Here is a 920,072-nt window from a genome sequence, read left to right as displayed (position 1 = left end):
TCCACTCGAAGCGGTGGTCGCCGTGGCGGGTGTGGCCGGCCGGAAGGGTCTCCCAGCGGACGTTGTACTCGACGTTGGGCGTGGTGACGAGCACCGTGCGGGGGCGCGCGGAGCCGAACACGGCGAACTCCAGGGCGGGCAGCCGCTCCGGGTCCAGGTGCTCGATGACCTCGCTGAGCACCGCCGCGTCGTATCCCTGGAGCCGCTTGTCCGTGTAGGTCAGGGAGCCCTGGCGCAGGGTCACGCGGGCGGCCTGCCGCTCCCCCATCCGGTCCAGCTTCAGCCGACGCGAGGCGATCGTCAGGGCGCGCACGGACACGTCGAGGCCGACGATCTCCGTGAAGCGCGGGTCCTTCAGCAGCGCCTGCACCAACTGCCCCTGCCCGCAACCCAGGTCGAGCACGCGGCCGGCCCCGGCGGCGGTGAGCGCGGCGAGGATCGCGTCGCGGCGGTGCACGGCGAGCGGCACCGGCCGCTCCTCTGTGTCGGAGCCCTCGTCCACGGCGTTGTCGACGCTCTCGACGTCGAGGTCGTCCGCCTCCGCGAGCCGCACCAGCTCCAGCCGCTCCATCGCCTGCCGGGTGAGCCCCCAGCGCCGCGCCAGATACCGGCTGGTGATGAGCTTGTGCTCGGGGTGCTCCGCCAGCCACCCCTCGCCCGCGCGCAGCAGCTTGTCCACCTCGTCGGGCGCCACCCAGTAGTGCTTGGCGTCGTCGAGCACCGGCAGCAGTACGTACAGCTGGCGCAGCGCGTCGGCGAGCCTCAGCTCGCCTTCGAGCACCAGCCGTACGTACCGCGAGTCGCCCCACTCCGGGAACGTCTCGTCCAGCGGTACGGCCTCCGCCTCCACCCGCGTCCATCCGAGCGGACCGAAGAGCTTGCGCACCAGCTCGGCACCACCACGGGCCGGCAGGGCGGGCACTTCGATCCGCAGCTCCATGGGGGCCGCCGCCCGCTCGGGCATCGCCTTGCAGGCACCGCTCAGCGCGGACTTGAAGACGGTGCTCATCGCGACGGACAGCAGCGAGGATGCCGCGTAGGGGCGGTCGTTGACGTACTGCGCGAGCGCGGCGTCGGGCGCCCCGCCCCGGCCCTTGCCCTTCCCCTTGCGCACCAGCGCGATGGGATCGACCTCCAGCAGCAGAGCCGCCGTGCACCGCTCCGCGGACGCCTCGGGATAGAAGACGTGCGCGGTGCCATGGGAGGTGGAGAACGCCTGCGCCCGCTCGGGATGCTTGTGCAGCAGAAACCCGAGGTCGGTGGCGGGACGTTCCGGGGAGCCGGTGGTACTGATCGTCAAGAACACACGTTTGAGTATGATCCGCCCGCCCCTCCCCCACCAGGCAATTTCCGTCTCCCTCGAAGCACACGCCAGCCCCCAGGAGGCGACATGTCCGTGCACGCGCCGGCGCTGACCGCCGGAAGGCGTCATTCGGTCGGCCTGCGCCGCGACGGCACCGTTCTCGCCGCGGGCAGCGGCCTCGCCGCCGAGTGCCGTGTGGAGCGATGGACCGGCGTGGTCTCGGTCGCGGCGGGCAACGTCCACACCGCGAGGAACACAGGCAGATCCCATACGGTGGCGCTCCGTTCGGACGGCACGGTCCTGGCGACCGGCTGGAACGGCGACGGGCAGTGCGATGTCTCCGGATGGCGGGGCGTCACGGCCGTGGCGGCGGGGTGGCGCCGCACGCTCGGGCTGCTCGCGAACGGCCGCGTCGTGGCGGCGGGCCGGGGCGCGGAAGGGCAGTGCGAGGTGGGGCCCTGGCGCGAGATGGTCGCTCTCTCATGCGGTGACTGGCACTCGGTCGGCGTCCGGTCGGACGGTTCCGCGGTGGCTACGGGGAACAACCGGCGCGGGCAGTGCGCCGTGGAGGGGTGGCAGGGGCTGGCCGCCGTCTCGGCCGGTTACCTCCATACCGTCGGGCTCGGAACCGACGGGCGCGCCATGGCCACCGGCGACCGGGCGACCGGGGCGTGCGAGGTGGATGCGTGGGAGGACGTGGTGGCGCTGGACGCGGGCAGTCACCACACCGTCGGGGTCACGGCGTCCGGACGGGTCCTCGCGGCGGGCGACAACAGCTACGGGCAGTGCGGGGTCGGCGGCTGGCGCGACATCGTCGCCGTGGCGGCGGGCTCGACGCACACCCTCGGCCTGCGGAGCGACGGCACCGTGGTCGGCACGGGGAACAACGCGGACGGACAGTGCGAGGTCTACACCTGGTCCGGCATCCGCCTGCCGTAACCCCTCGGGCCACCTGGCCGCGAGCCGCGGCTGCCCGGGCCGGACCCGCGCGGGCCGAGCCGGACCCCGCGCGGGCCGCTCCGCCCGGCACCCCCGCGAGCCCCCTCCGTGTCACCCCGGCCCCCCTCTCCCCGCCCTGCCCCCGGTCGCTCCGTTCCGCGCCGCCGCCAGCCCGGCGACCGTCTCCGGCCCCACCCGGCAGCAGCCGCCGATGAGACGGGCGCCCGCCTCCTCCCATGCCGCCCGCCGGGCCGGGGTGAACGAGGCGGCCGGACCGGACCACGCGCCCGACGCCGCGTCCCAGCGCTCGCCGCTGTTCGGGTAGACCACGGCGGGCTTCCCGGTCGCGCGGACCGCCGTCCGGGCGGCGGCCTCCGCGTCGGCGGGGTCGCAGCAGTTGACGCCGACCGCGATCACCTCGTCGTGCCCCCGGGCCAGGGCGAACGCCTCGTCCAGCGGCTGTCCGGCCCGGGTCCGGTCCCCGGCCACGGTGTAGGAGAGCCACACCGGCAGCCCGTAGTCCCCCACCACCCGCAGCAGCGCCCGCGCCTCGTCCATGTCCGGCACCGTCTCCAGGGCCAGCGCGTCCGGCCCGGCGGCGGCCAGCGCCTCGACGCGGGGGCGGTGGAAGCGCTCCAGCTCCCCGGCGGTGAGCCCGTAGCGGCCCCGGTACTCCGCCCCGTCCGCCGTCACCGCCCCGTACGGGCCGACCGACGCCGCCACCCAGACGTCCCGGTCCACCGTGCCGGCCGCCCGGCGGGCCAGCTCCACGCTGCGGGCGAGGAGCCCGTCCGCCTCGTCCCGCCCGATCCCGCGCCGCGCGAACCCCTCGTGGCTCGCCTGATAACTGGCCGTGATGAGCACCTGGACCCCCGCCCGCACGTACGCCGTGTGGGCGGCCTCGATCTGCCCGGGTCCGTCGGCGAGCAGCTGGGCGGACCAGAGCGCGTCGGACAGATCGCAGCCCTGCGCCTCCAACTGGTTGGAGAGCCCGCCGTCGAGGACGAGCGTGCCCTCGGCCAGCGCGGCGGCCAGCGGGCGGGCGGGCCCCGGTGTCATCGCGTCCCCGCTCTCAGCCCAGCTGGGACTGGACCTGGGACGAGATCAGGTCCAGGTGGTCCAGGTCGTCCAGGTCGAGGACCTGGAGGTAGATCCGCGAAGCCCCGATCGCCGCGTACCTCCCGATCTTGTCGACCACCTCGGCGGGCGACCCCGCGAGCCCGTTGGCCTTCAGCTCGGCCACGTCCCGGCCGATGACGGCGGCCCGGCGCGCGACCTCCGCGTCGTCCCGGCCGACGCAGACGACCAGCGCGTTGGAGTACACCAGGTCGTCGGCCTTGCGGCCCGCCGCCTCGGCCGCCTCCCGGACCCGGCCGAACTGCTTCTCGCTGTCCTCCAGCGAGGCGAACGGGATGTTGAACTCGTCCGCGTACTGGGCGGCGAGGCGCGGGGTGCGCTTCGCCCCGTGCCCGCCGATGAGCACCGGCACCTTGGCCTGCGCCGGCTTGGGCAGCGCGGGCGAGTCCGTCAGCTGGTAGTACGTGCCGTCGTAGCTGAACGTCTTGCCGACCTCGGTCGCCCACAGCCCCGTGACGATCGCCAGCTGCTCCTCCAGGCGGCCGAACTTCTCCTTCGGGAACGGGATGCCGTACGCCTTGTGCTCCTCCTCGAACCAGCCCGCCCCCAGGCCCAGTTCGACCCGGCCGCCGGACATCTGGTCGACCTGCGCGACCTGGATGGCGAGGACGCCGGGGAGCCGGAAGGTGCCCGCCGTCATCAGCGTGCCCAGGCGGATGCGCTTGGTCTCGCGGGCCAGCCCGGCCAGCGTGATCCAGGCGTCCGTGGGGCCGGGCAGGCCGTCGCCCTGCCCCATGCGCAGATAGTGGTCGGACCGGTAGAAGGCGTCGAAGCCGAGGTCCTCGGTGGCCTTGGCGACGGTGAGAAGGGTGTCGTAGCTCGCGCCCTGCTGGGGCTCGGTGAAGATGCGAAGATCCATGCCTCCATCCTGCACCCGCGCGCGCCGCGCGCCCTGCTCCGGGGCACCGTCCGTACGGAGTCGCGGGCCTCGGAGGGCGCACCGGCGGGCGTAGCGCTCACTGAATACCGGTCACCGGGCCCACCGATGCGCGCAGTATCCCGTGCGGGCCGTCCCGTTCCCGGCCGCGCTCCAGGTCCTCCCGCTGTTCGCGCTCCCGCTCGTCGAGGAGACGGAGCATGGAATGGACCCGGTCCGTGGACTCGTCGGCGGCGTCGATCGCCTCCATGCACTGCCAGTACAGGCTCTGCTCATCGGTCTCGCACGCCACCCCGACCAGGGCCATACCGACCTCCCCGAGCAGCGCGGCGAGGCCCGTCAGGGCCGCGCGGGGATCGGCGACCTCGGTCAGCCGCGCCGCGCGGGCCACTCCGGCGCGGGCCGCCGGGTGGTCCAGCGCGCCGCTGCTCCTGCCCCCGGTCTCGCTGAGGGCGCCCGCCTCGGCCCGCAGCTCCTTGGGACCGGCCGCGGCCAGCCGGCTGCCGACCGCCTGGGCCAGGGCCTGCGCCTGCCACGCCTCGGCGATGATGTCCGGTGTGCCCCGGCTCTGCGCCAGCGCCTGCCTGATGACCGCTACCAGCCGTTCCGCTTCCATCGACTGCCCCCGTTCGACGCGAAATCCTGCTCGTCGCTGCGGAAAACCCGCTCACCACGTTCATTACCCACAGTGAAGGCGGTCGCACCGAAAGGCCAGAGGATTTCGGAAATCTGTGGACACTCAATCGAATGTGAACAAGTCGATCACTCCGAAGAGTGACGATCTTGGTCACCCGTTGATCCGGGGACCGGAAAGCGCGACTCATTCCGTTCGATCTTGGCCGCGAGTGCCGAGAGGACGTCGATACCCAGCGCCCCGCAGAACTGGAGGAGATACGCGAGCACGTCCGCGACCTCGTCCGCAACGCGGGGCGCCCGCTCCGGATCCTCCATGACCCGCGCCGACTGCTCGGGCGTCAGCCACTGGAAGATCTCCAGGAGTTCGGCGGCCTCCACGCTCAGCGCCGAGGCCAGGTTCTTCGGGGTGTGGTACTGCCCCCAGTCGCGCGCGTCCGCGAAGGCGGCCAGCCGCCGCTGGAGGGTCCGGACGTCGAGTTCGGTCACCGCTCTCCTACGCCCCCGGCACCCCGGCCGCCGTGACGCCCTCGACCTCCATGCCGGCGGGCGACAGCAGGAAGACGTTGCGGTCCACCCGGTGCATGCCGCTGCCGAGCCCGAACACGACACCGCTGGCGAAGTCCAGGATGCGCTTGGCCACATCGGCCTCCGCGCTGGTCAGGTCGAGCAGCACCGGCACCTGGGCGACCAGGTACTCCGCGACCTCGCGGGCGTCGGCGAACACCTGGACCCGCAGCACGACCATGCGCCGCTGCTCGACGGGCTCCGGATCGTCCTGGACGGTGCGGTGGTCCACCCGGGAGGGCCATTCGTTGCGGCTGCGCAGCGGTACGACCTGGGCCAGCCCCTCCCACTGCTCGTCCGTGACGTCGTACCTGTCGTACCTGCTCACCGGACCACCCCGTCGGCACATCGGTCGGCGTTGTGCCGGTCACGCTCACTGTTCATCGGGCGATTGTCCCCTCCCTCACCCGTTCGGCCTACGAGCGACACGGCTCAGGTGTTGATTGCCGCCGCCGGAATCACGTCCGACGGGTCCGCCACGGTGATGGCACCGCTCGGTGCGGCGGTGGTGTCCAGCGGGGTGAAGCGGATCGGGAGGTGGGCCAGCGCGCGGTGGAACGGGCCGGGGCGCCACAGCAGTTCGTCCGGCTCCACGGCGAGCCGGGCGTCGCACAGCAGGCTGGTGAGCTGTTCGATGGCGGTCATCGCGATGAGCAGGGCCGGCTGTTTGGCGGGGCAGCGGTGGGGCCCGGCCGACCAGGCGAGATGGGCGCTGGCTCCGGACCGGACTCCGTCGTCGGACGCGGGCGGCGGGGACTGGGAGTTGGCGGCGGCGTAGGAGACCAGGAGGAGCTGCCCGGCGCGCAGCCGGACGCCGTGGAACTCGGTGTCGTGGCGCGGGTAGTGGGCCGCCAGGTTGGCGATCGGCGGATCGCGCCACAGCACCTCGTTGATCGCCTCGTGGGCGGTCATCGCGCCGCCGTGCAGCGAGCCCGCGTAGCGTTCGTCGGTGAGCATGTGGAGCGTGGCGTTGCCGATGAGGTTGGTCATCGGGTCGTTGCCCGCGCTCATCACCAGGGTGATCTGACGCACCGTCTCGTCGTTGTCGAGTCCGGCGGGGTGGGCCAGGAAGTACGAGGTCAGGTCGCGGCGCGGCCGGGCGCGCCGGTCGGCGACGAGGCGGGTGACGACGTCGACCAGGTCGGCGTACGCGGCGGCGGCGTCGGCGGCCGAGTTCATCATCCCGGCGACCCCGTCCACGATGCGTTCCCCGTCCTTGGGGTCGGCGCCGAACCAGGTGACGAAGATGTGCATGGGGAGCCGGCGGGCGTACTGGGCGATGAGGTCGCCGCTGCCGGTGGCGGCGAACCGGCCGATGAGCTGGCGGGCGACGCGGGCGACCTCGGCGCGCAGGACGTGCGGTTCGATCAGCGCGAGGCTGTCGTTGATGGCCTCGCGGTAGCGGGCGTGCACCGCGCCGTCGCTGAACAGGGCGGTGGGGCGGTGGCCGAGCACGGGCAGCACCGGCGAGTCCGGCGGAATGGTCGCCTGCCAGGTGCGCGGGTCCTTGCTGAAGGTGTGGGTGTCGCGGAGCACGTCGATGGCGGCCTGGTAGTCCGTGACGAGCAGCGCCTCGACGTCGGGGGCGATCCGCACCGGTGCGAGCGGGCCGTGCGCGCGCAGGGCGCGGTAGTGGCCCTGCGGGTCGGCCGCGAAGGCCGGGCCGAACAGCGCGAGGGGCTGCGGCGGCGGTGCGTACGTGGTCATGAGGCGTCCTCGGGCTGCGGCATGCGGGTCAGCACGTGTTCGGCGAGTGCGATCAGGGCGTCGATGCTGCCGCGCCGCTCCCGCGCGTCGCACTGGACGAGCGGGGTGGTGTCGTCCAGGTCGAGGTGCTTGCGCAGGACCTCGTCGGTGTGCGCGGGGGCGTCGGGGAAACGGTTCACCGCGACGGCGTACGGCAGTCCCTGCTCCTCGACCATGTCCATCACGGCGAAGGAGTCGGCGAGCCGCCGGGTGTCCACGAGGACGAGCGCGCCGAGGGCGCCGCGCGCGATGTCCTCCCACAGGGGCAGGAACCGTTCCTGGCCGGGGGTGCCGAACATGTAGAGCACGAGGTCGTCGGGGACGGTCAGGCGGCCGAAGTCGATGGCGACCGTGGTGGTGGTCTTGTCGGGGAGACCGGCGGTGGAGTCGACGCGGGTGCTGGACTGGGTCATCGCCTCCTCGGTGTGGAGCGTGGCGATCTCCGAGAGGGTGCGGATCAGGGTGGTCTTGCCCACGCCGAAGGGGCCCGTGACGACGAGTTTCATCAGGGTCCGGGCGGCGGCCGGCAGATAGCCGACGCCGGTCCGGTCAGGGGAGGGAGCGGAGTCCATCGAGCAGCCTCTCGACAAGCGACCTGTCGATCTGCCCGGCACTGGGTATCGGCGGTCGGGTGAGCAGTAGTCCGGTGGCCGCGAGGTCCGTGGCCAGGAAGACGGTGGCGCTGACCGGCAGGTCCAGGTGGGCCGCGCACTCGACGACGGTGAGGGCACCCGGTTCCAGCAGGTCGCAGAGTCTGCGGGCCTGGGTTCCGGCGTCGTCGGGCACGGGCGCGTCGGTGCGTACGAGGACGGCGAGCCGGTCGAGCGCGGGGCCGGCGGGGCGGGACCTGCCGCCGGTGACCAGATAGGCGGGGATCAGACGGCGTGCTGGGCCGGGGGTCATGGCCGGGCGGCGGTGTCCGATTGGCGGGCGGGTGCGTGCATCGCCCGGGTGAGCGCGGTGACCTGGACCTGCATCTGGTAGGCGATGTCGCCGAGTTTGGCGCCGGGTTCGGCGAACAGGGCGAGGGTGGTGTTGCGTCCGGCCGGGACGACGATGGCGAAGCCCAGGTCCGACTCCACGACGGTCTGGGCCAGTTGCGGGGCCTCGGCGTCGGTGAATGCGGTCGTGAAGGCGCGGGCGGCGGCGTGCAGGGTGGCCGTCATCGCGGCGACCCGTTCGCCGGAGGCGCGGTCGAGGCCGGGGGACGCGCCTTCGACCAGGCCGTCGCCGGTGGCGACCACGGCGTGCTGGACTCCGGGCAGTTCAAGCAGGGGGGTCAGCACCCATGCGAGGTCGCCTGAGTGGGGACTGGGGGTGCTCACTTCTCGTCGTCTCCTTGGTCGTCCTGGTGGTCGGGGGCGCCGGTGTCCGGTGCGGGGGGCCGCCCGGTGACGCTCCTGCCGTTGAGGGTGCCCTGCTGGAGGGCCGCCCAGGAAGCCCCTGCCGCCTCCGGAGTACGGGCCGGCGGGGCGGCGTCCGGCTCGGCGGCCCGGGCGGCGGTGGCCGCAGCGGGGGTGCGGCGCGGTGCCCGGCGGCGCCGGCTGGGCAGTCCGGCGGGCTCCGCGGCGTCCGGCGCGGGGGTGTCCGTGGTGGTCTGCGCGGGCTGGGCCGGGGCGGCCGTCACGGGTGCGGGGGCGAGGGCGGAGAGGTTCCGGTCCTCGTCCAGCACGGTGAGCAGGTGGGCCGGGACGCGCAGGATCGTCCGCATGCCGCCGAACGGGGACGCCTCGATGTGGCACTCGAAGCCGTACTGGACGACGAGCCGGCCGACGACCGCGAAGCCGGTCTGCGGCGGGTCGCCGAGCTCGGTGAGCAGGACCTCGGCGGGTCCGGCGAGCAGGGCGCGGGCCCGTTCGAGGGCGTCCTCGTCCATGCCGATGCCCGCGTCGTCCACGACGAGGAACGCGCCGCGGCCACCGCTCTGCTGGACGGTGACCTGGACGTCGGTGTCGGGGTGGGAGTACGCGGTGGCGTTGGCGAGGAGTTCGGCCAGGGCGATGGCGAGGGGTTCGGCGGCGCGGGCGGCGAGCGCGAGGCGTTCGTCGCGCAGGTGGTTGGAGACCTTGATCCGCTCGTAGCCGGCCACGCGGGACTGGGCGCCGAGGACGATCTCGACCAGCGGGGAGTTCTGCCGGGCGAGTCCGGGCCAGGCGTCGCACAGGACGGCGGTGGACTGGGTGCGGCGCAGCGCGAGTTCGTTGCGGAAGTCGAGCTGGAGGATGCGCGGGTCGTCGTACTCGTGCTGGAGCTCGTGCAGCAGCTGCTGGGACTGGTTCAGGAGCGACTGGATCTTGGCGGAGGTGCCGCGCATCGCGGCGCGGGCTGCCGCGTCGACGCGTCCGCGCTCTTCGAGGACGGCGGTTCGCGCGGCCTGGACGGCCTCGGTGAGCAGGAGGGCGGCGCCGCCGTCGACCTCGGCCGCCTCGCGCAGTCCGGGGACGGTGGCGCTGGGGTGGGAGAGAGCGAGGGCGGCGGCGGGTATCCGTCTGCGCGCGAGCTGCCGGATCTCGTCCAGGAGGGCGGCGGTGCGGGCCTCGGCGGCCTTGGCCTGGCGTTCGGCGAGTTCGGCGCGGGTGACAGCCTGCTGTTCCATGAGGCCGGTCCGGTAGGCGCGGGTGAAGCCCGCCACCGCGGCGACGACGGCGAGCAGTGCGACGATCCATGCCATGCCGTTACCGCGTTTCTCTCGTCGGGTCGGTCCGCCGGTGCGCGCGGGGCGGGACCGCGCGGTCAGCCCGCGCTGCCTGCCGGCTCACTGACCTGCTCCACTTCGTGGGCGACCGTGGCGACGTCGGTCATGACCTGGACGACGCTGCGCCGCTCCGAGCCGTCGAGCTGCCGGTACTCGCTGCCGATGGTGACCACCAGCCGCTCGGGCAGGCCGAGTCCGGGGTAGCGGCCCTCGGCGATGACCTGGCGGGCCGCGTCGATGGCGGGGACACCCGCGGCGTGCAGGGCGTGGGCGCGCTCCTGGATGTACGCGAGGTACGCGATGTGCTCGCGGACGCCGTTCCGGTCGAGGACGGGTCCGTGGCCGGGGACGATCGTTTCGGCGCCGGTGGCCAGCACCTGCTCGCAGGCCGCGATGATGTTGCTCAGCGGGCCTTCCCAGTGGATCGGGTGGTCGCCGGGCTGCTCGTCGGACGACGAGAAGATGATGTCGCCGCTGAACACGGTGGACTGGGCGGGCAGGTGGACCATCAGGTCGCCGGTGGTGTGCGCGGGGGCGAGCGAGGTGATCTGCACCGGGTAGTCGCCGAGGCTCAGTTCGAGCTCGCCGGTGAAGTAGGTGGTCGGCCGGACGGGCTCGGTCTGCGACCAGTCGAACGGGCCGAAGTGGCGGGCGAGGTAGGCCCCGAGCGGGGTGGCCGGGTCGCCGCCGGTGACGAGCGCGTGCTGCTGCTGCGGCGAGGGCTCGTAGTGGATGTGCTCCCGGGCCTCGCGGGTCACGATGATCTCGGCGTCCGGGAGCACGCCCGCGCCCCAGAAGTGGTCGCCGTTGGCGTGCGTGACGACCACCCGGTCGATGGTGACGCCGTCGGGCAGCCGCTTGGTGGACTCGGCGAGGAACTGGCCGGCGAGCACCGGGTCGTACGGGGTGTCGATCCACAGCGCGCCGCGGGGCGAGACGAGCAGGCCGCAGTTGGCCAGCCCCCAGCCACGCTTCGGCGGGAGCCAGGCGTACAGGCCCCTGCCAAGGTCAACGACATCCCCACCCGTGATCGACATGGACGCGATTATGCCGACCGGTTTCCGGTCGCGCGTTCGAACCCGGCCAGATGGGCACGTGATTGGCTTGAAACAGACCTTGACCCGCCGTGCGGGCAGCCGGGCGGTGACCGTACGACACCACTTCGGACCGCCTTCGTCACCATTACGGGAGACGGCGCCGTCAAACCGGGAGGGGCCGATTACCCATTGAGCATGGCCGAAAAGAGACGCCGAAAGGCCCCCGGCGCGACCGCGTGAGCGGTGCGCCGGGGGCCCGTGGGGTCAGCCGTCAGGAACGGACCTGGCCGCGCTCGAAGTACGCGATCAGTTCCGGGTCGAGCGGCGGCACCTCGTGGGGCGCACCGCCCTCGCGCAGGGAGCGGGTCGCGAGGACACCGGCGGCGACGCTCATCCGGGCGGCGACCGGGGAGGTGTCGGTGACTCCCCCTTCGCGGGCGAAGCGGACGAACTCCTGCATGATCCGGCTGTCGCCGCCGCCGTGGGAGCCCTTGGCCTCGGGCACCCGGTAGGTGATGTCGGCGTCGGCGCGGTAGCCGCTGGGGCCGGTGTTCCAGACCTTGACCTCGTCGCCGGGGCCGTCGCCGAAGTTCTCCAGCCGGCCCTCGGTGCCGATGACCGTGTAGTTGCGCCAGTAGTCGGGGGTGAAGTGGCACTGCTGGTAGGCGGCCACGACGCCGTTGTCCAGCTGCATGTTCATCACCGAGACGTCCTCGACGTCCACGATGTGGTGCAGGTCCTTGCGGGCCGTCGGCGGCCAGTCGAACTCGCGCAGCCAGTTCTCGGGGCGCGGGGTGTCCGGCTCGCGGCGCGGCAGGTTGCCGTAGACGAGCAGGTCGCCGAGGGCGTTGACGCGCTGCGTGTAGCCGCCGGCCAGCCAGTGCAGCACGTCGATGTCGTGGGCGGCCTTCTGGAGGAGCAGGCCGGTGGTGCGGGTGCGGTCGGCGTGCCAGTCCTTGAAGTAGTAGTCGCCGCCGTAGCCCACGAAGTGGCGCACCCAGACGGCCTTGGGCTCGCCGATGTCGCCGCGCGCGATGATGTCGCGCATCAGCCGGACGACGCCCATGTGGCGCATGTTGTGGCCGACGTAGAGCCGGGTGCCGGTCTCGTACGCGGCGCGCAGGATGTTGTCGCAGCTCTCGACGGAGATGCCGAGCGGCTTCTCCACGAAGACCGCCTTGCCGGCCCTCAGGGCGTCGATGGCGATGACCTCGTGGGTGTCGTCCGGGGTCGCGACGATGATCGCGTCCAGGTCGTCCCGGCCGAGGAGCAGCTTGTAGTCCTCGACCGCGATCTCGGCGCCGAAGCGCTCGGCCTCCCGGCTGCGCACCTCCGGGTCGAGGTCGCAGACGGCGGTGATCGCCGACCCCTTGCCGGGGTGGTGGGCCGACGTCGCGATGGACCGGCGCAGGCCGAGCCCGATGACGCCGATTCGCAGGTCTGACACGGGAGTCCCTTCAGTTGGTGCGGGTCGTGCGGGCGGACGTTACTTGCCGGCGAGCGACGCCTCGAACTCGGCGCGCATCTTGTCGCCGCCGCCGGAACGCCACTTGCGCAGCTCGTCCTTGAAGGCGGAGACCGGCTTGCGGCCGGCGACGATGTCCAGCTGGATGTCGCTCATGGCGGTGGTGAGCGACGGGCTCTTGCTGGTGGACGTGTCCGAGAAGTGGCCGCTCGTCGGGTTGGTCTGGGCGATCTTGAGCAGGTCCTGCTGCCAGCCGTGGATCCTGCCCGCCAGCTCGCCCCGGCCCGGCAGGTAGATGTACTCGGGCCCGGCGGCGAGGAAGGCCAGCGGCATCGCGGTCGTGACGGCCTCGGAGTTGCCCTTGGCGGTGAGCTTGACGTCCCCGTCGGAGGTGCGGTTCCAGTGCGTGCCCTCGATGCCGTTGTCGAGGAAGAGGCGCTCCTCCGTACCGAAGGGGGCGGCCAGGTAGTCCAGGACCCGCAGCAGCATCTTGACGCGCTTGTCGTCGGCCTTCTTGTTGATCGCGGTGTAGCCGACGGAGCCGTAGCCCATGTTGTAGTGCGGCGTGGCGCCTTCCTTGGCCGCGAACGGCACGATGACGCCGAACGGGAAGTCGTACGTCTTGGCGTCGACCAGGAAGCTGGGGAAGGACTGGACGTAGGCGCCGAGGGAGCCCTGGGCCATCTTCTCCATGGTGGTGCTGAGGTTGGGGTCCGGCCAGAAGAGCTTGGCCCGGGCGCACTTCACGGCGAAGGCCAGGGCCTCCTGGTACTCCTCCGTCTCGTACTGGTGCGTCAGCTTGCCGCCTTCGAGGCGCCAGGCGCTGGGGGCGCCGAACCACTGGGCGAACTGGGCGATGTGGTTCACGTACGCCGGTTCCAGGACGTACTTGTTGCGCTTGACGTCCAGCAGCTCCTTGCCCTTGGCGAGGAAGTCCTCGGCGCTGCTGAACTCGGCGCCGCCGACCGGCTTCCAGAAGTCCTGGTTGACGACGTAGACCTGGCCCATGGAGCCGTAGGCGACGGTGACGCCGCGGATCTTGCCGTTGACGACGGCGGTCTTCCAGGCGGTGGTCGGCAGGTTCGCGAGGTTCGGGTACGCCTTGACCGCGTCGCCCGACAGATAGGGGGTGAGGTCGTGGAACTTGGCGTCCAGGAGCTCGGGCACGCGCTGGATGCCCTGGTTCGGCGGGAACCAGACCAGGTCGGGTATGTCGCCGCCGGCCATCATCGCGTTGAACTTGGTGAGGTACGCGTCCACGCCCTGGTCCACGACGATCGTCATGTCGAACCGGGCGCCGAGCCGCTTGTTCAGCTCCTGCCAGTAGCCGTTCCTGGCCTGCGGCGGGGCGGGGGTGGTGAACGTCTCGGTGAGGGCGGTGATGCGGCTGCCGTCACCGGGGGTCTTCGCGACGGACTTCGTGAGCTTCTTGGGGTAGCGCAGATAGGTCGCGTCGAGGCCCGCCGCGTTGCCCGCGAGGTCGGCGGGGGCGGTCTGGGCCGCCACGTACGTCGGAAGCTTGAGCTTGGCCGACGCCTTGGCGCCGCCCTTGCTGACCGCGGCGCCGCTGCCGCAGGCGCTCAGGGTCGTCAGACCGGCGACGGTGAGGCCGGCGATTCCCGCGGCGCCCATGAAACCGCGTCGGGACAGGTGGGTGGACATGGGGCTCCTTGAAGTGGGTGGCGTACGGGGCGGTGGTGCGGGGCGGGCGGGTCAGCCCTTGATCGCCCCGGTGAGGACGCCCTTGACGAAGAACTTCTGCAGGAAGGGATAGACGCAGAAGATGGGCACGATCGCGATGATCAGTACGGCCATCTGCAGCGAGGTCGCGGGCGGGATGGAGTGGACGCCCATCGCGGAGGCGTTGATGCTCTGCCCGTTGAGGACGTAGCTCCGCAGGATCACCTGGATGGGGAACTTGCTGGAGTCGTTGAGGTACAGCACCGCGTTGAAGAAGCTGTTCCAGTACCCGACCGCGTAGAACAGGCCGACCACCGCCAGGACCGCCTTCGACAGCGGGAGGACGATCCGGAAGAGGACCGTGACCTCATTGGCGCCGTCGATGCGCGCCGCGTCGTACAGCTCCTCCGGAATGGACTGGAAGAACGAGCGGACCACCACGATGTTGAAGGCGTTCAGCAGGACCGGGAGGACCAGTGAGGCGTACGTATCCAGCATGTGGAACTGCTGGACCGCGAGGTACGTCGGGATGATGCCGGGCGCGAACAGGAACGTGCCGAGCACGAGCAGCAGAATCGGCTTGGCGAGGACCGTGCCCGGCCGCGAGGTGCCGTACGCGATCATCACCGTGCACGCCAGGCTGAGCGCGGTCCCGATCAGCGTGATGAAGATGGACACCACCGCGGCCCGGGTGACCACGCCCCCGGACAGGATGACGCGGTACGCCTCCAGCGTCGGGTGGTGCGGGATCAGCACGTAGCCGCCGTTGGCGTTCAGCTCCTCGCGGCCCGCGAGGCTGGTGCCGATGGCGAGGAGGAACGGGTAGAGCACGATCACGGTGAGCACGATGAGCGCGAGGCCCTTGGCGCCCTGCCCGTACCAGTGCGGGCGCTCCATCCACGGCGGGCGGCCGTTGGACCTGCGGGGGCGGGCGGCCCCGGACCGGGCGGCGCGCAGCCGGGTCGCGACGGACTGACTCATCGGTACACTCCCTGCTCGCCGAAGCGGTGGGCCAGCTTGTTGGCGGCGAGGATGAGGGCGAATCCGATGACGCCCTTCATCAGTCCGGCGGCGGTGCTCATGCCCCAGTCGCCGTCCACGACGCCGTGGAAGTAGACGTAGGTGTCCATGACCTCGGCGGCGTCCGGGCCGACGGCGTCGCGCTGGAGCAGGATCTGCTCGAAGCCGACCGAGAGGATGTCGCCGAGCCGCAGGATGAGCAGCATCAGGATGACCGGCCGGATGCCGGGCAGGGTGATGTGCCAGATCCGGCGCATCCATCCGGCGCCGTCCATGGCAGCGGACTCGTACTGGCCCATGTCGATCGAGGCGATGGACGCCAGGAAGATGATCGTGCCCCAGCCGCAGTCCTTCCAGATGGCCTGCGCGGTGATGAGGAACTTGAAGGTGCCGGGGTCGGTCATCACGTTGCCGATGCTGACCCCGTGCTCCATGAGGAGCGTGGTGACCGATCCGGCGCCGCCGAGCACCTGCTTGAACATCGCGACGACGACGACCCAGGACAGGAAGTGCGGCAGGTAGACGACGGTCTGGATGAACCGCTTGATCTTCTCGCTGATGAGCGAGTTGAGCAGCAGGGCCAGGGCGATCGGCGCCGGAAAGTACAGGAGGAGCTGGATCGCCGTGATCTGGAGGGTGTTGGACACCGCGCTCCAGAACTCGGGCTCGGCCAGCAGCGCGGTGAAGTTCGCCATCCCGACGAACGGGCTCTGCTTGAAGCCCAGGAACGGCTGGTAGTCCTGGAAGGCGATGACGTTGCCCGCGAGCGGCAGATAGAAGAAGAGCACGAAGTACAGCACTCCGGGGAGACAGAAGAGCAGCAGCGCCTTGTCCCGCTTGAGCCGCTGCCGGAGCGGCTGCCGTATTCGCTTCTTCTTGCCCTTCCTCCCCGCGGGGCGTTCCGCGTCTTCCGGGTCGCGGGGCTGCGGCACGGGCGGCCGCGCAGCTGTGACCGGCGTGTTTGCCATCGTCACAGGCACCTCCAGGGCTGATGGAGCGAGAGAACGTCCCGCATACGTGGAGGGCGGCGCGCGCTTCGGGGAAGCGCGTCCGCTGCCTCTTCGCGGCGACAGGCACATAGTTCACGACCGTGCGGCCATATGGCAAGAGTTGTTCATTTCGCAGAGGTAACGAACATCTATGGGCAGTCAAAAGTCGCCCCATGAGACACAACGAGGCGCAACAGGGGCGACAATCACCGCATAAGGGACGCTTGGTGTCATCGAGATGGGACCGGAATGCACTGTTTCTCCGTCAGAACCAGCCATCCGCTGCGTGGTTGTGCTTGAACGTGCACACTTCACGCACGGTCCGGCACCCTGAACCGGTTTGGGTACGCGCGAAAAAGCGGGCCGCCACGCACGATGCGCGGCGGCCCGCTGGGAAACGACGAGAGGTCAGACGGCGATGACCGTGACACCGGCCTCGGTGAAGCGGGCGGACGCCTCGGGGGCGATCCCCCGGTCGGTGACCAGGAAGTCGACCAGGGAGAGGTCGCAGACCCGGGCGAACGCCCGCTTGCCGATCTTCGAGGAGTCGGCGGCGACCACCACGCGCTGGGCCTGCTGGGCGAGCAGCCGGTTGATGCTGGCCTCGCCCTCGTGGTGGACGTACGCGCCGCGTTCGGTGTCGATGGCGTTGACGCCGAGCACGGCCACGTCGAGCGTTATCTCGCCGAGCACCCCGCTGGCCAGCGGGCCGGTGAGCTCGTACGACTGGGGCCTGGCGACCCCGCCGGTGACGACCATCTTGATCTGCGGCCGGATCACCAGCTCGTTGGCGATGTTGAGGGCGTTGGTCACCACCGTCAGCGTCGGCTGCCCCGCCGCGCCGCCGGCACCGTCGCCCACCAGGTCCGCGCGGACGGCGAGCGAGCGGGCGACCTCGGTGATGGTGGTGCCGCCGGTGAGGCCGACGACCTCGCCGACCGCGACGAGTTCGGCGACGGCGCGGCCGATGGCCTGCTTCTCCGGGGCGTTGCGCCCCGTTTTGTACCGGAGGGCCAGCTCGTAGCTGACGCCGTGGGCGATCGCGCCGCCCCTGGTGCGGGTGAGCAGTTGCTGCTCGGCGAGCTGGTCCAGGTCCCGCCGGATGGTCGCGGCCGAGACGTCCAGCGTCTTCGCCGCGTCCTCGACGTCCACCCGGCCGTGCTTACCTACGAGTTCCAGCAGTGCGTTCCACCGGGCATCCCTGGACAAGACGGTTCTCCTCACAGGTCCGGGCTGCGAGCGCCCATCCCCTTGGGCGCGATCACCGGACAGGCGCAAGGGTCGCACAAGGCTCCGGCGAGTCAAGCCCCGTGCACGCGGAATGCTTGATAATGCTCGCTCATCGCGGGTAGCGTGCGTAAACGAGCATCCCATCACCAGTACGGAGTGCAAAAGTGTCATTTGTCGAGATCGAGATCGCCAGTCAGCCGGAGTGCTGGCGCCGCGCCGCGGAGCTGGCACCGAGTCACGCCGCCGCGCTGCCCGCGCCGGGCGAGCGCGTCGCCGTCGTCGGCTGCGGCACCTCGTTCTACATGGCTCAGGCATACGCCTCGCTCCGTGAGGAGTCCGGGCAGGGCGAGACCGATGCCTTCGCCGCGTCCGAGTTCCCCACCCGCCGCCGCTACGACCGGGTCGTCGCGCTCACCCGCTCCGGCACCACGACCGAGGTCCTCGAACTCCTCGGCCGGCTGAGCGGCACCACGCCCACGGTGGCCATCACCGCCGACCCGGAGACCCCGGTGATGACGGCCGCCGACGCGGTCGTCGTCCTCGACTTCGCGGACGAACAGTCCGTCGTCCAGACCCGGTTCGCCACCACGCTGCTCACGCTGCTGCGCGCGCACCTCGGCCTGCACACCGACGCCGTGGTCCGGGACGCGGAGCGGGCGCTCGCCGAGCCTCTGCCGGAGGGCCTGGTGGACCGCACCCAGTTCACGTTCCTCGGGAGCGGCTGGACGGCCGGTCTCGCCAATGAGGCGGCGCTCAAGATGAAGGAGGCGTCGCTCTCCTGGACCGAGTCGTACGCCGCGATGGAGTACCGCCACGGCCCGATCTCCATCGCCACCGACACCACCGCCACCTGGATGTTCGGCGCCGCCCCCGAGGGCCTGCGCGAGCAGCTCCTGGAGACCGGCGCCCGCTGGGTGGAGACCGACCTGGACCCGCTGGCCGACCTGGTCCGCGTCCAGCGCCTGGCCGTGGCCCGCGCCACCGCGCGCGGCCTCGACCCGGACGCCCCCCGCCACCTGACCCGCTCGGTGGTCCTGGCGGACGCCTGATGCCGTACCGCGCCTCAAACGCCGGCGGGGCTGGCCTTCAGCCCGTCCGGCGTTTGAGGACCGGGGGTCCGGGGGCAACACCCCCGGTCAGGACTCCTCGAAGTGCGTGTCCAGGACCGCGTCGAAGCCCTCGGTCCACTCCTTGAGGCTGCCGCGGGACGGCGCCTCGACCTCACCGTTGAACCAACGCTGGGACGACAGGTGGACGGTGACGGTGAACCGGCGGCCGAAGCGGGCCGGCTTCAGCTCGACCGCGCCGATCTCGTCCCAGCCGAAATCCGCCTGCTGGTCGTCCAGCGTGAACCGGACGCCCCCGGGCCCGGCCGAGATCGAGCCGCGCCGGTCGCTCACCTCGAACGAGGGCCCCTCGGCCGCCTCTTCGTCGGTTTCCTCCTGCTCCTCCTCGTCCTCCTCCTGCGCCACGGGCACCTCGTCGGCCGGCTCGGGGACGGCGTCCGCGACGGCGGGCTCCTCGGTGGTCTCGTTCTCCGGCTCCTCCTCCACCGCTTCCGCGGGTCGGGGGGCCGTGAGACCGGGGATGTACGCCGGGTCGGTCCCTGCGGCGTACGCGGGCTGGGTCTTCGGGTCTATGCGCTGCTCCACGGCGGGCAGTATGGCCGACGAACCTGTACAGGGCCAGTAAGACCGTGTCGGGGGACGGGCCCGGGCCGCCCGGCCCGCCCCCCGGTGCGGGGCCCCGCGCCCCGCGTCAGCCGGTGGCGCAGGCCTCCCCGCCGAGCGAGAAGGCGTCCGGTGCCGTGTTGCCGCCGGTCAGCGTGCCCGTGAAGCCGAAGCCCGCGGACGCGCCCGGCGCCACCCGGCCGTTCCAGGAGACGTTGGTGGCCGTCACCTTCGCCCCGTCCTGACCGGCCGTCGCATTCCACATCTGGCCGACCCGCTGCCCGTCCGGGAAGGTCCAGGCGAGCTTCCAGCCGTCCAGCTCCGTGCTGCCGGTGTTGGTGAGGGTCACATCGGCCTGGAAGCCGCCGGACCACTGGTTGGTGACCTTGTACGTCACCGAACAGGCCGCGTCACCGGGATCGGTGCCGGGGTCCGTGCCCGGGTCGGTACCGGGATCGGTGCCGGGATCCGTACCGCCGCCGTCGCTGTCCGAGGAGTCGCCGTACATGATTCCGCGCCCGTTGGTGGACACGTACACCCGGCCGAAGACGCGCGGGTCGCCCGTGATCGCGGCGCCCGTCCAGCCCCACTGGTGGGCGTCGTCGTTGATGCGGGTCCAGCTCGTGCCCGCGTCGGTGGACCGGAAGATGCCGCGCACCCCGCCGATCTTCGCCGAGACGAAGAGCGTCTGGTACGAGGCGCCCGCCGCCGCCTTGCCGAAGCCGACGGAGTCCGCCTCGCCGACACCGCTCAGCTTCGTGAAGGTCGCCCCCGAGTCCGTCGAGTGCCACAGGCCGTACGCGCCCGTCGTGGCGCCGCCCGCGAGCCAGATGTCGCCCTCGGCACCGGGGACCGCCTTGAAGCGGACGTTGCCCTCGGTGGGCAGGCCGCTCGACGCCTTCGCCGTGAAGGTCGCGCCGCCGTCCGTGGAGACGTAGAAGGTGCCGGCCGCGAACCCGTAGAACTTCTTCGGGTTCTTCCGGTCCGACTCGACCGTCGCGCCCTGCGGTATCCCGGTGGAGGCCGACCACGAACTCCCGTACCCGGTCGTGTGATGGACCCCGGCGCCCTCGGGGCTCCAGACGAAGCCGCTCGCGTCGGCCGCCGCCGCGACCGTGCCGCCGCCGGTCACGCCGGACGGCTCGGAGCCCTGGAACCAGTTGGAACCGTTGTCCGTCGAGAAGCCGATGTGCGGGGCGGCGTCGGCGCTTCCGACCCGGACCACCGTGTTCGGGCTGCTCTCGGCGAAGTCGAGGCTCGTGGTGGAGGTCAGGTTGGGCGAGGTGAACATCATGTCCGGCACGGCGTCGAGGTCGGTGTGCCGGAAGCCCCCGATGTCACCGAGCGCGCTGAGCAGCGGCGCTCCGGACGGCGGGCTGGCCAGGTCGTTGACCGCGGTCTCCTCCAGGCCCTTCACCATCGGCGTGATGTTGAACTGGCTGCCGGAGTCCCAGTTGGTGAGGTTCTCGGTGCCGTAGATCGTCGCGCCGGTCCCGTACATCATGCGGTTCGAGTCGAACGGGTCGATCTCCAGCGCCTCCGTCATCCAGCCCAGCTTCGGTGTGGTCTCCGGCGGCGTCGGGTTGGCACCCCAGGTCAGCCACGGCACCGAGGACACGTCCTGGGTGAAGCGGTTGGAGCGGTTCGGGTAGCTGGTGTAGTCCCACGCCTGGGTCCAGGTCGCGCCGCTGTCCGTGGAGCGGAAGATCTGGGTGTCGGGCCACCAGGAGCTGTACGCGGTCGCCATCACCGTGCCGGGGTGCTGCCGGTCCACGGTGAGCCCGCTGAAGCCGTAGTAGGTGTCGGCCTCGGCGACCGGGCTGACGTCCTTCCACTCCCCCGTCGCGGTGGTGTACCGCCAGATCTGCCCCTTGCCGCCGTCGTACGGGCCGCCGGTGTCGCTGAGCGTCAGATACAGGTGGCCGTTGTCGGAGTCGAGTACGCCCTTGTGCGCCAGGTATCCCGTCGGCTGTCCGGCGATCCGCGACCAGGTGGTCCCGCCGTCCGTGGAGCGGTAGACGGTGTTGTCCTTGTCGGCGACCCCGACGTAGATGTCCTGGGTCGCGCTGCCCGCGCTGCCGCTGCGCTCGTCGAACGTCACCCAGACGATGCCCTGGTTGTCGTTGCCGTAGCCGCTGGTGTCGGTCGGGTCCTGGGAGTAGTTGCCCGGGTTGGGGAAGGCCGTCACCTCGGACCAGGTGGCGCCCGAATCGGTGGACCGCCAGAGGCCGTTGCCGCTGGGCGCGCCCAGGTAGAGCACGGAGTTCTTGTTCGGGTCGACCGCGAGGCGTTCGCCCATGCCCCGGCCGGGCATGTTGCCGCCGAGCTTGAAGGGCAGGGTGCTCGCCTTCCAGGTCGCGCCCCGGTCCGACGAACGCAGCACCGCGCCGTTGGTGGGATCCCAGTCGTTGGTGTACGTGCCCACGGCGGCGTACACCTTGTCCGGGTCGACCGAGTCCGAAGCGAGGCTCACCACCCCGGTCCAGCCCCAGTGGTCCCAGTCCACCCAGTCGAGCAGCGGCTTCCACTGCTTGCCCGACTGGTCCCAGCGGTAGGCGCCGCCGATGTCGGTACGGGCGTAGGCGAGGTTCTTCTCGGTCCGGTTGAAGACGATCCCGGGGACGAAGCCGCCGCCGTCGATGCGGACGTTCTTCCAGTCGTACGTGTCCGCCGCGAGGGACACATCGGATGCCTGGGCGGCTGCGGAGGCGTCGCTGTCGCGCGCCGACGCCGGTGCGCCGGCGGCGAAGAGCCCGGCGGTGAGGGTGAGTGCCGCCACCAGGGCAGCGAAGGGTCTTGCGCTTCTGCGCACGGAAACGTCTCCTCCGAACAGGGCCGCCGACAAGGGCGGTCAAGGGCGTGAACGGACGTGGGAGCGCTCCCATTTCGCGTCCCGATGGTAGCGGCGCCGCCCCTCCGGGAGAAGGGCGGGCGCAAAGTTCATCGGATGACTTCCGGAGGCGTGGGGCCACCGGCCCCAGGACGCGTCAGTACCAGGCGGCGGGCCCGGGCGGGTCGCAGACCTCGAGGACGACCTCGCCCGCCACGGAGGTGCGGCCGCCGAGGGGGCGCACCCGGTCGCCGACGTTCACCATGTGCGGGGCGGCGCCCACGATCCGGCAGCGGTAGACGAAGCCTTCGGGGAAGCGGACCAGGGACTCGTTGCGCATCACGCGCGAGTAGCGGTTGACGACGTTGGAGCGGATGACCACGCCGTGGCCGTCACTGTGCTCGGATTCGAGATCGCTCGACGCGCAGACGGGACACAGGAGTTTGCGGAAGGAGGCGGTGTGGCACCAACGGCACACCTGATAGACGAGCCCTTCCTGACTGTGTGCGTCGGCCGCCTCGCGGGCCGGCCGCCCCATCACGTCGGTTCCGGTACTGAACACGTTCCGCCTCCCGCGCTCGACTCGGTGCGCCGCAGCTTCGGCGACGGCACACCGGCACCGTATGGCACTTAGTTCCAGGAGTAAAGGCACTGCGTGCCACGAAGTGCGATACGGCTCCGCCGGGACCGGTCAGGCGGTGCCGAGCGCGGACTCGATGTGCTGCACCACGCGCCACATCGGGGCGCCCTTGCGCGCGACCATGACGATCACCTCGTCGTCGCTCCCCGAGGACGTCACCGACGAGGTCACGGGGGCGGCCGCCGGGACCGCCGCGGATACGACGGGCCGCGCGTCCGTCCCGCCCCACACCGCGCGCACCAGCTCCAGGGCCCGGTCCACCTCGGCCCCCGCGTCGCCCTTGCCGCCCGAACGCAGCCAGGACCGCAGCCCGTTGTTGTGCGCGGCGACGACCGAGGCGGCGATCACCTCGGCGCGCAGCGCGAAGTCGGGCCCGGCGTCCGGGTCCCCGGCCCAGCGCCGTTCCAGGTAGCCGGCGAGGGTCCGTTCGTAACGGCGCACCACGGAGAGCTCGTACGTGCGAAGGCCGGGCACCTCGCGGGTGAGCCGGTAGCGCTGGACGGAGAACTCGGGCTTCTCCGCGTACATCCGCAGCACCAGCCGGGCCCCGTCGCACACCGTGGCGACCGGGTCCGTGCCGTCGGCGTCCGCCAGGAAGGCGGTCATGTCCGCGAGGCACCCCTCGTGGTCGGGGAAAACCGCGTCCTCCTTGGAGGGGAAGTAGCGGAAGAAGGAGCGCCGCCCCACCCCGGCCCGGGCGACGATGTCGTCCACCGTGGTCCGCTCGAACCCGCGCTCCAGGAAGAGCGCGAAGGCCGCCTCGGCGAGCACGTCACGCATGGGGGGCTTCTTGGCCGGCCGGCGGTCTTCGGTCATGCCGGAAACGTAACACCGAAACCGGCCGCCCGACACTGGGTACCTTTACGAAGGGTACTGAGTGCCATAGGATTCCCGCAGGAGACCACCAGGTACAGGGAGAGCCGGCGTGAGCTTGAGGATCGTTGTCACTGTGAAGTACGTGCCCGACGCGACCGGTGACCGGCATTTCGCCGATGACCTGACGTTGGACCGTGAGGATGTCGACGGTCTGCTGTCGGAGCTGGACGAGTATGCGGTCGAGCAGGCGTTGCAGATCGCGGAGGCGGCTGATGATGCGGAGGTCACCGTGTTGACGGTGGGTCCGGAGGATGCCAAGGACGCGTTGCGCAAGGCGTTGTCGATGGGTGCGGACAAGGCGGTTCACGTCGAGGACGACGATCTGCACGGTACGGACGCGCTGGGTACGTCGCTGGTGCTGGCGAAGGCGATCGAGGAGACCGGGTACGACCTGGTGATCTCGGGGATGGCGTCGACGGACGGCACGATGGGTGTGGTTCCGGCGCTGCTCGCGGAGCGGCTGGGTGTGCCGCAGGTGACGCTGCTGTCGCAGGTGTCGGTCGAGGGCGGTGTGGTGCGTGGCCGTCGTGACGGGGACAGTGCGTCGGAGGAGCTGGAGGCGTCGCTGCCGGCGGTGGTGTCGGTGACCGACCAGTCGGGTGAGGCGCGTTACCCGTCGTTCAAGGGGATCATGGCGGCGAAGAAGAAGCCGGTGAAGTCCCTGGACCTGGACGATCTGGGGATCGATGCGGACGAGGTGGGTCTGGCGGGTGCGTGGAGCGCGGTCGACTCCGCGACCGAGCGTCCGGCCCGTACCGCGGGAACGATCGTGAAGGACGAGGGCGAGGGCGGCAAGCAGCTGGCCGAGTTCCTGGCCGGCCAGAAGTTCATCTGATCCCGCTTCGGGGTTTCGTCGTTCGTTTTCATTGATGTGCAGGAGTGGGTCTGATGGCTGAAGTTCTCGTCTTTGTCGATCACGTGGACGGTGCGGTCCGCAAGCCGACGCTGGAGCTGCTGACGCTCGCGCGGCGGATCGGTGACCCGGTCGCCGTTGCCGTCGGCGCCGGTGCGTCCGCGACGGCGGATGTCCTTGCCGAGCACGGCGCGGTCAGGGTCCTGGTCTCGGAGGCCGCCGAGTTCGCCGACTACCTCGTCGTACCGAAGGTGGACGCGCTCCAGGCCGCCCACCAGGCGGTCTCCCCGGCGGCGGTGCTCGTGTCCTCCTCGGCGGAGGGCAAGGAGATCGCGGCGCGCCTCGCGGTACGGGTCGGGTCGGGCATCATCACCGACGCGGTCGACGTCGAGGCCGGTGCCGAGGGTGTCGTGGCGACCCAGTCGGTGTTCGCCGCCTCGTTCACCACGAAGTCCCGGATCACGCACGGCACCCCGGTCATCACGGTGAAGCCGAACTCGGCGCCCGTCGAGCCGGTCGCCGGTGCGGGTGCGGTGGAGGAGCTGGCGGTGGAGTTCTCCGCCGCCGCCACGGGCACGAAGGTGCTGTCCCGTACGCCGCGTGAGTCGACCGGCCGTCCGGAGCTGACGGAGGCCGCGATCGTGGTCTCCGGTGGCCGTGGTGTCAACGGTGCGGAGAACTTCGCGATCATCGAGGCGCTCGCCGACTCGCTGGGTGCCGCGGTGGGTGCCTCGCGTGCCGCCGTGGATGCGGGCTGGTACCCCCACACCAACCAGGTCGGCCAGACCGGCAAGTCCGTCTCGCCGCAGCTCTACATCGCCAACGGCATCTCCGGCGCGATCCAGCACCGCGCGGGCATGCAGACCTCGAAGACGATCGTCGCGGTCAACAAGGACGCCGAGGCCCCGATCTTCGACCTCGTGGACTACGGCGTCGTCGGCGACCTCTTCGCCGTCGTCCCCCAGCTCACCGAGGAGATCAACACCCGCAAGGGCTGACACTCCCTCAGCTGTGGTCCCCGGCCGGGGCGGTGAGCGCGGAGGACCCGCTCACCGCCCCGGCCGGGCCCGTTTCAGCCGAGCAGTTCCTCCACCAGGCCGGCGGCGCGCGGGGTGCCACCCTCCGCCCGGGCGTCCTCGCGCAGCCGCGCCGAACGCCGGGCCACCTCGGGGTCGTCGACGAGCGCGGTGAGCGCCACGCGCAGGGCCTCCGGGGTGGCGTCGTCGGTGTCGATGCGGCGGGCGACGCCCAGCTCGACCAGCTTGTCGGCGTTCATGAACTGGTCGACGCCCTGCGGCACGGCGATCATCGGCACCCCGCTGTACAGCCCCTCGGAGCTGCCGCCCATCCCGGCGTGCGTGACGAAGGCGTCCGCCTGCTGGAGGATGGCCAGTTGCGGCACCCACCGGTGCACCTCGACATTGCCGGGTACGGTGCCGAGCTCCGCCAGGTCCGTCTGCTTGCCGACCTGGAGGACGACGTGCCAGCCCGGCAGGTCGCCGTAGGCCGCCAGGCAATTGCGGTAGAACTCCGGGCGGTTGGTGTACGCGGAGCCCAGCGAGATCAGCAGCACCTTGTCCGCCCCGGCGGGCCGGGTCCAGGCCTGTTCCTCGCCGCGCCCGGCGAAGCACGGCCCGACGAACGTGACGGTGTCCATGTCCACGTCGTCCGCGTGCGGCTGCATCGCCCGGGGGATCAGGGCGAGGGTGTTGCCGGGGCGGCCGGTGAAGGCGTCCATGTCCCGCGTGGTCGCGCCGTTCCCGGCCAGCCACTCGGTGAACCGCGCCCGGTACGCGTCGGCCCCCGGCAGCGTCCACAGCTGGGCCGCCACGTCCTTCTCGTAACTCCGCCAGCCGACGAACGTCGGGTAGAGCTGCATCAGGCGGCGGTTCTGGGACTCGGCCAGCACCCGGGCCGGGTAGGCCCCGATGTCGTACAGGTAGAGGTCGGCCGGGTCCTCGTCGTAGACGGCGCGCAGCTGCGGCAGGGCCTGGACGGCGTCGTCCAGGAAGAGGCCCATGGCGGCGATCGGGTCGTCGGGCCAGCTGCTGTCACCGACGGGGAGCACGGAGTCGTACGGCACGAAGGTGGCGCCGGTGGCCTCGATGCGCTCGGCCATCACCGGGTCGTTGGCGTAGGTGACGCGGTGGCCGCGGGCCACCAGTTCGCGGATGACCTCGATGCTCGGCAGCACATGGCTCACGGCAGGGATGCCGATCATGGCGATATGGGCACGGCGGCGTGACACAGGGAATCACTCGTTTCAGTTCTGCGGCGGAAGGGGACACGGCAGACCGGCGCGTCGCCACCCCGGCGAGGGCCGGTCGGTGGGCGCGCGGACGCGGTGTGCCGGACGGGGTCGGGGACGTGCCCCGGCCGCGTCAGCCGTAGAGCTGCACGATGTTCATGCCGCGACCCTAGCCGCCGTCCGGTCCGCACGCACGGGGATTTCCCGCCGCGCGGGCCGGGCGGCGGGGCCGTCACGCGCCGGGCGCGGCGGCTTCGAGGTCGTCCACGGTGCCGGACATGAGGGTCCGGATGTGGGCGGTGATGTGCTCGGCGGGCCAGTCCCACCAGGCCAGTGCGAGGAGGCGGGCGACGTCCTGCTCCTCGAAGCGGGTGCGCAGCAGCCGGGCCGGGTTGCCACCGACGATCCCGTAGTCCGGGACGTCCTTGCTGACCACCGAGCCGCTGCCGATGATCGCACCGTGCCCGATCCGGACGCCGGGCAGCACGGTCGCCCCGTGACCGAACCACACGTCGTTGCCGACGACCGTGTCGCCCCGGTTCGGCAGCCCCGCGAGCAGGTCGAAGTGGTCGGCCCAGGAGCCGCCCAGGGTGGGGAACGGGAAGGTGGACGGGCCGTCCATGCGGTGGTTGGCGCCGTTCATCAGGAAGCGCACGCCCGTGCCGAGCGCGCAGAACTTACCGATGACCAGCTTCTCCGGGCCGTAGTGGTACAGCACGTTGCGGGTTTCGAACGCGGTGGCGTCGTCCGGGTCGTCGTAGTACGAGTACTCCCCCACCTCGATCAGCGGCGAGGTCACCAGCGGCTTGAGCTGCACCACCCTCGGCTGTCCGGGCATCGGGTGGAGCACGGTCGGGTCTGCGGGTACGGGCAGCGGCATGGGTTCCTCGGGGTCGCGGTCGGGTCCGCCGACCATGATCGCCGCGTCGTGGCCCGTACGACAGCGGTTTACGGGAAGCCCGCCCCGGGAGGACCGGGGCGGGCTCGGAGGACCGCGATCAGGGCTGGACCGGCATCGACCAGCAGTTGGAGGTGGTGCGCTTGCCCGCGAGGCGGTCGGTGATCCAGGAGATGGCGTCGCCCTGGTCGGTGATGAGCGGGACCATGTGGTTGGTGAGGATCTTGTCGCCGAGGTTGGGCAGGATGACGGCGTCGTACGTGACGTCGCCGCCCTTGCGGCACCAGTCGACGGCGAGCTGACGCGCCTGGCGGTGCGGCACGATGTCGTCCTGGATGCCGGTCGCCACCCGCACCGGGCCGGACGGCTTGAGGGTGCCGATGCGCTGCTTGTCGAGCGCGGCCTGTGCCTTCGGCTCGGCGGCGATGATCTCACCGAGGGACTTGCCGGTGGTCGTCCACTTGGAGCTCTTCGCGAAGCCGTAGCCGAGGATCGCGTCGCCGACGCACATGGTCGAGGCGTCCTTCAGCGCGGCCCGCCCGCGGTCGTTGATGTTGGCCTCCACGACGTCCCGCAGGTCGGCGTCGGCCTGCGCGAAGCCGTTGATCGACCAGGCGAGGGCCCCGGCGAGAGCGCTGCCGTCGATGCCCTTCATGGTGGCGGTCAGGTCGGCGGGTGGCGCCCCGGCGTAGGTGCCGGCGAGCTGGATCTCGGGGGCGTACGAGGGCTGGAGCTCGGCGGCGGACGCGCTGGCCCCGCCGCCCTGGCTGTAGCCGTACAGGCCCGTCCGGGACGCGGCCGTGAGCGAGGTGGCGGGCAGCTGGTGCGCGGCGCGTACCGCGTCTAGCAGCGCGTGGCCCTCGTCCACCCGGTTGACGTAGGTGTGCAGGCGGTCGGTGGTGCCGAGGCCCACGTAGTCGGTGACGACGACGGCGACACCGGCGGCCAGGAGCCGGTAGACGGACAGGGTCTCGTAGCCGATCGACACGGACTCGGGGGTGACGGACAGCGGGTGCTGGAGGGCCAGCGAGGGCGCGCACTGGTCGCCCTGGCCCATGGTGCCCGAGGCCAGCGCGACCAGCGGCCGGGCGCCGCCGCCCTTCCAGGCGGCCGAGGGCTCGATGTAGGCGCCGGTCACCGCGGCCGGCTGCCCGTTGGAGTCGGTCGTGCGGTACATGAGGCGGGTGGCGGTGCCCGGCATCGGGCGGCCGTCCAGACCCGGCAGGCTCAGGGCGAGCGGCAGGGGCTCGGTCCGGATCAGTGCCCCGTTGGTGGCGGGCAGTTGGGCGGGCGGGTCGTAGAAGGCGGGGATGGTCACGCCCCGGGAGACGACGGGCTCGGCGCCGTCCGTGGCGGACGCGGGCGCGGCGTACGCGGCCACGCAGGCCGCCGCGGTCACGGCGACGGCCGCGGCACGGAGGGGACGGGCGCGGTGGGGGGAAAGGGTGGAACGCGAACGGTCCTTGCGGCTCAAGGCTCACTCCTCGCTCTGCTCCGGAAGTACGGGTGAGCGCAAGCTAACAGCGGGGCTTACCGGTGGTAACCCATGAGTAAGTTACGCATTGGTAACTGTCATCGGCGACCGAACTCTCCCTGCTCCGCGGCGGAGTTGCTTAAGGTGGGCCCGAGCTGATCATCCGCAGCACCTCCCGCACCCTGGAGTTGGCCATGTCCCGACCGGAGAACGACCCCACCGCCCCGCTCATCGACACCAGCAAGCCGCATCCCGCGCGGATGTACGACTGGTTCCTGGGCGGCAAGGACAACTACCCGGTGGACGAGGCCATGGGCCGTCAGATGCTGGCCGTCGAGCCGAACGTCCCGGTGATGGCGAAGATCAACCGCGCCTTCATGCACCGCGCGACGCGCTGGCTGTCCACCCACGGCGTCCGCCAGTTCCTCGACATCGGCACCGGGATACCCACCGAGCCCAACCTGCACCAGGTGGCCCAGGAGGCCGCCCCCGCAACCCGGGTCGTCTACTGCGACAACGACCCGATCGTCCTGGCCCACGCCGCGGCGCTGCTCAAGGGCACGCCCGAGGGCGTCATCGACTACGTGCAGGCCGACGCGCGCAACGTCGACACCATCCTCGAACACGCGGGCAAGACACTGGACTTCAGCAAGCCGGTCGCGCTGTCGATGATCGCGCTGCTCCACTTCGTGAGCGACGAGGACGGCGCGTACGAGCTGGTGCGCCGGCTGACCGACGTGCTCGCCCCCGGCAGCTACATGGTCGTCTCGCAGATCACCGCCGACTTCCACCCGGAGGAGGCGCGCGAGGTCGACAAGATGTACAAGGCCAACACCCTGACGCTCGCGCCGCGCACGCGCGACCAGTTCGCCTCGTTCTTCGACGGTCTTGAGATCGTGGAGCCCGGCATCGTCGCCGCCGAGGCCTGGCACCCCGAGCTCGGCGAGCCGGTCCCCGGCACCGGCGAGATCGTCACCCCCGGCTATGTCGCGGTCGGCCGCAAGCCGTAACGCGCGGAGCCCAACCACGGCAGCCCGGTGCGCACTTCGGTGTCACCGGGCTGTGTGATGATACGGAAAACGGATCAGCGGGGGCGCAGCGTGGGCACGGGCGGGTCATCCATACCGGACGAGGAGTGGGAGCGCTTCCTGCGGGAGGCCGAGGCCGGCACCCCCGGCGCCCCCGAGGAGCCGTCCGCCCGGGCCCGGATGGTGACCCAGCGGCTGCGCGAGGAGACCGGCCCGCCCCCGGGATGGCGCACCCACCAGCCGCCCCGGCGACGCGGCAGGATCTGGTACGTGGTGGGCCTGGTGGTCGTCGTCGCGCTGTTCGTCGTGGCGCTGGTCCCGGGCCGGGCGGCCGGCTGGCTCGGCTTCCCCGGCGGGGGCGGCTCCACGGCGGCGACGCCCGGGCGGCCCACCCTGGACGACCCGTTCAAGGGGTCTCCGGCGGAGCACTGGGCCGCCGGGACGGCCGGGATCACGATGCCCTCGGCGCGGGCGACCGGGTGGATGAGCGAGAAGCAGGTGTCCGACGCGCTCGACAGCAGCCTGGCCTTCCTCTCCGACGCCGGGCTCGATCCGGCGGTGCTGCGCGGGGAACGGCCGGTGAAGGCCATCGCGGCCCTCAACACGAAGCAGCCCGGCATCAAGGAGTACCTGACGACGTCCTTCGACACCCCGAGCCGGACGAACGACCCGCTGCTGCTGTTCAGCCGCTTCGACCCGTCGTACGCGCGCCTGGCCGGTGACGTGATCAAGACGCGGGGCGCGCTCACCTACCGGGAGGGCGAGGCGGGCGCGGTCGAGGTCACCGCCGACGTCACCTTCGTCTACGCCGTCGTGCGGGCGTCCGGGGGCAGCGACGAGGTCGCCCGTACGATCGCCCGCCGCGAGATCGTGATGAGCTGGGACGACCCGGACAAGGTGATCGGCACACCGGGGACCTTCGCGCTGACGTCGTACCGGCTGGACGCCGCCAACGGGGGCTGTGAGAACACCACCGGCTACTTCCGTCCCGAGTTCGAGAAGGAGCCGGGGCCCTCGGACGGCGCCACGCGGGTCGACCCGTACGAGCGGGGCACCTCGATGGACGAGCGCATGGCGGACCGGGACGCCGCCGGCTGCGACACGGCCACCCGCACCTGATCGCGGGGTGCGACACCCGGCGGGCCGCTCCCCCACGACGTACGCTTCGGGCGTGACGAGCAAATCCGACGCCGCGCAGAACCTGCGCGACCTCGCGCGGCTGCGCCGGGTCCGCGACCGGATCGACCGCGAGTACGCCCAGCCGCTGAACGTCGAGGCGCTGGCGCGCGGCGCGCACATGTCGGCGGGGCACCTCAGCCGCGAGTTCCGGAGGGCGTACGGGGAATCCCCGTACGGCTACCTCATGACCCGGCGCATCGAGCGCGCGATGACGCTGCTGCGCCGGGGGGACCTGAGCGTCACCGAGGTGTGCTTCGCGGTCGGCTGCTCCTCGCTCGGCACGTTCAGCACGCGCTTCACGGAGCTGGTCGGGATGCCGCCGAGCGTCTACCGGCAGGAGGCGGCGCAGGCCACCGCGGGCCTGCCGTCCTGTGTGGCGAAGCAGGTGACGCGGCCGGTCAGGAATCGAGAAGCACCGCTGCCGGGGACGCCGCTAGCGTGACGGCGTGAACGGGGAAGGCCGCCGCTGAGCCGGGGGCGACGACGGGGCTGCGCGACGGCTCCGCCAATTCAGGGAGACACCATGAGCAGGGCCACGGGCAAGCAGCCGCACGCCGCCGACCGCCACGATCTGATCCGTGTGCACGGGGCGCGCGTGAACAATCTCAAGGACGTCAGCATCGAGATCCCCAAGCGCCGGCTGACGGTGTTCACGGGCGTCTCCGGGTCCGGCAAGAGCTCGCTGGTGTTCAACACCATCGCCGCCGAGTCGCAGCGGCTGATCAACGAGACGTACAGCGCCTTCGTCCAGGGGTTCATGCCCACCCTGGCCCGGCCCGAGGTGGACGTCCTGGAGGGGCTGACCACCGCGATCATCGTGGACCAGCAGCGGATGGGCGGCGACACCCGCTCGACCGTGGGCACGGCGACCGACGCCAACGCCATGCTGCGCATCCTCTTCAGCCGCCTCGGCACCCCGCACATCGGCCCGCCGAGCGCGTACTCCTTCAACACCGCGTCCGTGAAGGCGAGCGGCGCGATCACCGTCGAGCGCGGCAACAAGAAGACCGTGAAGGCGACCTTCAACCGGACCGGCGGCATGTGCACCGAGTGCGAGGGCCGGGGCACCGTCTCGGACATCGACCTCACCCAGCTCTACGACGACTCCAAGTCCCTCGCCGAGGGCGCGTTCACGATCCCCGGCTGGAAGTCCGACAGCTTCTGGACCGTCCGGGTCTACGCCGAGTCCGGCCTCCTGGACCCGGACAAGCCGATCGCGAAGTACACCAAGAAGGAGATGCAGGACTTCCTCTACCGGGAGCCCACCAAGGTCAAGGTGGAGGGCGTCAACCTCACGTACGAGGGGCTGATCCCCAAGATCCAGAAGTCGTTCCTGTCCAAGGACAAGGACGCGCTCCAGCCGCACATCCGGGCCTTCGTGGAGCGCGCGGTCACCTTCACCACCTGTCCGGCCTGCGACGGCACCCGGCTCAGCGAGGGCGCCAGGTCCTCGAAAATCGGGGGCATCAGCATCGCGGACGCCTGCGCGATGCAGACCAGCGACCTGGCCGCCTGGATCCGTGACCTGGACGAGCCCTCGGTGGCGCCGCTGCTCACCGCGCTCGGCGAGACCCTCGACTCGTTCGTGGAGATCGGCCTCGGCTACCTCGCGCTCGACCGGCCCGCCGGCACGCTGTCCGGCGGCGAGGCGCAGCGCGTCAAGATGATCCGCCACCTCGGGTCCTCGCTGACCGACACCACGTACGTCTTCGACGAGCCGACCGCCGGACTGCACCCGCACGACATCCAGCGGATGAACAACCTGCTGCTGCGCCTGCGCGACAAGGGCAACACCGTGCTGGTGGTGGAGCACAAGCCGGAGACGATCGCGGTCGCCGACCACGTCGTGGACCTCGGTCCCGGCGCCGGTACGGCGGGCGGCACCGTCTGCTTCGAGGGCACCGTCGACGGGCTGCGCGCCTCCGGCACCGTCACCGGGCGCCATTTCGACGACCGCTCCACGCTCAAGGCGGACACCCGCAAGCCCACCGGTGCGCTGGAGGTGCGGGGCGCCTCGGCGAACAACCTGCGCGGCGTCGACGTGGACATCCCGCTCGGTGTGCTGACCGTCGTCACGGGCGTGGCCGGGTCCGGGAAGAGCTCGCTGATCCACGGCTCGGTGGCCGGGCGGGACGGTGTGGTCACCGTCGACCAGAGCGCGATCCGCGGTTCGCGGCGCAGCAACCCGGCCACGTACACCGGGCTGCTCGACCCGGTCCGCAAGGCGTTCGCCAAGGCCAACGACGTGAAGCCGGGGCTGTTCAGCGCCAACTCGGAGGGCGCGTGCCCGACGTGCAACGGGGCGGGCGTCGTCTTCACGGACCTGGCGATGATGGCGGGCGTCGCCACGGTCTGCGAGGAGTGCGAGGGCAAGCGGTTCCAGGCGTCGGTGCTCGAATACCGGCTCGGCGGGCGGGACATCAGCGAGGTGCTGGCGATGTCGGTCGCCGAGGCGGAGGAGTTCTTCGGCTCCGGTGACGCGCGCACACCGGCCGCGCACCGGGTCCTCGAACGGCTGGTGGACGTCGGGCTCGGCTACCTCAGCCTCGGCCAGCCGCTGACCACGCTCTCCGGCGGTGAGCGGCAGCGGCTGAAGCTCGCCACGCACATGGGCGAGAAGGGCGGCGTGTACGTGCTGGACGAGCCGACCACCGGGCTGCATCTCGCGGACGTGGAGCAGCTGTTGGGGCTGCTCGACCGGTTGGTGGACTCCGGTAAGTCGGTCGTCGTCATCGAGCACCACCAGGCCGTGATGGCGCACGCCGACTGGATCATCGACCTGGGCCCCGGCGCCGGTCACGACGGCGGAACCCTGGTCTTCGAGGGCACCCCCGCCGAACTGGTCGCCGCACGCTCGACCCTGACGGGCGAGCACCTGGCGGAGTACGTGGGCGCCTGAGCAACTCCCCTCGCCCGCCCGGCCCGTGGTGGCCGGGCGGGCGTTGTCATGCTGCCGTCATACATCACGTCAAGGCGGCGTGCCGTGGAGGTCATGTGCCTTTCCAGTATGGCCTGTTCGCCGCGGTGCGGGGCGCGGTTCCCCGTCATCGCCTTCGCTAATCGGACGCGAATCCTCCCGACTTCGCGCATCTGTGTGGAGGCTTTCAGCCCGTGCACACTGGGGCCAATCAGGCACGCCACAGCCAGACTTGACCGAATCCGACCGCTTTCACACAGCTAACTGAACGCAAATTTTCGGCGCTGCACGCATCCGGCGTTGTGCACTAGGCATAGGATCAAGCCGCGCAATGCGAGCCCCACCCACCCCACCCGTCCCATTCGTAACTGTGCGCACGACGTACGAGCGTCCCTACCGACACCCCACAACCCGTTAACAGGTATCTGCGTGTCACCGATACTCAAGCCCGGTTCCGGCGACGGAGCCGCGCAGTGAAAATCAATCGCCGCCTCGTCCTGCTGGTCACCGCTCCCCTGACCGTCGCGGTCACGTTCTCGGCCCTGGCCCTCGCACCCGCCACCAACCAGGCACTCCAGGCGAACCGGCTCGCCGACATGGTCGCCGTCTCCGCCGGCGCAGCCGATTTAACTCACCAGTTGCAGCGTGAGCGCGCGGCCGCCACCGCCCTGGTCTCCGATCAGGGGGACTCGTCCGCCTTCCAGGCGAGCTCCGACGCGACCGACAAGAGCATCGCCGCCTTCAAGAGCCGCGCCGGCGGACTCTCCGAGGTGCCGGGCAGCGCCCGGGAATCACTGGACCGCATCGACCGCTTCATCGATGAACTCCCCGCCCTGCGCGCCCAGGTGCGCTCGGGCAGCACTACCATCTCCGCGCTCGCCTTCGGCTACCGGATCGTGATCGCCGACCTCAACGGCTACCGCGACGGCATCGCGCAGGCCGACGGTGTCGACGCCGACATCGCCGACCGCATCCGCGCGGCCGCGGCCCTGTCCGAGGCCGCCGAGCACACCGCGCAACAGCAGATCACCGTCATGAGGGCGCAGGCCGCGGGTGGTTTCACCGCGGCGTCCCAGCGCACCTTCGACGCGAGCCGGCTCGGCTACACCGAGTCGACCGGCGTGATGTTCAGCCTCGGGCCGAGCGAGTGGCGGACCTGGCTGGAGCGCACCCTCTCCGGCCCGAAGGCCCTGGAGTCCCGCAAGCTGGAAGACCGGATCGGCCGCACGGACACCAGCAAGCCGATCGGCGTCACCTCGAAGGAGTGGCAGGAGGCGTCCGACGACCGCCAGACCCTGCTGCACCAGGTGGAGGAGCGGATCGACGAGTCCGTCGCCGCCACTGTCGACGCCGAACGCACCAGGCTGCTCTGGACCGCCGGCGGCGAGGTCGCCCTCGTGCTGCTGACCCTGGTCGGTGTCGTCCTCGTCGCCGTCCGCCTGGGCCGGGTCATGATCCGCCGGCTGCGCGACCTGCGCAACGCCGCGCACGAGGTGGCCCACACCCGGCTGCCCGCCGTCATGAGCGAGCTGTCCCAGCCCGGCGCGCTGAGCGGCGCCACACCGGAGCAGGTCGCCGAACGCACCGGCAACCCCGTCGAGACCACCAGCGGCGACGAGATCGGTGAGGTCGGCGAGGCGTTCAACGCCGTCCACCACGAGGCGGTGCGCCTCGCGGCCGAACAGGCCCGGGTGCACGAGCAGTTCGCCGAGACCCTGGTCCGGGTCGCCCGCCGGGGCGCCCAGCTGACCAGCGTCATGGTGTCCGAACTGGACACGGTGCAGCGCGACGAGGCCGACCCGGAGCGCATGAAGACGCTCTTCGCGCTCGACCACCTCGCGATCCGCATGGAGCGCAACACCAACAACCTGCTGGTGCTGGGTGGTTACGGCAACGCCCGGGTGCGCTCCGCCGACATCGGCTGCTCCACCGTCATCGTCGCGGCGGCCCAGCAGATCGAGCGCTTCGACCGGGTGTCCCTCGGCGCGATCGAGGCGGGCATCGGCATCGCCGCCCGCGCCGTGCACGACGTCGCGCACATCCTGGCGGAGCTCCTCGACAACGCCACCCGCTTCTCCCCGCCCGACGCCCAGGTCGGGGTCGCCGTCTGGCGGCTCTGGGACCGGGCCGTCGTCCAGATCGTGGACGAGGGCGTGGGCATCTCGGCGGACCGCCGCGCCGTGCTCAACGCCGGGCTGCGCGAGCCGAAGGCGGGCATCGGGGACGTGCGGTCCATGGGTCTGCACGTGGTGGCGCGGCTTGCCGCCCGGCACGGCATCGTTGTCGAGCTGCGCGACTCCTCGGGCCCCGGCACCATCGCCGAGGTCACCCTCCCCAAGGAGGTGCTGGCCGAGGTGTCCGAGGAACCGGCCATGCCGACGGAGAACGGCTTCGAGTCGCCCCGCACGGTCGTCACGCGCCGGAAGCAGGACACCGTACGCGGACGGGGCGGCCGCCCGGTCGGCGCGGGCGTCGGCGCCCGCCCCGGCAGACCGGCGGCCCCGGGCACGCGCGAGGAGCACGAGGCCCCGGCCCGTACGGACGCCGCCGACGCGCCCGCCCCGCATCCCGTGCACGACGAGCCGGCCTCGCGCATCGCGGGCGTCAGCGCCTCCGGCCTCCCGGTCCGCAAGCGCACCGCGCCCCAGCAGTGGCCCGTACGGGAGAAACGGGCCGCCACCGAGCAGCGGTCCGGCGCCGGTGCGCCGCGGCCGACCCCCCGCCGCCGGGACTCCCGGCAGGTATCCGACGTCCTGGCGGCCTACACCCAGGGCATCAGCCGGAGCACGAACCCCCGCGGGCGTCCCGCCAACAATGACGACACCGAACGGACCAAGAAATGACCTCACCCACCGACCTGAGCTGGATCCTGAGCGACTTCGCCGGACGCATCCCGGAGGTCACCCAGGCGATAGCCGTGTCCGTGGACGGACTCGCGCTCGCGTACACCGGCGTGGAGCGCGACGACGCCGACCGGCTGGCCGCCATCGCCTCCGGCGTCGTGAACCTGCTGTCCGCGGCCGCCCAGCTCACCGACACCGACCCGGTGGAGCACAGCCTCACCGCGATGGAGGGCGGCTACATGTTCTCCATGGCCGTCTCCAGCGGCGCCTCGCTCCTGGTCATGACCACCAGGGACGCGGACATCGGCGAGGTCAGCTACATGATGTCCGAGCTGATCAACCAGGTCGGTGACTCGCTGTCCCCCCAGGTCCGTTCCTCGCACTCCCCCACGCACTGACCCGGCCGTCCCCCCACGGTCGTACCGACCCGTCCGCGGAGCCGACTCCGCGGTCGGGTCACACCGTTGTCCGACACTCCCCCGATGAGAGCACTCATGTTCTTCGACATACCCCGCCGCACCCGCCACCGCAGATTCGTCCGGCCCGTCGGTGCCGCCGCACTCGCCCTCGGCCTGGCCGCCGTCACCGGGTGCAGCAGCGACAGCGGCTCCGGCGACGAGACCGTCAAGGTCGGCCTGGTCGCCTCGCTTTCCGGCACCTACAAGCCGGTCGGCACCGACCTGCGCGACGGCTTCCAGCTGTACCTGAAGACGCACGACAACAAGCTGGGCGGGCGCAAGGTCGACCTCATCGTGGCCGACGAGGGCGACGGTCCGCCGACCGCCGTGCCGGCCGCCACCAAGCTGGTCAAGAAGGACAAGGTCGACGTGCTGACCGGCCTGGTCAGCGGTGGCTCGGTCAACGCGGTGCTGCCGCTGGTCGGCCAGGCGAAGATCCCCTTCCTCGGCTCCAACGCCCGTCCCGAGGTCAAGGACCCCGAGTACGTGTGGACGACGAGCTTCATGTCCGACGAGCCGGGCAGGGCCATCGCCCCGTACGTCAAGGAGAAGGTGGACGGCCCGGTCTACGCGATCGGACCGGACTACCAGGGCGGCTACGACGAACTGCGCGGCTTCACCGACGAGTTCAAGCGCATCGGCGGCAAGCTCGCCAACCCGGACGGCAAGACCAAGTGGACGCCGTTCCCGAAGACGACCAACTTCATGCCGTACTTCGCGGAGATCGCCAAGACCGACGCCAAGGCGGTCTACTGCTTCTACGCCGGCAAGGCCGCGATCGACTTCGCCAAGCAGTACGCGCAGTCCGACGTCGCCGACCTGCCGCTGTACACCGCCTTCGTCACCGAGGGCAGCGTGCTCCAGGCCGAGGGCCAGGCCGCCAAGGGCATCTACTCCGTCCTGAACTACGCGCCGGACCTCGACAACGCGGCCAACCGCAAGTTCGCCGCCGACTGGACCGCCGAGCACGACACCCAGCCGACCACGTACGCCATGTCGTCCTACGACGCGGCCGCCGTGCTCGACAAGGCGATCGCGGACGCCGCGAAGCAGGGTGACGTGACCCCGCAGACGATCAACAAGGCCATCGCGAGCCTCGGCCAGATCGACAGCCCGCGCGGCAACTGGGAGTTCAGCGAGAAGGCGCACGCCCCGGTGCAGACGTGGTACCTGCGCCAGGTGCGTCCGGACGGCAACCAGCTGTCCAACGTCATGGTCCAGGACCTGGCGACGCTCGGCGGCTGACATGGATCTGCTCGATGCCCACCTCGTGCCGGCGGTGGACGGCGTGGCCTACGGGCTGCTGCTGTTCGTCGTCGCCGCCGGCCTGAGTCTCGCGTTCGGCACGGCCGGCGTACTGAACCTCTCGCACGGCATGCTGTACGCGATCGGTGCCTACACCGGCGCCGAGCTGAGCGACGGAACGTGGGGCGGCCTCGCCCTCGGGCTCGCGGCCGGAACGGCGGCCGCGGCCCTCGCCGGGGCGGGGCTCTCCGCCGCCACGGTTCCGCTCGCCCGGCGTGGGCATCTGGCGCAGGCCCTGCTGACGTTCGGGATCGCCCTCGTCGGCGGGGACCTGCTGATCCAGTTCTTCGGGGCGGACGAGCTGCCGGTGCGCGTCCCCGGCGCGCTCGACTCCTCGGTCCACCTGCTGGGCCACCGCTACCCCGCCTACCGGCTCTGCTTCATCGCCATGGCCGTCGTCCTGGCGGCCTTCGGTACGTGGGTGCTCACCCGGACCCGGGTGGGCGCGGCGGTCCGCGCGTCGGCGGACGACCCCCAGATGCTCGCCGCCACCGGCCACAACCCCCGCGCCGTGCACACCGGAGTGCTCGCGGCGGCGGGCGCGCTGGCCGGTGCGGCGGGCGTCCTCGGGGCGCCGATCATCGGCCCCGGGCCCGGCACCTCCGAGAACGTGCTGATGCTGTCCCTCGTGGTCGTCGTCCTCGGCGGGCTGCGCTCGCTGTGGGCGACGTTCGCCGCGGCGGTCGCCGTGGGCGAGGTCCAGACCCTGGGCGTCTCGGTGCTGCCGGACCTGGCGCCGTATCTGCTGTTCGCCGCGATGGCGGCGGTGCTGGTGTTCCGCTCCCGCTTCACGGAGCCGGAGGCGCACGAGGAGCGGGGTCCGTCCGCCGACCCGGTCTCCCGGCTGCGCAAGCTCCTCGCCGCCCGGTGGGAGAACCGGCCGCGCGCGGCCGCGGCGCCCGCTCCGGCGGCCCCCGCCCGGCTCGGCGCCTGGCTGCACTCGGCCGGGTGGCGGCAGGCCGTGCCGCTGCTCGTGCTGCTCGCCGTGCTCTTCGCGCTCCCGGGGATGCTCGACTCGTACAGCATCTCGCTGGCCGGGTCCGCCCTGGCGCTCGGACTGCTCGCGGTCAGCGTCACCGTGCTGACCGGGTACGCCGGTCTGCCCACGCTCGGGCAGACCGCCCCGTTCGCCGTCGGCGCGTACGCCACCGCCAACCTGGCCGACGCCGGATGGACGGTGGGCCCGGTCCAGATCGTCCTGTCGGCGCTCGCGGCCGCCGTGTTCTCGGCGGTGACCGGACCCGCGGTCATCCGCGCCCGGGGCACGACCGTGCTGATGATCACCCTGGCGGTGGGCGAGCTGACCAGTGCGGTGATCAACCAGGTCAAGTCCCTGACGGGCGGCGCCGACGGGCTGGTCGGCTTCCCGGCCACCCGGGCGCTGTGGGGCGGCGAGGGCATGACCGAGGAGCGCGAGCTTTACGTGTACGCGGCGGTCGTCGCGGTCGTCGCCGTCGCCCTCACCCTGCTCGTGCTGCGCTCCCCGGCCGGCAAGCTGCTGACCGGCACCCGGGGCGCCGAGGCGCGGATGCGCGCGTCCGGACACCCCGTGGGGCGCTATCTCCTGGTGGCCCACATCTGCGCGGGCGCGCTCGCCGGGGTGGGCGGGTCCCTCATGGTCACCGTGCAGCAGTACCTCTCCCCCGCCGACGTCGGCTTCGAGATCGCCGCGTTCGCGCTGCTCGCGGTCGTCATCGGCGGTACGACGTCGGTCATCGGCGCCCTGCTCGGCGCCGGGCTGATCGTGTTCACCCGGGACTGGGTCGCCGGTTCCTGGCCCGGCCACGGGCCGCTGCTGCTCGGGGCGCTGTTCATCGCCGCCGTGTACCTGCTGCCGCGCGGCCTGGCCGGTCTGCGCCTCTTCACCGGCCGCCCCGCGCCCGCCGCGTCCACCGTGTCCCCCGCCGGGAAGGTCTCCCCATGACGCCCGAAGCCGCAGAGCCGGTCCCCGTGCTGGACCTCGACCACCTGACCCGCCGGTACGGCAGCCTCACCGCCGTGGACGACGTCGCGCTGCGGCTGCCCCCGGGCGCCCGGCACGCCGTCATCGGGCCCAACGGCGCGGGCAAGACGACCCTGCTCAACCTCATCGCCGGCACCGACCGGCCCGACCGGGGCACGATCGCGCTGAACGGTACGGACGTCACCCGGGCGTCCACCGCGAAGCGCAGTCGGCTCGGCATCGCGCGCAGCTTCCAGCAGCCGTCCGTCATCGGTGAACTGACGGTCCTGGACAACATCGTGCTGGCCGGGTGGGCGCACCACCCGAAGCGCCGGGGTGCCTGGCGCAGCCCGTCCCGCTACCGGCTGCACACCGAGTCGGCGGGGCAGCACCTGGAGACCGTCGGCCTCGCGCACCTGGCGCACCGGCCCGCCTCGGAGCTCTCGCACGGGCAGCGGCGCATGCTGGACCTGGCCGCGGCCCTGGCGGGCGATCCGCGGCTGCTGCTCCTGGACGAGCCGGCGGCCGGGCTGACCGACGGCGACATCGGCCGGCTGCTCTCCATCCTGGGGGCGCTGCCCGCGAGCGTGGCGGTCGTCCTGGTCGAGCACCACGTCGAGGTCGTCGCCCAGGTCGCCACGTCGGTGACCGTGCTGGCGGCCGGGCGGGTGCTGGTGACCGGGCCGACCGGGGAGGCGCTCGCCCACCCGGAGGTCCGCGACGCGTACCAGAACACGGCGCCGGTGAGGCCCCTCGCCGGCAGCCCCGAAGCGAGAGGGTGACCGACCCCCGATGCTCGAACTCACGGGCCTGACCGCGGGCTACCACGGCGGCACGGTCCTCCACGGCCTCGACCTTTCCGTGCCCGCCGGGACGGTGCACGCCGTCGTCGGCCACAACGGCGCGGGCAAGACGACGCTCGTCCACACCGTCGCCGGTCTGATGCGCCCGGACGCGGGCACCGTACGGCTGGCCGGCCGCGACCTGACCGGGCAGCCGGCGCACCGGATCGCCCGCGCCGGGATCGGCCTCGTGCCGCAGGGCCGCCGGGTCTTCGCGAACCTCAGCGTCGCCGAGCACCTGCGCCTCTCGCACCGCCCGCCGCGCCGGGGCGACGCCTCGCGGCCCAGTGTGTGGACGCCCGAGCGGGTGCTGGAGCTGCTGCCGAGGCTGGGTGAGCGCCGGGGGAACCGGGGCACGGACCTGTCGGGCGGGGAGCAGCAGATGCTGGCCCTGGCCCGGGCGCTGCTCGGTTCGCCGAGCGTGCTGCTGCTCGACGAGCCGACGGAGGGCCTGGCGCCCGCCCTGGTCCGTCAGGTGCACGACCTGGTGACGACGCTGGCCGAGGAGGGCATCGCCGTACTCCTGGTGTCGCCGAGCCCGGCGACGGCGGCCGGATGCGCGGACACGCTCACGGTCCTGACGTCGGGGCGGGTGGCGCTGCGGCTGGACGGGGCGGAGGCCCGCAAGGACCCGACGGCCCTGCACGCGGCGCTGGAGCTCGCGCCGACCGGCGTCTGACGTGGGCGAGGAGGGGGTGCACCGGCCGGTGCACCCCCTCCTCGCCCACGCGGCTACTTGGCCTTCAGGCTGTGGCCGCCGAAGCCGCTGCTGCGGTCGGAGCCGCTGTTCTGGTCCTGCCACCAGGCGTCGAACTCGGGCTGGCCCATGGCCGACCAGTCCGGGGTGTTCTCGACCTGGGTGCTGCCCATGCGGCGCGCGAGGGCGACCATCGCGGAGCCGACCGGGCCGCGGCCGGCGTCGTAGCGCTCAAGGACGTCCTTCCAGCTGTCCCCGGCGGTCCAGGCGGCCTCCAGGGCGGTGGCGTCCTGGAGCGCCTTCACGCTGCCCGCGCCGACGTGCGGACGGGAGACGCTGGCGGCGTCGCCGACGAGCGCCATGCGGCCCGAGGTGTAGTGCGGGACGGCCAGGTCGTAGATGGGCTGGATGAAGGTGGTCCCGGCGGGCGTGCCGAGCACCTTGTCGGCCCAGAAGGGCGGGAAGTGCTCCGCGACCAGCGCGCGCAGCCAGTCGGTCAGCTCGGAGTTGAGGCGGCCGGGCGGGAGCGAGGTGGGGGTGCGCAGGTCCGGGTGGAGGCCGCCGTCCTGCGGGGGCGTGGTGTAGAGCACCCAGTTGAGGCGGTGGCCGCCGGTGCCGTCCGGGATGCGGTAGATCATGCAGTGGCCGCCGGGGAAGACGATGTTGTGGGCGTCGAGCCCGTCCGAGGGCAGCCCCTCGACGTCCTCGGACGCGCCGCGCCAGCCGATGTAACCGGCGTACTCGGGGCTGATGCCGGGGAACATGGCCTCGCGGACCACGGAGCGGTAGCCGTCGGCGCCGATCACGAGGTCGAACCGCTCCTCGTGGCCGTCGGCGAGCCGCAGCGTCACCCCGTCGTCGGCCGGCTCCACGGCGGCGACGACGGCGCCGGAGCGGTAGTCGACGCCCTCGGGCACCCGGCTGCGCAGCTCGCTCCACAGCGAACCCCAGTTGTAGGCGCGGAACGGGAACGGCTGCTGCCCGAAGCCCCGGCCGTGCGGCGCGTCTCCGTCCCGTACGCTCCACACCCGCCGGGTCAGCGGCGCCCAGGGCATCTCGGGGGCTACGTATCCGGCCTCTCTCAGCTCCTCGTAGCGGTCGCTCTGGAGGGCGATTCCGACGCCCCGGTCCCGGAGTTCGGCGTCGGCGCGCTCGAAGACGGTGACCCGGTCCGCTCCGGCGCGTGCCACGGCCAGGGCCGCGGCACACCCCGCTATGCTCCCGCCGACCACGGCGATGCTGCCTCCACGCATGACTGGCTCTCCACTCACTTGATGTCCCGGCCGTCCGCCCGGCCGCTCTCCCGCCGGGGCACAGGCGCGGAAGTACGCTTGCGTTTGCGCGGGTTGGCCCGCGCCTTCACGGCCGGGGCCCGCACCGAATCCTAGCGAGGGGCGTACGGCGCGTGGATGGCCAGGTGGTCCCACTTTTCGGCCACCGATACATCGTCAACAGTCGTCCTGTGTGCGGTCCTTGGTCATTTCTGATTAGTGTTCTGTCATGTCCCCCTCGCCGGTCACCCGCTCAGCGTCCCGCCCGGCGGCCGGCTTCGGCACCGGCCGCGACGCGCTCCGAAGACGCCTCGTCGCCCCCGGCCGCAGCTGAACGCGCGGGCCCCGGCGCCCGCGCGGTCGGTGGAACCGTCCCCCTTGATTTCCCGCGAGGACCCCATGACCGAACCGATATTGATCCTGCTCGCGCTGGCGGCGGGAGCCTGCGCCTCGCTGTGGTTCCTGCGCCGCGCCCGCGCCGAGAAACGGCGGGCCGATGAACTCCGGCAACAGCGCGAGCAGTTGGCCCAGCAGATCCGGGCCGCCGAGCAGTACGTGGCACATATCGCCCAGAGCGTCGTCCAGGCGGCCGCGTCCGAGGCGCAGACCGGCCGCCCCTACCCACCGGATTCGGCCATCCCGCCGCAGCTGGCCCACACCCAGCTCGCCAACGGGCTGACCGCTCTGGCGAACCAGGTCCGCTCCGCGATCACCATGACCGGCCGCCTCGCGCAGAACGCCGCCGAGGAACAGCTCACCCAGGTCTGGGCCGAGACGGAGCGTCAGGTCGCGCAGGCCCGCCAGGAGTCGGTGGACACGGCCCGGGCGGCGGTACGCGCCTTCGCGTCCAGCACCGTGCACCGCGCGGCGAAGCTGAGCAGCACGATCAGTGCCGGGGTGCGGCGCCACGTGTCCGACGACGCGTACGCGACGCTGGTCGAGATGGACCACCTGGCGCAGCAGATGCTGCTGACCGCGTCCGGCTACGGCGTCCTGGCCGGTGACAAGCTGTCCCGGCGCTGGCCCGCCACCTCGCTCACCGATGTGGTCCGCACCGCCATGGGCCGGGTCGAGGGCTACCAGCGCGTCCAGCACACGGACCTGGAGTCCTTCGCGGTGCGCAGCCGGTCCGTGGAGGCGGTCGTCCACACCCTGGCGGTGCTCCTGGACAACGCCCTGCGCTACTCGCCGCCCAACGCCCTGGTGCACGTCTCCCTGGAGCACGGCGCGAACGCGGCGTTCCTCGTCGTGGACGACGCCGGTCTCCGGATGGAGGACGAGCGGCTGACCTGGGCCCGCGAGGTGATGTCCGGTGAGCAGCGGGACGACATCACGCGGCTGGGCGCCTACCCGCAGACGGGTCTGCGGGTGGCCTCGGTCCTGGCCCACCAGTACGGCTTCCGCGTCGAGCTGACCGCGCCGAACCTCTACGGGGGCACCCGGGCGATCATCGTGCTGCCGCAGGAGCTCCTGACGACGCCGGGGCCGTCCCGGCCGGTGTCCGCGCAGTCGCTGCCCGCGGCCCGGAAGGCCACCGTCCCGCCGCCCCGCCGGCCGTCCTCGCTCCCGGAGGCCCCGCCCATGACCGGGTCCGCACCCGAGCCCGCCGCACCCGCCGCTCCCGCCCCGGCCGCCCAAGCTCCCGCTCCCGCCGCTGCCGTCGAGCCCGCCCCCGCGGCCCCGCCCGCCGAGGAGCCCGCGTCCGGTCCGGCGCAGGCGACCACGGCCAGCGGGCTCACCGTCCGCCGGCGCGGGACGCGGCCCGCGGCCGGGGCGCGGTCCGGGCCCGAACCGGAGGTCGAGCCGGGCAGGCCCGCGGTGGCCGCCGCGTGGATGGCGGGCAGCCGCCGCAGCCGGGACAACCAGAACACCCCTCGTACGGACGAAGGACGTTGATCATGTCGGACACGCACGCGAACACCCTGGGCTGGCTGCTGGACGAGCAGCTCGGATCGGTGGAGGGCGTCCGGTACGCCGTGCTGATGAGCGGCGACGGGCTGCTGAAGGCGCGGACGCGCACCATCAGCCAGGAGGACGGCGAGAAGCTGGCCGCCCTGACCGCGTCGCTGCGCGCCTCGGGCCGCGCCTGGGACGAGTTCACCGGCGGGCAGGGCGTGCGCCAGCAGCTGATCGAGTCCGTGTCGACCATCGGGCTGACCACGGCGGCCGGACACCACACGATGCTGTCCGTCGTCACCACGGGCCCGCACGCCGACGTCGGCCTGATCAGCCACCACATGGCCCTGCTGGTCGTCCGCCTGGGCGAGCAGCTGGGCACCAGGGAGCGCACGCCGGTGCTCCAGCCGGACGGGGGCCCCGCCGCATGAGCGGCCCACGGCACGATCCGGACATGGTCAGGCCCTATGTCCGTACGGGCGGCCGGGTCCGCCCCGACCGGGATGTACGCCTGGAGAGCGTGGTCGTCGCCGCGCCGGGCCCGGCCGGTGAGCTGGGGCCCGACGCGCGGCGGGTGATGAGCCTGTTCGCGGTGGGGCGGGGCGGTCTGGCCGTCGCGGACATCGCGGCCGCGCTCCAGCTGCCGCCCTCCACCGTCCGGATCATCGTGTCCTCCCTGATGGACAGCGGCCATCTGGCCAGCCCGGCCCCCGCCGCCGGTGACCAGCCCCGAAACGACCTCCTCCAGAAGGTGCTCGATGGACTCCGAGAACTGGTCTGACGCCTCGAACGGCGTCACGTACGTACCGGCGACGGTGACCCAGTCCGCCAAGATCGTGATCGCCGGTGGCTTCGGCGTCGGCAAGACGACCTTCATCGGCAGCGTCTCGGAGGTCCGGCCGCTGCGGATGGAGGAGCCGATCACCGAGGACAGCGTCGGCGTGGACGATCTGCGCGGGGTGCCGGACAAGACGACGACGACCGTGGGCATGGACTTCGGTCGCATCCACCTGGCCGGCGGTGCCCTCGCCCTCTATCTGTTCGGCCTGCCCGGCCAGGTGCGGTTCCAGCCTCTGTGGGAGGACCTGGCGCACGGCGCGCTCGGCTGCCTGGTACTGGCCGACACCCGCGACCTGGACGCGAGCCACGAGGCGCTGGGGCTCCTGGAGGACCAGGGCATTCCGTACGCGGTCGCGATCAACGTGTTCCCGGACGCGCCCGGTTACGGCCTCGCCGAGATCCGCGAGGCCCTGGCACTGGACCCGGAGACGCCCCTGACCACCTGTGACGCCCGGGACCGTACCTCCTGCGTGTACGCCCTGATCACGCTCACGGAACACCTCGCCGCACAACGCTCGGCCCTCTCCCTGGAGCCCACGTCATGACGTCCCCCAGCATCACCCTGCCGTCGGCCCCGTCGGGCCGGGTCGCGCTCTACGACCCGGCGTACGCCGCCGACCCGCATGCCGCGTACGAGCGGATGCGGGCGGTGTACGGGCCGCTGGTGCCCGTCGAGCTGTCCCCGGGCATCCCCGCCACCCTGGTGATCGGCTACTTCCAGGCCCGGCGCATCCTCAACGACCCGCTGTACTTCCCGCACGACCCGCGCGTCTGGCAGGAGCAGGTGCCGGCCTCCTGTCCGGTGCGGCCGATGATGGAGTGGCGGCCCAACGCCCTGCGCAGCAGCGGCACCGCGCACGCCCGCTACCGGTCCGCCAACACCACCGCGATCGACGCCGTGGACCAGCACGAGCTGCGGGCCCGGGTCGAGAAGCTGGCCGAGGCCGCCATCGGGGACTTCATCACGGCGGGCCGGGCCGATGTGCTCACCCAGTACGCGTGGCCGATCGCCTTCCGCGTCCTGAGCTCCCTGCTCGGCTGCCCCGACGAGATCGGGGCGCGCATCGCCGACGGAATGTCCCGGATCTTCGAGGCCACGGACGCCCAGCGGGGCAACGAGATCCTCGGCCAGGCGGTCACCGACCTCGTCGAACTGCGCCGCCGCCACCCCGCCGACGACATCACCTCCCGGCTGATCGGCCACGCGGCGCAGCTGACCGACGAGGAGATGGGCCACCAGCTGGTCACGCTGTACGGGGCGGGCATCGAGCCGCTGACCAATCTCATCGCCAACACCCAGCTGAAGATCCTCACCGACGAGGAGTTCTCCGCCGGGCTGCACGCCGGGCACTCCACCGTGCGGGACGCGCTCGACACCGTCCTCTACACCGACCCGCCGATGGCGAACTACTGCATCACCTACCCGCCCTACCCGGCGGACATCGACGGGGTGCTGCTCCCCGCCCACCAGCCGGTGCTGATCTCGATGGCCGGCTGCAACAACGACCCGGCGATCGCCGAGGCGTCCGGCGGCATCGCGGGCAACCGGGCCCATCTGGCGTGGAGCATCGGCCCGCACACCTGCCCGGCGCGCTCGCACGCGTACCTGATCGCGGAGACCGCGGTCACCTATCTGCTCGACGCCCTGCCCGAGATGGACCTCGCGGTCCCGGCCGCCGAACTGCGCTGGCGTCCGGGCCCGTTCCACCGCGCGCTGGAATCCCTCCCCATCGTCTTCCACGCTTCCCACTGAAGGAGCCCCATGTCCGAGCAGCCGATCATCGTCCTCGACCCCGCGGGCACCGACCGCCACGCGGAGTACCGGGCGCTGCGCGAGCGCGGTTCCGCCACCCGCGTCGACGTCCTCGGGGTCACCGCGTGGTCCGTCAGCGACCCGGTCCTCCTGAAGGAGCTGCTGACCAGCTCCCAGGTCTCGAAGAACGCCCGGGCGCACTGGCCGGCGTTCGCCGAGACGGTGGCCACCTGGCCGCTCGCCCTGTGGGTGGCCGTGAACAACATGTTCACCGCGTACGGCGGCGACCACCGGCGGCTGCGCCGGATGATCGCCCCCGCGTTCAGCGCCCGCCGCATCCAGGACCTGCGCGTCTCGGTGGAGAAGGTCGTCACCGAACTCCTCGACGGCCTCGCGGACCGGCCCGCCGGTGAACCGGTCGACCTGCGCCTGGAGCTCGCCTACCCGCTCCCGATCGCGGTGATCGGCCGTCTCATGGGCGTTCCCGAGGACCAGCTCGACGGCTTCCGCGCCAAGGTCGACGGCGTCTTCGACACCACCCTCACCGTCGAGGAGGCCACCGCCAACACGGCCGCCCTGTACGGGGCCCTCGACGAGCTGATCGCCGCCAAGCGGGCGCAGCCGGGCGACGACATGACCTCGCTCCTGCTCGCCACCCGCGACGAGGAGGGCGACGGCAGCCGCCTCAGCGACGAGGAGCTGCGCGACACGCTGCTCCTGATGATCTCCGCCGGTTACGACACCACGGTCAACGTCATCGACCAGGCGATCACCGCCCTGCTGACCCACCCGGAACAGCTCGCCCACCTCCGCGAGGGCCGCGCCGACTGGAACGACGTGGTCGAGGAGACCCTGCGCCACGAGCCCGCGGTCAAGCACATCCCGATGCGCTTCGCCGTCTCGGACATCCCCCTGCCGGACGGGCAGAAGATCGCGCAGGGCGAGGCCATCCTGGTCTCCTTCGCCCCCGCCAACCGCCACCCCGACTGGCACGGCGAGACGGCCGACGCCTTCGACGTGACCCGCACCGCCAAGGACCACCTGGCCTTCGGCCACGGCGTCCACTTCTGCCTCGGGGCCCCGCTCGCCCGCCTGGAGATCGCCACGGCCCTCCGTCAGCTCTTCGAGCGCTTCCCCGACGTCAGCCTCGCGGTCCCGGCCGAGGACCTGCTGCCGCTGCCGTCCCTGATCAGCAACGGCCACCAGGCCCTTCCGGTCCACCTTCGCCCGACGGCGGGCTGACCGGCCGCCGGTGACGGCGGTGGCTGGTGTCGCACCAGGGGTACATCCGGCTGCGGCGGCAGGTGCAGACCGCGACGAGGAAGCGGTCGGAGGTGACGGTCGAGCCGTCCTCCCGGACGATCTCGACCGGCCCCTCGATCAGCACCGGGCCGCCCGGCTCGATGGTGAGGCGGCGGGGCTCACGGGCGTTCGGCACGGATGACCACCAGTTCCTCGGTGTCGTCGCGGGGGCCGAGCAGGCCCTGCTCGCGGAGCCACGGCAGGCGCGCGGTCATCACCGGCCCGAAGGGTACGGAGGACCGGCTCGTGACCGCGGCGCGCAGGCCGCTCGCGGTCAGCCGGTCCAGGGTCTCCTCCGCGCCGCACAGCGCGGAGTGGACGAGGAGCAGCACGCCGTTCGGGTGCAGGGCGTCGTGGGCGTGGGCGCAGATGCGGTCCAGGGCCTGCCGGCCCCAGAGCCCGGCGTCCCAGGCGACCTGGGGGCCGTGGGCGCGGGCGCGGCGGACCTGAGGGGCGGGGACGTACGGGGGGTTGCTCACGATCAGGTGGAAGCGCCGGCCGCCCACGGGGCCGGTGAGGTCGCCGCGCAGCACCCGGACGCGGTGGCCGGCGCGGGCGGCGTTGAGGCGGGTGGTCAGGACGGCCCGCCGCGAGATGTCGATCGCGGAGACCCTGGCCCCGCCGCGCGCCGCCAGCAGGGCCAGGGCGCCGCTGCCCGTGCAGACGTCGAGGACGTCCATCCCGGCGGCCGGGCCCTCGGCCTGGAGCGCCCGCGCCAGCAGGTGGGTGTCGGCCTGCGGGGCGTAGACCCCGGGCAGGGTCCACAGCCGGCCCAGGTCGACGGGTGGAGCGGCGGCAGTCGTCATCCGAATCCTCCGTGAGGGGGAAGGCGGTCCTCGTTGTCACCGGCGCGGGCGCATCCCGTCCAGGGTGGCCGAGCCCGCCGCCCCTCGCGACCCGGGAGGCCGTCTCGCGGGGCTCCCGGCGCGCACATCCGGCACCCCCGGGTGACCATGGCCGGAACAGGGCCCCGGCCCTCCCGGCACCGCGAAGGAGTCCCGTGACTGAACGGAAGCACCTGCTGCGCGGCCGTACGGCCGTGGTGACGGGCGGGGCGCGCGGCCTCGGCAAGGCCGTGGCGCGGGAGCTGGCCGCCCGGGGCGCCCGGGTGGCCCTGCTCGGCCTGGAGGAGGAAACGCTCGCCAAAGTGGCCGCCACGCTCCCCGCGCCCTCCGGGCACTGGCACGTGGACGTCACGGACGACGCCGCGATGGCCCGCGTCGCCGACGAGGTGCGCCGTCGGCTGGGCCCCGCTTCGGTGGTCGTCGCCAACGCGGGCGTGGCGGAGGGCGGTCCGTTCGCGGACTCCGATCCGGCGAGCTGGCGGCGCGTGGTCGAGGTCAATCTGCTCGGCAGCGCGGCCACCGCCCGAGTGTTCCTGCCGCAGCTCCTGGACACCCGGGGGCACTACCTCCAGATCGCCTCACTGGCGTCCATCGGGGCCGCGCCGATGATGAGCGCGTACTGCGCCTCCAAGGCGGGCGTGGAGGCCCTGTGCCACTCGCTGCGTTCGGAGCTGGCGCCGCACGGTGTCGGGGTGGGCATCGCGTATCTGAACTGGATCGACACCGACATGGTCCGCGACGCCGACCAGTTCCCGGTGCTGCGCGAGCTGCGCGCACATATGCCTCCGCCGGCCCGGAAGACCTACCCGGCGCCCGACGTGGCCCGGCGCCTGGTCGCCGCGATCGAACGGCGGTCGCCCTCGGTGTACGTCCCCGGCTGGCTGCGGGGCGTCCAGGCCGTGCGGGCCGGGCTGCCGGGGGTGGTCGCGCTCGCGACCCGCAAGGAGCTGACGCGCTCGGAGTTCACGGCCACGGGCCTGCTGGGAGCGGGGGGCCGCGCGGCGGAGAACGCGTAGGGCGGGACTTCCCGGACGCGCCCCGGCCCGTGCGTCAGCGCCGCAGCCGCTTCCGCAGCGCCGCGCGTGCCGCGTTCGCGCCCGGTGCTCCGTGCACCCCGCCGCCCGGGTGCGCCGAGGCCGAGGCCAGGTAAAGACCCCTGACCGGGGTCTCGGGCCGTCCCGTCCCCGGGGTCGGGCGGAACACCAGCTGCTGGTGCGCCGCCGTCGTGCCGCCGTTGATCGCGCCGCCGACCAGGTTGGCGTCCATGGATTCGATGGTAGGGGGCGCCAGCAGGCGGCGGGCCAGGACGCGGGAGCGGAAGCCGGGGGCCCAGCGCTCCACCTCCTGCTCCATGCGGTCGGCCATGGCTTCCTGCTCGCCCCGGTCCCACCGCCCGGTCAGCCCGTCCTCGCCCGCGTCGCCCTTGATGCGGTGCGGGACGTGGGTGTAGGCCCAGGCGGCCTCGGTACCGGCCGGGGAACGGGTGGCGTCGGCGGTGCTCATCTGGCCGAAGAGCAGGAAGGGGCGGTCCGGCACCTGCCCCGTCGCGATCTGCGCCGCGAACCGGGTCAGGCCGTCGACGCCGTCCGCCAGGTGCACGGTGCCCGCCATGGTGGCCTCGCGGGCCGTCCAGGGCACCGGGCCGCTGAGCGCCCAGTCCACCTTGAACGTCGCGAAGTCCCACTGGAAGCGGCGCAGGTCGTCCAGGAGCCGGGCGGGCACATGACGGGCGCCGACCAGTCCGCCGTACAGCGCCGGGGCGGACACGTCGGCGAGCACGGCGCGGGACGCGGGCACGGCCTCGCCCTTCGCGGTCCGTACGCCGACGGCGCGTCCGCCGCGCACGACGACCTCCGTGACCCGCTCACCGCAGCGGAGCACGCCGCCGTGCCGTTCGAGGCGCCGTACCAGGGCCGCCGTGAGCGCGCCCGCGCCCCCGACCGGCACCGGGAATCCGTAGGTCTGGCCGAGCATGGACATCAGCCAGCCGAAGCCGCCGCTCCCGGCCGCCTCGGGGCCGAGGTCGGCGTGGAGCGCACTGCCCGCAAGCAGCAGCCGGGCCGCCTCGCCCCCGAACCGCTCCTCGCCCAGGCGGCGTACGGGCAGCAGCAGGGTCCGCGCCAGGCGGAGTCCCCCGGCGGCCCGGAGCCGGGCGGCCAGGCGGACGCCCGCGCGCACCGGCGGGAAGGGCGTGAAGAGGGCGCCCAGCACCTCGCGGTGCACCCGGTCCCAGGTGGCGCACAGCTCCAGCCACGCCGCTCCGTCGCCCTCGGAGAAGGCGTCGAGCCCCGCCGCCGTGTCCCGCGCACGGTCCGCCAGCACCGCGCACCGCCCGTCCGGCAGCGGGTGCGCGAGCGGGCGGGGCGCACGCGACCAGCGCAGCCCCTCCTCGTGGAGGTCGAGCCCGTCGATGACCGGGGACGCCGCCGCCAGCGGATAGAACGCGCTGAACAGGTCGGAGACGTAATCGGGGTGCACCCCGCGGTCGCTGCGTACGGCCCCACCGGGCTCGGGCTGCGCCTCCAGGACCTCGACGCTCCACCCGGCGGCGGCGAGCAGATTGGCCGCGACGAGGCCGTTGGGGCCCGCGCCGATGACCACGGCGTCCGGCATCGATGCCTCCAGGTGGGGTCGCGGGAAGGGCTTCAGACCGCTTCGCGGGCGCCCTTCGGGGCCGCCTCGACGGTCTGCGCGAGACGGGCGAGGACGCTGCGGTGGCGGAGCTGGATCAGCGCGTCGACGACGGTGTTGTGGAGCTTGCCCGCCGGTCCGCGCAGGGGGTGTTCGTCCAGCGTCACCAGGGCGTTGTCGCCCCAGCGGCGTACCTCGATGGCGATCCGGGCGGTGCCGATCCGCCCGCTGTCGGCCTCCAGCTCCAGGATGTGCGGGGCCTCGCAGCGCCGGACGGTGGTCCGCCCCTGCACGGACCACCGGCCGATGCGCAGGACGTACGTGAGGCCGGCGCCGACCTCCGGCCAGTTGCCCCGGCGAGGGCGCGAGTCGGAGGTCCCGACCACCCAGTCGCTGTAGCGGGAGGGGTCGGCGAGCACCCGCCAGACGTCCGCCACCGTGGCCTCGATCAGTCGATGCCGTACAGCCATGAGTCCTCCTCTTGTCGTGCCGCGCCGGGTGCTCAGGGGGTGACGATGGCGAAGTCCGGGTCCGGGGCGTCGAGATGGCCGAGGAGCTCGATCAGCCGCCCCGCGTCGCCGGTGACCTCGACGCCGGGGCGGGCCGCCAGGTCGCCGGGCCGCACGGCGCCCACCAGGACGTCCCGCAGATCGGCCTCGGTCAGCGCGAAGGTGACGTCGGGCGCGCCCACGGCCGGTCCGGTGCCCACGACGTGGGTGAGGACGCCGTTGCGCAGCCGCATCGTGAGGGGTTCGGCGCCCGCGATGTCCCAGCGGACGGTGATGTCGGCGTCCCAGGCACGGGGGCCGTTGACCCGGATGGCGACCGAGTCGACCAGCTGGTCCAGGGTGAGGGCGGCCAGGACGTCGGGCGAGGCCGTGCTGGTGGGGGTGCCGAGGCTGCCGTGGCGGAGCTCCTGGGCGCCCATCAGGTAGACGCTGCGCCAGGTCCCGTTCTCACTGCCGTAGCCGAGCTGTTCGAGCGCGTCGGCCTGGAGGGAGCGCGCCTCCGCGTGGTCCGGGTCCGCGAAGACCAGGTGGTTGACGACCTCGGCGACCCAGCGGTAGTCGCCGTCCGCGAAGGACTGCCGGGCCCTGCGCAGGATCGCGTCCGCGCCGCCCATGAACTCGACGTAGCGCCGGGCCGCCTCGACCGGGGGGTGCTGCCAGAGATGCGCCGGGTTGCCGTCGTACCAGCCCAGGTAACGCTGGTAGATCGCCTTGGCGTTGTGGCTGACGGAGCCGTAGTAGCCGTGCGTGTGCCAGACCCGCTCCAGGGCCGGCGGCATCACGATCTCCTCGGCGATCTCGGGCCCGGTGAGGCCCTGGTTGAGCATCCGCAGGACCTGGTCGTGGAGGTACGCGTACAGGTCGCGCTGCTCCATCAGGAAGGAGATCACACGCTCCCGGCCCCAGACCGGCCAGTGGTGCGAGGCGAAGGCGACGTCCGACACGTCACCGAAGAGGCTGACCGACTCCGTGAGGTAGCGGGACCAGACGTGCGGGTCGCGGACCTCGGCGCCGCGCAGCGTCAGCAGGTTGTGCAGGTTGTGCGTGGCGTTCTCCGCCATGCACAGGGCCGAGCGGTCCGGGAAGTGGATGTTCAGCTCGGCCGGGGCCTCGGTGCCGGGTGTGAGCTGGAAGACCATGCGGATGCCGTCGACGGTCTCCGTCTGGCCGGTGCGGGTGATGTCGAGGGTGGGCGGGATCAGCCCGGGCGCACCCGTCGACACGCTCTGCCCGAGGCCCGCGCCGATCTGCCCCTGGGGCCCCTTCGGGAGGGCGGCGCCGTACATGTAGGCGGCGCGCCGGCTCATCGCCGTACCCGCGTAGACGTTCTCGCTGACGGCGTGGGCCAGGAAGCCGTGCGGGGCGAGCACCGGGACTCCGGCCGCGACGTCCTCGTCGGTCAGCACCCCGCGTACGCCTCCGAAGTGGTCGACGTGGCTGTGGGTGTAGAGCACGCCCGTCACGGGCCGCTCGCCCCGGTGGGCGCGGTACAGCGCGAGTCCGGCGGCGGCCGTGGCGGCGCACACCAGGGGGTCGATGACGAGGACGCCCCGGTCGCCCTCGACGATCGTCATGTTGGACAGGTCGAACCCGCGCACCTGGTAGATGCCCTCGGTGACCTCGAAGAGCCCGTGCTCGGAGCAGAGGCGGCTCTGCCGCCACAGGCTCGGGTTGGCGGTGTCCGGGCACTCCTGGTCGAGGAACCCGTAGGCTTCCAGGTCCCATACGGCGCTGCCCGTGGCGTCGCGGATCAGGGGGTCCTGCGCGGTGCCCATGAACCCGCGCCGGGCGTCCTCCAAGTCCTGGGTGTCGCCGAAGGGGTAGTCGCGCCGTACCGCCTGGTTCGCCTGCGCCACAGTCCGCTCGGCGGGCTTGGCGTCGGTGTCCTGGGACATGTCGGTCTCCCTCTCGGCGGCCGGGCCCGCGCGGGCCCGGGCACCGCCACCCTCACCCGGCGTCCGGGGCCCCACAAGCGGGTGTAAGCCGTACGGGGAGGCGAACGGGGTAGGATATACCCCTAGGGGTATGACACGTCACCGAGACCCTGGATGTGGGAGGAACCGTGGAGCTGGACATGGCGGCCGACGAGCTGAAGTCGGTGCTCAACCGGCTGAAGCGGGCCCAGGGCCAGATCGCCGGGATCGTCAGGATGATCGAGGAGGGCCGGGACTGCGAGGACGTGATCACGCAGCTGGCGGCCGTCTCCCGCGCCCTGGACCGGGCCGGGTTCGCCATCATCGCGACGGGCCTCCAGCAGTGCATGACCGACGGGGACCGGCCCGCCCTGGACCGGGACCAGATGCGGGCCCGGCTGGAGAAGCTGTTCCTGTCCCTGGCGTGAGAGGCACGGGCCTGAGGGGCGCCGACTCCCTTACGTAGGCGCGTCGGCCAGCATGAACGCGGCGACCGCGAGCAGCACCCAGGCGAACAGCCGCTGGAGCCTGCCCCCGGAGACCCGTGCGGCGAGGCGCTTGCCGTCCCAGGCGCCCAGGATCGCGGCACCGGTGAACGGGGCCGTCACCGCCCAGGTCTCCGCCACGTACGCGATCCGCACGCCCCTCGCGGCGGCCGCCGCGAGGACCCGCTCCACGTCGCGCGGCGGGTCCACGACGACGGCCGTCGCCTGCCCGCCCGCCAGATAGCTGCGGTTGCCCAGGCCCTCGGTCTCCAGGGTGTCCACGAAGAACACGGTCGACTCCCTCCAACACGGTCGGTTCATTACCCCGGGGGGTATCCGGCTTTCACCGCAACAGAGATACCCCCCAGGGTATTTTTCGAGCCGTGGGTGCCCCCTGGGTACGGGCACCGCCCCGCTCTACGCCTTGCGGGCGAGCAGGTGCACTTCCTGGAACTGGCGGCGGTCGTCCGGCCGGGGCTCGCGGACCATCCGGGCCGTCTCGGTCAGCCCGTGGGCGCGCAGCAGTCCGGCGAGGTGGTCGGGCGACCACCGGTAGGCCGTCGTGACGGCGTGGTCGAATGGCTGCGTGGGACGGTCGGGCCCGTCGGTCGCGGAGAAGCCGATGAGGAGGTGGCCGCCGGGTGCCAGTACGCGGCTGAACTCGGCCAGGACCGGCGGGAGTTCCGCGGGCGGGGTGTGGATGACGGACCACCGCGAGAGCACGCCGTCCAGCGCGCCGTCGGCGAGGTCGAGGGCGCCCATCTCCCCTGGCTCGAAGCGCAGTCCGGGCCAGGCCCGGCGGGCGATTCCGACCATCGCGGGTGAGGCGTCGACCCCGAACGCGTCGAGCCCCAGCCCCGCGAGGTGACCGGTGACATGGCCGGGCCCGCACCCAAGGTCCGCCACCCGCCCGCCCGCCCCGACGGACTCCGCGAAGGCGTCCAGCATCGCGCGGTCCAACGGGCTGTCGCGCAACGAGTCGCTGAACAGCTGCGCGTACAGCTCGGCGGCGTCGTCGTAGGCGGCACGGGTGACGGAGAGGGCTTCGTGTTCGACCATGGCGGCGAGGGTAGTGCCCCTACCTGACGGAGTCCGTCGCGAGTCTGGCGTGGGTCTCGACGTCATAGCGGACGCCGTCGTACGCCGGCTTCTGCCGCCGCACCCCTTCGGCCGCGAATCCGGAGGCGAGCGCCACCCGGCAGGAGGCGGGGTTGTTGGTACGGTGCCCCAACTCCAGCCGGAAGGGATCCAGTTCAGAGAAGCACCAGTCGGCGAGCGCCCGGCAGCCGAGGGTGGCCACTCCTCTGCCCCGTGCGGCGGATCCGGTCCAGTAGGAGACCCAGCCGGTGGCATGCCGGTTGTCCAGGCTGCTCACGGCCACACCGCCGAGGGCGGTGCCGGACGCGTCCGCGACGGCGAAGGCGTAGGCGATCCCCCGGCCCCACTGGTCCTGCGCCGCCGCACCCACTGCTCGACGACGGACACCGTGACGAGGGGCGCCTCGGCCTGCCGCTCCATCCCCGGCTCGGCGAACGCCTCCCGTACGGCGGGGGCGTCGGACATTTCCCAGGGGCGCAGGCTCAGCCCGCCCGGCAGTCGCATGCGGTCGCTCATCCCCGGATTATCCGGGCAGCCGCCGGGAGCCCGGGGGGGAGAATGGGCCATACCCTCGTCGCGCGTACGACTCAAGGCGCCCTTCGGTCGCACCCCTGCCGCCGCACCGCCACCGGGCCCCCGCGTACGCGTCGCTCTGGGAGCCGGGTCCCGGCGGGCCATGATCCGGACCGGCCTTCAGGACTCGCTGTCCAGCAGTGCCATCAGGGGCGCCGCGTACCGCGTGCCCGCCACCGCGCCCGCCGGGACGGCCGTGTCGATCGCGGCCATGTCGACCTCGGTCAGGGTGACTTCGGCCGCCGCCAGGGCGTCCGTGACGCGGTGCGGGCGGCGGGCGCCCAGGACGGCGACGATGTCACCGGTGTCGCCGCCGCGCGCGATGACCCAGGCGGTGGCGAGCTGCGCGACGGTGATGCCGTGCGCGTCGGCGAGCGGGCGCAGGCGGTCGGTCAGGGCGAGGTTGGCGGCCAGGTTGTCGGGGTGGAAGCGGGGCAGCCACCCGGCGCGGCGGTCTCCCCCGGCGGGCTGCCGGTAGGTGCCGGTGAGCAGCCCGTGGGCGAGGACGCCGTACGCGGTGACGCCGATGCCCAGCTCGCGGCAGGTGTCCAGGATGCCGCTGGTCTCGGGGCCCCGGCTGAAGAGCGAGTACTCGATCTGCACATCGTGGACGGGGTGCACGGCGTGGGCGCGGCGGATGGTCTCCGCGCCCACCTCGGAGAGCCCGACGTGGCGCACGTGACCGGCCTCGATCATCTCCGCGATGGCGCCGACGGTCTCCTCGACCGGGGTGCCGGGGTCGAGGCGGGAGGGGCGGTAGATGTCGACGTGATCGGTGCCGAGGCGGCGCAGCGAGTAGGCGAGCGCGTTCTTCACGTGGGCGGGCCGGCCCTCGATGCCGACGAAGGCCCCGTCCGGGTCGCGCAGTCCGCCGAACTTGACGCTGAGCACCGCCTCGTCCCGCCTGCCGCCGCGCAGTGCCCGGCCGATGAGGTCCTCGTTGTGGCCCATGCCGTAGAAGTCGGCGGTGTCGATGAAGGTGATCCCGGCGTCGAGCGCGGCGTGGATCGTGGCGACGGCGTTCGCCTGGTCGGCGGGTCCGGTGTGGTCGGACATGCCGGCACAGCCCAGGGCGACCGGGGCGACCTGCGGGCCGCCGTGTCCGAGGGTGCGAGTGCGCATGGGGATCCTTGCGTGGGGAGTGCCGGGGGCGGTGGAAGCCGACCCCTGCTAGCGTTGACATCTCAACACTAGGAACGGATTCGTTGATATGTCAACACCGGGCGGCACGGTCTCGGGCCCCGTGGACCTCTGGTCCGCCTTCAAGCGGGCCCACGAGGTGGTCAGGGCGCGCGTGATCGCCGACACCGCCGACGCGGCGGGCCTGTCCGAGCCCGACCTGACGATCCTGGTCAGCCTGAGCAAGGCGGACGGTCCGCTGCGCCAGAGCGAGCTGGCCGCGTCCCTCGGCTGGGACCGCACCCGCACCTCGCACCAGCTCACCCGCATGAGCAAGCGCGACCTCATCGCCCGCGAACGGTCCGGCGGCGCCACCGTCGTCACCCTCACCGAGGCGGGCCGCCGCACCGTCGCCGCCGTGCACCCCGGTCTGGAGGCGGCCGTACGCCGTCACTTCACCGACAAGCTCACCGCTCAGGAGACCGAGACGCTGGCCGCGCTCCTCCGACGGCTCTGAGCACACGGGGCACGATCGTCGGAAGCAGCCGAACGCCTGGGGGCACCATGCCGTGGACCGAGCACACCGTCGTACGTGAAGGGGTCCGGCTCGTCTGCCGGGACGGCGGCGGATCCGGCCGCCCCGTCGTCCTGCTGCACGGCCTCGCCGGTCACGCGGGCGAGTGGGACGCGCTCGCGGAGCGGCTGGCGCCCCGGCACCGGGTCGTCGCGGTGGACCAGCGCGGGCACGGCGCGAGCGAGCCCCGGCCGGACGACGTCTCCCGCGCGGCGTACGTGGAGGACGTCGTCGCCGTCGTACGGCACCTGGGGCTTGAGCGGCCCGTGCTCGTCGGGCAGTCGCTGGGCGGGCACACGGCGATGCTGACGGCCGCCGCCCATCCGGAGCTGCCGGGCGCCCTGGTGCTGGTGGAGGCGGGGGCCGGTGGGCCGACCCCCGGCCTGGACGAGCACATCGGCCGGTGGCTCGACGCGTGGCCGGTGCCGTTCGCCTCCCGTGAGGCGGCGGCCGCGTTCTTCGGCGGCGGCCCGGCCGGTGCGGGCTGGGCGGCGGGGCTCGTGGAACGCGACGGCGGCTGGGGGCCGCGCTTCGACCGGGACGTGATGACCGGGTCCATCGCGGAGAACGCCCGGCGCTCCTTCCACGAGGAGTGGGACCGGGTCGCGTGTCCCACCCTGCTCGTCCTCGCCCGGAAGAGCTTCATCCCGGCCGAGGAGGTGGACGAGATGCTGCGCCGACGCCCGGACACACACGCGGTGAGCGTCCCCGGCACGGGCCACGACCTGCACCTGGAACGGCCGGACGCGCTGTACGGGGCGCTCTCGGCATTCCTGGACGGGCTCGCCCCAGGGGCCGGGTCCGCCGTTTCCGGCCCTGGTTACGATCTCCCGGTGCCTCGGTTCCCCGACGAAGAAGGCAACGATGAGTGACCGCCCCGACGCCCCCAAGAGCTGCTGCACCCCGTCCCGGGACGGGGTCGCCGCGGCCGATCCGGTCCTGAGCATCGGGCCGGTCGCGCCGCGTGCGCCGGAGGTGGCGTACGCGGACCGGGTCGAGCTGCCCGGGGGTACGTTCCGGATGGGCAGCGAGGACCGTGATGTGAACGCGGGCGATGCCGAGGGGCCGGTGCGTGAGGTGAGCGTCGCGGGCTTCGCGATCGACGCGTACGCCGTGACGAATGACCGGTTCGCCGCGTTCGTGGCGGCCACCGGCTACCGCACCGAGGCGGAGGAGTTCGGCTGGAGCTACGTGTTCGCGAAGTTCCTGCCGGGCTCGTTGCGCAAGATTTCGCCCCGCCCGCAGCAGACGCCTTGGTGGTGCGGGGTGAGCGGCGCCCGCTGGGACGTCCCGGAGGGGCCGGGCAGCGGCATAGGCGACCGGGGCGACCACCCGGTCGTCCACGTCACCTGGCGCGACGCGCTCGCCTACTGCCAGTGGGCCGGTGGCCGGCTGCCGACGGAGGCCGAGTGGGAGTACGCCGCCCGGGGCGGGCTCGACCAGGCCCGCTACCCGTGGGGCGACGAGCTCACCCCGGACGGCGAGCACCGCTGCAACATCTGGCAGGGCTCCTTCCCCACCCGCAACACGGAGGAGGACGGCTACGCGGGCACGGCGCCCGTCCACACCTACGCGCCCAACGGCTTCGGGCTGTACAACACGGCCGGGAACGTGTGGGAGTGGTCCGCCGACCCCTGGCAGCCCGGCACCGACGACCGTCGCACGATGCGCGGCGGCTCGTACCTGTGCCACGACTCGTACTGCAACCGCTACCGGGTCGCGGCCCGCACGTCGAACACGGTGGACAGCTCCGCGGGCAACATCGGCTTCCGGGTGGTGTGGTGACGTACGCCGAGGGCCCCCGGGACGAGGTGCGTCCCGGGGGCCCGTTCGAGGCGGTTCAGGTCAGGAGAGCTTGTACGACGTGACCTGGTGGATGCCGTTGTCGGCGACGTAGTAGCCGCCGCCGAACTCACCGGCCGCGCGGTCCCGGCCGGCGTCGTCGCTGTTCAGCGACAGCACCTCGTCCACGCCGTCGCCGTCGAGGTCACCCGCGAAGTAGTTGCGGGCGCCGTTGAGGGCGCCGATGTTGCCGACGCCGTTGGCCCAGGAGTCCTCGGAGTCGATGGCGCTCGGGTCGAAGAGGTACAGACTCGACTCCGAGCCGGCGACGAGCAGTGAGCGTCCGCCGGGGCCGGTCAGGAAGCCGACGTTGTACGTCTGCGGGGAGAACAGCTGCGTCTTGTCGTCCCCGTTTGCTCGGAAGCGGCGGATCGACGCCGTGCCGGCCTGGTACAGCGCCCCGTCCTTGGCGAAGAAGCCGTTGTGCGTCCACAGACCGCCCGAGACCAGGGAGTGCAGCACCTCGCCGGTGCGGCCGTCGCGGATCTCGAAGTAGTTCTGCGGGCTCAGCATGTCTGTGCCGTCGATCTTGATGGGCCCGTTGACCACCCACAGGTAGACCACCGCGTGGCCACCCGCGTACGGGATCTCCTTGGAGGCGAAGACACCCTGGTTGGGGTCGAGTCCGCGGATACCGCCGACCGCGGAGTCGGGCGCCTTCGGAGCTGCCGACCAGCGGGCCTTGCCGTTCTTGGCGTTGAGCGCGACCGCGGTCGTCACCGGCGACGTCTGCTGGTAGGCGTTCAGGGTGGCGTAGGCGGCGTACACTCGGCCGTCGTTGAAGGACGTGTCGCCGAAGCGGACGTCGCCCGCCTCCTTGGGCGCGTTGTACGTCCAGAGGGCGTGGCCGTCACCGTAGTAGGCGCGTACCGCGTCCGTCGGGACGATGATGTCCTGCTCGCCGTCGCCATTGAGGTCGGCCAGTTGCACCGAGCGGACGAACTGGCCCTCGCCTGCCTCGATGGTGGCGAGCGTCTTGCCGGTCTTCCCGTTGAGCACGACCGTCGCGGTGTCGGCCGCGACCACGATCTCGGGCTTGCCGTCGCCGTTGACGTCACCGATCTGGATGTCGTGGACCGATCCGGATACGGTGGCCTGCCACAGCTTCTCGGGCTTCGAGCCGTTCACCAGCGACGGGCCGGAGTAGGCCCACACGCCGTTGGAGGAACCCGCCATCACGACGTCGGTCTTGCCGTCCTTGTTCAGGTCGGCGCCCTTGGCGTAGGCGACGTCGCCCTGGAGCGGCGTGACCTTCTCCGCCTTGCCGTTGCCCAGCTTGAAGGTGCGGATGTTCTGGCCCTGGTCGATCACCCGGACGTGGGAACCCGCGGCGTCGGTGTACAGGTCCTGGAACATCGGGGAGGCCGCGACGCCCTTGGACTGCCACTTGACGGTGCCGTTGCCGGAGAAGACGGTCAGCGACGCGTAGCGCAGGCTGCCCCGGTTCTCCGGGTCGGCCATCTTCCGGTCGTCCTGGGCGGAGGCGACCAGCCTGCCGTCGATCACCCCGAGGCCCCAGGTGCTGGGCCCGTCGTGGCCGTTCTCGGCATCCCGCTTGGTCGTGCTCGACCAGAGGACCTTGTCCGCGTTGTCACCGTTGACAACGCGGATGGTGCTGGCACTGATGACGAGGTTCTCGTCGAAGGAGGACTCCGAGATGGCGTATTCGTCGCCGGCCTTGCCGGCCTTGAGTTCGCCGACCGTCAGCGCGGTGGGCACCACGTTGTCGCGGCCGCTCAGGGTGGCGCGGTGACCGGTCTTCAGGTCGTACGCGGCGACCTCGTAGTGCACCGCGTCGTTGACGTCCGCCTGCTCGACGGCGACGAGGCGCTTGCGGCCGGCGTCGAGGCGCATGATGCGGCTGTACAGCACGCTGTCGGTGCGCCAGGTGACCGAGCCGTCGGTGGTGTCGAGCACGGCTGTGTGGCCGCGCGCCTCGACGCCGGTGCCCTTGGCGAGGTTCCAGGAGACGGCGACCTTGCCCTTGCCGAGGTCCTGGATGTCGCCCCAGTTGGTGTACCGGGCTTCCTTGGTGTCGAAGGACCAGGTCTGCGCCGGAGCGAGCTCCCCGTCGGTGCCCGCCGAGAAGCGGATGCCGGTCAGGGTGGCGGTCGCGTCGGCCGGGACCTTGGCGTCACCGCTCATCCGGGGCGCGTCGGCGACCAGCAGGGTGCCGTTCACGATCTTGACCATGGAGGCGTAGTTGTACAGCTTCGACCAGACCGTGGCGCCGGTCCTGCCGTCGAGGACCGTCACGAAGGTGCCGGTGCTCAGGTCGGAGCCCGGAGACGTGAAGGCCCGCGGGTACGGGGTGGCGCCGACCTTGGCCGAGAACACCAGGTCCGGGACGCCGTCGCCGGTCAGGTCACCGGCGGAGTAGCCGGATTCCGAGTTCGGCGAGAACGGCGAGACCGCGTTGTAGCCCATGAGGATCTGGGGCGGGTACGGCTCGACGCGCCACACCTGGAGCGGCTTGACCTGCCAGTCCGCGTAGAACGAGCTGCTGGTGCGGGCCCAGGTCTCGCTGCCGTCGGCCGCGTGGAGCTGGACGTTGCCCATGGCGTTGACGGAGTAGTAGTCGCCCTTCTTGCCGGCCGGCACCGTGGCGCCCAGACCGCGCACGCCTTCGAGCGTGGACTTCGCGGTCATGGTGACCGGGGTGGTCGGGTCGGTGGCGGTGGCGGCGTCCGTCTTCGCGGTGGCGTCCGACTTCGCGGCGGCCTTCGCCTCCGAGTCGGCCTTGTCCTGCGTGCCGGTGGTGTCCTCGGCCTTCACGTACGGGTCGAGGGTGACGTTCGCGGCGAGCTTCTTCGCTTCGGCGCTGGTCAGCTTCATCGGCGCGTCGCTGCCGCTGTCGGCGGCGAGGGCCTGCGGGGCGGCGGTCAGGCAGAGGCCCGCCGCGACGAGGCCGGCGGCGAGCTGAAGCGCACGCCGGGAGTGCTGGGCTCTCATTACTTCGCTCCCTGCGTGAAGCTGACGGCGGTGCCGTCTGCGATCACGGACTGGTTGAAGGAGTACTGGAAGGCGTCGGTGCCGGACTGGTCGGCGATGCCGACGGTGGCACCCGCGCCCTGGTCTGCGACGGACTGGTACTGGAGGGTCACGGCGCCGGTGGCCTCGTCGAAGACGGCCTCGAAGGTGGCGCGGCCCGAAGTGCCGTTGGCGTACGCGGCGTTGTTCCACACGATGGCGAACTTGCGGCTGCCCTTGGTGCCGGTGGTGGCGGTCTGCACGGAGGACTTCTTGTCGAGCGTCAGGTCGTCCCACAGCGGGGCGACGATGCCCTTCACACCGTTGAACCCGGCCGTCGGCAGGGCGGTGTTGTTGTAGTCACCGACGCGCGAGGACAGGAAGTTGATCAGACCGTCGGTGGTGACCGAGGCGGTGGAGTACGAGACGCCGTAGTGCTTCACCGAGAACGGCAGCGAGACCGTGGCGGAGTCCTCGTCACCGGTCAGGGCGACCTTCTTGGAGCCCGCGATCCACGAGTAGTCGGCCGGGGTGCAGACGTTGCCGGAGTTGTCCGTCCGGTTCGGAACCTGGACGTTCTTCGTCAGGTCGGCGGCGCCGACGGCGGCGGGACCGGAGTAGACGCCGTTGCACAGGACCGGCGCGGTGGGCTTCACGGCGAGGCCGTAAGAGCCCTCTGCGACCTTCTTGAAGGTGTACTTGCCCTTGGCGTTGGTGGTGACGGCGGGCAGCGGCGTGCCGTTCAGCTCGACCGTGGCGCCGGGCAGCGGCTTGCCGGTGACGTCGCGGACGGTGCCGGTGACCTTGTGCGAGGCGACCGGGGCCAGCGCGATGTCCTGGGTGAACGCCTGGCTCTCGGCCAGGGTGACGTCGGCGGCCGAAGCACTCGCGTAGCCGTAGCCGCTGAACGCGAAGGAGTACGTGCCCGCGGCCAGCGGCAGACGGTAGGTGCCGTCCGGGCCGGTGGTGACCGTACGGACCGCGCCGGCCGCGTCGGTGGACTTCACCGTGATGTTCGGGAGGGCCTTGCCCGTCGCCTTGTCGGTGGCCTTGCCGCTGACGACGGCCGCGGTGTGCGGGGCCTTCTCGACGGAGGCGAGGATGTCGAGCTTGCCGTTGCCCCACACGTAGTTCATGCCGGCGGTGCCGCCGCAGTGGGTGTCGTCGACGTCACGCGCGCCCTCGTTGAGGAGGTTGCGGGTCTCCTCGATGTTGCCGATCAGCGAGGGGGCCGCCGACCACAGCAGCGCGACCGCGCCCGCGACGTGCGGGGTCGCCATCGACGTGCCGTTGATGGTGTTGTAGTCGTTGCCCGGCCAGGTGGACGGGATCTGGACGCCCGGGGCCGAGATGTTCGGCTTCTCGCTGCCGTCGGTCAGCGAGGGGCCGAAGCCGGAGAAGCTGGCGATCTTGCCGTTGGCGTCGTAGGCGCCGACGCCGTAGGAATCGGCCTGCGAGCCCGGCGGGTGGGTGGTCGAGCAGGTCACGCCGTCACCGTCGTTGCCGGCCGCGAACGCCTCGAAGATGCCCGCGGCGTCCCAGGCCGCCAGGATGTCCTGGTAGAACGCGTGGCTGACGTCCTCGTTGCCCCAGGAGTTGTTGACGATGTTGGGGGCCAGGTCAGGGCGCGGGTTCTGGCCGTTGTGGTCGGTCGGCGCGAGGATCCACTGACCGGCGGCGAGCAGCTCGTCGTCGTAGCAGATGTCGGCCGCGCAGCCCTTGGCGGCGATCCACTTCGCGTTCGGTGCGACGCCGAGACCGTTCTTGGCGACCATGGTGCCCATCGTGTGGGTGCCGTGGCCGTTGTTGTCGCACGGCGCGGCCGTGGTGCACGTCCCGCTCGCGTCGTAGAAGTTGTAGTCGTGCGTGAAGGTGCCGTCGCCGTTGTTGCCGCGGTAGTTGGCGACGAGGTCGGGGTGGTCGAACTGGACGCCCGAGTCGACGTTGGCGACGACGATGCCCTCGCCGCGGTCCTGGTACTGATCCCAGACCTGGTCGGCCTTGATGTCCGCGACGCCCCACGCCGGGGCGTCGGTGCCGTCGGCGGCCGAGTCGGTGTGCAGCGCGGCAGCGCGCGAGGCGGTGACCTGCTTGTCGGAGGTCTCGATGTCGTCCAGCTTGAACGATTGCCGCTTGATGACCGACGCCACGTCCGAGCGCTTGGCCAGCTCGTCGACGAGGTCCTGGTCGCCGGTGACCTTGACCGCGTTGGCGATCCAGAAGTCCTGGTGGCCGACCTTCTTCTTGTCGAGGAAGGCGTTGAGCGACTTCTGGCTGGACTTGGCGTGCGCGCGGAGTTCGCTGTACGCGGCGGTGGCCTTCTTCGCGTGCGTCTTCTGCTTCTTGGCGCCGGACAGGTCGGCCCGGTCCTTCAGGACCACGAAGAAGGTGGCGTCCTTGCCGTTGCGCACCGCGCTCGTGAGCGCGGAGTCGACCTTCGCCGAGGCGGCGGCAGAGGGTGCCGGCGAGTCCGCCGCGAGGGCGGGCAGCGGGGTGGTGAGCAGGGCAGCCGCGGCGAGCGAGGCCACCGTCCACACGGCGTGTCTGCGCCTGGACGGTTGGAGCAGGGGCATCGAGCACTCCTCCGAGTGACGGTACATACGGGGTGCGCGCAACCTAGGAACCCGCCGTTACTCGGCCATTACACGGCTGGTCACCGCCACTTCAGCCGTTGGCGGGGAACGCCTGCTTCCCCGAGAGGGCGGCGGGGCCGCGTCTGGTGCTGGCCTCGGACGCCGGGCAGTCGGACAGCCGGACAGCCCGGAGCCGTCCGCCGCCCTCGAACAGCTCATCGCCGCGCCGGCCGCGGAGGGGCTGGACGCGGGACGGCTGCGGGCCGCGGCGAGTGACGTCCCCCGGAAGCTGGTCCTGCGTTGAGGATGACGTAACCGCGCTTACGCCTGCGGCACGGCGGGATCGTGCCCGCACCACCAGAACCGACGCCCCCAGGAGCAGCACCCGATGGACGCGACCATGTCAGACGCCCCGATCCCCCTCACCGAGGCGTTTCTGGACGCCCTGCGCGGGAAGCTGGGCGATCGTGTCGACGCCGCGGCGACGACCCGGGCGGTCTACTCGACCGACGCGTCGAACTACCGGATCGTTCCGGGGGCGGTGCTCATGCCCCGGTCGAAGCAGGACGTGATCACCGCGGTCGGCATCGCGCGGGAACACCGGGTCCCGGTCACCGTCAGGGGCGGCGGTACCTCGTGCGCCGGGAACGCGGTGGGGCCGGGCCTGGTGATCGACTTCTCGCGCTCGATGAACCGCGTGCTGTCGGTCGACCCCGCTTCCTCGACGGCCGTGGTCGAGCCGGGCGCGGTCCTGAGCGACCTTCAGAAGGAGGCCCTGCCGCACGGCTTGCGGTTCGGCCCCGACCCCTCGACGGCCAACCGCTGCACGGTCGGCGGGATGATCGGCAACAACGCGTGCGGCCCGCACGGCCTCTCGTACGGGCGTACGGCCGACAACGTGGTGTCGATGACCTGGCTGACGGGAAGCGGCGAGGTGATCACGGCAGGCTCGGGGCCTGACGCGCTGAACGCGGTGCCGGGGCTCGACGCGTTCGTCACGGAGCATCTGCCCGTGCTGCGGACCGACTTCGGGCGCTTCGGGCGGCAGATCTCCGGCTACTCGCTGGAACACCTGCTGCCGGAGAACGGGCGCAACCTCGCGGCCGCGCTGACCGGCACGGAGGGCAGCTGCGGCGTCCTCCTCGAAGCGACGGTCCGGCTCGTCCCGCAGGCACCCGCTCCGGCGCTCGCCGTCCTCGGTTACGCGGACATGGCGACGGCCGCCGACGACGTGCCGCACCTGCTGCCGTTCCGCCCGCTCGCGCTGGAGGGCCTGGACGCGCAGCTCGTGGACGTGGTCCGCCGGGCGCACGGCGACGCGGCCGTCCCCACCCTGCCCGAGGGCGGCGGCTGGCTGATCGCGGAGGTCGGCGGGGCGACCTCGGCGGAGGCGGTCGAGGCGGCGCGGGCGCTCGTCGCGGCCTCGCACGCCGCCGACGGTGTCGTCCTGCCGGCGGGCCCCGAGGCGACCCGGCTCTGGCAGATCCGCGCCGACGGCGCCGGTCTGGCCGGCCGCACCGCCGAGGGCAAGCAGGCGTGGCCGGGCTGGGAGGACTCCGCCGTGCCGCCGGAACGGCTCGGGGACTATCTGCGCGGGCTCCAGGCGCTGATGGCCGAGAAGGGCCTGTCCGGCCTGGCCTACGGCCACTTCGGCGACGGGTGCGTCCATGCCCGTATCGACTTCCCGCTCGACGCCGGGGGCGCGCCGATGCGCGACTTCCTGGAACGCGCCGCCGCCCTGGCCGCCGAGCACGGCGGATCGCTGTCCGGCGAGCACGGCGACGGCCGCGCCCGCTCCGAGCTGCTGCCGACGATGTACGGCCCCGAGGCGCTGCGCGCGATGGAGGCGTTCAAGGCCCTGCTGGACCCGGACGACGTCATGAACCCCGGTGTCGTGGTCCGCCCCGCACCCCTGGACGCGGACCTCCGGAGGCCCGGGGCGCGGAGGCTGCGGGCGAACGACGGTTTCGCCTTCGCACACGACGGCGGGGACGTCACGGACGCCGTGCACCGGTGCGTCGGGGTGGGCAAGTGCCGGGCGGACCTGCGCGGCCAGGGCGGCTTCATGTGCCCCTCGTACACGGCCACCCGCGACGAGAAGGACTCGACGCGGGGCCGGGCGCGGGCGCTCCAGGAGATGCTGAACGGCGGCTTCGTCTCGGAGGGGTGGAGCTCCCCGGAGGTCCATGAGGCGCTGGACCTGTGCCTGAGCTGCAAGGCGTGCGCCAACGACTGCCCGACCGGAATCGACATGGCCACCTTCAAGTCGGAGGCCCTGCACCAGACGTACAAGGGCCGCCGCCGCCCGCTGAGCCACTACACCCTGGGACGGCTCCCTCAGTGGCTGCGCCTGCTCGCGCCGGTGGCCCCGCTGGTCAACCTGGCCGGACGGGTGCCGGCGCTGCGGCGGACGATGATGACCCTGATGGGCGCGGACTACCGCCGCTCGCTGCCGCCGCTCCCGGCGAGGCCGTTCCGGTGGAGCGGGGCCGCCGCTTCGAGGGCGGACGGCCCGAAGGTGCTGCTCTGGGTCGACTCCTTCTCGGACGCGCTCGCCCCGGACATCCCGCGCGACGCCGTGGAGGTGCTGACGGCGGCCGGCTGCGACGTGGAGATCGCCGCCCCGGGTGCCTGCTGCGGGCTGACCCTGATCTCCACGGGCCAGCTGACCGCCGCCAAGGCGAAGCTCCGCGCCACGGTGGACCTGCTCCTCCCCCACGTCCGGGCCGGCCGGACGGTGATCGGCATCGAGCCGAGCTGCACGGCGACGCTCCGTTCGGACCTGGTGGAGCTCCTGCCGGACGAGCCCGGGGCGGCGGAACTCGCGGGCGCGGTCCGCACGGTGGCGGAATTCCTCACCTCGATCGACTGGACGCCCCCGAAGGCAGCGGAACACCTCCTGGTCCAGCCCCACTGCCACCACTACGCGGTCATGGGCTACGAGGCGGACCGCTCGCTGCTCCGGTCCATGGGCTGCGACGTCGAAGTCTCCGCGGGCTGCTGCGGCCTGGCCGGAAACTTCGGCATGGAGAAAGGCCACTACGAGGTCTCCGAAAAGATCGCCCAGGACGGCATCCTCGCCCGGGCGACCGCCGCCCCGGACCGCCGCATCCTCGCGGACGGCTACTCCTGCCGCACACAGGTCCAGGACCTGGCGGGCTTGGAGAGCCGCCATCTGGTGCAGGTGATCGCGGAGGCGTTGCGGGGTGACCGCCGGGACTGAGCGCCCGGCCTGGCCCATGGAATCCCGCCAGTCATCGCCCTTCACCTCATGTGAAAACGACCAGGTGGGTAGGGTGCGGCGGAGCGACCGGCAGGGGGCCGGGCGGCACGGACCGGGGGGCGGCAGTGGGGTGGCGCGAGGAGATCGCCTCGGCGCTCGGCGAGTGGATCGCCGTCGAGGGAGGCGCCGGCCGGCAGCCACGCTGGCAGCTCGTGGGACGGGCGGCCCCCACCGGTGACCCGGGCTGCTACGTGGTCGACCTGCGCGGCTCCGACATCGGACCGGACCAGCTGGACGCCCTGAGGCTGGCCGGACCGGACGACGACGGCATCGAGACCAAGGGCTTCGCCGCCTCCGAGGCCGTCCAGAACGGCTCCCTGCTCACCCTGCGGGTACCGGAGTTCGCCGAGGTCACCGACCCTCACCTCTGGATGCTCAAGCAGCCGCCCACCTTCCTGATCGAGGCGCTGCGCGACGGCATCACGGCGCTGGGCGAGCATCCCCTCGCCACAGCCCTGGCGACCGCGACGATCGGCGGCTCCTCGGCCCACACCGTCGAACCGCCGGGCTTCCACCCCGCGCAGACGGACGCCTACCGGGCCTGCCTCGGCGAAGGCGTCCACCTGGTGTGGGGGCCGCCCGGCACCGGGAAGACCACCGTCCTCAAACGGGCCATCGGCGACCTGATCGCCCAGGGCAGGCGTGTGCTGCTGGTGTCGGCGACGAACATCGCCGTGGACAACGCCCTGCTGGGCGTCGTACGCGAGAAGCGCCACCGGTCCGGTGACATCGTCCGGGTCGGGCCGCCGCATCTGCGCGAGGTGGCCGACGACCCGTCCGTCTCGCTGCCCCTGATGGTCAGGGCCAGGCTGGCCGAGGCGGCGGGCCGGCGTACGGAGCTGGAGGCGGCGCTCGTCGCCGTCGGGGAGCGGGCCCGGCAGCTGGAGGCGCTGGAAAGCCGCCTCCAGGGCTTCGACGCCCCGGCGTACTTCGAGGCGCTGAAGTTCGTACGGACACCCGGGCAGGACGTGGCGGCGACGCGGGACCGGGCCATGGCGGCCGAGGAACGCCTTGTCGAGGCCGTCCACCACCTGGAACGCCTCGCCGACGCCATCGGCACGGCCCGCGCGCGCCTTGAGGCCGCCGAGGCGGCGAAGGCCCGCTGGGCCGAGGCCGACCAGCTCGCCGAGGAGATCATCCGCGTACGCGAGGCCGCGGAGAACAAGGAGGCCGACGCGCTGCTGGCGGACGATCACCGCCGCGCGCTGGAGCTGAGGCTGAAGGACCTCACGGCCAAGGGCATCGTCGGCAGGTGGAAGCAGCGCGACGCGATCCTGGACCTTCAGGACGAACTGGCGAACGCCCGGCAGGCGGCCACCGGCGCCCGCACGGCGGCGCAGGAGGCCCGTGCCACCGCCGCCGCGCGCACCGCCCGCATCCACGCCCGGATCGACGCGGTGACCGAGGCGATCCCGCTCACCCGGGAACAGATCGCCCGGCTCGAAGCCGACGCCGCGTCGCTCAGGGCCGAGGTCCGGGCGGCCGAAGCGCGGACGCTCGCCCTGGAGCAGGACGCCATCCGCGCCTCCAAGACCGCGGCGCGCGCCCGGGAGGCCCGCGAGCTGACCGTACAGGCCGCCGAACAGGGCCTGCCCGCCCTCCACGACCGGGCCGAGCGGCTGCGTCCCGAGGCGGCAGCCGACCGCACCCGCCGCCCGGAGCTGGAGAGGCGGTACAAGCTGGCGCAGGAGGAGTACGACCGGCTCGCCCGCAATGCCCAGGGCGAGATCATCAAGTCCGCCAAGCTCGTCGCCACGACCCTGGCCCGGTTCCGCACCAACCGGACGGTCCTGGAAGGGCCGTACGACGTGGTCCTCGTGGACGAGGCGGGTGCCGCGACGCTGCCCGAGGTCCTGCTCGCCACCGGCAAGGCGGACCGGGCGGCCGTCCTGCTCGGGGACTTCATGCAGCTCGGACCGGTGGTCCCGCCGGCCCTCGGCAACAACGAACGTCCGGACATCAAGCGGTGGCTGCACCCGGACGTCTTCCAGCACTGCGGCATCCATGAACCGGCGGACGCCGAGGCGCACCCCTCGTGCGTCACGCTCACCCAGCAGCACCGGTTCGGCCCCGCCGTCATGCGCCTGGCCAACGACCTCGCGTACGGCGGGGTCCTGACGGGCGGCCCCCAGGTGCGGCGGAAGCGGCCGGAGAACGACCCCGAGATCGTCCTCATCGACACCGACGGCCTGGACGAGCTGGCACGCGCCCATCTGACCGGCAGCCGCAAGGGGTGGTGGCCCGCCGGATCGCTCATCGCCCGCGCCCTCGTGGAGCTCCACCGCGAGCAGGGCGAGGAGGCGGGCATCGTCACGCCGTACGGAGTCCAGGCCGAGGCCACCCTGGAGGCGCTGCGCGACGTCGAGAACGCGGGGCACCCGCTCGCGGAGGTCGGCACGGCCCACCGGTTCCAGGGCAGGGAGTTCGACATCGTCGTCTTCGACACGGTGGAGGGCAGCGGCGACAGCCGGGAGCTGTGGATGGCCCTCGCTCACCGGCAGCCGGGGGCCGACGCCTGGCAGCGCAACGGCCTGCGCCTGTTCAACGTGGCGGTGACCAGGACGAAGACCCGGCTGTACGTCGTCGCGGGCGGCGCCCGCGTCCGGAACGCCAAGCCCGGAACGGCCCTGGCCCGGCTCGCCGCGCTGATCGGCACCCCCGGCGTCCGGGTCCTCAAGGCCAAGCACCTCATCGCCCCGCCGTCGGCCCCGGTCCCGTTCCGCGGCGCGTTCGGCACGGCTCTGGCGGAGGTCCTGGGCCGGCACGTGGAGGTGGCCGACGTCCACGACGAGACGACGTTCTTCGACACCTTCGCCGAGGAGATCAACCGCGCCCGGCACTCCCTGTGGCTGTGGGCCCCGTGGGTCGCCAGGCGGCTCCGTTCCCTGCTTCCCGCCCTCGCGGCCGCGTCCGGCCGGGGCGTACGGATCACGGTCTTCATCCGCGACGACACCGACACCCTGCAGCGCAAGCCCGCGAACCAGGCCCTGATCGCCGATCTCCGCGCCGTGGCCCACACCGTGGTCCCGATGAACGTCATGCACCAGAAGATCGCGGTCTTCGACGAGCAGACCGTGCTGCTCGGCAGCCTGAACGCCCTCTCCCAGAGCTGGACCCGGGAGGTGATGGTGACGATGCGCGGCGCGTACTTCGCCCGGAAGCTGCTCGCGCACGAACACGCGAAGGTCTTCGCCCGCCCGCCGAAGTGCGGCCGGTGCGGAGGAACGGAGATCGAGATCCGGCGCCGGAAGAACGGCAACTGGTTCTGGCGCTGCTACGCCACCGCGTGCAAGACGACCGCTTCCGGACGCTCGAACGCCTGGACCCAGGACATCCGCCTGCGCGGCGGCGGCCGCTGAAGCCGGGGCCCTTGCGCACGGGCGTCGGCGCTGGCCACACTGGCCCGCCCGTACGCCGTCCCTCCGCAGACCTGGAGCCCCGTTGAACACGTCACCGGTGAACCCCGCGGCCGGCCCTCCGCACCGCATGGATCCGGCCGGAGGCTGTCCGCACGCGGTCAACGCCCGCCTGCTGCACTGGGGTTCGGTCGTCCCGGTGGTCCTTCCCGGCGAGGTGCGGGGGATGGCGGTGCTGGGCCACGAGGCACTGAAGGAATTCCTCGCGCACCCCGACGTCGCCAAGGACGCACGGCACTTCGCGGCGCTCCGGGCCGGGGAGGTACCCGACGGCTGGCCCTTGAAGACGTTCGCCACGGTGCAGGGCATGACGACCGCGGACGACGACGACCACCGGCGGCTGCGCGCGCTGATGGGCCGGGCTTTCACCGCCCGCAGGGTCGAGGAACTGCGCCCCTCCGTGGCCGAGCTGACGAGCCGTCTGCTGGACGGCCTGGAGGCGGCCGCCGACGGGAACGGGGTGGCCGATCTGCGCACCCGCTTCGCGCTGCCGCTCCCGATGGGCGTCATCTGCGAACTGCTCGGCGTGGACGAGGTCCACCACGACCGGCTCCACGCCCTCTCCAGTCAGATCGTGGCCACGGACATCGGACCGGCCGAGGCCATGGCGGCCAACCGCGAGATGCTGGAGATCCTGAGCGCGGTCGCGGCGGCCCGGGCGGCCGATCCGGGGGACGACCTCACCAGCGCGATGATCGCCGCCCGCGAGGAGGACGGCGACCGGTTCAGCCCGCACGAGCTCATCGGCACCCTGATGCTGACCGTCATCGCGGGCCACGAGACGACGATGAACCTGATCACCAACGCCGTACGTGCCCTGTGCGCCCACCGGGACCAGCTCGACCTGGTCCTCTCCGGCGGGGCCACCTGGTCGGACGTGGTGGAGGAAACCCTGCGCTGGGACAGCCCGGTCAGCTATTTCCCCTTCCGCTACCCGACCCGCGACCTGACCCTCGACGGCACCCTGATCCCCCGGGGCACCCCGGTCCTCGCGGGGTACTCGGCGGCCGGGCGCGACCCGCGGGCCCACGGCCCGGACGCGGCCGCCTTCGACCTCACCCGCACCGGACCCCGCCACCTCTCCCTGGGCCACGGCCCCCACTACTGCCTGGGCACCCCCCTGGCCCGTCTGGAAGCCACCACAGCCCTGGAACAGCTCTTCACCCGCTTCCCGGCCCTGGACCTCGCCGCCCCGGAGCCGGAGCTCCCCCGCGTCCGCTCGTTCGTGGGCAACAGCGTGCGGAAGCTACCGGTACGGCTGCGGGGCTGAGGCCGGGGCCGCGGCCACGAGACCGTCATCAACCTCGGGTTCGACGCCTCCGCCGGGTACCACGACTACGCCATCGAGTGGTGGAACCAGGGAACCATCAACTGGTTCGTGGACGGCAAACTCGTCCACCAGGAGGACGGCTCGCGCGGCGCACTCCCCACCCACCCGATGCGCATCATGACCAACCTGTGGCCCGGCACCGGGGTCGACAGCTGGCTCGGCCCGTTCAACTACCCGGGCACGCCGCTGACCGCCCGCTACGACTGGATGAAGTACACCAAGTACTGATCCGGCGAAGCGAAGTCACCGCCGGGGAGCGACAGCACGTCTGCCGCTCCCCGGCGGTTCCCTTTTGCCGGTCGAACGTCAGGAAACGGGAAACCAGGTCGCGAGGCGCTTGGCAATCGTCGGTACATCGACGTTGTCCTGCGCGACTTCCTCGACGAACGGCCCGGCCACGGAAACGGGCGGCGGAACGGTACTCGCGCTGACGCCGTTGAACCGCAGAAAGACACGCATGGCGAGCCAGGCGGTGCGCTTGTTGCCGTCGATCAGCGCGTGATTGCGGGCGACGGAGTGCAGTAGTGCCGCAGCTTTCTCGTGCAGCGCGGGATACAGCTCGGCCCCGAACACGTTCGTCCGGGGCCGCTCGATCGCCGACACCAGAAGACCCATGTCACGCACGCTGTGCTCGGTACCGTTGACCGTGCGTGCGATGGCCAGGATCTCGTCGATCTGGACATACCGGACGTCCGTCACTTCAGGTAGTCCAGGATCTCCGCGTCGCTGTCCATGAGCTCGGCCAGAACGTCGTCAACCTTCAGCTCGGCCCGGCTCTGGGCCTCACGGATGGCCTCAATGGCAATTTCCTGCTTGCTGCGCCCCTCCCGACGAGCACGCTCGGTGAGCGCCGCGTCCAGGTCGTCGGGGAGCCGGAGTGTCATCGCCATACAGGGATGATACCAGGCAGGTATCAAGCGCGGCCGGCCGCCGGCGGCGCGAGGAGGAAGTCCGCAAGCCCGATCAGCGGTGCCGCACCCTCCGTCGCACGGCCCGTATCCGTGTCGGCGGACGGACTGGAACGGCTGCAATCGACCGAGGCGTACGCGATTCCACCGCTGCGCGCGCCGCTGTGGACTCAACCCGACGAGGAGAGCCCTCAGCGTTCCTGATCGGGCAGGGCAACGCCGAGCAGCGGCGAGAGCACCTGCTGAAGATCTTCGATCTGGCGGCCGACTCACCGGGCAGCGCGATCGGCAGCACGATCGCGGCGGCCAGGCCGGCGGGCACTAGCAGCACACCGAGCGAGAGCCGAACCCAGCCGAGCTTCTTGGGCTCCACCGCCACGTCGCCGAGCGCCTCGACGGCACTGACCTTCGCAGCGCGCCGGGCCGCGAGCCAGCCGCCGATCCGGGCCGCGAGGACGCAGATCAGCAGGGCGGCCGGCACGGGCAGCGGCGTGATCACCAGCGAGAAGCCGGACGGCAGCGCGCCCCCGGCCGTGAACACGGTGTGCACCAGCATGGCGAGCAGGACGCCGGGGGACGGCGCCGAGCACAGCGCCGATTCCGCCGACGATCACGGCCTCGCCGCCGATCATGCGCAGCACCTGCCGTGGGGTGGCGCCGACAGCCCGCAGCAGAGCCAGCTCGCGGCGGCGCTGCTGCACGGACGGAGCCGGCGTGCCGGACACCACGATGATCACGAGCAGGATCATGGTGGCGCCGAACGCGCTGGCCACCTCGACGACGAACGCCCGCATCTGCCCGGCGTCGAGCGTCTCGACGTCGCTGCGGTCGTCGCCGGTATACGTGACGACGCCGGGCACGGCCTTCTTGATCCGGTCGGCGAGGTCGTCCGCCCCGGTCCCCTTCGAGGCCAGCACACCGACCGCGTCGATCTTTCCGGACGTGCCGTAGAGCCGCGCCGCCTGATCGTCGGTGAAGAAGACCGCGGACTGCCGGTCGAGCGAGGACTCGGGCTCGGCAACACCACTGACCCGGTACGACGTCGGCTTCGACCCGGTCACCAGCGTCACCGTGTCTCCTCGTGCGAGCCCGGCCCGCTGGGCGAGGTCGCTGTCGAGTACGACATCGTCGGCAGCTTGCGGCCGGGTGCCCGAGCGCAGCGTGAACGGAGCCGGCGCCGCGGCGGACCAGCCGTGCCCGTACACGGGCGGACCGTCGAGGACCGAGCCCTTCCTGAGGACGACCGTACGGACGCTGATGTCTCCGACCGCGGACTCGACACCCTGGACCGCGGCGACCTTCGCGACCGTGGCTGCGGGCAGGCTGACCCGCTCGGAGAGCCGCGGGTCCGTATCGCCCTCGACGGGCACGGCCTGGTTGCCACCGACGACCACGGCCGCCCGGTGGTATCGCTCGGCCGGGGCTCCCGAGCTGAGACCGGTCTCCAGCAGCACACCGCAGGCGGTGATCACGGCAGAGCCGATCGCGACGGCGATCAGCACCGCTGCGAAGCCGCCCTTGCGTCCGCGAATCGTGTTCCAGGCCAGCGAAAGATTCCGGCGTGAGAGCGTGCGGACCTACTTCCTCGCCTTCTTGGCCATCGGCGGACCCGCTGCCTCGGCCTTGCTCCTGCGGCTCACCACTCGCCCAGCCGGGTCATCCGGTCGGCCACCTTCTCCGGAGTCGGCCCGATGAGTTCGCCGGCCAGCCGGCCGTCGGCGAGGAAGGTCACCGAGTCCGCGTGCGAGGCGGCGACCGGGTCGTGAGTCACCATCACCACGGTCTGGCCGGTCTGGTCGACGACCCCGCGCAGCAGTTGCAGGACTTGCCTGCCGGTACGCGTGTCGAGCGCGCCCGTCGGCTCGTCGGCGAAGACCACGTCGGGTCCCGTGATGAGGGCCCGGGCGATGGCGACGCGCTGCCGCTGGCCGCCGGAGAGCTGACCGGGGTAGCGGTCCCCCATGTCGGCGAGCCCGACGTTCGCCGGCTCGGCGCGGATCCGATCGGTGGGGACCGGAGTGTCAGCCAATCGGAACGGCAGGCCCACGTTGTCGGCGATGGTGAGCGAGTCGAGCAGGCTGTACGTCTGGAAGACGATCCCGACCCGTTCCCGCCGGAGCTCGGTGAGCTGTTCCTCGTTCAGGCCGGCCAGGCGGGTGTCTCCGAGGATCACGCTCCCCTTCGTGGGTTTGTCGAGACCCGCCGCGCAGTGGAGGAACGTGCTCTTACCCGAGCCTGAGGGACCCATGATCGCGAGGAATGTCCCGCGTGGCACCCTCATTGTCACGTCGTTCAAGGCGGTAACCGCATGACAGCCGGAACCGTAGGTTTTCGTCACGGTTTCCAATAACAGAGCGTACCCGCCGGCCACTAATGACCCTCTGGTCATTGAAGGCCCCCCCAGCTGTCGATCACCACTGCTGATTGTTCCTGGCGTCCCAGCGTGTCCGTGGCTGAGCAATCGACACTAGCAATCGAGGCGCGTCGGCGGGGCGGGGATGCCCTCCCGCCCCTAGGAGGCAATCCCCCGGACGAAAGGATTCGGACACCATCGCGATACACGCGGCGGGCCCGGGCCCCGGTGCGCAAGTGCTGTCGCCGAAATACTTCTCGGCGACCCCCAAGACGTCTGCACCGCCGAGTAATCGCCGCGTGGCGCCCGGCAATATCGGCGGCCGACATGGAAATTCGCCGCACAGATAACGCTTCACCATTCTCTTGCAGCTATGGACAGCGAGAATAATGATTCCCGCGAATCCGGAACGCGCCGTCTACGGAATACCCATGCTCTGCACGCTGAGGGTGACCAGGACCAGCCGACTCCGTTCGAGGCCAACCCGCACAGTCAGGAGGCCGCCTGACCAGCGGTGCAACGCGCATAGCGCACACCACCCAAACCCACAGGTCAGGCGCCCTTTGCGACGGGTTCCAAGATCGCCACGCACTCCACATGATGCGTCATGGGAAACAGATCGAACGCCCGCAGCGTCCGCACCCGGTACCCCCCGTCCCGGAAGTACCCCAGGTCCCGGGCCAGTGCTGCCGGGTCGCAGGCCACGTAGGCGATGCGGCGGGCGCCCAGGGCGGTCAGCTGCTTCACCGTGGCGCGGCCGGCGCCCGCGCGGGGCGGGTCCAGGACGATGAGGTCGCATTCGGTGATGCCCGTGCGGGGCAGGACCTGATCGACCTTGCCGTGTTCGATGCGGACGCGGTCCAGGTCCGCCAGGTTGTGGCGGGCGTCCTCGACCGCGCGCTTGCCGGACTCGATGCCGAGGACCGCGCCCTTCTCGCCGATGCGCTGGCCGATGGCACCGGCGAAGAGGCCGACGCCGCAGTAGAGGTCGAGGGCCGTGTCGTTCTTACGGGGCAGCAGGCCCTGCATGACCGCGCGGACCAGGGTGTTCGCGGCCTGCGGGTGGACCTGCCAGAAGCCGCCGGAGCCGACCCGGTACGTGCGGTCGTCGGCGCGCTCGCGGACGAAGCCGCGGCCGTGTACCCGGTGCACGCCGCCGTCGCGTTCGTCCACGCGGAGGACGGAGACCGGCTTGTCGAGCTCGACCAGGGGCAGCCGGCCGCCCGGGCGGGGCGTCAGGATGACCTGGCGGTCGTGGGAGCCGGTGGCGGCGATGGCCTCCACCGTGGCCATCTGGGGCCAGTCCTGCTGCTCGACGCCCAGCTCGGAGACCCCGGGCGCGGCGATCATGCAGTGGTCGATGATCTCGATGTCGTGCGAGCGGTGCTTGCGCAGGCCGACGCGGCCGTCCTCGTCGATCGCGTACTGCACCCGGGTCCGCCAGGCCGGGACCTCGCCCGCGGGGAGCTTGTCGCCCTCGGCCGGCATGACCGTGCCGTCCCAGCCCGCCTCCTCCGGTGTGAGGCCCGCAAGGCGCTGGAGCTGTTCGGCGATGACCTCGCCCTTGAGGCGGCGCTGGGCGCCCGGCTTGGCGTGCTGCCAGTCGCAGCCGCCGCACTTGCCGGGACCGGCGAACGGGCAGGGGGCCGGCACCCGGTCCTTGGACGCCTCGATGATCTCCACCGCGTCCGCGCGCAGGAAGCGCGAGTCCTCGGCGCCGTCGGTGATCCGTGCGACAACCTTCTCGCCCGGCAGGGTGTGGCGTACGAACAGCACCCGGCCCTCGTCCGTGCGGGCGATGCAGTGGCCGCCGTGCGCGACCGGGCCGACCTCGACCTCGTACTCCCGCCCGACCAGCGACTCCGGCTGTGTCTCCCCGGTCTGCGGCGACGTGGATTCGTTCTGCATGAGGGGCGGGCTCCAGAGAGGGAAGGGGACGGCCGGCGGCCGGACAACAACCTACGAGTCTACGTCGGTGTCGCCCGGCCGCCGACCACACGCGGCGGTCCCCCGCCTCAGCCCTTCGGCGTCGGTTCCTTCTGCCTGCGCTCCACCGGGCCCCGGCGCACCGAGCCCGGAGCGCTCCAGTCGGCACGCCTGCGGGCGCGCTTCTTCGCTGCCTCGGAGGATTCCAGCTGATACGGGACCGAGGTGACCATCACACCGGGCGTGAAGAGCAGCCGGCCCTTGAGCCTCAGGGCACTCTGGTTGTGCAGCAGGTGCTCGTACCAGTGCCCGACGACGTACTCCGGAATGTAGACGCTCACGACGTCGCGCGGGCTCTCCCGGCGCAGGCTCTTGACGTACTCGATGACCGGGCGGGTCACCTCGCGGTACGGGGAGTCGAGGATCTTCAGCGGTACGTTGATGCCGCGCCGCTCCCAGTCCTCCCTGAGGGCCTTCGTCTCGGCCGGGTCCACGCTGATGGACAGCGCCTCCAGGTGGTCCGTACGGATCAGCTTGGCGTAGGCGAGGGCGCGCAGGGTGGGGCGGTGGAGCTTGGAGACCAGGACGATCGAGTGGACCCGGGAGGGGCGGATCGACTCGTCGGGGGCGGCCTCGTCGGCGGAGATCTCCTCGGCCACCCGGTCGTAGTGCTTGCGGATCGCGGTCATCGTGCCGAAGAAGATGACCATCCCGAGGAGCGCCACCCAGGCGCCGTGGGTGAACTTCGTGGCGAGGACGACGACGAGCACCAGACCGGTGAAGAAGGCGCCGAAGGTGTTGATCGCCCGGGAGCGAATCATGTGGCGGCGCTTGGCCGGGTCCTTCTCGACGGCCAGATGGCGGTTCCAGTGCCGGACCATGCCGGTCTGGCTGAGCGTGAACGACACGAACACGCCGACGATGTACAGCTGGATGAGCCGGGTCGAGTCGGCCCCGTAGATCACGACCAGCAGGATCGCGGCGCCGGCCAGCAGCACGATGCCGTTGGAGAAGGCGAGCCGGTCGCCGCGGGTGTGCAGCTGGCGGGGCAGGTAGCGGTCCTGGGCCAGGATCGAGCCGAGGAGCGGGAAGCCGTTGTACGCGGTGTTCGCGGCCAGGAAGAGGACCAGGGCGGTGGCGGCGGCGAGGATCACGAAGAAGAACGTGCCGTCGCCGAAGACCGCGGCCGCGACCTGCGAGATGACCGGGTCCTGGACGAAGCCCGCGCCGACCGGGCTGCCGTTGCTGATCAGGTCCTTCGCCGGGTTCTCCGCCATCTTGACGTCGGTGGCCATGGCCAGCCCGATGATGCCGCAGAACATGGTGACGGCGAGCAGGCCCATCATCGCGAGCGTGGTCGCGGCGTTCTTGCTCTTCGGCTTGCGGAACGCGGGCACGCCGTTGCTGATCGCCTCGACGCCGGTCAGCGCCGCACAGCCGGAGGAGAAGGCGCGCAGCAGCAGGAAGACGAGCGCGAAGCCGGCCAGCCCCTGGTGCTCGGGCCTGATCGTGTACGCGGAGGTCGGGGCGTGCATGGTGTCGCCGAGGACGAGCCCGCGGAAGGCGCCCCAGATGATCATGATGAAGACGCCGGCCACGAAGAGGTACGTGGGGATGGCGAAGAGCTTCCCGGACTCCTTGACGCCGCGCAGGTTCATCAGGGTCAGCAGGACGATGGCGGCGACCGCGCACCCTGTCTTGTGCTCGACCACGAAGGGGATCGCGGAGCCCAGGTTCTCCACGCCGGAGGCGATCGACACGGCCACGGTCAGGACGTAGTCGACCAGCAGCGCGCTGGCGACGGTCAGCCCGGCCTTGGGGCCGAGGTTGGTGGTGGCGACCTCGTAGTCACCGCCGCCGCTCGGGTAGGCGTGGACGTTCTGCCGGTAGGAGGCGACGACCGTGAACATCAGGACCACGACCGCGACCGCGATCCAGGGGCTGAAGTGGTAGGCCGACACACCCGCGATGGACAGCACGAGGAGGACTTCTCCGGGTGCGTACGCCACCGAGGACAGCGGGTCGGATGCGAAAACGGGGAGGGCGATGCGCTTGGGGAGGAGCGTCTCCCCCAGCTTGTCGCTGCGCAGGGCCCGTCCGATCAGGATCCGTTTGGGCACGTCGGTCAGTTTGGACACGCAGAGGATCGTAAGGGTTCCGTATGGGGCCCGCCCCCGCTGCACCGGCGTGGCCCGCCAATGTCCTGCACTCGGCCGGAAACGCCACGGAATCCTTAACGCAATCCTTGCGCCGCGCCGCCGGAAAGGGCCCCGGGCACGTCGTCTTTGCCACTCCCGCGCCGCGATGCGCACACTCGGATGAGGCGACGCGACCCGCGCCGCATAAGCTCGTAACCGGGCGACGGGACACACCGTTGCCCCGTTGTTTGCCCGGCCAGCCGAGGAAAGAGTGTGAGCAGGGTGTTTTCGCAGGTCAGCCGGACGACCAGGACTGCGAGGTAGGCGCAAGGTGCACATCGTCATCATGGGCTGCGGGCGAGTGGGAGCCGCACTCGCGCAGACCCTGGAGCAGCAGGGGCACACGGTCGCCGTCATCGACCAGGACCCCACGGCGTTCCGGCGCCTCGGCTCCGGGTTCGGCGGCCGTCGCGTCACCGGGGTCGGTTTCGACCAGGACACGCTGCGCGAATCGGGGATCGAGGAGGCCGGCGCGTTCGCGGCGGTGAGCTCCGGCGACAACTCCAACATCATCGCGGCCCGGGTGGCCCGCGAGATGTTCGGCATCGAGAACGTCGCGGCCCGGATCTACGACCCCCGGCGCGCCGAGGTCTACCAGCGGCTGGGCATCCCGACGGTCGCGACCGTGCGCTGGACGGCGGACCAGATGCTGCGCCGGCTGCTGCCGTCGGGCGCGGAGCCGCTGTGGCGCGACCCGAGCGGCGGGGTGCAGCTCGCGGAGGTGCACACCACGCCGTCCTGGATCGGCCACAAGATCAGCACGCTCCAGGAGGAGACGGGCGTGCGCGTCGCGTTCCTCACCCGGTTGGGCGAGGCGATTCTGCCGTCGTCGCAGACGGTGCTCCAGGAGGGCGACCTCGTCCACGTGATGATGCGTACGGACGAGATCGCGAAGGTCGAGGCGGCCTTCGCCGAGGGCCCCGAGGAGGGCGGTCACTGATGCGTGTCGCGATTGCCGGGGCCGGTGCGGTGGGGCGTTCCATCGCGGGCGAGCTGCTGGAGAACGGGCACGAGGTGCTGCTCGTGGACAAGGCGCCGACCGCCATCTCGGTGGAGCGGGTGCCGATGGCCGAGTGGCTCCTTGCGGACGCCTGTGAGATCACGTCGCTGGACGAGGCGGCGCTGCAGCGCTGCAACGTCGTGATCGCGGCGACGGGCGACGACAAGGTGAACCTGGTCGTCTCGCTGCTGGCGAAGACCGAGTACGGCGTGCCGAGGGTCGTCGCCCGGGTGAACAACCCGAAGAACGAGTGGCTGTTCAACGAGTCGTGGGGCGTCGACGTGGCGGTGTCCACGCCGCGTCTGATGTCGGCGCTGGTCGAGGAGGCGGTGAGCGTCGGCGATCTGGTCCGGCTGCTGCGCTTCAGCCACGGCGACGCGAACCTGGTGGAGCTGACGCTGCCGCCGGAGTCGGCACTGGCGGGGACCCAGGTCGGGGAGGTCGCCTGGCCGGAGGACACCTCGCTGGTGACGATCATCCGGGGCCAGCGGGTGCTGACCCCGAGCCCGGAGGAGAGCCTGGAGGCCGGTGACGAGCTGCTGTTCGTGGCCGCGCAGGCGCGCGAGGAGCAGCTGGAGGACCTGCTGTCGGTGCGCCGGGGCGACTCGGAGGCGTAGGGCATACGGAGAGGGGCCCCGTCACCGGCTGGTGACGGGGCCCCTCTCGTACGGCTCAGAACTCCTGGCCCCTGGGCGCTTCGGCGGCGGCCGCCTTGCGGGCCTTCTCGGCCTCCTCCTCCGCCTCCATCTCGGCGAAGACGTCGATCGGCGGCGGGGCCTTGGCGAGGAAGACCCAGGTCAGGTAGACCGCCAGCAGGAACGGCGGGATCTTCAGCGCGACCAGCACCCAGCCGAACTGGGTGGTGTCGGCCCACCAGTACAGCGGGAAGAGGATCGCGCACTTGGCGAGCAGGATCAGCCCCCAGGCGTAGCTGGCCTTGGTGTACGCCTTCTTGCGGCCGGGGTTACGGGTGCGCCAGGAGAGGTTCTCCTTGAACACCGGGCCCAGGATCAGGCCGATCAGCGGCAGGCCGGCGACCGCGGTGACCAGATAGGCCAGGGCGAGGCCCAGGGTGTAGAGCATGCCCGGGAGGTAGAAGTCCTTGGCGTTGCCCGTCATCTTGGCGAAGACCACACCGAAGGCCACACCGAAGACGCCGCTGAAGGCGTGCTTGACGGTGTCCTTGCGGATCAGCCGGACGACCACGAGCGCCAGCGACACCGCCAGGGCCGCGATGGCCGAGTAGGTGAGGTTCTTGTTGATGGTGAAGATCGTGACGAAGAGCAGCCCGGGCAGGACCGTCTCCACCATGCCCCTCACGCCGCCGAAGGCTTCGAAGAGCGCGGCCTCGGTGACCGCCCTGCTGTCGGCGGCCTCCTGCTGGTCGGTGGTGCGGTCCGTGTCGGACGTCGGCTTGTCGAGAGACGTCACCGGCTACTCCTTGCCGAGCGGTCGGAGTTCGTATTTGGGGTTGAACAGCACCCGGCGGCCGTGGCTCATGGCGATCCGGCCGGAGGCGATGAGCTTGCGGCCCGGTTCTATGCCCTGGATGGAGCGGCGGCCGAGCCAGACCACGTCGAGCGGTGCGGTGCCGTCGAAGAGCTCCGCCTCCAGGGCGGGCACTCCGGCGCGGGGCCGCAGGGTGACCGTCCGCAAGGTACCAGTGACCTTCACGATCTGGCGGTCGGTGCATTCGGAGATCCGGGTGCACCCCGACGCCTGCGAGTCCTCCTCCAGCTCCTCGCACTCCAGGTCCTCCTGGGAGCTGGAAAGCCGGTCGAGCATGCGCCGGAAGCGGCCGGACGGGCGGTCGCCCCTGTGGAGCTTCTCGGATCGAGGAACAGCACTCATACCCGAAGGGTACCGGTCCCGCGAGGTCATGGCGGGTGGCCGCCGTCTCACCCGTACGGAGGACGCGTGCGCGCCCGTCCGCCGGTTTCAGGCGCGCTCGAAGCGGTAACCCATGCCGGGTTCGGTGACGAAGTGGCGGGGGTGGGAGGGGTCCGCCTCCAGCTTCCGCCTGAGCTGGGCCATGTAGACGCGCAGGTAGTTGGTCTCGGTGCCGTACGAGGGCCCCCAGACCTCCTGGAGCAGCTGGCGCTGGCTGACGAGCCGGCCGCCGTTGCGGACCAGGACCTCCAGCAGGTGCCACTCGGTGGGCGTGAGCCGTACGTCGCGGCCGTCGCGGTGGACCTTCTTCGCGGCGAGGTCGACGGTGAAGCCCTCGGTCTCCACGACGACGACCTGATCGCCCCCGTCCTGGCCGACCGGCTCGGCCCGGCGCACCGCGGCCCGCAGCCGGGCCAGCAGCTCGTCCATGCCGAAGGGCTTGGTCACGTAGTCGTCGGCCCCCGCGTCCAGCGCCTCGACCTTCTCGTCGGAGGTGTGGCGGGCCGAGAGGACCAGGATCGGGACCCGGGTCCAGCCGCGCAGGCCGCGGATCACGTCGACGCCGTCCATGTCGGGCAGCCCGAGGTCGAGGACGACGACGTCCGGGTGGCGGGTGGCGGCGAGCTGGAGGGCGGTGGCCCCGTCGGGCGCGGCGTCCACCTCGTACTTGCGCGCCTTCAGGTTGATCACGAGGGCGCGTACGATCTGCGGCTCGTCGTCGACCACAAGCACCCGGGTCATCGGGGTCCTGCCTTTCTGCTGGGCGTACGTCGGTGCGGGGAGGTCCGGGCGGTCCGGGAGGTCCCGGAGCTCCGGGCGGTTCACGAGGTGATCCGGGCGGGAAGGCCGGGGGCGGCCGGGGCGTGGCCGGGGGCCGCCTTGAGGGTCAGGACCATGGTGAGGCCGCCGCCGGGGGTGTCCTCGGCGTCCAGCGTGCCGCCCATGGACTCGGCGAAGCCCCGGGCCACCGCGAGGCCGAGGCCGACCCCGGCGCCGCGCGGCGCGTCCCCGTACCGCTGGAAGGGCTCGAAGATGCGCTCCTTGCCCTCGTCGGGGACGCCCCGGCCGCGGTCGGTCACCCGGAGTTCGACGCGGGCGCCGAGCGCGCTGGCCGCCACGGTGACGCGGTCGCCGTCGGGGCTGTACTTCACGGCGTTCTCCACGATGTTGGCGACGGCCCGCTCCAGGAGGCCGGGGTCGACGGCGACCATGGGCAGCGTCTCGGGTATGTCCAGGTCGACGCTGTCCTCGGGGACGCCGCCCAGGGCCATCGGCACCACCTCGTCCAAGTCGATCTCGCGGATGAGCGGGGTGACCGTGCCGGTCTGGAGGCGGGACATGTCCAGGAGGTTGCCGACGAGGTGGTCGAGGCGGTCGGCGCCGGCCTCGATGCCCTCCAGGAGCTCCGCCTCGTCGTCCTCGGACCAGGCGACGTCGTCCGAGCGCAGCGACGAGACGGCGGCCTTGATCGCGGCGAGCGGGGTGCGCAGGTCGTGGCTGACGGCCGCCAGGAGCGCGGTCCTGATGCGGTTGCCCTCGGCGAGTCTGCGGGCCTCCTCGGCCTCGTCCACCAGGCGCTGGCGGTCAAGGACGACGGCGGCCTGGGCGGCGAACGCGCCGAGCACCCGGCGGTCCTCTGCGGGCAGCACCCGGCCGGTGAGGGCCAGGGCCATGTGGTCCCCGACGGGCATGTCCACGTCGGCGTCCTCGGGCCGGGCGGCCGGGGCCGGGCCGACGCTGCCGGCGCAGGTCCAGGGGTCGACGTCGCTGCGCCGTTCCAGCAGGGCGACGGAGCCCATGCCGAAGGTCTCCCGGACCCGGTCCAGGAGAGCGGCGAGCGTGGTCTCGCCGCGCAGCACGCTGCCGGCCAGGAACGACAGGATCTCGGACTCCGCGCGCAGCCGGGCGGCCTGGTGGGTGCGGCGGGCCGCGAGGTCCACCACGGAGGCCACCGCGACGGCCACCGCGAAGAAGATCACGATGGCGACGAAGTTCTCCGGGTCCTGGACGGTGAGCGTGTGGGTGGGCGGCGTGAACCAGTAGTTCAGGAGCAGGGAGCCCGCGGCGGCCGCGGCGAGGGCGGGCAGCAGTCCGCCGATCAGGGCGGCGGCGACGGTCATGAAGAGGAACAGCAGGACGTCGTTGGCGAGCCCGGGACCGGATTCCAGGGCCTTGAGGAGCACAGCGAGGAGGACCGGTCCGCCGACGCCGACCGCCCAGCCCCAGATGATGCGGGCCCGGCCGAGGCGGGCGCCCCGGGCGATGGGCAGGCCGCGGCCCTTGGCGACCTCGTCGTGGGTGACGATGTGGACGTCGAGGTCGGTGCCGGACTCGCGGGCGACGGTGGCGCCGACGCCGGGTCCGTAGATGTACTGCCAGGTCTTGCGGCGGCTGGAGCCGAGGACGATCTGGGTGGCGTTGACACCCCGGGCGAACTCCAGGAGCGCCGAGGGTATGTCGTCGCCGATGACGTGGTGGAAGGTGCCGCCCAGGTCCTCCACGAGGGTGCGCTGGACGGCCAGCTCCTTGGGCGAGGCGGAGGTCAGCCCGTCGCTCCGGGCGATGTAGACGGCCAGGATCTCGCTGCCGGATCCCTTGGCGGCCATCCGGGCGGCGCGGCGGATGAGGGTCCGGCCCTCGGGGCCTCCGGTGAGGCCGACGACGATGCGTTCGCGGGCCTGCCAGGTGGTGCGGATGTTGTGCTCGCCCCGGTACTGCTGGAGGTATTCGTCCACCCGGTCGGCGACCCAGAGGAGGGCCAGCTCGCGCAGGGCGGTGAGGTTGCCGGGGCGGAAGTAGTTGGAGAGGGAGGCGTCGATCCGGTCGGGCTTGTAGATGTTGCCGTGGGCCATGCGGCGGCGCAGGGCCTGCGGCGACATGTCGACCAGTTCGAGCTGGTCGGCCCGGCGGACGACCTCGTCGGGCACGGTCTCGCGCTGGCGGACGCCGGTTATGGACTCGACCACGTCGCCGAGGGATTCCAGGTGCTGGACGTTGACGGTCGAGACGACGTCGATGCCGGCCTGGAGCAGTTCCTCGACGTCCTGCCAGCGCTTGGCATTGCGGGAGCCCGGCACGTTGGTGTGGGCCAGCTCGTCCACCAGGGCGACGGCCGGTGCGCGCTCCAGGACGGCGTCGATGTCCATCTCGGTGAACACGGCCGAGCGGTGCTCGATCTCGCGGCGCGGGACCACTTCGAGGCCGTGCAGCAGGGTCTCGGTGCGCGGGCGGTCGTGGTGCTCCACGAAGCCGACGACGCAGTCGGTGCCGCGTTCGACGCGCCGGTGCGCCTCGGCGAGCATCGCGTACGTCTTGCCGACGCCGGGTGCCGCACCGAGGTAGATCCGAAGTTTGCCGCGCGCCATGGCCCCATTGTCTTCCGGAACAGGCGGCTGCCGCCGTGGCAGCCATGGTTCGAAAGTACCTGGTGAATTTCCGGCATATCGGACGGGGGGTGGGGAAGCGGCGGGATTTGACGCAACCCTGATACCGCTCCCCCGGCCGCCGGTCAGTGCTCGATGATGTCGCCGTCGCTGAGTTCGAGGACCCGGTCGGCGAGGCCGAGGAGCTGGGCGTCGTGGGTGGCGACGAGCGCGGTGACGCCCTCGCTGTGCACGACGGCGCGCAGCAGCTCCATCACCGCGAGGCCGGTCTCGGCGTCGAGCTGTCCGGTCGGCTCGTCGGCGATCAGCAGGGCGGGCCGGTTGGCGAGCGCGCGCGCGATGGCCACGCGCTGCTGCTGGCCTCCGGAGAGCTCGCCGGGGCGCTGGGCGGCGTGGTCGGCCAGGCCGACGAGGGAGAGCAGCAGCGACACCCGCTCCTCGCGCTCCTTGGGGTCGGCCTTGCGCAGCCGCAGGGGCACGCCCACGTTCTCGGCGGCGGTGAGGATCGGGATCAGGCCGAACGACTGGAAGATGAAGCCGATCCGGTCCCGGCGCAGCTCCAGGAGCCCGTTCTCGCCGAGCGAGGAGAGGTCGGTGCCGTCGACGGTGATCCGGCCGCCGTCCGGGGTGTCGAGGCCGCCGACGAGGTTGAGCAGGGTCGTCTTGCCGGAGCCGGAGCGCCCCTTGAGGGCGACGAGCTCGCCGCGCGGCACCTCGAAGGAGACGCCGCGCAGCGCGTGCACCGCTCCCGCGCCGGAGCCGTAGGAGCGGTGCAGGTCCTCGACGCGGACCATGGGGGCGTCGGCGACGGCCGTGCCGGGGCCCCCGCCGGTGCTGGTGTCGGCGGTGTTCTCGGTCATGGCGTTCCCCCGTGGGTCCTCGGTCCTGTCGGCCGCCAGTATGTGCAGGTGGCACGGGACCGGGCAATGCCCCTCCCGTCAGTGCTCCGCGGTCACCAGCTGCCGCAGCGCGATGTTGAGCCGGAGGACGTTGACCCGCGGTTCCCCGATGAAGCCGAGTTCACGGCCTTCGGTGTGCCGCTCCACCAGCGCGGCGACCTGTCCGGCGTCGAGGTGGTTGCGTGCGGCGACCCGGCGGACCTGGAGCTCCGCGTACGCGGGTGAGATGTCCGGGTCGAGTCCGGAGCCGGACGAGGTGACCGCGTCGGGCGGCACCGATGCGGGGTCCACCGGATGCCCGGGGACGGAGTTGTCCCGGACGACGGCCGCCCTGGCGTCGGTGACCCGGTGGATCAGCTCGGGGTTGCCACCGGCGAGGTTGGACGCGCCGGAGACGAGCAGCGAGTACTGGGTGTTGAGGCTGTTGGTGCCGAGCCCCGCGGAGGGGCGCGGCTGGAACCACCTCAGGTCCGGGGCGCCGCCCGGCAGCTCGTAGCGCTGGCCGATGAGGGCGGAGCCGACGACCTTGCCGCTCTCGCTGACCTCGGAGCCGTTGGCGCGTCCGGGCATGAGCAGCTGGGCGGCTCCGGTGACCGCGAGCGGGTAGAGGACGCCGCAGACCAGGGTGAGGACGAGCAGGGCGCGCAGGGCGGCCCAGAGGCGGCGGACGGGGTTGCGTACGGATGCGTTCATGGCGGGTCAGCCGATTCCGGGGACGAGGGAGAGGAGCAGGTCGATGAGCTTGATGCCGGCGAAGGGGGCGATCAGGCCGCCGATGCCGTAGACGGCGAGGTTGCGCCGGAGCATGGACGCGGCGCCGCCGGGCCGGTAGCGGACGCCCCTGAGGGCGAGCGGGACGAGCGCGACGATGATCAGCGCGTTGAAGATCACCGCGGAGAGGATCGCGGTGCGCGGCGAGGACAGGTCCATGATGTTGAGCCGGTCCAGGCCCGGGTAGAGCGCGGCGAACATCGCGGGGATGATCGCGAAGTACTTCGCCACGTCGTTGGCCAGCGAGAACGTGGTGAGCGCCCCGCGCGTGATCAGCAGCTGCTTGCCGATCTCCACGATCTCGATGAGCTTGGTCGGGTCGGAGTCCAGGTCGACCATGTTCCCGGCCTCCTTGGCGGCCGAGGTCCCGGTGTTCATGGCGACGCCGACGTCGGCCTGGGCGAGCGCCGGGGCGTCGTTGGTGCCGTCACCGGTCATCGCGACGAGCCCGCCGCCGGCCTGCTCGCGCTTGATGAGGGCCATCTTGTCCTCGGGCGTGGCCTCGGCGAGGAAGTCGTCCACCCCGGCCTCCTCCGCGATGGACTTCGCGGTCAGCGGGTTGTCGCCAGTGATCATGACGGTACGGATGCCCATGCGGCGCAGTTCGGCGAAACGTTCCGGCATGCCCTCCTTGACGACGTCCTTGAGGTGGACGACGCCCAGGACCCGCGCCCCGTCCGCGTCCTCCACGGCCACCAGGAGCGGGGTGCCGCCCGCCGCCGCGATGCGGTCGGTCAGGGTCCGCGCCTCGTCGGGAACGCCGCCGCCGCGCTCCTTGACCCAGGCGACGACGGCCCCGGTGGCGCCCTTGCGGACCTTGCGCCCGTCCACGTCCACGCCCGACATGCGGGTGCGGGCGGTGAAGGCGACCCAGGTGGCGCCGGACAGCTCGCCCGCGTGGCGTTCGCGCAGCCCGTACCGCTCCTTGGCGAGGACGACCACGGACCGGCCCTCGGGGGTCTCGTCGGCCAGCGAGGCGAGCTGCGCGGCGTCCGCGAGTTCCGCACCGGTGACCCCGGCGACGGGCAGCAGGTCGGTGGCGCGGCGGTTGCCGAGGGTGATGGTCCCGGTCTTGTCGAGCAGCAGTGTGGAGACGTCCCCGGCCGCCTCCACGGCGCGCCCGGACATCGCGAGCACGTTGCGCCGCACGAGCCGGTCCATGCCCGCGATGCCGATGGCGGAGAGCAGGGCGCCGATGGTGGTCGGGATGAGGCAGACCAGGAGCGCGGTGAGCACGATCATGGACTGCGCGTCACCCGCGTACACGGCGAAGGGCTGGAGGGTGACGACGGCGAGCAGGAAGACGATCGTGAGGGACGCCAGGAGGATGTTCAGGGCGATCTCGTTGGGCGTCTTCTGCCGGGCGGCGCCCTCGACCAGGGCGATCATCCGGTCGATGAACGTTTCTCCGGGCTTGGTGGTGATCCGGATGACGATCCGGTCGGAGAGCACCTTCGTACCGCCGGTGACGGCGCTGCGGTCGCCGCCCGACTCCCGGATGACCGGGGCGGACTCGCCGGTGACGGCGGACTCGTCCACGCCCGCCACGCCCTCCACGACGTCCCCGTCGCCGGGGACGATGTCGCCCGCCTCGCAGACGACCAGGTCGCCGATGCGGAGGTCGGTGCCCGCGACGCGCTCCTCGCGGTCGCCGGTGAGGCGGCGGGCGACGGTGTCCGTCTTCGCCCGGCGCAGGGTGTCCGCCTGGGCCTTGCCGCGGCCCTCGGCGACCGCCTCCGCGAGGTTGGCGAAGACCGTCGTGAGCCAGAGCCAGCCGGTGATCGCCCAGCCGAACCAGTCGCCGGGGTCCAGGGCGGCGAGGGCTGTGGTGAAGACGGACCCCACGAGGACCACGAACATGACCGGGGAGGCGGCCATCGCGCGGGGGTGGAGCTTGCGCAGTGCTTCGGGCAGCGCGGCGAGCAGCGTCTTCGGGTCGAACAGCGCGGCGCCGGCACGTCCCTGCCGCACGGATGCGGTCATCGGGCTCTCCTGCTTCGTACGAGTGGTCATGACGCCAGCCCTTCGGCCAGCGGGCCCAGGGCGAGGGCCGGGAAGTAGGTCAGGCCGGCCACGACCACGACGACCGCGGCCAGCAGTCCGCTGAACAGCGGGGTGTGGGTGGGGAGGGTGCCCGAGGTCGCCGGGACGGGCCGCTGCTCGGCCAGCGAGCCGGCGAGGGCCAGGACGAACACCATGGGCAGGAACCGGCCGAGCAGCATCGCGAGCCCGATGGTGGTGTTGAACCACGGGGTGTCCGCGGCGAGCCCGGCGAACGCCGAGCCGTTGTTGTTGGCGCCGGAGGTGTACGCGTAGAGGATCTCGGAGAAGCCGTGCGCCCCCGGGTTGGCCACCGAGTGGGGCGGGGTGGGCAGCGCGACGGCCACGGCGGTGAAGCCGAGCACCAGGGCCGGGGTGATCAGGAGGTAGCAGGCGGCGAGCTTGATCTCGCGGGTGCCGATCTTCTTGCCGAGGTATTCGGGCGTGCGGCCGACCATCAGTCCGGCGACGAACACCGCGATGAGCGCCATGATCAGCATGCCGTAGAGGCCGGAGCCGACGCCGCCGGGGGCGATCTCGCCGAGCTGCATGCCGAGCAGCGTGATGCCGCCGCCGAGGCCGGTGAACGAGGAGTGGAAGGAGTTCACCGCGCCGGTCGACGTGAGGGTGGTGGCCACGGAGAACAGGGCGGAGCCACCGACCCCGAACCGGGTCTCCTTGCCCTCCGTCGCCCCGCCCGCGAGCTCGAAGGCGGGGCCGTGGTGGGCGTACTCGGTCCACATCATCAGCGCGGAGAAGCCGAGCCAGAAGACGAGCATCGTGGCGAGGAGCGCGTACCCCTGCCGGACCGAGCCGACCATGCGGCCGAAGGTGCGGGTCAGGGCGAACGGGATGACGAGGATCAGGAAGATCTCGAAGAGGTTGGACAGCCCGTCGGGGTTCTCGAAGGGGTGCGCGGAGTTGGCGTTGAAGTAGCCGCCGCCGTTGGTGCCCAGCTCCTTGATGGCCTCCTGGGAGGCGACCGCGCCGCCGTTCCACTGCTGCGCACCGCCCGTGAACTGCCCGACCTCGTGGATGCCGGAGAAGTTCTGGATCGCCCCGCAGGCGACGAGGACGAGTGCGCCGACGACGGCGATCGGCAGCAGGATGCGGACGGTGCCGCGCACCAGGTCGGCCCAGAAGTTGCCGAGCTCCCCGGTGCGGGAGGCCGCGAACCCCCGTACGAGGGCCACCGCGACGGCCATGCCGACGGCGGCGGAGACGAAGTTCTGCACGGCGAGGCCGCCGGTCTGCACGACGTGGCCCATGGCCTGCTCGCCGGCGTACGACTGCCAGTTGGTGTTGGCGACGAACGAGGCGGCCGTGTTGAACGCCTGGTCCGGGCTGATCGAGGAGAAGCCGAGCGAGCCGGGCAGGGCGCCCTGGAGCCGTTGCAGCAGGTAGAGGAAGACGACGCTCACGGCGGAGAAGGCGAGGACACCGCGCAGATAGGCGGCCCGGCGCATCTGCGTGTCGGGGGTGACGCCTATCGCCCGGTAGATCCACTTCTCGGCCCGCAGATGGCGGGGCGAGGTGTAGACACGGGCCATGTGGTCACCGAGCGGCCGGTACGCCAGCCCCAGCGCGACGACGAGCGCGAGGAGCTGGAGCACGGCGGAGAGGACGGGACTCATGTCGGGCTCAGAACCTCTCCGGGAAGAGGAGGGCCAGGACGAGATATCCCAGCAGGGCGGCGGCCACGACGAGGCCGGCCACGTTGTCCGCGCTCACAGCTTCGCCACCCCCTTGGCGACGAGTGCCACCAGCGCGAAGACCGCGATCGTGGTGACGACGAAGGCCGCATCGGCCATCGGATGCTCCTGAATGAGGTGTCGATGAATCGGACCCCTTGAGCAAACCGCCCCCCGGCACCGCTGTGACCTGCGTTGATGCCTCCCTTACGGAAGTGGGCCCGGCCTTGACGACGCCCGTACGCCGCCGATACGCGTCCCGTACGCGCCGGCGCACGCAAAAGCCGGTGGGCCGCACCCCGGGAAAGGGGTACGGCCCACCGGCCGGTGTCCGCGGGTGCGGGTCAGCGCACCTCGGTGATCTCGGGACCGCGCTGGAGGCCCGCCATGCCACCGGAGAACTTCGAGCCCTCCTGGTCCTCCTGCTGCACGCCCTCGGGAACCATCTGGGCGTCGTTGGGGAGCTTGAGGACGATCGGGTCGCGCGGGGCCATCGGGCCCTCGCCGCGGACGACCACGGTGTCCCGGAAGACCGACTCCAGAAGCCCGGCGGCCTCCGGCTGCACGGCGCCCTGGCCGGAGATCACACCGCGCAGGAACCAGCGCGGGCCGTCGACGCCGACGAAGCGCACCAGCTGCACGCCGTTCGCGCCATCGGGAAGCTGTACGGGGACCTGCGCGCGCAGCTCCCAGCCCAGCGGGCCCTCGACCTCGTCGATGATGCCGCCCTGCTGGGTGATGCCCGAGGCGATCTCCTCGCGGACCTCGCCCCAGATGCCCTCCTTCTTGGGGGCGGCGAAGGCCTGCAGCTGGACCGCGCTGTCGCGCATCACGACGGTGGCGGCGACGATCGCGTCACCGGCGACCTCCACGCGCAGCTCCATGCCCTCGACGCCGGGCACGAAGATGCCGCCCAGGTCGACCCGGCCGTCGCCGGGCTGGGACACCTCGCTGATGTCCCACGGACCGTCCGGGCGCGGCGCCGGCGGAAGGTTCGTCCGGCGGGACTCGCCCTCGGCGTCATCCTGCTCGTCGACGACCTGCTCGGCCTCGCGCGCCTCGTCCGCCGTGTCATCGGCGGCATCACTGTTCTTGCGACGTCCGAACACGTCACTGTCCTTCCCGGTCGGATTCGACCGAAGCGTAGCTGTTCCCGCCCTGGGGAACCCCGCCCCGGACGCCATCAACATCAACGGCGGCATGGCCGCCGGTGGACCCGAAGCCCCCTTCGGCCCGCGCCGAGCCGGGAAGCTCCGACACCTCGTGGAAGCGCACCTTCTCGACCTGCTGCACGACCAGTTGGGCAATCCGGTCGAACCGCTCGAACCGCACGGACTCGCGCGGGTCGAGATTGACGACGATCACTTTGATCTCTCCACGGTACCCGGCATCGACCGTCCCCGGGGCATTCACCAGGGCGACTCCGCAGCGGGCGGCGAGACCGGATCGCGGGTGCACGAACGCGGCGTACCCGTCGGGCAGGGCGATCGAAACCCCGGTGGGCAGTACGGCCCGCTCCCCCGGTGCCAGCTCGGCGGCCTCGGTCGTCACGAGGTCCGCGCCGGCGTCGCCGGGGTGCCCGTAGGCCGGAAGCGGAACGTCCGGGTCGACCCGGCGGATCAGGACGTCGACGGGATGGCGCATCACGGGTTCACCTCGAAGGCGCGGGCACGCCTGACCTGGTCGGGGTCGGCCATGGCCGCCTGGATCTCGGCCGGCCGGCCGTTCTCGATGAAGTGGTCGACCTTGACCTCGATGAACAGGGCGTCGGCGCGCACCGCGACCGGCCCGTCCGGGCCGCCGATCCGGCCGGTGGCCCGGGAGTAGATCTTCCGGCCGTGCACGGCGGTGACCTCGGCGTCGAGGAACAGCACGGTGTCGACGGGGACGGGCCGCACGAAGTCGGTCTCCAGCCGTCCGGTGACCGCGATGACCCGCAGCAGCCAGTTCAGCGAGCCGAGCGTCTCGTCCAGCGCCGTGGCCAGCACTCCTCCGTGCGCCAGGCCCGGGGCGCCCTGGTGGGCGGCCTTCACGGTGAACTCGGCGGTCACCCGGACACCCTCGCCGGCCCGCGCCTGGAGGTGCAGTCCGTGGGGCTGGCCGGAGCCGCAGCCGAAGCAGTGCTCGTAGTGCGCGCCGAGGAGCTCGCCGGGGGCCGGGGCTTCGGGGTGCCGGACCGGTTTCACCGCGTCGGCCGGGGGCGTCAGAGCCGCAGATGTTCCACTCACAGGCGCAGACCTTACCCGCGCGGGTAACCCGCCGGTCGCGCCGTGCCAAGCTGGAGCCATGCAGCCTTCGACCCCGCCCTACGACGAACGCCTCACCGCACCCCGTTCGTGGTGGCTGATCGCCGTCCTGATCGGCATCGCGTGCGCGCTGATGCTGCTGCCGCTGGGCACCCTGCCGCTCCTCGCCGGACTGGCCGGCGGCACGGTCCTGTCGGCCGTCGCGGTCAGCTCGTACGGCTCCGCCCGCATCCGGGTCGTGGCGGGGGCGCTGGTCGCCGGGGACGCGCGGATCCCGGTCTCGGCGCTCGGGGAGGCCGAGGTGCTGGACGCCGAGGAGGCGCGCGCCTGGCGCACGCACAAGGCGGACGTCCGGGCCTTCATGCTGCTGCGCAGCTACATCCCGACGGCGGTCCGGGTGGAGGTCACCGACCCGGAGGACCCGACCCCGTACGTCTATCTCTCGACGCGCGACCCGCAGGCCCTGGTGGCAGCGCTGACCGCGGCGGTCCGGGCCTAGGGGTTCTCAGGTTTCAGCGGGGGCTGCTCCGGGAGGCTGTCCCAGGGGATCTGCTTCTCGCGCAGGTCCTTCCTGACCCGCTCGGCGAGCTTCCTGGTGTCGCGCCGGTTCATGGACGCGCCGACCGCGGCGCCGACCATGAACGGGATCAGGCTCGGCAGGTTGCGCACGGTGCGCTTCATGATCTGGCGGCGCAGCTCGCGCTTCATCCGGCCGCTCAGCGCCGCGTCGACCGTGGCGGGGCGGGTGATCTCGATGCCGCGCTCCTCGGTCCATGCGGTGAGGTAGGCGGTGGAGCGCCGGCCGACGCCGCCCGGGGGACGGCGTCCGTAGACCTCGTGCAGCTCGGCGACGAGCTTCATCTCTATGGCGGCGACGCCGGTGACCTCGGTGGCCAGCTCGGCGAGCATCGCGGGCGGCACGGGCATCATGGCCGCCGCGCCGATTCCGGCGCCGACGGTGGCGGTCGCGCGGCTCGCGCCCACGACGAGCCGGTCCGCGATCTCCTCCGGCCCGAGGCCGGGAAAGTGCTTGCGCAGGGTGGCGAGGTCGCGCACAGGGACGCGGGGAGCGATGTGGATGATCAGGTCCGCGATATGACCGATCGCTTCCTTGGCGCTCTCCCCGCCCTTGCGTACGCCCCGTTTCACTGAACTCAGACGGCCTGCCCCGGTCACGGGCTCCGTCCTGCCGACCTGTCCGGCCCCATCGGCCGTGTCGACTCCGGCAGCCTCACGGGCTGCGCGTACGGCTACTTCCGCCGCTTCGAGCGAGGCCGCCTGCAGGCCCCGCTCGTCGTCCTGTCCGTCCGGCGAAGGTGGCAGGGCGGACCGCTCGGCAGACGCCTCTGCGCCTTCTGCCGGGCCTGTACCGCCCTGGTGCGCCTCCGGTGGCCTTCTGCCCCAGGGGCGCCGCTTGCGGAACGGTGTGTCCCCTGCCACGGCCGACCGGATCTCAGTCGCAGTCGCGGCAGATCGGCTGGCCGTTCTTCTCGCGGGCCAGCTGACTGCGGTGGTGCACGAGGAAGCAGCTCATGCAGGTGAACTCGTCGGCCTGCTTGGGCAGGACCCGTACGGCCAGTTCCTCGTTGGACAGGTCTGCGCCGGGCAGCTCAAGGCCCTCGGCCGCGTCGAACTCGTCGACGTCGACGGCGGATGCCGTCTTGTCGCTCCGGCGCGCCTTCAGCTCTTCAAGGCTGTCCTGATCGACGTCGTCGTCGGTCTTGCGTGGGGTGTCGTAATCCGTTGCCATGTCGCTCTCCCCCTCTGGGTGTCTGCGGTGTCTCAGCGCTCGTAACGCGTGAGAGGCCGGACTTGTGCCCGACCTGAGGCGGAGATTTTGCCTCACATCAAGGTCTGTTACTCAATCGACACCCAAAAGGACCGCTCGGGAGTGATCGGCTTGGGTGGCGATGGGGACCGTACACGGTCCCGGCGGCACCCTTTACAGGCACCACCCCGTGTACTTCCCGTCATGCCTGCCCCCGAAAACCCGGTGATTCGCCGGGTTTCCGGTGAGTTCCCTGGTCACGGAGCGTGGACAGGGAGATATTCACTCCTGTGATCGATCACACACGGCCCCTTCGGGATCAGGTCCCGAAAATTCCGCTCAAAGCGAACAAAAAATAATGGGTGCGCAAAGCTCCTCTCGGGCCGGTCAGACCGGCAGTGAGACGCGCATCACAAGACCACCGCCTTCGCGGGGCTCGGCGATGATACGGCCGCCATGGGCGCGGGCGACGGACCGCGCGATCGACAGACCGAGCCCGACCCCCTTGTCGCTGCCCGTCCGCTCCGTACGCAGCCGCCTGAACGGCTCGAAGAGGTTGTCGATCTCGTACGCCGGGACCACGGGCCCCGTGTTCGAGACGACGAGCACCGCCTGGCCGGGCAGCAGCTCCGTGCTCACGTCGACCCAGCCGCCCTCCGGCACGTTGTAGCGGACGGCGTTCTGTACGAGGTTCAGCGCGATGCGCTCCAGCAGGACGCCGTTGCCCTGGACGACGGCCTCGGCCAGCTCCACGCGCGTCTCCACGCCCTTGGCCTCGGCCTCGCCGCGCGCCTGGTCCATGGCGCGCGAGGCGACCTCGGCGAGGTCGACGGGTTTGCGCTCGATGATCTGGTTGTCGCTGCGGGCCAGCAGCAGCAGGCCCTCCACCAGCTGCTCGCTGCGCTCGTTGGTGGCCAGCAGCGTCTTGCCCAGCTGCTGGAGCTCGGGCGGGGCCTCCGGGTCGGAGAGGTGGACCTCCAGCAGCGTGCGGTTGATGGCCAGCGGCGTGCGCAGCTCGTGCGAGGCGTTGCCGACGAACCGCTGCTGCGCGGTGAAGGCCCGCTCCAGCCGGTCCAGCATGTCGTCGAAGGTGTCGGACAGCTCCTTGAGCTCGTCGTCCGGCCCGTCCAGCTCGATGCGCCTGGAGAGGTCGGTCCCGGCCACCCGGCGGGCGATGCGGGTGATCCGGCCCAGCGGCGAGAGCACCCGGCCCGCCATGCCGTAGCCGAAGGCGAAGGCGATGATGCTGAGCCCCACCAGGGCCAGCAGCGACCGGTTGAGCAGCGTGTCCAGGGCCTGCTGGCGCTGGTGGTTCACGCAGGAGTTCATCGCGGCGTTGACCGCGCTCGGCGAGTTGCCGTGCTCCAGGAGGTTGCAGACCTTGCTGGACATGTAGCCGTCGACGACCTTGAAAGGCAGCTCACTGCCCACGTGCAGGGCCTGCGCCGCCAGCATGTAGATGATCGACAGCAGCAGGATGCCCGCGATCAGGAACATGCCGCCGTACAGCAGCGTGAGCCGTATCCGGATGGTCGGACGCAGCCAGGGGTACGAGGGCTCCTGCTGCTTCGGCTCCCAGGTGGGCTTGGGGGGTGCGGGCGGCGGGGCGGCGGGCACGGGCATCAGATCCGGTAGCCGGAGCCGGGCACCGTGACGATCACGGGCGGCTCACCGAGCTTGCGGCGCAGGGTCATGACGGTCACCCGGACGACGTTGGTGAACGGGTCGGTGTTCTCGTCCCAGGCCTTCTCCAGCAGCTGCTCCGCCGAGACGACGGCGCCCTCGCTGCGCATCAGGACCTCCAGGACGGCGAACTCCTTGGGCGCGAGCTGGACCTCCTGGCCACCCCGGAACACCTCCCGGCGATTGGGGTCCAGCTTGATCCCGGCCCGCTCCAGGACGGGCGGCAGGGCGACGGTGGTCCGCCGGCCGAGGGCCCGTACCCGGGCGGTCAGCTCGCTGAACGCGAAGGGCTTGGGCAGATAGTCGTCGGCGCCGAGCTCCAGGCCCTCCACCCGGTCGCTGACGTCCCCGGACGCGGTGAGCATGAGGACCCGGGTGGGCATGCCGAGCTCCACGATCCGGCGGCAGACGTCGTCGCCGTGGACCACGGGGAGGTCGCGGTCGAGCACCACGACGTCGTAGTCGTTGACCTCGATGCGCTCCACCGCCGCGGCCCCGTCGTACACGACATCGACGGCCATGGCCTCACGGCGCAATCCGGTGGCCACCGCATCGGCGAGCAGCTGCTCGTCCTCCACGACGAGTACGCGCACGGCGCTTCCTTCCCTAGAACTTCGCAAGCGGTCTGCACCACGGGGCGCCGGGCGCCCGGGACGGCCCGGCCGCCCGCGCCGCGGGCGCGGCCCCGGCACACTTGTGCGGCTCCATCCTGCCCGCAACCCGCATAAACCGGCGGTAAGACGTCCCGCCCCGACCTGCGGCTTCGGGGAAGCTACGGGATTTCCGGGCCAGTTGAGGTTTCTCTGAGCTTCAGGCGGGGGAGTACGCATTCACACCCGCCGATCACGTCTTCCCATGTGGCGTTGTCACAGGCCCCTCCGTCCCCCGGAGAGTGCGTGATCACCCGCCCTACCGCCTCGGCGGAGGGAAACCCGGGCACACCCCCGTGCCACCGACCCACGATGAGGGGGCGCTTCATGGACGCTTTCACCGCAGGTCTGCTGCAACGCATCAAGACGACCGAGGACGACCTCACGAAGGCCCGCGAGACGGGCGACGACTTCCTCGCGGACGTCGAGCAGAGCGAGCTGGACGACCTCCGTCGTCTCGCCGCCGAGCACGGTGTGCGGATCAGCACGACGACGAACGCCTGACCGTCGCTATGGGCGAAAGGCCCCGCAGCCGCCGTACGGCGGCTGCGGGGCCTTTCTGCTGCTCCGGTACGGGTCCGGCGCGTATCAGTCGTGCCAGGCGCCCAGCCCGTCCAGGAGGGCCTGGAGCGGTTCGAAGACCCCGGGGGACGCGGCGACGGTCAGCTCGCCGTCGGCCGGCCTGCCCGGGCGCCCGCCGGTGAGGGCACCGGCCTCCCGGGCGATGATGTCGCCCGCGGCCAGGTCCCAGGGGTGCAGCCCGCGCTCGTAGTAGCCGTCGAGCCGGCCGGCGGCCACGTCGCAGAGGTCGATCGCCGCGGAGCCGCCGCGCCGGATGTCCCGGACCTGCGGGACGAGGTCGCGCGCCACCTCGGCCTGGTGGGCCCGGACCTCGGCGACGTAGTTGAAGCCGGTCGCCACCAGCGCCTCGGAGAGCGGGGCGGTCTCCCGGCACCGCAGCCGGACGTGCTCCTTGCCGTACACCCCGCCCGTGACGAAGGCCCCGAGGCCGCGTTGCGCGAAGTACGTCTCGCCGCGCATCGGGACCTCCACCACACCGGCGACCCGCTCGCCGTACATCTCGATGCCGATGGAGACGGCCCAGGACGGGAGTCCGTAGAGGTAGTTCACCGTGCCGTCGAGGGGGTCGATCACCCAGCGCACACCGCTGACGCCCTCGGAGGTCGTGCCGCCCTCCTCGCCGAGGTAGCCATCGAGGGGGCGGAAGTCGATCAGGAAGTCGGTGATCAGCTTCTCGGCGGCGAGGTCCATCTCGGTGACGACGTCGACCGGGCTGGACTTGGTCGCGGCCACGCCCAGTCCGGCCGGACGCCCGTCGCGCAGCAGCCGGCCGGCGAGTTCCGCGGCTTCCATGGCGAGTTCGAGCAGGGTTTCCACTGAGTGTTCGACTCGGGTCACGGCGTTCCCTAAGAGGTTGAGAAGGGGTGGACAGGGAAGAGCGAGGGCTTACGCGTAGGGGCTGTCGGCTCCCGCGGCTGCGGGCTTGGGCGCCCGGGCCGGGCAGCAGCCCACCGGGCAGAGGTCGTGGCTCGCGCCGAGCGTCCCGAGGGCGCACCGCTGCGGCGCGCGGCCCTGCTCGGCGGCGGCCCGTTCCAGGACGAGCTCGCGCACGGCGGCGGCGAACCGGGGATCGGCGCCGACCGTCGCGGAGCGGCGTACCGGCAGGCCCAGCTCGGCGGCCTTCGCGGTGGCCTCGGTGTCGAGGTCGTACAGGACCTCCATGTGGTCCGAGACGAAGCCGATGGGCGCCATCACGACGGCGGGGACACCCTCGCCGTGGAGGGCTTCGAGGTGGTCGCAGATGTCGGGCTCCAGCCACGGGATGTGCGGCGCGCCGCTGCGCGACTGGTAGACGAGCCGCCAGGGGTACGCCGTGCCGGTCCGCTCGCGCACCGCGTCCACGATCAGCCGGGCCACGTCGAGGTGCTCGGCGACATAGGCGCCGCCGTCCCCGTGCGCCTCCACGGGGCCCGAGGTGTCGGCCGCGGAGGTCGGGATGGAGTGCGTGGTGAAGGCCAGGTGCGCGCCGGGGCGCACCCCGTCGGGCAGGTCCGCCAGCGAGGCGAGGACGCCCTCGACCATGGGCTCCACGAAGCCGGGGTGATTGAAGTAGTGCCGGAGTTTGTCCACGCGCGGCACGGGAAGACCCTCGGCCTCCAGAGCGGCCAGTGACTCGGCGAGGTTCTCGCGGTACTGCCGGCAGCCGGAGTACGAGGCGTAGGCGCTGGTCGCCAGGACGGCGATGCGGCGGTGGCCGTCGTCGACCATCTCGCGCAGGGTGTCGGTGAGGTACGGGGCCCAGTTGCGGTTGCCCCAGTACACGGGCAGGTCCAGCCCGTGCTCGGAGAAGTCCTTGCGCAACGCGTCGAGCAGGGCCCTGTTCTGGGCGTTGATCGGGCTGACGCCCCCGAACAGGAAGTAGTGCTTGCCGACCTCCTTGAGCCGTTCCTCGGGGATGCCCCGGCCGCGGGTCACGTTCGCGAGGAACGGAACCACGTCGTCCGGGCCTTCGGGGCCGCCGAAGGAGAGCAGCAGCAGGGCGTCGTAGGGGGCGGGATCGCGCAGATCGGACATGGCGTCGATCCTGCCACCCGCGCGGGGGCGGGGTGGCACCGACGTCCGGAGCCAGCACTTCCGGTCCCCGCACGGGGTGACGGGAGGGGTGGATGCATATGCGGGAGCCGTGAGTATGATCCCCCTCCAACCGGCCGGTAACCCGTGGTTTCCGTCCGGGGGAAGCGCCGGCTGGGTGGGCCGGTTCCAAGGGAAGGGCGCGGGGAAGATGACCGAGACCTACGCACGGACGGCGACGGGCCCGTGGCGCAACTGGGCGGGGACCGTCACCGCGCGGCCGGCCCGGACCGTGTCCCCCGCCTCCGTGGACGAGCTGGCCGAGGCGCTGCGCAGGGCGTCCGAGGACGGGCTGCGGGTGAAGCCGGTCGGCACCGGGCATTCGTTCACCGCGACCGCGGCCACCGACGGGCTGCTGATCCGGCCCGATCTGCTGACCGGCATCCGCGAGATCGACCGCAAGGCGATGACGGTGACCGTCGAGGCGGGCACCCCTCTCAAGCGCCTGAACACCGCGCTGGCCCGCGAGGGCCTCTCGCTCACCAACATGGGCGACATCATGGAGCAGACGGTCGCCGGAGCCACCTCCACCGGCACGCACGGCACCGGCCGTGACTCGGCGTCCATATCCGCGCAGATACGCGCCCTGGAGCTGGTCACCGCGGACGGCACGGTGCTGACCTGTTCGGAGACCGAGAACGCCGACGTGTTCGCGGTGGCGCGGATCGGGCTCGGCGCGCTGGGCGTCATCACCGCGATCACCTTCGCCGTGGAGCCGGTCTTCCTGCTGACCGCCCGCGAGGAGCCGATGAGCTTCGACCAGGTGACGGCCGACTTCGATCAGCTCGTGACCGAGAACGAGCACTTCGAGTTCTACTGGTTCCCGCACACCGGGAACTGCAACACCAAGCGCAACAACCGCAGCGCCGGTCCCGCCGCCCCGCCCGGCAAGGTCAGCGGCTGGGTCGAGGACGAGCTGCTGTCCAACGGAGTCTTCCAGGTCGCCTGCGCGCTCGGCCGGGCCGTGCCCGCCACGATCCCCTCGATCGCCAGGATCTCCAGCCGGGCCCTGTCGGCGCGTACGTACACCGACATCCCGTACAAGGTGTTCACCAGCCCGCGCCGGGTGCGGTTCGTGGAGATGGAGTACGCGCTGCCGCGTGAGGCCGCGGTCGAGGCGCTGCGCGAGGTCCGGGCGATGGTGGACAGCTCGCCGCTGCGGATCAGCTTCCCGGTGGAGGTGCGCACCGCGCCCGCCGACGACATCGCGCTCTCCACGGCGTCGGGCCGGGAGAGCGCGTACATCGCCGTCCACATGTACCGGGGCACGCCCTACCAGGCGTACTTCACGGCGGTGGAGCGGATCATGACCGCGCACGGCGGCCGCCCGCACTGGGGCAAGATCAACACCAGGGACGCCGCGTACCTCTCCGGGGTGTATCCGCGTTTCGGCGAGTTCACGGCCGTACGCGACCGGCTGGACCCGGACCGGCTGTTCGGCAACGACTACCTGCGCCGGGTGCTGGGCGACTGACCCGGGCTCACTCCCCCGCTCCGGTGCCCGCGGGCGCCGGAGCGCCGTCCGTGGCCGTCGGGTCGGGCGTCGCGCTCTCGCCGCCGCCGTCCGTGGCGCTCGGGGTGGGCGTGGGCGTGGGCTCGACGCCGCCGCCCGCCGGGTCCGAGGGGGTGGGCGTGGGCGTCGCCCCCTCGGTGGGAGCACCGCTGCGGTCCGGCCGCGGGGCGGTGCCGTCCTCGTCCCGGCCGCCGGTGCCGGGCGTCGTCGTGCCGCTCTCGTCCTGACGGCCGGGGTTCGTCCCGTCCTGGCCGGGGCCGGTGGTTTCGGCGGGCCCGGGCGTGGAGGACCCGCTGCCGTGCCCACCGCGTACGACGGAGCCCACGGTCGTGCCGTGGCCGCCGCTCAGGTCGTCGCCGGAGATCAGTTCGTAGGTCGTGATGCCGGCCATCGAGACCGCGAAGACCACGGCCGCGCCGATCGCCGACCGCTTCCAGCCACGCAGCCGGGTGCCGTGCGTGGTCGCCTCGGAGAACTCCTCGTCCGGCCCGGCACCGGCGGCGGGGCTGCGCAGCACCGTCGTCGCGTCGGGCTCCACGCGGCGCAGGAGCGTCGTCTCGTCCGGGTCTGCCCGGCGCAGGAGCATCGTCTCGTCCGGCCGCGGGTCCGCCCGGCGCAGCACCGTGGTGGCGTCGTCCACCGCTCCCAGCAGGACGGTCTCCTGCGGCGAGGGCTCCGGCCGCCGCGCCCCGGTCTCGCGGGTGTAGACGGTCACCTCGCGGTCCGGGTGCTTCACCTGGACCGTGACCTCGCGGATCTGCTCTCCTGTACGACGGAAGAAGTGCTGGAAGACCGAGCCGCCACAGGTCGCCACGACGCTCATGACTCCGGCGCCCGCGATGGTTCCGTACACACCGAGCTGGGAAGCCGCCACGGCCGCCGCCACCGCGGCGACCGCACTGCCCGCCACCTGGGGCAGGCTCAGATCGATCCGCCTCTCCTTGGGTTCTATGTCGCTTTCCGGCTTCTGCACCATTTCCAGCCCTTGATTGACATCTCTCCCACCATGCACCAACTAGGGACACGTGAGCGAAGCCGAAAGTTCCGGTTGCGTGGATTATGTGAAGCACGACACGGATCATGAGCGGGAGGCGTCAGGAGGGGTAGGCAAACTCCCGCACCTCACGAGAACTTCGACGGCGCGGCGGTCCACCCACATGGCCCGAATGGAGTACTGTGGCGAGCCCTGGGGCCGGACTCCCGAGCGGGCGTCCGGAACCTTCGGGAGGGGGCCGAAGGAGGCACTCGATCCGGCGGCGCACGGCATCGCACGGCGGCCAGCTACACGGAGTGACCATCGGTCACTTTGCGTTGCGCAAGGGCTGCCGTGGCATACCGGCGATCAAGGGCTCACGCCCGACACGCCGGGCAACACGGCAATGTTGTGGCAGGCTGCACCCGGGCAGGCCACACTCGACTAGCGGAAGCAGCGACGCACGTGACGTCGGCAGGCACCACCCGGGAGGTCCCCATGCCCGAACTGCGTGTCGTGGCCGTCTCCAACGACGGCACACGACTGGTGCTCAAAGCTGCGGACAGTACGGAGTACACGCTTCCGATCGACGAGCGGCTGCGAGCCGCCGTGCGCAACGACCGCGCCCGGCTCGGCCAGATCGAGATCGAGGTGGAGAGCCACCTCCGCCCGCGCGACATCCAGGCACGGATACGAGCCGGCGCCTCCGCCGAGGAGGTCGCCCAGTTCGCCGGGATCCCCGTCGACCGTGTCCGCCGTTTCGAGGGCCCCGTGCTCGCGGAGCGCGCCTTCATGGCCGAGCGGGCCCGGAAGACTCCCGTGCGCCGTCCCGGCGAGAACACCGGCCCCCAGCTCGGCGAGGCGGTGCAGGAGCGGCTGCTGCTGCGCGGCGCCGACAAGGAAACCGTCCAGTGGGACTCCTGGCGCCGCGACGACGGCACCTGGGAGGTCCTGCTCGTCTACCGGGTCGCGGGTGAGCCGCACTCGGCGAGCTGGACGTACGACCCGCCGCGCCGGCTGGTCCAGGCCGTGGACGACGAGGCCCGTTCGCTGATCGGCGAGACGGACGAGGTCGCCGCGCCCGAGCCCAGCTTCCCCTTCGTGCCCCGGATCGCCCGGCTGCCGCGCGACCGGCCGCTGGACCGCGCGCTTGACCGGCAGATCGAGCGTCCGGCCCCGCCGCCGCCCCCGGAACCGGAGGAGCGGATCGCCGGGGTGACCGCGAGCGAGCGGGATTCCCTCACCAGCCTGCTGGAGGCCGTGCCCAGCTTCCGCGGTGACATGGTCGTACCGGAACGGCCCGCGCCGCCCGAGCCCCCGGCGATCGAGCCGCCGGAGCGGGAGCCGGAGGCCGAGGAGCCGCCGGCCGCGTCGGCCGGAGCGGGCTCCGCGTACGCGGACGTCCTGATGCCGCGCGCGGTCGCCGGTCACCGGGACCGGCTGACGGGGACGACGGACCGGCAGGCCGAGGCGGACGGCGTCCGGCCCGGGCGCAGAGCCGCGGTGCCCAGCTGGGACGAGATCGTCTTCGGCACCCGCCGCAAGAAGCAGGACTAGACGGCATGCCAAGGGCCCGTACGCGAGCGCGTACGGGCCCTTGCGCGTCGTCCCGCGACGACGGCGTGCCGTTAGCTGGGGTCGGGTCCGGTGGCGACCGGGCGCGACGCGTCGGCGGACCAGTCGGACCAGGAGCCCGCGTAGAGGGCGGCCCGGTACCCGGCGAGTTCCAGCGCCAGCACCTGCTGGGCCCCGGACACTCCCGAGCCGCAGTAGACGCCGACCTCCGCGGCCTCGCCTTCGACGCCCAGCCCGGCGAACCGGGCAGCCAGGCGCTCGGGGCTCAGGAAGCGGCCGTCCGCGTCCACGTTCTCGCCGGTCGGCGCGGAGAGCGCGCCGGGGATGTGGCCGCCGACCCGGTCGATGGGTTCCACATCGCCCCGGTAGCGCTCGGCCGCCCGCGCGTCGAGCAGGACACCCGAGCGGGCGAGGGCCGCGGCGCCGTCCGCGTCGAGCAGCGGCAGCGCTCCCGGGGCGGGCACGAAGTCACCCTCGGCCGGGTCCGGGGTCTCCTTCGACAGCTCCCCGGTCCAGGCCGCGAGGCCGCCGTCCAGCACCCGTACGTCGGTGTGCCCGGCCCAGCGCAGCAGCCACCAGGCCCGGGCGGCCGCCCAGCCCTGACCGCCGTCGTGGACGACGACCGGGCTGTCCCGGCGGACCCCGGCGCGGCGCATCACGGCGCCGAACTCCGCCGGGTCGGGCAGCGGGTGGCGGCCGCCGGTGCCCGCCGGTCCGGCGAGCTCCGCGTCGAGGTCCACGAAGACCGCGCCGGGGATGTGCCCCGCCTCGTAGTCGGGCCGGCCGTGCGGGCCACCCAGCTGCCAACGTACGTCCAGGAGCACCGGCGGACGCGGCCCCGCCAGTTCGCTCGCGCATTCGAATGCGGAGATGATGGGCTTCATGCGTGCCATCCTCGCGCAGACGCCCGGCTGCCCGTAACCACGGCCAAGCGGTTATACCAGGACAAACCGGTCCGCCTGGGGCGAGATCCCGGATCTGACGGCGCGGCCGGAGCGCATCCCACGCCCGGTGGTGCAAGCATCTGCACGGGGCGTACACACCTCGCACCGCACCCCGGCGCGCCGGCCCCGTTTTCCCGTACGGCCACCACGATGGTCCGAGGAGAGTGACGATGACCGAGGCTGCCGCTCGGCGTACACCCGGAACACCTTGCTGGGTGAGCCTGATCGTGCACGGCCTGCGCACGACCCAGAACTTCTACGCCGAGCTGTTCGGCTGGGAGTTCGGCCCCGGCCCCGAGCAGCTCGGCCCGTACGTACGGGCGCTGATCGACGGGAAGGGGGTCGCGGGCATCGGCCAGCTGCCGCCGGACCGGCATCTCCCGATCGCCTGGACGACCTACCTGGCCACCGACGACGCCGATCAGACGGCTGAGGCCATCCGGGCCTGCGGCGGCACGGTCGGCGTCGGGCCGCTCGACGCGGGCGAGGCGGGTCGCATGGCCATCGCCTCCGACCCGGGCGGGGCCGTCTTCGGGATCTGGCAGGCCGCTGCGCACATCGGCACCGCACTGGCCGGGACGCCCGGCACCCCGGTCTGGAACGAGCTGGTGACCCGGGAGACGTCGACGGTCGCCAAGTTCTACCAGGCGGTCTTCGGCTACGAGACCAAGGCCGTCGTCTCGGCGGACTTCGACTACCAGACCCTGCACCTCCGGGGCCGCCCGGTCGCCTCGCTGCACGGCGTCGGCCACGCCCCGCTGCGCGACCGGGGGCCGCACTGGATGACGTACTTCGAGGTGGCCGACACCGACGAGGCCGCGCAGCAGGTCGCGGAGCTCGGCGGTCAGGTCCTGACCCCGCCGAGGGAGGGCCCGAGCGGCAGGGTCGCGACGGTCGCGGACCCGGAGGGCGCGGTCTTCACGATCCAGCGCTCGGTGGCACGCTGACCGCACCGCGTACGAGCCGCCAGGGTACGAGCTGGACGACGCCGAACGCCACCTCGGCCACCAGGAACGGCCAGAGCCAGTACGGGGCGCCGTGGGCGAGCGCGTACGCCTGCCACAGGGCGAACAGCGTGCGCGCCAGGCCGTCGTACAGACCGTGCACCGGCAGCGGCCGGACGAGGCGCAGGAGCGCCCAGACGACCACCACCGACCCCATGAGGTTGGCGTAGAGGGTTTCGATCGGGTCGAGGGCGGGCAGGGCGCCCGCCCCGATCGCCTCCCCCAGCCGGGACAGTGCGCCGTTCACCAGCGTGTACGTCCACGGGGTGGCGAACCCCGCGGTGACGACGAGGTCGTACCACGCGCTCGCGCGTACGGCACGCGGGTAGGCGGGGTGGGAGGGCGTGACGGTACGGAACAAGGCGGGGCTCCTGACGGCTTCCTTCACGGACGCCCCCGACCGTAAACACTGGAGTACTGTCCAAGGTCAAGTCCGCGGACCCGGAGGGTGGGAGAGCCGTGCGCATCGGGGAGCTGGCCACGCAGACGGGGCTGAGCAGGGACGCCATCCGCTTCTACGAGAGGACCGGGTTGATCTCCGGGGAGCGGCTGCCCAACGGCTACCGCGACTTCCCGCCGGAGACGGTCCCCTGGCTCGCCTACGTCCGTACCGCCCAGGCGCTCGGCTTCTCGCTGGCCGAGATCGCGCGCACGGGCGAGGAGTTGCGCGACACACCGGACAGCGCGGCGGCGCTGTCCGCGCTGTTCGAGGAGAAGATCGCGGTCATCGACGCGCGCATGGCCCAACTCAGCGCCCTGCGGGCCGACCTGAGCGCACGCGCCCGCACGGGCTGCCCGCTGCGGGCGGCGGGCTGAGCGTCAGGCGGAGCTGACCGGCAGGACGTCCGGGGAGAGCGCGGCGGCCTGGGCGGACGCCGCGGTGGCGCGGCGGCGGTGGTGGCGGCGGCACAGGACCTCGTAACCGACCTCGCCCGCAGGGCGGTTCACATCGCCGACGACGACCTGTGCGCCCTCCACGACCATCTCGCCGTCCACGGTCCGGGCGTTGTGCGTGGCGCGGGCGCCGCACCAGCAGAGGGCTTCGACCTGGAGCTGTTCTATGCGGTCGGCGAGCTCGACCAGCCGTTGCGAGCCGGGGAAGAGCCGGGTGCGGAAGTCCGTCGTGATGCCGAAGGCGAAGACGTCCATCTCCAGGTCGTCCACGACCCGGGCCAGCTGGTCGATCTGGGCCGGGGCCAGGAACTGCGCCTCGTCCACGATCACGTAGTCGACCCGGCCGCCCTTGGACAGCTGGGCGACGAGGTACGCGTACAGGTCCATGTCCTCGTCGGCCTCGACGGCCTCCGTGACCAGGCCGAGGCGCGAGGAGAGCTTCCCCTCCCCCGCCCGGTCGTCCCGGGTGAAGATCACGCCCTGCAGGCCCCTCGCCGACCGGTTGTGGCCGATCTGGAGGGCCAGGGTGCTCTTTCCGCAGTCCATCGTTCCGGAGAAGAACACAAGCTCGGGCATGAGGGGTTGAGCACCTTTCGGGACGGGCGGGGAGAGCGGCTGGACGGAACGGGCTACGAGCGTACTTCGAGGAGCGGGACGAACTGCTCGACGGGGGTCATGGAGCCGTGCATGCCGACCATGGCCGACTCGTGCGGCTCGTTGCGCGAGGCGGTGATCACCACGTCGTCGTGGGCGGCGGCGACCACGTCGCCGATCCTGCCGTACACCCGCTCGTCGACGCGGGGGCCGAACCAGCCCGCGGCGACGGCCTCGTCCCGGCTCGCCACCCAGAACTGCTCGCCCAGCACCTCGCGCCAGACGGCGAGCACGTCGGACGCGGCGCCCGGGACGGCGTACACATGCCGCGCCCGGCCCTCGCCGCCGAGCAGCGCGACGCCGGCGCCCAGCTCCCAGTCCTCGTCGAAGTCGATCCGGGACTGCTCGTCGAAGGGGATGTCGATCATGCCGTGGTCGGCGGTGATGTAGAGCGCCGAGCGCGGCGGAAGCTGCTCGGCCAGGCGCCGGGCCAGCCCGTCGACGTACATCAGCTGTCCGCGCCAGGCGTCGGAGTCGGTGCCGAAGCGGTGGCCCTTGCCGTCGACCTCGCTGTAGTACGTATAGACGAGCGAGCGGTCGCCGTGGGCCAGCCGTTCGGCGGCGGTGTCCATCCGCTCCTCGCCGCTGAGCCGGCCGAGGAAGGAGCCGCCGCTCAGCGCGACCTTGGTCAGCGGGGTCTGCTCGAAGGCGGGGGCGGAGACCTGGGCGGTGCGCACACCGGCGGCGTCGGCGAGCTGGAAGAGGGTGGGGTGGGGCTGCCACGCCTTCGGCGGGGTCCACGGCTGCCAGCGGAGCTGGTTCATCAGCTCGCCGGTCTCGGGGTTACGGACGGTGTAACCGGGAAGACCGTGCTCGCCCGGGGGCAGGCCGGTGCCGACGGAGGCCAGCGAGGTCGCCGTGGTGGCCGGGAAACCGGCCGTGATCGGGCGGCCGGTGCCGCCGCGCGAGGTCGGCAGCAGCGAGTGCAGGAACGGGGCCTCGTCGGGGTGGGCCTTTATCTGCTCCCAGCCGAGGCCGTCGATCAGGAAGACGCAGTTCCGGTCGGCGGGGGCGAGTTCGCCGATGGCCGCCTCGAAGCCCGGGACCTCCTGGCCCGCGAGCAGGGTCGGCAGCAGGTCGGCGAGCGAGCCGCTGCCGTACTCCGGGACGGGCGCGGTGTCGACGGGCAGCGGGACGAAGTCGTCCGGCCAGGCCGGCTGGACCATCAGCGGCCGGCCGCGGGGGTCGCGACCGTGGCCTCGGAGAGCGCCTGGGCGAAGGCGAGGGTCTGGCGCACGGTGTCCGGGCCGTCGCCGGCCTCGCTGACCCGCAGGCTCAGGTCGTCGGCGGTGGTGCTGCCGGTGTAGCCGTGGTCCGCCTCGCAGTTCGGGTCGCCGCAGGCGGCGGGCTCCAGGTCGATCCGGGAGACCGCGCCCCAGCCGATGGTCAGGACGACCTCGCGGGGCAGGGTGCCCGGAACGTACTTCTCCGGGTTGGCGACGACGCGGCTGACCACGACCGAGGAGATCCGGTCCAGCTTGACCGACTCCGTCGAGGTGGTGGCGTACGGCGAAGGGGAGCTGGTGTCCGCGTTCTGCTCGTCGGTGTGGCTGACGATGAAGCGGGTGTCCGTGAGCACCAGCACCGTGACGTGCCGGCGCACCTCGTTGGAGTCGAAGGTCGTCTCCTGGTGCACCAGGTACGAAGCGACCGGCTCACCGCCCACGGCGGCCTCCACCGCCTCGGCCACGAGGGCCGGGTAGTAGCCGCTGCGCTCGATCGCCGCGCGCAGCCCCTGGGTGGTCGTACCGGTCTTAGCCATGGGAACCATCCTACGGGGGCCGGATGGCTGCCGGGGACGCCGCCGGAGCCCCCGTCCCGGCCGGTCCAGGGGGACGCGAGCGGGGCCTGTCAGTAGTTCGACAGGCGGCGCGGGCCGAGGTCGTTCCGGGCCGGGGGCGGCGAGAGGCGGACGCTCGCCCCGAGCACGGAGAGGCCCTGCGGGGCGACCACGACCGGTTCCAGGGCGATGGAGACCACCTCGGGATGGTCGTCGACCAGCCGGGAGACCCGCAGCAGCAGCTCCTCGAGGGCGGCGGTGTCCACCGGCGCCGCACCGCGCCAGCCGAACAGGACCGGGGCCGCCCGGATGGACCGGATCAGCTCGGCGGCGTCCCGGTCGGTGGCCGGGACCAGACGGTGGGCGGTGTCGCCGAGCAGCTCGGAGGGCGCCCCGGCGAGACCGAAGGAGAGCACGGCGCCCGCAGCCGGGTCGATGGTGGCCCGTACGACGGTGTCGACGCCGCGCGGCGCCATGGCCTGGACGACGGGCCGCAGCTCCGCCGGTTTGCCGAGCAGTTCGGTGAGGTCGCCGTACGCGCGGCGCAGGGCCGCCTCGCTGTCGAGGTCCAGGCGTACGCCGCCGAGGTCGGCCCGGTGGCGCAGATGGGGCGCGGTCGTCTTGAGCGCCACCGGGTAGCCGAGCCGGGCGGCGGCCGCCACGGCCTCCTCCGGACCGGGGGCGGGCAGCGTGGGGCGTACGGCGATGCCGTAGCAGGCGAGCAGTTCGCGGGCCTCGTCGTGGCCGAGCGGCCGGCCGCGCGGGTCGGGGTCCTCGCCGAGGAGCGCGTCGATGCGGGCGGCGGCGCCCGAAGGGTCGATGGTGTCGTCGAGGAAGTCGGGCACCTTGCCGGGCGTCGCGGCCTGCCGCCGCCACTGCGCGTACCGCACGGCCTCGGCGAGCGCCCGCACGGCGCGCTCGGCGGCGGGGTAGGCGGGGATGCGGCCGCGGCGTGGGGCGTCCGAGGGGATGTTGGGGGCGCCGTCCGCGGTGGCGGGCTGTGGGGCAGTGGGCGGCGGGGCGCTCGGCGGCGCGGCGGGGGCCGCCGGCGTCCCCTGCGCCGCCGTGAACGGCTGGGTGGCCGGGCGCGGCTGCGCCACTGTGCTGGTGGCGGCCGACAGCGCCTCCGCCAGGCCGCCGATCTCGACGTGGACCACGGCGACCGGCTTGGCGGGACCGGCGGCGGCCGCCGCGTGCAGCGCGGTGGCCAGGACCTCGCCGTCGCCCGACTCCGCCTCGCCGTTCTCGCCGACCCACGGGATCGCCGTCACGATCACGGCGTCGCACGCCCCGTCGGCCAGCGCCGCCGACAGCGCGTCCCGGAAGTCCTGCGGAGTGGCGGACGTGGTGAGGTCGATGGGCGGGCGCGGGCGAAGCCCCTCGGCCAGGCACGCGTCGTACGTGAGCAGCCCCAGGGACTCCGAGTTGCCGAGGATCGCGACGCGTCCGCCCGCCGGAAGCGGCTGGTCCGCGAGGAGCAGCCCGGCGTCGACCATCTCGGTGACCGTGTCGACGCGGATGACACCCGCCTGCCGCATCAGCGCGGAGACCGTGGAGTCGGGGATGCGGCTGACGGGGACGGCGTGGCCGGGCGGGGTGGAGCCGCTGTGCCGGGCGCCCTTGACCACGACCACCGGCTTCACGGCGGCGGTACGGCGGGCGAGGCGGGTGAACTTGCGCGGGTTGCCCAGCGACTCCAGGTAGAGCAGGGCGACATCGGTGTCCGGGTCCTCGTACCAGTACTGAAGGAAGTCGTTGCCGGAGATGTCGGCCCGGTTGCCGGCCGAGATGAAGGTGGAGAGGCCCGCGCCGCGCCGGTAGAGCCCGGAGAGCAGGGCGATGCCGATGGCGCCGGACTGGGTGAACAGGCCGATGCGCCCGGAGGCGGGCCGGTCCGGGGCGAGCGAGGCGTTGAGCCGGACCGCCTCGGAGTTGTTGATGATGCCGAACGCGTTGGGCCCGATGATCCGCATGCCGTACGAACGGGCCTGGCGCACCAGTTCCCGCTGGCGCTCGCGGCCCTCGGCGCCCCACTCGGCGTAACCGGCGGAGAGGACCACCAGCCCCTGGACGCCGTGCTCCCCGCAGTCCGCGACGGCCTCCGGGACGCGGTCGGCGGGTACGGCGACCACCGCGAGGTCGACCGGCTCGCCGATCTCGCCCAGGGAGCGGTGCGCGGGGACCCCGTCGATGGTGTCCTGCCCGGCGTCGAGCGCGCTGTTGACCGCGTGGACGCGGCCGGTGAAGCCCGCGCCGAGCAGGTTGCGCAGGACGGTGCGGCCGACGCCGCCGGGGGTGCGGCCGACGCCGATGACGGCGACGGATCCGGGGGCGAGCAGCCGCTGCACGGACTTGGCCTCGGCGCGCTGTTCGCGGGCGCGCTGGACGGCGAGGGATTCGGCGGTGGGTTCGAGGTCGAGGGTGAGGTGGACGGAGCCGTCCTCGAAGCTGCGCTGCTGGGTGTAGCCGGCGTCCCGGAACACCTTGATCATCTTGGTGTTGGCGGGCAGCACCTCTGCGGCGAAGCGCCGGATGCCGCGTTCGCGGGCGACCGCCGCGATGTGTTCGAGCAGGGTCGAGGCCACGCCCCGGCCCTGGTGGGCGTCCTGGACGAGGAAGGCGACCTCGGCCTCGTCGGCGGGGGCCGAGGCGGGGCGGCCGGTCGCGTCGATCCGGTCGTAGCGGACGGTGGCGATGAACTCGCCGCCCACCGTGACGGCCAGACCCACCCTGTCGACGTAGTCGTGATGGGTGAAGCGGTGGACGTCCTTGGCGGAGAGCCGGGGGTAGGGCGCGAAGAAGCGGTAGTACTTCGACTCGTCGGAAACCTGCTCGTAGAAGCTGACCAGGCGCTCGGCGTCATCCGTGGTGATCGGCCTGATCCGCGCGGTGCCGCCGTCGCGGAGCACCACGTCCGCCTCCCAGTGATCGGGGTAGGCGTGATGCGGACTCTGCTCCGGAGAGGGCTGCATGAGGAAAGCCTACGGCTGTCGCACGGGTCGCGGGGGTGCCGGGGCCGGGGCACTCTGAGGTCTCCGGACGACCGCGGGCGCGGCGCGCGGGAGGGCCCGCGGGTCTGCCCGGAGCATCGCGCACCACATGAGACACTGGTCTAGACAACCGTTGATTCTTGAAGGGCAGAACCATGGCTGAGCGCCGCGTAAACGTCGGTTGGGCCGAGGGCCTGCACGCCCGCCCCGCTTCCATCTTCGTCCGTGCCGCCACGGCCTCCGGCGTCCCCGTCACCATCGCCAAGGCGGACGGCAACCCGGTGAACGCGGCCTCCATGCTCGCGGTGCTCGGTCTCGGCGCCCAGGGCGGCGAGGAGATCGTGCTCGCGTCCGACGCGGACAACGCCGAGGCCGCCCTGGACCGCCTGGCGAAGCTGGTCGCCGAGGGTCTCGAGGAGCTTCCGGAGACCGTCTGAGCCCGAGCGGCCGACACCGCCGGAATTCTCACGGGAAAGCCGCGGCCCCCTGCATGGGGCGCCGCGGCTTTTGCGTGCGCGGGCCGCAGCCATACGACGCGGACCGAATAAGCGGGCGGTTGGGCGGGCCGCGCCTTTTCCGCTTTTTTTACACGCGCCTTTCTTTATTTGTACGCGCCCTTTGTTAATTCCGGCCACTCGCGGTGTTTACGGCACGTTGCGAAGCCCTCACACGGCCGGCCCGGGGCACGGTGGCGGGGCGGGCGGCGCGGCGGAGCCGGTGCGCGGCGCCGTGGCGTTCGGCGAGCTGCACGGCCAGGGCCCGCGCCCGCTCCGCGTCCCCGCGCGCCACGGCGTCCACGAGGGCCCCGTGCTCGGCCCAGGCTTCGGCCGGGCGGGCCGGCTGCTCGACCGCGTACATCCAGGCGATCTTGTGGCGGAGCTGGGTGAGCAGGGCGATGAGGCCGGGGCTGCCGGACGCCTGGGCCAGCGTCTCGTGGAACCAGCCGGCCAGGGAGCGCAGATCCTCGCCCTCACCCCGGCGGGCCCGCTCCTGGCCGAGCCTGACCAGGCCGCGCAACACCTTGAGGTGGGCGTCCGTCCGGCGCTGGGCCGCGCGGGCCGCGCTCAGCGGTTCCAGCAGCATGCGGACCTCCAGGAGGTCGGCGGCCTCCTGCTCCGTGGGCTCGGCGACGCAGGCTCCGGCGTGTCTCCGGGTCACGACGAAGCCCTCCGACTCCAGGGTGCGCAGCGCTTCCCGTACCGGGACGCGGGAAACCCCGTAACGCCGTGCGAGCACCTCCTCGGTGAGCCGGCTGCCGCGTTCGAAGACACCGGAGACGATGTCGTCACGGATTGCCGTGCATACCGAATGCGCCGGAACACGCATGTCCGAACCTCCGCCTCAATCCCCGCGAACAGCGGCCGATCGACACCTCTGGCGTGACTCTATTGCAATGCGCTCGCATTTCCGATGCCGGGCGGGAATTCATGAATATCTTTTGGTCGCGGCCGGGTGGCGGAAGGTGCGCGGGGAGGCGTGGGAACGGCGAAGGCCCCGGCGGGATGCCGGGGCCTTCGGTGTGGAGCCGGTGACCGGTCAGACGCTGACGCCGTGGGCGCGCAGATAGGCGACCGGGTCCATGTCGGAGCCGTAGGAGGGCGTGGTGCGGGCCTCGAAGTGGAGGTGCGGACCGGTGGAGTTGCCGGTCGAGCCGGAGAGCCCGATCTGCTGACCGGCCGCCACGCTCTGGCCCACGGAGACGCCGATCGAGGAGAGGTGGCCGTACTGGGTGTACGTGCCGTCCGCCATCCGGAGCACGATGTTGTTGCCGTACGCCCCGCCCCAGCCGGCCTCCACGACCGTGCCGGCGCCGACGGCGACGACGGAGCTGCCGGACGCGGCGTGGAAGTCGATGCCGGAGTGGCTGCCGGAGGACCAGAGCGAGCCGCTGGACTTGTAGCCGGTGGTCACGTAGGAGCCGGCGACGGGCAGCTGGTAGGACGAGCCCAGCGCGGTGCGTGCGGTGGAGCGGCCGGCGCGGGCGGACGCCTCGCGGGCGGCCTTGGCCTTCGCCTTGGCCGCTTCCTTGGCCTTGGCGGCCTTCTCGGCGGCCTTCTTCTTCGCGGCCTCGGCCTTCTTCTTGGCCGCTTCCTTCGCCTTGGCCGCCGCCTTCTTCTCGGCGGCCTCGGCCTGGTGCTGCTGCGCCGTGGCCTGGGCGTCGATGCGGTCGGCGAGGGTGTTCTCGATGGCGAGGAGCTGGGAGAGGCCGGTCTCGGTGGCGGCGGGGGCCGTCCCGGTGTCGGCGGCGAGGGCCGGGGAGGCCAGGGAGCCGATGACACCGCCGGCGGCGAGCGTCGCGACGCCGACGGCCTTGGCGCCGACGCGCGTCAGGCGGCTCGGGGCACGGTGCTTCCCGGTGGCACGGGTGAACGCCATGGGGTGGCTGGTCCTTTCCTTCCTTCTCGCCTACCGGGTTAGCTGACGGGTTCGGAGCAGGAAGGTCTCCTACGGACGCCTCGCTCCGGACGGAGCGCGGGCATCCGATTCACCCCAGGGACGGTGGGTCCCCGGCTCCCCAGGCTCGCGCCTGACGGGGACTCGGCGATGGCTGCCCGGTACATCACGGATGCGCGTACGAGTGGCGGACAGCGGACCCGACGCTAAGCGGACGGACTTCAGGCCACCAAACGGACACGGGGTTTTGTAGCCCATCCCACAGGGCGAACTAATCTCTTTATGCACAAAAGGCACGGAAGGGACAAAAGGGGCCGCGCATGCGGGGAGGGTTCGGCGCGACCGCGCGCCGAACCCTCCCCGTTGCCCGTCGAGCGGGCCGAGCTGCGGATCAGCCGGTGACGACCGACACCTCTCCGATGCCGAGTGCCCTGACCGGCTCCTCGATGCGCGAGGCGTCCCCGACCAGGACCGTGACCAGCCGGTCCACCGGGAAGGCGCTGACCACAGCCGCGGTCGCCTCGACGGTGCCGGTCTCGGCGAGACGGGCGTACAGCGTCGCCTGGTAGTCGTCCGGGAGGTGCTGTTCGACCTGGTCGGCGAGGGTGCTCGCGACGGAGGCCGCCGTCTCGAACTTCAGGGGCGCGACGCCCACGAGGTTCTGCACGGCCGTCTCGCGCTCGGCGTCCGTCAGGCCCTCGGCGGCCAGCGTCCGCAGGACCTTCCACAGGTCGTCCAGCGCCGGTCCGGTGGACTCGGTGTCCACGGAACCGCTGATGGCGAGCATCGAGGCGCCCGTCGCACCCGAGACGGAGTCGGCTGCGCCGGAGCGGAGCACCTGGGCGAAGGCCCGCACGCCGTAGGTGTAGCCCTTCTCCTCGCGCAGCACCCGGTCGAGCCGGGAGGTCAGCGTGCCGCCCAGGCAGTAGGTGCCGAGCACCTGGGCGGGCCACACGCTGTCGTGGCGGTCGGCGCCGATGCGGCCGATCAACAGCTGGGTCTGCACCGCGCCGGGGCGGTCCACGATGATCACCCGGCCGGTGTCGTCGGCCGTGATCGGCGGGACGGGGCGGGGCTCGGCGGTGTTCCCCGACCAGTCGCCGAGGGTCTCGGCGAGCAGCGCGTCCAGGTCGATGCCGGTGAGGTCGCCGACGACCACGGCGGTCGCGGTGGACGGGCGGATGTGCGCGTCGTAGAAGGCGCGCACGGCCGCGGCGTCGATCCGCTCGATGGTCTCCTCGGTGCCCAGGCGCGGGCGCGACATGCGGGCCGTGGCCGGGAAGAGCTCCTTGGAGAGCTGCTTGGCCGCGCGGCGGGCCGGGTTGGCCTGCTCGTGCGGGATCTCGTCCAGCCGGTTGCTCACCAGCCGCTCGATCTCGCTGTCGGCGAAGGCCGGCGCCCGCAGCGCCTCGGCGACCAGGCCGAGTGCCTTGGCCAGGCGGGAGGCCGGGACCTCCAGGGAGACCCGGACGCCCGGGTGGTCGGCGTGGGCGTCGAAGGTGGCGCCGCACCGCTCCAGCTCGGCGGCGAACTCCTCGGCGCTCTGCTTGTCGGTGCCCTCGGACAGGGCGCGCGACATGATCGTGGCCACGCCGTCCAGACCCTCGGGCTCGGCGTCCAGGGGGGCGGCGAGGAAGATCTCGACGGCGACGACCTGCTGGCCGGGGCGGTGGCAGCGCAGCACGGTGAGGCCGTTGGGCAGGGAGCCCCGCTCCGGCGCGGGGAAGGCCCACGGCCGGGCCGTGCCGGGGGCGGGCTGGGGGTGGAACTGCATCGAAACTTCAGTCGCGGCAGCGTCGGTCACTGGTCCGCCCCTTCGTGCGCGTCGGTGTCGGCGTCGGCCTCTTCGGCCGTCTCGGCGGGCTCGACCGGTTCGTAGACCAGGACCGCCCGGTTGTCGGGCCGCAGCTGCGCCTGCGCGGCGGCCTTGACCTCCTCGGCCGTGACGTCGAGGACCCGGTTCACGGCGGAGAGCGCGAGCTGCGGGTCGCCGAACAGCACGGCGTAACGGCACAGTTCGTCGGCGCGGCCCGCGACCGTACCGAGGCGGTCCAGCCATTCGCGCTCCAACTGGGCCTGGGCGCGCTCCATCTCCTCGGCCGTGGGGCCCTCCTCGGCGAACCGGGCCAGCTCCTCGTCGACCGCGGCCTCGATCTCCGCCACCTCCACCCCGCCGGACGTCTTGACGTCCAGCCAGCCCAGGGAGGGCGCGCCGGCGAGCCGGAGCAGTCCGAACCCGGCGGCCACGGCCGTACGGTCGCGCCGGACCAGGCGGTTGTGCAGCCGGGACGACTCGCCGCCGCCGAGCACGGTCAGGGCGAGGTCCGCCGCGTCGCACTCGCGGGTGCCGTCGTGGGGCAGCCGGTACGCGGCCATCAGGGCGCGCGCCGGTACCTCCTCGCGTACCTCCTCACGCAGCTGGCCGCCCATGATCGTGGGCAGCGAGCCGTCGCGCGGCGGCTGCTTGCCGTCGTGCGAGGGGATGGAGCCGAAGTACTTCTCGATCCAGGCGAGGGTCTGCTCGGGGTCGATGTCGCCGACGACCGAGAGCACCGCGTTGTTCGGCGCGTAGTACGTACGGAAGAAGGCGCGGGCGTCCTCCAGGGTCGCCGCGTCCAGGTCGGCCATGGAGCCGATCGGGGTGTGGTGGTACGGGTGGCCCTCGGGGTAGGCCAGCGCGGTCAGGCGCTCGAACGCGGTGCCGTACGGGACGTTGTCGTAGCGCTGGCGGCGCTCGTTCTTGACGACGTCGCGCTGGTTCTCCATGGACTCCTCGTCGAGCGCGGCGAGCAGCGAGCCCATCCGGTCGGCCTCGAGCCACAGGGCCAGCTCCAGCTGGTGCGTGGGCATCGTCTCGAAGTAGTTGGTCCGCTCGAAACTGGTGGTGCCGTTGAGCGAGCCGCCGGCGCCCTGCACCAGCTCGAAGTGCCCGTTCCCCTTGACCTGGCCGGAGCCCTGGAACATCAGGTGCTCGAAGAGGTGGGCCAGGCCCGTACGGCCCTTGACCTCGTGGCGTGAGCCGACGTCGTACCAGAGGCACACCGCCGCGACCGGGGTCAGATGGTCCTCGGAGAGCACCACGCGCAGGCCGTTGGCCAGACGGTGCTCGGTCGCTGTCAAGCCGCCGGAGCCGGCCTGGGCTGTGGCCGTGTGACCCATGGGCATGTACGTCCCTTCGATCGCGCTACTGGATGTCCATGTGAAGAAGCCGCCGCGGGAGGCTGCTTCGAAAGATTGCTTCAAGACACCCGCCACTGTATGCAAGCGAACCGGCACCTGCCGAAGTTCCCGTGCGGCGAAGCTGCGAGCGAAATTCCCCGGAAGCTGGTCTTCCGCCGCCTCGGGACGGACGGCGCGGGGCGTTTGGGACGGGTCGAGGTCGGGGTTGTCAGTGCGGCGGTCCACAATGGACCGCGTCAGAACCTGAGGGAACCTGAGGTTGCCCGCTCGAAATCCGTGAAGGAGTCGCAGCAGCGATGGCCCGCCGCAGCACGAAGACCCCGCCGCCGGTCGACTTCGAGGAGAAGATCCTCGACATCGACGTCGTCGACGAAATGCAGGGCTCCTTCCTCGAGTACGCGTACTCGGTGATCTACTCACGCGCCCTCCCGGACGCCCGTGACGGCATGAAGCCGGTGCACCGCCGCATCGTGTACCAGATGAACGAGATGGGCCTGCGCCCGGACCGCGGCTTCGTGAAGTGCGCCCGGGTCGTCGGCGAGGTCATGGGCAAGCTGCACCCGCACGGCGACGCGTCGATCTACGACGCGCTGGTGCGCATGGCGCAGCCGTTCTCCATGCGCCTCCCCCTGGTAGACGGGCACGGGAACTTCGGCTCCCTGGGCAACGACGACCCGCCCGCCGCCATGCGGTACACCGAGTGCCGGATGGCCGACGCGACCTCCCTGATGACGGAGTCGATCGACGAGGAGACGGTCGCCTTCCAGTCGAACTACGACGGTCAGGAGCAGGAGCCGGTCGTCCTCCCGGCGGCCTACCCCAACCTCCTGGTCAACGGCGCGGCCGGGATCGCGGTCGGCATGGCGACCAACATGCCGCCGCACAACCTGGGCGAGGTCATCGCCGCGGCCCGGCATCTGATCAAGCATCCGGGCGCGGACCTGGAGACGCTGATGCGGTACGTCCCCGGTCCCGACCTGCCGACGGGCGGGCGGATCGTGGGCCTCGGCGGCATCAAGGACGCCTACGCCAACGGCCGCGGCACGTTCAAGATCCGTGCCACGGCCGTCGTGGAGAACGTCACGCCGCGCCGCAAGGGCCTCGTCGTCACCGAACTGCCCTTCACCGTCGGCCCCGAGAAGGTCATCTCCAAGATCAAGGACCTGGTCTCGGCGAAGAAGCTCCAGGGCATCGCGGACGTCAAGGACCTCACGGACCGCTCGCACGGCCTGCGTCTGGTCATCGAGATCAAGAACGGCTTCGTGCCGGAAGCGGTGCTGGAGCAGCTCTACAAGCTGACGCCGATGGAGGAGTCCTTCGGCATCAACAACGTGGCACTGGTCGACGGCCAGCCGCTCACGCTGGGCCTGAAGGAGCTGCTGGAGGTCTATCTCGACCACCGCTTCGACGTGGTGCGCCGGCGCAGCGAGTTCCGCCGGACCAAGCGCCGCAACCGGCTGCACCTGGTCGAGGGTCTGCTCGTCGCGCTGGTCGACATCGACGAGGTCATCCGGCTCATCCGCTCCAGCGACAATTCGGCGCAGGCGAAGGAGCGGCTCATGGAGCGCTTCTCGCTGAGCGAGATCCAGACGCAGTACATCCTGGACACGCCGCTGCGCCGGCTCACCCGCTTCGACCGGATCGAGCTGGAGAGCGAGCGCGACCGCCTGGACGCCGAGATCGCCGAGCTGACGACGATCCTGGAATCGGACACCGAGCTGCGCAAGCTGGTCTCCTCGGAACTGGCCGCGGTCGCGAAGAAGTTCGGCACGGCCCGGCGCACTGTGCTGCTGGAGTCGGCCGGTTCGCAGGTCGCTTCGGTGCCGCTGGAGGTGGCGGACGACCCGTGCCGGGTGCTGCTGTCCTCGACGGGCCTGCTGGCGCGTACGGCCAACGACGAGCCGATCGTCGTCGCCGAGGGCACCAAGCGGGCCAAGCACGACGCGATCGTCTCGGCGGTGACGGCGACGGCCCGCGGCGATGTCGGCGTGGTGACGTCGAGCGGGCGGCTGCTGCGGCTCCCGGTGATCGATCTCCCCCAGCTCCCGGACACGCACGCGGCGCCCAATCTGTCGGGCGGGGCGACGGTCGGCGAGTTCCTCACGCTGGAGGCGGACGAGGACGTCGTCTGCCTCACCACGCTCGACGAGGCGTCACCGGGTCTCGCCATCGGCACGCTGCAGGGTGTCGTCAAGCGCGTGGTGCCGGACTACCCGGCCAACAAGGACGAGCTGGAGGTCATCACCCTCAAGGACGGTGACCGGATCGTCGGTGCGATGGAGCTGCGGACCGGCGAGGAGGACCTGGTCTTCATCACCTCGGACGCCCAGCTCCTGCGCTACCCGGCCGCGCAGGTCCGCCCGCAGGGGCGGCCGGCCGGCGGTATGGCGGGCGTCAAGCTGGGGGCGGGTGCCAGGGTGCTCTCGTTCGCTGCGGTCGACCCGGCGGCGGACGCCGCGGTGTTCACGGTCGCCGGTTCGCACGGCACGCTGGACGACTCGGTCCTGACCTGCAAGCTCACCCCGTTCGACCAGTATCCGCGCAAGGGCCGGGCGACCGGCGGGGTGCGCTGCCAGCGGTTCCTGAAGGGCGAGGACGTGCTGGTGTTCGCCTGGGCGGGCGCGCTGCCGGCCAGGGCGGCGCAGAAGAACGGCGCCCCGGCGTCGCTGCCCGAGCCCGACCCGCGGCGCGACGGTTCCGGGACGCCGCTGGAGAGCCCGGTCGCGGTGATCGCCGGCCCGGCGTAGGCCGTCCGGCCCGGCGGCGGTGCGCGCTACGCGTCGTCGTCGCCGGGCTGTTCCACGTAACGCAGGACGCCCCACATGGCTCGCTCGTGTGCGGCGTCCTGCGGCGTTTCCCCGGCCGGGTCCTCCGTAGCCCCGCAGCTCTCCAGTTCCTCGCGCAGGGCCGGTGCGTCGATGCCGGAGCCGATCAGGACGAGCTGGGTCCGCTTCGGTTCGCCGCGCGTCCAGGGCCGGGGGGTGAACCGCAGGAACCTGCCGACGGCGTGCACCCCGTACGCGTTGCCGGGGTCGCCCGCGCCGAAGTCGACGTACCCCTTGATGCGGTACAGCCCCTCGGGCCGTGAGTCGAGGAACCGCATCAGCCTGCGGGGGTCCATCGGCACGCCGGAGTCGAAGTCGATGCTTTCGTACGCGGTGTGCAGATGGCCCCCGTGCCCGTCGCCGTCCTCGGCCGCGCGCTCCTCCAGGTACAGGTCCTCAAAGGTGAGCTGACGGGCCTTCTCCTCGCCCTCGGGCCGCAGCGCCGGGTCGAAGAGCAACTCGGGGTCGATGCGCCCGTACGTGGCCGGGATGACCGCGGCCGTGCTTCCGGTCTCCGCGACGACCTTCCGGACGCGGGCGCACTCCTCGTCCCCGGCCCGGTCCGTCTTGTTGAGCACGACGAGATCGGCCACCGCGAGATGGCGGCCGATCTCCGGATGGCGCTCCCGGGTCGCCTCGAACTCGGCGGCGTCGACCACCTCGACCAGTCCCCCGTACACGATGCGCGGGTTGTCGCTGGCGAGGATCATCCGGACGAGTTCCTGCGGCTCGGCGAGGCCGCTCGCCTCGATGACGATCACGTCGAGCCTCGCGGAGGGCCGGGTCAGCGTTTCCAGATACGTGTCCAGCTCGCTCGCGTCGACCGCGCAGCACAGGCAGCCGCCGCCCAGCGACACGGTGGAGCCGACCTGCCCGGAGACGGTCATGGCGTCGATCTCGATGGCCCCGAAGTCGTTGACGATCACGCCGATCCGGTTGCCCGCGCGGTGGAGCAGGAGGTGGTTGAGCAGCGTCGTCTTGCCGGATCCCAGGAATCCCGCGAGGACGACGACCGGGATCTGCGGGCTGCGGGGCGACGACGAGCTCAACGGGGGCCTTCCTGCGGGGTCAGACGGCGGGGACCGGCTGGGGCGGGGGCGGGCCCATGTAGCGGGCCGCCGGGCGGATGATCTTTGAGTCCTCCGCCTGCTCCAGGATATTGGCGCTCCAGCCCACGACCCGCGCCGCGGAGAAGGTCGGCGTGAACATCTCACGCGGCAGCCCGCACAGCTCCATGACCACTCCGGCGTAGAACTCCACGTTGGTGTGCAGTTCGCGCCCCGGCTTCAGCTCGGCGAGGATCGCCTCGACCTGGCGCTCCACCTCGACGGCGAACTCCACGAGCGGGCCGCCGAAGCCCTGGGCGATGGACCGGAGCATGCGCGAGCGGGGGTCCTCGGTGCGGTAGACGGGGTGACCGAAGCCCATGATCCGGTCGCCCGCGAGGACCCGCTCGCGGATCCAGCCGTCGATGCGGTCGGGGGTGCCGATCGCATCGAGCGTGTCCAGGGCGCGGCTCGGGGCGCCGCCGTGCAGGGGGCCGGAGAGCGCCCCGACGGCGGCCACCAGGCAGGCGGCGACGTCCGCTCCGGTCGAGGCGACGACCCGTCCGGTGAACGTCGAGGCGTTGAAGCCGTGGTCCACGGTGGAGATCAGATACTGCTCGACCGCCCTGGCCCGGTCCTCGTCCGGGACGGAACCGGTGAGCATGTACAGGTAGTTGGCGGCGTGCGGCAGGTCGGCACGCGGCTCGACGGGTTCGAGGCCCTGGCCGAGGCGGTGCAGGGCGGTCAGCACGGTGGGGACGGCTGCGCAGACGGCCAGGGCGTCGGCCCGGCGCCGGTCCGCGTCGATGTCGTACACCGGCCGGAACCCGGCCGACGCGCCGAGCAGGGAGAGCGCTGTACGCAGCCCGGACAGCGGGCCGGACACCGCGCTCGCCCGCGCTATGGCGGGCAGCGCCTCGCGTACGGCGTCGGGCAGTACGCGCAGTGCGGCCGTGCGGGCGGCGAAGTCGGCGCGGGCTTCCGGGCCGGGCAGCTCGCCCTCGGTCATGAGGTACCAGACGTCCTCGAAGCCACGGGCCTGCGCCAGCTCGACCGCCGAGTACTGGCGGTAGTGGTAGAAGCCCTCGCGGCCACGGACGTCCCCGAGCGCCGTATCGGTCACGACGACACCCGCGAGACCTCGGGGGACGTCGAGCGGTGTTCCGCCGGTCATGGTCGTCATTGCTTCCTCCGTGGACAGTCGGGTGACTCCTTGATATTGATTCGACTGTCCATGCATGACTGGATTCCTGTCAATGTTGATTGAATCAATATGAATGCATGGATGCCGAGGGCGGCCTATGGATACGGTGGCGACATGACGGAGCGATCAGAGGCGGACGGGCGGCGGCTCACGACGCGGGAGACGGCCGAGCGCCTGGGCGTGAAGCCCGAGACGGTGTACGCCTACGTCAGCCGAGGGCAGCTGAGCAGCAGCCGCGCGCCGGGCGGTCGCGGCAGTACGTTCGACGCGGCGGAGGTCGACGCGCTGGCCCGGCGTACGGGGCGCAGGGAGCCGGCCCCGGGCGAGCCGGCCGTCCGTACCGGCATCACCCTCATCGCCGACGACCGCTACTACTTCCGGGGCGTGGACGCGACAGAGCTGGCCGCGCGCTATGCGTACGAGGAGGTCGCCGAGTGGCTGTGGACCGGTGAGCTGCGGCCGGGCACCCGCTTCACGGCCCCGGAGCAGGCGGTGTCGGCGGCCCGGCGGGCGGTCGGTGCGCTGCCGGTTCACTGCGGGTCCACGGACCGGCTCCGGGTCGCGGTGGTGGCCGCCGCTGCCGCCGATCCGCTGCGTTTCGACCTGTCGCGCGAGACGGTGCTCGGCGGCGCGCGCAGCCTGATCCCGGCGCTGGTCGCGGCGCTGCCGACGGTGGGCGGTCGCGAGCACGGCACGGTGGATACGGGCGAACCCGGGGCGTCCTCCGGTCTGGCTGCCCAACTGTGGCCGAAACTCACCGCCCGCCAGCCCGACGAACCGTCACTCGCCGTGCTGGACACCGCGCTTGCGCTGCTCATCGACCACGATCTGGCCGCTTCGACGCTGGCGGCCAGGGTCGCCGCATCGGCCCGGGCCCATCCGTACGCGGTGGTGTCGGCGGGGCTCGGCGTACTGGAAGGCCCGTTGCACGGGGCGGCGAGCGGGCTGGCCCACCGCATGCTGGCCGAGGTCCTGGAGCGCGGTGGCGCCGCGCCGGTGGTGGCGGACCATCTGCGGGCGGGGCGCCGGGTGCCAGGGCTCGGGCACCGGCTGTACCCGGGCGAGGACCCGCGCGCCCGTACGCTGTTCGGCCTGCTCGAACGCGTCCCGCAGGCCGGACCGGCCCTGGCCGCCGCCCGCGACGTGGTGGCCACCACCGCGCGGGACGTCCCTCTGCACGCCAACGTCGATCTGGCGCTGGCCGTGCTCTCGGTCGCTTCGGGCATGCCCGCGGAGGCGGGAGAGACGGTGTTCGCGATCTCCCGTACGGCGGGCTGGATCGCGCATGCGCTGGAGGAGTACGGGGAACGCCCGCTGCGGATGCGTCCCAGCGGGCACTACACCGGTCCCCGGCCTCCCCAGCCGCTCCCGTCCCCGTAAGGACGCAATTGGAAGCGTCGGGGGTGCAAAATCCCGACGGTCAGCGGGAAGCCGCGCGGGGCGGCTGGGCCGTGGAACCCCGGACGACCAGCTCCGGCTCGAAGAGGAGCTCGTCCGACGGGACGGCACGGCCGCCGATCTGCACGGAGAGCAGTTCCACCGCGGCCCGCCCCATCGCCTCGATCGGCTGGCGGACGGTGGTGAGCGGGGGCTCGGTGCAGTTCATGAAGGCCGAGTCGTCGTAGCCCACGACGGACACGTCGTCGGGCACCGACAGGCCCCGCCGCCGCGCCGCGCGCACGGCCCCGAGGGCCAGCGGGTCGCTGGCGCAGATGAAGCCGGTGACGCCCTCGTCCAGCAGGCGCGTGGCGGCGGCCTGCCCGCCCTCCAGCGAGAACATCGCCCGCGTCACCCACTCGTCCGGGATGGTCGTGCCGGATTCCTCCGCGAGCGCCCGGGCGGCGGCCAGCTTGCGCTGCGAGGGCATGTGGTCCGAGGGGCCGAGCACCAGACCGATGCGCTCGTGGCCCAGCGACACCAGATGGCGCCACGCCTGTTCGACGGCCACGGAGTCGTCGCAGGAGACGCAGGGGAAGCCGAGATGGGCGATGGCCGCGTTGATCAGGACGACGGGGATCTTGCGGTCGGCCAGCACCTTGTAGTGGTCGTGAGGGGCGTCGGCCTGGGCGTAGAGACCACCGGCGAAGACCACGCCCGAGACCTGCTGCTGCAGAAGCAGTTCGACGTAGTCCGCCTCGGAGACGCCCCCCTTGGTCTGGGTGCAGAGGACCGGAGTGAGGCCCTGCTGGGCGAGCGCACCGCCGACCACCTCGGCGAAGGCGGGGAAGATCGGGTTCTGCAGTTCGGGCAGGACGAGGCCGACCAGGCGGGCCCGTTCACCGCGCAGCTGGGTCGGTCGCTCGTAACCGAGGACGTCCAGCGCGGAGAGGACGGCCTGCCGCGTGGCGTCGGAAACGCCGGGCTTGCCGTTGAGCACCCGGCTGACCGTGGCCTCGCTGACTCCAACCTTCTGTGCCACCTGAGCAAGTCGTCGCGTCATACGCGCAAGATTAGCGCAAGAAACGCAAGCAGATTGCGTGGGGTCGGAATCAGAGATGAATTTCAGCAAGTCTCCGCAGGCCGCCGCTCCGCTCCCTCATCGGCGCCACCGTACCCGCCACCGCCCGGCCCAGGCACCCCTCGGGGCGTGAGTCGAGCTGCCCATACCCTCGAGAACATGAACGAGTTCGAGGGATCCGACGGCCGGCATCTGTCCCTGACCAACGGCGGTACGGCGGTGTTCGTGGACGTACTGACGTTCGCCGTCTCGGAGCTGGCCCGGGAACCCTGGGATTTCCGCTTCGCCGCCCTCCTGACGCTGCAGAACCAGAACGTGGTGGGGCGCGGAGTCGTCGGTTTCGATCTGGAGGAGCTCGACTGGGGCGACTCGCCGCAGGAGGCCGCCGCGGCCAAGGACTTCCTGCTGCGGGTCCTCGATCTGGCCCTGACCCATCACCGGTGGGACGAGCTCACGTACGAACCGCCCCGGGCAGAGGGCTACCTGCGCACGTACCGGGCGATGGTCGAAGCCTTCGACCCCGCGGCCGCGAAGGCCGGCCAAGAGGTCCTGCCTGGCCCGCAGGAGGCCGCGCGGGCCTCCTGCGTACGTCACCGGGTCCTGAACGGGCTGCCGTTCTGGGAGGAGTGCGTGTTCTGCACGGATGGGGTCTGACTGCCGGGGAGACGAGCGCTCAGACCGCCCCGGCCCCGGTCATCGCGCGCACCTCGATCTCCGCGTGCTTGGCCGCGTCCGGGGGCTCGTTCGCGGTGACGGTCCCGATCCATCCGGCGAGGAAGCCCAGCGGGATGGAGACCAGGCCGGGGTTCTCCAGGGGGAAGACGTGGAAGTCGACGCCGGGGAAGAGCGAGCTGGGGCTGCCGGAAACGACCGGGGAGAGCACCACGAGCAACACGGCGGGGATCAGCCCGCCGTAGACGGACCAGACCGCACCGCGCGTGGTGAAGTTCCGCCAGAACAGCGAATAGAGCAGGACCGGGAGATTGGCCGAGGCGGCGACGGCGAAGGCGAGCCCCACCAAAAACGCGACGTTGAGATCCTGGGCGAGCAGGCCCAGCCCGATCGCGGCGACGCCGATGCCTGCCGCCGCGACACGGGCGACGGCCACCTCGCTGCGCTGCTTGGCACCGGGTCGCTTGAGCGAGGCGTAGAGATCGTGGGCGACGGATGCCGACGAAGCGAGGGTGATCCCGGCGACGACGGCCAGGATGGTCGCGAAGGCGACGGCGGCGACCACGGCGAACAGGATCGTCCCCCCGGTGGAGCCCTCACCCCCGCCGAGCACCATGGCCAGCAACGGCACCGCCGTGTTCCCCGCGGCATTCGACTCCCGTACGTCGGCCGAGCCGACCAGCGCGGCGGCCCCGAACCCGAGCACGATCGTCATCAGGTAGAAGCTGCCGATGAGGCCGATGGACCAGACGACGGACCGGCGGGCGGCGCGGGCGGTGGGGACGGTGTAGAAGCGGGACAGGATGTGCGGCAGCCCCGCCGTGCCCAGCACCAGGGCGAGGCCGAGGCTGATGAAGTCGATGCGCGCCGTCCAGCTCCCCCCGTACCGGAGTCCGGGCGACAGGAAGTCCTTGCCGTACCCGCTGCGGTCGGCGGCGGAGTTGAGCAACGCGTTGAAGTTCCCGTGGAAGTGGACCAGCACGAGCACGGTCAGCACCACGGTGCCCGCCATCAGCAGGACGGCCTTCACGATCTGGATCCAGGTGGTGGCGCGCATCCCGCCGAGCGAGACGTACACGACCATGAGCGCCCCGACGCCGACGACGGTCCAGGAACGGGCGGCACCGCTCGTGCCGCCGAGAAGCAGCGCGACCAGACTCCCGGCACCGACCATCTGCGCCACCAGATAGAGCACGGACACGGTGACGGAGGACGTTCCCGCGGCAATGCGGACCGGGCGCTCCGCCATCCGGGCCGCGACCACATCGGCGAGGGTGAACCGGCCGCAGTTGCGCACGAGTTCCGCGACGAGCAGCAGGACGACGAGCCAGGCGACCAGGAAGCCGACCGAGTACAGCATGCCGTCGTAGCCGAACAGGGCGATCAGCCCGGAGATACCGAGGAAGGAGGCGGCGGACATGTAGTCGCCCGCGATGGCGAAACCGTTCTCCATGGGTGAGAACAGTCGGCCGCCCGCGTAGAACTCTTCCGCCGAACCATGCCTGTTGCGGCTCACCCAGGTGGTGATACCCAGGGTGACCGCGATGAAGGCGCTGAACAGCAGCAGCGCCAGGGTCTGGTGGTCGCCTCTCAACGCCCGGCCCCCCGCGTCATCTCCTGCGTCTCCCACCGCAGATCGAGCGCGGCCCGGTCCCTGCGCAGCCGGGCATGCCGTGCGTACGCCCCGGTGAGCAGGAACGTCGTCAGGAACTGGCCGAGCCCCACGACCATCGCCACATTGACCGCCCCGGCCACCGGCCGCGCCATCAGCCCGGGTGCGGTCACCGCCGTGACGACATAGGCGAGGTACCAGACGAGGAAGGCCGTGGTGGCGGGTACGACGAAACGCCGGTAGCGACGGCGCACCTCCTGGAACGCCTCGCTGCGCTGCACCTCCAGATAGATGTCGGCCGCGCTGTGGCCACCGCGCGGTGCGGCCTGTCCGGGCACCACGGCGGGCGTGGGGCCGGCCGCGCCGTCCGGCTCGCCCCACCCGGGGGTCAGCGCGTCGTCCCACGGGTCGTCGAGCCGCATCGCTGCGGACTCGCGCCCTGCTTCCTTCTCCACCGAACAACTCCCCTTGTCCACGGACCACTTCGGCCGCATATCCAAGAATGGGCAGATCGGGAAGATCCAGGGCACTTCATTCGCGAGACTTCACCTCTTCAGGTGAAGGATCTCCCGGGCGGGCGCACCATCCCCCGCTGGTACGCATAGCGCACCGCCTGGGCCCGGTCGCGCAGGCCGGCCTTGGCGAAAAGGTTGTTGATGTGGCTCTTCACCGTGGCCTGCGAGATGTGGAGGGCACGGGCGATGTCCGCGTTGGACATCCCCTCGGCGATCAGGACCAGCACCTCGGCCTCCCGCGGAGTCATCCCGTCCGGCGGCTCCGGCTCACCGCCGCCACCGGTCACGAGGGGCCCCTCGGTCACCTGCTCCAGGAGCCGGCGCTGCACCGTCGGCGAGAGCCCCGCCTCACCCGAGAGGACGGCGTGGACGGCCCTCACGATCTCGTCACCCCCGGCGTCCTTGGTGAGGTAGCCCCGCGCCCCCGCTCTGAGCGCGGGGAACAGGGAGTCGTCGTCCGCGAAGGTCGTGAGCACCACGACCTGCGTGCCGGGGAACTCCTCACGGATGCGCCGGGTCGCCTCCACCCCGTCGCAGCGGGGCATCCGCAGATCCATCAGCACCACGTCCGGCGCGTGCTCGGCGACCTGCGCGACCGCTTCCTCCCCGTCCTTCGCCGATCCGACGACCTCGATACCGGGCAGCAGACCGAGCAGCATGACGATGCCTTCCCGTACCACCGCCTGGTCGTCGGCCACCACCACCCGCGCCGTCACGCGGGCACCCGCAGACTCACCACGAACCCCTCCTCGCCCGGGCCTGCCTCCAGCGTGCCGCCCAGCAACTCGGCCCGCTCCCGCATCCCGAGCAGACCGTATCCGGAACCGCTGGCAGCCAGGTCCCCTTCCGGACTCCGCCCTCCCGAGTCCTTGACCTCCAGCACGACGCAGTCGGGCTGGTACTCCAGCCGGAGCTGCACCCTGGCTCCGGGCGCGTGCTTGCGCACGTTGGTCAGGGCCTCCTGCGCCACCCGCCGGACGGTCTGCGACGCCTGCGCGGTCAGGGTGCGCTGCGCGCCCTCGACCCTGACCTCGGCCGGCTCAGCGGTCACCAGCTGCCTCAGGAACTCCTCCACGGGTGACACCTCGCCCCGTAGCGCGGAGAGCGCCTGATGGGTCTCGGAGAGGCCCTCTCGCGCCATCGCCCGGGCCGCGACCACCCGTTGCAGAACCTGATCCCGGAACTCCCCCACGGGCTCTCGCTCGATCAGCAGGCGTGCGGCTTCCAGGTGCACCAGCTGCGCGGAAAGGCTGTGGGCCAGCACGTCGTGGATCTCCCGGGCGATCCTGGAACGCTCGTCCAACGCGGCCCGCTCCGCCTCCGCGACCCGGGCCGCCCGTTCCTGGGCGAGCAGCCGTTGCGCACTGCCACGGGCCTCGGCGTCCAGCCGGAGCACATAACCGGCGAGGCAGAGCCCGGCCGTGGTCACCGCGGTGGTCAGCCAGTCGTCGGTGTCGACCACCACGTAGGCGCCGAGGGCCACCGCTGTGGCCGGAACTCCCGCCACCAGGGGCAGCCGTTCCAGAGCGGTGACGGCGCAGCCGCACCAGAGCACCGTCGCGGGCACCGTCGCCCCCGCCTGCCCCGCACCGAATCCGGCCAGCATGAGCATCCCGAGCAGACCGAGCGACGGCCACAGGCGGTTGTCGAGACTTGTCCGGAAGAAGGCGACGGCGAGCAGTGCGCAGACGAGCACCACGATCAGCCCGACGACAACCTCCAAGGGCCCGAACAGCCCGTTGGTGAAGGTCCCCCACAGCATCAGGGTGAGCAGGCTGGCCCGCACGGACCAGCCGATCACTCTACGCGGGCCGCTGCGGGCTTCCCGGGCGAGCGCCTCCCTCGACGGCCAGCTCGTCCAGGCATCGGGTGTCACACGCTGTCCTTCCACTCCTGCCGCACCGCGGCGCCGACGACAGGCCCGTCGTGAGGCCCGGATATCGCTGCGGCCCGGCGTGCCAGCAGCCCCTCCCGTATCAGCAGAGTCGCCGCGAGAGCCGCCATCAGGGCGGGGCTGCCCTGATGCACGCCCAGCAACACCGCGACGCCGTACAGAGCCGCCCGCAGGGCCAGTCCGCCGACCCAGACCAGAGCCGTGGCCTTGGTCCCCTTGCTCCACAGGGAGCCGTCCTCAGCCCGCCAGACGCGGGATGTCCACGCCCATCCGGCACCCGTGACCAGCCCGACGACGATCTCGGCGCCCAGAATGACGGCAGAGGCTATCCGATGGTGCGGGTCCACGAGTCCGGGCTCCCGCAGAGCCATGAAGCACAGAACGCCGGGGAGCAGCCACCAGCGCCGGCCGCCGGAGAGCTGTTGCGCCGAGCACTGACGGACCACGACGAGGGCGATGACCGCGATGATCACCAGGGCGTTGACAAGCCCGGACATGGGCGCCTCCGAGATGCGAGAAGTTCTGCATCTCCGAAGCTACGGAGGAGCCCAGCCGAGCAGATCGGCTCCCGGGTGGATCATGGGTGGAGATGTCGTCTCCACCCACGGGTGGAGACGACATCTCGGGCCCGCCCCGCGCCGGAACACCGGCCGGGCCTCGGAACGGACGCTCAGACGTCGATGCGCGAGCGGTCCAGCGTCGCCGCCGAGCTGGTGATGAACTCCTTGCGCGGCGCCACCTCGTTGCCCATCAGCAGGTCGAAGACCTTCTCGCTGGACTCCAGGTCGCCGATGTTGATCCGCCGCAGCGTGCGGTGCCGGGGGTCCATCGTCGTCTCCGCCAGCTGGTCCGCGTCCATCTCGCCCAGCCCCTTGTAGCGCTGGATCGAGTCCTTGTAGCGGATGTTCTTGCGCTGAAGCTCCAGCAGCCGCTGGCGCAGCTCGTTGTCGGAGTAGGTGTAGATGTATTTGTCCTGGCCCTTCTTGGGCTGGACCAGTTCGATCCGGTGAAGCGGCGGCACGGCGGCGAAGACCCGGCCCGCTTCGACCATCGGCCGCATGTACCGCTGGAAGAGCGTCAGCAGCAGGATCCGGATGTGGGCGCCGTCGACATCGGCGTCGACCAGCAGGACGATCTTGCCGTACCGGGCGGCGTCGATGTCGAAGGTGCGCCCGGAGCCGGCTCCTATGACCTGGATGATCGCACCGCACTCGGCGTTCTTCAGCATGTCGGAAACCGACGCCTTCTGAACGTTGAGGATCTTGCCGCGGATCGGCAGGAGTGCCTGGAACTCGCTGTTCCGGGCGAGCTTTGCAGTACCGAGCGCGGAGTCGCCCTCCACGATGAACAGTTCGCTGCGCTCCACGTCGTCGCTGCGGCAGTCCGCGAGCTTCGCCGGCAGGGAGGACGACTCCAGCGCCGTTTTGCGACGCTGCGCATCCTTGTGCTGACGGGCCGCGATCCGGGTGCGAGCGGCCGCCACCGCCTTGTCGAGGACGGCCCTGGCCTGGGCCTTCGCGTCACGCTTGGTGGAGGTCAGGAACGCCTTGAGCTCCTTGGCCACCACGTTGGCGACGATCCTGTTGGCCGCCGAGGTGCCAAGCACCTCCTTCGTCTGGCCCTCGAACTGCGGCTCCGCGAGGCGCACGGTCACGACCGCGGTGAGGCCTTCGAGGGCGTCGTCCTTGACGATGTCGTCCTCCGCCACGCGCAGCAGCTTCGCGGAGCGCAGCACCTCGTTGACCGTCTTGGTCACGGAGCGCTCGAATCCGGTCACGTGGGTGCCGCCCTTGGGGGTGGCGATGATGTTGACGAACGACTTCACGTTGGTCTCGTACCCGGTGCCCCAGCGCAGCGCGATGTCCACGCCCAGCTCACGGGTGACCTCGGTGGGCGTCATGTGTCCGCGGTCGTCCAGGACCGGGACGGTCTCCTTGAAGGTGCCCTGACCGGTCAGGCGCAGGACGTCGCAGACGGCCTTGTCCTGGGCCAGGTACTCGCAGAACTCGCTGATGCCTCCGTCGAAGCGGAAGGTCTCCTCCGTCTTGCCCGCTCCGTCCAGGCCACGCTCGTCGCGCACGACGAGGGTCAGGCCGGGGACGAGGAAGGCCGTCTGGCGGGCCCGCTGGTGAAGCGTCTCCAGGTTGAGCTTGGCGTCCTTGAGGAAGATCTGCCGGTCGGCCCAGTACCGCACCCGCGTGCCGGTGCGCGTCTTCGGGACACGCTTGCCCTTGCGCAGCCCGTTGGCCGGGTCGAACGGGCTGTCCGGGCCCTGCTCGGTGAAGATCCCCGGGACACCACGCCGGAAGCTGATCGAGTGGGTCGCGCTGTTGCGGTCGACCTCGACGTCGAGCCTGGCGGAGAGAGCGTTGACCACGGAGGCGCCCACACCGTGCAGCCCTCCGGACGCGGCGTAGGAGCCGCCGCCGAATTTGCCTCCGGCGTGCAGCTTGGTCATGACGACCTCGACGCCGGAAAGACCCGTCTTGGGCTCGACGTCGATCGGGATGCCCCGGCCGTTGTCCCGGACCTCGACGGAGTTGTCGTCGTGGAGTACGACCTCGATGTGATCGCAGTAGCCGCCGAGCGCTTCGTCGACGGAGTTGTCGATGATCTCCCAGAGGCAGTGCATCAGACCGCGGCTGTCGGTGGACCCGATGTACATACCCGGGCGCTTGCGAACCGCTTCGAGCCCCTCGAGTACGAGCAGGTGCCGCGCGGTGTAGTTGGAACCGTCTCGGTCTGCTCCGGTCAGCAGCGCAGTGGACGGCACGGACGTATCGGCGGTCACGCGGTTCGCTCCTCGCTGAATTTCATTTGGGGCCCTGTGGGTCACGGGCTCGGCTTCGGTGCCGCTGTGAGGGTACCGATGCCTGGTAGAGCGGGTGAAACGCCACCCTAGAAGAACCTCACCCTAAACCAGACTCGTATACATGTTCGATCCCCTCGCAGGGGTGACGTGCACATCACGTTCCCTTCCAGGCATGAACCATTTAGGCTCCGGGCACGTCCTCATCAACAACCGGCAAGCCAGCCGGCCCGGACTGACCAAGCCAAGCAACGCGAAACCCGTAGCGCCACGCAATACGGCACATTCGCCGCGAACCGGCAACAGACAGCCATCCCGAGAAGAAGTTTCGAAGAAAAGCCACGAGCGGGAACGTTTTCGGCCTGGTTGGATGTTGACCCTGGTACGACAGCTCGTCGAGCTAGAGAAGAGGCGACGTGACTACTGTTCTGACCCCCGCGAGCCCGCTGACCGCAGCAGACCGCTGTGACCGTTGCGGCGCCCAGGCTTACCTGCGCGTCGTGCTGATCAGTGGCGGTGAACTGCTCTTCTGCGCCCACCACGGTCGCAAGTTCGAGCCGGAACTCAAGAAGATCGCCGCGGAAATACAGGATGAGACGGACCGACTGACGGCCGTGCAGGCCCAAGCCGCCGAAGAGGAACACTGACACCTCTGCATCCACGACGAGCCAGGGGCCGGTCCCGGACCGGCCGACGGGCGGCCTCCCGTGAGGGAAGCCGCCCGTTCTCGTACCTGCGGAGCCCGCGCCGTCAGCCGGCGTTCGCCATCCAGCCGATGGCGGCGGAGATCCGCGTGTAGACACCGGGGCTCCCGGCACGCCCGCAGCCGTTCCCCCAGGACACCAGCCCCACGAGCCTCCCCTGCGCCACCAGAGGCCCTCCGCTGTCCCCCTGGCAGGCGTCGTACCCGCCCTCGGGTTCGCCCGCGCAGAGCATTGATGAGGCCTCGTACGTGCCCGTGCTGCCGCCCGGGTATGCCTGCTTGCACGAACTGTCGGGCAGGATGTCCACCTGGGCGGACCTGAGCGACGACGCGTAGTCGCCGTACCCGGTGGTGTCGCCCCAGCCGTAGACGACGGCGGGTGTCCCCGCCTTGTACGCCGAGTCACCCGCCTCGGCCAGGGGGATCGTGTCTCCCTGAGGCAGCGCCTCGGACAGCGTGAGTACGGCGACGTCCCCGCTGTTGGTGGTGGCGTCGAACCCGGGGTTCACCCACGTCCCGCTCACCGGGATCTCCTTGCCGCCCGTGCCGTTCAGCTCGTCCCGGCCGGAGATGATCCGCAGATCGCTCACCTGGTCCACGTCGGTGCCCAGCGCTTCCCGGCTCAGGCAGTGGGCGGCGGTGAGCACCTTCTTCGGCTCCACCACGACACCGCCGCAGAACTGACCGGCCCGGGTACCCCCGAACCGGTCACGGCTGGACAGCGCCACCACCCAGGGGCTGTCCGCCACGTGGGCCGGCTGACCTCCGATGATGATGCTGTCGGTGGCCGCCGAAGCAGGGGAAGCGAGCGGTATCACGGCCGTGGTGGCGGCAAGGGCGAGCGCCCCGGTCAAGGTGCGGACGACAGTGCGGGACATGCGTACTCCTGACTCTGTGATGGACCATGCCTACCCAGAGTCATTCCAGCGACACCGATGCGCACCTCCGTTCCGCTCCTCACGTGAAGAGCGGAACGCGACGCGGCGAGGGCCCGGATCCCCTGGGGGATCCGGGCCCTCGCCGCGTCATGACGCCGTTGCGGCCTAGTCGAGGTAGTCGCGCAGAACCTGCGAGCGCGACGGGTGGCGCAGCTTCGACATGGTCTTGGACTCGATCTGACGGATGCGCTCGCGCGTCACGCCGTAGACCTTGCCGATCTCGTCCAGCGTCTTCGGCTGTCCGTCGGTGAGGCCGAAGCGCATGGAGACCACGCCCGCCTCGCGCTCGGACAGCGTGTCCAGGACCGAGTGGAGCTGTTCCTGGAGGAGCGTGAAGCTCACCGCGTCAGCCGGGACGACCGCCTCGGAGTCCTCGATCAGGTCACCGAACTCGCTGTCCCCGTCCTCACCCAGCGGGGTGTGGAGGGAGATCGGCTCACGACCGTACTTCTGGACCTCGATGACCTTCTCGGGGGTCATGTCGAGTTCCTTGGCCAGCTCCTCCGGGGTGGGCTCGCGGCCCAGGTCCTGGAGCATCTGGCGCTGGACACGGGCCAGCTTGTTGATGACCTCGACCATGTGCACCGGGATACGGATGGTGCGTGCCTGGTCGGCCATGGCGCGGGTGATCGCCTGACGAATCCACCAGGTGGCGTACGTGGAGAACTTGTAGCCCTTGGTGTAGTCGAACTTCTCCACCGCGCGGATCAGACCGAGGTTGCCCTCCTGGATCAGGTCCAGGAAGAGCATGCCGCGGCCGGTGTAACGCTTGGCCAGCGACACCACGAGGCGGAGGTTGGCCTCCAGCAGGTGGTTCTTGGCGCGACGGCCGTCCTCGGCGATGATCTCCAGCTCGCGCTTGAGCTTGGGAGCGAGCTTGTCGGAGTTCGCCAGCTTGTCCTCGGCGAACAGACCCGCCTCGATGCGCTTGGCGAGCTCGACCTCCTGCTCGGCGTTGAGGAGCGGGACCTTACCGATCTGCTTGAGGTAGTCCTTGACCGGGTCGGCGGTGGCACCGGCGACGGCGACCTGCTGCGCGGGCGCGTCGTCCTCGTCGTCGTCGGAGAGGACGAAGCCCTTGTTCTCGCCCTCGCCCTCCTCTTCCTCGCCCTTGCCGGCCTTGACCTCCTCGACGACGTCGTCGCCGTCGAGAATCTCCTCGTCCTGCTTGCCGGCCTTCTTGGAGGCCGTCTTCTTGGCCGCCGTCTTCTTCACGGCGGTCTTCTTGGCTGCCGTCTTCTTGGCTGCGGCCTTCTTCGCGGGAGCGGCAGCGGGAGCCTCCTCGGCCGCCGGGTCCGCGGGCTCGGCGGACGGTGCGGCGGGCGCCGCCACAGTCCGCGTCACCGTCGTCTTGGCCGCGACGGTCTTGGTGGCGGTGCGCTTGGCCGGGCTCTTCGCTGCAACGCTCTTGCGGGCGCGCTTCGACGGCTCCGCGGCACTGACCATCAGCGTCACACCCTCTTCCTCGAGGATCTGGTTGAGGCTGCGCAGAACGTTCTTCCACTGGGTTGGCGGAATCTGGTCAGCCTCGAAGGCCCGACGCACGTCATCGCCGGCGATCTGCCCATCAGCCTTTCCCCGCTCAATGAGCGCCATCACAGATTCGGACTCGGCGATCTCCGGCGGGAGCGTACGGGATGTGCTGGCCGACACGAACAACCTCTCGGAACGATGGAAACGGCTTCCGGTCCGGCCCGGAGAGGGCTGGAACCGACGACCGACGGGCGGGGAATGCACCGACGGCGCGGGCTTGGCCTCAGAACTGCACAGCGCCCTGGACGGCTGCTGTATTCCTTCTGCGACGGTCACCTCTTAAGTCATCGCGCTGTTTCATGGAGTGTTACGGCCGTTCCGCGTGGCCCGAGTCACACCCCATTTGCGATGAACACGACCAAGGCGACATCTCTCCGCCCTGTGCCGCCGGACCACCGGGGTCCGACGGCACGTGGCTCGTACACCTGCCCGCGCCTCAGTCAGTGCTGCTCGCGCGGCGCCGGCACCACGCGTTCCGTCTCGTGGTGCCCGACCAGCAACTGGCGCATGGCCGACTCGGCGCCCGCCGAGTCGCCGGACGCGAGGGCGTCCACGATGCGCGCGTGCAGGGCGAGCGAGGCCTCACTGGGCCGGTCGCACGCGGTGGCCGGGCCGCCGGACACCTGCAGCGCCGCGGAGACGATCCCGGAAAGGTGCTCCAGCATGCGGTTGCCCGCGGCCTGGATGAGCAGGGCGTGGAACTCCGCGTCGGCACGGGCGCACGTGATCATGTCGCCCTGACCGAGCGCGTGTCCCATGATCTCGACCATGTCGACAAGGCGCTGCTGAAGATCCTCACGCCCATGTCCTGCGGCAAGGCGGGCGGCAAGTGGCTCGATCGTCCACCTGAGATCACCCAGCTCACGGCGCTGGTCATCGCGCTGCGGGCCGAAGGCGCGCCATTCGATGATGTCGGGATCGAGCAGATTCCAGTCGCTGACCGGCCGCACTCGGGTACCGACATTGGGGCGGGCACTGACCAGTCCCTTCGCCTCCAGTACGCGCAGCGATTCGCGCACGACGGTCCGGGAAACCTCGAAACGCTGGCCGATCTCCTCGGGCACCAGCGGGCGGTCCGCACCGAGGTCGCCGGACACGATCATCTGCCCCAACTGCTGAACAAGTTGGCCGTGGAGCCCGCGGCCGCGGCTGGCCGAGCCCCGTCGGCCCACCCGGCCGAGTTCGGCTTCGGCACCGCCCCAGGAGCGCGCGGCGGCGCGCTCGCCGGCCGGCGACTCCGCGTACGGGTAACGGTCGAGTTCGCCCGGGCCGGCGAGGCCGGAATCGGCGGAGCGGGCGGTGGTCATCATGGTGTGCGCAAGGGTACTCACGCATCCTTTGTCGGCGGGTCCCATCCGCCCCTTGAGGTCTTTGCTGAAAAGCACACGAAAGGGTGATCGGCACCCGCCCCTCAATTGACGCCTTACTGGTATAAACCGGACGTTTCACAGTAGGGCTTACGAAGAGGTCGCCTCCGGCCGCGCCGCACGCTCACCAACGCACCCTCCCCCGAAGGCTGGTGAGAAGAAACGCGCAGGTCAGGGCCGACAGAGAGAGGGCCAGGGCCACCCCCACGGGCTGTGCCACGATCCTCGCGCCGGCCAACATCCACCGGTCCGCCTCCCCCGGCCACTGGAGCCAGGCCAGGTCCCGCAGCCGGCCCGGAAGCCCGGACATCGAACGCGTGCTCGCCATTTTCGGCATTCGCTCGACGAGCGGCACCATGACCACAGGTACGGCGAGTACGGCGGCGATGCCCGCGGTCGTCACCCGGAAGACGCCGGCGGCCAGCAGCCCGGCCCAGGCACAGCCGACGGTCAGGGCGGACCAGCTCACCGCCAGCGACACCACGTTCGAGGGGACGTCGAGCAGGCTCCCGCCGTACACGACGCGCAGGGTCGCAGCCGAGGCCAGCGCGACGAACAGCGCCAGCAGGAGGGCGACTCCCCCGGACACCGCCAGCTTGGCGAGGAGCAGCCCGAGTCTGCGGGGCACACTTCCCCGACCGGCGGCGAGTGCTGGATAGCGGAACTCGTCGCCGAAGGAGAGCGCCCCGATGAGGCCGGCCCCGAGTGCGGCTGGAGGAAGCGGCAGCAGCGAGGGCCAGGCGGCGATGACATGGACGAGCGGGGTACGGCCGTCGCGGGCCAGCAGTACGGAGAGACCCGCGGAAACGGCCAGAACGACGCCCAGGATCACGGCCGTCGTCCGCACACCGAACAGGCGGCGCAGTTCGTACCGCACCGGTCGCAACGGCCCTCGGGCCGGGCGCCGCCTGATCGGCGGTGGAAGCTCACCCCTCGCGGTGGTGCGTGGGGTGCGGGAGGCGGCGTCGGCGTGGTCACCAGAAGTGCGGCGTCCGGCCGGGGCTTCGGTCGCGCCCGCAGAACGCATATCACCCACTTCGTCGGCGAGTTGGTGAACGGGAAGCCCGTGCCGGAACGCGGCGTCACCCACTTCCGCACAGCTGCTGCCATACACGGAGAGCCGGTTGCCGGCCGCCTCGGCGACGACCTCCACGGACCGCCGGGCAGCACGGGCTTCCCGGCTGACGATCGCGGCGAGGCGGGCGGCCTGCGGGGAGCGGACCGCCACACGAGGCCGCAGGCGGGTACGGGAAAAGGCCGCGCCGTCCTGGTCGGCGACCACGCGCCCACCGTCGAGGGTGACCACATGGCCCGCCGAGCGTGCGGCCTCCTTGGGGTCCCTGGTCGCGAACAGCACCGTTCCGCCGCGCTCGGCGTGGGAGCGCAGCATCCCGTGCAGCCAGTCGGCCTCTCTCGGCGCCAGACCCTCGGCCGGATCGTCCAGAAGGAGCGTGTGCGGGTCCCCCAGCAATGCGCAGGCGAGCGCCAGCCGACGGTCCATGCCGAGGGAGAGCGCGGCGATGGGCTGATCCCGCAGACCGGCGAGGCCCACCGCGTCGAGCAGTTCGTCAGCCCGGGATACGGGCACACCGGCTGCGGCGCAGAGCATGCGGAGTTGCCCTCGAACGGTGCGGGCGGGGTGCCCCGGCACATCGCCCAGCACCACTCCCACCTCACCGGCCGGGTTCGGAACGCGATGCAGCGGCCGGCCCCGGAAGTAGGTCACCCCCCGGCCCGGCTCCAGTTCGAGCATCAACCGCAGGGCCGCGGTCTTTCCGGAACCCGGCGCCCCCAGCAGTGCGGTGACGCATCCCGGCTCCGCGTCGAAGGTGAGGTCGTCCACTGCGGGGGCTTGTCCACGGGAGGGGGTGCTGGTGAGTCCGATGGCCTGGAGCATCGCTTCTCTCGCAGGTACGGGGACGGCGAAGGCGGAGCCGCCCGGCGGCGAGTGAGTACCGCAGCACGATAACCCGACATATTGGACTTTCTGCGCAAGGTGGGGCGCGCGGCGCCCAGGCCCTCGCCGAGGGCGGGAAGGGCCTAGACCTCGGGCCTCAGCATCGGCGGGTTGAGCACGGTCGCCGTGCCCGACCGGAACAGCTGAGCCGGGCGGCCCCCCTGCCGGGTGGTCGTCCCCCCGGTCGGCACCAGAAAGCCCGGCGTGCCCGTCACCTTGCGGTGGAAGTTCCGCGGATCCAGCACCACGCCCCACACCGCCTCGTACACCCGGCGCAGCTCGCCGACCGTGAAGGCGGGCGGGCAGAAGGCCGTGGCCAGCGAGGAGTACTCGATCTTGGACCGGGCCCGCTCGACCCCGTCGGCGAGGATCCTCGCGTGGTCGAAGGCCAACGGTGCCTGATGCTCGCCGTCCGGCGCGTAGCCGCCCTCGGGGCCGAGCAGGTCCTCGACGGGCGCCCATCGCGCGCTGTTCGCGTCGCCGCCCGCCCTGGGAGCGGGCAGATCGGGGGCCAGCGCGAGATGGGCGACGCTGACCACCCTCATCCTCGGGTCCCGGGCGGGATCCCCGTACGTAGCGAGCTGTTCCAGGTGGGCACCGTTGCCCACGGCCGGGGCGGCCGGATCCTGCGCGCACAGGCCGGTCTCCTCGACGAGCTCACGCGCCGCTGCGGCGCCGAGATCCTCGTCGGCCCTGACGAAGCCGCCCGGCAGTGCCCACCTGCCCTGGAACGGGGTCTCACCCCGGCGTACCACCAGCGCGCAGAGGGCGTGCCGACGCACCGTGAGCACCACCAGGTCGACGGTGACGGCGAACGGCGGAAAAGTCGACGGGTCGTAGGGCGGCATGCCGCGATCATAGTCGTCTTCCTGACGATAAACACTCCCTTCCCGGTGACTCTTCACCGGCCTCGGAGCCCGCTCCCGGGCGTCCGGAAGAGCGAGGGCCGGACATTCCCATCTCGACGTGGGGCGCACGACCGGCCTCGTGTGCGGCGCCGGGTCCCGGCGCCGCACTGATCTCAACGGCCGGTCCGGGTCCCACGACGCCCTTGTGCCCCGGGCCGGGCGGACCGCCGCCTTTCCGCCGTGCCCGGGCCGGGCCGAGTGGAACCAGGGCGCGTCCTGGCGCGCCCGGCCGGCTTCACCCGTGCGGGACGGGCCCCCGCGACCCGTTCCACACGCCGGCCGTGCCGGACGGCCGCCCGCTCGCTGCGCTCGCCTCGCAGACAGCGACGCAGTGTTTCCGGGTCGAGCCCCTGGTTGCACGCCTCGTGCAGCAGTTGCGCGAAGGTGTAATGCGGATCGAGGCGCAGGGCGAGCCCCAGAGCGACGCGCGCCGCCGGTTCGTCGCCGGTCGACCAGGACACCCAGCCCGCCAAGGTGAGAGGAGCTGCGGCGTGTTCCTCGTACGGGGCGACGCAGCGACGGGCCAGCGCCCGCCAGAGCCGCAAAGCGGCATGCACCTTCGGCCCTTCCATCCACTCGGCCGCCCGGTCGCGGGTCTCCCTGTCCTGGAGACCGAGAATCATCGACGCGGCCTCCTCGTCGCTGATCAGTCGGTCGTCGTTGAAGTCCGCGAGTGATGGCGTCGTCGCGGGCGCCTTCCCGAGGCGGTCGATCAGGCGGCCGGCGAGCTTCAGCGTCTCAGCACCGACCTCCTGGCGGCGTTCCTGGTCGAGCAGCAACGGCACCATCGCACTGCCCGCCGCATCCAGGGCGCGTAGTTGGGCGGTGGCCGGTGTGCGGGTGAGCGGGGTGAGCCGCGCCTCCATCTCGCGCAGCGATCCCCGTACCTGAATGCCTGCGTAGGTGGCCGCCGCCGCCATCACCGAGGTGCCGGGCATGGCCAGCGGGTTGCCTTCTGCCGGGCAGCAGCGGGCATCGGGGCAGACATAGGACCAGAAGCGGTTCCCCGAGATGCACAGCACTTCGAGGACGGGTACGTCCAGCGCTCCGCACGCCGTACGCAACCGCTGGGCGAACGGCCGCAGACGCTCCATGGTCTGATTCCCCGTCTCGCCGTCCACCGGGTCCTGGCAGAGGAAGGCGACGATGGCGTCGGGCCGGGCGTCGCGGCGCTCGCTTCCTTTGATCAGGCACTCGGCGAGCTGGTCGGCGACCGTGGGCCATTCGAGCGGAGACTGCGGGATGCCGAGCCTGAGCCTGGATCCGAACCGGCCCCGGCCACCGTGCAGGGCGACCATGACCACGCTGTCGCTCGGGTGGAAGCCCATCAGATAGGGGAGAGCGTCGGCCAGCTCGGCCGGTCCTCGCAGGGTGATCTGCTGTTCCTCGGAGGGACCGATTGATTCGGGGTGCTTGTTCATGGCCCGACCGTCTCGCGGACCACACATTTCCGCTACCCCCTGTGGATAACTTATCCACAGGGGGTAATCGACTGTTCGCGGTTGTCGGAGTCATCGGGTTGCATGGGAGGCATGACCAACGCAGACCGCGCAGAGCTCAGGGCTTCGGCCGATTCCGTACTGGCCCGACTCGTCGGAGACGCCTCGGGCACCGCGCGGTTGCGTGAGGACCAGTGGCGGGCCATCGAGGCGCTTGTGGCGGACAAGCGTCGAGCTCTGGTCGTCCAGCGCACCGGCTGGGGGAAGTCCGCGGTGTACTTCGTCGCCACCTCCTTGCTGCGTGCCCAGGGCGCCGGACCGACGGTCATCGTCTCGCCGCTGCTGGCGCTGATGCGGAACCAGGTCGCGTCGGCGGCCCGCGCCGGCATAAGCGCGCGCACGATCAATTCGTCCAATACGGAGGAGTGGGACACCGTGCAGGCCGAGGTGACCGCCGGTGAGGTCGATGTCCTGCTGGTCAGCCCCGAGCGCCTCAACAATCCTGATTTCCGCGACCAGGTTCTGCCGCAGCTCGCCGCGACCACCGGTCTGCTCGTCGTGGACGAGGCGCACTGCATCTCCGACTGGGGCCACGACTTCCGGCCCGACTACCGCCGGCTGCGGACGATGCTCGCCGATCTCCCCTCCGGTGTCCCGGTGCTCGCCACGACCGCCACGGCGAACGCCCGGGTCACCGCTGACGTGGCGGAGCAGCTCGGCACCGGTGCCGGAGCGGACGCGCTCGTGCTGAGGGGGTCGCTGGACCGCAAGAGTCTGAGCCTCAGCGTGCTGCGCCTGCCCAACGCGGCCCACCGCCTGGCATGGCTCGGGGACCACCTCAAGGAGCTTCCGGGCTCGGGAATCATCTACACACTGACGGTCGCGGCCGCCGAGGAGGTCACCGCGTATCTCCGCCAGTGCGGGCACACCGTCGCCTCCTACACCGGCCGCACCGAGAACGCGGAACGGCAGCAGGCGGAGGACGATCTGCTGGCCAACCGGCTGAAGGCGCTGGTGGCGACCTCCGCTCTCGGCATGGGCTTCGACAAGCCCGACCTCGGCTTCGTCGTACACCTCGGGTCGCCCTCCTCCCCCATCGCCTACTACCAGCAGGTGGGCCGCGCCGGACGCGGAGTTGAACATGCCGAGGTGCTGCTCCTGCCGGGCAAGGAGGACGAGGCGATCTGGCAGTACTTCGCGTCGGTCGGCTTTCCGCCGGAGGAGCAGGTCCGGCGCACCCTCGACGCGCTGGGCCAGGCCGGGCGGCCGCTCTCACTGCCTGCCCTGGAACCGCTGGTCGACCTGCGTCGCGCACGGCTGGAAAGCATGCTCAAGGTCCTCGACGTCGACGGGGCGGTCAGGCGGGTGAAGGGCGGCTGGACCGCGACGGGAGAGCCCTGGGTCTACGACGCCGAACGCTATGCGTGGGTGGCCCGTCAGCGCGCTGCCGAGCAGCAGGCCATGCGTGACTACGCCGCGACGGACGGCTGCCGGATGGAGTTCCTGCGCCGTCAGCTCGACGACGAGGCGGCGACCGCGTGCGGGCGTTGCGACAACTGTGCCGGCGCCAGGTTCGGCGCGGAGGTCTCCGACGCCGCTCTGGACACCGCGAAGGGTGAGCTCCGCAGGGCCGGTGTGGAGGTGGAGCCACGCAAGATGTGGCCGACCGGGCTCGCCTCGGTGGGTGTCGACCTCAAGGGCCGGATTCCCGCGACGGAGCTCTCCGGCACCGGCCGTGCGCTGGGGAGACTCACCGACATCGGGTGGGGCAACAGACTGCGCCCGATGCTGGCGGCTCAGGCACCCGACGCTCCGGTGCCGGGTGACGTGGCCGATGCCGTGGTGACCGTACTGGCCGACTGGGCCAGGGGTCCCGGCGGCTGGGCTCCCGGGGCCGTCGACGGCGTTCCCCGCCCGGTCGGTGTCGTCACCATGGCCTCGGACCGCAGACCCCAGCTCATCGAATCGCTCGGCAGGCACATCGCCGGAGTGGGGCGGATGCCCATGCTGGGGTGCGTGACCCTGGCTCCGGACGCCGATGCCGTCCGGATGTCGCAGACCAACAGCGCGCAGCGCGTTCGCGCCCTGCACGAGAGGCTGGTGGTCGCGCCCGACCTCGCGGATGCCCTGGCAGCCGCGGACGGACCCATACTGCTCGTGGACGATCTCTCGGACACCGGCTGGACGCTCGCCGTGGCGGCCCGCCTGCTGCGTCGCGCCGGAGCGGAGGCGGTGTTTCCGCTGGTCCTCGCTGTTCAGGCGTGACAGGAGGCGTCGGGCGGGGCCTGACTGGGCAGGGATATCCGTGTCATTCCGGCTGAATACCGTCAGCCTCACCAATTGCTCGTTGCCGCCTGCCGATACGCCAGGAAGAATTGGACTCGCTCCCCGCACGGTCCTTTCGCGGGCCCGAAAGGGCTGTGCCGCGGCGCGCCCTCACCCGACCCTGCCCGCATCGTGGGCGCGTATGCGAAGGGAGGACCGTGACCTTCGGATTCGCTCCGTCCGCAGCCACTTCGATGTCGGCAGCCGCCGACTCCGCCAACCGCCTTGCCCGAATGCTCGAACCGGCCGAGTGGGCAGCGGCCGGAATACCTCTGCTGCGCAGCCCGCGTGAGGTGGTCAGCGGTCTGCACTCCAGGCACCGGCCGACGCCGGCCACCGCTGTGGTCGCCGTCCTGGACCACGAGGAGCGCCTGACGGCAAGCGCCTCGTTCGCCCGCCGCTCGGTAACGGCCGACGGCTGGGAGTTCCGGAACTCCCTGCTGGCACACCTGCGCCGCGTCATCCCGCATGATCTGCGCCGCCGTACGCCCGTCCGCACCGCGGTACTGCTGTACTGCCGTGAAGGGGACGAGCGTTGGACGGAGGAGGACGGCGCGTGGATGTGGGGGCTGCGGGACGCCTGCACACTGCACGGGCTGCGGTGCGGCGCGTACATCACGCTGACCGGAGGCGGCTGGCAGGTGCTGGGCGAGGGCAGGGGTGGCCGCCGTCCGAACTCCATGTCGCAGCCTTCAGCCCTCGCCGACACCGCCCTGACTTCCGAGCACGTGCCGTCGCGGACCGGTGGCGGAGCGGCGCAGGCACTGCACCGCTCCGCCGCACGCTGACTGCGCGCGCTTCGGCGGTCCGGCAGCCCTCGCGGACGGCCGGACCGCCGAAGCCGCCGGGTCATTCCGGGCCGGAACCGGCCACGGATCCGGCGGTGCTGATCCTCAGACGCCGGCACCGAGCGCGGCGTTGATCCGCTGCGGGTCGCCGCAGACGATCAGCAGCGCACCGGCGGACTCCCGCGCCTTGGCCAGTGCCCGCGCGGCAAAGTCGTCGGCCGGGCCATTGACCGCGACGATCACCACGGGCCGGGGCTTGACCCGGTCCACCGCCGCGGCCGCGGCGAAGAAGACGTCGTCGCCCGCTTCCTGCTGGGCCCAGTAGGCGGACTCACCGAAGGTGAGTTCGTGGGTCGCCCACGGGTGCTGGCCGCCCGTGGTCAGCACCAGGATGTCGCCGGGTGCGCGACCCGAGTCGAGCAGCAGATCCACCGCCTCGTCGGCGGCTTCGAGCGCCCCCTCGGCCGATGCGGGGATGACCTGGAGCTGCGGTGCGGAACGATTCTCCGACGGAGCCGCCTGGGGCTTGCCGGAGGTGGAATGCTGGCGCTGTGCCGGGGGCACAGGCCGCGGGCCGGGCACCGGGCGACCGGGGCGCGGCATGGCCGCTGTACGCGGACCGGGTACGGGACGAGGGGTCGACGCGGCGCGGCCGGTGGCCGGGGTGGCGCGGGGACCCTGGGCGCTCTCGTGAATCTGAGGCTCCTCGGGGATGAGAGGCATGGGTGGTTGTCTATCAAACGCCGATGCAGCGGGCATCGGCGGGTGGGCACATATGCGCGATCAGAAGTCGAAGCCGAGCTGGCCCCCGCTTTCCAGTGCGGCCGCCTCGGCGGAGAAACGGATCTTCTTCAGGTGCTGCCACCGGGGCAGCGCGTCAAGGTAGGACCACGAGAGACGGTGGTGGGCGGTGGGCCCACGCTCCTCGAGTGCGGCCCTGTGTACGGGGGACGGATAGCCGGCGTTGGCTTCGAACCCGAAGTCCGCGTACTCGCCGCTCTGTGCGCCGAGTTCGGCCATCATGGTGTCCCGGCGGACCTTCGCGATCACCGAGGCCGCGGCCACCGCGACGCAGGACTGGTCGCCCTTGATGACGGTACGGACCTGCCAGGGGCTGCCCAGGTAGTCGTGCTTGCCGTCCAGGATCACCGCGTCGGGGCGGACCGGCAGGGCCTCCAGGGCGCGTACGGCCGCGAGCCGGAGCGCGGCGGTCATGCCCAGGGCGTCGATCTCCTGGGGGGAGGCGTCACCGAGGGCGTAGGCGGTGACCCAGCTTTCCAGCAGCGGAGCGAGTTCCGCACGGCGCTTGGGGCTGATCAGCTTGGAGTCGGTGAGTCCGGCGGGGGGCCTGCGGAGACCGGTGACCGCGGCGCACACCGTGACAGGTCCCGCCCACGCTCCGCGTCCGACCTCGTCGACACCGGCGATGATCTTGGCACCGGTGGTGGCGCGCAGTGAGCGCTCGACGGTGTGCGTGGGTGGTTCGTACGGCATGGCGTCTGTCAGCGTACGCCGAAGGGGACGCCAGGAACACCCCGGGGCGCCCCTCCCGGGCTCGCACCGGCGGTCGCGCGCCGGACAGCGCGCGACACACGGCTCCGGGCGGGACCTTCAGTGAGGTTCTGAACGGAAGAACGGCACGGCGACCTGATCGATGAGCGCCGCGATCTCCGCGTCGTCCCACTCGCTGCCGCACACCTTGGTGCGGTACATCATCATCGCGGGAATGACGTCGAAGGCCAGTTCCCGCATGGCCCCTGGGCGGACCTCGCCCCGCTCGACACCTCGGCTCACCACTTCCCTGATGAGGTCGGTGGACGGCCGGATCACTCCGTCGAGGATCACCGACTGGAAGCGTTCCGCCGTGCCCGCGTCGCATTCGTGAATCACCGAGCGCAGGGCCGAGCCGGAGGTGGACAGCATCGCGTCGCGCATGCCCCGGCACAGCTGGTAGAGGTCGTCGCGGATGTTGCCCGAGTCCGGGGCTACACCCGGGACCGGCATCGCGCTGCGCAGCGCCTCGGCCACCAGCTCCTCCTTGGAGGACCAGCGCCGGTAGATCGCAGCCTTGCCCGTCTGGGCTCCGGCGGCCACGCCTTCCATCGTCAGGCCGTTCCAGCCCACCGTGCTCAGCGCTTCCAGCGCCGCTTCGAGGATCGCGCGCTCCAGCACGGATCCCCGTCGGCGCAGGGACACCACCGGCTGCCGAGCGGCGGCGGCCGATCGCGAAGTGACCATGTGCTTCTCTCCATCGAACAGGTTCGGTTCGCCTCCGCGAATCTCCCGGAATCGAGTCCGGACAGACACGGAAGCGGAAGGGGCGGCCCGGGATCGAGCAGTTCCCGACCGGAGTCGAAGGCTCCGGAAATATCCGACAACGAAGACCCAGTGAACGCTTGCGTTCCTTGGAGGGGACTCAGTAACGTTGACGGAACAGTGAACGGAGCCGTTCACTAATTCTCTTGTGGGGGGCCTCCAGTGACAACCTCTCAGTTAGACGCACGGAGCGCGCCGGGCGCGGCACGCCGGCAAGGCCGCCCGGGGATCGCCCTGGCCGTCATCGCCGCTTGTCAGTTGATGGTTGTGCTCGACTCCACAATCGTCAACATCGCGCTCCCGCACATCCAGGACGCCCTGAGTTTCTCGACCACGGATCTGTCCTGGGTCCTCAGCGCCTACACACTCACCTTCGGCGGCCTGCTCCTGCTCGGCGGCCGCGCCGGTGACATCCTCGGCCGCCGTCGGGTGTTCATGACCGGCATCCTCGTCTTCACTCTCGCCTCGCTCCTCGGTGGATTTGCCCAGGAGCCCTGGCAGTTGCTCATGGCCCGCGCGCTGCAGGGCATAGGTGGCGCCATTGCCTCACCGACCTCCCTCGCGCTCATCACCACGACGTTTCCCGAGGGCCCCGAGCGCAACCGTGCGTTCGGCGTCTTCGCCGCAGTGTCGGCCGGCGGCGGTGCCATCGGGCTGCTGGCGGGAGGGATGCTGACCGAGTGGCTGGACTGGCGCTGGGTCTTCTTCGTCAATGTGCCGATCGGCGTCCTGATCGCGGTCCTGGCTCCGATGTACATCAACGAGTCCGACCGGCATTCGGGCCGGTTCGACATAGCGGGTGCCCTGACGTCGACGCTCGGCATGGCCTCGCTGGTCTACGGGTTCATCCGGGCTTCCGAGGAGGGCTGGCGGGACTCGCTCACGCTGGCGTCGTTCGGAGCGGCGGTGCTGCTGCTGGCTGCGTTCGTGCTCGTGGAGATGAGGGCCAAGGAGCCGATCACGCCCCTGCGGATGTTCGCCGACCGCAACCGCTCGGGACGTACGTCATCATGCTCAGCCTGGCGGCGGCCATGTTCGGCATGTTCTTCTTCATCGTGCTGTTCGTGCAGAACGTCCTGTCCTACAGCCCCATCAAGTCCGGCCTGGCCTTCCTGCCCGTGACCGTCTCGATCATTGTCGGAGCGGGGCTCTCGCAGCGGTTCCTCCCGGTGCTGGGGCCGAAGCCGTTCATGATCACCGGTTCGGCGCTCGCCGGAGCGGGGCTGTTCTGGCTCACCTTCATCTCACCCGACAGCTCCTACCTGTCCGGGGTGCTGGGTCCGATGCTGGTCTTCAGCTTCGGCATGGGGCTCAACTTCGTGACGCTCACGCTGACGGCGGTCTCCGGAGTCGCCCAGCATGAGGCCGGTGCGGCTTCCAGCCTGCTCAACGCGAGCCAGCAGGTGGGCGGCTCGCTGGGCCTGTCCATCCTGGTCACGGTCTTCGGAACCGCCAGTCGCAACGAGGCGGAGAAGCAAGTGCCCGCGTTCCTGGCACAGGCGTCACCGGAACAGAAGGCGCAGTTCGCCAAGAGCCGTGAGTTGCCGGGCGACTGGGGCCACGCGGTGCTCGCCCAGGGCATATCCACGGCCTTCCTCGCCGCAGTGGCCATGGCCGCTCTCGCCCTGCTGACCGCGCTGCTGGTCATCCGGGTACGCAAGAGCGACTTGGACGCCCTGAGCGGGAAGGCCGCCGCTGGAGGGCCGGTGGCCTGAACCCCGGGGATGCCGAGCGGAGCGAGGGCCCGCTGCGGGCCGCCTCCCCCTGAGAAACGGCCCGCACGATCGGCATGGATGGAACTGCGGACGACGACACGCGCCAACCGCTTACGGGTTGATCAGTACGGGTCGTACGGGTCGTAGACGTCGTCCGTCCCGACGCCGCGCTCGTCACCGTTGTCGCCCGTGCTCAGCCCCCGGCAGTTGAGTGCACGGTAGCCGGGGTCCCAGTCGCCGAGGATGTCCCGGGCTCGCGCCTCGCCCCAACTCGTCGCGTACCAGGGCTCGTCGGAGCCGCGAAGCGTGCGCTGGATGTCCTGCAACGCACAGGAGCGCAGGGGTTCGGGCAAGGTGTCGAGAGCGGGTACGGCGTCGGCCGACAGGCCCTTGAGGTACTCGATGTCGATCGAGTGGGCGTTGCGGTAGCGCTGGACGTTCTGCTCGGCGATGAGGCCGTCCGGCGAGATGAGGCCGAAGACCAGTACGCCGACGGCCGCGCTCGCCGCGACCGCACGCGGCAGCAGGCGGGGGCCGAACACGCCGGCCGCCATGATCAGCACCAGGATCACGCCGAGCCAGAGCTCCACGGCGGCCACGGAGATCCGCAGCCTGGTCAGGCCGTACGCGTCGACGTAGAGGTCCATACGCCGCAGGGCCGAGGCGACCACGACGAGCGTGAGGAAGCACAGCGTGCCGAGCACACAGCGGACGAGGGTGCGGTCGCGGGTACCGCCGCGCGGGGCCCAGCGAAGGGCCAGCGCGATGACGCCGAGCGTGAGCACCGTGGCCCAGAGCAGCTGCCAGAAGCCCTGGCGGGCGTACTCGGAGTAGCTGAGATCGGTCTCGGCCATCACCTTGTCGTATCCGCCGAGCAGCACCGTGAGCTGGATGGTGAGGAACGCCGCGAAGAGGAGGTTCAGGACGACCAGCGGGAGAGCCCATTCCAGCCGACCGCGCGCCTTGCCCGGCCGAACGATCACCCTGTCCCAGCCGACCGGGGCGGCGGCTGTGTAGGCGGCGGCCAGGGCGCCGACCAGAGCGAGGAGGCCCAGGAAGATCCGCCATGGACCGTCACCGACCGACACGTCCGGGGTCAGGTCGCTCAGCAGGTCCGCGAAGGCGGCGTCGGCACTCGCGAAGAGCGCACCGAACACAATGACCAGGACGACGGCCACGGCCGCGGACCTGAACACGACTCCGTACCGGCCCCGGGACCCCGACATGCGCTCGCGCACACCGCGGACACCCCAGCCCAGCGATTCGAACACGGAGGTGAACACGCCCAGGGAACCGAGGAACACCCCGAGCCAGCTCCGGCTGCCGTGCAGGGCCAGCGAGCCGAGGGCCAGAGCGGACACCATCGCGAGGAAGGTGGGCCAGCCGGCGTCCCGGAGCGCGGGGACGACCAGGAGCGCCAGCCCGCCGATGGCCCACACAGCGGTCCAGGGGCGGATCCTGCGCCCTGCGGCCCTGGCGGCGATGTACGCGCCGGCCGAGGCGGGCAGCGCCACGATGAGCAGGTTCAGCCCGATGCCGTCGCCCAGCAGGGTCATGCCGAGCAGGGCCGTCGCGAGGGCGGCCCAGAGGGTGCCGGTGTGGACGGGCTCCGCCTTCTTGGCCCGGAGCCGCGTCGTCACCGAGGGCGGTGGCTTGCCCCAGGGACTCGGCGGGCCCTGCCTCGGCGGGCCCTGCCGTACCTGCCCACCGGGGCGCTGCGTCGCGTAGGCGGGGATCTTCGGGGGTTCGGGCATCGACGCCGTACCGCCTCCCGCCTCGCCGCTGCCTGCGGCTTGGGGGGCGGCGGCCGGCGCGGGTATCTGCTCGCGCCGTGCCTCCACGGCTGCGGTTTCGGGCGCGGCCCGCCCGGTGCCGACCTGCTCGGAAACGCCCTCGTCCGGCGTGGTTCCGGGTGAGGCGGGCTCGTCCGGCGCGGGCTCGGGCCGGGGTGATTCTGGTGGTGTTTCGGACACGGGACCCCTCCCCACCGGGGTCCGCTCACGCGAGCCTGGGCAGCGCGCGGCCCCCCGGCGTCTCATTCGGTGCGCACCCGTCGTCATGATCACCGAGGGCGGCGTGGCCGAAAGAGTAACCCCGAGTCACGGCCGCCAGCCGTGCGGGAACGTGCTGTGGCAGGACCGTGACACTCAAAGCACCAGGGGCGGCGCCCGTCCGGCCTGCGGCCACACCTGTCGCGCTCGCCGGCCCCGTGCTCGCTAGCGGGGCATCCAGTCCGGCAGGGGTTCCGTCTGGGCCGTCCAGTGCGCCGGAGGGGCGCCCGCGGTGCCTGCCGCGATCACGCCGCCGACGATGGCGCAGGTCGTGTCGACGTCGCCGCCGGCCTGGGCCGTCACCCAGAACGCCCCCTCGAAGTCGCCGAGGCTCCGCGCCGCCGACCACAGGGCGAAGGGGACGGTGTCGTGCGCGCTGGTACGGCGTCCGTTGCCCAGGACCGCCGCGACGGTGCCCGCGTCCTTGTAGTCGAGCATGTCCCGGGCCCGGCGCAGTCCGGCGCCCACGGCGCTGCGCGGGACGAGCGCGACGACGCCGTCCAGCAGGTCCTCCGGCGTGGGCGGCCCGGCCGGTGAGGCGACGAGCGCCGCGGCCGCCGCGACGGCCATCGCGCCGACGACGGCCTCCCGGTGCTGGTGCGTGGTGTACGAGGAGATCTCCGCCTGGTGCGTGGCCTGCTCGGGGTCGTCCGCGTACCAGGCGCCGAGCGGCGCGATACGCATCGAGGAGCCGTTGCCCCAGGAGCCCTGGCCGTTGAACAGGGAGGAGGCGAGCTCCCGCCAGTCGCCGCCCTCGCGGACGAGGCGCAGCATGCGGTTCACGGCCGGGCCGTATCCGCGGTCGAAGTCGTGGTGGTGCGCGAAGGACAGGGCCAGGGCGTCCTGGTCGACGCGGCCGTGCTCCTGGAGTACGGCCACGACGGAGGAGGCCATCTCCGTGTCGTCGGTCCACTGCCAGGGGCCGGGCGGCAGGGCGCGGTCCTTGAGGAGCGGATAGTTGGCGGGCACGAAGAACTGGGAGCCGAGGGCGTCTCCCACGGACAGGCCGCGCAGGCTGGCCAGGGTGCGTTCGAGGCGCTGGTCGGAAGCGGATTCGGTCATCGCTTCCACTCTATCCGGAGATGCCGTAGGGCTCAGGAGTACGCCAGCGCTCGAACGGCCGGTCGAGCGTGTACCGCCCGTCCTTGCCGAGCACCAGGGTTCGCGATTCCCCGTTCCCGGGGTTGGAAAGCGACTCGAATTCGGCCACGGTCCAGTGGAACCAGCGCATGCAGAAGAGCCGCATGGTCAGACCGTGGGTGACCAGCAGGACGTTCGGCGGGTGGTCGGGCGCCTCGAAGCTGCGGTGCAGGCTCTCCAGGAAGGCGCCCACCCGGTCGTACACATCCGCACCGGACTCGCCCTGGGCGAAGCGGTAGAAGAAGTGCCCGTAGGCGTCCCGGTAGGCCTTCTGGAGCCTGACGTCGTCGTGGTCCTGCCAGTTCCCCCAGTCCTGCTCGCGCAGCCGGGGCTCCTCCCGGACCCGTACCCGCCCGGCGTCCAGGCCGAAGGAGGCGAACGTCTCGTGGGTTCGCCGGTAGGGAGAGACGTACACGCTGACGCGCTCCTCCCCGAACAGATCGCGCAACCGCTCCCCCGCCTCGCGGGCCTGGTGGAACCCGGTGGGGGTGAGCCTCAGCGCGTGGTCGGGTTCGCGCTCATACACGGTGTCGTCGGCGTTGCCCTCGGACTCACCGTGCCGGACAAGGACGATTCGTTGCGGTCGTGCCATACGACGACACTAGATCGAGTCGTCGCCGTTCGAGCACCTGTCCGGAAATCGTCGGTGCATGTCGCGGCCGTACCCGTCGCCCGGGGCCGTCACACCGTCCAGGAAGGTTCAAGCCGCACCACGTCGCCGTCGAGCGCCGCCACGTCCTCCTCCGTACCCGCGCGCTGCGAGAGCCGGTCCACGCTGCCCGGCCGGTACTTCCCGCGTTCCGCGCTGGACTGCCACATCGACAGGACCAGGAACTCGTGCCCGGGCGCCTCGCCGAAGACCCCGCGCAGCATGCCCGGCGAGCCCGCCATCGCCGGGTTCCACACCCGCTGCTGCATCAGCGCGAAGTGTTCGACCCGGTCCTCGTGGACCCGGCTGTGGGCCACCCTGAGCACATCCGCGTCCGTGAAGCGGGGTTCGAATCCGGTCTTCACGTCGAAGCGGTACTCGAAGAGCTTGACCTGGAGATCCTGGTACGTGCCGGACTGCGCCGCGGCCAGGGTGTCGTGGCCGCGCGCCATGAAGGAGTCGTAGAAAACCCGGTTCTCCCAGAAGGCGAAGACGTGCGCCACCTCCGGGCGGACGCGGCTCCAGCCGCCGCCCTGCCCCCTGAAGCCCGGCTCACCCAGCAGCCCCGCCCACTTCCGCTGCCCCTGTTCGAATCCCCGACGGTCCGACACACTGCAGCGAATCCACTTGACCAGCACTGCGCCATCGTACGGCCGTCGGACGTGGCGTGGGTCACGCTCCCAGGGAGTCCACCGGAACCAGCCGTCTCCCGCCCGATCCTGGCCCGTTTCAGCCGCTCGTCCCCAAGCCGGTTGGTTCCGGGGCAAGTTGCGGACATGATCGGGGGACGGAACGGGAGCGTCGTCCCCGCGCGCAGGAGGGAAGTCCGATGAGCACGCCCAACAAGGATCTCGACAAGGTCGAGGTACGGATCAAGTGGGACCCCAGCGACCAGGGCGAGGCTCCCAACGACCTCGACATCATCGCGGCGACCTACCCGGCGGACGAGCCGTACGGCAGCCCGGCGTACCTCGTGCACTTCGACAGCCGGGCACCCGACGGCACGATCACCCTCGACCGGGACAGCAGGACGGGTCAGGGACTCGGCTACGACGAGGTGATGACGCTGGAGCTGGACCGGCTGTCCGACGCGTACGCCCGGGTCGTCGTCGGCGTCGCCATCCAGCAGCGCGACGGCCGCAAGACGTTCGACGCCATAGAGAACACCGGGGTCCAGGTCCGCGAGGGCTACACGACGCTGTCGGAGGACGACTTCTCCGCGGTGGGGAGCGCCACCGCGGCCGTCGTGGCCGAATTCGTACGGGACGAATCCGGCGGCTGGCACTTCCACGGCAGCGTCCGGGGCTTCGACGGCGACCCCGATGAGTTCGCCGCCGCGATGGGCGGCCGTGCGTTCGGCGCGTAGGCGCCGCGTACTAGCAGTGCGGGCAGGTCTTCCGGGGAAGACCTGCCCGCACTCAGTGCCTAGCGATCAGCTGCAGCCGCTGGTGGAGCCGCAGCCCTCGCAGATGTAGCAGGAGCCGGCCCGCTGCATCTTCGTACCGCAGGAGAAGCAGAGCGGGGCGTCCGCGCTGATGCCGAGCTGCATCTCGACCAGCTCGGCCGAGGTGTGCGCCGTCCTCGGCTCGGCCTTCTCGGTCTCCTGGACCGGGGCGACCGCCTTCAGCGTCTCCGTCCGCACGGGGGCGGTCTGGGCCAGGGTCTCGGCCTCCAGCTGCTCCTCCTCGAACGTCGGCTCGTAGGAACCGGTGTCGAGGTGGCGCTGGCGCTCCTCGGCGGAGTGGATGCCGAGGGCCGAGCGGGTCTCGAAGGGCAGGAAGTCGAGCGCCAGGCGACGGAAGATGTAGTCGACGATCGACTGCGCCATCCGCACGTCCGGGTCGTCCGTCATGCCGGCCGGCTCGAAGCGCATGTTGGTGAACTTCGAGACGTACGTCTCCAGCGGGACGCCGTACTGCAGGCCGACCGAGACCGCGATGGAGAAGGCGTCCATCATGCCCGCGAGGGTCGAGCCCTGCTTGGACATCTTCAGGAAGACCTCGCCCAGGCCGTCGTCCGGGTAGGAGTTGGCGGTCATGTAACCCTCGGCGCCGCCCACCGTGAACGAGGTGGTGATGCCGGGCCGGCCCTTGGGCAGACGCTTGCGGACCGGGCGGTACTCGACGACCTTCTCGACCGCGGTACGGATGGTCTCCTCGGCCTTGGCCGTGACGGCCTCCTTCTCCTTCTCCTTGGTCTTGGCGGAGAGGGGCTGGCCGACCTTGCAGTTGTCGCGGTAGATCGCGAGCGCCTTGACGCCCATCTTCCACGCCTCGAAGTAGACCTCCTCGACGTCCTCGACGGTGGCCGTCTCCGGCAGGTTGACCGTCTTGGAGAGCGCGCCGGAGATCCACGGCTGGATGGCCGCCATCATGCGCACGTGACCCATCGCGGAGATGGACCGCTCGCCCATCGCGCAGTCGAAGACCTCGTAGTGCTCGGTCTTCAGGCCGGGGGCGTCGATCACATTGCCGTTCTCGGCGATGTGGGCGACGATCGCCTCGATCTGCTCCTCCTGGTAGCCCAGGCGGCGCAGGGCCTGCGGGACGGTGCCGTTGACGATCTGCATCGAGCCGCCGCCGACCAGCTTCTTGAACTTGACCAGGGCGAGGTCGGGCTCAAGGCCGGTGGTGTCGCAGGACATCGCGAGACCGATGGTGCCGGTGGGCGCGATGACCGACGCCTGCGCGTTACGGAAACCGTTCTTCGCGCCGAGCCGGATCACGTCCTGCCACGCCTCGGTGGCGGCGGCCCAGATCGGGTTGTCCAGGTCGTCGGCGTGCACGGCCACGGCGTTGGCGTCGGCGTGCTGCTTCATGACGCGCTGGTGCGGCTCGGCGTTGCGGGCGTAGCCGTCGTACGGGCCGACGACGGCGGCCAGCTCGGCGGAGCGCTTGTACGAGGTGCCGGTCATCAGCGAGGTGATGGCGCCGGCGAGCGCGCGGCCGCCGTCGCTGTCGTAGGCGTGGCCGGTCGCCATCAGCAGGGCGCCGAGGTTGGCGTAACCGATGCCGAGCTGGCGGAAGGCGCGGGTGTTCTCGCCGATCTTCTCGGTCGGGAAGTCGGCGAAGCAGATGGAGATGTCCATCGCGGTGATGACCAGCTCGACCACCTTGGCGAAGCGCTCGGACTCGAAGGACTGGTTGCCCTTGCCGTCGTCCTTGAGGAACTTCATCAGGTTCAGCGAGGCGAGGTTGCACGAGGTGTTGTCCAGGTGCATGTACTCGCTGCACGGGTTCGAGCCGTTGATCCGGCCGGACTCGGGGCAGGTGTGCCAGTGGTTGATCGTGTCGTCGTACTGGATGCCCGGGTCGGCGCAGGCCCAGGCGGCCTCGGCCATCTTGCGGAAGAGGGACTTGGCCTCGACCTCTTCGATGACGTCGCCGGTCATCCGGGCGCGCAGCCCGAACTTGCCGCCGGACTCGACGGCCTTCATGAACTCGTCGTTCACGCGGACCGAGTTGTTGGCGTTCTGGTACTGGACCGACGTGATGTCGTCGCCGCCCAGGTCCATGTCGAAGCCCGCGTCGCGCAGGGCGCGGATCTTCTCCTCCTCCTTCACCTTGGTCTCGATGAAGTTCTCGATGTCGGGGTGGTCGACGTCGAGGATGACCATCTTGGCCGCACGGCGGGTGGCGCCACCGGACTTGATCGTTCCGGCGGAGGCGTCGGCGCCGCGCATGAAGGAGACGGGACCGGAGGCGTTGCCGCCGGAGGAGAGGAGTTCCTTGGAGGAACGGATACGGGAGAGGTTCAGGCCGGCCCCGGAGCCGCCCTTGAAGATCATGCCCTCTTCCTTGTACCAGTCGAGGATCGACTCCATGGAGTCGTCGACGGCCAGGATGAAGCAGGCGGAGACCTGCTGCGGCTGGGGCGTACCGACGTTGAACCACACCGGGGAGTTGAAGCTGAAGATCTGGTGCAGGAGGGCGTACGCCAGCTCGTGCTCGAAGATCTCCGCGTCGGCGGGGGAAGAGAAGTACTGGTAGTCCTCGCCGGCCTTCCGGTACGTCTTGACGATCCGGTCGATCAGCTGCTTGAGACCGGTCTCGCGCTGCGGGGTGCCCACGGCGCCCCGGAAGTACTTGCTGGTGACGATGTTGACCGCGTTCACCGACCAGAAGTCGGGGAACTCGACGCCACGCTGCTCGAAGTTGATCGAGCCGTCGCGCCAGTTGGTCATGACGACGTCACGGCGCTCCCAGGACACCTCGTCGTACGGATGCACGCCGGGGGTCGTGTGGATGCGCTCGATACGCAGGCCCTGCTTGGACGCAGTCGACTTGGTCCCCTTGGTGCGGGAACCTCGTGCCGGGCCGCTCGCCGTCTCTGTCATGCCGCCTCCCATATGTGGGCAAAAACGCCCTGAAGTGCCGAGAACTTCCCCGGGCACAGTGTGTGTCTGATGCTTCGGCCGCCGCATTCGTCATACGTCGCCCGGAGCAAGGTCCAGGTGCCGGGCCGCGCGATCCCCGGATCGACGCGGCCGGCTGCTGCCGCTCAGTCGGCGGCGACGGCGGGGGCGGGGACCTCGAGGGTCTCGCCGCTCCCGCATGATTCCGCGTGGGGCCGCCGCTCACGGAGTTCCGTGATGGCGGCCTCGAAGTCTTCGAGGCTGTCGAACGCCCGGTACACGGACGCGAAGCGCAGGTAGGCGACGAGGTCGAGTTCCTGCAGGGGGCCCAGGATGGCCAGGCCCACGTCGTGCGTGGTCAGCTCGGCGCTGCCGGTCGCGCGCACCGCCTCCTCGACCCGCTGGCCCAGCTTGGCGAGGGCGTCCTCGGTGACGGGCCGCCCCTGGCACGCCTTGCGCACACCCGAGATGACCTTGGTGCGGCTGAAGGGTTCGGTGACCCCGCTGCGCTTGACCACCATGAGTGAGCACGTCTCCACCGTGGTGAAGCGGCGGGAGCAGTCGGGACACTGGCGGCGCCGGCGGATCGAGGTCCCGTCGTCGGTGGTGCGACTGTCGACGACCCGGCTGTCGGGGTGCCTGCAGAAGGGGCAGTGCATGGCTCCCAACCCTCCTTCACAGCACGACTGAATAGCCTCTTCAGGCCCGGTCGGGGGCCCTCGAAGCGGTCTCAAGCATAGGCGATGACCGCACCCCCGATAGACGGGGGACCACTACATTCGGGGCGGTCGGAACTATCCAACCACTAGATCTTGGGTCCGGCCGCGCATTCGGCCCTACGCGCGTGTCGCGCCGGAGGGCGGCCGGAAGGCAGCGTAAGGCCGACCAAGAGGGTACGGGAAGCACCCGGACGACGGACGACCGGGCGGCCACCCCACAACGGGCCCGCGCGGGGCGCCGCGTTACGGTCCAGGGACGGCCGCGACCACCACCGAGGCAAGCCGCGACACCCTCGGCGGCGCGGGCTCGTCGCGCACTGTAGGCAGCCTCATACACCCGGCAGTGGAGCCCGGACAGTCTTTTATTCGTTTTTCACTCGAACGTGTGTTTGGCGCAACCTTTCGAAAGCTACTACCGTTGTGCAGCCAGGGAGACCATTCGAGAGGGGCCGCCGACGTGACCACCACCGCAGACAGTGCCATCATCACTGCCCAGGACCGCTCCCAGAGCCGACTCGAGCCGGTGCATGCCATGAATGACTCAGTCACGAACACGGAGGGCCCGGAGCCCGGGCGCCCAGCGCGCTCGCTTCCCGGACGACCTCCCGGAATCCGGGCGGACAGCTCGGGGCTCACGGACCGGCAGCGGCGGGTGATCGAGGTCATCCGGGATTCCGTGCAGCGGCGTGGCTATCCGCCGTCGATGCGGGAGATCGGTCAGGCGGTGGGCCTCTCCAGCACCTCCTCCGTCGCCCATCAGCTGATGGCGCTGGAGCGGAAGGGCTTCCTGCGCCGCGACCCGCACCGCCCCCGGGCGTACGAGGTACGCGGCTCGGACCAGCCGAGCACGCAGCCGACCGACACCACGGGCAAGCCCGCCGCCTCCTACGTGCCGCTGGTGGGCCGGATCGCCGCCGGTGGGCCGATCCTCGCCGAGGAGTCCGTCGAGGACGTCTTCCCGCTCCCCCGCCAGCTGGTGGGCGACGGCGAGCTCTTCGTCCTCAAGGTCGTCGGTGACTCGATGATCGAGGCGGCGATCTGTGACGGCGACTGGGTCACCGTGCGCCGCCAGCCCGTCGCGGAGAACGGCGACATCGTGGCCGCCATGCTGGACGGCGAGGCCACCGTGAAGCGCTTCAAGCGCGAGGACGGCCATGTCTGGCTGCTCCCGCACAACGCCGCATACCAGCCGATCCCCGGCGATGAGGCCACGATCCTCGGCAAGGTCGTCGCGGTGCTGCGCAGGGTCTGAAGGCCCGCACCTCACGCTCTCTGGGAGAAGGGGCCCCGGTCCGGCTTCGCGCCGGGCCCGGGGCCCCTTTTCGTGTACGCCTTTGCGGGGTCGTGTACGCCCCCGAGGGGCTACCGCCCGTCCGCCTTGGCCGCCGCGTCGATCGCGGCGAGCGAGCGGCGGGCCTGGTTACGGTCGGTGGTGTACCAGAAATCGGGCAGCGAGGCCCGCAGATAGCTGCCGTAGCGCGCGTTGGCCAGACGCGGATCGAGCACCGCGACGACCCCCTTGTCCCCCGTGGCCCGCACGAGACGCCCGGCACCCTGAGCCATCAGCAGCGCGGCATGCGTGGCCGCCACCGCCATGAAGCCGTTGCCCCCGGCCTCCTCCACCGCCTTCTGGCGCGCGCTCATCAGCGGGTCGTCGGGCCGGGGGAACGGGATCCGGTCCATGATCACGAGCTGACAGCTCGCCCCCGGCACGTCCACGCCCTGCCACAGCGACAGCGTGCCGAAGAGGCAGGTCTCCGGGTCGGCGGCGAAATTCTTGATCAGCTCGCCCAGCGTCTCCTCGCCCTGGAGGAGGATCGGCTTGTCCAGTCGCTCGCGCAGTTCCTCGGCCGCCGCCTTGGCCGCCCGCATGGAGGAGAACAGCCCCAGCGTGCGCCCGCCGGCCGCCTCGATGAGCTCGGACAGCTCGTCCAGCATGTCCGTACGGGAGCCCTCGCGGCCCGGGGTGGCCAGATGCCGGGCGACGTACAGGATCCCCTGCTTCGGGTAGTCGAAGGGCGAGCCGACGTCCAGGCCCTTCCACTGGGGCACGTCCTCACCGGCCGTGCCCTCCGGGGCGAGCCCCAGGGAGGCGCCCACCCCGTTGAAGTCGCCGCCCAGCTTGAGGGTGGCGGAGGTGAGCACGACGGAGCGCTCGGCGAACAGCTTCTCGCGCAGCAGCCCGGAGACGGAGAGCGGGGCGACCCGCACCGAGGCGCCGAACCGGTCGTGGCGCTCGTACCAGACCACGTCGTACTCGGAGCCCTGCGTGATGCGCTCGGCGACGGCGTGGATGGACTCCACCGAGGCCAGCGCCTGCTTGCGGACCGCGTCCTCGTCCTGGACGGACTTGTCCCGCGTGGCGCCGATCGCGGAGATCACCGTACGCGCGGCGTCCCGCAGGGCCATCAGCGCGTACCCCAGGTCCTCCGGCACCTCCTCCAGGCGGCCGGGCAGCGCCAGCTCCATGACCCGCTCGAAGCCCTCGGAGGCGGTCAGCAGCGCGTCGGCCGCCTTCTCGTTGACCAGCTTCGAGGCGCGGCGCACCGCGCGGTTGACCTGGCCCGGGGTGAGCTCGCCGGTGGCGACACCGGTGACCCGGGAGACCAGCTCGTGGGCCTCGTCCACGATCAGCACCTCGTGCTGCGGGAGCACCGGGGCGCCCTCGATGGCGTCGATCGCCAGCAGCGCGTGGTTGGTGACCACCACATCGGCGAGCTTGGCCCGCTCCCTGGCCTGCTCGGCGAAGCACTCCGCCCCGTACGCGCACTTGCTCGCGCCCAGGCACTCCCGCGAGGAGACCGAGATCTGCGCCCAGGCCCGGTCCGAGACGCCGGGCGTGAGGTCGTCCCGGTCGCCCGTCTCCGTCTCGTCGGCCCAGTCGCGCATGCGCAGCAGGTCCTGGCCGAGCTTGCTCGACGGGGCCGCCGCCTCGAACTGGTCGAACAGCCCCTCCTCCTCGTCCTGCGGCACGCCCTCGTGGAGCCGGTGCAGGCAGAGGTAGTTCGACCGGCCCTTGAGCATGGCGAACTGGGGGCGGCGGCGCAGCAGCGGATGCAGCGCGTCGACCGTACGCGGCAGATCGCGCTCCACGAGCTGGCGCTGGAGGGCCAGCGTCGCCGTGGCCACGACGACGCGCTCGCCGTGCGCCAGGGCCGGCACCAGGTAGCCGAGCGACTTGCCCGTCCCCGTGCCGGCCTGGACGAGCAGGTGGGATTGGTCGTCTACGGCCTCGGCGACGGCGGCGGCCATGGCGGCCTGGCCGGGCCTCTCCGTACCGCCGACGGCGGTCACGGCGGCGTGCAGGAGCTCGGGGAGGGATGGCTTCGTCATAGCCCGGCCAGCCTACGGGGCGCCGCTGACATCGACGGGCACTCCCGGCCTCACTCGGGGAGGTGGAGCGGGTTGGCCACGCTTCCGTGGACCGCCGCGTGCGGGCGTACGGGCCGGTCGCGGTAGCCGTCCAGATGCAGGCGGTTCCGGTTCAGACAGAGGCGGTCGATGCGCGGGGTGAGCATGTCGAACATCTCGAACCGCTCCTTCAGCTCGGGGAAGCGGGCGTGGTAGCGCAGGATCTCCGCCCGGACGAGTGACCAGAATTCGCCCTCGGGGACACCGAGCTGTTCCTCGCAGAGCGGGGAGAGAAACCTGAAGACCCCGGTGAAGAGCCCGGAGTGGATGAACTGGGTGAGGAACGCCGGTTCCTCGGTCAGCAGGACGCGGCGCACGTCCGGCGGCATGGTGTCGTGCTCGGGCAGCGGCTGCGCGCTCACGTTGACGTCGTCCACGAAGTCCTTGATCGCGAGGCGGACGGGCACGTCCTGCCCATCGAAGACCACGATCGCGTTCTCACCGTGCGGGGAGAAGACGGTGCCGTAGCGGTAGAGGAAGTGCAGCAGGGGCGGCAGCAGGGCGGCGAAGAGCCGGGTCAGCCAGACGGTGGGCGCCAGTCCGGAGCGTTCGACCAGCTCTGTGGTGAAGGCGCGCCCCGCCGGGTCGGTGTGGAGCAGGGAGGCGAGGGTACGGGCCCGCTCCCCCGGTGCCAGGCGCGGCGGCAGCGGCTCGCGCCAGATCGCCCCGAGGATCTCCTTGAACTGGTACGGCGCCTCGGGGAGGTGGTCGTACAGCGGGTGCTCGACGGTGACCGAGGCGACCTCCCCGAGGAGGATCACACCGCAGGTGTCGCGCAGGAACGGGTCGTTGTCGCGCAGTCCCAGCACCCAGCCGGTGACGGCGGGCGCGGCGATGGTGCGCTCGGTCGGCAGCCCGCGCCAGACCAGGGTGTTGAGGACCGACAGCGGCAGCTTGACCGTGTGCCGGTCGGGCCGCGCGAGGTTGGCGAAGGTACGGATGGACTGCTGCGGCAGCCGTACGTCCGGGTCGGCGGGCAGGGGCACGATGTCTCCGGCGGCGATGGCCGGTGCGAACAGGGGCACGATCCACTCGTCCCACTGCCAGGGATGGACCGGCAGGTAGTGATAGCCGTCCGGGTCCAGGCCGCGTGCGCACAGGCTGTCCGCGAAGGAGGCGCGGACAGCCGGGTCGAGCTCCTGCGTGTAAAGCGTGTCCGGCGTGGACAGGGCGGGCACGCCCCGGTACTCGGCGATCCGGTGGGAGACGGCGAGCCAGGGCAGCCGGACGGGCTCGCGGGCTTCCGGGGTGTAGCGGGCGGCGTCGGTGGCGGAGAAGCCGAGCCGGCCCTTGTTGGCGACGATCCAGGGGTGGCCGGTCTGGTGGCCCTCCAGCTCCGCGTAGCCGAGACCGGCGAGTTCGGCGGCGGTGAGCGCGGTGTGGTCGAGGCGGGCGTCCGCGGCGAGCGTGGTCGTCAGCTCACGGAGGAGGTGGCCGAGCGTGGCGCCGTCGAGGCCGAGGAGGCGGCGGGCCCGGGTCACGAACAGCAGCGGGTCGCGGAACGGAACGCTGCCCGCCGCGGGGTCGGGGCCCTGCGCGCGGATCGATCCGGGATCGACGCGCCAGCTCCCGTACACGCCGCGCCGGGCGGTGAAGGAGAGGCTGCCGCCGTCGTCCAGCGGGAGGGTGTACGTGCTGCCGCCGGCGGTTCGCGGAGCCGGCTCGATGACTTCCTCGTAGGCGAATTCACCGAGCATCTTCGCGAGCATCCGGGAGGCGGCCCGGTCCCAGGCGTCCCGGTTGAGCTCCGGGGTGGTGAGCAGTGCGGGCGGCTCCGTTGCGTCGTGGTGCGCGGGGTATGTGGGCACGGGGACTCCTCGGGTGGGAACCGATGGGGTTCGAGCGGTTCGGACGGGTCGGGGATGCGTTCATGGCCGGGTGCGGTGGGCTCGGTCGCGGACCATCAGCGCGGCCCGCTTCTCCGGGAGTTCGATCTCGGCGGAGAGGCGGAATCCGGCGCTCAGGAACGCGGAGACGGACGGGGCGTTACGGACGTCGGGCTCGGCCACGACCCGGGTGCACAGGGGGGCGTGGTCGAGCACGAGGCCGGCCACGGCCCGCAGCAGCACCGTGCCGGTGCCCCGGCCCCGGTGGCGGCCCTCACCGATGAGGAGGTGCACGCCCATGTCGTACGGCCGGGCCGGGTAGTGGCGGGCGAGCGGGTCGAGGTCGGCGCGGTACAGCTCCCAGTAGCTCATGGGCTCGCCCGACAGCACCCCGATCCACGGGGTGCTGTGGCTGCCGTCGGCGAGCTGGGGGGCGAGGTGCCGGGCGGTGACTCTCTCGTCGCCGGCCAGCTCCCAGAAGGCGGCGACGACGGGGTCGTTCATCCAGCGGGTGAGGGCCGGAAGATCGCGCTCCGGGCGGACGGGGACGAGCTGGAACTCCCCGGCCGGTGTGGGGACGGGGGGCCATTCCGCCCGGAGGACGGGCCCGGCGGGCGCGTCGGGGGGAGACACGGGTGGCGCTCCTCTCTCAGCTCACGGCGGTGCTCTCGGCGATCGGTTCTTCGGCCCCCGGCCCTCAGCCGTGCAGGGGGTTGGTGAGGGTGACGTAGACGGACTGGGTGTCGACGGGGCCGACGAGTTCGTCGAGTCCGTGCAGGCGGGTCAGCATGTTCGCCTTGCAGCGCAGGCGCGGGTTCTCCAGCAGGTGGGCGGGGAACGGCGAACCCAGTTCGCCCGCCGACTTCAGGAACCGCCGGAAGGCGTCGATGAGCATCTGCTCGTCGGCGAGCCCCTGGGAGCCGAACGCCCCGATCAGTCCGAACACGTTGTTGATGCCGAGGTAGTACGCGAAGCGTTCGTCGGTGACGGCGTCGGAGACGAAGGTGTCGCTGACCGATCCGATGCCGGGGAGCCGATGGTCGAGCGCGGCGCGGTGCGATTCCCGGAAGTAGTAGCCCTGGTTGTCACGGTAACGGCCGCCGGTGGGCCAGCCGTCCGTGTCCAGCAGGACGAGGGTGTTCTGCTGGTGGGCTTCGAGCGCGACCCCGGCGTGCGCGTCGAGCCACAGCACCGGGTGGACGACGCGCTCCAGGTAGCGCAGGAACCACTCGGCGGCCACCGCGGTCGTCGTCCGCCCGGTGTCCGCGGCGAGGCGGTGGACCACGTCGGCGAGGCGCGAGTGCAGCCCCGTCCGGCCCGGCCAGGGGCGGGGAGCGGTGAGCCCGGCGATGCAGACGGCGTCGTCCTCGCGGCTGAAGGGGTTGTGCCGCAGCATGACGTCGAGGCCGTGCACGGGCGCGCCGTCCGGGGTGTCGACGGCGAGCCAGGCGGGGTCGCGCACGATGTCGAAGCCGGGGTGCGCCGCGTGCCACTCGCGGGCGAGTCCGGTACGGAGCAGCCGGTGGACCTCGACGCCCCGGTGGAGCTCCTTGCGGAGGTTCTCCCGGCGGGAGTTGGTGATCCGGACGCCGAGGGAGAGCTTCAGCATCAGGTCGGTCCCCGGCCGGTGCACGGTGCGCACCGACGAGGTGGGGTGCCAGGGGGCGCCGTACGGGCCGAGGTCGTGCAGGAGACCGGCGTCGAGCAGGGCGGCGACCTCGGGGCGGCTCCGCAGTTCGCGGGCCTGCCAGGGGTGGAGGGGAAGCGGCGCGGTGTGTTCGGGGAGGGCCAGGCCCGGGGCGTGCCGGGCGACGAGGTCGGCGGCGGGCACGGGGCGGCCCTGGTCGGTCCACGCGGAGTCGGTGGCCAGCACGGAGCGGTCGGCGGCCATCCAGTGGAGCGGGAAGGAGCCGTGGAGCTCGGGTGAGTAGAGGCGCGCCTCGGCGTCGGTGAGTCCTTCCCTGCTCTTGGGCGAGGGATGCAGGGGGTGGCCGAGGAGGAGTGACTGTTCCGCGGTGAGGAAGAGGTCCGCCTCGTCGGGTGCGGCGGGCCGGCGGCGGCGCTCCTCGATGAACGAGGCGGTGCGCCGTACCGAGTCGGCGACCCGGCCGGCCATGTCGGCGCCTTCGTGGTGTCCGGCCTCCCGGCCGAGCAGGGCGGCCACGGTGATCGCGTCGGCGGTGGGCGCGGCGGCGGGTGCCTGCTCCAGGGCGGGGGGCCCGAAGCGGTGCCAGCCGGTGGCGGACCAGTGGCGGACGGGGACGAGCAGGGCGGTACCGCTCGCGGGAAGCGGGATGCGCAGGGTCTCCCCGGCGGGCTGGGGAAGGTCGTTCTCGCGGACCCAGCAGCGCAGCAGGTTCTCGACGCCGGCCGCGTCGGCGGCGCGGAGCGGGTCGGGATGGTCGAGGGGGTCGGCGGGCCGCGAGGCGCGCCACAGGTCGTGGGGGGTCTCCTTCTGGCGCGGCACCGTCGTCGCCTCGACGGCGAGCCCGCCGGGGGCGTCCGACTCGGGGAGGTGGCTGGGGGGAGGGCCGTCGGCCTCGGGCGCGGGGGTGGGGTTCACGGCGGTCTTCCTGTGCTGGTGTCCGTGGTCAGCGGAGCGATCCGGTCGGCAGACGGCGGTGCGGTGAGCGCTCCGCCGCTGCCAGGGCGTCGGCGAGGCGGTCGACCACCGCTGTCGCCTGTTCGTCGGTGAGCGTGAGGGGCGGCAGCAGGCGTACGACGGTGGAGTACCGGCCGCCGAGTTCGACGATGAGCCCGCGGCTCAGGCACTCCTGCTGGACGGTGGCGGCGAGGACCGGGTCCGGGGGCGGTTCGGTGCCGGTGCCCTGCGGGCGGGCCTCGGGGTCCACGATCTCGACGCCGATCATCAGGCCCCTCCCCCGGACGTCGCCGACGCACGGGTGGTCGGCGGCGAGCGATCTGAGGCTCGCGAGCATGCGGGCGCCGAGGACCCCGGCCCGTTCCGCGAGGCCGTTCTCGCGGACGTACGCGAGGGTGGCCGTGCCGGCCGCCATGGCGAGCTGGTTGCCGCGGAAGGTGCCGGCGTGGGCGCCGGGCTGCCAGGTGTCGAGCTCCGAGCGGTAGACGATCACGGCGAGCGGGAGGGAGCCGCCGATGGCCTTGGACAGCACCATGACGTCGGGCACGATGCCGCTGTGGCCGACGGCCCAGAAGGCGCCGGTCCGGCCGACGCCGGTCTGGACCTCGTCGGCGATGAGGGGGATGGACCGGGTCTCGGTGATCTCGCGCATCCGTCGCATCCAGCCGTCGGGCGCGGGGTTGACCCCGCCCTCGCCCTGGACCGGTTCGAGGATCATCCCGGCGGGGGCGGGCGTGCCGCTCTTGGGGTCGTCCAGCAGGTTCTCGGTCCAGTGGGCGGCGGTCCGCGCGCCGGCCTCGCCGCCGATGCCGAAGGGGCAGCGGTAGTCCTGCGGGAAGGGCAGCCTGGTCACCCGTACGTCCTCGGCGCCGCCGGAAGCCGCGAGGGCGCCCGCCGTCATGCCGTGGTAGGCGCCGGTGAAGGCCAGCAGGCCGCTGCGGCCGGTGGCGGCGCGGACCAGCTTGAACGCCGCCTCGACCGCGTCCGTACCGGCGGGTCCGCAGAACTGGACCCGGGCGTTGTCGGCGAAATCCCGCGGCAGCGTGCTGAACAGCTCCGTGACGAAGGCGTCCTTGACCGGGGTGGCCAGGTCGAGGACGTGCAGCGGGGCGCCCGAGTCGAGGACCCTCTTGATTGCCTCCAGGACGACCGGGTGGTTGTGGCCGAGGGCCAGCGTCCCCGCCCCGGAGAGGCAGTCGAGATACCGCCGCCCGTCCGCTCCCTCGATGGTCAGCCCCCGCGCCCGCACCGGCACGATCGGCAGCGACCTGGCGTAGGTTCGGGCGGCCGATTCACGCAGGGACTGGCGGCGCAGGATGCCTTCGTGGGCCGCCAGGGGTGGCGCCGGAGCTGGTTCGGTCACGGCCACGGCTCTTGATCCTCCCGCTGTAACAGTTGCGTTGCACGTCAGTACGATTCCGCAAGGACGGCCCGCGAGGGTGAACGCTGTCTCCGTGCCCCCCACGCGTACCAACGACCGAGGGGGCGAAGGATCACGGGTAAATCCGAAGATCCTTGCGGAGCGCAACCCTGCCGCGCACCGCCGACAGCGGCACCGGCATAGTGGGGGCCGCGCCGGGCTCGGGCACGTCCCGAAGAACGCGCTGCTCCCTGCCCGTTCGGCGGACCATGCGGCGCGCCGGACACAAGTGCAGTACAGAAGCGTTGAGTTACGAAGTCCCAGGGGGATCAGCAGATGCGTCTCGTTCGACCAGGAAGCACCGCACGTCGCGGCAGGAGTGCGCGTCGCGCCTCCTCCCCCGTGCTCGTCACGGCCGCGGTCACCGCGGTCCTCGCGCTCACGGCCACCGCCTGCGGGCCGACCGAGGACGACGCGAAGTCCGAGCCGAGCACCAGCGCCTCGGCCGGTGCGACGTCGGACGGCAAGATCGCCATACCGGACGATCTGAAGGACCGGCTCAAGGAACACGGGATCGACATCGACAAGTGGAAGGGCGGGGAGTGGAAGAACTGGGACAAGGACAAGTGGCTGCGTGAGGCCCAGGACTACATCAACCCGATCATCGCGGGCCTCTGGGACCCCGACCGCATGCAGGACGCCGACAAGCCGCCCGAGAAGCCGGTCGACAACGACATCTCCGGCGACGAGGGCGTGACGGACCCGACGCCCGCGCCGGTACGCGCCGTCGGCGTGCAGACGCAGTACCACGACAACGCGCCGGAGTCCGGCAAACTGTTCTTCGACGGCCCCGAGGGCTCGATGGTCTGCTCGGCGACCGTGGTGAAGGACCCGGCGCACCCCGGCAAGTCCAACATGGTGTGGACCGCCGGCCACTGTGTGCACGCCGGCAAGAAGGGCGGCTGGTACCGCAACATCGCCTTCGTTCCCTCGTACAACAACAGCGGCATGTCGACGGCCGAGCTGCGGAACAACCCGCCGAAGGAGAAGGTCGCCCCCTACGGCATCTGGTGGGGCACCTGGGCGCAGACCTCCCAGCAGTGGATCGACCAGGGTGCCTCGGTCGGCGGCCTCGGCGCCCCGTACGACTTCGCCGTGCTGCACGTCACGCCCGAGGAGGGTTCGAGCGGCAAGTCCCTGGAGGAGACGGTCGGTTCCGCCCTTCCGGTCGAGTTCAACGCCCCGGCGGTGCCCAAGATCACCGACATGACGGCCACCGGCTTCCCGGCCGCGGCGCCGTACGACGGCCAGAAGATGTTCCAGTGCAAGGACAAGCCGGGCCGTCTGTCGCTCGCGCAGGACGACCCGACGATGTACCGCATCGGCTGCTCGATGACCGGCGGTTCGTCCGGCGGCGGCTGGGTCGCCAAGGGCCAGGACGGCAAGCCCGCACTGGTCTCGAACACCTCCATCGGCCCGGTGACGGCGGGCTGGCTCGCCGGTCCGCGCCTCGGCCCGGAGGCCAAGGGCGTCTACGACGCGGTCAGCGACAAGTACGCGGACAAGTAACAGGCAGGACCGCGCCCGCACGGGTGCGTACGACGGAAGCCCAGGGGCCTCCGGAGCGGCGGAGGCCGCACCGGAGGCCCCTGGCACGCAGACAGCAAGTGTGCAGATTTCAGGGGGAATTCTTTTCATGCGATCCATACGTCCGCTGCTCGCCGCGACCGGTCTGGTCGCCGCGCTCGCGCTGACGGCCACGGCCTGCGGCCCCACCGAGGACGAGGGCGCCGACAAGCCGGCCGCCTCCGCATCGGCCTCGGGTGGCACCGATGAGGGCAGCGGCCTTCCCGCCGGGCTGGCCGACCAACTCAAGAAGCACGGGATCGACCCGGACAAGTGGCGCGACGGCGAGTGGAAGAACTGGGACAAGGACAAGTGGCTGCGTGAGGCCAAGGACTTCGTCAACCCGGTCATCGAGGGGCTGTGGAAGCCCGACCGGATGAAGTCCGCGAAGGACCCGGCCAAGACCATGGCCGCCGGTGACCTCTCCGGTGACCAGGGCGTCTCCGACCCGGAGCCCCGGCCGGTCACCGCCGAGCGCGAGAAGACGCCGTACCACAACTACGCGGCCCCGGTCGGGAAGGTCTTCTTCGACTCCCCCAAGGGCCACATGGTCTGCTCGGGCACGGTCGTCAAGGACCCGAAGCACCCGGGGAAGTCCAACCTGGTGTGGACCGCCGGGCACTGCGTGCACGCCGGATCCGCCGGCGGCTGGTACCGCAACATCGTCTTCGTGCCCGCGTACAACGACCAGGGCAAGAGCCCCGCGGCGCTGCAGAACGCGCAGCCGCAGGAGATCGCCCCGTACGGCGCGTACTGGGCCGACTGGGCCAGCACCTCCGGTGAGTGGATCAAGGACGGCGGCCCGACGGGCGGCGAAGGCGCCCCGTACGACTACGCGGTGCTGCACGTGAAGCCGGAGCAGGGCACCAAGTCCCTCGAGGAGACCGTGGGCAACGCTCTCGCGGTGAACTTCGACGCCCCCGAGATTTCACAGATCAGCGCGATGGGCGCCTGGGGCTACCCGGCGGCCCCGCCGTACGACGGTCTGATCATGCACAAGTGCGTCGACCGTCCGGGCCGGCTCTCGATCAGCCCCGCCACGCCCACGATGTACCGCATCGGCTGCTCGATGACCGGTGGTTCGTCCGGTGGCGGCTGGTTCAGCGAGGGCAGCGACGGAAAGCCGGCGCTGGTCTCGAACACGTCCATCGGCCCGGTCACCTCGGGCTGGCTGGCGGGACCGCACCTCGGTGAGGGCGCCGAGCAGATCTTCACGATGATGAGCGAGAAGTACGGCGCCCAGTAGCGACGCCGTCCGTACGAAGGCCGGAAGGCCCGTCCCCTCGCGAGGGGACGGGCCTTCCGGTCGTTCCGGGTGCGGTGCGGCTCAGTGCACGGCGGGGATGAACGAGGCGAGCTCGGCGGCCAGCTCCTCGTTGACCCGCGCCTTGATCAGCGTGCCCTCCGAGGTGTGCTCCTCGGAGACCACTTCGCCCTCGGCGTGCACCCGGGAGACGAGTCCGCCCTGGGTGTACGGCACGAGTGCCTCGACCGCGACCGACGGACGGGGCAGCTCGCTGTCGATCAGCGCGAGCAGCTCGTCGATGCCGGCTCCGGTGCGGGCGGAGACCGCGATGGCGTGCTTCTCGTTGCGCAGGAGGCGCTGGAGGACCAGCGGGTCCGCCGCGTCCGCCTTGTTGATCACGACGATCTCGGGCACGTCCGTCGCGCCTACCTCGCGGATCACCTCACGCACCGCGGCGAGCTGCTCCTCCGGCACCGGGTGCGCGCCGTCCACCACGTGCAGGATGAGATCGGAGTCCCCGACCTCCTCCATGGTGGAGCGGAACGCCTCGACCAGGTGGTGCGGCAGATGCCGTACGAACCCGACGGTGTCGGCGAGCGTGTAGACCCGGCCGCTCGGCGTCTCGGCCCGGCGCACGGTCGGGTCGAGGGTGGCGAACAGGGCGTTCTCCACCAGCACTCCCGCCCCGGTCAGGCGGTTGAGCAGCGAGGACTTGCCGGCGTTGGTGTATCCGGCGATGGCGACCGAGGGGACCTTGTTGCGCCGGCGTTCCTGGCGCTTGAGGTCGCGGCCGGTCTTCATCTCCGCGATCTCCCGGCGCATCTTCGCCATCTTCTCGCGGATACGGCGCCGGTCGGTCTCGATCTTGGTCTCACCGGGACCACGGGTCGCCATGCCGCCACCGCCGCTGGTACCGCCACCGCCCATCTGACGGGACAGCGACTGACCCCAGCCGCGGAGCCTGGGCAGCATGTACTGCATCTGCGCCAGGGAGACCTGCGCCTTGCCCTCTCGGGATTTGGCATGCTGGGCGAAGATGTCGAGGATCAGGGCGGTCCGGTCGACCACCTTGACCTTGACGACGTCTTCCAGGTGGATCAGCTGGCCCGGGGACAGCTCACCGTCGCAGACGACGGTGTCGGCTCCGGTCTCCACGACGACGTCACGCAGTTCGCGGGCCTTGCCGGAACCGATGTACGTGGCCGGATCGGGCTTGTCGCGGCGCTGGAAGACGGCGTCGAGCACCTGGGCGCCCGCCGTCTCGGCGAGGGCCGCCAGCTCGGCGAGCGAATTCTCCGCGTCCTGCACGGTGCCCGAGGTCCAGACACCGACGAGCACGACGCGCTCCAGGCGGAGCTGTCGGTACTCGACCTCGGTGACGTCCTCGAGCTCGGTGGAGAGGCCGGCCACACGCCGCAGCGCGGCACGCTCCGAACGGTCCAGCTGGTCGCCGTCCCGCTCTCCGTCGATCTCGAAGCTCCAGGCGACGTCCTCTTCCATCAGGGCGTCGGCCCGCAGGCCCTCGGTGAGGCTCTCGGTCGCGTTCTCCGTGGCACTCTGCGCGTTCTGCGCGTCCTGGGGAAGGGAAGAAGAGGAGGTCATTGGATCCTTACGTCGATAGAAGTGGTTGCATCAGTCACAACGCGTGACCTGTGCGGAAGATTCCCGAGGGGGAAGTGCTCCGCTCCGGCCGCCTCGGCGACCCGTCGATAGTGGCACGGCGGGCGCGGGGCGTCACCCCGGTTTACGAGGCGGCCGGCGCGGTGCTCCGCCAGTCCGGGTGCCCCGGCATGGGCGGTGTCTTCGTCCCGTACAGCCAGCCGTCGAAGAAGGCGGTCAGATCGCGTCCCGCCACCTGCGAGGCGAGCCGGACGAAGTCGGCCGTGGCGGCGTTGGAGTCGCGGTGCTTGTGGACCCAGAGCCGTTCCAGCCGGCCGAAGGCGTCGTGCCCGATCTCCTGGCGCAGCGCGTACAGGACGAGGGCGCTGCCGTCGTAGACCACGGGCCTGAACAGGCTGATCTTCTGGCCGGGCTTCGGGGCCGCGGGCCGGGCGGGCGGGCCTCCGGCGGCGCGCCAGGTGTCCGAGCGGATGTAGGCGTTCCGCATGCGTGCCTCCAGCGGGGCGTCCATGTGGTCCTCGGTGTACCGCGCCTCGTACCAGGTGGCGTGCCCCTCGTTCAGCCAGAGATCGGACCAGGACTGCGGGGAGACGCTGTCACCGAACCACTGGTGGGCCATTTCGTGGACCATGACCGACTCGACGTACCAGGCGGGGAAGCGCGTGTCGGTGAACAGGCGCTTCTCGAAGAGGGACAGGGTCTGGGTCTCCAGCTCGAACCCGGTCTCGGTGTCGGCGACGAGGATTCCGTAGTTCTCGAAGGGGTAGCGGCCGACCTGCCGCTCCATCCACTCCAGCTGGGCGGGGGTCCTCTTCAGCCAGGTCTCCACGCGGTCCCGGTCGGCGGTGGGTACGACGTCGCGGACGGGCAGTCCATGCGGTCCGGTCCGCCGTACGACGGTCGAGTCGCCGATGCTGACCTGGGCCAGTTCGGTCGCCATGGGGTGTTCGGTGCGATAGGTCCAGGTGGTGCTGTCGCCGTTGCGGCTGCGGCCGGTGGGGACGCCGTTGGCGACGACGGTCCTGTCGTTCGGCGCGGTGACGCGGAAGGTGAAGTACGCCTTGTCGGCGGGGTGGTCGTTGCTCGGGAAGACCCGGTGTCCGGCGTCCGCCTGGTTGGCCATCGCGAGCCCGTCGGCCGTGCGCACCCAGCCGCCGCTGTCCTGTTCGCCGTTGGGATCGCTGGTGTGGCGGACGGTGATGCGCAGGGGCACCCCGGCCGGGATGCGGCCCGCCGGCCGTACGACGAGGTCCTCGCCCGCGGTCTCGAATCCGGCGCGCAGCCCGTTGACGGCGACTGAGCGCACGGTGCCCCGGGTGAAGTCGAGGTTGATCCGGTCCAGCGGCTCGGTCGTCCGCGCGTCGATGGTGGTGACGGCGTCCAGCGGCACGTCGTTGCGGCCCTTGTAGGTGAGGCCGATGTCGTACGCGAGCACGTCGTAGCCGGGGTTGCCGAGGTGCGGGAAGAGCGGGTCGCCGATGCCGAGGGGCACCGGGTCGGCGGGCAGGGTGGCGGCGACGAGGGCGGCCGACGCGGCGGCCAGCACGGCGGCCCGCGAGCGGCGGGAGAGGAACGGCATGCACTACGGCTATCAGCGCCGCCCCGCCGGACGGGCGCGGCGCGCGCCGCGCCACCCGAATGAGAACGCGGTTGAGGGTCCGGTGCCAGAGAGAACCCGGCTGACCGCCCGGTGCCTCAGAGCGCCCCGGCCGGATGCTGGGCGCGGCTCACGTCGTACACACCGGGCACCTCGCGCATGGCGCGCATCAGCGCGGGCAGACCCGCCGCGTCCGGGAGCCGCAGCGTGTAGGTGTGCCGTACGCGCTGTTCGGTCGGCGGTTCGACGGTCGCGGAGATCACCGCGGCGTCGGCCCCCGCGATCGCCTCGGTGAGGTCGGCGAGCAGCCGGGGGCGGCCGAACGATTCGGCGACCAGGGTCACCCGGCACGCCTGCTCGTCGCCCCAGCTCACCGCGACCGGTGTCCGCCCGACCGCCTCCATGCGGGCCACGGCGGGGCACTCCAGCCGGTGCACGGTGACGGCGGCGCCGCCGCGTACGGGGATGCCCGTGACCTCGTCGGGGGGCACGGGCGTGCAGCAGCCGGCGAGCCGTACCGCGGCGTCCGGCCGCTCGGTCACGGCGGTCGCGGTGCGGGCGCGGGCGGTCCGGGGCGCCGGGGCCGGGACGGGCTGCGGGCCGGGGTCGGCCGGCACACCGGGCCGGCCGGTCTCCGCGGTCTGCGGGTGGGCGTCGAGCCAGCCGGTGATGGCGATGCGGGCGGCGGGGGTGCGCGTGTGGTCGAGCCAGTCCGGCGAGGGGCCGGAGGCGGCGTCCTCGGCGAGCAGCGGCTGCACGGTGTCGCCGTCCTTGAGGACGGTGCTCAGGGTGGCCAGCCGGCCGTTCACCCGGGCCCCGATACAGGCGTGGGCGGCGTCGCCGTGCTGGGCGTAGGCCGCGTCGACGCAGCTGGCGCCGGCGGGCAGGCCGAGCGTGCCGCCGTCCGTGCGGAAGACGGTGATCTCGCGGTCCTGGGCGAGGTCGGCGCGCAGGCTGGTCCAGAAGGTGTCGGGGTCGGGTGCGGACTGCTGCCACTGGAGGAGGCGGGAGAGCCAGCCGGGGCGGGTGGGGTCGGCGCGTTCGCCGTCGGCCGGTTCGGCGGTCTGGGGGGCGCCCTCGGAGGCGTACGGATTGCCGAGGGCGACGACGCCGGCCTCGGCGACCTTGTGCATGCGGTGCGTGCGGATGAGGATCTCGGCGACCTCGCCGTCCGGGCCGACGACCGCGGTGTGCAGCGACTGGTACAGGTTGAACTTGGGGGCGGCGATGAAGTCCTTGAACTCGGAGATCACCGGGGTGAAGCAGGTGTGCAGCTCGCCGAGGACGGCGTAGCAGTCGGCGTCCTCACCGACGAGCACGAGAACCCGTCCGAAGTCGCTGCCGCGCAGTTCGCCGCGTTTGATGCGGACGCGGTGGACGGAGACGAAGTGGCGGGGCCTGACCAGGACCTCCGCGGAGATGCCGGCCTCACGGAGCACCGAGGCCACGTTCCCCGCGGTGGCGCCGAGCGGGTCGGGGCCGTCGGCCGCCTCGGTGATCAGCGCGTCGGTGCGCGCGTACTCCTCGGGGTGGAGGATGGCGAAGACCAGGTCCTCCAGCTCGGTCTTGAGCGCCTGGACGCCGAGCCGTTCGGCGAGGGGGATCAGCACGTCGCGGGTGACCTTGGCGATCCTGGCCTGCTTCTCGGGGCGCATCACGCCGAGGGTGCGCATGTTGTGCAGCCGGTCGGCGAGCTTGATCGACATGACGCGCACGTCGTCCCCGGTGGCGACGAGCATCTTGCGGAAGGTCTCGGGTTCGGCGGCGGCCCCGTAGTCGACCTTTTCGAGTTTGGTGACGCCGTCCACGAGGTAGCAGACCTCCTCGCCGAACTCCTCCCGCACCTGGTCGAGGGTCACCTCGGTGTCCTCGACGGTGTCGTGGAGCAGGGACGCGGTCAGCGTGGTCGTCTCGGCGCCCAGCTCGGCGAGGATCAGGGTGACGGCGAGCGGATGCGTGATGAAGGGCTCACCGCTCTTGCGCATCTGCCCCCGGTGAGAGGTCTCGGCGAGCAGATAGGCGCGTTGCAGGACCGAGAGGTCGGCGTCGGGATGATGGAAACGGTGCACCTCGGCGACATGCGCGATCGCGTCGGGGAGCCGGTCGCGGGAGACCGGACCGAAGAGCGCGGCTCTGCCGAGCCTGCGGAGGTCGATCCGGGGACGGCCCCGCCTGCGGATGGGAGCACCTGGGCTGGTGGCCTCTGCACTCATGGGGGCACCTCCGGCGACGTCGACCGGCGGTGGGGAGGCGCGGCGCGCCTCCGGGCCGGTGCTTGATGCTACCGAGCCCACCACGTGGCGGAGTCCCGCTCTCGCCCAGCGTGAAACGGATCACCCATTCGAGCGAAGCGTTAGCCGTTCGGCGTTTCGAGCCAGGCCGGATCGATCATGCCTTCGGCGACGATGACGGCCGGTCCGGTCATGTCGATCCCGCCGTCCGGGTGCTCCGTGATGGCGAGGCTGCCGCCGGGGAGGTCGACGGTGTACGTGACGGGCTCGCCGGTCCGCGCGGGGTCGGTCTGGTCCCGGCGGGCGGCCGCGACGGCCACCGCGCAGGCGCCGGTGCCGCAGGAGCGGGTCTCGCCGGAGCCGCGCTCGTGCACCCGCATGGCGACGTGGCGGGGGCCCCGGTCCACGACGAACTCGATGTTGACGCCCTCGGGGTAGACGGCGGCCGGGGCGAAGGCGGGCTCGGTGAGCAGATCACCGGCGTGGTCCAGGTCGTCCACGAAGGCGACGGCGTGCGGATTGCCCATGTTGACGTTGCGGGCGTCCCAGGCCCGGCCGCCCACGGTGACGGTGACGCCGTCGGCGGGGAGCAGGGCGCGCCCCATGGAGACGGTGACGTCGCCGTTCTTGGCGAGGTGGACCTTCTTGACGCCGCCCCGGGTGGCGACGGCGAGGTCGCCCGGCTCGACCAGACCGGCGCGCTGGAGGTAGCGGGCGAAGACCCGTACGCCGTTGCCGCACATCTCGGCGACCGAGCCGTCGGAGTTGCGGTAGTCCATGAACCACTCGGCGTCCTCGGCCATCGCCTTGGCCTCGGGGTGCGCGGCGGAGCGCACGACGTGCAGCAGGCCGTCGCCGCCGATGCCCGCGCGGCGGTCGCAGAGCCGGGCGACGACGGAGGCGGGCAGGTCGAGGGCGTTGTCCGGGTCGGGAACGATCACGAAGTCGTTCTCGGTGCCGTGGCCCTTGAGGAAGGCGATCTGCGAGGTGGTCACGGGACAACTGTACGAGGCGGCACGGACAGCCGGAAAACGGTCCGCTGCGCGGACAGGGGCATGGGGCGCTCTCCGGGCCGATGTCTCCGGCCCCGCGTCCCGGCAGGTCAGCGCAGCCGGGCCACGCGCCAGACGGCGAGCGCGACGAGCACCGCGCAGACCCCGGCGTAGAGCGCGATCACGCGCCAGTCCGGGCGCTGCGCGGAGCCTCGGGAGGGCAGTCCGGGCCAGGCGTAGCCGACGCGGCGGGCGGCCATCATGGACCACCCGGCGGCGCAGCAGCTGATCAGGAGGCCCAGCATGGCGACGACCGCGCCGCCGTCACCGAACTCGAAGGCCAGCGGGAAGGCGAACATCAGGGAGCCCACCGCGGCGAGCATGACGATGGGCGCGAGCTGCCAGATGCGCAGCCGTCGGGTGGGCCGCAGCTCGACCTCGACCTCGGGGGTCACGTCGAGCTCGTCGGGCCCGTCCGGGCTGAGGCTGTCCGCCTCGTGCCCGGCGCCCGGTGCGCCGTGTTCCGGTGCGTCTCGTTCCGTGTCGCGAGGGCCGGCCTCCATCGCCACGCGCCCTCCCAACTCGGACTCAGTCGATCGATGCTCGATGATGGCACGGCCGCGGTCGCCGAAATGACGGGCGGAGCGTCCCGATGCCATCACGTGATCAGGCTGTAACCGCTCGTTCGACCAACGCCAGCGCCTGGCTGGGGAGTTCCCCGCGGTGCTGCACGGCACCACTGAGCCATTGGACGCGCGGGTCGCGGCGGAACCAGGAGTCCTGACGGCGCGCGAAGCGTTTGGTGGCGCGCACGGTTTCGGCGCGCGCCTGGTCCTCGGTGCACTCGCCGGCGAGCGCGGACAGCACCTGCTGGTAGCCGAGGGCCCGCGAGGCGGTACGCCCTTCGCGCAGCCCCTGCGCCTCCAGGGTGCGCACCTCGTCCACGAGGCCCGCGTCCCACATGCGGTCGACGCGCAGGGCGATGCGCTCGTCGAGTTCGGGGCGCTCCACGTCGACGCCGATCTGGACGGCGTCGTAGACGGCGTCGTCGCCGGGGAGGTTCGCGGTGAACGGCTTGCCGGTGATCTCGATGACCTCCAGGGCGCGGACGATGCGGCGGCCGTTGCTCGGGAGGATCGCGCGGCCGGCCTCGGGGTCGGCGGCGGCGAGCCGGGCATGCAGTGCTCCGGAGCCGTGTGCGTCCAGCTCCGCCTCCAGCGCGGCCCGGACGCCGGGGTCCGTGCCGGGGAACTCCAGGGCGTCGATCGCGCCCTTCACGTACAGGCCGGAGCCGCCGACCAGGATCGGGGTGCGGTCCTCGGCGAGGAGCCGGTCGATCTCGGCGCGGGCGAGGCGCTGGTACTCGGCGACGCTGGCGGTCTCGGTGACGTCCCAGATGTCCAGCAGCCGGTGCGGTACGGCGGCGCGCTCGGCGAGCGTCAGCTTGGCGGTGCCGATGTCCATCCCCCGGTAGAGCTGCATGGAGTCGGCGTTGATGACTTCGCCTCCGAGCTGCTGGGCGAGGTACACCCCCAGGTCGGACTTACCTGCTGCGGTGGGACCGACGACGGTGATGACCCGAGGTGCGGGAGCTGAGCTTGTCACCGGCTCAGTCTCCCTCAAACCTGCGCCGCGTATCCCGAATGAGGGAAGCCCGGGCGGGGAAGGTGACGCGACAGTGCGGTCCTCCCCGTACAGTGGTTGTACATATGGGTTATTTCTCACAGTTTCCGAGCGGAGAAGGTGCCCGATGGGCTTCATGGACAATGTGAAGGCGAAGCTGGCCCCGGCCAAGGAGAAGGTCAGCGACCTCGCGCAGCAGCATGGGGACAAGATCGACCAAGGGCTTGAGAAGGCGGCCCGGACGGTGGACGAGAAGACCAAGGGCAAATACAGCGACAAGATCGTGACGGGCCGGCAGAAGGCCAAGGACGCGGTGGACAAGCTGGCGAACAAGGACGGCGGCACGCCTCCGACGCCCCCGCCGGCAGCCTGACAGCACCATGCGTGGAGGGCCCCGGAGCAAGGCTTGCTCCGGGGCCCTCCACGCATGGTGCTGTCAGGCCCAGGTGGCGACCAGATAGCCCACGCCGTACGGCGCGTCCTCGTACAGCAGCCGGCCGGCCAGACCGGCCCCCTCGGCCGCGCCCGCCAGCACCTGCCAGGGCGCGCGCCCCGCGGCCTTCAGCTCGTACGCGAGTGCCTCGTCCAGCACGGTCAGCGCCTTCGTGTCGGCGGCGCCCAGGGCCCGCGCGGCCTCCGCGTCGAACGCCGCCGCGCGCTCGTCCAGATAGCCCGGGGCCTTCACCGTGCGGCAGGCGCTGCCGTCGCCCATCACCAGCAGGGCGACCCGGTCCGCCCGGCGGGCCAGCTCCCGCCCGGTCTCCGTGCAGCGCGCGGCCTCCAGCGACTCCGCGATGCCCAGGCCCTCGACGGGGGCGTCGGCCCATCCCGTACGGGCGAGGAGCCAGGCGCCCACCGCGAGCGAGGGCGGGAGGGGGCGGGCGTCGCGCGATCCCCGGTCCCGGCCGAGCCGGACCTCCCGGTCGACGCCGAATTCCCGGAAGCCGCCGACGGCGCCCTCGGGGTGGCTGCCGCGCCCATCGGGCCCGGCCGGGCCGATCACCACGAGCAGGTCGGGCCGGGAGGCGGCGAGGACGCCCAGGGCGTCGGTGCACGCCGTCCGGGCGGCGTCCAGCTCGGGTGCGGCACCGGCGGCCACGTCGGGGACGAGCAGCGGCGGACAGGGGCAGACAGCGGCGGCGACAAGCATGGTCGGCAGCGTACTGCGCCGTACCTCGGCCGCAGCCGCAGCCCAGGGGGTCAGTCGCAGCCGCAGCCAGGGGCCGCCGTCGCGGGCAGCGGCGCCGGGGCACCGATGCCGGGCAGGCCCAGCATGACGCCGGCCGGCTTGGCGGCCGCGGCGGCGTTCCGCTTCTCCCAGGCGTCGCCGGAGCGGGTCCGGCGCACGGCGGCCGGGGTGCCCTCGGCGAGCAGGTGGTGCGGGGCTGCGTAGGTGATCTCGACGGTCACCACGTCGCCGGGGCGGACGTCCTGGTCCGGCTTGGTGAAGTGGACCAGGCGGTTGTCGGGGGCGCGGCCGGACAGCCGGTGGGTGGCGCCGTCCTTGCGGCCCTCGCCCTCGGCGACCATGACGTCCAGGGTGCGGCCGACCTGCTTCTTGTTCTCCTCCCAGGAGATGTCCTCCTGGAGGGCGGAGAGGCGCATGTAACGCTCCTGGACGACCTCCTTGGGGATCTGCCCCTCCATGTCGGCGGCGGGGGTGCCGGGACGCTTGGAGTACTGGAAGGTGAAGGCGTTCGCGAAGCGCGCCTCGCGGACCGCGTGCATCGTCTGCTCGAAGTCCTCCTCGGTCTCGCCGGGGAAGCCGACGATGATGTCGGTGGAGATCGCGGCGTCGGGCATCGCGGCCCGCACCTTCTCGATGATCCCGAGGAAGCGTTCCTGCCGGTAGGAGCGGCGCATCGCCTTGAGGACCCGGTCCGAACCGGACTGCATCGGCATGTGCAGCTGCGGCATCACGTTCGGCGTCTCGGCCATGGCGGCGATGACGTCGTCGGTGAAGTCGCGCGGGTGCGGCGAGGTGAAGCGGACGCGTTCCAGGCCCTCGATCTTCCCGCAGGCGCGCAGCAGCTTGGAGAACGCCTCGCGGTCGCCGATGTCGGAGCCGTACGCGTTGACGTTCTGGCCGAGCAGGGTGATCTCGGAGACGCCCTCGGCGACCAGGGCCTCGATCTCGGCGAGGATGTCGCCGGTGCGGCGGTCCTTCTCCTTGCCGCGCAGGGCCGGAACGATGCAGAACGTGCAGGTGTTGTTGCAGCCCACGGAGATGGAGACCCAGGCGGCGTACGCGGACTCGCGGCGGGTGGGCAGCGTGGAGGGGAAGGCTTCCAGGGATTCGGCGATCTCGACCTGCGCCTCCTCCTGGACGCGGGCGCGCTCCAGCAGCACGGGGAGCTTGCCGATGTTGTGCGTGCCGAAGACGACGTCGACCCAGGGCGCCCGCTGGACGATGGTGTCCCGGTCCTTCTGGGCGAGGCAGCCGCCGACGGCGATCTGCATGCCGGGGCGCTTGGTCTTCATCGGGGCGAGCCGGCCGAGGTTGCCGTAGAGCTTGTTGTCGGCGTTCTCACGGACCGCGCAGGTGTTGAAGACGACGACGTCGGCGTCGCCGTCGGAGCCCTCGGGCGCGCGCACGTAGCCGGCGTCCTCCAGGAGCCCCGACAAGCGCTCGGAGTCGTGGACGTTCATCTGGCACCCGTAGGTGCGCACCTCATAGCTTTTTCTGACGTCCACTGCTTCGCTCCGGTTGCCGCTGCTCATGTGACAAGGGTAGGTGGTGTCCGGGATCCCTCCGCCTCGGGCGGGTGATCCGACGACGCCCCTGGCCACGGCCGGGAACGACCTGGCAGGATCGCCGCCATGCTCCCGGCCCTGTCCCGAATCGGCCGGCGTCGCTCCCTGCGGGCGGGCGCCGCCCTCGCCGTCGTGCTCGGACTGCTGCTCTGGTGGCTGCTCCCGCTCGGCGACCCGGCGCCCACCGGCACCCTGTCGTTCAGTACGGGGGTGCGCAGCGGCGTCTACCAGCGCTATGGGGAGCGGCTGAAGGGGGCCCTGGCCAAGGATCTGCCCGATGTGTCGATAAATCTCCAGACCAGCGAGGGCTCGCAGCAGAACCTGGCCAGGGTCGCGGCGGGCAAGGCGGACTTCACCATCGCCACCACCGATGCCGTCGCCACCTATCTGCGCGCCCGGAAGCCCGGCTACGAGCGGCTGCGCGGCTGTGTCCGGCTGTACGACGACTACATACAGCTGGTCGTGAAGCGGGACTCGGACATCGACAGCGTGGCGGATCTGCGCGGCCGTACGGTCGCCGTGGGCCAGGCGGGGTCGGGGGTGAAGCTGGTCGCGGATCGGCTGATGACGGCCGCGGGTCTCGATCCGGTCAATGACGTGACGCCGTTGCCGGTGGGCATCGACACGATGCCGAAGCTGCTGGAGGAGGGCAGGATCGACGCGTTCTTCTGGTCGGGCGGGCTGCCCACGACGGCGGTGACCGATCTGTCGGAGCGGTTCGCGATCCGGCTGGTTCCGCTGGAGGAGCCGCTGATCAAGCAGCTCCAGTCGGCGGGCGGTTCCACCCGCTACTACCGGTCGGCCGTGATGCCCGCCGACGCGTACCGCAACGCGCAGCAGGGCCAGGCCGTACCCACGGTGGCGGTCGCCAATGTGCTGGTCACCACGGACCGCACGGACGCGGCGATGACCGAGGCGTTCACGCGGACCGTGATCGACAGCCGCGACCGCATCGGGCGCGAGGTGCACGCGGCGCAGCTGGTGGACCTGCGGACGGCCATCTACACCGATCCGCTCCCGCTGCACGAAGGGGCGAAGCGCTACTACCGCTCGGTCAAGCCGTAGCTCTCAGCCCTTGGGGTCGTGGCGCGGCACGGAGACCGTGACGCTGAGCCCGTACGGCTCCTTGCGCGCGTACGAGAGGGAGCCGCCGCCCGCCGCGAGGAGCGCCTGCGAGATGGAGAGGCCGAGGCCCGAGCCCTGGATGTTCTGGTGCTGGGAGCTGCGCCAGAAGCGGTCGCCGACCCGTTCCAGCTCCTGGTCGGTGAGGCCGGGCCCGCCGTCGGCGACGGCCACCGTGACGTCCTCGCTGCCGGAGGCGACGGTGACGCGGACCTCCTCGTCGGCGGGCGTGAATTTGAGGGCGTTGTCGATGATGGCGTCGAGCGCGCTGGACAGGGCGATGGGGTCCGCCCAGGCCGTGACGGCGGGCGGTCCGTCGGCCCGGAGCCGTACGCCCTTCTCCTCGGCCACCGGCCGCCAGGACGCGACGCGTTCGGCGGTGAGGGCGCCGATGTCCGTGAGCTGGAGGTCGCTCTCGGCGTGCTCGGCGAGCGCGAGGTCGAGCAGGTCGTCCAGGACCTGGCCGAGGCGGCGGCCCTCGGTGCGCACGGAGGCGATCTCCTCGTTGCCCTCCGGCAGTTCGAGGGCGAGCAGTTCGATGCGCAGCAGCAGGGCGGCCAGTGGGTTGCGCAACTGGTGGGAGGCGTCGGCGACGAAGGCGCGCTGCTGCTCCAGGACGTCCTCGACGTTGTCGGCCATCTCGTTGAACGAGCGGGCCAGCCGCCTGAGTTCCGGGGGCCCGCCGGATGCGGCGACCCGGGAGCGCATGCGGCCGCTGGCGATGTCGTGGGCCGCGGCGTCCAGGGTCTCGACGGGCAGCAGGACCCAGCCGGTGAGCCGGATCGCGGCGCCGACGGCGACCAGCATCGCGACCGCCTCGCCCGCCGCGATGAGCAGCCAGCCGCGGATCGTGTCGCCGCGCATCTGGCCGGTGGGCGAGTCGATGACGACGACGGCGATGACGTCTCCGTCGCGTACGACGGGCGAGGCGACGACCACACGGCCGTTCTGCCAGGGCCAGACCTGGGGCGGGTCGTGGCTGCGGCGGCCGAGCAGCGCCTCGCTGAAGGCGGCGCGCCCCTCCCCCTCGACAGGCAGCCGCCACGTGTCCGGGGCCTTCGCCATGGCGGAGTCGTCACGGTAGAAGACACCGGCGCGGATCCCGTACACCGAGTTGTACGTTTCCAGTTCGGTCTGGAGGGTACGGCGCCGTTCGTCGTAGCCGCTGGTGCGCTCGGTGATGAACTGGGCGAGTGCGGCGAAGCGTGCCGTGTCGTCGATGCGGTCGATCACGACGCGCTGCTGTTCGGCGGCGGCCACGCTGACGGCGAGCGGGAAGCCGAGGGCGAGCAGGACACTCGCCATCAGGACGATGAGCAGCGGGAGCAGCCGGGTACGCACCGGGGACGTACGCCTTTACGCGGACGGGGAGACGAGGCGGTAGCCGACCCCGCGCACCGTCTCGATCAGGGCGGGCAGCCGCAGCTTGGACCGGAGCGAGGCGACGTGCACCTCCAGCGTGCGGCCCGTTCCCTCCCAGCTGGTGCGCCACACCTCGCTGATGATCTGTTCGCGGCGGAAGACCACTCCGGGGCGCTGGGCGAGGAGCGCGAGCAGGTCGAACTCCTTGCGGGTGAGCTGCACCTCCGTGCCGTCGACGCTGACCCGGCGGGTGGGCAGCTCGATGCTGACGTGCCCCAGGCGCAGCGCCGCGACGGGTGTGGACACGGTGTCCTCGTTGCTCGCCTTCCGCCGGCTGACGGCGTGGATACGGGCCAGCAGCTCGCCGGTGTCGTACGGCTTGGTCACGTAGTCGTCGGCGCCGAGGTTGAGTCCGTGGATGCGGGAGCGTACGTCGGCGCGGGCGGTGACCATGATCACCGGCACGGAACTGCGCTTGCGGATCTTGCCGCACACCTCGTAGCCGTCCTGGTCGGGAAGGCCGAGGTCGAGGAGCACGACGCCGAAGGGCTCGGTGTCGGTGGGCAGGAGCGCCTGCAGGGCCTCGTCGCCGCTGCGGGCGTGGACGACCTGGAAGCCGTGCCGGGCGAGAATCGCGGACAGGGCGGCGGCGACGTGGTTGTCGTCCTCGACGAGCAGCAGTCTCATGGCCCCCCTCTTGGCAGCGGCGTGTGCCGGCGATCGGTCCGTACGGTCGTGTACGCCCCCGGTCACTTCCCCGTTCCGGGGTGTTTCACGTAGGGGTGTACCAGGGAATCCACGCCGATCACGGGTGGACAGTCAAGGGCCTGCCCGTTGTATCCGGGTTTCCGTTATGCACCCGGTACGGCCGGTACGAGCGGCGTGACGTCCCGTTCACACGGAGTGTCCGGTTGCCGCCGGATCGTTATGCTCAATTTCCGCTCAGATGTAATGACGTTCGTAGCACTGCGTCACTAGGGTCCTTCCCAACCGAGGAGGACGGAGCAAGAAGCCGATGAGCGGAGTTTCAGTGACCAAGGGCGCCGAGGACGCTGCACCCGCGCCCGCCGGCGATCTGGTTGTGCTGAGCAACGTCAACAAGCACTTCGGCGCGCTGCATGTGCTCCAGGACATCGACCTGACGATCGCCCGCGGCGAGGTCGTGGTCGTCATCGGGCCGTCCGGGTCCGGTAAGTCCACGCTGTGCCGCACGATCAACCGCTTGGAGACGATCGACTCGGGCGCGATCACGATCGACGGGAAGCCGTTGCCCGCGGAGGGCAAGGAGCTGGCGCGGCTGCGTGCCGATGTCGGCATGGTCTTCCAGTCGTTCAATCTCTTCGCCCACAAGACGGTCCTCGAGAACGTGATGCTCGGGCAGCTGAAGGTCCGCAAGACGGACAAGAAGGCGGCCGAGGACAAGGCGCGTTCGCTGCTCGACCGGGTGGGCGTCGGTACGCAGGCCGACAAGTACCCCTCCCAGCTCTCCGGCGGCCAGCAGCAGCGCGTCGCGATCGCCCGGGCCCTGGCGATGGACCCGAAGGTCATGCTCTTCGACGAGCCGACCTCGGCTCTCGACCCGGAGATGATCAACGAGGTGCTGGAAGTCATGCAGCAGCTCGCCCGCGAGGGCATGACGATGGTCGTCGTCACCCACGAGATGGGCTTCGCGCGCTCGGCGGCGAACCGGGTCGTCTTCATGGCGGACGGAAAGATCGTCGAAGAGGCCACGCCCGACCAGTTCTTCAGCAACCCGCGCAGTGACCGGGCCAAGGACTTCCTGTCGAAGATCCTTCACCACTGACGGAGCCCGCCGTACCGGCTCCGGTATCCGCTGATCACTCACTTCGCGTCAACTCTAGGGAATTCCACCATGCAGCTTCGTAAGGTCACCGCCGCCTCGGCCGCCGTGCTCGCCCTCGCCCTCACCGCTACCGCCTGTGGTTCCGACGACAAGGACGACTCGGCCGGTTCGGGTGGCGGCAAGAAGATCACCATCGGCATCAAGATCGACCAGCCGGGTATCGGCCTGAAGACGCCGGACGGCAAGTTCACCGGCTTCGACGTCGACGTCGCCACGTACGTCGCCAAGGAGCTCGGCTACGACGCCAAGAACATCGAGTTCAAGGAGACGAAGAGCGCCGACCGCGAGACGGCGATCTCGCGCGGTGACGTCAAGTTCATCGTCGCCTCCTACTCCATCACCGACGAGCGCCTGCAGAAGGTCGACTTCGCCGGTCCGTACCTGCTGGCCCACCAGGACATCCTGGTCCGCGCGGACGACGACTCGTTCAAGAAGCCCGAGGACCTGAACAACAAGAAGCTCTGCTCGGTCGCCGGTTCGACCTCCGCGCAGAACGTCCACGACAAGCTGGCCCCGAAGGCGCAGCTGCTGGAGTACGGCGGCTACTCGGAGTGCCTGACCGGCCTCGAGAACAAGGCCGTCGACGCGCTGACCACGGACGACAGCATCCTGGCCGGCTACGCCTCGCAGGACGCCAACAAGGGCAAGTTCAAGCTGGCCGGCTTCAAGATGACCAACGAGAACTACGGCATCGGCCTGAAGAAGGGCGACGCCGACCTCAAGAAGAAGATCAACGACGCGCTGACCAAGATGGTTTCGGACGGCTCGTGGCAGAAGGCCGTGGACGCGAACTTCGGTCCGGCCGGCTACAAGAACGAGAAGGCTCCGAAGATCGGCAACGTCGTCAAGTGAAGCAGGGCTGACCGGGCGCGCCGCCGCTGAACGGCGGCGCGCCGCGCCCTCCTACACGTGGAAGCACGGGAGATCGTGTTCGACTTTCTTGATGGTTATGACCTGTTGGGGGCCTTCTGGGTCACGGTGAAGCTCACCGTGTTCTCCGCCCTCGGCTCCCTCGTATGGGGAACGCTGCTGGCCGGCATGAGGGTCAGCCCGGTCCCCCTGATGCGCGGTTTCGCGACCGTCTATGTGAACGTGGTCCGGAACATTCCGCTGACCGTGATCATCGTCTTCGCCTCGCTGGGCCTCTTCCAGACTCTTCAGATCACACTCGGGGGCGGAGGCGACTTCAAGGTCATCAACTTCCGGCTCGCGGTGCTCGCCTTCACCGCCTACACGGCGTCGTTCGTGTGCGAGGCCCTCCGTTCAGGCATCAACACGGTGCCGGTCGGCCAGGCGGAGGCGGCCCGGGCACTCGGGCTCAGCTTCGGCCAGGTGCTCCGGCTGATCGTGCTCCCGCAGGCGTTCCGGTCGGTGGTCAACCCGCTGTCCAACGTACTCATCGCACTGACGAAGAACACCACCGTCGCAGCGGCGATCGGGGTCGCGGAAGCCTCGTACCTGATGAAGGAAATGGTCGAGAACGAGGCCCAGCTGCTGCTGATCTCCGGTGTGTTCGTCCTCGGCTTCATCATCCTGACCCTCCCGACCGGCCTCATCCTCGGCTGGGTCGCCAAGAAGGTGGCGGTGAAGCGATGAGCTCCGTCCTGTACGACGCCCAGGGGCCCCGCGCCAAGCGGCGCAACATCCTGTACACCGTTCTCTTCGTACTGGCCGCCGCGGCGGTGGTGTGGTGGGTGTACGACGGCCTCGCCGAGAAGCACCAGCTCGACTGGGTCAAGTGGAAGCCGTTCTTCGCCGACACCCAGGCGTGGGAGACGTACATCTGGCCGGGCTTCCAGAACACGATCAAGGCGGCGTTCTACGCGCTGCTCATCGCGCTGCCGCTGGGCGCGCTCTTCGGGATCGGCCGGCTCTCGGACCACCGCTGGGTGCGCGTTCCCGGCGGAGTGATCGTGGAGTTCTTCCGCGCCATTCCCGTACTGCTCCTGATGATCATCGCCAACGCGATGTACTCCGAGTACACCGACCTGGAACCGGACACGCGTCTGCTGTACGCCGTCGTGACGGGTCTGGTGCTCTACAACGCGTCGGTGCTCGCCGAGATCGTGCGGGCAGGCATCCTGACGCTCCCCCGCGGGCAGACGGACGCGGCCAAGGCGATCGGCATGCGCAAGGGCCAGACGATGGTCTTCGTGCTGCTGCCGCAGGCGGTCACCGCGATGCTGCCGGCCATCGTCAGCCAGCTCGTGGTGATCGTGAAGGACACCGCTCTCGGCGGCGCGGTACTGAGCTACCCGGAGCTGCTGGCCTCGGTGCGGCCGATGTCCGCGAACTACGGGGCGAACACCATCGCCTGCTTCACGATCGTCGCGGTGGTGTACCTCGCGCTGAACTTCGCCCTGACGTCGTTCGCCAGCTGGCTGGAGCGTCGGCTCCGGCGCGGGAAGAAGAGCACGGGCGCGGTCGTGGGCACCGGGCCGGGGGGCGAACCGGAGACGGTCGGTGCGCCGTCGCTCAACATGGACGACGGAACCGCCGCCTGACGGCTCGTCGTACGACGCCCGCGAGGGGCGGTGGCACACCTGCCACCGCCCCTCGCCGCGTTCCGGCGTCGCTTGACGCAAGCACCGGCAGTAGGTTGCATACGTTCTGTGATCGCGCACCGAGTCCCCGACGCCGCAGCACCCCCTTCGACGCCCGCGCACCTTCCGTTCCGTTCCACCGGACCGTTCCGTTTCGCCGCGCTTCCGACGGGGGACGCACCGTGGACCCGGTGATCGTCGTCGGTGCCGGGCCGGTCGGCCTGGCGCTCTCGCTGGCCCTCGCCGCACAGGGCGTGCCGTCCGTGCTGCTCGACGAGGACCCCGACAACGACGAGACACGCCCCGCCCGTACGGTCGTGCTGCGCGAGGACACCGCGGCCTTCCTTGAGCGGCTGGGCTGCAAGGCGCTGCGGGACGAGGGACTGCGCTGGTCCGGCTGGCGTTCGGTGCGGCGCAGGCAGCTGGTGCGCGAGCTGTCGCTCGGCGAGGACCCGGTCCCGGGCAGCGAGGTACCGGCCGCCTCCGTCCACGTACCGCAGCACGCGCTCGTCCGGGGCCTGCGGGACGCGGTGGCCGCGCAGGAGCTGGTGCAGACCGCGGGGCCCAGCCGCATCGACACGCTGGAGCAGGACCCGGCCGGCATCACCGTGCACACCAGGGAGCCCGGATCGACCTGGTGGCGCGGGAGCTACCTGGTCGGCTGCGACGGGGCCCGCTCCACCGTGCGCAAACTCCTCGACATCCGGTTTCCCGGGCGTACGGCGGTGGAACGGCACGCCGTGGCCGCACTGCGCGCCGAGCTGCCCCGGCCCGGTGAGGCCGTGCTGCACCGGTCGCCGCCCTGGCGCACCGGTGGCGCCGAGGTCACGGCGCGCCCGCTGCCCGACGACGTGTGGCGGCTGGACTGGCTGCTGCCCGCGCGCGGCGAACTGGTCACGCCGGACGCGCTGGTCACCCGGGTCCGGGACACCCTGGCGGGCTGGTGCGGCGAGACACCCCCGTACGAGCTGCTGGACACCGGGGTCTACACGCTGCACCACCGGCTGGCCCGGCGGTGGCGGGTGAAGCGTTCCTTCCTGGCCGGGGACGCCGCCCATCTGCTCGGCGCCCTCGGCACCCAGGGGCTCGACGAGGGGCTGCGGGACGCGGAGAACCTGGCCTGGAAGCTGGCCCTCGCCTGGCACCACGGGGCGTCCGACGCGCTCCTCGACAGCTACCAGGCCGAACGCCGGGCCGCCGTCGCCGCACGGCTGCGGGCCGCCGACCAGTCGCTGCCGATACTGCGGGGCGGCGGAGGCCTGCGGACGCTCGTACCGGGGAGCGCACGGGGGCACGACACCCTGCTGATGGACGGGCATCTGGGCTGTGGCCCCCTCGGTGCGCCCCCTTCCTATGCCCTGTCCCCCCTTGCGCCCGCGCGCAGCGAGGCGCACGCCTCGGTGGGCACGCCCCCCGGTGCGCCGGTGGCCGATGTGCGGGTCACGGCGCCCGACGGCACCCCGGTGCGGCTGCGGGAACGGCTGGGGCAGGGGCAGTTGCTCGTGGTGCTGGTGGCGCCCGGCACTGGAGTGTGGGACCGGCGCCACTGGATGCGCGCCGGAGTGATGCCCCGGCTGGCGGAGGCCGTCGCGGGGCTGCCGGTGAAGGCCGAACTGCTGGTGGCCGAGAGCTATCCGGGGGCCTCCGCGCACACGGTTCTGCTGGTCAGGCCGGACGGGCATCTCGTGGAGGCGTTCAGCGGGGTGCGTCCGGCCGAGCTGTTCGCGGCGGCGGACGCGGCGCGCGGCGGCGCTGCCCGGACGGCGGTGCGCGCCGACAGGACCGCGGACGTCAATTGACCCTCACGGGCGCACATGGTCTACTCCCGGTCATGACCGACACCGATGTGCGCCTGTGGCGGAGGGTCCATATGGACCTGCTCCGCTATGCGGGCTGCGTGTGTCGCCCGTCCTGCTGAATCGCCTTCACCTGCCGACGCCGTGCGCTGTGCCGTACGGCGAGGCATCCGCGCGAACTCTCAGGACGGTCTCCGTGTCTGCCTCCCCCTTCCCCGCTGTTCCCGTGCCCACGCGCACGTCCGCGCCGGCTCCGACCGCCGCGGAACTGCTCGACTTCGTCCGCCGCACCGCCGAGGACACCGCACTCATCGCCTCCCTTCCCCTCGACCCCGAGGGCCGCACCTGGATCCGGCTCGACGGGCCCGGTGGCAGCGAGGCCTGGCTGATCGGCTGGCCGCCGGGTACCGGTACCGGCTGGCACGATCACGCCGATTCGATCGGCGCCTTCCTCACCGCGGCCGGCGCGCTCAGGGAGCACTCGCTCGCGGCCCGGCTGCCCACCGACGGCTGGAAGACCCTGGAACTGGCCGAGGACATCGACCGCACCCGGGAGCTGACCCCCGGCCGGGGCCGGGCCTTCGGCCGCCATCACGTCCACGAGGTGCTGAACGAGTCGGCCACGGAGCACGCCGTCTCCGTTCACGCGTACTACCCGCCGCTGCCGCGCATCCGGCGCTACAGCCGCACCGGCGCGGTGCTGCGCCTGGAGCAGACCGAGGGACCGGAGGACTGGCAGTGAGCGACGAGCCCCGCGGGATCGATGAGTTGCTGGAGCGGGTCAGGGCCGGTTACGAACGGCTGGGGCCGCACGAAGCGCGGGCGGAGGCCGCCGAGGGGGCCCTGCTCGTGGACATCCGCTACGCCGAACTGCGCGAGCGCGACGGGCTGATCCCGGGGGCGCTGGTCATCGAGCGCAACGAACTGGAATGGCGACTGGACCCGCGGGGAAGCCACCGCGTCCCGGAGGCGGTGGACCACGGCCTGCGGGTGGTGGTGATCTGCAACGAGGGTTACGCGTCGAGCCTGGCGGCCGAGTCGCTGCACCGCCTCGGCCTGTACCGGGCGACGGACCTGGTGGGCGGCTTCCAGGCGTGGCGCGCGGCGGGTCTGCCGGTCGAGACATGAGGTGAGGGGGCGGCACGGGCCGCCCCCTCACCTCATGCCCTCCTCGTCACCGGCCCGCGGCCACCTCCACCGGGCGGGTCCGCAGCGCGAACCGGCCGGGCAGCGCCGTCGCGACCAGGGCGAGCAGCGCGGCGACGCCGACCACGGTCCCGTACACCAGGGGCAGGACACCGGGCGCCGCGCTCCCCGTCATGCCGATGCTGAACGCGGTCAGCACGGCGAGCGCGATACCGGTACCGAGGGCCGCGGAGATCACCAGGACCGTCAGGGTCTCGGTACGGAGCATCCGCAGCACCTGGCGGCGGGTGGCACCCGCGAGGCGCAGCAGGGCGAACTCCCTGAACCGTTCCGACACCGACATGGCCAGCGTGTTGACGACGGCGATGGCGGTAAAGGCGAGAACGAGCCCCATGGCAAGGAGGTTGACCTCGGCGTTCTCCTGCCCCCGGTCGGCCTGGAGCCGGTCGGCGACCGCCGGGGTGGCGACCTCGACACCGGGGAACTTCTTCACGGCGGCGGACAGTTCGCCCCCGGACGCGTCCCCGGCCACCAGGACCGTTGAGGCGAGCGGGTTGTCCATGTGGTCCGCGACCAGGTCGTGCGGCAGGGTGAGGTCCCCGAAGCCGAGGCCCCGGTGGTAGACCGCGGCAACGGTGAGGGTGGTGGGGGTGCCGTCCCCGAGGTGCAGGGCGAGTTTGCTGCCGACGTGCAGCCCGAGCCGGTCGGCGGCCAGTTCGCTGATCGCGGCGGTCCGCTCGTTCGCGGCGAACGCGGCAAGGGAACCGCTCGTCACTTCCGGGTCCCAGGTGCGGGTGAGCCCCGGACCGGTGACGCCCTGCGCGGCGTACTTCTCCAGTCCCACCCGCACGGTGGTCCGTACGACCTCCGTGGCGGCGGTGACACCGGGCGTCGCGCGGACCGCCTCCGTGGCCGCCGACGGGACGCCCGGCCCCTGCGCGCCGAGCACCCAGGTGGCTCGGGTGCCCTCCCTGGCCTGGGCGCGCGCGGCGTCACCGATGGTCGGCTGGAGGAAGAGGACCGTGCACGTCATGCCGATGAGCAGGGTGAGCGGGGTGACGACGGAGGCCATCCGGGTGGAGTTTCCCCGGACGTTCGCGGCCGCCAGGGTGCTCATCGGGCCCGTCCGCCGGAGCACGCCCGCCATCAGGAAAGCGGCGGCCCGCACGAGGAGCGGCCCCAGCAGCGCGACCGCCGTGGCCAGCACCACCACGGCCAGGAAGGTCACGGGGGTCGAGGCGGCCTCGGTGCGCAGCACGCTCAGGACACCGACCAGCGTGCCGCCGCCGGCGAGCAGGAGCAGCCCCACGAGGACGCGCGCCCGCGCCGGGCGGCCGCGCTCGACCGCGGACTCGGCCATGGCCTCGGCCGGACGCAGCCCGGCGATCCGGCGGCCGGAGATCCGAGCGGCGGCCCAGGCGCCGAGCAGGGTGACCGCGACGGCGGCGCAGGCGGGGAGGATCCCGGCTGTGCGTTCCAGGGTCGGCGGTGTCACGCCCATGTCGGTGAACCTGCCGTACAGCCAGGCGGCGAGCGGCAGTCCGGCGAGCGCGCCCAGGACCCCGGCGAAGGCCCCGACGACCAGGGCTTCCCTGCCGAGCAGTCGGCGGACCTGCCGCGAGGTGGCGGCGATGGTACGGAGCAGGGCCAGCTCGCGGTGGCGCTGCTGGATGGACAGGGCGAACGTCCCGACGACGACGAGCACCGCGACCAGCAGCGAGGTGCCGCCCATGGCCCCGCCCATCGAGACCAGCTTGACGCGGGCTCCCGCCGCGTCGAGGAATTCGACCGGTCCGCGTCCGTCACCCGTCGCGACCTGGGCGGTGGTGCCCTTGAGGGCGGCCGTGACCCGTTCCTTCAGCGTGCCGGTGTCCGTGCCGGGCTCGGGCAGGACGCCGATCGCGCTGACCTGGCCCGCGCGGTCCGCGAGCCGTAGGGCCTCCGCGGCGGAGAAGAACAGCGAGCGCTGCTGCCGGAGTTCGCCCCGCCCCTGGGGCGTGGCGATGCCACTGATCCGGTACGTGCGCGGGGCGCGGGTCGACTGCACGGTGACCCGGTCTCCGGTCGCGAGGCCCGCCCGTACGGCGAGGGTCCGGTCGATCACCACGTCGTCGGCGGACGCCGGGGCACGGCCTGCGCTGAGCGTGAAGGGGGTCAGCGGGGCGGACGACCAGGCGTGCCCGTGGAAGGGGACGTCGTCGTCCGCCGCGTGGGCGGGGAGCCCGAGCGGCTGGGCGAGGAAGGTGAGTTCGGGGACGACCGTGCGGACGCCCGGCAGGTCGCGCAGCCGGTCGGCGGTGGCGGCGGGAAGCCAGGCCCGCTCGGCGACGGGCTTCGCCTTGTGCTTGGTCTTCGTCTTGCCGTTGCCCTTGTGCTTCACGGTCGTGCGGTGGACGTTCTGGTCGGCCGAGACGATCAGCGGGGCGGCCGCGTACCGCTCGGTGGCGATCCGGCCGCGCAGCCCGGTCTCCAGCAGGGTGCCGCAGGCGGTGACGAGCGCGGCGGCACACATGAGGGCGAGGAACGCCCCGAGGAATCCCGCCTTGCGGTGCCGGATCGTCCGCAGGGCATAGCGCAGCATCATGAGGCGTCCGTCTCTGATCGATCGGGGTCCGGAAGGGCGAACAGGCGGGCGCGAATCGCCCGGGCATCCGGTGCGGCGTCGACGGCGTACGTGAGCCGGCCCCGACCCCCGGCCGGCTCTTGCGGCCCGGTGTCCGCCACGAGGCCGTGCGGGGTGAGGCGTTGAACCAACTGCTGACGCCGCGCCTGGCCAAGCGCTGTGAGGACGGCCAACTCCGTGATCCCTGGCATGCGTCACACACTCCTCTGTGCGAGGGCACCTGTGCACTGGAGCATTCCGGCGTCTCCGTAGGGGGGTTGTCCCCCGGGGGTACGGCTGCGGGCGGCGGGCGGGGTGTGCGCGGCGTTACGGGGGGGACGCGGCGCACGGCTGCGCTGGGGGGCGGCCGGGCGAGGGGGGTACGGCTGCGCATGGGGTGCGTCCGCGTGGGGCGCCAGGGCCGCCATACCGGCGCGGGCTCGGCACCGTGCGGGGTGCCGGGGGCCGCCGTGCCCGTGCCGGCTCGGCTCCGCGCACCGGGCGGCCGTGCCGGTGCGGGGCACCGCCGGACGCGGGCTCGGCGCGTGCGGGGCCCGGCACGTGAGCAGGTGCGGGACGCAGGCGCCCGCGCGGCAGTACCGACGCCCGCACCGGCTCCCCCACCGGAGCCCGGCCCGACTCCGCACGGCGGGGGCCCGCGCGGGGCTGTACGGCTCGCCAGAGCGTCTGGGCCGGGCCCCGAAGGAGCGGGGCGCCGGGCGGACATCGGGGCCCCGGCTCGGGCACGGCGGGCCCGCACCGGCGGCAGTGGCTCACCGGAGCGTCAGGGCGCGGCCCCAAAAGGAACCGGGCACCGGGCGGACACCGGCGCCCCAGTACGGGCCCGGCGCCGCTCGCCGTCGCCGCGGGCACCGCCCCCGCCGGACGCACCGTCCTCGTCTCAGCCTTGGGCCGCCACCGGAATGCCCCCGTGACACACCCGTATGGCGTCGCTCAGGTGGAGCGGCCCCGGTGGCGGACGGACATTCGCCTCACGGCGGGTGCGGCCGCTCCGGCGCCCCGCCCGCCGGGACGCCGTCAGGCGCCGGTACGCCGCTACGACGGGGAGCACGCACCGATGCCGACCACCGCCCTCACCCCCGACGAACTCGACGCCCAAGCCGCGCGCCTCCATGACACGGACGCCTGGCGCCAGATCGTCACCGGCTGGGACCTGACCGCCCCGACGCCCGAGTCCCCGATCCCCGCGAGCAGCGCCCCGCCCGCGTCGGCCACGCCGACCCCCGCTGCCGACTGGCGCGCCCTGCTCTCCGTGCCGGTGGACCAGCTGATCGCCGAAAGCGTCCGGGCACTGCCCCCGGCCGCGCCGCGAGAGCGTCCGCTCCCCGGGCGCATCGGTGCGATCCTGCCCGACCGGCTCCACGCGTGGCGGAGCGTCGGGCGGCCCGATGTGCTGCCGTCCGTCCATCTCGCCCACGCCCGGCGGATCCTGACCGAGTGGGGCTGGCAGAACACCCCGTACCGGCTCCGCAACATCCGGGGGGCTCGCTGCGTCTGCGGTGCCATGCTCACCGCGCACCGCCTGGGCTACGGCTCGGCGGAGACGGTCGACCGGGCCGGAGCCTGGCTGATCGCGGAGCTCCGCACCCAGGGCTGGACCGGGCTGATCGGGCCCTGGAACCGCTACCCGGGGCGCACCGCCGAGGACGCCCTCGCGCTGATCGACGCCACCATCAGCCGGGCGGCCCGCGCCGGCCAGTAACGGCAGCCGGCTCAGAAGGGCTCGTCCAGCCCCTCCGTGTCCTCCCCCTCTTCCTCCAGCGCCCGGCGCACCACGCGCAGGGCCATTCCCTCGCCGTATCCCTTGCGGGCGAGCATGCCCGCGAGGCGGCGCAGGCGCTTGTCGCGGTCCAGGCCGCGGGTGGACCGGAGCTTGCGGGCGACGAGCTCCCGTGCGGTCTCCTCCTCCTGTTCGGAGTCGAGCTGCCCGACGGCTTCATCGATCACGGCGGCGTCCACACCCTTGGTCCGCAGCTCACGGACCAGCGCCCGGCGGGCGAGCCCCCGGCCGTGGTGCCGGGACTCCACCCAGGCGTCGGCGAACGCGGCGTCGTCGATCAGTCCGACGTCCTCGAAGCGGGACAGCACCTCTTCGGCCGCCTCGTCCGGGATCTCCCGCTTGCGGAGGGCGTCCGCGAGCTGCTTGCGGGTGCGCGGTGTGCCGGTGAGCAGGCGCAGGCAGATGTTGCGGGCCTGCTCGACCGGGTCGCGCGGTTCCCCCTTCTCGGCCCTCGACGAGGAGGGGGAACCGCTGTCACGGGACCGGGAGCGGGAACGGCGTCCCGCTCCCTCACCGGATCCGGGGGCCGCGCCGGGGTCGACGGCGCCGGCCGGCCACTCAGTACGACGCGTCACGGATCAGCTCTTGGCCGCGGCCGCCTTGGCCGGCTTGGTCTTGCCGGCCGCCGCCGTCGCCGGCTTCGCCGCGGCCTCGGCGGGAGCCGCCGCTCCCGCCGCGTCCGCCCCGGACTCCGCCGCGTCCTCGGGCTGAACGCCAACACCCAACTTCACCAGGATCTTCTTCTCGATCTCGTTGGCGAGGTCGGGATTGTCCTTGAGGAAGTTGCGCGCGTTCTCCTTGCCCTGGCCGAGCTGGTCGCCCTCGTACGTGTACCAGGCACCGGCCTTGCGAACGAAGCCGTGCTCCACGCCCATGTCGATCAGACCGCCCTCGCGGCTGATGCCCTGGCCGTAGAGGATGTCGAACTCCGCCTGCTTGAAGGGCGGCGCGACCTTGTTCTTGACGACCTTGACGCGGGTGCGGTTGCCGACCGCGTCGGTGCCGTCCTTCAGCGTCTCGATCCGGCGGATGTCCAGACGCACCGAGGCGTAGAACTTGAGCGCCCGGCCACCGGTGGTGGTCTCCGGCGAGCCGAACATCACACCGATCTTCTCGCGGAGCTGGTTGATGAAGATCGCGGTGGTCTTGGACTGGTTCAGCGCGCTGGTGATCTTCCGGAGCGCCTGGCTCATCAGGCGGGCCTGGAGACCCACGTGCGAGTCACCCATCTCGCCCTCGATCTCCGCGCGCGGCACCAGGGCCGCGACGGAGTCGATGACGATGAGGTCGAGGGCGCCCGAGCGGACCAGCATGTCCACGATCTCGAGGGCCTGCTCACCGTTGTCCGGCTGAGACAGGATGAGGCTGTCGATGTCGACGCCGAGCTTCTTCGCGTACTCCGGGTCGAGGGCGTGCTCCGCGTCGATGAAGGCCACCGAGCCGCCGAGCTTCTGCGCGTTCGCCACGGCGTGCAGCGTCAGCGTCGTCTTACCGGAGGACTCCGGTCCGTACACCTCCACCACACGGCCGCGCGGCAGACCGCCGACGCCGAGCGCGACGTCGAGCGCGGTGGACCCGGTGGGAATCACCTCGATGGGCTCGTTCGGCCGCTCGCCGAGGCGCATCACCGCGCCCTTGCCGAATTGCCGTTCAATCTGTGCGAGTGCGGCGTCCAACGCCTTCTCGCGGTCGGTTCCTGCCATGGGTTCCACCCGATTTGCTTGAGTCGATCGCTTCACGTCAAAGACGCTAACCCCTGCCACTGACAATGGGCCTCGACGTCCTCCCGGCCTGTGGACAACTCCACGGTCGGGCCCGGGAAAACCCGGCCGGAATCCCATGAGAATGGATGTTCGATTTTAGTGTCAAGCGCACCACGCCGCCCCTCCCGGACGGGGCCGGAGGGCCGGTCCGGTCAGCTCCGGGGGCGGCCGCGGGGGCTGTAGGCAAGCCTGAACTGGGGAAACCGTTCCCGCCGGGGGTCCAGCAGATCGATCAGCGCGATCAGCTGGACCTGGAGGTCCTTGAGGCGGCCGACCGCCTGTGCCGTGTCGGCGGCGAGTCTGTCCACGTCCGCCAGCGGATCGGAGAACCACGCGGCGAACTCCTGGTCCTGTTCCAGCTTCGAGCAGAACTCGGCGTATCCCAGGCAGCGGCGCCGGCCCGGCTCGCCGTCGGGATGGACCATGAGCTCGCCGATGGCCCGCTGCTGGGCGCCGAACAGCCGGAGCTCGTTGCTCACCGTGTCGATCCGGGCCAGGCTGCTACCGATCCGCGAGATCTGCTTCATGACCTGCGCGTTGACGCGGCTCCTGCCCAGGTCGAGGAACTGGATGTCGCGGCGCAGGATCTCCACCCAGCCCAGGTACTCGGCCAGCACGAAGACCGTGCTGCGCCGGACGAAGTCCGCCTCGCGAGGGGTGCCCCGAGTGAGGAAGCTCGTCAGGAATCCGTTGCCGCGCGCGGGGTCCTGATCGATGTCGTGGCCGTGCAGGATGTTGAACAGCCTGCTCTGCAGGTCGAACGCGGCCCAGGCCAGGGAGGCCCCGTACCGCTCCATGTAGTCACGCTGTTCCCGGGACCGCAGGCGGCGCTGCTGCCAGTAACTGAAGAGCGCGGCCGCCGCCGCACCGCAGACGGCCACGGCCGCCGATGCCAGGGACAGCCACTCCATGTTCCCCCCAGGGTCGGCACGACATCCCGCGCCTCAGCCTACGGGCCGGCCCTGCCCGCCCTGCCCGCTCCGGCGGGAAGGCGGGAAGCGCGCTTCAGATGCCGCTCGGCCCGGAAGGTCCCTCCGGTCGGCGCGGCTCCTCCGGCTCGTCGCCGGCCGGCTGCCCGTCCGGCTCCCGGTCGTCCTCGCCCGCGAGCGCGGAGCGCATGCGTCTCAGGCGGGTCCACAGGGGCTCCCCCCGCACGCCGGGGCGGCTGCCGTGGACGCGCGGGTCGTCCGTGACGTCGTAGCGCTTCACGTACGCGCCGAGGAACGCCTGGAGCGTCGCCACGGCCGGGATGGCGATCAGCGCGCCGACGGCGCCCATGAGCGCCGTGCCCGCGATGACCGAGCCGAACGCCACGGCGGGGTGGATGTCCACCGTCTTCGCGGTGAGCTTGGGCTGGAGCATGTAGTTCTCGAACTGCTGGTACACCACGACGAAGCCGAGGACCCAGAGCGCGTACCAGGGGTCGACGGTGAAGGCGATCAGCATCGGCAGGGCGCCCGCGAGGTAGGTGCCGATCGTGGGGATGAACTGCGAGACGAGCCCGACCCAGACCGCGAGCGCGGGAGCGTACGGCACGCCGAGGGCGGCCAGCAGGATGTAGTGCGCGATGCCGGAGATGAGCGCCATCAGACCGCGCGAGTAGAGATAGCCGCCGGTCTTGTCGACGGCGATCTCCCAGGCCCGCAGCACCTCGGCCTGGCGGGCGGGGGGCAGCACGGAGCACAGCCCGCGGCGCAGCCGAGGGCCGTCCGCCGCGAAGTAGAAGGAGAACAGGAAGATCGTCAGCAGGCGGAAGAGGCCGCCGAGGACGGTCGCCGAGACGTCGAGCACACCGGTCGCGCTGTTCTGGACGTACTTCTGCAGCCAGTCGGAGTGCAGCAGGCTGTCCTGGACCTCGACGCGGGACAGCTCCGTGTGGAAGGTCTGGTTGACCCAGTTGATCACCGAGTCGAGGTACTTCGGGAAGTCCTCCACCATGTCCACGATCTGACCCGCGAGCATCGAGCCGAGCAGGAAGACGAAACCGGCCCCCGCGATCATCACGCCGAGGAAGACCAGGAACGTGGCGAGGCCCCGGCGCATGCCCCGGGCGGACATCCGGCCCACGGCGGGTTCGATGGCGAGCGCCAGGAAGAAGGCGATCAGCACATTGATCAGCAGGCCGATGAGCTGGTCGAACGCCCAGCTGCCGAGCCGGAAGCAGGCGTAGAGCGCGAGGGCGAGGACCATGGCACGCGGCAGCCAGGCGGGCATGCGGGCGGGCCCGGCGCCGGACGGCGGGGCCGGGGGCGCGGCCGGTGGTACGGGCGGCGTGCGCGGCGGCTGGATCTGAGCGGTCTCGTCTGTGGGGGCCACGGAGCAAGTCTCGCCTATGTGGGTGACACTCCCTCGCGCACCCCGGAAGGCGGCCTTCCCGCGCCCCGGCGTCAGCGCCTGTCGGCGGGGATGTCCATCGCGGCGCAGACCCCGCGCCAGACGTCCTTCGCCTCCCAGCCGGCCGCCAGCGCCTCGTGGACCGTGCGTCCGCCCAGCTCGGCCATCACATGGTCGCGCGCGAAGGAGTCCGCATAGCCCGCGCCGAAGTGGTCCGCCATCCGTTCCCAGAAAATCGTCAACCGCATGCCTTCAGTATCCCGCTCCTGAGAGTGCAGCCGGTCCGCATCGGCCCTGCTCGGGGGCCCGAAGCCCTACGGTCGGTCCATGGCTGCAACTGGAACAAATCCCCTCGACCGTGCCGAGCGGTTCATCTGGCTCACGGCCCGTGTCCTCGAACAGCGGCGGTTCGCCCATCAGTATCTGGAGGGAGGCGCGGACGCGGTGGAGACGGCTCTCACCGCGTATGCCAACGAGGACGGCGGTTACGGCCACGCGCTCGAACCCGATCTCCGGGGCCCCGTCAGTCAGCCCCTGCACACCGCCCACGCGCTCAGCGTCCTCGACTCCATCGGCCGGTGCGGCGGTCTGCGGGTGGAACGGATCTGCCGGTATCTGACCGAGGTGTCCACCAAGGAGGGCGCCCTGCCCGCGCTGCTGCCCTCCCAGCGGGACTATCCGGCGGCCCCCTTCATCCCGATCGTGGACGACCCGCCGGCCGAGCTGCTGGCCACCGGGCCCGTCGTCGGGCTGCTGCACCGCAATGAGGTGTGGCACGCCTGGCTCTTCCGGGCGACGGACTTCTGCTGGTCGGCCGTGGACGCCCTGGAGGTGTCACATCCGTACGAGATCGAGGCGGCGGTCGCCTTCCTCGACGGGGTTCCGGACCGGCGCCGGGCGGAGGTCGCCGCCGAACGGCTGGGGCGGCTGGTACGCGACCAGCGGCTCGCCGTGCTCGATCCGGACCGGCGCGCGGAGTACCCGGTGGCACCCGGATACGCACCGGGCGAGCAGCACTTCCCGTACGACTACGCCCGTACACCCGCGTCGCTCGCCCGGCGGTGGTTCTCCGACACCGAGATGGAGCGCTCGCTCGACCATCTCGCCGCCGCACAGGAGGAGGACGGGGGCTGGCCGGTCACCTGGCGGCAGTGGGCCCCCGGGACGGCGCTGGAAGGGCGCCCCCTGGTGACCCTCAGGGCGCTGGAAACGCTGCGGGCGCACGGCCGCGTCCTGTTCTAGGAGGGCTGGGCAAGGGCCACCGGTAAGGGGCACGCTCCAGGCGGCCTGCCCCTTACGTTTCCGGGGCCCGACAGCACCTAGCCCAGCGCACGCACCCCCGCGGTGACGGCCACGGCCGCACCCACGACCACCAGGAACGGGGCACGCAGGACGAGAGCGAGCGCCGCGGCCGCGAGGCCCGCGCCCCTAGCGTCCAGGGCCAGGTGCTGTCCGTCGCCGAAGGTCTGCTGAGCGGTGAGCGCGGCCAGCAGGGCCACCGGGAGCAGGGCGGCCAGGCGTTGCACCAGCGGCCGTTCCAGTGCGCCGGCGGGCACCAGGAGGCCGAGAAGTTTGGCCAGGTAGCAGCCGACGAAGGTCAGCGCGATGGCGATCCAGACGTTCATCGGCCGCCCTCCGCCCGGGTCGCACCGGTCGCACCGGTCGCACCGGTCGCACCGGTCGCACCGGTCGCACCGACATCCTCGGTCCCGCCCGGGCCGTCACCCTTGGCCCGCCCCATCAGAAACAGGACCACGGGCGCGGCCAGCGCGGACAGCAGCACGGGCACCCCGGCCGGCAGCACCGGCAGGAGGCCGAGGGCGAGCAGGACGGCGAGCGCCGCCGTCACGCGCTCCGTCGTGGACTTCAGCATCGGGGCGAGCAGAGCGAGGAAGACGGCCGGGCCGGCCGCGTCGAGCCCCCAGGCGTCGGTGTCGCCGAGCGCCTCGGCGCCCATGGCGCCCACCAGGGTGGTCAGGTTCCACAGCACGTAGAGGGTGAACCCGGTGACGGTGAAGCCGATCCGCGCGGCCCGCCGGGTGGGCTGGGGCAGCGTCACGGCGGTCGTCTCGTCGATGACCCACTGGGCGGCGAGCGGACGCAGGGCGCGCGGCAGGGCGAGGAGCTGGGAGAGCCGCAGGCCGTAGAAGGCGTTGCGTACGCCGAGGAAGAAGGCCCCGGCGGCCGCGGTGTACGGGTTGCCGCCGGCGGCGAGCGCGCCGACCAGGGCGAACTGGGAGGCGCCGGTGAACACGAGCAGGCTGAGCGCGCACGTCTGGAGCAGGCTCAGTCCGGAGCCCGCCGAGGTGACGCCGAAGGCGAAGCCGGAGAGGCCGACGGCTATGCCGACGCCGAGCGCGTCGCGTACGACGGCCGAGTCCGGCTTGGTTCCGGCGTCGAGTGTGCTGCCGCCGGCCGGGTCGGCGGTGGTGCAGAGGGGTGCTGTCTGTTTTGCCACGTCGAGCACGCTACCGGGGCCGTTCCCGACCGGTCTTGTACGTTCTTGCGCGTTCGCGCTGGTAGGCGCCAGGAGGCACTCCCACGATCCGGGTGAAATGACGGTTGAGGTGCGGCTGGTCGGTGAAGCCGACTTCCGCCGCCGCGACCGAGGGGGCCGTGCCCGCGTCGAGCATCCGGCGCGCACGCCGCACCCGGGCGTCGGTGAGCCAGGTGTGCGGAGGCATGCCGTACTGCTTCTTGAACGCCCGCAGCAGCGCGAACGGGCTCGTGCCCAGCTCGGCGGCCAGCGCCTCCAGGGTCGGCGGTTCGGCCATCCGGGATTCCAGGAGGGCCCGGGCGCGCACCGCGTCGCGGGCGCCGGCGGCGCGGGGGGCCGCGACGGGGAACGCGGTGCCGTGCCGGGTGAGCAGGCGGGTGACGACGACCCGCAGCACACTGTCGGCGGCCAGGGCGTTGCCCTCCTCGGCCGCCCGGTGGACCTCGGCTATCAGCCAGGCCGCGTACGGATCGGCCACCCCGGTCTCGGCGAAGCCGACGGTGCCGCGCATGCGCGTCGTATCGGCCGCGATGTCGTTGATCACCTGCGCGGACGGGTAGAGCGTGTCGTACACCCAGCCTTCGGGGACACCCGCGCGGGCGCTGTGCGGCACCTCCGGGTTGATCATGATGACGGTCCCCGGCCCCGCGTGCAGGGTCCCCGAGGGCGTTCCGATGTCCTCGACGCCGTCGCTCACCGTGGCGACGACATAGCCCTCGTGGCTGTGGCGCGGGAAGGTGTGCCGGATGTAGCGGGCGCGCAGCAGGTCGAGGTCGGGCAGCTCCGCGTAACTCCAGTGCCGCGCCCATTCCTCCGGTTGCTGTGCTGCTGCCATGGTGGGATTCTCCCAGCTCGCGGGTGGTCCGGCTGCCGGTCGTGCGGCCCGCCGGGCGGTTCTCGGGGCCGTTGTCAGTGGCGGGGTGCACGATGGGGAACATGACCGGCTCCGCACTCGATTCGTTCTCCCCCGCGACCCGCAGCTGGTTCACGGGGGCCTTCAGCGCGCCGACCGCCGCGCAGGAGGGCGCCTGGCGGGCGATCGGCGAGGGATCGGACGTGCTGGTCGTCGCGCCGACCGGCTCGGGCAAGACGCTGGCCGCCTTCCTCGCCGCCCTGGACCGACTGGCGGCCGCCCCCCCGCCGGCGGAGGCGAAGAAGCGCTGCCGCGTGCTGTACGTGTCACCGCTCAAGGCCCTCGCGGTCGACGTGGAGCGCAATCTGCGCTCACCGCTGACCGGCATCCGCCAGGAGTCGGTGCGCCAGGGGCTGCCGGAGCCCGAGGTCAGGGTGGGCATCCGGTCGGGCGACACCCCGGCCGCCGAGCGCCGCTCGATGGCGACCCGCCCGCCGGACATCCTGATCACGACGCCCGAGTCGCTGTTCCTGATGCTGACCTCCTCGGCCCGCGAGGCCCTGTCGGGCATCGAGACGGTGATCCTGGACGAGGTGCACGCGGTGGCGGGCACCAAGCGCGGCGCCCATCTCGCCCTGTCGCTGGAGCGCCTGGACGAACTGCTGCCCCGGCCGGCCCGGCGCATCGGTCTGTCGGCCACCGTCCGGCCGGTGGACGAGGTGGCGCGGTTCCTCTCGCCGCGGCGCAAGGTGGAGATCGTCCAGCCGCCGTCCAGCAAGCGGTTCGACCTGTCGGTGGTGGTGCCCGTCGAGGACCTGGGCGAGCTGGGCGGCTCCCCCGCCACCGACGACACCTCGGGGGAGGCCGAGAAGCCGTCGATCTGGCCGCATGTGGAGGAGCGGATCGCCGATCTCGTCCAGGCGCACCGCTCCACGATCGTCTTCGCCAACTCCCGCCGCCTCGCGGAACGCCTGTGCAACCGGCTCAACGAGATCGCGTACGAGAGAGCCACCGGCGAGACCATGCCGGAGGCCCACTCCCCCGCCGAGATCATGGCGGAGTCCGGCGCGGCCAAGGGCGCCCCCGCCCTGCTCGCCCGGGCCCACCACGGATCGGTCTCCAAGGAGCAGCGCGCCCAGGTCGAGGAGGACCTGAAGGCGGGAAGGCTGCCCGCGGTGGTCGCCACCTCCAGCCTGGAGCTGGGCATCGACATGGGCGCGGTCGACCTCGTGATCCAGGTCGAGTCGCCGCCCTCGGTCGCCTCCGGCCTCCAGCGGGTCGGCCGTGCCGGCCACCAGGTGGGGGCGGTTTCCACCGGTGTCGTCTTCCCGAAGTACCGCGGCGACCTGGTGCAGGCGGCCGTGGTCACCGAGCGGATGCGCACGGGCTCCATCGAGGCGCTGCGCGTCCCGTCCAATCCGCTGGACGTGCTGGCCCAGCAGCTCGTCGCGATGGTCGCGCTGGACAGCTGGCAGGTGGACGACCTGCTCACGGTGGTCCGCCGGGCCGCCCCCTTCGCCTCGCTCCCCGAGTCGGCGTTCACCGCCGTCCTCGACATGCTCGCGGGCCGCTACCCGTCCGACGCCTTCGCGGAGCTGCGGCCCCGCGTCGTCTGGGACCGCGTCGCCGGTACGGTCACGGGCCGCCCCGGTGCGCAGCGCCTCGCCGTCACCTCGGGCGGGACCATCCCGGACCGCGGCCTCTTCGGGGTGTTCCTCGCCGGAGCCGACCCCAAGAAGGGCGGCGGCCGGGTCGGTGAGCTGGACGAGGAGATGGTCTACGAGTCCCGGGTCGGCGACGTCTTCACGCTGGGCACGACCTCCTGGCGCATCGAGGACATCACCCGTGACCGGGTCCTCGTCTCCCCCGCGCCCGGTGTCCCCGGGCGGCTGCCGTTCTGGAAGGGCGACCAGCTGGGCCGCCCGCTGGAGCTGGGCCGCGCCCTGGGGGCCTTCCTGCGCGAGCTCGGCGGGCTCTCCCCCGAGGACGCGCGGGACCGCCTGCTCTCCGCCGGGCTCGACACCTGGGCCGTCGACAACGTCCTGGCGTATCTGGACGAGCAGCGCCGCGCCTGCGGTCACGTCCCGGACGACCGGACCATCCTGGTCGAGCGCTTCCGGGACGAGCTGGGCGACTGGCGGGTCGTCGTGCACTCCCCGTTCGGCGCGCAGGTGCACGCCCCGTGGGCGCTGGCGCTGAGCGCCCGTCTGGCCGAGCGGTACGGGATGGACGCGCAGGTCATGCATGCCGACGACGGCATCGTGCTGCGGCTGCCCGACGCCGACATGATGGGCCTGGACCTGCTGGACTTCGACCCGTCGAAGGACCCGGGCCAGGAGCCCGGCCAGGACGCCTCGGCGCCGCTCGCCCCGGCCAACACCGCCTTCGACAGCGATCAGCCCCCGGTCGGCGCGGCCGATGTGGCCTTCGACAAGGGCGAGATCGCGCAGATCGTCACCGACCAGGTCGGCGGCTCAGCCCTGTTCGCCTCGCGGTTCCGCGAGTGCGCCGCCAGGGCGCTCCTGCTCCCCCGCCGCAGTCCCGGCAAACGCACCCCGCTCTGGCAGCAGCGCCAGCGGGCCGCGCAGCTCCTCCAGGTCGCCTCCGAGTTCGGCTCCTTCCCCATCGTTCTCGAAGCGGTCCGCGAATGCCTCCAGGACGTCTTCGACGTCCCGGGGCTCACGGAGGTGATGGGAGACCTGGAGGCCCGGCGCATCCGCCTGGTCGAGGTCACCACCCAGGAGCCCTCCCCGTTCGCCCGCTCCCTCCTCTTCGGCTATGTCGCCCAGTTCCTGTACGAGGGCGACTCGCCGCTCGCCGAACGGCGTGCCGCCGCGCTCTCCCTGGACTCCCGGCTCCTCGCCGAGCTGCTGGGCCGGGCGGAACTGCGCGAACTGCTCGACGCCGATGTGCTGACCGAGCTGGAGCGGGAGCTCCAGTGGCTGGCGGACGACCGCCGGGTCAAGGACGCCGAGGGCGTCGCGGACCTGCTGCGGGTGCTCGGCCCGCTCACCGACGAGGAGCTGGCCGAGCGCGGGGCCGACCCCGCCTGGGCAACGGAGCTGGAGTCCGCCCGCCGCGCCATCCGCGTCCGGATCGCCGGGGCGGCCCACTGGGCGGCGATCGAGGACGCCGGCCGACTGCGCGACGCCCTGGGCACGGCGCTCCCGGTCGGCGTCCCCGAAGCGTTCACCGAACCGGTGAAGGACCCCCTCGGCGACCTCCTCGCCCGGTACGCCCGTACGCACGGCCCGTTCACCTCCACCGCGGCGGCGGCCCGGTTCGGCCTCGGCACCGCCGTCACCGACGGGGCGCTGCAACGGCTCGCGGCGTCGGGCCGCATCGTCCAGGGCGAGTTCCACCCCGCCGGCATCGGCCAGGAGTGGTGCGACGCCACGGTGCTGCGACGGCTGCGGCGCCGTTCGCTCGCCGCCCTCCGCCATGAGCTGGAGCCGGTCCCGCCCGCCGCCCTGGCCGGGTTCCTGCCGCAGTGGCAGCATCTCGGCGGCAACAGCCTGCGCGGCATAGACGGACTGGCCCGCGCCGTCGAACAGCTCCAGGGGGCGCCCGTCCCCGCCTCCGCGCTGGAGCGGCTCGTCCTGCCCGGCCGCGTCACCGGCTACACCCCCGCGCTCCTGGACGAGCTGACCACCACCGGCGAAGTCGTCTGGGCCGGCGCGGGCGCCCTGCCCGGCAAGGACGGCTGGATCTCCCTCTATCTCGCCGACAGCGCGCCCCTGCTCCTCCCCCCGCCGCGTCCCTTGGAGCTCAGCGCACTGCACGAGTCCGTGCTGACCGCGCTCGGCGGCGGCTACGGCCTGTTCTTCCGCCAGATCGCCGATCAGGTCCGCGCCACCACCCACCCCGACTGCACCGATCCGCAACTGGCGGACGCCGTGTGGGACCTCGCCTGGTCCGGCCGCCTCACCAACGACACCCTCGCGCCGCTCCGCTCCCTCCTGGGCTCGGGCCGCACGGCCGGCTCGACCGCGCACCGCGCCCGGCGGAATGTGCCGCGCGGCCGTTACGGCACCCTCACCGCCGCCGCCCGCCCGGCCTCACGCACCGGGCCGCCCACGGTCTCCGGCCGCTGGTCCCTGCTGCCGGCCCTCGAGCCCGAGCCCACGCACCGCGCCCACGCCCTGGCGCGCACGCTGCTCGACCGCCACGGGGTGGTGACCCGGGGCGCGGTGCAGGCTGAGGGCGTCGAGGGCGGCTTCTCGGCGGCGTACCGGGTCCTTTCGGCCTTCGAGGACAACGGGCAGGCGCGCCGGGGGTACGTCGTGGAGGGGCTGGGGGCCGCCCAGTTCGCGATGGACGGCGCGGTCGACCGGCTCCGCGCGGTGTCCACGGCCCGGGACCGTACGGAGCCGGGCGCCGACCCCCGCGCCCTGGTCCTCGCGGCGGCCGACCCGGCCAACGCGTACGGCGCCGCCCTGCCGTGGCCGGAGCCGCCGGACGGGGCCGGTCACAAGCCGGGCCGCAAGGCGGGCTCGCTCGTGGTGCTGGTCGACGGTGAGCTGACGCTGTACATGGAGCGCGGCGGCAAGACGCTGCTGGCCTGGCCGACCGATCCGGACGACCCCGCGCTCCGGGCGGCGGCCGGCGCGCTGGCCTCGGCCGCCCGCGCCGGGGCCCTCGGCACGGTGACCGTCGAGCGCACCAACGGCGCCTCGTCCCTGACCTCGCCCCTGGGGCGGACGCTGGAGGCGGCCGGCTTCCTCGCCACCCCGAGGGGCCTGCGCCTGCGCGCGTAACGCCGCATCTCGCACCACACCACTCCGCCCCACGCATCATGGAGGCATGCCCGAAGGAGACACCGTCCTGCAGACCGCCGCGCGGCTGCATCATGCGCTGGCCGGACAGGTCCTCACCACGTCCGCCCTCCGCGTCCCGCGGTTCGCCACCGCCGACCTCACGGGCCGGGCGGTGCTGGACGTCACCGCCCGGGGCAAGCACCTGCTGACCCGGATCGAGGGCGGTCTCACCCTGCACAGCCACCTCCGGATGGACGGCGCCTGGCGGATCTACGCCCCGGGCGAGCGCTGGCGCGGCGGCCCCGCCCACCAGATCCGCGCCGTCCTGGGCAACGCGGCCCACACCGCCGTCGGCTACCGTCTCCCGGTCCTGGAGCTCCTGCGCACCCAGGACGAGGAGCAGGCGGTCGGCCATCTCGGCCCCGATCTGCTCGGCCCCGACTGGGACCCCGACACCGCGCTGCGCAATCTCCTGAGCGATCCGGCCCGCCCGCTCGGCGAAGCCCTGCTCGACCAGCGCAACCTGGCCGGCATCGGGAACATCTACAAGGCCGAGCTCTGCTTCCTGGCCCGGGCCACCCCCTGGCTCCCCATCGGCGAGCTGCCCGCGCGGACGGCCACCCTGCTGGTCAGCACGGCGCACCAGCTCCTCGACGCCAACCGCGACCGCCCGAACCGCGTCACGACCGCCGGGGGCCGTTCCCGTACCGTCGCCAACGCCCGCGCGCGCAGGCCGAGCGAAAGCCTCTGGGTCTACGGACGGACACACCGCCCCTGTCTGCGCTGCGGAACCCCGGTCCGCGCGGCCGAGCAGGACGACCGCCCCGCCTACTGGTGTCCCGGCTGCCAGACCGGCCCGGGGCCCACCTGACGTACACCGCTACCGGCGCAGAGCCCCCGGCCCGGACAGCCGGAACGGCCGCCCCGACACCTACCTGACCACCCACCGCCGCCATGCCCCCGCGCGCCTCCGGGCCCACGCCGTACCGCGTCGCAGGAGGCCCGTACCCGCGTCGAAGATGCCGAGGGGCCTGGCCGTCGCGGCCACGTGCACCGGCAGGAGGCTGAGCCCCCAGCCGCCCGCCGCCACCGCTCCCTCGACCACCCCCGCGTGCGCCGGGGCGAGTATCAGCCGCAGCACGGCCCACCACCACAGGCCGCAGAGAACGAGCGCCGGCACCCATCGCCGTACCATGGCCGCCTCCTCCGGCTTGATCCAAACGAAGGACCCTAGTCGCGCCCGTTCCGCCGGGGCGAGAGCGCACCGTTGCACTCCCGGCGCGTACGGGGCCGGTCGCACAACCCCGTACCGGCCCCTTTCAGCGCGGAGCCCCCACCGCGCGGGTGGGGGCTCGCCGAGGGCTGGTCAGTCCTTGTCGTCGCTCAGGGAGTCCTTGACGCCGTCCGCCCGGTCGCGGGCGCCGCCCATGGCGTCCTTGGCCTTGCCCTTGGCCTGGTCCGCCTTGCCCTCGGCCTCCTTGCGACGGTCGCCGGTCATCTTGCCCATGGCTTCCTTCGCCTTGCCGGTGACCTTGTCCTTCGCGCCTTCGTTCATGATGCTCGTACCTCCAGGGGAGAAGTCGGGTTGAGTGACGGCGTGTGCTCAGGCGCTCTCGGCCTGGAACATCCATGCGTGCTTTTCGAGGTCGGCGGTCAGCGAGATCAGGATGTCCTGGCTGACCGGGTCCGGGCTCTCGGTCACCTCGATGCGCTCGCGCATCCGCCCGATCACCACGCCCAGGGCGTCGACCAGGGTCTTGACCGCGTCCACGTCCTTGATCCAGCCCTCGGACACGGAGGCGATGGCCGTGCTCTTGGCGATCGTCGCCGATCGGCCGTCCGGGTTGACGCCGAGCGCGGACGCCCGCTCCGCGACCGTGTCGGAGTGCTGGCGAGCGGTGTCCACGACATCGTCGAGCTGGAGGTGCACGGACCTGAACCGCGGCCCGACCACGTTCCAGTGGACCTGCTTGGCCACCAGAGAAAGGTCGAGGAGATCCACCAGAGCGCCTTGGAGGGCGTCTCCGACGGTCTTGAGGTCGGTCTCGGACAGTGGGCTCTTCACCACAGACATGCACGTCTCCGATCTGGAATCCGTTCCGTTCAGCACCACCCACGATGGCACAAACGAAGCAAAACAGTCATTTGAGGAAGTCTCCGATGGTTCCGCCACGTGCCTTCGGGACGGTTCCTCGGTCTCTCATCCACGCGCCTGCCCCCCATCGCCCCGCTGACACACGCCCCGGCGGACCAAATCCACACGCAGGCACACGAAAGCCCCGGCCCTCCCCCACAACAGGGGGAGAGCCGGGGCTCCGGCTTCACACCGAACCGAACGGTCAGGCGGCGACTACGTCCACCGCTTCCGCGGGTGCCTTGATGGTCACCCGCCCCGTCGGTACACCCGCCACCGAGGTAACGGAGACGGAGTTGAGCATGGGGCGCACCGGTACAGGTACCGGATCGCTGGCCGCTGCCGACTCGGCCAGTTCGGCCAGGGACAGCTCATCGCTCACTTCACGCATGAGCTCGGACATCCGTACGTCAAGCGCGTCGCAAATGGCGGAGAGCAGTTCGGAGGATGCCTCCTTCTGCCCCCGCTCCACCTCGGAGAGATAGCCGAGCGAAACTCGGGCGGACGAGGAGACTTCGCGCAGAGTACGGCCTTGGCGCTGGCGCTGCCGACGCAGCACGTCACCCAGCAGGCGACGGAGCAGAATCATCGGTGGCTCCCTCCTCGGACCGCGTAGCCGCATCCTTCACGCCCCACCGTACCGCCTAGCGCTGCGGCCGTGCGGGGAGCGATGTCGTGTTCACTCAGGGCTGCAAACATCAATTCCCCCCGTTCTCTTCCGTATCCTGTGCGCTCGCATTCTCGTGGAGTTCGCCTGAGAGCAGGTCGAGCGCGCTTCGTACGCTCTTCTTACGGATGTCCGCCCGGTCGCCGTTCAACCTCAGCGCGGACACTTTCTCGGTGCCGTCCGGGCCGCTGACCGCGACGAAAACCGTTCCGACGGGCCGGCCGTCCTGTGGTTCGGGGCCGGCGACGCCGGTGGTCGCCACCCCCCAGTCTGCGCCCAGAACCCGCCGTACGCCTGTCGCCATCTGACGCGCGACGTCCGCGTCAACCGCTCCGCGCTCCGCCAGAAGGCCCGCGTCCACCCCGAGGACTTCACTCTTGAGGGGGGTCGCGTAAGCCGTCACCGAGCCCCTGAAGGCTTGGGAGGCACCCGGTACGGACGTCAGTTCGGCCGCGACCAGGCCGCCGGTCAGCGACTCCGCGACGGCAAGGGTCTCCCCCCGCTCGACAAGGAGCCGCAGCACCCGGCCCGCCGCAGTCACCGCTCGGCCTCCGCCGACCCCCGGGCCCCCGCCGCCTCGGCGACCGCGCCGGGCTCCTCGGAGGCGGCCCGAGGGGCTTCCCCGGCCGCCCGTTCCGCCGCGAGGCCCTGGCGACGCAGCACGACGGCCTGGCGGACGTAGTCGAGACCGGTGACGACCGTCAGCACGACCGCCACCGCCATCACCCAGAAGCGCAGGGTGGCCAGCGGACCGGTCAGCGCCAGGACGTACATCCCGACGGCCGTCCCCTGCGCCAGCGTCTTCATCTTGCCGCCGCGACTGGCCGGAATGACCCCGTGCCGGATCACCCAGAACCGCATCAGCGTGATGCCCAGCTCACGGAACAGGATCACGCCCGTCACCCACCAGGGCAGATCGCCCAGGTACGACAGACAGATCAGCGCGGCGCCCATGATCGCCTTGTCGGCGATCGGGTCGGCGATCTTCCCGAAGTCGGTGACCAGGTTGTACGTACGCGCGAGATGCCCGTCGAACAGGTCGGTGATCATGGCGATGGCGAAGGCGGCCCAGGCGAAGGAGCGCCAGGCCGGGTCGTACCCGCCGTTGTGGAGCAGCAGCACCACGAAGCCGGGAACGAGCACGAGCCGGGCCATCGTCAGGAGGTTGGCGATGTTCCACAGACTGGCCTGATTGACCGCAGCGGCGCCCAGCTTTCCGCCGCGGACCGGCGTCGCGCCGGAACCGCCTGCCGCGGATGCCGGGACTCCGGTCATCTGGCTACCTCCACAAGCTCACTGCACTCGGCGATCAGGTCCACGCCTTCGGTGCCCACGACCTTTGCCTCGACCATACGGCCCGGGACCAGGCCCTCGCGTGTGGTGAAGAGCACCTGGCCATCGGTTTCGGGCGCCTGGTGCGCGGCGCGGCCGTAGGCGCGCGGCTCGTCCTCGGTGGGCTCGACGGACTCGACCAGCACCTGGAGCGTTTCGCCCATGCGCTCCTCGGCGCGCTGCGAGGTCAGCTCCTCGGCGAGCTGGGAGATGTGCGCGAGGCGCTCCGCGATGACGTCGGCGTCGAGCTTGTTGTCGTAGCCGACCGCCTCGGTGCCGTCCTCGTCGGAGTAGCCGAAGACGCCGATGGCGTCGAGACGGGCGCCCGTGAGGAACCGTTCCAGCTCCGCGAGGTCGTCCTCGGTCTCGCCGGGGAAGCCGACGATGAAGTTGGACCGGGCGCCGGCCTGCGGTGCCTTGCCGCGGATCGTGTCCAGCAGCTCCAGGAAGCGGTCGGTGTCCCCGAAGCGGCGCATCGCCCGCAGCACGCCGGGCGCGGAGTGCTGGAAGGACAGGTCGAAGTAGGGCGCGACCTTCGGCGTCGAGGTGAGGACGTCGATCAGGCCGGGCCGCATCTCGGCGGGCTGGAGGTAGCTGACGCGGATGCGCTCGATGCCGTCGACGCCCGCGAGCTCGGGCAGCAGGGTCTCCAGGAGACGGATGTCGCCCAGGTCCTTGCCGTACGAGGTGTTGTTCTCGGAGACCAGCATGACCTCCTTCACACCCTGCTCGGCGAGCCAGCGGGTCTCGCCCAGCACGTCCGAGGGACGGCGGGAGATGAAGGAGCCGCGGAAGGACGGGATGGCGCAGAAGGAGCACCGCCGGTCGCAGCCGGAGGCCAGCTTGACCGAGGCGACGGGGCTGGTGCCCAGCCGGCGGCGCAGGGGCGCGCGCGGCCCGGAGACCGGGGCGACGCCCTCCGGCAGGTCGGCGGGCGCGGGGGCGATCTCCTGCGCGTGGCCGGGCAGGGACACGGCGGCGTCCTGCCGCTCGGCGGGGCTGATCGGCAGCAGCTTGCGGCGGTCGCGGGGGGTGTGGGAGGCGTGGATGCCGCCGTTGAGGATGGTCTGGAGGCGGTCGGAGATGTCGGCGTAGTCGTCGAAGCCGAGGACGCCGTCCGCTTCCGGCAGGGCCTCGGCGAGGTCCTTGCCGTAGCGCTCGGCCATGCAGCCGACGGCGACGACGGCCTGGGTGCGGCCGTGGTCCTTCAGATCATTGGCTTCGAGGAGGGCGTCGACGGAGTCCTTCTTGGCGGCCTCCACGAACCCACAGGTGTTGACGACGGCGACATCGGCATCGGAGGCATCCTCGACGAGCTCCCAGCCGTCCGCTGCCAGGCGGCCTGCGAGCTCCTCCGAGTCCACCTCGTTACGGGCGCAGCCAAGAGTGACAAGGGCGACGGTACGGCGTTCGGGCATGGACTCAAGACTACTTTGTCCCGGCACCTGCCCCGCCGCGGAGGGTTGCGCCGTTACCCACGGTGACAAAGACGGCGAGCGCCCGGCACGGTGGCCGGGCGCTCGCCGCGCCGCGATGTCTCCGGGTGACCGGTCAGCCGACCTCGGGGTCGCCCTTGGTGTACGAGAGGCGTTCGACCTGTCCGGGCTTGAACTGGTCCTCGACCTTCTTCCCGTTCACGAAGAGCTCGATCGAGCCCGCGTTGCCGAGGATGAGGTCGACGCGCTCCTTGTCCTGGAAGGTCTTCGACTCGCCCTGCTGGAGGGTGCCGTCGAAGAGGGCCCGGCCGTTGTGGTCCTTGGCGGAGATCCAGCTCTTGCCCTGGGTGGCGCTGAGCTTGACGGTGACCTTGTCCTGGGGCGCCGCGGCGATGGCGCTCTCGGACGGGGCCGGCTTGGGGTCGGCGGGCTTGCTGGCGGAGGGCTTCGGGGCGATCTTGTCGGAGGTCGGCCCCTCGGCCACACGGCCGGCCGTCGAGGGCCCGTCGTCGCCACCCTTGAAGAAGGTGAAGCCGACGAAACCGACCACGGCGACGATCGCCGCGACCATGGCCGCCGTCCAGTTGGGCCTGCGGGGTTCGGAGCGGATGCGCTCGGCCTCGAACAGCGGCGCCGCCGGCGTGGGCGCGGGACGGCCGCCGTGCTCGGCGTCGTACTGCGCGATCAGCGGTTCCGGATCGGTGCCGACGGCTCGGGCGAGCGTACGGATGTGGCCGCGGGCGTACACGTCGCCGCCGCAGCGGGAGAAGTCGTCCTGCTCGATCGCGTGCACGATGGGGATGCGCACCCGGGTGGACGTGCTGACCTCTTCGACCGTGAGGCCTTCGGAGAGACGAGCCTGCTGGAGCACTCGACCGATCGAAGGCTGGTCGTCTTCGGGGGAGTTGCCGATGGACACGGGGGCGCCTTTCGAGCGTGAGCCACCTGCTGGGTGTTCAGTCTAGGGGGGGTACGAAAGGGTGGGGCAACCGGGCGGGTGGACTTTGTACGCCATCAGATTCGAACAGAGCCGGTTTCGCCGGGACGCCCCGGGGAAGGACGTTCCGTCCTTCCCTTCAACTTGACGTACGGCCCGGCGAAACGGTTGCCCGTAAAACTCTTACGAAGCGGTTTCCCCACGAATCTGTGCCAACACCCCGTCGAGCTCGTCGGGTTTCACCAGGACGTCGCGCGCCTTGGAGCCCTCGCTCGGTCCGACGATGTTGCGCGACTCCATCAGGTCCATGAGCCGCCCGGCCTTGGCGAAGCCGACCCGCAGCTTGCGCTGGAGCATCGAGGTCGATCCGAACTGCGTGGAGACGACCAGCTCGGCCGCCTGGCACAGCAGGTCGAGGTCGTCGCCGATGTCCTCGTCGATCTCCTTCTTCTGCTTCGTGCCGACCACGACGTCGTCGCGGAAGACCGGGGCCATCTGGTCCTTGCAGTGCTGGACGACGGCCGCGACCTCGTCCTCGGTGACGAAGGCGCCCTGCATACGGGTCGGCTTGTTCGCGCCCATCGGCAGGAACAGGCCGTCACCCTTTCCGATGAGCTTTTCGGCACCGGGCTGGTCCAGGATGACGCGGCTGTCGGCAAGCGAGGACGTGGCGAAGGCGAGCCGCGAGGGCACGTTCGCCTTGATCAGACCGGTGACGACGTCCACCGAGGGGCGCTGTGTGGCGAGCACCAAGTGGATGCCGGCGGCGCGAGCCAGCTGGGTGATGCGGACGATCGAGTCCTCGACGTCACGCGGGGCGACCATCATCAGGTCGGCCAGCTCGTCGACGATCACCAGCAGATACGGGTACGGAGCGAGCTCGCGTTCGCTGCCCTCCGGCGTCTTGAGCTTGCCGGTGCGCACCGCGTGGTTGAAGTCGTCGATGTGCCGGTAGCCGAAGGCCGCGAGGTCGTCGTAGCGCAGATCCATCTCCCGTACGACCCACTGCAGCGCCTCGGCGGCCTTCTTGGGGTTGGTGATGATCGGCGTGATCAGGTGCGGAATGCCCTCGTACGCGGTGAGCTCGACGCGCTTCGGGTCGACCAGGACCATCCGGACGTCCTCCGGCGTGGCCCGCACCATGATCGAGGTGATCAGGCAGTTGATGCAGGACGACTTGCCGGAGCCGGTCGCACCGGCCACCAGGACGTGCGGCATCTTCGCGAGGTTGGCCATCTCGTAGCCGCCCTCGACGTTCTTGCCGAGCGCGACGAGCATGGGGTGGTCGTCCTCGGCCGCGTCCGCCAGGCGCAGCACGTCGCCGAGGTTGACCATCTCCCGGTCGGAGTTGGGGATCTCGATGCCGACCGCGGACTTGCCCGGGATCGGCGAGATGATGCGGACGTCGGGGCTGGCGACGGCGTACGCGATGTTCTTGGTGAGCGCCGTGATCCGCTCGACCTTCACGGCGGGGCCGAGCTCCACCTCGTACCGCGTCACCGTCGGCCCGCGGGTGAAGCCGGTGACGGCGGCGTCCACCTTGAACTCGGTGAACACGTTGGTGAGCGAGGCGACGATCGCGTCGTTGGCGGCGCTCCGTGTCTTGCCTGGACCGCCGCGCTCCAGCAGGTCGAGCGAGGGCAGCGAGTACGTGATGTCCCCGGAGAGCTGGAGCTGCTCGGCCCGGGCGGGCAGCGACTGGGGCTCGGGGGGCTCGGGCGCCGGCTTGGTCAGATCGGGCACACCGGCCCCGGACGTGGCCTCCGTACGCTTCCCGGCGGACTTCCCGGCCGGCTCCGCTTCCCTGGCACCCGGCACCGGCGTGCCCGCCCGCTCGCGGTCCACCGAGACGCCCTGCGTCAGGTCCGCGACGACCGGCGAGGGCGGCATGCCGTTGAGCACGGCCCCGTCGAGCGCGGCGGCAGCGGCGGCCGCCACGTCCACCGCGTCCATCGTGCGGTTCATCGCGGGCTGCACCGAGGGCCTGCGCGGCCTGCGGCGCTTGGTCAGCGCCTCGGACTCCGCGAGGTCCGGGTCGTAGCCGTCGGGCGCCTGGGAGCGGCGGGAGCGGGGCGGGAGCGCCTCGCGCCACTGCTCGTCGTAGCGCTCGTCGTCGTCCTCCTGCGCCTCGGGGTCGTACGCCGGCTCCACGATGCCCAGCTTCACGCCGAGCAGCCGCAGCCGCTGCGGGATGGCGTTCACCGGGGTCGCCGTGACGACCAGCAGCCCGAAGACGGTGAGCAGCAGGAGCAGCGGCACGGCCAGCACCTCGCCCATGGCGAAGATCAGCGGCTTGGAGGCGGCCCAGCCGATGAGGCCGCCCGCGTCCTGCATGGCCTCGGTTCCCTCGTCGCGCCCCGGCGAGCCGCACGCGATGTGGACCTGTCCGAGCACGCCGATGACCAGGGCGGAGAGGCCGATGACGATGCGGCCGTTGGCCTCGGGCCGCTGGGGGTACAGGATCAGCCGCACCGCGATGGCGCCCAGCAGTATCGGCACGAGCAGGTCGAGCCGGCCGAACGCCCCGGTGACCAGCATCTCCACCAGGTCGCCGACGGGCCCGCGCAGATTCGACCAGGTGCCCGCGGCGACGATCAGCGCGAGGCCGAGCAGCAGCAGCGCGACGCCGTCCTTGCGGTGGGCGGGGTCGAGGCCCTTGGCGCCGCGCCCTATGCCGCGGAACATCGCGCCGACGGCGTGGGCCGCGCCGAGCCAGAGGGCCCGAGCCAGCCGGTACACGCCGTTGGTGGGCGAGGGTGCCGGACGCGGCGGAGCGGCTTTCTTCGCCGCGGTCTTCTTGGCCGGGGCCTTCTTGGCGGGCGCTTTCTTCGCTGCGGTCTTCTTGGCGGGCGCGGCTTTCTTCGCCGGACCCGGGCCACCGCCGACGCGCTTCGCGGTGCCCGCAGTGCCCTGGGAACCCTTGCCGGACGTACGTGAGGCCATGGGGCCGAGGTTACCGGTGTCCACGTCTGTGGACACCGGTGCGTGCCCGTTCACCCGTCCGTGTCGCCCTGCGCGGGCCGGAAACTGACGCGCCCTCACCGGCGGCCGCACGCGGAAAACCCGCAGCCACCGGTCAGTTGCCCGGCCACACCCGAAGGCGCCCCGCCCACAAGGCGGATGCGCCGTTACGAGGGAACGGCCGCCGACGCCCCGCCGGTGCCCGGCTCCAGCGCGTCGAGCGCGCGGCGCAGTCCGGTCAGCTTCCGTTCGAGATGGGCGGCCGTCGCGACGGCGCCCGCGTCCGCGGACTCGTCGTCGAGCTGCTTCGACAGCGCCTCCGCCTGCTCCTCGACGGCCGCGAGCCGCGCGGAGAGCTCGGCCAGCAGACCGGCGGGCTCCCTCTCCTGCTGGGCGCTGGTCTGGCCGCCGCCCTCCAGCTGGAGCCGCAGCAGCGCGGCCTGCTCCCGCAGCTGGCAGTTCTTCATGTACAGCTCCACGAAGACCGAGACCTTGGCGCGCAGCACCCATGGGTCGAACGGCTTGGAGATGTAGTCCACCGCGCCGGCCGCGTAACCCCGGAAGGTGTGATGCGGACCGTGATTGATCGCGGTGAGGAAGATGATCGGGATGTCCCGGGTCCGTTCCCGCCGCTTGATGTGCGCGGCGGTTTCGAAACCGTCCATGCCCGGCATCTGGACGTCCAGCAGAATGACCGCGAAGTCGTCCGTGAGCAGCGCTTTGAGCGCCTCCTCCCCTGACGATGCCCGTACCAGTGTCTGATCGAGCGCAGAGAGGATGGCCTCCAGCGCCAGCAGATTCTCCGGCCGGTCATCGACCAGGAGGATCTTGGCCTTCTGCACCATGGCCCGCCCTCCTCGCCCCGGAATTGCACCGGGCGCCGCCCCGGGGGACGACTCCCTTACGCCGCCCGTCCTTGTGCCGGTCATGGTAGCCGCACCCCGGCGGTCACCACACCCTGTCACCGTGATGTCACTGTGCACGTACCGGAAACGTGGCGGGAGACCAGAAGGTTCCCCGCAATCCGCGTTCCCACACTCCTTCGTACACCACCGGTCAACAAATCTTCATGGATTCTCTCAGCAGGCGCTCACTCACCGCGCACGTACCCTTCCATGACCGAAAGAAGATGGTCGGGATCGACCGGCTTGGTGACATAGTCGGACGCACCCGATTCGAGCGCCTTCTCCTTGTCGCCCTTCATCGCCTTGGCGGTCAGGGCCACGATCGGCAGCTCGGCGAACTGCGGCATCCTGCGGATCGCCGAGGTCGTCGCGTAACCGTCCATCTCCGGCATCATGATGTCCATCAGTACGACCGTCACATCGTCGTGCTGCTCCAGGACTTCGATGCCCTCGCGCCCGTTCTCGGCGTAGAGGACCGTCAGTCCGTGCTGTTCCAGCACGCTGGTGAGCGCGAAGACGTTGCGGACGTCGTCGTCCACGATCAGCACCTTCTCGCCGCCGAACCGGAACGTCCTGCGCGGCTGCTCGGGCTCCTCCTGACCGCCCACGGTCCACGCCTCCGGCTCGGTGGCCCGACCCGGCTGCGGGGCGGGGGCGGGCACCGGACGCGGCGGCAGCGCGGGCTGCTGCTGCGCGCCTCCCAGCGCCTTGCGCCGGCGGCGCGGGGCGGCCTGGGCGGCGTCCGGCACGTACACCTGTCCGGGCTCCGGGGTCCGGCCGCCCTCGATCGCGCCGGTCTGGCCGTCGGACTGCCCCGGAGCGAGCTGCGGGTAGCCCTGCGGCGGGAGTTCGCTCGGGTGCAGCGGCAGGTACAGGGTGAACGTGGAGCCGCGGCCGGGCTCGCTCGCCGCGTGGATCTCACCGCCCAGCAGCCGGGCGATCTCGCGGCTGATGGACAGACCCAGGCCCGTGCCCCCGTACTTGCGGCTGGTCGTCCCGTCCGCCTGCTTGAACGCCTCGAAGATGACCCGCATCTTGCTGGCCGCGATCCCGATGCCGGTGTCCGTCACCGAGAAGGCGATCAGCTCGCCGTCCGCGTCCCGCAGCGAACCGGCCTCCAGCAGCTGCTCGCGGATGGCGTCCGGCACCTCCTGGCCGGCGTGCCTGATCACCAGCTCGACGGCCCCGCCGTCGGTGAACTTCACCGCGTTGGACAGCAGGTTGCGCAGCACTTGGAGGAGCCGCTGCTCGTCCGTGTGCAGCGTGGCCGGCAGCTCCGGCGACACCCGTACGGAGAAATCCAGCCCCTTTTCCGCGGTGAGCGGCCGGAAGGTCGCCTCCACATAGTCCACGAGCTGCACCAGGGCGATCCGCGTCGGGCTGACGTCCATCTTGCCCGCCTCGACCTTCGACAGATCGAGGATGTCGTTGATCAGCTGGAGCAGGTCGGAACCGGCCCCGTGGATCGTCTCGGCGAATTCCACCTGCTTCGGCGAGAGATTGCCCTCGGCGTTGTCCGCGAGCAACTTGGCCAGAATGAGCAGCGAGTTGAGCGGCGTACGCAGCTCGTGCGACATGTTCGCCAGGAACTCGGACTTGTAGCGCATCGAGACGGCGAGCTGTTCGGCGCGCTCCTCCAGGACCTGCCGCGCCTCCTCGATCTCGGTGTTCTTGACCTCGATGTCGCGGTTCTGCCTGGCCAGCAGCTCGGCCTTCTCCTCCAGTTCGGCGTTGGACGCCTGGAGGGCCTTCTGCCGGTTCTCCAATTCCTGCGAGCGGTCGCGCAATTGCTCGGTGAGCTCCTGCGACTGTTCGAGCAGCTTCTCGGTCGTCGTGTTGACGCTGATGGTGTTGACGCTCGTGGCGATCATTTCCGCGAGCTGGTTGAGGAAGTCCCGCTGGATGTGCGTGAACGGCTGGAACGAGGCCAGTTCGATGACTCCGAGGACCTTGCCCTCGAACAGCACCGGAAGCACGATCACATGCGCGGGCGGTGCCTCACCGAGCCCGGAGGAGATCTTCAGGTACCCCGGCGGAACGTTGTCCACCTGAATCGTCCGCTTCTCCTCGGCGGCCGTCCCGATGAGCGTCTCGCCCGGCCGGAAGGACGTCGGCATGGAGCCGGCGGAGTAGCCGTAGCTCCCCCGCATCCGCAGCTCGTACGCCCCCTCGGCCTCGGCGCCCAGCGCGTCGGTCTCGCCGGTGGGCGTGGCCAGGAAGAACGCGCCGTGCTGCGCGGAGACCACGGGGGTCAGCTCGCTCATGATCAGCGAGGCGACGTCGTCCAGGTCGCGCCGCCCCTGCATCAGACCGGAGATGCGGGCCAGGTTGCCCTTCAGCCAGTCCTGCTCCTTGTTGGTGGCGGTGGTGTCGCGCAGGTTCGCGATCATCGTGTTGATGTTGTCCTGGAGGGCCTGGATCTCGCCCGCCGCGTCCACGTCGATCTTCAGGTTCAGGTCGCCGCGCGTCACCGCCGTCGCGACGGCCGCGATGGCGCGCACCTGACGGGTCAGGTTCCCGGCCATCTCGTTCACCGACTCGGTGAGGTCGCGCCAGGTGCCGTCCACGTCGCGCACCCGCGCCTGACCGCCGAGCTGCCCCTCGGTACCCACCTCGCGGGCGACCCGGGTCACCTGCTCGGCGAACGACGACAGCTGGTCGACCATCGTGTTGATGGTGTTCTTCAGCTGCTGGATCTCGCCGCGCGCATCGATGTCGATCTTCTTGGTGAGGTCGCCCTTGGCGATGGCCGTCGTGACCGCGGCGATCTGGCGCACCTGGCCCGTCAGGTTGGACGCCATCGAGTTCACGGACTCGGTGAGGTCCTTCCACGTACCGGAGACGCCCGGGACGCGCGCCTGGCCGCCCAGCTCGCCCTCGGTGCCCACCTCGCGGGCGACGCGGGTCACCTCGTCCGCGAACGAGGACAGCGTCGTCACCATCGTGTTGACGGTGTCGGCCAGCTCGGCGACCTCGCCGCGCGCCTCGACGGTGACCTTCTTCGTCAGGTCGCCGTTGGCGACGGCGGACGAGACGCGGGAGATGTTCCGCACCTGGCTGGTCAGGTTGTTGGCCATCAGGTTGACGTTGTCGCTGAGGTCCTTCCAGATGCCCGTCGCCCCGCGCACCCGCGCCTGGCCGCCGAGGATGCCCTCGGTGCCCACCTCACGCGCGACGCGGGTCACCTCGTCGGCGAAGTTGAGCAGCTGGTCGACCATCGTGTTGACGGTCGTCACCAGTTCGAGGATCTCGCCCTTGGCGTCGACGGTGATCTTCTTGGACAGGTCGCCGTTGGCGACCGCCGTCGTCACCTCGGCGATGTTCCGCACCTGAAGGGTGAGGTTGTTCGCCATGCCGTTGACGGACTGCGTGAGGTCCTTCCACGTACCCGAGACGCCCTGCACCTCGGCCTGACCGCCCAGAATGCCCTCGGTACCCACCTCGCGGGCCACCCGCGTCACCTGCTCCGCGAAGTTCGAGAGCTGGTCGACCATGGTGTTGAGGGTGTTCTTCAGCTCCAGGATCTCGCCGCGCGCGTCCACGTCGATCTTCTGCGACAGGTCACCGCGCGCCACCGCCGTGGCGACCTGCGCGATGTTACGGACCTGAGCGGTGAGGTTCCCCGCCATCCCGTTCACCGAGTCGGTCAGATCGCGCCACACACCGGCCACGCCGGGCACCTGCGCCTGGCCGCCGAGCCGCCCGTCCGTACCCACCTCGCGGGCGACCCGGGTCACCTGCTCCGCGAAGGCGGAGAGCTGGTCGACCATCGTGTTGATGGTGTTCTTCAGCTCCAGGATCTCGCCGCGCGCGTCCACGTCGATCTTCTGCGACAGGTCGCCCCGCGCCACCGCCGTCGTGACCTGTGCGATCTGGCGCACCTGGGAGGTCAGGTTCCCCGCCATGAAGTTGACGGAGTCGGTGAGCTCCTTCCACGTACCGGAGACGCCGTCGACCCGCGCCTGACCGCCGAGGCGGCCCTCGGTGCCCACGTCCCGCGCCATCCGCGTGACCTGGTCGGCGAACGAGGAGAGCTGCGCCACCATCGTGTTGACGGTGTTCTTGAGCTCCAGCATCTCGCCCGCGACGTCGACGGTGACCTTCTGCGACAGGTCGCCGTTGGCGACGGCAGTCGTGACCTGCGCGATGTCGCGGACCTGACCGGTCAGGTTGCGGAAGGCCGTGTTCACGGAGTCCGTGAGGTCCTTCCAGGTCCCGGCGGCGCCCGGCACCTCGGCCTGCCCGCCGAGCCGGCCCTCGACACCGACCTCCCGGGCCACCCGGGTCACTTCCGAACCGAAGGACTGGAGCTGGTCCACCATCGTGTTGACGGTGTTCTTCAGCTCCAGCATCTCGCCGGCCACATCGACCGTGACCTTCTGCGTCATGTCACCGCTGGCCACCGCCGTCGTCACCTGGGCGATGTCGCGCACCTGGGTCGTCAGGTTCCGGAAGACCGTGTTCACCGAGTCGGTGAGGTCCTTCCAGGTCCCGGCGGCGCCCGGCACCTGCGCCTGGCCGCCGAGCACGCCCTGCCCGCCGACCTCGCTGGCCACGCGGGTGACCTCGTCCGCGAAGGTGCGCAGCGTCTCGGTCATCTGGTTGATCGTCTCGGCGAGCTGCGCGACCTCGCCGCGCGCGCTGACCTGAACCTTCTGCGACAGGTCACCGTTGGCGACCGCCGTCGTCACCTCCGCGATGCCACGCACCTGGGAGGTGAGGTTGCCGGCCATCGTGTTGACGGAGTCCGTGAGGTCCTTCCACACCCCGGCCACGCCCGGCACCACGGCTTGGCCGCCGAGCTCGCCCTCCGTGCCCACCTCGCGGGCGACCCGGGTCACCTCGGAGGAGAACGAGGACAGCTGGTCGACCATCGTGTTGACGGTGTTCTTCAGCTGGAGCATCTCACCGGCCACATGGACGGTGACCTTCCGCGACAGGTCACCCTTGGCCACGGCCGTCGTCACCAGCGCGATGTCGCGCACCTGTGCGGTCAGCCGGTACGCCATGGTGTTGACGGAGTCCGTGAGGTCCTTCCACGAACCGGACATCCCGCGCACCTGCGCCTGGCCGCCCAGCTTGCCCTCGGTCCCCACCTCGACCGCCACCCGCGTCACCTGCTCGGTGAACGCCGACAGCTGGTCGACCAGGTTGTTGACGGTACGGGCGACCTTCAGGAACTCGCCGCGCAGCGGCCGTACCGTGTCGTCCGCCGTGTGGGAGCGCAGCTCCATCCGCTGTTCGAGATCACCGTCGGCCACCGCCGACAGCACCCGCCCGACCTCCGAGACCGGGCGCGCGAGATCGTCCACCAGCTCGTTGGAGGCGTCGATCGCGGCGGCCCAGGAGCCCTCGCAGGCACCCGTCTCCAGGCGCTCGGTGAGCTTGCCCTCCCGCCCGACGACGCGGCGCACCCGGGCCAGCTCGCCGGTGAGGTGCACATTGCGGTCGGCGACCTCGTTGAAGACCGCGGCGAGCTCCGCCATCACGCCTTCGCCGGAGACGGTGACGCGCCTGCGGAAGTTCCCGTCGCGCATGGCGACCAGGCCGGCCAGCAGTCTGTGGAGCGCCGCCGCGTCTACCTCGACGGTTCCATTGCGCTGCTTCTTCACGGACTGCCCGCCCTTACTGCGCGTACCCGAACCCCGCGCCGCCACGTCAGACTCCACCGTGTCCCTCCCGCAGGGGTTGACCATCTCACTAGAAACGTCGTCCGAGAGCCTGCCCAGAACTTCCACGGCTCACCGCCACAGCCCACCGTCGACGGGTGACCATGCGGACGTCAAATCGTTGAAACGTACCAGGCGGGAACCGGTCGGGGTGGAACCTCCCATGGTTGTCCCCCATCCCTCCGAGGGGAAGCCCATCCTGTCCGGTCATCCGACCGTTCCCGCCCGGCCCTGTCCGAAGTCCGCCCTCGTGTACCCGGTGCGCGGGGGGAGCGTCTAGCCTGGCAGGCGAATCGAAGCGGCGAGAAACGGGCACGGACTCGGGGAAGCGACGAGACACCATATGGGGAGTGCTGTGATCACGGCGCGTGCGGCTGCCACCTTCGACCCGGTGGCGCGCTCCGTCGCGACGGCCCGTGCCTTTGTCCGCGACACGCTCCAGGGCTGGGGGTACACCGACGTCGTGGACGACGCCGTCGTCCTGACCAGCGAGCTCGTCACCAATGCCGTCATCCACGCCGGCACCGCCGCGGACGTGCTGTGTCTGCGCACGGAGGACGGCGTCCGGGTGGAGATCGCCGACCACTACCCGGAGCGGGAGATCCCGCTCCAGCCGGCCGCCCTCGATCTCGGCAGCATGGACAGCGAGAACGGGCGCGGTCTGCTGCTGTGCGCGGCTCTGGCTTCCCGGTGGGGCGTCGAGTACTCCCCCACGCGCAAACATGTCTGGTTCCAGCTCGATCTCCCGGACCGCCCGGTGGGCGTCCGCTCGGCCGGTCCGCTGCTGCCGGTGGGCCTGCTCCCGGTCACCGACGAACGCGTCAGGGTCGCCGTCGTCCAGGTCGACAGCGAGGGCGCCGTCGCCGCGTGGAACGACGACGCCGCGTACCTCTTCGGTCACACGGCGGACCAGGTCCTCGGCAAGCAGCTCACCGACTTCACCGCCTGGCCGCAGACCCCGGGCACCAGCACCGGCATCGCGGACGCCCTGCGCCTCTCCCGCTGGGAGGGCAGCTACGGCATCCGGGGCGCCGACGGCCGCACCACCCCGGTCTACGGCTCCCACCTGCGCGTACGGGACCCTCAGGGCGAACCGTCCACGGTCTGCCTGCTGGTGCGCGACTACGAGCGCGCGGTCCTCCAGACCCCCGTGCGGGCCCCCGTCTCGGACACCGCCGAGAGCCGCAAGACGGACCCCTTCGAGGTCTTCATCGGCTCCCCCGCCCCCGACGACCTCGACGGCCTGCTCCAGCGCACCGTCGAGCGGGCGCGCGACATGCTGGACGCCGACGCCGCCTTCCTCCTGCTCGCCACGGACGACGAGACCGAGCTGGAGGTGCGCGCCACGACCGGCCTGCCCTCCGCCCGTCAGCGCTTCGCCCGCGTCCCCGTCGAGGCCGGAACCGGCCGGTACGGCTCCGCCCGGATGCCCGCCGTCCACGAGGACCTGGACGCCGTCCCGGGCGCGGTCCCGCTGCTCGGCAACACCGGCATGCGTTCGGTGGTCACGGTCCCGCTGAAGGTCGAGGGGCGCCTTACGGGCTCGCTGGGCGTCGCGGCCGAGGCCGCGGGCCGCTATTCCAACGAGGAGGCGCTGCGCCTCCAGTTCGCCGCGGACCGGATCGCCCTCGCGGTCGAGTCGGCGCGCCTCGGCGAGCTGGAGCGGCTGCGCCGCGGTTCGCTGTCCTTCCTCGTGGAGGCGTCGGACCTGCTGGCGGGCACCCTGGACCGGGACCAGACGCTGGCCCTGATGGCCCAGATGACGGTCCCGACGCTGGCGACGTGGTGCGCCGTCTACACGATCGCCGACCCGGCGTCGGACCCGGAGCTCTCCTACGTGCTGCACGAGGACGAGGAGCGCATCGACGGGCTCAAGAGCCTGCTCACCCGGATCTCCCCGCCGGAGCCCGTACGGACCCCCGGGGCGCGGGTGTGGGCGGCTCCCTCCGAGGCCGCCCACGAGGCGGCGCTGCGGACCTCGATGCGGAGTATCGGGATCGGCGACGCGGGCGGCCTCGGCTCGACCACGCGTACGACGCTGGCGACCGCCGCGGCGGTGGGCGGCGAGACCGTCGTCCTCCCCCTGGTCGCCCGTAACCGCGTCATCGGCATGCTGACGCTCGGCAAGCCGTCCGACGACCACTTCCGCCAGGAGATCCTGGAGCTGGCCGAGGACCTGTCCCGCCGGGCCGCCCTGGCCCTGGACAACGCCCGCCTCTACTCGGAGCGCACGGCGATCAGCCAGTCCCTCCAGCGCAGCCTCCTTCCGCCGGGCCTGCCTGCCGTGCCCAACGTCGAGGTGGACGTCATCTACCGCGCGGCCGGCGAGGGCAATGAGGTCGGCGGCGACTTCTACGACGTCTTCCCGATCCGGGACGGCGCGTACGGGTTCGCCATCGGCGACGTGTGCGGTACGGGGCCGGAGGCGGCGGCCGTCACGGGCCTGGCCCGCCACGCGCTGCGCCTGCTGGCCCGGGAGGGCTTCGCCGGCCCCGCGGTCCTGGAGCGGCTCAACGCGGCGATCCTCGACGAGGGGACCCGCAGCCGCTTCCTCACGCTGCTCTACGGTGAGCTGTGGCCGCAGGAGGACGGCAGCGCCCTCCTGAAGGTCGTCTGCGCGGGCCACCCGCTGCCGCTGCGTCTGCGCCAGGACGGCTCGGTGGAGCCCGCGGCGGACCCGCAGCCGCTGCTGGGCGTCATGGAGGACCTGGAGCTGTACGAGCAGGAGTTCACCCTGGAGCCGGGCGACGTCCTGTTGTGCGTGACGGACGGTGTGACGGAACGCCGTGAGGGTACGCGGATGCTCGGCGACGACGGCCTGGCGGACGTGCTCGCCCACTGCACGGGCCTCACGGCGGGCGCGGTGGCCGCACGCATCCTCCGAGCCGTCGAACGCTTCGCCGCCGAGCCCCCCTCGGACGACATGGCCATCCTGACCATGAGGGTCCCGGAACCGCAGTAGTGGGCCGTCCCCGCCTGCTCACCCAGGGCATGACGCCGCCCTCGATCGCGAAGTGTCCCATGCGGATCCGACGACCCTAGTCCCACCAGAACGACCAGGAAGTCCGTCCCCTGAGATCCGTCGCGTACTCGGGGAACGGTGTGGGCGGGTCGTCGACGATGTTGTTGGCGGTCGAGAGCACGTGTTCCAAGGCGAGCAGGTTCGCGTGCTCCGCTTCGACGGGCGGCCTCGCGACCGATACGTGCAGCTCGCTGCCGGACACCGCTACGACCCGGGCGCCGAAGCGGTCTTCCCAGCTCCGCAGGAGTGCACACAGCAGAGGCAGCGGTGCCTCCGCCGACCAGCCGATCGACGCCAGAGCATCGCTGCTGCGCCGGGCAGGGACAAGCACGAGTCGGCACTCGTCCAGCCCGGACTGCCCCCTCTCGATGAGCCTGGACAGCAGGCTTGCCGCCGCTTCCTCAGGCTTCGGGTCCCCGGACGCAGTCGTCATCTCCGGTGCCAGGCCCGGCCACTGTTCGAAGGGCGGCCCGGGGTCGTGGGGCCATGGTTCGATCCCGTCAGGCACCGGGGCCGGTGTCGTGTCCGTCCACAAGGGCAGTCTCGTACGCCGGTACTCGGCGAAGTCCGCGGCCAGCACCTCTTCCAGGCGGACGGCATCGACCTGGTCCAGGCCGAGCGGCCTCCCCAGGGCATAGGGCCGGCACAGGAGCGGAACCAGGCCGCGGGCCTTCTGCTCGCCCAGCAGGCGGGGCCACAAGTCATCGACGGCCTCAGGAAAGTCATCAGAGACCCACGCGTGTGCGGGCCCCGACGACAGGAACCGGCCGGGAGGCCGCCCCTCGGGCAGGACAAACGACATGGTCGCACCGTAGACCGCGGCACTGACATCGCAACTGCCCGCAGTACTGGACCCCGGGCATGAAGAAAGGCCCCGCCGACTGGCGAGGCCTTTCTTTCTTCTGAGCCCCAATGCGGAATCGAACCGCAGACCTTCTCCTTACCATGGAGACGCTCTACCGACTGAGCTATTGGGGCCTTGCTGCCCTGCGGCAACGAGCTAAAGCATACCCTGATCCAAGGGGTATGCAAAACCGCCTCGGCCGGCGGTCCAGAGGGGTACTGGGGGGGGGGCGAACAACCCTCGGAAAAGCGAAAGAGCCCCGTGCCACAAGGGCACGGGGCTCTTCCTAAAAGGAGTTCGGCGGCGTCCTACTCTCCCACAGGGTCCCCCCTGCAGTACCATCGGCGCTGAAAGGCTTAGCTTCCGGGTTCGGAATGTAACCGGGCGTTTCCCTAACGCAATGACCACCGAAACACTATGAAATTGAACCAACCGGATGAAAACACGGCTGTTCGTTATTTCAGAACTAACACAGTGGACGCGAGCAACTGAGGACAAGCCCTCGGCCTATTAGTACCAGTCAGCTCCACCCGTTACCGGGCTTCCACATCTGGCCTATCAACCCAGTCGTCTACTGGGAGCCTTAACCCTTCAAGAGGGTGGGAATACTCATCTCGAAGCAGGCTTCCCGCTTAGATGCTTTCAGCGGTTATCCTTTCCGAACGTAGCCAACCAGCCATGCCCTTGGCAGAACAACTGGCACACCAGAGGTTCGTCCGTCCCGGTCCTCTCGTACTAGGGACAGCCCTTCTCAATATTCCTACGCGCACAGCGGATAGGGACCGAACTGTCTCACGACGTTCTAAACCCAGCTCGCGTACCGCTTTAATGGGCGAACAGCCCAACCCTTGGGACCGACTCCAGCCCCAGGATGCGACGAGCCGACATCGAGGTGCCAAACCATCCCGTCGATATGGACTCTTGGGGAAGATCAGCCTGTTATCCCCGGGGTACCTTTTATCCGTTGAGCGACAGCGCTTCCACAAGCCACTGCCGGATCACTAGTCCCGACTTTCGTCCCTGCTCGACCCGTCGGTCTCACAGTCAAGCTCCCTTGTGCACTTACACTCAACACCTGATTGCCAACCAGGCTGAGGGAACCTTTGGGCGCCTCCGTTACTCTTTAGGAGGCAACCGCCCCAGTTAAACTACCCATCAGACACTGTCCCTGATCCGGATCACGGACCCAGGTTAGACATCCAGCACGACCAGAGTGGTATTTCAACGACGACTCCACAACCACTGGCGTGGCCGCTTCAAAGTCTCCCACCTATCCTACACAAGCCGAACCGAACACCAATATCAAACTATAGTAAAGGTCCCGGGGTCTTTCCGTCCTGCTGCGCGAAACGAGCATCTTTACTCGTAGTGCAATTTCACCGGGCCTATGGTTGAGACAGTCGAGAAGTCGTTACGCCATTCGTGCAGGTCGGAACTTACCCGACAAGGAATTTCGCTACCTTAGGATGGTTATAGTTACCACCGCCGTTTACTGGCGCTTAAGTTCTCAGCTTCGCCACCCCGAAGAGCAGCTAACCGGTCCCCTTAACGTTCCAGCACCGGGCAGGCGTCAGTCCGTATACATCGCCTTACGGCTTCGCACGGACCTGTGTTTTTAGTAAACAGTCGCTTCTCGCTGGTCTCTGCGGCCACCCCCAGCTCACCGAGTAAATCGGATCACCAGTGATGGCCCCCCTTCTCCCGAAGTTACGGGGGCATTTTGCCGAGTTCCTTAACCATAGTTCACCCGAACGCCTCGGTATTCTCTACCTGACCACCTGAGTCGGTTTAGGGTACGGGCCGCCATGAAACTCGCTAGAGGCTTTTCTCGACAGCATAGGATCATCCACTTCACCACAATCGGCTCGGCATCAGGTCTCAGACTTATATGCACGACGGATTTGCCTACCGTGCGTCCTACACCCTTACCCCGGGACAACCACCGCCCGGGCTGGACTACCTTCCTGCGTCACCCCATCGCTTACCTACTACCACCTTGGTTCGTCGGCTCCACCACTACCCTCAACTCCGAAGAGATCGGGCCGGCTTCACGGACTTAGCATTAATGGGCTCAGTACTGGGCGTTTCAAAGCGGGTACCGGAATATCAACCGGTTGTCCATCGACTACGCCTGTCGGCCTCGCCTTAGGTCCCGACTTACCCTGGGCAGATCAGCTTGACCCAGGAACCCTTAGTCAATCGGCGCACACGTTTCTCACGTGTGTATCGCTACTCATGCCTGCATTCTCACTCGTGAACCGTCCACAACTCGCTTCCGCGGCTGCTTCACCCGGCACACGACGCTCCCCTACCCATCCCAGCAGGCGTTGGCCCTCATGCTGGAATGACACGACTTCGGCGGTACGCTTGAGCCCCGCTACATTGTCGGCGCGGAATCACTTGACCAGTGAGCTATTACGCACTCTTTCAAGGGTGGCTGCTTCTAAGCCAACCTCCTGGTTGTCTCTGCGACTCCACATCCTTTCCCACTTAGCGTACGCTTAGGGGCCTTAGTCGATGCTCTGGGCTGTTTCCCTCTCGACCATGGAGCTTATCCCCCACAGTCTCACTGCCGCGCTCTCACTTACCGGCATTCGGAGTTTGGCTAAGGTCAGTAACCCGGTAGGGCCCATCGCCTATCCAGTGCTCTACCTCCGGCAAGAAACACACGACGCTGCACCTAAATGCATTTCGGGGAGAACCAGCTATCACGGAGTTTGATTGGCCTTTCACCCCTAACCACAGGTCATCCCCCAGGTTTTCAACCCTGGTGGGTTCGGTCCTCCACGAAGTCTTACCTCCGCTTCAACCTGCCCATGGCTAGATCACTCCGCTTCGGGTCTAGAGCGTGCAACTCAAACGCCCTATTCGGACTCGCTTTCGCTACGGCTTCCCCACACGGGTTAACCTCGCTACACACCGCTAACTCGCAGGCTCATTCTTCAAAAGGCACGCAGTCACGACCGTATGTGCAAGCACATACAGCGACGCTCCCACGGCTTGTAGGCACACGGTTTCAGGTACTATTTCACTCCGCTCCCGCGGTACTTTTCACCATTCCCTCACGGTACTATCCGCTATCGGTCACCAGGGAATATTTAGGCTTAACGGGTGGTCCCGCCAGATTCACACGGGATTTCTCGGGCCCCGTGCTACTTGGGTGTCTCTCAAACGAGCCGTTGATGTTTCAGCTACGGGGGTCTTACCCTCTACGCCGGACCTTTCGCATGTCCTTCGCCTACACCAACGGTTTCTGACTCGTCTCACAGCCGGCAGACTATGAAAGAGAGATCCCACAACCCCGCATGCGCAACCCCTGCCGGGTATCACACGCATACGGTTTGGCCTCATCCAGTTTCGCTCGCCACTACTCCCGGAATCACGGTTGTTTTCTCTTCCTGAGGGTACTGAGATGTTTCACTTCCCCTCGTTCCCTCCACACTGCCTATGTGTTCAGCAGCGGGTGACAGCCCATGACGACTGCCGGGTTTCCCCATTCGGACACCCCCGGATCAAAGCTCGGTTGACAGCTCCCCGGGGCCTATCGTGGCCTCCCACGTCCTTCATCGGTTCCTGGTGCCAAGGCATCCACCGTGCGCCCTTAAAAACTTGGCCACAGATGCTCGCGTCCACTGTGCAGTTCTCAAACAACGACCAGCCACCCACCACCCCACCCTCACGGGCGAGTTCACTGGGGCCGGCAACCGAAGGACAGACTCAAACGAGCCCGTACCTTCAGATACCCAACAGCGTGCCCGACCCGACCAGTTGTTCCTACACGTTCCACGCCGAAGCAGTACTAGTGACAAACAACTTGTCGTGCCGAGTAGTCAACGTTCCACCCATGAGCTGACCACCGTCGAACATTTGCCGACGTAGTGGCTCTGGATTCCTTGCGGAATCTAGATGCTCCTTAGAAAGGAGGTGATCCAGCCGCACCTTCCGGTACGGCTACCTTGTTACGACTTCGTCCCAATCGCCAGTCCCACCTTCGACAGCTCCCTCCCACAAGGGGTTGGGCCACCGGCTTCGGGTGTTACCGACTTTCGTGACGTGACGGGCGGTGTGTACAAGGCCCGGGAACGTATTCACCGCAGCAATGCTGATCTGCGATTACTAGCAACTCCGACTTCATGGGGTCGAGTTGCAGACCCCAATCCGAACTGAGACCGGCTTTTTGAGATTCGCTCCGCCTCGCGGCATCGCAGCTCATTGTACCGGCCATTGTAGCACGTGTGCAGCCCAAGACATAAGGGGCATGATGACTTGACGTCGTCCCCACCTTCCTCCGAGTTGACCCCGGCAGTCTCCTGTGAGTCCCCATCACCCCGAAGGGCATGCTGGCAACACAGAACAAGGGTTGCGCTCGTTGCGGGACTTAACCCAACATCTCACGACACGAGCTGACGACAGCCATGCACCACCTGTACACCGACCACAAGGGGGGCACCATCTCTGATGCTTTCCGGTGTATGTCAAGCCTTGGTAAGGTTCTTCGCGTTGCGTCGAATTAAGCCACATGCTCCGCTGCTTGTGCGGGCCCCCGTCAATTCCTTTGAGTTTTAGCCTTGCGGCCGTACTCCCCAGGCGGGGAACTTAATGCGTTAGCTGCGGCACCGACGACGTGGAATGTCGCCAACACCTAGTTCCCAACGTTTACGGCGTGGACTACCAGGGTATCTAATCCTGTTCGCTCCCCACGCTTTCGCTCCTCAGCGTCAGTAATGGCCCAGAGATCCGCCTTCGCCACCGGTGTTCCTCCTGATATCTGCGCATTTCACCGCTACACCAGGAATTCCGATCTCCCCTACCACACTCTAGCCTGCCCGTATCGACTGCAGACCCGGGGTTAAGCCCCGGGCTTTCACAACCGACGTGACAAGCCGCCTACGAGCTCTTTACGCCCAATAATTCCGGACAACGCTTGCGCCCTACGTATTACCGCGGCTGCTGGCACGTAGTTAGCCGGCGCTTCTTCTGCAGGTACCGTCACTTTCGCTTCTTCCCTGCTGAAAGAGGTTTACAACCCGAAGGCCGTCATCCCTCACGCGGCGTCGCTGCATCAGGCTTTCGCCCATTGTGCAATATTCCCCACTGCTGCCTCCCGTAGGAGTCTGGGCCGTGTCTCAGTCCCAGTGTGGCCGGTCGCCCTCTCAGGCCGGCTACCCGTCGTCGCCTTGGTAGGCCATTACCCCACCAACTAGCTGATAGGCCGCGGGCTCATCCTTCACCGCCGGAGCTTTCAACCTTCTCCCAGGAGGGAGAAAGTATTATCCGGTATTAGACCCCGTTTCCAGGGCTTGTCCCAGAGTGAAGGGCAGATTGCCCACGTGTTACTCACCCGTTCGCCACTAATCCACCCCGAAGGGCTTCATCGTTCGACTTGCATGTGTTAAGCACGCCGCCAGCGTTCGTCCTGAGCCAGGATCAAACTCTCCGTGAATGTTTTCCCGTAATCGGGAGACACATCACGAGAGCGGAACGAACGAGGTCGGAATATGACCCGTCGTCCACTGCGTCCTCGCTGTGTTTTGCCTACCCGATCCCAAGGGGATCGTGCAGGGCTTTCAAAGGAACCACCAACCTGCCGAAGCAGGCCGGGGTATCAACATATCTGGCGTTGACTTTTGGCACGCTGTTGAGTTCTCAAGGAACGGACGCTTCCTTTGTACTCACCCCTGCGGGCTTTCCTCCGGGCGCTTCCCTTCGGTCTTGCGTTTCCGACTCTATCAGACTCTTTCGTGTCCGATTCCCGGTCGAAGCGGGTCAAGCGATTTCCGCTTTCCAGTTCTTCGCTTTCGCGTTTCCCTTTCCGGCGGCTCCGACTTTATCAGAAGTTCTGAGTCGGAATTTCCACCCCCTCTCGGAAGCTTCGGGGCGCACAGATGCGCTCGCTGCTTCCCGGTGAGGTGGAGACGTAAACGTACTGGAGCGGAGCGCCCCGATGCAAATCGGGGGCCCCGCTCCGGAGTTCGCGCCTGTCGGAGGGTCAGACCTCGACCACGACGGGGAGGATCATCGGGCGCCGGCGATAGGTGTCCGAGACCCACTTGCCCACCGTGCGGCGGATCAGCTGCTGGAGCTGATGCGGCTCCAGCACACCGTCCTGGGCCGACTTGTTGAGCGCATCCTCGATCTTCGGCACCACCGCGGTGAAGGCCGCGTCGTCGATGCCGGAGCCGCGGGCCTGGATGTGCGGACCGCCCACGATCTTGCCCGAGGTGCTGTCGACCACCAGGAACACCGAGATGATGCCCTCGTCGCCGAGGATGCGGCGGTCCTTGAGCGAGGTCTCCGTGACATCGCCGACGGAGAGGCCGTCGACGTACACGTAACCGGCCTGGACCTTGCCGACGATCTTCGCCTTGCCGTCGATGAGGTCCACGACCACACCGTCCTCGGCGATGACGATGTGGTCCTTCGGCACGCCGGTCAGGGCTCCGAGCTCGGCGTTGGCCCGCAGATGGCGCCATTCGCCGTGCACCGGCATCAGGTTCTTCGGGCGGCAGATGTTGTAGAAGTACAGCAGCTCGCCGGCCGAGGCGTGACCCGAGACGTGGACCTTGGCGTTGCCCTTGTGAACGACGTTGGCGCCCCAGCGCGAGAGGCCGTTGATCACGCGGTAGACCGCGTTCTCGTTCCCCGGGATCAGGGAAGAGGCCAGGATGACCGTGTCGCCCTGGACGATGCGGATCTGGTGGTCGCGGTTGGCCATCCGCGAGAGGGCCGCCATCGGCTCGCCCTGCGAACCGGTGCAGACGAGCACGACCTCGTCGTCCGGCAGGTCATCGAGGGTCTTGACGTCCACGACGAGCCCGGCCGGGACCTTCAGGTAGCCCAGGTCACGGGCGATGCCCATGTTCCGGACCATCGAGCGCCCGACGAAGGCGACCCGGCGGCCGTACTCGTGGGCCGTGTCCAGGATCTGCTGGATGCGGTGCACATGGCTGGCGAAGCTCGCCACGATGATGCGCTTCTGCGCATTGGCGAAGACGTTGCGCAGAACGTTCTGGATGTCCCGCTCGGGCGGTACGAAGCCCGGGACCTCCGCGTTCGTGGAGTCGGAGAGCAGAAGGTCGATGCCCTCCTCGCTCAGCCGGGCAAAGGCATGCAGGTCGGTGAGGCGGCCGTCCAGCGGGAGCTGGTCCATCTTGAAGTCACCGGTGGCGACGGCCATGCCCGCGGGGGTCCGGATGGCGACCGCGAGGGCGTCCGGGATGGAGTGGTTGACCGCGATGAACTCGCAGTCGAAGACGCCGATGCGCTCGCGCTGCCCCTCCGCCACCTCCAGGGTGTACGGCCGGATGCGGTGCTCCTGGAGCTTGGCCTCGATCAGCGCGAGGGTCAGCTTGGAGCCGATGAGCGGGATGTCGGGCTTCAGGCGCAGCAGGTACGGGACGCCACCGATGTGGTCCTCGTGGCCGTGCGTGAGGACGATGCCCTCGACGTCGTCCAGGCGGTCCCGGATGGTCGTGAAGTCCGGCAGGATCAGGTCGATGCCGGGCTGCTCCTCCTCGGGGAAGAGGACACCGCAGTCGACGATGAGCAGGCGGCCGCCGTACTCGAAGACCGTCATGTTCCGGCCGATCTCGCCGAGGCCGCCGAGCGGGGTGACCCGGAGGGCGCCCTTCGCGAGCTTCGGCGGGGTGCCGAGTTCAGGATGCGGATGACTCAAAAGACTCTCCTTACCACGCGCGCCACGTACCGCTTGGGCACGTGGCGCGCATGTCATTCGTGCACTTGCTGTTGTCTTGGGTGTCGCTGTACCGCGGGATTCCCCACGCGTTCAGCTGTGTTTCGCGTATTCAGTTGTGAAGTCCGTTGTCAGAGCTCTACCCCGCCGGCGGCGAGATCGATCTTGAGCTGGGCCGTCTCCTGCGCGGTCAACTCGACCAGCGGCAGGCGGAGCGGGCCCGCCGGGAGGCCTTGCAGCGTCAGCGCGGCCTTGGTGGTGATCACGCCCTGGGTGCGGAACATGCCGGTGAAGACCGGGAGCAGCTTCTGGTGGATCTCGGTGGCCTTCTGCACGTCGCCGCCGAGGTGGGCCTCGATGAGCGCCCGCAGGTCCGGGGTGACGACATGGCCGACGACGGAGACCACACCGACCGCGCCGACGGACAGCAGCGGAAGGTTCAGCATGTCGTCGCCGGAGTACCAGGCGAGGCCCGAGCGGGCGATGGCCCAGCTCGCGCGGCCCAGGTCGCCCTTGGCGTCCTTGTTGGCGACGATCCGGGGGTGTTCGGAGAGCCGTACGAGCGTCTCTGTGTCGATCGGCACACCGCTGCGGCCCGGGATGTCGTAGAGCATCACCGGCAGGCCGGTGGCGTCCGCGATGGCGGTGAAGTGCCGGAGCAGGCCCTCCTGCGGCGGCTTGTTGTAGTACGGGGTCACGGCCAGGAGACCGTGGACGCCGCTGCGCTCGGCGGTGCGGGCGAGCTCGATGCTGTGCCGGGTGTCGTTGGTCCCGATGCCGGCGACGATGTGCGCCCGGTCCCCCACGGCTTCCAGGACCGCCCTGACGAGCTGGTCTTTCTCCGCGTCGCTGGTGGTCGGGGACTCGCCGGTGGTGCCGTTGATGATCAGGCCGTCGTTGCCTGCGTCCACCAGGTGGGTGGCGAGCCGCTGCGCGCCCTCGATGTCGAGAGCGCCGTCCGCCGTGAACGGCGTGACCATAGCGGTGAGGACCCGCCCGAAGGGGGTCTGCGGAGTGGAGATCGGAGCCATGGGTAACACGCTACTCGCTGCTCGACGCACGGTGCCCCCTCGGGGGGACAAGCAAGAGGAGCCCGGCACTGCCTGCTCGGGGGTTCAAGCAGTGCCGGGTCCGTTTGATCAGCCTAGATGAACTTCTCGAAACGCCGCAATACGGACACCGCCCTATGGGGCGACACGTCCATTTTTGTTGAAGGCTGCATGGGTGAGCGGCATGAGCCGGGCCCAGTGGGCCTCCATCTGCTCGCCCACCATCTCGATCTCCCGCTGCGGGAACGAGGGCACCTTCGCCATCTCGTGCTGCGTACGCAGGCCGAGGAAGTGCATCAGGGAGCGCGCGTTGCACGTGGCGTACATCGTGGAGAACAGGCCGACCGGGAGAACCGCGCGGGCGACCTCGCGGGCCACGCCCGCCGCCAGCATCTCCTGGTACGCCTCGTACGCCTGCCGGTACGAGTCCTCCATGGCCCGGGTGGTGAGCGCGTGCTGCTCGGGCGTGCCCTCGACGAACTCGTACTTGCCCGGGCGGCCCTGCTGGATGAGCTTGCGGGACGTGTCGGGGACGTAGAAGACCGGCTGCAGCTCCCTGTAGCGGCCCGATTCCTCGTTGTACGACCAGCCGACGCGGTGCCGCATGAACTCGCGGAACACGAAGATCGGGGCGCTGATGAAGAAGGTCATCGAGTTGTGCTCGAACGGGCTGCCGTGCCGGTCCCGCATCAGGTAGTTGATGAGGCCCTTCGAGCGCTCGGGGTCCTTGGTGATCTCCTCCAGGGACTGCTCACCGGCCGTGGACACACGGGCGGCGAACAGCACGTCGGCGTCGCCCGCAGCGGATTTCACCAGGTCGACGGTGACGTCGCTGCGGAAATGGGCCTTCGTGGGCTCGGGGGTGTCGTCGGTCACCGACAGGGTCCTTCCAATGGCGTCGCGGGCGGCGACCACTCTACGGGCCGAGGTCAGGGCGTTTGACGGCGGCGTGGTTGGGGAACGTCTTTCCGGTTTTTTCTGATTTCATCGGGCGATTCGGGGCACCGAACGGGGTAGTCGAGCGTCTGACTGGATAGCACCACCCGAAAGAGACTCCGAGGAGAGCCACCCCATGTTCCGCCGGCGTGAATCCGTCCCGTTCTCGTTCGTAGCCGAGTCCGACCGGTTCCGCAGTAATGTCACCCCGCCTCCCCGCCCCCGCAGTACGGTCTCCGAGCGGGCGGGACGCGCCCTGATCGGCCTCGTCGTCGTCGGCGGCATAGCAGGGGCTCTGCTCCTCGGTCTGCCTGCTCTGGGCCCCGAGCAGGCGCCGGCACACACGCAGCAGACCGAAGCGGCGCACGGGCGCTGACCCGGACGGACCCCCTGGGGTGGTCGGTCCGGGCATCTCCTCGGTAGCCTCACCGGGCACAGCAATCGAGCGTGCTTGTGAGTGAGGATCAGTCGTGCCCCTGCCCTTTCTGACGGCCGACCGCGCGTTTGACGCGAACGCGGAGGACGTCGCGCTGCCGTTCGACGACCACGACAGCTGGCGGCGGCCCTACCGTCCCGGTCCGTGGCGGGTCGCCGCAGCGGCCGGTCTGCTGCTGCTCGCCTCGTTCATCCTGTTCGCCGGGATGATCATCGCGTTCGCCGGAGCGCTGCCCGGGGCGGGGGCGTGTCTCGCGCTCGGCCTCGCGATCATCCTGTGTGCCCTGCGGATGCTGCGCATCGGAGCCTGGGTGAGCCGGCACGGTGTGCGTCGGGTGGGCTTCTTCCGTACGACGACCGTTCCGTGGAGCCGGGCCACTGCCGTACGTACGGTGCAGCAGCCGGTGAAGTGGCTCGGGTTCCCCCGTACCGTGCAGGGCCAGGCGCTGATTGTCGTCCGCAAGGGCGGGGACGCGGTGCCGCCGCTGCTCACGGACTCCAACGCGGATTTTCTTGCGCGGGGGGAGGCGTTTGATCGTGCCGCGGACACGATCGAGGCGTGGGGGGACGAGTACCGGCCGCGGTAGCGGTTTCGCTGCGCGAGCCGTCCGGTGACTGAGGTGTCCTCAATCGCCGGACGGCTCTTTTTTGTCCTCAAACGCCGGACGGGCTGGAGTGTTCGCCCGACGGGCTGGGGTGCTCGCCCGACGGGGTGGAAACGCCTGCCCGGTGCAGGGCGATGGCTCGTTGCATGGCCTTGCGGGCTCGGGGGGTGTCGCGGGCGTCCTGGTAGGCGACGGCCAGGCGGAACCAGCAGCGCCAGTCGTCCGGGGTGTCCTCCGTCTCCTCGCGGCGGCGTTCGAACACCGCGTCGGCGGAGGCCCGGTCGATACGGCCGCTGGGGGTGCGCAGCAGCTCGTCGACGGGGAGGCCGCCCTCCGCGTCCAGTTCGGCGGCCAGGGCGTTGGCCCTGCGGACGAACTGGGTGTTCTTCCACAGGAACCACACGCCGATCGCCGGCAGGACCAGTACGGCGATCCCGAAGGTGACCGTGATGAGGGTGCCGTGCTTGATGAGCAGGACGCCGCGGCTGCCGACCAGGACGAAGTAGAAGACGAGGACGGCAGCGGTGACGACGTAAGTGATCTTTGCGCGCATGGCGGGGCCAGTCAGTTCAGGTCGAGGAAGTGTTCCAGGCCGAACGTGAGGCCGGGAGTGGTCACCACGCGGCGGGCGCCGAGCAGGATGCCGGGCATGAAGCTGCTGTGGTGCAGGGAGTCGTGCCGGATCGTGAGGGTCTCGCCCTCGCCGCCGAGCAGCACCTCCTGGTGGGCCAGAAGGCCGCGCAGGCGGACCGAGTGGACCGGGATGCCGTCGACGTCGGCGCCCCGTGCCCCGTGCAGCGCGGTGCTGGTGGCGTCCGGCTGCGGGGCGCAGTCCGCCTCGCGGCGGGCCGCGGCGATGAGCTGGGCGGTGCGGGCGGCGGTGCCCGAGGGGGCGTCGGCCTTGTTGGGGTGGTGCAGCTCGATGACCTCGACGGACTCGAAGTAGCGGGCCGCCTGCTGGGCGAACTTCATGGTGAGGACCGCGCCGATGGAGAAGTTCGGTGCGATGAGCACACCGGTCTCCGGGGAGGCGGAGAGCCAGCCGTCGAGCTGCGCGAGCCGTTCGTCGGTCCAGCCGGTGGTGCCGACCACCGCGTGGATGCCGTGGCCGACGCAGTATTCGAGGTTCTCCATCACCGAGGCGGGGGTGGTCAGCTCGACGGCGACCTGGGCGCCGGTCTCCGCGAGGGTTTCCAGCTTGTCGCCCCGGCCGAGTGCGGCCACCAGCTCCAGGTCGTCGGCGGCCTCGACGGCTCGTACCGCTTCGGCGCCGATACGGCCCTTCGCACCGAGGACGGCCACGCGCAGCTTGCTCATTGCTCTGCTTCCTTAGGAGTTTTAGGCGACCGCTTCGTGGAGACGCGCGGCCTGCTTGTCCTTGAGCGGTCCGATGACGGACAGCGAGGGGCGGTGTCCGAGGAGCTCGCCCGCGACGGAGCGGATGTCGTCCGGTGTCACCTCGCCGATACGGGCCAGCATCTCGTCCACGGACATCTGTTCGCCCCAGCACAGCTCGCTCTTGCCGATGCGGTTCATCAGCGCGCCGGTGTCCTCCAGGCCGAGGACGGTCGAGCCGGAGAGCTGGCCGATGGCGCGGCTGATCTCCTCGTCGCTCAGCCCGTCCGAGGCGACCCGGTCGAGTTCGTCGCGGCAGATCTTGAGGACGTCGTGCACCTGGCTCGGGCGGCAGCCCGCGTACACGCCGAACAGGCCGCAGTCCGCGAAGCCGGAGGTGTACGAGTAGACGCTGTAGGCGAGGCCGCGCTTCTCCCGTACCTCCTGGAAGAGGCGGGAGCTCATGCCGCCGCCGAGGGCGGTGTTGAGGACGCCCAGGGCCCAGCGGCGTTCGTCGGTGCGCGCCAGGCCGGGCATGCCGAGGACCACGTGGGCCTGCTCGGTCTTGCGGCCCAGGACCTCGACCCGGCCGGCGGTGCGCAGGGCGCGGGAGCCCTCGCGGGGCGCGGTCGGGACCGCGTCCGTACGGGAGAGGGCGCCGGCCCTGTCGAACGCCTTGCGGACCTGGCGTACGACGGTGGCGTGGTCGATGTTGCCCGCGGCGGCGACGACGAGCCGGGTCGGGTCGTAGTGCTTCTTGTAGAAGCGGGCGATCTGGCCGCGGTTCAGCGCGTTGATCGTGTCGACGGTGCCGAGGACGGGGCGGCCGAGCGGGGTGTCACCGAGCATGGTGTGCGCGAACAGGTCGTGCACACAGTCGCCCGGGTCGTCCTCCGTCATCGCGATCTCTTCGAGGATGACGCCGCGCTCGGCGTCGACGTCCTCGGGGGCGATCAGCGAGCCGGTCAGCATGTCGCAGACGACGTCGATGGCGAGCGGCAGGTCCGTGTCGAGGACCCGCGCGTAGTAGCAGGTGTACTCCTTCGCCGTGAAGGCGTTCATCTCCCCGCCGACCGCGTCGATGGCGGAGGAGATGTCGAGGGCACTGCGCTTGGCGGTGCCCTTGAAGAGGAGGTGTTCGAGGTAGTGCGTCGCGCCGTTCAGTGCGGGCGTCTCGTCGCGCGAGCCGACGTTCGCCCAGATACCGAAGGTGGCGGAGCGTACGGAGGGCAGGGTCTCGGTGACGACGCGGAGGCCGCCGGGGAGGACCGTACGGCGGACCGTGCCGATGCCGTTGCTGCCCTTGAGAAGCGTTTGGGTACGGGCGACGGCCCGCCCCTCCGAGGAGGGGCGGGCCGTCGTCGCGGAACTACGGGACGTCACTTGTCGGTGTCGTCCTTCTTCTCGTCCTCTTCGCCCTCGATGACGGGGACGAGGGAGAGCTTGCCGCGGGAGTCGATCTCGGCGATCTCGACCTGGACCTTGGCGCCGACGCCGAGAACGTCCTCGACGTTCTCCACGCGCTTGCCACCGGCCAGCTTGCGGATCTGCGAGATGTGCAGCAGGCCGTCCTTGCCCGGCATGAGCGAGACGAACGCACCGAAGGTGGTGGTCTTGACGACCGTACCCAGGTAGCGCTCGCCGACCTCCGGCATGGTCGGGTTGGCGATCGCGTTGATCGTGGCGCGGGCGGCCTCGGCCTGCGAGCCCTGCTGGGCACCGATGTAGATGGTGCCGTCGTCCTCGATCGTGATGTCGGCGCCGGTGTCCTCCTGGATCTGGTTGATCATCTTGCCCTTGGGGCCGATGACCTCACCGATCTTGTCCACCGGGATCTTGACGGTGATGATCCGCGGGGCGTTCGGGGACATCTCGTCCGGGACGTCGATGGCCTCGTTCATCACGTCGAGGATGTGGAGGCGGGCGTCGCGGGCCTGCTTCAGCGCGGCGGCCAGGACCGAGGCGGGGATGCCGTCGAGCTTGGTGTCGAGCTGGAGCGCGGTCACGAACTGCTTCGTACCGGCGACCTTGAAGTCCATGTCGCCGTACGCGTCCTCGGCACCGAGGATGTCGGTGAGGGCGACGTAGTGGGTCTTGCCGTCGATCTCCTGGGAGATCAGGCCCATGGCGATGCCGGCGACGGCGGCCTTGAGGGGCACACCGGCGTTCAGCAGGGACATGGTGGAGGCGCAGACCGAACCCATGGACGTCGAACCGTTGGAGCCCAGGGCCTCGGAGACCTGGCGGATCGCGTAGGGGAACTCCTCGCGGGACGGGAGGACCGGCACGATCGCGCGCTCGGCGAGCGCGCCGTGGCCGATCTCGCGGCGCTTGGGCGAGCCCACGCGGCCGGTCTCGCCGACGGAGTACGGCGGGAAGTTGTAGTTGTGCATGTAGCGCTTGCGGGTCACCGGGGAGAGGGTGTCCAGCTGCTGCTCCATGCGGAGCATGTTGAGGGTGGTGACGCCCAGGATCTGGGTCTCGCCACGCTCGAACAGGGCGGAGCCGTGCACGCGCGGGATGGCCTCGACCTCGGCGGCGAGCGTACGGATGTCCGTGACGCCGCGGCCGTCGATGCGGACCTTGTCCTTGATGACGCGCTCGCGGACCAGCTTCTTGGTCAGCGCGCGGTAGGCACCGGAGATCTCCTTCTCGCGGCCCTCGAACGCGGGGAGGAGCTTCTCGGCCGCGATCTCCTTGATGCGGTCGAGCTCCGCCTCGCGCTCCTGCTTGCCGGCGATGGTGAGCGCCTTGGCGAGCTCGGTGCTGACGGCCTTGGCGAGGGCCTCCAGGACGTCGTCCTGGTAGTCGAGGAAGACCGGGAACTCTCCGGTGGGCTTGGCGGCCTTGGCGGCGAGGTCGGACTGGGCCTTGCAGAGCACCTTGATGAAGGGCTTCGCGGCTTCCAGACCGGCGGCGACGACCTCTTCGGTCGGGGCCTCGGCGCCGTCCTTGACGAGCTGGATGGTCCTCTCGGTGGCCTCGGCCTCGACCATCATGATCGCGACGTCGCCGTCCTCCAGGACGCGGCCCGCGACGACCATGTCGAAGACGGCGTCCTCGAGCTCGGTGTGCGTCGGGAAGGCGACCCACTGGCCCTTGATCAGGGCGACGCGGGTGGCGCCGATCGGGCCGGAGAAGGGCAGGCCCGCCAGGATCGTGGAGGCGGAGGCGGCGTTGATCGCGACCACGTCGTACAGGTGGTCGGGGTTGAGCGCCATGATCGTCTCGACGATCTGGATCTCGTTGCGCAGGCCCTTCTTGAAGGAGGGGCGCAGCGGGCGGTCGATCAGGCGGCAGGTGAGGATCGCGTCCTCGGAGGGGCGGCCCTCCCGGCGGAAGAACGAGCCGGGGATCTTGCCGGCGGCGTACTGCCGCTCCTCGACGTCCACCGTGAGGGGGAAGAAGTCGAGGTTGTCCTTGGGCCGCTTGGAAGCGGTGGTGGCCGACAGCACCATGGTGTCGTCGTCCAAGTACGCGACGGCGGAGCCGGCGGCCTGCTTGGCCAGGCGGCCCGTCTCGAAGCGGATGGTGCGGGTGCCGAAGGTGCCGTTGTCGATGACGGCCTCGGCGTAGTGGGTCTCGTTCTCCACTAGTGAATTCTCCATACTCGTCGTCTTTCGTCCGGGCGCCCGTGTGGCGCCGGACGGAGCGGAGAAGCGCGCAGTCTCTGCGGGGCCGGTCTTCGATCGAAGCTCCCGGGCATTGTCCCGGGGGCCACTACCGAGGACCGGCGGCGGCCGTGCGGCGCCTCTCCTCGTCTGTTGTTGTACGTCCAGGTTACTGAGGTTCCCCCCGGTACCGCACGTACGGCAAAGGGAGCGGCTCCCCGAGTCAGGGAACCGCTCCCTTGCGCAGCGTCCTTACTTGGCGCCGCCGGCCGCACCGCGGCGGATGCCGAGGCGGTCGACGAGCGCACGGAAGCGCTGGATGTCCTTCTTGGCCAGGTACTGCAGGAGGCGGCGACGCTGGCCGACCAGGATCAGCAGACCACGACGGGAGTGGTGGTCGTGCTTGTGCGTCTTGAGGTGCTCCGTCAGGTCCGAGATGCGGCGCGAGAGCATGGCGACCTGGACCTCGGGGGAACCGGTGTCGCCCTCCTTCGTCGCGAACTCGGTCATGATCTGCTTCTTCGTAGCGGCGTCGAGCGGCACGCGGTACTCCTCTTGGTGTTCGATGCGCCCACGAGTGCCCCTGGTCTGGTTCTCAGGGGAGCTTGGGTGACTCGGGAGCGAGGGTCCGATGAGCGCAGTTCCCAGAGCGAACCGGGAACGCGTACACAAACGGCCACAGCCAGACTACCAGCCGCCCGGACCGGCCCCGCCGGCCGTCAGCCGGTGAGCGCCCTCGCGCGCGCGTAGAGGTCCAGGACGGCGAGGCAGAGGGGGACGAGGGAGAGCAGGAGCGCGCTCTCGGCCAGGTCCAGGAATCTGCCCCAGAACGGGGAGAGGCCTTTGCGCGGGACGGTCGCCCCGGCGGCGGCGAGGAGCAGGGCGCCGACGACGAGCGCCGCGCACAGTCCGGTCGTACGGGGGTACAGGGCCGGGTCGTCCCTCTGGCCGGTGAGGGCGAGGCCGGCGACCGGGGCGGCGAGCGCGCCGATGCCCGCGACCAGCAGGCAGGCGACCTGGGCGGTGTAGCGGAAGAGGCGGGCGCGGAGCAGCAGCGCGAGTCCGGCGGCGAGGGCGAGGAGCCGGGCCCAGGTGTTGTCCGAGGCGCCGAGGACGGCGGCAGCGGCGGCGGCCAGGCCCGCGCAGCCCCCGGCCAGGCCGAGCAGCAGTTCGTGGCCGCGCCTGGCCCGGTCCGCGACGAGGCGGGTGTCGACGGGGGTGGCGGACGGGTCCTCGTGCGCGTCGTCCTCCTCGTCGAAGGGGCCCGTGGGCCGGGGCGGCGCGTACCCGATCGGGAGCCGGGCGAAACGGGCGGAGAGGCCGGGCAGGAACGCGATGAGGCCGAGGGCCGCGGGGACGCAGACGGCGGCCGTGGCGGTGGCGGACGCCTCGGTGAGGATCGCGGCGAACGCGGCCAGCGCTCCGGCACCGGCGAGGAGGGCGGCACCGGCGAAGGGGGCGTCGCCGCACGGGGCGAGTGCGGTGAGGGCGGCCGAGACGACGAGGACGGCGGCGCAGCCGAGCAGGAGCTGAAGCCGGCCCGCTCCCCCGCCCGGGTCCGGGGCGATGAGGCCGGAGCCGCCGAGGAGGACGAGGGGCAGGGCGCCCAGGCCGAGTGCGGCGGCGGTGACGCGGTCGGCGTGGACCCGGGCGCGTACGGCGGCGAGGGTGGCCGACAGGAGTCCGGTGACGCCCGCGACGGCTCCCGGCGGTCCGTGCAGGTCGTGGCGGACCGGGTCGGCCCGCCACAGGACGAGGGCCGCCAGGAGGAGGAGCAGGGCGCCTGCGGCCGGGGCGGCGCCGCGCAGCAGGTCGTCGCTCCACAGGCGGCGGTCGTGGCCGGTGGCCGAGGCGATGGCGTCGGCGACGTCGTCGTAGACGGGCGGGGGCAGCGAGGCGGCGAAGGGGCGCAGGGTGAGGATCTCGCCGTCGAGGACGCGTTGTGCGGCGAGGGTGCGGTCGCCGTCGAGGACCGTTCCGTCGAGCCGCACGAGGTGGTGGCCGGGGGGTGCGGTGCCGGGTGCGGCGGGTCCGCTGAGGCGCAGGATCTCGGGCCAGATGTCGGCGGCGGCGATGTTCTCGGGCAGGGCGACGTCGATGCGGGTGTCGGGCGTGACGACGGTGACGCGGCAGAAGCCGGTCGTTGCGGTCGGACTCACGTGTCGGGGGCCCCTGTTCGTCGCTGGTCGGCGGTGTTCGCACGATGGGCGGGTCACCCTAGCGGGCGGATCGGGGCGAACTCTGACAGTGCGTAGGATCACGGGCGCTTCGGGGCGGGGTGTCCTTCCGGTGTGGCGCACGCGTCGGCGCGCTGTTCCCCTTTCCGCCCCGTCCCACACCCGCCCGCACCCAAGGATCGATGCACCGGTGAGTCAGATCGTCGTGAAGCGTCCGCCCCGTCTGCTGCCGCCGGAAGTTCCCTCGAAGGAGGTGTTGTTGGAGCCGCCTCCGGTGGAACCGCGCGGGCAGCGCGAGGGGGTGCTGATGCAGCTTCTTCCGGTGCTGGGCATGGCTTCGTCGGTGGTGTTCTTCTTCTCGCCGCAGGCGCCGCCGTTCATGCGGGTGATGGGTGTGCTGATGCTAGTGTCGACGCTGGCGATGGTGGTGGCCCAGGTGGTGCGCCACCGGCGCGGTACGCAGGGGCGGGCGGCGGATGTGCGGGGCGACTATCTGGCGCGGCTGGCGCGGGCGCGCCGTGCGGTGCGGCGGACGGCGCGGGCCCAGCGCGACGGTCTGCTTTTCACGCATCCCGCCCCCGGTCAGCTGTGGTCGGTGGTCGCGGGCGGGAGCCGGGTGTGGGAGCGGCGGCCCGGCGACGCGGACTTCGGGGTGGTGCGGATCGGGCTCGGCAGGCAGCGGCTCGCGACGCCGTTGGCCGTGCCGGAGCACGCGGCGGGTGAGCCTGAGCCGGTGTGCGCGGAAGCGGTGCGGCAGTTCGTGGCGGTGCACGGCTCGCTGGACGGCCTGCCGTTGTGCGTTCCGCTGCGGGAGGCGTACCGGGTGCGGCTGAGTGGTGGCGCGGAGTCGGTCAGGGCGGTGGCGCGGGCGTTGGTGGCGCAGTTGGTGACGCTGCACTCGCCCCGGGACCTGGTGGTGGCGGTGGTGGCCGCGCGGGAGGCGGCGGTGTGCTGGGAGTGGGTGAAGTGGCTGCCGCATGTCCAGGTGCCCGGTGAGGTGGACGGGGCCGGTGCGAGGAGGCTGTTCGCGCGGGATGCGGCTGGGCTGGAGCCGCTGCTCGGGGCGCTGTTGGAAGGGCGGGGGCGTTTCGTGCCGGAGGGGGCGCCGCTGCCGGACCGGCCGCATGTCGTCGTGGTGCTGGACGGGGCGGGGGTGGCTCCGGGTTCGGTGCTGGGTGCGGCGGGGGGCGTGGAGGGGGTGACGCTGATCGAGGTGGCCCCGGGTGACGCGGAGGGGGCGCGTGGCGCCCTGTGTGTGCGGGTGCGTCCCGGTGTGCTGGAGGCGGAGTGCGGGGTGGGTGTGCCGGACGGGCTGTCGCTGCCCGCTGCGGAGGCGCTGGCGCGGCGGCTCGCTCCGTTGCGGGCCGGTGGGCGGGACGGGGACGAGCCGCTGCTGGCCGCGCTGGACTTCACGGATCTGCTGGACCTGGGCGACGCGGGTGCGGTGGAGGTGGAACGGACCTGGCGGCCCCGGCCGGTCTCGGAGCGGCTGCGGGTGCCCATCGGGGTGGGTGAAAACGGCGTCCCGGTGGTGCTCGACCTGAAGGAGTCGGCGCTCGACGGGATGGGGCCGCACGGCCTGTGTGTGGGCGCGACCGGTTCGGGGAAGTCCGAGCTGCTGCGGACGCTGGTGCTCGGTCTTGCCGTCACCCATTCCTCCGAAACGTTGAACTTCGTTCTCGCGGACTTCAAGGGCGGGGCGACGTTCGCGGGGATGGCGGGGATGCCTCATGTGGCGGCCGTCATCACGAACCTGGCCGATGACCTGGCGCTGGTCGACCGGATGGGCGACGCGCTGCGCGGTGAGCTCCAGCGGCGTCAGGAACTGCTGCGGGCCGCGGGCAACTTCGCCGGTATCCACGACTACGAGCGGGCGCGGGCGGCGGGCGCGGCACTGGAACCGCTGGCCACGCTGGTGCTGGTCATCGACGAGTTCTCGGAACTGCTCAGCGCACAGCCCGACTTCATCGACACGTTCATCCGGATCGGGCGCATCGGCCGCTCGCTGGGCGTGCATCTGCTGCTGGCGTCCCAGCGCCTTGAGGAGGGCAGGCTGCGGGGCCTGGAGACGTACCTCTCGTACCGGATCGGGCTGCGCACGTTCTCGGCGGAGGAGTCGCGGGCCGCGCTGGGTGTGCCGGACGCGTACGACCTGCCGCCGGTGCCTGGTTCAGGGTTTCTGAAGACCGGTACGCGGGAACTGACGCGCTTCAAAGCGGCGTACGTCTCGGGGCCGTACCGGCCGGGTGGGCCCGGGCGGGCTGCCGGGGAGGGGGCTGGGGGCCTCAGGGCAGCGCTGTTCAGCGCGCTGCCGGTGCCGGTGCCGGATGCTCCCTGCGCTCCGGTCGCCGCTTCGCCGAAGCGCGAGGACGACGCCGTCGCGGAGTCCGTGCTCGACGTGGTGGTGCGGCGGCTCGAGGGGCGGGGTGTGCCCGCCCATCAGGTGTGGCTGCCTCCGCTGGACCGGTCGCCGGGTCTGGACGCGCTGCTGCCGGACCTCGTCACGGATCCGGAGCGCGGGTTCACCGTTCCGGGGGACGGCGAACGTGGTGGGCTGGTCGTTCCGCTCGGGCTCGTGGACAAGCCGTTCGAGCAGCGTCGGGAGGTGCTGTTCCAGGACTTCTCCGGCGCGGCGGGCCACATGCTGGTGGTCGGCGGGCCGCAGTCCGGCAAGTCCACGGTGCTGTGCACGCTGGTGATGTCCTTCGCGCTCACCCACACACCGCGTGAGGTCCAGTTCTACGGGCTCGACTTCGGCGGGGGCGCGCTGGCGTCGCTGTCGGGCCTGCCGCACCTGGGCTCGGTCGCCTCGCGGCTGGATCCCGAGCGGGTGCGGCGTACGGTCGCGGAGGTGGCCGGGGTGCTGCGGGCCCGTGAGGAGCTGTTCCGGGCGCGGGGCATCGGTTCCATGGCCGCGTACCGGCGCGAGCGGGAGCGGGGCGGGCTGCCCGGTGAGGCGTGGGGCGATGTCTTCCTCGTCGTGGACGGGTGGGGCGGTTTCCGTACGGAGTACGAGGAGTTGGAGCCGGTCGTCACCGACATCGCGGCCCGGGGGCTCGGCTACGGGGTGCATGTGGTGCTCAGCGCCGCCCGTTATCTGGAAGTGCGGGCCGCGCTGAAGGACCAGCTGACCGGGCGGCTGGAACTGCGGCTCGGTGACGTGTCGGACTCCGAGTTCGACCGGAGGGTCGCCGCGCGGGTGCCCGCAGGTGTGCCGGGCCGGGGCCAGGTGGCGGAGGGGCTGCACTTCCTGGCCGCGTCGCCGTGCCTCGGCCCGGTGGCGGACGCGGCCGGTCTCCCCGACCGTGCGACGGCGCTGGCCGGGCGGATCCGGGCGGACTGGTCGGGTCCGCCTGCCCCGCCCGTACGGCTGCTGCCCGCCGTACTCCCCGCCGATCGGCTGCCCAAGGGGGACGAGTACCCGGAGCGGGGTGTCGCGATCGGCATCGCCGAGGCCGATCTCGATCCGGTCTTCGTGGACTTCGACGCCGATCCGTTCCTTCTGGTGTTCGGGGAGAGCGAATCGGGGAAGACCGCTCTGCTGCGGCTGCTCGCCCGGCAGATCGCCCGCCGCTACTCCCCCGACGAGGCGAAGCTCGTCGTCGGGGACTACCGGCGGGGGCTGCTGGGCTCCCTGCCGGAGAGCCATCTGCTGGAATACGCGCCGACACCGGACACGCTCGCGACGCATATGGAGGCGCTGGCCGGGGTGTTCGCGCGGCGCCGGCCGCCAGCAGACGTCACGCCCCGGCAGCTGCGGGAGCGCAGTTGGTGGACGGGGCCGCGGATCTTCGTACTCGTGGACGACTACGACCTGGTCGCGACGGGTACGGGCAGCCCGCTCGCCGCGCTCACGGACTGTCTGCCGTTCGCGCGGGACACCGGGGTGCGCTTCGTCCTCGCGCGCGGCTGCGCCGGGGCGTCCCGTGCGATGTACGAGCCGTTCCTGCAAAGGATCAAGGAGCTGGGCGCGCAGGGGGTGGTGCTGTCGGGCGATCCGGCGGAGGGCGATCTGGTCGGCTCGGTGCGTGCCCGCCCGATGCCGCCGGGGCGTGCGTGCATGGCGACCCGGCGCGGTGGGAAGAGCCTCGTGCAGACCGGCTGGCTGCCGGAACGGGGTTGAGCGCAGGGGCAGTCACGGGGCTTCGACGGAGCGGATACCCGGCCACCGTATTGCCTGTACGGTGCCGTGCAGAGCCAGGTACGAAAGGAGCCCTCACGATGGGCACGCAGGCGGAGAAGGACGAGCTGTACGCACTCGACATCTCGGGGGTGAAGTGGCTGTGTGCTCCCGGGACGGAGCAGGAGGAGGAGCGCGTCGAGATCGCGCACCTTCCCGGTGGCGGGGTGGCCATGCGGTCCTCTCTGGACCCGGACACGGTGCTCAGGTACACGGAGGCCGAGTGGGAGGCGTTCGTCCTGGGCGCCAGGGACGGCGAGTTCGACCTTCCGTAGGGGTCGCCGCGTAGGCGTGGGGGCACGTTCGGGTGAACGTGCCCCCTTCATGCGTCCGGGTCCGCGGGTCCGGCTCAGAAGGCCTCGGTGAACAGGCGTGAGGACCGGTGGTCCGTGGCCCGGTAGTGGTCCTTGCCGGTCTCGATGAGCCGCGCGACCTCGTCGAGCCGGGCCCTCATGTGGTCGGCCTTGTTCCGGTACTTGTGCTGGAGCGCCACGTACTCGGCGTGCGCCAGGCCGTCCCACGTGTCGGTGACGACCTTCAGCGCGCCGTCCATCTCCTCCAGGTCCCTGCAGATGTTCCGCGAGACCGCGCGGATGCGGTTGGCGACCTCCTGGACGCTCTCGTACCTGACCTTGGTGTGCGGGTCGTGCCCCATCGGGTTTCCTTCGGATCGTGTCGGGGAACGGCGCCGGGTTCAGACGCCGTTCAGGGCGGAGGAGCCGCCCGCGGAGGCCGGTTCCCGTACCGCCTTGAAGGCCGCGCGGACCTCCTCGTCGTTGGCGTTGCTGAGGTTCCTGGTGCCGTCGACGGCGTGGAGCAGTACGCCGAGGAGGCGCCGGATCTCGTCGTGGTCCTCGTTGACCACGAGCTGCGCCGAGGTGAACCCCGAGGCGCCGGCACCGGTCCACCCCGCCCCCACCGTCGCGAGGACGTCGGCCAGCTCGCGGGCCTGCCGGGACACCGCCTCGGCGGTGTGGACGATCTTGTTCCTGGCCTGGACGACCGGATCGTCGGCAAGCGCGAATCCACTCGTGGGGCTGGTCATACGAGGTCCTCTCTCTGGGCCGTTCAGGCCGCTCAGGCTAGCCATTCCGGCCGCCCGCTCCCGGCCGTCGCGAAGGCCCCTCGCGGGCGTACGGAGGCGGCTTCCGGACGCCCTCCGGCTCATCCCGTACGGCGTCGGCGCAGCTCTCGCGCGACGGCCGCGGCACCCGCCACCGCGCCGGTCAGGAGGATCGTGAGGGCCATGGCCCAGGCGGCACGGCGGCGGTCGCGCCGCTGCGGGGTGTCCGCCGCGGGCAGCGGCGCGGGGTCGGGTGCGCGGGCGCCGGGGGGCGGCTCGTCGGGGTGCGGGGCGTCCTGCGGGGCGTCGTCACCGGACAGGGCGCGGACCGGGTCGACTACACCCCATCCGACGAAGTCGTCACGGCCGTTGACGGAGCGTTCCGCGGTCTGTTCGATACGGGCGGCGATCTGCGCGGCCGTCCAGCGCGGGTACTTGGCGCGCATCAGGGTGGCGACCGCGCTGACGTAGGGGGCGGCGAAGCTGGTTCCGCTGTCGGCGCAGTGGCCGCGGCCGGGGGCGGTGGAGACGATGTCGACGCCCGGCGCGGCAACGTCCACGAAGCTCCCGGGCCGGGAGAAGGGGGCGCGTTCGTTGTCGCGGTCGGACGCGGCGACGGCGAGTACCCCGTCGAACGCGGCCGGGTAGGTGGGCGTACGGCCGCGGTCGGCGCCGTCGTTCCCGGCGGAGGCGACGACCACGATGTCCCGGCGGACGGCCTCGGCCACCGCGCGGCCCAGGGCGGAGCCGGGGGCCTGCGGGCGGACGGTCTCCTGCGAGATGTTGATGACCTGGGCGCGCCGGGCGACGGCGTGGCGGATCGCGGTGGCCAGCGACGCGTCGGTGCCGTCGTCGCGGGCGTCGTTCTGGCGGACCGGGATGACCGTCGCACCGGGGGCGAGCCCGACGAAGCCGGTCCCCGCGCGGGGGCGGGCCGCGATGAGACCGGCGACCAGAGTGCCGTGGCCCACCGGGTCGCCGGTGCCGTCGCCACCGGGCTCCAGGGTGTCGGCGCCGGGGGCGACCGCGCCCGCGAGCTGGGGGTGGGTGTCGTCCACCCCGGTGTCGATGACGGCGACGCGGACGCCCTCGCCCCGGGTGTCGTGCCACAGCTCGTCCAGGAGCACGCGCTGCAACGCCCAGGGGCGGCCCTCGAACAGACGGTTCGCCGGGAGGACGCACGCGCCGCCGTCCGGACCGGTGGCCGCACGCGCGGGCTGGACCACGGCGAGGGTGGCCAGCGCGACCAGGGCCGCCGCCGGCCGGATCGCCGCCATGTCAGGAACCCTGCGGGCGGCGCGCGCTGGAGGTGTCGAGCCGTGGCCCGCGGGGAAGGAACTCCGACCACTCGGCCGGTACGAGGGCGGGCCGCACGCCCTCGTAGCCGAGCCGGGTCTGCGCCTCGTTGGCCCGGCCCTGAGCGTGTGAGGTGCTGCCTGCGGGGAGCGCGGAGTGCCCGGGGTCACCGTCGCCGTTCCCCTGAACCGCGTACCGCAATCCGGTGTCCGTCACCAGGAAGAGTGATCCGTCGGGCCTGGTCTGGCGACCTCGGACCTGTGCGTAGAGGAGCCCGCTGCCGGGGGTGACGTAGGTGCTGGTGCCGCCCGCGCCGACGGCTGCGGGATACGTGGTGCCCGCCCAGGTGCTCAGCGTGGTGCGGCCCCTGCCGTCCGTCGCGCGCAGTACGGAACAGACGGTGCTCCGGTGCGCGGTGTCGACGCGGACGGCCTTGCGGACGGGCCAGTGCGCGGCCTGGCCGGCGAAGGGCGCGGAGTCGGGCACGAAGTCCTGGAGCCCCGCCGGGTAAGCGGTACCGGCCTGGTCGAGGGCGGCGGTCTGCGGGGAGTTGACGATCAGCCAGGCGGTGAACTCGGAGACCGGCTGGACGCGGCCGTCGAGCACCACGTGGTACGCGGTGCCCGCGCCGGTCCTGGTCCGCAGCACCGCGCCGACGCGGTTCTCGCGGGCGGACAGCCGGCCCTCGACGCGGGCGGGGGCGCCGATCTCGCCCGGGACGACGGGGAAGGCGACGGGGCTGCCGGTGTGCAGGGTGGCGAGCCAGTCGTCGGTGACGGGTCGCGGCCGGGCGCGGCCGACCAGGGCGTCGGTGAGGTGTCCGAGGTCGCCGGGCCGCTCGTCCACGCGGTATTTGGTGCCCCGGGCGTCCACGAGGTACCGGGTGCCGTGCGGGTCCTGTACGTAGAGGACCCGGCCGCCGGTGAGCCGGTTGGGGCCCTCGGTCAGCCGGTGGTCGCGGGCGGCGAGGACGAACCCGGCCCTCTGCACACCGCTGCCTCCGCCTCCCGGTCGTACGCACACGGCCCACCGCTTGGCGGTGCCCGCGTCCCGCTTCCCGGGGAGCCGGTCGGGGGCGTACGGGATGCCGATGACCGGTCCGCGCGGGGGTCCGCCCGCGTCTAGGACGTCGTCGGCGACCTGGACCACGCCGTAGTCGCCGGGGTCGAGCAGCAGCCGGGCGGACGCGAGGTTCAGGACGGGGTGCAGCCGGGTACGGCGATGGGCGCCGCGGCCGGTGGTGAGCACCACGTAGCGGGTGGTCGATGTGCGACCGACGACGACCTTGGCGCCGGGGCGGTCCCAGCCCTTGGGCGCGACCGGACGGAACATGCCGTACGCGCCGAACCCGGCGAGGAGCAGGGCGCCGGTGAGCACACCGGGGAGGACGGCGCGCAGCGGGCGCGGGGCGCCCTCGTCGGAGCCGTCGGCCATGGGCTGAAGGAAAGCGGCGAGGGCCCTTCTCTTCGCAAATGTGTACGCGTTCAGCTCGTCCCGTCGGGTCACCATGGCCCGGCCCGCCTTCCCTCTCCGCCCACACCGCACACCTGCGGACGCTCACCGCCTGCGCTTCGGCGGGGCTTCCCGCTGTCGGCGATCACTATGCCGCCTGTACATGGCTGTTGACCGATGACCGATACGCTGTGCGCTGCCGCCGGAGAGCTCGGTGGAGCGAGCACGGACGCGGACGGGGCACGATGGCGAGCAGGGGCGGGGCGCGACTGAACCGGCGGGCTGGGCCGATCGGTACTTTTCGATTGCAACAGCTGGTTCTGTTCGAGGTCGCGGTGGCGGTCCTGCTGTGCGCCTGGGTCGTCGGGCCCGCGCTCCTGGGGCCTGCGGGCGTGACGGCCGCGCTGCTCGTGGTCCTCGCCGTGGTGCGCAGGCGCCGCCGTTCCCTTCCGGCCTGGCTGGCCACGGTCATCGCGTTCCGGGTGCGGAACCGGGGGGCCGCCGCGCGGGTGCCGGCCGGCGCATCCCCGGTGGCCTCGCCGGCCGAGTGCGTCCCGGGCCTGCGCACCTGTTCGTTCACGCATCGGGACCGGCGGCCGGTGGGCATGGCCGTCGACGGTACGCACCTCACGGTGGTGGTGCGGGTGGACGCGGCGGAGACGGTGCTGCGGGCGGACCGGACCGTGCGGCCGCTGCCGCCTGGGCTCGTCCGGGACGCGATGGACGTCGACGGTATCCGCCTGGAATCGGCCCGGATCGTGCAGCACACCCGGCCCGCCCCGGCCCCGCACCTCCCCGGCGACGCGGTCGCCACCCTCAACTACGCGCCCCTCCAAGCCCGTACGGGGTCACCCGCGGTACGGATCACCTGGGTCACGCTCACGCTCGACCCGGAGCTGTGCCCGGAGGCCGTACGCATGCGGGGCGACGGCCTGACCGGGGCGCAGCGGTGTCTGCTGCGGGCCGCCGACCAGCTGTCCGGCCGACTGACCGGGGCGGGCTTCGGCGCGACGGTGCTGACGGAGCCGGAGCTCGGGGCCGCGCTCACCACCGCCGCCTGCGCGGACACTGTCGGCGCGCCCCGTGCGGACGGGCCCGCCCGTCGCACCCGGGAGACCTCGCGGACGTGGCGCTGCGACGGGCACCGGCACACCACGTACTGGGTGCGCCGGTGGCCGCGCTCCGGCGATGTGCCGGTGCCCCGGCTGGTCGCGCTGCTCACCTCGGTCCCTGCGACGGCCACGACGTTCAGCCTGACGCTGGCGCGGGGCGACCGGCAGGAGGTCGCCGCGGCCGGGCACCTGCGGATCAGCGCGCGCACCGATGAGGAACTCCGGTCCGCCCGGCGCGAATTGGAGCGCGTGGCGCGCGGGGTGCGGGTCTCGCTTGTGCGGCTGGACCGCGAGCAGCTGCCCGGGGTGCTCGCCACCCTTCCGCTGGGCGGGGCCCGCTGATGGCGCCCGGGCGGGTGCGGGGCAGGCTGGGGTTCGGGCCCGTCGGTCCGCGCCGACGGCGGTACACCATCGGACCCGAGCAACTGGCCTCGCTGGACCTGCCGGTGGGCGACGACGGGGTGGTGATCGGCGCGGACGAGGAGGGCTTCCCCGCCGTGCTCGGCCTCAACCGCCCTTCCCCGTACGAGATCACGCTGGTCGGCGGGCTGTGGACGGCGCAGGTGCTCGCGCTGCGGGCTGCGGCGACGGGTGCGCGGGTCGCGGTGGAGACGGGGCGGGCGCACGCCTGGGCGGGCCTGGCCCGGGCCGCCGGTGACACCGGGTGCTTCGCGCTGCACGAGGTGGGCCGGGTGCCTCCGCTGGGTCCCTCGGCGGCCTCGCCGGTCGTCGTCGTACGGGACTGCGGCATGCGTCCGCCGCCCGGGCGGGCCGTGTCCGGGCCGTGGCAGTCGGTGCTGACCCTGTTGCCGTATCTGGGTCCTGCCGCGTCCGGGCTGCTGGAGAAGGCGTCGCTGGTGGGCGTGCAGCGGGTGTCGCCCGACGAAGCGGCGGAGGCCGGGCACCTCCTGCGGTTGCCGGCCGGCGCCGTCCGCGCGCTGCCCGCCCTGGCGGACGGGGCCACCCTCTGGTGCACGCGGCGGCAGAGCCGGCTGGTGACGACCCGGGCGACCGACGCGGAGACGGGGCTGCTGGGCGCCGCGCGCCGGGTGGACTGACGGGCGTACGCCCGGGGATCACCGCCGGGTGGCGGCGAGGGTGCGACGGACGTGATACGCGGTGCAGTTGTGCACATTTGACCGCTTTGGATTTCACTCCCCGTCGCACTCAGTCCACTTGGGTGCAGGACGTGACGTACGGGACAGCGTTCGCGGCACCGTACGGCCTGCCGTGGCGGGGCCCATGGCGTTTAGGCTGGGTCCGGACGCGGCGGAGAACCTGAGGGCAGGCCATGTGCGTCCCAGGGGGAGAGCCGGGCGGTTCGCGTTACGGGAACGGCCCCCACCCACCACGGCACAAGGGTGCTCGACCACACCAGGAGGCAAAGTGAACGGCGATCGGGACGAGATGCGCGGGGGCTGGGACAAGCCCGTCGACGAGTCGTCCGACGCGGAGCCCGCCGAGACGACGGGTGAGTTCACCATCGACTACACCCCGCCCGCCTGGTACACGCAGAACGCACCGGGCGACTCCCTGGGCGGCGCCGGTACGCCTCCGGCATCGCCCCCGCCGCCGAGCGGGGACCCGGTGCCGCTGCCCCCGCCCCCGGCGCAGCGCGGCTTCGACCCCGACTGGACCCCGGCCCCGGCGGCGGAGCCCCTGGACGCGGGGGTGCGGGAAACCGGCGACCTCGACAGCGGCGCCACCATGCGGTTCTCGGCCTCCGCGCTGAAGCGGGAGATCGAGGAGCGGGACCGCGCGGACCGCGAGCGTGCGGAGCGCGAGGCGGAGCCGGACGCCGAGGCGACGGGCGGCGGCGATGCGGCGAGCGGCGATGCGGCGACTGGTGCCGACGACGCGTCCGGGGCCGCCGATGCCGTTTCGGACGACGAGGAGTCGGGTACGCCCGGCGCGGAGCCGGAGGAGTCCTGGGACGACGTCCTGGGAAGGGTCTTCGACTTCGAGCCCGAGGAGACGGCGACGCCGAAGCCCTCGGACGAGACCGGTGAGACCCCGGCGGCCGGGGACAGCGAGGAGGACGACGACACCGACCTCGCGCCGGTCGGCGCGGCCTCGGAGCGGTACCGCGTGAAGCCGCACGACGCGGAGCCGTCCGACGCCGTGCCCTCCGACACCGTCCCCTCCGACGAGGCCCCCGCCGCGACGGACTCCCCCGAATCCGACTCCCCCGAGCCGGACGACGACGCTCCGGTGAACGACGCCACCCCGGCCCCGTCGCCCCGCGACGTACCGGCGGACAGCGCACCGCAGGACGCCTCGCCGTCCCCGTGGGCACCGGCCGCCCCCGCGCAGGGCGGTCTCCCGCCGCTGCCGCCCGCCTTCCAGCCGGCCGCCCAGCAGCCGCAGGCCCCGCAGCCGGAGCCCGCACAGGCCGCCCAACCCCAGCCCCCCGCCCCGCAGTCCGGCTACGGCTTCCCGCAGCAGACACCGCAGACACCGCAAGCACCGCAGGCCCCGCAGCCGCACCAGCCGGAACCGCAGCCCCAGCAGCCCCTTCCGGCCGCCAACCTCCCGGCGCAGCGCCCGCAGCCGCCCGCGCCCCAGGCACCGCAGCCGCAGGCCCCCTGGTCCGCGCAGCAGCCGCAGCAGCCCCACCCCCAGAGCGGCTACGGCTTCCCGCAGGGCGCCCAGCCCCCGGCCCAGGGCACCCCGGCCAACGGCACGCCCGCCCCGGCGGCAGACACCGGCACCCCGAACCTCCCGGCACAGGTCCAGGCGCAGCCCCACCAGCCGCAGCCCCAGCCCGAACAACCTCAGCAGCCCGTCGACCCCCGGGTCGGCACCTCCTGGCCCACCCCCGCCCCGCGTTCCGCGCACGGCGCCCCGCTGGGCTACACCGCGGCCGTCGAGCTCACCTCCGACCGGCTCATCCGGGGCAAGCAGAAGACCCGGAGCAGCCGTAACCCCTCCGGTGCCTCGCGCTTCAAGATCGGCGGCAAGAAGGAGGAGCAGGAGAGGCAGCGCAAGCTGGAGCTCATCCGCACGCCCGTGCTGTCCTGCTACCGGATCGCGGTGATCAGCCTCAAGGGCGGCGTCGGCAAGACCACGACCACCACCGCGCTCGGGGCGACCCTGGCCAGCGAGCGGCAGGACAAGATCCTCGCCATCGACGCCAACCCGGACGCCGGAACGCTCGGCCGACGGGTGCGGCGCGAGACCGGGGCGACCATCCGCGACCTGGTGCACGCGATCCCGCACCTCAACTCGTACATGGACATCCGGCGGTTCACCTCGCAGGCGCCCTCCGGTCTGGAGATCATCGCCAACGACGTGGACCCGGCGGTCTCCACGGCCTTCAACGACGAGGACTACCGGCGCGCGATCGACGTGCTCGGCAAGCAGTACCCGATCATCCTCACGGACTCGGGCACCGGCCTGCTGTACAGCGCGATGCGCGGCGTGCTGGACCTGGCCGATCAGCTGATCATCATCTCGACGCCCTCGGTCGACGGTGCCTCCAGCGCGTCCACCACCCTGGACTGGCTGTCGGCGCACGGGTACGCGGAGCTCGTCCAGCGGTCCATCACCGTGATCTCCGGTGTCCGCGAGACCGGCAAGATGATCAAGGTGGACGACATCGTGCAGCACTTCCGGACGCGCTGCCGCGGGGTGGTCGTCGTGCCGTTCGACGAGCACCTGTCGGCCGGTGCGGAGGTCGACCTCGACATGATGCGGCCGAAGACCCGCGAGGCGTACTTCAACCTCTCCGCCCTGGTCGCCGAGGACTTCGCGCGCGCCCAGCAGCAGCAGGGACTGTGGACGTCGGACGGCAGCGGCCCGCCGCCGCAGTACGCCCCGCCGCTGCCGGGCCAGCAGATCTCCGGTCAGCAGGTCCCCGGCCAGCAGATCCCGGCTCAGCAGGCCCCGGGTCAGCAGCCGTACGCGCCCCAACAGCCTCAGCAGCCCGGCCAGCAGCCGTACCCCGGACAGCCGTACGCGCCGCAGCAACCCGGTCAGCCCTATCAGCAGCCCCAGCAGCCGCAGTCGTACGGCGGCCAGCAGCAGCCCTATCCCCCGCAGCCGGGCCCCGGCGCCGGGCAGAACTGGCAGCAGCAGCCTCCGGCCCAGGCCCAGCAGCCGTACCCGCAGCCCCAGCCGCAGGGTGATCAGGCAGGTCAGCCGGGCGGCCCCGCGCACCCCGAGCTGCAGGGCCCCGTACCGCCCGCCGGATGGCAGCAGCAGCCGCCGCCAGCGCCTCAGCAGTAAGGCGTCAGAGGTCTAAACCAATGAGGGTCCGCATCGCCTCCGCGATGCGGACCCTTTTGGCATATCCGCAGACCACACGCCGTTTCGGTGACCGTTGACGCGGCTTGACCACCGCTGATAAACCTTCGCAACACCAGCCGGCGAACCGAAGTTCAACACGCCTTTCCCGTGCGAGTCATGACGCGAGGTCCCAGACCATGGTCGTAAGAGTTCCATCCTCCTCCGCCCCGCCACGCTCACGTCTGCGTGTGCTCCTGGCCTCCGGGGCCGCCGCCCTCGCTCTCGCAGCCGGGTCCGTCGTGCCGGGAATGCCCCTCGGAGCCGCGCCCCAGCAGGCGCAGGCCGCCGACAGCGGCAACAAGACGCTCACCGTCGCGGTCGCGCAGAGCGTCGACTCCCTGAGCCCGTTCCTCGCCCAGAAGCTGCTGAGCACCAGCGTCTCGCGGCTCATGTACGACTTCCTGACGAACTACGACGCCAAGGACAACCACGCCATCCCCGGCCTGGCGACCAAGTGGGAGCCCTCCGCCGACAAGCTGACGTGGACGTACACCATTCGGGGCGATTCGAAGTGGTCGGACGGGCAGCAGGCGACCGCCGAGGACGCCGCCTGGACGTTCAACAAGATGATGACCGACGAGGCCGCGGCCCAGGCCAACGGCAGCTTCGTCACCAACTTCAAGAAGGTCACCGCCCCGAGCCCGACCAAGCTGGTCATCGAGCTCAAGGAGCCGCAGGCCACCATGGCCGCGCTCGACGTGCCGATCGTGCCGAAGCACGTGTGGGAGAAGGTCGGGGACTTCTCGAAGTTCAACAACGACACGAAGTTCCCCGTCGTCGGCAACGGTCCGTTCATCCTGACGGACTACAAGGTCGACCAGTACGTGAAGCTCAAGGCCAACCCGGACTTCTGGCGCGGGAAGCCCAAGTTCGACGAGCTGGTCTTCAAGACGTACAAGGACCAGGACGCCGCCGTCGCCGCCCTGCGCAAGGGTGAGGTCTCCTTCGTCGCCGGTTCGCCCGCGCTGACGCCCGCTCAGGCGAACTCGCTCAAGGGCGACAAGAACATCAAGGTCAACGAGGGTCCCGGTCGCCGCTTCTACGCGCTGGCCACCAACCCCGGCGCGCAGACCAAGGACGGCAAGAAGTTCGGCAACGGCAACAAGGCGCTGCTCGACCAGAAGGTGCGCCAGGCGCTGTTCCTGTCGATCGACCGCGAGACGATCATCGACAAGGTCTTCCAGGGGCACGCCGTCGAGGGCAAGGGCTACATCCCGCCGCGCTTCTCCGCGTACGCCTGGGAGCCCTCCGCCGACCAGGCGCTGAACTACGACCCCGACAAGGCTGGGAAGCTGCTGGACGAGGCGGGCTACAAGCTCAAGGGCGACCAGCGCGTCGGCAAGGACGGCAAGCCGCTCGACCTGCGCCTCCTGTGCCACGCCACCGACCCGAACGACAAGGCGGTCGGCAAGTACCTGAAGGAGTGGTGGGGCAAGCTCGGCATCGGGCTGAAGGTCGACTGCCTGGACGACGTCTCCGTGCCCTGGTACGCCGGTGAGTACGACCTCGCCTTCGACGGCTGGTCGGTCAACCCGGACCCGGACTTCGTCCTCGGCATCCACACCTGCGCGGCCCTGCCGACGAAGGCCAAGGCCAGCGCGACCACGGACAACTTCATCTGCGACAAGAAGTACGACGAGCTCTACCGGAAGCAGCTCGCCGAGTACGACCCCGCGAAGCGCGCGGAGCTCGTCGGGCAGATGCAGTCGTGGCTGTACGACTCCGGGTACATGAACGTGATGGCGTACCCGAACGCGGTCGAGGCGTACCGCACCGACCAGATCAAGTCGATCACGACCATGCCCGAGGCGGCCGGCAACATCTACGGCCAGGACGGCTACTGGAGCTGGTGGTCGGCCGTGCCGGCGAGCGGCAACGGCGGCTCGGAGAGCGACAGCTCCGGCTCCTCCACCGGTGTGATCATCGGAATCGTGGTGGCAGTCGTGGTCCTCGCAGGTGGCGGCTTCCTGATCTCGCGGCGCCGCCGCACCACCGCGGACGATCGCGAGTAGGTTCTCGAACGGGATGCGAGGAACCGGCCGGCGCGGGTGCGGTACCAAACCTGCGCCGGCCGGTTCTTTCCAGGAACGACACGAGTAACGAGAGTTCCCCATGACAGCTGACAGCACTCCGGCGCTCGTGCAACAGGCGGACGCGGCCACGGACGGCCCTCCGGCCGGCCCCTCGGCCGCACGCGGTCCACGGGCGCGCAACACCACGGCCTATCTGAAATATGTGGCCGCCAAGATCGCGGGCGCCGTCGTCTCGCTGTTCGCGGTTCTGGTCACCAGCTTCTTCCTCTTCCGGCTCATTCCGAGCGACCCCGTCAAGCAGATGACGGGCGGCCGGCCCGTATCGGCCGAACAGCTCGAATCGCTGCGCCACCAGCTCGGCCTCGACCAGCCGATGTGGCAGCAGTTCACCAGCTACATCGGGGACGCCCTCACCGGCGACTTCGGTGTCTCGTTCGCGTACCACGCCCCGGTCATCGACAAGATCGTGGAGAAGCTGCCGGCGACGCTGCTGCTCACCGGCACCGCCTACGTCCTCTACAGCGTCATCGGCCTCTGGCTCGGCACCCGTACCGCCTGGCGCAACGGCTCGGCCGGCGACCGGTTCCACACCGCGCTCGCCCTCACGCTGTACTCGGTGCCGTCGTTCTGGCTCGGGCTGCTCCTGATCATCGTCTTCTCCGTCGGCGTCGGCCCGATCCCGGGCATGTTCCCGACGGGCGGCATGTCGTCGGGCGACACGAGCGGCTTCGGTTACGTCACCGACGTGGCGCACCACATGGTGCTTCCGGTGATCACGCTGGTGGCGGTCGGGTACGCGCAGACGCTGCTGGTGATGCGGTCCTCGCTGCTGGACGAGATGGGCAGCGACTACCTCACGACGGCCCGCGCCAAGGGGCTGCGGGACGACGTCGTACGCCGCAAGCACGCCGTGCCCAACGCGATGCTGCCCACCTTCACGCTGATGTTCGTCAACCTGGGGCATGTGGTCGCCGGGCAGATCCTGGTGGAGACCGTGTTCTCCTGGCCGGGCCTCGGCTCCCTCTTCTACCAGGGCCTCAGCACCCCCGACCTGCCACTCGTCCAGGGCCTCTTCTTCGTCTTCGCCACCGCGGTGATCCTGGCGAACACCCTTGCCGATGTGCTGTATCCGCTGCTCGATCCCCGGGTGGGCCGATGACCACGACCGATTCCATGCCCTCGCCGACCCCGGCGCCGGCCCCGCCCGAGCCCGTCCGGAGCGCCCGCTCCCTGGCCCGGGCCCGTAAACGCCAGTCCGCGGCCCGCTTCTGGCGGGAGTACCGCAGGCACAAGGGCGGGATGTGGGGCCTGGCGGGACTGATCCTCATCGCGCTGATCGCCCTGGCCGCGCCCCAGCTCGTCGGCGCCGACTCGCAGAGCGTCACCGAGGCGTCCGGCGGCGCGCTCGAATCGCCGAGCGGTGAGTTCCCGCTCGGCACCGACCAGTTCGGGCGCAGCGTGCTCGCGCTCCTGGTGTGGGGCGCCCGCGTCTCGCTGACCGTGGGGCTGCTCGCGGCGTTCCTGTGCGTCGCCATCGGCACCATCGTGGGGATCGTCGCGGGCCACTTCCGCGGCTGGTACTCGACGGTGCTGATGCGGGTGACCGACTGGTTCCTGGTGATGCCGACGCTGGTCCTCGCGGTCGCGCTCGCCTCGGTGATGGACCGCTCCCTGTGGACGATCATCATCGCGATCGGCGTCACGACCTGGCCGACCACCGCCCGCCTGGTGCGGGCGCAGACCCTCGCCGTGGAGTCCCGTCCCTACATCGAGCGCGCCCGCGCGCTGGGCGGCGGCCACGGCCACGTCATGCTCCGGCACGTCCTGCCGAACGTGATGCCGCTGGTGCTCGCGCAGACCACGCTGGCCATCTCCAGCGCGATCCTGAGCGAGGCCACGCTGGCCTTCCTCGGCCTCGGCGACCCGACCATCACCTCGTGGGGCAGCATGCTCCAGGACGCGCGCGCCGCTGGGGCGGTGAGCGCCGGGGACTGGTGGTACCTGGCACCGCCCGGCATCGCCATCGCCCTGGTGGCCCTGGCGTTCACGCTGTGCGGCCGCGCGATCGAGTCCGTCCTCAATCCCAAGCTGGGGGTGGCCCGTTGAGCACGACGAGCATCCGCAAGACGCCTCTTCTGGAGGTACGCGACCTGACGGTGACGTACCCCGGCGGGGCGCAGGCCGTCCGCGGCGTGAACCTTCAGGTCGAGGCCGGGCGCAAGCTGGGCATCGCCGGGGAGTCCGGCTGCGGCAAGTCCACGCTGGCGCTGGCCCTGCTGCGGCTGCTGCCCGCGGGCGCGAAGGTGACCGGCGAGATCCTGCTGAACGGCGAGGACGTCCTCGCGATGAAGTGGGGCCAGGTCAGGGCCGTCCGCTGGGCGGGCGCCTCCATCGTCTTCCAGGGCGCCATGCACTCGCTGAACGCGGTGCACCGCATCGGGGACCAGATCGCCGAGCCGATCCTGCTGCACAAGAAGGTCACCCCGGCGGCGGCCCGGAAGCGCGCCGGTGAGCTGCTGGAACAGGTCGGGCTGCCCGCGGCCCGGACGGACGCCTATCCGCACGAGCTGTCCGGCGGGCAGCGGCAGCGCGTGATGATCGCGATGGCGCTCGCCTGCGACCCGGGCCTGATCATCGCCGACGAGCCGACGACGGCCCTGGACGTGATGATCCAGGCCCAGATCCTGCGCCTGATCGAGCAGCTGGTCTCCGAGCAGGACCTCGGCCTGATCATGATCAGCCACGACCTGGCGGTGCTGTCCGACACCTGCGACCGGCTCGCCGTGATGTACGCGGGCCGGGTCGTGGAGGAGGGCCCGGCGTCCGAGGTCTACGAGAGCGCGCACCACCCGTACAGCAGGGCCCTGTCGGGCGCCTTCCCGCGCATCGGGGACCTGTCGTCCCGGTTCGCGCCGAGGGGCCTGCCCGGCGACCCGCCCGACCCTTCGGCGCTACCGGCCGGCTGCACCTTCCATCCGCGCTGCGCCCTGGCCCTGGACTCCTGCGCCACGCAGGACCAGGAGCTGCGGGACGCGGGCGCCGGGCGGCAGGCCGCGTGCGTGCTGGTCGGCCCGGAGGGGGCGGCGCCGGTCCTGCCGGGCGCCGAGGAAGCAAGGAGCACATCATGACGACGACCCCCGTGGACCTGCTCAGCGCGCAGGGGCTCCGGATCACCTTCCCCGGCCGGCACGGGGCCGACCCGGCGCGTGCGGTGGACGGGGTCGACCTGGACATCCGGCCCGGCGAGATCGTCGCCCTGGTCGGCGAGTCGGGGTGCGGCAAGACGACGCTGGCCCGTTCGCTGCTGGGCCTGGTACCGCCGACGGCCGGTCGGATCACGTTCGACGGGAAGCCGCTGGACTACGGGAGCCGGGCGCTCAAGGCGTACCGCAAGCGCGCCCAGCTGGTCCTCCAGGACCCCAGCGGCTCGCTGAACCCGCGTCACACGGTGTACGACGCGGTGGCCGAGGGGCTGCGCATCCACGGCTACGCGGGCGACGAGCGGCAGGCGGTGCACGACGCGCTGTCGCGGGCCGGGCTGCGCCCGCCGGAGCGGTTCTTCCTGCGCTACCCGCACGAGCTGTCGGGCGGTCAGCGCCAGCGCGTCGTGATCGCGGGGGCGCTGGTCCTGGAGCCGGAGCTGATCGTGGCGGACGAGCCGGTCGCCTCGCTGGACGCGTCGGTGCGCGGCGAGATCCTGGCGCTGCTGCTGCGGCTGCGCGAGGAGCTGGGTCTCTCCGCGCTGGTCGTGACGCATGACCTCGGTCTCGCGTGGAACATCGCGGACCGGGTCGCGGTGATGTACCTGGGCCGCATCGTGGAGACGGGGGCCGTCGAGCAGATCCTGACGGCCCCGCGCCATCCGTACACCCAGGCGCTGCTGTCGGTGCTGCCGGAGGCGCCGGGCGATCCGGTGGTGCTCACGGGTGAGCCGCCGGACCCGTCCCGGGTGCCGTCCGGCTGCCGCTTCCACGCCCGCTGCCAGGTGCTGGCCTCGGGCGAGGCGGAACGGGCGGGCGTCGCGGACGCCTGCCGTACGCAGGACCTGCCGGTCCTGTCGGGCGGCGGGGACACACAGGTGGCGTGCCACTGGGCCACGGCGAAGGTCGCCGCGCCGACTGCCTGACGGGGCGTACGGGTTTCCCGGCCTGCCCGGCCGGGAAGCCCCGCGCGGTCAGTCCTGTCCGGCCTCGGCGGCGGCGACCAGCTCGCTGCACCGCTTCACGTCGGCGGCCATCGCCACCAGCAGGTCGTCGATCGTGTCGAACTTCAGCATCCCGCGTACGTACGCCAGGAAGTCCACGGCCACGTGCAGGCCGTACAGGTCGAGGCCGACGCGGTCGATCGCGTACGCCTCCACCGTGCGCTCGGTGCCGTCGAACTGCGGGTTGGTGCCGACCGAGATCGCGGCGGGCATCGCCTCGCCGTTCGCGTGCAGCCAGCCCGCGTAGACGCCGTCGGCGGGGATCGCGGTGTGCGGGAGGGTCTCGACGTTCGCGGTGGGGAAACCGAGCTCGCGGCCGCGCTGGGCGCCCCGGACGACGACGCCCTCGACGCGGTGCGGACGGCCCAGGATCTCGGCGGCCCCGGCCACGTCGCCCTCGGCGACCAGGCGCCGGGTGAGCGTGGAGGAGAACGGCTCGCCGCCGCCCGCCGCGCCGCTCACCCGCAGGTCGATGACCTCGACGCGGTAGTCGTGCTCGGCACCCAGCTCGGCCAGCAGCTCGACGTTCCCCGCGGCCTTGTGGCCGAAACGGAAGTTGGGGCCCTCGATGACCAGCTGCGCGTGCAGTTTGTCCACGAGCACCTTGGCGATGAAGTCGGCCGGGGCGAGCCGCGAGAACTCCGTGGTGAACGGCAGGATCAGCATCGCGTCCACGCCCAGATCCGCCATCAGCTCGGCGCGCCGGTGGTGCGGGGCGAGCAGCGGGGGGTGGCTGCCGGGCCGGACGACCTCGCTGGGGTGCGGGTCGAAGGTGACGACGACCGACGGCACGCCCAGCTCGCGGGCCCGCTCGACGGCGCGGCCGATGATCAGCTGGTGTCCACGGTGGACCCCGTCGTACGAGCCGATGGTGACGACGCTGCGCCCCCAGTCCTGGGGGATGTCCTCCAAGCCTCGCCAGCGCTGCACTCTGACCGCTCCTCGCCCGAACCTGTGTACGTGGATATCTCGCTTACGCAGGTCTAAGACTGCCATGCTCACGCCCTGCGGCCTGCATCGGCATGGGCATCGGCGCCCGCAGCCCCTCCACCGTGCGCCGCGCGCTGGGCCCCACGACGGCCGCCCACTCCTGCGGCGCGTCGGCCAGCCAGCCCGCGACCAGCGCGCCGAACCCGGGCACCTCGCGGACCAGCGCGACTAGCCGCCGGTCGAACAGGGCGGCCCCTTCGGGGGTACGCACGAGGAGCATCCCGGTCCGGTGCACCAGCGCCCTGCTGCGAACCGGTGACCGCCCGGCGCATCCGTCCGCGGCGGCCCGCAGCAGGGCCTCCAGGACCACCGGGTCCGGGGTCCCCCCGCGCTGCTCGGCGTCCAGCAGCACCTCCAGGAGTTCGTCGCGGGCGGGCTGCGACGCGGGGCTGCCGGGCGAGGCGAGCACCGCGGCGAGCGATCCCCGGACCGGCGCCGCCGCCGGGCGGTCCCGGAGCAGCCCGGTGAGCAGCGGCAGCAGCAGGGCGCGCGCGGCGGGCCCGTGCTCCAGGCGGCGGTCGAGGTACGCGGCGGTGTGCGCCGTGTCCTCCGGGTGACCCTCGGCGTAGGCGCGTACGAGGCCGGCGGCGTGCAGCGCGAGCTCCGGGGCGTCGATCCCGGCCAGGGCCCGCAGCACCTCGCCCGCGCCCTGGTCCGGCCGCGCGAGCCGGTCCCGGTAGGCGGTCACCACGATGTCCGCGTGCGTGGGCAGGGCGGCGGCGAGCGCGGCGGCGGGCACGCGCACGTCCTGCGGGCCCTCGGCGACGAAGGCCCGGACGGCCTGCGGGAGGTAGCGGGGCCGGGTGCGGGGGTCCGCGACGAGCAGGGCGAGGACCGGTCCGTGCAGTTCGCTGTCGGCCGGGCGGGCCAGCACCGCGAGCGCGGCCCGGCGCACCCGGTCGCGGTCGGCGTCCAGGGTGACGTGGGGGGCGACGAGCGTCGCGTACGAGACGGCGGCGACCCGGCGGGCGCGCCGATCCTCGTCACCGGCCCAGCGCTCGACGGCCCGGCAGAGCGCGGTGGTCTCGTCCTCGGCGAGCGCGGCCAGCAGCTCCTCGGCCCGGGGGTGCCCGGCGGCCACGAGGGCGTCGGCCAGGTCGTCGACCGCGAGGTCCCGGCGGGCGTGGAGGAGGGCCTGCGCGGCGGCGGCGACGGTGGGGCGCACCGGGGTGTCCGGGGCCGCGGCGAGCGCCCGCTCGTCCGTGAACCACGCGCACAGGAGGGGCATGACGGTACGCGGGTGGGCGGCGAGCCGCCGGGCGACGGCGTCGAGGAACCGGGTGTCGCCGTCCCCCTCGCCCGGCGGCCCGTCGGCCGGGACGAGTCGGCGGAAGAGGTCCATCCGGTCCGCCTCGGGCAGCCGCGGCCCCCGCCAGAACCAGGGCCCGAATGCGGCGTACGCCCCGCGCGCCCCTCCCCCGTCCGCCTCGGCGGAACTCCGCACGACGCGCCCGGCGAGCAGCCGGAGCACGCCGAGGTACGGCCGGGCGTCGGGCACCCGCAGCAGCGTCTCGGCGAGCAGGCGGGCGGCCCACCAGCGCGGGTCGGACAGGGGCAGGGCCCGGTCGCCGTCAGCCGCGTCCGGCGCCCCCTCCGGCAGCCGGTCCAGCGCCTCGATGAGGTCCGCGAGCCGGTGGGCCAGGGCGGCCGTGCCGTGGCGGCGGGCCAGCAGCAGGAGGGCCTGGACGACCGGGCCGATCCGGTGCCGGGGCACGGGCAGGCTGCGAGGTCCGGCCGGGGCCGGGTCCTCGGCGGCGGCGCCCCGGCGGGGGCGCGGCACCCGGCCGTCGTCCTCCGCCGGCTCCGCGTGCCACCGGTGCACCAGGGCCCGCAGGGCCGCGTCCAGATCGAGGTGCGTGCTCTGGATCCAGTCCCCCACCTCTTCGTGGGCGAAGCGGTAGCCGGCACCGGCCGGGACGAGGAGCCCTTCGGTGAGGACCGCCGGGGCCCACCCCGTGCGCCAGGGGAACAGCTCCTCGAAGGCGGCCCGGTCCAGCTCGCCCTGCCCCGGGCCGAGGCAGCGGCGGGCCGCCTCGTGGACCTGTCCGGCCACCCGGGCCGCCAGGCGCCGTACCGCCGTGGGCCCGGGGCGGGTCCCGGCGGCGATGCGGACGGCGATGCGCAGGCACATCAGGTCGAGGTGGGCGGCGAAGACCTCCTCCGTGCCGGGGCGCCCGGGCGTTCCCGGCGGCAGGGCCTCGCGTACCTCGGCGAGCAGGCGGAGGGTCAGCGGATGGCGGTCGTGGCCGGCCGCGAGGGAGTCGGGCGGGAGGCCGAGCCCTTCCCGGGCGCGTTCGGCCTGGCCTGCGGTGAAGTCGGTGACGCGGACCGCCGGGGGCAGCCGCCGGGCGGGCCGGGCCGGGCGGTGCAGGGCCTCGGGCGGGCAGAGCGCGCCCGCCGTCTCCCAGTGCTCGGGGCGGCAGCCGACGACGAGCCGGGCGCCGTTCTCGCGGAGCCAGCCGACCGTGCCGGTCGTCCAGTCGGCGAGCCGGTGCGCCGGGACGGGCGGCATCTCCTCCGGGGCGTCCAGCAGGACGAGGAGCGGCACCCCGGAGGCCGCGGCCAGCCGGGCGACCCGCTCGGGCGTGGCGCTCGCCATGTCGCCCGGGGCCCCGGCGGCGCCGACGATGCGCCCGGCCTGCTGGAGCGTGCGCGCGACGGCGTCGGCGACGGAGGTGTCGTCCGCGAGGAGGTCGGCGCCGCGCAGCCACAGCGTGGGCGCGGGCACCGGGCCGGTCGCCCGGCGCCCGGCGATGGCGGCGAGCTCGGTGGTGCGCCCGGTGCCCGGCTCACCGACGAGGGCGAGGATGACGGCGGGTGCGTCCGGTCCGGCCGCCGCGAACGCCTCGGACTCGGCGCGGACGTCGGGCCGCTCCACCGGCTCGTGCCGCTCGCCCGGGCCGCCCGCCGAGCCGACGGACATGGCGGTGAGCTGGAGGGCCCCGGCGAGGTTGAGGTCGGGGCCGTAGCCGGGGACGGTCGCGGCGTTGCGCCGCAGCAGCTCGCCCAGCGGCCCGTCGGCGGGCGCCCCGGCCAGTGGCGCGGCACAGCCGGCGGTGGCGTGGGAGGCGCGCAGGGCGAGCCCGATGACGGCGATCACGGCCCCGCTGTCCGGGTCGAGCACGGGCCCGCCCACCGCCGCGCCGCCCAGCCGGAGCGCGTCGCTGCCGTCCGTGCCGAGGGCCAGTTCCAGGGCCTGGTCGATCCGGTGGGTGCGGCCGCGACTGGTGTACGTGACCGGCGTGCGGCCCAGGATGCGCGCCTCGCGCAGACCGTGCGCGGCGACCGTCACATACGTACCGGGGTCGAGGCGCTCGCGTACGCACACGGGCAGCGGCCGGACGCCGAGGGTGTCGGGGCCTCCGGTGGGCAGGAGGGCGAGGTCCCATGCGGGTACGGCGGTGATGTCGGCGGCCTCGACGCGGTGGCTGCGGCCGTCCGTGCCGTGCAGCAGGAGGTGCGGAAGGCCGTCGACCGCCTCGTGGCTGGTGACCACCGTGCCCCGGTCGTCGGCGACGAAGCCGGTCCCCCGCGGCCTGCCGGCCGGATCGCACAGTCGTACCAGCGTCGCCCGGTCCCCGCATCCCATGATCCGACGGTAGGGCGCCGAAGATCCCCGCGCGGACCACTCGGGGCGAAAGCGCCCCCGTCACCCCCCTGATTCACTCCGAGCGCCTGCCCGTTGGGGTGAATCCGGGGCGTTCGCTGGACAGGAATGGGTGGGGGATCGTGGAGCGGGCACAGGGGGCTCCGCCCGCTCCACGATGAGGGTCCGGCCAGGCGCCGACGCGCGGTCAGGCGAAGACGGCGAGGCTCTTGGCCTTGCCCTTCTGCTCCTCGACCAGCACCAGGAACCGCCCGTCCGGCCCGAAGACGGCGACCGGCCCCGGCGGGTAGGCGGGCATGTCCAGGCGTACGCCGTTCAGCAGCAGCTTCGCCCGCTTCTCGTCCACGTCCCAGCGGGGGAACGCCGAGGCGGCGGCCTCGGCCACCGGCATCACGGCCAGCTCCTCCTGGTGCTGGTCCAGCGTGCGCGCGGCGTCCAGCCCGTAAGGACCGACGCGGGTGCGCCGCAGGGCGGTCAGATGGCCGCCCACCCCGAGCCCGGCGCCCAGGTCACGGGCGATGGCCCGGATGTACGTCCCCGAGGAGCAGACCACCGAGACGACCAGGTCGAGCACCGGCGTACCGTCCTCGGCGACGGCCTCGCGGACGTCGTAGACGCGGAAGGACGAGACGGTCACCGGCCGGGCCGGGATCTCGAACTCCTCGCCGCCGCGCACCCGCGCGTAGGACCGCTTGCCGTCGATCTTGATGGCGCTGACCTTGGACGGCACCTGCATGATGGCGCCGGTCAGGGCGGCGACCCCGGCGTCGATCCCCTCACGCGTCACCCCGGAGGCGTCGGCGGACGAGGTGATCTCGCCCTCGGCGTCGTCCGTGACGGTGTTCTGGCCGAGCCGGATCGTGCCCAGGTACTCCTTCTCGGTCAGCGCGAGGTGGCCGAGGAGCTTGGTGGCCTTCTCGACGCCGAGCACGAGCACACCGGTCGCCATCGGGTCCAGGGTGCCGGCGTGGCCGACACGGCGGGTGCGGGCGATGCCGCGCATCTTGGCGACGACGTCGTGCGAAGTGAAGCCGGACGGCTTGTCGACAATGACAAGGCCGTCCGGCGTCTTGTTCTGCGTCATTCGGAGGCTGCGTCCTCGTCGGTCTCGTCCTCCGGCTTGCGGTACGGGTCCGCCTCGCCGGCGTACGTGGCGCCCGAGGACGCCTCGCGCACCTTGGCGTCCGAGGCCCGTGCCCGGTCGAGCAGGTCCTCGATGGCCCGGGCGTTCTCCGGGAGGGCGTCGGCCACGAAGGTGAGCGTCGGGGTGAACTTCGTCCCCGCCGCCGAGCCGACCGCCGACCGCAGGATGCCCTTGGCGCTCTGCAGGCCGGCCGCCGCGCTGGCCCGCTCCTCGTCGTCTCCGTAGACCGTGTAGAAGACCGTGGCCTCCCGCAGGTCGCCGGTGACGCGGACGTCCGTGATCGTCACGTGGGTCCCCAGGCGCGGGTCCTTGATGCCGCGCTGCAGTTTCCCGGCGACCACCTCCTGGATGAGGTCCGCCAGCTTCTTAGCCCGCGCGTTGTCGGCCACTGGTCCGTCTCCTTCTACCTTGCTCAGTCGTCTTCGTCGCTGTGCAGCCGCCGTCGTACGGACAGCAGCTCCACTTCCGGCCGGGCGGCGACGAGGCGCTCGCACCGGTCGAGTACGTCAGTGAGGTGCCGGGTGTCCCCGGAAACCACGGCGAGGCCGATCTCGGCCCTGCGGTGGAGGTCCTGATCGCCCGTCTCCGCCGCGCTCACCGCGTATTTGCGCTGGAGTTCGGCGACGATCGGACGGACCACGGAACGCTTCTCCTTCAGCGACCGTACGTCGCCGAGAAGCAGGTCGAAGGACAGTGTCCCCACATACATGTATGCCCGGATGTCCCGCCGGTTCGGGTTCGCGCCCCGCCGATGATCGGCGGGGACACAAGAACCGTACACGGAACGGCCGGGGCCGATCGACGGGAAATAGGTCCCGTCGACCGGCCCCGACTGTTGAGGTACGGGTCAGCCTCGCGGCTTCTCGCGCATCTCGTACGTCGCGATGACGTCGTCGATCTTGATGTCGTTGAAGTTTCCGAGGTTGATACCGCCCTCGAAGCCTTCGCGGATCTCGGTGACGTCGTCCTTGAAGCGGCGCAGACCGGAGATGGTGAGGTTCTCCGCGACGACCTTGCCGTCGCGCAGCAGGCGCGCCTTGGTGTTGCGCTTGACCTCGCCGGACCGGACGAGCACACCGGCGATGTTGCCCAGCTTGGACGAGCGGAAGATCTCGCGGATCTCCGCCGTACCGAGCTCGACCTCTTCGTACTCCGGCTTGAGCATGCCCTTGAGGGCCGCCTCGATCTCCTCGATCGCCTGGTAGATGACCGAGTAGTAGCGGACGTCCACACCCTCGCGGTCGGCCATCTGCTGCGCACGCCCTGCGGCGCGCACGTTGAAGCCGATCACGATGGCGTCGGAGCCGGTCGCCAGGTCGATGTCCGACTCGGTGACCGCACCCACACCGCGGTGCAGGACCCGGATGTCGACCTCGTCGCCGACGTCGAGCTGGAGCAGCGAGGACTCGAGAGCCTCCACCGAACCGGACGCGTCGCCCTTGATGATGAGGTTGAGCTCCTGGACCAGACCGGCCTTGAGCGCCTCGTCCAGGTTCTCCAGGGAGAACCGGACACCCTTGCGGGCGAAGTTGGCGTTGCGCTCGCGAGCGGCACGCTTCTCGGCGATCTGACGGGCCGTACGGTCCTCGTCCACGACGAGGAAGTTGTCGCCGGCGCCCGGGACGTTGGTGAGACCCAGCACGAGGACGGGGGTCGACGGACCCGCTTCCTCGACGTTCTCGCCCTTGTCGTCGAGCATCGCGCGGACACGGCCGTAGGCGTCGCCGACCACCATCGTGTCGCCGACCCGCAGGGTGCCTCGCTGGACCAGGACGGTCGCGACGGCACCGCGGCCGCGGTCGAGGTGGGACTCGATCGCGATGCCCTGCGCGTCCTGGTCCGGGTTGGCCCGGAGGTCGAGCGAGGCGTCGGCGGTGAGGACGACGGCCTCCAGCAGCTGGTCGATGTGCAGACCCTGCTTGGCGGAGATGTCCACGAACATCGTGTCGCCGCCGTACTCCTCGGCCACCAGACCGAACTCGGTGAGCTGACCGCGCACCTTGGTCGGGTCGGCACCCTCGACGTCGATCTTGTTGACCGCGACCACGATCGGCACGTCGGCCGCCTTGGCGTGGTTCAGCGCCTCGATCGTCTGGGGCATCACACCGTCGTTCGCCGCCACCACGAGGATCGCGATGTCGGTGGACTTCGCACCACGGGCACGCATGGCGGTGAACGCCTCGTGACCCGGGGTGTCGATGAAGGTGATACGGCGGTCCTCGCCGTTGACCTCGGCACCGACCTGGTACGCACCGATGTGCTGCGTGATGCCGCCGGCCTCGCCCGCGATGACGTTCGTCTTGCGGATGGCGTCGAGCAGCCGGGTCTTACCGTGGTCGACGTGACCCATGACGGTCACGACCGGCGGACGCGGCACCAGGGCCTCGTCGCCGCCCTCGTCCTCGCCGAACTCGATGTCGAAGGACTCGAGCAGCTCGCGGTCCTCCTCCTCCGGGCTGACGATCTCCAGGACGAAGTTCATCTCGTCCGCGAGGAGCTTCAGCGTCTCGTCGGAGACGGACTGCGTGGCGGTGACCATCTCACCGAGGTTCATCATGACGCCGACCAGCGAAGCCGGGTTGGCGTTGATCTTCTCGGCGAAGTCGGTGAGCGAGGCACCGCGCGACAGCCGGACGGCCTGTCCGTTGCCGCGAGGCAGCATCACGCCGCCGACCGACGGGGCCTGCATGGCCTCGTACTCCTGGCGCCTCTGCCGCTTCGACTTGCGACCACGACGCGCGGGACCGCCGGGACGGCCGAAGGCGCCCTGCGTGCCACCACGGCCACCGGGGCCGCCGGGACGCCCACCGAAGCCGGGACGGCCGCCGAAGCCACCGCCACCGCCGGGACGGCCCGCGCCGCCACCGCCACCGCCGCCACCGGGACGGCCGGCGAAGCCGCCGCCACCGCCGCCGGGACCGGCCGGACGACCGGCGAAGCCGCCGCCACCGGGACGGCCAGCGCCGCCCGGACGACCGCCGCCGCCGGGACCGCGGCCACCACCGGGGCCACCACCGGGACGCGGGCCGGCAGCGGGACGCTGCGGCATCATGCCCGGGTTGGGCCGGTTACCACCGGGAGCACCGCCCGGACGGGGCGCCTGCGGCCGGGGCATGCCGCCCGGGGTCGGACGCGGCGCGCCACCCTGGCCCTGCGGGCGCGGGGCGCCACCGGGGCCACCCTGCGGACGCGGGGCGCCGGGGCGCTCCTGGCCGCCACCGGGACGCGGGGCGCCGCCGGGGCGGGGTGCCTGCGGACGGGACATGCCCGTCGAGCCACCGGAGGTGAAGGGGTTGTTGCCCGGACGGGGACCGGCCGGACGGGCGCCGCCTGGGCGCGGGGCGCCCTGGCCGGCGGGACGCGCGGGGCGCTCGCCGCCGCGGCCGCCGTCACGCTGGCCGCCACCCTGCTGACCGGCCGGGGCCGGACGCGCGGGACGGGGGCCGGGGGTCGCGCCGGCGGGGCGCGGGGCCTGCGGCGCGGCCGGCTGGGCCGGTGCCGGGGCCGAGAACTCCGCGGCGGGTACCGGCGCGGCCGGGGCCTTCGGCGCGGGCTTCGGACCCGGACGCGGGCCGGGGGCCGGCGCCGACGGGGCGGAGGGGGTGCTGCTCGGGGCCTCGGCGGCGGCCGGCTTGGGGGCCGGGGCGCCGGGCTTCGGGGCAGCGGGACGTGCCGCGGGGGCCGGAGACGGCGCCGCGGGCTTGGCGGGGGCGGCCTTGCGAGGCGCGCCCGGCTTGGCAGCGGGCTTGCCGGCGTTGCCGCCGGGCCCCTGCAGTGCGTCAGTCAACTTGCGCACGACCGGCGCCTCGATCGTCGAGGACGCCGAACGGACGAATTCACCGAGTTCTTGGAGCTTGGCCATGACGACCTTGCTCTCCACGCCGAACTCCTTGGCGAGTTCGTATACCCGGACCTTAGCCACTTCGCTCCTTTTAGGTCCGGGTTACCGCCGGACCGTCGCTACTTCATGGGCGTACTCATCGCGTACTCATCGAGTGCTCATCGCAATCTCGACCTACTTCCAACTCGCGAGGTACCTGACCGCACGGGGACCCGTGCCGTTCATTTCTTACGGTGTCACCCGCTCGACGAACCGCTGTACCGCGGTCGGGTCGAACGGCCCCTTGGCCTTGAAGGCCCGGGGGAATGCCCGGCGGCGAACCGCCAGGTCCAGACAGTCGGGGACGGGATGCACGTAAGCACCCCGGCCGGGCAGCGTACCGCGCGGATCAGGGACGCAGGCGTCCCCTTCCGCGACGATGCGCAGCAACTCGTTCTTGGCCGCCCGCTCCCGGCATCCCACACAGGTTCGCTCAGGGCAAGCGCGGGCGTGCGTCCGGCCAGACACAGCTAAGTCTACCTCCCCGCACCGACCTCACCCCTTTGGGGCAAAAATCGAACGGACGTTGTCGTGATCTCAGCGACCGGCCGACGGGATCTATTCCCCGGGCGCCGCTCGGGGGTGCGTCAGCGCCGGTCCGAACGCTCCCGGGCCCGCTCGGCGCGCTCGCGGTCGGCGACGTCGCGCTCGGCGTCGGTCTCGGTGTCCGGGCGGATGTCGATGCGCCAGCCGGTGAGGCGGGCGGCCAGGCGGGCGTTCTGCCCCTCCTTGCCGATCGCCAGCGAGAGCTGGTAGTCCGGCACGGTCACCCGGGCGGAACGGGCGCCGAGGTCAACGACCTCGACCTCGCTCACCCGCGCGGGTGACAGCGCGTTGGCGACCATCTCGGCCGGGTCGTCCGACCAGTCCACGATGTCGATCTTCTCACCGTGCAGCTCGGCCATCACATTGCGGACGCGTCCGCCCATCGGGCCGATGCAGGCGCCCTTGGCGTTGAGGCCGGAGCGGGTCGAGCGGACCGCGATCTTGGTGCGGTGGCCGGCCTCGCGGGCGATCGCGCAGATCTCGACGGAACCGTCGGCGATCTCCGGGACCTCCAGCGCGAAGAGCTTCTTCACCAGGTTGGGGTGGGTGCGCGACAGCGTGACGGAGGGACCGCGCACGCCCTTGGCGACGCGCACCACGTAGGTGCGCAGCCGCAGGCCGTGGGTGTACTCCTCGCCGGGCACCTGCTCCTGCACCGGCAGGATGGCCTCCAGCTTGCCGATGTCGACCAGAACGTTCTTCGGGTCCTTGCCCTGCTGGACGACGCCGGTGACGACATCGCCCTCGTGGCCCGCGTACTCGCCGAACGTGCGGTCGTCCTCGGCGTCGCGCAGACGCTGGAGGATGACCTGCTTGGCGGTGGTCGCGGCGATCCGGCCGAAGCCCGACGGGGTGTCGTCGAACTCCTTGGGCTCCTGCCCCTCCTCCAGATCGGCCGGGTCCTCCTTGGCCCAGACCGTCACATGGCCGCGCTCGTCCAGCTCCACGCGCGCCCGGCGGTGGCTGCCGTCGGTGCGGTGGTACGCGATGAGGAGGGCCGACTCGATCGCCTCGACCAGGACGTCGAACGGGATCTCCTTGTCCTGCGCCAAGCCCTTCAGGAGCTTCACGTCGATGTCCACGGCTACGCCTCCTCTTCCTTCTTGTCCTTGCGGTTGAATTCCAGCTCCACGCGGGCCTTGGCGATCTCGTCGAAGGCGATCCGGCGGGCGGTGGGCTTGCGGCCCTTGACGCCCGGCACCTCCAGGTCGAGACCGTCCTCGTCCACCGCGAGGATGCGGGCCACCAGCTCGCCGCCGTCGCTCAGGTTCAGCCTGGCGAGGCGCCCGGTGGCGCGTACGTAATGGCGGTGCTCCGAGAGCGGACGGTCGGCGCCGGGCGAACTGACCTCCAGGACGTATTCGTCCTCGCCCATCACGTCGGTCTCGTCCAGCTTCGCGGAGATCGCGCGGCTCAGCTCCGCGCAGGTGTCGAGCTCGACACCCTCGTCCGAATCCACGACGATCCGCAGCACCCTGCGGCGGCCTGCCCGGGAGACTTCGATCTCTTCCAGCTCCAGCTGCTCGGCGCTGACGAGCGGTTCGACCAGCCCGCGCAGCCTCTCGCTCTGGGTGGTGCTCATCCGGGTGACTCCTCGGCCGCGTGTGCTGTTGTGGGGATCTCGCGTGTCTGGTCAAAGGGTATCCGGTCGCAGGGGGTGTTGCTGTCAGCCGGTCCCCCGGGCGCGGGTACGCTCACAGGCGGTGATCACTTCCGGACAGATCCAGTCAAGACAGGTCCAGCCCGAAGGAGAGCAAGTGCGGCGTACGGGGACGACGCGCAGGGGCGCGCTCGCGGCGACCGGCGCACTGGCCGCCGGGGCGGTGCTGTCCGGCTGCGGAAGCGACGACGAGGGTGCGAGCGGGGGTACCAAGGGCTCCGCGCACGCGCACGGTGCCTCCTCGGTACGCGCGGAGAAGGCGCTGCGCACCGGCGCCACCCGCACCACGGCGACCCTGCTCGCCGGTTACGAGCACGTGCTCCGGGCCCACCCGACGACCGCGACGGCCCTCACCCCCCTGCGCGACGCGGTCCGCGCCCATCTCGAGGCGCTCTCCCCGGAGAAGACCCCTGCGCTCGGCATGGCCCGCTCGCGCGCCGCCACCCCCGCCGCCGCGGTCAAGGAGCTGGCGGCGGCCGAGCGCTCCGCGGCGGACGCCTACACCGCGCTGCTCCTGAAGGCGCCCGGGGAACTGGCCCGGCTGCTGGCCTCGGTCGCCGCAGCCTGCGCGGCGCACGCCTATCTGCTGACCGAGCTGGCCAAGGAGACCCCGGCATGAGCGACGGCAAGAACGACGGCCCGCTGGCAGCGGCCCAGGCGGCGCTGGCCGCCGAGCACGCCGCCGTCTACGGCTACGGGGTCGCGGGCGGCCGGGTCGCGGCGGCGCGCCGGGCCGAGGCCACCGCCGCGTTTCACGCCCACCGCGCCCGCCGCGACGCCCTGGTGCGCACGGTCAGGGACCTGGGCGGTGAGCCGGTGGCCTCCGACGCCGCGTACGCTCTGCCGTTCGCGGTGCCGGACGCCGCGGCGGCGGTCCGGCTCGCCGCTGTCCTGGAGGACCGCGTCGGGTACGTCTACTCCGACCTGGTCCGGGCCGCCGACGGGTCGCTGCGGCGCAGCGCGGCGGACGCGTTGCGCGAGGCCGCGGTGCGCGCGGCGCGCTGGCGGGGCAGCGGCGTACCCTTTCCCGGGCTCGCGGAGCGGGCCGGTGCCGCGGCCTCGACGGACACGCAGGCCGGGGCCGCCACCGCGCACTGAAAAAGGGCGCACACGAGAAGGCTCTGAAAGGGAACACGGCACGTATGGGTTTTGAACCGCCGCAGCGTCTGGTGCGAGCGCTCGGTGAGTCGTACGGGGATACGGCCGCCGGGGAATGGCTCGCGGGGCTTCCCGCACTGACCGGGCAGGCGCTGGCCGCGACCGGCCGCGCCCCGGTCGTGGAGCGGGTCGCGGCCCCCGGCGGGCGCAGCAGTCTGGTTCTGCTGGTCCGGGGGGACGACGGCACCCCGGCCGCCCTGAAGCTGGCCCCGTCCGGTGCCGCGCCGGAGCGCGAACAGGCGGCGCTGGCGCACTGGAACGGCTGGGGCGCGGTACGGCTGCTCGACCCCGCGGACGGCGGGCGGCCGGTGGCTGGGGCGCTGCTCCTGGAGCGGCTGCACCCCGAGATGTCGCTGCGGTCGCTGCCGGAGGCGAAGGCGCTCCTCGAAGCGGCCGGGACGGTGCGCCGGCTGTGGGTGGACCCGCCCGCCGGGCACGGCTTCGAGACGGTCGCCGAGCGGACCGGGCGGCGGGTGGACGCGATGCGCGCCGCCGCCGCGTCCGACCCCGCGCTCGAACCCCTGGTCACCGCCGCGCTCGCGGTCCGCGAGGAGCTGGTCGCCGGGTCCCCCGAGGCGCTGCTGCTGCACGGCAACTTCCGGCAGAGCAAGGTGCTCGCGGGTGAGCGGGCGCCCTGGCTGACGGTCGGGCCCGAGCCGCTGGTCGGTGAGCGGGCGTACGACCTGGCGCGGCTGGTCCGGGACCGGGTGGAGGACCTGATCGCGTCGCCCGCCGGGGCGACGACGGCCCGGCGCAGGGTCAGGAAGCTCGCGGACTCGCTGGACGTGGACCAGGAGCGGCTGCACGGCTGGACGCTGTTCCGTGCCGTGGAGTCGGGCACCCGGGCGCTGGCGGCCGGGCGCCGCCAGGAGGGCGAAGTGACCCTGGAGTTCGCGGGCTGGCTGTAGGACATGCTGAGGGCCTCGCACGGAACGTTCCGTGCGAGGCCCTCACGCGTAAGGAGCGTCAGTCCTGCTGGGAGAGGCGGGCGATGGCCTCCTCGACCGTCAGCTCCTCGCGCTCGCCGGTGCGGCGGTCCTTCAGCTCCAGGACGCCTTCGGCCGAGCGGCGGCCGGCGACCAGGATCTTCGGGACGCCGATCAGCTCGGAGTCGGTGAACTTGACGCCCGGCGAGACGCCGGCGCGGTCGTCCACCAGGACGCGCAGCCCGGCGGCGGCCAGCTTGTCGGAGACCTCCAGGGCCAGTTCGGTCTGGAGGGCCTTGCCCGCGGCGACGACGTGGACGTCGGCCGGGGCGATCTCGCGGGGCCAGCACAGGCCCTTGTCGTCGGCGGTCTGCTCGGCGAGGGCGGCCACGGCGCGGGAGACGCCGATGCCGTACGAGCCCATCGTGACGCGGACGGGCTTGCCCTGCTGGCCGAGCACGTCGAGCGCGAAGATGTCGGCGTACTTGCGGCCGAGCTGGAAGATGTGGCCGATCTCGATGGCGCGGTCGACCTGGAGGCCGGTGCCGCACTTGGGACAGGGGTCGCCCGCCTCGACCACGACGACGTCGAGGTAGTCGTCCACCTCGAAGTCGCGGCCCGCGACGACGTTCTTCGCGTGCTTGCCGTCCTTGTTGGCGCCGGTGATCCACGCGGTGCCGGGGGCGACGCGGGGGTCGGCGATGTAGCGGACCTTCTCCAGGCCCTGGGGGCCGACGTAGCCGCGTACGAGGTCGGGGCGGCCCACGAAGTCCTCGGCGGTGACCAGCTCGACCACGGCCGGGGCCAGGTGCTCGCCCAGCTTGCCGAGGTCCACCTCGCGGTCGCCGGGCACGCCCACGGCGACGATCTCGCCGTCGACCTTGACCAGCAGGTTCTTCAGCGTGGCGGAGGCCTCCACGCCGAGGTGGGCGGCCAGGGTCTCGATGGTCGGGGTGTCGGGGGTGTCCAGCTCCTCGACGGGGCCGGTGCCCGCGGCGTCGCCGGGGGTGGCGTTGAAGGTCACGGCCTCGGTGTTGGCCGCGTAGTCGCAGTTCGGGCAGTCCACGAAGGTGTCCTCGCCGGCGGGCGCCGGGGCCAGGAACTCCTCGGACGCCGAGCCGCCCATGGCGCCGGAGACGGCGGAGACGATGCGGTGGTCCAGGCCGAGCCGCTCGAAGATGCGGATGTACGCGGCGCGGTGCAGCTGGTACGCCTCGGCCAGGCCCTCGTCGGTGGTGTCGAAGGAGTACGAGTCCTTCATCTGGAACTCGCGGCCGCGCAGCACACCGGCCCGGGGGCGAGCCTCGTCGCGGTACTTCGTCTGGATCTGGTACAGGATGACCGGCAGGTCCTTGTAGGACGAGCACATGTCCTTGACGACCTGGGTGAAGATCTCCTCGTGCGTGGGGCCGAGGAGGTAGTCGGAGCCCTTGCGGTCCTGGAGCCGGAACAGCAGGTCGCCGTACTCGTCGTAGCGGCCGCTCGCCTCGTAGGGCTCCTTGGGCAGCAGCGCGGGGAGCAGGACCTCCTGGCCGCCGATGGCGTCCATCTCCTCGCGGACGACGCGAGTGATGTTCTCCAGGACCTTCTTGCCGAGCGGCAGCCAGGACCAGATTCCGGCAGCGGTGCGTCGTACGTAGCCGGCTCGGACGAGGAGCTTGTGGTTGAGCGTCTCGGCGTCCGCCGGGTCGTCGCGCAGTGTCTTGATCATCAATCGGGACATGCGCTGGACCTGGGCCATGGTGAACTCCTGCTCGGAAGGGTGATGGGCCCGAGGTTAGCGGGGCGGCCCGTGCGGGCGGAAATCCATTCCCTCACGTACGGCGCAGTGGCAGGGGCGCTCCCATCACCGCGTACGGCTTGGGGGCGCTGGGGAAGAGCACCTGGCGGGCGAGGTCCTGGTAGCCGAGGGAGCGGTAGAGGCCGCGGGCCGGGCTCTCGGTGTCGATCGCGGAGAGGATCGAGCGGGGCTCGGCGACGGCGTCGGTGATGGTGGTGATGAGGGTGCGTCCGATGCCCCGGTTCTGGAAGTCCGGGTGGACGTGGAGCTCGGTGATCACGAAGGCGTCGTCCAGCCAGTGGGCGCTGCCGGTGGCGCGGAGGTAGGGCTCCACGACGGTGGACCACCAGTGGCCGCGGTCGTTGGGCATGCCGTAGACGAAGCCGACGAGCCGGCCCTCGGGCGTCAGGGCGCCGAGCGCGCGGGCGTGCGGGTGGTCGAGGTGCCGGAGCACGATGTGCCGGCGGACCTCGACCTCCCCGGCGCTCAGGCCGAAGGCGACGGCCTGTACGGCCAGGGCCTCGTCGACGCGGTCCGCGAGATCGATCGGCCCGACCCGGACGCCGGTGGTGCGGGGTCCGCCCCCGGAATCTGCTGCCATGGGCCGACCCTACTGTCCGGGGCCCCGGGTCGGGGGCCGGTCAGAAGAGCACGCTCATGAAGGCGCCGGTCTCGCGGAAGCCGATGCGGCGGTACGCCTTGCGCGCGGGGGTGTTGTAGTCGTTCACGTACAGGCTGACGACCGGGGCGACGTCGGCCAGCGCGTACCGCAGTACAGCGGCCATGCCGGTCTCGGAGAGGCCGCGGCCGCGGTATTCGGGGGCGACCCACACGCCCTGGATCTGGCACGCCTGCGGGGTGGTGGCGCCGATCTCCGCCTTGAAGACGACCTTGCCGTCGTCGATCCGGGCGAAGGAGCGGCCGGCGCCGATGAGTTCGGCGACGCGGGCCTGGTAGAGGAGTCCGCCGTCCCCGGCGAGCGGCGAGACACCGACCTCCTCGGTGAACATGTCGATGCAGGCGGGCATCAGGATGTCCATCTCGTCCTTGCGGACACGGCGGACGAGCGGGTCCGGCTCCACATCGGCGGACGGGCTCTCGGTGACCATGAGGGGCTGGTTGGCCCGGACCTCGCGGGCGGGGCCCCAACCCGGTTCGAGGAGGCGCCACAGCTCGGCGGTGGGCTCGGCGGGGCCGACGATCGAGGAGCAGCGGCGGCCGGCCCGGCGGGCGCGGTCCGCGAAGGCGCGGACGGCTTCGGGGCCTGCGCAGATGGGGACGAGGTTGGCGCCCGAGTAGCACAGGGACCGGAGCCGGCCGTCGGCGTACCAGCCCCACATCTCGCCGCCGAGGCGCCAGGGGTCGAGTCCGGCGATCTGCACGCGGGACGTCACGAAGGCGTTGGCCACGGGCTCGCTCTCCAGGACGGCGAGCGCGGCGCCGAGGTCGCTGGGTTCGAGGACCCGGGTAGTGGTGTGCGTCAACACGAGGGGGCCTCACCATGCGGTCTGCTGATTTCCGCACTGTAACCGAAGAGCCTGAGCGACGCCGCCCGTGCCCGGGAACGGCTGTGCGCATCGCGGGCCCGCACGCGTAAGCGCCCCGCCGAGGGGTTCCTCGCGGGGCGCTGCCGGGGCCGGAGCGGTCAGCTGATGGAGATCTCGGGCTCGCCGGAGGCGACGCCGTCCTTCTCCATCTGCTCGGCGATCTTCATGGCTTCCTCGATGAGGGTCTCCACGATCTTCGACTCGGGCACGGTCTTGATGACCTCGCCCTTGACGAAGATCTGGCCCTTGCCGTTGCCGGAGGCGACGCCGAGGTCGGCCTCGCGGGCCTCGCCGGGGCCGTTGACGACGCAGCCCATGACCGCGACGCGCAGCGGGACCTCCATGCCCTCAAGACCGGCGCTGACCTGGTCGGCGAGCTTGTAGACGTCGACCTGGGCGCGGCCGCAGGAGGGGCAGGAGACGATCTCCAGGCGGCGCTGGCGCAGGTTCAGCGACTCCAGGATCTGGATGCCGACCTTGACCTCTTCGGCGGGCGGCGCGGAGAGCGAGACGCGGATGGTGTCGCCGATGCCCTCGCTGAGCAGGGCGCCGAAGGCGACGGCCGACTTGATGGTGCCCTGGAAGGCGGGACCGGCCTCGGTGACGCCGAGGTGCAGCGGGTAGTCGCACTGGGCGGCGAGCTGGCGGTAGGCGTTGACCATCACGACCGGGTCGTTGTGCTTGACCGAGATCTTGATGTCGCGGAAGTCGTGCTCCTCGAAGAGGGACGCCTCCCAGAGCGCGGACTCGACCAGGGCCTCGGGGGTGGCCTTGCCGTACTTCTTCAGCAGCCGGGCATCCAGCGAACCGGCGTTGACGCCGATCCGGATCGGCGTGCCGGCGTCCTTCGCGGCGCGCGCGATCTCCTTGACCTTGTCGTCGAACTGCTTGATGTTGCCCGGGTTCACGCGGACCGCCGCGCAGCCGGCGTCGATCGCGGCGAAGACGTACTTCGGCTGGAAGTGGATGTCGGCGATCACCGGGATCTGCGACTTGGACGCGATGATCTTCAGGGCGTCCGCGTCGTCCTGGGTCGGACAGGCCACGCGTACGATCTGGCAGCCGGAGGCGGTGAGTTCGGCGATCTGCTGAAGCGTCGCGCCGATGTCGGACGTACGGGTCGTCGTCATCGACTGCACCGAGACGGGGGCGTCCCCGCCGACCGCAACCGATCCGACCTGGATCTTCCGGCTGACCCGCCGTTCGGCGAGCTTGGTCGGAACGGCGGGCATTCCGAGAGAAATCGCAGTCATGCGCTGAGCATCCCCAAGGTGTGGATCGAGGTCCCGGTATCGGCGGGCTCCGGCCTTCGAGGTTACGTCACCGCGGGCGGCCGGGAGCACACCGCGTCCGGCCCCGTACGGAATGTCGGCCCGTCGGACGCACCCCGCACACCGCCGGTCACTCGCGGTGCACCGGGCGCGTCCGACGCGCCCCGGTCAGGTGATCTTGACCGGGTTGACCACGTCGGCGACGAGGACGAGGAGGGTGAAGCAGATGAAGACCCCGGCGACCACGTAGGCGACGGGCATCAGCTTGGCGACATCGAACGGGCCGGGGTCGGGGCGCTTGAAGACCCGGGCCGTGTTCCGGCGCAGCGCCTCCCACAGGGCCCCCGCGATGTGGCCGCCGTCGAGCGGGAGCAGCGGGAGCATGTTGAAGAGGAAGAGCGAGAGGTTGAAGCCGGCCAGCAGGAACAGCATCATCGCGATCTGGCTCTCCGCCGGGACGTCCAGCGTCATCACCTCGCCGCCGATGCGGGCCGCGCCGACGACGCCGACCGGGGAGTCCGCCGCGCGTTCGCCGTCGCCGAAGGCGGCGTCCCACAGGGCGGGGATCTTGGAGGGGAGGGCGATGATCGAGTCGACGCCGTTCTCCACCATGTCGCCCATGCGGACGACCGAGTCGCCGAAGGAGAGCGGGAGGATCTTCGTCTGGGCGGCGAAGCCGAGGTAGCCGGCCGTGACGTATTCGCCGGCGACCGCTTCGCCGTGCGAGTCCTTCTTGGCGACGGCGTTCTTCAGGAGGACCGCGTGCAGGTCCTTCTCCTGCCCGTCGCGCTCGACCGTGATGGTGGCGGGGCCGATGGTGTCGCGGATGCGGTCGGACAGGGTGTCCCAGGAGTCCATCCGCTGGCCGTCGAAGGCGACGATCTTGTCGCCCTTCTTCAGCCCGGCGGCCTGCGCGGGCGAGACGGCGTCGGACTTCTTGCAGGTCTCGCGCTCGGCGCTCTGCGGGATGACGCACTTCTGGACGCCGGCGACCTCGGTGGTGTTGGTCTGGAAGCCGAAGGACATGGCGACACCGAGGAAGATCACCACGGCCAGGACCAGGTTCATGAAGGGTCCGGCGAACATGACGATCACGCGCTTCCACGGCTTGCGCGTGTAGAAGAGGCGCTTCTCGTCGCCCGGTTCCAGCTCTTCGAAGGCGGCTGATCTGGCGTCCTCGATCATGCCCCGCCAGGGCGAGGTGGAGCGTGCCTCCAGCTTCCCGTCGGCGCCGGGCGGGAACATCCCGATCATGCGGATGTAGCCGCCGGCCGGGATGGCCTTGATGCCGTACTCCGTGTCGCCCTTCTTGCGGGACCAGATGGTCGGGCCGAAGCCGACCATGTACTGGGGGACGCGGATGCCGAAGAGCTTCGCCGTCGACAGGTGGCCGAGCTCGTGCCAGGCGATGGAGAACAGCAGGCCGAAGGCGAAGATCACGATGCCGAGGACCGTCAGCAGGATCGTCGTCATGCTCATGCACGTGCCTCCGCAATGGCCTTGGCCGAGAGTTCCCGGGCCCGGGTCCGCGCCCAGGTCTCCGCTTCCAGTACGTCCGCGACGGTGAGAGAAGTTCCCGATTCCGGTGTTCCGTGTTCGCCCACCACCGCCGTGACCGTGTCCATGATGCCGTTGAAGGGCAGCTTCCCGGACAGGAACGCGTCGACGCACTCCTCGTTGGCCGCGTTGAACACGGCGGGCGCGGTGCCCCCGAGCGCGCCGACGTGCCGGGCGAGGCCGACGGACGGGAAGGCCTCGGTGTCCAGCGGGTAGAACTCCCAGGTGGCCGCCTTCGTCCAGTCGAAGGCGGGCGCCGCGTCCGGGACGCGCAGCGGCCAGCCGAGGCCGATGGCGATCGGGCCGCGCATGTCGGGCGGGGTGGCCTGGGCGAGCGTGGAGCCGTCGGTGAACTCGACCATGGAGTGCACGTACGACTGGGGGTGGACGACGACCTCGATGCTGTCGAAGGGAATGTCGTAGAGCAGGTGCGCCTCGATGACTTCGAGGCCCTTGTTGACGAGAGTGGCCGAGTTCACGGTGATGACCGGCCCCATGGCCCAGGTCGGGTGCGCGAGGGCCTGCTCGGGGGTGACCTCGGCCAGCTCGCTCCTGGTGCGGCCGCGGAAGGGGCCGCCGGACGCGGTGACGACGAGCCGGCGCACATCGGCGCGGGTGCCGGCGGCGAGCGCCTGGAAGAGCGCGGCGTGCTCCGAGTCGACGGGGATGATCTGCCCCGGCGCGGCCAGCGCCTTGACCAGGGGGCCGCCGACGATCAGGGACTCCTTGTTGGCGAGCGCCAGGGTGCGCCCCGCCTTGAGGGCGGCGAGGGTCGGGGCGAGACCGATGGAGCCGGTGATCCCGTTGAGCACGGTGTGGCAGTCGCTCGCGGCCAGTTCCGTCGCCGCGTCCGGTCCGGCGAGGATCTCGGGGACCGGCTCGCCCGCCCCGTACTCCTGGCGCAGCGCCTCGCGCAGGGCGGGTACGGCCTCGGGCGAGGCGACGCCGACGGTGCGCACCTTCAGCAGGCGGGCCTGCTCGGCGAGGAGGGCGACCCGGCCGCCGGCCGCGGACAGCGCGGTGACGCGGAAGAGGTCGGGGTTGCGCAGCACCAGGTCGATGGCCTGGGTGCCGATGGACCCGGTGGAGCCGAGGATGACGAGATCCCGGCGTCCTTCCACGGCGTCGAAGACGAGGTGCGGGTCTGCGAGAGGGGCAGGGCTGTCGGTCATGCGCCCCATTGTCGCCGCTCCCCCTGTGCGCGGGGACAGGGTGTCCCGGGTTGACCCGTCCGTGTCCCCCGTCCCCGCGCTCCCCCCGTCAGCGGGTGGCGGCGGCGAACGCCTCGTGGAAGCCGGGGAACGTCTTGCGTACGCAGCCCGGATCGTCGTACGTGATGCCGGGGGTGCGCAGCCCCGCGACGGCGAACGACATGACGATGCGGTGGTCGCCGTGGGTCTCGATCTCGACGGGCCCGGGCGTGCCCGGCCGGATCTCGATCCAGTCGGGGCCCGTGGTGACCGTGATGCCCATGCGCCGCAGGTTGTCCGCGCACGCCTCCAGCCGGTCGCACTCCTTCACGCGGGTGTTGCCGACGTCCTCGATGCGTACGGGCCCCGAGGCGAAGGGGGCGATCGCGGCGAGCGTGGGCATGGTGTCGGAGATGTCGCGCATGTTGACGGTGAGGCCGCTGAGGGTGCCGGTCGAGCGGACCGTGGTGGCGCCGTCCTTCATGGTGACGTCGGCGCCCATGCGGCGCAGGACGTCGGTGAACCGCAGGTCCCCCTGGAGGGCGCCCTCGGCGAGTCCGGGCACGGTGATCTCGCGGCCGGTGAGGGCGGCGGCGGCGAAGAAGTAGCTCGCGGTGGAGGCGTCGGGTTCGACGGCGTAGGTGGTGGCGCGGTAGCCGCCGGGCTCCACGGTGAAGAGGGTGCCGCCGGGGCCGCTGCGGGTGACCCGGGCGCCGAAGGAGCGCATCATCGCGAGGGTGATCTCGATGTAGGGCGCCGAGACGAGGTCGGTGACGGTGATCCGCAGCCCGGTCTCCGTGAGCGGGCCGAGCATGAGCAGGGCGGTGAGGTACTGGCTGGACTGCCCGGCGTCCAGGGTGAGTTCGCCGCCCTTGATGCCGGCGGCCTCGATGCGCAGCGGGTGGTGGCCCTCGGCCTCCTCGTGGCGCAGGTCGACGCCGAGGGTGCGCAGGGCCTCGGTGAGCGGGGCGAGGGGGCGGCGGCGCATCTGCGCGGAAGCGTCGAAGCGGTAGCTGCCGCGGGCGCCGGCCGCCGCGAGGGTGGGCAGGAACCGGGCGGTGGTGGCCCCGTCACGGCAGTAGACGTCGGCCTGGGTGGCGGCGGGCCCGGCGGGGCGGCCGGTGATGTGCCAGGCGTCCGCCTCCTGCTCGACCTCGTAGCCGAGCGCGGTGAGCCCGGCCGCGAAGCCCTCGGTGTCGTCGGAGCGCAGCGGGCGTACGAGCGTGCTGCGGCCGTTCGCGGCGGCGGCCAGGAAGAGGGCGCGCGCGGTGACGGACTTGGAGCCGGGGACGTGGATGACGGTCACGGGCGTCCATCCTGCCGTGAACCGGGCCATGCGGCGGGGCGCGTCCAGCGACTGGACGCGCCCCGCGGTGCACGGCGGTTCAGCGGATCGGGCGGTGGACGTTCTCCTCGGTGGAGGGGCCGGGGGTGGCGTCGGCGATCCAGGGGCCCTCGCCGCTCGGGTCGACCACGCCCTCCTCCAGCCAGCCGTACGTGCCGGACAGGACGCCCTCCACGACGCGCCGGTCCAGGTCGTCGGTGTTGGACCAGAGCCGGGTGAACAGCTCCTCGACGCGGATGCGGGCCTGGCGGCAGAAGGCGTCGGCGAGCTGGTACGCCTCGCGGCCGTGCTCGTCCGTGGCGCGCAGGTGCTCGGCGCGGACGCAGGCGGCGCTCATCGCGAAGAGTTCGGCGCCGATGTCCACGATCCGGCCGAGGAAGCCCTGTTTGGTCTCCATCCGGCCCTGCCAGCGGGACATCGCGTAGAACGTGGAGCGGGCCAGCTTGCGCGAGGCGCGTTCGACGTATCGCAGATGCGTGGCCAGGTCCGGGTGGCCGGCCGGGTTGAACTCGGCGTAGGTGGTGGGGAGCTGGCCCGGGCCCGCGACGAGCTTGGGCAGCCACTTGGCGTAGAAGCCGGCCGCGTTGGCGCCCGCCTTCGCCTTGGCGGAGAGCGGCTTGTCGGGGTCGATGATGTCGCCGGCGACCTTGAGGTGGGCGTCGACGGCCTCGCGGGCGATCAGCAGGTGCATGATCTCCGTGGAGCCCTCGAAGATCCGGTTGATCCGCATGTCGCGGAGCATCTGCTCGGCGGGCACGGCCCGTTCGCCCCGGGCGGCGAGGGAGGCGGCGGTCTCGAAGCCGCGTCCGCCGCGGATCTGGACCAGTTCGTCGGCGATCAGGCAGCCCATCTCGGAGCCGTACAGCTTGGCGAGCGCCGCCTCGATGCGGATGTCGTTGCGGTCCTCGTCGGCCATCTGCGAGGCGAGGTCGACCACGGCTTCCAGGGCGAAGGTGGTCGCGGCGATGAAGGCGATCTTGGAGCCGACGGCCTCGTGCCGGGCGACCGGCCTGCCCCACTGCTCGCGGACGGCGGACCACTCGCGGGCGATCTTCAGGCACCACTTGCCGGAGCCGACGCACATCGCGGGCAGCGACAGTCGGCCCGTGTTGAGCGTGGTGAGCGCGATCTTGAGCCCGGCGCCCTCGGGTCCGATGCGGTGGGCGGCGGGCACCCGCACCTGGTGGAAGCGGGTGACGCCGTTCTCGATGCCGCGCAGGCCCATGAAGGCGTTGCGGTGCTCGACGGTGATGCCGGGGGCGTCCGCCTCGACCACGAAGGCGGTGATGCCGCCCTTGCCCTCCGGTGACTTCGGCACGCGGGCCATGACGACCAGCAGGTCCGCGACGACACCGTTGGTGGTCCACAGCTTCACTCCGTCGAGGACGTAGTCGTCCCCGTCCCTGACGGCGGTGGTGGCGAGCCGCGCGGGGTCGGAGCCCACGTCCGGCTCGGTGAGGAGGAACGCCGAGATGTCGGTACGGGCCAGCCGGGGCAGGAAGGCGTCCTTCTGCTCCTGGGTGCCGAAGGTCTTCAGCGGCTGCGGCACGCCGATCGACTGGTGCGCCGAGAGCAGCGCGCCGATCGCGGGGCTCGCGGAGCCGGCCAGGGCGAGGGCCCGGTTGTAATAGACCTGGGTCAGGCCGAGGCCGCCGTACTTGACGTCGATCTTCATGCCGAGCGCGCCGAGTTCCTTGAGGCCGCGCACGACCTCGTCGGGGATCTTCGCCTCGCGTTCGATGAGGGCGCCGTCGACCCGGGTCTCGCAGAACTCGCGGAGCCGGGCGAGGAATTCCTCGCCGCGCCGGACGTCCTCGCCCGCGGGCTGCGGGTGCGGATGGATCAGGTCCAGGCGGAAGCGGCCGAGGAAGAGTTCCTTGGCGAAGCTGGGTTTGCGCCAGTCCTGTTCCCGGGCGTCCTCGGCCACCTGGCGCGCTTCGCGTTCGGTGACCTTGGGCGTGGGCTGTTGTGCGGATGGAGCGGACATGAGGGCTCACCTCGCCGCGTCGTCGGGTGGGCGGACCCGGCAGGCGCACGGGCGGCGGGGTCCGTCCCGCCCGTGCGTACCTGTCCGGTTCTACTCGTCCGTATGTACCCGATTCCTGCCACCCCGACCAGCCCCGGGGCGCCGATCGGGTCGGTCGCCACTCCAGTGCCCGCCGCCGGATGCGGCATGCGTCCGCGTGGGTGTCAGAGCGCGAGGCCGGTGAGGACCAGGACGCGTTCGTAGGTGTAGTCGTCCATCGCGTAGCGGACGCCCTCGCGGCCCACGCCGGACTGCTTGGCTCCGCCGTACGGCATCTGGTCGGCGCGGTACGAGGGGACGTCGCCGATGATCACGCCGCCGACCTCCAGCGCGCGGTGGGCGCGGAAGGCGGCCTGGATGTCATGGGTGAACACGCCCGCCTGGAGCCCGTACTGGGAGGCGTTGACGGCGGCGAACGCCTCGGCCTCGCCGTTCACCTTCTGCACGGACAGGACCGGCCCGAAGACCTCCTCGGTGGCGAGGGTGACGCCGTCGGGCAGTCCGGCGAGGACGGTCGGGGCGTACGTGGACCCGTCGCGCTTGCCGCCCGCGAGGAGCCGGGCGCCCGCCGCGACGGCCTCGTCCACCCAGGACTCGACGCGCCGGGCGGCGGCCTCGTCCACGAGCGGGCCGACGTCGGTGGTGGGGTCGGACGGGTCGCCGGTGACCTGGGCCTCCACGGCGGCGACGATCCTCGGCAGCAGCCGGTCGTACACGGCGGCGTCGGCGATGACGCGCTGCACGGAGATGCAGGACTGGCCGCCCTGGTAGTTGGAGAAGGTCGCGATGCGGGTCGCGGCCCAGTCCAAATCCTCGTCGGAGGCGTAGTCACCGAGGACGACGGCGGCGCCGTTGCCGCCGAGCTCCAGCGTGCAGTGCTTACGGGGCACCGAGTCCATGATCGCGTAGCCGACGGAGGCGGACCCGGTGAAGGAGATCACGGGCAGCCGCTCGTCCTGGACCAGGGCGGGCATCCGGTCGTTGGGGACGGTGAGGACGGACCAGGACCCGGCCGGGAGGTCCGTCTCGGCCAGCAGCTCGCCCAGGACCAGCGAGGAGACCGGGGTCGCGGGGGCGGGCTTGAGGATGATCGGGACACCGACGGCGATGGCCGGGGCGACCTTGTGGGCGCTCAGGTTCAGCGGGAAGTTGAAGGGCGCGATGCCGAGGACGGTGCCGCGCGGGAAGCGCCGGGTGAGGCCGAGCCGGCCGGTGCCCCCGGCGTCGGTGTCGAGGCGCTGGGCCTCGCCGCTGTTGAACCGGCGGGCCTCCTCGGAGGCGAAGCGGAACACGGACACGGCCCGCCCGACCTCGCCGCGCGCCCACTTGATGGGCTTGCCGTTCTCGGCGGAGATCAGCTGCGCGATCTCCTCGGTGCGCTCGGCCAGGCGGCGGGCCACGTGGTCGAGTGCGGCGGCGCGGACGTGGGCCGGAGTCGCGGCGAACTCCTCGCGCACGGCGTGCGCGGCGGCGACGGCCTCCTCGACCTGGGCCTCGGTCGGGACGGAGACCGTTCCGACGAGGCGCCCGTCCCAGGAGTTGGTGACGTCGAAGCTTTCCTCGCCGGTGGCCTGGCGGCCGGCCAGCCAGAAGGCGTGGGTGGAGGTCATGGAGTTCCGGCCCTTCGATGGCGTGGGGTGTGTCGGCCCCCACGGTAGGGCCGCCGGGGCCGCCTGGCGTTTGTCCTGGGTGGAGCAGAGCGAGGCCGGGGCGCGCCTTATTGGCCAGGGGGCGAGGTGACCTTCAGGGCGAGCCAGAGCTCCATGCGGACGTCCGGGTCGTCCAGCGAGCGGCCGAGGATCTCCTCGACCCGCCGCATCCGGTACCGCAGGGTGTGCCGGTGGACCCCCAGGTCGGCGGCGGCCGCGTCCCACTGGCCGTGGTGCGAGAGCCAGGCGCGCACGGAGGCGACCAGATCGCCCCGGCCCTTGGCGTCGTGCTCGTACAACGCGCGGAGCATCCCGTCCGCGAAGGCCCGCACCGCGTCGTCGGCGAGCAGCGGCAGCACGGAGCCGGTGGCCAGCTCCGCGTGCTCGACCAGCGCCCGGCCCCGGCGGCGGGCCACCGAGAGGGCCTGCTCGGCCTGCTTGTACGCGGCGGACACCGCGACCGGGCCCGCCGGGGCCGACATGCCCACCACGACGTCGGACTCCTGGGCGGCGGCCGGTTCGCGCGGGGTCAGCTCGTCCTGCGCCTCGGCGTACGCCTGGCAGGCGGTCACCGCGGCTCCGCCGTCGGCCGCCAGCACCAGGAGGCGTTCGCCCTCGGGGACCATCAGCAGGGTCTCGCCGGACCGGTCGGCGGCGGTGTCGAGCGCGTCGGCCAGGAGCGCCGTGGCCGAGGGGTCCTGGCCCTCGGCGATGAGCAGCCGGAAGGGGGCGTCGAGCAGTCCGCCGTAGAGGTCCCCGGCGACCGCGCGGGCGTGGTCGGGCTGACCGGCGAGCAGCATCCGCAGCACCGCCGCGCCGAGGCGCTGCTCGGCGCCCTGGAGGGCGCGGGAGCGGGCGGTGGTGAGGGTGAGCAGGGCGACCGCCGAGTGCACGGCGTACCGCTCGGCGGTGCCGAGGGCCGCCCCGGTGCCGACGGCGAGGGCGCCGCGGACCCGGCGGCCGGTGCCCAGGGACTGGAGCTCGACCCGGTCGTCGGTGTCGCCGACGACCATGCTCGCCGGGGCGGGGCGGGCGCGCAGCCGCTCCACCTCGGGGGTGAGCCGGGCGGCGCGGCGGGCCGCCCAGTCGGGGGCGGCGGCCACGACGGCCCCGGCGGCGTCGTAGAGGGCGGCCCAGCCGTTGACGTGGGCGGCGAGGCGGGTGAGGAGGGCGGCGGGGCCGTCCCCGGCGAGCGCCGCGCTCGTGAGCTCCCGCTGCGCCTCGAAGCCGGCGGTGACCGCGCGGTACTGGTCGGCCGCGATCTGCGAGGAGACGGCCTTGGCGATGGCGATGAAGGGAGTGCGGCGGGGCACTTCGAGCAGCGGCAGTCCGGCTTCCTCGGCGGCGCCGATCAGGGGCCGGGGCACCTCGTCGTAGTTGACGCCGACGGCGAAGCCGAGCCCGGCGACCCCGGCACCGGCGAGCCTGCGCACGTAACGCCCCATAGCCTCCGGGTTCTCCGCGTCCAGGTTGGTCGCGGTGACCAGCAGCAGTTCGCCGCCCTCCATATAGGGGACGGGGTCGGTCAGCTCGCTGGCGTGCGCCCAGCGCACCGGGGTGCCGAGGCGGTCCGCCCCCGCGCGCACCGTGAGTTTGAGCGCCGAGTGCTGGACGAGCGAGGCGAGCGTGGGCGGCATGGGGGTGAGGGCCTTCGGCAGGGGGCGATTTCGCCGTCCCGTATGAACGGCTCACTTGGATTCTGCCAGGGTGGCAGAGTCCCTGTCACCGCTGCCACTCGTGTCCCGCGCGCCCCTGCCGCCCCTCCCCCCTCAGCCGGCCAGCCGTACGAGCAGCGGGGGCATGTGCTCGCCGTCCACGGTGGTCAGGGAGAGCACCGCGTGGCCGTGCGGCAGTTCGTAGGCGAGCGCGGAGGCGGACCACCGCTCCCGTTCGACCTGGCGGACGGTCACCGCGTCCGTGGTGACGGCCTTGCCGGTGGCCATCTTGCGCAGCGAGTGCAGGGCGCGGGTGAGCGGCTGGTCGGCGAAGACGCCGTGCTGGGCGACCTCGCGGACCTCCACCCACTCCTTCCCCCACGCCTCCGCGAAGCGCTTGCCGTCCCAGGTGGTGAGGCCGGGGAAGACCATGGCGCAGCCGAACGCCCCGAGCAGCGCGGCGTGCAGCCCCTCCGGCACGTCGTCCAGGGTGCGCAGGGCGAGGACCGCGCCCGCGTTGACGGACCGGAGGCGGCGGATGCCCCGGACGGTGTCGGCGGTGACGGTGTGGGTGGCGTCGTCCAGGACGAGGCAGACGAACAGCGAGCGGTCGGTGCGGGCGGCGGTGACGGCGTTGAACTGGGCGAGCACCAGGCGGGCCAGGATGCGGGACGCCTCGGCGTGGCCCCGCTCCGGCAGGTCGACGCGGACCCGCAGCGGGTGGCGGCCCAGGGAGCGCAGCGAGAACGGCCGGGCGTCCTCGCCGGTGGCGAAGAACCCCGCGAAGGCGGGCCGGTCCAGCGTGGCGATCCGGTCGGCCAGGACGGCGGCCGGGTCGGTGCCGCCGCCCGCCTGGCGGGCCCGGGCCTCCAGCTCGCGCAGCATCGCCTGGTGTCCCCCGGCCTCCAGGGCCTGGCGCAGGGCGCCGAGCGCGGCGGCGGAGCCTTCGAGGAGTTCGCGCAGTTCGGGTACGGAGGGGAAGCGGCCGTGGACCGTGCGGAACGGGCCGAGCAGCTGCCCGAGGGCGGTCGCGGCGCGCCGGGTCTCCAGGGCGGGGATGTCCCCGGCCAGCCCTTCGGCGAGGGCCGCCGCGGCCTCGTCCGGGTCGGTGGTGCCGCCGTACAGGTCGAAGTCGTGCAGGGACGCGGGGTCGCCGATGCGAATAACAACGTCGTAGGCGTCGTCCGGGCCGAGCCCGCCGCCCGCCCCGCCGACGGCGAGCACCGCGGCCTGGCCGGTGAGCGCCCGCAGCGCGAGGGCCTCCACGACGGGCCGGACGATCCGGTCGGTCTTGCCGGAGCCGGGCGGGCCGACGGCGAGCAGGGAGGTGCCGAGCGAGGCGGGTTCCAGCGCCAGGCCGGAGCCCCGGCGGGGGTAGGGGTTGCGCGGGTCGTCGGCGCACTCCCCGATGCGGACCTGGCCGGTGAGCGGGTCGTGGGTGGCGGTGCGCCGGGGCACGTCCCGGAGGCCGGAGGGGTGCAGGAAGGCGTCGGCGCCCTTGCGGAGCACGGTCTCGGTGAAGGAGGCCGTCCGGTCGGGGCGGCCGCGCGCCCCGGTCCAGGCGTGGCCCACCCGTACGCAGTCCACGTCGTTCATCCGGCCCGCGTACACGGCGGCGGTCAGCGCCTCGGCGGCGTCGGCGGAGCCGGCCGCACGCAGCTCGGGCCACTGGGCGCGCAGGGGGCCGTCCGCCGGGGCGGGGGCGGCGTCGTTCGCGTCCTGGGGGCGTCCGGGGGCGCGTCCGGCGCGGAGGTCGCGGAGGGCGTCTCCCCAGTGCGCGGCCCGGGCGATGGGCCACACGACGATGGCGGTGGTCAGCGCGTAGCAGGTGTAGGCGGCCACGGTGGCCTTCAGCTGGTCGCCGCTGAGCAGCCAGCCCTGCGCCGACCCCATGAGCACGAGCAGCAGCGGCACCTTCGGGGTCCAGGCCAGCCATAGCAGCACCACCGCGGCGGCCACCGAAAGCGTCAGCCTGAGGCGTTCGTACCGCTCGCCGGCGAAGTACCGCAGGACGTGGGCCCAGCCGCCGAGCCGGGCGGCGTAGAAGCCCAGAATGAGCACCAGGACCTCGTAGTACAGGGTGGTCGAGTCGACCACCAGGCCCGGCGCGTCCTCCCGCAGACCGCCCAGGACCCACCACTTGGGCCCGGTGATGATCTCGATCGGCTTGAACACATAGGGGACGGCGCGGGCCGAGAGCAGCAGCCACAGGAGCAGCCAGAGGATCAGCGTCGCGGCCGGGCCCACCAGCGAGGGGCGGGGCGGGCGCTCGGCGGGCCGGGGCGTGAATCCGTACCGCCAGACGCCGGGCCCGGCCTCGGGGCGGGGGGCGTTGAACCATTCGGCGGTCGGCGAGGCGGTGCCCGGGGCCGGGGTGTGCGCGAGGGGCACCGGCGCGGCGGGGGGCCGGGCGGGCGGCGGGACCGTGGGCGGGTAGGCGGGCGGGGCGGCGGGGGGCGGACCCGCCGGACGCGGTACGGAGCCTCCGGCCCGCGCGTCGGGCGGCTGCGCGCCCCGCGTGTCCCAGGCGCCGTGCGTACCGTCGTTGTCCATGAACCGTTGCCCCCTTGACCAGCCAGGTCCGTCACTGCACCGGTCAATCTAGTGCGCGCACACGGTGAGTTCAGCAACGCGCCCGGATAGTGACTGCCGGGATCGCGCCCCGTACCCCCGCGCCGCCTTCTGTCCGTCGCGGACAACGACACGTACGCGACCACTACCGATCGGAGCATGCCCCGCCCCCGGTCCCGCGCCTAGCCTGCACAACGAAGAAGCGTCCGAAACACCCCCAGGAGCCCCGCATGACCGAAATCCCGCAGGAGCGCCGACTCGTCACCGCCATCCCCGGTCCGAAGTCGGTCGAGCTGCAAGACCGCCGGCTCGCGGCGGTCGCCGCGGGCGTCGGCTCCACCCTGCCGGTGTTCACCGCGCGGGCGGGCGGCGGGATCATCGAGGACGTGGACGGCAACCGGCTGATCGACTTCGGTTCCGGCATCGCCGTGACCTCGGTCGGCGCCTCCGCCGAGGCCGTCGTGCGCCGGGCCTCCGCGCAGCTCGCGGACTTCACCCACACCTGTTTCATGGTCACGCCGTACGAGGGGTACGTGGAGGTCTGCGAGCGGCTCGCGGAGCTGACCCCGGGCGACCACGCGAAGAAGTCCGCGCTGTTCAACTCGGGCGCCGAGGCCGTCGAGAACGCGGTGAAGATCGCTCGCGCGTACACCAAGCGCACCGCGGTCGTCGTGTTCGACCACGGCTACCACGGCCGGACGAACCTCACGATGGCGCTGACCGCCAAGAACATGCCGTACAAGCAGGGCTTCGGCCCGTTCGCGCCGGAGGTCTACCGGGTGCCGGTGGCGTACGGCTACCGCTGGCCGACCGGCGCCGAGAACGCCGGCGCGGAGGCGTCCGCCCAGGCCATCGACCAGATCACCAAGCAGATCGGCGCGGAGAACGTCGCCGCGATCATCATCGAGCCGGTGCTCGGCGAGGGCGGCTTCATCGAGCCGGCCAAGGGCTTCCTGCCGGCCATCGAGCGGTTCGCCAAGGACAACGGCATCGTCTTCGTGGCCGACGAGATCCAGTCGGGCTTCTGCCGGACCGGCCAGTGGTTCGCCTGTGAGGACGAGGGCATCGTCCCGGACCTGATCACCACGGCCAAGGGCATCGCGGGCGGCCTTCCGCTGTCGGCCGTGACCGGCCGCGCCGAGATCATGGACGCGGCGCACGCGGGCGGTCTCGGCGGTACGTACGGCGGCAACCCGGTCGCCTGCGCGGGCGCCCTCGGGGCGATCGAGACGATGCGCGAGCTGGACCTGAACAAGAAGGCGAAGCGCATCGAGGAGGTCATGAAGGGCCGCCTCGAAGGGATGCGCGCGAAGCTGCCGAACGGCGGGCTGATCGGTGACATCCGGGGCCGCGGCGCGATGATCGCGATCGAGCTGGTGAAGCCGGGCACGAAGGACCCGCACCCGGAGGCGGCGGCGCGGCTCGCGAAGGCGTGCCACGCCGAGGGCGTCCTCGTCCTGACCTGCGGCACCTACGGCAACGTGCTGCGCTTCCTGCCGCCGCTGGTGATCGGCGAGGACCTGCTGGGCGAGGGTCTGGACGTCCTGGAGGGCGCCTTCGCGGGCCTCTGATCCCCGGATCGCGTGCGGGCCTGTGAAGAAAAGGTGGGGGGCCGATGGCGGGATACCGTACCCGCTATCGGTCCCCCCTCCCCTGACGTACGGTTTCCGCAGATGAGAGAAACACCCCGCCCGCAGGGGACTGCGGGTGAATCCGGGTCGGAGCTTCCTCGGCACCGTCCCGGGCGTGCTTTCGCGCACACCACTGGGGCATCACGCTCCGGAACTCCTCACCGATCGGATGGCCGCCCGCCCCACACCCCCCGGGGCGCGCGGCAAACCGGTCCACTCGTCCGCTCCGGAACAACCCCCCCAGTTCCGGGGCGGACGGCTTTTTTCTTCTCCCTGGTGTCGGGCCTGTCGGCCCTCTTCGCGCTGATCACCTGGCAGATCGCCGCCGACGGCCCGCTGCGCGGCCTCGACGAGCGGGCCGGGCGTGCCCTCGTCGGCCACGGCCCCCGGTGGCTCACCGAATTCCTCGCCGATCTCGGCAACATGCAGGTCGCCCTTCCGGTGCTGGCCTGTGCGCTCGGCTGGTCGGTGCTGCGCGGGCGGCGCCGGGAGGCTCTGGCCGCGGCCCTCGCGATGGCTGCGGTGCCCCTGCTCGTCGTACCGCTGAAGGACTGGATCGCCCGGCCCGGGCCGCTGACGGAGGCCACCGGCTACTACCCGTCGGGGCACGCGGCGACGGCGGCGGTGGCGTACGGGGCTTCGGCGCTGCTGCTCGCCGGGCGGGGGCGGCGCAGATGGATGATGCCCGTCATCGCCGTCCTGCTGACGGCGATGACGGGCATCGGTCTGGTGCTCCGCGGCTATCACTGGCCGCTGGATGTGCTGGGCAGCTGGTTCCTGTGCGGGCTGCTGCTCCTGCTGTTGTACGGGGTGCTCAGCCGAAGTAGGCGTCGAAGTTCTTCGAGAACTCCCAGTTGTTGAAGCGGTCCCAGTTGACGGACCAGGTCATCAGGCCGCGCAGGCCCGACCAGGTGCCGTGGGTGGCGTAGGAGCCGCAGTCGGTCTTCTTGGTGAGGCAGTTGAGCGCCTTGGTGACCTCGGCGGGCGAGGTGTGTCCGTTGCCCGCCTGCGTGGAGGCCGGGAGGCCGATCGCGATCTGGTCGGGCCGCAGGCCGGGGAAGACCTTCGTCTGGTCACCGGCGACGGGGAAGCCGGCCATCAGCATGTCGGTCATCGCGATGTGGAAGTCGGCGCCGCCCATGGAGTGGTACTGGTTGTCCAGACCCATGATGGAGCCCGAGTTGTAGTCCTGGACGTGCAGCAGGGTGAGGTCGTCGCGCAGCGCGTGGATCACCGGCAGGTAGGCACCGGCGCGCGGGTCCTGGCCGCCCCAGGGACCGGAGCCGTAGTACTGGTACCCGAGCTGCACGAAGAAGGTCTCCGGGGCCATGGTGAGGACGAACTTCTCGCCGTACTTGGCCTTGAGGGTCTTCACCGCCGAGATCAGGTTGACGATCACCGGGGTGGTGGGGTTCCGGAAGTCGGTGTCCCCGGTGTTCAGCGAGAGCGAGTGGCCCTCGAAGTCGATGTCCAGACCGTCGAGGCCGTACTCGTCGATGATCTTGCTGACCGAGGAGACGAACGTGTCACGGGCGGCGGTGGTGGCGAGCTGCACCTGGCCGTTCTGGCCGCCGATGGAGATCAGGACCTTCTTGCCTGCGGCCTGCTTGGCCTTGATGGCCGCCTTGAACTCGGCCTCCGACTCGACGTTCGGGCACTCGGTGACCGGGCAGAGCTTGAAGCGGATGTCCCCCGAGGTGACGGAGGTCGGCTCGCCGAAGGCCAGGTCGATGACGTCCCAGGAGTCGGGCACGTCCGCCATGCGCGTGTAGCCGGAGCCGTTGGCGAAGCTGGCGTGCAGATAGCCGACGAGCGCGTGGGCCGGCAGCTGGGTACCGGTACCGCCCTCGCTGCCCTTGCCGGTGGTCGCCGCGACCGCGGCCGACTTGGCGGACTCGCCCGCCTCGTTGACGGCGCTGACCTGGAAGCTGTACGCGGTGGAGGCGCTGAGTCCGGTCACGGTGGCCGAGGTCCCGGTGACGCTCTGGACCTTGGTGCCGCCCTGGTAGACGTTGTAGCCGGTGGCCCCGGAGGAGCCCGTCCAGGACAGGGCGACCGAGGAGGAGGTGACCGTACCGGCCTTGAGGGCCGTGGGGGCGGAGGGCAGCACGACCGGGTCGCCGCCCGGGCCGACGAGGCTGATGTCGTCGGCGTAGTAGGCCGGGGTGCCGTACCAGCCGTGCGTGTAGATGCTGACCGAGGTGGTGGAGGGCCCGGTCGTGAAGGTGGTCGTGAGCTTCTGCCAGCCGGGGGCGGACTGCGTCCAGGTGGAGACGTCCGTCGTGCCGGTGCCCGAGGCGCCGAGGTAGACGTAACTGCCCTGCACCCAGGCGCTCAGCGTGTACGTGGAGCCGGGCTTGACCTTCACGGACTGGGAGCACTGCGCGTTGTCGCTGCCGGCCGGGGTGGCCTTCAGCGCCGAAGTCCCGCCGTGTACGGGGGTGCTGACGACCGCTCCGCTGCCGCCGGAGCAGTTCCAGCCGGACAGCCCGGCCTCGAAGGTGCCGTTGCCCGCCAGCTCGGCGTCGGCCGCGGCGGCGGTGGGCGCCGAGGCGGCGAGACCGCCTGCGGCGAGCAGGGCGGCCGAGAAGGCGGCCACAAGTCCGGTCAGGCGGGCGGGGGGTCTTGTGCGTTCCACAACGGCCTCCGTACAGGGGGGAATTGGTGCGGCGCGGGGAATTGATGCGGCGCGCACAACATGGTCCAGACCAATCGGGTTGTCAAGACCTCTGGCAGGGTCAGACCCCCTCGCCGCCTGCGGGGCCCGCCGCCGCCTCGTGCATCGCGAGCTCCAGGAGCGTGGCGTCGGTGAGGGTGCCCGAGCCGTCGGGCGGGACGAGCCAGCGCACCTTTCCGGCCGGCCGGCCCGGGTGCGGGACGACGATCCAGGTGCCGCTCCCGGCCCCCCGGATGCCGGTGCCGACCCAGCGGGCGACGGTGCCCGGCGGGACGAAGAACCCCATCCGGGACTCGCCGAAGTCCGCGAGGACCGGTCCCGGCCGGTCGACGAGCCGGGTGAGCACGTCGAGCGTGGGATAGCCCAGCTCCCCCGGCAGGATCAGTACGTCCCAGCGCCGGCCGGCGGGCAGGAGCGCGATCCCCCGCGGATCGCGCTCCCAGTCCCACCGGCAGGCGACCGGGTCGGGCGCCGCCGACGCCAGCCACTCGACCGCTGCCCTGACCTTCGAGCCCTTCATGGCCCGCCTCCGTAGTCCGTGTCGCGCCGGCCGGACGGCGGGCGCGTTCACGGGAGAGAGCGGGTCGGCGGCGATCCATGACGCGGGTTCGGCTACTCATTGGTAGTGATCTGGGTCACGCCGGACCGTTGTCAGTGGCGGGTGGCAGACTCCGGAGCATGGAACACATGGGGGACGTGCGCAGTATCGAAGACCTCGTCGAGCTGGCCGGCCGCGGCGAGAAGGTGAAGTACCTGCACTTCTGGGGGCACCGGCCGCGCCCGGACGGCTCCATCGGCGCGAGCTGCCTCAGTCAGTGGTGGCCCTCACCGTTCACGGTCGACGGGGTGACGTACGCGTCGGCGGAGCACTGGATGATGGCCGGCAAGGCCCGGCTGTTCGGCGACGCGGAGGCGGCGGAGCGGGCGGTGGCGGCGAAGACCCCGGCCGAGGCGAAGAAGGTCGGCCGGCTGGTCCGGGGCTTCGATGACGCCGTCTGGAAGCGGGAGCGGTACGGCCTGGTGGTGGCGGGCAGCGTGCACAAGTTCGGCCAGGACCCGGAGCTCGGCGCGTTCCTGCTGCGCACCGGTGACCGGGTGCTGGTGGAGGCGAGCCCCATGGACCGCATCTGGGGCATCGGGCTCGCGGCGGACGACCCGCGCGCCGAGGACCCGGCGGAGTGGCGCGGGCTCAATCTGCTGGGGTTCGCGCTGATGGCGGCCCGGGAGGAGCTGCGGGCCCAGGCCGTGTGAGGCGGCTCGCGGGCGGAGGTGTCTCCCGTCGCCCCGCGAGCCGGGGTGCCGGTGCGCTCAGGCCCGTACGGAGAAGTGGCCCAGCGGCGGGAGCTCGCGCGCCTCGGCGACGAGCGAGACGGGCGCGGGCTCGTAGTCGGACCCGCTGTCCTCGTCATCGAACTCGTCGTTGGTCACGAGCCAGATGAAGAGGCCGAGGAAGGCCGCGCTGACGACGATCCCGATGGAGCCGAGGATGATCCCGGCCAGTGCCACGCCCCCGTTGTCGGCCTCGCCCCGCTGGGCGCGGCCGCGGCCGATGATGCCGAAGATCAGCGCGAGGATGCCGAGGACGATGCCCAGGCCGTACATGCAGAATCCGGCCGTCGCGATGATGCCGAGCACCAGGGCGGCGATGCCCATCCCGTTGGCGGGCGCCGGTCCGCCCCACGGGTTTCCGTAGCCCGGGTAGCCGTACTGCGGCGCCTGCCCGGCGGGGTAGCCGAACTGCGGGGGCTGGGCGCCGGGGTAGCCGTATCCCGGGGCCTGCGGGCCGGGATAGCCGTACTGCGGCGGGGTGCCGGGGTAGCCGTCCTGCGCCTGGGCGCCCGGGAAGCCGTCCTGGGGCGGCGGTCCGGCCTGGCCGGGGCCGTTCGGCCCGACGGGCGGCGGGGGCACGGCCCCGGGGGTTCCGGGCGCCGCCCATGCGGCGGGCCCGGTCTGCGGCGTGCCGAATCCGGTGGGCGGGACCGGTCCGGTGCCGATACCCGGCATGGAGGTGACCGTCTGCTGGTCGTGCACGGCGGGCGGGCGCGGGGCCCCGGATATGCCGTCTCCGGGTATGGCGTCGGCCGGGGCGTCGGCGCCGGGGGTCCCGGCGCCGGGCTTCTTGTCCAGGGGCACGCGGGGCGCCGGGCTGTCCGAGGGCTCGGGGCTGCCCGGAGCGGCCGGGGTGCGCCGCTCCGGCGGTGCCCAGGGATCGATCGGTGCGGCCCCGTCCGCAGGCTGATCTGTGTTGTCTGACATGGGCCTCCCCCATCGTGATGCGGTCATGCTACGGGCCCGTCCTACGATGACTCCCGTCCCCCGCCCCGGTCGCCCCCTGACCGGGGCCCGTCACACTCCACGCCCACGGAGGCCCCGATGACCGACCTGCACCCCTTCATCGCGGGGCTGCCCAAGGCCGAGCTCCATGTCCACCACGTCGGTTCGGCCTCCCCCCGCATCGTCGCGGAGCTGGCCGCGCACCACCCCGACTCCAAGGTCCCCACCGCCCCCGAGGCGCTGGCCGACTATTTCACCTTCACCGACTTCGCCCACTTCATCGACGTCTACCTGTCGGTCGTGGACCTGATCCGCACCCCGGAGGACGTCCGGCTGCTGACGTACGAGGTCGCCCGTGACATGGCCCGGCAGAACATCCGGTACGCGGAGCTGACGGTCACCCCGTTCTCCTCGACCCGGCGCGGCATTCCCGAGCAGGGGTTCATGGAGGCGATCGAGGACGCCCGCAAGGCGGCCGAGCGGGAGCTCGGCGTCGTGCTGCGCTGGTGCTTCGACATCCCCGGCGAGGCCGGTCTTGCGGCCGCCGAGGAGACCACCCGGCTCGCGGTGGACCTGCGGCCCGAGGGGCTGGTGTCGTTCGGCCTCGGCGGCCCGGAGATCGGTGTGGACCGTCCGCAGTTCAAGCCCTACTTCGACCGCGCCATCGCCGAGGGCCTGCACTCGGTGCCGCACGCCGGGGAGACCACGGGCCCGCAGACCGTCTGGGACGCGCTGACCGAGCTGCGCGCCGAGCGCATCGGCCACGGCACCAGCTCGGTCGCCGACCCGAAGCTGCTCGACCACCTCGCCGAGCGGCGCATCGCCCTGGAGGTCTGCCCCACGTCCAACATCGCGACCCGGGCGGTGAAGGACATCGAGCAGCACCCGGTCCGCGAGATGGTCCAGGCCGGGGTGCTGGTCACGATCAACAGCGACGACCCGCCCATGTTCGGCACCGACCTCAACAACGAGTACGCGGTGGCCGCCCGCATCCTCGGCCTGGACGAGCACGGCCTGGCCGCGCTCGCGAAGAACGCCGTCGAGGCGTCCTTCCTGGACCCGGCCGGCAAGCGGACGCTGTCCGACGAGATCGACACGTACACCGCCAACTGGCTGACCCGCGCCGGACGCTGACGCACCGGCGGTGACAATGGCCCCATGCCCACGCCCACGCCTGTCACCGCCGTCGCGCATCGCGGCGATCCGTACCGTGCCCGCGAGAACACCCTCGCCTCGATCCGCTCCGCGCTCGAACGCGGGGCGGACGCGGTGGAGATCGACGTCCGGGTCACCCGGGACGGGGTGCCGGTCCTGCTGCACGACGCCACGCTGGACCGGCTGTGGGGTCATGACCTGCGGCTGGACCGGCTCAGCCACCAGGAGCTGACCGAGCTGACGGCGGGCGGGGTGCCGACGCTGCGCGAGGCGCTGCCGGCCGTCGGCGCGCACCGCGTGATGATCGATCTGCCGGGCTCCACGCCGGATTCGGTGAAGCGCACGGTGGGCGTGGTGCGGGAGTGCGGGGCCGGTGAGCGCGTGTACTACTGCGCGGGGCCCGAGGCGATGCTGCGGGTGCGGGCGGCCGACCCGTCGGCCGAGATCGCGATGACCTGGACGACGCTCGCTCCCCCGCGTGCGGCGCTGCTCGACGCGGTCCGGCCGCGCTGGCTGAACTACCGGTTCGGGCTGGTCAGCCGGGAGCTGACGGACCGCAATCACCGCGACGGGCTGCTGGTCTCGGCGTGGACCGCCGACACCGGCCGGACGATGCGCCGGCTGCTCGCGTACGGCGTGGACTCCGTCACCACCAACCGGATCGACGTGCTCCGCAAGCTGATCGACCGGCACGGAGCCGGGCGGAGACCGTGACAAGCCCCCGCACGGTCTGGCGCCGGATGCGGGAGACCGGCGGTCCGGGTCCCCGGGTGACCGACATCGGCGTGGTCCTGCTGGTGCAGGCGGCGGTGTCGGTGCCCTGGGTGCTGCCCCGCGACCCCCGCCTCGAACCCGCGACGCTGTCCGCGTATCTGCTGACCACCCTGACCGTGCTTCCGCTGCTGTGGCGGCGCCGGGCCCCGGTGCGGGTGCTGCTGGCGGTGGTGGCGGCGCAGGGCCTGTACGGGCTGGCCGCCGACGGGCCGGGGCAGACCCTGCCGTACACCGGTCTGGTCGCCCTCTACAGCGTCGCCGCCTACGCCCCGGCACGGGCCCGCCGGCTCTGCGGGGCGCTGACCCTGGCGATCGTCTTCCCCTCGGTCGCGTTCAACACGGGCGAGGCCAGGGAGCTGGTCTTCTCGCTGATGGTGTTCACGGCGGCGTACGGGTTCGGCCGGTTCACGGACACCCGCCAGGCGTACACCAGGGCCGTCGAGGACCGGGCGCGGCAGCTGGAGGTCACCCGCCGGATCGAGGCCGAGCAGGCGGCGACCCGGGAACGGGCCAGGATCGCCCGGGAGATGCACGACATCCTGTCGCACGCGGGGAGCCTGATGATCGTGCAGGCGGAGGCGGGCCCGGTGGCGGTCCGTACGGCTCCGGAGCGGGCGGAGGCGGCGTTCGACGCGATCTCGGAGACCGGCAGGGACGCGATGGTCCAGCTGCGCCGGATGCTCGGCGTGCTGCGCGAGAGCGAGCAGGGGCCCGGCGCGCCCCGCTCCCCGCAGCCGGCCCTGTCCGAACTCCCGGCGCTGGTGGAGCGCGTACGCGCCAGCGGCCTGGCGGTGACCCTCACGGTGACCGGTCCGGAGCGCCCGCTGCCCCGGGACACCGACAGCGCCGTGTACCGGATCGTGCAGGAGGCCCTGACCAACACGGTCAAGCACGCCGCCGCCTCCGAGGCCGCCGTCCTGCTGGCGTACGGGGAGAGCGGCCTGACCGTCTCGGTGACCGACGACGGCCGCGGCGGGGGCACGGGCACCGGGCACGGCCTGATCGGCATCCGGGAGCGGGCGGCGGCGCACGGCGGCAGCGCCCGTACCGGTCCGGGGCCGGGCGGACGGGGATTCCGGGTCGACGTCACGCTCCCCCTCGTGCCGGTAACGCCCTCGGTGGAGGTGGGGAGTTGACGATCCGTGTCGTGGTGGCGGACGACCAGGAGCTGGTCCGCAGCGGGTTCGCGATGATCCTGGACGCCCAGCCGGACATCGAGGTGGTGGCCGAGGCGGGCGACGGGGCGCAGGCGGTGGACGCGGTGCGCCGGCTGGAGCCGGACGTGGCCCTGCTGGACATCCGGATGCCCGTCCTGGACGGCATCGGCGCCTGCCGCGAGATCAGCGCCCGGACCGCCTGCCGGACGGTCATGCTGACGACCTTCGACTCCGACGCGTACGTGTACGAGGCGCTGCACGCCGGAGCGAGCGGCTTCCTCCTCAAGGACGTCCGCCGGGACGACCTCGTGCACGCGGTACGGGTGGTGGCGGCGGGCGACTCGCTGCTGGCGCCCTCGGTGGCGCGGCTCCTGATCGCCGCGTACACCTCGCGTCCGGAGCAGGCGACGGCGGTCGCGGACGAGCGGCGGCTCGGTGTCCTGACCGCCCGGGAGCGCGAGACGCTGCTGCATCTGGCGCGCGGTCTTTCCAACGCGGAGATCGCGGCGGCGATGGTGGTCAGCGACCACACGGTGAAGACGCATGTGGGCAACGTGCTGTCCAAACTGGGCCTGCGCGACCGCATCCAGGCCGTCATCTGCGCCTACGAGACCGGGCTCGTCGCTCCCTCGCCCGAGGGAGCACCGCCCTCCTCCTCCCCCGCGCAGGGGAGGAACGAGCCCGCCGGGAACCCCCCGCTCCGGTGATCCGCGAAGGGCCTCCCGGTCCGCAGGATGGGATCGACAACGGCGCGGTCGACGGGACTTCGCCGCCACGGATCTCCCTGCCTGGAGGCATCACGATGAACGCCCGTATCCGCCGTACCGTCCTCGCCGCCGCCCTGGTCGCCGGAATCGCGGCGGGCGCCGCGGGCCCGGCCCTCGCGACGGGCGCCCCGGCGCACGCCACCGCTCCGGCGGCGGCCGGCACGGACACCGGGGCGCTGCGCGACCTCATCGCCGGGCTCCCCGACGAGGGGGCGACGGCCGCCCTGATCCGGCTGGGCGGCACCGAGGGCGCGTGGCGGGGTTCCGCCGGGGTCCACGACCTGGTGACGAAGCGTCCGGCGGACCCGGACGCGCGGTTCCGGGCGGGTTCGGTGACCAAGGTCTTCACCGCCGCGACCGTCCTCCAACTCGCCGCCGAGCGGAAGCTGAGCCTGGACCGGCCGGTGCGCTCCTACCTGCCGGAGCTGATCCCCGCGGCGTACGGGGCGGTCACCGTACGCCAGTTGCTGAACCACACCAGCGGGCTGCCGTCGGCCGACTACCCGGGCGACACGGTGGAGGAGTGGTACGCCAACCGCTTCCACCGCTTCGACGCGCGCGAGATGGTCGCCTCGGCCACGGCCAAGAAGCCGGAGTTCCCGGCGGGGACGCGGCAGCACTACCTCAACATCAACTCCACGGTGGCCGGGCTGCTGATCGAGAAGGTCACCGGGCACTCCTACGAGGGGGAAGTTCCCGGCGCATCCTGGCCCCGCTGGGTCTGCGCGACACGTCGTTCCCCGGCTCCGACCCCCGTATCCACGGCCCGCACAACCACGGGTACCAGCGCATGGGGCAGGAGGACGGCACCACCGTTCTGCGGGACGTCAGCGTGTGGAGCCCGACGGACGGCTGGGCGGCGGGGGACATCATCTCCACCACCGCCGACCTGGAGCGCTTCCTGACCGCGCTGTTCCGGGGCCGGGTGGTGCGCGGGCCGCTGCTGGAGGAGATGTTCACGCTGCCGGACCCCTCGGTGCGCGACTTCGTGACCGGCAGGGCGCCCGCGTTCAGCGCCGGTCTGTCCACCTGGACGCTGGGCGGCCGCCAGGTCTGGGGCAAGACCGGCGGCCGCTGGGGCTACAACTCGGGAATCGGCGCCACGCGCGATCTCTCCCGCACGCTCGTCTACAGCATCAACTCCACGGACGCGAAGGCCGAAGGGGAGAACGCCCTGGTCATGGGTGTGGTCTCGACGGTCTTCGGGGCGCCGTCGGCCGACTGAGTCAGGCCGCCACCGGTTCGCGCTCCGGTGCCTGCTCCATCGCCTCAAGACGCTTGATCTTGCGGTGCACGATCAGCAGCGGGATCACCCCGAAGACGCCGAACGACATGTCGATGATCGACCACCAGAACGGGATGTCGCGGATCGGGCCGCAGATCAGCGCGAGCGGGATGATCCCGGCACAGGCGATCATGTCGAACTCGATCACCCAGATGTTGCGGACCGGGTCGCGGAAGGGCCCGTAGAAGGCGACCGCGATGACCAGGTGGGCGAAGGCCAGCCAGTCGGTGCCGTACAGCACGAAGGGGTACCGGGCGTCGGCCTCGTCCAGGCCGGTGCGGACGCGCGTGATCCACTCCAGCAGATCCGGGAAGTGCTCGGGGACGGGAGAGGCCGAGGACGTCAGCAGATCCTCGGTCAACCGCAGTTCGTGGACGAGCGGGAAGGCGGTCAGCCCGCTCAGAACCAGACAGACGATGAAGACGACCAACCACACGCGTATACGCCTTCGCAAGGCGCGTTGCTCGCTCATATCGGCAGCGTACGCCCGCATTTACCGGCTCTTTACGCCACCCCCGGTATAGGGGCGAACGACCCGCGCCCCCGTGCGAACCGGCCGGTTCGCACGGGGGCGCGGGGGTGGTCGCTCAGCCCTCGATGGACGTCATCACGTGCTTGATGCGCGTGTAGTCCTCGAAGCCGTAGGCCGAAAGGTCCTTGCCGTAACCGGACTTCTTGAAACCGCCGTGCGGCATCTCGGCGACCAGCGGGATGTGCGTGTTGATCCAGACGCAGCCGAAGTCCAGGTTCTTGGACATCCGCATGGCGCGCGCGTGGTCCTTGGTCCACACCGAGGAGGCCAGGGCGTACTCGACGCCGTTCGCCCACTCCACGGCCTGCGCCTCGTCGCGGAACGACTGGACGGTGATGACCGGGCCGAAGACCTCGTGCTGGATGATCTCGTCGTCCTGCTTGAGGCCGGAGACGACGGTCGGGGCGTAGAAGTAGCCCTGGTCGCCGACCCGGTGGCCGCCCGCTTCGACCCGGGCGTGGGCGGGAAGGCGCTCGATGAAGCCGCTGACCTGGGCCAGCTGGTTGGCGTTGTTGAGCGGGCCGTAGAGCACGTCCTCGTCGTCCGGCAGGCCGGTCTTCGTGTCGGCGGCGGCCTTGGCGAGCGCGGTGACGAACTCGTCGTGGATGGACTCGTGGACCAGCACGCGGGTGGCGGCCGTGCAGTCCTGCCCGGCGTTGAAGTAGCCCGCGACCGAGATGTCCTCGACGGCCTTGGCGATGTCGGTGTCCTCGAAGACGACGACGGGCGCCTTGCCGCCGAGCTCCAGGTGGACCCGCTTGACGTCCTTCGCGGCCGACTCGGCGACCTGCATGCCCGCCCGCACCGAGCCGGTGATGGAGGCCATCGCCGGGGTCCGGTGCTCGACCATCGCGCGGCCGGTGTCGCGGTCGCCGCAGATGACGTTGAAGACGCCCTTGGGCAGGATCTGCCCGATGATCTCGGCGATCAGCACGGTCGAGGCGGGCGTGGTGTCGGACGGCTTGATGACGACGGTGTTGCCCGCGGCGAGCGCCGGGGCGAACTTCCAGACGGCCATCATCATCGGGTAGTTCCACGGCGCGACCTGCGCGCAGACGCCGACCGGCTCGCGGCGCACGATGGAGGTCAGCCCCTCCATGTACTCACCGGCCGAGCGCCCCTCCAGGAGCCGGGCGGCGCCCGCGAAGAAGCGGATCTGGTCCACCATCGGCGGGATCTCTTCGGTGCGGGTCAGCCCGAGCGGCTTGCCCGTGTTCTCGGACTCGGCGGCGATGAGGTCCTCGGCCCGCTCCTCGAACGCGTCCGCGATCTTGAGCAGGGCGCGCTGGCGCTCGGCCGGTGTGGCGTCGCGCCAGGCGGGGAAAGCGGCCGCGGCGGCGGCCATGGCGGCGTCGACGTCGGCGGGGCCGGAGAGCGGCGAGGTCGCGTAGACCTCCTCGGTCACCGGGTTGACCACGTCGATCGTCCGCCCGTCGGCGGCGTCCCGGAACTCCCCGTTGATGTAGTTGCGCAGACGGCGTACCTCGGCGGTCACGGCCACCCCTCCTCGTATATGTCCAATGGGTGAGACGACCAGCGTAGTCGGGCCCCGGTGTCCTGTGCCGGGCAAGGCGTCCCCCGGCTCCCGGAGCGGCCGGGATGCGCCCGATCGAGTGGGAAGAGGCGGGCCCGGGCCGCGTGCTGTCCGCTCACCGCGATCCGAATCCTTACGGTGCCGAGTGACCGATCGGCCCTCTCTTCGTTCCCCCGTACGGGGGACGGGATATCTGATCTGAACCGAGGTGTACGCCATGGTGGCCCCGCCGGACAACGATGTGATCTGGGCGCGTTCCCTGCAGCACTCCCACAACGGCTCACCCGCGCTCGGCGGGGTCTCCCTGGGCATCCGCGACGGCGAGATCCTCGCGGTGACCGGTCCGCGCGGCAGCGGCAAAACGACGCTGCTGCACTGCCTCTCCGGCCAGCTGGTGCCCGAGCAGGGCGAGGTCTGGTTCAACAGCGTGCCCGTGCACACGATGGGGCCGAGGCTGCGCGAGCGGCTGCGCCGCGACAAGTTCGGCTGGATCGCCCCCGAGCCGCAGCTCGTCCCGGAGCTGAACACCTGGGAGAACACCGCTCTGCCGCTCCTGCTGCGCGGCGCCTCGCACCGGGAGGCCAGGAAGGCCGCCATGGAGTGGCTGGAGCGCCTGGACATCGGCACCTGTGCCAAGAAGCGCCCGCACACCCTCCAGCAGAGCCAGCGGCAGCGGATCGCCGTGGCCCGCGCACTGGCCGCCGGGCCCTCGGTGATCTTCGCCGACGAGCCGACCGCGACGCTGCACCGCACGGACCGCACGCACGTCCTGCGGACCCTGACCAGTGCCGCCCGCTCGCACGGGATCACGGTGGTACTCGCCACCCACGACGCCGAGATCGCCTCGCTCGCCGACCGCGTGGTGCCGCTGCTCGACGGGCGCCGGGTGTCCACCGTCGGCCTGCCCGCCGAAGCCGATCCGGAGGGGCGCGCGGCGTGCTCGCTCTCCGTCTAGCCCGCGGTTCCCATCCACTGGTCCTGATGCGGCGGCTGCTGGTCGCGGCCGCCTCCGCCGGGGTCGGCTTCCTCCTCCTGTGCGCCCTCGGTTACGCCGCCGGGCACCCGCACTCGGCGGGTTCGGTGCTGCGGCTGCTGTGGTGCTTCATCCCGCTCGCCGCCACCGTGCAGTTCGCCGTCGCGGTGGCCCGTACGGACCCGAGCACCCGGCCGCGCGGCGGGCTGTCCGCCGTGGGCCTCGGCCCGGTGAAGCTCAGCGTGCTCGCCGCGGTCTCCACCGCCGTCTCGTGCACCCTCGGCTCCGCCGTGGCGCTGCTGTTCTTCCTCCATCTGCGCGGCGACCTGTCCGGGCTGCCGTTCGACGGGGCCGCCGCCGACCTGCTCGGCGCGGACGCGTCGCTGCCCCTCGCCGCCGTGCTGGTCCTGCTGGCCCTGGTGCCGGTGGCGGCCGCGACGGGCAGTGCGCTGGCGCTGCGCGGCCGTCCGGCGGGGGCGACGCGGGAGACGGACGACGGCGGCGACCTGGTGCCCGCCGAGGAGGTCCCCGCCCCCGCCGCGCCGCCGGGCGGGCTGCCCTGGGGGGTGGCGCTGACCGCGGCCGGTCTCGCGGTCGAGGCGTACGCGAGCCGGGGCACGCCCGGCAGCCCCTTCCCGCTCCCGGGCAAGCTGGACTCCACCCCGGCCTGGGTGCTCGTCGGCTGGACGCTCACGGCGATCGGCCTGGCCACGGCGGGCCCCGGCCTGACCTACCTGTGCGGCAAGCTGCTCCAGACGGTCCGGCCCGGCGCCGTACGCCTGCTGGCCGGCCGGGTCCTGATGGACGAGGCGCGCCGGATCGGCCGCCCGCTCGGCATCGTCTGCGCGGTCCTGTCGGCGGTCATCGCCGCCTTCGCGCTGTACGGGACCGGGCCCCGGCCGTTCGGCCCGCTCACCGCGCTGGGGGCGGTGCTCGTCGTCGGCTGCACCACGGCGACGCTGCTGACCTCGGCCCTGGAGGCCCGGCAGGCCCGCGCCGAGACGGCCAGGGCGCTGCTGCGGCTCGGGGCCCCGGCCTCGGCGCTGCGCGCGGCGACCGCGCTGCGGGCGGTGGCGCTGCTGGTCCTCTTCGCCCCGCTCACCTGGGCGATCGCCGAGCTGGCCGCGCTGCCGCTGACCCCCTGAGCGCGGCTCGACGTGTGGAACCGGCCGGGCGCCCTGCCCGGCCGGTTCCGTGTTTCCGGGCGCGCACACTTGTCGGATGAGCGTTTCGTAGCATGACCCCTCATGGGGAACGCGGACGGGCACAAGAACACCCACGACAACGAGATCGAGTCGCTGGCCGAGTTCGACGCGGCGGTGGCCGCCGGTTCGCTGGCCGGGCGCCGCGTGCAGTCGGTGGACCTGACGGAGCGGAGCGAGGCGCTGCTGACCACGGACACCGCCGGGGCGGTGTTCCTCGGCTGCCCGATGGAGCCCGGTCCGGAGGAGAAGGTCCGGGCCGGCGGGGCGTTCGTCTTCCCGCCCGTCCCCGGCCTGCCCTTCGACCCGTACCGGGGCCTGCTCTACTCCCCCGACGCGCTCTACGACGGGCTCGCGCGGGAGGGGTACGCGGCCACGCCGGACGCCCTGGCCTTCGACTGGTTCCGGCGGACCCGGTCGGACGGCGACGCGTTCGCCTCGATGCTCCGGGCGCTCCACGACGACGCGATCTCGGACGCGCTGGCGGAGGTGCTCGACGGGGCCCGGGTGGCCGGTGTGATGGGCGGCCACGCGCTGCCCCGGGGCAGCGCGGGCTACGCGGAGGCGGCCCGGCTCGGCAGGACCCTGGCCCGCCGCGGCCTCACCGTGGCGACCGGGGGCGGCCCGGGCGCGATGGAGGCGGCCAACCTGGGGGCGTACGCGGCGCCGCACGACGACGCGATGCTGGACGAGGCGTGCGCGATGCTGGGCGCGGTGCCGTCCTTCACGCCCTCGGTCACCGACTGGGCGCGGGCGGCCTTCGCGGTACGGGAGCGCTGGCCGGACGGCGGCCCGTCCGTGTCGATCCCCACCTGGTTCTACGGCCACGAGCCGCCCAATCCGTTCGCCGGGCACATCGCGAAGTACTTCACCAACGCGCTGCGCGAGGACGGGCTGCTGGCCCGGTCGAACGCGGGCGTGATCTTCCTCCCCGGCGCGGCGGGCACCGTCCAGGAGATCTTCGACAGCGTCACCCCGAACTACTACGAGTCCCGCGGCGAACCCGTCCCCATGGTGCTGGTGGGCCACGACCACTGGACGCGCGAGCTTCCCGCCTGGCCCCTCCTGCAAACCCTGGCGTCCGGCCGGACGATGGAGTCCCGCATCGCCCTGGTCGACACGGTGGAGGAGGCGCCCGACGCCCTCGCCCGCCTCTCGGGGGCGTAGACGCGGTATTCGGTGGGGCCGGCGGTGGCCTTCTGCCATTCTGCTCGCCATGTCCGCACGCAATCGACGGCTGCCCCGGCACCGTGCCTGGCCACTGACCAGCACCGACATCAGCGAGAGTCTCGGCCCCTGCATGGACCGGGTCACGGACCTGGCATTCCTCACCGGACATGACAGCGGGACCCTGGTCCTGGGAGTGGAGTGGATCGCTCCGAACCCCCGCAACTACGGCCGCGGCGTCCACCCGGACATGGTCGGCTTCCGCATCGGCGTCCACCCGGTCGACGCCACCGAACGTGCTGCCACCCGTGCTGTGCTCCGAGCGCAGGCCCTCCCGGAACTCCGCGCGTGGATCACACGGGCAACCGCTGCCGGTGAGACCTGGCGGATGGCCGATCACCAGCACTACTGGCGGATGGCCGACGGCCGCTGCACTGGGGCACCCGGCCGATAGCGACGCGGACGCGCCCGGCGATCCGTCACGGCGGTTGACCTTGACGCAGCGGCAAGGTTTCTACTGGCGGCATGCGAATCGGAGAGATCGCCGCGCTCGTGGGGCTGACCACCCGGGCGATCCGGCACTACCACCACGTCGGGCTGCTCCCGGAACCGGAGCGGCGCCCCAACGGCTACCGGGCGTACAGCATCCGCGATGCCGTGCTGCTCGCCCGGGTGCGGCGGCTCACGGAGCTCGGTCTCGGTCTTGACGAGGTGCGTGACGTCCTCGCCGATGACGCCGGGCGCGAGCTGGCCGAGGTGCTGGCGGAACTCGACGCGGACCTGGCCCGCCAGGAGGCGGCCATCCGGGAGCGCCGTCGCCGCCTCGCCGCCCTGCTCGCCGAGCCGCCCGGCGCCACCGGGCCCGTCTCGCCCGCCCTCGCCGCGCTGTTGGCACAGGCCCCGGAGACCGATTCGCCGAGCGCGGCCAAGGACCGCGACTACCTCACGCTGATGGACACGCCCGGCACCGGCGCCCAGGAGGTCTTCGCGCTGTTCGGAACGCCGGTCACGGACCCCGCCGTCATCGCACTGTACGAGCGCCTGGACGCGCTCGCCGAGGCCCCGGCCGACGATCCGCGGATCGCCCCGCTGGCGGCCGATCTGATGGCGGCCGTCCCCGAGGAGCTGTTCGCCGCGATTCCCGCGGACGGGGTGGTGGTGACCGGGCTCAAGGAGGCGATGCTCGCCGAGTACGCCCCGGCGCAGGCGGAGGTCGTGGGGCGGCTCATGGACGCCTTCCTCGCGCGGGGCCGGGGATGAGCGGCGTACGGGTGGCACGGGTCGCCGCAGCCGCCGTGCTGTCCGGGGAACTGGCCCTGGCGGTCTGCCTGGTGGCCGGGGTCCGGCCGCCCGGGTGGGCCATGGCGGGCGCCGAGGCGCTGGTGCTCGCCGTGCTGCTCCTGGAGGCCCGGGTGCTGCGCTCGCTGTACGTCGCGGCGCGCGCGGATGGCGCGGACCCCCGGGCGGCACGGCGGGCCGCCGTGGAGCGGGTGGTGCCGGTGGCGGTCCGCCGTCTGGTCCGCCACGAGCTGCGCGCCGTCGCCTCCCTGGCGCGATGGGTCCGGCGCCGCACGCACGGTGTGCGCCCCGGGGACCTCGCCGTCGCGTACACCGGGCCGCAGACCGCGATGATGTACGGGCTGCTCTTCGTGATGGCCGTCGAGACGGTGGGCCTGGCCCTCCTCATCCCGTGGCCGGTGGTCCACCGGGTGTTCCTGGTGCTCGACCTGTACGGACTCGTCCTGGTGCTGGCCCTGCACGCCGCCTGCGTCACCAGGCCGCACGTCGTGCGCCCCGACGGCTCTCTGCGGATCCGTTACGGAGCCCTCTTCGACCTCGTCGTGCCGCGTGACGCGGTCGCCTCGGCCCGGGTCGACCGGCGCTACCCGGAGGGCCGCCTGATCACCGTCTCCGACGACGGGGTCCTCGACCTGATCGTGGGCAGCCAGACCACGGTGACCCTGGAGCTGAACCGGCCGCTGCCCTTCACCCGCCCGCTCGGCGCTCCGGAGGCGGCCCGCACCATCCGCTTCCACGCCGACGCCCCCCGCGCCCTGGTCGACGCGCTCCGCCGCCCCGCCTGAGCGCGTGCGGCCCGGTCAGAACAGCGCGGGCAGCACCACGCACTCCGACGCGTCGAAGGTGACGCCCACCCGCTCGCCCTCCTCCGGCGTCCCGCGCAGCGAGCACTCGGCCTCCAGCACCGGACCGCGCTCCGGGTGCAGGGTCACGGCGACATGGCTGCCCCGGAAGGTGCGCGCGCCCACGACGCAGCGCAACCCCTTGTCCGGCCCGCCGATCCGGACCCCGGCCGGCCGCACCAGCAGATCGCAGGCGCCCTGCGGCGACCCCGCGGGCACCGGCACCTCGCCCCAGTCCGTGTCCGCCGCCTCCCCCTCGACGGTCGCCTCGACCACGTTGTCGAAGCCCAGGAACCGGGCCACGAAGGCGGAGGCGGGGCGCTGCCACACCTCCAGCGGGGTGCCCACCTGGGCGACGCGGCCCTCGCGCATCACGACGACCCGGTCGGCCAGCGCGAACGCCTCGCCCTGGTCGTGGGTGACGGCGAGCACGGTGGTGCCGAGGCGGCCGAAGAGGGCGCGCAGCTCCACGACGAGCCGTTCGCGCAGGCTGCGGTCCAGCTGGCCCAGGGGCTCGTCGAGCATCAGCAGCCTGGGGCTGGGGGCGAGGGCCCGGGCCAGGGCGACGCGCTGCTGCTCGCCGCCGGACAGCGCGGCGACGGCGCGGCGTTCGGCGCCGGGGAGGCCGACGAGGTCGAGGAGTTCGGCGACCCGGCGGTCCTGTTCGGCCCGGCCGGCCCCGTGCATCCGCAGGCCGAAGGCGACGTTGGCCCCGACGTCCCGGTGCGGGAAGAGCTGGTGGTCCTGGAACATCAGGCCGAGGCCGCGCCGGTGGACCGGGATACCGTCCTGGTCGGTGCCGTCGAGCAGGACCCGGCCGCCGTCCGGCTCCTGGAGCCCGGCGACGAGGCGCAGCAGGGTGGACTTGCCGCTGCCGCTCGGCCCGAGGACGCACACGGTCTCGTGGTCGTCGACCTCCAGGTCGACCCCGTCGAGCGCGGCCCGGTCACCGAAGCGGACGGTGACCGATTCGAGCGTCAGCATCTTTCAGAACTCCCCGGATCGGTCGGTGCGGATGCGTTCGAGCAGCAGCAGCGACACCGCGCACACGAGCATCAGGACGGTGCTGAGGGCCATGGCCTGGCCGTAGTTGAGATCCCCGGACCGGCCGAGCAGCCGCGCCACGGCCACCGGCAGCGTCGGGTTGTCGGGCCGCGCGATGAACACGGTCGCGCCGAACTCCCCCAGCGACACCGCGAACGCGAACCCGGCGGCGACCAGCAGCGCCCGCCGTACGAGCGGGAAGTCCACCTCGCGCCAGGCCCGCAGCGGCGAGGCCCCGAGCACCGCCGCGGCCTCGCGCAGCCGCGCGTCCACCGCCCGGAGCACCGGCAGCATGGTCCGTACGACGAAGGGCACCCCGACCAGCGCCTGGGCGAGCGGCACCAGGATCCAGGAGGTACGGAGGTCCAGCGGCGGCTTGTCCAGGGTGATCAGGAAGCCGAAGCCGACGGTGACGGCGGAGACCCCGAGCGGCAGCATCAGCAGCGCGTCGAAGCCCCGGACGAGCCGGCCCGCCCGCCGGGTGAGCGCGGCGGCGGCGAACCCGCCGACGACGAGGGCGAACAGCGTCGCGACGAGGGCGTAGCGCAGGGAGTTCCCGATGGCCTCGACGGGCGCCACCAGGAACGTACCGCTGTTGGCGTCCGCCGAGGTCAGCGCGCGGTAGTAGGCGAATCCGGAGCCGCCCAGCGAGCGTTCCACCAGGACGGCGAGCGGCAGCAGGACCAGCAGCAGCACGCTCAGCAGGACTCCGGCGAGCAGCGTCCACTGCCCGGCCCCGTGCGGCCTGCGCGCGGTCTGCGCCGGGTCGACCAGCTTCAGCGCGCGCTCCCTGCGGCGTACGGTCCACGCGTGCACGGCGAGGATCGCGCCGACGGCGGCGAACTGCACGAGCGTCAGCACGGCGGCCGTGGGCAGGGCGAGCAACTGCGCGGTCTGCCGGTAGATCTCCACCTCCAGCGTGGAGAAGCCGGGACCGCCGAGGATCTGTACGACCCCGAAAGAGGTGAAGGTGAAGAGGAAGACCATCAGCGCGGCGGCGGCCACGGCCGGGGCGAGCGCGGGCAGCGTGACGCGGCGCCAGGCGGTGAACCGGCTCGCGCCCAGCACCCGGGCGGCCTCCTCCTGGCGCGGGTCGAGCTGTGCCCAGAGCCCCCCGACGGTCCGGACGACGACCGCGTAGTTGAAGAAGACGTGCGCCAGCAGGATCGCCCACACGGTGGTGTCGAGCCGTACGCCCCACAGCTCGTCCAGCAGCCCGCCGCGCCCGAGCAGCGCGAGGAACGCGGTGCCCACGACGACGGTCGGCAGCACGAACGGCACCGTGACCACGGCCCGCAGCACCTGCTTGCCGGGGAACTCGAACCGGGCGAAGACATACGCGCCGGGCAGCGCGATCAGCAGGGTCAGCGCGGTCGAGGCGAGCGCCTGCCACAGCGTGAACCACAGGACGTCCCGGATCTCCGGCCGGGCCAGCACCTCGCCGAACCGGCCGAACTGCCAGACCCCGTCCGCCTTGAGCCCCCGGCCGACGATCGCGGCGACCGGGTAGGCGAAGAACACGGCGAAGAACGCGACGGGCACGGCCATCAGGCCGAGCCGCACCGCGGTACCGCGCCGGGCCCGGGCGCGTGCGGATCTCCCGCGCGCGCCCGGTCCGCGTACGGGAGTCTTCGCTACTTCACTACGAGCGAGGACCATGACTGGACCCACTGCTCACGGTTCTTGGCGATGGCGTCCGGGGCGACGGTCGCCGGCTTGTCCGCGGTGGCACCGAACTCGGTGAAGAGCCCGGGCACCTTCGCGTCCTTCGCGACCGGGCTGACGAACATGGTGAGCGGCATGTCCTCCTGGAACTTCTTCCCGATGAGGAAGTCCAGCAGGGCCTTGCCGCCCGCCTCGTTCTTCGCGCCGTCCAGCAGACCCGCGAACTCGATCTGGCGGAAGCACGTCCCGGTGGCGACCCCGGTCGGCGCGGTCTTCGGCTGCGGGTCCGCGTACAGCACCTCGACGGGCGGGCTGGAGGCGTAGCTGACGACGAGCGGGCGGTCGGCCTTGGCCTTCTTCCCGCCGGCCGAGCCGGAGAACTCCTCGTTGTACGCCTGCTCCCAGCCGTCCACGACCTTGACGCCGTTGTCCTTCAGCTTCTTCCAGTAGTCCTGGTAGCCGTCCTCGCCGAAGGTTCCGACGGTGCCGAGGAGGAAGCCGAGGCCGGGCGAGGAGGTCGCGGCGTTCTCGGTGACGAGCAGGTCCTTGTACGCGGGCTTCGCCAGGTCGGCGAAGGTCTTCGGCGGCGCGAGCTTCTTGTCGGCGAAGTACTTCTTGTCGTAGTTGACGCAGATGTCACCGGTGTCGACCGGGGTGACCCGGTGCTTGTCCGCGTCCAGCTGGACATCGGCCGGGACCCGGTCCAGGCCCTTGGCCTCGTACGGGGTGAACAGGCCGTTGTCGAGGGCGCGCGAGAGCAGGGTGTTGTCGACGCCGAAGAAGACGTCGCCGCGCGGCGAACCCTTGGTCAGGATCTCCTGGTTCAGGGCGGCGCCCGCGTCCCCGCTCTTGAGGACCTTGACGGTGTAGCCGGTCTCCCGGGTGAACTCCTTCAGCACGTCCTTGGAGGCGTTGAAGGAGTCGTGGCTGACCAGGGTGACGGTCTTGGAACCGGAGCCCTTGGTCGAACCGGAACCGGAAGCCGAGTCGTCGGAACTTCCGCAGCCGGCCAGCGCGGTGACGCCGAGCGCGGCGGCGACGGCCGCCACCGCGGCCTTCTGGGTGGTGCTCATGTGTGATTCCTCCTGGAGTGACCAGGAAGAGACGCGGCCCTGCCCGCACACCGGCCGGAGCCGGAAGCGGGCAGGGCGCAACAGCTTGAGTAAGGTCCGAACTTCCTACCCGGAATGACCCGGGCGAGGTTCAGAGGGTCTGCGGCCAACCTGTCCTTGGTGCCGCACTCTCAGCGCTGTGGCGCTCCCCTGTCGGAATATGCAGTTGATTTCGGCCCCAGGCTACACGGCCGTTTTCGGCCGGGACCCCGAGCACCGACGGCCGCCCGCCTCAGCGCTCGGAGGCCGCCAGCTGCCCGCAGGCGCCGTCGATCTCCTGGCCCCGGGTGTCGCGGACGGTGACCGGCACGCCGTGGTTCGCGATGGCCTCCACGAACGCCCGCTCGTCCTCGGGCCGCGAGGCGGTCCACTTGGAGCCGGGCGTCGGGTTCAGCGGGATCAGGTTGACGTGGACCCGCTTGCCCTTGAGGAGGCGGCCCAGCAGGTCGCCGCGCCACGCCTGGTCGTTGATGTCGCGGATCAGGGCGTACTCGATGGAGATGCGGCGGCCCGACTTCTCCGCGTACTCCCACGCTGCGTCCAGCACCTCGCGCACCTTCCACCGGGTGTTCACCGGCACGAGGGTGTCGCGCAGCTCGTCGTCCGGGGCGTGCAGCGAGACCGCGAGGCGGCACTTGAAGCCCTCGTCGGCGAACCGCAGCATCGCGGGCACCAGGCCGACGGTGGAGACGGTGATCCCGCGCTGCGAGAGGCCGAGGCCGTCGGGCTCCGGGTCGGTCAGCCGGCGGATCGCGCCGACGACGCGGTTGTAGTTGGCCAGCGGCTCGCCCATGCCCATGAAGACGATGTTGGAGAGCCGGGCGGGGCCGCCGGGGACCTCGCCGTCGCGCAGGGCGCGCATGCCGTCCACGATCTGGTGGACGATCTCCGCGGTGGAGAGGTTCCGGTCGAGACCGGCCTGCCCGGTCGCGCAGAACGGGCAGTTCATCCCGCAGCCGGCCTGTGAGGAGATGCACATCGTGACCCGCTCCGGGTAGCGCATCAGGACGGACTCGACCAGCGTCCCGTCGTGCAGCTTCCAGAGGGTCTTACGGGTGGTGTCGTCGTCGCAGCTGATGTGCCGGACGACGGACATCAGGTCGGGGAACATCGCCTCGGCGAGCTTGTCCCGCGATCCGGCCGGGATGTTGGTCCACTCGGCCGGGTCGTGCGCGTACCGCGCGAAGTAGTGCTGCGAGAGCTGCTGCGCGCGGAACGGCTTCTCGCCGATCGCGGCGACGGCCTCCCTGCGCTCGGCGGGCGTGAGGTCGGCGAGGTGCCGCGGCGGCTTCTTGGCTCCGCGGGGCGCGACGAAAGTGAGTTCTCCGGGCTTAGGCATGGTTCTTCCAGTGTCGCAGACGCGCGAAGGTGCCCGTTTGCGTCGCGGTGAGGGGCGGCTCACGGGGTAACCGGGACAGCACAGGGAGTTCCGAAGCCGCCGCAGGAGGTAGGTGCCGTGCACACCGTCAAACACTGGTTCAACGACAGCCTGATCGGTCAGGGCCTGGTGGTCTTCGGACTCGGTGTGGGCCTGAACGCGCTGTTACGCCACGACGACCCCCCGGCCATGTGGCTGGTCCAGGGCGCCGTGTACACCGTCGTCGTGATGGTGGCCGTGGCCCTCCAGCGGAGGCGCACGAGGCGGGTCACGGGCGCCTCCCCGAGCACCGTCGCCGGGCTCCTGCGCAAGGTCCGCCGCGGCGAGGTGCCGCGCGACCCGCAGGAGCGGGCGGTGCTGCGGCGGCTCGTCGACGACCAGCTGGGCCGGATCGAGCGGAGCAAGCGGTGGCTGCCGTACTGGCTGGGCGCCGTGGGCCTGGTCGCGATCGGTCTGCTCGTCCTCGGCGCCACCCATGGCTCCCTCGGGTACGCCCTGCTCTTCGCCGCCTTCGTGGCGGTGTTCTGTGCCTGGATCCTGTGGATGCGCCGCCGGGCGGTGGCCCTCTACCGCGACATGCGGGTCGCGCTGCGCGAACAGGGCTGACGCCACATGGCTGAGGGGCCACCGCTCGCGAGCGGTGGCCCCTCAGCCATGTGCGCGGACGCCGGTCTCAGCCGGAGCCGACGAACAGCACCAGCAGCAGCCACACCACCGGGGCGGTCGGCAGCAGCGAGTCCAGCCGGTCCATGATCCCGCCGTGGCCCGGCAGCAGCGTGCCCATGTCCTTGATGCCGAGATCCCGCTTGATCATGGACTCGCCCAGGTCGCCCAGGGTGGCGCTGGCCGCGACCGCGAGACCCAGCAGCAGCCCCTGCCACCAGGAACCGTCGTCGATCAGGAACTGCATGCACAGCGCACCGGCCACCATGGCGAACGTGACCGCCCCGAGCAGGCCCTCGCGGGTCTTGCCGGGGCTGATGCGCGGAGCCAGCTTGTGCTTGCCGAACCGCCAGCCGACCGCGTACGCCCCCGTGTCGCTGACCACGGTCAGCAGCAGGAAGGTCAGCACCCGCTGCGGGCCGTCGTCGGCGGTCAGGAGCATGGCGACGAAGGTGGCCAGGAAGGGCACGTAGAACGCGGCGAAGATGCCCGCCGTGACGTCCCTGAGGTAGTCCTCGGGCGGCTGCGCCATCCGCCACACGAGCACCGCCAGGGCGGTCAGGGCCATGGCGACCCAGGCACCCTCGGCCCCCCGCGCGTACCCCGCGACGACCATGGCCGCGCCGCCGACGGCGAGCGGCACGAGGGACGCCTTGATGCCCTTGCGCTCCTCCAGCCGGGAGGTGAGCTCCCACAGCCCGACGACGACGGCGAGGACGATGACGCCGACGAAGACTTCCTTGACGAAGAAGAGCGAGACGACGACCAGGGCGCCGAGCCCCACGCCGACCCCTATGGCGGCTCCCAGGTCCCGGCCCGCGCGCTTCTTCTGCGGAGGCGGGGGCGGGGGCGGCGGCGCGGTCGGCATGGGCTCCTGCGGCTTCTCGTCGCGGAACAGGGGGCCGCCGCTCAGGCGTCCGGCCCCCTGGTCCCGGTGATCACGGTCTTCAGCGTCTCTACCTGCGTCGGGAACGTCCGGCACGATGGGCATGGGCCGAGTCTGCTGGGCGTCGTGCACATCGTAGGCAGGACCCGCCGCAGCGCCCTGCATCTCCGGCGCGACCCATTGGCCGGCGCCCTGCGGAGCGCCCCAGGAAGAGTCGTTCATCAGACTTCGAGCAGCTCGGCTTCCTTGTGCTTCAGCAGCTCGTCCACCTGCGCGACGTACTTCGCGGTGGTGTCGTCGAGCTCCTTCTCGGCGCGGCGCACCTCGTCCTCGCCGGACTCCTTGTCCTTGACCAGCTTGTCGAGCGCTTCCTTGGCCTTGCGGCGGACGGCGCGGATCGAGATCTTGGAGTCCTCGGCCTTCGTCTTCGCGACCTTGATGTAGTCGCGGCGACGCTCCTCGGTCAGCTCGGGGAAGTTGACCCGGATGATATTGCCGTCGTTGCTCGGGTTGACGCCGAGGTCCGAGTCGCGGATGGCCTGCTCGATGTTGCGCAGCGCGGTCTTGTCGAACGGCGTCACGACGGCCATACGGGGCTCGGGCACCGAGAACGAGGCCAGCTGGTTGATCGGGGTCGGCGCACCGTAGTAGTCGGCGACGATCTTGTTGAACATCGCCGGGTGCGCACGGCCGGTGCGGATCGCGGCGAAGTCCTCTTTCGCGACGACGACGGCCTTCTCCATCTTCTCCTCGGCCTCGAGGAGGGTTTCTTCGATCACCACGTGCTCCTGCGTGTCTTGAACGGGCCCGGCGGGCCCGGCGGGTCCTGCGTCGCGTCCTCACCTGCACGGTGTCCGACCGGCAGGCCGTTGTCCATCTTCCGGGGCGGTCCCGCGCCCCTGTTCCACCGGGCCTCACCGGTGGACGCGCCGGTGGTCAGGCGCGGGTGTCCTGGTCGCTCACGAGCGTGCCGATCTTCTCACCCTTGACGGCGCGGGCGATATTGCCCGCCGCGGTGAGCTCGAAGACGAGGATGGGCAGCTCGTTGTCACGGCAGAGCGTGATGGCGGTGGCGTCGGCGACCTTGAGGTCGCGGGCGAGCACCTCGCTGTACTCCAGCGCGTCGAACTTGACCGCGGCGGGGTTGGTCTTCGGGTCGGAGTCGTAGACCCCGTCCACACCGTTCTTCCCCATAAGCAACGCCTCGGCGTCGATCTCCAGGGCGCGCTGGGCGGCGGTGGTGTCGGTGGAGAAGTAGGGCATGCCCATGCCCGCGCCGAAGATCACGACGCGGCCCTTCTCCAGGTGCCGCACGGCGCGCAGCGGGATGTACGGCTCCGCGACCTGGCCCATGGTGATGGCGGTCTGGACCCGGGAGTCGATGCCCTCCTTCTCCAGGAAGTCCTGGAGGGCGAGGCAGTTCATCACGGTGCCGAGCATGCCCATGTAGTCGGAGCGCGCCCGGTCCATGCCCCGCTGCTGGAGCTCGGCGCCGCGGAAGAAGTTGCCGCCGCCGATGACGATCGCGATCTCCGCGCCGTCCCGGACGACGGCCGCGATCTCACGGGCGATGGCGTGCACGACGTCGGGGTCGACACCGAGGCCCCCGCCACCGGCGAACGCCTCTCCGGACAGCTTCAGCATGAAGCGTCCGCGCACCTTGCCGTCCTCGCGCTTGTCGTCGTCTTTGGCGGCGTCCGCGCCCTTGTTCATGGGGATTCTCCTCGTGCACATACGAAGAAGGCCATTGCCGATGGGTCTGGTGTCCCTTGCGGCAATGGCCTCCTCGTCAGATCTGCGGTCGTACGGCGGTGTGCGGCCGTCGACTGCACCAGACCCTACCGGGTCCGCCGTTTTTCGCGGACGGACTCAGATGCCGACCTTGATACGCGTGAAGCGCTTCAGGGTGACACCGGCCTCGTCCAGAACCTTCTGGACCGACTTCTTGTTGTCCAGCGCGTACGGCTGGCCGAGGAGGGTGGCCTCCTTGAAGAAGCCGTTGACGCGACCCTCGACGATCTTCGGGAGGGCGGCCTCGGGCTTGCCCTCGGCGCGGGTGGTCTCCTCGGCGACGCGGCGCTCGGCCTCGACGACCTCGGCCGGGACGTCCTCGCGGGAGAGGTACTTCGGCGCGAAGGCGGCGATGTGCTGGGCGAGGCCCTTGGCCAGGTCGGCGTCGGCCTTGTCCAGCTCGACCATCACACCGATCTGCGGGGGCAGGTCGGGCATGGTGCGGTGCATGTAGACCGAGACGAAGGCACCCTGGAACTGCGCGAAGCGGTCCAGGACGATCTTCTCGCCGAGGTTGGCGTTGGCCTCGTCCACGTACGCCTGGACGGTCTTGCCGGGCTCGATCTCGGAGGCGAGCAGCGCCTCCAGGTCGGCCGGGGAGGTCGCGGCGACGTGCGCGGCGAGGGCGTTGGCGACGGCCTGGAACTTGTCACCCTTGGCGACGAAGTCGGTCTCGCACTTGAGCTCGACGAGCACACCGGAGGTGCTGTCCTCGGAGACGAGCGAGACGACCGCGCCGTTCTCGGCGGAACGGCCCTCGCGCTTGGCGACGCCCTTCTGGCCCTTGATACGCAGTGCCTCGACGGCGCCGTCGACGTTGCCGTCGGCCTCGTCGAGCGCCTTCTTGCAGTCCATCATGCCGGCGCCGGTGAGCTCGCGGAGCTTCTTGACGTCAGCGGCGGTGTAGTTCGCCATGAGTCTGTGTTCTCTCTCGAAGTCTGAAAGATCTACGGGTGGACGGCGGGGGCGGTGCCAGTGCACCGGCCCCCGCCGTCTTCAGCCGTGACGGGTGTCAGGCCTGCTCGGCGTCCGCGGCCGGGGCCTCGGTCTCGGCCTGCTCGGCGGCGATGGCCTCCGGCTTCGCGTCGGCGTCGGCGTCCTTCTCGGTCTCGGCGGAGGACTGGACCTCGGCGTCGGCCTTCTTGTCGCCCTCGAGCAGGTCACGCTCCCACTCGGCGAGGGGCTCGCCGGCGGCCTTCTCGCCCGGCTTCGAGTCGCCGGTGGCGGCGCCGGAGCGGGCGATGAGGCCCTCGGCGACGGCGTCGGCGATCACGCGGGTGAGCAGGGTGACGGAGCGGATCGCGTCGTCGTTGCCCGGAATCTTGTAGTCGACCTCGTCGGGGTCGCAGTTGGTGTCGAGGATCGCGACGACCGGGATGTGGAGCTTGCGCGCCTCACCGACGGCGATGTGCTCCTTCTTGGTGTCGACGACCCAGACGGCGCTCGGCACCTTCTGCATCTCGCGGATACCACCGAGGGTCTTCTCCAGCTTGGCCTTCTCGCGGGAGAGGACCAGGAGCTCCTTCTTGGTGAGGCCGGAGGCGGCCACGTCCTCGAAGTCGATGAGCTCCAGCTCCTTCAGGCGCTGGAGGCGCTTGTAGACGGTGGAGAAGTTGGTGAGCATGCCACCGAGCCAGCGCTGGTTGACGTACGGCATGCCGACGCGCGTCGCCTGCTCGGCGATGGCCTCCTGGGCCTGCTTCTTCGTACCCACGAACATGATGGAGCCGCCGTGCGCGACGGTCTCCTTGACGAACTCGTAGGCGCGGTCGATGTACGACAGCGACTGGAGCAGGTCGATGATGTAGATGCCGTTGCGCTCGGTGAAGATGAAGCGCTTCATCTTCGGGTTCCAGCGACGGGTCTGGTGACCGAAGTGGACGCCGCTCTCCAGCAGCTCCCGCATCGTGACGACGGCCATGGCCGTACTCCTTGATTTTCTCGGTTGCCGCGGCAGCAGGATTGCTGTCGCGCCTGACGCCCCGGCGCGCCTGCCACAAGGGACCGAGGGGCGCGGCCACCTCCGTTGAACCGGTGGTGGCGGGGCGTGCGAAGTCGACCCGGTGACCCGGGTCGCCTGAAGAAGTGTACGGGACCGTCCGGGTCCCGGGTGACGGCGCTGTCCACAACCGGCCGGTAGTCCACAGATCCGGCTCATGATCCCCGCGCGGGCGGGGTCCGGGGGACGGTGGCGCCATGCGAATCACATGCGAACGGGCACGGTGGTGGCTGCCCTGGGCCGTGGTGCTCGCCGCGCTGACGGCGTGGGGCGGCTGGCCGGGCACCGCCGTGGCGGCGGACGGCGGGGAGCGGGCCTGGCCGCTGGCCGGGCGTCCCTCGGTCGTACGGGGATGGGAGCCGCCCGCCGGTCCCTACGGGCCGGGCCACCGGGGCGTGGACCTGGGCGCCGCGCCGGGCACCGAGGTGCTGGCGGCCGCCGCGGGCCGGGTGTCGTTCGCGGGGGCGGTCGCCGGGCGCGGGGTGGTCTCCGTCGAGCTCGCGGGCACGGGCGACCCGCCGCTGCGGACGACGTACGAGCCGGTGCGCCCGCTGGTCGCGGAGGGCGACGAGGTCGCGGCGGGCCAGGTGGTGGCCGTGCTGGAGGCGGGGCCGTTCCACTGCGCGGCGGGCTGCCTGCACTGGGGGCTGCGCCGGGGGGAGGCGTATCTGGACCCGCTGTCACTGCTGCCCCCGTCACTACTGCGGCGCGGCCCTTCGCGCCTGCTGCCGGTGTACGGGGTGCCGCTGCCGGAGCCGCCGAGGGCGGGGGCACCGGCCGCGCACGGGGCCGCCGGGCCCGCCCTGCTGGTGGCGCTCGCGGCGCCGTGGTGTCGGGCGTCGCGGCGGGGTCCGGTGGGGTGGGGCCGGTCGCGGGCGCCGACGCGGCGGGGTCAGTCGCGGGTGCCGGCGCCCCGGACGCCGTCGAGGATCATGGCGACGGCCGTGTCGGCGATGACGCCGGGCTCCTCCGCCACGGTCAGCTCGATGCGCCGGACGGCGGCGTCCACGGAGCCCTGGAGCAGCATGGCCGCGAGGCGGGGCTCCGCGTGGCCGAGGTCGCCGAGCGCCTCCACGATCATGGCGATGAGCCCGCCGTGCGCGGCCCGGATCTTCTCGCGGGCGCCCGCGTCCAGTTCGCTGGCGGAGATCGCGACCACGGCCCGGTGGCGCCGGTCCCCGACCAGGTCGAGCTGGCGCCGGACGTACGCCTCGATCTTCTCCTCGGGCGTCCCCGCCCGCTCCATCGCGCTCTCCACCTCGGCCGCCCAGACGGGGAAGTCGACGGCGCAGAGCTCTTCCACGACGGCGGCGCGGGAGCGGAAGTACTCGTAGACGGAGGACCGGGCGAGGCCCGTGCGTTCGGCGAGGGCGGGGAAGGTCAGCGCTTCCGTGCCCCCTTCGGACAGCAGGGAGCGCGCTGCGTCCAGGAGGGCGCCGCGCTGCATGGTCCGGTGCTCGGCCACGGAGGCCGCTCGAATCCTGGGCACGACTCCACTCTACGGCGACCGCCGCCGAGCGGTACCCGCGCGGGCCGAGGTGACCGGTCCTTGTCCCCGGCGGACCGGCTCAGCGCCCGGCGTCCGCCAGCTTCGCGCGGAGCTGGAGCACCGACTTGGTGTGGATCTGGCTGACCCGGCTCTCGGTGACGCCGAGGACGTTGCCGATCTCGGCGAGGGTCAGGCCCTCGTAGTAGTAGAGCGTGACGACCGTCTTCTCGCGGTCCGGGAGGGTGTTGATCGCCCGGGCGAGCAGCCGTCTGAGCTCCCGGTCCTCCGCCACCTCCACCGGGTCGTCGGCGGCGGTGTCCTCCAGCGTGTCCATCAGGCTCAGCCGGTCCCCGCCCTCGCCGCCCACATGCAGCAGCTCTTCCAGCGCGACCACATTGGCCAGGGACAACTGGCTGAAGACGGCGTGCAGTTCGTCCAGCGTGACGTCCATCTCCGCCGCGACCTCCGCCTCGGAGGGGGTGCGGCGCAGCTGCGCCTCCAGCGTCGCGTAGGCGCGTTCGACGGCGCGCGCCTTCTGCCGCACGGAGCGCGGGATCCAGTCCAGTGCCCGGAGTTCATCGATCATCGCGCCCCGGATGCGGGTGATCGCGTACGTCTCGAACTTGATGGCCCGTTCGACGTCGAACTTCTCGATGGCGTCGATCAGCCCGAACACCCCGGACGAGACGAAGTCCGCCTGCTCGACGTTGGACGGCAGGCCCACGCTCACCCGCCCGGCGACGTACTTGACCAGGGGCGAGTAGTGCAGGATCAGCTGCTCCCGCAGCCGCTCGTCGCCGGTCGTCTTGTACGAGCGCCACAACTCGTCGAGCGAGGACGGGGCGGGAGGGCGCACAGTGCCACGCGCAGCCGGTGGTACTGCCGCGCGGTCAGACCCGGAGGTGTGAGGGGGCATGTGGTGCCTTGAGCCGTTCTGCCGTGAAGTGCTGGGACTTGTCTCTGGGGCGGAATCCTTGTGAGCGTAGCGTGACTGGGTTGTCGCGGTGCGCGCAGGATAGGGGATGGAGACCGGGCGCTCACCGGCCCCGGAGTCACCGCAGAAGCGTCCGCCGAGGTCATCGGCATCACCTTTTCACCCGAATGCCCCAGGTCAAGAACCGCCTCGCCGCGCGTCGTCCCGGCAAGTCGGCCTCCGCGTCAACCTCCATCCCCCACCCACGCGTTCGACGTATCCCAGTGAGAGCAGTTCGTACAGCTTGCCGAGGGCCTCGTCGGCGCTGGTCCCCGCGCCCCGCGCCACCTCCCGGGCGTCGACGGCGGAGCGCGCCGGCAGCGCGTCCAGCACCTGCCCGGCGACGGCGTCCAGCAGGTCCCGGGCCAGCACCGGACCGCTCCTGGACGGCGCCAGGTCCCCGATGTCGCCCACCAGCTCGGCCACTTCGGCGGCGTCCGTCACCAGCACGCCCTCGCCGCGCAGGAGTTCGTGGACACCGGCCGAAAGACCGCTGGTCGCCGGCCCGGGAACCCCCATGGTGAAGCGCCCCAGCCGCTGCGCGACCCGCGCCGTCACCAGCGATCCGCTGCGGTACTCCGCCTCCACGACCACCGTCCCCCGCGTCAACGCGGCGATCACCCTGTTCCGCAGGACGAACCGGCTGCGCGTCGGGTGCTCGGACGGCGGGAGCTCGCCGATGACGAGCCCCTGCCCGGCCACCCGTGCGATCAGCTCGGCATGGCCCGGCGGATAGGCCACGTCCACCCCGCAGGCCAGCACCGCCACCGTCGCCCCGCCCGCCGCCAGCGCACCCCGGTGCGCCGCGCCGTCCACCCCGAAGGCGGCGCCCGAGACGACCACCCAGCCGCGCTCCGCGAGCCCCGCGCCCAGGGTCGTCGCCATGTGGGCCCCGTACGGGGTGCAGGCGCGGGCGCCGACCACGGCGACCGAGCGCAGCGCCCAGAGCCGCAGATCGGGCCCTCCGCGCACCCACAGCCCGGTCGGCCGGGCGTCGCCCAGGTCGTCGAGCTGCGTCGGCCACTCGCGGTCGCCGGGGCAGACGAAGCGCCCGCCGACCGCGGCGACGGCGGCCAGGTCCCGCTCCGGGTCGGCCCGGGCGGCCCGGAGCCGGTAGCCCGCGAGCCGCCGCACCGTCATGCCGCGCAGCCGCTCCGCCTCCCCGGCCGGGTCCGTGATGCGCCGCCACAGCCCGGCCGCGCCGCACTCCCGCAGCCACCGCCCGCCTCGCTCGTCGCCGGGCTCCAGCACCCGGGTCAGCGCCGCCCGCGCCAGCCGCTCCGCCGCGCCCGCGCCCCCGGCCGCCACCGGGCCCGCGCGATCCGCCGGGCCCGCGCGATCCGCCGGCTCCACACCCCCGCCCGCACCCCGGTCCGCGCCGTACTCGAGCCCACCTCCCCCGTACCCCGTCACGGCGCCCCCGCCCCCAGCGGCACCCCGCGCGGGATGCCGCTGCGCAGCTCCAGGGCGGCGGCCACGTCCGACGCGTCCGGGCGGGCCGCGCCGCGCAGGTCAGCGACCGTCCACGCCACCCGCAGCACCCGGTCCAGGCCCCGGGCCGTGAGCAGCCCGCGCTCCATGTCCCGCTCGGCCGCCATCAGCGCGCCCGGGGCCGCGGCCAGCCGGGTCCGCAGCTCGTGTCCCGGCACCTCGCTGTTGGTCGTCCAGGGCGTCCCGGCCAGCCGCTCGGCCGCGCGCTCCCGGGCCTCCCGCACCCGGGCGGCGACGGTCTCCGTGGACTCGCCCCGGCCGCCCCGCCCCATCAGGTCCTCCCGCGTGACCGGGGCGACGGTCACCCTGAGGTCCACCCGGTCGAGCAGCGGCCCGGAGAGCCTGGCCTGATACCGCCGCACCGCCGACGGCGGGCACGCGCAGCCCTCACCGCTCAGGGTGTGCCGCCCGCAGGGGCACGGATTTGCGGCGAGCACCATCAGGAAGCGGGCCGGCAGCCGGACCACCCCCGCGCTGCGGGCCACCACGACGTGCCCGGACTCCAGGGGCTGGCGCAGCGCGTCCAGTGTCTTCACGGAGAACTCGGGCGCCTCGTCCAGGAAGAGGATTCCGCGATGGGCGAGCGAGACGGCCCCCGGCCTGGGCAGTCCGTTGCCCCCGCCGACCAGCGACTGCATGGTCGCCGAGTGGTGCGGCGCGCAGTACGGCGGCCGGGCGATCAGGGGCTCGCCCGGTGGCAGGATGCCGGCCACCGAGTGGACGGCGGTCACTTCGAGGGACTCCTGCCGGGTGAGCGGGGGCAGGATCGCGGGCATGCGCTCGGCCAGCATGGTCTTGCCGGCGCCCGGCGGACCGGTCAGCAGCAGATGGTGGCCGCCCGCCGCGGCGATCTCCAGGGCCTTGCGCGGCCGCTCCTGGCCCGCCACGTCCGCCAGGTCCGGCCGGGCGCCGTCCCCGGCCGCCGCGCCCCTGGTGAGGCCGGTGCCCAGTCCGGCGCCGGGCACCATCAGCCCGGCGAGCATCGGATCGGGGCGGCCCTCCTCCTCGGCCCGCTGTTCGTCCGGCACCGGTTCGTCGCACAGCACCGCGATCAGCTGCCGCAGGCTGCGCACCCCGAGCACGGAGACGCCGGGGACGAGGGCCGCCTCGCCCGCGGTCTGTTCCGGGACGACCACCTGGCGATATCCGGCGTCGGCCGCCGCCAGGACGGCGGGAAGCACACCCCGTACCGGACGCACCCGGCCGTCGAGCCCCAGCTCCCCGATCATCACCACATCGGCGATCGACGCGGGGTCGATCCGCTCCGCCGCGCCCAGGACCGCGCAGGCCACGGCCAGGTCGAAGCCCGAGCCGCCCTTGGGCACCGAGGCCGGGGAGAGCCCCACCGTGAGCTTCTTCTGCGGCCACTCCGCGCCGGAGTTGACCACGGCCGCCCTGACCCGGTCCCGGCTCTCCACCAGGCTCTTGTCGGGCAGCCCCACCAGCGTGAACGCCGCCACACCGGCCTCCAGGTCCGCCTGGACCTCCACCACCACGCCCTCGACGCCGACCAGGGCGACCGAGCAGGCACGCGCGAACCCCATCTCAGACCACCCCCCGCGCGTGCTCGGCCAGGGGCGCGCCGCGGTCGGGCAGCACCACCCCGACCAGGTCGATGCGCACCCCGCCCGGCGGCGGGCCCCCGTGCCGCTCCAGCCAGAGCGCGGCCAGCCGGCGCAGCCGCTCGGCCTTCGCGGGGGTGACCGCGGCCATCGGATGCTCGTACGCACCCGATCTGCGGGTCTTCACCTCGCAGATGACGAGCGCGTCCCCGTCCATCGCGACGATGTCGATCTCACCGGCGCGACAGCGCCAGTTCCGTTCCAGTACGGACATGCCGGCGTCGGCCAGCAGCCGCGCCGCCAGGTCCTCGCCGTACCGCCCGAGAGCCCCCCGTGCGTTCATATCGGCACCACCTCCGGCACCGACTCTGACGCGTCCGCCCTACTTCAGTGGATCTTGGTGGACAAGCGGGCGATTGTGGATAACTCAGCCACCCGGAAGTTCGAGATCGCTCTTGTTGAGCTCCTCGATGTTGACGTCCTTGAACGTGAGCACCCGTACCTGCTTCACGAACCGGGCGGGCCGGTACATGTCCCAGACCCAGGCGTCCGCCATGGACACCTCGAAGAACACCTCGCCCTGGACCGAGTGCACCTGCATCTCGTAGTCGTTGGTGAGGTAGAAGCGCCGTTCGGTCTCGATCACGAATTTGAACAGACCGACGACATCGCGGTACTCCCGGTAGAGCTTCAGCTCCATCTCGGTCTCGTACTTCTCGAGGTCCTCGGCGCTCATTGGCATGTTCCCCTTCAGCCGTGCGTTTCCCCATTGTGCGCCGGGCTCCGGCGCCCCGGCCGCTCAGCCGCTTCCGGGGGCCAGGTCCACCGGCGTACGCGGAGGGCCCTCTTCGAGCAGCCTCCGGAGCAGGTCGGCGAGCCCGGTGGGGTACACCGTCTCACGCGTCGCCGACAGTTCGGCGGAGGTCCACCACCTCAGCCCCGTGACACTGCGGCGTTCCAGCCATGTGTGGCCGCTGGTGTCCGTGGCGGTCTGTGCCGTACGGGCCAGGAAGTACCACTCGTCCTGGTCCCATCGCCGGCCGTCGAAGTCGAAGGAGCACCGGCGGCGCCAGACCACCGGGCCCAGTTCGGCCTCGGTGATCCCGGTCTCCTCGACCAGCTCGCGCAGCGCTGCCCGCTCATGGGTCTCGTCGCCCTCCAGGCCGCCGCCCGGGGTGAACCACCACGTGCGGGACGGGTCCTCCGGTTCGAAGCCGTGCATCAGCAGAATCCGGTCGTCCGGATCGAGGAGCACCAGACGGGCGACCCTGCGCACCTCAGCGGACACCGGCGGTCGCCTTCGGCTTCGCGCTCCGCTTCGGCCGAGCGGCACGGGCCGCGAGCGGGCCGTACGCCGCCCCGCCCAGGATGAGCACGATGCCCACCACCATCGAGGTCAGCTGGAGCCCGAGCGGCCCGGCCGACGAGACACCGCCCGGCAGCGCGGCGAACGCCTCGGGCCGGTCGATCATGGAGCCCAGCGGCCAGGCGACGGCGTCGATCCTGGACTCCACGGCGTCCCGGGGCACCGAGCCGTGCATGGCGTCCTCCAGATGGACCCGGGAGTCCAGCGAGACCGTGCGGTCGTCGCCCAGCAGGAAGAGCTGGCCCTTGGGGACCTCGGCGGTGAAGTCCTGGGCCGAGGCGCGGCCGGGTGACCGCAGATACGGTTCGTCCATGGGTATGCCGTTGACCGTGAGGCGGCCGTCCTTGCCGCAGCAGGCGACCTTGTCGCCGCCGACGCCGACGACCCGCTTCACCATGGGGGTGTTGCCCCACTCCGGGTCGTTGAACACCACGACGTCACCTCGCCGGACCTCGCTGCCTTCCACGCGCTGCGCGAGGACCTTGTCACCGGCCTCGACCGTCGGGGTCATCGACCCGGTGGGCACCGTGTAGGGCTGGTAGACGAACGCGCCCCAGGCGAAGCCGCCGAGGAAGAGCAGGCAGCCGAGGGCCACCGCCACCCCGGACAGCCTGCTGCCGAGCCGGCCGCGGCCGTCGTCCGTACGACCTGTTGCACCCATACCGGCGTCCCCCATCGGAGATCGACAATCGCGCTGATCCGCGTGGGCACCCTACCCGGCAGTACGCCCGGCGGTCAGCCTCCGCCTGCGCCGGATCACGAACGGCACCGCGCCCGCGAGGCCGAGGACGCCCGGTGCGGCACCGGCCGCAGCGCTGATCCCGGGCTGGTCGAAGGTGTCCGGGACGGACAGCACGGACCAGCGGTTCACCGGCCACGCGACGACCACGGCCCGGCCCACGACCTGGCTCACCGGCACGAAGCCCTTGTTGGCGTCGCTGGTGTGGTAGCGGGAGTCCGCCGAGTCCTGGCGGTGGTCGCCCATCACCCAGATCTTGCCGTCGGGCACCTTGAACGGCCCGAAGGGCATGTCGTCGCAGGGGCTGTTGCCCTCGAAGATGAAGGACTTGTCGTCCAGCGCCTTGCCGTTGACCTCGACCGGGCCGCCCTTCTTGCACTCCACGGTGTCACCGGCGACCGCGATCGTCCGCTTGATCAGGTCCTTCTCCTCGGCGGACGGCATCAGCCCGACGAAGCTCAGGAACTTCTGCGCGGCGTTGGGCTTCGGGGTCGGCTCGCCGTCCAGCCAGCCGTCCGGGTCGTGGAAGACGACGACCTCACCGCGCTCCGGCTCCGAACCGAACCACGGCGTCAGCTTGTCCACCAGAACCCGGTCACCCCGCTGCAACGTGTTCTGCATCGAGTCCGACGGAATCGAGAACGCCTGCACCAGAAACGTCTTGATGAACAGGGCCAGGACCAGCGCGATACCGATGAGGAGCGGCAGCTCCTTCCAGAACGGCCGGCTTTTCTTCTTCTTGCCGGCCTCGGGCTCGGTGGAAGAAGGCTCTGCGGCCGAGGACTCCGCGGCGGAGGGCTCGGCAGCGGAGGGCTCGGCGGCGGAGGGCTCGGCGGCGGAGGTATCCGCGGACCGCGCCTGTTCGGACTGTGCTCCGTCTGCCAGGTCGCTCACGCGTCGTTCCTCACTGTGCCGGCGGTCGTGATCCGGCGCCGCCTGCGCCAGAGCACCAGGGGCACCGCCCCCGCGAAACCGATCACCGCGGGGGCCGCCGCGGCGGCGGCGTTGATGCCGGGCTGGTCGAAGGTCTTCGGGATCGGGAGGGTCGCCCAGCGGCTGACCGGCCACGCGATCACGATGGCCCGGCCGACCACCTCGTCGTTGGAGACGGTGCCGTTGCCCGGCAGGTTCTGGTGGTACCGCGAGTCCAGGGAGTTCTGCCGGTGGTCGCCCATGACCCAGATCCGGCCCTTGGGCACCTTGATCGGCCCGAACGGCTCGTCGTCGCAGGCGCTGTTGCCCGCGAAGATGAAGGACTTGTCGTCCAGCGCCTTGCCGTTGACCTGGACGGGGCCGCCCTTCTTGCACTCCACGGTGTCACCGCCGATCGCGATGACCCGCTTGATCAGGTCCTTCTCCTCGGCCGAGGGCATGAGGCCGATGAAGCTGAGGAACTTCTGCACCGCGTTCGGCTCGGGGGCCTGGCTGTCCTCCAGCCAGCCGCCCGGGTCGTGGAAGACGACGACCTCGCCGCGCTCCGGCTCCGAACCGAACCACGGCGTCAGCTTGTCCACCAGAACCCGGTCACCCCGCTGCAACGTGTTCTGCATCGAGTCCGACGGAATCGAGAACGCCTGCACCAGGAACGTCTTGATCAGCAGCGCCAGAACGAGGGCGACGCCGATGAGGAGCGGCAGCTCCTTCCAGAACGGGCGGGGATTCTTCTTCCGGGCCGTGCTGCCCCCGGACGCGCCGCCGTCACTGTCCGTCCCGCTCACCGTCGTCCCGTCCTCCGCCGCTCCGGCGGGCTCGGAATGTGCCGGACGGCCCGGCCGGTCCTCGGGTTCGTCGTGTCCGGATCGTGCGCCGACCGCCAAATCCCCCACATCCACTCCTTACTCCGTGCCACCGCCCGCGTCCTAGCCGACGCAGGCCCACCACTCCCATAACGAGCGGGAGTTCCGCAGGGGTCGGGAGCCGGATCAATCCGCCTGGATCACTGGACACACTATTCGACGGTCCCGAGGCGGCCGCCGTACCGGCACGCGCGTCCGGGACCGAGGCGAAGGCCGAGCGCTGCTCCAGGCCGGTCCAGTGCCCGAAGGGCCAGACGATCCATTTGGCCCGCCCCACGACCGCGTCCTCGGAGATCGTGCCGTCCGCCGTCTTGTCCATGTGGAAGCGCGAATCGGCGGAATTGGACCGGTGGTCGCCCATGACGAAGAGGCGGCCCTCCGGAACCTTTACCTCGAATTTGATGGTGGAGGGTGAATCGCCGGGATAGACGTACGGTTCCGTGACCGCCATGCCGTTGACGAGGAGCCTTCCGTCCGACGCGCAGCACTTCACGGTGTCGCCGCCGACGGCCACGACCCGCTTGATCAGGTCCTGCTCGTCGTCCGACGGCAGCAGCCCGACGAAGGTGAGCGCCTGCTTCACCTGCTTGACGACGACGGGCGACTCCCCGGGGCTCTCCTGGATCGGCGGCGGCCAGTCCGAGGGGTTGCGGAACACGACGACGTCGCCGCGCTGCGGCTTCGAGCCGAACCAGGGCGTCAGCTTGTCCACGAGCACCCGGTCGCCGATGCGGATGGTCTGCTCCATCGACCCGGACGGGATCACGAACGCCTGTACGAGGAAGGTCTTGAGGACGAGCGCGATCAGCAGCGCCACCATGATCAGCAGCGGGATCTCCCGCGCCGCCGATCTGCGGCGCTTGCGCCGCACCTTGCGGGCCAGCTTGCGCCGCTCGGCCCGGGTGGGCAGGGAGCGCGCCCCTCCGTCCGCCGCCGGGGCACCGTGGCGCCCGTGGCTACCCATGCGACGGGCCGGGCGCCGGTACGGAGTCGAAGGCGGCGGTCCCCGGCAGCGAGCCGACCCGGCCCAGCGGCCAGCCGAACCAGTCGACCCGCCCGATCACCCGGTCCACCGGCACCATGCCGCCGCCCGGCTCCCCCAGGTGGTCGCGGGAGTCCCGGGAACGGGAACGGTGGTCGCCCATCATCCACAGGGTGCCCTCCGGCACCACGATGTCGAAGGGCACCTTCGAGGGCGCGTCCCCGGGGAAGAGGTAGTCCTCGTCCAGCGCCCGGCCGTTCACCTCGATCCGGCCCCGCACGTCGCAGCAGACCACCCGGTCGCCCCCCACGCCCACCACCCGCTTCACGAAGTCGGTCTCGGCGGGCTCGGCGAGCCCGAGGGACGCCGCGGCCCCGTGCAGCAGCGCGGCGACGGGGTTCTGCTCCGCCCCCTCGCGTACGAACGAGCCGGTGCCGTCGAAGACCACCACGTCACCGCGGCGGGGGACGGCGCCGAAGCGGTACGCCAGTTTGTTGACGAGAACCCGGTCGCCCACCCGGAGCGTCTGCTCCATCGAACCGCTGGGGATCAGGAAGGGCTGCACCACGAAGGTGCTGAAGAGGAGCACGAACACCGCGCAGACCGCGCCGAGCCCGAGCGTGCCCCGCCAGGACAGCCGCCAGGACCTCGGGGAGGTGAGCCGGTCGCGGACACGCGAAGAGCGCGACCTCTCCCCCGGACCCGTATCGGGTGCGGAGGAGCGATCGCGCTCCTGGAGTTCTGCTTGCGTGTCCATCGGGCCCAGAGCTTAACCGGACACCCTGTGGACCAGGCAGTCAGCTCAGCGGTCGCGCTTCTCCTTGATCTTCGCGGCCTTGCCGCGCAGCTCACGGAGGAAGTACAGCTTGGCGCGACGGACGTCACCGCGGGTCACGAGCTCGATCTTCTCGAAGATCGGGCTGTGCACCGGGAAGGTGCGCTCGACGCCGACGCTGAAGGAGACCTTGCGGACCGTGAAGGTCTCGCTGACGCCCGCGCCCTGGCGGCGGATGACGACGCCCTTGAACTGCTGGACACGGGAGCGGTTGCCCTCGATCACGCGGACGTGAACGTTGACGGTGTCACCGGGGCGGAACGCCGGGACGTCGGTACGCAGCGACGCGGCATTGACGTCGTCGAGCAGGGAAGCCATGTTGTCTGCTTTCTTCGCCGATGCCACAGGTCATCGACGGGAGAGTGATGAATGTCAGGGGCCGGTCTCGTCGGAGCGGGCGTCGTGTCCCCCTGTGGCAGGGGCGCACGCCGGACGGACCGCAGCGGCCTATTCTTCCACGGCGTCGGGCCTGCGCCAAAATCGGCCACCCGGCTCGGGCGACCAGCCGAGGATGGAAAGCATCTCCCGGTCCTTCTTGTCGAAGGCGGACGCCTCCCAGCGCTCGATCAGTCCGGGCCGGTTGACGGCCGTACGGCGCAGCGCCTCGTCCCGCCGCCAGCGCGCGATCTTCCCGTGGTGGCCGCTGAGCAGCACATCGGGGATGGACCGGCCGCGCCACTCGGGCGGCTTGGTGTAGACGGGCCCCTCCAGCAGATTGGCCATCGCGCCGGGGGCGAAGGAGTCGTCCTGGTGGGAGGCCGCGTTGCCGAGGACGCCGGGCAGCAGCCGGGCCACCGCCTCGGTGATCACCAGCACCGCGGCTTCCCCGCCCGCCAGCACGTAATCGCCGATGGACACCTCGACCACCCGCATCCGGGTGGCGTACTCCTCGGTCACCCGCCGGTCGATGCCCTCGTAGCGGGCCGGGGTGAAGAGCAGCCAGGGGCACGCGGAGAGCTCGACGGCGAGCTCCTGCGTGAACGGCCTTCCGCTCGGCGTGGGCACCACGAGGACCGGGGAGTGCGCGCCGGCCTCGTAACCGTCCGCGAGGGCCTCGTCCAGCGCCTCGCCCCACGGCTCGGTCTTCATGACCATGCCGGGGCCGCCGCCGTACGGGGTGTCGTCCACGGTGTTGTGCCGGTCGTACGTCCAGTCGCGCAGGTCGTGCACATGGACGTCGAGGCGGCCGGACGTACGGGCCTTGCCGACCAGCGAGACGTTCAGCGGTTCCAGGTACTCGGGGAAGATCGTGACGACGTCGAGCCGCATCAGGCGTCCTCGGCCTTCGGCTCCGAACCCTCGGCCTCGGCCTCCGCTTCGCGCGCGGACGCCACGACCGCCTCGCTCGGGTCGATCAGGCCGGGCGGCGGGGTGATCACCGCGCGCTGCTCCTCCAGATCGATCTCGGTGACGATCTCCTCCACGAACGGGATCATCACCTCGCTGCCGTCCGGCCGCTCCACGATGAAGAGGTCCTGCGAGGGCAGATGCGTGATCTCGGTGATCCGCCCGATCTCGGTGCCGTCGGCGAGGACCACGTCCAGGTCCATCAGCTGGTGGTCGTAGAACTCCTCGGGGTCCTCCGGGAGCTCCGCCGGGTCCACGTCGGCGATCAGCAGGGTGTTGCGCAGCGCCTCGGCGGCCGTACGGTCCTTCACGCCCTCGAAGCGCAGCAGCAGCCTGCCGCTGTGCACCCGGCCGGTCTCGATCGTCAACGGGCCCGTCGTGGCGGGGTCGGTGGCCAGGACGGCGCCGGGCGCGAGCCGCAGCTCCGGCTCGTCCGTGCGCACCTCGACGGTGACCTCGCCCTTGATGCCGTGGGCGCGGCCGATCCGCGCGACTACCAACTGCACCTTGTGTCTCTCCTGTCGTACGACGACGGGCCGGGGCGGGCGCTTGGCCCTCCCCGGCCCGTGCCGGTGTTCAACTTCTGTCAGCGAACCTGGTCCACGTCGACGAGGTCGACGCGGATGCCACGGCCGCCGATGGCGCCCACGACGGTACGCAGCGCGCGTGCGGTGCGGCCGTTGCGGCCGATCACCTTGCCGAGGTCGTCGGGGTGGACCCGGACCTCGAGCACGCGGCCACGGCGCAGGTTGCGCGAGGCGACCTGCACATCATCGGGGTTGTCGACGATGCCTTTCACGAGGTGCTCGAGAGCCTCCTCGAGCATGCTCAGGCCTCGGTCGACTCGGCGGAGGCGGCAGCAGCCTCGTCCGCCTTCTTGTCGGCCTTCTTCGCCTTCGGCGTGATGGCCTCGCCCTTCGACTCCTCACCATCGCTGGAGAGGGCCTCGAACAGGGCGCGCTTGTCGGCCTTGGGCTCCGGCTGCAGCAGCGGCGCGGGGGCCGGGAGGCCCTTGTGCGCCTGCCAGTCACCGGTGAGCTTCAGGATCGCGAGAACCGGCTCGGTCGGCTGGGCGCCGACGGACAGCCAGTACTGCGCACGCTCCGAGTTGACCTCGATGCGCGACGGGTTCTGCACCGGGTGGTACAGACCGATCTCCTCGATGGCCCGGCCGTCACGGCGGGTACGGGAGTCGGCGACGACGATGCGGTAGTGAGGCGAACGGATCTTGCCCAGACGCTTCAGCTTGATCTTGACTGCCACGGAAGTGGTGTCTCCTGGTCTATGACGTGGTTGGGCACAACGAAGATGCCACGTGGGGTTGCGGTACTCGGGTGCCCGATGGACGCGTCAGCCGGAGGAGAGAGGGGTCCTGTGCGACTGTCGAGTACAGCTAGCCATTGTGCCACACCCCATCGGCTCACCCCACCGCGACCGCGGTCTCCGGGATCCGGAACGGCTTTCCGCAGCCGCCGCAGACGATCGGCGCCTGGGCGAGGACCGAGGGGACCACGCGCACATTGCGTCCGCAGTCGCAGACGGCCTTGACCCGCACGCCCCCTCCGGAGGAGCCGTGCCGGGCGGCCGGGCCGCGGAAGGAGCGCTTGGTGTCGGCGGCGGTGGCCACGGTGTGCGCCTTGAGGGCGCGCTGCAGCCGCTCCGTCGTCGGCCGGTAGCGGCGCTTGGCCTCGGGGTTGAGCGTGACCAGCGAGAAGCCGCTGCTGGGATGGGGCTCCTCGGCATGGTCGAGGCCCAGCTCCTCGGCGATCGCCAGGAATCGTCGGTTGTGATAGCGGCCGGCGCGCGAGGTGTCGCGGACACCTCTGGCGGCGGCGATGCCGTGGACTGCCTCGTGGAGCAGTCGCTCGAAGGAGAGCTCGGCGCCACAGGCGGACGAGGACTCTCCGATCAGGGACTCGGGTGCGGCGAGATCGGGCAGCTCGGGGTGGTACCGCTGAATGTCGGCCCACGCCTGCGCCAGCTCTGCGGCAAGTACAGGTGGTGTCGTGCTCACGTCGTGACCAACGAGCGCGGGGCCCTCGGTGTTCCGATTCCGGGCCATCCCAAATATTTTGCACGTACCAGTCGGTTGACCTTCATGCGTCGCGACGCAGGGCGGGTGCGCTGATCTGCGGAGAAGCCTCACAGCTCGCACCAAGCCGGTACGTAGCGGCGCGTACGCCTGCGCGCGTGGAGACGGTACGCGCCCCCTCCGGGGGCGGGCGGCAGGGGCGAGGGTACCCGCACCGCCCTGACGTGCTCGACGTGCCCCCACCGGCGTGTCGGGTGAGACTGGACCGGCAGAGGACGGGACGGACCCCCCGGGGCGTCCCCGCCGTCCGGGTGCGCCGGTGCCGTCGTGCGCCGGACGGCAGTGCGGACAACCACGCCCCGCAGACCTCTGGACGCGGCGGCGGATGCGCAGTTCTCTGGCATACGGGGGAGCGCGCGTCACCGGACGGCACGGCCGTCCACTCGGGCACGACCGATCGGCAGAACCGGCAACCTCGGCGGATTGGGGCGCATTCCATGACACCAACGCTCGTTCGGCACCACCGGCACACGGAGTCGTCCGCCCTCGCGGACGGCGCCACCCGCGCCCGCGACTGGGCGGAGATCCAGGAACGGATGCTGGCACCGCTGTACGAAGCGGTGTACACGCGGCTGGAGGTGGGGCCCGCCACGCGGATGCTCTCGCTCGGCTGCGGCTCCGGCCTGGCGCTGCTGATGGCCGTGGGCCGGGGCGCCTCGGTCACCGGCGTGGACACCGACCCGGACCGCCTCGCCCTCGCCAGGACCCGGCTGCTGCCCGCGCCGGAGGACCACGGCGCGCCGGCCGCCGCCCCGCTGCTCACGGAGAGCGTCGCCGAGGCGGCGGACGGCGGGCCGCACCACCTGATCACCGCGTTCACCCCGATCGGCTGCGAGGCGGGCGACGGCGAGGAGCTGGTGCGGGCGCTGGAGACCGCGGTGCCGTCGGCGGACCGGCGCGCCACGGTCGTCCTGACCGGCTGGGGCCCGCCGGAGCGGTGTGCCACGGAGTCGGTGCTCCGGGTGGCCGGGCGGCTCGCCGACGACGGGCGCGGACCGGGCGGCGGCTGGCGCGGACCGCGCCGCGACGATCTGGAGGACGTGGCCTTCAGGGCCGGGCTGCGGCCGGACGGCTCCGGCCGGGTGGCCTGCCCGTTCGGTTACGCGGACATGGACAGCGCGGTACGCGGCCTGCTGTCGACCCGGCTGTTCGAGGCGGCGGTCCGGGCGACGGACCGGTGGCAGGTGGAGAAGGAGCTCGCCGAGGCGCTGCACCCGCACCGGCGGCCGGACGGCACGGTGTGGATGTCCAACGTGTTCCGGTACCTGGTCTGCACGACGTGACCGTACGCCTGAGGGGCGCCCACCGCGTACGGTGAGCGCCCCTCAGGCATGACGTGACGCGAGCGTCAGCCCATGAACTTCTTGAACTCGTCGGGCAGCTCGAAGTTCTGGGCGTCCTGCCCGGCCGGGAGGCCGGGGACGCCGTTCTGCGCGGCCTCCCGGCGGGCGGCCGCGGCCTGCTCCTCGGCCTTGCGCTTCATCGGGTTGCCGCTCTTGCGCTTGCCCTTGGCCTGCTTGACCTGCTTCTTCTGCCGGCCGGGCCCGCCGCCCATGCCCGGCATCCCGGGCATCCCCGGCATGCCGCCGCCCTGGGCCATCTTCGACATCATCTTGCGGGCCTCGAAGAACCGCTCGACCAGTCCCTTGACGGCGGAGACATCGGAACCGGAACCCTTGGCGATACGGGCCCGGCGCGAGCCGTTGATGATCGTCGGTTCGGCACGTTCCTTCGGGGTCATCGACTTGATGATCGCGGCCATGCGGTCGATGTCGCGCTCGTCGATGTTGTTGATCTGGTCCTTGATCTGCCCCATGCCGGGCAGCATGCCGAGCAGCTTGGAGATGGAGCCCATCTTCCTGACCTGCTCCATCTGGGCCAGGAAGTCGTCGAACGTGAAGTCCTTGCCCTTGCTGGACGCCAGCTTGGAGGCCATTTTGGCGGCCTCTTCCTGGCTGAAGGTCTTCTCCGCCTGCTCGATCAGGGTGAGCAGGTCACCCATGTCGAGGATTCGGGACGCCATGCGGTCCGGGTGGAACGCGTCGAACTCGTCCAGCTTCTCGCCGTTCGAGGCGAACATGATCTGCTTGCCCGTGACGTGGGCGATCGACAGGGCGGCACCACCGCGGGCGTCACCGTCGAGCTTGGAGAGCACCACGCCGTCGAAGCCGACGCCGTCGCGGAACGCCTCGGCGGTGTTGACCGCGTCCTGACCGATCATCGCGTCGACCACGAACAGGATCTCGTCCGGGCTGACGGCGTCGCGGATGTCCGCGGCCTGCTGCATCAGCTCCTGGTCGATGCCGAGGCGGCCTGCGGTGTCCACGATCACAACGTCGTACTGCTTGGACCGGGCGTACTCGATGGAGTCCTTGGCGACCTGGACCGGGTCGCCGACGCCGTTGCCCGGCTGGGGGGCGTACACCGCGACACCGGCGCGGTCGGCGACGACGCTCAGCTGGTTGACGGCGTTGGGGCGCTGGAGGTCGCAGGCGACGAGCAGCGGGGAGTGGCCCTGGCCCTTGAGCCAGAGGCCGAGCTTTCCGGCGAGGGTCGTCTTACCGGCACCCTGGAGACCGGCGAGCATGATCACGGTGGGCGGGTTCTTCGCGAACCGCAGCCGCCGGGTCTCGCCACCGAGGATGGAGATGAGCTCCTCGTTGACGATCTTGACGACCTGCTGGGCGGGGTTGAGGGCCTGGGAGACCTCTACGCCGCGCGCCCGCTCCTTGACGTTGGCGATGAAGGACCGGACGACGGGCAGCGCCACATCGGCTTCGAGCAGGGCGATACGGATCTCGCGAGCCGTGGCGTCGATGTCCGCCTCGGACAAGCGGCCCTTGCCCCGGAGGTTCTTGAAAGTCGCGGCAAGGCGGTCGGAGAGAGTATCGAACACGGCGCTCGTCGGTCCTCAGGGTCGGGGGCGGGTCGGGTCAGTAGGTTCCCAGGGTATCCGGACGCCGGGGAACGCCAAGACCTCGCCCGGTTCCGGTCTCAGCCGAGCGCCTTCTCGACCTCCCGGGCCAGCTCCGCCGCCCGCGCCGCCGGCAGCGGCTCCCCGTCGGTGTCCGTGACGTAGAAGGCGTCCACCGCGTTCGCCCCCAGCGTGGACACATGCGCGCTCCGCACCCGTACCGCGCTCCGCTCCAGGGCCTGCCCGATGCGGTGCAGCAGTCCCGGGGCGTCCTGCGCGCGGACCTCGATCACCGTGGCGAGCCGGGAGCCCGCCGGGGCCACCGTCACCCGGGGCGGCGGCGCCTTCACACCGCGCCGCCGGGGGTAGGCCGCCTCCCGCTCGGCGAGGCGGGCGGGGATGTCCAGGGTGCCGTCCAGGGCGCGTACGAGGTCGGCGCGGAGCCGGTCCGCCCGGGGCAGCGAGCCGTATTCGGCGGCGACGCGCCAGCTGAGCAGCAGCAGGTCCGCGGAGTCCCCCAGCTCCGTGGGCAGCTCCACGGCGCGCAGGTCGGCGGCGCGGACGGTGAGGCGGTGCAGGGCGAGGACGCCCGCGGCGGCGGGCAGCACGCCTGGCCGGTCGCGCAGCGCGATGAGGAGTTCGACGCCGACCGGTTCCGGGCCGTCCTCCTCGTGCGGGGTCTCGGGCCGGGTGTGCAGGGCGAGGACGGGGGTGCCGGTGCGCAGCGCCTCGATCGCGAGGCGTTCCTGCTCGGCGCTGGGGGCGGCCGGCTCGGGCTCTTCGGGGGCCTCCCCCGCCAGGACCTGGGCGACGCGTTTGACGAGTTCGGTGACGAGGGAGGCGCGCCAGGCGGACCAGGCGGCGGGCCCGGTGGCGAGCGCGTCGGCCTCGGTGAGGGCGTGCAGCAGTTCCAGGGTCGCGGCGCTGCCGACGGCGTCGGCGACGGCGCGGACGGTGGCCGGGTCGTCCAGATCGCGCCGGGTGGCGGTCTCGATGAGCAGCAGGTGGTGGCGTACGAGGGTGGCGATGACGCCCACGTCGTGCTGGTCGAAGCCGATGCGGGCGGCCATGTCGCGGGCGATGACCTCCCCGGCGACGGAGTGGTCGCCGGGCCAGCCCTTGCCGATGTCGTGCAGCAGGGCGGCGACGAGGAGGAGGTCGGGGCGGCCGACGCGGCGGGTGAGCGAGGCGGCGCGGACGGCCGCCTCGACCAGGTGGCGGTCGACGGTCCAGGTGTGGACGGGGTTGCGCTGGGGGCGGCAGTGGACGCGTTCCCAGTCGGGCAGCAGGCGGGTGATCAGCCCTTCGGCCTCCAGCGCCTCCCAGACGGGGATGGTGGCCTCGCCGGCGCCGAGCAGGGTGACCAGCTCCTCGCGGGCCTCGGCCGGCCAGGGCACGGGGAGCGGCTGGGCGGTGGTGGCGAGGTGGCGTACGACGTGGCGGGAGAGCGGGAGTCCGGACTGGGCGGCCGCGGCGGCGGCGCGCAGGACGAGCACCGGGTCGCGTTCGGGCCGGGCGGTGCGGGCGAGGACGACCTCGCCGTCGGCCTCCACGACGCCGTCGGCGAGCGGGGTCCGGTCCGGGGCGGGGGTCCGGCCGCCACCGAGCAGGGCGCGCAGCCGGGGCCGGGCGGAGCGGGCGCGCAGGACCCGGTTGACCTCGCGCCAGGTGACGTCGGTGGCGTACGAGACGGTGCGGGCGGCTTCGTAGACCTGGCGGAGCAGGGCGTCGGCGTCGAGGAGGCCGAGGGCCTGGGCGACCTGGTCCTGTTCCTGGAGGGCGAGCCGGTCGGTGGCGCGGCCGGTGGTGAGGTGGAGGGCGTCGCGGGCGTCGAGGAGGGTGCGGCGGGCCTCGGCGAGTCCTTCGCGGGGGGCGTCGGCGACCCAGGAGGCGGCGACCGCGCGCAGGGCGGTGACGTCGCGCAGGCCGCCCCGGGCCTCCTTGAGGTCGGGTTCGAGGAGGAACCGCAGTTCGCCGTGGCGTTCGGCGCGTTCGCGGCAGAGCTCGTGGAGGTCGGGGAGGCGTTTGGGTGCCTGGTTGCGCCAGTCGGCGAGGATCGCGGTGCGCAGGGCGGCGACGAGGCCGAGATCGCCGGCGACGGGGCGGGCGTCGAGCAGTCCGAGCTGGACCTTGAGGTCCTCGCCGGCGGTCCTGCGGGCCTCGGCGGGGGTGCGGACGGAGTGGTCGAGGGCGAGGCCCAGGTCCCAGACGGGGTACCAGATCCGGTCGGCGAGGGCGGCGACGGCCGCGGCGTCGGCGGTGCCGTCGTGCAGCAGGAGGAGGTCGAGGTCGCTGCGCGGGGAGAGTTCGCCGCGGCCGTAGCCGCCGACGGCGACGAGGGCGGCGCCCCGGACCCCGGCGTGCTGGGCGGCGCCGGTGAACAGGGCGGTGAGCCAGTCGTCGGTGAGGGCGGCGAGGGCCGCACGGCGCGGCGGCCCGGGCCGCTCCTTCTCCTGGAGAAGGCTCAGCCGGGCCGCCGCGTAGCCGCTGGGGCGCGAGTCCTCGGATTCGGTGGTCGCTTCGATGCTCGTCACCCAGCTGCCCTTTCCGTGTGCGGAACCGTGCGAAACAGTCGGCGGGGGCCGGTCAGAGGGCGTCCGGGCCGCGTTCGCCCGTACGGACCCTGACGGCCGTCTCGACCGGGACGGTCCAGACCTTGCCGTCACCGATCTTGCCGGTCCGGGCGGCCTTGACGACGACGTCGAGGAGCTGTTCGGCGTCCTCGTCCTCGACCAGCACCTCGATGCGGATCTTGGGAACGAGGTCGACGGTGTACTCGGCGCCCCGGTAGACCTCGGTGTGGCCGCGCTGACGACCGTAGCCGCTGGCCTCGGTGACGGTGAGGCCCTGGACGCCGAACGCCTGGAGGGCTTCCTTGATCTCGTCCAGACGGTGGGGCTTCACGACTGCGGTGATGAGCTTCATGCGTCCACCTTCTTGTTCGTCGGGGCGGCCGGGCCGGGGGCGGGGGCGGCGGTACGGGAGGCCGCGCCGCCGCCGGCGCCGCTGAAGTCGTACGCGGTCTCGGCGTGTTCGACCTGGTCGATGCCGGAGATCTCGTCGTCCTCGGCCACGCGCATCCCGAGGATCTTGTCGACCAGGAAGGCGAGGACCGCGGAGACGACGAGAGAGTACGCGAGGACCGCGAAGACGCCGACGGCCTGCTTGCCGAGCTGGTCGAGCCCGCCGCCGTAGAAGAGGCCCTTGGCGTCGGACTGGACGCCGCCGGTGGCGAAGAAGCCGATGAGCAGGGAGCCGATGATGCCGCCGACGAGGTGGACGCCGACGACGTCGAGGGAGTCGTCGTAGCCGAACTTGTACTTGAGGCCGACGGCCATGGCGCACAGCACACCGGCGATGGCGCCGACCGCGATGGCGCCGAGCGGGCTGACCGCGCCGCCGGCCGGTGTGATGGCGACGAGTCCGGCGACCGCGCCGGAGGCGGCACCGAGGGTGGTGAAGGCGCCGTGGCGGATCTTCTCGTAGGCGAGCCAGGCGAGCATCGCGGCGCCGGTGGCGACCTGGGTGTTGACGAACATGACCGCGCCCACGCCGTCGTCGTTGCCGAGCCAGGAGCCGGCGTTGAAGCCGAACCAGCCGAACCAGAGGAGACCGGCACCGAGCATGACGAGCGGCAGGCTGTGCGGCCGCATCGGGTCCTTCTTGAAGCCGACGCGCTTGCCGATCACCAGGATCACGCCGAGGGCGGCCGCACCCGCGTTGATGTGGACGGCGGTACCGCCGGCGAAGTCGATGACGCCGAGCTCGTACAGCCAGCCGCCCGCGCCCCACACCCAGTGCGCGACCGGGAAGTAGACGACGGTGACCCAGAGCGTGATGAACAGGGCCCAGGAGGTGAACTTGACCCGGTCGGCGAGGGCACCGCTTATCAGGGCGGGCGTGAGGATGGCGAACATCAGCTGGAACACGGCGAAGACGTAGACCGGGATGGTGTAGCCGTCCCAGAGTTCCGTGACGCCGATCCCGCTGAGGCCGACGAAGTCCTGGCTCCAGCCGATGACCGATCCGGCGTCGGTCCCGAAGGCGAGGCTGAAGCCGTACAGCACCCAGAGGATCGTGACGATCCCGAGGCTGATGAAGCTCATCATCAGCATGTTGAGGGTGCTCTTGACGCGGACCATGCCTCCGTAGAAGAAGGCGAGGGCCGGGGTCATGAGCATCACCAGGGCCGAGCAGATGAGCATGAAGCCGGTGTTGGCGGCAGACAGCGTCGGGGTGTCTGCGGCAAGCGTCGTGATGCCTGGGGGCATCGGCGTCTCCTCGTCGTCGGTGCGGCCGCGTGCGGGCGGTGGGGGCACAACCACTGCGGGACCACTGGGGAAAAGTGCGGGCCGGTTATGAGCCACGAGGTTCGCCCAGCGCCGTTTCGGCCGGTGCGCCGCGATGTTTCGCGGCAGTGACGAAGGGAAGCGACGTGTTACGTCCCCATGAACCGCGCATGCCGTACCCACGCTCGCGCCCACTCTGCGGCCCGGGCCGCATACGGTGCGGTTACGACGCTCCGGCAGGGGAACGACCACACGAACCGGCCACGGCGATCACCCGTTGACCTGGCAATGGGGGGAGCCGAAGTCGGTCTGTGCTGGGTGATCGTCGTGGCCGGGGTCTGGGGGCCCGAGGGCCGTCGCTAGACGGTTTCCACGGTCTCGGGCAGCTGCTCGATGAGGAGTTCGGTGAGCTCGGCGACCTCGGGCACGTCCCCGAAGTCCCTGGCGGCGGTGTCGACGGTCTTGCGGAGCCGGGTGTTGACCCGCTCGGAGCGCACCTTTTTGGCCACGCGCAGCGCCTGCCCGGCGGGCACGGTGGACGCCTCGGGCTCGCCCTTGAGGAGGTGCACGGTGGCGAGGCCGATCAGATTGAGCGCGTAGGAGCGCTGGTGCTCGTCGTCCTCGCCGAAGAGCTGGACGGCCCGCTGCATGACGGGCTCGGCGAGCGAGGCGTACGTGGGGCTACGGCCGGCCACATAGGCGAGGTCCCGGTACGAGTGCGAGTTCTCGCCGTTCAGCTCGGCCTCGGAGAAGAAGCGGATCCAGTCGGGCTCGGGCTCGCCGTCGACGCCGGCGTCCAGGAAGGTGTCCTCGGCCATGCGGACCGCCCGCTTGCACTTGCTGGGCTGGCCCATGTTCGCGTAGGCGCGCGCCTCCATCGCGTACAGCATCGCCTGGGTGCGCGGGGTCGCGCAGTCGCGGCTGCCGTACTGGGCGAGGTGGATCAGCTCCAGGGCGTCGTCCGGGCGGCCGAGGTGGATCATCTGGCGGCTCATGCTGGACAGGACGTACGAGCCGAGCGGCTTGTCGCCGGCCTCCTTGGCGGCGTGCAGGGCGAGCACGAAGTACTTCTGGGCGGTGGGCTGGAGGCCGACGTCGTAGCTCATCCAGCCCGCCAGCTCGGCCAGTTCGGCGGCGCAGCGGAACAGGCGCTTGGAGGTGGCGGCGGGCTGGGGCTCCTGGAGCAGGTCGGTGACCTCGTGGAGCTGGCCGACGACGGCCTTGCGGCGCAGTCCGCCGCCGCACTGCGCGTCCCACTGGCGGAACATCGCGGTGGTCGACTCCAGCAGGTCGAGCTCGGGGCCGGAGAGCCTGGAGGGGCGGCGGGCGGCGGCGGGTTCCGGTTCGGCGGCGGGGGCGGCCGCGACCGGCACCAGCCAGCGCTGCATGGGCTCGATGAGCGCGGGACCGGCGGCGAGGGCGAGGGAGCTGCCGAGGAAGCCCCGGCGGGCGAGCATCAGGTCGCTCCGCGAGAACTCGCTGAGCAGGGCGACGGTCTGCGGGCCCGCCCACGGCAGGTCCACACCGGCCACGGAGGGCGCCTGATGCGGGGTGCGCAGCCCCAGGTCCTCGACGGCGACGACGCTGCCGAAGCGCTCCGAGAACAGCTCGGACAGGATGCGCGGGATCGGCTCGCGCGGCTGCTCGCCGTCCAGCCAGCGCCGCACCCGGGAGGTGTCGGTGCTGATGTGGTGGGCGCCCATCTGGCGCGCCCGGCGGTTCACCTGCCGCGCCAGCTCGCCCTTCGACCAGCCGCTGCGCACGAACCACGACCCCAGTTGCCCGTTCGGGCGCTTGCCGGCATTCGTCTCGCCTGCGCCGCTGCCACTCACGGATAAGCCCCCATCCCGCCGAATACGTGTCGCGCGAAGCACTACCAGAATGCCCCGAACTCATGTCGTCCGTACGGGCGTTGGGCCCGATCGAACAGAAAGCCGGGTTGCCTGCGGCATACCCATGGGCGCACATACTTCCATGGTTCGTGTACCGACGGTAATCCTACGATCACGGGCCCGGCGAGGCCCTTTGCGTAATCGCCACCATTCGCCACCCCTTCGATTGAACGCCACCCCCATGGGCCGCGATTCACTTGACAGGACGATTCGCACGGGCGCGAGGAAGCGCCCGGGGGCGCGCGGGCGGTTGCACGCTCCTCTTCGTAACCACCGGCGAACCGGACCCGTTGGAGGGGGCATGGGCTTCACGATCGGAATCCGCGAGATGCGCACCGGCGCACGGCGTCGCGCCCGTGCCGCCGCCACCGGCGGTACGGAGGTGGCCGAGTACACCGGCCTGTGGGGCTGGGCCGTGGTGCCCGGGGCCCGCGCGGCGGACGGCGTCTGCTCCTGCGGGGACCCCGGCTGCGCCGCCCCGGGCGCGCATCCGCTGGAGTTCGCCCGTGAGGTGCCCGCCGGCGCGACGCTCGACGCGGCGGCGCGCGCCTGGGCCGAGGTGCCCGGCGCCTCGATGATGCTCCCCGTGGGCCGGAGCTTCGACGTGCTCGACGTGGCGGAGGGTGCCGGGCGCCGGGCCCTGGTGCGGATGGAGCGGATGGGCCTGCCGCTGGGCCCGGTCTCGGTCACCCCGCAGGGCCGGGCGCAGTTCTTCGTGGCGCCGGGCGCCGCCGCCGGGCTGCCCCGGCTGCTGTACCGGATGGGCTGGGACGACGCGGGGCTCGATCTGCGGGCGCTCGGCCCGGGCGGCCACATCACCGCGCCGCCCTCGGACCGGGGCGGGCGCGGTCCGGTCCGCTGGCTGCGGGCGCCCGGGCCCGACAGCGCGACGCCGCCGGAGGCCCGCCTGCTGCTGGGGACGCTGGCGTACCTCTGTCACCGGTGGGCGGCGCCCTGCGGCTGAGCCGCGTACGTCCCGCACAGCAGGAAGCCCGGCCGTACGAAACGGCCGGGCTTCGGAGCTGTCGAGTGGGGGTCAGTCCCCGATCAGCGCGTCCACGAACGCCTCCGGCTCGAACGGGGCCAGGTCGTCCGGGCCCTCACCGAGTCCGACGAGCTTGACCGGGACGCCCAGCTCGCGCTGGACGGCGACGACGATGCCGCCCTTGGCGGTGCCGTCCAGCTTGGTCAGGACGATGCCGGTGATGTCGACCACCTCGGCGAAGACCCGCGCCTGCACCAGGCCGTTCTGCCCGGTGGTGGCGTCCAGGACGAGCAGCACCTCGTCCAGCGGGCCGTGCTTCTCCACGACGCGCTTGACCTTGCCCAGCTCGTCCATGAGCCCGGTCTTGGTGTGCAGCCGTCCCGCGGTGTCGATGAGCACCACGTCGGCGCCCTCGGCGATGCCCTCCTTGACCGCGTCGTAGGCGATGGACGCCGGGTCGCCGCCCTCCGGACCTCGCACGGTGCGGGCGCCGACGCGCTCGCCCCAGGTCTGGAGCTGGTCGGCGGCGGCGGCGCGGAAGGTGTCGGCCGCGCCGAGCACCACGCTGCGGCCGTCGGCGACGAGCACCCGCGCCAGCTTGCCGGTGGTGGTGGTCTTGCCGGTGCCGTTGACGCCGACGACCATCACGACGCCGGGGGTCTCCAGACCGCCCTCCGTCTTCACGGCGCGGTCGAAGGCGGTGCCGAGCAGGGTCAGCAGCTCCTCGCGGAGCAGGGCGCGCAGCTCCTCGGGGGTGCGGGTGCCGAGCACCCGGACGCGCTCACGCAGGCGCTCGACCAGCTCCTGGGTGGGGGCGACGCCGACGTCGGCGGTGAGGAGGGTGTCCTCGATCTCCTCCCAGGTGTCCTCGTCCAGATTGTCCCGGGACAGCAGGGCGAGGAGCCCCTTGCCGAGGGTGTTCTGCGAGCGGGCGAGGCGGGCGCGCAGCCGGACGAGCCGGCCTGCGGTGGGCTCGGGGACGTCGAGCGCGGGGGCTTCCGGCTCCACCGTCTCCGGCTCGGCCTCGGCGGGCGGGGCCGCGACGTCCTCGACGGTGCGGCGTGATTCCTCGCGCGGCTCTTCGGCCTCCTCGCCGACACGGGGCTCAGCGGGAGGTGTGAGGGTCGGCGTGCTCGACGGTGCCGGGGGCAGCTGCTTCTTCTTGCGGCTGCTGACCACGAGCCCGCTGACCACGCCGACCGCGACCAGGGCGATGACTACAGCAAGGATGACGAATTCCATAACCCTCCCAGTATCGGTCACGCGGGCCGGCAATCGAGGGAGGGAGGGATGCGGTGCGGGATCGCGGACCCGTGCGATCTTGCGGTCACCATGCCCGGTATGCCGGAAAGGTACGATTCCGGCCGTGGAGACCCGTGGCCTGGACCCCGTGCCCGACGAGGAGCGCACCGGCCGGGTCCGTGCCCTCTTCCCCACCTGGGCCACGGCGAACATGACCGCGCTGCTCGTCACCGTGGGCGCGGGGCTCGTCGTGCTGAACGGGCTGAGCCTCTGGCAGGTCCTGGTGGCGGCCGCGGTGGCGCCGCTGATCTCGTTCGGCCTGGTCGGCTTCGTCTCGCTGGCCGGGAAGCGGGGCGGCGCCCCCGGCATGGCGCTGTCGCGGGCGGTCTTCGGCGTACGGGGCAATCTGGCGCCGGGCGCGCTGATCTGGGTGGCGCGGTGGGGCTGGGAGACGATGAACGCGGTCACCGGCGCGTACGCCCTGCTCACCGTGGGCCAAGTGCTGTTCGGGGTCCGGAGCACGACCGCGCTGGTCATGGCGACGCTGCTCGCGTTCGTGGCGGGCAGCTTTCTGCTGTCGGGGCTCGGGCTGCGGGCGCTGCGGGTGTGCTGCACCTGGTCCGCGTACCTCTTCGGCACCTTCAGCGTCCTGGTGCTGGCGCATCTGGCCGCGACCGTGCCGTGGCGCGCGGTGCTCGACCGGCCGCCCGGCGCGGTGTCGGCGGTGATCGCGGGCATCGGCACGCTGACGGCCGGGGGGATCAGCTGGGCACCGTCCGGTCCGGACTTCGCCCGCTATCTGCCGCGCGCCTCGAAGGGCGGGGCGATGGTCGCGGCGACGGTGGGCGGGGCGCTGGTGGTGCTGGTGCCGCTGGTGGTGATGGGGTCGGTGATGGCGGTGCGGACGCCGCAGCTGGCGCTGACCCGGGACCCGGTCTCCTTCATCGGGGTCATGCTGCCGACCTGGCTCTCCGTCCCGTATCTGATCGTCGCGGTCACGGGCATGGTGCTGATCAACGCGCTGTCGATGTACTCGGCCGGGTTCACCGCGCAGACCCTCGGCTTCACCGTGCCGCGCGCCTGGGCCGTCGGGGTGAACGCGGCGATCAGCCTGTTCCTGGGCGCGCTCCTGATGATGGTGGCGAGCAGCTTCATCGACGCCTTCGTGTCGTTCCTGCGGCTGCTCGCGGTGACGTTCTCGGCCTGGATCGGGGTCTTCGCCACGGACATGCTGCGCGGCCGGAGCTACGACCCGGTGGCGCTGATGGACACCGGGCGGGGCGGTGCGTACTGGTACACGGGCGGCGTGGCGTGGCCCGCGGTCGCGGCGTGGGGCGCGGGGCTCGTGGTGGGGCTGCTGTTCACCGGGGTGGAGTGGTTCACCGGTCCGCTCGCCGGGACCTGGCCGGGCCGCAGCGGCCTGGGCTGGGCGGCCACGGCCCTCGTCTCGGGCGGCCTGTACGCGGTGCTCCCGCGCCCCGGCCGCCCCGACGGAAGGCCCTGACGGAGGGGCTCAGCCCATCTCCTCCAGCGCCTTGCCCTTGGTCTCCTTCACGAACTTGAGGACGAAGGGGATCGAGAGCGTGGCGAAGCAGGCGTAGATGATGTACGTGCCCGAGAGGTTCCAGTCCGCGAGGCTCGGGAAGCTGGCGGTGATCGCCCAGTTGGCGATCCACTGCGCGGACGCGGCGACGCCGAGCGCGGCAGCGCGGATGCGGTTGGGGAACATCTCGCCGAGGAAGACCCAGACCACCACACCCCACGACAGGGCGAAGAAGAGCACGAAGACGTGGGCGGCGGTGAGGGCCACCGCGCCCTGGGCGGTCGGGAGCTTGCCGTCGACCAGGTCGGCGGAGAAGGCCCAGGCCTCGAAGGCGAGGGCGACGGCCATGCCGCAGGAGCCGACGAGGGCGAGCGGGCGGCGGCCGACGCGGTCCACCAGGACCATCGCGATGACGGTACCGATGATGTTGACGATCGACGTGGTGAACGACCAGAAGAAGGAGTCGGTCGGGTCGATGCCGACGGACTGCCACAGCGTCGCGGAGTAGTAGAACGCCACGTTGATGCCGACGAGCTGCTGGAACACCGAGAGGCCGATGCCGACCCAGACGATCGGCAGGAAGCCGAAGCGGCTGCCGAGCAGGTCCTTGAAGGTGGACTTGTGCTCGCGGCGCATCGCGGTCTCGATCTCCTGGACGCGCGCGTCCAGGTCGACGTTCTTGCCCTCGACCTCTTCGAGGATCTTCCGGGCCCGTTCCCGCTTGCCGATGGAGAGCAGGAAGCGCGGCGACTCGGGGATCGCGAACGAGAGGAGCCCGTAGAGGATCGCGGGCACGACCATCACGCCGAGCATCCACTGCCAGGCTTCCAGGCCGCCGATCTTGCCGCGCTGGTCGCCGTCGGCGATCTGCAGGATGCCGTAGTTGACGAGCTGGGAGATGGCGATGCCGATGACGATCGCGGCCTGCTGGAAGGAGCCGAGGCGGCCCCGGTAGGCGGGCGGCGAGACCTCGGCGATGTAGGCGGGGCCGATCACCGAGGCCATGCCGATCGCGAAGCCGCCGATGATGCGCCACATCGCCAGGTCCCAGAGCGCGAACGGGAGCGCGGAGCCCACGGCGCTGATGGTGAACAGGACGGCGGCGATCTGCATGCAGCGGATGCGCCCGATGCGGTCGGCGATCCGGCCGGCCGTGGCGGCGCCGATCGCGCAGCCGATGAGCGCGATGGCGATGACCTGGGCGAGGGTGCCGGAGCCGATGTCGTAACGGTGGCGGATCGCCTCGACGGCGCCGTTGATCACGGAGCTGTCGTAGCCGAAGAGGAAGCCGCCCATCGCGGCCGCCGCGGTGATGAAGATGACATGGCCGAGATGGTCCGGGTGGGCCGAACGGGCCCCGGACTCCGGTCCGGATCCTGGCGACGTACTGGTCACGTAAGTCCTCCCTGGGGCGGGGCCACGGCATCGGACATGGGTAAGTGGATCTCAAGTGGCGCACATCTTCGGCCCCGCCACCACTCGGGTACCCCCGCGCTCAGCGCAGACGCTGGCTGATCACCTTCGAAACGCCGTCGCCCTGCATCGACACCCCGTACAGCGCGTCGGCGACCTCCATCGTCCGCTTCTGGTGCGTGATGACGATGAGCTGCGAGCTCTCCTGGAGCTCCTCCATGATCCGGATCAGCCGCTGGAGGTTGGTGTCGTCCAGCGCCGCCTCGACCTCGTCCATCACGTAGAACGGGCTGGGCCTCGCCTTGAAGATCGAGACCAGCAACGCCACCGCCGTCAGGGACCTTTCGCCGCCGGAGAGCAGGGAGAGCCGCTTGACCTTCTTGCCCGGCGGCCGGGCCTCGACATCGACCCCGGTGGTGAGCATGTGGTCGGGATCGGTCAGGATCAGCCGCCCCTCACCGCCCGGGAAGAGGCGCGAGAAGACGCCCTCGAACTCGCGGGCGGTGTCCCGGTACGCCTCGGTGAACACCTGCTCGACCCGCTCGTCGACCTCCTTGACGACCTGGAGCAGATCGGCCCGGGTCTTCTTCAGGTCCTCCAGCTGCTCGGAGAGGAACTTGTGCCGCTCCTCCAGCGCGGAGAACTCCTCCAGGGCGAGCGGATTCACCTTCCCGAGTTGCTGATACGCCCGTTCGGCGGACCGGAGCCGCTTCTCCTGCTCGGCCCTGACGAACGCCCTGGGCCGGTTACGCGGATGCTCCGGGTCCTCCGGCAGCTCCTCGCCCTCGGCGGGCGGCGACGGCGGCACCAACTGGTCGGGGCCGTACTCCGCGACCAGCCCGGCCGGCTCGACGCCCAGCTCCTCCAGCGCCCTGGTCTCCAGCTGCTCCACCCGCAGCCGCTTCTCGGCGCCCAGCACCTCACCCCGGTGCACCGAGTCCGTCAGCTTGTCCAGCTCCCCCTTGAGGTCCCGGCCGCGCAGCCGCTCCGCGGCCAGCTCCCGCTCCCGCTCCCCCTTGGACTCCTCGGCCGCCGCCCGTTCCCGCTCCGCCCGTACGACGGACACCTCGACGTGCGCGAGGAGCTGCCGGGCCCCCGACGCCACGGCCGCCGCCACCTCCGCCTCGTGGCGCAGCCGGGCCCGCCGCCGCTCGGCCCGGTTCCGGGCCTCGCGCTCGGCGCGCGCGGCCCGGTCCAGCGAGTCGGCGCGCCCGGCGAGGGCCTTGACGCGTTCCTCGTGCGTACGGACCTGGAGGCGGGCCTCCATCTCGGTCTGGCGGGCGTTGGCACCGTCGGCCGCGAGGCGGTCGCGCACGCCGGTGTCCGGTTCGTCGTCGGCACCGTCCCCGGCCGCCTCCTCCGCGACGAGCAGCCGTTCGGCCAGCTCCTCCGCCTCCTCGGTGGCCCGCTCCAGCGCCTCCTGGGCCCGGGCGGCGGAGGCGTCCATGCGCTCGGCCTCACCGGCGGCGCCCCGCGCCTGCCCGGCGAGCCGCCCGAGCTGCTGGGCCACGCCCGCCCGCTCCCGCTCGGCGGCGCGCCGCCGCTCCCCCAGCTCCTCGACCAGCGCCGCCGACCCGGTCCGCCGCCCGGCCGCCAGCCGCTGGGCCTCGGCCAGTTCGGCGCACCGCACGGCCAGCCCGGCGAGTTCGGCGGCGGCCTCGTCCACGGACGCCTGTACTTCGAGGAGGCTGGGCGCCCCGGCGGAGCCGCCGTGCGCGAAGTGGGCGGAGAGCAGGTCGCCCTCGCCGGTCACCGCGGTCAGCTCCGGATGCGCGGCGACCAGGTCCTCGGCGTCCTCCAGGGTCGCGACGACCACCATGTCCCGGACCAGCCTGCGGACGGCGGCCACCAGTTCGACGGGGCCGCTGACGAGATCGGCGACCTGGGCGGCGGTGGGGGCGAGGGCCTGCGCGGTGTGCACGGGGTCCGGCGCCGGCGTCGCCGGTACGGCCTCGGCCGCTCCCCCGCCCTCCGCGCTCCGGCCGGGAAGCGCGACCTGCGGGGCGTCCCCGTGGTGCGGCGGGTGGGCCGAGGTGCCCTGGCCGGGTACGTGCCCGGTCGCGTCGCCGTCCCCGGTGGCGGCCCGCGCCGGGGCGCCCAGGAGCAGCGCCGCGCGCCCCGCGTCCTGCTTGCGCAGCAGCCGGATCGCCTCGGCCGCCGTGGCCGGGTCCGTGACCGCGACCGCGTCCGCCGCCGCGCCCAGCGCCGCCGCCACCGCGACCTCGTGGCCCGGGGCCACCGTCAGCAGTTCGGCGGCGGGCCCGAGCAGGCCGGTGAGCCGGTCGCGGGCCCCGAGCAGCGCACCGGTGCCGTCCTTGCGCCGCAGCCCGAGGGCGAGCGCGTCGTGCCGGGCCGCGACGGCGGCGCGCTGCCGTTCGGCGGCGGTGGCCTCCTCACGGGCCCGGGAGTGCGCCGCCTCGGCCTCCTTCAGCGCGCGGCGGGCGGCTTCGTGCTGTTCGCCGAGCTCGGTGTCCCCGGCGTCCAGGCCGTCGACCTCGGCCTTCAGCTCCTCGTACTCCTCCTGGGCGGCGACGGCCCGCTCCCGGGCCTCGTCGCGCGAGGCGGAGAGCCGGTCGATCTCCGCCTGGGCCGAACCGGCGCGGCTGCGGGCGGCGTTGACCTGGCCGTGCAGCCGGGCGAGCCCTTCGCGGCGGTCGGCCAGGGCCCGCGCGGCGTCCTTGAGGCGACGCTCCTCGGCCGCCAACGCGCGCTCCAGCTCGTGGCGGTGCGACGCGGTGTCGTCCAGCGCGTGTTCGGCCGCTTCCAGGGCGGCGGTCAGCTCGGCCTCCTGCTCGCGGATGCGGGCGGCCTCGCGCTCCATGTCCTCGGGGTCGCGGCCGCGGCGCTCCTCCTCGGGCGGGGCGGTGGCGCTCTTCACCCGGGCGTCGGCCAGCGAGATCGTGCCGCGGACCCGTTCGGCGAGCTGCGAGAGGTCGTACCAGGTCTGCTGGGCGCGCTGGAGCCTGGGCGTCAGCCGCCGTACCTGGTCCTCCAGTTCGGCCTCGCGGGCGAGGGCGGCCTTGAGCTCCGCCTCGGCGGCCTCGCGGCGCTGCTTGAGCGCGGCCTCGTCGGCGACCTCGCTGCGCAGGGCGGTCCGCAGCGTCACGAGGTCGTCGGCGAGGAGGCGCAGCCGGGCGTCGCGCAGGTCGGCCTGGATGACGGCGGCGCGGCGGGCCACGGCCGCCTGCCGGCCGAGGGGCTTCAGCTGTCTGCGCAGCTCGTCGGTGAGGTCCTGGACCCTGGCGAGGTTCGCACCCATCGCGTCCAGCTTCCGCAGCGCCTTCTCCTTGCGCTTGCGGTGCTTGAGGACGCCGGCCGCCTCCTCGATGAAGGCGCGGCGGCCCATGGGGTCGGCGTGCAGGACGGAGTCCAGCTGGCCCTGGCCGACGATGACGTGCATCTCGCGGCCGATACCGGAGTCGGAGAGGAGTTCCTGGATGTCCAGGAGGCGGCAGGTGTCGCCGTTGATCTGGTATTCGCTGCCGCCGTTGCGGAACATGATCCGCGTAATGGTGACTTCGGCGTATTCGATGGGCAGGGCGCCGTCGGAATTGTCGATGGTCAGCGAGACCTCGGCCCGGCCCAGCGGCGGCCGGCCGGTGGTCCCGGCGAAGATCACGTCTTCCATCTTGCCGCCGCGCAGGGATTTCGCGCCCTGTTCACCCATGACCCAGGAGAGCGCGTCCACCACATTGGATTTGCCCGACCCATTGGGCCCGACGACGCAGGTGATGCCGGGTTCGAACCGCAGCGTCGTGGCGGAGGCGAACGACTTGAATCCGCGCAGGGTCAGGGCCTTGAGGTGCACGCCGCCGGACTCTACCTTTCGCACTCGGTTTCGCTGATGAAGGTGCAGGGCACATCAGACGGTAAGGGAAGGGCTGTACGTCCGGGGCGGGACCTGCGCGAGGCGGGGGAAAAGAAAGAAGGGACGCCGAAGCGTCCCCTGTGATTCTGCGGATCAGGCGGTACCGCACACGTACCCGCGGCCTGACGGAGCATGCGGGTGTGCCGTGCGGATCAGGCCGCCGTGCGGGTCAGGTGAGTGCGGGCTCCGCCTGGGGTACGTCGATGTCGATGCTGTCGAGCAGCGACTGGTGCTGGGCGGCGGCGTTGAGCGCGTCGTTCTCCTCCTGAATCCGTACAAGCTCGGATTCGAGGTCCTGGACGCGCTGCTGGAGCCGTCGCATCTCGGCGAGGAGTCGCGGGTCGGAACCGCCGACGTAACCGAGAAGCGCCTTTGCCATGATGGATGGTCCTCCACAATGAGTGACCGACCGATGCGGTGTGGGTCGTGAGGGATCGCACCCGCGGTGTTCGGCAGTGCTCGCTGTCACTGCTGTCCTGCTGCCTACCAGCTCTGCCGAACAGCTGAGGTGCGCGGGGATTTCAGAGTCTCACCAAAAAGTTTGACGGTCAACACGATCACACCCCACAGAGGCGGGCGTCCCGGGGGCGCGCGGCGAGACGATCATGCGGCGCGGCTCTCCGACGGGCCCTCAGGGGTACGGAGATCATCCTTTGGGCGGCAGCCTGGCATGCCAACTGAATCTTGGCAACCATCAGGACATTCCGCAGGTCATTTCATGTGTACGCGCGACGGGGGCGCTTGCCGTCACCGCCCGCCGCGCCTCGGACACGGGCCGGATGCGGGCCCCTTTCGAGGCCCTTTCGGGAGCGGTCTCAGCGGATCGCGAATCCCTCGTATCCGCCGCGCGGCGTGTCCCATATCTCAGTGACGCCGTCAACGCAGCCGGGTGTGTCGTCGGACCGGAGCCAGTCGAGAAGACGGTGGCAATTCTCACGCGGGCCCTCCGCCACGACCTGTACCCGGCCGTCGTCCAGATTGAGTGCGAAACCGGTGAGGCCGCCGATCTCCAAAGCGTTTGCCCTGGTGAACCAACGGAAGCCTACTTGCTGTACTCGGCCGCGTACCCAAGCGGTGAGCCGTGCATCTTCGTTCATGCCCGAACGCTATCGGTCACATTGCTTTCGGAGCACCTTCCGGCGAATCGCCATGGCGTACAGTCCCCTCGCAAAAGCTTCACTCGTTCGGGTGAGCACGGGCGTCGAAAACGGCGTCCAGGTCGTCAGAAGGGCACAGCAGATGGGACGCCATCGACGCAGCGCCGCAGCCCCCGCCGCCGAGGAACAGGCGGACGGGGCCTCGGCCCGGCACCGCGGGGCGGGCCGCAGGAAGCGGTCCGCGATCCCCGTGCGCACCGGACTCATAGGTGTCTCGGCGGCCGTGGCCGTCGGCGCCGTCGCCGTGGCGTCGGGTCTGCTGCCCGGCGGGGACAGTCTCACCGTGAGCGGCGGTCCGACCGCCGACCAGGTCCGCTCCCAGGCCGCCCCGGACCTGCTCACCCAGGGGGGCATCACCGCATCGCCCTCCGACCGCTCCTCCGCTTCCACCCCGGCGAGCCGCGGAACCGACCGCCCCGAAGCGCCCAGGAAGCCGCATTCCGCGACGTCGAAGCCCTCCGGCTCGGCCTCGTCCAGCGCCTCCCACTCCCCTTCCGCTTCGGCCACCGCCTCGCCCTCGAAGACGGCCTCGCCCTCCAAGTCCGCGTCGCCGTCGAAGACCGCGTCCGGCAAGAAGGCCCCGGTCCAGAAGAAGGAGTCGGCCAAGCCCTCCTCCTCGTCCTCGAAGGCCCCGGCCACCAAGGCCGCGAAGAGCTCGGCGCCGGCCGCCCCGAAGTCCTCCGCACCGGCCCCGTCGAAGAGCAGCGCTCCGACGAGCACCGCCGCCTCGGCCCAGGCCGCGATCCTGGCCCTGGTCAACGAGGAGCGCGGCAAGGTCGGCTGCAGCCCGGTCACCGCCAGCTCCTCGCTCGCCTCGCTCGCCCAGAGCTTCAGCGACGACATGGCGGCACGCGGCTTCTTCGACCACACCGACCCCGACGGCAAGACCCCCTGGGACCGGGCGGACGCGGCCGGTGTCTCGGGACTCGGCGGCGAGAACATCGCCCGCGGACAGGCCGACGCCGAGGCCGTCATGGACGCCTGGATGAACAGCGACGGCCACCGCGCAAACATTCTCAACTGCGATTACAAGACGCTCGGCGTCGGCGTCCACTACGGGGCCGGCGGCCCCTGGTGGACCCAGGACTTCGGCTTCTGACCCGCACCACCGCCGTACCCACCACCTCGTACGCCCCACTCGCCTCCCTCGCATCACACTGACTCAGGGAAAGCGCTGTGCGGGCGTACGCTGGTTTCATGGATCAGAGCACCGCACCGGAGACGTCGGCGTTGGACGACCTGCCCTTCGACGTGTTCTCGAAGCAGTGCCCCTCGCGCGGCCTGCTCGAACACGCCACCGGCCGCTGGGGCGCCCTCACGCTCGGCGCCCTGTACGAGGAGAGCCTGCGTTTCAACGCGCTGCGCCGCAAGGTCGACGGGGTGAGCGAGAAGATGCTGTCCCAGACGCTGCACGCGCTGGAGCGGGACGGCCTGGTGCACCGCGAGGCCCAGCTCGTCAATCCGCCCCGGGTCGACTACGAGCTGACCCCGCTGGGCCACGAGGTCGCTGAGCGGCTGCTCGGCCTGATCCACTTCGTGGAGGGCCGGATGCCCGAGGTCCTGGCGGCCCGGGCCCGCTACGACGCCCGCGAGAACTAGGGCCGCACGCGCGGCGGGCGCTGGCAGCGGGGGCAGTAGTAGCTGGACCGGTTCATCCAGGGGCGCCGTGCCATCGGCGTACCGCAGCGATGGCAGGGCTCGCCCTCGCGGCCGTAGGCGTCGAGCGAGCGGTCGAAGTAGCCGGACTCGCCGTTCACGTTCACGTAGAGGCTGTCGAAGCTGGTGCCGCCCTGGGCCAGGGCGGCGTTCATCACATCCCGGACATGGCCGAGGAGCTCGGCGGACTTGGGGCGGGTGAGCGTCGCGGTCGGCCGGTCGTAGTGCAGCCGGGCGCGCCACAGCGCCTCGTCCGCGTAGATGTTGCCGACCCCGCTGATCAGCGACTGGTCGAGCAGGGCGCGCTTGACCGTCGTGCGGCGCAGCCGCAGCGCCGTGTGGAAGGCGGCGTCGTCGAAGGCCGGGTCCAGGGGGTCGCGGGCGATGTGCGCGATGACGTCGGGCATCCCGTCCGGGGTGTTCTCGTGGAGCGAGAGCCCGCCGAAGGTGCGCTGGTCCACGAAGCGCAGCTCGGTGCCGACCGCGTCGGCGAACCTGATCCTGACCCGCAGATGCTTCTCGTCCGGCGCCCCCACGGGCTGGACGAGCAGCTGACCGCTCATGCCCAGGTGGCCGAGGAGCGAGCCGGCGTCGTCCAGCGGCACCCACAGATACTTGCCCCGGCGCATCGCCGTCCCGAACCGCGTCCCCGTGAGCCGGGCGGCGAAGTCCACGCCGCCCGCGAGGTGGCGGCGGACCGCGCGCGGGTGCAGGACCTCGACCTCACCGGCCGTCCGCCCGGCGACCCAGCGCTCCAGACCTCGGCGGACGACTTCGACCTCGGGCAGTTCGGGCACAGGGAGGCTCCTGGGACGAGAAGGCGTACAGAGAAAAGGGAGAACCCCCCGGCGCGCGGTGGCGTCGGGGGGTTCTCCGCAGGTCAGGCCGGAGCGACGTCCGTGGACGGCGCGGGGTCGGCAGGGGTGTCGGCGGCCCCTCCGTCGGCGGCGGCCTTGGCCGCTGCCTCCCGTGCCTCGGCGGCGGCGGTGATCTCCCGCCAGGCGGACTCGGCCGCCTGCTGCTCCGCTTCCTTCTTGCTACGGCCGGTGCCGGTGCCGTACGAGACACCACCGACGCGGGCGGCAGCAGTGAAGGTCTTCTCGTGGTCCGGGCCGGTCTCCGTGACGAGGTACTCGGGGACTCCGAGGCTCTCGCTCGCGGTGAGCTCCTGGAGGCTGGTCTTCCAGTCCAGGCCGGCACCGAGGTTCGAGGACCTGTCGATCAGCGGGTCGAAGAGCCGGTGAACCAGCTCGGACGCCGCGTCGAGGCCCTGATCGAGATAGACCGCACCGATCACCGCTTCCAGGGTGTCGGCGAGGATGGATGCCTTGTCCCGGCCTCCCGTGCCCTCTTCACCTCGGCCGAGCCGGATGAAGGAGCCGAGTTCGAGGCCGCGGCCCACCTCCGCAAGCGCACGCGAGTTGACCACCGCGGCCCGCAACTTGGCCAGCTGGCCTTCGGGCAGATCGGGGTGGGTGCGGTACAGCGTGTCCGTGACCACCAGGCCGAGCACGGAGTCCCCGAGGAACTCCAGCCGCTCGTTGGTGGGCAGACCGCCGTTCTCGTACGCGTACGAACGGTGGGTCAGCGCACGCACCAGAAGGGCGGACTCGAGTTGGTACCCGAGCCGCCCTTCCAGAAGCGTGTGGGACGAGGCTGTGTTGACGTTGTCTGCCTGCTTCTTGGCGTGGGACAACTCAGACATCGGGCCTCTCACCAGCCGCTCAGACCTCGAGGACCTGGCGCTTGTTGTACGTGCCGCAGCTGGGGCACGCGATGTGCTGCAGCTTCGGCTCCTGGCAGCGCTCGCACGAAACCAGGGTGGGGACCGCAGCCTTCCACTGCGACCGGCGGTGGCGCGTGTTGCTGCGCGACATCTTCCGCTTCGGAACAGCCACGGCTACTTCTCCTGCTTCTTGTCGACGCCGGGTGCGGCGCCGCCCATGTTGTCCTTCTCGCCGTCCTGAATGGTCTCGGCGAGTCCTTGCAGTGCCGCCCAACGAGCGTCGACGGCATCGTGGTGGTGGCCGGGATTCTCGTCCAGCCTGACTCCGCACTCGGAGCACAGACCGGCACAGGATTCCTTGCACACCGGCTGCATCGGCAGTGCGAGCACCACCGCATCACGCAGCACCGGCTCGAGGTCGAACAGGCCGTCCTCGAGGAAAAGCCTGTCCTCGTCGTCCTCGGCGTCGTCGGCCGGATCCGCGGGCTTGCCGTGGTTCCGGTCATCGGCGTCAGGGTACGAGAACATCTCCTGGAAGTCCGCCTCGACCTCGCGGCTCAGCGGCTCCAGACACCTTACGCACTCCCCCTCGACCGTCGCACGGGCGGTCCCGGTCACGAGCACGCCCTCCATGACGGATTCGAGACGGAGGTCCAGCTTCACCGGCGCGCCCTGCGGCACTCCGATGACGTCGCCGATCCCGAGGTCGGCGGGGGCGTCGGCCGTGCGGGTCAGCCGCTTCATGGCACCCGCACGCCGTCCCAGCTCGTGCGTGTCGAACACGAGGGGGTTTCGGTGGTCGAGCTGGCCGTTCAGGGCTTCTCCTGCTTTCGGATCGAACGCGTCACGCGTGGTGGGAGGGGCCGGCCCGTCCGGAGTCGAAGCGGGCAGCCGGGATCGCGGACATACGCGCGACCGAAGAGCCAGGATACTGGACACACCGCCCAGCTCCCAATCCGGGCCCTTCGGCGGTCAGCGCTCCTGTTCGTAACGGCGCAGCTGGTCCAGGTCGATCATGCTGGTGTCGAAGAGGCTGGTCTCGTCCAGGGCGCTCTCACCGTGCTGCGGGAGCTGCTGGGGCTGGGCCTGCTGCTGCCAGGCGTCGTAGCCGCCCTGGGCCTGCGTCGCGTCCTGCTGCTGGCCCTGGTCGTACCCCTGCTGCTGGTAGGCCGCGTACGGGTCGGGCTGCTGCTGGTAGCCGTAGACGTCCTGCTGCGCCTGGTACGCGTCCTGCTGCTGGTCCTGGTAGCCGTAGCCCTGCGCGTACTGCGGTTCCGGCTGGGCGTACTGCGGCTCGGCCTGGTGCGGGATCGGGAGCGGCTGCGGGGCCGCGACCTCGGCCAGTCCGGCCCAGTGGTCCTCGTCGCTGGTGTGGCCCTGGTCGCCGGCCGCGTCCTGGGCGGCGATGTGCGCGCCGAGCTCGTCGGTGGCGACCCGGCCGTGCAGCTTCTGCCTGCCCCGGCCGACGGCCTCCAGGGTCTTGGCGAGCACCGCCTCGAAGGCGCCGAGCTTGGTGTCCACGTACGCGTCGGCGCGCTCGCGGAGCGTGTCCGGGTCGGTGCTGCGCTCGGGGGCCTCGGCGAAGTCCGGGTCCTCGTAGCCCTGGGCGTCGAAGCCCTGGCCCCGGCCGAGGAGCTTCTCGCGGCCCCGGTCGACGGAGCCGATGGTCTTGGTGAGGACGACCTCGAAGTTGGCGAGCTTGCTGTCGACGTACTCGTCGGCCTCCGCGCGGACCTCGTCGGCCTCCTTGCGGGCCTCGGCGAGGATGCGGTCCGCCTCGGCCTGGGAGCGGCGGGCGATCTCGGTGTCGGAGATCAGGGAGGTGCGCTCGGCGTGGGCGTTCTCGATGATGCGGCCGGCCTCCTGGCGGGCCTGCTCGACCAGCTGCTCGTGGCCGCCGATGACCTCGGCGGCCTGGGCGAGCGAGCCGGGCAGGGCCTCGCGCACCTCTTCGAGCATCGCGAGCAGGTCGGCGCGGTTGACCACGCAGGACGCCGACATGGGCATGGACCGGGCGTTCCCGACCGTCGCGACGATCTCGTCCAGCTTCTTCTGCACGTCCACCGTGTGCTCGCCACTCTCTACTGCCGGTTGGAGACGGACGGGACGACTGTACGGCCAGTCGGCGCCCGCCCGACACCTGCGGGGCGTACGGCTGACGTGCTGTCAGTGGCTCAGCGCTGCGGGAGGCGTTCGGTCAGGGCCCGCTGGACGACCGGCGGCAGCAGGTGGGAGACGTCGCCGCCCCAGGCCGCGACCTCCTTGACCAGGGAGGACGACAGGAAGCTGTAGGTGGGGTTGGTCGGCACGAAGAGCGTCTCGACGCCGGAGAGCCCGTTGTTCATCTGGGCCATCTGGAGTTCGTAGTCGAAGTCGCTGACGGCCCGCAGGCCCTTCACGATCGCCGGGATGTCGCGCTGCTTGCAGAAGTCCACGAGCAGGCCGTGGAAGGACTCGACCTGGACGTTGCCGAACTCGGCGGTGACCTCGCGGATGAGCTCGATCCGCTCCTCGACCGTGAACAGCCCCTGCTTGGACTGGTTGATCATCACGGCGACGTGCACGACGTCGTACAGCTTCGAGGCTCGGCCGATGATGTCGAGATGTCCGTTGGTGATGGGGTCGAACGACCCCGGGCATACGGCGCGGCGCAACTTGATTCCCTCGCTCTCCGGTCCGGTCATCGTGCGTCTTCGCACGTGGCGGCGGCGCGACCGTACCAAAGCGTTCCCTCGCCGTAGCGACGGGATCGCAACGGCTCGAAACCCTTGGGCCAGCTGAATTCTCCGCCTCTGGTGCCGCGTTCCACGGTGACGAGTGCGTCGCCCGTGAGCCACCCCTGGGTACGGAGTGTGAGCAGGATCTCCCCAAGATCGTCGTCGGTGACGGCGTACGGCGGGTCCAGGAAGACCACGTCGTACGGCTCCGCGGGTGCCGGACCCGTCACGATCTGTTCGGCTTTGCCGCCGCGGACCTCGGCGCCGGGCAGGCCGAGGGTGCGGGCGTTGTCCTTGACGGTGCGCAGGGCCTTGGCGTCGGCCTCCACGAGCAGGGCGTGGACGGCTCCCCGGGAGAGCGCTTCGAGGCCGACGGCGCCGGAGCCGGCGTAGAGGTCGGCGACCCGGATGCCGTCGAGGGTGCCCAGGAGCGCCTGCCAGGTGGAGAACAGGCCCTCGCGCGCGCGGTCGGATGTGGGCCGGGTGCCGGTGCCGGGCGGGACGGCCAGGCGGCGTCCGCCGGCCACACCTGCGATCACGCGGGTCATGGGTGACTGGTCCTCGGGTCGGGGCGGCGCGCGGGGTGCCGTGGGCGCCGTACCTCCCACGATATGGCGTCGGGGAGGGCGGGGCGCCCCGGGGCGGTCGGGGTCACCCCTTGTCCAGGTACTCCTCGCGCTCCTTGTCGAGCAGGGCGTCCAGGGCGGTGCGCAGCTCGGGCAGGTGCGTGAGCTCGGGGTCGGCGGCGACGACGGCGACGGCCTCCTGGCGGGCGGCGGCGATGACCTCCTCGTCGTCGATGACGCTGAGGACGCGCAGCGAGGAGCGCACCCCGGACTGGGCCTGGCCGAGCACATCGCCCTCGCGGCGCTGTTCGAGGTCGATACGGGAGAGCTCGAAGCCGTCCAGGGTCGCGGCGACGGCGGAGAGCCGGGCCCGGGCGGGGCTCGCCTCGTGGGCCTCGGTGACCAGCAGGCAGAGTCCGGGGGCGGAGCCGCGGCCGACCCGGCCGCGCAGCTGGTGCAGCTGGGAGACGCCGAAGCGGTCGGCGTCCATGATGACCATCGCGGTGGCGTTGGGGACGTTGACGCCGACCTCGATGACGGTGGTGGCGACCAGGACGTCGACGTCACCGGCGGCGAAGCGGCGCATCACGTCGTCCTTGTCGTCGGGCTGCATCCTGCCGTGCAGCACCTCGACGCGCAGTCCGTGCAGGGGGCCCTTGGCGAGCTGTTCGGCGATCTCCAGGACGGCGAGCGGCGGGCGCTTGTCGGCCGTCGCCTCCTCCTCGGCCGTCTTCTTCCCCTTCTTCTTGGCGGGGTCGTCCTCGTCGTCGCCGATGCGGGGGCAGACGACGTACGCCTGGTGGCCGTTCTCCACCTCCTCGCGGACGCGTTCCCAGGCGCGGCTGAGGAAGTGCGGCTTGTCCTTGGCGGGGACGACGTGGCTGGCGATGGGCGAGCGGCCGGCCGGGAGCTGGTCGAGGACGGAGGTCTCCAGGTCCCCGAAGACGGTCATGGCGACGGTACGGGGAATGGGCGTCGCGGTCATGACGAGGAGGTGGGGCGGTTGCTTCCCCTTGGACCGGAGGGCGTCGCGCTGCTCGACGCCGAAGCGGTGCTGTTCGTCCACGACGACCAGGCCCAGGTCGTGGAACTTGACCTTGTCCTCGATCAGGGCGTGCGTCCCGATGACGATGCCCGCCTCGCCGGTGACCAGGTCGAGCAGGGCCTGCCGGCGGGCGGCGGTGCCCATGGACCCGGTGAGCAGGACGACCTTGGTGCCCTGGTCGGAGCCCCCCAGCATGCCGCCTTCCGCCAGCTCCCCCATCATCTCGGTGATCGAACGGTGGTGCTGCTGGGCCAGGACCTCGGTGGGCGCGAGCATGGCGGCCTGGCCGCCCGCGTCGACCACGGCGAGCATGGCGCGCAGGGCCACCATGGTCTTACCCGAGCCGACTTCGCCTTGGAGGAGGCGGTGCATCGGGTGTTCGGTGGCGAGGTCGTCGAAGATCTCCCTGGAGACCTTGAGCTGGCCGTCGGTGAGGGTGAACGGCAGCTTCGCGTCAAAAGCGTCGAGGAGCCCGTCGGGGGCGGGCCTGCGGGCGACGGCGGGGAGCTGGGTGTCGGCGTACCTGCGGCGGGCCAGGGCGACCTGGAGGACGAATGCCTCGTCCCACTTGAGCCGGTCCCGGGCCGCGGCCACGTCGGCCTTGGTGGCCGGGCGGTGGATCTTGAGCAGGGCCTCGGGCAGCGAGGTGAAGCCGCGCCCCTCGCGCAGGGCTTCGGGGAGGGGGTCGACGGCCTCCTGGGCGCTGGGCAGCACCGCGTCGACCGCCTTGGCGATCCGCCAGGAGTCGAGCTGCTTGCAGGCGGGGTAGATCGGCAGCAGCTTCCCCGCGAAGGCGTCCACGGCCTCCGTCGCCCCGGCGTCGTCCGCGGAGTCGGCGTCGAGCAGCTGGTACGTGGGGTGGGCGAGCTGCATCTTGCGGTTGAAGACGGAGACCTTGCCGGCGAACATCGCGCGGCGGCCGGGCAGCAGGTCCTTGTGCGGTTTGTGGACGCCGTGTCCGAAGAAGACGAGCTGGAGGCGGCCGTGCCCGTCGGTGAGGGTCACTTCGAGGCGCTTGCCGCGGCCGCCGTTGAAGGTGAGGACGCGGGCGTCGGCGACCTGGGCGACGACCGTGACGTGCTCGTCCAGCGGGAGGTCGGTCAGCGCCGTGAGCCGGCCGCGCTCCTCGTACCGGCGCGGGTAGTGATGGAGGAGATCACCGACGGTGTGCAGGTCGAGGTGTTCGGCCATCACCTTCGCGGTGGGTCCGCCGAGCAGCTTCTTGAGGGGTTCTTCGAACGCAGACACGCGATCCATTGCACACCACGGCAGTGACAGTTGTCCGTCGGGCGCCGCCCGGGCCCGTCGTCGCGCCGGGTGCTACTCGACGCCGATCAGCAGCGGCGCGCCCTGGTGGCCGCCCCGGTAGGTGGTGGTGTCCACCGCGAGGTGCCCGTCGCGGACGTGCTGTTCCAGGGCTTCGGCCAGCGTGGGCGGGGTGTTCTCGCCCAGGACCAGGGTGACCAGTTCGCCCCCGGCCGCGAGCATCCGGTCCAGCACCTTGCGGGCGGTACCGGGGACGTCCTGGCCGATGACCGCCACGTCGCCGTCGATGAGCCCGAGGATGTCGCCGGCCTGGCAGATGCCCGCCGTGGTCCAGGACTGCCGTTCGGCGACGGCGAGTTCGGCGTAGCGGGTGGCGCCCGCGGCCGAGGTCATCGCGACCACGTCCTCGTCGAAGCTGCGGTCCGGCTCGTGGACGGCGAGGGCCGCGATGCCCTGGACGGCGGCCCGGGTCGGGATGACGGCGACCCGGACGCCCTGGGCCCTGGCCTGTTCGGCGGCGGCGGCCGCGGTGTGGCGCAGGTCCGCGTCGTTCGGGAGGAGGACCACCTCGCGGGCGTGGGCGCGGCGGACGGCGTCGGCCAGTTCGCCGCTGGCGGGCGGTTCGCCGGGCCGGGCGAGCACGGTCGTCGCTCCGGCCTCCCGGCAGAGGGCGGCGAGGCCGTCGCCCGGGACGACCACCACGACCGCGCGCCGGGCGGGCTCGGGGCGGGCGTGGGCGCGGTCGGCGGCGAAGTGGGTGATGCGGATGCGGTAGGGGCGGCCGGCCTCGACGCCCGCCTCGACCGCGGCTCCGGCGTCGTCCACATGGACGTGGACGTTCCACAGCCCGTCGCCGCCGACCACCACCAGGGAGTCGCCGAGGGCGTCCAGCCGGGCGCGCAGCCGCTCGACGGCCTCGTCGTCCGCTTCCAGCAGGTAGATCACCTCGAAGGCGGGGCCGCCCCCGTCCCCGTCGTCGCCCGCCGGGCACTCCGCGTCGCCGCCGCCCACCGGGACGAACGGGACGGGGGTCTCGTACGGCCGCTCCGGGCCCCGTCCCGAGACGGCTTCGACCAGGGCGCCGAGCAGGGTGACCAGGCCGCGCCCCCCGGCGTCGACCACCCCGGCCCTGGCGAGGGCGGGGAGCTGTCCGGGCGTCGCGTCCAGTGCGGCGCGGGCGCCCTCGTAGGCGGCCCGGGCCACCTCGGCCGTGTCCGCGCCGGGGGCGGCCTGTGCCGCGGCGGCCGCGGCCCGGTCCGCGACGGTGAGGACGGTGCCCTCGACGGGGTGGGCGACGGCTTCGCGGGCCCAGGCGGCGGCCTGGGCGAGGGCGAGGCGCATCCGGTCGCCGCCGGTGCCCTCCGCGAGGACGCCGGCCATGCCGCGCAGGAGCTGGGCGAGGATCGTGCCGGAGTTGCCGCGGGCTCCGATGAGGGCGCCGTGGGCCATGGCCCGGACCGCGTCGGCGGCGGAGGGCACCGAGGTGCCGGTCGCGTGGGCGGCGAAGACCGCTTCGACGGCGGCGGCCGCGGATTCGACGGTCAGGTAGAGGTTGGTACCGGTGTCCCCGTCGGCGACGGGATAGACGTTGATCGCGTCGATCGCCTCCCGCTCCCGGCCGAGCGCTTCGAGGGCCAGGGAGCACCAGCTCCGTACCGCGACGGCATCCGGTTCGTCGGCGGTCTGCGGCACCTCGGGTCCTCCTCGGACGGGACTCGGAACGGGGACTCGTGACGGGGGCGGGGCGGCTGGCTGCACCGCAGGTTAGCCCCGGTCGGAGGGTGCGGGCGGTCCGGGGGCCGGGAGGGCGGGGGCGGAAGACATGGTAGTTTCGTATCTCCGGAGCAGGCGTTGTATGCTGCTTCGGTTGCCCGACGAAAGTCGGGACATTCCCCCGGTACCGCCACTTCAGTCCTTGAATCCGGCGTACCGGAATTCACTGTAAGTGCATCTGAAGTCTTTGGAGTGACCCGTGGCTGCCAACTGCGACGTTTGCGGCAAGGGGCCGAGCTTCGGCAACAACATTTCGCACTCGCACCGCCGTACGTCCCGTCGCTGGAACCCCAACATCCAGCGCGTGCGTGCCGTGGTCGGTCGGACGCCGAAGCGGCTCAACGTCTGCACCTCGTGCATCAAGGCCGGCAAGGTCGCGCGCTGACGTTCCCGTCGTAGCGCAGCCCTACCGGTTGCCCGAAAAGCCGGTCCACCTCGGTGGACCGGCTTTTTGCTGTGCCCGTACGGGTCCGCGCCTTCCGGTCAGCCGGCGTCGCGCAACCGCCAGCCGTGGCGGACCGGGCCGATGCCCGCGCCCAGTGGGAAGCCCGCCTCGATCGCCCCGGTGACATAGGCCTTCGCGGCCCGGACCGCCTCCGGCACCCCGGCGCCCCGTGCCAGATGGCTCGCGATGGCCGATGCCAGGGTGCAGCCGGTGCCGTGGGTGTGCCGGTTGTCGTGGCGGGGGGCGCGCAGCCAGTGCTCCTCGCTGCCGTCGGTGAGCAGGTCGACGGGCTCGCCGGGCAGATGCCCGCCCTTGATCACGACCCAGCGGGGCCCGAAGGCGAGCAGCGCGCCGGCGGCCCGGCGCATCCCGGCCTCGTCGGTGACGTCGATGCCCGTGAGCTGCGCCACCTCGTCCAGGTTGGGCGTCGCCACGGTCGCGACGGGGAGCAGCTTCGTACGGACGGATTCCAGGGCGTCGGCGGCGAGGAGCGGGTCGCCGTGCTTGGAGACGCCGACGGGGTCCACGACGACGGGCGCCGCGGTGTCGGCGAGGAGTTCCGCGACGGTCTCCACGAGCGGGGCGGACGCCAGCATCCCGGTCTTGACGGCGTCGACGCCGATGTCGTCCACGACGCTGCGGTACTGGGCGCGGACCGCCTCGGGGGGCAGCTCCCAGGCGCCCTGGACGCCGAGGGAGTTCTGCGCGGTGACGGCGGTGAGCACGCTCATCCCGTGCGTGCCCAGGGCGAGCATCGTCTTGAGGTCGGCCTGGATGCCCGCACCGCCGCCGGAGTCGGATCCGGCGACGGTGAGCACGCGGGGCGGTATGGAGGTGGTTGTCGGCATAGCCGCAATCTACTGGGAGTCCTCGATGTCGCCGAAGTGGTCCCAGCCGTTCTTGCTGGTCCAGGGCGCTCCGTCGACCGTCACCTGGGGCAGCGCCGACGGGTTGAGGACCTCGCCGATCACCTTCCAGCGGGCCGGGAGCTTCACGTCGGGCGGGAAGGTCGCGACGATGGCGTGGTCCTCGCCACCGGTCAGCACCCACTGCATGGGGTCGACGCCAACGGCCTGGCCGATGTCCGACATCTGGGACGGCACGTCGATGAGCCCGGACCGCAGGTCGATGCGGACCTTGCTGGCCTCGGCGATGTGCCCGAGGTCGGCGACGAGCCCGTCGCTGACGTCGGTCATGGCGGTGGCGCCGAGCCCGGCGGCGGCGGGGCCCGCGTGGTACGGCGGTTCGGGGCGGCGGTGGGCCTCCACGAAGGCGCGCGGCGAGCGGAAGCCCCGGGAGAGCACGGCGTATCCGGCGGCGGACCAGCCGAGCCAGCCGGTGACGGCGACGACGTCCCCGGGCTGGGCGCCGGCCCGGGTGACGGGTTCGTGGTTGCGCAGGTCGCCGAGCGCGGTGATCGAGACGGTGATGAGGTCGCCGCGCACGACGTCCCCGCCGACCACGGCCGCCCCCGCGACCTGGCACTCGTCGCGCAGTCCGTCCATCAGCTCGGCGGCCCAGGTGACCGGGAGTTCGGCCGGGACGACGAGGCCGAGCAGGAGCGCGGTGGGCACGGCGCCCATGGCGGCGATGTCGGCGAGGTTCTGCGCGGCGGCCTTGCGGCCCACGTCGTACGCCGTCGACCAGTCGCGCCGGAAGTGCCGTCCCTCCAGCAGGATGTCCGTGCTGGCCACGACCCTGCGGTCGGGGGCGGTCACGACCGCGGCGTCGTCGCCCGGGCCGAGCCGGACCGCCGGAGTGGTGGTGAGCCGGGACGTGAGCTCCTTGATGAGCCCGAACTCCCCCAACTCGCCCACGGTTGCCTTCACCGAGTGTCACCTCTCATCTGTCGGGCCGGACGCTCCGGCCTGTCCCCCGTGCGCGCCGCCCCACTTGCGGTCGCGTGCCGTCTCTGCTGTCGGTACTGTCAAGAGTTACGTCAACTTGCGCGTTCTGTACGCCACGCTGAGGACGTCATCCGGCCCGCGGGTCTCCCCGCTCCGCGCGGCGACGCGATAACGTGGCGTCCCTTTCCCCCACATGATCCTCGTGGCCGCCCTGGAGGTTCCGTGGTACAGGCGTACATCCTCATTCAGACCGAGGTGGGCAAGGCGTCGATCGTCGCCGAGACCATCTCCAAGCTCCCGGGAGTCATCCAGGCAGAAGACGTCACCGGTCCCTACGACGTGATCGTGCGTGCCCAGGCCGACACGGTGGACGAGCTCGGGCGCATGGTGGTGGCGCGGGTCCAGCAAGTGGACGGCATCACCCGAACCCTTACCTGCCCGGTCGTTCACCTGTAGCCCCCGTCTACGCTGGGCCGGTGACGTCCTCCAGCCGCCGGCTCCTCCGCCCCGTGTTCCTCGGTCCGTCCGCCGCCCTGATGCTGCTGGTGGCGGGCTGTTCCGGGGGCGAGGCGACGGCGTCGGTCACGGTGCCCTCCCCGTCCCCGGAAGCCGCAGCCTACTGCCGCGCGCTGGACGGGGAACTGCCGGACACCGTCGGCGGTCTGGAGCGGAACGACCCCGAACCCGCCTCGGTGCTGACCGCCGGGTGGGGGGACGGGGCGATCGTACTGCGCTGCGGTGTCGAGCGCCCCGCGAAGATGGACGACGACCAGTCGAAGGGCATCACCGCGAGCGGGGTCAACTGGATGCTGGAGCAGCGGGACGGCGACGGTCCCCGGCTGACGACGACCCTGCGCAAGACGTACGTCGAGGTGTCGCTCTCGGAGGCGTACGCGCATGACACGACGCCGCTCGCGGCGTTCGCCCCGGCGGTGAAGAAGACGATCCCGAACCGGTTCTAGGGTGTGCGCTCCTTGCGGGCGCACACCCTTCGCCGTGTTCCGCCGGGTCAGCGCAGGCCGGTCGGCCGGTTCAGCGCGGCCTGGATGAGCCGGTCCACCAGCTGCTGGTAGCTGACGCCGCTCTCCTGCCACATGCGCGGGTACATGGAGATCGGGGTGAAGCCCGGCAGGGTGTTGATCTCGTTGATGACGAAGCCGCCGTCCTCGGTGAGGAAGAAGTCGGCGCGCACCAGGCCCTCGCAGGAGCAGGCGTCGAAGGCCTCGACGGCGAGCTGCTGGACCTCGGCGGTCTGCTCCTCGGTGAGCGGCGCCGGCACGATCCCGGAGGCGGAGTCGATGTACTTGGCCTCGAAGTCGTAGAAGTCGTGCGCGGTGACCGGCGGGATCTCGGCCGGGACGCTGGCGCGCGGCCCGTCCTCGAACTCCAGGACGCCGCACTCGATCTCGCGGCCCCTCAGCAGCGACTCGACCAGGAACTTCGGGTCGTGGCGGCGGGCCTCCTCGATGGCCGCGTCGAGACCGGAGGCGTCCTCGACCTTGGTGATACCGATGGACGAGCCGGCCCGGGCGGGCTTGATGAAGAGCGGCCAGCCGTGCTCGTCGGCGAAGCCGGTGATGCGCTTGCGGACGGCGGTCGGGTCGTTGTCCCACTCGCGGGGGCGGACCACCAGGTACGGGCCGACGGCGAGGCCGAAGGACGTGAAGACCCGCTTCATGTACTCCTTGTCCTGGCCGACGGCCGAGGCGAGCACCCCGGCGCCCACGTACGGCACACCGGACAGCTCCAGGAGCCCCTGGAGGGTGCCGTCCTCGCCGTACGGGCCGTGCAGGACGGGGAAGACGACGTCGACCTCGCCGAGCGCCTTGGGCACCGCGCCGGGCTCGGTGTAGACCACTTCGCGGCTGCCGGGGTCGACGGAGAGCACGACCCCGCCCTCCTCGGACTCGGCCAGCTGCGCCACGTCCGGCATGGTCCGGTTGGCGATGGCCATGCGTTCGGGTTCGTCGGCGGTGAGCGCCCAGCGGCCGTCCGTCGTGATGCCGATCGGCAGGACGTCGTACTTGGTCCGGTCGATGGCGTTCAGGACGGCGCCGGCCGTGACCACCGAAATGCCGTGTTCGGAGCTGCGGCCGCCGAACACGACGGCCACGCGCGGCTTGCGGAGCTGCTGCTCCGGGCTCTGGGGGAGGTTCTCGCTGCTCATATCGCGATGAGCGTACCTGCTGGTACCGGCCGAGTCAGCGCGGCACGGGCCGCCCGGGGCGCGTGGGCCCCGGGTGGCGTCAGTGCCGTTCCGCCTTGGCGCTGCGCGACATGAGCTCCTTGACCGCGACCTTCGGCGGCTTGCCCTCGTGCACGATGCTCACGATGGTCTCGGTCAGCGGCATCTCCACGCCGTGCCGGCGGGCCAGGTCGAGCACCGATTCGCAGGACTTGACGCCCTCGGCGGTCTGCTTGGTGGCGGCGATGGTCTCCTGGAGCGTCATGCCGCGGCCGAGGTTGGTGCCGAAGGTGTGGTTGCGCGAGAGCGGCGAGGAGCAGGTCGCCACCAGGTCGCCGAGACCGGCGAGTCCGGAGAAGGTCAGCGGGTCGGCGCCCATGGCCGCGCCCAGCCGGATCGTCTCGGCGAGGCCCCGGGTGATGAGCGAGCCCTTGGTGTTGTCGCCGAGCCCCATGCCGTCCGCGATGCCGACGGCGAGGCCGATGACGTTCTTGACGGCGCCGCCGAGTTCGCAGCCGACCACGTCGGTGCTGGTGTACGGGCGGAAGTACGGGGTGTGGCAGGCGGCCTGGAGGCGCTGGGCGACGGTCTCGTCCCGGCAGGCGACGACGGCCGCGGCGGGGCGGCGCTCGGCGATCTCCTTGGCGAGGTTGGGCCCGGTGATGACGGCGATGCGGTCCGGGGACACCTGGGTGACGTCCTCGATGACCTCGCTCATCCGCTTGGCGGTGCCGAGTTCGACGCCCTTCATGAGGGAGACGAGAACCGTCTGCGGTTCCAGGTGCGGGACCCAGGCGGCGAGGTTGGCGCGCAGCGTCTGGGAGGGCACGACGAGCACCGCGTAGTCGGCGCCGCGCAGCGCCTCGGCCGCGTCCGTGGTGGCCCGGACCGAGGCGGGCAGCTCGATGCCCGGCAGGTACTCGGGGTTGGTACGGGTGGTGTTGACGGCCTCCGCGACCTCGGCCCGGCGGCCCCAGAGCGTCACTTCGCAGCCCGCGTCCGCGAGGACGACGGCGAAGGCGGTACCCCAGGAGCCGGTTCCGAAGACGGCGGCCTTCGGGCGGTGCGTCACGTGCGTCCCTCTCCTTGGGCCCTGCGCCGCTGTTCGGCGCGGGCCTTGCGGTGATCGTAGGGCTCGGCGGGTGCCTGCTGCCCCCGGATCTCCTCCAGCTGCGCGGTGACCGCGCGCATGATCACCTCGGTCGCCTCGCGCAGCACCTCGGGCGTCGGCTCCTGGTCGTAGAACCGGGAGAGGTCGACGGGCGGTCCGGCCTTGACCCGGAGGGTCTTGCGGGGCAGGAGGCGCATCTTCTTCTCGGTGGCGTACGGCGGCATCGCCTCGTTGGCGCCCCACTGCGCGACCGGGATGACGGGGGCCCGGGTCATCAACGCGACGCGGGCGGCGCCGGTCTTGCCGGCCATCGGCCACATGTCGGGGTCGCGGGTGAGGGTGCCCTCGGGGTAGAAGCAGACGCACTCGCCGCGCTCGATGGCGCCGACGGCGGCCCGGAAGGCGTCCATCGCGTTGGTGGTCTCGCGGTAGACGGGGATCTGGCCGGTGCCGCGCAGCATCGTGCCGATGAAGGCACCCTTGAAGAGCCCCGCCTTGGCCAGAAAGCGCGGCACGCGGCCGGTGTTGTACTGGAAGTGCCCGTACGAGAGCGGGTCCAGGTACGAGTTGTGGTTGACCGCTGTGATGAATCCGCCGTCGGCCGGAATGTGTTCCGTTCCCCGCCAGTCGCGCTTGAACAGAACCACCAGCGGCGGTTTCGCGATGACCGCCGCCAGGCGGTACCAGAAGCCGATTCTGCGGCGGGACACTCGGACACCTTTCCTCTGTGAACAAGACCGTGGAGCTGTCTGCTGTCTGACTACCGAGGGTCAAGTCTCGCCCCAGGCCCCTGCTCTGTCGAGAACACCGTACGCCTCGCCCCGGGGAGCGACCCTCCGGGTTGGCGCACCGGCAGGCGAGAATAGGCGGCGATGCGTATCGAGGGAGGGACCGCCACGAACACCGACCCGGCCGGCCGCTGGTCCCTGGTCGTCCCGTTGAAGCCCCTGGCGCGGGCCAAGAGCAGGCTGGCGCCCGCCTCCGGCGCGCTGTTGCGGCCCCGGCTGGCCCTCGCCTTCGCCCGGGACACGGTGGCCGCCGCGCTGTCCTGCCCGGATGTGGCGGATGTGGTGGTCGTCACGGACGACACGGCGGCGGGGGCGGCGCTGGCCGCGCTCGGCGCCCTGGTCGTGCCCGATGCGCCGGGGGCCGGGCTCAACGCGGCCCTCGCGCACGGTGAGCGGGCGGCCAGGTCGGGCAGGCCGGGGCGGCCGGTGGCCGCGCTCAACGCGGATCTGCCCGCGCTGCGGCCGGCGGAATTGTCCCGGGTCCTCGAATTCTCTGCCGCTTTTCCCCGCGCATTTGTTCCCGATGCGGCGGGAATCGGGACCACATTTCTGTCGGCTGCGCCGGGGGTGGAATTGAGGCCCGCATTCGGCGGCCCGTCCCGGGTGCGCCATCTGGCGTCGGGCGCGGTGGAAATCACGCTGCCGGGGATCGATTCGGTGCGCCGGGACGTGGACACCGGCGAGGACCTGCGGGTGGCGCTGGAACTGGGCGTCGGCCCGTTCACGGCGGGCCGCTGGGCCGCCGGGGCGTTCGCGCGGGACCGATAGTCTGCACCCATGCAGGCGACCTCGTACACGTACGACCCCGAGACGCGGAGCGGCAGTGTGCTGCTCGACGACGGCACCCCGGTGGACTTCGACGCGGCGGCCTTCGACGCGGGCGGCCTGCGGCTGCTGCGGCCGGGGCAGCGGGTGCGGATCGAGGGTGAGGGCGAGGGGGCCGGGCTGCGGATCAGCCTGGTGACGCTCCAGACGTTCTGAGCCGTTCCGGGGCGCGTTCCCCGGACAGCCCGCGGGCCGGGCTCCCCGAGGGGAGCCCGGCCCGGCGCGTGTGGGGGCCTGTGCGGCCCGGTCTCACTTCTTGCGCGCGGTGGCCTTCTTGGCCGTGGTCTTGCGCGCGGTGGTCTTCTTCGCGGGCGCCTTCTTCGCCGTGGTCTTCTTGGCGGGCGCGGTCTTGGCGGCGGTGGTCTTCTTGGCCGCCGTCGACTTGGCCGCCGGGGTGGCCTTCTTCGCGGCCGCCGTCGTCTTCTTCGCCGGCGAGGTCTTCTTCGCGGTCGCGGTGGTCTTCTTGGCCGCGGCGGTGGTCTTCTTCGCCGGGGTGGCCTTCTTGGCGGTGGCCTTCTTCGCCACGGCCTTCTTCGCGGTGGCCTTCTTGGCGGCGGCCTTGGCCGTCGTACGGGTGGAAGAACCGCCCGAGAGGCTGCCCTTGGGGGCCTTCTTCACGGCCACGTCGTTCTTGGGGAGCTTCTTGGAGCCGCTGACCAGGTCCTTGAAGCCCTGGCCCGCGCGGAAGCGGGGCACCGAGGTCTTCTTGACCCGCACGCGCTCACCCGTCTGGGGGTTGCGGGCGTAGCGGGCGGGGCGGTCGACCTTCTCGAACGAGCCGAAGCCGGTGACCGAGACCCGGTCCCCCGCGACAACCGCACGGACGATCGCGTCGAGCACCGCGTCGACGGCGTCCGCGGCCTGCTGCCGGCCGCCGACCTTGTCGGCAATCGCTTCTACGAGCTGCGCCTTGTTCACGTCTTCCCCTTCGGAGACATCGCCGGAACGAATCTGTCCGGCTTTTTCGCACGTTAGGCAGATATATACCGCAAATCAAACACGAAACGGGCTAATCACCCTAGTGCCGCAACGAAGTCGACCGCTGCGCAGTTCTGCGGAGTCAGTCACCTTCGGGGAATCGGCCCTCGTCGAGGTCCTTCATCAACCGGTCCAGACGCCTTGCCGCGCCCGGGAGATCGTGCTTCGCCGTGGCCGTGACGACCAACAGCTTCCGGTTCAACGCCATCCTTACGCCGTCCGGGACTTGCAGTGCGCGCACCCGGGAGTGCGCTTCCTTCAATTGGTCGGCGACTTGGCCGTAAATCTTGAGTTGGCTGTCGCGTTCCATGCACCGATTGTGCCATCTGGGGCGAGTTGTCGCCCGGCGGGGTCCCAACAAACGACTGCGCCCCCTACCAGAAGGCAGGGGGCGCAGTCCTGAAAACGCGCTGATCAGGCCGGAATTGTGCGGGGCTTGTAGGCCGGGCGAGCCGCCTCGTAAGCCGCGATGTCGGCTTCGTTCTGAAGGGTGAGGCTGATGTCGTCCAGGCCGTTCAGCAGCCGCCAGCGGGCGTTCTCGTCCAGCTCGAAGTCGGCGGTGATGCCCTCGGCGCGGACCTGCCGGGCCTCCAGGTCGACCGTCACCTCGGCCGTCGGGTCGGCCTCCGTCAGCTCCCAGAGGGCGTCGACGGTCTGCTGGTCCAGGACCACGGTCAGCAGACCGTTCTTCAGCGAGTTGCCGCGGAAGATGTCGGCGAACCGGGAGGAGATGACGGCCTTGAAGCCGTAGTTCTGCAGGGCCCAGACGGCGTGCTCGCGGGAGGAGCCGGTGCCGAAGTCGGGGCCGGCCACCAGGACCGACGCGCCCTGGCGCTCGGGGCGGTTGAGGATGAAGGTCTCGTCCTTGCGCCACGCCTCGAAGAGGCCGTCCTCGAAGCCGTCCCGGGTGACCTTCTTGAGCCAGTGGGCGGGGATGATCTGGTCGGTGTCGACGTTGCTGCGGCGCAGCGGAACGGCCCGGCCGGTGTGTGCGGTGAAAGCTTCCATGATTCTCAGACTCCGGCGGGCGTGCGGTCGTCGGACAGGTCGGCGGGCGAGGCCAGATGGCCCAGCACCGCGGTGGCGGCGGCGACCTGCGGGGAGACCAGGTGCGTACGGCCGCCCTTGCCCTGCCGGCCCTCGAAGTTGCGGTTCGAGGTGGAGGCGGAGCGCTCGCCGGGGGCCAGCTGGTCGGGGTTCATGCCGAGGCACATCGAGCAGCCCGCGTGCCGCCATTCGGCGCCGGCGGCGGTGAAGACCTTGTCCAGGCCCTCGTCGACCGCCTGGAGGGCGACCCGGACGGAGCCCGGGACGACCAGCATCCGTACGCCGTCGGCGACTTTGCGGCCGTCCAGGATCGCGGCGGCGTTGCGCAGGTCCTCGATGCGGCCGTTGGTGCAGGAGCCTACGAAGACGGTGTCGACGCTGATCTCGCGCAGCGGCTGGCCCGCGGTCAACCCCATGTACTCCAGGGCCTTTTCGGCGGCGTTGCGCTCCGAGGCGTCCTCGTACGAAGCCGGGTCGGGGACGCTGGCCGACAGGGGCGCGCCCTGGCCGGGGTTGGTGCCCCAGGTGACGAACGGCGCCAGCTCGGCGGCCTCGATGACCACCTCGGCGTCGAAGACCGCGTCGTCGTCGGTGCGCAGCGTCTTCCAGTACGCGACGGCGGCGTCCCAGTCCTCGCCCTGCGGGGCGTGGTCGCGGCCCTGCAGGTAGTCGAAGGTGGTCTGGTCGGGGGCGATCATGCCCGCCCGCGCGCCGGCCTCGATCGACATGTTGCAGATGGTCATCCGGGCCTCCATCGAGAGCTTCTCGATGGCGGAGCCGCGGTATTCCAGGATGTAGCCCTGGCCGCCGCCGGTGCCGATCCGGGCGATGATCGCCAGGATCAGGTCCTTGGCGGTGACGCCGTCGGGCAGTTCGCCGTCGACGGTGATCGCCATGGTCTTCGGGCGGGCCAGCGGCAGCGTCTGGGTGGCCAGCACGTGCTCGACCTGGCTGGTGCCGATACCGAACGCGAGGGCGCCGAACGCGCCGTGCGTGGACGTGTGGGAGTCGCCGCAGACGACGGTGGTACCGGGCTGGGTCAGGCCCAGCTGCGGGCCGACCACGTGCACGACGCCCTGCTCGACATCGCCCAGCGGGTGCAGCCGGACGCCGAACTCCGCGCAGTTCTTCCGCAGCGTCTCCAGCTGGGCGCGGGAGACCGGGTCGGCGATCGGCTTGTCGATGTCGAGGGTCGGGGTGTTGTGGTCCTCGGTGGCGATGGTGAGGTCGAGGCGCCGCACCGGGCGTCCGGCCTGCCGCAGGCCGTCGAACGCCTGGGGACTGGTCACCTCGTGCAGCAGGTGCAGATCGATGAAGAGGAGGTCGGGCTCGCCCTCGGCGCGCCGGACGACATGGTCGTCCCAAACCTTCTCCGCGAGTGTCCTACCCATCGCTTTCCCTCCGGCCGGCGTCATCGCCGGCCCAACTAGAGATTCGGTGCGCCCCCGTCCGGACCCCCGTACGGGGCGGTGGCCACGGGCCGTTGTGGGGCCGCTGGTACAGGTTCGCAACTTCCCGGGAAAATTGAACTTGCGTTTCACAGAGTGAGACGCGAGTATCGTCGTATGGACAACTCTAGCGGCGTCGGCGTTCTCGACAAGGCGGCTCTGGTATTGAGCGCCCTGGAGTCCGGGCCGGCCACCCTCGCCGGGCTGGTCGCGGCGACCGGGCTCGCACGACCCACGGCCCACCGGCTGGCCGTGGCACTGGAACACCACCGGATGGTGGCGAGGGACATGCAGGGCCGGTTCATTCTCGGCCCCCGGCTCTCCGAGCTGGCGGCGGCGGCCGGTGAGGACCGCCTGCTGGCCACGGCCGGGCCGGTGCTCACGCATCTGCGCGACATCACCGGCGAGAGCGCCCAGCTCTACCGGCGCCAGGGAGACATGCGCATCTGCGTGGCGGCGGCGGAGCGGCTGTCCGGACTGCGGGACACCGTGCCGGTCGGCTCCACGCTGACCATGAAGGCCGGTTCCTCCGCGCAGATCCTGATGGCCTGGGAGGAGCCGGAGCGACTGCACCGCGGCCTCCAGGGCGCCCGCTTCACGGCGACGGCGCTCTCCGGCGTACGGCGGCGCGGCTGGGCCCAGTCGATCGGTGAGCGCGAGCCGGGCGTGGCCTCGGTCTCCGCCCCGGTGCGCGGCCCGTCGAACCGCGTGGTCGCCGCCGTCTCGGTCTCCGGACCGATCGAGCGGCTGACCCGCCACCCGGGCCGGATGCACGCCCAGGCGGTCATCGACTCGGCCGCCCGGCTGAGCGAGGCGCTGCGCCGCACCGGCTGAGCCCCGGCCGCGCCTCCCCCTCTCCCCCGAGGCCGCCCCAGCGTCGTGGCGGCCCCCTTCTCAGCCCCTCATCGCTTCACTCGGCGCCGGAAGCACCCGACCGGTGCGCGAGCCGGTCCGCCGCCCGGCGGCCCCGCCCCTCGATCGGCAGCGACCCGGTCGCCGCGGCCAGTCCGTACGCCGGCATGTCGGCGTAGATGGACTCGTAGCCGCCCTCGGGCACGATGTAGGTCTCGTGCCACAGCCCCACGTGCTGCCGGGACTTCTTCTCCTTGCGGTTGAGCAGCGCCCACGCCCGCCGGTGGAACATGTCCGGCGCCGAGGCGTACGCGTACAGCTTCTCCTTCGACTCCCAGTACTGGACGACGCAGTACGTCCTCGGTGAGCCGGACAGCAGGACGTGACCGAGCAGCCCCCTGGACCGGTCCGCCTTGAGCTCCCGCAGCATGCGCAGCATCGCCAGCATGACCGGCAGCCAGTGGTGCACGCCCCTGAAGTGGTTGATCCGCATGCCGATCAGCAGGACGACGACATCGCCCTCGGCAGCGGCGGTCGTCCGTCCCGGCATGATGTTCGCGAACACTGGGCCCCCTGACAGGCGTTGGATAGCGGCACTGTCCAATGGTTGGATAGTGGCACTGTCCAAGGATGGACGCAAGGGAAGGACGGCATGCGTCTCTCGGAGTTGAGCGAGCAGAGCGGCATCGCGACCGCGACGATCAAGTACTACCTGCGCGAGGGCCTGTTGCCGCCGGGAGAGCGGGTGAGCGCGACGCAGGCCGAGTACGACGAGAGCCATCTGCGCCGGCTGCGTCTGATCCGGGCGCTGATCCAGGTGGGCCGGCTGCCCGTGGCCACGGCCCGTGAGGTGCTGGCCCATGTGGACGACGAGTCGCTGGGCCGTACGATCCGGCTCGGCGCGGCCCTCTGGGCGCTGCCGCACGGCCCCGAGCCGGACGAGGAGGCCCCGGAGACGGCGGCGGCACGGGCGGAAGTCGACGCGCTGCTCGACCGGTTGGGCTGGGCCGGCGCCCGGGAGATCGGCGAGCTGTCCCCCGTCTACCGCTCGCTCGTCGCGGGCCTGGCCACGCTCGCCCGCCTCGGCTATCCGTACGAGAGCGCGCATCTGGAGGAGCACGCGCGGCTGATGCACGAGGTGGCCGTGCGGGATCTTGACCTGATGGAGACCTACCCGACGCGTGCGCAGCAGGTGGAGATGGCGGTGGCGTCGGCGGTGCTGTACGAGCCGTTGCTGACGTCGCTGCGCAGGCTGGCCCAGGAGGAGGAGTCGGCCCGGCGGTACGGGTATTGAGCGGGGGCGGCCCCGTGCCGCGTACAAGCGAAAGGCCCCTCACCGGAGTGAAGGGCCTTCGCCTGTTGCCTGTTGTACCCCCGACCGGATTCGAACCGGCGCTACTGCCGTGAGAGGGCAGCGTGCTAGGCCGCTACACAACGGGGGCATGTCCTGCGAATTGCTCTGTACTGCGCTGGGCTACCAGGACTCGAACCTAGAATGACGGTACCAGAAACCGTAGTGTTGCCAATTACACCATAGCCCATGGTGTTGCAAGTACCCCCGACCGGATTCGAACCGGCGCTACTGCCGTGAGAGGGCAGCGTGCTAGGCCGCTACACAACGGGGGCCCTAGCGATCCTGCATCGAGACCGTGGGTGCGACCCAGGTGATCTCGCGGGAAGGATCTGTACCCCCGACCGGATTCGAACCGGCGCTACTGCCGTGAGAGGGCAGCGTGCTAGGCCGCTACACAACGGGGGCTTGTCCTGCGAATTGCTCTGTACTGCGCTGGGCTACCAGGACTCGAACCTAGAATGACGGTACCAGAAACCGTAGTGTTGCCAATTACACCATAGCCCACTGAAACGCAACCCCTGGGGGCCTTGTTTCTGTCTGCGCTTCCCGGCCGGATCTTTCGGCCCGCTCGGGCGGCGCAGGAAGAACATTACCCGAAGGTGTCCGGCGCTCCAAAACGGGTATCGCCCGCGAGCAGCCCGGGCAACTGGTCCAGCCCCGTGATCCGGGCGAGCTCGGGCCGCCCTCCCCGGCCGCGCCGGTCCAGCCACACGCCGGTGAGGCCGGCGGCGGTGGCCCCGGCGGCGTCGATGTCGGGTTCGTCCCCGACGTACAGCACCTCGTGCGCATCGAGCCCCAGCGCCTCGCAGGAGGCGCGGAAGGCCCCGGGGTCCGGCTTGGAGACGCCCAGCTCGGCGGCGCACAGCAGGGACTCGAACCGGTCGCGCACCCCGAGCACGGTCAGCTTCTGGTGCTGCGGCTCCTGGGCCGAGTTGGAGAGCACGGCGTGCCGGTAGGTCCCGGCCAGGGCGTCGAGCGCCGGGACGGTGTCCGGGAAGAGCGCCCAGGCGGATTCGTAGTGCGCGATGTGGCGGGCGAACCAGGCGTCGGCCTCGGCGTCGTCCATCGCCCGCCCCAGGAACTCCCTGGCCCGGTCCCGCCGCTGCCCCTGCCAGTCGGTCTCCCCGGCGGAGAACCGCGCCCAGTGCCGCCGCGTGAGCCGCTGCCACGCCGCGACGGCCTCCTCGGGCGAGGCATGCCCCGGAGGCAGCCCTTCCGCCGCGATGTGCCGGGCCATCCCGGTGGCGGAGGCCGTCGTGTGGTCGAACAACGTGTCGTCGATGTCCCAGAGGACGGCTCTGATGGGCATGCCCCGACTCTACGCGCGGCCCCGCACAGCGGGACGGGCCCGGCGGCCGCGGTGTGCGGCTGCCGGGCCCGTCCCGTGCGTGGACGCGGTGTTACGCGGTCAGCCTGGCCAGGGCCGCGTCGATGCGGGCGATCGTCTTGTCGCGGCCCAGGATCTCCAGGGACTCGAAGAGCGGGAGGCCGATCGTGCGGCCGGTGACGGCCACCCGGACCGGGGCCTGGGCCTTGCCGAGCTTGAGGCCGTGCTGCTCGCCGGCGGCGAGGACGGCGGCCTTCAGGGCCTCCGCGTTCCAGTCGGCGGCGATGAGCTCGGCGCGGGCGGTGACGAGCAGGGCGTCGGAGCCCTCCTTCATCGCCTTGGTCCAGGACGCCTCGTCGCGCACCGGCTCGTCCAGGAACAGGAAGTCCACGTTGGCGGTGATCTCGGAGAGCACCGTGACCCGGGTCTGGGCGTGCGGGGCGATCTCGGCGAAGACCGCCGCGTCGAAGGACTCCGGGGCCCAGGGGGCGAACGGCGCCTGGAGCCACGGGCCGCACGCCTCGGTGAAGGTCTTCACGTCGAGGCGGCGGATGTGCTCCGCGTTGACGTGCTCGCACTTCTTGAGGTCGAACCGGGCCGGGTTGGCGTTGACGTCCTTGATGTCGAAGGCGGCGACCATCTCGTCGATGTCGAAGATGTCGCGGTCCTCGGCGATCGACCAGCCCAGCAGCGAGAGGTAGTTGAGCAGCCCCTCGCGGACGAAGCCGCGCTCGCGGTAGAGGTTGAGCGAAGCCTGCGGGTCGCGCTTGGAGAGCTTCTTGTTGCCCTCGCCCATCACGTACGGCAGGTGCCCGAAGGCGGGGGTGTCCTTGGCGATGCCCAGCTCGATGAGCGCCCGGTACAGGGCGATCTGGCGCGGGGTGGAGGAGAGCAGGTCCTCGCCGCGCAGGACGTGGGTGATCTCCATCAGCGCGTCGTCCACCGGGTTGACCAGCGTGTAGAGCGGGGCGCCGTTGGCGCGGACGATGCCGTAGTCCGGGACGTTCTCCGGCTGGACGGTGATGTCGCCGCGGACCAGGTCCGTGAAGGTGATCGCCTCGTCGGGCATCCGGAAGCGGACGATCGACGCGCGTCCCTCGGCCTCGTACGCGGCCTTCTGCTCGTCGGTCAGCTCGCGGCAGTGGCCGTCGTAACCGGACGGGCGGCCGGCGGCGCGGGCGGCGTCGCGGCGGGTGTCCAGCTCCTCCGTGGTGCAGTAGCAGGGGTACGCGTAGCCGCCGGCGAGGAGCTTCTCGGCGACGTCCTTGTAGAGGTCCATCCGCTGCGACTGGCGGTACGGGGCGTGCGGGCCGCCCACCTCGGGGCCCTCGTCCCAGTCCAGGCCGAGCCAGCGCATCGCTTCGAGGAGCTGCTCGTACGACTCCTCGGAGTCGCGCGCCGCGTCGGTGTCCTCGATGCGGAAGACCAGGGTGCCCTGGTGGTGCCGGGCGAAGGCCCAGTTGAAGAGGGCCGTCCGGACCAGGCCGACGTGCGGGTTGCCGGTCGGGGAGGGACAGAAACGTACACGTACAGGTGCGTTAGCCACGCTTGATCACCTTGTTGGTGAGAGTGCCGATGCCTTCGATGGTGACGGCGACCTCGTCGCCGACATGGAGGGGTCCGACCCCCGCGGGGGTGCCGGTGAGGATCACATCGCCCGGAAGCAGCGTCATGGCTTCGGTGATGTGGACGACCAGGTCCTCGATGGACCGGATCATGTCGCTCGTCCGGCCGAGCTGGCGTTGCTCGCCGTTGACCGTGGCCTGGATGGCGAGGTCGCGGGGGTCGAGGTCGGTCTCCACCCAGGGGCCGAGCGGGCAGGAGGTGTCGAAGCCCTTGGCCCGGGCCCACTGCTTCTCCCGCTTCTGGGCGTCGCGGGCGGTGACGTCGTTGGCGCAGGTGTAGCCGAAGATGACGTCCTTGACCCGCTCGCGCGGCACTTCGCGGCACATCCGGCCGATGACCACGGCCAGCTCGGCCTCGTGGTGGACCTCGTCGGAGAAGGAGGGGTACTCGATGGCGTCGCCGGAGCCGATCACCGAGGTGGTGGGCTTGAAGAAGGCGACGGGGACGTCGGGGACCTCGTTGCCGAGTTCGGCGGCGTGCTCCGCGTAGTTGCGGCCGATGGCCACGACCTTGTTGGGGAGCACGGGCGGCAGCAGCCGCACCTTGTTCAGCGGGACCTTGGTCCCGGAGAGCTCGAACTCGGAGTACGGGATGCCCTTGATGATGTCGAGGACGAGACCGTCGGGCCCGTCGCCCTCGACCGCGCCGAAGGCGACATTGCCGTCGATGGAGAACCTGGCGATGCGCACGGGTTGCTGTCGCCCCTCACTGCTTGCTGGGTGCCTGGAAAGAAAGACTGACACTCCAGGCTAGCGCGGGTGAGGGGCGCTTCCGTGCGGGATTACTCCGCGGCGGCGGTGACGGCGGCGGGGGCCGTCATCAGGATCGTGCGGCGGGGGTTGGCGGTCTGCGTCGGCAGCTGGACCGCGTGCTCCGGGAGTTCCGCCGTCCGCAGCGCCTCGGCGTCCTTGAGGTGCGCCAGCGTGGTGCGGCGGGGGTTGGCGAGGTGGCGGAGCGTCGTCGTGTTCATCTGCCGTACGGCCCTGTCGTCGGGGCACCGCCCGTACGAGAGGGGGCGCCGGTTGTCGGTTCTGCCATCCCAGTAAAGCGTCAGGCTAAACATTCAATTCCCCCCGGTGGCCCGGAAAAGACGGCGATCTTCGTGTGAGTTTGCTCACGAGCACCGCGACAATCGCGTCAATACGGACACGCGATCCGGACCCCAGAAACGGACATGTCACCCCTGAACCAGCCATTCCGCTCCTGATCATGGCGACTGGGACACCCCACGGTCCGTTCGGACTCACCCCCAATGGTCCGGATTGTCCGCGAACCACCTCCACCGCTTGTTACGCACCCATCACACGGTGTCACGCAGGTCACAGCCCGGTACCTGGCCCTTGTTGGAGATCCAGCACTGTGCTGAAATTCCACGCACCGCCGCGGGTTTCAAGCCGGCGCGCAGGGGCGCAACGCAGCGCCGAGTGGCGGCGGGAAGGGGAAGAGCGCCGGTCACTCACGACCACCACATGGGGCGGGACAACGCCCCACACACGCCGACACCGTTTTCTCCGTTCACGACGGAGGAACGCCTGGTCCAGAGGTTGCGACGCTAGTGCAGGGACGTTTCAAGAGGGATGGCAGCGCTGCGGCGGAACAGGAGCCGCGCGGCGGGACCGACCGCGGTTCCTCGCCCCAGCACGCCCAGAACCCCGGATCGGCCGCGGCCGGTGACCAAGGTGACCGCGACCGCCGCCCCGGCGCCGCTCCGGCCGGAGGCGAGCCCGAACAGGCCGCCGCGCCCAAGCCCCGGGGCCCCGTCAACACGGGCTCGCGGGTAGCTCTCCGCAACTGGCGCATCAGCACGCGCCTGGTGTCCCTGCTCGCCCTCCCCGTGGTCGCCGCGACCACGCTGGGTGGTCTGCGCATCAACGACTCCCTGAACGACATCCAGCAGCTGGAGCACATGCAGCTGCTGACCGAGATGACGAAGCAGGCGACCTCGCTGGCGCAGGCGCTCCAGGAGGAGCGCGACCAGACGGCCGGTCCGCTGTCGAACGACGTGCCGGAAACCGACTTCAAGATCACCACGCCCCGGCAGAAGACCGACAAGGCGCAGCTGGCGTTCCTCGCGAGCACCAGCGAGATCGGCGACACAACCGGTGACGACACGCTGGAGAGCATCCACACCAGCATCCAGCAGATCGCCACGCGGCTCAGTTCCATCCGCGACACCCGCAAGCACGCGTACGAGAAGGGCAGTCCGGCCCTCCAGACGGTCGACGCCTACAGCCAGCTGATCACCTCGCTGCTGAGCCTGTCCCAGGACATGGCCCAGGCGACCAGCAGCCCCGAGATGATCAAGCGGACCCGTGCGCTGGCGGCGTTCTCCTCCGCCAAGGAATACGCCTCGATCCAGCGCGCGATCATCGCCGCCGCGCTGCCCACCAGCGACGACAAGAAGCCCGCTCTCGACCGCAACGACCAGCAGTTCGGTCTGGCCGCCCGGAGCAAGGAGCAGGCGGCCCGCACGTCGTTCGAGGCGATCTACACCTCCACCGGCAACAACGCCTCCGAGCTGACCGCGACGCTGGACGAGGGCAACCCGGACATCAAGGCCGCGGACACGTACGCGCAGAAGATGCTGGAGAACCCGCTCGCCATGGGCGGCTCCAAGGCCCGCCGCTCGTACATGAACTGGTACGACCAGGACACCATCAAGATCAACGCCATGAAGCGCATCGAGGAGACCCTCCTCAGCGACATGGAGGGCAAGGCGCGCGAGCTGCGCGAGGAGTCCCAGCGCGAGGCGATCATCTCCGGTGCGCTGATCCTGCTCGTCCTCGGCGTCTCGCTGGTCGGCGCCTTCGTCGTGGCCCGGTCCATGATCCGCTCGCTGCGCCGGCTCCAGGACACCGCGACCCGCGTCGCCCAGGACCGTCTGCCCGAGCTCGTCAAGCAGCTCTCCGAGTCCGACCCGCAGGACGTCGACACCTCGGTCGAGTCCGTCGGTGTGCACTCCCGTGACGAGATCGGCAAGGTGGCCGCGGCCTTCGACGACGTGCACCGCGAGGCGGTCCGTCTCGCCGCCGAGCAGGCCCTTCTCCGGGGCAACGTCAACGCGATGTTCACCAACCTCTCGCGCCGTTCGCAGGGCCTCATCCAGCGCCAGCTCTCGCTCATCTCCGAGCTGGAGTCGCGCGAGGCCGACCCGGACCAGCTGTCCTCGCTCTTCAAGCTCGACCACCTCGCGACCCGTATGCGCCGGAACGGCGAGAACCTTCTCGTCCTCGCCGGTGAGGAGCCCGGCCGCCGGTGGACCCGCCCCGTGCCGCTGGTCGACGTGCTCCGCGCCGCCGCGTCCGAGGTGGAGCAGTACGAGCGCATCGAACTGGCCGCGGTGCCCGCCACCGAGGTCGCGGGCCGGGTCGTCAACGACCTCGTGCACCTGCTCGCCGAGCTGCTGGAGAACGCCACGTCGTTCTCCTCGCCGCAGACGAAGGTCCGGGTCACCGGTCACGCCCTGCCAGACGGCCGGGTGCTGGTCGAGATCCACGACACCGGCATCGGGCTCTCCCCGGAGGACCTGGCCGCGATCAACGAGCGGCTCGCCTCGCCGCCCACCGTGGACGTCTCGGTCTCCCGCCGCATGGGCCTGTTCGTGGTCGGCCGGCTCTCCCTGCGTCACGGCATCCGCATCCAGCTGCGCCCCTCGGACTCCGGCGGCACCACCGCGCTGGTCATGCTCCCGGTGGACGTCGCGCACGGCGGACGGCAGCCCGCGCCGAAGCAGGGCCCCGGTCAGCAGTCCCCCGGCGGCCTGCTCTCCGGCGGCAACGACGCCCAGGCGGGACGCCCCGCCGCGGGCCCCGCTCCCCAGCGCGGCCAGGTCGGCGCCGGCGCCGGTCCCCGGGCCGCGCTGCCCGCCCGCGACGGCAACCGCCCGCAGAACCCGCAGGGCGGACCCGGCGCGCAGGACTCGGCGTTCCAGAACCCGCAGGGCCGCCCGGCCCAGGACGGCCCCCGTCAGGGCGGCGGCCTGTCCGGCGCGTTCGGCGGTGCCCGGCTCGGCGCCCGCGGTCAGGGCGACGGCGGTGCGGACACGAACCGGCCCAGCCTCTTCGACCAGCGGCGCCCCGAGCAGAACGGCCCCGGTGCCCCGCAGGCCCCGCAGCCGCAGCAGGCCCGGTTCGACCAGCCGGGCCAGGGCGGTCAGGACGGGCGGAACGCCTTCGAGCCGCCGCGCGGTCCGGGGCGGGGCGAGCGCCAGCTGCCGCCGGTCGGCGGTCCGCGCGCCGAGCTGCCCGGTGGCTCCCCGGCCCCGAACGCGGGCCCGAACACCGGCCAGGGCATGCCCGGTGGCGGCTACCCCGGCCCGCAGCGCCCGCAGACGACGAGCTGGGGCACCGACGAGCCGTCCGCGCCCCGGCGCTCCCCGCTCGACGCGCCGCGCGGTCACGAGGACCCGGAGACCACGGGCCGCTTCCCGCAGGCGCCGCGCCTTCCGGCCGACGACCGCCAGGGGCCCGGCTCCACGGCGGAGTTCGCCCGGCCGGACTTCTCGGCCCCCGCGCCGAACGGCCGGCAGCCCGGTCTGCCGCAGCACAACCTGCCGCAGGGCAACGGCCCCCAGGCGCCGCAGCACAACGGACCGCTGCCCGGTCTGCCGCAGCGCGGCGTGCCGCAGCCGAACGGCCCCCAGCACAACGGCGCGTACGGCAACGGCCCGCAGAACCCGGACGTGACGAGCACCTCGCAGTTCGCCCGCCCGGACTTCGGCGGACCGCAGCAGCCGGCCCCCCGGCAGCGCGACAACAGCCAGGACTTCGGCGCGCCGCGTCCGCCCATGGGCGGCCAGGCACCCGAGGCCCCGTACCGCCCGGTCCTGCCCCAGCAGCCGCAGCAGCCCGAGGCGCTGCCGCCGGCCGGGCCCGGCGACGGCCGCACCCCGCTGTACGACACGCTGGAGACCAACTGGTTCCGCGGTCCGCAGCCGGGTGCCCCGCAGCAGCCTCCGGCCGCCCCGGCCGAGGACTTTCCGCAGCAGCCGGCCCAGGAGCCCGTGGCTCCCGCGCCGCAGCGGACCCTCGGCGACAGCGGTGCGCAGAGCGCCTGGCGGGCGTCGCCGAACGATGAGATCGTCCGGCAGGCCGAGCGGGTCAAGAAGCCCGCGGCGGGTGGGATCACCACCTCCGGTCTGCCGCGCCGGGTCCCGCGCGCCAACCTGGTGCCCGGTACCGCCCAGCAGCAGAACAACCAGTCCGGTCCGCAGGTCTCGCGAGCGCCCGATGACGTGCGCGGGCGTCTGACCAACCTCCGCCGCGGCATCCAGCAGGGACGCCAGGCGGGCACCGGTCAGACGGGCAGTTTCCCCCTCGGCCCCACTCACCAGCAGGAGCGTTAGTTGAGCCCGATGAGTCAGGCCGCACAGAATCTGAACTGGCTGATCACCAACTTCGTGGACAACACCCCAGGGGTGTCGCACACGGTGGTGGTTTCGGCGGACGGGCTGCTGCTGGCGATGTCCGAAGGTTTCCCGCGCGACCGCGCCGACCAGCTGGCGGCCGTCGCCTCCGGGCTGACCTCCCTGACGGCCGGCGCCTCCCGGATCTTCGAGGGCGGCGCCGTCAGCCAGACCGTGGTGGAGATGGAGCGGGGCTTCCTGTTCCTCATGTCCATCTCGGACGGCTCCTCGCTGGCCGTGCTGGCCCACCCGGACGCCGACATCGGTCTGGTCGGCTACGAGATGGCTCTGCTGGTGGACCGGGCAGGCACCGTCCTGACCCCGGACCTCCGTGCGGAGCTCCAGGGCAGCCTGCTCCACTAGGCGGCCGTGAACCAGTGACACAGACGATCAACCAGAAAACCAACCCTCGACCGTCCGGCCGCTTACAGCCCCCCACCGGCCCCTTCAGACGGCAAGCCGACACCCTGCTGTCACGCCCGGAGGATTCATGACCCCGCCACCCGCCTCACCCGATCCGTACGGCGCGTCCAGTCACGCGTCGTACGAAGGTGAGGGCGACCAGCCCCTGGTCCGTCCGTACGCCATGACCGGTGGACGCACCCGGCCGCGCTATCAGCTAGCGATAGAAGCACTGGTCAGCACCACGGCCGATCCCGCGCATCTGGGGACCCTGCTTCCCGAGCATCAGCGGATCTGCCATCTGTGCCGCGAGGTCAAGTCGGTGGCCGAGGTCTCGGCCCTGCTGTCGATGCCCCTCGGCGTGGCGCGGATTCTCGTCGCGGACCTGGCGGAAGCCGGCATGGTGGCCATCCACCAGCCGGGCAATGGAGAGGCCGGCGGCGCGCCGGATGTGACACTGCTCGAAAGGGTGCTCAGTGGACTTCGCAAGCTCTAACGGCGGTGCGGCGACCCGGGCCACCACCTCGGCGAAGATCGTCGTGGCCGGTGGGTTCGGCGTGGGCAAGACCACGTTCGTCGGTGCCGTCTCGGAGATCAATCCGCTGCGCACCGAAGCCGTGATGACGTCCGCCTCGGCGGGCATCGACGACCTCACGCACACCGGCGGGAAGACCACCACCACGGTGGCGATGGACTTCGGCCGCATCACCCTGGACCAGGACCTGATCCTGTACCTCTTCGGTACGCCGGGCCAGGACCGCTTCTGGTTCATGTGGGACGACCTGGTACGCGGCGCGATCGGCGCCGTCGTGCTGGTGGACACCCGCCGTCTCGCGGACTGCTTCCCGGCGGTCGACTACTTCGAGAACAGCGGGCTGCCGTTCGTCATCGCCCTCAACGGCTTCGACGGCCACCAGCCGTACACGCCGGACGAGGTGCGCGAGGCGCTTCAGATCGGGCCCGACACGCCGATCATCACCACGGACGCGCGGCACCGCGCGGACGCGAAGAGCGGCCTGATCACGCTGGTCGAGCACGCTCTGATGGCCAGGCTGAAGTAGTCACAAGTAGGAAGTGGCATACGGCAGTTACCGTAGTCACACGGGGGCGGGCTGTGTCCTTTGACACGATCCGCCCCCGTATTCATAACGTTTCGAAAGAGAATTACCCCGCGACCGACACCGGATGCGCACGAGCGGTGTCGCTGCGCTCACATGAGCCTCGCCTTTTGGCGGGGCTCGCTCTTTATGCCCGATTTACGTGAGGCGTGAGCCACTCGGAATCGCCCATTCCGACTGTTTGGAACGCGACCGTCAGCCGTGCTGCAATTCGACCAACTCCCGAGTAGGTAGTACGGCCCTGAACTAAACCCGGCACAGCGTAGGTGCCGACGCCGAGAGGTTGTTGGTCGAGTGAGGCGTAACAACGAGGGCTCCACGGCGCAGGCGGAGCGGGGCAACTTCACCCCGCCGTCGCGTGCCGCGGCGCCGTCCGCCGACGTGTCCGAAGGGGCATCGGCCGGTGGCAGCACCAGCCGGCTGTCGCCGCGCAACTGGCGGGTGCCCACCCGACTGAACGCGATCCTCCTGATCCCGGTGCTGGTCGGCCTGGTCATGGGCGGCTTCCAGGTGAAGGGCTCGGTCAACACCTGGCAGGAGGCCCAGGACGCGGAGAAGACCGCGCTGATCGTGCGGGCCGCCGCCGAGTACGGGCAGGCGCTGCTCAACGAGCGCGACCTCACCGCCCAGCCCCTCCTGTCGAACAAGCGCGACGACGAGATCGTCTCGCAGAGCCGGGCCACCACCGACGCGGCCGCCGCCAAGTTCGCCGAAGCCGTCAAGGACATGCCGGCCAAGGAGGGCCTCCAGCGCCGCCTCAAGCTGTTCAAGCTGGAGGAGCCGAAGCTCCCGCAGCTGCGCAAGGCGGCCTACACCGCGGCCATGGACCCGGTGAAGACCGAGGAGGGCTACGTCCAGGTCCAGCACTCCCTGATGGAGTTCTGCAACGAACTGGGCCTCGGCACCGGCAACATCACCAGCTACGGCCGGACCGTCTACGCGATCGAGCTGGCCAAGGCTGCAGAATCGCTTCAGCGCTCCATCGGCATGCACCTCCTGGTCCGCCCCAGCAAGGAGGGCGGCAAGTTCAACGACCAGGTCAAGGCGTTCGGCTCGTACAACTACCTGGAGCAGATCGCCCTCGGCGAGTTCACCTCCGGTGGTACGGAGGCCGACGCGACCCGGCTGCGCAAGGTCATGGAGGCCAAGGCGGCCGCCGGTGCCGCCGATCTCAAGGAGGCCACGGAGAAGGCCGCCGCGGCCGGTGTGCCGTTCGTGGCGCCGCCCTCCATCGACGGCTCGGTCTACGACGGCATGGCCAAGGAGATCGGCCTCGGCAAGGACCAGGACGAGCTGAAGGCCAAGGGGATCACCCCCGAGACCTGGCTGGCCGCCGCCACCGCCAAGTTCGACGGCTACACCACGGTCGAGAACGAGCTGGTCGAGAAGGCCGTGGCCGAGGCCGCGGAGATCTCCTCGGACGCCCGGACCGACGCCATCGTCAACGCCTCGATCGTCGTCGTCGCCCTGCTGGCCGCGTTCCTCCTGGCCGGGCTCATGGCCCGCCAGATGAGCCGCTCGATGCGCCGGCTGCGTACCGCCGCCTTCGGGATCGCCGAGCAGCGGCTGCCCTCGCTGGTCGACCAGCTCTCGCGCACCGACCCGGGCCGCGTCGACACCCGCGTCCAGCCCATCCCGATCAACTCGCAGGACGAGATCGGCGAGGTCGCCCGCGCCTTCGACCAGGTCCACCAGGAGGCGGTCCGGCTCGCGGCCGAGCAGGCCATGCTCCGGGGCAACGTCAACGCGATCTTCACCAACCTGTCGCGCCGCAACCAGTCCCTCATCGAGGGCCAGCTGACCCTGATCACCGACCTGGAGAACAACGAGGCCGACCCGGACCAGCTGGAGAGCCTGTTCCGGCTCGACCACCTGGCGACCCGTATGCGCCGGAACGGCGAGAACCTCCTCGTCCTCGCCGGCGAGGAGCCCGGCCGCCGCTGGAACCAGCCGGTGCCGCTGGTGGACGTGCTCCGCGCCGCCTCCTCCGAGGTGGAGTCGTACGAGCGCATCGAGCTCTCCGGCGTCCCGGAGACCGAGATCCACGGCCAGTCCGTCACCGACCTCGTGCACCTGCTCGCCGAGCTGCTGGAGAACGCCACGACGTTCTCCTCGCCGCAGACCAAGGTCCGCGTCACCGCGACCCGGCTGCCCGACGGCCGCGTGATGATCGAGATCCACGACAAGGGCATCGGCCTCACCGCCGAGGACTTCGCCGACATCAACCACAAGCTGGCCAACCCGCCGACGGTGGACGCCGCGGTCTCGCAGCGCATGGGCCTCTTCGTGGTCGGCCGCCTCGCGGACCGGCACGGCATCCGCGTCCAGCTGCGCCCCTCGGGCGAGCAGGCCGGCACGACCTCGCTGGTCATGCTGCCGGACGCGATCACCCACGGTGGCGGCGGCGACGCGCCGGAGCAGGACGACTTCACCGTCTCCTCGATCATCCCGCAGCAGCAGGCGTTCGACGCGCTGCCGCAGCAGCCGCAGCTGCGTACGGCCGCCGAACTCGGCTTCGACGACTCGCGGTACGACGAGGGCTCCGCGGACTCCGCCCAGCTCGACCCGGTGGGCCGCTCGCTGATGCGCGAGGAGCGCCGCGCGGCGCTGGAGGCCCAGGCCGCCGGCGGCGAGCGCCAGGCGTTCCCGGACCAGCCGCAGCAGGCGCAGCCCGGGCAGGCGTACGCCGAGGGCGCGTACGGTCAGGACGCCTACGCCGGGAACGGTCAGGACGCCTACGCCGCGCAGCAGTACGAGGGCGGCTACGACCCGTACACCGGTGCCAACGGCTACGACGCCCAGCCCGCCTACGACGGCGCCCAGGGCGGCTATCCGGAGGCGGCGTACGCGGCCCCCGAGGCGCCCGTGCAGGGCTACGACGAGCAGTACGCCGCCCAGCCCCAGCAGGAAGAGTGGGCAGATCAGGGCACGTACCAGGGTGGCTACGAGCCGGTCGCCCAGGCGGAACCGGAATCTGCGGTGAGCGCTCCCGCCGAGCCGCAGGAGCGCGTAGGCTTCGAGCGTTCGGGCCCCGTCCCGAACACCGGCCACGAGCTGACCGACGCCGGTCTGCCGCGCCGGGGCGGCCAGCAGCACTGGCAGCCCACCGGCCGCGGGAACGACCGGCCCGGTGGAGCGCAGGAGCGTCCGCAGCAGCACGAACTGCCGCAGCGGCCGGCCCCGGCGCAGCAGGCCACCGACGGGAACGCCGGAAACGACGGCTCCGACGACTGGCGCTCGGCCAACGACGAGCGCTGGGATCGGGCCGAGAAGCTCCGGGAGCCGAAGGCGGGCGGGATAACCCCGTCCGGTCTTCCCCGGCGCGTGCCCAAGGCCAACCTGGTCGAGGGCACCGCCGAACAGACCCAGCAGGGCGGCCCCCAGGTCTCCCGCGCTCCGGAAGACGTGCGTGGCAGGCTGAGCAACCTGCGGCGCGGTGTCCTCCGGGGACGCAACGCGGGTACGGACACAAGTACTACCTACAACCAGGAGCGTTAGTGTGAGCCCGATGAGCCAGGCGGCGCAGAATCTGAACTGGTTGATCACCAACTTCGTGGACAACACCCCCGGGGTGTCGCACACGGTGGTGGTCTCCGCCGACGGACTCCTGCTGGCGATGTCCGAGGGATTCCCCCGTGACCGCGCGGACCAGCTGGCGGCGGTCGCCTCCGGTCTGACCTCGCTGACCGCCGGTGCCTCGCGGATCTTCGAGGGCGGCGCGGTGAATCAGACGGTTGTGGAGATGGAGCGAGGATTCCTCTTCATCATGTCCGTTTCCGACGGGTCCTCCTTGGCCGTTCTCGCACACCCGGATGCCGACATCGGCCTCATCGGGTACGAAATGGCCCTTCTGGTCGACCGCGCGGGCAGCGTCCTCACCCCGGACCTCCGTGCCGAACTCCAGGGAAGTCTTCTTAACTAGTCTTATCCAGTAACCAGACAGTGCGTTTCGCGTCACCGCGCCATAAGGTGCGGTGGCGCGGTCCACTGGTATCGGGACCGGCAGGCGGAGGAGGAATCGTGGGTACACCCCCAGGCGGGCACCAGTACGACGGTGACCGGCACGTGCCGGGTGAGCACGGGGACGATCGTTTCAACTTCCCCTCCGCACCCGGCAGACAGGGCGCTCAGCAGCCTCAGCAGCCCTACCAGCCGTACGGGCAGGGCCAGTACGGCCAGTCGGGGCCCGGCTGGCCGCAGCAGGAGCCCCAGCAGCCCGCGCAGCAGCCGCACCACCCCCGGCGTCCCCACCGCCTCGACGGGCCGCAACAGCCCCGGATCCAGCCGGTGCAGCCGCGGCGGGCTCCCGAACCGGCGGCTCCGGCCGCGCACAATCCTCTGGTCCGTCCGTACGCCATGACAGGTGGACGGACCCGACCGCGCTACCAACTCGCCATTGAGGCGTTGGTCAGTACCACGGCTGATCCGTCCCGGCTGCAAGGGCAGTTGCCCGAGCACCAGCGGATCTGCCGGCTGTGCTTCGAGATCAAGTCGGTGGCCGAGATCTCGGCCCTCCTCTCGATCCCCCTCGGCGTGGCCCGGATCCTCGTAGCCGACCTGGCCGAGGCGGGACTCGTCGCTATCCACCAGCCCGGCGGCGACGAGTCCGCCGGCGGCCAGCCAGATGTGACACTGCTCGAAAGGGTGCTCAGTGGACTTCGCAAGCTCTAGCGGCGGAGCGGCCCGCTCCACTACCTCGGCGAAGATCGTGGTGGCAGGGGGCTTCGGCGTGGGTAAGACCACGTTTGTCGGTGCCGTCTCGGAGATCAATCCGCTGCGCACCGAAGCCGTGATGACGTCCGCCTCGGCGGGCATCGACGACCTGACGCACACGGGGGACAAGACCACCACCACGGTGGCGATGGACTTCGGCCGCATCACGCTCGACCAGGACCTGATCCTGTACCTCTTCGGTACGCCGGGCCAGGACCGCTTCTGGTTCATGTGGGACGACCTGGTACGCGGCGCCATCGGCGCCGTCGTCCTGGTCGACACCCGCCGTCTCGCCGACTGCTTCCCGGCCGTCGACTACTTCGAGAACAGCGGGCTGCCGTTCGTCATCGCCCTCAACGGCTTCGACGGCCACCAGCCGTACACGCCGGACGAGGTGCGCGAGGCGCTTCAGATCGGGCCCGACACGCCGATTCTGACGACGGACGCGCGGCATCGGGCGGATGCGAAGAGTGCGCTCATCACGCTCGTTGAGCACGCGCTGATGGCCCGCCTGCGGTAGGTGTTCCCGGTACGCCGAGGGCCCCGCACTCCTTTGAGTGCGGGGCCCTCGGCGTACGCAGCGGGGGTCAGCCCTGCCAGCTGTGCGGGGCGCGGAAGCCCGGGGTGCGTTCCAGGCGGCGCCAGCCGGCCGTGTCGCGGACGCGGGTGGGGGCGGTGGCGGGCCGGGCGGCGGCGCGGGCGAGGAGGACCGCGGTGATCGCGGCCAGTTCCTCGGGGTCCGCGAGGCCCTTCTCGACGCGCAGCACGGATTCGGCGGTGGCAGTGGTCATGAGTGGTGTCTCCGTCTTCTACTGCGGGGGGTTGCCGTGCTTGCGGGACGGCAGGTCGGCGTGCTTGGTGCGGAGCATCGCGAGCGAGGCGATCAGGACCTCGCGCGTCTCGGCCGGGTCGATGACGTCGTCGACCAGGCCGCGCTCGGCGGCGTAGTAGGGGTGCATGAGCTCGGTCTTGTACTCCTTGACCATGCGGGTCCGCATGGCCTCGGAGTCCTCGGCCTCCGCGATCTGCCGCCGGAAGATGACGTTGGCGGCGCCCTCCGCGCCCATCACGGCGATCTCGTTGGTGGGCCAGGCGTAGGTGAGGTCCGCACCGATGGACTGGCTGTCCATGACGATGTAGGCGCCGCCGTACGCCTTGCGCAGGATCAGGGAGATCCGCGGCACCGTCGCGTTGCAGTACGCGTAGAGCAGCTTCGCGCCGTGCCGGATGATCCCACCGTGCTCCTGATCGACGCCGGGCAGGAAGCCGGGTACGTCCAGAAGAGTGATGATCGGGATGTTGAAGGCGTCACACATCTGGACGAATCGCGCGGCCTTCTCGGACGCCTCGATGTCCAGCACGCCGGCCAGGGCCTGGGGCTGGTTGGCGACGATGCCGACGACCTGGCCGTCCATCCGGGCCAGGGCGCAGATGATGTTGCGGGCCCAGCGCTCGTGGATCTCCAGGTAGTCGCCGTCGTCGACGAGCTCCTCGATGACCTTGTGCATGTCGTACGGGCGGTTGCCGTCGGCCGGGACCAGGTCCAGGAGGGCGTCGCCGCGCCGGTCCGCCGGGTCGTCGCTCGCCGCGGTGGGCGGGTTCTCCCGGTTGTTGGAGGGCAGCATCCCGATGAGGTACCGGACCTCGGCGATGCAGGTCTCCTCGTCGTCGTACGCGAAGTGCGCGACGCCCGAGGTCTCGGCGTGGACGTCCGCGCCGCCCAGGCCGTTCTGCGTGATCTCCTCGCCGGTGACCGCCTTCACGACGTCCGGACCGGTGATGAACATCTGCGAGGTCTCACGGACCATGAACACGAAGTCCGTCAGGGCGGGGCTGTAGGCCGCACCGCCCGCGCACGGGCCGAGCATCACCGAGATCTGCGGGATGACACCGGAGGCGCGCGTGTTCCGCTGGAAGATCCCGCCGTACCCCGCGAGCGCCGAGACGCCCTCCTGGATACGGGCGCCGGCGCCGTCGTTCAGGGACACCAGCGGCGCACCGGCCGAGATGGCCATGTCCATGATCTTGTGGATCTTCGTCGCGTGAGCCTCACCCAGCGCCCCGCCGAAGATCCGGAAGTCGTGCGCGTACACGAAGACCGTCCGGCCCTCCACCGTGCCCCAGCCGGTGACGACACCATCGGTGTACGGCTTCTTCGCCTCCAGGCCGAAACCCGTCGCCCGGTGCCGCCGCAGCTGCTCCACCTCATGGAAGGAACCCGGGTCGAGAAGCAGCTCGATGCGCTCGTGGGCGGTCAGCTTGCCCTTGGCGTGCTGCGCCTCGGTCGCGCGGTCACTGGGTCCGCGCCGGGCCTGCTCGCGCAGCGCCAGCAGTTCGGCCACACGGCCGCGGGTGTCGCTCGGCTCGCCCTGGGTTTCGTCCACAACGGTCATGTAACGACCCTACGAACCCCGCCAAGAAAATCGTGCCGTCGACTCCGTACAGTCTCCTGCCCGGTTTACTGGTGGAGCCTGACAGAAGCCCGGTCCCATGCAGGCGAAGTACCAGCCGGTACCGGGTTCCCCTTGTGGAGGTCCCACAAAGGGTTCACTGTGGCCTGCCGCACACACCCGTGAGCCGGGGGACCCGGTCGAACTGGGCGTCCTGGACCTTCTGGATGTCCTTCAGGCGCGGGAGCACCGGCTCCTCCGGGTGCGCCACGGTCAGCAGCACCGCCTCGTAGAAGGCGTCCCGCACCGCCGCCGGCATGACGTCCGAGGCATCCAGGCACAACGGCACCCGCTGCTCCGTGAGCCGGTGCCCGACCTTCCGCTCGACCGCGCCCGTGCGGGCCGGGACCGCGGAATTGGCCGAAAAGACCCCGCCCTCGCGGCCCCACTCCTCCTGGGCCCTCTCGGACGTGAGGCGCCGGATCATCGTACGGGCCTGCTCACCGTCCCCGAACAGCGCCGCGAAGTCCGCCGACACCTCGTGGGCCTTCACGGTGTACGGGCCCCCGGGCAGCAGCGGTGCCGAGTCCGTGAAGGCGGCTCCGGCCCTGCGGTCCCCGTAGAACGAGCGGGCGAAGGAGCCCTGGTGTTCCAGGGAGCAGCCGCCGCCGTCGAAGAGCAGCCCGTGTCCTCCGGCCGGGCCGCGGTGGTCCTTCGTCAGGATCGCCTGGCGCTCCTCGCGCGAGCCCTGGGCGAGCAGGTGCGCCCAGGTGGTCCAGGCGGTGACGACGTGCGGGGCGGTCCAGGGCAGGTCGCCGGTGGCCCAGCGCCCGTACAGCACCTGGCCCGCCTGCTGGAGGAGCAGGTCCTCGATCCAGTCGCTGCCGGGCCAGCCGGAGGAGCCGTCGTCGCCCATGGCGGCGCACCAGGCGTCGAGCGGAGCCGGGGCGGGCCGCGGGGTCTCGCCCTCGCGGTACCAGACGATGGACTTGAGGTCGACCTTGAGCGGCACCCACAGGTCCTTCTTTATGCCCTCCGCCTCCGGCAGCCACGGGTTGCCGTACTCCCCCGGGTCGTAGAGGCCCGTGAGCGGCTTGAGCCGGTTGTCGGCGGCGTACTCGACCAGTTCGCCGACGCCGGGCAGGATCGCGATGTCGGGCGGGTTCCCGGCCTGGACCTCGGCGAGCAGCACCTCGCGGGTGGCCGCGGTCCCCTGGTAGGTGTACGGGATGCCGAAGCCGTCCAGGACGTCCTTGAACTGCCGTTCCTGCTCGTCGGTCCAGGGGCCGAGGATCGTCACCCTCGGTTCGGCGTCGCTGCCGCCGGGGGCCGCCAGGCCGCAGCCCGCCGCGGTCAGGAGCAGGGCGAGGACGAGCGCCAGGGCGTGTCCGCGAAGTCCCGTCGTACGCCCGGAGGGCGTGGCCTGCGGCGTCTGGTGGGTGCTCTCGGCGTGCCGGCCGACATCCCTCGTACTGGACGTACTTGGGATGTCGGCCGGTGCGGCGAGAGTGCCTGCCAGGCGTCGCGGGCCAGACGGGACTTCGCGGACACGCCCTGGGACCCGGGACCGCCGTCTCATCCGGCCCTCCAGTAGTAGTCGGCGTTGAGTCTGCGGGTGAGCCCGGCGGCCGGGAGCAGGAGGACCAGCGCGCCCGCGCCGAGCGCCCCGTAGTAGGTCCAGCTCTGCCAGCTCCGGGCGGCCAGCCCGCCGCGCAGCTCGGTGGAGGCGCGGGTGACGTACTGCTGGGCGTCGGCGAGCCGGTCGGGGTCGCGGGCGGTGTCCCCGGACCGGACGAGCGGGTCGCTCGCGGTGTCCTCGATCCGGATCAGCTGGTGGCGTGCCGCGTCCAGCCGTTCCTGCGTCGCGGCGGTCGCCCACAGCGGTACGACGGCGAGGGCGACGGCCACCAGGAGCGTCGGCAGCAGCCACGGGTCCAGGCTGCGCCCACAGCGGCGGCACAGCAGCCACAGCGCGCTGAGCGTGGTCAGGGTGAGGACGAGCAGGCCCAGTTCGGCGACGGCCCAGCCGGTGACCTGGAGGGGGCCGAGGGTGGTGATCCGGCCCATCCGGCGCATCTGGTGGTCCTGGAGGACGTCGAGGCGGGGCACGACGCCGGTGCCCGGCCGGTTCAGCTGGCGGTCCGCGTCGCTCATCTTCTGCCGCTGCATCAGGTCGTCGTGCACGTACTTCACGGTCCCGGGGGTGATGGAGCCGCTGTACGAGGTGAGCACCCCGGTGACGGTCGCCAGGACGCCCCGGCCGCGCTCGCCGTCGATCTGGACGTCGGAGAGCCGGGAGAGGCCCTGGCCCGCGGCGGAGAGCTGGGCCTCGTAGCGGGCCCCGGCCCCGACGACCTCGTCGATCCCGAAGCGCACGGAGACCTCGGCCTCCTGGTGGGCGCGGAGCAGGGCGAGCTGGGTCGCGGAGACGCCCTGGACGGCGGGGGCGGCGTGGGTGCGCATCTCCCCGGCCGCGTTCTGGACCTCGCGGTACGAGACGAGGAGCGCGGTCATCGAAACGAGGGCGGCCAGCACGATGACGGCCAGGTGGAGTTCGAGCAGCCGTCTGGTGCGGGAGCCGGTGAGCCGGCGGGCCCGGAAGGCGCGCGTCCAGTGCGTGGGCCGGGGCTTCACAGGGGCCTCCCGCAGGCGATGCAGTACCGGGCTCCCGGCCCGGCGAGGTGGCGGCAGCCGGGGCACTTGGCGGGCGGGCCCGCGGCGTGCGCGGGCAGGTCGAGCAGGGGCCCGGAGGCGACGTGCAGCCGCCCCTCGCGCACGGTCCCCAGGTCGACGGTGGGGCCGACGCGGACCAGGCCGCGCACCCCGTCCACGATGTCGGCCACCTTGCGGACGTCGGCGAGGACCCAGGCGGCGCCGATCTCGTGGGCCAGCCGGACCGCGAGCCCGAAGTGCCGCTCGGCCTCCTCGCGGCTCAGCGGGTCCAGCGCCGCGTAGCCCCGGTCGAGCGCGGTCCGCATCCGCGTGGCGGCGTTCATCGCGTCGAGCGTGCCGCCCCCGCCGCCGGTGCCGCCCGCGCCCACGGCGACGCCGGGCGGCAGCCAGCGGACCACGAGCGGGGCGGTGGCTTCGCCGACGGACACCGTGGCGAGCTGGAGCAGCACGCCGAGCGGGTCGGCGCTCGCGTCCGCCCGCACGGTGAGCAGGTAGTCCCGGGCGCCCGGCTCCCACTGGTGGGTGGCGAAGTCGTACCGGTGCGGGTGCTCCGGCGCGGTCACCGGTACGAGGGCGTGCTGTCGGGGCTGCCGCTCGCTGAGGGCGACCCCGGTCACCGCGGGGCGGCCGGTGACGGTGACGGGCAGTTCGGGGCTCCGGACCCGGCGCAGCCGCCCCAGCGCCCCGGTGACGGCGGGGGCGAACCGGTCGGGCGCGGTCTCGGCCGTGCCGTGCAGCCCCTCGGTGAGGGCGAGCAGCGGTGCCGGGTCCCAGTCCACACCGAGCGCGAGCACGTCCGCGCTGAACGCCCCCTCGCACGCGGCGATCCCGGCGCCGAGGGCCGCCTCGCCCGCCGGGTCGTGCCCGCCGCCGTCGGTGACGAGGATCAGGTGGCGTACGGGCAGGGGGCGCTGGCCGAAGAGGGTCCGGGCGGCGGTGAGCCAGGCCCCGTATCCCGGGGGCGGCCGGTCGTCCGGGGTCGGGGCGACGCGGCCCACGCTGAACGCGGCGCGCCGCTTCTCGTCGGTGTCCGCGAGCGCCCAGGGCCCGCCCAGCGGGTAGCACCGCCCGGGCCCGTCGTCCCCGGCGCCCCCGAGCACGGCGAACGACAGCCCGTCGGGCAGGGTGCGCAGGGCGGCGGCGAGCGCGGTGGCGGCGTCCTCTCGGCGCGTGGGGGCGACGTCCAGGGCGAGGACGACGGCGAGTTCGGTGGCGGGCCGCTGGTCGCGGGGACCGGTGCCGGTGGCCTTGACGCGCACATGGGCGTCGATCCGGGTGCCGTGGTGCGGCTGCTGGTCGCGCCGGACGTCGACGGACACGGCAAACCGGAGCCCGGTCGGCGACGGGTCGGGTGCGGCCATGAACGGATCTCCTGGGGTAGGGCGTCGGGGCGCGGGCGGTTCGCGGGGCCGCCGCCCCTCAGAACCGCGTCTGCGGGCGCACCGCGTGCGACAGGTCGATGAGCCGTTCGTACTCCGCCGGTTTCCGGCGCTGGCGGGCCAGCCAGCGGTAGCACTGCTCCAGCTCCGCGCGGACCTCCCGTTCGCCGGGGACGGGCGGCGGCGGAAGGCCGATCCGCAGCCAGGTCCGGTGCGGGGGAAGGGGGTCGGCCGTGGCGCGGACCGCGTCGAGTTTCCACTCGTACAGCTCCGTGCGCAGCAGCCAGGCCGCCTCGTCGCCCGCGACCACCGGGCCCGCCAGCGCGGCGAGCGCGGCGTCGATCTCGCCCAGCGCGGGCAGCGGTTGCGCGCCCGAGGCCAGCCGGGCGGCCCGGATGCGCAGGGCGGCGACGCGGGCCACGGTGTGGTCGCGGGACTCGTCGGGGACCAGGTCCAGGACCCCGACGGCGGCGGTCCGGTCGCCCCGGGCCAGGGCGAGCCGGGCGAGGCCGAGGGCGGCGCCGACGTGCGAGGGGTTGCGGGCGTGCACCGCGCGGAACAGTTCGTACGCGGACGGGCCCGCGGCGGGCCCCGCCTGCTCCGCGCAGTAGGCGAGGGCCAGCTTCGCCGCGTACTCGCCGGGCAGGGCGCGGTGCACGGCCGAGAAGTGGCCGTGGGCGTCCTTCAGCAGCGCCTGCCGCTCCCCCTCGCGGACGTCCGCGCCGCGCAGCGCGACCAGGCCGCGGTGCCAGCTGAGGCGCCACTGCCGCACCGGGCCGGGTCCGGGGATCGCGGCCGCCGCCTCGACCTGTTCGTGGGCGGCCGCCAGCGCCTCGGGGCCTTCCTGGCCGAGGAGCAGCCGGGCGTTGTGCAGGCAGATCTCGACGGACCGCTCTCCCTCGGCGGGCTGGGCGAGCGGCTGGCCCGGGTCGTAGCTGCTGACGCCGAAGCGGGCGGCCTGCGGGTCGCCGGGGTAGGGCCGGGGCACCGGCAGGCGGCGGGCGATCTCGGTCGGGGTCGGCGTCCCGGGGTCCAGGGCGGGCGCCGGGGGCGTTTCGCGGCGGCCGTGCAGCGGGCGGCGCAGCCAGTGCGCGTAGTCCGGGACCGAGCCCAGGCGGGCGCCGAGCAGTTCGGTGGAGGGCGTGAAGTGGGCGGAGGGTTCGGGCTGGTCGCGCTTGCCGCGCAGGGCCCGGATCTCGCGCAGCACCCCGCGCAGCTGCCCGGCCATGTCCTCGGCGGTGCCGAACCGTTCCTCGGGGTCCTCGGCGGTGGCCCGCGCCACGACGAGCCGGAAGGAGCTGATGCCGAGCCCGGGGACGTCGTCGCCGACCGCCCAGCGGGCCAGTTCCTCAAGGGTGACGCCGACCGTGTGCACGTCGTGGGCCACGGTGAGCGGCTTCCGGCCGTCCGTCTCCGGGGCGGCGAAGTACGGGGTGATCACGGGCGGCGGGTCGACACTGCCCGCCTTGCGGACGCCGCCGAGGTCGATGACCTTGATGCCGTCGAGGTGGTGGATCACGTTCGACGGCTTCATGTCCCCGTAGAGGAAGCCCATCCCGTGCAGATGGGACAGGGCCTCCAGGATCTGGCAGCCGTAGGTGACGACGTGTTCGATGTCGAGGACGAAGGCGCCCCGCCGGACCGACTCGACCAGCGCGGACAGGGTGCGGTCGCCGACGTCCTCCATGACGATGTAGCCGCCGGAGACGGTGCCGTCGGCGTTCCTCGTGGAGACGAAGTCGCGGATCTGGACGATCCGTTCGTGCCGGATGGCGACCAGGCTGCGGCGCTCCTCACCGGCCTGGGCAGCGCCGCGCTCGGCGTAGCGGTTGAGGAGCCCCTTGACGGCGACGAAGTCCTCCAGGTGGGTGTCCTCGGCGAGGTAGACCCAGCCCTGGCCGCCGTGCGCGATGGGGCCCCGGATGACGTACTGGTCCTGGAGCGGCGGGCCGTCCTTGGTGAGTTCGGGGCGGTACGAGTAGCGCGCCCCGCACACCGGGCAGTACCCCTCGTCCGGGGGCGGCGCGGCGGTGTGCGGCGGGACGAACGCGGTGGAGCAGGACTTGACGGAGCAGGTCATCACGATACGCACGGGGTGCTCGGCGGCGGCCAGCCGTTCGGCCGGGCTGCCCGGGTCGAGCAGCGGGAGTTCGAGGAGTCCGGCGGGGCCGTGGTCCTCGGGCGCGCCGGGCAGGGGCGGGAGGCCGGGGGCGGTCTCCTCGCGGCCGCAGGTGTCGCAGTAGCCGGTGGCCAGGACGGCGCCGGTGCAGGGGCCGCCGGTGAAGCGGCGGTGCGGGCAGGGGATCCTCATGGGCGGCCCGCGGGTCCGGTGCGCTGTCCGGGCAGCCCCGCGGGTCCCGCGAGGTCGGCGCGTAAGTCGCGTAACAGCTGCTTGAGCCCCACGAGCCGGGCGTGCGGCTCCCGCAGCGCGCGCAGCTCCTCCAGGCTCCGGCGGCGGGTCGCCGGGTCCGTGGCCGGGCGCGGGGGCGCCGAGGCGGAGTCGGTCAGGCCGTCCAGGCGGGCCCAGACGCGTTCCATCCGCTCGGCCGTGCGCACCAGTTCCTCGGCGCGTTCGTCCAGCGCGGGTACGAGGAGGTCGCGTTCGACCGCGTCGGGCGCGGGGCCGTCGGTGCCGCGGACGACGACGAGGAGCCGGAAGCCGAGGGCGCGCACCCGGGCGAGGACGCGGACGAGCCCCGCCGGGTCCGGGTCCTCGTCCAGGCCGACCACGGCGAGGACCGGGCCGGAGGCGGGGCGTCCGGCGAGGGAGCGTTCGGGTTCGTCGCCGCCTTCGAGGAGCCAGTCGCGGTAGCGGTTGCGCTGGTGGCGCGGGGGCCGCAGCTGGGCGACCAGGGTGTCCACGAGTTCGTCGGGGCGTCCGTGTCCGCCGTGGTGGACGACGTGGGCGCGGTGCAGCTGGTGGCGCAGGGTGCGGTCGCGGCCGCCGCCCGCCGGGACGACGCCGAAGCGCACGGTGGGCTGGTCGGTGCCCGCGAACCAGCTCCGCAGCCGGGCGGCGAACGCGTGGTCCCAGCCGTCCGGGCCGCTCAGCTCGGCGACCAGGGGCACGAGCTGGGCGATGCGGTCCACGGGGATCATGTGCGAGAAGGCGAGGTCGTTGTCGGTGGGCAGGGGCATCTCCAGGTCGCCGCGCCAGCTGACGACGAGGCCGACGACGCTCTCGGGGCGCTCGCCCCGGCGTCCGGTGTGGACGGCGGCGCCGCTGAAGCCGGGGCGGACCACCTCCGCGTTGGTGCGGGCGTCGAGCTGCACCCAGTTGCCGTGGAGGCCGCTGATCCGTGCGACGAGCCACATCCCGTCGGCGTCGAAGGGTGCCGCGTAGCCGCCGAGCCACACCTCCGCGCCGCGCTCCAAGTGCCGGGACAGGGGCGCCGGTTCGGCCTGGGGGCGGGGGCCGTCCAGGGCGAGGACGGCGATGTCCTCGCGGTCGTCGAGCCAGCCGCCGGGGGCGACCCGGGCCGCGACGGGCGGGATGGCGGGGTTCTCGGCGAACTCGACCCACATCCGGGCGTCGGGCTCCCGGACGACGTGGGCGCAGGTCAGCACGCGGTCCTGGGTGATCAGCACCCCGGCCCCGCACACCTCGCCCTGCGGGCCGTCCCGGCGCAACCGCAGTCGCCAGTCCGCTCTCAACTCCCCCATGGTCCAAGAGCGTACGCGCGCACGGGCCCCGCTTCCCAGTGTCCGGACACAAGGGGAAGCGGGGCCCGGGAGGCTCAGCCGCAGTGGAAGCGGGCGCTGCCCCAGTCCGCGTGGTCGTTGCCGTTGCCGTCGCCGCCGTCACCCGCGATCAGCTCGACGTACTTGGCGCCGGTGACGTCCGCCGTGAGCGACCAGGCGGCGTCGGAGGCCCGGAGCACCGGGGACTTCACCTTCTCGGTGCCGTCGGCCGTCACGGAGAACTGGACGCTGCCCGCGGTCTTCTGGACGTCGTCCACGCCGACCTCGGCGGTGAAGGAGGTGCACTGGCCGCCCAGGTAGTAGCGGATGGTCGCCGGGGCGTGGCTGCCGAGCCCCTTCTCGTACACCGTGCCGCCGATCGTCAGCGCGGTGCCGTCCCCGGTGCCGGTCTCGCCGTTGGACAGGTCGCGCTCGACCGGTCCCCAGCCGTTGGTGGTGGCCGTCCAGTCGAGGTGGCTGGCCCAGCTGTCCTGGGTGGGCGGCGGGGGCAGGGTGCGTACGGAGGTCTGCGCGCCGAGCGTCCGCTGCCCGTCGCCGGTCGTGTACGTGGCCTGGGAGGTCAGGGTGTACGCGCGGTACGCGGCGTCCACCGGCGGGGTGACCTGCCAGCGCGCGGTGACCTTCGCGCCGGGTGCGACGGAGTCGAAGGTGACGGCTCCGGCGGGCTCGGCCTGCCAGCCCTCGGGGAGGGCGAGGTCCACCTTCACGCCGGTCGCGGCGGTGGACTCGTAGTTGGTGAAGCTCGCCTCGACGGGGTTGGCGGTGCCCGGTTCGAGGGTCTCGGCACCGGCCGCCACGGTCAGCGTGGAGCAGGCGGCCCGCTCACCGGCGGGGGCCTCGCCGAGGTCGGTGACGGTGAAGGCGTCGAGCACGAAGTCGGCGCCCTCGGGGGCGTCGCCGCGCTTGCGCAGCCCGGTCCAGGTGTCGCCGCAGCCCGCCGTGACGGTCTCCGTGAAGTGGCCCGTGTCGTGCTGGGCGCCGAGGGCGGTGGTCCGGGTCTCGACGGAGGCGGGCTTGCCCTCGGCGGTGATCCGGTCGTAGCCGTCGACCCACTCGTAGGCCCCGGCGTGGCTGGACTGGTAGTCGTACTCGACCTGGTAGCGGTGGCCCGCAGTCATCGGGACGGTCCAGGGGGCCGTGCGGTAGACGAGGCCGGTGTTCTCCTCGTGGGCCTTCAGGGACTCCTTGCCGCCGATCACGTCGTCGATGAGCTTTCCGTTCCAGCCCGCCTGGGTGTACGGGGCGTGGAGCTGCGAGATGACGGTGCGGGGGTCGGTGGAGCCGCCCGCGTCGCCCTTGAGGAAGGGGCCCCAGCCCTGGTCCACGTCCTCGAAGTCCTCGTGGACGACGGTGCCCTTCCGGGTGGCGGGGGCGTTGGCGACGAGGCGGACGTCGTCGGCGCGGACGGTGGCCGTGCTGCCCTTCGCCGCCTCGATGCGCAGGGTGGTGCGGCCGTTCGCGGGGGCGGTGAAGTTGACCTTGGCGCGCTGGAAGTACGTGCCGTGCCAGTCGGACGCGGCGACGTGGTCCTTCGCGGTGGAGCGGTCCACGGCGACGGACTTCCCGCCCGCCGAGAGCGTGGTGTGCCGGGTCTTTCCGGGCTCGACCTCGATGAGCGCGGAGGCGGTGTAGCGGGCGCCGGGCTTGAGGCCGCCGATGCGCTGGGAGAGCGCGGCGGTGCCGCTGCCGGAGAGCTTCGCGGAGTTGCGGCCCTGTCCGTCGGTGTCGCGGACGGCGGTGCCGGCCTTCGTCCAGTCGCCGAGCCGGTCGTCGTTGAAGCCGGGGTCGGCGACGAGGGTGTCCTCGCCCCACTCCGGGTCGGCTGCTTTCGGGGCCTGGCGCGGGTAGAGGACGTACGGCTGCCCGGCCTCGGCCGTGAGCGTGATCCTCCCGTCGACGGGCCGGACCGTGCCGGTCTTCACGCGCCCGTTGTCGGTGAGCTCGTAGACGGTGTACGTGCCCTTCGAGGGCACCGCCCAGCTGCTCGTACCGCCCTTCCGGCTGTAGTGGTACAGCTTCTTGCCGCCGTCCCACGGCAGCAGGTAGTCGGTGCCGCTGAGGACCTTGCGGCCATGGTCGTAGTACGTCCGCTTACCGTCCTCGACGGTGCCGGAGATGCCGCCGGTGAAGGTGATGTCGTTGCCGTCCCAGCGGGTGATCTTCTGCTGCTGGAGGTACTTGGCGGGCAGGTCGCGCTGCCAGACGTTGTCGTAGAAGGCGTTCCAGTCGGTCTCGCCGGTCCAGCCCTCGAATTCGTCGATGGCGCTCTGGCCGAGGACGGGGTCGTTGTTCCAGACGTCCTTCTCGCCGTTCCGGATGAACCGGATGATCTTCGAGTTGATGCCCTTGTTGGTGGCGCCGCCGTAGTCCAGGTCGTTGGCCCAGTGCGACCAGAGCGAGGCCCGCTCGAACTTGTCGGCCCACTCGCTGGAGACGTTCCAGCCCTGCTTCTGGAGGGCCTGGACGGTCTTGTCGGCGATCCAGCCGTGGGTGTAGTACACGTCGATGTACAGCATCGAGAGGTTGGAGCCGGTCTCGTCGCGCAGCTGCTGGAAGCGCTTGGCCAGGTCACCGCTGTTGATGTCGCGGCGCTGGTCGATGTAGTAGCTCTGGCCCAGCCAGTTCCAGCCCGGCTTGGTCTTGTCGACCAGCTGCTCGTCGAACGCCCTGGCCTCCGGGTACGCCTCCGTGGCGTTGACGTGGACGCCGAAGGTGGCGCCCCACTTCTTGCCGTCCTTGAGCAGCGCGTTGAGGTCCTTCAGCCCGCCCGCGCGCTTGTTGTAGTCGCCGCCGTAGTCGGGGTGGGCGGAGTCGTGGCCCTCGGAGGCGTACCCCTTGAGCAGGGCGAGCTGGCCGAGGCCGTCCGTCGCCAGGGAGATCCGCTTGACGTCGTCCAGGGTGCGCAGGAAGGGGTGCGTGGCCTGGCTGGCGAAGTTGAACGGGATGTGGGTGATGACCCGGTCCGCGGTGTCCTCGCTGCCCGGCGCGACCACGCCGATCGAGCGGAACGCGACGGCCCCGTCCTGCCAGTCGACCGTGCGGTCGCCGTTGGCGTCGGGCGTGACGACGACCTTGGCCCAGGGCAGCGCGTCCCCGCTCTCCGGCTTCGGCGCGCCCTCGCCCCGGTAGGTCCACTGACCGGACCAGACGGCGACCCGCGTCGAGCCGTCGTCCTCCTTGCGGGCCTGGTGCCAGAACCGGGCGTCGTCCCCGCCGGTGGCGCCGGAGGGCTTGTCGTACGAGGAGTTGGACTCGACGGCCGCCGCGAGCGAGCCGGTGTTGACGATCGCGTACGTGGCGCCGGAGGGCGCGGACTCGGCCGGGGTGTCCCCGGTGACCGATCCGAAGACGTCGGCGGTCTTCGTGGAGTCGGTGTCCAGCTTGGTGAAGGCCGTGGCCGCCCCGGCGTCCGTGCTCGCGACGGAGACCAGGTCGTGCCCGGGTATGTCGATCGTGGACACCCGGAACGCGGCGGTGTCGCGGACGGCGGTGACCTTGAACGTGGTGGCACGGCCGGACACGGAGAGCGTGGCGTCGAGCTCCACCCCGGGCAGGTCGGCGAAGGCCAGCGTGTAGCGGGCGGCCGAGCCGGTGACCTTCGGGGCGCCCTTGAGCTTCACCGGGTGCGCGGTGCCGTTCAGGGTGACGGCGGTGACCGGGCGGGTGGAACCGGTGAGCTGCTTGCCGGATCCGCGGTCGGTGTACGTGAGGACGCGCGGGAAGTCCGCGGCGACGGCGACCGCGAGTTGCGCGGAGGAGATGACGGGGCTGCCCGCGGGCACGGCGGTACCGGCGGCAGCGGGTGAGGGGGCGGCGGCCACGGCGGGGAGGGCGGTCCCCACCAGGGCCAGGACGGCTGCTGAGGCGGCGGCTGCGACGCCCACCGGCATACGGCTTGGTGACATGTGCACTGCGTAGCCGTCGGCTCCGCGCACCGTCAACGACGTACGGCCCCGAGGGCTTCGCCAGTCCAACAACCGCCTTCCGTAAGTCCAAGCAAGCCCAAGTGGGGCGGGCCGGGACATCCCGGGGCGCCGCGTTCAGTTCCTGATCACGCGGTGCGCGGGCGTCGAGTGGCGTCCAGGCAAGTGACTCTCACCAGCGTCGAGTTGTGAAGAGTTCTTCTTTTTGAGAGCGCTCTCAGTCACAAGTCTTGACGCCCGTGCCGTGCATCGAGAAAGTGGTGCGCACCGCGGACGCCCCCGCTCCACCTCCCCGCACGGTCCACCCGTCCGCGCCCCCCACGTACCCCCGGAGTCGCCTCATGATTTCGCGCCGGAAGTTCCTGACGGGCGGAGCCGCCGCCACCGCCACCGCACTGACGTACCCCCTCTGGGGCAGCGCGCTGAGCCCGAGCGCCTCGGCCTCCGCCGCCACCTGCGAACTGGCCCTGGTCAACAAGTCGCTGCCCGGCCGCGTCAACGCCTATGTCACCGGCCACGAGCAGGGCACCGACCGCTGGGTCCTGCTGCGCGCCGACGGCAGCGTCTACCACCCCGACTCCCCCTCGGCCCCGCAGACCCCGCTGCCGGTCGACTGCGCGATCCCGCTGAACGGGGCGGGCGGCGCTCCGGTCGTGCTGACCCTGCCTCAGATGTACGGCGCCCGGGTCTACTTCGTCCGCGACGACACGCTGACCTTCTACCTCAACCCGGGCCCGGCCCTGGTCGAGCCCGCGTTCGCCACCTCCACCGACCCGAACTACGGGCGCACCTGGTCGTTCTGCGAGTTCACGTTCAACCCGCAGCAGCTGTACGCCAACATCAGCTACGTCGACCTGGTGACCGCGCTCCCGATCGGCCTGACCCTGGAGGGCGACTCCACGCACACCGTCGCCCCGCTCCCCGACGGCGCCGTACAGCGGATCGCCGACGGCCTCATCGCCCAGGCGGCCTCCGACGGCCAGCCCTGGGACCAGTTGGTGACCCGCGGCGCGGACGGCAGCGTGCTGCGGGTCATCTCCCCGCAGAACCTGATGGCGCCCTACTTCGACCGGCCCGACCAGATGCCGTTCCGCGACCTGTTCACGGCGCAGATCGACCAGGTCTGGGAGAAGTACCGCTCGACGGACCTGCGCATCGACCTCCAGGGCGGGCGCGGCGTGCGCACCGGCCGGGTCAGCGGGGACACGCTGACGTTCGACGGCGGGCACACCTTCAGCAAGCCGGTGTCGAAGGACATCTTCACCTGCAACCACGGGCCGTTCACCAACAACCCGGCGGACAACGACGACAAGAAGGCCCTGCTGGCCCGGCTGGCGGCGGGCTTCAACCGCTCGATCATGCTCAGCCACCCGGACCAGCCCAACGGCACCTCGGTGTCCGACTACTACCAGGGCGCGGTGACCAACCACTGGTCCCGGATCGTCCACGCCAACAGCCCGATCGGCTACGCCTTCCCGTACGACGACGTGCGTCCGGACGGCCAGCCGGACGTCTCGGGCGCCGCGAACGACGGCAACCCGAGGCGGTTCACGGTGAGCGTCGGTTCCTGACCTCACCCAACAGACCGGGAGGACCCCCGTCCGGGCGGGACGGGGGTCCTCCCTCATGCGCGTGCGCGGGCTCAGGCCGCGAGTCCGTTGATGCGGTACTGCATGACCCGGTAGTTCTGGTTGTCGAACCACTGGCTGACGGCGAGGTGGAAGTCCGCGAACGTCGATCCGGGGACGATGAAGCCACCGTACGGGCTGGCGACCGCGTTCCCCACCTCCAGACCGGGCACGGTCGGCACGATCACGGTCTGCTCCGGGGTGGCGAACAGGTTCGACGTGGGCAGCGCGAAGACCTGCGCCCTGATGTCGAGCGGGGCCATGTTGAGCCAGGTGAGGGCGTACTTGCCGTCCATGGCCCGGAAGCAGATCTCGCCCCAGCGGCGGGCCCCGGTGATGGTGGTCGGCGCGTTGCCCCAGGCCCAGGCCCCGCCCGCGTACCCCCAGGGCTGGTAGGCGGCGGGGTTGCCGAGGGCGTCCTGCCGTACGCGGTGGAGCAGCAGCCCCGAGGTGACGTCCCGGTTGAAGGCGGTGGACAGGACGTAGCAGTACCCGTCGTCGGCGACCGCGTACGTCTTCTGCTGGAACTGGCCGCCGTACTGGTCGCCGGGCCACTGGCAGAGGTACTGCCAGGTGTTGCCGTTGTCGTCGGAGCGCCAGAAGTCCGAGTGGTGGGTGCGGTAGATGACCCCGCGCATCAGGTGCATGTACATCGTGGAGCCGACGGTGAACACGTCGGACGGGATGGCCGTGGTGCCGCCCGCGTGACCCTCGGGGACGAGCCCGTTGGCGTGGGCCCCGCCGACGCTGCCGTCGATGACGAGGGAGCCGAGCGAGGGGTTCGAGGCCCGGAGGCCGACGGGGGCGCGCCAGTCGGGTCCGCCGACCCCGCCGCCGTCGAAGGTGTCGCCGCAGACGAGGAGCATCGAGCCGTCGGGGCAGCGGGCCGGGATGCCGAGGTCGGTCCAGGGCGCGGCGAAGCGGCCGGTCTCCGCCGGGCCGGTGAGGTTGCGGACCTTGCCGCCGGTGACGAGGGAGGCGGCGTTCGCGGCCGGGGTGGCCGCGGCGAGGCCGGCCGCGGCGAGGGCGGCTCCGGCGCCGGTGCGCAGCAGGGCGCGGCGGCTCGGGTGGTTCGCGTGCATGGGCGGCTCCTGTGGGGAGGGGCGTGCGGGGAGCACGGGCGCCCCCGCCCGGGCGGGCGGGGGCACGCGCGACGGGACGGGGGTCAGCAACCGCCGCAGTTGTAGTAGGTCACGTCCCAGTGGTTGCCCTCGTCGGCGTAGACGTTGCCGGAGCCGGACTTGTACTGGGGGGCGCCGTCACCGCGCAGGCCGATGTAACTGAACGCGCTCTTGATGTAGTTGGTGAGACAGGTGGTCTTGCCGAAGTCGAGCTTGTAGCCGTTCCAGTGCGAGTACGTGCCGCTGGCGTGCCCGGTCTCCGTGCCGCCGGTGATGTTCAGGGCGCAGCCGGTGGCGCTCTTCAGGGTCTGGGCGCCCTGGGCGGTAGGCAGGTTGAGCTGGTCGAACGAGGTGCAGGTGGAGACGTTCCGGTTGGAGCAGCCGCCGGACGACGACCAGGTGACGCCGGACGAGCTGAAGCGGGAGGTCGCCTGGCTGTGGGTGAGCTTGGTGACGGCGTACGCGTCGGTCGTGCCGCTCACCAGGCCGAAGCCGGGCGCGAAGAGGACGCCGAGCACGAGGGCGAGGGCGGTCAGGACGGGGCGCAGCGTCATCCGGCAGACCTGGGGCGCGTGGAAGACCATGGGGGGACTCTCCTCCTGTGCATGACAAAGGGGCAGGAGCGATGGTGCCGCAGTTCTACGCGCGTCGCCAGGGGGCCTCACGTAACGGCCGCGTGAACAGATCGCGGACGTCGCGACGATCCTCGTCGTAGATGTTGAACTTTGAACAAGATGGGTCTACAGTCGAAGTCGTTGAAGGTTAAACAACAGGTCGAGCCCACTCGGCCAGGTCTTTGAGGAGGAGCCATGGCTCTGTTCAACCGCAAGTCCGACAACGCCGCTGCGACCGCCACGACCACGGCCGACGTCGACCCCGCCCTGGCGGCTCTCACGGGCGACTACACGATCGACCCGGCGCACAGCAGCATCGGCTTCACCGTGCGTCACGCCATGGTCACCAACGTACGCGGCTCCTTCGCCGAGCACGAGGGCTCCCTGAAGCTCGACGGCAGCGACCCGGCCAACTCCACGGCCTCGATCGACGTGAAGATCGCCAGCGTGGACACCGGCATCAAGGACCGCGACGGCCACCTGGTGAGCGGCGACTTCTTCGACGCCGAGAAGTTCCCCCTGATGACGTTCCGCTCGACCTCCGCCGAGCAGCTGGGCGGCGACAAGTACCGCGTCACCGGCGACCTGACCATCAAGGACGTCACCCGCCCGCTCGCCATCGACCTGGAGTTCAACGGCTCCGCGAAGGACGTCTACGGCAACGAGCGCGTCGGCTTCGAGGGCGGCGCCGAGATCCTGCGCTCCGACTGGGGCCTGACCTGGAACGCGGCGCTGGAGACCGGTGGCGTCATGGTCAGCGACAAGGTGAAGCTGAACTTCGACATCTCCGCGATCAAGGCCGCCCCGCAGGCGTAACGTTCTCAGCGCGGACTCAGCGCGGCGCGTCCAGCACGCGCGCGGCGGCAGCGCGAAGGCCCTTCACCGACTGGTGGAGGGCCTCGTCGCGCCGGGCGGCCAGCGCGGTGTGCGCGGCCTTGTGCGTGGTGTCCCCGGCGCGGGCGTCCGCGACCATCCGCCGCATGAGCTCGGCGCGCTCGCCGGACGCCCGGCCCACCCCGCCGACCGCCGCCACCATGGCGTCCGGCCCCTCCACGAGGACGACCTCGGCGGCCCGGTGCACCTCGCGGGCCAGGCCGACGAACTCCGCCACCCGCTCGTCCACGGCCGCCAGGTCCGGTCGCTCCGGCCGCAGCGCCTCGAAGACGGCGTCCAGGGCGATGTCCCGGTCGTGCAGGGCCCCGAGGTACGCCACATACGCGTCCCTGCGGTGCTGTCTGCGCCACTGGTCGTACTGGGAGCGGGCCGCCGTCCGCCCGGTGACGAAGGCCGCCCCCAGAGTGGTGAGCGAGCCGACGGCGGCCCCTATCAGCGCGGCGACTTCGGCATCCATGCGCGCCATTGTGCCGCCGCCCGGCCCACCTCAGCCCATGGACTTCGAGCCGTCCAGGGATTCCCGGATGATGTCCGCGTGGCCGGCGTGCTGCGCGGTCTCCGCGATGATGTGCATCAGCGTCCTGCGGGCCGACCACTTCGCGTCCCCGTCGAACCAGGGGGCCTTCGGCAGCGCGTGCGCGGCGCCCAGGTCCGGCAGCGAGGCGACCAGTTCGTCGGTCGCCGCCGCCACCTTCTCGTAGGCGTCGAGCACGCCCGCCAGCGTCTCGCCCGGCAGCATCCTGAACTCGTCGGCCCGCTGCGCGAAGTCGGCCTCGGTCATCTGGTTGAAGTCCGGCATCGCGGCGGCACCCTCCACGATGAACCCGGCCCAGCCCCGCTCGACCGAGGTCACGTGCTTGATCAGGCCGCCGAGACACAGCTCGCTCTTCGTGGTCCGCTCCCCGGCCTGCTCGTCGGTCAGGTCGCGGGTGGTGAACCGCAGGAAGTGCCGCTGCTTGCCCAGCGCTTCCAGGAGGTCCGCCCGCTCGTCCGAGCCGGTGTTCGCGATGGCCGTCCCGCTGGCGTTCATGGTTCTGCCTTCCGTCGTTCCGTTCCGCCGTCAGAACCGACAGTACGAGCGCATTAGGTCAGATCCGGTCCTCTACGCGCGGTCAACGCCGCCTGACCTTCAGGGCGTTGTCCGTACGGGTGGTGGGGTTGCCGTCCGGGTCGTTCTGGACGCGCTCGTGCTCCTCGCTGAGCAGCACCTCCCACTCCCCCTCCGGCAGCTCCAGCGAGGCGAGCACCTCGTCGGGCGTCGGCAGCTTCATGTCGGCGTGCCGGTCGTCCCAGGCCGGGAAGCCCGCGTGCCCCACGATCAGCAGCACCCCGCCCGGGGCGACCGCGCGGGCCGCCCGGTGCAGGATGCGCTCCCGGGGCAGATCGCCCATGGAGTGCAGGAACTGCGCCGAGACCAGGTCGTACGCCCCTTCGGGGAACGTGGCGCCCAGGTCGTGGAACTGCCAGTCCACCCGGTCGGCGACCCCGGCCTCCGCCGCGTGCTCGGCGGCCCGGCCGAGCGCCACGCGAGAGATGTCCGTCGCGGTGACCTGCCAGCCCCGGCCCGCCAGCCAGACCGCGTCCGCGCCCTCCCCGCAGCCCAGGTCCAGCGCCCGGCCCGGCGCCAGGTCCTCGACCTCGCGGACGAGCACGGTGTTGGGCTTGCCGCTCCAGATGCGGTGGCTCTCGCGGTAGCGGTCGTCCCACATCTCCGCGTCGGAGGGCGCGTTGCGGGCCCGCACGGCGCGCCGGGTGTCCTCGGTGACGAGGTCCCCGTTGATGGCCGCGCCCGCCTTGAGCCCGGCCGCCGCCGCACCGATGACCTGGTCCAGGAGACCGGTCACGTTCCCGGCGACCCACACGTTGGCCGCCTCCGTCATGCCCGCCGGGTCCGCCTCGATGTACGAACCGATCAGCTGCCCGCCCATCTCCGCCTCCACGGGCCGCAGCCCCAGGCTCTCCAGCAGGCCGGAGCGCGCCGTGAGCTTCGTCTGGACGACCACGGCCGCCCGCCCGACCACCCGGCCGCCCGCGAGGCGGACGCCGGTCAGCCGGTCGTCGGTCACCTCCAGCCCTGCCACCTCGCCGTCCACGACCGCGATGCCGCGCGCCGCGAGCTGCTCGTACTCCTCGTCGGTGGGCTCGGGCCCGTCGTGCAGGAAGAGCGTGACGTCCTCGCTCCACTGCCGCCACAGCAGCGCCTGGTGCACGGCCATGGGACTGGTGGCGATGACCCCGATCGCCGCGTCGCGCACCTCCCAGCCGTGGCAGTACGGGCAGTGCAGCACCTCGCGGCCCCACCGCTCGGCCAGGCCCGGGATCGGCGGGAGCTCGTCGGTCAGCCCGGTCGCGACCAGCAGCCGCCGCGCGGTGACGGTCGCGCCGTCGCCGCGTACGACCCGGAACCCGGAGTCCTCCGGCAGCCGCTCGACCACGGTGACCTCGCCGGTCACGACCTCGACCCCGTACCCGGCGACCTCGTCCCGCCCGATCGCCAGCAGCTCACCGGGCGGGGTGCCCTCGCGCCCCAGGTAGTTGTGGACATGCGACGCGGGCGCGTTGCGCGGGTCCCCCGCGTCAACCACCAGCACGGACCGCCGCGCCCGCCCCAGGGCCAACGCCCCACTCAGCCCGGCGGCCCCGCCACCGATCACCACTACGTCGTACGCCTGCGTGTTGTCGCTCATGCGAACCTCCTCCATGTACGGAGATGGTGCGCACAGTCCGCCCGTACAGCAAACATCCTTGCCGGTGCGGCAAAAAAAGCCGAGGCCGCGCAGCCGAGCCGGGCCAGGAAGCAGTCCTGACCCGGCTCGGAGCGCCTTGCTGTGGCCCTACAGATCCTTGACCCGGACGTCCCGGTAGGAGATGACGTCCGACGTGCTGTGCACCTGCAGCCCGATGTAGCCGGCCGCCCAGCGCCGCCCGTCGGTGCCGGGGTCGTCCCCGCGCGCCGGGTAGAAGTCCTGACCGCCGGTGTTGTCGAACTCGTTGATCAGCACACCGTTGCGGAAGACCGAGAAGTGCTGGTCCACCACCCGGATCTCGTAGTCGTTCCAGGTGCCCTTCTCGGTCACCTGGGCGCCGGCGAGGCCCACCCGGTCGAAGCCGTAGATCGACCCCGACTTGTACATGTCGCCGCTCGGGCTGTCGAACGCCTGGACCTCGTGCCCGTACTTGATCGCCGCCCACTCCGGGCGCGGCTCCTCGGGGTGGTCGTGGATCTGCGGGAAGCGCACGAAGACACCGCCGTTGGCGTTGGCCGTGCCCGGGGCGTCGTCCCGCCACTGGAGCTTGAGCGAGAAGTCCCCGTAGGTGCGCTCCGGGAACCAGAGCATGCCCAGCCCGTCCTTGGTGGTCCCGCTGGTGATCGAGCCGTCCTCGTTGCGCGTGAACGAACCGCCGCCCACCTGCTCCCACTTGGCGAAGGTGGCCGGGTCCTCGCCGAGGATCGTGCGGTAGCCGTCCGTCTGACCCGGTGTGCCGATGCCGGACGCGCGGGCCGCCTGCTTGATCGCCTTCACCTCGCGCTGGTCGACGACGCCCTCGGCCTTCAGTGCGGCCGTGACCTCGCCCACGTGCTTGATGAAGAGCGCCTGGGACGTCCACTCCTTCTCGTCCTCGATCAACTCGTTGATCCGGCACCGGTTGTTGGTCACCCGGTTCGGCACGCCCGTGTCGACCGTGCCGACGATCACGGTCAGCCGCTCGTCGTACTCCGGGCAGCCCGGCGCCGGCACCCCGCCGCCGGAGACCACCGAGAAGCTGACGCTCAGCGGCTCCGAGGTGTTGCCCGCCTTGTCCGTCGCGCGGTAGGCGACGGTGTGCCGCCCGGCCCGGTCGACCACCACGGGCGCGGTGTAGGCCAGGTACGGCCCCGCGTCCAGGGAGTACTCCGTCCCGGCCACGCCGGAACCGCCCTCGTCGGTCGCGCTCACGCCGACCTCCGCGCTGCCGACGTAGGCCCCGGCAGAGTTCTTCGTGCCCTTGACGGTGGCGCCGGTCACCGGCGGCGTGGTGTCCTGCGGCGGGGCGGCCACGACGGTGAACTGCACGTTCTTCTCGGCGGCCGCGTTGCCCGCCTTGTCGGTGGCCCGGTAGCGCACGGTCTGTTCGCCGACCTGGTGCACCATCACCGGCCCGGTGTACGGCTGCCAGGCACCGTCCGAACCGACGGCGTACTCAATGGTGTTGACGCCGGAACCGGTGTCGGAGGCGGTGACGGTCACCGTCGCCATGTCGATGTAGTCGCCGTTCGCGTCCTTCTCTCCGCTGACCGTCGCCGAGGTCTCCGGCGCGGTCGTGTCGTCGGTCGGCGGGGCGGCCACCGTGAAGGTCTCGCTCTTCTCGGCGGCGGCGTTGCCCGCCTTGTCGAACGCCCGGTAGCGCACGGTCTGCTCGCCGACCTGGTCCACCACGACCGGCGCGGTGTACGGCTGCCAGGCACCGTCGGCGCCCACCGCGTACTCGATCCGGTCCACGCCGGAGCCCTCGTCGGTGGCGGTGACCGCGACGGTCGCCGCACCGACGTACTGGCCCTCGGCGTTCTGGGTTCCGGTCACCTTCGCCGAGGTCTCCGGCGCGGTGGTGTCGTCACCGCCGCCGCCCTCGGTCACCGTCAGCACGCCCGTCATGGAGCTGTGGCCCGGGATGGTGCAGTGGTAGAAGTAGCGGCCGGGCGAGAGGGTGACCTCGGCGGTGTGCTTGCCACCCTGGTCGTCCCCGGGGTTGGCCAGGATGTTCAGCTGGACGTCGGTGTTGTACTCCGGGTCGCTGGTGCTGAAGGTCAGCGTGTGCGGCATGCCGGTGGTGTTGCCGGTGGCCGCGCTGTTCTCGAAGACGATCGTCGCAGCTCCGGCGACCGCCGTCTCCGGGAAGCTGGCGTACTTGGTGATGTCGTCGCCGGCCGTCCAGGTGAGCACCTGTGCGGCGGCGGCCTGTGAGGTCCGGCCGTCACGTGTTCCGGCCGCCGACGTGGTCGTCTGCAGTCCGAGTACCAGCAGCAGACCCGCCAGCAGGGCGGCCCACACTCTCCGTTTGCCTGTCACTGCGTCCCCCTCGCCAGCTGACCGGCGGCCGGGGTCGGCCCGCCGCCCTTGTAGGTGACCTTCCACAGCGCCGACTTGGCGTCCGAGGTGAAGAAGCCGCGCCCGTAGTCGAGGACGTACAGCGCGCCGTCCGGGCCGAACTTCCAGTCCATCAGGTTCTTGATGCCGTCGTTGCCGACCGGCACGATCTTCTTCAGCGACTCCGAGTGCACCGGGATCCCGCCGTCGCCCTGCGTCTTCGCGTCCATCAGCACGGCGTTGCGCGGCTGGTCGGCGTCGTAGAAGTCACCGACGAACCACTTGCCGTCCCAGTACTCGGGCCACTTCACCGTGCTGCCGTTCGCGGCGTCGTAGCGGTAGACCGGGCCGTCCATCGCGGCCTGGCCGCCGCCCTTGAGCCACGGCAGCTGGTAGGTCGCCTCCGACTCCTTGTACGACGGAACGCCGTTCGCGTCGCGCGGGTAGTCGGGGCCGCCGCCCTGCGGGGAGTACCAGATGTTGTTGCCGGTGACCGGCGGCAGGTTGACCAGGCCGTCGTTGTTCGGCGACTCGTTCTTCGGGTGGTCGCAGTCGTACCAGCCCAGCGGCTTGGTCGGGTCGGGCAGGTTGCGGTCCCGGTAGGGCTGCTTGTTGCCCATGCAGTACGGCCAGCCGCGGTTGCTCGCCTTGGTGATCACGGCGAAGGTGTCGTACTTGGCCGGGCCCCAGGTCGTCGAGGGGGCGCCGGCGTCCGGGCCGACCCAGCCGGCGTAGAGGGTGTCGGTGGCCTTGTCGACGGAGATGCGGGCCGGATTGCGCACGCCCATCACGTAGATCTCGCCGCGCGTCTTGCCGCCGCCCTCGGCGGTCTCCTCGCCGGTGAACAGGTTGCCCTCGGGGAGGGTGTAGGTGCCGTCCTGTTCCGGGTGGATGCGCAGGATCTTGCCGTTGAGGTTGTTGGTGTTGCCGGCGGTGCGGCGCGCGTCGGCGAAGGAGACGCCCTTGAAGTTGGGCTGCGGGTTGTTGCCCGAGTAACCGTCGCTGAAGCCACTGGAGTTGTTGTCACCGGTGGCGATGTACAGGTTGCCCCGGGAGTCCCAGGCCATCCCGCCGCCCGCGTGGCAGCAGCTGTGGATCTGCACCGGCCACTTCAGCAGCACCTTCTCGCCGGCCATGTCCAGCTTGCCGGTGGTGTTGTTGTACGTGAACCGGGAGACGCGCCGCTCGGCCATGTGCGTGTCGCGGTTGATCTCCGAGTGCGGCGTGTAGTGCAGGTACACCCAGCCGTTCTCGGTGAACCGCGGGTCCAGCTCGATGCCGAGCAGCCCCTCCTCGACCTTCGTCAGCTCCTCGCCGCCGCCCTTGTTGCCGAAGACGGTCAGCTCACCGGCGAGGGTGACCTTCTTGGTCGTCGGGTCGTAGACGTGGATCTGTCCCTTGCCCTTGCCGACGTCCGGATCGTTCCAGTCGGTGACCACCGGCTGGGAGGCGTCGGCGCCGCCGCGGCCGATGTAGAAGACCCGGCCGTCGGACGCGGTGACCAGGCCGTGCGGCTCGCCGATCTGGTCGTTCTGCCCGGGCTGGTTGGGCTGGGTGAGCCGCTCCGCCTGGTAGTTGGCCGTGATGGTGGCCTTGCAGTCGGCCTGCGCGAGGCGCGTGGTCCACATCAGGGCGCCGCGCAGATGGGTGCGGAAGTCGGTCTCGTCGTACGAGGAGGCCGTGCCGCCCATGGCGGTGTAGAAGGACCGGCCGCCGTCGTAGTCACGGCACCAGCTGACCGGGTGGTCGGTGCCGTTGGCACCGGTGCCCGGCTTGTACGTCGACTCGCGGACCCGGGCGACGGTGTGCACCTCGCCGGAGGGGTTCTTCGCCCAGTTGAGCCACTGGTCGGGGCGCTTCCACTCCAGCGGCAGGTCCTTGGTGGCCGGGTTGCGCCGGTCGCCGACCTCCACGGTGGCCCGCTGCACCGCGGGCGCGGCGCCGGCGGCGGGGCGGGCACCGACCAGGCCGGTGAACCAGTCGGAGTACGGCTCGGCGCGGGCCGCGTCGTGGACGCCGACGAAGCCGCCGCCCGCCTCCATGTACGCCTCCAGACCGGCCTCCTGATCGGCGTCCAGGATGTCGCCGCCGCCGGTCAGGAACACGATGGCGTTGTACTTGCCCAGCTTGCGCGCGTTGGTGAAGACCGAGGCGTTGCCGGTGGCCTCGGTGGTGAACCGTTCCGCGGCCGGGCCGGTCTGGCCGATGCGCTCGATCGCCGCGATGCCGGCGTTCACGACGGGCGACTCGTCACCGGCCGCAGCGGAGCCGTAGAAGACCAGGACGCGCACGTCGGAGCCGCCTGGTGGCGACTTGACCGACATCGTTGTCAGAGATGGTTCCGGCACCGGGCGCGCGCTGGCGGACGCACCCGACAGCAGTCCGGCGGTGACGAGGCCCGCGGTCAGGGACGCGACCCACATCCGTCTCTGCCGGGACTTGGCGCTCGATCCTTTGTGGTGCACGGGCATGTGATGCGATGTCAACCGCATGTGGTAACCCACTCTCCTCGGTCGCAGCGACAGCGTTGAGGAAGCTAGACCCCTTTGCACGGTTCGCCAAGAGGTATCACCGGAATCGAACGAACTTTGTCCTGAGTGTGGATAAACCAAAAGGCAGCCGATACCGTCCCACAGGCCCTGAGCCCATACCTCTGTGGGGAGTTCGGCATGGACAGACGCGCTTTCAACCGACGGGTACTGCTGGGCGGCGCCGTGGCCGCGACATCGTTGTCGGCCGGTCCCGAGCTGGCGGGCGCCGCCCCGGCCTCCGACGTCGCGGCCCGCACGGCGCCGGCCGGCGGACAGGTGCGCCACCTCAGGATGTACGCCGAGAAGCTCCCCGACGGGCAGATGGGCTACGGCCTGGAGAAGGGCAAGGCGAGTATCCCCGGCCCGCTGATCGAGCTGATCGAGGGCGACACGCTCCATATCGAGTTCGAGAACACCATGGACGTCACCGCGAGCCTCCATGTCCACGGCCTGGACTACGAGATCACCAGCGACGGCACCAAGATGAACCACAGCGAGGTCGAGCCCGGCGCCACCCGCACCTACACCTGGCGCACCCACACCCCCGGCCGCCGCGCGGACGGCACGTGGCGGGCGGGCAGCGCCGGCTACTGGCACTACCACGACCACGTCGTCGGCACGGAGCACGGCACCGGCGGCATCCGCAAGGGCCTGTACGGACCGGTGGTCGTGCGCCGCAAGGGCGACGTCCTGCCGGACGCCACGCACACGATCGTCTTCAACGACATGCTCATCAACAACCTGCCGCAGGGCCCGAACTTCGAGGCCACCGTGGGCGACCGCGTCGAGATTGTCATGATCACGCACGGTGAGTACTACCACACCTTCCACATGCACGGACACCGCTGGGCGGACAACCGCACCGGCATGCTCACCGGCCCCGACGACCCCAGCCAGGTCATCGACAACAAGATCTGCGGCCCCGCCGACTCCTTCGGCTTCCAGATCATCGCCGGCGAGGGCGTCGGCGCCGGCGCGTGGATGTACCACTGCCACGTCCAGAGCCACTCCGACATGGGCATGGTCGGCCTGTTCCTGGTGAAGAAGCCGGACGGCACGATCCCGGGCTACGAGGAGCACGACCACGGCACGCATGGCACGACGTCCGCCTCACCGCACGATGGCCACTGACACCGGCGACCGCTGTACGTGACCTCCGGTGAACGGCCGACGCGAGGGAACGACGGCCAGGGCGCCCCGCTCCGGGGCGTCCTGGCAGGATCAGCGCGGGATCTCGGCGAACAGCCGCGCCGGGGCGGCGAACTCGCACCAGACGATCTTGCCCGGGTTGCGTTCGCCGACGCCCCACTTGGTCGCCAGGGCGGCGACCAGCGTCAGGCCGCGACCGCGTTCCGCGGTGGGGTCCGGGGTGGGGGCCGCTTCCGGGACCTCGCCGTCGCCGCTGTCGTGGATCTCGACCCTCAGCCGGGCCGCCGCGCCGTCCCAGTGCAGGAACAGGCGATAGCCCCGCCCCGGCGGCACGCCGTGTACGAGTGCGTTGGTCGCGAGTTCGCTGACGCAGAGCAGCACGTCGTCCGTGTTCACGTCGCGCTCCTCGCACGCCCAGTCGGTCAGGGCCTGCCGCACGAACTTCCGTACGAGCGGCACGGACCTGCGCTCCCGGCAGTAGAAGGCTTCGCGGAATTCGAGGAGTTGAGTCGCTTCGTTCATGAGACGAAGGTCACACAACGTCACTACCGTTGTGCACCGCGTCAGGTCGTACGAAGTCGATGTACGACCGCTGACGGGTCATCACGCGTTCTGAACGGGGAGAGGCACTGCATGCAGAAAGCGAAGCAGACGAGCAAGAAGCGCATTACGTCGTGGCACCTGATCGGTGCTCAGGTGGCCATGTTCCGCCGGGTGGCCGGCCTGACGCAGGCGGCGCTCGCGGACCAGTGTCGCGTCAGTGAAGACACGATCGCGTCGATCGAGCAAGGGCGGCGGCCGCTCCAGCTGGACTTCTCCGTCCTCCTCGATGAGCTCCTGGCCACCAAGGGCGCCTTAGAGGTCGCCGTCGGGAAGGTGCCGGAGAAGGAGCGGTTCCCTGCGTTCGTGCAGGACTTCGTCGGGTACGAGCAGGAGGCGCTGAGCCTCTTCTCGTACCAGAGCCAGGCCATCCCCGGGCTTCTTCAGACGGAGGAGTACGCACGGTTCATCTTCTCCTGCCTGTACCCGCCCATCGAGGACGACGAGCAGGAGGAGTGGGTGCAAGCCCGCCTCGACCGGCAGCGACTCCTTGAGCGCAGGCCGCGACCGATGCTCCACTTCATCATCGAGGAGAGCATCCTGCGCAGCGAGATCGGGGACCCCGCGATGATGCGGAGGCAGATCGAGCACCTCCGCAAGTGCGCCGAACTCCCCTTTGTGTGCATCCAGATCATGCCGATGAAGCTTCCGAAGCACGCCGGTCTCGCGGGTCCGATGGTGATCCTTGAGACTCCGGACCACGATCAACTGGCTTATATCGAGGGGCAAGGAGTCAGCTTCCTGGTCGATGACCCGGACGAAGTCAGCTTGCTCGTGCAGAAATGTGGGATGCTCCGATCGCAGGCGCACTCTCCCGAGGAGAGCATCTGCCTAATGGACGACCTGCTTGGAGAGAGATGACCCGCACCGGCCTCAACTGGTTCAAGTCAAGCTACAGCGGCAGCCAGGGCGGCGACTGCCTCGAAGTCGCCTACGACTGGCGCAAGTCGAGCTACAGCAGCGACCAAGGCGGCGACTGCGTCGAGGTCGCCGCGCACCCCGCGGCCGTGCACGTTCGGGACTCCAAGGTCACCGACGGGCCCATGCTCACCGTGCCGCCCGCCGCGTGGGACGCGTTTCTTCGGGCGAACGTCTAGCGCCTCGTCGCCGTGAGGTACACGCGGCGGGCCGGGATCTCGTTCTCGTACGCCTCGCGGACCGTGCAGTCCTCGATGGCGAAGCCTGCCTCGTGGGCTGCCCTGCGGAGCTCGTACGCGGTGAACTCCGCCCAGTAGACGCGGAGTTCGCTGCCCAGTGGGTCGGCGATCACGCCGTCGGCCTCGCCCTCCTTCGCGACGATGAGCAGCCGGCCGCCGGGGCGTATCGCGGCGGCCCAGGACGCCATCGTGTCGGGGAGGCGGTGCTTGGGCTGGTCGTGGAGGGAGTAGTACGCGACCAGGCCGTCGAGCGGGCCGCCGGTGACTGCGCCCTGGTCCATGACGGCGAACCGGCAGCCCGGCTGCTCCCGGCGCGCCAGCGCCACGCAGCGGGGTGAGACGTCGATGCCCAGCATGTCGAGGCCGTGGGCCGCGAGCAGGGCCGTGACGTGGCCGCAGGGGCCGCAGCCCGCGTCGTACACCCGGCTGCCCGCACCGACCCGCTCCGCGAACGCGCGCAGGACCTCCAGGTCGTACGGCTTCTCCGTCAACTCGTCGCGGAAGAGCCGCAGATAGTGGTCCGCGCGGGCGTCCCACGTACGGACGACGTCGGCGGAGCTGCCGGGTGCGGGCGACGGTATGGGCGCGTCGGTCATCGCCGTACCGTACACGCGAATGGCGCTACCAGCGGTCGCGGTGGATCACATCGGCCACCGGACGGCGGCGGACCGGGCCGAAGTTGCCCTGCGGCCAGCCGACCGGGATCGCGGCGAAGGTGTGCATGTCCGAGGGGATCTTGAGGGCGTCCTTCCACTCCTGCTCCAGCATCAGGTGCCAGATGGTGATGTTGGCCGCGAGGCCCAGCGCCCGCGCCGCGAGCAGGATGTTCTGGACGCCGGGGTAGACGCAGGAGCCCTCCGCGAGCGCCTGGAAGCGCGTCTGGGTGTTCGCCATGTGGTCGAGACCGGCCGGGCCGAGCGAGGCGGCGTAGACGCCCAGGCCCTCCTCGTCGAACCGCGGCTCGGGGAACTTGTAGCAGGGGATGATCAGCGCCGGGGTGTCCGCGAAGTGGTCGCGCTGGTGCTCGATCGCCGCCACCATCCGCCCGTACGCGGCGTCGTCCATGCCCTCCGGCGCGTGCTTGCCGGTCGTCGCGAGGTAGGCGTCCACGCACCGCTTCCAGAGCGGGGCCAGCTCGGCCATGACCGCGCGGTCGGTGACGACGACGTACTCGTAGCACTGCATGTTGCCGCCGCTCGGGCCCCACACGGCGGCCTGTATGAGCTGGTCGATGGTCTCGTCCGGCACGGCGTCCGGCTTGAGGCGGCGCATGGCGCGCATCGTGGACATCGTGGGGAAGAGCGCGGGGCCGTCGGGAGAGGGCGCGTCGGCGTAGATCGTTTCGAAGGTCATGATCGCGGAGTCTACGACTCGATTCCCGCCCCGGTAAGGCCCCTTGGGCACCGCCGCCCGGCACCCCCTCGCACCGGGCGGCGGGCCGTCACAGCCCCGCGCGCAGCGTGTTCACACGGGCGGCCGCCGCGTCGAAGGCGGTCGGGTCCAGGGAGTCGCCCAGGGCGTCGGCCAACGCCGCCACGGCCTCGTCGCCCTGGGAGACGCTGCGGGCCGAGCAGAGCAGCAGGTCCATCCCGGCGGCGGCGGCCTTCACGGCGCGCTGGGACGTACTGCCGTAGGACGAGAGCGCACCGGCCTCCAGCGCGTCCGTGACGGTGACGCCCTTGAAGCCGAGCCGGTTGCGCAGCTCGCCGACGACGGTCGGCGAGAGACCGGCGGGGCGGGCGGAGTCCAGGCCCGTGTAGATCGCCCAGGAGAGCATGACGAGCTTGACGCCCGCCGCGATGGCGTCCTTGTACGGGGCCTCGTCCACGCTGCGGAGGGTCGAGGCGGAGGTGGTGATCGTGACGGACCGCAGGTCGGTGTTCTGGCTCGCCGTCGCCGGGCCCAGGCCCGGGAAGTGCTTGGCGGTGGCGGCGACGCCCTCGCGCTGCTGCGCGGTGATGAAGTCCGCGCCGCAACTGGCCACGGCGGCGGCCGACTTGCTGTACGAGCGCTGGTACTGGTCGGTGAAGTCACCGGCCGTGCGGTACACGTCGAGGACCGGGGCCAGGTTGACGTTCATGCCGACGCCCGCGAGGTTCAGGCCCGCGCCGCTGCCGGTGAAATCGGCCCAGTAGTGCGGATCGGAGGAGGCGCCGACGTCCTTCGCGGACTTGACGGGCTCCCCCGGCAGGCGGCGGATGATGCCGCCCTCCTGGTCGGTCATGAGGAGCAGCGGGGCCTTGACGGGGGAGGAGGCGCGGGCCTGCTCCATGGACCGGATGACGCCCTCGATCTGCGTCAGGTTCTGGACGTTCTCGCCGAAGAAGATGACGCCCGCCGTGTGGCCCTGCTCGATGGCCGTCATCAGGGACGCGGGGGGCGTGAGGCCCGGGTACGAGTGGATGACGCGCTGCCCGGCGCGCTGGAGGGGCGACAGGGCGGAGAAACGGGGGCGGGTGCTCTCGGGCAGCCGGAGGGCCGCCTCCGCCGCGCCGGCCGCCGGGCCCAGACCGCCGGCGAGGGCCGCCGCCCCGGCGATCAGGGCGCCGCGCCGGCTCAGGGGTGGGGTCATGAGGTGCTCCTTCGTGAACGGTCGTGGGGGGGGGCGGGTGGGACCGGAGCGGCCCGACCAGGCCGCTCCGGCTCGTACACCTATACGTTTACGTTCACGGCGTGTTGTTCGCCAGGGCGAGGAGGCGGGAGCGGTCGCCGCCGAAGCGGTCCCGGTCGACGTTGCCGGAGACTCCGCTCACCGAGCCGGTGGACGTGTACTGCCAGACGGTGTAGAAGGGGAAGCCGGACGGGATGCTGGGGGTGCCGGTGGTCCAGTTCGCGACCCACAGCGGGCTGCGGGCGGACATGCCGCTCCAGCCGCCGGTGCAGGTGTTCCACCAGCTCGGGCTGGTGTAGATCACCACGTCACGGCCGGTGCGGGCCTTGTACTGGTTGTAGAAGTCGAGGATCCACTGCTGCATGGACGCCTGCGAGTAGCCGTAGCAGGTGCCCTCGATGTCGAGCACGCCCGGGAGCGTGAGGTTGTCCCGGGACCAGGCGCCGCCGTTGCTGGCGAAGAAGTCGGCCTGCGCCGCGCCGCCGGAGACGTCCGGCCGGGCGTAGTGGTAGGCGCCCCGGATGACACCCGCGTTGTAGGCGTTCAGGTAGTTGGCACTGAACGTCGGGTCCTTGTACGTCAGGCCCTCGGTGGCCTTCATCCAGGCGAACTCGATGCCCGCGCCGCGCACCGAGCTCCAGTTGATGCCGCCCTGCCAGCTGGAGACGTCGATGCCCTCGGGGTTCGCCTTGAGGCCGGCGCCCGGCTGCGCGCCGAGGTGCAGCTGCCGGGCGTCCGGCTTGAAGTCCTTGGTGTCCTGGACGTAGCCGACGCCCATGTACCCCTTGCCGAGCGGGACGGGGTTGTCGTGGCGGGGCGCCGCCGAGGCGGTGCCGGACATCAGGCCGAGCAGCAGCGCCGCGCTCGTACCGAGGACACCGGCCGCGGTGAGTCTCTTGCGAGTGATCATGAGGAGCCTCCTGCTGGTGGGGGGAACGGCCCTGACCGGCCGTTCGGGCAGCACGCTTCACGCATGGGGTCTACGCGCGTCCACTTGTCGCGAACACGACACAGTCAGCCACAGGAACACCCCTTCGGTAAACAGTTTTCGTTCCTCGTTAGTGGTCTAGACCTCCATCCGTCTCCGTGAGCAGCGCGAACACCTCCCGCCCGGCGGAAAGTTTCCGCGTGGCCGAAACGGTCCGTCAGGCGCTCCCCCACTCGATCGGGTGGACGTTCTCCCTCAAAGGCATGATTCGCGGGCAAATGACCTTGGCGAGGGCGATCATGCCTCGGTGATCTCTACCAACCGGACGGTCCGCCGTCCCAAGTCCCCTTTGCTGGCCGGGTTCGGCGGTGCGCTCGCGCTGCTGAGTCTGGTCCCGGCGCTTCCCGCGACCGCCGCCGCACCCGCGCGCGACAGCGCCGTACGTTCCACCGCGTATGCGGCGCCCCGGCCGGTGACGCCCGCCGAACGCCGTACCGCCGCCTACCTGGACGCGCTGCGGGAGCGGCCCGCGCAGCTGCGGGCCTTCTTCAAGGAGCTGCCCAAGGGCGGTGACCTGCACAATCACCTGTCCGGCGCGGTGACCACCGAGTATCTGCTCCAGCTCGCGATCGAGCAGGGGCTCTGCATCGACGCGACGATGACCGCGGTGGCCTCGCCGTGTGCCCCGGGCGCCCGGCCGGCCTCCGACGCGCGCACCGACCCCGCGTTCAAGCAGCAGATCATCCGGGCCTGGTCGATGCAGGACTTCCCGGCCGACGAGTCCGGGCACGACCACTTCTTCGACACCTTCGGCAAGTTCGGCATGGCCACCTGGTACGCCCGGGGCAAGATGCTCGCCAACGTCGCGAACACCGTGGTGAAGCAGAACCAGTTCTACCTGGAGACGATGGTCAGCCCGGCCTCGGACAGCGCCAAGAAGCTGGCCGACGAGGTGGGTTACGACGCCGACTTCGCCGCGTTCCACCGCAAGCTCGTCGCGGGCGGCAAGCTGGACAAGGTCATCGACGAGGCCGTCCAGGAGGCCGACGACAGCGACGCGCAGTTCCGCGAGGCCGCGCACTGCGACACCCCGCGCCCCGCTCCCGCCTGCAAGCTGCCCGTCCGGTGGATCTCCCAGGTCTCCCGGGGCAGCGCCCCGAACCGCGTGTTCACGCAGATGGCGGTCGGCATGCGGCTGGCCGAGCGCGACCCGAGGTTCGTCGCGGTCAACCTCGTGCAGCCGGAGGACGGCGAGACCTCGCTGCGCGACTACAGCCTCCAGATGCGGATGCTGAAGTACCTGCGCGGGCAGTACCCGGGTGCCCACCTCACCCTGCACGCCGGTGAGCTGGCCCCGGGCCTGGTCAAGCCGGAGGACCTGACCTTCCACATCAACGAGGCGGTGCGGGTCGCCGGGGCCGAGCGCATCGGCCACGGCGTCGACCTGGTCCACGAGGACGACTGGCGGGCGCTGGCCCGGACGATGGCCCGGCGCCACGTGGCCGTCGAGGTGCCGTTCTCCAGCAACAAGCAGATCCTCGGCATCGCGGGCGACGACCACCCGTTCAACGCGTACCGCAGCTACGGCGTCCCGATCGTGCTCTCCACGGACGACCCGGGCGTCTCCCGGATCGACATCAGCCACGAGTACCAGTACGCGGCGAAGACCTACCGCCTCTCGTACACCGAGCTGAAGGACCTGGCCCGCGCCTCGCTGGAGTACGCCTTCCGCGACGGCCGCAGCCTGTGGGCCACCGGCAGCGCACCGTCGAGCTACCGCGTGGTGGCGGCCTGCCGGGCCGACCGCCCCGGTGACGGCCGCCCGAGCGCGCGCTGTGCGCGGTACCTCGCGGGCAGCCCGAAGGCGGCGACCGAGTGGCGCCAGGAGGCGGCCTTCGCCACGTTCGAGCGGGCCCACGGGGGCCGCGGCTGAGCCCGCGGGGCAGCCGCTCCACCGCGTCCGGGCCGCGGGGCCGTCCCCCCGCGGCCCGGACGCGTGTCCGGGTCCCGTCTCAGCCGCGCCCGCCCGGGGCGAGGGTGATCCGCACGTTCTGGGGCGCGTCGCGGGGGAAGGTCCAGACGCGGCCCGCGGTGCTGACCGCGGTCACCGCGGTGTCGTCCAGGGCGACTTCGCGGAACGGGTCGGACCAGCGGGAGACGGCGAGCCATTCAAGGGTGTTCTCCTCGTCGTCCCGGGTGAGCGCGACCCAGCCGATGGAGCCGTGCCGGGCGGACTCCCCCGCCGAGGCGCGGCTCCCCCCGTGGACGTGGACGGCGTGGGTGGAATCGACGTCCAGCCAGTCGTCGGCGCTCCATTCGGTGGCCCGCAGGATCTCCAGCCAGTGCCAGCTCTCGGCCCGCGGATCGTCGGGCCGTCCGGCCTCGTGCGTCCGCAGGAGGTCCATCACGCGGAGGGAGCCGTCGGCGAACACGATGACGTCCCCGTCGGGCGCCTCCCTTTCGCGCCAACGGCGGTGCACCAGCTGGGCCATGGGCGTCGCGGCCGCGTCGTTCATGCGCTCGATTCTGTCACGGGGCGACTGGGCTCCCCGTGCTCAGAAGCCGCCCCCGAAGTCCCCGCCGCCGCCGAACCCGCCCCCGTCGCCGAAGCCGCCGCCGTCCCCGAAACCGCCGCCTCCGAAGCCGGACGAGTCGAAGTCCGAGCCGGAGAAGTCGCCGCCCGAGAAGTCGCCGCCGCCGTAGTCACCGCCCCCGTAGTCCGCCGCGTACGCCGGGGTGGCCAGCATCGAGCCGAGCATCGTGCCCACCAGGAGCCCCGGCAGCAGGCCGCCGCCGAAGTAGCCGCCCGCCCACGGACCGTAGGCCGGGCCCGCCTCCCAGTACGGGCGGCGGGTGCCGTCGCCCACCTCGACCGTGCGGCTCATCGGGTCCTCGCCCTCGTTCAGCCGCACCCGGTCCGCCGCGCACACCGGGACCTCCCGGGCGCTGCCGCCCGCAGGGGCCCAGCGGACGTCCGCAACGGAGGGGCCGTGGCGCGGGTCGAAGAAGCAGGGCGGGCGGCGGGCCGGGAGCTCGCGGCCGGAGCGGCGGGCGTCGAGCACCGCGAGCGAGTAGCGCCCGTCCTCCAGGGCCTGGGTCACCCCGCGCACGTCCGAGGGGTGTTTCGCCCCGGCCATACGGGACTTGGCGCTCTCGTAGGAGTCGAGGGCGCGTTCGTAGTCGCCGCGCATCGCGTCGTCGGCGCCGGGCTCCGCGGGGTGGAAGTCCAGCCGCTCCAGGGTCTCCCCGTACGCCGTGATGTCCTCGTCCACGACCACCCGCAGCTTGTCGAGCGCGACCCGCTCCTCTTCCTCCTTGCGCCTGCGGTTGCGGCGTACGACCGTGTACGCCGCGGCGCCGCCGAGGACGACCACGGCCCCGGTCACGGCCAGGCCGACGGCGGTCGAACTGCCGGTCGACGGGGAGTGCTCGCCGCCGCTCCAGGAGGCGGGGGCGCTGCCCCGGGCCTGTTCGAGGGCGCGGTCCACGAAGGTGTTGAGCTGGGTCGCCGCGTCGGTGTCCGCGCCGGGGGTCTTCACGGCGGCGGTGAGGTTGATGACCGCGTTCCGGGACATGACCTGCGGGTCGGCGCCCGCGCTGAAGCCGTCGCCGAGGCGGATCGCGTAGACGCCGGTGATGCCGGTCTCGGCGCGCAGGGTGCGCAGCACGGTGTCCTCGGGGAAGGCGGCGGTGTTCGGCAGCACGGCCACGAACACCGGCTTGTCCGCGTCCTCGATCTTCTTGCTCAGCGCGGCGGCCTGGCTCCGGGAGAGCTCGGCGGACGCGGCCGGGTCGACGTAGACGGGCCCCTTGCGCAGGGCCTGGGCGACGTCGTTCACGGTGGAGGCGCCGGTCGCGGCCGGAGCGGCGGGGGCCGCTGCCGGGGCCAGGAAGAGGGCGAGGGCGGACAGCAGGGCCAGGAGCCCCGCCAGGAGCGCCGCCGGGGCCGTGAGGACGAGAAACGGCCTGTTCCGCATACTCCCAAGCTAACGCACACACGTACGAAACGGGTCGGGACGTACGGAACGGGCGGGCGGCCTCCTGGTGCCGCCCGCCCGTTCCGCGTCCTCAGGCGGCCCGGTAGGCCGTCCTGAGCTTCGCCACCGCACCGGTCAGATCACCGGTGAGCAGCAGGTGGTCGGCGTCCGCGAACGGCTTGGACACCTTCTCGGTCAGCTTGCCGCCGGTCTTCTGCTGGACCAGCAGCCGGGCCTGGCCGACGATCTCCCGGCCGACCTCGGTCTTTCCGAGGCCGGTGCGCTCGGCGACCTGGGCGGCCAGGCCGAGCAGGGCGAGCGTGACCTCGCCGCCGGCCGGGGGCTTCCTCAGCGTGGTCAGGCCCCAGCCGTACGGGAACTGCGGGTCGTACGAGGCGTCGCCCACGTTGATCGGGAGCTGCGCCTCGGACTTGGGCCAGGTCACCGGGAGCTGCCCGGTGAAGGCCCGCTTGCCGAAGAGGACGTCGGCGACGCCGTCGCCCTCGGAGCCCGGCAGCCAGGACGCCACCAGCGCGTCGATGCCGTCGAGCTGGTCCCCGATGAGCTGGGGACGGCCCGAGACGATCAGGACGGCGCACTTCATCGCGGCGCAGACCTTGTCGACCGCGGCCCTGTCGGCGTCGGACAGCTTCAGGTCGTGCCCATTGCCGACGTCACCGACGCCCTCCGCGTACGGGGTCTCCCCGACGACGACCACACCGACGTCGTAGCCGGCCGTGTCGGCGGACGCGTCCTTGGAGTACGTGACGGAGGCGGCGTCCTTCTTCATGGCGGACAGGATCGTGGTGCCCGGAGTGATGGCACCGGAGGAGCCCTGCCAGCTGACGGTCCAGCCACCGGCCTGGTTGCCGATGTCGTCGGCGTTGGAGCCGGCCACGTACACCTTCTGCGAGGGCTTCAGCGGCAGCACGTTGCCGTCGTTCTTCAGCAGCACCTGCGACTTCGCGGCGGCCTCGCGGGCCACGGCCCGGTGCTCCGCCGAGCCGATCTTCTTCAGGTTGGCGGTGTCCGCGTACGGCTTCTCGAAGAGGCCCAGCCGGAACTTCTGGGTCAGGATGCGGGAGACCGCGTCATCGATCCGGGACTGCGGGATGCGGCCCGCGGTGACCTCGTCCTGGAGCGTCTTCGTGAAGTCCTTGTACTCGGTCGGGACCATGATCATGTCGAGCCCGGCGTTGATCGACGTGCGCACATCGCTCGCGTAGTCGCCGGGGAGCTGGTCGATCGCCTTGTAGTCGCTGATGACGAAGCCCTCGAAGCCCATGCGGTCCTTGAGGACACCGTTGATCATCTCGGCGTCGCCGTGCATCTTCACCGGGCCCTTGTCGTCCCCGATGATGTCGAGCGAGGAGTAGGACGGCATGACCGTGCCGACCCCGCGCTTGACCGCGTCCTCGAAGGGCGCGAGGTGGACGGCTTCCAGCTCCTGCCGGGTGACCTTGGTGACGCCCTGGTCGGTCGTGTACGAACCGGTGGTGGACGAGCCGTACTCCGTACCGCCGTCGCCGACGTAGTGCTTGGCGGTGGCCAGCACCTTGTCGTTGCGGTCCAGGTCCTTGCCGGAGGCGGCGCCCTGCATGCCCTGGATCACGGTCTCCAGGGACTTCACGAGGGCCGGGTCCTCCCCGTACGCCTCGTACGAACGGCCCCAGCGCTCGTCGCGGGAGACGCAGAGGCAGGGCGCGAAGTCCCACGGGACGCCGGTCGCGCGGACCTCGCTCGCGGTGACGGCACCGGTCTTCTCGGCCAGCTTCGGGTCACGCGTGGCGCCGAGGCCGACGTTGTGCGGCATGATCGTCGAGCCGACCAGGTTGTTGTGGCCGTGCACCGCGTCCACGCCGTAGATCAGCGGGATCTGGAAGCGGGTGGCCTGGGCGCGCAGCTGGTAGCCGTCGATCATCTTGGCCCACGCCTCGGGGGTGTTGGGCGAGGGGACCGAGCCGCCGCCGGAGAGCAGCGAGCCGAGGTCGTACGTGGCGATGTCGCCCTGCGAGGAGAGCGCGTTGCGCTCGGCCTGGGTCATCTGGCCGGCCTTCTCGGCGGGCGACATCCGGGAGAGCAGGTCGGCGACGCGCTGCTTCACCGGCAGCTTCGCGTTCTGGTACGGGAGCCCGTGGGCGTCGATGACGGCCTGCGGGTTCTCCTTCGGCGGCCGGGCGCCGGTGACGGTCAGCTCCAGCGGGACGGTCTTCGCGGCGGCGGCACCGGAGACCTTCTTCGTCGCGACCTTCACCTGGTGGGTGGTGCCGGAGGCGGTGCCCGCAGGGAAGGTGTACGTGCCGCTGACCGGCGTGAAGTCGGTGCCGGGCTTCGCCGTGCCGCCCTTCGTCTCGTACGCGACGGTGACGGGCTCCTCCAGCGGGAGGGACCCGGTCGTGGTGAGCGTGAAGCCGAGGGACGCGGAGGCGCCCTGCTCGACCGGGACCACCGCGGCGTCGGTGACGACGCTCGCCTTCAGGGCCGCGTCGGCCTTGCCGTACAGCTCCACGCCGTCCATGGCGAACGTGCCGGGGGTGCCGGGCGGCAGGGTGAGGGCGTAGCCCCACATCTCGTTCAGGCCGAGGACCTGGTCGATGCCGCCGACGGGCTGGTAGTCGCCCCGGTAGGTGAAGTCGGCGAACGGGATCTCGACGAGGTGCCAGCCCTCCCAGTCGTCGGTGAAGGAGGTGGTCCACAGCTCGGAGGCCTCGCCGTTGGCGCCGCCGTCCTTGATCTCGAAGGCGATCCGCTTGCCCGAACCGGGCGGCAGGGGCGCGGTGTTCTGGCCGTACCACCAGAAGCGGATGCCCTTGTGGGCGGACCAGTCGTGGGCGGGCTGGTCGGCGGCGTAGTCGTGGCTGAAGCCGCCGTAGCCGCTGATGTCGTAGGTGCCTTCGAGGACCTTGGCGCCCTCGGGGGCGTCGGCCCGGTCCTTCAGCGCCAGGGTGGGCGGGTCGTCGGCGTCGCCGCCCCAGGTGAAGATGCCCTCGGCCGGCTGGTTGGCGAAGGGCACCTCCCCCTCGAAGCGGTCGACGGCGACCGGTGCCGGGTCCTCGTCGGCCGGGGCGGCCGTGGACGGGACCGCCCCGGCGAGCAGGCCGGCCACCACGGTGGCGGCGGCCAGCACGGCGGTCACGGGTCTCGCCCGGCGGCGGGTGCGGGGTGGCATCTGTGCGGCTCCTTCGTACGGTGCCCGCGCGCGGCCCGGCGTGGGTGCCGGGCCGCGCGCGGGGCGCGGGTGGTACGGGAAGGTGACGTGCCTGTGGGGGGTGGTGGTGCGTGGGGGGTGGCTCGGGGGGGGCGGGGGCGCTACTTCTTCTGCTCCACCCGCACCCAGTCGATCACCGCCTTGACGCCGCCCTGCGCGACGCGGTCGACGCTGGACTGCGGAAGGCCCCAGTAAGGGCTGGTGACCTTGTTCCACCCGGCGGGATACGCGCCGCCGAGCGCCAGGTTGAGGATCACGTACTGGTTGTGGTCGAAGACCCACTTGCCGCGCGTGGACTCCAGCTTGGAGCGGGAGGTCGTCTGCACGACGCGGTCGTCCACGGTGAACGTCATGCCCTCCGGCGTCCACTCGACGCCGTAGGTGTGCCACTGGTCGGCGCGGCCGCCGTTCGCGTACGTCTGCTGCTTGCCGATGTTGCCGTCGGCGGAGTAGCCCGGGCCGTGCAGCGCCGAGCTGGTCCAGTCGCCGTAGCCGATGTTCTCCATGATGTCGGTCTCGCCCGAGCCGGGCCAGGAGACGTCCGGGTTGTCGACGTCGCTGCCGAGCATCCAGAAGGCCGGCCAGAAACCGTCACCGACCGGCAGCTTCATGCGGGCGCTGACCTTGCCGTAGGTGAAGTCGAACTTGGTGTTGGTGTCGATGCGGCCGGAGGTGAAGTCGAAGGTGCCCGCGGGCGTCTGGGTGCAGCCCTTGCAGTACTTCGACTGGAGGACGAGGGCGCCGTTCTCGGTGCGGGTGTTGTCCGCCGAGTCGACGTACGCCTGCGACTCGCCGTTGACCGGGTTCATCTCCGTGCCGGTGCGCACCACCCGCCACTTGTCGCGGTCGAGTCCTGAGCCGGTGAAGTCGTCGAAGAACGTGGTGGTGTAGGCGCCGCCGGGGTCCTTGGGGAGGGCCGGGTAGGCGGCGTTCGCGCTGCCGCCGGTGCCCCACACCTGGAACTCGTAGAGCGAGTAGCCGAATTGGGCGGTGGCGGGCGCCGGGTTGTAGAACGAGCGCCGCTCGACCCCCAGCATCCGGACGTAGCGGCCGGTCGCCGGGGTGGGCAGCCGGACGGTGTCGTGCCGTCCGACGGCGTCGCCGGGCGACTTGACGTCCGCGCGGCGGGCGGCGACCTCGGAGGCGGACGGCTGGTAGACGGTGCGCCAGGTGCGGTTGTCGTCGGAGACCTGGATGCGGTAGTCGACGGCGTAGGCCGCCTCCCAGTACAGGTCCACGCTGTCGATGGTGGAGGTGGCGCCGAGATCGACGCCCACCCAGCGGTTGGCGTTCCAGTCGCTGGACCAGCGGGACTGGTCGGCCTTCAGGTCGGCGGGCCACCCGCCGTCGGTGACGAAGGCCGGGGAGTTGCCCGCGTGCTGGTAGAAGTCGCCGTACGCGGGGTGGTTGAGGGCGAGGTTGCTGCGGGTGGTGGAGGCCGGGGCGGGCTCTCCTCCGTACACCTTGAAGGAGTACAGCGAGTAGCCCCAGGAGGTGGCGCGCTGGATGCCGCGCATCCGCACGTAGCGGCCGGTGACCTCCTGCGGGTAGGTGTGCGCGGTGACGCTGCCGCCGGTGCCGTCGTCCTCGGTGTAGAAGGTGGTCCAGTCGGTGCCGTTCTTCGACACCTCCAGGACGTACTTCTTGCCGTAGGCGGCCTCCCAGTCCAGGGTGACGCTGCTGACGCGGATGACGGAGCCGAGGTCGACCCGGATCCAGGCGTCGTCGGCGAAGTTGCTGGACCAGCGGGTGGTGCCGTCGCCGTCGGCCACCGCCCCGGGTCCGGAGGCGTCGTTCTCGCTCCCGGACGCGGTGACGGAGCCCGGGTCGGCGGCGTGGGCGGCGGCGGCCCGGTCGGTGTCCCAGGCCGCGGCCTGCGCCGCCGCCGGCTTGGGGACCGGGGCGGCGAAGGCCATGGGGGCGGCGAGGGCGATCAGAGCGGCGGTGGTGGCTGCCAGGGTCGTACGAGAGGGCATGGTGGGGTGTCCCGTTCGTATCGGTGAGGGTGAGGCGCCACACCCGCGGTCGCGGCTATGACGCGTCGCGGGTGAGCCGGATGGTGTCGCGGTACCACTTGGCGCTGTCCTTGAGCGTCCGCACCTGCGTGTCGTAGTCGACGCGGACGATGCCGAACCGCTTGTCGTAGCCGTAGGACCACTCGAAGTTGTCCATCAGCGACCAGGCGAAGTAGCCCCGCACGTCCGCGCCCTGGGCGCGGGCGGCGGCGACGGCGGCGATGTGATCGGCGAGATAGGTGGTGCGGTCGGCATCGTGGATCTCGCCGTCCTCGGAGACGGTGTCGTCGAAGGCGGCGCCGTTCTCCGTGATGACCGTCGGGAGGCCGTAGTCCTTCTCCAGACGGACGAGCAGGTCGGTGAGGGCGGTGGGGGTGATCTCCCAGTCCATGGCGGTACGCGGCAGGTCGCGCTCCACCTGACGGGTGACGGGCAGCCCCTCCGCGTCCGTGGTCGCGCCGTCCTCCGTCACGCCGGAGAACAGCGAACCGCGGTAGAAGTTGACCCCGAGCACGTCCAGCGGCGTCGAGATCGCGGCCAGGTCGCCGTCCTGGACGGGCAGTTCGATGCCCTGGGCGGCGAGGTCGGCGACGACGTCCTCGGGGTAGGTGCCCTTGACGACCGGGTCCAGGTAGAGCCGGGCGCCCATGCCGTCCGCGCGGCGGCACGCCTCGGCGTCCTCGTGGCTGTCGGTCTCCGGGGAGGCGGTGCCCAGGTTGAGGGTGATGCCGAGTTCGAGGTCGTTGCCCCGGGCGGCGGCCTGCTCGCGCAGGTACTGGGAGGCGAGACCGTGGCCGAGGAGCAGGTGGTGCACGGCGTGGATGGCGTCGCCGAGGTTCTGCCGGCCCGGCGCCTGGCCGCCGTAGGCGTACCCGAGCATCGCGGAGCACCAGGGCTCGTTGAGCGTGGTCCAGTGCTTGACCCGGTCGCCGAACGCGTCGTAGGCGAGCGCGGCGTACTCGGCGAAGCGGTACGCGGTGTCGCGCGCCGGCCAGCCGCCCGCGTCCTCCAGCTCCTGCGGCAGGTCCCAGTGGTAGAGGGTGACCCAGGGGGTGATGCCCTTGGCCTCCAGCTCGTCCAGCAGGCGCTTGTAGAAGTCGAGGCCCTTGGCGTTGGCCGGGCCCCGGCCGCCCGGCTGGATGCGCGGCCACGCCAGCGAGAAGCGGTACGTGTCGACGCCGAGGTCCGCGATGAGCTGCACGTCCTCGGGCATGCGGTGGTAGTGGTCGCACGCCACGTCACCGTTCTCACCGCGGACGACCATGCCCGGCACCCGGCAGTACGTGTCCCAGATGGACGGCGTTCTGCCGTCCTCGGCCGCCGCGCCCTCGATCTGGTACGCGGCTGTGGCGACGCCCCAGCGGAAGCCGGCGGGCAGACCGGGTACGGCCTGGGCGGCGATCTCGCGGGCGTATGCCTGGGGGGTGACGAGGTTCATGGTTCTCCTGTGGTTGCGTTGCTCGGGGCGGCGGCCGGCGGGGGCTAGGCGCGGGCGGCGGCGGTGGCCGGGGCCTCGTGGTGGAGCCAGCAGGCCACCGAGCGGGAGCCGTCCGTCCCGGGCGCCGCGAGCACCGGGACGTGGGTGTCGCAGCCCTCGACCTTCTTGGCGCAGCGGGGGTGGAAGGCGCAGCCGGTGGGCATCGCCGAGAGGTGCGGGGGCGAGCCGGGGATGCCGCTGAGTTCGCGGCGGGGTCCGTGCAGCGCGGGGAAGGAGTGCAGCAGCCCGGCGCTGTACGGGTGGTGGGGGTCGCGGTAGATCTCGGTGGCGCCCGCCTCCTCCACGATCCGGCCGCCGTACATGATCGCGATCCGGTCGGAGAACTCGATCAGCAGCGAGATGTCGTGGGTGATGAAGACGACCGAGAAGCCGAGCTCCTCGCGGAGCCGGACCAGCTGCCGCAGGATCTGCCGCTGCATGACCACGTCGAGCGCGGTCGTCGGCTCGTCCATGATGACGATCTCGGGCTCCAGGGCGAGCGCCATCGCGATCATCACGCGCTGGCGCATGCCGCCGGACAGCTGGTGCGGGTAGGCGCCGAGCCGGTCCGGGGAGATCCCGACGAGGCTGAGGAGCTCCCGGGCCCGGGCGGTGCGGTCGGCCTTCTTCATCTCCGGGCGGTGCGCCTGGAGTACGTCGGTGAGCTGGGCGTGCACCGTGTAGACGGGGTTCAGCGAGTTCATCGCGCCCTGGAAGACGATGGACAGCTCCGCCCAGCGGAAGGCGCGCAGCTCGGCCGCCGACATGGCGAGCAGGTCCATGGCCCGGCCGTCGCGCCCGTGGTAGTGGACCTCGCCGCCGGTGATGACGCCGGGCGGGGAGAGGAGCCGGGTGACCGCGTAGGCCAGGGTGGACTTGCCGGAGCCGGACTCGCCGGCGAGGCCGAGGACCTCGCCGCGGTGCAGGGTGAGGTCGATGTCGCGCAGGGCGTGCACGGCGTCGGTGCCGGTCCCGTAGTCCACGTTGAGGCCGCTGATGGTGAGGACGGGCTCGCTCATGAGCGGGACTCCTTGTGGCGCGGGGTGCTGGTGCCGGTGCGGGCCACCGGGGTGAAGCCGACGCGCATCTTGACCTTCTTGGAACCGCCGGTCTCGGTGCGCAGGCGCGGGTTGACGAATTCGTCGATGCCGAAGTTGATCAGGGCGAGGGACATGCCGAGCAGGGCGATGCAGAGCCCGGCCGGGACGAACCACCACCAGGCGCCCTGGGCCAGTGCCTGGCTGGACTGCGCCCAGAACAGGACGGTCCCCCAGTTCCAGTTCGAGATGTCGGCGACGCCGATGAAGGCGAGGGTGATCTCGGAGAGGATCGCGAAGATGACCGTGCCGACGAAGCCGGAGGCGATGACGGCGGTGAGGTTCGGCATCACCTCGAAGAGGATGATCCGCCAGGTCGGCTCGCCCGTGGCGCGGGCCGCCTCCACGTAGTCGCGGCGGCGCAGCGACAGGGTCTGGGCGCGCAGCACGCGGGCGCCCCAGGCCCAGGAGGTGAGGGCGATGACGAAGGCGATGAGCAGGTCGCCGGCGTCCGTGACGAAGCTGGCGATGATGATGATCAGCGGCAGTCCCGGGATGACCAGGAAGACGTTGGACAGCAGCGACAGCGCCTCGTCGGCCAGCCCGCCGAGGAAGCCGGCGGTGACGCCGATCAGCACGGACAGGGCGGTGGCGAGGATGCCCGCGACGAAGCCGACGACGAGGACGCCCCGGGTGCCGACGAGGATCTGCGAGAGCACGTCCTGACCGGTCTGCGTGGTGCCGAACCAGTGCGAGCCGGAGGGTGCCTCCAGCAGGTCCTGGCTCATCGCGCTGGGGTCGTACGGGGCGATCCACGGGCCGATGATCGCGATCAGCACGAAGAAGAGCAGGATGCCCAGGCCGATGGCGGTCTTCCGGCCGCGCAGGAACCGGAACTTGCGCTTGCTCGCTGCCGGGGTTTCGGTCGCGTCGAGTACGGCGACCTCGGATGCGGTGACGGCCACAGCCCTACGCCTCCCTTCGGGTACGGGGGTCGAGGAGCATGTAGAGGATGTCGGCGAGGAGGTTCGCCGCCAGGACGGAGAGCGTGATGATGAGGAAGATGCCCTGCATGAGGGGGTAGTCCTTGGCGCCCACGCCCTGGAAGAGCTGGTAGCCGATGCCCGGGTAGGAGAAGACCATCTCCACCAGGAGCGTGCCGCCGACGATGAAGCCGAGCGAGAGGGCGAACCCGGAGATGTTGGGCAGGATCGCGTTGCGTGCCGCGTAGCCGAACATCACCCGGCGCTCGGAGAGGCCCTTGGCCTGGGCGACCATGACGTAGTCCTCGCTGGACACCGTCACCATCATGTTCCGCATGCCGAGGATCCAGCCGGCGACCGCGCTGAGGACGATCGTGAAGCCGGGCAGCACCCCGTGGTAGAGCGCGCTGGAGATGAACGGCCAGTCGAAGGCGGGCACCAGCGAGTTGTCGTAGCCGCCGTCGGCCGGGAAGAGCGGCCACTTCACGGCGAACAGCGAGATCGCGATGAGCCCGAGCCAGAAGTACGGGATGGAGGAGATGAAGGTGGTGACGGGGAGCAGGTTGTCCATCCAGGAACCGCGCCGCCAGCCCGTGAAGACCCCGATGCCGGTGCCGAGCAGGAAGCTGATCAGTGTGGTGATCCCGACGAGCGCCAGCGTCCAGGGCAGCGACTGCGCGATGACCTCGCTGACCGGGGTCGGGAAGAAGGTGAACGACAGGCCGAGGTCGCCGTGGAACAGGTGCACCCAGTAGTCGGTGTACTGCTCCCACAGCGACTGCTGCTTGTCGAGCCCGAAGAGGGCCTTCAGCGAGTCGATGGCGCTGGTGTCCAGCTGGCCCTGGAAGCGGGCGATGAGCGCCTGGACGGGGTCGCCGGGCATGAGGCGCGGGATGAGGAAGTTGATCGTGATGGCGGCCCAGGCCGTGACCAGGTAGAAGGCGAGCCGTTGGAGCAGGAACTTCACTTCGCAGCCTCCTTCTCGTGGTCGTCGGTGCGGGCGGTACCGGTGCCGTCGTAGAGCCAGCAGGCGGCCCACTGGCCGTCGGCCAGGTCGAACCGGGGCGGCAGCTCGGTGCGGCAGCGCTCCATCGCCTTGGGGCAGCGGGGGTGGAAGCGGCAGCCGGCGGGCGGGGCGATGAGCGACGGGGGCTCGCCGCTGCCCTGGTCCTCCGGCTCGTCCTCGGCGGCCTGCCGGTCGGGGTGCGGCGCGGAGGCGATGAGCAGCTGGGTGTAGGGGTGTGCGGGGCGCTGCGTGACGGTCTCGCTGTCACCGCCCTCGACTATGCGGCCGGCGTACATCACCAGGGTGGTGTCCGCGAAGTAGCGGGCGGACGCGATGTCGTGGGTGATGTAGAGGATCGCGAGGTGCAGCCGGTCCTTGAGGTCCTTGAGCAGGTTGAGCACCCCGAGCCGGATGGACACGTCCAGCATCGAGACCGGCTCGTCGGCCAGGAGGACCTGGGGGTCGGCGCCGAGCGCGCGGGCGATGGCCACGCGCTGGCGCTGACCGCCCGACAGCTCGTGCGGGAACTTGTCCAGGTACTGATGAGGAGGAGTCAGCTGGACGCGGTTCAGCAGAGCGGTCAGGTTCTGTTCCAGTTCCGCCTCGCCCTTGCCCGCCCGGCCGTGGATCTTCAGCGACCGGGTCAGGTGGTAGCGCACGGTGTGCACGGGGTTCAGCGAGGCGAACGGGTCCTGGAAGATGAGCTGGACCCGGCGTACGTAACTGCGGAAGGACCGGCCACGTCCGGCCTTCGCCGGCTGCCCGTTCAGGTGGATCTCGCCCGAGGTGAGCGGATACAGCTGCGCGAGCAGTCTGGCGACGGTGGACTTCCCGGAGCCCGACTCCCCCACCAGTGCCGTGACGGTGCCGCGCCGCAGTTGCAGCGAGGCGTCGTCCACGGCGTGGACGGTACGGCGGGTGCGCGCGAGGAGATCGCGGGCGTTGCGCCGTACGGCGAAGTGCTTGGTGACTCCGCGTGCTTCGAGCACGATGTGGTTGTTCTCTGGCTGTTCAGACATGGCCGGTACCTGATCCCTGCGTACTACTTGGCGGGCTTGAGATTCAGCACGACTTCCAGCGAGGTGCGCTGGGTGTGCTGCGGGTCCGCGTACGGGTTGTCCTCGGTGGGCCAGCCCACCCAGTTCTTCGTGGAGTACTCCGCCCCGACGGGAGCCGCCGCGGTCGGGATCATCGGCGCCTGCTCGACCATGATCTTCTGGAGCGCGTCCATCGCCTGCTTGCGGGCGGTGTCCGTGGTGGCCTGGGCGAAGTCCTTCAGCGCCTCGGTCGCCTCGGTGCTCTTGAAGCGGCCGAAGTTGCCGGACTGCGAGGGCTTGCCGATGGGCTGGAGCAGGGCGCCGTCCATGATGTTCTGGTACATGTCGTACGGCGTGGCACCGCTGTTGGTCCAGTGCAGGGTGGCGTCGAAGTTGCCGTTGGCGACGTCCGCGTTCCAGGAGTCCGCGGTCTGCGTCTTGACCTTGGCGTCGATGCCGATCTTCTTGAAGTTGTCCTTGATGATCGACAGGCCGGTGATGTAGTCGTTCCAGCCGGCCGGGTCGGTGAGGGTGAGCTTCACCGGCTTGCCGGACGGGTCCTTGAGGACGCCGCCGCTGAGCGTGAAGCCGGCCTTCTCCAGGACCTGCGTGGCGCCCGCGACGTCCGGCTTGGTGGTGGCCTTCTTGTACGTGTCGGAGATGAAGGACTCACCGGCCGGCAGCGGGATGCCGGTGGGGTTGGTGATCTCCGGGTACAGGGTCGCCTCGGCCTGCGTGTAGATGGCGTTGCGGTCGACCACCATCGCCATGGCCTTGCGGAGCGCCGCGTTGTCGAACGGCTTGCGGGCGGTGTTGATCCAGAGGCCGTGGATGCCGAGACCGGACGGGAACCACAGCTTGTGGTTCTTCGGGTCCTTGTCGATGAACAGCTTCTTGAAGTCCGGCATGAAGACGAACGACCACTCCAGCTTGCCGCTGGCCAGCGCGGTGGTCGCCGCGTTGTTGTCGTTGTACGTGCTGTACCGCAGCTCCTTGACCTTGGTCGAGCCCTTCCAGTAGGTGGGCGTCGCGACCAGGGTGGTGGTCTGCGGCGTGAAGGTCTTCAGCTTGTACGGGCCGGAGCCGACCGGGTTCCGGTTCGGCCAGGTCTCCGGGTTGTCGACCTTCTCCCAGATGTGCTTCGGCACGATGTACTGCTGGAGGATCTTGTTCTGGTTGACGTACTGCGAGCTGTTGAAGGTCAGGATGACCTTCTTGTCCTTGACCTCGACACCGCCCCACTGGATGCCGTCGGCGTTGAGCGCCGGGTGCTTCTTCAGCAGCTCGAAGGTGTACGCCACGTCGTCGGCGGTCAGCGGCTTGCCGTCGGCCCACTTCGCGCGCTCGTCGATGGTGAGGGTGACCTTCTGGAAGTTGAGGTCCCACTTCCAGTCGGTCGCCAGCCACGGGTCGGGCTTCTCGGCGGGCTTGATCTGGCGGACCATCGCCAGCGGCTCGTAGATCATCCAGCGGTAGCCGAGGGTGGCACCGGCCGAGGTGTTCAGGAACGGGTTGCTGTTGTTCGTCTGCGGCCCGTCCGGCTTGCCGATGTTCAGGACGCCCGAAGCGGCACTGCCGCCGTTCTTGTTGTGGTTCGAGTTGGCCGAGGAACAGCCTGCGGCGAGTGCGACCACCGCGGTGGCGAGCGCGGCGGCTCTCAGCGTGTGACGGCGTGCGGACATAACGACTCCAGGAGGGACTGGCGGGTCTTGGGATCCGGAAACGGGCAGCGCTGGGCGCGCCCTGGTACGGCTGTGCGGTGGTGCGGGTGCGGTGTGGGCCTGGGGGTGCCCTTGTCCGCTAGGGCGCCGAGTGGCGCACGACCAATTCGGTGGGGAGCACGACCGGGGTGTCCGGTGCGAGCGTGCCGCCCAGGTGGGAGAGGAGCATCCGCGCGGCCATCTCACCCATCTGCCGGGTGGGCTGGCGCACGGTGGTCAGGGGCGGTTCGGTGTGCTCGGACATCGGGATGTCGTCGAAGCCGACGACGGCGATGTCACCGGGCACGGTCTTCCCCGCGGCGCGCAACGCCCGCAGCACGCCCGCCGCGGTGATGTCGTTGTGCGCGAAGACCGAGTCGAACTCCGTGCCCGAGGCGAGGAGTTCCTCCACGGCGAGCCGGCCGGAGAGTTCGGTGAAGTCCCCCATGACGACGTGGTCCGTGGGGAGGACCGAGACGAACCCGGCCAGCCGGTCGCGTACGCAGCCGAAGTGCGGGGGGCCGGTGATCACGACGGGCCTGGTGCGACCGGCGTCCCGCAGATGGCGGGCGGCCGACGCGCCTCCTTCGTGGTTGGTGGTCACGACGGAGGGGAATTCGGGGTGGTGGCCGCGATCGTCGATGAGCACGATCGGCAGGCCGTCGCGGTGCAGTTCCGTGAGGTGGTCCAGGGTGTTCTCGGGTTCCACCACCACCAGTCCGTCGAAGGCCCGCGCCGACACCTGGCTGGTGAAGCGCTCCACGGACTCCGCCCCGCGATTGCAGGTGAACAGCAGCAGCCCGTAGTCGGCGGCCTCGACGGTGTCGACCACGCCCTGGAGCAGTTCGCCCATCCAGGGCCAGGTCAGCGAGGGCACCAGCATGCCGACCGTACGGCTGCTGCCGCGGGCCAGACCGACGGCGCCCGAGCTGGGCACGTAGCCGAGCTGCGCGATCACCGCGCGAACGCGAGCGGCCGTCGAACCGTCCACCTCGCCCTTGGTGTTGATGACCCGGGAGACGGTCGTCTTGCTGACGCCGGCCTCACGGGCGACATCAGCGATGGTGACGCGCATCGAGGCCTCCAGGACACAACGGGACAGATGAGAACGGCCGCAACGGCCGGCGATGGAACCGGTACCGCAACCGGTTCCGGAACCGGTACCGGCGTTGGTGGCGTGAGTTAACCCCGCAGAAACACCGCCGTCAATACTTCACGTCGAGATTGGTCCGTACCCATCTGATAACGAGAAGAACACGGTCCTTGCGTTCAACTTATGAACACAAACACCTCTTGACGCGAGCACGTGAATCCCGTTCACTCAGTCCCCGTACGGGGCCGTACACGCGAACGCCCCCGTGCGCCCTGCCGGTTGAGGCGGGCGGACGGGGGCGGGCGTGTGCGGGAGACGGCCCCGTGCGGTCAGTCGGTCGGTTCGAGGCCGGCGCGCAGCAGCCCGTAGGTGTACGCGTCCTCCAGCGCCTGCCAGGACGCGGAGATGATGTTCTCGGCGACCCCGACGGTCGACCACTCGGCGGTCCCGTCGCCCGTGGTGATCAGGACGCGGGTGGTGGAGTCGGTGCCGGTACGGCCCTCCAGGATGCGGACCTTGTAGTCCGTCAGCTCCAGCTTGGCGAGCTGCGGGTAGATCCGCTCCAGGGCCACGCGCAGCGCCCGGTCCAGGGCGTTGACCGGGCCGTTGCCCTCGGCCGTGGCGACGATCCGCTCGCCCTTGGCCCACAGCTTCACGGTCGCCTCGTTGGCGTGGGTGCCGTCGGGGCGGTCCTCCACGATGGCCCGCCAGGACTCGATGCGGAAGTAGCGCCGCACCCGGCCCTCGGCCTCGGCGCGCAGCAGCAGCTCGAAGGAGGCGTCGGCGGCCTCGTACGTGTAGCCCTTGAGCTCGCGCTCCTTGACCCGGGCGACGACCCGGGCGACCAGCTCCCGGTCTCCCCCGAGGTCGACGCCGAGCTCGTCGCTCTTCAGCTCGATGGAGGCCCGCCCGGCCATGTCGGAGACCAGCATCCGCATGGTGTTGCCGACGAGGGCGGGGTCGATGTGCTGGTAGAGGTCCGGGTCGACCTTGATCGCGGAGGCGTGCAGCCCGGCCTTGTGGGCGAAGGCCGAGACGCCGACGTACGGCTGGTGCGTGGAGGGGGTCAGGTTGACCACCTCGGCGATGGCGTGCGAGACGCGGGTCATGTCGGCGAGGGCGCCGTCGGGGAGGACCCGCTTGCCGTACTTGAGCTCCAGCGCGGCGACGACCGGGAAGAGGTTGGCGTTGCCCACGCGCTCGCCGTAGCCGTTGGCGGTGCACTGGACGTGCGTGGCGCCCGCGTCGACGGCGGCGAGGGTGTTGGCGACGGCGCAGCCCGTGTCGTCCTGGGCGTGGATGCCGAGCCGGGCGCCGGTGTCGGCGAGGACCGTGGAGACGACGGCCTGGATCTGGGCCGGGAGCATCCCGCCGTTGGTGTCGCAGAGGATGACAACGTCGGCGCCGGCCTCGGCGGCGGCCTTGACGACGGCCTTGGCGTACTCGGGATTGGCGCGGTATCCGTCGAAGAAGTGCTCGCAGTCCACGAAGACCCGGCGGCCCTGCTCGCGGAGATGGGCGACGGTGTCGCGGACCATCTCCAGGTTCTCCTCCAGCGTGGTGCGCAGCGCGAGCTCCACGTGGCGGTCGTGGGACTTGGCGACCAGCGTGATCACCGGGGCGCCGGACTCCAGCAGCGCCTTGACCTGGGGGTCCTCGGCGGCGGTTCCGCCCGCCCTGCGGGTCGCGCCGAAGGCGACCAGCTCGGCGTTCTTGAACTCGATCTCCTGGCGGGCGCGGGCGAAGAACTCGGTGTCGCGGGGGTTGGCGCCGGGCCAGCCGCCCTCGATGAAGCCGACGCCGAACTCGTCCAGGTGCCGGGCGATGGTCAGTTTGTCGGCGACCGTCAGGTTGATGCCTTCACGCTGTGAACCGTCGCGCAGCGTGGTGTCGAAGACATGGAAGCTGTCGTCGGTGGGCTTGGCCTTGGTGGTCATTGCTGGTCTGACTCCTGTCGGATGAGTGGATCCGGACGATCTGGCTCCACTTGCCCCCATCATCCCGCGCGCCGCTTGCCCCGGCCGAGGTGGAGGCCGGAAAACAAAAAACCCCTCGCGGGTGCGAGAGGTCTGCGCGCGGGTCTGGGGCACGGTGGCCGCGCCGTACGTGGTGGTACGGGACGGTCACTGCGGACCGGCGCGCCTGCTGCCAATAATCATGACGAACGAGGACACGGAAGCAGTCTGGCACAGGACCGCCGCCGTGAACCGCCCGTCTCAGGATGCGGGCGTACGGGGAGCCCCCGGCGAGACACCGGGGGCTCCCCGTACAGCTTGCTCAGGCCAGGGAGTGCATCCAGCCGTGGGTGTCCTCGGCGGTGCCGCGCTGGATGTCGAGCAGGCGCTCGCGCAGCTTGAGGGTGACCGGGCCGGGGGTGCCGTCGCCCTGGGTCCACTCGCCGCCCGCGCTCTTCACCGTGCCGACGGGGGTGATGACGGCGGCGGTGCCGCAGGCGAAGACCTCGGTGAGGGTGCCGGCGGCGGTGTCCTCGCGCCACTGGTCGATGGAGACGCGGGACTCCTCGGAGGTGTAGCCGAGGTCACTCGCAAGCTTGAGGAGCGAGTCCCGGGTGATGCCGGCGAGCAGGGAGCCGGTGAGGGACGGGGTGACGATCCGGTCCCCGTACACGAAGTAGAGGTTCATGCCGCCCAGCTCCTCCACCCACTTGTGCTCGACGGCGTCGAGGTAGGCGACCTGGTCGCAGCCCTTGGCGGCGGCCTCGGCCTGGGCGAGGAGGGAGGCGGCGTAGTTGCCGCCGGTCTTGGCGTCGCCCATGCCGCCGGGGACGGCGCGGACCCGGTCCTCGGAGAGCCAGATGGAGACGGGCTTCACGCCGCCCGGGAAGTAGGCACCGGCCGGCGAGGCGATGACCAGGAACAGGTACTCGTTGGCCGGCCGCACGCCGAGGCCGACCTCGGTCGCGATCATGAAGGGGCGCAGGTACAGGGACTCCTCGCCACCGTGGGCCGGGACCCAGGCCGCGTCCTGCTGGACGAGCGCGTCGCAGGCCGCGACGAACGTCTCGACGGGCAGCTCCGGCATGGCGAGGCGGCGGGCGGAGGAGCGGAAGCGCTCGCCGTTGGCCTCGGGGCGGAAGGTGGCGACGGAGCCGTCGGGCTGGCGGTACGCCTTCAGGCCCTCGAAGATCTCCTGGCCGTAGTGGAGCGTCATGTTGGCCGGGTCGATCGACAGCGGCGCGTACGGGACGAGCTGGGCGTCGTGCCAGCCGCGGCCTTCGGTCCACTTGATCGTCACCATGTGGTCGGTGAAGTAGCGGCCGAATCCGGGCTGGGCCAGGATCGCCTCGCGCTCCGCGTCGGACAGCGGGTTCGAGGAGGGCTTGAGCTCGATCGTGGTCGTCATGAGTGCGTGTCCTTCACCGTGATGTGTGTGTAGGACCGCGTGCACGCCTTCAAGTGCTAGGACGTCCGAGCTTCGCTGCGAGCCACGGCCCCGTTCGATTATCTCTCGAAGGGTGCCGTGCACGAAATGGCGTGATTGCGGTCCAGGGTTCGATGGTGACACCCGGGGCCGCACAGGAGAAGCCGCCGGGTGCGTCTGCGACCCGGCGGCTTCGTGGTGGAGTCGTCGGGTCAGCCCGCTACGCGTACCGCGAGGGCGTCGCCGATCTCGTCGGTCGTACGGGCCGTTCCGTCGCGCTCCGCGAGGTCGGCGGAGACGGCGTCCTCGATGCGCACGGCCTCGGCCTCGTAGCCGAGGTGGCGCAGCAGGAGGGCGACGGAGAGGATCGTGGCGGTCGGGTCGGCCTTGCCCTGCCCCGCGATGTCGGGGGCGGAGCCGTGGACCGGCTCGAACATCGACGGGAAGGCACCCGTCGGGTTGATGTTGCCGGAGGCGGCCAGGCCGATGCCGCCGGAGACGGCTGCGGCGAGGTCGGTGAGGATGTCGCCGAAGAGGTTGTCGGTGACGATGACGTCGAAGCGCTCCGGCTGCGTGACGAAGAAGATCGTCGCGGCGTCGACGTGCAGGTAGTCGGTGGTGACCTGCGGGTACTCCGCGGCGACCTTGTCGAAGATGTTCTTCCACAGGTGGCCCGCGTAGACCAGGACGTTGTTCTTGTGGACCAGCGTCAGCTTCTTGCGCGGGCGGGCGGCGGCGCGCTCGAAGGCGTCCCGGACGACCCGCTCGACACCGAAGGCGGTGTTGAGGCTGACCTCGGTGGCGACCTCGTGCTCCGTGCCGGTGCGCAGCGAGCCGCCGTTGCCGGTGTACGGACCCTCGGTGCCCTCGCGGACGACGACGAAGTCGATGTCCGGACGGCCGGCGAGCGGGGTCTCGGTGTTCGGGAAGAGCTTCGACGGCCGCAGGTTGATGAAGTGGTCGAAGGCGAAGCGCAGCTTCAGCAGCAGCCCCCGCTCCAGGACGCCGGAGGGCACGGACGGGTCGCCGATCGCGCCGAGCAGGATGGCGTCGTGGCCCTTGAGGGCGTCGAGCTCCGCGTCGGGAAGGGTCTCACCGGTACGGTGCCAGCGCTGGGCGCCAAGGTCGTACTCCTTGGTCTCCAGCTTCACATCCTGCGGGAGAACAGCGTTGAGGACCTTGAGGCCCTGGGCCACGACCTCCTGGCCGATACCGTCACCGGGGATCACTGCGAGATTGATGCTGCGAGACATGGTGGCACCCTACTGCTCGTCCCACCCCATGACACGTTCCGTCCACCATACGGACACATGATCATCTGTACGTGTACCGTTCACCCATTCGACCGGAGGGCGTCAGCCGGGCGGTGGAGGTTGTCGCCCATGGACATCCCCCGCTTCGGCATCCCCGAGAAGCTCGCCGGCCGCATGAGCATGGCCGAGCAGCACGACTACCTCCGCACCCGGCTCACCCGCCGCGGGGCGCTGCGCACCGGCGTGGCGACCGCGGCCGTGGCCGGCGCCGGGATCGGCCTCGCCTCCTCCCCCGCGTACGCGGCCCCCACCGTACTCACCTCGCACAGCACCACCCGGGTCGACGGCGCGCTGGTGGCGCCCTTCGGCCGGCACCTGGCGTACGGGGCGGACCCGAGGACGCAGATGGCGGTCTCCTGGCAGGTGCCGTTCGCGGTGCGCCGCCCGTACATCCGCATCGGGCTGAAGCCGTGGGCGCTGAGCCGCCGGATCGACGCGGAGGTGCGCCACCTGACGACGCCGCAGCTGAACAACGGCAAGATCGCGGCGGCCGAGCAGTTCTACGTACACGCGTCGCTGGAGCGGCTGAAGCCCGGCACCACGTACTACTACGGCGTCGGCCACCAGGGCTTCGACCCGGCGGAGGCGCGCAACCTGGGCACGCTCGGCACCTTCACCACCGCGCCCGCCCGGGCGGAGAACTTCACCTTCACCGCCTTCGGCGACCAGGGCGTCAGCTACCACGCGCTCGGCAACGACCAGCTGATCCTGGGCCAGAATCCGGCCTTCCACCTGCACGCCGGGGACATCTGCTACGCGGACCCGTCGGGCTCCGGGCAGACCACCGACACGTATGACGCGCGGACCTGGGACCAGTTCCTGGCACAGACGGAGACGGTCTCCAAGACCGTGCCGTGGATGGTGACGACCGGGAACCACGACATGGAGGCGTGGTACTCGCCGGACGGCTACGGCGGCCAGAACGCGCGCTGGACCCTGCCGGACAACGGCCCGGACCCGGTCAACCAGCCCGGCGCCTATTCCTTCGTCCACGGCAACGTGGGCGTGATCGCGCTCGACGCCAACGACGTCAGCTACGAGATCCCCGCCAACTTCGGCATCAGCGGCGGCCGCCAGACCCGCTGGCTGGACCGGCGCCTCGGCGAGCTGCGGGCGCGCCGGGACATCGACTTCCTGGTGGTCTTCTTCCACCACTGCGCCTTCTCCACGACCAACGCGCACGCCTCGGACGGCGGGGTGCGCGACGCCTGGGTGCCGCTCTTCGAGAAGCACCAGGTGGACCTGGTGATCAACGGGCACAACCACGTCTACGAGCGCACCGACGCGATCCTGAGGAACGCCGTCAAGCGCCCGGTGCCGATCGGCGAGCGCACCGACCCCCGCCGGGACGGCATCGTCTACGTCACGGCGGGCGGCGCGGGCAAGGCGCTGTACGACTTCCCGGTGCCCGACAGCTACGAGGGGCATGTCGCGGACCTGGAGAGCGTGAACACGTACCACGTGGCCAAGGGCGGTGCGAAGGCCGCCGAGACCGTGGAGTGGTCGCGGGTGCGGTACACCGGCTTCTCGTTCCTCGCGGTGGAGGTGGAGGCCGGACGGCACCCCCGGATGAAGGTCACCGCCCTCGCCGAGTCGGGCGAGCGCGTCGACCACTTCGAGATCAGCCGCGGCTGAGCGCGGCCCGAGGGGGACCGGTCAGTGACCGGTGGAGCCGCCGTTGTCCCTGCGGTCGAGGGCGCGCTGCAGGGCGGCGGCGGCAGCCTGCCGCTCCGACTCGGTCGGGCGGTGGGCGTGACGGACACGGCGGCGGGTGGTGGTCTCGGCCATGGTGGATCGACTCCTTGAGATCGCGAGGATTTCGAGATCGAACAGCGTGGGGTGATGTCGAGATCGTTGATTTCGAGGCGCCGGAAGGGGCGGGGAACGGGCGCCGCAGGGGTTGCCTGCACAGGGCACGCGCTCTCGACCGCCAGTCGCTTGATCTAGCGAGACGTTCGGCTCCTACAAAGCTAGAACAGCCCGGCCGGTCTGTCTCCACAATTACTCGGACTTCCTACTATCTGAGACGGAGGTTTGCGCCGGCCTACCCGCCGCTCACCCTCCGCTCCCCCTCAGCTCCCTGATCAGGGCCCGGACGGCCGCGGATCGTGCCAGCTCAGGGGTGGTGACATAGCCCACGGAGCGGGTCGGGCGCTCCGGTCCGAGAGCGGTGATCTCAACCGAGTCGGGTGCTCCGCACAGGGACAGTCCGGGCATGATCGCCATCCCGAGACCGGCGGACACCATCGAGAGCACCGCTCCGTCGTCCTCCGCCTCCACGGTCGCCCGCGGGATCCAGTCCTGCGCCGCCCACCACTCCCGCGTGTACGAGGTGCAGTTCTCGGCCCAGTCCAGCAGCGGGAGCGTCCGGGGTGCCGGATGACCGGCCGGGTGCACGAGGGCGTACTCCTCCTCCCGCAGCACTCCCCCGACCAGCTCGTCCGGCACCGGTGAGGAGCCGCCCATCGTCGCGATCCCCAGATCGGCGCGCCCGTCCAGGACCTCGCCCGCCGTGCCCCGCCCCAGCTCGCGGACCACCCGCACCACCGGCTCGATCCCCGGGTGCCGGGTCCGCAGCCGTTCCAGCGCGGGCGGCAGCAGATGCAGGGCGGCGCTGCGGAAGGCCGCGATCCGCAGCGGCCCGGCCGGTACGGCGTCCGCCCCGGGTCCGGCCGCCGCCGCCCGCGCCTCGGCGCCCATCACCTCCAGCAGCCGCAGCACACGACGGGCGTACCCGAGGGTGGTGGAGCCCGCCGCGGTGGGCATGGCACCCTTGCGGCCCCGTTCGAAAAGAACCGCGCCGATCCTGCGCTCGGTGGTGCGGATCGCGTGGGAGACGGCGGACTGCGTCATGTCCAGGGCCGCGGCGGCGCCGGAGAAGCTGCCCGCCCTCTCGACGGCGAGCAGGATGCGCAGCTCGTGCGGGGTCAGGTCGGCCATCGTGCGGGTTCCCCTCGTTCCATGAACGCCGTTCATGGAAACGGCCTTTCCATCGGCGCAACACCCTGCCGGGCCCGAAAGTTCCTCCCTACGGTCGCTGCCATGACGACGACACGCACCGCCCGCGCCTTCCACCTGACCGCCCGCCCCACGGGCTTCCCCACCCCGGACCTCTTCACCCTCACCGAGTCACCCGTGTCCGAACCCGCCCCCGGACAGGCCCTGGTGGAGAACCTCTACCTCTCCGTGGACCCGTACCACCGCGAGGAGATGGACGGCGGCTGGGAGCTGGGCGCCCCGCTGGAGGGCCGTGCCGTGGGCCGGGTCACCGCCTCCCGCGACCCGGGCCTCGCGGAGGGCGACCTCGTCTTCCACCGGCAGGGCTGGCGCACCCACGCCCTGGTCACCGCCGGTACCGAAGGCACCCGCCGCCTCCCGTCGTACGAGGGGGTGCCGCTGACCGCCCACCTCTCGATCCTCGGCGGCACGGGCCTCACCGCCTACGCGGCCCTGACCCGCGTCCTGGAACTCCGCCCCGGCCAGAACCTCTTCGTCTCCGCCGCCGCGGGCGGGGTGGGCACCGCGGTGGGCCGGATCGCCCGGCTGCTCGGCGCCGGCCGGATCATCGGCAGCGCGGGCTCGGCCGCCAAGGTCGCCCGGCTCACCGGGGAGTTCGGCTTCGACGCGGCGTTCGACTACCACGACGGGCCGGTCGGCGAGCTGCTGGCGAAGGCCGCGCCGGACGGGATCGACGCGGCCGTCGACAACGTGGGCGGCGAGCATCTGGAGGGTGTGATCGCGGCGATGCGCGATTTCGGCCGCATCGCCTGGGTCGGCGCCATCGCCCAGTACCACTCGGCGCACACGCCGCCGCCCGCCCCGCGCAACCTGTTCGACGTGGTCGGCAAGAGCCTGCGCCTCGAAGGCGTCCTCGTCCGCAACCACCGCGATGCACAGGGCGAGTTGGAGGCGCTGCTGGTGCCGCACCTGCGCAGCGGCGGGATCGCCCCGGACGTCACGGTCGTGGACGGCTTCGAGCGGACCGTGGACGGCTTCCTGGGCATGCTGCGCGGCGAGAACACCGGGAAGATGCTGATCCGCACCGCCGCGTAGGCGGGGCCGCGCGCGTACTCAGGCGTACTTGAGTACCCGGGCCGTGTCGAAAAAACGTGCGTCGCACGAGAGTTGCAGCCATGAACGGCCTCTACGCTCTCAAGCCCTGGTACGCGGACCGGCTCTCCGGCGTCCGCGCCGCGCTGGTCCGCCGTGAGGTGTCGCCCGACACCCTCACCGCCGCCGGGGTGGCCGCCGCGGCCGGTGCCGCCGCCGCCCTGGCCTGGCTGCCCGCCCCGGTCGCCGCCCTGCCGGTCGCCGTCCTGCTCGCGGCGCGGCTCGCCTTCGCCAACCTGGACGGGGCGCTCGCCCGGGACACCGGCCGCACCACCCGGCGCGGCGCTGTCCTCAACGAGCTGGGCGACCGGGTCGCCGACCTCCTCGTGCTGGCCGGATTCCTGACGCTCGCCCCGCTCTGGCTGGTCGCCCTGGCCGGTCTCGCGGCCACGCTGCCCTCCTGGGTGTCGCTGGCCGGGGCCGCCGCCGGGGCGCCCCGCCGCAACGGGGGCCCGGTCGGCAAGACGGAGCGCTGCCTGCTCGTCGTGATCGCCGCCGCGAGCGGCTGGGCCGTCCCGGTCCTGGCCGTGATCGCCGCGGGCTCCCTGCTCACCGCCGCGCTCCGGCTGGCCGGCCTCTGGCGGGAGCCGGCATGAGCGCCGTCCTGATCGCCGAGGAGGCCGCCGTCCGCGCGGTGCCGCTGGTCGCGGGCGTGCTGGGCGCGGGCGGGGTCGCCGTCGCGGTGCTGCCCGCGAGGGTCCGGATGCGCGCCGAGCTCCGCAAGCGGTGGCGGACCTGGGCCGTGGTCGCGCCGGTCTTCCTGGGGGCGTTCTTCCTGGGCGGCGGCGGCACGTACGCGCTGGCCGCCGGGCTCGGCGTGGTCGCGGCCGGTGAGTACGCCCGGATGGCGGGGCTGCGCCGGGGCGACCTGGCCGTCCTCGCGGCGGCGTCGGCGGTCCTGCCTGGGCTGGCCTGGCTCGCCCCGCACCTGCTGGACCTGCGGACGGCGGCCCTGCTGCTCGTCGCGGCGGCGCTCCCCTCCGTGCTGGGCGGCGACGACCGCACGGGCTTCACCCGCACCGCCCGGACCGCCTTCGGGCTGCTGTGGATCCCGCTGCCGCTGACCGGCCTGGTCACGCTCGGGGACACGGCGGTCGCGGTGGGCCTGGCGGTGGCGCTCGGGGACGTCGGCGCCTGGTGCGGCGGTACGGCGCTGGGGCGGCGCGGTCCGCTGGCCCGGCCGCTGTCGCCGCTCTCCCCGAACAAGACGTGGGCCGGGGTGCTGGGCGCGGCCGCCGCCACCGGGGCGCTGCTGCTGGTGCTCGGCGTGTTCAGTCCGTCGCTGTGGGCGGCGGTCGTCGGCGGCTGTGTGCTCGGCGACCTGGTCGAGTCCATGGTCAAGCGCGAGTCCGGGGTGAAGGACGCGGGCAGCTGGCTGCCGGGCTTCGGCGGCCTGCTCGACCGGATCGACTCCCTGCTGGTGGCCCTCCTCCTGGCGATGGTGATGACGTGAAGCCTCTCGGAAGCACGCTGGTACGCACCTCCGGTGTCCTCCCGGTGCGCTCGCGGGTCGCCTCCGCGCTGCGGCGCGGGCTGTGGTGGGGCGTGCTCAGCCTCACCGGCGGCATCGAGCGGCGCGGCCGGCTGCCGCGCGGCGGCTGCGTGGTCGTCGCCAACCACAGCTCGCACGCGGACACGGCGGCGCTCCTGGCCGCGCTGGACGCCCGGCACAGCCCGGCGATCGGCGCGGCGGCGGACTACTGGTTCGCCTCTCCGTGGCGGCGCCGGATCTGCCGCAGGCTGGCGGCCGGGTTCCCGGTGCGGCGGGCGGGCGGCGGGATGGCGGACCTGCTGACGATGACCGGCGAGCTGCGCGAGGGCCGGGCGGTCGTGCTCTTCCCGGAGGGCACCCGCGCCGAGGACGGCACCCTGGGCTCGTTCCACAAGGGGGCGCTGGTGCTGGCCGAGGAGGCGGGCGTCCCGGTCGTGCCGGTGGGCATCGCGGGCACGGACCGGCTGCTGCCCAAGCACGGCCGGCTCCGGTCGTCCCTGGTCCGGGTGACCATCGGTGCGCCGCTGCCCGCCGGGGTCACCCCGGAGGAGGCCCGGGACGCGGTGCGCGCGCTGCACGACCGTACGGTGGCCGAACCGCTGCGGGACTCGGCGGTGCGCAGGCGGGTCGCCTCGGTCGTCACGTCCCGCGCGGGGCTGCCGCTGGCCTTCTGCTGGGCGTTCGCGGAGGCGCTGAGCTGGCCGCTGATGCCGGAGCTGCTGCTCGCGGTGGTGTGCGTGGCGGTGCCGCGCGCGGCCCTGAGGATGTCGCTCGGCGCGCTGGCCGGGAGCCTGGTGGGCGGGCTGCTCGCGCTGCACCTGGCGGCGGCGGGCGGTCAGCTGCCCGCCCCGCTGACCACGGACCGGATGCGGGCACAGGTGCGCGCGGAGCTGACGGTGGAGGGGGCGCGGGCCGTCCGCCACCAGCCGTGGAACGGCATCCCGTTCAAGGTGTACGGGGCCGAGGCGGGGCGGGCTTCGGTGCCCGCGGCGGACTGGGTGGCCGCTTCGGCGGCGGCGCGGGGCGCGCGGACCCTGACGGTGGGGCTCGCCTTCGGCGCGTTCGGCCTGCTGCTGCGCCGCCACCGCCGGCTGTACGGGCCCTACCTGGTGCTGCTCGGCGGCGGCTTCGCGGTGGGGCTGGCGCTGATCGTGCGCGGGTGGAGCTGACCCCGGTATGGAAACCGCCCCCCGTCCGGCAGGGGAACCGGACGGGGGGCGGGACTCGGGGCGGGGCGACGGGCGCCCCGGAGGGCGTCAGCCCTGGTGGGGGTAGGTGTACTCGGTCGGCGGGACCAGGGTCTCCTTGATGGCCCGGGTGAGGGTCCAGCGCTGGAGGTTCTGAGGGGCGCCGGCCTTGTCGTTCGTACCCGAGGCGCGGCCGCCGCCGAAGGGCTGCTGGCCGACGACGGCACCGGTCGACTTGTCGTTGATGTAGAAGTTGCCCGCGGCGTACCGCAGCTTCTCCATCGTGTACGCGGCCGCCGCGCGGTCGTTGGCGATGACGGACCCGGTCAGGGCGTAGTCGGAGACCGACTCCATCTGGGCGAGCATCGCGTCGTACTGGTCGTCCTCGTAGACATGGACGGCGAGGATCGGGCCGAAGTACTCGGTCGTGAAGACCTCGTTCTCCGGGTCGGTGCACTCGATGACGGTCGGGCGGACGAAGTAGCCCACCGAGTCGTCGTAGCTGCCGCCCGCGACGATCGTGCACGCCGGGTCGGCGGCGGCGCGATCGATCGCGGCCTTGTTCTTCGCGAAGGAGCGGTCGTCGATGACGGCGCCCATGAAGTGCGACAGGTCGGTGACGTCACCCATGGTGATCGAGTCGACCTCGGCCGCGAACGCCTCCTTGAAGCCCGCGTTCCAGATAGAGGCCGGGATGTAGGCGCGCGAGGTCGCCGAGCACTTCTGGCCCTGGTACTCGAAGGCGCCGCGGGTCAGCGCGGTCTTCAGGATCGCGGGGTCGGCCGACGGGTGGGCGACGACGAAGTCCTTGCCACCGGTCTCGCCGACGAGCCGCGGGTAGGTGCGGTAGTTGGCGATGTTGTTGCCGACGGTCTTCCACAGGTGCTGGAAGGTCGGGGTGGAGCCGGTGAAGTGGATGCCGGCCAGGTCGCGGTGGTTCAGGGCCACCTCGGAGACGGCGATGCCGTCGCCGGTCACCAGGTTGATGACGCCCTTGGGCAGACCGGCCTCCTCCAGGAGCTGCATGAGCAGCACGGCGGCGTGGGTCTGCGTCGGGGACGGCTTCCACACGACGACGTTGCCCATGAGCGCGGGCGCGGTCGGCAGGTTGGCGGCGATGGCCGAGAAGTTGAACGGCGTGATCGCGTAGACGAAGCCCTCCAGCGGGCGGTGGTCCATGCGGTTCCACACGCCCGGGGAGTTGGCCGGGGGCTGCTCGGCGAGGATCTGGCGCGCGTAGTGCACGTTGAAGCGCCAGAAGTCGACCAGCTCGCAGGGGCAGTCGATCTCGGCCTGCTGGGCGGTCTTGCCCTGGCCGAGCATCGTGGAGGCGGCCAGCGTCTCGCGCCACGGGCCGGACAGCAGCTCGGCGGCGCGCAGGATGATCGCGGCGCGGTCGTCGAACGACATCGCGCGCCAGGCCGGGGCGGCGGCCAGGGCGGCGTCGATCGCGTCCTGGGCGTCCTGCTCGGTGGCACCGGCGAAGGTGCCGAGGACGGCCTTGTGGTTGTGGGGCTGCACGACCTGGACGCGCTCGCCGCCGCCCATCCGCTTCTCGCCGCCGATGGTCATCGGCAGGTCGATGGGGTTCTGGCTGAGCTCCTTGAGCTTGGCCTCCAGGCGGGCGCGCTCCGGGGAGCCCGGGGCGTAGGAGTGAACCGGCTCGTTGACCGGCGCGGGGACCTGGGTCACAGCGTCCATGGTGTCCGTTGCTCCTTCAAGTAGAGGGGGTGGAGGAGGGCTCAGCCCTTGGTGAGGATGGAGCGGCCGAAGAACAGCAGGTTGGCCGGCTTCTCGGCGAGGCGGCGCATGAAGTACCCGTACCAGTCGGTGCCGTACGCGGTGTAGACACGCATGCGGTGGCCCTCCGCGGCGAGCCGGATGTGCTCGTCGCTGCGGATGCCGTACAGCATCTGGAACTCGTACTCGTCCAGCTTGCGCCCGGCCTTGCGGCCCAGCTCCTGGGCGATGGCGATCAGGCGGGGGTCGTGGGACCCGATCATCGGGTAGCCCTCGCCCTGCATCAGGGTCTTCAGGATGCGGACGTACGCCTTGTCGATCTCGGCCTTGTCCTGGTACGCGACGGAGGCGGGCTCCTTGTAGGCGCCCTTCACGATCCGCACGCGGCTCCCGGCGTCGGCGAGGCGGCGGGCGTCCTCCTCGGTGCGGAAGAGGTACGCCTGGATGACGCAGCCGGTCTGCGGGAAGTCCTTCCGCAGCTCCTCGTGGATGGCGAACATCGAGTCGAGGGTGGTGTGGTCCTCGGCGTCCAGGGTGACCGTGGTGCCGATCGCGGCGGCGGCCTCCACGACGGGGCGCACATTGGCGAGGGCCAGCTCGTGACCGCCGTCCAGGGACTGGCCGAACATCGACAGCTTGACGGACATCTCCGCCCTGGTGCCCAGGCCGAGGTCCTTGAGCCGGTCGACCAGCTCCAGGTAGGCGTCGCGCGCGGCGGCGGCCTGCTCGGGTGTGGTGATGTCCTCGCCGACGACGTCGAGGGTGACTTCGAGACCCTTGTCGGCGGCGTCCTCGATGACCGGGACGACCTGGTCGACCGTCTCGCCGGCGATGAAGCGGTCCACGACCTGCTTGGTGCCGGGCGCGGCCGAGATGAACCGGCGCATCTTGTCGCTTCGCGACGCGGCGAGAATCACGGGACCCAGCACGGGGCACCTCCACGGAAAGTACGAACGAGGCCACACCGCCGTATATGCCGTGTAACGAACATAAGCGGTACAGCACGGAGAACCACCGTGAAATCTAAGGATCGCGCGGTTTCCCTGCCATCGACAGCTGCCACACATCCGTGGACTGGATCTCAGACATATGTCTGAAGGGGTGCGAGAATGGCCGGGTGAAGGGCGATTACCAGGAGCTGGTGGACGAGATCTCCGCGCTGCTCGGCGTCCCCGCGACGCTGGAGAACCGGGATTTCGGGCTGGTCGCCTTCGGGGCCCACGACAGCGACGACACCACGGCGATGGACCCGGTCCGCACCCGGTCGATCCTCACCCGTCGCTCCACCCCGGCGGTCCGCGCCTGGTTCGAGAACTTCGGCATCACCCGCGCCACCGGCCCCCTCCGCATCCCCGCCGCCCCCGAGGCCGGCGTCTACCGCGACCGCATCTGCCTGCCGGTACGCCATCGGGGTGTCGTGCTCGGTTACGTGTGGCTGCTCGACGCCGACCCGGGGCCGACCGACCGCCAGCTCGACGCGGCGATGGACGTCGCCGCCCGGATCGGCGCGCTGCTGGCCGACGAGGAGCGGGCGGGCACCGACCTGTCCCGGGAGTTCGGCGCGGTGCTGGCCGCCGGGCGCGGCTGGCAGCGGGACATGGCGGTCGCCGCGCTCGCCGAGGCGCTGGGCCCCGACGCGGACGGGCTGCACACCGTGGTGTGCGTGGCCCCGTGGCCGGACGCCGCGCCCGCCGTGCGCACCGTCCCCTCGGCTGCGGCGCTGACCGCCGCCCCGCTGCCGGGCCGGTCCGGGCCGCCCGCGCTCGCGGCGCTGATCCGGCTGCGGTCGCCGGAGGTCCTGGACCCCGCGCTCACCGCCGCCGGGCGGCTGCGCACCACCGCCGGGGAGACCGCCACCGCCGGGATCGCCGTCCCGCGCCGGGGCCTCACGGAGCTGGCGGACGCCTGGCACGAGGCGTCGGCGGCGGCCCGGGCCGCGGCGGCGGAGACCCGCTTCGGCCCGGTCGCCGACTGGCCGGCCATCGGCCCGTACCGCACGCTGACCGCGCTCGCCCCGGACGCCCTGCCCGACCTGGCCGTGCGCCCCCTGCTGACCCCGGCCCAGCGGGACCTGGCGCGCACCGCGGAGGTGTTCCTGGACTGCGCCGGCCAGGCGTCCCGGACCGCGGCCGAGCTGGGCATCCACCGCCAGACGCTGTACTACCGCCTCTCCCGCGTCCAGCAGCTGACCGGCCTCGACCTCAACGACGGCGAGGACCGGCTGCTGCTCCACATGGCCCTGAAGGCGGCCCGGCTGCGGTGAGGCGCCGGAGGCTCACAGCCAGGCGGGCGGCGGCGGGGCGGTGATCGGGCGGTCGCTGACCACGGCGGCCATGACCAGGGGCGCGTCCCCGTCACTGCGGCCGACGCTCACGCCGACCCAGCGGTCCCCCGGTCCGGGGAGCGGGCCCCAGGCGGCCAGGTCGCCGTAGCAGTCCTCGGCGAGGAGGGCGTCGAACAGCGCGGGGACCGGGGTGCCCTCCTCCTTCAGGAGCAGCGCGACATGGACGGCGACGCGGTGGTGCGGGCCCCAGCGGGTGTCCAGCTCCGCGACGAGGGCGTCGAGCCGGGCCTGGGCCGCCTCCTCCGCCTCGTCGGGGTCGTCCTCGTGGTCGCCGTCGTCGCCTTCGGCCCCGGACTCCCAGAGCGGGACGGCCCGGAAGCCCTCGCCGGTGGTCGCCCGCCACTCCCCCGTGTCCGGGTCGCCCTCGGCCACCGTGGGCCCGGCGGCCGGGAGCGGGGCGGTGAGCAGGGCCGCCACCTCGGCGGCGGTGCGCGCGAGGTCGAAGGGCTCGCCGGCCCGGACGGTCACCGGGCGCCCTCGGGGGCCGGGCCGCGTCCTTCCAGGACCAGCTTCAGGCCGTCCGTCAGGTCCTGGGCGGACGGGGCGGAATCGGGGTCCATCAGCCACTGGACCATGACCCCGGCCAGGAGGGCCTGGCAGAAGAGGCCGGCGACGCGGGCGCGCTCGGGGTCGGCCTCGGGGTCGATACCGAGCATGTTCTCGGCGAGGCCGTTACGGCCCTCGCGCTGCGGGCCGACGAGGGCCTTCTGCAGTTCGGGGTCGGTGTTGATCCGGGAGACGACCTCCATCTGGAGCTGCCAGACCGCCCGGCTCTGTTCGAAGCTCCCGATCACCCGCTCCCAGGCGCCCCGGAACTGGTCGAGCGGCGCGGCCTGCGCCTCCGGCTCCCGCTCCCCCTCGGCCTCCTTGGTCGCGAGATCGCCCCACTCCTCCGTCAGCCTGAGGAAGGCGAGGTTGAGCAGCGCGTCCTTGGAGCCGTAGTGGTAGCCGATGGAGGCGAGATTCGTGCCCGACGCGGCCACGATGTCGCGCGCCGTGGTGCGCGCGTACCCCTTCTCCAGCAGGCAGCGCTTGGCGCCTTCGAGCAGATCCTCACGATGTCCCATGACAGCAGCGTACCCGGCATGCAGACGTTTGTGTAAGACGCTCGTCTACATACCGGGTACGGCCGGGACCCGTGGGGCCCGGAGGGTCAGTCGGTGAGGTTCACCGAGCGGGCCGAGACGGCGCCGATCTCCGAGGAGATCTCGGTGAGCACGGTCGCCGGGACGTCGTCGTCCACGGTGAGGACGACCAGCGCCTCGCCGCCCACGTCGGCGCGGGAGACCTGCATGCCCGCGATGTTCAGACCGGCCTCGCCGAGGATGCGGCCGACCGTGCCGACGACGCCGGGGCGGTCCTCGTAACGGAGCACGATCATGTGGTCGGCGAGCGCCAGGTCCACATCGTGCTCGCCGATCGCGACGATCTTCTGGAGGTGCTTGGGGCCGGCCAGCGTGCCGGAGACCGCGACCTCCTGGCCGTCGGACAGGGTGCCCCGGACGGTGACCACGTTGCGGTGCTCGGGCGACTCGGAGCTGGTGGTGAGGCGGACCTCGACCCCGCGCTCCTGGGCGAACAGCGGAGCGTTCACGTAGGACACGGTCTCGTCCACGACGTCCTCGAACACGCCCTTGAGCGCGGAGAGTTCGAGCACCTTGACGTCGTGCTGGGTGATCTCGCCGTAGACCTCGACGTCGAGGCGGGCGGCGACCTCGCCGGCCAGCGCGGTGAAGATCCGGCCCAGCTTCTCGGCGAGCGGCAGCCCGGGGCGCACGTCCTCGGCGATGACGCCGCCCTGGACGTTGACCGCGTCCGGGACGAGCTCACCGGCGAGCGCGAGGCGCACGGACTTGGCGACCGCGATGCCCGCCTTCTCCTGGGCCTCGTCGGTGGAGGCGCCGAGGTGCGGGGTGCAGACGACCTGGTCGAACTGGAAGAGCGGGGAGTCCGTGCAGGGCTCCTTCGCGTACACGTCGAGACCGGCGCCGGCGACGCGGCCCTCCTTGAGCGCGGAGGCCAGCGCCTCCTCGTCCACGATGCCGCCGCGCGCGGCGTTGACGATGCGCACGGTGGGCTTCACCTTGTGCAGCGCCTCGTCGCCGATCAGGCCCAGCGTCTCGGGGGTCTTCGGGAGGTGCACGGTGATGAAGTCGGCGACCTCGAGGAGCTCGTCCAGCGAGAGGAGCTTGACGCCCATCTGCGCGGCGCGCGCCGGCTGCACATAGGGGTCGTAGGCGACGATCTTCATGCCGAAGGCGGACATGCGCTGGGCGACCAGGACGCCGATGCGGCCGAGGCCGACGACGCCGAGGGTCTTCTCGCTCAGCTCGACGCCGGTGTACTTCGAGCGCTTCCACTCGCCGTTCTTCAGCGCGGTGTTGGCCTGCGGGATGTGGCGCGCGGTGGCCACGAGAAGGCCGCAGGCCAGCTCGGCGGCGGTGACGATGTTGGAGGTCGGCGCGTTGACGACCATGACGCCGGCCTTGGTGGCGGCGGAGACGTCGACGTTGTCCAGACCGACGCCCGCGCGGGCGACGACCTTCAGCTTCTTCGCGGCGGCGATGGCCTCGGCGTCGACCTTGGTGGCGGAGCGCACCAGGATGGCGTCGACATCGGCGATGGCGGGGAGGAGCTCGGCGCGGTCCGCGCCGTTGCAGTGCCGGATCTCGAAGTCCGGGCCCAGGGCGTCCACCGTGGCGGGCGACAGCTCTTCAGCGATGAGTACGACAGGTTTCGAGCTCACGTGAGTCCTCACAGATCCAGTGCGGACGGCCGTCCCGACGGCCGCAGGCGTGGAGGGGCTTGCCGCGTGGAAGACGCACGACACTGTGGGCCTGACGCGTGTATGTGGAGCAGTGTAGTCATGCGCGAGACCCCGATCAGCGCCCCTTCGGAAGGATCACCCGCACGAGTGCGTGGGCCCCGGGGGCGGGGGTGACCCGCCCCCGGGGCTCGAGTGTTACGCGTCCTCGTCGTTGACCCAGCTCATGAGCTTGCGCAGCTCACGGCCGGTGGTCTCCAGGAGGTGGTTCTCGTCGGCCTTCTTGTACTCGTTGTACTTGGGCAGACCGTTGTGGTATTCGGCCATCCAGTTCTTGGCGAAGGTGCCGTCCTGGATCTCGGCGAGAACCTTCTTCATCTCGGCCTTGGTGGCGTCCGTGATGATGCGCGGGCCGGTGACGTAGTCGCCCCACTCGGCGGTCTCCGAGATGGACCAGCGCATCTTCTCCAGGCCGCCCTCGTACATGAGGTCCACGATGAGCTTCAGCTCGTGCAGGCACTCGAAGTACGCGATCTCCGGCTGGTAACCGGCCTCGGTCAGGGTCTCGAAACCGGCCTTCACCAGGGCGGCGGTGCCACCGCAGAGGACGGCCTGCTCGCCGAAGAGGTCGGTCTCGGTCTCCTCGGTGAAGGTCGTCTTGATGACGCCGGCACGGGTGCCGCCGATGCCCTTGGCGTACGAGAGGGCGAGCGCCAGGCCGTTGCCCGAGGCGTCCTGCTCGACGGCCACGATGCACGGAACGCCGCGGCCCTCCTCGTACTGGCGGCGGACCAGGTGGCCCGGGCCCTTGGGGGCGACCATGCAGACGTCGACGTCGGCCGGCGGCTTGATGAAGTCGAAGCGGATGTTCAGGCCGTGGCCGAAGAACAGCGCGTCGCCCTTCTTGAGGTTGTCCTTGATGGACTCCTCGTAGACCTGGGCCTGGATCGGGTCCGGGACGAGGATCATGATGACGTCGGCCTCGGCGGCGGCCTCGGACGGGGTCACCACGCGCAGGCCCTGCTCCTCGGCCTTGGCCTTGGACTTGGAACCCTCGTGCAGACCGACACGGACGTCGACACCCGAGTCACGCAGCGACAGCGCGTGGGCGTGGCCCTGGCTGCCGTAGCCGATGACCGCGACCTTGCGGCCCTGGATGATGGACAGGTCGGCATCGTCGTCGTAGAACAGCTCGGCCACTGGGTCTTCTCCTTGGTGTGCAGGTGTTGCGTCCCACCGTACGGCGGGGTGCGTCAGATACGTTTTCGGGTCTCGCCATACGAGCGGGGCGGCGGGACCTCCGGCTTCACGCCGAGCGGTCGAGGGCGCGCAGGGACCGGTCGGTGATCGAGCGCGCGCCGCGCCCTATGGCGATGGTGCCGGACTGGACGAGCTCCTTGATGCCGTACTGCTCCAGCATCTTGAGCATCGCCTCCAGTTTGTCGGCGCCACCGGTCGCCTCGATCGTGACGGCCTCAGGCGAGACGTCGACGGTCTTGGCGCGGAACAGCTGGACGATCTCGACGATCTGGGAGCGGGTCTCGCTGTCGGCGCGGACCTTCACCAGGACGAGCTCGCGCTGGATCGCAGCGGACGGCTCGAGTTCGACGATCTTCAGGACGTTGACCAGCTTGTTGAGCTGCTTGGTGACCTGCTCCAGGGGCAGGTCCTCGACATTCACGACGATGGTGATGCGCGAGATGTCGGGGTGTTCGGTGGTGCCGACCGCGAGCGAGTCGATGTTGAAGCCGCGGCGGGAGAACAGGGCGGTGATCCGGGCCAGGACACCGGGCTTGTTCTCGACCAGGACGGAGAGCGTGTGCTTGGTGGACATGAAGTCGGTCTCTCTCTGTCTCTCAGTCGTCTTCGTTGTCGCCGAAGTCGGGGCGGACGCCCCGGGCGGCCATGACCTCGTCGTTGGAGGTGCCGGCGGCGACCATCGGCCACACCATGGCGTCCTCGTGGACGATGAAGTCGATGACGACCGGGCGGTCGTTGATCGCGTTCGCCTCGGCGATGACCTTGTCCAGGTCGGCCGGGTCCTCGCAGCGGATCGCGTAGCAGCCCATGGCCTCGGAGAGCTTCACGAAGTCCGGGATGCGGGTGCCCTTGTTGGGCGGGGTCTCCCCGTCCGGGCCCGCGTGCAGCACGGTGTTGGAGTACCGCTGGTTGTAGAACAGGGTCTGCCACTGGCGGACCATGCCGAGCGCGCCGTTGTTGATGATGGCGATCTTGACCGGGATGTTGTTCAGGGCACAGGTGGTGAGCTCCTGATTGGTCATCTGGAAGCAGCCGTCGCCGTCGATCGCCCAGACCGTGCGGTCGGGCATGCCGGCCTTGGCGCCCATCGCGGCCGGGACCGCGTAGCCCATGGTCCCGGCGCCGCCGGAGTTGAGCCAGGTGGCGGGCCGCTCGTACTGGATGAAGTGCGAGGCCCACATCTGGTGCTGGCCGACGCCTGCGGCGAAGATCGTGTCCGGCGGGGCGAGTTCACCGATGCGCTGGATGACCTGCTGCGGCGAGAGGCTGCCGTCCTCGGGGAGGTCGTAGCCGAGCGGGTAGGTCTCGCGCCAGCGGTTGAGGTCCTTCCACCAGGCGCTGTAGTCGCCGGTGTTGCCCTCGGTGTGCTCGGCCTGGACGGCCTGGACGAGGTCGGCGATGACCTCGCGGGCGTCGCCCACGATCGGCACGTCGGCGGCACGGTTCTTGCCGATCTCCGCCGGGTCGATGTCCGCGTGGACGATCTTGGCGTACGGGGCGAAGCTGTCCAGCTTGCCGGTGACGCGGTCGTCGAAGCGGGCGCCGAGGGCGACGATCAGGTCGGCCTTCTGGAGCGCGGTGACGGCCGTGACCGCACCGTGCATCCCGGGCATTCCCACGTGCAGCGGGTGGCTGTCGGGGAAGGAGCCGAGCGCCATCAGGGTGGTGGTGACGGGCGCTCCGGTCAGCTCGGCCAGCACCTTGAGCTCGGCGGTGGCCCCAGCCTTGATCACGCCGCCGCCCACGTAGAGCACCGGGCGCTTGGCCTGGGTGATGAGCTTGGCGGCCTCGCGGATCTGCTTGGCGTGCGGCTTGGTCACCGGGCGGTAGCCGGGCAGGTCCATGACCGGCGGCCAGCTGAAGGTGGTCTTCGACTGGAGCGCGTCCTTGGCGATGTCGACCAGGACCGGGCCCGGGCGGCCGGTGGAGGCGATGTGGAAGGCCTCGGCGATCGTGTGGGCGATGTCCTCGGCGCGGGTGACCAGGAAGTTGTGCTTCGTGATCGGCATGGTGATGCCGCAGATGTCGGCTTCCTGGAACGCGTCCGTACCGATGGCGCTGGAGGCCACCTGACCGGTGATCGCGACCATCGGCACGGAGTCCATGGCCGCGTCGGCGATCGGGGTGACGAGATTGGTGGCGCCGGGGCCCGAGGTGACCATGCAGACGCCGACCTTGCCGGTGGCCTGGGCATAGCCGGTGGCCGCGTGGCCCGCTCCCTGCTCGTGGCGGACCAGGATGTGGCGGACCCGGGTGGAGTCCATCAGCGGGTCGTACGCCGGGAGAATGCAGCCGCCGGGAAGACCGAATACCGTGTCGGCGCCCACCTCTTCGAGGGAGCGGATGAGGGACTGCGCACCCGTGACGTGCTCAACGGTGGCGGAGGGCGATCCGCCGGTACGGGCCCGCGGCTGGGGATGGTGGGCCCCGGTGGCCTGCTCGGTCATCGGCATTCTCTTCTCGAAGCTGAGGTTTTTTGCGAGTGTTTTACGACGTTTTGCCTGGTCCGGTGCAACAAAAAACCCCTCGTGCCGTGAGGCAAGCGAGGGGAGCGCGCCGGTGCGGTCCGCAGAGTGTCATGGAGGGACCCTGCTTCAGCCGACGCGCTTTCCAAGTACGAGAATTCGGGTGCGCATGGCATTGACCCTCTCTCCGACGCACGCGGAGTGTCAAGTGGGTGGGACGGGTGTCTCATCATGTGAACGGCTGAGCGACGGGAACGCGCCGCCCGTGAGCACCTTCTGCGCGGGCACCCCGGCGGGCACCGGGAACGTCGCCCGGACCAGGGCGCGGCGCAGCCGGTACTCGTCCAGCGGCCCCGAGAAGGCCGCGCCCTGGCCGTGCGTACAGCCCATGGCGCGCAGGGCGAGGACCTGCTCCGGGACGTCGACCCCGTCGGCCACGGACTGCATGCCGAGGTCGCAGGCGATCCTGAGCAGCCCGCTGGTGATCTTGTGCAGCCGGGCCGACTCCACGACGCCCTCCACCAGGCCCCGGTCCAGCTTGAGCACGTCGATGGGGAGGCGACGCAGGGCGTTGATCGCGGCGTAGCCGCTGCCGAAGCCGTCGAGCGCGATCCGGACGCCCAGCCGGCGCAGCGCGGCCAGCCGCTGTTCCAGGTCCTCGAAGGGGACCCGGGGATCGCTGTCCGCGACCTCGATCATGAGCGCCCCGGAGGGCAGCCCGTGGCGCGTGAGCAGCGCCTCGACGGAGCCGGCCGGGAAGCTCCGGTCGAGCAGCCGGCGGGCCGGGAGGCGGACGGACACCGCCGTCCGGTGGCCCGCCCTGGCCCGGTCGGCGGCCTGCTCGACGGCCTCTTCGAGGAGCCAGCGGCCCAGCTCGGCGGTACGGTCGCCGTCCTCGGAGATCCGCAGGAACTCGGCGGGCGTGAACAGGATGCCCTGGGCGGAGCGCCAGCGGGCCTGGGCGGCGACGGCGGCGACCCGGCCGGTGGCGAGGTGCACCACGGGCTGGTGGAGGAGCGCGAACTCGCCGTCGCGCAGGGCGCCGCGCAGCCGGGTCGCCAGCTCGGAGCGGCGGACCACGTCGGCCTGCATCTGCGGGGCGTACAGCTCGACGCGGTTCTTGCCGCCGGCCTTGGCGCGGTACATGGCGAGGTCCGCGTTGCGCATGAGGTCGTTGGGGGTGATGCCGGGCTCGGCGAAGGCGACGCCGATGGAGGCGGTGACCCGGACCTCTCCGTCGCCGACGCGGTAGGGCTCGGAGAGCGTGAGGCGCAGCCGGTCGGCGATCTCGTGGACCTGGCACTCGCGGGCGTCCTGCTCGCGGCCGGCGTCGCCGACGATGAGGGCGGCGAACTCGTCGCCCCCGAGGCGGGCGGCGGTGTCCCCGGAGCGGACGGACTCGTGGAGGCGGCGGGCGGCCTGGACGAGCAGTTCGTCGCCCGCCTGGTGGCCGAGCCGGTCGTTGGCCGCCTTGAAGCCGTCCAGGTCGATGAAGAGGACGGCGGTGCCCGCGTCCCCGGCGCGGCGGCCGGAGAGCGCCTGGCGGACCCGGGAGGTGAACAGGGCCCGGTTGGGCAGGTCGGTGAGCGGGTCGTGCTCGGCGTTGTGCTGCAACTGGGCCTGGAGGCGGACGCGTTCGGTGACGTCCCGGCTGTTGAGGATCAGGCCGCCCTGGTGGCGGTTCACCGTGGACTCGACGTTGAGCCAGTCGCCCGAGCCGGACCGGAAGCGGCACTCGATGCGGGTGGCGGGCTCCTCACCGGGCGCGGCGGCGAGGAAGCGGCGGACCTCGTGGACGACCCGGCCGAGGTCGTCGGGGTGGATGATCGAGGACAGCTCGGCTCCGACCAGCTCGTCCGCGTCGCGCCCGTAGACACCGGCGGCGGCGGGGCTGACGTAACGCAGGACGCCGCTGGGGGCGGCGATCATGATGACGTCGCTGGAGCCCTGCACCAGGGAGCGGAAGTGGTTCTCCTTCTGGGCCAGTTCCTGGGTGAGGGCGATGTTGTCGAGGAGCATGATGCCCTGGCGGACGACGAGGGCGAGGACCACCGTGCACCCGGTGAGGACGACGACGCGGTCCACCCGGCGGCCCTCGATCACGTTGTACAGGATGCCCAGGGTGCAGACGGCCGCGGCGAGATACGGGGTCAGCGCGGCCAGTGAGCCGGCGATGGGGCGGCCGGCGGCGCCCGGGGCGGCCGCGTCCGCGCGCTCCTCCTCGGCCTGGACAGCGTTGTCCACGTCGCGCGCGGCGCCCCAGGGGGCGTACGCGAGGAGCAGCGAGCCGGCGAACCAGCCGGCGTCGAGCAACTGGCCGGAGTGGTAGGTCTGGCGGAGCAGCGGTGAGGTGAACAGGGCGTCGCAGAGCACGGTCAGGGCGAGCGCGGCGATGGCGGTGTTCACCGCGGCGCGGTTGACGCTGGAGCGCCGGAAGTGCAGGGCGAGGACCATCGAGACGAGCACGATGTCGAGCAGCGGGTAGGCCAGCGAGAGAGCGGCGCGGGCCACACTGTCGCCCTCGATGTCCGCGACGTGCGCGGTGTGGGCGAGGGCGAGGCTCCAGGACAGGGTGAGCAGCGAGCCGCCGATCAGCCAGGAGTCGAGGGCCAGGCAGACCCAGCCGGCGCGGGTGACGGGCCGCTTGGCGAGGACGAGGAGTCCGACGATGGCGGGCGGCGCGAAGCAGAGGAAGAAGACGTCGGCGAGGGACGGGCTCGGGACCCGGACCGCGCGCACGCACTCGTACCAGCCCCAGACGGCGTTGCCGCCGGAGGCCATCAGCGAGGAGAGCGCGAACAGCAGCCAGGCCGGGCGGAATCGCGCATCGGCGACGCGGGCGAAGAGGAAGCAGGAGACGGCGGCGGCGAGCGCGGCGGCGCTGAGGCCGAAGTCCCCCATGAACAGGGCGAGCTGGGCCGAGCCCCAGCCGGTGGCCGCGCCCACCGCGTAGCCGCCGCAGACGAGGCCGAGGGCGAGCTGCGGGAGCAGCGCGGAGGTGCGGCCCGCCCCGGACTGCCGGGCGAGGAACGCTCCGCGGGTGCTCACCGGGGCGCTCACCGCGGCCCTCCCGAGGTCCCCGGCCGGCTGCGCCACCGGCTCACCGGTCCCTCCGCGCGCCGTCGCCGGCCCTGTCGTGTCGGATCGTTCGCCCATCGGCCGTCCATCGCCCGTCGCCCCCTCGCGTGTGGCTGGCTCCCCGGCGCCGTCCCTGCCACGGCGCGACACCCCTTTCGGGACGATACACCAGACTCGTCACTCAGGGACATAGTTCCTCTACTCTCCGTGACGACCTGCGGTGTTGTGGCCCCGGAGGGGAACCGGACGTGCCCGTTGCGTGGTCAGCCGGTGGTGCGTACGACGTTCTCCAGCGGCTGCCCCGCGGCGAAGCGGGTGAGCTGTCCGGCGATCAGCCGCTTGGCGCGCGGCAGGAACGCGGAGGTGCTGCCGCCGACGTGCGGGGTGATGAGGACGTTCGGAGCATGCCAGAGGGGATGGCCGGAAGGCAGCGGTTCCGGGTCGGTGACGTCGAGGGCGGCGCGCAGCCTGCCGGACTCGAGTTCGGTCAACAGGGCCTTGGTGTCGACCACTCCGCCCCGCGCGACGTTCACCAGAAGCGCCCCGTCGCGCATCGCGGCGAGGAAGTCCGCGCCCGCCAGCCCCTGCGTGGAGGGGTTCAACGGGGTGGAGAGGATGACCACATCGGCCTCGGGCAGCAGGGCCGGGAGGTCGCCGAGTGTGTGTACGGGGCCGCGTGCGGTTGTCCGTGCGGAGCGCGCGACCCGCGCGACCCGCGCGCACTCGAACGGCGCGAGCCGGTCCTCGATGGCCGAGCCGATCGATCCGTAGCCCACGATCAGCACGGACTTGTCGGCGAGCGCAGGGTAGAAGCCGGACCGCCACTCCTCCTTGTCCTGGCCGTGCACGAAGCCGGGGAACCCGCGCAGCGAGGCCAGGATCAGGGCGAGGGTCAGCTCGGCGGTGGACGCCTCGTGGACACCCTTGGCGTTGCAGACACTGACGCCCGCGTGCAGTCCGGCGAGGCCCGGCTCGACGTGGTCGGTGCCCGCCGACAGCGTCTGCACGACCTGGACGCGGCTCATGGCGCCGAGCGGGCGGACCGCGACCTCCATGCCCTTCATGTAGGGGACGACGTAGTAGGCGCAGTCGGCGGGGTCGGCCGGGTAGTCCTTCCCGCCGTCCCAGAAGTGGTACGTCAGGCCCTCGGGAAGCCCCTCGATCTCGTCGGCCGGGAGGGGCAGCCAGACCTCGGGGGCGGGGGCGGAATGCGTGGTGGAAGTCATGGTCAGGAGGCTATGCGAAGCCCTCCGGGACGCAGAGGTTAGGTTGTTGGCGGTGCGAGGAGGGGTTCGGGAGTTGGAGCGCAGGAGTCTCGGTGCGGCGGCGCTCGCCGTGGGTGCGGTCGGTCTCGGCTGCATGCCGATGAGCTGGGCGTACAGCGCCTCGCAGCAGCGGGGCGACCGTGCGCTGCGGGCGGTGCACGCGGCGCTGGACGCGGGCGTCGATCTGCTCGACACCGCCGACATGTACGGCCCCTTCACCAATGAGCTGCTGGTGGGGCGGGCCCTCAAGGGGCGGCGCGCGGAGGCGTTCGTGTCCACCAAGTGCGGGCTCCTGGTGGGCGATCAGCACATCGTGGCCAACGGCAGGCCGGGTTACGTGCGCAGGGCCTGCGACGCCTCGCTTCGGCGGCTCCAGACGGATGTGATCGACCTCTACCAGCTCCACCGCGCCGACCCCGAGGTGCCCGTCGAGGAGACCTGGGGCGCGATGGCGGAGCTGGTGGGCGCGGGCAAGGTGCGGGCGCTGGGGCTGTGCGCGGTCGGTGCGCGGGCGTCCCGGCGGCCGGGTGCCCGGATGCATGACGGAACGATCCGGCAGCTGGAGCGGGTGCAGCAGGTCTTCCCGGTCAGCGCGGTGCAGGCGGAGCTCTCGGTGTGGTCGCCGCAGGCGCTGGAGTCGCTGCTGCCGTGGTGCGCGGACCGGGGCGTCGGCTTCCTGGCCGCGATGCCGCTGGGCAACGGTTTCCTGACGGGCACGCTGACGCCGGGCCAGGGGTTCGAGCCGGAGGACCTGCGGGCCCGGCACCCCCGGTTCACGGCCGAGATGATGGCGGCGAACCAGCCGTTGGTGGTGGGGCTGCGCCGGGTCGCCGAGCGGCACGGGGCGACGCCCGCGCAGGTGGCCCTGGCCTGGGTGCTGCACCAGGGGCCCCAGGTGGTGCCGGTGCCCGGCACGAAGCGGGCGGACTGGGCGGTGGAGAACGCGGGCGCGGCCGGGCTGACCCTGACGGAACGGGACCTGGCGGAGATCGACCGGCTGCCGGCGCCGCGCGAGTCCTGGGACTAGGGGGTGTCTTGTCGATCAGGGTCGGATCAGGCCGCGGCGTCTGGTGCGGTGCATCGCAAGGCGCCGGAGCGTCTCGGCTGGGGTCTCCCCTGCTCGAACGGAGTTGAGAGCTCGGGGAAGGAGCTATTGGGGCGTTTCGGCAACGCCGCGAGGTGCCGTGCCAGGCGTCGCGGACCCGGCCATGATCGGCAAGACACCCCCTAGGCGCGCGCCGGTCACCGGACCGGAAAGCGCCCCGGTCCCCGCCGGGTCGGTGTAAGAACAGGGGACAGGCGGCCGTTGAAGGGACAGGTGTGGTGTTGGGATCAGTGCAGGGGCCCGAGAGGCTTACGGGGCACGGCCGGGGCGGCCCGGGGGCGCGGCGGGGCGCGGTGGCGGTGCTGGCGGCAGGCGCCCTGCTGATGGCCGCCGGGTGCAGCTCCGAGGGGGGCACGGGGAGTCCGGCGGGCGCGAGCTCTCCGGCGCACTCCCCCACCGCTTCGGCCGCCAAGTCGCCCTCCCCGTCGCCGTCCGCCTCGCTCCCCCCGGCCGACCAGCCCCCCGCCAAGGGCTCGGCGAAGGTGGTCTCGACGCTCACCGAGGGGCTGAACTCCCCGTGGGGGCTGGCCGCGCTCCCCGGCGGCGACCTCCTGGTGGGCTCCCGGGACAAGGGCACGATCACCCGGATCGACGCGAAGACCGGCAAGAAGAAGCTCCTCGGCACGGTCCCCGGGGTCGCCCCGGCCGGTGAGGGTGGCCTGCTCGGCCTCGCCGTATCGCCCGACTTCGGCACGGACCACCAGGTGTACGCGTACTTCACCACCGCGTCGGACAACCGCATCGCCCGCATGATCTACGACGAGAACGGCTCACCCGGCCGGCTGCTCGGCGCCCCGGACACCATCCTGCGCGGCATCCCCAAGGGCCAGATCCACAACGGCGGCCGGATCGCCTTCGGCCCCGACCGCGCGCTGTACGCGGGCACCGGCGAGACGGGCGACGACGGCCGCGCCCAGGACAAGGAGTCCCTGGCGGGCAAGATCCTGCGGATGACGCCCGATGGCGAGCCGCTGCACGGCAACCCGCAGGCCGACTCCGTGGTGTATTCGTACGGGCACCGCAACGTCCAGGGCCTCGCCTGGGACGCGGAGAAGCGGCTGTGGGCCTCCGAGTTCGGCCAGGACACCTGGGACGAGCTGAACCTGATCGAGCCGGGCGGCAACTACGGCTGGCCGGACGTCGAGGGCACCGCGCACAAGGAGGGCTTCCGGGACCCGGTCGCCCAGTGGAAGACCTCCGAGGCGTCGCCGAGCGGCATCGCGTACGTCAAGGGCTCCATCTGGATGGCCGGTCTGCGGGGCGAACGGCTGTGGCGCGTCCCGCTCTCCCGCGAGGACGGGGCCGCCAAGGAGCCGCTGGCGGACCCGCAGGCCTTCCTGGAGGGCGAGTACGGGCGGCTGCGCACGGTGCTCGCGGCGGGCGGCGACAAGCTGTGGCTGGTCACGAGCGAGACGGACAGCCGGGGGACGCCGAAGCCGGGCGACGACAGGATCCTGCTGGTGCAGGTCACATAGCCGCCGGACGCCTCACCGCTGCTCCGGCACCGGGTAGAGCCGCAGCCGGTGGGCCAGGGCCGCCGCCTCGCCGCGGCCGGTCACGCCCAGCTTGGCCAGGATGTTGGAGACGTGGACGCTCGCGGTCTTCGGCGAGATGTACAGCTCCTCGGCGATCCGGCGGTTGGTGAGGCCCGCCGCGACCAGCCGGTGGACGTCCTGCTCGCGCGGGGTCAGTCCGAAGGACTCCACGGCGGCCGCGGCGGCCCGCAGCTGCTCCTCCGAGGGGTCGCGGGCGGGCCCGGGCCCGTCCGGGACGAGGATCGCGGCCGGGATCTCCTCGGCCTCGCCGCCCGCACCGGCCAGGGCGATGCGGGCGCGGCCGGCCAGCAGCTCGACGGTCTCGGCGAGCGGGCGGGCCCCGAGCCGGACAGCGGTGGTGTGCGCGTCGCGCAGCAGGCCGGTGGCGGTGGCCCGGTCACCGGAGGCGACAAGCAGGGCCTCCGCCCAGCGGTGGTGGATCTGCGCCAGCTCGTACGGGCGGTGCAGCGGGGTGAACGCCCGGGCGGCGCCCTCCCAGTGGTCCGGGGTGTCGGTGCCCTCGGCCCTGGCCAGCTCCGCCTCGACCAGGAGGGCGTAGGCGGACCAGACGGGGACGAGGACCGGCAGCCGCTTGAGGTGGCTCCGGACCAGATCGAGGACGGCGGGGCGGCCCGGTTCGGTGGCGGGCAGGCCCCGGGCGTCGGCCTCGGCCGCCGCGACGGCGTGCAGCATGGGGAAGGCGTAGCGCTGGGTGCCGGTGGGGAAGCTCTCCTCGGCCTGCGCCTCGAAGGCGGCGCGCGCCTCGGGCAGCCGGCCCTGCATCACGGCGATCTGGATGGTGTGGCGCACCGGGTTGATGAAGTGCTGGGGCTGGGGGTCGCTGGAGCCGAAGCAGCGCCGGGTCAGCGCGAGTTGCCGTTCGGCCTCGGCGAGGTCGCCCCGGGCGACGGCGAGTTCGGTGCGGCGCGAGGCGACCAGCCCCTGCGACTTGCGGGACAGCGACTTGCGGGCGGCGGCCTCCGTGGTGGCCGCGGCCTCGTCCCAGCGGCCCAGCGAGAACAGGGACATCGCCTGGTTGGTACGGACCCACGCCTCCATGTCCGCGACGCCGTGCTCGTGGCAGATGCGGATGCCGTGGTCGGCGGCGGCCACCGCTTCCAGGGAGCGGCCCATGGCCTCCAGCGTGGAGGGCAGGTTGATGCTGGCCCGGCCCATGATGTCGATGAGGCCCAGCTCGTCGGCCCGGTCGCGCACGGTGTACATCTCGGCTATGCCCTCGTCCACGGCGCCCGCGTCCGCGTTGAGCCAGCCCCGGGTGAGCCGGGCGTGCAGCCCGATGTACTCGTCGCCGACGAGCTGGGCGTACTCCACGGCGCGTTCGGCGGCGGCCAGGGTCTCGGCGCCGGGGCGGTGCAGGGCGCCCCAGCCGGCCACCAGCATCAGGACGAACGCGTGCACCTTCGACGGGGGCAGGCCCCGGACCAGCCGCTCGGCGGTGGCCAGCTCCTCCCAGCCGTCGCCGCGCGTGAGGTCCTGGACGAGGCGGGAGCGCTGGACCCAGAACCAGGCGGCGCGCAGCGCGTCGTCCTCGCCCTCCAGGATGCGCAGGGCCTTCTTGCAGATGGCGAAGGCCCGTTCGCGCTCCCCGCCGAGGCGGGCGGCGACGGTGGCCTCGGCCATCAGGTCGAGGTAGGTCAGCGGGGTCGAGGCGTCCCGCCCGCAGGTCGGGTAGACCTCGGCGTAGTCGATGGGGCGCAGGGTGCGGCGGACGTCCTCGGGGGCGTCGTCCCACAGTTCGAGGGCGCGTTCCAGGAGGCGCAGCTGTTCGGCGTAGGCGTTGCGGCGGCGGGCCCGGACCGATGCCTTGAGGACGGCGGGCAGCGCCTTGGCGGCGTCGTGCGCGCCGTACCAGTAGCTGGCCAGGCGGGTCGCGCGCTCGTCGTCGGGGACGAGAGCCGGGTCGGCCTCCAGGGCCTCCGCGTACCGGCGGTTGAGGCGCGAGCGCTCGCCGGGGAGCAGGTCGTCGCTGACGGCCTCGCGGACCAGGGAGTGGCGGAAGCGGTAGCCGTCGCCCTCGGGGGTGGTCAGGAGCAGGTTGGCGCCGACGGCGGTGCGCAGCGCCGCGATGAGGTCGTCCTCGCCGAGTCCGGCGACGGCGGCGAGCAGTTCGTACTCGACGGCGGAGCCGCCCTCGGCGACGATCCGGGCGACCTTCTGGGCGTCGGCGGACAGGGCCTCGACGCGGACGAGGAGGAGGTCGCGGAGCGATTCGGGCAGGCCGTCGCCGTCCCCGTCGCCGCACTCCAGGATGCAGGCCAGCTCCTCCACGAAGAAGGCGTTGCCGTCGGAGCGCTCGAATATCTCGTCCACCAGGGCGGGATCGGGGGTGTCCGCGAGAATGCCGGCCAGCTGGCGGCGGACCTCGGAGCGGGTGAACCGGGAGAGCTCGATGCGGCGGACGGTGCGCAGCCGGTCGATCTCCGCGAGGAGGGGGCGCAGCGGGTGGCGGCGATGGATGTCGTCGGCGCGGTAGGTGCCGACGACGACGAGGCGGCCGCTGCGCAGGGTCCGGAAGAGGTAGGCGAGGAGGTGGCGGGTGGAGGAGTCCGCCCAGTGCAGGTCCTCCAGGACGAGGACGACGGGCCGGTCGGCCGAGATGCGTTCCAGGAGGCGAACGGTCAGTTCGAAGAGGCGGGCGGTGCCGAGCTCGTCGTTGCCGTCACGGCCGGTCTCGCCGAGCTCGGGGAGCAGCCGGGCCAGTTCGCCCTCCTGGCCGGCGCAGGCGGCGGCCATCTCCTCGGGCAGGGCGCGGCGCAGGGCGCGCAGGGCGGTGGAGAAGGGGGCGTACGGCAGGCCCTCGGCGCCGATCTCGACGCAGCCGCCGACGGCGACGACGGTGTCGCGGCGGGCCGCGACGGCCAGGAACTCCTCCACGAGGCGGGTCTTGCCGACGCCGGCCTCGCCGCCGATGAGCAGGGCCTGGGGCGCGCCGAAGAACCCTCCGGCGGTGCCGGAGGGTTCCTTGGTGGCGCGGGTGAGCGCGCCGGTGAGCGAGTTGAGTTCGCCGGTGCGGCCGACGAACACGGGGCTGACTGACCTGGTCTCCACGTGGGCGAGCATCGCACACGGGTCCGACACCGCGGACGGAATTAGCCGCGGGCCGAGAGGCCCCCGGCCCCGGTCCACCGCCGCGCCTTACGCGGCGTGCGTGAACCGGTCCCGGACGCCGCCGGTACTCACCGGCCCCTCCGCCTCCTGGCGCGCGGTCCGGCGGGCGGCTCGGCGCGTGACCCGGCGGGCCCGGGTCGCTTCGCCGGCGAGGCGCTGGAGGTCGGCGCGGCGCAGGAGTTCGGCGTGCATGACCTTGTGGAGTTCGTACTCGAACATGGGATTGTCCCCCTGGGGTGAGGGCCCTTGCGGGCCTCGGTGGCGGCAGTTCCTCTGCCGTGCCACCACTCTCGTCCCCCAGGGGGGTGCGCCACATCGGGCGTGTTCCGCATCTGTGGCGTACGGGCGCCTTAGGTCCGGGGCCTTACCACCCCTAGGACCGGCGAAACGGTCCGGACATGCCTTAGTCCGGGGCTCCGGAGCCCCGGAACCGTCCTAGCCGCCCGCGGTGGGCAGGGCGACGATGAGGTCGAAGTACATGGCTGTGGAGATCAGTACGCCGAGGGTGCCGAGGGCGATGCCGCCCCGGGCGACGGCGCGGACCCAGCCGGCCTGCGGCTGCCGGGCCGGGGCGCCGAACGCGGGCCGGACCAGCACGTAGGCGCCGACCAGCAGGGCGAGGAGGCCGAAGAGGCCGTTGACGAGGGCGGTGGAGTGCCAGGCGTCGCCGTAGATCTCGTTGATCTGCTGGGCCGCCGAGCCGCCGGACGAGGTCTTGATCTGCCCGATCAGGGTCTCGCGCTCGGCGGCGACCCGGCCGGTCCAGGCACCGGTGAGGCCGACGACGCCGAGTCCGGCGGAGACGACGGCCGCGGAGGCGGCGGCGAGCCGCCCGGAGGTGGCCTCGTCGGCGTCGGTGTCGTCGTCGGTCTCCTCGACGGCCTCCGGCTGGTCCACCGGGCCCGTCTCGTCCTGGTCCCGCGGCTCCGGGTTCTCCGCGACGGCGCGGTCGGTGCTCTCCGTCGTCTTCGTGGTCTCGGTCGTCTCGTCGGTCGTCTTCTCGCCGTCGGCGACGGCTTCGGGCGTGGTGGGGTTCATGCGGCGCACGCTAGGTGCCGCAGATGAGAGGCCTCTTAACGCCCACCGTCACCCCGGCGGGCGGTCAGTGGACGCGCTCGGCCGGCTCGTCCTCGTACGTCCGCACCCCTGGCACCGGCATCCGCACCACCGGGCGGTCCGGCGGTTCGATGCTGAGGCGGGGCAGGCGGCGCTCCAGCCAGCCGGGGAGCCACCAGTTGGCGCCGCCGAGCAGGTGCATGAGGGCCGGGACGAGCAGGGTGCGCAGGACGAAGGCGTCCAGGGCCACGGCCGCCGCGAGGGCGATGCCGAACATCGCGATGACGCGGTCGCCGCTGAGGACGAAGGCGAGGAACACCGAGATCATGATCACAGCGGCCGAGTTGATCACCCGGCTGGTCTCGGCGAGGCCCACCCGGACCGCGCGCCGGTTGTCGCGGGTCTCCAGCCACTCCTCGTACATCCGGCCGACCAGGAAGACCTGGTAGTCCATGGAGAGGCCGAAGAGCACCGAGACCATGATCACGGGCAGGAAGGGTTCGATGGGGCCCGGGCTGCCGAGGCCCAGCAGTTCGCTGCCCCAGCCCCACTGGAAGATCGCGACGACGACGCCGAACGACGAGGCGACCGCCGCGACGTTCATCGCCGCCGCCTTCAGCGGGATGCCGACGGACCGGAAGGCCAGCAGCAGGAGCAGGCAGCCCAGTCCTATGACGACGCCGATGAACAGCGGCAGCTTGCCGATGATGATCTGCGCGAAGTCGTCGTAGCTGGCCGTCACCCCGCCGACATGGGTCTCCAGCGAGGTGTTGTCGGCCGCCTTAGGCAGCACGTCCGTGCGCAGCCGCTCCACGAGGTCGCTGGTCGCGCGGGACTGCGGGGCGGAGTCGGGGACGACGGTGACGTACGCGGTGTCGCCCGCCGCGTTGTACGTGACCGGGTGGGCCCACGCCACCCCGTCGACCGTGCGCAGGGTGGCGGGCAGGGCGTCCATCGCGAGCCGGTCGTCGGCGCCGTCGAGGTGCGCGGCGACGGTCAGCGGTCCGTTGACGCCCGGGCCGAAGCCGTCGGCGAGCAGGTCGTACGCCTGCCGGGTGGTGGCGGACTCCGCGTTGTTGCCCTGGTCGGAGCTGCCGAGGTGGAGCGAGAAGGTAGGCAGCGCGAGGACCAGCATCACCACGGCGGCCACGGCGCCCAGGAGCTTGGGGTGCCGCTCCACGAAGGCGGACCAGCGGGCGGCGAAACCGGTGGGCGGCTCTGGCTGCGGCCCGTGTTCGGCGAGCCGGGCCCGTTCGCGCCGGCTGAGCGCCCGCAGTCCGATGAGGGAGAGGAGGGCCGGCAGCAGGGTCACCGACGCGGCCACGGTCAGGACGACGGTGAGCGAGGCGGCGATGGCCACGCCGTTGAGGAAGCTCAGCCGGAGGATCAGCATGCCGAGGAGCGCGATGCAGACGGTGGCCCCGGCGAAGACCACGGCCCGCCCGGTCGTCGCCACCGCGTGCTGCGCGGCCTCGGGCACGGTCATGCCGCGCCGCAGCCCTCTGCGGTGCCGGGTGACGATGAACAGGGCGTAGTCGATGCCCACGCCGAGCCCTATCAGCATGCCGAGCATGGGCGCGAAGTCGGCGACGGTCATCAGGTGTCCGAGGAGCACGATGCCCGCGTACGCGGTGCCGACCGAGACGAGGGCCGTGGAGATGGGCAGCAGGCTCGCGGCGAGGGAGCCGAAGGCGAGGAAGAGCACGACGGCCGCGACGGCGACCCCGATGACCTCGCTGAGATGCGCGGCGTGCGCCTCGGTGAGCCCGACGGCCTGGCCGCCGAGTTCGACGCGCAGATGCGGGCTCTCGGCCGCCTTCGCGGTGTCCACGACCGCCCGCGCCTGCGCCACGGGCACGTCGTCGGCGCGCTGGTCGAAGGTGACGGTGGCGTACGCGGTGTGCCCGTCGGTGCTGATCTGCGCGGCCCCGGTCTCCGTGTAGGGGCTGTCGACGGCCCCGACCCCGGGCAGCCGCTCCACGGCGTGCAGGGTGCGGGTCATCTTCTGCTCGACGTCGGTGGCCCGGACCGTGGAGTCCGCTGTGTGCCAGACGATGGTGTCGGTGTCCCCGCCGAGATCGGTGAACCCGCTCTTCAACAGCTCGGCGGCCTGCCCGGACTCGGTGCCGGGTGCCTCGTAGTCGTTGGTGTACGCGGACCCCGCGAACGCCGCGGCGGCGGCCGTGCCCCCGAGGGCGAGCAGCCAGATCAGGACGGCGATGAGGCGGTGCGTGACGCACCAGCGAGCGATGGCAGCCAAGGGGACGTGCTCCCTGCGGGTTCGTGGACCTTTAACCGCAGATAATGTGATCTGCCCGTAAACGTCTCATGACCTGAGAACGCCACTCTGACAGCAGAAGATGATCCTTTGTCCCTTTCGTGGCCATGGTCACAGGGCCTGATCCCGAGCCGCACCGGGATGGATCAGGCCCCGCGACCGGCGGGTCAGCCGGAGACGCTCGCCCGGCCGTTCTCGATGTGCCCCATCAGCCGTCGCCGGAAGCCGCTCTCGCCCTCGGCCGTGACCGCCAGGTCGTACCAGCCGTGCGCGTCGGCCGCCGAGTGCACGACCGTACGGTCGCGGCCCGGCTTGACGGTGACGCGGCGGGTCCAGCCCCTCAGGTCGGCCTCGTCCACGTAACCGAGCGGCCGCACCAGGAAGGTCAGGGTCCGGCGGCCGTTGTTGCGCAGGGTGAGGTGCAGATCGCGGTCGCGGCCGTCGACGCGGGTGGTGACCTCCGCGCCGCCGTCGGCCGGTCCCTCGAACTCGCGGCGGAAGCCGTTCGGCCCGGTGACCGTGAAGCGGTATGCCCCGCCCGTCCCCGGAACGGTCCAGTGCCCCTCGCCCCGGACGTCCTGGTGCTGCGGGGCCGGGAACTCACCCGCGTACGGGTACAGCGCGAAGTGCGCCGACGCCTTGCCGCTGTTGGCGAGCTCCACCCGCAGACCGCCGCCGGTCCGCCGGACCTGGGCGTCGGGCTGGTACGGCAGCGGGCGCGCCGGGCGCACGCCGGGCTCCTGCTCGGGCAGACGCTGGACGGCGGGCGGCTTGGGCTGCCAGCGGCCGCTGAGCGGCGGGATCGCCCCGGGACGCTCCACGGCCGGCTGCCGCCGCTGCCGGGTGAAGTCGAACGCGGAGGTGAGGTCGCCGGTGACACGGCGCCGCCAGTCGCTGATGTTGGGCTCCTCGACGCCCGTCCAGCGCTCCAGGAAGCGGATGACGGAGGTGTGGTCGAAGACCTCGGAGCAGACGTAGCCGCCCACGGTCCACGGCGAGACGACGAGCATCGGCACCCGGATACCGAGGCCGGTCGGGCGACCCTCCCACTGCTCGTCGGTCACGCCGGGCGGCGCGACGGGCGGCGGGACGTGGTCGAAGAAGCCGTCGTTCTCGTCGTAGTTGATCAGCACGGCGGTGTGCCGCCAGACGTCCGGATGCTTGCCGAGCGCGTCGAGGATCTTGTAGACGACGGTGGCGCTGTGCACGGGCGAGGAGACGCTCGGGTGCTCGGAGTCGATGGCCGACGGGACCAGGTAGGAGACCTCGGGCAGCTTGCCGGCCGCCACGTCCTTGGCGAACTCCTCGGCCAGCGTCCCGGTCGGCACCCGGCGCAGCGCCCGCTCGAACAGGCTGCGCTCCTGCCGGGTGAGGGTGGCCACGCCCTGCTCCAGGAGCCCGAGCAGCCGCTCCCGTTCGGCCTCGGAGGCGCCCCGGACCTGCGCGTAGAAGGACTCCATGTAGGTGTGGCCGCCGGTCTTCGCCAGGGCCTTGCGGGCGACGGCCTTGAAGGTGGCGTAGAACTCGATCTGGTTGTCGGTGAAGTTCTCCCACTCGGTGTACGTACGCCAGCTGCGCCCGGCCTTCTCCAGCCGCTCGGCATAGGTGGACCAGTCGTAGCCGGGGTGCGTGCCCTCGTCGTAGGCGTCGTTCCCGACGGCCCGGTTCCCGTTCGGCTCGAAGCCGGTCTTCCCGCTCCACAGATGGTTGCGGTTGGGGCTGGTGGAGCTGTGGATCGAGGAGTGGTACGCGTCGCAGACGGTGAAGGTGTCGGCCAGCTCGTAGTGCAGCGGGATGTCGCGGCGGTCGTAGTACGCCATCGTGGCCGCGGTCTTGGCGCTGATCCAGCCGTTCATCCAGCCGCCGCCCCAGGCCTTCGCGCCGCCGTTCCAGGAGTGGTCGAGGGCGCCGATGTACTGGAGGTCCTTCTTCTGCTCCTCGGCCGCGCCGCGCACCGGGAAGGGCAGCACGGTGGAGCCGGCCGCGCCGGGCTGCTCGAACACCGTCGTGCCGGTGGGCAGTTCGACGGCGTTGCGGTCCCCGAAGCCGCGTACGCCGCGCAGGGTGCCGAAGTAATGGTCGAAAGAACGGTTCTCCTGCATCAGGATCACCACGTGCCTGATGTCCCTCAGCCCTCCGCCACCGGGCCCCGCGTGGGCGGGCTGCGCGGCGATGGCGGCCTGGAGCGACGGCGGCAGGAACGATCCCGCCGCAGCGACGCCGAGCGCGCCGCCGCCCAGGGCGAAGAGCCGACGCCGTGACATGTCCGTGGTCAAAAGAGCCTCCCCATTCCGGTGGTTACAGCCGGGAAGCTATGCAGGCCGGGTGGCGCGGGGAAGGACTGCGCGCGGACCGGTGGTGAACGTCCAACAGGTCCGCCCGAAAGTCCAAACACGCCTGAGGGGCGGTGTTCCGAGTCCGGAGACCGGGAACACCGCCCCTCAGGGCCGTACGGGAAGGGCTCAGCCCTCGACGCCCAGCTTCTCCAGGATCAGCTCGCGGACGCGGGCCGCGTCCGCCTGGCCCCGGGTCGCCTTCATGACCGCGCCGACCAGCGCGCCGGCCGCCGCGACCTTGCCGCCGCGGATCTTGTCCGCGATGGCGGCGTTGCCCGCGATGGCCTCGTCCACGGCGGTGGACAGCGCGCCCTCGTCCGAGACGACCTTCAGGCCGCGCTTCTCGACCACGGTGTCCGGGTCGCCCTCGCCGGCGAGCACGCCCTCCAGGACCTGGCGGGCCAGCTTGTCGTTGAGGTCGCCCGCGGCGACGAGCTCGGCGACCCGGGCGACCTGCGCCGGGGTGACGGGCAGCTCGTCCAGGCCGCGGCCGGTCTCGTTGGCGTTGCGGGCCAGCTCGCCCATCCACCACTTGCGGGCCTGGTCCGACGGGGCGCCCGCCTCGGTCGTGGCGACGATCAGGTCGACCGCGCCCGCGTTGAGGATGGACTGCATGTCGTGCTCGGAGACGCCCCACTCCTCCTTGAGCCGGGCGCGGCGGAGCCGCGGCAGCTCGGGGAGGCCCTTGCGCAGCTCCTCGACCCACTCGCGGGCCGGGGCGACCGGCACGAGATCGGGCTCGGGGAAGTAGCGGTAGTCCTCGGCGTTGTCCTTGATGCGGCCGGCCGTGGTGGAGCCGTCCTCCTCGTGGAAGTGCCGGGTCTCCTGCACGATCGTCCCGCCCGAGTTCAGCACCGCGGCGTGGCGCTGGATCTCGAAGCGGGCGGCGCGCTCGACGGAACGCAGCGAGTTCACGTTCTTCGTCTCGGAGCGGGTACCGAACGTCTCGGTGCCGTTGGGGCGCAGCGACAGGTTGACGTCGCAGCGCATCTGGCCCATCTCCATGCGGGCCTCGGAGACGCCGAGCGCCTTGATGAGCTCGCGCAGCTCGGCGACGTACGCCCGGGCGACCTCGGGGGCCCGTGCGCCCGCTCCCTCGATCGGCTTGGTGACGATCTCGATGAGCGGGATGCCCGCGCGGTTGTAGTCGAGCAGGGAGTGGGACGCGCCGTGGATACGGCCGGTGGCGCCGCCGACGTGCGTCGACTTGCCGGTGTCCTCCTCCATGTGGGCGCGTTCGATCTGCACCCGGAAGACCTCGCCGTCCTCCAGCTGGACGTCCAGATAGCCGTTGAAGGCGATCGGCTCGTCGTACTGGGAGGTCTGGAAGTTCTTCGGCATGTCCGGATAGAAGTAGTTCTTCCGGGCGAAGCGGCACCACTCGGCGATCTCGCAGTTCAGCGCGAGGCCGATCTTGATCGCGGACTCCACGCCGATCTCGTTGACGACCGGCAGCGCGCCGGGCAGCCCGAGGCAGACCGGGCAGGTCTGCGTGTTGGCGTCCTGCCCCAGCTCCGTGGAGCAGCCGCAGAACATCTTCGTCTTGGTGCCGAGCTCCACATGGACCTCAAGGCCCATGACGGGGTCGTACGTCGCGAGGGCGTCCTCGTACGACTCCAGGTCGATGACAGTCACGGAAAACTTTCCCTCTCAGCCCAGCAGTACGTCGTCGTCGCCGAGACGCTTCAGTTCGCGATAGAGGATCGCGAGGCCGGTCACGATCGCCGCGGCGGACACGGCGGCGTCGATGAGGCGCAGCGTGTCGTTGTCCGAGCGGGCCATCTTCGCCTGCTTGGCGACGCTCAGCGCACCGAAGGCGGTGGTGCCCATGGACACGTACAGCCCGGTCTTCGACTTCTTGAAGTTCTTGGCCTTCTTGGTCATGGCACTCATAGCGACGGAGCCTCCTCGAGCAGCGGGTGTCCCCACTTTTCCACGAAAGCGGCCTCGACGGCGGCTCCGACCTTGTACAGCCGGTCGTCCTTCATCGCGGGGGCGATGATCTGGAGCCCGACGGGCAGGCCGTCCTCGGGGGCCAGGCCGCAGGGCAGCGACATGGCGGCGTTGCCGGCGAGGTTGGTCGGGATGGTGCACAGGTCGGCCAGGTACATCGCCATCGGGTCGTCGGCGCGCTCGCCGATCGGGAAGGCGGTGGTGGGCGTGGTCGGCGAGACGATCACGTCGACCTGCCCGAACGCCTGCTCGAACTCGCGCGTGATCAGCGTACGGACCTTCTGCGCGGAGCCGTAGTACGCGTCGTAGTAGCCGGAGCTGAGCGCGTACGTACCGAGGATGATGCGGCGCTTGACCTCGTCGCCGAAGCCGGCCTCGCGGGTGAGCGCGGTGACGTCCTCGGCGGACTTCGTGCCGTCGTCCCCGACGCGCAGGCCGTAGCGCATGGCGTCGAACCGGGCGAGGTTCGAGGAGCACTCGGACGGCGCGATCAGGTAGTACGCCGAAAGGGCCAGGTCGAACGTCGGGCAGTCCAGCTCCACGACCGTGGCGCCGAGCGACTTCAGCAGCTCGACCGACTCGTTGAAGCGCTGGACGACCCCGGCCTGGTAGCCCTCGCCGGAGAACTGCTTGACGACACCGACGCGCATGCCCTGGACGGAACCGTTGCGCGCGGCCTCCACGACCGGCGGCACCGGCGCGTCGATCGACGTCGAGTCCATCGGGTCGTGCCCGGCGATCGCCTCGTGCAGCAGGGCCGCGTCCAGGACCGTGCGGGCGCAGGGGCCGCCCTGGTCGAGGGAGGACGAGAAGGCGACCATGCCGTAGCGGGAGACCCCGCCGTAGGTGGGCTTGACGCCGACCGTGCCGGTGACGGCGGCGGGCTGGCGGATGGAGCCGCCGGTGTCCGTGCCGATGGCGAGCGGGGCCTCGAAGGAGGCGAGGGCGGCCGAGGAGCCGCCGCCGGAGCCGCCCGGGATGCGGGTGAGGTCCCAGGGGTTACCGGTCGGGCCGTAGGCGCTGTTCTCGGTGGAGGACCCCATGGCGAACTCGTCCATGTTGGTCTTGCCGAGGATGACCACGTCGGCGGCCTTCAGCTTCCGCGTGAGGGTCGCGTCGTACGGCGGGACCCAGCCCTCGAGGATCTTCGAGCCGACGGTGGTCGGCATGTCCTTCGTGGTGAAGATGTCCTTGAGCGCGAGCGGGACGCCGGCCAGCGGGCCCAGCTTCTCGCCGGCCGCCTTCTTGGCGTCCACGGCACGGGCCTGGGCGAGCGCGCCCTCGCGGTCGACGTGCAGGAAGGCGTGCACCTTCTCGTCCACGGCGTCGATCCGCGCGAGGTGGGCCTCGGTGACCTGGACGGCGGTGAGCTCGCCGGAGGCGATCTTCGCGGCGATCTCGGCCGCGGTGAGCTTGATGATGCTGCTGATGTCCGTCATGGCTGTCAGTCCTCCCCCAGGATCTGCGGCACCTTGAAACGCTGCTGCTCCTGGGCCGGGGCGCCGGAGAGCGCCTGCTCGGGGGTGAGAGACGGACGGACGACGTCCGCCCGCATGACGTTCGTCAGCGGCAGCGGGTGGGAGGTCGGCGGTACGTCTTGGTCGGCTACCTCGGAGACGCGGGCGACCGCGCCGATGATGTCGTCGAGCTGTCCGGCGAAGTGATCGAGCTCTTCGCCCTTCAGCTCCAGACGCGCCAGCCGGGCGAGGTGGGCGACCTCCTCGCGCGTGATGCCAGGCATGCAGCGATCCTCAGGGGTTGGTGTGTGGTTTTCGCCCAATCCTATGGGGTCGGCCGCACGGCTGAGGACACGGTTTACGGGAGCCCGCTACGTCGTCGCCGGGCGCGGGCCCGACGTGCGGCCGGAGGGGCGCTGTTCCAGCTCGGCCGCCGGGGCCGTGGGCGTCGTGGCGGAGGCCGCCGGGGCCGCCCCCGCCGCGGCGGCCAGCTCCGCCGGGCGGCGCCAGCCGTGCTCGCCCCGGGCCCGCAGCCAGGCGGTGGTCTCCTGGGGCGGCATCGCGGCCGCCACCAGCCAGCCCTGGACCGCGTCGCACCGCAGGTCCCGCAGCCGCTCCCAGGTCTCGTCGTCCTCGACGCCCTCCGCCACGACCAGCAGGCCGAGCGAGTGGGCCAGGTCGATGGTGCAGCGGACGATTTCCGCGTCCTCGTGGTCGATGGCGAGCCGGGCCACGAAGGAGCGGTCGATCTTCAGCTCGCTGACCGGCAGCCGGCGCAGGTGGACCAGCGACGAGTACCCGGTGCCGAAGTCGTCCAGGGACATCTTCACGCCGTGCCCGGTCAGCCCGGCGAGCGTGTCCGCCGCCCGCTGCGGGTCCTCCAGGAGCACGTGTTCCGTTATCTCCAGCTGGAGCGCTCCCGCCGGGACGCCGTGCCGGGCGAGCCGGGCCGCGACGCCGCCCGCGAACCCGGGGGTGTGCACATCGCGCGGCGACACGTTGACGGCGACCGGGACGAAGAGGCCCTGGGCCCGCCACCGGGCGACCTGGGCGAGCGCCGTCTCCAGGACGTACTCGGTGAGGTGCGGCATCAGCCCGGAGGACTCCGCGATGGCGATGAACTCGTCCGGGGGCACTCTGCCGCGCTCCGGGTGCACCCAGCGCACCAGCGCCTCCAGGCCGGCCACCTGGCCGTCGAAGCGGACCTTGGGCTGGTAGTGCAGCTCCACCTCGCCCGCGTCCAGCGCGCGGCGCAGGTCGCCGAGGAGGCCGAGCCGGTCCGGAGTGTTGCTGTCGCGCTTGGACTCGTACACCTCCACGCCGGTGCGGTCCCGCTTGGCCTGGTACATCGCCACGTCGGCGCGGCGCAGCAGCCCCTCCGCGTCCATCGCGTGGTCCGGGAAGACGGCGACGCCCGCGCTGGCCTCCAGGACCAGGGTCAGCCCGTCCAGGTCCAGCGGGGACGACAGCTCGGCGACCAGGTGGCGGGCGACGCGCTGGGCGCTGGTGGTGGAGTCGGCGGTGGGCAGCAGGACCGCGAACTCGTCGCCGCCGAGCCGGGCCGCCTCCGCGCCGCGCGGCAGGGCGAGCCGGAGCCGTTCCGCGATCTGGAGCAGCAGCCGGTCGCCGGCCAGGTGGCCCAGGGTGTCGTTGACGGCCCGGAAGCGGTCGAGGTCGATGAGGACCAGGGCGACCCGGCTGCCGACGCCCTCCGCCTCCTCCAGCGCGGTCCAGGTCCGCTCCAGCAGCCACTGGCGGTTGGGCAGCCCGGTCAGCGGGTCCTTCAGCTGCTCCTCGGCGCGGGCGCGGGCGATCCACAGCGTGGAGTCGAGCGCGATCAGCGGCACCGCGAAGAGCGGCAGCAGGACCGGCCGGGCCATCGCGACGACGCAGATCAGCGGGGCGATGCCGAGCAGGGCGACCGCGACGAGGCCCTGACGGAGCATCGCGGTGCGGGCGACGGTGGGCAGGCCGCCGCCGGGCTGGGCCCGCGAGTACCACAGCAGGACCCGGGTGACGAGCAGATACGTGGAGGCGGCGAGCAGGACTTCCGGGACGGCGTCGATGCCCCAGTCGAGTGGCCGCCACGGCGTCTCGACGGACTGCACCTCGCCGAACGCGGCGAGCACCAGGGCCGCCGCCCCGACCCCGAGGATGTCCACGGCGCCGTGCAGCAGCCCCTGCCACCAGCGGTGTCTGCGGGCGACGCCGACGAGGACGACCACGACGAGGCTGACCAGTCCGGCGGGCACCCAGCCGTACAGCAGCAGGACGGCCAGGGTGAGGGCGGCGCCGGAGCCGGTGCCGCCCCACCAGCGGTCGCGGCCGAGGGCGACGAGGTGGCCGACGACGATGCCGGTGAGCACGGCCAGCGACCAGCCGGCCCGGCCGTCCGGGAAGAGGGCGCGCCCCTGGCCGAGGGCGCGGGAGAAGCCGGTCGCGAGCTGGATCGTGGCCAGGGCCACCACGACGGCGCCCACTTTGGGCGCGGGTCCCACGAAACCTTGCAGCCGCGCCACCGGTGCGGCGCTCTCGGTCGGTTTCATTCCGTCCCTCTCACAGCCGGCGATGCCGATGTCACCCGATGAATGCGTGCCGTGCCACGACGCACCCCGGCCCCGCCCGGTGGCCAGGTTCGAGGGCGTGTCTGACCACAGTAGGCCGCGGAGGGCTGCTACGGGCAGCGGTCTACGGGTCTTGCCCAAATGCGAACCGACTATCCGTCAGCATCTGCTATGCGCCGATCGGGTGACGCCGACGATGCGTCGGCGGGCGCTCACTCTCCGGGTGCGGCGCCCTCCTCCGGAGCCGGTTCGCCGGCCGGGACGGCCGTCTCTCGGGCGGCGTCCGGGCCCTCGGCGAGGAGGACGGCGAAGCCGGTCTCGTCGAGGACGGGGACCTTCAGCTGGACCGCTTTGTCGTACTTGGATCCGGGGTTGTCGCCGACGACGACGAAGGCGGTCTTCTTGGAAACGGAACCGGTGACCTTCGCTCCCCGGCTCTGCAGGGCCTCTTTCGCGCCATCCCTGGTGTGCCCGGTCAGGGTGCCCGTGACGACGACCGTGAGCCCTTCGAGCGGGCGGGGGCCCTCGTCCTCGCCGGCCCCCTCGTCCGCCATCCGGACGCCGGCCTCGCGCCACTTGCGCAGGATCTCGCGGTGCCAGTCCTCGGCGAACCACTGCTTGACCGAGGCGGCGATGATGGGCCCGACCCCGTCGGCGTCGGCCAGCTCCTGCTCGGTGGCCTCCTCGATGCGGTCGATGGACCGGAACTGGCGGGCCAGCTCCCGGGCCGCGACCGGGCCGACGTGGCGGATGGAGAGCCCGGTGAGGACGCGGGCCAGCGGGGCCTCCTTGGCCGCGGCGATGGCGTCGAGCATCGCGAGGGCGTTCTTCTTGGGCTCGCCCTGCTGGTTGGCGAAGACCCGGGCGATCTTCTCCTCGCCGGTCTTCGGGTCGCGCTTGGGCAGCCCGCTGTCCGGGTCGAGGACGTAGGCCCGGATCGGCAGCAGCTCGTCCACGGTCAGCCCGAAGAGGTCGCCCTCGTCGCGCAGCGGCGGTTCGGCGGGCTCCAGCGGTGCGGTCAGCGCGGCGGCGACCACGTAACCGAAGTGGTCGATGTCGAGGCACTTGCGACCGGCGAGATAGGAGACGCGCTCGCGCAACTGGGCGGGGCAGGAACGCGCGTTGGGGCAGCGGACGTCGACGTCCGCCTCCTTCATGGGCTTCAGCTCGGTGCCGCACTCCGGGCAGTGGTCCGGCATGACGAACGCCCGCTCGGTGCCGTCGCGCAGGTCCACGACCGGGCCGAGGATCTCCGGGATCACGTCCCCGGCCTTGCGGAGCACCACCGTGTCGCCGATCAGGACGCCCTTGGCCTTGACCACGTTCTGGTTGTGCAGGGTGGCGAACTCGACCTCGGAGCCCGCCACCACGACCGGCTCGACCTGGGCGTACGGGGTGACGCGGCCGGTGCGGCCGACGCCGACGCGGATGTTGACCAGCTTGGTGTTGACCTCCTCCGGCGCGTACTTCCAGGCGATGGCCCAGCGCGGGGCGCGGGAGGTGGAGCCCAGGCGGCCCTGGAGCGGGATCTCGTCCAGCTTGACGACGACGCCGTCGATCTCGTGCTCCACGGAGTGCCGGTGCTCGCCGAAGTAGGCGATGAACTCCCTTACCCCTGCGAGGGAGTCGACCACCTTGTTGTACTTGGCGGTGGGCAGGCCCCACTCGCGCAGCAGCTCGTAGGCGTGCGAGAGGCAGTCGATGTCGAAGCCCTCGCGGGCGCCGATGCCGTGCACCACCATGTGGAGCGGGCGCGTGGCGGTGACCTTGGGGTCCTTCTGGCGCAGCGAACCGGCCGCCGCGTTACGGGGGTTGGCGAAGGGCTTGTCGTCGGACTCCACCAGCCGGGCGTTCAGCTCCTCGAACCCCTCCATCGGGAAGAAGACCTCGCCGCGCACCTCGACCAGCGGCGGTACGCGGTCGCCCTTGAGCCGGTGCGGGATGTCCGCGATGGTGCGGACGTTGGGCGTGATGTCCTCGCCGGTGCGGCCGTCGCCCCGGGTCGCGGCGCGGGTCAGCACGCCGTGCTCGTACGTCAGGTTGACGGCGAGGCCGTCGATCTTCAGCTCGCACAGGTAGTGGTAGCCGGGCGCGCCGACGTCCCGGGCGATGCGCTCGCCCCAGGCGGCCAGCTCCTCGTCGTCGAAGGCGTTGTCCAGGGACAGCATCGGCTCGCGGTGCTCGACCGAGGTGAACTCCGTGCGGTACGGCCCGGCGACCTTCTGGGTCGGCGAGTCCGGGGTGCGCAGCGGGGGGTGGGACTCCTCCAGGGCCTCCAGCTCGCGCAGCAGCCGGTCGAACTCGGCGTCGCTGACGACCGGCTGGTCGTTCACGTAATACCGGAAGCGGTGCTCCTCGATCTGCTCCGCGAGGAGCTTGTGCCGCTCCTGCGCCTCGGCTGGCACCGCCGTCTGCTCTTCGCCGGCCATCGTCCCGTCCTCCCGTTACCCAGCGTCCCGCTACTCAGGGTTGTCTGCGAGCGATCTCGCGGCCCGGGCGCAGTGGGCGAGCGCGGCCCGTGCGTACGCGGGTGACGCACCCGCGAGTCCGCACGAGGGGGTGACCGTCACGGACTCGGTGAGAGTCCCCGGATTCAGCCCCAGCCTGCGCCACAGCGTCCTGACACCCATGACGCTACCGCCCGGGTCGGACAATCGGCCCGAGGCCGGGTCGGTGCCCGGTACGACCCCGAAGAACATCCGGGTGCCGCCCTCGACGGCTTCCCCGACGGCCTCCTCCTCACGCTCGGTGAGCAGGGAGAGGTCGAAGGAGATGCCGTCCGCCCCGGCCCGGCGCAGCAGCGCGAACGGCACCTCGGGGGCGCAGGTGTGCACGAGGGTCGCGGTCTCCCCCGCCGCCGCGAGCACCTCGCGCAGGGTGGCCTCCACGGCCTGGCGGTCCACCGCCCGGTAGGTGCGGTAGCCGCTGGCGGTCCTGACCCGGCCGCGCAGCACGGCGGTGAGCGAGGGCTCGTCCAGCTGGAGGGCGATCCGCGCCCCGGGGACCCGGCGGCGCACCTCGGCGAGGTGGCCGCGCAGGCCCTCGGCGAGCGAGTCCGCGAGGTCGCGGCAGGCCCCCAGGTCGCCGAGGAACGCCTCGCCGCCCCGGCGTTCCAGGGCGGCGGCGAGGGTCCAGGGCCCCACCGCCTGGATCTTGAGCGGGCCCTCGTAGCCCTGGGTGAACTCCTCCAGGGCGTCCAGGTCCTCGCCGAGCCAGGACCGGGCGCGGCGGGTGTCGCGGCCGGGCCGGTCGCTGATCCGCCAGCCGCTGGGCTCGACGTGCCCGTACAGCTCGGAGAGCAGTCCGATCGTGCGGCCGATCATGTCGGCGCCGGGCCCGCGGGCCGGGAGTTCCGCCAGGTACGGCATGCCCTCGCCGTCGCCGAAGGAGCCGGTGACGGTCTTCGCCGCCTCCCGGGCGTCTCCCCCGGGCATCGAACCGATCCCGGTGGCCGGGCAGTCCCTGAACTCGCTGATCTCGCTCACGCGAGAAGGGTACGGCCCCGCGATCAGCGGCCGGGACGGACGGTGAGGTCGTTGACCTCGGCGTCGCGGGGCAGGTCGAGCGCCATCAGGATGGTGGTCGCGACGGACTCGGGGTCGATCCAGCGGGCGGGGTCGTACTCCTTGCCCTCCTGCCGGTGGACCTTCTCCTGCATGGGGCTGGCGGTGCGGCCCGGGTAGACGGTGGTGACGCGGACGCCGTTGCCGTGCTCCTCGTGGCGCAGCGAGTCCGCGAGGGCCTTCAGGCCGTGCTTGCTGGCGGCGTACGCGCTCCACTCGGGGCTCGCCGAGAGCCCGGCGCCGGAGTTGACGAAGAGCACGTGGCCCTGGGCGACGCGCAGCTGGGGCAGCGTGAGCCGGGTCAGCTCGGCGGGGGCGACGAGGTTGGCGTTGAGCTGGTAGTGCCAGGCCTTGGGGGTGAGCTCACCGACCGGGCCGAGCTCGACCACGCCCGCGATGTGCAGCAGCGAGTCGAGCCGTTCCGGGACGCTCTGCTGGGCGAGGGCCCAGGAGAGCCGGTCCGGGTTGGACAGGTCGCCGACCAGGGTGCGGGCACCGGGGTGGAGCGCGGCGAGCTCCTTGGCGCGGCCCGCGTCGCGGGCCAGCAGGACGAGGTCGTCCCCGCGTTCGGTGAGACGCCGGGCGACCGCTGCGCCGATGCCGGAACCGGCACCGGTGATGAGGTGAGTGGACATGGTCCCCATCGTCGCATCCGCCGCCCGGGCCCCGTACGTCACATCACTGCAGGCCGGCCGACTCCTCCAGGTAGGCCAGGGCGCCGACGCCGTCCTCCGCGAAGAAGACCAGCTCGGTCAGCGGGAGGGGCAGGAAGCCCTCGTCCTCCATGCGCTGGAACTGCTCGCGCAGGCCGTCGTAGAAGCCGGCGGTGTTGAGCAGGACGACGGGCTTGGTGTGCTTGCCGTGCTTCTTGAGCTCCAGGATCTCGGTCGCCTCGTCCAGCGTCCCGGTGCCGCCGACCATGATCACGATCGCGTCGGACTTCGCGAGCAGGAGCGCCTTGCGCTCGGCGAGGTCCCGGGCGATGACCATCTCGTCGGCGTTGGCGCGCGCCTTCGCGGCCAGGAAGTCCACCGAGACGCCGACCAGCTTGCCGCCCGCGTCCTGGACGCCGTCGGCGACGACCTTCATCAGGCCGCTCTCGGAGCCGCCCCAGACGAGGGTGTGCCCACCGCGCCCCAGCAGCTCGGCGAATTCACGGGCGGGCACGGTGTAGCGGTCGTCGAGGTCGGCGGCGGAGAGGAAGACGCAGATGTTCATGACCGCCACGGTACGACCCGCCCCGTGCGGGGCCGCTGCCGGGATGCGGCGGGCGCCGCTGTGGCGGACCCTGAAATCCGTGGCACCGCCACGAAAGCGCCCCGCGCGGCCACGCCCGTACTGGGGTCGGGCGTTGTCGTGCGGGGCTTTGCCGTGCGTACGGGGCTCAGCCCGCCGCCGCGCGCTCCCGGCGTACCGTCGTCGCGATCGTCGCGGAGCCGACCACGCGGGTGCCGTCGTACAGCACGACCGCCTGGCCGGGGGCGACGCCCCTCACCGGCTCGGTGAACGTGACGTGCAGGGTGGCGTCGGTCAGCTCGGCGGTCACCTCGGTCTCGCCGCCGTGGGCGCGGAGCTGCGCGGTGTACGTCCCCGGGCCGGACGGGGGGGTTCCGCACCAGCGGGGCTTGATCGCGGTGAGCGCGGTGACGTCCAGGGCCTCGGCGGGGCCGACCGTCACCGTGTTGTTGACCGGGGAGATGTCCAGGACGTAGCGCGGCTTGCCGTCGGGGGCGGGGTGGCCGATGCGCAGGCCCTTGCGCTGGCCGATGGTGAAGCCGAAGGCGCCCTCGTGGGTGCCGAGCTTCGCACCGGACTCGTCCAGGATGTCGCCCTCCGCCGGGCCGCCGAGGCGGTTCGCCAGGAAGCCCTGGGTGTCGCCGTCGGCGATGAAGCAGATGTCGTGGCTGTCGGGCTTCTTGGCGACCGCGAGGCCCCGGCGCTCGGCCTCGGCGCGGATCTCGTCCTTGGTGGTGAGGGTGTCGCCGAGCGGGAACATCGCGTGGGCGAGCTGGCGCTCGTCCAGGACGCCGAGCACATAGCTCTGGTCCTTGGCCATGTCCGAGGCGCGGTGCAGCTCGCGGTTGCCGTCGGCGCCGGTGACCACGGTGGCGTAGTGGCCGGTGCACACCGCGTCGAAGCCGAGCGCGAGGGCCTTGTCGAGGAGCGCAGCGAACTTGATCTTCTCGTTGCAGCGCAGGCACGGGTTGGGGGTGCGTCCCGCCTCGTACTCCGCGACGAAGTCCTCCACGACGTCCTCGCGGAAGCGTTCCGCCAGGTCCCAGACGTAGAAGGGGATGCCGATGACGTCCGCGGCGCGGCGGGCGTCCCGGGAGTCCTCGATGGTGCAACAGCCCCGGGCGCCGGTCCGGAAGGACTGCGGGTTCGCGGAGAGGGCGAGGTGCACACCGGTCACGTCGTGGCCCGCCTCGGCGGCGCGGGCCGCGGCGACGGCGGAGTCGACACCGCCCGACATGGCGGCGAGCACACGGAGGGGGCGCTGGGGAGTCTCAGTCATAGCCCCACCAGGGTACGTGGGGACGGGAACCGAAAGCTCGCGGATAAGCGTTGTCCGTCTCATGGGGACCAAGGGGACGGACGGCAGCGGCACCGGGACCGGGATCAGCCGGCGCTCGGTGCTGATCGGCGGTGCCGTCACGGCCGTGGGCACGGCGGCGCTGGCCCGGGACCGGCTGAAGCGCGCCTGGTGGCGGCTGCCGGGCGTGGAGAAGCCGCGCACGCCGGGGGCGGTGGACTACGCGGCGGCGAAGTGGGTCGCGGCCTCGGAGGCGAACTGGCGGCGGGCCGACCGCCCCGACGACTACGGCATCGACCGGGTGGTCATCCATGTCACGCAGGGCAGCTTCAGCAGCGCGGTCCGCGCCTTCCAGGACCCGGGCCACCAGGCGGCGGCGCATTACGTGGTGCGCAAGGACGGGCACGTGACGCAGATGATCCGCGAGCTGGACGTGGCGTTCCACGCGGGCAACCGCTCGTACAACGAACGCAGTGTGGGCATCGAGCACGAGGGCTTCGTGGAGCGCCCGCAGGACTTCACCGCCGCGATGTACGGGGCGTCGGCGAAGCTCACCGCGGCGATATGCGCGCGGTACGGCATCCCGGTGGACCGCGAGCACATCATCGGGCACGTCGAGGTCCCGGGCGCCGACCACACGGACCCGGGCCGCGGCTGGGACTGGGACCGCTACATGGAGCTGGTCCGGCGCGCGAAGACGTCGGGGAAGCGGGCTAGCTGAGCCCCGCCGAGCGCGCCCGCTCCACCGCCGGGCCGATCGCCCGGGCCACGTCCTGGACGTCCTGCTTGACCGAGGTGTGGCCGAGCGAGAAGCGCAGGGTGCCCCGGGCCAGGTCCGGATCGGTGCCCGTGGCGAGCAGCACGTGGCTGGGCTGGGCGATCCCGGCGGTGCAGGCGGAGCCGGTGGAGCATTCGATGCCCTGGGCGTCCAGCAGCAGCAGGAGCGAGTCGCCCTCGCAGCCGGGGAAGGTGAAGTGCGCGTTGGCCGGCAGACGGCCGCCCGGTGCCGGGTCGCCGCCCAGGATCGCGTCGGGGACCTCCGCCAGGACGGCGGCGGCCAGCTCGTCGCGGAGCGCGCCGGTCTCCCGGGCGAAGTCCTCGCGCCGGTCGGCGGCGATCCGTCCGGCGACGGCGAAGGAGGCGATGCCCGCCACGTCCAGGGTGCCGGAGCGGACGTGGCGCTCCTGTCCGCCGCCGTGCAGCACGGGCACCGGGGTGTACTCGCGGCCGAGCAGCAGCGCGCCGACGCCGGTGGGCCCGCCGATCTTGTGCGCGCTGACGGTCATCGCGGCGAGCCCGGACGCGCCGAAGTCCACGTCGAGCTGCCCGAACGCCTGGACCGCGTCGGCGTGCATCGGGATCTCGAACTCGCGGGCCACCTCGGCCAGTTCGCGTACCGGCAGGACCGTGCCGATCTCGTTGTTGGCCCACATCACGGTGATCAGCGCGACGTCGTCGGGGTCGCGCAGGACCGCCTCGCGCAGCGCCTCGGGGTGGACCCGCCCGTACCGGTCGACGGGGAGGTATTCGACGGTCGCGCCCTCGTGGGTGGCCAGCCAGTCGACCGCGTCGAGGACGGCGTGGTGCTCGACGGGGCTGGCGAGGACCCGGGTGCGGCGGGGGTCGGCGTCGCGGCGGGCCCAGTACAGGCCCTTCACCGCGAGGTTGTCCGATTCGGTGCCGCCCGAGGTGAAGACCACCTCGCTGGGGCGTGCGCCGAGGGCGTCGGCGAGGGATTCCCGGGACTCCTCGACGGTACGGCGGGCCCGGCGCCCGGCGGCGTGGAGTGAGGACGCGTTGCCCGTGACGGCGAGCTGCGCGGTCATCGCCGCGATCGCCTCGGGAAGCATCGGCGTGGTCGCGGCGTGGTCGAGGTAAGCCATGGTGGGCTCGATTCTACGAGCCCCCGGTGGGGCGTACGGCGGGCGCATGGGGTCCCGCTCCCCGCGCACCGTGCGGGCCGGGCGGATCAGCCCCCGAAGTTCCAGGCGACGACGCCGTTTCCGGTGACCAGGAAGGCCAGGACCACCAGGTCGGCGACGCCGAGCGCGAGGCCGAGGAAGGCGCGGGTGCGCCGGGTGGTGGAGCGGGCCAGGGCCACGAGGGCCATCACGATGGCGGCGGGGCCCAGCAGCAGGTTCATCACCAGCAGCCCGACGAGGCCCAGCACGAACGAGGCGACGGCGAGGCCGTCGGCGTCCCGGCGGGTGCGCGGGGCGGCTTGCACCGGGGCGCTCACCGGGAACCCCGCGCCCGCTCGCGCACGGTGAAGACCAGGAGCCAGCAGGCGATGAGCGCGCCGAGGACGAGCGACAGGGGCAGCGGGATCTGGGCCACCGCTCCCAGCACGATCCCCAGCAGGAGCAGGGCGGCGACAAGGACGATCATGTTCGGCCTTTCCGTGTGCGGATGGCGTTGCGCCAGGAACATTCGGAGTACGACTGTTCACTGACTCTTGAGTCTAAACCCGCACACCCCTTCCCCGCTCCGGAGAACAGTTGTTTACTGAATGGCATGAGTCACATCGCCGGGGTCCGCCAGAACCAGAAGCTGAAGACGCGCCAGGCGCTCCTGGACGCCGCCCTCGGACTGCTGGCGGAGCAGAGCCTGAGCAGCCTCGGGCTGCGCGAGGTGACCCGGGCGGCCGGCATCACGCCCACGGCCTTCTACCGGCACTTCGCGAGCGTGCCCGCGCTCGGCGTGGCCCTGGTCGAGCAGACCCTGGGCAGCCTGCACGGCATGATCGGCGCGATCCTCGCCGAGACCGGCGACAGCGAGGTCCGGCTCGACCGCAGCGTGGAGCTGATACGGCGTCACGTACGGGAGCAGCCCGCGCACTTCCGCTTCATCGCGCGGGAGCAGCACGGCGGGGTCGGCCCGGTCCGCGAGGCCATCGCGGCGCAGCTGCGGCTGTTCGCCGAGGAGGTGGCGGCGGCCCTCGCGGCGGAGCCGGAGTCCGCGGGCTGGGCCGAGGAGGACCTGTTGATGCTGGGCGGTCTCTATGTGGACCACATGGTGATCACCGCGTCGGCCCTGCTGGACGCGGGCCCGGCGGACGACGCGCGGGTGGCCCGCACGGCGGGGCGCCGGATGCGGCTCATCGCACTCGGCGCCCTGCACTGGCTCGACGAGCCGGCACAGGGCGCCTGAGAAGAAGAACGACCGGAGGGTCAGTCGCGCGGGGCGCGGGCGAGCTGGCGGGACTGGGCGACCAGGCGGTCGGCGCTGTCCCAGACGTCCGCGTCCTCCTCCAGGAAGCCGCCCGCCAGGTTGCGGGTGGTGATGGAGACGCGCAGCGGGCCCGGGGCCGGGCGGCAGCGGATGTGCGTGGTGAGCTCGATGGTGGGCGTCCAGCCCTTGAGCCCCAGCTCGAACGAGGTCGGCGGCAGGGCGTCCACGGTGAGCAACAGGGAGAGCGCGTCGGGGTCGCGGCCGTCGGCCAGACCGAACCAGCCGCGCATCTCGCCCTTGCCGGAGGGCTGCCCGATCGCCCAGCCGATGGTCGCCGGGTCGAGCTTGATGTCGAGCCGGTCGGTGATCGCGGAGCTGCCCGGGATCGGCGCGGGTCCGTCGCTGGGGCCGAGGCAGTGCTCGCGCGGCGGGATGGCCGGCGGCTTCGCGGCGGTGCGGACGTCGTCGCTGAGCGCGTCCAGGTCGCCGTAGGTGGCGAGGACGCGGATGCGCTCGACCTCGGTGCCGTCCTCGGCGTACTGGAAGAGCGACGCCTGACCGGTGGAGAGGGTGCGGCCGGTGCGGACGGTCTGGGTCCGGATCACCGCCGGGCCGGGCACGGAGGCGGTGAGGTAGTGCGCGGAGACGGAGAACGGGTCCGTGTGCGGCAGGGCCTCGCCGAGCGCACGGCCCAGCATCGCCAGCAGGTAGCCGCCGTTGACGGCGTGGATGATCGTCCAGCCCGCCGAGAGCTCCGCGTCGTAGACGCCCTCTTCGCGCAGGGTGACCGCGGTGTCCCTGTCGAACTCGCTGTCCCCGATGGTTGCCTGTGCCATGGACGCACCGTACACCGATTGTATTACTGAGCGGTAGCTTTTTACGCCCCCGAGTAGGTCACCCCTCGTCCGCCCGCGCCGAGCGCCGGTTGTAGGCACGCGGGGCCCGCCAGTGGAAGCGAAGCGCGAGCAGCCGCAGGACGAACGCGGTGATCACGGCCGCGCCGCTGGTCAGGGCGTTGAGCGCGTCGAAGCGGATGCAGAGCACGATCATGGTGGCGCCGACCATGGCGGGCACCGCGTACAGGTCCCGGTCCCAACGCAGCAGCGAGGGCACCTCGTTGGCCAGGACGTCCCGCAGTACACCGCCGCCGACCGCCGTGGCCAGGCCGAGCGCCGCGGACGAGGTGAGGCCGAGCCCGTAGTCGTACGCCTTCACCGTGCCGGTGACGCAGAACAGCCCGAGACCGGCCGCGTCGAAGACGTTCACGCCGACCTGGATGCGCTCCACGTGCGGGTGGAGGAAGAAGACCAGCCCGGCGGCGAGCAGCGGGGTGGTGAAGTACCCCAGATCCGTGAAGGCGGCGGGCGGCACCGCGCCGATGATCAGGTCACGGAAGAGCCCTCCGCCCAGCGCGGTCACCTCGGCGAGCACCGCGATGCCGAAGACATCGAAGTTCTTGCGTACGGCGAGCAGGGCGCCCGAGATCGCGAAGACGAAGATCCCCACGATGTCGAGCGAGTGCTGGACGGAGGGCGTGAACAGTTCGTTGAGCACCGGGCAATTGTGCCCGTACTACTCCTTCGTACCGTCCGGGGCGGGCTCGGAGGGCTCGGCGGCCTGCGCGGGCTCCTCCTTCACCGGTGCCTCGGCGGGCTCCTCCGCGGGCGCCGACCGGACCGTGATGACGTCCGCGACCAGCGGCGCGTCGCCCGGCACCTGGTCCTCGCCGTTCTCCGGGTGGTGGCAGGCCACCTGGTGCCCGGTCTTCAGCTGGAGCAGCGGCGGCTCGGTCGTGCCGCAGACCTTCGTCGCCTTCCAGCACCGGGTGTGGAACCGGCAGCCGGCGGGCGGCGAGATCGGCGACGGGACATCGCCCTTGAGCAGGATGCGGTCGCTCTTGGCACCGCGCCGGCGCGGGTCCGGCACCGGCACCGCGGACATCAGCGCCTTCGTGTACGGGTGCATGGGCGCCTCGTACAGCGACTTGCGGTCCGCCAGTTCGACGATCTTGCCGAGGTACATGACCGCGATCCGGTCCGAGACGTGGCGGATCACCGACAGGTCGTGCGCGATGATCATGTACGTGAGCCCGAGCTCGTCCTGGAGGTCGTCCAGCAGGTTCACCACCTGCGCCTGGATCGACACGTCCAGCGCGGAGACCGGCTCGTCCGCGACGACCAGCTTCGGCTTGAGCGCGAGCGCCCGGGCGATGCCGATGCGCTGGCGCTGGCCGCCGGAGAACTCGTGCGGATAGCGGTTGTAGTGCTCGGGGTTGAGCCCGACCAGCTCCAGCAGCCGCTGGACCTCCGCCTTCACGCCGCCCTCGGGCTTGACGCCCTGGAGCCGGAAGGGGGTGGAGACGATCCCGCCGACCGTGTGGCGCGGGTTCAGCGAGCCGTACGGGTCCTGGAAGATCATCTGGATGTCGCGCCGCATCGGCCGCAGCCGTCCGGCGGACAGATGGGTGATGTCGCGGCCCTGGAACTCGACCTTGCCGCCGGTCGGTTCGAGGAGCCGGGTCACCAGCCGGCCCATGGTCGACTTGCCGCAGCCCGACTCGCCGACGACGCCCAGGGTCTCCCCCGGGCGCACGTCGAAGGTGAGCCCGTCCACGGCCTGGACCGCGCCGACCTTGCGCTTCAGCACGCCCTTGGTGATCGGGAAGTGCTTGACCAGGCCGTCCACCTTGAGGAGCGGTTCGGGGCCGGACCCGTCCGACCCGGCCGCGGCGGGCGCGGGAGTCTTCTTGTTCAGCTCAGTCACAGCTTCGGCGCAATCTCTTCGGTCCAGATCCGGTCGCGCTGCTCGGGCGACATGTGGCACGCGGAGAAGTGCCCGTCGCCGACCTGTCGCAGCTCCGGACGCTCGGTCCGGGTGATGTTGTCGGGCGGGACGTCGGCGTACGGGCAGCGCGGGTGGAAGGCGCAGCCCGACGGGACGTTGATGAGACTGGGCGGCGAGCCCTTGACGGGGATCAGCCGCTCGGTCTGCTCCCGGTCGATCCGCGGCATCGAGCCGAGCAGACCCCAGGTGTACGGGTGCTGGGGCTCGTAGAACACCTTCTCGGCGGAGCCGCGCTCGACGCACCGTCCCGCGTACATCACGAGGATCTGGTCCGCGATCTCGGCGACGACGCCGAGGTCGTGGGTGATCATGATGACCGCGGAGCCGAACTCCTTCTGCAGATCGCGGATCAGGTCGAGGATCTGCGCCTGGACGGTGACGTCGAGGGCGGTCGTCGGCTCGTCGGCGATGAGCAGCTGCGGGTTGTTGACCAGGGCCATCGCGATCATCGCGCGCTGGCGCATGCCGCCGGAGAACTGGTGCGGGTAGTCATCGAACCGGCGGTGCGGCTCGGGGATGCCGACCCGGTCGAGCATCTCGATGGCGCGCTTCTTGGCGGCCCTCCTGTCGACCTTGTGGTGGACCCGGTGGGCCTCCACGATCTGCGCGCCGATCGTGTAGTACGGGTGCAGGGCGGACAGCGGGTCCTGGAAGATCATGGCCATCTTCTGGCCGCGCAGCCGCCGTACGCGCTCGGCGCCGGAGCCGATCAGCTCCTCGCCCTCCAGCCAGATCTCGCCGCCGATGCGGGCCCGCTCCGAGGTGTGCAGGCCCATGATCCCCAGCGAGGTCACGGACTTGCCGGAGCCGGACTCGCCGACGATGCCGAGGGTCTGGCCGGCCTCCAGGTCGAAGCTGACGCCGTCCACGGACCTGACCAGGCCGTCGTCGGTGTCGAAGTGGACGCTGAGGTCGCGTACGGAGAGGAACGGGTGACCGTCGCCCGGGCGCGGGGCCGGGACGGCCGCGTCCTTCTCGGCGTCCTTCTTGGTCGAGTCCTTCTTGGTCGCGCCGCTCATGAGAGCCTCACCCGGGGGTCGATCGCGGCGTACACGAGGTCCACCAGCAGGTTGCAGATGACGATGAAGAAGGCCGCGACCAGGGTCACGCCCATCACCTTGGGCAGGTCGGCGGTGGTCACGCCCTGGATCGCGAAGGCGCCGAGCCCCTGGAAGGAGAAGACGCGTTCGGTGATGACCGCGCCGCCGAGAAGCAGCGCGAAGTCCATGCCGAAGATCGTGACCAGCGGGGTGAGCGCGGACCGCAGCCCGTGCTTGACGACCACCTTGCGTTCCTGGAGGCCCTTGGCGCGCGCGGTGCGGATGTAGTCCTCGCTCATGGTCTCCAGCATCCCGGCCCGGGTGAGCCGGGCGTAGAGCGCGGAGTACAGCAGGGCGAGCGTGCACCAGGGCAGGACCAGGCTGCCCGCCCAGGCGACGGGGTCCTCGGTGATGGGCACGTACTCCCCGTTGCCGAAGAGCGCCAGGACGACCAGGCCGGTGAAGAACATCGGCAGGGAGACACCGGCGAGGGCGACGCCCATGGAGAGGCGGTCGAAGAGCGAGCCCCGCTTCAGCGCGGAGACGACGCCGATCGCGACACCGGAGATGACCCAGATGACGGCGGCACCGACGGCCAGCGAGAGCGTGACCGGGACCCGGTCCACGAGCTGCGGCCAGATCTCGGTGTGCGTCTTGAACGAGTAGCCGAAGCACGGGGCGTTGCACGTGACGGGGTCGGGGCCGAACTGGTACTGGGCGCCGACCACGATGCCCTTGATGAAGTGCCAGTACTGGAGGTACAGGGGCTGGTCCAGCCCCAGGTTCTTCTTGACCGCGGCGATGACGTCGGGGTCGGGGCTCTTCCCCACGTACTGGGCGGCCATGGAGTCGAGGGTCTGCCCGCCGAGGCGGGGCACCAGGAAGAAGATCGCGAACGTGACTGCGCTGACCACCAGCAGCAGCAACACCGCGGCGAATACGCGTCGGATGATATACGCAGCCACAGCCGTGCGGCGCCGGGCGGGTGGGGCGGGTAACCCCGCCGCCCGGCGCCTTCACCTGCCTTTCAGGGGATGCTTTTGATGAACAGGCGCTACTTGGTGGACGTCATGAGCACGTAGTCGTACATGCCGAGGTACGCGTCGGTGACGGTGACGTTCGCCGCGGAAGCCGGGCGGTAGAGCAGGTTCTTGCGGTAGAAGAGGGGAACGACCGAGGCGTTCTCCATGACCTTCTGGTCGACCTCGCCCCACGTGGCGTTGCGCTCCGTGGTGTCGACGGTCCCGATGCCCTTGACGAGGAGGTCGTTGATCCCCTTGTCGTTGAGCTCCATCAGGTTGGTGCCGCCGGAGGGCTTGATGGCCGAGCCGTTGACGATCTGGTCGAGGAAGCCGAAGCCGGTCGGCCAGTCGGCGCCCCAGGCCATCATCATCATGCCCGCGTTGTTCTTGTGGACCCAGGCCGGAACGCCCGCGAAGTCGGTGAAGTACTTGTCCGCCGGGAACTGCTTGATCTCGGCGGTGACGCCGATCGCCTTCAGGCTGTTCTGGAGCTGCGTGGCGGCGGTGACCTCGTCAGGACGGTCCGAACGGGCCGTCAGCGTGGTCTTGAAGCCGTCCGGGTGACCGCACTTGGCCAGGTGCTCCTTGGCCTTGGCCACGTCGCCCTTGCTGCCCTCGGTCGGGTACAGGTCGAACTTCTTGTAGCCGGCGACGGTCGGGGGGATGACCGTGCTCGCCGGGTCGCCCTTGACCGAGCCGCCGATCGAGTCGACCATGCTCTGCTTGTCGACCGCGTACTGGACGGCCTTGCGGCACTCGACGTTGTCGAACGGCTTCACGTTGACGTTCAGCGCGAGGTACTGGAGGGCGCCGGCGTACGGGTTGTCCGTCTTCGCCTTCTCGGACGCCTTGGCCAGGACCTTGGGCTGGGTCTTCGACTGGAGACCCGTGCCCGCGATGTCCGCGGTGGTCTCGTCGTTGAGGAGGTGCTCGTCGACCGTGGTGGGGTTGACGTTGAACTTCAGCTCGATCCTGTCCGGCAGCGCCTTGCGGATCGGGTCCGTCTTCGGGTCCCACTCCGGGTTGCGGACCAGGGTCGCGCCCTTGCTCTCGTCGTACGCCGAGAACTTGTACGGACCCGAGGAGACCATCTTCTGGACGTAGCTGGCGCCCGTGTCGGCCTTCTGCTGGATCGGCGCGGTCTGCGAGAACGCGGCCAGGTAGTCCATGTCCGCGAACGGCTTGTTCAGGTGGAAGACGATCGTGTACTTGTCCGGGGTCTCGATGGACTTCAGACCCGCGGTGGACTTGTCCTTGTAGGGACCCTTGTACTTGTCGCCGCCCTCGAGGTACGCCTTGAAGTACGTCGGGCCGTTGGACAGGGCCTCCGGCGCGAAGTTGGAGCGCTCGACGGCGTACTTGACGTCCTGCGAGGTGATCTCGGAGCCGTCCTCGAACTTCACGCCCTTGCGCAGCGTGTACGTCCAGGTCTTGGCGTCCGCGCTCGCCTTGCCGAGGCCGGTGGCGAGGTCGGGGACGACCTTCAGGCTGTCCTTGCCGGCGGCCGGCTGGAAGGTGACCAGCGAACGGGCGTACAGGCGGGAGAAGTTCTGCACCCAGCCGTAGTACGTGTTGCCGGGGTCGAGGGAGTCCGGGCCACTGGTGTGCTCGTAGGTGACCGTCCCCCCCTTCTTGTCGCTGGCGTTGACGATGCTCGTCAGACCGGCGTCGGCCTTGGCGCTGCCGCCGCCGCCCTTGCCGCTGCCGCCGTCCGAGTCCTTGCTGCACGCCGTGGCGCCGAGCGACACCGCGATCGCGACGGCTATGAGCGCCGCTGTCTTTCTGTTCTGCATGCTGAGGAAAGCCCCCTCGCTAGTCCTGTGCGGCACTGCCGCGTTTACTTGCCACGAGGGTCGAGTGCGTCACGCAGCCCGTCCCCCAGCAGGTTGAAGGCCAGCACGGTGATGAAGATCGCCATGCCGGGGATGACCATGAACATCGGGTCCACCTCGTAGAGGTCGACCGCCTGCGTGAGCATGCCGCCCCAGGACGCCTGCGGCGGTGCGATGCCCACGCCCAGGAAGGACAGGGCCGCCTCGAAGAGGATGTTCGTGGGGATCAGCAGCGTCGCGTAGACGAGGATCGGCGCGACCAGGTTGGGCAGCAGCTCGCGGAAGAGGATGAACGGCCCGCGGGCGCCCAGCGACCTGGCGGCCTCCACGAACTCGCGCTCGCGGAGCGACAGCGTCTGCGCGCGCACGATGCGGCCGATGTACGGCCAGCTGAAGAAGCCGATCACGAAGATCAGGACCGCGATCCGCAGCGTGAGCCCTTCCATCCCGAAGGCGTTGCCCTGGAGGGACGCGGAGATGGAGATCGCGAAGAGCAGCAGCGGGAAGGCCAGGAAGGTGTCCATCAGCCGGCTGATCAGGCTGTCCACCCAGCCGCCGTAGAACCCGGCCACGACACCCATGACGACGCCGATGGCGACGGAGAGCAGGGTGGAGCCGACGGCCACGACGAGCGAGACCCAGGAGCCTTCGAGGATGCGCGCGAAGATGTCGCGGCCGGTCTGCGGCTCGACGCCGAACGGGTGGTCCCAGCTGATCCCGCCGAAGCTGCCCTTGGGCGCCAGCATGACGGGGTCGACCAGCGTCTGGTTGAACGCGTTGGGGTCGAGACCGAGGAGCGACTGGAGCGGCTTGGAGAGCACCGCGGTCAGGATCAGCAGGACGACAACGATGCCACCGGCCATCGCGGCCTTGTCCCGCTTGAACCGGGTCCAGGCGATGCGGCCGAGCGAACGGCCCTCGATCTCCTTGCGGCCCGCGCCTTCCAGCACCGCTTCGGGCCGCGTATCCGCCCTGGTGGTCTCGATAGGTGCCGTCATTGCGCTGGAGACCCCTCTCGGCCGGCGGTGGCCGGCCCGTGACCGCCGCGGTAGCGGCTCGTACATAGCTAGTTGCGTGGGAGTCTTCAGCCACGGCGCGCACACCCGCCAGACCTGACGGGGAATGTTTGCTCAAACGTGATGACGTCAGAATGCAACCGATATCCGAACAGCAGGGCTCGGAAGTCGGGCCTCCCGGTCACAAAACAGCGATAACGAACACTTCGCGCACGAACACCGAAGTGCCCGCAATGCCCCCGATATGCCGGGTATCTGACGCAGAATCAGTACGCGGGTGCCTGGGGGTAGCCGTAACCGGGCGCGGCGTGCGCCTCGCGGTCGTAGAACGGGCGGGAGTTGGCGCGCAGCCACATCGCGACCGGGTCGTACTCGTCGGACATCGCGACCGTGGAGACCGGCAGCCCCTCGGGGACGGCGCCGACGGACTGGCGCATCATCGCGCGCACCGCGTCGACGGACGGCCGGCTCGTGTCGTACAGGTCGAGGCCGACGGCGAGGTACGGGACGCCGAGCGCGGGCTGCACCCAGGCGCGGCGCAGCGAGCGGATCGCGGGGGTGTGGTGGGCGTTCTGCGTGAGCTGGGCGTAGAACCGCGGAAGGTCGAGGGCGGGTTCGCTGATCCGCAGCGGTCCGGCGGGCATCCGGTCGAGGCCGGTCGCGATGCGGCGCAGGTCCAGCCAGGGGATGCCGACGCCGCCGCCCGGGGCGTGCGGATTGAGCCAGACGCCCCAGCGGTCCGGGTAGAGGGCACGCGCGATGTCCAGTCCGGCGACGACCTCGTGGTCCCGGCTCCAGCCGCTGGCGGTGAGCTCCTGGGGGGAGGTGACGCACGGGGCGTACCCGAGTCCGTCGACCTCCATGTTCCCGTACTGGGCGTCGGGGGCGCCGGGGCGGCCGTGCCACAGGAGCATCCAGACCCGGCCGGACGCCAGGGCCTGGAGCAGCGCCTCGTACGCGTCGTAGCGCCCGGGCGCGACCTGTCGCAGCATGTGCTCGACCTGACCGGCCGCCGCGGTGCCTGACGCACTCACCCTGGTCCCGCCCCTCGTAGATCCTCTGCTTCGGCCACCGGGCATCGGCCTTCAGCCATCAAACCAGCTTATGCGGCCGCGCTGTCACCGGCTTGACGCCGTGGCCGCCCCCCGTCACTCCGGGGCGCGCGTGTAGAAGGGCCGCACCCGTTCGAGCATCCAGTCGGCGACCGGGTCCTGCGCCACGTCGAGGAGGACGAGGTTGACCGGCCACGGCACCGCGACGCGGCCCAGCGCCCGGCCCAGGGCCTCCATCGGGGCGCTCTGTCCGGCACCGTCCCAGGTGGAGAACTCGACGCCGACGAAGAGCACGGGGTCGTCGCCCTCGATGCTGGCCAGGACCCGGCGGGCGGTGCGGACGACGCCGCTCTCGTGGAACTCGCCGGCGGCGGCGGCCAGGAAGTCGACGGGCTCCTCCTTCCAGTCCGGCTCGTACAGCCGGACCCGGCCCCCGGTCGCCGGGCCGTCGAGCGGGGTGCGCCCGGCCCGGCACAGCTCGGCCACGGCGGGCGGAGGCAGTGGCAGGCCGACGGCGCCGCCCGGGTTGACGGCGAGGCCGAGCTGCGGGGGCAGTCCGCGGGCGAATTCGGCGGCGGGGGCGATGGTGAAGGACATCTGGGCGCCGACGCAGGTGAGGAACTGGTGCTCGGAGCTGTAGACGGGGACGTACGCGACGCCGTCGATCTCCATCGCGGGCAGGTCGAGTTCCCGGGCGTCGGGCCCGCCGCCGTTGGGCAGGGGCACCCAGACATGGCTGCGTCCCAGCACCTCCAGCAGGCGTCCGCCCGCCTCCGGAGTGCCGAGCGAGGCGCCCAGCACCTCTTCGAGTTCATTGGCCGGCCAGCCGCTCTGCGGCAGGCTCCCGGCCTGTGCAGGAATGTCCACTGCTTCCCTCTCGCCCCGTTGCCGTGCAGCAAGAGGGTACGGCCTCCCCCGGCCTCCGTCGCTCCCCGGGGCTATCCGGAAACCGCCCGTTGTCGGCTACCGTCCAGCCGTTGGACGGTCCGTTTTCAGCCGTCGGTCTGTGCGTTCGCGAACGTGATGCGCGTGAGCGTCCCGGCCGCCTCGCGGTCGAGCAGCACCGCCGAGGCGCAGCCGCGCGGCAGCAGCCCGGCCTCGGTGTCCCGCAGCAGCCGCCCCACGGCTCTGCGGTGCCGGGCGAAGGCGTACGCGGAGACGCCCCTGCCGCGCTCGCGCTGGCCCTCGCGCGCGGCCCGGGCGGAGACGTCGAGCAGGACCAGATGCAGGCCGCTGCCCCGGTGCCGGGCATGGCGGGCCAGCAGGGCCCGGACCCAGCTCTGCGTACCGCAGTCGTGGACGACGACGGAGGCGCCGGAGCGCAGCGCCCGCCGCAGTCCCCGGTAGTGGGCGAGGCGGACCAGCGGGCGGTAGAGGACGTAGGGGAGTAAGCGGGGCAGCCGGCGGGCCCAGCGGTCCCGGGTGTCCTGGGAGTCGACCGCGTACGCCGGGGCGGTGCGGGAGATCAGCGTGGACTTGCCGCTGCCGGGGAGCCCGGAGACGACCACGACGTCCCCGGCGGCGAAGCGCAGGGCGCGCGGGCCGCGCCCGGACCGGCCGCGCAGGTCCCGGACGACGGGCGGATGGGTGCCCACCGCCTGCCGGGGAGGCGAGCCGGACTGTGCGGGCAGCGCGGTGCCCGTGGTTCCCGCGGTCGTCGCGTAGCGCAACGTCATCGCCTCCCCCTGGCCGTACGGCCGACGCGTGCAGGACCGATACCTACCCCCGAAGTGTAAAGAAAAGGTAATGCCAGGCAACCGTCCGACCCGCCGCGAAACCGTGACCCGGCCCACCGGTCCCGGCGCCCCGCTCCCCCGGAATGCGTGCGATGATGACCCCGCCAACTGCATACAGGCCGCTTGAATCCGCGCGGGAGAGTCCCGGTCACCGTGCCGGGCGCCGAAGGAGCAAGATCCTCCCTTGAATCTCTCAGGCCCCGTACCGCGTGGATGAGGCAGATCTGAAAAGCGAGCCGCCCGGCGGCTCCACCCAAGGTGCAAGCCGAACCCCTGCGGGGTCTCTCGGCGAACCTCTCAGGTTCCGATGACAGATGGGGAGGGATCGTCCTCGTCGTCGTCATGCCCTGGGAGCCCGTTTCATGAGCAGCACCCCCCGTCTCACCGCCCTCGATGCGCTGCATCGTTCGCTGGGCGCCACCATGACCGACTTCGCGGGCTGGGACATGCCGCTGCGGTACGCCAGTGAGCGCGACGAGCACAACGCCGTCCGCACGAAGGCCGGTCTCTTCGACCTGTCCCACATGGGCGAGATCACGGTCACCGGCCCGCAGGCCGTGGACCTGCTGAACCACGCGCTGGTCGGCAACATCGGCACGGTCTCGACCGGCCGGGCCCGCTACACGATGATCTGCGCCGAGGACGGCGGCATCCTGGACGACCTGATCGTCTACCGCCTCCAGGACACGGAGTACATGGTCGTCGCCAACGCCGGCAACGCCCAGCTCGTCCTGGACACGCTCACCGAGCGCGCCGCCGGCTTCGACGCCGAGGTCCGCGACGACCGCGACGCCTACGCGCTGCTCGCCGTGCAGGGCCCCGAGTCCCCGGCGATCCTCGCGGCCGTGACCGACGCCGACCTGGACGGCCTGAAGTACTACGCCGGGCTGCCCGGGGTGGTCGCCGGGGTGCCCGCGCTGATCGCCCGTACCGGCTACACCGGCGAGGACGGCTTCGAGCTGTTCGTCGCGCCCGGCCACGCGGAGCAGCTGTGGAAGGCGCTCACCGACGCGGGCGCCGCGCACGGCCTGATCCCGTGCGGCCTGTCCTGCCGTGACACGCTGCGCCTGGAGGCGGGCATGCCGCTGTACGGGCACGAGCTGACGACCTCGCTGACCCCGTTCGACGCCGGGCTCGGCCGGGTCGTGAAGTTCGAGAAGGACGGCGACTTCGTCGGCCGCAAGGCGCTGGAGGCCGCCGCGGAGCGCGCCGAGACCGCCCCGCCCCGCAAGCTCGTCGGCCTGGTCGCCGAGGGCCGCCGGGTGCCGCGCGCCGGCTTCCCGGTCGTGGCGAACGGCGAGGTCATCGGCGAGGTCACCTCCGGGGCCCCCTCCCCCACGCTGGGAAAGCCGATCGCCATGGCGTACGTCGACGCGGCGCACGCCGAGCCGGGCACCGCCGGAGTCGCGGTGGAGATCCGAGGCAGCCACGAGCCGTACGAGGTCGTGGCGCTCCCCTTCTACAAGCGCAAGAAGTAGAACCGTAGGACCCGGCACGGGCGCCGCACACGTGACGCGGTCCCGTCTCACACCGTAAGACCATCGTTCATCCGCACTCCCCGCGTACAGGAGAATTCAGACCATGAGCAACCCCCAGCAGCTGCGGTACAGCAAGGAGCACGAGTGGCTGTCGCCCGCCGAGGACGGTGTGGCCACGGTCGGCATCACCGAGCACGCGGCCAACGCGCTCGGTGACGTCGTCTACGCGCAGCTTCCCGAGGTCGGCGACAAGGTGACCGCGGGCGAGACCTGCGGCGAGCTGGAGTCGACCAAGTCGGTGAGCGACCTGTACTCGCCCGTGACCGGTGAGATCACCGCGTCCAACCAGGACGTCGTGGACGATCCGTCGCTGGTCAACTCCGCTCCGTTCGAAGGCGGCTGGCTGTTCAAGGTACGCGTCGCGGAGGAGCCGAAGGACCTGCTCTCCGCCGACGAGTACTCCGAGTTCTCCGGCAACTGAGACCCCAAGGGACCACCTGATGTCGCTTCTCAACTCCTCCCTCCACGAGCTGGACCCGGACGTCGCCGCCGCCGTCGACGCCGAGCTCCTGCGCCAGCAGTCCACGCTCGAAATGATCGCCTCGGAGAACTTCGCTCCGGTCGCGGTCATGGAGGCACAGGGCTCCGTCCTGACCAACAAGTACGCCGAGGGCTACCCCGGCCGCCGCTACTACGGCGGCTGTGAGCACGTCGACGTGGTCGAGCAGATCGCGATCGACCGGATCAAGGCGCTCTTCGGCGCCGAGGCCGCGAACGTCCAGCCGCACTCCGGTGCGCAGGCGAACGCCGCCGCGATGTTCGCGCTGCTGAAGCCGGGCGACACGATCATGGGCCTGAACCTGGCGCACGGCGGTCACCTGACCCACGGCATGAAGATCAACTTCTCCGGCAAGCTCTACAACGTGGTCCCGTACCACGTGGACGACACCGGTGTCGTGGACATGGCCGAGGTCGAGCGCCTGGCCAAGGAGGCCAAGCCGCAGCTGATCGTCGCCGGCTGGTCCGCGTACCCGCGCCAGCTGGACTTCGCCGCCTTCCGCCGTATCGCGGACGAGGTCGGCGCGTACCTGATGGTCGACATGGCGCACTTCGCCGGTCTGGTCGCCGCGGGCCTGCACCCCAGCCCGGTGCCGCACGCCCACGTCGTCACCACCACCACGCACAAGACCCTCGGCGGTCCGCGCGGCGGTGTGATCCTCTCCACCCAGGAGCTCGCCAAGAAGATCAACTCGGCGGTCTTCCCGGGTCAGCAGGGCGGCCCGCTGGAGCACGTGATCGCGGCCAAGGCGGTCTCGTTCAAGGTCGCGGCGGGCGAGGAGTTCAAGGAGCGCCAGCGGCGCACCCTGGAGGGCGCCCGCATCCTGGCCGAGCGCCTGGTCCAGCCCGACGTCACCGAGGTCGGCGTCTCCGTCCTGTCCGGCGGCACCGATGTGCACCTGGTCCTGGTGGACCTGCGCAACTCGGAGCTGGACGGCCAGCAGGCCGAGGACCGGCTCCACGAGCTCGGCATCACGGTCAACCGGAACGCCATCCCCAACGACCCGCGCCCGCCGATGGTCACCTCCGGCCTCCGGATCGGCACCCCGGCCCTGGCCACCCGCGGCTTCGGCACCGAGGACTTCACCGAGGTCGCCGAGATCATCGCCTCGGCCCTCAAGCCGTCCTACGACGCGGACGACCTGAAGGCCCGGGTCACCAAGCTCGCCGAGAAGTTCCCGCTGTACCCCGGCCTGAAGTAGCCGGTCGGGCGCATTCGCGCCTACGGGAGGGGCACCCGCACACTGAACAGTGGGCAGGTGCCCCGTCCCTTGTCCCCCGCTTTGTCTCATGCACTCCGGGCCGCCCACGCCCGTACCGCACCACCCGGCAGACAACGGCGTCTACCAACCCTTAGGAGTCCCCCGTGGCCATCTCGGTCTTCGACCTGTTCTCGATCGGCATCGGCCCGTCCAGCTCCCATACGGTCGGCCCCATGCGCGCGGCCCGTATGTTCGCGCGGCGCCTGAAGAACGAGGGCCTGCTCGCGCACACCGCCTCGATCCGGGCCGAGCTGTACGGCTCGCTCGGCGCCACCGGCCACGGCCACGGCACCCCCAAGGCGGTCCTGCTCGGCCTGGAGGGCGAGTCCCCGCGCACCGTGGATGTCGAGACGGCCGACGAGCGCGTCGAGGCGATCCGCTCCACCGGCCGGATCAACCTGCTCGGGATGCACGAGATCCCCTTCGACGCGGACGAGCAGCTGATCCTGCACCGCCGCAAGGCGCTCCCGTACCACGCCAACGGCATGACCGTCTTCGCGTACGACGCCGAGGGCGCCCCGCTCCTGGAGAAGACGTACTACTCGGTCGGCGGCGGCTTCGTCGTGGACGAGGACGCCGTGGGCGAGGACCGGATCGTGCTGGACGACACGGTCCTGAAGCACCCGTTCCGCACCGGCGACGAGCTGCTGCGGCTGGCCCGCGAGACCGGTCTGTCGATCTCCTCGCTGATGCTGGAGAACGAGCGCGCCTGGCGCACCGAGGAGGAGATCCGCTCCGGGCTCCTCGGCATCTGGCGGGCCATGCAGGCGTGCGTGACGCGCGGGATGTCCCGCGAGGGCGTCCTGCCCGGCGGCCTCAGGGTGCACCGCCGCGCCGCGAAGACCGCCCGCCAGCTGCGCGCGGAGGGCGACCCCCAGACGCACGCCATGGAGTGGATCACCCTCTACGCGATGGCGGTCAACGAGGAGAACGCGGCGGGCGGCCGCGTGGTCACCGCCCCGACGAACGGCGCGGCCGGCATCATCCCGGCCGTCCTGCACTACTACGTGAACTTCGCGGCGGGCGGCGCGACCGAGGCCGAGAAGGACGACAGCATCGTGCGCTTCCTGCTGGCGGCGGGCGCGATCGGCATGCTGTTCAAGGAGAACGCCTCCATCTCCGGCGCCGAGGTCGGCTGCCAGGGCGAGGTCGGCTCCGCATGCTCGATGGCCGCCGGCGCCCTCGCCGAGGTCCTGGGCGGCAGCGCCGAGCAGGTGGAGAACGCCGCCGAGATCGGCATGGAGCACAACCTGGGCCTCACCTGCGACCCGGTCGGCGGCCTCGTCCAGATCCCGTGCATCGAGCGCAACGGCATGGCCGCGGTGAAGGCGGTCACGGCCGCGAAGATGGCGCTGCGCGGCGACGGCAGCCACAAGGTCTCCCTGGACAAGGTCATCAAGACCATGAAGGAGACCGGCGCGGACATGTCCGTGAAGTACAAGGAGACCGCCCGGGGCGGTCTCGCGGTGAACATCATCGAGTGCTGAGGGCGCCGGAAATCCGGTAAAGGGGGGTGTCCCCGGTTCGATAGGATGCAAAACGGCCTGCGACAGAGGCACCGGCACCTTAGAAACTGGGAGCATCCAACGATGACTCGACACCTGATCACCAGCGCGCTTCCCTACATCAACGGGATCAAGCACCTGGGGAACCTGGTCGGGTCGATGCTCCCGGCGGACGTCTATACGCGGTATCTGCGCCAGCGGGGCGAGGAGGCGCTGTACATCTGCGCCACCGACGAGCACGGCACGCCGGCGGAGCTGGCCGCGAAGGCGGCCGGGCTGCCGGTGGCCGAGTTCTGCGCGCAGCAGCACGACGCGCAGAAGGCCGTCTACGACGGGTTCGGGCTCGCGTTCGACTACTTCGGGCGCAGCTCGTCCGCCCAGAACCGCGACATCACCCAGCACTTCGCCCGCAAGCTGCACGAGAACGGCTTCATCGAGGAGCGGGCGATCCGCCAGGTCTTCTCGATCGCCGACGACCGCTTCCTGCCGGACCGCTACATCGTCGGTACGTGCCCGCACTGCGGGTACGACAAGGCGCGCGGCGACCAGTGCGAGAACTGCACCCGTGTACTGGACCCGACGGACCTGATCGAGCCGCGCTCCGCGATCAGCGGCAGCAGCGAGCTGGAGGTCCGGGAGACCAAGCACCTCTTCCTCCTCCAGTCGAAGCTGTCCGGCGAGGTCGAGGCGTGGATCGACAAGACGAGCGACGAGTGGCCGCACCTGGCGTCCTCGATCGCCCGCAAGTGGCTCACCGAGGGCCTGCACGACCGGTCGATCACCCGTGACCTGGAGTGGGGCGTGCCGGTCCCGGCCGACACCTGGCCGGAGCTGGCGGCCGAGGGCAAGGTCTTCTACGTCTGGTTCGACGCCCCCATCGAGTACGCCGGGGCGACGAAGGAGTGGGCGGACCTGGAGCCGGAGACCCGGGACTGGAAGTCCTGGTGGTACGAGGCCTCCGACGTCCGGTACACGCAGTTCATGGCCAAGGACAACGTCCCGTTCCACACGGTGATGTTCCCGGCGATGCAGATCGGCACCCGTGAGCCGGTCAAGCGGGTCGACCACGTCAAGGCGTTCAACTGGCTGAACTACTACGGCGGCAAGTTCTCGACGTCGCAGCAGCGCGGCATCTTCTCGGACACGGCTCTTGAGCTGCTGCCCGCGGACTACTGGCGCTACTTCCTGATGGCGCAGGCCCCGGAGTCGGACGACACGTCGTTCACCTGGGAGCTGTTCGCCACCTCGGTCAACAAGGACCTGGCCGACACCCTCGGCAACTTCGTGAACCGGGTGCTGTCCTTCTCGCGCAAGCGGTTCGGCGACGAGGTCCCGGCGGGCAAGGAGGCCGGGGAGGCCGAGCGGAAGCTGGGCGAGGAGATCGCGCGGCTGCTCGCGGAGTACGAGGGCCACATGGAGGCGCTCCAGTTCCGCAAGGCGGCCCAGGCGCTGCGCGCGCTGTGGAGCGCGGGCAACTCCTACCTGGAGGAGAAGGCCCCCTGGCTGGAGATCAAGACCGACCAGGAGGGCGCCGCGCTCACGCTGCGCACCGCGATGAACCTGATCCACCTGTACGCGGTCGTCTCGGAGCCGTTCATCCCGTCCTCCGCGCGGGCCATGCGCGAGGCGTTCGCCCTGGCGGACGACACGGCGACCTGGGTGAGCGCCGACGAGGCCCGCGCCCTGGCGTCCGTACCGGCCGGGACCGCCTTCACGGTGCCGCCGGTGCTCTTCGCCAAGATCACCGACGAGGACCTGGAGGCGTGGCGGGAGCGCTTCGGCGCCCAGTAGTCGCTTCGTCGTCGTACGTCGTCGCCCGGCCGGGTCTTCCGGCCGGGCGACTTCGCGTTCCGGGGCATGCTCAACCCCCGTACGATCGAAATATTTCGAACCGTTGACCGAAAGTTCCGGCGGCGCTAATCTGCCGCGTGCCCGGCCGGGGCACGTACGTGTGCATGGAGAAACCCGACACGCAGAGGGAACACCGCCATGAACCGAAGAACGTCGCTCCTCAGCCTGATCACGGCGGGGGCGCTCTGCGCGACCCTCGCCGCCGTCTCCCCGGCCCTCGGCGCCGCGGACGCGCACTCCGGAGGTGCGCCCGGCCCCCGGGAACGCGGCGCGCACTGGGTCAGCAGCTGGACGTCCATGCCCCAGCTGACGGAGCCGTCGAACATGCCCCCGGCCCCCTTCACCGGCGACGACTCCGTGCTGACGGACACGACGCTGCGGCAGACCGTCCACGTCTCGGCGGGCGGCGACCACATCCGGCTGCGGTTCTCCAACGCGTTCGGCGGCGCGGTGCTGCCGATCACCGAGGTCTCCGTGGCGCTCCCGCTGGACGGGAAGGCGGGGACCGGGGCGATCCGTCCGGGGACCTCGCGCAAGGTGACCTTCCGGGGCTCGGCGTCCATCGACGTACCGGCCGGGGCGCAGGCCGTCTCCGACCCGCTGGGCTTCCGGGTCGCCCCCGGGTCCAACCTCACGGCGACGGTCTACCTGGCGACCGGCCAGGCGTCCACCGCCCTCACCTCGCACCCGGGCTCCCGCACCACCTCGTACCTGCTGCGCGGCGACCACGTACGGGACGGGGACCTGCCCGGCGCGACGACCACCGACCACTGGTACCTGCTCAGCGGGGTCGAGGTCTGGGCCCGGGGCACCACGTCGGCGACGGCCGTGCTCGGGGACTCGCTGACGGACGGCCGGGGCTCCACGACCAACGGCAACGACCGCTGGCCGGACGTGCTCCAGGGGCGGCTGACGGACCGCACCTCCGTGGTCAACCAGGCGGCCGGCGGCAACCGGCTGCTCGCCGACGGACTGGGTCCCAACGGACTGGCCCGGCTCGACCGCGACGTCCTGGCGCAGAGCGGCACGGACCGGCTGATCGTCTTCGAGGGCGTCAACGACATCGGCACGGCGGACGCCGCCCCGGCGGCCCAGAAGCGCACGGCCGAGGCCGTCATCACCGCGTACGACCAGATCATCACCCGCGCCCACGCCCAGGGCATCCGGGTGTACGGGGCGACGCTGACGCCCTTCGGCGGCAACACGGACTACGACGATCCGGACGGGTACCGCGAGGAGTCCCGCCGTACGGTCAACACCTGGATACGCACCAGCGGCCGGTTCGACGCGGTGCTGGACTTCGACCGCGCGGTCCGCGACCCGCACCGGCCCGCCGCGATCCGCGCCTCCCTGGACGTCGGTGACCACCTGCACCTGAACCCGGCCGGCTACCGTGCCCTCGCGGAGGCGGTCCCGGCCCGCCTCTTCGAGCCGTCGCCGCTCCCGGCGGGTTTCGGCTACCACTGACCGGCCCACCGATCCGGCCATCCGGTGTCCGCCACCGCGCGACGCGCGGGAGGCCCAGGAGTAAGCCAACTGCTCACAAGCGCGCAGGAGTTCGTGTCGATCACACATTTTCGGTCACCGGCTCCTTCCCTCCCTTGCTCGCAGGGAGTTCACTGGACGTGACGAGTGGTGACGCGCCCGCCGCGCACGTCAGGCGGTGCGCTGCCCCGGGCCCGGCTCCGGCCGCCCGGTCCGCGCGGAGGAAAGAGGACAGTCATGCCGGCCGCCCCTTCCCCGGCACGCCCGCGGCGTGATCCGGCCGTGCGGGCCGCGTACGGCCGTCCGGAGGGGGCGGCCGGGGGTCCGGCGGTGACCGCCCGCCGCACCGGCTCCGGTCCGGGGGCGCGGCGGGCTCCGTCGCGCCCGGCCCGCTGTCCCACCGCGCTCCCGCCGTGCCGGTGCGGGCCGTGGCCGCAGGGCCGTGCGTGCGTCCGCCATTCGTCGTCGCGCGTTCCGCGTGCGCGTATCCGTCTCGCGCATCCCCCTGCCCTGTTCTTATCGTCACGACGAGGTGCACCATGAGCAAGATCGCGCTTCCCGCATTCCACATGCCGTTCGAAAGTGCGGGATGTCATCCGGGAGTGGAGAAGACGAAGAAGGCCGCCTGGGAATGGGCGGAGGCCAGTGAACTCGTCCTGTCACCCGTGGCCGTGAAGAAAATGATCCGGACCCGCCCGGAACTCTGGATCTCGCTGATATTCCCCCGGGCCTCGCAGAAGCATCTGGACCTGTTCTGCCAGTGGCTCTTCTGGGCCTTCCTGGTGGACGACGAGTTCGACGACGGCCCGGCCGGGCGCGACCCCCGGCTCTGCGAGGGCGCGATCGGGCGTCTGGTGGACGTCCTGGACGGGGTGCGGGCGCCCGTCGGCCGCATGGAGCACGCGCTGGACGAACTGCTCGCCCGGACCTGCGTGGACCGTCCGGCGCACTGGGTGCGGCAGTTCCGGCGGGACACGGCGGCCTGGCTGTGGACGTACTACGCGGAGGCCGTGGACCGGGCGGCGGGACATGTGCCGAGCACCGCCGACTTCGTGAAGCACCGCCGCGATTCCGTGGCGATGCAGCCGTTCCTGGATCTGCACGAGATCACCGCCGGAATCGACCTCCCGGAATCCGCCCGGAGCCTGCCCGCCTATATCGCGCTGCGCAATGCGGTGGCCGACCATTCCGGGCTCTGCAACGACATCTGCTCGTTCGAGAAGGAGGCGGTGCTCGGATACGAGCACAACACCGTCCGGCTGCTCCAGCGCGACCGGGGCTGCTCGCTCCAGGAGGCGGTGGACGAGGCCGGAATTCTGCTCGGCCGTATCGCCGACCGGGTGCAGCGGGCCGAGAAGGAACTCGTGCAGGAGATCGAGGCGGCCGGAATCGAGGGCCCGACGCGCACCGCGCTGGAGCGCTGCGTCCAGGACTACCGGGGGCTCGTACGCGGGGACTTCGACTATCACGCCCGGGCCGAGCGCTACACCCGCCCGGAGCTGACGGAGATCGAGGAGGACGGCTCGATGTCCCGTAACTTCGCGGCCTGACGGGACGGAGCGGGGGCGGGCGGGGCGGCGACCGGGACCGGTGCGCGGGGCCGCGTCAGCGATTTCCGGACATTTCTCGCCGCGCCGCCCCCCGCGCTCCCCGGCCGGGGGCCGGGAGGCCGCCGGTGGCCGGAACCGGCGGCCCCGGAGCCTGTCCCGGATCCGCCCTTGCGCTGCTCAGGCCCGGTTCCGCTCAGGCCTTGTTCTGCGCGGCCCAGAACTCGTCGAACGTGAGGAGCCCGTCGCCGTTCGCGTCGTGGGAGTTGATCACGGCCTGCGCGACCGGCTCGGTGACGTACGGGTCACCCAGCTGAGCCATGACGCTCTTGTACTCGGCGGCCGAGATCAGCCCGTCGCCGTTCAGGTCGTACCGCTCGAACGCCTTGCGCGCCGACTCGATGTCCGCCACTGTTCCGCCCCTTCGTATGACTGTCTGACGGGGCTCAGATTATCCGGCGCCCCGGGCGGGCCGATGCGTGGGAGGGCCAGCCAATCGGCACACGCCGTCCACATCGTGGACGATCAATGGATCATGCGCGTGAACTCATGAATACTCATCGATTTCCAGGCACGTGACCGACCACACCTGCGTTTCTTCGATGAAATGTCCGAATGTGTAGCGATATGCACAGAATGCGGCTTTGGCTGGGGAGTCTTCCGTCTGTCATAGTCGGTGACACGACCCCCATTGACCCGGGCCAGGTCGTCATGAGCGGCCGTGAACACACCCCCCATTTCACGGTCCCCCCACAGAAGCCCCCGAGGCGCCGTACCACGGCCGACACGGGGGCTTCTGTCTGCCCGGTGCGGCCCGCGAAAGCCTCGGAAATCCCGGAGGGCGCGGTCAGCGGTCGGAGATGCGCATCTCGAACCAGGTGGTCTTGCCCCGGGGTAAGAGGTCCACGCCCCAGCGGTCGGAGAGCTTGTCCACGAGCATGAGGCCGCGGCCGCTGATGTCCATCTCGCGGACCGGCATGAGGCACGGCAGCCCGCGCGAGGGGTCACGCACCTCGATCCTGATCCAGCCGCGGCGGCGCAGCATGCGCAGTCCGAAGACCCGGGCGCCGGTGTGCCGCACGGCGTTCCCGACGAGCTCGGAGACGAGCAGAACGGCGTGTTCGGCGGCCTGCGGGGAAAGCGCCCACTGATGCAGGACCACGCACGAGGTGAGCCGGCGGGCGGTCGCCGCGGACTCCGGACGGGAGGGCAGCCGGACTTCTTCCTCCGTCGGGTTTCCGAACAACTCCAGCGCTTTGAACGCCTGTTCGTCCTCGACGGCCGGCAATCTCCGTGCCGCTGTCGCGCTGCTGCGCGGTCGCGGCTGCTCCACACCCTCCAGGCCCGCCATGCACACCATCATGGCCGCACAGCGGGCCCTCCGGGGCCGTTCCGAGGGAATACGCGACCCGTAAGCAGTCGTTCCCCGAGGGCTGTTTGGCATATGCCACCGGCACTACGCGCCCCCAAACAGCCCACCTGACCTGCGAAAACAATCCCTCCGGTCGGGTTCTCCGACGCTCCGGACGCGGCCGCTCTTAAGGTTCCCTTAAGGTTGCGCTAATCCGCCCGCACGGATGAACGCGCCCGTTTGCGTTCTCCACCGGCGTTCGGTCGGGGTTTCAACCAGCTTGCCGTCAGAGGAATTTCGCCTTGCCGGGACCCTCCTCCACGAAGCTGCGCATTCCGCGCTCGCGGTCCTCCGTGGCGAACAGACCGGCGAACCACGTCCGTTCGATCGTGAGGCCCGTGTCGATGTCCGTCTCCAGGCCGCCGTCGACGGCCTCCTTGGCCGCGCGCAGCGCCAGCGCCGGCCCCTTCGCCAGCTTGGCCGCCCAGGCGTGCGCCTGCTCGTACACCTCGGCGGCGGGCACGACGCGGTCCACGAGCCCCATCGTCAGGGCCTCGTCCGCCCGGACGTGGCGGCCGGTGAAGATGAGGTCCTTGGCCTTGGCGGGGCCGACCAGCCGGGCGAGGCGCTGGGTGCCGCCGGCGCCCGGGATGAGGCCGAGCAGGATCTCCGGCTGGCCGAGCTTGGCGTTGTCCCCGGCGATGCGGAAGTCCGCGCAGAGGGCCAGCTCGCAGCCGCCGCCGAGCGCGTAGCCGGTGACGGCCGCGACAACGGGCTTGGGGATGCGGGCGACGGCGGTGAAGGAGTCCTGGAGGGCCTTGGAGCGCAGCACCATGGCCGCGTGGTCCATCGCCTGCATCTCCTTGATGTCCGCGCCCGCCGCGAACACCTTCTCGCCGCCGTAGAGCACCACGGCGCGCACGTCGTCGCGCCGGGACGCCTCTTCGGCGAGCTCGCGCAGCCGGTCCTGGGTCGCCACGTCCAGGGCGTTCATCGGCGGACGGTCCAGGCGGATGGTGCCGACGCCGTCGCTTACTTCGAGGGTTACGGTCATGGGGTGCAGGTTAACCGGCGCTAACGCGGGGCCGCAGGGGCCGAGGGCGGTGCCGTGCGTCACGGCGGACGCGGGCGGGCCCGGCACCGTGGATCTCGGTGCCGGGCCCGCCGGGGTGTGAGGGGCGTGGACCTACTTGGTCCACTCCGACCAGCTCATGTTCCAGCCGTTGAGGCCGTTGTCCGGGCTGATGGTCTTGTCGTTGGAGTTCTTCACGACGACCACGTCGCCGATGAGCGAGTTGTTGAAGAACCAGGCCGCCGGGGTGGAGGAGCTGCCGCCGCCGCGCACGTCCTGGAGGCCGACGCAGCCGTGGCTGGTGTTGGCGTTGCCGAACACGCCCGGGCCGCCCCAGTAGTTGCCGTGGATGAAGGTGCCCGAGGTGGACAGGCGCATCGCGTGCGGCACGTCCTTGATGTCGTACTCACCGCCGAAGCCGACGGTGTCGCCGTTCATCCGGGTCACGCGCAGCTTCTCGCTGATGACCATCTGGCCGTTGTACGTGGTGGTGGCCGGGGCGCCCGCCGAGATCGGGATGTCCTTGATCTGCTTGTCGTCCCGGACGACCTTCATCCGGTGCGTCTTCGCGTCGACGGTGCTGACCTGGCTGCGGCCGATGGTGAAGGAGACGGTCTTGGCCTGCTTGCCGTAGACCCCGGGCCGGCCCTCGACGCCGTCGAGGTTGAGCTTGACGGTCACCTTGGTGCCGGCGGCCCAGTACTGCTCGGGCCGGAAGTCCAGGCGGTCGTTGCCGAACCAGTGGCCCTCGACGGGCACGGCGGGCTCGGCGGTCACCTTGATGGCCTTCTCGACGGCCTCCGGGTCGGTGATGCCCCGGGTGAAGTGGATGGAGACCGGCATGCCGACGCCGACCGTCGAGCCGTCCTCCGGGGTGTACTGGCCGATGAAGGTGTTCTGGGGGACGAGCGTGGTGAAGGAGGTGTCCTTCGCGGACTCACGGCCCTTGGCGTCCTTGGCCACCGCGTGGACCTTGTACTTGGTCGCCGATGCCAGGTGGTGGTCGGGCACCCAGCTCGCGCCGTCCGTCGCGATCTTCCCCTCGACCTCGCCGCCCTTGGGGTCCGAGACCTTGACGACCGTCAGCTTCCCCTGCGCGGCGGTGATCTTCAGCGCGCCGCTCGTCGCGACGTCATCGGTCCCGTCCTTGGGCGCGACGGTCACCACCGCCTGCGAGGCGCTGGTGTCCTGGTCCTTGACCCCGCCCGCCTTGCCGTCCGCGCTGCCCGCGTCGGCGTCTCCCCCGCCGCACGCCGTCACCAGAAGCAACAGCGCACCCACCGCCAGGGCCGGCAGACCGGTGGCTCCCCGCAGCCGCCGCCTGCCGCCCGTCCCGGCCGATGTCCCCGATATCGGCTGCCCGTTCAATGTGGTCGTCTCCCCTCACACGGCCTGGCCCCGCCTAGGCCCGGGGAACCCGTAGGTTCCCGCCCCCGCGCACTGCATACGCGCGCTCAGCAGAGAGATAATCACACCGACTGTGGGCAGATCCTCTCGGAATTGTCACCGTTCCGTCCCAAGTGGCCCCGGGCCTCCGCCGCCCCGCTACCGGAGCGCCGAACCCGCCCGCCACCGGGCCCAGTCCAGGTTCCAGCCGCCGAGTCCGTTGTCCGGTGCGACCGTCTTGTCCGGGGAGTTGACGACCTCGACGACGTCCCCGATGAGGGTGCGGTCGAAGAACCACCCGGCCGGGGTGGAGCCGCTGCCGCCCTGGACGTCCCGCAGCCCGATGCAGCCGTGGCTGACGTTGGTGGAGCCGAAGACGCTGTCGTCGGACCAGTAGTTTCCGTGGAGGAAGGTGCCGGACTTGGTCAGCCGGATGGCGTGCGGCACGTCCTTGATGTCGTACTCGCCGCCGAAGCCGACGGTCCGCCCGTCCATCCGCGTCACCTCGTGCATCTCGCTCACCACCATCTTCCCGTTGTACGTGGTGGTCGTCGGGGAGCCCGCGGTGACCGGGACCGTGGAGACGAGCTGCCCGTCCCGGCGCACCTCCATCGTGTGCGCGGCGGAGTCCACCCGGGAGATCTGCTCCCGGCCCACCGTGAAGCGCACGGTCTTGCGCTGGCTGCCGTACACCCCCGGCGCGCCCTCCACGTCGGCCAGTCCGATGTCCACCGTGACCTCGGTGCCGGGCTGCCAGTACTCCTCGGGGCGGAAGTCCAGGCGGCTCTTGCCGAACCAGTGCCCGGCCACCGTCACCGCCGGATCGGCGGTCACCCGGATCGCCCGCTCCACCGCCGCCCGCCGGGTGACGGGGCGGTTGAACTCGAAGGAGACGATCATGCCGGTGCCCACGGTCGAGCGGTTCTCCGGCTTGAAGTAGCCGATGAAGCGGTCCTTGGGGACGGCCGTGGTGAAGGTGGTGTGCCGGGCCGCGCGGTGGCCGCCGCCGTCCACCGCGACCGCGTCCACGCTGTACTTCGCGGCGAGCCCGAGCCGCGCCCCCTTCGCCGGCGCCCAGGAGTGGCCGTCCTCGGCGATCCGGCCCGGCACCTCCTGCTCCTGCGCGTCCTCGATCCGCCGCACCCGGACGCTCTCCAGCCGGCCGTCCGGGACCTCCACCCCGACCCGGCTGTCCGCCCGGACGTCCTCGGCCCGGTCGGCGGGCGTGACCCGGATGGCCTCCTGCGGTTTCCCCTTCCCGCCGATGAACGAACCGGCGCCCGAACAGCCCGTCAGCACGGCCAGCAGCGCCAGTACGGCGAGCAGACCCCGCCCGAGCAGTGGGGTGACCGGGCGCGTCCCTGCCTTCTTCGCTACGTGAGTCATGTCCCCCCAACGACGGGGGCCGGTCGGGGGAAACGTGAGTGCGGGCCGCCCGGTGGGCAGAACACAGGGGACGGCCGCACTCGGGGAGCCGCGGCCGGGACGCCGCACACCCCCTTCCGGTGCCGGTCCCACGAGCCGCGGGAGGCGAGAAGGTGTCGAGCGCAGCCGAGCAGCAGGCAGTACCGGAGACGGACGCGGGGACGGAATCGGGGACCGCCGGGGCGGTGGCGGAGCGGGTCGCCGCCGCGGTGCCCGGGCGCCGCCCGCCGGTGGTGTGGCCGGGGGCGCCGATGCCGCTCGGTGCCCGCTTCAGGACCGGCCCCGACGGGGTGGCGGGCACCAATTTCGCGCTCTGGGCGGGCGGCGCGGAGGCCGTCGAGCTGTGCCTCTTCGAGGAGGACGGCACGGAGACGCGGCTCCCCCTGACCGAGCTCACCCACGAGGTCTGGCACGGCTTCGTCCCCGGGGTGCGGCCGGGCCGCCGGTACGGATACCGGGTGCACGGCCGGTGGGACCCGTGGACGGGCGCCCGGTGGAATCCGGCGAAGCTGCTGCTCGATCCGTACGCCCGGGCCGTGGACGGCGAATTCACCCTTCCGGCCGAGGTGTACGGCCATGTGAGGGACTGGCCCGACCAGCAGTTCGCGGACACCGTACGGGACGAACGGGACTCCGCCCCCTACGTGCCGAAGGGGGTCGTCGTCCACGACGACGACGACTGGGCCGACGACCGCAGGCCGAAGACGCCGTGGGCGGACTCCGTCATCTACGAGCTGCACGTGAAGGGCTTCACCCGGCGCCACCCCGGCATCCCGGAGGAGCTGCGCGGCACCTACGCCGGGCTCGCCCACCCCGCGGCGATCGGGCATCTGAAGGACCTCGGGGTGACGGCGGTGGAGCTGCTGCCGGTGCACCAGTTCGCGCACGAGGACCATCTGCTGCGGCGCGGGCTGAGCAACTACTGGGGCTACAACTCCATCGGCTACTTCGCCCCGCACGCCGGCTACTCGGCGAGCGGCACCACGGGCGGCCAGGTCGGCGAGTTCAAGCGGATGGTGCGCGCGCTGCACGACGCGGGCATCGAGGTCATCCTCGACGTCGTCTACAACCACACCGCGGAGGCGGGCGAGCTGGGCCCGATGCTGTCGCTGCGCGGCATCGACAACCGGGGCTACTACCGCCTCCAGGGCGACGCCCGCCGGTACGCGGACTACACCGGCTGCGGCAACACCCTGCACGTCGTCCAGCCGAACGTGCTGCGGCTGATCACGGACTCGCTGCGGTACTGGGTGACCGAGATGGGCGTGGACGGCTTCCGCTTCGACCTGGCGGCGGCGCTCGCCCGCTCCATGCACGACGTGGACATGCTCTCCCCGTTCCTCGCGGTGATCGCCCAGGACCCGGTGCTGCGCCGGGTCAAGCTCATCGCCGAGCCCTGGGACGTCGGCAACGGCGGCTACCAGGTGGGGGCCTTCCCGCCGCTGTGGACGGAGTGGAACGACCACTACCGGGACGCCGTACGGGACTTCTGGCGCGGCGCGCTGCCCGACGTACGGGACCTCGGCTACCGGCTGACCGGATCGAGCGACCTGTACGCGTGGGGCGGGCGCCGCCCGTACGCCTCGGTCAACTTCGTCACCGCGCACGACGGGTTCACCCTGCGCGACCTGGTGAGCTACCAGGAGAAGCACAACGAGGCCAACGGCGAGGAGAACCGGGACGGCACCTCGGACAACCGGGCGTGGAACTGCGGCGCCGAGGGCGAGACGGACGACACGGACGTCAACGCGCTGCGCCGCCGCCAGCTGCGCAACCTGCTCACCACGCTGCTCCTGTCGACCGGGGTGCCGATGCTGGTCGCGGGCGACGAGATGGGGCGTACGCAGGGCGGCAACAACAACGCGTACTGCCAGGACAACGAGACCGGCTGGGTCGACTGGTCGCTCCTCGACCAGCCGGAGTGGCGGGAGCTGGCGGCGCTGACCGCGCGGGTGCTCGCGCTGCGCCACCGCCATCCGGTGCTGCGCCGCCGGGCGTTCTTCTCCGGGCGGCCGCAGGCCCCGGACGGGCTGCGGGACCTGGCCTGGTTCACCGGTGAGGGCACGGAGATGACCGAGGCCGACTGGTACGCGCCCGCCGCGACGGTCGGGCTCTACCTCTCCGGCCGGGACATCCCGGGGCGGGACGCGCGCGGGGAGCAGGTGACCGACGACAGCTTCCTGGCCGTCCTGCACGCGGGCCACGAACCGGTGGACTTCGTGCTGCCGGGCCCGCCGTGGGCCCAGGCCTACGAACTGGTCCTGGACACCTCGCGGGAGGACCAGGCCGCACCCCCGGGCACGGTGCACGGGGGCGGCGAGCGGCTGACGGTGCCGGAGCGGTCGGTGCTGCTGCTGCGCGTACGGGAGTGAGGGGCCGGGCGGGGGTGCCGTGCCAGACACCGCGGCCCCGGCCCTGACCGGCAAGACACCCCCTAGCCGAGGATGCCGCGGTCGTAGCCCGTGGCCACGGCGGCGGCGCGGTCCTTGACGCCCAGCTTGGCGAAGAGGTGGGTGAGGTGGGTCTTCACGGTGGCCTCGCTGATGAACAGCTCGGCGGCGATCTCCCGGTTGGAGGTGCCCCGGGCGACGAGCGCCAGCACCTCGCGCTCGCGGGCGGACAGCGTCTCGTTGCCGGGGGCGGCCGGGGAGCGGACCGCCGAGACGAGCCGCGAGGCGACGGCCGGTGAGAGGACGGTCCGGCCCTCGGCGGCGGCCCGGACGGCGGTGAACAGCTCCTCGCGGGGCGCGTCCTTGAGGAGGTAGCCGGTCGCGCCAGCCTCGATCGCGGGGAGGGTGTCGGAGTCGGTGTCGTACGTGGTGAGGACGAGGACCTTGGAGCGGGCGCCGCGCCGGGTCAGCTCGGTGATCGCGGCGACCCCGCCGCCGCCCGGCATGCGCAGGTCCATGAGCACCACGTCGGGGTCGAGCCGGGCGGCCATCTCGACGCCCTCGACCCCGTCGGCCGCCTCGCCGAGCACCCGGAACTCCGGTGCGGAGGCGAACATCCCGCGCAGCCCGTCCCGTACGACGGGGTGGTCGTCGACGACGATCAGGGTGATGACGCGCGCGGGTTCCCGGTCCATGACGGACACCGTACGGGACGGGGTCAGCCGTGCGGCACCAGCGGGACGCGGGCGCTGACCGCCGTGCCCAGGCCGGGTCCGGTCTCCACCTCGACGGTGCCCGCGATGCGTTCGGCGCGCGAGCGCATGCCGCCGAGGCCGAATCCTCCGGCGCCCCGGTACGGGGGCAGCGCGGCCGGGTCGAAGCCGCGGCCGTCGTCGCGGACGTCGAGCGTGATCTCGTCGCCCATGTACGACAGGGTGACCCCGGCCCGGGACGCCTCCGCGTGCCGGGCCGCGTTGGCCAGGGCCTCCTCGGCTATGCGGAGCAGGGTGGCGCCGACCTCGTCATGCAGGGGTGCGACGGTGCCGGTGACGGTGAACTCGGCGCGCACCCCGGTGCGCCGGGACCAGGTGGCGACGGTCTTCTTGAGCGCGCCGGGCAGGTCGTCGTGTTCGAGGGCCGCGGGCAGCAGGTTGTGCACCGAGCGGCGGGCCTCGCCGAGGCTGTGCCGGGCCAGGGCGGCGGCCCGTACGAGGTGTTCGCGGGCGAGGTCCGGGTCGGTGTCGCCGGTGGAGGTGGCGGCCTGGAGCTGGGCGATGATGCCGGTGAGTCCCTGGGCGATGGTGTCGTGGATCTCGGCGGCCAGCCGGCTCCGCTCGTCGGCCACCCCGGCCTCACGGGCCTGGACGAGGAGCTGGGCGTGCAGCCCGGCGTTCTCCGCGAGGGCCTGTTCCAGGCGGGCGTTGGCGGTCTCCAGGGCGGTGATGGTCGCGTTCCTGGACCGGTCCTGGTCGGCCTCCCGCTCCCCGATCTGGGCGAAGACCATGGTGAGGGTGGCGTGCACGGCGAGGACGACGCCGAAGACGATCCAGTTCATCAGGGTGGCGGGCGGCAGGGGGCTGCCGCTCTGGGCGAGCGCCATGATGACGGCGACCGCGAGCAGCCCGGGCCGGAAGGCGCGTTGCGGGAGGACCCGGCCGGCGTCGAAGTAGCCGAACACCGCGTAGATGGAGAAGAAGGGGTTGCACCAGGTGAGCCCGAAGGCGAGCAGGGTGCGGGCGGTGAAGTAGCAGACGCTCGCCCTCGGTCCGGCGCCGGACGCGGTGCGGGACCACCACAGCTGGAGCCCGAGCGCCGCCGGGAGGAGCACTGCGGCGACGCGCTCGTCGGCCGGGGACATGACGAGGTTCCGGGTGACGGCCGAGACGACGGCGGACAGGCCGAGCAGCCCGTAGGGGCCGTAGCGGAAGAACCGCCCCCACCACTGCTCGGCCGTCGTGACGTGTGCGCTCATGCGGGGAAGTCTCCCAAGCCCCTACTGCCACCGGAACGTGCGGATCGCGGTCCACCCGGCCGCGAGGGCCCAGGCGGCGACCGCCCCGAGGTAGGCCAGGGCGGGCCAGTCGCCCCGGGCGGCCTGGTCCAGGGCCTGGGACGCGGCGCCGAAGGGGGTGGCCTGGACGACGCGGCGCAGCGCGTCGGGCATGGCCTGGACGGGGACCCAGACGCCCGCCGTGAACATCATGGAGAAGTAGACGAGCGAGCCCGCGGCGGCGGCGATCTTCGTCGTACGCGAGAGCGCGCAGATCAGCGAGCCGATGGCGAGGACGCAGACGACCGCGAGCAGCAGCGCCAGCAGATAGCCGAACGGCTGGTCCGGCAGCCGCACCCCGTAGGCGATCCGGCCCACGGCGACGACGAGCAGGGCGGAGACGAGCGCGGCCGCGCCGTGCAGGGCGATCTGCGCGCCGAGCAGCGCGGAGGGCCGCACCGGTGTGGTGGACATCCGGCGCAGGATGCCGCGTTCGCGGTAGCCGGTGAGGACGGGCGGCATCGCCTGGAGCCCGGACATGATCAGGGCGAGCAGCACCGCGACGGGCACATAGAGGTCGATGACGCGACGGCCGCCGAGTCCGTCGTCGTGCGCCCGGAAGGAGGGGACGAAGCCGAGGATCGTCAGGAGCACGGTCGGAAAGACCACGATCCAGAACAGGCTGCCCGGTTCCCGCAGGAAGAGCCGGGTCTCCGCCTTGAGGACGGCGAGCGCCGCGCCGGGCACGGCGGTGCGGGGCGCGGCGGCGGGGGCGGTGGGTGCGGTGTGCGCGGTGGCCATCTCAGGCTGCCCGTTCTGTGCGGCCGGGCCCGTCGACGGGGCCGGTGAGGTCGAGGAAGGCGTCGTCCAGGGTGGCCTCGGAGACGCGCAGGCGGTGCGCGGTGACGCGGAGCCGGGCCAGCAGCGAGATCACGGCGTTGACGGTTTCGTCTGTGCCGTTGATGACGACCCGGCCGCCCTCGGTCTCGTACGACACCGCGCCGGACAGGCCCGCGAGTTCGGCCTCGGGCAGCGGCGCGGAGGGCGTGAAGGAGATGACGGTGGAGCCGTCGGCCCCGGCGACGAGACCGGCCGGGGTGTCGAGCGCGACGACGCGCCCCCGGTCGATGACGGCGATGCGATCGCAGAGGCGCTGGGCCTCCTCCATGAAGTGGGTGACGAGCACGACGGTGACGCCGCCGTCCCGGATGTCCTCGATCAGCTGCCAGGTGTCGCGCCGGGCCCGCGGGTCGAGGCCGGTGGTCAGCTCGTCCAGGATGACCACGCGGGGCCGGCCGACGAGGGCGAGCGCGATGGACAGCCGCTGCTTCTGGCCGCCGGAGAGCCGGTGGAAGCGGGTGTCCAGCTTGCCGTCCAGGCCGAGCCGTTCGGCGAGCGGGCGCCAGTCGGCGGGCCGGGGGTAGAAGGCGCTGTACAGGTCCAGGGCCTCCCGTACGGTGATCTTGGTCTGGAGTTCGCTCTCCTGGAGCTGGGTGCCGAGCAGTCCGGTCACCCGGGCGCGGTCGGCGACCGGGTCGAGCCCGGCGACCCGGACGGTGCCCGCGTCGGGGACCCGCAGGCCCGCGACGCACTCGACGGTGGTGGTCTTGCCCGCGCCGTTGGGGCCGAGAATCCCGAAGATCTCCCCCTCGTCGACGGCGAAGGAGACCCCGTCGACCACGGGGCGGCCGGCGTAGGACTTGCGCACCCCGTTCGCTTCGATGATTGCCATGGCACCGAGCATCGGCCCGCCGGGCCCGCCCCGGTATCGGCCATCGCGCTCGAACCGCCATCGGCCGATCGGCTGATGCCCCGTACGACCCCTAGGGGTCCGTCCGGCGCGCCCGGTGGCGGGATAAAACCGCAGGACCGTTATCCGGACGGACCGTAGGCTCCTCCCTGATGCACCAGGAACATGTAGAACCCAAGGACCGGTCGGCCGTGCGCTCGCTGCTGCGGTTGTGGCCTTACGTGAAGCCGGTACGGGCACGGCTCTCCGGGGCCGCGCTGGTGGGGATCTTCGCCTCCTGTCTGGGCCTGGTGATCCCGCTCGTCCTGAAGTGGATCGTGGACGGCCCGGTCGCGGACGCGGACCCGGGCGGGGTCTGGCTCGGGGCGCTGTATCTACTGCTCCTGGGCATCGCCGAGGCGGTGCTGTTCGGGGTGCGGCGGTGGCTGGTGGCGCGTCCGCTGGCCGGGGTCGAGGCGTCGATGCGGGCGGACCTGTACCGGCATCTGCAACGGCTGCCGGTGGCCTTCCACGACCGTTGGCCGTCGGGGCAGTTGCTGTCGCGCGGCACGACCGACCTGATGATGGTCCGGATGTTCCTGGCCTTCCCGCTGACCTTCCTGCTGGTCAACGCGACCACGATCCTCGTCGGCTTCGTGGTCCTGCTGTTCCAGGAGTGGACGCTCGGCCTGGTGCTGCTCGCCCCGGTCGTCCCACTCGTGATCATCTGCTCGGCGTTCGAGGCGAAGTACGCCGCGGTCGCGCGCCGCGCCCAGGACCAGGTCGGCGACCTGACCACGGTGGTCGAGGAGAGCGTGCTCGGCATCCGCATCATCAAGGGCTTCGGACGCCACCGCAGCCAGGCCGCCGCCTTCCGGGCGCTCGCCGGGAAGCTGCGCACCACGGAGCTGGTCAAGGCCCGGCTGCTCGCCCGGATCTGGACCCTCATCACCACGCTCCCCGAACTCGCCATCGGGGCCGCCCTGGTGTTCGGCACGATCGAGGTCGCCGACGGCGACCTGTCCGCGGGCACCCTGGTCGCCTTCCTGTCCACGGCCCTCGCGCTGCGCTGGCCCGTCGAGTCGATCGGCTTCCTGCTGGCGATGAGCCAGGAGGCGGCGACGGCGACCGAGCGGTACTTCGAGGTGATGGACGCCGCCGAGGAGGAGGACACCGGGCAGTCGGCCGCGCCCGGGACCGCCGGGGCGGGCGGGATGGTCTTCGAGGGCGTCGAGTTCCGCTATCCCGACGCGGAGGAGGGCTCGGCGCCCGTGCTGGCCGGGATCGATCTGCGCATCCGGCCGGGCGAGACGATGGCCCTGGTCGGTGCGACCGGGTCCGGCAAGACCACGCTCACCTCGCTGGTGCCCCGGCTGTACGAGGCGACGGCCGGGCGGATCACGCTGGACGGCGAGGACATCGCCGCCATGCCGCGCGCCCGGCTGCGGGAGCTGGTGTCGGTGGCGTTCGAGGAGCCGACGCTCTTCTCGGCGAGCGTCGGCGAGAACGTGCTGATGGGCGACGAGGGGGCCGGCGAGGAGGAGTTGCTGCGGGCGCTCTCGGTCGCCCAGGCCGGTTTCGTCCACGAGCTGCCGCAGGGCACCGGCACGGAGGTCGGCGAGCAGGGCCTGAGCCTGTCCGGCGGCCAGCGCCAGCGCCTCGCCCTGGCCCGGGCGGTGGTGGGCCGGCCGCGCTTCCTGGTCCTGGACGACCCGCTCTCCGCGCTCGACGTGCACACGGAGGCCCTGGTGGAGGCGGCGCTCCGGCAGGTCCTGGCGGAGACCACGGCGGTGGTGGTCGCGCACCGGCCGTCGACCGTGATGCTCGCGGACCGGGTGGCGCTGCTGTCCGGGGGCCGGATCAGCGCGGTCGGCACCCATCAGGAACTCCTGCGCACCAACGCCGAGTACGCCTGGCTGATGTCGGGCGCGGGGGACGGCCCGGGGCCGTCGGGCGAGGCGGGGTCGTTGGGCGACGCGGGGTCGTTGGGCGACGCGCAGGCCGAGCCCGTGCCGGAGGCCGGTGCGGAGGAGGCGAAGCCCGTACCGCAGGCGCAGCCCGTACCGGAGCCCGGCCGCGAGGCGCGCCCCGCCCGCGACACCGAACCCCTGGGCGCGAAGGCCCCTGCCGAGGAGGGCAGCACCCGATGACGAGCACCACGACCGGACAGTCCGCCGAGCCCGCCGAGCCCGCCGGTTCCGGCGGCGAGGAGGACCGGCGGGCGGCCGCGCGGGACACGACGGCCGGGGACCCCTTCGACCGCGACGACCTGCCGACCCGGCGCGGCGCCACCGGGCAGCTGCTCGCCTCGCTGCTGCGGCCGATGCGGGGGCGGGTCGCCGCGTCCGCCCTGGCCATCCTGTTGCAGCAGGCCGCGGTGCAGGCCGGGCCGCTGCTGGTGGCGTACGCCATCGACAGCGGGGTGCCCGCCTTCCGCGACGACGACTACGGGCCGCTGATCGCCGTGGCGCTGGGCTACGCGCTGTGCTCGGTGGCCGCGGGCCTCCTTCAGTACGCGTTCATCCGGCTGTCCGCGCAGGTCAGCCAGAACGTCCTGCTCGACCTGCGCGGCCGGATCTTCCGCCATGCGCAGGCGCTGAGCGTGGACTTCCACGAGCGCTACACCTCGGGACGGCTGATCTCGCGCTCCACGACCGACCTGGAGTCGCTGCGGGAGCTGCTGGACGAGGGGCTCCAGGAGCTGATCCACATCGTGCTGTCGTTCGCGTCCATCGCCGTGGTGCTGCTCTGGCTGGACCTGGCGACGGGCGCGGCGGCGGTGGCGTCCTTCCTGCCGCTGTATCTGCTGGTGCGGCTCTACCGGAAGCGCTCCTCGGTGATCTTCGCCGCCCGTTCGACGGCGATCGCCACGGTGATCGTGAAGTTCGCGGAGACCATGAACGGCATCCGGCCGGTCCAGGCGTTCCGCCGCGAGCCGGTGAACGACGCGGCGTTCCTGGAGCTGAACGCGCGTCACCGGGCCGCCAACGGGGCCGCGATGCTGGAGAACGCGCGGTACGTCGTCGGCTCGCGGCTCGTCGCCAATACGGCGGTGGCCGGAATCGTGCTGTGGGGCGCCTACCGGGTGGCGGACGGCGGTCTCGCGCTGGGGGTGCTGGCCGCGGTGGTGCTCTATCTGCGGCGGCTGTACGACCCGATCGACCGGCTCAGCATGTTCCTCAACTCCTTCGAGTCCGCGGCGGCCTCGCTGACGAAGATCGCCGGGCTGCTCGCCCAGGCGCCGACGGTCCCGGAGGCGCTGGAGCCCGTGGAGCTGCCCGCCAGGACCGGTGACCAGCCGGGCCGCGAGGTGGTCTTCGACGGGGTGAGCTTCGGATACCGGACGGGCGGCGAGGTGCTGCCCCCGTTCGACCTGACGATCCCGGCCGGGCAGACGGTGGCTGTGGTCGGCTCCACGGGGGCCGGCAAGTCGACGCTCGCCAAGCTGCTGGCCCGGTTCTACGACCCGAGCGCGGGCCGGGTCCTGCTGGACGGCACCGACCTGCGCGACCTGGCCACGCCCGAGCTGCGGCGCGGGGTGGTGATGGTGACCCAGGAGGCGTTCCTGTTCTCCGGGACGGTCGCGGAGAACATCGCGATCGGCCGCCCGGAGGCGGGCCGGGAGGAGATCGAGCGGGCCGCGAAGGCGATCGGCGCGCACGACTTCATCACCGGTCTGCCCGACGGCTACGACACCGATGTCCGCAAGCGGGGCGGCCGGATCTCTGCGGGGCAGCGGCAGTTGGTGGCGTTCGCCCGGGCGCTGCTGGCCGACCCGGCGGTGCTGATCCTCGACGAGGCGACCAGTTCGCTGGACATCCCCGGTGAGCGCGCGGTGCAGCAGGCGATGGACACGGTGCTGCACGGCCGCACCGCGGTGGTCATCGCGCACCGGCTCTCGACCGTGGAGGTCGCGGACCGGGTGCTCGTGATGGAGCGCGGGCGGATCGTGGAGGACGGCACGCCGGCCGAACTCATCGCGGGCACGGGCCGCTTCGCCGGACTGCACCGCGCCTGGCGGGAGAGCCTGGCCTGACGGCCCCGCGCCGCCCCGGCTGTCCGCCCCTTTTGTCATGAGGGCGGACAGCCGGATCGCGCCACGCCCCGGCACTGTCTCGACAGGTGGGAACTTTCCGCTTGTTCACATTCGCGTCGCACTGCGCCCCTCCGCCCGCAACCCCGACGCGCCCTGCGCTTTCAGGCCGCACGAGCCCTCGGGACGCCCCTTCGCACCCCCGCGTGGCCATCCGCGAAACGTCCGCTTAACGAACACGCATCTTCCGGCAACGAACGAATTCCGGCCAAGTTGTTGACGCGGTCCTGACAGGGATGGCCGACTCCTGACACTCTTCACCCCGTTCCGCGCTCTGCTTGCTCTGCCCGGACGGCTCACCCAGCCGCCGGTACCCCCCTCGCAGAAGGAGTCCGCGTGAGATCCACGCACAGCCGTCGTGCCACCGCGACCGGCGCTCTTATAGCCGCAGCAGCCCTTCTCGCCGTAGGCGTCCAGTCCGGACCGGCCTCCGCCGCCCCGGACAACGGCACCAGCAGGACCGCCACCGCCTCCAAGGCGAACCCCGGCGCCCTGCCCAAGCAGCTCTCGCCCTCTCAGCGCGCCGAGCTGATCCGCGAGGCCACCGCGAGCCGGGCGGCCACGGCGAAGGAGCTCGGCCTGGGGTCCCAGGAGAAGCTCGTCGTCAAGGACGTCGTCCAGGACAACGACGGCACCACGCACACCCGTTACGAGCGCACCTTCGACGGCCTCCCGGTCCTCGGCGGAGACCTGGTCGTCCAGGAGTCGAAGGCCGGCGCGACCGAGAGCGTCGTCAAGGCATCCCGCGCCACCACCTCCCAGCTGAAGGCCGTCGACACCGTCGCGGACATCACCCCGGCGGCGGCCTCCAAGCAGGCGCTCGGCGCGGCGAAGGCGGCCGGCTCGGACAAGGCCGAGGCGGACAAGGCGCCCCGCAAGGTCGTCTGGATGGCCTCGGGCACCCCGCAGCTCGCGTACGAGACCGTGGTCGGCGGCCTCCAGGAGGACGGCACCCCCAACGAGCTGCACGTCGTCACCGACGCCACTTCCGGGGCCAAGCTGTTCCAGTGGCAGGCCATCGAGAACGGCGTCGGCAACACCGAGTACAGCGGCCAGGTCACCCTCGGCACCTCCGGGTCCTCCGGCTCGTACAACCTGACCGACACCGCCCGCGGCAACCACAAGACGTACAACCTGAACCACAGCACGTCGTCCGGCACCGGCACGCTCTTCTCCGGCTCCGACGACGTCTGGGGAGACGGCAACGGCACCAGCCCGGAGACCGCGGCGGCGGACGCCCACTACGGTGCGGCCGAGACCTGGGACTACTACAAGAACGTCCACGGCCGCAACGGCATCAAGGGCAACGGCGTCGGTGCGTACTCCCGCGTCCACTACGGCAACAACTACGTGAACGCCTTCTGGTCCGACAGCTGCTTCTGCATGACGTACGGCGACGGCAGCGGCAACGCCCACCCGCTGACCGCGCTGGACGTGGCGGCCCACGAAATGAGCCACGGCGTCACCTCGAACACCGCCGGCCTGGTCTACAGCGGTGAGTCCGGCGGCCTCAACGAGGCGACCAGCGACATCTTCGCCACCGCGGTCGAGTTCTACTCCAACACCTCTGCCGACCCGGGTGACTACCTGATCGGCGAGAAGATCGACATCAACGGCGACGGTACGCCGCTGCGCTACCAGGACAAGCCGAGCAAGGACGGGGCGTCCAAGGACGCCTGGTACTCGGGCATCGGCAACATCGACGTGCACTACTCGTCGGGTCCGGCCAACCACTTCTTCTACCTGCTCTCCGAGGGCAGCGGCGCCAAGACCATCAACGGCGTCAGCTACAACTCCCCGACCTCCGACGGCCTGCCGGTGACCGGCATCGGCCGGGCGAAGGCGGAGCAGATCTGGTTCAAGGCGCTCTCCACCAAGTTCACCTCCACCACCAACTACGCGGGGGCCCGCACCGGCACGCTCGCGGCAGCCGGTGAGCTGTACGGCACGACCAGCGCCGAGTACAAGGCCGTCCAGGACGCCTGGGCCGGGATCAACGTCGGTGCGCGCTCCGGCGGCGGCACCGACCCCGGCGGCACGGTCTACGAGAACAACACCGCCGTGTCCATCCCCGACCACGGTTCGGCCGTGACCAGCTCGATCACCGTCACCGGCCGCACCGGCAACGCCCCGAGCACCCTCAAGGTGGGCGTGGACATCACCCACACCTACCGCGGTGACCTGGTCATCGACCTCGTCGCGCCGGACGGCAGCACGTACCGCCTGAAGAACTCGTCCTCCAGCGACTCGGCGGACAACGTCCAGACGACCTACACCGTCAACGCCTCGTCCGAGACCGCCAACGGCACCTGGAAGCTCAAGGTCCAGGACGTCTACAGCGGGGACACCGGGAAGATCAACAGCTTCAAGCTGACCTTCTGAAACCCCTGAGCGCCACCCCCCACCGCGCGGGTCACCGCATGACCCGTCGCTGACACGACACGGCCGCCCGGGAGAAGACCCCTTCTCCCGGGCGGCCGCGCGTGTGCTCAGTTCGGGTTGTTCGCGTGGGTCAGCGTCTCCCAGGCGACGAACAGGTTGTTGGACCCGGCGGGCCGCTGCCGCTCGGTGAGGGTCTGGGTGTTGGTCATCGCGATGCCCATCCGGTTGTGCAGCGCGTTGAACCCGACCTCGGTGACCGGCCCGAGGCTGTCCTTGAGACTGCCGCCGCAGAGATTGCCCGGGACGGGGTTGCCCACCTGGTACTTGGCGTGCAGCCCCAGCGCGTGGCGCAGCCGCTCGGCGATCTCCGGGTAGAGGTCCTGCCCCTGGATGCGGCTGGTCTCGGCGATGTGCGAGATGGCCGAGAGGCCGTATCCGGTGTGGGTGAGGTCGCGGCAGGTCTCCTGGGAGAGCCCGTCCATGAACGTGGACTGCCCCTGCCAGTAGTTGATGATCTTGTCGCGGGTGTCGAGCCCGCTGCCGGGCGCCGTCTTCGGCAGCGCACCGTCCGCGCTCACGTAGATGTACGCGGGGACCCTGCCCCGGAACTTGGCGACCGCCTTGTCGTAGGCGGTCCGGTCCTCCAGGAAGACCGCGATGCCGATCGCGGCCTCGGTCATGGACAGCTCCCAGTTGCCGTTGCTGTTCGAGCCGTTGATGACCTTCGGCAGATAGACGTCGCGCAGCATGGTGGCGAAGCGGCCGGAGTTCGGCCAGGAGTTGTACGTGTACTTGATGATCTCGGCGGCCCGCGGCCAGGAGGAGCCCGCCCAGCCGGTCTGGAGCGGGGCGTTGCTGTTGGTGTGGTCCCTGATCACGGCCGACCAGGCGTCCATGATCTCGATCGCCTTCTGCGCGTACCGGCTGTCCTGGGTGATGTACCAGGCCAGCGAGAGGGTGTACGCGGCGATGGCGTCCTCGCGCTCGTCGGTGCAGCCGTAGTTGGGGTTGGAGTACGAGCCGCACTCGACGACCGCGCGGGGCTTCGCGGTCCGGCTGAGCGAGGCGTACTTGCTGCCCATCATCTGGTCGTAGGCGCTCTTCCAGGGCTGGGCGCCCGCCTGGACCTTGGAGCGTACGAAGTCGAGCTGGGGGCGGCTGACGAGTACGCCGGGGTGGGTGAAGGCCGCGGGGGCGGCGGCCCGGGCCGGGGCCGGGGCGGCGGCCGGGCCGGCGGAGGCGGGGGCCATGAAGAGGCCGGAGGTGAGGGCCGCGAGGGCGGCGGCGAGGCCGAGGCCGCGCGCGATGGTTCCGGTGCGCATGTGGGGGTGCCTTCCGGTTCGGGGAGACCTGTCGTTCTCATATATGAACGATGGGCCGGTTTGTGAACGCTGCGATGAGTGAGGAACCTAAAGGCATTCCATGGACACGTCAAGGTTCTGTCTTCGGAAAGCGAAGGGCCCGGTGCCGGGAGACGATTCCCGGCACCGGGCCCTGGGGGCTGCTCGCCTCAGCGCAGCAGCACTCCCCCGCCGTCACCCGTGGCCCCGGTCGGCTGCGCGACCAGGCCGAGTTCGGCGCCGCCGGCCAGCAGCCGGTGGGCGGGCAGCACGCGCACGGTGTAGCCGTACGGTCCCGTGCGGTCCAGGGCGAGCGGGCCCTCGTACAGCCAGTGGCCCTCCAGATCCTGGCCGCCCGCCGGCTTCAACGGGAAAATCTGGGCCTCCGAGATCGCGTCGGCCGAGTCGACCCGCCCGGCCACCGCCTGCACCTCCACGTCGTCCGGCGCCAGCGCGCCCAGCGAGACCCGGACCCGCAGCGCCAGCGTGGAGCCCAGCTCCGCCGTCGTACCGGAGGCGGTCGGCGTCACCGCCTCCACATGGTCGACGGCCACCCTCGGCCAGGCGGCCCGGACCTTCGCCTTCCAGCCCGCCAGCTCCCGCGCCCGGGGCACGTCCAGCGAGCGCTGGGCCAGCGCGGCGGGGGCGTACAGCCGCTCCACGTACTCCGCGACCATGCGGTCGGCGAGCACCTTGGGCCCCAGGGTGCCCATCGTGCGGCGGACCATCTCGATCCAGCGGCCGGGCAGCCCCTCGTCCCCGCGCTCGTAGAAGTGCGGGGCGACCCGGTCCTCGATCAGCTCGTACAGGGCGTTGGCCTCCAGGTCGTCGCGCCGGTCCTCGTCCAGCGCGGCGCCCTCGGCCGTCGGGATCGCCCAGCCGAAGTCCGGCTCGAACCACTCGTCCCACCAGCCGTCCAGCACGGACAGGTTGAGACAGCCGTTGAGCGCGGCCTTCATCCCGCTCGTGCCGCACGCCTCCAGCGGGCGCAGCGGGTTGTTCAGCCAGACGTCGCAGCCCGGGTAGAGCTTCTGGGCCATCGCCATTCCGTAGTCGGGCAGGAAGACGATCCGGTGCCGGACCCGGGCGTCGTCGGCGAACCTGACGAGCTCCTGGACCAGCCGCTTCCCGCCGTCGTCGGCCGGGTGCGCCTTGCCCGCGACGACGATCTGGACCGGCCGCTCCGGATCCAGCAGCAGCGCCCGCAGCCGGTCCCGGTCGCGCAACATCAGCGTCAGCCGCTTGTACGAGGGGACGCGGCGGGCGAAGCCGATGGTGAGGACGTCCGGGTCGAGCACGCCGTCGATCCAGCCGAGCTCGGCGGGCTGGGCGCCCCGGTGGCGCCAGGAGGCGTGCAGCCGCTGCCGGACCTCGGCGACCAGCTGTTCGCGCAGGGTGCGGCGCAGGTCCCAGAGCCGGCGGGCCGGGATGTCCGCGACGGAGTCCCAGCGGCCCGGGGTGCCGCCCGACTCCGCGCGCAGCCGGTAGACCTCGGGGGCGACCCAGGTCGGTGCGTGCACGCCGTTGGTGACGGAGGTGATCGGGACCTCCGGCGCGTCGAAGCCCGGCCAGAGCCCGGCGAACATCTCCCGGCTGACCGCGCCGTGCAGCGTGGAGACGCCGTTGGCGCGCTGGGCGAGCCGCAGCCCCATGACCGCCATGTTGAAGACGCCCGGGTCGCCGCCGGGGTAGGTCTCCCTGCCGAGTTCCAGGACGCGGTCGGCGGGGACGCCGGGCAGTTCGCCGTCCTCGCCGAAGTGGCGGGCGACAAGTTCGCGGTCGAAACGGTCGATTCCGGCCGGGACCGGGGTGTGCGTGGTGAAGACGGTGCCGGCCCGGACGGACTCCACGGAGGCGTCGAAGTCCAGCCCCGTCGTGGCGAGTTCGCGGATGCGTTCCAGGCCGAGGAAGCCGGCGTGGCCCTCGTTGGTGTGGAAGACCTCGGGGGCGGCGTGGCCGGTGAGCCGGCAGTACGCGCGCACGGCGCGGACGCCGCCGATGCCCAGCAGCATCTCCTGGAGCAGCCGGTGCTCGCTGCCGCCGCCGTACAGCCGGTCGGTGACCTCGCGCTCGCCGGGGGCGTTCTCCTCGACGTCGGAGTCGAGCATGAGCAGGGGGACCCGGCCGACGTGGGCCTGCCAGATCTGGGCGTGCAGGGACCGGCCGCCGGGCAGGTCCAGGACGATCTGGCTCGGGGTGCCGTCGGCCTCGCGGATCAGGGTGAGGGGCAGCTCGTTCGGGTCGAGGACGGGGTAGTGCTCCTGCTGCCAGCCGTCCCGGGACAGGCTCTGCCGGAAGTAGCCGTGGCGGTAGAGCAGCCCCACGCCGATGAGGGGCACGCCCAGGTCGCTGGCGGCCTTGAGGTGGTCCCCGGCGAGGATGCCGAGCCCGCCGGAGTACTGCGGCAGGGCGGCGGTCACCCCGAATTCGGGTGAGAAGTAGGCGATCGCGGCGGGCAGCGCGCCTTCCTGCTCGCGCTGCTCCTGGTACCAGCGGGGGCCCTGGAGATACGCGCGGAGGTCGGCGGACGCCTCGGCGAGCCGGCGCAGGAACGCTTCGTCCCGGGCCAGCTCGGCGAGCCGCCCCGCGGACACGGAGCCGAGCAGGCGTACGGGGTCGCACTCCGCGTCGGAGCCGGCCGCCGGGTCGACGGCCCGGAAGAGCTCGCGGGTCTCGGTGTGCCAGGACCAGCGCAGGTTCCGCGCCAGGTCGCTGAGGGGTTGGAGGGAGTCCGGAAGGACGGGACGCACGGTGAATCGACGAATGGCCTTCACGTATTCCACCTTTACAGGGGACGTACGAATCCGAGCGGGACGCACCTCCATGTGCGCCGCTCCGTCACCCTCGACGGTAGCCGGGTCCCCGGCGCGCCGGACACGGCGCATGGTTTTCCCGTATGCCTCTCCCGTCCCGGAAGGCTTCACCGGGCCCGTACGTCACAGGCGTTATGGCCGATTCCTTCTCCTCATTCGGTCTTGTGGGCCTTCGCGGCACAAGGAAAGCTGCCGGGTGGCGCCCATTCCCACGTCCCCCGTACGACCGAGCAGATGACATATCACCGGATTGGCCCACCACGTTGCGGGGAAAGGCTTCTCCGGCACGCGTGTCTTTCATTCCCCGGCCAACGGCGATCGGTCCCCCGGTTCGTATACGACCTGTTTGGACTGCCATTCGAGTGAACGCGCACAGGAGCGGCCATGCCCACACCCCACCAGTCATCCACGGAGCGGCTAGAAAGGACGCATCCCCACCTTCGCGGCGCGCGCGTTCAGCCTTCGGCGCACGCTGCCCACTTTGCCGAGTCCCAGCTCCAGCCCCCAGGTGATTCCATGATCGGTCGCATTCCCGTTCTCGACGTCCATCCGCTCGTCGACTGCGGCAGAAGGCCCGCCAAGGCCGTTGCCGGCGAGACCTTCCAGGTCACCGCGACCGTCTTCCGCGAGGGCCATGACGCGGTGGCCGCCAATGTGGTGCTGCGCAGTCCGAGCGGCCGTCCTGGCCCCTGGACGCCGATGCGCGAGCTGGCGCCGGGCACCGACCGCTGGGGCGCCGAGGTCACCCCGGACTCCGAGGGCCGCTGGACGTACACGGTCGAGGCGTGGAGCGACCCGGTCGCCACCTGGCGCCACGCGGCGGGGATCAAGATCCCGGCGGGCATCGACACCGCGCTGGTCCTCGCCGAGGGCGCGGAGCTGTACGAGCGCGCCGCCGAGGGCGTCCCGAAGCGCGACGGCCGGGAGGCCGTGCTGGCTGCGGTGGACGCGCTGCGCGACGCGTCCCGGCCGGCCGAGGCGCGCCTCGCGGCGGCCCTGGCGCCCGAGGCCCGGGAGGCGCTGGACCGCCACCCGCTGCGCGAACTGGTCACCGCGTCCCGCCCGCACCCGCTGGTGGTCGAGCGCCGGCGCGCGCTGTACGGCTCCTGGTACGAGATGTTCCCGCGCTCCGAGGGGGCCAGGTACGAGACCCCGAAGCCGCGCAAGGGCCGGGGCGCCAAGGCCGCCGAGGCGCAGCCGCCCCGGCTGGTCAGCGGCACCTTCCGGACGGCGGCCGAGCGGCTTCCGGCGGTCGCCGCGATGGGCTTCGACGTGGTCTACCTGCCGCCCATCCACCCCATCGGCACGACGCACCGCAAGGGCGCGAACAACTCGCTGACCCCCTCCGCGCACGATGTGGGCGTGCCCTGGGCGATCGGTTCGGCGGAGGGCGGGCACGACGCGGTCCACCCGGACCTGGGCACGCTGGACGACTTCGTCCATTTCGTGGAGACGGCCCGCACCCTGCGCCTCGAAGTGGCCCTGGATTTCGCCCTCCAGTGCTCGCCGGACCATCCGTGGGTGGAGCAGCACCCCGAGTGGTTCCAGCACCGGGCCGACGGGTCGATCGCGTACGCGGAGAATCCGCCGAAGAAATACCAGGACATCTATCCGATCGCCTTCGACAAGGATCTTCCGGGCATCGTCGCGGAGAGCGTCCGCATCCTGCGGTTCTGGATGGACCGGGGGGTACGGATCTTCCGCGTCGACAATCCGCACACCAAACCGGTGATCTTCTGGGAGAAGGTCATCGCGGAGATCAACCGCACCGATCCCGATGTGATCTTCCTGGCCGAGGCATTCACCCGGCCGGCGATGATGCGCACCCTCGGCGCCATCGGGTTCCAGCAGTCGTACACGTATTTCACCTGGCGGAACACCCGTCAGGAACTCACGGATTACGTGTCCGAACTGGCCGGTGAGACCGCCGCGTTCATGCGGCCGAATTTCTTCGTGAACACGCCCGACATCCTTCCGGGATACCTTCAGGAAGGCGGCAGGCCCGCGTTCGAGGCCAGGGCGGTGCTCGCGGCGACCCTTTCCCCCTCCTGGGGGGTGTACGCGGGGTACGAGCTGTGCGAGAACACCCCGATCCACCACGGCAGTGAGGAGTACCTCGACTCGGAGAAGTACGAGATCCGGCCCAGGGACTGGGAAGCCGCAGAGCGCGAGGGCCGTTCGCTCGCCCCGCTCATCACCTCGCTCAACCGGATCAGGCGCCGCCACCCGGCCCTGCAGCAGCTGCGTGACGTGCACTTCCACGCCTCGGACAACGACGCGGTGATCGCGTACAGCAAGCGTTCCGGTTCGAACATCCTTCTGGTGGTCGTCAACCTCGACCCGCACCACACCCAGGAGGCGACCGTCTCGTTGGACATGCCGCAACTCGGCCTCGACCGGCACGAGAGCGTGCCGGTGCGCGACGAGCTCACCGGCACTTCCTATCACTGGGGCAGGACGTTCTATGTGCGCCTAGAGCCGGGCGTCACGCCCGCGCACATCGCCGTCCTGCGACCGTCCCCGCCGACCGGAGGGTCACCCACACCATGATCGTCAATGAGCCCGTCCACGACACGTTCGAGGACACCCCGGCCAAGGACCGCGATCCCGACTGGTTCAAGCGTGCCGTCTTCTACGAGGTGCTCGTCCGGTCCTTCCAGGACTCCAACGGCGACGGCATCGGAGACCTGAAGGGGCTCACCGCCAAGCTCGACTACCTCCAGTGGCTGGGGGTCGACTGCCTCTGGCTGCCGCCCTTCTTCAAGTCACCGCTGCGCGACGGCGGTTACGACGTCTCCGACTACACCGCCGTACTGCCGGAGTTCGGCGACCTCGCCGACTTCGTGGAGTTCGTGGACGCCGCGCACCAGCGCGGCATGCGCGTGATCATCGACTTCGTCATGAACCACACGAGCGACCAGCACGAGTGGTTCCAGCAGTCCCGGACCGACCCCGACGGGCCCTACGGCGACTACTACGTCTGGGCCGACGACGACAAGCAGTTCCCGGACGCCCGGATCATCTTCGTGGACACCGAGTCGTCCAACTGGACCTTCGACCCGGTGCGCAAGCAGTACTACTGGCACCGGTTCTTCTCGCACCAGCCCGACCTCAACTACGAGAACCCGGCGGTGCAGGAGGAGATCATCTCCGCCCTCCGCTTCTGGCTGGACCTGGGCATCGACGGCTTCCGGGTCGACGCGGTGCCGTACCTCTACCAGCGCGAGGGCACCAACTGCGAGAACCTGCCGGAGACCCACAACTTCCTCAAGCGGGTCCGCAAGGAGATCGACGCCAACTACCCGGACACCGTCCTGCTCGCCGAGGCCAACCAGTGGCCCGAGGACGTGGTGGACTACTTCGGGGACTACGGCTCCGGCGGGGACGAGTGCCACATGGCGTTCCACTTCCCCGTGATGCCGCGCATCTTCATGGCCGTGCGGCGCGAGAGCCGCTACCCGGTCTCCGAAATCCTGGCGAAGACCCCGGCGATCCCGGACAACTGCCAGTGGGGCATCTTCCTGCGCAACCACGACGAGCTGACGCTCGAAATGGTGACGGACGAAGAGCGCGACTACATGTACGCGGAGTACGCCAAGGACCCGCGGATGCGGGCCAACATCGGCATCCGCCGCCGGCTGGCGCCGCTGCTGGACAACGACCGCAACCAGATCGAGCTGTTCACCGCCCTGCTGCTCTCGCTGCCGGGCTCCCCGATCCTCTACTACGGGGACGAGATCGGGATGGGCGACAACATCTGGCTGGGCGACCGGGACGCCGTCCGCACCCCGATGCAGTGGACGCCCGACCGCAACGCCGGGTTCTCCTCCAGCGATCCGGGGCGGCTCTACCTCCCCACGATCATGGACCCGGTCTACGGCTACCAGGTCACCAACGTCGAGGCGTCGATGGCCTCCCCGTCCTCGCTGCTGCACTGGACGCGGCGGATGATCGAGATCCGCAAGCAGAACCCCGCGTTCGGCCTGGGCACCTACAACGAACTGCCCTCGTCGAACCCGGCCGTGCTCGCCTTCACCCGGGAGCACGGGGACGACCTCGTGCTGTGCGTCCACAACTTCTCCCGGTTCGCACAGCCGACGGAGCTCGACCTCAGGTCCTTCAACGGGCGTCATCCGGTGGAGCTGATCGGCGGGGTGCGCTTCCCCGCCATCGGTCAGTGGCCCTACCTGCTGACTCTCGCGGGACACGGCTTCTACTGGTTCCGGCTGCGCAAGGACGCGCCGCCGAGCTGACGCGTACGACCCGTGCGGGGCGGTTTCCGCCGCCCCGCACGGGGCACTCGCACCCATACCGGGTGGTTCAGGAAGCTTCCTGGATCCTCCTGGCGTTTCTATCCCCTCATGTCGAGTCCGTACGGATCATCCTGACCCGACACGTCCCGCACAGCCGGACAGCCAATGCCGCAATCCGGGACACTCTTCGCATCCTGTGGTGTGCCCGGGGAAAGGACGCGATGCCATGTCGGAGGCTGCATCCGCTCAGGTCACCCTGGCGAACAGCACAGCCCTGATCCCGTCTCTCGGACCGCTGCTCCACGAATGGCTGCCCCGGCAGCGGTGGTTCGCGGGCAAGGGACGGCCCATCACCGCCTTCTCGCTCGTCTCGGCCACCGAGATACTGCCGGTGGACGGCGGCGACGGCACCACCCCCGGGCTGCTGCACCTGCTGGTGCGGGTCCATCAGCCCACCATGCCCGCCCAGCCCCCCGTGGACTGCTACCAGTTGCTCCTCGGGGTCCGCTCCGCACTGCCCCAGCACCTCGCGCCCGCCGCCATCGGCCGGGTGCCCGACGGACCGCTGGCGGGGCTCGCGGTCTACGACGGGCTGCACGACGCGCGCCTCGCCTCGCTGCTGCTGGAACGATTGCGCACCCCCGGCCGGCTCGGCGCGGTCCGCTTCGACCGGGGCGCGGAGCCCATCCCGGAGGACCTGCCGCCCCGGGTGCTGGACACCGAGCAGTCCAACTCCTCGCTGGTGTACGGCAACGCGTACATCCTGAAGATCTTCCGCCGGGTCTTCCCGGGCACCAACCCCGACCTGGAACTGCCGCTCGCGCTCTCCCGCGAGGGGTGCGGGCGGGTCCCGGCACCGGTCGCCTGGTTCGAGGCGGCGACGCCGGAGCGGCTGACGCTCGGGGTGCTCCAGCCCTTCCTGCGCGGCGCCCAGGACGGCTGGCAGCTCGCCCTGCGCGCCCTCGCCACCGGGCACGACTTCCTGGCCGAGGCGAAGGCGCTGGGCCGGGCCACCGCCGAGGTGCACACCGCGCTCGCCGCCGCCCTGCCCACCCCGCTGCTCCGCCGCTCCCAGACCGACGAACTGGCCGCCGCCATGATGGAGCGCCTGGAGGCCGCCGCCCACGCGGTCCCGGAGCTGGTCCCGTACGTCCCCGGGCTGCGCACCGCCTTCGACGCGGTCGCCGCGCTCGGGCACGAGGGGCGCAGCTGGGCCGCCCAGCGGGTGCACGGCGACCTCCACCTCGGCCAGACCCTGCGGGGCGCCGACGGCTTCTGGTCGCTGATCGACTTCGAGGGCGAGCCGGCCCGGCCGCTCCCGGAGCGCCGCAGCCCGCAGCCCCCGGTACGCGACGTGGCCGGGATGCTGCGCTCCTTCGACTACGCGGCCCGGTCGCACCGGCCCTGGAAGCCCGAGTGGGCCGCCCGCTGCCGGGACGCCTACTGCGACGGCTACGCCGAGGCGGCGGGCACCGACCCGCGCGCCGAGCCGGAGCTGCTGCGCGCCCACGAGACCGACAAGGCGGTGTACGAGGTGCTGTACGAGGCCCGGCACCGGCCCGACTGGCTGCCGGTCCCGATGGCCGCGATCCACCGCCTGGCCGCGGACTCCGCCGGCTGAGGATGCCCCCTCCCCCGTACCGCCCCGCCCGTCCCACCCCGCCAACACCTCCGAGGAGGCTGTCCCTGTGACCGCCCGCAAGCCGTCCCGCAAGTCCGAGCCCGCCGCGTCCGCCACCCCCGCCGCGCCCGCCGCCGAGCTCCCGCTCACCGAGGAGCCGATCGCCGCCACGCTGTCCTCCCCGCAGGCCGGGCCGCCCGCGAAGAAGCGCGCCCCGAAGAAGACCCCCGCGACGGGGTCCGCCGCCGCCCCGCCGAAGCGCGCGAGGAAGGCCGCCGCGCCGCCCAAGCCCCGCAGCGCCGGAAGCCAGGAGCTGCGCCCGGCCACCCCGCTGCACGACGCCGACCGAGGCCGGCTGCTGGCCGGCGAGCACCACGCCCCGCACGATCTGCTGGGCGCGCACCAGGTGGGCGACGGGGTGGAGATCCGGGTGCTGCGCCCGTTCGCCCGGGCGGTCACCGTGCTCGCGAAGGGGCTGCGGGCGCCGCTGCACAGCGACGGGGACGGGCTGTTCTCCGGGGTGCTGCCGCTGCCGGAGGTCCCGGAGTACCGGCTGCTGGTCACGTACGACGACAACGAGATCGAGGTCCACGACCCGTACCGCTTCCTGCCCGCGCTCGGGGAGCTGGATCTGCACCTGATCCGGGAGGGGCGGCACGAGGAGCTGTGGACCGCGCTCGGGGCGCGGCCGATGGAGCACCAGGGGGTCGCCGGGACGCGGTTCACGGTGTGGGCGCCGAACGCCCGGGGCGTGCGGGTGTGCGGTGACTTCAACTACTGGGACGGCACGGGCTTCCCGATGCGGTCGCTGGGCTCGTCCGGGGTGTGGGAGCTGTTCCTGCCGGGGACCGGGGAGGGCGCGCTGTACAAGTTCGACATCTGCCGCCCGGACGGTTCGCACACGACGCGCTCGGACCCGATGGCCCGGCACACCGAGGTGCCGCCCGCCACCGCCTCGGTGGTGACGGCCGCGCACCACGTGTGGCAGGACGAGGAGTGGATGGCGAACCGCGGGAACGTGCCGGTGCACGAGGCGCCGTTCTCGGTGTACGAGGTGCACCTGCCGTCCTGGCGGCCCGGCCTCTCGTACCGGCAGCTGGCGGAGCAACTGCCCGCGTACGTCAAGGAGCTGGGCTTCACGCACGTCGAGCTGATGCCGGTGTCGGAGCACCCCTTCGGCGGCTCCTGGGGCTACCAGGTGACCGGGTTCTACGCGCCGACCTCCCGGATGGGCTCGCCGGACGACTTCCGCTTCCTGGTGGACGCGCTGCACCGGGCCGGGATCGGCGTGATCATGGACTGGGTGCCGGCGCACTTCCCGCGCGACGACTGGGCGCTCGCGGAGTTCGACGGGCGGCCGCTGTACGAGCACGAGGACCCGCGGCGGGCCGCGCACCCGGACTGGGGGACGCTGGAGTTCGACTACGGGCGGACCGAGGTGCGCAACTTCCTGGTCGCCAACGCCACGTACTGGTGCGAGCAGTTCCACATCGACGGGCTGCGGGTGGACGCGGTCGCCTCGATGCTCTACCTGGACTACTCGCGCGAGGACGGCCAGTGGTCGCCCAACGAGTTCGGCGGGCGGGAGAACCTGGACGCGGTCGCCTTCCTCCAGGAGATGAACGCCACGGTCTACCGGCGCAATCCGGGCGTGGTCACCATCGCCGAGGAGTCGACGGCCTGGGACGGCGTGACCCGGGCGACCGACCACGGCGGGCTCGGCTTCGGGCTGAAGTGGAACATGGGCTGGATGCACGACTCGCTGGTGTACGTCTCCAAGGAGCCGGTGCACCGCAAGTACCACCACAACGAGATGACGTTCTCGATGGTGTACGCGTACAGCGAGAACTACGTGCTGCCGATCTCGCACGACGAGGTGGTGCACGGCAAACAGGCACTGGTGAGCAAGATGCCCGGCGACTGGTGGCAGCAGCGCGCCAACCACCGCGCGTACCTGGGCTTCATGTGGGCCCACCCGGGCAAGCAACTGCTGTTCATGGGGCAGGAGTTCGCCCAGGGCGCGGAGTGGTCGGAGGGCCACGGCCCGGACTGGTGGCTGCTGGACCCGGCGTACGAGGCGTCCGGCGACCACCGCGGGGTGCGGGAGCTGGTCGGCGACCTCAACAGGGTGTACGGGGCGACGCCCGCGCTCTGGCAGCGCGACACCCGTCCGGAGGGCTTCGCCTGGGTGGACGGGGGCGCGGCGGAGGACAACGTGTTCGCGTTCCTGCGCCACGACGCGAAGGGCGCGCCGCTGCTGGCGGTCTCCAACTTCTCGCCGGTGGTGCGGTACGACTACCGGCTCGGGGTGCCGGAGGGTCCCCGGCTGTGGGCGGAGGTCCTGAACACGGACGCGGCCCGGTACGGGGGCGGCGGGGTGGTCAACGAGGAGCCGCTGAAGCCGGAGGACGTGCCGTCCCACGGCAGGCCGTCGAGCGTGACGCTGACGCTGCCGCCGCTGGCGACGGTGTGGTTCAAGCCGGCGTGACGCGGTGAGGGGGCGGGGCCACGGTGGCCCCGCCCCCTCGGGCGGTCAGAGCACGTCCTCCAGCTCCTGGAGCAGCCGCCGCTTCGGGCGGGCGCCGACCATGGACTTCACCGGTTCGCCGTCCCGGAACACCATCAGGGTCGGCATCGACAGGACGCCGTACCGGGTGCTGGTCCCCGGGTTGCGGTCGACGTCGATCTGGACGACGCGGAGCCGTTCGCGCTCCTCCTCGGCGATGGCGCCCAGGACCGGGGCGAGCTGGCGGCACGGGCCGCACCAGTCGGCGGTGAACTCCACCAGGACGGGCCGGGTCTCCCCCAGCACCTCGGCGTCGAAGGTCTCGTCGGTGAGCTCGTCGACGCCCGTTACGTGGATCATCAGTCATCCTCCCAGTTCGCAGCGTGGTTCGGGGCCGCCGGGCAGTTCGGCGGACACCTCCAGCTCGGCGCGGGCCAGCTGGGCGCCCACCTCCGTGCGGACGGCCCGCAGCTGCTCGATGAGCCGGTCGAGCTCGCCGAGCTTGCGCCGGTAGACGGCGAGCGAGGCGGGGCAGGCGTCCCCGGCGGGGTGCCCGGCGCGCAGGCACTCCACGAAGGGCCGGGTCTCCTCCAGGTCGAACCCGAAGTCCTGGAGGGTCCGGATCTGCCGGATGAGCCTGAGGTCGCTCTCGTCGTACGTGCGGTAGCCGTTCACCGCGCGCCGCGCGGGCAGCAGCCCGCGCGACTCGTAGTAACGCAGCGTCCGCGTCGTCGTCCCGGCCCGTTCGGCCAGCTCCCCGATTCGCATACCGCGACCGTAATCCTTGACGCCGACGTCAAGGCAAGGAGGAACGCGGGCCGGTCAGACCTTGGTGAGCGAGGGCCGGTCCTCGCCACCCTCGCGGGCCTCGGGGACGTACGGCTCGGCCGGGCCCTCGTCGCTGAGCATCTTCTCGTCGAAGGGGATCGCGCCGGAGAGCACCTGGTCCACCCGCTCGCGGTCGATCTCCTTGGTCCAGGTGCCGACGAGGACCGTGGCGACCGCGTTGCCCGCGAAGTTCGTCAGGGCGCGGGCCTCGCTCATGAAGCGGTCGATGCCGACGATCAGGCCGACGCCGTCCACCAGCTCGGGGCGGTGCGACTGGAGGCCGCCCGCGAGGGTCGCGAGTCCGGCGCCGGTGACGCCCGCGGCGCCCTTGGAGGCGATGACCATGAAGACCAGCAGGGAGATCTGCTCACCGATGCTCAGCGGGTCGCCGGTGGCGTTGGCGATGAACAGCGAGGCCATCGTCAGGTAGATCGCGGTGCCGTCCAGATTGAAGGAGTAGCCGGTCGGCACGGTGATGCCGACGACGGGCTTGCTGACGCCCATGTGCTCCATCTTCGCGATCAGCCGGGGCAGCGCCGACTCCGAGGACGAGGTGGACAGGATCAGCAGGAACTCGCGGCCGAGGTACTTCAGCAGCGCGAAGATGTTGACCCCCGCGACCAGGCGCAGGATCGCGCCGAGCACCACGAAGACGAAGAGCGCGCAGGTGACGTAGAAGCCGATCATGATGACCGCGAGGGACTTCAGGGCGTCCACTCCGGTCTCGCCGACCACCGCGGCCATCGCGCCGAACGCGCCGATGGGCGCCGCCCACATGATCATGGCGAGGATGCGGAAGACGAGGCGCTGGATGTGCCCGATGCCGCGCAGCACCGGCTCGCCGGCCGAGCCCAGGGCCTGGAGGGCGAAGCCCGCGAGCAGGGCGATCAGGAGGGTCTGGAGGACCTCGCCCTCGGTGAAGGCGGAGACCAGGGTGGTCGGGATGATCCCGAGCAGGAAGTCCGTGGTGGACTCACCGGCCCCCGCCGCCTGCTTCTCACCGGCAGCGCGGACCGCCTCGGTGATGTGGAGGCCGGAGCCGGGCTCCAGGATGTTGCCGACGATCAGGCCGATGGCCAGCGCGACGGTCGACATGACCAGGAAGTAGCCGAGGGCGAGCCCGCCGACGGCACCGACCTTGGCGGCCTTGCGGACGGAGCCGACGCCCAGGACGATCGTGCAGAAGATGATCGGCGAGATCATCATCTTGATCAGGTTCACGAACCCGGTGCCGATGGGCTTGAGCTCCACGGCGGCGTCGGGGGCGACGAAGCCCACGAGGATGCCGAGGCCCACGGCCACGATCACGGCGAGATACAGATACTTCGTACGGTCCGGCTTGGTGCGTTCCGTTTCGGCGGCGCTCACTGCCACGGGGGTCTCCTCGGGTCGTCGTCGTCCCACCCCCGTGCCGGGGGTCCCGGCGACTATCCCGCCCGCTGTGACCCCGGTCACCCTTACGGTCATTTCGTTCATACGTTTTCGGCCAGGCACACTTATCCGCATGCGTTTCCCCCGTACCCGACCGCGCAGCCTGGCCGGCCAGCTGTTCGCGTGGCAGGTGGTGCTGGTGGCGGCCGTCGTGGCGGGCTGCGCGTTCTTCGCGTACGTCTCAGGGCGCGGCCAGGCCGAGGAGACGGCGGCGCGGCAGGTGCGGGCGGTGGCCCTCTCGGTGGCCGGATCGCCGTCCGTCCGGGAGGCGATCCGCACCGACGACCCGTCCGCCGCGCTCCAGCCGTACGCGGAGCGGGTGCGCAAGGACACCGGGATCGCCTTCATCACGATCATGAGCCCGGACCGGGTCCGCTGGACGCACCCGGACGCCGACCGCATCGGTGAGACCTTCCTCGGGCACACCGCCCGGGCGCTGCGCGGGGAGACCTTCTCGGAGACGTACACCGGCACGCTCGGGCCCTCGATCCGGGTCGTCACCCCGGTCCGCGACGGCGGCCGGATCACCGGGCTGGTCAGCGCGGGCATCACCGTGGACCGGGTCTCCTCGCAGGTGCGGGCGCAGCTGGGCGCCCTGGCGCTGGCGGCCGGCGCGGCGCTGGTGCTCGGCGGGCTCGGCACGTACGTGATCAACGCGCGGCTGCGGCGGCACACGCACGGGATGAACGCGGCGGAGCTGAGCCGGATGCACGACTACCACGAGGCGACCCTGCACGCGGTGCGCGAGGGGCTGCTGATGCTGGACGGGCAGCGCCGGATCGCCCTGGTCAACGACGCGGGCCGGGACCTGCTCGGCCTGGCCCCGGGCGCGGTGGGCCGCCGGGTCGCCGACCTCGATCTGCCGGCCCCGCTGACCGGGGCGCTGCTCGCCTCCGAGGAGCGGGTGGACGAGGTGCACCTGACGGCGGACCGGGTCATCGTCGTCAACACCCGTCCGGTGGTCGGCGGCGAGCGGCGCGGGACCGTGGTGACCCTGCGCGACCACACCGAGCTCCAGGCGCTCTCCGGGGAGCTGGACTCGGAGCGCGGCTTCACCCGGGCGCTGCGCTCCCAGGCGCACGAGGCGGCGAACCGGCTGCACACCGTGGTCTCGCTGATCGAGCTGGGCCGGGCGGACGAGGCGGTGGGCTTCGCCACGGCCGAACTGGAGCTGGCCCAGGCGCTCACCGACCGGGTGGTGGGCGCGGTCGCCGAACCGGTGCTCGCCGCCCTGCTCCTGGGCAAGGCGGCGCAGGCGAACGAACGGGGCGTGGAGCTGGTGCTCGCGGAGGACAGCCTGATAGACGACGGCGCCCTGCCCGCGTCGCTCCCCGCCCGCGATCTGGTGACCATCCTCGGCAATCTGATCGACAACGCGGTGGACGCGGTGACCCAGGAGGCGCCCGTGCGCGGCCGGGTCACCGTCACCGCGCTCGCCGACGGGGGCGAACTGCTGCTGCGGGTCGCGGACAACGGGGCCGGGGTCGCCCCGGCGGACACCGCCGAGGTGTTCCGGGCCGGCTGGTCGACGCACGGCGCGGGGCGCGGCCTCGGCCTGGCCCTGGTCCGCCAGGCGGCGCACCGGGGCGGCGGGACGGTGGCGCTGGAGCGGGGTCCGGACGGGGGCGCGGAGTTCACCGTACGGCTGCCGCTGGGCGCGGGGGTGCGGTCGTGATCCGGGTCCTGGTCGTGGAGGACGACCCGGTGGCCGCCGACGCGCACCGGCTGTACGTGGGCAGGGTGCCGGGCTTCGCCGTGGCCGCCGTGGCGCACTCGCGCGCCGAGGCCGTACGCGCCCTGGAGCGCGTCCCGGTCGACCTGCTGCTCCTGGACCTCTATCTGCCCGACGGGCACGGGCTCCAGCTGCTGCGCTCGCTGCGGGCGGCCGGGCACGCGGCGGACGTGATCGCCGTGACCTCGGCCCGCGACCTGACCGTGGTCCGGGAGGGCGTCTCGCTGGGCGTCGTGCAGTACGTGCTGAAGCCGTTCACCTTCGCCACGCTGCGGGACCGGCTCGTGCGGTACGCGGAGTTCCGGGCGGCGGCCGGTGAGGCGAGCGGGCAGGACGAGGTGGACCGGGCGCTCGCCGCGCTGCGGGCCCCGGAGCCGGCCCGGCTGCCCAAGGGGCTGAGTGGTCCGACCCTGGAGGCGGTGACCGGGGCGCTGCGGGCGGCCCCGGACGGACTCACGGCCGCGGCGGCGGGCCTGGAGCTGGGGATCTCGCGGATCACCGCGCGCCGCTATCTGGAGCACCTGGTGACGGCGGGGCGGGCGGTGCGCAGTCCGCAGTACGGGCAGGTGGGGCGGCCCGAGCTGCACTACCGGTGGCGGCCGGAGGGGCGCTGAGCTGGGGCGACCGGTCCCGTGATGCGACTTTTGTCCCTAGGACCTTCCTATGAGCCGTGTTCTCGGGCGAACACACCGTAGTCAGCGGGGCCCCGACCTCCTTACGGTGTCCCCGTGCACCCCTCTCCGCCTTTCAACGCCCCCGCCGCCCGAAGACTCCGCGAGGCCCTGGGTATGGCTCCCGGCCATGTCGCCTACGGCCTCGGCGCTCAGTACGGACTACGGATCACCGCCGAGACGGTGGCCGCCTGGGAACGCGGGCTCGCGCTCCCCACGGAATACGAACTCACCGCACTGGCCGGGGTGCTGTGGTGCGCCCCGGGCGAGCTGCTGACGGCCGCGCGCAGCCTGCGCGAGCACCGGGTCTCCCGGGAGCTGTCGCCGGACGAGCTGGCCGCCCGGGTGGGAATGGCCACCTCCGCGTATCTGCGGATGGAGGAGTCGGGGCGCTGGCGGGGCAACGAACGGCAGTCCGCCGCGCTGAGCGAGGCGCTGGGCCTGACGCCCGCGGACTTCGTGACGGCGACCGGGCGCGAGGAGGAGCTGGCGGACCTGCTGCGCAGCGCGGTGACGACGCGGTGGCAGGCGTACGCCCGGCCGGTGGCCAAGCTGGCACCGGTGGACCGGCGCCGCGTCCAGGAGGTCCTGGAGCGGCTGCACGGCGACTACCAGGCGCTGATGGTCTCCACGCTGAGCTGGAGCAGCGCGGGCACGGACCGGCCGGGCAACACCGGCGAGGAGGGCCGGGCCTTCCTCGCCGGGATCGTGCCCCGCTTCTGGGAGGCGGCCGGCCCTCCGGCGTAACGGGCCGCCCCTTCCGCGTAACGGACTCAGAAGACGGACTCGGCCTCGTGCATCCGGTCCAGCGGGACCGTCTTGAGCTGGGTGACCGCCTCGGCGAGCGGGACCATCTCGATGTCGTTGCCGCGCAACGCGGTCATCCGGCCGAAGTCGCCGCGGTGCGCGGCCTCCACCGCGTGCCAGCCGAAGCGGGTGGCGAGGACGCGGTCGTACGCGGTCGGGGTGCCGCCGCGCTGGACGTGCCCGAGGATGACCGGGCGGGCCTCCTTGCCGAGCCGCTTCTCCAGCTCGACGGCCAGCCGGTTGCCGATGCCCTGGAACCGCTCGTGTCCGAACTGGTCGATCTCGCCCTTGGCGTACGGCATCGAGCCCTCGGCCGGGTGCGCGCCTTCGGCGACGCAGATGACGGCGAACTTCTTGCCGCGCGCGAAGCGCTCCTCGACCATCTTGACCAGGTCGTCCACCTCGAACTTGCGCTCGGGGAGGCAGATGCCGTGGGCGCCGCCGGCCATGCCGGACTCCAGCGCGATCCAGCCCGCGTGGCGGCCCATCACCTCGACCACCATCACGCGCTGGTGGGACTCGGCGGTGGTCTTCAGACGGTCTATGGCCTCCGTCGCGACGCCCACGGCGGTGTCGAAGCCGAACGTGCGGTCGGTGGAGGAGATGTCGTTGTCGATGGTCTTCGGGACGCCGACGACGGGCATTCCGGCGTCCGCGAGCATCCGGGCGGCGGTCAGCGTGCCCTCGCCGCCGATCGGGATCAGCGCGTCCATGCCGTAACGCCGGCTCAGCTCGGCGCAGTTCTCGGCGGCCTCGCGCAGCCGGGCGCGCTCCAGGCGGGCCGAGCCGAGGATGGTGCCGCCGCGGGCGAGGATGCCGCTGACCGCGTTCAGGTCGAGGGGCCTGAAGTGGCCGTCGAGGAGGCCCTTGAAGCCGTCCTCGAAGCCGATGACCTCGTCGCCGTGGCCGACGACGGCCCGGTGGACGACCGAACGGATCACTGCGTTCAGGCCGGGGCAGTCGCCGCCTGCGGTGAGAACTCCGATGCGCATCCTGTTCCGTCTCCTGCTCGCTGGGCCCGTCCACTGACATCCGGTACGGGGGCTTCTTCCGCCTCCCCCGTACCGTGAGTCACGACGAGTGTCCCACGCCGGGCGCGCGGCTCGCGCTCCCGGCTGCTCCGGGGCGGCCTGCGGGCGCCTTCGCGGGGCAGTCGTCCGGCGGGCGGCCCCTCCGCCCCCACGGGTATCGTCAAACGGGCGATTACCACTCGAACCGGGCACCATACCGGGCCAGAGACGACGGGAGAGCACGCGTGACGCGCAGCGTGTACGTGACCGGGATCGACCGGGGAGACGGCCGCCAGGTCGTGGACCTGGGCGTCATGGAGCTGCTGACCCGCCAGGTGGACCGGGTCGGGGTGTTCCGCCCCCTGGTGCACGACGACCCCGACCGGCTCTTCGAGCTGCTGCGGGCCCGCTACCGGCTCTCCCAGGACCCGGGCACGGTCTACGGGATGGACTACCACGAGGCGTCCGCGATCCAGGCCGAGCAGGGCACCGACGAACTCGTCTCCCGGCTCGTCGAGCGCTTCCACCGGGTGGCCGTCGACTACGAGGTGGTCCTCGTCCTCGGCACCGACTTCGCCGCCACCCAGCTCCCCGACGAGCTGGCGCTCAACGCCCGCCTGGCCAACGAGTTCGGCGCCTCGGTGATCGCGGTGGTCGGCGGCCAGGACCAGAACGCGGAGTCGGTGCGCGCCGAGACCCGCAACGCGTACCGGGCCTACTCGGGCCTGGGCTGCGACGTGCTCGCGATGATCGTGAACCGGGTGGCCCCCGCCGACCGGGACGTCGTCGCCGAACGCCTCACCGCGACCCTGCCGGTCCCCTGCTCGGTGCTGCCGGACGAGCCGGCCCTCTCGGCGCCGACGGTCGCCCAGATCACCGCGGCCCTGGACGGCACGGTGCTCCTCGGCGACGACTCCGGGCTCGCCCGGGACGCGCTGGACTTCGTCTTCGGCGGGGCCATGCTGCCGAACCTGCTGAAGGCGCTGACCCCGGGGTGCATGGTGGTGACGCCCGGGGACCGCGCGGACCTGGTGATCGGCTCGCTCGCCGCGCACAGCGCCGGGACGCCGCCGATCGCCGGGCTGCTGCTCACCCTGGACGAGCGGCCCGGCGAGGAGATACTCACGCTGGCCGCGCGGCTCGCACCGGGCACCCCGGTGATCTCGGTGGCCGGCGGCTCCTTCCCCACCGCCGCGGAGCTCTTCGCCCTGGAGGGCAGGCTCAACGCGGCGACCCCGCGCAAGGCGGAAACCGCGCTCGGCCTCTTCGAGCGCCACGTCGACACCGCCGCCCTCCTCGACCGGGTCTCGGTCGCCCGCAGCGGCCGGGTCACGCCGATGATGTTCGAGCACGAGCTGCTGGAGCAGGCACGCGCGGACCGGCGCCGGGTGGTGCTGCCGGAAGGCACCGAGGAACGCGTGCTGCGCGCGGCCGACGTCCTGATGCGCCGCGATGTCTGCGACCTCACCCTCCTCGGCGACGTCGACGTGATCCGCAAGAAGGCCGCGGACCTCGGCATCGACCTGGCCGAGACCCAGCTCATCGACCCCCAGACCTCGGAGCTGCGCCAGTCGTTCGCCGAGCGGTACGCACAGCTGCGGGCGCACCGCGGAGTGACGGTCGAGCTGGCGTACGACGTGGTCTCGGACGTCAACTACTTCGGCACCCTGATGGTCCAGGAGGGCCTGGCCGACGGGATGGTCTCCGGGGCGGTGCACTCCACGGCGGCGACCATCCGGCCCGCCTTCGAGATCATCAAGACGAAGCCGGACGCCTCGATCGTCTCCTCGGTCTTCTTCATGTGTCTCGCGGACAAGGTGCTGGTGTACGGCGACTGCGCGGTCAACCCGGACCCGGACGCCGAGCAGCTCGCGGACATCGCCGTGCAGTCCGCCGCCACCGCCGCCCGCTTCGGCGTCGATCCCCGGATCGCGATGCTGTCGTACTCGACGGGCACCTCGGGCACCGGCGCCGACGTCGACAAGGTGCGCGAGGCGACGGACCGGGTGCGCGGGAGCCGCCCGGACCTGAGGATCGAGGGGCCCATCCAGTACGACGCGGCGGTCGAGCCGAGCGTGGCCGCGACCAAGCTGCCGGGCTCCGAGGTGGCCGGGCAGGCGACGGTCCTGATCTTCCCGGACCTCAACACCGGCAACAACACGTACAAGGCCGTGCAGCGCTCGGCGGGCGCGGTGGCGGTCGGCCCGGTCCTCCAGGGGCTGCGCAAGCCGGTCAACGACCTGTCCCGGGGCGCGCTCGTGCAGGACATCGTGAATACCGTGGCCATCACCGCGATCCAGGCCCAGGGCGAGGAGTGACCCGCATGACCACCCCGAACACCGAAGACACGGCGGCGGCGAGGAAGCCGGGCCGGGTGCTCGTGCTCAACTCCGGCTCGTCCTCCGTGAAGTACCAGCTCCTCGACATGGACGACCGCTCCCGGCTGGCGTCCGGCCTGGTCGAGCGGATCGGCGAGGAGACCTCCCGGCTCGTCCACACCCCGCTGGCCGGGGGCGGCGAGCCCCGGGAGCGCGAGGGCCGGATCGCCGACCACGACGAGGCGCTGAAGGCGGCGGCCGAGGAGCTGGCCGCCGACGGTCTCGGCCTGGACTCCCCCGAGCTGGCGGCGATCGGGCACCGGGTGGTGCACGGCGGGCTCCGGTTCACCGAGCCGACCGTGATCACCGACGAGGTCCTCAAGGAGATCGAGCGCCTGGTCCCCGTGGCGCCGCTGCACAACCCGGCCAACATCACGGGCATCCGCACCGCCCAGGCGCTGCGCCCGGACCTGCCGCAGGTGGCGGTGTTCGACACGGCGTTCCACACGACGATGCCGGAGTACGCGGCGCGGTACGCGATCGACGTGGAGACGGCCGACGCCCACCGCATCCGCCGCTACGGCTTCCACGGCACCTCGCACGCGTACGTCTCCCGCAAGGCCGCCCGGCTGCTGGGCAAGGAGCCGGAGGACGTCAACGTCATCGTGCTGCACCTGGGCAACGGGGCGTCGGCGTCGGCGGTCGCGGGCGGGCGGTGCGTGGAGACGTCGATGGGGCTGACCCCCTTGGAGGGGCTGGTCATGGGTACCCGCTCCGGTGACATCGATCCGGCCGTCACCTTCCACCTGAAGCGGGTGGCGGGGATGTCGGCGGACGAGATCGACGTCCTGCTCAACAAGAAGAGCGGCCTGGTGGGGCTGTGCGGTGACAACGACATGCGGGAGATCCGGCGCCGGGTGGACGAGGGCGACGAGCGGGCCGCGCTCGCCTTCGACATCTACGTCCACCGGCTGAAGAAGTACATCGGCGCCTATGCGGCGGTCCTCGGCCGGGTGGACGCCGTGGTCTTCACGGCGGGGGTGGGCGAGAACTCCGCCCCGGTACGGGAGGCTGCCATCGCCGGTCTGGAGGAGCTGGGCCTCGCGGTGGACGCGGATCTCAACGCCGTACGGTCCGGCGTACCGCGGCTGATCTCGCCGGATTACGCACGGGTCGCGGTCGCCGTGGTGCCGACGGACGAAGAGCTGGAGATCGCCATCCAGACCTTCGCACTGGTCGACAACTGAGCAGACCCCCGCCCTTTTGTATCTTCCACCAGCCGGAATATTCCGCAGCGAAACAAACCGATAGGATCCGCCTCATGCGCCGTTCCAAAATCGTCTGCACCCTCGGCCCCGCCGTCGACTCCCACGAGCAGCTCGTCGCTCTGATCGAGGCCGGCATGAGCGTGGCCCGTTTCAACTTCAGTCACGGCTCCCACGCGGAACACCAGGGTCGTTACGACCGGGTCCGCAAGGCCGCCGCCGAGACCGGGCGGGCGGTGGGCGTGCTCGCCGACCTCCAGGGCCCGAAGATCCGCCTGGCGAAGTTCGCCGAGGGTCCGGTCGAGCTGGTCCGCGGGGACGAGTTCGTCATCACCGCCGAGGACGTCCCCGGGGACAAGTCGATCTGCGGCACGACCTACAAGGGCCTGCCCGGTGACGTCGCCAAGGGCGACCCGATCCTGATCAACGACGGCAACGTCGAGCTCAAGGTCGTCTCCGTCGAGGGCCCCCGGGTCCACACCATCGTCATCGAGGGCGGGGTGATCTCCGACCACAAGGGGATCAACCTGCCGGGTGCCGCGGTCAACGTCCCGGCCCTGTCCGAGAAGGACGTCGAGGACCTGCGCTTCGCCCTGCGGATGGGCTGCGACCTGGTCGCGCTCTCCTTCGTCCGCGATGCCAACGACATCAAGGACGTCCACAAGGTGATGGACGAGGAGGGCCGCCGGGTCCCCGTCATCGCCAAGGTGGAGAAGCCGCAGGCCGTCGAGCACATGGAGGGCATCGTCATGGCCTTCGACGGTGTGATGGTCGCCCGTGGCGACCTCGCCGTCGAATATCCGCTGGAGAAGGTCCCGATGGTGCAGAAGCGCCTCGTGGAGCTGTGCCGGCGCAACGCCAAGCCGGTGGTCGTGGCGACCCAGATGATGGAGTCGATGATCACCAACTCCCGCCCGACCCGCGCCGAGGCGTCCGACGTCGCCAACGCGATCCTGGACGGCGCGGACGCGGTCATGCTCTCCGCGGAGTCCTCGGTCGGCGCGTACCCGATCGAGACCGTCAAGACCATGTCGAAGATCGTGGTCGCCGCCGAGGAGGAGCTGCTCTCCAAGGGCCTCCAGCCGCTGGTGCCGGGCAAGAAGCCCCGTACGCAGGGTGGTTCGGTGGCCCGCGCTGCCTGCGAGATCGCGGACTTCCTGGGCGGCGAGGCCCTGGTCGCCTTCACCAAGTCCGGTGACACCGCCCGCCGGCTGTCCCGCTACCGCGCCGCGCAGCCGATCCTGGCCTTCACCACGGACGAGTCCACCCGCAACCAGCTGGCGCTCAGCTGGGGCGTCGAGGCCCACGTGGTCCCGCACGTGGACACCACGGACGCGATGGTCGACCTGGTCGACTCGGAGCTGCTGAAGCTCGGCCGCTACAACGAGGGCGACACGATGGTCATCACGGCCGGCTCGCCCCCCGGTGTCCCCGGCACCACCAACATGGTCCGCGTCCACCACGTGGGCGGCCAGGACTGACCCGCTCCGCGCGGGCGGTGCCCCCGGTTCCGGAACTCTCCGGAACCGGGGGCACCGCCGTTTCCGGGCTCAGACCGGCGGCAGCAGATCGCTCGCGCTGACGGTGCGGCTCACTTCGGGGTACGCGAAGTCCGTCTCCTCGTTCTCGCGCCGCCGCAGCCCGTAGAACGCGCGCGCCTGCTCCTCGTCCGCGAGCGTGAGCGGTACGCCCTGCGGGAGGTACGGGACGCCGCCCCGGAAGCGGAGGAGGGTCTTCGAGGTCCGGAACGTGAGGCCCAGCCACTCGTTGTCCCCGCCCCCGCCCGCCGGGTCCGCGAGGATCCGGTGCCTCAGGCGGCGGTTCGCGGCCACGGAGAAGGCGACCACACCGTTGTGGACGAGCGGGATCTCCAGCGTCCCGGCGTCCGGCCGCTCCTTGGACTCGAAGACCAGCTTCCGGCGCGGGTACGCGTCCGGGTCCCGGTAGCAGGAGAAGACGGCGATGTACGAGTCATCGGCCAGGTCGAGCGCTTGGTCGCAGTGGCGGCCCATCGTCGTGTACGCGCTCGTGTAGCGCTCGGCGAGCGCGTTGTCGAAGGCGACCGGGAGCCCCGCGCACTCCCGCACCTCTGCGGCCAGCCGCTCGTGCACGTCCCGGAAGCGCAGCGCGGGACGCGCGTACCGCGTGGTCGTGCGTACGAGCGGCACACCGCCGTCCGTGTCCGGCCTGGTGAGTACGGCGCCCTTCCGGCCCTTGCCGACGTCCTCCATGGGCGTCGCCGCGCACAGCTCCGCGAAGCGGTCCGCCTCCGGCGGCAGCGCGTACCGGACGATGTCCTCAGATCCGGGGAGCACGGTAGTCCCCCGCGTTCATGCTGAAGCGGAACCGGTCGCCGTACTCGATGAACGACGTGGACCGGTTCTCCTCGGCGTACAGCCCGCGCAGCTCCGCCATGCCCTCCTCGGTGGGCTGCTCCAGCTCCACCGGTCCCGCGGCGCGCTTGAGGTACGTACGGCCGTCCCGGTGCACGGCCTCGGCGCTGGAGCAGCGCACCACGTAACCCAGGCGGGTCGGCAGGTACTCGGCGTTCAGCGTGGAGGGCCGGACCTCGTGCGTGTACAGGCGGTTGGTGGACAGCGGCATGAGGAAGACGGAGCCGGGGTGCAGCGTCAGCGTGAACTGCGCGGGCCGGTCCTCGCGTTCGGCGGCCGGGTCCTTGAGCCGGAAGCGCAGCCGGGTGAGCGCGCTGGCCCGCCCCACACCGTAGTCGTAGGGGTCGTCGGCCATGGGGCTCAGCCCGTCGAGCCGGTCGTAGAAGGTGCAGAAGGCCATGATGCCGTTGCGGGGCATGTCCTTGGTCTTGTCGGCGTGCGACGAGATCCGGGCCTTGGTCTGCTTGCGCTCCGCGGTGGCGCGGGTGTTGTGGTACGTCTGCGCCAGCACATGGTTCAGCGGCGCGTGATCCCGGAAGACGGCAGCCGCCTCCCGGTTCAGCGCGTCCACGATCTCCGTATCGGTCGCCCGGAAGTTCTCGGTCGGCCCGGAGAGGTTCGTGGAGCACCGGAGCAGCCGGAAGTGCAGCGCGTCCCCTTCGCGGATCACGGGCGTGAGGTAGACCCCGGTGCGGTGAGCCGTCCCGGCCTTGGTGGACTCGGTCAGCGACTGGAACGCGTGCTCGGCACGGATGCGCCCGAAGTGATCCTCCCCCGGCTCGAAGAACCGCGGGTAGTAAACCCCACCCCCGAGCCCGCCCCCCGCCTCGATACGCGCTTCCCCCGGCTGTGTCGCGTACAACGAACTCACGTGTCCCCCAAAGACGTTGGCGAACATGCAACGGCCCGCACCCCCGTAAGGCGGCGGGCCGTTGCCATGCTACCGAGAGCCGTCAGGCGCCGTCCTTCGTGAAGTAGTTGTGCAGTCCCGGGACGGTCAGGGTGCCGCCGAACTGGCCGGCCTGGGTGACCTTCACCTTGGTGAAGAAGGCGAACGGGACGTTCAGCGGGGGCGGGGTCTCCGGGCTGAAGGTGATCGGGATGAGGCCGAAGAGGTTGCCCTTCAGCTCCTCCGTGTACATCGTCACCGTGCCGTTGCGGATGGTGGAGGTGGAGCCCTTCCGCGCCTGCACGTGGCCGGTGGTGCCCGGCATCGGGCCGGTCGTCAGCTGGTGCAGGTCCTTGATGTCGATCGAGGACGCGGTGAACTTCAGCACCTTCTTGGTGGCGCCGTCGCCCGTGCGCACCTCCACGATGCCCTTGTAGTCGAGCCCGTTCAGGGTGAGCAGCGAGCTCTCCAGGATCCACGGGTCGGTGGGCAGGTTCGGGATGCCCGGCTCCGCCTTCGCGTTGGCCAGGGCCTCCGGGTCCGCGGTGGGACACGGGAACGGCTGCTTGGCGCCGTCCGGGATGTCCTCGTCCTTCTTGGCCTCGGTGCCCTTGACGTCCTGGTCCAGCTCCTCGACCGTGCGGCCCGCCTTGCCGGCCGCGTCGCGGATGGCCTCGGTGGTCTTGTCGGCGGTGTCGGCGGTTTCCTTCACCGCGTCCTTCGCCGCGTCGGTGGCCTTGTCCGCGGGCTCGTCCTCGGCGTCCGCGGTGGCGGACGGCTTCGGGGACGCCGTGGTGGGGCTCGGGGACGGGCTCGCCGTCTCCTTGTCCTTGTCGCCGTCGAAGAGGTCCTTGAGCGCGTCGCCGAGGCCCAGCGGGTCGAGCGGGTTCCTCGTCTTCGTCGGCGACGGCGTGGCGGCCGGGGTCTCGGCCGGGGCGGCGTCGGTGCTCTTCTTCGCGGTGTCGGTGCTCTTCGCGGTGTCGTCCGCCGAGCCCGTGGCCGTGGGCTTCGGGGTCGCCTGGTCGGTCGTCCCCGGCGACGGCTTCGCGCTCTCGCTCGTGGACGGCGACGGCGTCTTCGACGCGGAGGGCGTCGGGTCCGCCGACTCGCTCGGCTCGTCGGAGCGCGTGACGCAGGGGCCGGGTGCGAAGGGGATGTCCGTCGCGTCGTCGGCCATCGCCAGCCGGGGCGTGAGGCCCATCCCGACGAAGACCGCCGTCGGCATCGCGGCGAGCGCGAACGCCTTCTTGCCCGCGGGCATGTGGAGCTTCGTCAGCAGCGACTTCCTCGGGGCGGCGTGGCGGGGACCTCTGCGTTCCCGGGTCCCGCTCTCGTCCGCGCCGTTCATCTGCTCGTCGTCACCCCGCACGGTGCCTCCCGCCCTCGGCCTCGACCGTGGTGTCGTACGGGGCCTGCGGCTGCTCGGGAATGCCGACGCCGTGGAACGCGCCCTCGGGGAACGGCTCGTCCTTCGCGAACGAGACGGTCTCCGGGGCCTCCTCGGCGGGAGCGGGCTCCGCCTCGGCCGCCGCCTCCGGCTGCGGTTCGCCCGGGGCCCAGGACACGGAGAGCGCGCCGCCGAGCAGGGCGAAGATGAAGCCGATCAGGAAGCCGCCGATGTTGGCGACGGGTATGGAGATGAGGGCCAGCAGAATCGCCGCGACACCGGCGAACACGCGGACGATGCTGTGGAACCACATCGTCAGACCCAGCGTGACGAGCAGGACCCCGATGATCAGCGAACCGGCGCCGGCCGTGGTGGACATCGCCAGCGTGACGTTGCCGAGGTGCATGTTCGCGTACGGGAAGTACATGATGGGCACGCCGCCCAGCATGGTGAACAGTCCGGCCCAGAACGGCCGGTCACCCCGCCAGGTGCGGAAGCCTCGCCGGGAGAGGGTGAGGTAGTGCTCGTTCTGCCCTTGGGATTCGGGGCTCATGGAAAACAGCTCCCTGGGAACCGGTACTGCTGTGAGAAAGAGAAGGGTGGGCGGCCGGGGACCCGTTGTGCGCCCCCGGCCGCCCGGGCCAGTGCCCTAGTAGCACTCGTTGACGCCCTTGGACAGCCCAAGGTGCAGACCCGGCAGCTTGAACGTTCCTGCCGTGGTGGCCCACGCCCGCTGCTTGACGTTCGTCAGCTTGGCGGTCTCAGCGCGCTGCGCGAACCCGTTCGGGTTGACGTACTTGCCACCGTTGGGCTGGACGCCCGGGTTCTTCAGATCGCCCGTGCGCACACCGATGTCGATGTTGCCGAACTCGGCGTCACCCTGGAGATCCGAGACGTCGAGGTACAGGCCGGTGGCGTCGACCTTCTTGTCGGTGTCCTTCGGGTCACCGGCGGTCAGCCGCAGCGTCACGCTGCCCAGCCCGAACGGCAGGTTGGGGGTGACGACCGACTGGCACATCTTGGTGATGGTGGCGTGACTGAACCCCGAGACGGCAACGGCGTGAGCCTTGCCCTCCTTCGCGGGGTCGGCGCCGTCCTCGGTCGCGATGCTGCCGTACTGGACGAAGTTCTCGCCGTTCAGTTCGGCGGCCGTGACCTTGAACTCCTGGCCCGACACGCTGAAGGACGCGGCGAGCGCGCCCTGGGCCAGACCGACGCCGACGGCGGCGGTGGCTATGACGCTCGGCACCATGACGACAGCGAAACGCTTCCATCTCGTGCCACCGCGAACCTGGGAACTCATACTTTTCCTCCTTCTCGGACGTACATCTCCGGTCAGGCATCCTGCCCGACCCGGGATGGGAGAAGTGCTACGTCCTCGGAAAGGAGAGCGCCCGCGAACGGAGGCTGTACCGCGTCCGCTTCACCGGCGATCACCCCCGAGCGACAACCACTGGTCACGCACGTACGCGACCTGATCGGACAGGCCCTGCCGGCCGGCAGGAACCCCCCTGTCCGGAGCCGGCGCCACTGCCGCCGACCCGCCCGGCGGGGACCCAACGGAGCCGCCGCTCCCGACTGGCAGCCGGACTGGCGTTATTGGACCGAGCGTGGCCGATCGTGGTCCATTCCCGGCCGGGACACAAGGGGGTTCGTTACTCGCTGGTAACGCCCTCATAACCGGGCCACGACCTGCTGGCACCGAGCGGCCACGCAGGGTGGCCTCGGACCAACGGACGAAAAGGAGGAAGCGCGAGCGAAACGGGGCAGATCGCAAAGATCGATTTACTGCGAGTAACAGGCCGTGCTTTTATCAAGATTTGGTAAAGCGAGCCCCACTCTTATCGTCTGATCGCGAAAACGGCCGCGGCGCCCGGAGGCGGCCGCGGCCGTGTTGTCAGTTCGGAACAATCGGTTCGGACAGACCGGATCAGAACAGGACGCGCGCGAGCGCGGTGCGCGCGGCACCGACCCTCGGGTCATCCGGGCCGATCACCTCGAAGAGGTCGAGCAGCCGCAGCCGGACCCGGTCCCGGTCCTCGCCGAACGTCCGGCGCACGGTCTCGACCAAGCGGCCGAAGGCGTCCTCGACATGGCCGCCGACGAGGTCGAGGTCGGCCGCCGCCAGCTGCGCGTCCGCGTCGGCCGGCTTCTCCGCCGCCTCCGCGCGCACCTTCTGCGGGTCCGTCGCCCGGACCCGGGCCAGCAGCTCGGCCTGGGCCAGGCCCAGCTTCGCCTCGGTGTTGGCCGGGTCGTCGGACAGCACGTTCTTGTACGCCTGCACGGCGCCCTCGAAGTCGTTGGCGTCCAGCGCCTGGGCGGCCGCCTCCAGGAGGGAGTCGTAGGGGCCCGGCGGAACCGGAGCCGCCGCCTGGGCCGGCTCGCCCGCCGCCGCCGGGTCGACCGCGATGCCGGTCAGGCCGAAGCGCTCCTCGCCGACCTGGATCAGCTGGTCCAGGGTCTGCCGGATCTGGGCCTCGGGGGCCGCGCCCTGGAAGAGGGGCAGCGCCTGTCCGGCGACGACCGCGAAGACCGCCGGGATGCCCTGGATGCCGAACTGCTGCATCAGCATCTGGTTGGCGTCGACGTCGACCTTGGCCAGCAGGAAGCGGCCGTTGTACTCGTGGGCCAGGCGCTCCAGGAGCGGGCCCAGCTGCTTGCACGGCTCGCACCACTCGGCCCAGAAGTCGATGACGACGGGCACTTCGGCGGAGCGCTGGAGGACGTCGTTCTCGAAGCCCGCCTCGTTGACGTCGATCACGAGGGAGGACGCGGGGACGGCCGCGGGGCCGCCCTGGCGTGCGGACTCGGCGCGCGCCTGCTCCGCCTTCGCCTTGGCCTCTCCGGCCGCCTTCACCGCGGCAAGGTCGACGACGCCGCTCATGGACATGTTTCTGGGCTGCATGCGTACATCCTCCCCCTTCGGTGCGCGGTTCCGGAAAGCGATACGTGAACCGCGCCCGTCCGCGACCCCCGCCGGTGTGCGGGGTGGGCGGACAGACACGGCTGTGGGGCCCCTGAAAGACCCGGTTCGGCGCCCGGTCCCCACCCGGCGCCTGTGGCTGTCGTTCGTTCGTGGCGTCCACGACGGTCCGGACCGTCGCCTTACGCTACGACCCGTAGCGTAACTGGCCACGCCCCCTCACGCACAAGAGTGTTCGGTGATCTGTCTCACGGCTTCCGGGGTCGGTCGGATTTACCTACTGACGGGTATGGTCGCCGCATGCTCAGCCGCAGCCACCCCAAACCCGCACGATCGGGACGTCCTCGCAGCACCGAGGCCGACGAGGCGATCCTGGAGGCGACCAGAGCCTCGCTCGTGGACCTCGGCTGGTCGAAGCTGACCATGGGTGACGTGGCGACGCGGGCCGGGGTTGCCAAGACGACCCTCTACCGGCGCTGGGCGGGCAAGAACGAACTGGTCGTGGACGCGGTGGCCGTCCTCTTCGACGAGCTGGAGATGCCGGACCTGGGCAGCCTGGCCGCCGATGTGGAGGCGGTCGTGCTGCAGTTCGCCGCGCTGCTCGACCGGCCGGAGACCCGGACCGCGCTGATGGCGGTGGTCGCGGAGTCGACGCGGGACGAGGCGCTGCGGGCCCGCATCCGCGACTCGATCGTCAACCGGCAGAAGCGGCTCGTGCTCCAGGGGCGGCAGCGGGCGCAGGAGCGCGGCGAACTGCCCGTCGAGCCGGACGAGGCCACGGCGGACCTCACGGCGGACCTGATCTTCGATGTGATCGCCGGTGCGGTGGTGCACCGGACACTGGTGAGCGCCGAGCCCGTCGATGCCGACTGGGCCCGGCGCTTCACGCTGCTGCTGCTGGCGGGGCTGGGCGCGGCCGCCGGACAGCCGGTACGTCAGAAGCCCGCCGGCTCCGTGTAGACGCCCCACTCGTCGCGCAGGACGCCGCAGATCTCGCCGAGGGTCGCTTCCGCGCGGACCGCGTCGAGCATCGGCGCGATCATGTTGGAGCCGTCGCGGGCGGCGGCCAGCATGGCGTCCAGGGCGGTCTTGACCCGGGCGTCGTCGCGGGCCTCCTTGCGGCCGGCGAGGACGCGGACCTGCTCGCGCTCGACCTCGTGGCTGACGCGCAGGATCTCCAGGTCGCCGGTGACGGAGCCGTGCGCCACGTTGACGCCGACGACCCTCTTGTCGCCCTTCTCCAGGGACTGCTGGTAGCGGAACGCGGACTCGGCGATCTCGCCGGTGAACCAGCCGTCCTCGATGCCGCGCAGGATGCCGGAGGTGATCGGGCCGACCGGGTGCTGCCCGTCCGGGTGGGCGCGGGTGCCGCGCTCCTTGATCTGCTCGAAGATCTTCTCGGCGTCGGCCTCGATGCGGTCGGTGAGCTGCTCCACGTACCAGGAACCGCCCAGCGGGTCGGCCACGTTGGCGACGCCGGTCTCCTCCATCAGCACCTGCTGGGTGCGCAGCGCGATCTCGGCGGCCTGCTCGGAGGGGAGCGCCAGGGTCTCGTCCAGGGCGTTGGTGTGCAGCGAGTTGGTGCCGCCGAGGACGGCGGACAGGGCCTCGACGGCGGTGCGTACGACGTTGTTGTACGGCTGCTGCGCGGTGAGGGAGACCCCGGCCGTCTGGGTGTGGAAGCGGAGCCACTGGGCCTTGTCGGTCTTCGCGCCGTACGTCTCCTTCATCCAGCGGGCCCAGATGCGGCGGGCGGCGCGGAACTTGGCGATCTCCTCGAAGAAGTCGAGGTGCGCGTCGAAGAAGAAGGACAGGCCGGGCGCGAAGGTGTCGACGTCGAGGCCGCGGGAGAGGCCGAGCTCCACGTAACCGAAGCCGTCGGCGAGGGTGTACGCCAGCTCCTGCGCGGCCGTCGCCCCGGCCTCGCGGATGTGGTAGCCGGAGACGGAGAGCGGCTTGTACGCGGGGATGGAGGCGGCGCAGTGCTCCATCAGGTCCCCGATGAGGCGCAGATGGGGCTCCGGCTGGAAGAGCCACTCCTTCTGCGCGATGTACTCCTTGAAGATGTCGGTCTGGAGCGTGCCGTTGAGGACCGCCGGGTCGACGCCCTGGCGCTCGGCGGCGACCAGGTACATGCAGAAGACCGGGACGGCCGGGCCGCTGATCGTCATCGACGTCGTGACGTCGCCGAGCGGGATGTCCTGGAACAGGACCTCCATGTCGGCGGCGGAGTCGATGGCGACGCCGCAGTGGCCGACCTCGCCGAGCGCGCGGGGGTCGTCGGAGTCGCGGCCCATCAGCGTCGGCATGTCGAAGGCCACGCTGAGCCCGCCGCCGCCGGCGGCCAGGATCATCTTGTAGCGCTCATTGGTCTGCTCGGCGTTGCCGAAGCCGGCGAACTGGCGGATGGTCCAGGTGCGGCCCCGGTAGCCGGTCGGGTGGAGCCCCCGGGTGAAGGGGTACTCACCGGGCCAGCCGATCCGCTCGAAGCCCTCGTACGCGTCCCCGGGGCGGGGGCCGTAGACCGGCTCGACCGGGTCGCCCGAGAGCGTGGTGAAGTCCGCGTCACGCTTGCGGGCCTTGTCGTAACGGGCCTGCCAGCGGCGGCGGCCTTCCTCGATCGCGTCAGCGTCCATGCCCTCCAATTTACTAGGACGTCCTAGTAAATGTCGATGACCAACCGCCCGGCGCTTCGCGCGGGGCGGTTCGGCGAGGTCAGACGTTCGCGGGGGCCGCGGGCGTCGCGTCGGCGACCAGCGGCTCGACCTCGCGGACGACCTTGCGCTCCACGAAGAACGCGGCCGTCGGGATCGTGCCCGAGAGGAGCACCCAGGCGAGCTTGCCCAGCGGCCACTTCGCCTTGGAGCCCAGGTCGAAGGCGAAGATCAGGTAGATGATGTACAGCACGCCGTGGATCTGGGAGACGACGAGCGTCAGACCCTCGCCCTTGTCGAAGCCGTATTTGAAGATCATGCACACGCAGAGGATCAGCAACATGACGGCGGTGACGTAAGCCATCACCCGGTATCGGGTCAGCACACTGCGTTTCATGCCCACGAGCGTAACCGGACGTCCGGGGCGATCTTGCAGCGGGCCGGGCACCGGAACGGCGCTTCTCAGATCTCCTCGAAGTCCTGCGCGGCGATGCGCAGGGGCCGCAGCAGCGCGAAGATCTCGGCGCACTCCTCGGCGTCGTACACCCCGAGTCCGAACTCCATCGCGACCAGGTCCCGGGTGGCCGATTCCACGACCTCGCGGCCCTTGTCGGTGATCGAGGCCAGCGTGCCCCGGCCGTCGTTCGGGTTCGGGCGCTTGTCGACCAGGCCGGAGCGCACCAGCCGGTCCACCGTGTTCGTCACGGACGTCGGGTGGACCATCAGCCGCTCACCGATCTTGGACATCGGCAGCTCGCCCGCCTTGGAGAAGGTGAGCAGCACCAGCGCCTCGTACCGCGCGAAGGTCAGTCCGTACGGCTTGACGACGGCGTCGACCTCGGCGAGCAGGATCTGCTGCGCCCGCATGATCGAGGTGATCGCCCCCATGGACGGGACCGGGCCCCAGCGCTGCTGCCAGAGCTCGTCGGCGCGGGCGATGGGATCGAAGGGAAGGCTGAGCGGCTTCGGCACGGCCACGACCTTACCCATGGGGAACTTGTCGGTCCTCCCCGTCTCGCACTTCGGTCCGGCTCCCGGCAGCGGGTGCGGTTCCGCGGACCTCCGCGACCAGCGGGAGCAGGCAGAGCGTGCCGAGGACGGCCGCCCCCGCGACCACCTGATGAACGGGGAAGAACTCGGCGGCGAGCCCGGTGAGCGCCATCCCGACGCCCTGGAGCGTCATGAGCCCGGCGGTGAGCAGGGTCATGGCCCGCCCGCGCAGCTCCTCCGGGACGGCGGCCACGAACCACTGGTCGAGGCCGATGTTGTACGCGGACGAGGCGCCGACCACCACCAGCGCGGCGGCCGCCGCCGCGACGCCCGGCGTCAGCGCGTACACCGCGAGGGGCAGCAGCCCGGCGGCGGCCAGCGGCAGCACGATCCGCTCACGGGTGCGCGGGCGCAGCGCGGAGCCCGCGTACAGCTCGGCGGCGATGTGGCCGACGGGCATGGCGCACATCAGCAGCCCGAGCGCGGCCGGGCCGACCCCGATCTCGTCGGCGTACGGCGCCGCGACCGCCTCCGGGGCGACGACGAACAGCGGGGGCAGCCAGAACAGCAGCATCAGCGCCCGGAGGCGGCGGTGGCCGAGGACCAGCCGGGCGCCGGACAGGGACTCCCGCAGCAGTCCGGCGCCGCCTTCGCGGGCACGGGCCGGCCGGTCACGGGTGCCGAGGCGCAGCAGCGCCGCCGAGCAGAGGAAGGTGGCGACGGTGATCGTGATCGCGCCGCGCGGCGGGAGCACGGTCAGCAGCACCCCGCCGACGCCGAAACCGGCGAGCATCGACCCCTGCGAGATGATCCGCAGCAGCGAGCGCCCCAGCACGAACAGCTCGCCCTCGCCGAGGATGTCGGTGAGCGCGGCCATCCGCGTCCCGGTGAAGACCGGCGAGACGGCGGCGATCAGGCAGCGCAGCGCCAGCAGCCCGGCGACCGGGGTACCCGGCAGCACCATCACGGCGACGCAGACCGCGCACACCAGATCGCAGGTGACCAGGACCCGGCGGGCCGGGTAGCGGTCCGCGATCCCGGCGAGGAGCGTGCCGCCGACGAGGTACGGGAGCATGCCGAGCGCGAACGTGAGCGCGCTGAGCAGGGGCGACGAGGTGAGGTCGTAGACGAGGACGGTGAGCGCCAGCTCGCTGACGACGACGCCGAGCAGCGAGAGCAGATGCGCGGCGAACACCGCCCGGAACTCGCGTACGGCGAAGACGGCGCGGTAGCCGCGCGGGGCGGACGGGGCGTCCGCCGTGGCGTGGACGGTGCCCTGCGGGCGGGTGCTGTTGCTCGGCATGGCGGCAGCTTGGAGGAGCCGGTGCCCCGCTCCGTAGACTTTCGGCTGACACCGAATCTTCCCGGGGCCGCCATGCCGTTCCACCTGCATCTCGACGAGAACGACCTGCTGCGCTGCCGGTTCGCGCTCTCCCCGCTCTGGGAGACGCAGGCCGCCGTGCGGACGCTGCTGCGCCCGCGGCGGCACGGGTACCACCAGCCCTGGCTGCGGCGCATCGAGGGCGCGGCCTCGGGGCTCGATCTGCGGCCGCTGTGGTCGCTGATGACCGACGGCGGGCACAATCCGGACTTCCTCTGCCCGCCTCCCACCGGGCCCTACGTCGCGTTCGAGGACGAGATCGCGGCCGTACGCGCCACCGACCCGGAGCTGGTCGCCCAGGACCTGGCGCTGACGCTGGCCGACCGGCCGGGCGGCCCGGACTCCCCCGCCGGCCGGGCGCTGCTCGCCGACCCGGCGGGGACCCTGCGGGAGCTGGCGGATCTGCTCGAAGAGGCGTGGCGGACGCTGATCGAACCGGACTGGTCGCGGCTGCGCGCCCTGCTGGAGGCCGATATCGCGTACCACTCGCGGCGGCTGGCCGAGGTGGGATTCGCACGCCTTCTCGGGGAGTTGAGCCCGCAGCTGACGTGGACGGACTCCACCCTGACCCTGGTGGGGATGCGCGGCCGGCACTCCCGGGTGCTCGGCGGGCAGGGCCTCGTGCTGATCCCGAGCGTCTTCGCCTGGCCGGACGTGGTGAGCGGTTACGAACCGCCCTGGCCGCCCGCCGTGATCTACCCCGCGCGCGGCATCGGGGGCCTGTGGACGGAGCCGGGCGCGAGCACCCCTCAGGCGCTGGCGCGGCTGCTCGGGCGGGCGCGGGCGGACGTGCTGTGCGCGCTGGACGAGCCCGCGGGCACGAGCGCGCTGGCCCACCGGCTGGGCCTGGCGCCGTCCTCGGTGTCGGCGCACCTGTCGGTGCTGCGGGCGGCGGGGCTGCTGACCTCGCGGCGCTACGGACACCAGGTGCTGTACGAGCGGACGCCGCTGGGGATCGCGCTCGCGGCGCCGGAATGAGGAGAGCCCCCGCCGGTCCGGCAGGGGCTCATGGGCGGTGCGGGGTCACTCCGCGAGGTAGCGCTCGACCGTCTCGACCTTGGAGGTCAGGCCGTCGGTGACCCCGGGGCGGATGTCCGCCTTCAGGACCAGGGAGACCCGGCCCGCCCGCGCCTCGACGGCGGCGACGGCGCGCTTGACGACGTCCATGACCTCGTCCCACTCCCCCTCGATGGAGGTGAACATGGCGTCCGTGCGGTTGGGCAGCCCCGACTCGCGGACGACCCGGACGGCGTCGGCGACGTACTCACCGACGTCCTCGCCGGCCCCGAGCGGGCTGACGGAGAAGGCGACGATCATGCGCTGACCGTGCCTTCGCGGCGGGCCCGGGCGGCGATGACGCTGTCCGCCTCGTAGCGCTTGAGCACCTTGTCCCCGTACAGACCGCCGAACGGCAGCACGCACAGCAGGAAGAAGAACGCGACGCGCTTCAGCGGCCACTTGGTCTTCGCCCACACGTCGAGCAGCAGCACGACGTAGATCACGAAGAGCACGCCGTGCAGCATGCCCAGCGGCATCATCAGGAAGTCGATGTCGGAGACCCGGCTCAGCACCGAGCCGAAGAGGATCAGCGCCGGGAAGGACAGCGCCTCGGGAATCGAGATGAGGCGCAGCCGGTGCAGGGCGGTAGCGGTCTTGATGTCCACGGGGGCACCTTCGGTGGGAGGGTCGTGACAGCTTGTGAACGCACGCACAAGCGGCACCCATTGTGACATCGCGGGCGGGCGCCTCCGGCGCCGGGTCCGGACGGGCCGCCGGACCCGGCGCCCGTCGTTCCGTAAGAAGTACGTCCCCATCGCGTCCGGATCCCGTACCGGATGCGTATCAGGGGCGGTCAGGGGCGCCCGATCGCGTGGCTGCCCCTGTTCCGGCGGCGGTGGCTGCGGCTATTTTCGCCGGGTGGCAATGTTCCGGCTTGAGGGAAACAAGACGCTCGCCGTCGATCTGGCAGGCGATGCCGTCAAGGCGAAGAACGGCTCGATGGTCGCGTACGAGGGCCAGATGACGTTCAAGAAGATGACGGGCGGCGGTGAGGGACTGCGCGGGATGGTGACCCGCAGGCTGACCGGTGAGTCGATGGCGGTGATGCAGGTGACCGGCCAGGGCACCTGCTACTTCGCGGACCGGGCGAGCGAGATCAACCTCGTCTCGCTGCACGGCGACAAGCTGTACGTCGAGGCGAGCAATCTGCTCTGCACGGACGCGGGCCTGCGCACCGGCACCACGTTCACCGGCCTGCGCGGCGGGGCGACGGGCAACGGCCTGTTCACCACCACCGTGGAGGGGACCGGCCAGGCGGCGATCATGTCGGACGGCACGGCCGTGGTGCTCCGGGTCTCCCCCCAGTACCCGCTGTTCGTGGACCCGGGCGCGTACATCGCCCACCAGGGCAACCTCCAGCAGAACTTCCAGTCCGGGGTGAACTTCCGGACGCTGATCGGCGAGGGCTCCGGCGAGTCCTTCCAGATCCGGTTCGAGGGCGACGGACTGGTCTACGTGCAGCCCAGCGAGCGGAACACGATCGGGGGGAACGTCTGATGCCGTTCCGTGAGATCAACTCGAAGATGGTCGAGGCGACGGTGGTCCCCGGCCAGAAGATGTTCAGCCAGCGCGGGGCGATGCTCGCGTACCGGGGTGAGGTGGCGTTCACGCCGAACATCCAGGGCGGCCAGGGCGGCATGATGTCGATGATCGGCCGCCGGATGGCGAACGAGGCGACCCCGCTGATGACGGTCGAGGGCAACGGCACGGTGATGTTCGGCCACGGCGGCCACCACATCCATGTGATCAACCTCTCCGGTGACACCCTCTATGTGGAGGCGGACCGGCTGCTCGCCTTCGACGGCACGCTCCAGCAGGGCACGATGTTCATGGGCTCGCAGGGCGGGGTGATGGGCATGGTGCGCGGCCAGGTGACCGGGCAGGGCCTGTTCACCACGACCCTCAAGGGGCACGGGGCGGTGGCCGTGATGGCGCACGGCGGGGTGATCGAGCTGCCGATCACGCCGGGCCGCGAGGTGCACGTCGATCCCCAGGCGTACGTCGCCCACCACGGCGACGTACGCAACAAGCTCTCCACCGCGCTGGGCTGGCGCGAGATGGTGGGACGCGGCTCGGGCGAGGGCTTCCAGCTGGAGCTGAGCGGCAGCGGTGCGGTGTACGTCCAGGCGTCGGAGGAGAAGCTGTGAACGGGCCCGTGGTCTTCGACCCGATGACGCTGCCGGCGGACGACAACGTCAACGCGTACACCTTCTGTGTGGAGCTCAAGGGGAGCCAGTGGTTCCTCCAGAAGGGCAAGATGATCGCCTACTACGGGCAGATCAACTTCGACGGCATCGGACACGGCCGCTTCGAGCGGCTGGTCCGGTCGAGCTTCCACTCCCCGCTGCACGCGAGCGACTGGGTGGTGGCCGAGGGCAGCGGCAAGATGCTGCTCGCGGACCGGGCGTTCGATGTGAACTCCTACGACCTGGACGACGGGAACCTGACCATCCGGTCCGGCAACCTGCTCGCGTACCAGCCGTCGCTGGCGCTGAAGCAGTCGATCGTGCCCGGGTTCCTGACGCTGATCGGCACGGGCAAGTTCGTCGCCGCGTCCAACGGCCCGGTGGTCTTCATGGAGCCCCCGCTGCGGGTGGACCCGCAGGCCCTGGTCGGCTGGGCGGACTGCCCGTCCCCCTGCCACCACTACGACCACGGCTACATGACCGGCCTCCTGGGCGGCCTGCGCGGGCTGACCGGCATCGGCGGCGCCTCGGGCGAGGAGCACCAGTTCGAGTTCGTCGGCGCCGGTACGGTGCTTCTCCAGTCGTCCGAGGAGCTCATGGCCGAACAGGCGACGGGGGCGGTGCCGCAGCAGGCGGGGGTGCCGGGCGGAGGCGGCGGACCGGGGCAGACGCCCCGGGCGCCTGGTCAGCTGGGGGACCTCCAACGTCGCTTCGGGTTGTGAACGGTAGTCTGCGGAGTGTGACATCGAACGTCTGCGCCCCGGTGCGGGCCGCCCGTGCGGGTGGTGCGGTGCCGGGTGTCACACCTTCACACTTCGTCCGGCTTTCAACTTCTTAGGTAGAATCCATACATGGAGACCGAGACGGCCACCCGCTGGCTGAGCGACGCCGAGCAGTGCGCCTGGCGCACCCACCTGGACGTCAGCAGGCTGCTGATGCACCAGCTGGAGAAGGACCTCCAGCCGTTCGGGCTGACCAACAACGATTACGAGATCCTCGTCAACCTCTCGGAGTCGGACGACCGCCGCATGCGGATGAGCGACCTCGCGGGGGCGACCCTGCAGTCCAAGAGCCGGCTGTCGCACCAGATCACGCGCATGGAGAGCGCGGGTCTTGTGCGGCGCGAGAACTGCGAGTCGGACCGGCGGGGGTTGTACGCGGTGCTGACCGAGGAGGGGGCGGAGACGATGCGGCGGGTGGCGCCGCACCATGTCGCTTCGGTCCGCAAGCACTTCATGGATCTGCTGTCGCCGGAGGCGCTGGCGGAACTGCGGGCGGCGTTGACGCCGGTGGCGGAGCATTTGCGGGGGCAGCGGTAGAGGGCCTACCTGTAAGCCCCTCCGGCGATTGAGGAGCGGGGGTTCGGGGGCAGCGCCCCCGGGTGGGGCAGCCGTAGTTCGAAGCGGGCTCCCGACACCGTGAGGGTGCCGCTGTGGTGCGTGGCCACGTCTCGGGCGATGGCCAGGCCCAGGCCCGCCCCGCCGTCGTCCCGGGCCCGCGCCTCGTCCAGGCGGACGAAGCGCTCGAAGACGCGCTCGCGCTCCGCGTCCGGCACCCCGGCCCCGTCGTCCGTCACGGCGACGAGCACCTCTCCCGCGTCCCGGGCCACCGTGACGGACACCGAACGCACGGCGTGCCGCTGGGCGTTGTCCAGCAGGTTGCCGAGGACCCTGGCCAGGCGGGCGCGCGAACCGGTCACGTCGAGGCCGTCGTCACTCACGGACACCGTGACCGGGACGCGGTCGCCGACGCGCTGGGACACCTCCTCGCGGACCAGCGCCCCCAGGTCGAGCCGCGTGAGCCCCGCCCGCTCCCCCGCGTCCAGCCGGGCCAGCAGCAGCAGGTCCGCGGCGAGTGCCTGGAGGCGTACGGTGTCGGCGACCGCGCCCGGCACGTCCAGCAGCTCCGGGTGCGCGGCGCCCACCTCCAGCTGGGTGCGCAGCGAGGCGATCGGGCTGCGCAGCTCGTGCGAGGCGTCGGCCACGAAGCGCCGCTGCCGGCCGACGGACTCCTCCAGCGCGGCGAGGGTCTCGTTGGTCGTACGGGCCAGCCTCGCGACCTCGTCACGGGAGCCCGGTTCCGGCACCCTCCGGGCCAGGTCCTCGGACGCGGTGATCGCCGCCATCTCGCGCCGGATGCCCTCCACCGGGCGCAGGGCCCGCCGGGTCACCAGCCAGGTCACCACGGCGACCACCAGGAGCACCACGGGCAGCCCGGCCAGCATCGCCGAGCGCACGCTGTCCACGGCCCGCCGCTCGGCGGCGAGCGGGGCGCCCGCGTGGACGGTCAGGGTGTGTCCCGCCGGGTCCGTCGCCTCGACCGCGGCGAACCGGTAGTCGGCGCGGTCGCCGTCCACGGTGGCGGTGCCGTTGCCGAAGTCCGGTTCGTCCGTGGAGACCTCGCCGCGGCCCGGGTCGTCGCCGTCGCGGTCGTCCTCGTGGTCGTCGTCGCCCGCCCCGGCCGTCCCCGACGCGGCGACCCGGTCCGTGCCGGTGCCGGATATCGACTCCAGTTCCTTGGAGACGGCGACCACGCGCCCGTCCTCGTCGGTGACCTGGACCGGGTGCTCCTCCTCGTCACCCGTGTCCAGCTCGGCGTACGGCACACCGAGGGCCAGCTGTCCGGCGACCTCCCGTGCCGCCACCTCGGCCTGGAGGCCCGCCTGGTCGGTGAGATTGGCGCGCAGAACGAGCAGGACGGCGAGCCCGGCGGCGCCCAGGGCCAGGGCGACGACCACGGTGGCGCCGAGCGCGGCCCTGGCCCGTACCGACCTCACAGCGCCTCCAGCCGGTAACCGGCGCCCCGCACCGTGCGGATGGCGGCCGCGCCGAGCTTGCGGCGCAGGGTGCTGACGTACACCTCGACGATGTTCGGGTCGCCGTCGTACGCGAAGTCCCAGACGTGCTCCAGGATCTCCGCCTTGCTCACCACCTGACCGGCGCGCAGGGCGAGTTGTTCGAGCACGGCGAACTCCTTGGCCGTCAGGGCGATCTCCTCGCCGCCGAGGTGCAGGCGGCGGGCGGCGGTGTCCATGCGCAGGGCCCCCACCGTGACCACCGGCGAGCCGGTGCCGCCCCGGCGGCGCAGCAGGGCGCGGACCCGGGCGACCAGCACCACGTAACTGAACGGCTTGGTCAGGTAGTCGTCGGCGCCCGTGTCCAGGCCCTCCGCCTCGTCGTACTCGCCGTCCTTCGCGGTCAGCATGAGCACCGGTACGTCGTGGCCCGCGGCGCGCAGGGCGGCGCAGACGCGGTAGCCGTTCATCCCGGGCAGCATGATGTCGAGGATCACCAGGTCGTAGGCGCCGTCCGTCGCCCGGTGCAGGCCCTCGGCCCCGTCGTGCACGACGTCCACGGCGAATCCCTCGGCGGTGAGCCCCCGGGCCAGGGAGATCGCCAGCCGTTTCTCGTCCTCCACGATCAACAGGCGCATGCGCCCAGCGTCCCAAACGGAAGCTGAAGACGGTTTCAGGTGGCTTCAGGCTGCGTTCAGGGTGGCGTGGGCAGTGTGGGGGCGTCTCAGTTCGGTGATTCTTATCGATTCCGGGAGGAACCCTCATGAAGCGGAAGATCGTGATCGGTGTGGTGACGGCGGTGCTGATCGGGGGTGGGGCCGCCGGCGCGGCGGTCGCCGTGGGAGGTGACGACGACCGGGCCGCGCCCGCGCGGGTTCCGGCCGGGGCGAAGGCCGGGGCGCAGGCCGTGCCCGGCACGGTGACGGAGGCGGAGCTCGACGAGGAGGACGGGCGGCTGGTCTGGGAGCTGGAGGTGTACGGCTCCGACAAGGTGTGGCATGACGTGACGGTGGATGCGGGGAGCGGGAAGGTCGTCGGGAGCCGGGTGGACCGGGACGAGGACGGGCGCGGGGTGCCTCGGGGTGGGGTCGTGTCGTTGGACGAAGCGGTGAGGGCGGCGACGGGGGGCTGATCCCGGAGCGGGGCGCCTGCGGCGGGCCTTTTCCCCTCCCCGCCCCTTCCCGAAACCGGGGCGCTGCCCCGGACCCCGCGCCTCAAACGCCGGCGAGGCTACCTGTGAGCCCCTCCGGCGATTGAGGAGCGGGGGTGTGGGGGCAGCGCCCCCGCGACGGCCAGGGTCACGGCGCGTACGCCGACAGGACCGTGCCGTTCTCGAAGCCGGCGAGCACCGTGTCGCCCTGGGCGACGAAGGACACCGTCGCCGGGTCGAAGCGTTCGAGTGCCGGTTTCGGCCAGCCCTTGACCTCGCCGCCCCTCGGCAGGACCTCGCCCTCCGACGTGAGCGGTACGGCCCCCGGACCGTAGCCCTGCACGATCATCGCGCGGTCGCCGACGATGAACGGGGCGCCCGACTGGGCCATCGCGTCGTCGCAGTCGCAGGTCGACCACCGCGTCTCGCCGGACGCCAGGTCCACCCCGAAGATCCTGTTCCGGCTGCTGACCACGACCGTGCCGTCGGACGCCAGGGCGGGGCGGTACGCGAGGTCCACGCCGGGGAGGAGGGTGCGCCGTTTTCCGGGGGACGTCACGTCGGCCACCGCCAGGCCGTCCGGGCCAGGGCACAGGAGCCTGCTCCCCTTCAGGGCCGGGGTGCGGCACGGGGTTCCGGACTCCGCGACGCGGGACCCGTCCGACGCCTTCAGGACCGTCACCGCGTCGCCCGCCGCGACCAGGCGGCCGTCGGCCAGGAGGAGTTCGGGGGTGTCGGACGGCTCCCGCCACTCCTTGTCCCAGAGGCGGGCGCGGTCACCGGTCAAGCGGCGCGCGGTCAGCCGGCCCGTCGCGGCGCCCCGCGCCTTCGTGGCGTAGTACAGGGTGTCGCCCGACTGCACGGAGTCCGCCGCGGCCACCCCGTCCGGCAGCGGTTCGCGCCACTTCTCGGCGCCGTCGGACAGCGCCCGCGCCACCAGGGCGCCGCCCTCGAAGGCGTACACCGTGCCGTCCAGGACCGCCGCCACCGAGGTGGATCCGGACGCCGTTCGCGCGCCGCGCCACAGCCGCTTGCCGTCCGCCGCCGCGAGCGCGGTGATCCGGCGGGGGCCCGCGCACACCACGGACGTACCGGCGTACACGCACGCGACCGGGCCGTCGTCCACCTGGGCGTGCCAGGCCCGCCAGCCTTCCGGGCGGGTGGAGACATCGGCCGCCGCCGTGCCGAAGTCACCGGTACGGCCCGGATCCGCGCCCGGGAAGACGACCTGGCCGGCGCCCCCGGCGGACGCCGTCGGCCGGGTGGCCCCGGACGCGTCGTCCGGCCCGTCGTCACCGGAGAGGAGCCCCGGGAGGAGCACCGCGCCCAGCGCGACGCACGCCGCCGTCGCCAGCGCGGCGAGCCCGAGCCGCAGCCGCCTGCCGCCCTTCCGGGCCCCCGGCACCGCCACCGGCACGACCGGGGTGCGGGCGAACGCCGGGTGGTGGGGCGGGAGTGGCGGGGCGGCCGGGGGCGGTGCCACCGCCCGTGCGCAGGCGTCGGCCGCCGCCGCGTGGGCCGCCAGCTGCCCCCGTACCGCAGCGGTCCACGGGAACGCGCCCGGCGCGGGCCGCTCCGGCAGCAGCAGGTCCGCCAGACGGGCGGGCGTGGGCCGGGCCGCCGGGTCGGTGCGCAGGCACGCCTCGATCAGCGGGCGCAGGGCGGGCGGTACGCGGGAGAGCTCGGCCTCGCCCCGCGAGATCCGGAAGATCACGGCGGCCATGTCCGAGTCGTCGAACGGCCCGCGCCCCGTCGCCGCGAACGCCAGCACCGCGCCCAGGCAGAACACGTCGGACGCGGGCACCAGGGCGCGGGAGCCGTTGACGTGCTCGGGCGAGATGTAGCCGGGGCTGCCGACGACGACGCCGGTACGGGTGAGCTGGGTGGCGTCGAACGCCTGTGCGATCCCGAAGTCGATGACCTTGGGCCCGTCCGGCCCGAGGAGCACATTGCCCGGCTTCAGGTCGCGGTGCAGGACGCGTACGGCTTGCATGTCCGCGAGGGCCAGGGCCAGACCGGCGCCGAGGGCCCGGACCACCGGTTCGGGGAGCGGTCCGCCCCGGGCCACCGCCTCGGCGAGCGAGGGTCCCGGGACGTACTCGGTGGCCAGCCACGGCAGCCGGGCGCTCGCGTCGCCGCCCACGAGCGCGGCGGTGTGCGGGCTGCGGACGGCCTCGGCGGCGGCGATCTCGCGGCGGAAGCGGACCCGGAAGCCGTCGTCCAGGTCCAGGTCGGGGCGGACGGTCTTGAGGGCGACGAGGGCCGGCGGGCCGGCCGCGGGACGGGCGAGGAACACCTCGCCCATGCCGCCCGCGCCGAGCAGCCCGAGCAGCTGGTACGGCCCGGTCAGCCGGGCCCGGCCGGGCGGCAGCGGCTGGATCACAGTGCGCTCTCCTCGGTGCGGGGGTTAGGGCCTTTCCTTTGGATCAGGCTGGATCAGGGAGCGGGGCGTGGTGCGTGTGGCTGCGAGGCTGAGGAGGGCGACAACGCGGAGCGTTGGCAACCGACGACAACGCCGCAGACGTGCGTGCCACGCCCTGCGAGCCCAGCCTGATCCAAAGGAAAGGCCCTAGGGGCGGTTCAGTCCGGCAGGCGTACGGAGACCGCCGTGCCGTCGTCGTACACGAGGTGCACCACGCCGCCCACGGGCAGCAGCCGGGGCGCCAGTAGTTCCTTGCCGAATTCGATGCCCTGGGCCCGGTCGTAGTCGGGGGTGGCGCTCGGGCCGGGGGCGCCGGGGACCTCGGTCTTCCTCAGGGGGCCGAGCGTGCCGTCGGGGCGCACCGGCACCGTGTAGAGCGTCGAGGTGTCCGCCCAGACCACGATGTCGGCGACGATCAGCGGGGCGGAGACCGGGTTGCTCGTTCCCTCCTCGGGGTGGACCGTCACCGGGAAGCGGCCGAGGGTGCGGCCGTCCGCCCGGCTCACCACGTCGATCTCGTCGGGCACGCTCTCCACGTACTCGTCGCCCCTGCTCAGCACGAGCACCCGGTCGTCGACGGCGGCCAGCGTGGCGCCGGAGACCAGTCCGGCGTCCAGCTTCAGCCGCCCCGCGGGCCTGAGGTCGCCGGCCGTGAACCGCAGCACGGCGACGTCCTCGCCGAAGCCGGAGTTCCCCTCGTCGTTGGGCGTGAACGTGGGGCAGAAGGCGGAGGCGCCGCGCACCCGGAGGTCCGCGCAGCCGGAGTTCGTGGACTTCTGGGTGGCGTCGCCCCCGGCCGTGCCCAGCAGCCGGCCGTCCCCGGGGCGGAAGGCCTTCGGGCCCTCCAGGCCGATCGCGTACACCACCTCGCCGTCCGTGGCGACGGGCCAGAAGTTGCCCTTCTGCGCCATGGCGATGTCCTCGTCCGCCAGCCGCTTCCGCCACTTCTCGGTGCCGGTCCTCCGGTCGTACGCGGCGAGTTCGGCCCCTCCGGAGGCCGAGGCGGCGGCGAAGACGAGGTCGCCGACGACCAGCGGCGCGCTCTCCAGGGACAGGGCCGCGCCCGCCCTGGTCTCCCAGCGCCCCTTTCCCGTACGGGCGTCCAGCGCGTGGAGGCGGTCGCCGATGGCGAGCAGGACGGTGTCGTCGTAGACCGTGGGCAGGGTGGCCCCGGCCGGCATGAAGAACGCGCCGCTGGGCCCGTAGCCCGCCTGCCGGCCGGACATCTCCTGGCCCGAGTCGAACGTCCACAGGTGGTGCCCGTCGGCGGCCGACAGCCCCTCGTACGTGCCGTCGAGCAGCCGGCACACCAGCACGTCCCGGCCCGTCGAGCAGCCGAGCGGGGGCTCCGCGAACGCGCCCCGCCACGGCTTCTTCCAGCCGGTGGGGCGTACGTCACGGCCGTACGGGACGGTCCCCGACGCGTCCGGGCCGCCCCTCTCGCCCACGCCCGCCACCATCGGCGCCGTCCCGGGCGCACCGCCGCCGCGCTCGCGCCACCCCAGGTATCCGCCGGTGGCCGCCCCCAGCAGGACCAGGGCCACCAGCGCGGCCCCGAGACCCCGCCTCGGGCGGCGCGCGGGCACGGGAAGGCCGGGGCCCTGAGTGGGGGCGAGGTGCACGAGGTCGGGCGGCCGGGGCGGGGCGGCGGCCCGGCTCCCGGTGGCCGCCTCGGTGGGCGTGTAGCCGGGCAGCAGGGGGCCGTCCAGCGCGGTGACCCGGGCCAGCTCCCGGCCGTACTCCGCGATCTGCGCGCCGACCGGGGCGGGCCAGCCGGAGGCGGCGCCAGGGGTCAGCCGTTCGGCGAGGGCGGCGGCGGTGGGGCGGGCGGCCGGGTCGGCGGTGAGGCAGTCCTCCAGGACCGCGCGCAGCCCGTCCGGCACGTCCGCGAGGTCGGCCTCGACGTATTTGACGCGGTACAGGACGGCCGCCACGGGCCCGTCGCCGAAGGGGTCGCGGCCGGTTGCGGCGAAGCAGAGCACGGAGGCGAGGCAGAAGACGTCGGAGGCCGGGACGACGCGTCCGCTGCCCGCGACGTGCTCCGGGGACATGAAGGCGGGGCTGCCGACCATCCGGCTGGTCGTGGTGAGCGGGGTGGCGCCGGTGTCCCGGGCGATCCCGAAGTCGATGAGCCGGGGCCCGTCGGCGGCGAGCATCACATTGCCCGGCTTCACGTCCCGGTGCACGATCCCCGCCGCGTGCACGGCCGCCAGCGCGCGGGCGAGCCCGGCGCCCAGCAGCCGTACCTCCGCCTCGTCCAGCGCGCCCGCCCCGCGCACGGCGGCGGAGAGCGTCGGACCGGCCACGTAGGCGGTGGCGAGCCAGGGCACGTCGGCGTCGGCGTCCCCGTCGAGCAGCGGGGCGAGGTGGGGGCCGGTGACGGACCGGGCGACGGTGATCTCGCGGCGGAAGCGGTCGCGGAAGCCGGGGTCCCGCGCCACGTCGCGCCGGACGGTCTTGACGGCGACGGGCGCGGTGGAGCCGCCCCGGTCACCGAGGAAGACCTCCCCCATGCCGCCCGCGCCCAGCCGGGCCCGGATCGTGTACGGGCCGATGGCCCTGGGCGAGTCGTCCCTGAGCGGACCGAGCATGTGGCACTTCCCCCCTCGTGCGCATGACCGGCGGCCATCCTGCCACGGGGGCAAGGGAGTTGAGGCATGTACGGGTCCTCCCGGGGCGCGGCCCGCACGCCGCGTCCCGGGAGGGGCCGTCAGCTCTCGCCCGTCAGCCCCGCCACGAGTTCGTCCGCCGCCGCGTACGGGTCCAGGCGGCCGGCCACGATGCGTTCGGCCAGGGCGTCCAGGCGGCGGTCGCCGTGCAGGGAGCCGATGCGTTCGCGGAGGCGGGTGACCGCGATGGTCTCGACCTCGCGGGCTGCGCGGGCCGCCCGGCGTTCGCCGAGGACCCCGCGCTCCTCCATCCACGCCCGGTGCTTCTCCAGGGCCTCGACCACCTCGTCGACGCCCTCGCCCCGGGCGGCGACCGTCTTCACGATCGGCGGCCGCCAGTCGCCGGGCCCCCGGGACTCCCCGAGGCCCAGCATGTGGTTGAGCTCGCGGGCGGTGGCGTCCGCGCCGTCCCGGTCCGCCTTGTTGACCACGTACACGTCGCCGATCTCCAGGATGCCCGCCTTCGCGGCCTGGATGCCGTCGCCCATGCCGGGGGCGAGGAGGACGACCGAGGTGTCGGCCTGCGAGGCGATCTCCACCTCTGACTGGCCGACGCCCACGGTCTCCACCAGGATCACGTCGAAGCCCGACGCGTCCAGCACCCGGATCGCCTGCGGGGCCGCCCAGGCGAGGCCGCCGAGGTGGCCGCGGGTCGCCATGGAGCGGATGTAGACGCCCGGGTCGGAGGCGTGGTCCGACATCCGGACCCGGTCGCCGAGCAGCGCCCCGCCGGAGAACGGCGAGGACGGGTCGACGGCGAGCACCGCGACCCGCTTGCCCTGCTTCCGGTACGCGGAGACGAGCGCCGACGTCGACGTGGACTTGCCGACGCCCGGCGAACCGGTCAGGCCGACCACGTACGCGCTGCCGGCCAGCGGCGCCAGTGCCGCCATCACCTCGCGCAGTTGCGGCGAGGCCCCCTCCACCAGGGAGATGAGCCGGGCCACCGCCCGGGGTCCGCCCGCGCGGGCCTGCTCCACCAGGGTGGGGACGTCCACCATCACCGCTCCGTTCCGCTCGTTCCCGTACCGCTCTACTTGCCCGGCACGCGCAGGATCAGCGCGTCGCCCTGACCGCCGCCGCCGCACAGCGCCGCCGCACCGGTGCCGCCGCCGCGCCGCTTCAGCTCCAGCGCCAGGTGCAGCACCACGCGGGCGCCGGACATCCCGATGGGGTGGCCGAGCGCGATGGCGCCGCCGTTGACGTTGACCTTGTCCGGGGTGACGCCGAGGTCCTTCATGGACTGGACGGCGACGGCCGCGAACGCCTCGTTGATCTCGATGAGGTCCAGGTCCTCGACGCCGATGCCCTCCTTCTTCAGGGCGTGCCGGATGGCGTTGGACGGCTGCGACTGGAGCGAGTTGTCCGGGCCCGCCACGTTGCCGTGGGCGCCGATCTCGGCGATCCACTCCAGGCCCAGCTCCTCGGCCTTGGCCTTGCTCATGACGACGACCGCGGCGGCGCCGTCGGAGATCTGCGAGGAGGTGCCCGCGGTGATCGTGCCGTCCTTGGCGAAGGCCGGGCGCAGCTTGCCCAGGGACTCAGCGGTGGTCTCGGGGCGGATGCCCTCGTCCTTGGAGAAGAGGACCGGGTCGCCCTTGCGCTGCGGGATCTCGACCGGGGTGATCTCGGCCTCGAACAGGCCGTTCTTCTGGGCGGCGGCGGCACGCTGGTGGGAGAGGGCGCCGATCTCGTCCTGCGCGGCGCGGTCCAGGCCGAGGCGGGTGTTGTGCTTCTCGGTGGACTCGCCCATCGGGATGTTCTCGTAGGCGTCGGTCAGACCGTCGTACGCCATCGAGTCGAGCATCTCGATCGCGCCGTACTTGTGGCCCTCGCGGGACTTGGGGAGCAGGTGCGGGGCGTTCGTCATGGACTCCTGGCCGCCGGCCACGACGACGTCGAACTCACCGGCGCGGATGAGCTGGTCGGCCAGGGCGATGGCGTCGAGCCCGGAGAGGCACACCTTGTTGACGGTGAGCGCGGGGACGTTCATCGGGATGCCGGCCTTGACCGCGGCCTGGCGGGCGGGGATCTGGCCCGCGCCGGCCTGGAGCACCTGGCCCATGATCACGTACTCGACCTGGTCGCCGCCGATTCCGGCCCGGTCCAGCGCCGCCTTGATGGCGATCCCGCCGAGGTCCGCGCCGGAGAAGGTCTTCAGGGAGCCGAGGAGCCGGCCCATGGGCGTCCGCGCGCCCGCGACGATCACGGAGGTGGTACCGGTCGTTCCTGACATGAGGCACAGCCCCTTGGAGTAGATGTGAACGAGGGTTTACTTGAATGTACTGAGCGGTACCCGCCCCGTCATCCGCCCGCGAGTGTGATCGCGCGCACCTTGCGTAACCGTCGGGAGCACGCTGCACTGTCCCCATGCTGACGCGAATCGACCACATCGGGATCGCCTGTTTCGACCTCGACAAGACCGTCGAGTTCTACCGCTCGACCTACGGGTTCGAGGTCTTCCACTCCGAGGTCAACGAGGAGCAGGGCGTACGCGAGGCCATGCTCAAGATCAACGATACGTCCGACGGCGGCGCCTCCTACCTCCAGCTCCTGGAGCCCACCCGCGAGGACTCGGCCGTGGGCAAATGGCTGGCCAGGAACGGGGAGGGTGTGCACCACATCGCCTTCGGTACGGCGGATGTCGACGCGGACGCCGCGGACATCCGCGAGAAGGGGGTCAGGGTGCTGTACGACGAGCCCAGGACGGGTTCGATGGGGTCCAGGATCACCTTCCTCCACCCCAAGGACTGCCACGGCGTCCTCACCGAACTGGTCACGGCGAAGAAGGAGCACTGACCCCAGCCATACCCGCCCGGTAGAGTGGGCTCTTCCGGGCCGGGGCCGGGTCGGGGGCGCGCCGCGTCCCCAGCCGTTGATCTGTCACCATTCCCCGAACGTTGAGAGCTCGGGGAAGGATGGGACCGCGCAGTGCGGGGCTACGAACGCCAGGAGAGCCACCGAGCTGAAGACGACCATCTCTCGCGGTTCGAGGCCGAGATGGACCGGCTCAGGACCGACCGGGAGAAGGCCGTCCAGCACGCCGAGGACCTCGGCTACCAGGTCGAGGTCTTGCGCGCCAAGCTGCACGAGGCCCGGCGCAGTCTGGCGATGCGTCCCGCCTACGACAGCGCGGACATCGGCTACCAGGCGGAGCAGCTGCTCCGGAACGCCCAGGTCCAGGCCGAGCAGCTGCGCAGCGACGCCGAGCGGGAGCTGCGCGACGCCCGCGCCCAGACTCAGCGCATCCTCCAGGAGCACGCCGAGCACCAGGCCCGCCTCCAGGCCGAGCTGCACAACGAGGCGGTCCAGCGCCGCCAGCAGCTCGACCAGGAGCTGGCGGAGCGCCGCCAGACCGTCGAGTCCCACGTCAACGAGAACGTCGCCTGGGCCGAGCAGCTGCGGGCCCGGACGGAGTCGCAGGCCCGCCGACTGATGGAGGAGTCCCGGGCCGAGGCCGAGCAGGCGCTCGCCACCGCCCGGGCCGAGGCCGCCCGGCTGGCCGAGGAGACCCGTCAGCGCGTCGGTTCCGAGGCGGAGTCCGCCCGGGCCGAGGCGGAGTCGATCCTGATGCGGGCCCGCAAGGACGCGGAGCGGATGCTCAGCGCCGCGGCCGGCCAGGCGCAGGAGGCCACCAGCCACGCGGAGCAGCTGCGGCTGACGACGACCGCGGAGACCGAGCAGACCCGGCAGCAGACGACCGAGCTGAACCGGGCCGCCGAGCAGCGCATGCAGGAGGCCGAGACCCGGCTGCGCGAGGCGCGCCTGGAGGCCGAGAAGGTCCTCGCCGAGGCCAAGGAGGCCGCGGTCAAGCGGCTGGCGTCCGCCGAGTCGCAGAACGAGCAGCGCACCCGGACCGCCAAGACGGAGATCGCCCGGCTGGTCGGCGAGGCGACCAAGGAGTCCGAGTCCCTCAAGGCGGAGGCCGAGCAGGCGCTGGCGGACGCCCGCGGCGAGGCCGAGCGGCTGCGCTCGGAGGCGGCCGAGGCCGCGCGCACCGCCGCCGCCGAGGACGCGGCGGCCCAGCTCGCGAAGGCGGCCCGGTCCGCCGAGGAGATCCTGACCAAGGCGTCCGAGGACGCGAAGGCGGCGACCAGGGCGGCGGGCGAGGAGGCCGAGCGCATCCGCCGCGAGGCCGAGGCCGAGGCGGACCGGCTGCGCGGCGAGGCGGCCGAGCAGGCCGACCAGCTCAAAGGCGCGGCCAAGGACGACACCAAGGAGTACCGGGCCAAGACGGTCGAGCTCCAGGAGGAGGCGCGCCGGCTGCGCGGTGAGGCCGAGCAGCTGCGGGCCGAGGCGGTCGCGGAGGGCGAGCGGATCCGGGGCGAGGCCCGCCGCGAGGCCCTTCAGCAGATCGAGGAGGGCGCGAAGACCGCCGAGGAGCTCCTCTCGAAGGCCAAGGCCGACGCGGAGGAGCTGCGCGGTACGGCGACGGCCGAGGGCGAGCGCGTACGGACCGAGGCCACGGAGCGGGCGGCCGTGCTGCGCAAGCAGGCGGAGGACGCGCTCGACCGGGCCCGCGCCGAGGCCGAGCAGCTGCGTACGGAGGCCGAGGAGCAGGCCGAGGCGGCGAGGACCGCTGCCGAGGAGGCGGCGGCCGCGCTGCGCGAGGAGACCGAGCTCGCCGTCGCGGCCCGGCAGGCGGAGGCGGCCGGTGAGCTGACCCGGCTCAAGGACGAGGCCGAGTCCCGGGTCACCGCCGCCGAGCAGGCGCTGGGCGAGGCGCGTGCGGAGTCGGAGCGCATCCGGCGCGAGGCCGGTGAGGAGTCCGAGCGGCTGCGCGCGGAGTCCGCCGAGCGGCTGCGGACGCTCCAGGAGCAGGTGGAGGCCGAGGCCCAGCGGCTGCGCGACGAGGCCGCGGCGGACGCCTCGCAGTCGCGTGCGGAGGGCGAGGCCGTCGCCGTACGGCTGCGGACCGAGGCGGCCACCGAGGCGGAGCGGCTGCGGACCGAGGCGCAGGAGACCGCAGACCGGCTGCGTTCGGAGGCCGCGGCGGCCGCTGAGCGTGTCGGCACAGAGGCCGCCGAGGCGCTGGCCGCCGCCCAGGAGGAGGCGAACCGGCGCCGGCGCGAGGCCGAGGAGACGCTGGACGCGGCCCGCTCCGAGGCGAACCAGGAGCGCGAGCGCGCCCGGGAGCAGAGCGAGGAGCTGCTGGCCTCCGCGCGCAAGCGGGTCGAGGAGGCGCAGGCCGAGGCGCAGCGCCTGACCGGCGAGGCGGAGACCCGGGCGGCCGAGCTGGTCGCGGCGGCCGAGCAGACCGCCCAGCAGGTGCGGGACTCGGTCAGCGGGCTCCAGGAGCAGGCCGAGGCGGAGATCGCCGGGCTGCGCTCGACGGCGGAGCACGTCGCGGAGCGGACCAAGTCGGAGGCCCAGGAGGAGGCCGACCGGCTGCGGGCCGACGCGCACGCCGAGCGGGAGCGGGCGGGCGAGGACGCCTCGCGCATCCGCCAGGTGGCCAAGGAGGAGACGGACGCCGCGAAGGCGATGGCGGAGCGTACGGTCTCCGACGCGATCGCGGAGTCCGAGCGACTGCGGGCGGACACCGCCGAGTACAGCCAGCGGATGCGCACCGAGGCGTCGGACGCGCTGGCGTCCGCCGAGCAGGACGCGGCGCGCAGCCGGGCGGAGGCCCGCGAGGACGCCAACCGGATGCGGACCGAGGCGGCGGCCCAGGCGGACCTGCTGGTGTCCGAGGCGACCGCGGAGTCCGAGCGGCTGCGCACGGACGCGGAGCGCCAGGCGGCCCGGACGGTGGACGAGGCGGCGGGCGACGCGGAGCGGATGCGCGCGGAGGCTTCGGCCACGGTGGGCTCCGCGCAGGAGCACGCGTCGCGCACCCGGGAGGAGTCGGAGCGGCTGCGGGCGGACGCGGAGGCGGCGGCCGAGCAGATGCGGGCCGAGGCGCGCCAGGAGGCGGACCGGCTGCTGGACGAGGCGCGCGAGGCGGCGTCGAAGCGCCGGGCGGACGCGGCGGAGCAGGCGGACCAGCTCATCGCCAAGGCTCAGGAGGAGGCGCTGCGCGCGGCCACGGAGGCCGAGGAGCAGGCCGACACGATGGTCGGCGCGGCGCGCAAGGAGGCCGTGCGGATCACCTCCGAGGCGACGGTCGAGGGCAACTCGCTGGTGGAGCGGGCCCGGACGGACGCGGACGAGCTGCTGGTCGGCGCGCGCCGGGACGCGACGCAGATCCGGGAGCGGGCCGAGGAGCTGAAGACCCGGGCGGAGACCGAGGTCCAGGAGCTGCACGACCGGGCGCGCCGGGAGACGGCGGAGCAGGTCAAGACGGTCGGCGAGCGCGTCGACAAGCTGATCAAGGCCGCCACCGAGCAGCGCGAGGAGGCCGCGGCGAAGTCCAAGGAGCTGCTGGCGGACGCCAATTCGGAGGCGAGCAAGGTCAGGATCGCCGCCGTGAAGCGGGCCGAGTCGCTGCTGAAGGAGGCCGAGCAGAAGAAGGCCAGCCTGGTGCGCGAGGCCGAGAAGCTGCGGGCGGACGCCGAGGCGGAGGCGAAGCGGGTGGTGGACGAGGGCCGGCACGAGCTGGAGGTCCTGGTCCGCCGGCGCGAGGACATCAACACGGAGATCTCCCGTGTCCAGGACGTGCTGGAGGCGTTGGAGTCTTTCGAGACCCCTGCGGCGGGCGGTAAGGGCGGGGGCTCCGCACCGGCCACCGGCGTCAAGGCCGGGGCCGCGGCGGGCACTCGATCGAGTGGCAAGCAGTCCGATGGGTAGCCGACCGGCCGTCGTCCGTGGTTGTGCATGGACCGTCATTCGTCCGAGTGGCAAGGGTTACGGGGGTCAGCCACTCAAAAGGGGTGTCATTCTGCAGATCAAACCGGCATCTGCTCGATGACACGCCGTTCCGGCCCCTAGGATTCCTTCTATCACCTCACCGGTCTCACTTCGACAGGAACCCCATGAGTGACCCTTCCTCCCCCTTCGGCTTCGAACTCGTGCGGCGTGGTTACGACCGCGGTCAGGTGGATGACCGCATTACCAAGCTCGTCGCCGACCGTGATAGTGCTCTCGCCCGCATCACATCGCTGGAAAAGCGCATCGAGGAGCTGCACCTCGAAACGCAGAACGCCCAGGCCCAGGTGAACGACGCGGAGCCGTCGTACGCGGGTCTCGGCGCGCGTGTGGAGAAGATCCTCCGTCTGGCCGAGGAGGAGGCGAAGGACCTGCGCGAGGAGGCCCGTCGCGCCGCCGAGCAGCACCGCGAGCTCGCCGAGTCCGCCGCCCAGCAGGTGCGCAACGACGCCGAGACCTTCGCCTCCGAACGCAAGGCCAAGGCCGAGGACGACGGTGTGCGCATCGTGGACAAGGCCAAGGGTGAGGCCACCGCGCTGCGTGCCGACGCGCAGAAGGACGCGGCGCAGAAGCGCGAGGAGGCCGACGCCCTCTTCGAGGAGACCCGCGCCAAGGCCGCCCAGGCCGCCGCGGACTTCGAGACCAACCTCGCCAAGCGCCGCGACCAGTCGGAGCGCGACCTCGCGTCCCGCCAGGCCAAGGCCGAGAAGCGTCTCGCCGAGATCGAGCACCGCGCCGAGCAGCTGCGCCTGGAGGCCGAGAAGCTGCGTACGGACGCCGAGCGCCGGGCCCGTCAGACGGTGGAGACCGCGCAGCGCCAGTCCGAGGACATCGTGGCGGACGCCAACGCGAAGGCCGACCGCATCCGCAGCGAGTCGGAGCGCGAGCTCGCGGCCCTCACCAACCGCCGCGACTCGATCAACGCGCAGCTGACCAACGTCCGCGAGATGCTGGCGACGCTGACCGGTGCCGCGGTGGCCGCCGCCGGCACCCCCGCCGACGAGGAGCCCGCCTCCCGCGGCGTCCCGGCCCAGCAGACCCGCTGACCCCGGGGAGCAGCACCCGCACGGATCGCCCGCGTGCCCGGTTCCGCCTTTGTGGTGGCGCCGGGCACGCGGCCGTTCTAGCGTGAACGCATGATCGAGCTCGATGGCCTCACGAAGAGGTACGGGAACAAGGTCGCCGTCGACCAGTTGTCGTGCGTGATCAGACCGGGAATGGTGACGGGTTTTCTGGGACCCAACGGGGCGGGCAAGTCCACCACGATGCGGATGATGCTCGATCTCGACAACCCCACCAGCGGTTCCGTGCGGATCGACGGCAAGCACTACCGCGAACTCTCCGAACCGCTGAAGTACATCGGGGCGCTCCTGGACGCCAAGGCGATGCACGGCGGGCGCAGCGCGTACAACAACCTGCTCTGCCTGGCGCAGAGCAACCGCATCCCCGAACAGCGGGTGGCGGAGGTGCTGGAGACCGTCGGCCTGACCGCGGTGGCGCGGAAGAAGTCCAAGGGCTTCTCGCTCGGCATGGGCCAGCGGCTGGGCATCGCGTCGGCGCTGCTCGGTGACCCCCGGATCCTGATGTTCGACGAGCCGGTGAACGGTCTCGACCCCGAGGGCATCCACTGGATCCGGAACCTGATGAAGACGCTCGCCTCGCAGGGCCGGACGATCTTCGTCTCCTCGCACCTGATGAGCGAGATGGCGCTGACCGCCGACCACCTGATCGTGATCGGCCAGGGCAGGCTGCTCGCCGACACGTCGATGGCCGACTTCATCCAGGAGAACTCACGCAGTTACGTCCGGCTGCGCTCCCCGCAGCAGGAGCGGCTGCGCGACGTGCTGCACCAGGAGGGCGTGGTCGCCGTCGAGGCGGACGGCGGCACGCTGGAGGTGGACGGTGCCACCACCGAGGACCTGGGTGAGCTGGCCGCCCGGCACGCGATCACGCTGCACGAGCTGAGCGCCCAGCGGGCGTCGCTGGAGGAGGCGTTCATGCAGATGACGGCGGGCTCCGTCGAGTACCACGCGCACTCGGAGCCGGGCGGGGGCGCACCACCGCCGCCCGAGGGCCCGCAGTGGGGCGAGGGCTGGGGCCGGCGGCCCGGCGGCGGAGAGGGGGCGTGACGATGGCTTCGGTGCCCGCGGTCCTGACCTCCGAATGGACCAAGATCCGCACGGTCTCCTCCACCACCTGGACGCTGATCTCGGCGTTCCTGGTCACCGTGGCGATGGGCGCGGCCCTGAGCGCGGTGATGAACGCCCAGTTCGACGATCTGGGCGAGGCCGAGCGGCTGACCTTCGACCCGACGTTCATCAGCTTCTCCGGGATGATCCTGGGCCAGCTGGCGATGGTGGTGTTCGGGGTGCTCGTCGTCGGTACGGAGTACAGCTCCGGCATGATCCGCACCTCGCTGGCGGCCGTGCCGCAGCGGGCGACCTTCCTGTTCAGCAAGATGCTGGTGGCCGGGGTCCTCGCGCTGGTGGTGGGGCTGGTCACCAGCTTCGTCACGTTCTTCCTCGGCCAGGCGCTGCTGGGCGACCACGGTACGGACATCGGCGCGGACAACGTGCTGCGCGCGGTGGTCGGCGGCGGCCTCTACATGGGGCTGATCGCGCTGTTCTCCATGGGGGTGGCGGCGATGCTGCGCAGCTCCATGCTGTCGCTGGGCATCCTGATGCCGTTCTTCTTCCTGGTCTCGCAGATCCTGTCGGCGGTGCCGGGCGCCAAGAAGGTCGCCCAGTACTTCCCGGACCAGGCGGGCTCCAAGATCATGCAGGTGGTGCCGGACGCGATGAACAGCGATCCGGCGCCGTACGGGCCGTGGGCCGGGCTGCTGATCATGGTGGGCTGGGTGGCGGTCGCGGTGCTCGGCGGCTTCCTCGTACTCAAGAAGCGCGACGCCTGAGCAGGGCGGCGCGGGACTCGCCCCCGTAACGACTTGGCCGGAACCGTCAAGGCGCGGATATCCTCCTAACTCTTACGGGGGCGTACGGCCGGACGGCGTGTGCCCCGACGACAGATAAGTCGATGGGGCTGGAGCATGATCGAGGCAGTCGGCCTGACCAAGCGCTATGGCGCGAAGACGGCCGTGTACAACCTTTCCTTCCAGGTGCGGCCGGGTGCCGTCACCGGGTTCCTCGGTCCCAACGGGTCGGGCAAGTCGACCACCATGCGGATGATCCTCGGCCTGGACCGGCCGACGGCCGGCCGGGTGACCATCGGCGGCCACGAGTTCCGGAGCCTGCCGAACGCGCCCCGCCAGGTGGGCGCCCTGCTCGACGCGAAGGCGGTGCACGGCGGGCGCAGCGCCCGCAACCACCTGCTCTCGCTCGCCCAGCTGGCCGGCATCCCGGAGGCCCGGGTGGACGAGGTGCTGGGCGTCGTCGGCCTCCAGGACGTGGCCCGTAAACGCTCCAAGGGGTTCTCGCTGGGCATGGGGCAGCGGCTCGGCATCGCGGCGGCGCTCCTCGGCGACCCGCAGGTGCTGCTGTTCGACGAGCCGGTCAACGGCCTCGACCCGGAGGGCATCCTCTGGGTCCGCAATCTGATGAAGATGCTGGCCTCCGAGGGCCGCACGGTCTTCGTCTCCTCGCACCTGATGAGCGAGATGGCCCTCACCGCCGACCACCTGATCGTGATCGGGCGCGGCCAGCTGATGGCCGATATGAGCGTCAAGGACTTCATCTCGGCCAACTCGGCCGACTTCGCCCGGGTCCGCGTCCCGGACGAGACGCCGGAGCAGCGGGAGAAGCTGACCACCACGCTGACCGAGGCGGGCGGCCAGGTCCTGTCCGAGCCGGACGGCGCCCTGCGCGTCACCGGCCTGGCGCTCCCCCGCATCAGCGACCTGGCCCACGAGTCGGACGTCCGGCTCTGGGAGCTCTCGCCGCACCAGGCCTCGCTGGAGGAGGCGTACATGCGGATGACGCAGGGCGCCGTGGACTACCGCTCGACGGTCGACCAGCGGGCCCACCTCCAGCAGCAGGCGCCGCATCCCGGCTACGGGCCGCAGCCGGGGTACGCCCCGCCGCCGCAGCAGCCCGTGCCGGACGTGCCGCAGCAGGGCTGGTACGCCCCGCCGCCGCCCGGACAGAACCCGTACGCGGCCGGTGCGCCGGCCCAGGCGCCCGTGCCCCCGGCCCAGGCGCCCGCTCCCGCCCCGGCGGCGCCCGCCGAGGCCCCCGCCCCCGCAGACCTGACCAAGCGCGAGACCAGCGAGGACCCCCGATGACCACGCCGCCGGCGCCGCAGGCGCCGTACCAGCAGCCCGCACCGCAGCAGGGGTACCCGCAGGGGCAGGGCTTCTACGTCTCGCCGATCCCGCTGCGTCCCGCGACGTTCGGGGACGCGATCGCCTCGGAGTGGACCAAGATCCGGTCCGTGCGCTCGACCATGTGGACGCTCGGCGTCATGACCGCGCTGCTGCTGGTCATCGGGGTGCTCGCGGCCGTCGCCGTCTCCGCGTCCGACACGGACCTCGGCGAGACGCCGGTGCTGAGCCTGGGCTTCTTCGGAGTGCTGCTCGGCACGATCTGTGTGATCACGCTCGGCGTGATGACGATCGCCTCGGAGTACGGCACCGGCATGATCCGTACGACGCTGACGGCCTGCCCCAGCCGGGGCCGGGTGCTCGGCGCCAAGGCGCTCGTCTTCTTCCTGCTCACCTTCGTCATCACCACGGTGATGACGTCGGTGGTCGCCCTGATCCAGTCGTCCATGCTGGACGCGGTGTCGCCGACCGGCGAGGAGTGGCTGCGCGCCACGGTCGGCGTCGCGCTCTACGTGGCGACGCTGGGGCTGCTGGCGCTCGCCGTCGGCGCGCTGATCCGGCACTCGGCCGGGGCGATCACGATCATGATCGGCGTGGTGCTGCTGCCGCTCGTGCTGGCCATCTTCATGTTCGCGTCGTCGCTCTCGTGGCTCCAGGAGAAGCTGCTGGAGTACTCGATCCCCAACCAGCTGAGCATCTTCTACGACAACTCGGTCACGTCGTCCGGCGGCCCGTCCGGCTGGGACCCGCTGTGGATCCTGCTCGTCGTGACGGCGGTGGCCATGGGCGGGGCGTACCTGACGATGAACCAGCGCGACGTCTGACCGCTCAGTAGCGGGGCGCGTTCCGGGACCGCTGCACCTTCGTGGTGCGGCGGTCCTTCGCGTTCCAGCAGGCCTTGTGCCAGTGCCTGCGGTCGTCCACCCCGCCGTACTCGGACCAGGCCACCAGATGCGGGACGCCGGACGGGATCTCCTGGTCGCAGCCGGGGCAGCGGTAGCGCTTGCCGGCCGCGCTCGCGCCGCTGACCGGGCGCACCGACCACTCCTCGCCCTGCCACTCCTCCGTACGCCCTCCCCCGCCGTACCGGTCCGCCGACTCGCTCGCGCTGTCGTTGGGGCTCTCGCCGCCTCGGGGGCGGTTGCGGCGCGGGGACACGTTTCACCTCACGGAACGGGCAGGGCGGGACCCGTCCAGCGTAGGGCCATTCGGGCGGGGTACCCGCCTCCCGGGGTTCGTGGCGCCAGCGGTTACCGGAAAATCGCAACAACTCCGCGCCGGACCGTGCCTTTGGCACGTGTCAGACGTTGTTGCCAGTAGGGGAGAGCCGCGGCGGCCGCAAGGAGGCAATTGGCGATGCGTGTCGGAACGTTCGTACTGGCGGCCCAGTTTCCGGGCCAGGGGCCGGGGGAAGCGCTGCACCGCGCGATCCGGTCCGCCGAGGTCGCCGAGGAGTCCGGGCTCGACTCGGTCTGGCTGGCCGAACATCACTTCGTGCCGTACGGGGTCTGCCCGTCCGCCGTCACCCTGGCCGCGCAGCTGCTCGGCCGGACCCGCCGCATCCGCGTCGGTACGGCGGTGAGCGTGCTGCCCACGCAGCACCCGGTGGCCCTCGGCGAGCAGGCCGCGCTGCTCCATCTGACCAGCGGCGGCCGGTTCAGCCTCGGGGTCGGCCGGGGCGGTCCGTGGGTGGACCTGGAGGTGTTCGGCGGCGGACTGGAGGCGTTCGAGAAGGGGTTCCCGGAGTCCCTGGGGCTCCTGCTCGACTGGCTGCGGAAGCCGCGTGTGGCGGGCCGGGGCGAGCGGTACCCGTTCCGCGAGGTCGCGGTCGTCCCCCGGGCCGACGAGCTGATCGGCGCGGACGGGGCGGAGGGGGCCGGGCCCGAGGTGATCGTCGCGTGCACCTCGCGCAAGACCGTGGAGCTCGCCGCCGACCAGGGGCTGCCGATGCTGCTCGGCATGCACTGCGGGAACGAGGACAAGGCGGAGATGGTGGCGCTCTGGCGGTCCCGCGCGCTGGCGGCCGGGCATGCGCCGGAGAAGGTCCACGGGGCGGGGCACGTCTCGGCCGGGGTGGCCCAGATCGCCGACCGCACCGAGGACGCCGTCGAGACGCTGGTCAAGGCGATGCCGGGCTGGCTGCGCCAGGGGCTCGGCGCGCACGTCACCGTCGACGGCCGGCACCGCGTGATGCGGGACCCCGTGGCGTACGCGGAGCTGCTGTGCGGCCTTCATCCGGTGGGCACGCCGGAGCTGGCGGCCGAGCGCCTCGCGGTCACCGCCGAGCGCACGGGCATCACCCGCTTCGCGCTCCTGGTGGAGGGTTCCGGAGATCTCGTCGCCACGGAGGAGAACGTAGCGCGGCTGGGCACGGAGGTACGGCCACTCCTCGAATGACCCCCGCGCACGGACGGAAGGGTGTACGGCGGTGCGCTTACGGAGCCGCCGCCCCGGACCAGTTGCACCTCCCGCGGCCCGGAACGGCGACGGAAGCGTTCAGCAGTCCCGTAGTTCGGGCGACTGGTTGAGCAACTGGCCCCTCACCGAGGTGAACTTGGCCAGTCGGTCGTCGACCGAGGCGTCCAGCGGGAACACCGCGACGCGGTGGCAGTTCTGGAATGCGAGACGCACCCCGAAGTGCCGCTGCAGCGCTCCGCGTATCGCATCACTCGCGAGCGCGCGCAGCAGCTGACCACGTGCCTGCTCGTTGGGCGGCGGCGTCTGGTTGTCGGCGAACTCCCCGCCGTCGACCTTCAGCTGAGCCACCAACGAGCTGATCATCTCCCATGCGTAGGGCAGGGAGGTCCGGACGCAGTCGACGAAGTCGGCTTCGTCGACCTCGCCTCGCTCGGCCTGTTCCAACAGAGCCGGTGAGACGTCGAGCGACATGGGTTCTCCTCTCGCGGCCCCGGCGGATTACCGGAGCCTTACGGGCAGGGAAGAAGGCCGACGACGACGCAGCGTGCACGCACGGCGACCTCCCGCTTCCACGGTAAGGGCGCAGTCCGGGCCGCACCAGGAGATTGGGAACACAACCGGCCAATAACGAAGGGGTTCAAAGAGGGGCAAGACAGAAAGCGTCAACTCCGTAAGGGACGGGAGTGGCGGATGGGTGAATCGCGCCGGGCCCCCGACGTCGAGTAGCGTTGCCGACCATGCGTCTCGTCATCGCCCGCTGCTCCGTGGATTACGCCGGCCGGCTCACGGCCCACCTGCCCTCCGCTCCCCGCCTCATCCTGGTGAAGGCGGACGGGAGCGTGTCGATTCACGCCGACGACAGGGCGTACAAACCGCTCAACTGGATGTCGCCGCCCTGCACCCTGAAGGAGGGCAGCGGGGACGCCGAGGGCGTCTGGACCGTGGTGAACAAGGCGGGCGAAAAACTGATCATCACGATGGAGGAAATCCTCCACGACTCAAGCCATGAGCTGGGCGTCGACCCGGGGCTGATCAAGGACGGTGTCGAGGCGCACCTCCAGGAGCTGCTCGCGGACCGCATCGAGACCCTGGGCGAGGGCTACACGCTGATCCGCCGCGAGTACTTCACGGCGATCGGCCCGGTCGACATCCTGTGCCGCGACGCGGACGGGCAGACGGTCGCCGTCGAGCTGAAGCGGCGCGGCGACATCGACGGCGTCGAGCAGCTGACGCGCTATCTGGAACTCCTCAACCGCGATCCGCACCTGGCCCCGGTGAAGGGCATCTTCGCGGCCCAGGAGATCAAGCCGCAGGCCCGCGTCCTGGCCACGGACCGCGGCATCGGCTGCGTGGTCCTGGACTACGACGCGATGCGCGGCATCGAGGACGACAAGCTCCGCTTGTTCTGAGCGCGGGGGCCGGGCGGGCGGGCTCTTCAAGCCCGCCCGGCGATTGAGGACGGAACCCTGGGGCCGAGGGCCGCCGCACTCGCGGGCTACTCCCCCGAGGGGCTACCGCCGGCCGCGCTGGAGGACCCGCTCGCCTGCTCCGGGGTACCCGGCTTCGTGCCCGGCTCGTCCGGGTCCGGCTGGTCCGGGTCCGTCTCCCCCGGGCTCGGGGACTCCGTCTCCGTGTTCGTGGGCGTCGGCGAACCCGCCGTCTTCGTGGGCGTCGGCGAAGAGGACGTCGGCGGCTTGTGGGACGACTCCGTCGCGCGCGGCGACGACGGCGCCCCGGAGGACGACGGCGTGTCCGGCGCCGAGGACGTCGCCGAAGGCGTCACCCCGCCGGCCGGCGCCGATTCGCTCCCCGTGGCGGACGGCGTCACCGAGGCCGACGCGGACGCGGACCCCGAAGGCGCCTCGGTCGTGGACGGCCCGTCCGCCGGCTCCCCGGTGTCCACCTCCTCGTCGTAGATGCTGTCGTCCGGCGCCTCCTGCTCGGTCGACGTACCGGCCCCGCCCTGCGGGTCGCTGTTCGACGTCAGCCCGAGCGTCACCACCGTGCCGAGGACCCCGGCCAGCAGGACCCCCGCCCCGGCGGCGACCAGGTTGCGCCGGGCCCCGCCGATGAGGGCCAGCGGCCCGCCCCGCGCCGCGCCCTTGCCGCCGCCCGCCGCGGGCGAGGGCACCGCCACGGTCATCGGCTCCTGCCGGGGCACCACGGTGGTGTCGGCGAACGCGCTCGTCATCGAGACCGGCACGACGGCGGGCAGCCCCAGCGGCGGCGACGCCGCGAACGCACCGTCGTCCCCCGCGGCCGGAGCGCCCGCGGCCCGGTCCTCGACCAGCGCGAGCGCGCGCCGTCCGGCCACCGCACCGCTCTTGTCGGCGAGCGCCCCGCGCATGCTGATCGCGGTCTCCAGCTCGGCCCTGGCCCGGTCGGGATGACCGGTGCAGAGCGCGAGGACGCCCAACTCGTGGTGGAAGTACGCCTCTTCCGCGACCTCCCCGGCGAGCCGTCCGGCCTCCTGGCCGATCCGGAGCGCCCGTTCCCAGGCACCCCAGAGCAGCCCGGCCGCGAAGGCGGGCGCCGCGCTGCGGGCGAGGAGCACGGCGGCGCTCGTCCCTCCGGCCCCCTCCCCCGGCACCAGCCGGCCCAGGGCGGCGATGATCGCGTCGGCCTCGGCGGCCGCCCGTTCGGGGGTGACCGAGGGGTGCCCGGTCCACCAGGCGTAGTGCTGGGCGGCGGTGCGGGCGCGGTCGGCGGCGTCGTCCTCGTAACCGGCCGCCGCCAGCTGGGCCAGGACCCCGGCCGCCAGCCGGTAGCGGGAGCCGGACGGGGAGAGCAGCCCGCAGCCGGCCAGCTCGCCGAGGGCGGCGTCGGCGTGGGTGTCCCCGACGAGCGCGGGCAGATGGGCCTGGTGCGGCACCTCGCCGCCGAGGGCCACGGCGAAGCGCAGCGTGTCCTGGGCGGCGCCGCTCAGTCGGGAGGCGAGCAGGGCCGCCGGCGCCGCGCCCTCGCCGAGGCTGGGCAGCGGCACCTCGGACTCCCCGGCCGCCTCGGGCGCGGGCGGCGCGTCGGCGGGCCGGTTCTCCAGATAGCCGTACTCGTCGTAAACGGTGGCGTCGGTGTGCAGCTGGTCGCGCTGGCGCAGCAGCGCACCGGCCTGGACGAAGCGCAGGGGCAGGCCCTCGGACTCGAACCAGAGGTCTCCGGCCCAGTTGGCCTCCTCCTCCGTGAGCTGCCGTTCGACCACCCGGCGCAGCAGGTCGAGGGAGGTGGCGCGGTCGAGGCCGGTGAGGAAGACCTCTTCGAGCGCGGAGTCGGCGCCGGGCGCGGCGACCTCGGGCGTGGCGGCGAGCAGGAAGGCGCACTCGGGGGTCGCGTCGAGGAGTTCGTCCAGGGCGGCGCCGCCGAGCTCCAGGTCGTCCAGGACGACGACGGCGCCGGTGGAGCGCAGCGTCTCCAGCAGGAGCGCCCGTTCCGGCCGGTGCAGGGGAGCGTCGTGGACGGCGTCGAAGAGCGCGTACAGCAGATCGGTGGCGGTGCGCTTGTGGCCGCTGAGGCGGACGACCCCGTCGGGGGCGAAGTCCGCGCAGTCGGCGGCGACGGCGTCGAGCAGGGCGGTACGGCCGGAACCCGCCGGTCCGGTGAGCCGGACGGAGCGGCCGCGGGCGAGGAGGCGGGTCAGCCGTTCGCGTTCCTCCTCGCGCCGCAGCAGCGGGAGCTGGAGGACGGGCGGGCCCGGCGGGACGGGGGGCGTCGCGGCGCGGGCGCGGGCGGCGCGCTCCTCGGGGGTGCGGCGGACGGGCGCGGCGGGCCGCTCACCGGGCGGGCACGGCTCGACCTCGCTGCCGTCGACCGGGTTGACGGTGAGCGTCAGGTCGCCGGCGACGAGGGTGACCATGCGGACCTGCTGCGGTGTTTGCTGACCGAAATCCGGGGTCAGTGGATCGCGGGAAGGGCGGCGCCGGCCGGCCTCGTCGGCGAAGTCCTTGCTGTCGTGGCCGAACTCTTCCGGCCCCCGGTGTATCGGGTCCATCGCCAAAGCCCCCAAGACGCGTCGAGCGCGGTTGTCCCTCCCGGCCTCGCACGTCCAGATGCCGCCCACGGTCCGGTGTCCGCCGGGTCGGGTCCGTCAATCGGCAGACGGCCGAACCCTAAACCTTCGCACAGTATCCACGACCATCCGGGGTGGCGCGCCGCCCCGAGATCACGGTCTCGTGAGGATTGTGTGCCGTCTTGCCGTACGGTCACCGAGGGTCGGCCGGGGGTTCACGGGGCGTCCCCGCAAGCCCCTTCACACCCCTCAGACGCGGGGCAGGGACTCCGCCGCGATGCCGCCCTCGATGGCGAGGATGCGGTGCAGCCGGGTGGCCACCAGGAGGCGTTGCATCTGCGGAGGCACGCCGCGCAGCACGAGGCGCCGTCCGGCGCGCCCGGCCCTGCGGTGTGCGCCCATGATGACGCCGAGACCGGTGGCGTCCCACGAATCCAGCTCGGTCAGGTCGAGCACCAGATCGCCGACGCCGTCGTCCAGGGCCGAGTGCAGGACCGTACGGGCGTCCGCCGCGCTTCGGACGTCGAGGCGGCCCCCGACGACCAGCTCGGCGTGGTCGCCCCTGATGTGCATATGCGCTCCCCTGGAATGCTCCGTGGCCCGGTCCGTCTGTCCGAAACTGTCTCTGCCCCAACTGACTGCGGCAGCGACAGGGTAGTTGCCGTCTGTAAGCGAACCGATACCGAATTCACTCCGAGGAGTGATGCGGGATGGTCGCGAACGCTGGTGGATCCGGTGGATCCGGACGGCGTTCCCCGAACGGCACCCGGTCTGGCTGACAGCGGATCAGCCGGACCGGACCGAAAATGATCAGTAGGTGTAGAAGCCCTGCCCGCTCTTGCGCCCGATGTCACCTGCATCGACCATCCGGCGCATCAGCTCCGGGGCGGCGAACTTCTCGTCCTGCGACTCGGTGTAGATGTTGCTCGTGGCGTGCAGCAGGATGTCGACACCGGTGAGGTCCGCGGTGGCCAGGGGCCCCATCGCGTGGCCGAAACCGAGCTTGCACGCGACATCGATGTCCTCGGCCGTGGCGACGCCCGACTCGTACAGCTTGGCGGCCTCGACCACGAGCGCCGAGATCAGCCGGGTGGTGACGAAGCCGGCCACATCGCGGTTGACGACGATGCAGGTCTTGCCGACGGACTCGGCGAACTCCCGCGCGGTGGCGAGGGTTTCGTCGCTGGTCTTGTAGCCGCGTACGAGCTCGCAGAGCTGCATCATCGGGACCGGCGAGAAGAAGTGCACGCCGACCACGCGCTCCGGGCGCTCCGTCACGGCCGCGATCTTGGTGATCGGGATGGCGGAGGTGTTGGAGGCGAGCACGGTGTCGTCCCGGACGATCTTGTCGAGCGACCGGAAGATCTCGTGCTTCACCTCCAGCTTCTCGAAGACGGCCTCGACCACGATGTCCGCGTCGGCGACGGCCTCGAGGTCGGTGGTCGTGGTGATCCGGCCCAGCGCGGCCTCGGCGTCGGCCGCGTCCAGCTTGCCCTTGGCGACGAACTTGTCGAAGGAGCCCTTGATGCCGTCGCGGCCGCGGGTCAGGGCCTCGTCGGTGACGTCGCGCAGGACGACGTCCCAGCCGGCCTGGGCGGAGACCTGCGCGATGCCGGACCCCATGAGTCCGGCTCCGATGACGGCGAGCTTCCTGGCCACGTTGGCACCCCTCTGTATGTGTCGCTGGTTCTGGTCCATGCCCTCCGGCGGAGGTTAGTACCCGGGGCGGGTGCTGGGGACGCGAAGAGATGCGCGTCACGTCTCAAATGACGGACATCACACCGGGGGCCGTCATTCGGCGGTGCGCCGGGCGTAGTTGAGCACCTTTTCACCCAGCAGGTCCTCGATGTCGTCCAGCAGGACGAGCGCCCGCCTGGACACCTCGGCGGGCTTGCCGCCGGCCACCATCTCCTGCCCGATGTACGCCATGAGGGTGCTGTGGACCCAGGAGAGCTGACCGGCCACCAGGAGCGGTGTCCGGTCCTCCGTCCCGGCGCCGCTCACCTCCACGAGGGTGGCCTCCAGGTGCTGCGCGGCGTCCTGCTGGATGTGCCAGAGGCGGGCCTTGAGGCTGTCGGCCTCCTCGATGACCCGCACGAAGCGGGCGTACCCCTCCATCAGGCCGACGGTGGGCGAGACGCTCTCGACCTGGATGCGCAGCTCCCGCAGCACGGCGTCGGCCGCGGACTCGCCCTGGTCGCGGCCCCTGACGTACCGCGAGAGGCGTTCCACGACGCCCTTGCTGCGGTCGAGGAACAGGTCCTCCTTGGCGGGGAAGTAGTTGTACACGGTGTTGACGGAGACGTCGGCGGCGTGGGCGATCTCGGCGATCGTCACCGCGTCGAAGCCCCGCTCCAGGAAGAGGCCGGTGGCCACGTCCGAGAGGTGCTGCCTGGTCTGCCGCTTCTTGCGCTCCCTGAGTCCCTCAGCCATGCCCCCATCGTAGATCGTCTGGGGTTTCTGCAAATTTGGAGTCATTGCATTTTTTCAGTGACTCTGTTTTCGTGGGGCCATGACCGTCATCAGCACGTCCGGGCTCGCCCGGACCTTCATGAGCAAGTCCGGCCCCGTCGAGGCCGTCCGCTGCCTGGACCTGACCGTCGCGGCAGGCGAGATCGTCGGCCTGCTCGGCCCGAACGGCGCGGGCAAGACGACCACCCTGCGCATGCTCACCACGCTGCTCTCCCCCACCGGCGGCGCGGCCACCGTCGCCGGCCGCGACCTGGTCGCCGACCCGGCGGGCGTACGCGAGCAGTGCGGTTACGTCGCCCAGTCGGGCGGGGTCGACCCGCACACCACCGTGCGGGAGGAGCTGGTCACCCAGGGCCGGATGTACCGGCTCGGCAAGGCGGCGGCGGTCGCCCGGGCCGCCGAACTCGCCGGGGAACTGGGCCTGTCGGACCTGCTCGACCGGCGCACCGCGACCCTCTCGGGCGGCCAGCGCCGACGCCTCGACATCGCGATGGGGCTCACCCACCGCCCCGCCGTGCTCTTCCTGGACGAGCCGACCACCGGGCTCGACCCGGGCAGCCGTGCCGACCTCTGGGACCTGGTGCGGCGGCTGCGCGACGCGCACGGCACCACCGTCGTGCTCACCACGCACTACCTGGACGAGGCGGACGCGCTCGCCGACCGGCTCGTCGTCATCGACGGCGGCCTGGTGGCGGCGGAGGGCACCCCCGCCGCGCTCAAGACCCGGTACGCGGGCTCGCCCGACGCCACGCTCCAGGACGCCTTCCTCGCCGTCACCGGACGCGCCCCCGCCGCCGACACCGCTCCCCTCGCGGTCTGACACCTCCCGGGACACCCATGCTGCTGCACGACACCGCTCTGATCTTCGGGCGCTACGCCCGCCAGACCCTGCGCTCCAAGTTCCAGATCCTCTTCGGCATCCTGATGCCCCTGCTCTACCTGCTCTTCTTCGGCCCGCTGCTCACCGGACTGCCGCTCGGCGGGGGCACCGACTCCTGGCAGATCCTGGTGCCCGGGCTGCTGCTCCAGCTCGGCCTGTTCGGCGCCTCGTTCGCCGGATTCGGCCTGATCATCGACAAGTCGACCGGGGTGGTCGAGCGGATGCGGGTGACCCCGGTGAGCCGGGCGGCGCTGCTGCTGGGCCGGGTGCTGCGCGACGCGCTGCTGTTCGTGTTCCAGACGGTGCTGCTGGTGCTCGTCGCCGTACTGATGGGGCTGCGGGCCCCGCTGGCCGGAGTGCTGATCGGCTTCCTCTTCGTCGGCCTGCTGACGGTCTCGCTGGCCTCGCTCTCGTACGCACTGGCCATGCGGGTCTCGACGCCGCAGGAGTTCGGGCCCGTCATCAACTCCCTCACCATGCCCGCGATGCTGCTGTCCGGCCTGATGCTGCCGATGACGCTCGGCCCGAAGTGGCTCGACGTCCTCTCGCACTTCACGCCGTTCCGCTACCTGGTGGACGCGGTGCGGGACGCGTACGTGGGCTCGTACGCCACCCCGCACATGCTGTACGGGGTCCTGGTCGCCCTCGGCTTCGCGGCGCCGGCCGTGACGGTGGGCACAGGTGTCTTCCGGAAGGCCGGGGCGTAACTAGTCTGGCCGCATGGTCAATCTGACGCGCATCTACACCCGTACCGGCGACAAGGGCACCACCGCCCTCGGCGACATGAGCCGCACCGCCAAGACCGATCTGCGGATCTCCGCGTACGCCGACGCCAACGAGGCCAACGCGGTCATCGGCACCGCGATCGCCCTCGGACAGCTCGACGAGGACGTCGTGAAGGTCCTCGTCCGCGTGCAGAACGACCTGTTCGACGTGGGCGCGGACCTCTCCACGCCGGTGGTCGAGGACCCGAAGTACCCGCCGCTGCGCGTCGAGCAGTCGTACGTGGACAAGCTGGAGGCCGACTGCGACCACTACCTGGAACAGGTGGAGAAGCTCCGCAGCTTCATCCTCCCGGGCGGTACACCGGGCGCGGCGCTGCTCCACCAGGCGTGCACCGTGGTCCGGCGCGCCGAGCGGTCCACCTGGGCGGCGATGGAGGTGCACGGCGAGGTGATGAACGCGCTGACGGCGACCTACCTCAACCGCCTCTCGGACCTGCTGTTCATCCTGGCCCGGGTGGCGAACAAGGAGGTCGGCGACGTCCTGTGGGTGCCGGGCGGCGAGCGCTAGGCGCTCCGGCCCGGCTCCCGTTTCGGGAACACCGTGTAGCTCGCGGCGATCACCAGGTTGATCCCGATGACCAGCAGCATCGTCCGCTGCCAGGACCGCAGCGAGCTCACGTCCCCGTCGCCGCCCACGTACCGGACGGCCGCCTGGAGCAGCGCCAGCGCGGTCGCGGCGGCCACGGTCCAGCGGCCGGCGACCTTCCACTCGTGGACCGCCCGCGCCTTCCCGTACTTCGGCGGCTTCACCGGCGGCGGGCCACCGGCGAACCGGTGGGCGACGCGGGCGTCGGCCCACTTGATGGTGGAGTGCCCGAGGCCGACGGTGAAGCCGATGTACACCGCGGCGAGCCCGTGCTTCCAGTCCGGCTCGGCGCCGTTCCTCAGGTCGACGGCGGTCACCGCGAGCAGGACCAGCTCCAGCACCGGTTCGCACAGCAGCACCGCGGCGCCCAGGCGCGGCTTGCGCGCCCCGTACCGCAGTGCCAGGCCTGCGGCCAGCAGCACCCAGAAGGCGATCTCGCAGGCGACGATGAGGGTGACGATCACGGGTCCGCTCCTTTGCGTTCCCTTCCAGCCTGGCCGCCGCGCGGGCCCGGGGCGTCGGCCCAGGTGACGAAAGACGACTGCATACTTCGATGTAGTGCCGACGCTCTCCCCGCCCCGCCCGCACCGCGACGACGTGCTCATCGCGGTCCTCGGGCTGCTCGGCGGACTGGTGCTGTGGTCGCTCAACCTGTACATGCGGACCGGTGACGTCCTCGGGGACACCCGCCTGCCGCTCGTCCCGCTCGTCGTGATGGCGGCGGCGGAGCTGCTGCGCAGGAGCGCGCCGCGCACCGCCCTGACCATCGGCTCCGTCGCGCTCGTCGCGGACCAGTGCACCCACGGCAATCTGGCCACCGTGGCGATGTACACCGACGTCATGTACGCGGCGGTGCTGTACGGCACCCCGGCGGCGGCCCGCCGCATCCCGGTGGTCACCTTCCTGATCTCCCTGGTCGTGACCATCGGCTCGCTCGCCTGGATCCGCAGCCCCGAGGCCCTGCTCCTCGGCATCGTCACCGCCCTCGTCGTCTTCGTGCCCGCCCTCACCGGGGTGAGCGTGCGCAACCACCGGGACGCCGCCGACGCGGCCCGGCTGCGCGCCGACCAGACCGCCCTCCTCGCCGAGATGGACCGCACCCAGGCGGTGACCGCCGAGCGGGCCCGGATGGCGCGCGAGCTGCACGACCTGGTCGCCAACCACCTGTCCGCGATCGCCATCCACTCCACAGCCGCGCTCTCCCTCGGCGACCCGGACACCTCGCGCAACGCCCTCGGGGTCATCCGCGAGAACTCCGTCGAGGGTCTGGCCGAAATGCGCCGCCTGATCGGGCTGCTGCGCACCGGCGCCGCCGACGCGGAGCCCAGCAGCTCGCCGTCCCTGGGTTCGCTGGACGCGCTGGTCGAGCAGCGCCGCGCGGCCGCCGCGGACGGCGGGCTGACCTGCGTACTGGAGGACACCAGGGACGGCGGGGCGCCCCTGCCGGCGCCGGTCGAGCTGGCCGCGTACAGGATCGTGCAGGAGTCCCTGACCAACGCGCTCAAGCACGCGGCGCCGGGCCCGGTGACGGTGCGGCTGGGACAGGCGGGGCGGCTGTTGACGGTGGAGGTGAGCAGCGTGCTCGGGGACCGGGCGGGGCCGCGCGCGCCGGGGTCGGGGGCCGGTCTGGTGGGGATGCGGGAACGGGTGGCGCTGCTCGGCGGGGAGTTCGAGGCGGGGCCGGTGGACAGTGTGTGGCGGGTGCGGGCCGAACTGCCCGTGGACGAAGGAGGCGTGGGGTCATGACGGTCCGGGTGGTGGTCGCGGAGGACCAGACGGCGGTACGGGCGGGGCTGGTGCTCATCCTGGGCAGCGCGCCGGACATCGAGGTCGTCGGGGAGGCCGGGGACGGCGAGGAGGCGGTACGGCTGGCCCGGGAGCTGCGGCCGGACCTGGTGCTGATGGACGTGCAGATGCCGCGCCTGGACGGGGTCGCGGCGACCCGGCAGGTGACCGCCGAGGGGCTGGCGGACGTGCTGGTGCTGACGACGTTCGACCTGGACGCCTATGTGTTCGGGGCGCTGCGGGCGGGGGCCTCGGGCTTCCTGCTGAAGGACATCGAGGCGGCCGGGCTGCTCGACGCGGTGCGCACGGTGGCGCGCGGTGAGGGGCTGATCGCCCCGGCCGTGACGCGGCGGCTGATCGCGGAGTTCGCGGGGGGCGGTTCCGTACGGGCGGACGCTCCGGACGCGTCGGTGCTGGAGGCGCTGACCCGGCGGGAGCGCGAGGTGCTGGGGTGCCTCGGCGAGGGGATGTCGAACGCGGAGATCGCCGAACGGCTGTCCATGGCGGAGGCGACGGCGAAGACGCACGTCAGCCGGTTGCTGGGGAAGCTGGAGCTGCGCAGCAGAGTCCAGGCGGCCGTGCTGGCACAGGAGTTGGGCGTCTGAGGTTTATTCGGCGGACGGTCACGATCTTTGGTCCAGACCTCTTGACGATTGGTCCAGACCTTCTTAATCTCACCGAACACACTGCGGTGAACCTGCCATGACAAAGCGGGTTCAGGGCGGCGCAGGGTTGCAGTTCACGGACCACCCCGTATGTCCGGACCTCACCCGAGGAGCACCGTTGAGCACTGAGACCCCCCGCCGTACCCGATTCAGACTCGGGTCCGGTCGAGCCACCAGAAGCAGAGCCGTCGCGGGCCTCACCGCACTGCTCCTTCCCCTTGCCGCCATGGTCGGCATGGCCTCCCCCGCCGAGGCGGCGACCTCCGCCACGGCCACGTACGTCAAGAAGTCCGACTGGGGCACCGGCTTCGAGGGCCAGTGGACGGTGAAGAACACCGGCACCACGTCCCTCAGCTCCTGGACCATCGAGTGGGACTTCCCCAGCGGCACCGGCGTCGGCTCCGCCTGGGACGCCACCGTCACCCACACGGGCAACCACTGGACCGCCAAGAACGTCGGCTGGAACGGCACCGTCGCCCCCGGCGCCAGCGTCTCCTTCGGCTTCAACGGCACCGGCTCCGGCAGCGGCGCCGCCACCAACTGCACGCTGAACGGCGCCTCCTGCGACGGCGGCCCCACCGTCCCGGGTGACAATCCCCCGTCGGCGCCGGGCACCCCCACCGCGAGCGCCGTCACCGACACCTCGGCGAAGATCAGCTGGACCGCGGCCACCGACGACAAGGGCATCAAGAACTACGACGTGCTGCGCGACGGCTCGGTCGTCGCCACGGTCACCGGCACCACGTACACGAACACCGGCCTCACCGCGGGCACGGACTACTCGTACAGCGTGCAGGCGCGGGACACCGCCGACCAGACCGGCCCGGTCAGCGGCGCGGTCAAGGTCCACACCACGGGCGGCGGCGGCACCGACCCCGGCACCGGCGACAAGGTGAACCTCGGCTACTTCGCCGAGTGGGGCGTCTACGGGCGCAACTACCACGTCAAGAACCTGGACACGTCCGGTTCGGCCGCGAAGATCACGCACATCAACTACGCCTTCGGCAACGTCCAGGGCGGCAAGTGCACCATCGGCGACTCCTACGCCGACTACGACAAGGCGTACACCGCCGACCAGTCCGTCGACGGCGTCGCCGACACCTGGGACCAGCCGCTGCGCGGCAGCTTCAACCAGCTGCGCAAGCTGAAGGCGAAGTACCCCCACATCAAGGTGCTGTGGTCCTTCGGCGGCTGGACCTGGTCCGGCGGCTTCGGCCAGGCTGCCCAGAACCCGGCCGCGTTCGCCGACTCCTGCTACAGCCTGGTCGAGGACCCGCGCTGGGCCGATGTCTTCGACGGCATCGACATCGACTGGGAGTACCCCAACGCCTGCGGCCTGACCTGTGACACCAGCGGCCCGGACGCGCTGAAGAAGCTCACCTCGGCGCTGCGCACCAAGTTCGGCAGCAACAACCTGGTCACCGCCGCCATCACGGCCGACGGATCCCAGGGCGGCAAGATCGACCTGGCGGACTACGCCGGCGCCGCGCAGTCGCTCAACTGGTACAACGTGATGACGTACGACTTCTTCGGCGCCTGGGACGCGAAGGGCCCGACCGCCCCGCACTCCCCGCTGAACTCGTACTCCGGCATCCCGATCGCGGGCTTCAACTCCGCCGACGCCATCGCCAAGCTGAAGGCCCAGGGCGTCCCCGCGTCCAAGCTGCTGCTCGGCATCGGCTTCTACGGCCGCGGCTGGACCGGCGTCACCCAGGACGCGCCCGGCGGCACCGCCACCGGCGCCGCCCCGGGCACGTACGAGGCGGGCATCGAGGACTACAAGGTCCTCAAGAACACCTGCCCGTCCACCGGCACGATCGCCGGCACCGCGTACGCCCACTGCGGCACCAACTGGTGGAGCTACGACACCCCGGCCACCATCAAGTCGAAGATGGCCTGGGCGAAGTCGCAGGGCCTGGGAGGCGCGTTCTTCTGGGAGTTCAGCGGGGACACCAGCAACGGTGAACTCGTGAGCGCGATGAACACCGGCCTCAACTAGCCCCCGAGGCTCAACCCCCCGAAAACGCCGGGGAGACAGGTCCGCCCCCTGTCTCCCCGGTTTTTCGCGTGCCCGCGGCGCCATTAAGGTGCCGCCGCGTCGATCAGCACCTGGACACCGTCGAGGATGCGGTCCAGGCCGAAGTCCGGCGAGTCGGTGCCGCTCGCGTCGAAGGCCCCGGCGGCGATGGCCCGGGTGAGCGCGGGGAACCGGTCGGCGTGCCGTTCCAGGAGTTCCCCGGTCAGCCGGCCCCACTCCCGGGCGTGCTCCGCGTCGAAGTCCGCCGTCTGCTGAGCGAGGCTGCGCACCTGGCCGATCAGCAGCAGGACGACCTGTTGCCGGTCGGCGGCCCCGAGCCCCGTCGGCTCCAGCGCGGCGTGGGCCGCGTCCAGCCAGCCCAGCTGGTGCGGGCCCATGATCTGCCGGCGCATCGCGGTGGCCGCGAGCAGCCAGGGGTGGTCCGCGTACACCTGCCGGGACCGCCGGCTCCAGGCGGCCAGCCGCTCCCGCCAGCCCGGACCCGCGTCCGCGAGGTCGGGTACGTCGGCGAGCGCCACCTCCACCATGAGCTCGACCAGCTCCGTCTTGCCGGGCACATAGCGGTAGAGCGCCATCCCGGAGACCCCGAGCCCGGCCGCCACGCGCCCCATGGAGACCGCGTCCAGGCCCTCCGCGTCGGCGACCGCGACCGCCTCGTCGGCGATCCGGCGCGGGGTCAGCGAGGGCTTGGGGCCCCGGGCGGGCCGCTCCCGCTCGCCCCAGAGGAGCTCGACCCCGGCCCGCATGTCCCTCGGCCCCGTCCGCTTGCTTCTCCCGGCTGCCCCGGCCATCGCGTACTCCCTGGTCTCCGTCGGACGGTTGACACCATCTAAACAACTGTATACACCTTAAGCACTACCGCTTACGCCATAAACAGTTTAAGGAGTCAGCCATGCCGGCCACGATCGTCACCGCGTCCGCCGCCGCCCTGATAGCCGGCCCCGCCGCCGGAATGCTGGGCTACCGGCAGCTCAAGCGCACCGCCCACGCCCGGAAGCTGCGCATCACCGCACCGCACGGGATCGAGGAGTCGGGCTTCGTCCGGATCGGCGGCATCGACCAGTGGATCTCCGTACGCGGCGACGACCGCGCCAACCCGGTGATCCTGGAGATCCACGGCGGCCCCGGCGCCTCCAACCACATCTTCCTGCCGCGCACCCGGGGCTGGGAGCAGCACTTCACCGTCGTCCGCTGGGACATGCGCGGCGCCGGCCACACCTTCGCCGCGCACGGCCCCGACGGCCAGGGGGAGTTCACCCTGGACCGGCTGTACGAGGACGCCCTGGAGGTCACCGACCACATCCGGTCCCGGATGGGCATCGACAAGGTGCTGCTGGTGGCCAACTCGTTCGGCACCGCCATCGGGCTGCGGCTGGCCCGCAATCACCCCGAGCGCTACTCCGCGTACGTGGGCACCGACCAGAACATCAACGGGGGCGGCCGCGACCGAAGCGCCCACGACGCCCTGCTGGAGCGTCTCCGGGCGGCCGGGAAGCGCAAGGACCTGGCCGCCGCCCGCGCGATGGGCCCCGACCCTGCCGCCTGGACCCCGGAACAGTGGTCGGCCCGCGCGAAGATCGTCGTGACGTCCGACCCGCTGACCTACGCCACCATGAAGACCGTGGTGGTCCGCTCGCTGTGGTTCTCACCCCGGCACACGCTGCGCGGGCTGCGCTCCTACATGGGCGCGATGACCTTCTCGGAACAGGTGGGCCCGGAGGCCGTGACGATCGACGAGTGGGCCGAGGGCACCGACTTCGCCCTGCCGTTCTTCGTCTTCCAGGGGGCGCACGACGTCCTGACGCCGCCGGCCCCGGCACGCGCGTTCTACGAGGCCGTCACGGCACCGGCCAAGGACTTCGCGCTCATCGAGGACGCGAGCCACTTCGCGTCGTTCCGGCACCCGGACCGCTTCCTGGAGCTGCTGCTGACCCGGGTGCGCCCGACGGTCGCGGCCTGATCCGGCGTACAGCGCTAGGCGACGTTGACCCGCTGGCCGGGCGGGGCCGCCTCCAGCCAGGCGAGGAAACCGGTCAGGGCGTCCTCGCTCATCGCCAGCTCCAGGCGGGTCTCCCGGTGGAGACAGCCGAGCACGATCGCGTCGGAGAGCAGCGCCAGCTCCTCCTCGCCCTCCGGCATCCGGCGGGCCACGACCTCGATCGCGGACCGTTCCAGGACCCGGCGCGGACGCGGCGAGTAGCTGAAGACCCGGAACCAGTTCACCTTGTCGCCGCTGTACCGGGCGACGCCGTACACCCAGCCCTTGCCGGACAGGTCGGGTTCCTCGGGTACGTTCCACCGGAGACTGCAGTCGAAGGTCCCGCCGGAACGCTGGATCAGCCGCCGGCGCAGACCGAAGACGAAGAGTCCCAGCGCGACCAGTGCGACGACCAGTCCGCCCACCCACAGCGCGAGGTACATCTCCACCGACCTCCTCGCATCATCGAGTAAACGGATACCGTCCGTACGTCACCTGCATCTGCATCGCCTCAGCCGCGACACGGTCCGGAGAGGTCTCCGGCACGGGCCGCGGCTGAGGGTAAATCCATGTCGTGAGGTGGCTAGTGTGCCGCCACCGCACGCAGTCGCACTTCGGCGCGCCGCTCGGAAGCGGCGTCCGTGTCCGACTTCGCACGCTCCAGCGCACGCTCGGCGCGCTGGACGTCGATCTCGTCGGCAAGCTCCGCGATCTCCGCGAGAAGCGAAAGCTTGTCGTCGGCGAACGAGATGAAACCGCCGTGCACGGCGGCGACGACGGTCGCGCCCTCGCTCGTACGGATCGTCACCGGGCCCGATTCCAGCACACCCAGAAGCGGCTGGTGACCGGGCATGACGCCGATGTCGCCGGACGTGGTGCGCGCGACGACCAGGGTGGCCTCGCCGGACCAGACACTGCGGTCCGCGGCGACCAGCTCGACGTGCAGCTCAGCAGCCAAGGGTGGCTCCTCGGGTCACCACCCGGCGGTCGTGCCGGGTGTTGGGTCAATTCTACGGGGCGTGGTGAGGGGGACGGGACGCACCCGCCCCCCTCGGTGAGCCGGGGGCTCAGGAGACGCCGAGCTCCTTGGCGTTGGCCTTCAGGTCCTCGATGCCACCGCACATGAAGAACGCCTGCTCGGGGAAGTGGTCGTACTCACCGTCGCAGATCGAGTTGAACGCGGCGATCGACTCGTCGAGCGGAACGTCCGAACCGTCCACGCCGGTGAACTGCTTGGCGACGTGGGTGTTCTGCGACAGGAAGCGCTCGACGCGACGGGCACGGTGGACAACGAGCTTGTCCTCCTCGCCCAGCTCGTCGATACCGAGGATCGCGATGATGTCCTGGAGGTCCTTGTACTTCTGGAGGATCCCCTTGACACGCATGGCGGCCTCGTAGTGGTCCGCCGCGATGTACCGCGGGTCGAGGATGCGGGACGTCGAGTCCAGCGGGTCCACGGCCGGGTAGATGCCCTTCTCGGAGATCGGACGGGAGAGAACCGTCGTCGCGTCGAGGTGGGCGAAGGTGGTCGCCGGCGCCGGGTCGGTCAGGTCGTCCGCGGGGACGTAGATCGCCTGCATCGAGGTGATCGAGTGACCGCGGGTCGACGTGATGCGCTCCTGGAGCAGACCCATCTCGTCGGCCAGGTTCGGCTGGTAACCCACCGCGGACGGCATGCGGCCGAGCAGGGTGGACACCTCGGAACCGGCCTGGGTGTACCGGAAGATGTTGTCGATGAAGAAGAGCACGTCCTGCTTCTGCACATCGCGGAAGTACTCCGCCATGGTCAGACCGGCCAGGGCGACGCGGAGACGGGTCCCCGGCGGCTCGTCCATCTGGCCGAAGACGAGCGCCGTCTTGTCGATGACGCCGGAGTCGGCCATCTCCTCGATGAGGTCGTTGCCCTCACGGGTGCGCTCACCGACGCCCGCGAACACCGACACACCGTCGTGGTTGTTGGCGACGCGGTAGATCATCTCCTGGATCAGCACGGTCTTGCCGACACCGGCACCACCGAACAGACCGATCTTTCCACCCTTGACGTACGGGGTGAGGAGGTCGATGACCTTGACGCCGGTCTCGAACATCTCGGTCTTGGACTCGAGCTGGTCGAAGTTGGGCGCCTTGCGGTGGATCGGCCAGCGCTCGGTGACCTCGGCCTCGGCCTCGGGCTTGTTCAGGATCTGGCCAAGGGTGTTGAACACCTTGCCCTTGGTGATGTCGCCGACGGGGACCGTGATGCCGGTGCCCGTGTCGGTGACCGGGGCCTGGCGGACCAGACCGTCGGTCGGCTGCATCGAGATCGCGCGGATCACGCCGTCGCCGAGGTGCTGGGCGACCTCGAGCGTCAGCGTCTTGAGCTTGCCGTCCTCGGCCGGGTCGGCCACCTCGACGGTCAGCGCGTTGTAGATCTCCGGCATCGCGTCGACGGGGAACTCCACGTCGACGACCGGGCCGATGACCCGGGCGACGCGGCCCGTGGCAACGGCCGTCTCAACTGTGGTCGTCATTACTTGTCACTCCCCGCGGTCGCGTCGGCCAGCGCACTGGCACCACCGACGATCTCGCTGATTTCCTGGGTGATTTCGGCCTGGCGGGCCGCGTTGGCAAGCCGGGAGAGCGTCTTGATGAGCTCACCGGCGTTGTCGGTGGCCGACTTCATCGCGCGGCGGCGGGCAGCGTGCTCGGAAGCAGCGGCCTGCAGCAGCGCGTTGTAGATACGGCTCTCGACGTACCGCGGAAGCAGGGCGTCGAGGACGTCCTCCGCCGACGGCTCGAAGTCGAAGAGCGGCAGGATCTCGCCCTTGCCGTCCTCCTTCTCCGTGGCATCGAGACTGAGCGGCAGCATCCGGTCGTCGACCGGGTTCTGCGTCATCATCGACACGAACTCCGTGAAGACGATGTGCAGCTCGTCGACGCCGCCCTCGGCGGTCTCCTTGGTGACCGCCTCGATCAGCGGAGCAGCCGCCCGCTTGGCATCCGCGTACGTCGGGCTGTCGGTGAAGCCGGTCCACGAGTCCGCGATCTTGCGCTCGCGGAACCCGTAGTAGGCGACACCCTTGCGGCCGATCACGTACGTGTCGACCTCCTTGCCCTCACCGCGCAGCCGCTCGGTCAGCTTCTCCGCGGCCTTGATGGCGTTGGAGGAGTAACCGCCGGCCAGACCGCGGTCGCTCGTGATGAGCAGGATCGCGGCCCGGGCCGGGGACTCGGCCTCGGTGGTCAGCGGGTGCTTGGTGGTGGAGCCGGTCGCCACCGCCGTCACCGCGCGGGTCAGCTCGGTGGCGTACGGCGTCGACGCCGCCACCTGGCGCTGCGCCTTGACGATGCGCGAGGCGGCGATCATCTCCATCGCCTTGGTGATCTTCTTCGTGGCGGTGACGGAGCGGATGCGGCGCTTGTAAACGCGAAGCTGAGCGCCCATCGATCAGCCCTCGCCCAGGAGCTTGCCGTCCGAGGTCTCGAACTGCTGCTTGAAGGCGGCCACGGCGTCGGCGATCGCCTCAAGCGTGTCGTTGGACATCTTGGCGCCCTCGCGGATGCTGGTGAGGAGGTCCTTGCGCTCGCGGCGCAGGTACTCCAGCAGCTCCGTCTCGAAGCGGCGGATGTCCTCGACCGGGACGTCGTCCATCTTGCCGTTGGTGCCGGCCCAGACGGAGACGACCTGCTCCTCGACGGGGAACGGGGCGTACTGCGGCTGCTTCAGCAGCTCGACCATGCGCTTACCGCGCTCCAGCGACGCCTTGGAGGCCGCGTCCAGGTCGGAGCCGAAGGCGGCGAACGCCTCCAGTTCGCGGTACTGGGCGAGGTCCACGCGGAGTCGGCCGGACACCTGGCGCATGGCCTTGTGCTGGGCGGAGCCACCGACGCGGGAGACCGAGATACCGACGTTCAGGGCCGGACGCTGACCGGCGTTGAACAGGTCGGACTCCAGGAAGCACTGGCCGTCGGTGATGGAGATGACGTTGGTCGGGATGAACGCCGACACGTCGTTCGCCTTGGTCTCGACGATCGGGAGACCCGTCATCGAACCGGCACCCATGTCGTCGGAGAGCTTGGCGCAGCGCTCCAGCAGACGCGAGTGGAGGTAGAAGACGTCGCCGGGGTACGCCTCACGGCCCGGCGGACGGCGCAGCAGCAGGGACACGGCGCGGTAGGCGTCGGCCTGCTTCGAAAGGTCGTCGAAGATGATCAGGACGTGCTTGCCCTGGTACATCCAGTGCTGGCCGATGGCCGAGCCGGTGTACGGCGCGAGGTACTTGAAGCCGGCCGGGTCGGACGCCGGGGCGGCGACGATGGTCGTGTACTCCAGGGCGCCGGCCTCTTCGAGGGCGCCGCGCACGGAGGCGATCGTGGAGCCCTTCTGACCGATGGCGACGTAGATGCAGCGCACCTGCTTGTTCACGTCGCCCGAGCGCCAGTTGTCGCGCTGGTTGATGATCGTGTCGACGGCCAGAGCGGTCTTACCCGTCTGACGGTCGCCGATGATCAGCTGACGCTGGCCGCGGCCGATCGGCACCATGGCGTCGACGGCCTTGTAGCCGGTCTGCATCGGCTCGTGCACCGACTTACGGACCATGACGCCAGGGGCCTGCAGCTCGAGGGCGCGGCGGCCGTCGGTCGCGATCTCGCCGAGACCGTCGATCGGGTTGCCGAGCGGGTCGACGACGCGGCCGAGGTAGCCCTCGCCGACGCCGACGGAGAGCACCTCACCGGTGCGCTGCACCGGCTGGCCCTCCTCGATGCCGCTGAACTCGCCGAGGACGATCGCACCGATCTCGCGCTCCTCGAGGTTGAGGGCGAGACCGAGGGTGCCGTCCTCGAACTTCAGCAGCTCGTTCGCCATGGCGGAGGGCAGGCCCTCCACCTTCGCGATGCCGTCGCCGGCAACGCTGACCGTACCGACCTCCTCGCGCGAGGCCGCGTCCGGCTTGTACGACTGGACAAAGTTCTCCAGCGCGTCCCGGATCTCCTCCGGCCGGATCGTGAGCTCCGCCATCTGGGTTCCCTGCTCTCCTTGTTGGGCCCGAAGTTTCTTAAGGGGGTCTGGGGGCGACCCCCAGGAATCTTCTGCAATTTCTGCACGGCCCAACCGGGCCGCTGGTCTTGCTCTGTTCTGTTGCGCTGTGCCTGCGTCAGCCGGCCATACGGCGGGTCGCCTCGTCGAGGCGGTCCGCGATGGTGCCGTTGATGACCTCGTCGCCGACCCGCACCGCGATCCCGCCGAGGACCGAGGGGTCCACGTCCAGGTTCAGGTGCATCTGGCGGCCGTAGATCTTCGCCAGCGCGGCGCCCAGGCGCTGCTTCTGCCGGTCGCTGAGCGGCACCGCGGAGGTGACGATCGCGACCATGCGCTCCCGGCGCTCCGCGGCGAGCTTGGACAGGGAGTCGAGTCCCGCTTCCAGGCTACGTCCACGCGGCTGGGTGACAAGCCGCACGATGACGCGCTCGGTGGCGGGCCGCGCCTTGCCGCCGAGCAGGCTGCGGAGCAGCTCGCCCTTGGCGGCGGGGGTCGCGGTCCGGCTGGTGAGCGCGGCACGCAGGCCGGTGTCCGAGGCGACGATGCGGCCGAACCGGAAGAGTTCGTCCTCGACGTCGTCCAGGTCACCGTTCCGCTGGGCGGCGGTGAGGTCGGCGGTGTTCGCCAGTTCCTCGACCGAGTCGACCAGGTCACGCGACTGCGACCAGCGCGAGCGGACCATGCCCGAGACCAGGTCGACGGCTTCGCCGCCCACCTGGCCGCCGAGCAGGCGGCCTGCCAGCTCGGCCCTGGCCTCGCCCGGCTGCGCCGGGTCGGTCAGGACCCGGCGCAGCGACACCTCGCGGTGCAGCAGCGCCGTGACGCCGGCCAGGTCCTCGGCGAGCTTCGCCGCGTCGACCGACGTGGAGTCGGTCAGCGCGTCGAGACGCTCGCGTGCGGCAGCCAGTGCCTCGCGGCTCGCGCTGTTCATCGGACGGCCTCGGCCTTCGCTTCGAGCTCGTCGAGGAAGCGGTCGACGGTGCCACTCTGCCGGGCGTGGTCCTCCAGGGACTCACCGACGAGCTTGCCGGCCAGGGCGGTGGCGAGCTTGCCCACGTCCTGGCGCAGCGCGGCGGCGGCGGCCTTGCGGTCGGCCTCGATCTGGGCGTGGCCGGCGGCGACGATCTCGTCGCGCTGGCGCTGGCCCTCTGCACGCATTTCCTGCAGGATCACGGCGCCCTGCTCCTGCGCCTCCTGGCGCATGCGAGCGGCTTCGTGGCGGGCCTCGGCGAGCTGAGCCTTGTACTGCTCAAGAACGCTCTGGGCCTCGGTCTGGGCCGCATCGGCCTTCTCGATACCGCCTTCGATGGCCTCGCGGCGCTCTTCCAGAACCTTGTTGATGTTCGGGAGGAGCTTCTTGGCGAGGAAGCCGAAGACGATGACGAAAGCGATGAGGCCAATGACGAGCTCAGGGATCGGCGGAATGAGCGGGTTTTCCTGCTCCTCCGCCGCGAGCTGAACCAGGGGGTTCACGTCAGTGCCTTCCGTCGAATGGGCTGTTCGCGACCGGTCAGGCGGTCGGGTAGACGAACGGCATGACCAGACCGATCAGGGCGAGCGCCTCACAGAAGGCGAAGCCGAGAATCTGGTTGGCGCGGATGAGACCGGCAGCCTCGGGCTGACGGGCGAGCGCCTGGGTGCCGTTACCGAAGATGATGCCGATGCCGACGCCGGGGCCGATCGCGGCGAGGCCGTAACCGATCGAGCCGAGGTTGCCCTTGATTTCGACGCCGGCGGCGAGGGTCTGGAGAGCGGACATGCCGGTTCTTCCTTCTCTTTCAATGTCCGGTGGGGGTTGGCCACCGGGTGCTTCAGGAGTGGGGTGCTCAGTGGCCCTTGGCGAGAGCGCCCTGGATGTAGCTGCAGGCCAGCAGCACGAAGACGTAAGCCTGAACAGCCTGGATGAAGAGTTCGAAGGCCGTCATCACGAGGACCATCACGAACGACACGCCCGCGTAGGCGATGCCGATGCCGTTGAGCATGTACCAGCTGGCGATCGTGAAGAGCAGCAGGAGCGTGTGGCCCGCGAACATGTTGGCGAAGAGTCGGACCGCGTGCGTGAACGGCCGGACCAGGAGGTTCGAGAAGAACTCGATGGTCATCGAGAGCGGCAGGACCCCGCCGAGGTTCTTGTCGTAGCCCGTGAAGTTCTTGAGGGCGCCGACGAACCCGTGCTTCTTGAAGGTCAGACCGACCCAGAGCAGGTAGACGATTCCGGCGAGGACCGCCGGGTACGAAATGATCGCCGTCACGGGGAACTGGGCAATCGGGATGATGGACCAGAGGTTCATCATCCAGATGACGAAGAACAGGGAGACCATCAGCGGGACGTACTTCTCGCCGTCGCGCTTGCCGATCGTCTCGTAGACGATGCCGCGGCGGATGAAGTCGTATCCGGCCTCGGCCGTCATCTGGAGCTTGCCGGGCACCAACTTCGGCTTGCGGAAGGCGGCCCAGAAGAAGCCCACGATGATCACCGAGCCGAGCAGGGCCAGCAGCATCGTCTTGTTGAAGTACAAGTTGCTGTCCGCGTCGCCCCAGAGGGGCTCGAACAGGAACGAGTGCAGGCCGGGTGCCGGAAAGCCACAACCGTCGAAGAGGTGGCAATCGGTCTCGAAGGCGAGCACCTGTGTCGGGTCAGCACTCACCGCGGGCTCCTTCAGCGTGGCGCATAGGTACGGCAACCTCGTTGTGTCGGCGCGGCGCGCAGCCGCGGTTCGGCACTGGACTGGTGTTTCGGATGTGTGAGCGGCAGTCAGGCATGTGAGCCTCGCGATCGAGCAGGCGTCAGCTCACATGCACGCGCCCGCAGTGCCGCAGTTGGAACCGGACGATAGCAGGGTCCTGACCCCGCACTTATTCCGCCCCTACCCTTCACGCGTCGGACCCCGGTTTCCCGGCCTTGTCGGCCTTCTCGGATTCGGGTTCCACGTAAAGGATCTTCGCCTTCATGTGCGCACGCGCCTGTGCGCCGATCCACACGAGGGTGGTCGCGACCAGGGTGATCGCGAACGCCTTCGGGTTGAACAGCGAGGTGTTCTTGAATACGGCGACGAAGATGAACAGCAGCAGGAGCTGTGCCGTGTAGAGCGCGAGCCCCATCGCCTGGAACAGGTGGGGCATGGACCTCGCGGTCCGTTGCAGGACCAGAAGTCCGATCCCCATGAAGAGGATGACCACGACCGTCCCCACGATCGCGCCCAGGGCTCCCTTGCCACCGGCGACGCCAGCGCTGATCGCGGCGGCTACGGCGCCGGCGACAGCGGTGGGTACGGCGGTCTGGAGGAGAGTCCGGACGTCGTTGGACGGCATGGCGGCAGCTCCGCTTGCAGGGGGTGGGCAGTGTGTCGTCATGGACGAGCGTAGGCCCGGTCCGAGTCGATGCCTCGGGCCGATGGACCGTGCTACATCAGGTCCTTCGGCTCTGTCACCGGGCTTCGTGAACGGTATCACAAACTATTTGATGAGGTCTTTACCTAGAAAGTGTGCTTGCTGTCACACGTGAGGGCTAACGAGCACGCGTGAGCGGGGCACGGCGTCACTTTGTCTGCTAATGGGCGCCACTGCCCGATTCAGTGACGGGTGGAACCGGCCGCCCGACGGTCGGTCGTACGCGAACGGTGGCCGATCGCGGTCGCCCCGTTGACGCCCGAGACGCCCGCGGCGACGGGAGCCCCGGCAGCCGACTCACGCGCCTCTGCCGCACCTCCGGCCCCCTCGGCCCCATCCGTCCCCATCTGGCCGTCCACGGCCTCCTGTTGGCCCTCCGCGGCCTCCTCCGACGCGGCGGCACCCGGCCCCTCCGGCAGACGCCGTCTGCGGCGGTAGCGCGGCGGCACGAAGCGTTCCGCCCAGCGCGGGGCGCGCGGGGTGAACCGGGGCATCAGTAGCAGGATCAGTCCGAGCGCGCTCAGCCCCACGATCACGATCACGATCCACAGGGACGTCGAGTGCACCGAGTAGCCCACCGCGCCGAACGCGATCAGCGCCGACCAGAAGTACATGATCAGCACCGACCGGCTGTGCGAGTGGCCGATGTTGAGCAGCCGGTGGTGCAGGTGGCCCCGGTCCGCCGCGAACGGCGACTGGCCGTTCCAGGTGCGCCGGACGATCGCCAGCACCAGGTCCGCCGCCGGGATCGCGATGATGGTCAGCGGCAGCAGCAGCGGGATGAAGACCGGGAGCATCGCGTGGGTCGCCTGGCGCTCACTGCCCTCGAAGATCTTCATGGTGTCCGGGTCGACCTGCCCGGTCACCGAGATCGCGCCGGCCGCGAGCACCAGGCCGATGAGCATCGAACCCGAGTCGCCCATGAAGATCCGCGCGGGGTGCATGTTGTGCGGCAGGAAGCCGAGGCACATGCCCATCAGGATCGCCGCGAACAGCGTCGCCGGGGCGGCGGCCTCGATGGTGTGCCCGTACCAGAGGCGGTAGGTGTACAGGAAGAACGCGGCGGCGGCGATGAGGACCATGCCGGCCGCGAGCCCGTCCAGGCCGTCCACGAAGTTGACGGCGTTGATCGTGATGACGACCAGCGCCACGGTGAGCAGCGTGCCCTGCCACGGGGTGAGGGCCACCGTGCCGACGCCCGGGATCGGCAGCCACAGGATCGTGAGGCCCTGGAGGACCATGACGGCGGCGGCGAGCATCTGCCCGCCGAGCTTGATCAGGGCGTCGATCTCGAACTTGTCGTCGAGGACCCCGATGAGCCAGATCAGCGCCGCCCCGGAGAGCAGCGCCCTCGGTTCGCTGGAGAGCTCGAAGACCCCGTCGAGGTTGGCCAGGTGGTTGGCGACGATGAGCCCCGCGCACAGCCCGCCGAACATGGCGATGCCGCCGAGCCTCGGGGTCGGTTCGCGGTGGACGTCGCGCGCGCGGATCGCGGGCATCGCCCCGACCGCGATGGCGAACTTGCGCACCGGACCGGTGAGCAAGTAGGTCACAGCGGCCGTGACACAGAGTGTCAGCAGGTAATCACGCACGGGCTGCCCCACAGATATCGCCGGCCATCTCAGCCCACACCTTAACTAGACAGGTCCCATGGTTGAGGACACGAAGCTGTCCGCGATGGTTGCACGACACCGCTCGGGAAGATCATCGAGGGCCCCCGCAGGAAGCCCGCCGCAGGGTCAGTGGGGCGCGGAGACGCCGGTCAGCGCGGTGACGACCGGGTCCAGGGCCTGACTGATCTCGTCGCCGATGGACCGGAAGAAGGTGATCGGGGCGCCGTACGGGTCGTGGACCTCGTCCGCGTCCGGGGTCGGGGCCAGCAGCCAGCCGCGCAGTGCCGCGGCGGCCCGGACCAGGGCGCGGGCACGCTCGACCACGCCCTCCTCACGGGCGTCGGGCAGGGTGGCCGGGTCTATGGCCCGCACCAGCCTGGTGAACTCCTTCAGCGTGAAGGTGCGCAGCCCGGCCGAGTGGCCCATGGAGATGACCTGGGCGCGGTGGTCGCGGGTGGCCGTGAGCACGAGGTCGGCACGGATCACATGCTCGTCCAGCAGCTCACGGCCGGTGAAGCCGGTGGCGTCGGCGCCGAAGTCGGCGAGGACCACTTCGGCGTTGGCCTCCATCGGGGCGCCCTCATGACCCCAGGTCCCGGCGCTCTCCACGATCAGCCCGCCCTGGAGCGGGTCCCCGAGCCGGTGCACCAGGGCGTGCCGGGTCAGCCGCTCGGTGATCGGCGAGCGGCAGACGTTGCCGGTGCTGACGTGGAGGATGCGGAAAGTGTCGGGCCGCCCCGCTATGCCACGCCCCTCGGGGGCGGTCAATTGGCCACCTCGAGGTCGGGGACCACCTTGCGCAGCTCCTCCGCCGAGATCGCTCCGGCGCGCAGCAGGACGGGCACCTTGCCGGTGACGTCCACGATGGAGGAGGGCACGATGCCGGGGGTCGGGCCGCCGTCGAGGTAGACGGAGACGGAGTCGCCGAGCATCTCCTGGGCCGCGTCGCAGTCCTCCGGCGAGGGGTGGCCGGTCAGGTTGGCGCTGGAGACGGCCATCGGGCCGACCTCGGTGAGGAGCTCGATGGCGACCGGGTGCAGCGGCATCCGGACGGCGACGGTGCCCCGGGTGTCCCCGAGGTCCCACTGGAGCGACGGCTGGTGCTTGGCGACCAGGGTCAGGGCGCCCGGCCAGAACGCGTCGACCAGCTCCCACGCCTGTTCGGAGAAGTCGGTGACCAGGCCGTGCAGGGTGTTCGGGGAGCCGATGAGGACCGGCGAGGGCATGTTGCGGCCCCGGCCCTTGGCCTCCAGGAGGTCGCCGACCGCCTCGGAGGCGAAGGCGTCCGCGCCGATCCCGTACACGGTGTCGGTGGGCAGCACGACGAGCTCGCCGCGGCGGACGGCCGACGCGGCTTCGCGCAGCCCCGTCGTGCGGTCGGTCGCGTCGTTGCAGTCGTATCGCCGTGCCATCAGCCGGCCTCCTCAAGCATGTACGGGTAGGGGTGCGGGGCGCGGGTCACGGCATCGCCTTGCGGGCGGTGGCGAACCGGGGTCGCCGGTTGAGGTCGGGGTGGTCGGCCGCGTCGGCCCAGCCCCGTTCCTCGGTGAAGATCCAGGGCACCTGGCCGCCCTGGGTGTCGGCGTGCTCGATGACGACGAGGCCGCCGGGGCGGAGCAGGCGGTGCGCGGTGCGCTCGATGCCCCGGATGGTGTCGAGGCCGTCCTCGCCGGAGAACAGCGCCATCTCGGGATCGTGGTCGCGCGCCTCGGGCGCCACGTACTCCCACTCGGTGAGCGGGATGTACGGCGGGTTGGAGATGACCAGGTCGACCTGGCCGTCCAGCTCGGGCAGGGCGGTGAGCGCGTCGCCGCGGTGGACGGTGACGCGGGAGTTCTCGGCGTTCTTCCGGGTCCACTTCAGGGCGTCCTCGGAGAGCTCCACGGCGTGCACGCGGGAGCGCGGGACCTCCTGGGCCATGGCGAGGGCGATGGCGCCGGAGCCGGTGCACAGGTCCACGATCAGCGGCTCCACGACGTCCATCGCGCGGACGGCGTCTATGGCCCAGCCGACGACCGACTCGGTCTCCGGGCGGGGCACGAAGACGCCGGGCCCGACCTGGAGCTCCAGGTAGCGGAAGAAGGCGCGTCCGGTGATGTGCTGGAGGGGTTCGCGGGCCTCGCGGCGGGCGATGGTCTCCCAGTAGCGGGCGTCGAAGTCGGCGTCCGGCACGTTGTGCAGCTCGCCCCGCTTGACGCCGTGGACGAAGGCGGCAAGTTCCTCGGCATCGAATCTCGGTGAGGGAACACCGGCGTCGGCCAGCCGCTGGGTGGCCTGGGCCACCTCGGCGAGCAGCAGGTTCATCGCGGTTCTCCGTACGGGTTCACGAGCGGGGCGGGGCGGGTGGTGGGCTCAGGCGGCGGCCAGCTTGGCGGCGGAGTCGGCGTCGACGCACGCCTGGATCACCGCGTCCAGGTCCCCGTCGAGCACCTGGTCCAAGTTGTACGCCTTGAAGCCGACGCGGTGGTCCGAGATCCGGTTTTCCGGGAAGTTGTACGTCCGGATCTTCTCGGAACGGTCGACCGTACGCACCTGGCTGCGACGTACGTCCGAAGCCTCCTGCTCGGCGGCCTCCTGGGCGGCGGCGAGGAGCCGGGAGCGCAGGATGCGCATGGCCTGCTCCTTGTTCTGGAGCTGGCTCTTCTCGTTCTGGCAGGAGGCGACGACGCCGGTCGGCAGGTGCGTGATGCGGACGGCGGAGTCGGTCGTGTTGACGGACTGGCCCCCGGGTCCTGACGAGCGGTAGACGTCGATGCGGAGGTCGTTGGCGTGGATCTCGACGTCGACCTCCTCGGCCTCGGGCGTCACGAGGACACCGGCGGCGGAGGTGTGGATGCGGCCCTGGGACTCGGTGGAGGGCACGCGCTGCACGCGGTGCACCCCGCCCTCGTACTTCATCCGGGCCCAGACGCCCTGGCCGGGTTCGGTGGCCCCGTTGCCGCCCTTGGTCTTCACGGCGACCTGGACGTCCTTGTAGCCGCCGAGCTCGGACTCGGTGGAGTCGATGATCTCGGTCTTCCAGCCGACGCGCTCGGCGTAGCGCAGGTACATGCGCAGGAGGTCGCCGGCGAACAGCGCGGACTCGTCGCCGCCCGCCCCGGCCTTGATCTCCAGGAGCACGTCCTTGTCGTCGCTGGGGTCCCGGGGGACGAGCAGGAGGCGGAGCTTCTCGGTGAGCTCCTCGCGCTGCTGCTCCAGCTCCTTGACCTCGGCGGCGAAGTCGGGGTCGTCGGCGGCGAACTCGCGGGCGGTCTCGATGTCGTCACCGGACTGCTTCCAGGAGCGGTACGTCGCGACGATCGGGCTCAGCTCCGCGTAGCGCTTGTTGAGCTTGCGCGCGTTGCCCTGGTCGGCGTGGACCGCGGGGTCGGCGAGCTGCTTCTCGAGATCGGCGTGCTCACCGATCAGTTCCTCGACCGCCTCGAACATCTCGGGCTCCTGGTTCCTTCGCTCGTCGTGCCTGCCGGCCGGTGGGTGCCTGCCGGGGCCGGGATACGGAGACCCCGTGCCCGGACCGGAAAAAAACGCCGGCCACGGCGCCCCCGGGAAGAGGGCACCGCGGACCGGCGCGGACGGCTCGCTACTTGCCGGCGGCCTTGGCGCCCTTGCCGAAGCGGGCCTCGAAGCGGGCCACACGGCCACCGGTGTCGAGGATCTTCTGCTTGCCCGTGTAGAACGGGTGGCACTCGGAGCAGACCTCGGCACGGATGGTGCCGCTGTCCAGCGTGGAGCGGGTGGTGAACGACGCGCCACAGGTGCAGCTGACCTGCGTCTCGACGTACTGGGGGTGGATGTCGCGCTTCAAGGGTGTCTCCTAGGTTCGGGAGGGCACCGGGTCGTACGCGCGGATTGCGCGTCCGTGAACCGGGGCCGACGTACCAGTCTGCCAGGACCGGCCGTATCTCCCAAAACCAGGGTGGACGGCCGGGTATTCCCCCCGTACACGACCGGGGGGACGGGTCACCGGACGATCTTGCCCGCGTCGCCCTTGTCGCCGGCCGACTGCTTCGTCGCCGATGCGGGGACCGGCTTGTCGGCGTTCAGGGCGTCCCAGACCTGCTGGTCGGCCTTCTCCAGCGGGACGACGCGGTTGGGGTCGGCGGGGTCGTACTGGACGGGCAGGGTCACCATGTTCACGTTGTCGGAGCCGAGGCCCTTGAGGCCCTTGGCGAAGCCGGCGAGCTTGGTGACCGAGCCGAGGTCGGAGTCGGTGGTGACCGCCTTGGTGGCGGTGTCCGCGATCCCGTAGAGCTTGGTGCCGTCGAACACGCCCACGCTCTTGACCTGCTGCATCAGCGCCTTGATGAACGCCTGCTGGAGCTGGATGCGGCCGAGGTCGCTGCCGTCGCCGACGCTGTGCCGGGTGCGGACCAGGCCGAGGGACTGCTCGCCGTCCAGGGTGTGGGTGCCGGGCTGGAGGTCCAGGTGGCTGTCGGGGTCGTCGATCGGCTTGGTGGTGGTGATCTCGACGCCGCCGAGCTTGTCGATGAGCTTCTTGAAGCCGGTGAAGTCGACCTCGATGTAGTGGTCCATGCGGATGCCGGACATGGATTCCACGGTCTTCACCGCGCAGGCCGGCCCGCCGACCTCGTACGCCGTGTTGAACATGGCGCGCTGCTGCCCGGCCACCGGATCACCGCTGACGTCGCCGGTGCAGTCGGGCCGGGTGACGAGGGTGTCGCGCGGGATGGAGACCACACTCGCGGTCTTGTGCCCCTTGTTGACGTGGACGACCATCGCGGTGTCGGAACGGGCCCCTCCGCCGTCCTCGCCGTACTTGCCGTTCGCGCCGGAGCGGGAGTCGGACCCCAGGACGAGGATGTCCTCGGAGCCGTTGTCGACGTTCTCGGGGCGGTCCTTGCCGAGCGCGGTGTTGATGTCGACGGCCTGGAGGTTGCCGTTGAGGTGGACGTACGCGTAACCGAGGCCCGCTCCGCCCACGACGACCGCGCCGGCCAGGCCCCAGACGGCTATCCGCGTGGCCCTGCGGCCGCGGGACGGCTTCTTCCGGCGTTTGCCGGTGGCCCGTATTCGGCCGTTGCTCCCGCTTCGCTCGCTCATGGGTCTCCCTCGTTCGGTCGGCTGCTGTCCGGGTACCCCCTCGTGCAGTGGTGGCGACATGAAGCGTGGCACAGGCCGCTGTGACCCCCCGAGAACCCCGGAACGGCCCGCACGACCGCGGGAACGGCCGGTATTCCGGCGCTCACCTGCGGTTTCGTGGCCCGTACAACGGTCGTACGGGGGTCCCGCGCGGCCGCGCCCGTGTGGTGAAGGTCTCGGAACGGCAACGGGGTACGGCACAGGGCCGCCCCCGCACCGGAAGTGCGGGGGCGGCCCTGTGTGCTGCCGGAGGGCGACGACTAGTCGTTGTTGCCCGGGGCCGGCGTCGTCTTCTGGATCTGGAGCAGGAACTCCGCGTTCGACTGGGTCTTCTTCATCCGGTCGAGCAGAAGCTCGATGGCCTGCTGCTGGTCGAGCGCGTGCAGCACCCGGCGCAGCTTCCAGACGATCCCCAACTCCTCGCTGCCGAGCAGGATTTCCTCCTTGCGGGTGGAGGACGCGTCGACGTCCACCGCCGGGAAGATCCGCTTGTCGGAGAGCTTGCGGTCGAGCTTGAGCTCCATGTTGCCGGTGCCCTTGAACTCCTCGAAGATCACCTCGTCCATGCGCGAGCCGGTCTCGACCAGCGCGGTGGCCAGGATGGTCAGCGAGCCGCCGTCCTCGATGTTGCGCGCGGCACCGAAGAAGCGCTTCGGCGGGTAGAGCGCGGTCGAGTCGACACCACCGGACAGGATGCGGCCGGAGGCCGGGGCGGCGAGGTTGTACGCGCGTCCCAGGCGGGTGATCGAGTCCAGCAGGACGACCACGTCGTGACCCAGCTCCACGAGGCGCTTGGCGCGCTCGATGGCCAGCTCGGCGACCGTGGTGTGGTCCTCGGCGGGGCGGTCGAAGGTCGAGGAGATGACCTCGCCCTTCACCGACCGCTGCATGTCGGTGACCTCTTCCGGACGCTCGTCCACGAGGACGACCATCAGGTGGCACTCGGGGCTGTTGACCGTGATCGCGTTGGCGATGGCCTGCAGGATCATGGTCTTACCGGTCTTCGGCGGGGCCACGATCAGACCGCGCTGGCCCTTGCCGATGGGGGCGACCAGGTCGATGATCCGCGTCGTCAGGACGTTGGAGTCGGTCTCCAGGCGGAGCCGGTCCTGCGGGTAGAGCGGGGTCAGCTTCTGGAACTCGGGGCGGCCGCGGCCCGATTCGGGCGCTCCGGCGTTGACCGAGTCGAGGCGGACCAGCGCGTTGAACTTCTCGCGGCGCTCGCCGTCCTTGGGCTGGCGCACCGCACCGGTGACGTGGTCGCCCTTGCGCAGGCCGTTCTTGCGGACCTGGGCGAGCGAGACGTACACGTCGTTCGGGCCGGGCAGGTAGCCGGAGGTCCGGATGAACGCGTAGTTGTCGAGGATGTCCAGGATGCCCGCGACGGGGATCAGGACGTCGTCGTCGGTGACGGGCGGGGCGTCGGCGAACTCGTCGCGCCCACGACGGCCCCGGCGGTCGCGGTAGCGCCCGCGACGGCCGCGACGGCCGCCCTCGTCGTCGAAGTCGTCCTGCGGGCCGTTGTTGCCGCCCTGGTTCTGGCCGCCGCCGCCCTGGCCCTGGCGCCGGTTGCCGCCCTGGTCGTCGCCCTTGCCGCGCCGGCCGTCGCGCTGACGCTCGCGGCGCTGCTCGCCCCCGCGGTCCCCGCGCTGGCGGTCGCCGCGGTCGCCGCGGCGGCCCTCGGCGTTGTCCGCGCCGGACTCGGCCTTGGACTCGGCGGAGCGGTCCTCGGCGGGCGCCTCGTGCTTCTGGTCCTGCTTCGGCTCGTCCTGGGCGCGGTCCTGGCCCTGCGCCTTGGCGTCCGGCTTGCTCTCCGGGCTGCCCGCCTGCGCGGTGGCGCGGCGGCGGCGACGCTCGCCCGCGGGCTGGTCGTCGCTGGCCGGCTGGCCCGGGATGTCGATCTGCTGCTGGGCCGTGGCCTTGTCGGCGGGCGCGGCGGCCGGGGCCTCGTCGGCGCCGGTGCGCGTCTTGGAGGTGGCGCGGCGCTTCGGCTTGGTCTCGGCGGCCTCGGCGGGGGCCGCGGCGGCCTTGGCCTTGGGGGCGGAGGAGCCGCCGCCGGCCTGGGCCTCCTTGATGACCTCGATCAGCTGGCTCTTGCGCATCCGCGCGGTGCCCTTGATACCGAGGCCGGACGCGACCTGCTGCAGCTCGGCCAGGACCATGCCCTCAAGGCCGGTGCCGGAGCGGCGGCGCCGTGCGGTGGTGCCAGTGGCAGCACCTTCGGCGGGCGCGGCGCTGTCGACGCTCTTGTCGGCAGTCACGCCCATCAGATCGGTGGTGTCGCTCACGAAGGGTCCTTCCCTGGAGCGGACGTCGGCCTTCTGGCTCGGCGACCGGTTGTGCTGTCCGGCTGCGGTCCTCGGTTGGTGCGGCCCGTGCCGGGGCGGTGGTCCGCCGGATGGAACGGCGGAGAGATGAGGTGTGCATGTGCCCGGCGCGAGCATCCCCCTGCTCGGCCCACTCCTGGACGAGCGAGGGGTGTCGTGCCGGTTCCGGAGCGTGCTCGCAACTGCTCAGGCAGGCTGCTCAGGCAGTTGGGGAGGCTCCCGGAAGAAATGGTGGTCCCGAAGGGGACACGAAGCAACGCGCCTCTTGGACGTCGATTGCAGACTTGAGATTAACACTACCGGCTCCAACAAACATTCCCCCTCTCACTCACCGGCAATCACTTCTCGGCCAGTGGCCTCGCGGGCTACGAGGCCAGCGGCAGGACGCTGGCGCCCTGCGCGTCGAGAGCGAGCCGGTTGGCCGCCCAGCCCTCGCCCGCCAGTCGGGCGACCTTGTCGGCGTCGCCGTCCCCGGCCAGGGCCAGCACCGTCGGTCCCGCGCCGGAGATGACCGCGGGGACGCCCTCGGCGCGCAGCCGGCCGACGAGTTCGAGGCTCTCGGCCATGGCGGGCGCGCGGTAGTCCTGGTGCAGCCGGTCCTCGGTGGCCGTGAGCAGCAGCTCGGGGCGCCTGGTCAGGGCCTCGACGAGGAGGGCGGCACGGCCGGCGTTGAACGCGGCGTCGACGTGCGGGACGGTGCGCGGCAGGAGTCCGCGGGCGGTTTCGGTGAGCACCGGCTTGCCGGGGACGAAGACCACCGGAACGATGGAATCAGCGGGGTCCATCCTGATCGCGCGGGCGGAGGCGCCGTCCATCCAGGCGAGCGTGAATCCGCCGAGCAGGCAGGCCGCGACGTTGTCGGGGTGGCCCTCGATCTCCGTGGCGAGCTCCAGCAGCGCGGCGTCGTCCAGCCGGGCGTCACCGCCGGTCGTCACGGCGCGGGCGGCGACGATTCCGGCGCAGATGGCGGCGGAGGAGGAGCCGAGGCCGCGTCCGTGCGGGATGCGGTTGGCGCAGACGATCTCCAGGCCGCGCGGCTGTCCGCCGAGCAGGTCGAAGGCGGTGCGCAGGGACCGTACGAGCAGGTGCTTCTCGTCGCGGGGCAGGGTGTCCGCGCCCTCACCGGCGATGTCGATGTGCAGTCCGGAGTCGGCGACGCGGACGACGACGTCGTCGTACAGGCCGAGCGACAGGCCGAGGGCGTCGAAACCGGGGCCCAGGTTGGCGCTGGTCGCGGGGACGCGCACCCGGACGGCGGCGGCTCGGAAGGCGGGACCGGCCATCGCTGTGACGACTCTCCTTGTGAGGCGGCGGGGATTCCGGGGGCTGCGGGCGGGGGTTCTTCGGGGGAGCCGCAACGGCCCGGGGCACCCCGGCAGATGCGGCGGGGTGGATGGGGTACAGCTTATCGAAGGAAGGTTCTGTGGCGACATAGGGCGCACGGGAGGCGCACGATGCGTGTCGCACGCCCGCGGTGCGCTCTTGTTGCCGGAAAGGGCCGGTAGGAGCCCTTTCTGACGAGTCGTCGCGCGGTCCCCCGGGCCGTCGTCCGGACCGGCCCGGGGGGTGAGGCGTTACGTGGTTACGCCAGGCCCAGCTTCTCGGCGGCGGCGGCCGCGTCGACCGGGACGGTGACGGGCTGCGGGGCGCCCGCGACGGCCCAGTCGGGGTCCTTGAGGCCGTTGCCGGTCACCGTGCAGACGATGCGCTGGCCGGGGTCGACCTTGCCCTCCTCGGCGGCCTTGAGGAGACCGGCGACGGACGCGGCCGAGGCGGGCTCCACGAAGACGCCCTCCTGGGAGGCCAACAGCCGGTACGCGGACAGGATCTGACGGTCCGTGACCTCGTCGATGAAGCCACCCGACTCGTCCCGCGCGGCGAGCGCGTAGTTCCAGGAGGCCGGGTTGCCGATCCGGATCGCGGTCGCGATGGTCGACGGGTCCTTGACGACCTCGCCGCGCACGATGGGCGCCGAGCCGGACGCCTGGAAGCCCCACATGCGCGGCTTGTGCGCCGCCATGCCGTCCCCGGCGTACTCGGTGTAGCCCTTCCAGTACGCGGTGATGTTGCCCGCGTTGCCGACCGGGAGGACGTGGATGTCCGGGGCGTCGCCGAGCGCGTCGACGATCTCGAACGCGGCGGTCTTCTGGCCCTCGATACGGACCGGGTTGACCGAATTGACCAGCGCGACCGGGTAGTTGTCCGAGAGCGAGCGGGCCAGCGTGAGGCAGTCGTCGAAGTTGCCGTCGACCTGGAGGATCTTGGCGCCGTGCACGAGCGCCTGGCCCATCTTGCCGAGCGCGATCTTGCCCTGCGGTACGAGGACCGCGCAGACCATCCCGGCCCGGACCGCGTAGGCGGCGGCCGAGGCGGAGGTGTTGCCGGTGGAGGCGCAGATGACGGCCTGCGCGCCCTCTTCCTTGGCCCGGGTGATGGCCATGGTCATGCCGCGGTCCTTGAAGGACCCGGTGGGGTTGGCGCCCTCGACCTTGAGGTGCACCTCGCAGCCCGTGCGCTCGGAGAGGACCTGAGCGGGGACGAGCGGCGTACCTCCCTCACGGAGCGTGACGACCGGCGTCGTGCTCGTGACCGGGAGACGGTCCCGGTACTCCTCGATGATGCCGCGCCACTGGTGGGTGCCCTTGGTGGTCATGGGTCCTTACTCCCCTTCAACACGCATGATGCTGGCGACACCGCGCACGGTGTCGAGCTTGCGCAGCGCCTCGACGGTCCCGGAGAGGGCGGCGTCGGGCGCGCGGTGGGTGACGACGACGAGCGATGCCTCGCCGTCGGTTTCCTGACTGTCCGGCCGGCTCTGCTGGCGGACCGTATCGATGGATACGCCCTGGTCGGCGAAGACCGTCGCGACCTGGGCGAGCACGCCCGGCTTGTCGGCCACGTCGAGGCTGATGTGGTACCGCGTGACGACGTCGCCCATGGGGCTCACCGGCAGGCGCGTGTACGCGGACTCGCCGGGCCCGGGGGCCTCGTTGAGCTTGTTGCGGCAGACGGCCACGAGGTCGCCGAGGACCGCGGACGCGGTGGGCGCCCCGCCCGCGCCGGGGCCGTAGAACATCAGCTGCCCGGCCGCCTCTGCCTCCACGAACACCGCGTTGTACGCCTCGCGGACCGAGGCGAGCGGGTGGCTCAGCGGGATCATCGCGGGGTGCACGCGGGCCGTGACGGACGCGCCGTCGGCGGCGCGCTCGCAGATGGCGAGGAGCTTGACGGTGCAGCCCATGCGGCGGGCGGACGCGATGTCGGCGGCGGTGACCTCGGTGATGCCCTCGCGGTGCACGTCGCCGATGCGGACCCGGGTGTGGAAGGCGATCCCGGCGAGGATCGCGGCCTTCGCGGCGGCGTCGAAGCCCTCCACGTCGGCGGTGGGGTCGGCCTCCGCGTAACCGAGTGCGGTGGCCTCGTCCAGCGCCTCGGAGTAGCCGGCGCCGCTGGTGTCCATCTTGTCGAGGATGAAGTTGGTGGTGCCGTTGACGATGCCGAGCACCCGGTTGACCTTGTCGCCGGCCAGGGACTCGCGCAGCGGTCGTACGAGCGGGATGGCACCGGCCACGGCGGCCTCGTAATAGAGGTCCCGGCCGTGCTGCTCGGCGGCGGCGTACAGGGCGGCGCCGTCCTCGGCGAGCAGGGCCTTGTTGGCGGAGACGACGCTCGCGCCGTGCTCGAAGGCGGTCCTGATCAGCGTGCGGGCGGGCTCGATGCCGCCGATGACCTCGATGACCACGTCGATGTCGCCGCGTTTGACGAGGGCGGTCGCGTCCGTGGTGATCAGGGCGGGGTCGATGCCCTCGCGCACCTTGGAGGGACGGCGGACGGCGACACCCGCGAGCTCCACCGGCGCGCCGATGCGCGCGGCGAGGTCGTCGGCGTGCGTCGTCATGATGCGCGCCACCTCTGAGCCGACCACACCACAGCCCAGCAGCGCCACCTTCAGCGGACGCGTACGCATCATCCGACCTCGTTTCCTTTACACCTGTAGTACGGACCAGTCTCACTCACCGGACGGGTGTTCCCGCCACCCGTCCGGATCCTGAGATGTTTATGGGGACAGCGTGGTACGCCCCCGGAAATACGTCATCAGCCGACGTCGAGACGCAGGAGATCTTCCTCCGTCTCGCGCCGGACGATCACCCGCGCCTCCCCGTCCCGCACGGCGACGACCGGCGGGCGCAGGGCGTGGTTGTAGTTGCTCGCCATGGAGCGGCAGTACGCGCCGGTGGCGGGCACGGCGATCAGGTCGCCGGGGGCCAGGTCCGCCGGCAGGAAGGCGTCCTTGACCACGATGTCGCCGCTCTCGCAGTGCTTGCCGACGACCCGGACGAGCATCGGTTCGGCGTCCGAGGTCCGCGAGGCGAGCGCGACGCTGTACTCGGCGTCGTACAGCGCGGTCCGGATGTTGTCCGACATGCCGCCGTCCACGCTCACGTAGGTGCGCAGGCCCTCCAGCGGCTTGATCGTGCCGACCTCGTACAGCGTGAAGGCGGTCGGGCCGACGATGGCGCGGCCGGGCTCCACGGAGATGCGGGGGGTGGCGAGCCCGGCGGACTCGCACTCGCGGGTCACGATGTCGCCGAGCGACTTGGCGATCTCGTGCGGTTCGCGCGGGTCGTCCTCGGAGGTGTACGCGATGCCGAGGCCGCCGCCGAGGTCGATCTCGGGCAGTTCGACGCCGTGCTCGTCGCGCACCTCGGCGAGCAGCTGCACGACGCGGCGGGCGGAGACCTCGAAGCCGGCCATGTCGAAGATCTGGGACCCGATGTGGGAGTGGATGCCGACGAGTTCGAGCCCGTCCAGGGTGAGCGCCCGGCGCACGGCCTCGGCGGCCTGTCCCCCGGCGAGCGCGATGCCGAACTTCTGGTCCTCGTGGGCGGTGGCGATGAACTCGTGGGTGTGCGCCTCGACGCCGACGGTGACCCGGATCTGGACGCGCTGGCGCTTGCCGAGGCTCTGCGCGACGTGGGCCACGCGGACGATCTCCCGGAAGGAGTCGAGGACGATGCGTCCGACGCCCGCCGCGACGGCGCGCTCGATCTCCTCGACGCTCTTGTTGTTGCCGTGGAGGGCGATGCGCTCGGCGGGCATCCCGGCGTCGAGCGCGGTGGCCAGCTCGCCGGCCGAGCAGACGTCGAGGTTGAGCCCCTCCTCCTTGAGCCAGCGCACGACGGCCCGGGAGAGGAACGCCTTGCCCGCGTAGAAGACGTCGGCCCCGGGCCCGAAGGCGTCGGACCAGGCGCGGCAGCGGGCGCGGAAGTCGGTCTCGTCCAGGAAGTAGGCGGGGGTGCCGAACTCCTCGGCGAGGCGGGACACGGTGAGCCCGCCGACGGTCAGGGCGCCGTGCTCGTCGCGGGTGACGGTGCGGGACCACACCTTCTCGTCCAGGACGTTGAGGTCGTCGGCGGGGGCGAGGTAGTGGCCCTCGGACATGACATCGGCGTGACGGGGTCCGGCGGGGTGTGCGGATCGGCTCATCGTGTGGCTCTGCTCTCTAGGGTGCTCAGAGGTGTTCGGGCGCGCTGACGCCGAGCAGGGACAGGCCGCCGGCCAGCACCGTCCCGGCGGCTTCGGCGAGGGCCGTCCGGGAGCGGTGGGCGGCCGAGGGTTTCTCGTCCCCGACGGGGAGCGGTGGGGCGGCGTCGTGGACGTCGAAGAAGGCGGCCGCGACCGCGTCGAGGTGCCGGGCGAGCCGGTCGGGGGCGCGGTGGCGGGCTGCGCCCGCGAGTACGGCGGGGTGCGCGTCGAGCAGCGTGAGCAGGTCGGCCGCCCCGGTCGCGTCGATGTCCTCGCCGGGCCCGGCGACGGCGATCCCGAGCCGGGCCGCCTCCCGGCCGACTGCAAGGGCGCGGGCGTGGGCGTAACGCACCCGGAAGAGGGCGTTGGCCTCGGTCTGCGCGATCAGCTCGCTCCCCAGGGGGGCGCGGTCGTGCCCGGCGGCCCGGAGCAGACCCCAGCGGGCGGCGTCGGGGCCGAGCCGGGTGAGCAGTCCGGCGGCGGTGTCGCCGGCGGGGACGGGCCGTATGGAGGCGACCGCCACCGCCTCCCGGGATCCGACGCTCACCCCGAGCCGCGTCCAGTCCGGGTCCGGTGCGCCCTCGCAGCCGAGGTGTACGTCGGCGCCCTGGGCGGCCAGGAGGCGGCGGACGGCGTCGGCGGTGACGGCGGCCCGGACCTCGCGGGCGTGGACGAGCCGCAGCCGCTGTCCGGCGAGGGCGTCCCCGTACCCGTACCGCTCCCCCTGCTCCCGCACCCGGTGGACGAGGTCGCGGTGGGCGGCGGCGCCGGTGGCGGCGTCGAGCGTGAAGTTGAGGAAGCCGGGTCCGGTGATCTCGACCCCGGCGACTCCGGGGGCTCCGGCGAGCCGGTCGCGCAGGATCTCGGCGACCTCGCGGGCGGCGAGCCCTGCGGGTCCGGCGAGCTGGAGCGCGACGGCGCTGGCGTAGTCGCCGCGCCCGCCGGGCCGGGTCCTCTCCACCCGCACGCGCGCGGGCACGGGCGCGCGCAGGGCGTCCTCGCGGACCGCGCGGCGCACGGCGTGCAGCACGGTCGTGGAGAGATCGACGGGGGTCACGGCACAAGCGTAGGGGAGGGAGGGGGGCCCTTCGCGAACCGGTTTCGCCATGCGGTCAGCCCGCGGCGCTCTCCGCCCGCCCGTCGAGCGCGGCCGTCCGGCCGCGCTCCATCAGTCGGCGCACGAGCCGTACCAGCTCGGTCGGCTCGAAGGGCTTGGCGAGGAACGCGTCGACCCCGGCGGCGACCCCGTTGTCCACCTCGTACGGCGTGCACGCGCTGACGATCGCGAGCGGCAGATGCCGGGTGCGCGGGTCGGACCGCAGCCGGGTGGCGGTCTGGAGACCGTCGAGCCGCGGCATGACCACATCGAGCGTGATCACGTCGGGGCGGACCCGGTGCACGAGATCCAGACACTCGGCACCATCGCCCGCGGTCACGACCTCGAAGCCCTCCAGCTCGAGGTTGACCCTGATCAACTGCCGGATGACCTTGTTGTCGTCGACAACAAGCACGCGGCCGCATGCCCCAGACACCCTTCGAGAGTAGGCGCGCCGGAGGGGCTGCGTCCGGGTTTTGCCCACTTCCGCCCCCGGAGGAGCCCCCATAAGGATGGCCGGATGTGTGTACGAGGGGGCGCGCACCGTCACGCGATGACGCGGAATACCTGTTCACGGGCACCCCGTCGGAGCTGGTAGTGTTTCACCCGTCGCAGAGCAGCACAGCGATACGCCCCCGTAGCTCAGGGGATAGAGCATCGGCCTCCGGAGCCGGGTGCGCAGGTTCGAATCCTGCCGGGGGCACTTCGCAGGAAGTGCCGAAAAGACCCCGCCGTCAGTGGAAACACTGAGGTCGGGGTCTTCGCGTATGCGCGGGCGTATGCCGCAGCCGGAGGGCCGCCGGCGTAAAGCACCGAGGGCCGCACCTCGCCGAGTGCGGCCCTCCATCCCTCAAGCGGGGCCGGGATCGAAGATCTCGTGCCCACCGACTCGGCGCCAGACGATATGCGGCTCACCCGCGCGGACTTCATCCGCGTACTGCCAGGTGGCACGCCCGTCGGGCGCCCATGTCATCTCCATGACGGGACGTGCGCCGGCCGGGAGTGGCACCCCCTGGACCGGCTTGACCCGGAGGCCGGGCCGAAACCGCCCGTGGGCCGCGTCCGGCACGAACTTCTTGCGAACGCAGTCCTGGAACCGTGCCCGCTCCTCGGGGAGGAGCTTCTTGAAATCACGGTCGAAGCGAGCAGTCGTCTCGAAAGTCGGCAATGGGCCTCCCAGGGGTCGGGGTCAGTTCTCCTCGGCGAGGTGCGCGAACATCTCGTCCACGTCCTCATGCCGGGTGGTGCGCCCTGCGGCGATGTCCTCGCTCGCGTCACGCTCACCCGCCTGCCACCGCTCCGTCCAGAACCACGCCTGGTCCGTGCGGATCTTCCGTAGTCCGTGCACCTCGACAACGCCGTCGTCGTTGATGGCGAACTCAAGCTCGTCGCCCGGGGAGACTCCCAGCGCCTCGCGGACCCCTGCGGGCAGCGTCAGCTGCCCCTTGTCGCGCACGCCGGCATGGAACGTGGTCGCAGCCATGAGTGACCTCCCTATCCGCATTCCGTGTCTGCCTCGTGGCACCAGCGTACCCGAGCCGGCAGGAAAGCGAGAGATTCCTACTTTCGGAACTTCCGAATCCCCTCGCAGGGGCAGGCGGCCGAGAGAGGGTGTTGCCGGCTACCGGGGAGTCCAGACTCCCCCACGACGCCCGGGAACCGAGCTTCGAGACCCGAGGTCCGCAACGCGGGCTCAGGTGCCGCACGCGCAGCCCGCGGTCGCCCGGGGCTGGGCGGCGCAGCAGCCGGCTTCGGCCTCGATTGCCGGAGACTTGCCCAGTTGGTCGGCGTCGGCCTTGACGACGTAGACCTCCCAGGGCTCCTTGCCGGGGCCGTGGACCCAGACCTTGTCCTGGAGGGCATAGCAGCAGGAGGTGTCGTTCTCCTCGAACGTGGCGAGACCGGCGTCCTTGAGGCGGTCGGTGGCGGCGGTGACGGCCCGGGTGGACTCGACCTCGACGCCGAGGTGGTCCAGGCGGGTGTCCTGGCCGGGCTCGCCCTCGATCAGGACGAGCTTGAGCGGGGGCTCGGCGACGGCGAAGTTGGCGTAGCCGGGGCGGCGCTTGACCGGTTCGACGCCGAACAGCTTGGAGTAGAAGGTCACCGAGGCTTCGAGGTCGGCGACGTTGAGCGCGAGCTGGACACGGGACATGGCGGTACTCCCCGAACGGATTGATTCGATGCCTGTCGATACAAGCTTGCATCGTGGATTGAAGGGCGTCAATATAGACGCATGTCGAAACAAGAGCTCGTGGTGATCGGCCAGGACAGCGCAGAGGGATGCTGCCCGGCGCTGCTGACCGCCCCGCTGGACGAGGACCAGGCCGCCGACCTGGCGAAGGTGTTCAAGGCGCTGGGTGATCCGGTGCGGTTGCGGCTGCTGTCGCTGATCGCTTCGCGGGCGGGCGGGGAGGTCTGCGTATGCGATCTGACGCCTGCCTTCGACCTGTCGCAGCCGACGATCTCCCACCACCTGAAGCTGCTGAAGCAGGCCGGGCTCATCGACTCCGAGCGGCGCGGGACCTGGGTGTACTACCGCCTGCTGCCCGAGATGACGGACCGGCTCGCCGCGATCCTCACCCGCCCCGCCGGAACCGCCTCGTGACGACGGACGCCGCCGCACCGGCACCGGTCGCCGGACGATTGTCGTTCCTGGACCGCTTCCTCGCCGTGTGGATTCTGCTCGCGATGGCGGCCGGGCTCGGCCTGGGGCGTCTCGTGCCCGGTCTCGGGGACGCGCTGGCCGGGGTGACCGTCACCGGCGTCTCCCTGCCCATCGCGCTGGGCCTGCTCGTGATGATGTACCCGGTGCTGGCCAAGGTCCGCTACGACCGTCTCGACACCGTCACCCGCGACCGCCCCCTGCTCCTGACGTCCCTGGTCCTCAACTGGGTCGTCGGTCCGGCGCTGATGTTCGCGCTCGCCTGGATCTTCCTGCCGGACCTGCCCGAGTACCGCACCGGCCTGATCATCGTCGGGCTCGCCCGCTGCATCGCCATGGTCGTCATCTGGAACGACCTCGCCTGCGGCGACCGTGAGGCCGCCGCCGTCCTGGTCGCCCTGAACTCGCTCTTCCAGGTGATCGCCTTCGCCGCGCTGGGCTGGTTCTACCTGTCCGTGCTGCCCGGCCGACTGGGCCTTGAGCAGACCGCGCTGGACGTCTCCGTGTGGGAGATCGCCCGCTCCGTCCTCATCTTCCTCGGCATCCCCCTGCTGGCCGGGTTCCTCACCCGGCGTCTCGGCGAGAAGACCAAGGGGCGCACCTGGTACGAGACGAAGCTGATCCCCCGGATCGGCCCGGTCGCCCTGTACGGGCTGCTGTTCACCATCGTCGTGCTCTTCGCCCTCCAGGGCGACGCCATCACCTCCCGGCCCCTGGACGTCGCCCGGATCGCGCTGCCGCTGCTGGTGTACTTCGCGCTCATGTGGGCCGGCTCCATGGCCGTCGGCCGCGCCGTGGGGCTGGACTACCCGAGGACGACGACGCTGGCGTTCACCGCGGCCGGCAACAACTTCGAGCTCGCCATCGCGGTCGCCATCGCCACCTTCGGCGCCACCAGCGGCCAGGCCCTCGCCGGGGTCGTGGGCCCGCTCGTCGAGGTCCCCGTCCTCATCGGGCTGGTCCATGTCGCCCTCGCCGCCCGCCGCCGCTTCCCCGCCTCCCCGGAAGGGCCCGCCCATGCCTGAACCCAAGCCGTCCGTGCTGTTCGTGTGCGTCCACAACGCGGGGCGCTCGCAGATGGCCGCCGCCTTCCTGACCCACCTCTCCGAAGGCCGCGTCGAAGTCCGCTCCGCCGGGTCCGCGCCTGCGGCCTCGGTGAACCCGGCCGTCGTCCGGGCCATGGCGGAAGTCGGCATCGACCTCTCCACCGAGACCCCGAAGGTGCTGACCGTCGAAGCCGTACAGGCATCGGACGTGGTGATCACCATGGGGTGCGGAGACACCTGCCCCGTCTTCCCCGGCAAGAAGTACCTCGACTGGTCACTCGAAGACCCGGCCGGCCACGGGGTCGATGCCGTCCGGCCGATCCGCGACCGGATCGAGCGGCACGTCCGCGATCTCCTCGCCGAACTCCGGCCCCGCTGAAGCGAATCGAGACGGCGTGCGAGGCTTCGCCCGCGGGGACGAAGCATTCGGCTCCCACCGGCCCTGCAGCGCGTACGCAGGGTCGGCGTACGCGCTACAAGGAGTGGACAGTGCGACGCGGGCACTGTCGATGCGGTGACTCAGGCGACCGGCAGGCCCGGGGCCGGGTACGCGTCCATCAGGACCTTCACCTCCGCGCGCACCTTCGCGATCGTGTCCTCGTCGCCCGTGATCACGCGGTCGATCCACTCCGCGATCCTGGCCATCTCCGAGACGGGGACGCCCCGTGACGTCAGCGCGGGCGTGCCGAGGCGGATGCCCGACGGGTCGAACGGCTTGCGCGGGTCGTACGGGACCGCGTTGTAGTTGGCGACGATGCCCGCACGGTCCAGGGCCTTGGCCGCCGGTTTGCCCGGGACGCCCTTGGCGGTGAGGTCCACCAGCAGCAGGTGGTTGTCGGTGCCGCCGGAGACCAGGTCGTAGCCACGGGCCGACAACTCCTCGCCCAGCGCACGGGCGTTGGCCACCACCGCGTGGGCGTAGGCGCGGAAGTCCGGGGTGGCCGCCTCCTTCAGGGCTACGCCGATCGCGGCCGTGGTCTGGTTGTGCGGGCCGCCCTGGAGGCCGGGGAAGACGGCGCGGTCCAGGGCGCGGGCGTGCTCGGCGCGGCTGAGGAGCACCGCGCCGCGCGGGCCGCGCAGGGTCTTGTGGGTGGTCGTGGAGACGACGTCCACGTGCGGCGCGGGCGAGGGGTGGGCGCCGCCCGCGACCAGGCCCGCGATGTGCGCGATGTCCGCCACCAGGACCGCGCCCACCTCGCGGGCGATCTCCGCGAAGCCCGCGAAGTCGATCGTGCGGGGCACGGCGGTGCCGCCGCAGAAGATGAGCTTCGGCCGCTCGGCGAGGGCCAGGTCGCGGACCTCGTCCAGATCGACGCGGCCGGTGTCGCGGCGCACGCCGTACTGGACGCCGTTGAACCAGGTGCCGGTGGCGGAGACGCCCCAGCCGTGCGTGAGGTGGCCGCCCATGGGCAGCGACATGCCGAGCACGGTGTCGCCGGGCTTGAGGAAGGCCAGGTAGACGGCGAGGTTGGCCGGGGAGCCGGAGTACGGCTGGACGTTGGCGTGGTCCATGGCGAAGAGGGCCCGGGCGCGGTCGGCGGTCAGGGTCTCGACCTGGTCGATGATCTGCTGGCCCTCGTAGTACCGCTTGCCGGGGTAGCCCTCGGAGTACTTGTTCTGGAGCACGGTGCCGGACGCTTCGAGCACGGCGGCGGAGACGTAGTTCTCGCTCGGGATCAGGCGCAGGGTGTCCGCCTGGAGCCGCTCCTCGGCGGCCACGAGGGCGGCGAGTTCGGGGTCGGTCGCCCCCAGGGCGGGGTGGCGGGGCTGTGCGGGTACGGACGCGGTCACGGGTTCCTCCCGGGTCGGTCGCATGGCTGCGGCGTGGACCCGGATGCCCAGGCGGACGGCTCTCCGGCATGACGCCCCCGGGCGCGCCCGGGGTGTGCCGCTCCCTCGTGGTCGATTCCACTGAGCACCCCGCGAGGAGTGCGCGCCAGTCGCGGCCCTCCGCACCTTACCGGGCGGCCGGGCGGGGTGCCCGGCGGCAGGCGAACCGACCCGGTTCCCACGGCACTTGGTCGACTCTTGGTCAATGCATGTCCCCTGCATGAAGCGTTCCTCGCCAGAGTGGCGCATTACATGTGCACTTCATTCGGCACATGCTCCGTACGCGAGACCCATATCGCAGGGGGTTGTTGTTTTGATATTCAGCCGCGCCGGACGACGCGCCGGGCTGAGCATGGCAGTGACACTGCCGTTGCTCGCCGGGGCGCTCGCCCTCGGGATGCCCGATGCCAGTGCCGATGCCGGGCACGGGGGCCGGGACGCGTTGCAGGGCACCAAACCGGCCTGGGCGACCGCCTCGGCCGACCAGGGGGCCGCGTCCGACAGCACGAAGGTGGCCGTCCGGGTGCACCTGGCGGGCCGGGACGCGAAGGGGCTGGCCGCCTACGCCGCCGCCGTGTCGGACCCGGAGTCGTCCTCGTACGGGAAGTTCCTGAGCCCCGCGCAGGCACAGGCCCGGTTCGGGGCCACCCCGGAGCAGATCGAGCGGGTCAGTCAGTGGCTGAAGGCCGGTGGGCTGACGGTCACCGGGGCGAACCAGCACTACGTCTCGGCCACCGGTGACGTCGCCGCCGCCGAGAAGGTGTTCTCCACCCAGCTGCGCAACTACCGCAAGGGCGGGCGCACTTACCGCGCCCCGGCCACCACCGCCTCGGTCCCCGCCGGGCTGGGTGACGCCGTGCTCGCCGTGTCCGGTCTGGACAGCGCCCCGCACACCGCCCGCCACGACGACGCGCTGCCGCCGCCGGACGCGGTGTTCCGCAACTCCGGTCCGTTCTCCTCGTACTTCGGGTCGAGGACGGCCTCCTCGCTGCCGAAGGCGTACGGGTCGAAGGCGCCGTACGCCGTCAAGGGCTACACCGGCAAGCAGCTGCGCGCCGCGTACGGGGCCGGGAGCTACACCGGCAAGGGCGTGACCGTCGCCATCACCGACGCGTACGCCTCACCCACCATCGCGAAGGACGCCGCCGAGTACGCGAAGCGCAACGGTGACGCCCCTTACAAGCGCGGCCAGTTGAGCCAGGTGCTCCCCAAGGAGTACACGAAGACCGAGGAGTGCGGCGCTTCCGGCTGGTACGGCGAGGAGACCCTCGACGTCGAGGCCGTGCACGCGGTCGCGCCCGCCGCCGACATCGTGTACGTGGGCGGCGCCTCCTGCTACGACAACGACCTGCTGGACTCGCTGAACAAGGTGGTCGACCACCACCTCGCGGACATCGTCTCCAACTCCTGGGGCGATGTGGAGGCCAACCAGACCCCGGACCTGGCGCTCGCCTACGACCACGTGTTCCAGCTGGGCGCGATCGAGGGCATCGGCTTCTACTTCTCCTCCGGTGACGCGGGCGACAACGTCGACTCGACCGGCACCAAGCAGATCGACGTGCCGTCCGACTCGGCCTGGGTGACCTCGGTCGGCGGCACCGCGCTCGCGGTCGGCAAGCACGACAAGTACCTCTGGGAGACCGGCTGGGGCACGCTCAACGCCCCGCTGGCGGCGGACGGCCGCAGCTGGGAAGGGTTCCCCGGCGCGTACACCTCCGGCGCGGGCGGCGGCACCAGCTCCACCGTGAAGCAGCCGTTCTACCAGCGCGGGATCGTTCCGGACTCGCTGGCGCGGGCGAACGGGAAGACCCGGATGCGCACGGCCCCGGACATCGCGGCCGTCGCCGACCCGAACACCGGCTTCCTGGTCGGGCAGACCCAGACCCTGCCCGACGGTTCGCTCGGCTACGACGAGTACCGCATCGGCGGCACCTCGCTGGCGGCCCCGGTCATCGCGGGCATCCAGGCGCTGGCGCAGCAGGCCCAGCACGGGCGGCCGATCGGATTCGCCAACCCGGCGATCTACGCCCGGTACCACTCGAAGGCGTACCACGACGTGACCGACCACCCGCTCGGCGCGCGCCGTGACCTGGCGGTCGTCCGGGTGGACTACGTCAACGGCGTCGACGCGGCGGACGGTCTGCGGACCACCGTGCGCAGCCTGGGCAAGGACGCCTCGCTGGCGGCCGTGCGCGGCTACGACGACGTGACCGGCGTCGGCACTCCGGCCGCCGGCTATGTGAGCTCCTACCGCCGGCGCTGACCGCCCGGCGCTGGGACGAGGCGTGGGGCCGGCCACCGATCGCGGTGGACCGGCCCCATGTCCATTCGTACGGGCACGCGTCAGGCCGAGGCGCGCTTCCGGGACGCGGTGCTCTTCGAGCCCGTCTTCTTCGCCGTCGTCTTCTTGGCGGCCGTCTTCTTCGCGGTGCTCTTGGTGGCCGTCTTCTTGGCCGCCCGCTTGCCCGTACCGCTGGACGTGGACTTCTTGCCGCCGGTGGACTTCGGGGAGGAGGCGGACTTCTTGGCGGCGCCGCCGGAGCCGGATGCCTTCTTGTCGGTGCCGGACGCCTTGTGGTCGGCGAGGTGCGTGACGCCCGCGACGGAGTCGCCCTCCTCGCCCCGGGCCTCCTTCGCGGCCTTGACGCTGCTCTCCAGGGCCGCGAGCAGGTCGATGACCTTGCCGCCCCCCTTCGCGCCCTTCTCGGCCGGTTCCGGCGCCTCGCCCGACGCCTTCGCGGCGATCATCTCCTCGACCGCCTCCCGGTAGTCGTCGTGCAGCGAGTCCATGTCGACCTCGCCGAGGGTGTCCATCAGGGCGTCCGCGAGGTCCAGCTCCGCGTCCCGGACGGTCACGTCGGACTCCGGGGCGACGCCCTCGGGGGCCCGGATCTCGTCCGGCCAGAGCAGCCCATGCATGGCGATCACGTCGTCCACGACCCGGAGCATCCCCAGGCGCTCGCGCCCGCGCAGGGCGTACTTGGCGAGGGCCACCTTCCGGCTCCGCTTCAGGGCCTCGCGCAGCAGGGTGTACGGCTTCGCCGCCGGGACCCCATTGGCCGAGAGGTAGTAGGCCGCGTCCATCTGGAGCGGATCGATCGCGTCGGCCGGGACGAAGGCCACGATCTCGATGGTCTTCGCGGTGGGCAGCGGCAGGTGGCTCAGATCCTCGTCGGTGATCGGGATCATCGTGCCGTCGGCGTCCTCGTACGCCTTGCCGATCTCGGCGGACGGCACCTCCTCCCCGTCCAGCTCGCACACCTTGCGGTAGCGGATGCGCCCGCCGTCCTCGACGTGGACCTGCCGGAACGAGATCGAGTGGTTCTCGGTGGCGTTGACCAGCTTGATCGGGATGCTGACCAGCCCGAAGGAGATGGCGCCGTTCCAGATGGATCTCACCGGTTCACCCCTTGTATCCGGAGATACGGAGAAAGCTGCGTTTTGCGTGTGATTCTTATCGTATGACGCCGATCACCGACGTGGAGGGGCGACGGCTGTCCCTGAGCAATCTGGACAAGGTGCTGTATCCGGCCACCGGCACCACGAAGGGCGAGGTGCTGCACTACTACGCGGCCACGGCGGCCGGGGTGCTGCTCGCGCATCTGCGGGACCGGCCGGTGTCCTTCCTGCGCTATCCGGACGGGCCGGAGGGCCAGCTGTTCTTCACCAAGAACCCGCCGCCCGGTACTCCGTCCTGGGTACGCCGGGCCCCGGTGCCGCACCACGGGAGCGAGCCGTCCGAGCAGGTGGTCGTGGAGGATCTGGCCTCGCTGATGTGGGCGGCCAACCTGGTGGTGGAGTTCCACACCCCGCAGTGGCGGGCCGGGACCCCGGCGGTGGCCGACCGGCTGGTGTTCGACCTGGACCCTGGGCCGCCCGCCACGGTGGTCGAGTGCTGCCGGGTCGCGCTGTGGCTGCGGGAGCGGCTGGCCGAGGACGGCCTGACGGCGTACGGGAAGACCTCGGGCGCCAAGGGCCTGCACCTGCTGGTCCCGGTCGTCCCCACGGACTCGGCGGTGGTGTCGGCGTACGCGAAGGGCCTCGCCGTCCGCGCGGAGAAGGAGCTCGCGGACCTGGTGGTGCACCGGATGCGGAAGGCGCTGCGGCCGGGCAAGGTCTTCGTCGACTTCAGCCAGAACGCCACCGCGAAGACCACCGCCACGCCCTACACCCTGCGCGCCCGCGCCGAGCCCGCCGTCTCGGCGCCGGTCACCTGGGCGGAGATCGAGGGCTGCCGCTCCCCCGGCGATCTGGTCTTCCTGGCGGACGACATGGCGGCACGGCTCGACCGGCACGGCGATCTGCTGGCCCCGCTCTGCGATCCGGAACAGGCACGACGGCTTCCGGACTGATCGGACGGACCCGCCCCGTCCATACCGTAAGTACGCGACTCTTGTCATGTCACAGGGCAAATGCGCGCCGGGGATGGTCGGATCGTCCGAGCGGTGGTGCACACTCTGCGCAGACACTGCGTGTGTGACGTCGGCGGGGAGGCGATGGCGTGTTCGCGGGGATCGAAGAGGTCGACTGGGCCTCGATGAAACATGCCTACGGACCGGCGGACGACGTGCCGGCGCTGTTACGGGGGCTGGCCTCCGCCGATCCGGCGGAGCGGGAGCGGGCGCTGGACGGGATGTACGGGGCGGTGCACCACCAGGGCGACGTCTATCCGTGCACGCTCGCCTGCATCCCCTTCCTCTTCGAGCTGGTCGCCGACCCCTGGGTGCCGGACCGGGGCGACATAGTCGAGTTGCTGACCAGCATCGGCGGCATCGATCTGGGCTCGGACGACGAGGACGAGATCGACGAGGACGAGGCGGAGGGCGCCGCGAACTACGCGATGGCCGCGGCGGCCGTCTCCGCCGGTGCCGGTGTCTTCTTCGGGCTGCTGGCCGACGAGGACCCGGGCGTACGGCTGAGCGCCCCGCTCGCGCTGGCCGCCCTGCACGACGACCCGGCCAGGGTGCTGGCCCTGCTGCGGGCGCGGCTGGCGGCGGAGCGGGACGAGGAGGTGCGGCTCGCCCTGGTCGAGGCGGCGGGGCGGCTCGCCCTGCGCCACCGGCCGCTGGCCGGACCGGTCGCCGACTGGTTCGCCCGGCTGGTGGGCGACCCCGGCCCGCCGGGGCTGCGGCTCGCGGCCCTGGCCCAGCTGGCGCGCTGCGCCCCGCACGCGCTGCCGGGCGATGTGGTGCCCGTGGTGACGGGCCTGCTGGGGCAGCTGCGCACCTCGGCCGCCGGTCCCGGGTCCACCCGGGCGCGCCCCGTCGAGCCGCCGGGCCCGGGCGCCGAGGCGGCCCCACTGACCCTGCGGGGCCAGCTGCGGGCGCTGTCCGCCGAGGAGACGGCGGGACGGGCCGCGCCCTGGACGGCCGATCTGCTGCGCACGCTGCACGCCGGGCTCGACGACCGGGTCGCCGAGCGGGTGGCGCTCCTGGCCGACCAGCTGCGCAGCCCCGACCCCTGGCAGCGCGTGGACGCCGTCCGCATGAGCGACCGGCTGATCGGCGGCCGCCGGGGTTCGTACGCGGAGCTGGTGCGGCTGGTGGGCGAGCAGCTGGCCGCGCCCGAGCCGAGGCTCGCCGAGTCCGCGGCGCAGCTGCTGGCGGGGCTGTCCGGGCTGGCCGCCCCGGCGGCGGACGCGCTGGCGGAGCGGGTCGCGGCGGACCCCGCGGACTGGGTGCGGACCTGGCCGGACGGGCGCACCCGGCTGGGCAGCGCGGCGACGGCCCTGGCCCGGCTGGGCGACCCGCGCGTCCTGCCCGCCCTGACGGCGGCCCTCGGCCACCCCCTGGTGCCGTCCGAGCTGGGGCCCGGGGTCGCCCGCCTGGGCGAGGCGGCCCTGCCGCTGGCCGGAGCACTGCGGCAGCGGCTGAGCGAGGCGGTGCTCGACGAGCGGGCGTACGACCGGGTGGGCCCGGTGCTGGTCGCGCTCGCCGCGCTCCGGGCGGGCGCGGCGGCCCCGGAGGTGCTGCGGGTGCTGCGCGGGGCCCCGGATGCCGGGGGCGAGCGGCTGCGTACGGCGGCGCTGCGGGCCCTCGCCGCCTTCGGGCCCGCCGCGGGCTGCGCCGTACCGGAGCTGCGCGCCCTGGTGCGGCGGACCGGCACGGTGGAGGCGGCGGAGGCGGCCGGGGCGCTGTGGGCGGTGGAGGGGGACGCCGACGCGGTGCTGCCCGCGCTGATCGCGGGGCTGGCGGCCTGGGACGTGGAGGCGCGGCGGGCGGCGGTGGGCACGGTGGGGCGCCTCGGCTGGCGGGCGGCGGCGGGCGCGCCCCGGCTGCGGGAGCTGCTGTACGACGGGAACGTGTGGCTACGGGTGGACGCGGCGATCGCGCTGTGGGAGGTTTCCGGTCGTGCCGAGGAGTCCGTCCCGGTGCTGCTGACCGCCTGGGAGCAGAACCACCGGGTCCGGGTCCGGGTCGCGGAATGCCTGGCGCGGACGGGACCCGTTGGTGCAGGGTCGGACGCGGCGCGTGTGCTGCTCGCCGAACTCACCTCCGTACGCCGTCACAACGCGCCGGAAGGCGACTGCGGCAGCCACGACACCTACACCGACGAAAAGCTGCTGGCGCTCTGCCGCCGGGCGCTCCCGGGGAACACGGGGAAGGAACCGACATGATCATTTTCGGCACGCGAGGGTATCTGTACCAGCTGGCGATCCTCACGCTGGTCTGCGGCTGGTGCGGGAACCCGGCGGCGCACACGCTGCGCAAGCGGGTCACGAAGTTCACGCTGTTCTTCGTGCCGCTGTTCCCGATCTCGACCTCGTACGCCACGCAGTGCACGTTCTGCGGCGGTGAGCAGCGGATACCCAAGGACCAGGCCGAGCAGCTGCTGGCCCAGCAGATGGCCGCACAGAGCGGCAACCCGTACGGCCAGGCGCCGCAGCAGGGTTACGCGCCCGGCGCCTCGGGGCCTTCGGGGCAGGGGCAGAACCCGTACCAGCAGTAGGCGGCGCCACCCTGACCGGGCATCAGCACTAAATACACATATGAGACTTCCTTCCGAATAGGGTCGGCTGGGTCGGCCCGTCCGCCCGCCCGGGAACGGAGGAAGTCATGCGTCTGCGGCTGCCCGCCCTGGCGACCCTGGGCATCGTGCTGCTGGCCGGCTGCGGCACCGGCGGGGAGCTGCGGAGCGCCGGGCGCACCCCGCCCGCGAACGGCCCGGTGCGGCTGTGGCCGTCCCTCCCGCCGGCGTCCGCCGCCCCCTACGACTACGGCGAGGGCGAGACCGCGCGTATCCCCGGCATCCGGGTCACCGGCGGCGATGTGCGCCGGCTCGACCCGGTGGCGGTGGTGCGGGCGGGCCTGAAGGTGCCGCCCGAGCGGGCCGGGGAGGGCGGCGAGCTGCCGGCCGGGACGGTGAAGCTGGTCGAGGCCTGCCGGTCCGCGCCCCGGACCTGCCCGGTGCTGCCGCCGTACTTCCGGGACCTCACGGGCGACGGCCGGGACGAGATGGTCCTCGCGGTCCGGATGCCCGGCCGCCAGCTGTCCGTCCGGGTCTACATGCCGGAGTCCGGCGGGCTGACCCGGATCATGTCCACGTCGGACGCGGTCATCAGCGTCCAGCTGGCCGGGCGCGACCTCATCATGCGGGCGCCGTCGGCGATCACGGGGTACGAGTACCGCACCGCCTGGTCCTGGGACGGGCGGCAGCGCGCGATGCTGCCGACGCAGGACGAGATCCTGCGCACCCGGGACGGCGGGCGGCGGACGCCGGTGCCGCGCCCCTCCGCCCCGCGCACGCCCCGGCCCACGGCCTCCCTGTCGGCGGAGCGCCGGTGAGCCGCCGGGCAGGGGCGCCGAGGCGGCGTTCGCGGCCGCGGCTTCCGGCCTGGACGGCGACGCTGACCTGGAAGGCCGCGGTCTTCATCACCGTGATGTGCTGCGTGCTCGCCGCGCTCCTGGGCGTCCTGGTGCACACCGCGGTCACCCGTCAGACCGTGGGCCACGCCCGCGAGAAGTCCCTCGCCCGGCTGACGGAGGTGTCGCGCGCGTACGAGGCGGGCGAGGCGCTGCCGCCGCGTTCCGGGGTCGATCCGCCGGGCCTGCCGGGGCCGTTGCGGGTGCTGGCGGCGGGCGGGCGGCGCGGGACGATGACCGGCCGGCTCACCGGGCGTCCGGTGATGTGGGCGGCGGCCCCGGCGGACGGCGGGCACGCGCTGGCGGCCTGGACCGACTACAGCCAGAGCGCCCGCACCATCAACGGCCTGGACGGGGCGATCATCGGCTCCTCGGTGCTGGCCATCGGCGCCACTCTGCTGGTCGGCGCCTTCGCGGTCACCCGGGTCACCCGGCGGCTGCACCAGACCGCGCGGGTGGCCCGGCGGATCGGCGCGGGCGACCTGGACGCGCGGGTGGACGACCCGCGCACGGCGGACCCGTCGCGGCGGCAGGACGAGGTCGCCGTCGTCGCCGGGGCGCTGGACACCATGGCCTCGGCGCTCCAGCGCAAGCTCCAGGCGGAACAGCGGTTCACCGCGGATGTGGCGCACGAGCTGCGGACCCCGCTCACCGGCCTGTCCGCCGCCGCCGAGCTGCTGCCGCCGGGCCGCCCGTCGGAGCTGGTACAGGACCGGGCCCGGGCCCTGCGCGCCCTGACCGAGGACCTGCTGGAGATCTCGCGCCTGGACGCCCGCACCGAACACGTGGACCTGGCCGTCCACGAACTGCCCCCGCTCGCCGCCCGCGTGGCGCGGGGCACGGACACCCGGGTCGAGGTCACCGGGGAGCCGGTGCGCGTCGAGACGGACCGGCGGCGCCTGGAGCGCGTCCTGGGCAACCTGATCAGCAACGCCCACCGGCACGGCCGGCCGCCCGTGGTGCTCACCGTCGACGGGCCCGCGGTGACCGTGCGGGACCACGGGGACGGCTTCCCGGAGTACCTGACATCGGGCGGCCCGCAGCGCTTCCGCACCGAGGGCGGCGGCAAGGGGCACGGCCTCGGGCTGACCATCGCGGCCGGCCAGGCCGAGGTGATGGGCGCGGCGCTCACCTTCGGGAACGCGCCGGACGGCGGCGCGGTGGCCCGGCTGACGCTGCCCCGGTACGAGGGGCCGGACGGCGGGGAGCGGCGCGAGGAGCCATGAGCCGCCCCGCACGCGCCTCGACATAACCGACATACCACCCGCGTCTTGCTACGTTGCGGGGCATGACCGCATCGACGGCGGACGCACCCCCGCCCGAGCTGCGCCTGCCCCGGCGGCGCGGCGTGGAACTCTCGCTCCTCATCGGGGCCGTCCTGATCTCCGTCTGCGGCTACGCCGCGGTCGGGCTCGCCCACGACGACGCGGTCCCGCCCGATGTCGCGGGGTACGGCGGCGGGCTCGGCCTGCTGGCGCTGCTCGCGCATCTCGCGGTACGGCTCCGCGCCCCGTACGCCGATCCGCTGCTGCTGCCGATCGCCGTCCTGCTCAACGGGATCGGCCTGGTGCTGATCTACCGGCTCGACCTGGAGACGCCGGGCGACCGGGCGGCGACGACCCAGCTGATCTGGTCCACGATCGGCGTCGCGTTCTTCATCGCGGTCGTGGTGTTCCTGCGCGACCACCGGATCCTCCAGCGGTACGCGTACGTGTCGGTGGCCGCCGCGCTGGTCCTGATGATCGTGCCGATCTTCTTCCCGGCGGTGAACGGGGCGAAGATCTGGATCCGGGTCGGCGGCTTCTCCTTCCAGCCCGGCGAGTTCGCCAAGATCCTGCTCGCGGTGTTCTTCGCCGCCTACCTCGCGGCGAACAGCAACGCCCTCGCGTACACCGGCCGCACGGTCTGGAGGTTCCAGCTGCCCACCGGCCGGGTGCTCGGCCCGATCGTGGCGATCTGGCTGCTCAGCGTCGGCGTGCTGGTCCTGGAACGCGATCTGGGCACCTCGCTGCTGTTCTTCGGGCTGTTCGTGATCCTGCTGTACGTGGCGACCGGGCGCCGGGGCTGGATCGCGGTGGGGCTGCTGCTCGCGGCGGTCGGCGCGTTCGTCGTCGGCTCGTTCGAACCGCATGTGCACAGCAGGGTGCAGGACTGGCTCGATCCGTTCGCCTCGATCGACGCCGGACGCGGTCCGGGCCAGCTCGCCCAGTCGCTGTTCGCCTTCGCGGCGGGCGGGATGCTCGGTACGGGGCTGGGGCTCGGGCACTCCGTACTCATCGGCTTCGCCGCCAAGTCGGACTTCATCCTGGCGACGGCGGGCGAGGAGCTGGGGTACGCCGGGCTGACCGCGCTCTTCCTGCTGTACGCGCTGCTGGTGGCCCGGGGGTTCCGGGCGGGGCTCTCGCTGCGCGACGCGTTCGGGCGGCTGCTCTCGATCGGCCTCGCCTCGATCCTGGCGCTCCAGGTCTTCGTGATCGCGGGCGGGGTGATGGGGCTGATCCCGCTGACCGGAATGGCGATGCCGTTCCTGGCGCAGGGCGGTTCGTCCGTGGTCACCAACTGGATCATCGTGGCGCTGCTGATCCGGGTCAGCGATCGCGCCCGCAGGCCCGCGCCGGACCCGGTGGAGACGGGGGTGGTGGCGTCGGTCCCGGCGGGCTCGTCGCAGTCCCCGGCCGAGGGGGACGACCGGTGATCCGCTACATCCGGCACGCCGCCGCCTTCTGCCTGCTGCTGCTCGTCGCGCTGCTGGCCAACGCCGCCCGGGTCCAGGTCTTCGAGGCCGACACGCTGGACGACAACCCGGCCAACCGCCGTAACACCATCGCCCGTTACGACCAGCCGCGCGGCAACATCCTGGCAGACGGGCGGCCCGTGACCGGCTCGAAGGACACCGGCGAGCAGCTGGCGTACGAACGGACCTACCGCTACGGGCCGCTGTACGCGCCGGTGACCGGCTACGCCTCGCAGACGTACGGCACCACCCTGATCGAGAACGCCGAGGACGGCATCCTCGCGGGCACCGACCCGCTGCTCGCCCCGCTCCCCCTGTGGGGCGAGGTGAGCCGGACCCAGCAGCCGGGCGGGGACGTCGTGACCACGGTCCGGGACGCGATGCAGCGTGCCGCGTACGAGGGGCTGGGCAACCGGCGGGGCGCGGTCGCCGCCGTCGAACCGTCGACCGGGCGCATCCTGGCCCTGGTCTCCACGCCCTCGTACGACCCCGGGCGGCTGTCCGGGACCGGCGCGGCCGTCACGGGCGCCTGGCGGGAGCTGAACGACGCGGAGAGCCGGCCCATGCTCAACCGGGCGATCCGGCAGACCTATCCGCCGGGCTCCACGTTCAAGATCGTGACGGCGGCGGCCGCGCTGGACGCGGAGGTCGTCACCGATCCGGACGAGGAGACCGACACCCCGTCCCCGTACGTCCTGCCGGGCACCTCGACCGTGCTGCCCAACGAGTCGCGCGGCTGCGAGAAGGCGTCCCTCGCGGACGCGATCCGGGTCTCCTGCAACACCGTCATGGCGCACCTCGGGGTGCGGGTCGGGCTCGACGGAATGGTGGACGCGGCCGAGCGGTTCGGCTTCAACGACACCGGGCTGAAGATCCCGTCCGGGGTGGCGAGGAGCAACTTCGACACGGAGATGAGCGACGACCAGCTGGCGCAGTCCTCGATCGGCCAGTTCGACACCACGGCGACCCCGCTCCAGATGGCGATGGTCGCGGCGGCCGTCGCCAACGGCGGGGAGCTGATGTACCCGCACCTGGTGGAGCGGACGACCAAGCACGACGGGGCCACCGTCCGCACCACGGGGTCGACGTCGTACCACCGGGCGATGAACCCCATGACGGCGACCCAGCTGCGGCAGATGATGGTCGATGTCGTCCAGGACGGTACGGGCGGGAACGCGGCGATCGACGGGGCGACCGTCGGCGGCAAGACCGGCACCGCCCAGCACGGCGTCGACAACTCCGACCTGCCGTACGCCTGGTTCATCTCCTGGGCGCAGGCGGACGGCGCTCCCCGCCCGGCGGTCGCGGTCGCCGTCGTCGTGGAGGACGCCGAGGCCGACCGCGCCGACATCAGCGGCGGCGGCAGCGCGGCCCCGATCGCCCGTGCCGTGATGGAGGCGGCCCTGGAAGACTGAGCCCATGGCCGATTCCGGGGAACTGCGCGCGGTGCTGGCCTCGATCGACCGCGAGGACCCGGGGCTCGGCGCCTTCCTGGACGTCTGGCCCGAGGAGGCGCTCGCCCGGCTCCCCGCCGCGTCCCGCCTTCCACTGGCCGGGCTCCCCTTCGCGGTGAAGGGCCCCACCGGCCTCCGCTCCTACGCGGCGCGGCGGCTGATCGCCGCGGGCGGGGTCCCGGTCGGCTCGACCTCCGTGCCCGGGCCGGGGACGCACTGGCAGACGTGGGGCCTCGGCAGGCACGGCCGTACGGTCAACCCCTGGCGCCCGGACCGGACCCCGGGCGGTTCGTCGGCGGGCTCGGCGGCGGCGGTCGCGGCGGGCCTGGTGCCGCTGGCGACGGGCAGCGACGGAGCGGGGTCGGTGCGCATCCCGGCCGCCTGGTGCGGGGTGTTCGGCCTGAAGACGACGAACGGCCTGCTGCCCTCGCCGGACCGGTCGGGGCTCGCGTCGGCCGGGGTGCTGGCGGCGTCGGCGGCAGAGGCGGAGACGTATCTGCGCTGCGTACTGGACGGGTACGCGGGTGTTTCGCCGGTGCTGCCGCTGTCCGCCGCCTACAGCCCGGACCTGGGCTTCGCCGAGACCGAGCCGGAGGTGGCGGCCGTGGTGCGGGGTGCGGTGCGGCGGCTTGAGGCGGCCGGGGTCGTGCGGCTCACCGAGGGTTTCGATCTGCTGGACCCGGCGGCGGCCTGGCTGGCGGTGCGGGGCGGGGACGTACGCCCGCCGGAGGCGGAGGTGCGCGCGGAGAACGACAGGCGCCTGGACGCCTTCTTCGCCCGGACGCCCCTGCTCCTGACCCCGGTCACGCCCAACCGTCCGCACGGCCACGAGGGTCCGGGCGCCACCTTCTCGACCGCGCTGACCTGGGCGTTCAACCTGAGCGGCCATCCGGCGGCGAGCGTGCCCGCCGGGTTCACCGGGGACGGCTGCCCGGTGGGGCTCCAACTCGTCGCCGCCCGGGGGCGGGACGCCGGACTGCTGGGTGCGGCGGGGGCGGTGGAGCGGGCGCTGTGGGGTCCGGGTGAGCCGTTCGCACAAGTACGCGGACGCCGTGGATGAGTACGTGTACTCAGGGCGGCCCGACGGCCGGGACGGCAGCCTTGATCCCGACAGCCACCCCCTGAAGGAGCGCCACGATGCGTACAGCCAGCCGTCCCCGTTCCCTGCGGACCACCGCCGCCCTCACCGTCGGCAGCGCGGTGTTCGCGCTGCTCACGTCCGCGTGCTCGACGGCGGACGCGGTCTGCTCCGGCGGCGAGTACCCGGTGCTGTACGTCGGCAGCACGGGCAGCGCCTGCGTGAAGGACGGCGAGGAGCCGCCCAAGGGGTACGCCCGCTACCCCGAGGGCAAGGTCCCCCAGCACGTGGACGACAAGTGGTGGACGTACTGGAACGAGCACAGCCTCGACAAGGACGGGAACATCATCGAGGTCTCGCAGTAACGGCCGGTCAGCCGGCCGCCGCCCCCGACCCGATCGGCTCGCGCATCTCCTTGCGGACCTGGGCCGCCTGACGGGCCGCCTCGGCGAGGTCCACCTCGTCGGGGTCCTGGAGCGCGGTCTCCTCGGTGACGACGGCGACGAAGGAGGCGGTGTTGTCATCGCCCCAGGCGCACATGGGCAGGGTGCTGGTGACGCCGCCGTCCTCGGAGCGGACGACCTCGCAGGCGACGGTGATCCCGTAGCCCGCGGGCGTGAACTCCCGCGCGGGCACCGCCACGGTCATGCCCTCGGCCTCGGCGGCGCCCTTGAGGATCGTGTCGCGGGAGAACTCGGGCTTCTTGATGCGGCCCCACATCCCCGACACGATCAGCGTCCCGCCGTCCTTCGACGCGTACTGCGTGACCACGGCCCTGGGGTCGCGGATGGTCGGGTCGTACGTCTCCTCGATGTCCTTGCCGTCCGTCGCCGAGGTGTCGGCCTGGAGGGTGTAGTCGCCCTCAAGCAGGGTCTTCGGCACGGTCAGCTTGTACTCGGCGGCCGGGAACCCGTCGGACCCGCCGGACCCGCTGGACACCGGCAGCTTGTCGTCGGCCTTGTCGCCCAGCTGTACGACGCCGAAGACGACGCCGCCCGCCACCAGGAGCGCCCCGGCGACGGCCGCCGCGATCACCCCGGGCCGGGTCCGCCGGGCCGGCGGCGGGAACCCGGGGCCACCGGGGGGCGCTCCCCACGGCTGGGGTGCGGCGGCCTGCGGGGCTCCCCACGGCTGGGGCGCGGCGCCCTGCGGGGCTCCCCAGGGCTGCTGCTGGGCGTACGGGTTCGGCTGGGGCTGCGGCGGGCCGTAGGGGCCCTGGGGTGCGCCGTAAGGGTCCTGCGGGGGCGGGGGCATGCTCATGCCGCACAAGCTACGGCATGCGCGCGCGACGCCTTCCGGGGCCTGCCCGGCCGGGGGCCGGAGGCGTCGTCGTGCGATTCTCGGGCCATGAACGACCACCGCCCCGTCTCCGTGGACTGCCCGCCGCCCGGCTCACTGCGCGCCGTGCCCGGCCTGGCCGCGCTGCTCACCGACTACCACCTGTGCACCGAGGCGGAGAAGGGCGCGCCCGTCCCCGACGCGTCCGGGCTGCCCGATCGCTACCGGTGGGAGACGGAGGACCCGGACCGCGCGTTCGCGGACGCCACCGTGCTCGTCGCCCGGGACGGCGGTGCGGCGGTGGGCTGTGTCGTGGTCACCGGCCCGGTCGACGGGGCGGCGGAGATCAAGCGGCTCTGGACGGACCCCGCCGCGCGCGGCCGGGGCGTGGCCTCCGCGCTTGTCGGCGCCGCGCTGGAGCGGGCCGGGCACGCGGGCGCCCGCACCGTGCGGCTCTCGGTCTGGCGCTGGCGCACCGGGGCCCTCGCGCTCTACGAACGCCTCGGCTTCGCCGTCGTTCCGTCATGGGACGAGCGCGCGGACCTCGTCTGCATGGAGCGGCCGCCCGCGTAGGGTCACCGCCCCGCCGCCGCGTCGATCGCGGCGGCGGGGTACGGGGTGCGCCGGCTCTCCTTCAGAAGGCTGTGGTGGAAGGCGTCCAGGGCGAGGGCGGCCGGGGCGTGGCGGTCCAGGAGTGCGGCGGCTTCGGGGGGTACGGCGGCGGGGCGGGTGCCCGCGAGCCAGGCCCGGAGGAAGGCGGCGTCGTACACCTCGTCCGACAAGTGGTGGCGCAGCAGGTCGCCCGCGACGTAATGGCGGTCGTACGCGCGGTGCGCGGCCAGGAACGCGGTCTCCTCGGCGGAGAGTTCGAAGGCGGTGCTGAGCGCGAGGCCGAAGTCGGCGAAGCGGATCGACCGGCCGTCGGTGAGCACGTTGCGGAAGTGGGCGTCGAAGTGGACGAACCCATGCGCGCCCATGAAGTCCGCGCCTCGTGTCAGGGCCGCGTCGATCCGGGCGTACGGCGGTGCCCCGCCGCCCCGCGCGGCGTCGGCGCGGCGGTCGGCCAGCCAGGACCCCAGGGTGTGCGGCACGTGTTCCAGGAAGAGGACCAGGCTCGCGGTGGACCGGCCGATGGCCTCCAGCCTGGTGCGTACGGCGGGGTGGCCCTCCCAGTGGGCCACGGCGCCCTCGATGCCGCCGAGCGCGTCCATGTACCCCTGCGGCGGGGTGTCGGGCAGGACCCGCCAGTGGTACGTCAGCGGGAAGTCCGGGTGGGCGCCGTCGAGGACCCAGCGCGTGGTGAGGATGTGCGCGGCCAGTTCCCGCCAGGCGCCGAATCCGGCCGAGCCGATCCCGTACTGGTAGAACAGCGGCAGCCCGAAGAGGTTGGCGGTGGACCGCACGTGTTCCGGGCGGAGTTCGAGGTCGGTGAGGGGCACCCGCTTCACGAAGACGCGGGTGCCGTCGACGTCCAGCTCCGCCGCCCGGCCGCCCAGGCCGGAGCTCAGCGGGGTGGCCGCGGCGACTTCCCGGCCGAGGCGGCGGTCGCTCAGCAGCGCGAGCCGGGTGGCCACCGCCGCGTGGACGGCCGCGCGGCCGCCGTCAGGCTTCTGCCCCATCGACCCCGCCCTGTGCGATCGCCTCGGCCACTTCCGCCACCCTCGCCCGCTCCTCCGCCTCGAAGCGGTCCTTGTCGAGCTGTTCGGCGATCTCCTCGTCCTGAGCCATGAGCAGGTCGAGGCTGGAGTCGCCGAGTTCGAGGACGCCCATGTCGACGTAGGCCTTCTGGAGCCGTTCGCCCCACAGGCCGATGTCCTTGACGCACGGGACGATGCGGCTGAACAGCAGCTTACGGAAGAGCTGGAGGAATTCGGAGTGCTCCGAGAGCTCCTTCGCCTCCTGCTTGCCGACGCCGAAGTTCTCCAGGACCTCGACCCCGCTGAGGCGGTCGCGCATCAGGTAGCAGCCCTCGATGACGAACTCCTCGCGCTCGCGCCGTTCCGCGTCGCTGAGCTGCTGGTAGTAGTCGCGCAGCGCCATCCGCCCGAAGGCCACGTGGCGGGCCTCGTCCTGCATCACGTACGCCAGGATCTGCTTGGGCAGCGGCCGGGTCGTGGTGTCGCGGATCATGCCGAACGCGGCCAGCGCCAGGCCCTCGATGAGGACCTGCATGCCGAGGTAGGGCATGTCCCAGCGGGAGTCGCGCAGGGTGTCGCCGAGCAGGCCCTGAAGGTTGTGGTTGACCGGGTAGAGCATCCCGATCTTCTCGTGCAGGAACCGGCCGTATATCTCCGCGTGCCGGGCCTCGTCCATCGCCTGGGTCGCGGAGTAGAACTTGGCGTCCAGGTCGGGGACGGCCTCCACGATGCGGGCGGCGCAGATCATCGCGCCCTGCTCGCCGTGCAGGAACTGGCTGAACTGCCAGGAGGTGTAGTGCTGCCGCAGCTCGCCCCGGTCCTTCTCGGTCATCCGCGCCCAGTGCGGGGTGCCGTACAGGGGCAGGGCCTCGTCGGGGGTGCCGAGCGGGTCGGTGGGGTCGACCTCCAGGCTCCAGTCGATGCGCTTGTTGCCGTCCCACTGCTTGTCCTTGCCCTTCTGGTACAGGGCGAGAAGGCGCTCGCGGCCGTCGTCGTAGTCCCAGCTGAAGCGGGCGGCGCCGGTGGCGGGCACGGTCCAGAGCGGTTCCTCGGGGGCGGTGGTGTAGAGGTCGTGGGTCGACACGGACGGCTCCTTCGCCTCGCGACTGCCGGGAAGTCGGCGGGCTCCCCGCTCAGTTGGCAGGTTCACACGTTGGTAGACGCGCGGTCAACAAGTCGCGCACAAGGGATTGACGGCCTTGCTGACAAGCAGTCTCATAGGGGGTGACCATCGGTAACCCATGGGTGAGGTGCCTCCGCGATGACGACCGTGTCCGAAAGCGACCTGCAGACGCTCCGCGACGCACTCGGCCCGCTGCGCGGCCGCGAGCAGATAGCCGAACGGCTCCTGGAGGCGTCCGCCAAGCACTCCTTCGACCCCGACAAGGAACTCGACTGGGACGCCCTGCCGGAGGACGGCAAGTGGTTCTGGCCGCCCGAGCTGGTCTCGCTCTACGACACCCCGCTGTGGCAGCGGATGTCGCACGACCAGCGGCAGGAACTCGCCCGGCACGAGGCCGCGTCCCTCGCCTCGCTCGGCATCTGGTTCGAGATCATCCTCATGCAGCTGCTCGTCCGGCACGTCTACGACAAGCCCCCGACCAGCAACCACGTCCGCTACGCGCTCACCGAGATCGCCGACGAGTGCCGGCACTCGATGATGTTCGGACGCATGATCACCTGGGGCGGCGGGCCCACGTACACCGTGCCGCGCCGCTACCACAACATGGCGCGCGTCCTGAAGAGCGTGTCCACGACGCCCGGTTCGTTCGCCGGGACGCTCCTCGGCGAGGAGATCCTCGACTGGATGCAGCGGCTGACCTTCCCCGACGAGCGCGTCCAGCCCCTGGTGCGCGGGGTGACCCGCATCCACGTCATCGAGGAGGCCCGGCACGTCCGTTACGCCCGCGAGGAGCTGCGCCGCCAGATGGTGACCGCGCCGCGCTGGGAACGCGAACTGGCCCGCGTCAGCTCGGGACAGGCCGCCCGGGTCTTCTCCGTCTGCTTCATCAACCCGCAGGTGTACGAGAACGTCGGCCTGAACCGCCACGAGGCGGTCGCCCAGGTCAAGGCCAGCGGACACCGGGCGGAGGTCATGCAGACGGGTGCCAGGCGGCTGACCGACTTCTTCGAGGACATCGGTGTCCTGAACGGGGTGGGGCGCCGGCTCTGGAAGAGCTCGGGCCTGCTGGCGTGACGGTGGGTGCGCTTAGGCTGGGTGTCATGACCCCAGCCGCCGCCGCGCCGCCCGGCCGCGCGTACCGAAGACTCAGCGTCGAGGAACGCCGCACCCAGCTGCTCGGCGCGGCCCTCACGCTCTTCGCGCACCGGCCCCCCGACGAGGTCTCGCTGGACGAGGTCGCGGCGGTGGCCGGGGTGTCGCGCCCACTGGTGTACCGCTACTTCCCGGGCGGGCGGCAGCAGTTGTACGAGGCGGCGCTCCGCTCGGCCGCCGAGCAGCTGAAGCTGTGCTTCGCCGAGCCCCCCGAGGGCCCGCCGACCGAGCGGGTGACCCGCGTCCTCGACCGCTATCTCGCCTTCGTGGACGAGCACGACGCCGGTTTCAGCGCCCTGCTCCGGGGCGGCAGCGTCGCCGAGACCTCCCGGACGACCACCATCGTGGACGAGGTGCGGCGCGCGGCGGCCGAGCAGATCCTGTGCCACCTGGGCCACGGCGAGCACAGCGAACCCGCGCCCCGGATGAGCATGATGGTGCGCACCTGGATCGCCGCGGTCGAGGCCGCCTCTCTGATCTGGCTGGACGAGGGCAAGCGGCCGGACGCCGCCGAGCTGCGGGACTGGCTGGTCGACCAGTTCATCGGCCTGCTGGCCGTCACCTCGTCCTCGGACCCGCAGACCGCGGCCGCCGTGGCCGCGCTGCTCCCGCTGGAGACCGCGGAGGGCCCGGCCGGGCGGCTGGTGGACCGGCTCGCCCCGCTGACCGGCGCGGTCGCGCATCTGCTGCCGCCGGAGTGATCGGTCAGACTGGCCGGGTGAGAAGTGAGAACACCGCCTTCGTCGGCGGCCCGCTGGACGGCCGGGTCCTGCCCGTCCTGACCGGCGCGACCGGCCACCCGCCCAAGTGGTACGAGGTCCCCGTCCCGGACGCGGCCGGCGGACCGCCCACGGTGTACGCGTACCGCAGGACCCCGACCGGTCACACGAAGCGGCTGGGCATCCAGCGGGGCTGGATCTACGAGTACGCCCCCGAGGGGCGCGAGCGGCCCCGGTGGCCGTGGTCCAAGCCGGGCGGTAAGCCGCAGGAACCGCCCCATTAGGGCCTGCCGTCCCGCTGCCGTCGTCGCCCGGAGGGCGGCCGGGCGGCGTCTGGTGCGTGCGATCGCAAGGCGCCGGGAAGTCCTCGTAGCGGAGCTACTAGGGCTTTTCGGCAACGCCGCGAGCGTGCGTGCCAGACGTCGCCCGGCAGACGGCAGCGGGACGGCAGGCCCTAAGATCGAACGTCTGGTCCCCGGGGACGGGACGGGACGGTCACAAGGGGGGATGCGCCATGGAGGCGCCGCGTCAGGACGAGCCACGCCGTTTCGGTCCGTACACCGTGCTGGCCCGCTTGCGTGAGACGGCCGCCGCGGTGCAGTACCTCGCGCACGGTACGGACCCCGCCGGGCTCGTCGTGGTCACCGCCGCCCGGCCCGGGCTCGCCGCCTCGCCCGCCTTCCGCCACCGCTTCGACGCGGAGGCGCGCCTCGCGGGCCGGCTCGCCGGGGGCTGGGTCGACGGGCCGCTGGAGACCCGCGCGGACGGGGCCGACGCGCCCTGGACCGCCGCGGCGTACGTCCCCGCGCTGACCCTGGCCGAGGCCATAGGGGCCGCGGGGCCGCTGCCCGGGCGTGCCGTGCGGATACTGGGCGCGGGCCTCGCCGAGACCCTGTCCCGGGTGCACGCCACCGGCGCCGTGCTGCACGGCCTGGCTCCCGGGACCGTGCTGCTCGCCGAGGACGGCCCCCGGCTCACCGCCTTCGGCCCGCTGGGCGCGGCGGCCGAGGCGTCGGCGGGCCCGGGCGGCCGGCTCTCCGTACGGCTCGGCTATCTGACCCCGGAACAGCTCGCGGGCGAGGAGGCGGGCCCGGCCTCCGACCTCTTCGTGCTCGGCCTGCTGCTCGCCTACGCGGCGACCGGGACGACCCCGCTGGCGGACGGCCCCCCGGCCGAGGCCGCCGACCGCATCGCGCAGGCCGCCCCGGAGCTCGGCGGTGTCCCCGACGAGCTGCGCGACCTGATCGCCCGCTGCCTGGCGAAGGACCCGGCCGACCGCCCCACGGCGGGCACGGTGGCCGCCGGACTCGCCCTGGAGGGCGCGTCCGCCCTGGCCGCGTCCGGCTGGCTCCCGGAGGAGCTGGGGGCGGCGGTGTCCGAACAGGGCGCCGAGGCCCGGCGGCTGGCGGCCGCGCCCGAGAATTCCGTGTCCATGAAGAACGCGTCTGTGGAGAACCCCGTGTCCGATCAGTATCCGGTGTCCGACGAGAACCCCTCGGGCGCCCGGGGCGCGCATGCCCCGAAGTCGTACGGGGACGTCTGGGACGCCGTCGCGCCCGCGCCCCGGCCGGCGCCCGAGCCCGAAATACAGGACGCCGTGCCGCCGCACGAGCCGACTCCGGTGCCCGCGTGGCAGCAGCCGACGGTCGCCGGGGGCAGCACGGTCCCGGACGCGTCCGCCGTGCCGGACACCCGGACCACGCAGCTCGGGGCGATCGGGCAGCCGGGGCAGCCCGCCCCGCCCGCCCAGCAGGGGCAGCCCGCTCCGTGGCCGGACCAGTCCGCGTACGGGTACCCGCAGCAGCAGCCGCAGCCGCCGTACCAGCACCAGGCTCCCCAGCCCATCCCCGTACCGCTGCCGCCCGCGCCCATCCCGAACGTCGCACCGCCCGCCGAGCCCCGGCGCTCCGGGCCCAGCCGGCGCGGGCTGCTGTTCGGCGCGGTGGGCGGCGTGGCCGGGCTGCTCATCGGCGGCGGGACGCTGTACGCGCTGACCTCCGGCGACGATGACGACAAGCCGGGCCCGGACCCGAAGCCGGCACCGACGTCGGGCGGGCCCAGCGTGGCGGGGTCCGCCCCGCAGCCCCAGTGGGTCTACAACCACCCGGACTCCGACCCGCTCCCCCGGACCGCCGCGGTCTGGAAGAACCGGCTGCTGGTCCTCACCGACGACAGCCAGGCCAGCGCCGTCGATCTGCGGACCGGCCGCAGGCTGTGGCAGAACGCGGACGGCGCGAAGGGCCAGGCGGCGCTGGCCGCGGGCGACGAGTTCTGCTTCGTCGCGACGCCGACGGAGTTCCTGTGGCTGTCGGCGAAGGACGGCAAGGCCGCCCACCGGGTTCCGTTCTCCGACGGCTTCCAGGGCGTGCCCGGCATGACGATCCGCACGCTGATCGGGTCGGAGGGCGCGACCATCTGGTTCACCGGCTCGCACCGGACCACCGTGAAGGCGCCGAAGCCGAAGAAGGGCCAGAAGCCCGGCAAGGACCAGCAGGTCGTCAAGTCCTACCTGTTCGGCTACGACATCGTGCAGCGCAAGGAGCTGTGGCGGACCCCGGTGCCCAACGCGGTGGGCCCGATCGCGCCCGTGCTCCGCCTGATCGCGATCCGGCCGGACGCCATCGTCGTACGGCAGGAACGTCTGACGCTCACCCCGGCCGACCTGAAGGCAGCGAAGAACAAGGGCGTCTTCCGCAGCTACGACCGCAAGACCGGCAAGGTCCAGTGGACCCGGCAGTTCGGCAACGTCAACCTCGGCGGGGCGGCGGTCGGCGACAAGGACGGCATGCTGTACGCGGCCGAGGGCAGCGGCCTGCGCGCCTTCGAGACCCCCGGCGGCAAGGCCCGGTGGACGCTGAAGGCCACCACGAACGGCTCCGTCTTCGGCCCGTCGCTCACGGCGGGCGATGTGCTGTACACCACGAACCGCAACCACATGGTCGGGGCGGTCGACCGCAAGAGCGGGAAGCCGGCGTGGCAGCGCTCCACGGAGGCGGCGGGGACCGGCTCCGCCGTGCTCTCCGTCAGCTCCACCGGCGACACCCTGCTCGCGGCCGACACCGGCCAGGTCACCGCCTTCTCGACCTCGGACGGCAAGCGGCTCTGGAAGTTCCAGGACATCGGCGACCAGGGCCCGGAGGGCGAGACCGTCAACGCCGGCTACCAGGTGCTGGCGTACGACAAGACGGCGGTCGTCCGGCGCGGCCGCAACGCGTACGCCTTCCCGGTCGCCTGACGGCACCTCCCGGCCCGCCACCCGCCGCCTTCCGGGCGAAATCCGGAGGGCGGCGGGGGCCTCCACGGCCGTGGCTTCTTGCATCGCCCCGTCGCACGGGTGAGCGTATGGACGCATTGCGCTCACTCATGGGGTAGTCGCACGATTCACCCCGGTTCCGGAGGTGATGTCGTGTCGTCGGGCACCCTGGTGCGTTCCCTCGGTACGGCGGCGCTGGCCGCCGTCGTCGTGGTCTCACCCGCCACCGCCGTAGCGGCCCCCTCGCCCCCGCCACCCGCACCCGGCGCTCCGGCCGCCGGGGTCGCCGGGCTGCTGACCGAGTTGCAGCGCCTCTACCAGCAGGCCGAACAGGCCACCGAGACGTACAACGGCACGACGGCCGAGCTGAAGAAGCGGGCCGCGCAGGCGAAGAAGCTCGACGCGGCCCTCGTCACCGCACGCCGCTCGCTGACCAGGGGCCGGGACGCCGCCGGGCAGCTGGCCCGCGAGCAGTACCAGGGCCGGTCCGAGCTCTCCGCGTATCTGCGGCTGCTCCTGATGCGCGACCCCGAGGCCGCCCTGACCCAGGGCCAGGTCATCCAGCGCCTCGCCGCCGGGCGGATGGCGGCCGTGCAGCGGCTCGGCGCGGCCGAGAAGCGGGCGGACCAGCTGGCGAAGGAGTCCCGCAAGGTCCTCGCCGAGCAGCGGACCCTGGCCGCGCGGAAGAAGAAGGACCGCGACACCGTGCGCACCCGGCTGAAACAGGTGGAGGCGAAGCTCGCCTCGCTCAGCGCCGACCAGCTCGCCGACGTCTCGGGGCTGGAGCGGAAGAACACGGACCAGGCCCAGAGCGCCCTGGTGGCCTCCGGCGCGCTCTCCTCGTCCCGCCCGCCGACCGCCCAGGGCGGCGAGGCCGTCGGGTACGCGGTCCGGCAGATCGGCAAGCCGTACGTGTGGGGCGCGGAGGGTCCGGGTTCGTTCGACTGCTCCGGGCTCACCTCGCAGGCGTGGGCGAGCGCCGGCCGCGTCATTCCGCGCACCTCGCAGGAGCAGTGGCGGCAGCTGACCAGGGTCCCGATGAACGCGCTGCGCCCCGGCGACCTGGTGGTCTACTTCCCGGAGGCGACCCATGTGGCGCTGTACATCGGCAACGGCCTGGTGGTGCAGGCGCCCCGCCCCGGCACCAGCGTGAAGGTCTCGCCCGTGGCGTCCAACCCGGTGCTCGGCGCGGTCCGGCCCGACCCGGACAGCACGCCGCTCGCCTCGTACCAGGGCCCGGAACTGCCCAAGGGAGCGACGGACGGTTCGGACGAGGGGTACGGCGCCTCCTCGGCCCCGGGCGCGTGACGGCCGGGGCCGGGAAGCCGCGGGCTCAGGCGGCCGGGCCCGCCACCGAGGCGAGGTAGGCGTCGGCCTTCTCGGGCTCGAAGAAGAAGTTCTCGAAGTCGGCCGGGTCGTTGAAGCCGTTGGCGAAGCGGTCCGCGACCGGCTGGAGCTGTCCGGCGGCGCCGATCAGGTTCAGCACGTGCTCCGGCGGGACGCCGAGCATGGCGTTGGTCCACTTGGTGACGTGCTGGGCGGTGTCCCAGTACCGGTCGAACGTGGCCTGCATCCACGCCTCGTCGAACGCGCGGTCGCCGTGCTCCACGATCGCGTCGAGGTAGGCGGCGGCGCACTTGGACGCCGAGTTGGAGCCCTGGCCGGTGATCGGGTCGTTGGCGACGACGACGTCCGCGACGCCGAGCACCAGGCCGCCGCCGGGCAGCCGGCCGACCGGCTTGCGGACGGTGGGGGCGTAGCGGCCGGCGAGGGTGCCGTTGGCGTCGGTCAGCTCGACCTTGGTGGCGCGGGCGTACTCCCAGGGCGTGAACCGCTCCATCAGCTCCAGGGTCTTCGCCAGGTGCTCGGAGGGGTCCTTGACGCCCTGGAACGCGTCGAGCGGCCCGCCCGGGACGCCCTCCCAGAACAGGATGTCGGCGCGGCCGGAGGTGGTCAGGGTCGGCATCACGAAGAGCTCGCCGACGCCCGGGACCAGGTTGCAGCGGACCGCGTCGAACTCCGGGTGCTCCGGGCGCGGGCCCATGCCGTGGACGTAGGCGACGGCCAGCGCGCGCTGCGGGGCGTCGAACGGCGAACGGGAGGCGTCCCGGCCGAACATCGAGACCAGCTCACCCTTGCCCGCGGCGACCATCACCAGGTCGTAGGTGCGGGAGAAGTAGTCCAGGTCGGAGACGGCCGCGCCGTGGATGACGAGCTGTCCGCCGCGCTGGGCGAAGGTGTCCATCCAGCCGGCCATCTTGACGCGCTGGTCCACGGACTGGGCGTATCCGTCGAGCTTGCCGACCCAGTCGACGGCCCGCGAGGAGTCGGGGGCGGCGACCGAGACGCCGAGGCCCTCGATGCGGGGGGCCTGGGACTCCCAGAAGTTGAGCTGGAGGTCCCGCTCGTGCTGGAGCGCGGTGTGGAACATGCACTGCGTGGACATGACCCGCCCGGAGCGGATCTCGTCGGCGGTGCGGTTGGACATCAGGGTGACTTCGTACCCCTTGGACTGAAGTCCCAGGGCGAGCTGGAGCCCGGACTGACCGGCTCCGACTATCAGTATCTTCCGCATCGCGGTTCTCCGTTGTGTGTGATCAGAAAGGCTCTGGGCCGTGTCCGGAAAGTCCCGTCGTACGCCCGCGGGCCAGGCGGGAATTTCCGGACACGGCCTAGGCCGGGGTGGCGTCGAGGGCGTGGCCGACGAGGGCCAGCAGGGACTCGACCACCGTGATCCTGTTGCGCGCGTCCATGATCACTATGGGCACGTGCGCCGGTACGGTCAGGGCCTCCCGGACGTCCTCGGCCTCGAAGCCCGGCGTCCCCTCGAAGTGGTTGACGGCCACGATGTACGGCAGTCCGCAGCTCTCGAAGTAGTCGAGGGCGGGGAAGCAGTCGGCGAGGCGGCGGGTGTCGGCCATGACGACGGCACCGATCGCGCCGCGCACCAGGTCGTCCCACATGAACCAGAACCGCTGCTGGCCCGGGGTGCCGAACACGTACAGCACGAGGTCGTCGTCCAGCGTGAGCCGGCCGAAGTCCATGGCGACGGTCGTGGTGGCCTTGTCCGGGGTGGCGCTGAGGTCGTCGGTGTCCTCGCTGGCCCGGGTCATCATGGCCTCGGTCTGCAACGGCGTGATCTCGGAGACCGCGGTCACGAACGTGGTCTTGCCCACGCCGAAGCCGCCCGCGACCACGATCTTCGTGGCGATCGGGGCCCGGGTGCGGTCCAGCTGCCAGGGCTGGAGCTTCTCCTCGGGCTGCTCCTCCGGGCCCGGCTGCCGCGGTGCGAACAGCGACTCAGAGACGGCGGAGTCCATCGAGCACCCTTTCGAGCAGTGCGCGGTCGGGCTGGCCGGTGCCGTGCCCGGTCCCGTACACGCGGATCTTTCCCTGGTCGGCCAAGTCGCTGAGCAGCACCCGGACCACGCCGAGCGGCATCTTCAGCAGCGCCGAGATCTCGGCGACGGTACGCATCCGGCGGCAGAGCTCGACGATGGCCCGGAGCTCCGGCATCAGACGGGTCGCCAGATTGCCGTTGGTGAGCTCGCGGCGCTCCTCGGGGGCCTCCAGCGCGGCGACGAACGTCTCCACCAGCAGGACGTGCCCGAAGCGGGTGCGGCCGCCGGTCAGCGAGTACGGGCGGACCCGCGCGGGCCGTTTGCCGGCCCCCCGGACGGGCAGTTTGCGGGCGGGTCCGGCTGCGGCGTGGCTCACTGGGCGCTCTCCATCGATTTGCGCAGCTCACTGCGGAGTTCGGGGGTGAGTACGTGTCCGGCGCGGCCGACGAACAGCGCCATGTGGTACGCGATGACGCCCATGTCGCAGTCGGGGGCGGCGTGCACCCCGAGCAGCGATCCGTCGCTGATCGACATGACGAAGACGCTGCCCTCCTCCATGGCGACCATGGTCTGCTTCACGCCGCCGCCGTCCATCAGCTTCGCGGCGCCGACGGTGAGGCTGCCGATGCCGGAGACGATGGTCGCCAGGTCGGCGCTGGAACCGCGCGGTCCGCTCTGCGGGGCCGCGGGCTCGGCGGCGTTGTGGTGGCCGGGGTCGGAGGACAGCAGCATCAGCCCGTCGGACGAGACGACGGTGACCGAGTGGACCCCTGGCACCTCCTCCACGAGATTGCTCAGCAACCAGTGCAGGTTCCGGGCCTCGGTGCTCAGCCCGAATGTGCTGGGCGCAGTCAACTGCGTGCCTCCTCGACTGTGTCCCCCGTCTCTCCGGTCCGGCCGTCGCTACGGCCTGCCGGCTCGGCGTGCTCGGTACGTGTGGGGCTCGCGCCCTCGGCGAGTTCGGCCTCGACGTCGCGGCGGCCGTCCCTGGCGCCCTGCTGGAAGCCGCCGAGCCTGCGCCGCAGGGCCTCCTTGTCGACGCTGCCCCGCCGCTCGGCCACGGGCGCCCCGGCGGGCCGCACGACCTTGGGCGTCCGCTTGGGCAGCCCCTTGTCGGTGACCGGGTCGGCCTCGGGCCGACGAGGCGCGGGCACGGTGTCCGTCGGCGCGGGGGCCTCGGTGGCCACGGGGGCCGGGGCCTCGTCGGCGGCGCGCTCGTGGCGGTCGGGGCCGATGGCGTACGGGTCGGCGTCCGCGGGCTTGGGGGGCCGCGGGAGGCGGACCTGGAGGGTGCGCTCGGGGTCGGTCTCGGCCTCCGGCTCGGGGGCGGGCTCCGGCTCGGGGGCGGCGGCGGGGGTGGCGGCTGCGGGGGCCTCATCCGCCTCCGGGACCGCGGGCGCCTCGGGCGCCTCAGCGGCCACAGGGGCCTCCGGCGCCTCGACGGCCTCGGGGGTCACCGGCGCCTCCGGCGCCACGGGCGGCTTCGCGGCCCCCGCGAGGGCGCGTTCCGCTGCCGCGATCATCGGGTCGTCGGAGGTGGAAGCGGTGCGCCCCGGCAGGGTGTTTGAGTTGGCCTCGGCCACCGAGCCCGGCAGGTTCAGCGTGGGCGCGTCGCCCGGGGCGGTGACGGGCGGGGGCGTCGCCGCCGGGAGGGCCTTGGGCAGCAGGGCCTCCGGGAGGACGACGACCGCGGTCACCCCGCTCCCCTTCTGCTCGCGCAGCTCCACGCGTACGCCGTGCCGGGCGGCGAGCAGCGAGGTCACCTGGAGGCCGAGCCCGGCCCCGTCGGCGTTCTGCTCGCCGGCCTCGAAGAGCGCCGGGTCGGCCAGGCGGGTGTTGAGCTCGCCCATCCGCACGGACGACATGCCGATGCCCTCGTCCTGGACGGAGAGCATCACCTCGCCGCTCTCCAGGAGCCAGCCGGAGAGCTGGACGTGGGAGTCGGGCGGGGAGAACGAGGTGGCGTTCTCCAGGAGCTCCGCGACCAGGTGGCTGAGGTCGTCGGCGGCGAACCCGGCGACCTGGGCGTGCGGCGGCAGGGACTGGATGGTGACCCGCTCGTACCGCTCGATCTCGCTGACGGCCGCGCGCAGGACGTCGACCAGTGGGATCGGGCCCGGGTGGCCGTGTCCGTGGTCCGCGCCCGCGAGGACCAGCATGTTCTCGCTGTGGCGGCGCATGACCGTGGCCATGTGGTCGAGCTTGAAGAGCGTGCCGAGCCGTTCCGGGTCCTGCTCGCGCTCCTCCAGGGACTCGATGACGCCGAGTTGCCGTTCGACCAGGCCGAGGGTGCGCAGCGAGAGGTTGACGAAGGTGTGGTGGACGGTGTTCTTCAGCTTCTCCAGCTGGGCCGTCAGGTCCGCCGCGTGCACCTGGAGTTCGGCGCGCTGCACGGTGAGCGCCTCGCGTCCGGCGAGCAGTTCGGCGCGCTCGGTCTCCAGGCTCTCGAAGCGCACGTTGAACTGCTGGAGCAGCTCCTGGAGGCGGCCGTGGAGGGCGTTGATGGAGCGGACGGTCTGGGCGAACTCGTCGTTGCGGCCGGTGTAGCGGACCGGTTCGGCGGTGGCGGGTTCGGCGGCGAGGCGGGCGGCGCCGATCCGGAGGACGGCCAGCGGCTGGGTGAGGGTGCGGGCGACGGCGGTGGAGACGGCGACCGCGACGAGGAAGCAGGCGCCGAGGAGCGCGATGCGCAGTTCGAGGGCGGTGACGTCGTCGTCGCGGAGCTGTTCGAGGCCCCGGACCTGGGCGGTGCCGAGCGCGGACTCCACGGAGCGCATCCGGTCCACGCGGGCGGCGAGGGCCGCGGCGACCTTCTTGTCGCTGACCTTCAGGTCGGAGTCGGACAGCTCGGGGCGGTCGGTCAGCTCGGCGAGGTACTTCTCGGCGCTGTTGACCTCGGGCCCGGTGACGGTGGAGGACAGCTTGTCGCGGGCGGTGGCGCCGGCGGACTGGTCGAAGTCGGCGAGCGCGGAGAGTTCGCCGACCCGGGCCTGCTGGGCAGCGGCGCTCAGCGCGTTCCGGGTGCGGTCCTCCTTGGTCTCGCCCTCGTCCTCGCTCTGCACGGGCAGCCCGGTGAACGGGTCGATGCGCGGCGGTGCCGGCTCCGGGCGGGGCACGGCGAGCGCGGCGAGCAGCAGCCCCCGGGCGGCCGACGCCTCCTCGGTGGCCCGGCCGAGCGCCTGCGGGGTGCGGGTGGCGTCGGCGGCGCGCGGCGGGGTGGAGCGGGCGAGCTCGTCGGCGAGGCCGTGGAGTTTGGCGATGACCTCGGAGTACGCCCGGTGGGCCTCCAGGGCCGTGCCCTTGCCGCTGATCGCGTCGCGGCGCAGGGACGGGATGGTGGAGAGGTCGCGCAGGAGGTCGGCCGGGGCCGCCTCGCGGATCTCGTCCACCTGCTGGTCGACGCGGGCGCCCCGGTTGCCCGGCTCGCCCTCCCGGCCGCCCGCGATGTAGACGGTGACCTCGTCGCGCTCGTCGGCGAGGGAGTGGGCCAGGGAGATCGCCTGCTGGTTCAGCTCGGCGAGGGTGACCAGGTGCTGCGAGTCGGTGAGGTCGGACGAGGCGGCGAGCACGGCCGGTGTCCCCGCCGCTATGGCGGTGATCCCGACGACGGCGACGCCCGCGACCAGCCGGCTGCGGACGCGCACACGGCGACCGCCCTCGGCCTGGGTCGTCGGCGCCGCCTCGGAACCGCTGTTGCTGCCGCCCTTGCTCCGAGGCCGCTTCTTCTGCACCGGTGCTCGCAATCTCGACTCGTCCGCCCTTGAAGCAGAGGTGACGCACGGTCACATGAACGAGCGTCCCGCCCCCTGGTACGGCTCCCGACCATTCCAGTGCTTTTCAGGAGGGGGCGCGCATCAACCGCTCCGCCACACGAACGAGTGAACAACACTCCCGAGTTGGCGAACAAGTCTCCCCAGCGGGCCCCGGCGCCATGCGTGGACACCGGCTGGAACTTCCGCCCGGGCTTTGGCAGGATGCCCGCCCGCACCTCGGTGCGGAGGGATTCCTTCCGCCTCGTCCACCCTTCTGACCTGCTGGTACACACCAATCTCCGTGCGGTGCAGGCGCGGTGAAGGCATCGTGCAGACTGGCCGTATGCGTATCGAACTCGCGACCGCCCCCGGCACTCAGGACCGCCCGAACGAGGACTGGACGGCCTCGGTCCTCCCCGCTTCCGGTCGGGGCGGCGGGCTGGTGCTGCTGGACGGCGTGACCCCGCCGAAGGGCGATGCCGGTTGTGTGCACCCGGTTCCGTGGTTCACGGCCAGGCTGGGCGGGGCCCTGGTCGAACTGTCCGGTTCGCGGCGGGATCTGACCTTGCGGGAGATCCTCGCGGAGTCCATCCGGCGCACCGCGGACGCCCACCGCTCGACCTGTGACCTTTCTCACGTACGTACGCCACAGGCAACCGTCGTCGTGGTGCGTTGGGACGAGGCCGAGGTGGAGCACCTGGTGCTGTCCGATTCGGTGCTGCTCCTCGAAGCGCCCGAGGGGGACGTCCGCGCGGTCCTGGACGACCGGCTCGACCGGCTGCCCCGGGAGTTCCTGGTCTCGGACGCGGTGGCGGACGCCCGGGCGCGCAACAAGGAGGGCGGCTTCTTCACGGCCGCCGCCGACCCGGCCGTGGCGGAGCGCGCGGTCACCGGGCGGACGCCGCGCGCCGGGGTGCGGGCCCTGGCCGCGATGACGGACGGGGCGAGCCGCTGGACGGAGATGTTCGGCGCGGGCGACTGGGCGGAGTGCCTCGGGATCCTGGAGAAGGAGGGCCCGCAGGCGCTGATCGACCGGGTCCGCGCCCTGGAGGACGCGGACACGGAGCGTAAGCACCTCCGGGGCAAGACCCACGACGACGCGACGGCGGCGTACGTCCTGCTGTAGGCGGCCGCGGCCCCTCCCCCGGGCCCTCAGTCCTCGGCGCTGGCGTTCAGCTGGTGCAGCAGGCGGGCGAGTTCCGCGACCTCGGCGCGGTCCCAGTCGGCCAGCTTGCGGACGTAGCGGTCGCGGCGGGCGTCACGGACGCTCCGGAAGCGGGCGAGCCCTTCCTCGGTGAGGTGCACGAGAAACGCCCGCCCGTCGGCGGGGTCGGGCTCGCGCGCGACGAGGCCGAGCGTCTCCAGGGCGCGGAGCTGGCGGCTCATGGTGGCCTTGCCGACGCCGAAGTAGGCGGCGAGATCGGTGGCCCGCTGCCGGCCCGCGGATTCCAGGCGTACGAAGAGGCCGTAGGCGGCCGCCTCCAGTTCGGGGTGCACCTCGCGCGCCATCTCGCCGGAATTGGCCCGCGCCCGGCGCAGAAAGACGGCCAACTCCAGCTCCAGGGACAGGAATTCGTGGTCCACACCACTTCCCCCGGCAGTGCTGGGTTCACGTCCGCTTTCGCTCCCGTGCACGTCAACTCCCCTCAAGAGCTTTCCCGCAGATGAAAGTTTCTTCCGCCGACGGCCATCACCGCAGCTCCGCCAGTATTTCGCAGGAGTAGACCAACGGCGCCGCCCAGGCCCTCTTCCGCCGCACGGGTCTACGTGCGTAGCGTCATGCATGGCATGTCCACACCATGGCATGCCGCCGGGGTCGCCGTGCGGCGCCTCCCGGGTCGGCAGATCCCCCCACCGAGGTCTCGGAGGCACGCAATGCCCGTGCACAGATCCGGCTCCACGAAGTCCCGCCGCTCGCGCTTCGCCGCGGCCGGCACGCTGCTCGCAGCCCTCTCCCTCCTCATCGCGCTCCCCGGCGCCTCGAACGCGGCGGGCGGCGACCCCACCGCACCCGCGCGCGGCACCGCCACCATGGGCATGGGCGTCATCGCCCACGACGGCAAGGGCGGCCTGCCCGTCGAGGGCCGCGCCGCCCAGACCGAGGGCGTCGACGTGGCCAGCTACCAGGGCAACGTCGCCTGGTCGACGCTCTGGAACAGCGGCGTGAAGTGGGCCTACACCAAGGCCACCGAGGGGACGTACTACACGAACCCCTACTTCGCGCAGCAGTACAACGGCTCGTACAACGTCGGGATGATCCGCGGCGCGTACCACTTCGCCACGCCCGACACCACGAGCGGCGCCGTCCAGGCCAACTACTTCGTGGACCACGGGGGCGGCTGGTCCAAGGACGGCAAGACCCTGCCGGGCGTGCTCGACATCGAGTGGAACCCGTACGGCGCGCAGTGCTACGGCAAGACCGCGGCCCAGATGGTGTCGTGGATCCGCGACTTCGTGAACACCTACAAGGCGCGCACCGGGCGCGACGCGGTGATATACACCGCGACCAGCTGGTGGAAGGACTGCACCGGCAACAACGGCGGCTTCGCGACCACCAACCCGCTGTGGGTGGCCCGCTACAACACCACGGTCGGCGAGCTCCCGGCCGGCTGGGGCTTCTACACGATCTGGCAGTACACGTCCTCCGGTCCGACAGTGGGCGACCACAACCACTTCAACGGCGCCCTCGACCGCGTACAGGCACTCGCCAACGGATAGCGGCGCCCCCTCCCCGCGCGGCGCGAAGCCCGGTGACGCACCCCGTCGCCGGGCTTCACCGCGTTCCGGCCACCCCACTATGAACCCGGTGTATACCCCGCAGGTATAGTCGCCGTTCCAGGTCGCACACCAGTGCGTTCGTTCACCAGAGGGAGTGGCACGCCGTGCCCAGTAAGAGGAAGTCCATCGGTACGGGGTTGGCCGTCGCTCTTGTGACAGCGCTCACGCTCACATTGAGCGGCTGCTCGATGGAGACCACCGCGCCCGGCTCGGCCCGCGACGACGCCGCTTCGGACGCCAAGGCGCCGATGGGCCCGGTGGACTGCCGCAAGGCCAAGTGCATCGCCCTGACCTTCGACGCGGGCCCGGCCGAGGACACGCCGCATCTGCTGGACATCCTCAAGGAGAAGAAGGTCCACGCGACGTTCTTCCTGCTCGGCAAGAACCACGTCAAGAAGCACCCGGAGACCGTGCGGCGGCTCGCGGCCGAGGGCCACGAGATCGCCAACCACACCTGGTCGCACAAGATCCTGACCGACCGGAAGCCGGCCGAGATACGCGCCGAGCTGGAGAAGACGCAGAACGCCATCGCGGACATCACCGGCAAGAAGCCCCGGCTGATGCGCCCGCCGCAGGGCCGCACCGACGACACGATCTCCGGCATCTGCAAGGACCTCGGGCTCTCCCAGATCCTGTGGAGCGCCACCGCCAAGGACTACTCGACCACCGATTCCGCGCTGATCAAGAAGCGGATAGTCGACCAGGCGAGCAAGGACGGCATCATCCTGCTGCACGACATCTACAAGGGCACCGTGCCCGCCGTGCCCGGGATCATCGACACCCTGAAGAAGCAGGGCTACACCTTCGTGACGGTCCCCCAGCTGATGGCCCCCGCCGAGCCCGTCCCGGGCACGATCTACCGCCCGTAGGCACGGCGGTACGCGGAACGGCCCGCGCGCCCGGGCCGTTCCGCGTCCATGGCTCCCGTTACGCCGCCTGGGCCGCCGGAATCCTGTGCTCCGCCGTGGCCGGGGCCAGGGCGATCTCCAGGACCTGGCGGACGTCGGTGACCGGGTGGACCTCCAGGGTCTCCAGCACCTCGGCCGGGACGTCGTCGAGGTCGGCCTCGTTCCGCTTGGGGATCACCACGGTGGTGATGCCCGCCCGGTGCGCGGCCAGGAGCTTCTGCTTCAGGCCGCCGATCGGCAGCACCCGCCCGGTCAGCGAGACCTCACCGGTCATCGCCACATCCGTGCGGACCAGCCGGCCGGAGAGCAGCGAGGCCAGCGCGGTCGTCATCGTGATGCCCGCGCTCGGGCCGTCCTTGGGGACCGCGCCCGCCGGGAAGTGGATGTGCACGCCCCGGTCCTTGAGGTCCGCGACCGGTAGCTCCAGCTCCGCGCCGTGCGACCGGAGGAAGCTCAGCGCGATCTGCGCGGACTCCTTCATGACGTCGCCCAGCTGGCCGGTGAGGGTCAGCCCGGACGCCCCGGTCTCGGGGTCGGCGAGCGACGCCTCCACGAAGAGGACGTCCCCGCCCGCCCCGGTCACCGCGAGCCCGGTGGCCACGCCGGGCACCGACGTACGGCGCTCGGCCGGGTCCTGGGCGGACTCGGGCACGTGGTGCGGGCGGCCGATGAGACCGCGCAGGTCGTCCGCGCCCACCGTGAACGGCAGCTCGCGGTCGCCCAGTTCGCTCTGGGCCGCGACCTTGCGCAGCAGCCGGGCGACGGCCCGCTCCAGGTTCCGTACGCCGGCCTCGCGGGTGTACTCGCCGGCCAGCTTGCGCAGCGCCGGTTCGTCCAGGGCGACCTCGTCCTTCTCCAGACCGGCCCGCTCCAGCTGGCGCGGGAGCAGGTGGTCGCGGGCGATGACGACCTTCTCGTCCTCGGTGTAGCCGTCGAGCCTGACCAGCTCCATGCGGTCGAGCAGCGCCTCCGGGATGGCCTCCAGGACGTTGGCGGTGGCCAGGAAGACGACGTCGCTGAGGTCGAGCTCGACCTCCAGGTAGTGGTCGCGGAAGGTGTGGTTCTGCGCGGGGTCGAGGACTTCGAGGAGGGCGGCGGCCGGATCGCCCCGGAAGTCGGAGCCGACCTTGTCGATCTCGTCCAGGAGGACGACCGGATTCATCGAGCCGGCCTCCTTGATGGCGCGCACGATGCGTCCGGGCAGCGCCCCGACGTACGTACGCCGGTGGCCGCGGATCTCCGCCTCGTCCCGGACACCGCCGAGCGCGACGCGGACGAACTTGCGGCCCATGGCGTGCGCGACGGACTCCCCGAGCGAGGTCTTGCCGACGCCGGGCGGCCCGACGAGGGCCAGCACCGCGCCGCCGCGCCGCCCGCCGACGACGCCGAGGCCGCGGTCGGCCCGCCGCTTGCGGACCGCGAGGTATTCGGTGATGCGCTCCTTCACGTCCTGGAGCCCGGCGTGCTCGGCGTCCAGGATCTCCTGGGCGCCCTTGATGTCGTAGGCGTCCTCGGTGCGCTCGGTCCAGGGCAGTTCGAGGACGGTGTCGAGCCAGGTCCTGATCCAGGAGCCCTCGGGGCTCTGGTCGGAGGCGCGCTCCAGCTTGTCGACCTCCTTGAGCGCCGCCTCGCGGACGTGCTCCGGCAGGTCGGCGGCCTCGACGCGGGCCCGGTAGTCGTCGGACTCGTCCTCCGGGTCGCCGTTGAGCTCGGAGAGCTCCTTGCGTACGGCATCCAGCTGGCGCCGCAGCAGGAACTCGCGCTGCTGCTTGTCGACGCCCTCCTGGACGTCCTTGGCGATGGACTCGGCGACATCCTGCTCGGCGAGGTGTTCGCCCAGCCACTGGATGGCCAGCTTGAGCCGGGCGACCGGGTCGGTGGTCTCCAGGAGGCGGACCTTCTGAGCGGTGGTGAGGAAGGGCGAGTACCCCGAGTTGTCGGCGAGCGCCGAGACGCCCTCGATCTGCTGGACCCGATCCACGACCTGCCAGGCCCCGCGCTTCTTCAGCCAGCTGGTGGCGAGCGCCTTGTACTCCTTGACCAGCTCGGCGACGGCTCCGGGCAGCGGGTCGGGGACGGATTCGTCCACCCGGACCCCTTCCACCCAGAGGGCGGCGCCGGGGCCGCTGGTGCCCGCTCCGATGCGGACCCGGTCGCGGCCCCGGATGAGGGCGCCCGGGTCACCGTCGGAGAGCCGCCCCACCTGCTCGACGGTGCCGCGGACACCGATCCCGGTGTACGTCCCGTCGATGCGCGGGACGAGCAGCACCTCGGGCTTGCCCCCGTCCTCCCGGGCGGCGGCCTGCGCGGCCTCGACGGCGGCGCGCACCTCGGTGTCCGACAGGTCCAGCGGCACCACCATTCCCGGCAGCACGACCTCGTCGTCGAGCGGCAGCACGGGCAGGGTGAGCGGTGTGACGGCAGTGGACTCAGTAGCCATGATCTCCCCTTCGGCAGTCAAGTTGAGCTATACCGGCTCAATGCTTGTGAGCCCCGCAATGTTCCCCAGGCGTTGTTCGCTCTGAGCGATCAGGTGTGCCGCCACGCGTTGTCCGCCGGGGCGGGCGCTCCGGGGGCGTTGTCAGTGGTGCCTGTCACGATGCGCGGAGATCGATCCACAGGGAGACGCATATGGGTACGTGGGACGTGGGCCCGTTCGACAACGACACCGCCGCCGACTGGTGCGGAGGGCTGGACGACGCCGCGCCGGAGGCACGCGGGGCGATGGTCCGGGCCGCGCTGGCCGAGACGGCCGGCACCACCGACTACCTGGACTCGGACGTGGCCAACGAGGCGATAGCGGCGGCCGCCCTGGTCGCGGCGCAGTGCCCCGGGGGCGCCCCCGCCGACTCCGCGTACGGCCCGGACGAGCCCCTTCCGGACCTGACCGGCCTGCGCGAACTCGCGCTCCGGGCGCTGGACCGGGTCCTGACGGAACCGTCCGAGGCGCTGGAGCTCTGGGAGGAAGCGGAGGACGGGCCCTGGCACACGGGGATCAACCAGTTGCGCGGGACGCTTATGCCCCGGCCCTGAACGAGCCCGGCGAGCCCTTGCCGCCCGCCGGATATTCCGTGGAGCCCGCGCGCCGCGCCGGACAGGATGGCCGCATGACCGAGACCCCGCTCCCCGTGCAGGCCCTGATCGTCGTGGACGTGCAGAAGGACGGGGTGACCGGCGCGGGGGCCGTCCCCGGGGCCGGTGTGCTGCTGGACCGTACGGCGGGGCTGCTGGCGCGGGCCCGGCGGGCGGGCGCGGTCGTCGTCCACCTCCAGAACGACGGCGACCCCGGGTCGGGCGACGAGCCGTTCACGCCGGGCTGGGCGCTGCATCTGCCGGTCGTGGACGGCCCTGCGGAGTCCGTGATCCGCAAGACCTGGGACGACGGCTTCAAGGACACGGCCCTGGGCGCCGTCCTCGCGGACGCGGGCGTGGACTCACTGGCCGTCTGCGGCGTCATGTCGGAGATGTGCGTCCAGGCGACGGCCCGGACCGCCCTGGAGCTGGGCTACCGGGTCGTCCTCCCGTACGACGCCCACGCCACGCACGACGTCCCGGCCGCGCCCGGGATCAGCGGGGCGGTCCCCGCCGCCGTCGTCTCCCGGGCCGCCGCCTGGGCGATCAGCGCGGACGCGGACGTCACCACGCCCGCCTCGGCCGTACGGTTCACGGCGCCGCCGGGGGCGTGAACCGGGCGGCGGGCGACCGCCGATAGAGGGGGTGTGAGCGACTTGCGCCCCTCGGGGGACGACCGGACCGACGAGGCGCTGCTGCGTGCCGTCGCGCAGGGGGACACGGCCGCCCTGGCCGCGTTCTACGACCGGCACGCCGGCTGGCTCCTCGCCCGGCTGAGCCGCCGCTGCCCGGACGCGGAGACCGTGCGGGAGGTCGTCCAGGACACCTTCGTGACGGTCTGGCGCTCCGCCGCCGCGCACCGGGGCGCGGAGGCGGGCGGCTGGCTCTGGGTGATCGCCGCCCGCCGCCTGGTGGACGCCCAGCGCACCCGGGCCCGGACGGAACGCGCGACGGCGGCCGGGCAGGCGGGCGACACCCGGTGGACCGCCCCCGCACCCTCCGCCGAGGACCGCGTCCTGGCCGGCCTGGAGTACGGGGACGTGGGCGCCGCGCTCGACCGGATCTCGCCGGAGCTCCGGGAGGTCCTGCGCGCCACGGTGGTCGACGGCCTCACCACCAGGGAGGCCGCCCGGCTGCTCGGCATACCCGAGGGCACGGTCAAGACCCGGGCCATGCGGGCCCGCCGCGAACTGCGCGCCGCCCTCGACCGGCTGGTCGCGGAGAACGGCCCCCTGGGAGGCACGGCATGACGACCTGGCACGTGACGGACGAGCTGGTCCGGCGGTACGCGGAGGGCACGACCCCCGAACCGGACGCCTGGTCCGTCGAGAAGCACGTCGAGTCCTGCACGGGGTGCGCGGAACGCGTGTCGGCCGCCGTACGCGACCGGGGCGCCGGAGCGGCGACGCTGGACGCGATCCGGGCGGCGGTGCTGGCGGAGGCGGTTCCGGTGCCCGGCCGCCCGGGGCCGGGACGTCCGGTGCCCGGCCTCGGCGCCTGGCGCGGCCGCGCGCCCGGGGCCGGGCCTGCGTGGCGCCGCCTGTCGGGACGCCGCCGCTTCGGCCGGGTGGTGTGGGCGGCCGGACCCGCCTTGCGGGGGCCGTGGACCGGGGCCCTGGCGCTCGTGGTGTGCGCGGCCGTCGCGCTCGCGTACGGCGGCGGACTCGGTGGTTCCGTGCGGGCCTTGCTGCTGCTCGTCGCGCCCGTGCTGCCGCTCGCCGGCGTCGGGGTCTCGTACGGGCGCTCCGCCGATCCCCTGCACGAGATCATCGCCACCTCCCCCGGCGGCGGGCTGCGGCTGCTGCTGACCAGGACGGCCGCGGTGCTCGGGGTGACCGTCCCGGTGCTCGCCCTGGCCTGGGCGGTGCTGCCCGCCTCGGCCGGCGGCCCGGGGCCCCTGGCCTGGCTGTTGCCCGGGCTCGCCCTGACCCTCGCGGCCCTGGGGATCGGCTCGTACGTCGGCTGCCGCACCGCGGCCCTCGTCGTCGCGGCGGGCTGGGCGGCCGCCGTCACCGTACCGGCGCTCGACACGTCCCCGTCCGCGCTGCTCGACGGAACGCCGACGGCGCTCCGCTACTTCGCGGGGCTCCCCGCACAGGGCGCCTGGGCGGTGGCGGCCGTGCTCGGCGCGGCGCTGCTCGTCCTGCGCCGCCGATCCTTCGACCACCTGGAGACGTCATGAGCGTGAACAGCACCGTGGAGGTGTCCGGGCTGACGGTCCGGCACCGCCGCAGGACCGCCCTGGACGCCATCGATCTCGCCTTCGGGCCCGGAGTGCACGGGCTCCTCGGCCCCAACGGGGCGGGCAAGACCTCACTGATCCGGGTCCTGTCCACGGCCGCCGCGCCGGACGCCGGGCGGATCGAGCTGCTGGGCTCCGACGTGGGCGCGGCGTCCGACCACCGGGCCCGGGCGGAGGTCCGGCGCAGGCTGGGCTATCTGCCGCAGGAGTTCGGCCATTACGCCGGGTTCACCGTCCGCGAGTTCGTCGCCTATGTGGCGTGGCTCAAGGAGATGGATTCCACGCGGGCGGCCGCTGCCGTGGAGCGCGCGGTGGACCGCGTGGGCCTCGCCGACCGGATCGACTCCCGGATGAAGACGCTGTCCGGCGGCATGGTTCGGCGCGTCGGCATCGCCCAGGCGATCGTCAACGAGCCGGAGCTGCTGCTCCTGGACGAGCCGACCGCCGGGCTCGACCCGGAACAGCGGGTCGAGTTCCGGGCCCTGATGCGGGACCTGGGGAAGGACGCGACGGTCATCCTCTCCACGCACCTGGTGGAGGACGTGGTGGCGGCCTGCGAGGACGTGACGCTGATCGAGGCGGGCCGCGTCGCGTACCGGGGGACGACGGACGAGCTGGCGGCCCTCGGCAAGGACGACGACGATCCGGACCCGCTCCACGGCAGCCCGATCGAGCGGGGCTACACGACGGCCCTGCGCTCCCACCGGGCGACGGCGGGCGCCCGATGACCCTCACCGAGACTCCCGCGCGGCGCAAGGCCCCGAGCCCCGCGCTGCGGGCCGAGGCCCGGCGCGGCATCGGCCCGTGGACCGGGCTGTCCACGGCGCTGACGCTCGGCGTGACCATGGCCGCGAAGGCCGACGCCTGGCAGGGCGACTGGACCGAGACCCAGGGCCTCCTGCACTCCGGCGCCACTCTGCTCGCCGGCCCGCTGGTGGCCGCGGCGGCCTGTTGGCAGGGGGCCCGCGACCACCGGCGCTCGACCGATGAGCTGTGGCGCTCGACGCCGCGTGCGCGGTGGCAGCGGACGGCGGCCGCCGTGCTGCCGCTCGCGCTGTGGGCGGTCGCCGGGTACGTGGTCGCGCTGGCCGGTTCATCGGCGGCCACCTGGCCGTACGCGGGCGGCGGCGGCCCGCTTCCCTCGCTCGTCGTCGTGGACGCCGCCTTCCTGGCGGCCGCGGCGCTGCTCGGGTTCTCCGTCGGCGCGCTGTGCCGGTGGCGGCTGGCCGCGCCTGTGCTCGCCGCGTTGATGTACCTGGTGCTCGGGGTGCCGAACTACGCGGAATCCCCGGCGCGGTACCTGGACCCGGCCGAGCAGTACGCGCTGTGGGACCAGCTGCCCGTGTGGTGGTTCGCCCCCGCCGTGGTGGCCTGGACCTGCGGACTCGCGGCCGCCGCGTTCACCGCCGTCGCGGCCCGGCGCCGGCTCGCCGCCCTCGTGCCGCTCGCCGTGGCGACCGCCGTCGCCCCGCTGATCGTGTCCACGGGCGACGGCATGTTCCGGGACGACCCGGCGGCCCACCATCTCGCCTGCACAGAAGGCAGCCCGCAGATCTGCCTGAGCGGGCGTCAGGAGCACCTGCTGCCCCAGGTCGCCGAGGCGCTGTCGGGGCTGACGGGACGGCTGGAGGGGGTGCCCGGCGCACCGAAGCGCTACGTCGCCCGGCTGCCCCTGCACGGCCCGGACGAGGCGTGGATCCCGCCGCCCAATCCCGGCTGGTACCTCCTGCGCGGGCGGCTGCGGGACACCGAGGACTACGCCTGGCAGGTGGCGGCCAACATGACGGCGCGGGACTGTTCGCGGCACTACGAGGACGCCGACGGACGTGGGGTGGGCGCGACGGACGGCGCTGTCGGAACCTGGCTCGCCCCCGCCGGGCTCGCCCCCGGCACGGAGAAGTCCCCCGAACTCCGCCGCCTCGAAGCCATGCCCAAAGCCGAGCGCCGCGCCTGGCTCGGCCGCTACATGACGACGCGTACCAGCTGCGCCTACTCGGAGGTGCCGGTCCTGTGAGCCTCCCCGTCCTCTACCTCCGCTCCCGCGCCCTCCCCCGTACCGCCGCGGCCCTCGCCTGTACGGCCCTGCTCGCGGCCTGGGCGGCGCACTGGCTCCAGGCACAGCCGGCCTTCGACCACAGCGCCCGCGTCCCCGTCCTGGTCCTGGCCCCGCTGCTGGTCTCGTCGGCCATCGGGACGAGCCTGTACGCCGCAGCCGACGAGCTCGACCGGACGGCGGTCCGGCGCTGGTGGCCCCGACGGCTGGCGCACCTGCTCGCGCTCACCGTCCCGGCCGCCGCCGCCCTCGCGCTGGCCGTCCCCGGGCACCCGGAGGCGTTCGGCGCGCCCGGCATGGTGCGCAACGTGCTCGGCACGACCGGGATCACGGCCGCCGCGGCCGCCCTGATCGGCGCCCGGCTCAGCTGGCTCCCGGTCACCGTGTACACCGGCGCGGTCTACCTTGCCGCGCCGCGCGCCCCGGGCGGAGCCGCCTCCGTGTGGGCCTGGCCGATGCAGCCGGGGCCCCAGGTGGGGGCGTGGGCCGTGGCTGCGGCGGCGTTCGCGGCGGGGGCGGCGCTCCACGCCGTACGCGGGGCGCGCCGCGAAGGCGGCTGACCGAGGCAGTCCTCCGTACGAACTCGCTGGCACCCGCCCGCCCCCGCGCGACAGGATGGCCGGGACAGCCGCCCCGGCCACCGGAGATCAGTGCCATGCCCCACACGTTCGGCCCCGACGCCGACGCCCCCGTCACCCTGGACCGCCGCGAGGGACCGTACGGGGAGGTCGTCCTGCGCCGGCGCGGGGAGGACTTCGAGATCATTGCCAACGGGTGCTTCCTGATGGACACCTCCGACGGGCGCTCCGAGCGGCTGCTGATCGACGCCGCGCTCGCCGCGCTCCCGGCCGGCCGCACCGCGCCCGCCGTGCTCATCGGGGGGCTCGGCGTCGGGTTCTCGCTCGCCCGGGCCGCCGCCGAGCCCCGGTGGGGCCGGATCGCGGTCGCCGAGCGGGAGGAGGCGATCGTGGACTGGCACCGGCAGGGGCCGCTGGACCGGATCTCGGGGCCCGCCCTCGCCGACCCCCGCACGGAGATCCTGACGACCGACCTCGTCGCGTATCTGCGGACGACTACGGACCGTTACGACTCTCTGTGTCTGGACATCGACAACGGGCCGGACTGGACGGTCACCGAGGACAACAACGACCTCTACTCCCCCGCCGGTCTCGCCGACTGCCGGGCGCGGCTCAACCCGGGCGGGGTGCTCGCGGTCTGGTCCGCACAACCATCCGAGGCATTCGACCAAGCCCTACGGAATGCCGGGTTCCAGGGGGTTCGGGCGGAAGAAGTGGGCGTTGCCCGAGGTGTGCCGGACGTGGTCCATCTCGCAATCCGGGACGCGTGAGATCCCCCCTGCGGGTATCGAAAGCCCCCGAACGCCCGGGGGCCAAGGCCCACAAGCACGACACTCCGCCCCGCGCGGGGGCCTCGCGGAGCGGTCCGGCCTTGCACCCTGCGTAGCCGGAAACCCTCCGCTGCCTCTACGCTGCTGACCGATAGCGGGATCACCCACGAAAATCACGAGCGAAAACCGTACGTCCGGGGGAATGGCCTCCGTGAGAACGGGCAGGGGCGGGGCGATGGAACAGACACACACCACCCACAGCGGCGTCGCGGCCACCCCGGGCGCGCAGCGCCGGGTGCTGGTGGTCGAGGACGACGCCACGATCGTCGATGCCATTTCCGCCCGGCTGCGGGCGGAGGGCTTTCTCGTGCAGACCGCGCAGGACGGCCCGGCCGCCGTGGACGCGGCCGAGGCGTGGCAGCCGGACCTGATGGTGCTCGACATCATGCTGCCCGGCTTCGACGGCCTGGAGGTCTGCCGCCGGGTCCAGGCCCAGCGGCCGGTGCCGGTGCTGATGCTGACCGCGCGCGACGACGAGACGGACATGCTCGTCGGGCTCGGGGTCGGCGCCGACGACTACATGACCAAGCCGTTCTCGATGCGTGAGCTGGCCGCCCGGGTGCACGTGCTGCTGCGCCGGGTGGAGCGGGCCGCGCTGGCCGCGGTGACGCCGCGCAGCGGCATACTCCGCCTCGGCGAGCTGGAGATCGACCACGCGCAGCGCCGCGTGCGGGTCCGCGCCGACGACGTGCACCTGACCCCGACCGAGTTCGACCTGCTGGTCTGCCTGGCCAACACCCCGCGCGCGGTGCTCTCCCGGGAGCAGCTGCTCGCCGAGGTGTGGGACTGGGCGGACGCCTCCGGCACCCGGACGGTCGACAGCCACATCAAGGCGCTGCGCCGGAAGATCGGCGCGGAGCGCATCCGTACCGTGCACGGCGTCGGCTACGCGCTGGAGACCCCCGCGCCATGACCTCGCCCGGACCGGGGCTGCGGCCGTTCTCGATCAAGGCCAAGCTGGGCACCCTCGTGGTGGTCTCGGTGTTCATCACCACCGGGCTGATCATGGTGGCCTTCCGTACGCGGACCGAGCTCCGGTTCATCACCGTGTTCTCGGTCATCGCGACCCTGCTGATCACCCAGTTCGTGGCGCACGGCCTGACCGCGCCGCTGGACGAGATGCGCGCGGTGGCCCGGTCGATCTCGCACGGCGACTACACGCGGCGGGTCAACGGCGCGGGCCGGCGCGACGAGCTCGGCGACCTGGCGCAGACCATCAATCTGATGGCCGACGACCTGGCGGCCGTGGACCGGCACCGCAAGGAGCTGGTGGCGAATGTCTCGCACGAGCTGCGCACGCCCATCGCGGCGCTGAGAGCCGTCCTGGAGAACGTCGTGGACGGGGTGTCCTCGGCCGATCCGGAGACGATGCGGACCGCGCTGAAACAGACGGAGCGCCTGGGCCGCCTGGTGGAGACGCTGCTCGACCTGTCGCGGCTGGACAACGGCGTCGTCACGCTGAAGGCCAACCGCTTCGAGGTGTGGCCCTATCTGTCCGGGGTGCTGAAGGAGGCGAACCTCGCCGCCGCGCACCGCCGGCTCTCCTCCGGGTCCGGCAACCACTCCCGTACGGACGTCCATCTGCACCTGGACGTGTCGCCGCCCGAGCTGACCGCGCACGCGGACGCGGAGCGGCTGCACCAGGTGGTGGCCAATCTCATCGACAACGCCGTCAAGCACAGCCCGCCGCACGGCCGGGTCACGGTGCTGGCCCGGCGCGGCCCGCAGCCGGAGTCCCTGCACCTGGAGGTGGTGGACGAGGGCCCGGGCATTCCGGAGTCCGAGCGCCACCGGGTCTTCGAGCGCTTCAACCGGGGCGACGTGGCCTCGCCGCACGGCCCGGGCAGCGACGGCGGTACGGGGCTCGGCCTGGCCATCGCCCGCTGGGCGGTGGATCTCCACGGCGGCCGGATCGGAGTGGCCGAATCTGCTCGCGGCTGCCGGATACGCGTCACTCTTCCGGGGATTCCGCAACCGCGAGGTTGACATAGGGTTCGAACCGGAAGGCCGCGTTCTACGTGTTCCGGGAACGGGATACGGTCGAGGCGGCCGCTGCGGCGGCCTCGCGTACCCGGAGCGAAGCGGAACCATGCTTGTTTCCCGCCATTTCCAGCGCCGAAACCCGGCTTTCGATGTGACTTGCACGACGAAGACCTCCCCGGCCTGCAAGGAACGGCCGCGGAGGCGTAGCCTTGATTCCCGCTGTCCATCACCTTGCGAAGCGGAAGAGGGCGGTCACCGCCGTGTCGTCTCAGTCCCCCAGTAACTCGAGCATCTCGACCGACCAGGCCGGCCCGGGCACCAACCCGGCCGCGGCATTCGGCGCCAATGAGTGGCTCGTCGACGAGATCTACCAGCAGTACCTCCAGGACCCGAATTCGGTCGATCGTGCCTGGTGGGACTTCTTCGCCGACTACAAGCCGGGCAAGACCGGCACGGCGGACAAGCCCGGCGCCGCAGCCGCGGGGGCTGCAGCGCCCGCGGCCCCGGCCGCCCCCACCACCGCACCGGCGGCCCCGGCAGCTCCGGCGCAGCCCGCCGCCCAGGCCCCGGCGGCGCCCGCCGCCCCGGCCCAGGCAGCCCCGGCCGCGCCCGCCGCGCCCAAGGCTCCGGCGAAGGCCGCCCCGGCTCCGGCCGCCAAGGCCCCCGCCACGAAGGCCAAGGCCGCCGCGGAGACCGAGGCGCCGGGCGGACCGGAGTACGTGACGCTGCGCGGCCCGTCCGCCGCAGTCGCGAAGAACATGAACGCCTCGCTGGAGCTGCCCACGGCCACGTCCGTGCGCGCCGTCCCGGTGAAGCTGCTCTTCGACAACCGCATCGTCATCAACAACCACCTCAAGCGCGCCCGCGGCGGGAAGATCTCCTTCACGCACCTCATCGGGTACGCGATGGTGCAGGCGCTCAAGGCCATGCCGGCCATGAACTACTCCTTCGCGGAGAAGGACGGCAAGCCGACCCTGGTCAAGCCGGAGCACGTCAACCTCGGCCTCGCCATCGACCTGGTGAAGCCGAACGGCGACCGCCAGCTGGTCGTCGCGGCCATCAAGAAGGCCGAGACGCTCAACTTCTTCGAGTTCTGGCAGGCGTACGAGGACATCGTCCGGCGCGCCCGCAACGGCAAGCTCGGCATGGACGACTTCACCGGCGTCACCGCCTCGCTGACCAACCCCGGCGGCATCGGCACCGTCCACTCGGTGCCCCGCCTGATGCCCGGACAGGGCCTCATCATGGGCGTCGGCGCGATGGACTACCCGGCGGAGTTCCAGGGCACCTCGCAGGACACCCTGAACAAGCTGGGCATCTCCAAGGTCATGACCCTGACCTCGACGTACGACCACCGGGTCATCCAGGGCGCCGCGTCGGGCGAGTTCCTGCGCATCCTCTCCCAGCTGCTGCTCGGCGAGAACGAGTTCTACGACGAGATCTTCAAGGCGCTGCGCATCCCCTACGAGCCGGTCCGCTGGCTCAAGGACATCGACGCCTCGCACGACGACGACGTCACCAAGGCAGCGCGGGTCTTCGAGCTGATCCACTCCTACCGGGTCCGCGGCCACGTCATGGCCGACACCGACCCGCTGGAGTACCACCAGCGCAAGCACCCCGACCTGGACATCACCGAGCACGGCCTCACCCTGTGGGACCTGGAGCGGGACTTCGCGGTCGGCGGCTTCGCCGGCAAGTCGATGATGAAGCTCCGCGACATCCTCGGCGTCCTGCGCGAGTCGTACTGCCGCACCACCGGCATCGAGTTCATGCACATCCAGGACCCGAAGCAGCGCAAGTGGCTCCAGGACCGGGTGGAGCGTCCGCGCCCCAAGCCGGAGCGCGAGGAGCAGCTGCGCATCCTGCGCCGCCTCAACGCCGCCGAGGCGTTCGAGACGTTCCTGCAGACCAAGTACGTCGGCCAGAAGCGGTTCTCGCTGGAGGGCGGCGAGTCCGTCATCCCGCTGCTCGACGCGGTCATCGACTCCGCCGCCGAGGCTCGCCTCGACGAGGTCGTCATCGGCATGGCCCACCGCGGCCGCCTGAACGTCCTGGCGAACATCGTGGGCAAGTCGTACGCCCAGATCTTCCGCGAGTTCGAGGGCAACCTCGACCCGCGCTCGATGCACGGCTCCGGCGACGTGAAGTACCACCTGGGCGCCGAGGGCACCTTCACCGGCCTGGACGGCGAGCAGATCAAGGTCTCGCTGGCCGCCAACCCCTCGCACCTGGAGGCGGTCGACCCGGTCCTGGAGGGCATCGCCCGCGCCAAGCAGGACATCATCAACAAGGGCGGCACGGACTTCACCGTCCTGCCCGTCGCCCTGCACGGCGACGCGGCCTTCGCGGGCCAGGGCGTCGTCGCCGAGACGCTCAACATGTCGCAGCTGCGCGGCTACCGCACCGGCGGCACCGTGCACGTGGTGATCAACAACCAGGTCGGCTTCACCGCCGCCCCGGAGTCCTCCCGTTCCTCCATGTACGCCACCGACGTGGCGCGCATGATCGAGGCGCCGATCATCCACGTCAACGGCGACGACCCCGAGGCCGTCGTCCGGGTCGCCCGGCTGGCCTTCGAGTTCCGCCAGGCGTTCAACAAGGACGTCGTGATCGACCTCATCTGCTACCGCCGCCGCGGTCACAACGAGGGCGACAACCCGGAGTTCACCAACCCGCAGATGTACACCCTGATCGACAAGAAGCGCTCGGTGCGCAAGCTCTACACCGAGTCCCTGATCGGTCGCGGCGACATCACCCTGGAAGAGGCGGAGCAGGCGCTCCAGGACTTCCAGGGCCAGCTGGAGAAGGTGTTCGCCGAGGTCCGCGAGGCCACCTCGCAGCCCGCGCAGCCGCACGTCTCCGACCCGCAGGCCCACTTCCCGGTCGCCGTGAACACCGCGGTCTCCGCCGAGGTCGTCAAGCGGATCGCCGAGTCGCAGGTCAACATCCCCGAGTCGATCACCGTGCACCCGCGTCTGATGCCGCAGATGCAGCGCCGTGCCGCCTCGGTGGAGAACGGCACGATCGACTGGGGCATGGGCGAGACCCTGGCCATCGGTTCGCTGCTGATGGAGGGCACCCCGGTCCGGCTCGCCGGCCAGGACAGCCGCCGCGGCACCTTCGGCCAGCGCCACGCGGTCCTGGTCGACCAGGTCACGGGCGAGGACTACACCCCGCTCCTCTACCTGACGGACGACCAGGCCCGTTACAACGTCTACGACTCGCTCCTCAGCGAGTACGCGGCGATGGGCTTCGAGTACGGCTACTCGCTGGCCCGCCCGGAGTCGCTGGTCATCTGGGAGGCCCAGTTCGGTGACTTCGTCAACGGCGCGCAGACCGTCGTGGACGAGTTCATCTCCTCGGCCGAGCAGAAGTGGGGCCAGACCTCCGGCGTCACGCTGCTCCTGCCGCACGGTTACGAGGGCCAGGGCCCGGACCACTCGTCCGCCCGCCCGGAGCGCTTCCTCCAGATGTGCGCGCAGGACAACATGACGGTCGCGATGCCGACCCTGCCGTCGAACTACTTCCACCTCCTGCGGTGGCAGGTGCACAACCCGCACCACAAGCCGCTGATCGTCTTCACCCCGAAGTCGATGCTCCGCCTCAAGGCGGCGGCGTCGAAGGTGGAGGAGTTCACCACCGGCGGCTTCCGCCCGGTCATCGGCGACGACTCGGTCGAGCCGAGCGCCGTCCGCAAGGTCGTCTTCTGCGCCGGCAAGGTCTACTACGACCTGGAGGCCGAGCGCGAGAAGCGGGGCGTCACGGACACCGCGATCATCCGTCTGGAGCGCCTGTACCCGCTGCCGGGTGCCGAGATCCAGGCCGAGATCGCCAAGTACCCGAACGCCGCGAAGTACCTGTGGGCCCAGGAGGAGCCGGCCAACCAGGGCGCCTGGCCGTTCATCGCCCTGAACCTGATCGACCACCTGGACCTGGCCGTCGGCGCGGACGTCCCGCACGGCGAGCGCCTGCGCCGCATCTCGCGCCCGCACGGCTCGTCCCCGGCGGTCGGCTCGGCCAAGCGCCACCAGGCGGAGCAGACCCAGCTGGTCAACGAGGTCTTCGAGGCCTGACCGGCAGCCCGTACGCCCGAGGGGCCCGTCCCGCGCACCCGCGCGAGGCGGGCCCCTCGGGCGTGGGGGCTCAGGTGACGAGCGGTTCGGACTCAGCGGGATGCCGGCAGCCAACCGTCCTGGACGGCGTGTACCCCCGCTTCGAAGCGGCTGCGAGCATCAAGCAGTTCCAGAAGCGACGCAGCGGTGCGCCTGGCAGTGCGCGGTGAGACTCCCAGACGTTTCGCTACGGCTTCGTCGGTATACCCCTGCGCAAGCAGGGCCAGTACGGCCCGCTCCTGTGCCGGAATGCCGTCCCCGCCACGCTGCGCGGTGATGCCCAGCGAAACCGCGTTACCCCACACGCTCTCGAACAGCGCGCACAGCGCGGCGATGGTGCCCGCTCCCTTGAGGACCACGGCCCCCGCCAGTGCGTTGTCGGTGTCGATGGGAAGCATCGCCTGGCGTCGATCGACCACAACCATCCGAATCGGCAGGACCGGGGCCGTACGAACCTGCCCACCGAGGCTGTTGAGCCAGGTGACGTAGGCCAGGGTGGGGCGGTGATGACGGATGCTGTCCAGATAGATCGTCCGCATGCGCACTCCCCTGTTGAGGAGAGCGGCGTTCGGGCCACGGCTGGCCTCCAGGTCCGCGGCAGTATGGGCGCCACCCGGAGCGAACGTCGCGATCTCTTCCTTCGCGGATTCCGCCAACAGTGCCAGCCGGTCTCGTATGGCGTCGGGCCCGATCAATCGCTCGGATTCCTGGTCATTCATACGTGGATGCAACCCAGACCATGCAGCGACCAGCTGCGCCGCTGCGGCACGGGAGGATTCCACGCGCAACTGCTGAGCCGTCAGCTCAGCCTGCTGCCGTGACAGCAACGCTTCCATCGCGCTCTCCGGGCTGACTGCGTAATACCCAACGCCGTCCCGCACCGTGGGCTGTACCAAGCCCATCTTTTCGAGCTGGTTCAGGCTTTCACGGACTCGCTGCTCCGTCAGATCGACATGGGCAGCCAACTCTGCCACAGCGACGCAGGGATACCTGATCACGGCCCGGTATATGACCTCTGCCTCTGCATCGAGCCCCAGGACATCCAGCACTGCGAGAGCCCCCCTCCGGCGGCACGCGACAACAAGCGTCCAAAATAGGCGAACCTTACAGACATTGCGTAGCAACAACCGGCCACTTCACGCCACCGATGCATACGTCTACCTTGGGCGCTTGTGGCCCATAACGCCGAGATTCACATCCTGGATTTTGCACCTGATCTGCGTATATATCGGGACCTCAAAAGCGCTTAGCCACTCCCACACCTGTCTGAAACCGCCCCTCTCGCAGCAGTTGAAAACGTCAGTGGAGCACAACACTGTCCCCACGTGAACGCCCCTGGCGCCCTGCAAGCGCAGTGCGGACAGCTTTATGCCACTGCATAGTGTGTCCACCCCCCATCCGTTCCCATCCGACTCCCGGTCAGCCACAGTGGCACCGGCGTGGTCGAGCGACGCTGACAGATCCACAAGATGCCTAGAATCCATCGCCTCCGAGGGAGAAGATCCGTGGCATTCGTCAACCTCGCAGAAATCACCGCAGCCGCCTTGGCTTCCCTTTCGGCTGCGAGTGAAGAGATCTCCGCAGCAGACGCTACGGGGGACGTCACCTGGGGCGGCTAACCCCCCCTGAGGTTCGCTAGTCAGCAACCTTGCCGTCAGATATTCAGCCTGAGAGGAAATGACACATGAAGGCTTCAAGGAAGACTCTGGTCGCCGGCGCCGCATTGGCGGTTGCTCTGGCGACGCCGGTGGCGGCGGAGGCAGCACCCGCTCCCGTTACGAGCAATCTGGCCGACCTCAGCGCCACATCGCTCGACCAGCTGAGCAACATCAGCCCCACTGGCGTTCTGGCACGTTCGCTGGACCGTGTCAGCCAGGACGCCGTCGAATCCGGCCCCATACGGCCGGGATTCACCAACAGCATCGGCGAGTGATGGCGGTCGGGTTGGGCTTCGTGTCGGACAGGCCGTTCGCGTACTGGAAGAAGGGATGAAAGCTATGACCGAGATCAAGTCGCGCGTGGCACCTGTCGACAAAGCGATGTGGGCCGCCCGGGCATACGCGCGGTCCTCCAAGAGGACGGACGGCGTAGGCGGCGTACCGTCCGGCACCCAGCCCAACCCGACACGCGCATGAACGACGTGACCGCTCCCGCAGGGCGGATACGCGCGAATGAAGTCCCCTTCCGGGAGTTCATTGTGAAAGTCCACAGTCGGTGCAACATCGCCTGTGACTACTGCTATATGTACGAAGCGGCAGATCAGAGTTGGCGGTCGCGACCAAAGGTGATATCCACTGGAACGATCACCGCACTGGCCAACCGGCTTGCCGAGCACGCGCGGGACCACGCGTTGGAATCGATACGAGTCGTGTTGCACGGCGGCGAGCCGTTGCTGGCCGGCCGCGACACCCTGGAAGACGTCGTGACGGCAGTTCGGGCCGCCGTTCCGGTCGAGGTCAACTTCGCCCTGCAGACCAATGGAGTCTTGCTGACGAAGGCCAACCTCGACCTGCTCAGCAAGCACCGGGTCGGTATCGGCGTGAGCCTGGATGGCGGGCCGGCTCATCACGACCGGCACCGCCGGTTCGCAAATGGCCGGGGTTCGTACGACGACGTGGAGCGCGGCCTGCAAGCTTTGGCGGCGGACGCGTACCGCCCGCTCTTCCGCGGCCTTCTCGCCGCCGTCGATCTGGCCAACGACCCCGTTGAGGTGTACGAGGCGTTGGCGGCCTGGAAACCCCCGATTATCGACCTGCTGCTGCCTCACGGCACCTGGGATACGCCGCCGCCTGGACACGTGCCGGGAGAGACTCCATATGCGGACTGGCTGATCGCGGTCTTCGACCACTGGTACAAGCAGCCGGAGCAACCCACCCGAATCCGACTGTTCGAAGAGCTGATCGCCCAGTTGCTCGGCGGGACCGCGGTGAGTGAGGTGTTCGGCACCGCGCCGCTGGACTTCGTCGTCGTGGAGACTGACGGCTCGATCGAACTGATGGACACGCTCAAAGTGGCCTACGACGGGGCACCAGCAACGGGTCTCAACCTGAGAAACCACTCCTTCGACGCGGTTCTGGCACAGCCGGCAATGCGTGCCAACCAAGCCGGGGAAGCAGCACTGTGCGAAACCTGCCGGGCCTGCCCATTGGTCAAGGAATGTGGTGGCGGGCAGTTTGCGCACCGCTACCGAACCGGTAGTGAATTCGCCAATCCATCCGTGTACTGCGCTGACCTGGCCAAGCTGATCACTCACGTGCACAGTCGGCTGGCGGCAGACATCGCGCAATTGACCATTACAGGGAGCGGCTCGTGATCACCACGCACCAGTTGGACGCCGACGCCTTCGAGGCCCTCGCCTCGGGCTTCGGTGACGCGGCGGCGGTGCACATCCTGCGCAGCGGCCAGCTCAGTCGGCGCATGCTGCTGTTGCGCTGCCTGCTGGACGCCACCGACAAGCAGTCGGTCCGGGACAGCGGGTTTCACGATGGTCTCGCGCTGCTGACGACGATCCAACAAGATCACCCGGACGTGGTCGAGGATGCTCTGCTGCACCCCTTCCTCGGGGCCTGGGCTTCCGAGTGTCTGCGGGCGTTATCAGCCCACGGAGCTGCTTCCATGGGTACGCGGCTGAGCTACTTCGGCGCTCTCGCAGCGGTAGCAGCGATTCGGGCCGAGGCCACGCACGACGTCCGGCTACCGGTCGACTCGGGTGCCATATTCCTGCCCACTCGGGGACGCCTGGACGCTCTCCAGGGTGACACGGCGCAGGTACGTGTGGACGGTGGATCGGTCAGCGTCAACGGCCGATCCGCCCAGGAGAACTGGCAGCACGTTCACCTGCTGGAAGCGACCAGCGGCGGGAAGCACCTACGCCTGAGCCTGGACGACCTTGACCCATACCGCAGCAGTCTCGGGGAACCCGCCGGCCGCCAGAGTCCCGAAAGAGTGGACCACTGGAAGCGGACTCTGAGCGAAGCCTGGGAACTTTTGGTGACCCACCACAGCGCCCATGCCGACGCGCTGTCCGCAGGACTGGCCATCATCACCCCGGTGGATTGCGCGCCGGGGGCGGTGAGCTCCAGCTGCTCGGTCAACGAGGCGTTCGGTGCGATGAGCGCATCCGCGTACGACGACCCGGTGGCTCTGGCTCTGCTGATGGTCCACGAGTTCCAGCACATCAAACTGGCAGCAATAGTGGATCTCGTCCCCCTGCACGATCACACTCATCCCGGTCTCTTCCATGCTCCTTGGCGTCCCGACCCTCGGCCGCTGGGCGCGCTGCTTCACGGTGTGTACGCGCACCTGGGCGTCGTGGACTTCTGGCGCGTCCAGCGCACAGTGGACGATGCCGAACACTCCCACTATGAGTTCGCCCTCTGGCGTGAACTGACCACGCTGGCCCTGCCCCAGCTTTCCGACCACCCTGGCCTCACTGACGAGGGCCGACGATTGGTAACTGGGATAGCCGGCACCGTGGCCGATTGGCAGGCGGACGAAGTGCCGAGCTCAATCGCCCTCCGCGCGCACAAGGACGCACTCGCCAAGTCTGCGGCCTGGCGGGAACGCACAGGCCTGACTACGGTCCACGGAGCCATGGTTTCCTGACACCGACAGGGGCGTTCCCGACCTCGCCCGGCCCGCGCATCTCACGCGATGCGCGGGCCGGGCGAGGTCGCGGCCGGCTCCGCACAGGCCGCACCCCGCACCCGCCGGCCATCACCGCCGGCATGCCGTCAGATGATCTGGGGCTCGAAGTCCCAGTACGGCCGGTTCCGGGAACGAGCCGAGACGGTGTGTACGTGCTGCGCACCGAGTGTGGTCGCCAGGTCGTCCAGCGCCTCTGACTCGACCTTATCCGCCCGTTGCCTGTCCCGGACGCCGCGCAGGTCCGCGGCGTGGGCGATGCGGGCGGAGAGCGTCAGGGGGTGAGTACGCCCCAGGACCTCGATGGCACGTGTGACCAGCGAGTCGGTAAGCGTCACAGCCCCTTCCACGTCACCGACCAGGTTACGCACAGCCGAGGCGTTGATGGCGCAACCCAGCGTCCAGGGATGGTTCTCGCCGACAAAGCGGTCCATGTCTGTGAGCGCCTCCTCCAGCAGATGGAACGCCTGTTGGCGCTCCCCGACGCTGCGGAGGATCAGGGCATGGTTGGCGCGGCTCCCCGCCACGTACGGGTGCTCCTCACCCAGCATTTCCACGTAGCCCTGGACGACCTTCTCGCTTATGGTCCTAGCCTGGTCGATGTCACCGTGCTCGCGAGCGAAGAAGCTCTGGCTGGCGGCGAACATCATGGTCAGCGGGTCGCTCTCACCGAGCACACGTTCGGCGCGTTCCAGTACGTACGTGAACGCGCTCGCCGCGTCGTTGCGCTCGCCGGCACGATACTGACAGAGCGCCAGGTTGTGCTCGGCGCGCAATGTCTGTGGGTTGTCGGCACCCATCACGTTCCGGTGAACGCGGGCGCTCAGAGTCTGGATCGACTGGGCCTCTTTGTACCGGCCCAGGAGGCGCAGGTCTGTCGCATAGTGGACCTCGGAGTAGAGCGTCCAGGCATGACGCGGTCGCAGCAGTTGGCGGCGCGCTTCGAGGGTGCGGCGGTTGAGTTCCAGCGCATCCTCGTAGCGGCCGAGGAGGCGCATGGACGTGGCGAGGTTGTTCTGGGCGTCGAGCGTGCGGGAATCCTGTTCCCCCAGCAGTTCCTGATACTGCGTCAGAATCCAGCTCGACAGCTCCTGCGCCTCCGCGTACCGACCGAGCCCCCGCAAGTCTGCCGCGAGGCCACCGGCCGCTCGGATGTGCTCCAGGTCCTGGGGTCCGCGTTCGGCCCGCAGGTGTTCGACTGCTGCGCGTTCGATGGCCTCGGTCCCGGCGTAGTCGCCCACGGCACGCAGCAGGTTGGCGTAGTTGTAGCTCAGGTCCCAGACGCGCGGATGGTTCTCTCCGAGCAGTTCGCGCCAGGCAGTCATGGCACGCGAACCCAACTTTATGCCGGCGCGGTACTCGCCCGAGAGATACATGTAGCGCAGGCAGTTGAGGACGAGGTTGTGCACGGCGGGGTCCGTGCTGCGCAGGACGTCGGCCCACTTCAGGTGTGGGGTGATCTCGGCGTAGCGGGGCCAGAGCCGGGTGTCCGTCGGACGGCCGGGGTCTGCGGCGGCGAGTGCCCGGCGGACGACGTCGATGAATTCCTGCCGGTCCTGGTCCGGCATATCCTTGCGGACGATTTGGTGGACCATGCGGTGCAGATAGACCGACTCGCCCGAGGACGCCTCGTCCACGTCGGACTCGTGGGACTCGAGCCGCACCACGGAGTACTGGCGCAGCTGGCCGATGGCCCTGTTCCACAACAGCGGGTCGTTCATCAGCCCCGAGAGCTGTTCGGGCAGCTCTCCGGAGGGCATTTCCTTCAGCAGCCGTACGGGGATGGAGCCGGGTGCGAAGAAGCTGCACAGGCGCAGCAGGTCGACGGACTCGGGGACGGTGTCCCGGAGCTTGTTCAGCAGTATCGACCAGGCGGTCTGGAAGGCGAGCGGGAAGTCGGCGGAGACCTTGACGACGTCCTGATCGATGCCACCGTTGAGGAGTTCGATGTACTCCTCAACGGACATGTCGGAGTCGTTCAGCCAGCCCGCCGTCTGGTCCAGGAGCAGCGGAAGGTCTTCCAGGGCATCGGCCAGCTGGTCGGCCTCGGCCGGGGTCAGGCGCGGGGCGCGGCGGCGGATGAAGGCCACGGACTCGTCGCGCCGGTAGACGGGCACCTCGACCAGGTTGCTGTTGTGCTCACTCCACTCCGGGTTGCGGGAGGTGATGAGCACGTGCCCCGGCCCGGTGGGCACAAGGTCCCAGATCTGGTCGGGTTCGTCGGCGCCGTCCAGAATGAGCAGCCAGTGGGAGTGCGGGTTGCCCCGGCGCAGCGAGTCGCGGACGGCGCGGAGCCGTTGGCCGTATTCGGCACCGGTGGACAGGCCCAGTTCCGGGGCGAGTTCGGCGAGCTTCTGCCGGAAGAGCGCACGCCGGTCGGCGGGGACCCACCAGACGACGTCGTACTCGGAGCCGAAGCGGTAGACGTACTCCGCGGCGAGCTGGGTCTTGCCGACCCCGGACATGCCATGGAGCGTCACCACGCCCGCACCCGTGCCCGCTTCCTGAAGCGCCTGGTACGTTTCGGCCAGCAGCCGCTCGCGGCCTGTGAAGCGGGTGTTGCGGCGCGGCACCCCGCCCCAGACCTCGGGGATGTCCGCCGGGTAGCGGGGTCCCGGACGCGCGGCGGCGTCCTCGGGGAGCGGGTCGGCGGGCAGCCCCAGGCGGACGAGCAGCCGGCGCTCCGCCTCGTCCGCACCCACGTTGGTCAGATCGGCGGCGGCGAACACCGAGGTCGCGCCGGGCAGGGCTGCGGTGGTGATGGACGCGGCGGCAAAGCGGTCCGGGTCGGGCACGACCACTTCGCGCAGGGCCCGGTTCCACTCCTCGTGGCTGCGCGGCCCGAGCTGGAAGTACCAGTCGCTGAGCAGCACCAGAATCTGTCCCCGCGCGAGCATCAGGTCGCGGAGCGAGTCCTCCAGCGGCACGTCGACCGGTGGGTCCCAGCGCTGTTGGACGACCGTCACTCCGCGCCGTTCCAGCCGATCCGCGATCCACGCCGCCCAGGCCCGGTTGTACCCGGCGAAGCTCAGGGTGATGGTCTGCGCCCCGATTGCTCCAACTTGCTTACGCGTAGCGGGCATTGAACCGTCTCCCTGACCTCGTTGTGAGCTCTTTCAAGATACACCGGGGCATGCTCGCACCGGTCGCGATCGCGTGGCCGCTCAACTCCTGGATGAGTCGTTCCTCTGCTGCCATATCACTTTGGCGGTGGTCACATACGCCTCCGCACGCGCAAGGTGACCCGTGGGAGGCGGCGAATCCTCCAGACGGTGGTAGAGGGTGATCATCTCGTTGACGACCGTCCGGCCCTCGGGGGTGAGCGCCGCCGAGCCGGCCAGCACCGGCAGTACGGCCCCCACCTGCTGCCGGCAGCGCGCGTGCTCCGCCCAGGCCTGGTCCCGGTGCGCCACGCGCCGCGCGTGCAGCGCGAAACGCTGCCAGTAGTCGGCGAGCGCGAGGTGCGAATAGGCGCCCTGGAGCAGCCCGTCGAAGGGCCGGGGGTCGGGGCGCCAGGGCGCGAAGTGCCGTGGCGTCGCGTCCTCGTGGTGCAGCGGGACGAGGGCGCAGAGCGCGGAGAGCTTGGTGTGCTGGAGCTCGTGCACGAGCGTGGAGGCGAAGTACGCGGGGGTGGCGGGCTTGCTGCTGAGGACCGCGCCGAACGCCTCGCGCCGGGTGCCGCTGCAGTGCGCCGCGCTGCGCCCGGTGGGCCCGGAGCCGGGCGGCGGCCCGAGCGGGACCATGCAGCGCAGCAGGACCGTGGCCTCGGTGAGCCGGTGCTCGCCGCCCAGGCGCAGCAACGGCTCGACCCCGGACCAGGACTCGATCCACGCCTTGCGCTCCCAGTCGTCGATCTGGGCGGCGCCCCCCAGCCCGTGCGTCTCGGCTCCGTCGCCCCGCGTCCGGTACGGATCGAGGTCGTCCAGCGCCACGGGGCCCGCCCCGGGCACCACGGCGGGCAGCATGACCAGGGGCACCCAGCGGGGGTCCGCCGAGCTCGTTGCGCCGTCCTGCTGGACGCGGACGGTGAAGGGCGCGCCGTCGGCGGGCCGTACCGTCAGCTCCCCGCCATGGCACTGGAGTTCGACCGGGCCGGTGTCCGCGCGTACGGCGCCCAGCGTGGGCAGCGACAGGTACCCGCCGCGGGGGCCGAGCCGCACCCGGAGGTCCACCCCCGCCCGCACCCCCGCCGCGGCCACCAGCGCCGTCAGGTGGGCCAGGTCGGCCAGCAGGTCGGGCCCGGCCGGCGCCTCCGACGTCAGCCCGCCCAGCAGCCGCTGCGCCCAGGGCCCGGCCATGGGGTGGAACAGAACCGTCCGCACCGCTTCCCGGTCCGCGTGTTCGGCGGCTTCGAGGAGGGCCCAGTCCGCGCGGAGCCGGTCCAGCAGCGGGGGTGGGCACACGGTGGCCGGGGCGGCCTCCGCCGCGTCGAGCACGGCGCGCAGGAGGACGAGGCGGCGGGTGTCCTGGTCGCGGACGAGCAGGCCCAGCGAGGCGGCGTCGCCCTCGGTGCGGCCGAGCTCGCGCAGGACGTGGTCGGGGACGGCAGAACTCATGGGGGGTCTCCAGCGGTTGCATCGGCCAGCCGGTCCGCGATGTGGCGGATCAGCCGTTCGAGGTCGGCGCAGTAGACGGAGGGGTTCCGGAAGCCGTTGTCTGCGCGGTAGCGGTGTGCGTAGTGGCCGCCCCCGCACACGGTCAGCAGCGGGCAGGCGCGGCAGGCGGCGGCGAGCGCGCCGGCCCCCGCCTGGCGGGCGGCCACGCCCGGGTGGCGCAGCGCCTCGTCGAAGGTGTGGTGGAAGACGTCGAGGCCGGTGGCGGCCGCGCCGTCGTACGCGGACTTGAGCGAGTCGACCTGCTCGATGGAGCCGTCCGTCTCGACCACGACCGCGTTGACAGGGTCCAGGCCGAGGGATTCGGTCGCGGCGGGCAGCCCGAGGAGCAGCGCGAAGCACTCCTCGAACAGCCGGATCCTGGTCTCCCGCCGGGGCGCCCCCCACCAGCGGTCGAAGACCGTGCACAGCCAGTCGCCGTACGGGGTGGGGCGCCCCGGACCGGGAGCGGCGGAGAGGCCCGGCGGCGGGCTGGACCAGTTGCCGTGCGGCAGCAGGAGGTCCAGGGCCGGAGGGCGCAGGGCGAGCAGTGACTCGTACATCTCCAGCGGGTCGGTGTCCGGGTCCACGACGGTGAGGATGCCCGCGTACGCCTCGGGGTGGTGGTCGGCCAGGAGCCGGGCGCCCCGGGAGGCGGCGGGCCAGGAGGGGCGGCCCGCGTGGTCAAGGCGCAGGGTGTTGTGGGCGGCGAGCCCGCCGTCGAGGCTGATGCCGACGCGGATGCCGTGCCGGGCGAGCGTGGTGACGGCGGGGCCGGTGAGCAGGGTGGCGTTGGTCTGCACGGTTGTGTGGACGGCGCAGTCCGCCGGCACCCGTTCGCGCACCGCGTCGGCGAGGGCGGCCAGCCGGCCCGGCCCGGCGAGCAGGGGTTCGCCGCCGTGCAGGACGAGGGCGACGCTCCCGAGCCCGTGGGCGGCCGCGTGCTCGGCGATCCGGGCGGTGGTGCGGTCGAGGACGGCGGGCGACGCGGCGGACGGCCGGTCGCGCCAGGTGCGGTCGGGGCCCTCGTACAGGTAGCAGTAACGGCAGGCCAGGTTGCAGCGGCCGTGCACCTTCACGATGAACTGCCCGAAGGGCACCGGGTGCGCACGGGCATCACCCTGCGGCGCCGGTTCCGCGGACCGCTCCCCCCGCGGCGTCGTCCGTCCAGCCATTCGAGCACCCCCGTGCTGTACGCCGGCCGGGATGGCCCCGCTGTCGGCCCGGGGTGAGTGTCCCCGTCGTACGGCGGACGCAGGCCCGGCCCGGGCCATGATGTCCTGAACGGGCACACCCCCCGGCCGAAACCGTGCGGTACGACGCTCAGAACGCGTTGGTGAACCCCCAGAGCATTTCCTTCGGCTGCTCCGCCCGACCGCGCAGATCGGCCACCACCTCGGACAGCACCGGGTGGTCCATCGTCCTCAGGGTCGCCAGGTCCAGGCCCAGCAGGTCCGGCAGTTCACCCGTGCCGGCCGTGCCCGTTCCCTCGTATCGTGTCGACTCGCTCATCACGCCTCCCCGTACCGCAGCACCGGGCCGGCCGGTGACCCGCTCGCCGTTGAGCGCGTCCCGCCGGTCCCGCATCCCTGACCTGCCTTGTCGTGCCCCGCCCTACGTGTACGCCGGGGCCCGGGCCACGCTCGCCGTCGAGCGCGCCGCTCTCACCGCTCCAGCTCCGCCAGCCGCTCGGCGGTCGCCTCACCCGCCGCGCCGCCGGTGTCCGGCAGTTTGCGCCACTCCTGGCGGGCCGCCCGGTACGCGTCGCGCGCGGCCCGGGGGCGTCCCGCCCTCTCGTACGTCATACCCCGCCAGTGGTTGGCTGTAGCAGCCAACTCCACGGCTTCCTGGAGATGTTGTGGACTCTCCTGCTCCGTTTGCGCCTCGGCGGCCGCGTCGGCGGCCGACCGGAACGCCTCCGCGGCCTCGTCGCGGCGGGCCGGGCGGTCGAGGACCCCGGCCGCCTGGAGGAGGGCCCGTCCCAGCTCCAGCCAGCAGCGGGCGGCGGTGAGCGGGGCGGTGGCCTCCTCGGCCGCCAGCTTGAAGAGGTACTCGGCCTCCCGCAGGTCGACCCGGTCCGCCGTGGCGCGGTGGCGCAGCATCAGGGCGCGGCCCAGCATCAGCAGGCGCTCGGACTGCTGGGCGCCGCCGGCCGGCATCTCGGAGCGGCAGTCGCGCAGGACCCGGACCGCCGCGCCGATGTGCGCGCGGCCGTCCGGGAGTTCGGCGCGGCGCAGCAGCGTGGCGCCCCACTCGGCGAGCAGGTCGGTGTAGGCGCGCGAGTCGCGGGGGATGCCCCGGGCCGCGCGGGCGAACCACTCGGCGGCGGCGACGAGTTCGGCGGGGTCGCCGGTGTGTTCGTAGCGGGCGGCCCGGACCCGGCCGGCCCGGGTCTGGAGCTGGGCGCGCTGCCGCTGGTCGCGTACGGTCTCCAGCGACTGGGCGGTGAGGGTGGCGGCCTCCTCCGGCTCGGCGCCCGAGGCGAGCAGCGCGTCGACCAGGTCCAGGACGATGCGGACCTCGGTGCCCATGGTCTGCCCGGTGCTCTGGGCGAACGCGGTGCGCAGGGACCGGGCCGACTGGCGGGCGTACTCGCGGGACTGTTCGCCGTCCTGGGTGGCGCGGGCCAGCTTCAGGAGGGTGCGGCCGTGCTGGAGGGGCAGGACGGCGGGTCGGTTCTCCTGGTCGGGCCAGGCGTCGGCGAACGCTTCGAGCATGCCGCAGGCGCTCTGGAGGAGGGCGGTGTCGCCGTCGAGCCGCCACTGCGCCTCCAGGGCCCGGACGCGTTCCAGGGTGAGGCGGAGGGCTTCGCCGGGCTCCAGGCCGGGGCTGGCGCAGGCCGCGGTGTACTCGCGGTCGGCGCGCCGCAGCAGCTCCAGCGCGCCGCGCCGGTCGCCGCGCCTGCGCCGGTCGTCGGCGGCCGCGTGCAGCACCTTGGCGAGCACCGCGCGTTCCCGTACGGCGCCGGGGCGGGCGGCGGCCCGTTCCGCGGCGCGTTCGGCCTCTTCCAGCAGGTCGGCGCCGCCCTGGACCTCCCACAGGCGCAGCACGCAGCGCGCGTACTCCGCCTGGAGTTCGGTGTCGTCGGAGGGGGCCCGGCCGTGCTCGGCGGCGCCCCTGAGCAGCTGTACGGCGTCGATCAGGCGCTGCACCATCTTGTCGGTCTCGAAGTGGCGCACGAGTTCCCGCGCGCGGCGCACGGCGAGGCCGGCGGCCTGGGGGTTTCCGGGGGTCTTGGGCTCCCGGGCGACGAATCGTGGCGGTACGGGCATGAATCGCTCCAGTACGCGGGCTGCGACTTCGGCAAAGGCGTGGGGGACGCGTGGGCCCCCGGGTGTCTCGTTCCCCCCGTTCCCGTCGTTCTCCTCACTCTCGTCGGCTTCGTCCGTGTCCCCGTCGGCGTCCCGGGCGGGGAGGGGCCAGGGGGTGCCGTGCCCGGCGTCGCGGGTGGTGCCGTCGCCGAGCTGGGCGTAGGCCAGGGCCGGGAAGTTGGGCCCGCCCTTGCCGAACCGCTGCTCTATGTACTGCGAGCAGTGCTTGAGTACGAGGAGGGCCTCGTCGCGGCCGAGGGGCCCGAGCAGTGCTTCCTGCACGTCGGGCTCGAAGACGTACCACTGGCCGCGTCCGGTGCCGCCCTCCTGCCGCTTGAGGAGTCCGCTGAGCAGGACCTCGGCGAGTTCGGAGGGGCCGGAGTGGGGCAGCATCGTGCGCTGGACGAGTTGCATGACGGGGAGGTAGAGGGGGGCCGCCGCGAGGTAGACGGCGAGCTGTCCGGCCGCCGGGGAGGCCGTCGAGCGGAACCGGCTGACCAGTTGCAGGGAGGACGGGGTGTCGCCCGGGCGGCGGGCGGGGGCGGCGGGCTGGTCGGCGCGGACCCAGCCGACCGCGCCCGGCACCGAGGCCGCGCCGGTGCCGGAGAGCAGCCGGGCCCAGGCGGCGAGCGCGTCCGCGACCGGCGGCAGCACGGGGACGGCGAGGGCGCCGGGGTGGGCGGGGCCCGTTCCGGCGTCGCCGCTGACCTTGAGGAGGGTGGCCCCGGCCGGACCCTCGCCCCGGGTGAGCGAGCCGAAGGTGACCGGCAGCCGGGTCCGGTTCCACATGCGCTGCGGCAGCGGCTGGAGCACGGCGACGGGGGCGAGCCGGGCGAGCTGGTGCAGCAGCCGGTGGGCGTGTCCGGTGCGCCAGAGGGGGCCCGCGCAGTCGCTGACGACGACGGTCACCCGGCGTCCGGTGGGGTCGCTGAGCCGGTCCGCCGAGTGGAGCGGGGCGGCGGCGGGGTCGGGGCTGCGGCTTACCGTGCAGCCGCCGTCGGGACCGGGGTGGAGGTAGCGGATCTGGACGTCCCGGAACGCACCGATCCGGGCGAAGATCTGCTGGAGTTCCTCGAACAGCCGGTCCCAGACCAGCATCGAGGAGGAGGCGTCCATCACGCACTGGACGACGGCGTCGCCGCGCCGGACCCCCCGGAAGACCGGCATGACCACGCCCCCGGCGCGGGCGCTGCGTTCGGCGGTCGCCGACTCGTCCAGGACCTGGCGCAGGGGTGCGGAGACCGGGCGGTAGCGCTGCAACGGGCGCAGTGCGCGGGTCAGTTCGAGGTGAGCGGGCAGCACGGGCGCGGCCGGTACGCCGAGGGGCAGCACGGCGGCGCGGGCGTCCGCGCCGGACCGCACGCCCGTCGGGTCCGGTGCCGTGTCCGGGTCGCCGGGCCGCGTGCGGCCGGGGACGGGGTGCAGGGAGATCCGTTCACCGTCCCCCGGTGCGGGCGTCTCCTCGCGCCGGGCGTCCGGGTCCGTGTCCGGGGTGCGGGCGTCCGGGGTGGTGGTGCGGCGTGGGTCGGGGCGCTCCGCGGCGGGGCGGTGGCCGAGGCGGCGCGCGAGGTCCCGGCCGGCGCCCTCCTCGTCGGGCGCGGACGCGCCGCGGGTCCACCGGGCCAGCCAGAGGGCGTCGCAGAGCTGCTCGACGTCCGGGTCGAGCCCGGCGCCGCGCAGCCGCGCGACCAGCTCGGGCAGTAACCCGTCGTCGTGGAGCTCCGGGGCGCCGGGCCCGCCGCCGCCACCGTTCTCGTCCGCCGCACCGGACATCAGAACCTCACCTCGGCCGGTCGAGTCGCTGGATGAGCAGGTCGGCGAGCCGGTCGCGGCCCGCCGGTGACGCGGCGTGCGTGAGGTATATGGCGTTCAGCAGCTGGTCCGTGGCGAGGAGTTCGGTGCGGGAGCGTTCCAGGAAGTGGGCGATCAGGTCGTCGCTGGCGCGGGCGGCCTCCTCGCCGAGGTGGGCCTTGACGAAGGAGGCGAGGCGCTTGTGGTCGGGGCGGCCGAGTTCCAGGTGGATGCAGCGGCGCATCAGCGGGGCCGGGAAGTCCCGCTCGCCGTTGCTCGTGAGCACCACGAAGGGGAAGGCCCGGCACTGCACCCGGCCGCCCTTGATGCGGACCTTGTTGCCGTCGTGGTCGAGGACGTCCGCCTCGCCGTCGGGCAGCCGGTCGGCGATCCGCTCCAGCTCCGGGATGGCGAACTCGCCCTCCTCCAGGACGTTCAGCAGGTCGTTGGGGAGGTCGATATCGCTCTTGTCCAGCTCGTCGATGAGCAGGACGCGCGGCCGGTCCGAGGGCAGCAGGGCGGTGCCGAGCGGGCCGAGCCGGATGTAACTGCCCACGCTCTGGGCGGCGTCGGCCCCTTCCGCGCCGCCGGCCGCCGCGTGCGAGGCGATCTGGACGTCCTGGAGCCTGGCGATGGCGTCGTAGTGGTACAGGCCGTCCTGGAGGGTGGTGCGGCTGACCACGGGCCAGCGCAGCACCTTGCCGAGTTCGAGCTCCCGCGCCACGGAGTGGGCCAGGGTGCTCTTGCCCGCGCCCGGGTCCCCGGTGACGAGCAGGGGGCGCCGCAGGTACAGCGCCGCGTTGATCATCTCCAGTTCCTCGGCGCCGGGCCGGTGCTCCTCGGCGACGCGCCCGGGGATGCCGAGCCGCCGGTCGGCGGACTCGCCGCCGTCCGCCCCGCCGGGCCCGCGGCCTCCGGTGAAGTCGCGCCAGGGCGGCGGGGGCGGCAGCTGGGGAACCTCGTCGTGCGGTTCGCCGATGCCCCGGTAGATGAGCCACTCGCTCGGTTCACTCATAGCGTGTCCCTCGTTGTCACTCGTCCGCCAGGGGCGGCCTGCGTCGGACGTGCCCTACCGTAGCGATCCGGTTCAACACCCGTAAGAGGAAGGCCAGTTCGCTTACACGACTGATGCTTTGCACGGTGGCTCACGGCGCCTCCAGGAAGTCGGAGCCCGGCAGCGGACGGTGTGGGTCGTCGTAGTAGAGGGCGGCGCCGGCGGACCAGTACATCTCCGTCCGCCCCGCGCTCACCCCGCGTCTCAGTTCGTGGATCTTCCACGGCAGCCGGTCGTGGGTGCGGGTGTCCGACACCGCCTCGACCACGCGGCGGTGGAACTCCTTGCAGACCGTGTCGCCCTCCGCCGTGCGCCGCTGGAGCAGCGCCACGCCGAATCCGCTGTCGAGCAGCCGCACCACCCCGGCCGTGACGTCGGGGTCCGGGTTGCCGTAGCGGCACAGGACGGGCACGGTCTCGTGGGCCAGGGTGCGCAGCCGCGCCGACTCCGGTACACGTACCCGCAATTCGTCCTCGCAGTCGACGACCTCGGCCCGGATCGCGGCCGCCAGACCCGCGTCCCACCGGGCGGGCCGCTCGTCGGCCGCCCCCGGGTACGGGCTGCGCAGCACCACAGGGCGTACGGCTCCGAGCCGCATCCCGGACGGCGGCAGCTCCCAGTCGTCCACCGGAAGGCCGAAGAGCGCGGGCGCGACGACGACCTGGAGCATGGCGGGGCTGTCCGGTTCGTCGCACCGGCGGAACGCCTCGGTCAGCGCGGCGGCCAGCCGGTCCGGGACGGTGCCGAGCGGCACGCCGCGGCTGTCCTCGTCCACGGGCTCCGCCTCCCCGGCCCGGCGGTCCACGGCGACCCGCCAGTCGTACTGGTCGCGGGCCCAGCCCTGGAGGTCCACATGGAGCACGACGCAGTCGCGTTCGCCGTAGAGGACGGGGTCGCCCGCCGGGGCGCGGGCGGCCCGCTGGCGGTTCTGTTCCAGACGGAGGCGGATCGCGGCCCACTCCACGTCGAGCTGTCGGCGCAGGTCGCGGGGCAGTTCGGTGTCGGCGATGCGCTTGACCCAGCCCCAGAGCGCCTTGGCGTTGCGCACGGAGAGCTGGCCGCAGGGGCGGTCGGCCGCGAGGACGCCCATGCAGTAGCGGACGATCAGCTCGAACCGCGCCTCGCGGTCGCGGGCGCGGGCGTCGTACAGCGCGCCGAGCCCGTCGCGCCAGCCGCGCGGGGCCGGGCGGTGGTCGCGGGCGTACACCCCGGGCAGCCGGTCGAGCAGGGTCAGCAGCGACCGGGTGCTGGCCGGGGGCGGCAGTTCGGCGAGCCGGCCCAGGAGTTCGGCGCGCAGCTTGGGTCCGAGGATGCCGCCGGGCGGGTCGGGCAGGTCGCTCTGCGCGTCGGTCCAGGTCCGCTCGGTCCCGGCGGAGCTGGTGTGCCGGTCGGCGTGGTAGCGGTCGTGGGCGTGGAAGACGGACTGGTATATGTCGTCGGTCTCGGTCTCGACGGGCCCGGCCGGCACCTCCAGGGTGCGCAGCCGTTCGACGCCGACGGCGGTACCGCCCTGGTGGCCGTTGATCTGCGACTTGATGACGCCGACGACCTCGCCCCGGGCGAGGTCCACCAACGGCCCGCCGGACATGCCTAGTTCCACCCAGTCGCCGTCGATCCTGACGACCTGTTCGGCGTCGCCCGATCCCCCGTACGAGCCCTTGACGACGCAGACGCCGCTGCGGTTCTGGAGCCCGCCGCCCTGGACGGGCGCCCAGCCCACGCAGCGGACCTCGCGGCTGCGGAGCATCGCCTCGGACCGCTCGGTGACGTACACGCAGGGGTGTTCGACGGGGCGCTGGAGCTGGATGAGCGCCAGGTCGGGGGCGGGCCAGCCGCCCGGGCCCGGGGGCCGGGTGCCGGGCAGGGCGGCGACGACGCGGCCCGGCACCTCGGTCAGTTCCGCGCTGTAGCGGTCCTCCTTGAACCACACGCCCACCATGCCCGCCTCCCCCCGCATCGCCACGTGCGCGCACGTGAGGACCCAGCTGGGTGCGACGAAGAAGCCGCTGCCCAGGAAGTCCCCTTCCGGCCCGTCCTGGGCATACCCGGACGGCGGGCGATGGATGCGTACGGTGGCGTCCTGGACGAGGTCCATGAGAGCGGCCTGAGCGGGGCCGAGGGCCCCCTCTGCGCCCCCCTGTTCCCCGAAGGTCATGCCCCGCCGCCGTCGGGGCCGCCCGCACCGCCGGGATGTGCCGGTGCGCCGGGGGGTGCCCCGGCGGGCGGACGGCCGGGAGGTGCGCCGGCGCCCGGTGGCGCGGCGGGGGGCACGGAGGGCGGGGTCGTCTGCGCCGGTACGGGGGCGGGCGGGGGCGCGTCGATGGGCGGCCCGCCGCCGTTCCAGGTGAGGGTGACCGTGATGGCACCCTTGGCCTCGCCGTCCGCGAGCAGCCCGACGATCTTCCCGGCCTTGGCGGTCAGCTCGATGCCGAACTCGACGCTCACCTGGTCCGGCCGCACCGCCCGCAACGGCACGGCGAGCGAGCGCGCGACCCCGGTCACCACGGAGTGCAGGCTCTCGACCCGGGCCTGCACCTGGTCCGCGAAGTCCCCGAACCCGGTGTCCGTGTAGGTCGGCCCACCGCCGGACCCCGGCCCGGTCAGCTCCTCGGCCCCGGAGATCCTGGCCCAGACCGGTGTGCCGTCCGGCAGCTCAATGCGCGTAATACGGGACCCACTGTCACCCATGACACCCCCCGTTCACCAACTACCCGCAGATTAACGGCCGTAACGGCCCGGGGCGAGGCACTTCGACCAGGACGCGAGCGGCACGCCGGAAAGGGCCCGCCCCGCCGGGCCGCCGGTGGCCCGGCGCACGCGGCAGCCCCACCCCGCCCCACCACTAGACTTGCGCCATGTACTTCACCGACCGCGGTATCGAGGAGCTGGAGAAGCGGCGAGGCGAGGAAGAGGTCACTTTCGAGTGGCTCGCCGAGCAGCTTCGTACGTTCGTCGATCTCAATCCCGACTTCGAGGTGCCGGTCGAGCGCCTCGCGACCTGGCTGGCCCGTCTGGACGACGACGAGGACGAGGACGAGTAGGGGTCACTCCCCGCCGGGGCGGCCCTCGCGGACGCGGTCGTACGCGAGTCCCAGCGCCCCGTGCGCCATCAGCAGCACCCCGGCGAACGCCCAGCCGCCGCTGCGCCGGGCCGCTCCCCACAGGGCGAGCGGCAGTCCCGCCGCGAGCTGGGCCCCCGCGAGCGCCCGCGCACGCGGGCCCCGCACCCACGGGCCGAAGCGGCTGCTCTCCACCGCACCCAGGTCGACCTTGACCGCGTCGCGCCAGCCGGGCCATTCGATGCGCTCGGCGTGCGCGTCCAGCCCGGCCGGGAGCGCGAGGCCGGTGCGGGTGAGCACGGCGAGCAGCCCGCGCAGCCGGGCCCGGGCGTCGGCGTCCGGGTCGGGCCGGGTGAGCGCTTCGAGCGACTGCACGTCCAGTACGGGGTCGAGCCCCAGCCGCTCGGCGAACGTACGCATGGCCTCGTCCTCACCGGCCGGGGTGCCGTCCGCCAGCCAGACGTAGCCCACGGGGCGGCGGAAGCCGGAGGCGAGCGTGTAGCCGGCCCGGTCGCCGTCCCACCACAGCGCGAGCACCGGCCAGGTGGAGCCGACGGCGAGCGCGGTGGCCCAGCCGCCCAGCACCCGGTCGACGGGCTCGGCCCGCTCGCCATCGCCCGCCCTGGCCCGGCGGCCGCCCTGCCAGGGCTCCCCCTCCGGCACGAGAACGCTCCAGCCCGGTCCGGCCGGTGCGAGCAGCAACGGTTCGCGGAGCAGTTGCGCGACCGGGCGCACGGCGTCCGGCACGGTCCGGCACAGCAGCAGGGCACCCACGGGTGAGGTCGCGTCCATGCCTTACACCGTAGGCCACCTTGTCCCGGCTTGTGGGGTTTTGCGCACCCTCCGCATCCGCGCCCGCACCCCTTTTCTTGACTTCCCGAAGCCGCGATATATCGTGTTCTTCAAGAGACGCGATATGTTGCGTCGCCAGTGCTATCGGGAGGTCAGATCCATGCCTGTCTCGACGTGGGCCGTCGCCGAGCCTCGGAAACTGGCCTTCGAGGAACCCGTGACCGCGCTGAAGGTGCGCGTCGTGAACGGCACGGTCAACGTGGTCGGCACCGACGAGCCGACCGCGCGCCTGGAGGTCTCCGCCATCGAGGGCCCGCCGCTGGTCGTGACGCAGGAGGACGGCGTCCTGACCGTGGCGTACGAGGACCTGGCCTGGCAGAACCTGCTGAAGTGGTTCGACCGCAAGGAGTGGCGCCGCACCGCGGTCGTCTCGCTCGCCGTCCCGGCCGGCTCCTCGGTGGAGGTCGGCGTGGTCGGCGCCGGGGCCTTCGTCTCCGGCGTCCGCGGCCGTACGGAGGTGCGCGGCGTCACCGGCGACACCACGCTCGTCAAGCTCTCCGGGCCGGTCGGCGCGGAGACGGTGTCGGGCAGCATCGAGGCCCAGTCCGTCACCGGGGACCTGCGCTTCAAGTCGGTCTCCGGCGAGCTGACGCTCGTCGAGGGCGCGGGCGCCTCCGTGAAGGCGGAGTCCGTCAGCGGCGGCATGGTGCTCGACCTGGACCCGACCGGGAAGCCCACGGACATCCGGCTGACCACGGTCTCCGGCGAGATCGCCATCCGCCTGCCGCACCCCGCCGACGCGCGGGTGGAGGCGAACACGGCCAGCGGTTCCGTCTCCAACGGCTTCGAGGACCTGCGGGTCAGCGGCCAGTGGGGTGCGAAGAAGATCACCGGCACGCTGGGCCCCGGCACCGGCACCCTGCGGGCGACGACCGTATCGGGGTCGATCGCGCTCCTGCGCCGCCCGCCGGCCGAGGAGGAACCGTACGACGCCGAGCCGACCGGAAAGGTGCTCTGACATGCCCCCCGTATTCGCCCACGGCCGCCTGCGGCTGTACCTCCTCAAGCTGCTGGACGAGGCGCCCCGGCACGGCTACGAGGTGATCCGCCTGCTGGAGGAGCGCTTCCAGGGCCTCTACGCCCCCTCGGCCGGCACGGTCTACCCCCGGCTGGCCAAGCTGGAGGCGGAGGGCCTGGTCACGCACGCCACGGAGGGCGGCCGCAAGGTCTACTCGATCACCGACGCCGGCCGCGCCGAACTCGCCGACCGCACCGGGGAGCTGGCCGATCTGGAGCTGGAGATCCGGGAGTCGGTCTCCGAGCTGGCCGCCGAGATGCGCGACGACGTGCGCGGGGCCGCGGGCAAGCTGCGCAGCGAGATGCGGGCGGCGGCCGACGAGTCGCGCCACACGCCGGGGGCCGCTCCGGGCGCCGCTTCAGGCGGCAAGGACCCGTTCGGCGGGCTCGGTGACTTCGGTGACCACGAGACGTGGCGTACCGCCAAGGACGAGCTGCGCAAGGCCAAGCAGGAGTGGAAGGAGCAGGCCCGCCGCGCGAAGGACGAGTCCCGGCGCGCCCGCCAGGACGCCCAGCAGGCCCGCCGCCAGGCGAAGGAGGCCCAGGACCGGGCGCGCGAGCAGATGCAGAACGCCGCCCGCCAGGTCCAGGAGCACTTCGCCCGGGGCGACTGGCCGGCCGGGGTCCGCGAGGGACTGGCCGAGATCACCGGCCGGCTGGGCGGCTTCGCCGGTACGGGGAGCTGGGGGCCGTACGTGAAGCCGGACGCCGCCGGCACCGACCCCGAGTGGGGCCGGGACGCGGGCGGCACGGGTGACCCGGCGCGCGATCTGGACCGGCTGCTCGACCGCTTCCGCGACGAGATCCGCGACGCAGCCAGGGACCACGGGGTGACGGAGGCCCAGCTCGCGGAGGTCCGCCGCCACTTGGCGACGGCGGCGGCGCACGTGGGTGCGGTGCTGCGGGGGGACGGGGACAAGTAGGTACGGGGGCCGGTCGCCCGGCCCCCGTACGCCTGCCCCCACCCCCGCAGGGTCAGCTCGCCTTGCGGTCCTGGCCGTCCGCGCCGCCGTTCCCGTACTGCGCGCGCTCGACCGAGGCGTACGTCGCCCCGTGCTCCGCGAGCACGTCGGCGACGGGGCCGGGGGTCGCGGTGAGGGCCAGCAGGAGGTGTTCGCCGCCGATGGACCGGTCGCCGCGCCCGAGCGCGACGCGCAGCGACTTCTCCAGGACCTTCTTCGCCTCCCGGGAGAAGGACGGGCGGCCCGCCCGGCGCCGCCGCCCGCCGTCGCCCCGCAGGGCCCCCTCGCCGTGCGCCTCCTCGATGCGCGAGACGACGGCGGTGAGGTCGATGCCGATGTCCGCGAGCGCGTCGGCGTCGGCCTTGCTCATGCCGCCGCGCCGGCCGGCCTCGGCGAGCGCCGCCTCGACGGACTCCCTGCGGTCCACGAGGCCCAGCGCGGTGAGCGCGAACGCGGCCCTTCCGCCCTCCTGGTCCAGCAGGGCGAGCAGCAGATGCTCCCCGGTGACCGTGGCGGCCCCGGTGCGCCCGGCGTGTTCCACGGCGCCGGTCACCGTGGCGCGTGCGTCCTTGGTGAATCGCTCGAACATCAATGCCTCCCGTACTTCTTGTGCACGGCCTGCCTGCTGACGCCCAGTTCGGCGGCGATCTCCTGCCACGACCAGCCCTTGGCGCGGGCGCTTCTGACTTGTACGGCTTCCAGCTGCTCCAGCAGCCGCCGCAGCGCGGCGACCGACCGCAGCCCCACTCGGGGGTCGCGGTCGCCCGCCCGCTCGGCGAGATCCGTTGCTTCGGTCATGATGTCAACTTACGTTGACACGCGGGTCTTGTCAACCGTTGTTGACAGTGAGCACGATCTTCCCGAACTGGTCGCCCGCCGCGAGGCGTTCGAAGCCCTCCCGGGCACGGTCCAGGGGCAGCACCTCGTCGATCACGGGGCGCACGCCGGTCGTGGCGCAGAAGGCGAGCAGGTCCTCCAGCTCGTCCTTGGAGCCCATGGTCGAGCCGACGACCTTCAGCTCCAGGAAGAAGATCCGGGTCAGCTCGGCGTGCGAGGGGCGGTCTCCGCTGGTGGCGCCGGAGATGACCAGGGTGCCGCCGGGGCGCAGCGACTTGACGGAGTGGGACCAGGTGGCGGCGCCGACCGTCTCGATGACGGCGTCCACCCGGTGCGGCAGCCGGGCGCCCGCCTCGAACGCCTCGACGGCGCCCAGCTCGACGGCCCGCCTGCGCTTGGCCTCGTCGCGGCTGGTGGCGTAGACCCGCAGCCCGGCGGCCCGGCCGAGCACGATCGCGGCGGTCGCGACCCCGCCGCCGGCGCCCTGCACGAGCACGGAGTCGCCGGGGCGCACCCCGGCGTTGGTGAACAGCATCCGGTACGCGGTGAGCCAGGCGGTCGGCAGGCAGGCGGCCTGCTCGAAGCTCAGCTCCCTGGGCTTGGGCAGCACGTTGTACGTGGGAACGGTGACCCGCTCCGCGAACGTGCCCTGATAGCGCTCGGTGAGGATGGACCGGGGCTCGTCGGGCCCGACCCCGTGCCCGGTCTGGCCGATGACGGAGTGCAGGACGACCTCGTTGCCGTCCTGGTCGATCCCGGCGGCGTCGCAGCCGAGGATCATCGGCAGCTTGTCCTCCGCGAGGCCGACGCCGCGCAGGGACCAGAGGTCGTGGTGGTTGAGGGAGGCGGCCCGGACGTCGACGGTGGTCCATCCCGGCCGGTCCTGCGGGGCTGGGCGGTCGCCCAGCCCCAGACCGTTGAGGGGGTGGGCGGGGTCCAGGGCGGCTGCGTAGGCGGCGAACATGCCGCCGACGATAGGCGTCACCGTACCGACACGTAACCGCCTGCGACTGTGACCCGCGCCGCTGATTCCGGGGCTCCGCCCCGGGCCCCGCGCCTCAAACGCCGGCGAGGCTGAAAGTGGCCGCGCGGCCAGAATCAAGCCCCTCCAGCGATTGAGGAGCGGGGGTACGGGGGCAGCGCCCCCGGGAACGTCAGCGTCGGGCCACGCCCTCCGCGCGGGCCGCCGCCGCCACCGCGGCCGTGACCGCCGGGGCGACCCGCTCGTCGAACGGCGACGGGATCACGTAGTCCGCCGCCAGCTCATCGCCGACCACGTCGGCCAACGCGTTGGCCGCGGCGATCTTCATGCCCTCCGTGATCCGGGACGCCCGCACCTGCAGCGCCCCCGCGAAGATCCCGGGGAAGGCCAGCACGTTGTTGATCTGGTTCGGGTAGTCCGACCGCCCCGTCGCGACGACGGCCGCGTACTTGTGGGCGATGTCCGGGTGGACCTCCGGGTTCGGGTTGGCCATCGCGAAGACGAAGGCTCCCGGCGCCATCGAGGCGACCGCCGCCTCCGGCACCGTACCGCCGGAAACGCCGATGAAGACGTCGGCGCCCGCCAGCGCCACCTCCAGGGGGCCCGAGATGCCTGCCCGGTTGGTGAGCTCCGCCAGCTCGCGCTTGACGTCGGTCAGGTCCTCGCGGTCCCGGCTCACGATGCCCTTGCGGTCCGCGACCGCCACGTCGCCGAGCCCCGCCTCCAGCAGGAACTTGGCGATGGCGACCCCGGCCGCACCGGCGCCGGAGATCACCGCGCGCAGGTCGCCCAGGCTCCGCCCGGAGAGCTTCGCGGCGTTGCGCAGGGCGGCCAGCGTGACGACGGCCGTGCCGTGCTGGTCGTCGTGGAAGACCGGAATGTCCAGCCGCTCCTGGAGCTTCCGCTCGATCTCGAAGCAGCGCGGCGCCGAGATGTCCTCCAGGTTCACCCCGCCGAAGGAGGGGGCGAGCCGGACGACGGTCTCCACGATCTCGTCCGCGTCGGTGGTCGCGAGCGCGATCGGCACCGCGTCCACCCCGCCGAACTGCTTGAAGAGGATGGCCTTGCCCTCCATCACGGGGAGGGACGCCTCGGGGCCGATGTCGCCGAGGCCGAGCACCGCCGTGCCGTCCGTGACGACGGCGACGACCTGCGACTTCCAGGTGTAGTCGTGGACGAGCTCCGGCTGCTCGGCGATCGCGCTGCACACCTTCGCCACGCCCGGCGTGTACGCGAGGGACAGGTCGTCCCGGTCCCGGATCGGAACGGTGGCCTGCACGGCCATCTTGCCGCCCCGGTGGAGCGCGAAGGCCGGATCGAACGGCTCGTCGGTGGTGCTGTCGGTACTGCTGTCGCTGCGAGGATTGACGATCTCCGCTGCCATGGTGTTGACCCCTTAAGTCTTCATCGTTTGAGGGTGGCCACTCCTGGTTGAGGAGGGGTGGGCGGACCCGCGTACGTGCCCTGCGCCTGGCGGTTGGCCCGCCCCGGCAGGGGGAGGTACGTACGCGCGGGCGCGCCGCACACGCGCCCTGAGCCCCGGATGAGGGGTGTAAAGGTCTTTCTTACCGGACGGACCTGGTCACGGACGAGTCCATATGCGCTCCGTGACATGACTCATAGTGGGCTGCCATTTCAACAGGTCAGCCTCGTGCCGTAGCTGAGTCCGGCACGCGAGACGCGCCGCAGATCCTCCGGCGGTGAGAAGCAAACCCCATAAAAGGTCCGGCCTTGGTGTACCGGCCTCAAGAGGTTCGGGGATCGCCCGTTACCCGATTTTGACATGCCGGGCCCCCTGTTCGGGCTAATCCGCATGGCAACATGCCGTAATCACACAAGGCGGCGACACCCGACGCCGTGTGCCATTACCGCCTGGCGAACCGTCCCCACCTGCCGGAGGAACCCGAACATGACCGCACGCTCCACTCGTCGTACGGCCGCGACCACCCGCATCGCCGCGGTCGGCGCCATCGCGGTCGCCGGCACCATGCTGCTGACCGCCTGTGGCGACCAGACGAAGAACAACGACTCCGGATCGACCAAGGCGAGCACCGGCGCCACCGCCGGTAAGACCTCCCCCGCCGACCTGCTGCCCGCGGACATCAAGTCCAAGGGCGTCATCCGGGTCGGCTCCGACATCGCCTACCCGCCGGTCGAGTTCAAGGACAAGTCCGGCGCGACCGTCGGTATCGACCCCGACCTCGGCGACGCGCTCGGCAAGGTGCTGGGCGTCGAGTTCAAGTTCGAGAACGGCACCTTCGACACCCTGGTCACCGGCCTGCGCGCCAAGCGCTACGACGTCGCGATGTCGGCGATGACGGACAGCAAGGAACGCCAGGAGGGCATCGACCCGGAGACGAAGAAGAAGGTCGGCGAGGGCGTCGACTTCGTGGACTACTTCACCGCCGGTGTCTCGATCTACACCAAGAAGGGCGACGACCAGGGCATCAAGACCTGGGCCGACCTCTGCGGCAAGAAGATCGCCGTCCAGCGCAACACCGTCTCGCACGACCTGGCCAAGGACGAGTCCAAGAAGTGCGCCGGCGGCAAGAAGATCGCCATCGAGACGTACGACACGGACCTGGAGGCCCAGACCCGTATCCGCTCGGGCGGCGCCGACGCCGGCTCCTCCGACTTCCCGGTCGCCGCGTACGCGGTGAAGACCTCGGGCGGCGGCAAGGACTTCCAGATCGTCGGCGACCAGGTCGAGGCGGCCCCGTACGGCATCGCCGTCGCCAAGGGCAACGACAAGCTCACCCAGGCCATCAAGGCGGCCATGGACGAGATCATCAAGAGCGGCGAGTACGACAAGATCATCGCCAAGTGGGGCGTCGAGGCCGGTGCGGTCACCGAGGCCAAGGTGAACGGCGGGTCCTGACCGGATCCGGCGCTGAAAGGCATCAGCCGTGACTGACATCAAGAAGAAGACGGGTCCGGCCGACGAGCCGCCCGCATCCTCCGCCACGGCGGCGGCACCCGCGCCGGAGGCCATCCGGGCCATCCCGGTCCGGCACTACGGCCGGTACGTCGCGGCGCTGGTCGCCATCGCCCTGCTCGCGTCCCTCGTCTACGCCTTCAGCCAGGGCAAGATCAACTGGGGCGCGATCCCGGACTACTTCTTCGACGACCGCATCATCGACGGGGTCGGCCAGACGCTGCTGCTGACCGCCCTGTCGATGCTGATCGGCGTGGTCGGCGGCATCCTGCTCGCCGTCATGCGCCTGTCGAAGAACCCGGTGACCTCGTCCATCGCGTGGTTCTACATCTGGTTCTTCCGGGGCACACCCGTCCTGGTGCAGCTGTTCGTGTGGTTCAACCTGGGACTGGTCTTCGAGTACATCAACCTCGGGCCGATCTACAAGGACTACTGGTCCAGCTTCATGACGCCGCTGCTCACGGCGCTGCTCGGACTCGGCCTCAACGAGGCCGCGTACATGGCGGAGATCTGCCGGGCCGGTCTGCTCTCGGTGGACGAGGGCCAGACCGAGGCGTCGCACGCGCTGGGCATGAGCCACGCCAAGACCCTCCGGCGCGTCGTGATCCCGCAGGCCATGCGGGTGATCGTGCCGCCCACGGGCAACGAGGTCATCAACATGCTGAAGACGACCTCGCTGGTGGCGGCCGTGCAGTTCTACGAACTCTTCAAGAACGCCCAGGACATCGGTCAGGCGTCCGGGGCCCCGGTGGAGATGTACTTCCTCGCCGCGGCCTGGTACTTGATCATGACCTCGGTGCTGAGCGTCGGGCAGTACTACCTGGAGCGGTACTACGCGCGTGGATCGAGCCGCAGCCTGCCGCCGACCCCGTTCCAGAAACTGAGGGCCACCGTGCTCTCGGTGGGCCGCCCGAAGGGAGGCATCGCATGACCGCGATGGTGAAGGCCGAGGGCGTCCACAAGTCCTTCGGCGCCGCGCACATCCTCAAGGGCATCGACCTGGAGGTCGCCCCGCGGGAGGTCTTCTGTCTGATCGGCCCGTCCGGTTCCGGCAAGTCGACGTTCCTGCGGTGCATCAACCACCTGGAGCAGATCAGCGCCGGACGGCTGTACGTCGACGGCGATCTGGTGGGCTACCGCCAGAAGGGCGACAAGCTCTACGAGCTCAAGGACAGCGAAGTCGCCCTGAAGCGCCGGGACATCGGCATGGTCTTCCAGCGCTTCAACCTGTTCCCGCACATGACCGCGCTGGAGAACGTCATGGAGGCGCCCGTCCAGGTGCGCCGCGAGTCCAAGGCGGTCGCCCGGGCCCGTGCCGAGCGGCTGCTCGACCGGGTCGGCCTCCGCGACAAGGCCGGGAACTACCCCTCGCAGCTCTCCGGCGGGCAGCAGCAGCGGGTGGCCATCGCCCGGGCGCTGGCCATGGAGCCGAAGCTGATGCTCTTCGACGAGCCCACCTCGGCGCTCGACCCGGAGCTCGTCGGTGATGTGCTCGACGTGATGCGGGGCCTCGCCGAGGACGGCATGACGATGATCGTCGTCACGCACGAGATGGGCTTCGCCCGCGAGGTCGGCGACGCGCTGGTCTTCATGGACGACGGCGTGGTGGTCGAGTCGGGCCACCCGCGCGACGTCCTGTCCAACCCGCACCACGACCGGACGAAGTCGTTCCTGTCGAAGGTGCTCTAGGCGGTACGGCGAAGGGCGGTACGGACCACGTGGCCCGTACCGCCCTTTCGCCTTCCCCGGTCACTTCCTCGGCAGCAGCTCCGGACGCAGCATCAGCTCGCGCAGCTGGGCGCGGGTGAGCGGCGGGGTCTTGAGGAGCGGTCCCGGCGCGTCGTCGGACTCGAAGCCGGTGCTGTCGCGTACGGCGAGCACGCTTCCGTCCGCGAGGGTGAGCCGAGCGACCAGCTCCGGGCCCCACTGCGGGGTGCCGTCGCCGTAGCTCATGTCGTCGCTCCAGATGGTGAGCACCCGCCCGCCCGACAGCTCCTCGCGGACGCAGTCGGTACGGGCCGGCTCCCCGTTCCCCGGCTTGCACAGGTCTTTGACCTCGGCGCCGCCGCCCAGCTTCTCCCGTACGGCCTTCGCGTCCCTGACGTCGACGGTCAGGTAGCCGACACCGCCGTCCCGGCGGACCGAGTACTGCCCGTCCAGCGGCCCGGTCCTGGAGGGCTCGGTCGGCGGCGGTGAGGCGTGCTTGATGATCTCGGCGAACGACACCTCGTCGAGCCTCTCGATGTCGGTCGGCAGCAGCTCGATCAGCAGGACGTCCCGGGGCGTGCCGCCGGGCTCCTCGGCCAGCGACCCCACGGACGAGGTCCGCGGGGAGGCCGGCCCCGAGGAGAGCTGGGGCACGACGAACGCCCCCGCCGCCACCGCGCACACCCCCGCCACCGACACCGCGGTCCGACGCCGCCACCGGACCCGGCCCGCCTTCGCGTACACGGCCTCCGTGCTGATGACCGGCTGCCCGGCGTCCTCGGCGGCCCGCCCCAGCAGCTCACGCACATCGTCGCTCATACCCCTACCTCCGCCATCTCGGCGCGCAGCGCCGCCAACCCCCGAGCCGTGTGGCTCTTGACCGTGTTCTCCCGCATCCCGAGCATCGCGGCCGTGGCCTCGACGCTCAGGTCCTCCCAGTAGCGCAGCACCAGGACCGCCCGCTGCCTGGGCGTGAGCCGGGCGAGCGCCGCCCGTACCGCCAGGCCGGTGTCCGTGTCGGGTGCCTCGGCGGCCCGCTCGGGCAGTTCCCCGTACGCCTGCTCGCGGCGCCAGAAGCGGCGGCGGCCCGCGATGAAGGTGTTGACCAGGGTCTTGCGCGCGTACGCCTCGATGTTGTCGAGCCGCCCGTACCGCCGCCCGCCCAGCACCACCTTGACCAGGGTCGTCTGGACCAGGTCCTCGGCCTCGTGCCGGTCGCCGCAGAGCAGGAACGCGCTGCGGAACAGGGCGGTGCGCCGGCCCTCCACGAAGGCGTGCAGCGCGGCGTGGTCATCGCTCCGCATCCGGTTGTCCCTCCCCCGGCCCGCGGACGCGGACCGTCTTAACCCTTCCAGTGCGGTGGCCGGCCCGGCGGGTTGCGGCGTGTACGAGGATATTTTTCGGGCGCCGCGACCTCCCGGACGCCCCGCCCCACCCTCGTAATACCCTGTACGCTGAGCGACCCATTACGCCCGCTGCGCACCGCCCCTGGACCGACGCCGTAAGGACACCTCGTGGAACTGGCCTATTACGCGGACTACGCCGTGCGCCTGGTCAACACCGAGCAGCCGGCCCGGAACACGGACACCCTCACCTCGGTCGACGCGGTCCGCGAGCTGTTCGGCCCGAGCGGCTCGGCGGCCCGGCGGGCGACCGACGCGGACGTGACCCGGTTCCGTTCGGTACGGGCCCGGCTGCGCGCGGTGTTCGAGGCGGCCGACACCGGGGACGAGCGGCTGGCGGTGGACCGGCTGAACTCGCTGCTGATGGAGTTCCCGGTCAGCCCGCAGATCTCCGGGCACGAGGAGCGCGACGAGGACGGCCGGCCGGACTGGCACATGCATCTGGCGGACCACCCGTCCAACGCGACCGCGGGGTACGCCGCGATCGCCTCCATGGGCCTGGCCTTCCACCTCACCTCGTACGGCGTGGACCGGCTCGGGCTGTGCGAGGCCGCGCCGTGCCGCAACGCCTATCTGGACACCTCGACCAACCGCTCCCGCCGCTACTGCTCGGACCGCTGCGCGACCCGGGCGAACGTGGCGGCCTACCGGGCCCGCAAGCGCCTGGAGACGGGGCGCGCCGCCGAGACGGGGCGCAGCGCGGAGACCGCCCAGGTCACCACCCCGCGCACCGAGCGCTGATCCTTCGTCAGCGGCCGGTACCGCGCCCGGACCCGGGCCAGCACCAGCTCCTCGGGCACCGCCCCGTAGTCCGTACTGTCCCCGCCCGCGTAGCTGTTGTCCCCCAGCACCCACCAGCCCCCGGCCCGCCGCTCCACGGCCCGCTTCACCACCAGCAGGTCCTGCTGGAACGGGTGGCGCAAAATCACCACGTCACCGGGGCGCACCGGCGCCCCGTACTGCACGAGCAGCCAGTCCCCGTGATGGAGCGTGGGCACCATCGAGGGCCCCGTCACCTCCACCACCTGGAACGGCACCCGCCCCGCCAGCCCGCGCACGGGCTGCTCGTCGGCCGGCTCCGGCACCTCCGGCACCTCCCTCATCTCCGTTTCTCACAGGGTTTCGTACATTCGGCCACGGGACCCACACTCATCCCGGACTTTTGACCTAAGCCCCCGGGGGCACTCGCAAAAACAGGCTTCTCACGGAGTAATGTCCCACCTGAGAAGACGATCACGAGGAAGGACAGCTCAATGCTTTCCCGCCTGTTTGCCCCCAAGGTGAAGGTCAGCGCCCACTGCGACCTGCCCTGCGGCGTGTACGACCCGGCCCAGGCCCGCATCGAGGCGGAGTCCGTCAAGGCCGTCCAGGAGAAGTTCCAGGCCAACGAGGACCCGCACTTCCGGGCCCGCGCCGTGGTCATCAAGGAGCAGCGCGCCGAGCTCGCGAAGCACCACGTCTCGGTGCTGTGGAGCGACTACTTCAAGCCCCCGCACTTCGAGAAGTACCCGGAGCTGCACCAGCTGGTCAACGACACCCTGAAGGCCCTCTCGGCCGCCAAGGGCTCGACCGACCCGGCCACCGGCCAGAAGGCGCTGGACCTGATCGCGGAGATCGACAAGATCTTCTGGGAGACCAAGAAGGCTTGATCTCTGGTTAGGCCGTCTGACCTGCGGTTTCGCTGGTCATGTCGCCTACCGGTCCGCACCCGGTCCGCAGGCCGCCGAGAACGGCGTCCATCACGGACCGGGTGCGGTCTTCTTCCCCCGGCCACAGATGCGCGTAGATCCGCAGCGTGATGACGGCGGACGCGTGGCCGAGGACCATCTGGACCTGTTTGACGCTCGCCCCGCCCGCGATGAGCGCGGAGGCGTAGAAGTGCCGCAGGTCGTGGGTCACCATGTGCGGCAGCTCGACGGGTTTGCGGCCCTCACGCTTGGCTGCTTCGCTCTCCCCCGCCTGGAGCGCCCTACGTGCGCAATTCCACTCGGTTTTCCAGCGGCGGTAGTTGAGCGGTTCCCCCTCCTCCATCGTGAACAGCCACTCCGTGGAGGGGCGCGCGGCGAGGTGCCCGAGGAGCGCGTCGGTGACGACCTCCCCGACCGGAACCGTGCGCCGGGACTTCGTGGTCTTCGGCGGGCCGATCTTCCCCGACTGGAGCCGCTGCCGCTCCACGCGAATGCTCCCGGCCTTGAAGTCGACGTCCGACACCTTCAGGCCCAGCAACTCACCTATGCGCAAGCCTGACCCTGCGAGCACGACGACGGCCGCGCGGATGTAGGGCGGCATCACGCGCGCCATCGCCTCAACCTGAGCGACGGTGGGCGGGGTGACCTCCTCGTCCGGCATGACCGGAAGGGTGATCCGGCGGCACGGGCTGGAGGCGATGACCTTGTCGTCCACCGCCGCCGTCATGACGCGCACGAGGACGTCGTGGACGTTCCGGACGCTGCCGGGGCCGAGTTGGTCGGACAGGTGCTTGAAGAGCACCTGTATGTCATTACGGCGTATCGCCGCCAGTGAGCGGGCGCCCAACGCCGGTACAAGGTGGAGCCGGAGCGCGTTATCGGTGATGCGCTCACCCGCCTCGCTCGCGATGAGCGAGCCCTGCCACCTCTCGGCGTACTTCTGGAACGTGATGCGACCGGCGCGCGGGTCGACGTACTGACCGGTGACCACGCTGGTCGTGACTTCGTCGAGCCAGCGCTGGGCGTCGAGCTTCCGGTCGAAGTGGCGAGCGTGCTCCTTGCCGTCGAGATCACGGTAGCGGGCGCGCCATTTGCCGTTGGGGCGCTTCTGTACGTTCGCCAAGTGGCTTCTCCTCTGTGCTGGTTGTCAGTAGTGGCCCCCGTCCTCGATGTCGCCGCTGAGGACGCGCGCGTCTCGCTCGTCCCCCATGAGGCGGAGGCACTGCTCGTGAATCGCCCGCGAGCTGTCCGGGTGGGCCTTGATGTGGCCGGCGACGGCGACCACGGCACGGTGCAGACGGTCGCGGGCGTCACGGGTTTCGTAGAACGCTTCGACGGCTTCCTGGACGAGCCGTCGGCTGTCGACGTCGAGCCCTTCGAGGGGCGGCGACATCAGTTCTTCGAGGGGGAGCTCGAAGACGCGGGAGAAGGCGAGCGCCTCGTCGAGGTTGATCCGGCGACGGGGTGAGCCGTTCTCGATGCGCCAGACGGCCGTCTGGTTCATCTTCACGCCGGCTCTGGTCACCCGTTCGGCCAGCTCGGTCGTGCTCCACCCTCTGACCTCGCGCTCCAGGGCCACGCGGCCCGCCACGTTGCCTTCGCTGTAGAGCAGCGGCACCTCGCCACTCTCGGGCTTCTCGCTTGCCATCGAACCTCCATCGCGACCGTCGCTATCCAAATTGAAACACGGGCTTCCCGGTTTGGCTAACCGCCGATCATGAGGTACTGATTATGCAGATCGAATCACCACCTAGCCGAATGGGAACGCATGCGATACCTGACGACCGCCGAGGTAGCCGAGCGCTACCGCACCGCCGAGAGCACCGTCCGCTACTGGCGCCATCTCCAGAAGGGACCGCGCGGCATCAAGGTCGGCAAGCGGGTGCTCTACCCCGAGGCCGAACTGCTGCGCTACGAGCGGGCGCTGATCGACGGCGGAGACGAGTGGGGCCTGGCCTCATGAGCCGCCGGACCGCCCGGACACAGGAACGGCCCTCGGCGCGCCTACGCCGAGGGCCGGAGATCCCCTTGCACCTCGGCCATCCCTGAACGAACTGGTCGGGGGCGAGACCTTGCCCGTCTCGTCCCCACCTGAGAGGAACATCTATGAAGGACCCTACGTCCCCCGCCACCTCGAAGGCATCCGGTGTTGCCTGGCCACCGATCGCGGTCCCGGGCCAGGGTCTGCCTCGCGACCGAGAAGCGCGCCCCGCCATCGGAGGCCCGCCCGCCGATGCTCCGAGCCGGAGCTCACGCGATTCGCGACCTGCCGAAACTAGTGCCCCGACAACAGCGTCGGACAGCGCAGGCATTCCTGCTCCAGGCGGACCAGAGTCCCAAGATGGCGGCGGGCCGGCAGGCGAAGGCAGCGCGCTGCTGGACGATCTCCGCACGGCGATCGGGCGGTACGTGGTGCTGCCGAGCGACGAGGCCCTGACCGCCGTCACGCTCTGGGTCGCGGCCTCCCACATCCAGCCCGGCCTCCAGCACGCGCCACGGCTGGCGGTCGTCGGACCGACCAAGGGGTGCGGCAAGTCCCGTCTCCTGGACGTTCTCTACGAGACCGTCCACCAGCCGATGATGACGGTGAACACCTCCCCGGCGGTCGTCTTCCGCGTCATTGGCAAGAACCCGCCGACTCTGCTGGTGGACGAGGCCGACACCATCTTCGGCCCCAAGGCGGGCGACAAGGAGGACCTGCGCGGCCTGCTGAACGCAGGGCACCAGCGCAACCGGCCCGCTTGGCGGATCTCCGGGCCGGAGCACAAGCCGACCGCCTTCCCCACCTTCGCGATGGCGGCGCTGGCCGGCATCGGTGACCTGCCGGACACGATCATGGACCGCGCGATCGTCATCCGGATGCAGAAGCGGAAGCCGGGCGAGCGGATCACCCCGTTCCGTTCGCGGTACTCCGTGCCGGAACTGCACGCGCTTCGCGACCGGCTTGCCAACTGGCTGGTCCCGCTGCGCGGCACCGTCGCGGGCTCGGTGCCGCAGATGCCCGTCGAGGACCGCGCCGCCGACACATGGGAGCCGCTCGTCATCGTCGCCGATCTCGCCGGCGGGTACTGGCCCGCGCGGGCACATGCGGCCTGTCTGGCGATGACGCGCAACGAGGTGGTCCAGGACGAGCAGACGACGTTGAAGACGCGGCTGCTGCGTGACATCCGCCGTGTCTTCGACCAGGAGGCCGGCAAGGAGGCTCTGCGCAGCCAGGACCGTCTCGCGGTGCTCATTCAGGACGCCGAGGCCCCATGGGCGGAGTACGGCACGAAGGGGCTGAACGCGTACCACCTGGCGAATCTGCTGCGTGACTTCGGTATCAGCCCGGCCAACTACCGTTTTGAGAACGGCAGGCAGGCCAAGGCGTACGCCCGCAACCAGTTCGTGGACGCATGGGCCCGCTACTGCCCCGACCCCGCCCTGTCGGCACCCACCGCCAAGGTCCCGGCACATCCGACCCGGGGCAGGCCGCCCGCCCCTCCGTCCGGGACGCTGCCCACCGGCCCGCCGGGAGGGCCCGCAGGCCCCAGGCCCACTCGCTGACACCAGGTCCGCATCAATCCGTCGCATCCGTCCCCGCGCAGGTCAGCGCGGGGACGGATCTCCTCGGCGTTACGGATCACTCCGTACCTGCCTCCGTCTCCGTACCTGTGCTGACCAGCCACGCGACGGATGCGACGGATGCGACGACGGGCCACCCCACACGACTGACGGAGCACCACCATGCCCGAATCGAACGCCGACGACCCCACCTCCCGCCGCCGCAGGAAGTTGTTCAGGCTCACCCGACGACCAGCAGCAAGCTGGAGCGAACGAGCCTCTAACGAGGCTTCGTCCGCGCTTGCCCCCGCCTCAGGGATGGCGGAGGACAAGGCCGAGCGCCAGGGGGCGCCCGAGCCGAAGGAGGGGGTGGCCGAGGACTCCGGCCGGCCCTCAGCCGACTCCGCTCCTCCCAGTAGTCCGGCCGATGCCCCACCGCTCGTCGAGCAGCTCTCCTGGCGGGATCTCGACGCCCCTGCCCTGCCCGCGCAGATGAACCGCAAGCGCACCGTGGAGAAGCGCGACCAGGAGAAGACCATCCGCTTTACACGCACCGCAGTCCAGGTGATCAGCGCCGCCGCTCACCAGCGCGGTCAGAGGTTCGCCGGATTCGTCGGAGACGCGGCCCTGGCTGTTGCGCAGGGCAAAGCGGAGATGGTCGGCAGTCCGGAGGACGATCCACTGCGCCCGCTGATCGAGGCCGTCGAGGCGCACACGGTCGCGCTGAACCGCATCGGCGGCAACCTCAACCAGATCACCGCAGCCATCAACCGAGGAACCGTGCCCGAGCGCGCCGAGGAGGTCCTCGACCGCGTCGAGCAAGCAGCACAGACCAGCTTCCACCTCATCGACCAGCTCTTGACAAACGGCACGGTTCATGGTTCCTGACGTCTCCACCGGCTCCGACAGCCGCGGACTGATCGCCTATCTCTTCGGCCCTGGGCGCCGCGACGAGCACACCAACCCCCACATCGTCGCCGCCTGGGACATGGCCGGCGCTCCCGACCCCGGCCGCGACCCGGCAGCCACCTACTCCCAGCTCGCCAGGCGACTCGACCACCACGTCGACCTCCGCACCCGCGAGCTGGGCGGCAAGAAGCCACCGCAGCACGTCTGGCACTGCCCGGTCCGCACCGCCCCCGGCGACCGCTACCTCACAGACACCGAGTGGGCCGAGGTCGCCCGCCGCGTCGTGCACGCCACAGGAATCGCCCCCGAAGGCGACGAGAAGGCATGCCGATGGATCGCGGTCCGGCACGCCGACGACCACATCCACATCATGGCCACCACCGTCCGCGCTGACGGCCGCATACCTCGAACCCACCGGGGCGGGCAGAGGGCACAAGCCGAATGTCGAAAGATCGAGAAGGAAATGGGGCTCCGTCAACTCATGAAGGGAGATGGCACCGCGCCCAAGACTCCGACTGGTGCCGAGCGCGCCAAGGCGGAGCGCCAGGGCCGTGCCGTGACCACTCGCGCCTGGCTGCGCGAACAAGCCCACACCGCCGCTGCGGCGTCACGCAACGAGGAGGACTACTTCTCGATCTTGACCGATCTGGGCATCACGGTCCACACCCGCATCGGTCCCGAAACCGGTGACGTCATTGGGTACAGCCTTTCAACCTCCGGTGACACTGCTGCCGGTGAGCCGGTTAAGTTCGGCGGCTCCAAACTCTCACCTGACCTGTCGATCCACCGCCTGCGCGAACGCTTCACCTCGCAGCCAGACGCCCCCTTGACCGCGCCACCGGCCCATCCGTGGCGCCAGGCCGAACGCTCTCTGCGCATCGCACACGCTGCCATCACGGACCCGAACGGTGACGTGCACCGGGCTCAGGGCGAAATTGCGGCATTCGGCGACTTCCTCCACACATCAGCCCTGCACGTACCCCATCCTCTGCGCGCTGAGATACAGGCCGCGGCCAGCGCATTCAATCGCGCCAACCGGTCCATGATCCGCGCCGACCACCGGGCAGGGTACGCCCTGCGCAAGGCAGGACAGGAACTTCTCTATGGCACCAACAGCGCGGGCGACTTCGTCATCGCCGTACTCGCCGCCACCGTCCACTTGGCCCTCGCCGCCTCCCACTGGCACGAGCAGCGCGAGCACCACCAGCAGGCAGCCGCCGCCCAGCAGGCCCACGCCCGCCTCCGCAGCACCTACGAGGCACAGGCTGCACCCATCCTGTCCGAACTGATCCGTCGTACCCCGCCCACCGAAACCGTCGCGCGCTACGAGGGCGTCCTGCGGACGACTCTCCCCGCCCAAGCCGAACGAATCCTGGCCGACCCCGCGTGGCCTGCTCTGACCACTGCCCTGCGCCGTGCAGAGGCTGGCAGCTACTCGCCGGCCTCTGTTCTCACCGCAGCCGCTGAAGGACGTGAACTCGACACCGCCGACCACCCTGCCCAGGTGCTGATCTGGCGGCTCGACAACGCGTCAAACCGACGACTCGCAGCCGCGAAGGCAAGCAGCACAATGGCTATAGAGCCGAGCACGCTGGCGGTCGTGCCTGCCGACACCAAAGTTCCTCCCTCGCGTCGGCGTGGGCGATGATGCCCCAACCGGGCGGTCGGATTCTCGTCAAAGTGACATGCTGGACACTTCACTGGAACAAGGGAGTTGGGCTCATGCAGTGGACCGTCCATGGCGAGCGGCAGATCTACAACAACCCATGGGTGAATCTCTGGCTTGTCGACGTTCAGCAGCCTGACGGTCGGCGGTGGGAACACCATGTGGTCCGGATGCGGCACCTGGCCGTAGCGGCCGTGGTCGACGACCAGAAGCGCGTGCTGATGATGTGGCGGCACCGGTTCATCACCGACACCTGGGGCTGGGAGCTTCCGATGGGTCTCATCGAGGCCGATGAGACCCCGGAACAGGCTGCTGCCCGCGAGGCCGAGGAGGAGACCGGCTGGCGGGTGAAGGGCGTCAAGCCGCTCGTGTACGCGCAACCAGCGAACGGCATCACGGATTCCGAGCACTTCGTCTTTCGTGCCGAGCCCGCCTCGTATGCGGGCCCACCGACCGAATTGAACGAGTCAGACCGAATCGAGTGGGTTCCGATCTCGGAGATCAGGGGCATGATCGACCGTCGCGAGATCGTCAGCAGCGGCAGCCTGGTCGGTCTGCTGTATCTGCTGCTGGACGAGGCGACCGGCGGCTCGTAAGGGTCAGCCGAGGGCCTCACGCATGCGTTGCTCGAAGGCGAGGACGGGGGCTTCGCGTGCGTAGGGCAGCATTCGGCGGTGAAGCTCTTGGACGTGGCCGCTCACTCGTGGCGAGTCAATGGCTGCGGCGAGGTCGAGGGCGAGGCCGGCGCTGGTGCATGCCTCGTCGAGTTTGCCCAGCTGGAGCTGGGCGCTGGCCAGCCAGTAGGCGTGGAAAGCTCGGCCTCGCTGCTGGTCGGTATTTTCTCGACGCAAGCCCTCGGCGATGAGGGGTTCGGCGCGGGCTGGTTCGCCGAGGCGCGCGTAGGCGATGCCTGTGTCGACGAGGAGTTTCGTCTCGTCGAAGTACTGGACCCAGTCAGGCGCCTCGGTCTCATGTCCCCGTGAGCGTTCGTACTGCGCACGGGAGCGATCAACGGCCTGGTGGCAAGCCTGAGCATCTCGAAGGGCAGCGTGGGCGAACGCTTCACGCAAGTGCAGCATCGACATGACGAGCGGCTGTTCCCCGGCGGCGCGGGCGGCGTCCTGGGCACGGCATGCAAGGGCCACGGCATCGCTCGGGTTGCCGTCGTAGGTGGCCAGAAGGCTCATGCAGGACAGCACATTGGCCATGAAGAGGCTGTCGCCTTGGGTGTGGGAAAGCTTGAGCGCTTGGGTGAAGTAGGTGCGGGCGGTGCTGTACTGACGGGCATCGAAATAGGCCCAGCCGGAAAGCCGTGCCAGCTCGGCCGCGACCCCTTGGAGGTCGTGCCGTAACCCAGCCTCGGCAGAATCGAGTAGACGGCCGACATAGCGCAGATGCCCCACGACGGCCGGCCGCAGGGTCGCGCCGCCGTGTGCGTTGTCGCGCCGCCAGTAGTCCTGGACCGAGGAGCGCAGGGCCGTGAGGGTGGAACGGGATGCGCGGCCGTCGACCAAGGCAAGTAGGTCATCCAATTCCTCTGCCGTTTCGGTGCGCTGAGGCTCGCGTGGTACAGCAGGAAGTGGCTCGGGCGGCCTCTCCTCGGTGATGGAGGAGGCAGGGATCTCCCAAGGGCGGTGGGCCAGGCCGAGCATTGCACCGGGGATGCGAAGGCCGTCAGCGACGCGTTCGATCACGTCGATATGTGCCAGGCCGCGTCGCCCCGCCATGATCTCGCCGACTCTGCTCGGCGTCATGCCGCACAGTGCCGCGACCCGCGACGGATAGATCCCGGCCTTGACCTTGACCAGCCGGAAGATGCGGGCGAAGTCCCTGCTGCGACAGGCTTCCTGCCACTCCGCACTGGCCAGCAGTCCGGCCGGCAGAGCCCGGTGTTCCTGCGAGCGTGCCACTCATCCCCCTCACTCGCCCGTACGGACGGGCTGCCATGGGACCGACTGCCAAAGAGATTACCCACGTTGGGTAACCACGGTGACCTGACTCTGTGATCGTCGCGGCAGTGAACTTGTGTCTCACAACCCGCCCGCGACGAGGGGACGCGATGCACGCGATGACGACGTACGACCGACAGACCACCCCGTTGCGGTGGCAGATGCAGTTCAGCCCGGTACGCAAGTGCGTGCCTCTGGCCCGCGCCCTCGTCTCCAAGACGCTCGCCAGCTGGGGATACGGCCAGGAGTGCATTGACCGGGTGGTCCTCGTCTGCGGAGAGCTCTCTGCCAATGCCGTCGAACACGGCGGCAGACGAGGACACCTCTTCGAAGTTCGACTGACGGTTGACGGCCCACACTGCCTGGTCGAAGTCTCCGATGCTGGCCGCACCCCTCCCCGCCCCATCCAGGCCGGGGAGGACGACGAAGGCGGCCGGGGCCTGCTTCTCGTCGCAGCGCTCTCTGAAGAAACCGGCCACCACGACCGCCACCCGATCGGCAAGACCGTCTGGGCCCGCCTGGTCCTCAGCAGCCCGAGCGAGGAGTCCACATGCACGAGCTGATCGCTGCCCCGTACCTCGACCACCACCTCCTCGTACGGCCGGGCAACCCGAAGGCAGCACGCGTTCCCGCCTCCCGGTACGACGAACTGCACTCCGCATCGGGTACCTCAGCAGTGCCCGCGTGGCTGGCCGACGTGGCCCGTCAGGCTTGGAAGATCGATCTCAGCGACCGACGCCTCGATGAAACTGTGCTGGTTCGTTCCCGCTCTCCATATGCATACGGGCGCGCCTCGTACGAGCTGAACCTCGGCTGCAACTACGACTGCGAACACTGCTACCTCGGCCTGAAGCAATTCGCCGGCCTGGAGTGGCCTGAGCGTGAGCGCCTGCTGCACGCCATCAGGGACTCGGGGGTGCTTTGGCTCCAGCTCACAGGCGGTGAGCCGATGATCGACAAGCTGTTCCCCGAGACGTACCGGCTGGCGTACGAGCTGGGCATGATGGTCGAGATCCTCACCAATGGCTCGCGTCTCGCCGCACCGAAGAACCTCGCCCTGCTGACTCGCTTGAGGCCGAACCGGATCACACTCAGCCTGTACGGGGCCACCGCAGAGTCCTACGACGGGCTGACCCGGCGCCGGGGCGCGTACCGCATGTTCGTTAAAGGACTGGGTGCAGCCCACGAAGCTGGGCTACCCCTCGATCTGGCCTTGATCATCACGCGGCACAACGCCCACGAGGCCGACCAGATGCGCGCCTTCGCCGGCCGCTACGACCTGCCGTACCGCGAATACACCCACATGTCGCCGACCATCTACGGCGGCGCGGAAACCCTCGCCACCCAGGCCCCGGACCACCTCGCAGATCGCGAACCCTTCAACGGCTGCAACGCCGGCCACACCTTCTTCCACGTTGACCCGCACGGCATGGCGACCATCTGCAAGGTCGGCCGTGACGAGGCGATCCCCCTCATGACCACGGGAGTCGAGGGCCTGAGCCGCCTCGGCGGCATCGCCGACTCCCTGATGCTTCGCACCGGTGGCTGCACCGGCTGCCAGCTCTCCGGCACCTGCCGGGTCTGCCGGCCGCTGGCCAAGGTCTACCAGGAGGCGAAGGCACCACTGGACAGGTACTGCCAACACGCGACTACAAGGAGCTGAACCATGACCGCCGTAGCAGTCGAGATCGCCCCCATCCGCCCGCCGTCCGAGCCTGATGCGGAGATCGTCCTCATCGACGACGTGGACGCCTTCGCTGCGGCCACCACGCCCGGCTGCGGGGACGACAACCCGTACAACTGACCATCCCTTCAGGGGCTTTCGGCGGCACCTCGCGCCGGAGGCCCCTGTTGGCGCGTAGATCTGGAAACCTGACGGCCATGCCCGCACCCTCCATCACCTTCGCCGGTCTCCCCTCTGGCGCTCGTACCGCCATCGAAGCCGAGATTGGCTCGATTCTCAGGGTCGAAGACGTCAGCACCGGTCTCAACAGCTCCCTCTCCGCGCTCGCACACACCGCCGACGGAGCCGTCTTCCTCAAGGGCCTGCGCGCCGACCACCGCTGGGTCTGGACGCAGCAACGCGAGGCAGACATCAACCCGTACGTGACCCCGCTCGCCCCGCGCCTGCTCTTCCACGTCATCGCCGGCGGCTGGGATCTCCTCGGCTTTGAGGCCATCGACGGCCACCATGCCGACTACTCCCCAGGCTCCCCCGACTTGCCCAAAGTGACCGGGGCCCTCAGAGAGCTCTCCTCTCTCCCTTGCCCTGACATCGAACTCCGGCGCGCCGAACAACGCCTGGCTGGCTACGTCGCCGATCCCGCCGACGCGAAAGCTTTCGCAGGAAACGCGTTGCTTCACACTGACTGGAACAACCACAACGTTCTCATCACCCACGACCGCGCCCACCTCGTCGACTGGGGCTGGGCCACCCGCGGAGCCGCCTGGCTCGATCCGGCTCACTGGATCATCTGGCTCATCGCGGCGGGCCACACGCCAGCCAGCGCTGAGGCGCTGGCCGGACGCCTCCCTGCCTGGAGATCAGCATCCCCACGAGCCGTGAATGCCTTCGCCCTGGCCAGCGTCAACCTCTGGGCCCAGATCGCAGGGGCCGCCCCAGATGAGTGGACAAAGACTCTGCTCGCTGCCACAAAGCTATGGCAACGACACCGGAATGGTCACTCCTGACGGGATCCGCCTTGCGACTGCTTGACCGAGCGTCAGGGCCCTTCGCCGAGGGCACCGACACGGTCACCACTCGCCGCGACCGAACGGAACCCGTTCCTTGTCAGCAGCTACGGGCAACACAGGTGTCAACGTGATGAGGGAGGTATGGGGCAGCGCACAGCAAATCTCATTGCTCATGTTCGCCCACAGGGGGACGGCTACGATTCTCGATGGCCCGCCGATCGACCGAACGGTGTGCCTGGCCGCGCCGCATGGGAGGAACGCCTTGACGCCTCACCACCTCCGCTTCGCCCCACAAATTCTCGCCCGACTCGGTGAAGAACTGGTGCCACACGCCGACTTGGGCATCATGGAACTCGTCCGCAACGCCTACGACGCGGACGCCACCCACTGCCAGCTACGGACGAGTGAAGCCGAGCAGCCCGGCGGCACGCTAATCGTCTCGGACGACGGCGATGGAATGACTGCCGAGCAACTCGCGAGCGGATTTCTCCTTATTGGAAAGTCCGGAAAATCGTCGAGCACTCACACCGCCAAACTTCGACGCAAGGTAGGGGAAAAAGGGCTGGGAAGAATTGCCGCCCTTCGACTCGGCAGGAAAGCAACCATTCGAACGCGCTCCGTGGATGATCCCGACTTCGAGCACACCCTAAGTATCGACTGGGATCGAATCGACAGCGCCGAGGCAGTGGAAGACGTCCCGCTGGAAGTCGCAACCCAGCGATGCGAGGGGGAAAGCGGCACAACCGTCGAGATCACTGGGCTCCGCCACGGAATCAGTCGACAGGACGCCGATCGTCTAGCGCGGTCGGTTCTTATGCTTACGGGACCATTCACCTTTGCGGATGGATCAGAGTTTCGGGTTTCCTGTGATTCGCCAGAGTTCGAGTACCTTTCGAAGGTAATCACGGGGGATCTGCTCCAATGGGCAGAATTCCGCCTGGTAGCCGAGCTGGACGAGCTGGGAAAGGCTTCCGCAACCCTGTATAACTGGCGCGGCGAAGTCATTAAGGCAGCGGGACACGATGATGTGAGCAGGAGGCGCCAAGGGCGCGGAAATCGTGACGCCCCTCTCACCTTCTCGGCGCCAGCGGCTAAATTCGAAATGTGGATGTTTAATCTTAATCCTGGAGCCTCCAAAGAGGTTCGCCTCACGCAACAACCCACACCAGATATTAAAACGTGGCTTAGACAGGTGGGAGGGGCTCACCTGTACCACAGGCAGCTGCGTGTACAGCCCTACGGGGACATCGGAAATGACTGGCTGCTCATCAACCTGAGGCGTGCTGCGAGCCCTGAGGTGCGCCCGTCCACAAATAACTCAGTGGGCCGCATCCAGGTGGAAGACTCGGACGACCTCCTTCAACCGAAGACGGATCGCAGCGGCTTCGTCGACAACCTGGCTTTCCTAGAACTGCAGGAGTTCGCAAAGCGCGCTCTGGACTGGTCGGCGGATCAACGACTCGAACTTCGAGAGCAGCGTCGCATCGGTGCGGCGCCGAAAGCTCGTGATCGGGTCAAACAAGCCGAGAAGCAGTTCCAGAACCTGCTAGAGGCTATCAGCCCAAAGGAATCCGAGGCACCGACGCTAGATGGATCCGCCGATTCCGCCGTACTGGAGTCCTTCACGGCCGGAGCATCAGAGGTATTTGACTCGCAGCGACAGGAAATCGAAGCGCTCCGCGAAGACCTGCTCCTATATAGAACTTTGGCTACAGTCGGCACCAGCACTGCGGTCTTTGCCCATGAAGCGATGAAACCAGCGGCGCGCATCATCAATGAAGTCAAAACAGTCAGTCGTCGAGTTAAACAACATGTCTCAGAGGACGAGTATAAAGAACGCTTCCACTCGTCGGTTGAGAACTCAATCGACAGCGCCAAGACTCTGGAGACCTTCGCACGACTTCCGTTGACTCTCCTCACAAAGAACAAGCGGAAGATCACTGACGTCAATTTCGATCGAGAGTGCCCACCCATCGTTCGACTGTTCTCCCGCTATCTCGACGAGCGGGGAATTCAGATCGAATACGATCTGGATGCGGAGGGGGCGATCGTTCGCAGCACGATCGCCGACATCGAGTCGATCCTGTCCAATCTGATCGTGAACGCTGCGCATGCCTTTACTCGTACGGACGCCGTCCGGCCCGAACGCATGGTCCGCGTCCGAACCCGCCTGGTCGTGGAGGGAGGAACAACTCGCCTTTGCCTCTGTGTCGATGATTCAGGGCCTGGAATCAAGGAGATCTCACTGAGCGCGATCTGGCTGCCGGGCAAAACGACGCGCGACAACGGGACCGGGCTGGGCCTCACGATCGTCCGAGATATCGTCGCTGACCTTGGGGGTACCCAAGAAGCGCGTGAGCACGGGGAGTTGGGTGGAGCACGTATCATGGTCTGGCTGCCGGCCCAAACCGCCGGGAGCCAAGGTGTATGAGCTGGGGGGGCAGTGAGCGTACGTCTGTTGACAGAGGGATCGTCGGTCGTAGTCATCGATGACGACGTCAATGATGCAGCTAGCCTCGTCCCAACACTCGAGGACGCGGGTTTCCGCGCGGAGATGATCACCCACTTTACGCCAGGCCAGGACGCCGACGCGTTTCTTGCCTCCCTGGGCAACCGCTACGACGCCGTGGTGTGTGATCACATTCTTGCCGGGCGCGGCAACGTCCGCTTCACAGGCGCAGAGCTGGTCTGTAAAGCCAACCGACGCGCAGGTACACCGTTGCCCGCCGTGCTCATCAGCAGCCATGTGAACACTGAGCAGAACGGCGCGATCCTGCGCTGGCGGGAGGGCATCCCGAGCGTTGTCGACAAGACTGATGCTTCTGACGAGGTGGTCGAAGCGCTCCAGTACACGCTGAATGAGCTAGCAGGAAACCTTGCCCGGGAGCGTCGAGCCTTCGCGACACCGATTGAAGTCCTTGAGGTACAGCCGGGGGGTGAGGAACCTAAGGCAAAGGTCGTCGTGGTCGGCTGGAAGATCGACTCCTCCGTGTGGATGCCGTTGCGCCCCATTGAGGAGGCTACAGGGCTCCGTCCGGAGGAACTCTGCGGTCGGTGGCTCGAGGCCGAGGTGAACTGCTACGCGAAGGATGCCTCCGACCTCTTCTACCGCAACATCATCCTCGCGCCCGATCTGCCGCAGGAGTGGCTCAGCGCATGACCGACCTACCCCCTTCCCCGGCGTTGCCTCTCGGCCAGCAAGCAGAAGAAGACTTAGCCGTTACCGTGCTGGACGTTGGGCACGGCAACTCCGCGGTGGTACGCGACGGCTCAACCTGCGCTGTCATCGACGCAGCCCCTGGCGACATTGTCCAGCGCGAACTCGATCGCGTTGGATGCCAGCACATCGAGCACCTGATCATCTCGCACTCGGACCAGGACCATGCCGGAGGCGGGCCGCAGATCTTGCTAGACCCGCTGCGCACGGTCGGCATTGCCTGGTTCAACCCTGATGCGAAGAAAAACACCCGCATCTGGGATCGATTGATCCGGGCCGTTTACACCCGTTACAGGCGCGGCGGCTTCGGCGGACATCAGATGCTGCACACGGAGACACCGCAAACGCTGTTTTGCGGCCGGGCGAGGCTCGAAGTCTGCCATCCAAGCTTCTTGATGGCCGGCACCGGCCCAACGGAGAACTCCGTGGCCTTCGGCAAACTGGACACCAACACCGTGTCCATCGTGGTCCGCGTGCACCTTGACGAGAAGCCTGCCGTACTCCTCGCAGCTGACATGGACGCGGTGGCACTCAAGCATATTCAGGAGAACGGCCAGCAGCTCTCGGCGCCAGTCCTGGTCTTTCCCCACCACGGTGGACTCCCAGGCAAGGCCGACCCGCAGTCTTTCGCCAAAGGGTTGACGGAGTTGGTAGCCCCTCAGCTGGTCATCTTCTCAATCCGGGGGGGCCTGCGCCCGGCCAATCCCAACAAGGCGATCATGGAGGGCGTGCGGTTGGCAGCTCCGGCAGCCCACATCGCATGCACTCAACTGTCCGTGCATTGCCACGAAGAGAAGCAACTCGTTACCGATCGGCATCTGGCGGTTCTCCCCGCAGCGGGCCGCAAGTCCGGCAGGGCCTGTGCGGGCAGCGTGACCGTGTCACGCGTCGAGGCGGGACTGCGCTTTGACCCGCCGTTGGAGGCCCATAAGTCGTTCGTCGACGGCGGTTCCGTGACTAACCCGCTCTGCCGACTCCCGTTCCCGGGCCCGCGCAAGGCTCCCGACAGTGTCGGCATGTAGGAAGTGGCTGGTGGGGCGTAGGGCGCCAAGATTTGACGACCCGTTCCCAGCGCCCCTGTCCCTGCTGCAGAATGACACCGCAGCCAATCCAGATACTTGATCCAGGACGTCATCCCTTCCGGATCAGCAGGAGGGGAACACATGAGTATTGCCGCCTATGACGCCTACGCACGTCAACTTGAGACCCTGGTGACCGACGTGGCCGCAGGCCGCTGGAGCCGCGTGGCAGACGACGTGACGCATGCTCTCAACGGCCAGGCGTCGGCGGAACTGCGCCGCATGGTCTCACGAGCCGACCGCCGTGCTAGCGGATCCTTCTTCACCACCGGCGGAGTCCGACAGTCGTACGAGCAACTATTGACACGCAGCACGGCATCCGTGCGGAGCCGAGTGATATGGGATCCCACCTGTGGCGGCGGCGACCTCCTCATCGCCGGCACCGCGCAGTTTCTCCTGGGGGCGACGCCAGCGGAGACTCTCACCGTGTGGAACCGACGAGTCCGGGGCCACGACCTGCACAATCCCTTCGTGACGGTGGCGCGCATGCGGCTGGTCCTGGCGGTGCTGGAACGCCATCGCGCTGTCGGATCCGATGCCCCGCTTACCGAACAACGATGGCGTAATGCCTTCCCGCAGGTACAGGTCGGCGATGGTCTGAACGCCTTGCGTCAAGTGTCGAATAGCCGTGGCTTTGGAGGCCAACTACTTCTAAACCCTCCGTACGGCATGGATGCGGCACTCCCCGGCTGTACCTGGTCGACGGGCAAAACGTCTTTGGCGGCGACGTTCACTGCTCAGGCGTCTGCCGCGATGGCCCCAGGCGGGAAACTTTTCGCAGTCCTGCCCGACGTACTACGCAGCGGAAGCCGCTACCGAGCATGGCGAGGCCAACTGACCGAGCGGCTGGTGTTGGAGGAGATCCGCCCGCACGGACTCTTCGACGACCATACCGACGTAGACGTCTTCTTGCTCTCCGCCGTACGGAGAGCAGGTGGCCACCCCGGGGCGGCCGCCTGGTGGCCGCCGTCCGCCGCCACCACGAACAGGAGCATTGCCGACCATTTCCGTGTCGGAGTCGGTCCTGTCGTCGACAACCGAGACCCTCACGACGGGCCGGAGGTCCCCTACCTCACGGCGAGGGAACTTCCGGGCCAAGGCAAGATGGACCTTCCACTGCGAAGGCGCCGCTTTGACGGGCGCTTGCTTAATCCCCCCTTTGTGGTGATGCGCCGTACATCCCGGCCAGGGCAAGGGGCTAAAGGAGGTGCCCGTGGAACAGGGATCCTCATTCAAGGTGACCAGCCGGTGGCCGTGGACAACCACCTGATTGTGGCTGAGCCGTTGACAGGTGGCGCGGCCCGTTGCCAAGAACTACTGGAAGTGTTGGACGGACCGAAAGTCGTCCATTGGCTCGACGAGCGCATTCGCTGTCGCCACCTGACAGTGACCGTTGTCCGATCACTCCCCTGGGACTGACCTGGCGCCAGCCCTCACGTCGCCACCGGCCTGCGACGTCCGCCCTGTGGGAGCTCACCCATCCGCGCCCTCACGCAAGCCCGATCTCCTTGCGAACGCGGCACGGCTGAAGCCCTGGCAGATCTTTTACAGATCCTGTCTCATCCGCAACCACATGACCGCGCCCTCCAACGTCATCCTTACGTTGGAGAGTGGGCTCCGCAACCGTCAGAGCCACCGTTACAGCGTGCATCAATGGACCAGCGGACGTGCCTTCCAAAGGAATGTGAAAGAGACAGGCCAGCGCAAGTACGGGCATTCGATCTACCGGCCTGGGCAAGAGCCTGACCACTCGTCGATGGAAGCGGCTATGGGCGACATCGAAGGGCAGGCCGCCACCGTCGTCAAGGAACTTGTGCAACGCCGTGAGCGTGCCGTGTGCGAGCATGCGCGGGAGGCTCTGGCTTGGCTGTTGGCCCTGCAATGGCAGCGCAGCCGCTTTCTACGGCACGTCGTCAACGAGTCCATGGGCGTCGACGACTACGACGTGACCGAGGAAGAGATCCAGTCCAGCATGATGCGCCTGATCGCCCAGTCGGTAATCTGGCCATGGCAGGCACGCAACGACGAGGATGCCCACTACAAAGACCAGTGGAACCACCTCGTGTCGGTCCTGCTATCAGACGGCATGCACTGGGCGTGCTACCGGCCACGCGGCGGCGGACTGATCGTCAGCGACAACCCTCTGTGCATGTCAGGGATCGTGGGCACCCCACCTCCCCGCATACCTACCGGCTTCTTCGATCATGGCGTTGGTATCGGTTTCACCAACTTCCGGCGGATCACAGTGCCGCTCGGCAGCAGCCTCGCCCTCATCATCTCCCGTGACCCGGACGAGGTATCCCGCCTGGATGTGGCCGCCATCAACCGGCTCACCGTGTTTAACAGCCGGGAGTTTGTGGCGCACTCTCCCCAGTGGAAGCAAACCCACCCTAAGCTCGCACGGGAGCTGCCTGGCCTGCTGAAACGGCAGCAACTGGTCGCGCCAGCATTCCTCCAGGGCTATACGCCCGGATCCACGGCGTAAGCGAAGCCAGCGCCGCCCTGGTCCGCGACGACCTCTCTGGACGGCACCACGTCTCGTGCGTTGCATGATGCAGCACGTAACCGATCAGTGCCACGTTGAAAGCGCGCACTGAGTCGCTGCCGAGCCGACATCAGTCCGCACACAGTCCGCGAGACACCCGATCAAGTCCGTCATCCCCCATCGCTAGCCATCAGTAAAAGGCCAGGTCAGCGCCCCGCAGGAATGATCCCCGCAGGTCACCGACCCGGCCCGTTACTAGGAGACCAAGAAGGCCTGATCTCTGTTTAGAGGCCGTCTGACCTGCGGTTTCACTGGTCGGACTCCCTAACGTGCCGCACCCGGTCCGCAGGCCGCCGAGAACGGCGTCCATCGCGGACCGGGTGCGGTCTTCTTTGCCCCCGGCCACGTAGAAGTGCCGCGGGTCACCATGTGCGGCAGCTCGACGGGCGGTAGTGACCGCCTCCGCCTCATGGGCGCCGAGCGAGACGCCGGCCTCCTTGGCGGTGGAACACGAGGGCCTTCCGGGTTCGGTACAGATGCCGCCATCCGCACCGACCCGGAAGGCCCTCGCTCGGTCAGGATCGCGCCACCGTGAAACCTGTCACCAACCCTCCAGGACAGAAGGTCTAGTTGAACGGGTCCAGCGTGATGTACGCCTGCTGCGGGTCGCCGTCGTGCACGAGTGATTCGTGCGCGCCGACGTCGTCGAAGGCGAAGCCGTACGCCTTGCCGTCGGCCATCTGGGCGTGGATCTTGGCGGAGTAGTGATTGGTGACCGCGTCCTTGTAGAAGTTCGCGTCATTCGCGTCCGGCTGGTTGGGGTTGCTCAGCAGCGTCGACCTGTTGTAACCGGCGCAGAGAGTACGGGAGATGGGTCCCCGGACCAGGTCGTTGGGCGCGTCGAGGAGCTTGTAGCAGCCGAAGATGCTGTCCGAGTCGGGCTTCTGGAAGCTGGTGACGACCGCTCCCGAACTGTTGGTGAAGTTCATGGTGTTGCCCTGGACCCGTCCGAAGTACTTCGTGTTCGGCTGGTCCGCGAACGGCTGGACGGTCAGCGTCTGCGAGGAGTACTTGCTCCATACGCGGTTGACGTAGTCGTTCATGACGGAGGCCGGCAGCGCCCCTGCCTCGATGCCATGGCCGGGTGCGAGCGCCCGCAGGATCGTCCCGTCGGAACGGGTCCTGATGAGCCCGCCCCAGCCACCGGACTGGCTGCGCAGGGAGTCGAAGAACGCCTTGTAGCCACCGGGCTTGAGGTGGCCCGTACTCAGGGTGGTGCCGTTCGGGCGCTTCACCCCGACCGCGTAAGGGGCGGAGAACATGTCGACCTGGGTGCTGTTGATCCACAGGCCGGCGTCGTTGAGCGTGTACTCGGTCCAGTTGAAGAGGATGTTCGCGTTCGGGTCGCTCGGGTTCTGCACCGCGGGCTGCACCAGACCGCCGGTGGTGAGCTTGAAGACCAGCTTCTGCCCGTAGGAGAAGTAGACCCGGCCGGAGAACTTCGGCATCCGGATCGTCTTCGCCTGCCCGTTGGCCGGCCCGGCGATGGACGCGTCGGGAGCGGGCGTCGGGGGGTTGCCCCCGGCGGGCCACGGATGGAAGGTGCCGTTCGCGTTGGCCCAGCCCTGGCGCCCCGAAGAGAGTTCGGTGCCGATGACGTAGACGTAGACCTGCTCGCCCCGCCCTGAGTTGTTGGTGAGCGTGAGCGGGATGGTCGCGGGGACGGCCGCGGCCTCGGTGGCGGCGGTGACCTGGGTGGCGACGAGGCATCCGCCCGCCAGCGCGAGCGCTGCGACCAGGGCGGCGGCCCTGGGGCGGCGGGCTCGGCGCGTACGGGGTGCGGAAGGAAGGTTGGCAGACAAGCTCTACTCCTCATCCGGAAGGCCGTGCTGCGGAGGTAGCCGGCGCGAGACGCCCGAAGCAGCTTTGAGAGCGCTCTCACCAGAGTTCCTGGAGCGTATCGATGGGTCAGGGACACGTCAATCGGCTGGTCTGGACCAGAATTCCCTTGATCTGCGCCCTCGGCCCTCGGCGAGGGCCCGGACAAGGCGGCCCCGGCCACGGCGTTCCCTTCGACCTCCTTGAGAAGGCATGATCTCCCGGCATCTCGCAACTACGAGTAAGGAAGAAGCTGCTTGGACGTCTTCGTGTGTGCCGAGTGCGGTACGGAGCTGACGGCGCCGGTGTCCCGGGTCGCCCTCCCCGTCCACACGCACTATGGAGCCTGGGAGGAACTCCATCCGCCGCTGATGGAGCCTGCCACGTACGCCGTGGACCCCCGGCCCACTGGACCGCCCTGGAGGTTGTGGGAGGAGGTCGGGGAGGACGAGGCCGCGCGGCAGGGTGTTTACGCCCCCGTCCCCGCGGTCTCCTTCGGCGCGCGGAACAGGATCGTCATCGCCCCCGGCGACTCACGGTCCATGGTCCTGATCCCCGAGAGGTGCGCGGGCTACTGCCAGGGGCTGGACGGCCGGGACGGTCCCAATCTGGCGTGCGAGGGGTGCGGGCGGGCCGTGGCCACCCGCATGGACGACTGCGGATCATGGCAGGAGGTGTGGCTGGAGCCGGACGCGGTCGCCCGCCGCCCCTCGGGACACCCGGCCGGTCCGGCTCCTGGCTGGGCCGATCTGGAGCGCGCCGAACACCGCGTCACACCCGTCGAACCCGACGGGTCATGGAGTCGCCGCTGGGAGGCGGCGGTCGGGGTAGCGCTGGCCCACCTCGTGGCGACCACCGAAGGGTGCCCGGTGACGCTCCCTTCCGGCCCCGTCGCCGACCTGCTGCGTCACGCCGTCGACCGCTACCTGCCCCCCGGGCCCGGAGCCCGGTCCGTGGGGCTGGCCGGCCCGGGGGTCCCCACACCCCGGCTCCGCCCCGACGTCCTCCTCGTCCCCCGCCATCCCCTTACGGGCGCGCCCTGGCGCCCACTCGGTGACGACGACGCCGTGGCACCGCTGGACAGCGGAGTCTGGGCCTACCTCGCTCACCCGGGCGAGACCTCGCCCCTGCCCGCGACGGGGATTCTCCCGGAGGGCGTACTGCGCGACGACTACCCCCTGCCGCCGCGCCCTTGGCGCCCGCTGACGCCCCATCGCCGCGCTTTCACGGACACGTTGGCCGGGCTGCCCGCCGTACGGAGCCCCCGGCTGCGCAGGTATCGCGACGAGTCCCGACGGCCCTGAGCCCGGCACGGACCGACGCCTTCAAAGGGAAGGCGGCCCGCCTGCTCCGGGATCCGGCGTGGAACACCGGCGGCCGGGCCCCCGCCGACAGGGGTCCGGCCGCTTAGGTGGTGCGGAGTCAGGTCAGCACTTGCCCGCCGGGCGGTCGCGCTTGACCAGGTTGGTGTAGCCGGTCGTGCCGTCCAGCCACAGGACGCGGGTGCCCTCGTCGGCGGAGGCGAGTGCCTGCTCGCCGCGGTTGCAGGAGACGCGCTGCGGGCCGCCCTTGCCGTCGGGCGCGACCTGGTACAGCTTCATCATCGTGTCGTTGGCCCACCAGGTGGCCGGGAGGACGGTCGAGACGTTGACCGCGTCGTCCGAGGCCGTCAGGGAGTAGGCGTAGAGGGCGCCTTCGCCCGACTCCGGGGTGACGGTGACCGGGTTCGAGCCGTCGAGGTTCGCGCGGCGCACCGCGGCCTGGCCGTCGTCGGTGATGTCGTCGTCCTCGATCCAGAAGACGCCGTCGTCGGTGATCGCGGTCTGGCCCACGCCCATGGCCGTGTCGGACACCGGCATCTTCGTCGTCCTGCCGGTGGCGCCATCGAAGACCCGGACGTCGAGCGTGGCGTCGCCGTTCGTGTCGGGAGTCAGCGCGACGTAGGAGATCTTGCCGTCCCTGATCGAGGGCAGGCCCGAGACGCGGTACGGAAGACCGCCGTCGACCAGGCCGACCTCGCCGGTCTTCATGTTGACGTAGCGGACGTTCGTGACGCCGAACTGCGGGTTGGTCGCGGTGTACGCGACCCAGTCGCCGTTCACGACAAGGCCCGAGATGTTGCTGCCGATGCCGTCGATCATCTTGGTGAGGCCGCCCTTGACGGGACGCGCCATGATCCGTACGGCGTCGTAGGCATAGTCGGCCCAGACCACCGTCTTGCCGTCCGTGTTGGCGTAGACGTTGTAGTCACCGTTGTTGGCGCTGACCAGCTGCGGCCGGCCCTTGCCGGAGGTGTTGCCCAGCCACACCGAGTACGGCTCGCTGCCGTCCTCGTTGGAGCGGGAGACGGCGTACTTGCCGCCGCCGGCGCCAACGCCGGTGCCGGCGATGTTGACCTTGGAGAGGATCGTGTCGGTGTCGACGCCGAGGGCCTTCTCCCAGCCGGGAACGATGCCGTGGGCGTCGAAGGACCGCTTGACGATCTTCAGCTGCGCCTTGGTGGCGCCCAGCTCCTGCGCGGCGGCGATGACCGCGGCGCGGCCCTCGGTGAAGCCGTCCAGGGGGGTCATGTACGCGGAGAGCGCGCGGTAGACGATCTGGTCGGCGAGCTCCGCGCCGAGGTCCTGGCGCATGTCCCACAGGGCGCCGGAGAAGATCGTGGAGTTGAGGTGGACTCCACCGCTGTCACCGCCGTACGTGACGCCGATGAAGTTCTTCGACGTGGTGGCGCCGTCGTTCAGGTCGCGCAGGGCGCACTCGCGCGGGCTGAGCGTCGTGCACAGGTCCTCGCCGAGGAGACCGGCGTCCGGGTCGTCCATCGACTGGCCGTTGGCCTCCAGGTCGATGGCGTTGCCGAAGTAGTCCGCGAGCGCCTCGTTCATCGCGCCGGACTGGCCCGCGTAGACCAGGTTCGCGGTGTGGGTGACGACGCCGTGCGTCATCTCGTGGCCGACGACGTCGGTGTCGGCGGAGAAGGTGCGGAAGTCGCCGCCGCCCTGGCCGTACACCATCTTGGTGCCGTCCCAGAAGGCGTTGTTGTACGGCTGGCCGTTGCTGACGACTCCGACCAGGGAGTAGATGAAGCCGTCCTTGCCGTCCAGGCTCTTCCGGCCGAAGTGGTTCTTGTAGTAGTCGTAGACCTTACCGGCCGCCCAGTGGGCGTCCACGGCACCGGAGTTGGTGTAGTCCTCGCCGAGCTCGGGGCTCTCCGGCCGGAACGTCTTGATGCCGACGGGCCAGCCACCGGATGCGCTGGACGCCTCATGGCCGCGCGCGTCGTACGTGGCGATCATGGGGCCCTCGTACGGGGAGTCTGCGGCCCGCTTGCTGTAGTCGATCATCTGCAGGGCACCGGTGGTGTCCTTGTACAGATTGATGTCGACCTTCTGGCCGTTGTAGCGGACACCGCTGCCCTTGACGATCAACTGGTCGGCGGCGTCGGTGGAGGCGTCTGAGGGGGCCGTCGCACCCTGCGTCGCGCCGGCGGTCGTGTTCTGCGCGCCGAAGGTCTGGATGCCGCTGTACTGCATGACGGGGAAGCCGGAGTGCCCGTCGATGTACACCTCCTGCTGGACCGCCGAACCGTCGGCCGGGTTGGTGCCCGTGACGGTGATGTGGCGGGTCAGCACGCCGGTGCCCTGCGGAAGGATGGTGACGTCGCCGGCCGTGCCCTTGAAGTCGGCCGTGGCGGCCTTCTGCCCCTTGGCCGGGGCGCGGAGGAGGCCGTCACTGTACTTCGCGGCGACCGCGCCGACCGCGCGCTCGATCGCGGTCTTCTCGGATACCTTCGGGGCGACCGTGTCCAGCTTCAGCTTGGTGAAGTAGTTGCCGGAGGTGCCGGTGACGGCGCGCTTGCCGTCCTTCTTGGTCATCCGGACGAGGTACTGGCCGCCGAGGACCTCGACGCCCTTGTACTTCTGCTGGAGGCGGACCGTCTCCTTGCCGCCCTTCTCGGTGGTGGTCCCGACGGAGGCCAGGTCCTGGGCCGAGGTGTCGGCGATGTGGTAGCGGCCCTTCTTCGCCTTGAGGTGGCCCCGGGCCGCGTCGGCCGCGCTGCCGGTGGCGGCGACCTCCTCGTGCAGACCGGTCACGAGCGAGGGGGTGTCGGTCTCGCTGCCGGGCGTGGTGTCGGACGCGGCGGGGGCGGCCGCGGCGGTGTCGGCGTGCGCTGCCGGCATGGCGGTGGCCATCAGGCCCGCCGTGGCCAGCAGCGCGGCTATGCCCTGGCCGACAACGACGCCGGTGCGGCGCCCCTGGGAGCCAGCTGCTCGTCTGCGTACTGAAGTCCGCACGGTGTTCCTCCGGTTGCCACAAAGGCGTGAACGGTTATCGGATGCCGACATGGAAGACCCGGAGCGGGATGTGAACAATGCGTTCCACCTGCAGACTTCTGTACGTGCACACTTGTGTGGCCTACAGGCAGCGGCGAAAATCGGCTGGTGAAATGGGCTGATCTGGACGAACAGTGGCAGGCCCTCGGGCTCGGCGCGGACGAACTCCGGGTGTACGAGGCGCTGTTGAACACCCCCGGCAACACCACCCGGACCGCTCTCGCCCAGGGCGTCGGTCTCTCGCCCCGGCAGCTCCGCCACGCGCTGGACCGCCTCGCCGAGCGCGGCTTCACCCGCCCCGCCCGGGGCTCCGGGCTGCCGGTCCCGGACGCCCCGGCCACCGCGCTGCGCAACCTCATCCATCTGCACCAGGCAGAACTCCTGCGACGCGAGGCGGAGTTGGAGGAGCTGACCGGCTCCGTGGACCGGATCGCCGCGCAGCTCATGTCCGCCTCGCACACCCCGCGCACCCTGGGGATCGAGACGCTGCGGGGGCGTAAGGCGATCGCCGAGCGGGTCACCTCGCTGGTGGTGTCCGCGACCGAGGAGGTGGCCCTCCTGGACCGCCCCCCGTACGCAGCGAGCGAGCCGGACGGCATGCCCGAGCCGATCAACATGGCCGAGCCGGTCCGGCGCGGGGTGCGCGTGCGGGCCGTGGTCGACCGGGAGGGGCTGAGCTTCCACGGGCGGGCGCGCGGGCTGAACGTGCTGGCCGCGGAGGGGGTGCAGATCCGGCTCGGCATGGCCCTGCCGACGAAGCTGATCACCGTCGACCGCCGGATGACGCTGCTCCCGCCGACCGACGCGGCCGACCCCACCGCCACCGCCCTGGTGGTCAGCGACGCACTGCTGAGCAACGCGCTGGTGCCGCTGTTCGAGGCGGTGTGGGAGCGGGCCGTACCGATCGGCTCGGTCGACAACGGCCAGGTCACGGACGAGGACCGGGAGCTGCTGACGATGCTGTCCTCCGGCCTGAAGGACGAGGCGATAGCCCGTCGCCTGGAGGTGCACGTCCACACGGTCCGCCGACGCATCAGCCGCCTGATGCAGGAGCTGAAGGCGGAGACCCGCTTCCAGGCCGGCGTACAGGCGGCTTCGCGTGGCTGGCTGACGCTCTAGCGTCGGGCCGGCCCCCTCAGCCCTCCCGCCGCGTCCGCAGGAACGCACCCGCGAGCACCGCTCCGGCAAGGACCAGCGCCGAGTTGACCAGGACGGCGACCGAGACCCCGGACAGGATGCCGGACGGCCCCGTGTCGCCCAGCGCGGTCATCCGGGCGGTCGCGACGGCGCTCATGACCGGGATGCCGAGGGTTATGCCGACCTGCTGGGTCATCGTGGCGAGGCCGGTCGCGAGGCCCTGCTCCTCGTCGGGGAGGCCCGAGGTCGCGGTGACCATGAAGCCGACGATCATCAGCATGTTGCCGATGCCCCCGATGAACGTGGCGGCCAGCAGCAGCCAGATCCAGGCGCCCGACGTCCCGAGCGCCACCAGCGAGAGCGTGGCGAGGGCCTGGACGACTCCCCCGGCGACGATGGTCCTCCGGTTGCCGAAGCGGCCCACCGCCCGGCCGCCGAGGGTGCCGCCGATCACGGTACCGATACCCAGGACGCCGAAGGAGAGACCGGTCGCGAGCGGGGTGTAGCCCAGGACCTCCTGGAGGTAGAGCGTCAGCAGGAACACCAGGGACGTCTCGGTGACGAAGGCGATGAGCCCGGTGGCGTTGCCCCAGATGACGCTGCGGCGCTTGAGGATGCGTACGGGGACGAGCGGCGCGGTCGCCCGCTTCTCCACGAACCAGAAGGCGACGAGCAGGGCGAGCCCGGCGAGGAGCGCCGCGAGGGTGGTGGGGGTCGTCCAGCCGGTCGCCCCGGCCCGGGTCAGCCCGTAGACGAGGAGCAGCAGGCCGCCGGTGACGGCCGCGGCGCCGGGGACGTCGAGCCGGGGGCGCTCGGCGGGGCGGGAGTCGGCGATGACGGCCGGGGCCAGGGCGACGACGAGGGCGGCGACCGGCACGTTGACCAGGAAGGCCCACCGCCAGGAGAGCAGGTCGGTGAGGAGCCCGCCGAGGATCGCGCCCGCGGTGAACCCGGCGGACATCAGGGCGCCGTTGAGGCCCAGGGCGCGTTCGCGCAGCGGGCCCTCCTTGAACGCCGTGGTCAGCAGGGCGAGCCCGGCGGGCGTGACGGCGGCGGTGGCGAGGCCCTGGAGCACGCGGGCGGTGAGCAGGACCTCCGGCGAGGTGGCCAGGCCGCCCAGCAGCGAGGACAGGCCCAGGACCGCCATGCCCGCGATGAACAGGCGCTTACGGCCGACGAGGTCGGCGACGCGCCCGAACAGCAGCGTGAAACCGGCGGCTGCGAGGGCGAACGCGGTGGCGATCCACTGGAGGTCCCGGAGCGCGAAGCCGAGCCCCTCCCCGACGACGGGCAGCGCGACGTTCAGGATCGAGAAGTCCACGGCGATCATGAACTGCGCGCCGAGGAGCAGGGCCAGGACGAGCTTCTGGCGCCCGGTCATCCGGGCGGACGGCGGCGGTACGGAGGCGGTGGGTGCGGGGCGTGACGGGGTGCGACTGGGCGCGGACATGGTCGTCCCTCCTCGGACGGAAGCTGAACGGCGAAGCTGAACCGCGAAAGCTAAACGGTTCCGTGGTTCCGTTAAGATGGAGTGACCGTAGCAGAGGAATGCTCGTTAATGGAACTGGAGTCCCGTTATGGCTTCCGAGAGCGTGGAACCGGGCACCGTACGGCCCGGCGGGCGGACTGCCCGGGTGCGCGAGGCCGTCCTGCGCGCGGCGGGCGACGCGCTGGCCGAGCACGGCTTCGACCGCCTCGACCTCGCCGATGTGGCGCGCCGCGCGGAGGTCGGGAAGACGACCGTCTACCGGCGCTGGGCCTCGCCCACCGGTCTCATCGCGGACCTGCTGGACGACATGGCCGAGCAGTCGTCGCCGCGCGCGCGGACCGGCTCGCTGGAGGGTGACCTCAGGGCGAACGCGCGGCTGGTGCTGAAGACGCTGACCGATCCGCGCCAGGGCGCGCTGTTCCGCTCGGTGATCGCGGCGGCGACCTGCGATCCGCGTACCGCCCAGGCGCTGCACCGCTTCTACGCGATCCGGGTCGAGGAGTGGGCCGGCTGTGTCACCGAGGCCGTCGAGCGGGGCGAACTGCCGTCCGGCACGGACGCGGACGAGGTCGTACGCGCGGTCTCCGCGCCGCTCTACTACCGCCTGCTGGCCAGCGGCGACCCGCTGGACGAGGCGGCCGCCGACCGCGCCGCCGACGCGGCGGTCCTGGCGGCGAAGGCGGGGGCGTACGTGAGGTGAGGGTGGGGTGCCTTACGCAGGGTGAGGGCGGTGCGCTTACGGAGGCGGGGGGCGCGCTTACGGAGACGGGCCCGGGGCCGCTGGGTCGCCCCCCCTTCTCACTCCGCGAGTGCCGCCCGCAGCCGGACCGCCCACGGGTGGTCCGCGCCCTCGGCCAGGGTGATCGTCTCGGCCAGCCAGGCGCGCCCGTGGTCGTCCAGAACCGGCAGCGCCTCCTCGAAGTCCCGCTCGTCCTTGGGCCGCCGGGACTTGGACTTGTAGAGGAGCTGGATCTCGGGCGCGAGGTAGGGCACGCCGTCCGGCGCGACCCGGCCCAGCCGCTCCAGCGGGAGGCGGACCCGGGGGTCGCGGCGGAACACCCAGTCGTCGCCGTCCGTGTCGTCCAGCATGAACTGCAACCGCCACGGCTCGTCCGGCCCCGGCCGGCACCAGATGTCGTGGACGGCGGCGGGCAGGGTCTCGCCGGGGCGCCAGGGCCGCAGTGTGCCCGGCGGATCGGCGGCCCACCACTCCCAGCCGGCCAGGACCCGCTGCGCCTCCGCCTGGTCGCGGCGCAGCAGGAGCACATCGATGTCCCCGTGCTCCCGGTAGGCACGGCCCACCGCCAGCTCGACCGCGTACCCTCCGGCGATCCACCACGGGGCGCGCAGCGGGGCGAGCAGGCGGACGGCGTCGGCGAGCGGCGGCGGGTCCCAGACGCCCCAGGGGGTTTCCGTGCGCATGGCGGTCAGCCCTGCTTCAGGAGGTGGCGGTAGCTGTCGGGGTGTTCGCGCAGATAGGTGGCCAGGTCCGTGGCGGGGCGGCCGGTCAGGGTCGGGACGGCGTCCGAGACGGTGTCCATCTCCCCGGCCGCGATGGCCTCGTACGAGGTGACCCAGCCGGCCACCTCCCAGTCCTGGGCCCCGTAGCCCGTCCGTGAGGCGTACGCCTCCTCGCGGGTCTCCGGCACATAGCTGACGGCCCGTCCGGTGACCCGGCTCAGCTCCTCCGCGGCCTCGGCGAGCGTGAACGCCTCGGGGCCGGTCAGGTCGTAGGTGCGGCCGTCGTGCGAGGGGCCGGTCGCGTCGGTGTCCGCGAGGAGCACGGCGGTCGCGGCGTCGGCGATGTCCTCGTGGGCGACGGCGGCGACCCGGCCGTCCCCGGCGGGGCCGCGCAGCACGCCGTCGGCGCCGGTCATGGCGGGGAGCCCGGCGAGATACCAGCTGTCGCGCAGGAAGGTGTACCGGACGTCGGCGGTCCGGATGTGCGCCTCGGTGTGCCAGTGGTCCCGGGCGAAGGTGAACGTGGCGTCGGGGGCGGCGCCCAGGAAGGAGACGTACACGATGCGTTCGACGCCGGCCGCGACCGCCGCGTCCACCGCCGTCGTGTGCTCCCGGACCCGGTCGGGGCTCTCGTGCGCCGAGACGAGGAACAGGGTGTGCGCCCCGGCGAGGGCGCGCCGCATGGCCTCGCCGTCGCCGTAGGGCGCGGGCGGTGCGAGGTCGGCGCCGGGGAGGACGGGCAGCCGGGACGGGTCGCGGCCGAGCAGCCGGACGGGGACGCCCGCCCGGACCAGCCGGGTCGCGACGCGGCCGCCGAGCGCGCCGCTCGCTCCGGTGACGGCGGTGGGGGGACCGCTGGTGACGGGCCCGGAGGCGGAATCGGGGCTCATGCGGGGGTGCCCTCCTCGGACGGCCAGGGACGCACCTCGACGACCGCGTCGACGGGAAGCGGTCCGTAGATGTGCGGGAACTCCTCGCCGCCCGGCACCGCCGCCTCGTACCGCAGGGGCGCGGTGAGCCGTGCGGGGTCGATGACGAGGACCACGAGCTCTTGGTCGGCGGCTCCGGCCCGGCTCTCCGCGCCGTACAGGAACTCGGCCACCCCGGGCAGCTGGTGGGGCAGCGAGCAGTGGATGAAGCCCTCTTCGTGCAGGGTGCGGCCGCGGGTGGACATCTCGTACGTCCCGATCCCGCGGGCCGCCTCCCAGAGCGGTCCTTCGGTGAGGTGCAGCAGTTCGGCCATGGCCCGAGGCTAACGCCGCGACGGGCCACGGCGCGGAGCCTGTGGATAACCGCTCGCCGCGTCGGCGCGGCGGCCAGGTCCTCAGCCCGCTAGGCCCTGTCGTCACATTCCCGTCGTCCGCCCGGCAGACGGGAATGTGACGACAGGGCCTAGCAGCTTCGCCTCCGTCTCCGGGGCGAGGCCCACGGCGGGGCGGTCGGGGCGCTGCGGAGCCGTACCGCCCAGCTCGCGCAGCCAGGCCCAGGTGTCCGCGACGGTCTCCTCGACCGGGCGGCAGCGCAGCCCGGCCGCGTGGGCGAGCCCGACGTCGCCCTGGTGGAGGGCGTCGTACGTCTCCCCCGGCGGCAGCCACACCGGCAGGTCGGTCCACGGCTCGACGCCCGCCGCGAGGATCTTCTCCGCCGGGGTCCAGCGCAGTTCGGCGTCCGAACCGGTGGCGCGCACACAGGCGTCGAGCAGTCCGCCCATGGTGGTGTGCCCGGGCCGGCTGACCAGGTTGTACGGGCCGTGCAGCCCGCGTTCCGCCGCGTCGAGCACCCACGCGGCGAGGTCGCGGGCGTCGATGTACTGGATGTTCGCGTCCGGGGTGCCGGGGGCCAGGACCGGGCCGCCGCGGGCGATCCGGTTCAGCCACCAGGGCAGTCGGCCGATGTTCTCCCAGGGGCCGAGGATCAGGCCCGCCCTGGCCAGGAGGGCGCGGTCGCCGAAGGCGTCCTGGGCGGCCAGTTCGCCGCCGCGCTTGGCCAGGGCGTACGACTGGTCGTCACCGGCGTCCGGCGAGGCGCCCGCCACGACGGGGCCGTCCTCGGTGAGGCCCGCCGGGGTCGGGTAGTCGTAGACGGAACGGCTCGATATGTATGTATAGCGGGCGGCCCGGGCGGAGAGCAGCCGGGCGGCGTCGCGCACCGCCGAGGGCGCGCCGCTCCAGGTGTCGACCACCAGGTCCCAGGTGGGACCGTCGGCGGCGGCGAGTGCGGCCAGGCCGTTCTCCGCGGTGCGGTCGCCGATGATCCCGTCGGCCCCGGGCGGGGGCGCGTGGTGGCCCCGGTGGAAGACCGTGACCTGCCAGCCGCGCACGAGGGCCGCCTCGGTCACGGCCCGCCCGACGAACTCCGTACCGCCCAGCATCAGAAGCCTCATGTCCCCGACTCTGCCCTGTCGCGGCCCGGTCCGGAACGGCCCACGCTCTCGGCTGAATCGCCCGGAGGCGGGAACTCCGTCCGCCCGGGCGCCTCCTCCTCAGGACAGGGCCAGCGGGCTGCGGTGGCGCAGCAGCCACTGGTGGTATCCGGCCACCCGTCGCGCCGCGTCCCGGTAGGCGGCCTCCAGCTCCGCGTAGACCGCGGTCATGTCCGCGCCGGGCCGGGAGACAAGGAGCAGCCGGACCGCGAGCGGGTCGTCGCGCAGCGGGCGGATCGCCATGTCGTCGCGGGGGCCCGAGGTCGGCTGGCAGGGGGCGACCGCCTCGCCGAGGACGACGAGGGAGGCGGCGGTGAGGTAGTCGCCGTGGAGCACCACGGGCGCCAGCCCGGCTTCGCTGAACATCCGGCGCAGCCCGTCCCATTCGCCGTCCACCGTGGGGTCGACCATCCACCGGTCGGCGGCCAGGTCCGCCAGATCCACCACCGGCAGCGCGGCGGCCGGGTGGTCGCGGGCCATGGAGACGAACTGCGGTTCGCGGTCCACCAGGACCCGCTGTTCCAGCCCGTCCGGGACGGCGAGCGGGCAGCCCTCCACCTCGTGCACGAAGGCCACGTCGAGCCGTCCGGCGTCGACCGCGCGGAGGAGGGCGTGGGCAGAGACGTCGACCCTCAGCGAGATGTCGGTCCCGGGCAGCCTCACCCGTAGTCGGCGCAGCCAGCCGCCGATGACCCGGCTGGCGGTGCAGCCGATGCGCAGCCGGGGCCCTTCGACGGCCGCCGCCTCCGCCTTCGCGTCGCTGACCAGGGCGCTCATGCCGTGGACCAGGGGGCGGGCGCGGCTGAGGACGGCGCGGCCGAGGAGGGTGGGGCGGCAGCCGGTGCGTTCGCGGCTGAAGAGTTCGGCGCCGAGCGCGTTCTCGATCCGGCGCAGCTGGGTGGTGAGCGCGGGCTGGCTCACGCCCAGGGTGCGGGCCGCCCGGTGCAGGCTGCCGCTGTCGGCGATGGCGCACAGCGCCCTGAGGTGTCTCACCTCAAGCTCCATGGTGCCGAGATTAGGGCGGGCCGTCCGGGCGCACCATGGGCCGTAATCCCGTCAAAAGCGAGCAATTCAGCGTCGGTTGGGCATGGGAACCGCAGACGTGCACGAGATGTGCACACGAGGGCGATAGGGCCGCGTTATCACCGGCTGACATCATCCGCGCGGGCTCCGCTTCCCCGACACTCTCTCCGTACCGCCCCCGTCCGAGTCCGATCATCGGACGGGTTCCTCTGACAGGTAACTGGTAGGAGACCCCCCACATGAGACACCCCAGGACCGTCATGTCGGCCGTGCTCGGACTCGGCCTCTCGCTCGCCGCCGCGTTCGGCACGGCCCCCGCCGTCGCCGTTCCGGACACCGCCGCCACGGCCCCCCACGTGGCGTTCACCGGCCCCTCCGACTCGCACGAGAGCGCCGCCGCCAACAAGGCGTTCTTCGAGGCGGTCGCGAAGTCGGTGGCCGAGAAGCGGGCCGCCAACCCGGGCGCCCAGTCCGTCACCATCGTCTACAGCACCGCGAACGCCCCGAGCTTCCGCACCCAGATAGCCAACAGCGCCTCGATCTGGAACGGCTCGGTCTCCAACGTCCGGCTCCAGGAGGGCTCGAACGCCGACTTCTCGTACTACGAGGGCAACGACCCCAGCGGCTCGTACGCGAGCACCGACGGGCACGGCAACGGCTACATCTTCCTGGACTACGCGCAGAACCAGCAGTACGACTCGACCCGGGTCACCACCCACGAGACCGGGCACGTGCTCGGCCTGCCGGACCACTACTCGGGCCCGTGCAGCGAGCTGATGTCCGGCGGCGGCCCCGGCCCGTCCTGCACCAACCCGTATCCGGACGCCAATGAGCGCAGCCAGGTGAACTACCTCTGGCAGAACGGCTTCGCGGCCGCGCTCGCGGACGCCCGTTCCTGACCCGTTCCGCTCGCACACGCGCCGATGGGCCGCCCCGCAGAACGGGGCGGCCCATCGGTGTGCCGTCAGCCGGTGCCGTATTCGGTACGGACCAGGGTCAGCAGTTCGTCCACCGTGAGCCCCAGGCCCCGGGCCTCGCCGACGGTCTCGCGGACCCGTTCGAGGAGGCGGGCGCGGTGCGGGGACGCGCCGTCCGCGATGGCCGCGCCCCGGCCCCGGCGCAGCTCGATCAGGCCCTCCTCGCGCAGCCGCTGGTAGCCCCGCAGCACCGTGTGCACGTTGACGCCGAGCGATTCGGCCAGGACGCGGGCGGCGGGCAGCCGTTCACCGGGGGCCGCCGCGCCTTCGGCCACGGCGCGCCGCACACAGGCGGCGATCTGGTCGCCGAGCGGCACGGTGGAGGTGGGGTCGACCCGGAAGAGCATGGTCAGTGGTCCGTTCGGCGCTGGTCGATCAGGGTGTTGAGGAGGGCGGCCCCGGTCGCCGAGTCGTCCACGGTCACCGCGAAGTCGCGGCCGTTCGTCAGCCGGGCCACGATGCCCTCCCCCGACCGGATCATGACACCGCTGCGCCCGGGCCGGATGCGGTACCCCCAGCCGCCGTACTCGGTGAACGGGCGGATGTCGCGGCTGGCCGCCGCCTCGATCCGGTCCAGCGGGACCCGGACACGCGGCCAGGGGAGCAGCCCGGAGACGGTGATCCCGCGCCGGTCCACGATGACGTACGGGCGGGCGAAGGTCGCGATGAGCAGCCCGAGGACGAGGGGAAGCAGGGCGAAGGGCCAACTGGCCGTGAACAGCGTGGCGATACCGGTGCCGATGACCAGAACCGCGGTGAGCGGCAGCCACCAGGACCCGGCGCCCCGGCCCCACCCGGCGACCTCCCCGGCACCCAGGGGGATGCGCTCGCCACTCCCCTCGGGTCCGTCGTCGGCGACCGGTTCGGGGACCGGCGTCAGCATCGCCACGAGGTAGCCGATCCCGAAGGCGACGACGGCCGCCCCGGCTGCGGCGGCCAGGTGCCACAGGGGGAAGTGGACGTCCTGCCCCCGGCCCTGCGCGTCCTCGACGGCGTCCACGTTGATGAGGAGCACGGCCCCCATGAGGTAGCCGAGGAAGGCGGCGAAGGCGTACCCGAGGGCGACTGTCACCCGGTAGGCCGCGCCGGCGAACTTCCCGAACCCCGTCATCAGCGCCCACAGGAGACCGATGCCGAGCAGGACGAGTGTGGTGGCGACCAGGTACGAGGTCTGGCCGGAGTAGTCGTCCACCCGGCCGTTGCCCACGAAGTGGCTGGCCAGCCGGTCGGGCAGCCGGTCGCGGCGGGTGGCGAAGAGCAGCAGGTCGACGGCGAGCGCGAGCAGGAACGGCAGGGCGGTGAGCACCACGCGGCCGACGGATTTCAGGTTCATCAAAACCTCCCTTGTTCGCATGCTAGTAGAACAATGAAGGTGACGGCAATCAGGTATGCGGTACGCGGGTGGGATACGCGGGACGAGACGGCGGCTGGGCGCCGCGACGGTCAGGCCGTTTCGAGCGGGAACGCTCCCCGGTGGCCCGTGCCGGCGCCCCCCGTCGGCCGGGGTTCGAACTCCCGGCAGCTCCAGACCTCCTGGACGAAGCCGGTCCGCCGCTCCCACAGCCCGAGCACGTCCTGCTCACCGGCCGTGCCCCGGTACGCCTCCTTGGCGCCCCGGAAACAGGCGAGCCCGCCGGAGAGACCGCGCGCCGGCTCCGGGGCCGGGAAGTAGTCGGAGAACGCGCAGGCTATGCAGGTCCGCAGGCGGACCCCGGGCGGCAGCTCCCGCTGGATCGTCGCCAGCGCGGACCCGAAGTCGCTCTCGGCGCGCTGCGAGCCGAAGGCCGCCCCGCCGAACCGGAGTTCCAGGTAGAGATACGGGTCGGGCCTGCGCAGCGAGAGCAGGCAGCTCAGGGTCGCCTGCCGCTCCACGCCCTCCGCCATGACGGGGAACGGCAGGTCCCACTCCAGGACGCAATCGCCCAGGACGCCGTCCGTCAGCGCGAACAGCCCCTGCTCGGCCGGTCCGGCCGCCACCGGGCGCAGGCCGCCGAAGCTGCCGCCCTCGAAGTCCACGCCCCGGACGCGGAGGCGGAGTTGCTGCCCGTCGGTGGTGAGGATGACGGCGTCCGATCCCTGCCGGTCCCGGTACCACCCTGCCCACGACTCATCTGTCATGAGCAGGGACTGTAGCCCCTGCCTCCGACACCGCCCCTGCCGCCCTCCGCTTGGCCCGCGACGCCCCTCAACACCTCCTTCCGGCGGGCGGTTTGTCAGTGCTTCCGGCGGGTGACGAACTCGGCCAGGGCCAGCAGATCGCCCGCCGCCGAGAGGTCCGGGACCGCCCTGGACAGGTGGTGCACGGCCCGCGCCATGCGGTCCGCGGCGCAGCCCTGCGCCCAGTCCCGGCCGCCCGCCCGGTCCACGGCCTCCGCGGCCCGGCTCACCTCGGCGCGGGTGTTCATCGCGCCCCGGTACAGCTCGGCGAGCTCGGCCGCGGCCGGGCCGCCCGCGGTGAGCGCGGCCACCACGGGCAGCGACTTCTTGTGGGCGCTGAGATCCGCGCCGACCGGCTTCCCGGTCTGGGCCGGGTCACCCCAGATGCCGATCAGGTCGTCGATCAGCTGGAAGGCGAGACCCGCCTCCCGGCCGAAGCCGTCCATGGCCCGGACGGCCCGGTCGTCGGCGCCCGCGTAGAGCGCGCCCAGGGCGCAGGCGCAGCCGAGCAGCGCGCCGGTCTTCGCCGTCGCCATGGTCAGGCACTCGTCCAGCGACACCTGGTCCGGGTCGCGGTCCTCGAAGGCGCAGTCGGCCTGCTGGCCCGCGCACAGCTCGATCACGCAGGTCGAGAGCCTGGCCGAGGCGCCGGGCGACATCGCCCTGCCGTCCTCGGCGAGCAGCCGCTGGGCGAGGGCCAGCATCGCGTCGCCCGCGATGACGGCGTCCGGGACGCCGAACACCGTCCAGGCGGTGGCCCGGTGGCGGCGGGTCTGGTCCTCGTCGATCACGTCGTCGTGGAGCAGGGTGAAGTTGTGGACGAGCTCGACGGCGACGGCGGCGCGGACCGCCTGTTCGGGGTCGCCGCCCAGGGCGCGGGTGGCCGCCAGGACGAGCGCCGGTCTGATCGCCTTGCCCGCGCCGCCCGCAGCCGGGCTGCCGTCGGCGTGCTGCCAGCCGAAGTGGTACATCGCGACCCGCCGGATCGAGCCGGGCAGGGAGGCGACCGCCGCCCGCAGGTGCGGGTCCACGAGGGTCCGGGTGTACTCAAGGAGCGCCGCGGCCTCGTTGCCCTCGGTCGCGGCGTCTGTTCGGGTCATGGTCAATCGGTCACCCCTGTCGTTGCCGCCCCGCCCGGCCGCTGGCGCGGCGGGGCCGGGGACGTGGGTGGTTGCTGGGAGCGGGCGGCCGGGGGCCCGGACCGCGAGGGGTCCGGGCCCCGTGGCTCACCGCCAGCGGCTGACCTCGACGTTCTCCAGGACACCGAGGGCGTCCGGGACGAGGATCGCCGCGGAGTAGTAGGCCGTCACGAGGTAGGAGATGATCGCCTGCTCGTCGATGCCCATGAAGCGCACCGAGAGGCTGGGCTCGATCTCGTCCGGGATGCCCGTCTGCTGGAGGCCGATGACGCCCTGCTCGGACTCGCCGGTCCTCATGCAGATGATCGACGTGGTGCGGGCCTCGCTGACCGGGATCTTGTTGCAGGGGAAGATCGGGACCCCGCGCCAGGCCGGCACGTGGTGCCCGCCGACGTCCACGCTCTCCGGCACGAGACCGCGCTTGTTGCACTCGCGGCCGAAGGCGGCGATGGCGCGCGGGTGGGCGAGGAAGAGCTTGGAGCCGCGCCGCCGCGAGAGCAGTTCGTCCATGTCGTCGGGGCTCGGCGCCCCGTCGTGCGGCTGGAGCCGCTGGCCGTAGTCGCAGTTGTTGAGCAGGCCGAACTCGCGGTTATTGATGAGCTCGTGCTCCTGGCGCTCGCGCAGCGCCTCGACTGTGAGCCGCAACTGCTGCTCGGTCTGGTTCATCGGCTGGTTGTAGAGGTCCGCGACCCTGCTGTGGACCTTCAGGACGGTCTGGGCGACGCTCAGTTCGTACTCGCGCGGCGCCGCGTCGTAGTCCACGTACGTGTGCGGGACGACGGCCTCACCGACGTGGCCCGCGGAGAGGTCGATCGCCGCCTCGCCGTACTTGTTGGTGCGCTGCTGCGGGACGGACAGCAGCCCGGCGAGATGGCTGCGCAGCGGATCGGAGCGTTCGGCGAGGTTGAGCACGTCGGCCCGCCGCAGCGTCAGCACCGTGCACGCGGTGACGGCACGGGCCGTGTACTCCCAGACGGCGTCGCCCTCGATGAGGGAGTGGTCCCCGAAATAGGCCCCGTCCGCGTGGACCCCGAGCACCGTCTCGTCCCCGTAGGGACCGGTGCCGACCTTCTCGACCTTGCCGTGCGCCAGCAGGTAGACGCGGTCCGCCGCCTCGCCCGCCGTGGCCAGGAGCTGCCCGGCGGGGATCTCGCGCTGCTCGCACCTCCTGGCCAGCTCGGCGAGCGCCTCCTCGTCCTCGAAGTCCCTCAGCGCCGGGAGCTCACCCAGCTCGGCGGGGATGACCGTGACCCGGTCCCCGGTCTGCACGAACGTGACCCGGCCGTCCCCGACCGAGTAGCTCAGCCGGCGGTTCACCCGGTACGTGCCGCCCTGCACCTGGACCCACGGCAGCATCTTCAGCAGCCACCGTGAGGTGATCTCCTGCATCTGCGGAGCGGACTTGGTGGTCGTCGCGAGGTTCCGCGCGGCCGCCGTGCCGAGACTCTGCTGCGGCGGCACCTGCACGTTCTGAACCTCTTCACCAACGGACATCTGTCGTCCTCTCGATCTATCGGCTGACCTGCGGGAAGAACACTTCCAGCACGAGGACGGGGCACGCCATTACACAAAAGAGTGTGACTAATCGGGCTTTGGGCGGGGCACAACGCTGCGCGATGCCCACCGGGCACCCGCGCCATGCTTCGCGCCGGCTTAAATTTGGATCCGGAATGCCACTTACCTAATCTGGCCACCATGCGGCTGACCAAGTTCACCGACGTCGCGCTGCGCGTCCTGATGCGCCTCGCCGTCGTGAAGCACGAGGACCCGCCGACCACCCGCGAGGTGGCGGCGGTCATGCAGGTGCCGTACTCGCACGCCGCGAAGGTCGTGGCCCGCCTCCAGCACCTCGGCCTGGTCGAGGCGCGACGGGGCCGGGGCGGCGGGCTCACCCTCACCGAGGCGGGCAGGAACGCGTCGGTCGGCGCCCTCGTCCGCGAGCTGGAGGAACCCGGCGACGTGGTCGACTGCGAGGGCGCCACCCCGTGCCCGCTCCGGGCGGCCTGCCGGCTGCGCGGCGCGCTGCGCGAGGCACAGGAAGCCTTCTACGCCTCCCTGGACCCGCTCACCGTCGCCGAGTTGACCGCCGCACCCACCGGCCCCCTGCTGATCGGCCTCAGCGTCGGGCCGCCCCCCGGGGACTGACCCCCGCCGCACCGGGCCGCCGGCCAGGTGTCTACACTGCCGTTAAATACGCATCCAAGATGCCAATTCAAAATCCGAGGAGTCACCGATGCTCTCCGAGTCGTCCACCGCCACCGTCCGCGCCACCCTGCCCGCCGTCGGCGCGGCCATCGGGGACATCGCCGACCTCTTCTACCGCAAGCTCTTCGCCGCCCACCCGGAGCTCCTGCGCGACCTGTTCAACCGGGGCAACCAGGCATCCGGCGCCCAGCGCCAGGCGCTCGCCGGCTCCATCGCCGCCTTCGCGACCCAGCTGGTCGAGCAGCCCGACACCCGCCCCGACGTGATGCTGAGCCGGATCGCGCACAAGCACGCCTCGCTCGGGGTCACCCCGGGCCAGTACGAGGTCGTCCACATCCACCTCTTCGCCGCGATAGCCGAGGTCCTGGGCGACGCGGTGACCCCCGAGGTCGCCGCCGCCTGGGACGAGGTCTACTGGCTGATGGCCAACGCCCTGATCGCGATCGAGGAGCGGCTGTACGCGGAGCAGGGCGTCGTCGCCGGCGACGTCTGGCGCGCGTGGGAGGTCGTCTCGCGCACCGAGGAGACGGACGACGTCGCCCGCTTCCGCATCCGCCCCGCCGACGGCTCCCCGGCCCCCGCATTCCGCCCCGGCCAGTACGTCTCCGTCCAGGTCGAACTCCCGGACGGCGCCCGCCAGATCCGCCAGTACAGCCTGTCCAGCGCTCCGGGCTCGGCGCTCCGCTCGATCACGGTCAAGCGGGTGCACGGCAACGACGCCCCGGACGGCGAGGTCTCCCGCCACCTGCACGCCCGGGTCCGCGCCGGTGACCGGCTCCGGGTCTCGGCCCCGTACGGCGACCTCGTACTGAAGTCCGACGAGGCCCCGCTGCTGCTCGCGTCCGCGGGCATCGGCTGCACCCCGATCCTGTCGATGCTGGAGCACCTCGCGGAATCGGAGCACCGCGCCCCGGTCACCGTCGTGCACGGCGACCGCTCCCCCGCCGACCACGCGCTGCGCACCGACCACACCGCGCTCACGGCCAAGCTGCACGACGCCGCCGCCCACTTCTGGTACGAGAACCCGGAGGACGGCCACCCCGCCGACCGGACCGGGCTCGTGGACCTGAGCGGCCTCGCCGTCGCCCCCGGCACCCACGCCTACCTCTGCGGTCCGCTGCCCTTCATGCGCGCGGTCCGCACCCAACTGCTCGCCAAGGGCGTCCCGGCCTCCGACATCCACTACGAGGTGTTCGGCCCCGACCTGTGGCTCGCCTCCTGAGCCACCGTGTGTCCGGATCGGCTCGCACAGGATCCGAACAGGGCCCCGCCGTCGCTCCGCGACCGGTCGGGGCCCTGTTCGGCCGGGTAGAACCGCTCCAACCCGCACAAAAGGAGCCGGTGATGTCCTCACCCATGTCCGCGAGCGCTTTTCTCGCCGCCCTCAAGAAGGAAGGGCTCACCGTCGTCGAGGTCGGCGACTGGCGCAGCCACAACCGGAACCACAAGGGCCCCTGGGGCCCGGTGAACGGGGTGATGATCCACCACTCCGTCACCAAGGGGACCGACGCCACGGTGAAGATGTGCCGCGACGGCCACCCCGACCTGCCGGGCCCGCTCTGCCACGGCGTCATCGCCAAGGACGGCCGGGTCCATCTCGTCGGCTACGGCAGGACCAACCACGCGGGGATGGGCGACGACGACGTCCTGCGCGCGGTCGTCGCGGAGAAGAAGCGCCTCCCCCACGACAACGAGGCCAACACCGACGGAAACCGGCACTTCTACGGCTTCGAGTGCGAGAACCTCGGCGACGGCAAGGACCCCTGGCCCGACGCCCAGCTCGAAGCGATCGAGAAGGTCTCGGCGGCCATCTGCCGGCACCACGGCTGGACTGCCCGGTCGGTGATCGGCCACCGCGAGTGGCAGCCCGGCAAGGTGGACCCGAAGGGCTTCTCGATGGGCGACCTGCGCGACCGCATCCACGACCGCCTCAAGTGACCGACGGGCGGCGACCGCCGGTCACAATGGGGGCATGTGCGCCCCGTCTCCCGCATCCCGGCTGCGCCCGCTGCTGCCCTCGCCCGTGCAGCGGGCCGAGGACGAGCGCTTCGCCCGGCACGGGGTGACGCTGCTGCTCAAGCGCGACGACCTCATCCACCCGGATCTGCCGGGCAACAAATGGCGGAAACTCGCGCCCAATCTGGCGACCGCCGCCGGGCGCCCCGTGCTCACCTTCGGCGGTGCGTACTCCAACCATCTGCGGGCGACCGCCGCCGCCGGGCGGCTCCTCGGATTCCGCACCATCGGGGTCGTACGCGGTGACGAGCTGGCCCACCGCCCGCTCAACCCGTCGCTCGCCCGGTGCGCCGCCGACGGCATGCGGCTGCACTTCGTGGACCGGGCGACGTACCGCGCCAAGGCCGACCCGGCGGTCCTGGCCGGGCTGCTGGAGGCGTACGGGGACTGCGAGGTCGTCCCGGAGGGCGGCAGCAACGCCCTCGCGGCCCGGGGCTGCGCCGCGCTCGGGCGCGAACTGCGGGGCGTGGCCGACGTGGCGGCGGTGGCCTGCGGGACCGGCGGCACCCTGGCCGGGCTCGCCGCCGGACTCGCGCCGGGGCAGCGCGCGCTCGGCGTCCCGGTCCTGCGCGGCGGCTTCCTGGGCGAGGCGGTGCGGGAGCTCCAGCGGGAGGCGTTCGGCGGTCCGGCGGGCGACTGGTGGCTGGACGAGCGGTTCCACTTCGGCGGCTACGCCCGTACGACACCGGCCCTGCACGCCTTCGCAAAGGATTTCGAGGACCGGCACGGGCTGCCCGTGGAGCGACTGTATGTGGCCAAAATGCTGCACGCGCTCACCGTGCTGACCGATGAGGGCGCCTTCCCCGCCGGGACCACGCTCGCGGCGGTGATCACCGGCCGCCCGAACGAGGAGACTCAGCCCTCCTCGCGGTAGGCCGCCGCCTCCTCCAGGTCCAGGCGGCGCAGCAGGGTCCGCATCATCTCGTCATCGATCCTGCGCGCGTCCCGCAGCCGTACGAAGACCTCCCGCTCGGTCTCGATCATCTCGCCGGCCAGCCGCCGGTAGGTCTCGTCCGCCGACTCCCCGGTGACCGGGTTGGCCGCGCCGAGGCGTTCCCAGACCGCGTTGCGGCGGCGCTCCAGGACGGTCCGGAGGCGGTCCGCCAGGGGCTCGGGCAGCCGGTTGCGCTCGTCGGTGAGCAGCTCGTCCAGGCGGGCCTCGGCGGCCGTGGACGCCTCGTTCTGGGCCTGCGCCTCGGCCAGCGTGTCGGCCTGCCGGTCCCGGCCCGGGAGCTTCAGCACGCGCACCAGGAGCGGCAGCGTGAGCCCCTGGACCACCAAGGTGCCGATGACGGTGGTGAACGTCAGGAAAAGCACCAGGTTGCGGGCCGGGAAGGCGTCGCCGTCGGCAGTGACGAGCGGGACGGAGAAGGCGATGGCGAGCGAGACGACCCCGCGCATCCCGGCCCAGCCGACGATGAGCGGCGAGGTCCAGTCCGTACCGCTCTCCCGCTCCCTGATCCGCCGCGACAGCCACCGGGGCAGATAGGTCGCCGGGTAGACCCAGACGAACCGGACCACCACCACGGCCAGGAAGACCAGCACCGCGTACCCGAAGGCGTCCGCCACCGAGTACGTGCCGAGCCCCTTGAGCACGAACGGCAACTGGAGGCCGATCAGCGCGAACACGGCCGACTCCAGGACGAAGGCGACCATCTTCCAGACGGCGGCCTCCTGGAGCCGGGTGGCGAAGTCGACCTGCCAGGACCGGTGGCCCAGGTACAGCGCGACGACGACCACGGCGAGCACCCCAGAGGCGTGCACGCGCTCGGCCGCCGCGTACGCCACGAACGGGATGAGGAGCGACAGGGTGTTCTGGAGCAGCGGCTCCTTCAGGTGGGTGCGCAGCCAGTGCAGCGGGACCATCAGCAGCAGGCCGACGCCGACGCCCCCGACCGAGGCGAGCAGGAATTCCCGCGCCCCGCCGCCCCAGCTGATCCCCTCCCCCACCGCGGCGGCGAGCGCCACCTTGTACGCGGTGATCGCGGTGGCGTCGTTCACCAGGGACTCACCCTGGAGGATCGTCGTGACACGCGCGGGCAGCCCCACCCGGCGGGCGATCGCCGCGGCCGTGACGGCGTCCGGCGGGGCGATCACGGCGCCGAGCACCAGCGCGGCGGTCAGCGGCAGATCGGGCACCAGCAGATAGGCCAGCCACCCCACCGCGACCGTCGCGAACAGGACGTATCCCACCGACAGCAGGGCCACCGGCCGCAGGTTGGCCCGCAGGTCCAGGTAGGAGCTGTCCACGGCGGCCGTGTAGAGCAGCGGCGGCAGCAGCAGGGGGAGCACGATGTGCGCGTCCAGGGTGTACGACGGCACCCCCGGCACATACGAGGCGATCAGGCCGGCGGCGACCAGGAGAAGCGGGGCCGGCACCGGGGTGCGGCGTGCGAGGCCCGCTGTCGCGGCACTGCCCGCGACCAGCGCCACCAGGGGCAATGCGTCCATCTCATGATCCTCGCATCCGTCGTAACCTGGCCATCATGAGTGGTTGCCCGCATGTACCGGACCTGCCGCGCCCCGAGCCCGCGCCCCTCGGTGAAACCTGTCCCGAGTGCCTGGCGGCCGGCACCCACCCCGTGCAGCTGCGGCTGTGCCTGAGCTGCGGCCATGTCGGCTGCTGCGATTCCTCGCCGGGGCGGCACGCGACGGGGCACTTCGAGCAGACCGGACATCCGGTCATGCGGAGCTTCGAACCGGGCGAGAACTGGCGTTGGTGCTTTGTCGACGGTTCGATCGTCTGACGTCCGGGTACGTCAAACCGGCGCGCGTTGTTCGTAATTGAGCGACGCAGACCCCTAGGCACTGTGCGTACTCATGGATCTACCATGAGTGACAGTCGCAGGAAGGGGTTCCGGCGACACGGCATCATGGATCGCGATAGCGTCGCCGGACCGAGAACCGAAGACGTACCGCATGGCTCCGGGCGTTCTCCCGGAACCTCGAATGAGTTTGTGCCACCTTGGAGGTGAGGGTGTCCCAGATCGCAGGCGAGCCCGGGAATCAGGACTTCGTAGAGGTCCGGCTGCCCGCTGCGGGTGCCTACCTGTCGGTGCTGCGCACGGCCACGGCCGGTCTCGCAGCACGCTTGGACTTCACTCTCGACGAGATCGAGGACCTTCGCATCGCGGTGGACGAGGCGTGCGCGATCCTGCTCCAGCAGGCCGTGCCCGGTTCCGTCCTCAGCTGCGTGTTCCGTCTCATCGACGATTCACTCGAGGTGACGGTCGCGGCCCCCACCACGGACGGCCGCGCCCCGGAGCGCGACACCTTCGCCTGGACGGTGCTCTCCGCACTGGCCGGAAAGGTCGACTCCTCGGTCGCCGACGACCGTACGGTCAGCATCAGCCTGTACAAACAGCGCGGCGCGGGACCCGGGCCGGCGTGAGCAACGGGAACGGGGACGGTCCTGTGCGGGACGAGACGATCCGACCAGGGGTGGTGCGTGCGGCAGGCATCCCGGAGCAGCAGGCCCTGCCTCATCCGGTGGACGGGGCGGAGCTGCCCCGTGCGGTGGACGGGACGGACGGGCCCGCCGGCATTACGGTCGCGGTGGAGCAGTCGCAGGCGGAGCGGGCAGGCCAGATGAGCGAGCACGGGCACCACGATCCAAACGACCGCAGCGAGGCGCGGGCGTTGTTCATCGAGCTGGGCAAGCTCGCCGACGGTTCGCCGGAGCGGGCGGAGCTGCGCAACCGGCTGGTGCGGATGCACCTGCCGCTGGTGGAGCACCTGGCCCGCCGCTTCCGCAACCGCGGGGAGCCGCTGGACGACCTGACCCAGGTCGCCACGATCGGGCTGATCAAGTCCGTCGACCGGTTCGACCCGGAGCGGGGCGTCGAGTTCTCGACGTACGCGACGCCGACGGTCGTCGGGGAGATCAAGCGCCACTTCCGCGACAAGGGCTGGGCGGTGCGGGTGCCGCGCCGCCTCCAGGAGCTGCGGCTGTCGCTGACCTCGGCGACGGCGGAGCTCTCCCAGCTGCACGGCCGCTCGCCGACGGTGCACGAGCTGGCGGAGCGGCTGGGGATCTCCGAGGAGGAGGTCCTGGAGGGCCTGGAGTCGGCCAACGCGTACAGCACGCTCTCGCTGGACGTGCCGGACACCGACGACGAGTCGCCGGCCGTGGCGGACACGCTGGGCTCCGAGGACGAGGCGCTGGAGGGCGTCGAGTACCGGGAATCGCTGAAGCCGCTACTGGAGGACCTGCCGCCGCGCGAGAAGCGGATCCTGCTGCTGCGGTTCTTCGGCAACATGACCCAGTCGCAGATCGCGCAGGAGGTCGGCATCTCGCAGATGCACGTCTCGCGTCTGCTGGCCCGCACGCTCGCGCAGCTCCGCGAGCGGCTGCTCGTGGAGGAGTAGCGGGTGCTTTTACGCGGAAGAGGCCGCCGGGTCGTCCCGGCGGCCTCCTCGTGTGTCCGGGAGCCCTCAGGCGTCCTCGGTGTCCGCTTCGGGCGTGCTGCCCGGCCTGCGGATGCCCAGGGCGTCGATGGTGGCGGGCCTCACCAGCTGGTAGAGCGCGGTCAGGGCGACCGCGGCGAGGACGATGCCGGCCGGGATCAGCACGCCGTGGGAGCGCAGCAGCGTCCAGGCCACCGGCAGCGCGATGATCTGCGTGATGAGCGCCGGGCCCCGGCTCCAGCTGCGGCGCAGCAGCAGGCCGCGGGCGGCGAAGAGCGGGATCAGGCCGAGCGCGATGACGGTGAGACCGCCCATCTCGGCCTGCTCGGGGCTGTCGGGCTTGCCCAACAGGCCCATCACCAGCATGTAGATCCCGCCGATGACGAGGGCCGCGCCCTCCAGGCCGCTGAGTGCGGCCACCAGCGTGATCCTGGCCGGTTTCGCCGGCTCCGCCAGGGGCGAGGGCGCGTTCTGCTGAGTACTCACCCTTGCAGGTTGGCATCCCGGACCCGGCGAAGGAAAGCCGGGGTGGTGCGCGCCACCGCCGCACATCCGCACCGTCACGGAGCGTGAGGTCCTGCGGCCAGGACTTCGGGGGTGTACCTCGCGGTAGGTAGGCTGGCAGTCATGCGCGCACTTCTTGTGGTCAATCCAGCCGCCACCACCACCAGTGCGCGGACCCGTGACGTGCTGATCCACGCGCTGGCGAGTGAGATGAAGCTGGAGGCCGTCTCCACGGAGTACCGCGGGCACGCCCGTGACCTGGGACGGCGGGCCGCCGACAGCGACGACATCGACCTCGTGGTGGCGCTCGGCGGTGACGGCACGGTCAACGAGGTCGTCAACGGCCTGCTGCACCGGGGCCCCGATCTGGACCACCTGCCGAAGCTGGCCGTGGTGCCCGGCGGCTCCACCAATGTCTTCGCGCGGGCCCTCGGGCTCCCCAACGACGCGGTGGAGGCGACCGGCGCCATTCTGGACGCGCTGGCGAACCGGACCGAACGCACGGTCGGCCTCGGCCTCGCGGCGGGGACGCCGGGCACGGAGGACGAATCCGTTCCGGAGCGCTGGTTCACCTTCTGCGCCGGCCTCGGATTCGACGCCGGGGTGGTCGGGCGGGTCGAACAGCAGCGGGAGCGCGGCAAACGTTCGACCCATGCCCTGTACGTGCGCCAGGTGCTGCGGCAATTCCTGGAGGAGCCGCACCGCAGGCAGGGCGTGATAACGCTCGACGTGCCCGGCGAGGAGCCGGTCACCGATCTCGCGCTTTCCATAATCTGCAACACGAACCCGTGGACGTACCTGGGGAACCGGCCGGTGTACGCGGCCCCGAAGGCGTCCTTCGACACCGCGCTCGACGTGCTGGGCCTGCGGAAACTCTCCACGGCGGCGGTCGGCCGCTATGCCACCCAGCTGCTCATGTCGAGCCCGGAGAAGGGTCCGCGGGGGAAGCACGCGGTTTCACGGCACGACCTCACGGACTTCACCTTGCATTCAAAGGTTCCACTGCCCTTCCAGATGGACGGTGACCACCTCGGGGTGCGTACGAGTGTGACGTTCACAGGCGTACGCCGTGCACTGCGTGTGATTGTGTGAGTGGAAGGGACCAAAGTCCTTTAACTCGAACGTTTGGACTGGCCTCCACCCTCTAGAAGTACGGCTGTGACCTAGCCGACACCGAGGAATCAAAAAAAACTTTCCTGAAGGGGTTGTATCCGCCGCCGAGGTTTGCGAATCTCTACATGGCGATCGGGACGGCCCGCAACAACGGCCTCCACTGAGAGCCAGAACCCCTCCTCACTGCACAGGACCACAACCAGTTCATCTGGGCGTCGGGCCTACACCTGCGGGGGGATTCGTGAAAGCGTTCACATTCACAAGCCACAGTACGTAACACCAAGGAGAGGTAGCAGCCATGGACTGGCGTCACAACGCCGTTTGTCGTGAGGAAGACCCGGAGCTGTTCTTCCCCATCGGCAACACCGGTCCTGCGCTGCTGCAGATCGAGGAAGCCAAGGCCGTCTGCCGTCGCTGCCCCGTCATGGAGCAGTGCCTGCAGTGGGCGCTCGAGTCCGGCCAGGACTCCGGCGTCTGGGGTGGCCTCAGCGAGGACGAGCGCCGCGCAATGAAGCGCCGCGCCGCTCGCAACCGGGCGCGCAACGCCAGCGCCTGACCGACGCCACCGCTACGAACCTCAGCGCAGGCGGCGCGTACAGCGCGTACGCACCACCCCGCCCCCCGAGTCGCAGCGCGCAGTACCCCCGAAGCGCATGCTTGACCAGAGAGCCCGGACCGTTCACCAACGGTCCGGGCTCTTCGGTGTGTTCGGGGCCCGCTACTTCTCGCTGCGGACCGGGATGTCGAGGACGACCTGCGTCCCGCGCTCCGGCGCCGGCACCATGCCGAACGTGCCGCCGAGCTCGCCCTCGACCAGCGTGCGGACGATCTGGAGGCCGAGGTTGCCGGCCTTCTGCGGGTCGAAGCCCTCGGGCAGACCGCAGCCGTCGTCCTGGACGGTGATGAGCAGCCGCCCCTCGGTGGGCGAGCCTCCCCGGACCGCCGACACCTCGACGGTGCCCGACTCCGCGACGGAGAAGGCGTGTTCCAGGGCGTTCTGCAGGACCTCGGTGAGGACCATCGAGAGCGGCGTCGCGACCTCGGCGTCGAGTATCCCGAAGCGTCCCGTGCGGCGGCAGGTCACCTTGCCCGGCGAGATCTCCGCGACCATGGCGATCACCCGGTCGGCGATGTCGTCGAACTCCACCCGCTCGTCCAGATTCTGGGACAGCGTCTCGTGGACGATGGCGATCGAACCGACGCGCCGCACCGCCTCGTTGAGGGCCTCGCGGCCCTGCGGGGAGTCCATCCGGCGGGCCTGGAGGCGCAACAGGGCGGCGACCGTCTGGAGGTTGTTCTTCACCCGGTGGTGGATCTCCCGGATGGTGGCGTCCTTGGTGATCAACTCGCGCTCGCGGCGGCGCAGTTCCGTCACATCGCGCAGGAGGACCAGGGAGCCGATGCGGACGCCCTTGGGCTTGAGCGGGATGGCGCGCAGCTGGATCACCCCGCCCGCGCACTCCACCTCGAACTCACGGGGCGCGTAACCGCTGGCCAGTTTGACCAGGGCCTCGTCCACCGGGCCCCGGGACGGGGCGAGTTCGGCGGTGATCTGGCCGAGGTGCTGGCCGACCAGGTCGGAGGCGAGGCCGAGGCGGTGGTAGGCGGAGAGGCCGTTGGGGCTGGCGTACTGCACGACCCCGTCGGCGTCCAGCCGGACCAGGCCGTCGCCGACGCGCGGGGACGCGTCCATGTCCACCTGCTGGCCCGGGAAGGGAAAGGACCCGGCGGCGATCATCTGCGCGAGGTCCGAGGCGGACTGGAGGTAGGTCAGCTCCAGCCGGGAGGGGGTACGCACGGTGAGGAGGTTGGTGTTGCGCGCGATCACGCCGAGCACCCGGCCCTCCCGGCGTACGGGGATCGACTCGACCCGTACGGGCACCTCCTCGCGCCACTCCGGGTCGCCCTCGCGCACGATCCGGCCCTCGTCCAGGGCGGCGTCCAGCAGCGGGCGGCGGCCGCGCGGGACCAGGTGGCCGACCATGTCGTCCTGGTAGGAGGTCGGGCCGGTGTTGGGCCGCATCTGCGCGACGGAGACGTACCGCGTGCCGTCGCGGGTGGGGACCCACAGGACGAGGTCGGCGAAGGAGAGGTCGGAGAGCAACTGCCACTCCGAGACCAGCAGGTGGAGCCACTCGAGGTCGGTGTCGCTCAGAGCGGTGTGCTGGCGTACGAGGTCGTTCATGGAGGGCACGTGTGCGAGCGTACCCGTGGATGCGTGCCCGTCCGAACCGGAAGCGCCGCCCGTACGTGCAGTGAACCGGGGCCGACATTGGCGCCGCGCATGGATGGACACGGCCCAGTGGTCTAGTCCACAATGTTTGATGTAAGACCTCCGCTCTCCCCGCACAGGAGAGCGGAACGAGGTACCCGCGCTCTCTGCCCTGACTGCGCAGGTGCCTCTCCCCCGGCCGGGGGCACCGCACACCGCCGGCCGAGCCGGCCGCCCGCGAGGGCGGCCCTACTCCGGGCTGCGGTGCTGGTCGGGCTGAGGGTCCCGGCCCGGCGCCGCGGCCCGCGGGTTCTTCCGGGGCCTCCCGGAATTCAGCGGGTCTCGGTGACCTTCGCGAGCGCGCGCGGCGCGTCCGGGTCCTGGCCCCGCGCGATCGTCACCTCGTACGCCAGCATCTGGAGCGGCAGGATCTCCAGGACCGGCTGGACCTCCTCCGCAACGCCGGCCGTCGGCAGCACGAACCCCGCGGACGCCGCCGCCACCTGGGCCGCGGGCCCGACGACGAAGAGGTCGGCGCCCCGGCCGCGCAGCCGGTCCAGGACGGGCTGAAGGGCCTCGCCGCCCCGGCCGTCGGTCACCACGGCGATGACCGGCGAGATGTTGTCGACCATCGCGAGGGGACCGTGCAGCAGGTCCGCGCCGGAGTACGAGAGGGCCGGGATGTAGCTCGTCTCCATGAGCTTCAGGGCGGCTTCCTTGGCCGTCGGGTAGCCGTACCCCCGCGAGGTGATGACCATGCGCTCGGCGAACCGGTAGCGCGACGCCAGGGACCTCACCTCGTCCTTGCGGGCCAGCACCTCCTGTGCGAGGTCCGGCAGGACGGTGGCCGCCGCCCCGTCGCCGCCGCGCAGCCCCTCCACGAACAGGTACAGCGAGAGCAGGGACGCGGTGTACGTCTTGGTGGCCGGCAGCGCCTTCTCGGGCCCGGCCAGGATGTCGATGTGGTACTCGGAGACGGCCGCGAGCGGCGAGTCCGGGTTGTTGGTCACCGCCAGGGTCACCGCGCCGGCCTCCCGGGCCGCCTTGGTGGACGCCACCAGGTCGGGCGAGCCGCCGGACTGGCTGACGGTGATGACCAGGACGTCGCGGAGGTCCGGCTTCGCGCCGTACGCCGTGGTGGTCGACATCGAGGCCAGTCCGCAGGGCAGCCCCAGCGTGATCTCCAGCAGGTACTTCGCGTAGAGCGCGGCGTTGTCGGAGGTGCCGCGGGCGGTGAGCAGGACGAAGCGCGGGTTCCTGGCCGCGATCAGCCCGGCGGTCTCGCGGATGGCGGGCGCGCCGCGCTCCAGGATGCGGCGGAGCATCGCGGGCTGCTCGGCCATCTCGCCGGACATGATGCGGCCGGGCCACTCGCCCTCACCGGCCGGGTACGTGGCGGACATGTCTGGTACCTCCCGGGGGTTGCGCTGGCTCGCCCAAGTCGAACACGGGGTGCGCGGGGGCCGCCAGCGGGCGGCGGCCGGCAGGGCGTCCGCGTACCGGTACGGGCCCCTGGGGGCGGGGCGAGTCTGCTAGATTGGGACCTTGATTGGTCTATACCACATATCGTCACTCTCGATCGGATCGGCAGGCCCCGCGTGGAAGTTGTCATCGTCCCGGACGCCAAGGCAGGCGGCGAACTGATCGCGGGGGCCATCGGCACCCTGCTCGGCCGCAAGCCCGACGCCCTTCTCGGCGTTGCCACCGGCTCTACCCCGCTGCCCATCTACCAGGCCCTCGCGGACCTGGTCCGCTCCGGTGCCGTGGACGCCTCGCGCGCCCGCGTCTGCCAGCTGGACGAGTACGTCGGACTGCCGGCGGGCCACCCGGAGTCGTACCGCTCCGTGGTGCTGCGCGAGGTGGTCGAGCCGCTCGGGCTCTCCGAGGCCGCGTTCATGGGCCCCGACGGATCCGCCGAGGACGTCCAGGCGGCCTGCGAGGCGTACGACAGGGCGCTGGCCGAGGCCGGCGGCGTCGACCTCCAGCTGCTGGGCATCGGCACCGACGGGCACATCGGCTTCAACGAGCCGTGCTCCTCGCTCGCCTCCCGCACCCGGATCAAGACGCTCACCGAGCAGACCCGGGTCGACAACGCGCGCTTCTTCGACAACGACATCGACCAGGTGCCGCACCACGTCATCACCCAGGGCATCGGCACGATCCTGGAGGCCCGCCACCCGATCCTGCTCGCGACGGGCGAGGGCAAGGCGGACGCGGTGGCGGCGACGGTCGAGGGACCGGTCGCCTCGATCGTGCCCGCGTCGGCGCTCCAGCTGCACCCGCACGCGACGGTGGTCGTGGACGAGGCGGCGGCGTCGAAGCTGAAGCTGGCGGACTACTTCCGGGCGACGTACGCGGCGAAGCCGGCCTGGCAGGGGCTGTAGTTCCGTACGCGAGAGGGCCGGGACACCACACGGTGTCCCGGCCCTCTCGTATGCGCGGGGTCAGCTCCCGGCGATGATCTCCGCCGCCGCCTGGCCGCAGACGCGGGCGGCGCCGTGCGTCGCGATGTGCAGCGCTCCCCGGGGCTCGGCCTGGGGGACGCCCATCTCGACCACGACGGTGTCCGGGCGCGCCGCCAGCAGCGCGTCCAGGGCCTTGGTCATCCACGCGTGGCGGTGCGCGTCGCGGACCACGGCGACGATGCGCCGCTCCCCCGCCGCCCGCAGCGCGGCCTCGGCCGGGGCCTCGGACTCGCCGTCGTAGGTGTCGGTCCCGGTGCCCGGGACGAGCCGGGTCAGCTCGGCCGCGAGGCCCCAGGGGGTCTCGTCGCCGACCGCGATGTTCGCGACCGGGGTGAAGGCGGCCACGTACGCCGGACCGGTGAGCGGTGCGGCCTCGCCGGTCACCGTCACCGCGCGGCGGGCGGCCACCAGACCGATGTCCGAGGCGATGCCGGTGGTCTGTGCGGTGCCGGGCGCGGTCCCCTCCTGTGCTGCCGCGCCCGGCTCCCGTACAGCCCCCCGTGCCTCCCGCGTCCAGGACGCGAGGGCGCGGACCCGGGCAGCGGCATCGGCGAGCCGCTCCTCGGGAAGTTCACCGGAACGCACCGCCGCGACCAGCGCGTCGCGCAGCCGCAGGACGGTGCTGTCGTCGTCGAGCCCGCCGCCGACGCAGAGCGCGTCGGCACCGGCCGCGACGGCGAGGACGGAGCCGCGTTCGATCCCGTACGTCGAGGCGATGGCCTGCATCTCCACGGCGTCGGTCACGATGAGCCCCTGGTACCCCAGCTCCTCGCGCAGCAGACCGGTGAGGATCTGGGGGCTGAGGGTGGCCGGGCGGTGCGGGTCGAGCGCGGGCAGCAGGATGTGCGCGCTCATCACCGACTTGGAACCGGCCGCGATAGCCGCCCGGAACGGGACGAGCTCCCGGGCGTGCAGAGTTTCCAGGTCGACGTCGATGCGGGGCAGTGCGTGGTGCGAGTCGACCGCGGTGTCGCCGTGCCCGGGGAAGTGCTTGGTGCAGGCGGCGACCCCGGCGGCCTGGAGGCCCTCGACGTACGCGGCGGTGTGCCGGGCGACCAGGTGCGGGTCGGCGCCGAAGGAGCGGACGCCGATGACGGGGTTGCCCGGGTTGGAGTTGACGTCCGCGGACGGGGCCCAGTTGAGGTTGACCCCGCACGCGGCGAGCCGGCGGCCCAGTTCGTGGGCGACGGCCCGGGTCAGCTCGGTGTCGTCCACCGCGCCGAGCGCCAGGTTGCCGGGGAAGGACGAGCCGTGGCGTACCTCGAGGCGGGTGACGTCGCCGCCCTCCTCGTCGATGGCGACGAGCACGTCGTCCCGCTCGGCCCTGAGCTGGGCGGTGAGCGCGGCGAGCTGTTCGGGCGTCTCGATGTTGCGACCGAACAGGCCGACGGAGGAGAGCCCTTCGCCGACCCGGCGCAGCAGCCACTCGGGTGCCGTGGTGCCGGTGAAACCGGGCTGCAGCACGGCGAGCGCGTCACGAGTGACGGTGTCCGTGGTGGAGGTGAGGGTGGTCATGGGGCGGCGTTATCCCTTCACGGCGCCGGAGGTGAGCCCCGCGGCCATCTTCTTCTGCACGAACATGAAGAAGATGACGACCGGAAGAGCGATCATGGTGGACGCCGCCATCAGGGCGCCGTAGTCCGTACCGCGCTCGCTGGTGAACGTCATCAGCCACACGTTGAGCGTGTACTTGGAGTTGTCGTTGATCAGGATGTAGGCGAAGAGGTACTCGTTCCACGCGTTCACCAGCGCGAAGATCGACGCGGCGGCCAGGCCGGGCGCGAGCAGCGGCAGGATCACGCGGCGGAAGGCGCCGAAGCGGGTGCACCCGTCCACCATGGCGGACTCCTCCAGCTCCACCGGGATGTTCACCACGAAGCCGCGGATCATGATCGTCGCGAACGGCAGCGTGGAGACCAGGTAGACGACGATGAGGCTCCAGTACTCATCGATGCCGCCCATGGCGTTGAGCTGGGCGTAGATCGGGATGAGCATCGCCGTGGGCGGCAGCATCTGGACCAGGATCATGATCAGGACCAGCGGCTTGCGGCCGAAGAAGCGGAACCGGCCGATGGCGAGGGCCGCCAGGGTGGCGATGATCATGCCGCCGACGACGGCGGTGATCGTGACGATCAGGCTGGACTGGACCGCGGTGCCGAAGTTCGGCTGGTCGACCGCCTTGACGAAGTTGTCGAAGGTGATCGAGGAGGGCCACAGGGTCTGGTCGTACGAGCGGATCTCGCGGCTGGGCCGCAGGGCGCTGACGACCAGCCAGTAGACCGGGAAGACCATGACCAGCGAGATGCAGAGGCCGAGGATGTTCAGGCCGACGCGGGTCTTCTTGCGGTCCGGGCGCAGGACCTGTGGTGTGTCGGTCGTGGTGCTCATTCGACCTCTCCCGTCTTCATGAGCTGGCGCAGGTAGTACACGGCCACCGCGGACAGCAGGATCACCGTGATCAGGGCGATCGCGGTGCCCTGGCTGAAGGAGGTGGACTCGAAGGCCTTCGAGTAGGAGTAGAGGCCGAGGGTCTCGTACTCGGGCTCGGGCTTGCTGCCGCGCAGCAGCCAGATCTGGCCGAAGACGTTGAAGTCCCAGATCACCGACAGCGTGGCGACCATGGAGAAGACCGGCTTGATGACCGGCCAGGTCACGTAGCGGTACACCCCGAAGCTGCTGGCGCCGTCGAGGGACGCGGCCTCCTCCAGTTCCTGCGGGACCTGGGTGAGGGCGGCGTACAGGGTCACGACGACGAAGGGGATGGCGCCCCAGACGACCAGCAGCGTGATGATCGCGAAGCCCTGGACCGGGTCGAGGTACCAGTTGTGGCCGAGCCAGTCGTCGCCGACGACCTTCGCGATGAGGGTGTTGATGAGGCCGTAGTCGGAGTCGGCCATGAACCGGAAGATGGAGGCGGCGACCATCAGCGGCATCGCCCAGGCGGCGATGAGGCAGAAGGTCAGGATGAGCCGCACCCAGTTGGACAGCCGGCGCATCAGCAGGGAGATCAGGAGACCGATGCCCATGGTCAGCGACACGCAGACGGCCATGAAGACGACGGTGCGGAAGGTCACCCACCAGAACTCGGAGTCACCGAGGATGTTGGTGAACTGGTCGAAGCCGACCCAGGGTGCGGGATCACCGGTCCACAGCTCGCGCCGGCCCATGTCCTGGAAGGACATGATGACGGTCTTGGCGAGCGGGTAGAGGTAGACGGCGGCGATCGCCACGATCGCCGGGAGGATCAGGAGGTAGGGCAGCAGTTCGCCCTTCTTCCGCTTCCTCTTCTGCTTCAGGGGTGCGTTGCCGCCCTCATCGGACAGCGGGCTCCCGTCCGCCTTGGGATCACGTGGTACGGGGACCGGTGGCCCGGCGGCCTTGGTATCGGCGGCAGTCACGTGGCTGACCTTCCATCGCGGGTCCGAGGCGGGCCCCGGATAACACGGCGTGCTTGAGCAAAAGGGGGCGGGGACCCGGCGCAGTGCCGGGCCCCCGCCTGGCGATCAGAAGGCTCAGGCCTTCTTGTTGATCAGTGCGTCGATCTCGCTGTCGGCCTTCTTGGTGGCGTCGGCGACGGACGTGCCCTTGAGGATCTTCAGGAGCATGTTCTCCAGAATCTCCTCCTTCTCGATGGAGGCCCAGCCCGGAGCGATCGGCGTGAACCAGGCGTCCGGCACCGCGTTGGCGATGGCGGCCGTCTCGGGCTTGGCCTTCAGCGGCTCAAGCTGCTTCTCGTTGTTCGGGAGGATGTTCTTCGACGCGAGGACGTCCATGGACTTCGCGTTGGTGAAGAGGGAGATCCACTCCTCGCCCAGGTCCTGGACCTTGGACTTGGAGATGGTGGCGAGGTCGGAGCCGCCGATGAAGGACGGGAGCGCCTTGCCGTTCGGGCCGGGCATACCGGCCGTGGCGATCTTGCCGTCGAGCTTCGGGTTGCCGTTGTCACCGGTGGTGACGCTGCCGGCCTCCCAGGCCTGGCCGTAGATGACCGCGGCCTTCTCGTTGGCCATGACGTTGGCGTGGTCCTGCTCGTCCTTCGTCTGGTCGGCCTTGTTGTACTTCTTGACCAGGTCGACGAAGTGCTGGATGCCCTTCTGCGCCTCGGGGGTGGAGAGGGTGGCCTTCCACTCCTTCGAGCCCTCGTCGTACTTCGCGATCTGGCCGCCCTCGGCCGCGACGTAGGACATGGCGGCGTACCAGTAACGGCCCGGGTAGTACAGGGACGAGGCGCGCTTGTCCTTCTTCGCGAGCTCGGCCTGGACCTTGTCCATCGCCTTGAGGAAGTCGTCCTCGTTCTGCGGGAGGACGTCGCTGCCGGTACCGGCCTTCAGCATGTCCTTGTTGTAGACCGCGAGGCGGGCTGAGGCGTAGTAAGGAACGCAGTAGATCTTGCCCTCGTAGGAGCAGGTGTCCTTCAGACCCTTGATCCAGGTGTCCGAGTTCTCGTACTTCGAGGTGTCGATCTCGCCGAGCGCGCCGTTGAGGATGTACTGCATGGTCTCGGTGTTGCCGAGTTCGACAACGTCCGGGAACTTGTCGCCACCGAGGGAGGTGTCGAGCTTCTTGACCTTGTCAGCCCAGCCCTGGTACTGGATCTTGACGTTGACGTTCGGGTACTTCTTCTTGAACTGGGCGTTGACGTCCTTCACCAGTTCGGGCCAGGTCGACTGGGCCTCGCCCATGAGCCAGACAGTCAGGTCTTCCTTGCGGTCCTTCGGGTCCTTCGAGGACGTCTTGTCGTCCGAACCACACGCCGCGATGGAAACCAACATGCCCGCGACGCCGATCGCCGCGATGAGCTTGCGCTTCACGCCACCCTCCTCAGGGATGCTGCAACCCCCTCCCCACCGCGCGAGAACGTCGACGAGTACCTCTGGGGCTGGGACCTGGTCTTTAATGGTTTAGACCAGTACCGGGAGCTTGGCCTAGACCTTTAGGGGTGTCAAGGGTGTATAAGAAGTGCACTCGCGTCCGTTATAGGACCGACACCTGAGGGAGGGCGACGAGCCGTGACCGGACCGTGCCACCATGTGAGCCGCGACAGACGGAGGAGCCGGTGACGGCAGCAACGCAGCAGTCGGGAAGGCGGGCCATGGGCGCCGACGGGGGCAGTTCGGAGAACGAGACGGGCGCGGGCGCCGGGACGCGCACCGCGCGCGTACCCAAGTACTACCGGCTGAAGCGACATCTCCTCGACATGACGGACACCATGCCGCCGGGCACCCCCGTCCCCCCGGAACGGACCCTGGCGGCCGAGTTCGACACCTCGCGCACCACCGTGCGCCAGGCGCTCCAGGAGCTGGTCGTCGAGGGCCGGCTGGAACGCATCCAGGGCAAGGGCACCTTCGTCGCCAAGCCGAAGGTCTCCCAGGCCCTCCAACTCACCTCGTACACCGAGGACATGCGCGCCCAGGGCCTCGAACCGACCTCGCAGCTCCTGGACATCGGCTACGTCACCGCCGACGACACCCTCGCCGGACTGCTCGACATCAGCGCCGGCGGCCGGGTCCTGCGCATCGAGCGCCTGCGCCTGGCGAGCGGTGAGCCGATGGCCATCGAGACCACGCACCTCTCGGCCAAGCGCTTTCCCGCGCTGCGCCGTTCACTGGTCAAGTACACCTCGCTCTACACCGCACTCTCCGAGGTGTACGACGTCCGGCTGGCGGAGGCCGAGGAGACCATCGAGACCTCCCTGGCCACCCCGCGCGAGGCCGGGCTGCTCGGCACCGACGTGGGCCTGCCGATGCTGATGCTCTCCCGCCACTCGCTGGACGAGCAGGGCGAACCGGTCGAGTGGGTGCGCTCGGTCTACCGCGGCGACCGCTACAAGTTCGTGGCCCGCCTGAAGCGTCCGCTGGACTGACCCGTCGTACGCATGTGCTCCGCGAACGGCCCCCGGAACCGCCTCCGGGGGCCGTTCGGCGTTCCCGCCACCCGGCTTGGACTGGACCAACCCCCGGACGTTTGCGGCCATTGGGGCCATCCGCCCGTCCCCTGACGACCGTTGCCGGACCGCAATGCGGACGGGGGGTGACGGTGGCCGGATGACTCGCCTAGATTTCCTGCGCATTACAGGTGATCAGCGAGGGGACGGAGTCGCCGCCATGGCGGAAGAACCAGAAGGAAAGCCACCGACGGTCACACCGTTGCGGGTGGTCATCGCCCTGTGTCTCATCGCGCCGTTCGTGGCGATGCTCTGGGTGAGTTCGTACGCGAAGGTCGACCCGGCCTTCATCGGCATCCCGTTCTTCTACTGGTACCAGATGCTCTGGGTGCTGATCTCCACCGCGCTCACCATGATCGCGTACAAGCTGTGGCAGCGTGACCAGCGCGCCCGCAAGGGGGGTGCGTCGGCATGAAGGACGGCGTGAACGGCGTCGCGCTCGGCGTCTTCATCTTCTTCTTCCTGGCCGTCACGGTCATGGGCTTCCTGGCCGCCCGCTGGCGCAAGGCCGAGAACGAGGCCACGCTCGACGAATGGGGCCTGGGCGGACGGTCGTTCGGCACCTGGGTCACCTGGTTCCTGCTCGGCGGCGACCTCTACACCGCGTACACCTTCGTCGCCGTACCCGCGGCGATCTACGCGGCGGGCGCGGCCGGCTTCTTCGCGGTGCCCTACACCATCCTGGTGTACCCGCTGATCTTCACCTTCCTGCCCCGCCTGTGGTCGGTCTCGCACAAGCACGGGTACGTCACCACCTCGGACTTCGTCCGCGGCCGGTTCGGCTCGAAGGGTCTTTCGCTGGCCGTCGCGGTCACCGGCATCCTCGCCACCATGCCGTACATCGCGCTCCAGCTCGTCGGCATCCAGGCGGTGCTGGACGTGATGGGCGTCGGCGGCGGCGAGAACACCAACTGGTTCGTCAAGGACCTGCCGCTGCTGATCGCGTTCGCGGTGCTCGCCGCGTACACCTACTCCTCGGGGCTGCGGGCGCCCGCGCTGATCGCGTTCGTCAAGGACGGGCTGATCTACCTGGTCATCGCCGTCGCGATCATCTACATCCCGATCAAGCTCGGCGGCTTCGACGACATCTTCGCCTCCGCCCAGGACAAGTTCACCAAGGCGGGCGCGGGCGGCCTCGCACCCGCCGCGGCCGGTCAGTGGGGATACGCGACCCTGGCGCTCGGGTCCGCCCTGGCGCTGTTCATGTATCCGCACTCGATCACGGCGACGCTCTCCAGCCGCAGCCGTGAGGTGATCCGCCGCAACACCACGATCCTGCCGCTGTACTCGCTGATGCTGGGCCTGCTCGCGCTGCTCGGCTTCATGGCGATCGCCGCCGGCGTCAAGGTGGACAACGGCCAGCTGGCCATCCCGCAGCTGTTCGAAAACATGTTCCCCGACTGGTTCGCGGGGGTGGCGTTCGCCGCGATCGGCATCGGCGCCCTGGTGCCGGCCGCGATCATGTCGATCGCCGCGGCGAACCTGTTCACGCGCAACATCTACAAGGACTTCCTGAAGCCGGACGCGACGCCCGAGCAGGAGACCAAGGTCTCCAAGCTGGTGTCGCTGCTGGTCAAGGTCGGCGCGCTCGCCTTCGTCCTCACCATGGACAAGACCGTCGCGATCAACTTCCAGCTGCTCGGCGGAATCTGGATCCTCCAGACGATGCCGGCCCTGGTCGGCGGCCTGTTCACCCGGTGGTTCCACCGCTGGGCGCTGCTGGCCGGCTGGGCGGTCGGCATGATCTACGGTACGGCTGCCGCGTACGGGGTCGCGAGCCCGACGCAGAAGCACTTCGGCGGGTCCTCCAAGGAGATCCCGGGCCTCGGTGAGATCGGCTACATCGGCCTCACCGCGTTCGTGCTGAACGTCGTGGTCGTCATCGTCCTCACCTTCGTCCTGAACGCGGTCAAGGCCCCCGCCGGGACCGACGAGACCTCTCCGGGTGACTACACCGCGGACGTGGGCGACGCGGGCGTCCAGGAGAAGCTGCCGCCGGCCACGGCGGGAGCCCCGGGCGGTCACTGACCGCACACCTTTACGCCTCGCGACACAACATGTGGGGGCTGCCCGACAGGGCGGCCCCCACATGTATGCTCGTGCTCGCTGTCGCCGCAGGGGAATCCGGTGCGAATCCGGAACTGTCCCGCAACGGTGTGATCGGTGTGCTTTCGCGCACCCGTGGAGTCCGAGGACCTGCCGACGGCGCATCCGGCTCGACCGAACCGGATGCCCAGACGTCCGGGCCTCGTGGATGGGCCGGTGGACGCCGCACGGAGTGCCGCCCGGCCGGGCCCGCTCCTGCCCGGCTGCCCCCGCTCCCCGCCGGCCCAGAGCCGAGCGAGGGAGAGCACCACGTGACCATCGCGCCAGCCGATCCGGTTTCAGCGGCCGAAGCAGCGGGGACCGAGAGCGACGGACCGGGCACCGCACTGCTGCGGACCCTGACCGACCTCACCGCCGACCTGCCCGACACCGACCCCGGCCGCGTCGCCGCCGCCGCCCTGCGCGGCCGCAACGCCCGGTCGGACGAGGCGGAGCTGCGCTCGCTGGCCACCGAGGCCGCGGCGGGCCTCATCTCCGAGGACCCCGCCTACTCCCGCCTCGCCGCCCGGCTGCTCACCCGGACCGTCGCGGACGAGGCCGCCGGGCAGGGCGCCACCTCGTTCTCGGCCTCGGTCGCCGTGGGCCACCGTGAGGGCCTGATCGCGGACCGGACCGCCGAGTTCGTCACGCTGCACGCCACCGCCCTGGACGCCCTGGTCGAGCGGTCCCTCGCGGACGGGGCGGACGACCGCTTCGGGTACTTCGGGCTGCGCACCCTGCACAGCCGCTACCTGCTGCGCCACCCGATCACCCGCCAGGTCATCGAGACCCCCCAGCACTTCATGCTCCGGGTCGCCGCCGGGCTCGCCGAGGACACCTCCGAGCGGGCGCTGGACGAGGTCGCGGCGCTGTACGGGCTGATGAGCCGGCTGGACTACCTGCCGTCCTCGCCGACGCTCTTCAACTCCGGCACCCGCCACCCGCAGATGTCGTCCTGCTATCTGCTGGACTCGCCGCTGGACGAGCTGGACTCGATCTACGACCGCTACCACCAGGTGGCCCGGCTGTCGAAGCACGCGGGCGGCATCGGCCTCTCGTACTCCCGCATCCGCGCCCGGGGCTCCCTGATCCGGGGCACCAACGGGCACTCCAACGGCATCGTGCCGTTCCTCAAGACGCTGGACGCCTCCGTCGCCGCCGTGAACCAGGGCGGCCGCCGCAAGGGCGCCGCCGCGGTCTACCTGGAGACCTGGCACGCGGACATCGAGGAGTTCCTGGAGCTCCGCGACAACACGGGCGAGGACCAGCGCCGCACGCACAACCTGAACCTGGCGCACTGGATCCCGGACGAGTTCATGCGCCGCGTCGACGCGGACGGGACCTGGTCGCTGTTCTCCCCGGCGGACGTGCCCGAGCTGACCGATCTGTGGGGCGACGACTTCGACGCCGCGTACCGGGCGGCCGAGGCGAAGGGCCTGGCCCGCAAGACCATGCCGGCCCGTGAGCTGTACGGCCGGATGATGCGGACCCTGGCGCAGACCGGGCAGGGCTGGATGACGTTCAAGGACGCCTCCAACCGCACGGCGAACCAGACCGCCGAGCCGGGCAGGGTCGTGCACTCCTCGAACCTGTGCACCGAGATCCTGGAGGTCACCGACGACGGCGAGACGGCCGTCTGCAACCTCGGCTCGGTCAACCTCGGCGCGTTCGTGGACGGCGGCTCGATCGACTGGGAGCGCCTGGACGCCACCGTGCGGACCGCGGTGACCTTCCTCGACCGGGTCGTGGACATCAACTTCTACCCGACCGAGCAGGCCGGGCGCTCCAACGCCCGCTGGCGGCCGGTGGGCCTGGGCGCGATGGGTCTCCAGGACGTCTTCTTCCAGCTGCGGCTGCCGTTCGACTCCCCCGAGGCCCGGGCGCTCTCCACGAAGATCGCCGAGCGCATCATGCTCGCCGCGTACGAGGCGTCCTGCGACCTCGCCGAGCGGTCCGGCCCGCTGCCCGCCTGGTCCGAGACCCGGGCCGCGCGCGGGGTGCTGCACCCCGACCACTACGACGCGGAGCTGAACTGGCCGGAGCGCTGGGACGCGCTGCGCGCCCGGATCGCGACGACCGGGATGCGCAACTCGCTGCTCCTGGCCATCGCCCCGACCGCGACGATCGCCTCGATCGCGGGCGTCTACGAGTGCATCGAGCCCCAGGTCTCGAACCTCTTCAAGCGGGAGACCCTGAGCGGGGAGTTCCTCCAGGTCAACGGCTATCTGGTGGACGAGCTGAAGCGGCTCGGCGTGTGGGACGCGCGGACGCGTGAGGCGCTGCGCGAGGCGAACGGCTCGGTGCAGGGCTTCGCCTGGATCCCGGCGGACGTGCGGGCGCTGTACCGCACCGCGTGGGAGATCCCGCAGCGCGGCCTGATCGACATGGCGGCGGCCCGTACGCCGTTCCTGGACCAGAGCCAGTCGCTCAACCTGTTCCTGGAGACGCCGACGATCGGCAAGCTCTCCTCGATGTACGCGTACGCCTGGAAGCAGGGCCTGAAGACGACGTACTACCTGCGGTCGCGTCCGGCGACCCGGATCGCCCGTGCCGCGTCCGGCCAGGCGGCGGCCGCCGCCCCCATCCCCGTACAGCAGGCGCAGGCGCCCGACGCGGACGCCATCGCCTGCTCCCTGGAAAACCCCGAGTCCTGCGAGGCCTGCCAGTAATGACCGCCGCCCACCCGTCGCCCGACCACCGCCCCTCAACGACGGCGCTCCGCACCGACACCCCCGCTTCAAAGAACCTGCTCGACCCGGGCTTCGAACTGACCCTGCGGCCGATGCGCTACCCGGACTTCTACGAGCGCTACCGGGACGCGATCAAGAACACCTGGCACGTCGAGGAGGTGGACCTCCACTCGGACGTGGCGGACCTCGCCAAGATGACGCCCGCCGAGCAGCACCTGATCGGACGCCTCGTGGCGTTCTTCGCGACCGGTGACTCGATCGTCGCGAACAACCTGGTGCTGACGCTGTACAAGCACATCAACTCCCCCGAGGCGCGGCTGTATCTGTCGCGGCAGCTGTTCGAGGAGGCCGTGCACGTCCAGTTCTATCTGACGCTGCTCGACACCTATCTGCCCGACCCGGACGACCGCGCGGCGGCGTTCGCGGCGGTGGAGAACATCCCGTCCATCCGCGAGAAGGCGCAGTTCTGCTTCCGCTGGATGGACTCGGTGGAGAAGATCGACCGGCTGGAGTCGAAGGCGGACCGCCGCCGCTTCCTGCTGAACCTGATCTGCTTCGCGGCGTGCATCGAGGGGCTGTTCTTCTACGGCGCCTTCGCGTACGTGTACTGGTTCCGTTCGCGCGGGCTGCTGCACGGCCTCGCCACGGGGACCAACTGGGTCTTCCGCGACGAGACCATGCACATGAACTTCGCGTTCGAGGTCGTGGACACGGTCCGCAAGGAGGAGCCGGAGCTCTTCGACGACGCCCTCCAGCAGCAGGTCACCGACATGCTGAAGGAGGCCGTCGAGGCGGAGCTGCAGTTCGGCCGCGACCTGTGCGGCGACGGGCTGCCCGGCATGAACACCGAGTCGATGCGCGAGTACCTGGAGTGCGTCGCCGACCAGCGGCTCACCCGGCTCGGTTTCCCGGCGGTGTACGGATCGCAGAACCCGTTCTCGTTCATGGAGCTCCAGGGGGTCCAGGAGCTCACGAACTTCTTCGAGCGGCGCCCGTCGGCGTACCAGGTGGCTGTCGAGGGCACGGTCGGCTTCGACGACGACTTCTAGGCGGAAGGGCTAGATCCTCGCCCAGCTTCTGACGTACGGACGCCGTGCGGCCCCCACCGGCCGCGCGGCGTCCGCCGTTCGCGGTGGGCGTGTGCTCCGGTCCTGTTCCGCTTCGCGCAGCTCGCGGTCGATGCGGCGCTCGCGGGCGGCACCGATGAGCGCCGGCAGCAGGACGAGGACGAAAAGTGCGGAAATGCCGAGGAAGTTCTGGAATGTGTTCATGCCTCTACTGTCCTCGTTCCGGCGAGGAAGCGGCAGTGGCAGGACTGTCATAGGGCATCGAATTACTGCCACACTGGGTCCATGCTGAACAATGTCGCCGCCCTGATGCTCGATGACGTCCATCCCTTCGAACTCGGCGTGCTCTGCGAGGTGTTCGGCCTCGACCGCAGCGACGAGGGCCTGCCGGTGCACGATTTCGCGGTGGTCTCCGGCGAGGGGCCCGAGCTGCGGACCCACGCCGGGTTCACCATCAGCACCCCCTACGGTCTCGACCGGCTGGAGGAGGCCGACCTCGTCGCCGTACCGGCCGGCAGCCGCTTCGGGGACCGCGAGTTCCCCGAGGAGGTGCTGGACGCCCTGCGCCGGGCCGTGGAGCGGGGCGCCCGGGTGCTCAGCGTCTGCTCGGGGGCGTACCTCCTGGGCGCGGCCGGGCTGCTTGACGGCCGCCGCTGCACCACGCACTGGCGGCACGCCGACGACCTGGCCCGCCGCTTCCCCGAGGCCGCCGTCGAGCCGGACGTGCTGTACGTGGAGGACGGGCCGGTCACCACGTCGGCGGGGACGGCGGCGGGGATCGACGCCTGCCTGCACCTGGTCCGCCAGGCGTACGGACCCGCCGCCGCCAACACCATCGCCCGGCGGATGGTGGTGCCGCCGCACCGGGACGGCGGGCAGGCGCAGTACATCCAGCGGCCGCTGCCGCGCACCCGGTGCGACACCGTGGGCGACACGCTGGCCTGGATGGAGCGCCACCTCGACCGCGAGATGACCGTCGAACAGCTCGCGGACCGGGCCCACATGTCGCCGCGTACCTTCGCCCGCCGCTTCCAGCAGGAGACCGGGACCACTCCGTACCGCTGGCTGCTGCGCCAGCGCGTCCTGCTGGCCCAGCACCTCCTGGAGACATCGGACGAAACCATCGACACCATCGCCGACCGGACCGGCTTCGGGACGGCGGCGGCGCTGCGCCACCAGTTCGTCCGGGCGCTGGACACCACGCCACAGGCGTACCGGCGCACCTTCCGGGGGCCCTCCGCCATCGTCGAGGCCGCCTGAGGCGAGCGGGGCACATCCGATCATTCGTCCAACCGGTCGCACGACCTGTCCATGGACCGGGCCTTCGCGCGCGTCAGGGTCGATGCCATGGACATGCAGAAGGCAAGACGAAGGACCATCGGGGCCGTGGTGACCGCGCTCGCCGCCGCCCTGCTCCCCTGGCAGACCGCCGCGGCCCAGGCGGCCCCGGCGACCGCTCCCCCGCCGGAGGTGCTGCCCACGCTGCGCCAGTGGCAGCCGGGCAGCGGGGAGTTCGTCCTCACCGGCCGGACCAGGATCGTGCTGGACGGGGTGCGCGAGCGGCGTACGGCCGACGACGCGGCCCGGTTCGCCGGTGAGCTGGAAGGCAGGCAGCAGGTGTCCCGGGGCCGGGCGCGTGCCGGGGACATCGTGCTGCGCCAGGACGCCTCGCTGAAGGGCTCGCTCGGGGCGGAGGGCTACCGGCTGGAGGTCGGCGACCGGGTCACGGTCACGGCGGCCACCTCGGCGGGCGTGTTCTACGGCTCGCGCACCGTGCTGCAACTGCTGAATGACGACGGGCGGGCCGCGCACGGCTCGGCGACCGACGTGCCCGCGTACCGGGAACGCGGGGTCGGGGTCTGCGCCTGCTACATCAACGTGTCGCTGCCCTGGTTCGAGCGGCTGATGAAGGACATGGCGTCCCAGAAGCTCAACCAGCTCTGGATCGAGGCGAAGGTCCGCAGCGACACCGACCCCGAGTCGGCGTTCTGGGGCTACTACACCAAGCCGCAGATCCGTGTCCTCGCCGCGACGGCGAAGAAGTACCACATCGACCTGGTCCCGGAGATCAACTCCCCCGGCCACATGGACCCCTACCTGGAGAACCACCCCGAGCTCCAGCTCAAGGACAAGGACGGCACGGCCTCCGCGCCCCGCCTGGACATCTCGCGGCCCGAGGCGCTGACGTACTACACCTCACTGGTCGACGAGGCCCTGGACGTCTGGGGCACCGACACCTGGCACATGGGCGCCGACGAATACATGCTCGGCTCCTCCTACCCGGACTATCCGCAGCTCCAGGCGGCGGCCGTCGCGAAGTTCGGCGCGTCGGCCACCCCGGACGACCTGTTCGTGGACTTCATCAACCAGGTGAACGCCCATGTGAAGAAGCAGGGGCGCTCGCTGCGCATCTGGAACGACGGCCTGCTCGGCCGCAACACGCTCGTCCCGCTGGACCGTGACATCACCGTCGAGCACTGGCTCGGCGGCGGCGCCATCCAGCAGCCGTCCGCCCTGCTCGCCGAGGGCCGCCCGGTGATGAACTCCGCCTACGCGCTCTACCTGGTGCGCGGCGGCTACACCACCAAGACCCAGGAGCTGTACGAGAGCGACTGGACGCCCCTGCGCTTCGAGGGCGAGACGCTGCCCGCCGCGGCGGCGAACCTGACCGGCGCGAAGATCAGCCTGTGGCCGGACAGCGCGGCGGCCGAGACCGAGAACGAGGTCGAGGCGAAGGTCTTCATGCCGCTGCGCTTCCTCGCCCAGGCCACCTGGGGCGGCCCGAAGCCCAGCCCGACGTACGCCGGTTTCGAGGCCATGGCCCGCCGCATCGGGCACGCCCCTGGCTGGGCCAACACCGACCGCGCCCCGCTGGCCGACGGCACCTACCGGCTGACGTCCGGCGCGAAGGCGCTGGCCCCGGCCGCGGACTCCGGGGTCGCCCTGGTGAAGGGCGCGAAGGCGGCCTGGACGCTCACCGCGACCGCCGACGGCTACTACACGGTCCGCTCGGCGGACGGGCTGTGCCTGGACGCGGTGCGCGGCAAGAAGTACCTGGGCGCGCCGCTGGAGGTGGGCGCCGGACTGTCGCTCGGGGCCTGCTCGGCGGACGCGCGCACCCAGCGCTGGCAGCTGGACGCGGGCCACGGGGCGTTCGTCCTGCGCAACGCGATCTCGCAGCTGCGCCTGACCGAGCGCCCCTCGGACGGAGCGGCGGTCCAGACGACGGGCGGCACCCCGCTGCGCGCCGGGGCGTAACCACGCGAGTGGGGCCCGCCGGTGACCGGCGGGCCCCACCGCACGGCTCAGATACCGCAGTTGGGCGCCGACCAGTAGTGGCTGGGGCCCTGGTTCACGTGGACGTGGTCGTTGTGGTCCGGGTAGCCCGGGCCGAGGATCCCGTTGAACCCGTGGTTGCGGGCCTCCTTGGCGAGCGTGCAGAACGCGATCCCGCCGAGGTCGGCCGCGTCACCGTACATGTGACGGCTGTTCGAGGCCCCGCCCACGGCGCTGTTGCAGGACGCCGAGCGGAAGCCGCTGTTGATGTTGATGGGCCGGTCGCCGAGCGCGTGGCGCAGCGCCTCCAGCTTCCACATGGTGCTCAGCGCGTTGGCCTTGGCGGTGGCCGCCGAGACCGCGCCGCCCGACCAGGTGCTGTTGCACCGGTTCATCTCGGCGTACGTGAAGTGCGCCGGGGTGCAGTCGTTGTCCTGGAGGGCGTAGATCTTGGCCTGGGTGGCAGGGCCCGCGATGCCGTCGGCGGCCAGCCCGTAGGCGGCCTGGAAGCGCTTGACGGCGGCGGTGGTGGCGGGGCCGTACGAGCCGTCGATGGCCAGGACCGAGTTGTAGCCGGGGTATCCGGCCACTCGGATCTGGAGCTGCTTCACGTCGTTGCCGGTGGCGCCGGACTGCAGGGTGCGGGTCCAGGTGTAGCAGCCGTCGGCGTGCGCGGTGCCTGCGGTCACCACGGCACCGCCCAGCGCAAAAGCCATGGTCATGACAAGGCTGAGCAGGAGTCGTGCGGAACGTCTGATCACGGGGGCTCCCTACCGCTGTCGAAGGTGTGGTGCACGAGCCTGTCGGATGCGGCGGAGTCCGTCAACTACGCGTGTAGAAACGGCGGTTGTCGGAGAAACGAACACGGCGCGGGCCGGGGCCCGCGCCGCGTCCGCCGCAACGGATCAGTCGTTCGGGACGACCTCGTAGCGCGGGGTGTTCTCGGCCATCTGCCGCAGCGCGTCCTTGCGCTCGCGCTTGGAGAGCCGGTCGATGTACAGGTAGCCGTACAGGTGGTCCGTCTCGTGCTGGAGGCAGCGCGCGAAGTAGCCCGTGCCGCGCACCCGGACCGGATTGCCCTTCGCGTCCTGCCCGCGCACCACCGCGTAGTCCGGGCGGGCCAGCTTGGCGTACGCCGTCGGCACGGAGAGGCAGCCCTCGCCGGAGTCGTCCAGGACCCGCGCCTCGGGCGGCAGCTCCTCCAGGACCGGGTTGCAGATGGCGCCGACGTGCCGGACGCCCTCGTCGTCGGGGCAGTCGTAGACGAAGACCTTGAGGTCCACGCCGATCTGGTTGGCGGCCAGGCCGACGCCCTCCGCCGTGCGCTGGCTCGCGAACATGTCGTCGATCAGCGCGGCCAGCTCGTCGCCGAACTCCGTGACGTCCTTGCACTCCTTGTGCAGGACCGGGTTGCCCACGACCGTGATCGGGCGGGAGGTACCGCGCTCGCGGTGTGCCGTCTCGCGCGCCTCACAGTCCTCGGTGTCGATGAGGAAACCCTCCTCGTCGACGCTGACCTGCTCGTCCGTCTCCTGCTGCGCCATGTCCGCCGTACGCCTTCCTCAAAACCCGAATCGGTGCGTACACAGACTACGGGCAGCGCTCAGCAGACTTCTTCGAGATCGCGCCACTCGCGGCTGTCCGGGCTGTCCGCCACCCAGCCGTCCAGCAGCCCGCGCACCAGACCGGCCGGGGCCGCGAGGCCGCATTCACGCTCCGGCACCCACAGCTCACCGGCCGTGCGGTGGCCCAGCGGGCCCGGGTGCCCCGGCTCGCTGTGGTCGTGCGGGTCCAGGTGCTCGCCGTCGCCCTCGTCGCTCTCCATCCGGCTCTCCGAACAGGAACGGCACAGCAGCCGCACCGACGAGGACCAGTCCTCGGCGGCGAAGCCCGCGTCCGAGGCCAGCTGCTCCAGCGCGTCCCGGTCCGCCTCCGTGGCGGCCTCAAGGAGCACCACCCAGGTCGGCACGGGCGACGGGGCCCACAGCTCGATCTCGTCGAACACCGGGTAGGACGGGCCCGCCGCGGTGATCCGTTCGCCGTTCGGCACCCCGTCGTGCAGCACGACCTCGCCCCAGCGCCGCCCGGACGACGGCAGCGGGATCGACAGCACCTCTATGCGGGCCGGGTCGAGCCGGCGGCCCCACACGACCTCGGCCTCGCCCTCCGGCGACAGCCGTACCGCCGCGCTGCCCAGCTCCATGCCCACCGGCTCGCTGCCCGCGGCCGGGGTCTGCTGCCCGCCGCCGGGGACCTTCAGGCCGTACGCCTGCCAGGCGCGGCGCGCCAGCGGCCAGTCCTGGAGGGCGGTCGCGGCGATGCCCACGTTCCACCAGTCCGGCGCCCCGGACTCCTTGTCGAGCAGGGCGACGGCCCGCAGCCCGGCGGCCCTCGCCTGCTCCCAGTCGTGCCGGAATTTGTGCAGCAGCGCCAGGTTGAACCATGACTCGGAGAGCCAGGGCTCCAGGTCCGCCGCGCGCGTCAGCAGCGCCCCCGCGTCCTCGTACCGGCCGTCGCCGATCAGCGTGAACGCGCGGTCCGTGGCCTGCCGCCAAGAGGCGGACGGCCGATGCCGTACCTTCCCGAAGATCCTCACGATTCCCGCCTGTCCCGACTGGACACCCTCGTTCTACCGCTCTCTTCGCATCCAACCATGCCGGGCCCGGGGCCCGCTCATTACCCATCGGTTACCCGGGCGGGACGGGGGTCAGACCGCCCCGGGCCAGAACCCGGGCCAGCGACTCCACCACCTGCGGCTGGTAGTCGTGCCCGGTGCCGAGCCTGAGCTGTTCCAGCGCACCCAGTGGCCCGGAGAGACTTTCCCCGCTGAGGTCGTCGTATGCGTTCACCGCCCGGACGATCCTGGCGGACAGCGGCTGCTCGCGGTAGGGGTCGGCCTGCCGCTCCACCACGACGGCCACCTTCGCGTCCACCCCGGTCTGCCGGACCACCGCACCGCCCAGCAGCGCGATCCGGCGCTGCTCGGCGGCCGGCAGCGGGGCCGTCGCCCCGTCCGGCACCGGGTCGACCAGGGAGAGCTGGCCGATGTCGTGCATCAGCGCCGCGTACTCCAGGACGGTGAGCTCCGGCCCGGACAGGCCCATCTCGCGCCCGACGGCCATGCACAGCTCGGCCACCCGGCGGGCGTGGCCGTGCGGGGTGTAGCCCGCGATCTCGGTGGACCGGGCCAGCGAGGCGATGGTCTGCCGGTACGTGGTGCGCACGGCGGCGAACCTGCGGTACGAGAGCTGGGTGAGCAGCAGCGGTACGCAGAGCACGGGCAGCGCCCACAGCCCGGCGGCGGCCACCCCGAGCGCCATGACCGCGCCGGTCGCGCAGACGGCCGAGCCGATGCCGATGAGCGCCCGCAGCTCGTCGCGCAGCAGCGGCCCGTACGGGGCGGGGGCCAGTCCGGCGCGGGAGCCGCGCGGAAGGGTGCGGGCGCGCAGGAGGAGCGCGGCGAGCACCGCGTCGCAGAGGGCGGTCAGGCCGAGCAGCAGGAGCAGGAAGGCCGCGTAGTACGGACCGTCGCCGAACCACTGCGCGCTGAGGCCCGCGTTGTACAGCGGCTGGAAGCAGACCGCCGCGAAGGTCACGGTGAGCAGCCGCCGGGCCACCTGGTCGGCGCCCGGCCCGTCGCCCCGCGCCAGCTGCGGCACCGAGGCGACGAGCTGGGCGGCGGCGAGGACCGCGACGACCTGGAGGACCCCGTGGCTGGTGGGCTGCCCGCCGCTGCGCCCGAGCAGGGCGTACGCGAGGGCCCCGGCGGCCCCGAGGGGCGCGGGCTCCCGTTCCCCGGGGAGGGCGCCCCAGCGGGCCAGCTCCCCGATGGTGATGAGGGCGCCGAAGGCGAGGGCGTGCCCCGGATCGTGGACCCCGCGCCACAGGGTGTGGCCGAGCCCGGCGGCGGCGAGCAGCAGGGCGGCGCCGCGCACACCGAGGGTCACGGGGCCCGGGGTCACCGGGGGCCCTCGGGGCGGTCGGCCGGGCCGGGGCTGAGCGGTGCCTTGACGGCCGCGGCGCCCCGGCCGCCGCCCCCCTCGCGCGGGGGCGGGAGCTGCGCGTCGTCCGCCGTGACGGCCCCGAACCAGCCGTAGCGCTCCAGGCCGCGCGCCAGGGCCCGCACCATCTGGGGGTCGAACTGCGTGCCCGCGCACCGCTTCAGCTCCTCCACGGCGACCGGGACCGGCCGGCCCCGCCGGTAGGAGCGGGTCGAGGTCATGGCGTCGAAGGCGTCGGCGACGGCGACGATGCGGGCGCATTCGGGGATGCCCCGGCCGGAGAGCCCGTACGGATAACCACTGCCGTCGAGGCGTTCGTGGTGGTGCAGGATCGCGGCCCTGGCCTCGCCGAGGAAGCCGATGCCCCGGACGATCTCGTGCCCGTACTCCGGGTGCAGCTCGATGACGCGCCGCTCCTCGGGGGTGAGCGGGCCGTCCTTGCGCAGGACGCGGGTGGGGACGCCCAGCTTGCCGACGTCGTGGAGGATCCCGGCGAACCGGAGGACCTCGACGCGTTCCCGGTCGAGGCCCAGTTCGTGCGCGATGAGGACGGAGGCGCGGCCGACCCGTTCGCTGTGGCCCCGGGTGTAGGTGTCCTTGATGTCGACGGCCTGGACGAGCGCCCTGATGGTGGCCCGGTGCGCGGCGTGCTCGCGGTGGTACTGGGCGTAGACCCAGCAGGAGATGTACATGGGCAGCAGCACGAAGAGCGCGGCGAGCGGCCCGTAGGAGCTGTTCCAGAGGACGGCCATCATCAGCCCGGCGAGGCCGTGCACCAGGTGGGGGGCGAGCGAGCGCGGCAGGAGCCCGCGCCAGGCGCGCCGGACGGGGAGCTGTTCCGCGGCGACCAGGATCGAGCCGTCGAGGGCGGCGAGCACGGCGCTGAAGGCGAGGGCCGCCGCGCAGACGGGCAGGAGCGCGTAGGGGAGGTCGGGCGGGCTGCCGAGCGCGGCGGGCCCGCCGAGCAGCGCGTGGACCCGGGCGGCCGCCCAGACGGCGAGGGCCAGCTCGGCGGCGCGCCAGATCCGGCGGGCGGCGGCGGGCGGTTTCCCGGCCCGGCCCACGAGGGAGCCGGGGACGGCGACGAGCGCCGCCGCCGCGGGGGGCAGCAGGAACGCGGCGGCGAGCAGCAGCGGGAAGAAGGAGCCCGCGCCGACGGCGCCGACCGGGAAGGGGCGGCGGCCGAGGAGTTCGCAGGCGAGGTAGAGCCCGGCGAGCAGGGCCAGGGTGGTCCAGGGGGTGCCGGGGCGCAGGGCGGGCGCGGCGCAGAGGGCCGCGCCGAGGGCGACGGCCCCGATATGGGCCCGCGCCGCCCCGCGTGTGGCTCTCACCCTCGCTCGCCCCCCAGCTCCGCCCATGGAGGGGCCACGCTAACGAGCGGGGCGATCCGGGCGGGTGCCGTTGGGGGCGATTAGCACGTTCGGGTGAAGCGCGCGGGTGTGCGGGGGGGGGGGCGGCGCGGAGGTGGGGCGCGGGGCGCCTACTCCTTGGCGGCGCTCGGCACCTCGGGACCGGAGACCGCGATGTCCTGTTCGGGCACCGCCTGTCCCGAGCGGATGAGGTCGATGCGGCCCATCACCTTGGAGCGCAGGTCGGCCGGCACGTCGTCCTGGCCGCAGCAGCGCTTCACGAGCTTCTTGACGGCCTGCTCCAGGCCGTACTTCTCCAGACACGGGGAGCACTCCACGAAGTGCTCCTCGAACTTGGTGCAGTCGCTGTCGGGCATCTCCCGGTCAAGAAACTCGTAGAGGTGGTCGAGGACCTCTGCGCACTCCGTCTCGTGCGGCTCTCCGCAGCTCATGAGCCCGAGCCTTTCCGATCGTCCGACTCCCCGGCGCCGGCCGGGACGAGCCCGCGGTCACGGGCGTAGTCCTCCAGCATGCCGCGCAGTTGACGGCGGCCCCGGTGCAGTCGGGACATCACCGTACCGATGGGAGTCCCCATGATGTCCGCGATCTCCTTGTAGGCAAAGCCCTCGACATCGGCGAGATAGACCGCGATGCGGAACTCCTCGGGAATCGCCTGCAGCGCGGACTTCACGTCCGAGTCGGGCAGGTGGTCGAGGGCCTGGGACTCGGCGGAGCGCAGCCCGGTGGACATGTGCGACTCGGCGCGGGCCAGCTGCCAGTCCTCGATCTCCTCGGCGGCGCTGCGCTGGGGTTCGCGCTGCTTCTTGCGGTACGAGTTGATGAAGGTGTTCGTGAGGATGCGGTACATCCACGCCTTGAGGTTGGTGCCCTCACGGAACTGGTGGAAGGAGCCGTACGCCTTGGCATACGTCTCCTGGACCAGGTCCTCGGCGTCCGCGGGGTTGCGCGTCATGCGCAGGGCCGCCGAGTACATCTGGTCGAGGAAACCGAGGGCGTCGCGCTCGAAACGCGCGTTGCGCTCGGCCGTCGTCTCCTGCGGGCGGCCGTCGTCGGTCCCTGTGTCGGTCCCTGTGACCGGACCCACCTCCTCCAACGCTGGGGCGGAGCCGAAACCGGACCCGCTCGAATCGGAGAATAGTCGACCTTGGTCCGGCGCGGGCTGTCGTTCCGTCCCGCCGAGTGACCGCTCGGGAGTGGTCTTGGCCGCATGCAGGACCGTCCACTCCAGGTCAGCGGTGTTCGAGCGACGTGGGCAGATGGTCGAACCCATGCGACGGACTCCCTCTCCACTTACGACGTTGGCGTACTGATGTCCCTCACAACAGCGGCCCTCCGCCGGGCATTCCCGGGCGTGCGAGGGGCACGCGTCACTTCAGATCCGCCAGCCACCCGGCGACGGACGCGGTGAGGATCTCCATCGCCCGCTCCTCGGTGAGCCCGGACTTCTTCGGTACGGAGAAGCCGTGGTCGCCGTACGGCACCTCGGTGATCCGGTAGTCGCCGGGCGGGAATTCGGCGGGCTTCCCGAACGGGTCGTTGCCGCCCTGGACGACGAGGGCTTCCACCCCGCAGCCCAGCAGCTCGTCGGCGCGGGTCTTCTCGGGGCGGCCCGGCGGGTGCAGCGGGAAGCTGAGCGCGAGGACCGCCCGGGCGCCGAGCTCCGCGGCGGTGCGGCAGGCCACGCGGGCCCCGGCGCTGCGTCCCCCGGCGACGACCGGCGGCCCGGCCGCCGCGAGGGCCGGCCAGAGTCCGCGCCAGCCGGTGTCCAGGGTCTTCGGGGCGGGCGCGAGCTTCTTGCCGGCCACCCGCCAGGGCTGCTCCACGAGGGCGACGCTCACGCCGTGCGCGGGCAGGGCGGCGCCGAGGGCCTTCAGGTCGCGGGCCTCGACGCCGCCTCCGGCGCCGTGGCCGAGGGCGAGCACGAGACGCGGGGCGGGGGCGTCCAGCCAGGTGACGCGGGCGGTACCGGCCCCGGTCTCGACGGTCTCGGCACGGGGGGTCACGTCGTCGGTGTTCACGGGGTCCATCCAACCAACACCCGGTGGGCGGTACGGGGATGGCGCGGCGCCCCGTCGCGTACGGCTCAGAAGAGGGTGCTCACCTCGGGCTCGGCCAGCTCGTCCTTCAGCTCGGGGCCGTTGTTGCGGACGTTGCTGACGGCGGTCGCGACCGGGTAGGCGCGCATCAGGCCGGGCGGCGGCGGTGTCAGCAGGGCGCGCAGCTCCTCGATGTCGGTGCGCGAGGGGTCCAGCCAGTAGTCCCAGCGGTCCGGGGTGAGCATCAGCGGCATCCGGGGGTGGATGTCGGAGAGCGAGGCCGGTCCGTCGGCGGGGGCGACGGCGAGCGGACCGGTCTCCGCCTCGGTGGTGATCACCGAGCAGGTGACCCACCACGCCTGCGGGTGGTCGTCGGGCAGGGTGCGGTCGCGCCAGAACTCGTACAGTCCGGCCATCGCGAAGACCGAGCCGTCGGCCGGGGTCACGAAGTAGGGCTGCTTACGGGGGCGCTTGCGGCGCCCCTTCTCCTCCAGCTCCCGTTCCTCGGCTCCGGTCACCCACTCGTAATAGCCGTCGGCGGGCAGGATGCAGCGCCGGGAGACGAAGGGGCGGCGGAAGGACGGCTTCTCGTGCACGGTCTCGGCCCGGGCGTTGATCATCCGGGCGGCGCCCTCCGGGTTCTTGGCCCAGGACGGCACGAGCCCCCATTTCAGTGCCCGCATCTGGCGAACCGGGCGCTGGTCGTCCGCGTCTTTCACAGGACGTTCCAGTACGGCGTAGACCTCCTTGGTCGGCGCCACGTTGTAGTCGGGCTCCAGCGCCTCGGCCGGTTCCCACTTCTCCACCTGGAAGAGTCCGGTCAGGTCCTCGGGCCGCCGACTCGCTGCATACCGTCCGCACATAAGTGCCAGACTGCCACGACCGCCATCCCGAACGGACCCCGATCCGGTAAGGAGCCGCCCGCCCCATGGACAGCACCGATCTCGGCAACCTGTGGGACCGCGTCACCGGCACCCAGCCCGCCCCGGAGCAGTGGCTGGTGGTGGTGACCGCGACCGCGGCGCTCATCGCGGTCGTGCCGAACATCCTCTGGCGGATGTCCCGGAACGCGATCACCATCGCGCACGAGGGCGGCCACGGACTGGTCGCCCTGCTCTCCGGCCGGCAGCTCTCCGGCATCCGGCTGCACTCGGACACCAGCGGGCTGACGGTCAGCCGGGGCAAGCCGACCGGGATCGGCATGGTGCTGACCGCGGCGGCGGGCTACACCGCGCCCTCGCTGCTCGGGCTCGGCGGCGCCTGGCTGCTGGTGGACGGCCGGATCACGCTGCTGCTGTGGCTGGCGACGGCCCTGCTCGCGGTGATGCTGGTGATGATCCGCAATGTGTACGGGGCGCTGACGGTGATCCTCACCGGTTCGGTGTTCCTGCTGGTCTCGTGGCTGGCCTCGCCCGCCTGGCAGTCGCTGTTCGCGTACAGCGTGGTGTGGTTCCTGCTGCTGGGCGGCGTACGCCCGGTGTTCGAGCTCCAGTCGAAGCGGCGGCACGGCGGGGCGCCGGACTCGGACGCGGACCAGCTGTCCCGCCTGACCGACGTCCCGGCGGCGCTGTGGCTGTTCCTCTTCCACGCGGTGTCGCTGTGCTCCCTGATCGGCGGCGGGCGCTGGCTGCTGGGGCTGTGACCGGGCTCACTCGGGGCCAAACCTCTGGGGCCTGTCCGGAGTTCCCCGTCGTCCGCGCGGAGCGCGGGCGCAGCGGCGGTCGGTGCGTGCGATCGGTGTGCGGGGGCGCAGGTCATGTGGCGGAGCCACCTGTCCTGCGCCCCCGTGCGGCGAGCGTGCGTGCCGGGCGTCGGGGCGCAGGCGGGGAACTCCGGACAGGACCTAAAGTGAGCGCATGACCGAAAGCTCCGTGCACCCCGCCCTCTGGCCCGCCCCCCTCGCGAGCGGGGCCGTCGACGCGACCGTCACGGTGCCCGGTTCCAAGTCGGTCACCAACCGGGCGCTGGTGCTCGCCGCGCTCTCCTCGGAGCCGGGCTGGCTGCGCCGCCCGCTGCGCTCCCGGGACACCCTGCTGATGGCGGACGCGCTGCGCGCGATGGGCGTACGCATCGAGGAGACGGTGTCCTCCAGCTCCGCCGCGACCGGCGCGGCCGCCGGGGCGGAGGCTGCGGGCGAGGCGTGGCGGGTCATCCCGGCCCCGCTGCACGGCCCGGTCACCGTCGACGTCGGCAACGCCGGTACGGTCATGCGCTTCCTGCCTCCGGTGGCCACGCTCGCCGAAGGACCCGTCCGCTTCGACGGCGACCCCCGGTCCTACGAGCGCCCGCTGACCGGGGTGATCGACGCGCTGCGGGTCCTCGGCGCCCGGATCGACGACGACTCCCGGGGCTCGCTGCCGATGACCGTGCACGGGGGCGGCGCGCTGGACGGCGGACCGGTCGCGATCGACGCCTCCTCGTCCTCGCAGTTCGTCTCGGCGCTGCTGCTGTCCGCGCCGCGCTTCAACCAAGGCGTGGAGGTCCGGCACACCGGCGACCGGCTGCCCTCGATGCCGCACATCCGGATGACCGTGGACATGCTCCGGGCCGTCGGCGCGCAGGTGGACGAGCCGGAGACCGGCGGCGAGCCGAACGTCTGGCGGGTCTCCCCCTCGGCGCTCCTCGGCCGCGACCTGACCATCGAGCCGGACCTGTCCAACGCCCAGCCGTTCCTGGCGGCGGCGCTGGTCACGGGCGGCCGGGTGACCATCCCGGACTGGCCGGTGCGCACCACGCAGCCCGGTGACGCGCTGCGCGACATCTTCACCGCGATGGGCGGCAGCTGCGAGCTCACCGAGCAGGGGCTGACCTTCACCGGCTCCGGCCGCGTCCACGGCATCGACGTGGACCTCTCCGAGGTCGGCGAGCTGACCCCGGGCATCGCCGCCGTCGCCGCCCTGGCCGACTCCCCCTCCACGCTGAGCGGCGTCGCCCATCTGCGGCTGCACGAGACGGACCGGCTGGCCGCGCTCACCAAGGAGATCAACGAGCTCGGCGGCGACGTCACCGAGACCGCCGACGGCCTGCACATCCGCCCGCGCCCGCTGCACGGCGGTACCTTCCATACGTACGACGACCACCGGATGGCCACCGCGGGGTCGATCATCGGCCTTGCCGTCCCCGGAGTGGAGATCGAGAACGTGGCGACGACCGCCAAGACCCTGCCGGACTTCCCGCAGATGTGGACCGGAATGCTCGGGGCCTGAGACATGCGCCGCTACGGCAAGAACCCCGACGAGGACGACATCCGCGTCCGCCCCAACCGCAAGGGCAACCGCCCGCGCACCCACATCCGGCCCAAGCACGAGGACGCCGAGGACGGCATGGTCCTCACCGTGGACCGGGGCCGCCTCACCGTCCTGGTCGGCGACCGCACGATCGTCGCGATGAAGGCCCGCGAACTGGGCCGCAAGGCCGCGGTGGTGGGCGACACCGTCTCCCTCGTCGGCGACCTGTCCGGCGACAAGGACACCCTCGCCCGGATCGTCCGCATCGGTGAGCGCCGCTCGGTGCTGCGCCGGACGGCGGACGACGACGACCCCTTCGAACGGGTGGTCGTGGCCAACGCGGACCAGCTGGCGATCGTGACCGCGCTGGCCGATCCGGAACCGCGTCCGCGCATGATCGACCGCTGCCTGGTCGCCGCGTACGACGGGGGGCTGTCCCCGCTCCTGGTGCTGACCAAGTCCGACCTGGCGTCCCCGGACCAGCTGCTGAGCGCGTACACCCCGCTGGGGGTGCCGTTCGTCGTCACCAGCCGCGAGGAGCTGGAGAACGGGGACGCGGCCGACCGGGTCCGCGAGCAGCTCAACGACCGGGTGACGGCGTTCGTCGGGCACTCGGGCGTCGGCAAGACCACGCTGGTCAACGCGCTGGTGCCGAAGGAGAAGCGGCGCACCACGGGCGTCGTGAACGCGGTGACCGGCCGGGGCCGGCACACCACCACGTCCGCCCTGGCGCTGCCGCTGCCGGGCTACCGGGGCTGGGTGATCGACACCCCCGGGGTGCGCTCGTTCGGGCTGAACCACATCGACCCCTCGCGGGTCATCAACGCCTTCCCGGACCTCCAGCCCGGTACGGAGGAGTGCCCGCGCGGCTGCACCCACGACAGCCACGAACCGGAATGCGCGCTGGACGCCTGGGTGGCGGCGGGGCACGCGGATCCGGCGCGGCTGGACTCGCTGCGCCGGCTGCTCTCCACCCGCAACCGGCGCGAGGGCGACTGAGCGGCGACCGGGCCGCGCACGTTTGCGATCACTCGCTTCCGGTAAGTGCATAATCACGCCCAGCGGCACCGGCCGGTGCGGGGCGGTGGGCGATGCGGGAGGGTGCGGACGATGGCATGGCTGCTGGTCGTGGTCGCGGGACTTCTGGAGACCGGGTTCGCGGTCTGCCTGAAGCTCTCGCACGGCTTCACCCGGCTGTGGCCGACCGTCGCGTTCTGCGTCTTCGCGCTCGGCAGCTTCGGTCTGCTCACCATGTCGCTGAAGAAGCTCGACGTCGGGCCCGCGTACGCGGTGTGGACCGGCATCGGCGCGGCGGGGACGGCCATCTACGGCATGGTCTTCCTCGGTGACATCGTCTCCACGCTCAAGCTGGTGTCGATCTCGCTGGTGATCCTCGGCGTGATCGGCCTCCAGCTCTCCGGCTCCGCGCACTGACCGCCCCGGGCCCCTGTGGCCCGGCTCACCGGCGGGTCGATACTGTGACGGCATGCCCGATTACCACGATGATCTGCGCCTGGCCCACGTACTGGCGGACGCCGCCGACGCGGTGACGATGGACCGGTTCAAGGCTCTGGACCTCAAGGTCGAGACCAAGCCGGACATGACGCCGGTGAGCGAGGCCGACAAGGCCGCCGAGGAGTTGATCCGGGGCCATCTGCACCGGGCGCGCCCGCGGGACGCGATCCTGGGCGAGGAGTACGGCATCGAGGGCACGGGGCCGCGGCGCTGGGTGATCGACCCGATCGACGGCACCAAGAACTACGTACGGGGCGTGCCGGTCTGGGCGACGCTCATCTCGCTCATGGAGGCCGGGGAGAACGGCTTCCAGCCCGTGGTCGGGGTCGTCTCGGCGCCCGCGCTGAACCGGCGCTGGTGGGCGGCGAAGGGCTCGGGGGCGTACACCGGCCGCAGCCTGACCTCCGCGACCCGGCTCAAGGTCTCCAGCGTGGAGCGGATCGCGGACGCCTCGTTCGCGTACTCCTCGCTGACCGGCTGGGAGGAGCAGGGGCGGCTCGACGGCTTCCTGGACCTGACCCGGGCCTGCTGGCGCACCCGGGGCTACGGGGACTTCTGGCCGTACATGATGGTCGCCGAGGGGTCCGTGGACATCTGCGCGGAGCCGGAGCTCTCGCTGTGGGACATGGCGGCGAACGCGATCGTGGTCCAGGAGGCGGGCGGCCGGTTCACCAGTCTGGACGGTGTGGACGGGCCGGGCGGCGGGAACGGCGCGGCGTCGAACGGGGCGCTCCACCGCGAACTGCTGGGGTACCTGAACCAGCGGTACTGAGTGCGCCCCGCCCGCGGGGCGGCGTAACGGACATTCGAGGGGCGTGCGGCGGGGCCGCGCGCCCCTTTCGTGATCTTCGCGACCCCTTGTCGGCTTCCCGCATCGGTGCGACTCTGAGCATTCCCCCACTTGTGAACTTGTGAATCGGCTCACGCAGTCGCTTCACCGAGGAGGTGGCACTCTTCATGCTCGTCCGTGACGCCATGAGCACGATGGTCCTCACCATCGGCCCGGCCCATACGCTGCGCCAGGCCGCCCGGCTGATGTCGGCCCGCCGGATCGGGGCGGCCGTCGTCCACGATCCCGATACCTGCGGGCTCGGCATCCTCACCGAGCGCGACATCCTCAACGCCGTCGGCGCGGGCCAGGACCCCGACACCGAGACGGCCTCCGCCCACACCACCACCGACGTCGTCTTCGCCGCGCCGGGCTGGACGCTCGAAGAGGCCGCGGCGGCCATGACGCACGGCGGCTTCCGCCACCTGATCGTCCTCGACGAGGGCGGCCCGGTCGGCGTCGTCTCGGTCCGCGACATCATCCGCTGCTGGTCCCCGTCCCGCCCCCGCCCGGCCGAACTGGTCGGCTGACCACCCCCGCACACGCGACCGGCCCGGCCCCCGGGTGCGGGGCCGGGCCGGTCGTACGGCCGAAAGGACTCAGGCGCGCAGCGCCTGCACGGCCGCCTCCAGCCGCTTGCCGAAGTCCTCGTCGGCACGGCGGAAGTTGCCGATCGCGCGCTCCGCGATGTCGTCGCGCGAGACCTTCGCGATGAAGCCGGACAGGTTGTCGACCAGCCGGGCCTTCTCGCCCTCGGACATGAGCCGGTAGAGGTTGCCGGCCTGCACGAAGTCGTCGTCCTCGGCGTGCAGCGGGGTCGGGTGGTTGCCCGTGACGCCGGTGACGGGGATGGCGCCCGAGAGCGGCCGGCCCGTCTCGGCGGGGCCGCCGAAGCTGTTGGGCTCGTAGTTCTTCGCGCCCTTGTGGCGGCCGTCGTACAGGTAGCCGTCCCGGCTGTTGGTCCGCGCCTCGGTGGCGTGCGGGCGGTTCACCGGCAGGTGGTCGGCGTTGATGCCGACGCGGTAGCGGTGCGCGTCGCCGTACGCGAAGAGGCGGCCCTGGAGCATCTTGTCCGGGGACGGACCGATGCCGGGGACGAAGTGCGCCGGGCTGAAGATGGACTGCTCGACCTCGGCGAAGATGTTCTCCGGGTTCCGGTTGAGCTCCAGCTTGCCGATCTCGACCGGCGGGTAGTCCGCGTGCGGCCACACCTTGGTGAGGTCGAACGGGTTGAAGCGGTACGTCGCCGCCTCGGCCGCCGGCATGATCTGCACCTGCACGGTCCAGGACGGGAAGTCGCCGCGCTCGATGGACTCGCGCAGATCCCGCTGGTGGCTGTCCGGGTCCACACCGGAGAGGCGGACGGCCTCCTCGGTGGTGAGGGTCTTGATGCCCTGGTCGGTCTTGAAGTGGTACTTGACCCAGAAGACCTCGCCCGCCGCGTTCTGCCACTGGTAGGTGTGCGAGCCGAAGCCGTCCATGTGCCGGTACGAGGCGGGGATGCCCCGGTCGCCGAAGAGCCAGGTCACCTGGTGGGTGGACTCGGGCGAGAGCCCCCAGAAGTCCCAGACGTTGTCCGCCTCCTGGGAGCCGGTGTACGGGTCGCGCTTCTGGGTGTGGATGAAGTCGGGGAACTTGATGGCGTCCCGGATGAAGAAGACCGGGGTGTTGTTGCCGACGAGGTCGTAGTTGCCGTCCTCGGTGTAGAACTTCAGCGCGAAGCCGCGCGGGTCCCGCACGGCGTCGGCGGCACCGAGGTTGCCCGCGACGGTGGAGAACCGCAGGAACGTCTCGGTCTGCTTGCCGACCTCCGAGAGGAACGCCGCCCGCGTCCACTGCGACACGTCACGGGTCAGCGTGAACGTCCCGTACGCGCCGGCGCCCCGGGCGTGCACCACGCGCTCCGGGATGCGCTCGCGGTTGAAGTGCGCCAACTTCTCCATCAGCAACTGGTCCTGCACCAGGACCGGGCCGCCGGTCCCGGCGGTCTCGCTGTTCTGGTTGTCGGCGACCGGTGCGCCTGCCTCCGTGGTGAGCGGTCCCTGCGTCACGTGCGCCTCCTGCGTCGTTTCCGCACGTCATGCCTTCATGCCGTGCCCGCGTCCGGCCTTCCTGTCCTCCGGCCGACGCCATAAGCGATCCTACATTGGACAAAGTCCAAGTCAACTGAGCATCCAAAGTCGCACCTATTCAAGACCTGGCCCTTGCGCTGCTAGAATGGCGCCCATGAGTGACCTGCTGGAACGACTTCGAGGACGCGGCTGGCGCATGACCGCGCAGCGGCGCGTCGTGGCCGAGGTCCTCGACGGGGACCATGTGCACCTGACCGCCGACGAGGTCCATGCCCGCGCGGTGGCCAAGCTGCCCGAGATCTCCCGCGCCACCGTCTACAACACGCTGGGCGAGATGGTGAGCCTCGGCGAGGTCATCGAGGTGTCCACCGACCGCCGCGCCAAGCGCTACGACCCCAACGCGCACCGCGCCCACCACCACCTGGTGTGCGCGCGGTGCGGCGCCATCCGCGACGTGCATCCGTCGGGCGACCCGCTGGCGGACCTGCCGGCCGGCGAGCGCTTCGGCTTCACGATCTCCGGCGTCGAGCTGACCTACCGGGGCATCTGCCCGGACTGCGCCGCGGCGGCCTGAACGCCGCACATCGAACCGCCCCCGCGCCGGGGGCGGTTTTCGCGCGCACCCGACCGCGCATACGACCGAGGGCCGGATCTTCGAAAAGATCCGGCCCTCGGTCTTCAGTAGCGGGGACAGGATTTGAACCTGCGACCTCTGGGTTATGAGCCCAGCGAGCTACCGAGCTGCTCCACCCCGCGTCGTTGTGTTCACAACCCTACGGGACGGCTCGGACCAGTGCAAATTCGTTCGGACGGCCCATGGGGCGGCCCGGACGCCCTTACGCCGTGAGCTCCTGGTGCAGGGCCTCGCGCAGCCGGGCCGCGCGCTCCGCGACCTCCGCCGGGCCCAGCTCGACCGCCCGGGCGCACCAGCGCTGCCCCTCCGCCAGCTCACCGCGGCGCGCGGCGAGCAGGGCCAGCCGCAGCGCCGCCCGCCCGTGCCCGTCGGCGGCGGCGCGGGTCCACCACAGGGCGGCCTCGCGCTCGCTGCCCTCGCGGGCCAGGAGCAGGCCGAGGTTGAACGCGCCGTTGCGGCTGCCGGACTCGGCCGCCGCCCGGTACCAATGGCCGGCGCTCTCCACGTCGCCCCGGGAGGCGGCGAGCATGCCGACGCGGACCTGGGCGCGGCGGTGCCCCTGCTCGGCGGCCCGCTCGTACCACTCCTCGCACTCGGTCTTCTCGGGCAGCGGCTCGCCCAGCGCGGGCGGCCCGGGCGGCGGCTGCCGCGCGTCCAGCAGCCCGGCCAGCCGGAAGGCCGCCTCCGCGCTGCCGCCGCCCGCCGCGCAGCGCAGGTGGCGCTCGGCCTCCTGCTCCTCGCCGTGGTGCAGGAGCGCCATGCCGACCTGAAGCGCCGCCTCGGTGTGCCCGGCCGCGGCGGCCCGCTCGTACCAGAGCAGGGCGGTACGGTCCTCGTCGCGCCCGGCGTAGAGGATGCCGAGGTTGAAGGCCGCGTCGACGCTGCCCGCCTCGGCCGCCTTGGAGAACCAGGGCTCGGCGCCGGCCGGGTCGCCGGCCTGGAGCAGGAGCACGGCGAGCGCGTTGGCGGCCTCGCGGTGGCCCGCGTAGGCGGCGCGGCGGTACCACTGCTCGGCCTGGGCGGTGCGGTCCTGGGCGGCGCAGAGCAGCCCGAGGTTGTACGCGCCGTTGACGTCGCCCGCGTCCATCGCCGCCCGGTACCAGCGCTCGGCCGTCTGCTGCTCGCCCCGGGCCGCGTGCAGCGCGCCGAGGGCGTTCGCCGCGTTGCCGTCGCCGTCCTGGGCGGCGCGCAGCCACCACACGGCGGCGCTCTCCCGGTCGCCCGCGTCGCGCAGCAGGAAGCCGAGCGCGCAGGCGGCCCGGGCCTCGCCCGCCTTGGCCGACATGAGGTACCAGCGCCCGGCCTCCTTGAGCTCGCCGCGCTGTTCGAGGATCGCGCCGAGGTGCAGGGCAGCGCGCCGGTGACCGCGCGCGGCGGCCTGCCGGTACCACTGCTCGGCCTCGCCGCCGCGCGCGTGGTCGGGGCCGGCGACCGGGCCGTCGCCCTCGGCGGTGCGGCGGGCCGGGACGGGCTCCGCGCCCGTGCGCGGGCCCAGGCCGGGGCGGCCGAACACCTCGTGCGCGGCGTCGGTGGCATTGCGCTCCAGGAGGCGCGCCAGCCGGTAGGCCGCCTCGCGGTGGCCCTGTTCGGCGGCGGCACGCAGCCAGCGCTCGGCGCCAACGTCGCTGCGGTGTTCCAGGAGGTCGGCGAGGGCGTAGGCGCCGAGCGCGTGGCCCTGCTCGGCGGACTGGCGCAGCCAGTACTCGGCGGCGGGCTCGTCGCCGCGCTCGCGGAAGTGCCGGCCCAGGGCGTGCGCGGCCGCGGCGGAGCCGGCCACGGCGGCGGTGCGCCACCAGCCGGCCGCCTCGTCGGGGTAGCCGCGCTGGTGCAGCAGGACGCCCAGGTTGTTGGCGGCGGCCCGGTCTCCGTCGGCGGTGGCGCCCCGCAGGTAGGGTTCGGCGCCGGCGAGGTCGCCCCGGCGCAGGAGCAGCGCGCCGAGCACGCTCATCGAGGCGGTGTCACCGGCGTCGGCCGCGCGGCGGTGGCGCGCCTCGGTCTCCGCGCCGTCCGCGCTCGCCTCGGTCTCCGCCCGCTCGGCGTTCTCCACGCCGTCGGCGGTCTCGATGATCTCTGCGGTCTCGGCGGTCGCGGCACTCTCCGCGTTCTCGGCGTTCTTGACGGGCTGGGCGTTCTCGACGGTCTCGGAAGTCTGGGCGCTCTCGATGGTGTCTTTGTACTGCTCGGCGGCAGCGGCAAACACCTCATCCACCAACTTTTCCGCCGGATGGACGTGCCCCCGCGCAAACCGCCCTGTCTTCAACAGAGTTGACCTGTCCCCCATAAATACCATCGTCGCACCACCTGTAACCCGCGTACACCTGGTATATCGCGGTCAGTGACGTCACTTCAGCGTTTTGTCGACATGCCCACAGAGAGACAAGTCAAACACGTCCCCGGTCAACTCGTGCCCCTCGAACCGCACTTCACGCCCACCTTGCGAAACAGGCCACCACGGCACGACGAAGGCCCGGATCCCCTGGAGGATCCGGGCCTTCGTCTTTCAGTAGCGGGGACAGGATTTGAACCTGCGACCTCTGGGTTATGAGCCCAGCGAGCTACCGAGCTGCTCCACCCCGCGTCGTTGTGTTCAAACCGTACCACGACGCGGAGGTGGAGCTTTACCGGATTACTCAGTCCCCGCCCTCATCGCCCGCCTTGCCCGAAGCGCTGGCTTGGCTGGCCTTGTCGCTCTTGTCGCCCTTGTCGGGCTTGGCCGCCTTGCCGTCGTCGGACTTGTCGGCCTTGCCGTCGTCGGCCGCCTTGGACTGGGCCGCGGCGGCCCGCTCCAGCGCGTCCTGAAGATCGGTCTGCGCCTTGCCGTAGGCCGCCCAGTCCTGCTTCTTCAGGGCCGCCTCGCCTTCGGTGTACGCCTTCTGGGCGTCGGCGATGGCCTTCTTGAGCGCGGCGTCACCGGTGGCCGGCGGCTGGCTGGTGTCCGGCGGCTCGGTGGTGTCGCCCGGTGGCTCGCTCGTATCGGAACCCTCGGCGCCGAACACGGCGTTCAGGGCCTCGCCGAGGCTGTTCTCGAAGACGATCTTCGAGCCGTACGAGGCGGCGACCTTGCGCAGCAGCGGGTAGTTCTGCGTGCCACCGCGCGTGTAGACCGGCTCGATGTAGAGGAAGCCCCCTTCGAGCGGCACGGTCAGCAGGTTGCCGTACTCGATGTCGGAGTCGGTGCCCTTGAGGTTTCTCACGAACTCGGCGACGTCGTCGTTGCCGTTGAGCTCACTCTGTACCTGCCCGGGGCCCTTCACCGCACCGGTGACTCTCAGGAGCCTTATGGTGCCGTAGTCCTTGCTGGCCGCATCGGCGTCCACCGCCATGAACGCCCCGAGGTCGGGCCGCCCCTTCGGGGTGAACGTCGTGGTGAGCGAGAACTTCTGAGCCGTCTGACCCGGCATCTTTATGCTCAGGTAGTACGGCGGGACGGAGCCGGACTCCTTGTTGGTCGGGTCGTCCGGGACCTGCCAGGCGTCACTGCCGCTGTAGAACTGGGCGGGGCTCGTGACGTGGTAGCGGGTCAGCAGCTCGCGCTGCACCTTGAACAGGTCCTGTGGGTAGCGCAGGTGGTCCATCAGGTCCTGCGGGATGTCCGCCCGGGGCTTCACGGTCCCGGGGAACGCCTTGCGCCAGGTCTTCAGGACCGGGTCCTTGGTGTCCCACTCGTACAGCGTGACCGTGCCGTCGTACGCGTCGACGGTGGCCTTCACCGAGTTCCGGATGTAGTTGACCTGGTTCTGCTGGGCGACGACCGCGCGCTGGTTGGTGGTCAGCGAGTCGGCCGTGGTGTCACCGAGCGTGGTGCGCGAGGCGTACGGGTAGCCGTTGGTCGTCGTGTAGGCGTCGACCACCCACTGGATGCGCTTGTTGACCACGGCCGGGTAGGCGTCGCCGTCGATGGTGAGCCAGGGGGCCACCGCCTCGACGCGCTCCTTGGGCGTGCGGTTGTAGAGGATCCGCGAACCGTCGCCGATGGCGCCCGAGTACAGGATCTGCGGCTCGCTGAACGCCACGGCGTAGGCGGCGCGGTTGAACGTGTTGGAGAGACTGACCCCGCTGTCGCCCTTGTAGCTGGTGGTCTTCTCGCCGTCCTCCTCGTAGTCGAGCTCCTTCTGGGGCCCGCCGACGATGGAGTACTGCTCGGTCTTCTCGCCGTAGTAGATCTCCTGCTTGTACGTGCCCAGGTCGCCGGTGGTCGGCAGTCCGGACTCGGTGAAGTCGGGAGATCCCTTCGGGTTCTTGCCGGTCGTGGTCCCCCGGGCGGCGATGGCGCCGTAGCCGTGGGTGTAGGTGAAGTGGTCGTTGATCCAGTTGCGCTTGGGGATGCCCTGGATGTTGAGCTCGCGCAGACCGATGACCGTGTCCTGCTCCTTGCCGGCGGCGTCCTTGTACCGGTCGACGTCGAGCGTCTTGGGGAACTGGTAGTAGTTCCTCTTCTGCTGGAGCTGCTGGAAGGCCGGCGAGACGACGTTGGGGTCCATCACCCGGTAGCTGGCCGCGTCGTTCGCCGCGGCCCGGAGCTTGGCGTCGTCGTCCTCGGTGGACTTGCCCGTGTAGTCCGAGACCTGCGCGTCATCGATGGCGTACGCGTCGCGCGTGGCCTCGATGTTCTTCCGGATGAACGGCGCTTCCTTGGCCTGCTCGTTCGGCTGGACCTGGAACTTCTGCACGATCGCCGGGTAGAGGCCGCCGATCAGGATGGCCGAGAGCACCATGAGCCCGAAGCCGATGACCGGGAGCTGCCAGGTGCGCCGCCAGAGCGTCGCGAAGAACAGCACGGCGCAGATCGCGGCGATGCAGAACAGGATCGTCTTCGCCGGCAGGTACGCGTTGGCGTCGACGTACCGCAGACCCGTCCAGTTGTCCGTGGCCTTGAAGTCACTGGACTTCACCGCCAGGCCGTACCGGTCGAGCCAGTACGCCACGGCCTTCAGCGTGACGAAGACCCCGAGCAGCACCGACAGGTGGCCGGTGGCCGCGCCCGTCGCCCGCGCGCCGGGGCTGGTGACCCGCAGCCCGCCGTACAGGTAGTGGGTCAGCGCGGCTGCGATCAGCGAGAGCACCGTGGCCGCGAAGCCGAAGCCCAGCAGGAAGCGGTACCAGGGCAGGTCGAAGGCGTAGAACGACACGTCCAGATGGAACTGGGGGTCCTTCTGGCCGAACGACACGCCGTTCACGTACATCAGCCACGTCCGCCACTGACCCGAGGCGGAGGCGCCGGCGATCAGACCGACCAGCGCGGTGACCGCGAGCAGCACCCACTTCTTGTACGGGGCGAGGCTCATCCGGTAGCGGTCCAGGCTCTGCTGCTCCAGCGACATCGCGCTCAGCGGCGGCCGGAGCCGGTGCGCGAGCCAGATGTTCAGGCCGACGGCCAGGGCCATCAGCAGTCCGAAGACGAGGAACAGCCCGATCTTGGTCCACAGGGTGGTGGTGAAGACGGACGAATACGCGACCGACCGGTACCAGAGCCAGTCCGTCCAGAACCCGGCGAACATGACGAACGCCATGGCGAGAATCGCCAGGACGCCCAGAGTCATGAGCAGGGTTCGGGCGCGCCGGGACGGGCGGCCGACTCTGATCCGTGGCCCGGTCGGGCCTCCGCCGCGGTCCGGCATCTGGAAAGCCAACGTGCGCACCTCGAAGTTCGCGGGTCGTGTGGAGCGGGCCCAGCGATCGTAGAGCCCATCCCTTCAACTTACTGATGCTTTACCTAGTTCCCGTTCCGGGGGCGGAAGGAGGCAGGATGTTGCCCATGTCCAACGTTTCCCCCTCAGGCCCCCCGATGGCCGCGAGCCCGCTCACCGTCGCGGTGCTCGAAATCGACGAGTACGTCTCCACCCTCGGCTGGGACCAGCCGGCCCGCCTCTTCGCCCTGGTCGACACCGCGCGGCTGCGGGCCCAGGAACCCGGCCTCGCCACCCAGCTCGGCCTTGACGACGACGGCGCCAAGGGCGCCGCGCTGACCCCCGTGGAGCAGGAGGAGCTGCCCGCGGGCGCGGCGCTGGACGAGTTCCTCGCCACGATCGCCTGGCCCGACGCGGTCGCCGGGTGCGCGATGACGGTGGAGCGCCTGATGCTGCCGCCGTCCGCCGAGGCGTCCGTGCCGGAAGGGCTGGACGACAAGCGGCTGACCAAGTGGGTCGCCCAGCACCCGGACCGGCAGGAGGTGCGGATGACCGTGGCCGTCCTGCGGGACGGGGCGCGCGAGTCCGCCGTACGCCTGCGTGAGAAGGACTCGGCGAGCGAGGTGCTGACCGGTGCCGGTCTCGTGCCGGGGCTGGCCGAGGCGCTGGCGGCCACCTTCGAGTCCTGACCGTCCGCCGTGTGCCGCGGGGGCGCGGTCAGCTCGCCGAGCAGCTCGGCAGCCCGGCCGTGTCCCCCGCGCGGAGCTTGTCCAGCGACTTCTTGGCGTCGTCGATGTTCTTGACGCGGATCAGGGTGAGCCCGTCGGGGGTGTCCTCGGCGGCGGCCGCGCAGTTGTCGTCGGGGGTCAGGAAGTAGCGTGCGCCCGCGTTGCGCGCGCCGACCAGCTTCATGGTGATCCCGCCGATCGGGCCGACCTCGCCGTCGTCATCGATGGTGCCGGTGCCGGCGATGAACTTGCCGCCCGTCAGCTGCCCCGGGGTCAGCTTGTCCACGATGCCCAGCGAGAACATCAGCCCCGCACTCGGGCCGCCCACATCGGCGAGCTTGATGTCGATGTCGAAGGGGAAGGTGTGGTCGGTGCCCGCCTGGATGCCGACGATCGCGCGGTCCTCCTGGGGGTCCTTCACGGTGGTGAGGGTGACCTTCTCGGTGCCCTCGGGCTCCTTGCCGGCCTTCTCGGCCGCCGCCGCGGTCTTGGCCGGGATCACGGTGAAGGTGACGTCCTGGCCGGGCTTGCGCTTGGTGACCAGCTTCGAAACGTCCTCGGGCTTCTCGACCGCGGTGCCGTCGACGCTCTTGATGACGTCGCCCGCGTGCAGCTTGCCCTGCGAGGGGCTGTCCTTGACGACGCTGGAGACCACGACGCGCGAGGTGACCGGGATCTTCAGCTCCTTGAGGGCCGCGACCTTGGCGCTCTCCTGGGACTGGCTGAACTCCTCGGCGTTCTCCTGCGTCGACTCCTCCTCGGTCTTGCCGTCCGGGTAGAGGGTGTCGTGCGGTACGACGACGCTGTCGTGGCCCAGCCATCCGGAGACGGCCTCGACCAGATTCATGCTGTAGTCGGCGCCGGTGACGCGGACCGTCGTCATGTTGAGGTTGCCGGACGTCTTGTACGTCTTGTGGCCGGTGATCCGCAGGACGGGGTCGCCCTCGACGTCGCCGAGTGTGTTCACCGTCGGACCGGGAGACATCTCCGCGTACGGCACTTTGATCAGCACGCCCGCGCAGAGCAGCGCGATCAGGATCAGCGTGGAGGCGAGCATCGTCGCGGTGCGGCGTGGCATGGAACGACAGTACGGGAAGGGTCTGTCAGTGCACCGCCGGGGCCGGTCCGTACGGGGCCAGGGGCGGGCGGGGTGAGAACGCGGGGCGCGGCCTCAGACGTTCGATATCTGCTCCACCGGTTCGGAACCGGAGTGGGACTTCTCCATGGCTTCGCGGAACTTCGCGTATCCGGCGAGCTCGGTGACGTCACCGGTGGTGCGGTTGCGGGCGGCCCAGCCTCCCCATATCGCAGCGCCGAACGCGGCAAAAACCGGAATCAACAACCAGGCGAGCGCTGCCATGCCGACCTCCCTACCCCCTGATGCGACCGACTGGCCGATCAGCAGATTAACCATCTGGAAAAACAACGCTCGTGGCAGGGGTGCGGTTACGCAAATCGGGGCGGATGCCCGCCGTTCCGGTTTGCGCTCAGCAGGCGCCGACCCACTCCTCCGTGCCGTCCGAGAAGTGCTGGTGCTTCCAGATCGGAACCTCGTGCTTGAGGTCGTCGATGAGCTTGCGGGAGGCCGCGAACGCCTCCGCGCGGTGGGGGCAGGAGACCGCCACGACGACCGCGATGTCACCCACCCGCAGTTCACCCACACGGTGGACGGCGGCCAGCGCCCGGACCGGGAAGTCGGCGACGACCTTCTCCGCCACCCGGCGCATCTCCTCGGCGGCCGAGGGGTGGCACGAGTAGCCGAGGCCGTCGACGTCCTGTCCGCCGTCGTGGTCACGCACGGTGCCGACGAAGAGGGTGGTGCCGCCCGCGGCGTCGTCACCGACTGCCCGGAAGACCTCGTCCACCGACAGCGGCGTGTCACGGATGTCCAGCAGCCGGATCGGGTCCCGCGCCGTCTGCTCGCCGGGGTGGTCGTACGTGAGTGCCATGCCCCCATCGTGCCGTACCGCGCCGACTGGACGTAATTGCCGATTCACCCGGCGGGCCGCGCCCCGTGTTGGAGTCTCCTACAGGGTGCTCAGATGCGGCGGCGGGCCTTGCGGGCGCGGCGCACCAGGGCCGCGGTGCCGAGCAGTGCGACGGTCGCCCCGGCGGCTCCGGCGGCGGTGGCGTCCTTGCGGCCGAGACGGCGGCCGGCGACGGTGTGGCGGCCCTCCACCTCCTCCAGGAGCGCGGCGAGCACCTCCTCGTTGGTCCAGGCCGGACGCCAGCCCGCGTCGTGCAGCCGGCTCACGCTGACCACCCAGGGGTGCATGGTGTACGCCAGGTCGCCCGCGGGCGAGGGGGTGAGACCGATCCGGTGCAGCCGGGCGGCGGCACCCAGCGCGACGGCGGAGGGGAGCTCCATCCGGCGCACCCCGCTCAGCTCCTCGACCTCCTCCTGCTCCAGCCAGCCGTCGCAGCCGACCGCGAACTCCCCGTCGATCTTCTCCAGGGCGGCGTACTCCAGCGCCGTGACCAGGTCCTCCACGTGGCAGAACTGCCAGGCGGGCCGGGAACCGGCGACCACGAGCAGCCGGGGTGACTCGAAGTAGCGGGTCAGCGCGGTGTCCGTGCCGCCGACGAGCACGGCCGGGCGCACGACGGTGACGTGCAGCCCGGGGTGGGCGCGCGGGGCGCGGCGGCCGAGCCGTTCGATCTCCAGCAGGTCGCCGACGCCGGTGGCCTCGGCGGTGGCCCGCAGCTCGGCGTCCTCGGCGAGCGGGAGGTCGTTGTCGGGCAGCGCCCCGTAGACCATGGCGGAGGTGCACAGCACGACGCGGTGGACGCCGGCGGCCGCCGCGGCGGTCAGCACGGTCTGGGTGCCGCGCACGTTGTAGGCGGTGCGCGCGGCGGGGTCGGTCTCCAGGTCGAGGTCGAGCGCCAGGTGGACGACGACGTCCGCGCCGCGCAGCTTGTCGGCGATGGCGGGGTCGCGGACGTCGAGGAGGTGCCAGGTCGCGTCGGAGACCTCGCCCCGGCGCTCGTCGATGGCGATGACCTGCTTGATCTCCTCGGAGGCGGCGAGGCGCGCGGTGAGCAGCTCACCGACGCCCGTCGCGGCTCCGGTGACGGCCACGACCGGGCCGCGGCCTCTGGGGCGGCCCGGGACGGATTTCTTCTCGGGTGACGGGTCGGCCAGGTTTCGCGCTGCGCGAACCTGCGGATCTGGGGAACTCACCGGGCGTCTCCAGCGGTTGTCTTCAGTACGTACCCGCGTGACACGTACGTACCAGGTGGCGTCCATCCTGCCGCAGGGCCGGACCGGGCGGAGCACTGAGGCCCTGAGCGGACTTGGTGTCTACGCTGGATGGTGATGTCGGGCAGTCGCCGTCGGTTCCCCCGGCGGCCCTACGAGCCGAGGAAACCCGTGAGTGACACCCCATTCGGATTCGGCCTTCCGCCGGAGGAGCCGGACGACGGCGACAAGGGCAAGAAGAACGACCCCACCGGAGGTGGGCAGGGTTCGGGCGGTCCGGCGAACCCGTTCGGCTTCGGCCCCGGCGCGGGCGGTGACAACCCCTTCGCCGCCATGTTCGGCTCCATGAACCCGAACGACCTGGGAGCCGCCTTCCAGCAGCTCGGCCAGATGCTGAGCTACGAGGGCGGGCCGGTCAACTGGGACATGGCCAAGCAGATCGCCCGGCAGACGGTGTCGCAGGGCACCCCGGACGGCTCCAAGGACGCGAGCGTGGGCCCCGCCGAGCGCTCGGCGATCGACGAGGCGCTGCGCCTGGCCGACCTCTGGCTCGACGGGGTGACGTCGATGCCGTCCGGTGCCATCTCCAGCGTGGCGTGGAGCCGCGCGGAGTGGGTCGAGGCGACGCTCCCGGCCTGGCAGCAGCTGGTGGACCCGGTCGCCGAGCGGGTGGGCCTCGCCATGGGCGATGTGCTGCCCGAGGAGATGCAGGCGATGGCGGGCCCGCTGATCGGCATGATGCGGTCGATGGGCGGCGCGATGTTCGGCCAGCAGATCGGGCAGGCCGTCGGCGTGCTGGCGGGCGAGGTGGTCGGCTCGACCGACATCGGGCTGCCGCTGGGCCCGGCGGGGCGCGCCGCGCTCCTTCCGCTGAACGTGGAGCGGTTCGGCAAGGACCTGTCGGTCCCACAGGACGAGGTGCGGCTGTATCTGGCGCTGCGCGAGGCCGCCCACCAGCGGCTCTTCGCCCATGTCCCGTGGCTCCGCTCGCACCTCTTCGGCGCCGTCGAGGGGTACGCGCGCGGCATCAAGGTCGACACCAGCAAGCTGGAGGACGTGGTCGGGCAGTTCGACCCCTCGCAGCCCGAGCAGCTGCAGGAGGCCCTTCAGCAGGGCATGTTCCAGCCGGAGGAGACGCCGGAGCAGAAGGCGGCCCTGGCCCGCCTGGAGACGGCCCTCGCGCTGGTCGAGGGCTGGGTGGACGCGGTGGTGCACGCCGCCGCGAAGTCCCGGCTGACCTCGGCCGACGCGCTGCGCGAGACGATGCGCCGGCGCCGTGCGTCCGGCGGCCCCGCCGAGCAGACCTTCGCCACGCTGATCGGCCTCCAGCTGCGTCCGCGCCGGCTGCGGGACGCCTCGCGGCTGTGGGCCTCGCTCACGGACGCGCGTGGTCTTGAGGGGCGCGACGCGCTGTGGGAGCACCCCGACATGCTCCCGACCGCTCACGACCTGGACGACCCGGACGGCTTCGTCCACCACGAGCAGCTGGACTTCTCCGAGCTGGACAAGATGCTCGGCGAGGCGGCGAACGGCCCGAAGAAGGCCGGGCCGGGTGCGGACGCGGACGCGGACACCAAGAACGACGCCACGGACGAGGGCGAAGGCGACGGCAAGGACGACACCGACAAGTGAGCCTGCACGACGACGCCGTCCTCGTACTCAAGGGTTACGGGGCGGGGGCCGACGGCGCCCAGGAGGAGCTGCGCGACGCCTATCTGGAGCACCTCGCGCACCATCCGGACGGCATGTGGAAGTCCTGCGGGGCCGGGCATCTGACGGCCAGCGCCCTGGTCGTGGACCCGGAGCGCGGGCGGGTGCTGCTCACGCTGCACCGGAAGCTGCGGATGTGGCTGCAGATGGGCGGCCACTGCGAGCCCGGTGACGCCACGCTCGCGGCGGCCGCACTGCGGGAGGCCGCGGAGGAGTCCGGGATCGCCGGGCTGACGCTGCTGCCGGGCGGGCCCGTGGTCCTGGACCGGCATGCGATCCCCGCCCCGTGCCACTGGCACCTGGACGTGCAGTACGCGGCGGTGGCGCCGGCGGGCGCGACGGAGAGCATCAGCGACGAATCCCTGGACCTGCGCTGGTTCGCCTACGACGAGGTGGCCGGGGTCGCCGACGCCTCGGTGATCCGGCTGGTGGAGCGTACGCGCGCGGTGCTGGAGGGCGGCCGGTAGCCACCCGTACGACGTGACGAACGGTAAGGGGCGGCCTCCAGGGAGGCCGCCCCTTACCGTTCGCTGGGTGGCTCAGTTCCAGGCGTTGGTCTGGTTCTGGCCGTGCGCGCCGTGCTGGCCCATGCCGTACTGGGCGGCGAGGCCCTGTCCGATCTGGGCGTTCTGCGGCGGCATCAGCTCGCTCGGCTGGACCAGGGCGAAGCCCTGCCCGAGGAAGCTGAGCTCCCAGCCCTCGCCGGTGTTGCCGCGCCTGCGGAAGACGCCCGAGGAGTGCGTCTGGGCCTGCATCTGCACCCGCAGCGAGGTCGACCAGGCGACGATCGCGTCGGCGTCGGCGCTGACGTACTTGTCGGGCGTGACCTGCATCATCAGCGGCTGGCCCGAGGTCATCAGGGCGACCTTGCCGGTGCCGGAGATGTTGAGCTGGTACTTGCCGGTGCCCGAGATGCCGTACTGGCTGTCCACCGCGATGACCTCGGTGTGCAGCGAGGAGTCGAGCGCCAGCACGTAGGAGCTGTCGACCGTCAGGCCGTCGTGGTCGACGTCCACGACGTGGATGTACTGCGCCAGGTTGGCGAAGTAGACCGTGCCCTGCCCGGAGCAGCGCATCAGGTCCAGGCCCTCACCGGTGTGGGCGCGGGAGCGGCGCTGGGCGTTCGACTGGTACTCGCCGTCGAACTCCATCAGCCCCTGGTAGGCGACCATGGCGCCCTTGCGGGCGAGGACATCGTCGTGGCCGGTCAGCGCGACCCGCAGGAGCTGCGGGTTCTGGATGGTGTAGCGCTCCTGGGACTGCTGTTCCGTGAGGCCGAAAAGCGAACTCTGCATGGTGTGTTCTCCCTCCCCGTCAGTGCCGGACGCGCAGCCGGTCGGTGCTGTCCTCGCTCGGCTGGACGACGACGATCCCCTGGCCGGAGAAGGCCATCTGGAACGCCTCGCCGCTGCCCCGCCCGATGAGCGAGGACGCCTTGAAGCTGCGCTTGCCCTTCACCTTGAGGTTCGGGGACCAGGCGACCAGCGCGTCCGGGTCGACGTACGTCTCGTCCTCGCCGCGTCCGCAGTCGACCACGAGCGGCGTGCCGCGCGAGGTGATCGCGACCCAGCCGGTCCCCGAGATGCAGACGTTCCACAGGCCCTGGCCGGCGAACTTGGCGAGGCCCTTGACCCGCTCGACGCCCCAGGTGAGGTGGCCGTCGAAGGCGAGCACATTGGTGCCGTTGACCGAGATCGAGTCGTTGTTGAGGTTGATGACGACGACGTCGGCGCCGTAGTCGGCGAGGTAGAGCAGCCCGTCGCCGGTGCACTTCATGAGGGGCGCGCCCTCGCCGGTGATCCACTGCGAGGCGATCTGGCGGACGGCGGGCGGGTTGGGCTCGTACTGGATGAAGCCCTCGTACGCGACCATCGATCCGGTGCGCGCGTAGAGGTCCTGGCCGGTCGCCATGGCGACCTTCAGCATGGAATGGCCGTGGTTCTCCATCCGTGCCGTGACGGGGGTCGGGGCGTAGCCCGCGAGTTGCTGATTCATGACGGGCTCCCTCAGACCTCGTAGGGCTGGACGACGATGAAGTTGCCGGGCGCACCCCGGAACTGGAGGTTCACGGTCTCCCCGCTGTGTCCGGGGTACGCGTTGCGGCGCAGCCGGACCTGGCTGGAGATGATCACCTGGGACGCGGACGACCACGCCACGACGGCGTTGCAGTCGGCGAAGGTGGTCGGGGTGACCGGCAGCACGACGGGTACACCGTGCGTCTTGACGACGAGGGTGCCGGTGCCCTGGAACTGCATGGTGAACAGGGCGCCGCCGGGGATGCCGTGGCCCTCGATGCGGCGGACCTCGTACTGGAGCGACTCGTCGAAGGCGAGCACGTTCTCGGCGGAGACGCAGACTCCGTCGCCCTGGAGCTCGATGGAGTGCAGATGGGCGCCTTCCTCGGCGAGGAAGACCTGGCCACGGCCGGTGCAGCGCATGAGCTGCATCTCCTGGCCGGTGGCGTTGCCCACCATGCGGCCGGCGAAACCCGCGCCCTTGTAGCTGAAGTCGACCTTGCCCTGGTACATCACCATGCTGCCCTGCCGGGCGAGCACTCCGGTGCCGCCCATGGTCAGGTCGACCCGCATGAGCTGCTGGTTCTGCGGCGTCCAGCGCTGCCCGGTCGCGGTCTCCTTGTACGGCTGGAGCGCGGCCTGGAGACCGGCGCCGGCGGCCTGCGGAACACCGCCGGGCATGCCGTGCCCACCCGGCGGCATGCCGGGAGGCTGCTGGCCGTACGGGGACGGGGCCTGCTGTCCGTAGGGCGCGGGCGCCTGGCCGGGGATCTGCCCGAACTGCTGCTGGGGCTGCTGCCCGAAGTGCTGCGGCGGCTGCTGGCCGGGCTGTCCGTACGGGGCCGGCGCGGGCGGCGGGGGCACGGTGCCGCCGGGCGGGGTCATCGGGGCGACGATCGTCGGCGCGGCGTGCATCTGCTGCTGCGGGGTCGGCACCGGGCCGGGTGCGGGCGGCGGGGTCCCGAAGGACGGCGCGGGCTGCGGAGCCTGGGGTGCCTGCGGGGCCGCCGGGGCGCCGAAGGACGGGGCCGGGGCCGCCTGGGCGGGCGGGGCGAACGACGGGGCGGCGCCCTGCGGCGGCGCGGCGGCGGGCGTCTCCTCGGCGACCTCGCCGCCGAAGTTCTTCAGCAGCGCCTCCAGGCCGCCGTCGAAGCCCTGGCCGACCGCGGCGAAGCGCCAGACGTCCTTGAGGTAGAAGTCGCCCAGCATGACGGCGCGCTCGGTGCTGAACTCCGAGCCGTTGAACGCGTACCGGACGACTTCCTGGCCACCCGCCACGATCCGGATGTACCCGGGCCCGACCTGCGACATCTGTCCGGCACCGTCCACGGTCGCGGTGAACGACAGCTTGTGGATGTTCGCCGGAATGCGGTCCAGGGTGACGCGGAACGACTCGGTGTCACCGCTCTGGGCGCCGAGGAGCTGAATGGACTCCTCGGGGGATTTCGGCTGGTTGAAGAAGATGAAATACCGGTCGTCGGAGAGCTGCTCATTGGCATCGAGCCCGAAGCAGCTGATGTCAAAGCTCAGCCCCGGGCCGGCGATCTGCACACCTACGTACAGGTCCGTCCCCGGCGTGAGATCGCTGATCTTGGCCTTGTGGCCGCGTTGGAATTCCCTGGCCATGCGTAACGACCGTCCCCCATCCGGAAGGTGAATGCGTCGCGTCAGGCTATCCGCAAACTCCGGCATCGGGCGAAGCCGGTACAGACCCGGTACAGAAACACCCGACCCCGCTCACCCGGCGCCACCACCGGTCACTCGCCGCGTGCGGCCGGCAGGTGCGGCAGCCGGTCGGCGGCCACCACACCCTCCAGATAACCGCGGGCGCGCTCGGTGCGGGGATAGGCGTCCAGAAGCCGCCAGAACCGGGGCCCGTGCCCGGGCACCAGGAGGTGGGCCAGTTCGTGGACGAGCACGTAGTCCACGACGTACTCCGGCATGCCCTGCAACCGGTGCGACAGCCGGATGCTGCCCTCGGACGGGGTGCACGAGCCCCACCGGGTGTTCTGGTTGGTCACCCACCGCACGGACGCGGGCCTGGCCCGGCCCTCGAAGTACTGGGCGGACAGGCGCTCCGCCCGCTCGGCGAGCTCGGTGTCACCGAGGACGCGCCTGCTCTCCTGGGCGGCGAGCTTGTCGAGCATCACGTCCACCCAGCGCCGCTCCTCGGCCTCGGACATCCGGGCGGGGATGAGCACGATCGTGCGGTCGCCCTCGCGGTAGGCGGAGACCGTTCTGCTGCGGCGGGCGCTTCTGCGGACCTCGACCGCGCTCGTCGCCGGGGCGCGGCGGGCAGGGTCCGCACCGCGCCGGCGGGGTCCGGCGCCGGGCACGGCAGGCTCCCCGGCGGAGCCGGGCGACGGGTCGGCGGGCACGCCTCGACGTTACCCGCTGTGTGCGGGGGAAGTCCCGCCTCCGGGACGGTTCTCCATGATCGGCTCCACGCCTTGCACCATTTGAACGACTAATACCCACGCCTGTGGATAACTTTCCGCACGTCTCGGCGCCCCGCTGCATTCTGGCAAAGGAACACGCAGAGCAAGTCGCGCACAGCCAGTCGCGCACAACGGAGTCACAGACAGACAGACCGGGGGAAGCCGTGCATCCGATGTTGAAGCCCGCACTGCGCCGCGCTTGGCGGGGCGGGGACACCGTGCAATTCGGAGTGACACCCGCACATGCGGTGAAGCTCGGCCCGATGGATATCGCGACGGGCTGTTTCATGGAACTGCTCGACGGCACCAGAGGCATGCCGCTGCTCCGCGAACAGGCGGCGGCGATGGACTTGAGCGAGCGTCATGTGGACATGCTGGTGAACCGGTTGACGGACGCCGGACTCGTGGACGACGTACGGGCGGGCGGTCCGGCGGCGGACGCGCTGCGGGCCAGGTCCGATGTCCTGGAGCGCCACCGGCCCGACCTGGCCTCGCTCTCCGTGGTGCATCCCGAGCCCGGCGGAGGGATGCGCAGACTCGCGGCCCGCCGCTCGATGCGCGTGCAGGTCCGGGGCGCGGGCAGGGTCGGCGCGGCCGTCGCGGCGGTGCTCTCCGGAGCGGGGGTCGGCCGGGTGGAGGTCATGGACGGCGGGTGCGCGGAGCCGGGGGACGTGTCCCCGGGCGGGCTGCCCGCCTCCGCCGTCGGGGAGCGCAGGGACCTGGCGGCCCGGCAGCTGGTCCGCCGCTCGGCCCCCGGCCCGGGGCCCCGGGCGCCCGGGGCGGCGGGCTGCGGTCCGGCCGGGCACGAGCCGGGGCTGTCCCTCATCGTGGTCGCCCCGCGCGACGGACTCTCGGCGTACGTCCCCGATCCGGGCACCGCCGAGCCGTGGATCTCCTCGGGCACACCTCATCTGTACGCGGGGGTGATGGAGGCCACCGGGTTCGTCGGGCCCCTGGTCCTGCCCGGCGGCACGGCCTGCGCAGGCTGCCTCCAGCTGCACCGGCGGGACCGGGATCCGCAGTGGCCGCGCATGCTGGCGCAGTGGCAGTCCGGACGGCGCGGCGCCGCGCAGGCGTGCGATCTGGGGCTGGCGACGGCGGTGGCGGGGCTCGCGGCGGCGCACGCGCTGGCCTTCCTGGACGGCGAGCTGCCCGTGAGCACCGGTGCGCGGTGGGAGGCGGCGCTGCCGCTGTTGGACTGGAGGTCGGAACGGATCGGGGCGCACCTCGACTGTTCCTGTGGCGCCGCCGGTCACACTGAGGGGGTCCGCGCCTCCGAAGCCGGCACGGCGCACGACACAATGGCCGGGTAACCGCCGCACGCAGCGCGGCAGTCTGGGAATTGGAGGAGCACATGTCTGATCTTCCCCGGAAGGCGGTCACCCGTACCGCCAAGCTGGCCGCGCTGCCGTTGGGTTTCGCCGGTCGTGCCACCTGGGGGCTGGGCAAGCGGATCGGCGGGAAGTCGGCGGAGCTGGTGGCCCGCGAGGTGCAGCAGCGCACCGCGGACCAGCTCTTCAAGGTCCTCGGTGAGCTGAAGGGCGGGGCGATGAAGCTCGGCCAGGCCCTGTCCGTCTTCGAGTCCGCGCTGCCCGAGGAGGTCGCCGGGCCCTACCGGGCGGCGCTCACCAGGCTCCAGGAGGCCGCGCCGCCCATGCCGAGCGGCACGGTGCACGCGATCCTGGCGGAGCGGCTCGGCGAGGAATGGCGGGAGCTGTTCCTGACCTTCGAGGACAAGCCGGCGGCCGCGGCGTCGATCGGCCAGGTGCACCGGGCGGTGTGGCACGACGGCCGGGACGTGGCCGTGAAGGTCCAGTATCCGGGCGCGGGCGAGGCGCTGCTCTCGGACCTGACCCAGCTCAGCCGGTTCGCGCGGCTGCTGGGCCCGCTGGTTCCGGGCATGGACATCAAGCCGCTGATCACGGAGATGCGCGACCGGGTCTCCGAGGAGCTGGACTACGAGCAGGAGGCGCGGTCCCAGCAGGCGCATGCCGAGGAGTTCGCGGACGACCCCGATGTCGTGGTCCCGGAGGTGGTCCACCAGTCGGCGCAGGTGCTGGTCACCGAGTGGATGGACGGGGTCCCGCTGGCCGATGTGATCGCCGACGGCACGGCCGGGCAGCGCGACCGGGCGGGCCAGCTGCTCGCGAGGTTCCTCTTCTCGGGGCCCGCGCGCACGGGCCTGCTCCACGCCGACCCGCACCCGGGCAACTTCCGGCTGCTGCCCCCGGACCCGGAGGCGGACGCGTCCGACGGCGAGGGTGCGGACGAGGCCTCATGGCGGCTGGGGGTGCTGGACTTCGGGACGGTGGACCGGCTGCCGGGCGGGCTGCCGCAGACCATCGGGGACGCGCTGCGGCTGACGCTGGGGGGCGACGCGGACGCGGTCTACGAGATGCTGCGGGCGGAGGGGTTCGTCAAGGACTCGATCGACCTGGAACCGGACGCGGTGCTGGACTATCTGCTGCCGATCATCGAGCCGGCCGAGGTGGAGGAGTTCACGTTCAGCCGGAGCTGGATGCGTTCTCAGGCGGCCCGGATAGCGGATCCGCGCTCCCCGGCCCACCAGTTGGGCAAGCAGCTGAACCTGCCGCCGTCGTACCTGCTGATACACCGGGTGACGCTGAGCACGATCGGGGTGCTGTGCCAGCTCGGCGCCACGGTCCGCCTCCGCGACGAACTCGAGTCCTGGCTCCCGGGGTTCCTGCCGACGGAGGACGTGGAGGACGTGACGGATCTGGAAGTCCCGGAAGCCTTCGCGGGCGACGAGGGATCGGACGACGGGGGCCCAGACGACCCCGGCGCGAAGGGCCAGGATCCGGAGCACGTGCCGCCGGCACCGAGGTCTGCCGAAACGGTGGACGCCGGCTAGCCGGGTCGGGTGGCCTCGGCGGTCCGGGCCCGCCGGGCGGGCCCCCGCCGCGCCCCGCACGCAAACGCCCCCGGGGCCGGTCCGTTGGACGGATCGGCCCCGGGGGTGGGGTCCTGCTGCGCGGGTGACGCTGGGAGGCCTGGCCCGCCGGGCGCAGAGAGCGGCTGCGTCCGGGCGGGGCCTCCGTGGCCGGCCGGGCCGGGTCAGTGCATGACGGCCATGGCCAGCGCGCGGCGGGCGCGCATCGAGGCGCGCTCGGCGCGGCGCTGCATCCGCCGGGCGGAGATCAGGCGCACGGCCTGACGGTTCGCGTCGGCTTCGCGCATGCGCTCGTGCATATGCGCACGGGCCAGGGCTTCTGGGATGAGTTGCATTTCGCGGGTCCTGTTCTGACGCGAGTCGTTCGCGCCGATGATGGTGACGTCTGGGGTCGCGGAGCCTGCGGGCTCGGACGCGGGGGTGGGGATGGTCATTGGAGCCTGGTTTCGGGGATCGTGGGTCAGGGGACGGTCGATGGTTCCGATGCGCTTCATGGGCTTGGGGGCCGGGACCCCCAGGTCGGCGGTCACGCCGCGACCGGGTTCTTGCGCGGACGGCCACGCGGCCGCTTCCGGGCGACGACGACGCCCTGGATGAAGAGCTCACCACCCCAGACACCCCACGGCTCGCGGCGCTCCTTGGCGCCGGCGAGACACGCCTCGACCAGCGGGCAGGTGCGGCAGAGGGACTTGGCGTACTCGACGTCGGCCGGCGACTCCGCGAAGAAGACCTCCGGGTCGTAGGCGCGGCAGGGGACGGGTACACCGAGGTTCTCGATGGCGTCGTCGAGCGCGGTGAGCGCGGTGAGCGCGGTGAGGGGGGTCAAGGTGGAGTCCTCCGTGAGGCCGGGCGGGGAGATCGTGTCGGAAGGCGGTACGGACGGGGCGTGCGCTTCGAGTTGCACGGTGGTGGTGTCCTCGTCTGGTCGTTTCCGGCCTGTTGGCCGGGGGGCGGCTGGTACCAGGTCCTGCTTGTCCCGAGGCCCCTTCTCGTTGTCTCGCCCGTTGAGGCAAAACAAAAGGGCCGCGGATCCCGAGTGGGGTTCCGCGGCCCTGAAGGCGCCGGCCTGATGCTGGATCAGGCTGGATCACTCCAGGGTTCAGGCCCACGGAAGGCCCACATCGTGTGGTGGTGCTTCGTCTGCTCGGTGACGCCGGCTTCCGCTCCCGCACCGACGGCCGCAAAGGCATAGGCCGGGGCCTGTCCCTTCGCTACTGCTGCTGCCGGTGCCTGGGTCGGTCGCTCATTGCGCTCCCGCACGGGAAGGCCGGCCAGGGACATCGGAATGACGGCGGAGACGCCGGACACACCGGTGGCGCGCAGGGAGGACTTCGGGGCACGGGCGAGAAGGCCGAGCGAGCAGGCGGAGACGACCGAGAGATCGGTCATTTTGTTGGTCTCGATGATGCTGATCACTTCAATCGCCTCCTCTCGGCGTCTCGGGGGGACCGGCGGGCCGGTCCTGCGTATTCGGATAAGTACAGCACGGATCCAGGGCTTCAGAGAAGCCGCTGTTTCCGTGGTTAAGAACCTATGGTGACGACTGGGGCGGGCGCAAACTATTTTTGCGACGAGTTTTTCTCACATCTCCCCGGCGACCTCCGCGTCACCCTCACATCCGTCCCCACCTGCGCAGATGTCGAGAACGGCGGCGCCGAAGCGGCCCAGCTTCCGCGCGCCGACCCCGGGGATCCCGGCCAGCTCGCCCTCGCTGCCGGGCACCGCCTCCGCAATGGCCATCAGCGTCCGGTCGGTGAACACGCAGTAGGCGGGCTGGCCGATCTCCTTCGCCCGGCCCGCCCGCCAGTCGTGCAGCCGCTCGTACAGCGCCTCGTCCATGTCGGACGGACAGTCGTCGCAGCGCATCAGCTTCATCTCGCCGGCGTCCGTCAGCGTCTTGCCGCAGACCCGGCACCGGGCCGGCGTCCGGGGCTTCCGCCTGGCCGCCGCCGACCGCCCCTCGCCGCCGCCACCGGCCGCCCCGCCCTCGCCGCTCCGGAAGCCGTCGCCGGCCCAGACGCCGCCCGGGCCGGCCGCCGCCGCACTCCGGCCGCCGGGGCCCGTGGAGCCGGGGCGGAGCCCGTTCAGGAAGCGGGTCGGGCGGCGCCCGGGGCGGCCGCCGGGCGACCGGGAGAGCGACCAGGACAGGGCGAGGTGGAAGCGGGCCCGGGTGACGCCGACGTACAGCAGGCGGCGCTCCTCCTCGATCTGCTCCGGCGTCTTGGCGTAGGTGATCGGCATCATGCCCTCGGTCAGCCCGACCAGGAACACCGCGTCCCACTCCAGGCCCTTCGCGGAGTGCAGCGAGGCCAGGGTGACGCCCTGGACCGTGGGCGCGTGCTGGGCGGCGGCCCGCTCGTCCAGCTCGGCGACCAGGTCGGAGAGCGTCGCCCCCGGGTGGGCCCGCTCGAAGTCCTCGGCGAGCCTGACGAGCGCGGCCAGGGACTCCCAGCGGTCGCGCACCGCGCCGGACCCGGTGGGCGGCTCACTGCGCCAGCCCGTCGTGGAAAGCACCGCGCGCACCTCGGCGGGAAGGTCGTCCGCGTGGTCCAGCAGGGAGTCATTGCCCCCCGCACGGGCCGCGCCGCGCAGGGCCACGCCCGCCTCGCGGACCTCCGCGCGCTCGAAGAACCGCTCGGCGCCCCGGAGCTGGTAGGGCACGCCCGCGTCCGCGAGGGCCTGCTCGTAGACCTCGGACTGGGCGTTGATCCGGTAGAGCACCGCGATCTCGCCGGCCGGGACGCCCGCAGCGATCAGGTCGCGGATGCGGCGGGCGGTGCCCTCGGCCTCGGCGGGCTCGTCCGCGTACTCCACGAAGGCGGGCTCGGGGCCGCGCTCCCGCTGCGAGACCAGGTCGAGGCGGTGCTCGGCGGCCCGGCCGGTGGCCTGGGAGAGCAGCCCGTTGGCCAGGTGGACCACCTGCGGGGTGGAGCGGTAGTCGCGGACCAGCTTGACGACGGTCGCGCCGGGGTGGCGGGTGCGGAAGTTGAGCAGGTGGTCCGGGGTGGCCCCGGTGAACGAGTAGATCGTCTGCCCGGCGTCGCCGACGACGCAGAGGCTGTCCCGGTCGCCGAGCCAGAGGTCGAGCAGCCGCTGCTGGAGCGGGCTCACGTCCTGGTACTCGTCCACGACGAAGTGCTGGTACTGGCGGCGGACATGGGCGGCGATGTCGTGCCGGTCCTGGAGGATGCCGACGGTGAGGAGCAGCACGTCCTCGAAGTCGATCACCGTGCGCTCGCGCTTCAGCTCCTCGTAGGTCTCGTAGACCTTGGCGATCTCCGCCGGGTCGCGCGGGGCGTCCCGCTGGGCCTTGGCGACCACCGCCGGGTAGTCGGCGGGGACGGTCTGGGTGACCTTGGCCCACTCGATCTCGCTCGTGACGTCGCGCAGCTCGTTGCGGTCGAGGCGCAGACCGCTGCGGGCCGCCGCCTCGGCCACCAGCTGGACCTTGCGCTCAAGGAGCCGGGGCAGCTCGCCACCGACCGCTTTCGGCCAGAAGTACTGGAGCTGGCGCAGGGCCGCGGAGTGGAACGTGCGCGCCTGCACCCCGCCGGCGCCGAGCTGGCGCAGGCGGCCGCGCATCTCGCCCGCCGCCCGGTTGGTGAAGGTGACGGCCAGGACGCTCGACGGCTGGAGGATCCCCGCGCGCACCCCGTAGGCGATGCGGTGCGTGATGGCCCGCGTCTTGCCCGTACCGGCTCCGGCCAGCACGCACACCGGGCCCCGCAGGGCCGTGGCCACCTCGCGCTGCTCGGGGTCGAGCCCGTCGAGGACGGCGTCCGCGGTGTCCGGGACCCGGGGGAAGAGGGTGGAGTGCGTCGCTGATGTCACCCCGCCATGCTGCCAGGTCGCCCAAGACGCGTGCGGCGGTTGTCCACAGGGGTGAGGTATCCGTCGTACTAGTGCGGCAGCAGTCCGCACACAGGTCCGGTGCCCGCCCCCGCAAGGGCCCCGGGGGCGGGAATGGCGGCCGGGTCGCATACGTTCACCTGGCGTGCGGCCACGCACGCCCCGGCCCCGTGTGACGTACCAGACGTGTGGGGGCCCGTCCGGGCGTGACGGGACGGCCGGGACCGAAGAGACAGAGGAGCGCGAAGACATGCCGGGCACTGTGACGATGTACAGCACCACCTGGTGCGGCTACTGCCGTCGGCTGAAGGGGCAGATGGACCGCGAGGGCATCGCCTACACCGAGATCAACATCGAGCAGGACCCGGAGTCGGCCGCCTTCGTCGAGAAGGCCAATGGCGGAAACCAGACGGTCCCGACCGTGCTGGTGGTCCCCGAGAGCGGCGGCGAGGACGTCGTGATGACGAACCCGAGCCTCGCCCAGGTGAAGCAGGCCCTCGGGGCCTGATCCCCGGGCGGTCCCGCCCCCTCCGGTCCCGTACCGGTGGGGGCGCTGCCATGTCCGGGCGCGGGTCAGGCGCCCGCGCGCACCGGCTTCGGGAGCGGCTTGCCGTACCAGAGCTCGATCAGCCGGGAGGCGATCGAGATGCCGAACGGGGGCAGCATCTCGCCGGACTCGAAGGCGGCGGTCAGCTCCTCGCGGGAGAACCAGCGCGCCTCCTCGATCTCCTCGCCGTCCACGGTGATGTCGAACGTGCTGGCGCGGGCCATGAAGCCCAGCATCAGGCTGGACGGGAACGGCCAGGGCTGGCTGGCGACGTACTCGACCTCGCCGACCGTGATGCCGGCCTCCTCGAAGACCTCGCGGGCCACGGACTGCTCGATCGACTCGCCCGGCTCCACGAATCCGGCGAGCGTGGAGAAGCGGCCCTCGGGCCAGTGCACCTGGCGGCCGAGCAGCGCCCGGTCCTGGTCGTCCGTGACCAGCATGATGACCGCCGGGTCGGTGCGCGGGTAGTGCTCGGCGCCGCAGGCCGGACAGCGGCGGATGTGTCCGGCCGCCGCGATCACCGTGCGCTCGCCGCAGCGGGAGCAGAAGCGGTGCAGCCGCTGCCAGTTCTCCAGGGCCACCGCGTGCACCATCAGGGCGGCGTCGCGCGGGCCCAGCAGCATCCCCGCCTCGCGCAGCCCCGCCGGGCGCGCCGACTGGTCCATGCGGCCGGGCAGGGTGTCCTTCTGGAGGGCGAAGTAGCTGACGCCGTCCGCGTCGGTGCCGAGGAAGTAGCGGTGGGTCTCGGTGACGGGGGCCTCGAAGGCGGGCGTCATCACGAGCTCGGTGCCGTCGTCGGTGTCGTCGATCAGCACCTGCCCCCCGGAGACGACGAAGACCCGGGTCGTCGGGTGGCTCCACGCGGCGGACAGCCACGCCTCGTCAAGGCGGTGGTGCGCCGCGCGGTCGATGCCGCTCGGCGCGGTCAGACCGATGGGCCGGTCCGTGGTGGCGTTGTCGAAGGTGCTCACAGGTGCTTCCTACTCCCCCGGGATGGTTCGGGCGTTCAGAGAATTCAGCGGAGGGCGGCCGCCAGGTCGCTCCAGAGGTGGGCGGCGGTCTCGACGCCCTTGAGGAGGAGGTCCAGTTCGACCTTCTCGTCGGGGGCGTGCCAGCCGTCGGACGGTACGGAGATGCCGAGGAAGAGAACGGGCGCGCCGAGCACGTCCTGGAGGTCGGCGGCGGGTCCGGAGCCTCCTTCGCGGGTGAAGAGGACCTTCTTGCCGAACGCCCGGCCCATGGCACGGGCCACCGCCTGGAGCGCGGGGTGGTCCAGGGGCGTCAGGCAGGGCCGGGTGGCGGGGAGGAAGGTGATCCGGTGGCTGATCCCGGCGGGGACGCGGGCCTCGGCCCAGGTCCGTACGGCCTTCTCGATGTGGTCCGGGTCCTGGCCCGCGACCAGGCGGAAGCTGATCTTCGCGCGGGCGGACGAGGGGATGATCGTCTTGCTCCCGGCGCCCTGGTAGCCGCCGCCGATGCCGTTGACCTCGGCGGTCGGGCGGGCCCAGATCCGTTCCAGCGTCGAGTACCCGGTCTCTCCGGAGGCGGCCCGGGACTTGGCGGTGTGCAGCCAGTCGGCCTCGTCGAAGGGCAGCTCGGCGAAGAGCGCGCGTTCGGTCGCGCTGACCTCGGCCACGCCGTCGTAGAAGCCGGGGACCGCGACCTTGCCGTCCGCGTCGTGGAGCGCGGCGACGAGGCGGGCGATCTCGGTGGCCGGGTTCGGGACGGCGCCGCCGAAGGAGCCGGAGTGGATGTCCTGCGCGGGTCCGTGGAACTCGATCTCGCACTCGGCGAGGCCGCGCATCCCGGTGCAGACGGTCGGGGTGGTCTCGTTCCACATGCCGGTGTCCGAGACGATCACCGCGTCGGCGGCGAGGCGGCCCGCATGGCGCTCGACCAGGTCGCGGAAGTGCGGGGAGCCGGACTCCTCCTCGCCCTCCACGATCAGCTTGAGGTGCACGGCGGGGGCGGTGCGGCCGGTGGCGGCGAGGTGGGCCCGTACGCCGAGGGTGTGGAAGAACACCTGCCCCTTGTCGTCGGCCGCGCCGCGCCCGTACATCCGGCCGTCGCGGATCTCCGGCTCGAAGGGCTCGCTGCTCCAGCCGTCCTCGCGGGCGGCGGGTTGCACGTCGTGGTGTCCGTACACCAGGACCGTGGGCGCTGCCGGGTCGTCCGAGGGCCATTCGGCGAAGACGGCGGGTGCGCCGTCGGTCTCCCAGACCTCGGCGACCGGGAATCCGGTCTCCTTCAGCTTGGCCGACAGCCACTCGGCGCTGCGCCGTACGTCGCCCTCGTGCTCCGGCTGAGCGGATACGGAGGGGATGCGCAGCCACTCGGCGAGGTCGTCGAGGAAGGCCGCGCGGTGCTGCTCGGTGTACGTGCGGACGGCGCTGTCCGGGGTGTCGCTCATGACCTTCAGCTTATCCGTCCGACGGAAGTGGCTCGTCCAGGAGGATGCGCTCCAGCTCCGGACGGCCCGGCAGGGAGGCCGGGCGGACGGCCTCGCCGCTGCGGACGAAGAGGAAGGTGGCCGTGACGTCGGTCAGCGGGAGTCCGTGCAGCTCGGCCCAGGCCAGCCGGTAGACGGCGAGCTGGAGCGGGTCGGCGGTGTGGGTGCGGCTGGTCTTCCAATCCACGATCTCGTACGTGTCCCCCGTGCGGTACACGGCGTCGATCCGGCCCCGGATGACCCGGCCCGCCAGGGTGATCTGGAACGGCGTCTCCACGCGGTACGGGGTGCGTCGGGCGTACGGGGTGCGCTCGAAGGCTTCCTTCAGGTCGGCGAGGTCGCGCTCGTCGGCGATGTCCGCGTCGCTCTCGTCGCCCCCGGGCAGCTCGTCGGGGCCGAGCATGGGCAGCGGCAGCTCCTCGAACCGGGACTCCACCCAGGCGTGGAAGCGGGTGCCCCGACGGGCGGCGGGCTGCGGCGGGCGGGGCATGGGCCGGGCCAGCTCCCGGGCGAAGGCGTCGGGGTCGTCGGCGAGGCGGAGCAGTTGGGTGGCGGAGAGCGAGGCGGGGACGAGGACGTCGCGCACGGTGGCGCGGGCCCGGCGCAGCTCCCCGGCCAGCGCGTCGAGGTCCCGGTCCCAGGAGGCGAGGGTGCGCGTCTCCTCGGGGGTGAGGCGGGCGTGCGTGCGGGGGGCCGGGACGTCCGGGGCGTCGGCCGGGACCTCAGGGGCCTCCGGCCGGGCCAGCAGCTCCATGACCGTGTCGGCGGCGGCCCGGCGGCGGGCCAGGGCGGTGTCGTCCAGCGGGAGCGGCCAGGCGTGGTCGGCGGACGCCTCGGCCAGGGCCGGGTTCTCGTCGGTCTCCTCCGGGGCGTCCGCCCACACCTCGATCTCGCCGTACCCGGCGGCGCAGTGCTCGTGCAGCGCGTCGAGGAAGGGGGACGGGCCGCGCGGCTTCTTCTGGGTGGGGCCCCACCAGTGGCCGGAGCCGAGCAGCAGCGTGCGGGGGCGCGTGAAGGTGACGTAGCCGAGGCGCAGCTCCTCCGTGTGCTGGTGCTCCTTCATCTCGGCCTTGAAGCCCTTGAGGCCCTTGGCGTCGTAGCTGTGGAGGGCGGGCAGGGTGGCGGTGTCGCCGCGCAGGGCGTGCGGGAGGACCTTGGCCTGGGAGGTCCAGGCGTCCCGGGACTGGCCGCTGGGGAACTGGCCGGTGACCAGGCCGGGCACGGCGACGACGTCCCACTCCAGGCCCTTGGACTTGTGCGCGGTGAGGACCTTGACGGTGTTCTCGCCGCCGGGCAGCGCGTTGTCGAGGCCCTTCTCGTACTGGACGGCGGTGTGCAGGAAGCCGAGGAAGGCGAGGAGCGTGGCCTCGTTGTCGACGGCGGCGAAGCGGGCGGCGACGTCGAGGAAGTTGCCCAGGGTCTCGCGGCGGCGGGCGGCCAGGGCCTGCGGGGACGCGGAGAGCTCGACCTCCAGGCCGGTGGTGGCGAGGACCCGGTGCAGGACGTCCATCAGGGGGTCGGCGAGGGAGCGGCGCAGGTCGCGCAGTTCGGCGGCGAGGCGGGCGAAGCGGACGCGGGCCTCGGCGGAGAACGGAAGCCGGTCGTCCTCCTCGCCGCCCCCGTCCAGGAAGGTGTCCAGGGCGTCGGCGAGGGAGATCACCTCGGCCGGGTCGATCCCCTCGACGGCCTCGGCGAGCCTGCGGTCGGGGTCGTCGTCCTCGTCGTCGCCGTGGGCGGCGCGGTGCACCAGGAGGCGGGCCCGACGGCCGAGCAGGGCCAGGTCGCGGGGGCCGATGCGCCAACGGGGGCCGGTGAGCAGGCGGACCAGGGAGGCGTTGGCCCCCGGGTCCTGGAGGACCTCGCAGACGGCGACGAGGTCCGCGACCTCGGGGAGGTGGAGCAGCCCGGAGAGGCCGACGACCTCGACCGGGATGTCGCGGGCGACGAGCGCGGCCTGGATCTCCGGGAAGTCACCGGCAGTGCGGCACAGGACGGCGATCTCGCCGGGTGCCTTGCCGGTGCGCACCAGGTGGGCGAGGGAGTCCGCGAGCCAGGCGATCTCCTCCGTGTGGGTGGGCAGCAGGGCGCAGCGGACGAGGCCGTCGCGCTCGGCGCCGGGGGCGGGGCGCAGGGCTTCGACGCCCTCGTGCATGGCGCGCAGGGGCGCGGCGAGCCCGTTGGCGAGGTGGAGGAGGCGGCCGCCGCTGCGGCGGTTCTCACTGAGGGCGTAGCGGGTCGCGGGGGTGCCGTCGGCGTGCGGGAAGTGGCTCGGGAAGTCGTCCAGGTTGGCGACGGAGGCGCCGCGCCAGCCGTAGATGGCCTGGCAGGGGTCGCCGACGGCGGTGACGGCGTGCCCGGTCGGTTCACCGGTGCCGGGGCCGCTGCCGAAGAGGGCGGAGAGCAGGAGGCGCTGGGCGACGGAGGTGTCCTGGTATTCGTCCAGCAGGACGACCCGGTACTCGTCGCGGAGGATCGTGCCGACCTCGGGGCGGGTGAGGGCGAGCTCGGCGGAGAGGGCGATCTGGTCGCCGAAGTCGAGGAGGTCGCGGCTCCGCTTCGCCTCGCGGTAGCGCCGGGTCAGGCTGAGCAGTTCGCGGCGGGCCTCGGCGGTCGCGGGGATCCTGCGCAGCTCCTCGTTGCTGAGCTTCGCGGTCGCGAGCGCGTCCAGCAGTCCGGTGTCGTACGCGTCGAGCTGTTCGGGGCGTACGAGGTGTTCGGCCAGCTCGGCGTCGAGGGCCAGGAGGTCGCTGACGAGGGTGGGGAAGGACCGGGTCAGGGCCGGGTAGGGGCCGGGGGCCTCGCGCAGCACGCGGGCGGCGAGCTGGTAGCGGGTGGCGTCGGCGAGGAGGCGGGTGCCCGGTTCGAGCCCGATGCGCAGTCCGTGCTCGGTCAGCAGCCGCCCGGCGAAGGCGTGGTACGTGGAGATGCCGGGCTCGCCCGGGGGGTTGTCCGGGTCGATCACGTCCGGGTCGGTGATCCCGGCGGCGACGAGTGCCTTGCGTACGCGCTCGGCGAGCTCACCGGCGGCCTTGTTGGTGAAGGTGAGCCCGAGGACCTGTTCGGGGGCGACCTGGCCGGTGCCGACCAGCCAGACCACGCGGGCGGCCATCACCGTGGTCTTCCCCGACCCGGCTCCGGCCACGATCACCTGCGGGGCGGGCGGCGCGGTGATGCAGGCCGTCTGCTCCGGGGTGAAGGGGATGCCCAGCAGCTCCTTGAGCTGCTCGGGATCGGTGAGGCGCGGGGACACTCCACAGAGGCTAACCGGCGCCACCGACAACCCACGAAGTCGTGGAGGGGGCGCACCTCCCCGCCTCCCGGTGGCGTCCGTCACACCGAAGCGGGTCTAAATTATCTGCTGGTCGCACCAACAGCCTTACGAGGACGGTCATATGAGCGCCGACGCATCCGCCCCTGACGCCACCGAGCTCAGGAAGCGCATCGACACGACGAAGGCGCACCCCGCGCGGGTCTACGACGTCTTCCTCGGCGGCAAGGACAACTACCCGGCCGACCGCGAGGCCGCGGCCATGGCGCTGGCCGCCAATCCGCGCGGCTACCTCACCGTGCGGCACAACCGGGACTTCATGCGGCGGGCGGTCACCCTCACCGCGAACGAGGGCATCCGGCAGTTCCTGGACGTCGGCACCGGGCTGCCCACCCAGCAGAATGTGCACCAGATCGCGCAGCGCGTCGCGCCCGAGTCGCGCGTCGTCTACGTGGACAACGACCCGGTGGTCCTCGTGCACGCGCAGGCCCTGCTGACCAGCGGCCCCGAGGGCCGCACCGACTACATCGAGGCGGATCTGCGGGACCCGGACCGGATCCTGGAGGCGGCCCGCCGCACGCTGGACTTCGACCGCCCGGTCACCCTGGTCCTCGCGGCCGTGACCCACTTCATCGAGGACGAGACGGCCTACCCGGTCGTGAAGCAACTGGTCGACGCGCTGGCCCCCGGCAGCGTCCTCGTCCTGAGCAATGTCAGCTCGGACCTCAACCAGGAGCAGGTCGGCAGCATCACCAAGGGCTTCAAGGAGCGCGGCTTCGCCATGGTGCGCCGGTCGTACGCCCAGATGGAACGCTTCGTCACCGACAACGGCCTGGAACTCCTGGAACCCGGCATCGTCCCCGTGCACCGCTGGCGCCCGGAGCGTGTGGTGGACCTGCCGGAGGCCGAGAGCCCGGACCCCGAGTTCGTGGCGGGTCTGGACGAGCTGGACCGTACGCGCTACCAGGACATCAACGACGTCACCGACGCCGACGTCAGTGTGTACGGCCTGGTGGCCCGTAAGAACTGATCACTCCAGGACGTGCCGGCCCTCCGGCTGCGCGCTGCACGACGCCTTGAAGGAACAGTGGCCGCAGTGCTGGCCGGTCGTCGGTGTGAACCGTTCGTCCAGGACCCGGCCCGCCGCGGTCGCCAGCAGGTCGGAGACCCACTCGCCGTCCGGCGGTGCCTGCGCCTGCACCTTGGGCGCGGCGTCGCCGCCCTCCTTCTTGGGGGCGGGCTGGCGCAGCTGTACGAGTTCGGCGCCGCCCGGCTCCGGCCGCGTACCGCCGAAGGCGTCGTCGACCGCGCCTTCCCGTACCGCCAGCTGGTAAACGGCGAGCTGGGGGTGGCGGTGGACCTCGTCCCTCGTCGGGGACTGCTTGCCGGTCTTGAAGTCGACCACGTAGGCGCGGCCCTCGGCGTCGCGCTCGACGCGGTCCATCGAGCCCCGGATGCGCACCTCGTACTCCCCCGCCTCCAGCGTCACGTCGAAGTCGTGCTCGCTGGCGACGGGGGTGCGTCCGGCCCGGTCCATGACGTGCCAGCGCAGGAAGCGTTCGAGGGCGGCGCGGGCCTGCTCCTTCTCCTGGCGCGACTTCCAGGGGGCGTCGAAGACGAGCCCGTCCCAGACCGAGTCGAGCCGTTCCATGAGGACGGCCAGATCGGCGGGCGTACGGCCGGAGGCCACCTCGTCGGCCAGAACGTGGACGACGTTCCCGAACCCCTGGGCGGCGGTCGCGGGCGCGTCGGCCTTCACCTCGCGGCCCAGGAACCACTGGAGCGCGCAGGTGTTGGCGAGCTGGTCGAGCGCGCTGCCGGAGAGGGTGACCGGCTGGTCCCGGTCGCGCAGCGGCACCGCCGAGCGGGTCGGCTCGTACAGGCCCCACCAGCGGTACGGGTGCGCCGACGGTACGAGCGGCTGGCCGTCGTCGTCGGTGAGCGCCGCGAGCCGGGCGAGGCGGCGGGCGGCCTCCTCGCGCAGCGCGTCCGACGCGGCCGGGTCCACGGTGGTGGCGCGCAGCTCGGCGACGAGCGCGGCGACGGACAGCGGGCGGCGCGGGCGGCCGGTGACGTCGCGGGGTTCGACGCCCAGCTCGGCGAGGAAGCGGGAGGGCTGGTCGCCGTCGTCGGCGGGGGCCTTGACCGCCGTGACCACCAGGCGCTCGCGGGCGCGGGTCGCCGCCACGTAGAACAGCCGCCGTTCCTCCGCGAGGAGGGCGCCGGGCGTCAGCGGCTCGGCGAGCCCGTCGCGGCCGATCCGGTCCGCTTCGAGGAGCGAGCCCCGGCGGCGCAGGTCCGGCCACAGCCCTTCCTGGACGCCCGCGACGACGACGAGGCGCCACTCCAGGCCCTTGGAGCGGTGGGCGGTCATCAGCCGGACGGCGTCGGGGCGGACCGCGCGGCGGGAGAGGGTGTCGGCCGCGATGTCCTGGGCGTCCACCTCTTCCAGGAAGTTGAGGGCGCCCCGGCCGCCGGTGCGCTCCTCGGCGCGGGCGGCGGTCTCGAACAGCGCGCACACCGCGTCGAGGTCGCGGTCGGCGTTGCGCCCCGCGGTGCCCCCGCGCAGGGCCGCCCGCTCCAGCCTGCCCGGCCACGGGGTGCCGGACCACAGCGCCCACAGGGCTTCCTCGGCGGTGCCGCCCGCCTCAAGCAGCTCGCGGGCGGTACGCAGGAGCGCGCCCAGGCGCTGGGCGCCCCGGGCGTACGCCGGATCGTGCGCGACCAGGTGTTCCGGCTCGGCGAGCGCCCGGGCCAGCAGCTCACCGGAGGGCGCGGGCACCTTGTTCCCGGCGGCGCGCTCCTCGTCCCGCAGGGCGCGGCCGAGGCGGCGCAGGTCGGCGGCGTCCATCGCGCCGAGGGGCGAGGCGAGCAGGGTGAGCGCGGTCTCGGTGTCGAGCCAGGAGGAGGCGGGGGGCCCGGGGGCTTCGGGGGTGTCCGGGGTGTCTGGGGTGTCCGGGGTGTCCGGGGTGTCCGCCGCGTCCCCGTCCCCGCCCGCCCCGCGCACCGCCGCCTCCGCCACCGCGCGCAGGGCCGTCAGGAGCGGGCCCACCGCCGGTTCGTGGCGCAGGGCCAGGTCGTCGCCGTCGACCTCCAGGGGGACGCCCGCCGAGGTCAGGGCCCGGCGCAGGGAGGGCAGCGTACGGCCTCCGGCGCGGACGAGCACCGCCATCTCGGACCACGGCACCCCGTCCTCCAGGTGCGCCCGGCGCAGCAGGTCCGCGATGTTGTCCAGCTCCGTGGAGGCGGTCGGGTAGGTGTACGCCTCGACGGAGCCGCCCTCGCGGACCGCGCCGAGTTCGCGGTGGGCGCGGACCTTCGCCGACGGCAGCCTGGTGAGCGGCATCCGCCGGGTGAGCAGCCGGGTGGCGGCGAGCAGCCGGTCGCCGGAGCGGCGGGAGGTGGTGAGGACGCCGACCGGGGCGGGTGCGCCGTCCGCGCGCCGGAACATCTCCGGGAAGTCGAGGATGCCGTTCACGTCGGCGCCCCGGAACGCGTAGATCGACTGGTCCGGGTCACCGAAGGCGATCAGGTCGCGCCCGCCGCCGCCCCCGGGGGCGCTGCCCCGGTTCCCGGCCAGCGCGTGCAGCAGCCGCACCTGGGCGGGGTCCGTGTCCTGGTACTCGTCCACGAAGACCGCGTCGTACGCCCCCGCCAGCTGCGCCGACACCTCGGGGCGCTCCGCGAGCAGCACCGCGCGGTGCACCAGCTCCGCGTAGTCCAGCACGCCCTGGGCGTCCAGCACGTCGAGGTATTCGGCGAGGAAGCGGGCGGCGGCGCCCCAGTCGGGGCGGCCGGTGCGCCGGGCGAAGGCGGCGAGGGCGTCCGGGCCGAGGCCCAGCTCACGGCTGCGGGCGAGCACCGCGCGTACCTCGTCGGCGAAGCCGCGCGTCGTCAGGCAGGCGCGCAGCTCGTCGGGCCAGCTGATATGCGGGCGCCCCTCCTTCTCCAGTTCGAGCTGACCGGCCAGGAGGTCGCGGACGGTCACGTCCTGCTCCGGGCCTGAGAGCAGCCGCAGCGGGTCCGCGAAGAGGTCGGCGTCCTGGTGGGCGCGGACGAGGGCGTAACAGAAGGAGTGGAAGGTGGTGGCCTGCGGGCCCCGGGCGGCGCCGAGCCGGGCGGCCATCCGGTCGCGCAGCTCCACGGCGGCCTTGCGGCTGAAGGTGAGGACCAGCAGGCGGGCCGGGTCGGCACCCCGGGCGATGCGCGCGGCGACGGCTTCCACCAGCGTCGTCGTCTTGCCCGTACCGGGTCCGGCGAGGACCAGGAGCGGGCCGCCCGGGTGGTCAACCACCGCGCGCTGCGCCGCGTCCAGGAGAGGGGGCTCCACCGAACCCGGCAGGGTGCGCACCAGCCGGTACGGGCCCGTGGTCCCCGGCCGTGCGTGACGGTGAGGACTGTGCCGGGTGGTGGAGGAGGTGCTCACGTGGGTTCGCCGGTCCTGGTGGGTGTACGGGTGGTGAGGGCGCGGCGTCCGCCGCGAACTGAAGACGCTACTCCGGCGCGCCCCCCGAATGCGGCGGGACGGCTGCGGGGATCGTCACGTTCTCCCGGCCGCACACCGCCGGACGGCCGGACGCCCCCGGAGGGCCGGGTCGCGGACGGGCCGCCGCCCGCCCCGCGCGCACCGCACGGACGCGGATCCGCCCGTTCCGCCGCCCCATGGCCGAAGCTGTCAGGTGTGAGCTCCCCCACCGCCGCCGGCCGCCGCCGGGCCGCCCGTCACGCCGTCCCATCGCGCGCGCCGCATGTCCAGGCGCGGGAGGTGGCCCTCCGCGCTCGCCGGGGCCTCGCGCAGCGGGGTGCTCTCCGCGCGGTAGTGGTCCAGGGCGCGCAGCTCGTGGCCGGGCAGCAGCCTGCCGTCGGAGCGCACCACGCGCCACCACGGCACCGCGCTCCCGTACAGCGCCATGACCCGGCCGACCTGGCGCGGCCCGCCCTCGTCCAGCCACTCCGCCACATCGCCGTACGTCATGACGCGGCCGGGCGGGATCAGGTCGGCGACGTCGAGCACGCGCTCCGCGTACTCCGGCAGCGCGTCGCCCGTCGGGTGTTCGCTCATCCGCCCCATCCTGCCGCACGCCACCGACAGCCCGGCCTGATCCAAACGAAAGGCCCTGGCCGTGTTCGCGCGCACACGCAGCGTGCGCACGGCGGGAAAGGAGCGTATGTTGCGCATCGCACGCCCCCGCATCGCACCCTGATGCCCCCTTGCGCCCAGCGGCCGTGCCACCATCATGCGGGCGGTGACCGGTGATACGAGAACACGAAGACCAATCAGAGGCGACGAAGGAGCAGGGCGTGCAGCCACCGAAGGCGGCCGACGCCTCCGATGCCGAGCCGCGTCCGGACAGCGACCGGCGGGAGCCGGACACGGACGCGGAGACCCCGGCCGGATCGACCCTCGCCGGCTCCGAAGCGTCGCAGGCCGAGCGCGTCTCCGGTGACGAACCGCTGCTCCCCGCCCGGGTGCACCGCCCCTCCGACCTGCTGCGCCTGCTCATCGGGGTGCTGGCGGTCGTCGTCCTTTTCTCCGTCGCCGCCTTCGCCCACGGCACGACCACCGGCCTCGAACAGGACATCAACAAGGGCACCGGCCAGGCCCCCGACCTGCTGATCAAGCTCGCCGGGCTGGTCTCCAGCATCGCCGTGCTGCTCGTGCCGGTCGCCTTCGCCATCGAGCGGCTGATCAAACGCGACGGGCTGCGGATCGCCGACGGGGTGCTGGCCGCGGTGCTGGCGCACGGGGTGACGCTCGCCACGGATCTGTGGGTGGCCAAGTCCGCCTCCGGCACCATCCAGGACGCGCTGACCCAGCCGCAGCCCGGCGACGCGGTCACCGATCCCGTCCACGGCTACCTCGCGCCCGTGATCGCGTACATGACCGCGGTCGGCATGGCGAGACGGCCGCGCTGGCGCGTCGTGCTGTGGATGGTGCTGCTGCTGGACGCCTTCGCGATGCTGGTCGGCGGCTACACGACCCCGTTCTCCATCGTGCTCACGGTGCTCATCGGCTGGACGGTGGCGTACGGCACGCTGTACGCGGTCGGCTCGCCGAACGTCCGCCCGACCGGCCAGCACCTGATGGCCGGTCTGCGGCACGTCGGCTTCCGGCCGGTCACCGCGATGCGGGCGGACGACGCGCCCGACTCCGGCGACCAGAGCGACCGGGGGCGCCGCTATCTGGTCTCCCTGGAGGACGGGCCACCGCTCGACGTGACCGTCGTGGACCGCGAGCAACAGGCCCAGGGGTTCTTCTACCGGGTGTGGCGCAGGCTCACCCTGCGCGGCATCACCCAGCGCCGGTCCATCCAGTCGCTGCGCCAGGCGCTGGAGCAGGAGGCGCTGCTCGCGTACGCGGCCATCGCCGCCGGGGCCAACGCGCCGAAGCTCATCGCCACCTCCGAGCTCGGCCCGGACGCGGTGATGCTGGTCTACGAGCACATCGGCGGCCGGTCCCTGGACGCCCTGGAGGACACCGAGATCACCGACGATCTGGTGCGCGGGGCGTGGGAGCAGGTGAAGGCTCTCCAGTCGCGCCGGATCGCGCACCGCAGGCTCACCGGCGACGCCATACTGGTGGATCGTTTCGGCACGGTGTTCGTCACCGACCTGCGCGGCGGCGAGATCGCGGCCGGTGACCTGGTCCTGCGGATGGACGTCGCGCAGCTGCTCACCACCACCGGGCTGCGGGTGGGCCCCGAGCGGGCCGTGGCCGCCGCGCTCGCCGTGCTCGGCCCCGACGCGGTCGCCGACTGCCTGCCCCTCCTCCAGCCGATCGCGCTCAGCCGCTCCACCCGGGCGCAGCTGCGCAGGCTCGCCCGGGAACGCTCGCAGCGCGAACGCGAGGCGGTCCTCGAAGCGTCGGACGCGGCCAAGCGCGCCCGGGCCGAGGACGCGGAGCTGTCCAGGAACGGTGACCGCAAGTCCGCCCGCAAGTCGATGCGGGCCGAGAAGCGGGCCATGGACGACGCCCTCGAAGAGGCGCGCGAGGAGGACCTGCTCTCCCAGATCCGCCGGGAGGTCCTGCTGATCCGGCCGCAGGCGCCGGTCGAGCCGGTCCGCCTGGAACGCATCAAGCCGCGCACCCTGTTCAGCTTCATCGCCGGTGCCATCGCCGCGTACTTCCTGATCTCGCAGGTCACCGAGGCCGACTTCGGGGCGGTCGTGGAGCAGGCGGAGTGGGGCTGGGTGGCCGCCGCGCTCGGCTTCTCGGCACTGAGTTACGTGGCCGCCGCGATGAGCCTGCTGGGCTTCGTGCCCGAGCGGGTGTCGTTCGGGCGGACCGTCCTGGCGCAGGTCGCCGGGTCGTTCGTGAAGATCGTGGCCCCGGCGGCGGTCGGCGGGGTGGCGCTGAACACCCGGTTCCTCCAGCGCTCCGGGGTCCGCCCCGGTCTCGCGGTGGCCAGCGTGGGCGCGTCCCAGCTGTTCGGTCTCGGCTGCCACATCCTGCTGCTGGGCGCCTTCGGCTATCTGACCGGCACCGAGAAGACGCCGTCCTCGCTCACCCCGTCCAGGACCGTGATCGCCGGGCTGCTGACGGTCGCCGTGCTGGTCCTGGTGGTCACCGCGATCCCGTTCCTGCGGAAGTTCGTGGTGACCCGGGTGCGGTCGCTGTTCGCCGGGGTCGTGCCCCGCATGCTCGACGTGGTGCAGCGCCCGCAGAAGCTGCTCACCGGGATCGGCGGGATGCTGCTGCTGACCGGTGTCTTCGTGATGTGCCTGGACGCCTCGGTCCGGGCGTTCAGCGGACCGGACACCCCGCACCTCAGCTACGCGAGCATCGCGGTGGTCTTCCTCGCCGGGAACGCGCTCGGCTCGGCCGCGCCGACGCCCGGCGGGATGGGCGCCGTCGAGGGCGCGCTGACGCTGGGTCTGATCGCGGTCGGGCTGCCGAAGGAGGTCGCCGCCCCGGCCGTGCTGCTGTTCCGGCTGATGACCCTGTGGCTGCCGGTCCTTCCCGGCTGGCTGTGCTTCAACCACCTCACGCGCAAGGGGCAGATCTGACACCCGGGCGCTGAGCGGGAGGCCCCCGGGTGCGCGGGAGGGACCTGCGTGCACGGGCCACCCACTTGGACCGGCACCCCGTGCGCGCGCCCCGGCGCCGCCGCAGCATGGAGCGATGAGGACCTCCCCTGCCCTGCGCGCCGCGGCCCTCGCCGCCACCGTGACCGTGCTGCTCCCCCTCGCCGGCTGTGCGGACGGCGGTGACAAGGAAGCCGCCGAACCGACGAGCCAGGCCCGCGCGGCGAACGCCACCACCGGCAGCCCCTCGTCCGGCCTCGCCTCCCAGAAGCTGACGTGGAAGAAGTGCCCCGCGCCTTCCCAGGCCCAGGGGGGCGGCAAACCGCCGTCCCCGCTGCCCGGCGGCGCGAACTGGGAGTGCGCCTCCATGAAGGCCCCCCTCGACTACGCGAAGCCGGACGGCGACACCATCGAGCTGGCGCTCATCCGCGCGAAGGCGATCAGCCCGAAGAAGCGGATCGGCTCGCTCATCTTCAACTTCGGCGGCCCCGGCGGCTCGGGCGTCGCCACCCTGCCCGCATTCGGTACGGCGTACGACAAACTGCGTGCCCGGTACGACCTGGTGAGCTTCGACCCGCGCGGAGTGGGGAACAGCGACGGCGTCGAGTGCGAGACCGACCAGCAGCTGGACGCCCGCTACCAGGAGGACGGCACCCCGGACGACGCGGCGGAGGAGAAGGCGTTCGTCCAGGACACCAAGCGGTTCGCCGCCGCCTGCGAGAAGCGGTCCGGCGAGCAGCTTCCGCACGTCGGCACCACCAACGCCGCCCGCGACATGGACCTGATGCGCCAGGTGCTCGGCGACGACAAGCTGTACTACTTCGGCATCTCGTACGGCACCGAGCTGGGCGGCGTCTACGCGCACCTCTTCCCGAAGAGGGTCGGCCGGGCGGTCCTGGACGCGGTGGTCGACCCCACCGAGGACGCCGAGCAGTCCTCGCTGAGCCAGGCCAAGGGCTTCCAGCTCGCCCTGGAGAACTTCACCAAGGACTGCGCGGACCGGGGCGACGCCTGCAAGCTCCCCGGCTCCGACGCGAAGGAGATCGAGAAGGGCATCGCCTCCCTGCTGGACCAGCTGGAGAAGAAGCCGATCAAGGGCATCGGCGCCCGCAAGCTGACCGAGACCCAGGCCACCACCGGCATCGCGGCGGCCCTCTACTCCAAGGAGACCTGGCCGCTGCTGGAACAGGGGGTGGACGAGGCCGACGGCGGGAACGGCTCCCTGCTCCTGGCGCTCGCCGACTCCCTCAACGGCCGCTCCGACGACGGACGCTACGACAATTCCGCCGCCGCCTACTCCGCGATCAGCTGCGCCGACTCGCGCGAGCGGTTCACCCTGGAGCAGACGAAGGCGAAGCTCCCCGAATTCCGCGACGCCTCGGCGGTCTTCGGCAACTACCTGGGCTGGGGCCTGATGGGCTGCACCGACTGGCCGGTCAAGGGCACCTGGAAGACCCCCGACGTCAGCGCCCCCGGCTCCGCCCCCATCCTCGTCATCGGCAACACCGGCGACCCGGCGACCCCGTACGCGGGTGCCAAGGCGATGGCTGACGAGCTGGGCGAGGACGTCGGTGTGCAGATGACGTACAAGGGCCAGGGCCACGGCGCGTACAACAGCGGCGACGCCTGCGTGCAGAAGGCGGTCGGCGGCTATCTGCTCGACGGCAGGGCCCCGGAGGCCGGCACGGTCTGCGGCTGAGCCCCCGCGAGACGCCCCCCTACGATGGGCGAACTGCCGTACGGGCAGCGCTCGACGGGGAGGGAACGCACACGTGGTCGTACACGCACGGGCCGGGGCACTGGCCACCGCCGCACTGCTGCTGACGGGGGTGCTCGCGGGCTGCGAGGACGGTACGGACGACGAGCCGGGCAAGCGGGCGGGCGGCGGCACCGCCTCGTCGCCCGCCTCGCAGCGCCTGGACTGGGCCCGGTGCGAGGCCCCCGAGGGCGGTGAGGAGCCGGGCTCCGAGTGGCGCTGCGCGACGGTGAAGGTGCCGCTGGACTACGCGAAGCCCAAGGGCGAGACGATCGGCATCGCCCTGATCCGCAAGGAGGCCACGGACCCGTCCAAGCGCCTGGGCTCGATGCTCTTCAACTTCGGCGGACCCGGCGGCTCCGGCGTCTCGATCCTGCCGCGCGCCGCCGCCGGGTACGCCACCCTCAACTCCCGGTACGACCTGGTGGGCTTCGACCCGCGCGGGGTGGCGCAGAGCGCCGGGGTGCGGTGCCGCGACGACAAGGCGCAGGAGAAGGCGTACCAGAATGTGGACATGACGCCGGACACCGCGGCCGAGGAGGCGTCGTTCATGAAGGACGGCGCCGACTTCGGGGCCGGCTGCGCACGCCTGTCCGGCAAGGTCCTCCCGTACGTCGGCACGACGAACGCCGCCCGCGACATGGACGTGATCCGCCGCGCCCTCGGGGACGAGAAGCTGACGTACTTCGGGATGTCGTACGGCACCGAGCTGGGCGGCACGTACGCCCACCTCTTCCCGGAGCACGTGGGGCGTACGGTCCTCGACGCGGTCGTCGACCCGACCGCGGACGCCACCGGGCACGCGCGCAACCAGGCGACCGGCTTCCAGCGGGCCCTGGAGAACTACCTCAAGGACCGCGGCCAGGACCCGGAGGCGGGCACCCGGCGGATCGCGGCGCTGCTGAAGCGGATCGACGCCGAGCCGCTGCCGACCGGCACGGACCGCGCGCTCAACGAGTCGCTGGCGATCACCGGCATCGTGACCCCCCTCTACTCCCAGGACAGCTGGCCCACCCTCACCCGCGCCCTGGACGCGGCGGAGGACGGCGACGGCGGCCTGCTGCTCCAGCTCGCCGACTCGTACAACGGCCGGGACCAGAACGGCCACTACGACACCCAGAACCACTCGCAGCGGGCCATCTCCTGCGCGGACGGCAAGGCGCGGCCCACGGCGGCCGAGGCGAAGGCGCTGCTGCCCGAGTTCGAGAAGCTGTCCCCCGTCTTCGGGCCGTTCCTGGCCTGGGACACGGCGGGCTGGTGCTCCGGCTGGCCGGTGGAGGGCGAGCACGACCACCCGGAGGCGAGCGCTCCGGGCGCCGGTCCGGTCCTGGTCGTGGGGACGACGGGCGACCCGGCCACGCCGTACGAGGGCGCCCGCCGGATGGCGGACGCGCTGGGCGAGGGCGTCGGTGTGCTGCTCTCCAACAAGGGCGAGGGGCACGGCGCGTACGGCCGCAACAGCTGTGTGACGTCGACGGTGGACGCGTACTTCCTGGACGGGAAGGTCCCGGCGGACGGCACGACCTGCTCGTAGCGAGGCCACGGAACGCCGAAGGGGCCGGCCCGCGCGCTGCGGACCGGCCCCTTCGAGGTCGTCTAGTAGACCGGCTTCTCGGGCTCGATCTGGTTGACCCAGCCGATCACGCCGCCGCCCACGTGGACCGCGTCGGCGAAGCCCGCCGACTTGAGGACCGCGAGGACTTCCGCACTGCGGACACCCGTCTTGCAGTTCAGGACGATGCGCCTGTCCTGCGGGAGGTCCTGGAGGGCGTTGCCCATCAGGAACTCGTTCTTCGGGATCAGCCGGGAGCCCGGGATCGCGACGATCTCGTACTCGTTCGGCTCGCGGACGTCGATGATCTCGATCTTCTCGTCGGCGTCGATCCACTCCTTGAGCTGCTTCGGAGTGATGGTCGAACCGGCCGCCGCCTCCTGGGCCTCCTCCGACACGACGCCGCAGAACGCCTCGTAGTCGATGAGCTCGGTGACGGTGGGGTTCTCGCCGCAGACCGCGCAGTCGGGGTCCTTGCGCACCTTGACCTGGCGGTACTGCATCTCCAGGGCGTCGTAGATCATCAGCCGGCCGACCAGCGGGTCGCCGATGCCGGCGAGCAGCTTGATGGCCTCGTTGACCTGGATCGAGCCGATGGAGGCGCAGAGCACACCGAGGACGCCGCCCTCGGCGCAGGAGGGAACCATGCCCGGCGGGGGCGGCTCCGGGTAGAGGCAGCGGTAGCAGGGACCGTGCTCGGACCAGAACACGGACGCCTGGCCGTCGAAGCGGTAGATCGAGCCCCAGACGTAGGGCTTGTTCAGCAGGACCGCGGCGTCGTTGACGAGATAGCGGGTGGCGAAGTTGTCCGTGCCGTCCACGATCAGGTCGTACTGGGAGAAGATGTCCATCACGTTCTCGGCTTCGAGCCGCTCTTCGTGAAGGACCACGTTGACCAGGGGGTTGATGCCCTGGACGGTCTCCTTGGCCGACTGTGCCTTGGACTTGCCGATGTCGCCCTGGCTGTGGATGACCTGGCGCTGCAGGTTCGACTCGTCGACCTCGTCGAACTCCACGATGCCGAGCGTGCCGACACCGGCGGCGGCCATGTACATCAGGGCCGGCGAGCCGAGGCCGCCGGCGCCGACACAGAGCACCTTCGCGTTCTTCAGCCGCTTCTGCCCGTCCATCCCGACATCCGGGATGATCAGGTGGCGGGAGTACCTGCGGACCTCGTCGACGGTGAGCTCAGCAGCTGGCTCGACCAGGGGTGGCAGCGACACAGGAACCTCAACAATGCAGGTGGTCGGTTTCTACGTACTTCGACTACGTACGGTTGTTCTTCCGGTAACACTGCCACGCCCCCTCTCATTCCGAGATACCGGGTCCGATCCGCGAGACGATTTCGTCCCAGTACCTGGGCAGTGCCGCGAATGGGTCGCTTTGTCCGTGACCGTTCCGGCCGTTCCCCGGACCGGACCGTCCGCCGCGGTCGGTGAAGAAGATCGTCCCGGCGCCCTGCCAGCGGGCGATGCGCATGGCCTCCTCCAGATGCGTGCGCGGAACGCCGTGCACGAAGTGCGCGAAGCGGCCGGGCGGGTAGGCCGCGGTCCACTCCGCCACCTGCGACCAGCGGTAGTCGCTCCACGCGCCCCGGAAGGTGACGAGCTGGTCCCCCGTCTCCGCGTAACCGGGATACGGATGGGTGTCGTGCCCCAGCACGAGGTGCCCGTCGTCCTTCCCCAGGAAGGCCCGCAGGGTGCCGGTGAGCCGGCGGACGACGGGCAGCTCGGCGCGGCCGGCCGGACAGCGGTCCAGGTAGAAGCCGTCCACCCGGTACCAGTCCAGGTACGACCGGGCGTCGGCGAGGAGTTCCCCGAACGGCCGGGTGCCGTGGGCGAGATCGAGCTGCCCGAGCAGCCTGCCGCCGGACGCGCGCACGGCGTCGAGCGGGTCCCCGTCGCGCAGCGCGCGGGCGCGGGCGTTGCGGAGCCGGCCGGCCGCCTCCAGGCAGTGCGGGTCGGGCCGGCTGCCGGGGCCGTTGTCGATGTTGAGGACGGCCCAGTGCAGCGGGGTGCCGGGGCGGCTCAGCTCGGCCCACTCGGCGGGGGCGAGCAGCGGGTGGGCGTAGCCGGGGACGCCGAAGCCGAGCCGGTCGGCGCCGCTGGTGCGCCGGGCGGTGCCGGTGCTGGTCAGATACGGCACGCCGCCTCCATCCAGATGTCGGCGAGCGATTCCTCCAGATTGATCCGGGGGCGCCAGCCGAGCCGGTCCCGCGCGGTGCGCACGTCGGCCTGCTGCCAGGCGCCGCAGCCGTCCGGGTACGGGGACGGGGTGGCCGAGAGGTGTTCGATGACCGACTCGGTGGAGGTGCGGGGCGCGCCGATGGGGAGGCGGGCGGGGGGCGAGTCCAGCTCGTGGAGAGCGCCCGCGTATCCGGCGACCTTGGCGAGGACGGCCGCCGCGTCGCGCAGCCGGACGGCCCGGCCGGTGCCGATGTTGACGACGCCCTGGGCGGCGGAGAGCGAGGCGGCGTGGACGGCCCGCGCCACGTCGCGTACGTCCACGAAGTCCCGCTGCACGCCGAGGCCGCTGAGCTTCAGCTCGCCGTCGCCGGCCTGCATGGTGCGGCGCATCGCCTCGGCGAGCCGGCCGAGCGGGGAACCGGCCGGGGTGCCGGGGCCGACCGGGGAGAAGACCCGCAGAACGACCGCGTCGAGCCCGGAGCCGAGGACCAGCTCGGTGGCGGCGAGCTTGCTGACGCCGTACGGGCCGCCGGGGCGCGGGATGGCGTCCTCGGCGGTGGAGGACCCGGGCTGCGAGGGCCCGTACTCCGAGGCGCAGCCGACCTGCACCAGGCGGGCGGTGCAGCGGCTGCGCCGCATCGCCTCGCAGACCGTGGCGACGGCGACGGTGTTGTGCCGGGTGAGGTCGCGCGCGCCGCCCCGGGTCGCGCCGGCGCAGTTGACGACGACCCCGGGGTGGACGGCGTCCAGGAAGCGGGTGAGCGCTCCGGGGCTGCCGGTCGCAAGGTCGAACCGGACGTCGGCGTCGTCGCCGCGGCCGAGGGCCGTGAGGTGGACGGCGGGGTCGGCGAGCAGCCGGTCGGCCACGAACCGGCCGATGAATCCGTTGGCTCCGAGCAGCAGCACCCTCATCGCGCACCGCCCCGGCCTGAGGGCCGACGGCGGGCTGCCGGTGCGGGGGATTGGCGGGTCATGTGGGTGTCTCCTTGAGGGCTGTCCCGTACGCGTCGGTGCGTGCGGTTCGGGTGGTGACGGCCCGCGGCGTCGGCTCCGCGGGGGGATCGGGGGTCCGCCTCAGGGGGCGGCGTGGGCGGAGGCCCGGGAGAGGGCGAGGACGGCGGTGATCAGCAGGCCGAACGCGGCGGTGCCGCAGGCCAGTACGGGCACGACCCCGGGGCCCGCCGCCTCGATGAGGGCGTGGACGGGGCGGGCGACCGCGTGGAGCCCGGGCAGCCGTCCGGCCAGGATCAGGGCGGGGGCCGCGGCCTCCATGGCGCAGGCGGCGGCGAGTCCGGTGGCGGCCGGTTCGGGGAAGCCGTGGACGGTCAGCAGGCGGGCCAGCAGGAGCAGCATCCCGAGGGTGGCGGCCCCGGCCGGTGAGCCGCCGGTGCCGAAGCCGAGGCGGGCCAGGTACAGCAGGGCGGCGAGGGCGCAGGCGAAAAGCGCGACGACGCCGAAGAGCAGGGGGCGCACGCCCGCCCCGAACTCCTCCAGCGCATGGCTGCCGTGCAGGCGGCGGTGCGCGGCCAGGGCGAAGAGGTGGGCGCACCAGGCGGCCGGGGCCACCGCGACGGCGAGCCCCAGCAGGGGTGCCGGGGTCACCGTCCAGGGGCCCTCGGGGCCGCCGCTGAGGACCTGGTGGAGCAGGTCGTCGCCGTACAGGACGTAGCCGAGCAGCCAGCAGGCGCCGAGCGCGGCGGCGCCGGACATGCCCGCCCCCTCCCGGGCGCTGAGCGGGCCGGTGCGCAGGGTGAGGGCGAGGCCGGTGAGCGCGAGGAGCGCCCCGGCGGAGCCGAGGGCGAGGCGGGCGTCGCCGCCGAGCACCCCGTCGGTGAGCCCGAGCGCGACGAGGGTCGCGAGGCAGGCGGCGCCGGGCAGCAGGGCGCGCAGGGACCAGGCGGCGCGCGTGGTGACGTCGCGCGCCGGGGCGGGGCCGGTCGCGGAGCCCGTCACCGCGGGCTCCCCCGCGACCGCGGGGACCCGGGCGAAGAGCTCCTCGGCGAGCGAGAACACGTCCCGGTGCCGGTAGCGGGCGGCGGTGCGGTCGGTGACCCCGTGGGCCTCCAGTCCTGCGGCGATCTCCAGCGGGTCGACGGCCCGTTCGCACAGCTCCCGGTGACGGTGCATGAGCGCCCGCACCGGGTCGGCGGTCCCCCGCCGCCCGACGGCCGCCTTGCGCAGGGCGGGCGCGGGGTGGGCATGCGCCACTTCGGGGGCGCGCGCGGGCGCGTCCCCGGGCGCGAGCTCCCCCGCCGAGGCGGCGTCCCCCTGCTGGCCCTCGCGGCTCATCGTCGTTCCTCCGTGGTGCTGTTCGCCCGGTGTCGGGGCTGCCGTCTCGTGGCTACGCATCGCCGCTCCCGGCGCCCGCCCAGCTGGGGGTGCGGTCGGTGCGCTCCGGTCCGGCCGGCTCCGGCCAGTGGCCCAGGACGTGGGCCTCCGGCGGGGTGGCGAAGGGGCGCGGGCCGTCGTGCGGGGCGGGATGCGGCCTCTCACGTACCGGGGCCCGGGCGATGAGCTCCAGGTAGATGCCGTGGAAGGCGGCGAGATTCTGTTCGACGGTGAAGAGTTCGAGCGCCCGGGCGCGCGCCGCCGCACCCAGGCGCGCACGGCGCTCGGGGTCACGGAGGAGCGCGAGGCAGGCGTCCGCGAGCGCCCGGGGGTTGCGCGGCGGGACCACGAGCCCCGTACCGCCGATGACCTCGACCACCGCGCCGACGTCCGTGGACACCGTGGCCCGGCCGCAGAACATCGCCTCGACCAGGCTGATCGGGAAGCCCTCGACCACGCTGGAGAGCACCACGACGCCGCCCGCCGCGTACGCCTGGGCCAGCTCCGGGACCTCGGGCCCGCCGATCTCCTCGAAGCCGACCGCGTCCTCCTCGGGGAAGAGCTCGGCGGCCAGGGCGCGGCAGCGGGCCAGGTAGGCAGCGCCCGCCGGGCCCGGGGCCGGTGCGCCGATGATCCGCAGCCGGGCGTCGGGCTCGGCGAGGCGCACCTCGGCGAAGGCGCGCAGGAGGCCGATCAGGTCCTTGGCGGGCTCGATGCGGCCGACCCAGACGAGCGTGTCGGGCCCGCCGTCGTCCTCGCTCTCGCCGAGCGCGGCGAACCGGGCCGCCTCCATGCCCGGGTACACGGTCCGCAGCTTGGCGGCGTCGGCCCCGCAGCGCTCCTGCCAGCGGCGGGCGTGGGTGTTGCCGGGGGTGATGAGGTCGGCCTGCCGGTACACCTCGGTGGCGAGCCGTCCATGCAGGTGGGCGAGGAGGGCGCGCACCGGCGCGCTGACCGGCGCACCGCCCGACGCGAGGTAGTGCGCCCGGACCCGGACGGCGTGCTCGGTGACCAGCAGCGGCACCCCGAAGAAGCGTTTGGCCAGCAGCCCCGGCAGCGCGGCGGCACCGCCCGCCGTCGCGTGGCAGAGGTCCACGGCACCGAGGCCGTCCTCCTCGTACCAGTCGAGGGAGAGGGGGCGCAGCACCCGGTCCAGCTCGGCGGTGAAGGCGAGCAGGTCGGTGACGGTGGCGGTCTGCACGGTGCGTCCGGTGCCGGGGGCGCGGCAGGCGGCCTCCAGGATGCGCACGGCCGTCTCGGAGCGCAGGGCGGCGGGCAGTCCGCCGTGTTCCCAGGCGAGTTCGGCGAGGCCGTAGAGCCCGCGGGTGAAGCGCTCGTCCGCGAGCCGGGACACGGCGCCGCCTTCCGGGTGGCCCGCGTCCGTACGGCCGCGCTCCGGGCCCGCGGCGGCGCAGACGGAGGCCGCGAGGTCCGCGAAGTGGGCGGCGAAACGCCGCCGTTCGCGCCGGGCGTACGTCCGCGCGCCCCCGCCGGTCAGCAGCCGGGCGAGCGGTCCCCGGGGGGCGTGCAGGCCGAGGGTGCCCTCGTCGGCGGTCCACAGGGGCGCGGTGCGCACGCCGGCGACCTGGGGAGGGAGCCGGACCCAGCCGGCCGCCTCCTGTTCGGCGGAGCGGCTGAGCGCGAAGAGGTCGAACTCGTGCTGTGCGAGCCCGCGTACGAGCCGGTCGCACCAGAGCCTGGACTCACCGGTCGCGTACGGATAACCACCGTCGGTGAGCAGTCCGATCCGCACGAGCGCACCCCCGATCTCCCTTGTGAGCGGCCGCCGTTCCTTCGGCGACTCGCGGCGGGACGACCGTAAGCGGATACGCCGGTGGCGCGACGGACGGTTGTCCATCGCGCCACCGAAAGGGGTGAACCGGCGTAACTTTCCCAGCGGAATAGCGTTCTGTCGCGCTATGGAAACTGAGGGTTACTCAGAGGTGGGGTAGACCCACGGGTTGGGGCGGCATTTGATGCCGTCGAGGTCCAGCGTCTTGGTCTGCTGCTGCATGACCGGCGCGAGCGCGCCCTCCGTCCGGCAGCTCACATGGTTGTGGCCGAGCCGGTGGCCGACCTCGTGGTTGATGAGCATCTGCCGGTACGAGTAGAGCTTGTCCGGTCCGAAGGTGGCCGAACCCTGCGCCCAGCGATAGGCGTTGATCATCACGCGCTCGGTGGCGGCCGAGTCGCAGGAGACGTTGTCCTCCATGGTGTCCAGGCCGGACTTGGCGCACCACTTGCCGGTGGTGCCGGGGCTGGCCAGCGTGATGACGAAGTCCGGCTTGCCCTCGGAGACCCGTTCGAAGGTCATGTCGCCGTCGTGCGCCCAGCTCCGGTCGTCGTTGAGGGTCTTCTGGACGGCCTGGGCGAACAACTGGGGGTCGAGCCCGAGCCCCTTCTCCACGTCGATCCGGTAGCGGTGGACGGTCCCCTTCCCGGGCGCCTTGGCGGAGCCGGGCACGGTCTCGAACTTCCCCGAGCCCGTCAGCGCCGGTGAGAGCGGATAGGACTTGGCCATTTTCTGTTCGTACGTCAGGGGCTTGACGGCCGCCTTGGGCGAGGGGGTCGTCCGGCTGTCGGAGCGGGAGGCGTTGTCCGCTCCGTCCCGGTCCACCCCCGCGGCCTGCGCGGCGCCGTTCCCCGAGGTGCTGTCGTGGGCGACCTGCCCGGCCACGACGACCGCGAGGACGGTGGTCACCGCGGCGGCCGCGATGCCGGTGAGCGTACGGCCCTTGCCGCCCTTGCTCTCCCTGACGGGAGCCGCTTCCTCGTCGTCCCTGGTCTCCGGCTCGCGGGTTTCCCAGTCGGTGACGGAGCGGTACGGGTCCTCGGCCACCGGGTCGCGGCGGCGCGGGGCGGGCGGCGCGGGCGGGCTGTCGAAGGCTTCCACGAACTCGCGCCGCGGACCCGGTATCAGCGGCCGGGTGCCGGTGGCCTGCTGGTGGTGCGGGGGGCGCGGAGCGCCGGGGCGCGCGCCGGGTGCGGGCGCCTGGAGGCCGGGGCGGGAAGGGGCGCGCATGGGGCCCGCGCCCCAGCCGCCGCCCGCCTCACGCTGTTCGGGGTGGCCGCCGCGCACCTCGGGCGCACCCGCGAAGGGCGCGGATCCCGCCTCCCGTCTGCGCCGTCCGGTGCCGGCGACGGGCCGGGCGGCCTCGCGCCCCGCTTCGTCCGGCTCCGCCTGCCCGGTTGCGGGCGCGCTGGGCGCAGGGCCCTTCCGGCTGTGTCGTCCCACGCCCTGGATCAGCTCCCGCCGCATTCGTCGAGCAATTCCCGGAACGCCTGGGCGACCGCCTCCGGGTACTCCATCATCGCCACGTGCCCGGCGTCGGGCAGTGTCAGCAGGCGCGCGTCGCGGAAGGCCGCGGACGCCCTGCGGGCCATCCGGAACGAGACGAGCCGGTCCCGTCCGCCGTACACCAGCTGGGTCGGCGCGAGCACCCGCTCGGCCTGACGCCACAGCCCGTGCTGTCCGCCCAGGGTGTACGCGTCGACGATCCCACGGGCGGAACGCGCCATGGCGTCCCAGAAGTACGGCAGTTCCAGCCGGCGCTCCATTTCGGCCACCGCGTCGCGGAAGCCCGCCTCGGAGACCCGTGCCGGATCGCCGTAACAGAGTGCCATGACTCCGCGGGTGCGTTCCTCCGCGGTCCAGTCCCGGGACAGCCGGGCGAACAGGGAGGCGACGCCCGGCAGTGCGAGCAGGGCGGTCGGGGCGGCCGTGCGCTGGACCCGGATCTCCGGGAGCGCGGGCGAGATCAGCGTGAGCGTACGCACCAGGTCGGGGCGGACCGCGGCGACCCGGGTGGCGACCGCGCCGCCCATCGAGTTGCCGAACAGGTGGACGGGGCCGCGCTCCTGGGCGTCCAGGAGGCGAATGACCGCGCGGGCGTGGCCGGTGACCGAGTAGTTGCCGTCGTCCGGGGGCGGCGAGTCGCCGAAGCCGGGCAGGTCGACCGCCTCGCAGTCGGCCAGCTCCTCCACGAGCGGCATCAGGGCCGACCAGTTCTGCGAGGAGCCGCCGAGGCCGTGCACGAAGAGGGCGGACGGCAGCCCGGACCCCCGGGACGGCCGCGAACGGACGGTGAGCGTCAGCCCGGGCAGCTCGACGGAGCGCAGCCGCTCCCCCTCCGCGACCCGGACGGCGCTCACCGTGGGTGACACCGCCGCGGCGGCGGCGCGGACTCCCGGCAGCTCGGTCGAAGACATGCGGCAATGTTACGAGATGATCACACCGGGGTTCATGTGTTCGCCGTCACACGATCGCCTAGCGCCTTTACCGGGTACCTCATAGGCTCGAACCGAGGAAGGGAGTCACCATGACGGTCGACCCGAGGGAGCCGGAGACCTTCGAGGACGTCCAGCCGGACGAGCCCGACCAGGAGACACCCGAGGCGGACGCCGCCGAGCAGCACACCGACCTCCGTCCGGAGAGCGACGAACCGCTCGCGGACCTCGACCGCAGCGGCGCCAGCGAGGCGGACGCGGCGGACCAGGCCCGCGTGGTTCCCCAGGACGAGGACGATTACCGCTGATACGTCCCGCTCTGCGCACGGGAAGGGGCGCTCTGCGGCTACCGCAGCCGTCCGGTCCGTGAAATTCTGCGTCCGCGCCGCGCATACCGGGGTTACCCAAAAGTACGATGTCGGTATGGCGCGGCACGTACGGAACGGCTGTGTCGGACCACGAATTTGGGAGGCGGCGTGACAGCCATCGAGCAGACCGAGGCGGCGCGCCCGCGGGGCACTCGCCTGCCCCGCCGCGCCCGACGCAACCAGCTGCTGGGAGCCGCGCAGGAGGTCTTCGTCGCGCAGGGCTACCACTCCGCGGCGATGGACGACATCGCGGAGCGCGCGGGAGTCAGCAAGCCGGTGCTCTACCAGCACTTCCCGGGCAAGCTGGAGCTCTACCTGGCCCTTCTCGACCAGCACTGCGAGTCACTGCTCCAGGCGGTGCGTACGGCGCTGGCGTCGACCACGGACAACAAGCTGCGCGTCGCCGCGACGATGGACGCGTACTTCGCGTACGTGGAGGACGAGGGCGGCGCCTTCCGGCTGGTCTTCGAGTCCGACCTGACCAACGAGCCCGCCGTGCGCGAGCGCGTGGACCGGGTCTCGCTCCAGTGCGCCGAGGCGATCTCCGACGTGATCGCGGGCGACACGGGCCTGTCCAAGGACGAGTCCATGCTCCTCGCGGTGGGCCTCGGCGGGGTGTCCCAGGTGGTCGCCCGCTACTGGCTGTCGAGCCGGTCGGCCATTCCGCGCGACACCGCGGTCCAGCTGCTCACCTCGCTGGCCTGGCGCGGCATCGCGGGCTTCCCCCTGCACGGCATCGATCAGCACTGACCGCCCGGCCGCCGCCCGTGTTCGCTGCGGGCGTGGCCGGGGGCGCCCTGACGAGTCCCTTCAGCGGGCTAATGTGTGCTGCGTACGGCGCGGTTCGCCGCGCAGGGACTGACCGTCGGAGGGACATAGCCGTGGAGGTCAAGATCGGGGTGCAGCACTCGCCCCGGGAGATCGTTCTGGAGAGCGGGCTTTCCGCCGAAGAGGTCGAGAGCGCGGTGTCCGAGGCTCTCGCCGGCAAGGCGCAGCTGCTCAGCCTCACGGACGAGAAGGGCCGCAAGGTCCTGGTGCCGGCCGACCGGATCGCCTACGTGGAGATCGGCGAGCCCAGCACCCGACGGGTGGGGTTCGGCGCGCTGTAGGGCGTACGAACGCGAGGAGCGGCCCGGTGGGATTTTCCCGCCGGGCCGCTCCTCATTCGGTACCCGTGTCCGGGGTCAGGCTGTGCGGCGGCTGGGCGAAGCCTGTGCGCGGGAGGGTTGTGAGCGGGCGCTCACGGGTAGTACCAGCAGGACCGAAGCGCCCGTTCCGCATACCTGCGAGGTGATCGTCCGTGATCCTGGAAACCGTGAGCGCCGTCGTGCTCGGAGTGGCCCTCTCCTGGGCGGCGCTGCGCTCGCTCCCCGGCCGGCTCCCGGCCCGCCGGACCGTGTTCGGCACGGGGGCGCTCGGCGGCCTGTTCGGCGCGTCCCTGATGCACTCGGTGCTCGGTCCGCACCACGCGGCGGCCGTCGTGGTCGGCGCCGTACCGATCGCCGCCGTGACGGTGTCCCTGCTGATCCGCCCCCGCAGCCGTCGGCTGCGTCGGTCGGCCGCCGCCTGACCCGGCTCGTTACGCGGCCAGCCCCAGGGCGGCCATGCGCTTGGTGTGCGCCTCGGTGATCCGGGAGAACATCCGGCCCACCTCCGCCAGGTCGAAGCCGTCGGCGACCCCGCCGACCAGCATGGTCGACAGCGCGTCGCGGTCCGCGACCACGCGCTGCGCCTGCGACAGCGCCTCGCCCATCAGCCGTCGCGCCCACAGCGCCAGCCGGCCGCCGACCCTCGGGTCCGCCTCGATCGCGGCGCGCACCTTCTCGACGGCGAAGTTGCCGTGGCCCGTGTCGTCCAGCACGGCCAGGACGAGCGAGCGGGTGTCGGAGTCCAGACGGGCCGCGACCTCCCGGTAGAAGTCGCTGGCGATCGAGTCGCCGACGTACGCCTTGACCAGGCCCTCCAGCCAGTCCGACGGGGCGGTCTGGCGGTGGAAGTCGTCCAGCGCCCGGGCGAAGGGCTCCATGGCGGCGGTCGGCTCGACCTCGATGGCGGTCAGCCGCTCCGTCAGCTGCTCGAAGTGGTGGAACTCGGCGGACGCCATCTTCGCCAGCTCCGCCTTGTCGGCCAGCGTCGGCGCCAGCTTGGCGTCCTCGGCCAGCCGCTCGAAGGCCGCGAGCTCCCCGTAGGCGAGGGCGCCCAGCAGATCCACGACGGCGGCCCGGTACTGCGGCTGCGCGGCCGCGGTGGCCCAGTCCTGGTCGGCGATCCGGGTCGTCGCGGGGGCTTCATTGGCGTTGTCAGGCGTCTCCATGCAGCGCAGAATAGCCCGCCCGGGCAGCGGCGGAAGGGCCCGCCCGACGACCGACGTCACACCGTTCCGACGAATTCGCCCAACACAGATGCGCGGATCCGGGGTACAGTGGTATTGCGCTTACTGAGCACTTTGCATCCGCTCGTGGCGCGAAATTGAATGAGGATGCCCGGTCGGTGGCCCGATCGGCTCCGACCCGACAGCCCTCCACGCGGTGCGTGCACACGTACGACCGCAGATGAGGGGCCCCCTCAGCGGCACGAGCGCTCGAGCGACGGCAGTGGTCCCGCGCCACCCGGCACAGCAGCCGGATGACCAACCCCGGCACGGTACGACCCCCTTCGTTCGCCTCGGACCGCGTCTCACAGAAGAGGCAGCACCCTGACTACGTTCCGAGACCTCGGGATTCTTTCCGAGACGGCCGAGGCCCTTGAGGCCGTCGGCATCACGTCCCCCTTTCCCATCCAGGAGCTGACGCTCCCGGTCGCCCTCTCCGGCTCCGATGTCATCGGCCAGGCCAAGACCGGCACCGGCAAGACGCTCGGCTTCGGCCTTCCGCTCCTCGAGCGCGTCACCGTCCTCGCCGACGTCGAGGCGGGCCGCGCCAAGCCGGAAGAGCTCACCGACTCCCCGCAGGCCCTCATCGTCGTGCCCACCCGCGAGCTGTGCCAGCAGGTCACCAACGACCTGCTCACCGCCGGCAAGGTGCGCAACGTGCGGGTCCTCGCGATCTACGGCGGCCGGGCCTACGAGCCCCAGGTCGAGGCCCTGAAGAAGGGCGTCGACGTGATCGTCGGCACCCCCGGCCGGCTGCTCGACCTCGCGGGCCAGCGCAAGCTGGACCTGTCCAAGGTCCGCGCGCTCGTCCTCGACGAGGCCGACGAGATGCTGGACCTGGGCTTCCTGCCCGACGTCGAGCGCATCATCACGATGCTGCCGGCGAAGCGCCAGACCATGCTGTTCTCGGCCACGATGCCGGGCGCGGTCATCTCGCTCGCCCGCCGCTACATGTCGCAGCCGACGCACATCAACGCCACGTCGCCCGACGACGAGGGCTCGACCGTCAAGAACACGGCGCAGTTCGTCTACCGCGCCCACTCGATGGACAAGCCCGAGATGGTCGCGCGCATCCTGCAGGCCGAGGGCCGCGGGCTCGCGATGATCTTCTGCCGCACCAAGCGCACCGCGGCGGACATCGCCGAGCAGTTGGAGCGGCGCGGCTTCGCCTCCGGCGCGGTCCACGGCGACCTCGGCCAGGGCGCCCGCGAGCAGGCCCTGCGCGCCTTCCGCAACGGCAAGGTCGACGTGCTGGTCTGCACCGACGTCGCCGCCCGCGGTATCGACGTCGAGGGCGTGACGCACGTCATCAACTACCAGTCCCCCGAGGACGAGAAGACCTATCTGCACCGCATCGGCCGCACCGGCCGCGCGGGCGCCAAGGGCATCGCGATCACGCTGGTCGACTGGGACGACATCCCGCGCTGGCAGCTGATCAACAAGGCCCTGGACCTGAAGTTCCCGGACCCGGTGGAGACGTACTCCACCTCCCCGCACCTGTACGAGGAGCTGGACATCCCGGCCGGCACCAAGGGTGTCCTGCCGCGTGCCGAGCGCACCCGCGCCGGTCTCGGGGCCGAGGAGATCGAGGACCTGGGCGAGACGGGCGGCCGCGGCCGCAAGTCCGCCGCACCGGCCGCCCGCGAGGAGCGCGCCCCGCGCACCCCGCGTCAGCGCCGCCGCACCCGTGGGGGCAGCTCGCCCGACGAGGGCTCCGCGACCGTGCCCGCCCCGGCCGCCGAGGCCGGTGCGGAAGCGGCGGCCGACGCCCCGCGCACCCCGCGCCGCCGCCGTCGCACCCGTGCCGGTGGAGCGGAGGCCATCGCGGCGGAGGCCGTCGCCGCCCAGGCCGCGGTCGCCGTGGCCGAGGCCCCCGCGGCCGTGGCGGCCGAGCCGGAGGCCGAGCCCGTGCCGAAGAAGCGCAGCCGGACCCGGACCGCCAAGCCGAAGACGGAGGCCGTCGCCGCCGAGGTCGTCGCGGAGACCGCGATCGCCGAGGACGAGGCCGAGCCGCGTCGCCGCCGGGCCCGTGCGGCCAAGCCGGTGACCGAGGAGGCCGTGGTCCAGGCCGCGCCGGTCGCCGAGCCGGAGGCGCCCGCCGTCACCCGGCCGCGCCGTCGCCGGGTGATCAAGCCCGTCGAGGACGAGGTCGACTTCCAGATCGCGCCGATCTCCGAGCCCGAGCCGGTCCGTCGTCGTACGCGTACGGCGTCCAAGCCGAAGACGGAGGCCGTGGCGGAGACCGCGACCGCCGAGGGCGAGGCCAAGCCGCGCCGTCGCCGGGCACCGCGCGCCACCGCGAAGGCCGAGGGCTGAGCGGACCACGCAGCAGCTGACGGGCGGCCCCGGGGAACTCTCCCCGGGGCCGCCCGTCATTCGCGGACGGGGCCGCCCGTCATTCGTGGACGCGTGGGACGAATTAACCTCGTTCCATGAGCAGGCCACCCACCTTCATTCCGCCCTCCTGCGCCCGCGCCCGTGCGCTGCCCACCGCGCGCGGGGACTTCGCCGTGCTGGACGCGGCCCCCGCCGGGACCCCGCGCGGCACCGCCCTGCTGGTGCCCGGGTACACCGGCAGCAAGGAGGACTTCATCGCGCTGCTCGAACCGCTCGCGGAGGCCGGCTACCGGGCCGTCGCCGTCGACGGGCGCGGGCAGTTCGAAAGCCCGGGGACGGGCGACCTCCAGGAGTACGCGCAGGAGGAGCTGGCCCGTGACGTGCTGGCCCAGACGGCCGCACTCGACGCCGTCGAGGGCGGGGTGCACCTGCTGGGTCACTCGCTCGGCGGACAGCTCTGCCGGGCGGCGGTCCTGATGGACGCGGCGCCCTTCCGCTCGCTGACCCTGATGTCCTCCGGGCCCGCCGAGGTGGTCGAGGCGCAGCAGGTCAAGCTGAAGATCCTCGGCGACGCGCTGGCCACCATGACCATGGACGACGTCTGGGCCGCGATGCGCGCCTTCGACCCTCCCGCCGAGGCGGAGACCGGCGGCGAGGACCTGCGGCGGCGCTGGCTGCTGCACCGTCCGGCCCAGCTGATCGCGACGGGCCGCCAGCTGGCCACCGAGCCGGACCGGGTGGCCGAGCTCGCCGCGACCGGGCTACCGCTCCACGTCGTCTCCGGCGAGGTGGACGACGTCTGGCCGGTGCCGGTGCTGGACGAGATGGCCGTACGCCTCGGGGCGCGCCGGACCAGGATCGAGGGCGCCGAGCACTCCCCCAACACGGGCCGGCCGGAGGCGACCGCCGCCGCGCTCGCCTCCTTCTGGGACGGCGTGTAGCTCTTCCCCGTACCGGCGGCCCGTGAAGGCGGGTCTCAGTACTGGGACTGGAGATGCTGCCAGAAGCCGTCGCGCAGGGCCCGGCGCAGCGGGGGGTGGCCGCGCAAAGAGCGCTGGAGGATGCGTTCGGCCTCGTGCAGCAGGTCCTGGTCGACCGAGCCCGGCAGGAAGGGGTGGCCGGGCAGCAGGTCGGCCAGGGATTCCCGGCCGCGCGCGGCGAGCCAGGCCGCCGCGATCTGGGCGCCGACGAAGTGGACGTCGTCGCGGGAGGGCGCGGGGGCGTCCTCCTCGTAGGTGGTGACGGGGCGTCTGGTGACGTAGGGGCGGCAGAAGTCCAGGTCGAAGGTGCGCTGGCTGTCCACCTCCCAGAGCAGCGGCTCCGCCTGGTTGCGCCCTTCGCCCGCCTCGATGCCCCAGAGGTGGACGCGGGCGCCGTAGCCCTGCGCGGCCTCGACGGCCGAGACGAGGTCCTCGTCGCCGCCGACGAGCGCGGCGTCGCTGATGGCCCGGTGGCGGGCGAGCGATTCCAGGTCGGTGCGGATGAGGGAGTCGACGCCCTTCTGCTGGTTGTTGGCGTTGAGGTTGCCGAGTCTGACCTTGACGTCGGGGAGTTCGGCGATGGTCTGCTGCTCGGTGGTGTGGATGCGGCGCCTGGCCCCGTCGTACCAGTACACGCGCAGCAGCCTGCTGTCCGCGAAGATGGTGCGGGCCTTGTCGATGAACGCCTCGATCAGCCCTTCGGCGTCGAGGTCGAAGGAGCGCCGGTCCTCGGTGCCGGTGACGAGCAGCCCGGCGGCGGCGTACACATAGCCCGCGTCCACGAAGATCGCGTGGGTCGAGGGGGTCTTCGAGACCTCGGCGAGCACGCGTTCGAGCAGGGCGTTGGTGCGGTCCAGCCGCTCGCCGATCTCCACGTCGTTCATGCGCGTCCCGTCGCGCCCGCACGCGTGATTACCAGCCGGTACTTAGACATCCGAAAAATTTCCTTAGCGTAGGGAATGATTGCAGGAGGCAAGCCGTTGTAACCACCGTGGGGCGCACGACAGGCATGCCTGGCGCTCCTCATCCTTGCGGACGGGACACCGTCCTCCCAGTAGTTCTCCAGCAGGAGGATCAGACGAAGGGAAGCCCTATGCGCTTCGAGATCATGCGACTCGACGATGTCGACGGTACCGCCGTGGACAGCACCGTCGTGGACGCCGCCTCCGTCAAGCGGATCGTGCAGCAGGCCGCGGCTACGGGCCAGCGCATCTATATCCGTCCGGCCGAAAGCCCGGCTTCGTAACACCTTGCCGATGTGAGTTGCCGTCGTAACGAAGACGAAGCGCCCCCGCACGGAACGATCGTGCGGGGGCGCTGTTGCGTCCGGTGCCGGGTCAGCCGCCCCGGATGACCTGGGTGACGCCGTTGATGATCTGCTGCACGGCGATGGCGGACAGCATCATGCCGGCCAGCCTGGTGACGAGCACGACGCCGCCGTCCTTGATGACGCGGATGATCAGCAGCGAGTAGCGCATGGTCAGCCAGAGCACGACGTGCATGGCGAGGATCGCCGTCCATACGGAGACCTGGCTCGCCACGCTGTCGGCGTGCTGCACGGCGAGGATCACCGAGACGATCGCGCCGGGCCCGGCGAGCAGCGGCATGCCGAGCGGTACGAGGGCGACGTTGACGTCCTTGGTCTGCGTCGGCTCGTCGGTCTTGCCGGTCAGCAGGTCGAGCGCGATGAGCAGCAGGAGCAGCCCGCCGGCGATCATCAGCGCCGGGACGGAGACATGCAGGTAGTCCAGGATCTGCTGGCCGAGCAGGCCGAAGACGGCGATGACGCCGAAGGCGACGGCGACGGCCTGGAGGGCCATCCGGCGCTGCACCTTGGCGGGGCGGCCCGCGGTGAGGGCGAGGAAGATCGGGGTGATTCCGGGCGGATCCATAATCACAAAAAGGGTGAGAAAAAGGGATCCGAAGACAGCGACGTCGAACACGGGTGAGCCTTGTGGGGAGTGAGCGGGTGTGCGGCGGGTGACCGCGGGGAAGGGACGCGCACCGCACCGCCGCCCGGACATGCCGGACGGCGGCGGGGTGTGAGGAAGAACGAACGGGCGGGGCCCGGGTGCCGTTACGCGGAGGCGGGTCCGCCGGCGCCCGGCACCGGGAAGGCTCCCGTGGCGCGCCGGGTGATCTCGCCGTAGATCTCGGGGTCGGTGGTGTACGTGCCGAGCTCCACGGTCTTGCGGCTGCCGTGGTAGTCGCTGGAGCCGGTCGTCAGCAGCCCGAGCTCGCGGGCGAGTGCGCGCAGCCGGGCCCTGGTGGGCTCGTCGTGGTCCATGTGGTCGACCTCGATGCCGTCGAGCCCGGCGGCGGCCAGCTCGGCGATCCGCGCCTCGGGCACCGTACGCCCCCGCTTGACGGCGGCCGGGTGGGCGAAGACGGTGACGCCGCCCGCGGCCTTGACCAGCCGGATCGCGTCGAAGGGGTCCAGCTCGTGCTTCCCCGCGTAGGCGCGCCCGCCGTCGGCGAGCCAGCCGGGCGTGAAGGCGTCGGACACCGTCGGGACGACGCCCAGCTCCACGAGGGCGGTGGCGACGTGCGGCCGGCCGACCGAACCGTCTCCGGCGATGCGGGCGACCTGCTCCCAGGTGACGGGGACGCCCAGCTCCTGGAGCTTGCGGACCATGGCCTGGGCGCGCGGCACCCGGTCGTCGCGGACCAGCTCGCGCTCGCGGGCGAACTCGGGCTCGTCCGGGTCGAAGAGGTACGCCAGCATGTGCAGGCCCACGCCGTCGATGCGGCAGGACAGCTCGGCGCCCGTGACGAGGGTGAGCCCTTCGGGGAGCGCGGCGGCGGCCTCCGCGTGACCGCGCACGGTGTCGTGGTCGGTGAGGGCGACGACGTCCAGGCCCGCGGCGGCGGCGCCCAGCACCAGCTCGGCGGGGGTGTCCGTGCCGTCCGACGCGGTGGAGTGGGTGTGCAGATCGATGCGCACGACTCGTACTCCAGTGCTCGCGGCCGAATGGGGGACACCCCAGGATAACCGGCGCGCGAGCTTGGTCCGGACGGTGCGAAGGGTGGTGCGAAGGCCGGTGCGAAGGCCTCCTCAGGGGCCCGTCAGCAGGCGGGGGGTGAGGGCGCCGCAGGGCACCAGGTCCACCTCTCCCCCGGCGTCGCGCAGGTCGGTGAGCACCAGCTCGTCGTACATGAGCAGCCCGGATTGCTCGGGCCACACGATGGCCCACAGCCACAGGCCGCACGCCTCGCCCGCGAAGACGGCGCGGTCGGCGGGGGCGTGCCTGACGTGCCAGAGGGGGGTGGGGCGTCCGGCGGCGAGCACCTTGGATTCCGGGGGGCCGTCCACCCGCAGCAGGGGCCCGGGGTCCGATCCGTCGATGCCCGCGTACCGCGCACCCAGCCCGACGCCCAGCTCCTCGGCGACGAGCAGCAGCTCGCCCATGCCGCCGAGCGGCCCGGGTCCGGAGCAGGCGACGGCGGTGGCGCGTCCGCCGGTGCGATCGTCCCCTGCACTGGCGACCCCGGTGAACAGCCAGCCGACGGGGAGCGGCCAGGGCATCCATACGGGGACCTGCGCGCGGTGCACCACCACGCCGAGCGCCTCGACGCTCGGCGGGACGACCGGCTGGAGCGGGTGCACGCTGCCGTGGTCGTCGCACTGCCAGGTGTCGGCGAAGAGCCCGGGCGCCCTGACCCGGCCTCCGCACTTCGGGCAACTTGGTTCGCCCCTCATACCGTCCCACGGTCCTCTCCGGCCGTCGCCGCGTCAAGGACGATCACCCTTGCGCGCCGTGCACCCAGACCCCTCTACCCCGCGCGATGTCCGGCCACCGGGCCGCCCTCGCGGAATTTAGATGTAACTTGCATTCATTAGCTTCTCTAACTTATTCTGTGCATAACACATCGATCCAGTGGAGCCAGTGGAGAGGAAGAGGCCCATGCCGTCAGAGGCAGTAACCGGAGAGGATCCGTTCAACCAGGAGCCGGTCAGCATCCTGCGCCAGCCGAAGGCCGTCTGGGCCACGGCGGGCGCGTCCGTCGTGGCGTTCATGGGCATCGGCCTGGTGGACCCGATCCTGCCGTCCATCGCCAAGGGCCTGGAGGCGACACCGAGCCAGGTGTCGCTGCTCTTCACCTCGTACTTCCTGATCACCGCCGTCGCGATGCTCGTGACCGGCTTCGTCTCCAGTCGCATCGGCGGCCGCAAGACGCTGCTGGCCGGGCTGGCGCTCGTGGTGGTCTTCGCGGCGCTCTCCGGCACCTCGTCGTCCGTCGGCGAGCTGGTCGGCTTCCGGGCCGGCTGGGGGCTGGGCAACGCGCTGTTCGTCTCGACCGCGCTCGCGGTGATCGTCGGCGCGGCGGCCGGCGGCAGCTCGGCGGCGATCCTGCTGTACGAGTCGGCGCTCGGCCTCGGCATGGCGTGCGGGCCGCTGCTCGGCGCCCTGCTCGGGGACGCCAGCTGGCGCTACCCGTTCTTCGGGACGGCCGCGCTGATGGCGATCGGCTTCGTCTGCATCACGGCGTTCCTGAAGGAGCAGCCCAGGCCCGCCCGCAAGACCTCGCTGCTCGACCCGGTCAAGGCGCTCGGCCACGGCGGGCTCGCCTCCGTCGCCGCGTCCGCGTTCTTCTACAACTACGCGTTCTTCACGATCCTGGCGTTCACCCCGTTCGTGCTGAACATGACGCCGTACAAGTCCGGTGCCGTCTTCTTCGCCTGGGGCCTGCTGCTCGCGGTCTTCTCGGTGCTCGTCGCACCCCGGCTCCAGCAGCGGTTCGGCTCGCTCAAGGTGCTCGGCGCCTCGCTGGTGCTGCTCGCCGCCGACCTGGTGGTCCTCGGTTACGGAAGCCACACCACGGCCATCGTCTGCACCATCGTGTCCGGCGCGCTGATCGGCATGAACAACACCGTGTACACGGAGCTGGCGCTCGGTGTCTCGGACGCGCCGCGCCCGGTGGCCAGCGCGGGCTACAACTTCGTCCGCTGGTTCGCCGCCGCGGCGGCGCCCTACCTGGCCCCGAAGATCGAGGAGTGGAGGAACATCCACATCCCGTTCGTGGTCGCCGCCGTCGCCTCGGTGATCGGTGCGATCGTCGTCTGGGTACGGCGCTCCGCGCTGAGCCACGAGGCGGAGGAGCTGGAGCCGAAGCACGCCACGGAGGACGGCGTCACGGTCTTCGCCAACTGACGCCGTCAGTCCGGAGTCACGTCAGTCCGGAGTCACGTCAGTCCAGAGTGGCGGAACGCCGCAGGGGATCGCGCAGGTCGGTCCCCTGCGACAGCCATTTCTCCTGGAGCTCCTGCGCACCCCGGACCCGCTTCCAGGCGGCCTCGTTCTGCGTCATCGGCAGCAGCGGCAGGAAGCGCACCGGCTCCAGCGGCTCGTCCAAGTCCAGATCCTCGACCAGCCCCCCGCTCTCCGCGACCAGCACCGAGGTGAACGGCGCGCCCGGCCACAGCGGTTCGCCGACGTCCAGCGAGGCGCCGGGCGCCACGACCAGGCCCTCCACCTGGGGCGAGGCCGCGAGCACCGCGAGCTTGCGCAGCACCTGGTCGGTGTCGGCCAGGCCGCCCCGTACCGACAGGACCAGTTCGGCGCGCGGGCCCTTCAGCGGGTCGGCCACGACCGCCGTCGGGTCGGACATCGGCTGGGCGGACATGCCGAGCGTGGCGTACCGCACGACATCGCCGTCGATGAACCGGAGCACCTCGATCCGGTCAGTCCCGAGAAACGTCACTGCCGCGCGTGCGTCCGGTTCACCCAGGGCCGTCCGCAGACGCGCCTCGACCAGAGCAAGAATTTCTGCCATGTCGCGAGCATAGGTCGCGTATGGAACGGGCAAAGTAAGGGATTGGCCCTCTACCGGCTGCTAGCCTGGGGTGTCGGCCCGGGACAGCACGCTGAAGCGTCGCTCTCAAGTCCCGGCGCTACGTCATCCCCCACGGGGGACCGGCAGGAGGAGGTGGGGCTGCGGTGGATCCGAGTCGATCGTGCAGTACCAACCGCTCTTCCACCGGACGCCTCTCCGTGTGATCTGACACCCGGTCGGGCCCTGGCATGTCGCATGACGGAAGAGCACGTCTTTTTGCCTGTCTGTAGCGAACGCCGTCATCGTGCCGCCGCGGTGCCGCCCGCTTTGCGGATGTGAGTCCACGTCCCCATTCCGGGCTGTTCCAGGCCCTCCGACGACGGCCCTCCGTGAAGGAGCCAGCCATGTCGATGATCCGTGACCTGCGCGCTGTCGTGCGCCCCTCCCTGCGCAAGAGCGCACCCCTGCACAACAGCTACGACGCCACCCGCGACCCGTCCGCGTCCAGCGCGGTGGTCGACTGCGCGGTCTACCGCGACGGCCGCCGGCTCGCCGAGACCGACGGCACCTGCCGCACCGCCCGCGAGGCGATGCTCCGGGTCCGGGAGAAGGGCGGCTTCGCCTGGATCGGGCTGCACGAGCCGACCGAGGAGGAATTCGCGGGCATCGCCCGGGAGTTCGGACTGCACCCGCTGGCCGTGGAGGACGCGGTCCACGCCCACCAGCGCCCGAAGCTGGAGCGCTACGACGACACGCTGTTCACCGTCTTCAAGACCATCCACTACGTCGAGCACGCCGAACTGACCGCGACCAGCGAGGTCGTGGAGACCGGCGAGGTCATGTGCTTCACCGGCCGGGACTTCGTCATCACCGTCCGGCACGGCGGCCACGGCTCGCTGCGCGCGCTGCGCCACCGGCTGGAGGACGACCCCGAGCTGCTGGCCAAGGGCCCCTCCGCCGTGCTGCACTCCATCGCCGACCACGTGGTCGACGGCTACATCGCGGTGGCGGGCGCCGTGCAGGACGACATCGACGAGGTGGAGATCGAGGTCTTCTCCACCCCGGACAAGGGAAGCGCGCGCGGCTCGGACGCCGGGCGGATCTACCAGCTCAAGCGCGAGGTGCTGGAGTTCAAGCGGGCAGTCTCCCCGCTGCTGCGCCCGATGCAGCTGCTGAGCGAACGGCCCATGCGGCTGATCGACCCGGACATCCAGAAGTACTTCCGGGACGTCGCCGACCACCTGGTGCGGGTCCAGGAAGAGGTCATCGGCTTCGACGAGCTGCTGAACTCCATCCTCCAGGCCAACCTGGCGCAGGCGACGGTCGCGCAGAACGAGGACATGCGCAAGATCACGTCCTGGGCGGCCATCATCGCCGTGCCGACGATGATCTGCGGGGTCTACGGCATGAACTTCAAGCACATGCCGGAGGTGGGATGGACCTACGGCTATCCGACGGTGATGGGCTTCATCGGCGTGGTCTGCTTCTCCATCCACCGCATGCTCAAGCGCAACGGATGGCTCTGAGCATCCCCGCCAGGGCCTGTATTGAGTTCCCCGTCTGCTCAGCGACGGGGAACTCAATACAGGCCCTAAGCTCTGCTCCATGACTGCTGCTGACACGCTGCTCGGGCCCGCCCTCGTCGAGGAGGCCACGAAGAAGTCCGGCCTCGTCTGGGTGCGCTCCACCGGCGCGGCGCGGGCCCTGTGGCACGTATGGCACGAGGGCGCCGCCCACCTCGTCGGCGACGGCCCCGGCGAGCAGCCGCTCCCGGCCGGGCTCACCGAGGGCGCCACCGCAGAGGTGACCGTCCGCAGCAAGGACAAGGGCGGCCGCCTCGTCGCCTGGTCCGCCTCGGTCACCGTGCTCGCCCCGCACTCCGAGGAGTGGGAGGCCGCCGTCGCCGAGCTGAAGGGCAAGCGGCTGAACGCGCCGGACGCGGAGCGGATGACGGACCGCTGGGCGCGCGAGTGCCGGGTCGTCCGGCTCACGCCCCTCGACGCGCGCACCGATCTGCCCGAGACCTCCGGGGCGGCGGCGCCGCTGCCGACGACAGCGACGACCCGGCTGCCGGTCCCGGCGGGCCTGCCGCGCCTGCTGAAGCGCTCCCTGCGCAAGTAGCGGCGCTACGACGACGTCTTCGGCAGCTGCTTGCCGTAGTCGACGGTCTCGTCCTTCGGCGGGGCCTTCAGCGAGAAGTCCTTGCCCCAGTCGGCGAGCGTGATCACACCCCCGCCGCCGCCCCGGGCGAAGCGCAGCGGATACGGCTTGCCCTCCAGCGACACGTCGAGCGCGCCGCCCGCGCCCTCGCCGCCCATGATCCGCACCGTGCGCACCCCGGCGACCTTGTCGCGGTCGCCCTTGGTGAGCTCGCCGTGCAGCGTGAGCATCCCGTCGAGCAGCACCTTCTTGTCGGTGAAACCGCTCAGCTGCTTGTACGTGGGGTCGCCCTCGGGGACCTTGACGTACTTGCCCTCCAGCTTGCCGGCCGCCGCCGTGCCGTCCTTGCCGGTGTCCGCCTTGCCCTCCTCGTCGTGGCTCCAGAAGCCGGCGTCGGCCTTGAGGTAGAGCTCGTCACCGATCCGCAGCAGCGTGAAGGTGCTGCTCTTCGAGGTGACGGAGCCCGCGCCGCCCTGGTCCTTGAGCCGCATGTCGATCTTGTACGTGCCGCCCTTGCTGACCAGCGTCCCGGCGAGCCGCACCGCGTCGGCGGAGTCCGTCGCGGTCTGCGCCTTCTTCTCGATCTCCGGCGCGGAGAGCTTGCCGACGCCGTTGGTCCCCTCGTCCGGGTCCTCGCTCCCGCAGGCGGTCAGCACCGCGGTCAGTCCCGCGCACAGCGCGACGGCGAGGGATGCGTTCCGGCGGCGGGCCCGTACGGCCGGGGCGGAAGAGGTCACAGGCGCACTGCCTCTCGTATCCGTGGTGGGGGGTGGCAGACGGCAGCGTACCCGGGTGGCCTACGCCATCAGGCCCGGAACCGTCCGGACGGCCAGCCGGGGCGGTCCGCGTGCGCACGGGCTAGCCTGATCACGTCGTCACCGTGCGACAACTGTCGGAAGCGGGCGGCCGGGGGCCGTCCGGAGGCGAGCGAGGAGGTGCGGGATGACACCGGTGACGCCCCGGGTGTTCGTCTCGCACCTGTCCGGTGTGCCGGTCTTCGACCCCAACGGCGACCAGGTGGGACGCGTCCGCGACCTGGTCGCGATGCTGCGCGTCGGCGGCCGTCCGCCCCGGCTGCTCGGCATGGTGGTCGAGGTGGTGAGCCGGCGGCGGATCTTCCTGCCGATGACCCGGGTGACGGGCGTGGAGTCGGGGCAGGTGATCACCACCGGCGTGGTCAACATGCGGCGCTTCGAACAGCGGCCCACCGAACGCCTGGTGCTCGGCGAGTTCCTCGACCGCCGGGTGCGCCTGGTGGAGACGGACGAGGAGGTCACCATCCTGGACGTGGCCATCCAGCAGCTGCCCGCCCGCCGCGACTGGGAGATCGACAAGTACTTCGTCCGCAAGGGCCGGGGCGGGGCGCTGCGCCGCAAGGGCGAGACGCTGACCGTCGAGTGGTCGGCGGTGAAGGGTTTCTCGCTGGAGGAGCACGGACAGGGCGCCGAGTCCCTGGTGGCCACCTTCGAGAAGCTGCGCCCCGCCGACGTCGCCAACGCGCTGCACCACCTGACCCCGAAGCGCCGGGCGGAGGTCGCGGCGGCGCTGGACGACGACCGGCTCGCCGACGTCCTGGAGGAGCTGCCCGAGGACGACCAGGTGGAGATCATCGGCAAGCTCCAGGAGGAGCGCGCGGCGGACGTCCTGGAGGCGATGGACCCGGACGACGCGGCCGACCTGCTCTCCGAGCTGCCCGAGGAGGACAAGGAGCGGCTGCTGACGCTGATGCGCCCGGGCGACGCGGCGGACGTGCGGCGGCTGATGTCGTACGAGGAGCGCACCGCGGGCGGCCTCATGACGACGGAGCCGGTCATCCTGCGCCCGGACGCCACGGTCGCCGACGCGCTCGCCCGGGTGCGCCAGTCGGACCTGTCCCCGGCGCTGGCCGCACAGGTGTACGTGTGCCGGTCGCCGGACGAGACGCCGACGGGCAAGTACCTGGGCACGGTGCACTTCCAGCGGCTGCTGCGCGACCCGCCGTTCACCCTGGTCAGCTCGCTCCTGGACAGCGACCTGGTGCCGCTGCCGCCGGACACCCCGCTGTCGGTGGTGACCAGCTATCTGGCCGCGTACAACCTGGTGTCGGTGCCGGTGGTGGACGAGAGCGGTTCGCTGCTGGGCGCGGTGACCGTGGACGACGTGCTGGACCACCTGCTGCCGGAGGACTGGCGGGAGACGGACTTCCACGGCCGCGAGGGGGTGCTCCGTGACCGGTGACGACCGCGCCCGCGCGTCGAACGGCTCGACGGCGCTGACCCGTACCCCGAGGAACCGGCTCGACCAGCCGAAGGCGCCGCGCCGGCGGCTGCTTCCGGAGTACGACCCCGAGGCGTTCGGCCGGTTCTCGGAGCGCATCGCGCGCTTCCTGGGCACCGGCCGGTTCATCGTCTGGATGACGCTGATCATCATCGTGTGGGTGGCGTGGAACATCTTCGCGCCCGAGCACCTGAGGTTCGACCAGTACCCGTTCATCTTCCTGACCCTGATGCTGTCGCTCCAGGCGTCGTACGCGGCTCCGCTGATCCTGCTCGCGCAGAACAGGCAGGACGACCGGGACCGGGTCACGCACGAGCAGGACCGCAAGCAGAACGAGCGCTCCATCGCCGACACCGAGTACCTGACCAGGGAGATCGCGGCGCTGCGGATGGGCCTCGGCGAGGTCGCCACCCGGGACTGGATCCGGTCCGAGCTGGAGGACCTGGTGAAGGACCTGGACGACCGCCGGGCCCTGCTGTCGGCCGAGAGTGACGAAGACCGCTGACACGGCTACCCGCGCGTACGGCAAGGCGCCGTACCGCCCTCCCGTCGCCCACCACCACCCTTGCAGGAAGCGCTGCGCGCACCCGTACTATCGATGTATGGCTACGGAAGACGCGGTGCTTGAGGCACTGGCGACAGTGAACGACCCCGAGATCCACCGCCCGATCACCGAGCTGGGCATGGTGAAATCGGTCGACATCGATCCTGACGGTGTGGTCGCTGTCACGGTGTACCTCACCGTCTCCGGCTGTCCCATGCGCGAGACGATCACCCGGAACGTGACCGACGCGGTGGCCCTCGTCGAGGGCGTCTCGCGGGTCGACGTCACCCTCGACGTGATGAGCGACGAGCAGCGCAAGGACCTCGCGGCCTCGCTGCGCGGCGGTACGGCGGAGCGCGAGGTGCCGTTCGCGAAGCCCGGCTCGCTGACCCGGGTGTACGCGGTCGCCTCCGGCAAGGGCGGCGTCGGCAAGTCCTCGGTGACGGTGAACCTGGCCGCGGCGATGGCGGCGGACGGGCTCAAGGTCGGTGTCGTGGACGCGGACATCTACGGGCACAGCGTGCCCCGGATGCTCGGTGTGGACGGCCGTCCGACCCAGGTCGAGAACATGATCATGCCGCCGTCCTCGCACGGCGTGAAGGTCATCTCCATCGGCATGTTCACCCCGGGCAACGCCCCGGTGGTCTGGCGCGGCCCGATGCTGCACCGCGCGCTCCAGCAGTTCCTGGCCGACGTCTTCTGGGGCGACCTGGACGTACTGCTGCTCGACCTGCCGCCGGGCACCGGTGACATCGCGATCTCGGTGGCCCAGCTGGTGCCGAACGCGGAGATCCTGGTCGTCACGACCCCGCAGCAGGCCGCCGCCGAGGTGGCCGAGCGGGCCGGTTCGATCGCCGTGCAGACCCACCAGAAGATCGTCGGCGTCGTGGAGAACATGTCCGGCATGCCGTGCCCGCACTGCGACGAGATGGTCGACGTCTTCGGCTCGGGCGGCGGCGCGAAGGTCGCCGAGGGGCTGACGAAGACGGTCGGCGCCGAGGTGCCGGTGCTGGGCGCGATCCCGATCGACGTACGGCTCCGCGAGGGCGGCGACGAGGGCAAGCCCGTGGTGCTCTCGGACCCCGACTCCCCCGCCGGCAAGGCGCTGCGCACCATCGCGGGCAAGCTGAGCGGCCGTCAGCGCGGCCTCTCCGGCATGTCGCTGGGCATCACCCCGCGCAACAAGTTCTGACCCGCGTACGGACACGGGGAAGGCCGGGACCCGAGGGTCCCGGCCTTCCCCGTCGTCGCATGCGTTACGCGTACGCCTCGATGTCCTTGACCACCGAGAAGCCCAGCCCGTACGCGCTCATCCCACGCCCGTAGGCGCCGATGTGCACCCCGCCGGGCGCGGAGCCGGCGAGCACCCAGCCGAACTCGGACTCGCGGTAGTGGAAGGGGACCGGGACGCCGTCGACCGGCAGGGACAGTGCCGACCAGGCGGGGCCCTCCAGATCGTCGGCGAGCTCGAACGCGGTCTCCGTCTGCTGGTCCAGCCAGTCGTCGCGCAGGGTGTGGTCGAGCTGCGGGGGCCAGGTGCAGGACAGCAGCCCGGAACCGGCCAGCCAGGCCGCGGAGGACACCGTCGTCGCCTCCAGCACCCCGGTGCCGTCACCGCTGCGCCGTACGGGGCTGCTGGCGACGGTCACCACGACCGCGAACCGCTGCTTGTCGGCGCCCGAGTCGGCCCGGACCAGCGGCTCGTCGCCGTGTCCGATGGAGCCGTGCTGCACCTCGCCGTCGGCGGCGGTGCCCAGCGGCATCAGCCGGCGCGGACCGGTGAACGCCTCGTCCAGCGCGTACCAGGGGAACGGGGCCTTCAGATAGCCGTCGACCACCATGAGCCGGGCCGCCGGGACCGCCTCCACCGTGTCCGGCGCGTCCTGTGCGCCCACCCGACTCGTCGTCTCCATCAGCCCGGCCGCCTCCTCGATCCGTAGGTCCGGAGCGGCCCGCCCCCCGCGGGCGTCTCACAACCGGACAGATGGAGAATAGCCATACCGTCCGGACGACCCGGGATTGGCAGCCCTCAGGTGGCGTCCGCGTCGAACGGCGGCGGGGTGTCCTTCGGCGGCTGCTCGCCCTTCTTGAGCAGGTCCGGAGCGCCCTTCGAGCCGTTCGCGGCCGTGACCGAGGCACCGCCCGACACGCCGGTCGTCGCCTCGACGGACGCGGTGGAGCGCCCGTTCACCGCGTCGGTGACGTCGGTGATCTCCTTGCGCAGGTCGAAGCTCTCGCGGATCTCCTTCAGCCCCAGGTCGTCGTTGCCGTCCATGAGCTGCTTGCGGACGAACGTCTTGGGGTTGAGGTCCTCGAACTCGAAGTCCTTGAACTCCGGGCCCAGCTCCGTGCGGATGTCCTCCTTGGCGCTCTCCGAGAACTCACGGATCTTGCGGATCATGCGGGAGGCGTCCTGGATGACCTTGGGCAGCTTCTCCGGCCCGAAGACGAGCACGCCGAGAATCGCGAGCGTCAGCAGCTCGAGTCCACCTATGTCGTTGAACACCTTGCGGCTCCTCGTTTCTCCGCGACCAGCTCGGATGAGGTCCGGACATCGAACACGGTACCCGGCCCATCTGTCCGGACGGTAGCTTCCCGTGGCGGTCACGTGCCGGTTGCCGAGCCCAGCGTCAAAGTTATGGACAGGTCTTTACCACCGCGGGTCACGGTCAGTTCGAGATCGTCCCCGGGCCGGTGAGAGCGGATCTTGACGATGAGCTCCTCACCGCTGTGCACCCGCTTCCCGTCGACCTCGGTGATGACGTCGTCCGCCTCGATACCGGCCTTGTCCGCCGGACCGCCCGCCGTGACCGGCGAGGACCCCCGCGTGCTCCCGCCGACCTTGGCGCCGTCACCGGTGTACTTCATGTCGAGGGTGACGCCGATCACCGGGTGGGTCGCCTTGCCGGTGTTGATCAGCTGCTCGGCGACGAGCTTGCCCTGGTTGATCGGGATGGCGAAGCCGAGGCCGATGGACCCGGCCTGCCCGCCCTCGCCGGCCGAGCCGCTGTCGGCGGCGCGGATGGCGCTGTTGATGCCGATGACATGGGCGTCGGTGTCCACCAGCGGGCCGCCGGAGTTGCCCGGGTTGATCGGGGCGTCGGTCTGGAGCGCGTTGACGTAGCTGACGTCGCTGCCGTCGCCCTTCTCGCCGCCCGCGGTGATCGGGCGGTCCTTGGCGCTGATGATCCCGGAGGTGACGGTGTTGGACAGGTCGAACGGCGCGCCGATGGCCACGACCGGGTCGCCCACCTGGACGTTGTCGGAGTTGCCCAGCGGGAGCGGCTTCAGCCCGGAGACGCCGCTGACCTTCACGACGGCCAGGTCGTAGCCGCTGTCCTTGCCGACGACCTCGGCGGTCGCGATCTCGCCCCCGCTGAAGGTGACGGTGATCTCACCGGACGAACCGGCGGGGGCGACCACGTGGTTGTTGGTGAGGATGTGGCCCCGGTCGTCGAGGACGAAGCCGGTGCCGGTGCCGGACTCGGTGGCTCCGGTGACGTGCAGGGTGACCACGCTGGGCAGGGCGCTGGCCGCGATACCGGCCACGCTGTCGGGGGCCCGGCCGCCGCCGTCCCGCTCGTCCTGGGGCAGCTCGACGCTGGTGAGCCCGCCGTTGCGTTCTATGTACGCGCCTATGCCGCCGCCGATGCCGCCCGCGACCAGGGCGAGGAGCAGCGCGCCGATCAGCATCGCGCCGCGCCGGTTCTTCCGCCGGCCGTCCGGGAGCGGGGGACCCGGCTGGGTCACGAGCGGCTGCCGGGGCGCACCCCAGGGGTCGTAGCTCTGCCACTGCGGGGCGGGCGGGTGCGGGTCCTGCGGGGCGGGCGGGGGTGCGACGGAGATCCCCGCGCCGTTCGTCCCCGCGTACGGCGGGGGTACGGGGGTGCCGTGCGCGGGCGTCGGCCGCTGTACGGGAGGGGCGGGCGCCCACGGGCCCGGGCCGCCGTAGGGCGGGGTGCCGTACGGGTCCGGCTCGTGCAGCGGCTGCGCGGGGGTCTCGCCGGGGGCGTCGTGGGGCGCGTCCCGGGGCGCGTCGGGCACCGCGGGTGCCTCGGGGGCGGGGGCGTGGTGGGCCTCGGGTGCCCCGGGCGTCGCCGGGGGCACGCTCACCGTGGGCGCCTCAGCGGACACGGGCGCCTCAGCCGACCCGGCCGACTGGGCAGGCGCGGGCTCCGGGACCTCGTCGGTCGTGGCCGGCCCCGGCGTGGGCCGGCTCCACCACTTCGCCCTGGGCTCGGTCGGCTTCCCGTCGTCCATGTTCTCCCCGCAACTGCCGCAACCGGCCCTCCGCACGCCCCCGAGGGGGCGTCCCTCCCGAAAATCCTGCCGGAATTCAACCAGGTTTGGGCCGGGGCCGCGCATCCCGTACGGGGTGCGGGATCAGCGACGGGGCGAGAGTGGCAGTCCGTGGTCGGCGGACGCCGGTTTCGCGGCGGCGGAGGTGGGCGGCACGGAGGGCTGCGGGGCGGGGGCGGGCTGGACCGGGTCGAGCCCGCCCCCGCCCAGGGTGCGGCCCAGCAGCGAGCCGGCCCCGCCGGGGCGTATCGCGGACATGCCGGAGCGCAGGCTCAGCCCGTACGGACTGCCGGAGAGGCGGCCGGTGCCCAGCAGCGTCGGAGCGGCGAACCCGGCCGACACGGTGTTCACCGCGAGGGGGACCGAGCGGTCCGCCTGGCCGGACATGGCGCGCATGCCCTGCCCCGTCCCGTTCCGCCGGGCGGCGAGGAGGGGGGCGCCGGTCCGGGCGTCGCCGCCCGCCGGGGTCACGCTGTTGCCCGAGCCGGAGGCGCGGGTCGGCGTCTCGCCGGTGGTCGTCGGGAGTGCGCCGCCGAGCGCGATGGCGGCCAGCGAGACGGCGCTGGCGGCGGCGAAGGCGAACCTCCGGCCCCGCCACGGCGAGCGGTCGCCCTCGCGCCCCACCTCGTGGATGCGGAAGCCCGTCCCGGCCGGGGGCAGCGCGGTGGCCCCGCCGTGGGCGGCGGGGAGGTAGCCGAAGCCGTCCAGGGGGCCGGGGGCGGTGGTGAGGTCCGCCCGGCCGCCCGGCGGGCGCGTGCCCGGGAGGAGTCCGTCACCGAACCGCCCGGAGGCGCCCTCGGGTCTTCCCTGCCAGTCGTCGTCACCCCCGGGCGGTCCGCCCGGAAGCCCTTGGAGGCGGGCCAGGAAGCCTTCGGAGGGCGAGGGCGGGGCGGCCTGCGCGAACACGTTCTTCAGGCGGCGCTGGGCGGCCGCCTCGGCCGCGCACCTGGCGCAGGTCGCGAGATGGGCGAGCACCCGGTCGCGGGCATCGTGTTTCAGCTCGCCGTCGACGAGCGCGGCGAGGCGGTCCCCCAGGTGTTGTTCCGCAGGGGTCGGATCCGTTTGGCTCACGCCGTGCCGCCCTCCCCGGTCAGAAGGGCACCGGCGCCCGCGAGGGAGCGCTGCTCGGCGCGCGCCTCGGGCGAGCGGTGGCGCAGCGCCTTGCGCAGGTGGGAGCGCCCGCGGTGGATACGGCTGCGCACCGTGCCCAGCTTCACGCCGAGCGTCGCCGCGATCTCCTCGTACGAAAGGCCCTCGATGTCACACAGGACGACGGCGGCCCGGAATTCGGGCGCGAGGGTGTCCAGCGCCTGCTGGACGTCCGCGTCGAAGTGGGTGTCGTTGAAGACCTGCTGGGGCGAGGGCTCACGGCTGGGCAGCCGCTCGGCGGCGTCGTCCCCGAGGGAGTCGAAGCGGATGCGCTGCTTGCGGCGGACCATGTCCAGGAAGAGGTTGGTCGTGATGCGGTGCAGCCAGCCCTCGAAGGTGCCGGGCGTGTAGGTCGACAGCGAACGGAAGACGCGGACGAAGACCTCCTGCGTGAGGTCTTCCGCGTCGTGCTGGTTTCCCGTCAGCCGGTAGGCGAGGCGGTAGACGCGGCCGCTGTGCGTGCTGACGATCTCTTCCCATGTGGGCGGGGTCCACGCCTGGGATTCCGCATCGGAGGCGAAGGTCGCGGTCGGTGCGGAGTCTTTGGAAGAACGGTCAGCAATGTCGGTCACGGATTTCGGCTCACCCGCCGACCTGAGAAAGCGCCGCAGCACTCCTCCCCGATCCACAGGCGCAGCCGCACCTCCCCTATCGGCTCTGGTGGTGTCCAGTGGAGCCCCTACCATAACCACCTCGCCCGTTAGCTCCGGATAAGCCTTTTTCCAGCTGGGGCCGGGGAAATCCCCGGAAGCTGACCCGTGCCACGGACCCGACCGGCGGGCCTCGTCACCGGGCTTCTCCCCACCTTTGGACAACGCCCGGTCCCATCTGCGGGTTCCCGGGTCCAGCGGATACAGTCACCGTTGCGCCAACTAAGGGGACAGGAGAGGGTCATTACCGCCAACCGGCAGACGAGCTGGGCGTTCGCCGACGCCTTTGTCGCCGAGGACGAAGCACTGCGCTGGGCCCGGGACCGGGCCCGCGAGGCAGGGCTCCGCTCGGTCTCGCCAGGCACCGGGGCCGCCCTGCGCCTGCTCGCTGCCACCACGGACGCCAAGGCCGTCGCGGAAATCGGTACCGGCACCGGCGTGTCCGGCATCTACCTGCTGCACGGAATGCGGCCGGACGGGGTGCTGACCACGGTCGATCCGGAGCCCGAGCGCCAGCAGTTCGCCCGGGAGGCGTTCCGGGCGGCGGGCTTCGCGGCCAACCGGTCCCGCTTCATCCCCGGTCGCGCCCTCGATGTGCTCCCCCGGCTCGCGGACGGCGGCTACGACCTCGTGTTCTGCGACGGCGACCGGATGGAGAGCCTCGACTGCCTCGCTGAATCGTTGCGCCTGCTGCGACCTGGGGGTCTTGTCTGCTTCGAGGGCGTCTTCGCGGACGGCCGTACGGTCGACTCGGCCGCCCAGCCGGCGGAGGTGCTGCGCGTACGGGAGCTGCTGCGGGCGGTCCGCGAGAGCCAGGAGCTGATGGCGACGCTGCTGCCGGTGGGCGACGGGCTGCTCTGCGCGGTCCGGCGCGGCTGAGGCGCACGCGCGACCACCCCGCCGTACGAGCGGCTGCCCCGCCGTACGAGGTGTCCCGGCTCCGGACGCACCACTGCCCCGGCACGGAATCCGTGCCGGGGCAGTGGTGAAGTTATGAGCGTCTGCTCAGCCGACGACCTGCTTGAGGGCGTCGCCGAGGGCATCTGCCTCGTCCGGCGTCAGCTCCACGACAAGCCGACCGCCGCCTTCGAGCGGAACTCGCATGACGATGCCCCGCCCCTCCTTTGTCACCTCGAGCGGGCCGTCGCCCGTCCGCGGCTTCATGGCCGCCATGCTCGTTCCCCTTCCTGAAACCAGCTCATCGCAACCGGCGGCCCCATGACAGGCGCTGCCTCACCGGCATCGAACACAATGCTTCCACGCCATTATCCCGCATCACTGACCCCGATGACCAACATCGCTCTGCATCTCTTGGGCAACGCGCTCACTCAAAACCACCCAATTCGGGGACCTCACTGGGATACTCCGGCCCCTCGAGCCCCTCCACGGCGCGGAAATGTTTGACGCAGGTCACATGTCCGCCTTCGGCGAAGTCGGACATGCTTGCCTGGACACGCAGGTCAACGACACGCAAAGGGGACTCCTCTCATGGCCGATCACGACGACGTGGTGCGCTACGACATCAGCGACGGGCTCGCGACGATCACGATCAACCGCCCGGACGCGATGAACGCCATGAACACCGCGGCGAAGGTCGCTCTCCGTGACACGCTGCGGTCCGCCGCCGCCGACACCGGCGTCCGGGCGGTGCTGCTCACGGCGGCCGGGGAGCGCGCCTTCTGCGTCGGGCAGGACCTCAAGGAGCACCTGGCCAAGCTGGCCGAGACCGAGGCGGCGGGCGAGGGCAACGCTCTGAGCACCGTGCAGGAGCACTACAACCCCATCGTGCGGGCGCTGACCGAGATGCCGAAGCCGGTCGTGGCCGGGATCAACGGCGCGGCCGCGGGGGCGGGCTTCGGTTTCGCGCTGGCCTGCGACTACCGGGTGGCCGCCGACACGGCCTCCTTCAACACCTCGTTCGCCGGGGTCGCCCTCACCGCCGACTCGGGCGTGTCCTGGACGCTGCCCCGGCTCATCGGCCAGAGCCGCGCCGCCGACCTGCTGCTCTTCCCGCGCTCGATCTCCGCGCGGGACGCCCATGAGCTGGGCATCGTCAACAGGCTGGTGCCCGCCGCCGAGCTGGCCGCCGAGGCGGCCGCGGTGGCCCGCGCGCTGGCCGACGGGCCGACCGTCGCCTACGCGGCGCTCAAGGAGTCGCTCGCCTTCGGCGCGGGTCACAGCCTGGCCGAGGCCCTGGAGAAGGAGGACGAGCTCCAGACCAGGGCGGGGGTGTCCGAGGACCACGGGATCGCGGTGCGGGCGTTCCTCGCGAAGGAGAGGCCGAAGTATCTCGGGCGGTAGGCGGGGCCTACGCGGGGGTGGGGCGGGAGACGCAGTCGGCGAGGTGGTCGTCCACCAGGCCGCACGCCTGCATCAGGGCGTAGGCCGTGGTCGGTCCGATGAACCGCAGCCCCCGCTTCTTCAGCTCCTTGGCCAGGGCCGTGGACTCGGGGGTGACCGCCGGCACGTCCCCGAGGGTCTTCGGGGCCGGGCGGCTCAGCGGGTCGGGGGCGTACGACCAGATCAGCTCGTCCAGCTCACCGGTGCCCCAGCCGGCCAGCACCCGGGCGTTGGCCATGGTCGCGTCGACCTTCGCGCGGTTGCGGATGATCCCCTCGTCGGCGAGCAGCCGCTCCCGGTCCGCCTCGGTGAACTCGGCGACCGCCGGGATGCTGAAGCCGGCGAACGCGCTGCGGAAGCCCTCGCGGCGGCGCAGGATCGTCAGCCAGGACAGACCCGACTGGAACGCCTCCAGGCACAGCCGCTCGAACAGGGCGTCGTCGCCGTGGACCGGGCGGCCCCATTCCGTGTCGTGGTACCAGAGGTAGTCCTCGGTGGACAGGCCCCAGGGGCAGCGCAGTCCGCCGTCCGCCGCCGCCACGGCTCCGCCGGTCATCGGCCGGGCTCCTCGTCGTCGCGGGGCTGGTCGTGCCCCTCCTTGAACAGGTCGGGGCCGCCCGTCCTGGTCGCCTGTGCACCGGCGAGGGCGGACTCCAGCTCCGCGATCCGTGCGTCCCGCTCGGCGAGTTCGGCGCCGAGCCGGCCCAGCGCGTCGTCCACCTCGGCCATCCGGTAGCCCCGGAGGCCGACGGGGAGCCGCAGCGCCTCGACGTCCGCCCGGCCGACCGGGCGCGAGGCGGGCAGCGGGTCCGTCAGCTGCTCGGGCGCCACGTCCTGCAGGACGGCGCTCCTGCCTCCACCGACCACCGCGAGGGTGACCGCGGCAACCACCACCACCATCGCCAGCAGCAAGAACCAGAACACGCGTATCTCCCCGGGAGCGGAATTCGTCCGGGTCCGATCGTGCCATGCGGCACTGACAGTTAGTGTCGGCTGTTGGCCTCGGCGAATGATGCGGGGCCGGATTCACAGGAAGGGACACGGATGGCAAGCGGTGTGCTCCGGCTGGGGCGGCGTGAATTCGGGGCGCACGAGCAGGTGATCATGGCGATCGTGAACCGCACCCCGGACTCCTTCTACGACCGGGGCGCCACCTTCCGGGACGAACCGGCGCTCGCCCGGGTGGAGCGGGCCGTGGCCGACGGCGCGGCGATCATCGACATCGGCGGCGTCAAGGCCGGGCCCGGTGACGAGGTCACCGCCGAGGAGGAGGCCCGCCGCACGGTCGGGTTCGTCGCCGAGGTGCGCCGCCGCCACCCGGACGTGGTCATCAGCGTCGACACCTGGCGCCACGAGGTCGGCGAGGCGGTCTGCGAGGCGGGGGCGGACCTGCTGAACGACGCGTGGGGCGGGGTGGACCCGAAGCTCGCGGAGGTCGCGGCGCGGTACGGGGCGGGGCTGGTGTGCACCCACGCGGGCGGGGCGGAGCCCCGGACCCGGCCGCACCGGGTGGGGTACGAGGACGTGATGGCCGACATCCTGCGGGTGACCGTGGGACTGGCCGAGCGGGCCGTCTCGCTGGGCGTCCGGCCCGACGGGATCATGATCGACCCCGGTCACGACTTCGGGAAGAACACCCGGCACTCGCTGGAGGCGACGCGTCGGCTCGGCGAGATGGCCGAGACGGGGTGGCCGGTGCTGGTCTCGCTCTCCAACAAGGACTTCGTGGGCGAGACGCTGGACCGGCCGGTAAAGGAACGGCTCCTCGGAACCCTGGCGACGACGGCGGTGTCCGCGTGGCTGGGGGCGCGGGTGTACCGGGTGCACGAGGTGGCCGAGACGCGGGACGTCCTGGACATGGTGGCGTCCCTCGCGGGCTGGCGGCCCCCGGCGGTCGCACGGCGGGGGCTGGCGTAGGGGTGAGGTTTCCGGGGCTCCGCCCCGGGCCCCGCGCCTCAAACGCCGGCGAGGCTGGAAGTGACCGCGCGGCCAGATCAAGCCCCTCCGGCGATTGAGGAGCGGGGGTACGGGGGCAGCGCCCCCGCAAAGCTCAGCGCCCGACTTCCTTCGTCACCAGCGCCACCGCCTCGTCCACGTCATCCGTGACGTGGAACAGCAACAGGTCCCGCTCCGACGCCTTCCCCTGGGCGACCACCGTGTCGCGGAGCCAGTCCACCAGGCCGCCCCAGTACGCCGTGCCGAAGAGAACGATCGGGAAGCGGGTGACCTTGCCCGTCTGGACCAGGGTCAGGGCCTCGAAGAGTTCGTCCAGGGTGCCCAGACCGCCGGGCAGGACGACGAAGCCCTGCGCGTACTTGACGAACATCGTCTTGCGGACGAAGAAGTAGCGGAAGTTGACGCCGATGTCGACGTGCGGGTTCAGCCCGGACTCGAAGGGCAGCTCGATGCCGAGGCCGACCGAGATGCCGCTCGCCTCGCGCGCGCCCCGGTTCGCCGCCTCCATAGCGCCCGGCCCGCCGCCGGTGATGACCGCGAAGCCCGCGTCGACCAGCGCCCTGCCGATCCGTACACCCGCCTCGTACTCCGGCGCACCGGCGGGCGTACGGGCCGAGCCGAAGACGCTGATGGCGCTCGGCAGTTCGGCGAGCGCGCCGAAGCCCTCGACGAACTCCGACTGGATGCGCATCACCCGCCACGGGTCGGTGTGCACCCACTCGGAGTCGTCCTCGGAATCCAGCAGCCGCTGATCGGTCGTGCCGGGCTGCACCTGGTCCCTGCGGCGCAGTACGGGTCCGAGGCGCTGCTCCTCGGGCCGTACCGCGCCCTCGGGAATCTCCGCACCCTCGGGAATGCGCGCGTCCTCGCGGTCGCCCATGACCTGCTCCCTCCGCCGACGTCGGGGGCGCCCTGCGGCGCCTCCGTCTCCCCGCCAGCGTAGATCGCCACGGGTTACGGACAGGGGAATCCGGGAGGTCAGGTCGTGGGTCAGGCGGTGAGCCAGGAGCGCAGGCGCTCCTCGCAGTGGGTGATGCGCTCAACCTTGACGTGCTCGTCGCGCTTGTGGGCGAGGACGGGGTCGCCGGGTCCGTAGTTGACCGCGGGGACGCCGAGGGGGCCGAAGCGGGCCACGTCCGTCCAGCCGAACTTGGGCCGGGCGACGCCGCCGACCGCGTCCATGAACGCCTTGGCCGCCGGGTGCGAGAGGCCGGGCATCGCCGCGCCGGAGTGGTCGTCCACCGTGAACTCCGCGACGCCGCAGTCCGCGAAGACCTCGCGGACGTGGGCCAGGGCCTCCTCCTGGCCGAGGTCGGGGGCGTAGCGGTAGTTGACGACGACCGTGCAGGCGTCGGGGATGACGTTGTTGGCGACGCCGCCCTCGATGCGTACGGCGTTCAGACCCTCGTGGTACTCCAGGCCGTCGATCACCGGCCGCCGGGGCTCGTACGCGGCGAGGCGGGCGAGGACCGGGGCGGCGGCGTGGATGGCGTTGGACCCCATCCAGCTGCGCGCGGAGTGCGCCCGCTCGCCCGTCAGGTGGAGGAAGACGCGCAGGGTGCCCTGGCAGCCGCCCTCGACCTCGCCGTTCGAACCCTCCAGCAGGATGGCGAAGTCGCCCTTCAGCCACTCCGGGTGGGCGTCGGCGATGCGGCCGAGGCCGTTGAGGTGGGCGGCGACCTCCTCCTGGTCGTAGAAGACGAAGGTGAGGTCCCGGTTGGGCTCCGGCACGGTGGCGGCGATGCGCAGCTGGACCGCGACTCCGGACTTCATGTCTGAGGTGCCGCAGCCCCAGAGGACGCCGTCCGCGTCGAGCCGGGAGGGCACGTTGTCGGCGATCGGCACGGTGTCGATGTGCCCGGCCAGGATCACGCGTTCGGAACGGCCGAGATCCGTCCTGGCCACGACGTTGTTCCCGTACCGCTCGACGCTCAGGTGCGGCAGTGCGCGCAGCGCCGTCTCGATCGCGTCGGCGAGATCCTTCTCGTCCCCGCTGACCGAGGGAAAGTCCACGAGCGCGGCGGTGAGGGCGGGCCCGTCAAGGGTGAGGTCAAGCATGCTTTCGGCCATGGCTACGAGCCTAGTGCCTCGCGTACGGTGACCCCTGTGACCAGGACCGATTCCGCTGCTTCCCGGCGTCCCGGCCGCAGTCGCCGGCTGCGGATCGTGGCGGCCGTCGGTGTGCTCGTGGCGGTGGCCGGTTATCTGACGGTTCAATACGTTTCGGGCGGGCGCGGGTCCGATCAGTGCACGGTGCGGTCGGCGGACGGTACGTACCGGCTCACGCCCGAGCAGGCCGCGAACGCCGCGACGATCTCCGCCGTCGGCACCCGGCGCGGAATGCCGGAGCGCGCGGTCACCATCGCGCTGGCCACGGCGTTGCAGGAGTCCGCGCTGCACAACCTCGACCACGGCGACCGGGACTCGCTCGGGCTGTTCCAGCAGCGGCCCTCGCAGGGCTGGGGCACCGAGCGGCAGATCATGGACCCGGCGTACGCGGCCGGGAAGTTCTACGAGCACCTGGCCAAGGTGCCGGGCTATTCGCGGCTGCCGCTGACCGAGGCCGCGCAGCGCGTCCAGCGCAGCGGCTTCCCGCAGGCGTACGCGAAGCACGAGCCGGACGCGGCGCTGCTGGCCGCCGCGCTGACCGGGCGCACCCCGGCCGCACTGGACTGCGAGCCGCCGCGGACCACTGCCGGGACGGGCGACGCGACGAAGGTGCGGGCGGCCCTGGTGAACGCGTTCGGCAAGGGCGTCCTTCCGGCCGGCACCGCCGCGGCGGGCCCCGCGGCCTCGGGCGCGCTCACGGTCCCGGTGCGGGCGGACCGCCGCGCCGACCGGGACGGCGTACCGCAGCGCGGCTGGGAGCTGGCGCACTGGGCGGTGGCCCAGTCGGAGGCCCTGGGCATCGATCAGGTCGCTTACGGGGGCCGGGTCTGGGCGGCCGGCTCGGGCTGGCGCACGGAGCGCGAGGCGTCGAAGCGCGAGGCGTCCGACACGGACGAGGTACGGCTCCGCCTGGTGAGCTGAGCACGCTCGGGGCCGCCCGCGCACGCGTGCGGGCCGTCGCCCGGACGGGGGTACCGTCGTGCGCCCCCGGCGCCCCCCTGGAGGCCCCTCGGGGGCCGGTCGCGCGCCTCCCGTGAGCCTTGCGGCGCAAGGGAAGTGACGGTTCGCCGGGTGACGGCGGAGCGCACCGTTTGCCCGGGTTCCTCCGCTGAGGATTATCCGACGCATTGCTCAGTCTTTACGTCACCGCACCGCAACCTCACCCGCCCCCACGACGGTTGTCATGGCGTCCGGCTCACGGACAGCCCGAATTCCTCTCCCGTCGAAGGAGCATCATGTCCCTCCCCCTGACCCGTCGGATCGCCCGTACCGCGCTGCTGATCGCGGCGGGTGCGGCCCCCGTGGTCGGTGCGGCCGGTGCCGCGGGTGCCGCGGAGCTCCCGCAGGCCCCGGACCTCGGCGGTCTCACCAGCGTCGAGGGTGCCGGTCTCGGCAAGACGGTCGAAGGCGCCGCCAAGCCGGCCTCGGGTGCGGCGAACGAGACCGGCGGCAAGCTCGTCGGCACCGCGCTGCCGGTGGCGGGCAAGACGCTCACCGACGTCGGCGGCAAGGCCGCCCCCGCCGCGAAGAAGGTCTCCGGCACGACCAAGAGCGCGACCAAGGGCAAGGGCGCGACCAAGGGCACCGACCTCACCGGCTCCCTCACCGACGCGGCCAAGGGCGGTCTGCCCACCGACGCCCTCGGCAAGGGCCTGCCGCTCGGCTGACGCCCGCCCCACGCGTGAGGGCCCCCGGGAGCGCGTGCTTCCGGGGGCCCTCACGTACGCCGGTGGTCAGCCGAGGCGCTTGACCGCCGCCGCCACGCGCTCGTCCGTGGCCGTGAACGCCACGCGGACGAAGCGGTCGCCGGCCGGTCCGTAGAAGTCGCCGGGCGCGACCAGGATGCCCAGCTCGGCCAGGTACGCCACGGTGTCCCAGCAGGGTTCGTCGCGGGTGGCCCAGAGGTAGAGGCTCGCCTCGCTGTGCTCGATGCGGAAGCCGTGGGCCTCCAGGGCCGTGCGCAGGGCGGCGCGCCGGTCGGCGTACCGGGTGCGCTGCTCGGCGACGTGCGTGTCGTCGCCGAGCGCGGCGACGGTCGCGGCCTGGACGGGCGCGGCCGTCATCATCCCGCCGTGCTTGCGGATCTGCAGCAGTTCGCCCAGCACGGCCGCGTCGCCCGCGATGAACGCGGCGCGGTAGCCCGCGAGGTTGGACCGCTTCGAGAGGGAGTGGACGGCGACGACGCCCTCGTACGTACCACCGCACACGTCCGGGTGGAGCACCGAGACCGGCTCCGCCTCCCAGCCGAGCTCCAGGTAGCACTCGTCGCTGAAGACGAGTACGCCGTGCTCGCGCGCCCAGGCGACGATGCGGATCAGCTCGTCCTTGGCGAGGACGCGGCCGGTCGGGTTGGACGGGGAGTTGAGCCAGAGGAGCTTCAGGCCGGCCGGGTCGAGCTCGGTCGGGTCGTCGTAGACCACCGGCTCCGCGCCGCAGAGCCGGGCGCCGACCTCGTACGTCGGGTAGGCGAGGCGCGGGTAGGCGACCTTGTCGCCGGGGCCCAGGCCCAGCTGGGTCGGCAGCCAGGCCACCAGCTCCTTGGAGCCGACGACGGGCAGCACGTTCTCATGGGCGACCGAGACCGCGCCGAGCCGCCGCTCCACCCAGCCGGTGAGCGCGTCGCGCAGCGCGGCGGTCCCCCACACCGTCGGATAGCCGGGGCTGTCCGCGGCCGCGACGAGCGCCTGCCGGATCAGCTCGGGCACCGGGTCGACGGGGGTGCCGACGGACAGGTCCACGATCCCGTCCGGGTGGGCCTCGGCCGTCGACTTGTAGGGCGCCAGCTTGTCCCAGGGGAAGACCGGGAGGCGGGAGGAGACTGCGGACACGGCTCTCTGCTTTCTCGTACGGAGTTCACGCGGGCGGCCCGGCGGGCGCGGGAAACACCGCGGTCCCGCACGGCGGCGAGCCGTACGGGACCGGGCGGCGCACGTGCCGGGGCGCTGTTACTGGTTCTGCGGCGGCAGCGCGGCGATGAACGCGTGGTCGCGCTCGATCAGACCAAGCTTGGAGGCACCACCCGGCGAACCGAGGTCGTCGAAGAACTCGACGTTCGCCTTGTAGTAGTCCTTCCACTCGTCCGGGGTGTCGTCCTCGTAGAAGATCGCTTCCACCGGGCAGACCGGCTCGCAGGCTCCACAGTCGACGCACTCGTCCGGGTGGATGTACAAGGACCGCTGGCCCTCGTAGATGCAGTCGACGGGGCACTCTTCGATGCAGGCCTTGTCCTTGACGTCGACACAAGGCTGCGCGATGACGTAGGTCACGCTGTCGTTCCTCCTCGGTAGGGCGTTGGCTCTCGCGCGGGAGCGCGGCGTCGTCGATGCCCGCACCTAGTATCTCCGTTCGCGGGCACGATCCGAACAGGAGGGGCGGACAGAGCTGTGGAATTCACCATCGGCGGACGGCTTGAGGTCCGAATTGCACCAGCTGACGTGGGCAAACGGGTATCAGTCCGGCGTCTGGGCGGAGACGGTGCCGACGGGGCGAAATTCACCGACACGGTCGGCGTTCTCACATCATGGAACGATGGTGTGCTGTGCGTCACACCCAAGAACGGCGTGTCGGTGCGCATCGCGGAGTCCTCGCTCGTGGCGGGCAAGGTCGTGCCCTCCGCCCCGGCCCGGCGCCGCGGCCCCGCCGCCTCCTTCGCCGAACTCGCCCGGGTGACCGCGCGCGCCTGGCAGCCCGTGGAGAGCGAACCGCTGGGCGACTGGCGGTTGCGCGCCGCCGCCGGATTCACCCGCCGCGCCAACTCGGTGCTGCCGCTCGGCGACCCGGGCGTGCCGCTCGACGCGGCGCTCGGACGCGTCCGCGCGTGGTACGCGGACCGGGGGCTGCCCGCGTACGTACAGACCGCGACCGGTGCCGAGGGCGCGCAGGAGGAACTGTGCGCGGCGCTGGAGGAGCACGGCTGGCGGCGCGAGGTGACGGCGGAGGTGCGGATCGCGGCGCTCGCCCCGGTCGGTGACCTGCCGGCCGAGGTGTCCCGGGTCCGCCTGGAGCGTACGGCCGGTGCGGCCTGGCTCTCCCGCTACCAGCGCGTGGGGACACCGGGTCCCGAGGTGACGGCGGTGCTGCACGGCGGCCCCTCGGTATGGTTCGCGACCGTGCCCGGCGAGGAGGGCGGGGCGCCCGCCGCGATCGGGCGGTGCGTGGTGGACGGGCGGTGGGCCGGTTTCATGGCCGTCGAGGTGGCCCCCGAGCACCGCCGCCGGGGCCTGGCGACCGCCGTGATGACCGCGCTGGCCCGGCAGGCGATGGACGAAGGCGCGTCCGCCGCCTGGCTCCAGGTGGAGGCCGACAACAAGGGCGCCCGCGCGCTGTACGACGGGATGGGCTTCGCGACGCACCACCTCTACCACCACTTCCGGCCGGTGTGACCGGTGGCGGCCGAGGGGAACGACCGCGAGGAGCTGCGCCGCCGGTTCGCGGAGGAGGCCCGGGCCGAGCGGCCCGACCTGGCGCTGCTGTGCCTGCTGGTGGCGGCGGAGGCGGATCCGGAGCTGGACGCGCACGGCATCGACGAGGCCCAGATCGAGCTGGACCGGCTCGCCGGGATGCTCCCGTACGGGCTGCGCGGGGCCCATGACTGGGCGTCGGCGCTGGCCGAACTGCTCGGTGAGCGGTGCGGGTTCGAGGGGGCGGCGGCGGACTACCAGCGGCTGGAGTCGTCCCTGCTGCACGAGGTGCTGCGGCGGCGGCGCGGGCTGCCGATCCTGCTGTCCGTGGTGTGGATCGAGGTCGCCCGGCGGGCGGGCGCCCCGGTGTACGGGGTGGCTCTGCCGGGGCATTTCGTGGTCGGCTTCGGCGACCCGGCCGAGCGGGTGCTCGCCGATCCGTTCGCCGGGGGGCGGCCGCTGACGGACCAGGACGCGGAGCTGATGGTGACGAGCGCGACCGGGGAGCGGTGGGAGCCGTCGTCGCTGGAGCCCGCGCGGCCGCTGGAGGTCGTGCTGCGGGTCCTGAACAACATCCGGGCCTGGGCCGCGGCCCGCCCGGAGCACACGGCCGTGGCGCTCTGGGCGGCCGAGCTGTCGCTGCTGCTGCCCTCGCATCCGGCCAGGCTGCGCTACGAGCACGCCCAGCTGCTGGTGCGCGCGGGCGAGTTCCTGCGCGGGGCGGCCGAGATGGAGGAGTACGCGCAGGTCGTGGAGGAGATCGAGCCCGCCGTGGCGGAGTCGGTGCGCAACAGTGCGCGGGCGGCTCGGGCGCTCCTGAACTGACGGAGCGGGAGGTGTGGCGCCGCGCCCAAACCTCGTGGGGGCGCGGCATGCCGTCCAACGGGTGATTATCCGTGCTGCGCCACTCGATGGGCCCACGCCGTAGCCCCAATGCGGCGCTCTCCGATGGCGCGCTCCCGGGTTCGGACTGACGGTGGATCACGTAGCCACTGCGTCACCAGGAGTCGACACGCCGTCACTCCTCGCAGGGGCGACGAAAGGAAATGTGTACAGATGCGCTCTGCCCGCACGCTGTTCGCTGCGGCCGCCGTCACGGCGGTCCTCACCATCACCTCTCCCTCGGCCTACGCGATGACCGTCGCCGCCGACCAGCAGCACGGCGGCTCGTCCGCCTCCGACCACGAGCACGACAACTCCGACGGCGAGTGGAAGAAGGACAAGCCGCACGGCGGCATGCACACCGGCGGCGGTGCGCTGTCGAAGACCGTCACCAAGGAGTGGAAGCCGGGCGACGAGGGCGGCAAGGACGACGAGGACAAGCCGCACGGCGGCGTCCACACCGGCGGCGGCGCCCTCGCCAACACGCTCGCCAAGGAGTGGCAGCCGGGCGACGAGGGCGGCAAGTACAGCAAGGACGACGAGGACAAGCCGCACGGCGGCGTCCACACCGGCGGCGGCGCCCTCGCCAAGACGGTCGCCGAGGAGTGGCAGCCCGGTGACGAGGGCGGCAAGTACAGCAAGGACGACGAGGACAAGCCGCACGGCGGCGTCCACACCGGCGGCGGCGCCCTCGCCAAGACGGTCGCCGAGGAGTGGCAGCCCGGTGACGAGGGCGGCAAGTACAAGGACGAGGAGAAGCCGCACGGCGGCATGCACACGGGTGGCGGCGCGATGGCGATGACCGGCAGCGGTCTGGCCGCCGGTTCGCTGCTGCTGCTCGGTGGCGCCGGGGTGGCCGCGTACCGGCTCCGCCGCCGTCAGGCGTCCGGCGGTGCGATGGCCTGACCGGCCCCGCGGTCCTCTGTCGTCGCGGTCGCCGTCCCTCCGGGGCCGGCGGCCGCGGCGCCCGCGTTTCCCCGGTCCCCCTCACTCGTACCGCCCCCGTCGGACGAAAGGCACGTTCCCCATGGCCGCCCCGCAGACCACCGAAACCCCCTCCCCCGGGGCCGCGTCCCGCACCGGCTCGCTCGGCCGGGCCCTGTTCTGGCCCCTCGCGACGGCCGGTCTCGGCATGACCCTGATCTACCACTCCATCGGATCCCCGGCCGACGACAAGGCGCCCTCCCCGCCGCCGGCCGCCGCCTCCGCCGCCGCGTCACCGTCGGCCGCGGCCTCGGCGGACGCCACCCCGAGCGAGTCGCCCTCGCTGCCGCGCTCGGTGCCGACGCGGCTGCGCATCCCGGCGATCGCGGTGGACGCGCCGTTCACCCCGCTCTCCATCGGCACTTCGGGACGGCTCGACGCGCCGCCGCCGAACGACAAGAACCTGGTCGGCTGGTTCAAGGACGGTGCGACGCCCGGCGAACGGGGGGCGTCGATCGTGGCGGGCCATGTGGACACCACGACCGGTCCGGCCGTCTTCCTCCAGCTGCGCTTCCTGAAACCCGGGGCGACCGTCGACATCACCCGCGCCGACGGCACGGTGGCCACCTTCGCCGTGGACACCGTGGAGACGTTCAGCAAGGCGGACTTCCCGGACGACAAGGTGTACGCCGACACCCCGGACGCGCAGCTGCGGCTGATCACCTGCGGCGGCAACTACGACCGGAAGGCCAAGGACTACGAGGACAACGTCGTGGTCTTCGCGCACCTGGACTCGGTGAAGAAGGGGTGAGCGGCGGTCTTCCCCCCGCGTACGGGCGGGAAAACCGGGTGCGGGCGGGCGCGGGGCGCTGTTAGCGTCGGAACCATGCAGCGTGCCGCCATGAACACGACGACGCCGGAGAGTGTCCCGGCGCGCTGACTGCTGACCAGCCGACAAGCCCCGGGGCGAGTGCCCCGGGGCTTTCGCGTGGGGTCGCTCGCCTCTTCCCACGCGAGGAGACCGCCATGCACGACCACCGCAAACTCGGCCGCGAGCTCGAACTGTTCGACACCGATCCGCTGATCGGCGCGGGACTCCCCTACTGGCTGCCGGACGGGGCGGAGCTGCGGCACACCCTGGAGGAGTACATCCGGGGCGCCGAGCGGCAGGCGGGCTACCGCCATGTGTACTCACCCGTGCTCGGCAAACGGGAGCTGTACGAGCGCTCGGGGCACTGGGCGCACTACAGCGACGACATGTTCCCGCCGATGGACCTGGGCGAGGGACAGCAGCTGGTGCTGCGGCCCAGCCTGTGCCCGCACCACGCGGTGATCTACCGCTCCCGGGCGCACAGCTACCGCGAACTGCCGCTGCGGATGGCCGAGCTGGGCGGGATGTACCGCGCGGAGCTGTCCGGGGTGCTAGGCGGGCTGACCCGAGTGCGCTCCATCCAGCTGAACGACGCGCACATCTTCTGCACCGTCGAGCAGGTCGCCGACGAGGCGCGCGGGGCGCTGGACATGATCCTGCGGGCGTACGAGGCACTGGGCATCCGCGCGGCCCGCTTCCGGCTCTCGCTGCCGGGGCCGGGCGGCAAGTACGTCGCCGCCCCGGAGCTGTGGCGGCGCTCGACCGCGCTGCTGACCGAGGTGCTGGAGGCGTCGGGGCTGCCGTACGAGGCGGCGGAGGGCGAGGCGGCGTTCTACGGGCCGAAGATCGACGTCCAGGTCGAGGACGCGGCGGGCCGCGAGTTCACCCTGTCCACCGTGCAGGTGGACTTCCACCAGCCGGAGCGCTTCGACCTCCACTACACCGGGGCCGACGGGGCGAAGCACCGCCCGGTCATGGTGCACCGCTCCATCATCGGCAGCGTCGAGCGGGCCGTGGCCCACCTCATCGAGCAGCACGGCGGCGCCTTCCCGGCCTGGCTCGCCCCGCGACAGCTGGCCGTCCTGCCGGTGTCCGACGCCGAACTCCCGGACGCGGAGGCGCTGGCCGGGCGGTGCGCCGGACTGGGGCTGCGCGCGGAGGTCGGCGGCCGGGAGCGCGGCAGCCTGGGCGCCCGCATCCGCGAGGCCAGGCTGGTGCCGTACCAGGTGGTGATCGGCGCGGCGGAGGCGGCCGACGGCCTGGTCGCGCTCCGCCTGCGCGACGGCCGCCGGCTCGCCCCGATGCCGGCCGGGGAGGCGCTGTCCCGGATCGCCGCGCTGACCGCCGCGCACGGCACCGCGCTGTGGGACGAGGAGGCGTAAGGGGGCGGCGTCCGCCTCACGGCGCGACCGGCGCCGCCTCCGTCCCGGCCGCGTCGCTCGCGCGGCCTGGGCCCAGCGCCCCGGCCAGCAGCGCCGCCACGGCCACCAGCGCGAGGACCACGGTCATCGTGAGGCGCAGGCCGATGTGGTCGGCGAGGAAGCCGAGGGCGGGCGGGCCGACCAGGAAGGCGCCGTAGCCCGCCGTGGAGACCGCGGCCACCCGTGCGGCGGCGTCCGTCGGATGGTCGCCCGCGGCGGACACCGTGACCGGGAAGCCGAGCGAGGCGCCGAGCCCCCACAGCACCGTGGCGGCGCCCGCCATCAGGGGGCTCGGGGCGACGATGACCACCGCCAGGCCCAGTGCGGCGGTCAGGCCGCTGATCCGGACGACCAGCGCCCGGCCGAACCGCTCCAGGAAGGGGCCGCCGGCGAGCCGGCCCAGGGTCATGGAGGCGGCGAAGACCAGGAAGGTCAGCGAGCCCGCCGTGGGGCTCACGTCGTACCCGTCGACCATGAGCAGCGGCAGCCAGTCGTTGGCCGCGCCCTCCGCGAAGGCCATCGCCAGCACGATCACGCCGATGAGGACGAGCTGCCGGTCGCGCCATACGTGCAGCTGTCCGCGCAGGCCGCCCTTCCCGGAGTCGGCGGCGGGCGCGTCGTCCTTGCCGGTGCCGGGCGGAATGGCGAGGACCGACCGCGTACCGGCCGCGGCTATCAGCCCCGCGACGAGTGTCAGATGCCAGCCGACGGGGAACGCCGCTGCCGTCAACGCCATGCCGAGGAGCGCCCCGACGACGGTGCCCAGGCTGAAGCAGCCGTGCAGCACCGGCAGGACGGGCCGGCCGATGGCGCTCTCGACGGCGGCGCCCTCGATGTTGAACGCCACCTCGCTCATCCCCATCCCGCCGCCGAACAGGGCCAGTCCCGCGAAGACCACGGGGGCGAGCGAGAGGGCGGTGCCGGCCGCGACGACCAGCATCCCGGCGACGATCAGGGCGACCCCGCCGAGGATCGTCGTCCGGCCCCCGTGGCGCCGCACCAGCGGCCCGGACGCCATGACACCGGCCATGGAACCGGTGGAGAGCCCGAACAGCACCAGGCCCATCGCGCCGGTGGACACGTCGAGCCCGTCCCGGACGGCCGGGGTGCGCGCGACCCAGGAGGCCATGCCGGTACCGGCGGCGAGCATGAAGAGGAACAGTGCGGCACGCCAGCGGCGTGTGGCGGCATCCATACAACGGGGCCTCGTCAGACGATCGGAGAAGGGTGGCGGTGGAAACGCGGCGGCCGGAAAGGTGGCGGGCGCCACGAGCGTACGATCGTACGCCTGGAGTGTACGCTCGTACCCATGACGGACTACTTCGCGGGCGATCCGCGCACGAACCACGAGCGGATGCTCGCCGGAGACCTGTACATCGCGGACGACCCGCAGATCGTCGAGGCCCAGAAGCGGGCCGTGCAGCTGGCCGCCCGCTATCTCGCCGCGTACACCGAAGACCCGGACGCGGCGCAGCCGGTCGTCGCCGAACTCCTCGGCGGGCTGGGCACGGGGGCGCACATCCGGCCGCCGCTGTACGTCGACTACGGCTCGTACATCACGGTCGGCGAGGACACGTTCATCAACTACAACCTCACCGCGCTGGACGTCGCGCCGATCACCATCGGCCGCGACTGCCAGATCGGGCCGAACGTCCAGCTGCTCACGCCGACGCATCCGGTGGAGCCGGAGCCGCGCCGGGACAAGCTGGAGGCGGCGCGGCCCATCACGATCGGCGACAATGTCTGGCTCGGCGGCGGGGCGATCGTGCTGGCCGGGGTGACCATCGGGGACAACAGCGTCATCGGCGCGGGTGCCGTCGTCACCAAGGACATCCCCGCCAACGTGGTCGCCGTGGGCAATCCGGCCCGGGTGATCCGTTCGATCTAGACGAGGGACAGCGCGTGGCGACCGGACAGAACGACCCCGAGCGGCGGGAGCGCATCATCACCGCCGCGCTCGACCTGATCGCGGCCGAGGGGGTCGCCGGGACCTCGCACCGCAAGGTCGCCGCGCGCGCCGGGGTGCCCCTCGGCTCGATGACGTACCACTTCGCCGGTATGGACGAGCTGCTGCGGGAGGCGTTCACCCGCTTCTCCAGCGGAATCGTCGCCGTCTTCGAGGAGCGGCTGGGCGCCGCCACCACGCAGGACGAGGCCCGGGAGGCGGTCGCCGATCTGGTCCACCATCTGTCCGGCGGCAATCAGCGCGAACTGGTCCTCACGCACGAGCTGTACACCCTCGCCGCCCGCAAGCCCGCCTACCGCGAGCTGACCCGCGAGTGGATGCGCCGCAGCCGGGTCGCCCTGGAGTGGCACTTCGACCCGGCGACGGCCCGTCAGCTCGACGCGCTGATCGAGGGCCTTTCCATCCACCGGGCGCTGGAAACCGAACCGCACGACCGCGCCCTGACCGTCGAGGCCATCGCCCGCATCACGCGCGCCTGACGCGCCCCCACAGCCCCTGGCCGGCACCCCACCTGACCAAGGTGCCGGCCAGGTCACCTCTCACGCACCGGCCGCCCGGGCCAGCAGGCACACCTGGGGCCACCTCGTGCCCGGGGTGGTCAGCCGGGCGGTGAGGGTGAACCCGGCCTCCTCCAGTTGTCCGACAACCCGCTCGGTGGACAGCAGGTGGATGGCGTACGCGAATCCACCGGCCCGCTTCTCCGAGGTGTAGGGCTCTCCGTTCCCGGCGTGGAACCCCAGCAGCAGCCGGCCGCCGGGGGCCAGGACGCGGCGGAACTCAGCGAACAGGGCCGGGAGCAGATCCGGCGGCGTGTGCAGGATGGACCACCAGGCGACGATCCCGCCGAGGCCGCCGTCCGGCAGTCCGAGCGCGTCCATCGTTCCGGTCTCGAAGCGCAGATCCGGGTGGCGGTGCCGGGCGATGTCCACCATGCGCGGCGACACGTCCACCCCGTGGACGCTCAGCCCGAGGCCGGCCAGATGGGCCGTCACATGGCCCGGTCCGCAGCCGAGATCGGCCACGGGGAGCCCGCCGTCCGCCCGGACCTCCTCCGCGAACGCGCCGATCAGCGCACGCCCCGGCACGTCCTCGGCGAAGAGGCCGGGGACGCGGGCGGCGTAGTCCTCGGCGACGGTGTCGTAATAGGCGCGGGTCGCGTCGAGTTCGGTCATCCGTACGACCCTACGGGGTGGTCGCGCCGGTGAGGGCCGGGCACCCCGCGCTCCCGGGCGGTCACCACCAGTTCCTGAACACAAGAGCACGCCGAACTGGCCACAGAGCGGGCCAATTGCCGTGCCGCAGACATTATTTGTTGCGCACGGCGCGGTTCGCGCAAGGCTTCCGATGCACACCTCTTGACGTGTCCCGGGTAACAGCGGAACCATCAGCACCCACCGGAGAGCGCTCTCTGAGCGTTTCACCGGACCGTTCGTCGCGTCACCCGCACCAAGACCCAGGAGACGTACGTCCATGCACCTTCCCCCCACGGAAGCCCCCACCACGCCCCCCACATCCCCCTCCACCGCACCCTCCCGCCGCAGGCGCCGGGGCAGGACCTTCGGGTTCGCCGCGTTCGCCGTGTCGCTGCTCATGGCCGTCCCCACGGCGCAGACCGCCTTCGGGCAGGACGCGCAGGCCATCGAGGGCGGCGGCGATCTCGGGCCCAACGTCATGGTGTTCGACCCGTCGACGCCGGACATCCAGGCCAAGGTCGACGAGGTCTTCAAGAAGCAGGAGTCGGCGCAGTTCGGCGACGGCCGCTACGCGCTGATGTTCAAGCCGGGCACGTACGACAACATCAACGCGCAGATCGGCTTCTACACGTCGATCGCCGGTCTCGGGCTGAACCCGGACGACACCACGTTCAACGGTGATGTCACCGTGGACGCGGGCTGGTTCAACGGCAACGCCACGCAGAACTTCTGGCGTTCGGCGGAGAACCTGGCGCTGAACCCGGTCAACGGCACCGACCGCTGGGCCGTGTCCCAGGCCGCTCCGTTCCGCCGGATGCACGTCAAGGGCGGGCTCAACCTCGCGCCCGACGGCTATGGCTGGGCGAGCGGCGGGTACATCGCCGACAGCAAGATCGACGGGCAGGTCGGCCCGTACTCGCAGCAGCAGTGGTACACCCGCGACAGCTCCATCGGCAGCTGGGGCAACGGCGTCTGGAACATGACGTTCTCGGGTGTCGAGGGTGCTCCGGCGCAGAGCTTCCCCGAGCCGCCGTACACCACGCTCGAGAACACCCCGGTCTCCCGAGAGAAGCCGTTCCTCTACCTGGACGGCAACGACTACAAGGTCTTCGTCCCGGCCAAGCGCACCAACGCGCGCGGCGTCTCGTGGGCCAACGGCACCCCGCAGGGCGAGTCCATCCCCCTCGACCAGTTCTACGTGGTGAAGCCGGGCGCGAGCGCGGAGACGATCAACGCGGCGGTGGACCAGGGCCTGCACCTGCTGTTCACGCCGGGGATCTACCACGTCGACCAGACGATCAACATCGATCGCGCCAACACGGTCGTGCTGGGCCTCGGCCTGGCGACGATCATCCCGGACAACGGGGTCACCGCCCTCAAGGTCGGTGACGTGGACGGCGTGAAGCTGGCCGGGCTGCTCATCGACGCCGGCACCACCAACAGCGACACCCTGGTCGAGGTCGGCCCCGAGGGTGCGTCCGCGAGCCACGCGGACAACCCGACCAGCGTCCAGGACGTGTTCGTCCGGGTCGGCGGCGCCGGTGCCGGCAAGGCGACCACGGGCATGGTGATCAACAGCAACGACACGATCATCGACCACACCTGGCTGTGGCGCGCCGACCACGGCGAGGGCATCGGCTGGGAGACCAACCGCTCCGACTACGGCCTCCAGGTCAACGGCGACAACGTCCTGGCCACCGGACTCTTCGTCGAGCACTTCAACAAGTACGACGTCCGCTGGTCCGGCGAGAACGGCAAGACGATCTTCTTCCAGAACGAGAAGGCCTACGACGCGCCGAATCAGGACGCCGTCCAGAACGGTGACGTCAAGGGCTTCGCGGCCTACAAGGTGGACGACTCGGTCAACACGCACGAGGGCTGGGGACTGGGGAGCTACTGCTACTTCAACGTCGACCCGAGCATCCGTCAGGACCACGGCTTCGAGGCCCCGGTCAAGGCCGGCGTGAAGTTCCACGACCTGATCGTCGTCTCCCTCGGCGGCCAGGGCCAGTACAACCACGTCATCAACGACACGGGTTCGCCGACCTCGGGTACGGAGACCGTCCCGTCCCAGGTTGTGTCCTTCCCGTAGACCGCGGGCAGGTACGGGACTCCGGTCGCCGGAGTCCTCCGCGAGGACGCCCGCTCCGTCACTTCCGACGGGGCGGGCGTCGTCGTGTCAGGGGCGGCCGCCCGCCATCAGGGATTCGAGTCCGGCGAGCCCCTCCAGGACGAACGCGCCCAGGCCGCGCACCCCGGTGGTGTCGATCCAGCGCTCGAAGGCGACCTTGAAGACGGCGATCCCCGCCTCGGCCGCCAGGCTCGCCGCCGGTTCGCTGATGCCGCGCGCCCGCAGGGCCTCCCCCATCGCCGAGGCGAGGGACGCGAGCTTGACCAGCTCGCGCTCCTGGAGCTCCGCGTTGGCCGTGATGATCCGCTGCCGCTGCCTGGCCTGCGGATGCCGCTCGTCCAGTACGGCCGCGGCCTCCTGGAGCGCCGCCGCCACCGCGTCGATCGGGGGCGCGGACGGGGGCGCCCCGGCGAGGCCGCCCACCATGCGCTCCTGGAGCAGGGCGGAGCCCGCGAACAGCACCTCGCGCTTGTCCGCGTAGTGCCGGAAGAACGTGCGTTCCGTGAGCCCGGCCCGCTTCGCGATCTCGGTCACGGTCGTCTGCTCGTAACCCCGCTCGGCGTAGAGCTCCATGGCGGCCTGCTCCAGCCTGCCGCGTGCGTTCGGCTCCCATCGACCCATACGGCGAGTCTATTGGATGACAGTCACTGACATCAGGAGTAGGCTGATGGCAGTCGCTGACATCGGGGGTCCGGCAGCACTCCCGCCGCCCGGATCGTCAGCCTGTTCCAGGAGGTTTCCTCATGCGTGTATTCATCACCGGCGCGTCCGGCTGGATCGGTTCCGCCGTCGTCCCCGAACTCATCGGGGCAGGTCACCAGGTTGTCGGGCTCGCCCGTTCGGACGCCTCGGCCGAAGCGCTGGCCGCCGCCGGGGCCGGGGTGCTCCGCGGATCGCTGGACGACCTGGACGTGCTGCGCGAGGCCGCCGCCGACGCGGACGGGGTGCTCCACCTCGCGTTCAAGCACGACATCGCGTTCTCCGGGGACTTCCAGGGCGCCACCGAGGCGGACCGGAAGGCGATCGACGCCTTCGGGGACGCGCTCGCCGGGTCCGGCAAGCCCTTCGTCATCGCCTCCGGGCTCCTCGGGCTGGCCCCCGGCCGGGTCGCGACCGAGGAGGACGGGCAGAGCGCCGACCCGGACGCGCCGTCCGGCGGCCCGGGCGGACGCCAGGACAACGCGCGGGCGACGATCGCCCTCGCCTCCCGCGACGTCCGCTCGTCCGTCGTCCGGCTGCCCCCGACGGTCCACGGCGACGGGGACCAGGGCTTCGTGGCCTCGCTCGTCGCCACCGCCCGCACCAAGGGCGTCTCCGGCCACGTCGGCGACGGCTCCCAGCGCTGGCCGGCCGCCCACCGCGAGGACGCCGCGCACCTGTTCCGGCTGGCCCTGGAGCAGGCCCCCGCCGGCACCACGCTGCACGCGGCGGCCGAGGAGGGCGTCGTGCTGCGGTCCGTCGCCGAGACCATCGGCCGCCACCTCGGCGTCCCCACGGCCTCCGTCACCCCCGAGGACGCGCCCGGCCACTTCGGCTGGCTGGCCGGGATGGTGAGCCTCGACTCGCCCGCCTCCAGCGCCCTGACCCGCGAACGCTTCGGCTGGAAGCCGGCCGGGCCCGGGCTCATCGAGGACCTGGACCAGGGGCACTACTTCGGCACGCCGGGCGCGTAACGCGTCACCCCACCGCGCTCACTGGTCGCGGCGGTGCACCGCGCACACCGCCACGGCCCCCGCGACCAGTGCCCACAGGGCGTAGACGGTCCAGGCGCCCGCCTCCGACCACGGGTACAACGCGGCCGGGGGCTGCGGAAGGGCGCCGCCCGCCAGCCGGTCCCAGGCGCTGAACGGCAGGGTGTGCCGGAGCACCGCCGTCAGGTGGCGTCGGTCGCTGAGGATCATGGGGAGCAGGAGCAGCACCACCACGCACGCCACGATCGACGTCCCCGTGTGCCGGATCACCGTGCCGAGCGCGAGCCCCGCGAGCGCGGCCACCGGGGCGAGCAGCGCGGAGGCGGCGAGGACCTGCAGCGTTCCGGGGTCGCCGAGGGCCACGGAGGCGCCGCGTCCGGACAGGATCGCCCGGGTCGAGGCGAAGGAGGCGGCGGCGACGAGCACGCCGAAGACCGTGGTGACGGCGGCGAGCACGAGGACCTTGGCGGCCATCACCGAGCGCCGGGCGGGTACGGCGGTGAACGTCGTGCGGATGAGCCCGGTCCCGTACTCGCCGGTGACCGACACGGCGCCGATCGCGGCCAGCGCCAGGACCAGCACCAGGGCGGAGTTGTCGGTGAAGGCGTCGACCAGCGCCAGCCGGTGGCTGACGAAGAACTCCTGGCTGCCCTTGTCGTACTGGTACCAGTACTTGTAGTGGTCGTAGGCCGTACCGGCGTTGAACGCGACGACGGCCGACGCCCCGAGCGCGTACAGCCAGGGTGTCGAGCGCAGCGACCATGTCTTCAGCCACTCGGCGGCGATCAGGTCGGTGAAGCGCGCGCGTGTCCCGGCGCGCGTGACGGGGGTGGCGGTCGCCGTGGTCATCGGGGGTCTCCTGCCGGGTACTGGACGCTGTCCGCGGTGAGTTCCATGAACGCCTCCTCCAGCGAGGCGCCGAGGGGGGTCAGCTCGTGGAGCAGGACCCGGTGGCGCAGGGCGAGTTCGCCGACGCGCTCGGCGGGGAGTCCGGTCACCGTGAGCCGGTCGCCGTCCCCGGACACCGAGGCGCCCTCGGCGGTGAGCAGCGGCGTCAGGTCCGCCGCGTCCGGAGTGCGTACGGTGACGCCGAGCCGGGTGGAGCGGGCGGCGAACGCGCTCAGGCTCTCGGCGGCGATGAGCGTGCCCCGCCCGATGACGACGAGCCGGTCGGCGGTGTGCTCCATCTCGGTCATCAGGTGGCTGGAGACGAAGACGGTACGGCCTTCGGCTGCGAGCCGGCGGAAGAGCCCGCGCACCCACAGCACACCTTCCGGGTCGAGGCCGTTGAGGGGTTCGTCGAAGAGCAGAACGGGCGGGTCTCCGAGCAGGGCCGTGGCGATGCCGAGGCGCTGGCGCATCCCGAGCGAGAAGCCGCCGACGCGGCGGCGGGCCGCTGCCGCGAGGCCCACCTCTTCGAGGATCCCGTCGACCCGGGCGCGCGGGATGCCGTTGCTCCGGGCCAGCACGGCGAGATGGGCGCGGGCGGTGCGGCCGCCGTGGACGTCGCCCGCGTCGAGGAGGGCGCCGACGTGGCGCAGTCCGCGCGGGTGGTCGCGGAAGGGGCGGCCCCGGACGGTGGCCGTTCCGGCGGTCGGCTCGACCAGGCCGAGGAGCATCCGCAGCGTGGTGGTCTTCCCGGCCCCGTTGGGCCCGAGGAAGCCGGTCACCTCGCCCGGCCGGACGGTGAAGGTCAGGTCGTCCACGGCGGTGGCGCCGCCGTATCGCTTGGTCAGTCCGTTGACTTCGATCACGGGCCCCACCCTGCGGGCCGGGACCGGCCGGTGTCGTCGGGCCGTCGCTGACATCCGGACACGCCGGTCTGCACCCGTGGGTGTACAACCGTGGGCCGATGTGCGGGGGTTCGGCGCTGGTTACGCTCGGCACATGTCCAGCTCACCGGTCCTGCCCCTGCTCAGGCGCGTCCCACCCGGCGCGTGGGTGGCGGCCGCCTGGTGCGCGGGCATGGTGCTCACCCTCCTCATGCGGGTCCGGCTGCCCGGCGAGCGGCAGGCGTCGATCCTGCCCGGGGTCCTCTTCTACCGCTGGGACGGTCTGCTGACCCATCTGCTGTCCACCGCGCTGCTCGTGGCCGGCTGCCGGTGGCTCACCCGGCGGCCGCTGGGCGCCATGGCGGTGCTGCTCGCCGCGTCCGCGCTCGCCACGATGCCGCTCGGGGTGGCGGAGATCCCCCTGGCCCAGTTCCTGGCCGTCGATGTCGCCCTGTACTTCACGGCCGCCGCCCGCCCCTTGCGCACGGGTGTCCTCGCCCTCGTCATGTCGGTGACCGTCCTGGTCGCGTTCGTCGGCGGCCGGGTGCTCTCCGGGTGGCCCGCCGGTACGTCGGCGGAGCTGGCCGTCGCCCTGGTGGCGGTCGTCGCGTGGCTGATGGGCCGCTTCGTGTACGAGAGCCGCAGGCACGACGCGGACCTGACGGCCCGGGCCACGGACCGGGCGCTCGTCGCCGAACGGCTGCGCATCGCCCGCGAGATGCACGATGTGGTGGCCCACAGCGTCGGCATCATCGCCCTCCAGGCGGGCGCCGCGGCCAGGGTGGTGCACACCCAGCCGGACGCCGCCCGGGAGGCCATGAGCGCGGTGGAGGCGGCGGGCCGGGAGACGCTGGCGGGGCTGCGCCGGATGCTGGGCGCGCTCCGGGAGACCGGGCCCGGCCAGGACACGGCGGGCCGCGAGGACGCGCCACTGCGCCCCGCCGAGGGCCTCGCCGACATCGACCGGCTCGCCCGGGCCACGACCGCCGCCGGGGTCCGGGTCGCGGTGGACTGCCGGGGGGAACGGCGTCCGCTGCCGCCGGAGTTGGAGCTGTCGGCGTTCCGGATCGTCCAGGAGTCGGTGACCAACGTGGTGCGCCATGCGGAGACCGACGCCTGCCGGGTCCGCGTCGAGTACGGCGAGGAGGAGCTGACCGTCGAGATCACGGACCGGGGGCGGGGCACCGGCCGGGGTACGTCTCCTGGGTTCGGCCTCGTCGGCATGCGGGAGCGGGTGGCCCTGCTGCACGGCGAGTTCGCGGCCACGCCCGCGCCCGGCGGGGGGTTCCGGGTCACGGCACGGCTGCCGGTGCCGGTGCACGAGCCGGTGCGGGAGGCGATACCCGGGCCGCCGGAGCTTGGGCCAGAACCCCTCCGGGAGGCGACGATATGAGCGAGACCGGGGCGGCCTCCGTCATCCGGGTACTGCTCGCGGACGATCAGCCGCTGGTGCGGGCCGCGCTGCGCATGGTCATGGCGGACACCCCGGACATCGATGTGGTCGGCGAGGCGGGGACGGGCGAGGAGGCGGTCCGGCTGGCCGCGCGGCTGGCGCCCGATGTCGTGGTGATGGACATCCGGATGCCCGGTATGGACGGCATCGAGGCCACCGAGCGCATCACCGCACAGGGCGGCGAGGCCCATGTCGTGGTCCTGACGACCTTTGACGACGACGATTACGTGTACGGGGCGCTGCGCGCCGGGGCGGCCGGGTTCCTGGTCAAGGACATGGCGCTGGACGACATCCTGGCGGCGGTCCGGGTGGTGGCGTCCGGCGACGCCCTGATCGCGCCGAGCGTCACCCGGCGGCTGATCAAGGAGTTCGCGGCCCGGCCCTCGCCCTCCGCACCGGCCCCGGCACCGCTGACCGCGATCACCGACCGGGAGCGGGAGGTGCTGGTGCTGGTCGGCTGCGGGCTCTCGAACGCGGAGATCGCCGAGCGCCTGGTCATCAGCGTCGCCACGGCGAAGACGTATCTCACCCGCCTGCTCGCCAAGCTCGGGGCGCGGGACCGGGTGCAGCTGGTCATCATCGCGTACGAGGCGGGGCTGGTGGCCCCGGGGCGGTGACGCAGGCCGCGGCGGCGGGCGCCGTCGCCCGGAACGGCGCCTACAGCCAGCCCTTCTCCCGTGCCAGGCGGACCGCCTCGGCGCGGTTGCGGGCGGCCAGTTTCTGGATCGCCATGGAGAGGTAGTTGCGGACGGTGCCCTGGGAGAGGTGGAGGGAGGCGGCGATCTCCGCGTTGGTCGCGCCGTCCGCGGCGGTGCGCAGGACCTCGCGTTCGCGGTCGGTCAGCGGGTTCGCGCCGTCGGCGAGGGCGGCGGCCGCGAGGCCGGGGTCGATGACGCGTTCGCCGGCGAGCACCTTGCGTACCGCTTCCGCGAGCTGGGACGCGGGGGCGTCCTTGACCAGGAAGGCGTCGGCGCCCGATTCCATGGCGCGGCGCAGATAGCCGGGCCGGCCGAACGTCGTGACGACCACGACCTTCACGTCCGGCAGTGTCTCGCGGAGCCGGGCCGTCGCCTCGATCCCGGTCATGCCGGGCATCTCGATGTCCAGGAGGGCCACGTCGACGGAGTGCTCCCGGGCCGCCGCCAGGACCTCGTCGCCGCGGGCGACCTGGGCGACCACCTCGATGTCCGGTTCCAGGCCGAGGAGCGCCGCCAGGGCCTCGCGCACCATGGACTGGTCCTCCGCGAGGAGAAGTCTGATCATGCTCATTCCGCGGATCCTAGGCCGGATTCGAACGGAACGCTGAGGACCATGGTGAAGCCTTTGCCCGAACGGGGGTGGGTGGCCCGGGTGATGAGGGTGCCGTCCACCGAGGCCAGCCGTTCGGTGAGGCCGGTGAGGCCGTTGCCGGGCGCGGTTCCGGCGGCGCCCCGGCCGTCGTCGGCGACGGTGAGTTCGAGCACCCGGCCGTCCAGCGTCTGGCGGGGCGTCAGGGTCACCGTGCAGCGGCGCGCACCGCTGTGGCGTACGACATTGGTGACCGCCTCCCGCAGCCCCCAGGCGAGCACCTCCTCCGCCTTCTCGGGCAGCCCGTCGGGCACGTCGGCCGGGACGTCGGCGTCGACTCCGGCGGCGGCCAGCGCGGTGCGGGCCCCGGCCAGTTCGCCGGGCAGGGTCGGCCGGCGGTATCCGGTGACGGCACTGCGTACGTCCACCAGTGCCTGGCGGCTGACCTGTTCGATGTCCGCGACCTGGGCGGCCGCCAGCTCGGGCCGGTCGGGGAGCATCCGGCCGGCCAGCTCGCTCTTGAGGGTGATCAGCGAGAGGGAGTGGCCGAGCAGGTCGTGCAGGTCGCGGGCGAGGCGCAGCCGCTCCTCGTTGGCGGCGAGCTGCGCGACGGTGGCCCGGGCCTGGCGCAGCTCGATCGTGGTGCGGACCAGCTGCCGTACGCCCGTCATCGCGAACCCGCCCAGCAGGGCCGGGAAGACCAGGGCGGTGATGATCTCGCGCGCGTCCTCCAGGGTTGACCCGACACCCACGAGGACGGCGGTGACGACGGGGATCAGCCAGCGCGCGGTCCGCAGCGGCAGCGTGGCCCCGACGGAGACCGACACGTACACGAAGAGGACCAGCCACGGCGTGCCGAACGTCAGCGACATCAGCACCGCGACCGCGCCGAGGAAGGCGAGCGACGCCCGCACCCGGAAGGGGTCGAGCGCCTTCGACGTGTGCCGGAACACCAGGACCAGGTAGGCGCCGACGAAGACCAGCAGCCCGAGGACGCCGAGCGCGGTCGCCCACGGGGTGTGGTTGCCTTCGGCGAGGTCCTTGACCGGCGCGCTCATGAAGGCGAGCCAGATCCCGATCCACAGCAGCTTGATCCCGGCCTGCCGGGCGGTCGCGGGCGGCCGCCCGAGCCCCACCGACATCTCGTCGTCGTTCACGCCTTCAAGGTGTCCTTCCGGTAGAGCCAGGCCGCGCCGCCCGCGAAGAGCAGGAAGTAGACGCAGAGGACGGCGACGTCCTTGGCGTGGGGCGCGCCGCCCATTTCGACGGCCTGGCCGAGAGCAGCGTACGCGTGCGTGGGAAGCCACTCGGAGATGTTCTGGAGCCACTGCGGGAAGGTCGCGCTGGGCATCCAGAGGCCGCCGAGGATGGAGAGGCCGAAGTAGATGATCATCGTGATCGGGCGGACCGCGTCCCCGCTGGCCATGTAGCCGATGGCGACGCCGAGCGCGGCGAAGACCAGGGAGCCGGCCCAGATGACGCCGGTCAGCGCGAACCACTGCCAGAGGTCGAAACGGACGTGTTTGACCGAGGCGGCGACGAGGAAGACCACGACGATGCACGGCAGGGTGACCATGGCGGCGCTGGCGATCTTCGCCAGGACGTAACCCCGGCCGGGCAGCGCGGTCAGCCGCAGCTGGCGCACCCAGCCCTTTTCGCGCTCCTTGGCGATGCGCTCGCTGTTGCCCATGAGGACGGCGGTCAGCGCGCCGAAGGAGGCCATGGAGACCATGAAGAAGGACTGGAGGGTCAGATCCGTGTGCGGGATCTTGTCGGTGTCGTTCTGGGTGCCGGAGATCAGCAGGTAGATCACCGACGGGTAGATGACCGAGAAGAACATGAACTTCTTGTTCCGCAGGGTGCGGGTGACTTCGAGCCGGATCAGCGTGTTCATGAGGTCTTGGCCTCCTCGGCCTCGGTGATGGCGACGAAGGCCTGCTCCAGGCCCAGTCCGGCGACTTCGAGCTCGCGCGGGTAGAGGCCGAGGCCGTAGACCGCGTGAACGGTCGCGTCGGCGTTGTGGGACTGGATGCGCACCCGGCGGCCGTTGACGTCGAGCGAGGCGAGGAACGGCAGGGCGCGCAGGGCGGCCTGGTCGATCGCGCCCTCCAGCTCGAAGGAGATCCGGCGGGCCCCGGCCTTCGCCTTGATCTCGGCGGCGGTGCCGTCGGCGAGGAGGCGGCCCTTGTGCAGGACGAGGACGCGGTCGGCGATCGCGTCGGCCTCTTCCAGGTAGTGCGTGGCGAACAGGACGGTACGGCCCTGCTCGGCCTGCTCGCGCATGGTGGCCCAGAACGCCTGGCGGGCGGTGACGTCCATGCCGGTCGTCGGCTCGTCGAGGACGATGAGGTCGTTGGCCCCGGCGGTGGCGAGCGCGAACCGTACGCGCTGCTCCTGGCCGCCGGAGAGCTTGTTGACCATCCGGCCGGCGATCGACGCGATGCCCGCCCGGGCCAGCACCTCGCCGACCGGGTGGGGGCGCGGGTGCAAATCGCAGGCGAGCCGGACCAGTTCCTCGACGGTGACGTCCTCCATCAGGCCGCCGCTCTGGAGCATGGCGCCGACCCGGCCGGCCTTGATGGCCTCCTGCGGGGTGGTGCCGAAGAGGCCGACCGTGCCGGAGTCGGCGGTGCGCAGGCCGAGGAGGAGGTCGAGGGTGGAGGACTTGCCGGCGCCGTTGGGGCCGAGGAGGGCCACGGTCTCGCCGGGATGCAGGTCCAGGGTGAGCCCGTCGACGGCGCGTACGTCCCCGTAGACCTTGCTGACCTGGTCGAAGCTGACCACCGCGGTCCTCGTCGCGGTCGCTCCGGTGGCTGTCGTTGTCATGCGTCCAGCCTGGCGGACCGGGGGGTGCGCGCGGCAGGGCCAGCGGTCGTGGATCCGGGATGACAGATGTCATGTGCCGGGGGTGACGGGCGTACGGGGGCGGGTGTACGGGGGTCTGCCGCGGGGAGGCCGCCGCGCCGGGCGGGGTCCGGTTTCGCCCGGTCACGCCGCCGCCCCCGGCCGGGGTCCGGTCGGGGGCGGGTGGGCTGTGGTGCGGGCCGGTCAGCCGTTGCCGTCGAGGTCGATGGTGACCGTGCGCTCGGCGGGGGTCTTCCCCATCAGCGCGCCCTTCATGGCGAAGGCCACGTCGTCCGCGCTGAGCTGGTGCTTCTTGCCGTCACCCTTGGTGATCATGACGCCGTCGAAGACACCGGCGCAGAGCCGGTCGATCGCCTCCTTGTCGTAGACGTCGACCAGCTTCCCGTCGACCGCCTTCATCGACAGGATCTGCGGCAGCGACTTCGCCGGGCCGAACGGGATCTCCTTGCCACCGGCCCTGATGGTGATCAGGCCGGACATCGCGGGCTCCGCGAACTCCTTCATCGCCCGGTCCAGTTCGGCCTGGGTGACGGTGGGCTCCCGTGTGACGACGGGCAGTTCGACGGCCCGGGCGCTGCCGGTCTCGACCTGGGCGCGGTAGGCGTCCCGGACCGAGCCCATCGACTTGTTGACGTCGATCGCCTTGCCTGCCTTGCCCGGTACGGCGACGGCCTTGCCGGGCTCGAACTTGATGGTGCCGTCCTTCACGGTGCCGGAGCCGCCGGCCAGGTCCTGGAGCGCGACGCCCAGCTTCTCCTCGTCCACCGGGAAGACCGGCTCGACGGTCCGCTCGCCGCCGAAGAGCGAGCCGATGACGGAGACCGGGTTGTAGTCGCTGCCGGCCGCGGCGCGCACGGTGGCCTGGCTGTCCAGGGAGAGCCCGGCCTTGTCGGGGGCGAGCTGCGTCTCCTTGCCGTCCACGGTCAGCTTGAGCGGGGTCGCGGCGCGCTTGGCGAGCGCGGCGTCCAGCTTCTCGACGCCGTCCTCCTTGGTGCCGCCGCCGATGTCGACGCCGAGGACGGTGGTGCCCTTGGGGACGTCGGAGTGGTTCATCAGGAGTCCGGCGCCGTACGCGACACCGAGCAGGCAGACGACCGCCACACCGAGCAGGACCAGCTTCGAGCGGCCCTTCTTGGCGGGCGCGGCCTTCGGAGCGGGCCGGGGCGCGGCGGCGGCAGGCTTCGGCGCCGCGCTTCCGGGGCCACCGGGTCCGCCAGGCCCACCGGGACCCGTGCCCATCGGGTCGCCCGGGACGTTCCGGCCGCCGGGCACGACGGGGATGCCGCTGTTCAGCGTGTCACCCGAGACGTTGCCGCCGGGGCCGCCCGGGGGCGGGGCGAACTGCGGGGTGAGGATGGCGGTGTCGTCGGACATGCGCGGCGGCGCCCCGCCCTGCCCGGGGCCGCCCGTGTTGAGCGGACCGGGGCCCGGCGGGAAGGGACCCGGGCCCGACGGGAAGGGTCCGGGGCCGTCGAGGTTCGGCGTGAGCGGCGAACTTCCGGCGGCCGGGCCCGTGGTGGGGCCGGCGGGGCCGGGGGTGCGCACACCCAGGTCGGGGGTGGCACGCGGACCGCCGGGGCCCTCCGGGAAGTCGCGCTGCGGCCCGTCCGAGAAGTACGGCAGGTCGGTACGGGGGCCGGAGGGCGGGGAGACGCGGCCGGGGCCGCCGGGAGCGCCGGGACCACCGGGACCCGTCGGGGCGCCGGGACCACCCGTAACACCAGCACCGCCGGGCCCGCCGGCACCGTCGGGAGCACCCGCACCGCCGGGACCACCCGGAGCACCCGCGTCACCCGGCACCGGGAAGCCCGCGCCGTCCGTGTCGCCGGGGCCGCCGCCCGTCGGCGGCTTCGCGGCCGCCGGGGGCTTGCGCGGGGCGAACCAGTCGCTGCCGCTCTTCTCCTTGGCCGGCTTCTCGGAATCCGCCGGGGACGCGTCCTCGCCGGACTCCGCGGCCGGTGCCTGAGGAGTCTGCGGTGCGCCGCCCGGCGCGGAGGCGCCCGGACGCGGGGTCGAGCCGGTGCGCTCGCCCTCGCCCTCGGCGTCGCTCATGGGCGTACGCATGACAACAGGCGGGATGGGGCGCGACCCCGGGATGTTGATCCGGATGCGCGTCGTCAGCGTCGTCTCGGTCTTCGGCTCTTCCGGCCGGTCCGGCCCGCCGGGCTCCTGGGATCCGTCCGAGGCGTCCTGCGACGGATACTGGCGGGATCCGTACGGCGGCGTACCCGAGGGGTACGCGGCTCCTCCGCGACCCTGGGGCCCGGAGGACGAACTGTCAGTTTCACGACTCAAAGCAGGTTCTCCCGATTGGCTCCGCCGCCCGTGCTTCCCCCGTGCCACAGCCCGGGCGCGCGAACCACCATACTGGCCGCCGCCGGTACACACCCCGCGACCGGGGGAAACGACTGCGCACCCCCCCGGACGGGCAGGGGGCATTACGGGATCGGACGGAGCACATTACTTGGCAGGTCGGCCGCTTTCGGCCCGCTGCCCGGACGATCGCGGCATGGTGGCACAGATCACAGCGATGGCCATTCCGCCCAGCATGAAGAGCCCGAGGCCGAGCGCGTCACCGAAGACATAGTCCCCTTCGGGCCGCCCGCTGAGCAGAAAGACGACCGAAACCAGCCACCCCGCCGCCGGAGCCACGGCCCCGGGCTGGGTGCCCATCAGGGTGCGCCCGCCGTGGAAGAGGCCGGCCGCCGCCGCCAGGGCGATGAGCAGTCCGCCGGGGAACCAGGCGGGCTGGACCAGCGTTCCGGCGATGCCCACGACGGCGCCGAGGACCGCGAGCCCGAACAGGGCGGCGATCCGGGCGAGGTTGAGGGGGGCGGCCAGACCAGTGGCCGGAATGTCCTTCTTCTGCGCGCCCGTCCGGTCGCCGCCGGCCCGCGCCCTGCTGCTGCCGCTCACCGGTCCGCCCCCGGCACACCCGCGAAGAGGTCCCGTTCGCGTTCGCCCGCCGGGGCGCCCGGCGTGCCGCTGACCAACTCGTAGTACTCGGTGGTGAACACGGGCTGCCCCAGGTCGTTCGACAGGGCGAAGTAGGACCCCTGGACGGCGATCTGGGTGGCGTGCGCCCGCATCGCCGCGGTCTTCGCGCCCTCGTGGCCGGTGCCGTCGATCACGGTGGTGATCCGGTCGTCGTCCACCACGCCCGGTACGTCGCCGATCGCGGCGATCCCCGGGAACGCGTCCGGGGCCTCCGCGCGCAGCGCGGCGAACCCCTCCTCGGCGACCGAGCGCGGCACCCGGTTCCAGTAGACCTTCGCGACGGCGTGCGGGGCGCCGGAGCCGGGCCGGTACGCGGCGTCGGCGGCCAGCTCCGCGGCGCGGGTGGCGACGCGGTGGGCCTGGATGTGGTCGGGGTGTCCGTAGCCCCCGTCGGGGTCGTACGTCACCAGGACCTGGGGGCGCACCTCGCGGATGACGTCGGCGAGGTGTCCGGCGGCCTCGTCCACGTCGGCCGACCAGAAGGCGCCGGGGCGGCGGTTCTGCTCGGCGCCCATCATCCCGGAGTCGCGGTAGCGGCCGGGGCCGCCGAGGAAGCGGTGGTCGGTGACACCCAGCTCCTTCATGGCCGCCGCCAGCTCACCGCTGCGGTACGGGCCCAGGGCGTCGTCGCGGTCGGCGGCGAGACCGGCGAGCGAGGGCGGGATGATCTCGCCCTCCTCGCCGAGCGTGCAGGTCACCAGCGTGACCAGGGCGCCCTCGGCCGCGTACCTGGCCATGGTGGCGCCGTTGTTGATCGACTCGTCGTCCGGATGCGCGTGCACCAGGAGCAGCCGCCGGGCGGGAAGGTCCGTCATGGGACCAGCCTACGAGCCCCCGGAGCGGCCGCCCGCCCACGGGTGGCCCGGTCAGAACTTGATGCCGCCGATCATGCCCGCCACGTTCGTCGTCAGCTCGGAGATGGTGGGTGCGATGGACGAGCTGGCGAGATAGAAACCGAGCAGCGCGCAGACGACCGCATGTCCTCCCTTCAGTCCGGACTTCCGGATCAGCAGGAAGACGATGATCGCCAGCAGCACCACCGCCGAAATCGAGAGCGCCACGGCGGTTCACCTCCATCTGTACGGTCGGGACGGGCAGCACGCATGGAGCCAGCAGGTTCATACCCACCGAGCGCTACGGATCATAACTATCCGTGGCAACGCATTGTTCGGGGCACAGCAGCACGAGGGGCGCACGGACGGGCGTGGGTCGATAGGTTCGGCCCATGACTTCGTCAGAGATCACGTTTCCGCTCCAGCAGGCCCGGACCATGAGATTCACCCTTGGGGCACCGCGTGCGTTCACGGTGTCACCCGACGGTGGACGCGTGGTCTACCTGCGCTCGGGTTCGGGTACGGACCGCTCGGGGCAGCTCTGGGCGCTGGACCTGGACGGGGCCTCCGGGCCGCGAGAACGCCTGGTGGCCGATCCGCAGGCGCTGCTGGGCGGTTCACAGGAGCGTCTGTCGGCGCAGGAGCGCGCCCGGCGGGAGCGCAGCCGCGAGGGCTCCTCGGGGATCGTGGGCTACGCGCTGGACGGGGCCGCCGGGTTGGCCGCGTTCGCGCTCTCGGGGAAGGTGTACGTCGCCGATCTGGGCGCGGGCACGGCGCGCGCGCTGCCCGTTCCCGGCCCGGTGATCGATCCGCGCCCCTCCCCGGACGGGCGACACGTCGCCTATGTGTCCAAGGGTGCCCTGCGCGTGGTCGGGGTGGACGGCGCGGCGGACCGGGCGCTCGCGGAGCCGGAGGACGGCCATGTCACGTACGGGCTCGCGGAGTTCATCGCGGCCGAGGAGATGCACCGCTTCCAGGGCTTCTGGTGGTCGCCGGAATCGGACCGGCTGCTCGTGACCCGGGCCGATGACAGCCCCATCCAGCGGTGGTGGATCGCGGATCCCGCGCACCCCGACCGCAAGCCGGCCGAGGTCGCCTACCCCGCGGCGGGCACGCCCAACGCGGAGGTGGGGCTGCATGTCCTGGACCTGGACGGCAAGCGCACCGAAGTGGTGTGGGACCGGGCCCGGTTCCCGTATCTGGCACGGGTGCACTGGTCCTCGTACGGGGCTCCGCTCCTCCTCGTCCAGGCCCGGGACCAGCAGAGCCAGCTGTATCTGGCGGTGGACCCGGAGACCGGGGCGACCCGGACCGTGCACGCGGACGAGGACCCGGTCTGGCTGGAGCTGTTCTCCGGGGTGCCCGCGTGGGCGCCGGACGGGCGGCTCGTGCGGATCACGGACGAGGGCGGGGCGCGGCGGCTCGCGGTCGGCGACCGGACGCTGACCAGGAGCCGGCTGCACATCCAGTCGGTGCTGGACATCGGGGACTCCGACGTCCTGGTGTCGGCGTCGGCGGGCGAGGCGGCGGCCGAGCCGGAGACCGGCGAGACCCATGTGTACCGGGTCAACGAGCTGGGCGTCGAGCGGGTCTCCGAGGGCGTCGGCGTGCACACGGCCGTCCGGTCGGGCCGGGTGACGGTGCTGGTCTCGGCGACGCCGGAGCGGCCCGGGTCGACGGCGCGGGTGCTGCGGGACGGCAAGGAGATCGCCGTCGTGGAGAACCGTGCGGAGCGCCCGGTGCTGACCGCGCGGCCGGTGTTCACCGAAGGGGGCGCACGGCGGATTCCGTGCGCCGTGTTGCTCCCCACCGGGTACTCGGAATCGGATGGTCCGCTTCCGGTCCTCATGGACCCGTACGGCGGACCGCACGGCCGGCGGGTCGCGGCCGCCCACAATCCGCATCTCACCTCGCAGTGGTTCGCGGACCAGGGCTTCGCGGTGGTCGTCGCGGACGGACGGGGCACGCCCGGTCGTTCACCGGCCTGGGAGAAGGCGGTCAAGGACAACCTGGCCCTCAGCCTCGACGACCAGGTGGAGGCCCTGCACGCGCTCGCGGAGCGCTTCCCGCTGGATCTGGACCGGGTGGCCATCCGGGGCTGGTCGTTCGGCGGCTTCCTGGCCGGGCTGGCCGCGCTGCGGCGGCCCGACGTCTTCCACGCGGCAGTGGTCGGGGCCCCGGTGACCGACCAGCGGCTCTACGACACCCATTACACCGAGCGCTACCTGGGCGACCCGGCGCGGAACCCGGAGGTGTACGCGCACAACTCGCTGGTCACCGACGCGGGCCTGTCGGGCGCCGCCGAGCAGGTGCGGCCCATGCTGGTCATCCACGGTCTCGCGGACGACAACGTGGTCGTCGCGCACAGCCTGCGGCTGTCCTCGGCGCTGCTCGCCGCGGGCCGGCCGCACGAGGTGCTGCCGCTGAGCGGGGTGACCCACATGACCCCGCAGGAGAAGGTGGCCGAGAACCTGCTGCTGCTCCAGGTGGACTTCCTGAAGCGGTCGCTGGGGCTTCGGTCGGCGTCCTAGCTACCAGCCGGGCGGCGGCTGCGAGGGCGGTGGGGGCGGGCCGAAGCCGCCGCCGCCCTGCGGGTAGCCGTAGCCGGGGTGGTGCGGGGGCGTGGCCGGTGTGGGGCCCCAGCCCGGGCCTGTGCCGGTCCAGGGGTCCTGGCCCGGGGCGCGGACCGGGCCCGGCACGGCGAGGGCGATGAGCGCGGCCAGGGCGGCGAGTACCTGGAAGAACGAGCTGAGCAGGCTGAGCTGGAGCTCGGTCGGCAGGTCGCCGAAGTGGTCCAGCATGTCGTAGTGCACGATCCGGACCACCCCGAACACCCCGCCGGGCAGCAGCACCGCCGCGGCCACCAGGCCGAACGGGCGGGCGTGCGGGGCCCGGGCCACGGCGCTGATCCCGGCGAACACGCAGAGCAGGGCGAGCATCACGGTGGCCCAGCCCGGCGGCGGACCGGTCAGGTACTGCGCGACCCGGTCACCGCCCACGTACCAGTCGGGGAAGAACTCCGGGTCCCGGACGAGCTGGCGGATCTCCCAGGCGATCAGCACCGCCCCGGCCGCGCACAGCGCCAGGAACGCCAGGACGCCCGCGCCGGGGCCGGGTCCTGCCGGCGTCCGCTCGTAGGAGTCGGCGGGCGGGCGGCGGCCCGCCCCGGCGGTGATGATCATCGCGGCGGCCGCGGCGACGGCGACGAAGGCGCAGATCAGGGCCCGTGAGCGCAGGTCGTCGGAGTACGCGGCCTCCATCCGGCGGCTGCCGATGGTCCAGAGTCCGGGGAGCCGCACGGTGAGGGTGACCACCCCGGCGACGACGAGTGCGGACGCGGCGGACGCGGCGCGGAGGGCGGCCACGGCGGCGGCCACGTACACCACGAAGAGGACGAGGTCCGTGCCCGAGGTGGTGGGGGCGGTCCGCATGCGGGTGTCGTACAACCCGGACCAGTACCGCCACAGTTGGCCGAAACCGATCGCATCGACGTCCCGTATCAGCCAGCACGCGACGATCACCGCGAGCACGGCGGACAGGACGGCTCCGGTGACTCTTGCTCCGCGGGTGAGTATCACACCGGCGATACTTCCGTGCGTCCGCCCTCCGGACAAGAGGGCCTGCGCCGCCGCCCGTACGGCGACCGGCCGGGGGGCGTCACACCCCACCGGCCGGTTCCACGGCACCCGCACGGCCGTACGTTGTCGATGATGCCGCGTCCGTATATCGGGGAGGTTGCCCGTGTGTTAACGCCGCGTCAGACGGCCCGGCTGCTCCCGGAGGGCGGGGGCGGGCCCTCGTCGCGGTCCGCCGATCCCGGCTGCTCGGCGGCATCCGTGGCCTCCGTGGCGCCCGTGGCTCCCGCGGCGCCCGTGGGCTCCGCCGCCTCCGTCGCCCGCGCGGCCGCCTGCTCCTGGCCGCCCTCCCCCGGCACCGCGTCGAGGGTGCCCTCCGGCGGGACCACCCGCTTCTCCTCCGCGAAGTGGCAGGCGGAGGGGTGCTGCGCCGGGGTGTCCACGTTCTGGAAGACCGCCGGGACCGCCAGCAGCGGCACCTCCAGCTCGCACCGCTCCTGGGCCTTCCAGCAGCGGGTGCGGAAGCGGCAGCCGGAGGGCGGGTTGGCGGGCGAGGGCACGTCGCCGTGCAGGATGATCCGCTCGCGGAACTCCCGCGCCGCCGGGTCCGGCACCGGCACGGCGGAGAGCAGCGCCTGCGTGTACGGGTGCGTGGGGTGGTCGTAGATCTCCGCGTCGGTGCCGATCTCCACGAACCGGCCCAGATACATCACGCCGACCCGGTCGGAGATGTGCCGCACGATGGAGAGGTCGTGCGCGATGAAGACGTAGCTCAGGTTGAACTCGGCCTGGAGCCGGTCCAGCAGGTTGACGACCTGGGCCTGGACGGAGACGTCGAGCGCGGAGACCGGTTCGTCGGCGACGATGATCTCCGGGTTGAGCGCGAGGCCGCGGGCGATGCCGATGCGCTGGCGCTGACCGCCGGAGAACTGGTGCGGATAGCGGTTGATGTACTCCGGGTTGAGCCCGACGACGTCCAGGAGATCCTGCACCTTGCGGCGCCGGCTGCCCTTCGGGGCGACCTCCGGGTGGATCTCGTACGGCTCCCCGATGATGTCGCCGACCGTCATGCGCGGGTTGAGCGACGTGTAGGGGTCCTGGAACACCATCTGGATGTTGCGGCGGACGGCCTTGAGCGCGCGGCCGGAGAGCTTGGTGATGTCCTCGCCCTTGTAGCGGATGGCGCCGGACGTCGGCTTCTCCAGCTGCACGAGCAGCCGGGCGACCGTCGACTTACCGCAGCCGGACTCCCCCACGACGCCCAGTGTCTCGCCGGCCCCGAGGTCGAAGGTGACCCCGTCGACGGCCTTGACCGCGCCGACCTGCTTCTTGATGAGGATGCCCTGGGTCAGCGGGTAGTGCTTGACGAGGTCGCGCACCTCCAGGATCGGTTCGCCGCCCGCGTACGCGCTCTCCTGGCGCGCCTTGGACAGCAGGGTCCGCGCGGTCTCGCCCTCCTCGCGCGCTTCCTTGCGCCCCGAGTGGTCAGCGTGCATCGAGCGTCTCCTTCCAGAAGTGGCAGGCGCTCTGTCGGTGCTCGGCCACGTCGTACAGCGGCGGCACGTCGGTGCGGCAGACGTCCTGGGCCATCGGGCAGCGCGGGTTGAAGGCGCAGCCGGGCGGGATGTGCAGCAGGTTGGGCGGCAGGCCCTTGATCGCGTACAGCTCCTGGCCCTTCTGGTCCAGGCGCGGGATCGAGGCCAGCAGGCCCTTGGTGTACGGATGGGCGGGCGCCTTGTAGATGTCGTGCACGGGCGAGGTCTCCACGATGCGGCCCGCGTACATCACGGCGATCTTGTCGGCGACGTCCGCGACCACGCCCAGGTCGTGGGTGATGAGGATCAGGCCCATGTTCAGTTCGCGCTGGAGCTCCGCGAGGAGGTCCATCACCTGGGCCTGGACGGTGACGTCGAGGGCGGTGGTCGGCTCGTCCGCGATGATCAGGGAGGGCTCCAGGGCGAGCGCCATCGCGATCATGATGCGCTGGCGCATACCGCCGGAGAACTGGTGCGGATAGTTGCCGACCCGCTCCTTGGCGGCCGGGATGCGGACCCGGTCCATCAGCTCGATGGCCTTGGCCTTCGCGTCCTTGCGGGACATCCCGCGGTGCACGACGTACATCTCGCCGAGCTGGTCGCCGACGGTCAGGACGGGGTTGAGGGAGGACAGCGCGTCCTGGAAGATCATGGCCATCTCCTGGCCGCGGATCTTCCGGCGCTCCTCCTTCTTCATCGTCAGCAGGTCGCGGTCCTTGAACAGGATCTCGCCCTGCGGGATCTTCCCCGGGGGCATGTCGAGGATGCCCATGACCGCCTGCGCGGTGACCGACTTGCCGGAGCCGGATTCGCCGAGCACCGCGAGCGTCTCGCCCTCGGCCACCGAGTAGTTGACCCCGTTGACGGCCTTCACGACCCCGTCCCGGGTGTGGAACTCCACGTGCAGATCGCGCACTTCGAGCAACATGGCAGCGGACTCCTCAGCGCAGCTTGGGGTCGAGGGCGTCGCGCACCGCGTCGCCGAGCATGATGAAGGCCAGCACCGTCACCGCCAGCGCGCCGGCGGGCCAGAGGAGCATGTGCGGGGCGTTGCGGATGTACTGGGACGCGGCGGAGATGTCGATGCCCCAGGAGACGGCGGGCGGCTTCAGGCCCACGCCGAGGAACGACAGCGTCGCCTCCAGCGAGATGTACGTGCCCAGCGCGATGGTCGCGACGACGATGACCGGGGCGACGGCGTTCGGCGCGATGTGACGCAGCATCATCCGGCCGTTGGAGGCGCCGAGGGCCCGGGCGGCCTGCACGTAGTCGTTGTGCTTGGCGGTGATGACGGAGCCGCGGGCGATGCGGGCGATCTGCGGCCAGCCGAGCAGGACGATGAAGCCGATCACCGGCCAGACGGTGGAGCTGGTCACCACGGAGAGGAAGACCAGGCCGCCGAGGACGACGGGGATGCCGAAGAAGATGTCGGTGAGCCGGGACAGCAGCGCGTCCCACCAGCCGCCGAAGAACCCCGCGAGGCCGCCGAGGACGCTGCCGATCAGGGCGACGCCGACGGTGGAGCAGATGCCGACGGTGACGGAGTTGCGGGCACCGTAGACGACGCGGGTGTAGACGTCACAGCCCTGTCCGTCGTAGCCGAAGGGGTGGCCGGGCTGGGAGCCCTGCTGGGCCTTGCCGAGGTCGCAGTCGAGCGGGTCGCCGGAGGCGATGAGCTGCGGCCAGATCGAGATGACCACCAGGAACAGGATGATCAGCGCGGAGATGATGAAGACCGGGTTGCGGCGCAGGTCGCGCCAGGCGTCGGACCACAGGCTCTGCGGTTTGGTGTCGGGACCGGTGCCGTCCGGGCCGCCGGGGGTCTTCTCCAGGCTGTCGCCCTCCGCGAGCGCGAGGTCCGTGGGCCCGCCGGCTCCGGCGGCCGAGATCGCCTCGTCCGGTGTCTGCTCAGGCATAGCGGATCCTCGGGTCGAGTACGGCGTAGAGGAGGTCGACGATCAGGTTGGCCGCCAGGAAGACCAGCACCAGGACGGTGACGAAGCCGACCACGGTCTGCGAGTTCTGGCGCAGGATGCCCTGGTAGAGCTGGTAGCCGACGCCGTGGATGTTGAAGATCCGCTCGGTGACGATCGCCCCGCCCATCAGGGCGCCCACGTCCGTACCGATGAAGGTGACGACGGGGATCAGCGAGTTGCGCAGCAGGTGGCGGATGACCACGCGGCGCCGGGGCAGACCCTTGGCGGTCGCGGTGCGGACGTAGTCGGCGCGGGTGTTCTCGGCGATCGAGGTCCGGGTGAGCCGGGTGACGTACGCCAGCGAGACGGAGGCGACCACCAGGCCCGGGATGATCAGCTCGTTCAGGGGGGCCTCGGGCGAGACGGACGGTTTGATGACGCCCCATTCGACGCCCAGGAGCAGCTGGAGCAGCAGACCGGTGACGAAGGTCGGGATGGAGATCACGACCAGCGTCAGGATGAGGACGGCGGTGTCGACGGGCCGGCCCCGGCGCAGCCCCGTGACCACGCCGAGGCTGATGCCGATCACGATCTCGAAGACGATCGCGACGAGGGTGAGGCGGATGGTGATGGGGAAGGCGGTGCCCATCAGCTCGGTGACCTTCTGCCCGTTGAACGCGGTGCCGAAGTCGCCGGTGAAGACGTTGCCCATGTAGGTGAGGTATTGCTGCCACACCGGCTTGTCGAGGCCGAATTCCGTGCGGAGTTGGGCGGCGGTCGCCGGGTCGCACTGGCGGTCGCCGCAGAGACCCGCGATGGGGTCACCCATCACGTTCACCATCAGGAAGATCAACAGCGTGGTGCCGAAGAAGACCGGGATCATCTGCAGCAGCCGCCGGATCACATAACGTCCCATGAAGGGCTCCGGGGGTCGCGGGGGACGGAGGCTGAGGAGTCGGGGGGACGGGGAAGCCGGGCGGCCGGTGCGTCACCGCACGGTCGCCCGGCTCCGTCCCTTACTTGACCTTGATCTGCTCGTACACCGGGACGCTGAACTGGTTCAGCGAGACGTTGGTGACGTTCTCCGAGTAGCCGGCGCTGCCGTTCTGGTACCAGAGCGGGATGACGGGCATCTGCTGGACCATGACCTTCTCGGCGTCCTGGAAGGTGGAGACGGCCTTGGCCTTGTCGGACTCGGCGTTGGCCTTGTCCACGAGGTCGTCGAACTGCTTGTTGTTCCACTTGCCGTCGTTGGACGAGGCGTTGGTGTAGTACACGGGCTGCAGGAAGTTCTGGATGAGCGGGTAGTCCATCTGCCAGCCCGCGCGCCAGGCGCCGTGCAGCTTCTGCTGGGAGACCTGGCTGCGGAAGTCGGCGAAGGTGCCGACGGGGGCGCCCACGCACGCCTTGTTGTTGCCCATGACCTTGTTGATGCTGTTGCAGACGGCGTCGACCCACTCCTTGTGGGAGCCGGTGTCACCGTTGTACGAGATCTTGAGCTGGCCGCCGGGGATGCCGCCGCCGTCCTCGATCATCTTCTTGGCCTCGGCGGCGTTGTACGTGCACTCCTTGCCGCAGAGCCCCTTCTTGAAGCCGCCGTCCGCGCCGAGGACCGGGGAGGTCCAGTCGGAGGCGGGGGTGCGGGTCTTCTGGAAGATCTGGTCGGTGATCTGCGGGCGGTTGATCGCCATCGAGAGGCCCTGGCGGACCTTGACCGCGCCGGCCGTGTTCCAGTTCTTGTCGTAGAACGGGAAGGCGAGGGTCTGGATGATGCCGGCCGGGGTGTTGATGTACCGGTCGCCGAGGTCCGCCTTGACGTTCTTGAGCTGCGAGGCGGGCACGTCGTCCACGAGGTCGAGGTTGCCGGCCGTCAGGTCGGTGTAGGCGGTGTTGTTGTCGGTGTAGACCTTGAGATCGATGCCGCCGTTCTGCGCCTTGTCGTCCCCGGGGTAGTCGTCCCACTTGCGCAGGCTCATCGAGGAGCCCTTGGTGTACTTGTCGATGGTGTACGGACCGTTGCCGATGGGCTTGGACAGCCAGGCGGCGTGGTCGGTGAAGAAGGTCTTGGGGAGCGGCGCGAAGGCCGGGT

General features: G+C 71.7%; 793 protein-coding genes, 9 tRNA genes, 3 rRNA genes, 8 pseudogenes and 3 riboswitches (2 of these 816 running past the window's edge). Of the genes and pseudogenes, 302 read left to right on the top strand and 511 right to left on the bottom strand.

The genetic code is table 11. The features are described from left to right. Positions 1-1,306, bottom strand: the 5' portion of a protein-coding gene (locus OHS17_RS26120; protein ID WP_330314092.1) for a 3' terminal RNA ribose 2'-O-methyltransferase Hen1. 176 nt of this gene lie to the left of the window's left edge; the window shows 1,306 of its 1,482 coding nt (coding positions 1-1,306); its start codon is at positions 1,304-1,306; its stop codon lies beyond the left edge, outside the window. An 84-nt stretch (positions 1,307-1,390) separates the two neighbouring features. On the opposite strand from OHS17_RS26120, the gene OHS17_RS26115 reads away from it, so the two are divergent. Further along, complete coding sequence (locus OHS17_RS26115) at positions 1,391-2,242, top strand: RCC1 domain-containing protein (RefSeq protein ID WP_330314091.1); 852 nt, start codon at positions 1,391-1,393, stop codon at positions 2,240-2,242. Between the two features lie 111 nt (positions 2,243-2,353). Here OHS17_RS26115 and mmuM read toward each other — a convergent pair whose 3' ends face one another. The 16 genes from mmuM to OHS17_RS26035 form a co-directional block, all read right to left on the bottom strand. Then, on the bottom strand, positions 2,354-3,301 hold the full coding sequence (mmuM, locus tag OHS17_RS26110; RefSeq protein WP_330314090.1) for a homocysteine S-methyltransferase: 948 nt from the start codon (positions 3,299-3,301) through the stop codon (positions 2,354-2,356). A 13-nt stretch (positions 3,302-3,314) separates the two neighbouring features. Continuing rightward, positions 3,315-4,238, bottom strand: a complete 924-nt coding sequence (locus OHS17_RS26105) for an LLM class F420-dependent oxidoreductase (protein ID WP_330314089.1) — start codon at positions 4,236-4,238, stop codon at positions 3,315-3,317. 97 nt (positions 4,239-4,335) lie between these two features. Further along, the gene (locus OHS17_RS26100; protein ID WP_018105817.1) at positions 4,336-4,872 is read right to left on the bottom strand and encodes a DUF6099 family protein; all 537 of its coding nucleotides are present in this window, start codon (positions 4,870-4,872) and stop codon (positions 4,336-4,338) included. A gap of 146 nt (positions 4,873-5,018) precedes the next feature. Next, a complete protein-coding gene (locus tag OHS17_RS26095) occupies positions 5,019-5,378 on the bottom strand; it encodes a nucleotide pyrophosphohydrolase (RefSeq protein WP_330314088.1) in 360 nt (119 codons plus the stop codon). A 7-nt stretch (positions 5,379-5,385) separates the two neighbouring features. Then, complete coding sequence (locus OHS17_RS26090) at positions 5,386-5,805, bottom strand: cell division protein SepF (protein WP_330314087.1); 420 nt, start codon at positions 5,803-5,805, stop codon at positions 5,386-5,388. 83 nt (positions 5,806-5,888) lie between these two features. Then, positions 5,889-7,163, bottom strand: coding sequence for a cytochrome P450 (locus OHS17_RS26085; RefSeq protein ID WP_330314086.1), 1,275 nt, complete (start codon positions 7,161-7,163; stop codon positions 5,889-5,891). Continuing rightward, positions 7,160-7,774: a GTP-binding protein gene (locus OHS17_RS26080; RefSeq protein WP_330314085.1), complete on the bottom strand. Its 615-nt coding sequence runs from the start codon at positions 7,772-7,774 to the stop codon at positions 7,160-7,162. The genes OHS17_RS26085 and OHS17_RS26080 overlap by 4 nt, the downstream gene beginning before the upstream one ends. Beyond that, positions 7,752-8,105, bottom strand: coding sequence for a DUF742 domain-containing protein (locus OHS17_RS26075; RefSeq protein ID WP_018105822.1), 354 nt, complete (start codon positions 8,103-8,105; stop codon positions 7,752-7,754). The genes OHS17_RS26080 and OHS17_RS26075 overlap by 23 nt, the downstream gene beginning before the upstream one ends. Continuing rightward, positions 8,102-8,527: a roadblock/LC7 domain-containing protein gene (locus OHS17_RS26070; RefSeq protein WP_018105823.1), complete on the bottom strand. Its 426-nt coding sequence runs from the start codon at positions 8,525-8,527 to the stop codon at positions 8,102-8,104. The genes OHS17_RS26075 and OHS17_RS26070 overlap by 4 nt, the downstream gene beginning before the upstream one ends. Next, positions 8,524-9,873, bottom strand: coding sequence for an ATP-binding protein (locus OHS17_RS26065; protein ID WP_330314084.1), 1,350 nt, complete (start codon positions 9,871-9,873; stop codon positions 8,524-8,526). The genes OHS17_RS26070 and OHS17_RS26065 overlap by 4 nt, the downstream gene beginning before the upstream one ends. 62 nt (positions 9,874-9,935) lie before the next feature. Continuing rightward, the gene (locus tag OHS17_RS26060; RefSeq protein WP_330314083.1) at positions 9,936-10,934 is read right to left on the bottom strand and encodes an MBL fold metallo-hydrolase; all 999 of its coding nucleotides are present in this window, start codon (positions 10,932-10,934) and stop codon (positions 9,936-9,938) included. Positions 10,935-11,205: 271 nt separating this feature from the next. Beyond that, positions 11,206-12,381 (bottom strand): Gfo/Idh/MocA family protein, encoded by a 1,176-nt coding sequence (locus OHS17_RS26055; RefSeq protein ID WP_161210934.1) that lies wholly within the window; start codon positions 12,379-12,381, stop codon positions 11,206-11,208. A 39-nt stretch (positions 12,382-12,420) separates the two neighbouring features. Continuing rightward, positions 12,421-14,061 (bottom strand): hypothetical protein, encoded by a 1,641-nt coding sequence (locus OHS17_RS26050; protein WP_330314082.1) that lies wholly within the window; start codon positions 14,059-14,061, stop codon positions 12,421-12,423. Between the two features lie 51 nt (positions 14,062-14,112). After that, on the bottom strand, positions 14,113-15,060 hold the full coding sequence (locus OHS17_RS26045; protein WP_018105827.1) for a carbohydrate ABC transporter permease: 948 nt from the start codon (positions 15,058-15,060) through the stop codon (positions 14,113-14,115). After that, positions 15,057-16,067, bottom strand: a complete 1,011-nt coding sequence (locus OHS17_RS26040; protein ID WP_383166409.1) for an ABC transporter permease — start codon at positions 16,065-16,067, stop codon at positions 15,057-15,059. Before OHS17_RS26040 ends, OHS17_RS26045 begins: the two co-directional genes overlap by 4 nt. A 429-nt stretch (positions 16,068-16,496) precedes the next feature. Next, entirely contained in the window at positions 16,497-17,297 is an 801-nt protein-coding gene (locus OHS17_RS26035; RefSeq protein WP_026171883.1) for a DeoR/GlpR family DNA-binding transcription regulator, read from the bottom strand. 185 nt (positions 17,298-17,482) lie between these two features. On the opposite strand from OHS17_RS26035, the gene OHS17_RS26030 reads away from it, so the two are divergent. Beyond that, positions 17,483-18,367, top strand: a complete 885-nt coding sequence (locus tag OHS17_RS26030) for an SIS domain-containing protein (RefSeq protein ID WP_161208278.1) — start codon at positions 17,483-17,485, stop codon at positions 18,365-18,367. A gap of 87 nt (positions 18,368-18,454) precedes the next feature. On the opposite strand, the gene OHS17_RS26025 is transcribed toward OHS17_RS26030, so the two are convergent. From OHS17_RS26025 to OHS17_RS26010, 4 genes are all read right to left on the bottom strand, one after another. Beyond that, positions 18,455-18,970 carry a hypothetical protein gene (locus tag OHS17_RS26025; RefSeq protein WP_330314081.1) on the bottom strand — a complete coding sequence of 172 codons (516 nt, stop codon included), beginning with the start codon at positions 18,968-18,970 and terminating at the stop codon, positions 18,455-18,457. Positions 18,971-19,076: 106 nt separating this feature from the next. Further along, the gene (locus OHS17_RS26020) at positions 19,077-21,800 is read right to left on the bottom strand and encodes a cellulose binding domain-containing protein (protein ID WP_443066149.1); all 2,724 of its coding nucleotides are present in this window, start codon (positions 21,798-21,800) and stop codon (positions 19,077-19,079) included. Between the two features lie 175 nt (positions 21,801-21,975). Beyond that, entirely contained in the window at positions 21,976-22,380 is a 405-nt protein-coding gene (locus tag OHS17_RS26015; RefSeq protein ID WP_330314079.1) for a Zn-ribbon domain-containing OB-fold protein, read from the bottom strand. A gap of 129 nt (positions 22,381-22,509) precedes the next feature. Continuing rightward, a complete protein-coding gene (locus tag OHS17_RS26010) occupies positions 22,510-23,274 on the bottom strand; it encodes a TetR family transcriptional regulator (protein ID WP_330314078.1) in 765 nt (254 codons plus the stop codon). Positions 23,275-23,383: 109 nt separating this feature from the next. Here OHS17_RS26010 and OHS17_RS26005 point away from each other — a divergent pair, with 109 nt between their 5' ends. Both OHS17_RS26005 and OHS17_RS26000 read left to right on the top strand, forming a co-directional pair. Then, positions 23,384-24,169, top strand: coding sequence for an electron transfer flavoprotein subunit beta/FixA family protein (locus OHS17_RS26005; protein WP_161207171.1), 786 nt, complete (start codon positions 23,384-23,386; stop codon positions 24,167-24,169). Positions 24,170-24,222: 53 nt separating this feature from the next. Beyond that, positions 24,223-25,185, top strand: a complete 963-nt coding sequence (locus OHS17_RS26000) for an electron transfer flavoprotein subunit alpha/FixB family protein (protein WP_330314077.1) — start codon at positions 24,223-24,225, stop codon at positions 25,183-25,185. 74 nt (positions 25,186-25,259) lie between these two features. Here the strand turns inward: OHS17_RS26000 and OHS17_RS25995 are convergent, their stop codons facing one another. The 3 genes from OHS17_RS25995 to OHS17_RS25985 form a co-directional block, all read right to left on the bottom strand. Further along, positions 25,260-26,408, bottom strand: a complete 1,149-nt coding sequence (locus OHS17_RS25995; RefSeq protein ID WP_443066148.1) for a macrolide family glycosyltransferase — start codon at positions 26,406-26,408, stop codon at positions 25,260-25,262. A gap of 259 nt (positions 26,409-26,667) precedes the next feature. After that, the gene (locus OHS17_RS25990; protein WP_330315357.1) at positions 26,668-27,309 is read right to left on the bottom strand and encodes a CatB-related O-acetyltransferase; all 642 of its coding nucleotides are present in this window, start codon (positions 27,307-27,309) and stop codon (positions 26,668-26,670) included. Positions 27,310-27,433: 124 nt separating this feature from the next. Beyond that, on the bottom strand, positions 27,434-28,807 hold the full coding sequence (locus OHS17_RS25985) for a lipase family protein (protein WP_330314075.1): 1,374 nt from the start codon (positions 28,805-28,807) through the stop codon (positions 27,434-27,436). A gap of 194 nt (positions 28,808-29,001) precedes the next feature. Between OHS17_RS25985 and OHS17_RS25980 the strand changes: the two genes are divergently transcribed. The 10 genes from OHS17_RS25980 to OHS17_RS25935 all read left to right on the top strand — a co-directional run bounded on the left by OHS17_RS25980 (position 29,002) and on the right by OHS17_RS25935 (position 42,000). Continuing rightward, positions 29,002-29,817 carry an SAM-dependent methyltransferase gene (locus OHS17_RS25980; protein WP_330314074.1) on the top strand — a complete coding sequence of 272 codons (816 nt, stop codon included), beginning with the start codon at positions 29,002-29,004 and terminating at the stop codon, positions 29,815-29,817. Positions 29,818-29,907: 90 nt separating this feature from the next. Then, entirely contained in the window at positions 29,908-30,954 is a 1,047-nt protein-coding gene (locus OHS17_RS25975) for a hypothetical protein (protein ID WP_330314073.1), read from the top strand. A gap of 52 nt (positions 30,955-31,006) precedes the next feature. Beyond that, positions 31,007-31,456, top strand: a complete 450-nt coding sequence (locus OHS17_RS25970; protein ID WP_330314072.1) for a helix-turn-helix transcriptional regulator — start codon at positions 31,007-31,009, stop codon at positions 31,454-31,456. Between the two features lie 81 nt (positions 31,457-31,537). Then, entirely contained in the window at positions 31,538-33,913 is a 2,376-nt protein-coding gene (locus tag OHS17_RS25965) for an excinuclease ABC subunit UvrA (protein WP_330314071.1), read from the top strand. Positions 33,914-34,404: 491 nt separating this feature from the next. After that, positions 34,405-36,774, top strand: a complete 2,370-nt coding sequence (locus tag OHS17_RS25960; protein WP_330314070.1) for a sensor histidine kinase — start codon at positions 34,405-34,407, stop codon at positions 36,772-36,774. After that, a complete protein-coding gene (locus OHS17_RS25955; RefSeq protein WP_018105455.1) occupies positions 36,771-37,172 on the top strand; it encodes a roadblock/LC7 domain-containing protein in 402 nt (133 codons plus the stop codon). The genes OHS17_RS25960 and OHS17_RS25955 overlap by 4 nt, the downstream gene beginning before the upstream one ends. Positions 37,173-37,268: 96 nt before the next feature. Further along, on the top strand, positions 37,269-38,477 hold the full coding sequence (locus tag OHS17_RS25950) for an ABC transporter substrate-binding protein (RefSeq protein WP_330315356.1): 1,209 nt from the start codon (positions 37,269-37,271) through the stop codon (positions 38,475-38,477). A 1-nt stretch (position 38,478) separates the two neighbouring features. Then, on the top strand, positions 38,479-40,461 hold the full coding sequence (locus tag OHS17_RS25945) for a branched-chain amino acid ABC transporter permease (protein WP_330314069.1): 1,983 nt from the start codon (positions 38,479-38,481) through the stop codon (positions 40,459-40,461). Next, positions 40,458-41,261 carry an ABC transporter ATP-binding protein gene (locus tag OHS17_RS25940; RefSeq protein ID WP_330314068.1) on the top strand — a complete coding sequence of 268 codons (804 nt, stop codon included), beginning with the start codon at positions 40,458-40,460 and terminating at the stop codon, positions 41,259-41,261. The genes OHS17_RS25945 and OHS17_RS25940 overlap by 4 nt, the downstream gene beginning before the upstream one ends. A 10-nt stretch (positions 41,262-41,271) precedes the next feature. Next, a complete protein-coding gene (locus OHS17_RS25935) occupies positions 41,272-42,000 on the top strand; it encodes an ABC transporter ATP-binding protein (protein WP_330314067.1) in 729 nt (242 codons plus the stop codon). A gap of 53 nt (positions 42,001-42,053) precedes the next feature. Here OHS17_RS25935 and OHS17_RS25930 read toward each other — a convergent pair whose 3' ends face one another. Beyond that, on the bottom strand, positions 42,054-43,271 hold the full coding sequence (locus OHS17_RS25930) for an FAD-dependent monooxygenase (protein ID WP_161208868.1): 1,218 nt from the start codon (positions 43,269-43,271) through the stop codon (positions 42,054-42,056). 417 nt (positions 43,272-43,688) lie between these two features. Here OHS17_RS25930 and OHS17_RS25925 point away from each other — a divergent pair, with 417 nt between their 5' ends. The 6 genes from OHS17_RS25925 to OHS17_RS25900 are packed head-to-tail and all read left to right on the top strand — an operon-like array spanning position 43,689 to position 49,020. Continuing rightward, the gene (locus tag OHS17_RS25925; RefSeq protein WP_330314066.1) at positions 43,689-45,185 is read left to right on the top strand and encodes a hypothetical protein; all 1,497 of its coding nucleotides are present in this window, start codon (positions 43,689-43,691) and stop codon (positions 45,183-45,185) included. Between the two features lie 2 nt (positions 45,186-45,187). Then, positions 45,188-45,616 (top strand): roadblock/LC7 domain-containing protein, encoded by a 429-nt coding sequence (locus OHS17_RS25920; RefSeq protein WP_018105448.1) that lies wholly within the window; start codon positions 45,188-45,190, stop codon positions 45,614-45,616. A gap of 23 nt (positions 45,617-45,639) precedes the next feature. Further along, positions 45,640-45,966, top strand: coding sequence for a DUF742 domain-containing protein (locus OHS17_RS25915; protein ID WP_018105447.1), 327 nt, complete (start codon positions 45,640-45,642; stop codon positions 45,964-45,966). Next, complete coding sequence (locus OHS17_RS25910; RefSeq protein WP_161211749.1) at positions 45,944-46,570, top strand: GTP-binding protein; 627 nt, start codon at positions 45,944-45,946, stop codon at positions 46,568-46,570. The genes OHS17_RS25915 and OHS17_RS25910 overlap by 23 nt, the downstream gene beginning before the upstream one ends. After that, positions 46,567-47,778, top strand: coding sequence for a cytochrome P450 (locus OHS17_RS25905; RefSeq protein WP_330314065.1), 1,212 nt, complete (start codon positions 46,567-46,569; stop codon positions 47,776-47,778). Before OHS17_RS25910 ends, OHS17_RS25905 begins: the two co-directional genes overlap by 4 nt. Before the next feature lie 9 nt (positions 47,779-47,787). Further along, a complete protein-coding gene (locus OHS17_RS25900; RefSeq protein WP_330314064.1) occupies positions 47,788-49,020 on the top strand; it encodes a cytochrome P450 family protein in 1,233 nt (410 codons plus the stop codon). On the opposite strand, the gene OHS17_RS25895 is transcribed toward OHS17_RS25900, so the two are convergent. Both OHS17_RS25895 and OHS17_RS25890 read right to left on the bottom strand, forming a co-directional pair. After that, complete coding sequence (locus tag OHS17_RS25895; RefSeq protein WP_026171834.1) at positions 48,968-49,216, bottom strand: CDGSH iron-sulfur domain-containing protein; 249 nt, start codon at positions 49,214-49,216, stop codon at positions 48,968-48,970. The two genes, OHS17_RS25900 and OHS17_RS25895, sit on opposite strands and share 53 nt — an antisense overlap. After that, the gene (locus OHS17_RS25890; protein ID WP_330314063.1) at positions 49,200-49,886 is read right to left on the bottom strand and encodes a HemK2/MTQ2 family protein methyltransferase; all 687 of its coding nucleotides are present in this window, start codon (positions 49,884-49,886) and stop codon (positions 49,200-49,202) included. Before OHS17_RS25890 ends, OHS17_RS25895 begins: the two co-directional genes overlap by 17 nt. A gap of 194 nt (positions 49,887-50,080) precedes the next feature. On the opposite strand from OHS17_RS25890, the gene OHS17_RS25885 reads away from it, so the two are divergent. After that, a complete protein-coding gene (locus OHS17_RS25885) occupies positions 50,081-50,941 on the top strand; it encodes an SDR family oxidoreductase (protein ID WP_330314062.1) in 861 nt (286 codons plus the stop codon). Between the two features lie 34 nt (positions 50,942-50,975). Here the strand turns inward: OHS17_RS25885 and OHS17_RS25880 are convergent, their stop codons facing one another. From OHS17_RS25880 to OHS17_RS25870, 3 genes are read right to left on the bottom strand one after another with little or no spacing between them, the layout of a single operon-like run. Continuing rightward, positions 50,976-52,538 carry a phytoene desaturase family protein gene (locus OHS17_RS25880; RefSeq protein WP_330314061.1) on the bottom strand — a complete coding sequence of 521 codons (1,563 nt, stop codon included), beginning with the start codon at positions 52,536-52,538 and terminating at the stop codon, positions 50,976-50,978. Positions 52,539-52,570: 32 nt separating this feature from the next. Beyond that, a complete protein-coding gene (locus tag OHS17_RS25875; RefSeq protein ID WP_330314060.1) occupies positions 52,571-53,026 on the bottom strand; it encodes an SRPBCC family protein in 456 nt (151 codons plus the stop codon). A 32-nt stretch (positions 53,027-53,058) separates the two neighbouring features. After that, positions 53,059-54,960 (bottom strand): alkyl/aryl-sulfatase, encoded by a 1,902-nt coding sequence (locus tag OHS17_RS25870; protein WP_330314059.1) that lies wholly within the window; start codon positions 54,958-54,960, stop codon positions 53,059-53,061. Between the two features lie 167 nt (positions 54,961-55,127). Between OHS17_RS25870 and OHS17_RS25865 the strand changes: the two genes are divergently transcribed. Continuing rightward, positions 55,128-55,406, top strand: coding sequence for a metal-sensitive transcriptional regulator (locus OHS17_RS25865; protein WP_018105438.1), 279 nt, complete (start codon positions 55,128-55,130; stop codon positions 55,404-55,406). A gap of 30 nt (positions 55,407-55,436) precedes the next feature. Here the strand turns inward: OHS17_RS25865 and OHS17_RS25860 are convergent. The 5 genes and pseudogenes from OHS17_RS25860 to OHS17_RS25840 all read right to left on the bottom strand — a co-directional run. Next, positions 55,437-55,592: pseudogene (locus OHS17_RS25860) on the bottom strand (sulfite exporter TauE/SafE family protein); the annotation flags it as partial. After that, positions 55,589-55,754, bottom strand: a pseudogene (locus OHS17_RS25855) (MBL fold metallo-hydrolase); the annotation flags it as partial. The pseudogenes OHS17_RS25860 and OHS17_RS25855, both read right to left, overlap by 4 nt. Before the next feature lie 126 nt (positions 55,755-55,880). Beyond that, complete coding sequence (locus tag OHS17_RS25850) at positions 55,881-56,522, bottom strand: class I SAM-dependent DNA methyltransferase (protein WP_330314058.1); 642 nt, start codon at positions 56,520-56,522, stop codon at positions 55,881-55,883. 19 nt (positions 56,523-56,541) lie between these two features. Next, positions 56,542-57,077: pseudogene (locus tag OHS17_RS25845) on the bottom strand (GNAT family N-acetyltransferase). A 177-nt stretch (positions 57,078-57,254) separates the two neighbouring features. Continuing rightward, positions 57,255-58,256 carry an aldo/keto reductase gene (locus OHS17_RS25840; protein ID WP_330314057.1) on the bottom strand — a complete coding sequence of 334 codons (1,002 nt, stop codon included), beginning with the start codon at positions 58,254-58,256 and terminating at the stop codon, positions 57,255-57,257. Positions 58,257-58,344: 88 nt separating this feature from the next. Here OHS17_RS25840 and OHS17_RS25835 point away from each other — a divergent pair, with 88 nt between their 5' ends. The 3 genes from OHS17_RS25835 to OHS17_RS25825 are packed head-to-tail and all read left to right on the top strand — an operon-like array spanning position 58,345 to position 60,612. Further along, the gene (locus tag OHS17_RS25835) at positions 58,345-58,770 is read left to right on the top strand and encodes a MarR family winged helix-turn-helix transcriptional regulator (protein WP_330314056.1); all 426 of its coding nucleotides are present in this window, start codon (positions 58,345-58,347) and stop codon (positions 58,768-58,770) included. A gap of 47 nt (positions 58,771-58,817) precedes the next feature. Continuing rightward, positions 58,818-59,699: an alpha/beta fold hydrolase gene (locus tag OHS17_RS25830; RefSeq protein ID WP_330314055.1), complete on the top strand. Its 882-nt coding sequence runs from the start codon at positions 58,818-58,820 to the stop codon at positions 59,697-59,699. Then, the gene (locus OHS17_RS25825; protein ID WP_330314054.1) at positions 59,692-60,612 is read left to right on the top strand and encodes a formylglycine-generating enzyme family protein; all 921 of its coding nucleotides are present in this window, start codon (positions 59,692-59,694) and stop codon (positions 60,610-60,612) included. The genes OHS17_RS25830 and OHS17_RS25825 overlap by 8 nt, the downstream gene beginning before the upstream one ends. A 60-nt stretch (positions 60,613-60,672) precedes the next feature. Here the strand turns inward: OHS17_RS25825 and OHS17_RS25820 are convergent, their stop codons facing one another. After that, positions 60,673-63,621, bottom strand: coding sequence for a VCBS repeat-containing protein (locus OHS17_RS25820; protein WP_330314053.1), 2,949 nt, complete (start codon positions 63,619-63,621; stop codon positions 60,673-60,675). Next, positions 63,621-66,212 (bottom strand): S8 family serine peptidase, encoded by a 2,592-nt coding sequence (locus tag OHS17_RS25815; protein ID WP_330314052.1) that lies wholly within the window; start codon positions 66,210-66,212, stop codon positions 63,621-63,623. The genes OHS17_RS25820 and OHS17_RS25815 overlap by 1 nt, the downstream gene beginning before the upstream one ends. A gap of 388 nt (positions 66,213-66,600) precedes the next feature. Here OHS17_RS25815 and OHS17_RS25810 point away from each other — a divergent pair, with 388 nt between their 5' ends. The 4 genes and pseudogenes from OHS17_RS25810 to OHS17_RS25795 all read left to right on the top strand — a co-directional run. Further along, on the top strand, positions 66,601-69,435 hold the full coding sequence (locus OHS17_RS25810; RefSeq protein WP_443066147.1) for an FAD-binding and (Fe-S)-binding domain-containing protein: 2,835 nt from the start codon (positions 66,601-66,603) through the stop codon (positions 69,433-69,435). A gap of 125 nt (positions 69,436-69,560) precedes the next feature. Then, positions 69,561-72,854 (top strand): AAA domain-containing protein, encoded by a 3,294-nt coding sequence (locus tag OHS17_RS25805; protein ID WP_330314050.1) that lies wholly within the window; start codon positions 69,561-69,563, stop codon positions 72,852-72,854. A gap of 127 nt (positions 72,855-72,981) precedes the next feature. Next, positions 72,982-74,181, top strand: a complete 1,200-nt coding sequence (locus OHS17_RS25800) for a cytochrome P450 family protein (RefSeq protein WP_330315355.1) — start codon at positions 72,982-72,984, stop codon at positions 74,179-74,181. 12 nt (positions 74,182-74,193) lie between these two features. Then, positions 74,194-74,469 (top strand): annotated as a pseudogene (locus OHS17_RS25795) (family 16 glycosylhydrolase); the annotation flags it as partial. Between the two features lie 78 nt (positions 74,470-74,547). On the opposite strand, the gene OHS17_RS25790 reads toward OHS17_RS25795, so the two are convergent. From OHS17_RS25790 to OHS17_RS25765, 6 genes are all read right to left on the bottom strand, one after another. Continuing rightward, complete coding sequence (locus OHS17_RS25790) at positions 74,548-74,940, bottom strand: type II toxin-antitoxin system death-on-curing family toxin (protein WP_330314049.1); 393 nt, start codon at positions 74,938-74,940, stop codon at positions 74,548-74,550. Next, complete coding sequence (locus OHS17_RS25785; RefSeq protein WP_330314048.1) at positions 74,937-75,131, bottom strand: CopG family transcriptional regulator; 195 nt, start codon at positions 75,129-75,131, stop codon at positions 74,937-74,939. The genes OHS17_RS25790 and OHS17_RS25785 overlap by 4 nt, the downstream gene beginning before the upstream one ends. 287 nt (positions 75,132-75,418) lie before the next feature. Continuing rightward, positions 75,419-76,651, bottom strand: a complete 1,233-nt coding sequence (locus tag OHS17_RS25780) for an ABC transporter permease (RefSeq protein WP_330314047.1) — start codon at positions 76,649-76,651, stop codon at positions 75,419-75,421. 134 nt (positions 76,652-76,785) lie between these two features. After that, positions 76,786-77,538, bottom strand: a complete 753-nt coding sequence (locus OHS17_RS25775; protein ID WP_330314046.1) for an ABC transporter ATP-binding protein — start codon at positions 77,536-77,538, stop codon at positions 76,786-76,788. 516 nt (positions 77,539-78,054) lie between these two features. Continuing rightward, entirely contained in the window at positions 78,055-79,410 is a 1,356-nt protein-coding gene (locus OHS17_RS25770) for a class I SAM-dependent RNA methyltransferase (RefSeq protein ID WP_330314045.1), read from the bottom strand. 107 nt (positions 79,411-79,517) lie between these two features. Then, the gene (locus OHS17_RS25765) at positions 79,518-81,566 is read right to left on the bottom strand and encodes an APC family permease (RefSeq protein WP_330314044.1); all 2,049 of its coding nucleotides are present in this window, start codon (positions 81,564-81,566) and stop codon (positions 79,518-79,520) included. Positions 81,567-81,897: 331 nt separating this feature from the next. Here OHS17_RS25765 and OHS17_RS25760 point away from each other — a divergent pair, with 331 nt between their 5' ends. Further along, positions 81,898-82,566, top strand: a complete 669-nt coding sequence (locus OHS17_RS25760; protein WP_018105404.1) for a potassium channel family protein — start codon at positions 81,898-81,900, stop codon at positions 82,564-82,566. Continuing rightward, on the top strand, positions 82,566-83,243 hold the full coding sequence (locus OHS17_RS25755) for a potassium channel family protein (protein WP_018105403.1): 678 nt from the start codon (positions 82,566-82,568) through the stop codon (positions 83,241-83,243). The genes OHS17_RS25760 and OHS17_RS25755 overlap by 1 nt, the downstream gene beginning before the upstream one ends. Positions 83,244-83,298: 55 nt before the next feature. Here OHS17_RS25755 and OHS17_RS25750 read toward each other — a convergent pair whose 3' ends face one another. The 12 genes from OHS17_RS25750 to OHS17_RS25695 form a co-directional block, all read right to left on the bottom strand. After that, complete coding sequence (locus OHS17_RS25750; protein WP_161210730.1) at positions 83,299-84,057, bottom strand: DUF3159 domain-containing protein; 759 nt, start codon at positions 84,055-84,057, stop codon at positions 83,299-83,301. Between the two features lie 3 nt (positions 84,058-84,060). Then, complete coding sequence (locus OHS17_RS25745; protein ID WP_330314043.1) at positions 84,061-84,477, bottom strand: OB-fold nucleic acid binding domain-containing protein; 417 nt, start codon at positions 84,475-84,477, stop codon at positions 84,061-84,063. Between the two features lie 87 nt (positions 84,478-84,564). Next, positions 84,565-85,257 carry a response regulator gene (locus OHS17_RS25740; RefSeq protein WP_018105400.1) on the bottom strand — a complete coding sequence of 231 codons (693 nt, stop codon included), beginning with the start codon at positions 85,255-85,257 and terminating at the stop codon, positions 84,565-84,567. 80 nt (positions 85,258-85,337) lie between these two features. Further along, on the bottom strand, positions 85,338-87,881 hold the full coding sequence (locus OHS17_RS25735; RefSeq protein ID WP_330314042.1) for an ATP-binding protein: 2,544 nt from the start codon (positions 87,879-87,881) through the stop codon (positions 85,338-85,340). A gap of 143 nt (positions 87,882-88,024) precedes the next feature. After that, positions 88,025-88,759, bottom strand: a complete 735-nt coding sequence (locus OHS17_RS25730) for an ABC transporter ATP-binding protein (protein ID WP_164627679.1) — start codon at positions 88,757-88,759, stop codon at positions 88,025-88,027. 78 nt (positions 88,760-88,837) lie between these two features. Continuing rightward, the gene (kdpC, locus tag OHS17_RS25725; RefSeq protein ID WP_330314041.1) at positions 88,838-89,491 is read right to left on the bottom strand and encodes a potassium-transporting ATPase subunit KdpC; all 654 of its coding nucleotides are present in this window, start codon (positions 89,489-89,491) and stop codon (positions 88,838-88,840) included. A 6-nt stretch (positions 89,492-89,497) separates the two neighbouring features. Beyond that, positions 89,498-91,552 carry a potassium-transporting ATPase subunit KdpB gene (gene kdpB, locus OHS17_RS25720; protein ID WP_330315354.1) on the bottom strand — a complete coding sequence of 685 codons (2,055 nt, stop codon included), beginning with the start codon at positions 91,550-91,552 and terminating at the stop codon, positions 89,498-89,500. Positions 91,553-91,578: 26 nt separating this feature from the next. After that, positions 91,579-93,243: a potassium-transporting ATPase subunit KdpA gene (gene kdpA / locus OHS17_RS25715; RefSeq protein ID WP_330314040.1), complete on the bottom strand. Its 1,665-nt coding sequence runs from the start codon at positions 93,241-93,243 to the stop codon at positions 91,579-91,581. Between the two features lie 7 nt (positions 93,244-93,250). After that, positions 93,251-93,340, bottom strand: a complete 90-nt coding sequence (gene kdpF / locus OHS17_RS25710; RefSeq protein WP_018105394.1) for a K(+)-transporting ATPase subunit F — start codon at positions 93,338-93,340, stop codon at positions 93,251-93,253. Positions 93,341-93,644: 304 nt separating this feature from the next. Continuing rightward, positions 93,645-94,409 (bottom strand): DUF3710 domain-containing protein, encoded by a 765-nt coding sequence (locus tag OHS17_RS25705; protein ID WP_018105392.1) that lies wholly within the window; start codon positions 94,407-94,409, stop codon positions 93,645-93,647. A 1-nt stretch (position 94,410) separates the two neighbouring features. After that, positions 94,411-94,944 (bottom strand): dUTP diphosphatase, encoded by a 534-nt coding sequence (gene dut, locus OHS17_RS25700; RefSeq protein WP_018105391.1) that lies wholly within the window; start codon positions 94,942-94,944, stop codon positions 94,411-94,413. Next, positions 94,944-95,528 (bottom strand): PaaI family thioesterase, encoded by a 585-nt coding sequence (locus tag OHS17_RS25695; RefSeq protein WP_026171827.1) that lies wholly within the window; start codon positions 95,526-95,528, stop codon positions 94,944-94,946. Before OHS17_RS25695 ends, dut begins: the two co-directional genes overlap by 1 nt. Positions 95,529-95,586: 58 nt before the next feature. Between OHS17_RS25695 and OHS17_RS25690 the strand changes: the two genes are divergently transcribed. Next, entirely contained in the window at positions 95,587-96,045 is a 459-nt protein-coding gene (locus OHS17_RS25690; protein WP_328902799.1) for a DUF3093 domain-containing protein, read from the top strand. Here the strand turns inward: OHS17_RS25690 and OHS17_RS25685 are convergent. From OHS17_RS25685 to OHS17_RS25670, 4 genes are all read right to left on the bottom strand, one after another. Further along, positions 96,042-96,986, bottom strand: coding sequence for a hypothetical protein (locus OHS17_RS25685; protein ID WP_330314039.1), 945 nt, complete (start codon positions 96,984-96,986; stop codon positions 96,042-96,044). The two genes, OHS17_RS25690 and OHS17_RS25685, sit on opposite strands and share 4 nt — an antisense overlap. A 13-nt stretch (positions 96,987-96,999) precedes the next feature. Further along, complete coding sequence (locus OHS17_RS25680) at positions 97,000-97,296, bottom strand: DUF4193 domain-containing protein (RefSeq protein ID WP_003965732.1); 297 nt, start codon at positions 97,294-97,296, stop codon at positions 97,000-97,002. Between the two features lie 405 nt (positions 97,297-97,701). After that, complete coding sequence (locus OHS17_RS25675; RefSeq protein ID WP_330314038.1) at positions 97,702-98,937, bottom strand: sensor histidine kinase; 1,236 nt, start codon at positions 98,935-98,937, stop codon at positions 97,702-97,704. Further along, positions 98,937-99,590 carry a response regulator transcription factor gene (locus tag OHS17_RS25670; protein ID WP_018105386.1) on the bottom strand — a complete coding sequence of 218 codons (654 nt, stop codon included), beginning with the start codon at positions 99,588-99,590 and terminating at the stop codon, positions 98,937-98,939. Before OHS17_RS25670 ends, OHS17_RS25675 begins: the two co-directional genes overlap by 1 nt. Before the next feature lie 384 nt (positions 99,591-99,974). Here OHS17_RS25670 and OHS17_RS25665 point away from each other — a divergent pair, with 384 nt between their 5' ends. Next, entirely contained in the window at positions 99,975-100,151 is a 177-nt protein-coding gene (locus OHS17_RS25665; RefSeq protein WP_018105385.1) for a hypothetical protein, read from the top strand. A gap of 84 nt (positions 100,152-100,235) precedes the next feature. Here the strand turns inward: OHS17_RS25665 and OHS17_RS25660 are convergent, their stop codons facing one another. Both OHS17_RS25660 and OHS17_RS25655 read right to left on the bottom strand, forming a co-directional pair. Next, entirely contained in the window at positions 100,236-101,021 is a 786-nt protein-coding gene (locus OHS17_RS25660; RefSeq protein WP_330315353.1) for an inositol monophosphatase family protein, read from the bottom strand. Between the two features lie 93 nt (positions 101,022-101,114). After that, the gene (locus OHS17_RS25655; protein ID WP_330314037.1) at positions 101,115-102,242 is read right to left on the bottom strand and encodes a ferrochelatase; all 1,128 of its coding nucleotides are present in this window, start codon (positions 102,240-102,242) and stop codon (positions 101,115-101,117) included. Between the two features lie 208 nt (positions 102,243-102,450). Here OHS17_RS25655 and OHS17_RS25650 point away from each other — a divergent pair, with 208 nt between their 5' ends. After that, positions 102,451-103,773 (top strand): D-arabinono-1,4-lactone oxidase, encoded by a 1,323-nt coding sequence (locus OHS17_RS25650; RefSeq protein ID WP_330314036.1) that lies wholly within the window; start codon positions 102,451-102,453, stop codon positions 103,771-103,773. 7 nt (positions 103,774-103,780) lie between these two features. Here the strand turns inward: OHS17_RS25650 and OHS17_RS25645 are convergent, their stop codons facing one another. Further along, on the bottom strand, positions 103,781-104,788 hold the full coding sequence (locus tag OHS17_RS25645; RefSeq protein WP_330314035.1) for a hypothetical protein: 1,008 nt from the start codon (positions 104,786-104,788) through the stop codon (positions 103,781-103,783). Positions 104,789-105,283: 495 nt separating this feature from the next. Between OHS17_RS25645 and sepH the strand changes: the two genes are divergently transcribed. After that, positions 105,284-106,342: a septation protein SepH gene (gene sepH / locus OHS17_RS25640; protein WP_018105380.1), complete on the top strand. Its 1,059-nt coding sequence runs from the start codon at positions 105,284-105,286 to the stop codon at positions 106,340-106,342. Between the two features lie 71 nt (positions 106,343-106,413). On the opposite strand, the gene OHS17_RS25635 is transcribed toward sepH, so the two are convergent. After that, positions 106,414-107,244 carry a sulfurtransferase gene (locus OHS17_RS25635; RefSeq protein ID WP_330314034.1) on the bottom strand — a complete coding sequence of 277 codons (831 nt, stop codon included), beginning with the start codon at positions 107,242-107,244 and terminating at the stop codon, positions 106,414-106,416. 230 nt (positions 107,245-107,474) lie between these two features. Between OHS17_RS25635 and OHS17_RS25630 the strand changes: the two genes are divergently transcribed. Then, complete coding sequence (locus tag OHS17_RS25630; RefSeq protein ID WP_330314033.1) at positions 107,475-108,251, top strand: VOC family protein; 777 nt, start codon at positions 107,475-107,477, stop codon at positions 108,249-108,251. On the opposite strand, the gene OHS17_RS25625 is transcribed toward OHS17_RS25630, so the two are convergent. Further along, the gene (locus OHS17_RS25625; protein ID WP_330314032.1) at positions 108,223-108,669 is read right to left on the bottom strand and encodes a hypothetical protein; all 447 of its coding nucleotides are present in this window, start codon (positions 108,667-108,669) and stop codon (positions 108,223-108,225) included. The two genes, OHS17_RS25630 and OHS17_RS25625, sit on opposite strands and share 29 nt — an antisense overlap. Positions 108,670-108,767: 98 nt before the next feature. Between OHS17_RS25625 and OHS17_RS25620 the strand changes: the two genes are divergently transcribed. After that, positions 108,768-109,124 (top strand): MerR family transcriptional regulator, encoded by a 357-nt coding sequence (locus tag OHS17_RS25620; protein ID WP_330314031.1) that lies wholly within the window; start codon positions 108,768-108,770, stop codon positions 109,122-109,124. Between the two features lie 3 nt (positions 109,125-109,127). Here OHS17_RS25620 and OHS17_RS25615 read toward each other — a convergent pair whose 3' ends face one another. The 4 genes from OHS17_RS25615 to OHS17_RS25600 all read right to left on the bottom strand — a co-directional run bounded on the left by OHS17_RS25615 (position 109,128) and on the right by OHS17_RS25600 (position 114,608). Continuing rightward, a complete protein-coding gene (locus tag OHS17_RS25615; RefSeq protein ID WP_330314030.1) occupies positions 109,128-109,778 on the bottom strand; it encodes a thymidine kinase in 651 nt (216 codons plus the stop codon). 53 nt (positions 109,779-109,831) lie between these two features. Then, positions 109,832-111,022 carry an alkaline phosphatase family protein gene (locus OHS17_RS25610; RefSeq protein ID WP_330314029.1) on the bottom strand — a complete coding sequence of 397 codons (1,191 nt, stop codon included), beginning with the start codon at positions 111,020-111,022 and terminating at the stop codon, positions 109,832-109,834. Further along, positions 111,022-111,618 carry a DUF5998 family protein gene (locus OHS17_RS25605; RefSeq protein ID WP_018105373.1) on the bottom strand — a complete coding sequence of 199 codons (597 nt, stop codon included), beginning with the start codon at positions 111,616-111,618 and terminating at the stop codon, positions 111,022-111,024. The genes OHS17_RS25610 and OHS17_RS25605 overlap by 1 nt, the downstream gene beginning before the upstream one ends. Before the next feature lie 89 nt (positions 111,619-111,707). Next, positions 111,708-114,608: a bifunctional acetate--CoA ligase family protein/GNAT family N-acetyltransferase gene (locus OHS17_RS25600; protein ID WP_330314028.1), complete on the bottom strand. Its 2,901-nt coding sequence runs from the start codon at positions 114,606-114,608 to the stop codon at positions 111,708-111,710. Between the two features lie 173 nt (positions 114,609-114,781). On the opposite strand from OHS17_RS25600, the gene OHS17_RS25595 reads away from it, so the two are divergent. Then, complete coding sequence (locus tag OHS17_RS25595) at positions 114,782-115,063, top strand: HPr family phosphocarrier protein (RefSeq protein ID WP_018105371.1); 282 nt, start codon at positions 114,782-114,784, stop codon at positions 115,061-115,063. A gap of 184 nt (positions 115,064-115,247) precedes the next feature. Here OHS17_RS25595 and OHS17_RS25590 read toward each other — a convergent pair whose 3' ends face one another. The 4 genes from OHS17_RS25590 to OHS17_RS25575 all read right to left on the bottom strand — a co-directional run bounded on the left by OHS17_RS25590 (position 115,248) and on the right by OHS17_RS25575 (position 120,185). Further along, positions 115,248-115,952 (bottom strand): GntR family transcriptional regulator, encoded by a 705-nt coding sequence (locus tag OHS17_RS25590; RefSeq protein WP_330314027.1) that lies wholly within the window; start codon positions 115,950-115,952, stop codon positions 115,248-115,250. Positions 115,953-116,162: 210 nt separating this feature from the next. Further along, positions 116,163-117,002, bottom strand: coding sequence for a M23 family metallopeptidase (locus OHS17_RS25585; RefSeq protein WP_330314026.1), 840 nt, complete (start codon positions 117,000-117,002; stop codon positions 116,163-116,165). A 13-nt stretch (positions 117,003-117,015) separates the two neighbouring features. Next, positions 117,016-117,180, bottom strand: a riboswitch (cyclic di-AMP (ydaO/yuaA leader). A gap of 231 nt (positions 117,181-117,411) precedes the next feature. Further along, a complete protein-coding gene (locus OHS17_RS25580) occupies positions 117,412-118,794 on the bottom strand; it encodes a M16 family metallopeptidase (protein WP_330314025.1) in 1,383 nt (460 codons plus the stop codon). A gap of 26 nt (positions 118,795-118,820) precedes the next feature. Next, a complete protein-coding gene (locus OHS17_RS25575) occupies positions 118,821-120,185 on the bottom strand; it encodes a M16 family metallopeptidase (RefSeq protein WP_198956921.1) in 1,365 nt (454 codons plus the stop codon). 311 nt (positions 120,186-120,496) lie between these two features. Here OHS17_RS25575 and OHS17_RS25570 point away from each other — a divergent pair, with 311 nt between their 5' ends. Then, positions 120,497-122,947, top strand: a complete 2,451-nt coding sequence (locus OHS17_RS25570) for a DNA gyrase/topoisomerase IV subunit A (protein ID WP_330314024.1) — start codon at positions 120,497-120,499, stop codon at positions 122,945-122,947. 26 nt (positions 122,948-122,973) lie between these two features. Here the strand turns inward: OHS17_RS25570 and OHS17_RS25565 are convergent, their stop codons facing one another. Together OHS17_RS25565 and OHS17_RS25560 are read right to left on the bottom strand one after the other, a co-directional pair. Next, a complete protein-coding gene (locus tag OHS17_RS25565; RefSeq protein WP_330314023.1) occupies positions 122,974-124,074 on the bottom strand; it encodes a CobW family GTP-binding protein in 1,101 nt (366 codons plus the stop codon). Positions 124,075-124,093: 19 nt separating this feature from the next. Continuing rightward, positions 124,094-125,254, bottom strand: a complete 1,161-nt coding sequence (locus tag OHS17_RS25560) for a citrate synthase/methylcitrate synthase (protein WP_330314022.1) — start codon at positions 125,252-125,254, stop codon at positions 124,094-124,096. Positions 125,255-125,389: 135 nt separating this feature from the next. On the opposite strand from OHS17_RS25560, the gene OHS17_RS25555 reads away from it, so the two are divergent. Then, positions 125,390-126,655, top strand: a complete 1,266-nt coding sequence (locus OHS17_RS25555) for a citrate synthase (RefSeq protein WP_330314021.1) — start codon at positions 125,390-125,392, stop codon at positions 126,653-126,655. A 40-nt stretch (positions 126,656-126,695) separates the two neighbouring features. Here the strand turns inward: OHS17_RS25555 and OHS17_RS25550 are convergent, their stop codons facing one another. Beyond that, positions 126,696-127,715: a LacI family DNA-binding transcriptional regulator gene (locus OHS17_RS25550; protein WP_079199196.1), complete on the bottom strand. Its 1,020-nt coding sequence runs from the start codon at positions 127,713-127,715 to the stop codon at positions 126,696-126,698. 177 nt (positions 127,716-127,892) lie between these two features. Between OHS17_RS25550 and OHS17_RS25545 the strand changes: the two genes are divergently transcribed. Next, positions 127,893-128,387: a hypothetical protein gene (locus tag OHS17_RS25545; protein WP_330314020.1), complete on the top strand. Its 495-nt coding sequence runs from the start codon at positions 127,893-127,895 to the stop codon at positions 128,385-128,387. A 19-nt stretch (positions 128,388-128,406) separates the two neighbouring features. Here the strand turns inward: OHS17_RS25545 and OHS17_RS25540 are convergent, their stop codons facing one another. From OHS17_RS25540 to OHS17_RS25515, 6 genes are all read right to left on the bottom strand, one after another. Beyond that, complete coding sequence (locus OHS17_RS25540; RefSeq protein WP_330314019.1) at positions 128,407-129,999, bottom strand: solute symporter family protein; 1,593 nt, start codon at positions 129,997-129,999, stop codon at positions 128,407-128,409. Beyond that, positions 129,996-130,439, bottom strand: coding sequence for a DUF485 domain-containing protein (locus OHS17_RS25535; protein ID WP_330315352.1), 444 nt, complete (start codon positions 130,437-130,439; stop codon positions 129,996-129,998). Before OHS17_RS25535 ends, OHS17_RS25540 begins: the two co-directional genes overlap by 4 nt. A gap of 131 nt (positions 130,440-130,570) precedes the next feature. Further along, a complete protein-coding gene (locus OHS17_RS25530) occupies positions 130,571-131,248 on the bottom strand; it encodes a response regulator (RefSeq protein WP_161211959.1) in 678 nt (225 codons plus the stop codon). Next, positions 131,245-132,408: a sensor histidine kinase gene (locus OHS17_RS25525; protein ID WP_330314018.1), complete on the bottom strand. Its 1,164-nt coding sequence runs from the start codon at positions 132,406-132,408 to the stop codon at positions 131,245-131,247. The genes OHS17_RS25530 and OHS17_RS25525 overlap by 4 nt, the downstream gene beginning before the upstream one ends. Beyond that, positions 132,405-132,923: a DUF1453 domain-containing protein gene (locus tag OHS17_RS25520; protein ID WP_330314017.1), complete on the bottom strand. Its 519-nt coding sequence runs from the start codon at positions 132,921-132,923 to the stop codon at positions 132,405-132,407. Before OHS17_RS25520 ends, OHS17_RS25525 begins: the two co-directional genes overlap by 4 nt. A gap of 173 nt (positions 132,924-133,096) precedes the next feature. Further along, entirely contained in the window at positions 133,097-135,217 is a 2,121-nt protein-coding gene (locus OHS17_RS25515; RefSeq protein WP_161211962.1) for a DNA gyrase/topoisomerase IV subunit B, read from the bottom strand. 434 nt (positions 135,218-135,651) lie between these two features. On the opposite strand from OHS17_RS25515, the gene OHS17_RS25510 reads away from it, so the two are divergent. Further along, positions 135,652-135,882, top strand: a complete 231-nt coding sequence (locus tag OHS17_RS25510) for a DUF7455 domain-containing protein (RefSeq protein WP_018105354.1) — start codon at positions 135,652-135,654, stop codon at positions 135,880-135,882. Positions 135,883-135,985: 103 nt separating this feature from the next. On the opposite strand, the gene OHS17_RS25505 is transcribed toward OHS17_RS25510, so the two are convergent. The 6 genes from OHS17_RS25505 to OHS17_RS25480 all read right to left on the bottom strand — a co-directional run bounded on the left by OHS17_RS25505 (position 135,986) and on the right by OHS17_RS25480 (position 144,062). Next, positions 135,986-136,816: a S1 family peptidase gene (locus OHS17_RS25505; RefSeq protein ID WP_018105353.1), complete on the bottom strand. Its 831-nt coding sequence runs from the start codon at positions 136,814-136,816 to the stop codon at positions 135,986-135,988. Positions 136,817-136,981: 165 nt separating this feature from the next. After that, the gene (locus OHS17_RS25500) at positions 136,982-138,529 is read right to left on the bottom strand and encodes an RNA polymerase sigma factor (protein ID WP_026171823.1); all 1,548 of its coding nucleotides are present in this window, start codon (positions 138,527-138,529) and stop codon (positions 136,982-136,984) included. A 320-nt stretch (positions 138,530-138,849) separates the two neighbouring features. Continuing rightward, on the bottom strand, positions 138,850-139,764 hold the full coding sequence (locus OHS17_RS25495; protein ID WP_330315351.1) for a FadR/GntR family transcriptional regulator: 915 nt from the start codon (positions 139,762-139,764) through the stop codon (positions 138,850-138,852). 136 nt (positions 139,765-139,900) lie between these two features. After that, positions 139,901-141,673 carry an ATP-binding cassette domain-containing protein gene (locus tag OHS17_RS25490; protein ID WP_330314016.1) on the bottom strand — a complete coding sequence of 591 codons (1,773 nt, stop codon included), beginning with the start codon at positions 141,671-141,673 and terminating at the stop codon, positions 139,901-139,903. A gap of 143 nt (positions 141,674-141,816) precedes the next feature. Further along, positions 141,817-142,581 (bottom strand): NUDIX hydrolase, encoded by a 765-nt coding sequence (locus OHS17_RS25485; protein ID WP_018105349.1) that lies wholly within the window; start codon positions 142,579-142,581, stop codon positions 141,817-141,819. Between the two features lie 173 nt (positions 142,582-142,754). Continuing rightward, complete coding sequence (locus OHS17_RS25480) at positions 142,755-144,062, bottom strand: DUF4192 domain-containing protein (RefSeq protein ID WP_330314015.1); 1,308 nt, start codon at positions 144,060-144,062, stop codon at positions 142,755-142,757. Positions 144,063-144,173: 111 nt separating this feature from the next. Here OHS17_RS25480 and OHS17_RS25475 point away from each other — a divergent pair, with 111 nt between their 5' ends. Next, positions 144,174-146,345 carry a RecQ family ATP-dependent DNA helicase gene (locus tag OHS17_RS25475; protein WP_330314014.1) on the top strand — a complete coding sequence of 724 codons (2,172 nt, stop codon included), beginning with the start codon at positions 144,174-144,176 and terminating at the stop codon, positions 146,343-146,345. 218 nt (positions 146,346-146,563) lie between these two features. After that, entirely contained in the window at positions 146,564-147,193 is a 630-nt protein-coding gene (locus OHS17_RS25470; RefSeq protein ID WP_330314013.1) for a hypothetical protein, read from the top strand. Between the two features lie 105 nt (positions 147,194-147,298). On the opposite strand, the gene OHS17_RS25465 is transcribed toward OHS17_RS25470, so the two are convergent. The 3 genes from OHS17_RS25465 to OHS17_RS25455 form a co-directional block, all read right to left on the bottom strand. Further along, positions 147,299-147,916, bottom strand: coding sequence for a hypothetical protein (locus OHS17_RS25465; RefSeq protein WP_330314012.1), 618 nt, complete (start codon positions 147,914-147,916; stop codon positions 147,299-147,301). A gap of 60 nt (positions 147,917-147,976) precedes the next feature. Then, entirely contained in the window at positions 147,977-148,687 is a 711-nt protein-coding gene (locus tag OHS17_RS25460; protein WP_330314011.1) for a ribonuclease HII, read from the bottom strand. A gap of 117 nt (positions 148,688-148,804) precedes the next feature. Then, a complete protein-coding gene (locus tag OHS17_RS25455; protein WP_330314010.1) occupies positions 148,805-149,431 on the bottom strand; it encodes a TetR/AcrR family transcriptional regulator in 627 nt (208 codons plus the stop codon). A gap of 240 nt (positions 149,432-149,671) precedes the next feature. On the opposite strand from OHS17_RS25455, the pseudogene OHS17_RS25450 reads away from it, so the two are divergent. Further along, positions 149,672-151,224 (top strand): annotated as a pseudogene (locus OHS17_RS25450) (MFS transporter). A gap of 122 nt (positions 151,225-151,346) precedes the next feature. Here the strand turns inward: OHS17_RS25450 and OHS17_RS25445 are convergent. The 4 genes from OHS17_RS25445 to OHS17_RS25430 form a co-directional block, all read right to left on the bottom strand. Then, entirely contained in the window at positions 151,347-153,197 is a 1,851-nt protein-coding gene (locus OHS17_RS25445) for a DUF4153 domain-containing protein (RefSeq protein ID WP_443066146.1), read from the bottom strand. A gap of 243 nt (positions 153,198-153,440) precedes the next feature. Beyond that, complete coding sequence (locus OHS17_RS25440; RefSeq protein WP_330314009.1) at positions 153,441-154,337, bottom strand: ADP-ribosylglycohydrolase family protein; 897 nt, start codon at positions 154,335-154,337, stop codon at positions 153,441-153,443. Positions 154,338-154,347: 10 nt separating this feature from the next. Continuing rightward, positions 154,348-155,007: a histidine phosphatase family protein gene (locus OHS17_RS25435; RefSeq protein ID WP_330314008.1), complete on the bottom strand. Its 660-nt coding sequence runs from the start codon at positions 155,005-155,007 to the stop codon at positions 154,348-154,350. A gap of 89 nt (positions 155,008-155,096) precedes the next feature. Continuing rightward, complete coding sequence (locus OHS17_RS25430; RefSeq protein WP_026171817.1) at positions 155,097-155,702, bottom strand: YdbC family protein; 606 nt, start codon at positions 155,700-155,702, stop codon at positions 155,097-155,099. Positions 155,703-155,893: 191 nt separating this feature from the next. On the opposite strand from OHS17_RS25430, the gene OHS17_RS25425 reads away from it, so the two are divergent. Further along, positions 155,894-156,430: a TerD family protein gene (locus OHS17_RS25425; protein WP_330314007.1), complete on the top strand. Its 537-nt coding sequence runs from the start codon at positions 155,894-155,896 to the stop codon at positions 156,428-156,430. A gap of 66 nt (positions 156,431-156,496) precedes the next feature. Here OHS17_RS25425 and OHS17_RS25420 read toward each other — a convergent pair whose 3' ends face one another. Next, entirely contained in the window at positions 156,497-159,400 is a 2,904-nt protein-coding gene (locus OHS17_RS25420) for a vitamin B12-dependent ribonucleotide reductase (RefSeq protein WP_020207322.1), read from the bottom strand. Between the two features lie 164 nt (positions 159,401-159,564). Further along, entirely contained in the window at positions 159,565-160,077 is a 513-nt protein-coding gene (gene nrdR, locus OHS17_RS25415; protein WP_018105329.1) for a transcriptional regulator NrdR, read from the bottom strand. Between the two features lie 517 nt (positions 160,078-160,594). Here nrdR and lexA point away from each other — a divergent pair. Beyond that, positions 160,595-161,389 carry a transcriptional repressor LexA gene (gene lexA, locus OHS17_RS25410; RefSeq protein WP_026171816.1) on the top strand — a complete coding sequence of 265 codons (795 nt, stop codon included), beginning with the start codon at positions 160,595-160,597 and terminating at the stop codon, positions 161,387-161,389. Between the two features lie 110 nt (positions 161,390-161,499). On the opposite strand, the gene OHS17_RS25405 is transcribed toward lexA, so the two are convergent. The 5 genes from OHS17_RS25405 to OHS17_RS25385 form a co-directional block, all read right to left on the bottom strand. Beyond that, complete coding sequence (locus OHS17_RS25405; protein ID WP_018105327.1) at positions 161,500-163,470, bottom strand: ATP-dependent DNA helicase; 1,971 nt, start codon at positions 163,468-163,470, stop codon at positions 161,500-161,502. A 50-nt stretch (positions 163,471-163,520) separates the two neighbouring features. Next, positions 163,521-165,356 (bottom strand): IucA/IucC family protein, encoded by a 1,836-nt coding sequence (locus tag OHS17_RS25400; protein WP_330314006.1) that lies wholly within the window; start codon positions 165,354-165,356, stop codon positions 163,521-163,523. Positions 165,357-165,416: 60 nt separating this feature from the next. Then, positions 165,417-166,007, bottom strand: coding sequence for a GNAT family N-acetyltransferase (locus tag OHS17_RS25395; RefSeq protein WP_330314005.1), 591 nt, complete (start codon positions 166,005-166,007; stop codon positions 165,417-165,419). 64 nt (positions 166,008-166,071) lie between these two features. Further along, positions 166,072-167,937, bottom strand: a complete 1,866-nt coding sequence (locus tag OHS17_RS25390; RefSeq protein WP_330314004.1) for an IucA/IucC family protein — start codon at positions 167,935-167,937, stop codon at positions 166,072-166,074. A 28-nt stretch (positions 167,938-167,965) separates the two neighbouring features. Beyond that, positions 167,966-169,345 (bottom strand): diaminobutyrate--2-oxoglutarate transaminase family protein, encoded by a 1,380-nt coding sequence (locus OHS17_RS25385; RefSeq protein ID WP_330314003.1) that lies wholly within the window; start codon positions 169,343-169,345, stop codon positions 167,966-167,968. 327 nt (positions 169,346-169,672) lie between these two features. On the opposite strand from OHS17_RS25385, the gene OHS17_RS25380 reads away from it, so the two are divergent. Continuing rightward, entirely contained in the window at positions 169,673-170,905 is a 1,233-nt protein-coding gene (locus OHS17_RS25380; protein ID WP_330314002.1) for a hypothetical protein, read from the top strand. A gap of 127 nt (positions 170,906-171,032) precedes the next feature. After that, positions 171,033-172,208 (top strand): trypsin-like serine peptidase, encoded by a 1,176-nt coding sequence (locus OHS17_RS25375; RefSeq protein ID WP_330314001.1) that lies wholly within the window; start codon positions 171,033-171,035, stop codon positions 172,206-172,208. An 81-nt stretch (positions 172,209-172,289) separates the two neighbouring features. On the opposite strand, the gene hflX is transcribed toward OHS17_RS25375, so the two are convergent. From hflX to miaA, 6 genes are all read right to left on the bottom strand, one after another. After that, positions 172,290-173,810 (bottom strand): GTPase HflX, encoded by a 1,521-nt coding sequence (gene hflX / locus OHS17_RS25370; protein ID WP_073861183.1) that lies wholly within the window; start codon positions 173,808-173,810, stop codon positions 172,290-172,292. A 142-nt stretch (positions 173,811-173,952) separates the two neighbouring features. Continuing rightward, positions 173,953-175,407 (bottom strand): M1 family metallopeptidase, encoded by a 1,455-nt coding sequence (locus OHS17_RS25365; RefSeq protein ID WP_330314000.1) that lies wholly within the window; start codon positions 175,405-175,407, stop codon positions 173,953-173,955. 116 nt (positions 175,408-175,523) lie between these two features. Further along, positions 175,524-177,638 (bottom strand): RelA/SpoT family protein, encoded by a 2,115-nt coding sequence (locus OHS17_RS25360; protein WP_330313999.1) that lies wholly within the window; start codon positions 177,636-177,638, stop codon positions 175,524-175,526. A 140-nt stretch (positions 177,639-177,778) separates the two neighbouring features. Beyond that, positions 177,779-178,651, bottom strand: a complete 873-nt coding sequence (gene dapF, locus OHS17_RS25355; protein ID WP_330313998.1) for a diaminopimelate epimerase — start codon at positions 178,649-178,651, stop codon at positions 177,779-177,781. A 107-nt stretch (positions 178,652-178,758) separates the two neighbouring features. Next, a complete protein-coding gene (locus OHS17_RS25350) occupies positions 178,759-179,211 on the bottom strand; it encodes a hypothetical protein (RefSeq protein WP_330315349.1) in 453 nt (150 codons plus the stop codon). A 103-nt stretch (positions 179,212-179,314) separates the two neighbouring features. Further along, positions 179,315-180,253: a tRNA (adenosine(37)-N6)-dimethylallyltransferase MiaA gene (gene miaA / locus OHS17_RS25345; RefSeq protein ID WP_330313997.1), complete on the bottom strand. Its 939-nt coding sequence runs from the start codon at positions 180,251-180,253 to the stop codon at positions 179,315-179,317. Positions 180,254-180,398: 145 nt separating this feature from the next. Between miaA and OHS17_RS25340 the strand changes: the two genes are divergently transcribed. Further along, positions 180,399-180,644: an antitoxin gene (locus tag OHS17_RS25340; protein WP_018105314.1), complete on the top strand. Its 246-nt coding sequence runs from the start codon at positions 180,399-180,401 to the stop codon at positions 180,642-180,644. A 63-nt stretch (positions 180,645-180,707) separates the two neighbouring features. Here the strand turns inward: OHS17_RS25340 and OHS17_RS25335 are convergent, their stop codons facing one another. Then, on the bottom strand, positions 180,708-181,421 hold the full coding sequence (locus OHS17_RS25335) for a class III extradiol dioxygenase subunit B-like domain-containing protein (RefSeq protein ID WP_330313996.1): 714 nt from the start codon (positions 181,419-181,421) through the stop codon (positions 180,708-180,710). Between the two features lie 50 nt (positions 181,422-181,471). Then, the gene (gene miaB / locus OHS17_RS25330; protein ID WP_330313995.1) at positions 181,472-182,992 is read right to left on the bottom strand and encodes a tRNA (N6-isopentenyl adenosine(37)-C2)-methylthiotransferase MiaB; all 1,521 of its coding nucleotides are present in this window, start codon (positions 182,990-182,992) and stop codon (positions 181,472-181,474) included. A 99-nt stretch (positions 182,993-183,091) separates the two neighbouring features. Between miaB and OHS17_RS25325 the strand changes: the two genes are divergently transcribed. Next, entirely contained in the window at positions 183,092-184,090 is a 999-nt protein-coding gene (locus OHS17_RS25325) for a TAXI family TRAP transporter solute-binding subunit (RefSeq protein ID WP_330313994.1), read from the top strand. Between the two features lie 3 nt (positions 184,091-184,093). On the opposite strand, the gene OHS17_RS25320 is transcribed toward OHS17_RS25325, so the two are convergent. Together OHS17_RS25320 and OHS17_RS25315 are read right to left on the bottom strand one after the other, a co-directional pair. Further along, positions 184,094-185,488 (bottom strand): sensor histidine kinase, encoded by a 1,395-nt coding sequence (locus OHS17_RS25320; RefSeq protein ID WP_330313993.1) that lies wholly within the window; start codon positions 185,486-185,488, stop codon positions 184,094-184,096. A 15-nt stretch (positions 185,489-185,503) separates the two neighbouring features. Further along, on the bottom strand, positions 185,504-186,196 hold the full coding sequence (locus tag OHS17_RS25315) for a response regulator transcription factor (RefSeq protein WP_330313992.1): 693 nt from the start codon (positions 186,194-186,196) through the stop codon (positions 185,504-185,506). Between the two features lie 328 nt (positions 186,197-186,524). On the opposite strand from OHS17_RS25315, the gene OHS17_RS25310 reads away from it, so the two are divergent. The 8 genes from OHS17_RS25310 (at position 186,525) to OHS17_RS25280 (ending at position 192,840) form a co-directional block, all read left to right on the top strand. Beyond that, a complete protein-coding gene (locus OHS17_RS25310) occupies positions 186,525-187,313 on the top strand; it encodes an amino acid ABC transporter ATP-binding protein (protein ID WP_026171813.1) in 789 nt (262 codons plus the stop codon). A gap of 69 nt (positions 187,314-187,382) precedes the next feature. After that, positions 187,383-188,225: a glutamate ABC transporter substrate-binding protein gene (locus OHS17_RS25305; RefSeq protein ID WP_330313991.1), complete on the top strand. Its 843-nt coding sequence runs from the start codon at positions 187,383-187,385 to the stop codon at positions 188,223-188,225. A gap of 75 nt (positions 188,226-188,300) precedes the next feature. Next, on the top strand, positions 188,301-188,969 hold the full coding sequence (locus OHS17_RS25300; protein ID WP_330315348.1) for an amino acid ABC transporter permease: 669 nt from the start codon (positions 188,301-188,303) through the stop codon (positions 188,967-188,969). Continuing rightward, on the top strand, positions 188,966-189,877 hold the full coding sequence (locus tag OHS17_RS25295; protein ID WP_330313990.1) for an amino acid ABC transporter permease: 912 nt from the start codon (positions 188,966-188,968) through the stop codon (positions 189,875-189,877). The genes OHS17_RS25300 and OHS17_RS25295 overlap by 4 nt, the downstream gene beginning before the upstream one ends. Before the next feature lie 221 nt (positions 189,878-190,098). Next, entirely contained in the window at positions 190,099-191,715 is a 1,617-nt protein-coding gene (locus OHS17_RS25290; RefSeq protein WP_330313989.1) for an FAD-dependent monooxygenase, read from the top strand. 32 nt (positions 191,716-191,747) lie between these two features. Continuing rightward, positions 191,748-191,834: a putative leader peptide gene (locus OHS17_RS33920; protein ID WP_311307652.1), complete on the top strand. Its 87-nt coding sequence runs from the start codon at positions 191,748-191,750 to the stop codon at positions 191,832-191,834. 104 nt (positions 191,835-191,938) lie between these two features. Continuing rightward, on the top strand, positions 191,939-192,454 hold the full coding sequence (locus tag OHS17_RS25285; RefSeq protein ID WP_161210987.1) for a cysteine dioxygenase: 516 nt from the start codon (positions 191,939-191,941) through the stop codon (positions 192,452-192,454). Then, on the top strand, positions 192,451-192,840 hold the full coding sequence (locus tag OHS17_RS25280) for a rhodanese-like domain-containing protein (protein WP_330313988.1): 390 nt from the start codon (positions 192,451-192,453) through the stop codon (positions 192,838-192,840). The genes OHS17_RS25285 and OHS17_RS25280 overlap by 4 nt, the downstream gene beginning before the upstream one ends. 46 nt (positions 192,841-192,886) lie before the next feature. Here the strand turns inward: OHS17_RS25280 and OHS17_RS25275 are convergent, their stop codons facing one another. Then, a complete protein-coding gene (locus OHS17_RS25275; RefSeq protein WP_330313987.1) occupies positions 192,887-195,442 on the bottom strand; it encodes an FtsX-like permease family protein in 2,556 nt (851 codons plus the stop codon). Between the two features lie 1,096 nt (positions 195,443-196,538). Between OHS17_RS25275 and OHS17_RS25270 the strand changes: the two genes are divergently transcribed. Next, on the top strand, positions 196,539-197,183 hold the full coding sequence (locus OHS17_RS25270) for a DUF6197 family protein (protein ID WP_330313986.1): 645 nt from the start codon (positions 196,539-196,541) through the stop codon (positions 197,181-197,183). 11 nt (positions 197,184-197,194) lie between these two features. On the opposite strand, the gene recX is transcribed toward OHS17_RS25270, so the two are convergent. The 5 genes from recX to OHS17_RS25245 form a co-directional block, all read right to left on the bottom strand. After that, a complete protein-coding gene (gene recX / locus OHS17_RS25265) occupies positions 197,195-197,836 on the bottom strand; it encodes a recombination regulator RecX (RefSeq protein ID WP_018105299.1) in 642 nt (213 codons plus the stop codon). Positions 197,837-197,839: 3 nt separating this feature from the next. Further along, positions 197,840-198,964, bottom strand: a complete 1,125-nt coding sequence (recA, locus tag OHS17_RS25260; protein WP_018105298.1) for a recombinase RecA — start codon at positions 198,962-198,964, stop codon at positions 197,840-197,842. Positions 198,965-199,176: 212 nt separating this feature from the next. Further along, on the bottom strand, positions 199,177-199,935 hold the full coding sequence (locus OHS17_RS25255) for a hypothetical protein (RefSeq protein ID WP_330313985.1): 759 nt from the start codon (positions 199,933-199,935) through the stop codon (positions 199,177-199,179). A 94-nt stretch (positions 199,936-200,029) separates the two neighbouring features. After that, positions 200,030-201,238: an AI-2E family transporter gene (locus OHS17_RS25250; protein WP_330315347.1), complete on the bottom strand. Its 1,209-nt coding sequence runs from the start codon at positions 201,236-201,238 to the stop codon at positions 200,030-200,032. Between the two features lie 173 nt (positions 201,239-201,411). Next, positions 201,412-201,606 carry a DUF3046 domain-containing protein gene (locus OHS17_RS25245; RefSeq protein ID WP_018105295.1) on the bottom strand — a complete coding sequence of 65 codons (195 nt, stop codon included), beginning with the start codon at positions 201,604-201,606 and terminating at the stop codon, positions 201,412-201,414. 79 nt (positions 201,607-201,685) lie between these two features. On the opposite strand from OHS17_RS25245, the gene OHS17_RS25240 reads away from it, so the two are divergent. Next, positions 201,686-202,600 carry a hypothetical protein gene (locus OHS17_RS25240; RefSeq protein WP_330313984.1) on the top strand — a complete coding sequence of 305 codons (915 nt, stop codon included), beginning with the start codon at positions 201,686-201,688 and terminating at the stop codon, positions 202,598-202,600. A gap of 77 nt (positions 202,601-202,677) precedes the next feature. On the opposite strand, the gene OHS17_RS25235 is transcribed toward OHS17_RS25240, so the two are convergent. From OHS17_RS25235 to OHS17_RS25225, 3 genes are read right to left on the bottom strand one after another with little or no spacing between them, the layout of a single operon-like run. Then, complete coding sequence (locus OHS17_RS25235; RefSeq protein ID WP_143617633.1) at positions 202,678-202,983, bottom strand: AzlD domain-containing protein; 306 nt, start codon at positions 202,981-202,983, stop codon at positions 202,678-202,680. After that, positions 202,980-203,816 carry an AzlC family ABC transporter permease gene (locus OHS17_RS25230; RefSeq protein ID WP_330313983.1) on the bottom strand — a complete coding sequence of 279 codons (837 nt, stop codon included), beginning with the start codon at positions 203,814-203,816 and terminating at the stop codon, positions 202,980-202,982. Before OHS17_RS25230 ends, OHS17_RS25235 begins: the two co-directional genes overlap by 4 nt. Before the next feature lie 10 nt (positions 203,817-203,826). Beyond that, on the bottom strand, positions 203,827-204,690 hold the full coding sequence (locus OHS17_RS25225) for an AraC family transcriptional regulator (protein WP_330313982.1): 864 nt from the start codon (positions 204,688-204,690) through the stop codon (positions 203,827-203,829). A gap of 101 nt (positions 204,691-204,791) precedes the next feature. Here OHS17_RS25225 and OHS17_RS25220 point away from each other — a divergent pair, with 101 nt between their 5' ends. Continuing rightward, entirely contained in the window at positions 204,792-209,465 is a 4,674-nt protein-coding gene (locus OHS17_RS25220; RefSeq protein ID WP_330313981.1) for a DEAD/DEAH box helicase, read from the top strand. A gap of 46 nt (positions 209,466-209,511) precedes the next feature. Next, positions 209,512-210,336 (top strand): DNA-formamidopyrimidine glycosylase family protein, encoded by an 825-nt coding sequence (locus tag OHS17_RS25215; protein ID WP_330313980.1) that lies wholly within the window; start codon positions 209,512-209,514, stop codon positions 210,334-210,336. 60 nt (positions 210,337-210,396) lie between these two features. Here the strand turns inward: OHS17_RS25215 and OHS17_RS25210 are convergent, their stop codons facing one another. The 11 genes from OHS17_RS25210 to OHS17_RS25160 all read right to left on the bottom strand — a co-directional run bounded on the left by OHS17_RS25210 (position 210,397) and on the right by OHS17_RS25160 (position 225,449). Continuing rightward, a complete protein-coding gene (locus tag OHS17_RS25210; RefSeq protein ID WP_018105288.1) occupies positions 210,397-210,660 on the bottom strand; it encodes a hypothetical protein in 264 nt (87 codons plus the stop codon). 171 nt (positions 210,661-210,831) lie between these two features. Beyond that, positions 210,832-211,020, bottom strand: coding sequence for a CsbD family protein (locus OHS17_RS25205; protein WP_161206870.1), 189 nt, complete (start codon positions 211,018-211,020; stop codon positions 210,832-210,834). 48 nt (positions 211,021-211,068) lie between these two features. Continuing rightward, complete coding sequence (locus tag OHS17_RS25200; protein WP_330313979.1) at positions 211,069-211,539, bottom strand: Dps family protein; 471 nt, start codon at positions 211,537-211,539, stop codon at positions 211,069-211,071. 265 nt (positions 211,540-211,804) lie between these two features. Further along, on the bottom strand, positions 211,805-212,188 hold the full coding sequence (locus tag OHS17_RS25195; protein ID WP_018105285.1) for a helix-turn-helix domain-containing protein: 384 nt from the start codon (positions 212,186-212,188) through the stop codon (positions 211,805-211,807). Between the two features lie 109 nt (positions 212,189-212,297). Further along, positions 212,298-212,807, bottom strand: coding sequence for a CinA family protein (locus tag OHS17_RS25190; protein WP_330313978.1), 510 nt, complete (start codon positions 212,805-212,807; stop codon positions 212,298-212,300). Then, positions 212,804-213,541 (bottom strand): CDP-diacylglycerol--glycerol-3-phosphate 3-phosphatidyltransferase, encoded by a 738-nt coding sequence (gene pgsA, locus OHS17_RS25185; protein WP_330313977.1) that lies wholly within the window; start codon positions 213,539-213,541, stop codon positions 212,804-212,806. The genes OHS17_RS25190 and pgsA overlap by 4 nt, the downstream gene beginning before the upstream one ends. Continuing rightward, the gene (gene rimO / locus OHS17_RS25180; RefSeq protein WP_330313976.1) at positions 213,538-215,016 is read right to left on the bottom strand and encodes a 30S ribosomal protein S12 methylthiotransferase RimO; all 1,479 of its coding nucleotides are present in this window, start codon (positions 215,014-215,016) and stop codon (positions 213,538-213,540) included. The genes pgsA and rimO overlap by 4 nt, the downstream gene beginning before the upstream one ends. A 133-nt stretch (positions 215,017-215,149) precedes the next feature. Beyond that, the gene (locus OHS17_RS25175) at positions 215,150-215,953 is read right to left on the bottom strand and encodes a helix-turn-helix domain-containing protein (RefSeq protein ID WP_330313975.1); all 804 of its coding nucleotides are present in this window, start codon (positions 215,951-215,953) and stop codon (positions 215,150-215,152) included. Positions 215,954-216,154: 201 nt separating this feature from the next. Beyond that, positions 216,155-218,914 (bottom strand): DNA translocase FtsK, encoded by a 2,760-nt coding sequence (locus tag OHS17_RS25170; RefSeq protein ID WP_330313974.1) that lies wholly within the window; start codon positions 218,912-218,914, stop codon positions 216,155-216,157. A 185-nt stretch (positions 218,915-219,099) separates the two neighbouring features. Further along, the gene (locus OHS17_RS25165; protein ID WP_018105279.1) at positions 219,100-219,777 is read right to left on the bottom strand and encodes a response regulator; all 678 of its coding nucleotides are present in this window, start codon (positions 219,775-219,777) and stop codon (positions 219,100-219,102) included. 245 nt (positions 219,778-220,022) lie between these two features. Further along, complete coding sequence (locus OHS17_RS25160; protein ID WP_330315346.1) at positions 220,023-225,449, bottom strand: HAMP domain-containing protein; 5,427 nt, start codon at positions 225,447-225,449, stop codon at positions 220,023-220,025. A gap of 412 nt (positions 225,450-225,861) precedes the next feature. Here OHS17_RS25160 and OHS17_RS25155 point away from each other — a divergent pair, with 412 nt between their 5' ends. Then, positions 225,862-228,468 (top strand): SpoIIE family protein phosphatase, encoded by a 2,607-nt coding sequence (locus OHS17_RS25155; RefSeq protein ID WP_330313973.1) that lies wholly within the window; start codon positions 225,862-225,864, stop codon positions 228,466-228,468. A 76-nt stretch (positions 228,469-228,544) separates the two neighbouring features. Here OHS17_RS25155 and OHS17_RS25150 read toward each other — a convergent pair whose 3' ends face one another. The 8 genes from OHS17_RS25150 to thyX form a co-directional block, all read right to left on the bottom strand. Continuing rightward, complete coding sequence (locus tag OHS17_RS25150; protein ID WP_330313972.1) at positions 228,545-229,330, bottom strand: DUF4253 domain-containing protein; 786 nt, start codon at positions 229,328-229,330, stop codon at positions 228,545-228,547. A gap of 103 nt (positions 229,331-229,433) precedes the next feature. Then, positions 229,434-229,506, bottom strand: a tRNA-Thr gene (locus OHS17_RS25145). 161 nt (positions 229,507-229,667) lie between these two features. After that, positions 229,668-229,784 (bottom strand): 5S ribosomal RNA (rrf, locus tag OHS17_RS25140). 78 nt (positions 229,785-229,862) lie between these two features. Continuing rightward, positions 229,863-232,987, bottom strand: a 23S ribosomal RNA gene (locus tag OHS17_RS25135). A 302-nt stretch (positions 232,988-233,289) separates the two neighbouring features. Then, a 16S ribosomal RNA gene (locus OHS17_RS25130) occupies positions 233,290-234,815 on the bottom strand. The 16S, 23S and 5S rRNA genes sit together here with 1 tRNA gene alongside, the layout of an rRNA operon. Before the next feature lie 546 nt (positions 234,816-235,361). Beyond that, complete coding sequence (locus OHS17_RS25125) at positions 235,362-237,047, bottom strand: ribonuclease J (RefSeq protein ID WP_018102298.1); 1,686 nt, start codon at positions 237,045-237,047, stop codon at positions 235,362-235,364. A gap of 149 nt (positions 237,048-237,196) precedes the next feature. Further along, complete coding sequence (dapA, locus tag OHS17_RS25120; RefSeq protein ID WP_020207390.1) at positions 237,197-238,096, bottom strand: 4-hydroxy-tetrahydrodipicolinate synthase; 900 nt, start codon at positions 238,094-238,096, stop codon at positions 237,197-237,199. Between the two features lie 153 nt (positions 238,097-238,249). Further along, positions 238,250-238,990 carry an FAD-dependent thymidylate synthase gene (thyX, locus tag OHS17_RS25115; protein WP_018102300.1) on the bottom strand — a complete coding sequence of 247 codons (741 nt, stop codon included), beginning with the start codon at positions 238,988-238,990 and terminating at the stop codon, positions 238,250-238,252. 196 nt (positions 238,991-239,186) lie between these two features. On the opposite strand from thyX, the gene OHS17_RS25110 reads away from it, so the two are divergent. Continuing rightward, the gene (locus tag OHS17_RS25110) at positions 239,187-239,426 is read left to right on the top strand and encodes a hypothetical protein (RefSeq protein ID WP_330313971.1); all 240 of its coding nucleotides are present in this window, start codon (positions 239,187-239,189) and stop codon (positions 239,424-239,426) included. Between the two features lie 94 nt (positions 239,427-239,520). Continuing rightward, entirely contained in the window at positions 239,521-240,072 is a 552-nt protein-coding gene (locus OHS17_RS25105; RefSeq protein WP_018102302.1) for a hypothetical protein, read from the top strand. A gap of 67 nt (positions 240,073-240,139) precedes the next feature. Here the strand turns inward: OHS17_RS25105 and OHS17_RS25100 are convergent, their stop codons facing one another. The 6 genes from OHS17_RS25100 to eccD all read right to left on the bottom strand — a co-directional run bounded on the left by OHS17_RS25100 (position 240,140) and on the right by eccD (position 247,195). Further along, positions 240,140-240,643: a tetratricopeptide repeat protein gene (locus OHS17_RS25100; RefSeq protein WP_330313970.1), complete on the bottom strand. Its 504-nt coding sequence runs from the start codon at positions 240,641-240,643 to the stop codon at positions 240,140-240,142. 11 nt (positions 240,644-240,654) lie between these two features. Beyond that, positions 240,655-241,407 (bottom strand): 4-hydroxy-tetrahydrodipicolinate reductase, encoded by a 753-nt coding sequence (gene dapB / locus OHS17_RS25095; RefSeq protein WP_330313969.1) that lies wholly within the window; start codon positions 241,405-241,407, stop codon positions 240,655-240,657. 21 nt (positions 241,408-241,428) lie between these two features. Further along, positions 241,429-242,808 (bottom strand): M16 family metallopeptidase, encoded by a 1,380-nt coding sequence (locus OHS17_RS25090; RefSeq protein WP_330313968.1) that lies wholly within the window; start codon positions 242,806-242,808, stop codon positions 241,429-241,431. Next, positions 242,805-245,018: a polyribonucleotide nucleotidyltransferase gene (locus OHS17_RS25085; RefSeq protein WP_330315345.1), complete on the bottom strand. Its 2,214-nt coding sequence runs from the start codon at positions 245,016-245,018 to the stop codon at positions 242,805-242,807. The genes OHS17_RS25090 and OHS17_RS25085 overlap by 4 nt, the downstream gene beginning before the upstream one ends. 270 nt (positions 245,019-245,288) lie before the next feature. Beyond that, positions 245,289-245,579: a 30S ribosomal protein S15 gene (rpsO, locus tag OHS17_RS25080; protein WP_018102307.1), complete on the bottom strand. Its 291-nt coding sequence runs from the start codon at positions 245,577-245,579 to the stop codon at positions 245,289-245,291. 176 nt (positions 245,580-245,755) lie between these two features. Then, positions 245,756-247,195 (bottom strand): type VII secretion integral membrane protein EccD, encoded by a 1,440-nt coding sequence (gene eccD / locus OHS17_RS25075; protein WP_330313967.1) that lies wholly within the window; start codon positions 247,193-247,195, stop codon positions 245,756-245,758. A 208-nt stretch (positions 247,196-247,403) separates the two neighbouring features. Between eccD and eccCa the strand changes: the two genes are divergently transcribed. Next, positions 247,404-251,336: a type VII secretion protein EccCa gene (eccCa, locus tag OHS17_RS25070; protein WP_330313966.1), complete on the top strand. Its 3,933-nt coding sequence runs from the start codon at positions 247,404-247,406 to the stop codon at positions 251,334-251,336. 98 nt (positions 251,337-251,434) lie between these two features. Further along, the gene (locus tag OHS17_RS25065; protein ID WP_018102310.1) at positions 251,435-251,668 is read left to right on the top strand and encodes a DUF397 domain-containing protein; all 234 of its coding nucleotides are present in this window, start codon (positions 251,435-251,437) and stop codon (positions 251,666-251,668) included. A gap of 74 nt (positions 251,669-251,742) precedes the next feature. Here OHS17_RS25065 and OHS17_RS25060 read toward each other — a convergent pair whose 3' ends face one another. The 4 genes from OHS17_RS25060 to eccB all read right to left on the bottom strand — a co-directional run bounded on the left by OHS17_RS25060 (position 251,743) and on the right by eccB (position 255,261). Then, complete coding sequence (locus OHS17_RS25060; protein ID WP_018102311.1) at positions 251,743-252,048, bottom strand: WXG100 family type VII secretion target; 306 nt, start codon at positions 252,046-252,048, stop codon at positions 251,743-251,745. A 39-nt stretch (positions 252,049-252,087) separates the two neighbouring features. Then, positions 252,088-252,438, bottom strand: coding sequence for a hypothetical protein (locus OHS17_RS25055; protein WP_330313965.1), 351 nt, complete (start codon positions 252,436-252,438; stop codon positions 252,088-252,090). Positions 252,439-252,557: 119 nt separating this feature from the next. After that, positions 252,558-253,733 (bottom strand): type VII secretion-associated serine protease mycosin, encoded by a 1,176-nt coding sequence (mycP, locus tag OHS17_RS25050; RefSeq protein WP_330313964.1) that lies wholly within the window; start codon positions 253,731-253,733, stop codon positions 252,558-252,560. A gap of 1 nt (position 253,734) precedes the next feature. Next, complete coding sequence (gene eccB / locus OHS17_RS25045; RefSeq protein WP_330313963.1) at positions 253,735-255,261, bottom strand: type VII secretion protein EccB; 1,527 nt, start codon at positions 255,259-255,261, stop codon at positions 253,735-253,737. Positions 255,262-255,509: 248 nt separating this feature from the next. Here eccB and eccE point away from each other — a divergent pair, with 248 nt between their 5' ends. From eccE to OHS17_RS25005, 8 genes are all read left to right on the top strand, one after another. Then, positions 255,510-256,658: a type VII secretion protein EccE gene (gene eccE / locus OHS17_RS25040; protein WP_330313962.1), complete on the top strand. Its 1,149-nt coding sequence runs from the start codon at positions 255,510-255,512 to the stop codon at positions 256,656-256,658. Next, positions 256,655-257,374 carry a hypothetical protein gene (locus OHS17_RS25035; RefSeq protein WP_383166559.1) on the top strand — a complete coding sequence of 240 codons (720 nt, stop codon included), beginning with the start codon at positions 256,655-256,657 and terminating at the stop codon, positions 257,372-257,374. Before eccE ends, OHS17_RS25035 begins: the two co-directional genes overlap by 4 nt. Before the next feature lie 328 nt (positions 257,375-257,702). Then, complete coding sequence (locus tag OHS17_RS25030; protein WP_330313960.1) at positions 257,703-260,543, top strand: SCO5717 family growth-regulating ATPase; 2,841 nt, start codon at positions 257,703-257,705, stop codon at positions 260,541-260,543. Between the two features lie 197 nt (positions 260,544-260,740). Continuing rightward, positions 260,741-262,615, top strand: a complete 1,875-nt coding sequence (locus OHS17_RS25025; protein ID WP_330313959.1) for an ABC transporter substrate-binding protein — start codon at positions 260,741-260,743, stop codon at positions 262,613-262,615. Between the two features lie 100 nt (positions 262,616-262,715). After that, entirely contained in the window at positions 262,716-263,795 is a 1,080-nt protein-coding gene (locus tag OHS17_RS25020; protein WP_073863187.1) for an ABC transporter permease, read from the top strand. Continuing rightward, positions 263,792-264,742 carry an ABC transporter permease gene (locus OHS17_RS25015; protein ID WP_330313958.1) on the top strand — a complete coding sequence of 317 codons (951 nt, stop codon included), beginning with the start codon at positions 263,792-263,794 and terminating at the stop codon, positions 264,740-264,742. Before OHS17_RS25020 ends, OHS17_RS25015 begins: the two co-directional genes overlap by 4 nt. Next, the gene (locus OHS17_RS25010) at positions 264,739-265,764 is read left to right on the top strand and encodes an ABC transporter ATP-binding protein (protein WP_330313957.1); all 1,026 of its coding nucleotides are present in this window, start codon (positions 264,739-264,741) and stop codon (positions 265,762-265,764) included. Before OHS17_RS25015 ends, OHS17_RS25010 begins: the two co-directional genes overlap by 4 nt. After that, entirely contained in the window at positions 265,761-266,762 is a 1,002-nt protein-coding gene (locus OHS17_RS25005) for an ABC transporter ATP-binding protein (RefSeq protein WP_330313956.1), read from the top strand. Before OHS17_RS25010 ends, OHS17_RS25005 begins: the two co-directional genes overlap by 4 nt. Before the next feature lie 48 nt (positions 266,763-266,810). On the opposite strand, the gene OHS17_RS25000 is transcribed toward OHS17_RS25005, so the two are convergent. The 9 genes from OHS17_RS25000 to rimP all read right to left on the bottom strand — a co-directional run bounded on the left by OHS17_RS25000 (position 266,811) and on the right by rimP (position 278,589). Next, positions 266,811-267,770, bottom strand: a complete 960-nt coding sequence (locus OHS17_RS25000) for a bifunctional riboflavin kinase/FAD synthetase (RefSeq protein WP_330313955.1) — start codon at positions 267,768-267,770, stop codon at positions 266,811-266,813. A gap of 43 nt (positions 267,771-267,813) precedes the next feature. Further along, on the bottom strand, positions 267,814-271,419 hold the full coding sequence (locus OHS17_RS24995; RefSeq protein ID WP_330313954.1) for a serine protease: 3,606 nt from the start codon (positions 271,417-271,419) through the stop codon (positions 267,814-267,816). Positions 271,420-271,624: 205 nt separating this feature from the next. Further along, positions 271,625-272,521 (bottom strand): tRNA pseudouridine(55) synthase TruB, encoded by an 897-nt coding sequence (gene truB / locus OHS17_RS24990; RefSeq protein ID WP_330313953.1) that lies wholly within the window; start codon positions 272,519-272,521, stop codon positions 271,625-271,627. Next, complete coding sequence (rbfA, locus tag OHS17_RS24985; RefSeq protein ID WP_330313952.1) at positions 272,518-272,970, bottom strand: 30S ribosome-binding factor RbfA; 453 nt, start codon at positions 272,968-272,970, stop codon at positions 272,518-272,520. Before rbfA ends, truB begins: the two co-directional genes overlap by 4 nt. A gap of 23 nt (positions 272,971-272,993) precedes the next feature. Further along, positions 272,994-273,290, bottom strand: a complete 297-nt coding sequence (locus OHS17_RS24980) for a DUF503 domain-containing protein (protein ID WP_073863182.1) — start codon at positions 273,288-273,290, stop codon at positions 272,994-272,996. Between the two features lie 138 nt (positions 273,291-273,428). Further along, the gene (gene infB, locus OHS17_RS24975) at positions 273,429-276,503 is read right to left on the bottom strand and encodes a translation initiation factor IF-2 (protein ID WP_330313951.1); all 3,075 of its coding nucleotides are present in this window, start codon (positions 276,501-276,503) and stop codon (positions 273,429-273,431) included. 147 nt (positions 276,504-276,650) lie between these two features. Beyond that, complete coding sequence (locus OHS17_RS24970) at positions 276,651-276,929, bottom strand: YlxR family protein (RefSeq protein WP_198957006.1); 279 nt, start codon at positions 276,927-276,929, stop codon at positions 276,651-276,653. 119 nt (positions 276,930-277,048) lie between these two features. Continuing rightward, on the bottom strand, positions 277,049-278,089 hold the full coding sequence (gene nusA / locus OHS17_RS24965) for a transcription termination factor NusA (RefSeq protein ID WP_018102330.1): 1,041 nt from the start codon (positions 278,087-278,089) through the stop codon (positions 277,049-277,051). Between the two features lie 2 nt (positions 278,090-278,091). Continuing rightward, positions 278,092-278,589 carry a ribosome maturation factor RimP gene (rimP, locus tag OHS17_RS24960; protein ID WP_018102331.1) on the bottom strand — a complete coding sequence of 166 codons (498 nt, stop codon included), beginning with the start codon at positions 278,587-278,589 and terminating at the stop codon, positions 278,092-278,094. A gap of 175 nt (positions 278,590-278,764) precedes the next feature. On the opposite strand from rimP, the gene OHS17_RS24955 reads away from it, so the two are divergent. The 3 genes from OHS17_RS24955 to OHS17_RS24945 are packed head-to-tail and all read left to right on the top strand — an operon-like array spanning position 278,765 to position 280,733. Beyond that, entirely contained in the window at positions 278,765-279,286 is a 522-nt protein-coding gene (locus tag OHS17_RS24955) for a hypothetical protein (protein ID WP_330313950.1), read from the top strand. Further along, positions 279,283-279,765: a ferritin-like domain-containing protein gene (locus OHS17_RS24950; RefSeq protein ID WP_073863179.1), complete on the top strand. Its 483-nt coding sequence runs from the start codon at positions 279,283-279,285 to the stop codon at positions 279,763-279,765. Before OHS17_RS24955 ends, OHS17_RS24950 begins: the two co-directional genes overlap by 4 nt. 44 nt (positions 279,766-279,809) lie before the next feature. Continuing rightward, entirely contained in the window at positions 279,810-280,733 is a 924-nt protein-coding gene (locus OHS17_RS24945; RefSeq protein WP_330313949.1) for an aminoglycoside phosphotransferase family protein, read from the top strand. 58 nt (positions 280,734-280,791) lie between these two features. Here the strand turns inward: OHS17_RS24945 and OHS17_RS24940 are convergent, their stop codons facing one another. From OHS17_RS24940 to OHS17_RS24890, 11 genes are all read right to left on the bottom strand, one after another. After that, positions 280,792-282,492, bottom strand: coding sequence for a proline--tRNA ligase (locus OHS17_RS24940; protein WP_330313948.1), 1,701 nt, complete (start codon positions 282,490-282,492; stop codon positions 280,792-280,794). Between the two features lie 73 nt (positions 282,493-282,565). Then, the gene (locus OHS17_RS24935) at positions 282,566-283,132 is read right to left on the bottom strand and encodes a GNAT family N-acetyltransferase (RefSeq protein WP_330313947.1); all 567 of its coding nucleotides are present in this window, start codon (positions 283,130-283,132) and stop codon (positions 282,566-282,568) included. A 40-nt stretch (positions 283,133-283,172) separates the two neighbouring features. Then, positions 283,173-284,018, bottom strand: coding sequence for a GNAT family N-acetyltransferase (locus OHS17_RS24930; protein WP_198957005.1), 846 nt, complete (start codon positions 284,016-284,018; stop codon positions 283,173-283,175). A gap of 158 nt (positions 284,019-284,176) precedes the next feature. After that, positions 284,177-285,331 (bottom strand): flavodoxin-dependent (E)-4-hydroxy-3-methylbut-2-enyl-diphosphate synthase, encoded by a 1,155-nt coding sequence (ispG, locus tag OHS17_RS24925; RefSeq protein WP_330313946.1) that lies wholly within the window; start codon positions 285,329-285,331, stop codon positions 284,177-284,179. A 186-nt stretch (positions 285,332-285,517) separates the two neighbouring features. After that, positions 285,518-286,828, bottom strand: coding sequence for a M50 family metallopeptidase (locus OHS17_RS24920; RefSeq protein WP_330313945.1), 1,311 nt, complete (start codon positions 286,826-286,828; stop codon positions 285,518-285,520). Next, the gene (gene dxr, locus OHS17_RS24915; protein WP_330313944.1) at positions 286,825-288,087 is read right to left on the bottom strand and encodes a 1-deoxy-D-xylulose-5-phosphate reductoisomerase; all 1,263 of its coding nucleotides are present in this window, start codon (positions 288,085-288,087) and stop codon (positions 286,825-286,827) included. The genes OHS17_RS24920 and dxr overlap by 4 nt, the downstream gene beginning before the upstream one ends. Before the next feature lie 79 nt (positions 288,088-288,166). Continuing rightward, positions 288,167-289,402, bottom strand: coding sequence for a 3-phosphoshikimate 1-carboxyvinyltransferase (gene aroA, locus OHS17_RS24910; protein ID WP_330313943.1), 1,236 nt, complete (start codon positions 289,400-289,402; stop codon positions 288,167-288,169). Positions 289,403-289,481: 79 nt separating this feature from the next. Beyond that, positions 289,482-291,428, bottom strand: coding sequence for an acyl-CoA dehydrogenase family protein (locus tag OHS17_RS24905; protein WP_330313942.1), 1,947 nt, complete (start codon positions 291,426-291,428; stop codon positions 289,482-289,484). A 203-nt stretch (positions 291,429-291,631) separates the two neighbouring features. Beyond that, entirely contained in the window at positions 291,632-293,077 is a 1,446-nt protein-coding gene (locus OHS17_RS24900; RefSeq protein ID WP_330313941.1) for an aldehyde dehydrogenase family protein, read from the bottom strand. Positions 293,078-293,184: 107 nt separating this feature from the next. Continuing rightward, the gene (locus tag OHS17_RS24895; RefSeq protein ID WP_330313940.1) at positions 293,185-294,753 is read right to left on the bottom strand and encodes a PucR family transcriptional regulator; all 1,569 of its coding nucleotides are present in this window, start codon (positions 294,751-294,753) and stop codon (positions 293,185-293,187) included. Between the two features lie 132 nt (positions 294,754-294,885). Then, a complete protein-coding gene (locus OHS17_RS24890; protein WP_330313939.1) occupies positions 294,886-297,324 on the bottom strand; it encodes an ATP/GTP-binding protein in 2,439 nt (812 codons plus the stop codon). Positions 297,325-297,572: 248 nt separating this feature from the next. Between OHS17_RS24890 and gabT the strand changes: the two genes are divergently transcribed. Further along, positions 297,573-298,913, top strand: a complete 1,341-nt coding sequence (gene gabT / locus OHS17_RS24885) for a 4-aminobutyrate--2-oxoglutarate transaminase (protein ID WP_330313938.1) — start codon at positions 297,573-297,575, stop codon at positions 298,911-298,913. Between the two features lie 102 nt (positions 298,914-299,015). Then, entirely contained in the window at positions 299,016-299,834 is an 819-nt protein-coding gene (locus tag OHS17_RS24880; RefSeq protein ID WP_330313937.1) for a phosphatase PAP2 family protein, read from the top strand. Here OHS17_RS24880 and OHS17_RS24875 read toward each other — a convergent pair. Together OHS17_RS24875 and OHS17_RS24870 are read right to left on the bottom strand one after the other, a co-directional pair. Beyond that, entirely contained in the window at positions 299,788-301,611 is a 1,824-nt protein-coding gene (locus tag OHS17_RS24875) for a chitinase (RefSeq protein WP_330313936.1), read from the bottom strand. The genes OHS17_RS24880 and OHS17_RS24875 overlap by 47 nt on opposite strands. Positions 301,612-301,711: 100 nt before the next feature. After that, on the bottom strand, positions 301,712-302,170 hold the full coding sequence (locus OHS17_RS24870; protein ID WP_330313935.1) for a hypothetical protein: 459 nt from the start codon (positions 302,168-302,170) through the stop codon (positions 301,712-301,714). A gap of 167 nt (positions 302,171-302,337) precedes the next feature. On the opposite strand from OHS17_RS24870, the gene OHS17_RS24865 reads away from it, so the two are divergent. Beyond that, positions 302,338-302,901, top strand: a complete 564-nt coding sequence (locus tag OHS17_RS24865) for an NADAR family protein (RefSeq protein ID WP_330315344.1) — start codon at positions 302,338-302,340, stop codon at positions 302,899-302,901. Between the two features lie 57 nt (positions 302,902-302,958). Here the strand turns inward: OHS17_RS24865 and OHS17_RS24860 are convergent, their stop codons facing one another. After that, the gene (locus tag OHS17_RS24860; protein WP_330313934.1) at positions 302,959-303,906 is read right to left on the bottom strand and encodes a DUF4190 domain-containing protein; all 948 of its coding nucleotides are present in this window, start codon (positions 303,904-303,906) and stop codon (positions 302,959-302,961) included. Positions 303,907-304,023: 117 nt separating this feature from the next. On the opposite strand from OHS17_RS24860, the gene OHS17_RS24855 reads away from it, so the two are divergent. From OHS17_RS24855 to OHS17_RS24835, 5 genes and pseudogenes are all read left to right on the top strand, one after another. Then, on the top strand, positions 304,024-305,058 hold the full coding sequence (locus OHS17_RS24855; RefSeq protein ID WP_330313933.1) for an adenosine deaminase: 1,035 nt from the start codon (positions 304,024-304,026) through the stop codon (positions 305,056-305,058). 24 nt (positions 305,059-305,082) lie between these two features. Continuing rightward, positions 305,083-305,793, top strand: a complete 711-nt coding sequence (locus tag OHS17_RS24850; RefSeq protein ID WP_330313932.1) for a glycerophosphodiester phosphodiesterase — start codon at positions 305,083-305,085, stop codon at positions 305,791-305,793. Between the two features lie 26 nt (positions 305,794-305,819). Beyond that, complete coding sequence (locus tag OHS17_RS24845; RefSeq protein ID WP_330315343.1) at positions 305,820-306,989, top strand: sensor histidine kinase; 1,170 nt, start codon at positions 305,820-305,822, stop codon at positions 306,987-306,989. Next, positions 306,986-307,717 (top strand): response regulator transcription factor, encoded by a 732-nt coding sequence (locus tag OHS17_RS24840; protein WP_330313931.1) that lies wholly within the window; start codon positions 306,986-306,988, stop codon positions 307,715-307,717. Before OHS17_RS24845 ends, OHS17_RS24840 begins: the two co-directional genes overlap by 4 nt. Positions 307,718-307,812: 95 nt before the next feature. Further along, a pseudogene (locus tag OHS17_RS24835) lies at positions 307,813-309,002 on the top strand (serine hydrolase domain-containing protein). A gap of 1 nt (position 309,003) precedes the next feature. Here the strand turns inward: OHS17_RS24835 and OHS17_RS24830 are convergent. Further along, the gene (locus tag OHS17_RS24830) at positions 309,004-309,534 is read right to left on the bottom strand and encodes a hypothetical protein (protein WP_330313930.1); all 531 of its coding nucleotides are present in this window, start codon (positions 309,532-309,534) and stop codon (positions 309,004-309,006) included. Between the two features lie 115 nt (positions 309,535-309,649). Next, entirely contained in the window at positions 309,650-311,089 is a 1,440-nt protein-coding gene (locus tag OHS17_RS24825) for a gamma-aminobutyraldehyde dehydrogenase (protein ID WP_330313929.1), read from the bottom strand. Positions 311,090-311,345: 256 nt separating this feature from the next. Here OHS17_RS24825 and OHS17_RS24820 point away from each other — a divergent pair, with 256 nt between their 5' ends. The 6 genes from OHS17_RS24820 (at position 311,346) to OHS17_RS24795 (ending at position 316,554) form a co-directional block, all read left to right on the top strand. Next, positions 311,346-312,083, top strand: a complete 738-nt coding sequence (locus OHS17_RS24820) for an ABC transporter ATP-binding protein (protein WP_073863163.1) — start codon at positions 311,346-311,348, stop codon at positions 312,081-312,083. Continuing rightward, positions 312,065-313,246 carry a hypothetical protein gene (locus OHS17_RS24815; protein ID WP_330313928.1) on the top strand — a complete coding sequence of 394 codons (1,182 nt, stop codon included), beginning with the start codon at positions 312,065-312,067 and terminating at the stop codon, positions 313,244-313,246. Before OHS17_RS24820 ends, OHS17_RS24815 begins: the two co-directional genes overlap by 19 nt. Before the next feature lie 102 nt (positions 313,247-313,348). Then, on the top strand, positions 313,349-314,470 hold the full coding sequence (locus tag OHS17_RS24810; protein WP_330313927.1) for an LOG family protein: 1,122 nt from the start codon (positions 313,349-313,351) through the stop codon (positions 314,468-314,470). Between the two features lie 49 nt (positions 314,471-314,519). Beyond that, positions 314,520-314,924, top strand: a complete 405-nt coding sequence (locus OHS17_RS24805) for a hypothetical protein (protein ID WP_330313926.1) — start codon at positions 314,520-314,522, stop codon at positions 314,922-314,924. Positions 314,925-314,995: 71 nt separating this feature from the next. Continuing rightward, entirely contained in the window at positions 314,996-315,730 is a 735-nt protein-coding gene (locus OHS17_RS24800) for a MerR family transcriptional regulator (protein ID WP_330313925.1), read from the top strand. Beyond that, positions 315,727-316,554, top strand: coding sequence for a hypothetical protein (locus OHS17_RS24795; protein ID WP_330313924.1), 828 nt, complete (start codon positions 315,727-315,729; stop codon positions 316,552-316,554). The genes OHS17_RS24800 and OHS17_RS24795 overlap by 4 nt, the downstream gene beginning before the upstream one ends. 15 nt (positions 316,555-316,569) lie before the next feature. Here the strand turns inward: OHS17_RS24795 and OHS17_RS24790 are convergent, their stop codons facing one another. From OHS17_RS24790 to rlmN, 4 genes are all read right to left on the bottom strand, one after another. Further along, positions 316,570-317,595: an ABC transporter ATP-binding protein gene (locus OHS17_RS24790; protein WP_330313923.1), complete on the bottom strand. Its 1,026-nt coding sequence runs from the start codon at positions 317,593-317,595 to the stop codon at positions 316,570-316,572. A 3-nt stretch (positions 317,596-317,598) separates the two neighbouring features. Then, positions 317,599-319,203: an ABC transporter permease gene (locus OHS17_RS24785; RefSeq protein ID WP_330313922.1), complete on the bottom strand. Its 1,605-nt coding sequence runs from the start codon at positions 319,201-319,203 to the stop codon at positions 317,599-317,601. Between the two features lie 86 nt (positions 319,204-319,289). Further along, positions 319,290-320,393: a thiamine ABC transporter substrate-binding protein gene (locus tag OHS17_RS24780; RefSeq protein WP_330313921.1), complete on the bottom strand. Its 1,104-nt coding sequence runs from the start codon at positions 320,391-320,393 to the stop codon at positions 319,290-319,292. A gap of 271 nt (positions 320,394-320,664) precedes the next feature. Beyond that, positions 320,665-321,771, bottom strand: coding sequence for a 23S rRNA (adenine(2503)-C(2))-methyltransferase RlmN (rlmN, locus tag OHS17_RS24775; protein WP_018102368.1), 1,107 nt, complete (start codon positions 321,769-321,771; stop codon positions 320,665-320,667). 117 nt (positions 321,772-321,888) lie between these two features. Between rlmN and OHS17_RS24770 the strand changes: the two genes are divergently transcribed. Then, positions 321,889-322,416, top strand: a complete 528-nt coding sequence (locus OHS17_RS24770; RefSeq protein ID WP_330313920.1) for a hypothetical protein — start codon at positions 321,889-321,891, stop codon at positions 322,414-322,416. A 67-nt stretch (positions 322,417-322,483) separates the two neighbouring features. On the opposite strand, the gene OHS17_RS24765 is transcribed toward OHS17_RS24770, so the two are convergent. The 5 genes from OHS17_RS24765 to rpsB form a co-directional block, all read right to left on the bottom strand. After that, entirely contained in the window at positions 322,484-323,581 is a 1,098-nt protein-coding gene (locus tag OHS17_RS24765; RefSeq protein ID WP_330313919.1) for a phosphatidate cytidylyltransferase, read from the bottom strand. Then, on the bottom strand, positions 323,581-324,138 hold the full coding sequence (frr, locus tag OHS17_RS24760) for a ribosome recycling factor (protein WP_018102371.1): 558 nt from the start codon (positions 324,136-324,138) through the stop codon (positions 323,581-323,583). Before frr ends, OHS17_RS24765 begins: the two co-directional genes overlap by 1 nt. A gap of 157 nt (positions 324,139-324,295) precedes the next feature. Further along, complete coding sequence (pyrH, locus tag OHS17_RS24755; protein ID WP_330313918.1) at positions 324,296-325,072, bottom strand: UMP kinase; 777 nt, start codon at positions 325,070-325,072, stop codon at positions 324,296-324,298. 156 nt (positions 325,073-325,228) lie between these two features. Further along, entirely contained in the window at positions 325,229-326,065 is an 837-nt protein-coding gene (tsf, locus tag OHS17_RS24750; protein WP_093705743.1) for a translation elongation factor Ts, read from the bottom strand. A 97-nt stretch (positions 326,066-326,162) separates the two neighbouring features. Further along, positions 326,163-327,071, bottom strand: a complete 909-nt coding sequence (gene rpsB / locus OHS17_RS24745; RefSeq protein ID WP_330313917.1) for a 30S ribosomal protein S2 — start codon at positions 327,069-327,071, stop codon at positions 326,163-326,165. A 275-nt stretch (positions 327,072-327,346) separates the two neighbouring features. On the opposite strand from rpsB, the pseudogene OHS17_RS24740 reads away from it, so the two are divergent. Beyond that, positions 327,347-327,913: pseudogene (locus tag OHS17_RS24740) on the top strand (murein hydrolase activator EnvC family protein); the annotation flags it as partial. Between the two features lie 128 nt (positions 327,914-328,041). On the opposite strand, the gene OHS17_RS24735 reads toward OHS17_RS24740, so the two are convergent. The 18 genes from OHS17_RS24735 to OHS17_RS24650 form a co-directional block, all read right to left on the bottom strand. After that, the gene (locus OHS17_RS24735; protein WP_073863156.1) at positions 328,042-328,614 is read right to left on the bottom strand and encodes a TetR/AcrR family transcriptional regulator; all 573 of its coding nucleotides are present in this window, start codon (positions 328,612-328,614) and stop codon (positions 328,042-328,044) included. 103 nt (positions 328,615-328,717) lie between these two features. Then, complete coding sequence (gene whiG, locus OHS17_RS24730; RefSeq protein ID WP_026171422.1) at positions 328,718-329,554, bottom strand: RNA polymerase sigma factor WhiG; 837 nt, start codon at positions 329,552-329,554, stop codon at positions 328,718-328,720. A 195-nt stretch (positions 329,555-329,749) separates the two neighbouring features. After that, the gene (dprA, locus tag OHS17_RS24725; RefSeq protein WP_443066145.1) at positions 329,750-330,964 is read right to left on the bottom strand and encodes a DNA-processing protein DprA; all 1,215 of its coding nucleotides are present in this window, start codon (positions 330,962-330,964) and stop codon (positions 329,750-329,752) included. Positions 330,965-331,020: 56 nt separating this feature from the next. After that, positions 331,021-332,646 carry a YifB family Mg chelatase-like AAA ATPase gene (locus OHS17_RS24720; protein ID WP_330313916.1) on the bottom strand — a complete coding sequence of 542 codons (1,626 nt, stop codon included), beginning with the start codon at positions 332,644-332,646 and terminating at the stop codon, positions 331,021-331,023. A gap of 1 nt (position 332,647) precedes the next feature. Continuing rightward, on the bottom strand, positions 332,648-333,007 hold the full coding sequence (locus OHS17_RS24715; RefSeq protein ID WP_330313915.1) for a YraN family protein: 360 nt from the start codon (positions 333,005-333,007) through the stop codon (positions 332,648-332,650). An 84-nt stretch (positions 333,008-333,091) separates the two neighbouring features. After that, positions 333,092-333,400, bottom strand: coding sequence for a DUF2469 domain-containing protein (locus OHS17_RS24710; protein ID WP_043444228.1), 309 nt, complete (start codon positions 333,398-333,400; stop codon positions 333,092-333,094). 63 nt (positions 333,401-333,463) lie between these two features. Continuing rightward, positions 333,464-333,952, bottom strand: a complete 489-nt coding sequence (locus OHS17_RS24705) for an NUDIX hydrolase (protein WP_330313914.1) — start codon at positions 333,950-333,952, stop codon at positions 333,464-333,466. Then, the gene (gene lepB / locus OHS17_RS24700; RefSeq protein ID WP_330313913.1) at positions 333,942-334,691 is read right to left on the bottom strand and encodes a signal peptidase I; all 750 of its coding nucleotides are present in this window, start codon (positions 334,689-334,691) and stop codon (positions 333,942-333,944) included. The genes OHS17_RS24705 and lepB (OHS17_RS24700) overlap by 11 nt, the downstream gene beginning before the upstream one ends. A 51-nt stretch (positions 334,692-334,742) precedes the next feature. Beyond that, a complete protein-coding gene (lepB, locus tag OHS17_RS24695) occupies positions 334,743-335,663 on the bottom strand; it encodes a signal peptidase I (RefSeq protein ID WP_330313912.1) in 921 nt (306 codons plus the stop codon). Then, complete coding sequence (gene lepB / locus OHS17_RS24690) at positions 335,660-336,586, bottom strand: signal peptidase I (RefSeq protein ID WP_330315341.1); 927 nt, start codon at positions 336,584-336,586, stop codon at positions 335,660-335,662. Before lepB (OHS17_RS24690) ends, lepB (OHS17_RS24695) begins: the two co-directional genes overlap by 4 nt. Further along, complete coding sequence (lepB, locus tag OHS17_RS24685; RefSeq protein WP_330313911.1) at positions 336,468-337,529, bottom strand: signal peptidase I; 1,062 nt, start codon at positions 337,527-337,529, stop codon at positions 336,468-336,470. Before lepB (OHS17_RS24685) ends, lepB (OHS17_RS24690) begins: the two co-directional genes overlap by 119 nt. Further along, a complete protein-coding gene (lepB, locus tag OHS17_RS24680; protein WP_330313910.1) occupies positions 337,522-338,304 on the bottom strand; it encodes a signal peptidase I in 783 nt (260 codons plus the stop codon). The genes lepB (OHS17_RS24685) and lepB (OHS17_RS24680) overlap by 8 nt, the downstream gene beginning before the upstream one ends. A gap of 45 nt (positions 338,305-338,349) precedes the next feature. After that, positions 338,350-338,700 carry a 50S ribosomal protein L19 gene (rplS, locus tag OHS17_RS24675; protein WP_018102387.1) on the bottom strand — a complete coding sequence of 117 codons (351 nt, stop codon included), beginning with the start codon at positions 338,698-338,700 and terminating at the stop codon, positions 338,350-338,352. A 129-nt stretch (positions 338,701-338,829) separates the two neighbouring features. Then, a complete protein-coding gene (trmD, locus tag OHS17_RS24670) occupies positions 338,830-339,651 on the bottom strand; it encodes a tRNA (guanosine(37)-N1)-methyltransferase TrmD (protein ID WP_330313909.1) in 822 nt (273 codons plus the stop codon). Beyond that, positions 339,651-340,235 (bottom strand): ribosome maturation factor RimM, encoded by a 585-nt coding sequence (gene rimM / locus OHS17_RS24665; protein ID WP_330313908.1) that lies wholly within the window; start codon positions 340,233-340,235, stop codon positions 339,651-339,653. Before rimM ends, trmD begins: the two co-directional genes overlap by 1 nt. Before the next feature lie 80 nt (positions 340,236-340,315). After that, on the bottom strand, positions 340,316-340,555 hold the full coding sequence (locus OHS17_RS24660; protein ID WP_005311361.1) for an RNA-binding protein: 240 nt from the start codon (positions 340,553-340,555) through the stop codon (positions 340,316-340,318). A 2-nt stretch (positions 340,556-340,557) separates the two neighbouring features. Then, complete coding sequence (gene rpsP, locus OHS17_RS24655) at positions 340,558-340,992, bottom strand: 30S ribosomal protein S16 (RefSeq protein WP_018102390.1); 435 nt, start codon at positions 340,990-340,992, stop codon at positions 340,558-340,560. 157 nt (positions 340,993-341,149) lie between these two features. After that, positions 341,150-341,743, bottom strand: a complete 594-nt coding sequence (locus OHS17_RS24650; RefSeq protein WP_018521397.1) for a hypothetical protein — start codon at positions 341,741-341,743, stop codon at positions 341,150-341,152. Between the two features lie 515 nt (positions 341,744-342,258). Between OHS17_RS24650 and OHS17_RS24645 the strand changes: the two genes are divergently transcribed. Then, positions 342,259-343,104, top strand: coding sequence for an SAM-dependent methyltransferase (locus tag OHS17_RS24645; protein ID WP_330313907.1), 846 nt, complete (start codon positions 342,259-342,261; stop codon positions 343,102-343,104). A 65-nt stretch (positions 343,105-343,169) separates the two neighbouring features. On the opposite strand, the gene ffh is transcribed toward OHS17_RS24645, so the two are convergent. The 5 genes from ffh to nsdA all read right to left on the bottom strand — a co-directional run bounded on the left by ffh (position 343,170) and on the right by nsdA (position 350,856). Further along, complete coding sequence (gene ffh, locus OHS17_RS24640; protein WP_330313906.1) at positions 343,170-344,717, bottom strand: signal recognition particle protein; 1,548 nt, start codon at positions 344,715-344,717, stop codon at positions 343,170-343,172. A 98-nt stretch (positions 344,718-344,815) separates the two neighbouring features. Further along, positions 344,816-347,269, bottom strand: coding sequence for a [protein-PII] uridylyltransferase (locus OHS17_RS24635; protein WP_330313905.1), 2,454 nt, complete (start codon positions 347,267-347,269; stop codon positions 344,816-344,818). A 52-nt stretch (positions 347,270-347,321) separates the two neighbouring features. Continuing rightward, entirely contained in the window at positions 347,322-347,660 is a 339-nt protein-coding gene (locus OHS17_RS24630) for a P-II family nitrogen regulator (protein WP_018102395.1), read from the bottom strand. Further along, complete coding sequence (locus OHS17_RS24625) at positions 347,657-349,006, bottom strand: ammonium transporter (RefSeq protein WP_330313904.1); 1,350 nt, start codon at positions 349,004-349,006, stop codon at positions 347,657-347,659. The genes OHS17_RS24630 and OHS17_RS24625 overlap by 4 nt, the downstream gene beginning before the upstream one ends. Before the next feature lie 377 nt (positions 349,007-349,383). After that, the gene (gene nsdA, locus OHS17_RS24620) at positions 349,384-350,856 is read right to left on the bottom strand and encodes a transcriptional repressor NsdA (protein WP_161207134.1); all 1,473 of its coding nucleotides are present in this window, start codon (positions 350,854-350,856) and stop codon (positions 349,384-349,386) included. 361 nt (positions 350,857-351,217) lie between these two features. Between nsdA and OHS17_RS24615 the strand changes: the two genes are divergently transcribed. Continuing rightward, positions 351,218-351,880, top strand: coding sequence for a bifunctional DNA primase/polymerase (locus OHS17_RS24615; protein ID WP_330313903.1), 663 nt, complete (start codon positions 351,218-351,220; stop codon positions 351,878-351,880). Positions 351,881-351,952: 72 nt separating this feature from the next. On the opposite strand, the gene ftsY is transcribed toward OHS17_RS24615, so the two are convergent. Next, positions 351,953-353,143 carry a signal recognition particle-docking protein FtsY gene (gene ftsY, locus OHS17_RS24610; RefSeq protein ID WP_330313902.1) on the bottom strand — a complete coding sequence of 397 codons (1,191 nt, stop codon included), beginning with the start codon at positions 353,141-353,143 and terminating at the stop codon, positions 351,953-351,955. 124 nt (positions 353,144-353,267) lie between these two features. Between ftsY and OHS17_RS24605 the strand changes: the two genes are divergently transcribed. Next, positions 353,268-354,647: a purine-cytosine permease family protein gene (locus OHS17_RS24605; protein WP_330313901.1), complete on the top strand. Its 1,380-nt coding sequence runs from the start codon at positions 353,268-353,270 to the stop codon at positions 354,645-354,647. A gap of 9 nt (positions 354,648-354,656) precedes the next feature. Here the strand turns inward: OHS17_RS24605 and OHS17_RS24600 are convergent, their stop codons facing one another. The 4 genes from OHS17_RS24600 to OHS17_RS24585 all read right to left on the bottom strand — a co-directional run bounded on the left by OHS17_RS24600 (position 354,657) and on the right by OHS17_RS24585 (position 361,064). Continuing rightward, positions 354,657-356,081 (bottom strand): sugar porter family MFS transporter, encoded by a 1,425-nt coding sequence (locus OHS17_RS24600; RefSeq protein ID WP_330313900.1) that lies wholly within the window; start codon positions 356,079-356,081, stop codon positions 354,657-354,659. 100 nt (positions 356,082-356,181) lie between these two features. Continuing rightward, positions 356,182-359,907 carry an AAA family ATPase gene (locus OHS17_RS24595; protein ID WP_330313899.1) on the bottom strand — a complete coding sequence of 1,242 codons (3,726 nt, stop codon included), beginning with the start codon at positions 359,905-359,907 and terminating at the stop codon, positions 356,182-356,184. Between the two features lie 229 nt (positions 359,908-360,136). Then, a complete protein-coding gene (locus OHS17_RS24590; protein ID WP_018102403.1) occupies positions 360,137-360,346 on the bottom strand; it encodes a hypothetical protein in 210 nt (69 codons plus the stop codon). 436 nt (positions 360,347-360,782) lie between these two features. Next, complete coding sequence (locus OHS17_RS24585) at positions 360,783-361,064, bottom strand: acylphosphatase (RefSeq protein ID WP_330313898.1); 282 nt, start codon at positions 361,062-361,064, stop codon at positions 360,783-360,785. 142 nt (positions 361,065-361,206) lie between these two features. On the opposite strand from OHS17_RS24585, the gene OHS17_RS24580 reads away from it, so the two are divergent. Both OHS17_RS24580 and OHS17_RS24575 read left to right on the top strand, forming a co-directional pair. Continuing rightward, the gene (locus OHS17_RS24580; protein WP_330313897.1) at positions 361,207-362,223 is read left to right on the top strand and encodes a CAP domain-containing protein; all 1,017 of its coding nucleotides are present in this window, start codon (positions 361,207-361,209) and stop codon (positions 362,221-362,223) included. Between the two features lie 98 nt (positions 362,224-362,321). Further along, a complete protein-coding gene (locus OHS17_RS24575) occupies positions 362,322-362,723 on the top strand; it encodes a winged helix-turn-helix transcriptional regulator (protein WP_330313896.1) in 402 nt (133 codons plus the stop codon). Here the strand turns inward: OHS17_RS24575 and mutM are convergent. The 9 genes from mutM to OHS17_RS24530 all read right to left on the bottom strand — a co-directional run bounded on the left by mutM (position 362,720) and on the right by OHS17_RS24530 (position 371,792). After that, positions 362,720-363,577 carry a bifunctional DNA-formamidopyrimidine glycosylase/DNA-(apurinic or apyrimidinic site) lyase gene (gene mutM, locus OHS17_RS24570; RefSeq protein ID WP_330313895.1) on the bottom strand — a complete coding sequence of 286 codons (858 nt, stop codon included), beginning with the start codon at positions 363,575-363,577 and terminating at the stop codon, positions 362,720-362,722. The genes OHS17_RS24575 and mutM overlap by 4 nt on opposite strands. Positions 363,578-363,660: 83 nt before the next feature. Beyond that, entirely contained in the window at positions 363,661-364,485 is an 825-nt protein-coding gene (gene rnc / locus OHS17_RS24565; protein WP_026171428.1) for a ribonuclease III, read from the bottom strand. 19 nt (positions 364,486-364,504) lie between these two features. Then, complete coding sequence (gene rpmF / locus OHS17_RS24560) at positions 364,505-364,678, bottom strand: 50S ribosomal protein L32 (protein WP_003965982.1); 174 nt, start codon at positions 364,676-364,678, stop codon at positions 364,505-364,507. A 2-nt stretch (positions 364,679-364,680) separates the two neighbouring features. Beyond that, positions 364,681-365,289, bottom strand: coding sequence for a YceD family protein (locus OHS17_RS24555; protein ID WP_018102409.1), 609 nt, complete (start codon positions 365,287-365,289; stop codon positions 364,681-364,683). A 189-nt stretch (positions 365,290-365,478) separates the two neighbouring features. Next, on the bottom strand, positions 365,479-366,570 hold the full coding sequence (locus OHS17_RS24550; protein WP_330313894.1) for a cell division initiation protein: 1,092 nt from the start codon (positions 366,568-366,570) through the stop codon (positions 365,479-365,481). A 110-nt stretch (positions 366,571-366,680) separates the two neighbouring features. Next, on the bottom strand, positions 366,681-367,160 hold the full coding sequence (gene coaD, locus OHS17_RS24545) for a pantetheine-phosphate adenylyltransferase (RefSeq protein WP_198957001.1): 480 nt from the start codon (positions 367,158-367,160) through the stop codon (positions 366,681-366,683). Positions 367,161-367,186: 26 nt separating this feature from the next. After that, positions 367,187-367,771: a 16S rRNA (guanine(966)-N(2))-methyltransferase RsmD gene (gene rsmD / locus OHS17_RS24540; protein ID WP_073863140.1), complete on the bottom strand. Its 585-nt coding sequence runs from the start codon at positions 367,769-367,771 to the stop codon at positions 367,187-367,189. A 103-nt stretch (positions 367,772-367,874) separates the two neighbouring features. Beyond that, positions 367,875-370,091, bottom strand: a complete 2,217-nt coding sequence (recG, locus tag OHS17_RS24535) for an ATP-dependent DNA helicase RecG (RefSeq protein WP_330313893.1) — start codon at positions 370,089-370,091, stop codon at positions 367,875-367,877. 63 nt (positions 370,092-370,154) lie between these two features. After that, on the bottom strand, positions 370,155-371,792 hold the full coding sequence (locus OHS17_RS24530) for a DAK2 domain-containing protein (protein ID WP_330313892.1): 1,638 nt from the start codon (positions 371,790-371,792) through the stop codon (positions 370,155-370,157). 280 nt (positions 371,793-372,072) lie between these two features. On the opposite strand from OHS17_RS24530, the gene rpmB reads away from it, so the two are divergent. Then, positions 372,073-372,258, top strand: a complete 186-nt coding sequence (gene rpmB / locus OHS17_RS24525; protein WP_026171429.1) for a 50S ribosomal protein L28 — start codon at positions 372,073-372,075, stop codon at positions 372,256-372,258. Positions 372,259-372,356: 98 nt separating this feature from the next. Here the strand turns inward: rpmB and thiD are convergent, their stop codons facing one another. Continuing rightward, positions 372,357-373,166, bottom strand: coding sequence for a bifunctional hydroxymethylpyrimidine kinase/phosphomethylpyrimidine kinase (gene thiD / locus OHS17_RS24520; protein WP_330313891.1), 810 nt, complete (start codon positions 373,164-373,166; stop codon positions 372,357-372,359). A 9-nt stretch (positions 373,167-373,175) separates the two neighbouring features. Continuing rightward, on the bottom strand, positions 373,176-374,147 hold the full coding sequence (locus OHS17_RS24515; protein WP_330313890.1) for a thiamine-phosphate kinase: 972 nt from the start codon (positions 374,145-374,147) through the stop codon (positions 373,176-373,178). A gap of 240 nt (positions 374,148-374,387) precedes the next feature. On the opposite strand from OHS17_RS24515, the gene OHS17_RS24510 reads away from it, so the two are divergent. Continuing rightward, the gene (locus OHS17_RS24510; RefSeq protein WP_018102417.1) at positions 374,388-374,621 is read left to right on the top strand and encodes an Lrp/AsnC ligand binding domain-containing protein; all 234 of its coding nucleotides are present in this window, start codon (positions 374,388-374,390) and stop codon (positions 374,619-374,621) included. 20 nt (positions 374,622-374,641) lie between these two features. After that, the gene (locus OHS17_RS24505) at positions 374,642-375,127 is read left to right on the top strand and encodes a DUF3515 domain-containing protein (protein ID WP_383166033.1); all 486 of its coding nucleotides are present in this window, start codon (positions 374,642-374,644) and stop codon (positions 375,125-375,127) included. Between the two features lie 47 nt (positions 375,128-375,174). On the opposite strand, the gene OHS17_RS24500 is transcribed toward OHS17_RS24505, so the two are convergent. The 3 genes from OHS17_RS24500 to OHS17_RS24490 form a co-directional block, all read right to left on the bottom strand. Beyond that, complete coding sequence (locus OHS17_RS24500) at positions 375,175-376,332, bottom strand: D-alanine--D-alanine ligase family protein (protein WP_330313889.1); 1,158 nt, start codon at positions 376,330-376,332, stop codon at positions 375,175-375,177. A 79-nt stretch (positions 376,333-376,411) separates the two neighbouring features. Then, positions 376,412-377,422, bottom strand: coding sequence for an NAD(P)H-dependent glycerol-3-phosphate dehydrogenase (locus OHS17_RS24495; protein ID WP_330313888.1), 1,011 nt, complete (start codon positions 377,420-377,422; stop codon positions 376,412-376,414). Then, the gene (locus OHS17_RS24490) at positions 377,419-378,171 is read right to left on the bottom strand and encodes a lysophospholipid acyltransferase family protein (protein WP_330313887.1); all 753 of its coding nucleotides are present in this window, start codon (positions 378,169-378,171) and stop codon (positions 377,419-377,421) included. The genes OHS17_RS24495 and OHS17_RS24490 overlap by 4 nt, the downstream gene beginning before the upstream one ends. Before the next feature lie 162 nt (positions 378,172-378,333). On the opposite strand from OHS17_RS24490, the gene cofC reads away from it, so the two are divergent. Beyond that, positions 378,334-379,017: a 2-phospho-L-lactate guanylyltransferase gene (cofC, locus tag OHS17_RS24485; RefSeq protein WP_330313886.1), complete on the top strand. Its 684-nt coding sequence runs from the start codon at positions 378,334-378,336 to the stop codon at positions 379,015-379,017. Positions 379,018-379,026: 9 nt separating this feature from the next. Continuing rightward, entirely contained in the window at positions 379,027-379,230 is a 204-nt protein-coding gene (locus OHS17_RS24480) for a hypothetical protein (RefSeq protein ID WP_018102423.1), read from the top strand. A 93-nt stretch (positions 379,231-379,323) separates the two neighbouring features. Here OHS17_RS24480 and OHS17_RS24475 read toward each other — a convergent pair whose 3' ends face one another. From OHS17_RS24475 to leuC, 4 genes are all read right to left on the bottom strand, one after another. Then, a complete protein-coding gene (locus OHS17_RS24475) occupies positions 379,324-379,992 on the bottom strand; it encodes an HU family DNA-binding protein (RefSeq protein ID WP_018102424.1) in 669 nt (222 codons plus the stop codon). 142 nt (positions 379,993-380,134) lie between these two features. Next, positions 380,135-380,362 (bottom strand): hypothetical protein, encoded by a 228-nt coding sequence (locus OHS17_RS24470; protein ID WP_018102425.1) that lies wholly within the window; start codon positions 380,360-380,362, stop codon positions 380,135-380,137. Positions 380,363-380,466: 104 nt separating this feature from the next. After that, a complete protein-coding gene (gene leuD / locus OHS17_RS24465; protein WP_330313885.1) occupies positions 380,467-381,060 on the bottom strand; it encodes a 3-isopropylmalate dehydratase small subunit in 594 nt (197 codons plus the stop codon). Positions 381,061-381,065: 5 nt separating this feature from the next. After that, complete coding sequence (gene leuC, locus OHS17_RS24460; RefSeq protein ID WP_330313884.1) at positions 381,066-382,490, bottom strand: 3-isopropylmalate dehydratase large subunit; 1,425 nt, start codon at positions 382,488-382,490, stop codon at positions 381,066-381,068. A gap of 174 nt (positions 382,491-382,664) precedes the next feature. Here leuC and ndgR point away from each other — a divergent pair, with 174 nt between their 5' ends. Next, the gene (gene ndgR, locus OHS17_RS24455; RefSeq protein ID WP_003966003.1) at positions 382,665-383,381 is read left to right on the top strand and encodes an IclR family transcriptional regulator NdgR; all 717 of its coding nucleotides are present in this window, start codon (positions 382,665-382,667) and stop codon (positions 383,379-383,381) included. 76 nt (positions 383,382-383,457) lie between these two features. Here the strand turns inward: ndgR and OHS17_RS24450 are convergent, their stop codons facing one another. Next, on the bottom strand, positions 383,458-383,949 hold the full coding sequence (locus tag OHS17_RS24450; RefSeq protein WP_443053249.1) for a DUF4188 domain-containing protein: 492 nt from the start codon (positions 383,947-383,949) through the stop codon (positions 383,458-383,460). A 102-nt stretch (positions 383,950-384,051) separates the two neighbouring features. Here OHS17_RS24450 and OHS17_RS24445 point away from each other — a divergent pair, with 102 nt between their 5' ends. Further along, positions 384,052-384,693, top strand: coding sequence for a MerR family transcriptional regulator (locus OHS17_RS24445; RefSeq protein ID WP_330313882.1), 642 nt, complete (start codon positions 384,052-384,054; stop codon positions 384,691-384,693). Positions 384,694-384,768: 75 nt separating this feature from the next. Here the strand turns inward: OHS17_RS24445 and OHS17_RS24440 are convergent. From OHS17_RS24440 to OHS17_RS24400, 9 genes are all read right to left on the bottom strand, one after another. Further along, a tRNA-Glu gene (locus OHS17_RS24440) sits at positions 384,769-384,841 on the bottom strand. Between the two features lie 27 nt (positions 384,842-384,868). Further along, positions 384,869-384,940: transfer RNA gene (locus OHS17_RS24435), tRNA-Gln, on the bottom strand. A gap of 12 nt (positions 384,941-384,952) precedes the next feature. Beyond that, a tRNA-Glu gene (locus OHS17_RS24430) sits at positions 384,953-385,025 on the bottom strand. A gap of 60 nt (positions 385,026-385,085) precedes the next feature. Next, positions 385,086-385,158, bottom strand: a tRNA-Glu gene (locus tag OHS17_RS24425). A gap of 27 nt (positions 385,159-385,185) precedes the next feature. Next, positions 385,186-385,257: transfer RNA gene (locus OHS17_RS24420), tRNA-Gln, on the bottom strand. A gap of 85 nt (positions 385,258-385,342) precedes the next feature. Next, positions 385,343-386,062 carry an HAD family hydrolase gene (locus tag OHS17_RS24415; RefSeq protein ID WP_330313881.1) on the bottom strand — a complete coding sequence of 240 codons (720 nt, stop codon included), beginning with the start codon at positions 386,060-386,062 and terminating at the stop codon, positions 385,343-385,345. Between the two features lie 91 nt (positions 386,063-386,153). After that, positions 386,154-387,626 carry a glutamate--tRNA ligase gene (gltX, locus tag OHS17_RS24410; protein WP_330313880.1) on the bottom strand — a complete coding sequence of 491 codons (1,473 nt, stop codon included), beginning with the start codon at positions 387,624-387,626 and terminating at the stop codon, positions 386,154-386,156. Next, positions 387,619-388,395 (bottom strand): fumarylacetoacetate hydrolase family protein, encoded by a 777-nt coding sequence (locus tag OHS17_RS24405; protein WP_073863131.1) that lies wholly within the window; start codon positions 388,393-388,395, stop codon positions 387,619-387,621. The genes gltX and OHS17_RS24405 overlap by 8 nt, the downstream gene beginning before the upstream one ends. Positions 388,396-388,487: 92 nt before the next feature. Then, positions 388,488-388,676 carry a hypothetical protein gene (locus tag OHS17_RS24400; protein ID WP_330313879.1) on the bottom strand — a complete coding sequence of 63 codons (189 nt, stop codon included), beginning with the start codon at positions 388,674-388,676 and terminating at the stop codon, positions 388,488-388,490. A 585-nt stretch (positions 388,677-389,261) separates the two neighbouring features. Here OHS17_RS24400 and OHS17_RS24395 point away from each other — a divergent pair. The 8 genes from OHS17_RS24395 to OHS17_RS24360 all read left to right on the top strand — a co-directional run bounded on the left by OHS17_RS24395 (position 389,262) and on the right by OHS17_RS24360 (position 399,863). Next, entirely contained in the window at positions 389,262-393,050 is a 3,789-nt protein-coding gene (locus OHS17_RS24395; protein ID WP_330313878.1) for a sensor histidine kinase, read from the top strand. 9 nt (positions 393,051-393,059) lie between these two features. Further along, positions 393,060-393,473, top strand: a complete 414-nt coding sequence (locus tag OHS17_RS24390; RefSeq protein WP_006127850.1) for a roadblock/LC7 domain-containing protein — start codon at positions 393,060-393,062, stop codon at positions 393,471-393,473. Between the two features lie 127 nt (positions 393,474-393,600). Continuing rightward, positions 393,601-394,008, top strand: coding sequence for a DUF742 domain-containing protein (locus OHS17_RS24385; RefSeq protein WP_018521347.1), 408 nt, complete (start codon positions 393,601-393,603; stop codon positions 394,006-394,008). After that, the gene (locus OHS17_RS24380; protein WP_028444348.1) at positions 393,989-394,573 is read left to right on the top strand and encodes a GTP-binding protein; all 585 of its coding nucleotides are present in this window, start codon (positions 393,989-393,991) and stop codon (positions 394,571-394,573) included. Before OHS17_RS24385 ends, OHS17_RS24380 begins: the two co-directional genes overlap by 20 nt. Before the next feature lie 351 nt (positions 394,574-394,924). Further along, complete coding sequence (locus OHS17_RS24375) at positions 394,925-398,128, top strand: nitrate- and nitrite sensing domain-containing protein (RefSeq protein WP_330313877.1); 3,204 nt, start codon at positions 394,925-394,927, stop codon at positions 398,126-398,128. Positions 398,129-398,138: 10 nt separating this feature from the next. After that, positions 398,139-398,552 (top strand): roadblock/LC7 domain-containing protein, encoded by a 414-nt coding sequence (locus OHS17_RS24370; RefSeq protein WP_018102439.1) that lies wholly within the window; start codon positions 398,139-398,141, stop codon positions 398,550-398,552. Between the two features lie 98 nt (positions 398,553-398,650). Beyond that, on the top strand, positions 398,651-399,301 hold the full coding sequence (locus OHS17_RS24365) for a DUF742 domain-containing protein (protein ID WP_020207381.1): 651 nt from the start codon (positions 398,651-398,653) through the stop codon (positions 399,299-399,301). After that, a complete protein-coding gene (locus OHS17_RS24360) occupies positions 399,282-399,863 on the top strand; it encodes a GTP-binding protein (RefSeq protein ID WP_014048542.1) in 582 nt (193 codons plus the stop codon). Before OHS17_RS24365 ends, OHS17_RS24360 begins: the two co-directional genes overlap by 20 nt. Positions 399,864-399,930: 67 nt before the next feature. Here the strand turns inward: OHS17_RS24360 and OHS17_RS24355 are convergent, their stop codons facing one another. The 8 genes from OHS17_RS24355 to OHS17_RS24320 form a co-directional block, all read right to left on the bottom strand. Then, positions 399,931-400,134 carry an acyl-CoA carboxylase subunit epsilon gene (locus OHS17_RS24355; RefSeq protein WP_330313876.1) on the bottom strand — a complete coding sequence of 68 codons (204 nt, stop codon included), beginning with the start codon at positions 400,132-400,134 and terminating at the stop codon, positions 399,931-399,933. Between the two features lie 18 nt (positions 400,135-400,152). Then, positions 400,153-401,736 (bottom strand): acyl-CoA carboxylase subunit beta, encoded by a 1,584-nt coding sequence (locus OHS17_RS24350; RefSeq protein ID WP_073863128.1) that lies wholly within the window; start codon positions 401,734-401,736, stop codon positions 400,153-400,155. A 154-nt stretch (positions 401,737-401,890) separates the two neighbouring features. Next, complete coding sequence (locus OHS17_RS24345; protein WP_330313875.1) at positions 401,891-403,312, bottom strand: carbohydrate ABC transporter substrate-binding protein; 1,422 nt, start codon at positions 403,310-403,312, stop codon at positions 401,891-401,893. After that, the gene (locus tag OHS17_RS24340; protein ID WP_330313874.1) at positions 403,309-404,367 is read right to left on the bottom strand and encodes a hypothetical protein; all 1,059 of its coding nucleotides are present in this window, start codon (positions 404,365-404,367) and stop codon (positions 403,309-403,311) included. Before OHS17_RS24340 ends, OHS17_RS24345 begins: the two co-directional genes overlap by 4 nt. Further along, on the bottom strand, positions 404,364-405,767 hold the full coding sequence (locus tag OHS17_RS24335; RefSeq protein ID WP_330313873.1) for a hypothetical protein: 1,404 nt from the start codon (positions 405,765-405,767) through the stop codon (positions 404,364-404,366). The genes OHS17_RS24340 and OHS17_RS24335 overlap by 4 nt, the downstream gene beginning before the upstream one ends. A 58-nt stretch (positions 405,768-405,825) precedes the next feature. Continuing rightward, the gene (locus OHS17_RS24330) at positions 405,826-408,096 is read right to left on the bottom strand and encodes a serine/threonine protein kinase (protein WP_330313872.1); all 2,271 of its coding nucleotides are present in this window, start codon (positions 408,094-408,096) and stop codon (positions 405,826-405,828) included. Beyond that, positions 408,093-409,448 carry a S1 family peptidase gene (locus OHS17_RS24325; RefSeq protein ID WP_330313871.1) on the bottom strand — a complete coding sequence of 452 codons (1,356 nt, stop codon included), beginning with the start codon at positions 409,446-409,448 and terminating at the stop codon, positions 408,093-408,095. The genes OHS17_RS24330 and OHS17_RS24325 overlap by 4 nt, the downstream gene beginning before the upstream one ends. A 74-nt stretch (positions 409,449-409,522) precedes the next feature. Beyond that, positions 409,523-413,377, bottom strand: a complete 3,855-nt coding sequence (locus OHS17_RS24320) for an endo-alpha-N-acetylgalactosaminidase family protein (RefSeq protein ID WP_443066176.1) — start codon at positions 413,375-413,377, stop codon at positions 409,523-409,525. A gap of 374 nt (positions 413,378-413,751) precedes the next feature. On the opposite strand from OHS17_RS24320, the gene OHS17_RS24315 reads away from it, so the two are divergent. Beyond that, on the top strand, positions 413,752-414,981 hold the full coding sequence (locus OHS17_RS24315; protein WP_330313869.1) for a glycoside hydrolase family 64 protein: 1,230 nt from the start codon (positions 413,752-413,754) through the stop codon (positions 414,979-414,981). 71 nt (positions 414,982-415,052) lie between these two features. On the opposite strand, the gene OHS17_RS24310 is transcribed toward OHS17_RS24315, so the two are convergent. Beyond that, on the bottom strand, positions 415,053-416,120 hold the full coding sequence (locus OHS17_RS24310; protein WP_330313868.1) for a DUF4185 domain-containing protein: 1,068 nt from the start codon (positions 416,118-416,120) through the stop codon (positions 415,053-415,055). Between the two features lie 83 nt (positions 416,121-416,203). Further along, positions 416,204-416,743, bottom strand: a complete 540-nt coding sequence (locus tag OHS17_RS24305; protein ID WP_330313867.1) for a hypothetical protein — start codon at positions 416,741-416,743, stop codon at positions 416,204-416,206. 225 nt (positions 416,744-416,968) lie between these two features. Between OHS17_RS24305 and OHS17_RS24300 the strand changes: the two genes are divergently transcribed. Next, positions 416,969-417,589 carry a YceI family protein gene (locus OHS17_RS24300; protein WP_161211144.1) on the top strand — a complete coding sequence of 207 codons (621 nt, stop codon included), beginning with the start codon at positions 416,969-416,971 and terminating at the stop codon, positions 417,587-417,589. A gap of 16 nt (positions 417,590-417,605) precedes the next feature. On the opposite strand, the gene OHS17_RS24295 is transcribed toward OHS17_RS24300, so the two are convergent. From OHS17_RS24295 to OHS17_RS24275, 5 genes are all read right to left on the bottom strand, one after another. Further along, complete coding sequence (locus OHS17_RS24295; protein WP_330313866.1) at positions 417,606-418,124, bottom strand: proline dehydrogenase; 519 nt, start codon at positions 418,122-418,124, stop codon at positions 417,606-417,608. A gap of 30 nt (positions 418,125-418,154) precedes the next feature. Continuing rightward, positions 418,155-418,697 (bottom strand): DinB family protein, encoded by a 543-nt coding sequence (locus tag OHS17_RS24290; protein WP_330313865.1) that lies wholly within the window; start codon positions 418,695-418,697, stop codon positions 418,155-418,157. An 82-nt stretch (positions 418,698-418,779) separates the two neighbouring features. Next, the gene (locus tag OHS17_RS24285; protein ID WP_330313864.1) at positions 418,780-420,354 is read right to left on the bottom strand and encodes a bifunctional NAD(P)/FAD-dependent oxidoreductase/class I SAM-dependent methyltransferase; all 1,575 of its coding nucleotides are present in this window, start codon (positions 420,352-420,354) and stop codon (positions 418,780-418,782) included. A gap of 147 nt (positions 420,355-420,501) precedes the next feature. Further along, entirely contained in the window at positions 420,502-422,697 is a 2,196-nt protein-coding gene (locus OHS17_RS24280) for an OmpL47-type beta-barrel domain-containing protein (RefSeq protein ID WP_330315339.1), read from the bottom strand. 14 nt (positions 422,698-422,711) lie between these two features. Next, the gene (locus tag OHS17_RS24275) at positions 422,712-425,156 is read right to left on the bottom strand and encodes a ThuA domain-containing protein (RefSeq protein ID WP_330313863.1); all 2,445 of its coding nucleotides are present in this window, start codon (positions 425,154-425,156) and stop codon (positions 422,712-422,714) included. Positions 425,157-425,402: 246 nt separating this feature from the next. On the opposite strand from OHS17_RS24275, the gene OHS17_RS24270 reads away from it, so the two are divergent. After that, positions 425,403-426,395, top strand: coding sequence for a multicopper oxidase domain-containing protein (locus OHS17_RS24270; protein ID WP_330313862.1), 993 nt, complete (start codon positions 425,403-425,405; stop codon positions 426,393-426,395). Positions 426,396-426,485: 90 nt separating this feature from the next. Here OHS17_RS24270 and OHS17_RS24265 read toward each other — a convergent pair whose 3' ends face one another. Next, complete coding sequence (locus tag OHS17_RS24265; protein WP_330313861.1) at positions 426,486-426,935, bottom strand: ATP-binding protein; 450 nt, start codon at positions 426,933-426,935, stop codon at positions 426,486-426,488. 111 nt (positions 426,936-427,046) lie between these two features. Here OHS17_RS24265 and OHS17_RS24260 point away from each other — a divergent pair, with 111 nt between their 5' ends. Both OHS17_RS24260 and OHS17_RS24255 read left to right on the top strand, forming a co-directional pair. Then, positions 427,047-427,874, top strand: a complete 828-nt coding sequence (locus OHS17_RS24260) for a helix-turn-helix domain-containing protein (RefSeq protein WP_330313860.1) — start codon at positions 427,047-427,049, stop codon at positions 427,872-427,874. Beyond that, a complete protein-coding gene (locus OHS17_RS24255) occupies positions 427,871-428,110 on the top strand; it encodes a DUF397 domain-containing protein (RefSeq protein ID WP_330313859.1) in 240 nt (79 codons plus the stop codon). The genes OHS17_RS24260 and OHS17_RS24255 overlap by 4 nt, the downstream gene beginning before the upstream one ends. On the opposite strand, the gene OHS17_RS24250 is transcribed toward OHS17_RS24255, so the two are convergent. From OHS17_RS24250 to OHS17_RS24235, 4 genes are all read right to left on the bottom strand, one after another. Beyond that, the gene (locus OHS17_RS24250; protein WP_330313858.1) at positions 428,107-428,766 is read right to left on the bottom strand and encodes a class I SAM-dependent methyltransferase; all 660 of its coding nucleotides are present in this window, start codon (positions 428,764-428,766) and stop codon (positions 428,107-428,109) included. The two genes, OHS17_RS24255 and OHS17_RS24250, sit on opposite strands and share 4 nt — an antisense overlap. A gap of 25 nt (positions 428,767-428,791) precedes the next feature. Continuing rightward, positions 428,792-429,523, bottom strand: a complete 732-nt coding sequence (locus OHS17_RS24245; protein ID WP_330313857.1) for a nitroreductase family protein — start codon at positions 429,521-429,523, stop codon at positions 428,792-428,794. 88 nt (positions 429,524-429,611) lie between these two features. Next, positions 429,612-430,742, bottom strand: coding sequence for a glycoside hydrolase family 3 N-terminal domain-containing protein (locus tag OHS17_RS24240; RefSeq protein WP_330313856.1), 1,131 nt, complete (start codon positions 430,740-430,742; stop codon positions 429,612-429,614). Positions 430,743-430,836: 94 nt separating this feature from the next. After that, positions 430,837-431,691, bottom strand: a complete 855-nt coding sequence (locus OHS17_RS24235) for a GH25 family lysozyme (RefSeq protein ID WP_330313855.1) — start codon at positions 431,689-431,691, stop codon at positions 430,837-430,839. Positions 431,692-432,016: 325 nt separating this feature from the next. On the opposite strand from OHS17_RS24235, the gene OHS17_RS24230 reads away from it, so the two are divergent. Further along, positions 432,017-433,642, top strand: a complete 1,626-nt coding sequence (locus OHS17_RS24230; protein WP_330313854.1) for an adenosine deaminase family protein — start codon at positions 432,017-432,019, stop codon at positions 433,640-433,642. A 79-nt stretch (positions 433,643-433,721) separates the two neighbouring features. Here OHS17_RS24230 and OHS17_RS24225 read toward each other — a convergent pair whose 3' ends face one another. The 14 genes from OHS17_RS24225 to OHS17_RS24160 all read right to left on the bottom strand — a co-directional run bounded on the left by OHS17_RS24225 (position 433,722) and on the right by OHS17_RS24160 (position 453,876). Continuing rightward, a complete protein-coding gene (locus OHS17_RS24225) occupies positions 433,722-434,225 on the bottom strand; it encodes a hypothetical protein (protein WP_330313853.1) in 504 nt (167 codons plus the stop codon). Between the two features lie 39 nt (positions 434,226-434,264). Next, positions 434,265-435,686 (bottom strand): hypothetical protein, encoded by a 1,422-nt coding sequence (locus OHS17_RS24220; protein ID WP_330313852.1) that lies wholly within the window; start codon positions 435,684-435,686, stop codon positions 434,265-434,267. 91 nt (positions 435,687-435,777) lie between these two features. Continuing rightward, positions 435,778-438,855 carry a glycoside hydrolase family 3 protein gene (locus tag OHS17_RS24215; protein WP_330313851.1) on the bottom strand — a complete coding sequence of 1,026 codons (3,078 nt, stop codon included), beginning with the start codon at positions 438,853-438,855 and terminating at the stop codon, positions 435,778-435,780. A gap of 140 nt (positions 438,856-438,995) precedes the next feature. Further along, on the bottom strand, positions 438,996-440,870 hold the full coding sequence (locus OHS17_RS24210; protein WP_330313850.1) for a discoidin domain-containing protein: 1,875 nt from the start codon (positions 440,868-440,870) through the stop codon (positions 438,996-438,998). 55 nt (positions 440,871-440,925) lie between these two features. Continuing rightward, positions 440,926-442,347 (bottom strand): GH1 family beta-glucosidase, encoded by a 1,422-nt coding sequence (locus OHS17_RS24205; RefSeq protein ID WP_330313849.1) that lies wholly within the window; start codon positions 442,345-442,347, stop codon positions 440,926-440,928. A gap of 44 nt (positions 442,348-442,391) precedes the next feature. Then, entirely contained in the window at positions 442,392-443,405 is a 1,014-nt protein-coding gene (locus tag OHS17_RS24200) for an ABC transporter ATP-binding protein (RefSeq protein ID WP_330313848.1), read from the bottom strand. Next, on the bottom strand, positions 443,402-444,388 hold the full coding sequence (locus OHS17_RS24195) for an ABC transporter permease (protein WP_330313847.1): 987 nt from the start codon (positions 444,386-444,388) through the stop codon (positions 443,402-443,404). The genes OHS17_RS24200 and OHS17_RS24195 overlap by 4 nt, the downstream gene beginning before the upstream one ends. Positions 444,389-444,392: 4 nt before the next feature. Then, positions 444,393-445,373 carry an ABC transporter permease gene (locus tag OHS17_RS24190; RefSeq protein ID WP_330313846.1) on the bottom strand — a complete coding sequence of 327 codons (981 nt, stop codon included), beginning with the start codon at positions 445,371-445,373 and terminating at the stop codon, positions 444,393-444,395. After that, positions 445,370-446,431, bottom strand: coding sequence for an ABC transporter ATP-binding protein (locus OHS17_RS24185; RefSeq protein WP_330313845.1), 1,062 nt, complete (start codon positions 446,429-446,431; stop codon positions 445,370-445,372). Before OHS17_RS24185 ends, OHS17_RS24190 begins: the two co-directional genes overlap by 4 nt. A gap of 23 nt (positions 446,432-446,454) precedes the next feature. Continuing rightward, a complete protein-coding gene (locus OHS17_RS24180; protein WP_330313844.1) occupies positions 446,455-448,131 on the bottom strand; it encodes an ABC transporter substrate-binding protein in 1,677 nt (558 codons plus the stop codon). 118 nt (positions 448,132-448,249) lie between these two features. Continuing rightward, positions 448,250-449,224 (bottom strand): LacI family DNA-binding transcriptional regulator, encoded by a 975-nt coding sequence (locus OHS17_RS24175; RefSeq protein ID WP_164628794.1) that lies wholly within the window; start codon positions 449,222-449,224, stop codon positions 448,250-448,252. A gap of 347 nt (positions 449,225-449,571) precedes the next feature. Beyond that, positions 449,572-451,179, bottom strand: a complete 1,608-nt coding sequence (gene cimA / locus OHS17_RS24170; protein WP_330313843.1) for a citramalate synthase — start codon at positions 451,177-451,179, stop codon at positions 449,572-449,574. 340 nt (positions 451,180-451,519) lie between these two features. After that, on the bottom strand, positions 451,520-452,605 hold the full coding sequence (locus OHS17_RS24165; RefSeq protein WP_018102491.1) for a branched-chain amino acid aminotransferase: 1,086 nt from the start codon (positions 452,603-452,605) through the stop codon (positions 451,520-451,522). Positions 452,606-452,835: 230 nt separating this feature from the next. Further along, the gene (locus tag OHS17_RS24160) at positions 452,836-453,876 is read right to left on the bottom strand and encodes a 3-isopropylmalate dehydrogenase (protein WP_330313842.1); all 1,041 of its coding nucleotides are present in this window, start codon (positions 453,874-453,876) and stop codon (positions 452,836-452,838) included. Positions 453,877-454,005: 129 nt separating this feature from the next. Between OHS17_RS24160 and OHS17_RS24155 the strand changes: the two genes are divergently transcribed. Continuing rightward, positions 454,006-455,571, top strand: a complete 1,566-nt coding sequence (locus OHS17_RS24155) for a purple acid phosphatase family protein (protein WP_330313841.1) — start codon at positions 454,006-454,008, stop codon at positions 455,569-455,571. 21 nt (positions 455,572-455,592) lie between these two features. On the opposite strand, the gene OHS17_RS24150 is transcribed toward OHS17_RS24155, so the two are convergent. Then, entirely contained in the window at positions 455,593-455,724 is a 132-nt protein-coding gene (locus tag OHS17_RS24150; protein ID WP_018102494.1) for a hypothetical protein, read from the bottom strand. Positions 455,725-455,991: 267 nt separating this feature from the next. Next, positions 455,992-456,876: a LysR family transcriptional regulator gene (locus OHS17_RS24145; protein WP_330313840.1), complete on the bottom strand. Its 885-nt coding sequence runs from the start codon at positions 456,874-456,876 to the stop codon at positions 455,992-455,994. Positions 456,877-456,978: 102 nt separating this feature from the next. Between OHS17_RS24145 and OHS17_RS24140 the strand changes: the two genes are divergently transcribed. The 4 genes from OHS17_RS24140 to OHS17_RS24125 all read left to right on the top strand — a co-directional run bounded on the left by OHS17_RS24140 (position 456,979) and on the right by OHS17_RS24125 (position 460,707). After that, complete coding sequence (locus tag OHS17_RS24140; RefSeq protein WP_330313839.1) at positions 456,979-457,989, top strand: NADP-dependent oxidoreductase; 1,011 nt, start codon at positions 456,979-456,981, stop codon at positions 457,987-457,989. Positions 457,990-458,069: 80 nt separating this feature from the next. Continuing rightward, the gene (locus OHS17_RS24135) at positions 458,070-458,642 is read left to right on the top strand and encodes a CDP-alcohol phosphatidyltransferase family protein (protein WP_330313838.1); all 573 of its coding nucleotides are present in this window, start codon (positions 458,070-458,072) and stop codon (positions 458,640-458,642) included. Beyond that, positions 458,639-459,499, top strand: coding sequence for a phosphatidate cytidylyltransferase (locus OHS17_RS24130; RefSeq protein WP_330313837.1), 861 nt, complete (start codon positions 458,639-458,641; stop codon positions 459,497-459,499). The genes OHS17_RS24135 and OHS17_RS24130 overlap by 4 nt, the downstream gene beginning before the upstream one ends. Beyond that, positions 459,496-460,707 (top strand): lysophospholipid acyltransferase family protein, encoded by a 1,212-nt coding sequence (locus OHS17_RS24125; protein WP_330313836.1) that lies wholly within the window; start codon positions 459,496-459,498, stop codon positions 460,705-460,707. The genes OHS17_RS24130 and OHS17_RS24125 overlap by 4 nt, the downstream gene beginning before the upstream one ends. 87 nt (positions 460,708-460,794) lie before the next feature. On the opposite strand, the gene pruA is transcribed toward OHS17_RS24125, so the two are convergent. Both pruA and OHS17_RS24115 read right to left on the bottom strand, forming a co-directional pair. Beyond that, complete coding sequence (pruA, locus tag OHS17_RS24120; protein WP_330313835.1) at positions 460,795-462,426, bottom strand: L-glutamate gamma-semialdehyde dehydrogenase; 1,632 nt, start codon at positions 462,424-462,426, stop codon at positions 460,795-460,797. 41 nt (positions 462,427-462,467) lie between these two features. After that, the gene (locus tag OHS17_RS24115) at positions 462,468-463,394 is read right to left on the bottom strand and encodes a proline dehydrogenase family protein (protein ID WP_018102501.1); all 927 of its coding nucleotides are present in this window, start codon (positions 463,392-463,394) and stop codon (positions 462,468-462,470) included. 188 nt (positions 463,395-463,582) lie between these two features. Between OHS17_RS24115 and OHS17_RS24110 the strand changes: the two genes are divergently transcribed. After that, the gene (locus tag OHS17_RS24110) at positions 463,583-464,728 is read left to right on the top strand and encodes a PucR family transcriptional regulator (RefSeq protein ID WP_330313834.1); all 1,146 of its coding nucleotides are present in this window, start codon (positions 463,583-463,585) and stop codon (positions 464,726-464,728) included. Positions 464,729-464,740: 12 nt separating this feature from the next. Here the strand turns inward: OHS17_RS24110 and OHS17_RS24105 are convergent, their stop codons facing one another. From OHS17_RS24105 to OHS17_RS24070, 8 genes are all read right to left on the bottom strand, one after another. Continuing rightward, positions 464,741-465,277: a hypothetical protein gene (locus OHS17_RS24105; RefSeq protein WP_330313833.1), complete on the bottom strand. Its 537-nt coding sequence runs from the start codon at positions 465,275-465,277 to the stop codon at positions 464,741-464,743. After that, a complete protein-coding gene (locus OHS17_RS24100; RefSeq protein ID WP_330313832.1) occupies positions 465,274-465,876 on the bottom strand; it encodes a TetR/AcrR family transcriptional regulator in 603 nt (200 codons plus the stop codon). The genes OHS17_RS24105 and OHS17_RS24100 overlap by 4 nt, the downstream gene beginning before the upstream one ends. Before the next feature lie 86 nt (positions 465,877-465,962). Next, positions 465,963-467,555 carry a phosphoglycerate dehydrogenase gene (gene serA / locus OHS17_RS24095; RefSeq protein ID WP_330313831.1) on the bottom strand — a complete coding sequence of 531 codons (1,593 nt, stop codon included), beginning with the start codon at positions 467,553-467,555 and terminating at the stop codon, positions 465,963-465,965. Positions 467,556-467,771: 216 nt separating this feature from the next. After that, entirely contained in the window at positions 467,772-468,773 is a 1,002-nt protein-coding gene (ilvC, locus tag OHS17_RS24090; RefSeq protein ID WP_018102506.1) for a ketol-acid reductoisomerase, read from the bottom strand. Between the two features lie 106 nt (positions 468,774-468,879). Further along, on the bottom strand, positions 468,880-469,407 hold the full coding sequence (ilvN, locus tag OHS17_RS24085) for an acetolactate synthase small subunit (RefSeq protein ID WP_327370018.1): 528 nt from the start codon (positions 469,405-469,407) through the stop codon (positions 468,880-468,882). A gap of 22 nt (positions 469,408-469,429) precedes the next feature. Continuing rightward, positions 469,430-471,286: an acetolactate synthase large subunit gene (locus OHS17_RS24080; protein ID WP_330313830.1), complete on the bottom strand. Its 1,857-nt coding sequence runs from the start codon at positions 471,284-471,286 to the stop codon at positions 469,430-469,432. A gap of 216 nt (positions 471,287-471,502) precedes the next feature. Continuing rightward, on the bottom strand, positions 471,503-474,346 hold the full coding sequence (locus tag OHS17_RS24075; RefSeq protein ID WP_330313829.1) for a putative bifunctional diguanylate cyclase/phosphodiesterase: 2,844 nt from the start codon (positions 474,344-474,346) through the stop codon (positions 471,503-471,505). 293 nt (positions 474,347-474,639) lie between these two features. Further along, on the bottom strand, positions 474,640-475,602 hold the full coding sequence (locus tag OHS17_RS24070; protein WP_330313828.1) for a 2-hydroxyacid dehydrogenase: 963 nt from the start codon (positions 475,600-475,602) through the stop codon (positions 474,640-474,642). Positions 475,603-475,711: 109 nt separating this feature from the next. Here OHS17_RS24070 and OHS17_RS24065 point away from each other — a divergent pair, with 109 nt between their 5' ends. Both OHS17_RS24065 and OHS17_RS24060 read left to right on the top strand, forming a co-directional pair. After that, entirely contained in the window at positions 475,712-476,668 is a 957-nt protein-coding gene (locus tag OHS17_RS24065; protein WP_164629678.1) for an aldo/keto reductase, read from the top strand. 371 nt (positions 476,669-477,039) lie between these two features. Continuing rightward, on the top strand, positions 477,040-478,221 hold the full coding sequence (locus OHS17_RS24060; protein ID WP_330315338.1) for a PQQ-dependent sugar dehydrogenase: 1,182 nt from the start codon (positions 477,040-477,042) through the stop codon (positions 478,219-478,221). Positions 478,222-478,233: 12 nt separating this feature from the next. Here the strand turns inward: OHS17_RS24060 and OHS17_RS24055 are convergent, their stop codons facing one another. The 15 genes from OHS17_RS24055 to mnmA form a co-directional block, all read right to left on the bottom strand. Beyond that, positions 478,234-481,362: a helix-turn-helix transcriptional regulator gene (locus OHS17_RS24055; protein WP_330313827.1), complete on the bottom strand. Its 3,129-nt coding sequence runs from the start codon at positions 481,360-481,362 to the stop codon at positions 478,234-478,236. Positions 481,363-481,437: 75 nt separating this feature from the next. Beyond that, the gene (locus OHS17_RS24050; RefSeq protein WP_161211986.1) at positions 481,438-481,629 is read right to left on the bottom strand and encodes a hypothetical protein; all 192 of its coding nucleotides are present in this window, start codon (positions 481,627-481,629) and stop codon (positions 481,438-481,440) included. Positions 481,630-481,845: 216 nt separating this feature from the next. After that, on the bottom strand, positions 481,846-482,448 hold the full coding sequence (locus OHS17_RS24045; protein WP_330313826.1) for a hypothetical protein: 603 nt from the start codon (positions 482,446-482,448) through the stop codon (positions 481,846-481,848). A gap of 64 nt (positions 482,449-482,512) precedes the next feature. Then, entirely contained in the window at positions 482,513-484,726 is a 2,214-nt protein-coding gene (locus OHS17_RS24040) for an MMPL family transporter (RefSeq protein WP_330313825.1), read from the bottom strand. A 185-nt stretch (positions 484,727-484,911) separates the two neighbouring features. Further along, entirely contained in the window at positions 484,912-487,020 is a 2,109-nt protein-coding gene (locus OHS17_RS24035; RefSeq protein WP_330313824.1) for a phosphocholine-specific phospholipase C, read from the bottom strand. Positions 487,021-487,206: 186 nt separating this feature from the next. Continuing rightward, complete coding sequence (gatB, locus tag OHS17_RS24030; protein ID WP_018102518.1) at positions 487,207-488,715, bottom strand: Asp-tRNA(Asn)/Glu-tRNA(Gln) amidotransferase subunit GatB; 1,509 nt, start codon at positions 488,713-488,715, stop codon at positions 487,207-487,209. A gap of 15 nt (positions 488,716-488,730) precedes the next feature. Continuing rightward, positions 488,731-488,973, bottom strand: coding sequence for a hypothetical protein (locus tag OHS17_RS24025; protein WP_026171438.1), 243 nt, complete (start codon positions 488,971-488,973; stop codon positions 488,731-488,733). Then, the gene (gene gatA, locus OHS17_RS24020) at positions 488,970-490,472 is read right to left on the bottom strand and encodes an Asp-tRNA(Asn)/Glu-tRNA(Gln) amidotransferase subunit GatA (protein ID WP_330313823.1); all 1,503 of its coding nucleotides are present in this window, start codon (positions 490,470-490,472) and stop codon (positions 488,970-488,972) included. The genes OHS17_RS24025 and gatA overlap by 4 nt, the downstream gene beginning before the upstream one ends. 5 nt (positions 490,473-490,477) lie before the next feature. Beyond that, positions 490,478-490,774, bottom strand: a complete 297-nt coding sequence (gene gatC / locus OHS17_RS24015) for an Asp-tRNA(Asn)/Glu-tRNA(Gln) amidotransferase subunit GatC (RefSeq protein ID WP_018102521.1) — start codon at positions 490,772-490,774, stop codon at positions 490,478-490,480. An 87-nt stretch (positions 490,775-490,861) separates the two neighbouring features. Further along, positions 490,862-493,036: a putative bifunctional diguanylate cyclase/phosphodiesterase gene (locus tag OHS17_RS24010; RefSeq protein ID WP_330313822.1), complete on the bottom strand. Its 2,175-nt coding sequence runs from the start codon at positions 493,034-493,036 to the stop codon at positions 490,862-490,864. Positions 493,037-493,266: 230 nt separating this feature from the next. Continuing rightward, the gene (ligA, locus tag OHS17_RS24005; RefSeq protein WP_330313821.1) at positions 493,267-495,483 is read right to left on the bottom strand and encodes an NAD-dependent DNA ligase LigA; all 2,217 of its coding nucleotides are present in this window, start codon (positions 495,481-495,483) and stop codon (positions 493,267-493,269) included. A gap of 30 nt (positions 495,484-495,513) precedes the next feature. Then, positions 495,514-496,539: a methionine synthase gene (locus tag OHS17_RS24000; RefSeq protein ID WP_330313820.1), complete on the bottom strand. Its 1,026-nt coding sequence runs from the start codon at positions 496,537-496,539 to the stop codon at positions 495,514-495,516. A gap of 23 nt (positions 496,540-496,562) precedes the next feature. Then, positions 496,563-497,252, bottom strand: coding sequence for an SDR family oxidoreductase (locus OHS17_RS23995; RefSeq protein ID WP_073964848.1), 690 nt, complete (start codon positions 497,250-497,252; stop codon positions 496,563-496,565). A 43-nt stretch (positions 497,253-497,295) separates the two neighbouring features. Then, positions 497,296-497,835 (bottom strand): TIGR00730 family Rossman fold protein, encoded by a 540-nt coding sequence (locus OHS17_RS23990; RefSeq protein ID WP_330313819.1) that lies wholly within the window; start codon positions 497,833-497,835, stop codon positions 497,296-497,298. Between the two features lie 166 nt (positions 497,836-498,001). Continuing rightward, complete coding sequence (gene mnmA, locus OHS17_RS23985; RefSeq protein WP_330313818.1) at positions 498,002-499,132, bottom strand: tRNA 2-thiouridine(34) synthase MnmA; 1,131 nt, start codon at positions 499,130-499,132, stop codon at positions 498,002-498,004. Between the two features lie 61 nt (positions 499,133-499,193). On the opposite strand from mnmA, the gene OHS17_RS23980 reads away from it, so the two are divergent. Beyond that, positions 499,194-499,871 (top strand): N-acetylmuramoyl-L-alanine amidase, encoded by a 678-nt coding sequence (locus OHS17_RS23980; protein ID WP_330313817.1) that lies wholly within the window; start codon positions 499,194-499,196, stop codon positions 499,869-499,871. On the opposite strand, the gene OHS17_RS23975 is transcribed toward OHS17_RS23980, so the two are convergent. From OHS17_RS23975 to OHS17_RS23965, 3 genes are all read right to left on the bottom strand, one after another. After that, on the bottom strand, positions 499,864-501,033 hold the full coding sequence (locus tag OHS17_RS23975) for a cysteine desulfurase family protein (protein ID WP_330313816.1): 1,170 nt from the start codon (positions 501,031-501,033) through the stop codon (positions 499,864-499,866). The two genes, OHS17_RS23980 and OHS17_RS23975, sit on opposite strands and share 8 nt — an antisense overlap. Before the next feature lie 86 nt (positions 501,034-501,119). Next, positions 501,120-501,389: a DUF4190 domain-containing protein gene (locus OHS17_RS23970; protein ID WP_330313815.1), complete on the bottom strand. Its 270-nt coding sequence runs from the start codon at positions 501,387-501,389 to the stop codon at positions 501,120-501,122. After that, the gene (locus OHS17_RS23965) at positions 501,386-501,538 is read right to left on the bottom strand and encodes a hypothetical protein (RefSeq protein ID WP_330313814.1); all 153 of its coding nucleotides are present in this window, start codon (positions 501,536-501,538) and stop codon (positions 501,386-501,388) included. The genes OHS17_RS23970 and OHS17_RS23965 overlap by 4 nt, the downstream gene beginning before the upstream one ends. A gap of 126 nt (positions 501,539-501,664) precedes the next feature. On the opposite strand from OHS17_RS23965, the gene OHS17_RS23960 reads away from it, so the two are divergent. Continuing rightward, positions 501,665-502,300 carry a TetR family transcriptional regulator gene (locus OHS17_RS23960; RefSeq protein ID WP_330313813.1) on the top strand — a complete coding sequence of 212 codons (636 nt, stop codon included), beginning with the start codon at positions 501,665-501,667 and terminating at the stop codon, positions 502,298-502,300. 20 nt (positions 502,301-502,320) lie between these two features. Here OHS17_RS23960 and OHS17_RS23955 read toward each other — a convergent pair whose 3' ends face one another. The 10 genes from OHS17_RS23955 to OHS17_RS23910 form a co-directional block, all read right to left on the bottom strand. Further along, positions 502,321-503,157 carry a thioesterase family protein gene (locus OHS17_RS23955; protein ID WP_330313812.1) on the bottom strand — a complete coding sequence of 279 codons (837 nt, stop codon included), beginning with the start codon at positions 503,155-503,157 and terminating at the stop codon, positions 502,321-502,323. Positions 503,158-503,215: 58 nt separating this feature from the next. Beyond that, positions 503,216-503,875, bottom strand: coding sequence for a trimeric intracellular cation channel family protein (locus OHS17_RS23950; RefSeq protein ID WP_330313811.1), 660 nt, complete (start codon positions 503,873-503,875; stop codon positions 503,216-503,218). Positions 503,876-503,893: 18 nt separating this feature from the next. Beyond that, a complete protein-coding gene (locus tag OHS17_RS23945) occupies positions 503,894-505,084 on the bottom strand; it encodes an ABC transporter ATP-binding protein (RefSeq protein ID WP_330313810.1) in 1,191 nt (396 codons plus the stop codon). Then, a complete protein-coding gene (locus OHS17_RS23940) occupies positions 505,081-506,184 on the bottom strand; it encodes an ABC transporter ATP-binding protein (RefSeq protein WP_330313809.1) in 1,104 nt (367 codons plus the stop codon). The genes OHS17_RS23945 and OHS17_RS23940 overlap by 4 nt, the downstream gene beginning before the upstream one ends. Continuing rightward, positions 506,181-507,170: an ABC transporter permease gene (locus tag OHS17_RS23935; protein ID WP_026171441.1), complete on the bottom strand. Its 990-nt coding sequence runs from the start codon at positions 507,168-507,170 to the stop codon at positions 506,181-506,183. Before OHS17_RS23935 ends, OHS17_RS23940 begins: the two co-directional genes overlap by 4 nt. Positions 507,171-507,259: 89 nt before the next feature. Beyond that, positions 507,260-509,020, bottom strand: a complete 1,761-nt coding sequence (locus OHS17_RS23930; protein ID WP_330313808.1) for an ABC transporter substrate-binding protein — start codon at positions 509,018-509,020, stop codon at positions 507,260-507,262. Between the two features lie 44 nt (positions 509,021-509,064). Continuing rightward, positions 509,065-510,057, bottom strand: coding sequence for an ABC transporter permease (locus OHS17_RS23925; RefSeq protein WP_026171442.1), 993 nt, complete (start codon positions 510,055-510,057; stop codon positions 509,065-509,067). A gap of 284 nt (positions 510,058-510,341) precedes the next feature. Continuing rightward, positions 510,342-511,109 (bottom strand): enhanced serine sensitivity protein SseB C-terminal domain-containing protein, encoded by a 768-nt coding sequence (locus tag OHS17_RS23920; RefSeq protein WP_330313807.1) that lies wholly within the window; start codon positions 511,107-511,109, stop codon positions 510,342-510,344. A gap of 114 nt (positions 511,110-511,223) precedes the next feature. Next, positions 511,224-511,994 carry an enhanced serine sensitivity protein SseB gene (locus OHS17_RS23915; protein WP_330313806.1) on the bottom strand — a complete coding sequence of 257 codons (771 nt, stop codon included), beginning with the start codon at positions 511,992-511,994 and terminating at the stop codon, positions 511,224-511,226. A 125-nt stretch (positions 511,995-512,119) separates the two neighbouring features. Continuing rightward, positions 512,120-512,803 carry an AAA family ATPase gene (locus OHS17_RS23910; protein WP_330313805.1) on the bottom strand — a complete coding sequence of 228 codons (684 nt, stop codon included), beginning with the start codon at positions 512,801-512,803 and terminating at the stop codon, positions 512,120-512,122. Between the two features lie 184 nt (positions 512,804-512,987). Beyond that, positions 512,988-513,081, top strand: a riboswitch (glycine riboswitch). 144 nt (positions 513,082-513,225) lie between these two features. On the opposite strand from OHS17_RS23910, the gene gcvT reads away from it, so the two are divergent. The 7 genes from gcvT (at position 513,226) to OHS17_RS23875 (ending at position 522,552) form a co-directional block, all read left to right on the top strand. After that, entirely contained in the window at positions 513,226-514,341 is a 1,116-nt protein-coding gene (gene gcvT / locus OHS17_RS23905) for a glycine cleavage system aminomethyltransferase GcvT (protein ID WP_330313804.1), read from the top strand. A 103-nt stretch (positions 514,342-514,444) separates the two neighbouring features. After that, complete coding sequence (gene gcvH, locus OHS17_RS23900) at positions 514,445-514,822, top strand: glycine cleavage system protein GcvH (protein WP_330313803.1); 378 nt, start codon at positions 514,445-514,447, stop codon at positions 514,820-514,822. Positions 514,823-514,841: 19 nt separating this feature from the next. Beyond that, on the top strand, positions 514,842-516,101 hold the full coding sequence (gene glyA / locus OHS17_RS23895; RefSeq protein WP_073863070.1) for a serine hydroxymethyltransferase: 1,260 nt from the start codon (positions 514,842-514,844) through the stop codon (positions 516,099-516,101). A gap of 164 nt (positions 516,102-516,265) precedes the next feature. Further along, positions 516,266-517,648 (top strand): L-serine ammonia-lyase, encoded by a 1,383-nt coding sequence (locus OHS17_RS23890; protein ID WP_161208049.1) that lies wholly within the window; start codon positions 516,266-516,268, stop codon positions 517,646-517,648. Between the two features lie 102 nt (positions 517,649-517,750). Next, positions 517,751-519,457 (top strand): methionine--tRNA ligase, encoded by a 1,707-nt coding sequence (gene metG / locus OHS17_RS23885; RefSeq protein ID WP_330313802.1) that lies wholly within the window; start codon positions 517,751-517,753, stop codon positions 519,455-519,457. A gap of 198 nt (positions 519,458-519,655) precedes the next feature. Next, complete coding sequence (locus OHS17_RS23880) at positions 519,656-520,984, top strand: SGNH/GDSL hydrolase family protein (RefSeq protein WP_330313801.1); 1,329 nt, start codon at positions 519,656-519,658, stop codon at positions 520,982-520,984. A gap of 620 nt (positions 520,985-521,604) precedes the next feature. Continuing rightward, complete coding sequence (locus OHS17_RS23875; protein ID WP_443053233.1) at positions 521,605-522,552, top strand: terpene synthase family protein; 948 nt, start codon at positions 521,605-521,607, stop codon at positions 522,550-522,552. A gap of 193 nt (positions 522,553-522,745) precedes the next feature. Here OHS17_RS23875 and OHS17_RS23870 read toward each other — a convergent pair whose 3' ends face one another. The 5 genes from OHS17_RS23870 to OHS17_RS23850 all read right to left on the bottom strand — a co-directional run bounded on the left by OHS17_RS23870 (position 522,746) and on the right by OHS17_RS23850 (position 527,744). Beyond that, complete coding sequence (locus OHS17_RS23870) at positions 522,746-522,961, bottom strand: EF-hand domain-containing protein (protein ID WP_018521234.1); 216 nt, start codon at positions 522,959-522,961, stop codon at positions 522,746-522,748. A 435-nt stretch (positions 522,962-523,396) separates the two neighbouring features. Further along, positions 523,397-523,912: an ATP-binding protein gene (locus tag OHS17_RS23865; RefSeq protein WP_330313800.1), complete on the bottom strand. Its 516-nt coding sequence runs from the start codon at positions 523,910-523,912 to the stop codon at positions 523,397-523,399. A gap of 274 nt (positions 523,913-524,186) precedes the next feature. Beyond that, positions 524,187-524,954, bottom strand: coding sequence for an enoyl-CoA hydratase/isomerase family protein (locus OHS17_RS23860; RefSeq protein WP_330313799.1), 768 nt, complete (start codon positions 524,952-524,954; stop codon positions 524,187-524,189). A 132-nt stretch (positions 524,955-525,086) separates the two neighbouring features. Further along, positions 525,087-526,340 (bottom strand): L,D-transpeptidase, encoded by a 1,254-nt coding sequence (locus OHS17_RS23855; RefSeq protein WP_330313798.1) that lies wholly within the window; start codon positions 526,338-526,340, stop codon positions 525,087-525,089. A 177-nt stretch (positions 526,341-526,517) separates the two neighbouring features. Continuing rightward, positions 526,518-527,744, bottom strand: coding sequence for a L,D-transpeptidase (locus OHS17_RS23850; protein ID WP_330313797.1), 1,227 nt, complete (start codon positions 527,742-527,744; stop codon positions 526,518-526,520). Positions 527,745-527,896: 152 nt separating this feature from the next. On the opposite strand from OHS17_RS23850, the gene glgX reads away from it, so the two are divergent. Further along, positions 527,897-530,155 carry a glycogen debranching protein GlgX gene (gene glgX / locus OHS17_RS23845; protein WP_330313796.1) on the top strand — a complete coding sequence of 753 codons (2,259 nt, stop codon included), beginning with the start codon at positions 527,897-527,899 and terminating at the stop codon, positions 530,153-530,155. 62 nt (positions 530,156-530,217) lie between these two features. Here the strand turns inward: glgX and OHS17_RS23840 are convergent, their stop codons facing one another. The 4 genes from OHS17_RS23840 to OHS17_RS23825 are packed head-to-tail and all read right to left on the bottom strand — an operon-like array spanning position 530,218 to position 533,895. Further along, positions 530,218-530,868: a response regulator transcription factor gene (locus OHS17_RS23840; protein ID WP_330313795.1), complete on the bottom strand. Its 651-nt coding sequence runs from the start codon at positions 530,866-530,868 to the stop codon at positions 530,218-530,220. Positions 530,869-530,891: 23 nt separating this feature from the next. Then, positions 530,892-532,145, bottom strand: a complete 1,254-nt coding sequence (locus OHS17_RS23835) for a sensor histidine kinase (protein WP_330313794.1) — start codon at positions 532,143-532,145, stop codon at positions 530,892-530,894. Positions 532,146-532,166: 21 nt separating this feature from the next. Next, entirely contained in the window at positions 532,167-532,964 is a 798-nt protein-coding gene (locus tag OHS17_RS23830; protein ID WP_330313793.1) for an ABC transporter permease, read from the bottom strand. A gap of 1 nt (position 532,965) precedes the next feature. Then, on the bottom strand, positions 532,966-533,895 hold the full coding sequence (locus tag OHS17_RS23825) for an ABC transporter ATP-binding protein (RefSeq protein ID WP_330313792.1): 930 nt from the start codon (positions 533,893-533,895) through the stop codon (positions 532,966-532,968). Between the two features lie 170 nt (positions 533,896-534,065). Here OHS17_RS23825 and OHS17_RS23820 point away from each other — a divergent pair, with 170 nt between their 5' ends. The 3 genes from OHS17_RS23820 to OHS17_RS23810 all read left to right on the top strand — a co-directional run bounded on the left by OHS17_RS23820 (position 534,066) and on the right by OHS17_RS23810 (position 540,367). Further along, positions 534,066-536,042, top strand: a complete 1,977-nt coding sequence (locus OHS17_RS23820; protein ID WP_330313791.1) for an ABC transporter ATP-binding protein — start codon at positions 534,066-534,068, stop codon at positions 536,040-536,042. Continuing rightward, complete coding sequence (locus tag OHS17_RS23815; protein WP_330313790.1) at positions 536,039-537,928, top strand: ABC transporter ATP-binding protein; 1,890 nt, start codon at positions 536,039-536,041, stop codon at positions 537,926-537,928. Before OHS17_RS23820 ends, OHS17_RS23815 begins: the two co-directional genes overlap by 4 nt. Positions 537,929-538,321: 393 nt before the next feature. Further along, on the top strand, positions 538,322-540,367 hold the full coding sequence (locus tag OHS17_RS23810; RefSeq protein ID WP_330313789.1) for a M4 family metallopeptidase: 2,046 nt from the start codon (positions 538,322-538,324) through the stop codon (positions 540,365-540,367). Between the two features lie 107 nt (positions 540,368-540,474). Here the strand turns inward: OHS17_RS23810 and OHS17_RS23805 are convergent, their stop codons facing one another. Both OHS17_RS23805 and glgP read right to left on the bottom strand, forming a co-directional pair. Then, positions 540,475-541,689, bottom strand: a complete 1,215-nt coding sequence (locus OHS17_RS23805) for an alginate lyase family protein (RefSeq protein ID WP_330313788.1) — start codon at positions 541,687-541,689, stop codon at positions 540,475-540,477. Between the two features lie 188 nt (positions 541,690-541,877). Further along, positions 541,878-544,481 (bottom strand): alpha-glucan family phosphorylase, encoded by a 2,604-nt coding sequence (glgP, locus tag OHS17_RS23800; RefSeq protein WP_330313787.1) that lies wholly within the window; start codon positions 544,479-544,481, stop codon positions 541,878-541,880. A gap of 555 nt (positions 544,482-545,036) precedes the next feature. Here glgP and OHS17_RS23795 point away from each other — a divergent pair. The 4 genes from OHS17_RS23795 (at position 545,037) to glgB (ending at position 552,882) form a co-directional block, all read left to right on the top strand. Then, positions 545,037-547,070, top strand: coding sequence for an alpha-1,4-glucan--maltose-1-phosphate maltosyltransferase (locus tag OHS17_RS23795; RefSeq protein WP_330313786.1), 2,034 nt, complete (start codon positions 545,037-545,039; stop codon positions 547,068-547,070). Next, positions 547,067-548,773 (top strand): maltose alpha-D-glucosyltransferase, encoded by a 1,707-nt coding sequence (treS, locus tag OHS17_RS23790; RefSeq protein ID WP_018102566.1) that lies wholly within the window; start codon positions 547,067-547,069, stop codon positions 548,771-548,773. The genes OHS17_RS23795 and treS overlap by 4 nt, the downstream gene beginning before the upstream one ends. Positions 548,774-548,999: 226 nt before the next feature. Then, entirely contained in the window at positions 549,000-550,394 is a 1,395-nt protein-coding gene (locus OHS17_RS23785; RefSeq protein WP_330313785.1) for a maltokinase N-terminal cap-like domain-containing protein, read from the top strand. 67 nt (positions 550,395-550,461) lie between these two features. Beyond that, on the top strand, positions 550,462-552,882 hold the full coding sequence (gene glgB, locus OHS17_RS23780) for a 1,4-alpha-glucan branching enzyme (RefSeq protein ID WP_330313784.1): 2,421 nt from the start codon (positions 550,462-550,464) through the stop codon (positions 552,880-552,882). A gap of 45 nt (positions 552,883-552,927) precedes the next feature. Here glgB and trxA read toward each other — a convergent pair whose 3' ends face one another. Genes trxA through OHS17_RS23765 form a run of 3 tightly spaced genes read right to left on the bottom strand, consistent with a single transcriptional unit; the run spans position 552,928 to position 555,096 of the window. Then, positions 552,928-553,260, bottom strand: coding sequence for a thioredoxin (trxA, locus tag OHS17_RS23775; RefSeq protein WP_161212871.1), 333 nt, complete (start codon positions 553,258-553,260; stop codon positions 552,928-552,930). 3 nt (positions 553,261-553,263) lie between these two features. Then, on the bottom strand, positions 553,264-553,668 hold the full coding sequence (locus OHS17_RS23770) for a MerR family transcriptional regulator (RefSeq protein WP_330313783.1): 405 nt from the start codon (positions 553,666-553,668) through the stop codon (positions 553,264-553,266). 54 nt (positions 553,669-553,722) lie between these two features. Beyond that, entirely contained in the window at positions 553,723-555,096 is a 1,374-nt protein-coding gene (locus OHS17_RS23765) for a cation:dicarboxylate symporter family transporter (protein WP_330315336.1), read from the bottom strand. A gap of 136 nt (positions 555,097-555,232) precedes the next feature. Here OHS17_RS23765 and OHS17_RS23760 point away from each other — a divergent pair, with 136 nt between their 5' ends. The 3 genes from OHS17_RS23760 to OHS17_RS23750 all read left to right on the top strand — a co-directional run bounded on the left by OHS17_RS23760 (position 555,233) and on the right by OHS17_RS23750 (position 558,309). Beyond that, on the top strand, positions 555,233-556,834 hold the full coding sequence (locus tag OHS17_RS23760; protein WP_330313782.1) for a sensor histidine kinase: 1,602 nt from the start codon (positions 555,233-555,235) through the stop codon (positions 556,832-556,834). Further along, on the top strand, positions 556,831-557,505 hold the full coding sequence (locus OHS17_RS23755) for a response regulator (RefSeq protein ID WP_330313781.1): 675 nt from the start codon (positions 556,831-556,833) through the stop codon (positions 557,503-557,505). The genes OHS17_RS23760 and OHS17_RS23755 overlap by 4 nt, the downstream gene beginning before the upstream one ends. Before the next feature lie 174 nt (positions 557,506-557,679). After that, on the top strand, positions 557,680-558,309 hold the full coding sequence (locus tag OHS17_RS23750; RefSeq protein ID WP_073863051.1) for a helix-turn-helix domain-containing protein: 630 nt from the start codon (positions 557,680-557,682) through the stop codon (positions 558,307-558,309). Between the two features lie 26 nt (positions 558,310-558,335). Here the strand turns inward: OHS17_RS23750 and OHS17_RS23745 are convergent, their stop codons facing one another. Beyond that, the gene (locus OHS17_RS23745; protein ID WP_018102575.1) at positions 558,336-559,361 is read right to left on the bottom strand and encodes an ATP-dependent 6-phosphofructokinase; all 1,026 of its coding nucleotides are present in this window, start codon (positions 559,359-559,361) and stop codon (positions 558,336-558,338) included. Between the two features lie 263 nt (positions 559,362-559,624). Here OHS17_RS23745 and pta point away from each other — a divergent pair, with 263 nt between their 5' ends. From pta to pyk, 3 genes are all read left to right on the top strand, one after another. Further along, entirely contained in the window at positions 559,625-561,697 is a 2,073-nt protein-coding gene (gene pta, locus OHS17_RS23740) for a phosphate acetyltransferase (protein ID WP_330313780.1), read from the top strand. A gap of 5 nt (positions 561,698-561,702) precedes the next feature. Next, positions 561,703-562,944: an acetate kinase gene (locus OHS17_RS23735; protein WP_330313779.1), complete on the top strand. Its 1,242-nt coding sequence runs from the start codon at positions 561,703-561,705 to the stop codon at positions 562,942-562,944. 74 nt (positions 562,945-563,018) lie between these two features. After that, positions 563,019-564,443 carry a pyruvate kinase gene (gene pyk, locus OHS17_RS23730; RefSeq protein WP_330313778.1) on the top strand — a complete coding sequence of 475 codons (1,425 nt, stop codon included), beginning with the start codon at positions 563,019-563,021 and terminating at the stop codon, positions 564,441-564,443. 69 nt (positions 564,444-564,512) lie between these two features. Here the strand turns inward: pyk and OHS17_RS23725 are convergent, their stop codons facing one another. The 6 genes from OHS17_RS23725 to OHS17_RS23700 form a co-directional block, all read right to left on the bottom strand. After that, complete coding sequence (locus tag OHS17_RS23725; RefSeq protein WP_330313777.1) at positions 564,513-565,277, bottom strand: hypothetical protein; 765 nt, start codon at positions 565,275-565,277, stop codon at positions 564,513-564,515. Beyond that, entirely contained in the window at positions 565,261-566,217 is a 957-nt protein-coding gene (locus OHS17_RS23720; protein ID WP_330315335.1) for a hypothetical protein, read from the bottom strand. The genes OHS17_RS23725 and OHS17_RS23720 overlap by 17 nt, the downstream gene beginning before the upstream one ends. Positions 566,218-566,308: 91 nt before the next feature. Beyond that, on the bottom strand, positions 566,309-567,613 hold the full coding sequence (locus OHS17_RS23715; protein WP_330313776.1) for a hypothetical protein: 1,305 nt from the start codon (positions 567,611-567,613) through the stop codon (positions 566,309-566,311). Beyond that, positions 567,603-568,184 (bottom strand): DUF6114 domain-containing protein, encoded by a 582-nt coding sequence (locus OHS17_RS23710; RefSeq protein WP_330313775.1) that lies wholly within the window; start codon positions 568,182-568,184, stop codon positions 567,603-567,605. Before OHS17_RS23710 ends, OHS17_RS23715 begins: the two co-directional genes overlap by 11 nt. 96 nt (positions 568,185-568,280) lie before the next feature. Continuing rightward, positions 568,281-568,883, bottom strand: coding sequence for a DUF6230 family protein (locus OHS17_RS23705; protein ID WP_018102583.1), 603 nt, complete (start codon positions 568,881-568,883; stop codon positions 568,281-568,283). Between the two features lie 678 nt (positions 568,884-569,561). Next, positions 569,562-570,536, bottom strand: coding sequence for a tetratricopeptide repeat protein (locus OHS17_RS23700; protein WP_330313774.1), 975 nt, complete (start codon positions 570,534-570,536; stop codon positions 569,562-569,564). A gap of 318 nt (positions 570,537-570,854) precedes the next feature. Here OHS17_RS23700 and OHS17_RS23695 point away from each other — a divergent pair, with 318 nt between their 5' ends. Next, positions 570,855-571,514, top strand: coding sequence for a TetR/AcrR family transcriptional regulator (locus OHS17_RS23695; RefSeq protein ID WP_330313773.1), 660 nt, complete (start codon positions 570,855-570,857; stop codon positions 571,512-571,514). Here OHS17_RS23695 and OHS17_RS23690 read toward each other — a convergent pair. The 4 genes from OHS17_RS23690 to OHS17_RS23675 all read right to left on the bottom strand — a co-directional run bounded on the left by OHS17_RS23690 (position 571,490) and on the right by OHS17_RS23675 (position 575,501). Further along, the gene (locus OHS17_RS23690) at positions 571,490-573,190 is read right to left on the bottom strand and encodes an acyl-CoA mutase large subunit family protein (RefSeq protein WP_161212858.1); all 1,701 of its coding nucleotides are present in this window, start codon (positions 573,188-573,190) and stop codon (positions 571,490-571,492) included. The genes OHS17_RS23695 and OHS17_RS23690 overlap by 25 nt on opposite strands. A gap of 79 nt (positions 573,191-573,269) precedes the next feature. Beyond that, on the bottom strand, positions 573,270-573,605 hold the full coding sequence (locus tag OHS17_RS23685; protein WP_037785884.1) for a DUF3817 domain-containing protein: 336 nt from the start codon (positions 573,603-573,605) through the stop codon (positions 573,270-573,272). Between the two features lie 65 nt (positions 573,606-573,670). Beyond that, positions 573,671-574,180 carry a MarR family winged helix-turn-helix transcriptional regulator gene (locus OHS17_RS23680; RefSeq protein WP_026171455.1) on the bottom strand — a complete coding sequence of 170 codons (510 nt, stop codon included), beginning with the start codon at positions 574,178-574,180 and terminating at the stop codon, positions 573,671-573,673. A 10-nt stretch (positions 574,181-574,190) separates the two neighbouring features. Next, complete coding sequence (locus OHS17_RS23675) at positions 574,191-575,501, bottom strand: MFS transporter (protein WP_330313772.1); 1,311 nt, start codon at positions 575,499-575,501, stop codon at positions 574,191-574,193. A gap of 72 nt (positions 575,502-575,573) precedes the next feature. On the opposite strand from OHS17_RS23675, the gene OHS17_RS23670 reads away from it, so the two are divergent. Then, positions 575,574-576,557: an ArsR/SmtB family transcription factor gene (locus OHS17_RS23670; RefSeq protein WP_330313771.1), complete on the top strand. Its 984-nt coding sequence runs from the start codon at positions 575,574-575,576 to the stop codon at positions 576,555-576,557. Between the two features lie 45 nt (positions 576,558-576,602). Here OHS17_RS23670 and OHS17_RS23665 read toward each other — a convergent pair whose 3' ends face one another. Together OHS17_RS23665 and OHS17_RS23660 are read right to left on the bottom strand one after the other, a co-directional pair. Continuing rightward, the gene (locus OHS17_RS23665; protein ID WP_330313770.1) at positions 576,603-576,896 is read right to left on the bottom strand and encodes an MTH1187 family thiamine-binding protein; all 294 of its coding nucleotides are present in this window, start codon (positions 576,894-576,896) and stop codon (positions 576,603-576,605) included. Then, a complete protein-coding gene (locus OHS17_RS23660; protein ID WP_018102592.1) occupies positions 576,893-577,243 on the bottom strand; it encodes a DUF3817 domain-containing protein in 351 nt (116 codons plus the stop codon). Before OHS17_RS23660 ends, OHS17_RS23665 begins: the two co-directional genes overlap by 4 nt. 259 nt (positions 577,244-577,502) lie before the next feature. Here OHS17_RS23660 and OHS17_RS23655 point away from each other — a divergent pair, with 259 nt between their 5' ends. From OHS17_RS23655 to OHS17_RS23640, 4 genes are all read left to right on the top strand, one after another. Beyond that, positions 577,503-578,135, top strand: coding sequence for an AIM24 family protein (locus OHS17_RS23655; protein ID WP_018102593.1), 633 nt, complete (start codon positions 577,503-577,505; stop codon positions 578,133-578,135). Next, complete coding sequence (locus tag OHS17_RS23650) at positions 578,135-578,785, top strand: AIM24 family protein (protein WP_018102594.1); 651 nt, start codon at positions 578,135-578,137, stop codon at positions 578,783-578,785. Before OHS17_RS23655 ends, OHS17_RS23650 begins: the two co-directional genes overlap by 1 nt. After that, positions 578,782-579,546, top strand: coding sequence for an AIM24 family protein (locus tag OHS17_RS23645; RefSeq protein ID WP_330313769.1), 765 nt, complete (start codon positions 578,782-578,784; stop codon positions 579,544-579,546). Before OHS17_RS23650 ends, OHS17_RS23645 begins: the two co-directional genes overlap by 4 nt. A 129-nt stretch (positions 579,547-579,675) precedes the next feature. Beyond that, positions 579,676-580,143 carry a MarR family winged helix-turn-helix transcriptional regulator gene (locus OHS17_RS23640; RefSeq protein ID WP_018102598.1) on the top strand — a complete coding sequence of 156 codons (468 nt, stop codon included), beginning with the start codon at positions 579,676-579,678 and terminating at the stop codon, positions 580,141-580,143. A 5-nt stretch (positions 580,144-580,148) separates the two neighbouring features. Here OHS17_RS23640 and OHS17_RS23635 read toward each other — a convergent pair whose 3' ends face one another. Together OHS17_RS23635 and OHS17_RS23630 are read right to left on the bottom strand one after the other, a co-directional pair. Next, positions 580,149-581,600, bottom strand: coding sequence for a sensor histidine kinase (locus OHS17_RS23635; RefSeq protein ID WP_330313768.1), 1,452 nt, complete (start codon positions 581,598-581,600; stop codon positions 580,149-580,151). Further along, entirely contained in the window at positions 581,597-582,256 is a 660-nt protein-coding gene (locus OHS17_RS23630; RefSeq protein ID WP_330313767.1) for a response regulator transcription factor, read from the bottom strand. Before OHS17_RS23630 ends, OHS17_RS23635 begins: the two co-directional genes overlap by 4 nt. A 125-nt stretch (positions 582,257-582,381) precedes the next feature. Here OHS17_RS23630 and OHS17_RS23625 point away from each other — a divergent pair, with 125 nt between their 5' ends. After that, the gene (locus OHS17_RS23625) at positions 582,382-582,750 is read left to right on the top strand and encodes a PepSY domain-containing protein (protein WP_330313766.1); all 369 of its coding nucleotides are present in this window, start codon (positions 582,382-582,384) and stop codon (positions 582,748-582,750) included. Between the two features lie 166 nt (positions 582,751-582,916). On the opposite strand, the gene OHS17_RS23620 is transcribed toward OHS17_RS23625, so the two are convergent. The 4 genes from OHS17_RS23620 to OHS17_RS23605 form a co-directional block, all read right to left on the bottom strand. Continuing rightward, a complete protein-coding gene (locus OHS17_RS23620) occupies positions 582,917-585,151 on the bottom strand; it encodes a protein kinase domain-containing protein (protein WP_330313765.1) in 2,235 nt (744 codons plus the stop codon). A gap of 197 nt (positions 585,152-585,348) precedes the next feature. Next, positions 585,349-587,781, bottom strand: a complete 2,433-nt coding sequence (locus OHS17_RS23615) for a protein kinase domain-containing protein (protein ID WP_330313764.1) — start codon at positions 587,779-587,781, stop codon at positions 585,349-585,351. Between the two features lie 119 nt (positions 587,782-587,900). Further along, positions 587,901-588,860 (bottom strand): methylmalonyl Co-A mutase-associated GTPase MeaB, encoded by a 960-nt coding sequence (gene meaB, locus OHS17_RS23610; protein ID WP_330313763.1) that lies wholly within the window; start codon positions 588,858-588,860, stop codon positions 587,901-587,903. A 32-nt stretch (positions 588,861-588,892) separates the two neighbouring features. Continuing rightward, positions 588,893-590,095 (bottom strand): acetyl-CoA C-acetyltransferase, encoded by a 1,203-nt coding sequence (locus OHS17_RS23605; RefSeq protein WP_161211169.1) that lies wholly within the window; start codon positions 590,093-590,095, stop codon positions 588,893-588,895. A 134-nt stretch (positions 590,096-590,229) separates the two neighbouring features. On the opposite strand from OHS17_RS23605, the gene mce reads away from it, so the two are divergent. From mce to OHS17_RS23570, 7 genes are all read left to right on the top strand, one after another. Next, the gene (gene mce / locus OHS17_RS23600) at positions 590,230-590,658 is read left to right on the top strand and encodes a methylmalonyl-CoA epimerase (RefSeq protein ID WP_330313762.1); all 429 of its coding nucleotides are present in this window, start codon (positions 590,230-590,232) and stop codon (positions 590,656-590,658) included. A 132-nt stretch (positions 590,659-590,790) separates the two neighbouring features. Then, positions 590,791-594,588, top strand: a complete 3,798-nt coding sequence (scy, locus tag OHS17_RS23595; RefSeq protein WP_330313761.1) for a polarized growth protein Scy — start codon at positions 590,791-590,793, stop codon at positions 594,586-594,588. Between the two features lie 185 nt (positions 594,589-594,773). Beyond that, complete coding sequence (locus tag OHS17_RS23590) at positions 594,774-595,712, top strand: hypothetical protein (RefSeq protein ID WP_018102607.1); 939 nt, start codon at positions 594,774-594,776, stop codon at positions 595,710-595,712. Positions 595,713-595,802: 90 nt separating this feature from the next. Next, positions 595,803-596,795: an ABC transporter ATP-binding protein gene (locus OHS17_RS23585; protein ID WP_161211167.1), complete on the top strand. Its 993-nt coding sequence runs from the start codon at positions 595,803-595,805 to the stop codon at positions 596,793-596,795. A gap of 2 nt (positions 596,796-596,797) precedes the next feature. After that, positions 596,798-597,577: an ABC transporter permease subunit gene (locus tag OHS17_RS23580; protein WP_330313760.1), complete on the top strand. Its 780-nt coding sequence runs from the start codon at positions 596,798-596,800 to the stop codon at positions 597,575-597,577. 135 nt (positions 597,578-597,712) lie between these two features. Further along, the gene (locus tag OHS17_RS23575; RefSeq protein WP_330313759.1) at positions 597,713-598,903 is read left to right on the top strand and encodes an ABC transporter ATP-binding protein; all 1,191 of its coding nucleotides are present in this window, start codon (positions 597,713-597,715) and stop codon (positions 598,901-598,903) included. Continuing rightward, positions 598,900-599,766 carry an ABC transporter permease gene (locus OHS17_RS23570; protein WP_330313758.1) on the top strand — a complete coding sequence of 289 codons (867 nt, stop codon included), beginning with the start codon at positions 598,900-598,902 and terminating at the stop codon, positions 599,764-599,766. Before OHS17_RS23575 ends, OHS17_RS23570 begins: the two co-directional genes overlap by 4 nt. 4 nt (positions 599,767-599,770) lie before the next feature. Here the strand turns inward: OHS17_RS23570 and OHS17_RS23565 are convergent, their stop codons facing one another. Beyond that, positions 599,771-600,100, bottom strand: a complete 330-nt coding sequence (locus OHS17_RS23565) for a hypothetical protein (protein WP_026171459.1) — start codon at positions 600,098-600,100, stop codon at positions 599,771-599,773. A gap of 198 nt (positions 600,101-600,298) precedes the next feature. Between OHS17_RS23565 and OHS17_RS23560 the strand changes: the two genes are divergently transcribed. After that, positions 600,299-601,339: an LLM class flavin-dependent oxidoreductase gene (locus OHS17_RS23560; RefSeq protein ID WP_330313757.1), complete on the top strand. Its 1,041-nt coding sequence runs from the start codon at positions 600,299-600,301 to the stop codon at positions 601,337-601,339. Positions 601,340-601,438: 99 nt separating this feature from the next. Here OHS17_RS23560 and OHS17_RS23555 read toward each other — a convergent pair whose 3' ends face one another. After that, positions 601,439-601,831, bottom strand: a complete 393-nt coding sequence (locus tag OHS17_RS23555) for an SCO5389 family protein (protein WP_018102614.1) — start codon at positions 601,829-601,831, stop codon at positions 601,439-601,441. Positions 601,832-602,097: 266 nt separating this feature from the next. On the opposite strand from OHS17_RS23555, the gene nucS reads away from it, so the two are divergent. Then, positions 602,098-602,769: an endonuclease NucS gene (nucS, locus tag OHS17_RS23550; RefSeq protein WP_018102615.1), complete on the top strand. Its 672-nt coding sequence runs from the start codon at positions 602,098-602,100 to the stop codon at positions 602,767-602,769. A gap of 86 nt (positions 602,770-602,855) precedes the next feature. Here nucS and OHS17_RS23545 read toward each other — a convergent pair whose 3' ends face one another. The 4 genes from OHS17_RS23545 to OHS17_RS23530 form a co-directional block, all read right to left on the bottom strand. Next, a complete protein-coding gene (locus OHS17_RS23545) occupies positions 602,856-605,345 on the bottom strand; it encodes an ATP-binding protein (RefSeq protein ID WP_330313756.1) in 2,490 nt (829 codons plus the stop codon). A gap of 267 nt (positions 605,346-605,612) precedes the next feature. After that, positions 605,613-605,936 (bottom strand): STAS domain-containing protein, encoded by a 324-nt coding sequence (locus OHS17_RS23540; protein ID WP_018102617.1) that lies wholly within the window; start codon positions 605,934-605,936, stop codon positions 605,613-605,615. Positions 605,937-606,173: 237 nt separating this feature from the next. Beyond that, a complete protein-coding gene (locus OHS17_RS23535) occupies positions 606,174-607,022 on the bottom strand; it encodes a 3-hydroxyacyl-CoA dehydrogenase family protein (RefSeq protein ID WP_330313755.1) in 849 nt (282 codons plus the stop codon). A 132-nt stretch (positions 607,023-607,154) separates the two neighbouring features. Beyond that, on the bottom strand, positions 607,155-607,796 hold the full coding sequence (locus OHS17_RS23530) for a TetR/AcrR family transcriptional regulator (protein ID WP_330313754.1): 642 nt from the start codon (positions 607,794-607,796) through the stop codon (positions 607,155-607,157). Positions 607,797-607,875: 79 nt separating this feature from the next. Here OHS17_RS23530 and OHS17_RS23525 point away from each other — a divergent pair, with 79 nt between their 5' ends. Genes OHS17_RS23525 through OHS17_RS23515 form a run of 3 tightly spaced genes read left to right on the top strand, consistent with a single transcriptional unit; the run spans position 607,876 to position 610,008 of the window. Next, positions 607,876-608,655 (top strand): ABC transporter ATP-binding protein, encoded by a 780-nt coding sequence (locus OHS17_RS23525; RefSeq protein ID WP_330313753.1) that lies wholly within the window; start codon positions 607,876-607,878, stop codon positions 608,653-608,655. Positions 608,656-608,672: 17 nt separating this feature from the next. After that, positions 608,673-609,422: an ABC transporter permease gene (locus OHS17_RS23520; RefSeq protein WP_330313752.1), complete on the top strand. Its 750-nt coding sequence runs from the start codon at positions 608,673-608,675 to the stop codon at positions 609,420-609,422. A 13-nt stretch (positions 609,423-609,435) separates the two neighbouring features. Then, on the top strand, positions 609,436-610,008 hold the full coding sequence (locus tag OHS17_RS23515; protein ID WP_330313751.1) for a cob(I)yrinic acid a,c-diamide adenosyltransferase: 573 nt from the start codon (positions 609,436-609,438) through the stop codon (positions 610,006-610,008). On the opposite strand, the gene OHS17_RS23510 is transcribed toward OHS17_RS23515, so the two are convergent. Continuing rightward, a complete protein-coding gene (locus OHS17_RS23510) occupies positions 610,005-610,550 on the bottom strand; it encodes a hypothetical protein (RefSeq protein ID WP_330313750.1) in 546 nt (181 codons plus the stop codon). The genes OHS17_RS23515 and OHS17_RS23510 overlap by 4 nt on opposite strands. Before the next feature lie 94 nt (positions 610,551-610,644). On the opposite strand from OHS17_RS23510, the gene OHS17_RS23505 reads away from it, so the two are divergent. From OHS17_RS23505 to OHS17_RS23495, 3 genes are all read left to right on the top strand, one after another. Continuing rightward, positions 610,645-611,832: a sensor histidine kinase gene (locus tag OHS17_RS23505; RefSeq protein ID WP_330313749.1), complete on the top strand. Its 1,188-nt coding sequence runs from the start codon at positions 610,645-610,647 to the stop codon at positions 611,830-611,832. Then, the gene (locus OHS17_RS23500; RefSeq protein WP_330313748.1) at positions 611,829-612,476 is read left to right on the top strand and encodes a response regulator transcription factor; all 648 of its coding nucleotides are present in this window, start codon (positions 611,829-611,831) and stop codon (positions 612,474-612,476) included. The genes OHS17_RS23505 and OHS17_RS23500 overlap by 4 nt, the downstream gene beginning before the upstream one ends. Before the next feature lie 295 nt (positions 612,477-612,771). Further along, positions 612,772-614,535: a glycosyl hydrolase family 18 protein gene (locus OHS17_RS23495; RefSeq protein WP_383169055.1), complete on the top strand. Its 1,764-nt coding sequence runs from the start codon at positions 612,772-612,774 to the stop codon at positions 614,533-614,535. 83 nt (positions 614,536-614,618) lie between these two features. Here OHS17_RS23495 and OHS17_RS23490 read toward each other — a convergent pair whose 3' ends face one another. Next, positions 614,619-615,365, bottom strand: a complete 747-nt coding sequence (locus OHS17_RS23490; RefSeq protein WP_330313746.1) for a TetR/AcrR family transcriptional regulator C-terminal domain-containing protein — start codon at positions 615,363-615,365, stop codon at positions 614,619-614,621. A 101-nt stretch (positions 615,366-615,466) separates the two neighbouring features. On the opposite strand from OHS17_RS23490, the gene OHS17_RS23485 reads away from it, so the two are divergent. After that, positions 615,467-616,534 carry an alpha/beta fold hydrolase gene (locus tag OHS17_RS23485; protein WP_330313745.1) on the top strand — a complete coding sequence of 356 codons (1,068 nt, stop codon included), beginning with the start codon at positions 615,467-615,469 and terminating at the stop codon, positions 616,532-616,534. A 14-nt stretch (positions 616,535-616,548) separates the two neighbouring features. On the opposite strand, the gene OHS17_RS23480 is transcribed toward OHS17_RS23485, so the two are convergent. The 24 genes from OHS17_RS23480 to OHS17_RS23365 all read right to left on the bottom strand — a co-directional run bounded on the left by OHS17_RS23480 (position 616,549) and on the right by OHS17_RS23365 (position 641,039). Beyond that, positions 616,549-616,995, bottom strand: a complete 447-nt coding sequence (locus OHS17_RS23480; RefSeq protein ID WP_020207372.1) for a DUF2550 domain-containing protein — start codon at positions 616,993-616,995, stop codon at positions 616,549-616,551. Between the two features lie 140 nt (positions 616,996-617,135). Further along, entirely contained in the window at positions 617,136-617,510 is a 375-nt protein-coding gene (locus tag OHS17_RS23475) for a F0F1 ATP synthase subunit epsilon (RefSeq protein WP_073863017.1), read from the bottom strand. 109 nt (positions 617,511-617,619) lie between these two features. Continuing rightward, complete coding sequence (atpD, locus tag OHS17_RS23470; RefSeq protein WP_330313744.1) at positions 617,620-619,062, bottom strand: F0F1 ATP synthase subunit beta; 1,443 nt, start codon at positions 619,060-619,062, stop codon at positions 617,620-617,622. Beyond that, positions 619,062-619,976: a F0F1 ATP synthase subunit gamma gene (locus OHS17_RS23465; protein ID WP_161212583.1), complete on the bottom strand. Its 915-nt coding sequence runs from the start codon at positions 619,974-619,976 to the stop codon at positions 619,062-619,064. Before OHS17_RS23465 ends, atpD begins: the two co-directional genes overlap by 1 nt. A gap of 3 nt (positions 619,977-619,979) precedes the next feature. Continuing rightward, positions 619,980-621,551 carry a F0F1 ATP synthase subunit alpha gene (gene atpA / locus OHS17_RS23460; protein WP_018102633.1) on the bottom strand — a complete coding sequence of 524 codons (1,572 nt, stop codon included), beginning with the start codon at positions 621,549-621,551 and terminating at the stop codon, positions 619,980-619,982. A 136-nt stretch (positions 621,552-621,687) separates the two neighbouring features. Next, the gene (locus OHS17_RS23455; RefSeq protein ID WP_161212582.1) at positions 621,688-622,503 is read right to left on the bottom strand and encodes a F0F1 ATP synthase subunit delta; all 816 of its coding nucleotides are present in this window, start codon (positions 622,501-622,503) and stop codon (positions 621,688-621,690) included. Then, entirely contained in the window at positions 622,500-623,045 is a 546-nt protein-coding gene (locus OHS17_RS23450; RefSeq protein WP_330313743.1) for a F0F1 ATP synthase subunit B, read from the bottom strand. Before OHS17_RS23450 ends, OHS17_RS23455 begins: the two co-directional genes overlap by 4 nt. Before the next feature lie 37 nt (positions 623,046-623,082). Beyond that, entirely contained in the window at positions 623,083-623,331 is a 249-nt protein-coding gene (atpE, locus tag OHS17_RS23445; RefSeq protein WP_330313742.1) for an ATP synthase F0 subunit C, read from the bottom strand. A 67-nt stretch (positions 623,332-623,398) separates the two neighbouring features. Continuing rightward, a complete protein-coding gene (gene atpB / locus OHS17_RS23440) occupies positions 623,399-624,220 on the bottom strand; it encodes a F0F1 ATP synthase subunit A (protein ID WP_026171462.1) in 822 nt (273 codons plus the stop codon). Between the two features lie 226 nt (positions 624,221-624,446). Next, positions 624,447-624,884 (bottom strand): hypothetical protein, encoded by a 438-nt coding sequence (locus OHS17_RS23435; protein WP_330313741.1) that lies wholly within the window; start codon positions 624,882-624,884, stop codon positions 624,447-624,449. Between the two features lie 260 nt (positions 624,885-625,144). Then, complete coding sequence (locus OHS17_RS23430) at positions 625,145-626,566, bottom strand: MraY family glycosyltransferase (protein WP_330313740.1); 1,422 nt, start codon at positions 626,564-626,566, stop codon at positions 625,145-625,147. A 135-nt stretch (positions 626,567-626,701) separates the two neighbouring features. Continuing rightward, on the bottom strand, positions 626,702-627,343 hold the full coding sequence (locus tag OHS17_RS23425; protein ID WP_018102640.1) for an arsenate reductase/protein-tyrosine-phosphatase family protein: 642 nt from the start codon (positions 627,341-627,343) through the stop codon (positions 626,702-626,704). After that, complete coding sequence (locus OHS17_RS23420) at positions 627,340-627,987, bottom strand: L-threonylcarbamoyladenylate synthase (protein WP_018102641.1); 648 nt, start codon at positions 627,985-627,987, stop codon at positions 627,340-627,342. Before OHS17_RS23420 ends, OHS17_RS23425 begins: the two co-directional genes overlap by 4 nt. A gap of 46 nt (positions 627,988-628,033) precedes the next feature. Beyond that, entirely contained in the window at positions 628,034-628,879 is an 846-nt protein-coding gene (gene prmC / locus OHS17_RS23415; RefSeq protein ID WP_018102642.1) for a peptide chain release factor N(5)-glutamine methyltransferase, read from the bottom strand. Between the two features lie 48 nt (positions 628,880-628,927). Next, a complete protein-coding gene (prfA, locus tag OHS17_RS23410) occupies positions 628,928-630,004 on the bottom strand; it encodes a peptide chain release factor 1 (protein ID WP_018102643.1) in 1,077 nt (358 codons plus the stop codon). A gap of 151 nt (positions 630,005-630,155) precedes the next feature. Further along, on the bottom strand, positions 630,156-630,380 hold the full coding sequence (gene rpmE / locus OHS17_RS23405; RefSeq protein ID WP_018102644.1) for a 50S ribosomal protein L31: 225 nt from the start codon (positions 630,378-630,380) through the stop codon (positions 630,156-630,158). Between the two features lie 155 nt (positions 630,381-630,535). Then, the gene (locus OHS17_RS23400; protein ID WP_330313739.1) at positions 630,536-631,636 is read right to left on the bottom strand and encodes an LCP family protein; all 1,101 of its coding nucleotides are present in this window, start codon (positions 631,634-631,636) and stop codon (positions 630,536-630,538) included. Between the two features lie 299 nt (positions 631,637-631,935). After that, positions 631,936-633,963, bottom strand: a complete 2,028-nt coding sequence (rho, locus tag OHS17_RS23395) for a transcription termination factor Rho (protein ID WP_330313738.1) — start codon at positions 633,961-633,963, stop codon at positions 631,936-631,938. A gap of 404 nt (positions 633,964-634,367) precedes the next feature. Then, positions 634,368-635,285: a homoserine kinase gene (gene thrB / locus OHS17_RS23390; RefSeq protein WP_330313737.1), complete on the bottom strand. Its 918-nt coding sequence runs from the start codon at positions 635,283-635,285 to the stop codon at positions 634,368-634,370. A 299-nt stretch (positions 635,286-635,584) separates the two neighbouring features. Beyond that, positions 635,585-636,655 (bottom strand): threonine synthase, encoded by a 1,071-nt coding sequence (gene thrC / locus OHS17_RS23385; RefSeq protein ID WP_018102648.1) that lies wholly within the window; start codon positions 636,653-636,655, stop codon positions 635,585-635,587. A 6-nt stretch (positions 636,656-636,661) separates the two neighbouring features. After that, positions 636,662-637,972, bottom strand: a complete 1,311-nt coding sequence (locus tag OHS17_RS23380; protein ID WP_330313736.1) for a homoserine dehydrogenase — start codon at positions 637,970-637,972, stop codon at positions 636,662-636,664. Between the two features lie 125 nt (positions 637,973-638,097). Then, positions 638,098-639,489, bottom strand: a complete 1,392-nt coding sequence (lysA, locus tag OHS17_RS23375; RefSeq protein WP_330313735.1) for a diaminopimelate decarboxylase — start codon at positions 639,487-639,489, stop codon at positions 638,098-638,100. A gap of 25 nt (positions 639,490-639,514) precedes the next feature. Further along, a complete protein-coding gene (gene nrtL / locus OHS17_RS23370) occupies positions 639,515-640,585 on the bottom strand; it encodes an ArgS-related anticodon-binding protein NrtL (protein WP_330313734.1) in 1,071 nt (356 codons plus the stop codon). Between the two features lie 55 nt (positions 640,586-640,640). After that, positions 640,641-641,039, bottom strand: coding sequence for a response regulator (locus OHS17_RS23365; protein WP_330313733.1), 399 nt, complete (start codon positions 641,037-641,039; stop codon positions 640,641-640,643). A 216-nt stretch (positions 641,040-641,255) separates the two neighbouring features. Between OHS17_RS23365 and OHS17_RS23360 the strand changes: the two genes are divergently transcribed. Beyond that, positions 641,256-641,327: transfer RNA gene (locus OHS17_RS23360), tRNA-Arg, on the top strand. Positions 641,328-641,474: 147 nt separating this feature from the next. Here OHS17_RS23360 and OHS17_RS23355 read toward each other — a convergent pair. The 3 genes from OHS17_RS23355 to OHS17_RS23345 form a co-directional block, all read right to left on the bottom strand. Further along, the gene (locus OHS17_RS23355) at positions 641,475-641,792 is read right to left on the bottom strand and encodes a hypothetical protein (protein ID WP_330313732.1); all 318 of its coding nucleotides are present in this window, start codon (positions 641,790-641,792) and stop codon (positions 641,475-641,477) included. A gap of 21 nt (positions 641,793-641,813) precedes the next feature. Beyond that, the gene (locus OHS17_RS23350) at positions 641,814-642,107 is read right to left on the bottom strand and encodes an AbrB/MazE/SpoVT family DNA-binding domain-containing protein (protein ID WP_330313731.1); all 294 of its coding nucleotides are present in this window, start codon (positions 642,105-642,107) and stop codon (positions 641,814-641,816) included. A 210-nt stretch (positions 642,108-642,317) separates the two neighbouring features. Further along, entirely contained in the window at positions 642,318-642,776 is a 459-nt protein-coding gene (locus OHS17_RS23345; protein ID WP_330313730.1) for an ArsI/CadI family heavy metal resistance metalloenzyme, read from the bottom strand. 81 nt (positions 642,777-642,857) lie between these two features. On the opposite strand from OHS17_RS23345, the gene OHS17_RS23340 reads away from it, so the two are divergent. From OHS17_RS23340 to OHS17_RS23330, 3 genes are read left to right on the top strand one after another with little or no spacing between them, the layout of a single operon-like run. Beyond that, positions 642,858-643,229: an ArsR/SmtB family transcription factor gene (locus tag OHS17_RS23340; RefSeq protein WP_330313729.1), complete on the top strand. Its 372-nt coding sequence runs from the start codon at positions 642,858-642,860 to the stop codon at positions 643,227-643,229. Beyond that, positions 643,226-644,311, top strand: a complete 1,086-nt coding sequence (gene arsB / locus OHS17_RS23335) for an ACR3 family arsenite efflux transporter (protein ID WP_330313728.1) — start codon at positions 643,226-643,228, stop codon at positions 644,309-644,311. Before OHS17_RS23340 ends, arsB begins: the two co-directional genes overlap by 4 nt. Continuing rightward, positions 644,304-644,711, top strand: a complete 408-nt coding sequence (locus tag OHS17_RS23330; RefSeq protein ID WP_330313727.1) for an arsenate reductase ArsC — start codon at positions 644,304-644,306, stop codon at positions 644,709-644,711. Before arsB ends, OHS17_RS23330 begins: the two co-directional genes overlap by 8 nt. Positions 644,712-644,851: 140 nt before the next feature. Here OHS17_RS23330 and glyA (OHS17_RS23325) read toward each other — a convergent pair whose 3' ends face one another. Then, positions 644,852-646,123, bottom strand: coding sequence for a serine hydroxymethyltransferase (glyA, locus tag OHS17_RS23325; RefSeq protein WP_330313726.1), 1,272 nt, complete (start codon positions 646,121-646,123; stop codon positions 644,852-644,854). 391 nt (positions 646,124-646,514) lie between these two features. Here glyA (OHS17_RS23325) and OHS17_RS23320 point away from each other — a divergent pair, with 391 nt between their 5' ends. Next, positions 646,515-648,425 (top strand): S53 family peptidase, encoded by a 1,911-nt coding sequence (locus OHS17_RS23320; RefSeq protein ID WP_330313725.1) that lies wholly within the window; start codon positions 646,515-646,517, stop codon positions 648,423-648,425. An 80-nt stretch (positions 648,426-648,505) separates the two neighbouring features. On the opposite strand, the gene ku is transcribed toward OHS17_RS23320, so the two are convergent. Next, complete coding sequence (ku, locus tag OHS17_RS23315; protein ID WP_330313724.1) at positions 648,506-649,561, bottom strand: non-homologous end joining protein Ku; 1,056 nt, start codon at positions 649,559-649,561, stop codon at positions 648,506-648,508. Between the two features lie 62 nt (positions 649,562-649,623). Between ku and ligD the strand changes: the two genes are divergently transcribed. From ligD to OHS17_RS23270, 9 genes are all read left to right on the top strand, one after another. Beyond that, positions 649,624-650,514: a non-homologous end-joining DNA ligase gene (gene ligD / locus OHS17_RS23310; protein ID WP_330313723.1), complete on the top strand. Its 891-nt coding sequence runs from the start codon at positions 649,624-649,626 to the stop codon at positions 650,512-650,514. Between the two features lie 149 nt (positions 650,515-650,663). Next, positions 650,664-652,778, top strand: coding sequence for a PBS lyase (locus OHS17_RS23305; protein ID WP_330313722.1), 2,115 nt, complete (start codon positions 650,664-650,666; stop codon positions 652,776-652,778). Further along, the gene (locus tag OHS17_RS23300; protein WP_330313721.1) at positions 652,775-653,110 is read left to right on the top strand and encodes a zinc-ribbon domain-containing protein; all 336 of its coding nucleotides are present in this window, start codon (positions 652,775-652,777) and stop codon (positions 653,108-653,110) included. The genes OHS17_RS23305 and OHS17_RS23300 overlap by 4 nt, the downstream gene beginning before the upstream one ends. A 107-nt stretch (positions 653,111-653,217) precedes the next feature. Next, positions 653,218-653,946 carry a hypothetical protein gene (locus tag OHS17_RS23295; protein WP_330313720.1) on the top strand — a complete coding sequence of 243 codons (729 nt, stop codon included), beginning with the start codon at positions 653,218-653,220 and terminating at the stop codon, positions 653,944-653,946. Beyond that, complete coding sequence (locus OHS17_RS23290; RefSeq protein WP_330313719.1) at positions 653,943-655,250, top strand: HAMP domain-containing sensor histidine kinase; 1,308 nt, start codon at positions 653,943-653,945, stop codon at positions 655,248-655,250. The genes OHS17_RS23295 and OHS17_RS23290 overlap by 4 nt, the downstream gene beginning before the upstream one ends. 62 nt (positions 655,251-655,312) lie before the next feature. Next, positions 655,313-656,719: an FtsW/RodA/SpoVE family cell cycle protein gene (locus OHS17_RS23285; protein WP_330313718.1), complete on the top strand. Its 1,407-nt coding sequence runs from the start codon at positions 655,313-655,315 to the stop codon at positions 656,717-656,719. After that, a complete protein-coding gene (locus tag OHS17_RS23280) occupies positions 656,716-658,173 on the top strand; it encodes a penicillin-binding transpeptidase domain-containing protein (protein WP_330313717.1) in 1,458 nt (485 codons plus the stop codon). Before OHS17_RS23285 ends, OHS17_RS23280 begins: the two co-directional genes overlap by 4 nt. 4 nt (positions 658,174-658,177) lie before the next feature. Continuing rightward, positions 658,178-659,272 carry an amidase gene (locus OHS17_RS23275; RefSeq protein ID WP_330313716.1) on the top strand — a complete coding sequence of 365 codons (1,095 nt, stop codon included), beginning with the start codon at positions 658,178-658,180 and terminating at the stop codon, positions 659,270-659,272. Between the two features lie 77 nt (positions 659,273-659,349). Then, complete coding sequence (locus OHS17_RS23270) at positions 659,350-659,655, top strand: SCO0607 family lipoprotein (protein WP_330313715.1); 306 nt, start codon at positions 659,350-659,352, stop codon at positions 659,653-659,655. A gap of 7 nt (positions 659,656-659,662) precedes the next feature. Here OHS17_RS23270 and OHS17_RS23265 read toward each other — a convergent pair whose 3' ends face one another. After that, positions 659,663-660,550, bottom strand: a complete 888-nt coding sequence (locus tag OHS17_RS23265; RefSeq protein WP_330313714.1) for a hypothetical protein — start codon at positions 660,548-660,550, stop codon at positions 659,663-659,665. Between the two features lie 87 nt (positions 660,551-660,637). Here OHS17_RS23265 and OHS17_RS23260 point away from each other — a divergent pair, with 87 nt between their 5' ends. Continuing rightward, positions 660,638-661,141 carry a GNAT family N-acetyltransferase gene (locus OHS17_RS23260; RefSeq protein ID WP_330313713.1) on the top strand — a complete coding sequence of 168 codons (504 nt, stop codon included), beginning with the start codon at positions 660,638-660,640 and terminating at the stop codon, positions 661,139-661,141. A 2-nt stretch (positions 661,142-661,143) separates the two neighbouring features. On the opposite strand, the gene OHS17_RS23255 is transcribed toward OHS17_RS23260, so the two are convergent. Both OHS17_RS23255 and OHS17_RS23250 read right to left on the bottom strand, forming a co-directional pair. Then, positions 661,144-662,187 carry a protein kinase family protein gene (locus OHS17_RS23255; RefSeq protein ID WP_330313712.1) on the bottom strand — a complete coding sequence of 348 codons (1,044 nt, stop codon included), beginning with the start codon at positions 662,185-662,187 and terminating at the stop codon, positions 661,144-661,146. Beyond that, positions 662,171-663,289, bottom strand: coding sequence for a ferritin-like domain-containing protein (locus OHS17_RS23250; protein ID WP_330313711.1), 1,119 nt, complete (start codon positions 663,287-663,289; stop codon positions 662,171-662,173). Before OHS17_RS23250 ends, OHS17_RS23255 begins: the two co-directional genes overlap by 17 nt. 177 nt (positions 663,290-663,466) lie before the next feature. On the opposite strand from OHS17_RS23250, the gene OHS17_RS23245 reads away from it, so the two are divergent. From OHS17_RS23245 to OHS17_RS23225, 5 genes are all read left to right on the top strand, one after another. Further along, the gene (locus tag OHS17_RS23245; protein WP_161207601.1) at positions 663,467-664,402 is read left to right on the top strand and encodes an AurF N-oxygenase family protein; all 936 of its coding nucleotides are present in this window, start codon (positions 663,467-663,469) and stop codon (positions 664,400-664,402) included. 26 nt (positions 664,403-664,428) lie between these two features. Beyond that, on the top strand, positions 664,429-665,181 hold the full coding sequence (locus OHS17_RS23240; RefSeq protein WP_330313710.1) for a TetR/AcrR family transcriptional regulator: 753 nt from the start codon (positions 664,429-664,431) through the stop codon (positions 665,179-665,181). Between the two features lie 17 nt (positions 665,182-665,198). Further along, positions 665,199-665,483 carry a hypothetical protein gene (locus OHS17_RS23235; protein WP_330313709.1) on the top strand — a complete coding sequence of 95 codons (285 nt, stop codon included), beginning with the start codon at positions 665,199-665,201 and terminating at the stop codon, positions 665,481-665,483. Positions 665,484-665,713: 230 nt separating this feature from the next. After that, on the top strand, positions 665,714-668,434 hold the full coding sequence (locus tag OHS17_RS23230; RefSeq protein WP_330313708.1) for an outer membrane protein assembly factor BamB family protein: 2,721 nt from the start codon (positions 665,714-665,716) through the stop codon (positions 668,432-668,434). 171 nt (positions 668,435-668,605) lie between these two features. Next, complete coding sequence (locus OHS17_RS23225) at positions 668,606-669,760, top strand: C40 family peptidase (protein WP_330313707.1); 1,155 nt, start codon at positions 668,606-668,608, stop codon at positions 669,758-669,760. A 25-nt stretch (positions 669,761-669,785) separates the two neighbouring features. Here the strand turns inward: OHS17_RS23225 and OHS17_RS23220 are convergent, their stop codons facing one another. The 5 genes from OHS17_RS23220 to OHS17_RS23200 form a co-directional block, all read right to left on the bottom strand. Beyond that, positions 669,786-671,027 (bottom strand): styrene monooxygenase/indole monooxygenase family protein, encoded by a 1,242-nt coding sequence (locus OHS17_RS23220; RefSeq protein ID WP_330313706.1) that lies wholly within the window; start codon positions 671,025-671,027, stop codon positions 669,786-669,788. Positions 671,028-671,124: 97 nt separating this feature from the next. After that, positions 671,125-671,772 (bottom strand): GTP-binding protein, encoded by a 648-nt coding sequence (locus OHS17_RS23215; RefSeq protein WP_161212575.1) that lies wholly within the window; start codon positions 671,770-671,772, stop codon positions 671,125-671,127. Then, positions 671,753-672,169, bottom strand: a complete 417-nt coding sequence (locus tag OHS17_RS23210) for a DUF742 domain-containing protein (RefSeq protein ID WP_018102680.1) — start codon at positions 672,167-672,169, stop codon at positions 671,753-671,755. Before OHS17_RS23210 ends, OHS17_RS23215 begins: the two co-directional genes overlap by 20 nt. Continuing rightward, the gene (locus tag OHS17_RS23205; RefSeq protein WP_018102681.1) at positions 672,166-672,648 is read right to left on the bottom strand and encodes a roadblock/LC7 domain-containing protein; all 483 of its coding nucleotides are present in this window, start codon (positions 672,646-672,648) and stop codon (positions 672,166-672,168) included. The genes OHS17_RS23210 and OHS17_RS23205 overlap by 4 nt, the downstream gene beginning before the upstream one ends. Continuing rightward, positions 672,645-675,524, bottom strand: a complete 2,880-nt coding sequence (locus OHS17_RS23200) for a sensor histidine kinase (RefSeq protein ID WP_330313705.1) — start codon at positions 675,522-675,524, stop codon at positions 672,645-672,647. The genes OHS17_RS23205 and OHS17_RS23200 overlap by 4 nt, the downstream gene beginning before the upstream one ends. Positions 675,525-675,888: 364 nt before the next feature. Between OHS17_RS23200 and OHS17_RS23195 the strand changes: the two genes are divergently transcribed. Further along, positions 675,889-676,671, top strand: coding sequence for a hypothetical protein (locus OHS17_RS23195; RefSeq protein ID WP_330313704.1), 783 nt, complete (start codon positions 675,889-675,891; stop codon positions 676,669-676,671). Positions 676,672-676,697: 26 nt separating this feature from the next. Here the strand turns inward: OHS17_RS23195 and OHS17_RS23190 are convergent, their stop codons facing one another. After that, the gene (locus OHS17_RS23190; RefSeq protein ID WP_330313703.1) at positions 676,698-677,180 is read right to left on the bottom strand and encodes a MarR family winged helix-turn-helix transcriptional regulator; all 483 of its coding nucleotides are present in this window, start codon (positions 677,178-677,180) and stop codon (positions 676,698-676,700) included. Positions 677,181-677,420: 240 nt separating this feature from the next. Here OHS17_RS23190 and OHS17_RS23185 point away from each other — a divergent pair, with 240 nt between their 5' ends. Next, the gene (locus tag OHS17_RS23185; RefSeq protein ID WP_330313702.1) at positions 677,421-678,263 is read left to right on the top strand and encodes a lysozyme; all 843 of its coding nucleotides are present in this window, start codon (positions 677,421-677,423) and stop codon (positions 678,261-678,263) included. A 248-nt stretch (positions 678,264-678,511) separates the two neighbouring features. Then, complete coding sequence (locus OHS17_RS23180) at positions 678,512-679,192, top strand: polysaccharide deacetylase family protein (RefSeq protein ID WP_330315334.1); 681 nt, start codon at positions 678,512-678,514, stop codon at positions 679,190-679,192. 58 nt (positions 679,193-679,250) lie between these two features. Here OHS17_RS23180 and lon read toward each other — a convergent pair whose 3' ends face one another. Further along, complete coding sequence (lon, locus tag OHS17_RS23175; protein WP_330313701.1) at positions 679,251-681,671, bottom strand: endopeptidase La; 2,421 nt, start codon at positions 681,669-681,671, stop codon at positions 679,251-679,253. Positions 681,672-681,862: 191 nt separating this feature from the next. On the opposite strand from lon, the gene OHS17_RS23170 reads away from it, so the two are divergent. From OHS17_RS23170 to OHS17_RS23120, 11 genes are all read left to right on the top strand, one after another. Then, positions 681,863-682,264 carry a DUF4259 domain-containing protein gene (locus OHS17_RS23170; protein WP_330313700.1) on the top strand — a complete coding sequence of 134 codons (402 nt, stop codon included), beginning with the start codon at positions 681,863-681,865 and terminating at the stop codon, positions 682,262-682,264. Positions 682,265-682,338: 74 nt separating this feature from the next. Beyond that, on the top strand, positions 682,339-682,917 hold the full coding sequence (locus OHS17_RS23165; protein WP_330313699.1) for an isochorismatase family protein: 579 nt from the start codon (positions 682,339-682,341) through the stop codon (positions 682,915-682,917). Between the two features lie 33 nt (positions 682,918-682,950). Then, on the top strand, positions 682,951-683,553 hold the full coding sequence (locus OHS17_RS23160) for an RNA polymerase sigma factor (protein ID WP_330313698.1): 603 nt from the start codon (positions 682,951-682,953) through the stop codon (positions 683,551-683,553). Continuing rightward, a complete protein-coding gene (locus OHS17_RS23155) occupies positions 683,550-684,485 on the top strand; it encodes a hypothetical protein (RefSeq protein WP_330313697.1) in 936 nt (311 codons plus the stop codon). The genes OHS17_RS23160 and OHS17_RS23155 overlap by 4 nt, the downstream gene beginning before the upstream one ends. Continuing rightward, positions 684,482-685,273: an ATP-binding cassette domain-containing protein gene (locus tag OHS17_RS23150; protein ID WP_330313696.1), complete on the top strand. Its 792-nt coding sequence runs from the start codon at positions 684,482-684,484 to the stop codon at positions 685,271-685,273. The genes OHS17_RS23155 and OHS17_RS23150 overlap by 4 nt, the downstream gene beginning before the upstream one ends. After that, entirely contained in the window at positions 685,270-686,559 is a 1,290-nt protein-coding gene (locus tag OHS17_RS23145) for a hypothetical protein (protein WP_330313695.1), read from the top strand. The genes OHS17_RS23150 and OHS17_RS23145 overlap by 4 nt, the downstream gene beginning before the upstream one ends. Then, the gene (locus OHS17_RS23140; RefSeq protein ID WP_330313694.1) at positions 686,556-687,158 is read left to right on the top strand and encodes a hypothetical protein; all 603 of its coding nucleotides are present in this window, start codon (positions 686,556-686,558) and stop codon (positions 687,156-687,158) included. The genes OHS17_RS23145 and OHS17_RS23140 overlap by 4 nt, the downstream gene beginning before the upstream one ends. Positions 687,159-687,253: 95 nt before the next feature. Further along, on the top strand, positions 687,254-687,946 hold the full coding sequence (locus OHS17_RS23135) for a spermidine synthase (RefSeq protein ID WP_330313693.1): 693 nt from the start codon (positions 687,254-687,256) through the stop codon (positions 687,944-687,946). 235 nt (positions 687,947-688,181) lie between these two features. Then, entirely contained in the window at positions 688,182-688,919 is a 738-nt protein-coding gene (locus OHS17_RS23130) for a response regulator transcription factor (RefSeq protein ID WP_018102696.1), read from the top strand. Further along, positions 688,916-689,992, top strand: coding sequence for a HAMP domain-containing sensor histidine kinase (locus tag OHS17_RS23125; protein ID WP_018102697.1), 1,077 nt, complete (start codon positions 688,916-688,918; stop codon positions 689,990-689,992). Before OHS17_RS23130 ends, OHS17_RS23125 begins: the two co-directional genes overlap by 4 nt. A 257-nt stretch (positions 689,993-690,249) precedes the next feature. Next, on the top strand, positions 690,250-694,062 hold the full coding sequence (locus tag OHS17_RS23120; protein ID WP_330313692.1) for a multifunctional oxoglutarate decarboxylase/oxoglutarate dehydrogenase thiamine pyrophosphate-binding subunit/dihydrolipoyllysine-residue succinyltransferase subunit: 3,813 nt from the start codon (positions 690,250-690,252) through the stop codon (positions 694,060-694,062). A gap of 92 nt (positions 694,063-694,154) precedes the next feature. Here OHS17_RS23120 and OHS17_RS23115 read toward each other — a convergent pair whose 3' ends face one another. Continuing rightward, positions 694,155-695,150, bottom strand: a complete 996-nt coding sequence (locus OHS17_RS23115; RefSeq protein WP_330313691.1) for a helix-turn-helix domain-containing protein — start codon at positions 695,148-695,150, stop codon at positions 694,155-694,157. Positions 695,151-695,785: 635 nt separating this feature from the next. On the opposite strand from OHS17_RS23115, the gene OHS17_RS23110 reads away from it, so the two are divergent. From OHS17_RS23110 to OHS17_RS23100, 3 genes are all read left to right on the top strand, one after another. Beyond that, complete coding sequence (locus tag OHS17_RS23110) at positions 695,786-696,034, top strand: hypothetical protein (RefSeq protein WP_330313690.1); 249 nt, start codon at positions 695,786-695,788, stop codon at positions 696,032-696,034. A 198-nt stretch (positions 696,035-696,232) separates the two neighbouring features. Further along, positions 696,233-697,414 (top strand): FxsB family cyclophane-forming radical SAM/SPASM peptide maturase, encoded by a 1,182-nt coding sequence (locus OHS17_RS23105; protein WP_330313689.1) that lies wholly within the window; start codon positions 696,233-696,235, stop codon positions 697,412-697,414. Further along, the gene (locus OHS17_RS23100) at positions 697,411-698,706 is read left to right on the top strand and encodes an HEXXH motif domain-containing protein (RefSeq protein WP_330313688.1); all 1,296 of its coding nucleotides are present in this window, start codon (positions 697,411-697,413) and stop codon (positions 698,704-698,706) included. The genes OHS17_RS23105 and OHS17_RS23100 overlap by 4 nt, the downstream gene beginning before the upstream one ends. 128 nt (positions 698,707-698,834) lie before the next feature. Here OHS17_RS23100 and fxsT read toward each other — a convergent pair whose 3' ends face one another. The 8 genes from fxsT to OHS17_RS23060 all read right to left on the bottom strand — a co-directional run bounded on the left by fxsT (position 698,835) and on the right by OHS17_RS23060 (position 712,181). Next, positions 698,835-701,828: an FxSxx-COOH system tetratricopeptide repeat protein gene (gene fxsT, locus OHS17_RS23095; RefSeq protein ID WP_330313687.1), complete on the bottom strand. Its 2,994-nt coding sequence runs from the start codon at positions 701,826-701,828 to the stop codon at positions 698,835-698,837. 81 nt (positions 701,829-701,909) lie between these two features. Beyond that, positions 701,910-703,301, bottom strand: coding sequence for an HEXXH motif domain-containing protein (locus OHS17_RS23090; protein ID WP_330313686.1), 1,392 nt, complete (start codon positions 703,299-703,301; stop codon positions 701,910-701,912). Continuing rightward, positions 703,298-704,512 carry an FxsB family cyclophane-forming radical SAM/SPASM peptide maturase gene (locus OHS17_RS23085; protein ID WP_330313685.1) on the bottom strand — a complete coding sequence of 405 codons (1,215 nt, stop codon included), beginning with the start codon at positions 704,510-704,512 and terminating at the stop codon, positions 703,298-703,300. Before OHS17_RS23085 ends, OHS17_RS23090 begins: the two co-directional genes overlap by 4 nt. Positions 704,513-704,660: 148 nt before the next feature. Beyond that, the gene (gene fxsA / locus OHS17_RS23080; RefSeq protein WP_330313684.1) at positions 704,661-704,849 is read right to left on the bottom strand and encodes an FxSxx-COOH cyclophane-containing RiPP peptide; all 189 of its coding nucleotides are present in this window, start codon (positions 704,847-704,849) and stop codon (positions 704,661-704,663) included. A 152-nt stretch (positions 704,850-705,001) separates the two neighbouring features. Next, on the bottom strand, positions 705,002-708,421 hold the full coding sequence (locus OHS17_RS23075; protein WP_330313683.1) for an SAV_2336 N-terminal domain-related protein: 3,420 nt from the start codon (positions 708,419-708,421) through the stop codon (positions 705,002-705,004). A 7-nt stretch (positions 708,422-708,428) separates the two neighbouring features. Beyond that, positions 708,429-709,454, bottom strand: coding sequence for an AAA family ATPase (locus OHS17_RS23070; protein ID WP_018102709.1), 1,026 nt, complete (start codon positions 709,452-709,454; stop codon positions 708,429-708,431). 130 nt (positions 709,455-709,584) lie between these two features. After that, the gene (locus OHS17_RS23065; protein WP_330313682.1) at positions 709,585-711,588 is read right to left on the bottom strand and encodes a VMAP-C domain-containing protein; all 2,004 of its coding nucleotides are present in this window, start codon (positions 711,586-711,588) and stop codon (positions 709,585-709,587) included. A gap of 56 nt (positions 711,589-711,644) precedes the next feature. Then, complete coding sequence (locus tag OHS17_RS23060; protein WP_330313681.1) at positions 711,645-712,181, bottom strand: CU044_2847 family protein; 537 nt, start codon at positions 712,179-712,181, stop codon at positions 711,645-711,647. A 167-nt stretch (positions 712,182-712,348) separates the two neighbouring features. Here OHS17_RS23060 and OHS17_RS23055 point away from each other — a divergent pair, with 167 nt between their 5' ends. Then, a complete protein-coding gene (locus OHS17_RS23055; protein WP_018102711.1) occupies positions 712,349-712,534 on the top strand; it encodes a DUF6104 family protein in 186 nt (61 codons plus the stop codon). Positions 712,535-712,537: 3 nt separating this feature from the next. On the opposite strand, the gene OHS17_RS23050 is transcribed toward OHS17_RS23055, so the two are convergent. Beyond that, on the bottom strand, positions 712,538-713,344 hold the full coding sequence (locus tag OHS17_RS23050; RefSeq protein WP_330313680.1) for a hypothetical protein: 807 nt from the start codon (positions 713,342-713,344) through the stop codon (positions 712,538-712,540). Positions 713,345-713,504: 160 nt separating this feature from the next. On the opposite strand from OHS17_RS23050, the gene OHS17_RS23045 reads away from it, so the two are divergent. Next, the gene (locus OHS17_RS23045) at positions 713,505-714,362 is read left to right on the top strand and encodes a DUF4097 family beta strand repeat-containing protein (RefSeq protein ID WP_330313679.1); all 858 of its coding nucleotides are present in this window, start codon (positions 713,505-713,507) and stop codon (positions 714,360-714,362) included. Between the two features lies 1 nt (position 714,363). Next, positions 714,364-715,344: a PadR family transcriptional regulator gene (locus OHS17_RS23040; RefSeq protein ID WP_330313678.1), complete on the top strand. Its 981-nt coding sequence runs from the start codon at positions 714,364-714,366 to the stop codon at positions 715,342-715,344. A 52-nt stretch (positions 715,345-715,396) separates the two neighbouring features. Here OHS17_RS23040 and OHS17_RS23035 read toward each other — a convergent pair whose 3' ends face one another. From OHS17_RS23035 to OHS17_RS23020, 4 genes are all read right to left on the bottom strand, one after another. After that, a complete protein-coding gene (locus tag OHS17_RS23035; RefSeq protein WP_330313677.1) occupies positions 715,397-715,972 on the bottom strand; it encodes a Clp protease N-terminal domain-containing protein in 576 nt (191 codons plus the stop codon). Beyond that, on the bottom strand, positions 715,972-716,181 hold the full coding sequence (locus OHS17_RS23030) for a helix-turn-helix domain-containing protein (protein ID WP_018102716.1): 210 nt from the start codon (positions 716,179-716,181) through the stop codon (positions 715,972-715,974). Before OHS17_RS23030 ends, OHS17_RS23035 begins: the two co-directional genes overlap by 1 nt. Before the next feature lie 31 nt (positions 716,182-716,212). Next, positions 716,213-717,184, bottom strand: a complete 972-nt coding sequence (locus OHS17_RS23025; RefSeq protein ID WP_330313676.1) for a zinc-binding dehydrogenase — start codon at positions 717,182-717,184, stop codon at positions 716,213-716,215. Positions 717,185-717,374: 190 nt separating this feature from the next. Beyond that, positions 717,375-718,586 (bottom strand): NAD(P)-dependent malic enzyme, encoded by a 1,212-nt coding sequence (locus OHS17_RS23020; protein WP_018102718.1) that lies wholly within the window; start codon positions 718,584-718,586, stop codon positions 717,375-717,377. 525 nt (positions 718,587-719,111) lie between these two features. On the opposite strand from OHS17_RS23020, the gene OHS17_RS23015 reads away from it, so the two are divergent. From OHS17_RS23015 to OHS17_RS23005, 3 genes are read left to right on the top strand one after another with little or no spacing between them, the layout of a single operon-like run. After that, entirely contained in the window at positions 719,112-720,080 is a 969-nt protein-coding gene (locus OHS17_RS23015; protein ID WP_330313675.1) for an ABC transporter substrate-binding protein, read from the top strand. 28 nt (positions 720,081-720,108) lie between these two features. Next, entirely contained in the window at positions 720,109-721,068 is a 960-nt protein-coding gene (locus OHS17_RS23010; RefSeq protein ID WP_330313674.1) for an amino acid ABC transporter permease, read from the top strand. Further along, positions 721,065-721,826 (top strand): amino acid ABC transporter ATP-binding protein, encoded by a 762-nt coding sequence (locus OHS17_RS23005; RefSeq protein ID WP_018102721.1) that lies wholly within the window; start codon positions 721,065-721,067, stop codon positions 721,824-721,826. The genes OHS17_RS23010 and OHS17_RS23005 overlap by 4 nt, the downstream gene beginning before the upstream one ends. A 60-nt stretch (positions 721,827-721,886) precedes the next feature. On the opposite strand, the gene OHS17_RS23000 is transcribed toward OHS17_RS23005, so the two are convergent. Next, positions 721,887-722,663 carry a hypothetical protein gene (locus OHS17_RS23000; protein ID WP_330313673.1) on the bottom strand — a complete coding sequence of 259 codons (777 nt, stop codon included), beginning with the start codon at positions 722,661-722,663 and terminating at the stop codon, positions 721,887-721,889. Next, a complete protein-coding gene (locus tag OHS17_RS22995) occupies positions 722,660-723,148 on the bottom strand; it encodes a SigE family RNA polymerase sigma factor (protein ID WP_330313672.1) in 489 nt (162 codons plus the stop codon). Before OHS17_RS22995 ends, OHS17_RS23000 begins: the two co-directional genes overlap by 4 nt. A 210-nt stretch (positions 723,149-723,358) precedes the next feature. Here OHS17_RS22995 and OHS17_RS22990 point away from each other — a divergent pair, with 210 nt between their 5' ends. Further along, entirely contained in the window at positions 723,359-723,988 is a 630-nt protein-coding gene (locus OHS17_RS22990; RefSeq protein WP_330313671.1) for a CGNR zinc finger domain-containing protein, read from the top strand. On the opposite strand, the gene sodX is transcribed toward OHS17_RS22990, so the two are convergent. Beyond that, positions 723,892-724,350 carry a nickel-type superoxide dismutase maturation protease gene (sodX, locus tag OHS17_RS22985; RefSeq protein WP_330313670.1) on the bottom strand — a complete coding sequence of 153 codons (459 nt, stop codon included), beginning with the start codon at positions 724,348-724,350 and terminating at the stop codon, positions 723,892-723,894. The two genes, OHS17_RS22990 and sodX, sit on opposite strands and share 97 nt — an antisense overlap. A 150-nt stretch (positions 724,351-724,500) precedes the next feature. Between sodX and sodN the strand changes: the two genes are divergently transcribed. Then, on the top strand, positions 724,501-724,896 hold the full coding sequence (gene sodN / locus OHS17_RS22980; protein WP_018102729.1) for a superoxide dismutase, Ni: 396 nt from the start codon (positions 724,501-724,503) through the stop codon (positions 724,894-724,896). A 7-nt stretch (positions 724,897-724,903) separates the two neighbouring features. Here the strand turns inward: sodN and OHS17_RS22975 are convergent, their stop codons facing one another. Continuing rightward, the gene (locus OHS17_RS22975) at positions 724,904-726,058 is read right to left on the bottom strand and encodes a tyrosine-type recombinase/integrase (RefSeq protein ID WP_330313669.1); all 1,155 of its coding nucleotides are present in this window, start codon (positions 726,056-726,058) and stop codon (positions 724,904-724,906) included. Positions 726,059-726,082: 24 nt separating this feature from the next. After that, positions 726,083-726,583 carry a helix-turn-helix transcriptional regulator gene (locus OHS17_RS22970; protein ID WP_161122235.1) on the bottom strand — a complete coding sequence of 167 codons (501 nt, stop codon included), beginning with the start codon at positions 726,581-726,583 and terminating at the stop codon, positions 726,083-726,085. Positions 726,584-726,703: 120 nt separating this feature from the next. On the opposite strand from OHS17_RS22970, the gene OHS17_RS22965 reads away from it, so the two are divergent. From OHS17_RS22965 to OHS17_RS22945, 5 genes are all read left to right on the top strand, one after another. Then, positions 726,704-726,898: a helix-turn-helix transcriptional regulator gene (locus tag OHS17_RS22965; protein WP_330313668.1), complete on the top strand. Its 195-nt coding sequence runs from the start codon at positions 726,704-726,706 to the stop codon at positions 726,896-726,898. 143 nt (positions 726,899-727,041) lie between these two features. Beyond that, entirely contained in the window at positions 727,042-728,481 is a 1,440-nt protein-coding gene (locus tag OHS17_RS22960; RefSeq protein ID WP_330313667.1) for a DUF3631 domain-containing protein, read from the top strand. 315 nt (positions 728,482-728,796) lie between these two features. Next, positions 728,797-729,366, top strand: coding sequence for a hypothetical protein (locus OHS17_RS22955; RefSeq protein ID WP_330315333.1), 570 nt, complete (start codon positions 728,797-728,799; stop codon positions 729,364-729,366). Next, a complete protein-coding gene (locus OHS17_RS22950) occupies positions 729,356-731,035 on the top strand; it encodes a relaxase/mobilization nuclease domain-containing protein (protein WP_330313666.1) in 1,680 nt (559 codons plus the stop codon). The genes OHS17_RS22955 and OHS17_RS22950 overlap by 11 nt, the downstream gene beginning before the upstream one ends. A 74-nt stretch (positions 731,036-731,109) precedes the next feature. Continuing rightward, positions 731,110-731,649, top strand: a complete 540-nt coding sequence (locus tag OHS17_RS22945; RefSeq protein ID WP_030730888.1) for an NUDIX hydrolase — start codon at positions 731,110-731,112, stop codon at positions 731,647-731,649. Positions 731,650-731,652: 3 nt separating this feature from the next. On the opposite strand, the gene OHS17_RS22940 is transcribed toward OHS17_RS22945, so the two are convergent. Then, positions 731,653-732,963, bottom strand: coding sequence for a helix-turn-helix domain-containing protein (locus OHS17_RS22940; protein WP_330313665.1), 1,311 nt, complete (start codon positions 732,961-732,963; stop codon positions 731,653-731,655). A gap of 149 nt (positions 732,964-733,112) precedes the next feature. On the opposite strand from OHS17_RS22940, the gene OHS17_RS22935 reads away from it, so the two are divergent. From OHS17_RS22935 to OHS17_RS22895, 9 genes are all read left to right on the top strand, one after another. Continuing rightward, entirely contained in the window at positions 733,113-733,565 is a 453-nt protein-coding gene (locus OHS17_RS22935) for an ATP-binding protein (RefSeq protein WP_330313664.1), read from the top strand. Beyond that, complete coding sequence (locus OHS17_RS22930) at positions 733,553-734,665, top strand: radical SAM protein (protein ID WP_330313663.1); 1,113 nt, start codon at positions 733,553-733,555, stop codon at positions 734,663-734,665. Before OHS17_RS22935 ends, OHS17_RS22930 begins: the two co-directional genes overlap by 13 nt. 3 nt (positions 734,666-734,668) lie before the next feature. After that, positions 734,669-734,806: a hypothetical protein gene (locus OHS17_RS22925; RefSeq protein ID WP_167398098.1), complete on the top strand. Its 138-nt coding sequence runs from the start codon at positions 734,669-734,671 to the stop codon at positions 734,804-734,806. 77 nt (positions 734,807-734,883) lie between these two features. Further along, the gene (locus tag OHS17_RS22920) at positions 734,884-735,693 is read left to right on the top strand and encodes an aminoglycoside phosphotransferase (protein WP_330313662.1); all 810 of its coding nucleotides are present in this window, start codon (positions 734,884-734,886) and stop codon (positions 735,691-735,693) included. A 265-nt stretch (positions 735,694-735,958) separates the two neighbouring features. Then, positions 735,959-738,127: a sensor histidine kinase gene (locus OHS17_RS22915; RefSeq protein ID WP_330313661.1), complete on the top strand. Its 2,169-nt coding sequence runs from the start codon at positions 735,959-735,961 to the stop codon at positions 738,125-738,127. A 12-nt stretch (positions 738,128-738,139) separates the two neighbouring features. After that, complete coding sequence (locus tag OHS17_RS22910) at positions 738,140-738,856, top strand: response regulator (RefSeq protein ID WP_330313660.1); 717 nt, start codon at positions 738,140-738,142, stop codon at positions 738,854-738,856. Then, entirely contained in the window at positions 738,853-739,935 is a 1,083-nt protein-coding gene (locus OHS17_RS22905; protein ID WP_330313659.1) for a ComEC/Rec2 family competence protein, read from the top strand. The genes OHS17_RS22910 and OHS17_RS22905 overlap by 4 nt, the downstream gene beginning before the upstream one ends. Positions 739,936-740,076: 141 nt before the next feature. Then, positions 740,077-741,411 (top strand): hypothetical protein, encoded by a 1,335-nt coding sequence (locus OHS17_RS22900; protein WP_330313658.1) that lies wholly within the window; start codon positions 740,077-740,079, stop codon positions 741,409-741,411. Between the two features lie 154 nt (positions 741,412-741,565). Continuing rightward, the gene (locus OHS17_RS22895) at positions 741,566-742,477 is read left to right on the top strand and encodes a DUF4238 domain-containing protein (RefSeq protein WP_330313657.1); all 912 of its coding nucleotides are present in this window, start codon (positions 741,566-741,568) and stop codon (positions 742,475-742,477) included. 626 nt (positions 742,478-743,103) lie between these two features. Here the strand turns inward: OHS17_RS22895 and OHS17_RS22890 are convergent. Continuing rightward, positions 743,104-744,339, bottom strand: a complete 1,236-nt coding sequence (locus OHS17_RS22890) for a glycoside hydrolase family 64 protein (protein WP_330313656.1) — start codon at positions 744,337-744,339, stop codon at positions 743,104-743,106. A 273-nt stretch (positions 744,340-744,612) separates the two neighbouring features. Between OHS17_RS22890 and OHS17_RS22885 the strand changes: the two genes are divergently transcribed. Beyond that, positions 744,613-745,659 (top strand): hypothetical protein, encoded by a 1,047-nt coding sequence (locus OHS17_RS22885; RefSeq protein WP_330313655.1) that lies wholly within the window; start codon positions 744,613-744,615, stop codon positions 745,657-745,659. Positions 745,660-745,782: 123 nt separating this feature from the next. Here the strand turns inward: OHS17_RS22885 and OHS17_RS22880 are convergent, their stop codons facing one another. Then, positions 745,783-748,647 (bottom strand): M4 family metallopeptidase, encoded by a 2,865-nt coding sequence (locus OHS17_RS22880; RefSeq protein ID WP_330313654.1) that lies wholly within the window; start codon positions 748,645-748,647, stop codon positions 745,783-745,785. A 147-nt stretch (positions 748,648-748,794) separates the two neighbouring features. On the opposite strand from OHS17_RS22880, the gene OHS17_RS22875 reads away from it, so the two are divergent. Then, positions 748,795-749,805, top strand: coding sequence for a LuxR C-terminal-related transcriptional regulator (locus OHS17_RS22875; RefSeq protein ID WP_330313653.1), 1,011 nt, complete (start codon positions 748,795-748,797; stop codon positions 749,803-749,805). A 16-nt stretch (positions 749,806-749,821) separates the two neighbouring features. Here the strand turns inward: OHS17_RS22875 and OHS17_RS22870 are convergent, their stop codons facing one another. Continuing rightward, the gene (locus OHS17_RS22870; protein WP_330313652.1) at positions 749,822-751,273 is read right to left on the bottom strand and encodes an MFS transporter; all 1,452 of its coding nucleotides are present in this window, start codon (positions 751,271-751,273) and stop codon (positions 749,822-749,824) included. Positions 751,274-751,400: 127 nt separating this feature from the next. Here OHS17_RS22870 and OHS17_RS22865 point away from each other — a divergent pair, with 127 nt between their 5' ends. Continuing rightward, positions 751,401-752,012, top strand: coding sequence for a TetR/AcrR family transcriptional regulator (locus OHS17_RS22865; RefSeq protein WP_330313651.1), 612 nt, complete (start codon positions 751,401-751,403; stop codon positions 752,010-752,012). Positions 752,013-752,110: 98 nt separating this feature from the next. On the opposite strand, the gene OHS17_RS22860 is transcribed toward OHS17_RS22865, so the two are convergent. The 5 genes from OHS17_RS22860 to OHS17_RS22840 form a co-directional block, all read right to left on the bottom strand. Next, positions 752,111-752,734 (bottom strand): nucleotidyltransferase domain-containing protein, encoded by a 624-nt coding sequence (locus OHS17_RS22860; protein ID WP_330313650.1) that lies wholly within the window; start codon positions 752,732-752,734, stop codon positions 752,111-752,113. A gap of 5 nt (positions 752,735-752,739) precedes the next feature. Beyond that, entirely contained in the window at positions 752,740-753,663 is a 924-nt protein-coding gene (locus OHS17_RS22855) for an SDR family oxidoreductase (RefSeq protein WP_330313649.1), read from the bottom strand. Next, entirely contained in the window at positions 753,660-754,016 is a 357-nt protein-coding gene (locus OHS17_RS22850) for a DUF952 domain-containing protein (RefSeq protein WP_330313648.1), read from the bottom strand. Before OHS17_RS22850 ends, OHS17_RS22855 begins: the two co-directional genes overlap by 4 nt. A gap of 102 nt (positions 754,017-754,118) precedes the next feature. Beyond that, positions 754,119-755,144, bottom strand: coding sequence for an NAD-dependent epimerase/dehydratase family protein (locus OHS17_RS22845; RefSeq protein WP_330315332.1), 1,026 nt, complete (start codon positions 755,142-755,144; stop codon positions 754,119-754,121). Between the two features lie 111 nt (positions 755,145-755,255). After that, a complete protein-coding gene (locus OHS17_RS22840; RefSeq protein WP_037786430.1) occupies positions 755,256-756,200 on the bottom strand; it encodes a LysR family transcriptional regulator in 945 nt (314 codons plus the stop codon). Positions 756,201-756,457: 257 nt separating this feature from the next. Here OHS17_RS22840 and snpA point away from each other — a divergent pair, with 257 nt between their 5' ends. Beyond that, complete coding sequence (snpA, locus tag OHS17_RS22835; RefSeq protein WP_330313647.1) at positions 756,458-757,117, top strand: snapalysin; 660 nt, start codon at positions 756,458-756,460, stop codon at positions 757,115-757,117. Positions 757,118-757,182: 65 nt separating this feature from the next. Here the strand turns inward: snpA and OHS17_RS22830 are convergent, their stop codons facing one another. The 5 genes from OHS17_RS22830 to OHS17_RS22810 all read right to left on the bottom strand — a co-directional run bounded on the left by OHS17_RS22830 (position 757,183) and on the right by OHS17_RS22810 (position 761,985). Beyond that, positions 757,183-757,542 carry a GntR family transcriptional regulator gene (locus OHS17_RS22830; protein WP_073964020.1) on the bottom strand — a complete coding sequence of 120 codons (360 nt, stop codon included), beginning with the start codon at positions 757,540-757,542 and terminating at the stop codon, positions 757,183-757,185. Positions 757,543-757,544: 2 nt separating this feature from the next. After that, positions 757,545-758,528: a DUF1648 domain-containing protein gene (locus OHS17_RS22825; RefSeq protein WP_330313646.1), complete on the bottom strand. Its 984-nt coding sequence runs from the start codon at positions 758,526-758,528 to the stop codon at positions 757,545-757,547. 110 nt (positions 758,529-758,638) lie between these two features. Further along, on the bottom strand, positions 758,639-759,313 hold the full coding sequence (locus tag OHS17_RS22820) for a DUF6304 family protein (protein ID WP_330313645.1): 675 nt from the start codon (positions 759,311-759,313) through the stop codon (positions 758,639-758,641). Positions 759,314-759,408: 95 nt separating this feature from the next. Next, positions 759,409-760,452, bottom strand: coding sequence for a family 2 encapsulin nanocompartment cargo protein polyprenyl transferase (locus OHS17_RS22815; RefSeq protein WP_330313644.1), 1,044 nt, complete (start codon positions 760,450-760,452; stop codon positions 759,409-759,411). A 126-nt stretch (positions 760,453-760,578) separates the two neighbouring features. Beyond that, on the bottom strand, positions 760,579-761,985 hold the full coding sequence (locus OHS17_RS22810) for a family 2B encapsulin nanocompartment shell protein (protein ID WP_018105590.1): 1,407 nt from the start codon (positions 761,983-761,985) through the stop codon (positions 760,579-760,581). A gap of 201 nt (positions 761,986-762,186) precedes the next feature. Between OHS17_RS22810 and OHS17_RS22805 the strand changes: the two genes are divergently transcribed. From OHS17_RS22805 to OHS17_RS22790, 4 genes are all read left to right on the top strand, one after another. Continuing rightward, positions 762,187-762,636, top strand: coding sequence for an RrF2 family transcriptional regulator (locus OHS17_RS22805; protein WP_330313643.1), 450 nt, complete (start codon positions 762,187-762,189; stop codon positions 762,634-762,636). Positions 762,637-762,724: 88 nt separating this feature from the next. Then, positions 762,725-763,918 (top strand): globin domain-containing protein, encoded by a 1,194-nt coding sequence (locus OHS17_RS22800; protein WP_330313642.1) that lies wholly within the window; start codon positions 762,725-762,727, stop codon positions 763,916-763,918. 122 nt (positions 763,919-764,040) lie between these two features. Next, a complete protein-coding gene (locus OHS17_RS22795; protein ID WP_026171860.1) occupies positions 764,041-764,634 on the top strand; it encodes an N-acetylmuramoyl-L-alanine amidase in 594 nt (197 codons plus the stop codon). Positions 764,635-764,668: 34 nt separating this feature from the next. After that, the gene (locus OHS17_RS22790; RefSeq protein ID WP_330313641.1) at positions 764,669-765,586 is read left to right on the top strand and encodes a 1-aminocyclopropane-1-carboxylate deaminase/D-cysteine desulfhydrase; all 918 of its coding nucleotides are present in this window, start codon (positions 764,669-764,671) and stop codon (positions 765,584-765,586) included. Here OHS17_RS22790 and OHS17_RS22785 read toward each other — a convergent pair. Further along, positions 765,568-767,163: a Na+/H+ antiporter gene (locus OHS17_RS22785; RefSeq protein ID WP_073862941.1), complete on the bottom strand. Its 1,596-nt coding sequence runs from the start codon at positions 767,161-767,163 to the stop codon at positions 765,568-765,570. The genes OHS17_RS22790 and OHS17_RS22785 overlap by 19 nt on opposite strands. 35 nt (positions 767,164-767,198) lie before the next feature. Here OHS17_RS22785 and OHS17_RS22780 point away from each other — a divergent pair, with 35 nt between their 5' ends. The 3 genes from OHS17_RS22780 (at position 767,199) to OHS17_RS22770 (ending at position 769,080) form a co-directional block, all read left to right on the top strand. Next, positions 767,199-767,459 carry a UBP-type zinc finger domain-containing protein gene (locus OHS17_RS22780; RefSeq protein ID WP_073862940.1) on the top strand — a complete coding sequence of 87 codons (261 nt, stop codon included), beginning with the start codon at positions 767,199-767,201 and terminating at the stop codon, positions 767,457-767,459. A gap of 230 nt (positions 767,460-767,689) precedes the next feature. Next, on the top strand, positions 767,690-768,103 hold the full coding sequence (locus OHS17_RS22775) for an anti-sigma regulatory factor (protein WP_018105584.1): 414 nt from the start codon (positions 767,690-767,692) through the stop codon (positions 768,101-768,103). Beyond that, complete coding sequence (locus OHS17_RS22770) at positions 768,100-769,080, top strand: RNA polymerase sigma factor SigF (RefSeq protein WP_376451606.1); 981 nt, start codon at positions 768,100-768,102, stop codon at positions 769,078-769,080. The genes OHS17_RS22775 and OHS17_RS22770 overlap by 4 nt, the downstream gene beginning before the upstream one ends. 66 nt (positions 769,081-769,146) lie before the next feature. On the opposite strand, the gene OHS17_RS22765 is transcribed toward OHS17_RS22770, so the two are convergent. Continuing rightward, positions 769,147-769,539: a hypothetical protein gene (locus OHS17_RS22765; protein WP_018105582.1), complete on the bottom strand. Its 393-nt coding sequence runs from the start codon at positions 769,537-769,539 to the stop codon at positions 769,147-769,149. Between the two features lie 207 nt (positions 769,540-769,746). On the opposite strand from OHS17_RS22765, the gene OHS17_RS22760 reads away from it, so the two are divergent. Together OHS17_RS22760 and OHS17_RS22755 are read left to right on the top strand one after the other, a co-directional pair. Beyond that, complete coding sequence (locus tag OHS17_RS22760) at positions 769,747-770,715, top strand: diacylglycerol/lipid kinase family protein (protein ID WP_330313640.1); 969 nt, start codon at positions 769,747-769,749, stop codon at positions 770,713-770,715. Positions 770,716-771,034: 319 nt separating this feature from the next. Continuing rightward, the gene (locus tag OHS17_RS22755; protein ID WP_003953983.1) at positions 771,035-771,292 is read left to right on the top strand and encodes a WhiB family transcriptional regulator; all 258 of its coding nucleotides are present in this window, start codon (positions 771,035-771,037) and stop codon (positions 771,290-771,292) included. Positions 771,293-771,454: 162 nt separating this feature from the next. On the opposite strand, the gene OHS17_RS22750 is transcribed toward OHS17_RS22755, so the two are convergent. Then, positions 771,455-772,921 carry a sensor histidine kinase gene (locus OHS17_RS22750; RefSeq protein WP_018105580.1) on the bottom strand — a complete coding sequence of 489 codons (1,467 nt, stop codon included), beginning with the start codon at positions 772,919-772,921 and terminating at the stop codon, positions 771,455-771,457. Between the two features lie 359 nt (positions 772,922-773,280). Continuing rightward, positions 773,281-774,351, bottom strand: a complete 1,071-nt coding sequence (locus OHS17_RS22745; protein ID WP_330313639.1) for an SIS domain-containing protein — start codon at positions 774,349-774,351, stop codon at positions 773,281-773,283. 195 nt (positions 774,352-774,546) lie between these two features. Here OHS17_RS22745 and nagB point away from each other — a divergent pair, with 195 nt between their 5' ends. After that, entirely contained in the window at positions 774,547-775,332 is a 786-nt protein-coding gene (gene nagB / locus OHS17_RS22740) for a glucosamine-6-phosphate deaminase (protein WP_018105578.1), read from the top strand. Between the two features lie 60 nt (positions 775,333-775,392). On the opposite strand, the gene OHS17_RS22735 is transcribed toward nagB, so the two are convergent. The 4 genes from OHS17_RS22735 to OHS17_RS22720 form a co-directional block, all read right to left on the bottom strand. Further along, positions 775,393-776,928 (bottom strand): glycoside hydrolase family 3 protein, encoded by a 1,536-nt coding sequence (locus OHS17_RS22735; protein WP_330313638.1) that lies wholly within the window; start codon positions 776,926-776,928, stop codon positions 775,393-775,395. 9 nt (positions 776,929-776,937) lie between these two features. After that, positions 776,938-777,801 (bottom strand): carbohydrate ABC transporter permease, encoded by an 864-nt coding sequence (locus tag OHS17_RS22730; protein WP_330313637.1) that lies wholly within the window; start codon positions 777,799-777,801, stop codon positions 776,938-776,940. Continuing rightward, on the bottom strand, positions 777,798-778,811 hold the full coding sequence (locus OHS17_RS22725; protein WP_330313636.1) for a carbohydrate ABC transporter permease: 1,014 nt from the start codon (positions 778,809-778,811) through the stop codon (positions 777,798-777,800). Before OHS17_RS22725 ends, OHS17_RS22730 begins: the two co-directional genes overlap by 4 nt. A 114-nt stretch (positions 778,812-778,925) precedes the next feature. Continuing rightward, complete coding sequence (locus OHS17_RS22720) at positions 778,926-780,224, bottom strand: sugar ABC transporter substrate-binding protein (RefSeq protein ID WP_161207142.1); 1,299 nt, start codon at positions 780,222-780,224, stop codon at positions 778,926-778,928. A gap of 281 nt (positions 780,225-780,505) precedes the next feature. Between OHS17_RS22720 and OHS17_RS22715 the strand changes: the two genes are divergently transcribed. The 5 genes from OHS17_RS22715 (at position 780,506) to OHS17_RS22695 (ending at position 787,181) form a co-directional block, all read left to right on the top strand. Further along, positions 780,506-781,276: a GntR family transcriptional regulator gene (locus OHS17_RS22715; RefSeq protein WP_018105573.1), complete on the top strand. Its 771-nt coding sequence runs from the start codon at positions 780,506-780,508 to the stop codon at positions 781,274-781,276. A gap of 241 nt (positions 781,277-781,517) precedes the next feature. After that, complete coding sequence (locus OHS17_RS22710) at positions 781,518-781,772, top strand: DUF3311 domain-containing protein (protein WP_026171857.1); 255 nt, start codon at positions 781,518-781,520, stop codon at positions 781,770-781,772. Further along, complete coding sequence (gene mctP / locus OHS17_RS22705) at positions 781,769-783,385, top strand: monocarboxylate uptake permease MctP (RefSeq protein WP_018105571.1); 1,617 nt, start codon at positions 781,769-781,771, stop codon at positions 783,383-783,385. The genes OHS17_RS22710 and mctP overlap by 4 nt, the downstream gene beginning before the upstream one ends. A gap of 65 nt (positions 783,386-783,450) precedes the next feature. Next, positions 783,451-783,575: riboswitch (cobalamin riboswitch) on the top strand. 139 nt (positions 783,576-783,714) lie between these two features. Further along, positions 783,715-786,111: a ribonucleoside-diphosphate reductase subunit alpha gene (locus OHS17_RS22700; protein WP_330313635.1), complete on the top strand. Its 2,397-nt coding sequence runs from the start codon at positions 783,715-783,717 to the stop codon at positions 786,109-786,111. After that, positions 786,111-787,181 carry a ribonucleotide-diphosphate reductase subunit beta gene (locus OHS17_RS22695; RefSeq protein ID WP_018105569.1) on the top strand — a complete coding sequence of 357 codons (1,071 nt, stop codon included), beginning with the start codon at positions 786,111-786,113 and terminating at the stop codon, positions 787,179-787,181. The genes OHS17_RS22700 and OHS17_RS22695 overlap by 1 nt, the downstream gene beginning before the upstream one ends. A gap of 9 nt (positions 787,182-787,190) precedes the next feature. Here OHS17_RS22695 and OHS17_RS22690 read toward each other — a convergent pair whose 3' ends face one another. Further along, the gene (locus OHS17_RS22690; protein WP_330313634.1) at positions 787,191-787,403 is read right to left on the bottom strand and encodes a hypothetical protein; all 213 of its coding nucleotides are present in this window, start codon (positions 787,401-787,403) and stop codon (positions 787,191-787,193) included. 81 nt (positions 787,404-787,484) lie between these two features. Here OHS17_RS22690 and OHS17_RS22685 point away from each other — a divergent pair, with 81 nt between their 5' ends. Beyond that, entirely contained in the window at positions 787,485-788,459 is a 975-nt protein-coding gene (locus tag OHS17_RS22685; RefSeq protein WP_330313633.1) for a GlxA family transcriptional regulator, read from the top strand. 87 nt (positions 788,460-788,546) lie between these two features. Then, the gene (locus tag OHS17_RS22680; RefSeq protein ID WP_330313632.1) at positions 788,547-790,457 is read left to right on the top strand and encodes a family 20 glycosylhydrolase; all 1,911 of its coding nucleotides are present in this window, start codon (positions 788,547-788,549) and stop codon (positions 790,455-790,457) included. A gap of 47 nt (positions 790,458-790,504) precedes the next feature. Here OHS17_RS22680 and OHS17_RS22675 read toward each other — a convergent pair whose 3' ends face one another. The 9 genes from OHS17_RS22675 to OHS17_RS22635 form a co-directional block, all read right to left on the bottom strand. Next, positions 790,505-791,236, bottom strand: coding sequence for a D-Ala-D-Ala carboxypeptidase family metallohydrolase (locus OHS17_RS22675; RefSeq protein ID WP_330313631.1), 732 nt, complete (start codon positions 791,234-791,236; stop codon positions 790,505-790,507). Between the two features lie 144 nt (positions 791,237-791,380). Continuing rightward, positions 791,381-792,019, bottom strand: coding sequence for a peptide deformylase (gene def / locus OHS17_RS22670; RefSeq protein WP_073964049.1), 639 nt, complete (start codon positions 792,017-792,019; stop codon positions 791,381-791,383). Positions 792,020-792,078: 59 nt separating this feature from the next. Further along, the gene (locus OHS17_RS22665; RefSeq protein WP_018549909.1) at positions 792,079-793,071 is read right to left on the bottom strand and encodes a tetratricopeptide repeat protein; all 993 of its coding nucleotides are present in this window, start codon (positions 793,069-793,071) and stop codon (positions 792,079-792,081) included. Between the two features lie 91 nt (positions 793,072-793,162). Beyond that, positions 793,163-794,437 (bottom strand): HD-GYP domain-containing protein, encoded by a 1,275-nt coding sequence (locus OHS17_RS22660; protein ID WP_330313630.1) that lies wholly within the window; start codon positions 794,435-794,437, stop codon positions 793,163-793,165. Further along, entirely contained in the window at positions 794,434-795,807 is a 1,374-nt protein-coding gene (locus OHS17_RS22655; RefSeq protein ID WP_330313629.1) for an HD-GYP domain-containing protein, read from the bottom strand. Before OHS17_RS22655 ends, OHS17_RS22660 begins: the two co-directional genes overlap by 4 nt. A gap of 149 nt (positions 795,808-795,956) precedes the next feature. Next, a complete protein-coding gene (gene rsrA / locus OHS17_RS22650; protein WP_018105560.1) occupies positions 795,957-796,277 on the bottom strand; it encodes a mycothiol system anti-sigma-R factor in 321 nt (106 codons plus the stop codon). Then, positions 796,274-796,930 (bottom strand): sigma-70 family RNA polymerase sigma factor, encoded by a 657-nt coding sequence (locus tag OHS17_RS22645; RefSeq protein WP_018105559.1) that lies wholly within the window; start codon positions 796,928-796,930, stop codon positions 796,274-796,276. Before OHS17_RS22645 ends, rsrA begins: the two co-directional genes overlap by 4 nt. 283 nt (positions 796,931-797,213) lie before the next feature. Next, positions 797,214-797,873: an alpha/beta hydrolase family protein gene (locus tag OHS17_RS22640; protein ID WP_330313628.1), complete on the bottom strand. Its 660-nt coding sequence runs from the start codon at positions 797,871-797,873 to the stop codon at positions 797,214-797,216. Between the two features lie 56 nt (positions 797,874-797,929). Then, a complete protein-coding gene (locus OHS17_RS22635) occupies positions 797,930-798,745 on the bottom strand; it encodes an SOS response-associated peptidase (RefSeq protein ID WP_330313627.1) in 816 nt (271 codons plus the stop codon). A 65-nt stretch (positions 798,746-798,810) separates the two neighbouring features. Between OHS17_RS22635 and OHS17_RS22630 the strand changes: the two genes are divergently transcribed. The 6 genes from OHS17_RS22630 (at position 798,811) to OHS17_RS22605 (ending at position 803,983) form a co-directional block, all read left to right on the top strand. Continuing rightward, complete coding sequence (locus OHS17_RS22630) at positions 798,811-799,524, top strand: M50 family metallopeptidase (protein WP_018105556.1); 714 nt, start codon at positions 798,811-798,813, stop codon at positions 799,522-799,524. Positions 799,525-799,738: 214 nt separating this feature from the next. Beyond that, positions 799,739-801,088 carry a 3-phosphoshikimate 1-carboxyvinyltransferase gene (aroA, locus tag OHS17_RS22625; RefSeq protein ID WP_330313626.1) on the top strand — a complete coding sequence of 450 codons (1,350 nt, stop codon included), beginning with the start codon at positions 799,739-799,741 and terminating at the stop codon, positions 801,086-801,088. Positions 801,089-801,091: 3 nt separating this feature from the next. After that, on the top strand, positions 801,092-802,108 hold the full coding sequence (gene rsgA, locus OHS17_RS22620; RefSeq protein WP_330313625.1) for a ribosome small subunit-dependent GTPase A: 1,017 nt from the start codon (positions 801,092-801,094) through the stop codon (positions 802,106-802,108). Positions 802,109-802,219: 111 nt separating this feature from the next. Then, entirely contained in the window at positions 802,220-802,543 is a 324-nt protein-coding gene (locus OHS17_RS22615; protein WP_161212602.1) for a DMT family transporter, read from the top strand. 52 nt (positions 802,544-802,595) lie between these two features. Then, positions 802,596-803,396 (top strand): histidinol-phosphatase, encoded by an 801-nt coding sequence (hisN, locus tag OHS17_RS22610; protein WP_073862922.1) that lies wholly within the window; start codon positions 802,596-802,598, stop codon positions 803,394-803,396. Between the two features lie 185 nt (positions 803,397-803,581). Further along, positions 803,582-803,983: a CBS domain-containing protein gene (locus tag OHS17_RS22605; RefSeq protein ID WP_018105551.1), complete on the top strand. Its 402-nt coding sequence runs from the start codon at positions 803,582-803,584 to the stop codon at positions 803,981-803,983. 69 nt (positions 803,984-804,052) lie between these two features. Here OHS17_RS22605 and OHS17_RS22600 read toward each other — a convergent pair whose 3' ends face one another. Next, positions 804,053-805,504, bottom strand: a complete 1,452-nt coding sequence (locus tag OHS17_RS22600) for a catalase (protein ID WP_330313624.1) — start codon at positions 805,502-805,504, stop codon at positions 804,053-804,055. 175 nt (positions 805,505-805,679) lie between these two features. Between OHS17_RS22600 and OHS17_RS22595 the strand changes: the two genes are divergently transcribed. Continuing rightward, positions 805,680-806,099: a Fur family transcriptional regulator gene (locus tag OHS17_RS22595; protein WP_026242534.1), complete on the top strand. Its 420-nt coding sequence runs from the start codon at positions 805,680-805,682 to the stop codon at positions 806,097-806,099. A 108-nt stretch (positions 806,100-806,207) separates the two neighbouring features. Here the strand turns inward: OHS17_RS22595 and OHS17_RS22590 are convergent. The 4 genes from OHS17_RS22590 to OHS17_RS22575 all read right to left on the bottom strand — a co-directional run bounded on the left by OHS17_RS22590 (position 806,208) and on the right by OHS17_RS22575 (position 811,777). Next, positions 806,208-806,281: transfer RNA gene (locus tag OHS17_RS22590), tRNA-Met, on the bottom strand. Between the two features lie 80 nt (positions 806,282-806,361). Further along, the gene (locus OHS17_RS22585; protein ID WP_330313623.1) at positions 806,362-808,449 is read right to left on the bottom strand and encodes a tetratricopeptide repeat protein; all 2,088 of its coding nucleotides are present in this window, start codon (positions 808,447-808,449) and stop codon (positions 806,362-806,364) included. A 214-nt stretch (positions 808,450-808,663) separates the two neighbouring features. After that, positions 808,664-808,737, bottom strand: a tRNA-Met gene (locus OHS17_RS22580). A 52-nt stretch (positions 808,738-808,789) separates the two neighbouring features. Further along, entirely contained in the window at positions 808,790-811,777 is a 2,988-nt protein-coding gene (locus tag OHS17_RS22575; protein ID WP_330315331.1) for a UPF0182 family membrane protein, read from the bottom strand. Positions 811,778-811,905: 128 nt separating this feature from the next. On the opposite strand from OHS17_RS22575, the gene OHS17_RS22570 reads away from it, so the two are divergent. Then, complete coding sequence (locus OHS17_RS22570; RefSeq protein WP_330313622.1) at positions 811,906-812,475, top strand: PPA1309 family protein; 570 nt, start codon at positions 811,906-811,908, stop codon at positions 812,473-812,475. A gap of 28 nt (positions 812,476-812,503) precedes the next feature. Here the strand turns inward: OHS17_RS22570 and OHS17_RS22565 are convergent, their stop codons facing one another. From OHS17_RS22565 to OHS17_RS22550, 4 genes are all read right to left on the bottom strand, one after another. Further along, on the bottom strand, positions 812,504-813,592 hold the full coding sequence (locus OHS17_RS22565; RefSeq protein ID WP_330313621.1) for a YlbL family protein: 1,089 nt from the start codon (positions 813,590-813,592) through the stop codon (positions 812,504-812,506). 93 nt (positions 813,593-813,685) lie between these two features. Further along, a complete protein-coding gene (locus OHS17_RS22560; RefSeq protein WP_026171849.1) occupies positions 813,686-813,874 on the bottom strand; it encodes a hypothetical protein in 189 nt (62 codons plus the stop codon). Between the two features lie 127 nt (positions 813,875-814,001). Next, entirely contained in the window at positions 814,002-814,463 is a 462-nt protein-coding gene (locus tag OHS17_RS22555; protein WP_018105543.1) for a molybdenum cofactor biosynthesis protein MoaE, read from the bottom strand. 89 nt (positions 814,464-814,552) lie between these two features. Beyond that, positions 814,553-815,695 carry an SDR family oxidoreductase gene (locus OHS17_RS22550; RefSeq protein ID WP_073862917.1) on the bottom strand — a complete coding sequence of 381 codons (1,143 nt, stop codon included), beginning with the start codon at positions 815,693-815,695 and terminating at the stop codon, positions 814,553-814,555. 189 nt (positions 815,696-815,884) lie between these two features. Between OHS17_RS22550 and OHS17_RS22545 the strand changes: the two genes are divergently transcribed. Both OHS17_RS22545 and OHS17_RS22540 read left to right on the top strand, forming a co-directional pair. After that, positions 815,885-817,345: a zinc-dependent metalloprotease gene (locus OHS17_RS22545; RefSeq protein ID WP_330313620.1), complete on the top strand. Its 1,461-nt coding sequence runs from the start codon at positions 815,885-815,887 to the stop codon at positions 817,343-817,345. Then, the gene (locus OHS17_RS22540; protein ID WP_330313619.1) at positions 817,342-817,890 is read left to right on the top strand and encodes an NUDIX hydrolase; all 549 of its coding nucleotides are present in this window, start codon (positions 817,342-817,344) and stop codon (positions 817,888-817,890) included. Before OHS17_RS22545 ends, OHS17_RS22540 begins: the two co-directional genes overlap by 4 nt. A 72-nt stretch (positions 817,891-817,962) precedes the next feature. Here OHS17_RS22540 and OHS17_RS22535 read toward each other — a convergent pair whose 3' ends face one another. From OHS17_RS22535 to OHS17_RS22520, 4 genes are all read right to left on the bottom strand, one after another. Next, positions 817,963-818,718: an AIM24 family protein gene (locus tag OHS17_RS22535; protein WP_330313618.1), complete on the bottom strand. Its 756-nt coding sequence runs from the start codon at positions 818,716-818,718 to the stop codon at positions 817,963-817,965. A gap of 19 nt (positions 818,719-818,737) precedes the next feature. Beyond that, positions 818,738-819,418 carry an AIM24 family protein gene (locus OHS17_RS22530; RefSeq protein ID WP_018105538.1) on the bottom strand — a complete coding sequence of 227 codons (681 nt, stop codon included), beginning with the start codon at positions 819,416-819,418 and terminating at the stop codon, positions 818,738-818,740. 11 nt (positions 819,419-819,429) lie between these two features. Further along, entirely contained in the window at positions 819,430-821,064 is a 1,635-nt protein-coding gene (locus tag OHS17_RS22525; protein ID WP_330313617.1) for a TerD family protein, read from the bottom strand. A gap of 131 nt (positions 821,065-821,195) precedes the next feature. Next, positions 821,196-821,816 (bottom strand): M48 metallopeptidase family protein, encoded by a 621-nt coding sequence (locus OHS17_RS22520; RefSeq protein ID WP_106430050.1) that lies wholly within the window; start codon positions 821,814-821,816, stop codon positions 821,196-821,198. A 224-nt stretch (positions 821,817-822,040) separates the two neighbouring features. On the opposite strand from OHS17_RS22520, the gene OHS17_RS22515 reads away from it, so the two are divergent. Continuing rightward, positions 822,041-823,189 carry a ThiF family adenylyltransferase gene (locus OHS17_RS22515; RefSeq protein WP_330313616.1) on the top strand — a complete coding sequence of 383 codons (1,149 nt, stop codon included), beginning with the start codon at positions 822,041-822,043 and terminating at the stop codon, positions 823,187-823,189. Positions 823,190-823,230: 41 nt separating this feature from the next. Next, positions 823,231-824,748: an ABC1 kinase family protein gene (locus tag OHS17_RS22510; protein ID WP_330313615.1), complete on the top strand. Its 1,518-nt coding sequence runs from the start codon at positions 823,231-823,233 to the stop codon at positions 824,746-824,748. Between the two features lie 203 nt (positions 824,749-824,951). Here the strand turns inward: OHS17_RS22510 and OHS17_RS22505 are convergent, their stop codons facing one another. From OHS17_RS22505 to OHS17_RS22490, 4 genes are all read right to left on the bottom strand, one after another. Beyond that, the gene (locus OHS17_RS22505) at positions 824,952-825,281 is read right to left on the bottom strand and encodes a hypothetical protein (protein ID WP_026171846.1); all 330 of its coding nucleotides are present in this window, start codon (positions 825,279-825,281) and stop codon (positions 824,952-824,954) included. Between the two features lie 32 nt (positions 825,282-825,313). Next, entirely contained in the window at positions 825,314-825,691 is a 378-nt protein-coding gene (locus tag OHS17_RS22500) for a WhiB family transcriptional regulator (RefSeq protein ID WP_330313614.1), read from the bottom strand. 173 nt (positions 825,692-825,864) lie between these two features. Further along, a complete protein-coding gene (locus OHS17_RS22495) occupies positions 825,865-826,203 on the bottom strand; it encodes a hypothetical protein (RefSeq protein WP_018105531.1) in 339 nt (112 codons plus the stop codon). Positions 826,204-826,368: 165 nt separating this feature from the next. After that, positions 826,369-828,618: an ATP-dependent DNA helicase UvrD2 gene (locus tag OHS17_RS22490; protein WP_330313613.1), complete on the bottom strand. Its 2,250-nt coding sequence runs from the start codon at positions 828,616-828,618 to the stop codon at positions 826,369-826,371. Positions 828,619-828,886: 268 nt separating this feature from the next. Here OHS17_RS22490 and OHS17_RS22485 point away from each other — a divergent pair, with 268 nt between their 5' ends. Further along, entirely contained in the window at positions 828,887-829,144 is a 258-nt protein-coding gene (locus OHS17_RS22485; RefSeq protein ID WP_018105529.1) for a mycoredoxin, read from the top strand. A 65-nt stretch (positions 829,145-829,209) separates the two neighbouring features. Here the strand turns inward: OHS17_RS22485 and nudC are convergent, their stop codons facing one another. The 3 genes from nudC to OHS17_RS22470 are packed head-to-tail and all read right to left on the bottom strand — an operon-like array spanning position 829,210 to position 834,885. Then, positions 829,210-830,157, bottom strand: coding sequence for an NAD(+) diphosphatase (gene nudC, locus OHS17_RS22480; protein WP_330313612.1), 948 nt, complete (start codon positions 830,155-830,157; stop codon positions 829,210-829,212). A gap of 44 nt (positions 830,158-830,201) precedes the next feature. After that, complete coding sequence (locus tag OHS17_RS22475; RefSeq protein WP_330313611.1) at positions 830,202-831,596, bottom strand: dipeptidase; 1,395 nt, start codon at positions 831,594-831,596, stop codon at positions 830,202-830,204. A 10-nt stretch (positions 831,597-831,606) separates the two neighbouring features. Then, on the bottom strand, positions 831,607-834,885 hold the full coding sequence (locus OHS17_RS22470; RefSeq protein WP_330313610.1) for an ATP-dependent DNA helicase: 3,279 nt from the start codon (positions 834,883-834,885) through the stop codon (positions 831,607-831,609). Positions 834,886-835,027: 142 nt separating this feature from the next. Here OHS17_RS22470 and OHS17_RS22465 point away from each other — a divergent pair, with 142 nt between their 5' ends. Further along, complete coding sequence (locus tag OHS17_RS22465; protein WP_330313609.1) at positions 835,028-835,933, top strand: SAM-dependent methyltransferase; 906 nt, start codon at positions 835,028-835,030, stop codon at positions 835,931-835,933. Here the strand turns inward: OHS17_RS22465 and OHS17_RS22460 are convergent, their stop codons facing one another. Then, a complete protein-coding gene (locus OHS17_RS22460; protein ID WP_330313608.1) occupies positions 835,934-839,329 on the bottom strand; it encodes an ATP-dependent helicase in 3,396 nt (1,131 codons plus the stop codon). A 249-nt stretch (positions 839,330-839,578) separates the two neighbouring features. Beyond that, entirely contained in the window at positions 839,579-839,965 is a 387-nt protein-coding gene (locus OHS17_RS22455) for an MGMT family protein (RefSeq protein WP_383167245.1), read from the bottom strand. Between the two features lie 239 nt (positions 839,966-840,204). Here OHS17_RS22455 and OHS17_RS22450 point away from each other — a divergent pair, with 239 nt between their 5' ends. The 3 genes from OHS17_RS22450 to OHS17_RS22440 all read left to right on the top strand — a co-directional run bounded on the left by OHS17_RS22450 (position 840,205) and on the right by OHS17_RS22440 (position 846,218). Next, positions 840,205-842,910 carry a lysylphosphatidylglycerol synthase domain-containing protein gene (locus tag OHS17_RS22450; RefSeq protein ID WP_330313607.1) on the top strand — a complete coding sequence of 902 codons (2,706 nt, stop codon included), beginning with the start codon at positions 840,205-840,207 and terminating at the stop codon, positions 842,908-842,910. A gap of 115 nt (positions 842,911-843,025) precedes the next feature. Continuing rightward, positions 843,026-844,627 carry an alpha/beta hydrolase gene (locus OHS17_RS22445; RefSeq protein WP_330313606.1) on the top strand — a complete coding sequence of 534 codons (1,602 nt, stop codon included), beginning with the start codon at positions 843,026-843,028 and terminating at the stop codon, positions 844,625-844,627. A 73-nt stretch (positions 844,628-844,700) separates the two neighbouring features. Continuing rightward, the gene (locus OHS17_RS22440; RefSeq protein WP_330313605.1) at positions 844,701-846,218 is read left to right on the top strand and encodes an alpha/beta hydrolase; all 1,518 of its coding nucleotides are present in this window, start codon (positions 844,701-844,703) and stop codon (positions 846,216-846,218) included. A gap of 62 nt (positions 846,219-846,280) precedes the next feature. Here OHS17_RS22440 and moeZ read toward each other — a convergent pair whose 3' ends face one another. The 7 genes from moeZ to OHS17_RS22405 all read right to left on the bottom strand — a co-directional run bounded on the left by moeZ (position 846,281) and on the right by OHS17_RS22405 (position 854,959). Continuing rightward, positions 846,281-847,459, bottom strand: coding sequence for an adenylyltransferase/sulfurtransferase MoeZ (gene moeZ / locus OHS17_RS22435; RefSeq protein WP_018105519.1), 1,179 nt, complete (start codon positions 847,457-847,459; stop codon positions 846,281-846,283). A gap of 85 nt (positions 847,460-847,544) precedes the next feature. Further along, the gene (locus OHS17_RS22430; protein WP_330313604.1) at positions 847,545-848,381 is read right to left on the bottom strand and encodes a spherulation-specific family 4 protein; all 837 of its coding nucleotides are present in this window, start codon (positions 848,379-848,381) and stop codon (positions 847,545-847,547) included. Continuing rightward, entirely contained in the window at positions 848,369-849,334 is a 966-nt protein-coding gene (locus OHS17_RS22425; protein WP_018105517.1) for an NAD-dependent epimerase/dehydratase family protein, read from the bottom strand. The genes OHS17_RS22430 and OHS17_RS22425 overlap by 13 nt, the downstream gene beginning before the upstream one ends. Positions 849,335-849,496: 162 nt before the next feature. Next, the gene (locus OHS17_RS22420; RefSeq protein WP_330313603.1) at positions 849,497-850,711 is read right to left on the bottom strand and encodes a hypothetical protein; all 1,215 of its coding nucleotides are present in this window, start codon (positions 850,709-850,711) and stop codon (positions 849,497-849,499) included. A gap of 52 nt (positions 850,712-850,763) precedes the next feature. Then, positions 850,764-852,503 carry a glycosyltransferase gene (locus OHS17_RS22415; protein ID WP_330313602.1) on the bottom strand — a complete coding sequence of 580 codons (1,740 nt, stop codon included), beginning with the start codon at positions 852,501-852,503 and terminating at the stop codon, positions 850,764-850,766. A gap of 180 nt (positions 852,504-852,683) precedes the next feature. Next, positions 852,684-854,009, bottom strand: a complete 1,326-nt coding sequence (locus OHS17_RS22410; protein WP_330313601.1) for a DUF3152 domain-containing protein — start codon at positions 854,007-854,009, stop codon at positions 852,684-852,686. Further along, positions 853,994-854,959 (bottom strand): alpha/beta fold hydrolase, encoded by a 966-nt coding sequence (locus OHS17_RS22405; RefSeq protein WP_330313600.1) that lies wholly within the window; start codon positions 854,957-854,959, stop codon positions 853,994-853,996. The genes OHS17_RS22410 and OHS17_RS22405 overlap by 16 nt, the downstream gene beginning before the upstream one ends. Before the next feature lie 110 nt (positions 854,960-855,069). Here OHS17_RS22405 and OHS17_RS22400 point away from each other — a divergent pair, with 110 nt between their 5' ends. From OHS17_RS22400 to OHS17_RS22385, 4 genes are all read left to right on the top strand, one after another. Next, entirely contained in the window at positions 855,070-855,285 is a 216-nt protein-coding gene (locus tag OHS17_RS22400) for a hypothetical protein (protein WP_018105512.1), read from the top strand. A gap of 168 nt (positions 855,286-855,453) precedes the next feature. Next, positions 855,454-856,095 (top strand): TetR/AcrR family transcriptional regulator, encoded by a 642-nt coding sequence (locus tag OHS17_RS22395; protein ID WP_018105511.1) that lies wholly within the window; start codon positions 855,454-855,456, stop codon positions 856,093-856,095. A gap of 131 nt (positions 856,096-856,226) precedes the next feature. Further along, on the top strand, positions 856,227-856,454 hold the full coding sequence (locus tag OHS17_RS22390; protein WP_328902193.1) for a DUF3107 domain-containing protein: 228 nt from the start codon (positions 856,227-856,229) through the stop codon (positions 856,452-856,454). Between the two features lie 191 nt (positions 856,455-856,645). Further along, on the top strand, positions 856,646-856,915 hold the full coding sequence (locus OHS17_RS22385; RefSeq protein ID WP_330313599.1) for a hypothetical protein: 270 nt from the start codon (positions 856,646-856,648) through the stop codon (positions 856,913-856,915). Between the two features lie 9 nt (positions 856,916-856,924). On the opposite strand, the gene OHS17_RS22380 is transcribed toward OHS17_RS22385, so the two are convergent. Next, entirely contained in the window at positions 856,925-857,659 is a 735-nt protein-coding gene (locus OHS17_RS22380) for a ferritin-like fold-containing protein (RefSeq protein ID WP_018105508.1), read from the bottom strand. A 471-nt stretch (positions 857,660-858,130) separates the two neighbouring features. Here OHS17_RS22380 and OHS17_RS22375 point away from each other — a divergent pair, with 471 nt between their 5' ends. After that, positions 858,131-860,032 carry a DEAD/DEAH box helicase gene (locus OHS17_RS22375; protein ID WP_330315329.1) on the top strand — a complete coding sequence of 634 codons (1,902 nt, stop codon included), beginning with the start codon at positions 858,131-858,133 and terminating at the stop codon, positions 860,030-860,032. 116 nt (positions 860,033-860,148) lie between these two features. Further along, positions 860,149-860,994, top strand: a complete 846-nt coding sequence (locus tag OHS17_RS22370) for an alpha/beta fold hydrolase (RefSeq protein WP_330313598.1) — start codon at positions 860,149-860,151, stop codon at positions 860,992-860,994. 35 nt (positions 860,995-861,029) lie between these two features. Here the strand turns inward: OHS17_RS22370 and OHS17_RS22365 are convergent, their stop codons facing one another. After that, positions 861,030-861,917, bottom strand: a complete 888-nt coding sequence (locus OHS17_RS22365) for an NYN domain-containing protein (RefSeq protein ID WP_073862892.1) — start codon at positions 861,915-861,917, stop codon at positions 861,030-861,032. A 209-nt stretch (positions 861,918-862,126) separates the two neighbouring features. On the opposite strand from OHS17_RS22365, the gene OHS17_RS22360 reads away from it, so the two are divergent. Next, positions 862,127-862,279: a hypothetical protein gene (locus OHS17_RS22360; protein ID WP_018105503.1), complete on the top strand. Its 153-nt coding sequence runs from the start codon at positions 862,127-862,129 to the stop codon at positions 862,277-862,279. 91 nt (positions 862,280-862,370) lie between these two features. On the opposite strand, the gene OHS17_RS22355 is transcribed toward OHS17_RS22360, so the two are convergent. The 3 genes from OHS17_RS22355 to OHS17_RS22345 all read right to left on the bottom strand — a co-directional run bounded on the left by OHS17_RS22355 (position 862,371) and on the right by OHS17_RS22345 (position 864,733). Further along, entirely contained in the window at positions 862,371-862,976 is a 606-nt protein-coding gene (locus OHS17_RS22355; RefSeq protein WP_026171843.1) for a MarC family protein, read from the bottom strand. Between the two features lie 134 nt (positions 862,977-863,110). Next, on the bottom strand, positions 863,111-863,977 hold the full coding sequence (locus OHS17_RS22350; RefSeq protein ID WP_330313597.1) for a PHP domain-containing protein: 867 nt from the start codon (positions 863,975-863,977) through the stop codon (positions 863,111-863,113). Positions 863,978-864,088: 111 nt separating this feature from the next. Then, positions 864,089-864,733, bottom strand: coding sequence for a DUF6758 family protein (locus OHS17_RS22345; RefSeq protein WP_330313596.1), 645 nt, complete (start codon positions 864,731-864,733; stop codon positions 864,089-864,091). A 205-nt stretch (positions 864,734-864,938) separates the two neighbouring features. Between OHS17_RS22345 and OHS17_RS22340 the strand changes: the two genes are divergently transcribed. Continuing rightward, positions 864,939-866,186 (top strand): MFS transporter, encoded by a 1,248-nt coding sequence (locus OHS17_RS22340; protein WP_330313595.1) that lies wholly within the window; start codon positions 864,939-864,941, stop codon positions 866,184-866,186. Positions 866,187-866,223: 37 nt separating this feature from the next. Here the strand turns inward: OHS17_RS22340 and OHS17_RS22335 are convergent, their stop codons facing one another. Next, on the bottom strand, positions 866,224-866,808 hold the full coding sequence (locus OHS17_RS22335) for a suppressor of fused domain protein (RefSeq protein WP_330313594.1): 585 nt from the start codon (positions 866,806-866,808) through the stop codon (positions 866,224-866,226). Between the two features lie 404 nt (positions 866,809-867,212). Between OHS17_RS22335 and OHS17_RS22330 the strand changes: the two genes are divergently transcribed. Then, complete coding sequence (locus OHS17_RS22330) at positions 867,213-868,334, top strand: magnesium and cobalt transport protein CorA (RefSeq protein ID WP_161208269.1); 1,122 nt, start codon at positions 867,213-867,215, stop codon at positions 868,332-868,334. 79 nt (positions 868,335-868,413) lie between these two features. Beyond that, positions 868,414-868,929, top strand: a complete 516-nt coding sequence (locus OHS17_RS22325) for a hypothetical protein (protein WP_330313593.1) — start codon at positions 868,414-868,416, stop codon at positions 868,927-868,929. A 5-nt stretch (positions 868,930-868,934) separates the two neighbouring features. On the opposite strand, the gene OHS17_RS22320 is transcribed toward OHS17_RS22325, so the two are convergent. After that, positions 868,935-869,705: a hypothetical protein gene (locus OHS17_RS22320; RefSeq protein WP_330313592.1), complete on the bottom strand. Its 771-nt coding sequence runs from the start codon at positions 869,703-869,705 to the stop codon at positions 868,935-868,937. A 205-nt stretch (positions 869,706-869,910) separates the two neighbouring features. On the opposite strand from OHS17_RS22320, the gene OHS17_RS22315 reads away from it, so the two are divergent. The 3 genes from OHS17_RS22315 (at position 869,911) to OHS17_RS22305 (ending at position 872,960) form a co-directional block, all read left to right on the top strand. Beyond that, positions 869,911-871,185, top strand: a complete 1,275-nt coding sequence (locus OHS17_RS22315; protein ID WP_093706487.1) for a magnesium transporter MgtE N-terminal domain-containing protein — start codon at positions 869,911-869,913, stop codon at positions 871,183-871,185. Beyond that, a complete protein-coding gene (locus OHS17_RS22310) occupies positions 871,175-871,729 on the top strand; it encodes a DUF1003 domain-containing protein (protein ID WP_018105493.1) in 555 nt (184 codons plus the stop codon). Before OHS17_RS22315 ends, OHS17_RS22310 begins: the two co-directional genes overlap by 11 nt. A 97-nt stretch (positions 871,730-871,826) precedes the next feature. After that, positions 871,827-872,960: an Mrp/NBP35 family ATP-binding protein gene (locus tag OHS17_RS22305; RefSeq protein ID WP_132900081.1), complete on the top strand. Its 1,134-nt coding sequence runs from the start codon at positions 871,827-871,829 to the stop codon at positions 872,958-872,960. A gap of 64 nt (positions 872,961-873,024) precedes the next feature. On the opposite strand, the gene OHS17_RS22300 is transcribed toward OHS17_RS22305, so the two are convergent. From OHS17_RS22300 to sigE, 5 genes are all read right to left on the bottom strand, one after another. Further along, on the bottom strand, positions 873,025-873,681 hold the full coding sequence (locus tag OHS17_RS22300; RefSeq protein WP_161208274.1) for a hypothetical protein: 657 nt from the start codon (positions 873,679-873,681) through the stop codon (positions 873,025-873,027). A gap of 116 nt (positions 873,682-873,797) precedes the next feature. Beyond that, entirely contained in the window at positions 873,798-874,274 is a 477-nt protein-coding gene (locus tag OHS17_RS22295; protein ID WP_330313591.1) for a sec-independent translocase, read from the bottom strand. 98 nt (positions 874,275-874,372) lie between these two features. After that, entirely contained in the window at positions 874,373-876,028 is a 1,656-nt protein-coding gene (locus tag OHS17_RS22290) for a S1C family serine protease (protein ID WP_330313590.1), read from the bottom strand. A 123-nt stretch (positions 876,029-876,151) separates the two neighbouring features. Continuing rightward, complete coding sequence (locus OHS17_RS22285; protein ID WP_330313589.1) at positions 876,152-877,138, bottom strand: zf-HC2 domain-containing protein; 987 nt, start codon at positions 877,136-877,138, stop codon at positions 876,152-876,154. After that, positions 877,135-877,902 carry an RNA polymerase sigma factor SigE gene (gene sigE / locus OHS17_RS22280; RefSeq protein ID WP_198956988.1) on the bottom strand — a complete coding sequence of 256 codons (768 nt, stop codon included), beginning with the start codon at positions 877,900-877,902 and terminating at the stop codon, positions 877,135-877,137. Before sigE ends, OHS17_RS22285 begins: the two co-directional genes overlap by 4 nt. Before the next feature lie 177 nt (positions 877,903-878,079). Here sigE and OHS17_RS22275 point away from each other — a divergent pair, with 177 nt between their 5' ends. Beyond that, on the top strand, positions 878,080-878,745 hold the full coding sequence (locus OHS17_RS22275; RefSeq protein ID WP_018105486.1) for an O-methyltransferase: 666 nt from the start codon (positions 878,080-878,082) through the stop codon (positions 878,743-878,745). A gap of 126 nt (positions 878,746-878,871) precedes the next feature. On the opposite strand, the gene OHS17_RS22270 is transcribed toward OHS17_RS22275, so the two are convergent. Then, complete coding sequence (locus OHS17_RS22270) at positions 878,872-879,039, bottom strand: DUF3117 domain-containing protein (RefSeq protein WP_018105485.1); 168 nt, start codon at positions 879,037-879,039, stop codon at positions 878,872-878,874. A gap of 315 nt (positions 879,040-879,354) precedes the next feature. On the opposite strand from OHS17_RS22270, the gene OHS17_RS22265 reads away from it, so the two are divergent. Then, entirely contained in the window at positions 879,355-880,167 is an 813-nt protein-coding gene (locus OHS17_RS22265) for an enoyl-CoA hydratase/isomerase family protein (RefSeq protein WP_330313588.1), read from the top strand. A 7-nt stretch (positions 880,168-880,174) separates the two neighbouring features. On the opposite strand, the gene OHS17_RS22260 is transcribed toward OHS17_RS22265, so the two are convergent. Beyond that, a complete protein-coding gene (locus OHS17_RS22260) occupies positions 880,175-880,762 on the bottom strand; it encodes a DNA-3-methyladenine glycosylase I (protein WP_018105483.1) in 588 nt (195 codons plus the stop codon). Beyond that, positions 880,759-881,130 (bottom strand): DivIVA domain-containing protein, encoded by a 372-nt coding sequence (locus tag OHS17_RS22255; RefSeq protein WP_330313587.1) that lies wholly within the window; start codon positions 881,128-881,130, stop codon positions 880,759-880,761. Before OHS17_RS22255 ends, OHS17_RS22260 begins: the two co-directional genes overlap by 4 nt. A 132-nt stretch (positions 881,131-881,262) precedes the next feature. Between OHS17_RS22255 and folP the strand changes: the two genes are divergently transcribed. After that, a complete protein-coding gene (gene folP / locus OHS17_RS22250; RefSeq protein ID WP_198957013.1) occupies positions 881,263-882,123 on the top strand; it encodes a dihydropteroate synthase in 861 nt (286 codons plus the stop codon). A 133-nt stretch (positions 882,124-882,256) separates the two neighbouring features. Here folP and OHS17_RS22245 read toward each other — a convergent pair whose 3' ends face one another. Continuing rightward, positions 882,257-883,042: a TIGR00730 family Rossman fold protein gene (locus OHS17_RS22245; protein ID WP_018105480.1), complete on the bottom strand. Its 786-nt coding sequence runs from the start codon at positions 883,040-883,042 to the stop codon at positions 882,257-882,259. Between the two features lie 110 nt (positions 883,043-883,152). Continuing rightward, the gene (dapE, locus tag OHS17_RS22240; protein WP_330313586.1) at positions 883,153-884,232 is read right to left on the bottom strand and encodes a succinyl-diaminopimelate desuccinylase; all 1,080 of its coding nucleotides are present in this window, start codon (positions 884,230-884,232) and stop codon (positions 883,153-883,155) included. Between the two features lie 36 nt (positions 884,233-884,268). Here dapE and OHS17_RS22235 point away from each other — a divergent pair, with 36 nt between their 5' ends. Together OHS17_RS22235 and OHS17_RS22230 are read left to right on the top strand one after the other, a co-directional pair. Continuing rightward, positions 884,269-885,192, top strand: coding sequence for a hypothetical protein (locus OHS17_RS22235; protein WP_443053370.1), 924 nt, complete (start codon positions 884,269-884,271; stop codon positions 885,190-885,192). 314 nt (positions 885,193-885,506) lie between these two features. Further along, complete coding sequence (locus tag OHS17_RS22230) at positions 885,507-885,938, top strand: ATP-binding protein (RefSeq protein ID WP_161212881.1); 432 nt, start codon at positions 885,507-885,509, stop codon at positions 885,936-885,938. A gap of 66 nt (positions 885,939-886,004) precedes the next feature. Here the strand turns inward: OHS17_RS22230 and OHS17_RS22225 are convergent, their stop codons facing one another. Together OHS17_RS22225 and fdxA are read right to left on the bottom strand one after the other, a co-directional pair. Then, entirely contained in the window at positions 886,005-887,099 is a 1,095-nt protein-coding gene (locus OHS17_RS22225; protein ID WP_018105476.1) for a bifunctional succinyldiaminopimelate transaminase/glutamate-prephenate aminotransferase, read from the bottom strand. Between the two features lie 117 nt (positions 887,100-887,216). Continuing rightward, positions 887,217-887,537 carry a ferredoxin gene (gene fdxA / locus OHS17_RS22220; protein WP_018105475.1) on the bottom strand — a complete coding sequence of 107 codons (321 nt, stop codon included), beginning with the start codon at positions 887,535-887,537 and terminating at the stop codon, positions 887,217-887,219. A 117-nt stretch (positions 887,538-887,654) separates the two neighbouring features. Between fdxA and OHS17_RS22215 the strand changes: the two genes are divergently transcribed. From OHS17_RS22215 to thrS, 5 genes and pseudogenes are all read left to right on the top strand, one after another. After that, positions 887,655-888,653, top strand: a complete 999-nt coding sequence (locus tag OHS17_RS22215) for a GNAT family N-acetyltransferase (RefSeq protein ID WP_330313585.1) — start codon at positions 887,655-887,657, stop codon at positions 888,651-888,653. Positions 888,654-888,656: 3 nt separating this feature from the next. Further along, positions 888,657-889,496 carry a transglutaminase-like domain-containing protein gene (locus tag OHS17_RS22210; protein ID WP_330313584.1) on the top strand — a complete coding sequence of 280 codons (840 nt, stop codon included), beginning with the start codon at positions 888,657-888,659 and terminating at the stop codon, positions 889,494-889,496. 231 nt (positions 889,497-889,727) lie between these two features. Further along, on the top strand, positions 889,728-890,459 hold the full coding sequence (locus OHS17_RS22205) for a hypothetical protein (protein WP_330313583.1): 732 nt from the start codon (positions 889,728-889,730) through the stop codon (positions 890,457-890,459). Between the two features lie 121 nt (positions 890,460-890,580). Further along, positions 890,581-891,288, top strand: coding sequence for a class F sortase (locus OHS17_RS22200; RefSeq protein ID WP_018105471.1), 708 nt, complete (start codon positions 890,581-890,583; stop codon positions 891,286-891,288). Positions 891,289-891,497: 209 nt separating this feature from the next. After that, positions 891,498-892,730, top strand: a pseudogene (gene thrS / locus OHS17_RS22195) (threonine--tRNA ligase); the annotation flags it as partial. Positions 892,731-892,746: 16 nt separating this feature from the next. On the opposite strand, the gene OHS17_RS22190 reads toward thrS, so the two are convergent. Beyond that, complete coding sequence (locus tag OHS17_RS22190) at positions 892,747-893,982, bottom strand: MFS transporter (protein WP_383168939.1); 1,236 nt, start codon at positions 893,980-893,982, stop codon at positions 892,747-892,749. Between the two features lie 96 nt (positions 893,983-894,078). Here OHS17_RS22190 and OHS17_RS22185 point away from each other — a divergent pair, with 96 nt between their 5' ends. Continuing rightward, positions 894,079-894,657, top strand: a complete 579-nt coding sequence (locus OHS17_RS22185) for a sugar O-acetyltransferase (RefSeq protein WP_330313581.1) — start codon at positions 894,079-894,081, stop codon at positions 894,655-894,657. Positions 894,658-894,671: 14 nt separating this feature from the next. Next, positions 894,672-895,214 (top strand): TetR/AcrR family transcriptional regulator, encoded by a 543-nt coding sequence (locus tag OHS17_RS22180; protein WP_018520906.1) that lies wholly within the window; start codon positions 894,672-894,674, stop codon positions 895,212-895,214. A gap of 60 nt (positions 895,215-895,274) precedes the next feature. Here the strand turns inward: OHS17_RS22180 and OHS17_RS22175 are convergent, their stop codons facing one another. Continuing rightward, positions 895,275-895,907: a class I SAM-dependent DNA methyltransferase gene (locus OHS17_RS22175; RefSeq protein ID WP_330313580.1), complete on the bottom strand. Its 633-nt coding sequence runs from the start codon at positions 895,905-895,907 to the stop codon at positions 895,275-895,277. Between the two features lie 298 nt (positions 895,908-896,205). Here OHS17_RS22175 and OHS17_RS22170 point away from each other — a divergent pair, with 298 nt between their 5' ends. Beyond that, entirely contained in the window at positions 896,206-898,020 is a 1,815-nt protein-coding gene (locus OHS17_RS22170) for a coagulation factor 5/8 type domain-containing protein (protein ID WP_330313579.1), read from the top strand. A gap of 87 nt (positions 898,021-898,107) precedes the next feature. Here the strand turns inward: OHS17_RS22170 and OHS17_RS22165 are convergent, their stop codons facing one another. Beyond that, positions 898,108-898,680 carry a TetR/AcrR family transcriptional regulator gene (locus OHS17_RS22165; protein ID WP_330313578.1) on the bottom strand — a complete coding sequence of 191 codons (573 nt, stop codon included), beginning with the start codon at positions 898,678-898,680 and terminating at the stop codon, positions 898,108-898,110. Between the two features lie 122 nt (positions 898,681-898,802). Here OHS17_RS22165 and OHS17_RS22160 point away from each other — a divergent pair, with 122 nt between their 5' ends. Further along, the gene (locus OHS17_RS22160) at positions 898,803-899,732 is read left to right on the top strand and encodes an SDR family oxidoreductase (protein ID WP_330313577.1); all 930 of its coding nucleotides are present in this window, start codon (positions 898,803-898,805) and stop codon (positions 899,730-899,732) included. 18 nt (positions 899,733-899,750) lie between these two features. On the opposite strand, the gene OHS17_RS22155 is transcribed toward OHS17_RS22160, so the two are convergent. After that, positions 899,751-900,599: an ABC transporter permease gene (locus tag OHS17_RS22155; RefSeq protein ID WP_330313576.1), complete on the bottom strand. Its 849-nt coding sequence runs from the start codon at positions 900,597-900,599 to the stop codon at positions 899,751-899,753. Next, positions 900,596-901,504 carry an ABC transporter ATP-binding protein gene (locus OHS17_RS22150; protein WP_330313575.1) on the bottom strand — a complete coding sequence of 303 codons (909 nt, stop codon included), beginning with the start codon at positions 901,502-901,504 and terminating at the stop codon, positions 900,596-900,598. Before OHS17_RS22150 ends, OHS17_RS22155 begins: the two co-directional genes overlap by 4 nt. Positions 901,505-901,637: 133 nt before the next feature. Here OHS17_RS22150 and OHS17_RS22145 point away from each other — a divergent pair, with 133 nt between their 5' ends. Continuing rightward, positions 901,638-902,915: a sensor histidine kinase gene (locus tag OHS17_RS22145; RefSeq protein WP_330313574.1), complete on the top strand. Its 1,278-nt coding sequence runs from the start codon at positions 901,638-901,640 to the stop codon at positions 902,913-902,915. After that, entirely contained in the window at positions 902,912-903,592 is a 681-nt protein-coding gene (locus OHS17_RS22140) for a response regulator transcription factor (protein WP_330313573.1), read from the top strand. Before OHS17_RS22145 ends, OHS17_RS22140 begins: the two co-directional genes overlap by 4 nt. A gap of 40 nt (positions 903,593-903,632) precedes the next feature. Here the strand turns inward: OHS17_RS22140 and OHS17_RS22135 are convergent, their stop codons facing one another. From OHS17_RS22135 to OHS17_RS22100, 8 genes are all read right to left on the bottom strand, one after another. Then, positions 903,633-904,244, bottom strand: coding sequence for a response regulator transcription factor (locus tag OHS17_RS22135; RefSeq protein WP_018100838.1), 612 nt, complete (start codon positions 904,242-904,244; stop codon positions 903,633-903,635). Further along, positions 904,241-905,419 (bottom strand): sensor histidine kinase, encoded by a 1,179-nt coding sequence (locus OHS17_RS22130; RefSeq protein WP_330313572.1) that lies wholly within the window; start codon positions 905,417-905,419, stop codon positions 904,241-904,243. Before OHS17_RS22130 ends, OHS17_RS22135 begins: the two co-directional genes overlap by 4 nt. Further along, positions 905,416-906,156: an ABC transporter permease gene (locus OHS17_RS22125; protein WP_164628519.1), complete on the bottom strand. Its 741-nt coding sequence runs from the start codon at positions 906,154-906,156 to the stop codon at positions 905,416-905,418. Before OHS17_RS22125 ends, OHS17_RS22130 begins: the two co-directional genes overlap by 4 nt. Further along, on the bottom strand, positions 906,153-907,088 hold the full coding sequence (locus OHS17_RS22120; protein ID WP_330313571.1) for an ABC transporter ATP-binding protein: 936 nt from the start codon (positions 907,086-907,088) through the stop codon (positions 906,153-906,155). Before OHS17_RS22120 ends, OHS17_RS22125 begins: the two co-directional genes overlap by 4 nt. Before the next feature lie 222 nt (positions 907,089-907,310). Beyond that, the gene (locus OHS17_RS22115) at positions 907,311-909,422 is read right to left on the bottom strand and encodes a peptidoglycan binding domain-containing protein (RefSeq protein ID WP_443066144.1); all 2,112 of its coding nucleotides are present in this window, start codon (positions 909,420-909,422) and stop codon (positions 907,311-907,313) included. Positions 909,423-909,587: 165 nt separating this feature from the next. Next, a complete protein-coding gene (locus tag OHS17_RS22110; RefSeq protein WP_383168412.1) occupies positions 909,588-910,043 on the bottom strand; it encodes a DUF6113 family protein in 456 nt (151 codons plus the stop codon). Beyond that, a complete protein-coding gene (gene mshB, locus OHS17_RS22105; RefSeq protein WP_330313569.1) occupies positions 910,040-910,939 on the bottom strand; it encodes an N-acetyl-1-D-myo-inositol-2-amino-2-deoxy-alpha-D-glucopyranoside deacetylase in 900 nt (299 codons plus the stop codon). The genes OHS17_RS22110 and mshB overlap by 4 nt, the downstream gene beginning before the upstream one ends. 51 nt (positions 910,940-910,990) lie before the next feature. After that, complete coding sequence (locus tag OHS17_RS22100) at positions 910,991-911,185, bottom strand: hypothetical protein (protein ID WP_018100847.1); 195 nt, start codon at positions 911,183-911,185, stop codon at positions 910,991-910,993. Between the two features lie 209 nt (positions 911,186-911,394). Between OHS17_RS22100 and OHS17_RS22095 the strand changes: the two genes are divergently transcribed. Next, positions 911,395-913,488: a S9 family peptidase gene (locus OHS17_RS22095; RefSeq protein WP_383168417.1), complete on the top strand. Its 2,094-nt coding sequence runs from the start codon at positions 911,395-911,397 to the stop codon at positions 913,486-913,488. Here OHS17_RS22095 and OHS17_RS22090 read toward each other — a convergent pair whose 3' ends face one another. The 6 genes from OHS17_RS22090 to OHS17_RS22065 all read right to left on the bottom strand — a co-directional run. Further along, the gene (locus tag OHS17_RS22090) at positions 913,489-914,535 is read right to left on the bottom strand and encodes a hypothetical protein (protein WP_330313567.1); all 1,047 of its coding nucleotides are present in this window, start codon (positions 914,533-914,535) and stop codon (positions 913,489-913,491) included. It abuts the gene before it with no gap. Positions 914,536-914,714: 179 nt separating this feature from the next. Continuing rightward, positions 914,715-916,028 (bottom strand): ABC transporter ATP-binding protein, encoded by a 1,314-nt coding sequence (locus OHS17_RS22085; RefSeq protein ID WP_330313566.1) that lies wholly within the window; start codon positions 916,026-916,028, stop codon positions 914,715-914,717. Next, positions 916,018-916,995 (bottom strand): ABC transporter ATP-binding protein, encoded by a 978-nt coding sequence (locus OHS17_RS22080; RefSeq protein ID WP_330313565.1) that lies wholly within the window; start codon positions 916,993-916,995, stop codon positions 916,018-916,020. The genes OHS17_RS22085 and OHS17_RS22080 overlap by 11 nt, the downstream gene beginning before the upstream one ends. A 13-nt stretch (positions 916,996-917,008) precedes the next feature. Beyond that, positions 917,009-917,983 carry an ABC transporter permease gene (locus OHS17_RS22075; RefSeq protein WP_330313564.1) on the bottom strand — a complete coding sequence of 325 codons (975 nt, stop codon included), beginning with the start codon at positions 917,981-917,983 and terminating at the stop codon, positions 917,009-917,011. Then, on the bottom strand, positions 917,976-918,899 hold the full coding sequence (locus OHS17_RS22070; protein ID WP_018100853.1) for an ABC transporter permease: 924 nt from the start codon (positions 918,897-918,899) through the stop codon (positions 917,976-917,978). The genes OHS17_RS22075 and OHS17_RS22070 overlap by 8 nt, the downstream gene beginning before the upstream one ends. Positions 918,900-918,999: 100 nt before the next feature. Further along, positions 919,000-920,072, bottom strand: the 3' portion of a protein-coding gene (locus tag OHS17_RS22065) for a peptide ABC transporter substrate-binding protein (RefSeq protein ID WP_330313563.1). The gene runs 559 nt beyond the window's last position; 1,073 of the gene's 1,632 nt are visible here — the last part of the coding sequence; the start codon falls outside the window, past its right edge; the stop codon is at positions 919,000-919,002.

It is taken from the genome of Streptomyces sp. NBC_00523, from assembly GCF_036346615.1.
Taxonomy (GTDB): domain Bacteria; phylum Actinomycetota; class Actinomycetes; order Streptomycetales; family Streptomycetaceae; genus Streptomyces.
This window is presented reverse-complemented; position numbering and strand designations above follow the sequence as displayed.

Excerpts from the sequence above, each read along its gene's own strand:
- OHS17_RS26115 (WP_330314091.1), top strand. The coding sequence starts at position 1,391 with ATGTCCGTGCACGCGCCGGCGCTGACCGCCGGAAGGCGTCATTCGGTC.
- mmuM (WP_330314090.1), bottom strand. The coding sequence starts at position 3,301 with ATGACACCGGGGCCCGCCCGCCCGCTGGCCGCCGCGCTGGCCGAGGGC.
- OHS17_RS26105 (WP_330314089.1), bottom strand. The coding sequence starts at position 4,238 with ATGGATCTTCGCATCTTCACCGAGCCCCAGCAGGGCGCGAGCTACGAC.
- OHS17_RS26100 (WP_018105817.1), bottom strand. The coding sequence starts at position 4,872 with ATGGAAGCGGAACGGCTGGTAGCGGTCATCAGGCAGGCGCTGGCGCAG.
- OHS17_RS26090 (WP_330314087.1), bottom strand. The coding sequence starts at position 5,805 with ATGTGCCGACGGGGTGGTCCGGTGAGCAGGTACGACAGGTACGACGTC.
- OHS17_RS26085 (WP_330314086.1), bottom strand. The coding sequence starts at position 7,163 with ATGACCACGTACGCACCGCCGCCGCAGCCCCTCGCGCTGTTCGGCCCG.
- OHS17_RS26080 (WP_330314085.1), bottom strand. The coding sequence starts at position 7,774 with ATGGACTCCGCTCCCTCCCCTGACCGGACCGGCGTCGGCTATCTGCCG.
- OHS17_RS26075 (WP_018105822.1), bottom strand. The coding sequence starts at position 8,105 with ATGACCCCCGGCCCAGCACGCCGTCTGATCCCCGCCTATCTGGTCACC.
- OHS17_RS26065 (WP_330314084.1), bottom strand. The coding sequence starts at position 9,873 with ATGGCATGGATCGTCGCACTGCTCGCCGTCGTCGCCGCGGTGGCGGGC.
- OHS17_RS26060 (WP_330314083.1), bottom strand. The coding sequence starts at position 10,934 with ATGTCGATCACGGGTGGGGATGTCGTTGACCTTGGCAGGGGCCTGTAC.
- OHS17_RS26050 (WP_330314082.1), bottom strand. The coding sequence starts at position 14,061 with ATGTCCACCCACCTGTCCCGACGCGGTTTCATGGGCGCCGCGGGAATC.
- OHS17_RS26045 (WP_018105827.1), bottom strand. The coding sequence starts at position 15,060 with ATGAGTCAGTCCGTCGCGACCCGGCTGCGCGCCGCCCGGTCCGGGGCC.
- OHS17_RS26040 (WP_383166409.1), bottom strand. The coding sequence starts at position 16,067 with ATGGCAAACACGCCGGTCACAGCTGCGCGGCCGCCCGTGCCGCAGCCC.
- OHS17_RS26010 (WP_330314078.1), bottom strand. The coding sequence starts at position 23,274 with ATGACCGAAGACCGCCGGCCGGCCAAGAAGCCCCCCATGCGTGACGTG.
- OHS17_RS26000 (WP_330314077.1), top strand. The coding sequence starts at position 24,223 with ATGGCTGAAGTTCTCGTCTTTGTCGATCACGTGGACGGTGCGGTCCGC.
- OHS17_RS25995 (WP_443066148.1), bottom strand. The coding sequence starts at position 26,408 with ATGATCGGCATCCCTGCCGTGAGCCATGTGCTGCCGAGCATCGAGGTC.
- OHS17_RS25980 (WP_330314074.1), top strand. The coding sequence starts at position 29,002 with ATGTCCCGACCGGAGAACGACCCCACCGCCCCGCTCATCGACACCAGC.
- OHS17_RS25965 (WP_330314071.1), top strand. The coding sequence starts at position 31,538 with ATGAGCAGGGCCACGGGCAAGCAGCCGCACGCCGCCGACCGCCACGAT.
- OHS17_RS25955 (WP_018105455.1), top strand. The coding sequence starts at position 36,771 with ATGACCTCACCCACCGACCTGAGCTGGATCCTGAGCGACTTCGCCGGA.
- OHS17_RS25950 (WP_330315356.1), top strand. The coding sequence starts at position 37,269 with ATGTTCTTCGACATACCCCGCCGCACCCGCCACCGCAGATTCGTCCGG.
- OHS17_RS25945 (WP_330314069.1), top strand. The coding sequence starts at position 38,479 with ATGGATCTGCTCGATGCCCACCTCGTGCCGGCGGTGGACGGCGTGGCC.
- OHS17_RS25940 (WP_330314068.1), top strand. The coding sequence starts at position 40,458 with ATGACGCCCGAAGCCGCAGAGCCGGTCCCCGTGCTGGACCTCGACCAC.
- OHS17_RS25935 (WP_330314067.1), top strand. The coding sequence starts at position 41,272 with ATGCTCGAACTCACGGGCCTGACCGCGGGCTACCACGGCGGCACGGTC.
- OHS17_RS25930 (WP_161208868.1), bottom strand. The coding sequence starts at position 43,271 with ATGCGTGGAGGCAGCATCGCCGTGGTCGGCGGGAGCATAGCGGGGTGT.
- OHS17_RS25925 (WP_330314066.1), top strand. The coding sequence starts at position 43,689 with ATGACCGAACCGATATTGATCCTGCTCGCGCTGGCGGCGGGAGCCTGC.
- OHS17_RS25920 (WP_018105448.1), top strand. The coding sequence starts at position 45,188 with ATGTCGGACACGCACGCGAACACCCTGGGCTGGCTGCTGGACGAGCAG.
- OHS17_RS25915 (WP_018105447.1), top strand. The coding sequence starts at position 45,640 with ATGGTCAGGCCCTATGTCCGTACGGGCGGCCGGGTCCGCCCCGACCGG.
- OHS17_RS25910 (WP_161211749.1), top strand. The coding sequence starts at position 45,944 with ATGGACTCCGAGAACTGGTCTGACGCCTCGAACGGCGTCACGTACGTA.
- OHS17_RS25905 (WP_330314065.1), top strand. The coding sequence starts at position 46,567 with ATGACGTCCCCCAGCATCACCCTGCCGTCGGCCCCGTCGGGCCGGGTC.
- OHS17_RS25900 (WP_330314064.1), top strand. The coding sequence starts at position 47,788 with ATGTCCGAGCAGCCGATCATCGTCCTCGACCCCGCGGGCACCGACCGC.
- OHS17_RS25890 (WP_330314063.1), bottom strand. The coding sequence starts at position 49,886 with ATGACGACTGCCGCCGCTCCACCCGTCGACCTGGGCCGGCTGTGGACC.
- OHS17_RS25880 (WP_330314061.1), bottom strand. The coding sequence starts at position 52,538 with ATGCCGGACGCCGTGGTCATCGGCGCGGGCCCCAACGGCCTCGTCGCG.
- OHS17_RS25875 (WP_330314060.1), bottom strand. The coding sequence starts at position 53,026 with ATGGCTGTACGGCATCGACTGATCGAGGCCACGGTGGCGGACGTCTGG.
- OHS17_RS25870 (WP_330314059.1), bottom strand. The coding sequence starts at position 54,960 with ATGTCCCAGGACACCGACGCCAAGCCCGCCGAGCGGACTGTGGCGCAG.
- OHS17_RS25850 (WP_330314058.1), bottom strand. The coding sequence starts at position 56,522 with ATGGTCGAACACGAAGCCCTCTCCGTCACCCGTGCCGCCTACGACGAC.
- OHS17_RS25840 (WP_330314057.1), bottom strand. The coding sequence starts at position 58,256 with ATGCGCACTCGCACCCTCGGACACGGCGGCCCGCAGGTCGCCCCGGTC.
- OHS17_RS25835 (WP_330314056.1), top strand. The coding sequence starts at position 58,345 with ATGTCAACACCGGGCGGCACGGTCTCGGGCCCCGTGGACCTCTGGTCC.
- OHS17_RS25830 (WP_330314055.1), top strand. The coding sequence starts at position 58,818 with ATGCCGTGGACCGAGCACACCGTCGTACGTGAAGGGGTCCGGCTCGTC.
- OHS17_RS25825 (WP_330314054.1), top strand. The coding sequence starts at position 59,692 with ATGAGTGACCGCCCCGACGCCCCCAAGAGCTGCTGCACCCCGTCCCGG.
- OHS17_RS25820 (WP_330314053.1), bottom strand. The coding sequence starts at position 63,621 with ATGAGAGCCCAGCACTCCCGGCGTGCGCTTCAGCTCGCCGCCGGCCTC.
- OHS17_RS25815 (WP_330314052.1), bottom strand. The coding sequence starts at position 66,212 with ATGCCCCTGCTCCAACCGTCCAGGCGCAGACACGCCGTGTGGACGGTG.
- OHS17_RS25810 (WP_443066147.1), top strand. The coding sequence starts at position 66,601 with ATGGACGCGACCATGTCAGACGCCCCGATCCCCCTCACCGAGGCGTTT.
- OHS17_RS25800 (WP_330315355.1), top strand. The coding sequence starts at position 72,982 with ATGGATCCGGCCGGAGGCTGTCCGCACGCGGTCAACGCCCGCCTGCTG.
- OHS17_RS25785 (WP_330314048.1), bottom strand. The coding sequence starts at position 75,131 with ATGGCGATGACACTCCGGCTCCCCGACGACCTGGACGCGGCGCTCACC.
- OHS17_RS25775 (WP_330314046.1), bottom strand. The coding sequence starts at position 77,538 with ATGACCAGAGGGTCATTAGTGGCCGGCGGGTACGCTCTGTTATTGGAA.
- OHS17_RS25770 (WP_330314045.1), bottom strand. The coding sequence starts at position 79,410 with ATGCAGAACGAATCCACGTCGCCGCAGACCGGGGAGACACAGCCGGAG.
- OHS17_RS25755 (WP_018105403.1), top strand. The coding sequence starts at position 82,566 with ATGCGTGTCGCGATTGCCGGGGCCGGTGCGGTGGGGCGTTCCATCGCG.
- OHS17_RS25745 (WP_330314043.1), bottom strand. The coding sequence starts at position 84,477 with ATGAGTGCTGTTCCTCGATCCGAGAAGCTCCACAGGGGCGACCGCCCG.
- OHS17_RS25740 (WP_018105400.1), bottom strand. The coding sequence starts at position 85,257 with ATGACCCGGGTGCTTGTGGTCGACGACGAGCCGCAGATCGTACGCGCC.
- OHS17_RS25735 (WP_330314042.1), bottom strand. The coding sequence starts at position 87,881 with ATGGCGCGCGGCAAACTTCGGATCTACCTCGGTGCGGCACCCGGCGTC.
- OHS17_RS25730 (WP_164627679.1), bottom strand. The coding sequence starts at position 88,759 with ATGACCGAGAACACCGCCGACACCAGCACCGGCGGGGGCCCCGGCACG.
- kdpC (WP_330314041.1), bottom strand. The coding sequence starts at position 89,491 with ATGAACGCATCCGTACGCAACCCCGTCCGCCGCCTCTGGGCCGCCCTG.
- kdpB (WP_330315354.1), bottom strand. The coding sequence starts at position 91,552 with ATGACCGCATCCGTGCGGCAGGGACGTGCCGGCGCCGCGCTGTTCGAC.
- kdpA (WP_330314040.1), bottom strand. The coding sequence starts at position 93,243 with ATGAGTCCCGTCCTCTCCGCCGTGCTCCAGCTCCTCGCGCTCGTCGTC.
- dut (WP_018105391.1), bottom strand. The coding sequence starts at position 94,944 with ATGCGCCATCCCGTCGACGTCCTGATCCGCCGGGTCGACCCGGACGTT.
- OHS17_RS25690 (WP_328902799.1), top strand. The coding sequence starts at position 95,587 with ATGCAGCCTTCGACCCCGCCCTACGACGAACGCCTCACCGCACCCCGT.
- OHS17_RS25680 (WP_003965732.1), bottom strand. The coding sequence starts at position 97,296 with ATGGCAACGGATTACGACACCCCACGCAAGACCGACGACGACGTCGAT.
- OHS17_RS25675 (WP_330314038.1), bottom strand. The coding sequence starts at position 98,937 with ATGCCCGTGCCCGCCGCCCCGCCGCCCGCACCCCCCAAGCCCACCTGG.
- OHS17_RS25665 (WP_018105385.1), top strand. The coding sequence starts at position 99,975 with ATGGACGCTTTCACCGCAGGTCTGCTGCAACGCATCAAGACGACCGAG.
- OHS17_RS25660 (WP_330315353.1), bottom strand. The coding sequence starts at position 101,021 with ATGGAAGCCGCGGAACTCGCCGGCCGGCTGCTGCGCGACGGGCGTCCG.
- OHS17_RS25655 (WP_330314037.1), bottom strand. The coding sequence starts at position 102,242 with ATGTCCGATCTGCGCGATCCCGCCCCCTACGACGCCCTGCTGCTGCTC.
- OHS17_RS25650 (WP_330314036.1), top strand. The coding sequence starts at position 102,451 with ATGACCGAGACCTACGCACGGACGGCGACGGGCCCGTGGCGCAACTGG.
- OHS17_RS25645 (WP_330314035.1), bottom strand. The coding sequence starts at position 104,788 with ATGGTGCAGAAGCCGGAAAGCGACATAGAACCCAAGGAGAGGCGGATC.
- sepH (WP_018105380.1), top strand. The coding sequence starts at position 105,284 with ATGCCCGAACTGCGTGTCGTGGCCGTCTCCAACGACGGCACACGACTG.
- OHS17_RS25635 (WP_330314034.1), bottom strand. The coding sequence starts at position 107,244 with ATGAAGCCCATCATCTCCGCATTCGAATGCGCGAGCGAACTGGCGGGG.
- OHS17_RS25630 (WP_330314033.1), top strand. The coding sequence starts at position 107,475 with ATGACCGAGGCTGCCGCTCGGCGTACACCCGGAACACCTTGCTGGGTG.
- OHS17_RS25615 (WP_330314030.1), bottom strand. The coding sequence starts at position 109,778 with ATGCCCGAGCTTGTGTTCTTCTCCGGAACGATGGACTGCGGAAAGAGC.
- OHS17_RS25610 (WP_330314029.1), bottom strand. The coding sequence starts at position 111,022 with ATGGTCCAGCCGGCCTGGCCGGACGACTTCGTCCCGCTGCCCGTCGAC.
- OHS17_RS25605 (WP_018105373.1), bottom strand. The coding sequence starts at position 111,618 with ATGGCTAAGACCGGTACGACCACCCAGGGGCTGCGCGCGGCGATCGAG.
- OHS17_RS25600 (WP_330314028.1), bottom strand. The coding sequence starts at position 114,608 with ATGCAGCCCTCTCCGGAGCAGAGTCCGCATCACGCCTACCCCGATCAC.
- OHS17_RS25595 (WP_018105371.1), top strand. The coding sequence starts at position 114,782 with ATGGCTGAGCGCCGCGTAAACGTCGGTTGGGCCGAGGGCCTGCACGCC.
- OHS17_RS25590 (WP_330314027.1), bottom strand. The coding sequence starts at position 115,952 with ATGCGTGTTCCGGCGCATTCGGTATGCACGGCAATCCGTGACGACATC.
- OHS17_RS25585 (WP_330314026.1), bottom strand. The coding sequence starts at position 117,002 with ATGGCGTTCACCCGTGCCACCGGGAAGCACCGTGCCCCGAGCCGCCTG.
- OHS17_RS25580 (WP_330314025.1), bottom strand. The coding sequence starts at position 118,794 with ATGCAGTTCCACCCCCAGCCCGCCCCCGGCACGGCCCGGCCGTGGGCC.
- OHS17_RS25575 (WP_198956921.1), bottom strand. The coding sequence starts at position 120,185 with ATGCCCATGGGTCACACGGCCACAGCCCAGGCCGGCTCCGGCGGCTTG.
- OHS17_RS25570 (WP_330314024.1), top strand. The coding sequence starts at position 120,497 with ATGGCCCGCCGCAGCACGAAGACCCCGCCGCCGGTCGACTTCGAGGAG.
- OHS17_RS25560 (WP_330314022.1), bottom strand. The coding sequence starts at position 125,254 with ATGACGACCATGACCGGCGGAACACCGCTCGACGTCCCCCGAGGTCTC.
- OHS17_RS25555 (WP_330314021.1), top strand. The coding sequence starts at position 125,390 with ATGACGGAGCGATCAGAGGCGGACGGGCGGCGGCTCACGACGCGGGAG.
- OHS17_RS25550 (WP_079199196.1), bottom strand. The coding sequence starts at position 127,715 with ATGACGCGACGACTTGCTCAGGTGGCACAGAAGGTTGGAGTCAGCGAG.
- OHS17_RS25545 (WP_330314020.1), top strand. The coding sequence starts at position 127,893 with ATGAACGAGTTCGAGGGATCCGACGGCCGGCATCTGTCCCTGACCAAC.
- OHS17_RS25535 (WP_330315352.1), bottom strand. The coding sequence starts at position 130,439 with ATGCGGCTCGACGACCCGTGGGACGACGCGCTGACCCCCGGGTGGGGC.
- OHS17_RS25520 (WP_330314017.1), bottom strand. The coding sequence starts at position 132,923 with ATGTCCGGGCTTGTCAACGCCCTGGTGATCATCGCGGTCATCGCCCTC.
- OHS17_RS25505 (WP_018105353.1), bottom strand. The coding sequence starts at position 136,816 with ATGTCCCGCACTGTCGTCCGCACCTTGACCGGGGCGCTCGCCCTTGCC.
- OHS17_RS25495 (WP_330315351.1), bottom strand. The coding sequence starts at position 139,764 with ATGGGACCCGCCGACAAAGGATGCGTGAGTACCCTTGCGCACACCATG.
- OHS17_RS25490 (WP_330314016.1), bottom strand. The coding sequence starts at position 141,673 with ATGCTCCAGGCCATCGGACTCACCAGCACCCCCTCCCGTGGACAAGCC.
- OHS17_RS25485 (WP_018105349.1), bottom strand. The coding sequence starts at position 142,581 with ATGCCGCCCTACGACCCGTCGACTTTTCCGCCGTTCGCCGTCACCGTC.
- OHS17_RS25480 (WP_330314015.1), bottom strand. The coding sequence starts at position 144,062 with ATGAACAAGCACCCCGAATCAATCGGTCCCTCCGAGGAACAGCAGATC.
- OHS17_RS25475 (WP_330314014.1), top strand. The coding sequence starts at position 144,174 with ATGACCAACGCAGACCGCGCAGAGCTCAGGGCTTCGGCCGATTCCGTA.
- OHS17_RS25465 (WP_330314012.1), bottom strand. The coding sequence starts at position 147,916 with ATGCCTCTCATCCCCGAGGAGCCTCAGATTCACGAGAGCGCCCAGGGT.
- OHS17_RS25460 (WP_330314011.1), bottom strand. The coding sequence starts at position 148,687 with ATGCCGTACGAACCACCCACGCACACCGTCGAGCGCTCACTGCGCGCC.
- OHS17_RS25455 (WP_330314010.1), bottom strand. The coding sequence starts at position 149,431 with ATGGTCACTTCGCGATCGGCCGCCGCCGCTCGGCAGCCGGTGGTGTCC.
- OHS17_RS25440 (WP_330314009.1), bottom strand. The coding sequence starts at position 154,337 with ATGACCGAATCCGCTTCCGACCAGCGCCTCGAACGCACCCTGGCCAGC.
- OHS17_RS25435 (WP_330314008.1), bottom strand. The coding sequence starts at position 155,007 with ATGGCACGACCGCAACGAATCGTCCTTGTCCGGCACGGTGAGTCCGAG.
- OHS17_RS25425 (WP_330314007.1), top strand. The coding sequence starts at position 155,894 with ATGAGCACGCCCAACAAGGATCTCGACAAGGTCGAGGTACGGATCAAG.
- OHS17_RS25420 (WP_020207322.1), bottom strand. The coding sequence starts at position 159,400 with ATGACAGAGACGGCGAGCGGCCCGGCACGAGGTTCCCGCACCAAGGGG.
- nrdR (WP_018105329.1), bottom strand. The coding sequence starts at position 160,077 with ATGCACTGCCCCTTCTGCAGGCACCCCGACAGCCGGGTCGTCGACAGT.
- OHS17_RS25405 (WP_018105327.1), bottom strand. The coding sequence starts at position 163,470 with ATGACGAAGCCATCCCTCCCCGAGCTCCTGCACGCCGCCGTGACCGCC.
- OHS17_RS25380 (WP_330314002.1), top strand. The coding sequence starts at position 169,673 with ATGCGTCTCGTTCGACCAGGAAGCACCGCACGTCGCGGCAGGAGTGCG.
- OHS17_RS25375 (WP_330314001.1), top strand. The coding sequence starts at position 171,033 with ATGCGATCCATACGTCCGCTGCTCGCCGCGACCGGTCTGGTCGCCGCG.
- hflX (WP_073861183.1), bottom strand. The coding sequence starts at position 173,810 with ATGACCTCCTCTTCTTCCCTTCCCCAGGACGCGCAGAACGCGCAGAGT.
- OHS17_RS25365 (WP_330314000.1), bottom strand. The coding sequence starts at position 175,407 with ATGCCGTTCCTCTCCCGCCGCTCGCGGGCCGCCGTGCTGGCCGCCGCG.
- OHS17_RS25360 (WP_330313999.1), bottom strand. The coding sequence starts at position 177,638 with ATGAGTGCAGAGGCCACCAGCCCAGGTGCTCCCATCCGCAGGCGGGGC.
- OHS17_RS25350 (WP_330315349.1), bottom strand. The coding sequence starts at position 179,211 with ATGGAGGCCGGCCCTCGCGACACGGAACGAGACGCACCGGAACACGGC.
- OHS17_RS25340 (WP_018105314.1), top strand. The coding sequence starts at position 180,399 with ATGGGCTTCATGGACAATGTGAAGGCGAAGCTGGCCCCGGCCAAGGAG.
- OHS17_RS25335 (WP_330313996.1), bottom strand. The coding sequence starts at position 181,421 with ATGCTTGTCGCCGCCGCTGTCTGCCCCTGTCCGCCGCTGCTCGTCCCC.
- miaB (WP_330313995.1), bottom strand. The coding sequence starts at position 182,992 with ATGAGCAGCGGCAACCGGAGCGAAGCAGTGGACGTCAGAAAAAGCTAT.
- OHS17_RS25325 (WP_330313994.1), top strand. The coding sequence starts at position 183,092 with ATGCTCCCGGCCCTGTCCCGAATCGGCCGGCGTCGCTCCCTGCGGGCG.
- OHS17_RS25315 (WP_330313992.1), bottom strand. The coding sequence starts at position 186,196 with ATGAGACTGCTGCTCGTCGAGGACGACAACCACGTCGCCGCCGCCCTG.
- OHS17_RS25310 (WP_026171813.1), top strand. The coding sequence starts at position 186,525 with ATGAGCGGAGTTTCAGTGACCAAGGGCGCCGAGGACGCTGCACCCGCG.
- OHS17_RS25305 (WP_330313991.1), top strand. The coding sequence starts at position 187,383 with ATGCAGCTTCGTAAGGTCACCGCCGCCTCGGCCGCCGTGCTCGCCCTC.
- OHS17_RS25295 (WP_330313990.1), top strand. The coding sequence starts at position 188,966 with ATGAGCTCCGTCCTGTACGACGCCCAGGGGCCCCGCGCCAAGCGGCGC.
- OHS17_RS33920 (WP_311307652.1), top strand. The coding sequence starts at position 191,748 with ATGACCGACACCGATGTGCGCCTGTGGCGGAGGGTCCATATGGACCTG.
- OHS17_RS25275 (WP_330313987.1), bottom strand. The coding sequence starts at position 195,442 with ATGATGCTGCGCTATGCCCTGCGGACGATCCGGCACCGCAAGGCGGGA.
- OHS17_RS25270 (WP_330313986.1), top strand. The coding sequence starts at position 196,539 with ATGCCGACCACCGCCCTCACCCCCGACGAACTCGACGCCCAAGCCGCG.
- recA (WP_018105298.1), bottom strand. The coding sequence starts at position 198,964 with ATGGCAGGAACCGACCGCGAGAAGGCGTTGGACGCCGCACTCGCACAG.
- OHS17_RS25255 (WP_330313985.1), bottom strand. The coding sequence starts at position 199,935 with ATGGAGTGGCTGTCCCTGGCATCGGCGGCCGTGGCCGTCTGCGGTGCG.
- OHS17_RS25250 (WP_330315347.1), bottom strand. The coding sequence starts at position 201,238 with ATGCCCGCCTGGCTGCCGCGTGCCATGGTCCTCGCCCTCGCGCTCTAC.
- OHS17_RS25245 (WP_018105295.1), bottom strand. The coding sequence starts at position 201,606 with ATGCGGTTGACGATTTTCTGGGAACGGATGGCGGACCACTTCGGCGCG.
- OHS17_RS25240 (WP_330313984.1), top strand. The coding sequence starts at position 201,686 with ATGGCTGCAACTGGAACAAATCCCCTCGACCGTGCCGAGCGGTTCATC.
- OHS17_RS25235 (WP_143617633.1), bottom strand. The coding sequence starts at position 202,983 with ATGAACGTCTGGATCGCCATCGCGCTGACCTTCGTCGGCTGCTACCTG.
- OHS17_RS25225 (WP_330313982.1), bottom strand. The coding sequence starts at position 204,690 with ATGGCAGCAGCACAGCAACCGGAGGAATGGGCGCGGCACTGGAGTTAC.
- OHS17_RS25220 (WP_330313981.1), top strand. The coding sequence starts at position 204,792 with ATGACCGGCTCCGCACTCGATTCGTTCTCCCCCGCGACCCGCAGCTGG.
- OHS17_RS25215 (WP_330313980.1), top strand. The coding sequence starts at position 209,512 with ATGCCCGAAGGAGACACCGTCCTGCAGACCGCCGCGCGGCTGCATCAT.
- OHS17_RS25210 (WP_018105288.1), bottom strand. The coding sequence starts at position 210,660 with ATGGTACGGCGATGGGTGCCGGCGCTCGTTCTCTGCGGCCTGTGGTGG.
- OHS17_RS25205 (WP_161206870.1), bottom strand. The coding sequence starts at position 211,020 with ATGAACGAAGGCGCGAAGGACAAGGTCACCGGCAAGGCGAAGGAAGCC.
- OHS17_RS25200 (WP_330313979.1), bottom strand. The coding sequence starts at position 211,539 with ATGTCTGTGGTGAAGAGCCCACTGTCCGAGACCGACCTCAAGACCGTC.
- OHS17_RS25195 (WP_018105285.1), bottom strand. The coding sequence starts at position 212,188 with ATGATTCTGCTCCGTCGCCTGCTGGGTGACGTGCTGCGTCGGCAGCGC.
- pgsA (WP_330313977.1), bottom strand. The coding sequence starts at position 213,541 with ATGACCGGAGTCCCGGCATCCGCGGCAGGCGGTTCCGGCGCGACGCCG.
- rimO (WP_330313976.1), bottom strand. The coding sequence starts at position 215,016 with ATGCCCGAACGCCGTACCGTCGCCCTTGTCACTCTTGGCTGCGCCCGT.
- OHS17_RS25170 (WP_330313974.1), bottom strand. The coding sequence starts at position 218,914 with ATGGCCTCACGTACGTCCGGCAAGGGTTCCCAGGGCACTGCGGGCACC.
- OHS17_RS25165 (WP_018105279.1), bottom strand. The coding sequence starts at position 219,777 with ATGGTGCAGAAGGCCAAGATCCTCCTGGTCGATGACCGGCCGGAGAAT.
- OHS17_RS25150 (WP_330313972.1), bottom strand. The coding sequence starts at position 229,330 with ATGTCGTTTGTCCTGCCCGAGGGGCGGCCTCCCGGCCGGTTCCTGTCG.
- dapA (WP_020207390.1), bottom strand. The coding sequence starts at position 238,096 with ATGGCTCCGATCTCCACTCCGCAGACCCCCTTCGGGCGGGTCCTCACC.
- OHS17_RS25110 (WP_330313971.1), top strand. The coding sequence starts at position 239,187 with ATGTTCCGCCGGCGTGAATCCGTCCCGTTCTCGTTCGTAGCCGAGTCC.
- OHS17_RS25100 (WP_330313970.1), bottom strand. The coding sequence starts at position 240,643 with ATGCGCGCAAAGATCACTTACGTCGTCACCGCTGCCGTCCTCGTCTTC.
- dapB (WP_330313969.1), bottom strand. The coding sequence starts at position 241,407 with ATGAGCAAGCTGCGCGTGGCCGTCCTCGGTGCGAAGGGCCGTATCGGC.
- OHS17_RS25065 (WP_018102310.1), top strand. The coding sequence starts at position 251,435 with ATGGGCACGCAGGCGGAGAAGGACGAGCTGTACGCACTCGACATCTCG.
- OHS17_RS25060 (WP_018102311.1), bottom strand. The coding sequence starts at position 252,048 with ATGGGGCACGACCCGCACACCAAGGTCAGGTACGAGAGCGTCCAGGAG.
- OHS17_RS25055 (WP_330313965.1), bottom strand. The coding sequence starts at position 252,438 with ATGACCAGCCCCACGAGTGGATTCGCGCTTGCCGACGATCCGGTCGTC.
- mycP (WP_330313964.1), bottom strand. The coding sequence starts at position 253,733 with ATGGCGGCGATCCGGCCGGCGGCGGCCCTGGTCGCGCTGGCCACCCTC.
- eccB (WP_330313963.1), bottom strand. The coding sequence starts at position 255,261 with ATGGTGACCCGACGGGACGAGCTGAACGCGTACACATTTGCGAAGAGA.
- OHS17_RS25025 (WP_330313959.1), top strand. The coding sequence starts at position 260,741 with ATGGTCGTAAGAGTTCCATCCTCCTCCGCCCCGCCACGCTCACGTCTG.
- OHS17_RS25020 (WP_073863187.1), top strand. The coding sequence starts at position 262,716 with ATGACAGCTGACAGCACTCCGGCGCTCGTGCAACAGGCGGACGCGGCC.
- OHS17_RS25015 (WP_330313958.1), top strand. The coding sequence starts at position 263,792 with ATGACCACGACCGATTCCATGCCCTCGCCGACCCCGGCGCCGGCCCCG.
- OHS17_RS25005 (WP_330313956.1), top strand. The coding sequence starts at position 265,761 with ATGACGACGACCCCCGTGGACCTGCTCAGCGCGCAGGGGCTCCGGATC.
- OHS17_RS24995 (WP_330313954.1), bottom strand. The coding sequence starts at position 271,419 with ATGGGATGCGGGGACCGGGCGACGCTGGTACGACTGTGCGATCCGGCC.
- truB (WP_330313953.1), bottom strand. The coding sequence starts at position 272,521 with ATGACGCAGAACAAGACGCCGGACGGCCTTGTCATTGTCGACAAGCCG.
- OHS17_RS24980 (WP_073863182.1), bottom strand. The coding sequence starts at position 273,290 with ATGTATGTGGGGACACTGTCCTTCGACCTGCTTCTCGGCGACGTACGG.
- rimP (WP_018102331.1), bottom strand. The coding sequence starts at position 278,589 with ATGAGCACCACCCAGAGCGAGAGGCTGCGCGGGCTGGTCGAACCGCTC.
- OHS17_RS24950 (WP_073863179.1), top strand. The coding sequence starts at position 279,283 with ATGAGCGACGGCAAGAACGACGGCCCGCTGGCAGCGGCCCAGGCGGCG.
- OHS17_RS24945 (WP_330313949.1), top strand. The coding sequence starts at position 279,810 with ATGGGTTTTGAACCGCCGCAGCGTCTGGTGCGAGCGCTCGGTGAGTCG.
- OHS17_RS24940 (WP_330313948.1), bottom strand. The coding sequence starts at position 282,492 with ATGGCCCAGGTCCAGCGCATGTCCCGATTGATGATCAAGACACTGCGC.
- OHS17_RS24935 (WP_330313947.1), bottom strand. The coding sequence starts at position 283,132 with ATGGCAGCAGATTCCGGGGGCGGACCCCGCACCACCGGCGTCCGGGTC.
- ispG (WP_330313946.1), bottom strand. The coding sequence starts at position 285,331 with ATGACTGCGATTTCTCTCGGAATGCCCGCCGTTCCGACCAAGCTCGCC.
- OHS17_RS24920 (WP_330313945.1), bottom strand. The coding sequence starts at position 286,828 with ATGAGCATGACGACGATCCTGCTGACGGTCCTCGGCATCGTGATCTTC.
- dxr (WP_330313944.1), bottom strand. The coding sequence starts at position 288,087 with ATGGGGCGCATGACCGACAGCCCTGCCCCTCTCGCAGACCCGCACCTC.
- OHS17_RS24905 (WP_330313942.1), bottom strand. The coding sequence starts at position 291,428 with ATGTCCGCTCCATCCGCACAACAGCCCACGCCCAAGGTCACCGAACGC.
- OHS17_RS24900 (WP_330313941.1), bottom strand. The coding sequence starts at position 293,077 with ATGACCTCCACCCACGCCTTCTGGCTGGCCGGCCGCCAGGCCACCGGC.
- OHS17_RS24895 (WP_330313940.1), bottom strand. The coding sequence starts at position 294,753 with ATGCCGCCCACGCTCGCCTCGCTCGTCCAGCACTCGGCGCTCAAACTC.
- OHS17_RS24890 (WP_330313939.1), bottom strand. The coding sequence starts at position 297,324 with ATGGACAACGACGGTACGCACGGCGCCTGGGACACGCGGGGCGCGCAG.
- gabT (WP_330313938.1), top strand. The coding sequence starts at position 297,573 with ATGACCGAAATCCCGCAGGAGCGCCGACTCGTCACCGCCATCCCCGGT.
- OHS17_RS24880 (WP_330313937.1), top strand. The coding sequence starts at position 299,016 with ATGAGAGAAACACCCCGCCCGCAGGGGACTGCGGGTGAATCCGGGTCG.
- OHS17_RS24870 (WP_330313935.1), bottom strand. The coding sequence starts at position 302,170 with ATGAAGGGCTCGAAGGTCAGGGCAGCGGTCGAGTGGCTGGCGTCGGCG.
- OHS17_RS24865 (WP_330315344.1), top strand. The coding sequence starts at position 302,338 with ATGGGGGACGTGCGCAGTATCGAAGACCTCGTCGAGCTGGCCGGCCGC.
- OHS17_RS24860 (WP_330313934.1), bottom strand. The coding sequence starts at position 303,906 with ATGTCAGACAACACAGATCAGCCTGCGGACGGGGCCGCACCGATCGAT.
- OHS17_RS24855 (WP_330313933.1), top strand. The coding sequence starts at position 304,024 with ATGACCGACCTGCACCCCTTCATCGCGGGGCTGCCCAAGGCCGAGCTC.
- OHS17_RS24850 (WP_330313932.1), top strand. The coding sequence starts at position 305,083 with ATGCCCACGCCCACGCCTGTCACCGCCGTCGCGCATCGCGGCGATCCG.
- OHS17_RS24845 (WP_330315343.1), top strand. The coding sequence starts at position 305,820 with ATGCGGGAGACCGGCGGTCCGGGTCCCCGGGTGACCGACATCGGCGTG.
- OHS17_RS24830 (WP_330313930.1), bottom strand. The coding sequence starts at position 309,534 with ATGAGCGAGCAACGCGCCTTGCGAAGGCGTATACGCGTGTGGTTGGTC.
- OHS17_RS24820 (WP_073863163.1), top strand. The coding sequence starts at position 311,346 with ATGGTGGCCCCGCCGGACAACGATGTGATCTGGGCGCGTTCCCTGCAG.
- OHS17_RS24810 (WP_330313927.1), top strand. The coding sequence starts at position 313,349 with ATGGGGAACGCGGACGGGCACAAGAACACCCACGACAACGAGATCGAG.
- OHS17_RS24805 (WP_330313926.1), top strand. The coding sequence starts at position 314,520 with ATGTCCGCACGCAATCGACGGCTGCCCCGGCACCGTGCCTGGCCACTG.
- OHS17_RS24800 (WP_330313925.1), top strand. The coding sequence starts at position 314,996 with ATGCGAATCGGAGAGATCGCCGCGCTCGTGGGGCTGACCACCCGGGCG.
- OHS17_RS24795 (WP_330313924.1), top strand. The coding sequence starts at position 315,727 with ATGAGCGGCGTACGGGTGGCACGGGTCGCCGCAGCCGCCGTGCTGTCC.
- OHS17_RS24790 (WP_330313923.1), bottom strand. The coding sequence starts at position 317,595 with ATGCTGACGCTCGAATCGGTCACCGTCCGCTTCGGTGACCGGGCCGCG.
- OHS17_RS24785 (WP_330313922.1), bottom strand. The coding sequence starts at position 319,203 with ATGGCCGTGCCCGTCGCGTTCTTCGCCGTGTTCTTCGCCTACCCGGTC.
- OHS17_RS24780 (WP_330313921.1), bottom strand. The coding sequence starts at position 320,393 with ATGAGCACCACCCAGAAGGCCGCGGTGGCGGCCGTCGCCGCCGCGCTC.
- rlmN (WP_018102368.1), bottom strand. The coding sequence starts at position 321,771 with ATGCCTAAGCCCGGAGAACTCACTTTCGTCGCGCCCCGCGGAGCCAAG.
- OHS17_RS24765 (WP_330313919.1), bottom strand. The coding sequence starts at position 323,581 with ATGAACGACTCTTCCTGGGGCGCTCCGCAGGGCGCCGGCCAATGGGTC.
- pyrH (WP_330313918.1), bottom strand. The coding sequence starts at position 325,072 with ATGAACAAGGGCGCGGACGCCGCCAAAGACGACGACAAGCGCGAGGAC.
- tsf (WP_093705743.1), bottom strand. The coding sequence starts at position 326,065 with ATGGCGAACTACACCGCCGCTGACGTCAAGAAGCTCCGCGAGCTCACC.
- rpsB (WP_330313917.1), bottom strand. The coding sequence starts at position 327,071 with ATGGCCGTCGTCACGATGCGGGAGCTGCTGGAGAGCGGCGTCCACTTC.
- whiG (WP_026171422.1), bottom strand. The coding sequence starts at position 329,554 with ATGCCCCCTCACACCTCCGGGTCTGACCGCGCGGCAGTACCACCGGCT.
- OHS17_RS24720 (WP_330313916.1), bottom strand. The coding sequence starts at position 332,646 with ATGGGGTTCGCGCGTGCCTGCTCGGTCGCCCTGGTCGGCGTCGAGGGC.
- OHS17_RS24715 (WP_330313915.1), bottom strand. The coding sequence starts at position 333,007 with ATGAACGCACGGGGGGCTCTCGGGCGGTACGGCGAGGACCTGGCGGCG.
- OHS17_RS24710 (WP_043444228.1), bottom strand. The coding sequence starts at position 333,400 with ATGAGCGCCGAGGACCTCGAGAAGTACGAGACCGAGATGGAGCTGAAG.
- lepB (WP_330313913.1), bottom strand. The coding sequence starts at position 334,691 with ATGGGTGCAACAGGTCGTACGGACGACGGCCGCGGCCGGCTCGGCAGC.
- lepB (WP_330313911.1), bottom strand. The coding sequence starts at position 337,529 with ATGGGTAGCCACGGGCGCCACGGTGCCCCGGCGGCGGACGGAGGGGCG.
- lepB (WP_330313910.1), bottom strand. The coding sequence starts at position 338,304 with ATGGACACGCAAGCAGAACTCCAGGAGCGCGATCGCTCCTCCGCACCC.
- rplS (WP_018102387.1), bottom strand. The coding sequence starts at position 338,700 with ATGGCTTCCCTGCTCGACGACGTCAATGCCGCGTCGCTGCGTACCGAC.
- trmD (WP_330313909.1), bottom strand. The coding sequence starts at position 339,651 with ATGCGGCTCGACGTCGTCACGATCTTCCCCGAGTACCTGGAACCGCTG.
- OHS17_RS24660 (WP_005311361.1), bottom strand. The coding sequence starts at position 340,555 with ATGCTCGAGGAGGCTCTCGAGCACCTCGTGAAAGGCATCGTCGACAAC.
- OHS17_RS24645 (WP_330313907.1), top strand. The coding sequence starts at position 342,259 with ATGACACCAACGCTCGTTCGGCACCACCGGCACACGGAGTCGTCCGCC.
- OHS17_RS24630 (WP_018102395.1), bottom strand. The coding sequence starts at position 347,660 with ATGAAGCTCATCACCGCAGTCGTGAAGCCCCACCGTCTGGACGAGATC.
- OHS17_RS24625 (WP_330313904.1), bottom strand. The coding sequence starts at position 349,006 with ATGCCCCCAGGCATCACGACGCTTGCCGCAGACACCCCGACGCTGTCT.
- OHS17_RS24615 (WP_330313903.1), top strand. The coding sequence starts at position 351,218 with ATGGGCTTCACGATCGGAATCCGCGAGATGCGCACCGGCGCACGGCGT.
- ftsY (WP_330313902.1), bottom strand. The coding sequence starts at position 353,143 with ATGGAATTCGTCATCCTTGCTGTAGTCATCGCCCTGGTCGCGGTCGGC.
- OHS17_RS24590 (WP_018102403.1), bottom strand. The coding sequence starts at position 360,346 with ATGGCAAAGGCGCTTCTCGGTTACGTCGGCGGTTCCGACCCGCGACTC.
- OHS17_RS24585 (WP_330313898.1), bottom strand. The coding sequence starts at position 361,064 with ATGAACGAAGATGCACGGCTCACCGCTTGGGTACGCGGCCGAGTACAG.
- OHS17_RS24580 (WP_330313897.1), top strand. The coding sequence starts at position 361,207 with ATGGGACGCCATCGACGCAGCGCCGCAGCCCCCGCCGCCGAGGAACAG.
- OHS17_RS24575 (WP_330313896.1), top strand. The coding sequence starts at position 362,322 with ATGGATCAGAGCACCGCACCGGAGACGTCGGCGTTGGACGACCTGCCC.
- rnc (WP_026171428.1), bottom strand. The coding sequence starts at position 364,485 with ATGTCTGAGTTGTCCCACGCCAAGAAGCAGGCAGACAACGTCAACACA.
- rsmD (WP_073863140.1), bottom strand. The coding sequence starts at position 367,771 with ATGACCCGCGTGATCGCAGGTGTGGCCGGCGGACGCCGCCTGGCCGTC.
- recG (WP_330313893.1), bottom strand. The coding sequence starts at position 370,091 with ATGGATCGCGTGTCTGCGTTCGAAGAACCCCTCAAGAAGCTGCTCGGC.
- thiD (WP_330313891.1), bottom strand. The coding sequence starts at position 373,166 with ATGCCGACAACCACCTCCATACCGCCCCGCGTGCTCACCGTCGCCGGA.
- OHS17_RS24500 (WP_330313889.1), bottom strand. The coding sequence starts at position 376,332 with ATGAGCAGCGAGAACCTCCCCCAGAGCCCGGAGCAGCAGCTCCGCAAG.
- cofC (WP_330313886.1), top strand. The coding sequence starts at position 378,334 with ATGCGTATCGAGGGAGGGACCGCCACGAACACCGACCCGGCCGGCCGC.
- OHS17_RS24480 (WP_018102423.1), top strand. The coding sequence starts at position 379,027 with ATGCAGGCGACCTCGTACACGTACGACCCCGAGACGCGGAGCGGCAGT.
- OHS17_RS24470 (WP_018102425.1), bottom strand. The coding sequence starts at position 380,362 with ATGGAACGCGACAGCCAACTCAAGATTTACGGCCAAGTCGCCGACCAA.
- leuD (WP_330313885.1), bottom strand. The coding sequence starts at position 381,060 with ATGGAAGCTTTCACCGCACACACCGGCCGGGCCGTTCCGCTGCGCCGC.
- leuC (WP_330313884.1), bottom strand. The coding sequence starts at position 382,490 with ATGGGTAGGACACTCGCGGAGAAGGTTTGGGACGACCATGTCGTCCGG.
- ndgR (WP_003966003.1), top strand. The coding sequence starts at position 382,665 with ATGGACAACTCTAGCGGCGTCGGCGTTCTCGACAAGGCGGCTCTGGTA.
- OHS17_RS24450 (WP_443053249.1), bottom strand. The coding sequence starts at position 383,949 with ATGCCGGGACGGACGACCGCCGCTGCCGAGGGCGATGTCGTCGTCCTG.
- OHS17_RS24445 (WP_330313882.1), top strand. The coding sequence starts at position 384,052 with ATGCGTCTCTCGGAGTTGAGCGAGCAGAGCGGCATCGCGACCGCGACG.
- OHS17_RS24415 (WP_330313881.1), bottom strand. The coding sequence starts at position 386,062 with ATGCCCATCAGAGCCGTCCTCTGGGACATCGACGACACGTTGTTCGAC.
- OHS17_RS24400 (WP_330313879.1), bottom strand. The coding sequence starts at position 388,676 with ATGAACACGACGACGCTCCGCCACCTCGCCAACCCCCGCCGCACCACG.
- OHS17_RS24390 (WP_006127850.1), top strand. The coding sequence starts at position 393,060 with ATGAGTCAGGCCGCACAGAATCTGAACTGGCTGATCACCAACTTCGTG.
- OHS17_RS24385 (WP_018521347.1), top strand. The coding sequence starts at position 393,601 with ATGACCCCGCCACCCGCCTCACCCGATCCGTACGGCGCGTCCAGTCAC.
- OHS17_RS24370 (WP_018102439.1), top strand. The coding sequence starts at position 398,139 with ATGAGCCAGGCGGCGCAGAATCTGAACTGGTTGATCACCAACTTCGTG.
- OHS17_RS24355 (WP_330313876.1), bottom strand. The coding sequence starts at position 400,134 with ATGACCACTGCCACCGCCGAATCCGTGCTGCGCGTCGAGAAGGGCCTC.
- OHS17_RS24350 (WP_073863128.1), bottom strand. The coding sequence starts at position 401,736 with ATGACCGTTGTGGACGAAACCCAGGGCGAGCCGAGCGACACCCGCGGC.
- OHS17_RS24345 (WP_330313875.1), bottom strand. The coding sequence starts at position 403,312 with ATGAGACGGCGGTCCCGGGTCCCAGGGCGTGTCCGCGAAGTCCCGTCT.
- OHS17_RS24335 (WP_330313873.1), bottom strand. The coding sequence starts at position 405,767 with ATGGCCGCACCCGACCCGTCGCCGACCGGGCTCCGGTTTGCCGTGTCC.
- OHS17_RS24330 (WP_330313872.1), bottom strand. The coding sequence starts at position 408,096 with ATGAGGATCCCCTGCCCGCACCGCCGCTTCACCGGCGGCCCCTGCACC.
- OHS17_RS24325 (WP_330313871.1), bottom strand. The coding sequence starts at position 409,448 with ATGGGGGAGTTGAGAGCGGACTGGCGACTGCGGTTGCGCCGGGACGGC.
- OHS17_RS24320 (WP_443066176.1), bottom strand. The coding sequence starts at position 413,377 with ATGCCGGTGGGCGTCGCAGCCGCCGCCTCAGCAGCCGTCCTGGCCCTG.
- OHS17_RS24315 (WP_330313869.1), top strand. The coding sequence starts at position 413,752 with ATGATTTCGCGCCGGAAGTTCCTGACGGGCGGAGCCGCCGCCACCGCC.
- OHS17_RS24310 (WP_330313868.1), bottom strand. The coding sequence starts at position 416,120 with ATGCACGCGAACCACCCGAGCCGCCGCGCCCTGCTGCGCACCGGCGCC.
- OHS17_RS24305 (WP_330313867.1), bottom strand. The coding sequence starts at position 416,743 with ATGGTCTTCCACGCGCCCCAGGTCTGCCGGATGACGCTGCGCCCCGTC.
- OHS17_RS24300 (WP_161211144.1), top strand. The coding sequence starts at position 416,969 with ATGGCTCTGTTCAACCGCAAGTCCGACAACGCCGCTGCGACCGCCACG.
- OHS17_RS24295 (WP_330313866.1), bottom strand. The coding sequence starts at position 418,124 with ATGGATGCCGAAGTCGCCGCGCTGATAGGGGCCGCCGTCGGCTCGCTC.
- OHS17_RS24290 (WP_330313865.1), bottom strand. The coding sequence starts at position 418,697 with ATGAACGCCAGCGGGACGGCCATCGCGAACACCGGCTCGGACGAGCGG.
- OHS17_RS24285 (WP_330313864.1), bottom strand. The coding sequence starts at position 420,354 with ATGAGCGACAACACGCAGGCGTACGACGTAGTGGTGATCGGTGGCGGG.
- OHS17_RS24275 (WP_330313863.1), bottom strand. The coding sequence starts at position 425,156 with ATGTGGGTCGCGTCCCTGACCGCGGGCCTCGTCACCGCCGGACTGCTG.
- OHS17_RS24270 (WP_330313862.1), top strand. The coding sequence starts at position 425,403 with ATGGACAGACGCGCTTTCAACCGACGGGTACTGCTGGGCGGCGCCGTG.
- OHS17_RS24265 (WP_330313861.1), bottom strand. The coding sequence starts at position 426,935 with ATGAACGAAGCGACTCAACTCCTCGAATTCCGCGAAGCCTTCTACTGC.
- OHS17_RS24260 (WP_330313860.1), top strand. The coding sequence starts at position 427,047 with ATGCAGAAAGCGAAGCAGACGAGCAAGAAGCGCATTACGTCGTGGCAC.
- OHS17_RS24255 (WP_330313859.1), top strand. The coding sequence starts at position 427,871 with ATGACCCGCACCGGCCTCAACTGGTTCAAGTCAAGCTACAGCGGCAGC.
- OHS17_RS24250 (WP_330313858.1), bottom strand. The coding sequence starts at position 428,766 with ATGACCGACGCGCCCATACCGTCGCCCGCACCCGGCAGCTCCGCCGAC.
- OHS17_RS24245 (WP_330313857.1), bottom strand. The coding sequence starts at position 429,523 with ATGACCTTCGAAACGATCTACGCCGACGCGCCCTCTCCCGACGGCCCC.
- OHS17_RS24240 (WP_330313856.1), bottom strand. The coding sequence starts at position 430,742 with ATGACCCCACCCCTGAGCCGGCGCGGCGCCCTGATCGCCGGGGCGGCG.
- OHS17_RS24235 (WP_330313855.1), bottom strand. The coding sequence starts at position 431,691 with ATGATCACTCGCAAGAGACTCACCGCGGCCGGTGTCCTCGGTACGAGC.
- OHS17_RS24225 (WP_330313853.1), bottom strand. The coding sequence starts at position 434,225 with ATGAACGACGCGGCCGCGACGCCCATGGCCCAGCTGGTGCACCGCCGT.
- OHS17_RS24220 (WP_330313852.1), bottom strand. The coding sequence starts at position 435,686 with ATGCGGAACAGGCCGTTTCTCGTCCTCACGGCCCCGGCGGCGCTCCTG.
- OHS17_RS24215 (WP_330313851.1), bottom strand. The coding sequence starts at position 438,855 with ATGCCACCCCGCACCCGCCGCCGGGCGAGACCCGTGACCGCCGTGCTG.
- OHS17_RS24210 (WP_330313850.1), bottom strand. The coding sequence starts at position 440,870 with ATGCCCTCTCGTACGACCCTGGCAGCCACCACCGCCGCTCTGATCGCC.
- OHS17_RS24205 (WP_330313849.1), bottom strand. The coding sequence starts at position 442,347 with ATGAACCTCGTCACCCCCCAGGCATACGCCCGCGAGATCGCCGCCCAG.
- OHS17_RS24200 (WP_330313848.1), bottom strand. The coding sequence starts at position 443,405 with ATGAGCGAGCCCGTCCTCACCATCAGCGGCCTCAACGTGGACTACGGG.
- OHS17_RS24185 (WP_330313845.1), bottom strand. The coding sequence starts at position 446,431 with ATGTCTGAACAGCCAGAGAACAACCACATCGTGCTCGAAGCACGCGGA.
- OHS17_RS24180 (WP_330313844.1), bottom strand. The coding sequence starts at position 448,131 with ATGTCCGCACGCCGTCACACGCTGAGAGCCGCCGCGCTCGCCACCGCG.
- OHS17_RS24175 (WP_164628794.1), bottom strand. The coding sequence starts at position 449,224 with ATGCGCGTCACCATCGCTGATGTCGCCCGTGAGGCCGGCGTCAGCAAG.
- cimA (WP_330313843.1), bottom strand. The coding sequence starts at position 451,179 with ATGACCACCAAGGCCAAGCCCACCGACGACAGCTTCCATGTCTTCGAC.
- OHS17_RS24165 (WP_018102491.1), bottom strand. The coding sequence starts at position 452,605 with ATGACGACCACGATCGAGCTCAAGCCCTCCTCGAACCCGCTGTCCGAC.
- OHS17_RS24160 (WP_330313842.1), bottom strand. The coding sequence starts at position 453,876 with ATGTCTCGCAGCATCAATCTCGCAGTGATCCCCGGTGACGGTATCGGC.
- OHS17_RS24155 (WP_330313841.1), top strand. The coding sequence starts at position 454,006 with ATGGACATCCCCCGCTTCGGCATCCCCGAGAAGCTCGCCGGCCGCATG.
- OHS17_RS24150 (WP_018102494.1), bottom strand. The coding sequence starts at position 455,724 with ATGGCCGAGACCACCACCCGCCGCCGTGTCCGTCACGCCCACCGCCCG.
- OHS17_RS24145 (WP_330313840.1), bottom strand. The coding sequence starts at position 456,876 with ATGGCCGACCTGACCCCGCACGAGCTGCGCATCCTGCTCGCCGTCGAG.
- OHS17_RS24140 (WP_330313839.1), top strand. The coding sequence starts at position 456,979 with ATGACGACGACACGCACCGCCCGCGCCTTCCACCTGACCGCCCGCCCC.
- OHS17_RS24135 (WP_330313838.1), top strand. The coding sequence starts at position 458,070 with ATGAACGGCCTCTACGCTCTCAAGCCCTGGTACGCGGACCGGCTCTCC.
- OHS17_RS24130 (WP_330313837.1), top strand. The coding sequence starts at position 458,639 with ATGAGCGCCGTCCTGATCGCCGAGGAGGCCGCCGTCCGCGCGGTGCCG.
- pruA (WP_330313835.1), bottom strand. The coding sequence starts at position 462,426 with ATGGACGCTGTGACCCAGGTCCCCGCGCCGGTCAACGAGCCGGTTCAC.
- OHS17_RS24100 (WP_330313832.1), bottom strand. The coding sequence starts at position 465,876 with ATGGGACATCGTGAGGATCTGCTCGAAGGCGCCAAGCGCTGCCTGCTG.
- ilvN (WP_327370018.1), bottom strand. The coding sequence starts at position 469,407 with ATGTCCACCAAGCACACGCTCTCCGTCCTGGTCGAGAACAAGCCCGGT.
- OHS17_RS24080 (WP_330313830.1), bottom strand. The coding sequence starts at position 471,286 with ATGCCGATGACCGAGCAGGCCACCGGGGCCCACCATCCCCAGCCGCGG.
- OHS17_RS24070 (WP_330313828.1), bottom strand. The coding sequence starts at position 475,602 with ATGACTTCCACCACGCATTCCGCCCCCGCCCCCGAGGTCTGGCTGCCC.
- OHS17_RS24055 (WP_330313827.1), bottom strand. The coding sequence starts at position 481,362 with ATGCTCGCCCACGTGGAGACCAGGTCAGTCAGCCCCGTGTTCGTCGGC.
- OHS17_RS24050 (WP_161211986.1), bottom strand. The coding sequence starts at position 481,629 with ATGTTCGAGTACGAACTCCACAAGGTCATGCACGCCGAACTCCTGCGC.
- OHS17_RS24045 (WP_330313826.1), bottom strand. The coding sequence starts at position 482,448 with ATGAACCCCACCACGCCCGAAGCCGTCGCCGACGGCGAGAAGACGACC.
- OHS17_RS24025 (WP_026171438.1), bottom strand. The coding sequence starts at position 488,973 with ATGAGTGCCATGACCAAGAAGGCCAAGAACTTCAAGAAGTCGAAGACC.
- gatA (WP_330313823.1), bottom strand. The coding sequence starts at position 490,472 with ATGACGGACATCAGCAGCATCATCAAGCTCACCGCGGCCGAGATCGCC.
- gatC (WP_018102521.1), bottom strand. The coding sequence starts at position 490,774 with ATGCCTGGCATCACGCGCGAGGAGGTCGCCCACCTCGCCCGGCTGGCG.
- OHS17_RS24010 (WP_330313822.1), bottom strand. The coding sequence starts at position 493,036 with ATGAAACCGACCGAGAGCGCCGCACCGGTGGCGCGGCTGCAAGGTTTC.
- ligA (WP_330313821.1), bottom strand. The coding sequence starts at position 495,483 with ATGGCCGGCGAAGAGCAGACGGCGGTGCCAGCCGAGGCGCAGGAGCGG.
- OHS17_RS23995 (WP_073964848.1), bottom strand. The coding sequence starts at position 497,252 with ATGTCCACTCACCTCATCACCGGTGCCGGTTCCGGCATCGGCGCAGCG.
- OHS17_RS23990 (WP_330313819.1), bottom strand. The coding sequence starts at position 497,835 with ATGAACATCTGCGTCTTCCTCTCCGCCGCCGACCTCGACGACCGCTAC.
- mnmA (WP_330313818.1), bottom strand. The coding sequence starts at position 499,132 with ATGACTGAGACTCCCCAGCGCCCCCTCCGTGTGCTCGCCGCCATGTCG.
- OHS17_RS23980 (WP_330313817.1), top strand. The coding sequence starts at position 499,194 with ATGGGGACCAAGGGGACGGACGGCAGCGGCACCGGGACCGGGATCAGC.
- OHS17_RS23975 (WP_330313816.1), bottom strand. The coding sequence starts at position 501,033 with ATGGCTTACCTCGACCACGCCGCGACCACGCCGATGCTTCCCGAGGCG.
- OHS17_RS23965 (WP_330313814.1), bottom strand. The coding sequence starts at position 501,538 with ATGATCGTCCTTGTCGCCGCCCTGCTCCTGCTGGGGATCGTGCTGGGA.
- OHS17_RS23960 (WP_330313813.1), top strand. The coding sequence starts at position 501,665 with ATGAGTCACATCGCCGGGGTCCGCCAGAACCAGAAGCTGAAGACGCGC.
- OHS17_RS23955 (WP_330313812.1), bottom strand. The coding sequence starts at position 503,157 with ATGGCACAGGCAACCATCGGGGACAGCGAGTTCGACAGGGACACCGCG.
- OHS17_RS23940 (WP_330313809.1), bottom strand. The coding sequence starts at position 506,184 with ATGAGCGGCGCGACCAAGAAGGACTCGACCAAGAAGGACGCCGAGAAG.
- OHS17_RS23930 (WP_330313808.1), bottom strand. The coding sequence starts at position 509,020 with ATGCAGAACAGAAAGACAGCGGCGCTCATAGCCGTCGCGATCGCGGTG.
- OHS17_RS23925 (WP_026171442.1), bottom strand. The coding sequence starts at position 510,057 with ATGACGGCACCTATCGAGACCACCAGGGCGGATACGCGGCCCGAAGCG.
- OHS17_RS23910 (WP_330313805.1), bottom strand. The coding sequence starts at position 512,803 with ATGACGTTGCGCTACGCGACGACCGCGGGAACCACGGGCACCGCGCTG.
- gcvT (WP_330313804.1), top strand. The coding sequence starts at position 513,226 with ATGAGCAGCACCCCCCGTCTCACCGCCCTCGATGCGCTGCATCGTTCG.
- gcvH (WP_330313803.1), top strand. The coding sequence starts at position 514,445 with ATGAGCAACCCCCAGCAGCTGCGGTACAGCAAGGAGCACGAGTGGCTG.
- glyA (WP_073863070.1), top strand. The coding sequence starts at position 514,842 with ATGTCGCTTCTCAACTCCTCCCTCCACGAGCTGGACCCGGACGTCGCC.
- metG (WP_330313802.1), top strand. The coding sequence starts at position 517,751 with ATGACTCGACACCTGATCACCAGCGCGCTTCCCTACATCAACGGGATC.
- OHS17_RS23880 (WP_330313801.1), top strand. The coding sequence starts at position 519,656 with ATGAACCGAAGAACGTCGCTCCTCAGCCTGATCACGGCGGGGGCGCTC.
- OHS17_RS23865 (WP_330313800.1), bottom strand. The coding sequence starts at position 523,912 with ATGATGGTGTGCATGGCGGGCCTGGAGGGTGTGGAGCAGCCGCGACCG.
- OHS17_RS23860 (WP_330313799.1), bottom strand. The coding sequence starts at position 524,954 with ATGACCGTAACCCTCGAAGTAAGCGACGGCGTCGGCACCATCCGCCTG.
- OHS17_RS23850 (WP_330313797.1), bottom strand. The coding sequence starts at position 527,744 with ATGACTCACGTAGCGAAGAAGGCAGGGACGCGCCCGGTCACCCCACTG.
- OHS17_RS23840 (WP_330313795.1), bottom strand. The coding sequence starts at position 530,868 with ATGGACCGGGAACCCGCGCGCGTCATCACCCTGATCGTCGTCGACGAC.
- OHS17_RS23835 (WP_330313794.1), bottom strand. The coding sequence starts at position 532,145 with ATGAGCGCACACGTCACGACGGCCGAGCAGTGGTGGGGGCGGTTCTTC.
- OHS17_RS23830 (WP_330313793.1), bottom strand. The coding sequence starts at position 532,964 with ATGGCCACCGCGCACACCGCACCCACCGCCCCCGCCGCCGCGCCCCGC.
- OHS17_RS23825 (WP_330313792.1), bottom strand. The coding sequence starts at position 533,895 with ATGGCAATCATCGAAGCGAACGGGGTGCGCAAGTCCTACGCCGGCCGC.
- OHS17_RS23820 (WP_330313791.1), top strand. The coding sequence starts at position 534,066 with ATGCACCAGGAACATGTAGAACCCAAGGACCGGTCGGCCGTGCGCTCG.
- OHS17_RS23815 (WP_330313790.1), top strand. The coding sequence starts at position 536,039 with ATGACGAGCACCACGACCGGACAGTCCGCCGAGCCCGCCGAGCCCGCC.
- OHS17_RS23805 (WP_330313788.1), bottom strand. The coding sequence starts at position 541,689 with ATGCGCACCGGAACCATCGCGCGCGGCCTCGGCCTCGCCGCCGCCCTC.
- OHS17_RS23795 (WP_330313786.1), top strand. The coding sequence starts at position 545,037 with ATGATCGGTCGCATTCCCGTTCTCGACGTCCATCCGCTCGTCGACTGC.
- treS (WP_018102566.1), top strand. The coding sequence starts at position 547,067 with ATGATCGTCAATGAGCCCGTCCACGACACGTTCGAGGACACCCCGGCC.
- OHS17_RS23785 (WP_330313785.1), top strand. The coding sequence starts at position 549,000 with ATGTCGGAGGCTGCATCCGCTCAGGTCACCCTGGCGAACAGCACAGCC.
- trxA (WP_161212871.1), bottom strand. The coding sequence starts at position 553,260 with ATGATCCACGTAACGGGCGTCGACGAGCTCACCGACGAGACCTTCGAC.
- OHS17_RS23770 (WP_330313783.1), bottom strand. The coding sequence starts at position 553,668 with ATGCGAATCGGGGAGCTGGCCGAACGGGCCGGGACGACGACGCGGACG.
- OHS17_RS23760 (WP_330313782.1), top strand. The coding sequence starts at position 555,233 with ATGCGTTTCCCCCGTACCCGACCGCGCAGCCTGGCCGGCCAGCTGTTC.
- OHS17_RS23750 (WP_073863051.1), top strand. The coding sequence starts at position 557,680 with ATGGCTCCCGGCCATGTCGCCTACGGCCTCGGCGCTCAGTACGGACTA.
- OHS17_RS23745 (WP_018102575.1), bottom strand. The coding sequence starts at position 559,361 with ATGCGCATCGGAGTTCTCACCGCAGGCGGCGACTGCCCCGGCCTGAAC.
- OHS17_RS23735 (WP_330313779.1), top strand. The coding sequence starts at position 561,703 with ATGACCACCCCGAACACCGAAGACACGGCGGCGGCGAGGAAGCCGGGC.
- pyk (WP_330313778.1), top strand. The coding sequence starts at position 563,019 with ATGCGCCGTTCCAAAATCGTCTGCACCCTCGGCCCCGCCGTCGACTCC.
- OHS17_RS23710 (WP_330313775.1), bottom strand. The coding sequence starts at position 568,184 with ATGAGCCCCGAATCCCAAGGGCAGAACGAGCACTACCTCACCCTCTCC.
- OHS17_RS23705 (WP_018102583.1), bottom strand. The coding sequence starts at position 568,883 with ATGGTGCCGAGCGTCATAGCCACCGCCGCCGTCGGCGTCGGTCTGGCC.
- OHS17_RS23700 (WP_330313774.1), bottom strand. The coding sequence starts at position 570,536 with ATGCAGCCCAGAAACATGTCCATGAGCGGCGTCGTCGACCTTGCCGCG.
- OHS17_RS23695 (WP_330313773.1), top strand. The coding sequence starts at position 570,855 with ATGCTCAGCCGCAGCCACCCCAAACCCGCACGATCGGGACGTCCTCGC.
- OHS17_RS23690 (WP_161212858.1), bottom strand. The coding sequence starts at position 573,190 with ATGGACGCTGACGCGATCGAGGAAGGCCGCCGCCGCTGGCAGGCCCGT.
- OHS17_RS23685 (WP_037785884.1), bottom strand. The coding sequence starts at position 573,605 with ATGAAACGCAGTGTGCTGACCCGATACCGGGTGATGGCTTACGTCACC.
- OHS17_RS23675 (WP_330313772.1), bottom strand. The coding sequence starts at position 575,501 with ATGCCGAGCAACAGCACCCGCCCGCAGGGCACCGTCCACGCCACGGCG.
- OHS17_RS23670 (WP_330313771.1), top strand. The coding sequence starts at position 575,574 with ATGCCGTTCCACCTGCATCTCGACGAGAACGACCTGCTGCGCTGCCGG.
- OHS17_RS23665 (WP_330313770.1), bottom strand. The coding sequence starts at position 576,896 with ATGATCGTCGCCTTCTCCGTCAGCCCGCTCGGGGCCGGCGAGGACGTC.
- OHS17_RS23655 (WP_018102593.1), top strand. The coding sequence starts at position 577,503 with ATGTTCCGGCTTGAGGGAAACAAGACGCTCGCCGTCGATCTGGCAGGC.
- OHS17_RS23650 (WP_018102594.1), top strand. The coding sequence starts at position 578,135 with ATGCCGTTCCGTGAGATCAACTCGAAGATGGTCGAGGCGACGGTGGTC.
- OHS17_RS23640 (WP_018102598.1), top strand. The coding sequence starts at position 579,676 with ATGGAGACCGAGACGGCCACCCGCTGGCTGAGCGACGCCGAGCAGTGC.
- OHS17_RS23630 (WP_330313767.1), bottom strand. The coding sequence starts at position 582,256 with ATGCGCCTGTTGATCGTGGAGGACGAGAAACGGCTGGCGATCTCCCTG.
- OHS17_RS23625 (WP_330313766.1), top strand. The coding sequence starts at position 582,382 with ATGAAGCGGAAGATCGTGATCGGTGTGGTGACGGCGGTGCTGATCGGG.
- OHS17_RS23615 (WP_330313764.1), bottom strand. The coding sequence starts at position 587,781 with ATGCTCGGTCCGCTCAGGGACGACTCGCCCAGGGCCATCGGCCCGTAC.
- meaB (WP_330313763.1), bottom strand. The coding sequence starts at position 588,860 with ATGGTGGACGTCCCCACCCTGGTGGAGCAGGCCCGCGCGGGCGGACCC.
- OHS17_RS23605 (WP_161211169.1), bottom strand. The coding sequence starts at position 590,095 with ATGTCAGGAACGACCGGTACCACCTCCGTGATCGTCGCGGGCGCGCGG.
- mce (WP_330313762.1), top strand. The coding sequence starts at position 590,230 with ATGCTGACGCGAATCGACCACATCGGGATCGCCTGTTTCGACCTCGAC.
- OHS17_RS23590 (WP_018102607.1), top strand. The coding sequence starts at position 594,774 with ATGAGTGACCCTTCCTCCCCCTTCGGCTTCGAACTCGTGCGGCGTGGT.
- OHS17_RS23585 (WP_161211167.1), top strand. The coding sequence starts at position 595,803 with ATGATCGAGCTCGATGGCCTCACGAAGAGGTACGGGAACAAGGTCGCC.
- OHS17_RS23580 (WP_330313760.1), top strand. The coding sequence starts at position 596,798 with ATGGCTTCGGTGCCCGCGGTCCTGACCTCCGAATGGACCAAGATCCGC.
- OHS17_RS23575 (WP_330313759.1), top strand. The coding sequence starts at position 597,713 with ATGATCGAGGCAGTCGGCCTGACCAAGCGCTATGGCGCGAAGACGGCC.
- OHS17_RS23570 (WP_330313758.1), top strand. The coding sequence starts at position 598,900 with ATGACCACGCCGCCGGCGCCGCAGGCGCCGTACCAGCAGCCCGCACCG.
- OHS17_RS23560 (WP_330313757.1), top strand. The coding sequence starts at position 600,299 with ATGCGTGTCGGAACGTTCGTACTGGCGGCCCAGTTTCCGGGCCAGGGG.
- OHS17_RS23555 (WP_018102614.1), bottom strand. The coding sequence starts at position 601,831 with ATGTCGCTCGACGTCTCACCGGCTCTGTTGGAACAGGCCGAGCGAGGC.
- nucS (WP_018102615.1), top strand. The coding sequence starts at position 602,098 with ATGCGTCTCGTCATCGCCCGCTGCTCCGTGGATTACGCCGGCCGGCTC.
- OHS17_RS23545 (WP_330313756.1), bottom strand. The coding sequence starts at position 605,345 with ATGGACCCGATACACCGGGGGCCGGAAGAGTTCGGCCACGACAGCAAG.
- OHS17_RS23540 (WP_018102617.1), bottom strand. The coding sequence starts at position 605,936 with ATGCACATCAGGGGCGACCACGCCGAGCTGGTCGTCGGGGGCCGCCTC.
- OHS17_RS23530 (WP_330313754.1), bottom strand. The coding sequence starts at position 607,796 with ATGGCTGAGGGACTCAGGGAGCGCAAGAAGCGGCAGACCAGGCAGCAC.
- OHS17_RS23525 (WP_330313753.1), top strand. The coding sequence starts at position 607,876 with ATGACCGTCATCAGCACGTCCGGGCTCGCCCGGACCTTCATGAGCAAG.
- OHS17_RS23520 (WP_330313752.1), top strand. The coding sequence starts at position 608,673 with ATGCTGCTGCACGACACCGCTCTGATCTTCGGGCGCTACGCCCGCCAG.
- OHS17_RS23515 (WP_330313751.1), top strand. The coding sequence starts at position 609,436 with ATGGTCAATCTGACGCGCATCTACACCCGTACCGGCGACAAGGGCACC.
- OHS17_RS23500 (WP_330313748.1), top strand. The coding sequence starts at position 611,829 with ATGACGGTCCGGGTGGTGGTCGCGGAGGACCAGACGGCGGTACGGGCG.
- OHS17_RS23495 (WP_383169055.1), top strand. The coding sequence starts at position 612,772 with ATGGCCTCCCCCGCCGAGGCGGCGACCTCCGCCACGGCCACGTACGTC.
- OHS17_RS23490 (WP_330313746.1), bottom strand. The coding sequence starts at position 615,365 with ATGGCCGGGGCAGCCGGGAGAAGCAAGCGGACGGGGCCGAGGGACATG.
- OHS17_RS23485 (WP_330313745.1), top strand. The coding sequence starts at position 615,467 with ATGCCGGCCACGATCGTCACCGCGTCCGCCGCCGCCCTGATAGCCGGC.
- OHS17_RS23480 (WP_020207372.1), bottom strand. The coding sequence starts at position 616,995 with ATGTACCTCGCGCTGTGGGTGGGCGGACTGGTCGTCGCACTGGTCGCG.
- atpD (WP_330313744.1), bottom strand. The coding sequence starts at position 619,062 with ATGACGACCACAGTTGAGACGGCCGTTGCCACGGGCCGCGTCGCCCGG.
- OHS17_RS23465 (WP_161212583.1), bottom strand. The coding sequence starts at position 619,976 with ATGGGCGCTCAGCTTCGCGTTTACAAGCGCCGCATCCGCTCCGTCACC.
- atpA (WP_018102633.1), bottom strand. The coding sequence starts at position 621,551 with ATGGCGGAGCTCACGATCCGGCCGGAGGAGATCCGGGACGCGCTGGAG.
- OHS17_RS23455 (WP_161212582.1), bottom strand. The coding sequence starts at position 622,503 with ATGAACAGCGCGAGCCGCGAGGCACTGGCTGCCGCACGCGAGCGTCTC.
- atpE (WP_330313742.1), bottom strand. The coding sequence starts at position 623,331 with ATGTCCGCTCTCCAGACCCTCGCCGCCGGCGTCGAAATCAAGGGCAAC.
- OHS17_RS23435 (WP_330313741.1), bottom strand. The coding sequence starts at position 624,884 with ATGCCGTCCAACGACGTCCGGACTCTCCTCCAGACCGCCGTACCCACC.
- OHS17_RS23420 (WP_018102641.1), bottom strand. The coding sequence starts at position 627,987 with ATGGCACGGCGATACGACTGCAACGACGCGACCGACCGCACGACGGGG.
- prmC (WP_018102642.1), bottom strand. The coding sequence starts at position 628,879 with ATGAACCTGCTGCTCGCCGAGGTGGCCCAGGCCACCCAGCGGCTGGCC.
- prfA (WP_018102643.1), bottom strand. The coding sequence starts at position 630,004 with ATGTTCGAGGCGGTCGAGGAACTGATCGGTGAGCACGCCGATCTCGAG.
- OHS17_RS23400 (WP_330313739.1), bottom strand. The coding sequence starts at position 631,636 with ATGAGCGAGCGAAGCGGGAGCAACGGCCGAATACGGGCCACCGGCAAA.
- thrB (WP_330313737.1), bottom strand. The coding sequence starts at position 635,285 with ATGGCCGGTCCCGCCTTCCGAGCCGCCGCCGTCCGGGTGCGCGTCCCC.
- thrC (WP_018102648.1), bottom strand. The coding sequence starts at position 636,655 with ATGACCACCAAGGGCACCCACCAGTGGCGCGGCATCATCGAGGAGTAC.
- OHS17_RS23380 (WP_330313736.1), bottom strand. The coding sequence starts at position 637,972 with ATGATGCGTACGCGTCCGCTGAAGGTGGCGCTGCTGGGCTGTGGTGTG.
- lysA (WP_330313735.1), bottom strand. The coding sequence starts at position 639,489 with ATGAGCCGATCCGCACACCCCGCCGGACCCCGTCACGCCGATGTCATG.
- OHS17_RS23350 (WP_330313731.1), bottom strand. The coding sequence starts at position 642,107 with ATGGCTGCGACCACGTTCCATGCCGGCGTGCGCGACAAGGGGCAGCTG.
- OHS17_RS23345 (WP_330313730.1), bottom strand. The coding sequence starts at position 642,776 with ATGTCCCGTGTCCAGCTCGCGCTCAACGTCGCCGACCTCGAAGCCTCG.
- OHS17_RS23340 (WP_330313729.1), top strand. The coding sequence starts at position 642,858 with ATGTCGAAACAAGAGCTCGTGGTGATCGGCCAGGACAGCGCAGAGGGA.
- OHS17_RS23330 (WP_330313727.1), top strand. The coding sequence starts at position 644,304 with ATGCCTGAACCCAAGCCGTCCGTGCTGTTCGTGTGCGTCCACAACGCG.
- OHS17_RS23320 (WP_330313725.1), top strand. The coding sequence starts at position 646,515 with ATGGCAGTGACACTGCCGTTGCTCGCCGGGGCGCTCGCCCTCGGGATG.
- ligD (WP_330313723.1), top strand. The coding sequence starts at position 649,624 with ATGACGCCGATCACCGACGTGGAGGGGCGACGGCTGTCCCTGAGCAAT.
- OHS17_RS23300 (WP_330313721.1), top strand. The coding sequence starts at position 652,775 with ATGATCATTTTCGGCACGCGAGGGTATCTGTACCAGCTGGCGATCCTC.
- OHS17_RS23295 (WP_330313720.1), top strand. The coding sequence starts at position 653,218 with ATGCGTCTGCGGCTGCCCGCCCTGGCGACCCTGGGCATCGTGCTGCTG.
- OHS17_RS23285 (WP_330313718.1), top strand. The coding sequence starts at position 655,313 with ATGACCGCATCGACGGCGGACGCACCCCCGCCCGAGCTGCGCCTGCCC.
- OHS17_RS23275 (WP_330313716.1), top strand. The coding sequence starts at position 658,178 with ATGGCCGATTCCGGGGAACTGCGCGCGGTGCTGGCCTCGATCGACCGC.
- OHS17_RS23270 (WP_330313715.1), top strand. The coding sequence starts at position 659,350 with ATGCGTACAGCCAGCCGTCCCCGTTCCCTGCGGACCACCGCCGCCCTC.
- OHS17_RS23265 (WP_330313714.1), bottom strand. The coding sequence starts at position 660,550 with ATGAGCATGCCCCCGCCCCCGCAGGACCCTTACGGCGCACCCCAGGGC.
- OHS17_RS23260 (WP_330313713.1), top strand. The coding sequence starts at position 660,638 with ATGAACGACCACCGCCCCGTCTCCGTGGACTGCCCGCCGCCCGGCTCA.
- OHS17_RS23255 (WP_330313712.1), bottom strand. The coding sequence starts at position 662,187 with ATGGGGCAGAAGCCTGACGGCGGCCGCGCGGCCGTCCACGCGGCGGTG.
- OHS17_RS23245 (WP_161207601.1), top strand. The coding sequence starts at position 663,467 with ATGACGACCGTGTCCGAAAGCGACCTGCAGACGCTCCGCGACGCACTC.
- OHS17_RS23240 (WP_330313710.1), top strand. The coding sequence starts at position 664,429 with ATGACCCCAGCCGCCGCCGCGCCGCCCGGCCGCGCGTACCGAAGACTC.
- OHS17_RS23230 (WP_330313708.1), top strand. The coding sequence starts at position 665,714 with ATGGAGGCGCCGCGTCAGGACGAGCCACGCCGTTTCGGTCCGTACACC.
- OHS17_RS23220 (WP_330313706.1), bottom strand. The coding sequence starts at position 671,027 with ATGCGGAAGATACTGATAGTCGGAGCCGGTCAGTCCGGGCTCCAGCTC.
- OHS17_RS23215 (WP_161212575.1), bottom strand. The coding sequence starts at position 671,772 with ATGGACTCCGCCGTCTCTGAGTCGCTGTTCGCACCGCGGCAGCCGGGC.
- OHS17_RS23195 (WP_330313704.1), top strand. The coding sequence starts at position 675,889 with ATGCGTATCGAACTCGCGACCGCCCCCGGCACTCAGGACCGCCCGAAC.
- OHS17_RS23185 (WP_330313702.1), top strand. The coding sequence starts at position 677,421 with ATGCCCGTGCACAGATCCGGCTCCACGAAGTCCCGCCGCTCGCGCTTC.
- OHS17_RS23180 (WP_330315334.1), top strand. The coding sequence starts at position 678,512 with ATGGAGACCACCGCGCCCGGCTCGGCCCGCGACGACGCCGCTTCGGAC.
- lon (WP_330313701.1), bottom strand. The coding sequence starts at position 681,671 with ATGGCTACTGAGTCCACTGCCGTCACACCGCTCACCCTGCCCGTGCTG.
- OHS17_RS23170 (WP_330313700.1), top strand. The coding sequence starts at position 681,863 with ATGGGTACGTGGGACGTGGGCCCGTTCGACAACGACACCGCCGCCGAC.
- OHS17_RS23165 (WP_330313699.1), top strand. The coding sequence starts at position 682,339 with ATGACCGAGACCCCGCTCCCCGTGCAGGCCCTGATCGTCGTGGACGTG.
- OHS17_RS23155 (WP_330313697.1), top strand. The coding sequence starts at position 683,550 with ATGACGACCTGGCACGTGACGGACGAGCTGGTCCGGCGGTACGCGGAG.
- OHS17_RS23150 (WP_330313696.1), top strand. The coding sequence starts at position 684,482 with ATGAGCGTGAACAGCACCGTGGAGGTGTCCGGGCTGACGGTCCGGCAC.
- OHS17_RS23145 (WP_330313695.1), top strand. The coding sequence starts at position 685,270 with ATGACCCTCACCGAGACTCCCGCGCGGCGCAAGGCCCCGAGCCCCGCG.
- OHS17_RS23135 (WP_330313693.1), top strand. The coding sequence starts at position 687,254 with ATGCCCCACACGTTCGGCCCCGACGCCGACGCCCCCGTCACCCTGGAC.
- OHS17_RS23130 (WP_018102696.1), top strand. The coding sequence starts at position 688,182 with ATGGAACAGACACACACCACCCACAGCGGCGTCGCGGCCACCCCGGGC.
- OHS17_RS23125 (WP_018102697.1), top strand. The coding sequence starts at position 688,916 with ATGACCTCGCCCGGACCGGGGCTGCGGCCGTTCTCGATCAAGGCCAAG.
- OHS17_RS23110 (WP_330313690.1), top strand. The coding sequence starts at position 695,786 with ATGAAGGCTTCAAGGAAGACTCTGGTCGCCGGCGCCGCATTGGCGGTT.
- OHS17_RS23105 (WP_330313689.1), top strand. The coding sequence starts at position 696,233 with ATGAACGACGTGACCGCTCCCGCAGGGCGGATACGCGCGAATGAAGTC.
- fxsT (WP_330313687.1), bottom strand. The coding sequence starts at position 701,828 with ATGCCCGCTACGCGTAAGCAAGTTGGAGCAATCGGGGCGCAGACCATC.
- OHS17_RS23090 (WP_330313686.1), bottom strand. The coding sequence starts at position 703,301 with ATGAGTTCTGCCGTCCCCGACCACGTCCTGCGCGAGCTCGGCCGCACC.
- OHS17_RS23085 (WP_330313685.1), bottom strand. The coding sequence starts at position 704,512 with ATGGCTGGACGGACGACGCCGCGGGGGGAGCGGTCCGCGGAACCGGCG.
- fxsA (WP_330313684.1), bottom strand. The coding sequence starts at position 704,849 with ATGAGCGAGTCGACACGATACGAGGGAACGGGCACGGCCGGCACGGGT.
- OHS17_RS23075 (WP_330313683.1), bottom strand. The coding sequence starts at position 708,421 with ATGTCCGGTGCGGCGGACGAGAACGGTGGCGGCGGCGGGCCCGGCGCC.
- OHS17_RS23070 (WP_018102709.1), bottom strand. The coding sequence starts at position 709,454 with ATGAGTGAACCGAGCGAGTGGCTCATCTACCGGGGCATCGGCGAACCG.
- OHS17_RS23065 (WP_330313682.1), bottom strand. The coding sequence starts at position 711,588 with ATGGACCTCGTCCAGGACGCCACCGTACGCATCCATCGCCCGCCGTCC.
- OHS17_RS23060 (WP_330313681.1), bottom strand. The coding sequence starts at position 712,181 with ATGGGTGACAGTGGGTCCCGTATTACGCGCATTGAGCTGCCGGACGGC.
- OHS17_RS23055 (WP_018102711.1), top strand. The coding sequence starts at position 712,349 with ATGTACTTCACCGACCGCGGTATCGAGGAGCTGGAGAAGCGGCGAGGC.
- OHS17_RS23050 (WP_330313680.1), bottom strand. The coding sequence starts at position 713,344 with ATGGACGCGACCTCACCCGTGGGTGCCCTGCTGCTGTGCCGGACCGTG.
- OHS17_RS23045 (WP_330313679.1), top strand. The coding sequence starts at position 713,505 with ATGCCTGTCTCGACGTGGGCCGTCGCCGAGCCTCGGAAACTGGCCTTC.
- OHS17_RS23040 (WP_330313678.1), top strand. The coding sequence starts at position 714,364 with ATGCCCCCCGTATTCGCCCACGGCCGCCTGCGGCTGTACCTCCTCAAG.
- OHS17_RS23035 (WP_330313677.1), bottom strand. The coding sequence starts at position 715,972 with ATGTTCGAGCGATTCACCAAGGACGCACGCGCCACGGTGACCGGCGCC.
- OHS17_RS23030 (WP_018102716.1), bottom strand. The coding sequence starts at position 716,181 with ATGACCGAAGCAACGGATCTCGCCGAGCGGGCGGGCGACCGCGACCCC.
- OHS17_RS23025 (WP_330313676.1), bottom strand. The coding sequence starts at position 717,184 with ATGTTCGCCGCCTACGCAGCCGCCCTGGACCCCGCCCACCCCCTCAAC.
- OHS17_RS23020 (WP_018102718.1), bottom strand. The coding sequence starts at position 718,586 with ATGGCAGCGGAGATCGTCAATCCTCGCAGCGACAGCAGTACCGACAGC.
- OHS17_RS23015 (WP_330313675.1), top strand. The coding sequence starts at position 719,112 with ATGACCGCACGCTCCACTCGTCGTACGGCCGCGACCACCCGCATCGCC.
- OHS17_RS23005 (WP_018102721.1), top strand. The coding sequence starts at position 721,065 with ATGACCGCGATGGTGAAGGCCGAGGGCGTCCACAAGTCCTTCGGCGCC.
- OHS17_RS23000 (WP_330313673.1), bottom strand. The coding sequence starts at position 722,663 with ATGAGCGACGATGTGCGTGAGCTGCTGGGGCGGGCCGCCGAGGACGCC.
- OHS17_RS22995 (WP_330313672.1), bottom strand. The coding sequence starts at position 723,148 with ATGCGGAGCGATGACCACGCCGCGCTGCACGCCTTCGTGGAGGGCCGG.
- sodX (WP_330313670.1), bottom strand. The coding sequence starts at position 724,350 with ATGAGGGAGGTGCCGGAGGTGCCGGAGCCGGCCGACGAGCAGCCCGTG.
- sodN (WP_018102729.1), top strand. The coding sequence starts at position 724,501 with ATGCTTTCCCGCCTGTTTGCCCCCAAGGTGAAGGTCAGCGCCCACTGC.
- OHS17_RS22970 (WP_161122235.1), bottom strand. The coding sequence starts at position 726,583 with ATGGCAAGCGAGAAGCCCGAGAGTGGCGAGGTGCCGCTGCTCTACAGC.
- OHS17_RS22965 (WP_330313668.1), top strand. The coding sequence starts at position 726,704 with ATGCGATACCTGACGACCGCCGAGGTAGCCGAGCGCTACCGCACCGCC.
- OHS17_RS22960 (WP_330313667.1), top strand. The coding sequence starts at position 727,042 with ATGAAGGACCCTACGTCCCCCGCCACCTCGAAGGCATCCGGTGTTGCC.
- OHS17_RS22955 (WP_330315333.1), top strand. The coding sequence starts at position 728,797 with ATGGCGGAGGACAAGGCCGAGCGCCAGGGGGCGCCCGAGCCGAAGGAG.
- OHS17_RS22950 (WP_330313666.1), top strand. The coding sequence starts at position 729,356 with ATGGTTCCTGACGTCTCCACCGGCTCCGACAGCCGCGGACTGATCGCC.
- OHS17_RS22945 (WP_030730888.1), top strand. The coding sequence starts at position 731,110 with ATGCAGTGGACCGTCCATGGCGAGCGGCAGATCTACAACAACCCATGG.
- OHS17_RS22935 (WP_330313664.1), top strand. The coding sequence starts at position 733,113 with ATGCACGCGATGACGACGTACGACCGACAGACCACCCCGTTGCGGTGG.
- OHS17_RS22930 (WP_330313663.1), top strand. The coding sequence starts at position 733,553 with ATGCACGAGCTGATCGCTGCCCCGTACCTCGACCACCACCTCCTCGTA.
- OHS17_RS22925 (WP_167398098.1), top strand. The coding sequence starts at position 734,669 with ATGACCGCCGTAGCAGTCGAGATCGCCCCCATCCGCCCGCCGTCCGAG.
- OHS17_RS22920 (WP_330313662.1), top strand. The coding sequence starts at position 734,884 with ATGCCCGCACCCTCCATCACCTTCGCCGGTCTCCCCTCTGGCGCTCGT.
- OHS17_RS22905 (WP_330313659.1), top strand. The coding sequence starts at position 738,853 with ATGACCGACCTACCCCCTTCCCCGGCGTTGCCTCTCGGCCAGCAAGCA.
- OHS17_RS22900 (WP_330313658.1), top strand. The coding sequence starts at position 740,077 with ATGAGTATTGCCGCCTATGACGCCTACGCACGTCAACTTGAGACCCTG.
- OHS17_RS22895 (WP_330313657.1), top strand. The coding sequence starts at position 741,566 with ATGACCGCGCCCTCCAACGTCATCCTTACGTTGGAGAGTGGGCTCCGC.
- OHS17_RS22870 (WP_330313652.1), bottom strand. The coding sequence starts at position 751,273 with ATGTCCGCGCCCAGTCGCACCCCGTCACGCCCCGCACCCACCGCCTCC.
- OHS17_RS22865 (WP_330313651.1), top strand. The coding sequence starts at position 751,401 with ATGGCTTCCGAGAGCGTGGAACCGGGCACCGTACGGCCCGGCGGGCGG.
- OHS17_RS22860 (WP_330313650.1), bottom strand. The coding sequence starts at position 752,734 with ATGCGCACGGAAACCCCCTGGGGCGTCTGGGACCCGCCGCCGCTCGCC.
- OHS17_RS22855 (WP_330313649.1), bottom strand. The coding sequence starts at position 753,663 with ATGAGCCCCGATTCCGCCTCCGGGCCCGTCACCAGCGGTCCCCCCACC.
- OHS17_RS22850 (WP_330313648.1), bottom strand. The coding sequence starts at position 754,016 with ATGGCCGAACTGCTGCACCTCACCGAAGGACCGCTCTGGGAGGCGGCC.
- OHS17_RS22845 (WP_330315332.1), bottom strand. The coding sequence starts at position 755,144 with ATGCTGGGCGGTACGGAGTTCGTCGGGCGGGCCGTGACCGAGGCGGCC.
- OHS17_RS22840 (WP_037786430.1), bottom strand. The coding sequence starts at position 756,200 with ATGGAGCTTGAGGTGAGACACCTCAGGGCGCTGTGCGCCATCGCCGAC.
- snpA (WP_330313647.1), top strand. The coding sequence starts at position 756,458 with ATGAGACACCCCAGGACCGTCATGTCGGCCGTGCTCGGACTCGGCCTC.
- OHS17_RS22830 (WP_073964020.1), bottom strand. The coding sequence starts at position 757,542 with ATGCTCTTCCGGGTCGACCCCACCTCCACCGTGCCGCTCGGCGACCAG.
- OHS17_RS22825 (WP_330313646.1), bottom strand. The coding sequence starts at position 758,528 with ATGAACCTGAAATCCGTCGGCCGCGTGGTGCTCACCGCCCTGCCGTTC.
- OHS17_RS22820 (WP_330313645.1), bottom strand. The coding sequence starts at position 759,313 with ATGACAGATGAGTCGTGGGCAGGGTGGTACCGGGACCGGCAGGGATCG.
- OHS17_RS22815 (WP_330313644.1), bottom strand. The coding sequence starts at position 760,452 with ATGACCCGAACAGACGCCGCGACCGAGGGCAACGAGGCCGCGGCGCTC.
- OHS17_RS22810 (WP_018105590.1), bottom strand. The coding sequence starts at position 761,985 with ATGTCCGTTGGTGAAGAGGTTCAGAACGTGCAGGTGCCGCCGCAGCAG.
- OHS17_RS22805 (WP_330313643.1), top strand. The coding sequence starts at position 762,187 with ATGCGGCTGACCAAGTTCACCGACGTCGCGCTGCGCGTCCTGATGCGC.
- OHS17_RS22800 (WP_330313642.1), top strand. The coding sequence starts at position 762,725 with ATGCTCTCCGAGTCGTCCACCGCCACCGTCCGCGCCACCCTGCCCGCC.
- OHS17_RS22795 (WP_026171860.1), top strand. The coding sequence starts at position 764,041 with ATGTCCTCACCCATGTCCGCGAGCGCTTTTCTCGCCGCCCTCAAGAAG.
- OHS17_RS22790 (WP_330313641.1), top strand. The coding sequence starts at position 764,669 with ATGTGCGCCCCGTCTCCCGCATCCCGGCTGCGCCCGCTGCTGCCCTCG.
- OHS17_RS22785 (WP_073862941.1), bottom strand. The coding sequence starts at position 767,163 with ATGGACGCATTGCCCCTGGTGGCGCTGGTCGCGGGCAGTGCCGCGACA.
- OHS17_RS22780 (WP_073862940.1), top strand. The coding sequence starts at position 767,199 with ATGAGTGGTTGCCCGCATGTACCGGACCTGCCGCGCCCCGAGCCCGCG.
- OHS17_RS22760 (WP_330313640.1), top strand. The coding sequence starts at position 769,747 with ATGCGCGCACTTCTTGTGGTCAATCCAGCCGCCACCACCACCAGTGCG.
- OHS17_RS22755 (WP_003953983.1), top strand. The coding sequence starts at position 771,035 with ATGGACTGGCGTCACAACGCCGTTTGTCGTGAGGAAGACCCGGAGCTG.
- OHS17_RS22750 (WP_018105580.1), bottom strand. The coding sequence starts at position 772,921 with ATGAACGACCTCGTACGCCAGCACACCGCTCTGAGCGACACCGACCTC.
- OHS17_RS22745 (WP_330313639.1), bottom strand. The coding sequence starts at position 774,351 with ATGTCCGCCACGTACCCGGCCGGTGAGGGCGAGTGGCCCGGCCGCATC.
- OHS17_RS22735 (WP_330313638.1), bottom strand. The coding sequence starts at position 776,928 with ATGACCACCCTCACCTCCACCACGGACACCGTCACTCGTGACGCGCTC.
- OHS17_RS22730 (WP_330313637.1), bottom strand. The coding sequence starts at position 777,801 with ATGAGCACCACGACCGACACACCACAGGTCCTGCGCCCGGACCGCAAG.
- OHS17_RS22715 (WP_018105573.1), top strand. The coding sequence starts at position 780,506 with ATGGGCGCCGACGGGGGCAGTTCGGAGAACGAGACGGGCGCGGGCGCC.
- OHS17_RS22710 (WP_026171857.1), top strand. The coding sequence starts at position 781,518 with ATGGCGGAAGAACCAGAAGGAAAGCCACCGACGGTCACACCGTTGCGG.
- mctP (WP_018105571.1), top strand. The coding sequence starts at position 781,769 with ATGAAGGACGGCGTGAACGGCGTCGCGCTCGGCGTCTTCATCTTCTTC.
- OHS17_RS22695 (WP_018105569.1), top strand. The coding sequence starts at position 786,111 with ATGACCGCCGCCCACCCGTCGCCCGACCACCGCCCCTCAACGACGGCG.
- OHS17_RS22690 (WP_330313634.1), bottom strand. The coding sequence starts at position 787,403 with ATGAACACATTCCAGAACTTCCTCGGCATTTCCGCACTTTTCGTCCTC.
- OHS17_RS22685 (WP_330313633.1), top strand. The coding sequence starts at position 787,485 with ATGCTGAACAATGTCGCCGCCCTGATGCTCGATGACGTCCATCCCTTC.
- OHS17_RS22680 (WP_330313632.1), top strand. The coding sequence starts at position 788,547 with ATGGACATGCAGAAGGCAAGACGAAGGACCATCGGGGCCGTGGTGACC.
- def (WP_073964049.1), bottom strand. The coding sequence starts at position 792,019 with ATGGCGCAGCAGGAGACGGACGAGCAGGTCAGCGTCGACGAGGAGGGT.
- rsrA (WP_018105560.1), bottom strand. The coding sequence starts at position 796,277 with ATGAGCTGCGGAGAGCCGCACGAGACGGAGTGCGCAGAGGTCCTCGAC.
- OHS17_RS22640 (WP_330313628.1), bottom strand. The coding sequence starts at position 797,873 with ATGGACCCCGTGAACACCGACGACGTGACCCCCCGTGCCGAGACCGTC.
- OHS17_RS22635 (WP_330313627.1), bottom strand. The coding sequence starts at position 798,745 with ATGTGCGGACGGTATGCAGCGAGTCGGCGGCCCGAGGACCTGACCGGA.
- OHS17_RS22630 (WP_018105556.1), top strand. The coding sequence starts at position 798,811 with ATGGACAGCACCGATCTCGGCAACCTGTGGGACCGCGTCACCGGCACC.
- aroA (WP_330313626.1), top strand. The coding sequence starts at position 799,739 with ATGACCGAAAGCTCCGTGCACCCCGCCCTCTGGCCCGCCCCCCTCGCG.
- rsgA (WP_330313625.1), top strand. The coding sequence starts at position 801,092 with ATGCGCCGCTACGGCAAGAACCCCGACGAGGACGACATCCGCGTCCGC.
- OHS17_RS22615 (WP_161212602.1), top strand. The coding sequence starts at position 802,220 with ATGGCATGGCTGCTGGTCGTGGTCGCGGGACTTCTGGAGACCGGGTTC.
- hisN (WP_073862922.1), top strand. The coding sequence starts at position 802,596 with ATGCCCGATTACCACGATGATCTGCGCCTGGCCCACGTACTGGCGGAC.
- OHS17_RS22605 (WP_018105551.1), top strand. The coding sequence starts at position 803,582 with ATGCTCGTCCGTGACGCCATGAGCACGATGGTCCTCACCATCGGCCCG.
- OHS17_RS22595 (WP_026242534.1), top strand. The coding sequence starts at position 805,680 with ATGAGTGACCTGCTGGAACGACTTCGAGGACGCGGCTGGCGCATGACC.
- OHS17_RS22585 (WP_330313623.1), bottom strand. The coding sequence starts at position 808,449 with ATGGTATTTATGGGGGACAGGTCAACTCTGTTGAAGACAGGGCGGTTT.
- OHS17_RS22575 (WP_330315331.1), bottom strand. The coding sequence starts at position 811,777 with ATGCCGGACCGCGGCGGAGGCCCGACCGGGCCACGGATCAGAGTCGGC.
- OHS17_RS22570 (WP_330313622.1), top strand. The coding sequence starts at position 811,906 with ATGTTGCCCATGTCCAACGTTTCCCCCTCAGGCCCCCCGATGGCCGCG.
- OHS17_RS22565 (WP_330313621.1), bottom strand. The coding sequence starts at position 813,592 with ATGCCACGCCGCACCGCGACGATGCTCGCCTCCACGCTGATCCTGATC.
- OHS17_RS22560 (WP_026171849.1), bottom strand. The coding sequence starts at position 813,874 with ATGGCAGCGCTCGCCTGGTTGTTGATTCCGGTTTTTGCCGCGTTCGGC.
- OHS17_RS22555 (WP_018105543.1), bottom strand. The coding sequence starts at position 814,463 with ATGGCACTCACGTACGACCACCCCGGCGAGCAGACGGCGCGGGACCCG.
- OHS17_RS22535 (WP_330313618.1), bottom strand. The coding sequence starts at position 818,718 with ATGCAGAGTTCGCTTTTCGGCCTCACGGAACAGCAGTCCCAGGAGCGC.
- OHS17_RS22530 (WP_018105538.1), bottom strand. The coding sequence starts at position 819,418 with ATGAATCAGCAACTCGCGGGCTACGCCCCGACCCCCGTCACGGCACGG.
- OHS17_RS22525 (WP_330313617.1), bottom strand. The coding sequence starts at position 821,064 with ATGGCCAGGGAATTCCAACGCGGCCACAAGGCCAAGATCAGCGATCTC.
- OHS17_RS22510 (WP_330313615.1), top strand. The coding sequence starts at position 823,231 with ATGTCTGATCTTCCCCGGAAGGCGGTCACCCGTACCGCCAAGCTGGCC.
- OHS17_RS22505 (WP_026171846.1), bottom strand. The coding sequence starts at position 825,281 with ATGAAGCGCATCGGAACCATCGACCGTCCCCTGACCCACGATCCCCGA.
- OHS17_RS22485 (WP_018105529.1), top strand. The coding sequence starts at position 828,887 with ATGCCGGGCACTGTGACGATGTACAGCACCACCTGGTGCGGCTACTGC.
- OHS17_RS22475 (WP_330313611.1), bottom strand. The coding sequence starts at position 831,596 with ATGAGCGACACCCCGGACAGCGCCGTCCGCACGTACACCGAGCAGCAC.
- OHS17_RS22465 (WP_330313609.1), top strand. The coding sequence starts at position 835,028 with ATGAGCGCCGACGCATCCGCCCCTGACGCCACCGAGCTCAGGAAGCGC.
- OHS17_RS22455 (WP_383167245.1), bottom strand. The coding sequence starts at position 839,965 with ATGAGCGAACACCCGACGGGCGACGCGCTGCCGGAGTACGCGGAGCGC.
- OHS17_RS22445 (WP_330313606.1), top strand. The coding sequence starts at position 843,026 with ATGAGGACCTCCCCTGCCCTGCGCGCCGCGGCCCTCGCCGCCACCGTG.
- OHS17_RS22425 (WP_018105517.1), bottom strand. The coding sequence starts at position 849,334 with ATGAGGGTGCTGCTGCTCGGAGCCAACGGATTCATCGGCCGGTTCGTG.
- OHS17_RS22420 (WP_330313603.1), bottom strand. The coding sequence starts at position 850,711 with ATGAGCCGCGAGGGCCAGCAGGGGGACGCCGCCTCGGCGGGGGAGCTC.
- OHS17_RS22410 (WP_330313601.1), bottom strand. The coding sequence starts at position 854,009 with ATGCGGCGGGAGCTGATCCAGGGCGTGGGACGACACAGCCGGAAGGGC.
- OHS17_RS22405 (WP_330313600.1), bottom strand. The coding sequence starts at position 854,959 with ATGTCTTCGACCGAGCTGCCGGGAGTCCGCGCCGCCGCCGCGGCGGTG.
- OHS17_RS22400 (WP_018105512.1), top strand. The coding sequence starts at position 855,070 with ATGACGGTCGACCCGAGGGAGCCGGAGACCTTCGAGGACGTCCAGCCG.
- OHS17_RS22380 (WP_018105508.1), bottom strand. The coding sequence starts at position 857,659 with ATGGAGACGCCTGACAACGCCAATGAAGCCCCCGCGACGACCCGGATC.
- OHS17_RS22370 (WP_330313598.1), top strand. The coding sequence starts at position 860,149 with ATGAGCAGGCCACCCACCTTCATTCCGCCCTCCTGCGCCCGCGCCCGT.
- OHS17_RS22365 (WP_073862892.1), bottom strand. The coding sequence starts at position 861,917 with ATGAACGACGTGGAGATCGGCGAGCGGCTGGACCGCACCAACGCCCTG.
- OHS17_RS22360 (WP_018105503.1), top strand. The coding sequence starts at position 862,127 with ATGCGCTTCGAGATCATGCGACTCGACGATGTCGACGGTACCGCCGTG.
- OHS17_RS22345 (WP_330313596.1), bottom strand. The coding sequence starts at position 864,733 with ATGAGGGGCGAACCAAGTTGCCCGAAGTGCGGAGGCCGGGTCAGGGCG.
- OHS17_RS22340 (WP_330313595.1), top strand. The coding sequence starts at position 864,939 with ATGCCGTCAGAGGCAGTAACCGGAGAGGATCCGTTCAACCAGGAGCCG.
- OHS17_RS22335 (WP_330313594.1), bottom strand. The coding sequence starts at position 866,808 with ATGGCAGAAATTCTTGCTCTGGTCGAGGCGCGTCTGCGGACGGCCCTG.
- OHS17_RS22330 (WP_161208269.1), top strand. The coding sequence starts at position 867,213 with ATGTCGATGATCCGTGACCTGCGCGCTGTCGTGCGCCCCTCCCTGCGC.
- OHS17_RS22325 (WP_330313593.1), top strand. The coding sequence starts at position 868,414 with ATGACTGCTGCTGACACGCTGCTCGGGCCCGCCCTCGTCGAGGAGGCC.
- OHS17_RS22315 (WP_093706487.1), top strand. The coding sequence starts at position 869,911 with ATGACACCGGTGACGCCCCGGGTGTTCGTCTCGCACCTGTCCGGTGTG.
- OHS17_RS22305 (WP_132900081.1), top strand. The coding sequence starts at position 871,827 with ATGGCTACGGAAGACGCGGTGCTTGAGGCACTGGCGACAGTGAACGAC.
- OHS17_RS22300 (WP_161208274.1), bottom strand. The coding sequence starts at position 873,681 with ATGGAGACGACGAGTCGGGTGGGCGCACAGGACGCGCCGGACACGGTG.
- OHS17_RS22290 (WP_330313590.1), bottom strand. The coding sequence starts at position 876,028 with ATGGACGACGGGAAGCCGACCGAGCCCAGGGCGAAGTGGTGGAGCCGG.
- sigE (WP_198956988.1), bottom strand. The coding sequence starts at position 877,902 with ATGGTAGGGGCTCCACTGGACACCACCAGAGCCGATAGGGGAGGTGCG.
- OHS17_RS22270 (WP_018105485.1), bottom strand. The coding sequence starts at position 879,039 with ATGGCGGCCATGAAGCCGCGGACGGGCGACGGCCCGCTCGAGGTGACA.
- OHS17_RS22265 (WP_330313588.1), top strand. The coding sequence starts at position 879,355 with ATGGCCGATCACGACGACGTGGTGCGCTACGACATCAGCGACGGGCTC.
- OHS17_RS22260 (WP_018105483.1), bottom strand. The coding sequence starts at position 880,762 with ATGACCGGCGGAGCCGTGGCGGCGGCGGACGGCGGACTGCGCTGCCCC.
- OHS17_RS22245 (WP_018105480.1), bottom strand. The coding sequence starts at position 883,042 with ATGGGCGACCGCGAGGACGCGCGCATTCCCGAGGGTGCGGAGATTCCC.
- dapE (WP_330313586.1), bottom strand. The coding sequence starts at position 884,232 with ATGGCCGAAAGCATGCTTGACCTCACCCTTGACGGGCCCGCCCTCACC.
- OHS17_RS22230 (WP_161212881.1), top strand. The coding sequence starts at position 885,507 with ATGTCCCTCCCCCTGACCCGTCGGATCGCCCGTACCGCGCTGCTGATC.
- OHS17_RS22205 (WP_330313583.1), top strand. The coding sequence starts at position 889,728 with ATGCGCTCTGCCCGCACGCTGTTCGCTGCGGCCGCCGTCACGGCGGTC.
- OHS17_RS22200 (WP_018105471.1), top strand. The coding sequence starts at position 890,581 with ATGGCCGCCCCGCAGACCACCGAAACCCCCTCCCCCGGGGCCGCGTCC.
- OHS17_RS22185 (WP_330313581.1), top strand. The coding sequence starts at position 894,079 with ATGACGGACTACTTCGCGGGCGATCCGCGCACGAACCACGAGCGGATG.
- OHS17_RS22175 (WP_330313580.1), bottom strand. The coding sequence starts at position 895,907 with ATGACCGAACTCGACGCGACCCGCGCCTATTACGACACCGTCGCCGAG.
- OHS17_RS22170 (WP_330313579.1), top strand. The coding sequence starts at position 896,206 with ATGCACCTTCCCCCCACGGAAGCCCCCACCACGCCCCCCACATCCCCC.
- OHS17_RS22165 (WP_330313578.1), bottom strand. The coding sequence starts at position 898,680 with ATGGGTCGATGGGAGCCGAACGCACGCGGCAGGCTGGAGCAGGCCGCC.
- OHS17_RS22160 (WP_330313577.1), top strand. The coding sequence starts at position 898,803 with ATGCGTGTATTCATCACCGGCGCGTCCGGCTGGATCGGTTCCGCCGTC.
- OHS17_RS22155 (WP_330313576.1), bottom strand. The coding sequence starts at position 900,599 with ATGACCACGGCGACCGCCACCCCCGTCACGCGCGCCGGGACACGCGCG.
- OHS17_RS22145 (WP_330313574.1), top strand. The coding sequence starts at position 901,638 with ATGTCCAGCTCACCGGTCCTGCCCCTGCTCAGGCGCGTCCCACCCGGC.
- OHS17_RS22140 (WP_330313573.1), top strand. The coding sequence starts at position 902,912 with ATGAGCGAGACCGGGGCGGCCTCCGTCATCCGGGTACTGCTCGCGGAC.
- OHS17_RS22135 (WP_018100838.1), bottom strand. The coding sequence starts at position 904,244 with ATGAGCATGATCAGACTTCTCCTCGCGGAGGACCAGTCCATGGTGCGC.
- OHS17_RS22125 (WP_164628519.1), bottom strand. The coding sequence starts at position 906,156 with ATGAACACGCTGATCCGGCTCGAAGTCACCCGCACCCTGCGGAACAAG.
- OHS17_RS22120 (WP_330313571.1), bottom strand. The coding sequence starts at position 907,088 with ATGACAACGACAGCCACCGGAGCGACCGCGACGAGGACCGCGGTGGTC.
- mshB (WP_330313569.1), bottom strand. The coding sequence starts at position 910,939 with ATGACGGACCTTCCCGCCCGGCGGCTGCTCCTGGTGCACGCGCATCCG.
- OHS17_RS22095 (WP_383168417.1), top strand. The coding sequence starts at position 911,395 with ATGAGATTCACCCTTGGGGCACCGCGTGCGTTCACGGTGTCACCCGAC.
- OHS17_RS22085 (WP_330313566.1), bottom strand. The coding sequence starts at position 916,028 with ATGCACGCTGACCACTCGGGGCGCAAGGAAGCGCGCGAGGAGGGCGAG.
- OHS17_RS22080 (WP_330313565.1), bottom strand. The coding sequence starts at position 916,995 with ATGTTGCTCGAAGTGCGCGATCTGCACGTGGAGTTCCACACCCGGGAC.
- OHS17_RS22075 (WP_330313564.1), bottom strand. The coding sequence starts at position 917,983 with ATGCCTGAGCAGACACCGGACGAGGCGATCTCGGCCGCCGGAGCCGGC.
- OHS17_RS22070 (WP_018100853.1), bottom strand. The coding sequence starts at position 918,899 with ATGGGACGTTATGTGATCCGGCGGCTGCTGCAGATGATCCCGGTCTTC.